The organism is Mesorhizobium sp. L-8-3 (assembly GCF_016756615.1).
Classification (GTDB): domain Bacteria; phylum Pseudomonadota; class Alphaproteobacteria; order Rhizobiales; family Rhizobiaceae.
On record NZ_AP023262.1, the window covers coordinates 6,042,510 to 6,965,255 of the forward strand.

825 protein-coding genes, 7 tRNA genes, 16 pseudogenes and 2 riboswitches (2 of these 850 running past the window's edge) are annotated in these 922,746 nt (G+C 64.5%); of the genes and pseudogenes, 417 read left to right on the forward strand and 431 right to left on the reverse strand.

Annotation, left to right across the window (positions count from 1 at the left end):
* From JN302_RS28125 to rpoZ, 9 genes are all read right to left on the reverse strand, one after another.
* Positions 1–834 carry the 5' portion of a YhaN family protein gene (locus JN302_RS28125; RefSeq protein WP_202329907.1) on the reverse strand. It extends 2,682 nt beyond the left edge of the window, so only the first 834 of its 3,516 coding nucleotides appear in the window; the start codon lies at positions 832–834; the stop codon falls past the left edge of the window.
* The gene (locus tag JN302_RS28130) at positions 834–2,111 is read right to left on the reverse strand and encodes a metallophosphoesterase family protein (RefSeq protein WP_202307454.1); all 1,278 of its coding nucleotides are present in this window, start codon (positions 2,109–2,111) and stop codon (positions 834–836) included. Before JN302_RS28130 ends, JN302_RS28125 begins: the two co-directional genes overlap by 1 nt.
* Before the next feature lie 216 nt (positions 2,112–2,327).
* Complete coding sequence (gene era, locus JN302_RS28135; protein WP_446720682.1) at positions 2,328–3,242, reverse strand: GTPase Era; 915 nt, start codon at positions 3,240–3,242, stop codon at positions 2,328–2,330.
* Complete coding sequence (gene rnc / locus JN302_RS28140) at positions 3,239–3,955, reverse strand: ribonuclease III (RefSeq protein ID WP_202329908.1); 717 nt, start codon at positions 3,953–3,955, stop codon at positions 3,239–3,241. Before rnc ends, era begins: the two co-directional genes overlap by 4 nt.
* Positions 3,956–3,968: 13 nt before the next feature.
* A complete protein-coding gene (gene lepB, locus JN302_RS28145; RefSeq protein ID WP_202329909.1) occupies positions 3,969–4,718 on the reverse strand; it encodes a signal peptidase I in 750 nt (249 codons plus the stop codon).
* Between the two features lie 90 nt (positions 4,719–4,808).
* On the reverse strand, positions 4,809–5,210 hold the full coding sequence (acpS, locus tag JN302_RS28150; RefSeq protein ID WP_202329910.1) for a holo-ACP synthase: 402 nt from the start codon (positions 5,208–5,210) through the stop codon (positions 4,809–4,811).
* A gap of 13 nt (positions 5,211–5,223) precedes the next feature.
* Positions 5,224–5,802 (reverse strand): orotate phosphoribosyltransferase, encoded by a 579-nt coding sequence (gene pyrE / locus JN302_RS28155; RefSeq protein ID WP_202329911.1) that lies wholly within the window; start codon positions 5,800–5,802, stop codon positions 5,224–5,226.
* A 12-nt stretch (positions 5,803–5,814) separates the two neighbouring features.
* The gene (locus JN302_RS28160; RefSeq protein WP_202329912.1) at positions 5,815–8,046 is read right to left on the reverse strand and encodes a RelA/SpoT family protein; all 2,232 of its coding nucleotides are present in this window, start codon (positions 8,044–8,046) and stop codon (positions 5,815–5,817) included.
* A gap of 111 nt (positions 8,047–8,157) precedes the next feature.
* On the reverse strand, positions 8,158–8,556 hold the full coding sequence (gene rpoZ, locus JN302_RS28165) for a DNA-directed RNA polymerase subunit omega (RefSeq protein WP_202307464.1): 399 nt from the start codon (positions 8,554–8,556) through the stop codon (positions 8,158–8,160).
* Positions 8,557–8,893: 337 nt separating this feature from the next.
* Between rpoZ and JN302_RS28170 the strand changes: the two genes are divergently transcribed.
* Both JN302_RS28170 and JN302_RS28175 read left to right on the forward strand, forming a co-directional pair.
* Positions 8,894–9,472 carry a LabA-like NYN domain-containing protein gene (locus JN302_RS28170; RefSeq protein WP_202307465.1) on the forward strand — a complete coding sequence of 193 codons (579 nt, stop codon included), beginning with the start codon at positions 8,894–8,896 and terminating at the stop codon, positions 9,470–9,472.
* Positions 9,472–10,143 (forward strand): uracil-DNA glycosylase, encoded by a 672-nt coding sequence (locus tag JN302_RS28175; RefSeq protein WP_202329913.1) that lies wholly within the window; start codon positions 9,472–9,474, stop codon positions 10,141–10,143. Before JN302_RS28170 ends, JN302_RS28175 begins: the two co-directional genes overlap by 1 nt.
* A 159-nt stretch (positions 10,144–10,302) precedes the next feature.
* Here JN302_RS28175 and smpB read toward each other — a convergent pair whose 3' ends face one another.
* From smpB to JN302_RS28195, 4 genes are all read right to left on the reverse strand, one after another.
* The gene (smpB, locus tag JN302_RS28180; RefSeq protein ID WP_202329914.1) at positions 10,303–10,779 is read right to left on the reverse strand and encodes an SsrA-binding protein SmpB; all 477 of its coding nucleotides are present in this window, start codon (positions 10,777–10,779) and stop codon (positions 10,303–10,305) included.
* Between the two features lie 15 nt (positions 10,780–10,794).
* Positions 10,795–11,676: a 4-hydroxy-tetrahydrodipicolinate synthase gene (gene dapA / locus JN302_RS28185; RefSeq protein ID WP_202329915.1), complete on the reverse strand. Its 882-nt coding sequence runs from the start codon at positions 11,674–11,676 to the stop codon at positions 10,795–10,797.
* 135 nt (positions 11,677–11,811) lie between these two features.
* On the reverse strand, positions 11,812–13,770 hold the full coding sequence (locus JN302_RS28190) for a mechanosensitive ion channel family protein (RefSeq protein WP_244845971.1): 1,959 nt from the start codon (positions 13,768–13,770) through the stop codon (positions 11,812–11,814).
* Between the two features lie 372 nt (positions 13,771–14,142).
* A complete protein-coding gene (locus JN302_RS28195; protein ID WP_202334472.1) occupies positions 14,143–15,066 on the reverse strand; it encodes a formylglycine-generating enzyme family protein in 924 nt (307 codons plus the stop codon).
* 311 nt (positions 15,067–15,377) lie between these two features.
* Between JN302_RS28195 and JN302_RS28200 the strand changes: the two genes are divergently transcribed.
* On the forward strand, positions 15,378–17,459 hold the full coding sequence (locus JN302_RS28200) for a lytic transglycosylase domain-containing protein (protein WP_446720770.1): 2,082 nt from the start codon (positions 15,378–15,380) through the stop codon (positions 17,457–17,459).
* 148 nt (positions 17,460–17,607) lie between these two features.
* Positions 17,608–18,504, forward strand: a complete 897-nt coding sequence (locus JN302_RS28205; protein ID WP_202307480.1) for an alpha/beta fold hydrolase — start codon at positions 17,608–17,610, stop codon at positions 18,502–18,504.
* Between the two features lie 672 nt (positions 18,505–19,176).
* Here JN302_RS28205 and JN302_RS28210 read toward each other — a convergent pair.
* Positions 19,177–20,388 carry a porin gene (locus JN302_RS28210; protein ID WP_202329917.1) on the reverse strand — a complete coding sequence of 404 codons (1,212 nt, stop codon included), beginning with the start codon at positions 20,386–20,388 and terminating at the stop codon, positions 19,177–19,179.
* A gap of 475 nt (positions 20,389–20,863) precedes the next feature.
* On the opposite strand from JN302_RS28210, the gene JN302_RS28215 reads away from it, so the two are divergent.
* Positions 20,864–20,954, forward strand: a tRNA-Ser gene (locus JN302_RS28215).
* Positions 20,955–21,224: 270 nt separating this feature from the next.
* On the opposite strand, the gene JN302_RS28220 is transcribed toward JN302_RS28215, so the two are convergent.
* The 4 genes from JN302_RS28220 to gmd form a co-directional block, all read right to left on the reverse strand.
* Positions 21,225–22,628 (reverse strand): mannose-1-phosphate guanylyltransferase/mannose-6-phosphate isomerase, encoded by a 1,404-nt coding sequence (locus JN302_RS28220; protein WP_202307482.1) that lies wholly within the window; start codon positions 22,626–22,628, stop codon positions 21,225–21,227.
* A 64-nt stretch (positions 22,629–22,692) separates the two neighbouring features.
* Positions 22,693–23,571 carry a glycosyltransferase gene (locus JN302_RS28225; RefSeq protein WP_202307483.1) on the reverse strand — a complete coding sequence of 293 codons (879 nt, stop codon included), beginning with the start codon at positions 23,569–23,571 and terminating at the stop codon, positions 22,693–22,695.
* A 90-nt stretch (positions 23,572–23,661) separates the two neighbouring features.
* Positions 23,662–24,630 carry a GDP-L-fucose synthase gene (gene fcl, locus JN302_RS28230; protein ID WP_274609043.1) on the reverse strand — a complete coding sequence of 323 codons (969 nt, stop codon included), beginning with the start codon at positions 24,628–24,630 and terminating at the stop codon, positions 23,662–23,664.
* A gap of 19 nt (positions 24,631–24,649) precedes the next feature.
* A complete protein-coding gene (gene gmd / locus JN302_RS28235) occupies positions 24,650–25,720 on the reverse strand; it encodes a GDP-mannose 4,6-dehydratase (protein WP_202307484.1) in 1,071 nt (356 codons plus the stop codon).
* Positions 25,721–25,827: 107 nt separating this feature from the next.
* On the opposite strand from gmd, the gene JN302_RS28240 reads away from it, so the two are divergent.
* The 6 genes from JN302_RS28240 (at position 25,828) to JN302_RS28265 (ending at position 34,495) form a co-directional block, all read left to right on the forward strand.
* Positions 25,828–26,070 (forward strand): hypothetical protein, encoded by a 243-nt coding sequence (locus tag JN302_RS28240; protein ID WP_202329918.1) that lies wholly within the window; start codon positions 25,828–25,830, stop codon positions 26,068–26,070.
* An 8-nt stretch (positions 26,071–26,078) separates the two neighbouring features.
* Positions 26,079–26,789, forward strand: a complete 711-nt coding sequence (locus tag JN302_RS28245; RefSeq protein WP_202307486.1) for a hypothetical protein — start codon at positions 26,079–26,081, stop codon at positions 26,787–26,789.
* A complete protein-coding gene (locus JN302_RS28250; protein ID WP_202329919.1) occupies positions 26,786–31,627 on the forward strand; it encodes an FkbM family methyltransferase in 4,842 nt (1,613 codons plus the stop codon). The genes JN302_RS28245 and JN302_RS28250 overlap by 4 nt, the downstream gene beginning before the upstream one ends.
* A gap of 21 nt (positions 31,628–31,648) precedes the next feature.
* Positions 31,649–32,515: an ABC transporter permease gene (locus JN302_RS28255; protein WP_202307488.1), complete on the forward strand. Its 867-nt coding sequence runs from the start codon at positions 31,649–31,651 to the stop codon at positions 32,513–32,515.
* The gene (locus JN302_RS28260) at positions 32,515–33,756 is read left to right on the forward strand and encodes an ABC transporter ATP-binding protein (RefSeq protein ID WP_202307489.1); all 1,242 of its coding nucleotides are present in this window, start codon (positions 32,515–32,517) and stop codon (positions 33,754–33,756) included. Before JN302_RS28255 ends, JN302_RS28260 begins: the two co-directional genes overlap by 1 nt.
* A gap of 73 nt (positions 33,757–33,829) precedes the next feature.
* Positions 33,830–34,495: an O-methyltransferase gene (locus JN302_RS28265; protein WP_202307490.1), complete on the forward strand. Its 666-nt coding sequence runs from the start codon at positions 33,830–33,832 to the stop codon at positions 34,493–34,495.
* 120 nt (positions 34,496–34,615) lie between these two features.
* On the opposite strand, the gene JN302_RS28270 is transcribed toward JN302_RS28265, so the two are convergent.
* The 4 genes from JN302_RS28270 to JN302_RS28285 form a co-directional block, all read right to left on the reverse strand.
* On the reverse strand, positions 34,616–35,674 hold the full coding sequence (locus JN302_RS28270) for a hypothetical protein (protein WP_202329920.1): 1,059 nt from the start codon (positions 35,672–35,674) through the stop codon (positions 34,616–34,618).
* Entirely contained in the window at positions 35,649–37,049 is a 1,401-nt protein-coding gene (locus JN302_RS28275; protein WP_202329921.1) for an MBOAT family O-acyltransferase, read from the reverse strand. Before JN302_RS28275 ends, JN302_RS28270 begins: the two co-directional genes overlap by 26 nt.
* Before the next feature lie 369 nt (positions 37,050–37,418).
* The gene (locus JN302_RS28280) at positions 37,419–40,217 is read right to left on the reverse strand and encodes a glycosyltransferase (RefSeq protein ID WP_244846707.1); all 2,799 of its coding nucleotides are present in this window, start codon (positions 40,215–40,217) and stop codon (positions 37,419–37,421) included.
* Between the two features lie 169 nt (positions 40,218–40,386).
* Positions 40,387–41,211 (reverse strand): hypothetical protein, encoded by an 825-nt coding sequence (locus tag JN302_RS28285; RefSeq protein WP_202307495.1) that lies wholly within the window; start codon positions 41,209–41,211, stop codon positions 40,387–40,389.
* 391 nt (positions 41,212–41,602) lie between these two features.
* Between JN302_RS28285 and JN302_RS28290 the strand changes: the two genes are divergently transcribed.
* The 5 genes from JN302_RS28290 (at position 41,603) to JN302_RS28310 (ending at position 47,362) form a co-directional block, all read left to right on the forward strand.
* Positions 41,603–42,610, forward strand: coding sequence for a glycosyltransferase family 2 protein (locus JN302_RS28290; protein WP_202307496.1), 1,008 nt, complete (start codon positions 41,603–41,605; stop codon positions 42,608–42,610).
* A gap of 96 nt (positions 42,611–42,706) precedes the next feature.
* A complete protein-coding gene (locus JN302_RS28295) occupies positions 42,707–43,384 on the forward strand; it encodes an acylneuraminate cytidylyltransferase family protein (protein WP_202307497.1) in 678 nt (225 codons plus the stop codon).
* A gap of 15 nt (positions 43,385–43,399) precedes the next feature.
* Complete coding sequence (locus tag JN302_RS28300; RefSeq protein ID WP_202329923.1) at positions 43,400–44,377, forward strand: phosphoglycerate dehydrogenase; 978 nt, start codon at positions 43,400–43,402, stop codon at positions 44,375–44,377.
* Between the two features lie 505 nt (positions 44,378–44,882).
* On the forward strand, positions 44,883–46,103 hold the full coding sequence (locus JN302_RS28305; RefSeq protein ID WP_202307499.1) for a porin: 1,221 nt from the start codon (positions 44,883–44,885) through the stop codon (positions 46,101–46,103).
* A 146-nt stretch (positions 46,104–46,249) separates the two neighbouring features.
* Positions 46,250–47,362, forward strand: coding sequence for a pyridoxal phosphate-dependent aminotransferase (locus JN302_RS28310; protein ID WP_202329924.1), 1,113 nt, complete (start codon positions 46,250–46,252; stop codon positions 47,360–47,362).
* Positions 47,363–47,399: 37 nt separating this feature from the next.
* Here the strand turns inward: JN302_RS28310 and JN302_RS28315 are convergent, their stop codons facing one another.
* From JN302_RS28315 to JN302_RS28325, 3 genes are all read right to left on the reverse strand, one after another.
* Positions 47,400–47,771: a pYEATS domain-containing protein gene (locus tag JN302_RS28315; protein WP_202307503.1), complete on the reverse strand. Its 372-nt coding sequence runs from the start codon at positions 47,769–47,771 to the stop codon at positions 47,400–47,402.
* Between the two features lie 83 nt (positions 47,772–47,854).
* A complete protein-coding gene (locus tag JN302_RS28320) occupies positions 47,855–48,370 on the reverse strand; it encodes a hypothetical protein (protein WP_202329925.1) in 516 nt (171 codons plus the stop codon).
* A gap of 50 nt (positions 48,371–48,420) precedes the next feature.
* Entirely contained in the window at positions 48,421–49,413 is a 993-nt protein-coding gene (locus tag JN302_RS28325) for a bifunctional helix-turn-helix transcriptional regulator/GNAT family N-acetyltransferase (RefSeq protein WP_202329926.1), read from the reverse strand.
* A gap of 122 nt (positions 49,414–49,535) precedes the next feature.
* Between JN302_RS28325 and JN302_RS28330 the strand changes: the two genes are divergently transcribed.
* From JN302_RS28330 to JN302_RS28375, 10 genes are all read left to right on the forward strand, one after another.
* Complete coding sequence (locus tag JN302_RS28330) at positions 49,536–49,820, forward strand: acylphosphatase (protein WP_202329927.1); 285 nt, start codon at positions 49,536–49,538, stop codon at positions 49,818–49,820.
* Between the two features lie 105 nt (positions 49,821–49,925).
* On the forward strand, positions 49,926–50,672 hold the full coding sequence (locus tag JN302_RS28335; protein ID WP_202329928.1) for a DUF4336 domain-containing protein: 747 nt from the start codon (positions 49,926–49,928) through the stop codon (positions 50,670–50,672).
* Between the two features lie 108 nt (positions 50,673–50,780).
* Positions 50,781–51,230 carry a universal stress protein gene (locus JN302_RS28340; protein WP_202329929.1) on the forward strand — a complete coding sequence of 150 codons (450 nt, stop codon included), beginning with the start codon at positions 50,781–50,783 and terminating at the stop codon, positions 51,228–51,230.
* A gap of 175 nt (positions 51,231–51,405) precedes the next feature.
* Positions 51,406–52,383 carry a Tim44 domain-containing protein gene (locus tag JN302_RS28345; RefSeq protein ID WP_202329930.1) on the forward strand — a complete coding sequence of 326 codons (978 nt, stop codon included), beginning with the start codon at positions 51,406–51,408 and terminating at the stop codon, positions 52,381–52,383.
* Between the two features lie 315 nt (positions 52,384–52,698).
* Positions 52,699–56,181, forward strand: a complete 3,483-nt coding sequence (locus JN302_RS28350) for a beta strand repeat-containing protein (protein ID WP_202329931.1) — start codon at positions 52,699–52,701, stop codon at positions 56,179–56,181.
* A gap of 90 nt (positions 56,182–56,271) precedes the next feature.
* Complete coding sequence (locus JN302_RS28355; protein ID WP_202307510.1) at positions 56,272–56,901, forward strand: TetR/AcrR family transcriptional regulator; 630 nt, start codon at positions 56,272–56,274, stop codon at positions 56,899–56,901.
* Complete coding sequence (locus JN302_RS28360) at positions 56,882–58,045, forward strand: isovaleryl-CoA dehydrogenase (protein ID WP_202307511.1); 1,164 nt, start codon at positions 56,882–56,884, stop codon at positions 58,043–58,045. Before JN302_RS28355 ends, JN302_RS28360 begins: the two co-directional genes overlap by 20 nt.
* A 147-nt stretch (positions 58,046–58,192) precedes the next feature.
* Positions 58,193–59,800, forward strand: coding sequence for a carboxyl transferase domain-containing protein (locus tag JN302_RS28365; protein ID WP_202329932.1), 1,608 nt, complete (start codon positions 58,193–58,195; stop codon positions 59,798–59,800).
* A 3-nt stretch (positions 59,801–59,803) separates the two neighbouring features.
* Complete coding sequence (locus tag JN302_RS28370; protein ID WP_202307515.1) at positions 59,804–60,331, forward strand: O-acetyl-ADP-ribose deacetylase; 528 nt, start codon at positions 59,804–59,806, stop codon at positions 60,329–60,331.
* The gene (locus tag JN302_RS28375; protein ID WP_202329933.1) at positions 60,331–62,289 is read left to right on the forward strand and encodes an acetyl-CoA carboxylase biotin carboxylase subunit; all 1,959 of its coding nucleotides are present in this window, start codon (positions 60,331–60,333) and stop codon (positions 62,287–62,289) included. Before JN302_RS28370 ends, JN302_RS28375 begins: the two co-directional genes overlap by 1 nt.
* A 457-nt stretch (positions 62,290–62,746) precedes the next feature.
* On the opposite strand, the gene JN302_RS28380 is transcribed toward JN302_RS28375, so the two are convergent.
* On the reverse strand, positions 62,747–63,013 hold the full coding sequence (locus JN302_RS28380; protein WP_202307517.1) for a sel1 repeat family protein: 267 nt from the start codon (positions 63,011–63,013) through the stop codon (positions 62,747–62,749).
* 437 nt (positions 63,014–63,450) lie between these two features.
* Between JN302_RS28380 and JN302_RS28385 the strand changes: the two genes are divergently transcribed.
* Positions 63,451–63,795 (forward strand): DUF2147 domain-containing protein, encoded by a 345-nt coding sequence (locus tag JN302_RS28385; protein WP_202329934.1) that lies wholly within the window; start codon positions 63,451–63,453, stop codon positions 63,793–63,795.
* A 56-nt stretch (positions 63,796–63,851) separates the two neighbouring features.
* On the opposite strand, the gene JN302_RS28390 is transcribed toward JN302_RS28385, so the two are convergent.
* Complete coding sequence (locus JN302_RS28390) at positions 63,852–64,556, reverse strand: glutathione S-transferase N-terminal domain-containing protein (protein ID WP_202329935.1); 705 nt, start codon at positions 64,554–64,556, stop codon at positions 63,852–63,854.
* Between the two features lie 175 nt (positions 64,557–64,731).
* Here JN302_RS28390 and JN302_RS28395 point away from each other — a divergent pair, with 175 nt between their 5' ends.
* The 4 genes from JN302_RS28395 (at position 64,732) to JN302_RS28410 (ending at position 67,891) form a co-directional block, all read left to right on the forward strand.
* On the forward strand, positions 64,732–64,902 hold the full coding sequence (locus JN302_RS28395; protein ID WP_202307520.1) for a hypothetical protein: 171 nt from the start codon (positions 64,732–64,734) through the stop codon (positions 64,900–64,902).
* A gap of 6 nt (positions 64,903–64,908) precedes the next feature.
* A complete protein-coding gene (locus JN302_RS28400; RefSeq protein ID WP_244845973.1) occupies positions 64,909–65,109 on the forward strand; it encodes a hypothetical protein in 201 nt (66 codons plus the stop codon).
* An 85-nt stretch (positions 65,110–65,194) separates the two neighbouring features.
* Entirely contained in the window at positions 65,195–66,697 is a 1,503-nt protein-coding gene (locus JN302_RS28405) for an AMP nucleosidase (RefSeq protein WP_202329936.1), read from the forward strand.
* Between the two features lie 54 nt (positions 66,698–66,751).
* Positions 66,752–67,891 carry an endonuclease/exonuclease/phosphatase family protein gene (locus JN302_RS28410; protein WP_202329937.1) on the forward strand — a complete coding sequence of 380 codons (1,140 nt, stop codon included), beginning with the start codon at positions 66,752–66,754 and terminating at the stop codon, positions 67,889–67,891.
* A 150-nt stretch (positions 67,892–68,041) separates the two neighbouring features.
* On the opposite strand, the gene JN302_RS28415 is transcribed toward JN302_RS28410, so the two are convergent.
* Both JN302_RS28415 and JN302_RS28420 read right to left on the reverse strand, forming a co-directional pair.
* Entirely contained in the window at positions 68,042–68,638 is a 597-nt protein-coding gene (locus JN302_RS28415; protein WP_202329938.1) for a DUF922 domain-containing protein, read from the reverse strand.
* A 242-nt stretch (positions 68,639–68,880) separates the two neighbouring features.
* Positions 68,881–70,557, reverse strand: coding sequence for an electron transfer flavoprotein-ubiquinone oxidoreductase (locus JN302_RS28420; RefSeq protein WP_202329939.1), 1,677 nt, complete (start codon positions 70,555–70,557; stop codon positions 68,881–68,883).
* Between the two features lie 321 nt (positions 70,558–70,878).
* Between JN302_RS28420 and JN302_RS28425 the strand changes: the two genes are divergently transcribed.
* Complete coding sequence (locus JN302_RS28425) at positions 70,879–71,457, forward strand: hypothetical protein (RefSeq protein ID WP_244845975.1); 579 nt, start codon at positions 70,879–70,881, stop codon at positions 71,455–71,457.
* A gap of 51 nt (positions 71,458–71,508) precedes the next feature.
* Entirely contained in the window at positions 71,509–72,351 is an 843-nt protein-coding gene (locus tag JN302_RS28430; RefSeq protein WP_202334475.1) for a uracil-DNA glycosylase, read from the forward strand.
* A gap of 333 nt (positions 72,352–72,684) precedes the next feature.
* On the opposite strand, the gene JN302_RS28435 is transcribed toward JN302_RS28430, so the two are convergent.
* On the reverse strand, positions 72,685–73,659 hold the full coding sequence (locus JN302_RS28435; protein ID WP_202307530.1) for an AraC family transcriptional regulator: 975 nt from the start codon (positions 73,657–73,659) through the stop codon (positions 72,685–72,687).
* A 191-nt stretch (positions 73,660–73,850) separates the two neighbouring features.
* Between JN302_RS28435 and JN302_RS28440 the strand changes: the two genes are divergently transcribed.
* The 3 genes from JN302_RS28440 to JN302_RS28450 all read left to right on the forward strand — a co-directional run bounded on the left by JN302_RS28440 (position 73,851) and on the right by JN302_RS28450 (position 75,701).
* Entirely contained in the window at positions 73,851–74,354 is a 504-nt protein-coding gene (locus JN302_RS28440; protein ID WP_202329940.1) for a cupin domain-containing protein, read from the forward strand.
* A 111-nt stretch (positions 74,355–74,465) separates the two neighbouring features.
* Complete coding sequence (locus JN302_RS28445; protein ID WP_202307532.1) at positions 74,466–74,834, forward strand: DsrE family protein; 369 nt, start codon at positions 74,466–74,468, stop codon at positions 74,832–74,834.
* An 84-nt stretch (positions 74,835–74,918) separates the two neighbouring features.
* The gene (locus JN302_RS28450; protein WP_202329941.1) at positions 74,919–75,701 is read left to right on the forward strand and encodes a methyltransferase domain-containing protein; all 783 of its coding nucleotides are present in this window, start codon (positions 74,919–74,921) and stop codon (positions 75,699–75,701) included.
* Positions 75,702–75,885: 184 nt separating this feature from the next.
* Here the strand turns inward: JN302_RS28450 and JN302_RS28455 are convergent, their stop codons facing one another.
* Positions 75,886–76,143 carry a hypothetical protein gene (locus tag JN302_RS28455; protein ID WP_202315349.1) on the reverse strand — a complete coding sequence of 86 codons (258 nt, stop codon included), beginning with the start codon at positions 76,141–76,143 and terminating at the stop codon, positions 75,886–75,888.
* On the opposite strand from JN302_RS28455, the pseudogene JN302_RS28460 reads away from it, so the two are divergent.
* Positions 76,109–76,435: pseudogene (locus JN302_RS28460) on the forward strand (FCD domain-containing protein); the annotation flags it as partial. The gene JN302_RS28455 and the pseudogene JN302_RS28460 overlap by 35 nt on opposite strands.
* Positions 76,436–76,738: 303 nt before the next feature.
* Here JN302_RS28460 and JN302_RS28465 read toward each other — a convergent pair.
* From JN302_RS28465 to JN302_RS28490, 6 genes are all read right to left on the reverse strand, one after another.
* Positions 76,739–76,888 (reverse strand): hypothetical protein, encoded by a 150-nt coding sequence (locus JN302_RS28465; RefSeq protein WP_202329942.1) that lies wholly within the window; start codon positions 76,886–76,888, stop codon positions 76,739–76,741.
* A gap of 173 nt (positions 76,889–77,061) precedes the next feature.
* Positions 77,062–78,483, reverse strand: a complete 1,422-nt coding sequence (locus JN302_RS28470) for an FAD-binding oxidoreductase (RefSeq protein ID WP_244845977.1) — start codon at positions 78,481–78,483, stop codon at positions 77,062–77,064.
* Entirely contained in the window at positions 78,480–79,379 is a 900-nt protein-coding gene (gene dapA, locus JN302_RS28475) for a 4-hydroxy-tetrahydrodipicolinate synthase (RefSeq protein WP_202329943.1), read from the reverse strand. The genes JN302_RS28470 and dapA (JN302_RS28475) overlap by 4 nt, the downstream gene beginning before the upstream one ends.
* Positions 79,380–79,401: 22 nt before the next feature.
* Positions 79,402–80,703 carry a TRAP transporter large permease gene (locus JN302_RS28480; RefSeq protein WP_202329944.1) on the reverse strand — a complete coding sequence of 434 codons (1,302 nt, stop codon included), beginning with the start codon at positions 80,701–80,703 and terminating at the stop codon, positions 79,402–79,404.
* 9 nt (positions 80,704–80,712) lie between these two features.
* Positions 80,713–81,231: a TRAP transporter small permease gene (locus tag JN302_RS28485; RefSeq protein ID WP_202307537.1), complete on the reverse strand. Its 519-nt coding sequence runs from the start codon at positions 81,229–81,231 to the stop codon at positions 80,713–80,715.
* 91 nt (positions 81,232–81,322) lie between these two features.
* Positions 81,323–82,291: a TRAP transporter substrate-binding protein gene (locus JN302_RS28490; RefSeq protein WP_202329945.1), complete on the reverse strand. Its 969-nt coding sequence runs from the start codon at positions 82,289–82,291 to the stop codon at positions 81,323–81,325.
* Positions 82,292–82,671: 380 nt separating this feature from the next.
* On the opposite strand from JN302_RS28490, the gene JN302_RS28495 reads away from it, so the two are divergent.
* Together JN302_RS28495 and JN302_RS28500 are read left to right on the forward strand one after the other, a co-directional pair.
* Positions 82,672–83,280, forward strand: coding sequence for a helix-turn-helix domain-containing protein (locus tag JN302_RS28495; protein WP_202329946.1), 609 nt, complete (start codon positions 82,672–82,674; stop codon positions 83,278–83,280).
* Between the two features lie 9 nt (positions 83,281–83,289).
* Positions 83,290–84,447, forward strand: a complete 1,158-nt coding sequence (locus JN302_RS28500; RefSeq protein ID WP_202307540.1) for an alpha-hydroxy acid oxidase — start codon at positions 83,290–83,292, stop codon at positions 84,445–84,447.
* A 277-nt stretch (positions 84,448–84,724) separates the two neighbouring features.
* Here the strand turns inward: JN302_RS28500 and JN302_RS28505 are convergent, their stop codons facing one another.
* Positions 84,725–85,144, reverse strand: a complete 420-nt coding sequence (locus tag JN302_RS28505; protein WP_202329947.1) for a PaaI family thioesterase — start codon at positions 85,142–85,144, stop codon at positions 84,725–84,727.
* A gap of 62 nt (positions 85,145–85,206) precedes the next feature.
* On the opposite strand from JN302_RS28505, the gene JN302_RS28510 reads away from it, so the two are divergent.
* Positions 85,207–85,710 carry a hypothetical protein gene (locus JN302_RS28510; RefSeq protein WP_202329948.1) on the forward strand — a complete coding sequence of 168 codons (504 nt, stop codon included), beginning with the start codon at positions 85,207–85,209 and terminating at the stop codon, positions 85,708–85,710.
* Positions 85,711–85,871: 161 nt separating this feature from the next.
* Here the strand turns inward: JN302_RS28510 and JN302_RS28515 are convergent, their stop codons facing one another.
* The 5 genes from JN302_RS28515 to JN302_RS28535 form a co-directional block, all read right to left on the reverse strand.
* A complete protein-coding gene (locus tag JN302_RS28515) occupies positions 85,872–86,726 on the reverse strand; it encodes a carbohydrate ABC transporter permease (protein WP_202329949.1) in 855 nt (284 codons plus the stop codon).
* Positions 86,726–87,670, reverse strand: coding sequence for a carbohydrate ABC transporter permease (locus tag JN302_RS28520; RefSeq protein WP_244742228.1), 945 nt, complete (start codon positions 87,668–87,670; stop codon positions 86,726–86,728). The genes JN302_RS28515 and JN302_RS28520 overlap by 1 nt, the downstream gene beginning before the upstream one ends.
* Positions 87,667–88,695 (reverse strand): ABC transporter ATP-binding protein, encoded by a 1,029-nt coding sequence (locus JN302_RS28525; protein ID WP_202307550.1) that lies wholly within the window; start codon positions 88,693–88,695, stop codon positions 87,667–87,669. Before JN302_RS28525 ends, JN302_RS28520 begins: the two co-directional genes overlap by 4 nt.
* A 99-nt stretch (positions 88,696–88,794) precedes the next feature.
* Complete coding sequence (locus tag JN302_RS28530) at positions 88,795–90,135, reverse strand: ABC transporter substrate-binding protein (RefSeq protein WP_202329950.1); 1,341 nt, start codon at positions 90,133–90,135, stop codon at positions 88,795–88,797.
* Between the two features lie 712 nt (positions 90,136–90,847).
* On the reverse strand, positions 90,848–93,181 hold the full coding sequence (locus JN302_RS28535) for a BTAD domain-containing putative transcriptional regulator (protein ID WP_202329951.1): 2,334 nt from the start codon (positions 93,179–93,181) through the stop codon (positions 90,848–90,850).
* 412 nt (positions 93,182–93,593) lie between these two features.
* On the opposite strand from JN302_RS28535, the gene JN302_RS28540 reads away from it, so the two are divergent.
* The 4 genes from JN302_RS28540 (at position 93,594) to JN302_RS28555 (ending at position 97,398) form a co-directional block, all read left to right on the forward strand.
* Positions 93,594–94,772, forward strand: coding sequence for a sulfite oxidase (locus JN302_RS28540; RefSeq protein ID WP_202329952.1), 1,179 nt, complete (start codon positions 93,594–93,596; stop codon positions 94,770–94,772).
* Between the two features lie 26 nt (positions 94,773–94,798).
* On the forward strand, positions 94,799–96,187 hold the full coding sequence (locus JN302_RS28545) for a phosphatase PAP2 family protein (RefSeq protein WP_202329953.1): 1,389 nt from the start codon (positions 94,799–94,801) through the stop codon (positions 96,185–96,187).
* Positions 96,188–96,289: 102 nt separating this feature from the next.
* Positions 96,290–96,874, forward strand: a complete 585-nt coding sequence (locus tag JN302_RS28550) for an ankyrin repeat domain-containing protein (RefSeq protein WP_202329954.1) — start codon at positions 96,290–96,292, stop codon at positions 96,872–96,874.
* A gap of 14 nt (positions 96,875–96,888) precedes the next feature.
* The gene (locus JN302_RS28555) at positions 96,889–97,398 is read left to right on the forward strand and encodes a YHS domain-containing (seleno)protein (protein ID WP_446720683.1); all 510 of its coding nucleotides are present in this window, start codon (positions 96,889–96,891) and stop codon (positions 97,396–97,398) included.
* Between the two features lie 38 nt (positions 97,399–97,436).
* Here the strand turns inward: JN302_RS28555 and JN302_RS28560 are convergent, their stop codons facing one another.
* From JN302_RS28560 to JN302_RS28570, 3 genes are all read right to left on the reverse strand, one after another.
* Positions 97,437–99,602, reverse strand: coding sequence for an adenylate/guanylate cyclase domain-containing protein (locus JN302_RS28560; protein WP_202329955.1), 2,166 nt, complete (start codon positions 99,600–99,602; stop codon positions 97,437–97,439).
* Between the two features lie 685 nt (positions 99,603–100,287).
* A complete protein-coding gene (locus tag JN302_RS28565; RefSeq protein WP_202329956.1) occupies positions 100,288–100,731 on the reverse strand; it encodes a PaaI family thioesterase in 444 nt (147 codons plus the stop codon).
* Between the two features lie 22 nt (positions 100,732–100,753).
* Entirely contained in the window at positions 100,754–101,146 is a 393-nt protein-coding gene (locus JN302_RS28570) for a hypothetical protein (RefSeq protein ID WP_202329957.1), read from the reverse strand.
* A 148-nt stretch (positions 101,147–101,294) separates the two neighbouring features.
* Here JN302_RS28570 and JN302_RS28575 point away from each other — a divergent pair, with 148 nt between their 5' ends.
* Positions 101,295–102,098: a helix-turn-helix domain-containing protein gene (locus JN302_RS28575; RefSeq protein WP_202307578.1), complete on the forward strand. Its 804-nt coding sequence runs from the start codon at positions 101,295–101,297 to the stop codon at positions 102,096–102,098.
* Between the two features lie 400 nt (positions 102,099–102,498).
* Here JN302_RS28575 and JN302_RS28580 read toward each other — a convergent pair whose 3' ends face one another.
* The 10 genes and pseudogenes from JN302_RS28580 to JN302_RS28620 all read right to left on the reverse strand — a co-directional run bounded on the left by JN302_RS28580 (position 102,499) and on the right by JN302_RS28620 (position 116,193).
* Positions 102,499–104,100 (reverse strand): DUF1254 domain-containing protein, encoded by a 1,602-nt coding sequence (locus JN302_RS28580; RefSeq protein WP_202329958.1) that lies wholly within the window; start codon positions 104,098–104,100, stop codon positions 102,499–102,501.
* Positions 104,101–104,162: 62 nt separating this feature from the next.
* Complete coding sequence (locus JN302_RS28585) at positions 104,163–105,767, reverse strand: DUF1254 domain-containing protein (protein WP_202307580.1); 1,605 nt, start codon at positions 105,765–105,767, stop codon at positions 104,163–104,165.
* Positions 105,768–105,854: 87 nt separating this feature from the next.
* Positions 105,855–106,877, reverse strand: coding sequence for a helix-turn-helix transcriptional regulator (locus JN302_RS28590; protein ID WP_202329959.1), 1,023 nt, complete (start codon positions 106,875–106,877; stop codon positions 105,855–105,857).
* A 144-nt stretch (positions 106,878–107,021) separates the two neighbouring features.
* On the reverse strand, positions 107,022–107,252 hold the full coding sequence (locus tag JN302_RS39280) for a hypothetical protein (protein ID WP_244846798.1): 231 nt from the start codon (positions 107,250–107,252) through the stop codon (positions 107,022–107,024).
* A gap of 9 nt (positions 107,253–107,261) precedes the next feature.
* Positions 107,262–107,318 (reverse strand): annotated as a pseudogene (locus JN302_RS40045) (IS200/IS605 family transposase); the annotation flags it as partial.
* A gap of 90 nt (positions 107,319–107,408) precedes the next feature.
* Entirely contained in the window at positions 107,409–109,283 is a 1,875-nt protein-coding gene (locus tag JN302_RS28600) for an ABC transporter ATP-binding protein/permease (RefSeq protein WP_202329960.1), read from the reverse strand.
* A gap of 390 nt (positions 109,284–109,673) precedes the next feature.
* On the reverse strand, positions 109,674–112,205 hold the full coding sequence (gene secD, locus JN302_RS28605) for a protein translocase subunit SecD (RefSeq protein ID WP_202329961.1): 2,532 nt from the start codon (positions 112,203–112,205) through the stop codon (positions 109,674–109,676).
* Between the two features lie 93 nt (positions 112,206–112,298).
* Positions 112,299–112,721: a hypothetical protein gene (locus JN302_RS28610; protein ID WP_202329962.1), complete on the reverse strand. Its 423-nt coding sequence runs from the start codon at positions 112,719–112,721 to the stop codon at positions 112,299–112,301.
* A gap of 132 nt (positions 112,722–112,853) precedes the next feature.
* Positions 112,854–113,816, reverse strand: a complete 963-nt coding sequence (locus JN302_RS28615) for a DMT family transporter (protein ID WP_202329963.1) — start codon at positions 113,814–113,816, stop codon at positions 112,854–112,856.
* Between the two features lie 67 nt (positions 113,817–113,883).
* Complete coding sequence (locus JN302_RS28620; protein ID WP_202329964.1) at positions 113,884–116,193, reverse strand: xanthine dehydrogenase family protein molybdopterin-binding subunit; 2,310 nt, start codon at positions 116,191–116,193, stop codon at positions 113,884–113,886.
* 159 nt (positions 116,194–116,352) lie between these two features.
* Here JN302_RS28620 and pepN point away from each other — a divergent pair, with 159 nt between their 5' ends.
* Entirely contained in the window at positions 116,353–118,998 is a 2,646-nt protein-coding gene (gene pepN, locus JN302_RS28625) for an aminopeptidase N (protein WP_202329965.1), read from the forward strand.
* Positions 118,999–119,224: 226 nt separating this feature from the next.
* On the forward strand, positions 119,225–121,525 hold the full coding sequence (locus JN302_RS28630; RefSeq protein ID WP_202307590.1) for a PAS domain-containing sensor histidine kinase: 2,301 nt from the start codon (positions 119,225–119,227) through the stop codon (positions 121,523–121,525).
* Positions 121,526–121,538: 13 nt separating this feature from the next.
* On the opposite strand, the gene JN302_RS28635 is transcribed toward JN302_RS28630, so the two are convergent.
* The 11 genes from JN302_RS28635 to JN302_RS28685 form a co-directional block, all read right to left on the reverse strand.
* Positions 121,539–124,508: a bifunctional [glutamine synthetase] adenylyltransferase/[glutamine synthetase]-adenylyl-L-tyrosine phosphorylase gene (locus JN302_RS28635; protein ID WP_202329966.1), complete on the reverse strand. Its 2,970-nt coding sequence runs from the start codon at positions 124,506–124,508 to the stop codon at positions 121,539–121,541.
* A 3-nt stretch (positions 124,509–124,511) separates the two neighbouring features.
* Positions 124,512–125,951, reverse strand: coding sequence for a sensor histidine kinase (locus JN302_RS28640; protein WP_202329967.1), 1,440 nt, complete (start codon positions 125,949–125,951; stop codon positions 124,512–124,514).
* Positions 125,952–126,015: 64 nt separating this feature from the next.
* Entirely contained in the window at positions 126,016–126,687 is a 672-nt protein-coding gene (locus tag JN302_RS28645) for a response regulator transcription factor (RefSeq protein WP_202334477.1), read from the reverse strand.
* A gap of 234 nt (positions 126,688–126,921) precedes the next feature.
* Complete coding sequence (locus tag JN302_RS28650; RefSeq protein WP_202307594.1) at positions 126,922–128,451, reverse strand: Do family serine endopeptidase; 1,530 nt, start codon at positions 128,449–128,451, stop codon at positions 126,922–126,924.
* Between the two features lie 171 nt (positions 128,452–128,622).
* On the reverse strand, positions 128,623–129,093 hold the full coding sequence (locus JN302_RS28655) for a cytochrome c-type biogenesis protein (RefSeq protein ID WP_202307595.1): 471 nt from the start codon (positions 129,091–129,093) through the stop codon (positions 128,623–128,625).
* Positions 129,090–131,078 carry a heme lyase CcmF/NrfE family subunit gene (locus JN302_RS28660; protein ID WP_202329968.1) on the reverse strand — a complete coding sequence of 663 codons (1,989 nt, stop codon included), beginning with the start codon at positions 131,076–131,078 and terminating at the stop codon, positions 129,090–129,092. The genes JN302_RS28655 and JN302_RS28660 overlap by 4 nt, the downstream gene beginning before the upstream one ends.
* A gap of 4 nt (positions 131,079–131,082) precedes the next feature.
* Positions 131,083–131,520 (reverse strand): cytochrome c maturation protein CcmE, encoded by a 438-nt coding sequence (ccmE, locus tag JN302_RS28665; RefSeq protein WP_202307598.1) that lies wholly within the window; start codon positions 131,518–131,520, stop codon positions 131,083–131,085.
* Between the two features lie 3 nt (positions 131,521–131,523).
* Positions 131,524–132,702: a c-type cytochrome biogenesis protein CcmI gene (gene ccmI / locus JN302_RS28670; RefSeq protein ID WP_202334478.1), complete on the reverse strand. Its 1,179-nt coding sequence runs from the start codon at positions 132,700–132,702 to the stop codon at positions 131,524–131,526.
* A 689-nt stretch (positions 132,703–133,391) separates the two neighbouring features.
* A complete protein-coding gene (locus tag JN302_RS28675; protein ID WP_202307599.1) occupies positions 133,392–133,760 on the reverse strand; it encodes a c-type cytochrome in 369 nt (122 codons plus the stop codon).
* Positions 133,757–135,994 (reverse strand): xanthine dehydrogenase family protein molybdopterin-binding subunit, encoded by a 2,238-nt coding sequence (locus JN302_RS28680; protein WP_202329969.1) that lies wholly within the window; start codon positions 135,992–135,994, stop codon positions 133,757–133,759. The genes JN302_RS28675 and JN302_RS28680 overlap by 4 nt, the downstream gene beginning before the upstream one ends.
* 10 nt (positions 135,995–136,004) lie before the next feature.
* Positions 136,005–136,451 (reverse strand): (2Fe-2S)-binding protein, encoded by a 447-nt coding sequence (locus tag JN302_RS28685; protein WP_202329970.1) that lies wholly within the window; start codon positions 136,449–136,451, stop codon positions 136,005–136,007.
* Positions 136,452–136,610: 159 nt separating this feature from the next.
* On the opposite strand from JN302_RS28685, the gene JN302_RS28690 reads away from it, so the two are divergent.
* Positions 136,611–137,507 carry a LysR family transcriptional regulator gene (locus tag JN302_RS28690; protein ID WP_202329971.1) on the forward strand — a complete coding sequence of 299 codons (897 nt, stop codon included), beginning with the start codon at positions 136,611–136,613 and terminating at the stop codon, positions 137,505–137,507.
* A 343-nt stretch (positions 137,508–137,850) separates the two neighbouring features.
* Here the strand turns inward: JN302_RS28690 and JN302_RS28695 are convergent, their stop codons facing one another.
* The 8 genes from JN302_RS28695 to JN302_RS28730 form a co-directional block, all read right to left on the reverse strand.
* Complete coding sequence (locus tag JN302_RS28695; protein WP_202329972.1) at positions 137,851–138,867, reverse strand: zinc-dependent alcohol dehydrogenase family protein; 1,017 nt, start codon at positions 138,865–138,867, stop codon at positions 137,851–137,853.
* 27 nt (positions 138,868–138,894) lie between these two features.
* On the reverse strand, positions 138,895–139,365 hold the full coding sequence (locus tag JN302_RS28700; RefSeq protein ID WP_244845979.1) for a cyclophilin-like fold protein: 471 nt from the start codon (positions 139,363–139,365) through the stop codon (positions 138,895–138,897).
* Positions 139,362–140,552, reverse strand: coding sequence for an MFS transporter (locus JN302_RS28705; protein ID WP_202329974.1), 1,191 nt, complete (start codon positions 140,550–140,552; stop codon positions 139,362–139,364). Before JN302_RS28705 ends, JN302_RS28700 begins: the two co-directional genes overlap by 4 nt.
* 445 nt (positions 140,553–140,997) lie before the next feature.
* On the reverse strand, positions 140,998–141,486 hold the full coding sequence (locus tag JN302_RS28710; protein WP_244845981.1) for a hypothetical protein: 489 nt from the start codon (positions 141,484–141,486) through the stop codon (positions 140,998–141,000).
* Between the two features lie 157 nt (positions 141,487–141,643).
* Complete coding sequence (locus tag JN302_RS28715; protein WP_202307607.1) at positions 141,644–143,020, reverse strand: ATP-binding protein; 1,377 nt, start codon at positions 143,018–143,020, stop codon at positions 141,644–141,646.
* 8 nt (positions 143,021–143,028) lie between these two features.
* Positions 143,029–143,694 carry a response regulator transcription factor gene (locus tag JN302_RS28720; protein WP_202307608.1) on the reverse strand — a complete coding sequence of 222 codons (666 nt, stop codon included), beginning with the start codon at positions 143,692–143,694 and terminating at the stop codon, positions 143,029–143,031.
* Positions 143,695–143,796: 102 nt separating this feature from the next.
* The gene (locus JN302_RS28725) at positions 143,797–144,099 is read right to left on the reverse strand and encodes a hypothetical protein (RefSeq protein ID WP_202329975.1); all 303 of its coding nucleotides are present in this window, start codon (positions 144,097–144,099) and stop codon (positions 143,797–143,799) included.
* Between the two features lie 137 nt (positions 144,100–144,236).
* Positions 144,237–144,722 carry a DUF3168 domain-containing protein gene (locus tag JN302_RS28730; RefSeq protein ID WP_202329976.1) on the reverse strand — a complete coding sequence of 162 codons (486 nt, stop codon included), beginning with the start codon at positions 144,720–144,722 and terminating at the stop codon, positions 144,237–144,239.
* Between the two features lie 246 nt (positions 144,723–144,968).
* Between JN302_RS28730 and JN302_RS28735 the strand changes: the two genes are divergently transcribed.
* Positions 144,969–147,119: a transglycosylase domain-containing protein gene (locus JN302_RS28735; protein WP_202334480.1), complete on the forward strand. Its 2,151-nt coding sequence runs from the start codon at positions 144,969–144,971 to the stop codon at positions 147,117–147,119.
* 17 nt (positions 147,120–147,136) lie between these two features.
* Here JN302_RS28735 and JN302_RS28740 read toward each other — a convergent pair whose 3' ends face one another.
* On the reverse strand, positions 147,137–147,670 hold the full coding sequence (locus JN302_RS28740) for a MarR family winged helix-turn-helix transcriptional regulator (RefSeq protein WP_202329977.1): 534 nt from the start codon (positions 147,668–147,670) through the stop codon (positions 147,137–147,139).
* 133 nt (positions 147,671–147,803) lie between these two features.
* Between JN302_RS28740 and JN302_RS28745 the strand changes: the two genes are divergently transcribed.
* From JN302_RS28745 to JN302_RS28760, 4 genes are all read left to right on the forward strand, one after another.
* Positions 147,804–148,163 carry a cupin domain-containing protein gene (locus JN302_RS28745; protein ID WP_202329978.1) on the forward strand — a complete coding sequence of 120 codons (360 nt, stop codon included), beginning with the start codon at positions 147,804–147,806 and terminating at the stop codon, positions 148,161–148,163.
* 34 nt (positions 148,164–148,197) lie between these two features.
* Positions 148,198–148,428, forward strand: coding sequence for a DUF4287 domain-containing protein (locus JN302_RS28750; protein WP_202307614.1), 231 nt, complete (start codon positions 148,198–148,200; stop codon positions 148,426–148,428).
* Between the two features lie 141 nt (positions 148,429–148,569).
* The gene (locus tag JN302_RS28755) at positions 148,570–148,824 is read left to right on the forward strand and encodes a DUF6489 family protein (RefSeq protein WP_202307615.1); all 255 of its coding nucleotides are present in this window, start codon (positions 148,570–148,572) and stop codon (positions 148,822–148,824) included.
* A gap of 284 nt (positions 148,825–149,108) precedes the next feature.
* Positions 149,109–150,572 carry a metal-dependent hydrolase family protein gene (locus JN302_RS28760; RefSeq protein WP_202329979.1) on the forward strand — a complete coding sequence of 488 codons (1,464 nt, stop codon included), beginning with the start codon at positions 149,109–149,111 and terminating at the stop codon, positions 150,570–150,572.
* Between the two features lie 10 nt (positions 150,573–150,582).
* Here the strand turns inward: JN302_RS28760 and JN302_RS28765 are convergent, their stop codons facing one another.
* On the reverse strand, positions 150,583–151,785 hold the full coding sequence (locus JN302_RS28765; protein ID WP_202329980.1) for a D-alanyl-D-alanine carboxypeptidase: 1,203 nt from the start codon (positions 151,783–151,785) through the stop codon (positions 150,583–150,585).
* A 418-nt stretch (positions 151,786–152,203) separates the two neighbouring features.
* On the opposite strand from JN302_RS28765, the gene JN302_RS28770 reads away from it, so the two are divergent.
* The 3 genes from JN302_RS28770 (at position 152,204) to JN302_RS28780 (ending at position 155,072) form a co-directional block, all read left to right on the forward strand.
* A complete protein-coding gene (locus JN302_RS28770) occupies positions 152,204–153,193 on the forward strand; it encodes a TRAP transporter substrate-binding protein (RefSeq protein WP_202329981.1) in 990 nt (329 codons plus the stop codon).
* Between the two features lie 71 nt (positions 153,194–153,264).
* Positions 153,265–153,777, forward strand: a complete 513-nt coding sequence (locus tag JN302_RS28775; protein ID WP_202329982.1) for a TRAP transporter small permease — start codon at positions 153,265–153,267, stop codon at positions 153,775–153,777.
* Between the two features lie 14 nt (positions 153,778–153,791).
* Positions 153,792–155,072 (forward strand): TRAP transporter large permease, encoded by a 1,281-nt coding sequence (locus tag JN302_RS28780; protein ID WP_202329983.1) that lies wholly within the window; start codon positions 153,792–153,794, stop codon positions 155,070–155,072.
* A 65-nt stretch (positions 155,073–155,137) separates the two neighbouring features.
* Here JN302_RS28780 and JN302_RS28785 read toward each other — a convergent pair whose 3' ends face one another.
* The gene (locus JN302_RS28785) at positions 155,138–155,536 is read right to left on the reverse strand and encodes a DoxX family protein (protein WP_202329984.1); all 399 of its coding nucleotides are present in this window, start codon (positions 155,534–155,536) and stop codon (positions 155,138–155,140) included.
* Between the two features lie 119 nt (positions 155,537–155,655).
* Between JN302_RS28785 and JN302_RS28790 the strand changes: the two genes are divergently transcribed.
* The 3 genes from JN302_RS28790 to JN302_RS28800 all read left to right on the forward strand — a co-directional run bounded on the left by JN302_RS28790 (position 155,656) and on the right by JN302_RS28800 (position 158,687).
* Complete coding sequence (locus JN302_RS28790; RefSeq protein ID WP_202307622.1) at positions 155,656–156,240, forward strand: DUF1214 domain-containing protein; 585 nt, start codon at positions 155,656–155,658, stop codon at positions 156,238–156,240.
* Positions 156,233–156,799, forward strand: coding sequence for a DUF1254 domain-containing protein (locus JN302_RS28795; RefSeq protein WP_202307623.1), 567 nt, complete (start codon positions 156,233–156,235; stop codon positions 156,797–156,799). The genes JN302_RS28790 and JN302_RS28795 overlap by 8 nt, the downstream gene beginning before the upstream one ends.
* 880 nt (positions 156,800–157,679) lie before the next feature.
* Positions 157,680–158,687, forward strand: a complete 1,008-nt coding sequence (locus JN302_RS28800) for a hypothetical protein (RefSeq protein ID WP_202329985.1) — start codon at positions 157,680–157,682, stop codon at positions 158,685–158,687.
* Here the strand turns inward: JN302_RS28800 and JN302_RS28805 are convergent.
* From JN302_RS28805 to JN302_RS28815, 3 genes are read right to left on the reverse strand one after another with little or no spacing between them, the layout of a single operon-like run.
* Positions 158,674–159,021, reverse strand: coding sequence for a DUF1491 family protein (locus JN302_RS28805; protein WP_202307628.1), 348 nt, complete (start codon positions 159,019–159,021; stop codon positions 158,674–158,676). The genes JN302_RS28800 and JN302_RS28805 overlap by 14 nt on opposite strands.
* A 24-nt stretch (positions 159,022–159,045) precedes the next feature.
* Positions 159,046–159,831: a peptidoglycan-binding domain-containing protein gene (locus JN302_RS28810; protein WP_202329986.1), complete on the reverse strand. Its 786-nt coding sequence runs from the start codon at positions 159,829–159,831 to the stop codon at positions 159,046–159,048.
* Positions 159,806–161,500 carry a sensor histidine kinase gene (locus JN302_RS28815; RefSeq protein ID WP_244845983.1) on the reverse strand — a complete coding sequence of 565 codons (1,695 nt, stop codon included), beginning with the start codon at positions 161,498–161,500 and terminating at the stop codon, positions 159,806–159,808. The genes JN302_RS28810 and JN302_RS28815 overlap by 26 nt, the downstream gene beginning before the upstream one ends.
* A 566-nt stretch (positions 161,501–162,066) precedes the next feature.
* Between JN302_RS28815 and JN302_RS28820 the strand changes: the two genes are divergently transcribed.
* A complete protein-coding gene (locus tag JN302_RS28820; RefSeq protein ID WP_202329987.1) occupies positions 162,067–162,474 on the forward strand; it encodes a DUF5330 domain-containing protein in 408 nt (135 codons plus the stop codon).
* Between the two features lie 171 nt (positions 162,475–162,645).
* Positions 162,646–163,074: a SufE family protein gene (locus JN302_RS28825; RefSeq protein ID WP_202329988.1), complete on the forward strand. Its 429-nt coding sequence runs from the start codon at positions 162,646–162,648 to the stop codon at positions 163,072–163,074.
* A 91-nt stretch (positions 163,075–163,165) separates the two neighbouring features.
* Here the strand turns inward: JN302_RS28825 and JN302_RS28830 are convergent, their stop codons facing one another.
* Complete coding sequence (locus tag JN302_RS28830) at positions 163,166–163,591, reverse strand: MucR family transcriptional regulator (RefSeq protein ID WP_202307633.1); 426 nt, start codon at positions 163,589–163,591, stop codon at positions 163,166–163,168.
* A gap of 417 nt (positions 163,592–164,008) precedes the next feature.
* Between JN302_RS28830 and msrB the strand changes: the two genes are divergently transcribed.
* Positions 164,009–164,443, forward strand: coding sequence for a peptide-methionine (R)-S-oxide reductase MsrB (msrB, locus tag JN302_RS28835; protein ID WP_202329989.1), 435 nt, complete (start codon positions 164,009–164,011; stop codon positions 164,441–164,443).
* Here msrB and JN302_RS28840 read toward each other — a convergent pair.
* On the reverse strand, positions 164,430–164,801 hold the full coding sequence (locus JN302_RS28840) for an SH3 domain-containing protein (RefSeq protein WP_202329990.1): 372 nt from the start codon (positions 164,799–164,801) through the stop codon (positions 164,430–164,432). The genes msrB and JN302_RS28840 overlap by 14 nt on opposite strands.
* 112 nt (positions 164,802–164,913) lie before the next feature.
* On the opposite strand from JN302_RS28840, the gene JN302_RS28845 reads away from it, so the two are divergent.
* The 3 genes from JN302_RS28845 to JN302_RS28855 all read left to right on the forward strand — a co-directional run bounded on the left by JN302_RS28845 (position 164,914) and on the right by JN302_RS28855 (position 169,220).
* On the forward strand, positions 164,914–167,019 hold the full coding sequence (locus tag JN302_RS28845) for a S9 family peptidase (protein ID WP_202329991.1): 2,106 nt from the start codon (positions 164,914–164,916) through the stop codon (positions 167,017–167,019).
* A gap of 99 nt (positions 167,020–167,118) precedes the next feature.
* Positions 167,119–167,721 (forward strand): TetR/AcrR family transcriptional regulator, encoded by a 603-nt coding sequence (locus JN302_RS28850; RefSeq protein WP_202329992.1) that lies wholly within the window; start codon positions 167,119–167,121, stop codon positions 167,719–167,721.
* Positions 167,718–169,220, forward strand: coding sequence for an MFS transporter (locus JN302_RS28855; RefSeq protein ID WP_244845985.1), 1,503 nt, complete (start codon positions 167,718–167,720; stop codon positions 169,218–169,220). Before JN302_RS28850 ends, JN302_RS28855 begins: the two co-directional genes overlap by 4 nt.
* A 72-nt stretch (positions 169,221–169,292) precedes the next feature.
* On the opposite strand, the gene JN302_RS28860 is transcribed toward JN302_RS28855, so the two are convergent.
* The 4 genes from JN302_RS28860 to JN302_RS28875 form a co-directional block, all read right to left on the reverse strand.
* Positions 169,293–170,246, reverse strand: coding sequence for a cytochrome c (locus tag JN302_RS28860; protein WP_202329993.1), 954 nt, complete (start codon positions 170,244–170,246; stop codon positions 169,293–169,295).
* A 7-nt stretch (positions 170,247–170,253) separates the two neighbouring features.
* Complete coding sequence (locus JN302_RS28865; RefSeq protein WP_202307642.1) at positions 170,254–170,694, reverse strand: c-type cytochrome; 441 nt, start codon at positions 170,692–170,694, stop codon at positions 170,254–170,256.
* Between the two features lie 152 nt (positions 170,695–170,846).
* Positions 170,847–171,449, reverse strand: a complete 603-nt coding sequence (locus JN302_RS28870) for a superoxide dismutase (protein ID WP_202307644.1) — start codon at positions 171,447–171,449, stop codon at positions 170,847–170,849.
* A gap of 107 nt (positions 171,450–171,556) precedes the next feature.
* Positions 171,557–172,435, reverse strand: a complete 879-nt coding sequence (locus JN302_RS28875) for a branched-chain amino acid aminotransferase (protein ID WP_202307646.1) — start codon at positions 172,433–172,435, stop codon at positions 171,557–171,559.
* A 161-nt stretch (positions 172,436–172,596) separates the two neighbouring features.
* On the opposite strand from JN302_RS28875, the gene JN302_RS28880 reads away from it, so the two are divergent.
* Positions 172,597–173,259 carry a haloacid dehalogenase type II gene (locus JN302_RS28880; RefSeq protein WP_202315109.1) on the forward strand — a complete coding sequence of 221 codons (663 nt, stop codon included), beginning with the start codon at positions 172,597–172,599 and terminating at the stop codon, positions 173,257–173,259.
* A 258-nt stretch (positions 173,260–173,517) separates the two neighbouring features.
* Positions 173,518–174,243, forward strand: a complete 726-nt coding sequence (locus JN302_RS28885) for a L,D-transpeptidase (protein WP_202329994.1) — start codon at positions 173,518–173,520, stop codon at positions 174,241–174,243.
* A gap of 82 nt (positions 174,244–174,325) precedes the next feature.
* Here the strand turns inward: JN302_RS28885 and JN302_RS28890 are convergent, their stop codons facing one another.
* Positions 174,326–175,894 carry a helicase HerA-like C-terminal domain-containing protein gene (locus JN302_RS28890; RefSeq protein WP_202307648.1) on the reverse strand — a complete coding sequence of 523 codons (1,569 nt, stop codon included), beginning with the start codon at positions 175,892–175,894 and terminating at the stop codon, positions 174,326–174,328.
* A gap of 326 nt (positions 175,895–176,220) precedes the next feature.
* On the opposite strand from JN302_RS28890, the gene JN302_RS28895 reads away from it, so the two are divergent.
* The 4 genes from JN302_RS28895 to JN302_RS28910 all read left to right on the forward strand — a co-directional run bounded on the left by JN302_RS28895 (position 176,221) and on the right by JN302_RS28910 (position 180,465).
* A complete protein-coding gene (locus tag JN302_RS28895) occupies positions 176,221–177,663 on the forward strand; it encodes a methylmalonyl-CoA mutase subunit beta (RefSeq protein ID WP_202334483.1) in 1,443 nt (480 codons plus the stop codon).
* Positions 177,660–179,786 carry a methylmalonyl-CoA mutase gene (gene scpA / locus JN302_RS28900; protein ID WP_202329995.1) on the forward strand — a complete coding sequence of 709 codons (2,127 nt, stop codon included), beginning with the start codon at positions 177,660–177,662 and terminating at the stop codon, positions 179,784–179,786. The genes JN302_RS28895 and scpA overlap by 4 nt, the downstream gene beginning before the upstream one ends.
* 65 nt (positions 179,787–179,851) lie before the next feature.
* On the forward strand, positions 179,852–180,082 hold the full coding sequence (locus JN302_RS28905) for an AbrB/MazE/SpoVT family DNA-binding domain-containing protein (protein ID WP_202307651.1): 231 nt from the start codon (positions 179,852–179,854) through the stop codon (positions 180,080–180,082).
* Entirely contained in the window at positions 180,079–180,465 is a 387-nt protein-coding gene (locus JN302_RS28910) for a type II toxin-antitoxin system death-on-curing family toxin (RefSeq protein WP_202307652.1), read from the forward strand. The genes JN302_RS28905 and JN302_RS28910 overlap by 4 nt, the downstream gene beginning before the upstream one ends.
* On the opposite strand, the gene greA is transcribed toward JN302_RS28910, so the two are convergent.
* Positions 180,466–180,939 (reverse strand): transcription elongation factor GreA, encoded by a 474-nt coding sequence (greA, locus tag JN302_RS28915; RefSeq protein ID WP_202307654.1) that lies wholly within the window; start codon positions 180,937–180,939, stop codon positions 180,466–180,468.
* Between the two features lie 107 nt (positions 180,940–181,046).
* On the opposite strand from greA, the gene JN302_RS28920 reads away from it, so the two are divergent.
* Positions 181,047–182,420: a TIGR03808 family TAT-translocated repetitive protein gene (locus JN302_RS28920; RefSeq protein WP_202329996.1), complete on the forward strand. Its 1,374-nt coding sequence runs from the start codon at positions 181,047–181,049 to the stop codon at positions 182,418–182,420.
* Here the strand turns inward: JN302_RS28920 and JN302_RS28925 are convergent.
* The 4 genes from JN302_RS28925 to JN302_RS28940 all read right to left on the reverse strand — a co-directional run bounded on the left by JN302_RS28925 (position 182,417) and on the right by JN302_RS28940 (position 186,502).
* Positions 182,417–183,436 carry an asparaginase gene (locus JN302_RS28925; RefSeq protein WP_202329997.1) on the reverse strand — a complete coding sequence of 340 codons (1,020 nt, stop codon included), beginning with the start codon at positions 183,434–183,436 and terminating at the stop codon, positions 182,417–182,419. The two genes, JN302_RS28920 and JN302_RS28925, sit on opposite strands and share 4 nt — an antisense overlap.
* Before the next feature lie 94 nt (positions 183,437–183,530).
* Positions 183,531–184,526 carry an aldo/keto reductase gene (locus tag JN302_RS28930; RefSeq protein WP_202329998.1) on the reverse strand — a complete coding sequence of 332 codons (996 nt, stop codon included), beginning with the start codon at positions 184,524–184,526 and terminating at the stop codon, positions 183,531–183,533.
* Positions 184,527–184,595: 69 nt separating this feature from the next.
* Positions 184,596–185,339 carry an SDR family NAD(P)-dependent oxidoreductase gene (locus JN302_RS28935; RefSeq protein ID WP_202307658.1) on the reverse strand — a complete coding sequence of 248 codons (744 nt, stop codon included), beginning with the start codon at positions 185,337–185,339 and terminating at the stop codon, positions 184,596–184,598.
* A complete protein-coding gene (locus tag JN302_RS28940) occupies positions 185,336–186,502 on the reverse strand; it encodes an acetyl-CoA acetyltransferase (protein ID WP_202307659.1) in 1,167 nt (388 codons plus the stop codon). Before JN302_RS28940 ends, JN302_RS28935 begins: the two co-directional genes overlap by 4 nt.
* A 187-nt stretch (positions 186,503–186,689) precedes the next feature.
* Here JN302_RS28940 and betI point away from each other — a divergent pair, with 187 nt between their 5' ends.
* The 5 genes from betI to betB are packed head-to-tail and all read left to right on the forward strand — an operon-like array spanning position 186,690 to position 192,970.
* Positions 186,690–187,280, forward strand: coding sequence for a transcriptional regulator BetI (betI, locus tag JN302_RS28945; protein ID WP_202329999.1), 591 nt, complete (start codon positions 186,690–186,692; stop codon positions 187,278–187,280).
* Entirely contained in the window at positions 187,277–188,803 is a 1,527-nt protein-coding gene (gene betC, locus JN302_RS28950) for a choline-sulfatase (RefSeq protein WP_202330000.1), read from the forward strand. Before betI ends, betC begins: the two co-directional genes overlap by 4 nt.
* A complete protein-coding gene (locus JN302_RS28955) occupies positions 188,800–189,801 on the forward strand; it encodes a threonine/serine dehydratase (protein ID WP_202330001.1) in 1,002 nt (333 codons plus the stop codon). The genes betC and JN302_RS28955 overlap by 4 nt, the downstream gene beginning before the upstream one ends.
* Positions 189,794–191,446, forward strand: coding sequence for a choline dehydrogenase (betA, locus tag JN302_RS28960; protein ID WP_202330002.1), 1,653 nt, complete (start codon positions 189,794–189,796; stop codon positions 191,444–191,446). The genes JN302_RS28955 and betA overlap by 8 nt, the downstream gene beginning before the upstream one ends.
* 60 nt (positions 191,447–191,506) lie before the next feature.
* Positions 191,507–192,970 carry a betaine-aldehyde dehydrogenase gene (gene betB / locus JN302_RS28965; RefSeq protein WP_202334484.1) on the forward strand — a complete coding sequence of 488 codons (1,464 nt, stop codon included), beginning with the start codon at positions 191,507–191,509 and terminating at the stop codon, positions 192,968–192,970.
* A 70-nt stretch (positions 192,971–193,040) separates the two neighbouring features.
* Here the strand turns inward: betB and JN302_RS28970 are convergent, their stop codons facing one another.
* A complete protein-coding gene (locus JN302_RS28970; RefSeq protein WP_202330003.1) occupies positions 193,041–194,711 on the reverse strand; it encodes a sugar phosphate nucleotidyltransferase in 1,671 nt (556 codons plus the stop codon).
* A gap of 248 nt (positions 194,712–194,959) precedes the next feature.
* Between JN302_RS28970 and JN302_RS28975 the strand changes: the two genes are divergently transcribed.
* The 3 genes and pseudogenes from JN302_RS28975 to JN302_RS39290 all read left to right on the forward strand — a co-directional run.
* Positions 194,960–195,036, forward strand: a tRNA-Pro gene (locus tag JN302_RS28975).
* A gap of 271 nt (positions 195,037–195,307) precedes the next feature.
* Positions 195,308–195,559: a VanZ family protein gene (locus tag JN302_RS28980; protein ID WP_202330004.1), complete on the forward strand. Its 252-nt coding sequence runs from the start codon at positions 195,308–195,310 to the stop codon at positions 195,557–195,559.
* 43 nt (positions 195,560–195,602) lie between these two features.
* Positions 195,603–195,689, forward strand: a pseudogene (locus JN302_RS39290) (arsenate reductase); the annotation flags it as partial.
* Between the two features lie 37 nt (positions 195,690–195,726).
* Here the strand turns inward: JN302_RS39290 and otsA are convergent.
* The 13 genes from otsA to JN302_RS29045 form a co-directional block, all read right to left on the reverse strand.
* The gene (gene otsA / locus JN302_RS28985) at positions 195,727–197,100 is read right to left on the reverse strand and encodes an alpha,alpha-trehalose-phosphate synthase (UDP-forming) (RefSeq protein ID WP_202307666.1); all 1,374 of its coding nucleotides are present in this window, start codon (positions 197,098–197,100) and stop codon (positions 195,727–195,729) included.
* A complete protein-coding gene (locus JN302_RS28990; protein WP_202307667.1) occupies positions 197,097–198,893 on the reverse strand; it encodes a glycoside hydrolase family 15 protein in 1,797 nt (598 codons plus the stop codon). Before JN302_RS28990 ends, otsA begins: the two co-directional genes overlap by 4 nt.
* Positions 198,890–199,696, reverse strand: coding sequence for a trehalose-phosphatase (gene otsB / locus JN302_RS28995; RefSeq protein WP_202315112.1), 807 nt, complete (start codon positions 199,694–199,696; stop codon positions 198,890–198,892). The genes JN302_RS28990 and otsB overlap by 4 nt, the downstream gene beginning before the upstream one ends.
* A gap of 167 nt (positions 199,697–199,863) precedes the next feature.
* Positions 199,864–201,498: a beta-galactosidase BglA gene (gene bglA / locus JN302_RS29000; protein ID WP_202307668.1), complete on the reverse strand. Its 1,635-nt coding sequence runs from the start codon at positions 201,496–201,498 to the stop codon at positions 199,864–199,866.
* Entirely contained in the window at positions 201,485–203,539 is a 2,055-nt protein-coding gene (gene glgX / locus JN302_RS29005) for a glycogen debranching protein GlgX (RefSeq protein WP_202330005.1), read from the reverse strand. The genes bglA and glgX overlap by 14 nt, the downstream gene beginning before the upstream one ends.
* Before the next feature lies 1 nt (position 203,540).
* Positions 203,541–205,169, reverse strand: a complete 1,629-nt coding sequence (locus JN302_RS29010; RefSeq protein WP_202330006.1) for an alpha-D-glucose phosphate-specific phosphoglucomutase — start codon at positions 205,167–205,169, stop codon at positions 203,541–203,543.
* A complete protein-coding gene (gene glgA / locus JN302_RS29015; protein WP_202330007.1) occupies positions 205,166–206,617 on the reverse strand; it encodes a glycogen synthase GlgA in 1,452 nt (483 codons plus the stop codon). The genes JN302_RS29010 and glgA overlap by 4 nt, the downstream gene beginning before the upstream one ends.
* Positions 206,614–207,876, reverse strand: a complete 1,263-nt coding sequence (glgC, locus tag JN302_RS29020; protein ID WP_202330008.1) for a glucose-1-phosphate adenylyltransferase — start codon at positions 207,874–207,876, stop codon at positions 206,614–206,616. The genes glgA and glgC overlap by 4 nt, the downstream gene beginning before the upstream one ends.
* Positions 207,877–208,005: 129 nt before the next feature.
* Positions 208,006–210,204 (reverse strand): 1,4-alpha-glucan branching protein GlgB, encoded by a 2,199-nt coding sequence (glgB, locus tag JN302_RS29025; protein ID WP_202330009.1) that lies wholly within the window; start codon positions 210,202–210,204, stop codon positions 208,006–208,008.
* Between the two features lie 46 nt (positions 210,205–210,250).
* Positions 210,251–212,719, reverse strand: coding sequence for a glycogen/starch/alpha-glucan phosphorylase (locus tag JN302_RS29030; protein ID WP_202330010.1), 2,469 nt, complete (start codon positions 212,717–212,719; stop codon positions 210,251–210,253).
* Positions 212,720–212,873: 154 nt separating this feature from the next.
* Positions 212,874–213,650 (reverse strand): ATP-binding cassette domain-containing protein, encoded by a 777-nt coding sequence (locus tag JN302_RS29035; protein WP_202307681.1) that lies wholly within the window; start codon positions 213,648–213,650, stop codon positions 212,874–212,876.
* Positions 213,650–214,732 (reverse strand): ABC transporter permease, encoded by a 1,083-nt coding sequence (locus JN302_RS29040; protein WP_202330011.1) that lies wholly within the window; start codon positions 214,730–214,732, stop codon positions 213,650–213,652. The genes JN302_RS29035 and JN302_RS29040 overlap by 1 nt, the downstream gene beginning before the upstream one ends.
* Before the next feature lie 187 nt (positions 214,733–214,919).
* Entirely contained in the window at positions 214,920–215,900 is a 981-nt protein-coding gene (locus JN302_RS29045; RefSeq protein WP_202334485.1) for a sugar ABC transporter substrate-binding protein, read from the reverse strand.
* A 261-nt stretch (positions 215,901–216,161) separates the two neighbouring features.
* Between JN302_RS29045 and JN302_RS29050 the strand changes: the two genes are divergently transcribed.
* The 4 genes from JN302_RS29050 (at position 216,162) to JN302_RS29065 (ending at position 221,444) form a co-directional block, all read left to right on the forward strand.
* Complete coding sequence (locus tag JN302_RS29050) at positions 216,162–217,385, forward strand: ROK family protein (RefSeq protein ID WP_202330012.1); 1,224 nt, start codon at positions 216,162–216,164, stop codon at positions 217,383–217,385.
* 97 nt (positions 217,386–217,482) lie between these two features.
* Complete coding sequence (locus JN302_RS29055) at positions 217,483–218,406, forward strand: carbohydrate kinase family protein (protein ID WP_202330013.1); 924 nt, start codon at positions 217,483–217,485, stop codon at positions 218,404–218,406.
* Between the two features lie 171 nt (positions 218,407–218,577).
* Positions 218,578–219,645 (forward strand): branched-chain amino acid ABC transporter substrate-binding protein, encoded by a 1,068-nt coding sequence (locus JN302_RS29060; RefSeq protein WP_202334486.1) that lies wholly within the window; start codon positions 218,578–218,580, stop codon positions 219,643–219,645.
* A gap of 368 nt (positions 219,646–220,013) precedes the next feature.
* Entirely contained in the window at positions 220,014–221,444 is a 1,431-nt protein-coding gene (locus JN302_RS29065; RefSeq protein WP_202330014.1) for an IS1182 family transposase, read from the forward strand.
* Positions 221,445–221,579: 135 nt separating this feature from the next.
* On the opposite strand, the gene cysQ is transcribed toward JN302_RS29065, so the two are convergent.
* The 4 genes from cysQ to JN302_RS29085 all read right to left on the reverse strand — a co-directional run bounded on the left by cysQ (position 221,580) and on the right by JN302_RS29085 (position 226,373).
* A complete protein-coding gene (cysQ, locus tag JN302_RS29070) occupies positions 221,580–222,404 on the reverse strand; it encodes a 3'(2'),5'-bisphosphate nucleotidase CysQ (RefSeq protein ID WP_274609235.1) in 825 nt (274 codons plus the stop codon).
* A complete protein-coding gene (gene cysN, locus JN302_RS29075) occupies positions 222,367–224,304 on the reverse strand; it encodes a sulfate adenylyltransferase subunit CysN (RefSeq protein WP_202330015.1) in 1,938 nt (645 codons plus the stop codon). Before cysN ends, cysQ begins: the two co-directional genes overlap by 38 nt.
* A 2-nt stretch (positions 224,305–224,306) precedes the next feature.
* The gene (cysD, locus tag JN302_RS29080; protein WP_202330016.1) at positions 224,307–225,212 is read right to left on the reverse strand and encodes a sulfate adenylyltransferase subunit CysD; all 906 of its coding nucleotides are present in this window, start codon (positions 225,210–225,212) and stop codon (positions 224,307–224,309) included.
* 234 nt (positions 225,213–225,446) lie between these two features.
* Positions 225,447–226,373, reverse strand: coding sequence for an NAD-dependent epimerase/dehydratase family protein (locus tag JN302_RS29085; RefSeq protein WP_202330017.1), 927 nt, complete (start codon positions 226,371–226,373; stop codon positions 225,447–225,449).
* Positions 226,374–226,502: 129 nt separating this feature from the next.
* On the opposite strand from JN302_RS29085, the gene JN302_RS29090 reads away from it, so the two are divergent.
* Positions 226,503–227,498, forward strand: a complete 996-nt coding sequence (locus tag JN302_RS29090) for a glycoside hydrolase (protein WP_202330018.1) — start codon at positions 226,503–226,505, stop codon at positions 227,496–227,498.
* A gap of 17 nt (positions 227,499–227,515) precedes the next feature.
* Here JN302_RS29090 and JN302_RS29095 read toward each other — a convergent pair whose 3' ends face one another.
* Positions 227,516–227,893: a cupin domain-containing protein gene (locus tag JN302_RS29095; RefSeq protein WP_244845993.1), complete on the reverse strand. Its 378-nt coding sequence runs from the start codon at positions 227,891–227,893 to the stop codon at positions 227,516–227,518.
* A gap of 292 nt (positions 227,894–228,185) precedes the next feature.
* Here JN302_RS29095 and JN302_RS29100 point away from each other — a divergent pair, with 292 nt between their 5' ends.
* The 9 genes from JN302_RS29100 (at position 228,186) to JN302_RS29140 (ending at position 238,480) form a co-directional block, all read left to right on the forward strand.
* Positions 228,186–229,196 carry a BMP family ABC transporter substrate-binding protein gene (locus JN302_RS29100; RefSeq protein WP_202330020.1) on the forward strand — a complete coding sequence of 337 codons (1,011 nt, stop codon included), beginning with the start codon at positions 228,186–228,188 and terminating at the stop codon, positions 229,194–229,196.
* A 70-nt stretch (positions 229,197–229,266) separates the two neighbouring features.
* On the forward strand, positions 229,267–230,787 hold the full coding sequence (locus JN302_RS29105) for an ABC transporter ATP-binding protein (RefSeq protein WP_202330021.1): 1,521 nt from the start codon (positions 229,267–229,269) through the stop codon (positions 230,785–230,787).
* Positions 230,788–230,904: 117 nt separating this feature from the next.
* Entirely contained in the window at positions 230,905–231,969 is a 1,065-nt protein-coding gene (locus tag JN302_RS29110) for an ABC transporter permease (RefSeq protein ID WP_202330022.1), read from the forward strand.
* A complete protein-coding gene (locus tag JN302_RS29115; protein ID WP_202330023.1) occupies positions 231,962–232,864 on the forward strand; it encodes an ABC transporter permease in 903 nt (300 codons plus the stop codon). Before JN302_RS29110 ends, JN302_RS29115 begins: the two co-directional genes overlap by 8 nt.
* A gap of 28 nt (positions 232,865–232,892) precedes the next feature.
* Complete coding sequence (locus JN302_RS29120; protein ID WP_202330024.1) at positions 232,893–234,209, forward strand: amidohydrolase family protein; 1,317 nt, start codon at positions 232,893–232,895, stop codon at positions 234,207–234,209.
* A gap of 26 nt (positions 234,210–234,235) precedes the next feature.
* On the forward strand, positions 234,236–235,078 hold the full coding sequence (locus JN302_RS29125; protein WP_202330025.1) for a purine-nucleoside phosphorylase: 843 nt from the start codon (positions 234,236–234,238) through the stop codon (positions 235,076–235,078).
* An 11-nt stretch (positions 235,079–235,089) separates the two neighbouring features.
* Entirely contained in the window at positions 235,090–235,881 is a 792-nt protein-coding gene (locus JN302_RS29130; protein ID WP_202330026.1) for an SDR family NAD(P)-dependent oxidoreductase, read from the forward strand.
* Between the two features lie 22 nt (positions 235,882–235,903).
* On the forward strand, positions 235,904–236,674 hold the full coding sequence (locus JN302_RS29135; RefSeq protein WP_202330027.1) for an SDR family NAD(P)-dependent oxidoreductase: 771 nt from the start codon (positions 235,904–235,906) through the stop codon (positions 236,672–236,674).
* Positions 236,675–237,187: 513 nt separating this feature from the next.
* A complete protein-coding gene (locus JN302_RS29140) occupies positions 237,188–238,480 on the forward strand; it encodes an NCS2 family permease (RefSeq protein WP_202330028.1) in 1,293 nt (430 codons plus the stop codon).
* 69 nt (positions 238,481–238,549) lie between these two features.
* Here JN302_RS29140 and JN302_RS29145 read toward each other — a convergent pair whose 3' ends face one another.
* The 4 genes from JN302_RS29145 to JN302_RS29160 form a co-directional block, all read right to left on the reverse strand.
* Positions 238,550–239,146: a DUF922 domain-containing Zn-dependent protease gene (locus JN302_RS29145; protein ID WP_202307705.1), complete on the reverse strand. Its 597-nt coding sequence runs from the start codon at positions 239,144–239,146 to the stop codon at positions 238,550–238,552.
* A 201-nt stretch (positions 239,147–239,347) separates the two neighbouring features.
* On the reverse strand, positions 239,348–240,778 hold the full coding sequence (locus JN302_RS29150) for an alanine/glycine:cation symporter family protein (RefSeq protein ID WP_202307706.1): 1,431 nt from the start codon (positions 240,776–240,778) through the stop codon (positions 239,348–239,350).
* A 165-nt stretch (positions 240,779–240,943) separates the two neighbouring features.
* The gene (locus JN302_RS29155; RefSeq protein WP_244845995.1) at positions 240,944–241,810 is read right to left on the reverse strand and encodes an asparaginase domain-containing protein; all 867 of its coding nucleotides are present in this window, start codon (positions 241,808–241,810) and stop codon (positions 240,944–240,946) included.
* A gap of 44 nt (positions 241,811–241,854) precedes the next feature.
* On the reverse strand, positions 241,855–242,631 hold the full coding sequence (locus JN302_RS29160) for an aspartate/glutamate racemase family protein (protein WP_202330030.1): 777 nt from the start codon (positions 242,629–242,631) through the stop codon (positions 241,855–241,857).
* 124 nt (positions 242,632–242,755) lie between these two features.
* Between JN302_RS29160 and JN302_RS29165 the strand changes: the two genes are divergently transcribed.
* A complete protein-coding gene (locus tag JN302_RS29165) occupies positions 242,756–243,568 on the forward strand; it encodes a helix-turn-helix domain-containing protein (protein ID WP_202307710.1) in 813 nt (270 codons plus the stop codon).
* Between the two features lie 352 nt (positions 243,569–243,920).
* Complete coding sequence (locus JN302_RS29170) at positions 243,921–245,507, forward strand: ABC transporter substrate-binding protein (protein ID WP_202330031.1); 1,587 nt, start codon at positions 243,921–243,923, stop codon at positions 245,505–245,507.
* Here JN302_RS29170 and JN302_RS29175 read toward each other — a convergent pair.
* The gene (locus tag JN302_RS29175; RefSeq protein ID WP_202330032.1) at positions 245,447–246,211 is read right to left on the reverse strand and encodes a GntR family transcriptional regulator; all 765 of its coding nucleotides are present in this window, start codon (positions 246,209–246,211) and stop codon (positions 245,447–245,449) included. The two genes, JN302_RS29170 and JN302_RS29175, sit on opposite strands and share 61 nt — an antisense overlap.
* Positions 246,212–246,346: 135 nt before the next feature.
* Here JN302_RS29175 and JN302_RS29180 point away from each other — a divergent pair, with 135 nt between their 5' ends.
* From JN302_RS29180 to JN302_RS29215, 8 genes and pseudogenes are all read left to right on the forward strand, one after another.
* A complete protein-coding gene (locus JN302_RS29180; protein ID WP_202307716.1) occupies positions 246,347–247,879 on the forward strand; it encodes a UxaA family hydrolase in 1,533 nt (510 codons plus the stop codon).
* 85 nt (positions 247,880–247,964) lie between these two features.
* Positions 247,965–248,978 carry an ABC transporter substrate-binding protein gene (locus JN302_RS29185; RefSeq protein ID WP_202330033.1) on the forward strand — a complete coding sequence of 338 codons (1,014 nt, stop codon included), beginning with the start codon at positions 247,965–247,967 and terminating at the stop codon, positions 248,976–248,978.
* 204 nt (positions 248,979–249,182) lie between these two features.
* Positions 249,183–250,649 carry a sugar ABC transporter ATP-binding protein gene (locus tag JN302_RS29190; protein WP_202330034.1) on the forward strand — a complete coding sequence of 489 codons (1,467 nt, stop codon included), beginning with the start codon at positions 249,183–249,185 and terminating at the stop codon, positions 250,647–250,649.
* A pseudogene (locus JN302_RS29195) lies at positions 250,646–251,586 on the forward strand (ABC transporter permease). The gene JN302_RS29190 and the pseudogene JN302_RS29195 overlap by 4 nt, the downstream one beginning before the upstream one ends.
* Positions 251,583–252,533 carry an ABC transporter permease gene (locus JN302_RS29200; RefSeq protein ID WP_202307723.1) on the forward strand — a complete coding sequence of 317 codons (951 nt, stop codon included), beginning with the start codon at positions 251,583–251,585 and terminating at the stop codon, positions 252,531–252,533. Before JN302_RS29195 ends, JN302_RS29200 begins: the two are co-directional and overlap by 4 nt.
* Before the next feature lie 630 nt (positions 252,534–253,163).
* Positions 253,164–253,349, forward strand: coding sequence for a hypothetical protein (locus tag JN302_RS29205; RefSeq protein ID WP_202330035.1), 186 nt, complete (start codon positions 253,164–253,166; stop codon positions 253,347–253,349).
* Positions 253,349–253,588, forward strand: a complete 240-nt coding sequence (locus tag JN302_RS29210; RefSeq protein WP_202330036.1) for a hypothetical protein — start codon at positions 253,349–253,351, stop codon at positions 253,586–253,588. The genes JN302_RS29205 and JN302_RS29210 overlap by 1 nt, the downstream gene beginning before the upstream one ends.
* 78 nt (positions 253,589–253,666) lie before the next feature.
* Positions 253,667–254,038: a hypothetical protein gene (locus tag JN302_RS29215; protein WP_202330037.1), complete on the forward strand. Its 372-nt coding sequence runs from the start codon at positions 253,667–253,669 to the stop codon at positions 254,036–254,038.
* 209 nt (positions 254,039–254,247) lie between these two features.
* On the opposite strand, the gene JN302_RS29220 is transcribed toward JN302_RS29215, so the two are convergent.
* On the reverse strand, positions 254,248–255,216 hold the full coding sequence (locus tag JN302_RS29220) for an IS5 family transposase (protein ID WP_202328731.1): 969 nt from the start codon (positions 255,214–255,216) through the stop codon (positions 254,248–254,250).
* Positions 255,217–255,751: 535 nt separating this feature from the next.
* Here JN302_RS29220 and JN302_RS29225 point away from each other — a divergent pair.
* The 3 genes from JN302_RS29225 to JN302_RS29235 are packed head-to-tail and all read left to right on the forward strand — an operon-like array spanning position 255,752 to position 257,877.
* Positions 255,752–256,438 carry a hypothetical protein gene (locus tag JN302_RS29225; RefSeq protein ID WP_202330038.1) on the forward strand — a complete coding sequence of 229 codons (687 nt, stop codon included), beginning with the start codon at positions 255,752–255,754 and terminating at the stop codon, positions 256,436–256,438.
* A 16-nt stretch (positions 256,439–256,454) separates the two neighbouring features.
* The gene (locus JN302_RS29230) at positions 256,455–257,006 is read left to right on the forward strand and encodes a hypothetical protein (RefSeq protein WP_202330039.1); all 552 of its coding nucleotides are present in this window, start codon (positions 256,455–256,457) and stop codon (positions 257,004–257,006) included.
* A gap of 25 nt (positions 257,007–257,031) precedes the next feature.
* Positions 257,032–257,877 carry a hypothetical protein gene (locus JN302_RS29235; RefSeq protein ID WP_202330040.1) on the forward strand — a complete coding sequence of 282 codons (846 nt, stop codon included), beginning with the start codon at positions 257,032–257,034 and terminating at the stop codon, positions 257,875–257,877.
* 128 nt (positions 257,878–258,005) lie between these two features.
* Here JN302_RS29235 and JN302_RS29240 read toward each other — a convergent pair.
* The 4 genes from JN302_RS29240 to JN302_RS29255 all read right to left on the reverse strand — a co-directional run bounded on the left by JN302_RS29240 (position 258,006) and on the right by JN302_RS29255 (position 262,289).
* Positions 258,006–258,080 (reverse strand) — tRNA-Gln (locus JN302_RS29240).
* A gap of 118 nt (positions 258,081–258,198) precedes the next feature.
* Complete coding sequence (locus JN302_RS29245) at positions 258,199–260,064, reverse strand: polysaccharide biosynthesis protein (protein ID WP_202307726.1); 1,866 nt, start codon at positions 260,062–260,064, stop codon at positions 258,199–258,201.
* Positions 260,065–260,334: 270 nt separating this feature from the next.
* Positions 260,335–261,471, reverse strand: coding sequence for a DegT/DnrJ/EryC1/StrS family aminotransferase (locus tag JN302_RS29250; RefSeq protein WP_202307727.1), 1,137 nt, complete (start codon positions 261,469–261,471; stop codon positions 260,335–260,337).
* A gap of 233 nt (positions 261,472–261,704) precedes the next feature.
* Positions 261,705–262,289, reverse strand: a complete 585-nt coding sequence (locus tag JN302_RS29255; RefSeq protein WP_202330041.1) for a biotin transporter BioY — start codon at positions 262,287–262,289, stop codon at positions 261,705–261,707.
* A 118-nt stretch (positions 262,290–262,407) separates the two neighbouring features.
* Between JN302_RS29255 and JN302_RS29260 the strand changes: the two genes are divergently transcribed.
* Positions 262,408–263,313, forward strand: coding sequence for an MBL fold metallo-hydrolase (locus JN302_RS29260; protein ID WP_202330042.1), 906 nt, complete (start codon positions 262,408–262,410; stop codon positions 263,311–263,313).
* Positions 263,314–263,524: 211 nt separating this feature from the next.
* On the opposite strand, the gene JN302_RS29265 is transcribed toward JN302_RS29260, so the two are convergent.
* A complete protein-coding gene (locus JN302_RS29265; RefSeq protein ID WP_202330043.1) occupies positions 263,525–264,340 on the reverse strand; it encodes a DUF1499 domain-containing protein in 816 nt (271 codons plus the stop codon).
* A gap of 169 nt (positions 264,341–264,509) precedes the next feature.
* On the reverse strand, positions 264,510–266,138 hold the full coding sequence (locus JN302_RS29270; protein WP_202330044.1) for a fatty-acid--CoA ligase: 1,629 nt from the start codon (positions 266,136–266,138) through the stop codon (positions 264,510–264,512).
* 197 nt (positions 266,139–266,335) lie between these two features.
* Between JN302_RS29270 and JN302_RS29275 the strand changes: the two genes are divergently transcribed.
* The 4 genes from JN302_RS29275 (at position 266,336) to JN302_RS29290 (ending at position 270,336) form a co-directional block, all read left to right on the forward strand.
* Positions 266,336–266,806: a hypothetical protein gene (locus tag JN302_RS29275; protein WP_202307735.1), complete on the forward strand. Its 471-nt coding sequence runs from the start codon at positions 266,336–266,338 to the stop codon at positions 266,804–266,806.
* A 186-nt stretch (positions 266,807–266,992) separates the two neighbouring features.
* The gene (locus tag JN302_RS29280) at positions 266,993–267,367 is read left to right on the forward strand and encodes a DUF427 domain-containing protein (RefSeq protein WP_202307737.1); all 375 of its coding nucleotides are present in this window, start codon (positions 266,993–266,995) and stop codon (positions 267,365–267,367) included.
* 300 nt (positions 267,368–267,667) lie between these two features.
* Positions 267,668–269,212: a hypothetical protein gene (locus JN302_RS29285; RefSeq protein ID WP_202330045.1), complete on the forward strand. Its 1,545-nt coding sequence runs from the start codon at positions 267,668–267,670 to the stop codon at positions 269,210–269,212.
* Complete coding sequence (locus JN302_RS29290) at positions 269,209–270,336, forward strand: glycosyltransferase family 4 protein (protein WP_202330046.1); 1,128 nt, start codon at positions 269,209–269,211, stop codon at positions 270,334–270,336. Before JN302_RS29285 ends, JN302_RS29290 begins: the two co-directional genes overlap by 4 nt.
* 207 nt (positions 270,337–270,543) lie before the next feature.
* Here JN302_RS29290 and ppdK read toward each other — a convergent pair whose 3' ends face one another.
* Entirely contained in the window at positions 270,544–273,210 is a 2,667-nt protein-coding gene (gene ppdK, locus JN302_RS29295) for a pyruvate, phosphate dikinase (protein WP_202330047.1), read from the reverse strand.
* Positions 273,211–273,450: 240 nt separating this feature from the next.
* Here ppdK and JN302_RS29300 point away from each other — a divergent pair, with 240 nt between their 5' ends.
* Positions 273,451–273,786 carry a VOC family protein gene (locus JN302_RS29300; RefSeq protein WP_202307744.1) on the forward strand — a complete coding sequence of 112 codons (336 nt, stop codon included), beginning with the start codon at positions 273,451–273,453 and terminating at the stop codon, positions 273,784–273,786.
* Positions 273,787–273,999: 213 nt separating this feature from the next.
* On the opposite strand, the gene JN302_RS29305 is transcribed toward JN302_RS29300, so the two are convergent.
* From JN302_RS29305 to JN302_RS29320, 4 genes are all read right to left on the reverse strand, one after another.
* Complete coding sequence (locus JN302_RS29305; protein ID WP_202330048.1) at positions 274,000–274,410, reverse strand: hypothetical protein; 411 nt, start codon at positions 274,408–274,410, stop codon at positions 274,000–274,002.
* A 105-nt stretch (positions 274,411–274,515) separates the two neighbouring features.
* On the reverse strand, positions 274,516–277,974 hold the full coding sequence (smc, locus tag JN302_RS29310; protein ID WP_202330049.1) for a chromosome segregation protein SMC: 3,459 nt from the start codon (positions 277,972–277,974) through the stop codon (positions 274,516–274,518).
* A 63-nt stretch (positions 277,975–278,037) separates the two neighbouring features.
* On the reverse strand, positions 278,038–278,757 hold the full coding sequence (locus tag JN302_RS29315; RefSeq protein WP_202330050.1) for a DsbA family protein: 720 nt from the start codon (positions 278,755–278,757) through the stop codon (positions 278,038–278,040).
* Positions 278,758–278,895: 138 nt separating this feature from the next.
* The gene (locus JN302_RS29320) at positions 278,896–279,399 is read right to left on the reverse strand and encodes a DUF721 domain-containing protein (protein WP_202307748.1); all 504 of its coding nucleotides are present in this window, start codon (positions 279,397–279,399) and stop codon (positions 278,896–278,898) included.
* A gap of 50 nt (positions 279,400–279,449) precedes the next feature.
* On the opposite strand from JN302_RS29320, the gene mutY reads away from it, so the two are divergent.
* Together mutY and JN302_RS29330 are read left to right on the forward strand one after the other, a co-directional pair.
* A complete protein-coding gene (mutY, locus tag JN302_RS29325) occupies positions 279,450–280,574 on the forward strand; it encodes an A/G-specific adenine glycosylase (protein ID WP_202330051.1) in 1,125 nt (374 codons plus the stop codon).
* Positions 280,571–281,182, forward strand: a complete 612-nt coding sequence (locus JN302_RS29330) for an HAD family hydrolase (RefSeq protein WP_202330052.1) — start codon at positions 280,571–280,573, stop codon at positions 281,180–281,182. The genes mutY and JN302_RS29330 overlap by 4 nt, the downstream gene beginning before the upstream one ends.
* A 194-nt stretch (positions 281,183–281,376) precedes the next feature.
* Here JN302_RS29330 and JN302_RS29335 read toward each other — a convergent pair whose 3' ends face one another.
* Positions 281,377–282,510 (reverse strand): site-specific DNA-methyltransferase, encoded by a 1,134-nt coding sequence (locus JN302_RS29335; protein ID WP_202330053.1) that lies wholly within the window; start codon positions 282,508–282,510, stop codon positions 281,377–281,379.
* Positions 282,511–282,684: 174 nt separating this feature from the next.
* Here JN302_RS29335 and JN302_RS29340 point away from each other — a divergent pair, with 174 nt between their 5' ends.
* Positions 282,685–283,371 carry an HAD family hydrolase gene (locus tag JN302_RS29340; protein ID WP_202307752.1) on the forward strand — a complete coding sequence of 229 codons (687 nt, stop codon included), beginning with the start codon at positions 282,685–282,687 and terminating at the stop codon, positions 283,369–283,371.
* A 296-nt stretch (positions 283,372–283,667) separates the two neighbouring features.
* Positions 283,668–284,321 (forward strand): TerC family protein, encoded by a 654-nt coding sequence (locus tag JN302_RS29345; protein ID WP_202307754.1) that lies wholly within the window; start codon positions 283,668–283,670, stop codon positions 284,319–284,321.
* 108 nt (positions 284,322–284,429) lie between these two features.
* Here the strand turns inward: JN302_RS29345 and JN302_RS29350 are convergent, their stop codons facing one another.
* Entirely contained in the window at positions 284,430–284,987 is a 558-nt protein-coding gene (locus JN302_RS29350; RefSeq protein ID WP_244845997.1) for a hypothetical protein, read from the reverse strand.
* Between the two features lie 124 nt (positions 284,988–285,111).
* Here JN302_RS29350 and thrC point away from each other — a divergent pair, with 124 nt between their 5' ends.
* Genes thrC through JN302_RS29370 form a run of 4 tightly spaced genes read left to right on the forward strand, consistent with a single transcriptional unit; the run spans position 285,112 to position 291,318 of the window.
* A complete protein-coding gene (gene thrC, locus JN302_RS29355) occupies positions 285,112–286,509 on the forward strand; it encodes a threonine synthase (RefSeq protein WP_202330055.1) in 1,398 nt (465 codons plus the stop codon).
* A gap of 14 nt (positions 286,510–286,523) precedes the next feature.
* Entirely contained in the window at positions 286,524–287,816 is a 1,293-nt protein-coding gene (locus tag JN302_RS29360) for a M16 family metallopeptidase (protein WP_202307758.1), read from the forward strand.
* A gap of 15 nt (positions 287,817–287,831) precedes the next feature.
* Positions 287,832–288,425: a GNAT family N-acetyltransferase gene (locus JN302_RS29365; RefSeq protein ID WP_202330056.1), complete on the forward strand. Its 594-nt coding sequence runs from the start codon at positions 287,832–287,834 to the stop codon at positions 288,423–288,425.
* A 4-nt stretch (positions 288,426–288,429) separates the two neighbouring features.
* Positions 288,430–291,318: an EAL domain-containing protein gene (locus tag JN302_RS29370; RefSeq protein WP_202307760.1), complete on the forward strand. Its 2,889-nt coding sequence runs from the start codon at positions 288,430–288,432 to the stop codon at positions 291,316–291,318.
* Here JN302_RS29370 and JN302_RS29375 read toward each other — a convergent pair.
* A complete protein-coding gene (locus tag JN302_RS29375) occupies positions 291,309–291,917 on the reverse strand; it encodes a YqgE/AlgH family protein (protein WP_202330057.1) in 609 nt (202 codons plus the stop codon). The genes JN302_RS29370 and JN302_RS29375 overlap by 10 nt on opposite strands.
* A 136-nt stretch (positions 291,918–292,053) precedes the next feature.
* On the opposite strand from JN302_RS29375, the gene JN302_RS29380 reads away from it, so the two are divergent.
* Both JN302_RS29380 and JN302_RS29385 read left to right on the forward strand, forming a co-directional pair.
* Complete coding sequence (locus JN302_RS29380) at positions 292,054–292,851, forward strand: protein-disulfide reductase DsbD domain-containing protein (protein ID WP_202330058.1); 798 nt, start codon at positions 292,054–292,056, stop codon at positions 292,849–292,851.
* Positions 292,852–292,937: 86 nt separating this feature from the next.
* Positions 292,938–293,423: a peroxiredoxin gene (locus tag JN302_RS29385; RefSeq protein WP_202330059.1), complete on the forward strand. Its 486-nt coding sequence runs from the start codon at positions 292,938–292,940 to the stop codon at positions 293,421–293,423.
* Positions 293,424–293,488: 65 nt separating this feature from the next.
* Here the strand turns inward: JN302_RS29385 and rnhA are convergent, their stop codons facing one another.
* The 3 genes from rnhA to ispH are packed head-to-tail and all read right to left on the reverse strand — an operon-like array spanning position 293,489 to position 295,932.
* Entirely contained in the window at positions 293,489–293,953 is a 465-nt protein-coding gene (gene rnhA, locus JN302_RS29390) for a ribonuclease HI (RefSeq protein ID WP_202330060.1), read from the reverse strand.
* Positions 293,950–294,918, reverse strand: coding sequence for a homoserine kinase (locus JN302_RS29395; RefSeq protein WP_202330061.1), 969 nt, complete (start codon positions 294,916–294,918; stop codon positions 293,950–293,952). Before JN302_RS29395 ends, rnhA begins: the two co-directional genes overlap by 4 nt.
* Before the next feature lie 3 nt (positions 294,919–294,921).
* Positions 294,922–295,932, reverse strand: coding sequence for a 4-hydroxy-3-methylbut-2-enyl diphosphate reductase (gene ispH / locus JN302_RS29400; RefSeq protein WP_202330062.1), 1,011 nt, complete (start codon positions 295,930–295,932; stop codon positions 294,922–294,924).
* 481 nt (positions 295,933–296,413) lie between these two features.
* Here ispH and JN302_RS29405 point away from each other — a divergent pair, with 481 nt between their 5' ends.
* Entirely contained in the window at positions 296,414–296,668 is a 255-nt protein-coding gene (locus JN302_RS29405) for a type II toxin-antitoxin system prevent-host-death family antitoxin (protein WP_202315120.1), read from the forward strand.
* A gap of 567 nt (positions 296,669–297,235) precedes the next feature.
* Here JN302_RS29405 and tldD read toward each other — a convergent pair.
* Positions 297,236–298,648: a metalloprotease TldD gene (gene tldD / locus JN302_RS29410; protein WP_202330063.1), complete on the reverse strand. Its 1,413-nt coding sequence runs from the start codon at positions 298,646–298,648 to the stop codon at positions 297,236–297,238.
* 84 nt (positions 298,649–298,732) lie between these two features.
* Positions 298,733–299,248: an invasion associated locus B family protein gene (locus JN302_RS29415; protein WP_202307770.1), complete on the reverse strand. Its 516-nt coding sequence runs from the start codon at positions 299,246–299,248 to the stop codon at positions 298,733–298,735.
* Positions 299,249–299,625: 377 nt separating this feature from the next.
* On the opposite strand from JN302_RS29415, the gene coxB reads away from it, so the two are divergent.
* The 9 genes from coxB (at position 299,626) to JN302_RS29460 (ending at position 306,848) form a co-directional block, all read left to right on the forward strand.
* Positions 299,626–300,492 (forward strand): cytochrome c oxidase subunit II, encoded by an 867-nt coding sequence (gene coxB, locus JN302_RS29420; protein ID WP_244742272.1) that lies wholly within the window; start codon positions 299,626–299,628, stop codon positions 300,490–300,492.
* Positions 300,493–300,530: 38 nt separating this feature from the next.
* Complete coding sequence (gene ctaD / locus JN302_RS29425; protein ID WP_202307772.1) at positions 300,531–302,180, forward strand: cytochrome c oxidase subunit I; 1,650 nt, start codon at positions 300,531–300,533, stop codon at positions 302,178–302,180.
* A 75-nt stretch (positions 302,181–302,255) separates the two neighbouring features.
* Positions 302,256–303,200, forward strand: coding sequence for a heme o synthase (locus tag JN302_RS29430; RefSeq protein WP_202330064.1), 945 nt, complete (start codon positions 302,256–302,258; stop codon positions 303,198–303,200).
* Between the two features lies 1 nt (position 303,201).
* The gene (locus JN302_RS29435; RefSeq protein WP_202307774.1) at positions 303,202–303,339 is read left to right on the forward strand and encodes a hypothetical protein; all 138 of its coding nucleotides are present in this window, start codon (positions 303,202–303,204) and stop codon (positions 303,337–303,339) included.
* Positions 303,340–303,346: 7 nt separating this feature from the next.
* Positions 303,347–303,967 (forward strand): cytochrome c oxidase assembly protein, encoded by a 621-nt coding sequence (locus tag JN302_RS29440; protein WP_202307775.1) that lies wholly within the window; start codon positions 303,347–303,349, stop codon positions 303,965–303,967.
* A 1-nt stretch (position 303,968) separates the two neighbouring features.
* Positions 303,969–304,850 (forward strand): cytochrome c oxidase subunit 3, encoded by an 882-nt coding sequence (locus tag JN302_RS29445; protein ID WP_202307776.1) that lies wholly within the window; start codon positions 303,969–303,971, stop codon positions 304,848–304,850.
* A 161-nt stretch (positions 304,851–305,011) separates the two neighbouring features.
* On the forward strand, positions 305,012–305,398 hold the full coding sequence (locus tag JN302_RS29450) for a DUF983 domain-containing protein (protein WP_202307778.1): 387 nt from the start codon (positions 305,012–305,014) through the stop codon (positions 305,396–305,398).
* A complete protein-coding gene (locus tag JN302_RS29455; RefSeq protein WP_202330065.1) occupies positions 305,395–306,141 on the forward strand; it encodes an SURF1 family protein in 747 nt (248 codons plus the stop codon). The genes JN302_RS29450 and JN302_RS29455 overlap by 4 nt, the downstream gene beginning before the upstream one ends.
* Positions 306,142–306,152: 11 nt before the next feature.
* Positions 306,153–306,848 carry an NAD-dependent deacylase gene (locus JN302_RS29460; protein ID WP_202334488.1) on the forward strand — a complete coding sequence of 232 codons (696 nt, stop codon included), beginning with the start codon at positions 306,153–306,155 and terminating at the stop codon, positions 306,846–306,848.
* Between the two features lie 66 nt (positions 306,849–306,914).
* Here the strand turns inward: JN302_RS29460 and JN302_RS29465 are convergent, their stop codons facing one another.
* Positions 306,915–307,493, reverse strand: coding sequence for a TetR/AcrR family transcriptional regulator (locus tag JN302_RS29465; protein ID WP_202315123.1), 579 nt, complete (start codon positions 307,491–307,493; stop codon positions 306,915–306,917).
* A 64-nt stretch (positions 307,494–307,557) separates the two neighbouring features.
* On the opposite strand from JN302_RS29465, the gene JN302_RS29470 reads away from it, so the two are divergent.
* Positions 307,558–307,935 (forward strand): nuclear transport factor 2 family protein, encoded by a 378-nt coding sequence (locus JN302_RS29470; RefSeq protein WP_202330066.1) that lies wholly within the window; start codon positions 307,558–307,560, stop codon positions 307,933–307,935.
* A gap of 193 nt (positions 307,936–308,128) precedes the next feature.
* A complete protein-coding gene (locus JN302_RS29475) occupies positions 308,129–308,491 on the forward strand; it encodes a nuclear transport factor 2 family protein (protein ID WP_202307784.1) in 363 nt (120 codons plus the stop codon).
* 58 nt (positions 308,492–308,549) lie between these two features.
* Here the strand turns inward: JN302_RS29475 and JN302_RS29480 are convergent, their stop codons facing one another.
* The 4 genes from JN302_RS29480 to JN302_RS29495 form a co-directional block, all read right to left on the reverse strand.
* Positions 308,550–309,791, reverse strand: coding sequence for a class I SAM-dependent RNA methyltransferase (locus JN302_RS29480; protein WP_202330067.1), 1,242 nt, complete (start codon positions 309,789–309,791; stop codon positions 308,550–308,552).
* On the reverse strand, positions 309,788–310,549 hold the full coding sequence (locus JN302_RS29485) for a TlyA family RNA methyltransferase (RefSeq protein ID WP_202330068.1): 762 nt from the start codon (positions 310,547–310,549) through the stop codon (positions 309,788–309,790). Before JN302_RS29485 ends, JN302_RS29480 begins: the two co-directional genes overlap by 4 nt.
* An 84-nt stretch (positions 310,550–310,633) precedes the next feature.
* On the reverse strand, positions 310,634–310,933 hold the full coding sequence (locus JN302_RS29490; protein ID WP_202330069.1) for a hypothetical protein: 300 nt from the start codon (positions 310,931–310,933) through the stop codon (positions 310,634–310,636).
* A 251-nt stretch (positions 310,934–311,184) separates the two neighbouring features.
* Positions 311,185–311,793, reverse strand: a complete 609-nt coding sequence (locus JN302_RS29495; protein WP_202315124.1) for a TetR/AcrR family transcriptional regulator — start codon at positions 311,791–311,793, stop codon at positions 311,185–311,187.
* 257 nt (positions 311,794–312,050) lie between these two features.
* On the opposite strand from JN302_RS29495, the gene JN302_RS29500 reads away from it, so the two are divergent.
* Positions 312,051–312,206, forward strand: coding sequence for a darcynin family protein (locus JN302_RS29500; protein ID WP_274609289.1), 156 nt, complete (start codon positions 312,051–312,053; stop codon positions 312,204–312,206).
* Between the two features lie 9 nt (positions 312,207–312,215).
* A complete protein-coding gene (locus JN302_RS29505; protein ID WP_202330071.1) occupies positions 312,216–312,965 on the forward strand; it encodes an SDR family oxidoreductase in 750 nt (249 codons plus the stop codon).
* Between the two features lie 342 nt (positions 312,966–313,307).
* Here the strand turns inward: JN302_RS29505 and JN302_RS29510 are convergent.
* The 6 genes and pseudogenes from JN302_RS29510 to JN302_RS29535 all read right to left on the reverse strand — a co-directional run.
* A pseudogene (locus tag JN302_RS29510) lies at positions 313,308–313,493 on the reverse strand (transposase); the annotation flags it as partial.
* A 116-nt stretch (positions 313,494–313,609) separates the two neighbouring features.
* The gene (locus JN302_RS29515) at positions 313,610–313,957 is read right to left on the reverse strand and encodes a hypothetical protein (RefSeq protein WP_244845999.1); all 348 of its coding nucleotides are present in this window, start codon (positions 313,955–313,957) and stop codon (positions 313,610–313,612) included.
* Between the two features lie 246 nt (positions 313,958–314,203).
* The gene (dxs, locus tag JN302_RS29520; protein ID WP_202330072.1) at positions 314,204–316,117 is read right to left on the reverse strand and encodes a 1-deoxy-D-xylulose-5-phosphate synthase; all 1,914 of its coding nucleotides are present in this window, start codon (positions 316,115–316,117) and stop codon (positions 314,204–314,206) included.
* Between the two features lie 95 nt (positions 316,118–316,212).
* Positions 316,213–317,133, reverse strand: coding sequence for a pirin family protein (locus tag JN302_RS29525; protein ID WP_202330073.1), 921 nt, complete (start codon positions 317,131–317,133; stop codon positions 316,213–316,215).
* A 125-nt stretch (positions 317,134–317,258) separates the two neighbouring features.
* The gene (locus tag JN302_RS29530) at positions 317,259–317,510 is read right to left on the reverse strand and encodes an exodeoxyribonuclease VII small subunit (RefSeq protein ID WP_202307800.1); all 252 of its coding nucleotides are present in this window, start codon (positions 317,508–317,510) and stop codon (positions 317,259–317,261) included.
* A gap of 3 nt (positions 317,511–317,513) precedes the next feature.
* The gene (locus JN302_RS29535) at positions 317,514–318,440 is read right to left on the reverse strand and encodes a histone deacetylase family protein (RefSeq protein WP_202330074.1); all 927 of its coding nucleotides are present in this window, start codon (positions 318,438–318,440) and stop codon (positions 317,514–317,516) included.
* 127 nt (positions 318,441–318,567) lie between these two features.
* Positions 318,568–318,751, forward strand: a riboswitch (cobalamin riboswitch).
* A gap of 43 nt (positions 318,752–318,794) precedes the next feature.
* On the opposite strand from JN302_RS29535, the gene bluB reads away from it, so the two are divergent.
* Both bluB and JN302_RS29545 read left to right on the forward strand, forming a co-directional pair.
* Complete coding sequence (gene bluB, locus JN302_RS29540) at positions 318,795–319,514, forward strand: 5,6-dimethylbenzimidazole synthase (protein WP_202330075.1); 720 nt, start codon at positions 318,795–318,797, stop codon at positions 319,512–319,514.
* A 117-nt stretch (positions 319,515–319,631) separates the two neighbouring features.
* Entirely contained in the window at positions 319,632–320,876 is a 1,245-nt protein-coding gene (locus tag JN302_RS29545; protein WP_202330076.1) for a S41 family peptidase, read from the forward strand.
* Positions 320,877–321,030: 154 nt separating this feature from the next.
* Here JN302_RS29545 and JN302_RS29550 read toward each other — a convergent pair whose 3' ends face one another.
* Positions 321,031–321,927 (reverse strand): LysR family transcriptional regulator, encoded by an 897-nt coding sequence (locus JN302_RS29550; protein WP_202330077.1) that lies wholly within the window; start codon positions 321,925–321,927, stop codon positions 321,031–321,033.
* Positions 321,928–322,020: 93 nt separating this feature from the next.
* Here JN302_RS29550 and JN302_RS29555 point away from each other — a divergent pair, with 93 nt between their 5' ends.
* Together JN302_RS29555 and JN302_RS29560 are read left to right on the forward strand one after the other, a co-directional pair.
* The gene (locus JN302_RS29555) at positions 322,021–322,644 is read left to right on the forward strand and encodes a glutathione S-transferase family protein (RefSeq protein ID WP_202330078.1); all 624 of its coding nucleotides are present in this window, start codon (positions 322,021–322,023) and stop codon (positions 322,642–322,644) included.
* 8 nt (positions 322,645–322,652) lie between these two features.
* Positions 322,653–323,576 (forward strand): pyridoxamine 5'-phosphate oxidase family protein, encoded by a 924-nt coding sequence (locus JN302_RS29560; RefSeq protein WP_202330079.1) that lies wholly within the window; start codon positions 322,653–322,655, stop codon positions 323,574–323,576.
* A 16-nt stretch (positions 323,577–323,592) separates the two neighbouring features.
* Here the strand turns inward: JN302_RS29560 and JN302_RS29565 are convergent, their stop codons facing one another.
* Complete coding sequence (locus JN302_RS29565) at positions 323,593–324,237, reverse strand: TetR/AcrR family transcriptional regulator (RefSeq protein WP_202307807.1); 645 nt, start codon at positions 324,235–324,237, stop codon at positions 323,593–323,595.
* A 116-nt stretch (positions 324,238–324,353) separates the two neighbouring features.
* On the opposite strand from JN302_RS29565, the gene JN302_RS29570 reads away from it, so the two are divergent.
* Complete coding sequence (locus JN302_RS29570) at positions 324,354–325,565, forward strand: MFS transporter (RefSeq protein ID WP_202330080.1); 1,212 nt, start codon at positions 324,354–324,356, stop codon at positions 325,563–325,565.
* A gap of 39 nt (positions 325,566–325,604) precedes the next feature.
* Here JN302_RS29570 and JN302_RS29575 read toward each other — a convergent pair whose 3' ends face one another.
* The 4 genes from JN302_RS29575 to JN302_RS29590 all read right to left on the reverse strand — a co-directional run bounded on the left by JN302_RS29575 (position 325,605) and on the right by JN302_RS29590 (position 332,083).
* Positions 325,605–327,155 carry a CYTH and CHAD domain-containing protein gene (locus tag JN302_RS29575; RefSeq protein WP_202330081.1) on the reverse strand — a complete coding sequence of 517 codons (1,551 nt, stop codon included), beginning with the start codon at positions 327,153–327,155 and terminating at the stop codon, positions 325,605–325,607.
* A gap of 270 nt (positions 327,156–327,425) precedes the next feature.
* Positions 327,426–328,526 (reverse strand): 3,4-dihydroxy-2-butanone-4-phosphate synthase, encoded by a 1,101-nt coding sequence (ribB, locus tag JN302_RS29580; RefSeq protein WP_202330082.1) that lies wholly within the window; start codon positions 328,524–328,526, stop codon positions 327,426–327,428.
* Between the two features lie 126 nt (positions 328,527–328,652).
* A complete protein-coding gene (gene aroC / locus JN302_RS29585; RefSeq protein ID WP_202330083.1) occupies positions 328,653–329,750 on the reverse strand; it encodes a chorismate synthase in 1,098 nt (365 codons plus the stop codon).
* A gap of 176 nt (positions 329,751–329,926) precedes the next feature.
* Positions 329,927–332,083 carry a polysaccharide pyruvyl transferase family protein gene (locus tag JN302_RS29590; protein WP_202330084.1) on the reverse strand — a complete coding sequence of 719 codons (2,157 nt, stop codon included), beginning with the start codon at positions 332,081–332,083 and terminating at the stop codon, positions 329,927–329,929.
* 299 nt (positions 332,084–332,382) lie between these two features.
* On the opposite strand from JN302_RS29590, the gene JN302_RS29595 reads away from it, so the two are divergent.
* Complete coding sequence (locus JN302_RS29595; RefSeq protein ID WP_202330085.1) at positions 332,383–332,631, forward strand: DUF1344 domain-containing protein; 249 nt, start codon at positions 332,383–332,385, stop codon at positions 332,629–332,631.
* Positions 332,632–332,757: 126 nt separating this feature from the next.
* Here JN302_RS29595 and JN302_RS29600 read toward each other — a convergent pair whose 3' ends face one another.
* The 4 genes from JN302_RS29600 to JN302_RS29615 all read right to left on the reverse strand — a co-directional run bounded on the left by JN302_RS29600 (position 332,758) and on the right by JN302_RS29615 (position 335,870).
* Complete coding sequence (locus JN302_RS29600; RefSeq protein WP_202330086.1) at positions 332,758–333,351, reverse strand: histidine phosphatase family protein; 594 nt, start codon at positions 333,349–333,351, stop codon at positions 332,758–332,760.
* Between the two features lie 45 nt (positions 333,352–333,396).
* Positions 333,397–334,215, reverse strand: a complete 819-nt coding sequence (gene fabI / locus JN302_RS29605) for an enoyl-ACP reductase FabI (protein WP_202307817.1) — start codon at positions 334,213–334,215, stop codon at positions 333,397–333,399.
* 194 nt (positions 334,216–334,409) lie between these two features.
* Positions 334,410–335,339, reverse strand: coding sequence for a DnaJ C-terminal domain-containing protein (locus JN302_RS29610; RefSeq protein ID WP_202330087.1), 930 nt, complete (start codon positions 335,337–335,339; stop codon positions 334,410–334,412).
* An 87-nt stretch (positions 335,340–335,426) separates the two neighbouring features.
* Positions 335,427–335,870: an RT0821/Lpp0805 family surface protein gene (locus JN302_RS29615; protein ID WP_244742288.1), complete on the reverse strand. Its 444-nt coding sequence runs from the start codon at positions 335,868–335,870 to the stop codon at positions 335,427–335,429.
* A gap of 64 nt (positions 335,871–335,934) precedes the next feature.
* Here JN302_RS29615 and pdxH point away from each other — a divergent pair, with 64 nt between their 5' ends.
* Positions 335,935–336,552 (forward strand): pyridoxamine 5'-phosphate oxidase, encoded by a 618-nt coding sequence (gene pdxH, locus JN302_RS29620; RefSeq protein ID WP_202330088.1) that lies wholly within the window; start codon positions 335,935–335,937, stop codon positions 336,550–336,552.
* A 24-nt stretch (positions 336,553–336,576) separates the two neighbouring features.
* On the opposite strand, the gene JN302_RS29625 is transcribed toward pdxH, so the two are convergent.
* The 3 genes from JN302_RS29625 to JN302_RS29635 form a co-directional block, all read right to left on the reverse strand.
* Complete coding sequence (locus JN302_RS29625; protein WP_202330089.1) at positions 336,577–336,885, reverse strand: hypothetical protein; 309 nt, start codon at positions 336,883–336,885, stop codon at positions 336,577–336,579.
* A gap of 94 nt (positions 336,886–336,979) precedes the next feature.
* The gene (locus JN302_RS29630) at positions 336,980–337,735 is read right to left on the reverse strand and encodes a crotonase/enoyl-CoA hydratase family protein (protein ID WP_202330090.1); all 756 of its coding nucleotides are present in this window, start codon (positions 337,733–337,735) and stop codon (positions 336,980–336,982) included.
* A 22-nt stretch (positions 337,736–337,757) separates the two neighbouring features.
* Positions 337,758–339,536, reverse strand: a complete 1,779-nt coding sequence (locus tag JN302_RS29635; protein WP_202330091.1) for an acyl-CoA dehydrogenase — start codon at positions 339,534–339,536, stop codon at positions 337,758–337,760.
* Positions 339,537–340,013: 477 nt separating this feature from the next.
* On the opposite strand from JN302_RS29635, the gene JN302_RS29640 reads away from it, so the two are divergent.
* Complete coding sequence (locus tag JN302_RS29640) at positions 340,014–341,129, forward strand: glycoside hydrolase family 25 protein (RefSeq protein ID WP_202334489.1); 1,116 nt, start codon at positions 340,014–340,016, stop codon at positions 341,127–341,129.
* A gap of 64 nt (positions 341,130–341,193) precedes the next feature.
* Here the strand turns inward: JN302_RS29640 and purD are convergent, their stop codons facing one another.
* A complete protein-coding gene (gene purD, locus JN302_RS29645) occupies positions 341,194–342,465 on the reverse strand; it encodes a phosphoribosylamine--glycine ligase (RefSeq protein ID WP_202307823.1) in 1,272 nt (423 codons plus the stop codon).
* A 600-nt stretch (positions 342,466–343,065) separates the two neighbouring features.
* Here purD and ubiA point away from each other — a divergent pair.
* Entirely contained in the window at positions 343,066–344,049 is a 984-nt protein-coding gene (ubiA, locus tag JN302_RS29650; protein WP_202307824.1) for a 4-hydroxybenzoate octaprenyltransferase, read from the forward strand.
* A gap of 63 nt (positions 344,050–344,112) precedes the next feature.
* On the opposite strand, the gene JN302_RS29655 is transcribed toward ubiA, so the two are convergent.
* The 3 genes from JN302_RS29655 to JN302_RS29665 all read right to left on the reverse strand — a co-directional run bounded on the left by JN302_RS29655 (position 344,113) and on the right by JN302_RS29665 (position 347,300).
* Positions 344,113–344,676: a DUF6101 family protein gene (locus JN302_RS29655; RefSeq protein ID WP_202307826.1), complete on the reverse strand. Its 564-nt coding sequence runs from the start codon at positions 344,674–344,676 to the stop codon at positions 344,113–344,115.
* A gap of 223 nt (positions 344,677–344,899) precedes the next feature.
* The gene (locus tag JN302_RS29660) at positions 344,900–346,315 is read right to left on the reverse strand and encodes an FAD-binding oxidoreductase (protein ID WP_202330092.1); all 1,416 of its coding nucleotides are present in this window, start codon (positions 346,313–346,315) and stop codon (positions 344,900–344,902) included.
* Between the two features lie 10 nt (positions 346,316–346,325).
* Positions 346,326–347,300 carry an L-threonylcarbamoyladenylate synthase gene (locus JN302_RS29665; RefSeq protein WP_202307830.1) on the reverse strand — a complete coding sequence of 325 codons (975 nt, stop codon included), beginning with the start codon at positions 347,298–347,300 and terminating at the stop codon, positions 346,326–346,328.
* A gap of 225 nt (positions 347,301–347,525) precedes the next feature.
* Between JN302_RS29665 and JN302_RS29670 the strand changes: the two genes are divergently transcribed.
* Together JN302_RS29670 and JN302_RS29675 are read left to right on the forward strand one after the other, a co-directional pair.
* Entirely contained in the window at positions 347,526–347,969 is a 444-nt protein-coding gene (locus tag JN302_RS29670; protein ID WP_202330093.1) for a hypothetical protein, read from the forward strand.
* Between the two features lie 75 nt (positions 347,970–348,044).
* Entirely contained in the window at positions 348,045–348,425 is a 381-nt protein-coding gene (locus JN302_RS29675; RefSeq protein WP_202307834.1) for a hypothetical protein, read from the forward strand.
* A 213-nt stretch (positions 348,426–348,638) separates the two neighbouring features.
* Here the strand turns inward: JN302_RS29675 and glyS are convergent, their stop codons facing one another.
* A complete protein-coding gene (glyS, locus tag JN302_RS29680) occupies positions 348,639–350,960 on the reverse strand; it encodes a glycine--tRNA ligase subunit beta (RefSeq protein WP_202307836.1) in 2,322 nt (773 codons plus the stop codon).
* Between the two features lie 142 nt (positions 350,961–351,102).
* On the reverse strand, positions 351,103–352,059 hold the full coding sequence (locus JN302_RS29685) for a glycine--tRNA ligase subunit alpha (RefSeq protein WP_202307838.1): 957 nt from the start codon (positions 352,057–352,059) through the stop codon (positions 351,103–351,105).
* Between the two features lie 189 nt (positions 352,060–352,248).
* Here JN302_RS29685 and JN302_RS29690 point away from each other — a divergent pair, with 189 nt between their 5' ends.
* On the forward strand, positions 352,249–352,575 hold the full coding sequence (locus tag JN302_RS29690) for a hypothetical protein (protein WP_202307840.1): 327 nt from the start codon (positions 352,249–352,251) through the stop codon (positions 352,573–352,575).
* 47 nt (positions 352,576–352,622) lie between these two features.
* On the opposite strand, the gene JN302_RS29695 is transcribed toward JN302_RS29690, so the two are convergent.
* Together JN302_RS29695 and JN302_RS29700 are read right to left on the reverse strand one after the other, a co-directional pair.
* Complete coding sequence (locus JN302_RS29695; protein ID WP_202330094.1) at positions 352,623–354,656, reverse strand: tetratricopeptide repeat protein; 2,034 nt, start codon at positions 354,654–354,656, stop codon at positions 352,623–352,625.
* 151 nt (positions 354,657–354,807) lie between these two features.
* Positions 354,808–355,824, reverse strand: a complete 1,017-nt coding sequence (locus JN302_RS29700; protein WP_202307844.1) for a polyprenyl synthetase family protein — start codon at positions 355,822–355,824, stop codon at positions 354,808–354,810.
* Positions 355,825–356,087: 263 nt separating this feature from the next.
* Here JN302_RS29700 and JN302_RS29705 point away from each other — a divergent pair, with 263 nt between their 5' ends.
* The 7 genes from JN302_RS29705 to moaB all read left to right on the forward strand — a co-directional run bounded on the left by JN302_RS29705 (position 356,088) and on the right by moaB (position 361,655).
* Positions 356,088–357,758, forward strand: a complete 1,671-nt coding sequence (locus tag JN302_RS29705) for an alpha/beta hydrolase (RefSeq protein WP_202307846.1) — start codon at positions 356,088–356,090, stop codon at positions 357,756–357,758.
* A 69-nt stretch (positions 357,759–357,827) separates the two neighbouring features.
* Entirely contained in the window at positions 357,828–358,052 is a 225-nt protein-coding gene (locus tag JN302_RS29710) for a putative signal transducing protein (RefSeq protein ID WP_202307848.1), read from the forward strand.
* A gap of 13 nt (positions 358,053–358,065) precedes the next feature.
* Positions 358,066–358,836 (forward strand): tRNA1(Val) (adenine(37)-N6)-methyltransferase, encoded by a 771-nt coding sequence (locus JN302_RS29715; RefSeq protein ID WP_202307850.1) that lies wholly within the window; start codon positions 358,066–358,068, stop codon positions 358,834–358,836.
* A 159-nt stretch (positions 358,837–358,995) separates the two neighbouring features.
* A complete protein-coding gene (locus JN302_RS29720; RefSeq protein WP_202307854.1) occupies positions 358,996–359,865 on the forward strand; it encodes a S49 family peptidase in 870 nt (289 codons plus the stop codon).
* Positions 359,866–360,032: 167 nt separating this feature from the next.
* Entirely contained in the window at positions 360,033–360,218 is a 186-nt protein-coding gene (locus JN302_RS29725) for a hypothetical protein (protein WP_202307856.1), read from the forward strand.
* Between the two features lie 17 nt (positions 360,219–360,235).
* Complete coding sequence (locus JN302_RS29730) at positions 360,236–361,111, forward strand: 4-(cytidine 5'-diphospho)-2-C-methyl-D-erythritol kinase (RefSeq protein ID WP_244846001.1); 876 nt, start codon at positions 360,236–360,238, stop codon at positions 361,109–361,111.
* Positions 361,104–361,655 carry a molybdenum cofactor biosynthesis protein B gene (gene moaB / locus JN302_RS29735; RefSeq protein ID WP_202307860.1) on the forward strand — a complete coding sequence of 184 codons (552 nt, stop codon included), beginning with the start codon at positions 361,104–361,106 and terminating at the stop codon, positions 361,653–361,655. Before JN302_RS29730 ends, moaB begins: the two co-directional genes overlap by 8 nt.
* Positions 361,656–361,688: 33 nt before the next feature.
* Here the strand turns inward: moaB and JN302_RS29740 are convergent, their stop codons facing one another.
* Positions 361,689–362,204 carry a glycosyltransferase family 2 protein gene (locus JN302_RS29740; RefSeq protein WP_202307862.1) on the reverse strand — a complete coding sequence of 172 codons (516 nt, stop codon included), beginning with the start codon at positions 362,202–362,204 and terminating at the stop codon, positions 361,689–361,691.
* Positions 362,205–362,380: 176 nt separating this feature from the next.
* On the opposite strand from JN302_RS29740, the gene JN302_RS29745 reads away from it, so the two are divergent.
* The 3 genes from JN302_RS29745 to JN302_RS29755 all read left to right on the forward strand — a co-directional run bounded on the left by JN302_RS29745 (position 362,381) and on the right by JN302_RS29755 (position 365,645).
* Positions 362,381–363,535 carry a PA0069 family radical SAM protein gene (locus JN302_RS29745; RefSeq protein WP_202315129.1) on the forward strand — a complete coding sequence of 385 codons (1,155 nt, stop codon included), beginning with the start codon at positions 362,381–362,383 and terminating at the stop codon, positions 363,533–363,535.
* A 177-nt stretch (positions 363,536–363,712) separates the two neighbouring features.
* Positions 363,713–364,372, forward strand: coding sequence for a ribonuclease HII (locus JN302_RS29750; RefSeq protein ID WP_202307864.1), 660 nt, complete (start codon positions 363,713–363,715; stop codon positions 364,370–364,372).
* Between the two features lie 322 nt (positions 364,373–364,694).
* Positions 364,695–365,645 (forward strand): adenylate/guanylate cyclase domain-containing protein, encoded by a 951-nt coding sequence (locus JN302_RS29755; RefSeq protein WP_202307865.1) that lies wholly within the window; start codon positions 364,695–364,697, stop codon positions 365,643–365,645.
* Between the two features lie 131 nt (positions 365,646–365,776).
* Here JN302_RS29755 and JN302_RS29760 read toward each other — a convergent pair whose 3' ends face one another.
* The 8 genes from JN302_RS29760 to JN302_RS29795 form a co-directional block, all read right to left on the reverse strand.
* Positions 365,777–366,256 carry a F0F1 ATP synthase subunit B gene (locus JN302_RS29760; protein ID WP_202307866.1) on the reverse strand — a complete coding sequence of 160 codons (480 nt, stop codon included), beginning with the start codon at positions 366,254–366,256 and terminating at the stop codon, positions 365,777–365,779.
* A 10-nt stretch (positions 366,257–366,266) separates the two neighbouring features.
* Complete coding sequence (locus JN302_RS29765; protein ID WP_202307867.1) at positions 366,267–366,857, reverse strand: F0F1 ATP synthase subunit B; 591 nt, start codon at positions 366,855–366,857, stop codon at positions 366,267–366,269.
* Between the two features lie 69 nt (positions 366,858–366,926).
* On the reverse strand, positions 366,927–367,151 hold the full coding sequence (locus tag JN302_RS29770; protein WP_008595464.1) for a F0F1 ATP synthase subunit C: 225 nt from the start codon (positions 367,149–367,151) through the stop codon (positions 366,927–366,929).
* Between the two features lie 69 nt (positions 367,152–367,220).
* Positions 367,221–367,970 carry a F0F1 ATP synthase subunit A gene (locus JN302_RS29775; protein ID WP_202307868.1) on the reverse strand — a complete coding sequence of 250 codons (750 nt, stop codon included), beginning with the start codon at positions 367,968–367,970 and terminating at the stop codon, positions 367,221–367,223.
* A gap of 44 nt (positions 367,971–368,014) precedes the next feature.
* Positions 368,015–368,422, reverse strand: coding sequence for an AtpZ/AtpI family protein (locus tag JN302_RS29780; protein ID WP_202307869.1), 408 nt, complete (start codon positions 368,420–368,422; stop codon positions 368,015–368,017).
* 287 nt (positions 368,423–368,709) lie between these two features.
* Complete coding sequence (locus JN302_RS29785) at positions 368,710–369,921, reverse strand: cell wall hydrolase (RefSeq protein ID WP_202330095.1); 1,212 nt, start codon at positions 369,919–369,921, stop codon at positions 368,710–368,712.
* Between the two features lie 121 nt (positions 369,922–370,042).
* Positions 370,043–373,192 (reverse strand): efflux RND transporter permease subunit, encoded by a 3,150-nt coding sequence (locus JN302_RS29790; RefSeq protein WP_202330096.1) that lies wholly within the window; start codon positions 373,190–373,192, stop codon positions 370,043–370,045.
* On the reverse strand, positions 373,189–374,304 hold the full coding sequence (locus JN302_RS29795; RefSeq protein ID WP_244846709.1) for an efflux RND transporter periplasmic adaptor subunit: 1,116 nt from the start codon (positions 374,302–374,304) through the stop codon (positions 373,189–373,191). The genes JN302_RS29790 and JN302_RS29795 overlap by 4 nt, the downstream gene beginning before the upstream one ends.
* Positions 374,305–374,544: 240 nt before the next feature.
* On the opposite strand from JN302_RS29795, the gene JN302_RS29800 reads away from it, so the two are divergent.
* Positions 374,545–374,766, forward strand: coding sequence for a cysteine rich repeat-containing protein (locus JN302_RS29800; RefSeq protein ID WP_202330098.1), 222 nt, complete (start codon positions 374,545–374,547; stop codon positions 374,764–374,766).
* Between the two features lie 221 nt (positions 374,767–374,987).
* Here JN302_RS29800 and der read toward each other — a convergent pair whose 3' ends face one another.
* From der to JN302_RS29815, 3 genes are all read right to left on the reverse strand, one after another.
* The gene (gene der / locus JN302_RS29805) at positions 374,988–376,412 is read right to left on the reverse strand and encodes a ribosome biogenesis GTPase Der (protein ID WP_202330099.1); all 1,425 of its coding nucleotides are present in this window, start codon (positions 376,410–376,412) and stop codon (positions 374,988–374,990) included.
* Positions 376,413–376,415: 3 nt separating this feature from the next.
* Entirely contained in the window at positions 376,416–377,081 is a 666-nt protein-coding gene (locus JN302_RS29810) for a tetratricopeptide repeat protein (protein ID WP_202330100.1), read from the reverse strand.
* Between the two features lie 128 nt (positions 377,082–377,209).
* Positions 377,210–377,776, reverse strand: a complete 567-nt coding sequence (locus JN302_RS29815; protein ID WP_202307891.1) for an NnrU family protein — start codon at positions 377,774–377,776, stop codon at positions 377,210–377,212.
* A gap of 164 nt (positions 377,777–377,940) precedes the next feature.
* Between JN302_RS29815 and JN302_RS29820 the strand changes: the two genes are divergently transcribed.
* Positions 377,941–378,942, forward strand: coding sequence for a polysaccharide deacetylase (locus JN302_RS29820; RefSeq protein ID WP_202330101.1), 1,002 nt, complete (start codon positions 377,941–377,943; stop codon positions 378,940–378,942).
* A 99-nt stretch (positions 378,943–379,041) separates the two neighbouring features.
* On the opposite strand, the gene bacA is transcribed toward JN302_RS29820, so the two are convergent.
* The 3 genes from bacA to JN302_RS29835 form a co-directional block, all read right to left on the reverse strand.
* A complete protein-coding gene (bacA, locus tag JN302_RS29825; protein ID WP_202330102.1) occupies positions 379,042–380,340 on the reverse strand; it encodes a bacteroid development protein BacA in 1,299 nt (432 codons plus the stop codon).
* Between the two features lie 115 nt (positions 380,341–380,455).
* Positions 380,456–381,619 carry a YbfB/YjiJ family MFS transporter gene (locus tag JN302_RS29830; protein ID WP_244846003.1) on the reverse strand — a complete coding sequence of 388 codons (1,164 nt, stop codon included), beginning with the start codon at positions 381,617–381,619 and terminating at the stop codon, positions 380,456–380,458.
* A 109-nt stretch (positions 381,620–381,728) separates the two neighbouring features.
* The gene (locus tag JN302_RS29835) at positions 381,729–381,917 is read right to left on the reverse strand and encodes a hypothetical protein (RefSeq protein WP_202307897.1); all 189 of its coding nucleotides are present in this window, start codon (positions 381,915–381,917) and stop codon (positions 381,729–381,731) included.
* 97 nt (positions 381,918–382,014) lie between these two features.
* On the opposite strand from JN302_RS29835, the gene JN302_RS29840 reads away from it, so the two are divergent.
* Positions 382,015–382,944 (forward strand): LysR substrate-binding domain-containing protein, encoded by a 930-nt coding sequence (locus JN302_RS29840; RefSeq protein WP_202330103.1) that lies wholly within the window; start codon positions 382,015–382,017, stop codon positions 382,942–382,944.
* A gap of 219 nt (positions 382,945–383,163) precedes the next feature.
* Positions 383,164–384,420 (forward strand): aminopeptidase, encoded by a 1,257-nt coding sequence (locus tag JN302_RS29845; protein ID WP_202330104.1) that lies wholly within the window; start codon positions 383,164–383,166, stop codon positions 384,418–384,420.
* A 247-nt stretch (positions 384,421–384,667) separates the two neighbouring features.
* Here JN302_RS29845 and JN302_RS29850 read toward each other — a convergent pair whose 3' ends face one another.
* The 3 genes from JN302_RS29850 to JN302_RS29860 form a co-directional block, all read right to left on the reverse strand.
* On the reverse strand, positions 384,668–385,024 hold the full coding sequence (locus JN302_RS29850; protein WP_202307900.1) for an ArsC family reductase: 357 nt from the start codon (positions 385,022–385,024) through the stop codon (positions 384,668–384,670).
* Positions 385,025–385,123: 99 nt separating this feature from the next.
* A complete protein-coding gene (locus JN302_RS29855) occupies positions 385,124–386,002 on the reverse strand; it encodes an alpha/beta hydrolase (protein ID WP_202330105.1) in 879 nt (292 codons plus the stop codon).
* A gap of 39 nt (positions 386,003–386,041) precedes the next feature.
* Positions 386,042–386,656 carry a TetR/AcrR family transcriptional regulator gene (locus JN302_RS29860; RefSeq protein WP_202307902.1) on the reverse strand — a complete coding sequence of 205 codons (615 nt, stop codon included), beginning with the start codon at positions 386,654–386,656 and terminating at the stop codon, positions 386,042–386,044.
* A gap of 187 nt (positions 386,657–386,843) precedes the next feature.
* Between JN302_RS29860 and JN302_RS29865 the strand changes: the two genes are divergently transcribed.
* The 5 genes from JN302_RS29865 to JN302_RS29885 are packed head-to-tail and all read left to right on the forward strand — an operon-like array spanning position 386,844 to position 391,362.
* Entirely contained in the window at positions 386,844–387,920 is a 1,077-nt protein-coding gene (locus JN302_RS29865) for a polyamine ABC transporter substrate-binding protein (protein WP_202330106.1), read from the forward strand.
* Positions 387,921–387,933: 13 nt separating this feature from the next.
* Entirely contained in the window at positions 387,934–388,770 is an 837-nt protein-coding gene (locus JN302_RS29870; protein ID WP_202330107.1) for an ABC transporter permease, read from the forward strand.
* A 2-nt stretch (positions 388,771–388,772) separates the two neighbouring features.
* A complete protein-coding gene (locus JN302_RS29875; protein ID WP_202334492.1) occupies positions 388,773–389,555 on the forward strand; it encodes an ABC transporter permease in 783 nt (260 codons plus the stop codon).
* Positions 389,552–390,607, forward strand: a complete 1,056-nt coding sequence (locus JN302_RS29880) for an ABC transporter ATP-binding protein (RefSeq protein WP_202330108.1) — start codon at positions 389,552–389,554, stop codon at positions 390,605–390,607. Before JN302_RS29875 ends, JN302_RS29880 begins: the two co-directional genes overlap by 4 nt.
* Before the next feature lie 2 nt (positions 390,608–390,609).
* On the forward strand, positions 390,610–391,362 hold the full coding sequence (locus tag JN302_RS29885) for an MBL fold metallo-hydrolase (protein WP_202330109.1): 753 nt from the start codon (positions 390,610–390,612) through the stop codon (positions 391,360–391,362).
* Positions 391,363–391,424: 62 nt separating this feature from the next.
* On the opposite strand, the gene JN302_RS29890 is transcribed toward JN302_RS29885, so the two are convergent.
* Positions 391,425–392,834, reverse strand: a complete 1,410-nt coding sequence (locus JN302_RS29890) for an adenylate/guanylate cyclase domain-containing protein (RefSeq protein ID WP_202330110.1) — start codon at positions 392,832–392,834, stop codon at positions 391,425–391,427.
* A 215-nt stretch (positions 392,835–393,049) separates the two neighbouring features.
* On the opposite strand from JN302_RS29890, the gene JN302_RS29895 reads away from it, so the two are divergent.
* Positions 393,050–393,436, forward strand: coding sequence for a DUF3307 domain-containing protein (locus JN302_RS29895; RefSeq protein ID WP_202307910.1), 387 nt, complete (start codon positions 393,050–393,052; stop codon positions 393,434–393,436).
* A gap of 849 nt (positions 393,437–394,285) precedes the next feature.
* On the opposite strand, the gene JN302_RS29900 is transcribed toward JN302_RS29895, so the two are convergent.
* The 6 genes from JN302_RS29900 to ugpB form a co-directional block, all read right to left on the reverse strand.
* The gene (locus JN302_RS29900) at positions 394,286–394,747 is read right to left on the reverse strand and encodes a cyclic nucleotide-binding domain-containing protein (protein ID WP_202307912.1); all 462 of its coding nucleotides are present in this window, start codon (positions 394,745–394,747) and stop codon (positions 394,286–394,288) included.
* 18 nt (positions 394,748–394,765) lie between these two features.
* Positions 394,766–397,492, reverse strand: coding sequence for an ATP-binding cassette domain-containing protein (locus tag JN302_RS29905; RefSeq protein ID WP_202307914.1), 2,727 nt, complete (start codon positions 397,490–397,492; stop codon positions 394,766–394,768).
* Between the two features lie 332 nt (positions 397,493–397,824).
* The gene (gene ugpC / locus JN302_RS29910) at positions 397,825–398,859 is read right to left on the reverse strand and encodes a sn-glycerol-3-phosphate ABC transporter ATP-binding protein UgpC (protein ID WP_202307916.1); all 1,035 of its coding nucleotides are present in this window, start codon (positions 398,857–398,859) and stop codon (positions 397,825–397,827) included.
* Positions 398,860–398,863: 4 nt separating this feature from the next.
* Positions 398,864–399,712 (reverse strand): sn-glycerol-3-phosphate ABC transporter permease UgpE, encoded by an 849-nt coding sequence (gene ugpE, locus JN302_RS29915; protein WP_202315134.1) that lies wholly within the window; start codon positions 399,710–399,712, stop codon positions 398,864–398,866.
* A gap of 85 nt (positions 399,713–399,797) precedes the next feature.
* On the reverse strand, positions 399,798–400,682 hold the full coding sequence (ugpA, locus tag JN302_RS29920) for a sn-glycerol-3-phosphate ABC transporter permease UgpA (protein WP_202307918.1): 885 nt from the start codon (positions 400,680–400,682) through the stop codon (positions 399,798–399,800).
* 304 nt (positions 400,683–400,986) lie between these two features.
* The gene (ugpB, locus tag JN302_RS29925; RefSeq protein ID WP_202307919.1) at positions 400,987–402,297 is read right to left on the reverse strand and encodes a sn-glycerol-3-phosphate ABC transporter substrate-binding protein UgpB; all 1,311 of its coding nucleotides are present in this window, start codon (positions 402,295–402,297) and stop codon (positions 400,987–400,989) included.
* A 524-nt stretch (positions 402,298–402,821) separates the two neighbouring features.
* Here ugpB and JN302_RS29930 point away from each other — a divergent pair.
* The 7 genes from JN302_RS29930 to JN302_RS29960 all read left to right on the forward strand — a co-directional run bounded on the left by JN302_RS29930 (position 402,822) and on the right by JN302_RS29960 (position 410,579).
* Positions 402,822–403,847, forward strand: a complete 1,026-nt coding sequence (locus tag JN302_RS29930) for an ABC transporter substrate-binding protein (RefSeq protein ID WP_202330111.1) — start codon at positions 402,822–402,824, stop codon at positions 403,845–403,847.
* A 74-nt stretch (positions 403,848–403,921) separates the two neighbouring features.
* Positions 403,922–405,424, forward strand: coding sequence for a sugar ABC transporter ATP-binding protein (locus JN302_RS29935; RefSeq protein WP_202330112.1), 1,503 nt, complete (start codon positions 403,922–403,924; stop codon positions 405,422–405,424).
* Entirely contained in the window at positions 405,424–406,413 is a 990-nt protein-coding gene (locus JN302_RS29940) for an ABC transporter permease (protein WP_202330113.1), read from the forward strand. The genes JN302_RS29935 and JN302_RS29940 overlap by 1 nt, the downstream gene beginning before the upstream one ends.
* Positions 406,410–407,366: an ABC transporter permease gene (locus JN302_RS29945; protein ID WP_202330114.1), complete on the forward strand. Its 957-nt coding sequence runs from the start codon at positions 406,410–406,412 to the stop codon at positions 407,364–407,366. Before JN302_RS29940 ends, JN302_RS29945 begins: the two co-directional genes overlap by 4 nt.
* A complete protein-coding gene (locus JN302_RS29950) occupies positions 407,363–408,373 on the forward strand; it encodes a LacI family DNA-binding transcriptional regulator (protein WP_202330115.1) in 1,011 nt (336 codons plus the stop codon). Before JN302_RS29945 ends, JN302_RS29950 begins: the two co-directional genes overlap by 4 nt.
* Before the next feature lie 24 nt (positions 408,374–408,397).
* Positions 408,398–409,642 (forward strand): Gfo/Idh/MocA family protein, encoded by a 1,245-nt coding sequence (locus JN302_RS29955; RefSeq protein WP_202307925.1) that lies wholly within the window; start codon positions 408,398–408,400, stop codon positions 409,640–409,642.
* A 28-nt stretch (positions 409,643–409,670) separates the two neighbouring features.
* Positions 409,671–410,579 carry a carbohydrate kinase family protein gene (locus JN302_RS29960; RefSeq protein ID WP_202330116.1) on the forward strand — a complete coding sequence of 303 codons (909 nt, stop codon included), beginning with the start codon at positions 409,671–409,673 and terminating at the stop codon, positions 410,577–410,579.
* Between the two features lie 50 nt (positions 410,580–410,629).
* Here the strand turns inward: JN302_RS29960 and JN302_RS29965 are convergent, their stop codons facing one another.
* The 3 genes from JN302_RS29965 to JN302_RS29975 all read right to left on the reverse strand — a co-directional run bounded on the left by JN302_RS29965 (position 410,630) and on the right by JN302_RS29975 (position 413,834).
* Complete coding sequence (locus JN302_RS29965) at positions 410,630–411,385, reverse strand: glutamine amidotransferase (RefSeq protein WP_202330117.1); 756 nt, start codon at positions 411,383–411,385, stop codon at positions 410,630–410,632.
* 282 nt (positions 411,386–411,667) lie between these two features.
* The gene (locus tag JN302_RS29970) at positions 411,668–412,966 is read right to left on the reverse strand and encodes a glutamine synthetase family protein (protein WP_202334493.1); all 1,299 of its coding nucleotides are present in this window, start codon (positions 412,964–412,966) and stop codon (positions 411,668–411,670) included.
* Positions 412,967–412,970: 4 nt separating this feature from the next.
* Positions 412,971–413,834: a MurR/RpiR family transcriptional regulator gene (locus tag JN302_RS29975; protein ID WP_202330118.1), complete on the reverse strand. Its 864-nt coding sequence runs from the start codon at positions 413,832–413,834 to the stop codon at positions 412,971–412,973.
* A 172-nt stretch (positions 413,835–414,006) separates the two neighbouring features.
* Between JN302_RS29975 and JN302_RS29980 the strand changes: the two genes are divergently transcribed.
* The 9 genes from JN302_RS29980 (at position 414,007) to JN302_RS30020 (ending at position 422,537) form a co-directional block, all read left to right on the forward strand.
* The gene (locus JN302_RS29980; protein WP_202330119.1) at positions 414,007–414,813 is read left to right on the forward strand and encodes an N-formylglutamate amidohydrolase; all 807 of its coding nucleotides are present in this window, start codon (positions 414,007–414,009) and stop codon (positions 414,811–414,813) included.
* Entirely contained in the window at positions 414,803–415,456 is a 654-nt protein-coding gene (locus JN302_RS29985) for an isochorismatase family cysteine hydrolase (protein ID WP_202307935.1), read from the forward strand. Before JN302_RS29980 ends, JN302_RS29985 begins: the two co-directional genes overlap by 11 nt.
* Before the next feature lie 100 nt (positions 415,457–415,556).
* Complete coding sequence (locus JN302_RS29990; RefSeq protein ID WP_202307937.1) at positions 415,557–416,729, forward strand: ABC transporter substrate-binding protein; 1,173 nt, start codon at positions 415,557–415,559, stop codon at positions 416,727–416,729.
* 120 nt (positions 416,730–416,849) lie between these two features.
* Positions 416,850–417,584 (forward strand): ABC transporter ATP-binding protein, encoded by a 735-nt coding sequence (locus tag JN302_RS29995; protein WP_202330120.1) that lies wholly within the window; start codon positions 416,850–416,852, stop codon positions 417,582–417,584.
* Positions 417,577–418,290 (forward strand): ABC transporter ATP-binding protein, encoded by a 714-nt coding sequence (locus tag JN302_RS30000; protein ID WP_202330121.1) that lies wholly within the window; start codon positions 417,577–417,579, stop codon positions 418,288–418,290. The genes JN302_RS29995 and JN302_RS30000 overlap by 8 nt, the downstream gene beginning before the upstream one ends.
* Complete coding sequence (locus tag JN302_RS30005) at positions 418,287–419,177, forward strand: branched-chain amino acid ABC transporter permease (RefSeq protein ID WP_202307940.1); 891 nt, start codon at positions 418,287–418,289, stop codon at positions 419,175–419,177. The genes JN302_RS30000 and JN302_RS30005 overlap by 4 nt, the downstream gene beginning before the upstream one ends.
* Positions 419,178–419,184: 7 nt before the next feature.
* Positions 419,185–420,213, forward strand: a complete 1,029-nt coding sequence (locus tag JN302_RS30010) for a branched-chain amino acid ABC transporter permease (protein ID WP_202307941.1) — start codon at positions 419,185–419,187, stop codon at positions 420,211–420,213.
* Complete coding sequence (locus JN302_RS30015) at positions 420,210–420,884, forward strand: cysteine hydrolase family protein (RefSeq protein ID WP_202330122.1); 675 nt, start codon at positions 420,210–420,212, stop codon at positions 420,882–420,884. Before JN302_RS30010 ends, JN302_RS30015 begins: the two co-directional genes overlap by 4 nt.
* A gap of 336 nt (positions 420,885–421,220) precedes the next feature.
* On the forward strand, positions 421,221–422,537 hold the full coding sequence (locus tag JN302_RS30020; protein ID WP_202330123.1) for an aspartate aminotransferase family protein: 1,317 nt from the start codon (positions 421,221–421,223) through the stop codon (positions 422,535–422,537).
* 93 nt (positions 422,538–422,630) lie between these two features.
* On the opposite strand, the gene JN302_RS30025 is transcribed toward JN302_RS30020, so the two are convergent.
* Entirely contained in the window at positions 422,631–423,350 is a 720-nt protein-coding gene (locus tag JN302_RS30025) for a DUF1428 domain-containing protein (protein ID WP_202307944.1), read from the reverse strand.
* Between the two features lie 50 nt (positions 423,351–423,400).
* Here JN302_RS30025 and JN302_RS39300 point away from each other — a divergent pair, with 50 nt between their 5' ends.
* The 3 genes from JN302_RS39300 (at position 423,401) to JN302_RS30040 (ending at position 425,564) form a co-directional block, all read left to right on the forward strand.
* Positions 423,401–423,826 carry a hypothetical protein gene (locus tag JN302_RS39300; RefSeq protein WP_244846005.1) on the forward strand — a complete coding sequence of 142 codons (426 nt, stop codon included), beginning with the start codon at positions 423,401–423,403 and terminating at the stop codon, positions 423,824–423,826.
* A 48-nt stretch (positions 423,827–423,874) separates the two neighbouring features.
* Entirely contained in the window at positions 423,875–424,771 is an 897-nt protein-coding gene (locus JN302_RS30035; protein WP_202330124.1) for a sigma-70 family RNA polymerase sigma factor, read from the forward strand.
* A 307-nt stretch (positions 424,772–425,078) separates the two neighbouring features.
* Positions 425,079–425,564 carry an adenosine-specific kinase gene (locus tag JN302_RS30040; RefSeq protein ID WP_202307947.1) on the forward strand — a complete coding sequence of 162 codons (486 nt, stop codon included), beginning with the start codon at positions 425,079–425,081 and terminating at the stop codon, positions 425,562–425,564.
* A gap of 85 nt (positions 425,565–425,649) precedes the next feature.
* Here JN302_RS30040 and JN302_RS30045 read toward each other — a convergent pair.
* The 6 genes and pseudogenes from JN302_RS30045 to JN302_RS30070 all read right to left on the reverse strand — a co-directional run.
* A pseudogene (locus JN302_RS30045) lies at positions 425,650–426,543 on the reverse strand (ScyD/ScyE family protein); the annotation flags it as partial.
* Positions 426,516–427,295: a formylglycine-generating enzyme family protein gene (locus tag JN302_RS30050; protein ID WP_244846008.1), complete on the reverse strand. Its 780-nt coding sequence runs from the start codon at positions 427,293–427,295 to the stop codon at positions 426,516–426,518. The gene JN302_RS30050 and the pseudogene JN302_RS30045, both read right to left, overlap by 28 nt.
* The gene (locus tag JN302_RS30055; protein ID WP_202315140.1) at positions 427,282–428,343 is read right to left on the reverse strand and encodes an ABC transporter ATP-binding protein; all 1,062 of its coding nucleotides are present in this window, start codon (positions 428,341–428,343) and stop codon (positions 427,282–427,284) included. The genes JN302_RS30050 and JN302_RS30055 overlap by 14 nt, the downstream gene beginning before the upstream one ends.
* Positions 428,344–428,345: 2 nt before the next feature.
* Complete coding sequence (locus tag JN302_RS30060; protein ID WP_202330126.1) at positions 428,346–429,194, reverse strand: carbohydrate ABC transporter permease; 849 nt, start codon at positions 429,192–429,194, stop codon at positions 428,346–428,348.
* 9 nt (positions 429,195–429,203) lie between these two features.
* Positions 429,204–430,109: a carbohydrate ABC transporter permease gene (locus JN302_RS30065; RefSeq protein WP_244742305.1), complete on the reverse strand. Its 906-nt coding sequence runs from the start codon at positions 430,107–430,109 to the stop codon at positions 429,204–429,206.
* A 122-nt stretch (positions 430,110–430,231) separates the two neighbouring features.
* Positions 430,232–431,489 (reverse strand): annotated as a pseudogene (locus tag JN302_RS30070) (ABC transporter substrate-binding protein).
* Positions 431,490–431,992: 503 nt separating this feature from the next.
* Between JN302_RS30070 and JN302_RS30075 the strand changes: the two are divergent.
* The 4 genes from JN302_RS30075 (at position 431,993) to JN302_RS30090 (ending at position 435,387) form a co-directional block, all read left to right on the forward strand.
* Positions 431,993–432,910, forward strand: coding sequence for an aldo/keto reductase (locus tag JN302_RS30075; protein ID WP_202307956.1), 918 nt, complete (start codon positions 431,993–431,995; stop codon positions 432,908–432,910).
* A 21-nt stretch (positions 432,911–432,931) separates the two neighbouring features.
* Positions 432,932–433,615, forward strand: a complete 684-nt coding sequence (locus JN302_RS30080; protein ID WP_244742309.1) for a DUF6064 family protein — start codon at positions 432,932–432,934, stop codon at positions 433,613–433,615.
* A 208-nt stretch (positions 433,616–433,823) separates the two neighbouring features.
* Positions 433,824–434,654 carry an FAS1-like dehydratase domain-containing protein gene (locus tag JN302_RS30085; RefSeq protein ID WP_202315143.1) on the forward strand — a complete coding sequence of 277 codons (831 nt, stop codon included), beginning with the start codon at positions 433,824–433,826 and terminating at the stop codon, positions 434,652–434,654.
* Positions 434,655–434,823: 169 nt separating this feature from the next.
* Entirely contained in the window at positions 434,824–435,387 is a 564-nt protein-coding gene (locus JN302_RS30090) for a thioredoxin family protein (RefSeq protein ID WP_202307957.1), read from the forward strand.
* A 53-nt stretch (positions 435,388–435,440) separates the two neighbouring features.
* Here JN302_RS30090 and JN302_RS30095 read toward each other — a convergent pair whose 3' ends face one another.
* From JN302_RS30095 to JN302_RS30105, 3 genes are all read right to left on the reverse strand, one after another.
* Positions 435,441–435,818, reverse strand: a complete 378-nt coding sequence (locus tag JN302_RS30095; protein WP_202307958.1) for a c-type cytochrome — start codon at positions 435,816–435,818, stop codon at positions 435,441–435,443.
* Positions 435,819–436,329: 511 nt separating this feature from the next.
* Positions 436,330–437,106 carry a slipin family protein gene (locus tag JN302_RS30100; RefSeq protein ID WP_202307959.1) on the reverse strand — a complete coding sequence of 259 codons (777 nt, stop codon included), beginning with the start codon at positions 437,104–437,106 and terminating at the stop codon, positions 436,330–436,332.
* A 12-nt stretch (positions 437,107–437,118) separates the two neighbouring features.
* Complete coding sequence (locus JN302_RS30105; RefSeq protein ID WP_446720684.1) at positions 437,119–438,504, reverse strand: NfeD family protein; 1,386 nt, start codon at positions 438,502–438,504, stop codon at positions 437,119–437,121.
* Positions 438,505–439,103: 599 nt separating this feature from the next.
* On the opposite strand from JN302_RS30105, the gene JN302_RS30110 reads away from it, so the two are divergent.
* Entirely contained in the window at positions 439,104–440,633 is a 1,530-nt protein-coding gene (locus tag JN302_RS30110) for an ABC-F family ATP-binding cassette domain-containing protein (protein WP_202330128.1), read from the forward strand.
* Between the two features lie 325 nt (positions 440,634–440,958).
* On the forward strand, positions 440,959–441,813 hold the full coding sequence (locus JN302_RS30115) for a helix-turn-helix transcriptional regulator (protein ID WP_210382568.1): 855 nt from the start codon (positions 440,959–440,961) through the stop codon (positions 441,811–441,813).
* 424 nt (positions 441,814–442,237) lie between these two features.
* On the opposite strand, the gene JN302_RS30120 is transcribed toward JN302_RS30115, so the two are convergent.
* Entirely contained in the window at positions 442,238–442,654 is a 417-nt protein-coding gene (locus JN302_RS30120) for a VOC family protein (RefSeq protein WP_202307963.1), read from the reverse strand.
* A gap of 164 nt (positions 442,655–442,818) precedes the next feature.
* On the opposite strand from JN302_RS30120, the gene JN302_RS30125 reads away from it, so the two are divergent.
* Both JN302_RS30125 and JN302_RS30130 read left to right on the forward strand, forming a co-directional pair.
* A complete protein-coding gene (locus JN302_RS30125) occupies positions 442,819–443,319 on the forward strand; it encodes a peptide deformylase (RefSeq protein WP_202307965.1) in 501 nt (166 codons plus the stop codon).
* A 127-nt stretch (positions 443,320–443,446) separates the two neighbouring features.
* Positions 443,447–445,096 carry an acetolactate synthase large subunit gene (locus JN302_RS30130; protein ID WP_202330130.1) on the forward strand — a complete coding sequence of 550 codons (1,650 nt, stop codon included), beginning with the start codon at positions 443,447–443,449 and terminating at the stop codon, positions 445,094–445,096.
* A gap of 419 nt (positions 445,097–445,515) precedes the next feature.
* On the opposite strand, the gene JN302_RS30135 is transcribed toward JN302_RS30130, so the two are convergent.
* The 3 genes from JN302_RS30135 to JN302_RS30145 all read right to left on the reverse strand — a co-directional run bounded on the left by JN302_RS30135 (position 445,516) and on the right by JN302_RS30145 (position 448,128).
* Complete coding sequence (locus JN302_RS30135; protein WP_244846010.1) at positions 445,516–446,754, reverse strand: RNA polymerase sigma factor; 1,239 nt, start codon at positions 446,752–446,754, stop codon at positions 445,516–445,518.
* A complete protein-coding gene (locus JN302_RS30140) occupies positions 446,747–447,118 on the reverse strand; it encodes a YciI family protein (protein ID WP_202330132.1) in 372 nt (123 codons plus the stop codon). Before JN302_RS30140 ends, JN302_RS30135 begins: the two co-directional genes overlap by 8 nt.
* Before the next feature lie 410 nt (positions 447,119–447,528).
* Positions 447,529–448,128, reverse strand: a complete 600-nt coding sequence (locus JN302_RS30145) for a YdeI/OmpD-associated family protein (RefSeq protein WP_202330133.1) — start codon at positions 448,126–448,128, stop codon at positions 447,529–447,531.
* A 556-nt stretch (positions 448,129–448,684) separates the two neighbouring features.
* On the opposite strand from JN302_RS30145, the gene recQ reads away from it, so the two are divergent.
* Positions 448,685–450,490 (forward strand): DNA helicase RecQ, encoded by a 1,806-nt coding sequence (recQ, locus tag JN302_RS30150; RefSeq protein ID WP_202330134.1) that lies wholly within the window; start codon positions 448,685–448,687, stop codon positions 450,488–450,490.
* A 129-nt stretch (positions 450,491–450,619) separates the two neighbouring features.
* Here recQ and JN302_RS39305 read toward each other — a convergent pair whose 3' ends face one another.
* The 3 genes from JN302_RS39305 to JN302_RS30160 form a co-directional block, all read right to left on the reverse strand.
* Positions 450,620–451,165 (reverse strand): hypothetical protein, encoded by a 546-nt coding sequence (locus JN302_RS39305; protein WP_244846012.1) that lies wholly within the window; start codon positions 451,163–451,165, stop codon positions 450,620–450,622.
* A 9-nt stretch (positions 451,166–451,174) separates the two neighbouring features.
* The gene (locus JN302_RS30155) at positions 451,175–453,094 is read right to left on the reverse strand and encodes a DEAD/DEAH box helicase (RefSeq protein WP_244846014.1); all 1,920 of its coding nucleotides are present in this window, start codon (positions 453,092–453,094) and stop codon (positions 451,175–451,177) included.
* Between the two features lie 272 nt (positions 453,095–453,366).
* The gene (locus tag JN302_RS30160; protein ID WP_202330135.1) at positions 453,367–454,350 is read right to left on the reverse strand and encodes an AraC family transcriptional regulator; all 984 of its coding nucleotides are present in this window, start codon (positions 454,348–454,350) and stop codon (positions 453,367–453,369) included.
* A 143-nt stretch (positions 454,351–454,493) separates the two neighbouring features.
* On the opposite strand from JN302_RS30160, the gene JN302_RS30165 reads away from it, so the two are divergent.
* Genes JN302_RS30165 through JN302_RS30175 form a run of 3 tightly spaced genes read left to right on the forward strand, consistent with a single transcriptional unit; the run spans position 454,494 to position 458,522 of the window.
* On the forward strand, positions 454,494–456,167 hold the full coding sequence (locus JN302_RS30165; protein WP_202330136.1) for an acyl-CoA synthetase: 1,674 nt from the start codon (positions 454,494–454,496) through the stop codon (positions 456,165–456,167).
* Between the two features lie 37 nt (positions 456,168–456,204).
* Complete coding sequence (locus tag JN302_RS30170) at positions 456,205–457,395, forward strand: acetyl-CoA C-acyltransferase (RefSeq protein WP_202330137.1); 1,191 nt, start codon at positions 456,205–456,207, stop codon at positions 457,393–457,395.
* Positions 457,395–458,522 carry an acyl-CoA dehydrogenase family protein gene (locus tag JN302_RS30175; RefSeq protein ID WP_202330138.1) on the forward strand — a complete coding sequence of 376 codons (1,128 nt, stop codon included), beginning with the start codon at positions 457,395–457,397 and terminating at the stop codon, positions 458,520–458,522. The genes JN302_RS30170 and JN302_RS30175 overlap by 1 nt, the downstream gene beginning before the upstream one ends.
* Before the next feature lie 108 nt (positions 458,523–458,630).
* On the opposite strand, the gene JN302_RS30180 is transcribed toward JN302_RS30175, so the two are convergent.
* The 24 genes from JN302_RS30180 to JN302_RS30295 all read right to left on the reverse strand — a co-directional run bounded on the left by JN302_RS30180 (position 458,631) and on the right by JN302_RS30295 (position 492,849).
* Complete coding sequence (locus tag JN302_RS30180) at positions 458,631–460,043, reverse strand: helix-turn-helix transcriptional regulator (protein WP_202330139.1); 1,413 nt, start codon at positions 460,041–460,043, stop codon at positions 458,631–458,633.
* Positions 460,044–460,151: 108 nt separating this feature from the next.
* Complete coding sequence (locus JN302_RS30185; protein WP_202330140.1) at positions 460,152–460,535, reverse strand: hypothetical protein; 384 nt, start codon at positions 460,533–460,535, stop codon at positions 460,152–460,154.
* A gap of 119 nt (positions 460,536–460,654) precedes the next feature.
* On the reverse strand, positions 460,655–463,924 hold the full coding sequence (locus JN302_RS30190; RefSeq protein ID WP_202330141.1) for a DUF6519 domain-containing protein: 3,270 nt from the start codon (positions 463,922–463,924) through the stop codon (positions 460,655–460,657).
* Between the two features lie 33 nt (positions 463,925–463,957).
* Positions 463,958–466,201: a hypothetical protein gene (locus JN302_RS30195; protein WP_202330142.1), complete on the reverse strand. Its 2,244-nt coding sequence runs from the start codon at positions 466,199–466,201 to the stop codon at positions 463,958–463,960.
* Between the two features lies 1 nt (position 466,202).
* Positions 466,203–469,703, reverse strand: coding sequence for a hypothetical protein (locus JN302_RS30200; protein WP_202330143.1), 3,501 nt, complete (start codon positions 469,701–469,703; stop codon positions 466,203–466,205).
* Position 469,704: 1 nt separating this feature from the next.
* Positions 469,705–472,209 carry a putative baseplate assembly protein gene (locus JN302_RS30205; protein WP_202330144.1) on the reverse strand — a complete coding sequence of 835 codons (2,505 nt, stop codon included), beginning with the start codon at positions 472,207–472,209 and terminating at the stop codon, positions 469,705–469,707.
* Between the two features lie 7 nt (positions 472,210–472,216).
* Positions 472,217–472,597 carry a GPW/gp25 family protein gene (locus tag JN302_RS30210; RefSeq protein ID WP_244846016.1) on the reverse strand — a complete coding sequence of 127 codons (381 nt, stop codon included), beginning with the start codon at positions 472,595–472,597 and terminating at the stop codon, positions 472,217–472,219.
* Positions 472,594–472,899: a hypothetical protein gene (locus JN302_RS30215; RefSeq protein ID WP_202330145.1), complete on the reverse strand. Its 306-nt coding sequence runs from the start codon at positions 472,897–472,899 to the stop codon at positions 472,594–472,596. The genes JN302_RS30210 and JN302_RS30215 overlap by 4 nt, the downstream gene beginning before the upstream one ends.
* A gap of 5 nt (positions 472,900–472,904) precedes the next feature.
* The gene (locus JN302_RS30220) at positions 472,905–473,621 is read right to left on the reverse strand and encodes a phage baseplate assembly protein V (RefSeq protein ID WP_244742321.1); all 717 of its coding nucleotides are present in this window, start codon (positions 473,619–473,621) and stop codon (positions 472,905–472,907) included.
* A 10-nt stretch (positions 473,622–473,631) separates the two neighbouring features.
* Complete coding sequence (locus JN302_RS30225; RefSeq protein WP_202308003.1) at positions 473,632–474,765, reverse strand: phage late control D family protein; 1,134 nt, start codon at positions 474,763–474,765, stop codon at positions 473,632–473,634.
* Between the two features lie 2 nt (positions 474,766–474,767).
* The gene (locus tag JN302_RS30230) at positions 474,768–475,055 is read right to left on the reverse strand and encodes a hypothetical protein (protein ID WP_202308005.1); all 288 of its coding nucleotides are present in this window, start codon (positions 475,053–475,055) and stop codon (positions 474,768–474,770) included.
* Between the two features lie 16 nt (positions 475,056–475,071).
* A complete protein-coding gene (locus JN302_RS30235; protein ID WP_202330146.1) occupies positions 475,072–475,725 on the reverse strand; it encodes a hypothetical protein in 654 nt (217 codons plus the stop codon).
* A gap of 341 nt (positions 475,726–476,066) precedes the next feature.
* Entirely contained in the window at positions 476,067–478,151 is a 2,085-nt protein-coding gene (locus tag JN302_RS30240) for an eCIS core domain-containing protein (protein ID WP_202330147.1), read from the reverse strand.
* An 85-nt stretch (positions 478,152–478,236) separates the two neighbouring features.
* Complete coding sequence (locus JN302_RS30245; RefSeq protein WP_202330148.1) at positions 478,237–479,775, reverse strand: eCIS core domain-containing protein; 1,539 nt, start codon at positions 479,773–479,775, stop codon at positions 478,237–478,239.
* 63 nt (positions 479,776–479,838) lie between these two features.
* Positions 479,839–481,092, reverse strand: a complete 1,254-nt coding sequence (locus tag JN302_RS30250; RefSeq protein ID WP_202330149.1) for an eCIS core domain-containing protein — start codon at positions 481,090–481,092, stop codon at positions 479,839–479,841.
* Complete coding sequence (locus JN302_RS30255; protein ID WP_202330150.1) at positions 481,089–481,352, reverse strand: hypothetical protein; 264 nt, start codon at positions 481,350–481,352, stop codon at positions 481,089–481,091. Before JN302_RS30255 ends, JN302_RS30250 begins: the two co-directional genes overlap by 4 nt.
* Before the next feature lie 3 nt (positions 481,353–481,355).
* A complete protein-coding gene (locus tag JN302_RS39310; RefSeq protein ID WP_244846018.1) occupies positions 481,356–483,335 on the reverse strand; it encodes an ATP-binding protein in 1,980 nt (659 codons plus the stop codon).
* 2 nt (positions 483,336–483,337) lie between these two features.
* On the reverse strand, positions 483,338–484,657 hold the full coding sequence (locus tag JN302_RS30265) for a DUF4255 domain-containing protein (protein WP_202330151.1): 1,320 nt from the start codon (positions 484,655–484,657) through the stop codon (positions 483,338–483,340).
* Positions 484,657–485,466, reverse strand: a complete 810-nt coding sequence (locus tag JN302_RS30270; RefSeq protein ID WP_202330152.1) for a hypothetical protein — start codon at positions 485,464–485,466, stop codon at positions 484,657–484,659. Before JN302_RS30270 ends, JN302_RS30265 begins: the two co-directional genes overlap by 1 nt.
* The gene (locus tag JN302_RS30275) at positions 485,463–486,326 is read right to left on the reverse strand and encodes a T4 family baseplate hub assembly chaperone (protein ID WP_202330153.1); all 864 of its coding nucleotides are present in this window, start codon (positions 486,324–486,326) and stop codon (positions 485,463–485,465) included. The genes JN302_RS30270 and JN302_RS30275 overlap by 4 nt, the downstream gene beginning before the upstream one ends.
* 29 nt (positions 486,327–486,355) lie before the next feature.
* A complete protein-coding gene (locus tag JN302_RS30280; RefSeq protein WP_202330154.1) occupies positions 486,356–486,880 on the reverse strand; it encodes a phage tail protein in 525 nt (174 codons plus the stop codon).
* A gap of 12 nt (positions 486,881–486,892) precedes the next feature.
* Positions 486,893–488,923, reverse strand: a complete 2,031-nt coding sequence (locus JN302_RS30285; protein WP_202330155.1) for a phage tail sheath C-terminal domain-containing protein — start codon at positions 488,921–488,923, stop codon at positions 486,893–486,895.
* A 440-nt stretch (positions 488,924–489,363) separates the two neighbouring features.
* Positions 489,364–490,656: an L-rhamnose catabolism isomerase gene (gene rhaI / locus JN302_RS30290; RefSeq protein ID WP_202330156.1), complete on the reverse strand. Its 1,293-nt coding sequence runs from the start codon at positions 490,654–490,656 to the stop codon at positions 489,364–489,366.
* A 90-nt stretch (positions 490,657–490,746) separates the two neighbouring features.
* On the reverse strand, positions 490,747–492,849 hold the full coding sequence (locus JN302_RS30295) for a bifunctional rhamnulose-1-phosphate aldolase/short-chain dehydrogenase (RefSeq protein WP_202330157.1): 2,103 nt from the start codon (positions 492,847–492,849) through the stop codon (positions 490,747–490,749).
* A gap of 182 nt (positions 492,850–493,031) precedes the next feature.
* Between JN302_RS30295 and JN302_RS30300 the strand changes: the two genes are divergently transcribed.
* The 10 genes from JN302_RS30300 to JN302_RS30345 all read left to right on the forward strand — a co-directional run bounded on the left by JN302_RS30300 (position 493,032) and on the right by JN302_RS30345 (position 508,626).
* A complete protein-coding gene (locus JN302_RS30300) occupies positions 493,032–493,838 on the forward strand; it encodes a DeoR/GlpR family DNA-binding transcription regulator (protein WP_202330158.1) in 807 nt (268 codons plus the stop codon).
* Between the two features lie 127 nt (positions 493,839–493,965).
* A complete protein-coding gene (rhaS, locus tag JN302_RS30305; RefSeq protein WP_202330159.1) occupies positions 493,966–494,985 on the forward strand; it encodes a rhamnose ABC transporter substrate-binding protein in 1,020 nt (339 codons plus the stop codon).
* Between the two features lie 30 nt (positions 494,986–495,015).
* Positions 495,016–496,575 carry a sugar ABC transporter ATP-binding protein gene (locus JN302_RS30310; RefSeq protein ID WP_446720686.1) on the forward strand — a complete coding sequence of 520 codons (1,560 nt, stop codon included), beginning with the start codon at positions 495,016–495,018 and terminating at the stop codon, positions 496,573–496,575.
* Positions 496,572–497,558, forward strand: a complete 987-nt coding sequence (locus tag JN302_RS30315) for an ABC transporter permease (RefSeq protein ID WP_202330160.1) — start codon at positions 496,572–496,574, stop codon at positions 497,556–497,558. Before JN302_RS30310 ends, JN302_RS30315 begins: the two co-directional genes overlap by 4 nt.
* Positions 497,559–497,572: 14 nt before the next feature.
* Complete coding sequence (locus JN302_RS30320; RefSeq protein ID WP_202334498.1) at positions 497,573–498,607, forward strand: ABC transporter permease; 1,035 nt, start codon at positions 497,573–497,575, stop codon at positions 498,605–498,607.
* A 126-nt stretch (positions 498,608–498,733) separates the two neighbouring features.
* The gene (locus tag JN302_RS30325) at positions 498,734–500,101 is read left to right on the forward strand and encodes an FGGY-family carbohydrate kinase (RefSeq protein ID WP_202330161.1); all 1,368 of its coding nucleotides are present in this window, start codon (positions 498,734–498,736) and stop codon (positions 500,099–500,101) included.
* Between the two features lie 236 nt (positions 500,102–500,337).
* Entirely contained in the window at positions 500,338–501,858 is a 1,521-nt protein-coding gene (locus JN302_RS30330; RefSeq protein ID WP_244846022.1) for a TIGR02677 family protein, read from the forward strand.
* A complete protein-coding gene (locus JN302_RS30335) occupies positions 501,855–503,144 on the forward strand; it encodes a TIGR02678 family protein (RefSeq protein ID WP_202330162.1) in 1,290 nt (429 codons plus the stop codon). Before JN302_RS30330 ends, JN302_RS30335 begins: the two co-directional genes overlap by 4 nt.
* A 41-nt stretch (positions 503,145–503,185) precedes the next feature.
* Positions 503,186–507,310 carry a TIGR02680 family protein gene (locus tag JN302_RS30340; protein WP_244846025.1) on the forward strand — a complete coding sequence of 1,375 codons (4,125 nt, stop codon included), beginning with the start codon at positions 503,186–503,188 and terminating at the stop codon, positions 507,308–507,310.
* Entirely contained in the window at positions 507,307–508,626 is a 1,320-nt protein-coding gene (locus JN302_RS30345; RefSeq protein ID WP_202330164.1) for a TIGR02679 family protein, read from the forward strand. The genes JN302_RS30340 and JN302_RS30345 overlap by 4 nt, the downstream gene beginning before the upstream one ends.
* Before the next feature lie 435 nt (positions 508,627–509,061).
* On the opposite strand, the gene JN302_RS30350 is transcribed toward JN302_RS30345, so the two are convergent.
* The 4 genes from JN302_RS30350 to JN302_RS30365 all read right to left on the reverse strand — a co-directional run bounded on the left by JN302_RS30350 (position 509,062) and on the right by JN302_RS30365 (position 512,904).
* Positions 509,062–510,387 carry a TRAP transporter large permease gene (locus JN302_RS30350; RefSeq protein WP_202308037.1) on the reverse strand — a complete coding sequence of 442 codons (1,326 nt, stop codon included), beginning with the start codon at positions 510,385–510,387 and terminating at the stop codon, positions 509,062–509,064.
* A gap of 5 nt (positions 510,388–510,392) precedes the next feature.
* Positions 510,393–510,968, reverse strand: a complete 576-nt coding sequence (locus JN302_RS30355; RefSeq protein ID WP_202308038.1) for a TRAP transporter small permease subunit — start codon at positions 510,966–510,968, stop codon at positions 510,393–510,395.
* Between the two features lie 102 nt (positions 510,969–511,070).
* A complete protein-coding gene (locus JN302_RS30360; RefSeq protein WP_202308039.1) occupies positions 511,071–512,090 on the reverse strand; it encodes a TRAP transporter substrate-binding protein in 1,020 nt (339 codons plus the stop codon).
* A 34-nt stretch (positions 512,091–512,124) separates the two neighbouring features.
* Positions 512,125–512,904, reverse strand: a complete 780-nt coding sequence (locus JN302_RS30365; RefSeq protein WP_274609291.1) for a GntR family transcriptional regulator — start codon at positions 512,902–512,904, stop codon at positions 512,125–512,127.
* 182 nt (positions 512,905–513,086) lie between these two features.
* Here JN302_RS30365 and JN302_RS30370 point away from each other — a divergent pair, with 182 nt between their 5' ends.
* From JN302_RS30370 to JN302_RS30395, 6 genes are all read left to right on the forward strand, one after another.
* Complete coding sequence (locus tag JN302_RS30370) at positions 513,087–514,286, forward strand: mandelate racemase/muconate lactonizing enzyme family protein (protein ID WP_202330166.1); 1,200 nt, start codon at positions 513,087–513,089, stop codon at positions 514,284–514,286.
* Between the two features lie 10 nt (positions 514,287–514,296).
* The gene (locus JN302_RS30375) at positions 514,297–515,064 is read left to right on the forward strand and encodes an SDR family oxidoreductase (protein WP_202308042.1); all 768 of its coding nucleotides are present in this window, start codon (positions 514,297–514,299) and stop codon (positions 515,062–515,064) included.
* 20 nt (positions 515,065–515,084) lie between these two features.
* A complete protein-coding gene (locus tag JN302_RS30380) occupies positions 515,085–516,116 on the forward strand; it encodes an L-idonate 5-dehydrogenase (protein ID WP_202308044.1) in 1,032 nt (343 codons plus the stop codon).
* A 212-nt stretch (positions 516,117–516,328) separates the two neighbouring features.
* A complete protein-coding gene (locus tag JN302_RS30385) occupies positions 516,329–516,571 on the forward strand; it encodes a type II toxin-antitoxin system Phd/YefM family antitoxin (RefSeq protein WP_202330167.1) in 243 nt (80 codons plus the stop codon).
* Positions 516,571–516,996, forward strand: coding sequence for a type II toxin-antitoxin system VapC family toxin (locus JN302_RS30390; protein WP_202330168.1), 426 nt, complete (start codon positions 516,571–516,573; stop codon positions 516,994–516,996). The genes JN302_RS30385 and JN302_RS30390 overlap by 1 nt, the downstream gene beginning before the upstream one ends.
* Positions 516,997–517,038: 42 nt before the next feature.
* Positions 517,039–517,881: a DUF3883 domain-containing protein gene (locus JN302_RS30395; protein WP_202330169.1), complete on the forward strand. Its 843-nt coding sequence runs from the start codon at positions 517,039–517,041 to the stop codon at positions 517,879–517,881.
* 363 nt (positions 517,882–518,244) lie between these two features.
* Here JN302_RS30395 and JN302_RS30400 read toward each other — a convergent pair whose 3' ends face one another.
* Entirely contained in the window at positions 518,245–519,135 is an 891-nt protein-coding gene (locus JN302_RS30400) for a hypothetical protein (protein ID WP_202330170.1), read from the reverse strand.
* A 70-nt stretch (positions 519,136–519,205) separates the two neighbouring features.
* Complete coding sequence (locus JN302_RS30405; protein ID WP_202308050.1) at positions 519,206–520,033, reverse strand: dienelactone hydrolase family protein; 828 nt, start codon at positions 520,031–520,033, stop codon at positions 519,206–519,208.
* Between JN302_RS30405 and JN302_RS30410 the strand changes: the two genes are divergently transcribed.
* Together JN302_RS30410 and JN302_RS30415 are read left to right on the forward strand one after the other, a co-directional pair.
* The gene (locus tag JN302_RS30410) at positions 520,032–521,087 is read left to right on the forward strand and encodes a GlxA family transcriptional regulator (RefSeq protein WP_202330171.1); all 1,056 of its coding nucleotides are present in this window, start codon (positions 520,032–520,034) and stop codon (positions 521,085–521,087) included. The genes JN302_RS30405 and JN302_RS30410 overlap by 2 nt on opposite strands.
* Before the next feature lie 254 nt (positions 521,088–521,341).
* Complete coding sequence (locus JN302_RS30415) at positions 521,342–522,550, forward strand: ISAzo13 family transposase (RefSeq protein WP_202329080.1); 1,209 nt, start codon at positions 521,342–521,344, stop codon at positions 522,548–522,550.
* A 239-nt stretch (positions 522,551–522,789) separates the two neighbouring features.
* Here JN302_RS30415 and guaA read toward each other — a convergent pair whose 3' ends face one another.
* The 4 genes from guaA to JN302_RS30435 all read right to left on the reverse strand — a co-directional run bounded on the left by guaA (position 522,790) and on the right by JN302_RS30435 (position 526,965).
* Positions 522,790–524,346, reverse strand: coding sequence for a glutamine-hydrolyzing GMP synthase (gene guaA, locus JN302_RS30420; protein WP_202330172.1), 1,557 nt, complete (start codon positions 524,344–524,346; stop codon positions 522,790–522,792).
* A gap of 132 nt (positions 524,347–524,478) precedes the next feature.
* Complete coding sequence (locus JN302_RS30425; protein ID WP_202330173.1) at positions 524,479–525,114, reverse strand: 5'-methylthioadenosine/S-adenosylhomocysteine nucleosidase; 636 nt, start codon at positions 525,112–525,114, stop codon at positions 524,479–524,481.
* A 3-nt stretch (positions 525,115–525,117) separates the two neighbouring features.
* Positions 525,118–525,573 carry a PaaI family thioesterase gene (locus tag JN302_RS30430; RefSeq protein WP_202308055.1) on the reverse strand — a complete coding sequence of 152 codons (456 nt, stop codon included), beginning with the start codon at positions 525,571–525,573 and terminating at the stop codon, positions 525,118–525,120.
* 102 nt (positions 525,574–525,675) lie between these two features.
* The gene (locus JN302_RS30435; protein WP_202330174.1) at positions 525,676–526,965 is read right to left on the reverse strand and encodes an RsmB/NOP family class I SAM-dependent RNA methyltransferase; all 1,290 of its coding nucleotides are present in this window, start codon (positions 526,963–526,965) and stop codon (positions 525,676–525,678) included.
* Positions 526,966–527,313: 348 nt separating this feature from the next.
* On the opposite strand from JN302_RS30435, the gene JN302_RS30440 reads away from it, so the two are divergent.
* Positions 527,314–528,399, forward strand: a complete 1,086-nt coding sequence (locus tag JN302_RS30440; RefSeq protein ID WP_202330175.1) for a hypothetical protein — start codon at positions 527,314–527,316, stop codon at positions 528,397–528,399.
* Positions 528,400–528,502: 103 nt separating this feature from the next.
* On the opposite strand, the gene guaB is transcribed toward JN302_RS30440, so the two are convergent.
* Positions 528,503–530,002 carry an IMP dehydrogenase gene (gene guaB / locus JN302_RS30445; protein ID WP_202330176.1) on the reverse strand — a complete coding sequence of 500 codons (1,500 nt, stop codon included), beginning with the start codon at positions 530,000–530,002 and terminating at the stop codon, positions 528,503–528,505.
* Positions 530,003–530,206: 204 nt separating this feature from the next.
* On the opposite strand from guaB, the gene JN302_RS30450 reads away from it, so the two are divergent.
* The 3 genes from JN302_RS30450 (at position 530,207) to JN302_RS30460 (ending at position 534,387) form a co-directional block, all read left to right on the forward strand.
* Positions 530,207–531,307: a YjgN family protein gene (locus JN302_RS30450; protein WP_202330177.1), complete on the forward strand. Its 1,101-nt coding sequence runs from the start codon at positions 530,207–530,209 to the stop codon at positions 531,305–531,307.
* Positions 531,297–532,391, forward strand: a complete 1,095-nt coding sequence (locus JN302_RS30455; RefSeq protein WP_244846027.1) for a M48 family metallopeptidase — start codon at positions 531,297–531,299, stop codon at positions 532,389–532,391. Before JN302_RS30450 ends, JN302_RS30455 begins: the two co-directional genes overlap by 11 nt.
* Before the next feature lie 604 nt (positions 532,392–532,995).
* Positions 532,996–534,387, forward strand: a complete 1,392-nt coding sequence (locus JN302_RS30460; RefSeq protein ID WP_202330178.1) for an MFS transporter — start codon at positions 532,996–532,998, stop codon at positions 534,385–534,387.
* 131 nt (positions 534,388–534,518) lie between these two features.
* On the opposite strand, the gene JN302_RS30465 is transcribed toward JN302_RS30460, so the two are convergent.
* Together JN302_RS30465 and JN302_RS30470 are read right to left on the reverse strand one after the other, a co-directional pair.
* Entirely contained in the window at positions 534,519–535,229 is a 711-nt protein-coding gene (locus JN302_RS30465; RefSeq protein ID WP_202308061.1) for an RlmE family RNA methyltransferase, read from the reverse strand.
* Positions 535,226–536,620: a Ppx/GppA phosphatase family protein gene (locus JN302_RS30470; protein ID WP_202330179.1), complete on the reverse strand. Its 1,395-nt coding sequence runs from the start codon at positions 536,618–536,620 to the stop codon at positions 535,226–535,228. Before JN302_RS30470 ends, JN302_RS30465 begins: the two co-directional genes overlap by 4 nt.
* Positions 536,621–536,968: 348 nt before the next feature.
* Here JN302_RS30470 and JN302_RS30475 point away from each other — a divergent pair, with 348 nt between their 5' ends.
* From JN302_RS30475 to JN302_RS30485, 3 genes are all read left to right on the forward strand, one after another.
* Positions 536,969–537,916 (forward strand): lysylphosphatidylglycerol synthase domain-containing protein, encoded by a 948-nt coding sequence (locus JN302_RS30475; protein WP_202308063.1) that lies wholly within the window; start codon positions 536,969–536,971, stop codon positions 537,914–537,916.
* A gap of 294 nt (positions 537,917–538,210) precedes the next feature.
* Positions 538,211–538,284 (forward strand) — tRNA-Gln (locus tag JN302_RS30480).
* A 250-nt stretch (positions 538,285–538,534) separates the two neighbouring features.
* Positions 538,535–539,050: a hypothetical protein gene (locus tag JN302_RS30485; RefSeq protein ID WP_202308065.1), complete on the forward strand. Its 516-nt coding sequence runs from the start codon at positions 538,535–538,537 to the stop codon at positions 539,048–539,050.
* Between the two features lie 575 nt (positions 539,051–539,625).
* Here the strand turns inward: JN302_RS30485 and JN302_RS30490 are convergent.
* The 3 genes from JN302_RS30490 to JN302_RS30500 form a co-directional block, all read right to left on the reverse strand.
* Complete coding sequence (locus JN302_RS30490) at positions 539,626–540,039, reverse strand: type II toxin-antitoxin system VapC family toxin (protein ID WP_202330180.1); 414 nt, start codon at positions 540,037–540,039, stop codon at positions 539,626–539,628.
* On the reverse strand, positions 540,036–540,284 hold the full coding sequence (locus JN302_RS30495) for a type II toxin-antitoxin system VapB family antitoxin (protein WP_202308069.1): 249 nt from the start codon (positions 540,282–540,284) through the stop codon (positions 540,036–540,038). The genes JN302_RS30490 and JN302_RS30495 overlap by 4 nt, the downstream gene beginning before the upstream one ends.
* Positions 540,285–540,386: 102 nt before the next feature.
* Positions 540,387–540,560 (reverse strand): hypothetical protein, encoded by a 174-nt coding sequence (locus JN302_RS30500; RefSeq protein WP_202308071.1) that lies wholly within the window; start codon positions 540,558–540,560, stop codon positions 540,387–540,389.
* Between the two features lie 355 nt (positions 540,561–540,915).
* Between JN302_RS30500 and JN302_RS30505 the strand changes: the two genes are divergently transcribed.
* From JN302_RS30505 to JN302_RS30525, 5 genes are all read left to right on the forward strand, one after another.
* Positions 540,916–541,443 (forward strand): hypothetical protein, encoded by a 528-nt coding sequence (locus JN302_RS30505; protein ID WP_342215882.1) that lies wholly within the window; start codon positions 540,916–540,918, stop codon positions 541,441–541,443.
* Between the two features lie 2 nt (positions 541,444–541,445).
* A complete protein-coding gene (locus JN302_RS30510) occupies positions 541,446–541,760 on the forward strand; it encodes a helix-turn-helix transcriptional regulator (RefSeq protein ID WP_202308073.1) in 315 nt (104 codons plus the stop codon).
* 107 nt (positions 541,761–541,867) lie between these two features.
* The gene (locus JN302_RS30515; protein ID WP_202334599.1) at positions 541,868–542,083 is read left to right on the forward strand and encodes a hypothetical protein; all 216 of its coding nucleotides are present in this window, start codon (positions 541,868–541,870) and stop codon (positions 542,081–542,083) included.
* Positions 542,084–542,145: 62 nt separating this feature from the next.
* The gene (locus JN302_RS30520) at positions 542,146–542,445 is read left to right on the forward strand and encodes a hypothetical protein (RefSeq protein ID WP_202308076.1); all 300 of its coding nucleotides are present in this window, start codon (positions 542,146–542,148) and stop codon (positions 542,443–542,445) included.
* A gap of 98 nt (positions 542,446–542,543) precedes the next feature.
* On the forward strand, positions 542,544–542,951 hold the full coding sequence (locus JN302_RS30525; RefSeq protein WP_244846716.1) for a CAP domain-containing protein: 408 nt from the start codon (positions 542,544–542,546) through the stop codon (positions 542,949–542,951).
* Between the two features lie 229 nt (positions 542,952–543,180).
* Here JN302_RS30525 and JN302_RS30530 read toward each other — a convergent pair whose 3' ends face one another.
* Both JN302_RS30530 and JN302_RS30535 read right to left on the reverse strand, forming a co-directional pair.
* Positions 543,181–543,678 carry a hypothetical protein gene (locus JN302_RS30530; RefSeq protein WP_202308078.1) on the reverse strand — a complete coding sequence of 166 codons (498 nt, stop codon included), beginning with the start codon at positions 543,676–543,678 and terminating at the stop codon, positions 543,181–543,183.
* 119 nt (positions 543,679–543,797) lie between these two features.
* Positions 543,798–544,040, reverse strand: coding sequence for a DUF2934 domain-containing protein (locus JN302_RS30535; protein WP_202308079.1), 243 nt, complete (start codon positions 544,038–544,040; stop codon positions 543,798–543,800).
* 328 nt (positions 544,041–544,368) lie between these two features.
* On the opposite strand from JN302_RS30535, the gene JN302_RS30540 reads away from it, so the two are divergent.
* Positions 544,369–544,773, forward strand: a complete 405-nt coding sequence (locus tag JN302_RS30540) for an MAPEG family protein (RefSeq protein WP_244846029.1) — start codon at positions 544,369–544,371, stop codon at positions 544,771–544,773.
* Positions 544,774–545,148: 375 nt separating this feature from the next.
* On the opposite strand, the gene JN302_RS30545 is transcribed toward JN302_RS30540, so the two are convergent.
* Entirely contained in the window at positions 545,149–546,738 is a 1,590-nt protein-coding gene (locus JN302_RS30545) for a calcium-binding protein (protein ID WP_202308081.1), read from the reverse strand.
* A 339-nt stretch (positions 546,739–547,077) separates the two neighbouring features.
* Here JN302_RS30545 and JN302_RS30550 point away from each other — a divergent pair, with 339 nt between their 5' ends.
* A complete protein-coding gene (locus JN302_RS30550) occupies positions 547,078–547,692 on the forward strand; it encodes a TetR/AcrR family transcriptional regulator (protein WP_202308082.1) in 615 nt (204 codons plus the stop codon).
* A gap of 6 nt (positions 547,693–547,698) precedes the next feature.
* Positions 547,699–548,847 (forward strand): acyl-CoA dehydrogenase family protein, encoded by a 1,149-nt coding sequence (locus tag JN302_RS30555; protein WP_202308083.1) that lies wholly within the window; start codon positions 547,699–547,701, stop codon positions 548,845–548,847.
* Between the two features lie 107 nt (positions 548,848–548,954).
* Here the strand turns inward: JN302_RS30555 and JN302_RS30560 are convergent, their stop codons facing one another.
* Positions 548,955–549,407, reverse strand: a complete 453-nt coding sequence (locus JN302_RS30560) for a hypothetical protein (protein WP_244742341.1) — start codon at positions 549,405–549,407, stop codon at positions 548,955–548,957.
* 259 nt (positions 549,408–549,666) lie between these two features.
* Here JN302_RS30560 and JN302_RS30565 point away from each other — a divergent pair, with 259 nt between their 5' ends.
* On the forward strand, positions 549,667–550,395 hold the full coding sequence (locus JN302_RS30565) for an SDR family oxidoreductase (RefSeq protein WP_446720687.1): 729 nt from the start codon (positions 549,667–549,669) through the stop codon (positions 550,393–550,395).
* Positions 550,396–550,398: 3 nt separating this feature from the next.
* Here the strand turns inward: JN302_RS30565 and JN302_RS30570 are convergent, their stop codons facing one another.
* From JN302_RS30570 to modA, 5 genes are all read right to left on the reverse strand, one after another.
* Positions 550,399–551,607, reverse strand: a complete 1,209-nt coding sequence (locus JN302_RS30570) for a LysR family transcriptional regulator (RefSeq protein ID WP_244846031.1) — start codon at positions 551,605–551,607, stop codon at positions 550,399–550,401.
* A 327-nt stretch (positions 551,608–551,934) separates the two neighbouring features.
* Complete coding sequence (locus tag JN302_RS30575) at positions 551,935–552,276, reverse strand: winged helix-turn-helix domain-containing protein (RefSeq protein WP_202308085.1); 342 nt, start codon at positions 552,274–552,276, stop codon at positions 551,935–551,937.
* 187 nt (positions 552,277–552,463) lie between these two features.
* Positions 552,464–553,567: a molybdenum ABC transporter ATP-binding protein gene (gene modC, locus JN302_RS30580; RefSeq protein WP_202330182.1), complete on the reverse strand. Its 1,104-nt coding sequence runs from the start codon at positions 553,565–553,567 to the stop codon at positions 552,464–552,466.
* A complete protein-coding gene (gene modB, locus JN302_RS30585) occupies positions 553,564–554,265 on the reverse strand; it encodes a molybdate ABC transporter permease subunit (protein ID WP_202330183.1) in 702 nt (233 codons plus the stop codon). The genes modC and modB overlap by 4 nt, the downstream gene beginning before the upstream one ends.
* Positions 554,266–554,385: 120 nt before the next feature.
* Positions 554,386–555,180, reverse strand: a complete 795-nt coding sequence (gene modA / locus JN302_RS30590; protein WP_202330184.1) for a molybdate ABC transporter substrate-binding protein — start codon at positions 555,178–555,180, stop codon at positions 554,386–554,388.
* Between the two features lie 353 nt (positions 555,181–555,533).
* Between modA and msrA the strand changes: the two genes are divergently transcribed.
* From msrA to JN302_RS30605, 3 genes are all read left to right on the forward strand, one after another.
* A complete protein-coding gene (gene msrA / locus JN302_RS30595; protein WP_202308093.1) occupies positions 555,534–556,280 on the forward strand; it encodes a peptide-methionine (S)-S-oxide reductase MsrA in 747 nt (248 codons plus the stop codon).
* A gap of 198 nt (positions 556,281–556,478) precedes the next feature.
* Positions 556,479–557,528, forward strand: coding sequence for a YeiH family protein (locus JN302_RS30600; protein WP_446720771.1), 1,050 nt, complete (start codon positions 556,479–556,481; stop codon positions 557,526–557,528).
* A gap of 9 nt (positions 557,529–557,537) precedes the next feature.
* Positions 557,538–558,467, forward strand: a complete 930-nt coding sequence (locus tag JN302_RS30605; protein WP_202330185.1) for a LysR family transcriptional regulator — start codon at positions 557,538–557,540, stop codon at positions 558,465–558,467.
* Here the strand turns inward: JN302_RS30605 and JN302_RS30610 are convergent.
* On the reverse strand, positions 558,437–558,934 hold the full coding sequence (locus tag JN302_RS30610; protein WP_202308099.1) for a GAF domain-containing protein: 498 nt from the start codon (positions 558,932–558,934) through the stop codon (positions 558,437–558,439). The two genes, JN302_RS30605 and JN302_RS30610, sit on opposite strands and share 31 nt — an antisense overlap.
* A 71-nt stretch (positions 558,935–559,005) precedes the next feature.
* Between JN302_RS30610 and JN302_RS30615 the strand changes: the two genes are divergently transcribed.
* Both JN302_RS30615 and JN302_RS30620 read left to right on the forward strand, forming a co-directional pair.
* A complete protein-coding gene (locus JN302_RS30615) occupies positions 559,006–559,440 on the forward strand; it encodes an NUDIX hydrolase (protein ID WP_274609292.1) in 435 nt (144 codons plus the stop codon).
* A gap of 29 nt (positions 559,441–559,469) precedes the next feature.
* Positions 559,470–560,405 carry a Gfo/Idh/MocA family protein gene (locus tag JN302_RS30620; protein ID WP_202330186.1) on the forward strand — a complete coding sequence of 312 codons (936 nt, stop codon included), beginning with the start codon at positions 559,470–559,472 and terminating at the stop codon, positions 560,403–560,405.
* On the opposite strand, the gene JN302_RS30625 is transcribed toward JN302_RS30620, so the two are convergent.
* Genes JN302_RS30625 through JN302_RS30635 form a run of 3 tightly spaced genes read right to left on the reverse strand, consistent with a single transcriptional unit; the run spans position 560,396 to position 563,021 of the window.
* A complete protein-coding gene (locus tag JN302_RS30625; RefSeq protein WP_202308103.1) occupies positions 560,396–561,247 on the reverse strand; it encodes a FadR/GntR family transcriptional regulator in 852 nt (283 codons plus the stop codon). The genes JN302_RS30620 and JN302_RS30625 overlap by 10 nt on opposite strands.
* A gap of 8 nt (positions 561,248–561,255) precedes the next feature.
* The gene (locus JN302_RS30630; RefSeq protein WP_202315156.1) at positions 561,256–562,254 is read right to left on the reverse strand and encodes an ABC transporter permease; all 999 of its coding nucleotides are present in this window, start codon (positions 562,252–562,254) and stop codon (positions 561,256–561,258) included.
* Between the two features lie 26 nt (positions 562,255–562,280).
* Positions 562,281–563,021, reverse strand: a complete 741-nt coding sequence (locus tag JN302_RS30635) for an ATP-binding cassette domain-containing protein (protein WP_202308105.1) — start codon at positions 563,019–563,021, stop codon at positions 562,281–562,283.
* Positions 563,022–563,281: 260 nt separating this feature from the next.
* Here JN302_RS30635 and JN302_RS30640 point away from each other — a divergent pair, with 260 nt between their 5' ends.
* The 4 genes from JN302_RS30640 (at position 563,282) to JN302_RS30655 (ending at position 567,963) form a co-directional block, all read left to right on the forward strand.
* Positions 563,282–564,274, forward strand: coding sequence for a substrate-binding domain-containing protein (locus JN302_RS30640; RefSeq protein ID WP_202330187.1), 993 nt, complete (start codon positions 563,282–563,284; stop codon positions 564,272–564,274).
* Positions 564,275–564,468: 194 nt separating this feature from the next.
* Positions 564,469–565,386 carry a sugar-binding protein gene (locus JN302_RS30645; protein WP_244743648.1) on the forward strand — a complete coding sequence of 306 codons (918 nt, stop codon included), beginning with the start codon at positions 564,469–564,471 and terminating at the stop codon, positions 565,384–565,386.
* Positions 565,387–565,483: 97 nt separating this feature from the next.
* Positions 565,484–567,004 carry a sugar ABC transporter ATP-binding protein gene (locus JN302_RS30650; protein WP_202330188.1) on the forward strand — a complete coding sequence of 507 codons (1,521 nt, stop codon included), beginning with the start codon at positions 565,484–565,486 and terminating at the stop codon, positions 567,002–567,004.
* Complete coding sequence (locus JN302_RS30655) at positions 567,001–567,963, forward strand: ABC transporter permease (protein WP_202330189.1); 963 nt, start codon at positions 567,001–567,003, stop codon at positions 567,961–567,963. Before JN302_RS30650 ends, JN302_RS30655 begins: the two co-directional genes overlap by 4 nt.
* A 91-nt stretch (positions 567,964–568,054) precedes the next feature.
* On the opposite strand, the gene JN302_RS30660 is transcribed toward JN302_RS30655, so the two are convergent.
* The 8 genes from JN302_RS30660 to hmgA form a co-directional block, all read right to left on the reverse strand.
* Positions 568,055–568,303 carry a type II toxin-antitoxin system RelE/ParE family toxin gene (locus JN302_RS30660; protein ID WP_446720688.1) on the reverse strand — a complete coding sequence of 83 codons (249 nt, stop codon included), beginning with the start codon at positions 568,301–568,303 and terminating at the stop codon, positions 568,055–568,057.
* A gap of 26 nt (positions 568,304–568,329) precedes the next feature.
* Positions 568,330–568,608 carry a CopG family ribbon-helix-helix protein gene (locus JN302_RS30665; RefSeq protein ID WP_202308113.1) on the reverse strand — a complete coding sequence of 93 codons (279 nt, stop codon included), beginning with the start codon at positions 568,606–568,608 and terminating at the stop codon, positions 568,330–568,332.
* Between the two features lie 71 nt (positions 568,609–568,679).
* On the reverse strand, positions 568,680–569,318 hold the full coding sequence (gene maiA / locus JN302_RS30670; protein ID WP_202330190.1) for a maleylacetoacetate isomerase: 639 nt from the start codon (positions 569,316–569,318) through the stop codon (positions 568,680–568,682).
* Complete coding sequence (locus tag JN302_RS30675) at positions 569,315–569,515, reverse strand: DUF2783 domain-containing protein (protein WP_202308115.1); 201 nt, start codon at positions 569,513–569,515, stop codon at positions 569,315–569,317. Before JN302_RS30675 ends, maiA begins: the two co-directional genes overlap by 4 nt.
* 3 nt (positions 569,516–569,518) lie before the next feature.
* Positions 569,519–571,114, reverse strand: coding sequence for an FAD-dependent oxidoreductase (locus tag JN302_RS30680; RefSeq protein WP_202330191.1), 1,596 nt, complete (start codon positions 571,112–571,114; stop codon positions 569,519–569,521).
* Between the two features lie 131 nt (positions 571,115–571,245).
* On the reverse strand, positions 571,246–572,211 hold the full coding sequence (locus tag JN302_RS30685; RefSeq protein WP_202330192.1) for an MBL fold metallo-hydrolase: 966 nt from the start codon (positions 572,209–572,211) through the stop codon (positions 571,246–571,248).
* 5 nt (positions 572,212–572,216) lie between these two features.
* Complete coding sequence (locus tag JN302_RS30690; protein WP_202330193.1) at positions 572,217–573,236, reverse strand: fumarylacetoacetate hydrolase family protein; 1,020 nt, start codon at positions 573,234–573,236, stop codon at positions 572,217–572,219.
* A gap of 182 nt (positions 573,237–573,418) precedes the next feature.
* A complete protein-coding gene (gene hmgA, locus JN302_RS30695) occupies positions 573,419–574,732 on the reverse strand; it encodes a homogentisate 1,2-dioxygenase (protein ID WP_202330194.1) in 1,314 nt (437 codons plus the stop codon).
* Between the two features lie 312 nt (positions 574,733–575,044).
* Between hmgA and hppD the strand changes: the two genes are divergently transcribed.
* The 3 genes from hppD to hutC all read left to right on the forward strand — a co-directional run bounded on the left by hppD (position 575,045) and on the right by hutC (position 578,427).
* On the forward strand, positions 575,045–576,157 hold the full coding sequence (gene hppD / locus JN302_RS30700; RefSeq protein WP_202334504.1) for a 4-hydroxyphenylpyruvate dioxygenase: 1,113 nt from the start codon (positions 575,045–575,047) through the stop codon (positions 576,155–576,157).
* Positions 576,158–576,317: 160 nt separating this feature from the next.
* Positions 576,318–577,676 carry a formimidoylglutamate deiminase gene (locus tag JN302_RS30705; RefSeq protein WP_202330195.1) on the forward strand — a complete coding sequence of 453 codons (1,359 nt, stop codon included), beginning with the start codon at positions 576,318–576,320 and terminating at the stop codon, positions 577,674–577,676.
* 25 nt (positions 577,677–577,701) lie between these two features.
* A complete protein-coding gene (gene hutC / locus JN302_RS30710) occupies positions 577,702–578,427 on the forward strand; it encodes a histidine utilization repressor (protein WP_202308126.1) in 726 nt (241 codons plus the stop codon).
* A gap of 91 nt (positions 578,428–578,518) precedes the next feature.
* Here hutC and JN302_RS30715 read toward each other — a convergent pair whose 3' ends face one another.
* The 3 genes from JN302_RS30715 to JN302_RS30725 all read right to left on the reverse strand — a co-directional run bounded on the left by JN302_RS30715 (position 578,519) and on the right by JN302_RS30725 (position 580,488).
* Positions 578,519–578,863, reverse strand: a complete 345-nt coding sequence (locus tag JN302_RS30715) for a RidA family protein (RefSeq protein ID WP_202330196.1) — start codon at positions 578,861–578,863, stop codon at positions 578,519–578,521.
* 40 nt (positions 578,864–578,903) lie between these two features.
* Complete coding sequence (locus tag JN302_RS30720) at positions 578,904–580,013, reverse strand: NAD(P)/FAD-dependent oxidoreductase (RefSeq protein WP_202330197.1); 1,110 nt, start codon at positions 580,011–580,013, stop codon at positions 578,904–578,906.
* Positions 580,014–580,155: 142 nt separating this feature from the next.
* On the reverse strand, positions 580,156–580,488 hold the full coding sequence (locus JN302_RS30725) for an antitoxin Xre-like helix-turn-helix domain-containing protein (RefSeq protein WP_244846035.1): 333 nt from the start codon (positions 580,486–580,488) through the stop codon (positions 580,156–580,158).
* Between the two features lie 239 nt (positions 580,489–580,727).
* Here JN302_RS30725 and aztA point away from each other — a divergent pair, with 239 nt between their 5' ends.
* The 11 genes from aztA to JN302_RS30780 all read left to right on the forward strand — a co-directional run bounded on the left by aztA (position 580,728) and on the right by JN302_RS30780 (position 594,774).
* Positions 580,728–581,558, forward strand: a complete 831-nt coding sequence (aztA, locus tag JN302_RS30730) for a zinc ABC transporter ATP-binding protein AztA (protein WP_202330199.1) — start codon at positions 580,728–580,730, stop codon at positions 581,556–581,558.
* A gap of 2 nt (positions 581,559–581,560) precedes the next feature.
* Complete coding sequence (aztB, locus tag JN302_RS30735) at positions 581,561–582,427, forward strand: zinc ABC transporter permease AztB (protein WP_202330200.1); 867 nt, start codon at positions 581,561–581,563, stop codon at positions 582,425–582,427.
* A 19-nt stretch (positions 582,428–582,446) separates the two neighbouring features.
* Positions 582,447–583,376 carry a zinc ABC transporter substrate-binding protein AztC gene (gene aztC / locus JN302_RS30740; protein ID WP_202315157.1) on the forward strand — a complete coding sequence of 310 codons (930 nt, stop codon included), beginning with the start codon at positions 582,447–582,449 and terminating at the stop codon, positions 583,374–583,376.
* Positions 583,377–583,499: 123 nt separating this feature from the next.
* A complete protein-coding gene (gene aztD / locus JN302_RS30745; protein WP_202330201.1) occupies positions 583,500–584,693 on the forward strand; it encodes a zinc metallochaperone AztD in 1,194 nt (397 codons plus the stop codon).
* Between the two features lie 37 nt (positions 584,694–584,730).
* A complete protein-coding gene (gene zigA, locus JN302_RS30750) occupies positions 584,731–585,945 on the forward strand; it encodes a zinc metallochaperone GTPase ZigA (RefSeq protein ID WP_202308133.1) in 1,215 nt (404 codons plus the stop codon).
* Between the two features lie 145 nt (positions 585,946–586,090).
* Positions 586,091–586,885 carry a 3-oxoadipate enol-lactonase gene (gene pcaD / locus JN302_RS30755; protein ID WP_202330202.1) on the forward strand — a complete coding sequence of 265 codons (795 nt, stop codon included), beginning with the start codon at positions 586,091–586,093 and terminating at the stop codon, positions 586,883–586,885.
* A gap of 52 nt (positions 586,886–586,937) precedes the next feature.
* Positions 586,938–589,022: a 3-hydroxyacyl-CoA dehydrogenase NAD-binding domain-containing protein gene (locus JN302_RS30760; protein WP_202330203.1), complete on the forward strand. Its 2,085-nt coding sequence runs from the start codon at positions 586,938–586,940 to the stop codon at positions 589,020–589,022.
* The gene (locus JN302_RS30765) at positions 589,019–590,707 is read left to right on the forward strand and encodes an AMP-binding protein (protein WP_202330204.1); all 1,689 of its coding nucleotides are present in this window, start codon (positions 589,019–589,021) and stop codon (positions 590,705–590,707) included. Before JN302_RS30760 ends, JN302_RS30765 begins: the two co-directional genes overlap by 4 nt.
* A 9-nt stretch (positions 590,708–590,716) precedes the next feature.
* Complete coding sequence (locus JN302_RS30770; RefSeq protein ID WP_202308141.1) at positions 590,717–591,901, forward strand: acetyl-CoA C-acyltransferase; 1,185 nt, start codon at positions 590,717–590,719, stop codon at positions 591,899–591,901.
* A gap of 222 nt (positions 591,902–592,123) precedes the next feature.
* Positions 592,124–593,326, forward strand: coding sequence for a pimeloyl-CoA dehydrogenase large subunit (gene pimC, locus JN302_RS30775; RefSeq protein ID WP_202330205.1), 1,203 nt, complete (start codon positions 592,124–592,126; stop codon positions 593,324–593,326).
* Positions 593,327–593,625: 299 nt separating this feature from the next.
* Positions 593,626–594,774, forward strand: a complete 1,149-nt coding sequence (locus tag JN302_RS30780) for an acyl-CoA dehydrogenase family protein (RefSeq protein ID WP_202330206.1) — start codon at positions 593,626–593,628, stop codon at positions 594,772–594,774.
* A 178-nt stretch (positions 594,775–594,952) separates the two neighbouring features.
* Here the strand turns inward: JN302_RS30780 and JN302_RS30785 are convergent, their stop codons facing one another.
* Complete coding sequence (locus JN302_RS30785; RefSeq protein WP_202330014.1) at positions 594,953–596,383, reverse strand: IS1182 family transposase; 1,431 nt, start codon at positions 596,381–596,383, stop codon at positions 594,953–594,955.
* A 484-nt stretch (positions 596,384–596,867) separates the two neighbouring features.
* On the opposite strand from JN302_RS30785, the gene JN302_RS30790 reads away from it, so the two are divergent.
* Positions 596,868–597,206: a TIGR01244 family sulfur transferase gene (locus tag JN302_RS30790; RefSeq protein ID WP_202308144.1), complete on the forward strand. Its 339-nt coding sequence runs from the start codon at positions 596,868–596,870 to the stop codon at positions 597,204–597,206.
* 346 nt (positions 597,207–597,552) lie between these two features.
* On the opposite strand, the gene JN302_RS30795 is transcribed toward JN302_RS30790, so the two are convergent.
* Positions 597,553–598,020, reverse strand: a complete 468-nt coding sequence (locus JN302_RS30795; RefSeq protein WP_202330207.1) for an Lrp/AsnC family transcriptional regulator — start codon at positions 598,018–598,020, stop codon at positions 597,553–597,555.
* Positions 598,021–598,148: 128 nt separating this feature from the next.
* Here JN302_RS30795 and JN302_RS30800 point away from each other — a divergent pair, with 128 nt between their 5' ends.
* Both JN302_RS30800 and JN302_RS30805 read left to right on the forward strand, forming a co-directional pair.
* Entirely contained in the window at positions 598,149–598,376 is a 228-nt protein-coding gene (locus JN302_RS30800) for a type II toxin-antitoxin system Phd/YefM family antitoxin (RefSeq protein ID WP_202330208.1), read from the forward strand.
* Positions 598,373–598,750: a type II toxin-antitoxin system VapC family toxin gene (locus tag JN302_RS30805; protein WP_202330209.1), complete on the forward strand. Its 378-nt coding sequence runs from the start codon at positions 598,373–598,375 to the stop codon at positions 598,748–598,750. The genes JN302_RS30800 and JN302_RS30805 overlap by 4 nt, the downstream gene beginning before the upstream one ends.
* Positions 598,751–598,809: 59 nt before the next feature.
* Here JN302_RS30805 and JN302_RS30810 read toward each other — a convergent pair whose 3' ends face one another.
* Positions 598,810–599,682 carry an MBL fold metallo-hydrolase gene (locus JN302_RS30810; RefSeq protein ID WP_202330210.1) on the reverse strand — a complete coding sequence of 291 codons (873 nt, stop codon included), beginning with the start codon at positions 599,680–599,682 and terminating at the stop codon, positions 598,810–598,812.
* Positions 599,683–599,821: 139 nt separating this feature from the next.
* Here JN302_RS30810 and JN302_RS30815 point away from each other — a divergent pair, with 139 nt between their 5' ends.
* Positions 599,822–600,301, forward strand: a complete 480-nt coding sequence (locus JN302_RS30815; protein ID WP_202330211.1) for a MarR family winged helix-turn-helix transcriptional regulator — start codon at positions 599,822–599,824, stop codon at positions 600,299–600,301.
* A 222-nt stretch (positions 600,302–600,523) separates the two neighbouring features.
* On the opposite strand, the gene JN302_RS30820 is transcribed toward JN302_RS30815, so the two are convergent.
* The 4 genes from JN302_RS30820 to JN302_RS30835 all read right to left on the reverse strand — a co-directional run bounded on the left by JN302_RS30820 (position 600,524) and on the right by JN302_RS30835 (position 605,812).
* On the reverse strand, positions 600,524–601,027 hold the full coding sequence (locus tag JN302_RS30820) for an HPP family protein (RefSeq protein WP_202330212.1): 504 nt from the start codon (positions 601,025–601,027) through the stop codon (positions 600,524–600,526).
* A 379-nt stretch (positions 601,028–601,406) separates the two neighbouring features.
* The gene (gene tdh, locus JN302_RS30825) at positions 601,407–602,441 is read right to left on the reverse strand and encodes an L-threonine 3-dehydrogenase (protein WP_202330213.1); all 1,035 of its coding nucleotides are present in this window, start codon (positions 602,439–602,441) and stop codon (positions 601,407–601,409) included.
* 228 nt (positions 602,442–602,669) lie between these two features.
* Positions 602,670–603,860 (reverse strand): glycine C-acetyltransferase, encoded by a 1,191-nt coding sequence (locus JN302_RS30830; RefSeq protein ID WP_202330214.1) that lies wholly within the window; start codon positions 603,858–603,860, stop codon positions 602,670–602,672.
* Between the two features lie 749 nt (positions 603,861–604,609).
* Positions 604,610–605,812, reverse strand: coding sequence for an acyl-CoA dehydrogenase (locus JN302_RS30835; protein WP_202330215.1), 1,203 nt, complete (start codon positions 605,810–605,812; stop codon positions 604,610–604,612).
* 490 nt (positions 605,813–606,302) lie between these two features.
* Between JN302_RS30835 and JN302_RS30840 the strand changes: the two genes are divergently transcribed.
* Together JN302_RS30840 and JN302_RS39675 are read left to right on the forward strand one after the other, a co-directional pair.
* Positions 606,303–607,193, forward strand: a complete 891-nt coding sequence (locus JN302_RS30840) for an alpha/beta hydrolase family protein (RefSeq protein ID WP_202330216.1) — start codon at positions 606,303–606,305, stop codon at positions 607,191–607,193.
* A 13-nt stretch (positions 607,194–607,206) separates the two neighbouring features.
* The gene (locus JN302_RS39675) at positions 607,207–607,332 is read left to right on the forward strand and encodes a hypothetical protein (RefSeq protein ID WP_274609237.1); all 126 of its coding nucleotides are present in this window, start codon (positions 607,207–607,209) and stop codon (positions 607,330–607,332) included.
* A gap of 220 nt (positions 607,333–607,552) precedes the next feature.
* Here JN302_RS39675 and JN302_RS30845 read toward each other — a convergent pair whose 3' ends face one another.
* From JN302_RS30845 to JN302_RS30895, 11 genes are all read right to left on the reverse strand, one after another.
* On the reverse strand, positions 607,553–609,313 hold the full coding sequence (locus JN302_RS30845) for an adenylate/guanylate cyclase domain-containing protein (protein ID WP_202330217.1): 1,761 nt from the start codon (positions 609,311–609,313) through the stop codon (positions 607,553–607,555).
* A gap of 411 nt (positions 609,314–609,724) precedes the next feature.
* Positions 609,725–610,387: a hypothetical protein gene (locus JN302_RS30850; protein WP_202330218.1), complete on the reverse strand. Its 663-nt coding sequence runs from the start codon at positions 610,385–610,387 to the stop codon at positions 609,725–609,727.
* A 142-nt stretch (positions 610,388–610,529) separates the two neighbouring features.
* Positions 610,530–610,973: an SRPBCC family protein gene (locus JN302_RS30855; RefSeq protein WP_202330219.1), complete on the reverse strand. Its 444-nt coding sequence runs from the start codon at positions 610,971–610,973 to the stop codon at positions 610,530–610,532.
* A gap of 161 nt (positions 610,974–611,134) precedes the next feature.
* Positions 611,135–611,434 carry a hypothetical protein gene (locus JN302_RS30860; protein WP_202330220.1) on the reverse strand — a complete coding sequence of 100 codons (300 nt, stop codon included), beginning with the start codon at positions 611,432–611,434 and terminating at the stop codon, positions 611,135–611,137.
* 185 nt (positions 611,435–611,619) lie between these two features.
* A complete protein-coding gene (locus JN302_RS30865; protein WP_202330221.1) occupies positions 611,620–611,871 on the reverse strand; it encodes a hypothetical protein in 252 nt (83 codons plus the stop codon).
* 167 nt (positions 611,872–612,038) lie between these two features.
* A complete protein-coding gene (locus JN302_RS30870; RefSeq protein ID WP_202330222.1) occupies positions 612,039–612,455 on the reverse strand; it encodes a hypothetical protein in 417 nt (138 codons plus the stop codon).
* A gap of 102 nt (positions 612,456–612,557) precedes the next feature.
* A complete protein-coding gene (locus JN302_RS38880; protein WP_210382569.1) occupies positions 612,558–612,806 on the reverse strand; it encodes a hypothetical protein in 249 nt (82 codons plus the stop codon).
* Positions 612,807–612,923: 117 nt separating this feature from the next.
* On the reverse strand, positions 612,924–613,133 hold the full coding sequence (locus JN302_RS30880) for a cold-shock protein (protein WP_202330224.1): 210 nt from the start codon (positions 613,131–613,133) through the stop codon (positions 612,924–612,926).
* Positions 613,134–613,389: 256 nt separating this feature from the next.
* The gene (locus JN302_RS30885; RefSeq protein WP_202330225.1) at positions 613,390–613,644 is read right to left on the reverse strand and encodes a DUF1488 domain-containing protein; all 255 of its coding nucleotides are present in this window, start codon (positions 613,642–613,644) and stop codon (positions 613,390–613,392) included.
* Entirely contained in the window at positions 613,641–613,937 is a 297-nt protein-coding gene (locus tag JN302_RS30890; protein WP_202330226.1) for a hypothetical protein, read from the reverse strand. Before JN302_RS30890 ends, JN302_RS30885 begins: the two co-directional genes overlap by 4 nt.
* A gap of 1,089 nt (positions 613,938–615,026) precedes the next feature.
* Positions 615,027–616,040: a GlxA family transcriptional regulator gene (locus JN302_RS30895; protein ID WP_244846037.1), complete on the reverse strand. Its 1,014-nt coding sequence runs from the start codon at positions 616,038–616,040 to the stop codon at positions 615,027–615,029.
* Positions 616,041–616,141: 101 nt separating this feature from the next.
* Here JN302_RS30895 and JN302_RS30900 point away from each other — a divergent pair, with 101 nt between their 5' ends.
* Positions 616,142–617,227: a class I SAM-dependent methyltransferase gene (locus tag JN302_RS30900; RefSeq protein ID WP_202330227.1), complete on the forward strand. Its 1,086-nt coding sequence runs from the start codon at positions 616,142–616,144 to the stop codon at positions 617,225–617,227.
* Positions 617,228–617,611: 384 nt separating this feature from the next.
* A complete protein-coding gene (locus JN302_RS30905; protein WP_202334506.1) occupies positions 617,612–618,085 on the forward strand; it encodes a VOC family protein in 474 nt (157 codons plus the stop codon).
* Between the two features lie 176 nt (positions 618,086–618,261).
* On the opposite strand, the gene JN302_RS30910 is transcribed toward JN302_RS30905, so the two are convergent.
* Positions 618,262–618,495, reverse strand: coding sequence for a hypothetical protein (locus JN302_RS30910; RefSeq protein WP_202330228.1), 234 nt, complete (start codon positions 618,493–618,495; stop codon positions 618,262–618,264).
* A gap of 125 nt (positions 618,496–618,620) precedes the next feature.
* Between JN302_RS30910 and JN302_RS30915 the strand changes: the two genes are divergently transcribed.
* Positions 618,621–619,583: a DMT family transporter gene (locus tag JN302_RS30915; RefSeq protein WP_202308164.1), complete on the forward strand. Its 963-nt coding sequence runs from the start codon at positions 618,621–618,623 to the stop codon at positions 619,581–619,583.
* A gap of 90 nt (positions 619,584–619,673) precedes the next feature.
* On the opposite strand, the gene JN302_RS30920 is transcribed toward JN302_RS30915, so the two are convergent.
* Entirely contained in the window at positions 619,674–621,593 is a 1,920-nt protein-coding gene (locus JN302_RS30920) for an adenylate/guanylate cyclase domain-containing protein (RefSeq protein ID WP_202330229.1), read from the reverse strand.
* A gap of 179 nt (positions 621,594–621,772) precedes the next feature.
* Here JN302_RS30920 and JN302_RS30925 point away from each other — a divergent pair, with 179 nt between their 5' ends.
* The 4 genes from JN302_RS30925 (at position 621,773) to JN302_RS30940 (ending at position 626,725) form a co-directional block, all read left to right on the forward strand.
* Positions 621,773–622,657: a helix-turn-helix domain-containing protein gene (locus tag JN302_RS30925; protein WP_202330230.1), complete on the forward strand. Its 885-nt coding sequence runs from the start codon at positions 621,773–621,775 to the stop codon at positions 622,655–622,657.
* A gap of 128 nt (positions 622,658–622,785) precedes the next feature.
* Positions 622,786–623,442, forward strand: coding sequence for a 2Fe-2S iron-sulfur cluster-binding protein (locus JN302_RS30930; RefSeq protein ID WP_202330231.1), 657 nt, complete (start codon positions 622,786–622,788; stop codon positions 623,440–623,442).
* Between the two features lie 3 nt (positions 623,443–623,445).
* Positions 623,446–624,429: an FAD binding domain-containing protein gene (locus tag JN302_RS30935; RefSeq protein WP_202330232.1), complete on the forward strand. Its 984-nt coding sequence runs from the start codon at positions 623,446–623,448 to the stop codon at positions 624,427–624,429.
* Positions 624,430–624,436: 7 nt separating this feature from the next.
* On the forward strand, positions 624,437–626,725 hold the full coding sequence (locus tag JN302_RS30940; protein ID WP_202330233.1) for a xanthine dehydrogenase family protein molybdopterin-binding subunit: 2,289 nt from the start codon (positions 624,437–624,439) through the stop codon (positions 626,723–626,725).
* 122 nt (positions 626,726–626,847) lie between these two features.
* On the opposite strand, the gene JN302_RS30945 is transcribed toward JN302_RS30940, so the two are convergent.
* Positions 626,848–627,426: a TetR/AcrR family transcriptional regulator gene (locus JN302_RS30945; RefSeq protein ID WP_202330234.1), complete on the reverse strand. Its 579-nt coding sequence runs from the start codon at positions 627,424–627,426 to the stop codon at positions 626,848–626,850.
* 95 nt (positions 627,427–627,521) lie between these two features.
* On the opposite strand from JN302_RS30945, the gene JN302_RS30950 reads away from it, so the two are divergent.
* A complete protein-coding gene (locus JN302_RS30950; RefSeq protein WP_202330235.1) occupies positions 627,522–628,310 on the forward strand; it encodes an SDR family NAD(P)-dependent oxidoreductase in 789 nt (262 codons plus the stop codon).
* A gap of 35 nt (positions 628,311–628,345) precedes the next feature.
* Positions 628,346–629,164: an oxidoreductase gene (locus JN302_RS30955; protein WP_202334507.1), complete on the forward strand. Its 819-nt coding sequence runs from the start codon at positions 628,346–628,348 to the stop codon at positions 629,162–629,164.
* A 134-nt stretch (positions 629,165–629,298) separates the two neighbouring features.
* On the opposite strand, the gene JN302_RS30960 is transcribed toward JN302_RS30955, so the two are convergent.
* Positions 629,299–630,234, reverse strand: a complete 936-nt coding sequence (locus JN302_RS30960) for a sugar-binding transcriptional regulator (RefSeq protein WP_202330236.1) — start codon at positions 630,232–630,234, stop codon at positions 629,299–629,301.
* Positions 630,235–630,341: 107 nt separating this feature from the next.
* Here JN302_RS30960 and JN302_RS30965 point away from each other — a divergent pair, with 107 nt between their 5' ends.
* The 8 genes from JN302_RS30965 (at position 630,342) to JN302_RS31000 (ending at position 638,568) form a co-directional block, all read left to right on the forward strand.
* Positions 630,342–631,046: an HAD family hydrolase gene (locus tag JN302_RS30965; protein ID WP_202330237.1), complete on the forward strand. Its 705-nt coding sequence runs from the start codon at positions 630,342–630,344 to the stop codon at positions 631,044–631,046.
* A 250-nt stretch (positions 631,047–631,296) separates the two neighbouring features.
* The gene (locus JN302_RS30970) at positions 631,297–632,931 is read left to right on the forward strand and encodes an ABC transporter substrate-binding protein (protein ID WP_202330238.1); all 1,635 of its coding nucleotides are present in this window, start codon (positions 631,297–631,299) and stop codon (positions 632,929–632,931) included.
* A 110-nt stretch (positions 632,932–633,041) separates the two neighbouring features.
* Complete coding sequence (locus tag JN302_RS30975; RefSeq protein WP_202330239.1) at positions 633,042–634,055, forward strand: ABC transporter ATP-binding protein; 1,014 nt, start codon at positions 633,042–633,044, stop codon at positions 634,053–634,055.
* Positions 634,052–635,038 (forward strand): ABC transporter ATP-binding protein, encoded by a 987-nt coding sequence (locus JN302_RS30980; protein WP_202330240.1) that lies wholly within the window; start codon positions 634,052–634,054, stop codon positions 635,036–635,038. The genes JN302_RS30975 and JN302_RS30980 overlap by 4 nt, the downstream gene beginning before the upstream one ends.
* Before the next feature lie 11 nt (positions 635,039–635,049).
* Positions 635,050–635,976, forward strand: a complete 927-nt coding sequence (locus JN302_RS30985) for an ABC transporter permease (protein ID WP_202330241.1) — start codon at positions 635,050–635,052, stop codon at positions 635,974–635,976.
* Between the two features lie 18 nt (positions 635,977–635,994).
* Positions 635,995–636,873 (forward strand): ABC transporter permease, encoded by an 879-nt coding sequence (locus JN302_RS30990; RefSeq protein WP_202308186.1) that lies wholly within the window; start codon positions 635,995–635,997, stop codon positions 636,871–636,873.
* An 8-nt stretch (positions 636,874–636,881) separates the two neighbouring features.
* A complete protein-coding gene (locus tag JN302_RS30995; RefSeq protein WP_202308187.1) occupies positions 636,882–637,631 on the forward strand; it encodes a glycerophosphodiester phosphodiesterase family protein in 750 nt (249 codons plus the stop codon).
* Between the two features lie 22 nt (positions 637,632–637,653).
* Positions 637,654–638,568: a TIM barrel protein gene (locus tag JN302_RS31000; protein ID WP_202315162.1), complete on the forward strand. Its 915-nt coding sequence runs from the start codon at positions 637,654–637,656 to the stop codon at positions 638,566–638,568.
* Between the two features lie 124 nt (positions 638,569–638,692).
* Here JN302_RS31000 and JN302_RS31005 read toward each other — a convergent pair whose 3' ends face one another.
* Entirely contained in the window at positions 638,693–639,376 is a 684-nt protein-coding gene (locus tag JN302_RS31005) for a TetR/AcrR family transcriptional regulator (RefSeq protein WP_244743652.1), read from the reverse strand.
* Positions 639,377–639,515: 139 nt separating this feature from the next.
* On the opposite strand from JN302_RS31005, the gene JN302_RS31010 reads away from it, so the two are divergent.
* Genes JN302_RS31010 through JN302_RS31020 form a run of 3 tightly spaced genes read left to right on the forward strand, consistent with a single transcriptional unit; the run spans position 639,516 to position 642,451 of the window.
* On the forward strand, positions 639,516–640,526 hold the full coding sequence (locus tag JN302_RS31010) for an efflux RND transporter periplasmic adaptor subunit (protein ID WP_202330242.1): 1,011 nt from the start codon (positions 639,516–639,518) through the stop codon (positions 640,524–640,526).
* Positions 640,527–640,529: 3 nt separating this feature from the next.
* Entirely contained in the window at positions 640,530–641,771 is a 1,242-nt protein-coding gene (locus tag JN302_RS31015; RefSeq protein WP_202308190.1) for an ABC transporter permease, read from the forward strand.
* Entirely contained in the window at positions 641,768–642,451 is a 684-nt protein-coding gene (locus JN302_RS31020) for an ABC transporter ATP-binding protein (protein ID WP_202330243.1), read from the forward strand. Before JN302_RS31015 ends, JN302_RS31020 begins: the two co-directional genes overlap by 4 nt.
* Positions 642,452–642,491: 40 nt before the next feature.
* Here the strand turns inward: JN302_RS31020 and JN302_RS31025 are convergent, their stop codons facing one another.
* From JN302_RS31025 to JN302_RS31050, 7 genes and pseudogenes are all read right to left on the reverse strand, one after another.
* Entirely contained in the window at positions 642,492–642,845 is a 354-nt protein-coding gene (locus JN302_RS31025; protein ID WP_202330244.1) for a VOC family protein, read from the reverse strand.
* 301 nt (positions 642,846–643,146) lie between these two features.
* Positions 643,147–643,617 (reverse strand): helix-turn-helix domain-containing protein, encoded by a 471-nt coding sequence (locus tag JN302_RS31030; protein ID WP_202330245.1) that lies wholly within the window; start codon positions 643,615–643,617, stop codon positions 643,147–643,149.
* A 6-nt stretch (positions 643,618–643,623) separates the two neighbouring features.
* Positions 643,624–644,139 (reverse strand): annotated as a pseudogene (locus tag JN302_RS40050) (DUF6597 domain-containing transcriptional factor); the annotation flags it as partial.
* Positions 644,099–645,145: a glutathione synthetase gene (locus JN302_RS31035; protein ID WP_202330246.1), complete on the reverse strand. Its 1,047-nt coding sequence runs from the start codon at positions 645,143–645,145 to the stop codon at positions 644,099–644,101. The gene JN302_RS31035 and the pseudogene JN302_RS40050, both read right to left, overlap by 41 nt.
* Before the next feature lie 13 nt (positions 645,146–645,158).
* Positions 645,159–647,027, reverse strand: a complete 1,869-nt coding sequence (locus JN302_RS31040) for a flavohemoglobin expression-modulating QEGLA motif protein (protein WP_202330247.1) — start codon at positions 647,025–647,027, stop codon at positions 645,159–645,161.
* Positions 647,024–647,854 (reverse strand): N-formylglutamate amidohydrolase, encoded by an 831-nt coding sequence (locus tag JN302_RS31045; protein WP_202330248.1) that lies wholly within the window; start codon positions 647,852–647,854, stop codon positions 647,024–647,026. Before JN302_RS31045 ends, JN302_RS31040 begins: the two co-directional genes overlap by 4 nt.
* Before the next feature lie 278 nt (positions 647,855–648,132).
* Positions 648,133–648,567 (reverse strand): SRPBCC family protein, encoded by a 435-nt coding sequence (locus JN302_RS31050; protein ID WP_202330249.1) that lies wholly within the window; start codon positions 648,565–648,567, stop codon positions 648,133–648,135.
* Positions 648,568–648,688: 121 nt separating this feature from the next.
* Here JN302_RS31050 and JN302_RS31055 point away from each other — a divergent pair, with 121 nt between their 5' ends.
* On the forward strand, positions 648,689–649,768 hold the full coding sequence (locus JN302_RS31055; RefSeq protein ID WP_202334508.1) for an adenylate/guanylate cyclase domain-containing protein: 1,080 nt from the start codon (positions 648,689–648,691) through the stop codon (positions 649,766–649,768).
* A gap of 90 nt (positions 649,769–649,858) precedes the next feature.
* Here the strand turns inward: JN302_RS31055 and JN302_RS31060 are convergent, their stop codons facing one another.
* Both JN302_RS31060 and JN302_RS31065 read right to left on the reverse strand, forming a co-directional pair.
* Positions 649,859–650,650, reverse strand: a complete 792-nt coding sequence (locus tag JN302_RS31060; protein ID WP_202330250.1) for an MFS transporter — start codon at positions 650,648–650,650, stop codon at positions 649,859–649,861.
* 95 nt (positions 650,651–650,745) lie between these two features.
* Positions 650,746–651,708, reverse strand: coding sequence for a LysR family transcriptional regulator (locus JN302_RS31065; protein ID WP_202330251.1), 963 nt, complete (start codon positions 651,706–651,708; stop codon positions 650,746–650,748).
* An 80-nt stretch (positions 651,709–651,788) separates the two neighbouring features.
* Between JN302_RS31065 and JN302_RS31070 the strand changes: the two genes are divergently transcribed.
* The 6 genes from JN302_RS31070 (at position 651,789) to JN302_RS31095 (ending at position 655,064) form a co-directional block, all read left to right on the forward strand.
* Positions 651,789–652,967 (forward strand): serine hydrolase domain-containing protein, encoded by a 1,179-nt coding sequence (locus JN302_RS31070; RefSeq protein WP_202330252.1) that lies wholly within the window; start codon positions 651,789–651,791, stop codon positions 652,965–652,967.
* 137 nt (positions 652,968–653,104) lie between these two features.
* A complete protein-coding gene (locus JN302_RS31075; RefSeq protein WP_202308207.1) occupies positions 653,105–653,428 on the forward strand; it encodes an ArsR/SmtB family transcription factor in 324 nt (107 codons plus the stop codon).
* A complete protein-coding gene (locus JN302_RS31080) occupies positions 653,425–653,832 on the forward strand; it encodes an SRPBCC family protein (protein WP_202308208.1) in 408 nt (135 codons plus the stop codon). Before JN302_RS31075 ends, JN302_RS31080 begins: the two co-directional genes overlap by 4 nt.
* 41 nt (positions 653,833–653,873) lie before the next feature.
* Positions 653,874–654,101: a hypothetical protein gene (locus JN302_RS31085; RefSeq protein WP_202308209.1), complete on the forward strand. Its 228-nt coding sequence runs from the start codon at positions 653,874–653,876 to the stop codon at positions 654,099–654,101.
* Positions 654,102–654,106: 5 nt separating this feature from the next.
* Positions 654,107–654,571, forward strand: a complete 465-nt coding sequence (locus JN302_RS31090; RefSeq protein WP_202330253.1) for a DUF1801 domain-containing protein — start codon at positions 654,107–654,109, stop codon at positions 654,569–654,571.
* Between the two features lie 67 nt (positions 654,572–654,638).
* Positions 654,639–655,064: a DUF1801 domain-containing protein gene (locus JN302_RS31095; RefSeq protein WP_202308211.1), complete on the forward strand. Its 426-nt coding sequence runs from the start codon at positions 654,639–654,641 to the stop codon at positions 655,062–655,064.
* On the opposite strand, the gene JN302_RS31100 is transcribed toward JN302_RS31095, so the two are convergent.
* Complete coding sequence (locus JN302_RS31100; RefSeq protein WP_202330254.1) at positions 655,061–656,038, reverse strand: quinone oxidoreductase family protein; 978 nt, start codon at positions 656,036–656,038, stop codon at positions 655,061–655,063. The two genes, JN302_RS31095 and JN302_RS31100, sit on opposite strands and share 4 nt — an antisense overlap.
* A 101-nt stretch (positions 656,039–656,139) precedes the next feature.
* On the opposite strand from JN302_RS31100, the gene JN302_RS31105 reads away from it, so the two are divergent.
* The gene (locus JN302_RS31105) at positions 656,140–656,520 is read left to right on the forward strand and encodes a winged helix-turn-helix transcriptional regulator (protein WP_202330255.1); all 381 of its coding nucleotides are present in this window, start codon (positions 656,140–656,142) and stop codon (positions 656,518–656,520) included.
* A gap of 51 nt (positions 656,521–656,571) precedes the next feature.
* Here JN302_RS31105 and JN302_RS31110 read toward each other — a convergent pair whose 3' ends face one another.
* Positions 656,572–656,955: a winged helix-turn-helix transcriptional regulator gene (locus JN302_RS31110; protein ID WP_202330256.1), complete on the reverse strand. Its 384-nt coding sequence runs from the start codon at positions 656,953–656,955 to the stop codon at positions 656,572–656,574.
* 109 nt (positions 656,956–657,064) lie between these two features.
* Between JN302_RS31110 and JN302_RS31115 the strand changes: the two genes are divergently transcribed.
* Entirely contained in the window at positions 657,065–657,436 is a 372-nt protein-coding gene (locus JN302_RS31115; protein WP_202308215.1) for an MAPEG family protein, read from the forward strand.
* A gap of 443 nt (positions 657,437–657,879) precedes the next feature.
* Positions 657,880–658,212 carry a GYD domain-containing protein gene (locus JN302_RS31120; protein WP_202330257.1) on the forward strand — a complete coding sequence of 111 codons (333 nt, stop codon included), beginning with the start codon at positions 657,880–657,882 and terminating at the stop codon, positions 658,210–658,212.
* 496 nt (positions 658,213–658,708) lie between these two features.
* On the opposite strand, the gene JN302_RS31125 is transcribed toward JN302_RS31120, so the two are convergent.
* The gene (locus JN302_RS31125) at positions 658,709–659,893 is read right to left on the reverse strand and encodes a M14 family metallopeptidase (protein ID WP_202330258.1); all 1,185 of its coding nucleotides are present in this window, start codon (positions 659,891–659,893) and stop codon (positions 658,709–658,711) included.
* A gap of 564 nt (positions 659,894–660,457) precedes the next feature.
* Between JN302_RS31125 and JN302_RS31130 the strand changes: the two genes are divergently transcribed.
* Positions 660,458–660,763, forward strand: a complete 306-nt coding sequence (locus JN302_RS31130; RefSeq protein ID WP_202308219.1) for a zinc ribbon domain-containing protein YjdM — start codon at positions 660,458–660,460, stop codon at positions 660,761–660,763.
* A 127-nt stretch (positions 660,764–660,890) separates the two neighbouring features.
* Here the strand turns inward: JN302_RS31130 and pdxR are convergent, their stop codons facing one another.
* Positions 660,891–662,318 (reverse strand): MocR-like pyridoxine biosynthesis transcription factor PdxR, encoded by a 1,428-nt coding sequence (gene pdxR, locus JN302_RS31135; protein WP_244846039.1) that lies wholly within the window; start codon positions 662,316–662,318, stop codon positions 660,891–660,893.
* Positions 662,319–662,394: 76 nt separating this feature from the next.
* On the opposite strand from pdxR, the gene JN302_RS31140 reads away from it, so the two are divergent.
* Both JN302_RS31140 and JN302_RS31145 read left to right on the forward strand, forming a co-directional pair.
* Positions 662,395–663,018: an FMN-binding negative transcriptional regulator gene (locus JN302_RS31140; protein WP_202308221.1), complete on the forward strand. Its 624-nt coding sequence runs from the start codon at positions 662,395–662,397 to the stop codon at positions 663,016–663,018.
* A gap of 44 nt (positions 663,019–663,062) precedes the next feature.
* Positions 663,063–663,713: a LysE family translocator gene (locus JN302_RS31145; RefSeq protein WP_202330259.1), complete on the forward strand. Its 651-nt coding sequence runs from the start codon at positions 663,063–663,065 to the stop codon at positions 663,711–663,713.
* Positions 663,714–663,931: 218 nt separating this feature from the next.
* Here the strand turns inward: JN302_RS31145 and JN302_RS31150 are convergent, their stop codons facing one another.
* The 7 genes from JN302_RS31150 to JN302_RS31180 form a co-directional block, all read right to left on the reverse strand.
* Positions 663,932–665,071 carry an ABC transporter ATP-binding protein gene (locus JN302_RS31150; RefSeq protein ID WP_202330260.1) on the reverse strand — a complete coding sequence of 380 codons (1,140 nt, stop codon included), beginning with the start codon at positions 665,069–665,071 and terminating at the stop codon, positions 663,932–663,934.
* Between the two features lie 17 nt (positions 665,072–665,088).
* Entirely contained in the window at positions 665,089–665,451 is a 363-nt protein-coding gene (locus JN302_RS31155) for a cupin domain-containing protein (RefSeq protein WP_244742368.1), read from the reverse strand.
* A gap of 39 nt (positions 665,452–665,490) precedes the next feature.
* Positions 665,491–666,582, reverse strand: coding sequence for a Gfo/Idh/MocA family protein (locus JN302_RS31160; RefSeq protein WP_202308225.1), 1,092 nt, complete (start codon positions 666,580–666,582; stop codon positions 665,491–665,493).
* Between the two features lie 3 nt (positions 666,583–666,585).
* Positions 666,586–667,413, reverse strand: a complete 828-nt coding sequence (locus JN302_RS31165) for a carbohydrate ABC transporter permease (protein ID WP_202308227.1) — start codon at positions 667,411–667,413, stop codon at positions 666,586–666,588.
* Positions 667,410–668,363 (reverse strand): carbohydrate ABC transporter permease, encoded by a 954-nt coding sequence (locus JN302_RS31170; protein ID WP_202330261.1) that lies wholly within the window; start codon positions 668,361–668,363, stop codon positions 667,410–667,412. Before JN302_RS31170 ends, JN302_RS31165 begins: the two co-directional genes overlap by 4 nt.
* Positions 668,364–668,404: 41 nt before the next feature.
* A complete protein-coding gene (locus JN302_RS31175) occupies positions 668,405–669,670 on the reverse strand; it encodes an ABC transporter substrate-binding protein (protein WP_244846048.1) in 1,266 nt (421 codons plus the stop codon).
* 80 nt (positions 669,671–669,750) lie between these two features.
* A complete protein-coding gene (locus JN302_RS31180) occupies positions 669,751–670,413 on the reverse strand; it encodes a GntR family transcriptional regulator (RefSeq protein ID WP_202330262.1) in 663 nt (220 codons plus the stop codon).
* A gap of 132 nt (positions 670,414–670,545) precedes the next feature.
* Here JN302_RS31180 and JN302_RS31185 point away from each other — a divergent pair, with 132 nt between their 5' ends.
* On the forward strand, positions 670,546–671,745 hold the full coding sequence (locus JN302_RS31185) for a Tm-1-like ATP-binding domain-containing protein (RefSeq protein WP_202330263.1): 1,200 nt from the start codon (positions 670,546–670,548) through the stop codon (positions 671,743–671,745).
* 7 nt (positions 671,746–671,752) lie between these two features.
* On the forward strand, positions 671,753–672,601 hold the full coding sequence (locus JN302_RS31190; protein ID WP_202330264.1) for a phosphoenolpyruvate hydrolase family protein: 849 nt from the start codon (positions 671,753–671,755) through the stop codon (positions 672,599–672,601).
* Between the two features lie 198 nt (positions 672,602–672,799).
* Here JN302_RS31190 and JN302_RS31195 read toward each other — a convergent pair whose 3' ends face one another.
* A complete protein-coding gene (locus JN302_RS31195; RefSeq protein ID WP_202308235.1) occupies positions 672,800–673,312 on the reverse strand; it encodes an adenylate kinase in 513 nt (170 codons plus the stop codon).
* Between the two features lie 76 nt (positions 673,313–673,388).
* Positions 673,389–674,093 carry a DUF4336 domain-containing protein gene (locus tag JN302_RS31200; protein ID WP_202330265.1) on the reverse strand — a complete coding sequence of 235 codons (705 nt, stop codon included), beginning with the start codon at positions 674,091–674,093 and terminating at the stop codon, positions 673,389–673,391.
* A 67-nt stretch (positions 674,094–674,160) separates the two neighbouring features.
* Here JN302_RS31200 and JN302_RS31205 point away from each other — a divergent pair, with 67 nt between their 5' ends.
* Positions 674,161–674,769, forward strand: a complete 609-nt coding sequence (locus JN302_RS31205; RefSeq protein WP_202308237.1) for a TetR/AcrR family transcriptional regulator — start codon at positions 674,161–674,163, stop codon at positions 674,767–674,769.
* 129 nt (positions 674,770–674,898) lie between these two features.
* Positions 674,899–675,276, forward strand: a complete 378-nt coding sequence (locus JN302_RS31210; protein WP_244742378.1) for a LysE family translocator — start codon at positions 674,899–674,901, stop codon at positions 675,274–675,276.
* 116 nt (positions 675,277–675,392) lie between these two features.
* On the opposite strand, the gene JN302_RS31215 is transcribed toward JN302_RS31210, so the two are convergent.
* Both JN302_RS31215 and JN302_RS31220 read right to left on the reverse strand, forming a co-directional pair.
* Entirely contained in the window at positions 675,393–676,193 is an 801-nt protein-coding gene (locus JN302_RS31215; RefSeq protein WP_202330266.1) for a class I SAM-dependent methyltransferase, read from the reverse strand.
* Between the two features lie 579 nt (positions 676,194–676,772).
* The gene (locus JN302_RS31220; protein ID WP_202330267.1) at positions 676,773–677,414 is read right to left on the reverse strand and encodes a dihydrofolate reductase family protein; all 642 of its coding nucleotides are present in this window, start codon (positions 677,412–677,414) and stop codon (positions 676,773–676,775) included.
* Between the two features lie 107 nt (positions 677,415–677,521).
* Between JN302_RS31220 and JN302_RS31225 the strand changes: the two genes are divergently transcribed.
* On the forward strand, positions 677,522–677,872 hold the full coding sequence (locus JN302_RS31225) for an ArsR/SmtB family transcription factor (protein ID WP_202330268.1): 351 nt from the start codon (positions 677,522–677,524) through the stop codon (positions 677,870–677,872).
* The gene (locus JN302_RS31230) at positions 677,856–678,335 is read left to right on the forward strand and encodes an SRPBCC family protein (protein ID WP_202315175.1); all 480 of its coding nucleotides are present in this window, start codon (positions 677,856–677,858) and stop codon (positions 678,333–678,335) included. The genes JN302_RS31225 and JN302_RS31230 overlap by 17 nt, the downstream gene beginning before the upstream one ends.
* Positions 678,336–678,677: 342 nt before the next feature.
* Here JN302_RS31230 and JN302_RS31235 read toward each other — a convergent pair whose 3' ends face one another.
* Entirely contained in the window at positions 678,678–679,565 is an 888-nt protein-coding gene (locus tag JN302_RS31235) for an aldo/keto reductase family oxidoreductase (protein WP_202308240.1), read from the reverse strand.
* A gap of 95 nt (positions 679,566–679,660) precedes the next feature.
* On the opposite strand from JN302_RS31235, the gene JN302_RS31240 reads away from it, so the two are divergent.
* Positions 679,661–680,581 (forward strand): LysR family transcriptional regulator, encoded by a 921-nt coding sequence (locus JN302_RS31240; protein WP_202330269.1) that lies wholly within the window; start codon positions 679,661–679,663, stop codon positions 680,579–680,581.
* A 255-nt stretch (positions 680,582–680,836) separates the two neighbouring features.
* On the opposite strand, the pseudogene JN302_RS31245 reads toward JN302_RS31240, so the two are convergent.
* A pseudogene (locus tag JN302_RS31245) lies at positions 680,837–681,500 on the reverse strand (N-methylproline demethylase); the annotation flags it as partial.
* A gap of 105 nt (positions 681,501–681,605) precedes the next feature.
* Here JN302_RS31245 and queF point away from each other — a divergent pair.
* Positions 681,606–682,067, forward strand: a complete 462-nt coding sequence (gene queF, locus JN302_RS31250; RefSeq protein ID WP_202330270.1) for a preQ(1) synthase — start codon at positions 681,606–681,608, stop codon at positions 682,065–682,067.
* A gap of 87 nt (positions 682,068–682,154) precedes the next feature.
* Here queF and gcvA read toward each other — a convergent pair.
* Positions 682,155–683,247 (reverse strand): annotated as a pseudogene (gcvA, locus tag JN302_RS40055) (transcriptional regulator GcvA).
* Here gcvA and JN302_RS31260 point away from each other — a divergent pair.
* The 5 genes and pseudogenes from JN302_RS31260 to JN302_RS31280 all read left to right on the forward strand — a co-directional run bounded on the left by JN302_RS31260 (position 683,246) and on the right by JN302_RS31280 (position 686,611).
* Positions 683,246–683,521 (forward strand): hypothetical protein, encoded by a 276-nt coding sequence (locus tag JN302_RS31260; RefSeq protein ID WP_202330271.1) that lies wholly within the window; start codon positions 683,246–683,248, stop codon positions 683,519–683,521. The pseudogene gcvA and the gene JN302_RS31260 overlap by 2 nt on opposite strands.
* 24 nt (positions 683,522–683,545) lie before the next feature.
* A complete protein-coding gene (locus JN302_RS39330) occupies positions 683,546–683,764 on the forward strand; it encodes a hypothetical protein (RefSeq protein ID WP_244846050.1) in 219 nt (72 codons plus the stop codon).
* Positions 683,761–684,843, forward strand: a pseudogene (locus JN302_RS31270) (flavin monoamine oxidase family protein); the annotation flags it as partial. The gene JN302_RS39330 and the pseudogene JN302_RS31270, both read left to right, overlap by 4 nt.
* Positions 684,844–684,993: 150 nt before the next feature.
* Positions 684,994–685,938 (forward strand): annotated as a pseudogene (locus tag JN302_RS31275) (alcohol dehydrogenase catalytic domain-containing protein); the annotation flags it as partial.
* Positions 685,928–686,611: a cupin domain-containing protein gene (locus JN302_RS31280; protein ID WP_202330272.1), complete on the forward strand. Its 684-nt coding sequence runs from the start codon at positions 685,928–685,930 to the stop codon at positions 686,609–686,611. The pseudogene JN302_RS31275 and the gene JN302_RS31280, both read left to right, overlap by 11 nt.
* Positions 686,612–686,850: 239 nt before the next feature.
* Here JN302_RS31280 and JN302_RS31285 read toward each other — a convergent pair whose 3' ends face one another.
* A complete protein-coding gene (locus tag JN302_RS31285; RefSeq protein ID WP_202330273.1) occupies positions 686,851–687,300 on the reverse strand; it encodes a hypothetical protein in 450 nt (149 codons plus the stop codon).
* A gap of 292 nt (positions 687,301–687,592) precedes the next feature.
* On the opposite strand from JN302_RS31285, the gene mutL reads away from it, so the two are divergent.
* Positions 687,593–689,452 (forward strand): DNA mismatch repair endonuclease MutL, encoded by a 1,860-nt coding sequence (gene mutL / locus JN302_RS31290; RefSeq protein ID WP_202330274.1) that lies wholly within the window; start codon positions 687,593–687,595, stop codon positions 689,450–689,452.
* A gap of 40 nt (positions 689,453–689,492) precedes the next feature.
* On the opposite strand, the gene JN302_RS31295 is transcribed toward mutL, so the two are convergent.
* The 9 genes from JN302_RS31295 to lhgO all read right to left on the reverse strand — a co-directional run bounded on the left by JN302_RS31295 (position 689,493) and on the right by lhgO (position 698,836).
* Positions 689,493–690,383 carry an SMP-30/gluconolactonase/LRE family protein gene (locus tag JN302_RS31295; RefSeq protein ID WP_202330275.1) on the reverse strand — a complete coding sequence of 297 codons (891 nt, stop codon included), beginning with the start codon at positions 690,381–690,383 and terminating at the stop codon, positions 689,493–689,495.
* Positions 690,352–691,086 (reverse strand): ABC transporter ATP-binding protein, encoded by a 735-nt coding sequence (locus JN302_RS31300; RefSeq protein WP_202330276.1) that lies wholly within the window; start codon positions 691,084–691,086, stop codon positions 690,352–690,354. Before JN302_RS31300 ends, JN302_RS31295 begins: the two co-directional genes overlap by 32 nt.
* A 2-nt stretch (positions 691,087–691,088) precedes the next feature.
* Positions 691,089–691,835 carry an ABC transporter ATP-binding protein gene (locus JN302_RS31305; protein WP_202308257.1) on the reverse strand — a complete coding sequence of 249 codons (747 nt, stop codon included), beginning with the start codon at positions 691,833–691,835 and terminating at the stop codon, positions 691,089–691,091.
* Complete coding sequence (locus JN302_RS31310; protein WP_202330277.1) at positions 691,832–692,812, reverse strand: branched-chain amino acid ABC transporter permease; 981 nt, start codon at positions 692,810–692,812, stop codon at positions 691,832–691,834. Before JN302_RS31310 ends, JN302_RS31305 begins: the two co-directional genes overlap by 4 nt.
* On the reverse strand, positions 692,812–693,690 hold the full coding sequence (locus JN302_RS31315; protein WP_202308260.1) for a branched-chain amino acid ABC transporter permease: 879 nt from the start codon (positions 693,688–693,690) through the stop codon (positions 692,812–692,814). Before JN302_RS31315 ends, JN302_RS31310 begins: the two co-directional genes overlap by 1 nt.
* A gap of 62 nt (positions 693,691–693,752) precedes the next feature.
* Positions 693,753–694,886 (reverse strand): ABC transporter substrate-binding protein, encoded by a 1,134-nt coding sequence (locus JN302_RS31320; protein WP_202330278.1) that lies wholly within the window; start codon positions 694,884–694,886, stop codon positions 693,753–693,755.
* 69 nt (positions 694,887–694,955) lie between these two features.
* Positions 694,956–695,798, reverse strand: a complete 843-nt coding sequence (locus tag JN302_RS31325; protein ID WP_202330279.1) for a shikimate dehydrogenase family protein — start codon at positions 695,796–695,798, stop codon at positions 694,956–694,958.
* Positions 695,799–696,017: 219 nt separating this feature from the next.
* Complete coding sequence (locus JN302_RS31330; protein WP_202308263.1) at positions 696,018–696,956, reverse strand: LysR family transcriptional regulator; 939 nt, start codon at positions 696,954–696,956, stop codon at positions 696,018–696,020.
* Positions 696,957–697,630: 674 nt separating this feature from the next.
* On the reverse strand, positions 697,631–698,836 hold the full coding sequence (gene lhgO / locus JN302_RS31335; protein ID WP_202330280.1) for an L-2-hydroxyglutarate oxidase: 1,206 nt from the start codon (positions 698,834–698,836) through the stop codon (positions 697,631–697,633).
* A 356-nt stretch (positions 698,837–699,192) separates the two neighbouring features.
* Here lhgO and JN302_RS31340 point away from each other — a divergent pair, with 356 nt between their 5' ends.
* The 4 genes from JN302_RS31340 (at position 699,193) to JN302_RS31355 (ending at position 702,028) form a co-directional block, all read left to right on the forward strand.
* Positions 699,193–700,584: an aspartate aminotransferase family protein gene (locus JN302_RS31340; protein ID WP_202308265.1), complete on the forward strand. Its 1,392-nt coding sequence runs from the start codon at positions 699,193–699,195 to the stop codon at positions 700,582–700,584.
* Positions 700,585–700,604: 20 nt separating this feature from the next.
* Positions 700,605–701,303 carry an SDR family NAD(P)-dependent oxidoreductase gene (locus JN302_RS31345; protein WP_202330281.1) on the forward strand — a complete coding sequence of 233 codons (699 nt, stop codon included), beginning with the start codon at positions 700,605–700,607 and terminating at the stop codon, positions 701,301–701,303.
* 105 nt (positions 701,304–701,408) lie between these two features.
* The gene (locus tag JN302_RS31350; RefSeq protein ID WP_202308267.1) at positions 701,409–701,669 is read left to right on the forward strand and encodes a ribbon-helix-helix domain-containing protein; all 261 of its coding nucleotides are present in this window, start codon (positions 701,409–701,411) and stop codon (positions 701,667–701,669) included.
* A gap of 2 nt (positions 701,670–701,671) precedes the next feature.
* Positions 701,672–702,028 carry a type II toxin-antitoxin system RelE/ParE family toxin gene (locus JN302_RS31355; protein ID WP_202330282.1) on the forward strand — a complete coding sequence of 119 codons (357 nt, stop codon included), beginning with the start codon at positions 701,672–701,674 and terminating at the stop codon, positions 702,026–702,028.
* A gap of 341 nt (positions 702,029–702,369) precedes the next feature.
* Here JN302_RS31355 and JN302_RS31360 read toward each other — a convergent pair whose 3' ends face one another.
* The 4 genes from JN302_RS31360 to JN302_RS31375 all read right to left on the reverse strand — a co-directional run bounded on the left by JN302_RS31360 (position 702,370) and on the right by JN302_RS31375 (position 706,589).
* Complete coding sequence (locus tag JN302_RS31360; RefSeq protein ID WP_202330283.1) at positions 702,370–703,257, reverse strand: amidohydrolase family protein; 888 nt, start codon at positions 703,255–703,257, stop codon at positions 702,370–702,372.
* A gap of 18 nt (positions 703,258–703,275) precedes the next feature.
* Positions 703,276–705,126, reverse strand: coding sequence for a feruloyl-CoA synthase (locus JN302_RS31365; protein ID WP_202330284.1), 1,851 nt, complete (start codon positions 705,124–705,126; stop codon positions 703,276–703,278).
* A gap of 128 nt (positions 705,127–705,254) precedes the next feature.
* On the reverse strand, positions 705,255–706,061 hold the full coding sequence (locus JN302_RS31370; RefSeq protein WP_202330285.1) for a crotonase/enoyl-CoA hydratase family protein: 807 nt from the start codon (positions 706,059–706,061) through the stop codon (positions 705,255–705,257).
* 42 nt (positions 706,062–706,103) lie between these two features.
* On the reverse strand, positions 706,104–706,589 hold the full coding sequence (locus tag JN302_RS31375; protein WP_202308275.1) for a MarR family winged helix-turn-helix transcriptional regulator: 486 nt from the start codon (positions 706,587–706,589) through the stop codon (positions 706,104–706,106).
* A 124-nt stretch (positions 706,590–706,713) separates the two neighbouring features.
* Here JN302_RS31375 and JN302_RS31380 point away from each other — a divergent pair, with 124 nt between their 5' ends.
* The 3 genes from JN302_RS31380 to JN302_RS31390 are packed head-to-tail and all read left to right on the forward strand — an operon-like array spanning position 706,714 to position 710,220.
* Positions 706,714–707,748 carry a branched-chain amino acid ABC transporter permease gene (locus JN302_RS31380; RefSeq protein WP_202308277.1) on the forward strand — a complete coding sequence of 345 codons (1,035 nt, stop codon included), beginning with the start codon at positions 706,714–706,716 and terminating at the stop codon, positions 707,746–707,748.
* Position 707,749: 1 nt separating this feature from the next.
* Complete coding sequence (locus JN302_RS31385) at positions 707,750–709,513, forward strand: branched-chain amino acid ABC transporter ATP-binding protein/permease (RefSeq protein ID WP_202308278.1); 1,764 nt, start codon at positions 707,750–707,752, stop codon at positions 709,511–709,513.
* A complete protein-coding gene (locus JN302_RS31390) occupies positions 709,510–710,220 on the forward strand; it encodes an ABC transporter ATP-binding protein (RefSeq protein ID WP_202308279.1) in 711 nt (236 codons plus the stop codon). Before JN302_RS31385 ends, JN302_RS31390 begins: the two co-directional genes overlap by 4 nt.
* Positions 710,221–710,409: 189 nt before the next feature.
* Here the strand turns inward: JN302_RS31390 and JN302_RS31395 are convergent, their stop codons facing one another.
* The gene (locus JN302_RS31395) at positions 710,410–711,552 is read right to left on the reverse strand and encodes an ABC transporter substrate-binding protein (RefSeq protein WP_202308280.1); all 1,143 of its coding nucleotides are present in this window, start codon (positions 711,550–711,552) and stop codon (positions 710,410–710,412) included.
* Positions 711,553–711,926: 374 nt separating this feature from the next.
* On the opposite strand from JN302_RS31395, the gene JN302_RS31400 reads away from it, so the two are divergent.
* Positions 711,927–712,163 carry a DUF2093 domain-containing protein gene (locus JN302_RS31400; protein WP_202308281.1) on the forward strand — a complete coding sequence of 79 codons (237 nt, stop codon included), beginning with the start codon at positions 711,927–711,929 and terminating at the stop codon, positions 712,161–712,163.
* 75 nt (positions 712,164–712,238) lie between these two features.
* Here the strand turns inward: JN302_RS31400 and lpxK are convergent, their stop codons facing one another.
* From lpxK to JN302_RS31430, 6 genes are all read right to left on the reverse strand, one after another.
* Positions 712,239–713,264, reverse strand: a complete 1,026-nt coding sequence (gene lpxK / locus JN302_RS31405; RefSeq protein WP_202330286.1) for a tetraacyldisaccharide 4'-kinase — start codon at positions 713,262–713,264, stop codon at positions 712,239–712,241.
* Positions 713,265–713,268: 4 nt separating this feature from the next.
* A complete protein-coding gene (gene waaA / locus JN302_RS31410; protein WP_202308283.1) occupies positions 713,269–714,591 on the reverse strand; it encodes a lipid IV(A) 3-deoxy-D-manno-octulosonic acid transferase in 1,323 nt (440 codons plus the stop codon).
* A complete protein-coding gene (locus JN302_RS31415; RefSeq protein WP_446720689.1) occupies positions 714,588–715,376 on the reverse strand; it encodes a lysophospholipid acyltransferase family protein in 789 nt (262 codons plus the stop codon). Before JN302_RS31415 ends, waaA begins: the two co-directional genes overlap by 4 nt.
* Positions 715,377–715,380: 4 nt before the next feature.
* Positions 715,381–715,626 (reverse strand): DUF4170 domain-containing protein, encoded by a 246-nt coding sequence (locus tag JN302_RS31420; RefSeq protein WP_202308286.1) that lies wholly within the window; start codon positions 715,624–715,626, stop codon positions 715,381–715,383.
* A 70-nt stretch (positions 715,627–715,696) separates the two neighbouring features.
* Positions 715,697–716,506 carry a 3'(2'),5'-bisphosphate nucleotidase CysQ gene (locus tag JN302_RS31425; protein ID WP_202308288.1) on the reverse strand — a complete coding sequence of 270 codons (810 nt, stop codon included), beginning with the start codon at positions 716,504–716,506 and terminating at the stop codon, positions 715,697–715,699.
* Positions 716,493–717,836: a TldD/PmbA family protein gene (locus JN302_RS31430; RefSeq protein WP_202330287.1), complete on the reverse strand. Its 1,344-nt coding sequence runs from the start codon at positions 717,834–717,836 to the stop codon at positions 716,493–716,495. Before JN302_RS31430 ends, JN302_RS31425 begins: the two co-directional genes overlap by 14 nt.
* A 135-nt stretch (positions 717,837–717,971) precedes the next feature.
* On the opposite strand from JN302_RS31430, the gene JN302_RS31435 reads away from it, so the two are divergent.
* Both JN302_RS31435 and JN302_RS31440 read left to right on the forward strand, forming a co-directional pair.
* Complete coding sequence (locus tag JN302_RS31435) at positions 717,972–719,807, forward strand: monovalent cation:proton antiporter-2 (CPA2) family protein (protein ID WP_244742390.1); 1,836 nt, start codon at positions 717,972–717,974, stop codon at positions 719,805–719,807.
* A 93-nt stretch (positions 719,808–719,900) separates the two neighbouring features.
* Positions 719,901–721,352 (forward strand): MATE family efflux transporter, encoded by a 1,452-nt coding sequence (locus tag JN302_RS31440; protein WP_244742393.1) that lies wholly within the window; start codon positions 719,901–719,903, stop codon positions 721,350–721,352.
* Between the two features lie 138 nt (positions 721,353–721,490).
* Here the strand turns inward: JN302_RS31440 and JN302_RS31445 are convergent, their stop codons facing one another.
* From JN302_RS31445 to gstA, 3 genes are all read right to left on the reverse strand, one after another.
* The gene (locus tag JN302_RS31445; protein WP_202330288.1) at positions 721,491–723,113 is read right to left on the reverse strand and encodes an ABC-F family ATP-binding cassette domain-containing protein; all 1,623 of its coding nucleotides are present in this window, start codon (positions 723,111–723,113) and stop codon (positions 721,491–721,493) included.
* Between the two features lie 93 nt (positions 723,114–723,206).
* A complete protein-coding gene (locus JN302_RS31450) occupies positions 723,207–723,536 on the reverse strand; it encodes a DMT family transporter (protein ID WP_202330289.1) in 330 nt (109 codons plus the stop codon).
* Between the two features lies 1 nt (position 723,537).
* Positions 723,538–724,164: a glutathione transferase GstA gene (gstA, locus tag JN302_RS31455; protein ID WP_202308296.1), complete on the reverse strand. Its 627-nt coding sequence runs from the start codon at positions 724,162–724,164 to the stop codon at positions 723,538–723,540.
* Between the two features lie 156 nt (positions 724,165–724,320).
* Here gstA and JN302_RS31460 point away from each other — a divergent pair, with 156 nt between their 5' ends.
* Together JN302_RS31460 and JN302_RS31465 are read left to right on the forward strand one after the other, a co-directional pair.
* Positions 724,321–725,232, forward strand: a complete 912-nt coding sequence (locus tag JN302_RS31460) for a LysR family transcriptional regulator (protein WP_202308298.1) — start codon at positions 724,321–724,323, stop codon at positions 725,230–725,232.
* A gap of 192 nt (positions 725,233–725,424) precedes the next feature.
* Positions 725,425–726,924, forward strand: a complete 1,500-nt coding sequence (locus tag JN302_RS31465) for a transporter substrate-binding domain-containing protein (RefSeq protein ID WP_202330290.1) — start codon at positions 725,425–725,427, stop codon at positions 726,922–726,924.
* A gap of 238 nt (positions 726,925–727,162) precedes the next feature.
* On the opposite strand, the gene JN302_RS31470 is transcribed toward JN302_RS31465, so the two are convergent.
* The 6 genes from JN302_RS31470 to JN302_RS31495 all read right to left on the reverse strand — a co-directional run bounded on the left by JN302_RS31470 (position 727,163) and on the right by JN302_RS31495 (position 735,354).
* Positions 727,163–728,671 (reverse strand): calcium-binding protein, encoded by a 1,509-nt coding sequence (locus tag JN302_RS31470; RefSeq protein WP_202330291.1) that lies wholly within the window; start codon positions 728,669–728,671, stop codon positions 727,163–727,165.
* 375 nt (positions 728,672–729,046) lie between these two features.
* On the reverse strand, positions 729,047–729,919 hold the full coding sequence (locus JN302_RS31475) for a patatin-like phospholipase family protein (protein ID WP_202330292.1): 873 nt from the start codon (positions 729,917–729,919) through the stop codon (positions 729,047–729,049).
* Positions 729,920–729,924: 5 nt separating this feature from the next.
* Positions 729,925–731,262, reverse strand: coding sequence for a M16 family metallopeptidase (locus JN302_RS31480; protein WP_244742396.1), 1,338 nt, complete (start codon positions 731,260–731,262; stop codon positions 729,925–729,927).
* Between the two features lie 26 nt (positions 731,263–731,288).
* Positions 731,289–732,674 carry a M16 family metallopeptidase gene (locus JN302_RS31485; protein ID WP_202330293.1) on the reverse strand — a complete coding sequence of 462 codons (1,386 nt, stop codon included), beginning with the start codon at positions 732,672–732,674 and terminating at the stop codon, positions 731,289–731,291.
* Positions 732,675–732,812: 138 nt separating this feature from the next.
* The gene (rsmD, locus tag JN302_RS31490) at positions 732,813–733,367 is read right to left on the reverse strand and encodes a 16S rRNA (guanine(966)-N(2))-methyltransferase RsmD (RefSeq protein ID WP_202308305.1); all 555 of its coding nucleotides are present in this window, start codon (positions 733,365–733,367) and stop codon (positions 732,813–732,815) included.
* Complete coding sequence (locus tag JN302_RS31495; RefSeq protein WP_202308306.1) at positions 733,348–735,354, reverse strand: pseudouridine synthase; 2,007 nt, start codon at positions 735,352–735,354, stop codon at positions 733,348–733,350. Before JN302_RS31495 ends, rsmD begins: the two co-directional genes overlap by 20 nt.
* Before the next feature lie 76 nt (positions 735,355–735,430).
* On the opposite strand from JN302_RS31495, the gene JN302_RS31500 reads away from it, so the two are divergent.
* A complete protein-coding gene (locus JN302_RS31500; protein ID WP_202308307.1) occupies positions 735,431–735,883 on the forward strand; it encodes a nucleoside deaminase in 453 nt (150 codons plus the stop codon).
* 66 nt (positions 735,884–735,949) lie between these two features.
* Here JN302_RS31500 and JN302_RS31505 read toward each other — a convergent pair whose 3' ends face one another.
* The 5 genes from JN302_RS31505 to JN302_RS31525 form a co-directional block, all read right to left on the reverse strand.
* Positions 735,950–736,711, reverse strand: coding sequence for a hypothetical protein (locus JN302_RS31505; protein ID WP_202308308.1), 762 nt, complete (start codon positions 736,709–736,711; stop codon positions 735,950–735,952).
* A gap of 175 nt (positions 736,712–736,886) precedes the next feature.
* Positions 736,887–739,847, reverse strand: a complete 2,961-nt coding sequence (gene ileS, locus JN302_RS31510) for an isoleucine--tRNA ligase (RefSeq protein WP_202330294.1) — start codon at positions 739,845–739,847, stop codon at positions 736,887–736,889.
* A 330-nt stretch (positions 739,848–740,177) separates the two neighbouring features.
* Positions 740,178–741,086: a MipA/OmpV family protein gene (locus JN302_RS31515; RefSeq protein ID WP_244846054.1), complete on the reverse strand. Its 909-nt coding sequence runs from the start codon at positions 741,084–741,086 to the stop codon at positions 740,178–740,180.
* A gap of 64 nt (positions 741,087–741,150) precedes the next feature.
* The gene (locus tag JN302_RS31520; RefSeq protein WP_202308311.1) at positions 741,151–742,134 is read right to left on the reverse strand and encodes a bifunctional riboflavin kinase/FAD synthetase; all 984 of its coding nucleotides are present in this window, start codon (positions 742,132–742,134) and stop codon (positions 741,151–741,153) included.
* A gap of 14 nt (positions 742,135–742,148) precedes the next feature.
* On the reverse strand, positions 742,149–743,009 hold the full coding sequence (locus JN302_RS31525) for a TIGR01459 family HAD-type hydrolase (protein ID WP_202308313.1): 861 nt from the start codon (positions 743,007–743,009) through the stop codon (positions 742,149–742,151).
* A gap of 340 nt (positions 743,010–743,349) precedes the next feature.
* Between JN302_RS31525 and JN302_RS31530 the strand changes: the two genes are divergently transcribed.
* Both JN302_RS31530 and JN302_RS31535 read left to right on the forward strand, forming a co-directional pair.
* Complete coding sequence (locus tag JN302_RS31530; RefSeq protein ID WP_202330295.1) at positions 743,350–745,305, forward strand: TadE/TadG family type IV pilus assembly protein; 1,956 nt, start codon at positions 743,350–743,352, stop codon at positions 745,303–745,305.
* A gap of 146 nt (positions 745,306–745,451) precedes the next feature.
* Complete coding sequence (locus tag JN302_RS31535; protein WP_202330296.1) at positions 745,452–746,084, forward strand: LysE family translocator; 633 nt, start codon at positions 745,452–745,454, stop codon at positions 746,082–746,084.
* Between the two features lie 100 nt (positions 746,085–746,184).
* Here the strand turns inward: JN302_RS31535 and JN302_RS31540 are convergent, their stop codons facing one another.
* From JN302_RS31540 to JN302_RS31550, 3 genes are read right to left on the reverse strand one after another with little or no spacing between them, the layout of a single operon-like run.
* A complete protein-coding gene (locus tag JN302_RS31540; protein WP_202308319.1) occupies positions 746,185–747,723 on the reverse strand; it encodes a DHA2 family efflux MFS transporter permease subunit in 1,539 nt (512 codons plus the stop codon).
* A gap of 46 nt (positions 747,724–747,769) precedes the next feature.
* A complete protein-coding gene (locus JN302_RS31545) occupies positions 747,770–748,921 on the reverse strand; it encodes an HlyD family secretion protein (protein ID WP_202308320.1) in 1,152 nt (383 codons plus the stop codon).
* The gene (locus tag JN302_RS31550) at positions 748,918–749,409 is read right to left on the reverse strand and encodes a MarR family winged helix-turn-helix transcriptional regulator (RefSeq protein WP_202308321.1); all 492 of its coding nucleotides are present in this window, start codon (positions 749,407–749,409) and stop codon (positions 748,918–748,920) included. Before JN302_RS31550 ends, JN302_RS31545 begins: the two co-directional genes overlap by 4 nt.
* Before the next feature lie 252 nt (positions 749,410–749,661).
* Between JN302_RS31550 and groES the strand changes: the two genes are divergently transcribed.
* The 4 genes from groES to JN302_RS31570 all read left to right on the forward strand — a co-directional run bounded on the left by groES (position 749,662) and on the right by JN302_RS31570 (position 753,680).
* A complete protein-coding gene (gene groES, locus JN302_RS31555; RefSeq protein WP_106772100.1) occupies positions 749,662–749,958 on the forward strand; it encodes a co-chaperone GroES in 297 nt (98 codons plus the stop codon).
* 62 nt (positions 749,959–750,020) lie between these two features.
* Complete coding sequence (gene groL / locus JN302_RS31560) at positions 750,021–751,664, forward strand: chaperonin GroEL (RefSeq protein WP_202308322.1); 1,644 nt, start codon at positions 750,021–750,023, stop codon at positions 751,662–751,664.
* 218 nt (positions 751,665–751,882) lie between these two features.
* Positions 751,883–752,863 carry an SGNH/GDSL hydrolase family protein gene (locus tag JN302_RS31565; RefSeq protein WP_202308323.1) on the forward strand — a complete coding sequence of 327 codons (981 nt, stop codon included), beginning with the start codon at positions 751,883–751,885 and terminating at the stop codon, positions 752,861–752,863.
* Positions 752,864–753,158: 295 nt separating this feature from the next.
* Entirely contained in the window at positions 753,159–753,680 is a 522-nt protein-coding gene (locus JN302_RS31570; protein ID WP_202330297.1) for a class I SAM-dependent methyltransferase, read from the forward strand.
* A gap of 22 nt (positions 753,681–753,702) precedes the next feature.
* Here the strand turns inward: JN302_RS31570 and JN302_RS31575 are convergent, their stop codons facing one another.
* Positions 753,703–754,293 (reverse strand): TetR/AcrR family transcriptional regulator, encoded by a 591-nt coding sequence (locus JN302_RS31575; protein ID WP_244846056.1) that lies wholly within the window; start codon positions 754,291–754,293, stop codon positions 753,703–753,705.
* 95 nt (positions 754,294–754,388) lie between these two features.
* Here JN302_RS31575 and JN302_RS31580 point away from each other — a divergent pair, with 95 nt between their 5' ends.
* The 4 genes from JN302_RS31580 to hisG all read left to right on the forward strand — a co-directional run bounded on the left by JN302_RS31580 (position 754,389) and on the right by hisG (position 758,859).
* Positions 754,389–755,165 carry an NIPSNAP family protein gene (locus JN302_RS31580; RefSeq protein ID WP_202330298.1) on the forward strand — a complete coding sequence of 259 codons (777 nt, stop codon included), beginning with the start codon at positions 754,389–754,391 and terminating at the stop codon, positions 755,163–755,165.
* 166 nt (positions 755,166–755,331) lie between these two features.
* Complete coding sequence (gene hisS, locus JN302_RS31585) at positions 755,332–756,828, forward strand: histidine--tRNA ligase (protein ID WP_202330299.1); 1,497 nt, start codon at positions 755,332–755,334, stop codon at positions 756,826–756,828.
* A gap of 208 nt (positions 756,829–757,036) precedes the next feature.
* A complete protein-coding gene (locus JN302_RS31590; protein WP_202330300.1) occupies positions 757,037–758,158 on the forward strand; it encodes an ATP phosphoribosyltransferase regulatory subunit in 1,122 nt (373 codons plus the stop codon).
* Positions 758,155–758,859, forward strand: a complete 705-nt coding sequence (gene hisG / locus JN302_RS31595) for an ATP phosphoribosyltransferase (protein WP_202330301.1) — start codon at positions 758,155–758,157, stop codon at positions 758,857–758,859. The genes JN302_RS31590 and hisG overlap by 4 nt, the downstream gene beginning before the upstream one ends.
* Before the next feature lie 125 nt (positions 758,860–758,984).
* Here the strand turns inward: hisG and JN302_RS31600 are convergent, their stop codons facing one another.
* From JN302_RS31600 to JN302_RS31610, 3 genes are all read right to left on the reverse strand, one after another.
* Complete coding sequence (locus JN302_RS31600) at positions 758,985–759,386, reverse strand: DoxX family protein (RefSeq protein WP_202330302.1); 402 nt, start codon at positions 759,384–759,386, stop codon at positions 758,985–758,987.
* A gap of 230 nt (positions 759,387–759,616) precedes the next feature.
* Positions 759,617–761,008 carry a class II fumarate hydratase gene (fumC, locus tag JN302_RS31605; RefSeq protein ID WP_202330303.1) on the reverse strand — a complete coding sequence of 464 codons (1,392 nt, stop codon included), beginning with the start codon at positions 761,006–761,008 and terminating at the stop codon, positions 759,617–759,619.
* Positions 761,009–761,136: 128 nt separating this feature from the next.
* Positions 761,137–761,784 (reverse strand): DNA-3-methyladenine glycosylase I, encoded by a 648-nt coding sequence (locus JN302_RS31610; protein ID WP_202330304.1) that lies wholly within the window; start codon positions 761,782–761,784, stop codon positions 761,137–761,139.
* A gap of 196 nt (positions 761,785–761,980) precedes the next feature.
* Here JN302_RS31610 and JN302_RS31615 point away from each other — a divergent pair, with 196 nt between their 5' ends.
* Positions 761,981–762,751 carry a L,D-transpeptidase gene (locus JN302_RS31615; protein ID WP_202330305.1) on the forward strand — a complete coding sequence of 257 codons (771 nt, stop codon included), beginning with the start codon at positions 761,981–761,983 and terminating at the stop codon, positions 762,749–762,751.
* Here the strand turns inward: JN302_RS31615 and JN302_RS31620 are convergent.
* Positions 762,709–762,999 (reverse strand): hypothetical protein, encoded by a 291-nt coding sequence (locus JN302_RS31620; RefSeq protein WP_202330306.1) that lies wholly within the window; start codon positions 762,997–762,999, stop codon positions 762,709–762,711. The two genes, JN302_RS31615 and JN302_RS31620, sit on opposite strands and share 43 nt — an antisense overlap.
* Positions 763,000–763,043: 44 nt before the next feature.
* On the opposite strand from JN302_RS31620, the gene JN302_RS31625 reads away from it, so the two are divergent.
* Genes JN302_RS31625 through JN302_RS31635 form a run of 3 tightly spaced genes read left to right on the forward strand, consistent with a single transcriptional unit; the run spans position 763,044 to position 763,947 of the window.
* Positions 763,044–763,367: a type II toxin-antitoxin system HigB family toxin gene (locus JN302_RS31625; protein ID WP_202330307.1), complete on the forward strand. Its 324-nt coding sequence runs from the start codon at positions 763,044–763,046 to the stop codon at positions 763,365–763,367.
* Positions 763,357–763,737, forward strand: a complete 381-nt coding sequence (locus JN302_RS31630) for a helix-turn-helix domain-containing protein (RefSeq protein ID WP_202330308.1) — start codon at positions 763,357–763,359, stop codon at positions 763,735–763,737. The genes JN302_RS31625 and JN302_RS31630 overlap by 11 nt, the downstream gene beginning before the upstream one ends.
* A gap of 21 nt (positions 763,738–763,758) precedes the next feature.
* On the forward strand, positions 763,759–763,947 hold the full coding sequence (locus tag JN302_RS31635) for a recombinase family protein (RefSeq protein ID WP_244846058.1): 189 nt from the start codon (positions 763,759–763,761) through the stop codon (positions 763,945–763,947).
* 145 nt (positions 763,948–764,092) lie between these two features.
* Here JN302_RS31635 and glcF read toward each other — a convergent pair whose 3' ends face one another.
* From glcF to JN302_RS31660, 5 genes are all read right to left on the reverse strand, one after another.
* Positions 764,093–765,418, reverse strand: coding sequence for a glycolate oxidase subunit GlcF (gene glcF / locus JN302_RS31640; RefSeq protein WP_202330309.1), 1,326 nt, complete (start codon positions 765,416–765,418; stop codon positions 764,093–764,095).
* 3 nt (positions 765,419–765,421) lie between these two features.
* A complete protein-coding gene (locus JN302_RS31645; RefSeq protein ID WP_202308345.1) occupies positions 765,422–765,793 on the reverse strand; it encodes a DUF4870 family protein in 372 nt (123 codons plus the stop codon).
* 16 nt (positions 765,794–765,809) lie between these two features.
* A complete protein-coding gene (locus tag JN302_RS31650; RefSeq protein WP_202330310.1) occupies positions 765,810–767,039 on the reverse strand; it encodes an FAD-binding protein in 1,230 nt (409 codons plus the stop codon).
* Between the two features lie 199 nt (positions 767,040–767,238).
* The gene (locus JN302_RS31655) at positions 767,239–767,670 is read right to left on the reverse strand and encodes an endonuclease domain-containing protein (RefSeq protein ID WP_202308349.1); all 432 of its coding nucleotides are present in this window, start codon (positions 767,668–767,670) and stop codon (positions 767,239–767,241) included.
* A gap of 97 nt (positions 767,671–767,767) precedes the next feature.
* Positions 767,768–769,264 carry an FAD-linked oxidase C-terminal domain-containing protein gene (locus JN302_RS31660; protein ID WP_202308351.1) on the reverse strand — a complete coding sequence of 499 codons (1,497 nt, stop codon included), beginning with the start codon at positions 769,262–769,264 and terminating at the stop codon, positions 767,768–767,770.
* A 267-nt stretch (positions 769,265–769,531) separates the two neighbouring features.
* On the opposite strand from JN302_RS31660, the gene JN302_RS31665 reads away from it, so the two are divergent.
* From JN302_RS31665 to JN302_RS31680, 4 genes are all read left to right on the forward strand, one after another.
* Complete coding sequence (locus JN302_RS31665; protein WP_202330311.1) at positions 769,532–770,305, forward strand: FCD domain-containing protein; 774 nt, start codon at positions 769,532–769,534, stop codon at positions 770,303–770,305.
* Between the two features lie 31 nt (positions 770,306–770,336).
* Positions 770,337–771,170: a (Fe-S)-binding protein gene (locus JN302_RS31670; protein ID WP_244846059.1), complete on the forward strand. Its 834-nt coding sequence runs from the start codon at positions 770,337–770,339 to the stop codon at positions 771,168–771,170.
* Between the two features lie 38 nt (positions 771,171–771,208).
* Entirely contained in the window at positions 771,209–772,342 is a 1,134-nt protein-coding gene (locus tag JN302_RS31675; RefSeq protein WP_202330312.1) for an alpha-hydroxy acid oxidase, read from the forward strand.
* A 136-nt stretch (positions 772,343–772,478) separates the two neighbouring features.
* A complete protein-coding gene (locus JN302_RS31680) occupies positions 772,479–773,216 on the forward strand; it encodes a metallophosphoesterase (RefSeq protein ID WP_244846061.1) in 738 nt (245 codons plus the stop codon).
* A 56-nt stretch (positions 773,217–773,272) separates the two neighbouring features.
* On the opposite strand, the gene JN302_RS31685 is transcribed toward JN302_RS31680, so the two are convergent.
* Together JN302_RS31685 and JN302_RS31690 are read right to left on the reverse strand one after the other, a co-directional pair.
* Positions 773,273–773,416, reverse strand: coding sequence for a hypothetical protein (locus tag JN302_RS31685; protein ID WP_202308357.1), 144 nt, complete (start codon positions 773,414–773,416; stop codon positions 773,273–773,275).
* 225 nt (positions 773,417–773,641) lie between these two features.
* Complete coding sequence (locus tag JN302_RS31690; RefSeq protein ID WP_202330313.1) at positions 773,642–774,346, reverse strand: type 1 glutamine amidotransferase; 705 nt, start codon at positions 774,344–774,346, stop codon at positions 773,642–773,644.
* Positions 774,347–774,430: 84 nt separating this feature from the next.
* Between JN302_RS31690 and JN302_RS31695 the strand changes: the two genes are divergently transcribed.
* The 4 genes from JN302_RS31695 to JN302_RS31710 all read left to right on the forward strand — a co-directional run bounded on the left by JN302_RS31695 (position 774,431) and on the right by JN302_RS31710 (position 778,419).
* Positions 774,431–775,078 carry a hypothetical protein gene (locus JN302_RS31695; RefSeq protein WP_202330314.1) on the forward strand — a complete coding sequence of 216 codons (648 nt, stop codon included), beginning with the start codon at positions 774,431–774,433 and terminating at the stop codon, positions 775,076–775,078.
* A gap of 106 nt (positions 775,079–775,184) precedes the next feature.
* The gene (locus JN302_RS31700) at positions 775,185–775,928 is read left to right on the forward strand and encodes a 16S rRNA (uracil(1498)-N(3))-methyltransferase (protein ID WP_202330315.1); all 744 of its coding nucleotides are present in this window, start codon (positions 775,185–775,187) and stop codon (positions 775,926–775,928) included.
* Positions 775,929–776,019: 91 nt separating this feature from the next.
* Positions 776,020–777,393: a glutamate--cysteine ligase gene (locus JN302_RS31705; RefSeq protein WP_202308365.1), complete on the forward strand. Its 1,374-nt coding sequence runs from the start codon at positions 776,020–776,022 to the stop codon at positions 777,391–777,393.
* Between the two features lie 114 nt (positions 777,394–777,507).
* Positions 777,508–778,419: a DUF937 domain-containing protein gene (locus JN302_RS31710; RefSeq protein WP_202330316.1), complete on the forward strand. Its 912-nt coding sequence runs from the start codon at positions 777,508–777,510 to the stop codon at positions 778,417–778,419.
* An 855-nt stretch (positions 778,420–779,274) separates the two neighbouring features.
* Here JN302_RS31710 and JN302_RS31715 read toward each other — a convergent pair.
* A complete protein-coding gene (locus JN302_RS31715; RefSeq protein ID WP_202330317.1) occupies positions 779,275–779,556 on the reverse strand; it encodes a DUF1127 domain-containing protein in 282 nt (93 codons plus the stop codon).
* Between the two features lie 182 nt (positions 779,557–779,738).
* On the opposite strand from JN302_RS31715, the gene JN302_RS31720 reads away from it, so the two are divergent.
* Positions 779,739–780,695, forward strand: coding sequence for a LysR substrate-binding domain-containing protein (locus JN302_RS31720; protein ID WP_202308371.1), 957 nt, complete (start codon positions 779,739–779,741; stop codon positions 780,693–780,695).
* 63 nt (positions 780,696–780,758) lie between these two features.
* Here JN302_RS31720 and JN302_RS31725 read toward each other — a convergent pair whose 3' ends face one another.
* On the reverse strand, positions 780,759–781,799 hold the full coding sequence (locus tag JN302_RS31725; protein ID WP_202330318.1) for a zinc-dependent alcohol dehydrogenase family protein: 1,041 nt from the start codon (positions 781,797–781,799) through the stop codon (positions 780,759–780,761).
* A gap of 27 nt (positions 781,800–781,826) precedes the next feature.
* On the reverse strand, positions 781,827–782,777 hold the full coding sequence (locus JN302_RS31730) for a DMT family transporter (protein ID WP_202330319.1): 951 nt from the start codon (positions 782,775–782,777) through the stop codon (positions 781,827–781,829).
* A 119-nt stretch (positions 782,778–782,896) separates the two neighbouring features.
* Here JN302_RS31730 and xseA point away from each other — a divergent pair, with 119 nt between their 5' ends.
* Together xseA and JN302_RS31740 are read left to right on the forward strand one after the other, a co-directional pair.
* On the forward strand, positions 782,897–784,465 hold the full coding sequence (xseA, locus tag JN302_RS31735) for an exodeoxyribonuclease VII large subunit (RefSeq protein ID WP_202308377.1): 1,569 nt from the start codon (positions 782,897–782,899) through the stop codon (positions 784,463–784,465).
* 148 nt (positions 784,466–784,613) lie between these two features.
* Complete coding sequence (locus JN302_RS31740; protein ID WP_202308380.1) at positions 784,614–784,754, forward strand: DUF1127 domain-containing protein; 141 nt, start codon at positions 784,614–784,616, stop codon at positions 784,752–784,754.
* Between the two features lie 66 nt (positions 784,755–784,820).
* Here the strand turns inward: JN302_RS31740 and JN302_RS31745 are convergent, their stop codons facing one another.
* Positions 784,821–785,069: a hypothetical protein gene (locus JN302_RS31745; protein WP_202308382.1), complete on the reverse strand. Its 249-nt coding sequence runs from the start codon at positions 785,067–785,069 to the stop codon at positions 784,821–784,823.
* A gap of 207 nt (positions 785,070–785,276) precedes the next feature.
* Between JN302_RS31745 and JN302_RS31750 the strand changes: the two genes are divergently transcribed.
* Positions 785,277–785,780 (forward strand): methyltransferase family protein, encoded by a 504-nt coding sequence (locus JN302_RS31750; protein WP_202330320.1) that lies wholly within the window; start codon positions 785,277–785,279, stop codon positions 785,778–785,780.
* Between the two features lie 312 nt (positions 785,781–786,092).
* Here the strand turns inward: JN302_RS31750 and hydA are convergent, their stop codons facing one another.
* The 5 genes from hydA to JN302_RS31775 are packed head-to-tail and all read right to left on the reverse strand — an operon-like array spanning position 786,093 to position 791,659.
* Complete coding sequence (gene hydA / locus JN302_RS31755) at positions 786,093–787,496, reverse strand: dihydropyrimidinase (protein WP_202308386.1); 1,404 nt, start codon at positions 787,494–787,496, stop codon at positions 786,093–786,095.
* A gap of 16 nt (positions 787,497–787,512) precedes the next feature.
* Positions 787,513–788,844 carry an amidohydrolase family protein gene (locus tag JN302_RS31760; RefSeq protein ID WP_202330321.1) on the reverse strand — a complete coding sequence of 444 codons (1,332 nt, stop codon included), beginning with the start codon at positions 788,842–788,844 and terminating at the stop codon, positions 787,513–787,515.
* A gap of 3 nt (positions 788,845–788,847) precedes the next feature.
* Positions 788,848–790,128 (reverse strand): TRAP transporter large permease, encoded by a 1,281-nt coding sequence (locus JN302_RS31765; RefSeq protein ID WP_202330322.1) that lies wholly within the window; start codon positions 790,126–790,128, stop codon positions 788,848–788,850.
* Positions 790,125–790,664, reverse strand: coding sequence for a TRAP transporter small permease (locus JN302_RS31770; protein ID WP_202330323.1), 540 nt, complete (start codon positions 790,662–790,664; stop codon positions 790,125–790,127). Before JN302_RS31770 ends, JN302_RS31765 begins: the two co-directional genes overlap by 4 nt.
* Positions 790,661–791,659 carry a TRAP transporter substrate-binding protein gene (locus JN302_RS31775; RefSeq protein WP_202308394.1) on the reverse strand — a complete coding sequence of 333 codons (999 nt, stop codon included), beginning with the start codon at positions 791,657–791,659 and terminating at the stop codon, positions 790,661–790,663. The genes JN302_RS31770 and JN302_RS31775 overlap by 4 nt, the downstream gene beginning before the upstream one ends.
* 224 nt (positions 791,660–791,883) lie before the next feature.
* Here JN302_RS31775 and JN302_RS31780 point away from each other — a divergent pair, with 224 nt between their 5' ends.
* Entirely contained in the window at positions 791,884–792,606 is a 723-nt protein-coding gene (locus JN302_RS31780) for a GntR family transcriptional regulator (RefSeq protein WP_202308396.1), read from the forward strand.
* A 25-nt stretch (positions 792,607–792,631) separates the two neighbouring features.
* Positions 792,632–793,375: an aspartate/glutamate racemase family protein gene (locus JN302_RS31785; protein ID WP_202308398.1), complete on the forward strand. Its 744-nt coding sequence runs from the start codon at positions 792,632–792,634 to the stop codon at positions 793,373–793,375.
* A gap of 645 nt (positions 793,376–794,020) precedes the next feature.
* Here JN302_RS31785 and JN302_RS31790 read toward each other — a convergent pair.
* The 3 genes and pseudogenes from JN302_RS31790 to JN302_RS31800 form a co-directional block, all read right to left on the reverse strand.
* Positions 794,021–794,394, reverse strand: a pseudogene (locus JN302_RS31790) (GFA family protein).
* Between the two features lie 580 nt (positions 794,395–794,974).
* A tRNA-His gene (locus tag JN302_RS31795) sits at positions 794,975–795,051 on the reverse strand.
* 316 nt (positions 795,052–795,367) lie between these two features.
* Entirely contained in the window at positions 795,368–795,829 is a 462-nt protein-coding gene (locus JN302_RS31800) for a phasin (RefSeq protein WP_202308402.1), read from the reverse strand.
* A 244-nt stretch (positions 795,830–796,073) separates the two neighbouring features.
* Here JN302_RS31800 and JN302_RS31805 point away from each other — a divergent pair, with 244 nt between their 5' ends.
* From JN302_RS31805 to JN302_RS31820, 4 genes are all read left to right on the forward strand, one after another.
* Positions 796,074–799,706, forward strand: a complete 3,633-nt coding sequence (locus JN302_RS31805; RefSeq protein WP_202330324.1) for an ATP-binding protein — start codon at positions 796,074–796,076, stop codon at positions 799,704–799,706.
* A gap of 109 nt (positions 799,707–799,815) precedes the next feature.
* Positions 799,816–801,708, forward strand: coding sequence for a molecular chaperone HtpG (htpG, locus tag JN302_RS31810; protein WP_202330325.1), 1,893 nt, complete (start codon positions 799,816–799,818; stop codon positions 801,706–801,708).
* Positions 801,709–802,154: 446 nt separating this feature from the next.
* On the forward strand, positions 802,155–803,192 hold the full coding sequence (locus JN302_RS31815) for a Fe(3+) ABC transporter substrate-binding protein (RefSeq protein ID WP_244846062.1): 1,038 nt from the start codon (positions 802,155–802,157) through the stop codon (positions 803,190–803,192).
* Between the two features lie 82 nt (positions 803,193–803,274).
* The gene (locus JN302_RS31820) at positions 803,275–804,984 is read left to right on the forward strand and encodes an ABC transporter permease (protein ID WP_342215884.1); all 1,710 of its coding nucleotides are present in this window, start codon (positions 803,275–803,277) and stop codon (positions 804,982–804,984) included.
* A 235-nt stretch (positions 804,985–805,219) separates the two neighbouring features.
* On the opposite strand, the gene ltrA is transcribed toward JN302_RS31820, so the two are convergent.
* Both ltrA and JN302_RS31830 read right to left on the reverse strand, forming a co-directional pair.
* The gene (gene ltrA, locus JN302_RS31825) at positions 805,220–806,581 is read right to left on the reverse strand and encodes a group II intron reverse transcriptase/maturase (RefSeq protein ID WP_202334516.1); all 1,362 of its coding nucleotides are present in this window, start codon (positions 806,579–806,581) and stop codon (positions 805,220–805,222) included.
* A gap of 662 nt (positions 806,582–807,243) precedes the next feature.
* Positions 807,244–809,199: an acetoacetate--CoA ligase gene (locus tag JN302_RS31830; RefSeq protein ID WP_202315191.1), complete on the reverse strand. Its 1,956-nt coding sequence runs from the start codon at positions 809,197–809,199 to the stop codon at positions 807,244–807,246.
* Positions 809,200–809,443: 244 nt separating this feature from the next.
* On the opposite strand from JN302_RS31830, the gene JN302_RS31835 reads away from it, so the two are divergent.
* Positions 809,444–811,279 (forward strand): AsmA family protein, encoded by a 1,836-nt coding sequence (locus JN302_RS31835; protein WP_202308410.1) that lies wholly within the window; start codon positions 809,444–809,446, stop codon positions 811,277–811,279.
* A gap of 167 nt (positions 811,280–811,446) precedes the next feature.
* Here the strand turns inward: JN302_RS31835 and JN302_RS31840 are convergent, their stop codons facing one another.
* From JN302_RS31840 to JN302_RS31875, 8 genes are all read right to left on the reverse strand, one after another.
* Positions 811,447–812,265 carry an ABC transporter permease gene (locus JN302_RS31840; RefSeq protein WP_202308412.1) on the reverse strand — a complete coding sequence of 273 codons (819 nt, stop codon included), beginning with the start codon at positions 812,263–812,265 and terminating at the stop codon, positions 811,447–811,449.
* A complete protein-coding gene (locus tag JN302_RS31845) occupies positions 812,262–813,230 on the reverse strand; it encodes an ABC transporter permease subunit (RefSeq protein WP_202308414.1) in 969 nt (322 codons plus the stop codon). The genes JN302_RS31840 and JN302_RS31845 overlap by 4 nt, the downstream gene beginning before the upstream one ends.
* Positions 813,231–813,240: 10 nt before the next feature.
* On the reverse strand, positions 813,241–814,383 hold the full coding sequence (locus JN302_RS31850) for an ABC transporter ATP-binding protein (protein WP_202330327.1): 1,143 nt from the start codon (positions 814,381–814,383) through the stop codon (positions 813,241–813,243).
* An 81-nt stretch (positions 814,384–814,464) separates the two neighbouring features.
* A complete protein-coding gene (locus JN302_RS31855; protein WP_202330328.1) occupies positions 814,465–815,562 on the reverse strand; it encodes a polyamine ABC transporter substrate-binding protein in 1,098 nt (365 codons plus the stop codon).
* 119 nt (positions 815,563–815,681) lie between these two features.
* Entirely contained in the window at positions 815,682–817,028 is a 1,347-nt protein-coding gene (locus JN302_RS31860) for a glutamine synthetase family protein (RefSeq protein WP_244743658.1), read from the reverse strand.
* Between the two features lie 177 nt (positions 817,029–817,205).
* A complete protein-coding gene (locus JN302_RS31865; protein WP_202330329.1) occupies positions 817,206–818,150 on the reverse strand; it encodes a DMT family transporter in 945 nt (314 codons plus the stop codon).
* A gap of 167 nt (positions 818,151–818,317) precedes the next feature.
* Entirely contained in the window at positions 818,318–819,217 is a 900-nt protein-coding gene (locus JN302_RS31870) for a DUF2167 domain-containing protein (RefSeq protein WP_202330330.1), read from the reverse strand.
* Positions 819,218–819,424: 207 nt separating this feature from the next.
* Complete coding sequence (locus JN302_RS31875; RefSeq protein WP_202330331.1) at positions 819,425–820,864, reverse strand: helix-turn-helix domain-containing protein; 1,440 nt, start codon at positions 820,862–820,864, stop codon at positions 819,425–819,427.
* Between the two features lie 242 nt (positions 820,865–821,106).
* On the opposite strand from JN302_RS31875, the gene aceA reads away from it, so the two are divergent.
* The 6 genes from aceA to JN302_RS31905 all read left to right on the forward strand — a co-directional run bounded on the left by aceA (position 821,107) and on the right by JN302_RS31905 (position 828,105).
* Positions 821,107–822,396, forward strand: a complete 1,290-nt coding sequence (aceA, locus tag JN302_RS31880; protein WP_202308426.1) for an isocitrate lyase — start codon at positions 821,107–821,109, stop codon at positions 822,394–822,396.
* A 103-nt stretch (positions 822,397–822,499) separates the two neighbouring features.
* Positions 822,500–822,742, forward strand: coding sequence for an SMc00767 family acetate metabolism repressor (locus JN302_RS31885; RefSeq protein WP_202308428.1), 243 nt, complete (start codon positions 822,500–822,502; stop codon positions 822,740–822,742).
* A gap of 283 nt (positions 822,743–823,025) precedes the next feature.
* Positions 823,026–823,529, forward strand: a complete 504-nt coding sequence (locus JN302_RS31890) for a response regulator (RefSeq protein WP_244846064.1) — start codon at positions 823,026–823,028, stop codon at positions 823,527–823,529.
* 183 nt (positions 823,530–823,712) lie between these two features.
* Complete coding sequence (locus tag JN302_RS31895) at positions 823,713–825,146, forward strand: glutamine synthetase family protein (protein WP_202308430.1); 1,434 nt, start codon at positions 823,713–823,715, stop codon at positions 825,144–825,146.
* Positions 825,147–825,242: 96 nt separating this feature from the next.
* Positions 825,243–826,535 (forward strand): NAD(P)/FAD-dependent oxidoreductase, encoded by a 1,293-nt coding sequence (locus tag JN302_RS31900; RefSeq protein WP_202330332.1) that lies wholly within the window; start codon positions 825,243–825,245, stop codon positions 826,533–826,535.
* 331 nt (positions 826,536–826,866) lie between these two features.
* A complete protein-coding gene (locus JN302_RS31905; protein ID WP_202330333.1) occupies positions 826,867–828,105 on the forward strand; it encodes a spinster family MFS transporter in 1,239 nt (412 codons plus the stop codon).
* A gap of 147 nt (positions 828,106–828,252) precedes the next feature.
* Here JN302_RS31905 and JN302_RS31910 read toward each other — a convergent pair whose 3' ends face one another.
* The 3 genes from JN302_RS31910 to JN302_RS31920 all read right to left on the reverse strand — a co-directional run bounded on the left by JN302_RS31910 (position 828,253) and on the right by JN302_RS31920 (position 833,872).
* Positions 828,253–830,649, reverse strand: a complete 2,397-nt coding sequence (locus JN302_RS31910) for an arylsulfatase (RefSeq protein ID WP_202330334.1) — start codon at positions 830,647–830,649, stop codon at positions 828,253–828,255.
* Positions 830,650–830,795: 146 nt separating this feature from the next.
* On the reverse strand, positions 830,796–833,213 hold the full coding sequence (locus JN302_RS31915; RefSeq protein ID WP_202334519.1) for an arylsulfatase: 2,418 nt from the start codon (positions 833,211–833,213) through the stop codon (positions 830,796–830,798).
* A 2-nt stretch (positions 833,214–833,215) separates the two neighbouring features.
* Positions 833,216–833,872 (reverse strand): hypothetical protein, encoded by a 657-nt coding sequence (locus JN302_RS31920; RefSeq protein ID WP_202330335.1) that lies wholly within the window; start codon positions 833,870–833,872, stop codon positions 833,216–833,218.
* A 150-nt stretch (positions 833,873–834,022) separates the two neighbouring features.
* Here JN302_RS31920 and JN302_RS31925 point away from each other — a divergent pair, with 150 nt between their 5' ends.
* Positions 834,023–835,018: an AraC family transcriptional regulator gene (locus JN302_RS31925; RefSeq protein ID WP_202330336.1), complete on the forward strand. Its 996-nt coding sequence runs from the start codon at positions 834,023–834,025 to the stop codon at positions 835,016–835,018.
* Between the two features lie 200 nt (positions 835,019–835,218).
* Here JN302_RS31925 and JN302_RS31930 read toward each other — a convergent pair whose 3' ends face one another.
* The 4 genes from JN302_RS31930 to JN302_RS31945 all read right to left on the reverse strand — a co-directional run bounded on the left by JN302_RS31930 (position 835,219) and on the right by JN302_RS31945 (position 839,330).
* A complete protein-coding gene (locus JN302_RS31930; protein ID WP_244846065.1) occupies positions 835,219–835,785 on the reverse strand; it encodes a sugar O-acetyltransferase in 567 nt (188 codons plus the stop codon).
* A gap of 2 nt (positions 835,786–835,787) precedes the next feature.
* Entirely contained in the window at positions 835,788–836,912 is a 1,125-nt protein-coding gene (locus JN302_RS31935) for a beta-ketoacyl-ACP synthase III (protein ID WP_202330337.1), read from the reverse strand.
* 116 nt (positions 836,913–837,028) lie between these two features.
* Positions 837,029–837,778: an SDR family oxidoreductase gene (locus JN302_RS31940; protein ID WP_202330338.1), complete on the reverse strand. Its 750-nt coding sequence runs from the start codon at positions 837,776–837,778 to the stop codon at positions 837,029–837,031.
* A gap of 76 nt (positions 837,779–837,854) precedes the next feature.
* Positions 837,855–839,330, reverse strand: coding sequence for an aldehyde dehydrogenase family protein (locus tag JN302_RS31945; RefSeq protein WP_202308440.1), 1,476 nt, complete (start codon positions 839,328–839,330; stop codon positions 837,855–837,857).
* 193 nt (positions 839,331–839,523) lie between these two features.
* Between JN302_RS31945 and zwf the strand changes: the two genes are divergently transcribed.
* The 5 genes from zwf (at position 839,524) to JN302_RS31970 (ending at position 844,322) form a co-directional block, all read left to right on the forward strand.
* Positions 839,524–840,996 (forward strand): glucose-6-phosphate dehydrogenase, encoded by a 1,473-nt coding sequence (gene zwf, locus JN302_RS31950; protein WP_202308442.1) that lies wholly within the window; start codon positions 839,524–839,526, stop codon positions 840,994–840,996.
* 2 nt (positions 840,997–840,998) lie between these two features.
* Complete coding sequence (pgl, locus tag JN302_RS31955; protein WP_244846066.1) at positions 840,999–841,706, forward strand: 6-phosphogluconolactonase; 708 nt, start codon at positions 840,999–841,001, stop codon at positions 841,704–841,706.
* A gap of 73 nt (positions 841,707–841,779) precedes the next feature.
* Entirely contained in the window at positions 841,780–843,603 is a 1,824-nt protein-coding gene (gene edd / locus JN302_RS31960) for a phosphogluconate dehydratase (RefSeq protein ID WP_202330339.1), read from the forward strand.
* A 63-nt stretch (positions 843,604–843,666) separates the two neighbouring features.
* Complete coding sequence (locus tag JN302_RS31965) at positions 843,667–843,918, forward strand: AbrB/MazE/SpoVT family DNA-binding domain-containing protein (protein ID WP_202308446.1); 252 nt, start codon at positions 843,667–843,669, stop codon at positions 843,916–843,918.
* Positions 843,915–844,322: a type II toxin-antitoxin system VapC family toxin gene (locus JN302_RS31970; RefSeq protein WP_202308448.1), complete on the forward strand. Its 408-nt coding sequence runs from the start codon at positions 843,915–843,917 to the stop codon at positions 844,320–844,322. Before JN302_RS31965 ends, JN302_RS31970 begins: the two co-directional genes overlap by 4 nt.
* Positions 844,323–844,347: 25 nt before the next feature.
* Here the strand turns inward: JN302_RS31970 and JN302_RS31975 are convergent, their stop codons facing one another.
* Together JN302_RS31975 and JN302_RS31980 are read right to left on the reverse strand one after the other, a co-directional pair.
* Positions 844,348–845,991 (reverse strand): vWA domain-containing protein, encoded by a 1,644-nt coding sequence (locus JN302_RS31975; RefSeq protein WP_202334522.1) that lies wholly within the window; start codon positions 845,989–845,991, stop codon positions 844,348–844,350.
* A 108-nt stretch (positions 845,992–846,099) separates the two neighbouring features.
* Entirely contained in the window at positions 846,100–847,329 is a 1,230-nt protein-coding gene (locus JN302_RS31980; protein WP_244846725.1) for an acyl-CoA dehydrogenase family protein, read from the reverse strand.
* A gap of 352 nt (positions 847,330–847,681) precedes the next feature.
* On the opposite strand from JN302_RS31980, the gene JN302_RS31985 reads away from it, so the two are divergent.
* On the forward strand, positions 847,682–848,404 hold the full coding sequence (locus JN302_RS31985) for a GntR family transcriptional regulator (RefSeq protein WP_202308454.1): 723 nt from the start codon (positions 847,682–847,684) through the stop codon (positions 848,402–848,404).
* Positions 848,405–848,411: 7 nt separating this feature from the next.
* Here the strand turns inward: JN302_RS31985 and JN302_RS31990 are convergent, their stop codons facing one another.
* From JN302_RS31990 to JN302_RS32000, 3 genes are all read right to left on the reverse strand, one after another.
* On the reverse strand, positions 848,412–849,374 hold the full coding sequence (locus JN302_RS31990; protein ID WP_202308456.1) for a GlxA family transcriptional regulator: 963 nt from the start codon (positions 849,372–849,374) through the stop codon (positions 848,412–848,414).
* A 203-nt stretch (positions 849,375–849,577) separates the two neighbouring features.
* Positions 849,578–850,477 (reverse strand): bifunctional methylenetetrahydrofolate dehydrogenase/methenyltetrahydrofolate cyclohydrolase FolD, encoded by a 900-nt coding sequence (gene folD / locus JN302_RS31995; protein ID WP_202308458.1) that lies wholly within the window; start codon positions 850,475–850,477, stop codon positions 849,578–849,580.
* 108 nt (positions 850,478–850,585) lie between these two features.
* On the reverse strand, positions 850,586–852,934 hold the full coding sequence (locus JN302_RS32000) for a GNVR domain-containing protein (protein ID WP_342215888.1): 2,349 nt from the start codon (positions 852,932–852,934) through the stop codon (positions 850,586–850,588).
* A gap of 306 nt (positions 852,935–853,240) precedes the next feature.
* On the opposite strand from JN302_RS32000, the gene JN302_RS32005 reads away from it, so the two are divergent.
* On the forward strand, positions 853,241–854,530 hold the full coding sequence (locus JN302_RS32005) for a lipopolysaccharide biosynthesis protein (RefSeq protein WP_202308462.1): 1,290 nt from the start codon (positions 853,241–853,243) through the stop codon (positions 854,528–854,530).
* A 5-nt stretch (positions 854,531–854,535) separates the two neighbouring features.
* On the opposite strand, the gene JN302_RS32010 is transcribed toward JN302_RS32005, so the two are convergent.
* From JN302_RS32010 to JN302_RS32020, 3 genes are read right to left on the reverse strand one after another with little or no spacing between them, the layout of a single operon-like run.
* Positions 854,536–855,459 carry a DUF6492 family protein gene (locus JN302_RS32010; RefSeq protein ID WP_202308464.1) on the reverse strand — a complete coding sequence of 308 codons (924 nt, stop codon included), beginning with the start codon at positions 855,457–855,459 and terminating at the stop codon, positions 854,536–854,538.
* Complete coding sequence (locus tag JN302_RS32015) at positions 855,456–856,238, reverse strand: WecB/TagA/CpsF family glycosyltransferase (RefSeq protein WP_202308466.1); 783 nt, start codon at positions 856,236–856,238, stop codon at positions 855,456–855,458. Before JN302_RS32015 ends, JN302_RS32010 begins: the two co-directional genes overlap by 4 nt.
* Entirely contained in the window at positions 856,235–857,410 is a 1,176-nt protein-coding gene (locus JN302_RS32020; RefSeq protein WP_202330342.1) for a glycosyltransferase, read from the reverse strand. Before JN302_RS32020 ends, JN302_RS32015 begins: the two co-directional genes overlap by 4 nt.
* Positions 857,411–857,601: 191 nt before the next feature.
* Between JN302_RS32020 and JN302_RS32025 the strand changes: the two genes are divergently transcribed.
* The 3 genes from JN302_RS32025 to proC are packed head-to-tail and all read left to right on the forward strand — an operon-like array spanning position 857,602 to position 860,772.
* Positions 857,602–858,600, forward strand: a complete 999-nt coding sequence (locus tag JN302_RS32025; RefSeq protein WP_202334523.1) for a glycosyltransferase family 2 protein — start codon at positions 857,602–857,604, stop codon at positions 858,598–858,600.
* On the forward strand, positions 858,569–859,897 hold the full coding sequence (locus JN302_RS32030; protein WP_202330343.1) for an O-antigen ligase family protein: 1,329 nt from the start codon (positions 858,569–858,571) through the stop codon (positions 859,895–859,897). Before JN302_RS32025 ends, JN302_RS32030 begins: the two co-directional genes overlap by 32 nt.
* Before the next feature lie 59 nt (positions 859,898–859,956).
* A complete protein-coding gene (proC, locus tag JN302_RS32035) occupies positions 859,957–860,772 on the forward strand; it encodes a pyrroline-5-carboxylate reductase (RefSeq protein ID WP_202308474.1) in 816 nt (271 codons plus the stop codon).
* 13 nt (positions 860,773–860,785) lie between these two features.
* Here proC and JN302_RS32040 read toward each other — a convergent pair whose 3' ends face one another.
* From JN302_RS32040 to JN302_RS32050, 3 genes are all read right to left on the reverse strand, one after another.
* Positions 860,786–861,178 (reverse strand): type II toxin-antitoxin system VapC family toxin, encoded by a 393-nt coding sequence (locus JN302_RS32040; protein ID WP_202308476.1) that lies wholly within the window; start codon positions 861,176–861,178, stop codon positions 860,786–860,788.
* Complete coding sequence (locus JN302_RS32045) at positions 861,178–861,423, reverse strand: type II toxin-antitoxin system VapB family antitoxin (RefSeq protein ID WP_202308478.1); 246 nt, start codon at positions 861,421–861,423, stop codon at positions 861,178–861,180. Before JN302_RS32045 ends, JN302_RS32040 begins: the two co-directional genes overlap by 1 nt.
* Before the next feature lie 185 nt (positions 861,424–861,608).
* On the reverse strand, positions 861,609–862,931 hold the full coding sequence (locus JN302_RS32050; RefSeq protein WP_202330344.1) for an NAD(P)H-dependent oxidoreductase: 1,323 nt from the start codon (positions 862,929–862,931) through the stop codon (positions 861,609–861,611).
* A gap of 246 nt (positions 862,932–863,177) precedes the next feature.
* Here JN302_RS32050 and JN302_RS32055 point away from each other — a divergent pair, with 246 nt between their 5' ends.
* Complete coding sequence (locus JN302_RS32055; protein ID WP_202330345.1) at positions 863,178–865,229, forward strand: methyl-accepting chemotaxis protein; 2,052 nt, start codon at positions 863,178–863,180, stop codon at positions 865,227–865,229.
* Between the two features lie 241 nt (positions 865,230–865,470).
* On the opposite strand, the gene JN302_RS32060 is transcribed toward JN302_RS32055, so the two are convergent.
* The gene (locus JN302_RS32060) at positions 865,471–866,799 is read right to left on the reverse strand and encodes an NAD(P)/FAD-dependent oxidoreductase (RefSeq protein ID WP_202330346.1); all 1,329 of its coding nucleotides are present in this window, start codon (positions 866,797–866,799) and stop codon (positions 865,471–865,473) included.
* A gap of 131 nt (positions 866,800–866,930) precedes the next feature.
* Here JN302_RS32060 and JN302_RS32065 point away from each other — a divergent pair, with 131 nt between their 5' ends.
* The 6 genes from JN302_RS32065 to JN302_RS32090 all read left to right on the forward strand — a co-directional run bounded on the left by JN302_RS32065 (position 866,931) and on the right by JN302_RS32090 (position 872,448).
* On the forward strand, positions 866,931–867,875 hold the full coding sequence (locus tag JN302_RS32065; protein WP_202330347.1) for a nucleoside hydrolase: 945 nt from the start codon (positions 866,931–866,933) through the stop codon (positions 867,873–867,875).
* Between the two features lie 17 nt (positions 867,876–867,892).
* A complete protein-coding gene (locus tag JN302_RS32070) occupies positions 867,893–868,507 on the forward strand; it encodes a TetR/AcrR family transcriptional regulator (RefSeq protein WP_202308488.1) in 615 nt (204 codons plus the stop codon).
* Between the two features lie 24 nt (positions 868,508–868,531).
* On the forward strand, positions 868,532–869,644 hold the full coding sequence (locus JN302_RS32075; protein ID WP_202330348.1) for a pyridoxal phosphate-dependent aminotransferase: 1,113 nt from the start codon (positions 868,532–868,534) through the stop codon (positions 869,642–869,644).
* 167 nt (positions 869,645–869,811) lie between these two features.
* Entirely contained in the window at positions 869,812–870,669 is an 858-nt protein-coding gene (locus JN302_RS32080) for an ABC transporter substrate-binding protein (RefSeq protein ID WP_202330349.1), read from the forward strand.
* A 58-nt stretch (positions 870,670–870,727) separates the two neighbouring features.
* Positions 870,728–871,648: an amino acid ABC transporter permease gene (locus JN302_RS32085; RefSeq protein ID WP_202330350.1), complete on the forward strand. Its 921-nt coding sequence runs from the start codon at positions 870,728–870,730 to the stop codon at positions 871,646–871,648.
* Between the two features lie 47 nt (positions 871,649–871,695).
* Positions 871,696–872,448 (forward strand): amino acid ABC transporter ATP-binding protein, encoded by a 753-nt coding sequence (locus tag JN302_RS32090; protein WP_202334524.1) that lies wholly within the window; start codon positions 871,696–871,698, stop codon positions 872,446–872,448.
* A 261-nt stretch (positions 872,449–872,709) separates the two neighbouring features.
* Here JN302_RS32090 and JN302_RS32095 read toward each other — a convergent pair whose 3' ends face one another.
* From JN302_RS32095 to JN302_RS32110, 4 genes are all read right to left on the reverse strand, one after another.
* Complete coding sequence (locus JN302_RS32095; protein ID WP_202330351.1) at positions 872,710–873,516, reverse strand: ABC transporter permease; 807 nt, start codon at positions 873,514–873,516, stop codon at positions 872,710–872,712.
* On the reverse strand, positions 873,513–874,409 hold the full coding sequence (locus JN302_RS32100) for an ABC transporter permease (RefSeq protein ID WP_244846067.1): 897 nt from the start codon (positions 874,407–874,409) through the stop codon (positions 873,513–873,515). Before JN302_RS32100 ends, JN302_RS32095 begins: the two co-directional genes overlap by 4 nt.
* On the reverse strand, positions 874,391–875,473 hold the full coding sequence (locus JN302_RS32105) for an ABC transporter ATP-binding protein (RefSeq protein WP_202330352.1): 1,083 nt from the start codon (positions 875,471–875,473) through the stop codon (positions 874,391–874,393). Before JN302_RS32105 ends, JN302_RS32100 begins: the two co-directional genes overlap by 19 nt.
* A 154-nt stretch (positions 875,474–875,627) precedes the next feature.
* On the reverse strand, positions 875,628–876,662 hold the full coding sequence (locus JN302_RS32110) for an ABC transporter substrate-binding protein (protein ID WP_202330353.1): 1,035 nt from the start codon (positions 876,660–876,662) through the stop codon (positions 875,628–875,630).
* Between the two features lie 163 nt (positions 876,663–876,825).
* Between JN302_RS32110 and JN302_RS32115 the strand changes: the two genes are divergently transcribed.
* Positions 876,826–877,611 (forward strand): FadR/GntR family transcriptional regulator, encoded by a 786-nt coding sequence (locus JN302_RS32115; RefSeq protein ID WP_202330354.1) that lies wholly within the window; start codon positions 876,826–876,828, stop codon positions 877,609–877,611.
* A complete protein-coding gene (locus JN302_RS32120) occupies positions 877,608–879,308 on the forward strand; it encodes an AMP-binding protein (RefSeq protein WP_202330355.1) in 1,701 nt (566 codons plus the stop codon). Before JN302_RS32115 ends, JN302_RS32120 begins: the two co-directional genes overlap by 4 nt.
* Positions 879,309–879,563: 255 nt before the next feature.
* Here the strand turns inward: JN302_RS32120 and JN302_RS32125 are convergent, their stop codons facing one another.
* From JN302_RS32125 to JN302_RS32135, 3 genes are read right to left on the reverse strand one after another with little or no spacing between them, the layout of a single operon-like run.
* A complete protein-coding gene (locus JN302_RS32125; protein WP_202330356.1) occupies positions 879,564–880,373 on the reverse strand; it encodes an enoyl-CoA hydratase/isomerase family protein in 810 nt (269 codons plus the stop codon).
* A gap of 11 nt (positions 880,374–880,384) precedes the next feature.
* Positions 880,385–881,377, reverse strand: a complete 993-nt coding sequence (locus JN302_RS32130; RefSeq protein WP_202308508.1) for an MDR family oxidoreductase — start codon at positions 881,375–881,377, stop codon at positions 880,385–880,387.
* Between the two features lie 37 nt (positions 881,378–881,414).
* On the reverse strand, positions 881,415–882,173 hold the full coding sequence (locus tag JN302_RS32135) for a FadR/GntR family transcriptional regulator (protein ID WP_202330357.1): 759 nt from the start codon (positions 882,171–882,173) through the stop codon (positions 881,415–881,417).
* 164 nt (positions 882,174–882,337) lie between these two features.
* On the opposite strand from JN302_RS32135, the gene JN302_RS32140 reads away from it, so the two are divergent.
* The gene (locus JN302_RS32140; RefSeq protein WP_202330358.1) at positions 882,338–883,735 is read left to right on the forward strand and encodes an FAD-binding oxidoreductase; all 1,398 of its coding nucleotides are present in this window, start codon (positions 882,338–882,340) and stop codon (positions 883,733–883,735) included.
* A gap of 10 nt (positions 883,736–883,745) precedes the next feature.
* Complete coding sequence (locus tag JN302_RS32145; RefSeq protein ID WP_202330359.1) at positions 883,746–887,234, forward strand: indolepyruvate ferredoxin oxidoreductase family protein; 3,489 nt, start codon at positions 883,746–883,748, stop codon at positions 887,232–887,234.
* Between the two features lie 413 nt (positions 887,235–887,647).
* Here JN302_RS32145 and JN302_RS32150 read toward each other — a convergent pair whose 3' ends face one another.
* The gene (locus JN302_RS32150; protein ID WP_202330360.1) at positions 887,648–888,721 is read right to left on the reverse strand and encodes a D-alanine--D-alanine ligase family protein; all 1,074 of its coding nucleotides are present in this window, start codon (positions 888,719–888,721) and stop codon (positions 887,648–887,650) included.
* Between the two features lie 513 nt (positions 888,722–889,234).
* Between JN302_RS32150 and JN302_RS32155 the strand changes: the two are divergent.
* Positions 889,235–890,124, forward strand: a pseudogene (locus JN302_RS32155) (helix-turn-helix domain-containing protein).
* A 130-nt stretch (positions 890,125–890,254) separates the two neighbouring features.
* Here the strand turns inward: JN302_RS32155 and JN302_RS32160 are convergent.
* Positions 890,255–892,396, reverse strand: coding sequence for a TonB-dependent siderophore receptor (locus JN302_RS32160; protein ID WP_202330361.1), 2,142 nt, complete (start codon positions 892,394–892,396; stop codon positions 890,255–890,257).
* Between the two features lie 223 nt (positions 892,397–892,619).
* Here JN302_RS32160 and JN302_RS32165 point away from each other — a divergent pair, with 223 nt between their 5' ends.
* The 13 genes from JN302_RS32165 (at position 892,620) to JN302_RS32225 (ending at position 903,454) form a co-directional block, all read left to right on the forward strand.
* Complete coding sequence (locus tag JN302_RS32165) at positions 892,620–893,630, forward strand: iron-siderophore ABC transporter substrate-binding protein (protein WP_202330362.1); 1,011 nt, start codon at positions 892,620–892,622, stop codon at positions 893,628–893,630.
* On the forward strand, positions 893,627–894,670 hold the full coding sequence (locus tag JN302_RS32170; RefSeq protein ID WP_202330363.1) for a FecCD family ABC transporter permease: 1,044 nt from the start codon (positions 893,627–893,629) through the stop codon (positions 894,668–894,670). Before JN302_RS32165 ends, JN302_RS32170 begins: the two co-directional genes overlap by 4 nt.
* A gap of 50 nt (positions 894,671–894,720) precedes the next feature.
* Positions 894,721–895,707, forward strand: a complete 987-nt coding sequence (locus tag JN302_RS32175) for a FecCD family ABC transporter permease (RefSeq protein WP_202330364.1) — start codon at positions 894,721–894,723, stop codon at positions 895,705–895,707.
* Positions 895,704–896,507 (forward strand): ABC transporter ATP-binding protein, encoded by an 804-nt coding sequence (locus tag JN302_RS32180; RefSeq protein WP_202330365.1) that lies wholly within the window; start codon positions 895,704–895,706, stop codon positions 896,505–896,507. Before JN302_RS32175 ends, JN302_RS32180 begins: the two co-directional genes overlap by 4 nt.
* A 74-nt stretch (positions 896,508–896,581) precedes the next feature.
* A riboswitch (TPP riboswitch) is annotated at positions 896,582–896,698 on the forward strand.
* A 118-nt stretch (positions 896,699–896,816) separates the two neighbouring features.
* Complete coding sequence (gene thiC, locus JN302_RS32185; RefSeq protein ID WP_202330366.1) at positions 896,817–898,622, forward strand: phosphomethylpyrimidine synthase ThiC; 1,806 nt, start codon at positions 896,817–896,819, stop codon at positions 898,620–898,622.
* Entirely contained in the window at positions 898,619–899,608 is a 990-nt protein-coding gene (gene thiO / locus JN302_RS32190; protein ID WP_202330367.1) for a glycine oxidase ThiO, read from the forward strand. Before thiC ends, thiO begins: the two co-directional genes overlap by 4 nt.
* On the forward strand, positions 899,592–899,789 hold the full coding sequence (gene thiS / locus JN302_RS32195) for a sulfur carrier protein ThiS (protein ID WP_202330368.1): 198 nt from the start codon (positions 899,592–899,594) through the stop codon (positions 899,787–899,789). Before thiO ends, thiS begins: the two co-directional genes overlap by 17 nt.
* A 2-nt stretch (positions 899,790–899,791) precedes the next feature.
* Entirely contained in the window at positions 899,792–900,565 is a 774-nt protein-coding gene (locus JN302_RS32200) for a thiazole synthase (RefSeq protein ID WP_202330369.1), read from the forward strand.
* Positions 900,562–901,167 (forward strand): thiamine phosphate synthase, encoded by a 606-nt coding sequence (locus JN302_RS32205; RefSeq protein WP_202330370.1) that lies wholly within the window; start codon positions 900,562–900,564, stop codon positions 901,165–901,167. Before JN302_RS32200 ends, JN302_RS32205 begins: the two co-directional genes overlap by 4 nt.
* A complete protein-coding gene (gene thiD, locus JN302_RS32210; protein WP_202330371.1) occupies positions 901,158–901,919 on the forward strand; it encodes a bifunctional hydroxymethylpyrimidine kinase/phosphomethylpyrimidine kinase in 762 nt (253 codons plus the stop codon). Before JN302_RS32205 ends, thiD begins: the two co-directional genes overlap by 10 nt.
* Positions 901,920–902,340: 421 nt before the next feature.
* A complete protein-coding gene (locus JN302_RS32215) occupies positions 902,341–902,586 on the forward strand; it encodes a type II toxin-antitoxin system Phd/YefM family antitoxin (protein ID WP_202330372.1) in 246 nt (81 codons plus the stop codon).
* Between the two features lie 269 nt (positions 902,587–902,855).
* On the forward strand, positions 902,856–903,134 hold the full coding sequence (locus JN302_RS32220; RefSeq protein WP_202334526.1) for a type II toxin-antitoxin system RelE/ParE family toxin: 279 nt from the start codon (positions 902,856–902,858) through the stop codon (positions 903,132–903,134).
* Positions 903,135–903,145: 11 nt separating this feature from the next.
* Complete coding sequence (locus JN302_RS32225) at positions 903,146–903,454, forward strand: HigA family addiction module antitoxin (RefSeq protein ID WP_202330373.1); 309 nt, start codon at positions 903,146–903,148, stop codon at positions 903,452–903,454.
* 179 nt (positions 903,455–903,633) lie between these two features.
* Here JN302_RS32225 and JN302_RS32230 read toward each other — a convergent pair.
* Positions 903,634–903,708, reverse strand: a tRNA-Thr gene (locus tag JN302_RS32230).
* 158 nt (positions 903,709–903,866) lie between these two features.
* Here JN302_RS32230 and JN302_RS32235 point away from each other — a divergent pair.
* The 14 genes from JN302_RS32235 to JN302_RS32300 all read left to right on the forward strand — a co-directional run bounded on the left by JN302_RS32235 (position 903,867) and on the right by JN302_RS32300 (position 915,441).
* Complete coding sequence (locus tag JN302_RS32235) at positions 903,867–904,073, forward strand: hypothetical protein (RefSeq protein ID WP_202308538.1); 207 nt, start codon at positions 903,867–903,869, stop codon at positions 904,071–904,073.
* A 101-nt stretch (positions 904,074–904,174) separates the two neighbouring features.
* Positions 904,175–905,461, forward strand: a complete 1,287-nt coding sequence (gene murA / locus JN302_RS32240; RefSeq protein ID WP_202330374.1) for a UDP-N-acetylglucosamine 1-carboxyvinyltransferase — start codon at positions 904,175–904,177, stop codon at positions 905,459–905,461.
* A 91-nt stretch (positions 905,462–905,552) separates the two neighbouring features.
* Positions 905,553–905,987, forward strand: a complete 435-nt coding sequence (locus JN302_RS32245) for a DUF2948 family protein (RefSeq protein ID WP_202330375.1) — start codon at positions 905,553–905,555, stop codon at positions 905,985–905,987.
* 9 nt (positions 905,988–905,996) lie between these two features.
* The gene (gene hisD, locus JN302_RS32250) at positions 905,997–907,289 is read left to right on the forward strand and encodes a histidinol dehydrogenase (RefSeq protein ID WP_202330376.1); all 1,293 of its coding nucleotides are present in this window, start codon (positions 905,997–905,999) and stop codon (positions 907,287–907,289) included.
* A gap of 9 nt (positions 907,290–907,298) precedes the next feature.
* On the forward strand, positions 907,299–907,784 hold the full coding sequence (locus JN302_RS32255; RefSeq protein WP_202330377.1) for a UPF0262 family protein: 486 nt from the start codon (positions 907,299–907,301) through the stop codon (positions 907,782–907,784).
* A gap of 50 nt (positions 907,785–907,834) precedes the next feature.
* On the forward strand, positions 907,835–908,227 hold the full coding sequence (locus JN302_RS32260) for an arsenate-mycothiol transferase ArsC (protein ID WP_202334527.1): 393 nt from the start codon (positions 907,835–907,837) through the stop codon (positions 908,225–908,227).
* Between the two features lie 212 nt (positions 908,228–908,439).
* The gene (infA, locus tag JN302_RS32265; protein WP_149761977.1) at positions 908,440–908,658 is read left to right on the forward strand and encodes a translation initiation factor IF-1; all 219 of its coding nucleotides are present in this window, start codon (positions 908,440–908,442) and stop codon (positions 908,656–908,658) included.
* Between the two features lie 31 nt (positions 908,659–908,689).
* Positions 908,690–909,319, forward strand: coding sequence for a Maf-like protein (locus JN302_RS32270; protein WP_202330378.1), 630 nt, complete (start codon positions 908,690–908,692; stop codon positions 909,317–909,319).
* Between the two features lie 3 nt (positions 909,320–909,322).
* On the forward strand, positions 909,323–909,517 hold the full coding sequence (yacG, locus tag JN302_RS32275) for a DNA gyrase inhibitor YacG (protein ID WP_202308550.1): 195 nt from the start codon (positions 909,323–909,325) through the stop codon (positions 909,515–909,517).
* 331 nt (positions 909,518–909,848) lie between these two features.
* Positions 909,849–909,924 (forward strand) — tRNA-Phe (locus JN302_RS32280).
* A gap of 212 nt (positions 909,925–910,136) precedes the next feature.
* Positions 910,137–911,447 (forward strand): tyrosine-type recombinase/integrase, encoded by a 1,311-nt coding sequence (locus tag JN302_RS32285; RefSeq protein ID WP_202330379.1) that lies wholly within the window; start codon positions 910,137–910,139, stop codon positions 911,445–911,447.
* Between the two features lie 452 nt (positions 911,448–911,899).
* Positions 911,900–912,442 carry a hypothetical protein gene (locus JN302_RS32290; protein ID WP_202330380.1) on the forward strand — a complete coding sequence of 181 codons (543 nt, stop codon included), beginning with the start codon at positions 911,900–911,902 and terminating at the stop codon, positions 912,440–912,442.
* The gene (locus JN302_RS32295) at positions 912,439–914,925 is read left to right on the forward strand and encodes an N-6 DNA methylase (RefSeq protein ID WP_202330381.1); all 2,487 of its coding nucleotides are present in this window, start codon (positions 912,439–912,441) and stop codon (positions 914,923–914,925) included. The genes JN302_RS32290 and JN302_RS32295 overlap by 4 nt, the downstream gene beginning before the upstream one ends.
* Positions 914,926–914,928: 3 nt before the next feature.
* Positions 914,929–915,441 carry a type II toxin-antitoxin system VapC family toxin gene (locus tag JN302_RS32300; protein WP_202330382.1) on the forward strand — a complete coding sequence of 171 codons (513 nt, stop codon included), beginning with the start codon at positions 914,929–914,931 and terminating at the stop codon, positions 915,439–915,441.
* A 337-nt stretch (positions 915,442–915,778) separates the two neighbouring features.
* Here the strand turns inward: JN302_RS32300 and JN302_RS32305 are convergent, their stop codons facing one another.
* Complete coding sequence (locus tag JN302_RS32305) at positions 915,779–917,497, reverse strand: retron Ec67 family RNA-directed DNA polymerase/endonuclease (protein WP_202330383.1); 1,719 nt, start codon at positions 917,495–917,497, stop codon at positions 915,779–915,781.
* A gap of 172 nt (positions 917,498–917,669) precedes the next feature.
* Complete coding sequence (locus tag JN302_RS32310; protein WP_202330384.1) at positions 917,670–918,590, reverse strand: putative phage abortive infection protein; 921 nt, start codon at positions 918,588–918,590, stop codon at positions 917,670–917,672.
* A gap of 393 nt (positions 918,591–918,983) precedes the next feature.
* On the opposite strand from JN302_RS32310, the pseudogene JN302_RS39680 reads away from it, so the two are divergent.
* The 5 genes and pseudogenes from JN302_RS39680 to JN302_RS39685 form a co-directional block, all read left to right on the forward strand.
* A pseudogene (locus tag JN302_RS39680) lies at positions 918,984–919,370 on the forward strand (helix-turn-helix domain-containing protein); the annotation flags it as partial.
* A gap of 2 nt (positions 919,371–919,372) precedes the next feature.
* Positions 919,373–920,290 (forward strand): DUF4238 domain-containing protein, encoded by a 918-nt coding sequence (locus JN302_RS32320; protein ID WP_244846068.1) that lies wholly within the window; start codon positions 919,373–919,375, stop codon positions 920,288–920,290.
* 159 nt (positions 920,291–920,449) lie between these two features.
* Positions 920,450–920,611, forward strand: coding sequence for a hypothetical protein (locus JN302_RS32325; RefSeq protein WP_202295834.1), 162 nt, complete (start codon positions 920,450–920,452; stop codon positions 920,609–920,611).
* A 628-nt stretch (positions 920,612–921,239) separates the two neighbouring features.
* Positions 921,240–922,427 carry a Fic family protein gene (locus tag JN302_RS32330; RefSeq protein WP_006329252.1) on the forward strand — a complete coding sequence of 396 codons (1,188 nt, stop codon included), beginning with the start codon at positions 921,240–921,242 and terminating at the stop codon, positions 922,425–922,427.
* A 76-nt stretch (positions 922,428–922,503) separates the two neighbouring features.
* Positions 922,504–922,746 (forward strand): annotated as a pseudogene (locus JN302_RS39685) (tyrosine-type recombinase/integrase); its annotated part runs 12 nt beyond the window's last position; the annotation flags it as partial.

Consider the following 922,746-nt stretch of genomic DNA (forward strand, 5'->3'; position numbering starts at 1 on the left):
GGCCGGCAGATCGGCATTCCAGTGGCGTGGTGGCTGGGGCAATCCGTCGAGCGTCGCGATCTCGCCGCGACGCTGGCGAAACTCGGCCAGGCGCGGCAGAATCCGGATGTGCCGCGCCACCTCGTCCATGCGCGACTGAACCGCGGCGCGGTCACGCAGGGACGCCTCGTAAAGCGCCTCCGCCGCGGCCCGCTGCTCGATGAGCCTGCCATATTCGCTTGCCAGTGTGTCGACCGTCTCGCGCTCCTGTCTGAGTGCTGCGAGCCGCGTCTTCAACTCGGTCAGTTCGCCGCTTCGCGCCCGGTATCGGTAGAAGCCGTCCGCTTCAGCCCGGATCCGGGCGAGCGACTGGCTGAGATGCGCAAGCCCCGCACTGGCGGAGAACAGGAGTTGTCCGAGATCGCCCTTGCTGGCCAGGATGCTCTCGCCGCCCGCCTCCAGCGAATGATCGTCGAGCGAAAACATGGTGCGATAGGATTCGCGATCCACGCCCCCCAGACCGCCGAGCACCGTGGCCTCCGGGACAGGCTGCTCGTTGCCATCGAGAAGACTGTTCAGCGGCCGTTTGATGCGGACCAGTTGCCTGGCGCCGCCATCCAGTTCCAGCAAGCCGCCGACCCGCATGCTCTGATAGGGATGGAGGAAAGCATAGCGGGTTCGCTGATCGATGCCGAACAGCAGGTCGAGATAGGCAGCGAAGGTTGTGGACTTGCCGGCCTCGTTCGGCCCGTAGATAACGTGAAGGTCCGGCCGCCCGGCCTCGGTCGGCCCGAAGTCGATGCCGAGATCGGTGAACTTGCCGTAACGCGTCAGATCGAGGCGGGAAAGCCGCATCAGGCTTGGACTTTTTCCTCGCCTGCGGGTCGCAGGCGCGCCAGAACTTCCTCTGCGCCTTCCCTGCCGAGTTCGGCGAGCACACCCCGGAACGTCGCCTCGTCGTCACCGAACATGTCGCGGCATTCCGCCGGCAACTGCCCGCGCAATTCTTCCGCGATCTCGATCAGGGCGGCCTCATATGCCGGGTCGACCATGATTTCTTCGGCGATCAGGCGGTCAAGTTCGGTGAGCGGATCGCCGGGCTGGACCGCACCGCTTTCCGGCATGGTGCAGGCGATGTCGAGTTTCTCGATCCAGGTCCTGCCTATGCCCGAGGCCCTGTCATCGGCTTCGGCCTTGAGCATGTCGGCGTCACGCCGGATGCGCCATGCAAGCGGCGTCGCCCCGGAGACCGACAGCCGGGCCACCAGATGCTGGGAGCGAGCACGCTCGCGGACGGTCGCCAGCTTCTTCTCGATCGCCAGGACGACGCCGCGCCAGTCCTCTGCCCCGCTCACGTCGACCTCGATGCGATCGAACTCGGCAACGCTGGTGAGCCGCTCCTCCAGACTGATCGAGCGGTCGTCGCCGACCGTGACCAGCGTGACGGATTTGGGGCCAGCCTCACCGATATCGCGGCCCTGGGGCATGCCGGGCATGACGATAGCGCAGGCACCCTCCGTCACGGACCGCTTATGGATATGACCCAACGCCCAGTAGTGGAAGCCAGCAGCGCCGAGATCGCCCGCGCTGCAGGGAGCATAGCGGTCATGGCCCGACGCGCCGCCGAGGCTCGTATGCATCAGCCCGATATTCACCGCGCCCTCGACAGGCGACCTGTATTTGCCAAGCAGGCTTTCCGGCGCATGCGACTGCGCGAAGCTCAGCCCATGGATGGCGACGGGAAAGCTGCCGCCCGGCCGTTCGACCTCGATGACGTCGGCGCGGCCTCCGAAGACCTTCACGCTTTCGGGAAACATCAGTTCCCTTGTGATGCGGGAGATCGCGTCGTGATTGCCGCGGATCACATAGACCTCAATGCCCGCCACGTGCAGCCGGCGAATCTGGTCTGCGAGGAAACGGGCCGTCTTCATCGAGGTCTGGTCGCCGTCATAGAGATCGCCCGCCAGAAGCAGCGCGTCGACCTGTTCCTCGATGCAGAGATCGACAATGTTGACCAGCGCACGCCGTGTCGCGTCGCCGACCAGCCCGGCGAGGTCGGGATCACGCAACGCCAGGGATTTCAGCGGCGAATCCAGATGGATGTCGGCGGCATGCACGAATCTGTAGACCATCGGCTTCCTTCCAGCGGTCCTGAACCCTGTCCGCCGGCTAGCGCGTCGGCCGGAGGTGCTCCGAAGGCGGCGCGAGCCGCGGCACAAGGACAGACGTCTACCGACAAGACTGATTCGTGTGGCGGCGGCAAGGCTCGCCACGGCGGCGAGGCCAATAGTCCCAGCTAAATGATGTAACGGCCGCGTCTCGGGCGTGCCAGGGGCGCCTGATGATGGTCAGTGCGGGAATTCGAGCCCCATCTCGCGATAGCGTTCGGGATCGTCTCCCCAGTTCTCGCGCACCTTCACGAACAGGAAGAGATGCACCTTTTGCTCCAGGATTTCGCCGATCTCCTTGCGCGCGGCCTCGCCGATGGCGCGGATCGTCTCGCCCTTGTGGCCGAGCACGATCTTCTTCTGGCTGTCTCGCTCGACATAGATGACCTGCTCGATGCGAACCGAGCCGTCTTTCTTCTCCTCCCATTTCTCGGTCTCGACATGGGAGGAGTAGGGCAATTCCTGATGGAGGCGCAGATAGAGCTTCTCGCGGGTGATCTCCGCCGCGAGCTGCCGCATCGGCAGGTCGGAAATCTGGTCCTCGGGATAGAACCAGGGGCCCTCCGGAAGTCTCGCCGCCAGGAAGTCGAGCAGATCCCGGCAGCCCGATCCGGTCAGTGCCGAGATCATGAAAGTGCGCTCGAAGGCGACCCGCTGGTTGGCGTCCGATGTCAGCTTGAGCAACGCCTCCGGCTTGACGCGGTCCACCTTGTTGAGGATCAGAATCTTCGGCTGGCCAACATCTGCTAGGCTTTCCAGCATCGCTTCGGCGTCACCCTTGATGCCGCGCTCGGCATCGATCAGCACCAGCACGAGATCGGCATCCTTCGCACCGCCCCAGGCCGTGGTGACCATGGCCTTGTCGAGCCGGCGGCGCGGGCGGAAGATGCCTGGGGTGTCGACGAAGACGATCTGGGTCCGGTCGTGGGTTGCGATCCCGCGCACGATGGCGCGCGTCGTCTGCACCTTGTGGGTGACGATCGATACTTTCGCGCCGACCAGTTGATTGACCAGCGTCGATTTGCCGGCATTGGGCGCGCCGATCAGCGCCACGAAGCCCGAACGTGTCGGCCGTTCGTCCGATGTCTCGCTCATGCGTCCTCTCCCACGCTCCAGACGCCCTCGCGGACCAGCACTGCGGCCGCAGCGGCCTGCTCGGCCTCGCGCTTGGAACGTCCCGTGGCGACCGCCGGCTCATAGCTCCCGACGCACACGCTGATGGTGAAGACAGGGTCGTGGTCGGGACCTTCCCGCCCCTCGATCGTGTAGACAGGAGGTTCGCCGGACACCTGATGGGCCCATTCCTGAAGTTCGGTCTTGGGGTCGCGCCGGGCCGCCACGGCCGAGCGCGAACGCGGCTCCCAATAGCGCAGGATGAAGCGCTTCGCAGCTTCCAGCCCGCCTTCGAGATAGATCGCGGCGATCAGCGCCTCCAGCGCGTCGGCACGGATGTTGACGCGCTTGCTGCCCGCGAGCCTGCGGATCTCGCTTCCGGTATGGATCAAATCGGTGAGGCCGATCTCGTCGGCAATCTCGGCCAGCGTGTCGGCATTGACCAGCGCATTGAGGCGCAGCGACAGCTCGCCCTCGGGTGCGTCCGGAAACGTGCCGAAAACGAAGTCGGCGATGACGAGGCCGAGCACCCGGTCGCCCAGGAACTCCATGCGCTCATAATCGACGCCCTTGCTGTGGCGCGCGCTGGCATGGGTCAGGGCTCGCCGAAGCCGGTCGAAATCCTGGAACAGATGACCGGTCGGCCCGGCCAGCGCTCGGGCCAGGGCTTCACCGGTCAGCTTTTTCGTGGCCATGGTGCCGCCTTGATCAATGCACCGATGTGAACAGGCGCGACAGGCGCAGCGAACTCGGCCAACGCCAGACCTCCAACGGGCTCGCGCCGTCGGCGATGGAGAAGAAGATGATGTTTGCGCGTCCGACGAGATTGTCCTCGGGCACGTAGCCCACTGTGAAACGGCTGTCGGTCGAATTGTCGCGATTGTCGCCCATCATGAAGTAGTGGCCCGGCGGCACCACGAACTCGCGCGTGTTGTCGCCGATCGAGTTCGGCGTCAGATCGAGCGTGTCGTAGGTGACCCCGTTGGGCAGCGTCTCGCGATAGACGTCGACCGGACGGTCGACCTCGGTGACATCAGGATTGTCGATCTGGCCGACCTTCACGCGCGGCACGGCGACATCGTTGATGAACAGCTGGCCGTCCTTCATCTGGATGCGATCGCCCGGCAGGCCGACCACACGCTTGATGTAGTCGAGCGAAGGGTTCGGCGGGAACTTGAAGACGACGACGTCGCCGCGCTCGGGCGCGCTGTCCCAGATCCGCCCCGAGAACAGGTTCGGCGAGAACGGCAGCGAATAGCGCGAATAGCCGTAAGCCCATTTGGTGACGAACAGATAGTCGCCTTCGAGCAAGGTCGGGCGCATCGACCCCGACGGGATCGAGAAGGGCTGGAACAGGAGCGTGCGGATGACCAGGGCCAGCAGCAGCGCCTGGACGATGACGCTTACGGTTTCCCCAAGCCCGCCGGATTTCTTCTGGGATTTTTCTGCCACGCTCATGTCGTCCTCAATTCGGTCGGTCCGTCTTATCGGCTTGCGCGCCCGCGGGCAACGGTGGGCGCGCGCCCAGAAGCGCCCCAACCGTGGCGGTTATTCGACGCGCAGCGCCTCGATGATCACAAATGCCTGAGCGAGCGGGTAGTCATCCGTTATGGTCAGATGGATGACCGGTCGCGAACCCGGCGGCAGCATCTTCTCCAGCCGAGCCGCCGCGCCGTTCGTCAGGCGCATCGTCGGCTTGCCGCCGGGCTGGTTCACCACCCCCATGTCACGCCAGAACACGCCGCCGGCCATACCGGTGCCCAACGCCTTGGCGCAGGCCTCCTTGGCGGCGAAGCGCTTCGCATAGGAGGCCGCGCGCTGCTTGCGGCCTTCCGAACGCGCACGCTCGACCTCGGTGTAGATGCGCGCGATGAAACGCTCCCCGTGACGTTCCAGCGACTTCTCGATGCGGCGGATGTCGATCAGGTCGCTGCCTATGCCGATGATCATTCGGGACGGCCCGTCATATGTTGCGGCTGCCCGGCTTCACCGGCGGGATCTTCGCCAGTTCGGGCGGCAGCCGGTCGGCCGGATAGGCCGGCACTTCATATTCGGCAAGCGCGATCAGCGGCACGCCGATATCGGCCTTGCCGGCGGACCGGTCGATGATACAGGCCGCCGCCGGCACCTCGGCTCCGAGCTCGCGAAGACAATCGATCGTCTCGCGGATCGACAGGCCTGTCGTCACGATGTCCTCGACGATGACGACGCGTGCGCCCTTGGCGATGTCGAAACGCCGCAGCCGGAACACGCCGCCCTCGCGCTCGACCCAGATCGCCGGAACGCCGAGATGCCGGGATGTCTCATAGGCAGGAATGAGGCCCCCGATCGCCGGTCCGACGACATAGTCGATGGGGCCGGCGACCTTTTGGCTGATCTTCGCCGCTAGCGCCCGACATAGCTTTTCGGTCTTGTCCGCATGCATGAAGACTCGCGCCTTCTGCAGGAACACGGGGCTGCGCAGGCCCGAGGTCAGGATGAAGTGCCCCTCCAGCACGGCGCCTGCCTCGCGAAAGATCTCGAGCACTTCGTCTGTCGTCATCCTGTCCCCTTCTCAGCCGTTGACGCGCTTGGCGTCGCTGACGATCGAATTTTCCTTGAGCTGCGAAATCAGCCTGTTGAGATGCTTCAGGTCCCAGACTTCGAGGTCGATCAGCATCTCGGTGAAATCGGGCGCGGTTCGCACCATCGACAGCGTATGGATGTTGGCGTCGTTGGCCGCAACCACCTGGGCGATTTCGGCCAGCGATCCCGGCGCGTTGATGGCGGTCACCGATATCCGCGCGGGAAAACGCTCCCGCGTCGTCTCGTCTATGTCCCAGCGCACATCGATCCAGCGTTCGGGCTGGTCGTCGAAGGCGGTCAGTGACGGCGACTGGATCGGATAGACCGTTATGCCTGATCCCGGCTGCATGATGCCGACGATGCGGTCGCCGGGCACGGCCCCTTCCGGCGCGAAGCGAACAGGCAGATCGCCGCGCACCCCCCGAATCGGCACCGCGCCGTCGGGACCGGCTGCCTTCTTCTGCTTCTTCGAGGCCCGGCTCGGAATCTGGAAAAGCATGCCGGCCGCGTTGCGCAAATTGTACCACCCCTCCTCGCGCGGCTTGGGCAGCGTCTGGGTGATCCGCTCGTCCTTATAGTCGGGATAGACCGCCTTCATGACGTCGGTGGAGGCGAGTTCGCCGCGACCGACGGCAGCCAGGACGTCCTCGATGTCCTTGCGCGCCAGTCGGTGCAGAACGGGCTTCAGCTTGTCCTTGGAGAAAGCCTTGCCGGCGCGCTCGAAGGCACGCTCGAGGATACGGACACCGAGCCCCGAATACTGCTTGCGGATGGCGTTCTTGGTCGCGCGGCGGATCGCGGCGCGCGCCTTGCCGGTGACGACGATCGATTCCCATGCGGCCGGCGGCACCTGCGCCTTGGAGCGGATGATCTCGACCTCGTCGCCGTTCTTCAGTTCGGTCATCAGCGGCATGATGCGGCCGTTCACCTTGGCACCGACACAGGTGTCGCCGACATCTGTATGGACGGCATAGGCGAAATCGATCGGCGTAGCGCCGCGCGGCAGGGCGATCAGCATGCCCTTCGGCGTGAAGCAGAACACCTGGTCCTGGAACAGTTCGAGTTTGGTGTTCTCCAGGAAGTCCTCGGGGCTGTCGCCCTCGGACAGTTGCTCGATCGTGCGACGCAGCCAGGCATAGGCATTGGTGTCCTTGGAGATCGGCGCACCCGCGCCGTTGGCCTTGCCGGCGCTATCCTTGTAGACCGAATGGGCTGCCACGCCATACTCGGCGACGCGGTTCATCGCCTTCGTGCGGATCTGCAACTCGACACGCTGCCGCGACGGGCCGACGATGGTCGTGTGGATCGACCGGTAGTCGTTCTGCTTGGGCGTCGAGATATAGTCCTTGAAACGTCCCGGAACCATCGACCATGCCGTGTGGATGGCGCCCAGCGCGCGGTAGCAGTCCTCGACCGTGTCGACGATGACCCGGAAGCCGAAGATGTCGGAAAGCTGCTCGAAGGACAGCGCCTTGGTCTCCATCTTGCGGAACACCGACCACGGCTTCTTCTGCCGGCTCTTCACCTCGGCCTTGATCGCATATTTCTCGAACAGTCCCGACAGCGCCTTCTCGATGTCGTCGATGACGGTGCGGTTGCGATCGAGCACGTCCTTCAGCCGTTCGGTCACCGTGCGGTGTGCCTCGGGATTGATGGTGCGGAAGGCGAGTTCCTCGAGTTCCTCGCGCATGTCCTGCATGCCCATGCGGCCCGCCAGCGGCGCATAGATCTCCATCGTCTCCTCGGCGATGCGCAGCTTCTTGTCCTCGCGCATATGGTCGAGGGTGCGCATGTTGTGGAGCCGGTCGGCCAGCTTGACGAGCAGCACCCGCACGTCTTCCGAGATCGCCAGCAGGAGCTTGCGCAGGTTCTCGGCCTGCTCGGCCTTCTTGGAGACGAGGTCGAGCTTCTTGAGCTTGGTCAGACCCTCGACCAGTTTGCCGAGATCGGGCCCGAACAACTCGTCGATCTCCTGGCGCGTGGCGGTCGTGTCCTCGATCGTGTCATGGAGCAGCGCCACCGCGATGGTCGCCTCGTCCATGTGCATCTCGGTCAGGATCGCTGCCACTTCGAGCGGATGCGAGAAATAGGGATCGCCAGACGCCCGTTTCTGGTGGCCATGCTTCTGCATGGCATAGACGTAGGCTTTGTTGAGCAGCGCCTCGTTCACGTCGGGCTTGTAGCGCTGCACGCGCTCGACAAGCTCATACTGACGCATCATGGTGCTGATCCGGTGCCTGAAAATGAATCATGCGCCGCGCGTTGCGCCCGGCGCATGCCATAGATAGCCACGAAACGGCCGCCGCGAAAGGTGCCGCGGCGCGATCGCCGATCAGTAGTCGTCGCTTTTTTCCGGCGGCACGAGACCCTCGATGCCGGCGAGAAGATCCTCTTCGCTCATGCGGTCGAAAGCGATCGTGTCCTCTTCGCGGTCGGCATCGGCGGCATTCGAAGCGGCCGCCTGATCGATCGCCTCCTGGGCGTCGGCCTCGGGCTCGTCGACTTCGACATGCTTCTGCAGCGAGTGGATCAGATCCTCCTTGAGGTCGCCCGGCGAAAGCGTCTCGTCGGCGATCTCGCGCAGGGCCACGACCGGGTTCTTGTCGTTGTCGCGGTCGACGGTGATCGGCGCGCCCTGGCTGATCTGACGGGCGCGGTGCCCGGCGAGCAGGACGAGCTCGAAGCGGTTGTCGACCTTGTCGATGCAATCCTCAACAGTTACGCGGGCCATGAACTGCCCCTTTCATTCCTGGATGTTCTTGGAAAACTGGCCGGTCCATACCGCGAAAGGCGGGGAAACACAAGCGCACAGGCGCCCAGCGCTCGCCCAGCGACCCGGCCGGTACCAGGGTTGCGATCCCGCATCAGAGAGCTACCGGCGGCCCCCACGCACAATTGCGCGCCCCTCTCCCTTCGATCACATTTTTTTGCCTTGTCCCTTGCAAGCACTTGGAATGGCATTGTTTGGACGCTAATTCCAGATGATGGGATCGGCGGCCTGTTCATGCCGATCCTTTGTAAGTTCGAACGTTTGCCGCTACCGTTATTTCGACAAAGGAATTTTCGACATGTTCGATCCTCGTGAGAAGATTGCGCTCTTCATAGACGGCGCCAATCTCTATGCCACGTCTCGTGCCCTGGGCTTCGACATCGACTATCGCAAGCTGCTCGGCAGCTTCCAGAAACGCGGCTACCTGTTGCGCGCATATTATTACACTGCCCTCATCGAGGACCAGGAATACTCCTCGATCCGGCCCCTGATCGACTGGCTCGACTACAACGGCTACAAGGTGGTGACCAAGCCGGCGAAGGAGTTCACGGACTCCACGGGACGGCGGAAGATCAAAGGCAACATGGACATCGAGCTGACCATCGATGCGCTCGAGCTCGCCGATGTCGTCGACCACTATGTCATCTTCTCCGGCGACGGCGACTTCCGCACCCTGGTCGATGCGCTGCAGCGTCGAGGCCGCAAGGTAAGCATCGTCTCGACCATGGCCTCCCAGCCGCCGATGATCTCCGACGATCTGCGCCGCCAGGCCGATCATTTCATCGACCTGATGGCGCTGAAGAGCGAAGTCGGCCGGGATCCGTCCGAAAGGCCGGTGAGACGGCAGGAGCCTGTCGAAAGCGACGACGATCTCTGATGTTGCGCGCCCCCTTGGCGCCGGCCGGCTTGGCCGAGCCCGATCGCGACTGCCCGCTTTGTCCCCGGCTCCATGACTTCATCGCCGAATGGCGCGTGAAGGAGCCGACATGGTTCAATGCGCCGGTGCCGACCTTCATGCCGCCGGCCGGCGAAACCGACGTGCGGCTGCTCGTCGTCGGCCTCGGGCCCGGCCTTCGCGGCGCAAACCGCAGTGGACGACCGTTCACCGGCGACTATGCCGGCGACCTGCTCTATCAGACGCTGACGCGTTTCGGCTTCGCCAGGGGGCAGTACGCCGCAAGGCCCGATGACGGTCTCGAACTGGTCGGCACCGCGATCACCAATGCGGTGCGCTGTGTACCGCCCGGCAACAAGCCGACAGGCGAAGAGATCGCAACCTGCCGTTCGTTCCTCATTCCGACGATCGAACGCTTCCCGCGGCTGGAAGCCATTCTGGCCCTCGGAGCGATCGCCCACCAATCGGTCGTCCGGTCGCTCGGCGAACGCGTTGCCGCACATCCTTTCAAGCATGGCGGACACAGGCAGATAGGACGGGTGACGCTGTTCTCCAGCTATCACTGCTCGCGCTACAACACCAACACCGGCGTGCTCACGGAAGAGATGTTCGTCAACGTTTTCAAAGAGATATCCGACTTCCTGAGCGAGTAGCCGGGTCTTTCGCCACGTCCGGCCCAAGCTTGGCGTGCGCCATCGGCCGGCGGGACGATTCAGTGCGGGCCCGGACAAATCCGCCGGCCGGCTGCACGCATTCCTGTGCCGCGCCGACCCGCTCTGGCGGCCGACGGAGCGGTCGAACGCGCTGCCCCTCTATCCGCGCGCTCTGAGCAGACGGCCTTTCTCGCGCGCCCAGTCGCGCTGCTTCTCGCTCTCGCGCTTGTCGTGCAGTTTCTTGCCGCGTGCGATGGCGAGCAGCAGCTTGGCGCGGCCGCGATCGTTGAAATAGATCTTCAGGGGCACCATCGTCATGCCCTCGCGCTCGACGCTCTGGGCAAGCCGCGCCATTTCGCGCTTGTTCAAGAGCAGCTTGCGGCGGCGCCGTGGTTCGTGATTGAACCGATTGCCCTGCAGATACTCCGGCAGATAAGAGTTGATCAGCCAGATCTCGCCGTCTTCGACGGAAGCGTAGGATTCCTGGATGTTGGCCTGCCCCTGGCGCAGCGACTTCACTTCGGTGCCGGTGAGCACGAGCCCGGCCTCGACCGTGTCGACGACCTCAAAGGAGAACCGCGCCTTGCGGTTCTCGGCTACAGTCCGGTTGTTCGGATCGTTCTTCTTTTGGTTCATCTGCAGGAACAGGCTTCAGTTGAGCAGCCCGGCGTGGCGCATGGCTGCGTCGATACGCTCGGCGGTGCCCTCCTCCACCGTCACCAGCGGCGAGCGCACCACATTCTCGATCTTGCCGAGCCGGGATAGCGCATATTTCGCCCCGGAGACGCCGGGCTCGATGAACAGCGCCTTGTGCAGCGGCATCAACCGGTCCTGCAATTCGATCGCTTTGTCCCTATGGCCGGCGAGGGTCGCCGCCTGGAACTCGGCGCAAAGGCGCGGCGCGACATTGGACGTGACCGAAATCGCGCCCTGGCCGCCATGCGCGTTGAAGCCGAGCGCCGACGCATCCTCTCCGGAGAGTTGGACGAAATCCTTGCCGCAGGTGATACGCTGCTCCGACACGCGCTCGATCTTGCCGGTCGCGTCCTTCACGCCGACGATGTTCTTGAAGTCGTTGGCGAGCCGGCCCATCGTTTCAGGCATCATGTCGATCACCGAGCGCGGCGGGATATTGTAGATGATGATCGGCAACGAGGTCGCCCTGGCGACAGCGGCGAAATGCTCGTAGAGGCCACGCTGCGTCGGCCTGTTGTAGTAGGGCGTGACGACCAGCACTGCGTCCGCGCCGACCTCTTCGGCATATTTCACGAGCCCGACCGCCTCGGCCGTGTTGTTCGAGCCGGCCCCTGCGACGACTGGCACCTTGCCCCTGGCGACCTCGACGCAAGCTCTTACGACCTGGCGGTGTTCGTCATGGGTAAGTGTGGGCGACTCGCCGGTCGTGCCGACGGGCACCAGCCCGCTGGTGCCCTCGGAGATCTGCCATTCGACGAGGCTGCGAAAGGCTTTGTCGTCGAGACTTCCGTCCTTGCGGAACGGTGTCACGAGCGCAGTCATCGAGCCTCTCAGCATTTTCGTCGAACTCCCTGGAAAACCTCCGGTCGCAAGCCGCCCGGATCTGGGCGCCCTTCTAGCTGAAAACGGGGCCGCGCACCATAGTCCTGAGGCTACGCCGCGGCAAGACCAGCTTCGCGTCGTCTCGCGTCGTCAGGCCGCCGGGGCCGCTGCCTTGCCGGCCTGGCGCTTGCGCAAGGTCTCGCCCGCCGCCGCGGCTGCCTCGTCGCCGCCGGAAACCTGGACCGTGGGCATCGGAATCTTGATGCCGTTCTCGTCGAAGGCTTTCTTGATCATCATGAGCGCCTTGCGTTTGATGCCATACTGCGCGCCGGGCTTCGTCATGAGCTTCATCCGCAGCACGATGGCGAAATCGCCGAAACTGTCGATGCCCTGCATCTTGAGCGGCTCGATCGTGCCTTCGGCGAACTCGGGTTCCTGCGCCAGTTCCTGACCAACCTTCTTGATGAGCTTGCGGGCCAGATCGATGTCGGAATCGTAGCTGACGCCGATCGTCATCTTCTCGATCACCCAGTCGCGGCTCATATTCTGAACCGCACCCAGTTCGCCGAACGGCACGGTGAAGACCGGTCCCCGGTGATGGCGCAGGCGGACCGAGCGCAGGCTGAACGACTCCACCGTTCCCTTGTAGCTGCCGCTCTGTATGTATTCGCCGACGCGAAACGCGTCGTCGAGCATATAGAAGATGCCGCTCATGATGTCCTTGACCAGGGTCTGAGAGCCGAACCCGATCGCGACGCCGAAGATGCCCGCGCCCGCGATCAGCGGCCCGATCTGCACGCCGAATTCGGACAGCACCATCAGCACCGCCACCACGGCGATCAGGACTGCCAATGCGTTGCGGAAGATCGGCAACAGGGTGCGCATACGCCCGCGCCGCGCGGCCTCGGCCGCGCCGACCGGATCGCTGCCCGATGCGACCTCAAGGCTGCGATTGATATAGGCCTTCGCCAGATGCCAGAGCAGGTCCGCGCCAAGCAGGATGACGACGCCGCGAAGCACGCCTCGCATGATCTGGCTGGCAACCGCGTTGTCTTGCGCCAACGTTCCGGGGTTGAGCTGCAGCATCCGGCTGAGCCACAACACCGCCGCGACCACAACCAGCGCTCGAGCTCCGCGGACGATCAGAACCGTCCGGACCGCATGTGGATCCTCCTCCGTCGCTGCCAGTGCCTGCGCGACCTGGCCGGCAATCGACATCGCTTTCGGCAGCACCAGGGCGTAGATGCCGACCCACAGCGCTCCGTTCATGCCGGCGATCCACAGCCCCCACAGGACGACGAGGTAGCCCGTCAGAAGCCAATTCACCACGACCGAGGGCTCGGACGACGTATCGGATCTGGGCCGTCTCCAGACGATTTCGATCGCAAGCGCCAGCAGCCCTGCTCCCAGCACATAGGCGATGAGGGCCACGTCGTAATAAGGGAATTTCAGGCGCGGCAGCAGGCTCACCGTGGCCCAGCCCGCCATCAGGTAACCGATGAAGATAGCCACACGCCAATACCAGAACCGCGCTGCGGCATCGCCGATCGCGATCATGCGCGGCTCGGCACTTTCCCCCGGCGCCACGGCGCGCTCGGGAGCGAGCACCGTCCGGGCGATCGCGATCACGGCACGCACGACGATGAATGCCACCAGATAGGTGAGGATGATGACGCGCAACAGGGCCGGCCACTGGAAGACGAGGAAGGCACCGGCGCTGACGATGGAGAACACCGCCACCGGCATCAGTTCCGAGAGCAGGCGGAATGCGCCGCTGCGTGCCTCCTCATGACTGCCGGTATCGCGACGGGCCGCGATCGCTCGCCGGAACAGCCACTCCGCCCCGAAGCCGAGCGCCAACAGCGCGCCGAACAGAAGAACTATCGTTGCGAAGCCGTGGCCGTTGATCTCCGTCCTCAGCGTTTGCACCGCATTGGCGGCATCGCCGGGCAGGAGCGGAACAGCTCCGCGCAACCCCAGAAGGTGGTGGCGGATTGCGTCTTCCCAACTCGCGATCTCGGCGGCTGCCGCCTGTTCCCGGCTTTCGCCAGCCGGCACGGACTTCGTCGCGAGCCAGGACTTCACCTCGGGGTCGTCGAGGAGCTTCATGAGTTGCTCCACCTTCTCCGGGGGCGCAGCAGGCACCGGAGCCTGGGACGTCTGTGCCGAAACCGGGGCGGCCAGCACCATCGCCAGGAACGAAAGGCATGCCGTCAGTATGGCTGCCCGGGAAAGCAATCTCGACCCCAAAACCACTGCGCACCTCTTCACGACAAGCCCCTTCACCGTCGTCCCCGCTTATTCATAGCGCCGTTTCACGGCTTGCCAAGCGTACCGCCGCAGGTCGCCATGGGCCCTTCGCTCACGCCGTCGCTGCTGCTTCGCTGCGGGGGTCCCGCTACCCTTCCCTGACGAGCACGATCCGCCAGAAGCAAACTTGCCCGGCCTCTTCACGACACTTCCGCGAGGTCAATGCAACGATCATGGCTTCGCGGCCGTCCGCACGACGCAACGGAAGCCGACATGGCTGGTCGAGGTGTCGACCGGCTCGGCATGGCGCGCCGCGGGGCGGTATCGCCGGCAATAGTTGGGAGCGCACAGATGCGACCCTCCCTTCAGCACCTTGCGCGGAATGCGGATCGCCGGCAGGTTGGGGTCGTAACTTTCCGCCTCGGGTCCACCCCGCGGGTTCTGCGGTACGCAGCAGGCCTTGGCCTCGTCGGCCGGATGCCGGTCCGACCACCAGTCGCAGGTCCATTCCCAGACATTGCCGATCATGTCGTGGAGACCGTAGCCGTTGGCGGGATAGGTGCCGACGGGCGAAGTCCGTTCGAAACCGTCGCCAAGGAGGTTCTCATGGGGAAACTCTCCCTGCCAGGTGTTGGCCATATGCCTGCCCCCAGGCGTGAGTTCGTCACCCCAGGCATATTCGCAGTCCTCCAGGCCGCCCTGCGCGGCATATTCCCATTCGGCCTCCGTCGGCAGGTCCTTGCCCGCCCATCTGGCGTAAGCCAGTGCGTCGGCATAAGCGACATGGACGACCGGGTGGTTCTCCTTCTTGAACAACCCGCTTCGGGCGCCCAGCGGATGCCGCCAGTTGGCCCCTTCCACGAAGGCCCACCACCGGCCCCAGTCTCTCAGGTCGACCGGTCCCGAGGCCTTCTGGAAAACCAGCGAGCCGGCATAGAGCATATGCGGCAGGGCGCCCGGATAATCCTTCGCGTCGGGCACCTGTTCCGCAACCGTGACATGGCCGGTTGCCTTGACGAATTCCTTGAACTGCCGGTTTGTCACCGGCGTCCTGTCGATGAAGAAGCCGTCGACCGACACACGGTGCGTGGGCGCCTCTTCCTTGTAGTGATGGTCGGACCCCATGCGAAAAGTGCCGCCTGGAATGTACGCCATCCCTGGCGGGCAGGCGGAAACAGCGTCTCCATCCCCGGTTCGGCCCATCCTTGGCTCATTCATCTCAATGCTCCACCTGGCATTCGGCCTGTCCTCGGCGGCGCTTCGTCCCGCGGAGCCCCCGTCCGATCACAGCCGCGCTTCGATGATAGGCGACCCGAAGGCAGGAGAACAACCGGCAAAGCGACGTCATGCCCGGATCATCTTTGCAGGCGACCATCCATGCTCACGGTTCGTTTGCGGTCTACTGAATGCCGGAGCAGGCTTCCGCCGATCCACACCTTTCTGTATCCTTTGAGGACAAGGGATTGATGGCCTCCATGGGGCAAGGGAAATCGGTTTGCAGCGTGGTCGCGGCAGCGTTTGTCGCGTTGGCGGCGGGATCTACCCAGGCCGATCCCGGCCCCGTATCCCCGCCACTGCCCCAGCCTCGACCTCAGGCAGGCGAGATCGATGGAGGTACGACCACATCCGTCCGCGCCGGCGGCTTCGTGGCCGACGGCGAAGTCCATTCCGATAGCGTCGACAGCCTGAAGGACGGCCTCGACGCACTGTCCGCCAAGGACATCGGCCGGGCCCGCGCCGTTCGCGACAGCCTTCCGGAACGGTCGCTCGACCGTCATATCATCACCTGGGCGATTGCGCTGAGCGGCAACGACACGGTGCCGAGCGCCGAGATCGCCGAGGCCATCCGTGAGTTGCCCGGCTGGCCAGGCCTCGCGACACTGCGCCGGAACGGCGAGCGCGCCATGTTCCGGGAACAGCCCTCGCCCATCGCAGTGATCCTGGGCCTCGGCGCCGCCCCGCCCCTCACCCCCGAAGGCACGATCCTGCTCGCCCGCGCCTACATCGCGCGGGGCGACCGGGACAAGGCCCTCGCCGCGCTTTCCCCGTTCTGGCGGACGGAGAGGCTCGAAGCCAGGGACGAGGCGGCCATCATCGCCGAATTCGGTACGCTCCTGCCGACCGCCGATCACCGCGAGCGCATGGAGAAGATGCTTTACCTCGAGCGCGCCGCCGCGGCGGGGCGGGTCGCGGCACTCGCCGGCGCATTCCCCTTGTGGAAAGCCTGGAGCGCGGTCAATCGTGGCGACGGCAATGCCGGCAAGCTGCTCGAAGCCGTCCCTGCCGCGCAGAGGTCGGCCGGCTACCTCTTTGCCCGGACAAGGTATCTGCGTCGCGCGGAAAAATTCTCCGAAGCCGCCGCGATCATGTCCCTGGCGCCGCGCGACGGTGGCACGCTGATCGACCCCGACGCCTGGTGGACGGAACGGCGAGTGCTGTCGCGTGAGCTGATCGACGCCGGCGCTCCGGAAAGCGCCTACAAGGTGGCCGCGGAACATTCGGCAAAGAGCCCCGTCAATGCTGCCGAGGCCGAGTTCCATGCCGGATGGTATGCGTTGCGCTATCTCGGCGATCCCAAGACCGCGGCCGTGCATTTCGCTCGCATCGCGGAGATCGCCAGCGGTCCGATCTCGCTGTCGCGTGCCTATTACTGGCTGGGCCGAGCCGCCGAGGCGGGCGGGCCGGGCGACGCCGAAGGCTATTTCGAGAAAGCGGCCGTCTACGGCACATGTTTCTACGGCCAGCTTGCCGCACAACGGATCGGACGCGCGGCGATAGCCATAGGCCATCCGCAGCCGTCGGTCACGGAGGGGCAGGACTTCGCGCGGCGTGAAGCCGTCCACGCCATCCGGCGGCTGGAACAGGCGGGCCATGCGGCGCGCGCGGAGATCCTCTATCGCGACCTCGCCGAACAGTTGACGAGCCCGGGCGAACTGGCGCTGCTGGCGGCGATGGCCGAGAAGCGCGACAATCATTTCCTCGGACTCCGCGTGGCCAAGATCGCGATCGCGCGCGGCCTCGACATCGGCGCCCTGTCGCACCCCGTCGGCGTCATACCTGCGACGGCCGACATATCGAGCGCGGGAAAGGCGCTCGCCTATGCGGTGGCGCGGCAGGAGAGCGAGTTCAATGTCGGCGCCGTCTCACGAGCCGGTGCGCGTGGCCTGCTCCAGCTCATGCCCGGCACCGCCAGGGATATCGCCAAGCGCAACGGCCTGCCCTTCTCTCAATCCCGCCTCACCACGGACGCCGGCTACAATGCGACGCTGGGAGCAGCGTTCCTCGGCGAGCAGCTCGGCCGTTTCAAGGGATCCTATGTGCTGACTTTCGCAGGCTACAATGCCGGTCCCCGCCGTGCCCGGCAGTGGATCAGCCGTTACGGAGACCCCCGCGGCGAGGATCTCGATACCGTCGTCGACTGGATCGAACGGATACCGTTTTCCGAGACACGCAGTTATGTGCAGCGCGTGATGGAGAACTACCAGGTCTACAAGAAGCGCCTTTCCGGCCGTTTCGACATCGCCGCAGATCTCGTAAGCGGCCGCTGACGAGAGGCGCCGTGCGCCGATCAGATCGAGCGCCCCTTCCGCTTCGTATCGATTGCCCCGGCCGGCCGGGTCAGGCCGGGCGCATTGCGTATATGCGCCCGCTGCGGATAGGTTCGGTCCGAAAATCGTTTCGACGGGAAGGTGTTTCATGGAAGCGGCCGACGGGTTCTCGGACTTCTACTATTCGTCTCAGGACGGGCTGAGGCTCCATGCCCGCATCTATGGCGAGGCCAGTCCCGGTACCCTTCCCGTCATCTGTCTCGCCGGCCTTACCCGCAACGCTCGCGACTTCCATGAACTGGCGCTGTTTCTGGCGCATCACCCCAAGTCTCCTCGGCGCGTCATCGCCTTCGACTATCGAGGTCGCGGCCTTTCGGAAAATGACCGTGACTGGCGCAACTATGACGTCATGGTCGAGGCCGGGGATATCCTGGCGGGCCTGACCGCACTCGGCGTCGCGCACGGCGCCTTCATCGGCACCTCTCGTGGCGGGCTGATCATCCATGTTCTGGCAGCGATACGGCCGGCGGCGTTGAAAGCCGCCGTCCTCAACGACATCGGGCCGGCCGTCGAGGGTGCGGGACTCGCGCAGATCCGCGCCTATCTGGAGCGCGCGCCCAAGCCCAGGGACTTTACCGAGGCCGTCGCCATACAGCGCATGGCGATGGGGCAGAGCTTTTCGGCCCTGGAGGAAGCAGACTGGGAGAGACTCGTTCGAGCCTTCTATCGCGACGAGGACGGCGTGCCCGTCCCCGATTTCGATCCCGGCCTGCTCAAGACCCTGAACGGCGTCGACCTCGGCCAGCCCCTGCCGACCTTCTGGCCGCAATTCGCCGGGCTCGCAGCGATCCCCATGCTGGCGATCCGAGGCGCCAACTCGATGCTGCTTTCGGCCGAAACGCTCGAAGAAATGGGCCGGCGTCACCCTGATATCGAAACGGTGACAGTCGCCGGACAGGGCCACGCGCCGCTTCTCGAAACCGCCGGGCTGCCAGACAGGATTGCGTCGTTTCTCAGCCGCGCCGAGAAGAAGGCGACAGGCTGAGCCCGAGCTTCCCGCCTACAGCGTGTCGCGTGAAAACGGATTCCACAGTGCACGACAGAATGGTTGAGGAAGTCACGTAGGGCGGCGCATCTGCACCCCCCTCTGTCCTGCCGGACATCTCCCCCTCAAGGGGGGAGATTGGCCGTCATCCATCACGGCGCCGGGTTCTGCAACGTAGGTGATTGGCGAAACACAGGCGGCCAGCCAATCTCCCCCCTTGAGGGGGAGCTGTCCGGCAGGACAGAGGGGGGTGGCGCGCCGTCCCTAACAAGGTGTCCTCAACCACTCTGTCGTGTACCGTGAACGGATTCACACAACACGCCGTAGATCTTTGGTTTGACGCACGTCTTTGTCCCGGAACCGGTACCCACTTTCGGGAGACATGCCTTAGCGCATCAGCGATTTCGGGACGCAGCAAGATCGCGGGCTGGAAATGCCGAAGCGTCCTAGGCGTGCGCAAAGGCCCGCGGCATTCGATATCGGGAAAATGCGCGGCAAGCCTCCAGGTTCGGGACGTGCCAAGAGGATCGGGGCCTCAGTGCACGGTGCTTTGAAACCTGCTGGCATAGGCTTTGCCGAGTGCTCGGCGGCGATGTTCAATATCGCGGCGCCCAGAGACAACAAAACCCGGCGATTGCTCGCCGGGTTTTGCCTGACCAGTCGGATGACTGATTAGAAGTAACGGGTGAAACGAAGGAAGCCCGAGTAGGTGGCGTCGAGATCGTCAACCTGATCGTAGTGCAGTTCCGGACGGATCTCGAAGTTCGTGACCGGGGTCCAGACAGCCGACAGTTCCATGCCCCAGGCGTTGACGTTGTCGCCATCGGCATTGACCAGCTTGTCGCTGGTGCCAGCAGCGTACAGATCGCTGAAGTACTGACCGGCGATCGACACGCCGAGAGTCTCAGAGAACTGCTGGTTGTACGAAGCCAGGATCGACCACTCAGGCGCAACGCCGAGCGCAGAGCCCGAGCTGAAGCGGGTATCGCTGTCCGCGTAGAAGGCGAACAGGCGGAGCGACGAGCCGGGCGAATTCGGCACGTTGATCTGCGCCGCGAGTGCCGCACCCCAGCCGCTCTCTTGATCCACACCCGCAACGTCGACGGTGTCGGTGATGTCGTCTTCCCAACCGAAGCGAGCCCAGACCGAACCCCAGCCCTGGTTCACGCCGACCTTGGCGACGATATCAGGGATGTAGCCGTCGCCCTGCAGCGCGTCGTCTTCGAGAGACAGCGTGCCGAACCAGCCGTTGCCGCCGAAGAAGGTGTAGGACATCTGGTGACGCTGGGCGTAGCCGTAGTACATGCCGCCCCAAGAGTGCGAACCGAAGTTCGTCGCACCACCGCGGAACGAAGCCGCCCACGCCGATTCGGTGTAACCGGCCTGGAAGCCGCCGAGAGCGAGCCAGCCCTGGTCGACCGCAACCGGGCCGTCGTTGAACGGAGCGCCGATCAGCGCGCCGCCGGGACCGCGGGTGAGACCGCCCCAGTCAGCCTGGAGACGGATCATGCCGCGCAGCGTGCCCCACTCGGTCTCCGAACGGGATTCGATGTTCACGCGAGCACGGGTCGACTTGTACCAGCCTTCGCCGGCCCGACCGCCGATATAAGGAGGCGTGTCGTTGCTGACGTCGGTCGGAACGCCATCAACGATCTGGATGTCCGGCTCGTAGTTGTTGGTGCCGAGCTGGTACCAGACATAACCGCTGATCGAAAGGCAGGTCTCGGTGCCGGGGATGTAGAAGAAGCCTGCGCCGTACGTGTCGCAAACGCGGACGTATTCGACCGGCTCCGGTTCCGCCACGACGACCGCGTCAGCAGCGCGAGCGCCGCTGACTGCGACCAGTGCCGCAGCCGAGCCGAGAAGAAGGCTCTTGATGTTCATTTTCTGACCTCCAGTCAAAGTTTAAAAACGGGTCTGGGTTCTTTTGCTGAAGGACAGCGTTCCCTGCCCCATCCCCAATCTGAAAACGAAGCGATTTCGCGCCCCCTTTCCAAGACCGACATTACCGATGGCGGCGCGCCGTTCAACAATCATCGCGAGCCGCGCCCGCCCTTTCCCGCTCTATCCCGATGCCCTGTTGCACAAATGACACGATTTGAGCCCCTCCCGTAAGAGACGATTAACCAAGGCGCCCGGAGAGAGGCGGACGACCGCATCGAATTCGGAGCGCGGGGGCCCCTTGCCACGAATCGAACGCGGGCGATTCGGCGGCATGCGCCGAATCCGGCCAGGCTCATCCTGGTCGTTCCATGCGCCCGACTGCCTGCCCTTTTTGGCAGCGCACCTTATATTTTACGTGACCAGGCGTCCCGGCAGGTTGATTGTGGCCCGGCTTTTCTTTATCCAGCGCTTCACCGGAGAGGTGGCCGAGTGGTCGAAGGCGCTCCCCTGCTAAGGGAGTAGAGGTCAAAAGCTTCTCGTGGGTTCGAATCCCATCCTCTCCGCCATCCTGCTTCGCGCTGACGCGCTTCGCAGGATTGGCACACAGCCCTAATTCGAAGCGGGATGTCCTAGGGAGCTTCGCGCGCAGTACGGGGCCGCGCACGATTGGCGTCCAGGCGGACAAGTCACAGGTCATCGCAACGCCTGTTGCCTTCGCGGTCTTTGCTTGATGGCCATGCTGTGCGCGCGGATAAATTCGCGGGCTTGAGACCAACTCCGGGCATTGCATCAACCTGGAACCCGGCGGTTGCCCAGCCGGCTACCATTTGTCCAAATCAGGTACGGCCGTAGCGATCCTCAAACCGAACGATGTCGTCCTCGCCGAGGTATGAACCCGATTGGACCTCGATGAGTTCCAATGGGATCTTGCCTGGGTTCTCCAGCGCATGAATCTCCCCCAAAGGAATATAAGTCGACTGATTCTCCGTCAGGAGTATGGTTTCCTTTCCCTTGTGAACCACGGCGGTCCCGCGCACCACGACCCAGTGCTCGGCACGGTGGTGGTGCATCTGGACCGACAGTTTCGCGCCCGGCTTCACGGTGATGCGCTTCACCTGATCGCGCTCACCGAAGTCGATCGAATCGTAATGCCCCCACGGGCGATAGACGGTTCGATGGTTCACGTGTTCGTGGCGACCGGCCTTCTTCATCCGATCGACGATTTCCTTGACATGCTGAACATGATCCCGATGCGCTACGAGCACTGCATCCTTGGTTTCTACCACAACGAGATCTTCGACGCCCACGAGCGCGACGAGCTTGCCCTCGGTACGCGCGAACGTGTTCTTCGTCGCGACGGCCATGACGTCGCCTCGAAATACGTTACCGTTCTCGTCGTGATCCTGCACCGCCCACAATGCCGACCAGGAGCCGACATCGCTCCAGCGGGCATCCAGCGGAACCACTACCGCATCCGTGGTCCTTTCCATCACGGCATAGTCGACGGAGACATCGGGAGAGGACATGAACGCCGTCGCGTCGACACGCACGAACTGATTGTCGGCTTTGGTCTCCGCGAGCGCGCGGCTGCAGGCCTCCGCGATGGCCGGCTCATACCGCTGCAGTTCCTCCAGGTATCGGCCGGCCCGAAACATGAACATGCCGCTGTTCCAGTAGTATTCGCCGGAAGCAACGTAGCGTTCGGCGGTGGCACGATCAGGCTTCTCTTCGAAGCTGGCCACTGCAAAGCCACCCTCGATATCGTCGCCGCGTTTTATGTAGCCATATCCCGTCTCGGGACCGGCGGGGACTATGCCGAAGGTGACAAGTCTGCCTTGCGCGGCCAAGGAGGCCGCGAGTTTGACGGCGGCATGGAATGGCTCGACATCCTGGATATGATGATCCGCGGCCAGCACCAGAAGCAGGGCATCTTCATCCTGGCGCAAAGCATGCAAGGCCGCGAGCGCGATGGCAGGCGCCGTATTGCGCGCAACGGGTTCCAACAGGATGGTCGTTTCCTCGAAGCCGAGTTGGCGCATCTGTTCGGCCGCGACGAAGCGTTGCTCCTCATTGCAGATCAACAAGGGATCAAGCGCGTCGAGCCCGGCCATCCTCGCAACGGTCTCCTGCAGCAGGGTACGCTCCCCAGTCAGGGCATGGAATTGTTTTGGGTATAGCTGGCGCGAAAGCGGCCAAAGCCTTGTGCCGGAGCCACCGGCGAGCACCACAGGTAAAAACATCAACGCGCTCCTTCACTTTCGCTCCGCTATGGTCGTGGCGGCTCACATCGCGACATTCCGCTATCTACCACCCCGATGCCTGGCCGCGGTAGCGACGATGAAGCGACAGGCCGCGGTACCAATCGCCCGGCATCGGATGATCGGCGATCGCGGCAGCGATGGTCGCGGTCGCAGCACCCCAGTCGCCGGTAAAGAATTCGGCTCGCGCCAACGCCAACCTCGTAGACGCCGCATAGGCTTCGACCACCTCTTCCCTATTGGCATCCAACCGGGCAGCGCGCAGATACGAAACGAGCTTGAGATTGGCCTCGTGAACGGACCGGTAAGATTTCCACGTGCCTCCCATCGTACGCGAGGCCGGGTGTGCCTGGTAGCAGTAGACTGCCTTTGGGAGAGCCGTCCGTTTCCCGGCAAGATCGAGCAAACGAAGCATCATCTCTCGATCAGCCCCCAGACCGAGCCCCGGCACGAAGGGACCTGCCGTTCTGAGGAGCCCCATGCTGACGATGCGACAATTGATGTTGGGTACGCCAAACAGCAACGAATTGAAGTCGAATCTGACGTCATGGTGTGTACTCTTCCAGATAACCTTGCCGCCCGCCACAGTCTGCACCTCGCCCGTTGCCATGTCGGCTGCGCTGCCGCGCGCGAGGCTGGCAAGCTCGACGATATCGGGACAAAGTATGTCATCCGAATTCAGCCACACGGCATAATCCCCACGGGCCGCCGCCAACGCCTTGTTGAGACCCTCATAGAGCGAGGAGTCGGGTCCCTCCAGCAGGCTGACGCCGGCCGTCCGCAGGTAGTTGACGGTGCCGTCAGTGGATCCGCCATCAGCAACGACGATCTCGTAGGGCGTACCGGCGAGAGCAGCCATTGCCGAATCGATCGCGGCCACAATATGCGGCATCGCGTTCAGGCAAGGCATTACAACGCTCAGCATTGATCTACCGGCCAAGGAATTGACGGACCAGAACCCGACATGCGTCCGGACACAAGGCGTGCGACCGCCCCGCAAGGTCAGCGAGGTGGATCAGGCCACCCTCAAACGGGCGTCGCCCTTGTCGATATGCTCTTTGAACCATTGATAGGTATGTTCAAGCCCGGACCGAAGGTCGTATTTCGGACGCCAACCGCTGGCAAAAAGCGTTGATACGTCCATCAGCTTGCGCGGCGTGCCGTCAGGCTTGGTGGGATCGTTTCGGATTTCACCTGAAAAGCCCACGACCGATGCAACCATACGCGCGAGATCGATGATCGGAAGGTCTTCGCCGGAGCCGACATTGACATGGCCATCGCCCGAATAGTTCTTCAAAAGATAAACCATCGCGTCGGCGGCGTCGTCGACATGCAAGAATTCGCGCATCGGCTTGCCCGACCCCCAGATGGTCAGCGAGGTGTTCCCAGCGAGTTTTGCCTCATGCGCCTTGCGCATCAGCGCGGGAATCACATGGCTCTTCTCCAGGTCGAAATTGTCGCCCGGCCCGTAGAGGTTGGTCGGCATGGCGGAGATGTAGTCGACGCCATGCTGGTGACGATAGGCCTGACAGAGTTTCAGCCCGGCGATCTTGGCGATGGCGTACCATTCGTTCGTCGGCTCGAGCGAGCCGGTCAGCAAAGCGTCCTCCGCTATCGGCTGAGGCGCGAACTTCGGATAGATGCAGGAAGAACCGAGAAAGATCAGCTTGCCCACCTCGCAACGGAAGGCAGCCTCGATCACATTCGTCTCGATGACCAGATTGTCATAGAGGAAATCAGCGGGAAATCTGTCGTTGGCGAGAATCCCGCCGACCTTGGCCGCGGCGAGCACCACCGCGTCGGGCCTGTGATCGGCCATCCATCGACGAACGGCCTGCTGGTCACGAAGGTCGAGTTCGTCGCGCGCAGCGGTCAGCGCCTGGCAATCCTCCGACGCCAACCTGCGTACGATCGCCGAGCCCACCATGCCGCGATGACCGGCGACGAAAACGCGCTTGCCCGCCAAAGAGTAGCTTGCCGCCATTTCCTGCTCCCTCGCCTTGTCAGGCGGAACGGTCGTTGCGCCATTTCTCGCGCTCGACCACGTTCATATCTGATCTGACCATCTCGGATACCAGTTCCTTGAAACTCGTCCGATGCTCCCAGCCCAGCAAAGCCTTGGCCTTGGCCGGATCGCCGATCAGAAGGTCGACCTCCGTCGGACGGAAATAACGCGGATCGATCCGGACGAGAATCGCACCCGTCGCCGGGTCACGGCCGACCTCGTCGACGCCCTCGCCTTCCCAGACGATCGTCCGCCCTGCTTCGGCGAAGGCGAGTTCGACGAACTCGCGCACCGAGTGGGTCTCGCCGGTGGCGAGCACGAAATCATCGGGCTTGTCGTGCTGCAGTATCCGCCACATGCCTTCGACATAGTCACGGGCGTGGCCCCAATCCCGCTTGGCGTCGAGATTGCCGAGAAAGAGTGTGTCCTGCATGCCGTGCCTGATACCGGCGACGGCACGAGTGATCTTGCGGGTCACGAAGGTTTCGCCGCGCGTCGGGCCCTCATGGTTGAACAGGATCCCGTTGGACGCGAAGATACCATACGCTTCTCGGTAGTTTACCGTGATCCAATAGGCATAAAGCTTGGCTGCGGCATAGGGCGACCGGGGATAGAACGGCGTGGTCTCGCGCTGCGGCACCTCCTGCACCTTGCCGTAGAGTTCGGAGGTGGACGCCTGATAGAAGCGTACCGATTTCTCCATACCGAGAATACGAATCGCTTCGAGCAGCCTCAGCGTGCCGAGCGCATCGGCGTTGCCCGTATATTCCGGTGTTTCGAAGCTGACCTGGACGTGACTCTGCGCTGCGAGATTGTATATCTCAGTCGGTTTGGCTTCCTGGACGAGGCGGATCAGGTTGGTCGAATCGGTCAGGTCGCCATAATGGAGAAAGAAGCGGGCGCCAGCCACGTGCGGGTCAACATAGATGCCGTCGACGCGTTCCGTGTTGAACGACGAGGACCGCCGCTTGAGCCCGTGCACGACATAGCCTTTTTCGAGCAAGAGCCTCGCCAGATAGGCGCCGTCCTGGCCGGTCACGCCGGTGATGAGTGCAATCTTTTCCGTCATTCGGATGCATCCTGCCGTTAGTGCGGCGTCTCGTTTAAACGAATACGCACCAATGGCAATGGGTGGATCTACCGAGAACCCTACCGAAACGACACCCGATATCTTGGATGCAAGACGCCAACTCAGGAAGAAAGACCGGCCGTACCAGTTTTTTGCTGGCCATGAAAAACGGCAACAGCTATATGGTCGCCCGCGAAATCGTCAGGGACCCACAGCAGTGGTGCTTTCGCGGCTGTGCAGCCGACCACGGCTGCACAAGCTATTTGGATGTGCTTTTTCATGAACGGAATCATTGCTCAAGCTATCGAAATCGGTGGGCCGCCATGTCGGTTGCCTCCGCAATGATCTGAGGAATCCGATGTCCAACTTTGAGTTGATCTATGCTGGATACTCCACAGTTCCGGACTATTTGCGGTACCGGGAGAGCTATCCGTCGCTCGTAAGTGAGAAGGCCGATCTGAAAGATGTCCAGCGTCCATGGGCACTGGAAAAGATCAAGGAACTGGTGCCCCAAGGCGCCGAGGTGGTGGATTTGGGGGGCTCTCGCGCCGAATTGGCCGATGCTCTCTCAACCCATGCTCAGGTCACCGTCATCGACCCCTATGATGGCTCGGGCAACGGGCCGACCAATGTCGATTTCTATCGCAACAAGTTCCCCAGGGTTACGTTCCGTGCCGAGCTACTGACGACAAGGACTGAGATTCCCCGGCAGCGGGCTGTCGTATCGACAAGCGTCGTGGAGCACATCGCTCCGCAATTCCATGCTGAAACGGTGGCAGCAATCGACAGTGTCCTGGAGGTCGGCGGCTACAGCGTTCATGCGGTGGATTTGACCTGCCGCGGCAGAAACGGCTTCATGGAGTCGCAAATCGGCCTCAATCAGTCTTGGGCCGACGCTCACTGCCCCGGCTTGAACGTGCGGGAGCTTGTGACGCGGATGTTGAGCGACGTCGAAACCTTCTTTTTGCCGGTGACGATGTACGTCCAGTGGAAAAAAACCAAGGCATATGAAGAATACCCCTGGAGAAACGTCGGCACGCTGAACACGGTTTTTCGAAAGATCCGATGACTATTTGCGAATCCAAGACATCTTCAAAGATGCTTCGAGATGACGAGGGAATTTTTTTGCGTCGCATTGTTTTCTACCCTCCGCTCGAAACCCAGGACCAAGTGAATGACCTTCTTGCCAGATGCGGGTGGTATTTCCACCCTTATTTGGGCCAGACCTCGGAAGTGGTTCTTCTGTGCCGCAAAAACCTCATCACCGACAGCGAACTACCCAAGGAATTTGACTACGAGATCGAGGGCCGGCGACAGCTCCTGCTCACAAAAGTCAAGGCGGTGTCCAGCGAGCTCGGGCATCGGATGCTTCGGCAACTCGATCCAGAGTCCGACTGCCTTCTCGTCTGGGATACCTCTTCCGAACTGCTCCGTGCGAAGCCGGTTAGCGAAACAGTCGCGCGATTGCGCACAAGGGGGCGTTACTACGAGGTCGACCCCCAAAAGACGCGGATGGAGGGATCCTTCTATCTGTGGGCCGGGCTGAATACATTTGTCGACAAGGCTGGGCTGATAGCGGAGAATCGCTACAAGCTTTCCGTCTTCCATGAGAAGTATCGAAACTCCGCCAAAGCGTATGTCTTCGGTACAGGGCCAACGCTGTCGACTTTTTGCGAAACCCACGATTTTAGTGACGGCCGTTGCATCATCGCGAATTCGATGGTGAAGAATCGGAAACTTCTGGAACAACTGCGGCCGGTGGCGATAGTTGCAGGTGATCCGATCTTCCATGCCGGTTGTTCCCGCTATGCAGGTGAGTTTCGCCGAGAATTGCTCCAGGCGATGGCGTCGACCGATGCCTTTTTGTTTGTGCCGCTTCGCGATTACAGCGTCTACATTTCCTATTTGCCGGCGCCGATGCACGAGCGCGTTGTTGGCGTCCCGTTCGAGGCGAACCGCCCATACACCACCGACCTCTCGGAGGATTTTTATGTCTCTCCGCTCCCCAATATCTTGACGCTGCTCCTCCTCCCTCTGGCGAGCACGATTTCAAGGGAGATAGCTGTCATTGGGTGCGACGGGAGGCCACTGGACCAGGACCAGTATTTCTGGACCCATGACAAGGCCTCTCAATTCAACGCCGAGATGGACAATATCAGGCACATCCATCCGGGCTTCTTTTCGATCGACTACAATGACTACTATCTAAGTCATTGCGACAATGTGAAAGCCGCCGCCGAGGCTCTTGAGGCTGCCGGCAGGCGCGTCGTCTCACTGACGCCATCCTTTGTCCCGGCGCTTGCCGAGCGCTATGTAAGATCGGGAGAAATTTCGCCCCGACAGCCGGACCAGAGGGGATCCGACGCGTCGGTGGCAGCGATCATCGCGATCGATCCCGACGCGATGGATCACTTTGGCCACTTTCTTTCTTACGACGCCAGAATTGCGGAAGCCGCGGCGCTGCGCGGACTGCGCTTCTCAATCTTTGGGAATGTCGCCTTCGACCTGGCCTGCTTGCCTGAAAGCGTTGCCGAATTCGTGCCGGCCTTGTCCATCAAGAGCTGGACCCTCGGCAACAAACCACCCGCCCCCTCCAAGGAAGACACGGCAACGTTCCGCGCGGAACTGGAAAGAGCGATTTCGACGCTTCCGGCCCTCGATGAGGGCAAATTTGCAGCTCTGTATATGTATTGCGGAAGCCTCGAGCATGCCGAGATAATCCATGAGCTCATCCTCCCGAGGCAGGATCTCCTGGCGAACGTCAACCTCTTCTGGTCGTACGCATTCGATGAATCCGATCCGGCCTATGTTGAACGCTGGTCACCCTTCCTTCGCAAGGCTGAAGGCAACAAGCGGTTGACCCTGACGGTCCCGACTTCCAAGTTGCAAGCCGGGTTCGCGAAATATTTCGGCGTTCAACTTCCGGTCGCGCCCCACCCGAGCACCACTTTTTCCGATCAGGAAGCCGCTGATCTCGCGCAGCATCGTCCCCATCGCGTCGCAGACCGCCCCACGGTTCTCTTCCCCGGCGGTATGCGCAAAGACAAGGGGTTTATGCTTTCCGTCGAGTCTGCGCGCCTCCTGTGCGAGACAGGGCAAGTCGACTGTACGGTGCGCGGCTTGGTGACATCGGGAACGACGAGACAAATGAAGGACCAACTGTCGCGCTTGGCGAACAGTAGCGTCGTCGTCGAGTCCCGCGAGTTCGATGATCGGCAGTTTCGTGAGTTCCTGCTTGCCGGCGACGTCATCGTCTGTCCCTATCTTGCCCCCGACTTTGCGCGAAGAACGTCCGGTCTGGTCGTGGACGCAATGCTCATGGGCCGACCGGTTGTGGCCGTGAAGGACACCTGGCTCGGTGACCTTGTAGAAGAAACGGGAATAGGCGAGGCAAGCGCGCCAAGCTCGGGGGAAATATTCAAGGCCGTCAGGCTTGTGCTGAGCAATTATGGGCACTATGCGGGCAATGCAGCCAAAGCCCGTCGAAGATACCTCTCCGAACATAGCTGGGAGCGCCTGGTGAATACGATTGTGAGAACCCCATCGAGCCAGGCGGCAGCCTCGCGAGCCTACGCCCGCGAGGGCCACATCAGGGTCGACGAGACCGAAGTCGTTGCCCGGATGCTCCGGAGCAGAACCGGACGATCCCATATCATGCTCGACGTAGGCGCGCATTTCGGCACCAGCGCGTCTTATTTTGCCGCCTTGGGTTGGACAATTCACTGTTTCGAGCCGGATCCCAGCAACCGCGAAAGACTGGAAAAGCGCTTCGGGCGAGCAGTTGGCGTGACGATCGACAGCCGGGCCGTAAGCGATCGACCGGCCGAGGGGGTATCTTTTTTCCGATCAGACGAGAGCACCGGAATTTCGGGTCTGCATGCCTTCCGAGATACGCATCGGGAGGCGGGTACCGTCGATGTCACCACCATCACCGAAGTCGTGGAACAGCATTCGGTTACCCATGTCGACTTTCTCAAGATTGACGTGGAGGGTTTCGACTACTCCGTGCTGAGGGGAGTGCCGTGGGATCGCTTGAAGCCGGATGTCATCGAATGCGAATTCGAGGACAGGAAAACCATCCCACTTGGTCACACCTATAGGGAAGTCGCGCAGTTTCTGGCCGACATGGGTTACGTGGTGTATCTGAGTGAATGGCATCCCATCATCCGCTACGGCATCCCTCACGATTGGTATCGTCTGGTCAAGTTCCCCGACGTAGAGCTTGCGCCAGACGCCTGGGGTAATATTCTCGCATTCAAGACAGACCCCGGGCTCGAGGCTCTGTCCGGCGCGTTCGAGGAGGTTATTCACCGTAAGAACCCGGGCTCTGCTGCAAATCATACAAAGCCCGTTTCACCCCGTGATGGAACGGCGCCGGCATCCCGATCGGCGTCGCCGCTGCACGAAGAAAGCGCCGCACAGACACCTTCAGTTACGTCGGCCTCGCTCGAAGGCAAGCGCGCGGGGCAACACGATAGTAAACATATCAATAGGCCTTACGTCGTGCCTCATGTCTCCAACTACGAGCGTTTTGTCCTTTGGGCACGCCGTGGTCATCCGACCATCAACAGGCTTGGCCAGTTCGCCATGTGGACGTTGCGAACAGCACGCAGACACATGGCAGCGTCCATTGCGCTGGCGACCACCTTTTTGGCGCTCGCGGCTGGGGGAAGCTTCGCCCCGTCGGCCGAGATCGCCGCCATCCTTTGGTTGTCCGCCACGATGTTCGCCGCTGGCTGCCTCGTCGTGGCTGCCCAGGGCTTCATGGGTTACCTGTCGCGGCGCGAAATCGATGGGATGAGGGCAAGACTTGGCATCCTGGAGTATCAGCTACGCAATTTCGAAAGCCGGCACCGGGCAACAGAAACGAAACTGCATGCGGAACTGGTCGCCCAAACGGCGAAGTTGCGTACCGAACTAACCGCACAGACAGCGAAGTTGCATAAGGAGTTGACTGCCCAGAGCGCAGAGTTGGCCTCTCAGACAATGGCGTTGGGCACTGAACTGTCAGCCCAGATCAAAAGCGTCACCCATAAGTCCCATGTCGGCACCGTCGAGGCGCTCGACGAGAGATTGTCGCAACTGAAATTGAAGGAAGCCAAGGCCGCTACACCACACGACAAGTCGGACAGCAAGTCCAACATCAACTTCTTTCAGCTTTTTAACCGTTCGCTCAGCAAAGAACATTTGGACACGTTTCTCGCCGACTGGGGCAAGCCTCTCGAGCTCGAGTTGAAACAATCGCGAGTGGGCTATCTCGCACATCGCGCCTGCGTTCTGGAAAGCCAGATGAAAGGACGACTTGCTACGAGTATCGAAGCGATCGTGCTGCGAAGCCTTGTAGCGTCAGCCGTCAAGCGCGATGACATCTCCATATTGGAGATCGGCACACTGTTCGGCATTGGTGCCGCCGCCGTGTACGAAGCGGCGACCAACGTAAGTGAGAGGGTACACTTGACGGTGATTGACCCGCTTGACGGCTACTATGGTCCCGGAAAACCGGATTTGCTGACAGGAGCGCGTGTCGACGAAACGACCCTGCGGCAGAATTGGTCTCTCGCGGGAATCCCCGAGAAAGACTACACCATCATCAAGCATTTCAGCACCGATCCGGTCCATGCGATCGAAGCCGCTCGGAAGCGCGAGTACGATGTGCTTATCATTGACGGAGATCACAGTTTCGATGGGGTCAAGTTTGATTTCGAGAACTATGCGCCCATGGTGAGGCCGGGTGGCTACATCCTCTTTGACGACTACGATGTTCCGGAATGGCCCGATATCAAGCGCTATGTGGACAACGAAATAGCAGGCCGCGCCTATCTTCACCATATCGGTGCCGCATTCCGTACCGCCGTATTCCAGGTAACGGATGGGAACGCGACCGAGATAGACGGGAACGCTCCCTAACAGGCGCTGGATGCTGCCGGAATGTTCGAGTCAAAACGTGAAGAGCAACGCCCGACGATTCGAGTCTATCGGGCTGACAACCGCTTCGAGGACAGCGCGTTGTCGGCGTTCGCTCATCTCGCCCAGGAAATCTGGCGCCATCGAGCCCACGTGAGCCTGCTCTTCACACGGGACTTCAGGGCGGCGTATCGCGGTTCCGCGCTCGGCGTGTTCTGGAATTTTGTGCTGCCTCTGCTGCCGGTTTCCGTATACGTGTTTCTCTCGGTTGCAGGTGTTTTCCCCGCGATCGAGCATCTGCCGCGGGCAGTTTACGTGTCCTTCAACGTAACGCTCTGGCTGCTCTTCGCGGGATTGGTGGAGCAGCCGATCCGGGTGGTCAAGTCGCGAAATTCCGAGGCGATGAAGACGTCTTTGCCTATCAGCGTATCCATCGTCTCCAGTATGGCAGCCTTGTCCTTTGAAACGCTGCTACGGCTTCTACTGGTCGCGGGTCTCGTTCTGGCATATCAGGTGCCATTGGCCTTGACTGCGCCGCTGACCGTCTTCGCCGTCCTGATTGGGATGGTGTTCTCGTTGTCTATCGGGCTGATGCTCGCAATTTTGAACATTGTAATGCCTGACGTACAAAGCATCGTAACGGTCGTTATGCGCTACGGGATCTTTGTCAGCGGCGTGATCTTCCCGCTGCCGGCCATTGAATCGTTGCGCTGGCTGGAAGTCTTGAATCCGTTTGCCCTCATCATTCAAGTTGCACGAGAACAGGCGTTCTCTGGATATCTGACGCACCCAGTCGCACTTGCGGCCTTTACCATTGCAACCATCTTGCTGACATTGTTGGCCGCGCGGGTGTTCTACCTGATGGAATATCGCATTCGCGGGATCGTTTGATGTTTCTGCCGAACGACACGATCCTTGAGGTCGAAAAGGTCTCAAAGATCTTTTCACGTAGCCGTTCTGTAACCCAGCAGCGTCTGGGGAAGACGCTCTCGCGTGTCCTGTTCGGTCGCTCCTTCGACCCGGCATCAGCCCATCTGCAACATGGCGAATTTCGCGCGCTGAACAATGTAAGTTTCGCGCTGAAGCGAGGGGAGGCGTTGGGCATTATTGGCCTGAACGGATCCGGCAAGACGACGCTTTTGCGCATGCTTGCCGGCCAGATCCTGCCCGACAGCGGTCAGATCACGGTAGTGGGAAAGACTGCCTCCATGATCGACTTGACGGCAGGATTTCAGCCGGGCGCCAGCGGGCGAGAGAACATCTTCCTCCGCGGTGCCGCACTCGGCCGTTCGCGCGCGCAGATGGAAGCCGACTATGACGACATCGTCGAGTTCTCGGAACTGGGCGATGCGATTTCTGCACCTGTGGCGACGTATTCGTCCGGCATGACGATGAGGCTGGCCTTCTCGATCGTCGCTGCGGCCGCACCCGATCTGCTTTTTGTCGACGAGGTTCTTGCGGTCGGTGATTTCAAGTTCCGGCAAAAGTGTCTTGCGAGAATGCGAGAGCTTCGAGAGCGATCAGCCTTTGTCATGGTTTCGCACAGCATGACCGATATCACGCGTTTTTGTGACGAAGCCATCGTCCTGCACAAGGGCCAGATAGCCTTCAAGGGGAAATCAACCAAGGCGGTTGAATACTACCTTTCCGAAATAGAGAAGTCTCCCGAACCGGCGACCAAGCCTAGCTTGGCAAAAGTGACCGGCCCGGAATTTGAGAATAGCGACGCGGTGGCGAACGTTCGTGCATACTGGAGCGACCCCAGCGGAAACGAGCTCACGAAAATCCGCCAGGGCTCAGAGTTGTATTTCAATGCCAGCTTTGTTTGCTCTATCCCTACTCGCAATTTGATTATCGGTATACCTGTATGGTCAGAGGACGGCACATACATAACTGGTTTCTCCACCGACCAGGATTTTGGTTCCATCAAGACTGATGACGGTGGAAGAATCTCCGTTCGCTTGGTTGTTCCATCCTTGCACTTCAACGCAGGTGTCTATTACTCGACCTTCGCGATCGTCGATGGAAGTGAGTTTCTTTGGAGGAAACCAAACAATCCGTTGACCGTACTTCCAAAGGTGAATCCGCAGTGGGGTGCGGTCACAATCCCCAATCGATGGGAATATATGTAACCCCATCTCTGCCCTGTGTGGCGGCACAACCTTTTGCTGGAGCAGAAACTTGAAACCCCCGATATTTCATCGAATGTTCGACTACGACCGGCGACTATTGCCCAATCGACACCTGGCTACTCTCGAGGAAGGAGTTGGCTCGATTGGAGAGGCGCGCAAGAAGACTGGCGCGTCGATCGGCTATCCTGGCTGGGGGCTGATCTATCACATGCTGCTGAGCCACCTTGACCGGAGTCGAGAGGAAACGATTGTCGAAACGGGAACCAACTGGGGTTCGACGACCATCGTTCTGGCGCAAGCCCTGATCGACGCCGGCTGCCGCGGGAGAGTAATCACTTTTGAGCTCGAGCAGGACAATGTCGACATAGCGAAGCAGAATCTTGCGGCTGCAGGCGTCGGCGATCGGGTAGAGATCGTCGTCGGAGACAGTCGGCAAAATTTGCCCGCGACGTTGAAAGAAAGCATCGCGCCAAGTTCACTCCGCTTCGCCCTCCTTGACGCCTCTCACCTTGAGATGGACGTCCTGGCTGAGTTCGAATGTGTACTGCCGTACCTGGCAAGCGACGCCCTCGTGGTATTCGACAACACATATTGCCTCGCCGAAGGGAGCGAAGATCGGCGGGTCAACGGTGCGTTGAAGCAATTTCCCGACAGGTATGGGGGAAATCTAATCAATCTCGAATTCGTATCCTGGTACACGCCGGGACTGGCAATCTGGCAACGTCACCCAAAGCTGTGAATGTTTCCCACCTGCACCAACCTTCGTGGCCCTGAAGCCAAACCGTCTCGGATGGAGGATGAAATGTTTGGGCCGGGCGCCTTGTATCTTGTCGGTCCGTTCCGTGCCGGAGGGCTTTCACTATGACGCCGAAGGAGCAGGATTGGCACCCCGGCGCTGGATCTCTTGCAGCAGAATATCCAAGAGTTGCTCGCCTGCCCGGCTGCACACGTGTTCCACATCCGCCCACCCGGCCTGGTCTGTAAAGACCGAAGGTATATCGAGAACAGGAGCGACCTCGGCGAGGGCCGAACGGACCCGGCTCATCCTTTCGCCAAAAGTGCTGTCGATCATTGCACGAACCTTCGTGGGCCATGGCGGGACGTAGAGATAGACATCGATTCCATCGGCCCGCAGTTCCCGTATGAATGCGGCAAGCTCAACGTTGACGAAATGCTCGGCCTTGTCGGCGCCTACTGCTCCGATCTGGCCGCGGATTGATGCCAACTGCTTGTCCGATATGTCGACCCCGTCGGAACAGAGCGGCCTTTCGACCGGCAGCTCTTCGGGGCGCGCCCTCTGCCATGGCGAAGCGGGTCTAGCCGAGACCTGCGACAGGCCGAGCATAACCTTTGCGGAGCGCAATGCTTCGGTAGCATCAGACAGGTAGAGCAAGGGAAGGGTGGCATAGCGGAGCGATCGATCGCTTCTGGCCGCTGTTTCCTCTGCCGGCCGAAGTCGAGTGTACGGTATGCCCAGCAATACGGTCTTCACATTCGGGAAGTCGTCCCGGAAGTGCCTGAAGTAGTCGAATTGTTCCGGCAGTGACGCCCCCCCGAAGGCGAGCGTATAGAATTTGCGCCCGCGAACGGTCGAGGACCTGGAAGAATAAAGCCCGCCAACGAGCTGCTGTACCCTTGAGTCCCCCAGAAGGAGAATCTCGGCCGCTTCCTTTCGTTCTACCCTGTCTTGCTCGATCTCGAAGGCCGACCACAGCGCCACGTCCGTTCGCCGGAAGGTCTCCCAACGGTCATACTGGAGCCGATAGCTCGTAAGCTGGGCATTGAAGGGATCGACCACGGCGATCATCCACATGCATATTCCCAACGGCACGATAGCAATCAGGAAGGCACCCAACCACAGGAGCCATGGCAAGGGCGTGGAAGGAATGGGTTCAAAAAGCGAAGTAGATGAACTCACGCGGCTCTCCACGCCAGACGACTATCAGGAAGATCGTCAAACCCAGAAGTACGGATTTCAAGATCAGCGGCAGTTTGGCCCAAACCTCCGCAAACGTACGATTTCGCATAACAAATGAGTAGACTAGCGCCCCAAGCATGACGAGTGAGACCAGCCAGCGCGATTGCATGTCGACCAGGTGGCTCGATGCGGCACCTGGTGAGGCCATTGCCTGCAAGATCGAGGCGGCATCGGAAAAGCTTGCGGCGCGAAAAAACACCCATGCAATCACGGTCAGAATGAAGGTCGCGGCCCAACCCACTATCAGCCAGCCCTTCGAGCGCCACTCGAAGGAACGAATGAGGCGCTCGGCAACCAAATACGAGCCGTGCAGCGTCCCCCACGCAACGAAGGTCCAAGCCGCGCCGTGCCATAGGCCGCCAAGGACCATTGTGAGCATCAGGTTGCGGTACGTCTTGAAGGTGCCCCCACGATTGCCGCCTAGCGAGATGTAGAGATAGTCCCGCAGCCAACTCGACAGAGATATGTGCCATCTTTGCCAGAAATCCGAAAATCCGATGGCGGCGTATGGGTAGTGGAAGTTGATCGGCAGCCGGTAACCGAAGCACAGGGAAATGCCGATGGCACAAGTCGAATAGCCTGCGAAGTCGAAGAATATCTGCCCCGTAAAGGCAAGGACGCCAATCCAGGCATCGGCGAACGCCACCCTTTCGGCGCTTTCGAACACGACAACCGCGGCGTCCGCGAAGACTCCATCGGCCAGAACCGCCTTCTGGAAAAGACCGAAGACAAAAATGACAAGGCCCCAGTTCACTTTCTTCCAGTCGAGCCGGCCCACATCAGGATTCTCGGTCTGGGGGATGAAGTCCTTCCGTCGGACAATTGGTCCGGATACCAACTGAGGAAAGAAAGCCACATAGAGAATGTAGTCCAGAAAGGTTGCCGTTTTGGCGCCTCTGTACACGTCGACCACGTAAGAGACCGAGTGAAACAGATAGAAGGAAATCCCCGCAGGCAGCAGAATCTGCTCGATTGACCAGTTTCTGTGAATGCCCCAGTAGTCGAAAAGCCACGCAACATTACCTTCGACGAACATGGCGTATTTGAAATAGCCCAACAAAGCGAGCGGTCCAGCAACTCCAAGCCACATCCAAAGACGTCTTTGCTGTGGCAAGCGAACCACTATTTCCGTGGCGAGCCACGTGTAGATGGTGGCGGCACCCAACAGGAGAACGTACCAGGGATTGAACAGAGCATAGAATATGTAACTTGCGACAATCAGCAGTATCTTCTTCGCCACAGCTCCCGGAAGGGCGAAGTAGAGAATGAAAGTCGCGAGAAAGAATGGGAAAAACTGAAGCTGGTTAAAGACCATGTGCGGCACAGGGGGCGGTACGGTTCGCCTAGAAACCACAGCCTCTTTTCAGACGCAACCTGAACAGCGACGTTTTGCACATGAGCGCCGGGGTGAAGCGCCTGGACGGCACATGCATCAAGGCCAAGGGATCGGCGGCAGAGCCGAAGGGGTGGTGGAGTGCGCCGTGGACCGGCAACGGCGTACTCAGGGCGCGAGAGACACTGCAATGAGGAAAGGCCCCGCGCGCCCCGAGATCTGGCCGTGGCAAGGGACACCACGCGAAGCACAGCTTGGCCTGCTTGCCCTCCCCACTCGTTAGAACTTGACATCGGGATGGGCCTCCGGAGCATATGTCCCATCCGAATGCTTCATGGAAGTCAACTTCTTCTATTCGAGCAGATCGTCATAGGCCTGACGACGGAACAGCTCGAGCTTTCCGCCCTTCGTAGCATTTATGATCTCTCGGCCTCCCGCAGAAAATACATCTCGGGCCAATTCGTAGTTCAGCTTGACGCGATCCAATTTCGGATTCTTCCATGTCTTCCCGGCACCGAAATAGGAAGGATTGAAGTGGTTTGGATCAGCTTCCGTTGAAGTGATCAGATCGCCTTTGACGATGGCATTTTGAGGAATGACGTAGGAGAAGTCCATTCCTATCATGTATACTTTCAAGAAACCGAAGTAGTAGGCCAATTGAAGATTTATGTACGTGACCGACTGACCGCAGAACACTCTGCTCGCGGCATCGACCGAGAACCGCGGCACGCAGAAGGAAGCCCCCTCCCGTTCGTAGAACCCCCGGTTCATGTGGAAGAACTGCACGTTGTCCTCGGCCGGGTGCAGTGATCGGTAAATCGTTGGAAAGAACTTGTACCGGGCTTCGTATGCGCGGATGGCATCGATGTTCTCCGCCATCACCGACGAATCTTCAACCACATAAAAAGTGGGATCGAAACCCATTTCATCCTTCTTGTAAAAGATGCCATTGACCGCAAAAGTGTGCTCGTTCTTAAGCTTGGAGAGGTCGAGCGCGTTCAGCGAAGGTCCATTTCCGATGATGAAGCAGCGCTCTCCTTTGTACCGGTCCTTAAGTGCGCTCAGCCTTTCGTAATCCGGCGAGAGATCGAGGCGCTCCTCCTTGTGAAGAATGAACGGGGCCGCGATGCCAGCGCGTGCCGGCACTGCCACCGGCCCCGGACTTTGGTCCCTGTTGGCGGGACAGGGGCCGTCTTCGGGTTCCAGCATTCTCTCCACGAGGGGCAGCGCATCGCCAAGCGCTACCTTCATATCGGGCACTGCCGGCGCATTCTCATCGGGCAAGCCGACCGGGGCGGCCGGGTCCACGAGTTCGACCAGCAATCCAGGGCCTGACGTAGCGAAGCCGCGGATGGCTCCGTCATAAGGCCGCATCACGATCTTGACGGCAGGCGCCAGGCGCCACTCGCGCAGCGCATACAGGTTGTAGGTAAGATAGGGCAGTTTCCTGGAAATCCAGAAATCTTCGACACCCTGGTCACCGGATACCGTTTCGGCGCTGACGAGAACACAGTTTTTGGCGTTCTCGCCCAGGCGCGCCGCCAGATCCGCCATCAAAGCAGCCTGCTTGAGGTTTGCCGCGAACAGCGCGACATCAACGCTCGATCGGACAGGTTCGGTGTCCACTAGACGCGTTTCGCGCTGCAACGCCGAATAATGGGCAAGGATGGCGTCCCGCGCGGCTATCAGGTCGCCCCCCAGGTCTGCAGTGTCCGCATCATCGATAGCCAGGTAACGCGCGAGCCCCTTCGTTATCATTTGCGGCACATCGAAATGCTTGAGGGCGTAGGGCCACAGATCGCCGGGAATGCTTGTCAGAAGTTCAAGGAATGAGGCCCCGGAGCGCATGTAAGCCATGGCTCCGTACTGCACCGTACGCCTCAGGAAATTGTCGGCGCGGCGGTAAGTATCAAGCCCTTCGTTGAAGACGAACGGCGTTCCCGAAACGACCTCTTCGGATGGCAGGGGCGAATGGACCCAGTTGAAGATTCGCTGGCCCGACTGCAGGTGCTCGAGGGGCATCGTGCGCACCATGCTCCCCGATTTCCGCCGATAGACAGCCGCTATGCGATTGACCGGCTCGAACCAGTAGCCATGGCGCATGACGCGCTGCCACATATCCCAGTCTTCACAACCGAACCGGAGCGTCTCGTCGAAACCGCCGAGAAGACGAAGCACGTCGGTCCGCAGTATCGGTGCATGAGCGTTGAAGGGGCATTCGCCTTCGGACGAGACAAACGTTTGCGCGCGGCCCGAATAATTGCGTCTCCGGGGCAAATAATCGGCTGTTATCGTTTCGGGCGCCTGCACCACACCGCAATAGACGCCGGCGATGCGACCGTCCGTCAATTCTCCAAAACGCCTGAGCCGTATTTCGAGCGCATCCGGCAGGAGAATATCGTCGGCATCGAGGAATGTGACAAAGGGCGTACGTGCAAGCCGCAACCCGGTGTTTCGCGAGGCGCCAAGGCCCGAATTGCGCAGATGTCTCAGCAAATGGAAGCGCCGATCGTCTCCGACAGCTTGCTTGGCCAGCGCCGCGGATCGATCGGTGCTGGCATCGTCGACGATCAAGACCTCGAAATTGCGAACTGTCTGTCCCTTCAGACTTGTGATCGCGTCGGAGACGAACCGCTCTTCATTGAACAGCGGGACCACTATCGTGACGCATGCTGTCTCAGACCCCAATTCCGGGATGGGGTATGCTCGCGTGGCCGCCGGTCCGTCGATCTCCGGGGGCGGCAGTCGGTCGACCGCCTCCCGCAACAACTTGCGGGCGTTGGCGACAACCTCGCGTGACGGGTTCGCCTGCCCGATCGAGGGTTCTGACTGCGCCGCCTCCACCATCCTCGCGACCGTGGGCGCGGGTCTCAGGGCCGGTGCCCGCGGACCGAAGCCCATGATGCGCGATCTGACGTAGCCGGAAGCCAGCATGCCCAGAAAGAACGTCACTCCCGAATTGAACGCCAGAACCGGGATCACCGCCAACGTCGTCGAGGTCCGCCCTTCAGGCAGGAAAAGGGCGGCTATGAGCGCGGCGGCATTCGCAGCCAGCAAGGCCAGGGCAGTTGCGACGAAAGATCTCCGTCGGTTTCGCCGCAGCCAGTCCAGCACCCCGACCAGTTGCCCTGTGATCCGGCGAAACAGCATCACGCGGGGCCGGCGGCTCGCCGAACAGGGGAATATGAGAATGCAACTTGGGTATGCCACCCGGTCGCCAAGGTAGTCCGGTTGCTATCGAAGATTGTTCGCGTTCCCACTTTGCCCCCCTGACAACATCCAATCCCGACCGCAATTGATGGGGTCCACCGTCAATCCACTATCCCAACGCCTGCTCGAGCGGCATCTTTGGAAAGATCCGCAGCTTGCCGCCCTCGGTGGCATCGACGATCTCCCGGCAGTCCCGCTCGAAGGCCTCCTTCGCCATTCGGTACGAGACCTCCGACAAGGCGAGGTCCGGCGCATGCCAGGCAGTGCCCGGACCGAAATAGTTCGGGTCGAAATGGTTGGGGTCGGCATCGCGCGCCGTCAGCTTTTCGTTCGGCCTGCCTTCGAAGGTGAAGGCATGGTCGACGCCGATCAGCACCACGCGCCGGTAGCCGATGTGATAGGCGATCTGCATCGCCGCGAAGGTCACGGTCCCCCCCACCCAAAGTCCGCGGCGGATGTCTGTGAAGAAGCCGCGGCGCCACCGCAGCGGCACGAACAGACTGTCGGGGTCCGAGAACAGGCCGGCATAGTCCCACGGCAGGAAGCGGGTCGCGGCAATATCGGCCAGTTCGCCGGAGAACTGCTCGATGACGAGATTGTTCGTGGCCACGACATAGCGCGGCGATCGCCCGGCGGCATTCCACAAGAGATAGCCGCGATTGAGACAGAATGTGTCAACGCCGTCGAGCCGGGCCAGATCGAAACCACGAACGCTCGGCCCGTTTCCCATGATGACGCAGACATCGCCACGCCGGGATCCGCGCAATCGGGCAATTGCCGCGCGGTTGGCGCGATACCGCGGGTCGAGCCGATACTGCGCGTTGGCCAGGTCCTGAAGCCGCGTCGCTATGGTCGAACGCAGCCGCGGGGACAACAGGGCACCGCCGAGCCTGCGCAGCGACGGCGGGAGATCGTCCGGATGGGGAATTCTCATGCGCGGTGCGGCCGCCTTCCGTTGCGGCGCCCCCGGAAACCATCTCTGCTCGGCCTCAGCATCGTCTACCCAACATTTGCGTCTCGCTGCCGCGCCCTGCTGTGACCGCCTGCGCCGGGGGACGACTTCGTCCTTTGCGTGCTCCGGCCCGACTCCGCTTACCACTGGTTGGGACCGTTCGAACATGGTTCGAGGCAGTGCCCGCAGCGGACCGAACCGGATTCCGGCGCCTCCCTCTGGCACCACGCACCGTCCTATGTTAGTGCGCCGTCAAATTCAATGCAGTCGGAACTTCGAATCGAAGGATGTCCAAGGACCAATTCCTGGTCGTTTTCGAGTTCCGCGCGGATCGGCCGCCGCGGAACGACTGTGGGGATCAGTGCAGCGCATCATGAAATGTTCCATCGTCATTCGCGCATATAACGAGGCGAAACATATCGGGAAGCTTCTCGTCGGCCTCTCCAATCAGTCGCTGATGCCGCATGAAGTCATACTGGTCGACAGCGGCTCGACGGACGACACGGTGGCGATCGCACGCGAGTTCGGCGTCAAGGTGGTACCCATCGACAAGCGAGCCTTCACCTTCGGCCGGGCATTGAACATGGGCTGCGCTGCAGCGACCGGCGACATCCTGGTCTTCGTCAGCGCCCATGTCTATCCGAAGCACCGCCACTGGCTGGCCGATCTGGTGGAGCCGTTCTCCGAGCCCAATGTCGTGCTCTCCTACGGAAAGCAGCGCGGCAACGAGCTCAACCACTATTCCGAGCACCAGATCTTCGCGAAATGGTTTCCGAACGACTCGGCGTTGCCGCAGCGCAGCTATTTCTGCAACAACGCCAACACCGCCATACGCCGGTCCGAATGGGAAAGACGGCCCTATGACGAGATGCTGACAGGGCTCGAGGACCTGGACTGGGCAAAGAAAGCGCAGGCCGAGGGCGGCTGGATCGCTTATGTCGCGGAGGCCGAGATCATCCACGTCCACGAGGAAAGCTGGGCCACGGTGCGCAACCGCTACCGCCGCGAGGCCCTGGCGATGCGCCGCATCGACGACACCGCGAGTTTCGGCATCCTCGACTTCCTGCGCCTGCTCCCGGCGAACATCCTGAACGACCTCTGGCACGCTTTCGCCGAAAAGAAGCTGCTGGCCGAGATGAAGTCCATCATCCTTTTCCGCTACAACCAGATGGCGGGCACCTATGCTGGCTACAGCGGGCCCAACGAGGTGTCGGACGAGTTGCGCCGGCGCTTCTACTTTCCGGTCTCGCGCGCGGAGAAGAACGGGCAAAGCGGCCGCGAAGCCGCCGAGGAGCTCGACTACGACGCGCTGATGAAAGCTCCCGAACGTTATAATTTCGAACGCGACGAGGCCGAGCTTCGCCGCCAGCCGCGGCACTGAGCGGCCCCGCAAGGACGCGCTCGCCCTTCCCGCCTTGCCCGTGCATCTTCTTTCGCGCTAACGGGATGCGCGACCAATCCCTGGGGAAACCTTGTCATGACCACGAAGAAACCACGCATCGCAGCGCTGATGCCCATGCGCCACAATTCCGAGCGTGTGCCGGGCAAGAACTACCGGCCTTTCGGCAACGGACTGCCACTGTTCCACCACACCGTCGACACGCTGATGAATTCCGGCAGGGTGGACGTGATCGTCATCGACACCGACTCTCCGACGATCAAGGAACAATGCGCCGAAAAATACCCTGATGTCGTGATCCTCGACCGGCCGCAGCATCTGCTCGGCGGCATGACCCCGATGAACGACGTGCTGATCCACGACGTGCGTTCCGTCGAGGCCGACTTCTATCTGCAGACGCACTCCACCAATCCGCTGCTCAAGCCCGAAACGGTCGGCAAGGCGATCGACACGTTCCTGCAGAACTATCCGATCCACGATTCGCTGTTCTCGGTGACCAAGGTCCAGACGCGCTTCTACGATTCGCTCGCTCGGGCGATCAATCACAACCCGAACATCCTCATCCGGACCCAGGACCTCCCCCCCTTCTACGAGGAGAATTCCTGCATCTATATTTTCGGCAGGGACACGCTGCTCAACGAGCACACGCGCATCGGCCGCCGGCCATACATGTTCGAGATCGATCCCTATGAAGCGGTCGACATCGACGAGGAGATCGACTTCCGCGTCGCCGAAGAGATTTTCCGCCTGCGCTGAGGGTGAGCCACGACCATGCCGAAAGTACTGATCACCTGCATGCATCTGCAGCGCCATTTCGACAAGTTCCGTGAGGAATATGAGGCGGCGGGCGTCGAGGCCGTGCTGCCGCCGATCCCGGGGCAGCAGTTCGGCGCCGAGGACATGGAACGGCTGCTCCCCGGAATGGACTGCGTCATCGCGGGCGACGACGCCATCAACCGCACCGCCCTTGCCCAAGCGCGGGACAAGGGCCTGAAGGCCGTCATCAAATGGGGGATCGGCACGGACGGCATCGACAAGGTCGCGGCCCGCGACCTCGGCCTGCCGGTCTTCAACACCCCGGGCGTGTTCGGCGAGGAAGTCGCCGATCTCGCTCTGTCCTATCTCCTGCTCCTCGCGCGCGGCCTGCATCGCATGGACGCATCGGTGCGCGCCGGCGGCTGGCTCAAGGTCGAGGGCCGCAGCCTGTCCGGCAAGACTGCCGGCGTCGTCGGACTGGGATCGATCGGCCGCGCGATTGCCCGGCGCTGCGCCGCGTTCGGGCTGGACGTGATCGGCAGCGACGAACAGCAGATCGATGCCGCCGCGCTCGCCGATGCCAGTGCCACCCAGGTGAGCTTCGACGCTCTGCTGGAGAAGAGCGACTTCGTCGTGATCGCCTGCAATCTGACGCCGGAGAACCATCATCTCTTCGACGAGCGAGCCTTTGCCCGCATGAAGCCGGGCTCTTTCCTGATCAATGTCGCTCGCGGCCAACTGGTCAAGGAAGCCGCCCTCGCCGAGGCGCTGAAGAGCGGGCATCTGGCAGGAGCCGGCCTCGACGTCTTCGAGGTCGAGCCGCTCCCTGCCGACAGCCCGCTGCGGGAGTTTGAGAACTGCGTGTTCGGCACGCATAACGGCTCAAACACCGCCGACGCGGTCCATCGGGTCAACCGGATGACGACGGACATCCTGTTCGACACGCTCGGCCTGCGCGCCATTTCCGGCTGGCGACCCAATCGCGTGGCCTGACCCGGCCGCTTCGGACGGCCCAGGGCGCGGCTTCGAGTCCCAGGTCGCGAACGCCACAAAGCTCAAGCGGGCGCTCCGGTCCACCGAGGCGCCCGCTGATTTCGGGGCTCTTACCGACGGACGATTGGAACCCGCCGCTCCTGTCCGTTCTTGCCGATACGGCGCACCAACATAAGGCACGAATCGGCCGCACGGCGGCCGGGACGGTCGAGCGATGGTGCTCGAAACTCGGGCATAGGCGACCCTGAGCTGCCCGGAATAGCGGCGGTTTGGCCGGATTGCCCGCTTTGCCGGCGAAAAACCGTAGCATTTTAGCAACAGCTTTTTTGCTTCGCACCATCCCAGGCTCCCGCCCGCGCCAATTGTGTTGAAGCGGCGCAGAAAAATGGGAAGAAATGTGGCGAGGCATTCGGCCAGTCTGTTTTGGCTGGGGGAACCGGGCGAGATCGATCGGCCGACCGAATGTCAAAAAAGAACGAGACAAAGTCCGTCTGGAGAGCAATTCATGACCATCAAGAGCCTTCTTCTTGGTTCCGCCGCGGCGCTCGTCGCGGTCACCGGCGCCCGGGCTGCCGACGCCGTCGTCGTCGCCGAGCCCGAGCCCGTCGAATATGTGCGCGTGTGCGACACCTACGGCGCCGGCTTCTTCTATATTCCTGGAACCGAAACCTGCCTCAGGATTTCCGGTTACGTTCGCTACCAGATCGGCTCGGAAAACTATACCGGCGGCGTAATCGACCCCGACACCGGCGAAGTGTCGGGCAGCACGCCCGACTTTCTCACCTACGGCGCCTATCCCAACCAGGAAGGATGGCTCAAGCAAACGCGTGCCCGCGTGAATTTCGACGCCCGCTCGGAAACCGAGTGGGGTTTGCTGCGCGGCTATATCCGTTTCCAGGCGTCGTGGGGCGACCCGTTCGTGCTGGACGACTTCGGTGGTTTGACCGGCTCAAACCCGTTCGCCGACGGACCGGTCGTGACCGACCAGGCCTATCTCGATCTCGGCGGCTTCCGCGCGGGCTATACCGAGTCGGCGTGGGTGGAATCGCAGAAAGCCGGCCTCGCCGTCTACGGTTCGCACAGCTGGGGCAGCATGTCCTATGGTGACGCTCAGCGACATCAGATGGGATATTCATTCGGGTCGGCCGAAGGCTTTGCATTGACCATCTCGCTGGAAGACGATGCGCTCGAAGGCAGGGGCTATGTGCCGGATGTGGTCGGCGTGGCCAGCTACAACCAGAGCTGGGGTGCCGTCTGGGCGAAGCTCGGCTGGGAAGACGATATCACCGGTACGCTCGACATACCCGGCGCGGAGCACGAGAGCGGCTGGGGCGCCCAGGTGGGCATGCAGTGGAACATCCCCAACGCACCTGGCTCGTCGCTGCGTTTGCTGGGCTTTTATGCCAACAGCGACACCCGGTTTGGTGTCGTCTCCCCGATTTTGGCGATCACCGGCGGCAACGGCGGAGCCGAATGGTCCATTCTCGGTTCCTACTACCACCAGTTCACCGACAAGTTCGGCGCTTCCGTCGGCGCGCAGTATTTCAACAATTTCTACGCCGGCGGCTCCGATGAGACCCTGGATCTCTCCGGATACGAGGCCGAAATCGCGCTTGCGTGGACGCCGGTCACGAATTTCGAGATCCGCACAGAGGTCTACTACGACAAGATCGAGGATCTGGACGGCTCGGTCTCGGGCTTCCTTCGGTTCACCCGCGACTTCTGATCGACAGCGCGACGACCATCGTTTGAACCCGGCGGGCCTCCCGCCGGGTTTCTTGTTGCCCGCAATGCGCAAGGCGTTTAATCCGTCCGCGGTGGGTTCCTGGTGCGGGAGCCCCTTCTCAACCGATCGCATGGCGAGCCCATCTCATGACCACCCGTCCTTCGCAGACCCCACTCGTCGCGGCCCTTCCGGCCACTGTGCCATTCGTGGGGCCGGAGGCGCAGGAGCGCAGCCGGGGAGCGAAGTTCCGCGCCCGAATCGGCGCCAATGAGAGCTGCTTCGGCCCCTCGCCCCGCGTGATCGCGGCCATGACGGCGGCTGCCGCCGACATGTGGATGTATTGCGACCCCGACAATTACGACCTGAAGACGGCACTCGCCGTCCATCTCGGCGTCGGCTACGACAACGTCGTCATCGGCGAGGGCATCGACGGGCTGCTGAACCTGCTGGTTCGCATGTATGCCGGGCCGGGAACGCCCGTGGTCACCTCGCTCGGCGCCTATCCGACCTTCAATTTCCACGTGGCGGGCTTCGGCGCCCGCCTCGTTGCCGTTCCCTACGAGAACGACCGGGAGAGCCTCGACGGGCTGCTGGCCGCCGCGCGTCGTGAGAACGCACCGCTGGTCTATCTGTCCAACCCGGACAATCCGATGGGCACCTGGTGGGAGGCAGGCGAGATCACGCGCTTCATCGAGGCGCTGCCGGAGACCACCATGCTGGTGCTCGACGAAGCCTATGGCGAGACCGGCCCGAAATCGGCGCAGCCGCCGATCGACGTCTCGCGTCCGAACGTCATCCGGATGCGCACCTTCTCCAAGGCCTACGGGCTGGCCGGCATCCGCTGCGGTTACGCGATCGGCGAGGCCGGCGTCATCCGCGACTTCGAGAAGGTCCGAAACCACTATGGCGTCAACCGCATGGCGCTTGTCGCCGGCGCGGCAGCCGTCGCCGACCGGGCCTATCTTGACCAGGTCGTGGCCAAGGTGGCGGCGGGACGCGACCGCATTTCGGCGATAGCGCGCGCCAACGGCCTCACGCCGATCCCTTCCGCCACCAATTTCGTGACGATCGATTGCGGATCCGATGGCGCCTTCGCGCTGAAAGTTATGCAGGACATGCTGTCGCGGGACGTCTTCATCCGCAAGCCCATGGTGCCGGGGCTCGACCGCTGCATACGCGTCAGCGTCGGTCTCGATCACGAACTGACCGTCTTCGAGCAGGAACTGCCCGCCGCGCTGGCGGCCGCACGGACAAAGTAGCGCGACCGGAGCGACACGTCCGTGTTTAGCGGACCTGTCAGGACATGTTCTGAAATTTCGATTCCGGCGTTCGCGAAATCTCTTCTCCGTAACGCAGGTTGTGTTTCAAGTTGTAGACTTGGCCTCGCTTGTCCTCGATAGCGACTCCGACCTCAAATATCCCCCACGTCCAAATCGTCAGCAGGCAATTGGGATTGGAGGCGGTCCGGATAATTCTCTTCACTCGCTCCCTGAATGAGGGATGCAATTCATAGGTGGCGCTCCGGACATAAGGAAGATCTTGTCCCTCCAGATAGATATGGACTTGGTAGAGCGGCTGGTCACTCGATGAGTTTTTCCAAGCTGGACCGCCGTTGCCGTTTGGGTTGAAAAGACTGTCCCTGACGGTGACGTTCAGATTTCCGTACATGTCATATCGCATCCCCTAGAAGTCGATCGGTGCCCCGCCTTTGATGGTAGGGCCAGTTCGGCGAGGGACAATATCTCGCCTTGTCAGCCAGCAGGGGGCCGCGGAGCCGCTACCGTCGGGACAGCTTCCGTCCCTGGAGCGGGCGAAGTCTCTTGCTTCGGGGCCCCACCTATTGTTCCCGCGACTGTGGCATCGGCAGGGCGGGCTGACGACTCACCGAAATAGTAGCCTAGGATCACGCCAACTATGCCACCAAGGGAACCTGTCACGGCCTGGAGAGCCTTCGCCAAGCTATCCGTTGAGTTGTCGATTCTCCACAACGAATAGAAGAGAGAGATCGCAAATACCACCACAATCAACAGCGCAAGAAGATGCCTGAAATCGTCGATAACCTTGACGAACAGATCAGCGATCACGTGCCGGATCGGGCTCCTTACCGTGAAACTGGCAGGCTGCTTTGCCAATTCCGTCTGTGAGAAACGTCCAAATCCGAATATCCAGAAAACCCATTGCAGGAGAAACACCAAAGCGAAAAAACAAAGAAACAACATTATCAAAGACGATTGATGCTGCTTAATCCCGACTAAGAATCCTTCCACTGCGCCCCCCATAGGCTACAAATTCCAACTCTACCTTATCATGAATGAGATCAACTTTCACGGAATTTCACGCCGGGCGATTCAAGCACATCCGTCGTAGGCACGTCACAGATCCAGTTCTGCAGATCCTCAAGCTCCCAGGTCTGGCCGACGAGGTCCTTGCCGAAACTGTGGTGCCGCTCCTCGGCCACGAGCCGAAAGCCGGCACGTTGATAGATGGCGCGAGCGGCGGACAATACGTCGTTCGTCCACAGCACCATGCGCCGGTAGCCGAATGCGCGCGCCTTTTCGATGCAGGCTCCGACCAGCAACTTGCCGATGCCCATCCCCCGGGCGGCCGCTTCGACATGGAGCATGCGCAGCTTGGCCGTCTCGTCGCCATCATGGACAAGAAAGACTGCCCCGACCGGTTCGCCATCACATTCCGCGATCCAGCAAAAGTCCTTCCCTTCGCGGAAATCGCGGATGAAGGCCGCGCCGATTTCGGCCAACAGCGCCTCGAAGCTGATATCCCAGCCATATTCCTCGGCATAGAGCAGCGCCTGGCGCTCGACGACCCACCCTATGTCGCCCACCCGGTGCGGCCTCAGGCTTATCTGTGGGCGTTCGCCGGTCGGGCCCAGAAGGCGCGTCACACGGCGCATCGCCTTTTCCAGTTCCGCGCGTTGCGAAGCGGAAAGCCCGCCGACGAGCCGCGACGCCTCCAGATCGGCCGCCGACTGGATCTTCGCCAGCGCCTCCCTGCCCTTTCCGGTCAAAGAGAGGATGCGCCGCCGCCCATCGGCCGTATCGACCCTCGCCTCTGTCAGGCCCGAGGCGGCGAATTTCCGCAGGATCCGCGTCAGATAGGCCGGATCGAGGCGCAGATCGGCCGCGATTTCCGATGCCGACGGCCCGTCGCGGTGGCCGAGTTCGAAGAGTACGCGCGCCTCGGTCAGTGTGAAAGCGCTTTGCGTCAGCGTCTCGTCGAGCAGGCCGACTGTGCGTGTGTAGAAGCGGTTGAATCGCCTGATTTCGGCGATGAGGGCGGACTGATCCGACATTGCGAGGGCTCCTCGGTTCACGGAAGTCTCGGTCAAATAATGGACTGAGTCAACTATATTGCCCCGACTTGCCTTTGGCAGGCGTCGCGCCAGATTAGCGTCTACATGATGGGAGACACGCGATGACAGACGATCGCGAGGCGATGCTGGCCAGCATCACCGGCAAGGTGCAGGGAGTGGGTTTTCGTGCCTGGGCGTGGACCGAAGCCCGCGAGCTCCGATTGTCCGGTTGGGTCCGCAACGAGCCGGACGGATCGGTGACCGCCCTCCTCATCGGCCCAGCCAGGTCGCTCGCCGCGATGGTCGAGCGTCTTCGCACGGGACCGCCGGGCGCTTCGGTTTCCGGTGTCGTCACCAGCGAGACCCGGCTTCGGGACGAACCCGCCGGATTTACCATTATCGGCTAGCCCGCTTGCTCATCCTCCTTGATCGGCCACAACGCGCCCAGCGCCTGAGCGTGTCCGATAGGGGCACGCGATGGTAACCTTGCTCGGCTGACCCGAGGAGCTGAAATGAGCGACACCGATCACGTCGTCTATCCACCTCTGAACACGCTGAAGCCGGTCGCGCAGGATATCTGGATCGTCGACGGACCCGCCATCCGCTTCGGTCCGCCGATGCTGAAAATGAGCTTCCCGACACGGATGACGGTGATCCGGCTCGCGGGCAACGCCCTGTTCGTCCACTCCCCAACGACACTCGCGCCGCAATTGAAGACCGAGATGGACGGCCTGGGGAACCCGGCCTGGATCGTCGGTCCGAACCGCATCCATTACTGGTGGATTCCGGAATGGAGAAACACCTATCCCGGGGCAGCCGTCTTTCTCGCGCCGCGGATAAGGGAACAGGCGGGCGATCACATCGATTTCCCGACGGACGAACTGAAGGGCGCGACCGGTTATCCATGGGATGACGCTATCGCCACCCTGCCCGTGGCCGGCAGCTACATGACCGAGTTCGTGTTCTTCCATCGCGCCAGCCGTACGCTGGTGCTGACCGATCTGATCGAGAACTTCGAGCCCGAAAGGCTCGGCTACGGAGCTCGCTGGCTGGCATGGGCCGGCGGCGTGCTCGATCCCGACGGCCAGATGCCTCGCGACATGCGCCTCACCTTTTCCAGGCAAAGGGAAGAGTTGCGTCAGGCTGTCGGTACGATGATCGGCTGGCAGCCGGACCGCGTCATCCTTGCCCATGGCCGATGGTACGAAAGGGACGCCGTCGAGGAACTGCGTCGCGCCTTCCGGTGGCTGATGGACTGAACACCGAAGGTTCATGGCTGCCCCAATGACGGTGCCTCCGACTTGCCGCTTGTCGCCGTCGATTGCGTCTGCTTTGTTTCGGTCCTGCGCATCACGAAGGAGACGGCCGTGTACGAACGCATCCTCATCACGACGGACGGTTCCGAACTCGCGCAGAAAGGCCTCAAGCATGGCCTGGCGCTGGCCAAGCGGATCGGCGCCAAGGTCACGATCGTGACCGTCACCGACCCCGTGCCGATCGACGGGACCGCAACGCTCACCGGCCACATTCCCGTACCGATCGACATCGACCAGTACGAAGCGGGCCGCAAGGAGTTCGCCGACCGGATATTGGCGGCGGCGAAGGCCGATGCCGACAAGGCGGGTGTAGAGGCGGCAACGCTCCATATTCCCGGCAGGTTCGCCGCTGACGCCATCGTGGAAGCCGCACCCAGGATCGGCGCCGGCCTGATCGTCATGGCATCGCATGGCCGGCGAGGCCTCGGCAGGCTGCTGCTCGGCAGCCAGACACTGGAAGTGCTGACCCATAGCACCGTTCCGGTTCTCGTCGTCCGCTAGGTTGGCTTGCGCGGCTTCGTCCACGCCTCACCTGGCTGGCCTCTTCAGGGGCCTCGGCACGGCAGCCAAGGCCTTATTCGAAATTCGCTTGCGAACTTCGGATCAATCGCTGAAAAGCCGGGCTGCCGCTCCTATATGAGGGCCGACAACGAACCCCACGAGGACCTGCCCGCCGATGCTGAATTCCAGGACGACCCGATTTGCGGCCTTGTTCGCCGGTCTGTTCCTCGCTTTTTCGATGGTCGCAACCGATCATGCCGACGCGCGGCGCGGCGGCAGCTTCGGCAGCCGCGGTACGCGCACTTTCCAGTCGGCACCGCCGACCCGTACCGCGCCGCAGGAGACCGCGCCGATGGAACGTTCGATGACGCCGAACACCGGCCAGCAGAACGCGCCCCGGCAGGTCCAGCCCAGCGCGCAACGCCCGGGTTTATTCAACGGCATCGGCGGGTCGTTGCTGCGCGGCCTGGCGCTCGGCGGGCTGATCGGGCTGCTGCTCGGCCATGGATTCGGCGGACTGGCCGGCATGTTCGGCTTCCTGCTTCAGGTGCTTTTGATCGGTGGGGCCGTCATGTTGCTCTTGCGTCTGTTCCGCTCGCAGCAGGCGCCGGCGCCCGCCATGGCCGGCCGCGGCATGGGTAATTTCGCCCACCGCGAAGCGGCGCCGCAACAACCCCCTGCCGCCCCATCCTTCGGCCGCATCGGCGGCGGCCGTTCGAACGGCGCCTCCCCGTCGCGCTCGGCTGACGAGATCGGGCTGACCCAGGACGACCTCGACACATTCGAACGCCTTCTGTCCGAGGTTCAGGGCGCCTTCGGCCGGGAGGACCACGCCGCGCTCCGCCGGTTCGCGACGCCCGAGATGGTCTCCTTTCTGTCGGAAGAACTCGCCGACAACGCCAAGAACGGCGTGCGAAACGACGTCTCGGATGTCGCGCTGCTCCAGGCCGACATTGCCGAAGCCTGGCGCGAAGGCAGCGCTGAATATGCCACGGCCGCAATGCACTACGAATCGCGGGACGTCACGCTCGACCGCGCCACCGGCAAGGTCGTGGATGGCGACGCCGACCAGGCGACCGAAACGACGGAACTGTGGACATTTGTCAGGCAGAACGGCGCCGACTGGAAACTGTCGGCAATCCAGCAGGCCTGACGTCGCCCATTTCAAACGCATCTGGCGGCCGCTCCGATCCGTTCGGGGCGGCCTTCGTTTGCGCCAGGCCATCGATGCACGTCCACGCGAAATCCGTACCAACATCGACGGATGACGCCTCGCTTCCGGGCGTAGCCCGACCCTGCCCCCCATCGGTCTTTCGGATTCGTTGTTCCGCTCTCACCCGTTTGCGACAATCGCAAATTGAAATCATGCGCATCGTGACGGTCTCTCTCCTGGACCCGGCGCTCGGTCGTCCAGGCGGATTTGCGTGGTTGCGATGGGCGGGCAGGACAAGACGGAGAGGTGCGTTTCATGCCGACGGCGATCGACGACGTGCTGAGCATGCTCGAAAACGCCGTGCTCAACGGCAATGTCTTCAACGCCAATGGCGCAGGCGGCAGTCCTGACGTCGATCCCGGCAGCGTGATCGCGGTCAACGGCCAGACTGCAAGGGTGAACACGTCGTTCGCGCTGCCTTCGGGTGCCTTGCTCACGCTCAACAGCAACGGAACATTCACATACACCCCCAATGGCGCATTCGATCTCGCCCAGCCCGGTTCGGGCGCGAGCAATCTGACGGCCACCGACACTTTCACCTACACGATATCGGGCGGAGACACGGCAACCGTAACCATCACGGTCACCGGCGTCGACGGGAGCGACACTCTTCAAGGAACGGCGGGGAACGATGTGCTGTTCGGCAGCATCGGCGACGACATCCTGTTGGGCGGGGCGGGCAATGACACGCTGGTGGGCGGGAGCGGCTCGGACCGTCTCGAAGGCGGCGCCGGCAACGACCTCTATGTCCTGGGCGCGGAGAACGACACCGTTATCGACAGCAGCGGCATCGACACGATCAGTTCCACCATCGACCGAAGCCTCGTCGGATATGCGGCAATCGAAAACCTGACGCTGCTTGGAACGGCGGCGATCAAGGGCACCGGCAACGGCCTTGCCAACATCATCGACGGATACCAGAACACGAAGGCGAATGTGTTGACCGGCCTCGGCGGCAACGACACCTATATCGTCGGCGCGGGCGACACGGTCGTCGAGGCATCAGGCGGCGGCAACGACATCGTCGGCAGCCATGTCACCTTCACGCTGCCGGCCAATGTCGAGAACCTCGCTCTGCTCGGATCGGCCCTCGTCAATGGCACCGGCAACAGTCTCGCCAACACCATCGACGGGTCGCGCAACGTCAAGGCCAACGTGCTGACCGGGCTCGGTGGCGACGACACCTATCTCATCGGCGCAGGCGATACCGTCGTGGAGGCCGCGAACGGCGGCAACGACACGGTGCGCGCGCTCGTTGGCCATACGCTGTCGGCCAATGTCGAAAACCTCGTCCTGGTCGGCACGGCTGTCATCAACGGCGCCGGCAACGCACTCGCCAACAGGCTCGACGGTTCGCAGAACAGCAAGGCCAACGCGCTCTACGGCTTCGCCGGCGACGATGCCTATGTGGTCGGCGCCGGCGACACCGTCGTCGAGGCGGCCGGCGCCGGTAACGACACCGTCGGCACTTATGTCACCTTCACCCTGCCGGCCAATGTCGAGAACCTGACGCTGCTCGGATCGGCCGCTATCGACGGCACCGGCAACAACGTCGCCAATACGATCGACGGCTCACTGAACGTCAGGGCCAATGTGCTGAGAGGGCTGGCCGGCGACGACACCTATTTCATCGGCGCGGGCGACACGGTGGTCGAAGCGGCGAACGGCGGCAACGATACCGTGCGCTCCTTCGTCGGGCACGCGCTCTCGGCCAATGTCGAGAATCTGGTTCTGCTCGGATCCGGCTTCATCAACGGTGCCGGCAACAATCTCGCCAACACGATCGACGGCTCTCAGAACGCCAAGGCCAATGTCCTCAGAGGCCTCGCAGGCGACGACACCTACGTCATCGGCGCAGGCGACACGGTTGTCGAGGACGCGTCCGCCGGCAACGACACTGTGCGTTCGCTCGTCGGCCATACGCTTTCGACAAATGTCGAGAATCTGATTCTCACCGGCACCGGCATCATCAACGGCACCGGCAACAATCTCGCCAACACGATCGACGGCTCCCAGAATTCCAGGGCCAATGTGCTCAGGGGGCTTGCGGGCGACGACACCTACATCATCGGTGCAGGCGACACGGTCGTCGAGGCGGCGGGCGGCGGCAAGGATACGGTGCGCACCTTCGTCAACCATACGCTCGCAGCCAATGTCGAGAACCTGGTCCTGGTGGGCACGGCCATCGTCAGCGGTACAGGAAACAACCTCGCCAACACCATCGACGGCTCGAAGAATGCGAGGGCCAATGTGCTCAAGGGCCTCGGCGGCAATGACAGTTATGTGCTCGGCGCCGGCGACACCGTCGTCGAAGCGGCCGGCGGCGGCACCGATACTGTCGGGTCCATGGTCGGTGTCACCTTGTCGGCCAATGTCGAGAACCTCACGCTGCTCGGTTCCGCGGCGATCAACGGCACCGGGAACAACCTCGCCAATGTCATCGACGGCACCTTGAACAACAGGGCCAATGTGCTGCGGGGCCTCGCCGGCGACGACACCTATTTCATCGGCGTCGGCGACACGGTCGTCGAAGCCGCATCCGCAGGCAACGACACCGTGCGTTCACTGGTCAGCCATGTTCTGTCGGCCAATGTCGAGAACCTCCTGCTGATCGGCTCTCTTGCCCTCACCGGAATCGGCAACAACCTCGCCAATGTGATCGACGGGACGCAGAGTTCCAAGGCCAACACGCTGAAAGGGCTAGGCGGCAACGACATCTACGTCGTCGGCACAGGCGACACGGTTGTCGAGGCGGCCAATGGCGGCAACGATACCGTGCGCTCCTTCGTCAGCCACACATTGTCGGCCAATGTCGAGAGCCTCACGCTCATCGGGTCGGGAATAGCGAGCGCCACCGGCAACAATCTCGCCAACACGATCGATGGCTCCCAGAACGCCAGGGCCAATCAGCTCCGGGGCCTCGGCGGCAACGACACCTATTTCGTCGGTGCGGGCGACAGCGTGATCGAGGCCGCCGGCGGCGGCAACGACACGGTCTTCGCCTTCGTCGGCCATACGCTGTCCGCCAATGTCGAGAACCTGGTCCTCACGGGAACGGCGGCCATCGCCGGCATCGGCAACAACCTGTCGAACCTGCTCGACGGCAGTCGCAATACCAGATCGAACCAGCTCAAGGGTCTTGGCGGCGACGACACCTATTTCATCGGCGCCGGCGACACCGTCGTCGAGGCGGCGTCGGGCGGCAAGGACACAGTGCGTTCCCTCGTGAGCCACACGCTGTCGGCCAATGTGGAGAATCTGGTACTGACCGGCACCTCTGCAACCATCGGCAAAGGCAACGGTCTCGCCAATGTCATCACGGGAAACAACGCCGCCAACCGGCTCGAAGGCGGCGCGGGCGACGACTATCTGAGCGGCGGCCTCGGCAAGGACGTCCTTGTCGGCGGAGCAGGAAGGGACGGCTTCGTCTTCGAAGCCGCTCTCAATGGCGCCAACAATGTCGACACGATCCTCGATTTCGATGCAAGCAACGACGGGATCCTGCTCGACAATGCCGTGATGGCAGGACTGGGAACGGCGCGGGGAGCGCTTGATCCGACCAAATATTGGGCGAGCGAGACCGGCCTTGCCCACGACGCCGACGATCGCATCATCCTCGACGTCAAGACTGGCAAGCTGTTCTACGACTCCAACGGCAGCGCAGCCGGCGGCTCGACCCATTTCGCGACCATCTCGGCCAATCTGCTGCTTGCACCGGGCCATTTCCTGGTCATCTGAGCTTCCGGGCACCGGCGGTCAAACGACCTGCAGCCCTCTTGAATTAATTGAACGTTTGTTTTATTAAGGCGCGCAACGGGAGGATGATCCATGGCGCGGACCACGGGTTCGGACGGAGAGAAGACGGAAGCGGCGCTGCGCGAGGCTGCAGTCAATCTGATTGCCCGCTACGGCTACGAGGCGGTTTCGATGCGCCAGCTTGCCGCCGAGGTCGGCGTCCAGGCCGCTGCCCTCTACCGTTATTTCCCGACCAAGGAAGACCTGCTGTTCACGCTGATGCGGGAACACATGGAGGCGCTGATATCGGGCTGGAACACCGCCGGTGCCGATGCAGAAGGCCCGGTCGCGCAACTCGCCGCCTTCGTCGACCATCACATCCGCTTCCATGTCACGCGCCGTCACGCCACCCACGTCTCCAATCTGGAACTGCGCAGCCTGTCGCCGGAGCGGCTCACGCATATCCTGCGGTTGCGCGCGAGCTACGAGAAGGAGCTGCGCGCCATCCTGCGCGAGGGAGCCCGCAGCGGCGACTTCCTCATCGACGACATCGGCCTGACCGCCATGGCGATCATCCAGATGATCACCGGCGTCATCGTGTGGTTCAGGCCGGACGAGCGCCTGTCTGTCGAAGAGGTCGCGGGAACCTATCTTTCAATGACGATGCGCCTCACCGGCGCGGCCATTTCAAGTGAGAAGAAAAATGTACACGCACTCGCTTAACTTCGGGCTCGGCGAAGACATCGAGGCGCTGCGCGACATGGTGCGACGCTTCGCCCAGGAAAAGATCGCCCCGCTCGCTGCCGACATCGACGGCTCGAACGAGTTTCCGCCGCATCTGTGGAAAGAACTCGGCCAGCTCGGCCTGCTCGGCATCACCGCCGATCCGGAACATGGAGGTTCCGGCATGGGCTATCTGGCACAGGTCGTGGCGATCGAGGAGATCAGCCGCGCTTCCGCCTCCGTCGGCCTGTCCTACGGCGCCCATTCCAATCTGTGCGTGAACCAGATCAATCGCTGGGGCACGCAGGAACAGAAGGCCCGCTATCTGCCCGATCTCTGCACGGGCGACCATGTCGGCGCTCTGGCCATGTCGGAATCGGGCTCCGGCTCCGATGTGGTGTCGATGCGGCTGAGAGCGGAGAAGCGCAACGACCATTTCCTGCTCAACGGCACCAAGATGTGGATCACCAATGGGCCTGATGCCGACACGATGGTCGTCTACGCCAAGACCGACCCGGAGCGGAACTCCCGTGGCATCACCGCCTTCATCGTCGAAAAGCAGATGAGCGGCTTCTCGGTGGCCCAGAAGCTCGACAAGCTCGGCATGCGCGGCTCCAACACCGGAGAGCTGGTTTTCGACAATGTCCAGGTTCCCTTCGAGAATGTCCTCCACGAGGAGGGACGCGGCGTCGAGGTGCTGATGTCCGGCCTGGACTACGAGCGCGTCACGCTCGCGGCCGGCCCGGTCGGCATCATGGCCGCCTGCATGGACACGGTCGTTCCCTATGTGCACGAGCGCAAGCAGTTCGGCCAGCCGATCGGCGAATTCCAACTCGTGCAGGGCAAGCTCGCCGATATGTATTCGACGATGAATGCCTGCCGCGCCTATGTCTATGCTGTCGCGGCAGCCTGCGACAGGGGCGAGACCACACGCAAGGATTCGGCCGGCTGCGTGCTCTACGCCGCCGAAAAGGCGACGCGCATGGCGCTCGACGCGATCCAGCTGCTCGGCGGCAACGGCTACATCAACGACTATCCGACCGGACGCTTTCTCCGCGACGCCAAGCTCTACGAGATCGGCGCCGGCACCAGCGAGATCCGGCGCTGGCTGATCGGCCGGGAGATCATGGCGGAAGCAATCTGAAGTCGCGGCGCGAGCGGACCGGCAGCGCGCCGGTTCTTTTCGCGATATAGTTCGACCGGAGGTGGCGGCGATCCGCTGGCTTCACTGCTCCGAACCGACAAGCATACAAGGCCGTTGCGCCACCAAGGGATCTGAGAACGAACTCATATGGCCACCCTCCACACCCAGCTCTCCCCCCTTTCCGACACCTTCAAGGCCAATGCCGACCGCATGCGGGCGCTGGTCGCCGACATCGGCGCCAAGGCCTCGACGATCGAGCGTGGCGGCCCCGAGGATGCGCGCGACCGCCATGTCGCGCGCGGCAAGCTCCTGCCGCGCCAGCGGCTGGCGCAGTTGCTCGACACCGGCTCGCCCTTCCTCGAGATCGGCCAGTTCGCCGCCTGGGACATGTATGGCGGCGATATCGCCGCGGCCGGGATGATCGCCGGCATCGGCAGGGTCGAGGGGCGCGAGGTCATGGTGGTGGTCAATGACGCCACGGTGAAGGGCGGCACCTATTATCCTCTGACGGTGAAGAAGCATCTTCGCGCCCAGGAGATCGCGCTGCAGAACAATCTGCCTTGCGTCTATCTCGTCGATTCCGGCGGCGCCAACCTGCCCAACCAGGACGAAGTGTTTCCCGATCGCGAGCATTTCGGACGCATCTTCTACAACCAGGCCAATATGAGCGCGGCCGGCATCCCGCAGATCGCCTGCGTCATGGGGTCGTGCACCGCGGGCGGCGCCTATGTGCCGGCGATGTCGGACGAGACCATCATGGTGCGCAAGCAGGCGACGATCTTCCTCGGCGGCCCGCCGCTGGTGAAGGCGGCGACCGGCGAGGACGTGACGGCCGAGGAACTCGGCGGCGCCGACCTCCATACCCGCGAATCCGGGGTCGCCGACCACTACGCATATGACGACGAGCAGGCGCTCGCCATCACCCGGCGCATCGTCAAGAACCTCAACCGCAAGAAGACGATCGGCCTTGATCTCAGGTCGCCCGAGGCGCCGCTCTATGCGGGAGACGAGATCTACGGCGTGATCCCCGCCGACCTGCGCCAGCCTTACGACGTACGCGAGGTGATCGCGCGCGTGGTCGACGGCTCGGAGCTTGACGAGTTCAAGCAGAACTACGGCACCACGTTGGTCACCGGTTTCGCCCATATTCACGGCATGCCGGTCGGCATCATCGCCAACAACGGCGTGCTGTTCTCCGAAAGCGCCCTGAAGGGCGCCCATTTCATCGAGCTCTGCTGCCAGCGCCGGATTCCGCTGGTCTTCCTGCAGAACATCACCGGCTTCATGGTCGGCCGCAAATATGAGGCTGGCGGCATCGCCAAGGACGGCGCCAAGCTGGTCACGGCCGTCGCGACGGCCCAGGTGCCGAAAGTGACGATGATCATCGGCGGCTCCTTCGGCGCCGGCAATTACGGCATGTGCGGCCGCGCCTATTCGCCCCGCTTTCTTTGGATGTGGCCCAATGCCCGCATCTCGGTGATGGGCGGCGAGCAGGCCGCCACCGTGCTCGCCATGGTCAAGCGCGAGGGCATAGAGCGCAAGGGCGGGAACTGGTCCAGGGAAGAAGAGGCCGAGTTCCGCGCGCCGATCCTCGAAAAATACGAGCGCGAGGGTCACCCGCTCTATTCCTCCGCCCGGCTCTGGGACGACGGCATCATCGACCCGGCCAGGACCCGCGAGGTGCTGGCCCTGTCGCTCTCGGCCGCGCTCAACGCGCCGGTGCCCGAAACGAAGTTCGGCGTGTTCAGGATGTAGGCCATGGCAAAGGACCGCATGCAGGCCGTGACTGGCGACATCACCAAGCTCGAGGTCGATGCCATCGTCAACGCCGCCAACAGTTCGCTGCTCGGCGGTGGGGGCGTCGACGGCGCCATCCATCGCGCCGCTGGCCCCGAGTTGTTGACTGAATGCCGCACCCTCCGAGGCTGCAAGACCGGCGACGCCAAGATCACCGCCGGTTACAGGCTGCCGGCCAGGCATGTCATCCACACAGTCGGACCGGTCTGGCATGGCGGCGGCGCGGGCGAGGCCGGGCAGCTCGCCTCCTGCTATCGCCGTTCGCTCGAGCTCGCGCGCGATCATGGCTGCGCCTCGGTCGCCTTCCCGGCGATCTCGACCGGCGTCTATGGCTACCCCAAGGACGAGGCAGCGACGATCGCGGTCCGCACGGTCGCGGCCTTCCTGGGAGAGAACGCGACACCCGAACGTGTCGTCTTCGTCGGCTTCGACGCGGCAACCACAGAACGCCATGCTGCCGAGATAGCGGCGCTGAAAGAGATGGGCTGATGTTTTCGAAGATCCTGATCGCCAATCGCGGCGAGATCGCCGTCCGCGTAATCCGCACCGCGAGGCTGCTCGGCATCAAGACCGTCGCGGTCTATTCGGATGCCGATGCGCGTTCTCTCCATGTCGCCCAGGCCGACGAGGCCGTCCATATCGGCCCCTCGCCTGTCGGCGAGAGTTATCTGAGGACCGACAGGATCGTCGCGGCGGCGCTGGCGACCGGCGCCGAGGCCATCCATCCGGGCTACGGCTTCCTGTCGGAGAATCCTGAATTCGTCGAGGCTGTCGAGGCGGCGGGGCTGGTCTTCATCGGCCCCTCTGCCGCGTCGATCCGCGCCATGGGGCTCAAGGACGCGGCGAAGCGGCTGATGGAGAAGGCCGGCGTGCCCGTCGTGCCCGGCTATCACGGCGATGACCAGGGGTTGGTGCTGCTCGCCGGCAAGGCCAGGGAGATCGGCTATCCCGTGCTGATCAAGGCGCGAGCGGGCGGCGGCGGCAAGGGCATGCGGCGGGTTGAAACCCCCGACGATTTCGCCGACGCGCTCGCAGGCGCCAAGCGTGAGGCCAAGGCCGCCTTCGGCGACGACCGGGTGCTGGTGGAAAAATATGTCGACAAGCCGCGTCACATCGAGGTGCAGGTGTTCGGCGACAATTTCGGCAATGCCGTGCATCTTTACGAGCGCGACTGCTCGGCGCAGCGGCGCCACCAGAAGGTGATCGAGGAGGCCCCTGCCCCCGGCATGACGGCGGAACTGCGCAAGGCCATGACAGAGGCCGCAGTGAAGGCGGCGAAGGCCATCAGATATTCCGGCGCGGGAACGATCGAGTTCATCGTCGACGCCTCCGAGGGGCTCAGGCCCGACCGCTTCTGGTTCATGGAGATGAACACGCGCCTGCAGGTCGAGCATCCGGTCACCGAGATGGTCACCGGCATCGACCTCGTGGAATGGCAGTTGCGCGTTGCGGCGGGCGAGAAGCTGCCGCGAGGCCAAAGCGAGATCAAGCTGGACGGCCACGCCTTCGAGGCGCGCATCTATGCCGAGGACCCCGCGCGCGGTTTCCTGCCGGCGACGGGGACGCTGCACCACCTGCGCTTTCCGGAAGCCGCGCCCGCGAGTGCCGCGATGCGCATCGAGACCGGCGTCAGAAGCGGCGATGCGATCTCGCCCTATTACGACCCGATGATCGCCAAGCTGGTCGTCCACGGGCGCGACCGGCCGTCGGCGTTGAAGGCGCTCGACATAGCGCTGACCGAGACGGAGATCGCCGGTTCGGTCACCAACATCGCCTTCCTGTCAGCGCTGGCCCGCGACGGCGACTTCGCCGCGGGCGACGTCGACACCGGCCTGATCGGGCGCAAGCAGGACGGGTTGACGGAGCGCGAGGCGCCGAGCGAACGGGCGATCGCAATTGCCGCCTTCGCCGCATCCGGGGCTGCCGTGCCCGCCTCGCCCGATCCCTGGTCGAGCCTCGCGGGCTATGCGCATTTCCATCAGGTGGCGCGCACGGTGAAGCTGAGCTTCGCCGACCACACGGTGAGCGCGGCCGTCGCGGCGCGGCCGAGCGGCCGCTTCGACATCGCCGTCGACGGCCTCAAGCAGTCGCTCTCCCTGTCGCCAGAAGATACGCGGGCGGTCGCATGGCCGGGCCATGTCACCGTATTCGACGATCACCAGGCCTACACCTTTTCCGTGACCGATCTTTTGTCGCGCTCGGAGGAGGACGCGGGCGGAGGCGACAGCCTGCGCGCTCCGATGCCCGGCCTGGTGAAGGTCGTGCGCGCCGAAGCCGGCGAGGCTGTGAAGAAGGGCCAGCCCCTGCTGGTACTGGAGGCGATGAAGATGGAGCACACCATCGCCGCGCCTCACGACGGCATCGTCGAGGCCATCGCCGCCGAAGGCGCCCAGGTCACCGACGGCACGGTGCTGGTGCGGTTCGCCGAGATTGCGGACCAAAGCTGAGATGTGGCGGAGCCAGGCGGCCCGGCAACAAAATGGGCGAAGACGGCCCGGCCATTTTGTTGGGACGTCACCCGGGGGCGCGCCCATTCCCGCACCTTGCCGTATATGCCGTCGCGCCAGACGTTGATGTCGTAGCTGGCGCTGTCGCCCTTCTCGTCGAAGATGATCGGCCGATCATCGTCTGGGTCGGTTTGCCGGTCTGGAGCGCCGCCGCGACCACTCCGCGGCCCGGGATCAGTGTGGCCCCGTTGTGATAGCTGCCGAACGCGGCAGGCGGGCGCGGAAGGCAACCTCGAACGCGGAAAGGCCGCGCCGGCCTGTTCTCGCCGGTCGCGGCCTTTCACTGGGCCCCCGCCCTTTCTCGCCTCGGCCATCCGGTCCGGCGCTATCCGCGCTCTTTTCCGGAAGGCATCCCTGTTTGAACTCGTTCAGTTCCCGATCGGTCGCCCGGCGCCGATCAGTGCATCGTCATCCATTCACGCGCTTCGCGAAGAGCGCGGGCGATCTCGGTCTTCGACATCGTCGCCGACAGTTCCGACCGCAACTCGGCTGCGCGGGCCGAACCCTTGATCGCAGCGATGTTGAACCACTTGTGGGCGGCGACGAGGTCGGTCGCGCAGTCGCGCCCGGTCGCATACATCATGCCCAGTTCCAAGAGGATGTCGGCCTGTGCCGTCGAGCCCATGGCGCCAAATCCAGCTTCAAGCATTTCGAAACGTGCCATTTCCAGTCCCCTGTCTCGTCTCCTGAGAGCCTGTCCCGCGTTGCCGTCGAGCCGCCCTTTCGATGCTTCCGAGAATGCGCCGAACGCTTGAATTCGCCGTTAAATGGCTTGCTTAATTTGAGGAAAACAAAGCTAAAACAATAAGTAAACGAGAGAGTTCATTAAGGATAAGGGGCCCCGGCTTTCCTCGCTTTTCCGAAAGATTCGAGAAAAATCCGATGCGCCCGGCGAAAGCCTTCGCTAACCACGAAAGAGGCTGACGACGATTAAGATATGGTTGGAGCGCGACTTTCCAGGCTGCGGGGTTCCCGCGAAATATCGCGCATCTTCCCCCACGGCACCGCTTCCGCTTCGGCACGGGCTGGACTAGCTTACGTTTGCGTAAACGGAAGCGGCGAAGAGCAAGGCCCGCCGCAGGCAACCAATGGGAGGACGTCATGTTTCGGAAACTGAGCCTGGCCGTCGCGGCGACCATGCTTCTGGCCGGCACCGCCTATGCCGACCCGATCGAGGGAAACTGGAAGACGGCAAGCGGCGAGACCGCGGCGATCGCGAATTGCGGCGGCGCGTTCTGCATCACATTGAAATCGGGCAAGTTCACCGGCAAGCGCATCGGCAAGATGCAGGCCAACGGCAGCAACAAATACAGCGGCGAGATCACCGACCCCGCCGACGACAAGACCTATTCCGGCAAGGCGACCTTGTCGGGGGCGTCGCTCAACATGAAGGGCTGCGTGCTCGGCGGCCTCATCTGCAAAGGCCAGACCTGGTCGAAGCTCTAGCGCCCCACTCCCTCACCCGGCCGGCACAGGTCGGGTGAGGGCTCAGTCCGTGCGCCTCAGGCCCGGGCGCGCTGCCCGAACAGCACTTTCTGGGCCTCCTTGTCGTCGGCGAGATTGCGCCGATATTCCTGGCCGATCTCGACCGCCTCGATCACGGCCGGCCGAGCGCTGATGGCCTCGAACCAGCGCTTCAGGTTCGGAAAGTCCTCCAGGTCCTGGCCCTGGTTCTTGTACGGCCGTACCCAGCCATAGGAAGCCATGTCGGCGATCGAGTAGTCGCCGGCCAGATAGGGACGGTCCGCGAGCCGCCTGTTCATGACGCCGTAGAGCCGGTTCACCTCGTTGGTGTAGCGGTCGATCGCATAAGGGATCTTCTCGGGTGCATATTGCCGGAAATGATGCGCCTGGCCAGCCATCGGCCCGAGCCCGCCCATCTGCCAGAACAGCCACTGGTCGATCTCGGTGCGCGAGCGTTCGTCCGTGCCGTAGAACCTGCCGAACTTGCGCCCGAGATATTGCAGGATGGCGCCGGATTCGAAAATCGAGATCGGCTCGCCGCCGGGACCTTCCGGATCGATGATGGCGGGCATGCGGTTATTCGGCGCGATCTTCAGGAAAGACGGCTCAAACTGTTCGCCGCGCCCGATGTTGACGTATTTCACCTCGTAGGGAACGGCCAGTTCCTCGAGCATGATGGTGATCTTCCAGCCGTTCGGCGTGGGCCAGTAATAGAGCTCGATCGGCTTCGACTGGGTGGTCATCGGCACATCTCCGGTAATTGGTCGCCGACAACAGATAGTTCCGCGCCGGTGCAACGCAAGCCGGGAATATTGACCCTGCTGTCAAGTTTCTTGAACGCCGGATGAACGCCGCTCTCAGCAATGGTTCAGCGCGGGGGATGCATTCTGGCTTCGAAACTGAACGAAGGGATGTCCGATGCTCGCCCGCCGCTTCACGATCGTCTGCCTGCTGATGGCCCTGTTCGGCATCCTGCTGTCGATCCTGGTGGCGGAGACGAGCCGGAAGGCACGGTCCTGGGAGATCGGCATGATCGTCCCTTGCGTGATGGAACAAGGGCTCGTCTGCGCCCCGCCGGCGAGGAACTGAACCGAGATGAACGAGGCAACGACGATGAACACCCTGACCGGGATCCTCCGCCTTCTGGCCCGCGCAGCGCTCCTGGCGACGCTCGTCGCGGCTCCGGCCCTGATGGTGCCGAAGGTCAACGCCGGCGACCGCATCACCATCGAGGCGCAGTCGCAGAAGAAGATGGGCGCCGGCCTGGTGCTGCTGGTCAGCCTGCAACGGGCCTGAGAAGAGTGGCAAGAGCGGCCCCTGCGTCCCCGAATCACGGGGAGCCCCCCCTCCCGCAGGCCGATCCGAATCCCTATAATGGGTCATGGAAAAGCGAATCTACCCACAACCGATCGAATCGATCGCCACGCCGGAGCCGTTTGCCCGGCAGAGCTTCACCGATGCGCGGCAGGCCGTCGCGACGCTGAAGATATTATATGACCGCAACACCGCATTCCTGCGGGATTCTTTCAAGCAGCTCGGCGAGGGCCGCGACAATAGCAGGCGTTTCCGCGCCTTCTATCCGGAAATCAGCGTGTCGACCTCGTCCTTCGCGCAAGTCGACAGCCGCCTGGCCTATGGCCACATGCCCTCCCCCGGCCACTACTCGACCACCATCACCCGGCCGGATCTCTTCGAGAACTACCTCGTCGACCAGTTGCGCGTGATCATGCGCAACCACGGCGTGCCGGTAACAGTGTCGGAGTCGGAAACCCCGATCCCCGTCCACTTCGCCTTCGTCGAGGGCACCTATGTCGACGGCTCCATAGCCGACAACATCAAGCGCCCGCTTCGGGACATGTTCGACGTGCCCGACCTTAACGGCACGGACGATCTCATTGCCAATGGCACCTTCGAGCCGATCCCGGGCGAGCCGCTGCCGCTCGCCCCGTTCACGGCGCAGCGCATCGACTACTCGCTTCATCGGCTGTCGCACTACACGGCGACGAGCCCCCGCCACTTCCAGAACTTCGTCCTGTTCACCAACTACCAGTTCTATGTCGACGAGTTCTGCGCCCATGCCCGCGATCTGATGGCGCAAGGCGGCGGCGGCTATTCGGCCTTCATCGAGCCGGGCAACCTCGTCACGCGGGCGGGCGACACGGCGCCGAGCGACGGCGGAAGCCCACCGCGCCTGCCGCAGATGCCGGCCTACCACCTGACAAAGCCTGGCCACGGCGGCATCACCATGGTCAATATCGGCGTCGGTCCGTCCAACGCCAAGACCATTACCGACCATATCGCGGTACTCAGGCCTCATGCCTGGCTGATGCTCGGCCACTGCGCCGGCCTGCGCAACAGCCAGGCGCTCGGAGACTACGTGCTCGCCCATGCCTATGTGCGCGAGGACCATGTGCTCGACGACGACCTGCCGGTGTGGGTTCCGATCCCGCCGCTGGCCGAGGTCCAGGTCGCCCTTCAGGAGGCGGTCGCCGAGGTCACCGGACTTTCCGGCTATGACCTCAAGCGCATCATGCGCACCGGCACGGTCGCCACCATCGACAACCGCAACTGGGAACTGCGCGAGCAACGCGGTCCGGTTCAACGCCTGTCGCAATCGCGGGCCATCGCGCTCGACATGGAATCGGCCACGATTGCCGCCAATGGCTTCCGGTTCCGGGTGCCCTACGGCACGCTGCTCTGTGTTTCCGACAAGCCGCTGCACGGAGAATTGAAGCTGCCCGGCATGGCGACCGAGTTCTACAAGCGGCAGGTCGCGCAGCATCTGACGATCGGTATCCGGGCCGTCGAGAAACTTGCCGAAATGCCGCCGGAGAGGCTCCATTCGCGCAAGCTTCGAAGCTTCTCCGAGACCGCGTTCCAGTAGCTCGGCGGGGGCCTCATCTTGATTGAGCCGCAATCGTCGGGCACCTGATCCGCCATGGAAAAAGCGCGCGTCACGGGAATTGTCAGGCTGGCCGCCCTCGCCTTGCCGCTCGCGCTGTCGCTTCCTTTGGTGGCGGGCTTCTTCGGGGCCTGGCATCCGGCCTTTGATTCCATGGCGCATTTCAGGGCGCATCTGGCCGTCGCGGTAGCGGTGGCCGCCCTGCCTGCCCTGTTCCTCGGCTATCGGAAGGAAGCGGCGATGTCGATCGTGCTCGCCGCTGCGACCTTCGCGGCACTCTCCCACGGGGCCGGGCTGCCCGGCCTGGGCACGGTCAATGCCGCGGTCGATCCTGCACCGGACGGCCGCGCCGTCTACCGCCTCCTGCACATCAATCTGCGTTTCGACAATACCACGCCGGAGAAGGTTCTGTCGCTCATCGGGCGCAGCCAGCCCGACGTCGTCACGCTCAACGAAGTGTCGGAGCAGTGGGTCAGGCATCTCGATCGCATCGCGGCCGCCTATCCCCACCGCGTCCTATGCGACGCCGAGAGCAAGGTTGGCGCCGTGGCGCTGCTGTCGCGGCGCCCCTTTGCGGCGGGCGAGACCGGCACATGCAGCGACGAGGGAGATATGGCAACCGCACGGATCGACTTCGGCGCTCAGGACGTCACGGTCGCCGCGCTCCACTTGAGTTGGCCCTGGCCCAGCAGCCAGCCGAAGCAGATCGACGGTTTGGCAACGGCCTTGTCGGATCTTCACGGCACGACGCTGCTCGCCGGCGATCTCAACGCCACGCCGTGGAGCCATGCCGTCGCCCGCATCGCCGAGGCCGGCGGCTTGCAGCATGTCAGCGGGTCGACGCCGACCTGGCTTTACCGGAAGGTGCCGATTTCATGGCGGCAATGGGTCGGACTGCCGATCGACCACGTATTCAGCAAGGGCGACATCGCCGTCCGGTCGGTGCGCATCCTGGACGATGTCGGCTCCGACCATGCTCCGCTCCTTGCCGAATTCACGCTCGTCGGCCCGAAGCCGCGGGAGGAGCCCCGCTCCACCACCGTCCTCAAGGATGACCGCGCTTCGCGGGCGTGGACCGCGACGGCTTTGGACGCTGCGTGGGCTTTCCCTTCTCCGTCAGGACCTCCGCGCCGGTTTCGCCCCGGATCGCGTAGCACCGTGTCTTTTCCTGGATGATGGGCTTGCATTGCGCGGCGCCCGCACTGGCTGCGGCGGCCTTGTGCCCCACGGCAGCGTTCCGGAGGGGACGCATTCACTCCGCCCGGCTCCCGGCGGAAGAGTCGATTTGCAACCCCAGATTTCAGGAGCAGCGATGCCCTGGGGTCGTCAATCCCTCCTCGCAAGCGCGATGACCAGCTTGTCAACAGTACTGCCGGAGCGGTGTTCTATCATGTCGTAGCGGATCTGGCGCGCCTCGTACTCGGCATAGATCGCCTCGACCCGGCGCTTCACCTCGGCCTGGCTCTTCCGGCAGCGGGGATCGTTCCGCATCGAAAGGCCCGACACCGCCTGCTCGGCGGCGTTCACCATCTGCCTGGCGATTGTGCCGTGCCTTTCCTCATGCTTGCGGACACCCTGCATGAACCGGGCCCAGCGGCGCTTCAGGTCGGGCGAAAGGTCGTTGACCACACGGGGAAAAGTGTAGGTGATCGCAAGCTGGGCCGTGGCGTTCTTGACGCGGCAGACGTCGCCACGCATATCCCATTCGACCTCCCAGCTGACGGTGTAGCCAGTCTGGGCGATCGCGCGGGTGAGCAGGCCGCGCCTCGGTCCTCTTCGATCCATCGACTGAAGAAGCGCATCGCCCGTCTTTCCGGTTATGTCGTAGTTGGTGGTCTTGACGCTGACCCGGACATCGGCAAGGGCCGGACCGGCGGCGAGGACGCAGGCGGCAGCCACACAGGCGATGCTGAAGACGTGCATCTCAAAGCCCTCCACGCTCGTGCCGAGCACAACACATCGGGGCTGACGTTTCAACATAGCACACAGTTTCGCGCCGCCAAAGCGGCCGCTCTACGCCGCTCTACGCCGATGGGATGTGATCAACGGTCGATGAGATCGACCGTTGGAGCGCCCGACTGCGTGGCCCACGCCCGTTCGCGCGGAGCCAGGCATCCAGTGCCGTCGACATGAGAGGCGTTTTTCGCGGCCGCGGAATGGACGCCTCACATATTGGGGTAGACGGGCCCTTCCCCGCCCTGCGGCGGCACCCAGTTGATGTTCTGGTTGGGGTCCTTGATGTCGCAGGTCTTGCAGTGCACGCAGTTCTGCGCGTTGATCACGAAGCGCACGTCGATGCCCATGCGGTCGGCCGCGGCATTGCCGTCGGCATCCACCCATTCGTAGACCCCGGCCGGGCAGTAGCGTGTCGACGGTCCGGCGAAGACGTCGTGCTCGGAACGCTTCTCCAGCTCCAGGTCCTTGACCTGGAGATGGATCGGCTGGTTCTCCTCGTGGTTGGTGTTCGAGAGGAACACCGACGACAGCCGGTCGAAGGTCAGAACGCCGTCCGGCTTGGGATAGTCGATCTTCTTGTGGTTCGCGGCCGGCTCCAGCGCGGCATAGTCCGGCTTGCCGTGCTTCAGCGTGCCGAACGGCGAGAAGCCGAAAAGCGTGTTGAGCCACATGTCGAGCCCCCCGACAGCCACGCCGAACAGGCCCAGCCGCGACCACAGAGGCTTGACGTTGCGCACCTTCTTCAGATCCTTGCCGATGTCGCTCGCCCGCCAGGCCGCTTCGTAGCCGGCAAGCTCGTCATGCGCGCGCCCCTCGGCGATCGCCGCCGCCACATGCTCGGCCGCCAGCATGCCCGACAGCACTGCATTGTGCGAGCCCTTGATGCGCGGCACGTTGACGAAGCCGGCCGAGCAGCCGATCAGCGCCCCGCCCGGGAAGGCGAGCTTCGGCACCGACTGCCAGCCGCCCTCCGTGATGGCGCGCGCGCCATAGGAGATGCGCTTGGCGCCCTCGAAGGTGCCGCGGATCGCCGGATGCGTCTTGAAGCGCTGGAACTCCTCGAACGGCGACAGATAGGGGTTCTTGTAGTTCAGATGCACGACGAAGCCGACCGCCACCTGGTTGTCCTCCAGATGGTAGAGGAACGAGCCGCCGCCGGTGCCCGTGCCGAGCGGCCAGCCGAACGAGTGCTGGACAAGCCCCGGCCGGTGGTTCTCCGGCTTCACCTGCCACAGTTCCTTCAGCCCGATGCCGAACTTCTGCGGCTCGCGCCCCTCGCCGAGCCTGAAGCGGGCAATCAACTGCTTGGCGAGCGAACCGCGCACGCCTTCGCCTATGAGCACATATTTGCCCATCAGCGCCATGCCCGGCGCGAAGGCCGGCCCGTGCGAGCCGTCGCGCTCGACGCCCATGTCGCCGGTCACGACGCCCGTGACGGCGCCGTTCTCGTCATAGATCAGGTCAGCGGCGGCGAAGCCCGGATAGACCTCGACGCCGAGCGCCTCGGCATGGCCGGCCAGCCAGCGGCAGACATTGCCGAGCGAGACGATGTAGTTGCCGTGATTGTTCATCAGCGGCGGCATCAGGAAATTGGGCAGGCGGAACGAGCCGGCCGGGCCGAGCACCAGGAAGTGGTCGTCGGTGACCGGCGTCTTGAACGGATGGTCCTTTTCCGCACGCCAGTCCGGCAGCAGCCGATCAATGCCGACCGGATCGACGACCGCGCCCGACAGAATATGAGCGCCGACCTCAGAGCCCTTTTCCAGCACGACCACGGAAAGCTCGGGATTGACCTGCTTCAATCGGATCGCCGCTGCAAGACCGGCAGGCCCCGCGCCAACGATCACGACGTCGAACTCCATGCTCTCGCGTTCGATTTCGCTCATCAATTCCTCCGCCCTTGCAGATCGACCACGATGCTGCATAAACCAAACACGCATCCTGCGAAACCGCATAGGCCATGCGACAATTCATCAGGTGGATGCGCTGTTGTGCACAGCAATATCGGGTAACCAACATTTACGTAAACGTCAATGCACTGCGGTGCAGGACGTGGCGCGTGACCAAAGGCCTCCAATATTCTAGCCTACTCTTCTTGCGCCGGATTTCGCCCGGCTTCATCAGCCAGGCGGCGTCCGGCCGGAAAGCGCAGGCAGGCGATGTTGCGGCTGTTTCGTGGTTTTCGAGCTTTTGTGTGCTGGGCCGCCATGGCCCTGCCCCTTCTCGCCGCATATCCGGCCGCCCCGGGGAACATCAGGGGCAAAGCCCACATCTGGCGCGCCGGCGCTTATTCCTTCTCGGACGAGCTCGGCGGACTTCGTATCCTCGGCGTCAGCGGAAGCGGGCGCAAGGAGGACCCGTTCGTGGTCAGGCAGGAATTCACGTCCTCCAGCCCGGCAATCATGGTGATCCGCGCGGCGGCGCCGATCCGGCCCTTCGACCAGTCCGGCGCCTTCGCGAGCGGCTTCATGCATATGCGCGTCGTGGTGGTCAACAACAGCGGCCAAGCCTGGGTGGAGTTCGAATTCGAGTTGCAGGAGCTCTATCTCCAGCCCAGCGTGTTCGGCGATGGCCTTTCCTTCGACCAGCGCCGCTCCGACAGCGACAACATATCATCCGACAGCTTCGCTCAGTTCAGCCGCGACTTCGAGCCTTACGACAGGTTGCGCTTCCGCGACGGCAAGGTGGATCCGCTAGCGACGGCGGGCTTCAGCTTCCTGATCACCGACTTCACGCCGCGCAGCCAGTTTTATCTGCTGCAGGATCCGCGCATCCCCTCATCCTGACCTTGAAAACATCAGCCCGATCTGCGACGCAGGAATGGATAGAGGCTCATGATGACCCCGCGAATAGACGACATACAGGCCAGCCTGCGTGAGGTCTTGCGTTTCCTCGCCGATGCAGGCGTCGACGAAGCGCTGGACGAGGTCGCCGTGAACCGCTTCGTGGAGGCGCCACGCCGGAAAGCCGCGCGCCAGGAACAGGAGGAGCGGACGCGGGAAACCGGTGGCAAAGCGGCGCCCGCCGCGCAGGCCGATCTGCGCCGCCCGGCCGCAGCCGTGCCCGACGAGGCGCAGGCAGCCAAGGCTCGCGAGCTTGCCCGCAGTGCCTCCACGCTCGCGGAGCTGCAGGAGATCCTCGCCGGCTTCGACGGCTGCAACCTGAAGTTCACGGCAAAGAACCTGGTCTTTGCCGACGGCAACCCGGAGGCGGCGGTGATGTTCGTCGGCGAAGCGCCGGGACGGGACGAGGATCTGGAGGGCCTTCCTTTCGTCGGCAGGTCGGGGCAGTTGCTCGATCGCATGCTCGCCGCGATCGGTCTCGACCGAGGCACGGCCTACATCGCCAACGTCATTCCCTGGAGACCGCCCGGCAACCGGACGCCGACCCCGCACGAGACCGAGATCTGCCGGCCGTTCATCGAGCGCCAGATCGAGCTCGTAGGCCCGAAGGTGCTGGTCAACCTCGGCGCCCCGTCCTCCAGAACGCTGCTGAACACGACCGAGAACATCCTGCGGCTGCGCGGCAACTGGCGTGTCCACACCACCGCTTCGGGCGTCGCCATACCCGCCATGCCGACCCTGCATCCGGCCTATCTCCTGCGCAACCCCGCCCACAAGAAGCTCGCCTGGCGCGATTTCCTGGAGGTGAAGGCGAGGTTGCGCAGCCTCGGGCAATGATCGCAGCGGCCGGAAGCAGGACTGAACGCGGAGCTGCGGAAACAGCAGCCGATACGAGGAGATCCTTCCCTGCTTTCATCCGGCGCTACGCCGCCTGATCGATACGGCAAGCAGACGAGAATCCGACGCTCGGAACCGGAGCGCCCCGGGGCTGGTTTCCGGCCATACGTCTCTTTGACCGGAACGAGCGGTCAGCGCCATATCGAGACGTTCGGACAAGCGATCGGGAAGGACGCGCTTTCGACCTTTTCACCGTCCTTCGACAAGTTCCCGGCGTCCCGCACCCTATCGGCGACCCTTTGGCGCCCGCAAGGTTCATGCGGCCCCAGTGATTCATATCCCAGGTGCCTCGGGGTACCGTCCGCGCCATACAGCCGGCGGCATCCCGATCTCGCGCTTGAACGCGCGCGTGAATGCCGCCTCGGACTGGTAGCCAGACTCGAGCGCAATCCTCACGATGGACTCATGTGACGTCCGCAGCCGCTGTGCCGCAAATTGGATGCGCTGCCTGGCCAGATAACGCATCGGCGGTTCGCCAATCAGGCGAGTGAACCTGTCCGCAAAGGCAGAGCGGGACAGCCCCATTTCCCGCGCGAGTTCCTCGACCGTCCATCGATGCTCCCTGCTGGCGTGAAGCCGCGCGAGCGCCCGGCCGATTGCCGGATCGCGCAGGCCGGCAAGCCATCCGCGCTGGACCTGCGGCAGCGTCTCCACGTAGCGGTGAACCGCCTCCATGAACAAGCATTCCGCAAGCTGGGCCAGGATCGACGGCGAGTTGACGCGCCCTGCTGCCGTCTCCTTCGCGGCGAACCGGAGCGAGCTTGCGATCCAGTCGCTGGAAGCACCTTCTTCTACCGGGAGTTTGAGCACATTGGGCAATAGCTTGATGATCGGATCGTTCGGCATGTCGGTGCCCAGAAAACCGCACATGATATGGCATAATGCGCCGCCGCCGCCGTAGTCGATGCGCGCCACTTTCCCATTTGTGGGAGGCAGGACCAATTGCTTCGCGCTAACCGGGGGGAGGCTCAGGTCGCTGCCGAGCATGTGGCCGCCATTGGTCGGAAAAACCACGATCTCGCCGGCCGTGATCTTTATCGGCTCCTGTCCGGCTATCTGCAGGAGCAGGCAACCCTGCGTGATGTAGTGATACGCAATCACGTGAGAGGGAAACGACATCCCCAGCAGGCCGACCTCGTCAGGTCCGATCGCCGAGGCGGTCACACACCAGGGGTCGGTGAAATCACAGTCGAGGAATATGCCGCCGCTCAGGCGCATTGTGCACAGCACGTCCAGCAATGCATTCATGAACGGAGCCCCCCGTCTCAGGCGGATCGGGCAAGGAATACGGCGTATCGATCATTCCGGGGCAACGCCATCGTCAATATCATACCACGAATTCAACGTGTGCGGTCTTGACCAGTCCAAAGAGGTGTGGAGGCCGAGTGCATCGGCATCGACCCCTGGTACGGTTTTGTCCTGAAAAGCGGACCAAGACCATGGAGGATGTCGCCGTGAATCACATCCGCATTTTCCCGATCGTCGCCGCAGCCACCTCCGTAGTTGTCGTAGCCCTTCCGGCTGACCTGCGCGGCGAGGACGACACAATGGAGGGCAAGGTAGTCCTGCCGGACCAGATCGCGTGGGCGCCCGGACCTGCAGCCCTTCCGCCCGGGGCGGAAGCCGCTGTGCTCTATGGCAACCCAGGTGAAGACGGTCTGTTTGCGCTGCGGCTGAAGCTCCCGGCGGGTTATCATATTCCGCCGCACACCCATCCGAAGCCGGAGATCGTGACCGTCATCACCGGAACGTTCCGCCTGGGGATGGGAGAAACAGCCGACCATGACGGAGCCCGGGTCTTGCCTGCCGGCGGTTTCCTTGCGCTCTCGCCGGGCGTGGCGCATTTCGCCTACGCGGATGACGGTACCGTCATCCAGCTCAACAGTACGGGTCCCTGGACGCTGACCTATGTCAATCCGGACGACGACCCGAGAAACAAATAGCCGGCAGTCGGGCCGCGCGGTGCGGTTTTGACCGGTCCGCGGGATTCGCCGCACTCCTAGCCGCCGCACCGGTCCGGTGGCGGGGGAATTGACAAACTTGGGAGAACGGACATGGCTGAAACGCCTAAGGAATTGGTCGTGGTCATAACCCGTGGGGCCGATCACGAACTGTCTTCGGTTGCCTTCACGATCGCCAATGGCGGCATGACGGCAGGTCTGAAGGTATCGATCTTCCTGACCAGCGCTGCCGTCGATCTCGTCCGCAAGCGCGCGGTTGAGGGTCTGGTCGTGCATCCGCTCGAGCCCTTGCAGGCGCTGATCAAGGATTTTCTCGCCCGCGGCGGGCAACTATGGGCCTGCACCCCTTGTGTCAAGGCGCGCGGCTATGAGCAGAGCGACCTGATCGACGGCGTTGAGATAGCCGGGTCGAGCGCGATGCATGAGCGGATCCTGGCAGGTGCAGCGACGTTGAGCTTCTGACACCTGCGGCGCGAGAAACAGGCCAAGCAGGGAAGCGTGGGCAAAGACGCGCGCGGCTGGGGCCGATCGCGGGGGGCAGTGACCATGATTTCCACCGCGAATGTCGCCTTCGACCCGAAGGATCTGGAATCCAAAGTGAAGGCGATGTACCGCAAGGTCGCCGAGGATCCGCGCGGGGAGTTCCACTTCGAGATGGGCCGCCCGCTCGCCGAACGGCTCGGCTACGTCGCCGCCGATCTCGACCGAATCCCGGCGGAGGCGATCGAGTCGTTTGCCGGCGTCGGCTACCACTTCGATCTCGCCGATCTCAATGAAGATGAGACCGTCATCGACCTCGGCAGCGGTTCGGGCATGGATACCTTCATTGCGGCCCTCAGGGTCGGTCACGGCGGGAGGGTGGTTGGCGTCGACATGACGGACGAGCAACGGGCGAAGGCCGAGCGACTGCGCAATCGCGCCGGCATTCACCAGATCGCCTACGTCGAGGGTCATATCGACGATGTCTCGATTTCCGATGATTTCGCCGATGCCGTTCTCAGCAACGGCGTCATCAATCTCGCCCCTGACAAGGTGGCGGTGTTCCAGGAGGCCGCTCGTATCCTGAAGCACGGGGGGCGGCTTGCCCTTTCGGACATCGTCACGGAACGCCAGTTGCCCGACACGGTTGTCTGCAACGCCAACCTTTGGGCCGCCTGCATCGGCGGGGCCATGCAGCACGACAAATATCGTGCTGCCATCGAGGCCGCCGGGCTTCGGGTCAAGACGGTTCGGGACAATCCCAGCTACCGTTTCATCTCGGACAATGCGAGAAGCGCGCAGGAGAAATGGGGCGTCAAGAGCATTTCCGTTCTGGCCGTCAAAGGGTGATGGAAGCGTTTTCACCCCCTCAACACACTCTTGACCGTCCTGGACGGTACCCTCGCCGACGAAACAATCGCTCGTCGGGCATGAAAATCGCCGCGGTGCCGCGAAGGGCGACTTCGCCAGGACATCCTCGATCCATCCGCGTGCGATCGCATGCATTTGCCATCCTCCTTCTGCGGGAACCGGGTCAAGCGGCCGCCGAACGGCGCAGGCCGACGAATTGCAGTTCGGCAAACAAGGCTACGGTCAGCGCCTGGGCGGCAACGAAGGCGATACCGAGAACGTTGGGCGCCACAGAACCGGAGATCCGCAGCCCGAAGCTGGCGACCACCCAAAGCACGTTGATGGCGATGGTATCGATCAGGACGAGGCGGGAAACCGTCTGGCGCCGCGCCGTGACCAGGAGAAGGGCGACGAAAGCCGGGCGCAACAGCGACGCGATCATGCTGTCCGCGCGGTTCCACGTCGGCATCGCGGAGATCGCCGACCACTCCGTTTTCACGGACTTCGTGCGCGACCTCGTCTCCCACTCCTCCCTCATCATCGCGCTCTACTGGAAACGGCGTGAAACGACCTGCGAGAGCCATGCCCACCATGCGCTGGTCGACGCCATCGAAGCCCACAAGCCCGCGGAAGCGGCGGAGTTGATGAGGCACCATATGCTTGACCTCCTGTCGGGCCTCGACCTCACGCGCGCCAGCCCCAAGCCCGAACGCCTCGCCGACTTGTTGCGGTAGTGGTGGTCTGGCACCTGGAACCGAGGCCGTAAGGCCGCCTGGGGTTTGTTTCCTGCCGTACGTCTCTGACCGGAACGAGCAACCGGCGCGACTTCCGGACGTAGGTGCATCATATGCATTTCGGACGTTGGTACTGCGCGAGTTCAACCCGTCCCGCCGGTTCGGAGCCTTAATTGGCATCAATAGAGCCTAACTCCCGCTTCTTGACACATGACGGCGCTGTGCCGCCTCTCTGAGGAACCGCAGGCTTACCACGGCGACGAGCACGATTCCGGCTACACGCCCGGAATCCTCCATGCGACGCTATCGATCGACGCTGATCAGTTGCAAGAAGAGGCCGCTCGGGAAGAACTGGTTCTTGATCGAAAGACGTTCGGTGGCACTGGCTTTCATGCGCGCCGCCTGCCCAAGGCTCCCGTCACCCGACTGCGGCGCCAGTTCGAACGCATTCATCGCGGCCAGTCTGCAACCGCGGCGGCCGGCATATGGCGCCGCACCTTATTCCGGGCCTTCGCCGACACTCTTGACGACACGCCACAAACTTATGTCTGCTGGCTGCCGCTCCATCTTATTCGGTCCGACCTTGCGAGCGAAGCCGAGAAGGCCTGCAGAACCGTTCGGGGGCCTCAGACCAGCAACGCGCCGGGATTCATAATATCGCGTGGATCGAGTGCACGCTTGATCTGTCGCATCACGGAGAGTTTCACTGGGTCGCCCAGCCGCCGTAGCTCCGAGGTGAGCTTGCGACCGATTCCATGCTCGGCGCTGATGGTGCCCCCGAAGCGCACGGCGATGTTGTGTACGGCCATCTCCACCTCGAGTGCTTTCGCCTCTCTGTCGGGCAGGGCCCGCCAGTAGTCGTGTGGGAACATGAGGATATAGTGCACGTTCCCGTCCCCCAGGTGGGAGACGACGAGCACGCGGGCTTCCGGGAAGAACCTCGCCGACATCTCGTCGGCCGCCTCGATGAAACCGGCAACGGCCGAGTTGCGCACTGCGGTGTCGTGGACGATGCCGACTCCCTCGATCTTGTGCGCCTCAGTGACCGAGTGGCGGATGTGCCAGATCTCTTTCGCCTGGGCCTCGCTCTGCGCGACGAAAGCATCGTCGGCGAGGTCGGCTTCCAGCGCGGCGGCCATCACCTCCTCGAGCGCGGAGACGAGGTCCGCTTCGGGGTCGGTATGGGCGAGCTCAATCATGACCGACCACGCCGGCGTGGCGTTGAAAGGCAGCCGTGTGCGCGGAATGTGCCGCAATACGCAGTCCACCTCGGCCCGATTGAGCATCTCGAAGGCCTCGATCGTGTCGCCGCAGCGTTCCTGGAGGCGGGACAGTAGCTCGACCGCGGACTTAGGCCCGGTGACGGAGATCCAGCCGTGCGCAAACGTCCTGTTCGGCTGGCGCAGACGCAACGCAGCGCCGGTGACGAGGCCGAGCGTACCTTCCGCGCCGATCAGGAGATGCTTGAGGTCGTAACCGGTGTTGTTCTTGCGCAGCGCGTCTAGATCACGATAGATGCTGCCGTCCGGCAGAACCGCCTCGATGCCGCAGACGAGATCGCGCATCGGGCCATAGCGCAGCACGCCGGTGCCGCCAGCATTGGTCGAGATCAGGCCGCCGATCTGGGCCGTCCCTTCGCTGCCGAGATGTAGCGGGAACTGCCGGCCCTCGGCGGCCGCAAGCTCGTGCACGCGCGCAAGAGCCATGCCGGCGTCCACCGTGAGCACGTTGGCGGCACGGTCGACGGCCCGCAGGCTCGTCATCTTGCCCATGCCGACGACGATCGCCGGGCGGCCGCCAGGGGCAGTCGGCACGGCGCCGTAGCACAGCCCCGTATTGCCGCCGATCGGGAAGATCACAGCGTCGTGCTCGCGCGCTATGTCGACGACGGCAGCCGCCTCGTCGGTGCTCGCCGGAAGAGCGACGGCCTCTGCCGCGCCCGTCATGCGGCCGCGGAAATCCCTGACGAACGGTGCCATCTCGCGCTGGTCGGCGATCAGGCCTCGCTCGCCAAGGACCGTTCGGAGCCTATCGACCAGCGTGCTCACGCGGCAATCGCTTTCGCCATGCCGGCATAGGCCGCTTCAAGTGCCTTGCGCGTTTCCGGCGTCGGGTCCGTGAGCGGCAGGCGCACGCCGCCGGCGCGCATGCCGGCAAGGCTCATATAGTATTTGAGCGGACCCGGATTGGTCTCCAGGAAGATCGTCTTGACGACCCGATCGAGACGCTGCTGATGCGCGATCGCAGCGTCGAGCTTGCCGTCGCGGGCGAGCTTGAACACTTCGATCCAGTGGTGCGGATAGACGGTCGCCGAAGCGAGCACACCGCCGCGCGCGCCGAGCGCCACATGGGTGGCGAAAAGCGGCTCCTCGCCGCTGAGCACGGCAAGCTTGTCGCCGGCGAGCTTCATCGTCTGGATGAATTCGGGCATGTCGTAGGACGAGCACTTCATGCCGATGATTGAGCCATCGTCGGCGAGCGCGGCGATCGTCTCCGCCTTCAGCGCCACCCCGGTGCGGCGGGGAATTTCGTAGGCGAGCACCGGCGCGTCGACCGCATCGCGATACTTGCGGAAATAGGTGCGCATGCCCTCCTGCGTGCCAGCGGCATAATAGGGCGTGACCGTCATCACGCCGCTCGCACCGGCGGCCACGAAGTCGCGGCCCGCATCCACCGCGTCGGCGAAACCGGTAGCTAGCACGCCCGGCAGCACCGGCGCGCCGGCGGCTGCTTCGACACATGCCCGAACGATGTCGGCGCGCTCGCCGCGCGACAGGGCCGGATACTCGCCGGTGCCGCCGATCGGCACGATGCCGGTTGCGCCCGCTTCGATCTGGAAGCGGACCAGCGACCGCAGCGCCTCGAAGTCGACGGAGCCATCGTCCGTGAAGGGCGTGACGATTGCCGTGAAGAGGCCCGACAGGTCGTCTTTTTTCAGAGTCATCCAGAAAATCCTTTCAGAAAGATCATAGGAAACCGAACCATCGCGGCAGCGTCAATGAGATCGCAGGTACGTAGGTGACGACGAGCAGCACCGCCAGATTGGAGAGGAGGAAGGGCACGCTCTGGCGCACGATCGCGCCGAGCGGCACCCCGGATATCGTCGAGCCTAGATAGAGCGCCAGCCCGTAGGGCGGCGTCATCAGGCCTATCATCACGTTGAGCACCATGATGACGCCGAAATGAACCGGATCGACGCCCATCGCGGCGAGCAGCGGCGTGAACAGCGGCGCAAACAGCAGAAGCTGCACGGAATCGCCGATCCACAGGCCGTTGATCAGGAAGAACAGGTTGAGGAGCAGCAGCAGCGTCCACGGCTCGAGCTGGAGATCCTGCACGAGCGCCTGCAGCTCGCTCGGCACGCGTTCGTTGGCCAGCACCCAGCTTATGATGGTCGCGAAACCAACGATCAGATAGACGGATGCCGAAGTGCGCGCGGCCCGGTCGATGATGTCCCAGAACGCCTTCACCGACAGGTTGCGGTAGGCGAGCACGCCGACCAGCAGCGCGTAGGCAACCGCGATCGCGGCTGCTTCCGTTGCCGTGAAGATGCCGGAGATGATGCCGCCCAGGATGATCAGCGGCATGAAGATCGCCCAGAAGGCGCTCATGAAGATGTGGAAGGCGACGCCGAGGGTGAGGCCCTCGATCGGGTTCCGCGGAAAGCCCTTCTTGCGCGCCAGATAGAAGACGACGGCCATCTGCGCGACGCCGAGCATCATGCCCGGCACCGCGCCGGCCAGGAACAGCGCGGCGACCGAGGTGTTGGTCAACGCGGAGAAGATGATCAGCGGGATGGAGGGCGGGATGATGGGCCCCTGGATCGCGGAACTGACGGTCAGCGCGGCCGCAAAATCCTTCCGGTAGCCGTCCTTCTCCATCATCTTGATCTCGACCGGTCCGAGCGCGGAGATGTCGGCCAGCGCGGATCCGGACACGCCGGAAAACATCATCGAGCCGACGACATTGACATAGGCCAAGCCGCCGCGAAGCCGGCCGACCATCAGGCGAGAGAGGTTCACCAGCCGGTCGGTCATGCCAATCGCGGTCATGATCTCGCCAGCGATGATGAAGAGCGGGATCGACAGCCAGATGAAGACATCCATGCCGGTGAAGAACTTGTGGGCGTAGATATCGAGCATGCCGGCCATACCGGGCTTGATGACGAAGTAGGCCATCCCCGCGAAGCCGATTGCGAATATGACGGGGCTGCCCATAATCATGAGCACGAGCAGGAGGCCGATGACGATGAGAAGCGATTGGTCCATCGGGCTGCCTCAGATCTCGGCTTTGAGGATGGAGGGTTCGGCGGTCTCGGGCGTGCCGCGGACAAAGTCGCGCAGCGCCAGAACCAGCATGTGGAACAGCATCAGGGCTGCGCCGACGGGCACGGAGAGGTAGATCCAGTAAAAGCTGACCTGTAGCGTTGCAGACATGCGACGCTGTCCGAAGTCGGCATTCTCGTAGCCTTTCCAGACGAGTACGGCGAGCAGCACGCACAGCATCAGGCGGAAGATCGCGTTGCGGAGCGAAAGCAGCCGGCGCGGCCAGTACCAGTCGAAGAAATCAACGCGAACGAGCTGTTCGTCCTTCACCAGCAGGCTGCCCGCCAGCATCACCACCCATATCATCAGGTAGCGCGCGGCCTCCTCCGGCCACGGAAGCGAGAAGCCTAAGCCGTAGCGCAGCACGACCTGGATGAACAGGATGGCTGCAACTAGGATGAGCATGACCCGGGCGGCAAGGGAGGCGATGAAACCCAGGACGCCTGCGAGCATTTCGAGAGTTCTGAGCAATGACGCCTCCGCTCTCCGATGGTTGGACCGGATCGATTTGTCTGGATCCGGCAGGACGAACCCGCGCCGTGCGGCGCGGGCGCCACGATGACTAGTCCTGCGTGTCGGCGATAGCCTGCCGCAATTCCCCGATCAGCTCCGCGCCGACCTGCTCGGTGAGCATCTCGGCGATCGGCTGCTGGCTCTTCTCGACGAACGCCTGGAACTCCTCCGCCGTCGGCTGGTAGATTTCGACGCCCGCTTTCTCGATCACCTTCAGGTCTTGCGATTCCTTCGCCGCGATGATGCCGAGCATGGCAAAGGTCGCCTGGCGACCGGCATAATCGAACGCCGCGCGGTCTTCTTCGCTGAGGCTCTGGTAGAATTCCTCATTGATGGTGATGAGCGGCATGTTGATGAGGTGGTGATCCAGCGTATAATACTTCTGCACTTCCTGCAGATTGGCCAGAAGCATGGTGTAGGGCGCGTTCTCCTGCCCGTCGACCACGCCCGTCTGCAGCGCGCTGTAAAGCTCCGCCCAGGCGATCGGGGTGGGCGACGCGCCGAGCGCCTCGACCATCTTGATGTGGATCGGAACCTGCTGGGTGCGGATCTTCAGCCCCACCATGTCTTCCGGCGTGCGTATCGGCCGCACGGAATTCGAGAAGTTGCGGAACGCGGACGGCAGGTAGTTGAGGATGCGAACACCGCTCTGCTCGGCGACGACATCGGAAAGCTTCTTGCCGAACGGTCCTTCGAGAACCTCGCGCGCCACTTCGGTGGTTGCGAAAGTGTAGGGCATCTCCAGCACCTGCGCAGCGGGCGCGTAAGCCGCCACGTGGCCAGCATTCAGGCCGCCGACGATCTGCAGCGATCCGCGCGCATTCTGTTCAAGCAGCGACTCCAGGTCGCCGAGTTGGCCATTAGGGAACACCTGGATCTCGTAGCGTCCGCCGGTGTGCGACTTGACGATCGAGCTGAACACCTCGGAGTAGGCCCAGTAGGGGTTTGCCAGCAGGTCGCCTTCGCCGTCGACGTGTCCGAAGCGCACGATCGTCTGCGCGTCGGCAGCACCGATCATCAAGGTTCCAAGGCTCATTGTCGCCGCAGCGCAAAGAACACCCAGTTTTCGTATGATGGAATTCATTTCCTCAACTCCGCTGTCGGTGGTGGATGGCATAGTGACCCCGACGCGGCGGGCCGATAGCCCGACGGCGCTCAAGTTCACCCTCGATATAGATGCTTCTGGCAATTTCCCTGGGGGCTTTGTGGCCGACCCCTCTTAGCCGTCTACCATACGAAACGACTTTTTAGTGTCAAGCTGTATCGTCAAATTCTTTTCGTATAGTGGATAATCGTACTATCCGCACTTTCCCCGCAGGAAGGGACATCGTATAAGGGAGCTATGTCGCTTGGCGGGTTCCGCCCGGTTGCCAGACAGCAAGAGAGCTGGAGTCAGCAATGAACGTCCGACCTGCCAAAGTCATGGAACCCGATGTCGAAACGGCGGTGCCCGACCTGGACATAGGGGCAAGGCTGGCCCAGCTTCGCCAGCAGCAGGGCTGGACGCTCCAGCAGGCGAGCAAGCGTACCGGCGTCTCCGCGTCGGCGCTGTCGAAGATCGAGCGCAACGAATTGTCGCCGACGATCTCGACCTTGCAGCGCGTCGCCCGCGGCTACGAGCTCGACGTGGTCACGCTTCTCAACGACAGGGAAGCCTCCCGCAGCCTGCCCGGCCGCCGCAGCGTGACAAGGACGAATGAGGGGCGCCCTTACCAGTCGAACAGCTGCGCCAACACCATGTTGTGCGCGGACCTGCTGGACAAGCGCATGACGCCGATCCGCACGCGGGTAACGGCGCGCTCGCCCGAAGAGTACCGATCCTGGCCGGTCAGCGACGCCGAGATCTTCGTGACGGTGATCAAGGGGACGATGGTGGTCCACAGCCAGATCTACGAACCCCTCATCCTCAATGCGGGCGACAGCCTCTACTACGACGCCGGAACCCCACACATCTGGACGTCGGAGGGGCCCGAGGATGCCGAAGTGATCTGGGTGATCTCCTCCTAGAGAAACCGCATGCTGCTGAACACTGGCGATTACCGCGAACGGGCGCGGCGCAAACTACCGCGCGGCCTGTTCGAATATATCGATCGGGGCACAGAGGACGAGCTTGCGCTGTCCCGGCTGCGGAGCTCGCTGGATTCTGTGGTGCTGCGGCCATCGGTGCTTTCAGGCCATGCGAGGCGTGAGCCCGGCACGACCCTTTTCGGCCGGCGGTTCCCGACGCCGCTTGTCATCGCGCCGACAGCACTTGCCGGCCTCGTCGCCCATAATGGCGAATTGAAGCTGGCGCGCGCTGCGGCAGCGCTCGGCATCCCGTTCAGCGTGTCGACCCAGTCCGTCACCACCATCGAGGAAATCCGCCGCGCCGCGCAGGACGCGACGTTGTGGTTCCAGCTCTATGTCTGGCGTGACCGCACACTGACCGCCGATCTCCTGAAGCGGGTGCGGGCATGCGACTGCGAATGCCTCGTCGTGACCGCCGACACACAGATGTCGCCCAACCGCGAATACAACCAGCGCAACGGCTTCGGCATCCCGTTCAAGCCGACCCTGCGCAATCTCGTCGATATGGCCGTTCACCCGCGCTGGCTGCTGGGCGTGATGCTGCGCTACATGCTCGCCGGCGGCGTGCCGACCTATGGGCACTATCCGGCCGAGTACCGCAGCGCCATCACCCGCGCCAATGTGCAGGAGGCCGTGCGGCTGGAGACAAACCTTTCCTGGGGAGACGTGAAGCGGCTCCGCGACGAGTGGCCGGGCAAGCTCGTCGTGAAGGGCGTCCTCTCGATTGAGGATGCCGAGCTGGCCCTGGCCGTAGGCGTGGACGGTGTCGTGGTTTCCGCGCATGGGGGGCGCAATCTCGATTGCCTTCCGTCTACGGCAAGCTGCCTTTCAGCGATCGCGGAGGCGTTTGGCGATCGCATGACGATACTGGCCGACAGCGGCGTCAGGCGCGGCACGGACGTGCTGAAATATCTGGCCATGGGTGCCCAGGGCGTGATGCTGGGCCGGCTTCCGCTGTGGGGTCTTGCAGCCGGCGACGAGGAGGGCGCGAGTTCCGTGCTGGCCATGATGCTGCGCGAAATGGATACCGCCATGGGCTTACTCGGCGTGGCGGACATCGCGGCCCTGCGGTCGCCTGCGCGCTGGGGCATCGAAGCGCAACATTGAAGTGGCTCAGGCCCGCATCCCGGCTTTTAAGCCCAGTGTCACCACGCCGCAGCTCCGGTGTCTCATCGTGCTGCTTTGTCGTAGGCGGCGAGCCGCTGTCGGGCCACGTGTCTGACAAAAGTGACGTTACCGCCCGAAGTGCCAGCACAGTTGCTCTGGTCCCTGTCCCTTATTGAAGCGGAATACGCCTCCGACCTGGCAACTGAGGAACGGCGCTTCCCCCTCGCTTGGCTCGCGCGACAAATCCGGTTTCGGGCCGAGGCGGTAGCTACCTCGCCTAAGCTACGCCGGTCACAGGCCGCCGAAAGATCCGGCTGGTCACCATGGCCTTCGCCACCAGGCGGCCCGCCTCGTCGCGCACCGTCACGTCCGACACTGTCTGGTTCCGGCCGCGCTGGATGACGAGCGCTTCGGTGGTGAGACCGCAGCCGTCGGTCTCGGCCAGGTTGGCGGTCGCTCCGCCGATGGCATCACCGTCGGCAAGACCGGAAGCGGATGCCGCCGCTCCCGTCACGTCGATCAAGGTCGCGATGGCGCCGCCATGGGCGATCGATCCCGCCGTTGCCAGTTGCGGGCGGAAAGGAAGCTTCATGACCACCCTGCCCGTCTCCGCCTCGACCACCTCGATCCCCAGCGGTGTCGCGAAGGGCGACCGCGCCAGCACATCCTCGATCCATCTGCGCGCGATCGCATGCATGGCCGTGCTCCTTCTCGGTTGGCGTTCGTGTCACGCGGCAGCGGAGCGACGCAGCCCATGAATTGCAGCACTGCGAACAGGCCGACGACCAGTGCCTGGGCGGCGATGAAGGCCGTGCCGAGCAGGTTCGGGGACACCGAGCCGGAGAACAGCAGCCCGAAGCTGGCGAGCACCCAGAGGACGTTGGCGATGATGTCGATCAGAACAAGGCGGGAGACCGCCTTGCGACGCGCCGTGACCAGGAGAAGGGCGACGAAAGCCGGGCGCAACAGCGACGCGATCATGCTGTTCTCGCGGTTCCATGTCGGCATCGCGGAGATCGCCGACCACTGCGTTTTCACGGACTTCGTGCGCGACCTCGTCTCCCACTCATCGTGCTCTGCTGGAAACAGCGTGAAACGACCGGCAAGAGCCATGCCCACCATGCGCTGATCGACACCATTGAGGCCCACAAGCCCGCAGAGGCTGCGGAGTTGATGAAGCATCACATGCTCGATCTCCTGTCGGGCCTCGACCTCACGCGCGGCAGGCCCAAGCCTGAACGCCGCGCCGACTTGTTGCGGTAGTGGTGGTGCCTGGAACCGAGGCCGTAAGGCCGCTTGGGGTTTGTTTCCTGCCGTACGTCTCTGACCGGAACGAGCAACCTGCCCCAGTCGTGACGTTCGTGCTGGATGCAGCGAAGGTCGCGCACCCCTTTCGCGGCGTTTGCGACTGAGCCGGTCGGAGCCTATTTCACCGCGCCGACCGTAAACCCCGCCACGAAGCGGTCGACGAAGAAGTTATAGATGACCGCGATCGGAACGCTGGCGATCAGGCAGGCGGCCATCATCGAGCCCCAGAAATAAACGTCACCGCGCACGAGGAACGTCGGGACGCCGACGCTGACGGTATAACTCGAGGATGAGGTGATGAACGTCAGCCCGTAGACGAATTCCTGCGTCACCAGCGTGAAGGCGAAGATGATGACGGTCAGGATGCCGGCGAGCGAGATCGGCAGAACCACCTTGACGAAGGCGCCGAAGCGGGAGAGCCCGTCGATCATGGCAGCCTCCTCGAGGTCGCGCGGGATCGCCTTGTAGAAGCCCATCAGGAGCCAGGTGCAGAAGGGCACGGTGAAGCTCGGATAGACGAGCACCAGCGACCACAGAGAATCCTGCAGGCCGAGGACCGCGATAATCCGGGCAAAAGGAATGAAGAGGATGGTGGGCGGTACGAGGTAGGTGAGAAAGATCGCGATTCCGAGCGTCTGCGCCCAGGCACCAGTCATGCGCGCCAGCGCGTAGCCGGCCGGCACCGCCAGCGCGAGGGTGATGGCGACCACCGCGACGCCGACGAGCGCGGTGTTGATGAGCCACTGGAGATATTGGGTCTGTTCGAACAGGAGGGCCAGATGCTCGAGCGTCGGCGGGTCGTTGAACAGGTACGGATTGTTGCCGGTGTCGTGCAGGTCCTGCGTCGTCTTGAAGGTGGTGATCACCATCCAATAGAAGGGAAACGCCAGGAAGGTGACGAAGAAGACGAGGATTCCCGCGTGTCCGCCTGCGGCGGCCGCCCGGCGCGCGCGTGCAGTGGCCGGGGTCATCAGGTGACCTCCGCCCGGCGGGCGAGGACAAGGAACAGGATCGCGACCGCCACCAGCACAGGGAACATGAACAACGAGATGGCGGCGCCGCCGGCAAGGTCGCCACCCTGGATGCCGGTGAAATAGGCCCAGCTCGCGATGACCTGAGTCGAGTCGTAGGGACCACCGCGGGTCAGCACGAAAACCACGATCATGTCGGTGAAGGTGAAGATGATGCCGAAGAGCACCGCCACCAGCGTGATCGGCAGGATGAGTGGCATGGTGATCTGGAAGTGGCGGCGCCAGAAGCCGGCGCCGTCGATCGCGGCGGCGTCATGGATATCCTGTGGGATCGAAGTCAGCCCGGCGAGGATGATTACGGTGGCCAGCGGGAGCAGCCGCCAGATGTTGACGATGACGATCGAGGCGAGCGCCAGGTTCGGCTGACCGAGCCAGATCGGCCATTCGTTCGGTCCGAGAACGCCAATCCGCTGCCCGGTCCAATTGATGATGCTGTAGATCGAATCGTAGATCCACAGCCAGCCGATCGAGCCGAGCGAGATCGGCGCTACCCAGGGCAGCAGGATCAGGAGGCGCACCAACCATTTGCCGCGGAAGTCCACAATCAGCGCCATGGCCAGCGCGTTGGCCAGCACGACGATGAAGATCTGCGAAATCGCCGTGATGACCAGCGTGTTGCGCAGGGCGAGCCAGAAGGTGCTGCTCTCGATCACCCGGCGGAAATTCACCAGGCCGGCGAAGTTCAGGGCGCGGCTGGCGACAGTGGCGTCCGACAGGCTGTAGTAGAGCGACACGATGAACGGGAAGCCCACCAGCACGATGATGTACAAGATGGCCGGCGCAAGCATGATGCGCCACAGCCATCGCTCGCTGTCGGCCAGCCGCGCCAGCGCGCCAGCGCGCTGCGTGCGCACCGCTCCGCGTGGGATCGACGCGACGCTCACCGCGCGTCTCCGTCGACACGGCGCCCGGTGGCACAGTCGAAGCGCCCGATATCGCTGCGGCGGATGACGAAATCAAGCCGCTCCCCGGCGGCGATCTCGATGCGGATGTTGCTCGGGATTTTCGAGATGACATGCGTCTCCGGCGCGCGGCCCTCGAGCACGCCGTAGACCAGCCGGTCAGCGCCGAGATATTCGACGCGCGTGACCTGGAGGGGCATCGCCACCGCGTCGTCCTCGCGCTCGACGCCGCGCGGCAGGAAGGCCTCCGGCCGGAAGCCGAGCCAGGTGTCGCCATCCTCCACGAGGTTCATGGGCGGCGAGCCAATGAAGGTCGCGACGAAGGTGTTGGCCGGCCGGCCGTAGATCTCTTGCGGCGTACCCACCTGCATCACTTTTCCGGAGTTGAGCACGGCGATGCGGTCGCCGAGGCCCATGGCTTCGGCCTGGTCGTGCGTCACATAGATCGTCGTGGTGCCCAGCGTGCGCTGCAGCTGCTTCAGCTCGTCGCGCGCGGAATTGCGCAGCTTCGCATCGAGGTTCGACAAAGGCTCGTCGAGCAGGAAGACGACGGGCTCACGCACCACGGCGCGCGCCAGCGCAACCCGTTGGCGCTCGCCGCCGGAGAGCTGGCGCGGCTTGCGGTGCAGGAAGCTTTCGATGCCGAACATGCGCGCCGCCCATTCGACCTTGTTGCGGATCTTCTGCCGTGGAACGCCGAGCGCGCGCAGCGGAAACGAAATGTTACGCTCCACCGTCAGATGCGGATAGAGCGCGTAGCTCTGGAAGACCATGGCGACGTTGCGCGCTCGCGGCGGCAGGTCCGTCACTACCGTGCCATCGATCACGATGTCGCCGCGGGTGGGCCGCTCGAGACCCGCAATCATTCGCATCAGCGTGGTCTTGCCGCAACCCGAGGGGCCGAGCAGCACGAGGAATTCACCCTCGCCGGCCGTAAGGTCGATGCCGTCGACGGCGTGGACTTCGTCAAAGTGCTTCGAGAGACCTCGTGCCTCCACCGTTGCCATCGGCGCCTCGGAATTCTCTGAAGACGGAACTGGCAGACGGGGTCGCGGTCAGGCGAACCCTCGTCTGCCAAGCGCACGCCAAGTGTGAGGACAAGGAGATCAGATCATGCCCCTTTCCTTCCACTTCGCCCAGATCGCCTGCATCGCCTTCTCGGCCATCGCGACCGCATCCTCCGGCGTATCGTAGCCGGTCGCCACCTTGGCGAACATGGTGTTCAGCGTCCAATTGCCGAAGGCTTCGTCAATTGCAGCGTTCGAGTAGCCGGGATAGCCGACATTGGTCGCCCAATCGAGCACGTCCTGCAGCACGGAATACTTGTCGGGCGGGACTGCCTTGGCATCGGTGGCGACCAGCTCCTTCAAGTCGGGCACCGTGTTGGCGAAGCAGGGGAAGTTGTAGAACTGGCTCGCCTTGAAGGCCACGCCGAAGTTGTTGATGTAGTCGACCAGGAATTTCTGCGCGCCCTTGATGTTCTGCGAGAATTTCCAGATCACATAGCAGTCCATCACGTGCTCCAGCCCGATGCGCCGCACCGGGCCCTCCGCCGCCTTGGCGAGCGCGATCTTCTCGTGGATCGGCAGATTGGTGTTCTCGCCGGTGCGGGTAACCGAAATGGCGTTCAACACCAGCGACGATCGGCCGGCGAGCATTTGCCGGTTGTTCGACGAGGCGTCCCAAGCGAGCACTTCCGGCGTCATCGCCTCTTCGAACAGCGCCTTGACGAACTTGAGCGCCTCGACCGTCTGCGGCGAATTGATCGTGAGATTGCCCGTCTCGTCCTGCTCGTGCGCACCGAACGAATACATGATGGCACGCATCGCCATGGCGGTATCGAGCTCGGCTGACAGTCCGATGCCCACAGGAGTGCCGGTCGCGTCCTTGATCTTTTTGCCGCCGACGCGAACATCCTCCCAGGTATTCGGCGTCATGGCGATGTCGCCCCACAAATCGGAACGATAGTTGACCGGGTCGGGCACGAAGCTGTCGGAAAACGCAAAGTACTTGCCGGTCTTCGGATTGAAGGTGCTCTTGACCGCCAGGTCGACCGGCTTGCCGTAGGTCTTTTCGCACTCGGCATAGACGTCCTTCATGTCGACCACCTGATCCTCATAGACCGAGGGCGGCGAAAGGAACATCACAAGATCATGACCCTGCTGCGCGGAGACTTCAGCCGCCGCGCGCGAGGGAATAAGGGCGAGATTTATGTTGTCGACGACAACTTCCGTGTCGTTCTCCGCACCCCATTTCTTGACGTATTCGGTGTTGAACCAGGTGTCGTAGGCCGGAACGAAATGGCTCCACTGCAGGATCTTCAGCGTGCTGGCGGCGCTGAGGGGGGTCGCGTGGAAGAACGGACCAACGCTTGCGGCGATGCCAGCGGCGGTGGCGGTCTTGATCACATCGCGGCGCGACGGGCCGCGGCTCTTGCGGATTTGCATGCTTGCCTCCCTTGGAAGTTCATTGGAGATTCTCTCCGTGAACGTGACGACAGGCTTTTCCACTCCCGACGCCGGGCAACCTGTTCGTCCAATGCAGCCATGATGCACCGCACGCCTGATGGCATCCGTTCGGGACAGATCAGTCTGCACGCTCCGAACAACGATCCAAAGGGTCGTCAGCGACAATACCGGGCGTCTCGGCTCCAGGTCAGCAAGCCACTTCCGTGGCGACCCGATCGCCCATTCTGCTAGGTCGCTTTCGCGTCAATTAGCAAATACTAACATTGCTCAAAGGGTTCCGCATTGCTTTTTTGGCGCGTGGCGCCCTCGCGGGCGGTCCTCCTGGGCCAAATGCAGGCGAAGCACAGGTCGTCCGGACCCGCGAACCGCCAGACCTTCCTGGGCGAGATCATCAGGGGAGGCATTTGGCGAGAAATGCCACCTCATCGTGCACTCTGCCGACCTTCCGAGAGATCGACGCGAAGGTCCAGAACGGGTCACGGGCGTGAATTCAACCGAGGGCAGGTGAATTTCCAAATGGGATCGAATGCGGACTCCCCCCGGAGGGTACCAGACGTCGGACTTTCACCGGTTGAGCGCCGCGCATCCATTTGGACGCGCAAAGGACACTCCATCACTTGTGATCTACGCATCGTGATCACTTGTGATCTACGCATCGAATCGAGATGCGACGTCGAGACGGGCAGCGGACCTACTCGACGGGCGAAAAATGGAAGACCGTGAATGCATTAGCATAGGTATAGGCGGGCTCGCCTGCGCCGTGGGTGCGCCGATAGACGGGGCCGCAGCGGGGCCGGCCGAGCAGCACGTTCTCGCTCTGCTCGCACAGCATGTCCCGATCGACAAAGGCGGTTCCCGTGACGATTTGTGTCGGCGTCCGAAATGCCGTCTTGCCGTCGCGACCGAATTGCAGGAGAGCCGACTCGCCCGCTTCGGTCTGTCCCCGCCATGTCCGCCCGAGGGCGAGGCGCGAGATGTCCTCCCCCTTCAGCCTGTCACGATCGTCACCGCGAAAGTCAAAGGGCCATTGGGGAATACCGGCTTCACGCATGGCGTCGAGGACGCGCTCGAGGTCCTGACCATTGCGAAAATGGGCATACTGAACACGCCAGAGCTCGATGGAAATAAGGGGGGTCGTACGGCGCGCCTCCGCCGCCACGGCGCGGGCCTCGCTCAAACGACCGGCGCGGGCATAGGCCGCGGCGAGCAGACCAGAGATGCCGACCTCACCACGCAGTGCTTCGGCACGGGCGCGCTCCAGGGTTTCAATGGCCCGAACGTAATCGCCATGCAACAAAAACGCCATTCCGGCAACTTGCCGTTCGCTCATTGAGAGGTTGGGGTTGAACTTCTGCGCGGATTCGATTGCAGCGACCGCGTCGGCATGGCGGCCAGAGAAAGTGAGGACCAAGCTCAGCACCGCATGTGCCTCGGAGTCGCTGGGCCCCAGCGCTACTGCCCGGCGAGCAGACACAAGTGCCTCCTCATATCGGCGATCCACGACCTGGAGACCGGCGAGGATGGCATAGGGCCGCGAAGATTCGGGATTCAGCTCCAGCGCGCGGCCGGCCTTCTCATAGGCCCGTTTCCGCGCCACGGGACCCGGCAAGATGTCGTCAAAGACGTTGCGCCAGATATCGACAGCGGTGCGCGCGTCCGCGGCATAGGCGTCGGCGAACGCAAGATCAAGCATGGTCGCTTTCGTATAAAGCTGCAACGCTTCCCTTAGAAGACCGGTTCTCGCCGCCTGCTCACCACGGAGATAGTAGTCGTAAGCTTCGAGGTTCGCGGTTGGCGGCCGCGCCAATTGCTCTTGCTCCGACCCCGTCGGCCACACGCCGAGCGCCTCGACGATATGTCGGACCACCTCCTCCTCGATTGCAAAGACATCTGACGCGTTGCGGTCGAACTCCTTGACCAGCAGGTGGTCGCCAGTCGCCGTATCGATGAGATTGGCGTTGACATGGATCCGGTCAGCGCTTCGCCGGACGCTGCCTTCCACGACGTACCGGACATCGAGATCGCGCGCCACGTCTCGCAGGATGCCCGGTCGGCCCTTGTACGCGAAGACCGAATTGCGGGCGATGACGACGAGCCCCGACAGCTTGGCGAGGTCCGTGATGAGATCGTCGGTGATACCATCGGCGAAGTATTCCTCCCCGGGATCGCCGCTTAGGTTTGCAAACGGCAGAACAGCGAGCGATGGCGTCTCGGCAAGCGGCGGGCCGCTTCCCCTGTCCCTCCAAGCCATGAATGCATAGAGTGCTCCAACGCCAATCAACACAATTGCTATGAGACCCGCAATAAGCCCAGGCGTGATTCCAACGCGGGCGATCTTGACTGGAGAGCCTGAAGCAGAAGTTATCTCCCCGACAACTCGGTCCACAAAGTAGTCGTCCCTCGCACCGCTCAGATAATCGAAGGGCATGATGGCTACTGACGGCTGACCCCGCCGCTCGGTGGCCACAGCCGCGGCTGCAATTGGGGACTGGATTTCCCTGTAGAGCTGCTCGGTTTCCAGTTCCGGATGGACACCCAGCTCGCGCTGCAGCCAGTCACGGCAGATCTGAAACTGGCGCAAGGCTTGCCCGCGCTGGCCCGCCCCAGCGTAGAGGCGCATCAACGCCCGGTGCGTTTCTTCACGCAGCGGATCGAACTGCAGGAGACGCTGCGCAGTCTTGATCGCAATCTCACCTGATTGCGAGGCGACCAACCGCGCCAGGACTTCAATGGCAAGATCATGCAGGCGCGTGCGTTCAACCACCAGCCAATCTGCAAAGCCGCCTTCCGGCAGGGTTAGTCCGACCAGCAAATCGCCGCCATAGAGTTCGGCGGCGCGTTCCAACTCGCCGGCTGCGGCGAGTTGTTCGAACTCGATTGCGTCGACTTTGATGGCCGTCAGATCAAGGGTGATCGTCTCGCGGTCAGCAAGCACAACTGCTGGCTCGCCAAACGCCCGGCGAATCTCGGCGAGAGCCTGCCGCAGGCTGGCGCGCGCCTGCCTCTCGTCGCGATCGCCCCACAACAGAGCTGACAGTTGCTCCCGCGACCAACCCTTCGGGGGTGAGAGCGCCAGACAGGCGGCCAGCGCCCTGAGTTTCCTGCCCGGAGGTGTAAGGTCCCGTCCGTCCGCCGTTCTGATCTCGAAACCACCTAGCAGACGCAAATAGAGTGAGACCCCACCTCGCATGTCCATCGCGGATCTGCCTGTCGGAATGAGTGGCCTGCATTGAATTTTACGCGCAATTTACGGCAGCAGCAATTCCAGCTTACGGAGAGATGACGAGCACGTGCTTCAATCTACCCATAGCGAATACATCGAGAATGGGCTTCAGGCACAGAGCCAGGCTTGTTGCGAGAGGCAAAACCAAGCATTGGGGCTCCGCCTCTTATTCTCTGCGCGTTTGACGCCGCGACGCTCGTTCAGGGAGAGCATCATGCCTGATCTTTCACGCAGGGATTTCGTCATCACAGGCACTGCGGCAATCGCTGCGTTGACCGCATCACAGGCCATCCCGGTTCATGCTTTCCCGAGCCAACCGGGCGAAGAGGTTATCCCTTGGCTCGATCAGCCGCCAGCAAACCCGGTGCCGGACGCGGTCGCGAACCAGCTTCAGTGGGAGCAGCTGAACTCGTGGCTGACACCCAACGACAAGTTCTTCAGCATTGCCCACTACAACCGCCCGGTAATCGATGCGGAGACATGGAAACTGGAGGTCGGGGGCTTGGTCAAGCGGCCGCAGGCCTTCACGTTGAAGGACCTCATGGCACGGCCGCGGCAGGAGGTCGTCTTCACGCTAGAATGCTCCGGAAATCACGGGCACCCATGGTTCCTAGGAGGAATCGGCACAGCGAAGTGGGTGGGAACGCCGCTCGCTGCCGTTCTCGCGGAAGCCGGCGTCTTGGAGAATGGCATCGAAGTGGTCTTCTTCGGTGCTGATGCCGGAGAAGAGATCGTTTCGGCATTGGCAAGCGGACCCGTAAAACGCGATATCAAAATGCGGCAACACTTCGCCCGATCGATGTCGCTCGCCGACGCTATGAATCCCGATAACCTGCTCTGCTACGAGATGAACGGCGCACCGCTTCCGCCGCCCAACGGGTTTCCCATGCGCCTCATCGCGCCAGGTTGGTACGGCATCGCCAATATCAAGTGGCTAACGCGCATCGAGGTTCGACCCAGGCGCCTAATGAACCGCTATATGGCGCGTGACTACGTGACTATTCGCAAGGAGACGCGCGATGGTGAAACCGTCTGGACCGAAACCTCGGTCGGCCGTGCCTTACTCAAGTCGGTAGCCGCCAAGGTCACCCGCAAGAACGGGCAATTTCGCATCATCGGCGCTGCTTGGGGCGCCCCCATTGACCGGGTGGACGTGCGGATCGACCAAGGGCCCTGGCAACCGGCGACCATCGATCGTAGCGAACAGGCCAAATATGCATGGACGATATGGTCTCTGGACTGGAAAGATCCCTTGCCGGGAGAGCACTCGATTACCGCGCGCGCCATTGACACGACAGGGCAGATGCAACCCGCCATGGACGATCCGCAGATCGCCAACAAGCACACCTACTGGGAAAGCAACGGTCAGGTGACGCGACGCATCCGGATGTGACGATGACTGCGAGGAGCGAGAATGCAATGAAGAGGCCAATTTCCGTCACCATCCTTTTCGCCGTCAGTTTGATACTTGCGCAGGCACCGCAGAGTGGTACCGCGTCAGCCGCTGGATCAAGCGAGCCGCAGGTTTGGCAGTGGAAAACATGGGTCATCGATAGTCCCAACCAGTACCGCGTTGCTGCTCCACCCGATGTCGCCGCCACGGCGGTCGAGATCATGAAGCTCAAGGACATGGTCCCGCAGCGCACGTCTGCTGCGCTTGATACCATTGCCTATTGGGCTACCGTCGGCCCATCCTACCGGTGGAGCGAAATCGCGGTTAACGAGGCCCTCCAGCACGGTTTGAGCAGCCTTATTGCAAATCGCGACCTGTCTCTGCTCCATGTCGCCATCTATGACGCGATGGTCGCCGCCTGGGACAGCAAGGATGCCTACAACCGTCCGAGGCCCAGCGCTTTCGACAGTACGCTCAGTAGCGTAGTGCCGAATCCGACGAGCCCATCTTACCCATCGGAGGAGGCCGCGGCGGCCGGAGCGGCAGCGTCGGTTCTAGCCTACGTCTTTCCTGACCGCGCCGAATTTTTTGCGGAAAAGGCCGAGGAGGCGGGCCGTTCGCTGCTCATTGCGGGTATCGCCTATCCGAGCGACGTGAGTGCGGGCTTCGAACTCGGGCGCAAGGTGGCGACCGAGGTGATCGAGCGCGGAAAAGCGGACGGCTCCGATGCGAAATGGACCGGGAGCGTCCCGACCGGGCCGGGCAAGTGGAACGGCACGAACCCGGTTCTGCCGATGATGGGAATCTGGAAGCCTTGGGTCCTGTCCTCGCCGAGCGAATTCAGGCCAGAGCCGCCGCCAGCCTATGATTCTGCCGAGAAGGCCGCCGAGCTATCAGAGCTCAAGCAGTTCAAGCGGACACCTTTGACCAATTCCATTGCGTCCTATTGGGAGGGGGCTGCCGGTGGTCCGCGGTTCTTTCAATACTGGAACCAGCAGACCAGCATGAAGCTGCTGGAATACGGCCTTGGCGCCGATCCAGCGCGAGCGGCGCGGGCTTACGCGCTCGTGAGCATAACCTTGTATGACGCCGGAATCGCCTGCTGGGATGCCAAGTACGCCTACTGGGCGATCAGACCGTTCCAGCTCGATCCCAACTTTAAGCCGCTCTTCACCACGCCGAACCACCCAAGCTATCCCGCTGCCCACGGCTGCTTCTCGACGGCGGCGGCGGCCATCCTAGGCTACTTGTTCCCGCGCGATGCGGCCGCCTTCGATGCGCTTGCGCTTCAAGCCAACGAATCGCGCATCTGGGCTGGAATCCATTACCGCAGCGACACGGTCGCCGGCCGTAATCTCGGCTTGGCGGTGGCCAACAAGGTGATCGAGCGCGCCCGCCAGGACGGTGCCGAGTGATCATGACAGTAGGGGCGCCGAACCAATCCCGACCCAATCCGCTTGCCGCTTTCACTAGGCAGGCCCGAGGCGTATGATGTTTGGCCTTTCGAAGGCGCGACCATGCTTCGAATCGTTATGATAGCCGTTGTGCTGATGGCGTCGATGGGCGCTGCAGCGGGCGCCTCCCTGTTTGACGCTGTGAGCGCCGGTGACATCGCTGGTGTCGAGCGCCTGCTGGGAAGCGGAGCCGAAGTGGACAGCCGTGATCGCGACCAAGCTACGCCTCTGATCGCTGCCGCGCTGAATGACCAGCCGGGCGTTGTGGAGCTTCTACTCAACAAAGGTGCTGACGTGATAGCGCGTAACGCCGGAGGCTTCACGCCGCTCCACGCGGCCGCTTATTCCGGCAGTGTGCGAATTGCAGAACTGCTGTTGGGCAAGGGCGCCGTCCTCGAGGACGCTGCCAACAAGGCTGGCGTGACACCGCTGATGGTCGCCGTGGAAGAGAATCACGTCGCCATGCTCGAACTGCTTATCGCCCGGGGCGCTGATATCAACCGGCCAGAGAGTCATGGGTACACGCCGATGACGCGCGCCGGCTTCAAGGGCCATAGAGACATCATACGGGTGCTCAAACGCCACGGCGCTGTCTGCCCGCCGGCCGAGGTCAATGGCGCCTCGTTGTGCATCGAGATGAGGGACTAAACGGAGGACGGAAGATGTACGGGGCAATCCAAAAGTACGTGGTCACCCCGACTCGGGAATCAGCATTTGTGGCGACATTCTCGATCACCTTGATGGTCGGTTGCGTTCCTACCCTCGCCGACTCCGTCAATACGGGCTATTTCGGCGGTGTCGCGATCATGGGCTATGACCCGGTCGCCTACTTCACCGAAGGGCGGCCGATGAAGGGGTCCGAGGAGTTCTCCTATGACTGGTTGGGGACCCCGTGGCAGTTCGCGAACGGCAAGCACCGTGAGCTCTTCATCGGTGACCCAACCAAGTATGCGCCACAATACGGCGGCTACTGCGTCGGGGAAGTGGCCGACAAAGGGGCCACGATCAATATCGATCCAGAAGCGTGGGCGATCATCGACGGCAAGCTGTACCTCAGTTACAGCAAGGAATACATGGCCAAGTTCAAGGCCCGCCCGAGCGATGCCTTGGCAGAGGCCGAGGCCAATTGGCCCGCCGTCAAGACTCAGCTTGAGCAAGACGGGTTCCAGTGATGGCCAATCGAGGTGCGACGTCGAGACGGGCAGCGGACCTACTCGACGGGCGAAAAATGGAAGACCGTGAATACATTAACATAGGTATAGGCGGGCTCGCCGGCGCCGTGGGTGCGCCGATAGACAGGGCCGCAGCGGGGCCGGCCGAGCAGCACGTTCTCGCTCTGCTCGCACAGCATGTCCCGATCGACAAAGGCGGTTCCCGTGACGATTTGTGTCGGCGTCCGAAATGCCGTCTTGCCGTCGCGACCGAATTGCAGGAGAGCCGACTCGCCCGCTTCGGTCTGTCCCCGCCATGTCCGCCCGAGGGCGAGGCGCGAGATGTCCTCCCCCTTCAGCCTGTCACGATCGTCACCGCGAAAGTCAAAGGGCCATTGGGGAATACCGGCTTCACGCATGGCGTCGAGGACGCGCTCGAGGTCCTGACCATTGCGAAAATGGGCATACTGAACACGCCAGAGCTCGATGGAAATAAGGGGGGTCGTACGGCGCGCCTCCGCCGCCACGGCGCGGGCCTCGCTCAAACGACCGGCGCGGGCATAGGCCGCGGCGAGCAGACCAGAGATGCCGACCTCACCACGCAGTGCTTCGGCACGGGCGCGCTCCAGGGTTTCAATGGCCCGAACGTAATCGCCATGCAACAAAAACGCCATTCCGGCAACTTGCCGTTCGCTCATTGAGAGGTTGGGGTTGAACTTCTGCGCGGATTCGATTGCAGCGACCGCGTCGGCATGGCGGCCAGAGAAAGTGAGGACCAAGCTCAGCACCGCATGTGCCTCGGAGTCGCTGGGCCCCAGCGCTACTGCCCGGCGAGCAGACACAAGTGCCTCCTCATATCGGCGATCCACGACCTGGAGACCGGCGAGGATGGCATAGGGCCGCGAAGATTCGGGATTCAGCTCCAGCGCGCGGCCGGCCTTCTCATAGGCCCGTTTCCGCGCCACGGGACCCGGCAAGATGTCGTCAAAGACGTTGCGCCAGATATCGACAGCGCTGCGCGCGTCCGCAGCATAGGCGTCAGCAAAGGCAGGATCGAGCATGGTCGCTTTCGCGTAGAACTGCAACGCTTCCCGGAACAGGCCGGTTCTCTCTGCCTGTTCGCCACGCAGATAGTAGTCATAGGCCTCGAGGTTCGTGGTCGGTGGCCGCGCTATCTGCTCCTGCTCCGCTGCCGTCGGCCGCACGCCAAGAGCCTCGACGATGTGGCGGACCACCTCGTCCTCGATAGCGAAGACATCCGCCGCGCTTCGGTCGAACTCTTTGGCCACCAGATGGTCGCCGGTTGCCGTGTCGATGAGCTTGGCATTGACGTGGATCCGGTCGCCGCTTCGCCGGACGCTGCCTTCCACGACGTACCGGACATCGAGGTCGCGCGCCACATCCCGCAGAACGACCGGTCGACCCTTGTACGTGAAGACCGAATTGCGGGCGATTACCACGAGCCCCGCCAGTTGGGCAAGGTCCGTAATGAGATCGTCGGTGATACCATCGGCGAAGTATTCCTCCCCGGGATCGCCGCTTAGGTTTGCAAACGGCAGAACAGCGAGCGATGGCCGATTGGGCGGCGCGATCCATTGCCAGACCAAGAGGGCCGCGACGGCGGCGATGACGAGTGCACCCACCGCCCCCAGAATTAGCGGTCGAGCGCCCGCGTTGGGGGTTGCCCCGATGACTTTCCCGGCCGCCGCGGGGTCGAGCAGGACGCGATAGACACGCACGGGATCGGCGATGTTCTTAACGCGTTGCTCACCAAGACAAGCGAAGCCTACATCGGCCTTGTGACTGGTCTGATCGAAGGCGCTGCCGGAGATCATCACGCCGCCTGGGTCGGCAAGGCTCTGCAATCGATCGGCGATGATCACGCCGTCGCCGTGAATGTCGTCGTCCTCGAGGATCACGTCGCCGAGATTGACGCCAACGCGAAACACGAGCCGGCGGTCGGCCGCAACGCCAAAGTTGCGCTCGGACTTGGCGCGCTGGACTTCGACCGCGCAGCGTACCGCATCCACCACGCTGGGGAACTCCACGAGTAGCCCGTCGCCCATGGTCTTGACCAGGCGCCCATGATGCGCGGCGATTCTCGGCTCAAAGACCTCGCGCAGATCGGCTTGGAAGCGCGCGCGCGTACCTTCTTCGTCAGCTTGGCTCAGGCGGCCATAGCCAACAACATCAGCGATCAGGACGGCGGCAAGCCGGCGATCCATTCCTTGCCCTTCGCAAGAGCGACCACGCCGCTGCTATGAAGGCAAGATTACGCCGAGGCCCTTGCGATCTCAATCATGGTCGGCGCGAGTCTCTGTCACCGTTACGTCGCTTCGGAATTGAGCGCCTTGACAATGGCTTCGATAGTGTTTCAGCCGCGCGTTGTGATGGCTTCTCCGGAAATTCGCCGGCGCGCCCAAGTGTCGCTTTCCATCCGAATACAGTGCCTGGCGCATGCCGGTACGACACCTAATCGGAACGGCCTAATACGGCGCTCGCGCTGGTCACCGAACTCTTCCGCGACTGGCATCGTCGCTGGCCGGCGACGCTCGGGAACCGGGAGTAGTGGTATATCGGCAAGTGCGCGAATCTGCGGAGTCAGCTGGCAAAAGGCGCCGAAAACAGCCCGATCAGCACCGGGTCCGAATGTCTGCTCCTTCTTGGATCGCGACATACGTTTCGGTTGTAGGCAAGGGCGGCTTGGGGTCATGAGCGTGAATTCAACCAAGGGCGAGTGAACTTCCAAATGGGATCGAATGCGGAGTTCCCCTCGAGGGTACCAGACGTCGGACTTTCACCACTTGAGCGCCGCGCGCCCGTCTGGACGCGCAAAGGACACTCCATCACATGTGATCTACGCATCGTGCTTTCCGAAACTCGAGCACGGTTTTCGGGCCGATGCGGTAGCTACCTCGCCGAAGCTCCGCCGGTCACAGGCCGCCGAAAGATCCGGCTGGTCACCATGCCCTTCGCCACCAGGCGGCCCGCGTCGTCGCGCACGGTAACATCAGACACTGTCTGGTTCCGCCCGCGCTGGATGACGAGCGCCTCGGCGGTGAGATCACAGCCGTCCGCTGCGGCCAGATAGGCGATCGCCAGATTGGCGGTCGCTCCGCCGACGGCATCACCGTCGGCAAGGCCGGAAGCGGACGCCGCCGCTCCCGTCACGTCCACCAGGGTCGCGATCGCGCCGCCATGGACGATCGATCCCACCGTCGCGAGTTGCGGGCGGAACGGGAGCTTCATGACCACCCTGTCCGTTTCCGCCTCGACCACCTCGATCCCCAGCGGTGCCGCGAAGGGCGACTTCGCCAGGACATCCTCGATCCATCCGCGTGCGATCGCATGCATTGCCGTCCTCCTTCTGCGGGGGTCAAGCCGCCGCCGAACGGCGCAGGCCGACGAATTGCAGTTCGGCAAACAAGGCTACGGTCAGCGCCTGGGCGGTAACGAAGGCGATACCGAGAACGTTGGGGGCCACAGAGCCGGAGATCAGCAGCCCGAAGCTGGCGACCACCCAAAGGACGTTGATGGCGATGATGTCGATCAGGACGAGGCGGGAAACCGTCTGGCGCCGCGCCGTGACCAGGAGAAGGGCGACGAAAGGCACGAGCGCCACACCCGCCCAGAAGAGAAGCCCTTGCGGCAGTCCCAGCAGCGGACCGAGCAAGCCGGCGCCGGCGACCATGATGATGGCGGTTGCGCCGGTGGCCAGCGTGTCGGCGATCAATGCGTTGCGCAGGAACGGGGAAACAGAAATCGACATGGGAATTTCTCCTTGGCGTTGCTCTCTTCGGTTGCCGGCGGCCTCGCATCGGCTGATCCGATGGCGGAGAACATCGCATCCCGTCCGAAGCCGGGCGATTACGCTTGAGGTAATAGAATGACCACCGCCGATCGGTTAGCTTCGTGGCATGGAACAGACGGATGACACGGTCGGCGGCATGATCCGCCAATGGCGCACAAGGCGGCGCATGAGCCAGCTCGACCTGGCCGCGGAGGCCGAAATATCCCAGCGGCATCTGAGCTTCGTCGAGAGCGGCAGGGCGGCCCCGTCCCGCGAGATGGTGCTGCATCTGGCCGAGCGGCTCGACATACCCTTGCGCCAGCGCAACCGGCTGCTCCTGGCCGCAGGCTTCGCGCCCAGCTTCGGCGAAAGGCAACTCGAGCACCCCTCGCTCAGGCCTGCGATGGACGCGATCGAACAGGTCTTGAAGGGACACGAGCCCAATCCGGCGCTCGCCGTCGACCGGCACTGGAACCTCGTCAGGGCCAATGGCGCGATTGCTCCGTTCATGGCCGATATCGCGGAGGCCTCGCTGCTGGCGCCGCCTGTCAACGTGCTGCGGCTCAGCCTGCATCCAGGAGGGCTCGCGCCGCGTATCGTCAATCTCGGCGAGTGGCGGGCTCATCTCCTGGAGCGGCTGCGCCGCCAGAACGAAACCTTCGGCGATCCCGTGCTGGGCGAGCTGGAAGCCGAATTGCGGACCTATCCCGGCGCGCTCACGCGCGGCCCCGTCGTCCACGACGAAGGCACCGCGATCGTTCATCCGCTCAGGATCAGGATGGGAGACGTCGTTCTTTCGCTGATCAGCACAATCACCGTATTCGGCACGCCGGTGGACGTCACGCTGTCGGAACTGGCGATCGAATCCTTCTTCCCGGCCGACGAGGCGACCCGTTTCGCCTTGCAGAAGATGGGACTGCCTTCAGCCTAGCGCTGAAAGGCTGACGCATCGAGTGGGAAGCGGTCATTCAGGGGTGACGCGTTGCACGACCGCTTCGTGCCATTGAGTGGTCGTTGCCCTGCCGATCGTCGAATGAATGTTTGGGGCGCGCGAAAGGGGCTGGCAGCTTCTGTCTTTGCAACGACGACTGCTGACCTCTTGACGAGTACCGGGTTTGCAAACCGACCCCGTTCGGACGCCGGCCCCGCCCGACGAAGGTCGGAGACGACCCTTCCCGGCAATTTCCTGATCCTCCTGGACTTGACGCTGGCCTGCCGCAGTTGAGCGTGGCTCGCGTCTGCCGCATCGTCCTTGGTACCTCCCGCTTGTGGTGCGGAACCCTCTACGTGGCCGGGTTGCAGGGGCCGATCGCGAAATCGGCCCCGTGCTCCTATTTCACCAGTTCGACCTCGCTCGGCCGCCAGCTCTTGTCGAAGAACGGCTCGAGCGGGCTGTAGAGGCGCAAAAGGGTGAACCAGCCCTTCTTGGGGTCGGTCTGGATCCAGTTGCCGCGGGCCACGCCTTCCGGCTGCTCCGGCGCGAACCACACGGTCGTCGAGCCATCGGCATTCGCTTCCGCCGCGGGTGAAGGGAACGACTGGCTGCCGGCTCGCGGATATTTCTGCGGCGTTGCCAGCATTGACCGGCTCTGGTTGTCGTAGAGCGTGAACGACCAGAACGCGGCGGCAGGAATGCCTTTCGGCAGCGTCACCTTGTAGGTCCTGGCGCCATCGAAATAGTCGCCGTTCGCGTCCTTCATGGAACCTAGATATTGCGAGCCGACATTGGTCAGGCGCATGACCATTGCCGGGGTGATGCCGGTGGCGATGTAGAAGAACGCTGTCCGCGCCTGCATCCGTCGGTAACCACTTGCCGGAAGCGGCTTGGCGCCCTCCGCCGTGATCTCGGGCGGCGGAGTCTCGAATAGATAGCCGCCCGCGAACAGGGGGTTCCACCACTGAGAGTCCTCGTAATAGTAGACACCCGAATATTCCGGCTCGAAGCCGAGCGTGCGGCTCGTTGCATTGGCAAGCGTTACCGCCTCGGTCAGTATCTTCTTCATCCGCTCGTCCGGCGCGAACGGCTCGCCCTTGACGATTCCGATTGCTGCGATCGGCCCCATCAGTTCGGGATCGATCACGGCCGCCGGCTCAGCCTGCACCAGGTCGTTCAGCATCTCGAAGTAGCTGTAGTCGTTCGGGGGCACGGTGTTCATCACGAGCCCAGTCCCCTCGTGGAACACCGGCGACTTGGGCTCGGCGTCGCGGCTGAGCTTGACGCCACCCTCAAGGAACCGGCCGATCGACATGCCGACACCGCCCTCAGGATATGGATAGAGCTTTGTCGTCGCCTTGATCTCGTCTACCACGGGCGCGGGATCGTCGTTCTGCAGGAAGGAGCGGCCGAGCACCAGAACCCGGTTGGTCCGCGAACGGGCAACGTAGTATCCACCATCGGGCAGAAACCCGTCGTAGCCGGGTCCGACGAGGAGGTACTTGCCGCCTTCGCCGCGGTCCGGGCCGGGGCGGCCGAAATCGGTCACCCAGCGAAACCACATGTCGTCGATTGTGCCGAGAGCGCCAGGGGGCGTCTCGAGCACCATCGGTCCGTCCGACAGGTTCACGAACGAAAAGTAGTAGATGGTGTCGGCATTCGCCGTCAGGAAGATGGAATTCGCATCCATCAGCTTCGAGAACAGGATGAACTCGTTGTCCTTGATGCCGGCTGACTCCATGCCCTGTCGGATCGCCTCGACACTCACGCCCTGCAAGGTATCGGTGAAAGCGCGGAAGGCGTACGTGAAGTCGAGATTGTCATAAATCGCCTTCGCGGTATCCGGGTCCGGCACGCCATCCCTGAAGGTGAGCGTACCGATCCGGGTCTCCACGCTGTCGGGCGTGGTGATCGCCTGGGGCATCTCGGCCATGGCACCGCCGGGCGTGCCGGCGGTGAGGAGCGCGACCGCAGCGGCCGCAAACATCTTGTATAGCATGGGTCTGTTCTTCTCCCGATTCAGGATGAAATAGGAGCGGCGGTTGCCCGCCGCCTCGCGGTTCAGTTGACCAGCTCGACTTCGCTCGGCCGCCAGCTCTTGTCGAAGAACGGCTTGAGCGGGCTGTAGAGGCGCAGGATCGTGAACCAGCCCTTCTCGGGGTCGGTCTGGATCCAGTTGCCGCGGCCCACGCCTTCCGGCTGCTCCGGCGCGAACCAGATCGTGGTCGAGCCGTCGGCGTCCGCCTCGGCCGCCGGAGACGGATAGCTCTGGCTGCCGGCGCGCGGATAACGCTGCGGCGTGTCGAGCATCGAACGGGACATGTTGTCGTAGACCGTGACGGACCAGAAATTCTCCTCCGGAATGCCCTTCGGCAGGGTTACCTTGTATGTCTTGGCGCCATCGAATGCGTGCTTGTCAGCATCCAGCATGGTCCAGAGGTAGGTCGAGCCGATGCCGGTCAGCCGCATCGCCATGGCGGGCGTGATGCCGGTGACGCCGTAGAAGAAGTTGCTGCGCGCGTTCATGGTCCGATAGCCGGTCGGCGGGAAGGGCTTGACACCCTCGGCGGTGATCTCGGGGATCGGCGTTTCGAATTCGTAGCCGGTCTGGAACAGATAGTTGATCCACGACGAGTCAGGATAATAGAACCAGCTCTCGTCGCGCGGATGCATGAACAGCGTGCGCGACGTCGCGTTGGCGAGCGCCAGCGCCTCGGTCATGATCTTCTTCATCCGCTCGTCGGGGGCGAAGGGCTTGCCCTTGACGATGCCGATCGCCGCGACCGGGCCCATCAGTTCGGGGTCGAGCGCGGTGGCGGGCTCGCTCTGCACGACCTCGTTCAGCATCTCATAGAAGGTCCAGTCGTTCGGCGGCACAGTGTTCATCACCTTGCCGCTGCCTTCGTGGAACACGGTGGCGGGCGCCGGTTCGACGCGGCCAAGTTTCGCCTTGCCGGCAAGGAATTCGGCGATCGGCGTGCCGACGCCGCCTTCTTCGTATGGATAGACTTTTGTCGATTGCTTGATCGTCTCCACCACCGGCTTGGGATCGCTGCCGTTCTCGAGGAAAGAGCGGCCGAACCACAGGACCGTGTTGGTGCGCGCCTTGGCGACGTAGAATCCCCCCTCTGGCAACGGCCCGTCATAATCCGGGCCCACGATCAGGTATTTGCCGCCTTCGCCACGGTCCGGCCCGGGGAGTCCGATGTCAATCACCCAGCGGAACCATGCGTCCTGCACCGCGCCGAGGAACTTTGGCGGTGTCTCGACGACCACGGGACCCTTGCTGAGGTCAAGGTACCCCATGACATAGACCGTGTCGGCATTGGCCGTCAGGAACAGCGATTTCGCGTCCATCAGCTCGGAGAAAACGAGCACATCGTTCTCCTTCATGCCGATGTCCTGCATGCCTTTCTTCAGGGCATGTATACTCACGCCGCGCAGATTGTCCATGAAGGCGCGATAGGCGTAGGTGAAGTCGAGATTGTCGTAGAGTTTGTTCGCGGTCTCCGCGCTGGGAGCCCCGTCCTTGAACTTCAAAGTGCCGATACGCGTCTCCACCGTGTCTGGCGTCGAGATCGATTCGGGGATAGGGGCCTGCGCCAGTACGACGCTTACCTGTCCGGCGAAAAGCAGCGCGCCTGCGCAAATGGATAGTCGCTTCATCTGATCGTCTCCTCGTTAACGTCACCCGCGACGGGGCAAGCCGGTGGCCAGTTCCCCCCCCGGGCTACACTGTGCCATGCCGCAGCGTCATGTCATTTCGCGACAGCGAGCCTTCTCCCTCAACCGACGGAAGTCGGAAGGCGACACCCCCGTCCACTGCCGGAACGCGCGCGTAAAATTGGCCGAGTCGGCGTAGCCGAGCTCGAAGGCGACGTCGATCACCCGCCGCCTGGGATCGTCCAGCAGTCTCGCCGCCGCCACGAAGCGGACCTCGGCGAGAAGCTGTGAAAATTCGATCTCGCTCTCGGATAGTTTTCGCTGCAGCGTTCGGGAATGCAAACGCAGCGCCTCGGCGATGGAGTTCAGATGGGTGTGGCCCTCCGCCATCAGCGCCGCGATGATCTGCTTCACCGACCCGACGAAATCGTTGGCCGGGGCGGACGCCTCGAACGCTGTCAAGTCACGCTCGGGGGTGGCTGCGCCGCCGAGGGGCCGGACGAACGGCAGACTCAGCAATTCCACCGGAAACATAATCCCGCAGACTTCTCCGACGCGCACATCGGCCGTCCCGAAGGCATGCCGGGTCACCGCGACGTCATGTCTTGGCGTGATCAGTACGGCCGGCGGCTGCCATTGCGGTCCAGCGACGAGCCGGACAAGGTCTCGCATCAGGAACAGCGCGCACTGCTGCGCATAAAGGCTGCCAGGCCCCGTCTCATAGAGATGAGTATGCAGGAACTCGACATTCCCGAGCGAGCGCCTCCACCACAGCCGCTCGGCCGAACTATAGAGCGCGAAGGTCGAACGAACCTTTCCCAGGGCATCGTGCAGGGTAAGCGAGCGCAGCAGACTCCGACCGAACGCGCCGAGCCCTTCGACGGTCGCCGCCCGACCGACCACATATCCCAAATCCGCAGCATCGGCGGAGCGTGCGCATCTGGCCAGGAAAGCATGGGCAAGGTGGATCGGAACCAGCGCCTCGACATTTTTAGCGGCGACGGCCGGAAGCAGCGTGTCCCCAAATTCCTGTTGGAAAGCAGCGCCCTGTCGCTCCATGTATTGAATGAAGGGTAGGTAGGCACTCACGCGCACTTGGGGAACCGGCTGCATGTGCTGTCCTTGGATTTGCGAGCCACCATATAAGGACATCATGACAAATGAAACTCCGCGATCCGAAATCCAGAGTACTTACTCTGTGCATGCGCCTATGTTGTCGGTAGCCACGTGGCATTAGACCATTTCGGCACCTAGACTTCAGCGCGAGCGACTCTCATAGATCAAACCGGCGTTGGGATAGTGCAAGTGAGTGAAATCCTTCACCGTCGGATTCAGTGAATTCTCCACCGCCTGAAGGTCGGTAGCTTCAGTGCGGCCTGAAACCGGATCGGCCCGCCCTTCGGCGGGCAGGCGCGTCACGTTGAAATTGTCGTCGGGTTCGGGTGGCGTCTGGTTCTGGATGTACTCCACCCACATCTCGTCGGTCACGTTGCCACGAGTTGTGGTCCAATAGCCCCTCGCCCACAGCTGTTGCCCCCAGCAACGCTTGCGCAAGATCCCGCCAGCAGCCTATGCCAAGTGCGCCCTTTCAGGTGCTGGAACGCACGCGATAACGTTCGGCGCGCCAAAGGGCGCTTCGGCCCGTCATGCCGGCAATGTGCGCGTCCGTGCAGGCTGCACGATCGGAGCCGCGCGCTTCGGCTTCGTCTCCTCGACAGGGCCCTTCGCGGCTGTCCCGGCCTCGAAGGTGACGACGCTGTCGTAGAAGTGCGCCCCGGTGCTCGACCTCGGCGGCTCGGCCTCATGCATCACGCTGATCACGGTGATGCCAGCGCAGTTGACCTTGAGCGCCTGATGGAACGCGACCTTGCCCGCAGGGTCGAGCGCGCCGGTCGCTTCGTCGAGGAACAGAAGATCGGGCTTGTGGAGCAGGATGCGGGCAAGCACGAGTTTCTGCTTCTGGCCGCCGGACAAGACCTGATCCCATGGCCGGCCCTCCCGCGCTTCCTCATCGAGATATTCGATGAATTCGCCGAGGCCGGCCTTGTGAAGGGCGGCAGCCGCGCGCGTCCCGGTATGGCCGTCGGCGTCGTCGGGCAGGCAGACGAGAGCCTTGAGCGAAAGCGGCGGCAGCTTCACCTCCTGAGCGGCATACATCGAGCGCACGCCTTCCGGCAACGCGATGTCACCCCGACCGTAGGGCCACAGGCCGTTGATCGCCTTGAGCAGCGATGTCTTGCCGCATCCGGAAGGTCCCTTCAGGAAGGTCCACTCACCCCGCCGGAAGCGCAGATTGGCGACCGTGAGGAACGGAACCATGTCGTCCCCCTGATGCATCAGTTCGAGCTGCCGGACGGTGAGGCCGAAGACCGCGTGCTGGGTGCTGTACTGGAACTCGGACTGACCGGTGAGACGGTAGAAATCGTCGGGCTTGCGCACATCCTCGATGACCTGGGCCAGATCGGTGACGCGCTTGGCGTTGGCCTTCAGGCTGGCGATCGCCGGCATCACGTGTATGAACCAGGAACATTGCACGATCAGCGAATTGACCAGTTCGGCGCCGGTCACATAGCTCTTCAGGCTGACGCTGCCGTTGGCATAGGGGAGAAGTCCCGGCCCGTAGGCGACGATCCTCGCGGCGACGAAATTGTAGACCAGTTCGAACGACTGGTAGCCGGCATTCACCCAGTTGAGCTTGGACCAGGTGCCGTCGATCTCCCTGTAGAGCCGGCGGTGCATGGCTTTCTGCACCTGCTCGCCGCGCGCGGCCGCGACGTGGAAACTGCGCCGCAAAAGCGTGGTGAGCTCGCCGCGGTAGCTGCCCTCGGCGCGCTGGATGGCGATGTTCAGCCGCTCCAATATGCCGCCGAGCTTGAGGGCGATCAGCGTGTTGACCGGGACGTAGAGAGCGACCGCCGCAAAGGCCAGGGTGGCGCTGCCATAGATGCCGAGGAACTCAAGCCCACCCACCACGGTAGAGGTCTCGATCAGCTTCTGCCCGACGAACAGGAGCGACATGGCCACACCGAAGACGCCCATGGCGAGGCCGATGGCGCCGCCGGTCATGCCCTTGATCGATTCCTGCACGCGCTGATCGACATTGTCAGGTGCGGGCTGCGGCTTTCCCGCGCTGTCCGCCCCGCCGTGCTGGACGTGGAAATGGGTATGGTTGCCGTCGAGAAGCGCCTCGTTGAAGCGCCCGTCCAGCCAGGCACGCCATTTGCGATGCAGCGTGGAAGAGGCCAGGTGGCGGATGGCGATGAGGCCGGCATCCTTCATAAGCACCAGCAGGAACAGCGTACCGGCGCTCGTCAGCAGGTTCTGTAGCGGATCGGTATTCCGCTCCTGATCGTGGAAGAAGGCGATCGCATCGACGAGCTCGCCCGAGGCCTCGGCCATCCACACGCTTGCTTTACTCGCAGCCGCCGTCAGCAAGGCGATGACGACGGTCAGGAACCAGGCTTCCTTCCAACTGTCCGAGAACCAATAGGCTCTCATGAGACCCCAGAAGCTGCGCATCGAGGAAACAGGACTGGAAGGTGGTGGTCGCGTCGCGCTGCGGCGTTTCCCACCAAATAGGCCGAATCGGGCTCCTGCGATCCGTATCCGAATCACTTCACACCCACCCTTGACTATTTTTGTTGTTGGAAGGGTACCCCCCTGATCACAGAATTGCAAAACGTTTTATTTTTGCGTGAGGCCGGACAGGACTTCCAGGACTTTGTCAATCGCCACTTAAGGCCCATGCGGCTTCATCGCGCATCGGCAGATTGGCCGGTCACCTTCATGTCCCGCATCGCCGCCGACCGAGGCCTCTCCATGGGCCTCCACTGATCGGCGAATGCGCGGAGGTAGGAAGGAATTTCCGTCGCGGAGAGGCCGCGGCATCGCGACCTCTCCTGTCGTGGATCAGGCGCCGACCGCCTGGCCGCTCGGCCGTCTCTCGTCCTCGGCATGGCGCCGCTTCCACCAATCGCCCAGGAGCAGCAGGATCGGAGCGGCGATGAAGATGGACGAGGTCGTCGCCACGATCACGCCGAACACCATGGGCAGTGCGAAGTTTTCGACCGCGCTGCCGCCCCAGATCGCCATCGGCAGCATCGAGAGCAGGATCGCCGCCGAAGTGTAGACGCAGCGCGCGAACACCTGGTTGATGCTCATGTCGATCACCTCGCGCAGCGGCATCCTCCTGAAAAGCCGCAGGTTCTCGCGCATTCGGTCGTAGACGACCACCTTGTCGTTGACCGAATAGCCGATGATGGTCAGCAGCGCCGCGATCGCGGTGAGGTTGAAGTCCAGCCCCAGCAGGGCGAAGAAACCGACCGTCTTGGTGGTGTCGAGCACCAGCGTCGCGACGGCGCCGATGGCGAAATTCCATTCGAAACGCCACCATATATAGGCCAGCATGCCGATCGCCGCGAACACCACCGCCATGACGCCGGACTGCGCCAGCTCGCCGCTGACCTTCGGTCCGACGACCTCGGTCTGGTCGAATTTGACGCCGGGATCGAACTTCTCGACCGCCGCCTTGACGGCCGTCACGGCCGCCGTCTGGGCCTGCTCGCCGCCATCCTGCCGCTGTACCCGGATGAGCACGTGGTCTGCATCGCCGATGTTCTGCAGCGCGATCTCACCGAGATCGAGCGTGGCGAGCGTGCCCCGGAGCGAGGCAAGGTCGGCCGGCTGCGAGGTCGTGATCTCGAGCTGGATGCCGCCCTTGAAGTCGATGCCGTAGTTGAGGCCGGGCTTGACGAAGAGCCCGATCGAGGCGAGCGACAGCAGCGCCGAGAGCACGATGCCGAAGAAGCGCGCATTCATGAAGGAGATCGATGTCTTCTCCGGGAAGAACCTGATCAGAGGCTCGATCCGGATGGTCTTCAGCCGGCGCCTGCGCACCACCTCCGTCATCAGCACCTTGACGATGGATATTGCGGTGAACATCGACAGCACCGTGCCGATCATCATGGTCACGGCGAAACCGCGTACCGGTCCCGAGCCGAACATGAAGAGCAGGCTGGTCGCGATCAGCGACGTCACGTTGGCGTCGACAATGGTTGAATATGCGCGCTTGAAGCCGTTGTCGAGCGCGGCAAGGGCGCTCAACCCTCTCTTGGTCTCCTCGCGTATGCGTTCGTTGATGAGGATGTTGGCGTCGACGCCGAAGCCGATGCCCAGGATGATACCGGCTATGCCAGGGAGCGTCAGCGTGCCGCCGATAAGGGTAAGTGCGCTGATCGTCAGGACGAGATGGAGCAGCAGCGCGAAATTGGCGATCATGCCCCATGCGCCGTAAAGCGCGACGATGAACAGCGCGACCAGGGCGAAGCCGGCAGCACCTGCATAGATGCCCATCCTGATGACGTCGCCGCCGAGATCCGGCCCGACCGTGCGCTCCTCGATCACCGTGAGCGGTGCCGGCAGCGCGCCTGCACGCAGCAGCGCCGAAAGCACGACCGTGTCCTGAACCGTGAAATTGCCGCTGATCTGGCCGGTGCCGCCTGATATCGGCTCGCGAATGACGGGCGCCGAAAGCACCTTGCCGTCGAGCACGATGGCAAAGGGGCGGCCGACATTGGCGCTCGTGATTTCGGCGAACTGCCGGGCGCCGGCATTGTCGAACTTGAAGGAGACGATCGGCTCCTGGGTGCGCGGGTCGAAACCGGCGCGCGCGTCGGTCAACCGCTCGCCGTCGAGCGCGACCCGATCCTCGATCGGATAGGTCGCTCCGGTCTTCGCATCGGGCATAGTCGTGACGCCTGCGGGCAGCCTGTCGCCTTGCGGCACATTGGCGACCATGTGGAAGGTCATCTTGGCGGTGCTTCCGAGAAGCTCGCGAAGACGGGTCGGATCCTGAAGGCCCGGAAGCTGCACGAGCAGCCGGTCCGCGCCGACGCGCTGGATGGTCGGCTCGGCCACGCCCACCTGGTCGACGCGCTGGCGCACGATCTCCAGGCTCTGCTGGAGCGCGGAATCGAGACGGGCACGCAACCCGGCCTCCGTCGGGGTCAGCCTTATCTGGTTATCGGTCGAGGTGACGTCGATGTCGGCCGCCGCGGCGCCGAAGCCGACCCCGCCGACGGGCTGCGACAGGCCCTGCAGGAGGCTGAGCGCCTGGGACCGCTGCGCGCCGTCGGCGATGGTCACGACGACGGAGTCGCCGGCCACGCGGGCCGTTTGCGCCGGGATGCGCTTCTTGCGCAAGCTGTCGCGCGCATTGCCGAGCAGCGAGCGCAGCCGGTCGGCCTTCACGGCTGCCGAATCCACCTCCAGCACGAGGTGCGATCCGCCTCGGAGGTCGAGGCCGAGAGTCACCTGTTTCCTGGGAAGCCAATCCGGCAGTGCATCAAGCTGGTTCTGTGTCAGGGCGTTGGGCAGGGCAATGAGAATGCCCGCCAGCACTATGATGGCGTACGTCACCACCAACCATCGGGGGGTCCGCATATTCTGGTCTCACGATATGTCTTCGCCGCATGCTCGAAAGCATGAGGGCGAACGTTCAGTCGGAAGCGCGGCTCCGCGAAGGGGCCACGCCGATCAGGCCTGATCGTGAGAGGTCGGCGGCGCCCGCGCGCCGTAATTGTGGAACGATGAGGAGTTTGGAGCCCGCAGGACGAAAGCTTCGCGGGTGACGTCTGGATCGACATCGGGAAGCAAGGCAACCGCCGGCGGCAGGGCCGTCTTCGTGTCGCCCTCGACCTGAGGCAGCGAGGCCTCGGTGACGCGCCACTCGGCGGTGATGAAGGGCCGGCGCGCAGTCGTCGGCGACGACTGCGGATCGGTGCTGTCGGCGCCGCGCGCGCCCGACGCCTGCGTCGAAGCGGCCGCCCGAACTTCGTCGGTCAGCGGCGTGTGGGCGCCGGCCAGCAACGCGGCCACGCACAGGAAGAACGCCGACAGGAAATCCGTCGCTCGCGTCCTGTATGTCCGGTCCCTTTGCATGGCGATGTCTTTGACCACCAAACGATCCAAGCGGCAAGAGTGAATGCAACGCAGGACGCAGACCCCCACGGCATGGGCCGCCCGTGCATTATTCAAGGCGAAACCACGAGAACACGTCGAATTTCGGACCGGCTGTCGACCCTGCCCAGGCTACTGCGGCGGAGTCAGCTTGCGGGCCCCCGCCCGTTCGATGCCGAGCCGCCGTTCCCGCCAGATGATGAACAGCCCTGCCGCGATCACGATCGCGCCGCCGACCACCATATGGACCGTAGGGACCTCATCGAAAGCGAGGTAGCCGACAATGATGGCAAGGATCATCGAGGTGTATTCGAAGGGCGCGACGGTCGATGCCTCAGCGTAGCGATAGGCTTCGGTCATCAGGATCTGGGCTATGCCGCCGCAAAATCCGGCGGCCACCAGGAAGGCCGCCTGTTCCCCCGATAGCGGCGCCCAGCCGAAAGGCAGCGACAGCAGGCCGGCGACGCTCGCCGACAGCGAAAACCACAGCACGATCGTCGTCGACCTCTCGGTTCGCACCAGGTTGCGGACCAGGAGCAGCGCCACCGCGGAGACGGCCGCGCCGGCCAGGGCGGCCGCGACGCCGATCGCCTCCTGGTTGCTCAGTCCCGATGCCGCGCCGAGCAGCGTCAGCTTGGGCCAGGATACGATGCTGACGCCGATGAGGCCGACGATGACCGCGCTCCAGCGGTAGATGCGGATGGTCTCGCCGAGGAACAGCACGCTGAACACGATCACCAGCAGCGGCTGCGCATAGTTCAGCGTGATCGCCTCGGGAAGCGGCAGCCTCGTCAGGGCGAAGAAGCTGAGAGCCATTGCCGTCACCCCCACGGCGCCGCGCGCGATGTGGTTGAGCGGCCGCTGGGTGGCGAGCGCGAAGCGTAGTTCGCGCTGCCAGCCGAGCATGACCAGGATCGGAAGAATGGCGAAGAAGGAGCGGAAGAAGACGATCTGGCCGGCGGGCAACTGGCCGGCGGCCTTGATGAAGGAGGACATGCCGACGAAGACCGCAACGGAGGCGACCTTCAGCGCAATTGCCCTCAGCGGGCTTCGATCATGGCGGGCCTGACCGGTCTGGGTTTCGGCTGTGTTCATTCCGGCAGGCCGCCGCATGCACGAATGCATGCGGCGTCATCCTCTTGAGGAGAGTCTTCAGATCAGCTCAACCTTCTGATCCGGCTTCACGAATTGCGTTCCAGATGCGCGTCGGCGTGGTCGGCATCTCGATATGGCGAATACCATAGGCGCGATAGAGGGCGTCGGTCACGGCGTTGAGCGCGGCCGGCGTCGCGCCGATCGTCCCGGCCTCGCCGGCCCCCTTGATGCCGAGCGCATTGGTGGTCGACGGCACGTTGCGCGTCTCGAAATGGAATGACGGCACCGTGTCGGCACGCGGCATGGCGTAGTCCATGAAGCTCGCCGTCAGAAGCTGGCCGTCCTCGCCATAGACGGTGCTTTCCGTCAGCGCCTGGCCGATGCCCTGCACCACGCCGCCATGGACCTGGCCGGCGAGCAGGATCGGGTTCACGGTCGCGCCGAAATCGTCGACGATGGTGTAGCGGACGATCTCGGTCTTGCCGGTGTCCGGATCGATCTCGACCTCGCAGATATGGGTGCCGTTCGGATAGGTGCATTCATCCTGAACGAATTCACCGAACCCCTCGATATCGCTCGGCTTCTTTGCCGCCTTGGCGATGTCGGCGAAGCCGATCGACCGGTCCGTGCCGACGATGCGGGCAACCCCGTCGACAAGCTCGATATCGGCGGGCGAAGCCTCCAACTCGTCGGCGGCGATCCTGCGGATCTTCTCCGCCAGGTCCTCGCCGGCGCGGGCCGTCGACACGCCACCCAGCGGGATCGAGCGCGACCCGCCGGTGCCGCCGCCCGACTTCAGCCGGTCGGTGTCGCCCTGATGGACCCTGATCTTCGCAATGTCGAGATTGAGCTTCTCCGAGACGAACTGCGCATAGGCGGTTGCGTGGCCCTGGCCATTGCTCTGGGTGCCGATCGACAATGTCACCGTTCCGTCGGCGTTGAGTTGCAGAAAGGCCGGCTCGGACCCCGGAAAGGCACAGGCCTCGACATAGGTCGCCATGCCGATGCCGCGAATCCTGCCCGCGGCGGCGGCGGCCTTGTACCGTTTCTCGAAGCCGGACCAACCGGCCCGCTCCATCGCCAGCGTCATATGGCCGTCGAACTCGCCGGTGTCGTAAAGCCGGCCGGTGGCGGTGCGATAGGGGAACTGTTCGGGCCGGATGAAGTTGCGGCGCCGGATCTCCTCCACGCCGATGCCGAGTTCGCGCGCGCAGGCATCGACCAGCTTCTCCAGCAGCAGCGCCGCCTCGGGGCGACCTGCGCCGCGATAGGCATCGACCGGGCAGGTGTTGGTGTAGACGCCTGATATCGACACGTCGAGCGCCGGAATGTCGTAGACGCCGGTCGACATGGTCGCGCCGACATAGGGAATGAAGGGGCCATATTGCGAGATATAGGCCCCCAGATTGGCGACCACTCGCACCCTCATGCCGAGGAAGCGGCCGGTCTTGTCCAGCGCCATGTCGGCGCTCACCACATTGTCGCGGCCTTGCGCGTCGGTCAGGAAGTGCTCGGTGCGATCGCCGGCCCATTTGACCGGCTTCTTCAGCCGGGAGGCTGCCTCGATCACCAGCGCATATTCGCGATAGACGAAGCTCTTGGGGCCGAAGCCGCCGCCGACATCGGGGGTGATCACGCGGATCTTGTCGGTCGGCATGCCGAAGACGCCGGCCAGGATCGTCTGCATCGAATGGACGCCCTGCGATCCGGTCGTCAAGACGAAGCGGTTCTCGTCTTCATTCCATTCCGCGATCGCCGAGCGCGGTTCCATATAGTTGCAGACCAGGCGGTTGTTCACGAATTCGACCCGCACGACCTTATCGGCCTTGGCGAAGGCGGTGTCGGTCTTGCCGCGATCGCCCATCTCGTTGAGGAAGGCCCGGTTCGAGCCGAGTTCGGGCCAGACCAGCGGCGTGCCCGCTTCGAGCGCGGTCGCCGTATCCGCCGCCGCATCCTCGGCCTCGTAGTCGATGTCGATCAGTTCGGCGGCATCCTGTGCCTGGGCCCGGCTGTCGGCGACGACGAATGCCACGGCATCACCGACATAGTTCACCCGGTCGCGGCACAGGATCGGAATGTCGCGCGTCGGCGCGCGGGTGCCGTCCGGCTGCTTCTGCATCATGCCGGACCGAAGGTCGCCCAGATGACCCAGATCCGCTCCCGTCAACACCAGATGCACGCCGGGGGCCTTGGCGGCCGCTTCCGTGGAGGCGATGGTGAAGGAGGCTTTCGCCACCGGCGAGCGCAGCACGAAGCCGTGCAACAGGCCATCGGGAGCGATGTCGTCCGTATAGCGGCCCTGGCCGGTGATGAAGGCCAGGTCCTCGACGCGCAACACGGATGCGCCCATCCCGAATTTCGGCGTGACGACGGTCATGCTTGCCTCGCAAATTGGTGGAGAGGATGGGTTGAAATAACCTTGGCAGCAGTTTTGTCGAGGGAATGTTTCGTGTAAAGAGCACCCCTTCGTTTTTGTTGGGCCAGTTGCGGCGTTCCATGAACGCCGGCCCGCCGCAAAGCAAACAGGAAACACCGCATGCGCACCGATACCGGCCAGGTCTTCCGGCTCGAGGACTATCGCCCCAGCGATTACCTCATTCCGTCGATCAGCCTGGACTTTCGTCTCTCGCCGGAGCGCACGGTCGTCGTGGCCGAACTCGATGTCGAGCGCCGGCGGGGTGTGGCCAAGGATGCGCCGCTGCTCCTTGACGGCGACGGCCTGACGCTGAAGCGGCTGGAGATCGACGGCAATGCGCCCGCGGCAACCGATTATGAAGCAACCCCGGACAGCCTCGTCATCTCGAAGCTACCCGCGGCCGGCCGCTTCCGCCTCACCATTGAGACGGAGATCGCGCCTGCGCAGAACCTCGCCCTCATGGGGCTGTACCTTTCCAACGGCGTCTATTGCACGCAGTGCGAGGCCGAGGGCTTCCGGCGCATCACCTATTTCCTGGACCGGCCCGATGTGCTTTCGATCTATACGGTGCGTATCGAGGCTGATGCCGGCCAGGCGCCGCTGCTCCTGTCCAACGGCAATCCGGTCGACAAGGGCAGGCTCGAAGGTGGTCGGCACTATGCCGTCTGGCACGACCCCTTCCCGAAACCCTCCTATCTCTTCGCGCTGGTGGCGGGCGATCTCGGCCGCGTCGGCGACAGCTTCACGACGATGTCGGGCCGCGAGGTCGAGCTCGGCATCTATGTCGAGCACGGCAAGGAAGAGCGCGCGGCCTATGCCATGGACGCGCTCAAACGCTCGATGCGCTGGGACGAGGAGAAATTCGGAAGGGAGTACGACCTCGACGTGTTCAATATCGTCGCGGTCTCGGATTTCAACATGGGGGCCATGGAGAACAAGGGCCTCAACATCTTCAACGACAAATATGTGCTTGCCGATGCAGAAACGGCGACCGACGGCGATTTCGCCAATATCGAGGCGATCATCGCGCATGAATATTTCCACAATTGGACAGGCAACAGAATCACTTGCCGCGACTGGTTCCAGCTCTGCCTCAAGGAGGGGCTGACGGTTTATCGCGACCATGAATTCTCTGCCGACCAGCGTTCGCGGGCTGTGAAGCGCATCGCCGAGGTGCGAACGCTGAGGGCACATCAGTTCCCCGAGGACCAGGGACCGCTCGCCCATCCGGTGCGGCCACGCCGTTACCGCGAGATCAACAACTTCTACACGGCGACCGTCTATGAGAAGGGATCGGAGGTCGTACGCATGATCCATACGATCCTTGGCGCCGACCTGTTCCGCAAGGGCATGGACCTCTATTTCGAGCGCCACGACGGCGAGGCCACGACAGTCGAGAGCTTCCTGAAGGTGTTCGAGGACGTGTCCGGCCGCGACCTCTCCCAGTTCGCCCTGTGGTACCATCAGGCCGGCACGCCCAATCTCGCCGTCAGCGTCAGCCACGATCCGGCCGCGGCCGTGCTCTCCGTCGAGATCGAACAGAACGTACCCCCCACGCCCTCGGAAAGCCGCAAGCGGCTCATGCACATCCCCCTCGCCTTCGGCCTCGTCGGCAACGGTGGAACGGACATCGCCTTCACCGATGTCGACGGCGCCACGATCGAGGATGGGGTGATCCATCTGCGCAAGCGGCGGCACAGCATCCGCTTTTCGGGCGTGGCCGAAAGGCCCGCGCTGTCGATCAATCGCGGCTTCTCCGCGCCGATAACGCTGACCGTCGAGCAGCGGCCGGAGGATCTCTTCTTCCTCGCGCGCCACGACAGCGACACCTTCTCCCGATGGCAGGCCTTCAATACGCTGCTCAGCGACGCGCTGATCACCGCCTTCCGGCAGATCCGCGGCGGCAAGGCGCCGGAATTCTCCGGCGATCTCGCCGGACTGGCGGGAGCCTTCGCCGAGGATGTATCGCTCGAGCCGGCCTATCGCGCGCTCGCCCTGACGCTGCCGGGCGAGGCCGATGTCGCCCGCGAGATCGGGAACAACATCGATCCGGACGCGATCTTCTCGGCGCGCGAAGCACTTGCGCGCCTCATCGCCGACGCCAACGGCGAGGCGTTCGAGCGGCTCTATGCCGCGCTCGACGACGGCGGCTCGTTTTGTCCCGACGCGGCGAGTGCCGGCCGCCGGGCATTGCGCAACGTGCTGCTGGACTATCTTTCGCTGGAGCCCGGCGACACGCGCCGTGCGGCGCGCCAGTTCGAGACGGCGTCCAACATGACAGACCGTGCCGCGGCACTTACCGTGCTCGCCCACCGGCAGCCGGCCACCGACGCCGCCGGCGCCGCGCTGGCGGCATTCGAGAGGCGCTACGCGTCCGACGCGCTCGTGCTCGACAAATGGTTCCAGATCCGCGCCGCGGTGCCGGGTGCCGCGACTGTCGATACCGTTGCTGCGCTTATGCGCCACCCTGCCTTCTCGATGACCAATCCGAACCGCGTGCGTTCGCTCATCGGCACTTTCTCCAGCGCCAACCAGACCAGCTTCCACCGCGCCGACGGCGGCGGCTACGACCTGTTCGTCGACGCCGTGCTGACGGTCGAGCGCAGCAACCCGCAGGTCGCCGCACGGCTCGCCACAGCGCTCCGCTCCTGGCGCTCGCTGGAGCCGGTCCGGCAGGGCAAGGCCCGCGAGGCGCTGCTCGCCATCTCGGAGGCCAAGGACCTGTCGGCGGATCTGCGCGACATTGTGGAGCGCACCCTGGCCTGAAGCCATCGGCGGCCCGACGGACTGCTCACGTCCGCGGGGGGCCCGGTGATCGTTTTCCGACAGTGTCGGGGCCGGTGGAAACGGCCCTGCGAATCAATTTCGTAAAATTTTAGGAATTTGGCTCCCGGGGGTCTGGACAAGCCGAATCACCAGTGATTCTTTGTGGCAGATTCGGAAGTGCGGCGTTGGCCGGATCTTCAACAGAAAATTTCTCGGGGAGCCAGTTATGGCGAATGCGGACGCGTGGAACGCGCCCGGAGGGACGATTTTTGCACGGCGCAGGCCGGGCCGCGAGGCGGGCCCCGCCGGCAACGCAAAGATCATCGCGGCCCCCGCCTATCGGCGGCTGCTGGCGGCAGAGCCGCTACTGCGTCGCTCGATCCCGGCCCTGATCGTCATCTTCCTCGCCGCCGTCGCGGTGGTTCGCTTCATGTCGCTCGCCGCCTCGCATGACGACATCGAGCGCGATGCCAGGGCCGTGCTGGCGCTCGCCTCAGGCGAGCTCGGCAACGGGCTGATGCTGTACGGAGGGGCGTCGGCCGAAGACCTGCTGCTCACCACCGGCCGGCACGGCGGCATGGGGACGCGCCATGTGCTCGCCATCACCGACCGCAACTTCAAGGTCGTCGCGGTCTCCCCGGAAACGTCGGACTGGCACGGCCGGTCGCTGGAAGCCCTTTTGAGCGGCGGTCAGCCGCTTTTCATGTTCGGCGAACGCGCCGGCGTCATCGATGTCCGGATCGGCGGTGAGGACTGGTTCGCCGCGCTCACCATCGCCGATGACCGCCGGGGCGCGGCCGCCGCCCTCGTCTCGAAGGAGGCAGTCTTCGCCGAATGGCGCAAGACGGTTTCGCTGAACGTGACGCTGTTCGTGCTGACAGCCGGCGTCCTGCTCATCATCCTCTACGCCTATTTCAGCCAGGCCGCGCGCGCGCAGGCCGCCGACCGGATCTATCTGGAGGCTCATCAGCGCATCGACCTCGCGCTGGTGCGCGGCCGCTGCGGCCTGTGGGACTGGGACATGGTGCGCGGCAGGATGTACTGGTCGCAGTCTATGTACGACCTGCTTGGCTACGAGCACAGCGAGAAGATGCTGTCCTTCGGCGAGGTGGCCGAGATCATCCATCCCGACGACGGTGACCTGTTCGACCTCGCCAATCGCATCGTGTCGCGCGAGACCGACCATATCGACCAGGTCTTCCGCATGCGGCACGCCGCCGGCCACTGGGTCTGGATGCGGGCCCGCGCCCAGGTCGTGGATCCCGAGGCCCCCGAAATCCAGCTCATCGGCATCGCCGTCGACATCACCGAGCAGCGCCATCTCGCGCTGCGCTCGGAAGCGGCGGATCTTCGCCTGCGCACGGCGATCGAGAACATCACGGAATCCTTCGTGTTGTGGGACGCCGCCCAGCGCCTGATCATGTGCAACAGCAAGTACCAGCAGGACAGCGGGCTGGCCGACCGCGATGTCATTCCCGGTTCGCCGCGCGACGCGATCGAGGCGCGCATGACCGCCCTGGTGTCGGAGCGGCGGCTTGCCGGCGGGTCGAGCGGCGTCTCGACCTATGAACGGCAGCTCGCCGACGGCCGCTGGCTGCAGGTGACCGAGCTCAAGACCCGCGACGGCGGCACCGTTTCGGTCGGCAGCGACATCACCCAGCTGAAGCAGCATCAGGAAAAACTGGTCGACAGCGAGCGCCGCCTGATGGCCACCATTCACGACCTGAGCCTCGCCAGGAAGGCGGAAGAAGAGCGTGCCCGGGAGCTTTCCGAGCTCAACCGCAAATATATGAAGGAGACGGAGCGCGCCGAGGCGGCAAACCGCGCCAAGTCGGAATTCCTGGCCAATATGTCGCACGAGCTGCGCACGCCGCTCAACGCCATCATCGGCTTCTCGGAACTGATGAGTTCGGGCCTTTTCGGCCCGCTCGGCTCGGATAAATACGAGGAGTATTCGCGCGACATCAATTCCAGCGGCACATATCTGCTCAACGTGATCAACGACATCCTCGACATGTCCAAGATCGAGGCCGGGCAGTTTTCCATCGACAGCGAGGAGATCGACCTCTGCCCGCTGATCCACGAGACCGTGCGGGTGATCTCGCTGCAGGCCGCCGGCAAGTCGATCACCGTCGAGACCGAGATCGCCGATACGATGCAGCTCTACGCCGACCGGCGCGCCATCAAGCAGATCGTCATCAACCTCCTGTCCAACGCCGTGAAGTTCACCGGCCATGGGGGCAGCATCACGGTCAGGGCGCGCAATGTCGCCGGGGCCATGATGCTGTCGATCGAGGACACCGGCTGCGGCATACCGCGCGAGGCCCTGAGCAAGCTCGGCCGGCCGTTCGAGCAGGTGCAGAACCAGTTCTCGAAGAACCACACCGGCTCGGGCCTCGGTCTGGCAATATCGCGCTCGCTGGCCGAACTGCATGGCGGGGCGCTCAAGATCCGCTCCACCGAAGGCGTCGGCACGATCGTCTCCGTCCGGATCCCGGCGCGCCGGCCGTTGAAGCAAGCGGCCTGAACGGCCGCTCGCCTTACTTCACGCGCCTGCCGCGCAGAAGAAGGTCGAAATCCTCCCTCACCCTTCGCGCCGTCTCCTCGACATGTGCCTCGAGTACGGCGAAGTCGGGAAGATCGGTGACGCCGAGCAGGAGGTCGGCGAGGCCCGGCGGAACGTCGTCCCGCTCGAAGGCGCCCGTCAGGCAGAGGCGGATGATCTGCGTCAGTGCCGAATAGAGGTGATGCGCGTCGACCAGTTCCTGGCGCAACTGCGCGTCGGCAAAAGCCGGATCGAGATGCGAAAGGACCTCCGCGGTACCCGTCGTCCGGCCAGCGCCGGTGGCCTGACCAGTCAGGGCTGCATATTGCGCGATGAATTCCAGGTCGATCAGCCCGCCGGGCACGAGCTTCAGGTCCCAAAGGTCGCGCGGCGGCTTCTCCTCCTCGATCAGCGCCCGCATGTCGGAGGCCTCTTTCGCGATCTTGGCCTTGTCACGCGGCAGCGCCAGGATCTGGCACACCTCGTCTTCGATATCCTGCGCGAGGTTTTCATCGCCGGCCACGGGCCGGGCCCGCGTCAGTGCCATGTGCTCCCAGGTCCAGGCGTCCTGCCGCTGGTATTTGCGGAAGGCATCGATATGGGTCGCGACCGGGCCCTTGTTGCCCGACGGCCGCAGCCTGAGGTCCAGCTCGTAAAGAACGCCTTCCGCCGTCGGCGCCGACACAGCGGCGATCAGGCGCTGCGTCAACCGCGAGAAATAATGCGACGGCGCCATGGGCTTGTCGCCGTCCGACTCCTCGGCGTCGGCGTCATGATCGTAAAGCAGGATCAGATCGACATCGGAGCCGGCGGTGAGCTCGCGGCTGCCGAGCTTGCCCATGCCCAGGATGACGGCTCTCGCACCCTTCACTTTGCCGTGGCGCCTAGCGAATTCCCTCGTCACGGCGTCGAAGGCCGCGCCGATCGTCAGGTCGGCCAGGTCGGAGAAGGCCTTGCCGGCGCGCGTCGCGTCGATCGCGCCGGTCAACAGCCTGACGCCTATGAGGAACTTCTGCTCCGATGTAAATATCCGAAGCCGGTCGAGCACATCCTCGTGCTGCACCGTGCCCTCCAGAAAAGCTGCGAGCCGGGCCGAGAGATAGGGCTTGTCAGGCAACTCCGACATGCGCAGCGGGTCGAGCAGCCCGTCGAAGACATGCGGCCTGCGCGTGATGATGCCGGCGAGCCGCGGGGCCGCGCCCATGATGGTGGCGATCATCTTCAGCAGTCCGGGATTGGACTGCAACAGCGAGAAGAGCTGGATGCCGGCCGGCAGCCCGGCAAGGAACTCGTCGAAGCGGACGATGGCCTCGTCCGCCCGCCGGGTCTGGCCGAATGCCTCCAGCAGCGCCGGGGTGAGCTCGGTCAGACGCTCCCGCGCCTCGGCCGAGCGCGTCGCCCGATAACGACCGAAATGCCAGGTCCGGATGACCCGGCAGATGTCGCTCGGGCGCTTGAAGCCGAGATTGTGCAGCGTCTGCAACGTGTCCGGATCGTCGACATCGCCGGTGAAGACGAGATTGCCGACACCGGCCGAAAGCTGCGGCGCGGTCTCGAACAGCGCCGCATAATGCTGTTCGACCAGATGCAGCGACTGGCGGAACACGTCGGAGAAGGCGGCCGCGCCGTCATAGCCGAGCAGTCGAGCGATGCGCTCCAGCCCCTCGTCTTCCTCCGGCAGCGTATGGCTCTGCTCGTCGGCCACCATCTGCACGGCATGCTCGACGCTGCGCAGGAACCAGTATTGCCTGGTGAGTGCGTCGCGCGCTTCCGCCGTGATCCAGCCCCGCGCAGCGAGTTCGGCCAGCATCAAAACGGTTTCGCGCCGGCGCAGTTCGGGGAAGCGCCCGCCCGCGATCAGCTGCTGTGTCTGCACGAAGAACTCGATCTCGCGGATGCCGCCCCGGCCGAGCTTGACGTTGTGGCCCTTGACCGCGATCTCGCCGTGACCCTTGTGCGCATGAATCTGCCGCTTGATCGAATGGATGTCGGCGATCGCCGCATAATCCAGATATTTGCGCCAGACATAGGGCTGCAGTTCCTTCAGGAAGCGCTCGCCGGCGGCGAGGTCGCCGGCGACCGGCCGCGCCTTGATCATGGCGGCCCGCTCCCAGTTCTGGCCTCTTGCCTCGTAGTAGTTCAGCGCGGCCAGCACCGGGATGGCGAGCGGCGTCGAGCCGGGATCGGGCCTGAGCCTGAGATCGGTGCGGAACACATAGCCGGCATCGGTCCGGTCCTGCAGGATGCGGACGAGCCGGCGCGTCAGCCGCGCGAAGAGATCGCTCGCTTCGTAGGGGTCGCGGATCGCCGGGGCATCCGGATCGAAGAACACGACGAGATCGATGTCGGAGGAGAAGTTGAGCTCATGGGCGCCGAGCTTGCCCATGCCCAGCAGGATCCAGCCGGAGCCTTCCGACGGCCGCTCGGGATCGGGCAGCGCGAGCTTGCCGTTGAAGTGTGCGTCCCGCAGCAGGAAGGCCACGGCCGCCGTCACGCAGCGATCGGCGAGATCGCTCAACCGGCGCACAGTCGTCTCCGTCTCGACCTCGCCCGCCAGTTCCGACAGCGCGATCAGGAAATGCGCTTCCGTCTTCAGCGCGCGCAAGGCGGACATCAATGCCGCTTCGGTTACCTCCGCAGCGAACGGCGCCCTTGCGATGGCCTCCGCGATCGCGTCCAGCCTCTGCCCGGTGGTCTCGTCGAACAGCCGGTCCAGCATCTGGGGACGCCTGCGCGCGCAGTCGCGCAGGAAGAAGGAGAGGTTGAAGGCGGCGCCGAGGAAATCCTGCAGGACGCCCTTTGCGGCAAGCAGCTTCGCGAGCCTCGGCAGGTCCGCCTCCCTGGCCACCGCCGACAGCTCGGCAAGCGCGCCGCGGGCCTCGTCGAGATCGAGGGGCCTAAGCACCCGTGCCGGTCCGCCGAACCAGCCAAGATCCGTCTTTCCTATCGCCTTTTCAGCGCTCATCCGTCACCCTTGCGTCCCGGGAAATGCCATGGTGACAGATAATCCCGGATCGCGGGGGGAAAGATCAAGTCGTCCGCGGTGGAACTTCATCACGGCCTTGGCGAGGCTCAGTCCAAGGCCGGAGCCCGGCTGCGAGCGGCTCTTCTCCAGCCGCACGAATCGTTCGGTCGCGCGCTGCCGGTCCGCATCGTCAGGGATTCCAGGGCCGTCGTCGGACACCGTCAGGCGAATCTCCCCGTCGACGCGATCGAGGCAGACGGCTACCTTGGGCTTGCGATCGGGGGCGGACGAGTATTTGATCGCGTTGTCGACGACGTTCGAGAGCGACTGCGCGATCAGCTCGCGGTTGCCGGCGACGACCTGCGGTCCGCCGATTTCGGCGTCGAGCGTTACGCCGCTCTCCTCGGCGACCGGCTCGTAAAGTTCGACCACGTCCCGCACCAGATCGACGAGGTCGACCTTCGAGACCGTCTCTGAGGAATAGCCGGCTTCGAGCCGCGAGATCATCAGGATCGCGTTGAAGGTGCGGATGAGTTGATCCGATTCGGCGATCGTGCGCTCCAGCGCCTCGCGATACTCGGCCGGCTCGCTCGCTTTGGCCAGTGCCGCCTCGGCGCGGTTGCGCAACCGCGTCAGCGGCGTCTTCAGGTCGTGGGCGATGTTGTCGGAGACCTGCTTCAGCCCCTCGTTGAGGCTGGCGATCCTGGTCAGCATCATGTTGAGGTTTTCGGAGAGCCGGTCGAACTCGTCGCCCGCACCGCTCACCGGCAGCCTGCCCGCGAGGTCGCCGCCCATGATGCGAGCGCTCGCCGCCGATATGCTGTCGATGCGCTTCAGCGCCCTGCGCCCGACCAGAAACCAGATCGCCAGGCCGCCCAGGCTCATCATGCCGAGCGCCACCATCAAGGCGCGCCGCACCACGTCGCGGAAGCGCTCGGGCTCGCCGAGGTCGCGTCCGACGAGCACGATCATCTGATTGGGCAGCCGCAGCACGAGAGCGATGGCATCGTGTCCGGTCTCGCCGGCACGCGTCACCCTGTCGCCGCCGGCCCGTTCCTGGGCGCCCGCGTCACCGTAGCGCTGATAGGCGAACGGGCGCCCCGTCCAACCCTCGGCCGCAAGTACGCCGGGCGCCAGGCTTTCGACATTGCCGGACAGGATGCGCCCGTTCGGATCGGCGATCAGATAGAGATTGGCGCCGGGCTGCCGGGCGCGCCGCTCGATCGTGCGGACCAGAAGAGGCAGACCGCCTCTCTGATAGGCTGCGACGAGTCCCTGCACCTCTTCGTTGATCGTCTCCTGCGTCTGCACCGTCAGCATTCGCACCGACAGCGACGTCATGTAGAAGACCAGGAAGATCGCGCAAATGCCGAACAGCAGGAAATAGAGCGCCGACAGACGCGCGGCGGTCGTCTTCATGATGGAGGTAAGGGTGTGCCACATGTCAGGGTGCCATGCGGCCCGACCGCGAGTCTCTCCCGACGGCGAAGCCGGACCGCGTCACGCTCTAGGCCTTCAGCATGTAGCCGGCGCCGCGGATCGTGTGGAGGATCGCACTGTCGAAACCCTTCTCGATCTTGCCCCTCAGCCGCGAGACGTGAACGTCGATGACATTGGTCTGCGGATCGAAGTGATAGTCCCACACATTCTCGAGGAGCATGGTGCGGGTGACCACCCGCCCGGCATTGCGCATCAGATATTCGAGCAGGCGGAATTCGCGCGGCTGGAGGATGATCTCCCGGCCGGCGCGCTTCACCGTATGCGAGAGCCGGTCGAGCTCGAGGTCCCCGGTCCGGTAGACCGTCTCGACCTCCTTGGATCCGCCGCGGCGGTTGAGCACCTCGGCGCGCGCCAGCAGTTCGGAGAAGGCAAAGGGCTTGGTCAGATAGTCGTCGCCGCCGGCGCGCAGGCCGGTCACCCGGTCGTCGACCTCGCCCAGGGCAGACAGGATGAGCACCGGCGTCTTGTTGCCGCGCGAGCGCAGATCGGCGATGACCGAAAGACCGTCGCGACGCGGCAGCATGCGATCGACGATCATCACGTCGTAGTCGCCGGCATCGGCCATGGCGAATCCGGTCTCGCCATCGGCGGCCTGATGGGCCGTATGGCCGGCCTCATCGAAGGCCTTGACCATGTAATCCGCAGCCTCACGGTCGTCTTCGATGACAAGAATCTTCATGAACCCGTTATACGCGAAATCCGGATCGGTGGAGACGTGGGGTTCCATGTTCAGCTCCAGTCACGTGCAGCGTCAAGCACCCTTTGTGCCCGACACGAATGCGGCAGCAGGTGTCGGACACCTGCTGCCGCCGGAACCGGCACGAAACTGACATAGCACCGGCTCCGGGGCTCTCGCGGCAGGCGGCAGCTCTTGAGGGCTGGGACCGCGAAAACCGCGAGCGCCGTTGCTTGATCAGCCCTTGGCGACCGGCAGGGCCACGAAGCGGCTGGTATCGTCGCGCATGATCTGCACGAGCACCGCCTTGCGTCCGGACTTGGCCGCGTCGGCGACCGCCGCCGTGACCTCGTCGCTGTTCGAGACGTCCCTGGAATTGACCGCGACGATCACGTCGCCCGGCTGGATGCCGCGATCGGCGGCGTCGCTGCCCGGCTCCACGTCGGTCACGACCACCCCCTTGCCGTCCTCGGCGCGGGTGACGGTCAGGCCGAGATCCTCGAGCGCGTTGGCGTCCTGAGGCGCCGTCTGCTCGGCCTTCGCCTGCTTGTCGGAGCCCGGCAGCGTGCCGAGGTCGACCTTGACGGTCTCCGACTTGCCGTCCCGCCACAGCGTGACCTCGACGCTCTTGCCGGGCTGGATGGCGCCGATGATGCGGGCCAGTTCGCGCGGCGAAGCCACTTCCTTGCCGTCGACGGAGGTGATCACGTCACCGGCGGCGATGCCGGCCTTCTTGCCTGGACCGTCGTCCTCGGTCTGGGAGACGAGCGCGCCCTTCTCCGACTTCAGGCCGAGCGATTCGGCGATATCCTTGTTGACCGGCTGGATGTGAACGCCGAGCCAGCCGCGCTGGACCGTGCCGTCACGCATCAGGTCGCCCACGACTTCGCGTACCGTCGAGGCGGGGATGGCGAAGGCAATGCCGACATTGCCGCCCGAGGGCGAGAAGATCGCCGTGTTGACGCCCACGACCTCGCCATTGAGGTTGAAGGCCGGACCGCCCGAATTGCCGCGGTTCACCGCCGCGTCGATCTGGATGAAATCGTCATAGGGGCCGGCGCCGATATCGCGGCCGCGAGCCGAGACGATGCCGGCAGTCACGGTGCCGCCGAGGCCGAACGGATTGCCGACCGCGACCACCCAGTCGCCGACGCGGACCTTCGCATCGTCGGCGAAGTCGACATAGGTATGCTTGTTGCCGTCATCGACCTTGAGCACGGCGAGATCCGTGCGCGGATCGGTGCCGATGAGCTTGGCGTCGAGTTCCTTGCCGTCATTGGTGACGACGGTGAACTCCGTGCCGCCCTCGACCACATGGTTGTTGGTCACCAGATAGCCGTCCTCGGAGATGAAGAAGCCGGAACCCTGGGAGACGGGACGCGGAGAGCCGTCGCGGCGGTCGCGACGGAAGCGGCGCTCGCCATCGCGATCGCCGTCACCGCGGAACTCGCGGAAGAAGCGCTTGAGCGGATGCCCATCGGGCAGGCTGTCGAAACCCTGCGGTCCGGAGAAAAAGCCGGAACCGTCGTCCGAAGCGCCCTCGAACTTGGCCTTGACGCGGACGCTGACGACCGCCGGGCTGACCTGCTCGACGACATCGGAGAAGCTCGGCACCTGCGGGGCGTCGACGCGGACCGGATCGGCGAAGACGGGAACGGTTCCCGACGTGACGGCTCCGAGGCCGATTGCCCCGGCCACGGCGACCGAAGCGGCCGCGGCCAGCAGACGCTTGCGGGTGCCCGAGCTGGAATTGGATTGAAGGTTCATTGCGCTCTGTCCTCTTGTGGCTGAAGGGATGCGTCTTGGGGGCATCCGCTGCAGCCAGAAATAGATAGCGTCACATTACGGCGTCATTGCCGCGGGATGAAACTTTCGTAATGTTGGCTAACCTGCTGATTGTCCTTCGGCATCTCACTCCGGCGTCGAAGGAGGCCGGCCTCACTCGCCGTCCTTCAGCATCCTCGCCAGCGCCTCGTTCTCTTCGGCCGTCAGCGGCTCGCCGGCGGGGCGACGGCGAGTTCGCGCCGAAACGATCAGGAACGTGCCGCCGGCCAGCAGCAGGATGGCCGGCACCGACCACAGGATCGCGTTGCGCAGGCTGAAGCGCGGCTTGAGCAGCACGAACTCGCCATAGCGCGAAACGATGTAGTCGAGCACCTGCCGGTCGCTGTCGCCGGCGCTCAGGCGATCGCGCACCAGGATGCGGAGGTCGCGGGCGAGGTCGGCATCCGAATCGTCGATCGACTGGTTCTGGCAGACCATGCAGCGCAGTTCGGCCGAAAGCCGGCGCGCCCTTTGCTCGAGAGCGGGATCCTTCAGCATCTCGTCGGGCTGGACGGCATAGGCCGCGGGGCCCGCAAGCAGGGCGGCCAGCAGCAGCCAACAGGCGACGGCTCGCAGCGCGGTCATGGCGCGGCTGCGACCGGTTTGGCCGCACCCTGCCGCCTGGCGCGCGCCGGCGCGCCCACACGCAGCCGCCGGTCGAGCAGCGACACGAAGCCGCCGAACATCATGACGAGCGCGCCGCCCCAGATCAGCGTCACCATCGGCTTCCACCAGACGCGGACCACGATCGCCCCATCCTGCGTGGCGTCGCCGAGCGAGACATAGAGCTGGCTCAGGCCGAGCGTGCGGATGCCGGCCTCGGTGGTGGGCATCTGGCGGACGGGATAGAGCCGCTTGGCCGAAGTGATCTGGCCAAGCGCCCTGCCCGGCCGCTCGAGCAGGAAGCGCGCGCGATCCTCGGTGTAGTTTGGGCCGATCACCTTCTCCATGCGATCGAATCGCAACGTGTAGCCGGCGATGTCGATGGTCGCGCCGGGCCGCACGGCGACGATCCTCTCGGTCTCCAGCGACACCACGCTGACGATGCCCAGCACGGTCAGGCCGAGGCCGAGATGCGCAAGCGTCGTGCCGAAGACCGACTTCGGCAGGCCGACGAAGCGCCGCAGCATCACCGAGGGCTCGGCCGAGCCAATGCCGGCGCGAAGCGCGAGGTCGGTCAGGGCACCCAGCACCAACCAGGCGGCCAGGCCGCAGCCCAATGCCGCGAAGACCGAGGCGCCGTCGACGAAAAGAAGCGTGACGAGCACCGCGCCCAGCGCCCCGCCGAAGGCCGCCATCAGGCGCTGCGCGGCAGCCAGCAGGTCGCCGCGCTTCCAGGCGAGCAGGGGGCCGAACGGCACCAGGGCGAGCAGCGGCAGCATCAGCGGGCCGAAGGTCAGGTTGAAGAACGGCGCGCCCACCGAGATCTTGTCGCCGGCGAAGGCTTCGATGAACAACGGATAGAGCGTGCCGATGAAAACCGTGGCAGTCGCCGTCGTCAGGAACAGGTTGTTGAGCACCAGCGCCCCTTCCCGCGAGATCGGGTGGAAGACGCCGCCAGCGGTGAGCGAGGGCGCACGCAGCGCGAAGAGCGAAAGCGAGCCGCCGATGAACAGGGTCAGGATGGCCAGGATGAAGACGCCTCGGCTGGGATCCGTAGCGAAGGCATGAACCGAGGTGAGCACGCCCGAGCGCACCAGGAAGGTGCCGAGCAGCGACAGCGAGAAGGTCAGGATGGCGAGCAGCAGAGTCCAGATCTTCAGCGCCGAGCGCTTCTCCATCACGATCGCCGAATGCAGCAACGCCGTTCCCGCCAGCCAGGGCATGAAGGAGGCGTTCTCGACCGGGTCCCAGAACCAGAAGCCGCCCCAGCCGAGCTCGTAATAGGCCCAGTAGGACCCCATCGCGATGCCGCCGGTGAGGAACGTCCAGGCGGCGAGCGTCCACGGCCGCACCCAGCGTGCCCACGCCGCATCGATACGGCCGTCGATGAGGGCCGCGACAGCGAAGGAGAAGCAGACGGAGAAGCCGACATAGCCGAGATAAAGCAGAGGCGGATGGACGGCGAGGCCGATATCCTGCAGCAGCGGATTGAGGTCCTGGCCTTCGATCGGCGCCGGATCGAGCCGGACGAAGGGGTTGGACGTGACGAGGATGAACAGCAGGAAGGCGACGCCGATCAATCCCTGGACCGCCAACACATTGGCCTTGAGCGTGGCGGGAAGATTGCGGCCGAAGGCGGCGACGAGCGCCCCGAAGAAGGTCAGGATCACCACCCAGAGCAGCATCGAGCCTTCATGATTGCCCCAGGTTCCGGTGACCTTGTAGAGCATCGGCTTCAGCGAATGGGAATTCTGCCAGACATTGGCCACGGAGAAATCCGATTGCATGTAGGCCAGCGTGAGCACCAGGAAGGACAGCGCCGTAAGGGCGAATCCGGTGGCGGCGACTGGCCCGCCGACCGCCATCAGCCGCTCGTCGCCCATGCGCGCGCCTACGAGCGGCACGCTCGCCTGGACCAGCGCCATGGCGAAGGCGAGCACGAGCGCGAAGTGACCGATCTCGACCATGGAACTATTGGCTCTCCTGCCAGAGGCCCTTTTCCTTCAGGCCTTCCGCGACTTCCTTCGGCATGTAGGTCTCATCATGCTTGGCCAGCACGCTGTCCGCAACGAAGACGCCGCCGGGGCCGAAGCTGCCTTCGGTGATGACGCCCTGCTCTTCGCGAAACAGGTCGGGCAGGATGCCATTATAGACCACCTTGACCGTGTCGACCTGGTCGGTGATGGCGAAATCGACCTCCGTCCCCTGCCCGCGCTGGATCGACCCCTTCGCGACAAGCCCGCCGAGCCGGATGCGCTGGCCCTCGCTTACCGGATTGGCCGCGAGATCGCCGGGCATGTAGAAATAGGATGCCTTCTGGCCGAGCGCCCAGAAAGTCAGGAAGGTCGCGAGGCCGAGAAAGGCCAGCGCGCCGCCGATGACAGACAATCTCTTCTGCTTGCGTGTCATGTCCTACTCGGTCCCGCTCAGTCCGAGGGTCGCTGCGAATTGCGTCAGCGCCGTGGCTTCCACACTCCCCTCGCCCAGGGCCGCCACGCCGCGGCTCATCGCATCCAGCGCATCTGTCTTGCGGCCGAGCACCAGGTATGAACGGACGAGCCGCTGCCATCCTTCCAGATCCCTGGGGTTCTGGCGAAGCTTTTGGTCGAGCCCCGCGACCATGGCCTCGATCATGGCGTTGCGGTCGGCATCGGACATGGTGGCGGCCGCCTCCACGTCGTCCTGCGTCGGTCCCGGCGTGGTCGAGGTGGTGGCCCCCGAGGTGGTGGCCTCCGATGTGGTGGAAGGTGCCTTGCCGGCGGCAAGGCGCTTGTCGGCCTCGGCGACGGCCTGCTCGACAGGAACGCGCCACGGTGAATCCGCGGGCAGCTTGACGAGCATCTCTCGCCAGGCCGCGACTGCCTCCTGAAGCTTCCCGTCCTGCGCCATGGCGGTCGCCAGATAGAAACGCGCCTTGGGATAGTCAGGCTCCAGCCTCAGGGCCCTGTTGAACGCTGCCTCGGCCTCGTCGGAAATGACGCCGTCGGCGGCCGAAGCCATCGCCTCACCGAGCCCGGACTCGCGGGCCGCGGTCGACCCTTCGAGGCGGATCGCCGCGTGATAGGCACCGACGGCATCGGCGAAGCGCCCCATGCGCAGATAGACCGGGGCGAGAACGTCCCAGCCCTTGCCGTCATTGGGGTTGGCCGCAAGGTGCTTCTCGGCGCGCGCCACCAGTTCGTCGATCGAGCTCTTCGCCGGATCGGCTTCGAGCCGCGCCTGGAGGGGTTGCGAAGGCAGATCGGGCGAGCCGAGATAGCCGTAGAGCGCCCAGCTCACGACCGGCACCGCGAGAACCGCCGCCATGCCGGCCATGCGCGCTGTCGGCGAGGCCAAGGCGCTCCGTCCGCCGTTCCCGCGCTCGCCGAGCTTCAGGATGCGGCGGCCGATCTCGGCGCGGGCCTGCTCCGCCTCGGTCGGGTTGATCAGTCCGCGACCGACGTCGCGCTCCAACTCCTGAAGCTGATCCTTGTAGACTTCGAGATCGTGATCGGCGGCCGTGGCAACCGAGCGGCGCCCTCGCGCAAGCGGCGCCAGGACGGCAAGGCTGGCACCCAAGGTAAGCAGAGCGGCCACGATCCAGAAAAGCATGCCGATCACATAACCCTTGACGGCACCCCTGCCAACAATCGCGCCATGCGGCCAATTGACGGAGGCATCGGGCGGTGCCGCATCGGCGCGAGGATCGTATACCATCTTCGACAGAGCGTCTTTGCTCACAACTGTCAGTTCATTCCCGCATTTGAAACCCATTCCCGGCGCGAGCGACCGCGACGCGGAACCGGGTGCCGTTACCCGATCGCCGCCGCAAAAGGGCCACGACTGCTTTCGCCCGCGCGTCGGTCGCACGGGCCGGAACCGCGCGATGTTCATGGGCACCCGGAACAGCACTGTCGCGTCTTCCACGACGGCCACCGTTTCCTCGAGTGCGTTCGGAGGGACCAGATCGCTCAGGATGCGCTCCAGCGCCCGGCTCAGGTTGGAAGTGTGTGCCGCGACGATGTCCATGTGGTCGGCGGCCAGCTCGAGACAAGCGTTGAAAAGCCCGGGGCCGGCGTCGTAGCGGTCTCGCTCCAGCGAAAGGATGGTCAACACCCAGCGTTCCAGCTTTTCGCCCGGCGGAAGGTCCTGCGCGGCAACCCTGCCGCGCTGGCGGAGGCGCCGGTCGGTGAAGCCCGGATCCGCGGCTGCGATCCGGAGGTTCACCGACAAAGCCCGCAAACGGACCGCGCCGTCCGGCGGTTCCAGCACCGCGGCTCGAAGCAGGCCTTGGCGCCGCGTTACCGGCCGTTCAGGAACGCGATGATCGCGCGCCGCTCGTCTGCGTTGTTGAAGCGCTGAACCATCCGTGTGCCCGGCACCATCGCCGTAGGATTCGCGAGGTAGGTTTCCAGCGTCTCGGGCGTCCAGGTGATGCCGGAGTCGCGCAGGGAGGGCGAATAGTTGAACCCGTCGACGCTGCCGCCAGCGCGGCCGACCACGCCCTGCAGGTGAGGCCCGGCGCCGTTCCTGGTGGTCGCGATCTGGTGGCAGGACCCGCAACGCTGCCGGAACAGCCGTTCGCCTGAAGCGGTCTCCTGGGCAACTGACAGATCCGTTGCCCAAGCCGCCGTGATCACCGTCAAGGCGGCGAGTACCGCGCCTCTCATCCTTCCATGCCTTTCAGGTCGAGCTTCGAGAGCGGCAAGCTGCGGATGCGCTGGCCCGTCAGCACGGAAGCGGCGTTGACCACGGCGGGCGGCACGCCAGGCAGACCCGGCTCGCCGATACCGCCCATCGGAGCGCCGCTCTCGACGATGCGCACATGCACGCGCGGCATGCGGTCGGGCGGCAGGATGGGATAACCGTCGAAATTGCGCGCCTGCGGCATGCCGTCGACATAGACGACTTCCTCAAGCAGCGCCGAGGACAGGCCGAGGGCGACGGCGGAGTTCACCTGCGCCTCGATGATGGCGGGATTGACGATGCTTCCGGGATCGATCGCCACCCAGACGTCGTGGACAATCACCCCGCCGTCCCGCAGCGAGACCTCTGCGATCGTGGCGACCTCGCTGCCGAAAGGCGAGGCCATGGCGACGCCGCGCGCCCGCCGCGTGCCATCCTCGGCTGTGAACGGCCCACGACGCCATCCGCCGGAAAGATCGGCCACGGCCACAAGGAGGTTTCTGTGCCGCGGGCTGTCTGCAAGGAGGCGATGCCGCAATTCATAGGGATCCTGCTTCCCCGCATCAGCCATCTCGTCGAAGAATGTTTCGTAGAAGAAATCGTTCATCGAATGGCCGACCGAACGCCAGAAGCCGATGATAGCCGGATCGTCCACATGGATCTGGGCGACACGCCTGTTCGGTATCGCATAGATCTTTCCAGCGATACCCTCGACCGCTGAACTGTCGACCTTGTCGGCCTGGCGGCCGAACCAGCGGCCGGTCGGGCCTTCTCCGACCGCAACGGCGTCCAACGCGACCGGCAGGCCGTCGGCATCGAGGCCCGCACGGAAACGTACGGCACCCATCGGCCGCAGCGCATCGCGCAGGAACTCCTCCTCGCGGCTCCAGATCAGCTTCACGGGCCGGCCCGCCGCCTTCGCGAGGAGGATGGCCTGCGGGTACGGATTGGCCGTCCGATAGAGGAAATGCCGGCCGAAGAAGCCGCCCAGCATCGGGGAATGGATGATGATCCTGTCAGGGTCGACCCCTGCGACCTTCGCCGCATCGGCCTGGAACATCTCGGGCGCCTGGTTCGGTATCCACAATTCGAGGGTCCCGTCCGCATTCCAGCGCGCGAGCGCCGAAGGCGGCTCAAGCTGGCCGTGCACCAGATAAGGAGCGCCATAAGTCGCCTCGACGGCAAGCTGAGCACCGCGCATCGCGCCCGCCGCATCACCGACCGTCTCGAAAACGACCCCTTCTCCCGGCGTCGCTTTCAGCTTCGTCGTATGGGCTTCGGAGGAGAAATCCGCCGGCATCGCATGCGCAGTTCCTGCGGCTGGCTCGGTCCAGGTGACCAGCAGGGTTTCGACCGCGCGACGCGCACGCCACCAGCTGTCGGCCAGCACCGCTACCGCGCCCGGCAGCCTATGAACGGAGTGGACGCCGGGCATACGCCGAACATCCGCTTCATTCGCCAGCGCGCCGGGTTCGCCACCGAGACGCGGGCTGTGCTGGACGGCGGCGTGAAGCATGTCGTCGACCTTCTGATCGATCGAATAGAGTGCCTTGCCGGTCGACTTGTCGTGAACATCAAGGCGAGCCACCGGCCTGCCGATCCAGCGGAAATCGGTGCGGGGGCGCAGCATGACGTCGGTTGGGACCGGCAGGTCGGCCGCCGCATCCGCGATTTCCCCGTAGGGGATCGCCCGCCCGGACGCTGCATGAACCACGCGGCCGGGTTCGGTCGAGAGTTCCGAAGTTGGCACGCCAAGCCGAGAGGCCGCGGCCTGCAGCAGCATCTGGCGCGCCGATGCGCCAAGCCTGCGCATCGTCTCGTAGCTCAGGCGCACCGACATGCTGCCGCCGGTGAAACGGCCGCCACCGGTCAAGAGATAGTCGGGGCCGGGAGGAGCACCCTCGACCGTGAAGTTCACGGGGTCGACGTCCAGCTCCTCACCGACGATCTGCGCCATGGCGGTGAAGATGCCTTGTCCACCCTCGATGAAGGCGCTGCGGAAGAGCACCGTGCTGTCGGGACGGATCTCCAGGAAGGCTGAGACCCGCGTGCCGGGCGCGACAGGCGCAGCGGCCTGCGCCCTCGCGCGTCCGACCGGCACGGTGACCGAAAGCACCAGCGCTGCGGCGGCGCCGAGGAAGCCGCGACGCGAAATGTTGAGCGGTCCGTCCTCGCGGGGCGTGGACCAGCGGTTCCCGATGAGGGTCATGTTGTTCATCTATCCCTCCTCACGCCTGGGCGGCCTGCCGGACGGCAGCCGAGATCGCGTTGTAGGTGCCGCATCGGCAGAGGTTCACCATCGCGTCGGCGATGTCGTCCTGGGTGGGCTGCGGCGTCTGCTTCAGGAGCGCCGTGGCGGCCATGACCTGGCCGGACTGGCAATAGCCGCATTGCGGCACCTGATTGGTGATCCACGCTTCGACCACCTTTCTGCCCTCGGGATCCTGCTCGATGGCCTCGATGGTCGTGATCGCCACGCCGGCCACGCTGTCCACCGTCGTCACGCAGGATCGCGTGGCCTGTCCGTCGATCAGCACCGTGCATGCGCCGCACTGGGCGACGCCGCAGCCATACTTTGTACCCGTCATGCCCAGTTCGTCGCGCAGCACCCAGAGCAGCGGCGTATCCGGTTCGACATCGACCTGATGTGTTGCTCCGTTGACTGTCAGTTCCATGGCCTTTTCCTCGTGATTCGCAGGAGATCCAACACGACTGGCTGTTGGCTCGTCGAACCCGAAGAGTAGTTGCCCCTGACCACCGCGATTAGTGCGCTGAATTCGCTTGCGTTGATCGATGAGAGACATAAATCTTGCCTGATCGGTGCGGACAGCGAGATGGCCAGGGAAAATTTCAACGATCTCTTATGGTTCCTGGCTGTGGCCGAGGAGAAGAGCTTCACGCGTGCCGCAGCGAAGCTCGGCATCACGCAGTCCACCCTCAGCCACACGATCAAGCAGCTGGAAACGCGGTTGGGCATCCGGCTGCTCACGCGCACGACCCGCAGTGTGTCAACGACTACGGCCGGCGAGCGCCTCCGGCAGTCGCTTGCACCGCGCGTCGCGGAGATCGAGACGGAGATCGCCGCGCTCATGGAATTCCGCGACAAGCCCGCCGGGACCATCAGGCTGACCCTTTCGGATCACGCGTTTGAAAGCGTCGTGTGGCCGAAGCTCGGCCCGGTGCTCGCGGACTATCCCGATATCAAGCTGGAACTCAGCATCGATAACGGGCTGCGCAACATCGTCGAAGACGGATTCGACGCCGGGGTGCGACTTGGCGAAAGCGTCGAGAAGGACATGATCGCGATCCGCATCGGACCTGACTGGCGCATGGTCGCCGTCGCGTCGCCCGATTACTTCGCCGCGCATCCTTCGCCCCGGCATCCGCAGGAGCTGATCGGGCACAACTGCATGAACATGCGCCAGACACGCGGTGGCGGGCTCTATGCCTGGGAATTCGAGAAGGAAGGTCAGGAGCTTCGTGTCCGGGTGGACGGGCAGTTCACCTTCAACACCTCATACGCAATGGTGGATGCGGCTCTGAGGGGATACGGCATCGCTTTCCTGCCCGAGAGCCTCGTTGAACGGCATGTCGCATCGGGCGAGTTGGTCCAGGTGCTTGACGATTGGTGCCCGAAGTTCGCGGGCTACTACGTTTACTACCCAAGCCGACGACAGAACCTGCCGGCCTTCAAGGTCATTGTCGACGCCCTTCGACACGGCGACGCTTGAAACGCCCGGACAGCACCACCGCGACGACGGAGGCGCACAGCGCGATCTCCGCGCTGACGAGAAACACGGTATCCAATCCGACCCAGGCTGCGATCGCGCCGAGTGCGGGACTGCAAGGCCGAGCGCCACCTCGAGGAAGGCGGCGTAGAGACTATCGCGAGACCCCAGTTGCTTGCGGGAAGGTTCCTCACCGCCTCCAGACCGGGATGGACCAGTGAATATCCGAAACCTGTACTTGTGCCGACATGGCGCCGGCTGCGCCGATGGCTGCTGCCGTGAGGATCTTTCTCATTTGAGTTCACTTTCGGATCGCTCTCGCCGCTTTCGATGACATTGCAATGCCCTAGACGCGAGGCAGCGTCTTGATGGCGCGCCGACCGTCCATGGCGCGATAGCCTTCCGCGACGTCCGCAAGCGGCAGCGTCAGGTCGAAGACCTTTCCGGGATTGATCTTCCGCTCCAGCACAAGGGCCATCAGGTGCGGAAGGAAACGACGCACGGGGGCCGGACCGCCAAGCAGGCTCTTCTGGGCGAAGAACAGGCCCTGGCCGTCGAGCTGAACACCGTGCGGCACGCCGACAAACCCGATCGAACCGCCGGGGCGCGCGCAGTTGATCGCCTGCTCCATCGATTCCTGTGTCCCGACACATTCCAGTACCGACTCCGCGCCGACGCCCCCGGTCAGTTCCCTGATCCGGGCAACGCCGGCGGTACCGCGTTCCGAAACGATGTCGGTCGCGCCGAATTCAAGGGCGAGATCCTGACGTGCCTTGTGGCGGCTCATGGCCACAATGCGCTCCGCGCCCATGTGCCTGGCTGCCAGCACGCCCATCAGCCCGACGGCGCCGTCTCCCACGACAACCGCCGTCGAGCCGGGCTGCACGCGCGCGGCGTCAGCCGCGTACCAGCCGGTGCCAAGGACGTCGGATGCCGCCAACAGGCTGGGGATCAGATCGTCCGCGGGTAAGTCGGGGGTCGCGACCAGCGTGCCGTCGGCGAGCGGCACCCGCGCATAGGGCGCCTGTGCACGGCTCATGAACTCGCGCTGCTCGCACGATGACTGGAAGCCGAAAAGGCAATGCGGGCAGGTATTGTCGGAGATGCAGAACGAGCCGACGACGAATTGACCGGGTTTCACGGTTCGGACCGCGCTGCCGACTTCGACGACCACACCGCAATATTCGTGCCCCATATGCATAGGTTCGATCACCGGCTGGAGCCCGCGATAGGGCCATAAGTCGGAGCCGCAGATGCAACTGGCCGAAAGCTTGACGAGGGCATCCGTGGGAGCGAGGATTTTCGGCTCCTCGACCTCCTCGCAGCGGATGTCGCCGGGACCATAAAGAACCGTTCCGAGCATGGTTGTTCTCCTTTCGTGGATCTGCGGTCAGGAAACCGGTTCGATGCCGAGGGGGAACTCGCCGCGCACCAGCAGGGGATCGAAGCTGCCGTCGATGCGGCCGAGCCGGATCAGTCCCTGGGACCAGTGATATCCGGCGTAGAAGAACGCAAGGTTGCCCCAGGGGGCGTAGTAGCAGACATCGCCGGGATGCTCGTTGCCGAACGGGCCGCTGCCCTCTTCGGTGAGCTTGCGCGGCAGGTAGCTGATCTTCTCGTTGTTCGCGTAGTTGTCGATCGTCAGCTCTTCGAGGGGCAGCATCGAGGCGAAGTCACGCGCGGACGGATTATCCTCGAGCGTCGCCGTCATGCTCTGGTCGTTGAACGAGATGCGGATCTTCATTGGTGCGTATCCTTGTGCATATCCCCTCTTCGTCCCGGCTAGGCCGAACGGAGCGGCGGCGACGGCGAGCACGATGGCCTGACATACGGCCTGGCGGGTGATGAGGCGACACGTCATCTTGCTTCTTTCCGGTGGTCGATGGCTGCTGCGGCGGCGGCGAGAGCCGACCCCAGCAAGAGGATGGCGCCGAGGGCAAATGGGCTCCACCAGCCCAGAATGTCGAAGAGCAGGCCACCCGTCGCTGCGCCCAGCGTGATGGCGAACTGGATGACGGCGACCTGAAGCCCGCCGCCGGCTTCGGCGTCGTCACGCAGGGCGCGGCTCAGCCATGTGCCCCAGCCGACCGGGGCGGCGGTGCCCAAGAAACCCCAGCCGATCAGCAGGATCGTGACGGGAACCGGCATCGAGCCGAACCCGATCAGCGCGGTGGCCAGCAACGCCATGACGAGCGGGATGACGATGAGGACGCTGTAGAGCCTTGTCTTCAGCAGTTGACCGATGACCCAGGTACCCGCGACGCCGGCGAGCCCCATCAGGAGCAGGATTGCGGAGAGCGCCGAAACGCCGACGCCGGTGATAGTTTCGAGGAACGGCCGCAGATAGGTGAACAAAGCGAACTGGCCCATGAAGAGCAGCAGGATCGACGCCATGCCGAGCGCCACCCGGGGGCGTGCCAGCAATCGAAAGACGTTGCCCGATCTCCTTCGCCCCCGCGGCGGCAGCGAAGGCAGGCTGAGCCATTGCCAGACCAGGGCGATCAGGGCCAGCGGCACCACGAGGAAGAACGCGCCGCGCCAGCCGACATGGTCACCCAGTAGGCTTCCGAGTGGCGCGGAAACGGTCGCGGCGATGGCGTTGCCCGCGTTGATCATCGCCAGCCCCTTGGGCACGGCATCCTCCGGCACAAGACGCATGACGATTGCGGTGGACATCGACCAGAAGCCGCCGATGGCGACGCCCAGCAATGCCCGGCCGATCATCATCACCGCGTAGTTCGGTGCAAACGTTACGACGAGCCCCGACACAACCAGCAACAGCGAAAAGGAGACCAGCACGAGCTTGCGGTCGATGTGCTTCGTCAGGCCGGCGACGAACAGGCTGGTAACGACCGCGAATATGCCCGAGATCGAGACCACCTGACCGGTCCGGCCCTCGGTAATGCCGAGATCGAGGGCAACGGGCGTCAGCAGGCTGACGGGCATGAATTCGGAGGCGATGAGCACGGCAACGCAAAGCGCCATCGAAAGCACCGCACCCCACGCGGCGCGGTCACCCAGAAGCCGGGTGTCGTAGGTGGTTTCCATGTCGGGCATCCTTGCAAGACGGCAGGCGGCTCGTTCACGCCGCCGGTTCACCGCTTTGCCCGGGAAATTAGCGCTTCTGCGCCAATCGCATTAGACGGACCAATCCACTTGGACTTATCGATCCGAGCCATGAATAGCGACCGGAGACCACCTAGACCCGGGACGGGATTTTCGTGAGTTGCCGACATCTGGCTAAAGGCTGAATCGCCGTGCGTTTTCGGCACACCTCAGTGTGAGGGAAATACCGGTGCGCATGCCCAGGCTCGCAGTCGCACCGCCGTGGGGGAATTCTCAATCAGGCTTCATCTGTTTCAGTCGAACCGTTCGGTATCTGCCAACGGTCGATCTTCTCGACCGTGGTGGCGCGCAACCGCGTAGCCCACGCCCGTTGGCGCGAAAGTCGAGCGGCCCCGAATGGGCCGCGCCGGCGATCGGGACCCTACTATCAGGTGAGCGGCGTCCAGCTGCCGTCGGGGTTTCGGCAGGCGGTGCCACGCGCCGATTTCGGCTGGGGACCGCCATAGACTGTGTGCTTGTACTGGCGGCAGTCCTGAGAGCCGACCCGGTAGGGCTGGGCCGCGACCACCTCGCCGTAGCGGTTGCCGTCGCCGCGCCAGGTCACGACCTCTCCGCTCGGCGTATGCTCAAGCGCCCGGTATTCCGCCTCCAGCGCACTGCGCTTTTCGCCGCTGTCAAGACCCGCACCGATCGAACCGCCGACCAGGCCGCCCGCCATCTCGTCGATGATCGCCGAGGCGACGGCGCCGCCGGCCTTGGTCTGGCCGCTGCCGGCCGCCTGCGGCGTAGCGTCGTTGCGGCCGAGCCCCATCGTGCTGCAGCCGGAAACTGCCAGCAGTCCGGCGACCACGGTCGCCTGAAATCTCTTTGTTCTCATCGGCTTGCCGCGTGCCGGCGCCTGGAAGAAATTCGTCATGCAAGAAGCCTTCCGCGTAGATGCGATCTTTGACCGAATTTGGGTTGTGCCGCTACTGCCGGATCGGCCATCGCGGCATGCTCGTCCCTTCCCATAGGGCATAGCTGTGAAAGATAGTAAACGAAGGGTTTCGACGGCCCTTTGCGCCGGGGCGCGCCTACTGCGCGCGCTTGAGCTCGACGGAGGCGCGCAGACCGCCGAGCGCCGAGCGCTCCAGCGCGAGCCGGCCGCCATATTCCTTGACGAGGTCGGAGACGATCGCGAGCCCCAGGCCGGTGCCCGGTTTCGTCTCGTCCAGCCGCTTGCCCCGTTTCAGCGCCTCACGCGCCTTGTGCTCGGGAATGCCCGGCCCGTCGTCTTCGATCGAAAGGACGAAATTGCCGCCATTGTCGCCGGACGCCGCGACCGAGACCTGCACGGCGGACTTCGCCCATTTCATGGCGTTCTCCAGCAGGTTGCCCGATATCTCCTCGAGATCCTCACGCTCGCCGGCGAACAGGATCTCCTCGGCCGGCAATGACAAGCCCAGCCGAGTGTCGGGATTGAGTTTTTCCATCACGCGCACCATGCGCTGCAGCAAGGCGGCGACCGGGGTGCGATAGACGACGCTGTCGCGCTGGGCGGCGATCCTTGCCCGCTGCAGATAGTGTTCGAGCTGCGTCTGCATGGACGCCGCCTGCTCGGTGATCAGCCGGCCCTTGTCGCCGCCGATCAGACGCCCTTCGTTCAGCAGCACGGCGAGCGGCGTCTTCAGCGAATGGGCAAGATTGCCGACCTGGGTGCGGGAGCGTTCCACGATGCGCCGATTGTTCTCGATCAGCGCGTTGGTCTCATTGGCAAGCGGTTCGATCTCGGCCGGGAAGCTGCCGTCGAGGCGCTGCGCCGTTCCTTCGCGCACCATCGCCAAAGCGTTGCGAACCCGCTGCAGCGGCTGCAGGCCGAACAGGATGGCGACGGCGTTGATGGCGATCATGCCGACGCCGAAGATCGACAGATAGGTGTAGAGGCTGCGCTCGAAACTGCCGATCTCGGCCTCCAACTCGCTGAGATTGCCCATGACCCGGAAGCGGGCGATGCGGTTGCGGGCGTCCAGCACGAACTCGGCCTCGATGACTTCGAGCTCCTCGCCGGACAGTCCTCCAGCGGTGTAGCTGCGTCGGAATTCGGCATTGAAGGGAACCTCGAAAGCCGATGGCGAAGGGATGGGCTTGAACATGGAGGGCGACCGGAGCTCGCCGTTCAGCCCTTGCGACACGGGCTCCACCGCCCAGTACCATCCCGATCCCGGACGGGAAAACCTGAGGTTCCCGAGGTCGGGGCTGCCGATCAGAGCGCCGCTTTCGGACACGCTGACCGAACTGATCAGGTTGAAGAGGTGAGCCGAGAGCAGGCTTTCGAACCCCCGTTCGCTGGCCTGCCGGTAGAGCGTGGTGATGACGGTCGCGATCACGATCAGGGCAACCACGGCCCAGATCGTCGACAGGGCGATGACCCGGACCGTCAGCGAGCGCGGGACGAGCGTCAGCTTCGGCATGTTGCCGGCTACGCGGCCGGCTCGCGCATGCGGTAGCCCATGCCGCGCACCGTCTCGATCATGTCCACGCCCATCTTCTTGCGCAACCGTCCCACGAAGACTTCGATCGTGTTGGAATCGCGGTCGAAATCCTGATCGTACAGATGTTCCACCAGTTCGGTGCGCGACACGACCTCGCCGACATGATGCATGAGATAGGCGAGCAGCCGGAATTCGTGGGATGTGAGCTTGAGCGGCACGCCGTCGACATCGGCCTTCGACGCCTTGGTATCGAGCCGAAGCGGACCGCAGACGAGCTCCGAGGAAGCATGACCGGCGGCCCGGCGGATCAGCGCCCGCACCCGTGCCAGCACCTCCTCGATATGGAAAGGCTTGGTCACGTAGTCGTCGGCGCCGGCATCGATACCGGCGACCTTGTCGCTCCAGCGGTCGCGCGCGGTCAGCATCAGCACAGGCATCTTGCGGCCGTCGCGCCGCCAGCGCTCGACGACGCTGATCCCGTCCATCTGCGGCAGGCCGATATCGAGCACAACCGCGTCATAGGGCTCGGTATCGCCGAGGAAATGTCCCTCCTCGCCGTCGAAGGCGCGATCGACGACATAACCGGCGTCGACGAGCGCGTCTGCCAGTTGCCGGTTCAGGTCCTTGTCATCCTCGACGACGAGTATCCGCATCGAATCACATGTTTGTTGAGAGGGGCTGCCGGGATCGACATGCCACGATATAGGCCGATTTTGGGCGCGGGAAAATCGCTCCTTCGGTGGCCAGGGTGTGCATCAGTTCTGCGGCACCACGAATTCCGCCCGACGCGGCCGCTCTCCCGCCTTGGCGGGCAGAAGCACCACGATGCGGCAGACCGCCTGTCCGCCCTGCGTCGCCGGCGAAGCCTTGGCCAGCGTGCCGCCGTTCTCGGCCGCCACCTGCTGACCGATCGCATAGCAGTCGGCGGCCACGCCATGGAGGAGCCCCTCGGGCGCCGAGGGCAACAGGGCCGGCACGGCCGCGGCCTGCGTGGCGAACAGGCCGGCGGCGCAAAGCGCCGGGATCGCGAGGCGGGGAAAGATGTGCAAGGTGATCATGGCACGTCTTCTAACCCATACGTTCTGAACGTGAAATGAACGGCAAACCATCGGCCCCTCCCCCTCTGCCAGGATCGTCATTCAAGGCCCGAAGCGGGCCTTGGGAGCCGCGAACCCGACCCGCGGCCCGCTGTCGATCAACTCCGCGGCCCGAGCGTTCGACCTGGACGGGCAGCCTTGCGCGGGGAGGGCGACCTCGCGCGACCTCGCCGCCCGCCCTGCCCCGGCGCCGCCACGACGGCGCGAAAACGCAGCATGCCGTGATGCACCGCCAGGTTCTCGTCGTAGCGTATCTGGTCGAATTCCAGCCGCAGGCCAAACGCGACGTCGCCGTCCAGCGAGCGGCCGTCGAGAGCGGCGCGAGCAGCATCCATGATCGCTCTTGTTTCGGCATCGTCGCGCGCCTTCGACCAGACATGCAGCGTAAAGAGCTGCTCGGTGTCGCTCTCGCCTCCCGTGCCGTAGTCGTAGAGGCCCGTCCGGCCGAAGGTCGCATGCGGCAAAGGCGCGTTTGCCGGCGCCCTCTCGTAGACATGCGCTTCGCCGATCAGCGCGACGAACCGGGCGTCCTGGCGGAGCGCCTGGAACACTGCCCTCTGAAGTTCCGCGGCCGGAGGGGCCATTCGATCTCGACCTCAGGCTTGTGGAGCCGCTCCGTCGCGGTTCCGGACATCCGACTATCCGCCGGTAGCGATCAGGGAATCAACCCCTTCTTCACATTGAGGCCGCATCATTTCTGCCGGTTCGGCAAAGGCGCTCGCACGAGTGGCTTGCCGCCGCCGCCGAATTGAGGGAAAAGGCAGGAAACCTCGTCTCACGGCCTGCCCTGGCAGGGGTCGGCAGCGTCGCGAAACGAGGGCGGGTGGATGATGGACGATCCTTTCAAGCCGCGCAAATCGCGAAGCCCCCGGGCGACCCGTTTCCTCGCGGTCGATGCCTGGATCGATTCGAGCCTCTACGAGGCCGGCTTCAAGCTGGGCGAATGGTGGGAAAGGCTGACGATCTTCTCCCGCCGATTCCGGGTGACCGGCTGGCGACGCTGCCTGGTCGAGCTGGCCAGCGAAGCGGCAACCCTGGGCGCTGCCGGCTCGGTGGTCATGCTGGCGCTCGCCATGCCCGCCTTCGAGGAAACGTCGAAAGACTGGCGTTCCCAAGGCGATTTCGCCGTGACCTTCCTCGACCGCTACGGCAACGAGATTGGACAGCGCGGCATCATCCAGCGTGATTCCGTGCCGGTCGACGAGTTCCCCGATCATGTCGTCAAAGCCGTCCTGGCCACCGAGGACCGCCGGTTCTTCACCCATTTCGGCATCGACTTCCTCGGCCTGACCCGCGCCATGCAGGAGAATGTGCGGGCGAACTCGGTCGTCCAGGGCGGCTCCACCATCACCCAGCAGCTTGCCAAGAACCTGTTCCTTTCGAACGAGCGCACGGTCGAGCGCAAGGTCAAGGAAGCCTTCCTGTCGCTGTGGCTGGAGATGAACCTGTCGAAGAAGGAAATCCTCCAGCTCTATCTCGACCGCGCCTATATGGGCGGCGGCACTTTCGGCATAGCGGCTGCCGCCGACTTCTATTTCGGCAAGAAGATCAAGGACCTTACGCTCGCCGAGGCGGCCATGCTGGCGGGCCTGTTCAAGGCCCCGGCAAAATACGCGCCGCACATCAACCTGCCGGCAGCGCGCGCCCGCGCCAACGAGGTGCTGACCAACATGGTCCAGGGCGGTTTCACGACCGAGGGCCAGGTGCTCTCGGCGCGGCTCCATCCGGCTGACGTCATCGACCGCGGCAACAAGAAGAGTCCCGATTACTTCCTCGACTGGGCGTTCGAGGAAGCCAAGCGCGTGGCGCAGAAATCGGGCGTCCATTCGATGGTCGCCCGCACGACCATCGATATGAACATCCAGGCCGCGGCGGAGGAATCGCTCGAATATCACCTGCGCCAATACGGCAAGGAGTACGGCGTGAGCGAAGGGGCAATCGTCGTCATAGAGACCAATGGCGCGGTCAGGGCCATTGTCGGCGGCCGCGACTACGGCGCCAGCCAGTTCAACCGGGCGACGAAGGCCCTGCGCCAGACCGGCTCCTCCTTCAAGCCCTATGTCTATGCGACGGCGATGGAGAACGGCTTCACGCCGGGCTCGGTCATCTCCGACGGTCCGATCTCCTGGGGCGGCTGGTCGCCCAAGAACTATACGCGCGGCTATTCCGGCCGCATGACGCTCACGACCGCGCTGGTCAAATCCATCAATACCGTCCCGGTGCGGCTCGCCAAGGACCACCTCACCACCAAGCCGATCAAGGCGCTGATCCAGGCCATGGGCGTGGAATCCGAGATCAGCACGCACAAGACCATGGTGCTTGGAACGTCGGGAATGACCGTGATGGACCAGGCGACCGGCTACAGCGTCTTCGCCGACAACGGCATGACGGGCCTTCGCCACGGCATCACCCAGCTCATCACCCATGGCGGCGATGTCGTCTACGATTTCGACCGCGACGCTCCGGAGCCGCACCGCGTCCTGTCGGAGAAGGCGGCGGCTCAGATGAACTCGATGCTGGTCCAGGTGCCCGAGATCGGCACGGCACGCCGCGCCGCCCTGCCAGGCATCCGCTCGGCCGGAAAGACCGGCACGACGCAGGCCTATCGCGACGCCTGGTATATCGGCTTCACCGGCAACTACACATGCGCCGTCTGGCTGGGAAATGACGACTTCACCTCGACCAGGAACATGACAGGCGGCTCACTTCCGGCGATGACCTGGCAGCGGCTGATGGCCTATGCGCACCAGAACATCGAGCTGAAGCCGATCCCGGGCATCGAGCACCCGTTCATCGAGATGCCCGCCGCCGAGAAGCCTGCCGGGGCGGGCAAGAAGCCCACCGACACGACGCCGGAGATCGAGCGGCCTCGCGTGCTCTCCGCCGCCACCACCCGCGTGCTGCGCGCCATGACGCAGATGTTCCGCAAGGCGCCGGCTCTCGAAACGCCGGCGGAACCGAAGACGCTTTCGGCACTGTAGAGGCCGGCCGCGGGCGGCTACGACCCCTCGCTTTCCCCATCCATCGCCTCCACGGCGGTCAGCAGCTCGCGCAGCAGACCCGACAGCACCTCGCGCCTTTCCGGGCTGAGCGCGTCGATGAAGCGCAACTCATTCGCCATATCCGCGCGGAAAGCCTCCTCCGCACGTTTCTGTCCTTCCGGCGTCAGTGCAACCAGGAAGCTGCGGCCGTCCTCGGTCGATTTCTCCCGCGTGATCAGCCCTGATTTCTCCAGCCGCACCAGACGGTGGCTGAGGCCGCCCGACGAGATCATCAGCGAGCGGTAGAGTTCGGTCGGCGTCAGCTTGTAGGGCGGCCCCGAGCGGCGCAAGGTGCTGATCACGTCGAATTCGCCGCGGTCCAGCCCGAACCGGGCGAAGGTGGCGACGATGCTCGGCCGCACCAGGTTCGACAGGCGGTATGCACGACCCAATATGGTCATCGGCGACGTGTCGATGTCAGGGACTTCCCTCGCCCACTGCCCCCGCAGCCTTTCGACGTGGTCGCGTGCCTCGCCGGTGTTGTCTCCCATCGTGCTGTCCTCCGTCGTTCGTTCCGTCCTTAGCGGGAATATGTCTCGACAGGAAGATATATATCTTGACGAGAAGATAGAATTCCGAAATTATCTTCCCGCGAAGATATCTCCACCCGATCGGGAGGCTGAAATGTACAATCTCGTCCGCCACACCGAACCCGCCCCCGGCGCCAGCCGCACCGTTCGTTTCGACGGTGATGAACATGGCTCCGAAGTGTCCTTCTTCCTGGTCGACAACGAGCCCGGCCAAGGCCCGGCCCTGCATGTCCACCCCTATACAGAGACCTGGATCGTGCGCGCCGGCGAAGCCGAGTTCATGGTCGGCCGCGACAGGATGCGTGCCGGCCCCGGCGACATCGTCGTCGGAGGCGCCGGCGTCCCGCACAAGTTCCGCAATGTCGGCACGGGTCGGCTGCAGCTCGTCTGCATCCATGCGAGCGCCCGCATCATCCAGGAATGGGTGGAAGAACACGACCAACCGACGGCCTGAGCAGCCGGCTCCCCCTCTTCGAACAGGAGCAACCATGTCTTTCCAGGGTTATCTCGACACGATCAAGAGCAAGACCGGCAAGGGTCCGGAAGACTTCCAGCGGCTCGCCGACCAGAAGGGCTACGCCGAGAACGGGCGATTGAAGCCGGGCGTGAAGGCCGGGCAGATCGTCGGATGGATGAAGGACGAGTTCAATCTCGGCCACGGCCACGCGATGGCGATCTACGCCCTGCTCTCAGGCAAGCGAAAGCCTGGCGACGCTTGACGGGCCCGCGATCCTGGACTTTCAGCCGCCTGTTTTCGCCGCTTCGCGCTTTGGCGACTCTACGATAGAGTTCGAGCCGGTCCGACGCCGAGGATTGCCACGAACCGGCCTCGCGGCCGGCGCAGATGCACGGAGGGCGCGTTGAAAGTAACGATCGACATCGACTGCACGCCGGCGGAAGCCAGGCAATTCCTGGGGCTCCCGGATCTTCAGCCGCTCCAGGAGGCATGGGTGCGGGAAATCGAGAAGAAGATGATGGCCAGCCTCGACCAGTTCTCGCCCGAAAGCCTCGCCCGCAGCTGGCTTTCGGGCGCTCAGGCCGGCGCGGATTGGATCCCGGCAGTGTTTGGCGCATTCATGCGGGAACGCGGCGAGGACAAGGGCAAGAAGAGCTGAGGCAGGGATAGCGGCTTCGAAGATGTCGGGGGGGGGGGTCCTGGCGCGTCTCGTGTATATGCTTTTTTTGACGGTCCGACAGCCGACTGGCCATGTCCGTGTCCGAAGCGGCCCCTTCATGCACGCGCAAAGCGACTCGGCCCGATCTGCATAGCTCGCGCATTTTCCAGCCGCACGACTCATGCCAATCTGCGATTGCAGAAAGTGTCCGAAGAAGTCCTGCCGAAATTCCGACGCAGCCGGTCGAGAATGGATCGGAGGCCTCGCAGCGAGGAGAAGTCTGGATGTTCAAATGTTCGCCCGCCGAGGAGGCAGAGCCGCAGGACTTCACCTGTCTGTGCCACAGCCCGGCATTCGCGCGCCTTAACGCGCTGGTGGAGCAGAGGTTCTCCCGGCGGGCGTTCCTGACCGGTGCCGCAGCCATCAGTGCCGCTGCCTTGTGGCCGGGAGTGTCCGTCGCAGCGATCCCAGCTCCACCTGCAACCCCGATCGCGTTCACCAATATCAGGCTGTTCGACGGCAAGTCCGGGAAGCCGATCGAGGGCCAGCGCGTCACCGTGGAGGGTAACAAGATCAAGGCGATCGAAGCCGGCTCCGACCCGATGACCGAAGGCGCCGAGGTCATCGACTGTGGCGGACGCACCCTGATGCCCGGCCTCATCGACGCACATTGGCATTCGATGATGGCGCCGATCGGCATGATCGACCTCATGACCGCCGACATCGGCTACATCAACATCGCCTGCGCCGAGGAGGCGAATCGGACACTCATGCGCGGCTTCACCAGCATCCGCGACCTTGCGGGCCCCTCCTTCGGCCTCAAGCGGGCGATCGACAGCGGTCTCACGGCCGGGCCGCGTATCTGGCCGTCGGGCGCCATGATCTCGCAGACCAGCGGCCATGGCGATTTCCGCCTGCCTTACGAGGTGCCGGCGGAGCCTACCGCTCCGCTCAGCCGCGGCGAAAGGCTGGGCGGAGGCATGATCGCGGATGGGGTTGACGAGGTGCTGAAGCGCTCTCGCGAGCAACTCATGCTGGGCGCGAGCCAGCTGAAGTTGGCCGCCGGCGGCGGGGTCGCGTCGAACTTCGATCCGATCGACGTCACCCAGTACACCGAGGCCGAGTTCCGCGCCGCCGTCGATGCGGCAGAGAACTGGGGCACCTATGTCACCGTGCACGCCTATACGCCGCGTGCCATGCAGACCGCAATACGCGGCGGGGTTCGGTGCATCGACCATGGCCAGCTGATGGACGAAGAGACGGCCAGGATCATGGCCGACAAGGGCACCTGGTTCTCCAGCCAGGCCTTCATCGACAACGAATACGCCAATCCCTATCCGGAGGGTTCGGCCAACAGGGCCAAACAGCTCGCCATGTTCGCCGGCACCGACACGGCCTATGAGCTTGCGAAGAAATACAAACTGAAGACCGCCTGGGGCACCGACATATTGTTCGACCCATCAAGGACAAAGAACCAGGGCGCGCTGCTCACGACCATGACCCGCTGGTACGCCCCCGACGAGGTCCTCGTCATGGCGACGGGCACCAACGCGGAACTCTTGGCCATGTCCGGTCCGCGCAATCCCTATCCCGGCAGGATCGGAGTGATCGAGGCCGAAGCCTATGCCGATCTGCTGCTCATCGACGGCGATCCGATCGCCGACATCAAGCTGATCGCCGATCCGGACAAGAACCTCAGGATCATCATGAAGGATGGCCGCATCTACAAGAATACGCTCACGGCCTGACCACGAGCCATCACCCCTGCGCCGGCAGCGGCAGGCAGGAAAACGAGCGCCGCTTGAGCGCCTCGCAGGCGGACGCGGCCGAGGCCGGGCTGTCGAAACCCACGAAGCGGGCCCGGTAGAGTGTCCTTGATCCGCTGGATACGGCCTCGGTGTAGAGGGATATGTCGGAGAAGCGGCGGGACAGCGCCGAACTGGCCCGACGAAGCAGCGCCATTGCCGCATCCTCCGTGTCGAGGGCTGCGATCTGGACCTGCCAGCCAGACCCGTCCCTTTGCAGCGGTACGACGGCCGGCTGGACATCGTGTCGCAGGTCGCCGGCGGCGGCCACCAGCGCGGCGACCGCGTCTGTGCGGGGAGCGGCTCGCGGAATTGGAACACCCTTGACCGGCATCGACACATGCGCCGCGTCGCCGCGTCCGGCCCGAGCGACCTCTACGGCTTTTGCCGACGCCTTCGACAGGTGGCGATCCATCAATGCGGCCATCTCGGCATCGCGGCTTCGTGCCGTGCGTCCGCCAAGCACCACGCCCACGACACGACGATTTCCCTGCTTCACGGCGCTGACCAGATTGAACCCTGAGGCCCTGGTGTAGCCGGTCTTTATGCCGTCCATTCCGGCATAGCGATACATCAGATTGTTGTGGCCCCGGATGACCCTTCCCCGGAACTTGAAGCTCTTCGTCGCGAAGAGCTTGTATTCGCTGGGATAGTCCCGGAGCAGCGCGACCGCCAGCGTGGCCATGTCGCGGGCGGTCGTAACCTGCCTGGCATCGGGCAGGCCCGAGGCGTTCCTGAAGACCGTCCGCTTCATGCCAAGCGCTCGCGCCTTTTTGGTCATCAGCCGCGCAAAGCCGGCCTCCGATCCGCCCAGAGCTTCCGCCATCGCAGCCGCAGCGTCGTTGGCCGATCGCACGATCATGCCGTAGACGGCTTCGCGCACGGTGATCGTTCCTCCGGCCCGCAGGCCGAGCTTCATGGGAACCTTGCCGGCGGCGTTTCGGGAGACCTTGATTTTCTGGTTCCAGCCGAGCCGGCCGGAGCGAAGGGCTTCGAATGTCAGATAGAGGGTCATCATCTTGGTCAGCGACGCCGGATGCTGAAGCTTGTCCGGGCCTTTCGCCGCGAGCACCGTCCCGCTGTTCACGTCCAATATGATGCTGGAATTGGCGGCATGGGCTTCCGAAGCAGCAAGTGCCGAAAATAGGAGAACCATCGCCGAAAAAATACTTATAAAAGTATATTTACAGCAATTCTTCAAAGAACCTCTCAAGGCCGCCGGCCCTCCGTACCTCTCCCCTTTTTGACGGCGGAACTATATTGCCGCGCGTGCGCAACACGAAACCTAAAATTGTAGTAATTGGGCGGTTGGTGAATGGGCGGTAAAACGGGCGGCGCCAAGAGTTAACGCCACGTTCTCGTCGCATCTGGAGCAGGCGCCGCTTCGCGGTGGCCTTGCGGCCATCCTTGACAACTCTTCCACGCGGCACTTCTGGCCTGACGCGATACCGCTCCACACACCCGGCAAGAACCAGAAACGACCGGTCTTATGACGCACGACAAAAACCGGACATCTTTACAAAGCTGCCGGCAGTGTGCGTCCTTGCCGACGTCGATTCGAGGGGAGTGTTCTCATGAGGTCTATCAAATCATCGTTCCTTGCCGCCGCCGCATTGGCAGCATGCATCGCTGCCACAGGTGCGGCCAACGCCCAGACCGAAGTCAAGATCGGCTACGCGCTGGCCGAAAATTCGCACTACGGGGTGGCGGCCAAGGCGTGGGCCGAGGCAGTCGAGCAGGCGACCGACGGCAAGTTCACTTTCCGTCAGTTCCCGTCATCCGCGCTCGGAGGCGAGCGTGAGGTGGTCGAGGGACTGCAACTCGGCACGATCGAGGCGACCATCGTCTCCACAGGGACACTGAGCAATTTCGTGCCGGCGGTGGGCGCCACCGACATTCCGTTCCTTTTCCGCGATCTCAAGCACGCGCGCGACGTGCTGGACGGCCCCGTGGGACAGGAGGTACTCCCCCTATTCGACGACCGCGGCATGGTGGCGCTCGCCTGGGGCGAGCAGGGCTTCCGCCACATCACCAACAACAAGCACCCGATCGACACGCCGGCCGACCTGGCGGGGCTCAAGCTGCGCACGATGGAGAACCCCGTCCACATCACCGCCTTCGAGACGCTCGGCGCCGCGCCGACGCCCATGGCCTGGCCGGAGGTGATCGGCGCGCTCCAGCAGGGCACGATCGACGGACAGGAGAACCCGCTCTCCGTCATCGTCTCGGTCAAGCTGAACGAGGTGCAGAAATACCTGACCTTGTCCGGCCACGTCTATTCGCCGGCCATGCTGCTCGTCTCCAAATCCTTCTTCGACAATCTGTCGGACGAGGAGCAGGAGGCTTTCCGCGACGGCGCGGCCAAGGGCGTAGTGGCCATGCGCGCCTTCGTCGACGATGTCGAGAAGAGCGGCGTCGCGACGCTCAAGGAGCGCGGCATGCAGGTCAACGAGCTGTCGCCGGAGCAGAAAGCCGAGTTCCAGAGCTCGCTCAAGGCGGCCTATCAGCAGTACTACGAAAAGTACGGCAAGGATCTGATCGACAGGATCATCGCAACGAAATGACGACGGCCGAGCGGCCACACTCCGCCCGACCGGAGAGGCGCCGGGCGGAACCTAGCCTGCAGGAGGGAGCAATGGACAGGGCGGAACGCATCTTCGTGGCGACCAACCGCTGGGCGCTGATCCTCATCCTGGCGGCCATGAGTGTCATTGTCTTCGCCAATGTCGCGCTGCGTTACCTGACGAACTACTCGATCGTCTGGGCCGAGGAACTTGCCCGCTACCTGATGATCTGGATGACCTTCCTCGGCGCGGGGCTGGTGCTGCGCTTCGGCGGGCATGTCGGCATCGACAGCCTGCACCATGTGCTGCCGCGACGCTGGGCGCAGATCCTGCGCGTCGGGCTTGCACTGCTGATGATCGCCTTCTTCGCCGTCATGGCCTGGCAAGGTTTCGATTATATGCAGCGCGCGCGGTTCCAGACGACGCCGGCCCTGCGCATTTCGTTCAGCTATGTCTACGCCGTGTTCCCGATCGGCTTCGGGCTGCTCATCGTGCACCTCCTGCTGGTGATACGAGGCTATGTGCGCGACCGTCGATTCGCCGAAAGCGACGAGGTGAACGCAGACACGGCGGCGGCCGTCTGAGGAGGAGCCGGTCCATGATCGCCACGCTCGTCATCGCCGTCCTCGTCCTGCTGACGCTCGGCATGCCGGTCGCCTTCGCGCTCGGCATTTCGGCCTGGCTCGCCATCCTCGTCGGCGGCCAGTTCCCGCAACTCGTCATCCTCAAGGAGATGTTCACCGGGCTCGACAGTTTCCCGCTGCTGGCCGTACCCTTCTTCATCCTCGCCGCCGAACTGATGACCGGGGGCGCGCTGACCGCCATCCTGCTTCGCTTCGCCATGCAGTTCCTCGGCCATCTGCGCGGCGGCATGGGCTATGCCAACATCCTCTCGCTAACGCTGTTCTCCGGCATCTCCGGCTCGGCGCTGGCCGATGCCGCCGGCCCCGGCGCGATGATGGTGCGCATGATGGACGAGGCCGGATACAAGCGCGCCTATGCCGCCGCGCTGACGGCTTCGACGGCGATCATCGGCCCGATCATTCCGCCCTCGATCATCATGATCATCTACGCCCTGCAATATGAAGGCGTGTCCGTGATCGACCTGTTCCTGGCGGGTTTCATCCCGGGTATCCTGATTGCGCTCGGCATGGCGGCGGTGAACTGGTACGTCTCGCGCAAGCGCGACTATCGCTCCGCCGCGCAGCGACCGGACGCGCGCACCATGCTATGGAACACGCTCAACGCGATGCCCGCGCTGTTCCTGCTCGTCATCATCATCGTCGGCATCCGCTCCGGTGCCTTCACGCCGACCGAGGCCTCTGTCGTCGCAGTCTTCTACGCGCTCGTCTGCGGCATGTTCTTCTACCGCACGCTGCGTCCCACGGACCTGCCGCGCATCGTTGCCTCGTCGGCGCTGCTGACGGCTTCCGTCCTTGTCATGCTGGCGACATCGCAGGCCTTCGCCTGGGTACTGACCATCAAGGGCATTCCGCAGGACCTCGCCGCCACGATCATCGCCTGGGACCTCGGCCCGCTCACCTTCCTCGTGATCGTCAACATCCTGCTTCTCATGTTCGGCATATTCCTGGAACCGATGCCGGGCGTGCTGATCCTCATTCCGATCCTCGCGCCCATCGCCTCGGGCCTCGGCATCGATCCGGTCCATTTCGGGGTGATCGTCTGCTACAATCTTACCCTCGGCATGATATCACCACCGGTCGGCAGCCTGCTCTCCGTCGTCTCCATGACGGCCAAGGTCGACCTGCCGGCACTGGTGAGGGAACTGACGCCCTTCCTCATCATGCACCTGATCGTTCTGATGCTGCTCACCTTCGTCCCGGCCTTCTCGACCACGCTGCCAGCGCTGGTGAGGTAGCAGGGATTATCCGCCGCTAGCCGGCCGCAAGGATTTCCCGCGGCCGGCGGACGTAGGGTAGCGGTTCAGCTCTTTCTCGACAGGGCGGCAGCCAGAGCCAGGCCGCCGACAAGCGAAACATGCTCGAGCGGCACGGTCATGTCGCGAAACGCCTCCTCGCCTTCTCTCGCCCAGAAAGGATGCGCAATTGGGATCGTCAGCAGGGTGAACACGGCGAGCGCTCCGCTGGCCATCCAGACGCCGCGATTGAGAATGATTGCCGTGGACGCTCGCAGTTGCAGGACGAGCGTCACGGCATTGGCCGCCCAGCCGGGATGGAGGTTGAAGCTCTCCATGACCGCGGCATTGGCCTCGAAGTCGACCAGCTTCGCCAACCCGCTCGACCAGAAGACGAAAGTGAGTACCGTCCGGGCGAGGAATGCGAAGGCGCGGGAGTCCAGGACCCTCTCGAAGATAGCCGGCATGGCTCACCCCTCCCATCCCCGACTGCCCCTCCGAAGGCGTCGCGCGGACGTCGCCCGTGGCTTGCGCCAGAACGCCGTGCTTTGCTATGCCGGTCGAACGATCCCCCGACCGCGTGCCGATGCTCCAGCGAATTCTCCTCGTCCTTACAGTGCTCCTGATCGCCATCGGCGCGGGCACGGCGAGCGTCTGGTACCCGCTGCATTCTCAAACCGGCATCGGTTCGGTGACGATCGGCGGCTGGACCGTCTTTCCCAATATCGGCACGCCGCAGGCTGATCCCTATTCCAAGGCGCGCATCGCACGCGAAGGCGTGCTTTCGCTCGGGCGGGCCGAGGGACTGACCTTCATCGCCGAACGCGATTCGGCGGGCAACCTGCTGCGCCGCGACTGCGGCTACAAGGTCGAAGGTTCGGTGCCGCCGGCACGATTCTGGACCCTGTTTGCCGCCGATCCCTCGCTGGCGGCACTGGAAGCCGGCTCCTCCGGGCCCTCGGCGACGCATTCCCAGGAGATAATGCGCCGGCCCGACAACAGCTTCTCGATCGCCTTCGGTCCCCGGCCGGGTCCCGGCAACTGGGTGCCGGTCACGGGCACCGGGACGATGACGTTCCTGCTGACGCTTTACGACACCCCCATCGAAGCCAGATCCGGCATGGACGACATCGAACTCCCGAAGGTATTGAGGACGGTCTGCAATGACTAGCCGTCTGCTTTCGGGGGGAATCCGGCTTCTCCATGCCCTTGTCCTCGGCCTCGTCGGCGCGGGCATCGTCCATATCGCGATCCTGCTGCTCCTTCCTGTGGTCTCGGAAAGGGATGCATGGTCTCGCCTCGCCCGGTCAGGCGATCTTTACGCTGTGGTTCGCGCCTCCGGCGGCGCCGGCGACCGGCGTGTGCTGCGTCTGACCGACCCCTTCATCGAAGCAGTCGCTTGCCGGTTCGATCTTGGCGACGGTATCGCGCGCATACGCGCCGCGGGCCACGTTCCGTTCTGGTCGGTCTCCGTCTATGACCGCAACGGAACGAACGTCTATAGTTTCAACGACCATGCGACTGTCGACGGCAATCTCGACATTCTGGTGCTGACCCCGATGCAGATGGTCGAACTCCGCAAGGATCTGCCGCCGGAGTTCCAATCCTCGATCTTCGTGGAAGCCGATATCGAGGAAGGCATCGTGGTCGTGAACAGCTTCGTTCCCGACCCGAGCTGGAAGCCGGCGATCTCGGCCTATCTCAAAGGCGCGACCTGCGGCACCGAATAGCGGCGGGCAGGCGTCATTCGAAGCAGCCTTGCCCTGCGACGCGCCGGCTTTTGTCACCAGGATTTCTCATAGGCTAAGAGGTCCCATAGAAACGTCGCGGCAGGGTCAGGCCATGGTCGCAGCCCAACTCTGACCCGGACAAGGAACATGACGCGTATGGGCGTCCACGATGCGAGGCTTCAATACCGCGCCGGCTTCGGTTTCTCGCCCTTCGATACGCTGGCTGCAACCCGTTTACCGCCGTTTCCGACAGGTACCCGCTCGTAGCGGACACCCGGGAAGATGATGATTGACGCAGCGACCGCGCGCTGCGGCCTGGTGGTCTTTGTCGCCGCTGTCCGCGGCACAAAAGGCAGTATAGCGCCCATGACTTCGCGCTCCTCTCGGTTGAACCGGAGCAACAACGCAACGCCTCCGCCGCGATTAGGGCAGTACAGAGTTAACAGGCTGTTACCGGAAAGCCGTGAATTCCGAATATTTCATGGCCTCTTATTCAGCGCGCCGGCGCCCCAGCCGGGACCTCGGCGCACCTAGTCGCCTTGTTGCGTCACGAGGTCTAGCGCTGTTGCCGTGAAGCGACCGTGAAGCAAGCACGACGCCCGAGACGACAGCCAGGGCTTTCCTCGATGGTTGGGCGAGACACCCTGCATGTCACTCGACAGGTTCATTCTCCCTTAACCATGAATGATTACAATCTTATCGGGGTCGGAATGCTGGAAAGCGGCGACCGCCTAGCCATGTGGGATCGATGCGCCGGCCGACAGCGCGGGATCTGGCCGGGCACAGCCGCTGGCCTGCAGGAAGCTCCGTGTTCGGCTGGCTGCGCCAGGTTCGTGCGCATATCTGCCGATCGGCTTCGTGTTGCGTCAGGCGTGTCATCGTGTCGTCCTCGGATTTCAGACAGATTGCCAATCGAGCCGAACACGGAAAGGCAGAACGCCTGTTCCGCGCGGCCGTCTCCGCCTTCTGCGCGCTCCCACGTCCGTCGCGGCGCGAAATCGCGCAGCTCGAAGACCTCGCCTTGCCGCTGTTCGATTCCGTCTCGGCGGAATCGAAGCGCTACGTCGCCGCCGCCCTCTCCGAGATTCCCCATGCGCCGCCTGCCCTCGTCCGCCGACTGAGCAACGAGCCGGTCGGGATCGCCGCGCCGCTGCTTATCCGTTCCGATGTTCTCAGCGACACCGACCTCATCATATTGATCGGCAGGCATGGCCTGCCGCATGCCCGGGCGATCGGCCGCCGCCGCAACCTTAACCCGACCATTGCCAATCTCGTCAGGGCGCTCGACCGCCCCGCCCAGGTGCCGCAGGACAGCCACGCAATTTCCGCTTCTGAAGATCGTCCGCCATCGCCGCCCGTCGGGCTCCCAGCAGATACGCCCGCAGAGAGCGTGAGGCAGAAGCTGCGAGGCATGATGTTGCCGGCCACGGCCGATGCGGACGACGGACGGATGTCGGCGACGGCGATCCGGAACGCGCGATTCTCCAAGCTGCGCGCCACCGCGCTCACCGGGCACCTCAACTACTTTCAGGTCGCACTGGCTGAGGTACTCGGCATCGACCTGCGCCACGCCAAGGCCATCACCGAGACGGCGAACTACGCTGACCTGAGCCTCGCGCTGCGCGTGGTCGACCTCGAGGTCGAACAAGCCTTTCTGATCGTGGCGGCGATCTTTCCGGGCTTTTTCGGCCACGCCGAAGGCATTCGACTCTTCGTCGACCGCTATCGGCTGAGCCACCGCGAAACGGCACGGGAAAAACTGCGCGGCTGGAAGGCTGAAACCGTTGCGGAGAGGCTTGCGCGCCGGCCCGATGCCCGACACCGCAGCGGATCGAACGCCAACGAGCCTGCCCACCCGCCCTCACCGGGCGCCCTCAGGGCGTCGTGAGAACAAGCAGTTCGGCCAGCGGCGTCGACCCAGGCTCCAACTCGACCACCCAGACATCGGAATCGAAGCGCATCTCCTTGGCCAGCCGTGCTTCGATCGCATCGCCATCGACATCGGACAGTATCGCCGCGAACTGCCTCTCATGCGGACGTCCACTGTCATAGGCCGTTTGCGGCGCCGGGCCGAGGAGCGAAGTCTCGCCGAGCCTGTTGCGCGTAACCACGAAGACGGCGCCGGCTTCAGCCGCCCCCCGCCGCATCACGGCGCCGAAGCCGCCGTCGCCGAAGACGCGCCGCAGCAGTGCCGACACCCATAGATCCGTTGTGACCCGCATGGGCCTCTAAGGCCCTGCCCGACGTCAGTTCGTCAAGCCGATTTCGCGCATCTTCCTGTACACCACCTCGTCCGGCTCCCCGGTGACCGGCAGGCCGAACAGCGACTGGAACTCGCGGATGGCCGACTTGGTGCGCGCGCCCACGATCCCGTCGATCTCGATGTCGTCATTGCCGAAGGCCTTCAATCCGGCCTGGATCCTGACGATGCGGGGATCGCTCCCACTGGGCGATGCGGCCGGCCTCGCCTCCGGCGCGAGTTGCTCGGGTCCGACGCGCGGCACCGGAACCGGCAGGCGCGGCGCGATGCCCGCGGTCGCAGCACCGAGTTGCTCAAGAAGCGTGTCGTCGATGTCGCCGGACACCGGCAGGCCCACCGTCTTGCGGTAGGCTTCGATCGCCTGGCGCGTATTGGGACCGGTGATGCCGTCGACCTTTCCGCCGTAGAAGTCGAGGTCGCGCAGCACGGCCTGCACCCGCTCCACCGTGGGGTCGCCGACCGGCGCCGGCACCGCCGCGCGGGCGCCGCGTTCGATATGGATGGTCGTCGAGGACCGCGTAACGACGTCTTCCTCCGGTGCCGGTGGTCCGACATAGGCGGTGTCGCGGGTGGAGAAGAACGCGCCCTCGTGGAAATGGGGCTGGTACCACAATGCGTTGGCCGAGACGTAGGCGAGCGCGACGAGAAACGCCGTCGTGCCTCCGACCAGGACAGGATTGCGCGCCACGACGATCGCGAGCGACGCCGCTCCTTGCCGGAGAACGCCGGCCGGTTCTTCCTCGACCTTACGCAATCTTGCGGAGCGTGCCATCGATCTCCTCTCTGGTTTCGGCCGCCTTCATCGACAGCAGCTCTCCCCGCGAAGCCCGCCAGGTCGCCGGTCCGTCGATCGGCAGGCTGATGGCCACCGTCGTTCCCTGCCCGAGCGCGCTTTCGATCGTCATCGTTCCCTGATGCAGGCCGACGAGCCCTCTCACCACCGAGAGACCGAGCCCGGTTCCCTCGAACTGCCTGGTGTAGTCGTTCTGGATCTGCGTGAAGGGCTGGCCGATGCGTCCCAGATCCGCCTCGGCGATGCCGATCCCGGTATCGGCGACAGAGAAATGAAGGCGCGAGCCCAGGCGCTTGGCGGCGAGGCTGATGGTGCCACCCTCCGGCGTGAACTTGATCGCGTTGGACACGAGATTGATGAGGATCTGCCTGATGGCACGGCTGTCGGCGACCACGTCGCCGACGGCACCCGCAACATGCATGTCCAACCTAAGCTTCTTGGCATCGGCCTGGGGCGACAGCATCGCCCTGCACATATCCACCGCGTCGCGGAAGCGGAACGGCTCTGGATGGATGTCGTAGGACCCGGCTTCGATCTTGGAGACGTCGAGGATCGAGTTGACCACGGCCAGCAGATGGTTGCCGGAGTCGCGGATCATGCAGACATATTCGCGCTGCCTGGGATCGTCGAGCCTGCCGCACATGCCGTGCGCGAGCATGTCCGAGAAGCCGATGATCGCGTTGAGCGGTGTGCGCAGTTCGTGGCTGACCGTGGCGAGGAAACGGTCCTTCGCGGCACTGTTGCGGTCGGCGGCCTCGCGCGCAAGGGCCAGCGCACCACGCAGCTCTTCCGTCTGGAGGGCCTGGCGCAACAGCACCACGATCTCTCGTGCGTCGCCGGCGCGCACCAGCTCCACACAAAAGAGGCGGTAGTTGTCGCCGGCCGGGCCGTCGGCCCGACGTGGCAGCCTCAACCTCAGCTCGCAATTGCGGGAGGCTGCGCCATCGCGGATATCGGCCAAGGCACTGAGATATGCGACCCGGTCGGCGACATGGATGCGGTCAAGCAAGCCGCTCGACAGCAGCAGTTCCGGCTGGAGATCGAGGATATCGCGCGCCTTGCGCGAAACGTCGGCGACATCGCCATTCAGTGTCATGCGAAATACGACGGCGTCGATGAAATCTTCGATGCCGCGATGCTCGTCGTCCGCGTCCCGATGCGGCTCGACGCCGAGCAGTGAGTGGAGCCGCGGCAGGAGCGAAAGGACATAGCCGGCCGGCACCAGCCAATGCCAGGCGCTGGCCGCAATGTCGGCACCGGCGAGCGCCGGTGCGACCATGGCCTGGACGACGAAAGCGCCAATGGCGGCAAGACTGCCAAGCCAGGCCGAACGGGGCGTCCGTGCCACCCAATAGGGTTCGACGACGAGGCCGAGCGCGAGCAGGGAAAGCGGCGAGGCGATACCGCCCGCCGCCGCGATGACCGACCCAACGGCCGGCGCCCCCATCGCGAGCATGGCGCCGGCGGCGAGCGTGTCGCGGCCGGTCGTCGTCACCGCCACGACGGCGAGCCAGGCAGCGGCGAGCAAGCCGCAGATCGCCGCGAGCGCCGCAGCCGCACCCAGGCCAGGAACAAACACCTGGGCAGCGGCAGCGGCCAGGAAGAACGGCCCGACCAGCAAGGCACCGAGCAGCCGGGCCTGGCGCACGCGGACGTCCGCGCAAGTCACGGAAGGGTGGACCAGTCGGTCGCAACCTGCGGCCAACCCGGCGAGCCATTCCGAAGATCTGGTTGCCAACGCACTCAACGCCACGCACTCGCACCTGTCCGCTTTGCGGATCGCTCTTGGTTGGTTCCGACCCTCTCATCCAGCCTTTAAGGAAAGGATAAGGTCGTGCGTTTGGGCACCGTATTGATGTCGATTGTCGGGCCGGAGCTGGTGGAATCGGCACTCACCTTCGGCCATAGTAAATGGTGGGTTATCGTCGCCGCGCGCTTCGCAGGTGCCTGACGGGACCGTGCGCAGGCACGAAATATTTTTGAAAAACAGGGTGATATGCGTGCGCGTCGGGTCACCGACCGGCGGATGCCACGATCGGCACCGGCCCGCGCCCCGGCGCCGGATCGGGATCGCTAAAACTCGAAGCGAAATTGAGGAAAATCCGGTTCGTTCCGGCAAGCCGTCCTTTGGGCGCGCCGTGCCAGTGTCTTGCCAAGGAAGCGGCCGCGCCCCCCAACGGGCCTCGCCGCCGACACGAGACGAGAGGCAGAAAGATGCGTTTCCTCATCCGCATGGGTTTCTGGTTTTCGCTGGTCCTGCTGCTCCTCCCCTTCCATAGCGAGGGAGGCTCTGACGGAGCGCCAGGCGTCAGCCCGATAGAGGCCGTTTTCGCGGCCCGGGATGCAGTCGGCGACCTGGCGGGCATATGCGAACGAAAACCTGACGTCTGCGAGACCGGCAAGTCCGCCCTGCAGACGATCGGAGTGCGCGCCCGTGAAAGCGCACGTATCGCCTACGAACTGCTCGACGATCGGTTCGCCGAGCCTGACCCGTCGCTCAGCACCGGCGGAATTCCGGGCGGGGAGATACAGCCGAAACCGGGCGTCGCGTTCAAGGAGAATGCTACGCAACGGACCCGGGACGTCTCCGCTCCGATTCCGTCGGCGCGTCCGTCGTCCTGACCATGGCCGGCTCGATCCTCGATCTCCCGCACGGAGCGAATCGCGGCATGGCAGCATGCGAGCGGCTGATCGCTTTCCGGCGTCTCTTGTTCTCGAAGTTCGCGCGGGCGTCTGCCGCGTAAGCTCTTTTTCCGTGACCTCGGCGCCGCCGCTCACTATATCAACGGCAGGATGACCATTACGATCGAAACCATAAAGGACGATTTCGCCTTCCTGGACGAATGGGAAGACCGCTATCGTTACATCATCGAGCTCGGCCAGGGCCTGTCCCCCTTTCCCGAACAGTCGCGCGACGATGCGCACAAGGTTCGGGGTTGCGTCAGTCAGGTTTGGCTCGACACCGCGCGCGGCGGTGGCCCTGACCCCGTCCTGACGTTTCACGGCGATTCCGACGCCCATATAGTGCGCGGGCTGGTGGCTATCATGATCGCACTGTTCTCGGGCCGCCGCGCCAGCACGATCCTGGCAACGGAGGCGGAGGAGACGATGCGCGAGCTCGGCCTCGATGAGCATCTGACCCCGCAGCGCGCCAACGGGCTGCGCTCCATGGTCCGGCGAATCAAACGCGAGGCAGAAGCGGCACTGGAACCCGCGGAATAGAGCACGCCGCGCAGCGTCGCAGAAAACAGCCGCCCAAAAACAAAAACGGCGCCTCGCGACGCCGTTTGGTAGAATTGCATCGAACCGCCGATCAGCGACCCTTGCGCTTGCGGCCGAGGCCCATCTTCTTCGCCAGTTGCGAACGCGCCTGCGCATAGTTGGGCGCGACCATAGGATAGCTGGCGTCCAGGCCCCATTTTTCACGATACTGATCCGGCGTGAGCCCATAGTGGGTCATCAGGTGCCGCTTCAGCGACTTGAACTTCTTTCCGTCCTCGAGGCAGATAATGTAGTCGTCGTGAACGGACTTCTTCGGGTTGACCGCCGGCTTCTGCTTGTCAACGACAGGCTGATCGCTGCTGCCGCCGACGCGACCGAGCGCTGCATGCACGTCGGCGATCAGGTTGGGAAGTTCCCCGACGGGAACGGGGTTGTTGCTGACATAAGCGGCGACCACATCGGCCGTCAGCTCGATCAACATTTCACTATTTTTTGCGGGTGCGTCTACGATATCCATCTTGCTCCAGGCCCCAATGCTTGTTTCTACCAGCCCCGTTTTTTGTGGTTGTCGGGGCCGGGCGCGACCACTCGACAGGCATTCGACCTTCCGATTCGCGCATCACTTATTTAATTGATGTGCACAGTAAATCAAGTCTATCAAACGCTATATTTCGAGGAAGTTCCCGGCGCTTCAGTCTTGTATTAAGCCTATGTTTTTCTTGTGATCGAAAACGCCGACTTCGAAATAGGACATCATTCCTTTCTTGTGTGGTCAGCCTACAACCTGTATGTCGGGCGGACGGTGCATCGGAAGGGACCACGTGAGACTCTTCCGGCAGCCTAGGCTGCCTCAGTTCTCGCAGCCTGGCCACATAGATGCTTGTCAGACGCTCGACAAGCATATCCCGGGGATACCCGACCGCAGGAGCAGGACATGACCGGCAATCTCCAACTGAAGGTGCAGAAAACGGATGCCGAGTGGCGCGCGCTGCTGACACCGGAACAGTATATCGTCACACGCGAACGCCGAACGGAGCATGCCTATACCGGCACCAACTGGGAGAACATGGCCGACGGGACATATCATTGCGTCTGCTGCGGACGACTACTGTTCGCGTCGCAGGCCAAGTTCTATTCGGGCGTCGGCTGGCCTGCCTTCTGCGCGCCGGCCAAGCCCGATGCCGTCACCGAGCACGACGACCGGTCGTTCTTCATCCGCCGCACCGAAGTACGTTGCGCGGACTGCGGCGCGCATATAGGCCATGTCTTCAACGACGGCCCGAATCCCACCGGCCGGCGCTACTGCACGAACGGCACGGCGCTCGAATTCCGCAAAGCGGCACCCCGACAGGACGTCAATGCGGCCTGATATATTTGCCGTAGACCCAGCCCGTCTCGAACTGGCCGTTCCTGGCAGGATCATGCCAGACCTCGCACCAGCGGTAGCGGACGGCCTGAGCCTGCTTCCAAGGCGGAAGATACGCAATGTCCGTGAGATCGGGCCCTTCGCCGGTGCAGCGCCCGGTCATCTGCAGCACCGTCCCGTTGGGATAGGCGGCCTGCTTCTGCGAACTGCCCGACGGATATTTGCGCACGTTCAACGTATCGCCCCAAGGCACATTGGCGACCTGCCAGGCCGCGAAGACGACGGCTTCGGCACCCGCCGAGAAGAACGTGACAGTGCAAGCCAGCGCAAAGGCTGCAACGGCGGCGGCACGAGATTTCATCCAAAGTCTCCCTGGGTTCGTCTCTATAGTTGCGCTTTTATGATCCGACTGTTGAACCAAACCTGATCGGCATGTTTACCGAGCATTCACGATTCATCGAAGACGGGAAGCAATGACCAAGAACAACGCATTTCCGGCGGCCACGCCACCGGCGACCGACAAGCGCCCGGCATCGGACACGCACCACGGCATCAGCCGTATCGACGAATATGGCTGGCTGCGCGCGGACAACTGGCAGGAGGTGTTCAAGGATCCGTCGGTCCTCGATCCCACGATCCGTAAGCATCTCGAGGCGGAAAACGCCTACCAGTCGGCACTGATGGCCGACACCGCGGAACTGCGCGCCGTCCTCTTCGGTGAAATGAAAGGCCGCATCAAGGAGGACGATTCCTCCGTGCCGATGAAGGATGGCCCCTTTGCCTATGGCTCCTCCTACAAGAAGGGAGGCGAGCAGCCGCGCTTCTTCCGCACGCCGCGCGATGGCGGACAGGAGACGATCATCCTCGACGGCGACCATGAAGCCGAGGGCAAAGCCTATTTCCGCATCGGCGACGTCGAGCATTCGAGCGACCACCGTCGCCTGCTCTGGGCTTTTGACGACAAGGGTTCCGAATTCTACACGGTCCGTGTGCGCGATATGGACGGCGGCGCCGATCTCGATGATCTCGTCACGGATACCGGCGGCTCCGGCGCCTGGGACGCGGCGGGTGACGGCTTCTTCTACGCCCGCCTCGACGCCAACCACCGGCCGTCCAGAGTATCCTTCCACAGTATCGGAACCGACTGCGCGTCGGACCAACTGATCTATGAAGAGAGCGATCCCGGTTTCTTCATGAGCGTGGGCGGCAGCCGCAACGACGAGTGGATCTTCATCGCCATCAACGACCACGAGACGTCGGAGTATCACGTCATTCCGGCGGCGGACCCGCTTGCCGCCCCGCGCATCGTGGCACCGCGCGAGACCGGGCTGCAATATGACATCGAGGACGGCGGCGCGGTCTTCTTCATCCTGACCAATGCCGACGGCGCCAAGGACTTCAAGATCATGTCCGCGCCAGCCTCCGCACCGGAACGCGCAAACTGGACCGAATTGGTGCCGCACGAACCGGGCCGCCTCATATTGTCGATCCTCAGCTTCAAGGATTACCTCGTGCGGCTCGAACGCAAGGATGGGCTGCCGCGCATCGTGATCCGCGAACTGAAAAGCGGCGACGAGCACCTCATCGCCTTCGACGAGGAAGCCTTCTCCCTCGGCCTCTCCGGGTCCTACGAATATGACACCGAGGTCATGCGGTTCTCCTATTCGTCGATGACCACGCCTTCGCAGCTCTTCGACTACAATATGCGCAGCCGCGAGCGCACCTTGCTGAAGACCCAGGAGGTGCCTTCCGGCCACGACCCGGAGCATTATGTGACGCGCCGGCTGATGGCTCCGTCGCACGACGGCGAACTGGTGCCGGTGTCGCTGATCCATCATCGTGACACGAGACTCGACGGGACCGCCCCTTGCCTCCTCTACGGCTACGGCTCCTACGGCATCACCGTGCCCGCCGCCTTCAACACCAATTGCCTGTCGCTCGTCGACCGCGGCTTCGTCTACGCCATCGCTCATATCCGCGGCGGCAAGGACAAGGGTTACTCCTGGTACGAGGACGGCAAGCGGGAAAAGAAGACCAACACTTTCCACGACTTCATCGCGGCGGCTCGCCACCTCGTCGCGGAACACTACACTTCGCACGACCGGATCGTCGCCCAGGGCGGGTCGGCCGGCGGCATGCTGATGGGCGCGGTCGCGAACATGGCGCCGGAAGCCTTCGGCGGCATCGTCGCCGAGGTACCCTTTGTCGACGTGCTGACGACCATGCTCGACGACACGCTTCCCCTCACCCCGCCGGAATGGCCGGAATGGGGCAATCCGATCGTATCGGAGGCGGACTACCATACGATCGCGGCCTATTCGCCTTACGACAACGTCTCCGCCCAGGACTATCCGCCTGTCCTGGCAGTTGCCGGTCTCACCGACCCCCGTGTGACCTATTGGGAACCGGCGAAATGGGTCGCCAGGCTGCGCGAGCGCAAGACGGGATCAAACCCTGTTCTGTTCAAGATCAACATGGACGCCGGCCATGCAGGTGCTTCCGGCCGCTTCTCGAGACTGGAAGAGATTGCTTTCACATACGCATTCGCCCTCAAGGTGGCGGGCAAGGCCGCGGCATAGGAGATAGTACCCTTAGGAACGACCGGAACGTCGTCGAGTCCGGTCGGCTCTTGACTTTCCCAAAATCTCAATCAATTGATTGATGGAGAGTCGAATACGATGAATGTAAGCGGAACCACGACCCGCAGGGCCGAAATTGCGATGGCGGCACGCTCGCTGATTGCCGAGCGCGGCTTCGAGGGGCTGCGGACGCGCGACATCGCCGAGCGGGTGGGCATCAATATCGCCACCTTGCACTACCACATACCGACCAAGCAGAGCCTGATCGAACTCGTGGCCCAGTCGCTTCGGGACGATTTCATTGCTCAATCCGAAGCGCGCCCGCGTGCCGGCCTCTCCCCGCTTCAGAAGATCCGTCTGGAGTTCGACGACTTCCGCGACACGCTCGTGAAAAATCCGGAACTTTTCGTCGTTCTTACCGAGTTGAGGATCCGAGCACGGCGCGACAAGAAGGTTGCAGCCGCCATCGGCCCGATGACGGCCTACTGGCATCGGCAGTGGAGCGAAATCCTGTCCGCCGGCCGCGACGACGGCAGTCTGCGGCCAGATCTCGACCCCGCCGCCGCGGCAACCATGGTGATCGGTGCCCTCATGGCGTCGGAGCGGTTTTCCGACGATCCGGCAGCCCATTTCGACCGCGTGGCCGCCGAACTCGAGCGCGCCCTCACGAACCCCGCCGCCATTTACAGGTCAAGCCCATGAACATGCCCGCACCGACAGCAGAGGCCTATCCGCGCCGCTGGGCGGCCCTCGCCATCCTGCTTCTCGCCGCATTCATGAATCTCGTCGACCTGTCGATCGTCAATGTCGCCCTGCCCAGCATGCAGCGCAACATGGATGCCACCAGCGCCCAGATCGAGTGGGTCGCGGCGGCCTATGTGATGGCTTTCGCGCTCGGGCTGCTTCCCTTCGGCCGCCTGGGCGACCGCATCGGACGCAAGCGCATGTTCTTGCTGGGTGTCGGGGGCTTCACCTTGTTCTCGATGTTGTGCGGCATGGCCCCGACCATGACCACGCTGATCGCGGCTCGGGCGCTGCAAGGCCTCGCCGGCGCCATGATGATCCCGCAGGTGCTGGCCCTGGCGCAGATCATGTTCCCACCCGAGGAACGCGCTCTCGCCTTCTCGCTGTTCGGGCTGTCCGCCGGGCTGGCGTCGGTGACCGGCCCGCTGGCGGGCGGCCTCCTGATCGACGCCAACCTTTTCGGCCTCGACTGGCGGCCGATCTTCCTCGTCAACCTGCCGATCGGGCTGCTTGCGATTCTTGCCGCCGCCATGGTGGTGCCGGCGACCGGTGCGAACCGGGACCTCAGGAACGATTGGGGTGGCATGCTGATCGCCGGGCTTTCCGTCTTCCTGCTGATCTTTCCGCTGATCGAGGGCCATTCCTATGGATGGCCGAGTTGGGCCTTCGTCATGATCGCAGCGGCAATCGCCGGCTTTGCGCTCTTTTTTCTCTACGAACGCTGGCGTGCGCGGCAAAATGCCAGCGAGTTGCTGCCGGTTGCCTTGCTCGGAAACACCAATTTCCTGTTGGGATCGATGATGACGATCGTCTTCTTCAGCGGTGTCTCCGGCTTCTTTCTGGTGCTCGCCATCTTCCTGCAGAGCGGTTTCGGCTTCACGCCCCTCCAGTCGGGCCTCACCACCACGCCCTTTCCCGTGGGCGTGCTGATCGCCTCGGTCGTTTCAGGCCGCCTCGGCCTGCGCTGGTCCCGACAGCGCATAGCGCTCGGCGCGCTGTGCCTGGCCGCCGGCATGCTGATCCTGCGCGTCATCGTCGGCGGGACCGGTGATGCCGTCGACCACTGGGATCTCTTGGTGCCGCTCATCCTGTGCGGCTTCGGCATGGGCGTCGGCATCTCGCCCATGTTCCAGACGGTGCTGTCGGGCGTGCCCCCGCGCGACGCCGGCTCCGGCTCAGGAGCGCTGCAATCCTTCCAGCAGATTGGCAGCGCGGTCGGTATCGCCATCACGGGCCAGATCTTCTTTTCAACGCTGACCGCCCGGTTTGCCGCGGGATCGGCGAAACACCCGGCCTATGTCGTCGGCTTCGAAGGCGCATTGCTCTACGAAGTGCTGGCGTTTCTTGCCGTGGCCGGCCTCGTCCTCTTGCTGAAGGCGCCGCCGGCTGGCGCGCATCCCGGTCGCGGCGGCGCGCGGCCTCAGCCACAGGAACAGGCCGTCGCCGCCGAAATCTGAAGCTCAGCCTGTTGCTCGTGCCTGCGCGGCAGCCGTCGCCGGAGCCAGCTTGGCTCCCTGCGGCGGCAAACGTCATTCCGCGGGCTGCGGCCTTGCGGGATAGCCGTTCGGATGTGGCGGTACCGCCTTCAGATAGGCGGCGATCGCGGCGCGGTCCTCCGGCGTCAGCTTCGCCATATTCTGCTGCACAGGCACCATCGCGCCGCCAACGGAATCGAAGTCGGGCGTGAAGCCGGTTTCCAGGAAACCCGAGATATCGCCCTCGGACCAGGAGTCGATGCCACCCTCGCCGCCGGTGATATTTGGCACCACCCCTTCGCCCTCGGCAGCGACGGCGCCGGCGAGCCATTGGCCCCGCTCGATGCCGCCGGTGAAGGCGCGCGGCGTATGGCACTCGCCGCAATGGCCCGGCCCTTCCACGAGGTAGCGCCCGAGCCGCACTGGTTCCGCCGTGTCGTCACCGAGTGCGATCACCGGATCGGAACGGAGATAGGCCAGCTTCCAGAGGCCGATACCGCGACGGATGTCATAGGGGAAACCGAGCACATGCGGCGGAGCCTTGCCGCCGACCTGCGGCAGTGTCTTCATGAAGGCATGGAGATCGGCGACATCCGACGGCTCCATGCGTATGTAGGAGGGGTAGGGAAACGCCGGGTAGAAGTGCTCGCCCGAAGGCGACACGCCCCGCAGCATCGCGTTGGCGAAGTCCTCGAGCGACCAGGCGCCAATGCCATCCTCCGGGTGCTGCGAAATGTTCGGCGCGACAAAAGTGCCGAAGGCCGTCTTGAGCATCAAGCCGCCGGCAAGTTCAAGTTTCGCGTCGCCTTCCGCCTTGGGCCGGGCGTGGCAGGATGTGCAGCCGCCGGCCCAGAACATGCGCTCGCCACGCTTTGCGTCACCTGTGCCGAGCGCGGCCAGTTCAGCCGCGCTCAGCCTGTTTGGTGTGGTGAGAAACCAGAAGCCTGCAGCGGCCAGGCCACCGACAATGACGGCGGCGGCCGCGAGTTTCCCGAACAGCCGCGCCAAGCCGGGGTCAGCCCTTCTTGATGCGGAAGGTTTCGTGGCAGCCGCCGCAATTGGCGCCGATCGCGCCGAATTGCGCTTTCAGCGCATCGACATCTTTTGGGGCGGCGGCAACGGCCGCGGCCGTGTCGGCCCTGAACTTGTCCACCTTGGCCTGGAACTCCGTCGGCTCTTCCCAGATCTTGGGCGAGGCGGTTGTCTTCTCGCCCGTGTCGCTGCCCGCGGGGAACAACGCTGCGACGTCGATCTTCTGCGCATTCTCGCTGAGTTGCGTGAGAGCAGCCATCACCGCAGCTTGATCGAAAGGCTTTTCGCCCTTCACGATCGGCGCCAGCACGCTGGCCGCCTTGCCGTTCGCCTTCATGAGCGCTTGCCTGTCGGCGATCGGATCTGCGAATGCGGCCGATCCGGCCAGTGCAAGAACTGAGATGGCGAGTATGAGCTTTCTCATGAAGTCCTCCGGTTGTGGAAATGCCGCCCCTTGTCGGCAACGCGAAAGCTGGACCAAAACTTCCGCGAAATCGCTACACGCTTCCGTGAACGCTCATACACAAACAAGAACCCCCGGCGATGCCGGGGGCCATCCGTCTCGGAATGCTGCGATCAGCCTTTGGCCTTCTCGTAGAGTTCCAGCACGTAATCCCAGTTGATGAGGCTGTCGACGAAGGCTTCCAGATATTTCGGCCGGGCGTTGCGGTAGTCGATGTAGTAGGAGTGCTCCCACACGTCGACGCCGAGAATCGGCGTGGCGCCGTGGACCAGCGGGTTCTCGCCGTTCGGTGTCTTGGAGACAGCGAGCTTGCCGTCCTTTACCGAGAGCCAGGCCCAGCCCGAGCCGAACTGGGTGGTGCCGGCTGCGATGAAGTCGGCCTTGAACTTGTCGTAGCCGCCGAGGTCGCTGTCGATCGCCTTCTGCAGTGCGCCCGGAAGCTTGTTGCCGCCGCCACCCTTCTTCATCCACTTCCAGAAATGGATGTGGTTGTAGTGCTGGCCTGCATTGTTGAAGAGACCGGGATTCTTGCCGAAGGACTGCTTGACGATCTCCTCGAGGGAGAGGTTGTCCATTCCGGCCTCGGCCGCCAGCTTGTTGCCGTTGTCGACATAGGCCTTGTGGTGCTTGTCGTGATGATATTCCAGCGTTTCCCTCGACATGAAGGGCTGCAGAGCTTCGTAGTCATAGGGCAATTCGGGCAGTTCGAAAGCCATGGATCATACTCCTTCTTTGGCAATGTCCGGGCAGGTCCTGCTCCGGAAGATAGGCGGGTTTTGCGACAGCTCAACCGCACGATCGCGGTTTGCGCGGAAATATCCGGTCACTTCCCGGCGCTCGAATGCGCCCAGTCCCAATAGAGCTTGCGCGCCTTCCTGGCCACCGGTCCGGGCTGCAGGATTCGCTGCTCGATGCGTGTCACCGGCACGACTTTGGAATGGTTGCCCGTCGAGAAGATCTCGTCGGCTTCCATGAATTCGCGAACCGACAAGGTCCGTTCGACCGTCTGCATCCCGTCCTCGGCGAGCAACGAAATGGTCCGCGAGCGGGTGATGCCGGAAAGGAATGTTCCGTTGGCGGCCGGCGTGAAGACCACGCCGTCCTTGACCATGAAGATGTTGGACGAGCCGGTTTCGGCGACGTTGCCCAGCATGTCCAGAACGAGGGCATTGTCGAAGCCGCGCATCTTGGCCTCCATGATCGCCCGTCCGTTGTTGGGGTAGAGACATCCGGCCTTGGCGTTCGTAGGCATTGTCTCCAGCGAAGGCCGGCGGAAAGGCGAAACCGTCACGGAAAAACCTTCCGGCGGAAGCATCGGCGATTCGTAGAGGCAGAGGCAGAAGCGGGTCGAGGCCGGGTCGGCCGGCACCCCCATATAGCCACCATGCTCGGCCCAATACATCGGCCGGATATAGACAGCCGTCTTGCCATCGAATTTGCGCAGGCCCTCCCAGGTCAGCCGGCAGATGGTCTCTGCCGTCTCGGTCGGCTTCAGCCCGAGCGCGATGGCGGAGGCATTGACCCGGCGCGCATGCCGGTCGAGGTCGGGGGCCACGCCTTCGAACCACCGCGCCCCGTCAAAGACACTGCTGCCCAGCCACATGGCGTGCGAGCGTGGGCCGACGATCGCGACATTGCCCTCATGCCAGTCGCCATCGACAAAGGTCCAGGTCCTGGATTGCGCGGGGGTCGCCAAGCTCATCGGCATGCTCCATCTTTTCGACGTGGCCCTATGCAGAATACCTTTGCGGTGCGATCGTCAACCGGGTTGACGAGAGAATCGCTCGGTCCAGTACATGCGCCAGCCATGGTCCGCGGCAGGGGCGGTGCATGCGGGAAACTCTGGCGACGCAAGAGGAAGCCATGCGCCATTCCGCCTACGTGTTCGATGCCTACGGAACCTTGTTCGACGTCCATGCCGCCGTGCGCCGGCTGGCGGGCAGGATCGGCCCGGACGGCCAGATGTTCTCCGAGATCTGGCGCGCCAAGCAACTCGAATATTCCTGGACCCGCAGCATGATGGGCGCCTATGCCGATTTCTGGCAGCTCACCGAGCAGGCGCTCGACTTTGCCTTCCAGAAGATCCCGTCGGCCGACCCCAAGCTCCGCGCCGAGTTGCTCGACGCCTATTGGCATCTCGATTGCTACCCCGAGGTGCCCGCCGTACTGAAGGCGCTGAAGGCCGACGGCGCGCGTCTGGCCATCCTCTCCAACGGTTCTCCCAGGATGCTGGAAGCGGCCGTGAAGTCCGCGGCACTGGACCACGTCCTCGACGAGATATTCTCGGTCGACGCGCTGCGCCGGTTCAAGACGGACCCTTCCGTCTACGACATGGCAACGACAGCATGGCGGCTCTATCCGAGTGCGGTCTCCTTTCAGTCGTCGAATCGCTGGGACGTTGCGGGTGCGACGAAGTTCGGTTTCCGCACGGTCTGGATCAACCGCACCGCTCAGCCCGACGAGTATCGCGACCTTAGCCCCGACGTCATCCTGCCGTCCCTCGAAGGACTGCTCGCGGCGGGTTGACCCACCCTTGAAGCGGGGCACTTCCAGTCCCTCAGTCGACGCATCGTGCGCCGTCAGGGAAGCCGCCTCGATTCTCGACGTCGGAACGCCAGTGGCAGAAATGCAACAAGGCCGGAACCTTCACAACTTCGCCTTGCTTTCTTCACCCTGAAGTCGGAATTCGAACCGCCTATCGCCCTCGACTTCAACGGGAGGAAAAGACGCCTCGTCCCGACCGGGACGGCCACGCATTCTTTGAACTGCAAGAACAAGGTCATCATGTCCGCGACTTCGCCTGCCTCCCTCACCCGCCGCCGCCTCCTCTCCCTCTCCGCCGCCGGCGCCGCATCCGTGGCGCTCTCGGCCTGCACGACATTTCGCCACGACATTTCCGTACCACCCAAGGTAAAGCCGCCGGTCAGCGTCGATCCCGCCTTCGGCAGCTACGAGATGATGTATGCGCCCGTCGTCGACGAGGGCTACCAGCTTCCAGGCATTCCGCTGGAGAAGATGAACCGGACGTTCCTGCGCCAGATCGTCGCCGATCCGACGGGCGAGCGGCCCGGGACGGTCGTCGTCGACACCTCGACCCACTTCCTCTACCTCGTGCGCGAGGGCGGCGAGGCGATCCGCTATGGCGTCGGTCTGGGGCGCGCCGGATTCGCCTGGTCCGGCCGCGCGGTCATCCAGTGGAAGCGCAAGTGGCCGAAGTGGACCCCGCCGGACGACATGATCGCCCGCCAGCCGGAGCTCGAAAAGTACAGCGTCAGGAACGGCGGAATGGAGCCGGGCCTGACGAACCCGCTCGGCGCGCGGGCCCTCTACATTTTCCACAACAACGAGGACACGCTCTATCGTGTCCATGGCTCGCCGGAATGGTGGACCATCGGCAAGTCGGTCTCATCGGGCTGCGTGCGCATGCTCAATCAGGACGTGATGGATCTCTACGATCGGGTACCCAACAAGACCCCGATCGTGGTCACCAACGGTATCGGCGTCAGCTGACCCGATATAAGACATCCCAAAATGGCACGCCTGTTCCGGGAGTTCCCGGAACAGATCGCCCGGAACCGGCCGGAAGGTCGGTTCAGAACCCCTTCTTCAGGCTTCCCAGGATGCCACGCACAAGGGCGCGGCCAACCTGCGACCCCACCGAGCGCACGACTGACTTGATCGCGGCCTCGGTCACCGATTGACGGTTGGACGGGCGCGGCGCGCGATAGGTCGTACGCGAGCGGCCGGAAGGCGCGGGCTCGGCATCTCCGAAACCGTCGGGCAGCGTCCAACGCGATCGCCCGCCGCCCTGCTGGCCTGCGTCGCGCTGCTGCGCCTCTTCCTCGGCCTTGGCCCGGTCGGCAGCCCGCTTCTGCAGGATCTCGAAGGCCGATTCGCGATCGACCGTCTGGTCATACTGGCCGGCCACCGGACTTGCAGCCATGATGCCCTGGCGCTCCTGCGGCGTAACCGGTCCAAGGCGCGACGCGGGCGGGCGGATCAGTGTTCGCTGGACCATCGACGGAATGCCCTTCGCCTCGAGCGTGGACACCAGTGCCTCGCCGGTGCCGAGCCGGGTGATGGCGTCGGCGCAGTTGAAGTCGGGGTTCGGGCGGAAGGTGTCGGCCGCGGTCTTCACCGCCTTCTGCTCGCGTGGCGTATAGGCACGCAAGGCATGCTGGATACGATTGCCGAGTTGGGCCAGTACCGTCTCGGGCACGTCGAGCGGGTTCTGCGTGACGAAATAGACGCCCACGCCCTTGGAACGGATCAGCCGCACGACCTGCTCGACGCGGTCGACGAGGATCTTCGGCGCGTCGTCGAACAACAGATGCGCCTCGTCGAAGAAAAAGACCAGCTTCGGCTTGTCGGGATCACCAACCTCGGGCAGTTCCTCGAACAGCTCGGAAAGCAGCCATAACAGGAACGTGGCGTAGAGCCGCGGATTCATCATCAGCTTGTCGGCGGCCAGCACGTTGATCGCGCCACGTCCGTCACGCGTGGTGCGCATAAGATCCGAGATTTTCAGCGCCGGCTCGGCGAAGAAGTTCGCCGCCCCCTGCTGCTCCAGAATCAGCAGCGAGCGCTGGATCGCCCCGACCGACGGCTTGGTGACGTTGCCGTAGCGCGCTCCGATCTCGTCGGCGCGTTCGGCTATGTTGGCCAGCAGCGCCTGGAGGTCCTTGAGATCGAGAAGGGCCATACCCTCCTCGTCGGCGATCCGGAAGGCGATGTTGACGATGCCTTCCTGGGCTTCGGTGAGGTTCATCAGCCGCGACAGGAGCAGCGGCCCCATCTCCGATATGGTGGCGCGAATCGGATGGCCCTGCTGGCCGAAGAGATCCCAGAAGATGACCGGGAATTCCTGGAATTCATACGGGTCGAGCTTCACCGCCTCGGCGCGCTTGCTCAGGAAGTCCTGCGCCGTGCCCATCGCCGCGATGCCGGAAAGGTCGCCCTTGATGTCGGCCGCGAAGACCGGAACGCCGGCATTGGAGAAGCCTTCCGCGAGGATCTGAAGCGTCACCGTCTTGCCGGTGCCCGTGGCCCCGGTCACCAATCCGTGGCGGTTGCCGTATTTCAGCAGCAGTTCTTCGGGCCGCTGGTAGCTGTCGTCCGGCTTGCGGCTGGCACCGAGGAAAATACTGCTTTCGTCCGCCATGGTTTCGACCTCCGCACAGGACAATGGATCAAGGGGCCAGCCGGCCCTGGGGCAAGTATTCGGGCAAGGTATAATGAGGCGCCGATGGCGTCACAATGGCGTTGCACGAAAATGCGCCGTTACAGGCTCGCCGTTCCGGGATAGCTTGGTCATTCCGAATAGGGCTGTGATGGGGAGCGTTGCCGGTGACATGCGTGACATATGCCTATGACAAACGGGGTGGCGACCGCGCCCCGAAGAAGTGTTCAGCTTTGTTGCGTTGCGGCGGGGAGCGGGTATTAAAGTCTGCTGATCCTGCTCGACGAGGCTGGCGATAGGGAGGAATGATGATCGGCGGAAAGCTGCTCGAGGACGTCCGGTTCGAAACGTCGGATGCGGCGCAATGGAGGGCGCTCGCGGACAAGGCGCTGGCCGGCGCCACATTCGATGAAGTGCTCGTCTCCCGAACGGATGACGCCATCGCGGTCATGCCGCTCTACGAAAGGGCCAAGGACGCCATGCTGCTCCCCCGCGCCAACCCCGCCACCCGCTGGACCGTCACCCAGCGTATCGACGATCCGGACCCGACCCGTGCCAACCGTCAGGCGCAGGAAGACGTCGCGCAAGGCGCAACCGGCCTGTCTATTGTCTTCGAGGGGGCTCCGAATGCGTTCGGCTACGGACTCCCGGCCAATCCCGACGCACTTGCCAAGGCGCTCGACGGCATCGACATCGCACGCACCCATCTCAGGATCGACGTCCATCCGATGAGCCGCGCGAGCATCGACTGGCTCGTTGCTCTGCTGACGGCGCGCCGCGTCGACCCGGCGAATCTCAGCCTGTCCTTCGGCATCGACCCGGCAGCGATTTTTGCGGGTACCGGCAGGCTGCGCATGTCGGTGGAAGCACTGCTGGCCTCGATGCCGCAGTCGCTGGCGCATTTCTTCGGCCTTGGCGTGCCCGGCGTGCTGCTCGAGGCCGATGGCCGCGTCTTCCACAATGGCGGAGCCACGGAGGCGCAGGAACTGGGCATCATGCTGGCGGCGGCCGTGTCGCATCTGCGCATGTTCGAGGCCGCGCGACAGCCACTGGTCTATGCCGCGCCGCATATCGGTTTCGCGCTCAGCGTCGACCAGGACCAATTCCTGTCCATGGCCAAGGTCCGCGCCTTGCGCAAGCTGTGGGCGCGGGCGCAGGAGGCCTGCTCGATCGCTCCGGTTCCCTGCCAGATCCATGCCGAGACATCCTGGCGCATGATGACCGCGAAGGACCCGGAGACCAACATCCTGCGCGCCACCGTCGCCTGTTTCGCCGCGGCCACCGGAGGCGCCGATTCGATCTCCATCCTGCCGCACACCATCACGCACGGCCTGCCTGACGCGTTCGCGCGCCGCGTCGCGCGCAACACCCAACTCGTCATGGCCGGAGAAAGCCATGTCGACTTCGTCGCCGATCCGGCCGCCGGCTCCGGCGGCATCGAGGCCTTGACCGACGGGCTCTGCGAACAGGCCTGGAAGGAGTTCCAGGCGATCGAAGCGGAGGGCGGGCCTCTGAAGAGCCTTGCCGACAACCGCCTTCAGGTCCGTGTCGGCGAGGCCCGCGACAAGCGCGCCAAGGCCTATCGCGACAAGAAGCGGTCGATCGTCGGCACGACGCTTTATCCGCTGAAGTCGGAACGCCCTGTCTCGACGCTCGATGCCGAGCGTCGCCCTGCGCCGCAGGAAGGTACGGTATTCTGCGAGGCGCTGGGCGCGCTTCGCATCGACGAACTGGTCGAGGGCCGGACATGATTCCGGATTTCTCCAGGCTCGGCTGGTCGCAGCCCCGCAGCGGCACCGCTGAAACGGGCCTGGAACGCTGGGAAACGCCTGAGGGCATCCCTTTCAAGCGCAGCTATGGCGAGCGCGATGTCGCCGGGCTGCCGTTCCTCGACACCTATCCCGGCATGGCGCCATTCATCCGCGGCCCCTATCCGACCATGTATGTCCAGCAGCCCTGGACCATCCGCCAATATGCGGGCTTCTCGACGGCAGAGGAATCGAACGCCTTCTACCGGCGCAACCTCGCCGCCGGCCAGAAGGGCCTGTCGGTCGCCTTCGATCTGGCGACGCATCGCGGCTATGACAGCGACCACCCGCGTGTCGCCGGCGATGTCGGCATGGCCGGCGTGGCGATCGATTCCATTCTCGACATGCGCCAGCTCTTCGACGGCATCCCGCTCGGCGAGATGACCGTGTCGATGACCATGAACGGCGCCGTGCTGCCGATCATGGCGCTCTACATCGTGGCGGGCGAGGAGCAAGGCGTCGCGCAGAAGGACCTTGCCGGCACCATCCAGAACGACATCCTCAAGGAGTTCATGGTCCGAAACACCTATATCTATCCGCCGAAGCCCTCGATGCGGATCATTTCGGACATCTTCGCCTACACGTCGCGGCATATGCCGAAGTTCAACTCGATCTCGATCTCGGGCTATCACATCCAGGAAGCCGGGGCGACGGTCGACCTGGAGCTCGCCTATACGATCGCCGACGGTATCGAATATGCCCGCGCCGGCGTCGCTGCGGGCCTCGACATCGATAAGTTCGCGCCGCGCCTCTCCTTCTTCTGGAACGCCGGCATGAATTTCTTCATGGAGGTCGCGAAGCTGCGCGCGGGACGGCTGCTGTGGGCGGCCTTGATGAAGAAGAACTTCGCGCCGAAGGACCCGCGGTCGCTGTCGCTGCGCGCCCATTGCCAGACCTCAGGCTGGTCGCTGACCGCTCAGGACCCCTATAACAACATCGTCAGGACGATGATCGAGGCGATGGCCGCAACCCAGGGCCATACGCAGTCGCTGCATACCAACTCCTTCGACGAGGCATTGGCGCTGCCGACCGACCATTCGGCGCGGATCGCGCGCAACACCCAGCTGGTGCTGCAGAAGGAATCCGGCACGACACGCATCATCGATCCCTGGGGCGGCTCGGCGTTCGTCGAGCGGCTGACCCATGATCTCGTCGCCCGGGCGCTGACGCATATCGAGGAGGTCGAAAGCCTCGGCGGCATGGCCGCTGCGATCGAGAAAGGCATTCCGAAGATGCGGATCGAGGAGGCGGCCGCCCGCACGCAGGCGCGTATCGATTCCGGCGAGCAGGTGATGGTCGGCGTGAATGCGTTCCGGCCGGAACGGGACATCGAAGTCGACGTGCTGAAGGTGGACAATGCCGAGGTGCGCGCGCGCCAGCTTTCGAAGCTGCAGGAACTCAAGGGCACCCGCGACGTCGCAGAGGCCGAGGCCGCGCTCGCGGCCCTCACCAGGGCGGCCGAGGGGGGCGGCAACCTGCTCGAATTCGCGATTCATGCGGCGCGCGCCAAGGCCACCGTCGGCGAAATCTCGCTCGCCCTGGAGAAAGTATTCGGCCGGCACGTGGCCGAGATCCGCACCATCTCGGGCGTCTATCGAAAGGAGATCGGCCAGAACGCGGCGGTAGACCGGGTCCAGGAGCAGGTCGAGCTGTTCGAGAGGAAGACCGGATCGAAGCCGCGCATCCTGGTCGCCAAGATGGGCCAGGACGGACATGATCGCGGCCAGAAGGTCATTGCGACCGCCTTCGCAGATCTCGGCTTCGACGTGATCGTTGGCGCCATGTTCCAGACACCGGAGGAGATCGCCAAGATCGCTGCCGATCACGATGTCCATATCGTGGGCGCCTCCTCCCTGGCGGCTGGCCATCTCACGCTCATTCCCGAGCTCAGGGAAGCTCTCGGCAGGCTCGGCCGGGACGACATCGTCATCGTGGCAGGCGGCGTCATCCCGCCGCAGGATTTCGACGCGGTGCTGAAGGCGGGAGCGGCCGACATTTTCCCTCCCGGCACCGTCATCCCCGAAGCCGCCGAACGCTTGATGAGCGGGCTGTTGCAACGGGCGTAATAACAGTCATTGCCCTCTTGGCTGAGCGATGTTATATCTTGCGTTATAACATCATGGAGACAGCCATGAACGTGACCATCCGGAAGATCGGCAATTCCGAGGGCGTGATCCTGCCGAAGGAGTTGCTCGAGAGGCATAATCTCAGCACCGGTGACACCCTCGTTCTGATCGAGGATGGCGACGAGTTGAGGCTGCGCCGCTCGGCAGACGATCCCGAGGAGTTCGAGCGCAAAATGAAAATCGCGCGCGAACGTATGAAGAAATACGAGGTCGCCTATCGCGTGCTCGCCAAGTGACCGAGTTCCACAGCAGGGAATTCGTCGAGGCAATGCATGCCGAACAGTTACGCCTGCACGGCGGAGCGCAAGGAATCCGCGACGAAGGCATGCTGGAATCGGCGCTGTTCCGCCCACAGCAGAAAGAAGCCTATGGCGAGCCCGACATTTGCGAACTCGCAGCGGCCTATCTGTTTGGGATCGTAAAGAACCACCCGTTCGTCGACGGCAACAAAAGGACCGGCTTCGCGGCAGCCGACCTCTTCCTCTACTTCAACGGCTTCAGCGTGGAGGCCGAACAGCAGGATATCATACAGCTCGTGCTAATGGTCGCAGCTGGAGAGATCGACGAAGCCGGCGCAGCCGCCTTCTTCCGCGATCATATCGAGCCCATCGAAGCATAGTCACGCCACTTCGAGCGCGACGATCTCCCAGTCCTTGCCGTTGACGGTCGCGACGTCGCCGACAGCCTTGCCGAACATGGCAATCGCCATGGGCGAGACATGCGAGATCGTGCCGTGCGCGGCGTCGGCCTCGTCCTCGCCGACGATTGTCCAGCTCTTCCTCTTGCCGTCGTCGTCCTCGACGGTCACCCGCATGCCGAAGCGCACGACCTTGCTGTCGGTGTCGGGCACGGAGACTTCCGCGCTCTCTCGCCGCGCGTTCCAATAACGCAAGTCTCTCGACACGAGCGCGATGCGTTCGCGGTCGCCGCTCGCTTCGGCCTTGGCGAATTCCTCGCGCAGTTCGGCGAGTTCCTTGTCCATCGCGGCGAGGCCGTTCGGCGTCACCAGATTGCGGTGCTGGCTGACCGGCCTTTCCCCAATATCCGAAAGCCCGGTCTCGTTGTCGTCCTGACGGGTGAAAGCTCTGCTCATTCCAGAAATCTAAGCGTGTCCGAGCGGCTTAACAAGGATCGACGGAAGCATTCCTTCGGATGGCACGGTCCCTGCTTGGTTACGGTCGCAACAAGGAAACTGTCCCGATGTTGAACAGACGCGACCTCCTTTCCGGCACAGCCGGCCTCGCCGCCGGCGGGCTGGTTCTTCCCGCCTCGGCCGACGCAGCTGCCACGACAGAGGCGAATTCGATGCCCGGCGCGATCGACGCGACCACCTTCGGCCTGCACCCCGGCAGCCACGACGATCAGAGCCGGGCTTTCGCCAACTTGCTCCGCACGGCCTCGGACAGCGACGTCGCCGTGTTCATGCCTCCTGGTATTTATCTCGTCTCGAACATAACGCTGCCCCGGCGGGTCCGGCTCTCGGGGGTGCCCGGCGCGACCCGCATCGTCTATGGCGGCGACGGACATCTGCTCCTTGCCGACGAGGCGGAGAAGATCGAGCTTACCGGCCTCGTCTTCGACGGGGCCAACCGGTGGATCGGCGACCATGCGCAGGGCCTGCTCGACTTCCGCCGCGTCGACGAAATCGCCATGGACAATTGTCGGATCGTCGGCTCAGGCAAGAATGGCCTGGCGCTTCAGCATGTGAGCGGCCGCGTCGAGCGCTGCACGATCTCCGGCGCCGCCGAAGCCGGCATCTATTCGGTAGAGGCGGGGCGGCTGCGGATTTCGGCGAACACCGTATCGGATTGCGGCAATGGCGGCATCCTCGTGCATCGCTGGGAGATCGGCGAGGACGGCACGCTCGTCATGGGAAACCGCGTGGAACGCATACTCGCCCGCAACGGCGGCACGGGCCAGTTTGGAAACGGCATCAACACCTATCGCGCCGACAATGTCGTGATCGCCAATAACAGCGTTTCGGATTGCTCCTTCTCGGCGATCCGCGCCAACAGCTCGAGCAATCTCCAGATCGTCGGCAACCAGGCGATGCGCTCCGGCGAGACGGCGATCTACGCGGAATTTGCCTATGAAGGAGCCGTGATCAACGCCAACATCGTAGACGGCGCGGCCAACGGCATCTCCATGGTCAACTTCAACGAAGGCGGACGCATGGGCGTGTGCAGCGGCAACATCGTGCGCAACCTGTCGACCCAAGGCCCCTATACCGCCGATCCGCCCGGTTTCGGCGTCGGCATCGCGGTCGAGGCAGATTGCGCCGCCAGCGGCAACGTCATCGAGAACGCCCCGCTTTTCGGCATCAACATCGGCTGGGGCGAGTTCATGCGCAATGTCGTCGCGACCGGCAACGTCATCCGCAAGGCTCGCACGGGCATCGGCGTCACGGTCGTCGCCGGCGTCGGCCCGGCCATCATCACCGACAATATGATCGACGGGGCAGAGAGAGGCGCGATCGTCGGCTTCGAATGGACACGGCAGGTCACCGGCGATCTGGCCGCGGAAGGCAGCGACGCCTATCGCCACCTCACCGTGGAAAGGAACCGCGTGAGTTAGGCCGCAATCGGCGTGGCAAGCACGGATGCGGGCCGGAGCCGGCCCACATGCGTGCCACGCCAGTTGCGCAATTCGGGTCGGGCGAGGCCGGCGAGCCTGGTCGACACGTCCCCGTCCTTGTGCAACAGCGAAGCGAGCACTTGCGACACCACGACCTCCGCCGCGCGGCTCGCCCCGTCGTCGCACTTGATGGCGATGCCCAGCCCGAGTTCCTCCAGCGCTCCGCAGAACACGCCTTCCGCTCCGGTCTTGACAAAAATCCGCCCCGGTGCGGCTTCCATCAGCCGGGTACAGGCACGGTTCGTCCCGGCCACGTAGAAAGGCTCGGCCATGCAGGCCGACATCAGCCGTTTCGCCGCAACCGCCCTCTCCCGCCCCAAGCCATTGCCGGTCGCCATGCGGGCGAAGCCAAGTGCGAGGCTCCTGAGCGGAACGGCATAGGTCGGGATGGAACAGCCGTCGATGCCTCGGTTTTGCGGCCCGTGAACGGCCCCGGTCACTTCCTCCATGGTGACGCGGACCATGTCCTGGAAAGGATGGCCGGCCTCGACATAGCCGGCGTGATCGATTCCACAATGACGGCAGGTGCACAGGAAAGCCGAGTGCTTTCCCGAGCAGTTGTTGTGCAACTGCGTCGGCACTTTGCCCGCGCGGGCAAGCTCGACCATGGCATCCTGCGAGGACGGCCAGTGCGCGCCGCATTCGAGCGCACGCTCGGCGAGCCCTGCCTTGGCCAGCATGGCTTCGGCCAGGGTGACATGGGCGGCCTCGCCGGAATGGGACGAGCAGGCCAGCGCAAGTTCCCGGTCGCCGAAACCACAGGCATCGGCGGCCCCGCTTTCGACGAAAGGCAGCGCCTGGATCGTCTTGACAGCGGAACGGGGAAACACCGGGCGATCGATCTCGCCCAGGGCCAGCACCGTCTTGCCGTCGGCGTCGACGACGACAACCGCGCCGCGGTGCAGGCTTTCGACCGTGTCGCCACGGAGAACTTCGACAAGAACCGGATCGGACACTTCTTGCATTCCGCAGTGATGAGGGCGTGTAATTCGGCGAGCTGGTATCAGGTCCGGCTTCCGAGCGGAAGGGAGCCAGCCAGAATTCCGCAATTCACCGCTTGGTCACCCAGGCGCCGGCAGAACCATAGCGCGTGCCAGCGAACTTTTCCGGTGCCAGCATGTCGCCGAGCGTCTTGAGCTCTTCCGGCGTAAGCGCAATGTCCGCGGCAGCGACGTTCTGCTCGAGATGCGCGATCTTCCGTGCCCCCGGGATGGGCACGATGAAATCTCCCTGGTTGACGACCCAGGCAAGTGCGAGCTGTGCGGCGGTCACACCCTTTTCCGTCGCCATCTCCTCCAGCATTCTCACAAGGGAGGCGTTTCCGGCCATGTTCTCGGGACTGAAGCGGGGAAGCGTCCGGCGGAAATCGTCGGGGCCGAAATCTTCCGGCTTCTGAATCTTGCCCGTCAGGAAGCCTCGCCCAAGGGGGCTGAACGGCACAAAGCCGATACCCAATTCACGGCAGGTGTCGAGGATCTCGCCTTCCGGATCGCGGGTCCATAGCGAATATTCGCTCTGGAGAGCGGAAATCGGATGGACGGCATGGGCCCGGCGGATGATATCGGCTCCCGCCTCGGAAAGGCCGAGGGCGCGCACCTTGCCTTCCTTCACAAGATCCGCCATCGCGCCGACGGTATCCTCGATCGGCACCTGCGGGTCGACGCGGTGCTGGTAGAAAAGGTCGATCGCGTCGACCCCGAGCCGTTTCAACGACGCCTCGGCCACCTCGCGGACATGATCCGGCCGGCTGTCGACGCCGGACATGGCGTTGACGCCTTGCTTGCCGGCGTCGATCCGGAAGCCGAATTTGGTGGCGATCACCACCTTGTCCCTATAGGGCTTCAATGCCTTGCCGACGAGGATTTCGTTCTCGAACGGACCGTAGACCTCGGCGGTGTCGAAGAAGGTGACCCCGAGCTCGACGGCCCGGTGCAGCGTGCGGATGGATTCCGCCTCGTCCTGACCACCATAGGCGTGGCTCATGCCCATGCAGCCGAGCCCGACTGCCGAAACGGCGAGGTCCGATCCAATCTTGCGTGTCTTCATCAGCTCATGCCCTTTTGTTACCAACGCCAAAGACCCACCGGCAGACAGGCAGCCTTATCCAATCCCTCTCTAGCCCTCCTCTATGAGGCCGGCAGCAAGGAATCCGCCGTCGACGGCAAGCGTGTGGCCGTTGATGTAGCTCGCCTCCGGCGAAAGCAGGAAAGCTATCGCCGCCGCCACTTCCTCAGGCTCTCCGTAGCGGGCCTGCGGCACGCGGCCGAGCCACTGCCGCCGCGCCTCGGGCGTATGCAACCGGGTGATCATCGGCGTCTGGATCGCGCCTGGGGCAACGCAGTTCACCCGAACGGCCCGATTGCCGAATTCCAGCGCCAGCACTTCCGTCATCAGCTTCACGCCGGCCTTGGATGCTCCATAGGCGACACGGCCGCGATTGGCGCGCAGGCCTGATACCGACGTGAGATTGACGATCGAAAGCGAAGCGCCCATCCGCTCCAGCCCGGCCTTGGCAGTGATGAAGGAACCGACCAGATTGACGTCGAGGACTTCCCGGAAACGCTCCGCACTTGTCTCTTCGGCCGAAAGATTGCAGGCAATGCCGGCGGAATTGACGAGGCCGCCGATCAGACCGAGCCTGTCGACGACTTCGTCGAAGGACTCCGCGACATCGTCCTCGTCGGTGACGTCAGCCGCCAGAAAGATGGCATTCTCGCCCGATAACGCCTCTTCCGCCCGGGCAAGGGCCTCCAGGTCGGCGTCAAGCACCGCCACGGGCCAGCCATCGTCAAGGAGACGTTCGGCGACGGCAAGTCCGATGCCCGAAGCGCCTCCGGTGACGACGGCCGATTGCTTCATCTGATCCGATCCAGGATCGACACGTAATTGGCGACCGCGGCACCGCCCATGTTGAAGATGCCGCCGAGCTTCGCGCCCGGTATCTGGATGCCGCCGGCCTCGCCGGCGAGTTGCATGGCGCTCAGCACATGCATCGAAACGCCGGTCGCGCCGATCGGATGACCCTTGGCCTTCAGCCCGCCCGACGGATTGACGGGAAGTTTGCCGTCCTTGGCGGTGATGCCTTCGAGCGCCGCCTTGGCGCCCTCGCCCCGCTTGGCCAGACCCATTGCCTCATACTCGATGAGCTCGGCAATGGTGAAACAGTCGTGCGTCTCGACAAAGGACAGGTCGTCAAGCGTGACGCCGGCCTTCTTCAGCGCCCGCGCCCAGGCCTGCTCGCAGCCCTCGAACGAGAGGATGTCGCGCTTCGACATCGGCAGGAAGTCCTGCACATGCTCGTTGGCGCGGAACGCGACGGCCCGGCGCATCGACAGCGCCGTGGTCGCATCGGTCAAGACGAGCGCGGCCGCGCCGTCCGATACCAGCGAGCAGTCGGTCCGCTTCAACGGCCCCGCGACGAAGGGGTTCTTCTCGCTTTCCTGGCGGCAGAAGTCGAAGCCGAAATCCTTGCGCATCTGGGCATAGGGGTTGTCGACGCCGTTCCGGTGGTTCTTAGCGGCGATCGTCGCCAGGGCATCGGACTGGTCGCCGTAGCGCTGGAAATAGGCCTGGGCGATCTTACCGAAGACACCGGCGAAACCGGCCGGGGTATCGCCGTCCTCGGGAAGGTAGGAAGCGCGCAGCAGGTTGCGCCCGACTTCGGGTCCTGACGTGGTCGTCATCTGCTCGGCGCCGACCACGAGCACGATCCGCGCCGCGCCGGCATCGACCGCGCGGATGCCCTGCCGCACGGCCGCGGAGCCGGTGGCGCAGGCATTCTCGACGCGCGTTGCCGGTTTGAAGCGCAGCCTGTCGTCAGCCTGGAGCACCAGGCTTGCCGTGAAGTCCTGGGCTGAGAAGCCAGCGTTGAAGTGACCGAGCACGATCTCGTCGACGTCCTCGGGGCCGATACCGGCATGTTCGAGCGCCTGATTGGCTACCGTCACGATGAGGTTCTCGAGAGTCTCGCCTTCGAGCTTGCCGAAACGCGAATGCGCCCAGCCAACGATGCATGCCGTCATCGGAATTCTCCATCCTTGATATGAGCCTAGCACGGAGTCACACGCCCCGGCATAGTCAATATATTGTTCAAGAGTGAACGAAATACCAGAGGACGTAAAGAGCCGAACCGGTTCGAAGGCGATATCGGTTTTTTGTTGATTGATGCATCAATAAATAATAGCCTGTGCAACACAGGAGGATGCTCACTTGCCGAAGGTCGGAATGGAACCCCTGCGTCGGCGCGCGCTCATCGATGCGACGATTTCGGCGATCGGCGAACGCGGTTCGCTCGACGTGACCATGTCCGAGATCGCCGGCCGCGCCGGCGTGTCTCCGGCGCTCGCGCATCACTATTTCGGCGCCAAGGGCGACCTGTTGCACGCCACGATGCGTCATCTGCTGGCCGAACTCGGCCGCGACCTGCGCGCGGCACTTGCGACGGCGCCCGATGCCCGCTCGCGCGTGTCGGCGGTGGTCAGGGTCAACTTCTCCCCGACCCAGTTCCAACCCGAGACGGTCGCCGCCTGGCTGACCTTCTACGTGGCCGCCCAGCACTCGCCGGAACTGCGCCGCCTGCTGCGCATCTATGCGCGCCGGCTGCACTCCAACCTGATGACCGGGCTCGGCCGCCTGTTGCCGCGCAACGAGGCGGAGCGCACGGCCGAGTCCACGGCCGCCCTCATCGATGGTTTCTACATCCGCCGCGCGCTGCGCGACGGCCCGCCGGATGCCGGCAACGCTATAGCACTGGTCGAGGAGTTTCTCGCGGCCAGGATCAATCAGCGGAAGCAGCCATGACCAGACGGCCCGATATCCTCATCATCATGGTGGACCAGTTGAACGGGACTCTGTTTCCGGACGGCCCGGCCGACTTTCTCCATGCTCCGCATCTCAAGGCGCTGGCCGCCCGGTCGGTGCGTTTCGCAAATGCCTATACAGCCTCGCCGCTCTGCGCGCCCGGCCGTGCCTCCTTCATGACCGGGCAATTGCCCTCGCGAACGGGCGTCTACGACAACGCCGCCGAATTCGCCTCCGACATCCCGACCTTCGCGCACCACCTGCGCGGTGCCGGCTATCACACCTGCCTGTCCGGCAAGATGCATTTCGTCGGGCCAGATCAACTTCACGGTTTCGAGGAGAGGCTGACGACGGACATCTACCCGGCCGACTTCGGCTGGACGCCCGACTATCGGAACCCGGGCGAGCGCATCGACTGGTGGTATCACAATCTCGGCTCCGTCAGCGGCGCAGGCGTCGCCGAGACCACCAACCAGATGGAGTATGACGACGAGGTCGCCTTTCACGCTATCCAGAAACTCTACCGACTGGCGCGCGTCTCGGATGCTCCCGACCGCCAACCATGGTGCCTCACGGTCTCCTTCACCCATCCGCACGACCCCTATGTCGCCCGGCGCAGATATTGGGACCTCTATGAGGATTGCCCGGCTCTGGAGCCCGAGGTCGGCTTCATCCCCGCCGAAGACCAGGACCCGCACTCGCAGCGTCTCTACCTCGCCAGCGACTATGCGAGCTTCGACATCCGGCGGGAACAGATCAGGCGCGCGCGACGCGGCTATTTCGCCAGCATCTCCTACCTCGACGACAAGGTTGGCGAGCTGATCGGCGTTCTCGAAGCCACTGGGATGCGCGACGATACGATCATCCTCTTCTGCTCCGACCATGGGGACATGCTGGGCGAGCGCGGCCTGTGGTTCAAGATGTGCTTCTACGAGGGCTCGGTCAGGGTCCCGCTGATGCTCGCCGGGCCCGGCGTGACGCCGGACCGGATCGACGCCCCGGTCTCCAATCTCGACATCGCCTCCACGCTCTGCGAGCTCGCCGGGATCGATCCCGACAGCGTCGCGCCGTGGACCGATGGTCAATCCCTGCTGCCGCTGATCGCCGGCGGCACGCGCACTGCACCCGTGCTGATGGAGTATGCCGCTGAGGGCAGCTATGCGCCGCTCGTCGCCATCCGGGACGGACGGTACAAGTTCGTCCATTGCGAGATCGATCCGCCGCAACTCTTTGATCTGGAATCGGATCCGCGCGAGCTCGACAATCTGGCGACCCGGCCGGAACATGGCGCGCTGGTGGCGGAATTCATGCAGCAGGTGCGGGGTCGCTGGGACATGGCGGTTTTCGACAAGGCGGTTCGCGAAAGCCAGGCGCGCCGCTGGATCGTCTATCCGGCGCTGCGCAACGGCGCCTATCACGCATGGGAGTATGAGCCGCGGCAGAATGCGGCGGAGCGCTACATGCGCAACCATATGGATCTCAACGAGCTCGAAGACAGCAAGCGTTTCCCGCGAGGAGAATGATGACCCCAACCGTCCCCGACCTCGCCCATTTGAAGCGGGCCTATACCGTCACCAGCCGCGCGACTCAGATCACGCCGCTTTTGGAATCCGCAGCACTTGCTCGCGCCACCGGCGCGGCGCGTGTCTTCGTCAAACCGGAATCGCTGCAGTGGGCCGGGTCCTTCAAGGTCCGCGGCGCCTATTGGCGGCTGAAGCAGCTCTCGCCGGAGGAGGCCAAGCGCGGCGGCGTCGCCTATTCCTCCGGCAATTTCGCGCAGGGCCTTGCGGCGGCGGGCGAAGCGCTCGGCATCCCGGTCACCATTGTCATGCCGATCGACGCGCCTGCCGCCAAGCGCGACGCGACCGCAGGCTATGGCGCGCGCGTGGTGCTCTCCGACCACGGGACGCGAGCCCGCGAGGAAGTCGCCTCCGAACGTGCGCGCCAGATCGCCGCCGACGAAGGTTTCGCGTTGCTTCATCCCTTCGACGACATCGAGATCGTCGCCGGGCAGGCCGGTGCCGGGCTGGAGGCACTCGACCAGCTCGCCGCCAAGGACGCCAAGGCCGATCTGCTGTTCTGCGCGGTGGGCGGCGGCGGGCTGATCGGCGGTGTCTCGCTCGCCTTCCACTATCTGTCGCCGCAAACGCGGGTCATCGGCGTCGAGCCCGAAGGCTTCAACGGCATGGGCACGTCGCTCGCCCATGGCGCCATCGAGACGATGCCGCTCGGGCCGGCATCGATCTGCGACGGGCTGATGGCCCGGCGTCCCGGCGTGGCGCCCTTCGCGGCCGTCAAGGCGGCGGGTGTCGAGGGACTGGCGGTGTCGGACGCCGCGGTCCGCCGCGCCATGAAGATCGCCTTCGAGCGCATGAAGCTGGTGCTGGAGCCGTCGGGTGCGGCGTCGCTTGGGGCCCTGCTGGAGGGCGGGGTAGACGTATCAGGTAAGACCGTTCTCGTCGTTGCCACCGGCGGCAATGTCTCACTCGCCGATTTCATGAAGCACGTCGCCGATGCTTGAGGCCGATTTCGTCATCGTCGGCTCGGGCTCGGCCGGTGCCGCCCTTGCCTATCGCCTTTCGGAGGACGGCAACAACAGCGTGATCGTCATCGAGCATGGCGGCACAGATTTCGGCCCGCTCATCCAGATGCCGGCCGCCCTGTCCTTCCCGATGAATATGAGCCTCTACGACTGGGGTTTCCAGACGGAGGCCGAACCGCATCTGGGCGGGCGCGTCCTGGCGACGCCGCGCGGCAAGGTCATGGGCGGCTCATCCTCCATCAACGGTATGGTCTATGTGCGCGGGCACGCCCGCGATTTCGACCATTGGGCCGAGCAGGGCGCCAACGGCTGGGCCTTCGCCGACGTGCTTCCCTATTTCAAGCGCATGGAGCACTCGCATGGTGGCGAGGGCGGCTGGCGCGGCACCGACGGTCCGCTCCATGTCCGCCCCGGCAGCCAGTGGAACCCGCTGTTCAAAGCCTTCGTCGAGGCGGGCCGCCAGGCGGGCTTCGAGACGACCGAGGACTACAACGGTTCGAAGCAGGAAGGTTTTGGCCGGATGGAGCAGACGATCCATCTCGGGCGGCGCTGGTCCACCGCAAATGCCTATCTCAGGCCAGCTCTGAAGCGGAAGAATGTGAGTCTCGTCAATGGCTTGGCCCGGCGCGTGGTGATCGAGAATCAACGCGCCGTCGGCGTGGAGCTTTTGCTTCGCAATCAGATTCAAGTGGTTAAGGCACGACGTGAGGTGATCGTCGCCGCCTCCTCCATCAATTCACCGAAGATCCTGATGCTGTCGGGTATCGGACCGGCCGCCCATCTTCGCGAGAACGGTATCGACGTGGTGGCCGACCGGCCCGGCGTCGGCGCTAATCTGCAGGACCATATGGAGCTCTACATCCAGCAGGAATCGGTCCAGCCGATAACGCTCTATTCGAAGCTCAACCTGTTCTCCAAGGCGATGATCGGTGCTGAGTGGCTGTTCTTCAAGACCGGTCTCGGCGCCACCAACCACTTCGAATCCGCCGCCTTCCTGCGCTCGCGGCCAGGTGTCGACTACCCCGACATCCAGTATCACTTCCTGCCTGCCGCCATACGCTACGACGGCAAGGCGGCAGCCAATTCGCACGGCTTCCAGGCCCATGTCGGCCCGATGAGGTCGAAGTCCCGCGGCTCGGTGACGCTGCGCTCCAACGATCCGAAAGACAAGCCTGTGATCCGGTTCAACTACATGTCGCATGAGGACGACTGGACCGACTTCCGCCACTGCATCCGTCTCACGCGCGAGATCTTCGGCCAGGCGGCCTTCGACCCCTATCGCGGGCGGGAGATCTCTCCGGGAAGCCACGTCCAAACCGACGCCGATCTCGACGACTTCATCCGCGCCCATGCCGAAAGCGCCTATCATCCATGCGGAACCTGCCGCATGGGCCAGGCCGACGATCGGCTGGCGGTGGTCGATCCCGAATGCCGGGTGATCGGCGTCGACGGATTGCGGGTCGCCGATTCCTCCATCTTCCCGCGCATCACCAACGGCAACCTCAACGCCCCGTCGATCATGACGGGCGAGAAGGCGGCCAATCATATCCTCGGCAAGACCCCGCTCGCGCCCTCGAACCAGGAGCCGTGGATCAATCCGCGCTGGCAGGTTTCGGACCGATAGGCCATGATCGGGCAACCGAGCGCCGGCAGCGACAGGCAGACCATCCAGGGAAAGGCGACCATGAAGGCGCAGCCAACCGCATCGCACTACATCAACGGCCGCTATGTCGACGACGACCATGGTGCGGCGCTTCCGGTGATTTACCCGGCGACCGGCGAAACGATCGCGACGCTCCGTTCCGCGACGAGCAACGTCGTGGAGTTGGCGATCGAGGCGGCGCGCGCCGCGCAGCCGGCCTGGGCGCGCATGAAGCCGGCCGACCGTGGCCGCATCCTGCGCCGCGCCGCCGACCTATTGCGCGCCCGCAATGCGGAGCTGGCGCGGCTGGAGACGCTGGACACGGGCAAGGCGATCCAGGAGACGCTCGTGGCCGATCCGGCCTCGGCCGCCGACGCGCTCGAATTCTTCGGCGGCGCGGTCGCCTCCTTCAACGGAGACTATGTCGATCTCGGCGGGCCCTTCGCCTATACGCGGCGCGAGGCGCTGGGCGTCTGCGTCGGCATCGGCGCCTGGAACTATCCGATCCAGGGCGCCGGCTGGAAGTCGGCGCCGGCGCTCGCCATGGGCAACGCCATGGTGTTCAAGCCTTCGGAGAACACGCCGCTGTCGGCGCTCGCCCTGGCCGAGATCTACACCGAAGCCGGGCTGCCCGACGGGCTGTTCAACGTGGTGCAAGGCTATGGCGACGTCGGCGCCGCCCTCGCCTCCCATCCCGTGGTGGCGAAAGTGTCGCTCACCGGCTCGGTGCCGACCGGCAAGAAGGTGCTGGCGCTCGCCGGTTCGCTGATGAAGCATGCGACGATGGAACTCGGCGGCAAGTCTCCGCTCATCGTCTTCGACGACGCCGATGTCGAGAACGCAGTCGGCGGCGCCATGCTCGGCAATTTCTATTCGACCGGCCAGGTCTGCTCCAACGGCACCCGCGTCTTCGTCCAGAACGGCATTTATGAGCGCTTCCTCGACCGGCTGACGGAACGCACCAAGGCGATCCGCATCGGCGATCCGCTCGACCCGGACACGCAGATGGGGCCGCTGATCAGCAAGGCCCAGCACGAGAAGGTGACCGGCTACATCGCGATCGGCAAGGACGAGGGCGCGGTGCTGCATTACGGCGGCAACGTACCTTCGCTGCAGGGTTTCGAGGGCGGCTTCTTCGTCGAGCCGACGATCTTCACCGGCGTCACGGACGGCATGCGCATCGCCCGCGAAGAGATCTTCGGCCCGGTCATGAGCGTGCTGACCTTCGCCGAGGAGGACGAGGTGGTCGCCCGCGCCAACGACACCGAGTTCGGCCTCTCGGCCGGCGTCTTCACCCGCGACCTGCCGCGCGCGCACCGGGTGATCGCCGATCTGCAGGCCGGGAGCTGCTGGATCAACCACTACAATCTGGCGCCGGCGGAGATCCCCTTCGGCGGCGCCAAGCGGTCAGGCATCGGCCGCGAAAACTCGCTCGCAGCGCTTCATCACTACTCGCAGCTCAAATCGGTCTATGTGGAGACCGGGGACGTGGTCAGCCCCTATTGACCCGTTTCATGCCAACGGGCCTGATGCCGAAAATCCACGCGACTGCAGCCGTGCGCTCCGTTGTCGGATCCTATCGATCGCCGGCGTCCGCGGTCGCGTCCAGATACTGCATCAGCGCGCAGACCATATGATAGAAGATGCTGGCCGGAACATCCGCCGCGAGCGAGCGGCCTTTCTCGTCGATCCGGTCTATCCACAGGCCCAACGGCGCGGGGTCGATGTGCCAGCGGAAAAGGCGCCTGACCCGCGCCTCGATCTCCGGCTTCATGTCCGGGCCGCCGGTACCGTCGAGAGCGATCGCGGCCTTGATCACCTCGGTCTGCGGCCAACTGCGCGACACGCCGTCGAGGGGAATCCCCTGGCGCGACACAGCGGCATAGGCAAGGCCGGTCGCACGGTTCAGCCCGTTGGCGAGCCGGTCGGCCGGACCGGTCCAGCCCCGCTCCTTGGCCACGGCGAAGGCATAGATCTGCCGCGCCATGGTGCGCATGCGTTTGGTCCTGACCAGCGGCGTCCCGTCGAAGGCCAATGCCTCATGGAACCCGCCATGGCGATCGTCTACGCCCGATGTCGACCAGAGCGGCAGTGTTTCCTCGAACAGCCAGTGATGCACCCGCGTGCGCCAGGCGCCGGATTCGAGAACGCGATCCGTCGCGGGCGTGTATCTGGTTTCGAGCCGGCCGCTCCGCTCGAGCTGCTCGACAATCTTCTTGACGTTCTGGCTGTAGCTCACCGGCGCGACGAAGGTCGCATCCGATGTCGAGACCACGGCCACGTCGTGCAGCCCGATCACCGACAACAGCCTGCCCTCGCTGCGGAGGTAGGAATTTGCGCAGTCGATCGCCACGACGTCGCCGACGACCACATTGCCGTCCTTGTCAGAGAGTCCGGCATCGAGCAGCGATTGCCAGGAACCGAGGTCGTTCCAACGGAAGCTCGCCGGCACCATGGCGATGTCAGGCAGGCGCTCCGCGATCGCATAATCGATGGAGATCGACGGAACCTGAAGGTAGAGGTCGAGCGGCAAATAGAGCCCGGACAGGTCGCTCGCCGACTTCAGATATGCGGCTTCGCACGCTTGCCAGATCTCCGGCCGCAATTGCAGGAAGGCATCCCGCATCGTGCTCGCCCGGAAGAGGAACATGCCGGTGTTCCAGAAGAAGTTGCCGGCGGCCAGGTAGGCCTTCGCACGATCGAGGTCGGGCTTTTCGACGAAGCGCAGGACGTCGGCGACACCGGCGTCTGAAGTCTCGGAGGCTTCGATATAGCCGCAACCCGTCTCGGGCTGGGTCGGCCTGATGCCGAAGACGACGAGACGACCGGCCTGGGCCGCCGCCACGCCGCGCTCGACCGTCCGCCAGAACTGCTCGTCGGTGGAAATCTCGTGGTCGGACGGGGCGACCAGCACCAGCCCGTCCTCGTAGAGGGTGAGCACATGCAGAGCCGCAATCGCAACGGCAGCCGCCGTATTGCGTCCGGCCGGTTCGAAGATCGCGCCGCCGCCGGCCAGGTCGATCCCTTCGAGGTCGCCGAGCACGCGCTCGGCATGGCGCTCCGAGGCGATGAGGAAGATCGGTGTCTCGCCCTCCCGCCTGGCTTTCAGACGCTGCAACGTCTTGGACAGCATCGAGCCATTGCCGGAAAGATCGTGGAACTGCTTGGGGTTGTCCTCACGCGACAGCGGCCAGAGGCGTGAGCCGATCCCCCCGCTCATCACGAAACTGGTTATGCGTTCCGCCATGCCCATCCTCTCGGCCGCTCGCCGGAGCGAGCATCAGCCAACGGCTTCGAAGCATGCAGCCCTAGCATGGCGCGGTTAAGGGCGCATGAAGCAGGTATACCAGGCATTCTCACCTCCGGGCGACCGGCCGCCCGATCGGAACGACGTCTTCCGCGTGGCCGAAAAAAGGTGAGCCGACGGTGTGGGAAAGATGTCCTTGACGCTTGCAGGAACGATCTGCGGCAGCTATAAGCCCGCCCGTCTGGTCACGGAGTGTAGCGCAGTCTGGTAGCGCACATCGTTCGGGACGATGGGGTCGCAGGTTCAAATCCTGCCACTCCGACCAGAAAAATCAAAAACTTGGCGTTTCCCGTTTCCCATCGACTTCAGCGCCCCCCACAGGGCCTTCGCAGCTGTGCGGAATAGTGGTCCGACACCGTGGCATTGCGAAGCAAGCAGGTCGTCTCGCGCCTCCAACACCGATGGGCTAGACATAGACCGTGCTCAAGATAGCGATTCGCACCCTTGCCTGGGCCATATTGCTGGCCATTTTCTTGGCGACCGTTTCGCCGATCGAGGAGCGGCCGCATCTGGCGTCCGGACCGTCCTTGGACCGGATGGCCGCCTTCATCCTGCTCGGCATCCTGTTCTGCCTCGGCTACCGCCGCGCCTGGCCATTTGCGCTGGCCATCGTGACGGTCGCCGCGTTCGGTTTCGAGGCGATGCAGATGCTGACGCCCGATCGGCATGCACGGCTCGACGACGCCGTGGTCAAGGCCTTCGGCGGGATCATCGGTGTCGGTATCGGCCTTGTGGTGAACCGTTTCACTCCCTGGCCTTTGCCGGGCAAGGATGACCGGTCCCAATGAGGAGTGTTCCCCGTCGATCCAACTGCAAGGACCGCCTCGCCCGATAGCCGTCACGATCTATCAGAATCCTGCCTGCGGCACGTCACGCAACGCGCTGGCCATGACTCGTCAGTCGGGCGAGGAACCTGAATTCGGCCGGACGGCGCGTGGCCTGACGAGAGGCTGGATCAGCCGCCGCGCAGCGCCGCCAGGAAATCGCTACACCATTTGGAAATATCGTTCTCGAGCAGGCGGGGCATCATCTGCTGCCAGCGCTCCCGCCGCGCTTCCACCGGCATGGAAAGCGCCTTGGCGATGGCGTTGGCGACGGCCTCGGTATCGTAGGGATTGACGAGGATCGCCCCATCGAGCTCGCGGGCGGCGCCGGAAAAGCGCGACAGCACGAGCACGCCGGGGTCCTCGGGATCCTGCGCGGCGACATATTCCTTGGCGACGAGGTTCATGCCGTCCCGAAGCGGCGTGACCAGGCCGACCGGCGCAACGCGGTAGATGCCTGCCAGCGTCGCCTGGCCGATAGACCGGTTCACATAGCGTATCGGCACCCATTCCAATGTCCCATGCTGGCCATTGACCCTGCCGGCGAGTTCGGCGACCTGCCGCTGCATGGCGGCGTATTGCGGGACTTCGGAGCGGGATTTGGGCGTGATCTGAAGCAAAGTCGCTCGCCCGAGATAGGCCGGATTGTCGGTGATGAACCGATCGAAGGCCTCGATCCTGTGGGTGAGGCCCTTGGAATAGTCGAGCCTGTCGACGCCGACGATCACCTCGCGCTCTCGGAAGCTCTCTTCCATGCGACGAAACGAAGCCTTCTGCGTCGCCTTGCTCGAAAGCTCGGCAAAACCCTTGGTGTCGATGCTGATCGGGTACACGCCGACCCGAAATCTATGTCCCGGGATATCGAACCAGCCCTCGCCGAGATTGCGGGCGATGCCCTCGCGCTCAAGGCAGCTCGCAAAATTGTCGGCGTCGAACCGGGTCTGGAAGCCGACCACGTCGTAGGCAGTCAGGCCTCGGAGCAGCGTCTCGTAAACCGGTACGGTGAAGAACACGTCGGGCGGAGGCCAGGGGATATGGAGGAAGAATCCCACACGATTGGTAACGCCCATGCGGCGCAATTCGGCGGCCATCGGGATCAGGTGATAGTCCTGCACCCAGATGAGGTCGTCGGGTTGCAAGAGTTGCGCGAGCTGCTGGGCAAAAAAGCGGTTCACGCGGAAATAGCCGGCCATGTCCTTGCGCGCATAGTCAGTCAGGTCGAGCCGATAGTGGCAGAGCGGCCACAAAACGCTGTTGGCAAAACCGGTGTAGTATTCGTCGATGTCGGTCTGGCTGAGATCGGTCAGCGCATAGGTGATGCGGCCCTCCTCGCGAAGGAAGGGCTTTCCGGGCTCGTGCTCGCCGCTCGACTTGCCCGACCACCCTGTCCATACGCCGCCGTGCTCGGCCAGCGCGGCGCGCATGGCGACTGCCAGGCCGCCCGCCTGGGCCGCGCCGGCAGCGGGCGTGGCGACCCTGTTCGATACGACGACAAGACGACTCAAAGCACTTCCTCCCAGCGACGCGACAGACGCATCGCGGCATTGATCAGGCCGACCATCGAATAGGTCTGCGGAAAATTCCCCCACAGCTCGCCGGTATCAACATGCAGCCCTTCGGAGAGCAGCCCGAGATGGTTCCGCCGCTCCAAGACATCGGCGAAAATGTCGCGTGCATCGTGATCCCTGCCGGCGCGCGCCAAGGCGTCGATCAGCCAGAAAGTGCAGGCGGTGAAAGCGGTCTCGGGTTCGCCGAAATCGTCAGGAGCCCGGTAGCGATAGAGATGGTTGCCGAAACGCAGATGCTTCTCGATCGCCTCAAGCGTCGCCACGAAGCGAGGGTCGTCGGCCTGAACGATCCCTATTTCCGGAAACAGAAGCAGGCTGGCGTCGAGATCGGCGCCGCCAAAGGTCGAGGTGAAATGCCCGAGTTTCTCGTTCCAGGCGCGATCGAGGAGCCCCTTGCGGATCGTTTCGGCATGGCCGCGCCAATAGGCCGCCCGTTCGGCGAGCCCGAGCTTGCCCGCGATCTTGGCGAGACGATCGCAGGCGGCCCAGCACATCAGGCTGGAATGGGTGTGCACGCCATTGCGCGTCCGGAACTCCCATATTCCTGCATCCGGCTGGTCCCAGCGGCGGACAGCCTGCTCGCCGAGCGGTTCGAGGCGACGGAACAAGGCCGCGCCTCCCATGTCAGGCAGGCGCTCGTCGAAGAAGCACTGCGCGGTTGCCAGGATCACCGAGCCATAGCCGTCGTTCTGAACCTGCGTGTAGGCGGCGTTGCCGCTCCTCACCGGACCGAGGTTGCGATAGCCGGCCAACGACCCGAGCACACGTTCGTCCACATGCCGCTCCAGACCGATGCCGAACAGGGGCTGGAGATAGCCGTCGGACGAACCGGCAACGACATTGACGACATAGGCCAGATAATCCTCCATCGTCTTGGTCGCGCCGAGCGCATTGAGCGCCTTCACGGTGAAGAACGCGTCGCGCAGCCAGCAGAAGCGATAATCCCAGGTACGGCCGCTTTCGCCATATTCGGGAATCGACGTCGTCAGCGCCGCCATGATGGCGCCCGATTCCTCGTTCGAGCAGAGTTTCAGCGTGATGGCGGACCTGATGACGACATCCTGCCAGTCGACAGGGAGCGACAGATAGCGGACCCATTCCACCCAGTATTCGCGCGTTTTCTCCAGCGAATGCTGTGCGGCCGCCGCGGGCGCTGTGGTAAGCGTCTCGTCGGGACCGAGAACGAAAGCATAGGGACGGTCGACCACGAACGGCGTCCGGCGCAGGATGAAGTCGACAGGGGCATCCGTGGTGAGGCGCAGGACCTGGCTGCCGAGCAGGAAGCGAACATGGCTCGAGCCGCGCGTGGTCTCCGGCACACGAGCGCCGTAGTCATGGAGCGGATCGACAGCCACGGTCACCCGTGGCGTGCCCGATATCGGCTCGATGATCCGTGTGACCGCAACGGGACGGAAGATGCGCCCGGCCCGCTTGAAACGTGGCGCGAAATCGCGGATCCGCAGCGTATTGCCGTCCTTGTCCGTGAGCGTCGTCTCGAGTATCGCGGTATTGCGAAGATAGGCCTGCTGCGAAGAGACGCAGTCATCGATCGTGATCGACCACGCGCCTCCTGCCGCCTCGTCGCCCTCGCCCTTCAGCAGCCGGCAGAAGATCGGGTCGCCGTCCATGCGGGGTGTGCACATCCAGATAAGTCGGGCATCACGATCGATCAGGGCCGCGACCGCGGCATTGCCGATCACGCCCAGGTCCAGCGACGATGGCTGCGTCATTCCCGATCCCCTTCCCGACTCTGCGCCGCGATCCAGGCCCGCAATGCGGCTGGGCTCGCGACATGCCCGCGCGCGGCGGTCGGAAATCCGGCCCCCGCTACACGGACGGAGAGACCGCCCGCATCGTTGGCCGCCCGGAACATCGCCTCGTCCGTCACGTCGTCGCCGATGGCGAGCGGCAAACGCCCGATGAAGGGCGCGTGTTCCATGAAAGCCTTGAGGGCGCCCCCTTTGTCGCGACCCGCCGGCCTCAGTTCGAGCACGCACTTGCCTGGCTGAAGCTCCCAACCAGGAACGGATCGCTGGATTTCGGTCATGAGCGCGTTTACGGCCGCCTCGCTGGCCGGCGACAGCCGGTAGTGCAGCGCGACGGCGATGCCCTTGTCTTCCACCAGAACGCCCGGCCAGTTGCGCGCCGCTTCCGCGATGCGGGTCTTCGCCTCCTCGAAACGTCGAACACCGAGGGCAAAAGCCGGCTCGACGGAACCGGGCGTGCGGATCTCGGCACCGTGCAGACCGGCAACGAAAAACCCGTGCCCGGGGAACAGCGTCTCAACGAAATCGACCGGTCGACCGGTGACCAGGGCCAGCGCGCCGCCGACACGGGCAGCCAGCCCGGCGAGGTCGGCATCGAGGCCGTTCGGCACGACGACGGCGTCGGGCGTCTGCGCAAGGTCAAGCAGCGTGCCGTCTATATCGAGGAACACGCACAGCCCGGCGAGCCGGCTTGGCAGACCCGAGGCAACGCTATGCCCGGATCCCGCCGTCTGGCGGCCGGCCGGCACGGATTGTCGATTCTCCATGACCCGAAACCTAAGCATTCCCGCCGCAAGGACAACCCCGGCGGCGGCAATGCCTGCCATCTTCATCGCGTGTTCCGACGCAGGCTTGCATGGCTAGCCCACTGCTTCGCCTGCATACGCAGTAGTTTCGCCGCCGCTTCCCGCAGGAACCGACGGAGAATTTTCCGTCAGTCCACTCGGCCGAAAAACACACCCAGGCCGGGCAATTGCACTTCACCCGACGACAATACGGCTTCCTGTCCCGGGAAATCGAGCGACGACACCGTACCAACCACGGGCGGGATGGAAAAGCCCGCCGGATCTTCAGAGAAGTTGAACACGCAAAGCAGCGCCTCGTTGCCGGACTTCCGCAGGAAGGCCAGCACGTCCTGACTGTCGCTTTCGAGGAATTCGATCGTACCGTTGCGCAAGGCCGGATGCTGGCCGCGGAAGGCGAGCACGTCCCGGTAGTGATCCAGGACGGAGCCGGGAAGCGTCCGCTGGATATCGACCGCTTGCGCTGCATGGGCGGCAGGCACCGGCAGCCAGGGCTTGCCGGTGGTGAAGCCCGCATTCGCGGCCGAATGCTCCCACGCCATCGGCGTGCGGCAGCCGTCCCTGCCCTTGAATGCAGGCCAGAAGCGGATTCCGTAGGGATCCCTCAGATCCTCGAAGGCAATATCGGCTTCCTCGAATCCGAGCTCCTCGCCCTGATAGAGGCAGATCGAACCGCGCAGCGCCGAAAGCAGGCCGATCGAGAATTTCGCTATCGCCTGCTTGCTGCCGCCCGGCCGCACCCAGCGGGACACATGGCGCACGACGTCGTGATTGGAGAAGGCCCAGCAAATCCACCCGCCCGCAACGGCTGTCTCGAAGGCTTCGACGCTGTGCCTGACATGGCCGGCCGAGAATTCGGGACTGAGAAGGTCGAAAGTGTAGCACATGTGGAGCTTGTCGCCGCCCTCGGTATAGGCGGCGACCGTGCGCAGCGACCGGTCGCCGTCGCCGACCTCGCCCACTGCCGCGCGTCCGCCATAGGCATCGAGCAGGGCGCGGAACCGCTTCAGGAAACCGATATTCTCCGGCTGCGTCTTGTCGTGGAGATGCTCCTGATAGCCGTAGGGATTGGTGTCGGGAACGTCGGAAATCTTGCCGGCCGGCACCGGCGGATTGTCCGCCAGCGAACGGTCATGGAAATGGAAATTCACCGCATCGACGCGAAAACCGTCGACCCCACGCTCCAGCCAGAAGCGCACCGTCTCAAGCAGCGCGTCCTGGACCTCGCCGTTGTGGAAATTCAGGTCGGGCTGGGATGCCAGGAAATTGTGCAGGTAATACTGCTTGCGCATCCCGTCCCATTCCCAGGCAGAGCCGCCGAAGACAGACAGCCAGTTGTTGGGCGGCGTGCCGTCCGGCTTCGGGTCTGCCCAGACGTACCAGTCGGCCCGGGCGTTCTTGCGGTCCGCGCGGCTTTCCCTGAACCAGGGATGCCGATCCGACGTGTGTGACAGGACCTGATCGATGAACACTTTCAGGCCGAGGCGGTGAGCCTCCGCAACCAGCCGGTCGAAATCCTCCAGCGTGCCGAACATCGGATCGACGTCACGGTAGTCCGAGACGTCGTAGCCCATGTCCGCCATCGGCGACTTGAAGAAGGGCGACAGCCAGATCGCGTCGACATCGAGCGAAGCGATGTACGGAAGCCGGGCTGTGACGCCGGGGAGGTCACCGATACCGTCGCCGGTCGTATCCTGGAACGAACGGGGATAGACTTGGTAGATCACGCAGCCGCGCCACCAATCGGCGCCGTCAATTCCGGTCATCGAGCTTGTTTCCCGTCGGGCCGGGCTCAGCCTCGGCGAAAGCCTGTTTCATGAAAACCACCGCGCGGCCGGGGACAAGCCATCGGCCGTTTTCCAGGGGACGGATTTCCGTCTCGCAAGACGACAGGAGCAGTTGCCAGCCGGCGGGTCCAGGCAGGCCGAAAACGGCGGTCCGGCGGTCGCCGTTGAAAATGACTGCCAGTCGTGCAGCGTCTCCCGCCGCCGGGTCCGCGAGCAGCATCGTCAGCCGGTGCCTGTCAGGATCGTTCCATCCGGTCTCGGTCAGCGGTCGGCCGGCTTCGTCGAGCCATTCGACATCCGGCCATGCGGCGTCATCGCTTGCCTCCCCCTTCAGGAAGGAGGTTGCGAACAAGGCTGAATTCGTTCTGCGAAGGCTGGCGAGCAGCGAAACGAAGGTCTCGAGAGCCTTGTCCCGACCCTGCCAGTCGAGCCAGGTGACGGCGTTGTCCTGCGCATAGGCGTTGTTGTTGCCACCTTGGCTTCGGCCGAACTCGTCGCCCGCCGTGAGCATGATGGAGCCGCGCGAAGCGAACAGCGTGGCCAGCAACGCTCTTACGTCCTGGCGCCGGCCGGCCACGATCTTCCGGTCGTCCGAGTTCCCCTCGACACCGTTGTTCCAGGAGAAGTTCTCGTTGTGACCGTCGCGATTGTCCTCGCCATTGGCCTCGTTGTGCTTGTCTGCGTAGGAAACGAGATCGGCGAGCGTCATGCCGTCGTGAGCCGCCAGGAAGTTGAGCGTACGCGTCGCCTCCGCCCCGCCGAAGATGTCGGACGAGCCGGCGAGCCTGGTAGCGAGCGGCCCGACCATGCCGCGGTCGCCGCGCCAGAAACGCCTGACGTCGTCGCGATAGCGATCGTTCCATTCGAGGAATGGTTCCCGGAAGCCGCCCAGCCGGTATCCATGATCGCCGACATCCCACGGCTCTGCGATCAGCACCCTGCCCCTCAGAACCGGATCGCTGCGGACAGCCTCCAGCAAAGGCGCATCGGCGGAAAAGCCGGCGTCGTTGCGGCCAAGCACCGGCGCGAGATCGAAACGGAAACCGTCGACGCCCGTTCGCAGGACAAAATGTCGGAGCGCATCGAGGATCAGCCTTATGACGACAGGGTGATCAGTGCGGATCGTGTTGCCGCAGCCGGTGTCGTTGACCAGCCGGCCAGGATCGCCCGGCACGTGTCGGTAGTAAGTCGGATTGTCGAGCCCCCGCAAGGAGAGCGTCGGGCCGAGGGTGTCGCTTTCCCCGGTGTGATTGAAGACGAGATCGAGGATCGTGCCGATGCCGGCTTTGCGCAGGGCCGCCACCGTCTCGCGCAGTTCGGCGGGCCCGCCCGGCGCCAGGCGCGGATCGAGGGCCATGAAGGACACGGGATTGTAGCCCCAGGCGTTCGACAGGCCGAGCGGCGGCAGGTGACGCTCGTCGATCCAGGCCGTCACCGGCATCAGTTCGACCGCATCGACGTCCAGTCGGATGAGATGCTCCAGGACCGCCGGGTGAGCCAGCGCACCGATGGTGCCGCGCAGGGCCTCCGGCACTTGAGGATGCCGCATGGTGAATGCGCGGACAGGCACTTCGTAGATCAGTCCACCCGACTGGAACAGCGGCGCGGACGGAGCCTCGGGCGGCGGCAAGGCGACAGCGACCGCCTTCGGCATCAGAGGCGCGGTGTCGCCTCCCTCGCCGCGCCGCGCCGCCAGCCTCGCATCATAACGATACGGCCGGTCGATCGCGAGCGCATAGGGGTCCATCAGCAACTTGGCAGGGTCGAACCAGAGGCCGCGAGCGGGATCGTATTCCCCATCCGCGCGCAGTCCATAGCGCGCGCCTGCAGCGAGGCCGGGGACAAACGCGGCAAAACTCCCGTCCTCGCCGCGCTCCAGTTCGATCCGCCCGGTCTCCCGGTCGTCGGCCCCGAACAGCGAGACCCAGACGCGCTCGGCCGTAAGCGAACTGACGGAGAAACGAATGCCGTTCTCCGTCACGATCGCGCCGTGCCTTGTCCAGCCCGCCTGCTCCGTCATCTCAGGTGATGACGCTCGGCTTCTGCCGGCCGGTATGGGCGCGGATCCCGGCGATCTCGTCGGCGGCGGCGATCAGATCCTTCAGCGCCTCCCGGGTCTCGATGCCATGGCGGGAACTGTCGGGTTCGTAGCGTTCGATATAGACGCGCAGCGTCGCGCCCGACGTGCCGGTGCCGGACAGGCGGAAGACGACCCGCGACCCGCCCTCGAACAGCACGCGAATGCCCTGGTTGCGGCTGACCGACTTGTCCACCGGATCGTGATAGGCGAAGTCGTCGGCGGTGGCGATCTTCATGCCCGACACGACCGATCCCGGCAGGCTTTCGAGCTTGCCTCTCAATGCTTCCATCAAACGGTTGGCGTCCTCGGTCTCGACCTCCTCATAGTCGTGACGGGAGTAGTAGTTGCGGCCGAATTCGGCCCAGTGCTTCGTCACGATGTCCTTCACGCTCTCGCCGCGCGCGGCCAGGATGTTGAGCCACAGCAGGACCGCCCAGACTCCGTCCTTCTCGCGGACATGGTCGGAGCCGGTTCCCGCACTCTCCTCGCCGCAGATCGTCGCCATGCCGGCGTCGAGAAGATTGCCGAAGAACTTCCAGCCGGTCGGGGTCTCGTACATGCCGATGCCGAGCTTCTCGGCCACGCGGTCGGCGGCGCCGCTGGTCGGCATCGAGCGGGCAATTCCCTTCAGACCTGCCTTGTAGCCCGGCGCCAGATGGGCATTGGCGGCAAGCAAGGCGAGCGAATCCGAAGGCGTGACGAAGATGCCCTTGCCGATGATCAGGTTACGGTCGCCGTCGCCGTCCGATGCCGCGCCGAAATCGGGCGCGTCCGGAGCCATCATCTCGTCATAGAGATGCTTGGCATGAACAAGGTTCGGGTCGGGATGGTGTCCGCCGAAATCGGGCAGCGGCACGAAGTTCCGGGTCGTGCCTTCAGGCGCGCCGAGGCGATTCTCGAGGATTTCCTTGGCGTAAGGGCCGGTCACGGCATGCATCGCGTCGAAGGCCACCCGGAAGCCCGACCGGAACAGCTTGCGGATCGCCTCGAAATCAAAAAGCGTCTCCATGAGTTCAGCATAGTCGGCAACCGGATCGATCACCTGGACGGCGAGATCGCCCACCCTGCTCTCGCCGATCCGGTCGATGTCGATGACACCGACATCGGCGATCCTGAAGCGGTCGATCGTCTTGGTGCGCGCGAAGATCGCATCGGTGATCTTCTCCGGCGCCGGCCCGCCATTGCCGATATTGTATTTGATGCCGAAATCCTCGTGCGGGCCGCCCGGATTGTGGCTGGCCGACAGGATCAGGCCGCCGAAGGCCTTGAATTTGCGGATAATGTTCGAAGCTGCCGGCGTCGACAATATGCCGCCCTGGCCGACGATGATACGGCCGAAGCCATTGGCCGCCGCCATCGCGATGACCTTCTGGATCACCTCGCGGTTGTAGTACCGGCCGTCGCCGCCCACGACCAGGGTCTTGCCCTGGAAACCCTCCAGCGAATCGAACACCGACTGGATGAAGTTCTCGGCGTAGTGCTCCTGCTGGAACACCGGCACCTTCTTGCGCAACCCCGACGTGCCCGGCTTCTGGTCGGCATAGGGGGTTGTGGCGACTTCCTTGATCATACGCTCTTCTGCCTCTTCGCAATCAACGACCTGTACAGTGCGCCGTATCTCGCAGCACTTTTCGCCCACGAGACATCGGCCTTCATCCCCTGCCTCTGCATCGACGTCCAGCCGGCCGGCTCGGCATAGGCGGCCAGCGTCCTGCGGATAGCATGAACGAAGGCATCGCCACTGGCCGGTGCAAACTGGAAGCCGGTCGCCACCCCGGCCGAGACCGCCGCCTCATTCGCGTCGATCACCGTATCGGCCAGCCCGCCGGTGCGCGCCACCACGGGCACGCAGCCGTAACGCAGGCCGTAGAGCTGGGTAAGGCCGCAGGGCTCGAAACGCGACGGGATCAGGATCGCGTCCGAGCCGCCCTGCATCAGATGCGAGAGCGCCTCGTCATATGCGACGACCACGCCGACCTTGCCCCGGTGCCGGGCGGCGGCGGCAAGCAGCGCGCCTTCCAGCGCCTGATCTCCGGCCCCCAATATTGCGAGCCGGGCGCCGGCGCCCACGACGGCATCGACAGCCGAGACCAGCACGTCCACACCCTTCTGCCAGGTAAGACGGCTGACCACGCAAAGGATCGGGCCGTTGCCGGCATCCAGCTTGAAACGCTCCTCGACGACGCGCTTGTTGGCCTTGCGGGCCTTCAGCGTGCGGGCGGAATAGTTGGCGGCGAGATGCGGGTCGGTCTCGGGATCCCAGACCGCGACATCGATGCCGTTGACGATGCCGTGGAGGTCCGCGCTGCGCAGATTGACGAGCCCGTCGAGACCCATGCCGAATTCCGGCGTCCTGATCTCCTGCGCGTAGGTCGGGCTGACGGTGGTAATGGCCGATGCAGCCTGAAGGCCTGCCTTGAGGAAACCGACGCCGCCATAATATTCGACGCCGTCGAGCGCCATCGCTTCCGCCGGCAGTCCGAGTTCCGGGAAGATCGATGCGGGGAACTGACCCTGGAAGGCGAGATTGTGAACCGTCATCACTCCGGGCACGGACGAACGGCCGCCATAGCGCATATAGGCAAGCGTCATTGCCGCCTGCCAATCATGGGCATGGACGAGATCGGGAGCGTAGCCCGCTATGGCCCCGCCGGCGATATCGCTCGCCACCTTGCCGAAGGCCGCGAAGCGCCGCCAGTTGTCCGGCCAGTCCTCTCCGGTCGGGCTGCCATAGGGCCCGCCGGCACGGTTGAAGAGATGCGGCGCATCGAGCACCAGGAGATCGAGCCCGGCGAGTTCCACCTTCAGGACCGCCGCCTTGCCGCCTAAGAGGTCGCCATAGCTGTGCAGAACCTGCTTCCTCTTCAGCCTGCCGGTCACCGAAGAATAGCCCGGCAAGAGCGTGCGGGTTTCGAAGCCCTGGCCGGCGAGCGCGAGCGGCAACGCGCCCGCGACGTCGGCAAGGCCACCCGTCTTGACCAGCGGGAAGACCTCGGAAGCGACGGCGAGAACCTTCATGCGGTCTCCAGCCGGTCGATCATGGGCTGGGTGATGAGGCAGACCCCCTTCTCGCTGCGATTGAAGCGTTTGGCGTCGAGGATAGGATCTTCGCCGACCACCAACCCCTCGGGTATGTGCACGCCACGGTCGATGACGACCTTTTGCAACCGCGCGTTGCGGCCGACGAAGCAATCGGGCAGAACCACAGCCTCGTCGAGCGACGAGAAGGAATTGACCCGCGCGCCCGTGAAGATGAGGCTTCGACGAAGCGCCGCGCCGGAGATGATGCAGTCGCCCGCAACCAGCGACGACACGGCCGAGCCGCGGCGGCCTTCCTCGTCATGGACGAACTTCGCCGGCGGCTTGATCTCGGCATAGGTCCAGATCGGCCAGTCGCGGTCGTAGATGTCGAGATCCGGCGTCACGTCGGTCAGGTCGATATTCGCCTCCCAATAGGCATCGACCGTCCCGACATCGCGCCAATAGGCTGCGTTCTCGAAGTTCGAGCGCACGCAGGATCTGTGAAAACGGTGGGCGATGGCCTTACCGTTTTCGACGATGTACGGGATGATGTCCTTGCCGAAGTCGCGGCTGGACTCCGCATCATCTGCGTCGCGGCGCAACTGGTCCATCAGGAAGGCCGTGCGGAAGACGTAGATGCCCATCGAAGCCAGCGCGAAGTTCGGCTTGCCGGGGATGCCCGGAGGATCGGCCGGTTTCTCTATGAACGAGATGATCCGATCCTTTTCATCGACATGCATGACGCCAAATCCCGTGGCCTCCATGCGCGGAACCTCCAGGCAGCCGACGGTCACGTCGGCGCCCGCATCCACGTGCTCGCGCAGCATCAGCTCGTAATCCATCTTGTAGATGTGGTCGCCGGCCAGAATCACCATGTATTCGGGACCATAGGCTTCGATGATGTCGATGTTCTGAAAAACCGCATCCGCCGTGCCTTCGTACCACTGGGTCTCCGAGACGCGCTGGCTGGCCGGCAATATGTCGAAGCTCTCGTTGCGCTCCGGCCGGAAGAAGTTCCAGCCACGCTGGAGATGGCGGATCAGCGAATGCGCCTTGTACTGGGTCGCGACCCCGATGCGGCGTATGCCCGAATTGAGCGCGTTCGACAAAGCGAAGTCGATGATACGCGTCTTGCCGCCGAAATAAACGGCAGGCTTGGCGCGCGACGCGGTCAGTTCCTTGAGCCGGCTGCCCCTGCCTCCGGCAAGCACATAGGCCATTGCATCGCGTGCGAGCGGCTGGCTCCTCTTTTCCATATCATCCTCCCATGTCCAATCCCGAGCCGGTCCAAAAGGGCTTTGCCTGGCTTCGCTCAGGCCTCGCCTGCCCAGCTTCTCATGTCGCAGGTCCTTGTCGGAATCCCGGGACGCTTTTGCGAAACCTGCTCATGGCACCCACTCCAGCATGATGGTCGAGAGCGGCGGCAACACCATATGCGCCGACGCCCCTCCCGCGACCGGCCACGCCTGGACGAAGCCGCCATTGCCCATGCCGCTTCCGCCATAGTCCTGGGCGTCCGTGTTGACGATCTCGCGCCAGCGCCCGGCCTTCGGAAGGGGGACGCGATAATCGCCGCGCGGCACAGGTGTGAAATTCGCGACCACCACCAACGGTTCCTCATCAGGCGCATTGCGCTGCCAGGCGAACACCGAATTGTCGGCATCGTCGACGACCAGCCAGGAAAACCCTTCGGGCTCACAGTCTCGCGCATGGAGCGCCGGTTTCGAACGGTAGAGATGGTTGAGGTCACGGACGAGCTGCCGCATGCCGCGATGCGGCGCGTGGTCGAGAAGGTGCCAGTCGAGCGCGCGCGCCTCGCTCCATTCGTCGCGCTGGGCGAACTCCTGGCCCATGAACAGCAGCTTCTTGCCGGGATAGCCCCACATGAAGGCGTAGAGCGCGCGCAGGTTGGCGAATTTCTGCCAGTCGTCCCCGGCCATCTTGCCGAGCAGCGTGCCTTTCCCGTGCACGACCTCGTCATGGGAGAGCGGCAGCACGAAATTCTCGCTGAAGGCGTAGATCAGCCCGAAGGTGACGGCGTCGTGGTGATGCTTGCGGTGGATGGGCTCGCGCGAGAAATAGGCGAGCGTGTCGTGCATGAAGCCCATGTTCCATTTGAAGCCGAAGCCCAGGCCGCCCTCATGCACGGGCTGCGAGACCTTGGGCCAGGAGGTCGATTCCTCGGCGATCGTCACGACGCCGGGGTGGGCACCGTAGACGGATTTATTCATCTCCTGGAGGAAACGCACGGCTTCGAGGTTCTCGCGGCCGCCGCGCTCATTGGGGATCCATTCTCCTTCCTTGCGCGAATAGTCCAGATAGAGCATCGAGGCGACCGCATCGACCCGCAGCCCGTCGAGATGATATTTCTCGGCCCAATAGAGCGCATTGTTGACCAGGAAGGCGCTGACTTCCTTCCGCCCGAAATTGTAGATCGCGGTGTTCCAGTCGGGATGGAAGCCCTTGCGCGGATCGGCATGCTCGTAGAGCGCCGTCCCGTCGAACTTCGCCAGCCCGTGCTCGTCGACCGGGAAATGCGCGGGTACCCAGTCGAGGATGACACCAATGCCGGCACGGTGAGCCCCATCGACGAAACGGGCGAAGGCTTCCGGCTCGCCGAAACGGGCGGTCGGCGCGTAGAGCCCCGTCGTCTGATAGCCCCAGGACGGATCGTAGGGATGCTCGGTGATCGGCAGGAACTCGATATGGGTAAAGCCGGTGTCGACCACATAGGGGATCAGCCGCTCGGCGAGTTCATCCCAGGAAAGGAAGCCACCCTCGGCATTGCGCTGCCAGGACCCGGCATGGACCTCGTAGATCGAGATCGGCTGTCGGCGCGGATCCGCCCCCCTCCAGAAATCACGATGCGCCTGATCACCCCATTCATGCGCGGACGGCGCCGTGGTGACGGAAGCGGTCGCCGGGCGCAGTTCCGACCGGAAGGCGAAGGGGTCGGCCTTAAGCGGCAACCGCTTGCCCTGCGCGCCGATGATCTCGAATTTGTAGGGCCTGCCCGGCCCGATGTCTGGCACGAACACTTCCCAGACGCCGATGTCGCCGCGCAGCCTCATCGCGTGGCGGCGACCGTCCCAGTCGTTGAAATCGCCGACGACGGAGACTCGCCGGGCATTGGGCGCCCAGACCGCGAAATGTACGCCTGACGCGCCCTCATGCGAAATCAGATGCGCTCCGAGCTTGTCGAACAGCCTGAGGTGCGAACCTTCCGCGATGAAGTAGTCGTCCATCGGTCCCAGCACCGGGCCGAAGGAGTAGGCATCGGTCAGCCACCAGTCGCCACCGGCATTGCGCGCGTGGTAGCGCAAGGGCTGGCGCCTGCGGATCGAAAGCCGGCCCTCGAAAAAGCCGGCGTCGTGGCGGCGGCGCAACTCCCCGGCCGGCTTGCCCGCAAGGGTGAAAGCGGCGACGAACTCGGCATGCGGGATGAAGCAACGCCCGACGAGGCCCTTGCCGGCCTGGTGCACTCCGAGCACGGAAAAGGGGTCGCGGTGCTTTCCCGAAACAATCGCCTCGACATCGGTGGAAGCCGCCATCCCGCTTTCGCCCTTTGCCGATGTCGACTTCATGCGGTCGGCGCCCCTCCGCCATCATGCGATTGTCGAGACAGGATTGTCATGCCGGCACGTTCCAGATTTCGCACGCATATTGGCGAATGGTCCGATCGGACGAGAACCAGCCCATACGAGCCACGTTGCGGACAGCCTTGGCATACCAGCCGGGGCTGTCGCGCCAGAGCTCGTCGACCCGGCGCTGCGCCTCCGCATAGGCGTCGAAATCGGCGGCGACCATGAACCAGTCGTGATCGTAGAGGCCGTCCATCAGCGCGCGATAGCGGGTGGGATCATCAGGCGAGAACACGCCCGACGAGATCGCCGCGGCGGCTTGCGACAGTTCCGGCGATGCCTCGATGACGGCGCGCGGATTGTAGCCGTTGCTTCGCCGCTGGGCGACTTCTTCCGCGGTCAGACCGAAGATGACGATGTTGTCGTCACCGACATGTTCCTTCATCTCGACATTGGCGCCGTCGAGGGTTCCGATGGTGATGGCGCCATTCAGCGCAAATTTCATATTGCCCGTGCCCGACGCCTCCATGCCGGCCGTCGAGATCTGTTCCGAAAGATCGGCCGCCGGCATCATGATTTCGGCAAGGCTGACATTGTAATTGGGCATGAACACCACCTTCAGGAGGCCACGCACCGCCGGATCCCTGTTGATCACCCTCGCCACGTCGTTGGCGAGCTTTATGATCAGCTTGGCGTTGTGATAGCTCGGCGCCGCCTTGCCGCCGAAGAACTTGACCCGCGGAATCCAGTCCCGCTCGGGATGCGATCGCATCTGGTCATAGAGCGCCACGGCCTCGATGATGTTCAGGAGCTGGCGCTTGTATTCGTGGATGCGCTTGATCTGGATGTCGAACAGGGCCGACGGATCGAGCCTGATGCCAAGCCGCTCGGCAACCACCGCCGCCAGCCGCTCCTTTCGCTGGCGCTTTACGGCAGCGAATTTTTCGCGAAACGCCACATCCTCGGCAAACGGGTCGAGGTCCCTCAAGAGCGAGACGTCGTCGAGGAAAGCGTCGCCGATCGCCTCCTTCGCCAAAGCCGTCAAACCCGGATTGGACTGGAACAGCCAGCGGCGCGGGGTAATGCCGTTGGTCTTGTTGTTGATGCGCTCCGGATAGAGCTTGTGGAGGTCGGCGAAGACAGTCTCCTTCATCAGCTCCGTGTGCAGCGCCGACACACCGTTGATCGAATGCGACCCGGCAAAGGCCAGGTTGCCCATGCGCACGCGGCGCTCGCCATCCTCATGGATGAGCGAGATCCGGCTGATCTGGGCGCCGTCGAAACCTTCGGCGGCCCGCGCCTCGTGCAGGATCTGCGCGTTGATGGCGTAGACGAGTTGCATATGGCGCGGCAGGAGACGCTCGAAAAGCGGTACCGGCCAGCTTTCCAGCGCTTCCGGCAGAAGCGTGTGGTTGGTGTAGGCGAAGGTCCGCTTGGTGAGATCCCAGGCCGTATCGAAATCGATCTCGTGCACGTCCATGAGAAGCCGCATCAGTTCGGCGACGGCAACGGCCGGATGGGTGTCGTTGAGGTGGATCGCGGCCTTGTCGGGCAGGGAAGCGAGGTTGCCGAACTGGCTGAGATGACGCTGCACGATGTCCTGCAGCGACGCGGTGGTGAAGAAGTACTCCTGCCGCAGCCTGAGCTCCTGCCCCGCGGGCGTGGCGTCGGCGGGGTAGAGCACCCGCGAGAGCGCATCGGCCTTGTTGCTTTCGCGCAGAGCGCCGATATGGTCGCCGGCGTTGAAAGCTTCCAGCAGGATGGGGTCGACCGGCATGCCGGACCACAGCCGCAGCGTGTTGACGCGATTGCCGCGCCAGCCGACGACGGGCGTGTCGTAGGCGACGGCGAGCACCCGCTCCTGCGGCTTCCAGACATGGTGCTCCAGCCGGCCGTCCTTGCTGGTGACGGATTCCACATGGCCGCCGAAGCCGACCTCGAAGGAGCGCTCGCGGCGCTCGAACTCCCAGGGATTGCCGTGATCGAGCCAGGTCTCGGGCAGCTCGACCTGCCAGCCGTCGGAAATCTCCTGGCGGAACATGCCGTTCTTGTAGCGGATGCCGTAGCCGTGAGCCGGTACGTCGACGGTCGCCATGCTTTCCATGAAACAGGCGGCCAGGCGCCCGAGGCCACCATTGCCGAGCGCGGCGTCCGGCTCGAGCGCCGCGACTACGTCGAGATCGACGCCGAGCGACGCGAGCGCTTCGCGCACCGGCTCGAGCAGGCCGATATTCGAGAAGGAATCGCGCATCAGCCGGCCGATCAGGAACTCGAGCGAAAGGTAGTAGACGCGCTTGGCCTCCTGGTCATAGGCCTTCTTGGTCGCGTCGATCCAGCGCTCGACGATGCGGTCGCGCACCACCTTTATGGACGCGGTGAGCCAGTCATAAGGCGTGGCGACCGTCGCGTCCTTGCCGATGCGATAGGTCAGGCACTTCAAGATCTCGGTTGCGAGCGTCTTTGGATCGGAATCGTTCAAGATCGGCCTCGGGAGTTCGAACGTCTTGGTCCCGGTCATCACAGTCTTCCGTACAAACCGGCGCGCCGCGATTGGCTGCCTTCAGTTGATCGCTTCCTCCCGATCTGTCGAAGCTAGCCGTATTTCAGGCGATTTTGCACGCGGAATCTGAAGACCGCGTCATATCGACACCAACGGCTGTGCGATCGGCTGGTCAAGCCGCGAGCGCCTGATGTGGTGCCTCCTTCGCGCCTGTCATGAAGGCGACTGCGTCGGACATCGTATATTCCTTCGGATCGATGACGCACAGGCGACGGCCGAGCCGATGGATGTGGATGCGGTCGGCAACCTCGAAGACGTGCGGCATGTTGTGCGAGATCAGCACGATCGGCAGGCCGCGCTTCTTCACGTCGAGGATCAGCTCCAGCACCCGCCGCGATTCCTTGACGCCAAGCGCCGCGGTCGGCTCGTCCATGATCACCACCTTGGAGCCGAAAGCCGCAGCGCGAGCCACCGCCACCCCCTGGCGCTGGCCGCCTGACAAGGTCTCCACCGCCTGGCCGATGTTCTGGATGGTCATCAGGCCGAGTTCCGACAGCTTTTCGCGGGCACGCTTCTCCATGGCCGGACGATCAAGCATCCGGAACCAGCGCCCGAACAGGCCTGGTTTGCGCAGTTCCCGTCCCAGAAACATGTTGTCGGCTATGGAGAGTGCCGGCGACAGGGCAAGGTTCTGGTAGACGGTCTCGATGCCGGCATCGCGCGCCTCCAGGGGAGACCTGAAGTGTACCGGCTTGCCTTCGAGCGTGATCTCCCCCTCGTCGGGCAGGACGGCGCCTGAGATCGCCTTGATCAGCGTGGACTTGCCGGCACCGTTGTCGCCGATCACGGCCAGAACCTCGCCGGGATAGAGGTCGAAATCGGAACTGTTGAGAGCGGTGACGCGTCCGTAGCGCTTGACCAGGCCACGTGCGGTGAGAATCGGTTCCATCAGGCGGCCACCTTTCTGATCCACTGGTCGATGGCGACGGCGGCGATGATCAGCGCGCCGATCAAGAGATAGGTCCATTGCGGGTCGGTGCCGATCAGCCTCAGCCCGAGCGAGAAGACGCCGACGATGAGGGCGCCGAACAGCATGCCCAGTATCGAGCCGCGTCCGCCGAAGAGCGATATGCCGCCGATCACCACGGCAGTGATCGATTCGATGTTGGCGAACTGGCCAGCGGTCGGAGAAACCGAGCCGATGCGGCCGATCAGGGCCCAGCCGGCAAGCGCGCAGATCAGGCCGGAGATCGCGTAGACGGTCACCAGGATGCGCTTGACTTGTACGCCGGAGAGCTTCGCCGCCTCGGGGTCGTCGCCAATGGCATAGACGTGCCGGCCCCATGCGGTGTGATTCAATATGTACCACAAGAGCCCTATGAGCAGCACCATGGCAACGACGCCATAGGTGAAGACGGCGTTTCCGACCCTGAAATTCTGGCCGAAGAACTGGAGGATGGACGCCTGCGCCTCGATGTCCTGCGAGCGGATCGTCTCGTTCGCGGAGTAGAGGAAATTGGCGGCGAGAACGATCTGCCAGGTGCCCAGCGTCACGATGAAGGGCGGCAGCTTCATGTGGGCGACGAGCACGCCGTTGACCCAGCCGCAGGCCGCGCCAACGGCCAGTCCGCACAGGACCGAAAGCGCCGGCGGAAGCCCGTAGCGGAAGGTGAACTGGCCCATGACAACGGATGAAAGCACCATGATCGCGCCGACCGACAGGTCGATGCCCGCCGTCAGCACGACAAGGGTCTGCGCAGCCCCGACAATGCCGACGATCGCCACCTGCTGCAGGATCAACGTCATAGAGAAGGCGGAGAAGAACTTGCCGCCAACCAGGACGCCGAACACCAGCAGCGACAGCACGAGCACGATGAGCGGTACGGCCGCCGGGCTCGAATGGAGAAAATGCTGCGCCTGCTCCAAGGCGGAGCGCTTGTGGGTGTCGAAACTCGCAACCGCCGTGTCGCTGCCCGAGAGAACCTTCTCGAACTCCTGCGGCTGACGGCCATGCGCCGTAGCGTCGCTCATGTCTTTTCCTCCTGGAGCGCCGTGCGTACATCTGCACACGCAAAAGACGTCACAGCACCGTGCATCCGCGCATCTGGCTTCCCGAAATTCGATCCCGATATTTCGGGCCGATGCGGCAGGGGCGTCGCCCCATGATGGAGGCGGTCAATGAGACCGCCTCCGGCGTTGTCGCCGTCAGCCGATCAGATCAGCCCCAGCACTTGTCCATGCCGGTCTTGACGTCGATCGACTCCACTCCGGCGGCCGGCTTGTCGGTGACCAGCGCCACACCGGTATCGAAGAAGTCCTTGCCCTCGGTCGGCTTCGGCTTCTCTCCCGTCTCGGCAAACTTCTTGATCGCCTCCACGCCGAGCGCGGCCATGAGAAGCGGATATTGCTGCGAGGTCGCGCCGATCACGCCTGCCTCGACATTCTTCACGCCCGGGCAGCCGCCGTCGACGGAAACGATGAGCACGTTGTTCTCCATGCCCACGGCCTTGAGCGCCTCATAGGCGCCGGCCGCCGCGGGCTCGTTGATCGTGTGCACGACATTGATGCCGGAATCCTTCTGCAGAAGGTTCTCCATGGCCTTGCGGCCACCTTCCTCGTTGCCGTTGGTGACGTCATGGCCGACGATGCGCGGATCGTCCTCGTCGCCGATCTTGTTGACGTCCTTGGTGTCGATGCCGAAGCCCGTCATGAAGCCCTGGTCGCGCAGGACATCGACGGTTGGCTGCGACGGCGCGAGGTCGAGGAAGGCGACCTTTGCGTCCTTGGCCGCGTCGCCGAGGGTAGCGGCTGCCCATTGCCCGATCAGCTTGCCGGCCATGAAATTGTCGGTGGCGAATGTCGCGTCGGCCGCGTCAGCCGGCTCGAGAGGCGTGTCGAGGGCGATGACCAGGATGCCGGCGTCACGCGCCTTCTGCACGGCGGGTACGATGCCCTTGGTGTCGGAAGCGGTAATCAATATGCCCTTCGCGCCGTCGGCGATGCAGGTCTCGATGGCGGCGACCTGACTTTCGCTGTCGCCATCGATCTTGCCAGCATAGCTCTTGAGGTTGACGCCAAGCTCGGAGGCCTTGGCCGTCGCGCCCTCTTTCATCTTGACGAAAAACGGATTGGTGTCGGTCTTGGTGATCAGGCAGGCGCCGACATCGGCTGCCGAAGCCTGGGACGCGATCGCCAGCATCGCGGCGGTCGCCGCGCCAAACACGGAAAATTTCAGAGTGAGCTTCGCCACGATAGTCCTCCCGGTGAGCTTGAAACGATGGCGGCATCAGCGACGCCGCCCGACCCGAGGCGCCTCCTGAACGCGCCGGTGTCCTGCCCATCCAGAAAATACCAATCGGAAGGCCGAGTCAATAAATAAATCACTATGATTTAATATTGACATGGATTGCATCCGGCCGCATTCTTTGGTCGAAAGCCCTCGGGGCTTGGGAGGAATGCCATGGAAGCGGAGATTTCGAGAAGCGGTGCCGAGCCGCCCGAGAGCCGGTTCCAGCGCGGCACGAACCAGAGCGGCATGCGCGACTTCAACGAGAGGCTCGTGCTGTCGCTGGTGCGGCGTAGCGGCAGCCTCGCCAAGACCGACATCGCCCGCATGACCGGACTTTCGGCGCAGACGGTTTCCGTCATCATGCGCGAGTTGGAGGAAGAAGGCCTCCTGCTGCGCGGCGAGCCGGTCCGCGGCAAGATCGGCCAGCCCTCCGTTCCGATGTCGCTCAACCCGGACGGCGCCTATTTCCTCGGTCTCAAGATCGGACGCCGAAGCGCCGAGTTGGTGCTCATCGATTTCGTCGGTGCAGTGCGGGCGATGCTGCAGTTCTCCTATCGTTATCCGACGCCGCGCGAGACCGTCGATTTCGTGACCCGAGGCATGGAGCAGATCCGCTCGACGCTGACCGGCCGGCAGGACAAGCGCATATCGGGCATGGGCATCGCCATGCCGTTCGAGCTATGGAACTGGGCCGAGACGGCCGGAGCGCCGAGCAGCGTCATGGACGAGTGGCGCCATCGCGACATCCGCGCTGAAATCCAGGCGAAATGCCCTTTCCCGGTCTATCTGCAGAATGACGCAAGCTCGGCATGCGGAGCCGAGCTGGTGTTCGGCCGGGGTACGATCCCTCGCGACTTCATCTATTTCTACATAGGCGCATTTGCCGGCGGAGGCGTCGTGCTGAACGGCAGCCTTCACGTCGGCCCGAGCGGAAATGCGGGAGCCCTGGGCTCGATGCCGGTTCCCGGCCCGGAAGGGCGGCCCACGCAGCTGATCGACATCGCCTCGATCGCGATCCTGGAAAAGGCGCTCAACGCCAGGGGTATCGAGGCCTCTCATCTTTGGACATCGCCCCAGGACTGGGGTGATGTCGGCCCCGATCTCGATGAATGGATCGCCGCGGCCGGAACCGCCCTCGCCTATGCGATCGTTTCCGCCTCGTCAGTGCTGGATTTCGAGGCAGCCGTGATCGACGGCTGGATGCCGGAAGCCGTCCGTAGCCGGCTGGTCGCATCCGTGCGGGAGGCGCTCGCGAAGATCGACGTTGAAGGCCTGCACCTGCCAGACGTCCGGGAGGGAACGGTCGGTCGCCACGCCCGAGCGCTCGGCGCTGCGAGCCTGCCGCTGTCCGATCGTTTTCTGATCGGCACAGGCGCGCCGATGAAGAGCGCATGAGCGTCAGGGCCGAACACACCGGCGACCATCCGGCTCTCCGTTGCGCGGGAGACCGCGAGATCCTATTCGGGCATGATCATCCACAGAGGACCGATCCATGATCCTTTGCTGCGGCGAGGCGCTGATCGACATGCTGCCGCGCGAGAGCACGACGGGCGAGCCCGCTTTCGCACCCTATGCCGGCGGCGCGGTCTTCAATTCCGCCATCGCGCTCGGTCGCCTCGGCGTGCCGACCGAGTTCTTCTCTGGTCTCTCCTCCGACCTGTTCGGGCAGCAGATCCGGGAAGTCCTCGCCTCGAGCAATGTCGGCTCGACCTATGCCGTCGTGTCGGAGCGGCCGACAACGCTCGCATTCGTGCGCCTCGTCGACAGCCACGCCACCTACACCTTCTATGACGAGAACACGGCTGGCCGCATGCTGTCGGAGGAGGCTCTCCCAGCACTCGACGGCGCCGTGGATGCCATGCTCTTCGGTGCCATCAGCCTCATTCCCGAACCCTGCGGCTCGGCCTATGAGGCGCTGATGAAGCGCGAGCACGCCAGGCGCGTCACCATGCTCGACCCCAATATCCGTCCCGGCTTCATCCCCGACAAGCAGAAGCATCTGGCGCGCATGCGCCGCATGATGGCGATGGCCGATATCGTCAAACTCTCGGACGACGATCTCGCCTGGTTCGGCGAGACCGGCTCGCATGCCGAGATCGCGACGCGCTGGCTGGAAGCCGGCCCGAAGCTGGTGATCATCACAGGCGGGGCCAAGGGCGCCGAAGGCTTCACGCACCGGCACAGGGTTTCTGTCGCCGCGCCCCGGGTTGCAGTCGTGGATACGGTCGGTGCGGGCGACACCTTCAACGCGGGCGTGCTCGCCTCGCTTCACGACCAGGGGCTGCTGACCAAGCCCTCGCTCGCCGCCCTCTCCGAAGCTGCCGTCCACGCCGCATTGTCGCTCGGCGCGACGGCGGCGGCGGTGACGGTCTCGCGCGCCGGCGCCAATCCGCCCTGGCGGCGCGAACTGGCTTGATCCCTGCCCGGTCTGGCCGATTGCCAAGACGGTCCTCGATGGCCTAAGGGGCCCAGCCAAGGGTCCTGGACCTCCGGCCGGCCGGAGATTCTCCACGGTTCCGAGCTTTGTTCGAGGAGAACTGACGTGAACAAGAGAAAGCTGCTCGCTGGCGTCGCCTTCGCCGCTTCAATGGTCTTCGCCGCTTCGGCCGCAAGGGCCGACATCGTGATCGGCCTCGAGGCGCCCCTTACCGGGCCGGTTGCGGCCTACGGGGAGCAGGTCAAGAACGGCGCCGAGGCCGCTGTCGACGCGATCAACAAGAACGGCGGCATTCTTGGCGAGAAGATCGTCCTGCAGCTCGCCGACGATGCAGGTGATCCAAAGCAGGGTGTTTCGGCCGCCAACAAGCTGGTCGGCGAGGACGTTCGCTACGTGGTCGGGCCGGTGACCTCCGGCGTCGCCATTCCCGCTTCGGACGTGTTTGCCGAGAACGGCGTGCTGATGGTGACGCCGACCGCGACCGCGCCTGATCTGACCGCCCGCGGCCTGACCAATGTCCTGCGCACCTGCGGGCGCGACGACCAGCAGGCCGAAGTCGCTGCCGCCTACGTGCTGAAGAACCTGAAGGACAAGCGCATCGCGGTCATCCACGACAAGGGCACCTACGGCAAGGGCCTCGCCGATGCTTTCAAGAAGGCAATCAACGACGGCGGCGTCAACGAAGTGCTCTATTTGTCGCTCACCCCCGGCGAAAAGGACCTGTCGGCGCTTACGACACGTCTCAAATCCGAGAATATCGACCTGATCTATTTCGGTGGCTATCATCCGGAGGGCGGACTGCTTGCCCGCCAGCTCAAGGACATCTCCGTCAATGCCACGATCGTCGGCGGGGAAGGGCTCTCCAACACCGAATACTGGGCGATCGGCAACGACGCCGCGGCCGGCACATTGTTCACCAATGCCACCGACGCGCTCAAGAACCCGGATTCGGCAGAGGCGGTGAAGGTGCTGAAGGAGAAGGGCATTCCGCCGGAGGCCTTCACGCTCAACGCCTATGCCGCGGTCGAGGTGATCAAGGCCGGCATCGAGAAGGCAGGCAGTGCCGACGATCCGGCGGCGGTCGCAGCCGCGATCAAGTCGGGCGAGCCGATCACCACCGCGATCGGCAAGCTGACCTATGGCGAAAGCGGCGATCTCAGCTCGCCGAGCTTCTCGATGTTCAAGTGGGAAGACGGCAAGATCGTCGGCGTGGAATAGTCCAGCCCTACAGTGGAATAAACATAATGGCCGGAGGGAGACCTCCGGCCATCGTGTTTTCACTATCTACTCGCGCCTCCAAACCCCTCATCCGACCGCGCTTCGCGCGGCCACCTTCTCCCACAAGGGGAGAAGGGAAGTCTCGCGCCAGCGTATCGGCCAATCGTCATCGTTCGACGATTTGCAGAGTCGCCGAAGCCAGGCTCCGACCTTCTCCCCTTGTGGCAGGCCGTGTGAAAACTCGGGCATTGGTTTTTTTGATGTGTCGAGGAGCATCTTGGGCTTCCCAAATCAACCTGGATCGGATTCAAATTGTTGATCCAAAGCAGTGATTTGCCGGATTTTTGGTAGTTTGAGACGAGGCCGAAATGGCGCATATGACAGGCCAGTCGCGGGAGCAAACGAGCTTGTTCCCGGAAACCTTGGACGAGGCGGTCGGTGCCGATCATCCGGTGCGGGTCATCGATGCCTTCGTCGACAGCCTCGATCTGGCGCAGCTCGGTTTCTCCAAGGTTGTTCCCGAGGCCACGGGCCGGCCACCCTACGATCCGGGCGATTTGTTGAAGCTTTATGTGTACGGCTACCAGAACCAGGTGCGGTCGAGCCGCCGGCTTGCGGCGGAAGCGCGGCGCAACATTGAAGTGATGTGGCTCACCCATCGCGCGGCGCCGGCCTTCAAGACGATTGCGGATTTCCGCAAGGATCATCCGGAAGCGATCGTTGGGGTGTGCCGGGCCTTCGTGCGCTTCTGCCGGGAGCAGGCGCTGGTCGGCGGCACGTTGCTTGCGATCGACGGGACCAAGATCGATGCGGTGGCGAGCCGCAAGCAGGTGGTGACGGCCAAGGAACTGGAGAAGGCGACGGCGGCCGTGGATCGCAAGATTGCCGCCTATCTTGCGCAGATGGACGAAGCCGACCGGGACGAGCGCGCGGCGCAGACGGATGGCGTGGACGTTGCGGCGGCGGTGGCGGCCTTGCGGGCGCGCCGCGAGCAGATCCAGCAGCAGGCCGAGGCTTTGGCCGGACGCGGGTTGAGCCAGTGGGTTCGCACCGAGCCCGAGGCCAAGCTGATGCGCACGGCTCGGCACGGCCATCAGGTGGCCTACAACGCGCAGACCGTGGTCGACGCAAAACACAAGCTGGTGGTTGCCTTCGACCTGACCAATGACGGCAACGACCAGTGCCAGCTCCACCCGATGGCGGTGGCCGGCCGCGAAGCCGTGGACGGTGACAAGGTAACGGTGGTGGCCGATGCCGGCTATTCGAACGGCGAGCACGGCCAGCGCTGCGAGGACGACGGCATCACCGCCATCGTGCCGCGGGCCGAAACCGTTAACCCGGAAGGCAAAGAGTACTTCACCCGCGACCAGTTCAGCTACGACGCCGAGAGCGACAGCTGGCGCTGCCCGGCCGGCGAAACGCTCACCCACCGGGAGACCTCGTGGACGGAACAGAAGAAGAAGTACGGGACCAAGGCCTGTGCGGACTGTGCCTTGAAGCCGAAGTGCACGCAGGCCGCCAAGCGCACCATCATCCGCCACTTCCATGAAGATGCGCGCGAGGCGATGCACCGGCGCGCCATCAGCGACCCCGAGTGGATGGCGCAGCGGCGCATGCTGGTCGAACACCCTTACGGCACCATCAAATGGATGATGGGCCATCCCCGGTTCCTGGTCCGCGGGCTGAAAAAGGCCAGGTCCGAGTTGGCGCTCAGCGTCCTGGGCTACAATCTGAAGCGGGTGGTGAACATTCTGGGTGTGCCGGCGCTGCTCCAGACCCTGCTGTCCTCGCAAGCATAGGGGGGCATGAACTCGTGCCTCAACTTCCAAACCACTCACCACGCTATGCCTCCGTCCAGTTCTCACACGGCCTGGTGGGAGAAGGTGGCCGCGCGAAGCGAGGTCGGATGAGGGGTGACTGCACGATGCCTACCCTTAAGATGCCCCCTTCGCGATGAAGGACGGGTTGGCATAATCGGCTTCACCGGACTGGCTGATCTTGCCATAGGCCAGGGGTAGGCCGTCGAGCGTAAAAGTCGTGCCGCCTGCGGCTCTCAGCACCGCGTCGCCGGCGGCCGTATCCCACTCCATGGTACGGCTGAAGCGCGGATAGATGTCGGCCTCGCCGCTGGCGAGCATGCAGAATTTCAGTGACGAGCCGACCGACACGAGCGTGGTCGGCCCGAGATCGCGGATAAAGGCCTCGGTCTCGGCATTGCAATGCGAGCGGCTGGCGACCACCGTCAGCGGCTCCTTGCCGATGCGGACGGAGATCGCTCGGCGTCCCACAGCTTCATGGTCCGACGACACAGTGATTTCCTCTGCCCTGCCCGGCTGGCCGACAAAGCATTTCCGGCTCGCGGGCGCATAGACGATCCCGATTTCGGGAACGCCCTCGCGGATCAGGGCGATGTTGACGGTGAAGTCCCCGCGACGACCGACGAACTCCTTCGTACCGTCGAGCGGATCGACAAGGAAGAAGGCACGACCGGGGTCCTTCGGGCACAGCCCTTCCGCCGTCTCCTCTTCGGCCACGCATGGAATTCCAGGGAAGGACCGGCGAAGCCCTTCGAGGATGATCCGCTCGGCCGCGCGATCGGCCTCCGTCACCGGCGAGGCGTCTTCCTTGCGCTTCACGTCGAAGCCGCGATGGAAGACCTCCATGATGGCGCGCCCTGCCGCGAGCGCGAGGGTTTCGAACAGGGCAAGGATCGCGCTGTCGTCAGATGCCGCCGCCGGCGTCGTATTGTTGATCGGCACTGTCCCGCTCGCGAAGCCAAGTCTCGACGGTTTCTACCATCTCTTCGGGCGATTTGCCTGTCGTCGCAAGATGGATCTCCGGCTTTTCCGGTGTTTCATAAGGAGAATCCAGTCCGGTGAAGTTGCTGATCTCACCGGCGAGCGCCCTCGCATAGAGCCCCTTGGGATCGCGCCTGGCGCATTCGTCGAACGGCGTGTCCACGAAGATCTCGACGAACTCGCCCTCGGCCATCCTCTCGCGCGCCATTGCCCGCTCAGCACGGAAGGGCGAGATGAAGGACACGAGCACGATCAGTCCGGCATCGGCCATGAGCCGCGCCACTTCGGCGACCCGGCGGATGTTCTCGACGCGATCCGCTTCGGTGAAGCCCAGGTCGCGGTTCAGGCCGTGCCGCACATTGTCGCCGTCGAGCAGGTAAGTGTGATGGCCGGCGGCGTGGAGCTTCTTCTCAAGCAGGTTGGCTATCGTCGACTTGCCCGAGCCCGACAGGCCGGTGAACCACAACACCGAAGGCTTCTGGTGTTTCAGCAAAGCGCGCGACGCCTTGTCGACGTCGAGCGACTGCCAATGGATGTTGGCCGCCCGCCGCAGTGGGCTGAGGATCATGCCGGCGCCGACCGTGGCGTTGGTCATGCGGTCGATGAGGATGAAGGCGCCGGTTGTCCTGTTCCGGACAAAACCGTCGAAGGCAATGGGCGACTGCACGGAAAGACTGCAGACGCCGACTTCGTTCATCTCGAGCGACTTCGCCGCCTCATGCGCGAAGCTGTTGACGTCGATACGGTGCTGCAGGTCGGTGACCGTGGCGTTGGACTGGTCGGTCTCGGTCCTCAGGATGTAGGAGCGACCCGGCAGCAGCGGCGTCTCGCCGAACCAGACGATATTGGCGGCGAACTGATCGGCCACATGCGGACGATCCGTCGGGGCCACCAGCATGTTGCCGCGCGAAACCTCGATCTCGTCCTCCAGCACCAGCGTGACAGCCTGTCCTTCGACCGCCCGCTCGAGGTCGCCGCCATGGGCGACGATGCGCTTGACCCGCGACGGACGACCCGACTTCGCCACCACGACCTCGTCGCCCCTGGCAACGGAGCCCGACGCGACGGTGCCCGCGAAACCGCGGAAGTCGAGATTGGGACGGTTCACATATTGCACGGGGAAGCGAAGCGGGCGCTCGCCGGTCGTCTCGCCGACCGGCACGGTCTCCAGGTGCTCGAGCAGGGTCGGACCGCGATACCAGTCCATGCTGTCGGAGCGACGGGTGACATTGTCGCCGAATCGCGCTGACATCGGGATGGGCTCGATGCCTTCGAAGCCGAGGCTCGCCGCGAAAGCCAGATATTCGTCGCGAATGCGCTCGAAGGCGACCCTGTCGTAGCCGACGAGGTCGATCTTGTTGACGGCGAGCACGATGCGGCGGATGCCGAGCAGCGAGGCGATGATCGAATGACGCCGTGTCTGGCGCAGGATGCCCTGGCGCGCATCGACCAGCACCACCGCCACATCGGCGGTCGAGGCTCCGGTCGCCATGTTGCGCGTATATTGCTCGTGGCCGGGCGTGTCGGCCACGATGAACTTGCGCTTCGGCGTCGCGAAGAAACGATAGGCGACGTCGATCGTGATGCCTTGTTCGCGCTCGGCCTCGAGCCCGTCGACCAGCAGCGCGAAGTCGATATCGGCGCCTGTCGTCCCGTGCTTGCGCGAATCCCGTTCCAGCGCGGCGAGCTGGTCCTCGAAGATAAGCTTGGTGTCATAGAGCAGGCGCCCGATGAGGGTCGACTTGCCGTCGTCGACCGAGCCGCAGGTGAGGAATCGCAGCAGCGACTTCTGCTCCTGGGCGGCAAGATAGTCGCGGATGTCGTCGACCGGCGCGATGTCCTTGGCCATGATGTGCTGCATGGTCAGAAATATCCTTCGCGCTTCTTCTTTTCCATGGAGCCGGATTCGTCGCGGTCGATCAGCCGACCCTGCCGTTCCGAGGTGCGGGCCGTCAGCATTTCGCTGACGATCATTTCGAGACTGTCGGCATCGGAATCGATCGCGCCGGTGAGCGGGTAACAGCCGAGCGTGCGGAACCGCACCAGCCGGTTCTCGACCACCTCGCCGGGCTTGAGTTTCAGCCTGTCGTCGTCGACCAGGATCATCATCCCGTCGCGCTCGACCACCGGCCGCTTCTTCGCGAAATAAAGGGGGACGATCGGGATGTCCTCCTGGAGGATGTACTGCCAGATATCGAGCTCGGTCCAGTTGGAGAGCGGGAAGACGCGGATCGATTCACCCGGCGCGATGCGGGTGTTGTAGATCTTCCACATCTCCGGGCGCTGGTTCTTCGGATCCCAGACGTGCTGGGCGTTGCGGAAAGAGAAGATGCGCTCCTTGGCGCGCGATTTCTCCTCGTCGCGACGCGCCCCGCCGAAGGCGGCGTCGAAGCCGTATTTGTCGAGCGCCTGGCGAAGCGCCACCGTCTTCATGACGTGGGTGTGGGTGTTCGAGCCATGATCGAAGGGATTGATGTTGTCCCTCACCCCGTCCTGGTTGACGTGGACGAGAAGGTCGAAGCCGAGCTTCGACGCCATGGCATCGCGAAACTCGATCATTTCGCGGAACTTCCAGGTCGTGTCGACATGAAGGAAAGGGAACGGCGGCTTGGCCGGATAGAAGGCCTTCATCGCCAGATGAAGCAGCACGGACGAGTCCTTGCCGACGGAATAGAGCATCACCGGCCTGGAGAAGGTCGCAGCCACTTCGCGGAAGATGTGTATCGCCTCGGCCTCGAGCCGGTCGAGATGCGAGAGTTTTGCGAGCATAGGGACACTTTCACCCGGCCGCCCGATTTTCAGGGCATGAGCGGCGCATCGTTCAGAAGGCCCACAGATCGCACCCGAACCCTTTTGCCTCAAGGCGAGCGCGACCAATAATCCTGTCCAGGGCAGACGAATTTTGCGCGGAGGGTAACCTTCGGGAAATCCCGTTTCTCAAGCCAGTCCCACCGGTGGGAAGCATGGTACCGGCACAGTTTGCAGCGCACGTTACAGACCCGCTCAGTTCCGCAAGGCCACCTCGCTCAATGCTTGCGTCGGCGTCACCGGCGGCTTCCAGCCGAGCCGGTCCGCAAGGACGGTGCCATCGACCACGCAATCCTCCATCATCCTCCGTAATGTTTCGCGCGACAGGAGGAGCGCTCCGCCGAATGTGAGCAGGCCAGATGAGACGGGAAACGACATTGCCCGCCGGCCCAGGGCTTCGCCGATCCGGGCGAACAATTCGCCATAGGTGAGGTCCAGCCCCTCGCCCGCCGGCAGCCTGAAGCTGCCGAGCGCGGCAGGCTCCAACGACGCCGCGGCGAACAGGTCGGCCAGATTGTCCAGATAGAGGAGGCTGCGCCGGTTCTTCAATGCGGCGAGCGGCAGGGGCAGCCGATAGCGCGCGGCCCGAACCATCAGGGACAAGAGCCCCGCACGGTCGGCGCCGAAGACGAAAGGCGGCCGCAGCACCGAACAGGCCATCCTGTCCTGTCCTGTCTCGGCCTGCAGCGCCGCCTCCGCCTGCAGCTTCGATCGGCCATAGGCATCCGCCGGCGCCGGCCGGCTTTCCGCGTCGATGCGGCCCTGATGGCCATAGACCCGGATGCTGCTCGCATAGACGAAACGTGCGACGCCGGCAGCGGCGGCAGCCTTGGCGAGCATCGCCGTCGCTTCCGCATTGGCGCGCATCATCTCATCTTTGGAGCCTCGTCCCGCATTTCCGGCGAGATGCACGACCACGTCGATGCCTTCGAGCAGCCGGTCCCAGCCTTCAGGAAACGACAGGTCGCCCTGACGCCATTCGACACTGCCGACCGCAGGCGTTATGCCTGATCGCGACACCGCGCGCACGGCAAGGCCACGGCGTGCCAATGCGGCGAGCGTGGCGCGCCCGACAAAACCGCTCGCTCCGGTCAGCAATACCTTCGCCGGCCTGTCCGCCATTCGAAATCCATTCCGATGTCGGGCCTTGCGCCCGATCGCCTGACCTGTGATGTGGGGAATACCGCGCTTGCTGCCGTTCTTCTAGGCGGCCCGGCGCGAAAGCCCGCTATCCTGGCCGACGGATTCTTCATGACCGACACGATCATTGCCTTCGTCATCAGTTTCGGCCTCGGCCTGGCGGCGCTTTTCCTGGTCCTTCGCCTGTTCTCCGGCTTCGCCTCCGCCGACTTCAACGAACGCTCGAACCACAGCCGTCCGACGCCCCAGATCGGCGGGCTGGCGCTGGTGCCGATCTTTGTGCTGGCAATGATCGCCTTCCGGCTCGCCGGAGAACCGACACCCGTCTTCTCGGACTGGGGATTCCTGGCGGCCGTACTCATCCTTCTCGCAACCGGAATCGTCGACGACCGTGTCAGCCTCGGCGCGTTGCCGAAACTGGCATTGCAGTTCCTGGCCGCAGCGATCGCCGTGACGGCGCTGGGCGACGTGCTGGACGCTGCACGGCTGCCTTATGCGCTGTCGGCGCTCGCTGCCTTCGCCGCGCTCGTCGCGATCACCAATCTCTCCAACTTCCTCGACGGGCTCGACCTGATGGCCGTGGCGACGATCGGCGTACCTGGTGTCTTTTTCGCACTGCTCGCCATGACCGGGGCGATCGGCCTCGCCTTCGGCCCGGCCGGCGCGGTCTCCGCCGGCCTGTTCCTCGCCTTCATCTCGGTCAACCGCCCGCCGGCCAAGGCGTTCCTGGGCGATGCGGGCAGCCTGCCCTTCGGCCTGATCCTCGGCGCCATGACCGTCGTGGTCGCCTGCCGGGTCAGTCCGATCGCCGCCCTGCTGCTGCCGGCCTACATGCTGTGCGACGGGCTGGTGACAATCATGCGCAGGACGTTCAGGGGCGAGAACATCCTCCACGCCCATTCGTCCCATGTCTATCAGCGCGCCTTCCGCACCGGCCGGCCGGTACTGGTCGTCATCGGCGCGACGGCCACCGTGGGTGCCGCCGCCGGGTTCGCGCTGCTGGCGACAGCCGGCGCCGGAATCGGCTGGCACATGGCGGCGGTGCTGGCCGCCTTCGTGCTGTGGTGGTCAGCCGCCGCCTGGCTCATGCGGGACATCAGGGCGTAGCCAGAGCGATATTTCGCCTATTCCAGGCTGACGTAGCTGCCCGGACGGAAGCGCGGCACGCAGACGCAATAGAATTCGAGATCCTCGGTGCCGGTGTTGGTGATACGCTGGGCGGTATCCGGCGGGATCACCGCCTGGTCGCCCGGTCCGAGCGGCCGGGTTAACCCGTCGACCTCGACAAGGCCCTGCCCCTTGCGCACGATGTAGCGTTCGGAAACGCCGACCAGCTTGTGAAGCTGCGTTGTGACGCCGGGCTCGACCCGGGCGATAGCAAGCGACGCCTCCGGCGAGGCGGCGTCGTTCAGAAGCTCTGTTATGTAGCAGCGCTCGTCGGTCCAGAACTCCCCCTTGTCCGCCTTAGCGACAAACCAATCCGGCATCGTTTCCCGAACCATTCGACACGCCTCGCCATCAATTTCGACAAAAATCACCAACCTTGACAAATGTTAAAATTCACTCTGTTATCTGTCAAACGAAATGGCGGGGGCGCGTGGAACCGCGCCTTCCATCGCCGGCAGAAACAGGGAACTGATACGTGTTCGCGTTCGCTTCGCTCGTCGATTTCCTTCGCGCCGGCTCGGGCTTCGATCTATGGTGACGACGGGCTGAACGGTCCGCCATCAACCAGTTCCTGCAGCGGCGGGCATATCTGCGACTGGGCAAGACGAACAACGGGAGAACACTGCAATGAAGTTCTGGAAGACATGGCTGATGGCCGGCGCTTTGGGGGTGGCCGCCATCACGACGGGGGCCCAGGCCGCCGACAAGCTGTTCGTCTATGTTTCCCCCGACGCGATCGGCGTGAATGCCTTCCTCCAGATGGGCAAGACCGGCATCGAGAATGCCGGCAAGGAATACGGCGCCGACGTCAAGACCTATGAGAGCAAGACGGCGGCCGACCGGCTGGAGAACGTCAACGCCGCGATCAACGAAGGCGCCGACATCGTGGTGCTGCTCGGCTTCGAGTTCAACGACATCGTCAAGCAGGTGGCTCCGACCGCGCCGGATACGCAGTTCCTGATCGTCGACCAGTGCGTCGACGAGCGCCCGGACAATGTCCACTGTGCCGTGTTCCGCGAGCACGAGGCCAGCTACCTGATGGGCGTGGCGGCCGGCATGCTGACCAAGACCAAGAAGGTCGGCGTCGTGGGCGCGCTCGATATCCCCTTCCTGCACCGTTACACGGACGGCTACGCCGAGGGCGTCAAGTCGGTGGCACCCGACGCGACGGTCGACGTGCGCTGGGTCGGCGGCGACAACCCCTTCGCCGATCCGGTCCGCGCCAAGGAGCAGGCCGTCGCCATGAACGCGGCCGGTTCCGACCTCATCTTCACCGCCACCGCGGGCGGCGACTACGGCGTGTTCGAAGCGGCCAAGGACGGCAACTTCCAGGTCTTCTCGGTCGACGTGAACCACTGCCCCGAACTGCCGGGCAAGATGGTCGACATCACCATGAAGCGCGTCGACAACGCCATGGTCCAGGCGATCGGCAACATCCTCAAGGGCGAGAAGAAGACCATGGCGTCGCTCGGCCTGAAGGAAGGCGGCATGGCCGCGATCGCACTCGACAAGGATGGCCTCGCCGACAGCAAGTGCGTCGTCGCCGATCACCCCGAAGTGGTCGAGAAGATGCGCAGTGTGGCGGCCAGCATCATCGACGGCTCGCTGAAGCTCGAAGATCCGATGTTCGCCAAGTGACGGACTTTGGCGCCCGCGTACCAGGCGCGGGCGCTCCTTCTTCGATCAAGCTCTGAACGGACCCGACCCGATGCATGTCGCGCTTTCCGACATCACGGTGCGCTTTGGCGCGCTGACCGCCGTCGACGGCGTTTCCCTCGGGATCGCGCCGGGCGAGATCCACGCCGTGGTAGGCGAGAACGGCGCCGGCAAGTCGACACTGATGAACGTCCTGTTCGGACTGGTGCGGCCGGCATCTGGCACGATCAGTCTCGACGGCACGGAGCGGCGCTGGGCCTCGCCGCAGGACGCGATACGCCACGGCCTCGGCATGGTGCATCAGCACTTCATGCTCCAGGAAGCGATGACCGTTCTCGAGAACATCGTACTCTGCGCCGAGCCGATCGGAGCTTTCGGTTTCGTCGACTTCAACGAAGCCAGGCAGCGCCTTGCCAAGGGCGCGGAGCAACACGGCATCCTCGTCGATCTCGACACCGAGGTCTCGCAGTTGTCGGTCGGCGAGCGCCAGGTCGTCGAGATCCTGAAGGTTCTCTATCGCGACGCTCAGGTGCTGATCCTGGATGAACCGACGGCGGTGCTGACGCCGCGCGAGAAGGATCAGCTCTTCGCCATCCTAAGAAGCTTCCGCAGCGCCGGAAAGTCGATCGTGCTCATCACCCACAAACTCGACGAGGTGATGGAGATCGCCGACCGGGTGAGCGTGATGCGCGGCGGCAGGCTGGTCCGCTCGGGACCGCTTTCGGAGACGTCCAAGGAAGAGATCGCACGCGGCATCATCGGCGGAGAACTGCCTCCGGTCCGCCAGCGAAAGGCACATCCCGTCGGCGACGTGGTGCTGTCGGTCGAAGCGCTCACCGTGCCGGGGCGCGGCACCACTGTCGGCCCCCTTTCCTTCTCCGTCCGAGCCGGAGAGATCGTCGGCATCGCCGGCGTCAGCGGCAACGGCCAGGCCGAGCTGGTCCAGGCGCTGACCGGCCTGAAGCGCCAGCAATCGGGCGCCATCGCGCTCCGCGGCAAGCGCATCGAGACGCTCGACGTAGACGACAGGCGCCGCCTCGGCATGAGCTACATTCCGGAGGACCGGCAACGCGTCGGCCTCGCGCTCGGCGCGACGGTGAGCGAGAACGCCAATGCAGGGCGCGACGATCGGTCGGCATTCGCGACCGGTCCCTTCCTCAAGCGTTCGGCAATGGGACGGTTCGCCCGCTCGCTCATCGACAGCTACCGCATCCGGGTCGCCGGCCCTTCGGCGCGCGCATCGACCATGTCCGGCGGCAACAAGCAGAAACTCGTCGTCGGCCGCGAGCTGGCGCGCAAGACGCCGCTGGTGATCGCGGAGAACCCGACCTGGGGCGTCGACATCGGCGCGATCGACTTCATCCATGGCGAGCTCATGCGCATGCGCGACGAGGGCCATGCCGTGCTGGTGGTGTCGACCGAGCTCGACGAGATCATCGCCCTCGCCGACCGCATCCTCGTCATGTATTCCGGCACCATCGCCGGCGAGGTCTCGGGCGCCGAAGCAGACCGGGATCGTATCGGCAATCTCATGACGTCGCGCACGCACGCCGCCTTTGCGGAGGTCGCATGATACCGCCCCGCCTCGTCGCGCGCGGATCGCGTGGCCGCCCTTCGCAATCGATACGCCTTCGCCGGGTCGCGTCCGCGTCTCCCACAGGAGCAAGCCCACTGATGCCGAGTGTCGGAAATGCAGCCTGACCGGGACAACCTCCTCCTTCGCGAGGTCCTGCCCTGGCTGGGCGTCGTCGTCTCGATCGGCGTGATCCTCTTCCTGCTGATGGCGCTCGACGGAGCTCCGTTCGGCGAAGCGGTGCGTGGCTTCATCTCGGGCGCGTTCGGCGGTCGCCGCTTCGCCTATCTCATGGCGACGCTCTCCCGCACCGCGCTGATCGTGGGCATGGCGGTTTCGGTCATGATCAGTTTCCGGGCCGGGCTGTTCAACATCGGCGGCGAGGGCCAGCTCGTCGCCGGCGGCCTGGTCGCGGCGCTTGTGGCAATCATGCTGCCGGGACCGCCGCTCGTCGTGCTGATCGTGTCGATCCTCGCGGCGATGGCGGCCGGCGCCCTATGGGCGCTGCTCGCGGGCGTGCTGCAGCTCTATGTCGGCGTGCCGCTGCTGGTCGGTTCGCTGCTGCTCAACTATCCGGTCCGCTACATCGCCTCCTATCTGGTCGCGCATCCGTTCCGCGACGTGGAATCGGGCATGGTGCAGTCGCATCTCGTGCCGCAGGCGACATGGCTGCCCTATTTCCCCGGCACGCGGCTCGACATCGGCATCCTCTTCATCGCGGCCGCCGCCATCTTCGCAATCGTCTACAGCTACACCACGGTGCACGGCTATCATACGCGCCTGAACGGCCTGTCGGCCGATTTCGCCCGCGCCGTCGGCCTGCCGGTGCGCAAGCTCGCCCTGCAGACCCTGATGATGAGCGGGGCCATTGCCGGGTTGGTCGGCGCCATCGCCGTCTTCGGCATCCATCATCGCTACATCGACGGCATGCTGGTGCAGCCGCTCTACGCCTGGACAGGCATCATCGCAGTGCTACTCGTCGGCATGATCCCCTGGCTCGTGCCGCTCTCCGGCTTCTTCTTCGCAGCGCTCCAGACCGGAGCAGCCGGCATGGAGCGCACGGCCGGCGTGCCCAAGGAGATCGCGCTGGTCATGCAGGCCGTCATCATCCTGTTCGTCGCAAGCCGTGTCTCAGGGGCGCTGCTCGCCTCCTCCGACAGGAAGGGGGCCGACGGTGCTTGAGCTACTGTTCGACCCCTCCTTCGCCGCGTCGGTTCCGCGCTTCGTCACGCCGATCCTGCTCGCCGCCCTCGGCGGGGCGCTGTGCGAACGCGCCGGCGTCTTCAACATAGCGCTCGAAGGTTTCATGCTGACCGGCGCCTTCGCCGCCGTCCTGGGCGCCTATTTCGCCGGCTCACCCTATATCGGTGCTTTCGCCGCCGTGCTCTGCGGCGTGGCGATGGGCCTCGTCTTCGCCGAATTCAACCTGCGGCGCGGCGGGGACCCGATCGTGGTGTCGATCGCCGTCAACATACTCGCGGCAGGTCTCACCACCTACCTGCTTCGCGCGATCTTCAACGTGACCGGCGCTTTCAGCGACCCCGGCATCCTCGGCTTCGAACCGCAGAACATCCCGCTCATCGCCTCCATTCCTTTCGTTGGCAAGCTTCTCAGTGGCCAGTCGATCCTGTTCTATCTGGCGCTGGCCGCCGTTCCAGCGATGCATTTCTTCTTCGCGCGACACCGGCTCGGCCTGCGCATGCGCGCGGCGGGCGAGAACCCGGCGGCGCTGAAGGCAGGCGGTGTCAGCCCGCGCCGCGTGCAACTCCTCGCCCTTGTCGGCTGCGGCGCGCTGTGCGGCCTCGCGGGCGCGCAACTGTCGATCGCCAACGTCAATCTCTTCGTTGAAAACATGAGCGCCGGACGTGGCTGGATCGCGGTCGTCGCAGTTCTTCTGTCGCGTGGCCGGCCGCTGCCGCTGTTCCTGATCGCCGTTGTGTTCGGCATGGTCGACAGCCTGTCCTTCCGTGTCCAGGGGCTGGGTATGCCGCAGCAGTTCACGGACATGATGCCCTATCTCGCGACGCTCGTGGTCCTGGTGGCCCTCTCCTGGTGGCGCCGCAAGCGGACGGCCTGAGCAGGGCAAGGAGGAGAAGGAGGACGCCATGGCCGATCTCGTTATCAGGAACGCGACCGTCGTCACCTGCGACGGGAGCGGCAGCGTGATCAGGGATGGCGGCGTCGCCGTCGACAACGGCCGCATCACCCACGTTGCCGCCTCGAACGAACTCCAGGGCCTCGCAGGTAGCGCGAAGCGGGTCGTCGATGGTTCCGGCCATATATTGATGCCGGGCATCGTCAACACCCATTGCCATGCCGGCGACAGCCTGTTCCGCGGGCTGGTGGAGGACCTGCCGCTGGAGCCCTGGCTGCAGACGGTATGGAAGGCGGAAGGCGCGATTCTCACGCCAGAGACCTCGCGTCTCGGCAGCGAGCTCGGCTTCGCCGAGCTGCTTCTCTCGGGCGTCACCTCTGTCATGGACATGTTCTGGTATCCCGCCGAGACGGTTCGGGCAGCCCGCTCTGTCGGCGTCCGTGTCGCGACCGGAGGCATCTTCTTCGATCCGCCTGGCATCACCGGACACGACCTCGCTGGCCGGATCGCCGAGGCGGAACACTTCTTCGATGAATTCGGAAGCGCCGACGACGTCTTCCCGACGGTGCTGCCGCACGGCGCCTATACGGTGGCGCCAGACAATCTGAAGAAGGCCAAGGCAATCGCGGAACGCCACGGCGCCCTTTTCTCGACCCACGCCGCGGAGACCAGGGCCGAACAGGCCGACGTCACCGGCCGTTACGGCCGCTCGGTGATCCGCCATCTCGACCATCTGGGTCTGCTCGACGCCCGCACGGTGTTGGCTCACTGCGTGCATCTCGACGACGAGGAGATCGAAATTCTGGCGCGCACGGGAACCTCGGTCGCCCACAACCCGATGTCCAACCTGAAGCTTGCCTCCGGCGTGGCGCGCGTGCCCGACATGCTGGCATCAAGCATCAACCTCACCCTCGGCACCGACGGCGCCATCAGCGGCAACGACCTCGACATGTGGATGGCGCTCCGCCTCGCAGCCACGCTGCACAAAGGCGTCAGCGGCCGTGCCGACGCCGTCTCCACCAGCGAGGCGCTGGCCATGATCACGCACGCCGGTGCGAAAGCGCTCGGGGCTTTGGATCGCATCGGCAGCCTCGAGCCCGGCAAGCTTGCCGACATGATCCTCATCGACGTCAAGCGCGCCCATGCCGTGCCGGTCTTCGATCCCGTCACCCACCTCGTCTACTCGACGGCGAAGTCGGATGTTCGCCATGTCTTCGTCGGCGGCGAGCAGGTGGTCAGGGACGGGACGCTGACTCGCCACGACCTCGGGCGCACCATCGAAGCCGTCGAGCGGCTCGTCCCGAAAATTGCCGCCAGCGTAGCCTGAGCGACGGCAGCCAGGAAAGGAAGACAATGTCAGAAAACCAGCTTGCGCGCCTCGACCGCGCCCATGCATCCATTCGCCAAAGAGCCGGTGCGCCCTGCGAGATCGCCATCATGCTGGGCTCCGGCCTCGGCCAGCTCGCCGATGCCGTGACCGATGCGACGATCATCCCCTATGCCGAGATCGACGGTTTTCCGGTCTCGACCGCGCCCGGCCACAAGGGCCAGCTTGTCCTCGGCGAACTGTACGGACGGCGTGTCGTCATGATGCAGGGCCGGCTCCATCTCTACGAAGGCTGGGCGCCGCGCGACATCGCGCTCGCCGTCTACCTTCTGAAGCGCCTCGGCAGCGGCACGCTCGTCGTCACCAACGCCGCGGGCGGCCTCAATGCCGACTATCAACCCGGCGACGTCATGCTGATCGAGGACCATCTCAACTTCACCGGCGTGAGCCCGCTTGTCGGTCCCAACGACGATGCGATCGGCCTGCGCTTCCCGGATCTTTCGCGGGCCTACGACCCCGACCTGCTGAAGCTCGCGAAACTGGCCTCACAGCGCGCGTCGATCCCCGTGCGGCAGGGCATCTATGCCGGCGTGCTGGGTCCGGCGCTGGAAACCTCCGCGGAGCGCCGCTTCTTCCGTGCCAGCGGCGGCGACGCGGTCGGCATGTCGACGGTCACCGAAGTGGTCGCGGCCGCCCATGCCGCCCTGCCCGTCATCGGCATCTCTGCCATCACCAACGCCGCCACCGGCGGGCCGGACCAGCAGCCCGACACGATCGAGGACGTCTTTGCCCATGCCGCAATCTGCGGCCGCAAGATCGAGGCCATCCTGCGCGAACTCCTGCCGGCCCTGCCCGCTTCGAAGAACTGAGGAAGATTGAAATGAGCAACATCCCGCCCGTCGCGAACCTTCTCGACTTGTCCGGCCGCACAGTCATCGTGACCGGCGCCAGCGGCGGCATCGGGTCCGGGATCGCCCGCCGCTTTGCAGAGGCAGGCGCCAATGTCGTGTGCCACTACCAGTCCAACGGCGCGGCTGCCGAGGCTGTCGTGAAGGGCATCACTGCGGCGGGCGGCAAGGCCGTCGCCAGCCAGGCCGACATTTCGACCACGGCAGGGGTCGACGCGCTCGTAGCGCATGCAGTCTCCCGTTTCGGCGACCTCCATGCCATCGTCAACAATGCCGGCCACCAGCCCATGGAAATGCTGATCGACGTCTCGGAAGCGAGCTTCACCAAAATGATGGCGATCAATGCCGGCGGGCCTTTCCTGCTGACGCAGGCGCTGGCGAAGCACGTGCGCTCGAGCGGCTCCGGCGGCGGCGCCGTGGTCAACATCGCCTCGATCGAAGGCCATCAGCCGGCACCCGGCCATTCCCACTATGCGACGTCCAAGGCCGCACTGCTGATGTTCACCAAGGCCGCCGCGCTCGAACTCGGCGCGCTCGGCATCCGCGTCAACTCGGTGTCGCCGGGCCTGATCCATCGCGACGGCATCGAGGAAGGCTGGCCGGAAGGCGTCGGCCGCTGGAAGAACGCGGCGCCCATGGGGCGGCTCGGCCGGCCAGAGGACATCGCCGACGCGGCGCTGTTCCTCGTCTCGGATGCGGCCCGCTGGATCAGCGGAACCGATCTCATCGTCGACGGCGGCGTCAGCGCCCGTTCGACCTGGTAAGCCAAGACAAAGGATGAAGAGAATGAAGACGCTTCAGGACAAGGTCATTGCCGTCACCGGCGGCGCCGGAGGCATCGCGCGCGGCATCGCCGAGGCGATCCTGGAGGCCGGCGGCAAGGTCGCGCTGCTCGATCTCGCCGGGACGAAGCTCGCTCCCGTCGCGCAAGCGCTCGACGCGGGCGGCACAAATGTCATCGCGATCTATGCCGACGTCACCGACCCGACCAGCCTCGACGGAGCCTTCGCGGCGATCGCGGAGAAGTTCGGCCGCTTCGACGGGCTGGTCAACAATGCCGGCGTGATCCGCATGGGACCGGCCGAAGCGGCGACCCCGGCCAATCTCGATCTGGAACTGGCCGTCAACGTGAAGGGCGTCGCGCTCGCTTCGCAGGCGGCGGCGCGCCGGCTGGTCAATGGCGGCGCCATCGTCAACATCGCGTCCAATGCCGGCAAGGTCGGCTATCGCAACATGGCCGGCTACAATGCCTCGAAGGCGGCCGTGATAAGCCTGACGCGTTCGCTTTCGCTCGAATGGGCTGAGAAGAAGATCAACGTCAATGCCGTCTGCCCGGGCGGTGTGGCCACCGACATGCTGAGGACGGTCGCGGATTTCATCACCGGCGGAGACGCATCCGAATCGGAAAAGATGCTGAAGAACATGGTCCCGCACCAGCTGGGCCGCCACATCCAGCCGATCGAGGTCGGCCGCGTCGTGGCCTTCCTGCTCTCGGATGCCGCGCAGATCATCCGCGGCCAATCGATCAGCGTCGACGGCGGCGACACGCCTTACTGAGCACAGCCGAGGCGGCCGGCGTTCCTCGGCCGGCTTGTCCGGCCGGGAAGCCGAACGAAATCGCCAGCCGGTTCCACGAATTGATCGCTTCTGTCATGACGGCGACATAGACGATCTCGCTCGTCGAGAACTGCCTTTCGACGCGTTGCCGGGCTGAAGATCGCCCTGCCCAGAACGGCGATTTTCAAACGAATACAGTGCATTTGCATGAGATCTTCAGTTTTCGCTTGCCGCAACTAACCGCCTTTGCGGCGAAAGAGTTTCGCCGCATCGGCAATGCCCTCGGTCTTGTGCCGACAAAGCGTTGGCGACAGGTTGGCGCCCGTTTGTGCGGGCAACCACTGCTGGCGCCAAACGAACGGTCGACGCGGGAGGGGTCGCAACGCGCCATTGCGCCCTCCTCCGCGCACAGGCGGCAGCCGAGGGGCCTGGTCTCTCGCGCCACCGTCGATGGGGGACTGCCCGCAGCATTCCCGGCCCATCGCGACCGCTTGTTGCGCGGGAGGATAGTCAATGCTGGAGAAGTTCTTCGAACTGAAGGAAAACGGAACGTCCGTGCGCACCGAGGTCATCGCCGGCGTCACCACCTTCCTGACGATGTCATACATCATCTTCGTCAACCCTGAGATCCTGTCGTCGATGGGAATGGACCGCAACGCGATCTTCGTCGCGACCTGCATCGCCGCAGCCTTCGGTTCGCTCATCATGGCGCTGGTGGCGAACTGGCCGGTCGGCATGGCGCCGTCGATGGGACTGAACGCCTTTTTCGCCTTCACCATCGTCGGCACGCTCGGCTTCACCTGGCAGCAGGCGCTCGGAGCGGTCTTCATATCGGGCGTGGTGTTCCTGATCCTGACGGTGACAGGCGTGCGGAGCTGGCTGATTGCAGGTATCCCGCACTCCATGCGCAGCGCAATCGCCGCCGGTATCGGCCTGTTTCTGGGGATAATCGCGCTCAGGACGTCAGGTATCGTGGTTCCGGCCGAAGGCACCCTCGTGCAGCTTGGCGACATCACCCAGACGGGCCCGCTGCTGGCGATGCTGGGTTTCTTCATCATGGCGGCGCTCGACTTTCTCAAGGTGCGCGGCGCCATTTTGATCGGCATATTGGTGGTCACCGTGCTGTCGATGCTGCTGGGAGCGTCGCAGTTCAACGGCATCATCTCGATGCCTCCCAGCCTGGCACCGACCTTCCTTCAGCTCGACATCATGGGCGCACTCGACGGCGGCCTGCTGCAGGTACTTCTGGTGCTTGTGCTGGTCGAGGTCTTCGACGCGACCGGGACGCTGATCGGCATCGCCAAGCGCGCCGGGCTGATCCATGACAAGAAATCGGGCAGGCTCGGCAAAGCCCTGCTCGCCGACAGTTCGGCCATCGTGGCCGGCGCGCTGATCGGAACGTCGAGCACAACGGCCTATGTCGAGAGCGCTTCGGGTGTGCAGGCCGGCGGCCGCACCGGGCTGACGGCGCTGGTGATCGCAGCGCTTTTCCTTGCCGCGCTGTTCTTCGCGCCGATCGCCGGCTCGGTGCCGGTCTACGCGACCGCTCCGGCGCTGCTGTATGTCGCCGGCCTCATGATGCGCGAGTTGCTCGAGGTCAACTGGGAAGACGTCACGGAGGCCGCCCCCGCGGCACTGACCGCCCTGATGATGCCGTTCACGAATTCGATCGCGAACGGCCTGGCCTTCGGCTTCATCAGCTATGCGGTGCTGCAAACGCTCACCGGACGTCCCGGCAAGGTGCACCCCGCGACATGGCTGGTCGCGGCGCTGTTCGTCGCCCGCTTCGTGTTCCTCTCGCACTGAACGTTCGAGCCGCGCCCGGCGGGCGCGGCATGGTCCCCGGGATCGATGGCCCAGCCTTCCCCGGGGAAGTCAGCGCTCGTTGACCAGCCCGAGGATGAGCTTGTGGACGTTGCCGCCATCGCTCATCTCGATCCGGTCGAATTCGCGGCTTTTCCGGCGCTGCTCAAGCGACAGCTCTGCCAGGCGCTTCGTCAGCTCTGTCCTGATCTTGCTGCATTTGGGGTCGCCGGGGACGGAAAGCCCCACGCTCACGGCTTCGATCTGCTTCACCATGTCGACAATGATGTCGCCATGCACCTTTTCATGCGCCCGCACGCCGGTGATGAAGGTTTCCCAGTATTGGCGTAGGCCCGCGGGCAGTTCCTGGGACGGTTTCGGCAGCGTGTAGGTGATGATGAGCTTGGGCTTGGCGGAGACGAGCGTGCAGCCGCCGCCCTGCGGCTCGTAATTCCTCGACCAGGTGAGCTTGAAATTGGTGTGGGCAATGGCGCGCCCGACGCCGATCTTCGGCCCGCGCTCCCCGATCGACCGATAGAGTTCGAGCCCCGATTTGCCCGAGATCGCATAGGCATCGACCTTCTCGACCGCCTGCCATTCCGCGGCGGCGGCAAGGGTGGGCGATGCAAGAAGAGGTACCAGCACCAGAAATCGCAAGCCAGTCTTCACGCGAATCCCTCTGCTTTTGGCCGACGGCTTGCGCTAGATTCCCTGTTTTCGGCCTCGTGTGAAGATGTCAAAGAATCCTCTGTTGGCCCGGAGGTGACTGCGTGGCCGCAAACGGCAAATGAACGTCCATACTATTCCGGTCAGCCGGGCTCGGGGCCTTCACGGATGGCGAGGGCCGCCGGATGGGCGGCCCTTTGTCGGTCATTTCCAGCGGCCGGGGTTCCATGCCTCGCGATCCAGGGCAAGGTCGGGGAACTTCGCCGGATCGAAGATCGGCCTCTGCACCCCCGCCTTCAACTGCGAGCGAAAGTCGTTCACGATGCGCATCGCGGTGGGAAAGAGCATCAGTATCGCGACGAGGTTCACGAGCGCGAGGACCCCCATCATCGGGTCCGAGAAGAAAAAGACCGCTGTCGCCGACGGCGCCGCCGCACCGAGGAAGACGAGGCCGAGGATCAGCACGCGCAGCGCCGTGATCGCCATCGGTGCGTCGGTGATCGCCGCCAGCGCGTTCTCGCCCAGATAGACATTGTAGATGATGGAGGAGAAAGCGAAGAGCAGGATCGCCGCCGTCAGTGCATAGCGCGACCAGTCGCCGAAGTGGCTGGCCAGCGACTGCTGGGTCAGCACCACGCCGTCCACGCCTTCGGCGCCCGCCACATAGACATCACCCAGCAGGATGATGAAGGCCGTGCAGGAGCAGATGACGATCGTGTCGATGAAGACCGAGAACGACTGGGTGATGCCCTGGCTGACCGGATGGCGGACGAGCGCGGTCGCCGCGACGTTCGGCGCCGAGCCTAGGCCCGCTTCGTTCGAGAAGAGCCCGCGACGCAGGCCCTGGGCGATTGCTGCGCCCATGCCGCCGGCGATGGCTTCCTCATAGCCGAAGGCGCCCGAGACGATGCGAGCGATCACCCCGGGAATCTCGGTGATGTTCATGAGTATGACGATCACTGCCAGCCCCAGGTAGCCGAGCGCCATGACCGGCACGACGACGTCCGCCGCCTTGGCAATGCGCTTGATGCCGCCGAAGATCACGAGACCGGTGACGACGGCAAGGGCCGCGCCGGTGATAACCCGGTTGATGCCGAGCGAATCCTGAACTGCGCCGGCGACGGTGTTGCCCTGGAAGGCGTTGAAACCAAGGCCGAAGGCCGCCAGCAGACAGACCGCATAGACGATGGCAAGCCAGTTGTAGTTGTGCCCGAGGCCACGGCGGATGTAGTCGGCCGGGCCGCCACGGAACGATTTTTCACCGTCGGTGCGCTTGTAGAGCTGGGCGAGCGTGCACTCCACGAGGCTCGTGGCCATGCCGACGAGCGCGATGCACCACATCCAGAAGACCGCGCCGGGCCCCCCGAGCGTGATCGCGACGGCGACGCCGGCGATGTTGCCGCCGCCGACGCGGCCACCCACCGAAACCAACAGCGCTTCGCGCGCGCTGATGGCATTGGGGTCGGAGTTCTGGTTCTTGCCCGACAGCACGCGGAACATGCGGCCGAAGAACTCGATCTGCACGAAACCCGACATGATTGTGATGAACACGCCGAAGACCACGAGAATGGGGATGAGCGACCATCCCCAGGTGAGGCTATCGACATATCCGAACAGCGATCTCAGGAATTCCATTTGTCCCTCCTTTCACTGGCGGCGGAAGCCGCTGCATATGGCGCACGCATGACGGGTTCGGCTGCAGCCTTTCCCAATTGCGCACAATGGATCCTATTGATCCTTTGGCAATCTCCTAAAGCATCGTTCAGCACCACTCCTCCCCAGAAATTGGACGATCCCGGTTCAGTCCCCTCGCCGCGGCGCGTCCGAGAGTTCGATCCAAAGCCGAACAAGGGCGGCTTCGGGGGTCTCGGCTCCGCCGTTTTCGACGCCAGCCCGCCAGAGTGCGGCACCGGCGGCATAGGTGCCCGGCATCAGGCCGCCGGACTCGCACTGGCTGACGGCGCGAATACGGCAGCCGCGGGCGATTGCGGCGGCCAGAACGCATTCCAGACCGGGGTCCGACATGACCGTTCCCGCGCCGAACACCCGCAGCACTGCCCCGTCGAGTTTGTCGAGGACCGCGTCGACCGCCCCGGCGGGCAGGCCGGGCGACAATGTCAGGATGGCAAGGCGACGGGAGGCGAAGCGGCGTGTCCGAAGGGGGGTCGGGATGGGCGGCTGGGGGACTGAGCGAAAGGCATCCGCGCCGCGCGAGTCATGCTTGACCAGTCCGGCGGCGGGCAGAAGCCTTCCGGCAAAGGCGAGCCAGACCCCCGGCGCAGCACGCTGCGCCGCCTCGATCGCAACCGCGAGGTTTCCTTCGGCGTCGCCGCCGGTGTTGAGGGGGTGCATGGACCCGCAAAGGACGACCGGTAGATCGATCCCGGCCAGCGCCTGCGACAGAGCCGCCCCGGTGTAGGCCATCGTGTCCGTCCCATGGGCAACGATGACCCCCGTGCCCCGGAAGCCGGCGATCGCGTCGATCATCCGGTTCCAGTGCGCAGGGCCCATCTCGGCACTATCCACCAGCGGCTCGAAGACATGGACCGTGGCGCGGACGCCCTCCGGCGCCAGCATGTCCACTGCCCGCTCTACCGCGCCCGTTGCCGGGGTCAGCCCGTCCGGCCCGGGGAGCATACCGATGGTGCCCCCGGAATGCAGGATCATTATTTCCGACACGTCGGCCCGGGAGTTCGCCCTTCGCGTTGATGTCATCGACCGCGATCCGCGTCGCCTCGCCGACCGCCACCGAATCCGGCGCCGGCCCTTCCCGCGAGCGAGCGGGCCACGAGCGCGTGGGCGACCAGATCAGTCACGTCAACGAGCGACTTTTCGGTTTCGATGTCGGAGATCAGCGGCAATTCGGTGCAGGCCAGCAGCACCACGTCCGATGCAAGACTTTCCACAAGCTGCGCGAAGCGCGGACGAAGCGAGGGTGAGTCGCTTCCAAGCCGCTTGACGTCCTCAATCAGATGATGAAGCGCAGCCTGATCCCCTGGCAGTTCGACTTCCACCCGATCGGCCAGGCCGCGATAGGCTGACCATTCGCCCATTGCCGTCACCGGTCCGGCGCCCAGGAGCGCCACCCGTCGGATCTCCGACCGCACGATCCAGTCCTTGATGACCGATTGGAACGAAACCAGTTCCGCCTTCAGCCCCAGTTGGGCGATGCGCGGCGCATACCAATTCAGCGTGTTGCAGGCGATGGCATAGGCATCGACCTGGGGCGCAAGCGCCGCGAGCGACTTCCGGATCGCCGACCAGACGGCTTCCTCGTTGGTGGCAAGGTCCATGGACAGCCCGAGCCTCGGCTCCGAAACGACCACGACACGCGGAGCGTCGAGATCGCCGCGGAAGCCCGCGCCGATTGCCGCCTGATTGCACTTGAGTATCTTGGCCCAGAGATCGAGCCCGGCCTCCGGCCCAGAGCCGGCAACAATGCCAATGCTCGCGCGCGCGCCGCTGTTCGGGCTTTCGTCCGCCTGCATGGAATTCTCCAACTTTGGGCAAGTCTCCTCGAATGAAGGTTGCTTGACGGGAGCGGCTTTCGACAATTATGCAATTGGGTGAAAAATGGCGCCTTTAGGCGCATAAATAGAGCCAAAGTGCACCATGGAATCCTTCGGCAATAATCTGCGCCTGCTCTGCGGCTACCGACCGTCGATTTCGCGCGTGGCTCAGGACCTCAAGATCAATCGGAGCCAGCTCAACCGCTATCTCGCAGGAAGTTCGTTCCCGCGCGGCGCGCTCATGCGGCGGATTTGTGATTACTTCGGGGTCGAGCCGCATGAGATCGTCATGCCCGAGGATGACTTCGCCCAGATCGTCAAGCTGCGCGGTCTCGCCTCCGACACGCTCGCCCGGACGCTGCGCCAGCACTTCGACCGGATCCTCGCTCGGAACGACCCGCGGATTTTCAACCTCGTGGGGACATTCTTCGAGTACTACTACTCGATGTCCTCGCGCGGGCAGATCGTCCGGGCGCTGGTGGCGTTTACCCTGGACGGAGATCATATCTTCTATCGGCGACTGGAGCGCATGGGGGCCTTTGACCGGCCCTGCGACCGGCATTACCGCTATCAGGGCGTTGCATTGATGACCGGGGACAGGATCTTTCTGAACGACTACGAATACGGCGCCGGCATCGAAATCACGCAGACCGTCCTTTATCCCGACTATTCACATCGCTGGACGCGACTGCATGGCGTAAAGGTCGGCGTTTCGGCCAATCGCGACCATGTGCCCTGCTGCGTACGATCCTATCTGGAACGGACAATGCCGCGGATGCCCCTGTTCGCAGCCCTGCGCAAATGCGGACTGTTCGACAGCGACAGTCCCGAAATCCCCAAGCACGTCCTGCCGATGATCGACAACGCCCGCTCGGGACCTCATGTGTTCGACGCATTTTCAGACGAACGGGAATAATCCTTCGCCCGACCTTCGCGCCCAAGGCGAGTTGTGATCGGCATCGATGCGGCCGTCGGCTGCGCTGAAATACCCCTGCGGTTCAACGACATCGCAACCGTCGCGCGCGGTCTTTGTGTTCATCAAACGGATCGGTCGCCATGGCGCGGTCGCGCGACTGGACTGCATTCTCCCGACAATTGCCATGCGGTGCGGGCGATCAACCGCGCTGTTCCCACACCGCTCGTCGCATGCATATTTACGCCGCCTGATGTCGCAGGCTGACATCCGGGCGTCGGATGGGCCCTGCCTAATGCGTTCGGGATGGAAGAGGCTGCTTGACCAGCCGAAGCAAGAGCGAGGAGTAGATTTGATGTCCAGTGAGCTCGAATATCTGGCTCGCCGTGTCGCCGTCGGCAAGATCAGCCGGCGCGCGTTTCTCGGCCGCGCGGCCGCCTTGGGGGCGAGCACGGCCTTCGCCGGTTCGCTGCTCGGCGGCGCGGCGCGCGCCGCCGGACCGCAGAAAGGCGGCACGCTGAAGGCCGGGCTGGTCGGCGGGGAATCGACCGACGGTCTCGACCCCGCGAAGATCAACAATCAGGTGACGGGCGCCTTCGCCCGTTGCTGGGGCGAGAAGCTCACCGACATCGACGACAAGGGCAAGCTCGTCAACCGGCTGGCCGAAGAGGTCGGGGCGTCCGACGACGCCAAGGTGTGGACCTTCAGGATCCGCAAGGGCGTCACCTTCCACAACGGCAAGGAACTCGACGCCGGCGACGTGCTGGCCACGATCGAGCGTCATGCCGGCGAAGGCAGCAAGTCCGGCGCGCTCGGCATTCTGAGGGGGATCGATTCGATGAAGGTCGAGGGTGGCGACTTCGTCGTCTCGCTCAAGGAAGCCAATGCCGACCTGCCCTTCCTGATGTCGGACTATCACCTCATTATCCAACCGAACGGCGGCAAGGATGGTCCCGACGCCGGCATCGGAACCGGGCCCTACAAGATAGCCGCGCATGAGCCCGGCGTGCGCGAGATCGGCGCCCGCCACGAGGGTTACTGGGACACGGCGCGCGGCCATGCCGACCAGATCGAGATCCTGGTCATCAACGATGCCACTGCCCGGACCGCCGCCCTGCAGGGCGGCCAGATCCACATGATGAACCGGGTGGAGCCGAAGATCGTCGACCTGATCAAGCGCGTTCCCGGCGTGAAGATCCAGAACGTTGCGGGCGCTGCCCACTATGTCTTCGCCATGCAGTGCACGACGCCGCCCTTCGACAACAACGACCTGCGGCTGGCGCTGAAACTTGCCGTCGACCGCAAGGAGATGGTCGACAAGGTGCTGCGCGGCTACGGCACGGTCGGGAACGACATCCCCGTCAACGCCTCCTATCCGCTCTTCCCCGAAGGCATAGAGCAGCGCGAGTTCGACCCGGAGAAGGCCGCGTTCCATTACAAGAAGTCGGGCCACAGCGGACCGATCACCTTCATCACGTCCGATGTCGCCTTCCCCGGCGCGGTCGACGCGGCCCAGCTCTTCCAGCAGAGTTGCGCCAAGGCGGGCATCACGCTCGACGTGCAGCGCGCACCGGGCGACGGCTATTGGGCCGAGGTCTGGAACAAGAAGCCCTTCTCGGCCTCCTACTGGGTCGGCCGGCCGACGCAGGACCAGCAATATTCGACGGCCTATCTGTCCTCGGCCGACTGGAACGAAACCCGCTTCAAGCGCGAGGACTTCGACAAGCTGGTCGTGGCGGCCCGGGCCGAACTGGACGAGGACAAGCGTAAGGCGATGTACCGCGACATCGCCCTGATGGTCCGCGACGACGGCGGCGCCATCATTCCGATGTACAACGACTGGATCGATGCCGTCTCCGAGAAGGTCGAAGGCTATGTGCCTTACCCATCGGGCGAATTGATGGGCGGCCTTGCGCTGTCCATGTGCTGGCTCGCCGCCTGAACGCGCGCCCCGTCGGCAAAGACCTCGGGGTGTTCGCGCGAGAACACCTCGAGTTCCTCCATGACGGAATCGATATGCGCGCCCGTCGCCGCGCGCGCACCTTCGACGTCGCCCCTGCGAAGGGCATCGACGATCGCCGTGTGCTCGGCGAAGGTGAGCGCGTGCCGGCGCGGTGATCCGAGCAGCCGACGCGCCCGGTCCAGTGCCAGCCGCGCCTTCTCCACCGTCGCGCGAACCCGGGAAAAGCCGGCGGCGCTGACCAGCAGGTCGTGGAACTCCAGGTCGAGCCGGTGGAAGCCGGGACGGTCACCCGCCTCCATCGCCGCCTTCTGATAACGAAGGTTCCGCTCCACTTCGACAAGCAATTCCGGATCGCGCCGCGCGGCGAGCAGCGCCATGGTCTCGCCTTCCAGGGCGCGGCGCAGGAACATGTTCTCCCTGGCATCGGCGAGACGGATCAGCGACACCGTCGAGCTGCTCTGCGGCCTGATCTCGACAAGTCCTTCGGCCTTCAGCCGGTTGAGCGCCTCCGAGATCGGAAAGCGAGACACGCCGAAACGCGCCGCGAGTTCGTTCTTGTCCAGCGTGGCGCCGGGCCGGATCTCAAGCGCCACGATCGCCTCGCGCAACGCGTCGACGATGCGCTCGGTGGCCCCGCCCTGCGGCCGGATACCCAATCGTCCGGGCCTTGAAAGCATCGTCATGACGGCTCGCGCATCCCAGCCGGTGACCCTGTTTCGCTCTTGCGATTCATGCTAACATGTTAGTATGCTCGATGGCGTGATCCGTCAATCCAGCCACCTCGCCCGGCGAGGCCAGCCAGCGAACAGGAACCATCGATGAACTCTGACAAGGCCGCCTCACGGACATTGCGGCTGAGCGGCGAAGACAATGTCGTGGTGGCGGCCGACCGTATCGAGCCCGGCACCGTCATCGGTCCCGGCGCGGAGACCAGCCAGCGCATCCCCTTCGGCCACAAGATCGCGGCGAGACCGATCGCCGAGGGCGAAGCCGTGATCAAATTCGGCCAGATCATCGGTTTCGCCAGCAAGCCGATCGCCCCGGGCGACTGGGTGCACGAGCACAACGTCTTCATGCATGATTTCGAGCGCGACTATCAGATCGCGGCGGCGGCGCGGGCCGAGAACATCCTGCCCGTCGAGGAACAGGCGACCTTTCAGGGCTATCGCCGGGCGAACGGCAAGGCCGGCACGCGCAACTATGTCGGCATATTGACCAGCGTGAACTGCTCGGCATCTGTCGCGCGCTTCATGGCAGAAGCCGCGACCCGGTCGGGCATCCTCGAACAGTTCGGCAATGTCGACGGGGTGGTTTCCTTTACCCACGGCACCGGATGCGGCATGGCCGGGTCCGGCGAGGGTTTCGAGGTGCTGAAGCGCACCCAATGGGGCTATTCGGCCAATCCGAATCTCGGTGCCGTCCTGCTCGTCGGCCTCGGCTGCGAAGTGTTCCAGATCGGCCGCATGAAGCAGCTCTACGGCATCGAGGAGAGCGACACGTTCCGCACCATGACCATCCAGGACACGGGGGGAACCAGGAAGACCATCGAGCAGGGCCTGGAACGGATCAAGGAGATGCTGCCGATCGCCGACCGGGCAAGGCGCGAGACCATTCCCGCATCGGAGATCATGCTTGCGCTGCAATGCGGCGGATCGGACGGCTATTCCGGCATTACGGCCAACCCGGCACTCGGCGTGGCGGCCGACATATTGGTTCGCAACGGCGGCACGGCGATCCTCTCCGAAACACCCGAGATCTACGGTGCGGAGCATCTTCTGACCCGACGCGCCAGGAACCAGGCGGTCGGCGAGAAGCTGGTCGAGCGCATCCGCTGGTGGGAAGACTACACAAGCCGCAACGCGGGCGAGATGAACAACAATCCCTCTCCCGGCAACAAGGCGGGCGGGTTGACCACCATCCTCGAGAAATCCCTGGGCGCCGCAGCCAAGGGCGGCTCGACGACGCTCAATGCCGTCTACGAATATGCCGAGCCGGTTACCGAGAGGGGTTTCGTATTCATGGACACGCCTGGCTACGACCCGGTCTCGGCGACCGGCCAGGTGGCCGGCGGAGCCAACATGCTCTGTTTCACCACCGGCCGCGGCTCCGCCTATGGCTGCAAGCCGGTGCCTTCGATCAAGCTCGCGACCAACACGCCGATGTATCAGCGCATGATCGAGGACATGGACATCAATTGCGGGGACATATTGGCCGGCGTTCCGGTGGAAGAGAAGGGTCAGGAGATCTTCGAGGAGATTCTCGCCGTCGCGTCCGGCAAGCGCACGAAGTCGGAGGAACTGGGTTACGGCGACAACGAATTCGTCCCCTGGCAGATCGGCGCCGTCATGTAGCCGCCTGCACCGGGGAGGAAGCAGCCCGGTCGGGCGACCGGACGGAGAAGTCGAAGACCAAGGGGAAGCAAAAGGGAGGAATATCATGAAGAGAATTCTCACGACCGCTATCCTGGCGGCCGGCGTGGCAATCGCCGCCGGTGTTGCCCAGGCCGACACCTCGGACAAGAAGATCGCGCTCTCCAACAACTATGCCGGCAACTCCTGGCGGCAGGCCATGCTGAAGAGCTGGGAGAAAGTGACCGGGCAGGCTGTCACCGACAAGGTGGTGGCCGCCGCCGATCCCTTCACCACGGCCGAAAACCAGGTGACGGAGCAAGCCGCCCAGATCCAGAACATGATCCTGCAGGGCTATGACGCGATCGTGCTCAACGCAGCGTCCCCTGACGCGTTGAACGGCGCGGTGAAGGAAGCGTGCGACGCGGGCATCGTCGTCGTCTCCTTCGACGGCATCGTCACCGAGCCCTGCGCCTGGCGCATCGCCGTCGACTTCAAGCAGATGGGCAAGGACGAGGTGCTCTATCTCGCGCAGAAGATGCCGCAGGGCGGCAATCTGCTGGAGATCCGCGGCCTGGCCGGAGTCTTCGTCGATGACGCCATTTCCTCGGGCATCCATGAGGGCGTGAAGGAAAACCCGCAGTTCAAGATCGTTGGTTCCGTGCATGGCGACTGGGCGCAGGATGTCGCGCAGAAGGCTGTCGCCGGCATCTTGCCGTCGCTGCCGGAGATCCATGCGGTGGTGACGCAGGGTGGCGACGGCTACGGCGCCGCGCAGGCCTTCAAGGCGGCCAACCGTCCGACCCCGCTGATCATCATGGGCAATCGTCAGGACGAGTTGGCGTGGTGGAAAGAGCAGAAGGACGCCGGCGGCTACGAGACCATGTCGGTGTCGATCGCACCTGGGGTTTCCACCCTCGCCTTCTGGGTCGCCCAACAGATTCTCGACGGCAACGAAGTGCCGAAAGACCTGACGGTTCCCTTCCTGCGCATCGACCAGGACACACTGGAGACGAATCTCGAAACGACCGAAAAGGGCGGCGTCGCCAACACCGAGTACTCGCTCGAGGATGCGCAGAAGGTGATCGCCGGCGCCAAATAGACGGATATAGGCAGAGGGCGCTGCCATTGATGCTGCCGACCCTGGAGGCCACCTCGCCTGACCACGGAGCCTGTCCTCGGGCTTGCCGGAGGCAAGACCCGCGGGCGGCCCGCCTCTCCCCGTCGTCCGGGGGAAGCCGGCCGCGAATCGGGCGCGCGAGGGAGCTCCACCTCGTCACTCCGAATTCGGAAATGCTGTAGCCTCATGTCGCAGCCTTCGGCCTCCCTCGTCCATCTCGATCGCGTGGCCAAGAGTTTCGGCGCCGTCCGGGCGCTGGCCAGCGTGGATCTGCAGATCGCCGCGGGGCGCTGCCTCGGCCTGGTCGGCCACAACGGCGCGGGCAAATCGACGCTGATGCACATTCTGGCCGGAACGCTCGCGACCGATAGCGGGCGGATCCTGGTCGACGGGCTCGACCTCACCGGGAGCTACGGCGTCGCCGGCGCGAACGCGCACGGCATCCGTTGTGTCTTCCAGGAGCTGTCTCTCTGTCCGAACCTGTCGGTGGCCGAGAATGCGCGCATCATGCATCCCTCGTTGAGAGGGCTCGGCTGGCGGCGCCGGGCCGCCCGGCTCATTCTCGACAGGCTCGACGCGATCTTCCCCGGCCACGGTATCGCGGCCGACGCCACGGTTGGCGACCTCTCGATCGCCCGGCGTCAGATGGTGGAGATCGCCCGCGCCTTTTCGGTCTCCGACCGGCCGGTCAAGCTCGTCATCCTCGACGAGCCGACCTCCTCCCTGGACGCGGTGCTTGCGGGACAACTCCTGGCCCATGTCAGGGCATTCGTGGCCGAAGGCGGTGCGGTCGTGCTGATCTCCCATCTTCTCGGCGAGATCCTGTCCACCGCCGACCGCATCGTGGTCATGCGCGACGGCAAGGTGGTGGCGGAGCGCGAAGCTTTCACCTTCAGCCGCGCGACGCTGGTCGAAAGCATGGGCAGCGTGGTGCGCGAGACCAGTTCGGGCGCTGCCGCCTCGAAGCGGCTTGGCGGCACGCCGCTTGTCGCGGCAATTCCTGTCGGACAGGACGGCGGACGCGGGCTGATAGCCCATCGGGGCGAGATCGTCGGACTCGCCGGCCTCGGCGGCCATGGCCAGACCGAAATGTTGCTCCGTATCTTCGAGGGTGCCGGGCGACGCGTGGCCGGCGTCTCCGTCTCAGCCCCGGCTGCGATCGTTGCGGGGGATCGACAGACGGACGGTGTCTTCCCGCTCTGGTCGATTGCCGAGAACATGACAATCGCCTCGCTCGCCGGCATGACGCGCCATTTCCTCATCGAGCCCGCGCAGGAAAAGGCGATGGCCGAGGCCTGGCGCAAACGCATGGGGATCCGTACCGACGACGTCGCCAACCCGCTGCTTTCGCTGTCGGGCGGCAACCAGCAGAAGGTTCTGTTCGCGCGCGCACTCGGCTCGGCGGCCGAGATCATCCTGATGGACGACCCGATGCGCGGCGTCGACATCGGCACCAAGCAGGACGTCTACGCCATGCTGCGCGCCGAGGCGGACAAGGGGCGGACCTTCCTCTGGTACACCACGGAGATGGACGAACTGAAACACTGCGACCACGTCTACGTGTTCCGCGACGGCCGGATCGTGGTCGATCTGCCACGCAGCCAACTGACGGAAGAGAAGGTCCTGCAATCATCCTTCGAGGCCGCCGCATGACGCAGTCGTTGCTGGCGCGCCATATCCGTGTCGCCCTGCCCGCCCTGTCGCTGGCGGTGCTGCTCGCCGCGGTCTTCTATATGCAACCGCGGGCGATGAGTTATGTCGGGCTCAACCTGCTGCTGAACCTCGCGCTGCCGATCGCCTTCGCGACCATCGCGCAGATGTTCGTGATCACGATCAACGAGCTTGATCTGTCGATCGGCGCCTATGTCGGCTTCGTAGCCTGCGTCGGCGCGACCTGGCTGCGCGACGATCCCGCACTGGGCGTTGCAACGCTCGCCGGGGGCGTGCTGGCCTACGCCGCCGTCGGCGCGCTGATCCATGTCAGGAACCTGCCGTCGATCGTGGTGACGCTCGGCATGTCCTTCGTCTGGCTCGGCCTCGCCATACTGGTGCTGCCGACCCCGGCGGGAAGGCGCCGGACTGGCTGCGTGCCGCCATGACCTTCAAGACGCCGCTTTTGCCCCTCGCGATCTGGGCATCGATCCTGCTCGCCCTTGTCGTCCATGTCGGCCTGTTGCGCTCCGCCTACGGCGCGGTGCTGCGCGGAGCCGGCGGCAATCCGCGATCCGTCGAACGCGCCGGCTGGTCGCTGCTTCGCGCCAAGGTCGTCATGTTCGCGCTCGCCGGCCTGTTCGGCATGTTCGCCGGGTTGACGCTGGTCGGGCTGACGACATCAGGCGACGCCAACATAGCCTTGCGCTACACGCTGCTGTCGATCGCCGGCGTTATCCTGGGCGGCGGTGAATTCACCGGCGGCCGCGTCTCGCCTGTCGGCGCCGTGATCGGCGCCATGACGCTGACCCTGGCAGGCTCCTTCCTGTCCTTCCTGCGCCTCGACCCGGACTGGCAGATCGGCGCCCAGGGCATCATCCTGATCGTCGTGCTGGCGCTGCGGGTCCTCATCAACCGGACGGAGGCGCGCGCAGCATGACCGGACGGCTCCGTCGGCTTGCGGACAGACCCTGGCTCTGGGCCTATATCGGAGCCTTGGCCGTCTGGCTCGCCACGATCGCATTCACCGAAGGCCGCGGCGGCGGCGAGGTGCTTACCGCCGCCCTCTCCTTCGCGACCTTCTCGGTCGTGGTCGCCATCGGCCAGATGTATGTGATCACTCTTGGACCGGGCAATGTCGACCTGTCCATTCCGGCAACGATAACGCTCGCGGGCGCAGTCGCCATGAAGATCATGGATACGCAGGATTCGATGATCCTGCCTGGTCTGGCCATCGCCGTCGGCTGCGGCGCCGGCGTCGGCATGCTCAACCACGCGCTGATCCGCCTGCTCCGCATTCCGCCGATCATCGCGACGCTCTCGTCGAGCTTCGTGGTGCTTTCGGCCGCCATCTCCTACAGCCGCGGAATCCGGATCAAGCCGCCGCCCATGCTCGCCGAGTTCACGACCCTGGTCCTCTGGGGCGTTCCGGTGCTCGCCGTCGTCATGATCCTCGTCACTGGCGCCATGAGCGTCGTGCTTCATCGTACGATCTACGGCCGGACCGTTACCGCCATCGGGCAGAATGCGCGCGCCGCGAGGCTTGCCGGACTGCCGGTCGATTGGACCCGTTTCGCGACCTATGTGCTGTGCGGCGCCTTCGCCGGCCTCAACGGCTATCTGCTTTCGGGCTTCTCCGGAGGTGCGGCGCTCAATATGGGGCAGGAATATCTGCTGGCTTCGATTGCGGTCGTGGTCATCGGCGGCACCTCCGTCGCCGGCGGCTCGGCCAATCTCCCCGGCCTGTGGGGCGCGGCGATGCTGCTCTTCCTGCTGGTCACCATGCTCAACACCTTCGGCTTCGGCGCCGGCATACGCCTGGTGCTGACCGGACTGATCATCATCGGCGTCATCACACTGGCCGGCGGCAAGCGGGCCTTGCGCTGAGACAGGGAGAACAGCCGAGCGGGGTGAAGATGACGTCGTTGGTGCCACTCCGGACGGCGAGAGCCACCGTCCCGCCCCGCCCGTTGAGGGCGCGCTCCCGAGCGGCGTCGCTACCGCCGAGCTACACCACTCGGTGAGACACGACCGGGATTTTAGTAGGCTGCTTGTTCGCTTTCACTGTTACCTGCCTCAAAGCAGTCCGCGCGAAGCGCGGGCAAGGGAGCGAAGCAACCGCGCAGGCGAGCCGAAGGCGAGCGTTAGGCGTAACCGCCTGATTCCTTGACGAATCTTCCGCTATTTTATGCAAACACCTGCGGATTCTGCTATACTGTTGGTATCGAAATTCCGTTCGATACTCTCCTGAAGCGCCCGGCTGGCATCCACCGGGCGCTTTTTTTGGCTGAAGCGAGCACCCGGCTACGAAAGCGCTATATCGTCAATGTTCTTAGTGCAACCTTGCCGCCCGATCAGGAGTAACCCCTATCTGGCGGCTTTTTTCATTTCGACAAGATAAGTAAATACTGAATTATCTATTTGTTTTGTTTCGATAAATTCGAATTTTCAGCTAGACAAATCTCGCGAACAGATTCACACATTCCCATGTCAACCAGACAAAGGGAGCTTGTGGACATGGATCACTATATCGCCGACGCGACCTATCACCGGCTTGTCGAAGCCATCATGAAGCTTGAGCCGTCGCCGATCACCGGCGGCCCGGACATGGATAAGATTCAAGAGGCCCTGGGCGAGATCGGCGGCATATGGCCGGCCTGTATCGAAAGCAGCGCGGAAGCTACGGCAAAGGAGGCCGCGTGATGGACGCCGCTACACTCGACAGCGCACAAGTGAAAGCCTTCCTTGACGCCAAGCCAGACTTGGCCGGGGTGCTGGAAGGTGACGGCCTTCAGGAAGTCCGATACGGCGTGCTCGCGGACGGCCGTCCTTATGTGCTCGCCATTATGTCCAACGGTTCCGGGGTGCTCATGAAGCCCCACGTCCGGGCACCGTTGCGGCGGGTCTACGCGTCAGCCGGCCCCGTAATCGAGCAAACATAAGGGCGCGGATCACACCGCGCCCTTTCTCTTTCATAGCCGCCCGGCTAGTTTGTAGACCTTGGGATGGGGTTGGACAAAATGAACGAGCTAAACGCCACTGCGTTGGCAGGATTTTTAGCGCTACTCATTGCAATTCTTACCGTCCTCAAACTTATCTCTGAGAATCTCGAACGCACAACAGCCAGTTTCCGACGTTGGCGTGATTCGAGGAAGCGGCCGAAATACATTCTGATCCCCACGGCCGAAGAGCTTGCCCGATATAGTGTTCAAGAGCCGCAACGTCACGCAATGAGCGCTCGCGACCTAGAGTGCGAATTGAAGGGGCAGGCTAACCAATTGATTTGGACGCACGCAAAAACGCGTGTTGCATTGGTAATGGTGACGTTTGCACTACTTTTTGCAGCGCTCGGAATTCGTCTTCTATACCTTGGCCTTGCCGGCAAGAATTGACGCTTTGTAATCCAGTTACACTCTGAAAATGGGAGTGCTTTTCTAAAGTTGGGGCGTCCCGCCCTTAGACGTTCTTCGCCCGTATGTGGCGGGCATCAGCGGCCCGTCGCCGCCGATCCGCGCAACTTTCTCCAGCCTATCGGCTCAGTTTCTGCTCACTTGCTCCCGATTTTGCCCTCGATTTCCTGATTTTGGACGCAGCCTTCCCCTCAGGCCGTGCCGGCCTTGACGAGAACGAGCGCCCGTTTGGCATTTATCGCGCAGGCGACAAGCTGCAGATGGCAGTGGTTGCGCGCCAGGCCGAGATAGCGAACCCGGGCCATGCCGTACCAGTTCTTCATCGTCGCGTTGGTCCGCTCGATGCCGGCCCGCACGCTGGCGGCGACCTTGTTCATCCACTTCTGCCAATTCGGCTGCTGCTTGCCCCGCTTGGCCTTGTAGGCAATCCGGTCCTTGATGCCTCGATCCGCCAGTTCGTCGCGCAGCGCCTGACTGTCATAGGCCTTGTCGGCGTAATAGGCCTCTTCGTCACCTTGAATGAGCACAGCGCCCATCTGGCTGTCATGCAGATCGGCCGAGCTCATCTCCGCCTGGCGTATCAGCCCGCTCTCCGCGTCGCCGGCGAGATGGGCCTTGTAGCCGAAATAGGTCTTGCCGTGCTTGTGCGTGAAGCCTGCATCCGGATCGCGCGCCGACACCTGGCCCTTCTCGTAGTCGGGCCTGGCCACCGCCGCCGAGATGATGGTGGCGTCAACCAGCGTGCCGCGCCTTACCAGAAGACCGCGCCCTTCCAACTGCCGGTTCAATTCGGCAAGCAGCTTATCTTGAAGCGCCAGTTCGACCAGCCTCTGGCGGAAGCGCCAGATCGACATGTGGTCCGGTGTCTTTTGATCGAGCGGAAACCCACAGAAGCGGCGGAACGACAGCCGGTCGGCCACCGCTTCTTCCGCCGCCGGATCGGACAGGCCGTACCATTGCTGCAAGAGCGCAATCTTGAACATTGCTATCGGCGGGTAGCCGGGCGCCCCCAGAGCATCGTTATGGATTTCCCGGAACAGCACCTCGAAAGCCGACCAATCGATCAACTTCTGCACTTCTTCCAGAAACTTGTTACCCCTGCTCACGTCACGCACCAATGCATCGGCGAGTGAAGGTTGCGCCAAGTTACGACGAGACATAGCCGAATCAATCCTAACTTTTCTCTATTGAATCATAGAGTTGGGACTTTTGAAAAGCGCTCAATTAATGGGAGACACGCTGAATGGACCACGCATCGCTCACAATTGCCCTCATCATATGCCGCCCGACGCGGTCGCGCTTCGCCGGTGCGACGCCATCGCGGCTTTCTTCGAAGAGCCCCGTTGTCTGGAGGTTGCCGCTGCCGCATCTGATTACCGCGTGAAGCTTCCAGAGGGCTATTCCTTCGTCTGCGCTCCGTCCGACACGCCCAATCTGCGATGGCCAGAATAGTGCCCTCGGAGGCCGTTTAAACGAAGAGGGAGCCTTAGCAGCTCCCTCTTTCTTTGGTGCGCCCATCATGGGTGCGGTTGCGATGATGCCCGGTGACAAGCGGCTGACGTTGCTCGCGCTGGAATACTTCGCCTAGCCGCCCGATCCTGGCCAATCGACCAGAGGCCCGCCGCTCACACCGGCGGGCTTTTCTATTTCGCGTCATCGTTGCAAGATGGTTCGTCAAACGGGGGAGTCGGGCAAATGAGCGATGCCGCATGGAGAAACATATTCTACGTCCTTTGCGTCGCCTTCTTAGGTTTGTTCGGATACTTTGTGCTTTATGGGAAAGACGGCCAGTTTTTCACACTTTTAGCCGCCCTTCTTTGCTTGGTCGCTTCTCGATTCAATGACGTGGTCAAATTCAAGCTTTCCGGCTCCGGTTTGGAAGGCGAGATGAGGGAGGTATTACAAGAGGCACGGGCCACCCTCTCCCAGTTGCATTTACTCGCCGAGGAACTTTCGAAGACGATCCTTTGGTCGATGCAGGCTCAAGGGCGTTTGGGCGGAACGAGTCTGGAAAATCAGAACGAAATGAGGAATAGAGTTATTGCAGCGCTTAAGAACCTAGGGGTTGCAAAGGAGAAAATATTGGACGTTGTTGCCGTCGAGTATCCTTATATAGACTTCGACTATTCACAGTATGTGACAAAGCCGCTCAATAGGAAACTGCAGGGCGAAGATCGCCAGAAGTGGATTGAGTTCTTTTCAGCGGATAAGCGGAAAGGAATTGGATATGAGCCGAAGCCGGACGAACTGGAGCAGTTCTTGAAATCCGCGAACCTACTCGACGCGGAGACAAAGGAGCGTTTGGAAGATTATCGATACTTCCTCAAGCATCGGGAGCACCGAAGGCCGGAACAGTGGGACAAGCGGCTTGAGCAAACTTGAATGAAGGAAAGGTGCGATGTGGCGGGCTTTGGGGATAGCAATCGCATTGGAAGCGAGCGCGGCAATCGCGCAACCAAATGATGGGCCAAAGCTTGACGACACCGGAACATATGCCGGGAACTACCTATGTGCGCCGTTAGCGTCAGGCGGAGTGCGGTGGGATGAAACCGCCAAAGAATGGCGCGGCGCGGCTTTCAAGGTGCCGTCCGATGGACAATTTGTGTTTGAGATCAAAGTTCTCGACAAGCGCAAGGAGTGGAAGGCATTTGGATTCGCTATGGTGGGGACGACCTACTTTGCGAACGTGCGGCCACTTGAAGGCAATGCCGTTGCTTGCTGGGGCGAGCGCGAAGGATACCAGCCCGCTGATCTGGTCGGCTACAACCACATTCTCATGTCACCGGACGGGGAGTTTCGATGCCGGACGTATGGCGGTCTCAACTACTACGACTTAAATCTCACCACTCGTCGGTATCAGCAAACCTATCATGCTGGTTTCATCGACGGCGAGGACGCGGGAGGAAACACGCCTTCCCTTGAGGTAGGGAAATGCACGCGGATGGATTGAACTGCGATGGGTTTAACGGATGATTATGTTCCCGGCAGACGAAAATCAGAAGCGGCTCGCCGATGAGTTCATGCTGGCCGCTCGCGACATGACTATCGGATTCCTTAAGATCACGCAGCATGCCGGCGATGACACATACGCGGGCTATGAAGAGGGAATCCCGGCCGGAACCGGAACACTCGCCAAAGTCGGTTCCATTCACGGCGTGCTAACCGCCGCGCACGTTCTGGATGAACTACCGAAGCATGGGAAAGTCGGCATTGTTAGGATAACAAACAGACCAGACCAGCCGCAAAAGCTAAAGATCGATATGGAACTGACCGACAGGTTGTTGATTGGGATAGCACCTTTCAACAAACAGTCCGGGCCGGACCTTGGCTTTCTCAAGCTTCATGGTGATGTAGTTGGTTGGCTAGGCGCAAAGGGCGGCAACTTCTTCAATCTTGAAAAGCGAGCCGAAATTATTCCTTCACGGCCCGAGTCACAGCCGTATTACGATGCACTCATTGGGATAGTCGCAGAAAGAACCCAAACGCTGCCGGATACCCTGAAAGACGCCACGTTGCTTGAAATACAGGCGCTCTTTGCCTCCGGCGTGGCGAGAGAGCGCAAAACCGATGGATTTGACTTGCTTGAGTTTGAAACCTTCCTGCCTCCTGAAAAGCAGCCAAACAGCTACCAAGGCACAAGCGGCGGCGGATTGTGGAGGCTGTATCTCGACCCGGATGAACAGCAAATACGTGACAGAGCGCTAATCGGTGTCGCCTTTTACGAGTCAAAGCTTGATGGCGGCATGACTCTGACGTGTCATGGACCAAAGTCGATCTATAGCGACATGATCGCGCGAATCCGTGCTCATTGGCCAAACTGAGGCTCGATATTCAATCCAGCCAAGGCGATTTCCGCAGGCCGGGTGCCACGGGGAACATCCACTTGGTTGTAACACTTAGCGATTTCTAATGTTTGCTAAGCGCTTGAAAACTAATGGAAAAATAGGCATGGCTGGGGCGCCAGGATTCGAACCTGGGAATGGCGGTACCAAAAACCGCTGCCTTACCACTTGGCGACGCCCCAACGACCGGTCATCCGACCGGCGCAGGCGTCTATACACACTGCATCCTGGCAAGACAATGACCTGCAAAAGAATGCGGTGGATTGAGCCACAGCAATCCAAGATTCACCGGGAGGCCGGTCAGGTCGTCTCTATGAAGGCGAACAGGATCTCGCGGGCCGCCTTGTGATCTCCATCCCTTACGGCGGCTTCGAGTCTGGCGAGTTCCTCGCGCAGATGCCAGCTCTCGCGCGGCTGCTTCTTGCCGTACATTATCTTGGGATGGACCGTCCGCTCGACATTTGCGGGATCGTAGAACAGTTCCTCGAAAAGCTTCTCGCCCGGTCGCGAGCCGACAACCCGGATCTCGATGTCGCCGCCCGGATTGTCGTCGTCCTTCACGGAAAGCCCGGCCAGCCTGATCATGTTCTCGGCCAGGTCACGGATGCGTACCGGCTCGCCCATGTCGAGCAGGAAGATCTCGCCCTGTTTCGATAGGCTCGCCGCCTGGATGATGAGCTCCGCCGCCTCGCTGGTGGCCATGAAGTAGCGGGTCATCTTCTCGTCGGTCAGGGTCAGCGGCCCGCCCTTCTCGATCTGTTCCTTGAACAGCGGCACGACCGAACCCTGCGAACCGATGACGTTTCCGAAACGTACGGAGCAGAAGCGGCCCCTGCCATTGCCCGTCTGGTCATGAGACGCGAAGCTGCGCACGATGATCTCGGCCCAGCGCTTGGTGGCGCCCATGACATTGGTGGGCCGCACGGCCTTGTCGGTCGAGATGAGTACGAAATACTCGACCTGGGCTTCGTGGGCGGCCCGCGCCACCACCCAGGTGCCGAGGACATTGTTGGCGATACCGCTGATCGGATTGATCTCGACCATCGGCACATGCTTGTAGGCGGCTGCGTGGAACACCGTGTCGATTGCATGGCTTTCGAAAAGCCGGCGTACCGCCGCTTCGTCGGTGACCGAACCCAGCACGGGCAGGGGCTTGCAACCCGGCTGCTCCCGCAGCGCACGTTCGATCTCGTACAAGGCGAATTCATCGACGTCGAACAGGATCAGCGCCTTGGGCCGCAGCGTGACGATCTGCTTGCAGAGTTCCGACCCGATCGAGCCGCCGGCACCTGTGACCAACACCGTCTTGCCGTTGATCGGGGCCTCTAGAATCGCCGGATCCGGCGGGACCATGGGCCTGCCGAGAAGATCGTCGATGCCGATGTCCCTGACCCTCGACACCAGATCCCCGCCGAAGCCGCTCGCCACGGACGGCAGGAAGCTGAGGCGGACCGGCGTCTTGGCAAGCGTTCGGAACATCGCCGCTTTCGACGCGCTCGCGACCTTGTCGGAGCAGACGATGATTTCCTGCACGTCGAGCGTCGCGATCAGCTTGATGATCCTGGCGGGATCATAGACGCGCAACCCGCCGACCTCGGCGCCGTGAAGCGGCGCATCGTCGTCCAGAAACCCCAGGAGAAGGTTGCGCGGATCATGTCTGAGGGCGGCCGAAAGCTGATGCCCCACGGGACCGACGCCGTAGATCAGTATCCGCTTCTGATTGACGACGTCTTCGACTGCCGCGCCGAGCAGGCGCTTAGCGAGAAACCGGCTGCCGGACAACAGCGCCGTACCGACGATGAAATAGATGATCGGCACAGTACGCGGCGCGCCTTGGATGCCGCGGAGCTCGGTCATATAGACCACTGCGAGCCATAGCGGAATCGAAAGCGCCAACGCCTTCATGATCGTCCAAAGCGTGGCTTCGGTGACGTAACGAACCACGACACGATAGAAGCCGAACTGATAGAGGATCGGAAGCGCGATGGCCGGGGCGGCGGCGATCAGTCCGACCTGCTTCGCGCTTGGCTGGAAGAACTCGCTCAGCCGGATCGAGTAGCTGAGCCAGAGCGCCAGAAACAGGACGAAAAAATCGAAGATGCCGAGCAGCACACGCTTTCGTGCCCGCGGCATCGAGATGAGCCAGGTGGAGGATGCGTTCAGCACGGTCGCCCTATCGTCACATGTGGCGGGTGGCTGGAACGGTCGCCGTGTTGCCCGGCCAGGAATGTTCGCGATCGTGCATGTTTCCCCTCGTCCGCGGTGCCACGGAGCGACGCGCGGTCCTTATCGCGCGAATGCCGGGGCAAATCAATGCGCGCGATCGGTGGCCGGCCCCAACAATCGACACACGCCCGGAGCGGTGGAATCGGTACTGCGGCTCAGTCGAATTACCTCGAAACCGGTCCGATGCTCCGGGTGATGCCTGTTTCCGCCTCAAGCCGCCTTGAGCACCGCGCGCACGGAATCGATGATGAAACCCTGCGTCTCGGCATCGAGATAGGCGTGCATCGGCAGACTGAAGACTTCCTTCGCAACGCTCTCGCTGACAGGCAGACTGCCGCCGACCGACGGGAAGCCCTTGTAGGCCGTCTGCATATGCAGGGGCTTCGGATAATAGATTGCAGTCGGCACGCCCTTGTCCTTCAACGCGGCCACGATCGCGTCGCGATCGCGACCCGGCGCGCGAAGCGTGTATTGCGCCCAGACCGAAACCGAGCCAGCGGGCACGGAAGGCGTGACCAGGACGTTGCCGAATCCTTCGTCGTAGGCGGCCGCGATCCGGTTGCGGGCTTCGATCTCATCGGGGAAGATAGCCAGCTTCTCGATCAGAATGCCGGCCTGCAGGCTGTCGAGCCGGCCGTTCATGCCGATGCGGACATTGTCGTAACGGTCTTCGCCTTTGCCGTGGAAGAGCAGCGACCGCAAGAGCTGCGCCATATCGTCGTCATTCGTGAACATCGCGCCGCCGTCGCCATAGGCGCCGAGCGGCTTGGCCGGAAAGAAGCTGGTGGTCGTCGCCATGCCGATCGTGCCGACCTTGCGCCCCTTGTAGGTGGCGCCGAAACTCTGTGCGGCGTCGCAAAGCAGCCAGAGGTCGTTCTCCGCGGCGACCGGCTCGAGCCGGTCATAGTCGGCAGGAAGGCCGAAGAGATCGACAGCGATGATGCCGGCCGGTTTCAGCCCAGCGTCTTTCGCCTCGCGGATCGCCGCCTTCAGGCTTTCCGGATCCATATTGTAGCTGTCCGGCTCGATGTCGACGAAGTAAGGAGTTGCGCCGAGCCAGGCGACGACTTCCGCCGTGGCGGCGAAGGTGAAGGAGGGACAGAACACCGCCTGTCCCTGGCCGACGTTCCTGGCCATCAGAACCAGGGCGAGCGCGTCGGTGCCGTTCGAGCAGCCGATGGCGTGGCGCGCGCCACAGAAAGAGGCCAGCCGGGTTTCGAATTCACCTACCTCCGGCCCGAGAATGTAGGCGCCATGGTCGAGCGTCCGCCGCATCGCGGCCTCCACACGATCGCGAATGCGAGCCTGCTGGGCGGCAAGGTCGATGAAAGGGATCGGAGTCTTCATGCCAATATGGTTCCCGATTTCGATCGGGCCACGGAACCGATGTGGCGGCTGCCATGGGCCGGGAGGTTCCCTAGACCGCGGTCAGGCTTTTTGCCAGCGGCCTGTCGGGCTTTTGCTGCGATCGCAATGACGATTTGTTGCGTCCGGAAAAGAACGCCTGGCGCGGCGGCGTCCCAAATGAAATCAGGCGCCGGGAGCGGCGCCTGTATTCCAATCGTCCTCGCTTTGCCGCCTCAGCCGCGGAAGCGCTCGACGAGGTTCCAGGCGGCCGGCACGATCGCCGCGGCGAGTGCGACCTTGACGAGGTCCGTCACGATGAACGGCCCGACGCCGAAGGCGATCGCCTTCTCCGCGCCGAACAGATAAGCAAGCCAGGCCGCGCCTAGTCCGAGAATAGCCACCTCGCCGACGAGCATCGCGGCGAAGAGCTTCACGGGATGACGGTCCAGCCCCCGGTCGGCGGCCCAGCCCGCGATCGTGGCCGCGACGACGAAACCGACCAGGTAGCCACCCGTCGGCCCCGCCATATAGGCGAGACCGGCACCGGTCGCGAAGACAGGCAAGCCGACCGCACCCTGGGCGAGATAGGTGAGCAGCGTCACGAAGGCGAGATCACGCCCATAGGCGGCGCCGATCAGGAACACGGCGAGGACCTGCAGCGTCATGGGAACCGGCCAGAAGGGAACGGTCACCTTCGCCGAGAGCGCGAGCAAGGCCGTGCCCGCGATCACCGCCACCGCTTGCGTTAGAAGGCGGCTTACCCCGTCCTGCGGGAACGCAAGGGAGATGAGCGGACGTGAGACTGCAGCGACGGCCATGAATAAACCCTTCCTGTGCGGGCCGGAACCTCCGGCGATCGGGTTTCGGTATATTGGCTTCCGTGCTAAGCGGCAAACGATTTTGCTGCGCAATACCGCACAACGGAGGAGCACGGCCGTGGCTCTGGAATTCGACATGACCTTCGACCCCGCTTATGGCCACGCCGTCCAGATAGCACCCAATGTGCTTCGGCTGACGGTCGAGAATCCGAGCCCATTCACCTTCCACGGCACCAACACCTATATCGTGGGCGAGCACGCCCTGGCCGTCATCGATCCGGGTCCGGAGGACGAGGCGCATCTTGCCGCCATATTGAGGGCGGCTGCCGGTCGGCCGATCAGCCATATCTTCGTCAGCCATACGCATCGCGATCACTCCCCCTTGACCATGCGCCTCAAGGAGCGCACGGGCGCGACGGTCTATGCGGAAGGACCGCATCGCCCCGCCCGGCCGCTGCGAATCGGCGAGCTCAATCCGCTCGATGCCAGCGCCGATACGAGCTTCCGCCCCGACGTTGCGCTGGCCGATCAGGCATTGGTGGAAGGCGACGGCTGGACGTTGCGGGCCATCCACACGCCCGGCCACGCGGCCAACCATGCAGTCTTCGCGCTCGAGGGCACGGGCCTCCTGTTCTCCGCGGATCACGTGATGGCCTGGTCCACTTCGATCGTGGCTCCGCCCGACGGCGCCATGGCGGATTATATGGCGTCGCTCGACAAGCTCCTGGAACGCGACGATCGATCGTTCCTGCCCGGCCACGGCGGGCCGGTCACCGCGCCGCAGGCTTTCATGCGCGGCCTGAAGGCGCACCGGAAGATGCGGGAAAGGGCGATCGTCGAGCGGCTGGCAGCGGGTGACCGCACCATCTCCGAAATGGTCAGCGCCATTTACCGGGACACCGACCCGCGGCTGCACGGAGCTGCGGGTCTGTCCGTGCTCGCCCAGCTCGAGGATCTCGTCGCGCGCGATGTCGTCGCCACGCCGGCAGCCGTCGCCATCGACGCGGAGTACCGGCTGAGATAGTCGCGCCAAGGCCGAAACAACTTCGATCGATTCCCGTAGGTCTCGCCGGCTCTCATAGCAAGGCGCCGGATGTTGACACATCCGGTCGGTGTGATGCTGACGCATCCACCCGCCCCCAATCGCTGGCGCGACCCCTCCGGGCCGCTTGGCTTTCGCACCAGTGGCGTTGCGCGGTGGCGTGCCGCAGCGTCGATCTCATCGACCGCTGGCGTCAGTTCTCCGGGGTCTCCGGCGCGGCTACGCCTGCCTGGAGCTCGACTTCCTTGTCCGTCTCGTCGAGAAACCCGGCGATCCGCCTGCTATTGTCGCCGAGGTCGTGCCGGCCGAACCGGGATGCCGATCGCATGTCGACATAGGTGGACCCGCCCTCGTCCGCGAGGCGGATCGCGACGTCGGACGCAAAACCCAGGATCGTCGTACGGGCGACGAACACGATCGTGACGGCGCCGGGATCGAACTCGCCAGGCCCATTCGACGAGTATCTGCCGATTTCCGTCCAGCCATGCGCGGCGGCAAGGCCCTCGACGATCGGCTCGACGCGGTCGATCGGCAGTTCGTAGCGCCGACCGGTGATCTCCGGGTAGTTTTCCTGCTGGATCGCCGCGGCGTCCGCGCCGATCGTCGGGACCGGAATCATCGTATCGGTTTGCAGCCCGGCCGCGGCCGCAAGCAGCGGCGGGTCGGAAAGATCGGTCGAGATGTCATTGAGCTGCGGATAGACGAATACGCGGTAACCCGACACGAGGAACGGCGTCAGCACGGCGAGGGCAATCAGGCCGCCCAACACAGCATTCGAGGCACCCCGCTCACCGAGCGCCCAGACACGGGAGAAACCCGTTGCCGCCAGCATGAGGGCTGCGACCGCCAGGGCGCCGACGATCCCGAGGATCCACAACAACGCGACGGTCTCGAGCAGGCTGTAGCGATGCGCCAGTCCAGCGACGACGAAAAGCACCGCATCGAACCACGCGAGTCGCCGCGACCAAGCCGCGGCTGACGACGCGCGCCGCTCAACCAGAACCGCCATGCCACTTCGCATCAAGACCATCGGGCGCGTTCTAACGCATCGGTCCGAGAATCGGAATCGATTTCGGTGGAATACGATGCGCCGGTCCGAAGGGATACAGCGGCCGTGCCCGCTCAAGCGGGCACGGCGAAGACGCTGCAGTTTCAGAAAGGACGGTTGTGCGACCGTATCAGGCAGTCGGCAAGCGATAGTCCTGGAACTGCTCGCGCAGCGTAGTCTTCTGGATCTTTCCGGTGGCCGTGTGGGGAATCTCGGCGACGAAGGCGACATCGTCAGGCATCCACCATTTGGCGATCTTGCCGTTCATGTAGCCGAGGATGTCGTCCTTCGACGGCTCCTTGCCAGCCTTGCGCACCACCACCAGCAGCGGCCGCTCGTCCCATTTGGGGTGGGCGACACCGATCACGGCAGCCTCGGCGACATCGGGATGGCCGACGGCGAGGTTCTCGATATCGATCGTCGAAATCCACTCCCCGCCCGACTTGATGACGTCCTTGGCCCGGTCGGTGATCTGCATGTAGCCGCTGGCATCGATATGGGCGACGTCGCCCGTGTCGAACCAACCCTCTTCGTCGAATTGCTCCTTGCCGGCCCCGCCGTAATAGGCCCTGGCCACTGCCGGACCCCGCACCTTCAATCGTCCGAAGGTCTTGCCGTCCCACGGCCGGTCGACATTGTTATCGTCCGTCACCTTCATCTCGACGCCGAACGGCGCATGCCCTTGCTTCTGCTGGACGTCCAGCCGGGCATTACCCTCCAATCCGTCATGAACCGGCTTCATCGTGCCGAGCGTGCCCAGCGGGCTCATCTCGGTCATGCCCCATGCATGGATCACCTCGACGCCGTAGTTGTCCTGGAACTTCTGGGTCATGGCGCGCGGACAGGCTGAACCGCCGATCACCACCTTCTTGAGATGAGGCAGCTTCTTACCCGTCTCCTCCAGATGCTGCAGCAGCATGAGCCAGACCGTCGGCACGGCGGCGGTAAAAGTCACCTTCTCGCTATCGAGAAGCTCGTTGATCGATGCCCCGTCCATCTTGCCGCCGGGCATGACGAGCTTGGCGCCGATCATCAGCGCGCTCTGGCCTAGTCCCCAGGCATTGGCGTGGAACATCGGAACGACAGGCAGCACCACGTCGCGCGAGGAAATGCCCATCGCATCGGGCATGCAGGCGATCATCGCGTGCAGCACGTTGGAACGGTGGCTGTAGAGCACTCCCTTGGGATCGCCGGTAGTTCCCGATGTGTAGCACATGCCTGCGGCGGTGTTCTCGTCGAAGCTCTTCCAGGCGAAATCGCCGTCGGCCTCGCCCAGCCACTCCTCGTAGGCGACGGCGTTCGGCAGCGAAGTCGCCGGCATATGCGCCTTGTCGGTGAGCACGATGACCTGCTTGAGCGACTTCACCCCGGCGGCGACCTTCTCGATCAGCGGCAGGAAGGTCAGGTCGACGAAAACGGCCCTGTCCTCCGCATGGTTCATGATCCATAGGATCTGTTCCGGAAAAAGGCGCGGATTGAGCGTATGATAGACCGCGCCGATGCCCATGATGCCATACCAGGCCTCGAGATGGCGCGCGGTGTTCCAGGCCAGCGTAGCGATGCGATCGCCGAGCCCGAAGCCATCGCGCTCGAGTCGCTGGGCGACTTTCAGCGACCGGCTGCGCAATTCGCCGTAATTCGTCCTGACGATCGGGCCTTCGATGGAGCGCGATATGATCTCGCGATCGCCATGCTGCAAAGCCGCATGGTCGATCAATTTGTGGCACAGCAGCGGCCATTCCTGCATCAAGCCGAGCATTGAATCCTCCCGAAATTACCTCGCGGATAATTGAGAGCGACACGCGCGCTTTGTCCAGAGGAATGACGCGGCTTCCCTTGGGGCATCGATGAAAGTCGGCAAAGGGGCCTCGTCACAATACCGCCATTCTCGCGCGAAATCCTTCCAGGTTGGTGGGGCTCAAAGAGTAAGAGGCGTAAACTAGCGAGAGGCTCCCCATGGACGCGACCAGCGAGGTCCGTCGGACCGCCGTCCCCGTGAAGCTGCCTGCGGTTGCGGCAGGAGTAAGCTTCGCGATCGAAATGCGCGAAAACATCCAGCCTGCGGCTGAAGACCCCGATCCCTCGACCCTGGGCGAACTTCTGTCCGAAATCGACCTGACACCGTCCCAATTCGAGGATGCGCTGCCCGACCTGCCGGACCTGGAGGATTTCGAGGAGTCCGTCCGCATGGCGCTCGCGGCCGTCGGCGGGGAGCTCCTGTTCCAGATGCGGCTGGAGAATGTCGACGATTGCCGGCACGTGGCCGCGGTGACGTTGGGCACAGGCGGCGATCGCCGGGTCGCCCTCGTCATTCTGCCGCCCGAGGGTGTCATGCGGATCGAACCGGTGGAGAGCAGCACCAACCCGCTTGCGGCGCTCGCTCGCTCCTACGCCGGCGTGCTCGACGCGTACCAGTCGGCGGCTTGACTCCAGCAAGGACCGCCGCCGCGACGTTCGAAGCGAAACAGAAGCTTCCCGCGCGGGATATAAAAGGCAGGGGTTGCGCCCACCTCGTTGCGTCAGGCATACAAAGAAGCGATTGGTGCCGTCCCGCGCCGGCAGGTCCATCACGGACGCAGAGGGACAACGTCGCTTCCTCAGGAGGGCCAGCAGATGAAGACGTCAGGGAATCCGTCACCTGGCTTCGCTCGCAACCCGGGCAAGTCGATCAGCGTCGCGCCCTACGAGGGCACGGTCACCGTTCGATCCGGGGATAGGATCATAGCCGATTCGGGACGCGCGAAGCTGCTCACGGAGGTGCCCTATCCGCCGGTCCTCTATGTTCCCTTCGGCGATATCGATTTCGGCGCCCTGGAGAAGACATCGACCTCGACCCACTGTCCCTACAAGGGCGATGCGAGCTACTGGAGCGTCAAGGGCGGCGCGAAGGATGCGATGTGGGCCTATGAGGCACCCTTCGACGAAATGGCGGAGATCAAGGATCATGGCGCGTTCTATCCCGACCGGGTGACGGTCGAGACGCGGTGAGCCGAAGCGTCACGATCAGCGCGGGACTGCGCCTTCAAAGCACCACAAGGCGTCTCGAGGTGATTCGTCGATCTCGAACCAAGGAAGACCACCCGTCATTCACAACAGAATCGAGAGGCAACGGCGCCGTGCCCGGCAGACTGCCTTGGTGGTATCTGAACATCTTCTTCACAGCGCATTAAGCTTTTGCGTGCAGCAACTTTCCATCGACAATATCGAACACATGGACGCCTGCGCTGTTCTGGTGCATAGCCTCCCCATGACGGAGCCCCTACGTGCATTGATTCAGGTGACGCAACGGTGAGCAGTTCCCATGGCGAGGGCTGTCGGACATTTCGGTGGCACTACATTCTGTCGGCGATGGCCAGCGTTGCCTTGTCGATCTGGGGCGCCTACGCGACGTCGATTCCCAATCCCGATGCCTCGCTGTACCTGAGAGCGGCAGAGTATTTCTCGCAAGGTCGCTTTGCCGACGGAATGGCCATCTACCGCTGGCCGTTCTACAGCTTGCTGATTTCAGGGGTCATGTCGCTCACCGGCTTGTCGGCGCTGCTCGCCGCGCAGGTCGTCAACGGCGTCCTGACGCTCGGCACGACCGTCACTTTTGTCGCGCTCGCCTATCGGCTGACCAATGGCGACCGGGCCTTTGTGACGGTCGCAACGATCATGATCGTTTTCCAGCCCCAGCTCACGGAACTGCGATCCTGGGTGATACGCGACAACGGCTATCTCTGTTTCTTCCTCGTCGCCGTCTACTTCGCGGTAGCCGACAACCAACAGCCGTCGCTGTTCAGGAAGCTCGCCCTGCTCGCAGCACTGGCCGCCGCGACCTTGTTCCGGATCGAAGGATTCTATCTGGCAGCGCTTGTCGCCGTCTACTACATCATCATCCGGCTCAGGACCGTTACCCAGCAGGCCAGCACGATCGCCGTCTTCGTCATCGCGGTATCCGCAATACTGCCGTTCATGTTCGGCATATGGGCGAGCGGTACCTTCGCCAGATGGATCGAGGGCAAAGTCCTGCCGCAGAAGATGTCGATCTTCGGCCCCGCCATTCTCGAGCGCGTCGACATCCTCGAGAAGGATGTGCTGGTGCTCGGCTCCGGACACGGATGGCAGGCCTATGTCGCCATCGCTGTTGGACTGGCGCTCATCCAGATCGTGCGCGCGTTGACGCCGGTCTATACACTCTTCGGCCTCTTCGCGTTCCTGCCGCATCGCCTGCTGCCTCAAAAGGCCAACCTCACCGTGGTCTGGTTCGCGGCCGGCCAGTTGCCGATGCTGATCCTGTTCACCTTCATGAAGGCGCTGCTCGACTGGCGCTACGCCATGGGCTTCGCCCTGATCGCGATGTTCGCGACCGTCGCCTGCGCGACCGCGAGTTGGCGAGAACTGCTGATGGGGCGCCCCCGGGCCTTTCTGGTCTTTCCCTCCATCGTCATCGCGGTCGCCATAAGCTGGGTTCTGGACACCCCGAAGCACGGACGACTGGGGCAATATACGGATGCAGCGACCTGGATCCGCGAGAACGTGCCGGCAACCGCCAACATCTGGATGAACGAGCCGCGTATCGCCTATTTCTCGGGTCACACCTATCGGAATGTGGCAGGGGTCACCGAGATCCTCTCGCTCCCCCGTCCGGCGTTCGAGAAGAACGGGCAGATCGACGTCTTTGTCTATGCGACCGGCACCGCCGATCTCAAGGCACCGTTTCCGAATGGCCGTCCGCCCAAGGTGGTCCAGACATTCTTTGGCACGGACGGGAATTTCGTTCAGGTGTTCGCCATGTGCCGGGCGATGACGCACTGCAGCCCGCCGTCGAAGCCGGCCCCCGCCAGTCAATGAGGATCGCCCTCGGCATCCACCGGCTGCAGCCGCGCGGCGGGCTCGAAGACAACTGCCTTCGGATCGCGGCGGAACTCGATCGCCGCGGCCACGAGGCAACGTTGTTCGTAGCCGGCGCTTGTCCGGATGTGAAGTTTCCTGTCGTATCGATCGCCCCGCGGCGCAAGCCATCATCGAATCACGCGCGCGCCGCGGCCTTCGCCACAGCCTTCGTCAATGCGACGAACGGACGTTTCGACCGAACCGTCGCGTTCCAGCCCGCGCCCGGTGCCGAAATCCTGTTTCTGGCCGATGCGCTGCGTAACCGCGCGGACGCGCCTTTTCTCAAGCGCCTGACTCCCAGATTCCGGACCTTTGCCCGGCTTGAACAGGGCTGTTTCGACACACCGGCCAAGACGCGGATCATCGGCGTCGCCCTTTCCCAGATGCGAGCCGCCGTGGAGCGCTATCCCTCGAGCCGCGAGCGTGTCGCCGTCATCCCCCCCGCCATTGCGGAAACGCGGCGGCGGCCCGAGCTTCGCGATCAATTGAGGCCGGCGGCACGGGCAGAACTGGGATTGGCGCCGGACGAGCCGGCCTGGCTCTGGCTCGGCCTCCAGCCGGAAATCAAGGGCCTCGACCGCGTCATCGAAGCGCTTCCCGACCATCCCCGCGCACGCCTGCTGGTCGGAGGCCTCGGCTCCGGCGATCACAAGATGCGAAAACCCCTCGCCCGCGCCGCGCAACTCGGCGTGGGCGACCGCATCCGATGCATGGGCTACATCTCGGGAGACCGTTTCTTCAAGGCAGTCGCGGCGGCCGATGTGCTCGCCCATCCGGCGCGAGTCGAAGTCGCAGGGGCCGTGATTCTGGAGGCGATCGTGAACGGTCTGCCTGTCGTGACCACTGATATATGCGGCTTTTCCGGGCGGATCCTGGAGGCTGGCGCCGGCAAGGTCGTGACCGGCCCTTTCGCGGCCGACACCTTCAGCAGGTTTCTTGGTGACGTCGGTGGCGCCGGCAACGAGGACCTTTCACGCAGGGGCATTGCCTATGGCGCCAATCCGGAGCTCTATTCCGGCGTCGACGTTGCCTGCGACCTGATCGAGGCCGAGCATTGGCCGGCCCCTCCGGAAGGCCTCTGAACAGAAGTGCGACGCCGCTTGATGCTCCTGCCCGTCAGGGGCGTGACGCTCAGTCATGACGCCGTCGGTTCCCTCCCACCCGTTCCACTCGGGCGCACGAGGGTGAAGCCCTTCCTTCGAGGCCAAACGGCATTTGACCACCCTTCGCGCACAGGCGGCTCTGCCCAACGACCGTATCGCGGCGAAATCGGCGCCGTCGCTGCCGGCTCAGGCCTGCTTGCGCACCGCGGCCTGCGCCGCCGCCAGCCTGGCGATCGGCACGCGGAAGGGCGAGCACGAGACATAATCGAGGCCCACCTCTTCGCAGAACCTGATCGAGGCGGGATCCCCGCCGTGCTCGCCGCAGATGCCGAGCTTGATGGCGGGACGCGTGACGCGCCCCTTCTCGGCCGCTAGGCGCACCAGTTCGCCGACGCCGTCGACATCCAGCGACACGAAAGGATCCTGTTCGATGATACCCTTGCGGCGATAGGTCTCGAGGAAGGATGCGGCGTCGTCGCGGGAAATGCCGAAGGTGGTCTGGGTCAGGTCGTTCGTCCCGAAGGAGAAGAATTCGGCCGCTTCGGCGATCACATGGGCGCGTATCGCGGCACGGGGCAATTCGATCATCGTGCCGACCAGGAACTCGATCTTGACCCCCGCCTCGTCCATCACCTCCTTGCCGACGGTTTCGATATGGTTCTTGACGTAGTCGAGCTCGGCTTTCAGCCCGACCAGGGGAACCATGATTTCCGGCACGACCGGCGCACCGGTCTTCTTCGCCGCTTCCACCGCTGCTTCGAAGATGGCGCGCGCCTGCATCTCGGCGATCTCGGGATAGGAGACCGCCAGACGGCAACCGCGGTGACCGAGCATCGGATTGAACTCGTGCAGCGCCTCGGTGCGCTGGCGCAGCCTTTCGGCCGACACGTTCATCGCCGCGGCGACCTCGGCCACCTCCTCCTCCGTCTTCGGAAGGAATTCGTGGAGCGGCGGGTCGAGCAGGCGGATCGTGACAGGCAGACCCGCCATGATCTCGAACAGTTCCACGAAATCGGAGCGCTGCATCGGCAACAGCTTGGCCAGGGCGACGCGGCGCTCCTTCTCCGTGTCGGCGAGGATCATCTCGCGCATCGCCACGATCCGGTCGCCCTCGAAGAACATGTGCTCGGTCCGGCACAGCCCGATGCCTTCGGCGCCGAAGGACCGCGCCATGCGCGCATCGGACGGTGTCTCCGCATTGGTGCGCACCCTCATGCGCCGAATCGCATCGGCCCACTCCATGATCGCAGCGAAATCGCCGGAAAGCTCCGGCTGCAACATCGGGACGGCGCCTTTCAGCACCTGGCCGTTAGCGCCGTCTATGGTGATGACGTCGCCCTTGCGGAAGGTCGTGCCGAGCGTGGACAGCGTGCCGTTGCGGTAGTCGACGCGCAGCGATCCGGCGCCGGAGACGCAGGGCTTGCCCATGCCGCGCGCCACGACGGCCGCATGGCTGGTCATGCCGCCGCGGGTGGTCAGGATGCCTTCGGCCGCATGCATGCCATGGATGTCCTCGGGACTGGTCTCGACCCGCACCAGGATCACTTTGCGCCCCTGCGCCTTCAGTTCCTCGGCCTCGTCGGATGAAAAGACGATCTCGCCCGTGGCCGCGCCCGGCGAGGCAGGCAGGCCGATACCGATGACATTGCGCTCGGCCTTGGGGTCGATCGTGGGATGCAGCAACTGGTCGAGGGACGCCGGATCGATACGCGCAACGGCTTCCTCGCGGGTGATCAGCTTCTCGGCCGCCATCTCCACGGCGATCCTGAGCGCTGCCTTGGCCGTGCGCTTGCCGGAGCGTGTCTGCAGCATCCACAGCTTGCCACGCTCGATGGTGAATTCGAGATCCTGCATGTCACGGTAATGCGTCTCCAGCCGCTGGGAGATCTCGACGAAGGACTGGAACGCCTCCGGCATCAGCTTCTGCAGCGACGGCTTGTCCGAACCGGCCGCGATGCGGGCGGCCTCGGTGATGTTCTGCGGCGTGCGGATACCGGCGACGACGTCCTCGCCCTGCGCATTCACCAGGAACTCGCCATAGAGCATCTTCTCGCCGGTCGAGGGGTTGCGCGTGAAAGCGACGCCGGTGGCCGATGTTTCGCCCATATTGCCGAAAACCATGGCCTGGACGTTGACGGCCGTGCCCCAGCTCTCGGGAATGTCGTGGAGCCGGCGATAGGTGATGGCGCGATGGTTCATCCAACTCGAGAACACCGCCCCGATCGCGCCCCAGAGCTGCTCCTGCGGATCCTGGGGGAAGGGCTCGCCCAATTCTTCCTCGACCTTGGCCTTATAGAGAGCGATGACGTCCTGCCACTCGCCGGCCGACAGTTCGGTGTCGAGTTCATGGCCGAGCCTGGCCTTTTCCTCCTCGAGGATCTCCTCGAACACCTCATGGTCAAGGCCCATGACCACATCCGAATACATGTGGATGAAACGACGATAGCTGTCATAGGCGAAACGCGCGTCGCCCGCATCCCTGGCCAGCGCCTCGACCGTCACGTCGTTGAGGCCGAGATTGAGCACCGTGTCCATCATGCCCGGCATCGAGGCGCGGGAGCCGGAACGCACGGAAACCAGCAGCAGGCGCGAGGGATCGCCGAAGCTGCGGCCTGTCAGTGCGCCGACATGATCGAGCGCCGACTGGACTCCGGCCTTGAGCGTGGACGGATAGGAACGGCCGTTCGCGTAGTACCAGTTGCAGGCTTCCGTCGTGATGGTGAAGCCCGGCGGTACGGGAAGGCCGAGGCTGCACATCTCGGCGAGATTGGCACCCTTGCCGCCCAGAAGCGTGCGGTCGCCGGCCCTGCCCTCCGCCGCACCATCCCCGAACGTATAGACCCATTTCGTCATCGCGCGCGCCTCTGAAGGTTCCGGTCCAGCCCTCTTATTCGTTCGTGGAGAACGCCGCCACGATAAAATCGGTTGAAGAAAAAGTACTGGAAAAACGCGGGGATCAGCGCCAGCCGGGCGTGGGGGAAAGCACCGATGTCCTATGCGCAGGCCGCTCGACAGCGTCGCAACCCATGACATTCATGCTTGCGGCTGCCCTCCTGGCCGTATAGAACATAAAGAGAACGAGTGAGGTGCGCGATGAAAGAGACCGGCAAACTGGACTATATCGAAATGTCCGCCACGGGTTCGACGCTGGACAGCACCAAGGCCTTCTACAGCGCGGCCTTCGGCTGGTCCTTCACCGACTACGGCCCGAACTACACCGCGTTCGACGAAGGTCTGGAAGGAGGGTTCCAGACCCAGGAGCAGGCAAAGCCGCTCCCCATCCTCTATTCCAGGGAACTCGAAGCGACCTTGACAGCGGTCGAGGAAGCCGGCGGCAGGATCGTCAAGCCGATCTTTTCGTTCCCTGGAGGACGACGCTTCCATTTCGTCGATCCAGCCGGCAACGAACTGGCGGTCTGGGGACAGTAGAACATGTCTCCCGAAAGGGTGCCGTGGTTTCGGGATAAGGACATGCGCAAATCAAGAACCTGCAGCGCGTCGCGTGAATGCTTTTTCGTGCGACATGATGTGGAGCGCCGCGCTTCCATCCGAACGCGCAAAGGACACTCCAGCACTTTGAACCCACGCATCGTGCTTTCCGAAAATCGAGTACGTTCTTCGGGCCGGTAGCCACCCGACGCACTATCGCGGCTGGGCGAGCCGGGTGAGGACACCTCTCAGTGCGCCTGTCGCGAGCGCGACATCGGGCTCCTTCTGCAAGGCCATCAGATAGCGCAGGCGAAACTCGGCCTGTATGCTCTCCTCCTCGCCGAGCAACTGTCCGGCCGCGGTCAGGAAGGGAGCGAGTTCCGCAATGTCCTCCTTGTCGTCGAGCGCCTCTTCAAGCTGCACGATGAGTTGCGACAGGGCACCCATCCAGCTGAAGCGCGGATCGCCGATGACGGCGAAAAGCAGCGTATAGGGGTTCTGCAGTTCCGGATCGTCACCGGCCTCGGCGCGGATCAGCGCGCGATGAAGCCCCTTCAGCGCCGTTGCCAATTCTCCGCCTCGGGCTCGTTCCTCTTCCGTCATGAGATTCGTTCCTGATCGCATCGTGCTTTCCCAGGATCGTACTCGATTTTCGGAAAGCACGAAGCTCGGATTCAAAGCCAGAGCGTCCTTTGCGCGTCCCACTGGACGCGCGGCGCTCCGGGCGGATCAACTCGCCTCGCGCAGTCGCTCGGCTGTCTGCAGGTCGACCGAGACGAGCTGGCTGACGCCCTGCTCGGCCATGGTGACGCCGAACAGCCGGTTCATCCGCGCCATGGTGATGGGATTGTGGGTGATGACGACGAAACGCGTCTCCGTCGTCGCCGCCATCTCGTCCATCAGGTTGCAGTAGCGTTCGACATTGTGGTCGTCGAGCGGCGCATCGACCTCGTCGAGCACGCAGATCGGCGCCGGATTGGTGAGGAACACGGCGAAGATCAGCGCCATTGCGGTCAACGCCTGCTCGCCGCCGGAAAGCAGCGTCATGGTTTGCGGTTTCTTGCCAGGGGGACGCGCCAGGATTTCCAGCCCCGCCTCCAGGGGATCCTCCGATTCGATGAGCTGAAGCTCGGCGGTGCCGCCGCCGAAGAGATGCGTGAACAGGCGCTGGAACTGGCTGTTCACGACGTCGAACGCCGCCAGCAGCCTATCCCGTCCCTCGCGGTTGAGGTTCTGGATGGCCTGGCGCAGCTTGCGGATCGCCTCGATGATGTCCTCGCGTTCCGAAACGATGGTCTCGAGCCGCTCGGAAAGTTCCCTCTGTTCTTCTTCGGCGCGCAGATTGACCGCGCCCAGCCGCTCGCGCTCGATCTTGAGGCGTTCGAGCTGACGCTCGACCTCCGCCGCATCGGGCATGGGATCGTCGGCCTCGAGCCCGGTGTGGCGGATGACCAGGTGCGGGGGAGTGTTCAGCGCCTCATGGATACGGGCTTCCACTTCCTTGCGCCGCTCGTCGGCTGCCGTCAGACGCTCCTCCGCGCGAGCACGAGCCTCGCGTGCCTCGGCGAGCCCCTGGATCGCAGCGGTCGCCGCCTTGTCTGCGACCGACTGGCGGTTCTCCGCCTCCTGAAGGCGATCGGCTGCATTCTTGCGCAATGCTTCCGCATCCCTGAGCTGGCTCATCAGGGAACGACGACGCTCGTCGATCTCGTCGGGCGCTTCGGCGAGCGCCTCGCGCTCTTCGATCGCCTCGGCACGGCGCGCCGCGAGCGCTGCGATCTGGCGATCGGCGTTCTCGGCACGCGACACCCAGCTCTTGCGTTCGGCGGAGATCGCGGTGAGCCGGCGGACCCGCGCCTCCGCCTCGCGCTTCAGGCCTTCATGCACGGCTCGGGCTTCGGCAAGCGCGGCACGATCCCCGGAGACGTCGCCCGCCATCCTGTCGAGACGCGCCTGGAGATCGCCGAGATCGGGGGCCGAGGCGAGCGCATCCTCGGCATCCTGATAGGCGGCCTCGATTTCCTCGCTGCCTTGCTCCAATCGCAGCCGTGCCTCTTCGAGGGCCGCGCGTCGGGTCGAAAGCTCGCCTGCCGCCTTCTCGGCCTTTGCCAGCGCGTCGCGCGCGGCTTCGAGAGCGTGCTGGGCGCCGCGCCAGGCCTGTCGCGCATCGCGTTCGGCTTCGGCCGACTGCCGCACGCGCCCTTCGGCGCTGGCCAGTTCTTCTTCGGCCGCTCGCACCCTCTTCGTCGCGGCGACGGCTTCGGCGTCCAGTTCCGCCAGACGGTTCTTCTGCGCAAGGCGCTGCGCGGCCGGCGTCGGCGCATCGGCGCTTGCCGTCATGCCGTCCCAACGCCACAACGCGCCTTCCCGGCTGACCAGCCTCTGGCCGGGTTTCAGAGCCGCCTGGAGCGCCGCTCCCTCGCCCGCCTCGACGATGCCGATCTGGTCAAGGCGGCGTTCGAGCCGGCGCGGCGCGGATACGACCGATGCCAGCGAGCGCAGGCCCGCGGGCAGCACCGGATCGTCGGGCTGCGGTTCCACTTCGGCCCAATGCGCCGGAGCAGCAGGATCCATCGGAAGGTCGAGATCCTCGCCGAGCGCCGCGCCGAGCGCCGTTTCGTAGCCGCGCTCCACGCGCATCTGTTCGAGAACGGCCGGGAACAGGTCGCCGCTCGCAGCGTTCAGCACCTTGGCCAGCGTCCGCGCCTCGGTCTCGACGCGAGCGAGTTCGGCACGGGCCTCCTGCAAGGGTGAACGGAGTGCGGCCTCGGCCGCACGTGCATCGACGACCGCTTTCTCGGCGCCGATGGCATGGCTTTCGGCGACTTCGACCGCCTCCGCTGCCTGCTCGACCAGCAGGCGTTTCTCGGCCGGGTCGGCGAGCCCCCCGATCCGGGCGGCGATATCATCGGCTTCCCGCGCGACCTCGGCGAGCTGGCGCGCCAGCCGATCACGGCGCTCAGCCGTATCGCGCAACGCACGCTCCGCCTGCTGGCGGGCCGCGGCCGCTTCAGCCCGCTCGGCCGTCAGCGCCGCCAGGGCGCCTTCGCTCGCGGCAAGCTTGGCAGCGGCCTCCTCGAAAGCCGCTCGCGTGGTCATCTCGCGGTCGGAGGCGACGGCGTTCTCGTCCTCGAGCGTCGCCTCCTCCTCGGCGAGGCGCTCCAGTATGTCCGCATTGTCGCGGACCATCTGCTCCTCGCGACGCATGTCCGCGTCGAGCTGTGCGATGCGCTTGTCGAGCTCGGCCTGGCGGGCCTGCACCCGCCCCGCTTCTTCCTCGATCTGAGCGCGAGCGATGGAGAGGCGCTGGAAGGTCGCCGCTGCCGCCGCCTCGGCGTCGCGCAGTTCCGGCAGCCGATGGGCGCCGATCGCCTGCTCCTTGGCAGCGGCCATCTGGGCCTCGGCCCGGTCGCCGACCAGCATGGTCGCCGAGGCGAGCGCGGACTTTGCCTCGGCCTCCTGCGCCTTGGCAGCGGTCCATCGCAGATGAAGCAGAATGGCCTCGGCCTTGCGGATGTCGGCCGACAGGTTCTTGAACCGCGAGGCCTGACGCGCCTGGCGCTTCAGGCTGTCGATCTGACTTTCGAGCTCGCCGACCACATCGTCCAGCCGCTCGAGATTCTGCTCCGCAGCGCGCAGCCTCAGTTCAGCTTCGTGACGTCGCGTGTGGAGACCCGAGATGCCCGCCGCCTCTTCGAGCAGAGCGCGCCGGGCCTGCGGTTTCGCCTGGATCAGCTCGCCGATGCGGCCCTGGCCCACCATCGACGGCGAGCGCGCGCCGGTCGACTGGTCGGCGAAGAGAAGCTGCACATCCTTGGCGCGCGCTTCCTTGCCGTTGATCCTGTAGACCGAGCCTGCCTCGCGCTCGATACGGCGAGAGACCTGCAGTTCGTCGGCGTCATTGAAGGCCGCGGGCGCGGTGCGGTCGCCGTTCTCCAGGAACAGCGTCACTTCCGCCGTGTTGCGGGCAGGCCGCGTCGCCGAGCCCGAGAAAATAACGTCGTCCATGCCGGACGCGCGCATGTTCTTGTACGAGCTTTCGCCCATCACCCAGCGCAGCGCCTCGACGAGGTTCGACTTGCCGCAGCCGTTCGGGCCGACGACACCCGTCAGGCCGCGTTCGATCACGAACTCGGACGGCTCGACGAAGGATTTGAACCCGAGAAGGCGGAGTCGGGTGAACTTCATCCGCCGTCACCGCCGGACGAGCGGAAGGGCGACCCGCCCCTCCACACGGCAAAGAAGGGCCGGTTACGAAAGCAGCGGGTCGATGATCGCCGACAGTTCCGCAATCGACAACGCTCCGGGATATCTGCCCCCATCGATGAAGAAGGTTGGGGTCGAGTCCACTCCGAAATCCTTGGCGCCTCGCTCGCGCACCGCCCTCACTTCGTCCAGAAGCTTCTGGTCAGTCAAGCAGGCCTCGAAGGACTCCTGTGAAAAACCGGCCAATTTGGAGATCTGGAGCAGCGCATCCCTGGCATTTTCGGCCGCGGCCCAGCTCCGCTGCTGCTTGAACAGCACGTCCACCATCGCGAAATAGTTGTCGTTGGAGCAGCGCGCCAGCATGAAACCCGCCTCGGCGCGTGGATCGAAGGGGAACTCGCGCAGGATCAGCCGAACCTTGCCGGTATCAATGTATCTGGTCTTGAGCTCCGGCAGGGTCGTCTCATGGAAATGCGCGCAGTGCGGGCAGGTCATCGAGGCATATTCGACGATGGTGACGGGCGCGTCCTCCTTGCCGAGGCTCTTCTCAGGCAGCGCGCCTGCTTCCAGGAGCTTGGCCATGTCGACGGTTCCCGCCGGCTTCGGCGCATTGACGGCCGGCGCGGCGGGAGTGGCCGCATCGGCCGGCTTTGAAGTCTCCGCCTTGGCCTCCTCCGTGGAATCGCTGCACGCGGCAAGCATCAGCGCCGTCGGAAGCACGACCAGCGAGGTCAGAACGGACCGGCGCGGAATGGAACGGATCATCGAATCACCTGGCGAATGAGGAATCTTGCGGTCAAAAGGCACACAAAGGCGAGAGTTGGCGCGAAATAAGGCATGGCCCGATGCAAGCCAACAACGCAAAGAGCCGCAGGCGATCAATTTCACGCGAGAAATCGTCGGCTACGGTCGTTTCTTCGCGCTCAGGATCGTCGTGCCGAGGCGCTCCAGGGCCGCGCGCAGACCGTCGTCCTCGATCTTCGCGACCGTGCCGGCGACGCGTTTCTTCTCCAGTTCCGACAACGGTCGCAGCCGCGGCCTCGGCTTGTCCGGCCCCGTGTTCACCGGCTTCTGCACGATCCTGATGCGGCCGATCGCGGCGAAGCCGAGGAAGGCGTTGACCCGGCTGACGATCTCGTTCGTCTCGTGCTGGACATGGAGCGCCGCCGCGCCCTCGCATGCGATGACCAGCACGGCCGGCTCGAAAGGGTCGTCGTCGTCGAGCCGCCGCGGCCAGACGATCTTCTCGGGACGAGTGCGGCCGGCGAGCCGAGGTCCAACGATTTCCTCCCAGGATTGCACGAGACCGACCGAAATTCCGGCGCGCTTGCGCAGCACCGGATCGAGTATCTCGGTGGCGACATCGCTTACGGGCTTGGGATTGCCGCCCGGCCGTTTCCCTGTCATGACCGGTCCCCTGTCAATTCCTGCTTCCCGCATCGATCAGCCACCGCTCGATGGTAGCCGCAACACGATCCGAATACACTCCCCAAAGCGACGGCATGGCAGCACGCCTGCTCGCCTGGTACGACAAGCACCATCGTGACTTGCCGTGGCGCACGCCGCCGCGCGCCGCAGCGGCCGGCAAGCGGCCCGACCCTTATCGCGTATGGCTGTCGGAAATCATGCTGCAACAGACGACCGTGGAGGCGGTCAAGCCCTATTTCCGTGCCTTCCTCGACAGATGGCCCGACGCCGCGTCGCTGGCCGCGGCCGACCAGGAGGACGTGCTGCGGGCCTGGGCGGGCCTCGGCTACTATTCCAGGGCCCGCAATCTCAAGAAATGCGCAGACCAGCTGGCGGCGAACCACGGCGGCCGCTTTCCCGACACGGAAGCCGGGTTGCGCGACCTGCCCGGCATCGGCGACTACACCGCCGCCGCGATCGCAGCCATCGCCTTCGACCGGCCCGCGGCGGTCGTCGACGGCAATGTCGAGCGCGTCGTGACGAGGCTCTACGCCATAGCCACGCCGTTGCCGGAGGCCAAGCGGGAGATACGGGCGATCGTGGGCGATCTCGTGCCCGCCGCCCGACCGGGCGACTTCGCGCAGGCGATGATGGACCTAGGCGCCACGATCTGCACGCCGCGCCGTCCCTCATGCATGCTCTGCCCGCTCAACGCCGGCTGCGCCGCGCTGGGAGCGGGCGACCCCGAATTCTATCCGGTCAAGGCGCCAAAGGCGGAGAAGCCGCAGCGTCACGGCGCGGCCTTCGTCGCCATCGGCAAAGGCGGCACCATCCTGCTGCGCAAACGCCCGGAGAGCGGGCTGCTCGGCGGCATGAGCGAAGTGCCGACGACGGGCTGGACGGCACGCAACGACGGCGATACGAGCAGCAGAGAGGCCCCCTTTCCCGCCGAGTGGCGAAAAGCGGGAAGCATTTCGCATGTCTTCACGCATTTCGCGCTGGAGCTCGTGGTCTACCGGGCGGAGGCCGGCGACCGCGCGGCGCCAGCCGGGCACCGCTGGGCGAGGCTGGCGGATATCCACGACGAGGCGCTGCCCACTGTCATGAAAAAGGCAATCGAGGCTGCGATATCGGGCGCGACCAAAACCTCCCGAAGCATCAAGAGGAGTTCATGACCGAAATCCGTCACATCGTGTTCGACATCGGCCGCGTGCTGATCCACTACGATCCAGACCTGCCCTTCAGCCGATTGATCCTCGACCCTGATGAACGCCGCTGGTTCTTCGACAATGTCTGCACCCACGACTGGAATGTGGAGCAGGATCGAGGTCGCACCTGGGAGGAAGCCGAAAGCCTGCTCATCGCCGATCATCCGGCGCATGAGGAGAACATCCGCAACTTCCGCCGGCACTGGCACGAGATGGTGCCCCATGCCTATGAGGACAGCGTCGCGGTGATGCTCGAACTGATCGATGCCGGCCATGACGTCACGATGCTGACCAATTTCGCCTCCGACACATTCATCGAAGCCCGGCAGCGCTTTCCGTTCCTCGACCGGCCGCGCGGGGTGACCGTGTCGGGCGAGGTGCGCATGATCAAGCCGGATCGCGGTATCTACGACCACCACATGGCGAGCTTCGACCTCGACCCGGCCGCCACGATCTTCATCGACGACAGCCAGAAGAATGTCGACGGCGCCAGGCACGCCGGCTGGCAGGCTGTGCTGTTCCAGGACGCGAAAACGCTCGAGGCTGACCTCGCGCGTTTCGGGATCAGGCCGTGACCGGAGGGGCCGGCCTCTGAAATCAATCGCACTGGATATTGGCACAACCAGTGAAGGTGGATGCCGTGCATCCGCGGGATCTCGATCGCCAGCGAGGCCTATCCGGGCCGCTCGACTTTCGCGCCAACGGGGTTGGGCCGCGTGATCGCGCGCTCCAACGGTCAATTTCCCCGTCCGTTGGGCGCAGTCCTCGCTTACGCGCCGGCCCTCTCCATGCCGACACGGACGATGCGGCGCAACTCGTCGATCTGGGTGAGACCGCCGTTCCGTTCATAGTGCCAGAACGTCCAGCCGTTGCAGGCGTCGAGCCCCTGCACGGCGGCGCCCACCTTGTGGATCGACCCGACCGCGTCGCCGGCGGCCAGCGTGCCGTCGGCACGAACGGTCGCCGACCATCGCTTCCTGGCGTCGTAAAGACGGGTGCCGGGAGCCATCAGGCCGCTGTCGATCAGGCTGACGAAGGCCACCCTCGGCTCGGCCCGCTTCCCGGAAATGACGGCGAGTTCCGCGGCCTGCAGCGGCTTGACGGCGGCGATACGCTCGGCGGCCGCGTCGATATAGGCCTGCTCGCGTTCGATGCCAACGAAATGGCGGCCGAGGCGTTTTGCAACGGCACCGGTGGTTCCCGAGCCGAAGAACGGATCGAGCACGACGTCGCTCGGACGCGTCGACGCCATCATGACCCGGGCGAGCAGCGCCTCCGGCTTCTGGGTCGGGTGCAGCTTGTTGCCGTTGCCGTCCTTCAGCCGTTCCGAGCCGGTGCAGATCGGGAACAGCCAGTCGGAACGCATCTGGACGTCGTCATTGGCCGCCTTCATGGCCTCGTAGTTGAAGGTGTAGCCCTTGGCCTGCCGATCGCGGGACGCCCAGATCATGGTCTCGTGTGCGTTCTGGAAACGGCGCCCCCGGAAATTCGGCATCGGGTTGGTCTTGCGCCAGACCACGTCGTTGAGGATCCAGAATCCGAGATCCTGCATCGTTGCGCCGACACGGAAGATGTTGTGATAGGAACCGATAACCCAGATCGTGCCGCTGGGTTTCAGCACGCGGCGAACCGCCAGCATCCAGGCGCGGGTGAAGGCGTCGTAGGCCTCGAAGCTGTCGAAGCGGTCCCATTCGTCGTCGACGGCATCGACCTTCGACTGGTCCGGACGATGCAGTTCCCCGTCGAGCTGAAGATTGTATGGTGGGTCGGCGAAGACCACGTCGACCGACTTCTCGGGAAGCCTTTCCAACGCGGCGACGCAATTCCCCTTCAGGATCGTGTCGAGCCAGGCCGGCTGTGCGGAAACGGCGGAAAGTTCGTCGGCAAGACGCAGGGCAGACATGCGGGATACCCAGGTTACGCGTTACGGTTTACGTCCCGTTATGGTTACCGGACTGGGTAAAGATTTGGTGAAACGGGCCTGCCAATTTGCGGTCGGCGTGATCATCGTGTATTCCGCCGGCCTTGCCGCATGAAGCGTCGCCGATCCGCCGGCGCCCACACCTCCCGGAACGTCATGACCCAGATCGACCTTGTCATTTTCGATTGCGACGGCGTGCTCGTCGATTCCGAAATCATCGCCGCCCGTGTCGAAGCGGAACTCCTGACCGAGGCGGGCTATCCGATCTCGGCCGAGGAACTGGCCGAGACCTATGCCGGCCTGACCTTCAAGGACATCCTGCTGCGGGTCGAGGAGAAGGCGCAGATTCCGCTGCAGTCCTCCCTGATCGACAAGGCCGAAAAGGTCAACGATCACCGCCTCGCCAACGAAGTGCTGGCGATCGAGGGCGTGCACGAAGCGGTGGCGGCCCTCACCACGCCGCGCTGCATCTGCTCCAATTCGAGCGCCCATCGGCTCGATGCGATGCTGACCAGGACACGGCTGAAGCCTTTCTTCGATGGTCGGATCTACTCGGCCAAGGAGACCCCCAGCCGACGGACGAAGCCGGCGCCCGACGTCTTTCTCCACGCGGCGCAGACGCTCGGCGCCAACCCCGAGAAGACCTTCGTCATCGAGGATTCCGTACACGGCATCCACGGCGCCAAGGCCGCCGGCATGCGGGTGATCGGCTTCACCGGCGCATCGCACAGCTATCCCGGCCATGCGGATGCCCTGACCGATGCGGGGGCGGAGACGGTGATCCGGCGCTGGACCGAATTCAAGGGCACGCTGGCCGCGCTTTCGGAATGGTCCGACGCCTGAGGTCGTCGGACCCTGAATGCTTCCTATGGCGAGGAGATTTGCAGCCCGGGCTCTTGAGTTCCGGGGGCGTTGCCGCTAAATGCGGCTCACCAGGCCGGGCCCCTCTGGCAGTTCGCTGAACTGTGATGTCGGACTGGATGTCCAATCGGGTGGCCTGGCGCAATGGAACTTCGTCGATCCTAGATCTATCCGGCCGGCTTCGCATATGGCGGTGAGCGCGCCGCGTTTGCCGCCGGCCGGCGATTGATGCTTTCCGCTGCACTCGGCACCCCTTTCCGTTCGAAAGTGGGAGCTACATGAGCGAACTTCTAACCACAGAAGCCTTTTTCGCCCTCCTCCAGGTCATCATGATCGATCTCGTCCTGGCGGGAGACAACGCAATCGTCATCGGCCTTGCGGCCGCCGGCCTCCCCAAGGAGCAGCGCGCAAAGGCCATCCTCATCGGCGTCATCGCGGCGACCGTGCTGCGCGTGATCTTCGCCATGGCCACGACGCAGTTGCTGCAGGTCGTGGGTCTGCTGCTCGCCGGCGGCATCCTCCTTCTTTGGGTCTGCTGGAAGATGTGGCGCGAGTTGCGCATCAGCCATGCGGAGGAGATGCAGGGCGAGGAGGCGCTGGAAGGCCGGGATCTCGACAACGACGGCAAGATCGCCGGAACCGCACCGCGCAAAACCTTCGCGCAGGCGGCCTGGCAGATCGTCATCGCCGACGTGTCGATGTCGCTCGACAACGTGCTCGCGGTCGCGGGTGCGGCGCGCGACCACATGGTGATCATGGCATTCGGCCTGATCCTGTCGATCGCGCTGATGGGCGTCGCCGCGACTTTCATCGCCCGGCTGCTTCAGCGTCATCGCTGGATCGCCTATGTCGGCCTCGCCATCATCTTCTACGTCGCCGTGGAGATGATCTATCGGGGTGCGCTCGAAGTGGCGCCGCTCGTTTCGGGCTGACGCCCCGAATCGCCCGGGCCCGGGCTCGTTTCGCGCCCGGCCAGAGTGCTTTCCCATCGGCTGTCTGTCTGCCGGCCCGGCTGACGACGGCCGAAGCTGAGGAAGCTGCTACTTCTTCTTCGCCGGCGGACCTTCGTCATAGCCGGCGAAGACCTGGACGGAACCAGGCTGCGGCTCGGGAATGACGACGTTGGGATCATTGAAGACGAACTGGGTGGCGCCCGACTTGTCGCCGACAGTCACCTGATGTTGGTGCAGCTTGCTGTAGAGTACCTCGTCGCCCCGCACCACGGCGACGCGGATCGGCATGGTGATGGTTCCAGGCGCGCCGGCCGGCCCCGTAACGATCTTGCCCGCCGCCGCGACATTGATGGTCATCATGCCGTTGCTGCGCGTGCAGCTTCGCGTCACATCCGTGATCGCCGCCTGGTAGGCGAGCTTGGTTGGATCGTCCTGCCCGCCTTTGGCATAAGTCCTGTAATAGGCCGTCCCGTCGCGCAGGATCACCCCCGGGCAGTAAGCCCGCAATTCACTTTCGAGGATCTTTTCCTGAGGAGGTTTCGGCGCATCCGCATTGGAGCCGGGAGCGACGCCGGATTGGCAGCCGGCGGCGACCAGGATAAAGCCGGCAAAGGCGAAACCGACAATAAATTGCTTCTGGTTCAAAAAAGTCCCCACTTCACTTCCCTGTCGAGAGCGGGCCGTCTATAGCAACCGCGCGGCAAAAATGCGACTGACGGGAGCCAGTTTTTCGGAAGCGCCGACGCTTTGCTGCAACGGACAGGTGACGATGCGATATGTCAGCACACGGGGCGACGCTCCGGATCTGGGCTTCTCGGACGCGCTGCTTGCGGGCCTGGCCCGCGACGGCGGGCTGTATGTGCCCAGGGAATGGCCGAGCTTCACGGCGGCCGATATTCGTGCGATGCGCGGCCTCTCCTACCCCGACCTCGCAGCGAGGCTCCTGACGCCCTTCGTCGGCGGCGAGATCGAGGAACGGAAGTTCGCCGGTATCATCGCCGAGGCCTATGCCACCTTCCGGCACGACGCGGTATGCCCCATCGTCCAGACAGGTCCCAACCAGTTCATCCTCGAGCTCTTCCACGGCCCGACGCTCGCCTTCAAGGACGTGGCGATGCAACTCCTGGCCCGGCTCATGGACCATGTGCTGGCCGAGCAGGGCAAGCGCGCCACGATCGTCGGCGCAACCTCTGGCGACACCGGCGGGGCGGCGATCGAAGCCTTCGCGGGCCGCGACCGCACCGACATTTTCATCCTCTTTCCGCATGGCCGCGTGTCACCCGTCCAGCAGCGGCAAATGACGAGTTCGAAGGCCGGAAACGTCCAGACGCTCGCGATCGAAGGCGACTTCGACGACTGCCAGGCACTGGTGAAGGACATGTTCAACGACCACGGCTTCCGCGACCATGTCGCGCTGGCCGGCGTCAACTCCATCAACTGGGCGCGCATCATGGCCCAGATCGTCTATTATTTCTCCTCGGCGCTTTCGCTCGGAGCCCCCGACCGCGCCGTTTCCTTCACCGTGCCGACCGGCAATTTCGGCGACATCTTCGCCGGCTACGCCGCCAGGCGCATGGGCCTGCCGGTCGAGCGACTGGTCATCGCCACCAACGACAACGACATTCTTGCCCGCACGCTCGCCAGCGGCAGCTACGAGACGCGCGGCGTGGTCGCCACGACATCTCCGTCGATGGACATACAGGTCTCGTCCAATTTCGAGAGGCTGTTGTTCGAAGCCTCGGGACGCGACGCCGCGACGGTGAGACGTTACATGGCGGGTCTGAAACAGTCCGGCGCTTTCACCCTCGATGCCCCGGTTCTGGCGGCCATCCGGAACGAGTTCGCGGCCGGGCGCGCCTCGGTCGAGGAAACGGCGGCGGCGATTCGCGGCACACTCGACGGGACCGGCTATCTCCTGGATCCTCATACCGCGACCGGCGTCCATGTCGCCCGCTCTCATGGCGGGTCCGCCACGCCCATGGTCGTGCTCGCGACCGCCCATCCGGCCAAGTTTCCCGCGGCTGTCGAAGCCGCCTGCGGCGTCTCCCCCGCCCTGCCCGCGTGGCTCGGTGACCTGATGGCGCGCGAGGAAAAATTCACGGTGCTTCCATCGGAGCTAAAAATGGTGGAAGATCACATAAACCGCCATGCGCGGGCAGTGCGTTAGGGAGTAGTGCCTATATGGGTGTTGAGGTAAGCCGCCTGTCGAACGGCCTCACAGTCGCCACCGAAACCCTTTCTCATATCGAATCCGTTGCACTCGGCGTGTGGGTCAAGTCCGGCTCGCGCAACGAACGCGAGGACGAGCACGGCATCGCCCATCTGCTCGAGCACATGGCGTTCAAGGGAACCGCGCGTCGGAGCGCCTGGCAGATCGCCTCGGAGATCGAAAATGTCGGCGGCGAGATCAACGCCGCGACGAGCGTCGAGACGACATCCTTCTATGCCCGCGTTCTGTCCGAAGACGTTCCGCTCGCCATCGACATCCTGGCCGACATCCTGACCGAATCGCGGTTCGATCCGGAAGAGCTCGAACGCGAGCAACATGTCATCCTGCAGGAGATCGGTGCCGCGCACGATACGCCCGACGACATCGTCTTCGATCGCTTCACCGAGACCGCTTTTCGCCACCAGACGCTCGGCCGTTCCATCCTCGGCACGCCCGAGACCGTGAAATCCTTCACTTCGCAGCAGCTCCGTTCCTTCATGGACCGCCAGTACGGCGCCGACCGGATGGTGGTCGTGGCTGCCGGCGACATCAAGCACGACGCCTTCGTTCGCGAGGTCGAGAAACGGCTGGGATCGTTCCGCGCGAAGGCCGATAGCGCCATCCCTCAATATGCCAACTATGTCGGTGGCGACTACCGTGAGAACCGCGACCTGATGGACGCGCAGATCGTGCTCGGCTTCGAGGGCCGGGCCTATCATGTGCGCGACTTCTATGCCTCGCAGGTGCTTTCGATGATCCTCGGCGGCGGAATGTCGTCCCGCCTGTTCCAGGAAGTGCGCGAGAAGCGCGGGCTCTGTTACTCCGTCTACGCCTTCCATTGGGGCTTCTCGGATACCGGCATCTTCGGAATCCATGCCGCAACGGGACAGAGCGACATCTCCAAGCTTGTTCCCGTCATCGTCTCCGAGCTGCAGAAAACCAGCGAGACGATCACGATGGAGGAACTGAACCGGGCCCGCGCGCAGTATCGTGCGGGCCTCGTCATGTCGGCGGAGAGCGCGGCGAGCCGCGCCTCGCAGATCGCACGGCAGCTTCTTCTGTTCGGCCGGCCGATCCCGATGGCGGAATTGGTCGAGCGCCTTTCCAATCTCACCATCGAGCGGCTGACGGACCTGTCGTCGCGCCTGTTCTCGACCAAGCCAACTGTGGCCGCGGTCGGGCCGGTCGGTGCGCTCGCCGCCTATGAGGCGATCCGAGACGCCCTGCCCAACGCCGATCCGGCCCTGCGCAAACTGGCCGTCTGATCCCACTTCCGGCCGATGCTGTCGCTCCCCTTCCTTCGCCGTGACACGCCGGCGCTCAAGGGAGATCGGGTGACGTTGCGGCTGCCGGTGGGGGCCGACTATCACGCCTGGGCGTCGTTGCGCCACGAAAGCCGCCGCTTCCTGGAGCCATGGGAGCCCCGCTGGTCGGCGGACGAGCTCGAGCGGAGCGCCTGGCGCCAGCGATTGCGGCGCTACCGGGAAGACTTCGCCCTCGGCTTGGCAGTCGCCTTCTTCATCTTCGACAACGAGACCGGGGGCCTCATCGGCGGCATCACGCTCGGCAACATCCGCCATGGCGTCGCTCAATCCGGCCAGATCGGCTATTGGGTGGGTGAGCGTCACGCCGGCAAGGGCTATATGCTGGAGGCCATCCGGCTCGTCATCCCCTACGCCTTCGATACGCTGCGGTTGCACCGCATCGAGGCAGCCTGTATTCCGGACAATGTCCGTTCTGCGCGCGTGCTTGAAAAAGCCGGATTCCGGCGCGAAGGGCTTCTGCGCTCCTACCTCAGGATCAACGGAACCTGGCAGGATCATCATCTTTATGCCCTGATCGCCGACGATCGGGGCGACACCAGACGAGGCTGAATTTTTGGCGATCTTCCTTCGGACGCGCATCCTGCTCGCGCTCGCCCTGGCGGCGATTGCCGCAGTCTGCGCCGTCTCCCCGGCTTCCGCGATCGAGCCGATCAAGATATCCCGCGACGACGTTGCGCTCGATCTCTCGGGCGCGGTCGAGATCTACCGGAACCAGGGCGAGAACTTCCAGGTTTCGACGGCTCCCGGCCCCGACGGCATCGTGAGACGCATCGAGGTCGAGGCCAACGACGCGCGCTCGACCGGCGACTGGGCGGTCTTTGCGCTCGCCAACACCACCGACCAGCAGCTCGACCGTCTGATCGTCGCGCCGCATTTCCGGCTCGTGAATTCCGGCCTGTTCTGGCCCGACCTGGGTTCGAGCCGCATCGCGGCGATCACGCCCAGCGAAGGCTTCGCGCTCGACCGGCAGGCGAGCCCGGACGCCGACGTCTTCCTCGTCACCATCAATCCCGGCGCGGTGATCACCTTCGTCGCCGAACTTGCCTCGCCCAAGCTGCCGCAGGTCTATCTATGGGACCCCGAGCCCTATAAGGATACGGTCAATTCCTACACGCTGTTCCGCGGCATCGTGATCGGCATCGCCGGGCTTCTGGCGCTGTTCCTCACCATCCTTTTCGTGGTGAAGGGAACCTCCATGTTCCCGGCCACCGCCGCGCTCGCCTGGGCGGTGCTCGCCTATATCTGTATCGACTTCGGTTTCCTCAACAAGGTCATCGAGATATCGCCCGGCAGCGAGCAGCTGTGGCGGGCCGGAACGGAAGTGGCGCTCGCCGGCACCTTCGTGGTGTTCCTGTTCACCTATCTCAACCTCAATCGCTGGCACGGCCATTTCAGCTACGGCGCGCTCGCCTGGATACTGGGCCTGTTCCTGATCGCCGGCGTGGCGGTCATAGACCCCGCCGTCGCGGCCGGCATCGCACGCCTGTCCTTCGCGGCCACGGCAGTGATCGGGCTCGGCCTGATCGTCTATCTCGGCACGCAAGGCTACGACCGCGCGATCATGCTGGTGCCAAGCTGGCTGATGGTGCTGGTGTGGCTCGGCGGGTCGTGGATGGCGGTGACAGGCATGCTCGACAACGACGTCGTCCAGCCGGCCCTCGGCGGGGGGCTGATCCTGATCATCCTCCTGATTGGCTTCACGGTGATGCAGCACGCCTTCGCGGGCGGCGCGCTGCACCAGGGCCTGTTCAGCGACATGGAGCGCCAGGCTTTGGCGATCACCGGCTCGGGCGACATCGTCTGGGACTGGGATGTGCTGCGCGACCGCGTGGTGACCCGGCCCGACGTCAGTCTGCAGCTCGGCCTCGCCGCCAATGCCCTCACCGGGCCGGCGCGCAACTGGCTGCCCGTGCTCCACAGCGACGACCGCGACACATTCCGCACGACTCTGGACGTGGTGCTGGAGCATCGCCGCGGCCGCGTTTCCCAGAACTTCCGGCTGCGCGGCTCCGACGGCCACTATCACTGGTTCTCGCTGCGCGCCCGCCCCGTGGTCGGGTCCGACGGCGAAGTGATCCGCTGCGTGGGCACGCTTGTCGACGTGACGGAGCAGAAGAAGGCCGAGGAACGGCTGCTGCACGATGCCGTCCACGATAATCTGACGGGGCTGCCCAACCGGGAGCTGTTCCTCAACAGGCTCGACGGCATGATCGCCATCGCCCGCTCCGAGGAAAGGCTGCGGCCGACTGTCTTCGTCGTCGACATCGACCGCTTCAAGCAGGTCAATGACGGCCTCGGCATTTCCGCAGGCGACACGATCCTGCTCACCATCGCAAGGCGCCTGCACCGCCTGCTGAAACCGCGTGACGCGCTGTCGAGGCTCGCGGGCGACCAGTTCGCCATGATGCTGCTGTCCGAGCAGGATCCGGCACGCATTGCGGCGGTGGCCGACGCGGTCAAGCAGGCGATCCGCGCGCCGATCACCTTCGCCAAGCGCGAGATCGTGCTCACCGCTTCCATCGGCCTGCTCACCTGGACGGATTCGCAGTCGACCGCCGACGACATGATCAAGGACGCGCAGCTCGCCATGCATCAGGCGAAGCGCTTCGGCGGCGATCGCATCGAGCCTTTCCGGCCGGCCTTCCGGTCCGTGGGGACCGACCGGCTCCAGCTCGAATCCGACCTGCGGCGGGCGATCGAACGCAAGGAGCTCACGCTGGCCTATCAGCCGATCGTGCGCCTCGAAGACCGCAGCATCGCCGGTTTCGAAGCGCTGATCCGATGGGATCATCCACGGCGGGGGCTGATCCCTCCGTCGGATTTCATTCCGGTCGCCGAGAATTGCGACCTGATCGTGCCGCTCGGCCTGTTCGTCATGCAAAGGGCCGCCGAGGATTTGTCGAATTGGCAGCGCCAGATCGGCGACGTGCCCCTGTCCATGTCGGTCAATCTTTCGAGCAGACAGCTCATCCGCCGCGACCTTGTCAGCGATGTGCGCTCGGTCGTCGCCCGCGCCGGCATCAAGCCGCGCTGCTTCCGCCTCGAACTGACCGAATCCCTCGTGATGGACAATCCGGAACAGTCGGCCCATGTGCTCGCCAAGCTGAAGCAGCTCGGCATAGGCCTGTCGCTCGACGATTTCGGCACCGGCTACTCGTCGCTCTCCTATCTGACGCGCTTCCCCTTTGACACGATCAAGATCGACAAGAGCTTCCTGGACGACAGCACGCCCAAGCGCGACGTGCTGCTGAAATCCATGATCAACATGGCGCACGAGCTCGGCCTCTCGGTCGTGGCCGAGGGCATTTCAGACGAGCACGACGCTCTGCAGCTCAGGCAGATAGGCTGCGAATATGCGCAGAGCTACATGTTCGGGGCGCCCATGGCGGGCGACGCGGCGCTCAAGACGCTGAAGGAACAGTATCCGCTGGCTCAGGCGTGACCGGCGCTGTGGCTCAGCCGCGTCGGGTCGATGCCGATCGAGGCGAGGATCCGGTCATATTTGCGCTCGATGTCGGTATCGAACAGGAGATCGATGTTCGCCGGGCAGGTGAGCCAGCCATTGTCGGCGATCTCGCTCTCCAGCTGACCCGCACCCCAGCCCGCATAGCCGAGGGCCATCAGCGCATGGCGCGGGCCGCGCCCGGCGGAGATCGCCCGCAATATGTCGACCGTCGCCGTCAGGCAGACGTCTTCCGAGACGGGCATAGAGGATTCGACGGTATAGTCGTCCGAATGCAGCACGAAGCCCCGGCTGCGATCGACCGGACCGCCGTTGCGGATCATGAAGTCCCGTGTCTTGGACGGCAGCCGGATCGCCTCCTGTTCGTCCATGATACCGAGCTGGACCAGAAGGTCTGGAAAGCGCATCTGCTGGACCTGGTTGATGATCAGCCCCATCGCGCCTTCCTCGCTATGGGCGCAGACATAGATGACCGAACGCGCGAATCGATCATCCTTCATGCCGGGCATGGCGATGAGGAACTGATCATCGAGGAAGCCGCGATTCGACACGGCCCCTTTTCGCCGCAGGAGATCCATCGGAGAAAGGTAACGCTTTTTTCCCGCCGTTGAAAGATGAGTTTCGGCCCGGAAGGGCCCCAGCCTCACGCAAAAATGATGGAGAGATGCCCTTCTCCGGATTGCCGAGCCTGCGTCCAACGGTCAAATCTCCGCCATGCTTCGCCAGAGCCTGATCCTCTTGTTCGTTCTTGCCGCGCGTCCCCTGGAAGCCGTTGCGTCGTCGAGCGCCTGGCTCGAAACGCAGGGTGGACGGGTGCGGCTCGTCACGGCCGGCGCTCCGGATGCCCATGGCCTCCTCACCGGCGCCCTCCAGATCGATCTCCTGCCCGGCTGGAAGACCTATTGGCGGGATCCGGGCGAGGCGGGCGTGCCGCCCGTCGTGGATGTCTCGGCCAGCCCGAGCATCGTTTCGGCCGAGCTTTCCTTTCCGGCACCGCATCGTTTCGACGACGGCTATTCGAAATGGGCCGGCTACAAGCATTCGGTCGCGCTGCCGGTGAAGTTCACGCTGAAGGGTTCGGAGGCGGGCAAAATCGACGCCGACATCTTCCTGGGCATCTGCGAGACGATCTGCATTCCGGTCCAGGGCCGGCTGGAGGTAGACCCCGCCGGCGATCCCGGCAACGCCGCCGACACGGCCTTGGTGGAGGCAGCGTTCGCCGCGCTGCCGAAACCCGAGCATCCCGGCTTCGGCGTGAAGCTCCTGGCGAGCGACGCCGGGCATGTCGAAGTCGAGGCGCATGCGCCGGCCGGCGCCGAACCGATTGATTTCTTCCTCGCCGGCGAACAGGGCTATGTCTTCGGCACGCCCGAACGCCGAGAGGCCGGCGGCAAGGTCCGATTCTCGATCCCGCTGCTGGCGCGGCCCGCGACCGCGCCGACCCAGGGTGCGCTGCGCTACACGCTGACGACGGATGCCGGCGCTGTGGAAGGCGCCCTGCCCTTTCCCTGATCAGCTTTCGCGGCGGGCGATTGCGGCGGCGCGATCGAGCAGCTAAGGCTTGCCGCCCATCGACCGCCAACAAAAGGACAGGCGACATGACCATCAAGATCGGTGACAAGCTCCCCGAAGCCAGCTTCAAGATCATGACCGACGACGGGGCCAAGGACATGACCACGGCGGAGCTCTTCGCCGGGAAGAAGGTCGTGCTGTTCGCCGTGCCTGGAGCCTTCACGCCGACGTGCAGCAACAACCACCTGCCGGGCTATCTGGAGAACCGCGACGCCATTCTGGCCAAGGGCGTGGACACGATCGCCGTGGTGGCCGTCAACGACCAGTTCGTCATGCGTGCCTGGGCCCGTTTCACGGGCGCTGAAGGCAAGATCCTGTTCCTCGCCGACGGCAGCGGCCACTTCGTCAAGTCGATCGGGCTCGACATTGATCTGAGCGCCGGCGGCCTCGGACTCCGCTCCAAGCGTTTCTCCATGATCGTCGAGAATGGCCAGGTGACCGCGCTCAACGTCGAGGATGCTCCGGGACAGGCCGTAATTTCCGGCGCGGCGAAGATCCTCGAACAGCTCTGAGATCAAAGGGCGGCCTCGGACACGACCGGGCCGCCCTGTCATCCAAAACGCCTGAGCCTCGGCCTTCACCCCTTCGGGGCCAGCGGCGGCTTCCGCTTCTTGAACGGCGCCATGCCCATACGGGCGAGTTCGTCGGCCCGCTCGTTTTCGGGATGGCCGGCATGGCCCTTGACCCAATGCCACGTCACCTGATGGCGGCTGCGCGCCTCGTCGAGCGCCCGCCAGAGCTCGGCATTCTTGACCGGCGCCTTGGCCGCCGTCCTCCAGCCGTTGCGCTTCCAACCTTCGATCCAGCCGTTGATGCCGTCCTTGACGTAGTTGCTGTCGGTGTAGAAATCGACCTTGCACCGCTGCTTGAGGGCGCCCAGCGCCTGGATGGCGGCCATCAACTCCATGCGGTTGTTGGTCGTCTCCGGCTCGCCGCCGGAAAGCTCCTTGACGGCTTCGTTGTAGCGCAGGATGGCGCCCCAACCGCCGGGGCCGGGATTTCCCGAACAGGCCCCGTCGGTGAAGATCTCGACGGATTTCATCGTGGTTCGATCCCGAATTCGGACGGCGACTTTATGCTGCGGTGGAAGCGCAGGCGGCGGACATATTCGAGCGGATCCCGCTTCTGCACCAGGGCGCCGTCGGGGATGGTCAGCCAGTCGTAGAGCCTGGTCAGCATGAAGCGCAGAGCCGAACCGCGGGCCAGGATCGGGAGAGCTTCCACCTCCCTGGCGCTCAACGGCCGCACGCTCTGGTAGCCGGCGAGCAAGGCGGTACCCTTCGTCAGATTGAATGCGTGATCCTTCTCGAAGCACCAGGCGTTGAGACAGGTCGCCAGGTCGTAGGCGAAGAGATCGTTGCAGGCGAAGTAGAAATCGATGATGCCCGAGAGTTCGTCGCCCAGGAAGAACACATTGTCGGGGAAGAGATCGGCATGGATGACGCCTAACGGCAGGTCGGCGGGCCACTTCTCGGCGAGTTCGGCGAAATCCGCATCCACCTCGGCCGACAGGCCTGGCTCCACCTCGTCGGCGCGCGGACGTGCGGCGCCCCACAGCTTCCTCCAGCCGTCGAAGGACAGCGCGTTCCTTCGTGTGAGCGGAAAGTCGGCGCCGGCGAGATGCAGGCCGGCGAGCGCCTTTCCCACCTCGCGGCAATGGGCGGCGGTCGGCCGTCGCGGCCACATGCCCTCCAGGAACGTGATCAGGGCGGCGGGCCGACCGGCGATCGTGCCGATGACGGTACCGTCGCTGCGATGCACCGGCAGCGGGCAATTGATGCCCTTCCCGGCCAGGTGATCCATCAGCCCGAGGAAGAAAGGCAGGTCAGCCTGATCGACGCGTTTTTCATAGAGCGTCAGGATGTAGGAGCCGCTCGCCGTATGGAGCAGGAAGTTCGAGTTCTCCGAGCCTTCCGCGATGCCCTTGTAGGACAGAAGCCGGCCGACGTTGTAGCGCTCGAGGAAGGCGTCGAGCTCGCCCTCCGTGATGTCCGTGTAGACAGCCATGCCTCAACGGTCCCCGTTGACGAACGCCATGTCGGCAGCCGTCAGATCGACATCGCGCAGCGCACGCATCACTGGGAAATTCTCCGTTTCGGTCGCAGTCACCGCGAGATCGACATGGACGTCGAACCGTTCGCGGAAAGCGTCGATGATTTCGTCCACGATGATCTCGGGCGCGGAGGCACCTGCCGAAAGTCCCAACGTCGAGATCCCGCCGACCTCATCCCACGGAATCTCGGAAGCCCGCTGGACGAGAAGCGACATTTTCGCGCCGGCACGCTCGGCCACCTCGACGAGGCGCCGCGAATTCGAGGAATTGGGCGCGCCGACGACAAGGAAGAGATCCGCTCCGGAGGCCGTTTCCTTGACCGCCTCCTGGCGGTTGGTCGTGGCGTAGCAGATCGATTCGGCAGCAGGAGCATGCAGATCGGCGAAACGCTCCGTGAGCACGCGGATGATGCCGGCCGTATCCTCGACCGACAGCGTGGTCTGGGTGACGAAGCCCAGCGCGGCAGGGTCCAGGGGCTCGAACCGCACTGCATCGGCCTCGGTCTCGATGAGCGTCACCGTGCCGTCGCGAAGCTGCCCCATCGTGCCGATCACCTCGGGGTGGCCGGCATGGCCGATCAGCAGCACATGGCGGCCGAGCCGCTGGTGGCGCATGGCCTGCTTGTGGACCTTCGAGACCAGCGGACAGGTCGCGTCGAGATAGAAGAGGTTGCGCGCCTCGGCATCCTGCGGCACGGATTTCGGCACGCCATGCGCGGAAAACACCACCGGGCATTCCCGGTGGTCCGGCGGGATCTCGTGAAGCTCCTCGATGAAGACGGCCCCGAGGTTCTGAAGCCCCTCGACCACGTAGCGATTATGGACGATCTCATGCCGGACATAGACCGGCGCACCGTATTTCTTCAGTGCCAGCACCACGATCTGGATGGCGCGGTCGACGCCGGCGCAGAAACCGCGCGGCTGGCAGAGCCGGATCGTCAGCGGCGGCTTTTTGGTTGGGGCGGGCATGGCTTTCCGATCGATTGAGCGCGCCCGAAATGATGTCCCGGCCCTATCCATGTCAAGGGCGAAAGGTTGCGGCATGGCGGCGGCAAGCCGTCTGCGGCTTCCCTGTTTGGCCAGCGCACAGGATCGCTTATGCAGTAGCTATGCTCATATGCGGAGTGCGGCCATGAAGGAAATCCAACGTCAGGACGCGAGAGCCCCATTGTCACGCCGCGACGACGGGGCCGAGCGCCGCGTGATCACGAGGCACGGCGAGAAGGAATCAGCGCCTCGGCCATCGCTCGGACGGCTTCTGGTGAACTCGCCACTGGAAGAAGGTGATCTTCCGGCACGTCGCCCCGTATCTTTGTTGCGCGGAGGTTGACTGGCCTTCCGCGATCCGCACAACCAGATGAGACACACTGCCCCCGCAGCGCCATCGCTGTCCACCCTTGACATTATCGCGCAAATTACGCAAATTATGCAAATTTCGCAGGAGGCTTTGATGCATCAGGCTCCAACCGTTCCCGCGAGCGATTTCTCACGGAACTTCGGAAAATATCAGGATGAGGCGATCAAAGTGGGCGTCATCAATGTGACCAGTCACGGCCGCGTGGTTGGGGCCTATCTCTCTGCGGCGGAACTGGAGCATTTTGAGCGCCTCAAGCAACGGGAACGTGAAGTTTTGAAGATCGGCGACCTCGACGACGATACGATAGCGGCCATCGAAGCTGCCGAGTATGGCGCCGCGCCCAAGTGAACATCCCTACGCCAAGACCGGGCCTCGTCATTCGTTACAGCTTCCTTTGGAGTTCAGAACACGATCAGGGTGCTGTCGAGGGTACGAAGGACCGCCCTTGCGCCATTGTTGTGGCAGTTCCTCACGGCGAGGGCGGACAGGTTCGCACGATTGTCGCGCCCATCACGCATCGCCCGCCGGAGGATTCGGGCACATCCCTGGAGGTCCCGGATACTGTGTGCCGCAGCCTTGGGCTAGACGGCGCACGGCATTGGATTCGCTTCGACGAACTCAATCGCTTTACGTGGCCTGGCTACGATCTTCGGCCGCGACCAGATGGTTCCTATCACTACGGAATGCTGCCGCGCGGACTGTTCGAAGAGCTTCGGCAAGCGATCGTGGAAGCGCAAAAAATCCGCCGCGCGCGCGTCGTGCCGCGAGACGACTAAGCATTTCTCCCGAAGTGGTCACCGTTTTCGGCCAAAAGGACATGCGTCAAATGAAGTAGAGTTACGCATGTCGCGCAAAACTGCTGCACACTCTTGCGCGACATGTCTTGAGGGCTCTCGAACCTTCGGCCGATACCCGCTAAACCCGCGTGCCGCCGACCGTCATCTGGTTCATGCGCAGATGCGGCTGCCCGACACCGACCGGCACGCCCTGACCGGCCTTGCCGCACATGCCGATGCCGGTGTCGAGCTTCATGTCGTTGCCGACCATGGTCACCCGGTGCATCGCGTCGGGTCCGTTGCCGATCAGCATCGCGCCCTTGATCGGCTGCGTGACCTTGCCGTTCTCGATCATGTAGGCTTCCGTGCAGCCGAACACGAACTTGCCTGACGTGATGTCGACCTGGCCGCCGCCGAAGGAAACGGCGTAGATGCCGTGCGGCACCGAGGCGATGATCTCGGCGGGGTCGAGGTCGCCCGCCGTCATGAAGGTGTTGGTCATGCGCGGCATCGGCTGGTGCGCGTAGGATTCGCGACGGCCGTTGCCCGTCGCCTCCATACCCATCAGCCTGGCATTCTGCCGGTCCTGCATGTAGCCGACAAGCTTGCCGTCCTCGATCAGGACATTGCGGGCGGTTGGGGTGCCCTCGTCGTCGACCGTAAGCGAGCCGCGACGCTCGGCTATGGTGCCGTCGTCGACCACGGTGACGCCCCTGGCCGCCACCTGCTGGCCCATCAGCCCGGCGAAGGCCGATGTCTTCTTGCGGTTGAAGTCGCCTTCCAGCCCGTGGCCGACGGCCTCGTGCAGCATGACACCCGGCCAGCCGCTGGACAGCACGATGTCGAAAGTGCCGGCCGGCGCGGGAACGGCCTGCAGATTGACCAGCGCCTGACGCAGGGCTTCGTCGGCGGCGAACCTCCAGCTGTCCTCGACAAGGAACTCGCCGAAGCCCTTGCGGCCGCCCATGCCGTACGAGCCGGTCTCCTGGCGATCGCCCTCGCCCACCACCACCGAGACATTGACGCGCACCAGCGGGCGGATGTCGCGGACGATCTGGCCGTCGGCGCGCAGGATCTCGACATGCTGCCAGGAGGAAGCAAGCGATGCCGTCACCTGGCGCACCCGCGGGTCCTTATTGCGCAGGAAGGCGTCGATCTCCTGAAGGAGCTTCGCCTTCTCTGCGAAAGACGGCGACGGAATCGGGTTCTCGTCGCCGTAGAGATGACGGTTGGTGCGCGCCGGAGCCGCGGCCAGCGTGCCCGAATAGCCGCCCTTGACGGCCGAAACAGCGTCCGAGGCGCGCAGCAGCGCGCTTTCGGAAAGCTCGCTGGAATGGGCATAGCCGGTCGCTTCGCCGGCGACCGCCCGCAGCCCGAACCCCTGATCGGTGTTGAAGTTCGCGGTCTTCAGCCGGCCGTTGTCGAACATCAGCGCCTCGCTCTCGCTGTATTCGAGATAAAGCTCGCCGTCATCGGCGCCCGCGATCGTGTCGGCGACGACCCGGCGCACCTTGTCTTCGGAAATGTCGAACTGGCCGAGAATGCTGTTCATCGCCTGCCGCCTTGCTGGATGGAATGACTGTACGGGCATGTAGGCGCGGTCACACCCGAAGGCAATGCGGGCAATGTCACCTGCTCAGGGCAGCGCCGCGAAGCCTTCGCCGAAACCCTTGAGGTCGACCGGGATGCCGATACCTTCCTCAGGCGTCTGGAAGACGATGAAGGTGGCCGACGTGCCGGTCTTCAGCGTGTCGAGCAACTGCTTCTCAAGGATGACCTCGGCATAGCATCCGTCCTGGAAGCAGCGCACGAAATAGGCGCGACCGATGTCCTTGCCGTCGACATTGAGGCCGAGGCCGTTGGGGAGGAGCACTCCGAGCGGGGCGAGCACGCGCAGGATCTCCGCCTTGTTGTCGGCCGTGCGCAGCACGACGACCGACAGGCCAACCTCAGGACGATCCTCCGCTACGACGTTCTGCATCATGGCGCATTGCTCGGCGGTTGCCCCCGCCGGCGTATCGCACACCACGGACCAGGCGCCGTGCGTCGACTTGACCGTTCCGCTCTGCTGGGCGGAAGCCGTCGAGAAGACCCCGACGGCGGCAGCGCACAGGAAGACCTGCGCCAGCGGTCTGAAAAGCCCAGTGATCATGGCTGCTCCATAACGAATCACGGCAATTTAGTTCCCGGCAGCGTCAAGTAAAGGACAAGCATGCGCTTCAGAACAGCCAAATTGCCAAGCCCGCCGACTTTTCGGGAGCAAATCCGCCCGAATTGCGACGCCACACCGCCTTATCGGCCAACGGCCATCGCACAAGGTGCGAAGCCCGGTCGCTGCCGCGGGGGGCATCGGTGGACCACCGTTTCTCCACACCGGCCGGCGCGCGCAAAAATGCCGCATGATCTGTTCCGCTCATTCCTTGCGGTCGCAATGAGAGTATGGTTTGAACGCGCCATGGCCGCCGGGATTCCAGTTCCGGCGGGCTTTGACGACGACCTGGCCGCAAAGACTGGGAGATGATGAGGGCGATGAGAAAATTCCTTGCTGGCGCAGCCGCACTGACGGCATTCCTCCCCGCGGCGGCGGCCTATGCGGACCAGCCGACGCCGTGGCAGTGGCGTTTCCAGGCGGCGGCGACGCCGATCATGGAACAGATCGAATGGTTCGAGAAATATACGCTGTGGTTCATCATCCCGATCACGCTTCTCGTGCTCGTGCTGCTCGCCTACTGCATCCTGAAATTCCGTGCGAGCGCCAATCCCGTGCCCTCGCGCACCAGCCACAATACGTTGATCGAGGTCATCTGGACCGTCGGTCCGGTCGTGGTGCTCCTGGCCCTGGCCGTTCCCTCCTTCCAGCTCCTGACGGCGCAGTACACACCGCCGGAAGAGCCGAAGCTGACCATCAAGGCCACCGGCAACCAGTGGAACTGGGACTATGAGTACCAGGTCGAGGATGCGCTCTCCTTCAACTCGGCCATGCTTCAGGAAGGCGACCGCGCCGCGGCCGGCAAGGAAGACAAGGCGAGGTATCCGCGGCTCCTGGCCGTCGACAACGAAGTCGTCGTTCCCGTCAACACGACGACGCGCGTTCTGGTCACCGCCAGCGACGTCATCCATGCCTTCGCCATGCCGGCCTTCGGCGTGAAGACCGACGCCGTGCCGGGCCGCATCAACGAGATCTGGTTCAAGGCCGAGAAGGAGGGCCTCTTCTACGGCCAGTGCTCCGAGCTCTGCGGCAAGGACCACGCCTACATGCCGATCGCGATCCGCGTCGTATCGGAAGACCAGTACAATACCTGGCTCGCGGCTGCGAAGACCGACCTGCCCGGCGCGAACAAGGCGCTGATGGCCGCGGTTGACGGCGACAACAAAGTGGCGGTCGCCGGCAACTGATGCCGCGAACCGATAGGGACTAAGGAACGGAGCGGAACATGGCAGGCGCTGCAGCTCACGACGACCACGACCACAAGCCGAAAGGCTGGGTGCGCTGGGTCTATTCGACCAACCACAAGGACATCGGCACGCTCTACCTGATCTTCGCGATCTGCGCCGGCATCATCGGCGGCGCGCTGTCGATCGTCATGCGCATGGAACTCCAGGAGCCGGGAATCCAGATCTTCACCGGCCTGGCGCAGATGGTCTACGGCCTCGACGGCGACGCCGCCATCGACGGCGGCAAGAGCATGTTCAACGCCTTCACCACGGCCCATGCCCTGGTCATGATCTTCTTCATGGTCATGCCGGCGCTTATCGGCGGCTTCGCCAACTGGATGGTGCCGCTCATGATCGGCGCGCCCGACATGGCGTTCCCGCGCATGAACAACATCTCGTTCTGGCTGCTGCCTCCGGCGTTCCTCCTTCTGATCCTGTCGGCCTTCGTGCCGAGCGCGCCCGGCGCCTATGGCGTGGGCGGCGGCTGGACGATCTATCCGCCATTTTCGACCAGCGGCCAGCCCGGACCGGCGATGGATCTCGCGATCCTGTCGCTGCACATCGCCGGCGCGTCGTCGATCCTCGGCGCGATCAACTTCATCACCACGATCTTCAACATGCGCGCCCCAGGCATGACGCTGCACAAGATGCCGCTCTTCGCCTGGTCCGTGCTGATCACCGCCTTCCTGCTGCTGCTCTCGCTGCCGGTGCTGGCGGGCGGCATCACCATGCTGCTGACCGACCGTAATTTCGGCACGGCCTTCTTCGCGCCCGAGAGCGGCGGCGACCCGATCCTGTTCCAGCACCTGTTCTGGTTCTTCGGGCACCCGGAAGTCTACATCCTGATTCTGCCGGGCTTCGGCATCGTCAGCCACATCGTGTCGACCTTCTCGCGCAAGCCGATCTTCGGCTATCTCGGCATGGCCTACGCCATGGTGGCGATCGGCGCGGTCGGCTTCATCGTGTGGGCGCACCACATGTACACGACCGGCCTTTCGCTCGACACGCAGCGCTACTTCGTGTTCGCCACCATGGTCATCGCGGTGCCGACGGGCGTGAAGATCTTCTCGTGGATCGCCACGATGTGGGGCGGCTCGATCTCCATGCGCACGCCGATGCTGTGGTCGATCGGCTTCATCTTCCTGTTCACCGTGGGCGGCGTCACTGGCGTCCAGCTCGCCAATGCCGGCCTGGACCGTTCGCTGCACGACACCTACTACGTGGTCGCCCACTTCCACTACGTGCTGTCGCTCGGCGCCGTCTTCGCCATCTTCGCCGCCTGGTACTACTGGTTCCCGAAGATGACCGGCTACATGTACTCGCCGCTGATCGCCCGCACCCACTTCTGGGTCACGTTCATCGGCGTGAACCTGGTCTTCTTCCCGCAGCACTTCCTCGGCCTCGCCGGCATGCCGCGCCGCTATATCGACTACCCCGATGCCTTTGCGGGCTGGAACCTGGTGTCGTCCTACGGCTCCTATATCTCGGGCCTCGGCGTCCTGGTGTTCCTCTACGGCGTGTTCGAGGCCTTCTCGAAGAAGCGTATCGCCGGAGCCAACCCATGGGGCGAAGGCGCCACCACGCTGGAATGGCAGCTGCCTTCGCCGCCGCCCTTCCACCAGTGGGAGCAATTGCCGAAGATCAAGTGATCGGCGGGAAACGATCTTGAAGCCGCCGGCCGGTCCGGCGGCTTCGGCCAAACGGAATGATGGACTTAAGTACGCATGGCCCTTGTGCAGAAAAGCGGATTTGACGAAGCCCGCTTCCGAATGTCGGAAGCGACGGCGTCGGACTATCTCGCGCTGCTCAAGCCGCGGGTCATGTCCCTCGTGGTCTTCACGGCCTTCGTCGGCCTCGCCGCCGCCCCCGTCACGGTCAACCCGTTCATAGGCATGATCGCCATCGCCTCGATCGCCGTCGGGGCCGGTGCGTCGGGCGCGCTCAACATGTGGTACGACGCCGACATCGACGCGGTGATGACCCGCACCGCCAAGCGCCCGATCCCCTCGGGCCGCGTCGCACCCGGCGAGGCACTTGTCTTCGGCCTGGTGCTTTCAGTCCTTTCGGTGATGACGCTCGGCGTGCTCGTCAACTGGCTCGCAGCCGCCCTGCTCGCATTCACCATCTTCTTCTATGCCGTCATCTACACGATGTGGCTGAAGCGCTCGACGCCGCAGAACATCGTGATCGGCGGCGCCGCCGGCGCTTTCCCCCCTGTCGTCGGCTGGGCTGCGGCTACCGGCTCGGTCAGCCTGGAAAGCATTGTCCTGTTCCTGATCATCTTCCTCTGGACGCCGCCGCATTTCTGGGCGCTCGCGCTGTTCAAGTCGGAGGACTACGGCCGCGCCGGTATTCCGATGATGCCGAACGTCGCCGGCCATGCCTCGACGCGCCGGCAGATCTTTGTCTATTCGGTGCTGATCGCGCCCGTCGGCGTGCTGCCCTGGATCCTCGGCTACACCACGGCCGTCTATGGCGCCGCTTCTATCGCCCTCGGCATCGGTTTCGTCTGGTATGCGTGGAAGGTACTGCGCATGGGCGACGACGATCGCGCCATGAAGCCCGCCAAGAAGCTGTTCGCCTATTCGCTGCTCTATCTGTTCGCCATCTTCGCGGTGTATCTGGGCGACGTCGTCGTCTCGCGCGCCATAGGCCTGCCCGGAGCCTGATATGAACGAGAACAATATCGAAATGGTGACGCTCACCGAGGCACAGAGGAAGGCTCAGCGCAGCCGCTCGATCGCCATCGGCATCGGGCTCGGCGCGCTGGTCATCATCTTCTACGTCGCCACCATCGTCAGAATGTGAGGCGGTGATGGTCGAGAATCGCAGCAAGAGCGCGAGCAAGGACCGCAGCAACCTGCTGGTCGCCGGGGTGTGCCTCGCCTTCTTCGGCGGTATGGTCGGCATGGCCTATGCAGCCGTGCCGCTCTACAAGATGTTCTGCCAGGTCACCGGCTATGGCGGCACCACGCAGCGCGTCGAGCAGTATTCCGACCGCGTGCTCGACCGCGACATCACCATTCGCTTCGACGCCAACACGGCTGGCCTGCCCTGGGACTTCCAGCCGGTGGCCCGCGAGGTGACGATCAAGATCGGCGAGACGACGCAGGCCAGCTACAAGGCGACCAACCGATTCTCAAAGGCCAATGCCGGCCGCGCGACCTTCAACGTCACGCCCGAGATGGCCGGAGCCTATTTCAACAAGGTCGAGTGCTTCTGCTTCACCGACACCACGCTGAAGCCTGGCGAAACGCTCGACATGCCCGTCGTCTTCTATGTCGATCCGGCCATCGTCGACGTGCCGGAACTCAAGGACATCAAGACGATCACCCTCTCGTACACTTTCTTCCCGATCGAAGGGAACAAGCCGGTGGCGGTTGCGCCGAAGGCGGAAGGTGATAAGACCACTACCGACGGACAACTCGGGGGATAGAATGGCAAACGCCCACGCCAAACCGCAGCACGACTACCACATCATCGACCCCAGCCCGTGGCCGTTCCTCGGCTCCGTCGGCGCGCTCGTCATGGCGATCGGCGGCGTCGGCTTCATGCAGTATCTGAAGGGCAACGAGTTCCCCATCCTCGGCGTGAATCTTGCTTCGCCGTATCTCTTCGTCATCGGCCTTTTCATCGTGCTGATGGTCATGGCCGGGTGGTGGCGGGATACCATCAAGGAGGGCAATGAGGGCCATCACACCAAGGTGGTCTCGCTGCACCTGCGCTACGGCATGATCATGTTCATCGCCTCCGAGGTGATGTTCTTCGTGGCCTGGTTCTGGGCCTTCTTCGACGCCGCACTTTTCCCCAACGAGGCCGCGCAATATGCCCGCGAAGCCTATACCGGCGGGGTCTGGCCACCGAAGGGCACCGAGGTCCTCGACCCCTTCCATCTGCCGCTCTACAACACGATCATCCTGCTGCTTTCCGGCACGACGGTGACCTGGGCCCACCATGCCCTGATCCATGACGACCGCAAGGGCCTGGTCTGGGGCCTTGCGCTGACGGTCGCGCTTGGCGTGCTGTTCTCGTTCGTCCAGGCCTATGAGTACATGCACGCGCCGTTCGGCTTCAGGGACTCGATCTACGGCGCCACCTTCTACATGGCGACCGGTTTCCACGGCTTCCACGTCTTCGTCGGCACGATCTTCCTGCTCGTCTGCCTGTTCCGAGCCATGGCCGGCGGCTTCACGCCGAAGCAGCATTTCGGCTTCGAGGCGGCTGCCTGGTACTGGCATTTCGTCGACGTCGTCTGGCTGTTCCTGTTCGCCTGCGTCTATGTCTGGGCCTCGCAGGGCGCCGTCATCGCTCACGGTTGAGCCTCGACGGAAATGACCAAGGAAACGGCCGCCCCTGCGCGGCCGTTTTTGTTTCGGCCTCTGCGCGGGCCGATCAGCCGGACGAATGGCCGCACGACGGTCGCCGGCGCAGACATGGTAAGGATCGGGAAATGGCGAACGAGGATGATCGGAATAGACCCGTGAGCGACGATCAGGCGATCTGGCCGCCGGTAGACCCGGTCACGGCAGGGCTCAAGGGGCGCTGCCCGCGATGCGGCGAAGGAAGGCTCTTCTCGGGTTTCCTGACCGTCGCCAGGAGCTGCGGCGTCTGCAGGCTCGACTATTCCTTCGCCGATGCAGGAGACGGACCGGCCGTCTTCGTCATCCTGATCATCGGCTTCATCGTCGTCGGCCTGGCGCTATGGATGGAGGTCAATTTCGGCCCACCGCTATGGCTGCATCTCCTGCTCTGGATCCCGCTGACACTCGTGCTCTCGCTGACCGCCCTGCGGCTGATCAAGGGCGTCCTGATCACGCTGCAATACCGCAACAAGGCGGCCGAAGGGCGGCTGGACCGGCCGCAATGAGCCTCGCCGACCACCAGGCCGCGCGCCCGAAGGGGCCTGCATGGGCGATCGTCGGGCTCGGGGCCGTCCTCTTTGTCATGCTCGTCGGCCTCGGCACGTGGCAGATGCAGCGTCTCGCCTGGAAGGAGGCGCTCATCGCCGCCGTCGACCAACGCATCGGGTCGGCTTCGCGGCCCCTCTCCGAGCTGGAGCGCCAATTCGCCGAAACCGGCGACGTCGACTACTGGCCGGTCGAGGCGACCGGCCGTCTGCTCAACGACCGCGAGAGCCATTTCCTGGCGACCTGGCGAGGACAGTCCGGCTTCTTCGTCTATGCGCCGCTGGAGCTGCTCGACGGGCGTGTGCTCTTCGTCAATCGCGGTTTCGTGCCCTTTGACCGCAAGGATCCATCGACGCGGACCGAGGGCCAGATCGCGGACCTGGTGACCGTGAAGGGTCTCGCCCGCAATCCGCTCGCCGAAAAGCCGTCCTCGCTGGTGCCCGACAACGATCCCGCGAAGAACGTCTTCTATTGGAAGGATCTTGCCGCCATGGCCGGTCGCGCAAGCGTGCCGGCCGACCGAATCGTGCCATTCTTCATCGATGCGGATGCCACGCCCAACCCCGGCGGGCTGCCGATCGGAGGCGTTACCCTGGTCGACTTCCCTAACAACCACCTACAATATGCCTTGACCTGGTACGGGCTCGCCGCCGCGCTGCTTGCCGTCCTGGGCGCCTGGCTGATCTCGAGACGTCGCGCGTGACCCCCTCCTCCATGGTCATCCTCACAGGCGCCGGCATTTCGGCCGAGTCCGGGGTCGACACGTTCCGGGACGCAGGCGGCATCTGGTCGAAGGTCGACTATCGGGAGGTCGCCACTCCCGAAGGCTTCGCCCGCAATCCGCGCAAGGTGCACGACTTCTACAACAAACGCCGGCGGGGCATGGCGGGCATTCTGCCGAATGCGGCGCATGCGGCGCTCGCCCGGCTGGAACAGGCATTCCTCGGCACATTCCTGCTGGTCACCCAGAACATCGATCATCTCCACGAGGCGGCGGGCTCGCACAGGCTGCTGCACATGCATGGCGAACTCGCCAAGGCGCTCTGCGAGGCCTGCGGCGAACGCAGCGAATGGCCCGGCGACATGTCGACCTCGTCGCAATGTCCGCAATGCCGCACCGTAGGGCGATTGCGGCCCGACGTGGTCTGGTTCGGTGAGATGCCTTATCATATGGAACGCATCTACGCCGCGCTCTCGGAATGCGACCTGTTCGTGTCGGTCGGCACCAGCGGTAGCGTCTACCCCGCGGCCGGTTTCGTCGAAGAGGCTCGCCTCGCCGGCGCCCATACGGTCGAGCTCAACCTGGAACCTTCCGAAGGCGGCAGCCTTTTCGCGCAAACCCACTACGGCCGGGCGACCGAGGTCGTGCCCGCCTTCGTAGACCGCCTCATCGAGAAGAGCTGGCCCTGACCCTTGATGTCAGGACTCGTCTATCCGCCGTCCTTCCATGAGTTCGCGATCCGTCGAACTGTTGTCTCAACGCCGGGCCAGCAACCTTTCCAGCCCTTCCCTGACAAGGGCGGGAACGTCCCTTGAATCGTCGAGATACGCGGATTCGAGCAGGCCGTCTGACAGAGCGACAAGCAGCGAGGCGGTGACGGAAGGGGCTGGATCGCCATCCGCAGCAAGAAGCTTCCGGAGGACGCCGTGATACCATGCACGGCGCGCATCAATGGCTTGCCGAACGGGGCTATTCGGGTCGGGGTATTCGGCGGCTGCGTTGAGGAACGGACAGCCCCGGTAGTCCCCAGTGACGACGGCCTCGCTGATGCGCCCCAGGATCGCGGCGATCATCTTGCGCGGAGACTGCTTGGGGAGCGCTGAGGTGGCTTCCCGCCCAAGCTGGTCCTGCTCTTCGATATAGGCGAGGACGAGATCATCCTTCGACGGGAAGTGATTGTAGAACGTCGCCTTGGCCACGCCCGCTTCCGCGATGATGCGGTCGATGCCCACGGCACGGATGCCCTCGGTATAGAAGAGACGGGTCGCGGTATCGAGTAAGCGGCGGCGCGCCGCGCTTACTCCAGGATCGGTCTGCGAAACGGTTCTGTTCATGGGATTGACTCTAACAGACAGACCTGTATGGTGCATAGACAGACCTGTCTACCTAGGAGAAACAATGCAGACGAACGAGACAGCCGAAATCGTGCATCGATTCAACCGGGCCTTCCTCGATCACGAGCCTGCGATCCTCAAAGACCTGATCGCACCGAACTGCGTCATGGAGTCGATTCAGCCGGCGCCCAATGGTACGCGATACGAAGGCTATGACGCCTGCCTCGCATTCTGGGAGGCTCTCGCTGCGGACCCGGTTACCTATTTCGATGTTGAAGACACGATCGTAATGGGCGACCGCGCTATCATCCGCTGGCGTTTCAATTTCGGTGACGGTGGGTCGGTTCGGGGCGTCAACCTGATGCATGTCCGCGACGGCCGGATCGTCGAAGCGCTCGGTTACTCAAAGTCGCCCGGCCAGTCGGCCCCACTACCTGAGTGACCGCCAGATAGTGGTTTCCTCGCCGCCGAACCGACACGTCCGGGGAGCCACTCGCTGCTTTCGAAAGTGAGCAGCGGTTCGGGAAAAAGGCATGCGCTAGATCAATAGTCTACGGCGCGTCGCGTGAATCCTTCTCGCGTTTCACGCGACGCCCTGTAAGGCGAAGCGCCATATGGCTCAATGAGGTGAGAGAATGAGGACCGACAGCGAAGTTACCCGCGCGATCATGGACCGCTTCAATGGCGCGTTCGAGGAGCACCGGCCCGAAGACCTCGACGATCTGATTGGTGAGGGTTGCGTTCTCGAGAATACGACGCCCGCTCCGGATGGCGCGCGCTACGAAGGGCGTGAGGCTTGCCTCAATTTTTGGAAGGGAATCGCGTCCTCTGCGAACCTTGTATTCGAAGCCGAGGAGATTTGGGCCAGCCAGGACCGCGGGATCATCCGATGGCAACTCCGATGGAGCAAAAGCAAGGCGGATCGGGTGCGAGGGATAAACATAATGCGCGTTCGGGACGGAAAGATCGTCGAAGGTCTGGGATACGTGAAGGGATAGGGACATGCCCCTCCTCACGTCTCGCGAGCACCCTGCGGAACCCATCAGGCTCGAGCCTCTAGCGTCGCCGGCGCGGCTTCTCCAATAGAGCCACGGCCTCCACATGCGCCGACCACAGGAACTGGTCGATCGGCGTCACGCATTTCAAGGAATAGCCACCGTCGATGAGGATACGCAGGTCGCGGGCCAGCGTGACCGGATTGCAGGAAACGGCGGCGACCAGCGGCACGTCCGAGCGGGCGATCTGCTTCGACTGGTCCTCGGCTCCGGCCCGGGGCGGATCGAAGACCACGGCGTCGAAAGCGTTCAGCTCCTTGAAGGTCATCGGCCGGCGGTAAAGGTCGCGCCGTTCCGCCGTGATGCGCTTCAAGCCACGAGCAAAGCGGAAACCGCGGTCGAGAGCGGCGAGCGGCGCGGCATCGGCTTCCACCGCATGGATTTCGGCCTTCGTCGCAAGGCGCAGGGCAAAGGCACCGGCACCGGCGAACAGGTCGGCGATCCGCTTCGCCTTGCCGAGATGCGCCGCAACCAGCCCCGCCATCGCCTCTTCGGCCGAGGCGACGGCCTGCAGGAAACCACCCGGCGGCGGCGTCACCGCGGCGTCGCCGAACATGACGACCGGCTTGCGCGGCTCGACCACGATCTCGCCATCGACCGAGAGCCTGGCAATGCCTTCGCGAATCACGAAATCGCTCGCCTTGCGCCGTGCCGTCTCCGACAGCTTGCCGGAACCGTCGGCCGCGACATCGAGGCCCGAAGCCGTCAGGGTGACAGCCAGATGGAACGGCTGCGGCGTCATGCAGATGAGGCCAGCGAGGCTCCGCATCCTCGGTAACGCGGCAACGATCTCGGGTGCGGCGATCGGGCATTCCGTTATGTCGATGATCGTATGCGACAGCGCCCTGTTGTAGCCGAGGATCATGCCCGCCTCGGTGCGCCGCGCCGAGAACACGACGCGGCGGCGCGAGGCCGGCGCGCAGGCGACGGTCGCGGCAACCGGAACGTCGATCCCTTTGCCCTTGAGGGCATGCACGACCTTCTCGCGCTTCCAGGCGCGATAGGATTCGCCCTCGAAATGCTGCAGGTCACACCCGCCGCATTCAGTAAAATGGCTGCAAACCGGTTCGGCCCTGAGCGGCGAGGCTTCGAGCACCGCCATCAATGTGGCGCGGTCCTTTTCGCGTGCCGCGGTGACGGTCTCTCCCGGCAAGGTGAACGGGATGAACACCTGTCCCGTACCGGTTTCCGCTATGCCGTCGCCCTTGGCGCCGAGCCTGTCTATGACGAAGCGTGCAGTCATCGATCCTTGGCTCCGGCCAGCAGGAACTCGCGGTTGCCGTCGCCGCCTTCTATCGGCGACGGACACAGGCCGAGCGCTCGCCAGCCGGGAACGCCGTCGAGCCACGCGCGTAGACGTTGCGCGATCACGGGTCCCTCCCCCGGATCACGCAGCAATCCGCCTTTGCCGATCGCATCCTTGCCGGCCTCGAATTGCGGCTTCACCAGGAAGACGCCGAACGCCTCCGTCGCCGCGAGGTGGAGCGCCGGCGGCAGCGCAAGGGTGAGCGAGATGAAGCTGACGTCGCAGACGATGATTTCGGGCTCCACGCCACCGAGATGCGAGGCCTCCAGGTCACGGGCATTGAGCCCTTCGACGCAGGAGACACGCGGATCGGACCGCAGACGCGGCTCCATTTGTCCGTGGCCGACATCGATCGACACGACATGGCGGGCGCCGCGCTCCAGAAGCACTTGGGTGAAACCGCCGGTCGAGGCTCCCACATCCAGGGCGGCGCGCCCCGAAGGGTCGATGCCGAAATGATCGAGCCCGGCCACCAGCTTCAGGGCGGCGCGCGAGACGAAACGCTGCGCCGGATCGTCGACGTGGATGGCGGCATCCTCTGCAGTGCCAGCGCCGGGCTTGGTGACGACGACGCCGGCCACGCGGACCGTACCGCGCTCGACGGCATCGCGCGCCCGCGAACGGGTAGCGAATAGGCCGCGACGCACGAGCAGTTCGTCGAGGCGTATCCGGCTTGTCTGCTGGTCGAGCTTCATCGGCCTTCCTTGGCGAAAGCCGGCGGCGAAGGCAAGCGGCACGTTGCGACCGGGTCGTGACGCGGCCGACCGGAGCGGCGATCGTCAGAAGGCGACGAAGCGCGACGCCCTGTGCTCGATCGCGAGCATCAGCTCCCATCCATGACGATGGGTCGTCGACCCCGTCGGAGCGGCCGGATAGAGCTCCGCAGGCTCGCTGAAGACCGTGGGAGGCAGCACGAGGGCGGGCTTCACATCGTGAGCGAAACCACCACGCAGCGTTCCGATCTTGTCGGCGACGATCCTCAGCACGGCTTGTTCAAGCTTGCAGTCATATTGGATATCGGCGACGGCCGGCGGGGCGAGCACGACCAGCATCGCGACGCCGATCGTCGGCATCTTCATCGTAGGCCACTGTCCAGACGCGGTTCTACCTGGGGCGCGCTAAGAAACGGTCAAGGGACAAGGTTACGGAAACGCCAAATGCCAGCGTAGACAGATGGTTAGAGTAAGTTGCCTGATGGGCACGTCAGGCACGTGCGACCTGGACGACGCCGTCTGCCGTCGAACTGGCGCGTTGACAGCGGCGATCGAAGGCAACCGAACAGTTCTCATCGCTATGCAACCGCCTGCCAATCTTGCCAACTACCGTCGTCTTACTTTCGAATCCCGAGATAGCCGTAAACCGCCCGTCTGACGCGCGGCTCAAGGGACGACATGTCCGTCTCGCCGAACAATCCCGCCGCGTCGACCATGCCGCGCGTGAGAGCGGCCAGGTCCCTGGCGGCGGTTTCTGGCTTGGCGATCCCGTGAAGCGACAGTATCTCGGCCACCGCCGCGACGATCATCCGCTTCAGCGCCTCGGTCTCCGTGTCAATCGGCAGCATCGCTTCAGCATATTCCAGACTGCCGGCAAGCCGCGGCCTTTCGAGTTGGTGGGATACGGCTGCGCGGATGAAGCCGTTGAGGACCGACGGCAGATCGCGCCCTCTCGCCTGCGCCTTCTCCCGCTCGATCATCGTCATAAGTTCCGCGCGCTTGCGGCGGATCAGTTCCGCGAGCAACGCCTCCTTGGCGGGGAAATATTGGTAGAGGCTGCCGACACTCACTCCTGCCTTTTCCGCCACTGCATTGGTGTTAAACGCCGCTAGGCCGCCGGCCTCCAAAACGCGAGCAGCGGCCTCGACAATGGCCTCGACAGTAGCAGCTGAACGGGCCTGACGCGGGCGTTTGCGGGCATCGATGGGGGATTGCGTGGCGACCATGGAATGCGAGTAAGGAATACGAGCAATTACTCGTATTCTAGCCCGCATCGCCAACGCAGACAACAGGAACCTCTCGTGACCACACCCAAACCGCGGTTCACCATCTTTGTGCTTTTACGGACTTTGCCTTCCTGGCTGTCCCTCCCCCGCTCGCGCCGCAACGAAATCGCGAATTCGGCCTTCGCCGACACATTGAAGGACGAAAGCGTTACCATTCGCCATTTCGACGCCGAAGCCTTCACGGCTTTTGCACGGATATCGCTATGTTCGAAGCCGACGACCTGATCTCCTTCCACTTCGTCATGGAGCGGTTGCGCGACTCCGCCTTCTTCGCCGAGCCTTATTTTGAACTGGTCCAGATCATACCGGCCGTGGAAGACGGCTTCCGCTATTTCGAGAATACGGCGGCGTGAGGCGGGATAATGCGTATTGAGGGAAAGACGGCGCTGGTGACGGGCGGCAGCGCCGGAATTGGGCAGGAGATCGCGCTGCAACTCGCCGCCAGGGGCGCCAAGGTCATCATCGTGGCGCGCGACCGGCAGCGCGCCGAGGCGACGATCGGCTGTAGTCCGGAACGAATCGCGCTCCTCCAGGCCGATCTGTCCCGCGGCCAAGATCAGGACAGGGTCGTGGCCGAAGTCACGCAGTGCTGCCCCGATCTTGCCATCCTCGTCAACAATGCCGGTGTACAGATCAACCTGCCGGCGACCGGGATCGGGGACGGCGGTAGAATGGCGGACTTCCGAGACGAGATCGACCTGAACCTCACTGCGCCGGTTGCATTGAGCTTCGGCCTGATGCCGGTTCTGGCGCGGCAGAAAGAAGCGGCTATCGTCAACATCTCCTCGGGGCTTGCATTGGCGCCGAAGCGGACGGCCCCTGTCTATTGCGCGAGCAAGGCCGGACTCGGCGCCTTCAGCCGGGCCCTGCGCTATCGCTGCGAGGATTCCGCTCCCGCGATCCGGGTCATCGATGTGGCCATGGATTTTGTCGATACGCACATGACACAAGGCCGGAGCGGCGCCAAGATGACCGCGCATGACGCGGCCCGCGCGGTCGTGCACGGCATCGAGAGACGGAATCGCGAAGTCTGGGTCGGCAAGACCCGGCTGCTTCGTATCCTTCACCGCCTGTCGCCAGCCTTCGCATACCGGCTGCTGCGGAACGGATAGGTTGATGCCGCCCATCGTCCCCATTGCGGGTCTGCGCCCATCGTCCGCACCGCAATCGCGCAGCGTGAGTTGGCCGACGCGGCTACCAGCAAGACGACGGCTGCGCGACGCGGCGGGGCCGGCAGGGTCCGATTCAGCGACGCCGCCGAAGACATGATAGCCCACGCCCGCAGGCCGAGAACCTCCGTGCAAAACGCAGCTAATTTGAGAACCCGGCAATCAGGATTCTCATAAGTAAGTATCCCCCCGCAAAAGCCGGGGCTTTAGGATTTGGGCCGCTCAAAGCGGCCTGTTGGGTCGCTGACGCGGCCCCTCATGGGGTTGGCCACCCAAGGTGGCCGTTCAGCGCCAAAGGTGCAATTGCTCCAGCCTTTGATCCTCGCGCTCCTGATTCTTGATATACTCCCGGATCACGGCCTCGTCGCGACCGACGGTCGAGACGAAGTAGCCGCGCGCCCAAAAGTGCTGCCCCTCATAGTTGCGGCGGCGTTCTCCGTAAACACGAGCCAGATGGATCGCACTCTTGCCGTCTCGAGGAGTGCCTCTCCATCATCCGCTGGACGCCGGACACCTTGGCGCGGCGCCTCAACTGTGACCGCTCCGCGGATCATCGATATGTCTTGTCCCCTTCCGCTTGGTCTGCCTCATCGCTCGGGAATGATTTCCAGATTTTGGGGAAGAGGCAGACTTGAGCATCGCATGTGCATGTCGCGGGCGAACAGCTTTCGTTGCTTTTCCTGATGCTCTCTGCCCGCCGCCGCGATCGCAAGTCCGTAGGGGCCCATCAAGAGAGCGGTCCCCATGTTCAACGGCTTGGCTTTTCCGGCCCCATAGGTCAACGCCTCCGCGCGGATCTGTTCGCACTGCGGCGACTGCCACTTCGGGTCTTGTGTCGAGAGCGTGGCTGCATACTCGGCGGGCGCCGCCGTGCACCCGGCGACCGCGGCCACCAGCAGCAAAGTTGCCACAGTCCATACTCGCCCCATCGCCATGGATCGTTCAGTCTCCATCCGGCCAGCCGTTGATTTGCGCCACCCCACCTGCTGACGCAGGGGTCGTACAGCAATCCTCACGAGATGAACAGACCAACGGATCGACGGTCGTCGGCTGACCAAAATCCAGGAACTACGGTCCATTCCCGGTTACCCGGCCGGCAAGCAAGACAGTTCCAGGCGGATAGCGCCGACAGGTCACACGACGGATAACGTCACTGGCACTGCAGCGGAAACCCGGCGAAATCAGGCGCGCGCGACCTGAACCATGCCACCAAGGGCGGCAAAGACGGTGCGCACGATGCCTGCTGCATCGAGGCCCGCATCCGCATACATTTTCTCGGGCTTGCCATGGTCAGTGAACTCATCGGGCAAGACCAGCGGCCTGACCTTCAGCCCTTGGTCGAGCAGGCCCTCGACCGCCAGGAACTGCAGGACGTGGCTCGCGAAACCGCCGACCGAGCCCTCTTCGACAGTGACCAGCACCTCATGCGACCGGGCCAGTCTGCGGACGAGATCCTGATCGAGCGGCTTGGCGAAACGCGCATCGGCGACCGTCGTCGACAGGCCGGCCGCATCCAGTTCCTCGGCCGCAGCGACACAATCCTGAAGCCGCGTTCCGAAAGAGAGCAGCGCGATCTTGGTGCCTTCCTTGACGATACGGCCCTTGCCGATCTCCAGGAGGGAACCCCGCTCCGGCATTTCGACGCCGACGCCGTTGCCGCGCGGATAACGGAAGGCGATCGGGCCCTCGTCAAACGCGGCTGCCGTGCGCACCATGTGGCGCAGTTCGGCCTCGTCGGCGGCCGCCATCACGACGAAACCCGGGAGCGACGCCAGATAGGTCGTGTCAAAGGCGCCGCAATGGGTCGGGCCGTCCGCTCCGACGAAGCCGGCCCGATCGATCGGGAAACGCACCGGCAACTTCTGGATCGCCACGTCGTGAACGACCTGGTCATAAGCGCGCTGCAGAAACGTCGAATAGATCGCGGCAAAGGGTTTCAACCCCTCGGTTGCCAGACCGGCGGCGAAGGTGACCGCATGCTGCTCGGCGATGCCCACATCGAATGTGCGGGAGGGGAAGGCTTCGCCGAACAGGTCCAGGCCGGTGCCGGAGGGCATCGCCGCCGTGATCGCAACGATTCGATCGTCTTCCCGCGCCTCCTGGATCAGGCTCTCGGCAAAGACCTTGGTATAGGCCGGGGCGTTTGCAGGCGCCTTGGCCTGTGCGCCTGTGATGATGTCGAACTTGTTGACGCCGTGATATTTGTCGCTGGCCTCCTCGGCCGGCGCGTAACCCTTGCCCTTCTGCGTCACGACGTGGATCAGGATAGGCCCTTCGCCATTGTCGCGGACGTTCTTCAGCACCGGGATGAGATGCTCGAGATTGTGTCCGTCGATCGGCCCGATGTGATAGAAGCCGAGTTCCTCGAACAGCGTGCCGCCGGTGACATAGCCGCGCGCATGCTCGACCGCGCGGGTGATCGCCCTGTTGGCGCGCTTGCCGAGATAGGAGGTCAGCTTCTTGCCGACGTCGCGCAGGCCGAGATAGGCCTTCCCCGAGGCGAGGCGGGCGAGATAGGCGCTCATTGCGCCGGTTGGCGGGGCGATCGACATGTCGTTGTCGTTGAGGATGACGATCAGCCGCGCGTCGAGCGCGCCGGCGTTGTTCATCGCCTCATAGGCCATGCCCGCCGACATGGCGCCGTCGCCGATGACGGCGATAACGTTGTTCCGGCCCCCGACCAGGTCGCGCGCCACGGCCATGCCGAGCCCGGCAGAGATCGAGGTCGACGAATGCGCGGCTCCGAACGGATCGTATTCGCTCTCGCCGCGCTTGGTGAAGCCCGACAGGCCGCCTTCCTGGCGCAGGGTGCGGATGCGATCACGGCGGCTGGTGAGGATCTTATGCGGATAGGCCTGGTGGCCGACGTCCCAGATCAGCCTGTCTTCGGGCGTATTGAAGACGTAATGCAGCGCAACGGTCAGTTCGACCACGCCCAGGCCGGCGCCAAGGTGCCCGCCGGTCCGGGAGACGGCATCGATCAGTTCGGCGCGCAGTTCGGCAGCGACCTGCGGCAGGTCGCTTTCCGGCAACCGGCGAAGGTCCGCGGGGGTGCGGACTTTGTCCAGAAGCGGCGTCACGGGGATTGAAGTCACTTGTAACGGAACCTGTCTGCTCGAAAGATCATACGGGAGATGTCAGGGAGATAAGGCTTGGCCCTGGTAAAGTAAATGCGCGGCAATGACGCGCATCAGTTTTCAGGGAGCGGAATGAATTCCTTCTCGTCACCGGGCACGATGTCGAAGCGGCCGGTCCGCCATTCCTCCTTGGCCTGTTCGATGCGTTCCTTCGAGGAGGAAACGAAATTCCACCAGATGTAACGCTTCGAGCCGAGCGAGGCGCCGCCGAACAGCATGAAATGGGCGCCCGCCTCCGTGGAGACGGTGATCCTGTCGCCCGGCCGGAACACAAGCAGCCTGTCCGAGGGGAAACGATCGCCGGCGATCGTCACCATACCGTCGAGAACGTATATCGCCCGCTCCTCGGCCTCGGCCGGCAGGTCCACGCTGGCGCCGGCGTCCAAACGGATATCGACATAGAGCGTGTCCGAGGTCGTTCGCACCGGCGAGCGCATGCCGTCGAAATCGCCGATGACGACCCGCCCGGTGACGCCCTGATAGGAGAAGTCGGGCAGTTCGCCGCGCGGCGTGTTGTCGAACACGGGGGCCATCTCCTCCTTGTCCTCGGGCAGGGCCAGCCAGGTCTGCAGTCCCGAGATCGACAAAGGACCGCCACGCAATTCCTCCGGCGAACGCTCGGAATGGACGATGCCACGCCCGGCTGTCATCAGGTTCACATCGCCGGGCTCGATGACCATCTCGGTGCCGAGCGAATCACGATGGCGCACCTTGCCGTCGAACAGATAGGTCACCGTCGACAGGCCGATATGCGGATGCGGCCTCACGTCGAGCGCCTGGCCGGCCCGCAGGATCGCCGGCCCCATACGGTCGAAGAAGATGAAGGGGCCGACGAGGCGGCGGCGCGCTGTCGGCAGTGCCCGGCGAACGGCGAATCCGCCGATGTCGCGCGCATTGGGAATGACCATCAGTTCGATGGCGTCGCAGGCAAAGACGTCGCCGGCTTGAGGGTCGTTTCCGGGAAAGAAACTCATCGGTCGCTCCAGCCATTCAAGCGCCGCCGCAGCAATCGCTGCCGCAAGGCGAGGTTGCAGCTTACGCCCTCCGGAAACTTTTCCAACCCCAGGGGCCGACGGCAGGCGGGTTCAGAGGCCCGTCGCTATTCCGCGTCGAGCGGCTCCGTCCCGACGGGTTTGCCGTCACGCGATAGGCGGATTTTCTCGACCTTGTCTTCCGCGGCCTTCAAAAGGCGGTCGCAGTGAGACTTGAGCGCTTCGCCGCGCTCATAGATCCGGATCGACTGGTCGAGCGGCACGTCGCCCTTCTCCAGATCGTCGACGATGCGCTCGAGCGCCGCCAATGCCTGCTCGAAGCTCATGGCCTTGATGTCGTCATTGGTCTCGCCGGCCATGGCCTATCCTTTCATCAAGCGCTTCACATGGGCCGCGACCGAAAAGGCCAGGCCCTGCAGGTCGTAGCCGCCCTCGAGCAGGCTGACGAGCCGCCCGTTCGCATAGCGCGACGCGCGATCCATCAATACGCCGGTCGCCCAGTCGAAATCGGCCTCGGTCAGGTTGATCTCGGCCAGCGGGTCGCGGTGATGCGCATCGAACCCCGCCGAGATGATCACGAGGTCCGGCCGGAAATCGTCGATCGCCGGCAATACCCGCGACAGGACGGCGTCGCGGAACAGGTCGGAACCGGAGTTCGGGCTGAGCGGGGCATTGACGATGTTGCCCGCGCCGGTTTCGTTCCAGGCGCCGGTTCCCGGGAAAAGCGGCATCTGGTGCGTCGAACAATAAAGTACCGAGGGATCGCTCCAGAAGATGTCCTGGGTGCCGTTCCCGTGATGCACGTCCCAGTCGACGATCGCCACGCGCTCGGCACCATGCTTCTTCTGGGCGTGGCGCGCCGCGATCGCTGCGGTGTTGAACAGGCAGAAGCCCATGGCCGTCGTGCGCTCGGCATGGTGGCCGGGCGGCCGAGCGGCGACGAAGACATTGTCGGCCGCGCCCGTGAAAACGTCGTCCACCGCGGCATTGGCTGCGCCGATGGCGGTCAGCGCCGCCTGCCAGCTCTTCGGGCTGACGGAGGTGTCGGCGTCGATGCGTGCAAGCCCCGTGTCGGGGACAGCCGCCTCGACGCGACGCACGAACTCTTCGGGATGCGCATAGAGGATGGTTTCCCTGTCGCCTTCCGGCGCCTCCACTCGGTCGAGATATGCGAAGGCTTCGTCTTCGAGTACGCGCGTGATCGCGCGCAACCGATCGGGCCGTTCGGGATGACCGGGGGGCGTTATGTGGTCGAGATAGATCGGATGCGAATAAAGACGCGTCACCATGGGGGCAATCTAATGCGCCGGCCACGCGAATGGAACCGCCGGGCACGGCTGATGGCACGATCGCTGGGGAAATCCCCGCCGGCCTGGGGATGGCCGCTACGGGCGGTGACTTTCAATTGATGACGGCCTATGGTCGCCACTGCCAGGTGCCCGCGGCGACGCGGGAGAATCGGGAACACGGTGCAAATCCGTGGCGCGCCCAGCGCTGTAAGAGGGACCGCTTCGGCAAGACGTCACTGTTCAAGGAAACGGGAAGACGCCGGAGCGGGACGATCTCCAGCCAGAAGACCGGCCCGGCAGGCATAGCCATCCGCTTGGTCAGGCGGCGGGTTTTCGATCGCAAGGGGACAGGCGATGCCGACCAACGACCGTCAGGACGACAATTCCTTCGACTCCTTCGCCCGGGACGCGGTCTACCGGGCGATCTTCACGCGTCGCGACGTGCGAAGCCATTTCGTCGACGAGCCTCTCGATGATGCGGTGCTGGCGAGGCTGCTTTCTGCCGCCCATCACGCACCTTCGGTCGGCTACATGCAGCCCTGGAATTTCATCCTCGTCCGGGATCGCGAACGTCGACATCAGGTCCGAGACCTCTTCCTCGCCGCAAGAACCCGGGAAGCCGAAGTCATGGAAGCGGACAAGCAAGAGCTCTACCGGTCCCTCAAGCTGGAAGGCATCGTCGAGAGCGCGCTCAATCTCTGCGTCACCTGCGATCGCGCCCGCTCGAGGGCTTCGCCGCTCGGGCGATCGCACAATCCCGAGATGGATCTCTTCAGCACGGTCTGTGCGGTCCAGAACTTCTGGCTCGCAGCCCGCGCGGAAGGCGTCGGGGTCGGCTGGGTGAGCATTCTCGATATGGCTGCCCTGAAACGGCTGCTGGCCATACCCGATCATGTCGTCCCCATCGCCTATCTCTGTGTCGGCCGGGTCTCCACCTTCGCTGGGCGACCCGACCTCGAAACGAAGGGCTGGGGCAAGCGCCTGCCGTTGTCGACGCTGATCATGAGCGAGAGCTACGCAGGAGCCGGCGAGGGCGGGCTCAAGCGCCTGATCGATGAAGCGTCGGGGGATTGAGGAATCGCACCCTCGTGGCAGCCTCGCAGCAATGCTGGGTATTCACGCAATAGTGTCAATCGCGATCTCGATCGTGCCGCCATCGGGAAGATAATTGCGCCAGCGAGGAGGAAGCCGATGCTGAGCAAGATTGCGGGCGCCCTGTTGCTGCTTTTCCTGGCGGCATTGCCGACGCCGGCCGCAGAGTTGCCGCGCTCGGGGAATCCCGTATTCGACCGCACGGTGCGGCTTGTCGTCGACAGCTTCTACGACCGGTCGGCGCTCGACCGCTTTGAAGATGCGGTTCGGCGCGAGATCGAGGATTCGCGTTCACCCGTCACCGCCGCCAGTCCGGCCGAGCGTGTCGATACGGCGATCGATGCCATTCTCGCCAGCCTGCAGGTGTCGCATACCGGCCGCTTCCGGCCTGACGGCATCGACTATTTCGAGCTCGCCGATGTCTTTCGTTACGCGCTGCGGGCCGACATGCGCCGCCTGTTCTCGCCCGACGGCGAAGCCGCCTATGCCGGGATTGGTATGATCGTGCGGCAAGGCAACGGCCTTGGATTCGTGAGCGAAGTCTATGACGGGTCGCCCGCGGCCCGGGCCGGGATCCTGGTCGGGGACGAAGTCATCTCGGTCGACGGGGCTCCCTATCGCGAGATCATCTCCTTTCGCGGCAAGGCAGGCCAGACGGTCGAGATCAAGCTGCGTCGCCGCCCCGGGGACCAGCCGCTCGACAAGACGGTCCAGGTCAAGCTTCTGCGACCGCTGCCCATGTTCGAGAAGGCGATCGAAGACAGCGCAACGATCATGGAACGGGACGGCCGCAAGATCGGCTATATCAGGCTGTGGACGCTCGCGGCGCCACGCTCCATGAACAAGGTGGCCGAAGCGCTCGCCCGAGGTCCGCTCGAGCAGGCCGACGGTCTGGTGCTCGACCTGCGCGGCCGCTGGGGCGGCGGAAGCGCCGACGCGGCGGAGCTTTTCCTGGGGGGCACGCCGCCCTTCCGGCTGATCCAACGCGACGGCGAGGCCATTCTCGCCAATGTGCGCTGGCGCAGACCGGTCGTCGCCATCATTGACGAGGGCACTCGCAGCGGCCTCGAAGTCTTCGCCTATGCCCTGAAGGCCAAGGGCGTCAGGCTGGTCGGAGCGCGCAGTGCGGGCGCCCTGCTCGCCGGCCGGGTGTTCCTGCTTCCCGATGACAGCCTGCTCGAACTGGCCGTTTCGGACGCCGTCATCGGCGACGACACAAGGCTCGAGGGGCGTGGCGTCCAGCCCGACCTGCCTGTGCCTTTCATCCTTCCCTATGCAGCCGGGCGGGACCCGCAGCGCGATGCCGCGGTCGACGAGATGCGGCGCATCCTGGCCGACGGCTGACGTTCCTCATGCCAACAAGCCTGGATGCTGGCGCATCCAGGCCCGGTGGATCCTCACGCATCCGCCTTGGCTCAGCCGGCGAGGCCCATCCGGGCCGCTTGGCTTCTCGCCAACGGGCGCGACGGTGCAAACGAGGTCAGAGGTGCAAACGAGGTCAGACTGGCCCGCGCACCGCGTCCAGCTTGCGCAGGGCCGTGTAGGCGTAGTCGAGAAAAGCCCTCACCTTCGGCGCCATGTGACCGCCGCTGCGCGCCAGAATCTGCACGGGGATGGGCGGCGGCTCGAATTCTGGCAGCAGCCGCACGAGCGTGCCCTGCGCAAGTTCGTCGGCGACCTGATAGGACAAGACCCTCGCGATGCCCCGCCCTGCCCTGACGGCCAGGAGTTGGGCTTCCATCTCGTTGGCCAGCAGTCGCGGCGCGATTCGCACCACGGGCCCACGCCTGGTCGGACCGAAGCGCCATTCCCTGGCCACACGCGCGCTGGCAATCGTACTATGCCGCGCCAGATCGCGCGGATGCATGGGCCTGCCGTGCTCCTCGATATAGCCGGGGCTCGCAACGGCCACCCGGCGCACTTCACCGACCCGGCGCACGAGAAGGGCGGAATCGGCGAGGTGATCGATGCGGACCGCCACATCCAGCCCCTCCTCGACCAGATCGAGATTGGAATCCTGCAGCACGAGTTCCACCTGCGTTTCGGGGAAACTGTCGAGAAAACCGTTGACGACAGGCGCGACATGACGGCGTCCGAACAGCACGGGCGCGGTCACCCGCAACAGGCCGCGTATCGGCATTTCCGAGGCGCCGAGCAAGGCGGCGTCATAGTCTCCCAGTATCGCGCGCGCCCGTTCTGCGAGTTCGCGGCCGGCCGCGGTCGGGGACAGGCGACGGGTCGTGCGCTCGACGAGCCGCGCAGCAACACGATCCTCGAGCGCAGCCAGTGCCCGGGTGACGGCAGGCGCGGAGCGCCGCAGCCGTCTTGCCGCTCCCGTCAGGCTCCCTTCATCGATGATGGCGACGAAGATCGCAAGTTCGTCAAACCGGTCCATGATTGTTCCGATATTTGCAATTCTGACTTTTGATCATTCGCCATTTCGTTTCCTGGCGCAAGGATCAACATATCGGCAGGAAGGAGCTGCATCATGTCCGAAACCATCATCACTCTCCACGGAATGGCCTTGTCCGGCCACACGCACCGGGTCGAGCTCATGCTGCTGATGCTCGGTCTGCCCTATCGTTTCGTGCCCGTCACCGGCGAGGTTATGCGCTCGGGCGAATTCCGCCGCCTCAACCCGCTCGGCCAGATACCGGTGCTGCAGGACGGCGATCTCGTCCTCGCCGACAGCAATGCGATCCTTGTCTATCTCGCCAAGCGCTACGCGCCGGAAAGCGGCTGGCTTCCCGAGGACGCGATCGGCGCGCATCACGTCCAGCGCTGGCTGTCCATCGCGGCCGGCGAACTGCGCTACGGCCCCGCCAATGCTCGCCTTGTGGCGCTGTGGGGCATGCCGGGCGATCCGGTCCGCTGCGCCGAGATCGCGAGCCGGCTCCTGCATTTCATGGAGGACCATCTCGCCGGCCGTCTCTATCTCGCGGCCGACCAGCCGACGATCGCCGACCTCGCCTGCTACGCCTATGTCGCCCACGCGCCGGAAGGTGGCATCGAACTCGACGCCTGTCCGTCGGTGCGCGCGTGGCTGAAGCGCATCGAGGCCCTGCCCGGCTTCAAGGCGATGCCCTCCTCTCCCCTGCCCAAGGCTTCGTGAGGGTCGCCATGGAGACCTCACCCTTTCATGACGATGAGCGCGCCGCCCAGGCATTCGCTGATGTGCGCGCCGCTGGCGGCGGCATCCGCGCTTTCATGCCCGATCAGCACCGCAGCTTCTTCGAACTGCTGCCCTATCTCTTCGTGGCGACGACAGACGCACAGGGATGGCCTCTCGCGACGATGCTCACCAGTGCGCCCGGTTTCGTCCACTCGCCCGATCCCGTCACGTTGCGGGTGAACGCGCTGCCCGACCGGCATGACCCGGCGGCGGGCTCGATCATCGAAGGCGCCGAACTCGGCATCCTGGGCCTCGACCTCTCGACGCGGCGGCGCAACCGGGCCAATGGCCGCGTCTCGGGCCTCGACGACCAGGGCTTCACAGTCGCGGTGCACCAGAGCTTCGGCAACTGCCCGCAGTATATTCAGGGTCGTGTCGTTCGATCGAAGGCGAGCGCCGGCCGAGGCGTGGAGCAAATGACGTCACTCGACGTCGAAGCCATGGCCATGATCCGGCAAGCGGACACTTTTTTCGTCGCCAGCCGTTCGCGTCCTGGCATCTCGGCAGCCGGCGGCGTCGACATCTCGCACCGCGGGGGGCGTTCCGGTTTCGTGCAGGTCGAGGGCGACGTGCTGACCATTCCGGACTATCGCGGCAACCGCTATTTCAATACGCTCGGCAATCTGCTGGGCGAGCCGCGCGCCGGGCTGCTGTTCATCGACTTCGAGACGGGCGACCTGTTGCAACTCCAGGGGCTCGCGACCATCGACTGGAGCGACCGGGCTGCCGGTCTGGTCGAAGGAGCCGAGAGGCTGTGGACTTTCCGCGTCACGGGAGGCTGGCGGCGACGCGCGGCGGCCGGGCTGCGATGGGCCTTCGTCGACTATTCGCCGGCGACCGAACGCACCGGCGTCTGGCGCCCAGCGGCGTGATCGCGACGGCCGAGGGTCACCCCTCGGCCGCTGCGACCGGCGTGGACCCCGGCACGTCCGTCCGGCCCGGCGCGTCGGCCAGCAAGCCGTTGAGCAAGGCTTCGAACGCCTTCACCGCTTTCCGCGAGGTCGCCTCCGGGTCCTCCGAATTGGCGATCCATCGTCCGGCATTGAGCATCGCACCGTTGAGCAGGCGGGCGGCGGCCTCGGGATCGATGTCGCCGATCACGCCAGTCCGCGCGAGTTCGTTCAGGGTCAGGGTCATGGAGCTGATGCAACCGTTCTGGGTGGGCCAGCGCCAGGGGTCGCCCAGCACGGCGGGGCCGTCACAGTGGATGATGCGCTGGATCTCCGGTTCCAGGGCCATCTCGATATAGGCCTTGCACTCGTCGACAAAGCCCTGCCAACGGCTTCCCGCCCTCGCCGACACCACACGAAGACGCTCGGACATCTCCGCGTCGACCTCGACGATCACGGCTTCCAGCAGTCCCTTCTTGTCGCCGAAATGATGATAGAGCGCGCCGCGCGTGAGTCCGGCGGCAGCGGTGAAATCGTCCATCGAGGACTGCGCATAGCCGACCGTGCCGAACGCCTGACGTGCGGCGGCGACCAGCTTGGCGCGGGTTTCCGCGATCATTTCCCTGCGAGGTTTGTGCGCCATCCTGCCCCTAACTCATACGCCACGTATGTTAATTGACATACGTGGCGTATGCAATTATGTAGTCACATACGCCACGTATGTAAGTTACAGGAACCCGGAGTTCCAGGAGCGCGCCGATGCCCAACCCCTATAGCCGAATCTTCAAGGCCCCGGGTGCCAAAGGCTTCGCCGCAGCCGGCTTCATTGCGCGGCTGCCGGTTGCCATGGCGACGATCGGCACCGTGGCCATGCTCTCGCAGATCCACGGCGAATATTGGCTTGCGGGCGCGGTGTCGGCCACATTCGCCCTGACCAACGCCTTCGTCGCTCCACAGATCTCCCGGCTGGTCGACCGCCGCGGACAGTTCCCGGTCCTCATCCCGGCGACGGCGCTGTCCGTCTTCGCCTTTGCACTGCTGATCGTTGCGGCCCGCTACGGCTGGCCCTCCTGGACCCTCTTCGTCTCCGCCTTGCTTGCGGCGAGCATGCCGAGCATGCCGGCAATGGTCCGCGCTCGCTGGACGGAGCTTTATCGCGGCACGCCTGAACTCAACACGGCCTTCGCCTTCGAGTCGGTGGCGGACGAACTGGTCTATGTCGCGGGGTCCAGCCTGGCGGTCGGCCTCAGCGTGTCGTTGTTCCCGGAGGCAGGGCCGCTGGCATCGACCCTCTTCCTGGCCGTCGGCTCGACGGCCTTCATCCTCCAGCGTTCGACCGAGCCCAAGGTGCAGCCTGCCGTAGCGAACCACGGCCATTCCGCCGCAAGATTGCCGGCGGTACAGATCATCACCTTCGCGCTCGTCGCCATCGGCACGCTCTTCGGCACGGCCGAGGTGACCGTCATCGCCATGACGAAGGAATTCGGCCAACCGGCCGCGGCCACCTTCGTGCTCGGCGGCTATGCCCTCGGCTCGCTGATCGTCGGTCTGGTCTTCGGTATGCTCAAGCTGAGGATGCCGCTATCCCGGCAATTCGCCATCGCCATAGCGGTCGCCGCGGCGACCACCTTGCCGCTGCTTTTCGTCTCGAACGTTCCAATGCTCGCCGTCGCCCTCTTCGCTAGCGGCGTCTCGATCTCGCCGACCTTCATCACCGCCTTCAGCCTGATCGAACGCCTCGTGCCGCCGGCCAAGCTGACCGAAGGCATCACCTGGGTAATGACCGGGATCGGCATCGGCATGGCAGTCGGTTCCTTCACCTCCGGATGGGTGATCGACGAATTCGGTGCGGGCAGCGGCTTCTGGGTGTCGGTCGTCGCGGGTGCCGTCGCCCTTCTTGCGGCCGTGCTCGGCCAACCTCTGCTGTCGACCGGATCATGCCAATGCCGAGCGGAGCCGAGAGCGGCCTGACCGGTCATGCCGGCCTTATCCCTGGCGGGAAGCGTCCCGTCATTTCCAGAAGCGGTCGGCCTTGCGCAGGTCAAGCCACAGGTCCCGCGCCCCGGCCCAACTGATCTCCCCCCTTGCCTGGCTGGCCCCGATCACCCATCCGATTCCGCGCTGCAGCGCGCCATCCCCTGCCGCCGGGCTGTGCCCTTCGGTGAACATGGTCCTCAGCGTCGCGGCATCGTTCAGATCGCCGAAGACGGCCTGCAGCTTCTTCAACCGCTTCAGGAAGGGATCGACATGCTTCGGGCGGAACAGCGAGGCGAAGAATTCCGTCGCATAACGGAATTTCTTCAGTTCCTTCCGCAGCTCATGCCGCTGCTCCACGGTGAGCGTGTCGAAAGCCTCGGCCCGCCTCGCCACCTTTTTCCAGCGCTTCTGGAGCGCCTGTCGCGCGAACTCCGGAACCGGAACAGCCAGCCGCTCGGTCTGACCGATGTCGGACGGATCCAGCCAGCCGCGCATCTCCACGAAACGGACCATGTCGAGCAGGAGAACCTGAGCGCGGGCGCCGGGCAGGCAGCCGCGAAGCTCGCCGCGCGCGACAACCGCCTCGCGCCGCAATTCCTCGGCGAGACCCGAAAGCCCGGCCTCGTCCGGGTGCGTTGAAGCTTCGCGCCCGACGATCTCGTCGGCGACCACGTCCAGATCGCGAAGGCGCCCGACCTGCTGGCCGAGCCAGCGTGCTTCATCGCTGAGCCGGGCCATCTCCGCTCCCTGGAGAGCCGGGGAAAAGACCGAGAATGCGCTGCGCAGGCGCCGCAGCCCCACCCGCAGCTGGTGCGGCCCTTCCGGATCGTCGAGTTCCCGCACCACGACCATGTTGGCGGCCACCTGCTCGACACAGCTCCTCAGCACCTCGCGCGCCGCCTGCTCGGTCGTCTGGTCGGCATGAAGGGCGACTTGCCGCGCATTGCGCGGAGCGAGCGGCGGGTCCGCAAGGCCCTCCTCCGCCAGAAGGTAGCCGCGGGCGCCCTTCGAAAGCTCCGAGAAGCGCAGCCCGCCATCGGGGAACAGAAGCCGGGCAACCTCGAACAGACCGCCCACATTGCCGTCGATGAGTTCTATCTCGGCTTCGCGCAATCGGGCCGAGCGGCCGGCTGCGAGGATCTCGCCGACATCGACGGCGAGCTCGACACGCGTGCCGTCCGCGAGCACGAGCTCACCCGCCTGGCGCCGAATGATGGTCTCGCAGACCGGCTGCAGCACGGCGCCCTTGGTCTGCTGGACGATCTCCTCCCGCACGGTTACGTCGGGGATCGCTTCAATGGAGGGCCGGCCGCCCGGCGCGGGGTTTTCGAATTCACCGACCTGCGACAGACCGCCATGCAATTGAGCGTCGGTCTTGACCGTCTGGATCCAGCGCCGTCCATCCCGGCGAAGCCTCATGGCGATGCCGGCCTTCTTGAGCGCGTGTTCCGGAGTGTCGAGATAGATGCTTCTGAGCGTGCGCACCCTGGGCGCGCCGTTGGCGAGTTTCGATCCCTTGGCGCGGGCCCACAACTGCCTGGACGTCGATTCGTCGATGATGAACTTCAGCTCGATTTCGCCCATTGGAGAACTTTGTGCCAGCCTGGGTTTAACCCATGTCTCCCGAAAGTGTGCCGCTGTTTCGAGATAAAGACATGCGCAAAATCAAAAATCTTCAGTATGCCGCGCGAATTCTTTTTCAAGCGACATGCTGCAGGTCTAACGCATTCTCCACGACGACCGCAACGGATCGATGGTCGTATTCCCGGATCAGCCTTCCGGCATGCCGGCACTTCGGACCCGGCCGTCTCGATGATTGCGATATCGTCGACCGCCGCCGCAGCTTCGTCGACCCTAGAAGATCTCGGTCCTGGCGATCCTTATGCCGAAGCCTTCGAGGCCGACATAGTGACGTTCGCGCGAGGTAATGAGATTGATCGAGGAGATGCCGAGATCCTTCAGGATCTGCGCGCCAAGCCCGATTTCCCGCCATTCGTTCTCGCGGTTCTTGGCCTCGTCGTGGCTCTCGCGATCCCCCGACAGGCGGCGGCTCCGCGCCTGATGGCCGACGCCGACCGAGCCTTCGCGTAGATAGACGATCACACCGCGCTTCGTCTCGCCCATCGAACGCATGATGTCGCGCAACCGGTCTTCCGTCCCGAAGACGTCGCTGACGACATCCTCCGGATGGAGCCGGACCGGCACGTCGACACCGTCGCGAATGTCCCCGAAGACGATCGCCAGATGGTGCATGACGTCCCAGGGCAAAGTGTAGGTATAGGCCTTGGCCTTGCCGCCTGGTGTTTCGATGTCGAAACAGGCGATCCGCTCGATCAGCGTCTCCTGCCGCTGCCGGTAGGCGATGAGATCGGCCACGGACACCTGCTTCAGTCCGTTCCTCTCGGCGAAGGCCTGGACCTGCGGCCCGCGCATCACGGTGCCGTCGTCATTGACCAGTTCGCAGATGACGCCGACCGGCGGCAGGCCGGCGAGCTTGCACAGGTCGACAGCCGCCTCGGTATGGCCGGAGCGCATGAGCACGCCGCCCTCGCGGGCGATCAGGGGAAAGATATGGCCGGGGCGCACGAAGTCGGTGGCGCCGACATTGCCGTTGGCGAGGTTGCGCACGGTCAGCGTGCGGTCCTCGGCGGAAATGCCCGTCGTCGTGCCATGCTTGAAATCCACGCTCACTGTGAAGGCCGTGGAATGGGGGGCGTCATTGTCGGCCACCATCGGCGCCAGGTTCAGCCGCTTGGCGTCCTCCCGCGTCATCGGCGTGCAGACAATGCCGGAGGTATGGCGGACGATGAAGGCCATCTTCTCCGGCGTGCAATGCACGGCGGCGACGATCAGGTCGCCCTCGTTCTCACGGCCGTCATCGTCCATGACGACGACGATCTCTCCGCGCTCGAAGGCGCGCAGGGCCTCGACAATCTTCTTCTGGTCGTAGGGCATAGGCTTCTCTCGTCAAACCAGGTGAGTGGTGAATGGTCGCTGGCGCTACGATGTCGCGCACCGTCAAGTCGTCCCGTTCGCCATCCCTATTCGCTATTCACTACTCGCTATTCGCTATAGCTCGCTTCATCTTCCCGACTGCCCGCGGTGGCGCAGATAGTGGTCCGCGATCGCGCAGGCGACCATTGCCTCGCCGATCGGCACGGCGCGGATACCGACGCAAGGGTCGTGACGCCCCTTGGTCATCACGTCGACATTGCTACCGGAGCGGTCGATGGAGCGGCGCGGCGTCAGAATAGACGAGGTCGGCTTCACGGCGAAGCGTGCAATGACGGGCTGGCCGGTGGAGATGCCGCCCAATATGCCGCCCGCATGGTTCGACAGGAAGATCGGCTTGCCGTCATTGCCCATGCGCATCTCGTCGGCATTGCGTTCGCCGGTGATGCGCGCGGCCTCGAAACCATTGCCGATCTCGACGCCCTTGACCGCGTTGATCGACATCAGGTTGGACGCGATGTCCTGATCGAGCTTGGCATAGATCGGGGCTCCGAGACCCGCCGGCACACCTTCCGCCACGATCTCGATCAGCGCTCCGACCGACGAGCCGGCCTTGCGGATGCCGTCGAGATATTCCGCGAAGATCGGCACCGATGCCCTGTCGGGCGTGAAGAACGGGTTCTCGGCATCGCCGACAAAATCCCAGTCCCAGTTCGCGCGGTCGATATCCTTCTCGCCAATTGCCACGAGCGCGCCGCGCACCACCATGCCGGGAACGACCTTGCGGGCGATCGCGCCGGCCGCCACGCGCGCGGCGGTCTCGCGGGCCGACGAGCGGCCGCCGCCTCGATGGTCGCGCAGGCCGTATTTCACATCATAGGTATAGTCGGCATGGCCGGGACGGTATTGCCGGGCGATGTCGCCATAGTCCTTCGAACGCTGGTCGACGTTCTCGATCAGCATCGAGATCGGCGTGCCCGTCGTCACCATGGTCGCGCCGTCCTCTTCGGGGAGAACGCCCGAGAGAACGCGCACCTCATCCGGCTCGCGCCTCTGGGTGACGAAACGGGACTGTCCGGGACGGCGGCGGTCGAGTTCGTCCTGGATGTCCTTCAGGGTGAAACGAATACCCGGCGGACAGCCATCCACCACGCAGCCCAGCGCGGGTCCGTGGCTCTCGCCCCAGGTCGTCACCCGGAATAGATGACCGAACGTATTATGCGACATCGACACCAATCCTGCCCGGCCCTGGAGCGCGGCATGCCCGTTCGACACGCCCGGCGCCCTCCAGTGCTTACCGCATCGGCCCGAAATCGATCGCGATTTTCCGAGCCGATGGATAGCCGGTTCAACGCAGGCTTCTATTGGCGTTTTGCGCGGTGGTCAAACAAAGAGCGACGCCGTCATTTCGCCCGATCGTCGCCGATAAGCAGGCTTTCCACGGCCATGCGCGGCGGCACCGGAGGATGGAAGGCGGCCGCCCCGAAAGCGATGACCGCGACAGGCTCGATATGGTCGGGAATCCGCATCTTTCGCGCGAATTCGGCATAGATCTCCTGGTTGCGCGGGCGCGACTCGATCAGGTCCCGCGAGAAGTGATTCCAGCAGACGCCGAAATTTCCGGCATGTGCGGCGAGCACCATCTGCATGATGGCCGCGCCGCCGTCGATATGCAGCCCCGCCTCGTTCTCGCCGAGCCCGCCATAGAAACGGCGGTCGCCGCCGACGAAGATCAGGCACGGCGCATCGTAGCAGTGCTGCTCCTTGATATGCTTGAGCAGATGCTTCTCGGCCGGATCCGTCATGATCAGGAAACGCCATGGCTGTCGATCGCCGGAGTTGGGCGCCCAACGCGCCGCGTCGATCAGCTTCTTGGCACAGGCGGTCAGCTCTTCACCGGAAGGCTGCTGCGTCGCCCAGACGCGTGAGCTTCGGCGCGTCGCGGCAAGACCGATGAAGGCATCCATCCTGAACGGGTCGAACGCCCTGGCCGCGGTCGAATTCGGCTCGATGAACTCGCGCTCCAGATTCTCGAAGCGGCTCGCAATCAGGTCGGCCCAGGCGATGGTCGGCTCCGACATGTCGTGTCCGCGTTGCTTCAGCAGCGCTATGCAGTCGCGGACGTTCTTGCGTCGCTCTTCGTAGTAGTCGCGCTTGGCGTGGAAGATCCTGTTGTAGAAGGACTTTTCGATGCGGTGGGCGTCATGACGCATGAAGGCGAGCAGTTCGTCATCGGAGAGCTTGTCGGGATCCGAGGAGCCGAACGATTTGAGCTGCGGCACGACGGGGGCCGTCATGCCGGCGGCCCGAAGCAGGCGCCGCTTCGCCTTGCCTGCCACTGAGCGCATGTTGAGCGGCTGGCGGCCGTGGTTGCCTTGGGGCGAAGGCACGGCCGGCATGACGAAAGGCGGCTCGCCGGCGCAGCGCTCCATTTCCTCCACCAGCCCTGGCAGCCGGTCGAAATAAAGCGCGTTGAAGTCCGGATAGGTCTCGACCGGGGTCGCCCGCACCCGTTCCAGCGCGGCGGCGAGATCGTCGAGATGGTCGCAAAACTGGACGTTGGGGATGTCCTTGAACCAGGCCACCGCCGAAGTGAGCTTGTGGTCGACGGTGCGTAGCACGACAACCGGCTTGCGGCAGATCACCCCGAAGATCAGACCGTGGAAACGGTCGGTGACGACAGCCTCATGCGCATCGAAGAGGGCGAGCGTATCGCGCACCACGCCATAACGCGCATCGGCCTCGATCGGCGCATCGAGCGTGGTGTCGAACAGCGTCGCGGGGATGCCGATGCGCTCGACGACCTTCAATCTGTCCTCCGGCGCAAAGACGGATTCGTCGTCGAGCCGCAGGCAGGCCATGATCTTGCCGGCATTTTCCGGCTGCGGCGCGAGCGTGAACTCCTCCTTGCGCAGGGACAGCACGAAATCGGGCATGGTGATCACCTGTGCCCGGGGGAACAGCGTCCCCGCCAGCGATCCGCTGATATCGTCGCGGCCCATGACGGTCAGATGGCCGTGGCGGCCATAGACGGCCTGCGACACCTGCTTCTGATAGCGGCCGAGCGGCGTTTCGCTGAAGAAGATGGTCTGCGGGAGGCTGACGACCCGGTTGTCAGGCAGCGCCTCGATCATGGTCCGGCGGGCCGTTTCCGACCACAGGCCGCGATCGCCGAGATTGCCGCCGCTATGCAGGAAGACGAGGTCGTTGGCGCGGACACGCGAGACGATCTCGTCGCGGCAGCCGATGATCACGTTCTTGTCGAGTTCGACGACAGGCTCGCCCGGATAATGCCTGGCGATCCACTGCCGGATCGCCACGACCTGGGCGTGGTCGCCGACATTGCGCAGGCTCGCGGTCGGGATAAGGCCGTAGATGATGCGCCGCGGCGCATCCGGATGCCAATCGATCTCGGCGAATCGTGCCCTGGTTTCGGCACGGTCCTTTTCTCCGAGCACGATCGGCTTGTAGGGATCCCACGCAGCCGTTCCCCGCAGGCTCCGGATCGTCTCGACGATCGGCGCCGGCAGGTTCTTCTTCAGCGCACTCTTCAATGTCATCTTGCGGACCATACCTCGCTGACCGGGAAAGGAATTATAGACACCCTCCAATTCCGGTAACAAGATGGTGCAGCGCAGCAGAGCCGGTCACAAGATGGTGCAGCGCGAAACAATTCGACATCGGATGCCGCGTCAGGCCCGGGTTGCTCGGCCGGTGCCCTCCCCGCGCGTGACCGGCGGCAAACAAACGTGTGCGGTGCGGATATTAGTTTTGACACATTCGCTGTGATACTGCTCACCTCGCCCTGTGGGGTTTCCTCCGCCCAGGGGGCGCGGAGCACAAGACAAGAGGACGATCCATGCGTATCCTTATTGGCGCCGTTGCCGCGGCCCTCATGATTTCGACTGCAGCCTATGCCGCGGAGGCCGAGGGCCATATCAAGGCGATCAACAAGGACGCCCAGACGATCACGCTCGACAACGGCAAGTCCTACAAGCTTCCGGGCGAGTTCGACGTCGAAACGCTGAAGGAAGGCATGGAGATCCTGATCGCCTATGACGAGGTCGGCGGCGAGAACCTTATCACCGACATGGAACTGCCGGAGTAGCCGGGAAAGACCTCACGATCGGCGTCGGCTCCAGGGAACCGATGCGGCGATGAGGCAAGACCGGGAGCAGCGTTTCGATCGGTGCGCCAAGCCGTTTTCAGATCGCCGTTCTCAAATCCAGGTCAGTCAAAGCCAAGTCAGCGTGCCATTCTCGAGCATCAGCACACGATCCTGGGGCACGGGCAGAACAGCCGCCTTCTTCTGCGTCAGGTCTCCGATCATCCTGAACAGCACGCGGAAGATGCCGCCATGGGTCACGCAGACCGTGCGTGACGTCACTTCACCCAGCCACGGCGCCACGCGATCTTTCAGCATCTCGTAGCTCTCCGCGGCATCGCCGGGTGGCTGGAAATTCCATTTGTCCAGCGCGCGCCGGGCCTTCGACCCCGGCTCGCGAAGTTCCAGTTCGTCATAGGTGAAGCCTTGCCAGTCGCCGAAGTTCAGTTCGGCGAGGCGGGCATCGGTTCGGTAGGCGAACGGGTCGAGCCCCATCGCGCGACGAATGCGCTCCATGGTCTCGCGGGTCCGCCGCAACGGGCTCGCAACGAAATCGAAGCCGGAGGGATCGGCGATCAGCGCCTTGAGCGTCCGGCCGTTCTGCGTCGCCTGTTCCCGCCCCAGCGCGTTGATATCGGTCTCCGCCTGGCCCTGCAGCCGGTTCTCGGCGTTCCAGTCGGTCTGACCGTGACGCACGAAATAGACCGGAGCTGAGGTCGTCATCAGCCTTCTTGCCTTTCGCCTGCGGGAAACTGCGCTTCGGCGCGATCAGTCCTTGACCACCGAGATGTCGGGTGCGTCGACAGCCTTCATGCCGACCACATGGTAGCCGGAATCGACATGATGCACCTCGCCCGTGACCCCGCGCGACAGGTCGGAGAGCAGATAGAGCCCGGAATCGCCGACCTCCTCGATGGTGACCGAACGCTTCAGCGGCGCGTTGTACTCGTTCCACTTCAGGATGTAGCGGAAGTCGCCGATCCCGGAGGCGGCCAGCGTCTTGATCGGGCCGGCCGAGATCGCGTTGACGCGGATGTTCCTGCCGCCCAGGTCGACGGCGAGATAACGCACGCTCGCCTCGAGCGCGGCCTTGGCCACGCCCATCACATTGTAGTGCGGCATCACCTTCTCGGCGCCATAGTAGGTCAGCGTGAGCAGCGATCCGCCGTCGGGCATCAAGGCCTCGGCGCGCTTGGCGATGGCGGTCAAGGAGAAAACGGAGATCTCCATGGTGCGCAGGAAATTGTCGCGCGTCGTCTCGACGTAACGGCCGTCGAGCTCCTCCTTGTCGGAGAAGGCGATGGCGTGGACGAGGAAATCGATCTTGCCCCATTTGGCGGCGATGTCGGCGAACACCGCATCGAGGCTGGCCGTATCCGTGACATCGCAATGTCCGGCCAGATGCGCGCCGAGCTCAGCCGCAAGCGGCTCGACACGCTTCTTGAAGGCGTCGCCCTGATAGGTCAACGCGATCTCGGCACCCTGATCCGCACAGGCCTTGGCGATGCCCCATGCGATCGACCTGTTGTTCGCGACACCAAGGATGAGGCCGCGTTTGCCGGCCATCAGGCCATTTCCACCCGCCATTGATCAGTCTCCGTGACCCGTCTTGCCGACAGCCTATCGCACAGGCCAAGGGAGCCTTCAAGCATCGAGCCGGAGAATGCACGAAGGCATCGCCGCCTCCGGCCGCGCAGCCCGCATTCGGGCCTTATGCGCCGCTCCCAGGACGTATCAATTGATGAAGTAGCGCTGCCACTCGAAATCGGTGATGTGGCGGGTCAGCCCTTCGATTTGAGCAGGGCCTCGAGTTCCTTGTCACCATCGGGAAGCATTACCCGGACATGGGCATAGAGGTCGCCATGACCGCCCACCTTCTCCGGCAAGCCCCTGCCCTTGATCCGCAACACCTTGTCCGAACTCGACCAGGCCGGCACATTGACCGCCAGCCGCCCGGTCGGGGTCTCGACCGGCACCTTGGCGCCGAGCACGGCATCGCGCAACGACACCGGCAGGTCGGCATGCAGGTCGCGCCCTTCGATCCGGTAGCGCGGGTGCCTGCGGAAACGCACCTTCACCAGCGCGTCGCCGGGTTCGCCGAAGCCTTGCTCGCCTTGCCCCTTGAGCCTGATCGTCTGGCCGTCCTCGACATAGTTCGGCAGCTTCACCGAGATTTTCCGGCCGTCGGGAAAGATCGCCGCGACCTTGGCGCCGGTCGCCGCCTCCTCGATCGTGACATCGAGCCCGACATTGATGTCGGCACCGGACGGCGCGCGGCGGCCACCGCCCATGCCGGGACCGCCACGCTGCGAGAAGCCTTGACCGAACAGTTCGCTGAAGATGTCGTTCGCGTCGAACGTTTCCGCACCCGGCCCGCTGGTACGGAACTCGAAGCGCGTCCCGCCCGGCCCGTGCTGACCCTGCTGGGCGCGCCTGAACGCCGCGAAGGGATCGCCATGGGCGCCGCCTTCGAAGCCGTGGAACTTCGGCCTGCCCTCCGCATCGATCTCGCCGCGGTCGAAGGCCGCCCGGCTCTTATCGTCGCCGAGGATCTCATAGGCCTGATTGGCGGCGGTGAATTGTTCCTTCGCCTTCGGGTCATCCGGATTCTGGTCCGGATGATATTTCTTCGCGAGCTTGCGGAAAGCCGCCTTGATGTCTTTTGCCGTGGCGTTCTTGGCAACGCCCAGCACGTCATAGGGATCACGCATGCTTCTGCCTGCCGGGATGGAATTGGGATGCTCGGCCCTTATATGCGACCGACTAGGAACAAATTCCAGAGCAAGCCGGCTTCCGTATCAGGATTCGACGAATTCGAGCATGCGCCAGGAGCCGTCGCCCGCGCGGCAGGCGTCTCCGGCATAGAGCCGAACGCCGTCGAAGCTCTCGCGCGAGGCCTTGAACTTGCGGCAGAGCAAGCCCTTTCTGTCGTATTGGGTGAGCTGGGTTATCGCGCCGCGCGAGCCGGTATCCGAATTCGCCCAGGCAAGCCCGGTCGGACCCAGCACATCGAGATCGGCCGAAGAAACGGCGTTGCGGATCGTGGCCTCGTCCGATGTCCGGGTGGTATCCCGAGCCTGGTTCGTCTCGCCACCGACCGCGCTCGTCGTCAACGTATCGTCGATGCCGGCCTTGCCGACATCGACACCGCCGGCACAGGCGGCCAGAGGAGCGGCGGCAAGGAAGACGAAAGCGAGACTGAAGCAGCGCTTGGGTCGAATCTTGCGGTCCTCGAGGCTCAATGCTTGCGCTCCACGCGACAATCGGCCATCTCCCGGTGCAGCCACACCATTGCGAGCCGAGACTATGAGCGACCCAGAGTTAACAAGCGGTGACTTCACATCGGCAGAGGAGCCGTTCCGCCTCTTTGCCGCCTGGCTTGAAGACGCCACAAGGAGCGAGATCAACGACCCGAACGGCGTCGCCCTGGCGACCGTCGACCACGAAGGCATGCCCAATGTGCGTATGGTTCTTCTCAAGGGCTTCGACGAGTCCGGCTTCGTCTTCTATACGAATTTCGAGAGCGCCAAGGGCAGGGAGATTCTCGGCAGCAGGAAAGCTGCCATGTGTTTCCACTGGAAATCGCTTCGCCGTCAAGTCCGCATTCGCGGTCCGGTCGAAATCGTGAGCGATGCGGAGGCCGACGCCTATTTCGCCAGCCGCCCGCGCGGCAGCCGCATCGGCGCCTGGGCCTCGAAGCAATCCCGGCCGCTCGAAAGCCGTTTCGCGCTGGAGAAGGCGGTGGCCGAATACACCGCACGGCACCCGATCGGCGAAATACCGCGCCCGCCCTATTGGTCGGGCTTCCGGATCGTGCCGCGGTCAATCGAATTCTGGCACGACCGGCCGTTCCGGCTGCATGACCGGCTGGTTTTCAGCCGGACCGGCGAGGGAGCCTGGGAGAAGGAAAGACTTTATCCCTGAGGGCCAAGCGCCCGTCAGGCGCCTTCAGCAACGTGGCCGCTGCTGCCTGTTGCCGCTCCCGGTACCCGGGTCACGGCAATCCGGAGCGAACTGCGGCACCTCCGGCCTGGGCCTCGGGCGGGACAGCATGTCTCGATCCTGCTGGCGCTGCCACTGTTGTTCCAGCTGAAATTGCTGACGGTTCTGGATGCTCCTGAGTGCGTCGATTTCGCTTTGGCGGAACTGATTTGTCGTGCCCTGCACCGTGATGTCGATCGCGAAAGCGGTGCTGGAGAAGAACAGCGCCGAAGCAACCAGTGCCGGCACCATCACACGCATCGTTCGGTCAAGCATGGCCTTCGTCGCTCCGCTCGCAACCCCTCCATGCCAGATATAGTGCGTTGCCGGTTCCGTGGCATCCCCGACGCGACATCGGGGCGCAACGGCGTCAGCCGGCCTTCTTTCTCGACATGAAGGCCAGGAATGCGGCCCGTGCCTCCTCGGATTTGAGCCGCGCCGCGAAATGCGCGCCCTCCTCCTTGATCCGTGCGACCAGTTCCGAACGATCGCCCCGCATCAGATCGCGGGCGATCTTCAGGGCTTCCGGAGGCTTGGCGGCAATCTCCCGCGCCGCCGCCAGAACCGCCCCCTCCAGATGATCCTCGTCGACCACCTCATAGATCAGGCCGGTCGCCTTCGCCTTCTCGGCGGAAAAGCCTTCGCCCAGACCGAGCAGGGCAAAAGCCTGCTGGCGGCCGAGGATCGCCGGCCCGAGCAGGCTGGATCCTGCTTCCGGCACGAGGCCGAGATCGACGAAAGGCGTCCTGAACACCGAGCGCGGCGTGGCGAAGGTCAGGTCGCAATGAAGCTGGATGGTCGTTCCGATGCCGACGGCGATGCCGTCCACCCCTGCCAGGACCGGTTTGGCGGCGGTGGCGAGCGCCATCAGGAAGTCGAACACTTCCCTTCCATGCTCACCGCCCTGCGCCACCGCGAGGAAATCGGCGAGGTCGTTGCCCGACGAAAAAGCCCCCGGCACGCCCATGAAAACGCTGACGCGCAATTCCGCGTCGGCGTCGGCCTCCTTCAGGGCCGAAGCCATCGCCGCATACATGGCGCGCGTGATGGCGTTCTTCTTGTCCGGGCGGTTCATGCGGATGATCTGCACCGCACCCTGCCGCTCGATCTGAATGTGTTCGGTCACGATCTACCCTCCAGGTTTCTTGTCAGGCGGTCACCAGCGCGGCGCCAGCCGCCGCCAGACTGTCGGCACCTGTGATCACGCGCTCCTTCAGAGCCGTCGTCTCGCCGGCGAGATTCTCGGCGAAGAAGCGGCAGAGCGCGACCCGTGATGGCGAGCGGTCGGCGACCGCGCCCTTGGCCAGATAGGCAGCGCCGGCCGCGACGGCGAAGAGCCTGAGGTAAGGGGTCGCACCGGCCAGCGCTTCCTCGATGCGCCCTTCGGCGAGAGCCGCCTGCAGGAAACGCGTCGTTTCGGAGAGATCGTCCAGCGCCCTCTCGATCCGATCGGCCGAGTGGCCAAGCCCCTCGACATTCGACTGCCTCAGATCCTCGACGACGGCGGCCAGTTCGGAGATGTAGCCATGCACATGCTCTCCGGAGTCCTGCGGCAGCTTGCGCGTCACGAGGTCGATCGCCTGGATGCCGTTGGTGCCCTCATAGATCGGCGCGATGCGCGCGTCGCGCAGCAGGCACGCCGCCCCGGTTTCCTCGATGAAGCCCATGCCGCCATGCACCTGTACGCCGAGCGAAGCCACCTCGACGCCGATATCGGTCGAGAACGCCTTGGCGACCGGCGTCAAAAGATTGGCGCGATCCTGCCAATGCCGCCTGATTTCGCCATCGCTCGCATTAGCCATGTCGATGGCATGGGCACAGGCATAGCTGATCGCGCGGGCGATCCGGGTCAGCGCCTGCATGGTCAGGAGATTCCGCTTGACGTCGGCATGGTGGACGATCGGCGCCATGCCCTCGCTCGCCCAGTTCGCCGCCTTGCCCTGCCGACGTTCATTCGCATAGGCGATCGCCTTCTGCGTGGCCGTTTCGGCCACCGCCACGCCCTGCATGCCGACCGCAAGGCGCGCGTTGTTCATCATGGTGAACATGCAGGCCAGACCCTTGTTCTCCTCTCCGACAAGCCAGCCGATCGCGCCCGGCGCCCGGTCCTTGGCGAAGCCGTCGCCATAGATCATGGTACAGGTCGGAGAAGCATGGATGCCGAGCTTGTGCTCGATCGACGAGCAGAAGACGTCGTTGCGCGCGCCGAGAGAGCCATCGTCCTCGACGAAGAACTTCGGCACAAGGAACAGCGAGATACCGCGCGTGCCGTCCGGCGCGTCGGGTAGCCGCGCCAGCACCAGATGCACGATATTGTCGGTGAAGTCGTGCTCGCCATAGGTGATGAAGATCTTCTGGCCGAAGATGCGATAGGTGCCGTCGCCGACCGGCTCGGCGCGGGCGCGCAGCGCATTGAGGTCCGAGCCGGCCTGCGGTTCAGTGAGGTTCATCGTCCCCATCCACTCGCCGGACACGAGCTTTTCCAGATACTTCGCCTTGAGCGTATCCGAGGCGTGCTTCTCGATCGCCTCCACCGCTCCCATGGTCAGCGTCGGGCCGATGCCGAACGCCATAGAGCCGGAATTCCACATCTCGAGCGCGGCAACGCCGAGCATGGTCGGCAGGCCCTGCCCTCCGAATTCCGCCGGGCCGGACAGCGCGTTCCAGCCGCCCTCGACCCAGCGGCGATAAAGATCCTTCCATCCAGGCGGCATGGTAACGGCCGCGTCCTTCAGCACGGCGCCGTGCTCGTCACCGATGGCGTGCAGTGGCGCGACCTCCTCGGAGGCAAATCGCCCGGCCTCGCCGACGATGGCATCCACCAGGTCTTCCGTCAGTTCGGAAAAGGTTCCCGCATCCGTGGCCGCCTGCAGGCCGGCGACATGTTTGAGGGTGAAGACGATCTCGTCGACGGGCGCGCGATACATGAGTTCCTCCGTGTGGGGGCGAACGCCGTGGCGCCCGCTGGCCGTACCATCTCGCCGTTCGCTAGCGTCTTATTACGTAAACGTCAAATACAGGAATCATGATTGCGCATCATTCACGACGCGCGTTGCGTCGGATAGTCGAAAGGCAGCTGCGGCAGGAGCCGACGCTCGATCCGTTCGAAAAGGGACTCGATCATCGGTCGCAAGATCTACGGCCTGACCGCAAGGAATAATTAACCACGCCTCTCCATCATCGGTGTAGAAAGAAAAACGTATCCGGAAGCTGCAGCCGCCTTGGTTGCTCCGGTTCCGGATCGCATCGGCAAGCCATCGAATCGCATGCGGCTTCCGATCCCCGGGACTGCGCGCCGACATCGGCGGCAATGGCCCGGATTGTTCGGCAGACCGGAACGGAGTGTCGCGCGAGTGGGTTCATTATCGTTCGCAAGCTGGAAGCTCCTGGCCATCGCCTCGTCGATGCTGACCGCGCTCTCGCCTACGGCCCCACAGGCATCGGAATTCTCGGCGCCCTGGCGGCGGAGCGACCGTGCGCTCGTGGTCGACGCCTATGAATACAACACCATAGACTGGAAGAAGCTCGCCACCGACAAGCGCATTGTCGGCTTCATCGGCAAGGCTTCGGACGGCCTGGCGCCGCCCTACGCCTGTGGCGGCAACGAGACCGAAACCCGCCTGTGCAAGGCCTTGTTCAAGCGCCATGCCGTGGCGCGTGAACTCTTCCATACGCGCCGCATGGTTGCCAAGTCGCTCGGCCTCAAATGGGGTGCCTATCATCTCGCCCGGCCCGGCAATCCGATCGACCAGGCCAACAATTTCATCGACTTCGCCGAGCCGGAACCCGACGACCTGATCGCCATCGACATCGAGGACAACGATCCCGGGAAATGGATGTCGCTGTCGGATGCCGAGGAATTCGTGCGACATGTCCATCGCCGCATCGGCCGCTTCCCGCTGCTCTACACGAACGGCACGACCGCCAAATACGTCGCCGACAACCGCGATCGCTATCCGCTGCTCTCTCGCCTGCCGCTCTGGTATGCGCGTTACAAACCGGAGATCGGCGAGCATTTCCCGAAGGGGAACTGGCAGAGCTACACGCTCTGGCAATTCGCCTCGCAGTCCAACTGCAACGACCGGAGTTGCCCCTATCGCGTGCTGGGCACCGGCAACGACATCGACGTCAATGTCGCCTCGATGGACGCCGATGCGCTGCGCCAGGCGTGGCCGTTCGGCGGATTACTCGACGTGCCCGTCGAACTGATGGCAAGCGTGCCGGTTCCCATCGCCCGCGAGGCCGGACTGGCCGGCGACGTCACGCTGTCCTATGCACCGCTGGAGACGAACGGCGCGGTGGCGGCCCTCGATGCGGCGTTCCACCCGGGCGCCGAACCGCATCCAGGTCGCTACGGCGACATGACGGCCGGCGGAACCTCCCGCTGGGGACGGCTCGTGAGCTATATGGCATCCGTCAGGGACGAGGTGTTCGGCTGGTTCAGAGACGAACCTCCGTTGCCGGCAGGGATCGATCCGACGGTCACCGCGACCATTCCGGCAAGGACGGAGAGGAACTGACACGCGCGAGACCAGTTCGCCCGAGTGCCCTGGTAGCCAACGGACGACAAGATCGCCCGTTGTATCAGCCCACCCGGCTCTCGCGCTCGACGGCCCGCCAACCAATGTCGCGCCGGCAGAATCCATCGGGCCAGTCGATACTCTCCACGGCGGCGTAGGCCTTTGCCTGCGCCTCGCTGACGGTTTTGCCGGTGGCAGTGACGTTGAGCACGCGGCCACCATTGGCGACGATCTCGCCGTCGCGCAGCGCCGTGCCGGCATGGAAAATCTCGATACCGTCGCCGCCTGCTTCGGCGAGGCCGCGGATCAGCGAGCCCTTTTCCGGCGTGCCGGGATAGCCCTTTGCCGCCATCACCACCGTAAGTGCCGCTTCGTCCCACCAGCGTATCGACATGTGTGAAAGCTGCCCGTCGGCGGCCGCCTCCATGAGCACCAATATGTCGTCCTTCAGCCGCATCATCAGCACCTGGCACTCCGGATCGCCGAAGCGGACATTGTATTCGATAAGCTTCGGCCCCTCCTCGGTGATCATCAGGCCGGCGAAGAGCACGCCCGAAAAGCGCGCACCCATGTCCGCCATGCCGCGCATCGTCGGCTCGATGATCTCCTTCATCGTGCGCTCGATCATGTCAGGCGTCATGACCGGAGCAGGCGAATAGGCTCCCATGCCGCCCGTGTTCGGCCCGGTGTCGCCCTCGCCCACCTGCTTGTGATCCTGTGCCGTTCCGAAGGCAAGCGCCGTCGTGCCGTCACACAGGCAGAAGAAGCTCGCCTCCTCACCGGTCAGGAACTCTTCCACCACGATCTCGGCACCCGCCGCCCCCTCGAAGCAGGCATCGACGGCAGCGATCGCCTCCTCGACCGACATGGCGACCGTGACGCCCTTGCCCGCGGCCAACCCGTCGGCCTTCACCACGATCGGCGCGCCCTGTTCGCGCACATACGCCTTGGCCTCGCCGGCGTCGCGGAACCGGCTATAAGCGGCCGTCGGGATCCCATACTTCGCGCAGAGGTCCTTGGTGAAACCCTTCGACCCCTCCAGTTGCGCCGCCGCGGCCGAGCATCCGAAGACGCGGATGCCATCGGCTGCCAGCCGATCGGCGAGGCCCGCGACAAGCGGCGCCTCCGGCCCCACGACCACAAGGTCGATCGTCTCGTCACGGCAGAAGGCGGCGATCGCGTCGTGATCGTCTATCGCGATCGCCACGCATTCGGCCTCTCTTGCGATGCCGGGGTTGCCGGGTGCGGCGTAGAGTTTGGTCAGCAGAGGCGAAGCGGCGATCTTCCAGGCCAGCGCATGCTCGCGCCCACCCGAACCGACAAGTAGAACCTTCATGGGCAGGACCTCGGTGCTGACAGGTTCGGCATGCGGGCCTTTGCGGCCCATTCGCTATTGAAGCTCTCCGCTATTGCCACCCGCCGGCCAGGTCAAGCCGAACCTGAGCGTTTGGAAGCCTCATTGCCTGGCCAGCCCCGTCTTTGCGAACCGACTGAGCAATCGCGGCCAGCGCGTGGACGCCGCTGCCTCCAAGTGTCCGTGATCAAATCTTGATGTCCCCCCCGCGCGCCCGATTGACGGCGGCGCTGGGATCGACGATTTTCTGACGCATCGTTTCACCGTCGAGATTTTGCGGCCTGCCCCTGCCGGCAGCCTTTCTTGCGGTCGCCCCCTGACCCGATCACGCCGAAAGGCGCTCAGCAGGTTCCGCAAAACTGTTCCGCAGTTTTGCGGCGAGAGCCTGCGGCAAACAAGAATCGAAGCAGGCGATTCGTTGGCTTGCCGACGAAAGTCCGCTTCGGTCCGAAAACTGGCCTCGTCCTGTATTTTTCCAGTACTTTACAGGACCGCGTCGTTTTGCGGTGCCCTACGTCAAGGCAAGAAGGAGGGACGATTCGTCTCCTTGACGCCCGCGCCTTACACTGCCACTCCAGCGCCATGGAAACGATCCAGTCGACATCAGCTCAGGGGCGCGTCGCCGATGCGCCGAGTGGCCATTGGGTCTACAGGACCTTGCCGCGCCGGCTCTGGCCCTACGCGCAGCTCGCCCGCTGGGATCGCCCCATCGGCTGGTGGCTGCTGCTGTGGCCCTGCTGGTGGTCGGCGGCCCTGGCGGCCGTCGCCTATGCCTCGCCGGGAGAGCCGCTCGGCACGCTGCTGCCTTCGCCCTGGCATATCGCGCTGTTCCTGATCGGCGCCATCGCCATGCGCGGGGCCGGCTGCACCTATAACGACCTGGTCGACCAGGACATCGACATGAAGGTCGAGCGCACCCGTTCGCGGCCCCTGCCCTCCGGTCAGGTCACGCGCAGGCAGGCCTGGCTATTCCTCGTCCTGCAGGCGCTGGTCGGACTTGCCGTCCTGCTGCAGTTCAACGATTTCGCGATCCTGCTGGGCATCTGCTCGCTGGCGGTGGTCGCCGCCTACCCCTTCATGAAGCGCATCACCAACTGGCCGCAATTCGTGCTCGGGCTCGCCTTTTCCTGGGGAGCCCTGATGGGCTGGGCCGCCGCCTTCGCCGATCTCGACCCTCCGGCCGTCCTTCTCTATTGCGGCTCGATCCTGTGGGTCATCGGCTACGATACGATCTATGCCCACCAGGACAAGGAGGACGACGCGATCGTCGGCGTCCGGTCGACGGCCCGACTTTTCGGCGAGTACACAAAATACTGGCTGGCGGGGCTCTATGGCGGCGCACTGATGCTTTTCGCCCTGGCCTATGCCGCGGCCGAAGCGCCGATGCCGGCACTCGCCGGACTGCTTGCGGCGGGCGCCCATATGGCCCGGCAGATCAAGGTGCTCGACATCGACGACCCCGACCAATGCCTGAAGCTGTTCAAGTCGAACTCGACCGTCGGCTGGCTGGTCTTCCTCGGGCTGCTGGGCGGCGGCCTCTGGGTCGCGCTCAAGCCGTTGGTGTGAGGTTCCAAGATCATCGGGCGAAGGCCGGATCGACTTCTGCCCGATGCAGGTTCGAAAGGCGTCCTATTGGCGGGCGATGATCTCCTCGCCGTTGATCACCAGCCTCAGGCCCAGATGGCCGGATTTGCGGCGAGCCAGGAACCGTGGGCGGCGCGCAGCCGAGACCCGGCCCTTGCGCCGCTCCCGCACCGGCGCGGTCTTCACGGCGCCGAGCGATTCCTCCAGCGTGCGCGCCACCCCATCGGCCTCGATCAAGAGCATCGGCAGATGATAGGCGGCGGCCCATGCCCGCCAGTCGGCGGCAACGTCGTCCAGGTCATGAGCGACGAGCAGCGGCACCGACAGCATCGGGTCGTTGTGATGGAGTTCCAGAGTCACCGTGACGTGCCCGTCTTCATCCTCCATCGCTCGCGCGGCGACGCCGAGGAATGCCCTCGCCGGCAGGGCCACGGTCACCGGGAGGCCGCTCATGTTCAAGGTCCTGCGCACGACCGCGCCGCGCTGGTCCACCGTGAAGGTGACATCCCCATAGTCGTCGCGCGTCGCATAGCTCACCATTTGAGGCAAGCGGAAAGGGTCGAGCCGCATGTTGCGGCCCGCCCAGACTGGCTTCAGTCCGGTCTTCATCTACGCCTTCCTGTTATCCCTGAGAGCCGGTTTTCCCGGTCTTCCCGTGCCGGTTTTCCCGGCTTCGTTATGGCGTAGACACTAGCGCGGCATCCTTACCGCCGGGCTTAAGGAGTTCGGTTAAATTTTGCTGATCTCAGGAATGGTTATCGGTTTCCGACCGGGCACAACAAGTCGGCAAGAAGTCTGAAGCGCTGATTAAGATCAGACTGCAATGAAACCGTCAGATAACCTTGCCGGGATTCATGATCCCGGCGGGATCGAAGGCGGCCTTCACGCGGCGCATCAGATCGATGCCGATGGCCGGGGCAGTAGCCAGCAGTTCGTCGCACTTCAGCCGGCCGATGCCATGCTCGGCCGAGATGGAACCGTTGTGGGCTCGGACCACGTCGTGCACGGCCTTGTTCATCGGCTTGTAGAGCTTCAGGAAGCTCTCAGGTTCGACGCCGACGGGTTGCGATACGTTATAGTGCAAATTGCCGTCGCCCATATGGCCGAAGCAGACGACCCGCGCCGCCGCACTGACGGAGGCCACAGCCTTTCCGGCCTCGGCGATGAAATCAGGGATTGCGGCAACCGGTACGGAGATGTCGTGCTTGATGGAGGCGCCTTCCGGTTTTTGCGACTCGGACAGGGACTCACGCAACCGCCAGAAGGCGGATGCCTGCGCGAGGTTTGCCGCGATCACCGCATCGCCGGCAAGGCCGGCTTCGAAACCCTCCGAAAGGACATGCTCGATCAGATCGCGGGCATCGTCGGACGACCGACCCGAGGAGATCTCCATCAGCACGTACCAGGGCCACCCTTCCAGCGGGCGCACATTGCCCGGAATATGTCGCACCGAGAATTCGACCGCGATGTCGGCCATGAGTTCGAAGGCCGTCAGGCCGCTGCCGGCGCGATCGGATGCCAGCGAGAACAGATTGAGCGCTGCGGCCGGCGATTCCACGCCGATCCAGGCCACCTCCTTGCCTTTCGGCTTCGGGAACAGCTTCAGCACCGCCGCGGTGATGACGCCGAGCGTGCCCTCGGCGCCGATGAAGAGGTTCTTCAGGTCGTAGCCGGTGTTGTCCTTTTTCAGCTTGCGCAGGTCGTCGAGGACCTCGCCCGTCGGCAGGACCACTTCGACGCCGAGACAGAGTTCGCGGGCATTGCCATAAGCCAGCACGCCGGTGCCGCCAGCATTGGACGACAGATTGCCGCCGATCTGGCAGGAGCCCTGCGCGCCGAGAGAGAGGGGGAACAATCGGTCGGCGGCGTCGGCCTGCCGCTGCAGCGTCTCCAGCACGACGCCGGCCTCGGCGGTGATGGTGTTCGACAGAACGTCGATCTCACGGATACGGTTGAGGCGGGACAGAGACAGCACGATCTCGCGGCCGGAACGATCCGGCATCTGACCGCCGACCAGCCCGGTATTGCCACCCTGCGGAACGATCGGCGTGCGAGTCTCGGTCGCGAGCCGCAGGATGCGGCTCACCTCGTCGACATCAGCCGGTCTCAACACCAGGGGCGTCACGCCGGACCACAGCCCTCGCGGCTCCATAACGAAAGGTTCTATGTCGGACGGGGAGCGAAGCGCGTGGTTGACACCGACGATCTCGGCAAAACGGTCGAGTAGGGCAGAATCGATCGGTTCCATGCCGGGGTCCTTATGAATGCTGAACGGGCCTGTCACGCGGTGCCGCTGCGCGGGCGAGCCGGTCGTTGATCGCCTCCCCCAGGCCGGAAGCCGGGATCGGCTCGACGGCGATGGTCGCGGCGCCCGAACCGTCGAGCGACTGGAGATATGAAAAGAGGTTCGTGGCCGCCTCGCGCAGATCCCCGCGCTCAGAAAGGTTGAGCACTGCAACCGCTTCGCCGGTTCCCCTCACCCGCGCCGGGCCGAAGGCAAGCAATGCCTCGCCGGGGAGGACCTCGGCCGCATTCGGCCGGACACGGGCAGCGGGAGCGTAGTGCGAGGCGAGCATGCCGGGAGCCTCGATGCCGGGCGCCGCATTGCGGACGAGCCGGACGCCCGCGACCCTTTCGATGTCCTCGGCAGGGACGCCGCCGGGACGCAACAGCCGTAGCGCACCATCCTCAGATTTCACGATGGTCGACTCCAGGCCCACCGGCGTGGCCCCGCCATCGACGATCAAGGATATCCTCGTCCCGAGATCGGCCTCGACCGCCGCGGCGGTGGTCGCGCTCACCTTGCCCGACGAATTGGCGCTCGGGGCGGCCAGCGGTCGGCCGAGAGCGCCGATGAGGCCGGCGCCGAAGCCGCGCGGCATACGCAAGGCGATCGTCGACAGGCCCGCCGTCACCAGGGGATGGATGCCGGCGTCCGAGCGCAATGGAAGAACCATGGTCAGCGGGCCTGGCCAGAAGGCTTCGGCGAGCTTGCGCGACAATGGGTCGAAGACGCCGATACGTTCGGCCATGGCCATGTCGGCGACGTGGGCAATCAGAGGATTGAAGCGCGGGCGCCCTTTGGCCTCGAAGATGCGGGCAATGGCATCGCCATTGGTTGCATCGCCTGCGAGGCCGTAGACCGTTTCGGTCGGGATAGCGACCACCTCCCCGGCCCGCAGCAATCGCAGGGCACGGCTCTCGGCTTCGATAGCTGGCAGCACTTCTGACATTCTGTCGTGTTTCGCGTCGATCCCGGTGTCTTGATGTCGAAGCTCGCCTCCAGGCGACGTCGAAACCACGACACCGGCGACTGCCTATATCGCGGATGGGCGGCCGGCAAGGATCGAAGCCGCCATTTCATTAATCTCTGCGATGCTATCCTTCGCGCAGGGGCCGGCGCCCATACCCGATATCTTCTCGGGAATTGGTTCCGCCGGGCATGGGAACCGTTTGATATGGCGAGACTTTCTTCGATCTTGCTCTTACTGGTGTGCCTGGCGGCATCAGGCACCGCCCAAGCCTCCTCGCTGATCGTTCTCGAAGCGTCGAACGACCCGGTCGGCCCGTCGATGATGGTGGTCGGCGGACTGGAGCCGGCATCGCCCGAAGCGGCCGGCCCGTCGGATAGCGTGTCGGTCGTCGCAGTCGGCGAGGCTCCGCCAGCCGTTTCCGGAGAAAAGCTCTCCTCGATCACGAGCGATGCTCCGCAAAGCGGACCTCGGGCAGTGCCGATGGTGATCCGCGGCGGCATCGTCGGTGACGCCTTCACACGAAGCCTGCCGACACCGGCCCCCGCAGCTCAACCGCCCGCCGCCACCAGAGCCCCCGCGACGAGCCGCCCCGAGCCCGAAGCTCCCCTCGTCGGGCCGTCGGCCGAGTCCGAACTCGACCTTCGGTAGAGCGATGATCATCGGCGGAATGCCAAGGAGGTCGCCCATGTGTTATGGCGTCGCCATCGATCTCGGGGGTGCCTGATGAAAATCCGCTTCTGGCTGCTTGCAGCAGGTATGTCCGCGCTGCTTCCCGGCCTGGCGAGCGGCGACACTCTGCTCGGGTCCTATGTGGCGCGTATCTCCGCGAACGACCACCAGGCCAGTGACGGCTATCCGCTCGACACTGCGGCCCGGATGGTGCGTCAGGACCGCGCCAACTGGCACAAATTCGGATCGGGCGACATAGAGGACGAACACGATCCGTGGTTCGGTTCGGCGCAGGCTCGCGTCCGTTTCGAGGTGATGCTCAACAAGAGCAGCGCCATGACCGACGCCACCCGCCGCGCGATCGTCAGGGGAGAGCCGGTCGTGGAAGTCCAGGTCTATCGCCAGAGCGTCAGGGTTCGCATCATCGGCGACTGAACTCGTCGGCGACGACAGCCGCGCTCCGGGCGCTGGTGGCGACACCGCTATGATGAGGCTCCGATTCCTCGGGTGCGCCGCATGATATCGACCGTTGGAGCGCGACGGCGTGGCCCACTTGGCGCGAAAGCGAAGCGGCGCGGAGAGGCCGCGCCGGCGATTGAGGCCGGGTGGATGCTTCGGCATCCACACCCACTGGATGTAAGTGGGCCGTCAGCCGGCGATCCTGGAGAAATCGGCGACCTGATCCGTCGCGGCGCGGATGCGGGCCAGCAGCGCAAGGCGATTGGCCCGTACAGCGAGGTCCTCATCATTCACGAGAACACGGTCGAAGAATGAATCAACCGGCTCACGCAATGCGCTGAGTGCACGCATCGCAGCCGAAAAGTCTTCGTTTTGAATCGCTTGGCCGGCTTGCTTCTCGCCCTGATTCACCGCAGCGTCGAGTGCCTTCTCGGCCTCCTCCCGGAACAGGGAGACGTCGACGGCATCGGCGATCCGCGTCCCCTTCTTCTCTTCCGCGGCAAGGATGTTGGCCGCCCGCTTCGTGCCTGCCAGGAGGTTCTTGCCGTCCTCGCTGTCGAGGAAGGATCCCAGCGCCTCGACCCGGCGGACGATCATCAGCAGGTCGTCGTTCGCAGCGCCCTCCTGCTTGCCGCCGCTGGCGAGAACCGCGTCGATCAGATCGTGCCGCGCCCCTTGGTCGCGCAGATACACCTTGAGGCGTTCATGGAAGAAGGACAGGAGATCGAGAATGACCGGCCTGGCGCGCGCCGCGGCATCGGCCCGGACGCGCTTTTCGTGACCGCCAAGCGCATTGTCGAGGTCTTCCTCTCCGTCGACATCGCCGGTATCGAGCGCTTCCTGCCGCTCCTCATAGCGCAAGAGGTTCGCTGCGATCTCCGGCTCGTCGAACTGCGCATGGGCGCTCGCGAGCACGGCCAGCAGCGGAATGCGCCGCTCTCCCCACAGCGTGATCCGGATGACGCCGAGGGCCGCCCGGCGCAACGCGTAGGGATCTTTCGAACCCGTCGGCTTTTCGTCGATCGACCAGAAACCGGTCAAGGTGTCCAGCTTGTCGGCCAGCGCCACGGCAATCGAGACCTCATCGGTGGGAACCCGGTCGGACGGCCCCTGCGGCTTGTAGTGCTCCTCGACCGCGGCCGCGACCGAGGGGTGCTCGCCCTGGAGGACCGCATATTTGCGGCCCATCGCACCCTGCAATTCCGGAAACTCGCCGACGACCTCGGTCTGCAGATCGGCCTTGGCGAGCACGACTGCGCGATCGGTCAATGCGGGCGCGGCGCCGACGACAGGCGCGATGTCGCGCGCCAGTCCGCGAATGCGCTCCACGCGCGCGCCCTGCGTGCCGAGCCTGGCATGGAAGGTCACGCCGAGATGATCAAGACGTGCCATCCGCTGATCGAGCGGTTTCTTCAGGTCGAGCCCGAATTTCCCGGCCGACACCTTCAGGTCGGCGAGGTCGGGCAAATCCCCCTGATCGGTCCTCCAGAAATAGAGCGCATCCGAAAGCCGCGCGCGGACGACCTTGCCGTTGCCATGCGCGATCTCCTTGCCGCCGTCGCTGGCTTCGATGTTCGCCGTAAGGACAAAGCGGTTCGAGAGGGACGCTTCGTCTCCGGAGTTGCCGGGCAACCTGGTCACGAAGCACTTCTGGTTGGCCCGGATCGTCAGCCGGATGACCTCGGAGGGAATGCCGAGAAAATCCTCCTCGAAAGCGCCCATCAGCACGACCGGCCACTCGACGAGCCCGGCGACCTCTTCGAGCAACGCGTCGTCCTCGACCAGTTCGAGCCCGTTCGCGAAGGCGAGGTTGCGCGCATCGGCAAGGATGATCTCCTTGCGACGCTCGGCGTCGATGACCACTTTCGCGGCTTCCAGCTTCGCGGCATAGTCCTCGAAGCGGCGCACAGTGATCGCTTCAGGCGCGTGGAAGCGGTGGCCATAGGTCACATTGCCGGAGCGGATGCCGTCCACCTCGAAGTCGACGACGACCGGATCGGCGGTTTCCGGGCCGAAGGTACAGACGACAGACTGCAGCGGCCGCACCCAGCGGAGCGAGCCGGGCCTGGCCGATGCCGCGCCCCAGCGCATGGATTTCGGCCAAGGGAAACCCCGGATCACCTCGGGAAGCAGCGCAGCGATGATATCCTCGGCGGCCCGACCCGGCTTCGAGATATGGGCGACATAGAAGTCACCCTTCTTCGGATCGGAATGGACATGCGCCTCGTCGATGGACGACAGGCCGGCGGAGCGCAGGAAGCCCTGGATCGCCTGTTCCGGCGCCTTGGTACTCGGGCCCTTGCGCTCCTCGTGAATGTCCTTGGAGCGGGCCGTCAGGCCGCGTATGTCGAGAGTCAGTCGGCGCGGCGTCCAGTATTCGCGCGCCGCCTCGTAGCTCAGCCCGGCATCGACAAGACCATCCGTCACCATCTTCCTGAGATCGCCCGCCGCCTTGCGCTGCATGCGCGCGGGGATTTCCTCGGAGCGGAGTTCGAGCAGCAAGTCAGGCATCAGTGCTTCTCCGCCCGGATGGTCATTGCCGTTCCCATACGTTGCGCGCCGCCGACATGCGGCTGGCCGAACAATCTCGGGAAGCGAAGCTCTGGAAGGACTGGCATTGTCTGGCTCCGGGAAATGGGCTCGTCCGGCACGATCAGGCTGCGGCGGATGCCAGCCCGCCGGCTTCGGTCTGCAGGAACGCCTCGCCGCAGGCCTTCGCCAGATTGCGGACACGCAGGATGTAGCTCTGCCGCTCGGTCACCGAGATGACGCCGCGTGCGTCGAGCAGGTTGAAGACGTGGCTCGCCTTGATGCACTGGTCGTAGGCGGGGAAAACCATCTTGTGCCTCGGGAGATTGTCGGCGGAGGACGGAGCGCCGGCTTCGAGCAGCGCGCGGCACTCGGCCTCTGCGTCGTCGAAATGCCGCAGCAGCATCGCCGTGTTGGCGAACTCGAAATTGTGCCGCGAGTATTCCTGCTCGGCCTGCAGGAAGACGTCGGCATAGGTGACCTTGTCGTCGCCCTCGCTGCCGTTGAAATTGAGATCGAAGATGCTGTCCACCCCTTGCAGATAGGTGGCGAGCCGCTCCAGGCCGTAGGTCAGTTCACCGGCCACCGGCGCGCATTCTATGCCGCACACCTGCTGGAAATAGGTGAACTGGGAGACTTCCATGCCGTCGCACCAGCACTCCCAGCCGAGGCCCCAGGCGCCGAGCGTCGGGCTTTCCCAGTCGTCCTCGACGAAACGGATGTCGTGCAGCAGGGGATCGATCCCGATCGCCGCCAGCGAGCCAAGATAAAGCTCCTGCAGGTTCGACGGGTTCGGCTTCAGGATCACCTGATACTGATAATAATGCTGAAGCCGGTTCGGGTTGTCGCCGTAGCGGCCGTCTTTCGGCCGGCGCGAGGGCTGGACATAGGCCGCGTTCCACCGGCGGGGGCCGAGAGCGCGCAACGTCGTCGCAGGGTGGAAGGTGCCCGCGCCGACCTCCATGTCGTAGGGCTGCAGGATGACGCAACCGTAACGCGCCCAATAGTCATGGAGCGTCAGGATAAGACCCTGGAAGGAGCGCTTCGGGTCAAGATGATCGGGCAGGGTCTTTTCGGCCACGGGCTGTGTCTCGGCGGTCGGATGATATGCGCGCACGTCGTAACGACGCCGTCCCGACCCGTCAAGCTGGACGGAATCGCGCGAAATTGATCGTCAGCCCGATCTGGAGCAGCGCTATTTTCGGCCATGTACTTGAAACCGGCCGGAGGCTTCGCGCAATCTTGCGTGTCAGGTCACGAGGAGCCAGGCATGTTCGACCGGTCGACAGGAAATGGTTTGAAGCGTCCCGCGATGGTTCTCGGAGGCGCAATATCGGCGCTGCTGCTGGGCGCGACGCTGTCTTTCGCGGACAATTTTCCGACCAACGGCTTCAATGAACGCGACGAGGTGACCAACTGGCTTTGCGTCACACCCGGCTGCGACGTGCTGCGCCAACCCGGGAACCAGTGCATCTGCACCAAGGACAATCCGTGGGAGAGTAAGCTAAGCCGACTGAAGCTCACCTGCAGCAAACGGGAAAAGGGCCGCTGGGTGCCATGCCCCGTACCGCCCGACTACAGGGAGAAGCTGTGGTAGGACCGCGCTTGGCGGTCCTCACAACAGACAGTCGCAGGATAGATCGTTCAGTTGCCGGCTGGCAGCTTGAGTTCCTGCCCCGGCACGATGCGGCCGGGATCACCGCGCAATTGCGGATTGAGGTTCAGGATCTCCCTGTAACGGTTGCCGTCGCCGAGCGTCTCGACTGCGATGGACCAGAGCGACTGACCGGCTCGCACCTTGTAGGCGGCAGGAACCGGCGTCACCGTGACTGCCGCTGCAGCCGGCTGCGCGGCCGGCGCCGCTTCGCCCTTCTGTTCCTGTGGCGCGGGCGTCTCCGGCCCGGCGATCGCCGGCTGTGGCGTTTCCTTGGGAGCCTCCGCGGCGGCCTTTTCGGGAAGCGGCGGCAAGCCTTCCTTGAGCTTCTTCTCGACGCTCGCCATCACGTCGGGCTCGGCCTTCATGTCCTTGGCATGACGCCACTGGAAGGTCGCCTCGAGGCGACGCCCGACACGCCAATAAGCGTCGCCAAGATGATCATTGAGCACCGGATCGTCCGGCTTCAGCGACACGGCGCGTTCGAGTTCGCGAACGGCATCGTCGAAACGGCCGAGCCTGTAGTAGGCCCAGCCGAGAGAATCCACGATATAGCCGTCGCTGGGCCTCAGATCGACGGCCTTCTGGATCATCTCCAGGCCTTCGTCGAGATTGGTGTTCATGTCGACCCAGGAGTAGCCGAGATAGTTCAGCACTTGCGGCTGGTCCGGGAAAAGCTCCAGCGCCTTGCGGAAGTTGGGCTCGGCCTTCGACCACTCCTTCAGCCGCTCATAGGCGATGCCGCGCTGGTAGAAGATGTTCCAGTTCTCGCGCACCGGGTTGGGCAGCCGCTCGACCGCCTTGTCGTAAAGCTGCGCGGCATTGCGGTAGTCCTGTTTCAAGGCGTAGACTCCGCCAAGCGCCAGATAGGCACGCATGTCGTTCGGGTCGCCGTCGAGCAGCGCCTTCAGATGAACGATCGCCTCGTCATGGCGGCCGAGATCGGCAAGATTCAAGCCGAGTTGCAACTCGGAGACATGCTTCAACGGCGAGGACACCGGAATTCGCCTGTAGAAGGCAATCGCTTCCTCGGCATCCTTCTGCATTTCGGCGACGCCCGCGAGTTGCAGCAGCGCCTGGTCGTTGTCGGGCTCCAGTGCCAGCGCATATTGCAGATAGAGCCTGACGAAAGCCTCGCCGCCGCCTCGGTTCAGTGCAGTTCCGAGATTGAGCAGCACTTCCGTCGCACCGGAACGAGCGCCGTCGACCAGATGTGGAACCGGTTTGCCCTGTTCGATCGCCTCGCGCAGCGCGACGATCGGGAGGCGGCCCTGCGCGAAATCGTCGGCCTTGGCCAGAACCTCCATCGCCTTGTCTTTTTCGCCCTTGCGGGCGAGGAAACCTGCATAGGCTTCAGCGGAGCGTATCCACGTATCAGGTGCGGCGCCGCCGGCCGAGACATTCTCGAGCGCTTCCGCATAGGCCTTGTCGGCCTTGTCGGCGAGGCCGGCATTGTCGGCGATCAGGGCGCGATGATAGGTTGTGAAGAGCGTGTACCACTCGGGCCCCTCGATCTTCTCGAGATAGGAAACGGCTCCCGCGGCGTCGCCCCCGCCGAGCTTGGCCCAGCCGGTCATCAGGCTGGAGATCAGCCGATCGAGGTCCGATTCCAGTGCGAGCTTCAGCCAGGTTTCCGCCGCCGAATACTCCTTCTTGCGAATCGCATCGACCGCAAGCGCCACGCGCGAGAAACGCTCGACCTCGGGCTCGGTCTTGAGCCTGTCGGCAAGCGGCAGGGCCTGGTCGAACTTGCCCTGCGCGATAAGCGCGAGCATCAGGCTCTGCTGCAACTGCTTGTTGTCGGGATCGAAATCGAGAGCCCGGCGATAATAGTCCGTCGCACCGGCAAGATCGTTGTCGGTCTCGGCGATGCGCGCGGCCAGATAGGCTCCGGAGAATGTGCCGATCTGGATGGGAGCGGACGCTTCCGGCGGCGTTTCCTTCGCCTGGACCGCCTGGCCCGCGAGCACCAGCCCAGCCAGGGCTGCTATTCCTGCAAGCCGGTTGCTGCGTCTTGACGGCATCAATCTTCCTTCCTGCCGAAAGCTCCCCCGGGGGAGCCAGACTCAATCGCGGCATTGACCCCAAAGCATGGCCTTTTTGGGGACGCTCTTCAATCCGCCTCGCCTTCACATTCGGGTCACGAGGGCCACTGGCCCGCCACGTGGCGAAACTTCAGTTCACTCGGCTGATGCAGAAGTCGATCACGTCGATCAGCGCCGTCTTCTGGGCGGAGGCGTCGAGCGGCGCTAGCGCGTCACGGGCGATCTCGCCGAAATGACGGGCGCGACCGATCGTGTCGGCGATCGCGCCGTGGCGCGTCATGAGGCCGATCGCCCTCTCCAGGGCCGCATCGTCGGTGCCATTGTTCTCGATCGCCGATTTCCAGAACGCGCGTTCCGACGCGCTGCCGCGCCGATAGCTCAGGATGACCGGCAACGTCACCTTCCCTTCCCGGAAATCGTCGCCGACATTCTTGCCGAGGTCCTTGGCGCTGCCGCCATAATCGAGCGCGTCGTCGATGAGTTGGAAGGCCAGTCCGAGATTCATGCCGTAGGAGCGCAGAGCCGCCCGGTCCACCCGGCTCGCGCCTGCAATCACGGGGCCCACCTCGGCCGCCGCCGAGAACAGCGCCGCGGTCTTGGCCTTGATCACGGCGAAATGCTCGTCCTCCGTCGTCTCGAGGTTCTTGGCCGCGGCGAGTTGCATGACCTCGCCTTCCGCTATCACCGTAGCGGCCGTCGACAGGATATCGAGCGCATCCAGCGAACCGACGTCGACCATCATGCGGAATGCCTGGCCGAGCAGAAAGTCGCCGACAAGCACGCTCGCCTGGTTGCCCCAGATCGTGCGGGCCGTCTTGCGCCCGCGTCGCAGGTCGCTTTCGTCGACCACGTCGTCATGGAGCAGCGTCGCCGTATGCATGAACTCGACGCTGGTCGCGAGTTTCACATGGCCGTCGCCGGCATAGCCGAACATCTGCGCCGCGGCGAGCGTCACCATCGGCCGCAGCCGCTTGCCGCCCGACGAGATCAGATGATTGGCGATCTCGGGGATCATCTCCACGTCGGAGCCGGCTTTCGAAAGGATCAGTTCGTTGACGCGGGTCATGTCCACCGCCGTCAAATCGACCAGGCCCTTGATCGATGCCGCTTCCCTCTTGCCGCTTTCCAGGTTGAGAACGACGCCCAAAAAACCCACTCCATCTCTGCGACGCTTACGCGAGGCTGTCTTGGGGCACGATTCTAGCCGCAACGCAAGGCGCGGCAAGCGGCGAATTGGCGCGGCGCGCCTTACAGCGTGTCGCGCGAAACAGAATTCACGCGACACGCTCCAGGTCTTGACCTGGCGCATGTCTTTTTCCCGATAACCGCTGAACACTTTCGGGAGACATGCTTTGGGAGCGCCAACCGCGGATTGCCAAGGCGATCCCGCCATGGCAATGGCAAGGACACATGCGCGTGAACCGGCGATCAAGTAGGAGTCCCCGGAAGGTGCGACCATTCAGGTTCTGGGACAGCCTCTCGGCCATCGGCCTGCTCACCGGCACTCTGTTTTTCGCCGCATCCCTGACACCAAGCCTCGTGCCCCGCGACGTGTCCCTGCAGGGCGTGCTTTCCGGATGCTCGCTCGCGGCCGGCTACGGCATCGGGGTCTTCGGCCTCTGGCTTTGGACCTATCTGGAGCTGCCCCGACCGGCTGATCGAACAGCCTACTACCTCAAGCTCGGCTGCGCAGGCATCTTCGCCGTGGTCGCCGTCGCCTTCCTCTGGCGTGCGGCGCAGTGGCAGAACTCCATCCGCGAGCGGATGGAACTCGCGCCAGTCGACAGCATGCACCCCTACCTCGTCGGGCTGGTCGCGATCGCGGTATTTGTCGTGCTCCTGCTCCTTGCGCGGCTGTTCATGGCGATCTTCCATATGGCGTCGAAACAGGTGGGGCGTTTCGCCCCGCGCCGCGTTTCCCGGCTGGCAGGCATAGCGGTCACGTTGCTGCTGTTCTGGTCGGTCGCCGAAGGTGTCCTTTTCCGGTTCGCGCTGCACGTAGCAGATTCATCCTTCCAGAAGCTCGATGCTCTGATCGAAGACGGCAGGCCTGTGCCGACCGATCCCAACAAGACAGGCAGCACGGCCTCGCTGCTCGATTGGGACGGGCTCGGCCGCGCCGGCCGGGAATTCGTTTCGACGGGCCCGACCAAGTCGGCCATCGGCATGTTTCTGGGACGAGACGCGGAAGAGCCGCTCCGCGTCTATGTCGGGTTGAATTCCGCGGAAACGACAGCGGAACGTGCCCGGCTTGCTCTGGAGGAACTGAAGCGGGTCGGCGGCTTCGAGCGATCCACGCTCGTGGTCGTGGTGCCGACAGGGACCGGCTGGGTCGACCCCGCGGCCATGGACACGGTCGAATATCTGCACGGGGGCGACATCGCCAGCGTGGCGATCCAATATTCCTATCTCACGAGTTGGCTCTCGCTGCTCGTCGAGCCCGAATACGGGCGTGAAACCGCGCGCGCCCTGTTCGCGGAGGTCTACGCGTACTGGACCAGGCTTCCAAGGGAACGCCGGCCGAGGCTCTATCTTCATGGTCTCAGCCTCGGGGCGCTCAACTCCGACCTCTCGACCGATCTTTTCGACGTCGTCGGCGATCCGTTCCATGGCGCGCTCTGGAGCGGAGCGCCCTTCGCCAGCAGGACCTGGAAGACGGTTACCGCCGAGCGCAATCCCGGCTCCCCGGCCTGGCTGCCGCGCTTCCGGGACGGTTCCATCATCCGCTTCACGAACCAGCAGAACGAGCTTGCGATCCCGGGCGCGCAGTGGGGAGCGATGCGCATCGTCTATCTGCAATATGCGAGCGACGCCGTCACCTTTTTCGATCCGCTCTCCTTCTACAGGGCTCCTGCCTGGATGGCAGCCCCGAGGGGCCCCGACGTATCGCCGGAGTTCCGTTGGTATCCGGTCGTGACCTTCCTCCAGCTCCTGCTCGACATGGCGACGGCCACCAAGCCGCCAATGGGCTATGGCCATGTCTATGCGCCGGAGCACTATATCGACGCCTGGATCGAGGTGACCGGTGTCGAATGGCCCGCTGACGGGATCGCGCGCCTCAAACGCCAGTTTGCAAGATAGGTCCCGAGCAGCAGTTCTATACCAACCCTGCCCGTTTACACGGGCGGCACAAACTGCGACTTTCGCGTCATGATCGAACTCATCCGCACCAACGATGCCGTCATCATCTCGTTCGTCGAAGCCTTGATGCGCGACGCGGGCATAGCCTGCTTCGTGGCCGACCAGAACATGAGCGTGCTCGACGGCTCCATCGGCGTGCTGCCTCGCAGGGTCATGGTCGACGCCGACGAAGCCGAGCGGGCGCGGAGCATCCTGAAAGACGCCGGCATCGCCAACGAGATCAGGGACGCCTGAGCCCCTCGTCGCCATGACCGCCCCGTTCACCATCGACGCGTTCCATCGCGGCAACTTCTGGCTCGTCCAGCCCGACGGAAAGGGCCATCGCGCCGGCATGGACGCCATGATGCTGGCCGCTGCCGTTCCATCCGGCTTTTCCGGACGGCTGGCGGATTTCGGCGCGGGCGCCGGCGCGGCCGGCCTGGCGGTCGCCTCGCGCTGCCCGAAATCGCGCGTGGTGCTGGTCGAACTCTCCCGGGAAATGAGCAGCTTCGCCGAGCGCACGCTCGCCTATTCGGGCAACAGCCACCTGGCCGGCAGGGTATCCATCCTTGTTGCCGACGTCGGCCTCGCCGGCAAGGAGCGCGTCGCGGCAGGCCTTGCCGATTCATCGTTCGACTACGCGATCATGAACCCGCCGTTCAATGCCCGGCACGACCGCGCGACACCGGATCTCCTGAAGCAGCAGGCCCATATCATGGAAGACGGCCTGTTCGAGCTATGGATCCGCAGCGCCGCTGCCGTGGTGCGGCCACGCGGCGGCCTGGCGCTCATCGCCCGTCCGCAATCGTTGCAGCCCCTCCTGGCCGCACTCGGCGGGCGGTTCGGCAATGCCGAGATCGTGCCGGTCCACGCGCGTGCCGATGCGCCGGCCATCCGCATCATCGTCCGGGCGGTGCGAGCTTCCCGCGCCGGGCTGACGCTTCGCCCGCCGCTCATCCTGCACGACGCATCGAGCGACCTGTTTTCGGTGCGCGCCGATGCCATCAACAACGGGCGGGCCTCGCTATTCGGCGACTGATGGCGAGTTGCGCCTGGATCGGGACGATCGAGGGAGCGAAGCTGCTCGTGCGAATGCACCTCTTGCACAGTTGCCTTGCAGGGCCGCATCGCCTTGAATGCCATTGCGCCCGGCCCGCGAATGCCTACATGCGATCCGAAACCGACGGAGAACCCGCCCGTGAGACGCCTGTTCAACCGCCTCCTGCCAAAATCGATGCGTCCGGAAGGGGTGATCATTCCCGTGGTCCGGCTGCAGGGGACCATAATGGCAGGCGGCGGTCAGTTCCGGCAGAACCTGTCGCTGGCCTCGACCGCGGGCGTGATCGAGAAGGCCTTCGGCTTCGGCGATGCGCCGGCAGTGGCTATTGCGATCAACTCGCCCGGGGGCTCGCCTGTGCAATCGCGCCTGATCTACAAGCGCATTCGCGACCTGGCGGCCGAGAAGAACAAGAAAGTGCTGATTTTCGTGGAAGATGTGGCGGCTTCGGGCGGCTACATGATCGCGGTCGCCGGCGACGAGATCATCGCCGACCCGTCCTCGATCGTCGGCTCCATCGGCGTCGTTTCGGGCACTTTCGGCTTCACAGAACTGATCAGGAAGATCGGCGTCGAACGGCGCGTCCATACTGCGGGCAAGAACAAGGTAACGAACGATCCCTTCCAGCCGGAGAAGCCGGAAGACGTCGAGCGGCTCAAGACCCTCATGCTCGAAATGCACGATACCTTCATAGACCTCGTCAAGGAACGCCGCGCCGGCAAACTCGCCGATGATCCGGATCTCTTCACCGGCCTTTTCTGGACCGGAAAGAAGGGCCTGGAACTCGGGCTTGTCGACGCGTTGGGCGACATGCGCACGGTGCTGAAAGACCGTTTCGGACCGAAGACCCGGTTGCGGCTGGTCACGCCGCCACGCGGATTGTTCGGCCGGCGCCTCGGCCTGTTCGGAACCTTCGGCGGTTCGTCGCCCGCGGATCTCGCCGGCGCGATCGCGGACGGGCTGGTGGAGGCGGCCAAGGAGCGGACCCTGTGGAGCCGTTTCGGCCTTTGATTCGGAGCCTGCTGCGACTAGAATTGGCCACGATGGAGACCTATCTGTCGCCGGATGCAGCGCTGTTCTTCGTCTCCCTGACGAAGGCGAAGGCCGACGCGAAAGCAAATGGCTGAAACGGCGGATGTACCGGCCGGTGCGAGGTCGGTTTCCGAGAGGAGAATGACGTGCCTCAGCTTATCTTTTTCGCATTGATCGGCATCGTGGCCTATGTCGGCTACCGATCCTTCATCCGCGAGGCCGAGCGCGTCACGGCCAAGGTGCGCCGGGCAGAAAAGCAGGCGGCAACCGGCGCGACCGGCACGCTCGTGAAGGACCCCGAGACCGGCGAGTATCGGCTGGCCAAGGACTGACGCCGAGACATCAGACCGTGCTCTCGATCGCGCGGCACGCGCCCGCCAAGATCAATCTCGCGCTTCATGTGACCGGCCGGCAGACCGACGGCTTCCATCTGCTCGAAAGCCTCGTTGTGTTCACCCGCTATGGCGACAGCATCACCGTCGCGGCGAGCCGGGACGACAGCTTTTCCGTATCGGGCCCGTTTGCGGATGCAGTACCTGACGACGGCGGCAACCTCGTGCTCAAGGCACGCGACCGGCTGCGCGACGGAACGCTGCCCCCCTGCGGGCCGGTCGCCATTACCCTGGAAAAGAACCTGCCCGCCGCCTCGGGCATCGGCGGCGGATCGAGCGACGCAGCCGCCACGCTGGCCTCGCTCGCTCGCCTTTGGGGCATTGGAGACGACGGCATGGCCGCGGCCGCGCGAGGCCTTGGCGCCGACGTGCCGATGTGTCTCGCCGCCCGTCCGCTGATGGCGCGCGGGATCGGCCAGGATATCCGGGAGGTCGAAGCGTTTCCGGCCTTGTGGATGGTTCTCGTCAATCCGGGCGTGCCAGTATCGACGCCCCACGTATTCCGTGCCTTGTCCTGTCGCGACAACCCGCCGCTCATGCCGCTTCCGCGCCGGCCGGATCTCGATTCCGTGCTGTCTTGGCTGGCGGTGACGCGCAACGATCTCGAAACGCCGGCCATGACGATCGCCCCGCCGATCGCCACTGCGCTTTCGGTGCTTAGCCGGAACGGCGCGGCCTTTGCGCGGATGTCCGGCTCCGGCGCGACCTGCTTCGGCATCTTCGCGACGGAGACGGCAGCAGCGCGGGCTGCGATGGCAATCGCCGCAGCCGAACCGTCCTGGTTCGTGGTATCGACGAGAACGACGGCTTCGGGAGAGAACTTCGATGACTGACGAGACCCGTCCCTTCATTCCGGTCCGCATCGCGGTGCTCACGGTGTCGGACACACGCAGCCTCGCCGACGACAAATCCGGCCAGACGCTCGCCGGCCGCATCGCCGCCGCCGGCCATCAACTCGCCGCGCGCGACATCGTGCCGGACGACAAGGACAGGATCCGCGATTGCGTGACGGCCTGGTCGAAAGACCCTGGTATCGACGTGATCATCACGACGGGCGGCACCGGCTTTACCGGCAGGGACGTGACACCGGAAGCGCTGGAGCCGATCTTCGAGAAGCGCATGGACGGCTTCTCCGAAGTATTCCACCGCATCTCCTACGACAAGATCGGCACGTCGACGGTCCAGTCGCGCGCGACCGCCGGCGTGCTCAACGCCACTTTCGTCTTCATCCTGCCGGGCTCGCCCGGAGCCTGCAAAGACGCGTGGGACGGCATATTGCAGCCGCAACTCGACTATCGTCACATGCCCTGCAACTTCGTGGAGATCATGCCGCGCCTCGACGAACATCTGAGACGCGGCGGCGGCAAGACAGCCTGATCGCCCCGACGTCGGACTTCGCTTCAGTGCCGCCTATGCCTTCTTCTTCGGCGTGGGCGGCAGGATTTCTCCACCCAGCCGTTTTGTGGCGAGGCCGCGAGCCAGCCCTTCAGCGTGGCCAGCAGCCTTCGACAGCGCCGACGCCTGGCGTTTGCTGATCACGAGCCCTTCCGCCAGCGCGCGATTGCCGGAGAACACTCTGGAAAGGAAAGGCGTGCGCGCTGCGCGCGATCGGGAGAAACGGGCCGCCATCGTGGACCTTGCGATGTGCTCCTCGACCGCGTCGATCCATCCATCGGCAAGTCGCGCGCCCGGCTCGAGCAGGATCAGCCACTCCGCCTTCGCCTGGCGAATGCCGGCCCTGACGCCGCCGTCAGCCAGGAAATGACAGCCGGCCTGATCGGCTACGCGGTGGGTGCCGTCCGTCGAGCCGCGGTCGCAGACGATCACCTCGCGCACGACCCCTTCCACGGCTGCCGAAATAAGCGAGGCCAAGGTTCGGGCCAGGCCTTCTTCGTCATTTCGTGTCTCGATCAGCACGCTCAGCATAACCTCCCGAATAGCGGAAAGGCACGCCTCGCGCCAGCCGTGCGAAGCCCTGGCTTACGGCCGGTCAATGGCATGCAGGCAGATTGTTCTTGATTTGTTCCACTCAACCGAATAGGAATAGTTTCATGAGCATCGCGATTCGACACAAGGCCGACAGTCCCTGGGAGAGAGCGAAAGTGGAACAGATTTCGCACGCCGATGTCGCGGCATTCGGGGTAGGGCGAGCCGAAACCGCCAATGCGATCATCGAGGAGAGCGGCATCCGTGTCCGGCCGGATCGCAACCGCGGCCGCTCGGCAGGGATCAATCCGTCCGGCCGTTTCGAGCCGGTCAGTCGCCATGTCTTCGACGACGGCTGGAATTCGATCGAGGAACTTCCGCCCTTCAAGACGGAGGTCCAGGTGGAGAAGCCGCGCACAATCATCACGCGCAACGATTCCCCCGATATCTCCTTCGACCGCTCGATCAATCCGTATCGCGGTTGCGAGCATGGCTGCGTCTATTGCTTCGCCCGCCCGACCCACGCCTATATGGGATTGTCGCCCGGTATCGACTTCGAATCGAAGCTGTTCGCCAAGCCGGACGCTGCGCGCCTTCTCGATAGGGAACTTGCCAAGGAAGGCTACCAGCCGCGCACCATCGCGATCGGCACCAATACGGATCCCTATCAGCCGATCGAAAAGCAGTATCGCATCATGCGCGAGGTGCTCGAGGTCCTGGAGGCACGCAAGCATCCGGTCGGCATCGTCACGAAGTCGGCGCTGGTCGTTCGCGATATCGACATCCTCTCACGCATGGCGGAGCAAGGTCTCGCCAAAGTTGCCCTGTCGGTGACCACGCTCGATCGGACGCTGGCGCGCACCATGGAGCCGCGCGCCGCGACGCCGCCGAAACGTCTGGAAACCATAAAGCAGCTGAGCGAGGCCGGTATTCCGACATCCGTCATGGTCGCTCCAATCCTGCCGGGGCTCAATGATCAGGAGATCGAGCGCATCCTGGACGCAGCCCACGCCGCGGGGGCCCGGAGTGCAGGCTACGTCATCCTGCGCCTGCCGCTGGAGGTGAGCCCGATCTTCAAGGACTGGCTGTTGCGCCACTATCCCGATCGCTACCGGCATGTGATGTCACTGATCCGGTCGATGCGGGACGGCAAGGACTACGATTCGGAATGGGGCAAGCGCATGAAGGGCCGTGGTCCTTATGCCTGGCAGATCGGCCGCCGTTTCGAGATGGCGGCACGCAGGCTCGGCCTCAATGCCGAGCGCTCGCCGCTCAGGACCGATCTCTTCGTCCAGCCGAAGAAGGAGGGCGAGCAACTCATGCTTCTGTGAGTCGCGCGGCCGGCCCCCAACGGCACCGCGTCATCCGCCTGTCGCATGGGGATGATGACATTCCAGTTGCACCATTTCCGTCCGGCTGTCCCCTGCCCCGACGGAGCCTTCCCGGCGCGCCGCTAAGTCCGGGAAGGACTTGCGGAGAATCGGGACCGATGCGAGCATTGTCGCATAATGGCTCGCGCGCGTTCCGATTCTCCGCTTCTCTTCGAAATCACGGAAAAACCCGACTTCTCGATAGAGAGGCGGGCGATGAGATCGGGCGGCTGGCCGGTCGTCGGGCTGGACGAGGCTGGTCGTGGTCCGCTCGCGGGACCGGTGGTTGCAGCCGCGGTGATCCTCGATCCGGCTCGCGTCCCCGACGGCCTCGACGATTCCAAGCGGCTGACAGCGATGCAGCGCGACGCGCTGTTCGAGCAGATCCTCTCTTCCGCGCTGGCTGTTTCCCTGGCCTCGATCGCCGCGCCGGGCATCGATCGCATCAATATCCTTCGGGCGAGCCTCGAAGCCATGCGGCGCGCTGCGGTAAGCCTGAGTATGGAGCCACGCCTGGCCCTCGCCGACGGTCGCGACATCCCCCCTGGTCTGCCCTGTGAAGGGCGAGCCTTGGTCAAGGGCGACCAGCGGTCTCAATCGATCGCAGCCGCCTCGATCGTCGCCAAGGTGACGCGTGACCGGATGATGGAGTGTTGCGGGCGCGCCGACGATCGCTACGGCTTCGAATCGCATATGGGTTATGCCACCGAGCGGCACCGCGAGGCGATTGTGGCGCACGGACCGATCGCCCGATGGCATCGTGTTTCCTTCGCGCCTTTCAAGGTGCCTGCCGAATAGTTGCTCGGCTCGTTGCGAAATGGCACCCTTGCGCCCCGCTGGGCTCGACGTCGCGGTTTTGCGGTGCAAACAGTGTCCAAGCGGGTTGGCAGATGAACGGGCGTCGACTTGCCCAGCTGCCGCACGCGCTTCGGATCCCGGCATATTTGCGGCAATTTGCGGTTTCATCGACCCTTGGAATAGTATCCTTACCGCTGGAGCGAGAGGCACACATCTGGAAATGGGAAGGACGCTCCATCACATAGGATAAACATGCCGCCCCCCGCCCGAATCGAGCACGGTCAGGGCCGACGCAGCAGATGGTCAAAGGCACAGGCCAGCAATGTCCCAGACGCTTCGCAAGCTGACGACGATCTTCTCCGCAGATGTCCAGGGCTATTCGCGGCTGATGGAGGCCGACGAGGAAGGCACTCTCGCGACCCTGAAACAATACCGCGACGCCATGGCAAAACTCATCGAAGGTCATGGCGGCCGTGTCGTCAATACCTGGGGTGACGGACTTCTGGCCGAGTTTCCGAGTGTCGTCGAGGCCCTGCGCGCGGCCATCGACGTGCAGAACGACCTGGCCGGTCGCAATGCCGGGCGGTCGAGCGAGACACGCATGCAGTTCCGTATCGGCATCAATCTCGGCGACGTGATCGTCGAGGGCGACGACATCTACGGGGACGGAGTGAACATCGCTGCCCGCCTGCAAAGCTCGGCCACGCCTGGCGGCATCGTCATCTCCAACACCGTGTACGACCAGGTTCGCAACAAGGTCGCCGTCGGCTTCGATTTTCTCGGCCAGCTTCCCGTCAAGAACATCGAGGAAGGCGTGCCGAGCTACGCCGTGCGGATCGGCGAGACGGAAAGGCCGCCTGACCCGGCCCCGCGCAACTGGGGCAGGAACGCCGAGGCGCAGGTCGAACCCGTTCCCACCCTCAGCGAAGCGAAGCCTGTTTCGAAACCGCCCAGGGCGAGGATACTCGGCGTGCTCGGCGTGGTCGCGGCAGGCCTCGTCACAGTCAATCTCTTGTCATGGGACGGTGAATTCTGGGCGCGCTGGCCACTGCTCGGCATGGCTTTGGCAGCCGCCGCCGCTGCTCTTCCGCGGACCGGCCGCATCGACCGGCCGCTGGCGATGCTCGGCCTGGTCGGGCTCTTCATCCTCGGGATCAATCTCTTGTCCTGGCACGGCGAGTTCTGGGCCCGGTGGCCTTTGCTCGGCATCGCCATCGCCGCCGGGATCCGTTGGGTGACGCGCCAGGGCCGGCGCCAAAACCACACTCGATAGTGCATCGATCGATTGGCCCGCGCCGATGGAATCGGCGCGGCCACTTCAACTCCGTTCGGGAACAGGAACAGCGCAAAAAAGAAGCCGCCAGGGACACTGGCGGCTTCCGAGGTTCGAAAGAAGCGGATCGCTCAGTTGAGCTTCGCCTTGAGTTCCTGCACCGAAGTCTTGAACAGGTCGGCTCCAGCCTTCGCATCGACCTTGCCGGCAAGCACCGAGCGGGCGGCCTCGACGGCGATGTCGACGGCACTGGAGCGGACCTCGCTCACCGCGTCGCGCTCCGCCTGGGCGATCTTCTGCTCGGCTAGCGCCGTGCGGCGGGCAACATAGTCCTCGGTCTTCTTGTGCGCTTCCGCGACGAGGTTCGTCGCCTCCCGCTTGGCGGCGGCGACGATCTCGCCCGCTTCCTGCTCGGCTTCCTTGCGCTTGCGCTGATATTCGGCGAGCAACTGCTGCGCCTCTTCACGCAGGCGACGCGCTTCATCAAGCTCGTTACGGATGCGGTTCGCCCGCTCGTCGAGCGATTTGCCGAGCATGCCCGGCACCTTCATGTAGAAGACGATACCGAGAAAGATCACCAGGGCGACCAATGCCCAGAATGTTGCGTCCATGGTCGGCTCCCTATTCCCGCGCCGACTTGACGGCGTCGGCGATGGCGGCCTTGTCGGCCTTGCCGCCGACGAGTTGCTCGACAATCGCCGTCGCGGTCTCGCTGGCGATGGTGCCGACTTCCTTCATCGCCGCCGTCTTGATGGAGGCGATATGCCCTTCGGCATCGGCGAGCTTCTTGTCCAGGCTGGCCTCGACCTCCTTGCGGGCGGCTTCGGCTTCGGCCTTGGCGCTGTCGCGCGCCTGCTGGCCAATCGCATTGGCCTTGTTCCGCGCCTCGGCGAGTTCCTGCTCATAGGCAGCGACCGCGGCGTCGGCCTCTTCCTTCATGCGAGCTGCCTGGTCGAGGTCCTGGGCGATACGGTCGCGACGGACTTCCAGAATGCTGCCCACGCGCGGAAGAACGACATTCTTCAGAAAAAGGTAGAACAGGCCGAAGGTGATGGCCAGCCACAGCAGCTGCGACGGAAAGGTCGAGCTGTCGAAGGGCGGGAAGCCGCTCGGGCTGTGATCGGGGCCAGCCTCGGTATGGGCCTGACCTTCGGAATGGGTGCCGTCCGCTGCCGGAGCGGTCTCTTCGGCATAACCCGGTGTTACAAACATCGTCTTCCCCTGTTCACTCCGTCCGGCCGCATTCCATGCGGCCGGTCATGTCGCCCGGTCTGCCGGCTCTTACGTGAAGAGCAGGAGCAGAGCGACGAGCAGGGAGAAGATACCCAGCGCTTCGGTAACGGCGAAGCCGAAGATCAGGCGGCCGAACTGGCCATCGGCTGCGGACGGATTGCGCAGCGCGCCCGCCAGATAGTTGCCGAAGATGTGGCCCAGGCCGATGCCCGCACCGCCCATGCCGAGGCAGGCGATGCCCGCACCAATTGCCTTTGCTGCTTCAACTTCCATTGTCCAACTCCTTGTGGATCGAAAATAGGTTGCAAGTCGGTCTGGCGGGAACCCGCCGGTGAAGGCTTCCTAGTGGCTCGGATGCAGGGCGTCGTTGAGGTACATGCAGGTCAGCACCGCAAAGACGTAGGCCTGCAGGAAGGCCACCAGAAATTCGAGAGCAGTGATCGCCACCGTCATGATCATGGGCAGCACGGCACCGGCAACGCCCACGGCACCCAGCGCGCTGAGCGAGGTGACGAAGCCCGCAAAGACCTTCAGGGTGATGTGGCCGGCGAGCATGTTGGCGAAGAGACGGACGGAGAGGCTGATCGGCCGCGACAGGAACGAGATGACTTCGATCAGCACCACCAGCGGCACGAGAATACCGGGCACGCCTTCCGGCACGAACAGCTTGAGGAAGCCGAAGCCGTGCTTGGCGAAGCCGTAGACCACCACAGTGCCGATCACCAGCAGGGCCAGCGCGAAGGTGACGATGATGTGGCTGGTGACGGTGAAGAAATAGGGGAACAGGCCGAGCAGATTGGCCGTCAGCACGAACATGAACAACGAAAAGACGAAGGGAAAGAACTTCATCCCGTGCGAGCCGGCCGCGTCACGCAGCATGGACGCCACGAACTCGTAGGACATTTCCGAAACCGACTGCAGGCGGCCGGGGATCAGGCCGCGGCTCGACGTGGTCACGAACAGGAATGCGCCCGCGGCGGCCACGGTCGCCACCATGAAGGCGGAGGAATTGGTGAAAGAGAAGTCAAGCCCGCCGATCTCGATCGGAATCCATTTCGAAATCTGAAACTGGTGGATCGGATCGTTGGCCACTTACGAACCCCTCGAAGTCTCTGGCGCCGGAACCGGCCCCGTTGTCATTTGCCATCCGGCCCATTGCCGTCCTTGCCGGACTGCCGCAGGCCTGCCTGTGCGACCAGCCCTGCCGAACGCAGGACGTTGAGCACGCCTGCGCCGAAGCCGAGAAGCAGGAAGGCGATCAGCCCCCAAGGCGATGTCCCCGCCAGGCGATCGATGAACCAGCCGAGCCCTGCTCCGACCACAATTCCGGCGATGAACTCGCTGGAAAGCTTCAGTGCCTGGCCATAGCCGGACACGCTGCCCGGTTTTGCGCCTTCGCTCCCGTTCCGTCGCTCCGGCATCCTTGTCGCGAGAGAGGCTTCAAGTTCGCGCCGGCGGCGTTCCAGGTCGTCGTCACGGAGATCGGGATTCGCCGTGCCGGGCCGGTTTTTTCCGGTTTCGCCTGGCCGCTTCGAACTGGCCATCGCAACCTCCATGCCCGGCCAGCAGCTTGCCTACTGTCCGCTCTAAAGTCGGCCGCAACATAGTTAGGCCGCAATCCCCAGTCAAGCCGAGGAACGATCGGTCGCCACATGTATTTTATTCAATAAATTCAACGTGTTGGCTAGATGCGACATAGTGCCCGGACATGAGCGGCGGGGCTGACCGGGCGAATCCCCCTGTCCCGGCCCCCGAGAATCCGCCCATGGCGAGGGGAGCGGAAGACCGGCGGGCGCCCCATCGTTGCCGGCACAGGCGTCGAAAACCAGCGTCAACTCCAGCCGCCGCCATAGGTCCTGTAGAAGATGTGGAGGCCGATCTTCTTCATCTTTTCCATCGTGCGCGACCAGCGAGGATGGACATAGGTCGCGTGATAGTGGGTCGACGATCCCACCTCAGGGATGAATATCTTGCCGGCCGTCACCGCCATCGCGACGTCCTGGGCCAGCTTGTAGTGATAGGGGCTGGTGATGCGGTCCTTGACGCCGTCGCAGGCGAAGGAGAACTGGCAGGCGTTACGCCAGTTGTCGTTCTGGTAGACGACGCCGCAGATCGACTTCGGGTAGGCCGGATTGCGAACGCGGTTGAGGACGACCTGGGCTACGGCGGCCTGGCCCCGCGTGTTCTCTCCCCTCGCCTCGAAGTAGACCGCTGTCGCAAGGCACTTCTGCTCGGCGGCGCCGAACACGGACGCCGGCAGGGGTTTGCTCATCCAGTCATGGTCACCCTCCGCGACCGGGGGGACGAAACGACCCTGCTCGGGATCATCCTTCAGCAATGTCGCGAAAGGCGACGATTTGGAGTAGTCCGGCCTCGGCGGCGCATAGGCGGTCGCCAAAATATCGGGCTTGTCATTGTTCACGAGGTCGGCGAGCGCGGCCGGCACCCCTGGGTCCGCCCTCTTGTCCCGCCTGGTATAGAAGGCGGTCGCGATCGCGATCTCCTTGCCCTTGATGTCCGTCTTGGCGAAGGCCATCCTGAGATCGCCGTCGAAGGCCGGCTGCAGCAGCGAACTGGTGCGGTCGAGCACGGAGCCTGCGCTGAAGGCCTTTGGCGGCGCGACCGGCGCGACCTTGACGATGCGGCCCTTCTTGTCGCCCCGGGTTACGCGCTCCTCGTCCGGCGCCTCGTTCACCGCGACGCCCTTGCCCCTGAACGCCACCGTTCCGATGCCGGGCGCCTTCACACCCGATCCCGAAAGGGAGGCTGTCGACACGGTGGAATCCACGAAAGGCATCTCGGCGGTGTGGACCGACCCGGCGACCGCTTTCTCGACATAGGCATTCCAGCGCGCACCAGCCGCCTCGGTGCCGGACACCATGCTCGCCATGTCCTGAAAGGCCGTGACGGTCGGAAACCCGATCCAGAAACCGAGCCCGACGACCAGAGCAGGAAGCGAGGGCAGCGAAGGAAACGAGGGAAGGAAGGAAGGAAGCCTCTCCCCTGCGGCCGAGAGCGGCCACGCCAAAATTCGTCGATGCACTGACACTCTCCAGAACGCAACACCCATCCCAGAGAGGCAGAATGGTGAATTAACCTTGATGGAGCGTTAATGACGCGACGGCATGCTTGCGACGCCGGGCAGAACCAAACCGGGCGGGTCCCTAGCCTTCCTGGGGATTGACCTTCTCGGCCGGTTTCTTGCGCCTGGCGCGCCATTCCTCCAGACGCTGCATGACGACGAAGAAGGACGGCACGAAGAGGACTGCCAGGCAGGTCGAGGCGATCATGCCGCTGAACACGGTGATGCCGATCGACCGGCGTGCGCTGGCCCCCGCGCCTGTCGCAATCACGAGGGGCGCGACGCCCAGGATGAAGGCGAAGGAGGTCATCAGGATAGGCCGGAAGCGGGCACGAGCCGCTTCGGTGGCGGCCTCGAGGATCGGCCGTCCTGCGGCGCGCAATTCTCGCGCGACCTCGACGATGAGGATCGCGTTCTTTGCCGACAGGGCGATGAGCAGAATGAGACCGATCTGAACATAAAGATTGCTCTCGACCTTCAAGCCCAGCAGCACGGACACCGGCCCGACCAGCGAGAGCGGCGTGGCCAGCAGCACGGCCATCGGCGCCAGCCAGCTTTCGTACTGGCCCGCCAGCACCAGATAGACCAGCAGCAGCGCAAGCCCGAAGATCAGGTAGATCTGGTTGCCGACCAGCTTCTCCTGATAGGACAACGCCGTCCAACTATAGCCGACGCCCGCGGGCAGCGTCGCGTCGGCGACCTCCTCCAGCAACCGGATTGCCTGCCCCGACGAGAAGCCCGCGGCGGGAACCCCCACGATGGAAGCGGAAGGGTAGAGATTGTAGAGGCTGATCAGCGACGGGCCGACACTCGGCGTGACGGTGAGCACGGTTCCGAGCGGAATCATGTCGCCGTTCTTGTTGCGGACGGTCAGGTTGGCGATGTCTTCCGGCGCCAGCCGGAACTGCGTATCACCCTGGACATAGATCTGGAAAACCCGGCCGAATTTATTGAACTGATCCACATAGCTGGACCCGAGATAGGCTGCGAGGGTGGAGAAGACCTGGTCGGTCGTCAGTTGCAGCATCTGCACCTTCTCGCGGTCCACCTCGACCTTGTATTGCGGCACGCTTGCCCGGAACGACGTGGTGACCCGCTGGATGCCCGACTGGGTTTGGGCCGCTTTCACCACGGCGTTGGCCGCGCCTTGCAGCTTGGCGAGGTCGAAGCTGCCGTCGCGCAACTCGATCTGCATGGTGAAGCCGCCGGCATTGCCGATGCCCTGGATCGGCGGCGGGGGCAGGAGCAGCACCAGGCCCTCGCCGGTGACGGCGAGCTTGCTGTCGAGCGTCTTGTAAAGCGAGGCGAGATCCTCGCCCGCGCCGCGCTGGCTCCAATCCTTCAGGATGATGTAGGCGAGCCCGGCGCTCGCCAATGTGGCGTTATTGTCGATCGGCGAGATGCCGGCGATGGTCACGACCTTGTCGACGCCGGGCGTGTCGCGGGCGATCCTGGAAACCTCCTGCAGCACCTTCTCGGTCCGTCCGAGGGCGGCGCCGTCGGGCAGTTGCACCGATGCCAGCAGATAACCCTGGTCCTCGATCGGCAGGAAGCTGGTCGCGACCCGCGACAGCCCGTAGACGGCCGTGCCGATGATCAGAAGCGCGAGAACTGCCATGATCCCGCTGTGTCGCACCATCGAGCCGATCAGCCCGGCATAGGCATTCTCGAAGCGCTGGTAGGCCGCGTTGAAGCCACGGTAGAAGAAATTGCGCTGCTCCGGCGGCACCGGCCGGCGCAACCACAGCGCGCATTGCGTCGGCTTCAGCGTAGCGGCGTTGATCGCGCTGATCAGCGCGGTCGCCGCGATCACCAGTGCGAACTGGGCGTAGATCTGCCCGGTGATCCCGGGCAGGAAGGACGCCGGCAAAAACACGGCCATGAGCACCAGCGTGATGCCGACAATGGGTCCGAACAGGGCATTCATCGCCGCGACCGCGGCATCGTGGCCCGACATTCCCTGCTCGATGTTGTGAGCCGCCCCCTCGACCACGACGATGGCGTCGTCGACGACGATGCCGATCGCCAGCACGATGGCGAACAATGTCGACAGGTTCACCGAGAAGCCCAGCGCGGCCATCGCCGCGAAGGCGCCGATGATCGTCACCGGCACGGTCGTCGCCGGCACCAGCATCGCGCGCCAATCCTGCAGGAAGAGCAGGATGACGATCAGCACCAGCAAGGCCGCCTCGAACAGCGTCTTGTAGACCTCTTCGATCGCCTGGCTGACGAAGGTGGTCGTATCGAAGGGGATCGAATAGGCGACATCAGCGGGAAACTCGGCCGCGAGCGCCTTCATCTTCCTGTCGACCGCCGTGGCCACATCGAGCGCGTTGGCCCCGGGCGACTGGAAGATGGCGAGGCCCGCCGCCTGCTGTCCGTCGAGGCTGAAGAACTGACCGTATGTCTGCGCCCCGAGCTCGACCCGGCCGATATCGCGCACCCGCGTCATGTCGCCGGCAGTGCCTGATTTGACGATCACCGCAGCGAATTGGTCGGGATCGTCGAGACGGCTCGAGACATCGATCGTGTACTGGAACGACTGGCCGTCGGGCGCCGGCGGCATGCCGACCTGCCCCGCCGTCACCTGCTCGCTCTGCTGCTGAAGGGCCTGGATGACATCCTGCGCATCGAGGCCGCGTGCCCGCATCTTGTCCGGATCGAGCCAGACGCGCATCGAATACTGGCCGGCGCCGAAGACGCTCACATTGCCCACGCCCGGCAGGCGAGCGACCTCGTCCTTCAGCCGTATCGTCGCGTAGTTGCTGAGGAAAAGGCTGTCGTGGCTGCCGCCCGGCGAGGTCAGCGTGGCGATCATCAAGATCGACGTCGACTTCTTCTGGACGGTGACGCCCTGGACCTGCACGGCCTGCGGCAGGGCGGCCATGGCGCTCGACACGCGGTTCTGCACAAGCACCTGCGCGGCGTCCAGATCGGTGCCGACAGCAAAGGTGACGGTGAGCGTGTAGGAACCGTCGGCGGCGGCGAAGGACTGCATATAGAGCATGTCCTCGACGCCGTTCACCTGCTGCTCGATGGGCAATGCGACAGTGTCGATGACCGTGCGTGCGCTCGCGCCCGGATAACGGGTCGTGACCTGCACGGTCGGCGGCACCACGTTGGGATATTGCGCGACCGGGAGCCGGAGCAGCGAGACAGCGCCGATGACCACCATCAATATGGCGATGACATTGGCCAGTACCGGCCGTTCGATGAAGAACTTCGAGATCATTGCGATGCGGCGCCGGATGCCACCGCGCCGACGTCCCGCATTTGCGGCTCGATCTTCTGGCCTGGTATCGCGGTGAGCAGGCCGGACACGATGACGCGATCGTCCGGCTTGATACCATCGGTGATGACCCGCATCTCTCCGACCAATTGGCCGATCTGGACCGTGCGCTGTTCGACCACGTCGTCCTTGCCGGCAAGGAGCACATAGCGTCCGCCCTGGTCGCTGCCTATGGCGCGATCGGGCACGAGCAGCATATCGGGCTGATCGAGCAAGGGTACCCGGACACGCACGAAATAGCCCGGCAGCAACTCGCGTCTGGCATTGGGCAGCACCGCGCGCACCTGCAGCGTGCCGGTCGAGGCGGTGATGCTCGGCGCGGCGTAGTCGAGCGTTCCCGAATGCGGATAGCCGGTCTCGGTCTGCAGCCCGACCTCGGCAACCACTTTCTTCAGATCGCCGGCGCTCAGCCCGCGCTTCTCCATGGCGGCCTTGATGCGCTGCACTTCCTTCTCGCTGACGTCGAAGGTGACGTAGATCGGATCGAGCTGGACGATTGTAGCGAGCGCCGTGGAGCCCGCGGCTGCGAGCTGACCGACAGAAACCTGGCGCGCGGTGACGATGCCGTCGAAAGGCGCCTTGACCTGCGTGTAACTCAGGTTGAGCTCGGCCTGCTTGACGTCGGCGGCGGCTTGCTGCTGCTTGGCGACGTCGGCCTCCCGCTGCGCCGACGACTGGTCCATGTCCTGTTGGGTTGCGAAGCCCTTCTTGAGCAGGGTCGCCTGGCGTTCATAGTCCGCCTGGGTGTCTTTTGCCGCGGCGATCGCCGAGGCCTGCTCGGCCTGCGCCTGCTGCAGCGCGAGTTGGTAGGGTTCCGGCTCGATGACGAAGAGAACGTCTCCGGTCTTGACGCTGTCGCCGTCCTTATAGTCGATCTCCTGGATGAAGCCGGCCACGCGGGCGATCAGTGTCGTGTCGTTCACGGCGACCGTGCTGCCGGTCGCCTCCAGATAAGGCGTGACGGTCTGCTTGACGGGAAGGGCTACCTCGACCTTCGGCGGCGGAGGCGGAACGTAGCTGTTCTGCTCGTTGCAGCCGGCAAGCGCGACGGCCATGCTCAAGGTCGAGAGCACCGGCAAGGCCGCGCGAGCACCCTGCCTTGTCTCCAGTGACTGACAATCAACGGACCCTGTGCCGAGGCGGCGGGCGAAGAGTTTTTCGAACCTCGGCCAATACAGTGTAACTCCGCCGCCCATCCCGTCCACAACCTGGCTTTTCTTGCACGAATCCGAGCGTGACGTTACGTTATTTTGATGATGGGGTATAGTCATCCGTCCACGGGAGAGAGACTTGGCATGAGACCGGCGCCCATTTTCCTAGGCATTGCAATCTGCCTGTCCTCCGGCATGGCTCTCGCCCAGACGGCAGCCGAGCGCACGGCCTGCCAGGCCGATTTCGAAAAGTATTGCCAGGGTGTCGAGCCGGGCGGCGGACGCATCATGGAATGCCTGGCCAAGCAGTTGGACAAGCTGTCGCCTCAGTGCAGGCAGGTGATCCAGACGCATATGCCAAAATAGGCTGGCAGGAACCGGCCGGCGATTGACGAATCAACGAGCTACGGCGCAGCGAGATCGTATCCAGCGACATCTACGCCGTGCTGCCCATGCTATGAAAGTAGCGCCGAGAACCTTTTTGCTTCAGCCGGATGAGGGGCAGTTCGCGACGGTCGAAGTTTTGAGCCGATGTGACATTTGCCTCGGAAAAGGATCAAAGCTTCCCTTTCCTTCTCAGCGCGCAACTACCGCTTCTTCGCCCGGCCGGCAAACGGGTTCTCCGAAGCCCTGAGCGCAACCCGGATCGGCACTCCCGGCATGTCGAAGGCATCGCGCAGGTTGTTGACCAGATATCGCACGTATGATTGCGGCATGGCCTCGGGCCGTGAGCAGGACACGACGAAGCCCGGCGGCCTGGTCTTGGCCTGGGTCACGTATTTTATCTTCAGCCGCCGGCCCGCGACCGCCGGTGGCGGATGATGGGTCAGCACGCCTTCCAGCCAGCGGTTCAGCCGCCCGGTGGATACGCGGCTGTTCCATATCCTGTGGGTCTTGAGCACCGCCTCCATCAGCCTGTCGAGGCCGCGACCGGTCTCGGCCGAAACGGTGACGGCCTGGAGCCCGCGGACCTGCGGCAAAAGGCGCTCGGTCTTCTCGCGCAAATCGGCCAGCACTTCCTGGCTGTTCTCGATCAGGTCCCATTTGTTGAAGGCGATGACCGGGGCCCTGCCCTCGCGCACGATGAGATCGACGATCTGCAGGTCCTGCTTCTCGAACGGAATGGTCGCATCGAGCACGATGATGACCACTTCGGCGAAACGGATCGCCCGCAGCCCGTCGGCCACCGAGAGTTTCTCCAGCTTCTCCTGCACCTTTGCCTTGCGCCGCATGCCGGCGGTGTCGAAAAGCTTGATCCGACGCCCCCGCCATTCCCAGTCGACGGAGATCGAATCGCGGGTGATGCCCGCCTCCGGCCCTGTCAGCAGCCGTTCCTCTCCGATCAGCGCATTGATCAGCGTCGACTTGCCCGCATTCGGCCGGCCGACGACGGCGATGCGCATCGGCTTGGTCTCGTCATAGGTTGCCTCTGCGTCGGGATCGGCGACATCCTCGCCGATCAGCACCTCGCTTTCGGCGATCGCCTCTCCTTCTTCCTCTTCGCCGAATGCGCGCGCGTCGCCAAGGGCGCCGATCACGGCGTCGCGCAGATCGGGCATGCCCTGGCCGTGCTCGGCCGAGACCGGTACGGGCTCGCCGAGGCCGAGTTCCCAGGCTTCGAGCATACCCGACCCGGCGCCGCGGGACTCCGCCTTGTTGGCGACGAGCACCACCGGCTTGCCGGAGCGCCGGACGATTTCGGCGAAGGTCCGGTCGTCGGGCAACAGCCCCGCCTTGGCATCAACCATGAAGAAGATCAGGTCGGCCTCGCGGATGGCGATCTCGGTCTGGGCGCGCATTCGGCCCTGCAGCGTCGCGGCGGCGGCATCCTCGAAGCCTGCCGTGTCGATCACGTCGAACTGCAGGTCGTAGAGTCTTGCCGGATGGATCCGGCGGTCGCGGGTGACCCCCGGCGTGTCGTCGACAAGCGCCAGCTTGCGACCGGCAAGGCGGTTGAAGAGCGTGGATTTACCGACGTTGGGCCGGCCGATGATGGCGACTGTGAAGCCCATCGCTCACGACGCGTTGCCGGAGCCGCGGATCAGCTCGACGAGAAGTGCCGCACGCTCACGCGTGCCGCGCGGCGCCTCGCCGTCCGCTACGATCTGCTCGAACAGTTTGAGCGCGTCCGCCGCGCGGCCTTCCTTCCATGCGGAAAGGCCGAGCAATTCGCGGGCAGAATGGCGGAAGGGATTGGCGTCGGTGGCGAGTTGCTCGACCCGCTTGGCGACATCCGCATAAGAGCCGTTGTCGACCAGCACCATCCCGGCGCGCAGGCGGGCGATGTCACGGAGCGAAGCCATGACCGAATTGTCGTTGGCGATCGCGTCGAACGCCGAGACCGCGCCGGCGGTGTCGCCCTTGTCGACCAGCACCGTCGCGGCGCGCATCCGTGCCAGCACGGGATAGGCGCCGTAGCCTTCCTTTTCGAGTGCCGCGAAGGCCGCGAGCGCGTCGTCGTTCTTGCCCTCGTTGGCGAGTGCCAGCGCCTTGGCGAACTCGTCGCCCGAGCGGCTCGCCTGGGTTCCGGTCCAGTATTCATATCCGACGAAGGCGGCGGTACCGAGTACGATGGCGACGGCGAGCCCGATCACGAAAGCACCGTAGCGATCCCACAGGGCCTTCGCCTGATCCTGACGGATCTCTTCGTTCACCTCGCGGAAAAAACTGTCGTTCGACATCCAATCAGACCAAAAGCGTGCCGTTTCCCGTCGCGGGCCCCGTCGTGAGCCGCCGTTTTAGCGGAATTTCGTCGGCATGGAAGGGGGCCGCCGGGAAAATCGGCGCTCCGCTCCCATGTCTCGATCTCTCAGAACGGCGGCACGCCGATCAGCCACAGATGCAGCCTCCAGACGAACAGCAGGTAGAGCACCGCCCCAGACACCACGGCAATGATGTCCCACTTGACCGGCCCCGGTTTCGGCACGGCTTCGCCGCGCCGTCCCACCGCGATGCGGTCGGCGACGGCCCAGGCGAGGAATGCGCCGAACAGGATCAGCGCGGCCAGGTCGCCATTGGCGAGCAGATGCGCCAGGGCCCAGGTCTTCACCGCCACCAGGAACGGATGCTTCAGCATCGGCTTCAGCCGCCCGGCCGGCAGGTTGAACACCATCAGCGAGATGAAGGAGAAGAACATCAACAGCGCCGCGATGTGCTTCAGCCAGAGCGGCGGCTCGTAGAGCACAGGCGCCACCTGCCAGGCACGACCGTAGCCCCAGACAAGAAGCACCAGCCCGACCAGCGAGATCAGCGAATAGATGCCTTTCCAGCGCCCCTCGCCGCGCGCCGCGACCTGACTGTCGCGCCATTCCGGCGCGACGATCCTGACCGAATGGATACCGAGGAAGACGATTAATCCCAGAATGAGCAGCAGCACTGTGGTTCTCCCGAGGATGCAGCGGCATCCTATCGCCACGCCAAGCGATTGCCTATCGTCGCCCCCACCGGGCAACCGCATTTTCCCCAGCGGGAGGAAATCCAATCTCGGCCACAATCCGGCTTTACCCGTCAGCCCCATAGCAATTTCAGAACCTGACAATCATGTCCTTTGCCTTCCGTGCCGGTGCTGCCGTTTGCGCCCTGATATCCTCTTCCACATCCAGCCTCGCAGACCCGGCCGCAAAGCCCCTGCAATATGTGATCATCTCCTTCGACGGCGCCCATGATCTCGCGCAGTGGGACCGCAGCCGCGCTCTGGCGAAGAGGACCGGCGCGAGCTTCACCTATTTCCTGTCCTGCGTCTTTCTGCTGTCATCGGAAACCCGACGCCTCTATCAGGCTCCCGGCAAGGGCCACGGCAGGTCCAATGTCGGCTTCGCGGCCACGAAAGACGAAGTCGCCGCGCGACTCGCCCAGATTTGGGCGGCCCGGGCAGAGGGGCATGAGATCGGCAGCCATGGCTGCGGCCATTTCGATGGCAAGGACTGGACCCGGGCCGACTGGAAGAAGGAGTTCGACGCCTTCGCCACGATCCTGCGCGACGCCTATCCGATCAACGGCCTTCCCGGCGAGCCCGCCGGCTGGAAGGACTTCGCGACCACCCAGATCCACGGTTTCCGCGCACCCTATCTGTCTACGAACAAGGCGCTGCACCAGGCCCTGGCAGAACGACGTTTCGCCTATGACGCAAGTGGCGTCTCGCGCGGCCCAACCTTGCCCGGAAGGACCGACGGCATGGCGAACTTCGCCTTGCCGCAGATCCCGGAAGGCCCGTCGGAACGGCGGGTCATCGCCATGGATTACAACCTATTTGTCCGCCACTCCGGCGGCTTCGAAAAGGCCGATGCGGACGCCGTCTTCGAGAACCGTGCTTATGGGGCCTTCAAGGCGGCCTTCGACACTCAGTATCAGGGCGAACGCATCCCGCTGCAACTCGGGTTCCACTTCACCCTGATGAATGACGGCGCCTACTGGCGCGCGCTCGAGCGCTTCGCCGGCGATGTCTGCCTGCGGGCGCAAGTCGCCTGCGTCAGCTATGAACGCTATCTTGAGCAGGCAGCACCCTCACCCGGCGCCGCCCCGGCGGTCGGGATCGGCGGCTAAGCAGACATTCCTTGGCAAGCCAACGAATGGTCTGCTTAGGCCTTTTGTCTTGCCGCAGATTCTTGTCGGAAAACCGTGGGACACTTTTCCGGAATCTGCTTAGTTCTGGGCGGCATCAGTCAGACTGGCCGGCTGTTCCACCGGCTGCCGTTTCGACAGTTCCCGTTCCAGGAACCGCTTATCGATATCAGGCAACGGCTCGCCCTCGATCGTCGCCTCGAAGGCGCGCAGACGCTTGTAGATCGACAACAGTTCGACGATCGTGGTCCATGAATTGACGAGATACTGGAACGACGAGCGCACCTGTTCGAACACATTGAGTATCTGGGTCATGACGCCCAGGGTCAGCTTGCCGGCAACGATGGAAGGTGCGAGCACGAAGGTGCCGAATATATTGTCGGCCTGCAGGTAGAAGATGCGGGCGACGTTGAAATACATATAGTGGAAATAGAGCCGGAAATAGTTCCGGCGGACATTGGCGAAGAGCTCGGCGATCGTGAGCGGATCGGCCCGATCGTCATGGTCCTCGCCATAGACAAGCTCCTTGCGGTAGGCCGCTTCCACGCGCTGGTTGCGGAATTCGAGACCGGGAAGCTTCATGCCGACCAATGCCAGAAAGGCAGTGCCGAATACCGACCAGACGACGGCAGCCACCACCAGGGCGTAGGGGATACGCCCGATGAACGGCAGTTCCTCGACATCGGCGGAGAGCGCGAACAGGACCGGCAGGAAGGCGATCAGCGTCATGACCGCGCGGACGAGGCTGACGCCTAGCCCCTCCATCGTCGTGGAGAAGCGCATCGTGTCTTCCTGGACGCGCTGGGAGGCACCCTCGATATGCCGCAGCCTGCCCCAATACGACATGTAGTATTCGTTCATCGCGGTTCGCCAGCGGAAGATCCAGTGGCTGATGAAAAACAGATTGAGCACCCCGACGGTGACCGCAAGGAAGGCAATGCCCGCGAAGTCGAGCATTCCCAGATAAAGCTGATCGACCGTGACAGGAGCAGTCCTGGCCAGCGCCTGCTGGATAAGGTCGTAGAACGGACCATACCAAGCATTCACGGCGACACTCACCTGGACCGAGAAGTAGGTGGCGAAGATGATGAGTGCCGAACCCAGTATCGACCAGAGTTGCCAGCGATGCGGCGCATACAGGGACCAGACGGCATAGAAAAGCAGAACGCCGATCGCGTAGTAGATGTAGAACCACAGGAAGGGCGGCGACCAGAAAACCGAAACGCCGATGATCGGGGGCTCGCCCGCGGCGGCAGGCGGGAGCCCTATGAGTGCGCCGATGTGCCGGCCGCCGAAGAACCAGAAAATGACGAGCGCAAGGGTCCAGACGGTCGCCGAAAGGAAAAACAGCCTGGGCCTTGGAAAGTAGGATACGAACACTTTGGAGATTTCCTTTCAGCGTGATCCGTGACGGATCTGTTCGCGGCATGAAGTCACAATTTTCCGCGAAAGGAAACGACGCGGCCGGGGAAAGGTTGTCACCGGCCGGATCACTTCATGGCGATCTTGCCGCCGGCCCAGACGACCAGCCGATCAATCCCGACAGCAGCAGCGCCGCTGCCGCCCCGAGGGAGGGGGCGAAAAAACTGCCAGTCCAGTCAGCGGCGATGCCCGCCAGGATCGGCCCAATGATCTGGCCGATGCCGAAAGCTCCGGTCATCAGCGCGAAGACACGGCGCGGCGCCTCCGGCGCCAGCAGTCGCCCGGCCTGCAGCCCGAGCGCGGTGATGGCGATGAAGGTACCGCCGAGCAGGACGCCGCCGGCGAGAGGCCCGACAACCCCGCCGGTTCCGACGCTCGCCCAGACGCCGAGGGCCTCGACCACGCAGGCGACGGCAAAGGTGGATGTCAGCCCCCATCGCTTCGCGAGGCTTTGCCAGAAATAGACCGAGGGAATGCCGGCCAGGCCGGTCGCCAGCCAGACTGTCGATTCGAAGAGCCGGCCTCCCTCGCCCGCGCGAATGATGGCGACGAGGAAGGTAGCCGTCACGACGTAGCCCAGGCCGAACAGGCCGTAAGCGACAATGATCTTCCGCAATGCTCGGCTGGCCGGCAGCGGCGGCTCCCGGCGCGCTGTACCCTGCGAAATCGGCCCGCGGTCGATCAGAAGCAGTACAGCGACGAACCCGGCGGCGGAGAGGATTCCCGCCCACAGCCAGTCGGCTGTCCACGGGGCACCGACAAGGACGAGCGCGCCGGTCATCAGCGCCGAAACGGCGATGCCAACGCCGACGCCGGAAAAATGCATGGCCTGCAGGTCGTTGCGCCCGGCCGCTGCGAGGTGGCTGAAGACGATGGACGCGAGGAACACCATCATGAAGGCGCTGGCGAGGCCTGCCGCAAGACGGATCGTAAGGAAGAGCAGGAGACTGGTGGTGAAGGCCATCGCCGTGGCCAGCGCCGCATTGGCCGCGAGCGCGACCAGCATCAACATGCGTTCGCGCCCGTCGGCCCAGGCCCCGGCGGCGGCGAAGGCGCCGAGCAGGTAGCCGAGATAGTTCGCGGATGCGATCAAGCCGGCGTCGGAGGCCGACAGGCCGATCTCGTCCATCATGCCGGGCAGGATCGGCGTATAGACGAAGCGGCCCATCCCCATGGCCACGGCCATGGCGATCATTCCGGCAAGAGCGAAGCGGAGGGGAGAGGCCGGCTGCGTCATGCGCCGACCATAGGCGAGTGTCCGGCCGTTTCAATCAGCTTCGGTGATCACTTCGGCTGGGCCACGGTTGAACCCGGCACATGGGTTGCCGCGGCTCGGACCACGCCGCTCAGCCGCAGCAGGCCTGCAACTGCTGCCGGTAGCCCCGGTTGAAGGGCAGGTCGGCCAACTCACGTACGGACATGTGCTCCAGTTCGGGATGCGACAGCGGATCACGGATCCAGGCAGCCCTTTCGTCCTCGGAAAAGGGCTTCGCCTGAGACGTCAGCGGCTTGATCAGGATTGAGAAAATCTTCATGTCAGCTCTCCTCAACATCCGAAAGCATCGCTATCTTCGGCCCGGTGACCGATTTTCTCAATCCAGAAATTGAAAACGGCATTTTAGAATATCTGAAATGAGGAGCCTCAACGCCTTTCATCTCAACGGGCTGCGCGCCGTGGAAACCGTCGCGCGACGAGGCTCGTTGCTCGCCGCAGCCGAGGAGCTCGGCGTGTCGCCCAGCGCCGTCAGTCAGCAGATCCAGCGCACAGAACGCCAACTCGAGCGCACGCTCTTTGAACGAACGCGGAACGGCCTCGTGCCGACCGAGTTCGGCTCCCTCTTCACGATGCGGCTCTCGTCTGGCTTTCGCGAACTGGCCCAGGCCGTCACGCTGGCAGACCGGGACACCGCAAACACGCTCGTCGTCTCGGTCGCTCCGGCCTTCGCCTCCAAATGGCTGCTGGCGCGACTTTCCCGGCACTTCGCCCTGCATCCCGGGGTGCTGCTGCGCATCGACGCCTCGGTGCAGCTCGCCGATCTCGACCGCTCCGATGTCGACATCGCGGTACGGCTGGGCAAGGGCAGTTGGCCCGGCGTCCGTGCCGAACTGCTGCTAGAACAGGAGATCTTCCCGGTCTGCGCCCCTTCTGTCGCAGCGACGCTGAAGACCGTCGAAGATCTCGCGACCGCCTGGTCGATCGACGACGAGAGTTCGATGATCACCTGGGACAGCTGGTTCGAGGCCGCCGGCGTCGCGCCGGTGGCGATGCAGCAAGGCGCAACCTTCACCGATCCGCTGCTCTGCCTGGAGTCGGTCATCGCCGGTCATGGCGTCATGCTCGCCTGGCAGTTGCTCGCCGCCGATGCCCTTGCCGACGGCCGTCTCGTGGCGCCTTTCGGCGTTCGCGCGGCGAGCGGCCTCGGTTATTGGCTGGTGATCTCGCCGAACCGCCCCGAGAATATCAAGGTCAGGAACTTCAAGAAGTGGATCAGAGCGGAGATCGCCGAAACCATGGAGCAATTCGGCTCCGGCGGGTCGCCCGCCCGGCTATCACCGCCCTAGAGCGCCGCGCGTCCATTCGGACGCGCAAAGGACGCTCCAGCACTTTGAATCTACGCATCGTGCTTTCCGAAAATCGTGTACGATTTTCGGGCCGATGCGGTAGGCGGCCACCAAACGCCGCCCCTGAACGGATCGCGGTGGAAAGCCCAAGCAGCCGGGTCTATGTATGGGCAAGCCCCAGCCCGTAGCATTGCGCATCATCTCAAGGCAGATAGCATCATGACCTCACATTCGCGCGGCATCTCCGCTTCCATCGACCCGGTGAAACTCGACAGGCTTGCGGAAGTCGCCGTCAAGGTGGGCCTCCAGTTGCAGCCCGGCCAGGATCTCGTCCTGACCGGCCCGATCGCGGCGCTGCCGCTGGTTCGCCGCATCGCCGAGCACGCCTACAAGGCCGGCGCCGGGCTGGTGGTACCCTTCTTCGCCGACGAGGAACTGACGCTGGCGCGTTACCGTTTCGGTGCGGATGCAAGCTTCGACCGTGCCTCCGGCTGGCTCTATGAAGGCATGGCCAAGGCCTTCGACGGCGGTGCGGCACGGCTCGCCATAGCAGGCGACAATCCCATGCTGCTGTCGGGCGAGGATCCTGCCAAGGTGGCGCGCGCCAACAAAGCCAATTCGATGGCCTATCAGCCGGCGCTCGAGAAGATCGCCGGCTTCGACATCAACTGGAACATCGTGGCTTATCCGAACCCGTCCTGGGCCAAGCAGGTCTTCCCAGATGACGAGGAGGACGTGGCGGTGGCAAAACTGGCCGACGCGATCTTCGCCGCCTCGCGCGTCGACGTCGACGATCCCGTCGCGGCGTGGAAGGAGCACAATGCCGCGCTTGCCCGGCGTACCGCCTGGCTCAACGGCAAGGCGTTCCACGCGCTTCATTTCTCAGGCCCGGGCACCGATCTGACGGTGGGTCTCGCCGATGGCCATGAATGGCATGGCGGCGCCTCGACGGCCAAGAACGGCATCACCTGCAACCCGAACATCCCGACCGAGGAGGTGTTCACGACGCCGCACGCGCTCCGGGTCGAAGGCCATGTGACCAGCACCAAGCCGCTGTCGCATCAGGGCACGCTGATCGAGGGCATCGCCGTGCGTTTCGAGGGAGGTCGCATCGTCGCGTCCCGGGCGACGCGCGGCGAGGAGGTGTTGAACAAGGTGCTCGACACCGACGAAGGCGCGAGGCGACTGGGCGAAGTGGCGCTCGTGCCGCATTCCTCGCCGATCTCGAAGAGCGGCCTGCTGTTCTTCAACACGCTGTTCGACGAAAACGCCTCCAGCCATATCGCGCTGGGTCAGTGCTACTCGAAATGCTTTATCGATGGCGCATCGCTTTCGCCCGACGAGATCGCGGCGCGCGGCGGCAACAAGAGCTTCATCCACATCGACTGGATGATCGGCTCCGACCAGGTCGACGTCGACGGGCTGCATAAGGATGGCAGCCGCGAGCCGGTCATGCGCAAAGGCGAGTGGGTTTAATACCAGTAGGCGTGGATGCTGACGCATCCACGCCGCCTCAAACGCCGGCGCGGCCCCTCCGGGCCGCTTGGCTTTCGCGCTGCCGCATCGGCCCGAAAATCGTACGCGATTTTCGGAAAGCACGATGCGGCACCTGATAGTGGCAGAGCGTCCTTTGCGCGTCCAAGTGGACGCGCGGCGCTCTGACGGGCGTGGGCCACGCGGTCGCGCGCTCCAACGGTCGATTTCATTGACCGTTGGTCTGACCTCAGCGTGCGTCGGCCACGGCCTGTTCATAGGCATCGGCCTTGAAGCCGACCATGAAGCGGCCCTCCACATCGAGGACCGGCCGCTTGATCATCGTCGGCTGGGCCAGCATCAAGGCCGTAGCCTTCTCGGCGTCGAGGCCGGCCTTGTCGGCTTCGGGCAGTTCGCGGAAGGTCGTGCTCGACTTGTTGAGCAGCTTCTCCCAGCCCAGCGCGTCTCGCCAGCGGACGAGCGTCGCGCGATCCAGCCCGTCGACCCGGTAGTCGTGGAAGCCATAGGCCAATCCCTTGCCCTCCAGCCAGGCTCGTGCCTTCTTCACGGTGTCGCAGTTCCTGATACCGTACATCGTGATGGTCATTAGCGCTCGCCTTTCCGTGTCGAGCAACCCGCATGGACGAGCGGCGCGGTCGGGTCAAGTCCGCGGCACTCTTTGCTCTCCCGACGGGGCCAATCGCCTTCAGCGTGGGGACGACATCAAGAACTCCTCTACGACTGCGGCCGCGTCGTCGGGAAACTCCTCGTAGAAGGAGAGCCTGCCGGATTGCAGCTCGAGGCTTTCGACATTGTCGAGGCGGCCCAGTTCCTGCATCTCCGCTTTCGACCTGCGGGGACAGTCCCGCGCATGAACCGACAGCAGCTTGCCTCGCACGCCGCGCGCCGCTCGCAGGAACGCCGCGCGATCGACATAGGGGTCAAGTTCGCCCGCGACGAAGCGGAACGAAGCGTGGCGCGCGCCCGGGGCCTCGGTGACGGCCCGCTTCAGCGCCATCCGCTCCGGCGTCGGCCAGCCCGGGTCGGCATAGACGTGACCACGCGTCATCATGCGGATGACGGGACCGTTGACGTTGAGCCGGTAGAGCGGCGGGCCGATCACGGGCAGGTCGATCATACGGGACAGCCATCGGAACATGGCGAGACGCCGCCCGGCCATGGTCGGCAAGGGTCCCCGCCACGTCGGGGAGAGCAGGCAGAGCCTTCCGGTGCTTCGGGGATCGTCGCCCGCCTGCCCCAGCAGATAGCCCGCCGCATGTCCCGCCGCCACGGTCGCCACGGGATGGACGACCCCGGTCAGAAGGAAGCGCAGGAATGCGCGATAGAAATCCGGGCGCCAGGCGACGGCCGGACGCGGCAAGTCTCCGAAGCCGGGCCAATCGACTGAAACAGTGGAGAAGGATCGAGAGAGGCGTTGCTGAAGCGGCAGCATCTCTGTGCGGGTCGAGATCGAACTCAGCGCCGGCAGCAGCAAGAGCTCCGGACCGGATCCGATGCACGTCACGCCGAGGGTGACGCGTTCTCCCTCGACGGTCCAATCGATCCGCTCAGCCTTTCCCTCCAATGCCGACCTCCTTCCCACGCGGGACAAACGAACCGTTGGCTAAGGCGTGATCGCCTCGACGAGGATACGATTCTGACGGCGTATGGCAGCGCGCAGTTCGGGCATTTTGGCGGCATCGCGCTTCACGAATTCGATGAACATCATGTTCATGTTGTTGAAAACCAGCTCGCCGACAGTGCGTCCATCCACGTCGCCACGAACGAGGCCGAGAGACTGCAGACGCGCGATCAACGCGCAGATCTGGTCGGTCAGCCCGCGATCGAGCTCGCCATAGGTGCGACCGAAGGGACTCTCCGGCTGCCGGGTCGATATCGCCATGGCCTGCCGCCACATCTCCTTGCTGAGATAGATGAGCGAGTGTTCGATGTAGATGCCTATGAGCGTATCGATCGCGTCGCCGACATGGGCCGGCGGATCCGACACCACATCCCGGCCCGCATTCAGCACCTCGTTCACTTCCATCGAGACTATGGCGACAAGGATGTCGCCCTTGTTGCGGTAGTAGTTGTAGATCGTGCCGACCGACACCTCGGCCTGTGCCGCGATCGTCTCGATCTTGGCGCCTTCATATCCTGCCTCGCGAAACAGCGCCGCGGCCGCCTCCACGATGCGCCGGTGACGGTCCGCCTTGTGCTTGGCTCGCAATCCGCTCATGCGTCGTATGTGGCACGAAATTCAAATTGACTCAATTTTGGAATTGGTTCAGCTTTTTACCAACACGCCTGCCGCATCGTGCCGAAGTGATGGGCTTCGCAAAGACGATGCGGGGATCCAAAGAAGCTGAGCGTCTCCTATGCGTCCGGTTGGACGTGTGGCGCTCCAAGGCAGGGGAGAACATTCGATGTCGGACAATCCGGTTTTCGTCCTAAGCAAGCATGCGCGCGCACTCGTCGCGGCCGCCGGCCTTTCGCTCCTGCCGGCGGGCGTCGCTTCGGCCCAGGAGCTCAACGCCCTGATCTGGTGCGATCACGCCGATCCCGCGCTGCTGCGGCCTTTCGAGGAGGCGAACGGCGTCAAGGTCAATGTCAAGGAGTTCGAAGGCACCGGCGCGGGACTGGCTTTGGTCGAACAGTCCCAGCCGGGCGATTGGGACGTGATGGTGATCGATTCCATCGACGTGCCGCGCGGCGTGGAGAAGGGCCTGTTCGAACCGCTGCCCGAGGACAAGCTGCCCTTTGCCGATCTGTTTCCCGAGGTGCGGATGGACGGATCGACCATTGTCGACGGCAAGCGCTACGCTATCACGGAGAAGTTCAGCTACAACACGATCGGCTTCAACAAGGCGAAGGTCGATCCGGCCGACATGCAGTCCATGACCGCACTGACCGGCGACAAATACAAGGGCCGCATCGCGATCTACGACTATTATCTGCCCGTCATCGGGATGGCCATGCTGGCCGCCGGCAAGAAGACCGCGGAGCTGACCGAAGCCGACCTGCCCGCCATCAAGGACACGCTGCTCAGGATGAAGGCCAATGCCAAGCTGGTCGGCGAGGTCACCGCCAGCCAGACCGCGCTCGCGACCGGCGAGGCCGACATACTGGTCGGCGGAGGCGAATGGGTGACGGCCGGCCTCGCCAAGGAGAATCCTGATCTCGATTTCTCCATCCCCAACGAGGGCGCGGTGCTGTGGTCGCAGTCGCTCGCCATGTTCAAGGACAGCAAGAACAAGGACCTGGCGCTGAAGTTCATCCAGTATGTGCTGAGCCCGGAAGGCCAGGCGCGGCTCGCTACCTCGTCCTGCTATTGGGGCATGCCCTCCAACACCAAGGCTGCGCTCACTGACGAACAGAAGCAGACGCTGCGCTTTGACGAGCAGCCAGCATTCCTGGCGCGGGCGCAGCCCTATCCGGCCCCGGATGCCGATCTTGACAAGAAGCTGCAGGATCTGTGGACCGAAATGCTCCAGGCGCAGTGAGATCGGATAGGGAATGAGCGCCCGGCGACACGTCGCGCAATGGGCGCTGGTCACGCCGGCGCTCGCCTGGACGCTGCTGTTCTTCGTGCTTCCCTTCGTCGCCATGGTCGCGGTCAGCCTGACCGCCCATGACGACGGCGGCTTTACGCTCGACAATTATTCAAGCTTCTTCCTCAACCCGGCCTATTGGCAGGCGATGGTCAACTCGCTGCAGGTGACCGCCATCGTCACCCTGGCCTCGGTCCTGCTTGCCTATCCCTTCGCCTGGGTCCTGGCCGAGCAGGTGCCCGAGCGCTTCCAGCGCCTCGCGCTGATGCTGGCAGTCCTGCCGTTCTGGACGTCTTATGTCGTGCGTTCCTACAGTTGGCTCCTGGTCCTCGCCGAGAACGGCGTCGTCAATCGCGCTCTCACCGGCCTTGGCCTGCTCGCCGCGCCGACGCAGCTCGCCAACACGCGGTTCGCGACCGTCGTCGGTTTCGTGCATTTCTTCGTCATGCTCCTGACGCTCACCATCTTCGCCAATCTGAAGCAGCTCAGCCCCAGCTACCGCAAGGCAGCCGCCGACCTTGGCGCGGGGCCCGTCCGCACCTTCGTCCATGTGGTGCTGCCCCTCACCTTGCCCGGCATCATGGTCGGCGTCTTCCTGACCTTCGTGCTGGCCATCGGCGACTACATCACGCCGCAGATCCTGGGCGGCAACAACGAACTGCTCATGCCCCAACTCATCATGATGCAGATCGGACGGCGCGGCGATTTCCCGCTGGCCTCGGCCCTGTCGATCATCCTGATGGCGGTGGTCACGATCGGCTATCTCGCGTGCGCCCGTTGGCTGAAGATCGAGCGGGCATGACGATGCGCCGACTGATCCGCACCCTTGCCGCCATCTATGCGCTCCTGGTCTACGGTTTCATCTTCCTGCCGGTGATCGTCCTGGTGCTGTTCTCGCTGCAGTCGACCTCCTTCCCGATCCCGCCCTTCACCGGGCCGTCGCTGCGCTGGTACGCCGCCGTGCTATCGGATGTCAGGCTGACCTCGGCACTGTTCAACTCCATCCTTGTCGCCGTCTCGTCTTCCCTTGTCGCGGTCGTGCTGGGCTTCCTCGGTGCCTGGGGTTTCGCGCGATTTCTCCTGCCAGGGTCGGCCTGGCTGCGCGGCCTGATCACGCTGCCGCTGACGGTCAGCTATTTGATCATCGGCATGGGCCTTCTCGTCCTGTTCAACTGGATCGGCCTGTCGAAATCGCTGGCTGCCGCAGGCATCGGTCACGTCGTGGTCAACCTGCCCCTCTGCTTCGCCATCATCTACAGCCAGATGGGCGATCATCAGGTCAATCTCGAGCGCGCCGCGCGCGATCTCGGCGCACCGGAATGGAAGGTGCTCACCATGGTCACCGTCCCGGTGATGGCACCGGCCATCTTCGCCGCCTTCTTCCTGTCCATGACCTTTTCCTGGGACGAGTTCGTGATCTCCTTCCTGCTGACCCGTTTCGACACAACGCTTCCCGTCGAGATCTGGAACCTGTTGCGTGCCGGTCTCAACCCCAGGACCAATGCGGTCGGGTCCCTGGTCTTCGCAGTCTCGATCGTCCTGGTCCTGATCCTCGAATTCACGCTGTTCAGGAAAAGGTCGGCATGACGGCGCTCGTCGACGTCCGCAATGTCTCGCACAGCTTCGGCACCCTCAAGGTGCTGAAGGGCATCTCGCTCTCCATCGAGCCGGGCAGCTATACGGTCCTGCTCGGCCCTTCGGGCTCGGGCAAGACGACGCTCCTTTCGATCCTCGGCGGCTTCGTCACGCCGACCGACGGCAAGGTCTTCATCGGCGGCGAGGACTGCACCGCCGTGCCGCCGGCCCGGCGCCCGACCACGACGGTCTTCCAGGACTACGCCCTGTTCCCGCATATGAGCGTCGGCGGCAATGTCGGGTTCGGCCTGCGCATGCGCGGCGTCGACGGTGCGACGCGTGCGGCCCGGGCGCGTGAGGCGCTGGCCCTGGTTGGCCTGGCCAACGCCTTCGCCAAGAAGCCGCACCAGCTCTCGGGCGGGCAGCGGCAGCGTGTGGCGCTCGCCCGAGCGCTGGTGGTGGAGCCTGCGGTCCTGCTGCTCGACGAGCCGCTCGGAGCGCTCGACCTCAAGCTGCGTCGCCAGATGCAGGACGAGCTGAAGTCGCTTCAGAAGCGTGTCGGCACAGCCTTCGTGCACGTCACCCACGATCAGGAGGAGGCGATGGCGCTGGCCGACCACTGCGTGGTCATGAACGAGGGCCGCATCGAAGACCAGGGCACGCCGGAACGCGTCTATGCCAGACCCGCGACCCGGTTCACTGCGAGCTTCATGGGCGAGAGCACCTTGTTGCCCGCCAAGGTCGTCGCAGCGCACGACGGAACGTCGTCGATCGTCAGCAGCTTCGGGCCGATCCCCCTGCCCAGCGACGCTGCGCCGGGATCGGCGATCTGGATTGCCATCCGGCCGGAGCATCTCAAAGTCGGCGACACAGCTGTGCGGCTGGGCACGGCCAAGGTCGAGGACGTGGTTTTCCAGGGAAGCTTCAAACGCGTGCTGGCGACATCGCTCGACGATCCCGCCGTTCACTTCACCCTCCGGCTCGGCGCCGAGGCCAGGGTTCGCCAAGGTGAAACTGTCCCGCTATGCTGCCAAGCCTCCGATATCGTCGTTCTGGCGGAGTGAGCATGAGCCGACCGTGCGTCGTCGAAGACGCGTCCTGGTACGAGACCATCCGCATGGCCGACGGGGTTACGCTGATCCACGAGCCATGGATAAAACCCTTCTATCGCTGCAACATCTGGCATGTGCGCGGCCGCGACCGGGACCTGCTCTTCGACAGCGGGCTCGGCCATGTCAGCCTCGCGGCACACGTCCCCCTCGTCACCGAACGGAAGGTCGTCTGCGTGGCCAGCCATACGCATTTCGACCATATCGGCTGCCATCATGAATTCCCCGATCGCTGCGTGCATGCCGCCGAAGCCGCCATCCTCGCCGACCCGCGGAACGAATGGACGCTAGCCGACCGCTATGCGACCGACGACATGTTCGACGCCTTGCCTGAGCGATGGGACGCAGCGCACTACCATATCGAACCTGCCCCGGCCGGACGGATACTCGAACATGGCGCCATCATCGATCTCGGCGACCGCGCCTTCGAGGTCGTCCATACTCCGGGCCACTCGCCGGGCGGAATCGCGCTCTATGAAAAGAGCACCCGCACATTGCTCTCCGGCGACATCGTCTATGACGGGCCGCTCATCGACGACGCGTATCATTCGCAGGTCGACGACTACATGGCCACGCTCGAGCGTCTGCGCGAACTGGACGTCGACGTCGTCCATGGCGGCCATTTCCCGAGTTTCGGCCGCACCCGCTACCGCCAGATCATCGACGAATATCTGGCGCTGAAGCGCAAGCCGGGCTGCCATCTCGCATAAAGGGCAGTCACCTGGGGGTGGGGCAATCCCGAAGCCTTGATCGAGCGCCCTCGCTCGGGCCGTCACGGAATGACGTAAAGAGCCACCTCGTTGGCGATCCCACGCAGCATCGCGCCCTTCGAGACGGGCGACACCCTCGCCGCCTCGAGCACCTGCACGGCGCGAGCGTCGCCGACCACCGCGTCGGTCGCGTAGATCGACTGCGAATTGGCCAATCCCTGGACGCGCGAGGCGATGTTGACGGTCTGGCCGAAATAGTCCTGCCGCTCGTTCATGGACACGGCGATGCAGGGTCCTTCGTGGATGCCGATCTTCAGGAGCAGGTCCTCGCGGCCGCGCGCTTCGTTGAGTTCACGCATTGCCTCACGCATGCGCAAGGCTGCCGCCACCGCCCTGTCCGGCGTGGGGAAAGTCGCCATGACCGCGTCGCCGATGGTCTTGACAACGGCGCCCGCCTCGGCCGCGACAATCTCGTTGAGCACACGGAAATGGGCGCGAACGAGATCGAAGGCGGCCAGGTCTCCGACCCGGTCGTAGAGCTCGGTCGAGCCGCGAAGATCGGTGAACAGGAAAGTGAGGCTGGTGATCTTCAGCCGCTGGTCCACATCGAGCGTGTCGGTCCGATAGAGATCGCGGAAGGTCTGGTTGGTAAGCAGGCGCTTTGCCGTAAGAAATGGCCGACGCTTCGCCAGCATCTGGTGAAGCACGTCCCCGGCGATACAGACCGAAGGCAGGGTCCGCGTGTCGATCTTGTTCTCGAAGGTTATCCGGATCGGCCCGGGATGCATCTCCAATGTCTGGCTATGGGTATGCTCGCGGTCGATGATCACGATCAGGCTCTGCCGGTCGCGCGTCGGCTCGCCCTTCACGTCGAGGAACTGCACGGAATGCGTGACGGGTTCGAAGACGATCACGAATTCCGGCGGCAGTTGGATGGACAGGATAGCCTTTTCCCCTGGAGGAAGCTCGACGGTCTCGATGATGAAGTCCTCGACCAGCGACTCGAACCCCTCTTCGGGCAGGTCCACCCCCGACCCCCAATAGATCTGCCGGAAATACTCCGCCGGCGGCAGCTCGTGCGGGGAATGCGCGGCGATCCGGCGCACCCGCGGGCTGACCGTGAAGGTGACCTCGACCATTTCGTCGAGCGTCGGTTCATATCCCGCGGCGCAAAGCGCACACACATATTCGTCCTTGCGGATCGTCTTCAGCGTCGCGTTGGTGTCCAGGACGCCACCACAGCCGGGGCAGAGCACGTTCCACGAGATATCGAACAGACCGATCCGTGCAGCATGGAGGAACGCCGCGATGGCGGTATCCTCGTCGAGACCGTGCTCGGCCGCGAAAGCCAGCACATTGACCCGGCACAGCCTGTAGTCCGGCTCGCCCGCAACCAGCCGCTCGATCGCCGCTACCGCCTTCTCGTCCGCGAATTGTCGCAGAATGGGGAAAAGATCGCTGGCTTCGCTCATCGCATCGTCTCTCCGCGTCGGGCGATAGAGACCGGAGATTACACCTTCGTGGCGGTGGCTGCCACCTCGCCATGGCGGTCGGACTGCGGTGAACCCCGCGGAACGCGGCTGCACTCCAGGCAAAAGCGGTAGCCGACAGACCGAGCCCGATCCAAGCCCGAACCCGGAAGGCCTCAAGGCTGTTTCGCGCGCGGCGAAAACGAATATGATGCGGCATGGCGACCTATCTGCTCCTTCTTCTTGTCGGGCTCCAGACCAAGCATTTCGTGGCGGACTATCTGCTGCAGACCCGGTGGATGCTTGCCGGCAAGGCGAGCTTCCGCAAGCCTGGCGGCTATTGCCATGTCGGTGTTCACGCCGTCGGTTCGCTCATCGTGCTCATCCTCGCCGGCGTGCCTGCGGCAATGATGGCGGTGCTTCTCATCGCCGAGGCGGTGGTGCATTACCTCATCGACTTCGGCAAGGCGGCATGGTCGAGGAACCGGCCGGCCGACATCACCTCGGCCCCGTTCTGGGCGGCGCACGGCGCCGACCAGCTTCTGCACCAGATCACCTATGCGGTGATGGTCTATGTCGTGCTCACATCAGCGCACGGCATGTAAAGCAACGGTCGATGAGATTGACCGTCGGAGCGTGCCTGCGTGCCGCGCCTGTTGGCGCGAGAGCCGAACGGCCCGGACGCGTAATCACACCAACGGTCGACGAAATCGTTGGAGCCCGCGACCGCGCCGCCCACGCCCGCTGCCCCGGAAGCCTGGGGGACCGGAGGGCCGCGCCGGCGATTGAGGTAAGGTGGATGCGCAGCATCCACCGGGCCTGGATGTGTTCAACATCCAGTGCCAGCTATGGGTTGCACCTATCTCAACAGAACGAGGCGAGGCGTCTCGGCAGGCAGATGAAGGGCGCCGCCCAGAGGCCCAAGAAGGCCGCTCACCCTTACCGGTTGCGGGGCGCGCCACGGGTCTCGCCCGTCCTTCGCACCCCCCGTGAAAAACGTGGAGAGGGGGACCTCCACGTCGCGCCTCTCAGTGCAAACCGACATATGCGCATCCACTGCCATTGGTCTGACGCGTAGCTGCCCGGCTCCTGTTTTTCGGCCGGCGACAACCGAGCCCGGACGGCCGGCGTCCTGTAGAAAACTGGAAATTAACAGGACGGGCCTGTTATTTCGGCATGCCGTCGAAGGCGGGATGACGGGGCAATGCTTGCAGCGTTTGCGCCGCCCTCGCCTGGCTACCGACATCGCGTGAAAGGATCGGAGAGGACCGCCTGCCGGGACGGCCCGCCTCGTTCTGCGGATAGGTGCATCCTCGGCAGCGGAGCCGGCGGGCGTAGTTCATCACGTTGAAAGCAGGCGTCAAAAATTCACTGTGGCGGCGCCGGTGTCAACGGTGGTCATCAAGGATTGATCGACTGCAGAGATGTGTGCATGCCGTAGAGTGCCATTGGTATCAGTGACTGTTGCGCGCCTCGAGCGCGGCCGTCAGGTCGCTGGTCGTGTTGGCGAGCCTCTGCGCGAGAACGCGCATGATCTGCAGGGCAGCGCCCGGGGACTCCGAGATCAGTTCGAGAAACCGGTCCTTGCGGATGCGCAGCGTAAGCAGGTTTCCGCTGGCGCGCACCGTTGCGGTGCGCGGCACCTCGCAAAAGATCGCGATCTCGCCGAACAGCGAATGCTGCGGCAGATGGGCCACGACCCTCTCATGGCCGTTTGTCTCGGTGACGACATCGACTTCGCCCCTCAGGATGAAGTAGGCATCACCACTGGCCGACCCCTGCCGGAAGACCACCTCGCCATCCTCGAAGCCCTGCTTCTCGGACGTATAGGCAAGCAGCTTGAGCTTCCCGTCCTCCATGGAGGAAAAGAACGGCACACTGCGCAGCAGGATCACCTCTTCATTGAGCGATGTCATGTCAGCCCCGTAAGACCATCAGCCTTCTACTAACTTAGCGAATTCCCGGCGAGTTTCCAGAAGGACCTTGGGCGAACCCTCCTCGACGACGCGGCCATGCTGAAGGAACACCACACGGTCGAAGAGCATCACGTCGCCCCGGTCGGCCGGCGCGCAGATGATGCCCGGGCGGCTGTCCGCGCGTTCCCTGGCGTCGGCCAGGACAGCTTCCAGGATCACACGCTGTTCACGCGGCGGCAACGCCGCGCAAGCCCGGTTGAGGACCAGAAAGTCGGGTTTCTTCATCAATGCCCGCGCGAGGCGAAGCTTCTGGCGTTGCGCCTCCGACAGCGCCCGGCCGCCCGTGCCGACGTCGAAGGCGAGGCCGGCCCGGAACGCGGCATCCGACAGGCCGAGCTCGGCCAGGACCTCGGTGACGGCGGCGATGATGCGGGTGCGGCCGCCGACCAGGTTGGTTTCGATCCGGCCGAACAGGATGTTGTCGGCGATCGTCAGAGACGGATTGTAAGTGTCGTAGTCGTTGAAGACGACTTTGGGCTCGGCCGATCTCGACAGCTCATCGTGCAGTCGTCCGCGCGCGGACAGGACCTTGGCCTTGAGGGCCTCGTCCAACAGGCCGAAGCGATAGCTCGGCTCGACATAGGCCATGGAGAGCGCCATCAACTCGTCTAAATCGGCCTTTCCGGCGCCTGCAAGGCCCGAAGTATCCACCCGGGTCACGACCTGCGCCAGCATCGCGATGCGCTCCGGCGTCATGCCGGCTGCCTGGTCAAAGAGCGGGCTGGCGGACGACAGGTCGGCGAACATGTCCGTGAAGGTTCGCGCGATCTCGAGGCCGAGCGAAACAAGCGGCTCCTGCAGGCCTTCTTCCCGCAGGAGATCGCGAACCATGGCGTTGCCGGGCAAGGCCTGCGGCGCAAAGGTCGGGTCGACGGGCATACCGAACAGGATGTTCTCCGCCACCGATGCCTGTGAATTGTAGCGCGCGACGTGGAACTGCTCGACCAGGCCGGCCAGGCCGGCCGCGTCCAGCTTGTCGCGCAGCAAGGTCCGAGCTCTGCCGATGACCGCGGCGATCCGCTCGACGTCCTCGGCGCGGATGCGGCTGTTCAGGCCGATCTCGAGGATGTCGCCCTGCAGCCCGGCCGTGCGAGCCACGTGCTGGATGTGCTCGAGCAATGCGGCGTCGGTCGGCGTTCCGATCCGCGCCCGGTCGATCCAGTCGTCGTTGACGTCGAACTCCGAATTGCCCGAAGCACGGGCTTCGATAAGCCATGCGGTCTCCCGCGCCGTACGCTCTCCAGGCACCCGCTGCGCGGGCACGGGCCGGTTCTTCAGAACTTCCAGCAGGCAGTCCTCGATCGTGCCGCCCGGCAGAACCACACCGCTGTCGGCATAGCCTATGCTGCGCCCGGTGACGGCCTCGGGCGTGTTCTTCAATTCGCTGCCGTCAAGCAGGATTTGACCGCTGACCGGCGACAGCAGACGCACGCACAATTCGAGAAAGACGGTCGCGCTTTGCGGCGGCTCGGCGACGATCGCCACGGTCTCGCCGAGCGCCAACCGCGCCGTGACGTTCTCCAGCCGGGTCGACACGCCTTCTTCGTGAAAGGCCACGTTGCGCAGTTCGAAGCCGCCGGCGATGCGGCCGGCCGGCACCGCGGGATCCTGCACCTTGGCCGGGAGAAGGTCATCGCGGGAGAAGTCCTCGATCGCATTGGCGTAGCGCTGCTGCGCCATGAGCCGCTGCTGGTCCCAATCGATCAGGCCTTTCACGGGCGTCGGCAGATCCTTGTAGGCGGAGATCGAGGCGACAAGCGCGCCGATGTCGAGCCGGCCCGAGATCACGAAATAGCCGCCGACGATGTAATAGATCACCGACAGGATCTGCATCAGCAGGTTGTTGAGGAACTTCACCGAGAACTTGCGTTTGAACAGCTCCAGCCGGATGAAGAAGATGTTGCTCAGCCGGCCCGACATTTCCGCACGCGCCAGGTTCGACGTGTCGTTGAGATGGATGTCGTCGATGCCCTGGACGACTTCGCCGATGCGCCCTGCCATGGCGCGCGCGGTCAATTGCCTTTGCTTGCCGAGCTCGAGCAGACGGCGTCGCAGCCTGGGGATGATCCACACTTGCAGGCCGATAACGGCGACGGTCAGGATGCCGAACAGCGTGTTCTGCGCGAATAGGAAGACGAGTGCGGTGAGCGCCTGGCCGGCAAGGAACAAGGGGGCCGAGAAAGCATCACCGATGAATTCGGAAAGAGGATCGACTTCATCCTTGATGATCCCGGCCACTTCCGACGCCTTGACCTGGCGTGCGCGCCAAACCGGGAAGCGCAGGACGCGGTCGAACATCTCGTAGCGCATGCGGCGCAGCACACGCTCGCCCGACTTGCCCTTATAGGTGTTGATGTAGAGCTTGAACCAGCCGTTGAGCACGAGCAGCGCGGTGTAGACGAAACACAGCGCATAGAGCAGCGTCATGCGCGTCATCTCGAAGCCCTCGAAGACCACGACCGGACTGCCCGTCAGGCTCTCCGAGAACGGCAGCACGATCCTGAGGAAAGTCTGGGTATCGGCGGCGGACTGGAAGCCCTGCCCCTGGATCGGACCGTTGATGATCTGCTTCGGCAGTTCGAGCGAATAGTAGTAGAGCGGCATCGAAGCGACGATGACCGCGAAAATCCAGATCTGCAGCGCCCGGCTGTGGACCCAGGTATATCTGAGGAGACTCTTCTCCATCACCGCTCCGGTTATCGCTTCGGCCCGAAAACCGAGACCGATTTTCGGAAAGTATGATGCGTCGGTTCAAATTATTAGATCGTCCTTTGCCCATCCAAAAGGATGCGTGCACTCTGAAGGCCCCTTTCGACGAGACGCTAGTTCGCGCAGGCACTTTCGTCCATGGGGATTCGGGAATGCTGGTGATGCCGATTTGGTGAGCATCGGGGCATAGGCGATAGAGGAGGAAGCCAACACGATTGCTGGCGGCCCCGACCTCAATGTAGCGCCCGGTGGCTGTCGTCTTCGGGGCGAGCGTGCGAGGCGTCGTCCAAGACGCCTCCGGCAGGAAATCAAAGGCGCTTGCCCTTGCCGTCGAACCAATGGAGCTTCGCGGCGTCGACCGTCGTCAACAGCCGGTCCCCGGGCTGCGCCGCGGCGCGCCCGGGCACCCTGAGGACGACCCGCTCGCCTATGGTGGTGCAATAGAGGAAACTCTCGGCGCCGACAGGCTCGATCCCTTCCACCGTTGCTTCAAGCGACAAGCTGCCAGGCTTGTGCCCGCTGGACATAGCGACATCTTCCGGACGAAAACCGAGCGTCGCGGCGCCGTCCGGAAACCCGGGAGAATTCACGCCAGGCTGGAGCCGCACGACCGGAATCAGGTTCATCGGCGGCGCCCCGATGAAGCTCGCCACGAAGGTCGAGGCAGGCCTCTCATAGACGTCGAGCGGCGCCCCGATCTGCTCCACGACGCCGGCATTCATGACGACAAGCATGTCGGCCAGCGTCATCGCCTCCAGCTGATCATGGGTGACATAGACGCTGGTGACGCCAAGCGAGCGCTGCAGGTTCCTGATCTCGACGCGCATCTGTCCGCGCAGCTTGGCATCCAGGTTGGAGAGCGGCTCGTCGAAGAGGAAAACCTTCGGATTGCGCACGATTGCCCGGCCCATGGCGACCCTCTGGCGCTGGCCGCCGGACAGTTCGCGCGGCCGGCGGTCGAGCAGATGCGACAGTTCCAGCGTCTTGGCGGTGTCACGCACCCGCCGGTCGATCTCGTCCTTCGGCGTGCCCCGGTTTCTCAGGCCATAGGCCATGTTGTCATAGACCTTCATATGCGGGTAGAGCGCATAGTTCTGGAACACCATGGCGATGTCGCGCTCGGTCGGGCCGATCGAATTGACCACCTTGCCGTCGATCGACACATCGCCGGCCGAAATCGACTCCAGCCCCGCGATCATGCGCAGCAGCGTCGACTTCCCGCATCCCGACGGGCCGACCAGGACGCAGAGCGCGCGGTCGGGAATGGCGATCGAGACGCCTTTCACCGCCTCGACGCCGCCGTGATAGATCTTGCGTACGTCCTTCAGTTCGACAGTCGCCACGCGCTCATTTCTCCGTTTCGACCAGGCCGCGCACGAACCAGCGTTGCATCAGCACCACGACCAGGATCGGGGGCACGATGGCGAGCATCGACGTCACCATCACCAGGTGCCACTCGGTGTCGGCATCGGCGAAGGAGATCATCTTCCGCAAGGCGATGACGATGGTGTTCATGTCGTTGCGGTTGGTGACCATCAGCGGCCACAGATACTGGGTCCAACCATAGATGAAGAGGATGACGAACAGCGCCGCCATGTTGGTCCGCGACAGCGGCAGCAGGATGTCGCGGAAGAACCGGAATGGCCCCGCCCCGTCGACCCGGGCCGCCTCGACCAGTTCTCCCGGAATGGTCAGGAAGAACTGGCGGAACAGAAGCGTCGCGGTTGCCGACGCCATCAGCGGCAGCGTCAGACCGGTATAGGTGTCGATCAGGCCGAAATCGACCATCACCTTGTAGGTCGGCACGATGCGCACCTCCACCGGCAGCATCAGCGTGATGAAGATCAGCCAGAAAAAGGTCATGCGGAACGGGAAACGGAAGAAAACGATCGCATAGGCCGACAGGATCGAGATCACGATCTTGCCGACAGCGATGGCGAAAGCGACCACCGTCGTGTTGAAGAGCAGGGTTCCCACACCCACCCCGCCGATGCGGCCGACGCCGCCGAACAGAGCCGCCGAATAGTTCTCCACGAACTGGTCGCCGGGCAGGAGCGGCAGCGGCGGACGCAGGATGGTCTGCAGCGACTGCGTCGAGGCGACGAAGGTGTAGTAGATCGGAAAGGCGACGATCAGCAGCCCGAGCACCAGCACCAGATGCGCGATCGCGGTGCGGACCGGGGCGTTCTCGATCATGCCGCCCTGCGCCGCCGCCGGGCCGGCCCGGCGCGCATTTTCGATCGTGCCGCCTCGCGCCAGCGGCGAGCCGGCCGGCCGCGCGTCAGCCATAATGCACCTTCCTTTCCACATAGCGGAACTGGACGGCCGTCAGCGCAATTACGATGACCATCAGGATCACCGACTGAGCCGCGGAATCGCCGACGATCAGATTGACGAAGCCGTCATTGTAGACCTTGTAGACCAGCGTCTCGGTGGCCTTGCCGGGGCCGCCGCCGGTCACCGCATGGATGATGCCGAAAGTGTCGAAGAAGGCGTAGACGGTGTTGACCACGAGCAGGAAGAAGGTGGTCGGCGCAAGCAGTGGAAATACGATCGTCCAGAACCGCTTGGTCGGCCCGGCCCCGTCGATTGCCGCGGCCTCGATCAGCGTCTTCGGGATCGCCTGCAGGCCGGCGACGAAGAAGAGGAAGTTGTAGCTGATCTGCTTCCAGGCAGCGGCCGCCACAACCAGCATCATCGCCTGCGGGCCGTCGAGAAGCGGGTCCCAGCGGATGCCGAGCCAGCGCAGCCCATAGGCCAGCGAACCGATCGACGGATTGAACAGGAACAGCCACAGCATGCCGGCGATCGCCGGGGCCACGGCATAGGGCCAGATCATCAGGGTGCGGTAGAAGCCGCGTCCCCGCACCACCCGATCGGCCATGACGGCCAGCAGCAATGCCACGGTCATGGCGACCGCCGCCGTTGCGACTGAAAAAACCACGGTCACGTTGACCGAGTTGAGATAGTTCGGGTCGGAGAGCACCTTCGAGAAATTGGCGAACCAGACGAAGCGGCTCCTCAGCCCGAACGGGTCCTCCTTCAGCAGCGACTGGTAGAGCGCCTGGCTGGCGGGCCAGTAGAAGAAGATCAAGGTAATGGCCAGTTGCGGCGCGAGCAGCAGATATGGCAGCACCTTGTTGGGAAAAACGACACGGGGCGACACGCTGGCTCCTGGGGCGGATGGTTACGGCGATGCGTCTTCTCCCTCGTCCTTCTCGGGAAAAGATGCCGGCAGGCAGGGGCGAAGCTTCAAGTCAGCCTCCCACCCTTTCCTCTCCCCTTGAAGGGGAGAGGAAACTCCTACAGCGTGTTGCGTGAAAACGGATTTCACGCAACACGCTGTAGGTCTTTGATTTGACGCATGTCTTTATCCCGAAACCGGTACCCACTTTCGGGAGACATGCCTTAAGCCGCGCTCCGTTCGTTCCGGCGCGCAATCGCCAAAGGACGAAACCGGCTGGACGACGTCAGTTCGCCAGCGCTTCCTTGATCGACGCATTGCCGCGCGCGACCGCGTTGTCGAGCGCCTGCTGCGCGGTCTGCTGTCCGGCCAGCATCTTCTCGAACTCCTCGTTCTGGATGTCGCGCACCTGCGGAAGATTGATCACACGCACGCCCTTCGAGTTCTCGGTCGGCTGCTTGCCCATCATCTGCTTGAGCGGGATCTCGCGGGCCGGGTTCTTCTCGTAGAAGCCGGACTTCTTGGTCTCTTCATAGGCCGCCAGCGTGACCGGCAGGTAGCCCGACACCTGGTGCAGCTTCGCCTGGACCGCGGTCTGCGACAGGAAATTGAAGAAGGCCGCGACACCCTTGTACTGCTCGTCCGACTTGCCGGCGAAGACCCACAGGCTCGCCCCGCCGGGGATCGTGTTTTGCGGCGCGCCCTCGGCTTCCGGCTCGTAAGGCAGCTGGCCCGTGCCATAGTTCATGCCCGATTTGACGATGTCGCCGAGACCGCCGGACGATTCGGTGAAGATACCGCATTCGCCGGCGAGGAAGACCTGCTTCGCCTCCGAGGTGCGTCCGCCATATTTGAAGGTGCCGTCCTTGGCGAGGTCGGCCAGTTCCTGGAAGTGCTTCACGAAGATTGGCGAATTGATCTTCAGCTCGACATCGGTGCCGGCGATGCCGTTCTCGTTCGTGCCATAGGAAAGGTTGTTCCAGGCAGCGAAATTCTCGGTATGGATCCAGGTGAGCCAGGTCGAGGTGAAGCCGCAGGGTGCCGCACCGCTGGTCTTGATCTTCTTCGCCGCCTCCCAGACCTCGGGCCAGGTCTTGGGCGGATTGTCGACGTCGAGACCGGCCTTCTGGAAGATGTCCTTGTTGTAGTAGAGGATCGGCGAGGACGAGTTATAGGGGAACGACAGCATGGTGCCGTCCGGCTTGGAATAGTAGGAGACGATACCCGGCAGGTACTGGCTCTTGTCGAAGGTCCCCCCGCCCATGGACAGGATCTCGGCCACCGGCTTGATCGCCTGCTCAGCCGCCATCATGACGCCCGTCCCGGCGTCGAAGACCTGCATGATATCGGGCGCCTGTCCGGCACGGAAGGCGGCGATGCCGGCGTTCAGCGTTTCCGGATAGGTGCCCTTGAAGACCGGAACGATCTTGTAGTCGCTCTGGCTCTCGTTGAACTCCTTGGACAGCGTTTCGACGACTTCGTTGTTGGCGCCGGTCATCGCGTGCCACCACGAGATCTCGGTCACGGCATAGGAGGAAGAAGTCGAAAGCAAGGTGAAACTGGCGGCGACACCGGCCACGAAGCACTGAATTTTCATGTTTCTCTCCCGTTTTCATTGGCGAAGCATCAGTTTCGCGGGGTCGGAGTATGTGTCCTAAGCCGCGATCGGACAACGGTTTTTTTCAAGGTTGGGGTTCGCCCATGCGCGACGTCTCCTGACGGGCGGCGCGCCATGCTCCGCTGCCCGGCCGCGATCCGCCGCCGCCATCTCTACCATCGTTCCAATTTCGATCAATGCCGACGAGCGCGATTGCGAAAATCATTCGAATGCTGATTCGCGTGTTCCGCGGCCCTCTGCCGTCCAGATGATCGACGATATGTGACCGACCCGATTCCAGGCCGAGTTCGCCAAGCGACGCTCCCGGGAGGATTCTGCCGGCCGTCGGGCGGCCGAACCGGGGCACCCGGGCGCCGTATTTCCGGATCGCCCCGAACTCTTCAAGGGAGAATGGCCGCATATCCCCCAGGGACAACGCCGAAAGGGTAAAAATCCTGCCTTGAAATCGATTTCATTTTTCGCTTACAATCGATTTCATCCAATTCCAAAGGGAGGGTTCTTTTATGAAAAAATTGACCGCGCTCGCGCTTTCCACCGTGGCGGCAATCGCCGTTTCAGTGTTCTCGGCCGAGGCAAAGGACCTCAAGATCGGCCTGTCGAACGGCTGGGTGGGCTCCGAATGGCGTACACAGATGATCGATGAGGCCAAGGCTGCCGCCGCCGCATGGGGGGACAAGGGGCAGAAGGTCGAGGTCGTTGTGCAGAGCGCCAATGTCGACGTGCCCGGTCAGATCGCCCATATCAGAAACTTCATCAGCGAAGGCGTCGACGCGATCATCATCAATCCGAACAGCCCGACCGCCTTCGACCCGGTCTTCGCCCAAGCCAAGGAAGCCGGTATCCTGGTGATCTCGACCGACGCCGAAGTCTCCTCGCCGGATGCCACCTACGTCGGCATCGACCAGAAGGCCTGGGGCGCGGCCGGCGCCAAATGGCTGGCCGAGACGCTGGGCGGCAAGGGCAATGTGGTTGCGATCAACGGCGTCGCCGGCCATCCGGCCAACGAGATGCGCGTCGCCGGCTACAAGGAGGTCTTCAGCCAGTATCCGGACATCAAGGTCGTCAACGAAGTGAATGCCAACTGGGATCAGGCGCAGGGACAGCAGGCCATGCAGAACCTGCTCGCCACCTACCCCGACATCAACGGCGTCTGGGTGCAGGACGGCATGGCCGCCGGCGCCTGGAAGTCGATCATCGATGCTGGCAAGGCCAGCGACATCGCCGCGACCGGCGAGATCCGCAAGGACTTCATCGATCTGTGGACGAAGGACAAGTTGAATTCCGGCGCTTCGGTCAATCCTCCCGGCGTGATGGCGAGCGCCCTCAACGTCGCGGTGCTGATGCTCCAGGGCAAGGAACTGAAGGAGCCCGCCACGGCAGGCCAGTACGGCAATGCGCTTTATCTGCCGATCCCCTTCATCGACAGCAAGAACCTCGCCGAGGCTGCGAAGGCGCTGGAAGGCAAGCCGGGCTACTATTCCTACACCAGCCAGCTTTCCATTCCGGAAGCCGAAGCCCTCTTCAAGTAAGTTCCTCCCAAGGCTCGGGCGCCGAATGGTACATTGCCGTTGGGCGCCCGAACCGTATCGACGGTGAGGCTTTCATGACAAAATTGAAGCTCAGCGGCGTCAGCAAGGCCTATGGCGCGACGCTGGCCCTGCGCCGTGGCGACCTCGAGGTTGCGGCCGGCGAAGTGCATGTGCTGATCGGCTCCAACGGCTCCGGCAAGAGCACGCTCTGCAAGATCGCCGCCGGCAGCGTGCGGCCCGACGGCGGCGACATCCTGCTCGACGGGAAGCCGGTCGCCATCTCCGGGCCGCGCGGCGCCAAGGCGCTCGGCATCGGCATCTTCTACCAGGAACTCAGCCTCGCCGCGCATCGCACGGTCGAGGAAAACATCTGCCTGCCGGACCTGCCGATCAAGGCGGGCCTGTTCGTCGACCGCAAGTCGCTTTCGGCGCGGGCCGCGCGCTATATCGCGCTGTTCGAGGGCGTCACCGGCGACGGTTTTTCGGCCGAGGCGCCGGTGGGAGAATTGCGCGCCGATCAACGGCAACTCGTCGAGATCATGAAGGCGCTCGCCACCGAGGCGCCCGTGCTCATCTTCGACGAGCCGACATCGGCGCTCGACAGCGCCCAGGTGGAGCGCTTCTTCGCCATCTTGCGCGATCTGAAAGCCACCGGCCGCGCCATGGTGTTCATCTCGCACCGCATGGAAGAGATCTTCGCCATCGGAGACCGGGTTACCGTCATCCGCGAGGGCGAGACGGTGGGAACCTGGCGCATTTCCGACACCGACCAGGCCTCCGTGATACGGCAGATGGTCGGCGGACAGGCCGACCTCGCGCCGCCGTCGGCCGCCCCGGCCGTGGCCGCGGCCGGCGGCAATGGGGTCCTGTCGGTCCGCAAGCTGACCGGCCCCGGCTTTGCCGATGTCGACTTCGATCTTTCGCGCGGCGAGATCCTCGGCCTCGGCGGCTTGCATGGGCAGGGCCAGTCCGCCCTGCTGCGCGCGATTTTCGGGGCCCGGCCGATAACCTCCGGTGAGATCGTGCTGAACGGCGAACGGCTCTCCGCGGCGACGCCTCGCGAGGCGATCCGGCGCGGCGTCGCCTATGTCTCCGGCGATCGTGGGCGCGACGGCGTCATCCATGGCCGGCCGATCCTCGAGAACGTCACGCCGATCCACAACCTCCGCAACCGGCTCCTGTTCGCCCGCCCCGGCGCGCTCGCGGCCAAGGCGCGCCCCGCGCTCGAAGCCCTGCACACCAAATTCGGCGGGCTTTCCCACCCGATCAATTCGCTCTCGGGCGGCAACCAGCAGAAGGTGGTTATCGCCCGCTGGCTTATCGACCGGCCCGATATCCTGCTGCTCGACGATCCGACCAAGGGCATCGACCTCGCCGCCAAATCCGATCTTTTCACGCTGATCCGCAAGCTCGCCGAGGAAGGCGTCGCGATCGTGCTCTATTCGTCGGAAGATGCGGAACTGCTCAACAACTCCGATCGCATCCTGGTCTTCAACGGCGGCTCCATCACGCGGGAGCTGAAGGGAACGGATCGGACCCGCTACAACCTCTATCACGCTGCTTACGAGGCCGCCTGATGACGTCGGTTGCCCATCCCTCCACCACAGCACCCAGTGGCTTCAAGCGGCTCGTCGAGCGCTTCCCCTTCGTGCCGGCGCTGCTGATCCTCGTCGCGCTGCTCGCGCTCAACGGCTATTTCTCGCCCAACAGCCTGAGCTTCCGCGCTCTGACCGGCCTGGTCAGCACTTATCTGGCCCTGATGATGCTGGCCGTCGCCCAAACCTATGTCGTCTATGCCGGCGACATCGATCTCTCGGCAGGCGCGATCGTCTCGCTCGTCAATGTCGTGATCGTCGTCCTGATGGAGCGGTGGGGCGGCGGGGGCGCTGCGGTCCTGGCGGCGCTGGCGGTCGGCCTGCTGGCCGGGCTCGCCTGCGGCATCGTCAACGGCATCGTGGTCGCGGCCCTTCGGCTGCAGGCGATCGTCGCCACCTTCGCCACGAGCATCTTCTTCACCGGGCTTGCGCTCTACGTCCTGCCCGTCGCCGGCACGCCTGCCCCGTCTGCCTTCTGGCGGACCTATGGCGGCCGCCTGCTCGAAATCCCCTTCGTTCTCTATGTGGCGGTCGCACTGGCGATCCTGCTCTTCATTGCCGCCCGCACGCGGCTCTCCACCCAGTTGCTGGCGGTCGGCGACGACAGCCAGGCGGCGTTCCAGAGCGGCCTCCCCGTGACGGCGATACGCATCAAGGGTTACGCGCTTTGCGGCCTGTTCGCGGCACTTGCAGCCTTCTGCGTGACCGGCGACACGGCGAGCGGCGATCCGCTGGTCGGCGGCAAGATGACACTGTTCAGCGTCGCGGCTGTGGTGCTGGGCGGCAGTGCGTTGTCGGGCGGCTACGGCACCATGGTCGGCTCGGTGATCGGCGCGCTGATCATCGGCCTCATCAATTCGCTGGTGTTCTTCGTCGGTACCCCGTCGGAGTGGCAGAACCTCGTGCAGGGCCTTGCCATCCTTGTCGCCCTGATGGCCGGAATCATGGTCGGGCGGAGGGCGCGCCGATGAGCGGTGTCCTCGACTTCGCCAAACAGCCGCTGGTCGTCGCGCTGGCGCTGACCATCGCCTTGCTGTTGCTCGGCGAAACCCTGTCGCCGGGCTTCGCCTCCGGCCAGCAGATCCTGCGCCTGCTCATCGTGGCCGCCCTTCTCGGCATCGTCGCAGCCGGCCAGAATCTCGTGATCCTGGGCGGCCGGGAAGGCATCGACCTTTCGGTCGGCGGCGTGGTCTCGCTTTCGGCGATCGTCGCCGGCAACCTCATGAACGGAACCGACGCCGGCATTCCGGTCGCGATACTCGGCTGCGTGGCGGTCGGCGCGCTCTTCGGCCTGATCAACGGCCTCGGCGTCACGCTGCTCAGGATCCCGCCGCTGGTGATGACGCTCGGCATGCTCGGCGTGCTCCAGGGCCTCCTGGTCGTCGTGCGCCAGGGCATTCCTTCCGGCCAGGCCGCGCCCGCTTTGTCGCGTTTCGTCACCCAGCCCTTCCTGCTCGGCCTGCCTGGCATCATCTGGCTGTGGATCCTGATCGGGCTCGTCATGGCCTTGCTGCTCAAGCGCACCGTCTTCGGCCACCGTATCTATTCTATCGGCTCCAACGAGCAGGCCGCCCTCATGGCGGGCGTCCCGGTCAGGACCGTGCGCATCGCGCTCTTCGTGCTGTCCGGCGTGTTCGCGGCGATCGCCGGGATCTGCCTGCTCGGCTATTCGGGAACGTCCTTCGCCAATGTCGGCGAGCAATACATGCTGCCCTCCATCATCGCCGTCGTGTTCGGCGGCACGCCGCTTGCCGGCGGCAAGGGCGGCTACACCGGAACCATGGCGGGCGCGGTGCTGCTGGTCATTCTTCAGAGCATCCTCACCACGGTGAACATCGACGAGTCCGGGCGGCAGATGGTGTTCGGCGCCACGCTCCTGGTGCTCATGCTGTTCTACGGGCGCGGGCGGGCGTTGCGCGCATGAGCGGCAGGCCGAAGATACGCGACATCGCGGAGCAGCTCGGTGTGTCGCCTGCCACCGTGTCCCGGGCGCTCTCGGGCTCCGGCCTGGTGGCGGAGCCGACGCTGAGCCGCATACGCGATGCCGCGCAGGCGCTCCACTATCGGCCTAATGTCAGTGCCCGCCGGCTGCGGACGAGGCGCTCGATGAACGTGCTCATGGTGGTGCGCGACGTCGGCAATCCGTTCTATCTGGATGTCCTGAAAGGCGTCGAGGCGACAGCACGCGCCGCCGGCTATTCGGTTCTGATGGGCAACACCGAGAACGATCCCGGCCGAGAGACCGAATATTTCAACATGCTGCGCGACGGCCACGCGGACGGCATGATCCTGATGACCGGCAAGCTGCCCCAGGAGATCAGGGATGATCCGGCGCCGGACGCTCCCGTCGTCGTCGCTCTCGAGGCCATCGAGGGCTCGGGCCTGCCGCATGTCCAGATCGACAACGCCGCGGCGGCGCGGGAGGCCGTCCGCCACCTCGTCGGTCTCGGCCATCGTCGCATCGCCCATATCGCCGGGCCGATCCCGGAAATCATGGCCAAGCTTCGGCGCGACGGGTACCGGCAGGCAATGGCCGAGGCCGGATTGCCGATCGCGGAAGGCTACGAGCAGCGCGGCGACTATCTGCTTCGGTCCGGGCAGGATCTCTGCCGCGTCCTGTTCTCGCTCCCCGAGCCGCCGAGCGCGATCTTCGTGGCCAACGACGAAATGGCCTATGGCGCGATCCACGAGCTGCGCCGGCTCGGGCGCGACGTGCCTGGCGACGTCTCCGTCGTTGGCTTCGACGATCTCTATCTCAGCGCGGCTTTCTTCCCACCGCTCACCACGATCAGCCAGCCGCGCACCGAGATCGGAAGGCAGGCAATGACGATACTGCTGGGCATGCTGGCAGGGGAACCGGGCCCGGCCGAGCCGGTCGAGATGCCGGTCACATTGCAGATCAGGGGCAGCACGGCGCCTCACCACGGATAATGGTTTTCACAAGGAGTTTGGAAGATGACCACTGGCCAGAGGAAAACCCTGCGCATCGGCTTCGTGGGGAGCGGCTTCATCGCCCATTTCCATCTGAAGTCGCTGGTCGGCGTGCGCAATGTCGACGTGACCGGAGTCTATAGCCGCAAGGAGGAGAACCGCGCTCGCTTCGCCGCGGCCGTGGCTGAACTTGGCCTCGGCGAGTGCCGCAGCCATGACAGCCTGGAATCGCTGCTGAGGGCCGACGATGTCGACGCGATCTGGATTCTCGCGCCGAACTATGCCCGCCTCGACGCCATGCGCGTGATCCATGAGGAGGTGAAGTCCGGCCGCAGCAAGGTCTTCGCGGTGGCCTGCGAAAAGCCGCTGGCGCGTACCGTCGCAGAAGCCCGTGAGATGCTGCGGCTCGCCGAAGACGCCGGGCTGAATCACGGCTATCTCGAGAACCAGGTGTTCAGCACGCCGGTGCTGCGCGGCAAGGAGATCATCTGGCGGCGGGCGGCGTCCACCACCGGGCGGCCCTATCTGGCGCGCGCCGCCGAGGAGCATTCGGGCCCGCACGAGCCCTGGTTCTGGCAGGGCGACAAGCAAGGCGGCGGCGTGCTGTCCGACATGATGTGCCACAGCGTCGAGGTGGCCCGCCATCTTCTCACCCGACCCGGTGCGCCGCGCGGATCGCTGAAGGTCAAGGAGGTGAACGGCACCGTCGCGACATTGAAATGGACGCGCCCGGCCTATGCCGAGCAACTGAAGCAGCGCTTCGGCGCGGAAGTCGACTATCGCAGGCGGCCCTCCGAGGATTTCGCGCGCGGCACTGTCACGCTGGAGGACGAGGACGGCAATGAACTGATGATCGAAGCGACGACCTCCTGGGCCTATGTCGGCGCCGGCCTGCGCATCCAGCTCGAGCTGCTTGGCCCGGAATATGCCATGGAATTCAACTCCCTCGGCACAGGGCTCAAAATCTTCATGTCGCGCGCCGTTACCGGCGCCGAGGGGGAGGATCTCGTCGAAAAGCAGAATGCCGAGCAGGGGCTGATGCCCGTCCTGGAAGACGAGGCGGGCGTCTACGGCTACACCGACGAGAACCGTCATATGGTCGAGTGCTTCCGCAAGGGCGAGACGCCGCTCGAGACCTTCCATGACGGCCTCGCCGTGGTGGAGATCCTGATGGGGCTCTACCGCTCGGCCGAGATCGGCGGGACGGTCCGCTTCCCGGCGCCTGAGCTGGAAGACTACGTTCCCCCCGTCGCGCGCCCGCGCGCCTGACGACCAGAGCGCTGCCGAGGGAAAATCCGTGACCACGCCCGCCATCCTCCTCTTCGGCAACGCCAATGTCGATCTCGTGCTCGGCGAGATCGACGGATGGCCGGCGGTCGGGACCGAAATCATGGTCGACCGCAGCGAGACCAGGCCCGGCGGCTCCGCCGGAAACATGGCGCTGGCTCTGTCAGGTATCGGCGTCCCTCATCTCTTCATCGGGTCGACCGGCGACGACGCGAACGGCGCCTGGTTGCGCAGCCAGTTCGACCCGCGCTTCTGCAAATGGATCATCGACGGCGGTGAAACGACGGTGACCGTCGGCATCGTGCATCGGGGTGGCGACCGCGTCTTCTTCACGACGCCAGGCCACCTCCAGGCGGCGCGCATCGCCGACCTGCTGAAGGCCCTGCCCGCTGCTCCGCACGACCGGGCCGTCGCCACGATCGCCGGCGGCTTCCTGATGCCCGACATTGCCGCCGGCACCGCCCGTCTGCTCTGGGAACTGTCGGCCCTCGGCTGGCGCACGGCCATCGATCCGGGCTGGCCGCCCTCGTCCTGGGATGACAAGACCAGGACCATGATGGCGCAATGGCTCGGCCTTGCCGACTACGCCTTGCTCAACGCCGAAGAGGTCAAAGGCTTCACCGGCATCGAGGCACATGAGCCTGCCGCCGCCGCGGTCGCCGGCATGCTGAAACAGTCGCAGGCGCTCGTGCTCAAGATGGGACCGGAGGGCGCCCGCGCCTATCGCGGCGGGGAAACCTTCGCCGTGCAGGCGCCTGAGGTCCGCGTCATCGACACTGTCGGCGCGGGCGATACGTTCAACGCCGCCTTCCTGGCCGCCCTCGTCGAGGGCGCCGATCTTCGCGCAGCCTTGTCCTCAGGGGTGGAGACGGCCGCCCGCGCCATCTCGACCTTCCCGCGCCGCTACGACGCGGGCTGACGGCCGCGCCGCCCGGACGGGACGACGCACAGCTCCTGGCCTGGACCGCGTCACGCTCCCGCCGCCCAGCCGACGATCTGCTGCCAGAGCCGGGCATAACCCTTCCATTCGACAAAAGCCGGCGGCGCCCAATGCGGACCGCAATCGGAAGCGAAGGCCACTGACCGCCCCTTTCCGAACTGGCCGGCGACGATCAGCGGGTTATCGCCAACTGTCGCCACAATGGTCGCATGGTCCTTCGCAGCGAAGCGGTTGTAGCCGAGAAGGTCGGGCCAGTCCGAACCGATCGAGGCGACGATCGGATGAGCCTCGTCGGCCACTTTCGGAGTGATCCCTTGTGGCTTCTCGGCGCGATCGTCGCCGGCTTCGATATGGACCGGCAGCACCTCCTCCACCGCGGTGCCGCGATAGCGTGCCTTGGCCTCGATGCCTTGGAACGTGAGATAGCCGCCGACCATGACGAAGCCGCCACCCGCCAGCACATAGTCTCGGATGGCCTCCAGCCGGTTCGGCAAGGGGCGGGACCGGACGAATGTATCGGGATGCAGCAGCAGCGTGTTGGCGCCGATGTCGCTCAACATCACGCAATCATAGGCCGACAGGGCCGCCGCATCGAAGGGGAAATCGCGGGCCGCGACGTGGGCCGGCTGATAGGTCACCTCCCAGCCACCCTCCTCCAGCGCCGATCTAAGCCAGCGAACGCCCTCGGCATATTCGGTGGTGGTGAAGCTGTCGAAGCCTTTCTGGTGTATCGAATGGACCGTCCAGGATTCGCCCGCGATCAGGACGCGTCTCGTCTTGCTCATCTCGTTTCCTCCCTAATTCGACCAAGGGCCCTTTCTCAAGCGTGACGCACGAAAAGAAGCTAGTAAACCGCTTTCATGACCACCAGGCCGATTTTCACAGCCATTGGACGCTCGAGTTGAAGGATCGCTGGCGCCGCGGCGACCACGGCTCGACCGTGCCGAAGCCCGGCATCGGCCTCAAGGCGCGCTGTTTTCGCGCAGTCGGCTTCGAGCCCGACAGCAACGCCATCGAATGGCCTGTCGCAGGAATCGGCGGGACGAACAGCCCGCCGCGACGCTCGATCAGTAAGTTGCTTCGTAGAGAGCGCAGACCTCCTGCTGTTCCTTGCCCTCCAGGAAGGCGATCTCGCCCGTCTTGTGCTTGACATAGACGTCGGCAAAACCCTCGGGGAACCAGCCGACGACGGTCGGGTTGGACTGGAAGCGCTCCAGCGCCTGGCCGAGCGATTGCGGCAGCCGGACATAGCCGCGCGCGGCAAGTGCGGGGGCATCCAGCAGCGACAGATCTTCCTCGGTGGCTTCAGGGACCTCGAGACCTTCTTCGATGCCCTGCACGCCGGCATTGACGATCGCGGCCAGTTGCAGATGCGGGCTCGCGGCTGAGTCGGCCGCGCGGAACTCGAAATTGAACTGAGCCGCCTTGGCGACGTCGCTGAGGTCCGAGACGGGACAGATGCGCACTGACGCCTCGCGGTCGCGGAACCCGAGATTGTTGAAGGCAGCGCTCCAGCGATGCGGCGTCAGCCTGAGATAGGAAACCACGCTCGGCGCGGTGATCGCGACGATCGAATCGAGATATTTGAGGATGCCGGCGACGAACTGTCCGGCGGTCCTGGTCATCTCGTGCTTGCCCTTTGGATCCCATGTCGCCGGCTTGCCGGCATGGTCGAGGAAGCTCAGATGGATATGGGCCCCGTTGCCCACCCCGGCCGGGTCGCGGATCGGCGTGAAGGTCGCGTGCCGGCCCTCGCGCTCCGACAGGGCCTGCACGAGTTCCCGCAGAATGGTGGAATGGTCGGCGATCGCCACGCCGCGCGCCGGCCCCATCGTCACCTCGTACTGCCCCGCGCCGTACTCCTTCATGAAGGTGTCGGGGTCGAGACCGGCCGCGCGCATGGCGCCGATGAGAGACTCGGCGAAACGTCGCTCGGTGCGGAAGCCACCAATCGTGTAGGCGGAACCGACAACGCCGCCGCGATCGGCGAACTGGAATTCATGCTCGAACGCCCCGAACAGCCCGAGCCCGGCGACACGCTCCAGCCGGTCGAGCGCGGCCTTCAGGATCGAACGCGTGCAGAGCTCCCACGGCCTGCCGTCGAGATGGCGGATATCACTCAGCGCGAAATGCTCGACGCCGGCGTCGCCGCCGAGATCGACGCGCACGCGCGCGGCCTCATCGGGGATCATGACGAGATCGCCCAGCGATCCGAACGGGCTGTCGGCGATCGCGTCGAAGCAGGTGATCTGCACATTGGTCGGTGTCCAGCCGACACCGCGCCGCGTCCGCTTCTCGAACTGCGTGGCCGGAAAGGCCTTGCCCCTCACCTTGCCTGCGAGGTCCGTACAGCAGGCGATGATCATTTCCTCACGCATTGTCGTCGTCCCTGTTTCCCGGCGGAACGAGGCGAAGCTCGTCCCATGCCTCTATGCGCCTGCGTGTCGCCGGCCAGTCGGCTTCCGAAACCTTGACGATCAGGGCTTCCAGGAGGGCGACGGCACCGACGACGGTGTCCCATGCGGTCTCGCTTTCGATCGGCAGCGCCAAGACAATATCGGCGTGCCGGGCGGCGGGCGACATCCATTTGTCGGTGACGAGCACGATCGAGCATTGCCGTTTCGTAGCGACGATCTCGGCAAGCCGCACCAGATTCCCCTGATAGCGGCGGAAATCGAAGACGATGAAGACGTCCTGCTTGCGCATGCGCAGCAGATGGTCCGGCCAATGCTCGGGATTGGGCGGCAGATGGAAGATCTTCTGCCGGATCTGCTGGAGATGGATCGACAAGAATATGGCGAGGCTGTCGCTGACGCGCCCGCCGATCACGAAGATGTTGCGGGCCGGGTCCGCGACCAGCCGCACGACGGCGTCGAACTGCTCCGGCGACACGCCGGCCGCCATCTCCTCGACCCTTGCTGCCGCACGCCTGGCATAGTCGGCCAGGAACTCCTCATCCTTGCCCAACTTCTCCGTCGCCTTCAGGTCGAGCGGCGACCGACCGCCCTCGCGCAGTTCCCCGATCAACTGGCGCTGGAACTCCTGATAGCCGCCAAAGCCGATCTTCGCGACGAAACGCGTGATCGACGGCGCGCTGACGCCGCAGCGTTCCGCCAGTTCCTGGATGGTCTGAAGGCCGCCGAATGGATAGTCGGCAAGCACGGCATTGGCGACCTTGCGTTCGCTTGCCGTCAGATTGCCCGCTTCCCGCCTGATCGTCTCGCGCACGGTCATCGACGCCGCAACAGTCCTGAGTTTGCCTGATGGGATTTTTCCGCTGCATTATTCATGCTGAAAAAAATTAGTCAAACGTAAAAATTTCGTTGACTATGATCGAAAATTTTCCTTCACTCCGGGGACGGTCGGCAACCACGCCGCACGCGAGATCCGCTTGTCACCGGAGTTCATGTTGCAGTCCATCGAAGCCGACATCGGGGTGCTTTCGGAACTGGATCCCGAGCCTGTCGAGGTCGTCAATCCCGATGGCGGCTCGCGATTCTTCATCACCTGCGAGCATGCCGGCCGGGCCGTGCCGGCGAGCCTGGGCGACCTTGGCGTATCCGACTCCGAGATGGATCGTCACATTGCCTATGACGTGGGCGCGGAAGGTTTCTCGCGCCGGCTGTCTGCCCTGCTCGACGCTCCGCTGGTGCTGCAGCGCTACAGCCGCCTGGTGATCGATTGCAACCGCCCCCTGGAAGCAGCGGACTGCATTCCCGAGGTAAGCGACAGGACCCCGGTTCCGGCCAATGCCGGGCTTGGCGTCGAGCATCGGCGGCGGCGCTTCGAGGAAATCCACCAGCCCTTTCACCGCAAGGTCGCCCAAATGCTCGACAAGCGGGCCGCATCGGCGGAGGAAACGATCCTCGTCTCGGCCCACAGCTTCACGCCGAAGCTGGTCGGCGGCACGTCGCGGCCCTGGTTCGTCGGCGCCCTCTCCAATCGCGACCCGAGCTTCGCGGAAGCCTTCCTGGCTGAGCTCGGTTCGGCCCGTCCCGACGTCCCCTGCGCGCACAACCAGCCCTATATCGTGGACGACCTGTCGGATTACACGATCCCGGTCCACGGCGAGGGTCGCGGCCTGCCGCATGTCCTGCTCGAGATCCGCAACGACCTCATTTCAGACCGCGACGGTCAGGAGCGATGGGCCACGCTCGTCGCCGCTGTCCTAGCCGCCGCCGCAACCCCGAGAGACCCTGCCCATGGCCGCTGATTTCCCCCAGACGCGCGAGATCCCGCTCGACCCGAAGGCTTCCGCGCTGCTCTTCATCGACGTGCAGAACTTCTCCGTGCGGCGCGATGGCGGCGAGTTCAAGGACCTGCCCGACGCCGAAATCTCGGGCCAATATGCCTATTATTTCGATCGGCTGCGGTCGCTGGCCATCCCCAACATGCAGCGCCTGCAGAAGGCCTTCCGCGAGGCGGGCATCGAGGTGCTCTACACCACGATCGAGAACCTGACCAAGGACGGGCGCGATCGCAGCCTCGACTACAAGATCACCGGCTTCAACGTGCCCAAGGGATCATGGGACGGCAAGGTGATCGACGAGCTCGCCCCGGGGGATGACGAGATCGTGCTCCCGAAATCGTCGTCCAGCGTCTTCGTCTCGACCCATATCGACTATCTCCTGCGCAATCTCGGCGTCCGGCAGGTCGTGATGGCAGGCCTGCTCACCGATCAATGCGTGGAGTCGGCCGTTCGCGACGCCTGCGATCTCGGCTATCTTGTGACGCTGGTGCCGGATGCCTGCGGCACCTACAGCCAGGAGCGGCACGACAATTCGCTTCGCACCATCAAGGGCTATTGCCGGCAGGTCTCCACCGACGAACTGATCAGGGAGATATCAGGCAAGTAACGAGGAAGGGCCGGCGCCCGGGAAGCGGCGTCGGCAAGGGTTCCGCATGCGGCCGGAACGTAGGACGACAGTACCGATAAACACCAAAAGGGGAATGAAGATGAGTACATCGGGACACATCATGCGTGCTGCGGCAGCCCTGCTGCTGCTCTCGACCACGGCGCAGGCCGCCGACGACAAGATCGTGATCGGCGGCGCCCTGTCGCTCACCGGCGTCCAGGCGCCGCTCGACACGCCGGGCGTCAAGGGCGCCGAGGTGGCGGTCAAATATCTCAACGACAATGGCGGCGTGCTCGGCAAGCAGGTCGAGTTCATCAATATCGACGGCAAGTCCGATCCCGTGACCGTCGGCAATGTCGCAGTCGAACTGGTCGACAAGGGCGCCAACCTCATCATGGCGCCATGCGACTTCGACTTCGGCAGCCCGGCGGGACGTGCCGCCCAGGAAGCCGGCCTGGTCGGCATCTCCACCTGCGCGTCCGACCCGCTCTATTCGTCCTGGTCGCTCGGCGACAAGCAGTTCACCTTGTCCATGTGGAACACCACGATGGGTGCGGCCGCCGCCGACTTCGCATTCAAGGAGAAGGGCTGGAAGACGGCCTATGTGGTCACCGACCAGTTCATCGCCTACACCAAGTCGCTGTCCAAATATTTCGTCGCCCAGTACAGGGCCAATGGCGGCGAAGTGATCCTCGAGGACACCTACACCAACGGCGACAACAATTTCTCCGCGCAGCTCGCGCGCCTGCAGGCGCTCGGAAAGAAGCCGGACGTGATCTTCCTCTCCTCCTACGGGCAGGACATCGGTGCGATCATCCGCGCGCTGCGGGAGGTCGGCTACGACGCGCCGGTGCTGGGCGGCGATGCCTATGACGATCCGGCCATGCATGCGGCCCTCGGCGAGAAGCTGGGCAACGACGTGTTCTTCGTCACCCATACCTTCATGGCTCCGGAAGCCCATCCGGACATGCAGAAATTCGTCGAGCTCTACACCGCGATGCATGGCGCGGCGCCGGACACGTCCTTCGTCGCCACGGGGTGGGACACAGTAATGATGATGGCCGAAGCCGTGAAGGCCGCCGGCAGCACCGACGGAGCCGCGGTCGCCAAGGCGCTCGAAGACGGCAAGTTCAAGCTGCTTACGGGCGAGCTCGACTACGGGACGGCCGAGGAAGGCCATGTGCCGAACAAGGCCGCCGTTCTGGTGGAGCTGAAGGGCGGCAAGCCGACCTTCCTCGGCTGGCGCACGCCGGAGACGCTGCCGGCGCCCTGACATGAGCGGCGGGCTACGCCGCCACTGAATGAAAAGCCCCTGATCCTTACGGGCTGAGGGGCCGGTTCGGGAGGGCGGCGCAGGCTGCTGGGCAATGCGTTCCATCGTCGGAAGAAGAAAATGCCTGACATGCATCTCAAGGCGACCGGCGTCACGGTCGAGTTCGCCGGCTTGCGCGCCCTGAACGGCGTCTCGCTTGCGCTCGGCGGCGGGGAGATCGTCGGCCTGATCGGGCCCAACGGCTCCGGCAAGACCACGCTGATCAATGCGATCACCGGACAGGTGCCGCTCGCCGGCGGCAGCGTCACGCTCGACAGCGAGACGATTTCGGGGCTGCCGCCGCGCGCCATCGCGCTGAAAGGCATCACCCGCTCGTTCCAGATCGTGCGGCTCTTCAACAATCTGACGGTGGCCGAAAATGTCGAGGCGGCAGCGCTCGCCCATGGCGACGGGCAGCGTGTCGCCCGCGCCAAGGCGGCCACCCTTCTCGACGAATTCGGCCTTGCCGGCAAGGCCGACGATCTCGGCGGTGTGCTCAGCTACGGCGACAAGCGGCGGGTAGAGATCGCCCGTGCGCTGGCCGCAGACCCTTGCTTCCTGCTGCTCGACGAGCCGGCGGCCGGCATGAACGAAGCGGAGACCGAGACCTTGCTCGGCTTGTTGTCCGATCTGCCGCGATCGCGCGGGCTTGGCCTGCTGATCATCGACCACGATATGGGCCTCATCATGCGGCTCTGCGGCCGGCTCCATGTGCTGGCATCCGGTCGTACCATCGCCGAAGGCAGTCCTCAGGAGGTGCGCACCAATCCCGCCGTGATCGAAGCCTATCTGGGTTCGGAGGCCGGTCATGCTTGAAGTATCTGGTCTCGATGTTCGCTACGGCGCGATCAACGCCGTGCGCGGCATTTCACTCTCCGCTGCGAAGGGCGAACTGATCACGCTGCTCGGCGCCAACGGCGCCGGCAAGACCTCCACTCTGATGTGCATCGCCGGTGCGCTCAAGGCGACCAGCGGTTCGGTCAGGCTCGATGGCGAGGACCTTACTTCGGCCAAGCCAGAGACCGTAGTGCGCAGGGGCATCGCCACCGTGCCGGAGACGCGCGACGTTTTCCCCGACCTGACCGTCGACGAGAACCTGACGCTCGGAAGCTATATCAGGCGCAGCGACGCGGCGGGCGTCGCGGAGGATCGCGCCCGCATGTTCGAGCTCTTCCCGCGGCTGGCCGAGCGCGCAGCCCAGCCCGCCGGCACACTGTCCGGCGGAGAACAGCAGATGCTCGTGATCGCCCGCGCGATGATGTCACGCCCCAAGGTGCTGCTGCTCGACGAGCCTTCGCTCGGTCTCGCGCCCGTCATCGTCGACCAGATCTTCGCGATGATCGCTACCTTGAAGGCCTCGGGGCTCACGATCGTGCTGGTCGAGCAGAACGTGGCCAAGGCGTTGTCGGTTGCCGACCGCGCCTATGTGATGCGACTGGGCCGGATCGCCGCCAGCGGCACGGCGGATGAAATCGGCGCGGCCACCGATCTCGGCGCGCTTTATCTCGGGGGCGAACGGTGACATTCACGCTGCAGTTCCTGATCGACGTGCTGAGCCTGGGCGGCGCCTATGCGCTGATGGCGCTCGGCCTCGTCATCGTCTACGGCATCCTGAAGCTGGTGAATTTCGCCTATGGCGAACTCATCATGGTCGCCGGCTACACCATGTTCCTGCTCGGCGGCTCTCCCCTGCCCTGGCTGGTCATGGCGGTCGTGGCCGTCGGCATGGCCGTGCTCGCCGGCATCGCCACCGACTATGTCGCCTTCCGCCCGGTCCGGGCGAAATCGGTGACAGCTGTGCTGATCACCTCCTTCGCCTTCTCCACCCTGCTGCAGAATGCGGCGCTGCTGTTCATCTCGCCGCGCCCGCGGGCCGTGCCCCTGCCCGAGATCTTCTCGCAGACTGTGACGATCGGCGGCGCCGTCACCCCGATGCGCAACCTGATCACGATCGCCGCCGCCGTGGTGCTGCTCGCCCTCTTCGCGCTCCTGATGCGCCGCACCGTCCTTGGGATCGCCATGCGCGCGGCGGCCGCGAACTTCACCATGGCGCGCATGCTGGGCGTGCCGGCCAACCTCATCATCACGGCCGCCTTCGCCATATCGGGCTTTCTCGCCGGTGTGGTCGGACTCCTGTGGATCGGGCGCATCGGCACGGTGGTGCCAGGTATCGGGCTGGAACCGCTGCTCGTCGCTTTCATCGCTACCGTCATCGGCGGCATGCGCAGCCTCCCCGGCGCGGTGATCGGCGGCTTCCTGCTCGCCCTGATCGACACCACGCTCAACTACACGCTGCCTCAGGAACTGCTCAAATTCCGCGATGCCTTCACTTTCAGCCTGGTCATCCTGATCCTGTTGTGGCGGCCGGATGGGCTGATGAAGGGCCCGGCTTCGGGACAAAGGACGTGAGGCCGCGATGAAGAACCATCTTGCCACTGTCGCGATCCTCGCAGGCCTGGTGATACTGGCGGTCGTGGTGACCGAAGCGCTCGGCATCCGCCTCTATGACCGCGTCGCGACCAATCTCTGCATCTCGCTGGTGCTGGTGCTCGGCCTGCAGGTGTTCATGGGCAATTCCGGCATCCTGTCCTTCGCCCATATGGGTTTCATGGGTGTCGGCGCCTATGCGTCGGCCGTGCTCACCATTCCGGCCCAGATGAAGGGCATGGCGCTGCCCGATCTCTATCCCTTCCTGCAGGGTGTGGTGATCTCGCCCTACATTGCTATCGTTGTCGGCGGGCTGCTCGCGGCGCTGGTCGCGGCGATCCTCTCCTATCCGCTGATGCGGCTTTCGGATGCGGCGGCGGTCATCACTTCGTTCGCCCTGCTGGTCGTGCTTTACACGGTGATGACCCATTGGAGCGCGCTGACCAACGGGCCGCGCACGCTCTTCGGCCTGCCCAAGGCGACCGATCTGAGGCTGTCTGCCCTGGTCGCGATAGTTGCGGTGATCGCAGCGCTGGCCTTCAAGGAATCGCGGGCCGGAAAGCTGCTGCGCGCCAGCCGCGACGACGAACGCGCAGCCGCGGCCATCGGGGCTCATATCCCGCTCCTGCGCTGGCGCGCCTTCATCGTCGCCGCCTTCTTCGCCGGCATCGGCGGGGCGCTGTGGGGGCATTTCATCACCTCCTTCTCGCCCAAGGCCTTTTATCTCAAGGAGACCTTCCTCATCCTGTCGATGCTCGTCATCGGCGGCGCCAACACCGTCACCGGCGCGGTGGTCGGCGCCTTCATCGTCACCATCGCCTATGAGGCGCTGCGCGGGCTGGAAGGCGCGCTCAACCAGGCCAAGTTCTCGGCCGAACCCGTCATCGGTCTCACCGAGATCGTGCTGTCGCTCGTCATGGTCGCGGTGCTGGTGCTGCGCCCCGGCGGCCTTTTCCCGACACGCGAGATCGGCACACTGATCGCAAGGCGTTTCGTCCGAAAGGAGAAGATCCCATGAGCTGGAAGACCGACCGCCGTTCCTTCTACTACGCCAATGCCGAGGAGCCGGCCGACATCCAGCTCGATCCGTCGACGACGGCGCTGCTCGTGATCGACGTCCAGAACACCTATCTCGCGCCGAAGGACACCGAGGCGGAAACGGCCCGCTGGCAGCCCTTCTATGACCGTATGCGCGGCACGGTCATCCCCAACGTCGCGAGCCTGATCGAGGACTGCCGCGCCCGCGGCGTCGAGGTGATCTTCGCCCGCATCGCCTGCCACAAGCTCGACGGCCGCGACCGCTCGCTCAGCCAGAAAAAGCCGGGCTTCAACTATCTGCTCCTGCCCAAGGACCTCGAGGAAGGACAGATCGTTCCCGAACTCACGCCGAAAGGCGACGAGATCACCATCCTGAAGACCACGGACAGCGCGCTGACCGGCACCAATCTCAGGCTCATCCTGCACAATATGGGCGTGAAGGACGTGATCTGCGTCGGCATCTTCACCGACCAGTGCGTCTCCTCGACGGTGCGCAGCCTCGCCGACGAGAGCTTCGGCGTGGTTGTCGTCGACGATTGCTGCGCCGCAGCTACCATGGAACTCCACGACCGGGAACTCGAGATCATCAACATGATCTACTGCCACGTGGTCAGCAGCGAGGAGTTGTCGGGGTTCTTTGTGAAGGGGTGAGGGAGATGCCTGCTTCGCGAACGCAACAAAGTCGGGAAATCTGGTGCTCTTCCTTCATTCGCATCGCGCTGGGTACCCCTCATCCGACCTCGCTACGCGAGGCCACCTTCTCCCACAAGGGGAGAAGGCGGGAGCCTAGCTTTCCCCGCTCCGCAAATCACCAGCGTCGACGACTAGCGCAGACGTTGCCGCAAGCGTTCCCTTCTCCCCTTGTGGGGTCCGAAGGACGGGTGGAGACCCGTGGCTCCACCCCGGGTGGTGGCCGCGCGAAGCGCGGTCGGATGAGGGGTAAACCTGAAGCGCTTCGTCACAAAAGATTACCCAATCGGTGGTGATATGCCCAGCCTCTACGAACGCGATCTCAAATCGCTCTCCCGCCTCTCCCATCTGCGCTTCTTCCCGCAGGCCGTCATTGGCGGCAAGGGCGCCTATCTCACGTCCGACGACGGGCGAAGGCTGCTCGACTTTTCGGCGTCCTGGGGCGCGGCGAGCCTCGGCCATTCGCACCCCGCTGTCCGCGACGCCGTCCTGCGGGCGCTCTCCGACCAGGCCGGCGCGAGCCATCTGTCGAGCGCCAATCTGCCGGCGGTGGAACTGGCGGAAAAGCTGCTGTCGATCGTACCGCGCCGCGCCGCGGGCCGCGTCTGGCTCGGCCATTCAGGCTCCGACGCCAACGAGACCGTCGCGCGTGTCGTCGTCGCGGCAACAGGGCGGCCGCGCATCCTCGCCTTCAAGGGCGCCTATCATGGCGGCACGACCGGCTCGATGGCCGTTTCCGGCCACCCGGTGCAGCAGGGCGTGCCGAAGGCGCAGGGGCTCACATTGATCCCCTACCCCAACCCGTACCGGGATGGTGGCGACTACACTTCGGCCGATACGGCGCTCGCCGAGCTCGAAAGCCTGCTGGCTGGTCCGGTCCCGCCGAACGAGGTGGCGGCCCTACTTCTCGAGCCGATCCAGTCCGACGGCGGCATGGTTGTCCCGCCGGAGAACTATTTCCGGCGGGTGGAGGCGATCTGCCGGCAGCACGGCATCCTCATCGTGTCCGACGAGGTGAAGGTCGGGCTCGGACGCAGCGGCAGGCTGCACGCGTTCGACCATCTCGGCATCGAGCCCGACATCGTGGTCTTCGGCAAGGGGCTCGGTGGAGGCCTGCCGGTTTCGGCGGCGGTCGGGCCGGAGGCCATCATGAACCACAGCCCGGCCTTTTCCTTCCAGACCGTGCACGGCAACCCGGTCTGTGCGGCCGCGGCGCTCGCCGTTCTGGAGACGATCGAACGCGAAGGGCTCGCCGATCGTGCCTCTGAAATCGGCCGGCACCTGATGCAGGAACTGGAACGGCTCAAGCAGAAGCATGCCTTGATCGGCGACGTCAGAGGGCGCGGGCTCGCGATCGGCGTCGAACTGGTCACCGACCGGGCGTCGAAGAGCCCGGCCAGACAGGAAACCGCGCTTGCCGCCTACCGCGCCTTCGAACTCGGTCTGGTGCTCTATTATGTGGGCATGTCCTCGAATGTGCTGGAATTCACACCGCCCCTGACGTTGACCAAGGAAGAGGCTTCGGCCGGCGTCGCGCTGCTCGACCAGGCGTTGACGGACGTGGCATCGGGAAAGATCGACCGGACCGCGCTTGCGGATTTCGCGGGTTGGTAGGCACGACCCGAAGTCCGGTGCTCCGCCAACGTCCCGGAGAGGCGCAACGAGAATCCGCCTCTCCGGCCATGATCGATTTCTCGCCGTCAGCGACTACATATCGAGAACCGGAACGAAGCCGCCGTGGACCCGCCGCTTCTCGTCATAGGGCATGGCATCCGGATCCGGATACATGCGCGGGTCGGCAATCACCTTCTCCCATCCGGCGTCGCGAACCTCCTTCGACGGCCATTCGATCCAGGAGAAGGTGACTTTCTCGTCGCCCGAGGCCAGCACGGCCCCCTTGTAGTCGGTGACCTTGCCGTCGGGGACGTGGTCGCCCCAGGCGTCGACAACCCGCGTTGCGCCGTGCTCCATCAGGACCGCCGATATCCTGGTGTCGAGGTCGCGGTAATCTTCCTTCCTGGAGGCCGGAACCGGCATCAGGGATCCGTCGACATAACCCGTCTTGCCGCCGGCATTCTTGATGCTGAGGGGCGTGAAGCCGCCATAGATCATCCGCTTGCCGTCGAAAGGCATGGCCGCACCGATCGCCTGCATGCGCGGGTCGCTCATGACCTTCTCATAGGCAGCGTCGGCCGCTTCCTTGGAAGGATATTCATGCCACGAGAATACGATGACCTCGTCGGGCCTCGCCTTCACCGCACGCCTGAAATCCGTGATCTTGCCGTCGGGAACGTCGTCGCCCCATGCCTCGACGACGCGGGTCGCCCCGAACTCCTTGAAAAGCGCGGCCGCGGCGGCGGAATGTTCGATATAGGCATCCTTGTTCGCTGCAGGCACTGCGGCGACGAAACCTTCCACATAGGTCATGACTCTCTCCTCTTTCGCGGCCTCTCTTCCTGTCTTGGAACGGCCCTCGCATGAAAGACGGTGCCGATAGCCAAAAAGATTCATCCACTGGCGAGAATCTTTTTGCCGTCGGCGGGCGTCTTCACGGCAGGTCGACGATGAGTTGGACAAAGACAATGAACTACGCAGTCGTACGTTATGGGGTGAAAGCGGCAGGGGTGGCGGAGAACCGTGCCTTGATCGCGAAGGTGTTCCAGGAACTGGAGGAGTCCGCAACCGAGGGCCTGCAATATCTGGTGCTGGAACTGGACGACGGGGAGTTCGTCCATATTGTCGGAACGCTTGACGGCGACGAAGCCTCTCCCTTGCCTCGGCTGGCTGCTTTCAAGGCCTTTACCGAGAACCACGCGGACCGGCGCTCGACCGCGATCATCCGATCCCCGGCAAGGATAGCCGGCAACCATCGAATGCTTGCCGCTGCCGAGCCGGCGACCTAGACCATGGCGCTCGAACCTTCCGATAGAGATGGGACCTTGCCGGAGACGATGAACGCGAGCACGCAAAAACTCGATCGGCCGGCATTGGATGCCATGCTCGCCGGTCTCCGCCCAAGGCTGCACAGATACTGCGCGCGCATGTCCGGTTCGGTGATCGACGGCGAGGACATCGTGCAGGAGACGTTTGTGAAAGCGCTCAATGCGCTCGACGGCAACATCACGGTCGAGCAGCCTGAGCGATGGCTGTTCCGGATCGCCCACAATGCCACCCAGGACCACCTGCGCCGCCGTAGCCGGGAAAGGTCGCGAATGAGCGAAGCCGACATGACCACGATCGAAGACCCCTCCGGCCGCGCCGACGCCCGTCACATCGCCCAGACCAGCCTTCGGACTTTCATGCAGCTGCCGGTCGCCCATCGCAGCGCAGTCATCCTCGCAGATGTTCTCGGGCTGAGCCTGCACGAGACCTGCGACGTCACCGGCGCAACACTCGCCGCCACCAAAGCGGCGTTGCATCGCGGCCGGGCGCAGCTTCGATCGCTCGCTGCGGAGCCCGAAGAAATTGCCAGGCCCGCGCTTGACGCCGACGACGAGAAGCGCCTCCGCCGCTACGTCGATCTCTTCAACGCGCGCGATTTCGATGCCGTGCGCGCGCTCGTCGCCGAAGATGTCCAGCTTGAGGTCGTCAATCGCACCCGCATGCGCGGCAAGGCGGAAGTGTCCAACTACTTCGGAAACTATGACCGAGCCGTGGATTGGGTCCTCTCCCTCGGTTTTGTCGACGGCAACCCCGCCATCCTCGTCCACGATCCCGCCGGATCGGATCTGAAGCCTCGCGGCTTCATGCTTCTACAGTGGCTTGAGGACGAGGTCGTCAGCATCAGGGATTTCCGCTACGCCCCCTACTGCCTCGATGGCGCGGACATCCGCGGGCTCGATGAATGAGGTGCGACGGAACGATGATCGGTTCCGTCCAGCCGGCACCGTCGTTCGTGTCGACTTCCATCGCGCTCCCGGGCATGGCGTCCGGCCGGCCTTGCCGGCGAAGTTCTGGCCGCCGTCGTGGCTGATAAAGATTGGGACGGAAAGCAAGCGCTGCGGAAAGCGATGCGGATCGGTCAGCCCGGGCCCGCCCTCTCGCCGCATCTGGACAGCTCCCGTGAAAGGCGCATTGGGTCAGGGTCGGACGGCTTGCAATCACCGTCCGGCGGCCTACCATGGATCGCGTAGCTCACCCTATAGGAGTGCAGCCATGGACTTCACCGTAGTGCCCATTGTCAAGCCGGACGCTGCCAACTTCATTTTCGGCCAGTCGCATTTCATCAAGACCGTCGAAGACTTGCACGAGGCACTGGTCGGCGCGGTTCCGGGCATCCGCTTCGGGCTGGCCTTCTGCGAGGCCTCCGGTAAGCGGCTGGTGCGCTGGTCGGGCAATGACGAGGCCTCCCTCGCCCTGGCGCGCGACAACGCATTGGCCATCGGCGCCGGCCACACTTTCTTGATCTTCCTGGGCGACGGGTTCTTTCCCGTCAACGTGCTGGCTGCGGTGCGCGCGGTGCCGGAGGTCTGCCGCATCTATTGCGCGACGGCCAACCCGACACAGGTGATCGTCGCGCAAACGGAGTTGGGCCGCGGCGTGCTCGGCGTGGTGGATGGCGCCTCGCCGCTGGGTGTCGAAACCGACGACGACATTGCGTGGCGGAAAGACCTGCTGCGAAAGATCGGCTACAAGCTGTAATGGCTAGAAAATGAAGCTTGCCGCCAAGTTCGGAGACGACAATCTGCCTGTCGTCCCACACCAGCACAGACACCGGACGGGTCAGTCCTTCGAGAAGCGCTTCCGGCACGCCCGCGCCATCGAAACGAAGCAGCCGCCCGCTGCCGGATCGAAAGCCTGTCGCCTGGTCGAAGAGGCCGTGTTCGAGGACGAGCAGGCGCCCTTGGTCATCGAAGGCGATATCGACCGGCGCATTCAATCCCTCGCGCTCGACGCGCTGGGCCCGCGCATCATTGTCCTCGAGCAATGACACGACCTTTCCACCGCCCGCAACGAAAGGAAACCCGCCGAACAGCGAGACGTAGAGGCGCCCGTCGCGAAGCGCGATACCGGTCGGCACCGCGTCGACCGCGTGGGTGGTCCCTTTCGGGAACTCCGTGGGCGAGAGATCCTGCAGACCGGTTTGACTGATCCTCGAAAAGGCGATGAGGGTCTTCCTGCCGGTCCCGTCAGCCTCCAGCCGCTCGACCGTGTTGCGGGCGGCATCGACCACATAGGTGCTCCCCCTGGAGACGAGGAAGTCGTACGGGTTCCAGAAATCATCGTCTATCACGCGCACCGTTTCGCCATCGATCGCTAGGAGCGCGTGGTCGTAAGGTCCCTCCTCCAGATCGACAGGCGTCCAGCCTTGCGCGACGACATAGGCGCCTTCGACGGCCAGCACGCGGTAAGGACCGGTCGGATCGCCGATCACGTCGCGGCCATGCGGCAAGACCGGCCCAAAGGCGGTCAATGTGCCGTCCGGATGGCGGCGAAAGAGCCTCCCACCGGCGAGATCGGTGACCAGCAGATCATCTCCCTCACGGGAGAGACCCGCGAAGATGGCCCCCGCCATCGTGACGGTTTCGAGCCTGGAGCCGGGGCCGGCCCTGGGCTCGGCCGCGGCCACGGCTGGAAGCAGCATCAGGGCGATCAGGACGACGACCCGGAGCGAACGCATCGAAAGCCTCCATTCGCCGCGAAACGGAAGTCGGGATTGTATACAAGCCGAGCCGTCGTGGTGAGGCGGGACGGATCGCTGTTCCAGGATCCGCCGCGCAGCACCTTGAACCGGCCGGAAATCGCAGGGTCCGGCTCACCGAGGTAAGGCGCGTAGAAGTCGCGCGTCCATTCCCAGACATTGCCGACCAAATTCAGCACGCCCTCGCGGCTCGCTCCTTCTACGAAGGAATCGGCCGGCGCAGACATTTCATAGCCGTCCGCATCGTCGCCAGCGCAACATTCGGCCGCGCCCGCATTGGACTTCCCGGTGTCGGAAGGTGTCGAACCCCACGGGAACGCATCGCCGCCGGCTCCGCGCGCGGCGCGTTCATATTCCCGCTCCGACGGCAGCACCAGGCCGTAGTGGCGGCAAAAGGCGTCCGCGTCGTCCCAACTCACGCCGACCACAGGATGATCGTCCAGACCCAGCACCGGGTGATTGGCGTAGAAGGCGGGCCGATGGCCGGTCGCTTCAACGAAATCCCTGTACTCCCGGTTCGTGATTTCCGTGCGATTGATCACAAAAGCCTGGCCGTCGACAAGCCGGCGCGGGCGTTCGTCTTCGCGACCGTCCTCATTGCCGAAGATGAAGGGACCAGCCGCTATCAAAATCAGAGGATTGCCGGGAATGGGGTCATCCCCGGCCCTCGCACCGCTGGCGGCCAACAGCACGATCGCCAGGACAGATGCCTGCAACTCAGAAATCGACACGTCTCTGGCTCTCCGCATCGAACAGGAATGCCCTGTCAGCCGCGATCCTGAGACCGATCCGCTGGTCGATCTCGCCGGCAAAATTCTTGTCGGCGCGGATGGTGACGAGACGATCGCCGGCATAGACGCTGACGAGCGTGCTTTCGCCGGTCAGCTCGGCCGAATAGATCGGCGCAACCATGTCGGCACGGGGATCCGTGGCGTCGGCGACGTGGACATCCTCGGGGCGGATCCCGAGGACCGCACGGGGCAAATCCACCTGCCCGAACCCCTCGACCCTCAGGCCATCATTGGTGAAGACGCCGCTTGTTACGGCGCCGCCGATCAGATTCATCGGCGGCGAGCCGATGAAGCCGGCGACGAAGAGGGTACGCGGATCGTTGTAGATTTCCTTCGGCGTCCCGAGCTGCTCGATAACGCCCTTGTTCATCACCGCGACACGGTGGGCAAGCGTCATCGCCTCAATCTGGTCGTGGGTGACGTAGATCGTCGTCACCTGCAACTCGTGCTGCAGGTGCTTGAGCTGCGCCCGCATCTGCACGCGCAGCTTGGCGTCGAGGTTCGACAGGGGCTCGTCCATGAGGAAGGCCTTCGGCGTGCGGATGATGGCGCGCGCCAGCGCGACGCGCTGGCGTTGCCCGCCGGACAATTCCCTGGGCAGCCGGTCGAGCAGGCCGTCGAGTTCCACCCGCCGCGCCACGGCGAGCACCAGGCGGCGACGCTCGTCCGGCGGCACTTTCCGGATCTTAAGGGGGTAGCCGATGTTCTCTTCGACATTGAGATGCGGGTAGAGCGCGTAGGATTGGAAGACCATGGCAACGTCACGATATTTGGGCAGCAGGTCGTTCACCCGGTCGTTGCCGATGAAGATGTCGCCGGCGGTGGCTTCCTCCAGGCCGGCGATCATGCGCATGGTCGTGGTCTTGCCGCATCCCGAGGGTCCGAGGAGAACGAGGAACTCCTTGTCCTTCACCGCGAGGTCCAGATCGCTCACGGCGACGAACTGGCCGAATTTCTTGACAACATCCTTGAGCGTGACCGAGGCCATGTTCATCCCTTGACGGCGCCGAAGGACAATCCGCGCACAAGATGCTTCTGGACTATGAAGGCAAAGATCATGATCGGAATGCAGGCGGTGAAGCCGGCGGCGCTGATCTCTCCCCAATAGGTGCTGTACTGCGTGACCCGTCCGGCAATGCCGATCGGCAGCGTCTGCGACCGTTCGGTAAGGGTGAGGATGAGCGCGAGCAGGAACTCGTTCCAAGAGATGATCAGGCAGAAGATCGCCGTCGCGGCAAGCCCGGGGCGCGCGAGCGGCAGGGCGATCCGGAGGAACGCCCCCCAGCGCGTGTCGCCATCGACCATCGCCGCTTCCTCCAGTTCGACCGGCAGATCCTGGAAGTAACTCTTCATCATCCAGGTCGCGAAGGGAAGATTGAAGGCAGTGTAGGCCACGATCACCGCTGGTTTGGTATTGAGCAAACCGAGATAGTTGAAGGCGATGTAGAGAGGGATGATGGTCACGATCGGCGGCATCATGCGCGTCGACAGGATCCAGAATGAGATCTGGTAGCGCCAGCTGCCCGGATATTGGAACCGGGCAAGCGCATAGCCGGCCAGGGTTCCGAAAACGACCGAGACGATGGTGGTCGAGATCGCGATGATCAGGCTGTTGGCGGCATAGGTGAGGAACGGCCGTTCGATGAAAGCAGCGTGATAATGCTTGAGCGTCGGTTCCTCGGGAAACCACTGGGGCGGGACCGAGAAGATGTCGATGTCGTATTTGAACGAGTTCGCCGCGATCCAGTAGATCGGGAAAAGAGTGACCACCAGCGCCACCGCGATCGCCACATAAGCCGCGGCGGCCTGGAGTCTCGCACTCTTTCGGCTACGCATCATCGTCGTCACCTAGTTCGCGAGCCGCATGCGCTTGATGAACCACGTGCTGAAAGCGACGGTCGCAAACAGCACGAACAGCGAAATCGCCGCCGCATAGCTCGGATCCGCGAAACGATACGCCACCTGGTATATGTACAGGCTCAACGTCTTTGTCCGGTCGGCAGGCCCGCCCCCGGTCAGGATGAACACCAGGTCGAAAAGCCTCAGCGCGTCCATGATGCGGAGCAAAAGCGCGACCGCGATGACCGGTTTCAGGAACGGCAGCGTCAGGTCCCAGAACTGCCGCCAGGCCGAGGCGCCGTCGATCGCCGCTGCCTCATAGGGTTCGTCGGGGAGGCTGGACAGGCCGGCGAGCATCAGCAGGAAGATGAAGGGCGTCCACTGCCAGACATCGGCGACGATCACCGACAACATGGCCAGATTGACGTCGCCGGCCCAGGCCTGGAGGGGCAGGCCCAGCTGGAACATGATCTCGTTGAGAACCCCGAACTGAGGCTCGTAGATGAGCTTCCATGTGATCGCCACGGCGATCGGTGGCAACATCATCGGCAGCATCAGTACGGTCTTCAGGAAGTTCAGCCGCCTTATGTAGCGATCGAGAAGCAGGGCGAGACCGAGGCCGAGCAGGAACTCCGCGCCGACGGCGAAGACCGTGAACACAAGCGTGTTCCAAAGGCCGACATGGAACTGGCCGTCGGTGAGCAGTCTCAGGAAATTGTCCGCGCCGGCAAATTGCCAGGGAATGTCCGGATTGGGGCTTATCCGCGTCGTCGCGGCGACAAACATGTAGATTCCCGGGAAGATCGTCAGCGTCATCAGCACCAGGATCGCGGGCGCAAGCATCAGAACACGCAGATGGCGCTCGGACCAGCGCTCAAGCGCGCCGCCATCGGGCGCGCCTGCATGGATGGTCATCGGAACGTCCGTCGCCATATCAGGTCCTCATGCCGGCGGGCCGCGGGCCCGCACGGCCGCCCCCGCAATGCCGTACGACGTTCATCAACGGGATACCTCTCACAATCCCGCTCCGTGATCGGCTATTTGATGCCGGTGATCTGTTCGACCTCGCGCTGCGAGTTCTTGAGCGCCTCTTCCGGCGTGATCGTCCCGGCAACCGCCTTGGACAGTTCGATGCCGAACGTGTTCTCGATCTCGGGCCATTTCGGGTGGCGCGGCCGCGGCGTGGAAGCCTCAATGGCCTGCATCAGCACCGGATAGTGCCGGAACTTCTCCTGGCTGGTCAGATCCGGATCGGTGAAGGTGGACTTGCGCACCGGAGGATTGCCGCGCTCGGCCGAGATCTTGATCTGTTCGGGCGAGGTCGCCCACAGCATGAAGTCGAAGGCTTCCTGTTTGTTCTTGGCCGCAGCCATGATGCCCATGGTCCAGTGGCCGATCTCGGAACTGCCCGGCTTCGTGCCCGCCGGTATCTGCGAGTAGGAGATCTTGCCGACCATTCTCGACTGGCTCGGGTCCTCGAAGGTCGCGACCCAGTTGGGCCAGTTGATCGACGACGCCGCGGTGCCCGCCGCCAACGCCTGTCCGACCTCATTGGCGTTGTAGCTTTCGACGCCCTTCGGCGAGACGTCGCGCAGCGCCATGAACATCTCCATGGCCTGCGCCCCTTCAGGCGTGTCGATCGTCACCTTCGACCTGTCCGCGTTGAACATGTCGGCGCCGTAGGACCAGAACAGGGGCATGAAATCGGCGACCACGGGGTTGCCCTGGCCGCCGCGGAAGACGTAGCCGAAATAGCGGCCACCGCCTTCCTTGCTCAGGGACGTGGCCGCTTTCAGCACGTCGTCCCAGGTCTTCGGCGCCTCGACGCCGGCTTCTTTGTATTTGGCCGCGTCGTAGAAGAACATCTGCGCGTTGCCGACATAGGGCAGGCAGACATAGGGACCGGTGTTGTACGGGTTGCGGCAGATAGCCAGCGACTTCGACAGGAAGTCATTGTCGGGGCCGTCAAGCCCGGCTTTCCCGAAATAAGGCGTCAGATCTTCTGAGATGGCCGTTCTCGGCGAAGAACGGGATCCAGGGATCGTCCATCAGCACGATGTCGAAGGCGCCCGATTTCGTCTGTCCGGCATTCGCCGCCTGCTCGAACACATTGCTGTAGGGCGCCTGGACGATCTCGACCTTGACGTTCTTCGATTTCGAATAATCGGCAGCCGCGGCCCGAAGACCGTCACCTTCGCTGCCCGAAGGCACCAGAACCGTGAAATCAGCCGAGGCACCAGTCGCAACCAGCGACGAAAGCGCGACGGCCGCCGTGAGAAGCAGTTTCCGAAGCATTCTTTCCTCCCTTGCCAATGGAGGCCACGGCCATCCGGCGACGGGGTGCTGTTGCTTGCCGAAACAACTAATGCCATCCGCTTGTGGGAATGGCTGTCCGCGCCGGGCAAACGGGCGCAACTGCAGCACGACGTTCGCCATGGCGATCTGAGACGCATGGCTCAGCCCCGCTTCGGCCGGATGAAATGGCTGGGAAGCGGAGCCTTCGTGACCTTTGATTATCTTATGCCTTTCCCGGTAGGGCCACAATGACAACCGAGGCCCGCGGGGAAGCGGCTCGGGGACAGCTCGTCTTCCGGATCGCTGTTTTCCGAACTTCGCCGGCTGTGGCCTTGGGCCGGCGGCAAGGTCAATCCGCGCGTGAATGCGCCTTGACCCGATCGAAGGCCGCAAATAGCCATTCCGGTAGCGCCTACCTCTCCCGCTCGGCCGCACTACCTTTCCCGATGCCGTGCGACGCTCGGTCGGCGGCAGTCACGCAGCGCAGACGACGAGGTCACCTCATGATCACGACCCGGAGGTCTTTTGTATGCGGTGCCGGTGCAGCAGCGTCTGTGGCCGCATTCCCTCAGATTTCGCTCGGTGGGGCCCGACAGCCGGAGACCCGCCCCATTCCATCCTCAGGCGAGAGGATACCGGCAGTTGGGCTCGGGACATGGATCACGTTCAATGTCGGCGACGATCCCCTGCTAAGGGACGAATGTGCCGACGTCATCGCAGCCTTCTTCGCATCGGGCGGACGCATGATCGACTCCTCGCCCATGTACGGCTCGTCACAAGCTGTCGTCGGTCATGGTCTGGCAAAGCTCGGCCGGGCGGACGATGTCTTCTCGGCAGAGAAGGTCTGGACCTCATCCGGGCGAAGCGGTCCGGCACAGATCGAGCAGTCGCGCCGCTTCTGGGGAGTGCCTCGTTTCGACCTTGTCCAGGTCCACAATCTTGTCGCATGGAACAAGCATCTCCCGACGCTTGCTGAGATGAAGGCTGCTGGCCGGCTCCGCTATTTCGGCATCACCACCTCGGAGGGCCGCAGACATGATCTCCTCGAAGAAATCATGCTCAGCCATCCGCTGGATTTCGTGCAGCTCAGCTACAACATCGTCGACCGCGAGGCAGAGAAGCGGCTCCTGCCGCTTGCAGTCGAGCGCGGCATTGCCGTGATCGTCAACCGCCCCTTCCGTCAGGGTGCTCTCACCAGACACCTTGAAGACCAGCAACTGCCCGGCTGGGCATCCGAGATCGGCGCTTCGAGCTGGGCACAATTCATCCTGAAGTTCATTCTCTCGCATCCGGCCGTCACCGTCGCCATACCCGCGACCACCCGGGTCGACCACGTGCGCGAGAACATCGCCGCCGCTTCCGGTCCCTTCCCCGATGCCGCGATGCGCGACCGGATGGCAGCCTATGTCCGCGACCTCTGACAGCGGCGGTCGGCGACCGGCATGATGTCGGAGTGGTGGACCTACCGTCCCGAAGATCTCCTGCTGTTCTCCCCGCGCGCTTACTGGCGCTTGTTTGAGCTGCTCAATGCAGAGCTCTGGCCCGTGCAGGTCCTGGCCTTGGCTGCCGGCCTCGTCATTGCAGTTGTGGCGTTCCGCCCCGGACGCAACCATGACCGATGGATCCCGCTTATCCTGGCCGCAGCGTGGACCTTCGTGGGCTGGTCTTTCCTGTGGAACCGGTATGCGACGATCAATTGGCCGATCGCCTATGTCGCACCGGCCTTTGCCCTCCAATCCGCTCTGCTGCTGCTTGCCGGCACGATGCCCAAAGGTCTGGTCTTCGGTCGGCGCGGCATCGGCGGCCGTGCCGGACTGTTCCTGGCAACGGTCGGCATTGTCGCATATCCCGTACTTCCGCCCCTGTTCGGGCGTTCCTGGTCGAGCGCGGAGCTGTTCGGCATGGCGCCCGACCCCACAGCGGTCGTCACATTGGGCCTCCTCCTCTCCGCGCGCGGCAGACTACCGTCGATACTCATCCCAATTCCGCTCGCCTGGTGCCTGCTCAGCGGCACGACGCTTCTTGCGATGAACGATCCGCAAGCCTGGTTCCCCTTTCTGGCAGCCGTCATTGCGCTCGTTGCCGCAGCTCTCAACATGATCGGCAGCCGATCGACCCAGGCATGAGAACTGGCATGCTTCGTCGACAACCCCACCAGAGTTGGAAACCGCGAGGCTCTTTCGGCGCATCCGGCGCTGCTGCACATTGCGGTGGAAACGCCTGGCTGGATCATGAATGGCGGCGGCGCGCCGGCGGCGTGATATCAAGGGCAACTCGGTGCCGTCGCTTGGCGCGCATACGGATGCGATCGGCAAGGGAAACAGGGAATGGGCCATGGCAGAGATCGACATCGAAGGGATTCGGAGTTGGATCGGATGCACCGAGACTGCTCAAGACACCGTCACGCCTCGCCTCGTGCGCGAGTTTCGCGCGACACTCGGAGATAATGCGCTGAAACGCGCCGACATCGCGCCGCCCGCTATCCACTGGTGCCTCGCGCCAACCGCGCTTCCGCCCGAAAAGCTCGGTCGCGACGGCCACCCCGAGAAAGGCGGCTTCCTGCCGCCCGTGCCGCTGCCGCGGCGCATGTGGGCAGGCGGGCGCATCGCCTTCCATGAGCCCCTGCTCGAAGGAGACGAGGTGACCCGGACGTCCCGTATCGCCGACATCGCCGCCAAGACAGGCAGGAGCGGCAGTCTGGTATTCGTCACGGTCGAGCACGAGTTCGCCACGGAACGGGGCCTTGCCGTGCGCGAGCAACAGGACATCGTCTATCGCGAGGATCTGGCCGCCAGCGTCGCGCCTCCCGCGGCCGCAGAGGCCGCGGGCGCATATCGGGTGGTGGTCGAGGCGACCACGACGCTGTTGTTCCGCTATTCCGCGCTCACCTTCAACGGCCATCGGATCCACTACGATGTCGACTATGCGCGAGAGGTCGAGAACTATGCCGGGCTTGTCGTGCACGGCCCCTTGCAGGCAACCTTGATGCTGCATCTCGCGACCAGGCTGAACGGCGGCAACTGTCCCGCCCGCTTCAGCTACCGCGGTATGGCTCCTCTCTTCGCCGGCGCGCCATTCAGCGTCAATGCCGACGCAACGGGCCTTTCATTCTGGACCGCGAGCGACACAGGGCATGTCGCCATGCGCGCCACGTGTGAACGCTGAAAGGGGAAGCGCACCTTGCTTCATGCGGCATTTCAAGTCTCGGTTCACTCGACGGTAACCGATACCGCCGCGCGACATCCATGCTATGATCGGCACCGGTGCGGGGTCGGCGACGGGCGTTGTTGCGCCTTGGGCAGATCCCGGCCTCGCTTTTGCGAAGGAGGCCGAAATGGCTGCAATCCCCCCTGTGTGCGACTTCGGCTGGCCGGCGATCGACGCTGTCCTCCCCGGTATCGACGGTCGGGATCATTCGATACTCGGACAAGCCGGTCCCAACGGCCTGGTGGTGGCCTTCATCTGCAACCACTGCCCCTATGTGAAAGCGGTAATCGGGCGCATCGTCCGCGACGCCGCCGATCTGAGAGCCGAGGGTATCGGCTTCGTGGCGATCAACTCCAACGATGCACACGCCTATCCCGAGGATTCCTTCGACAACATGAAGCGCTTCGCGGCCGAGCACCGCTTCCCCTTCCACTACCTCCACGACGAGACCCAGAAGGCGGCGCGTATCTACGGTGCCGCCTGCACGCCTGACTTCTTCGGCTTCAACCGCGAGTTCAAGCTGCAGTATCGCGGCCGGCTCGACGCTTCCCGCAAGGAGGAGGGTCCGCCCGACCTGCGGCGCGACCTTTTCGAAGCGATGAAGGAGGTGGCCAGGACCGGCAAGGGACCGAGCGAGCAGGTCGCATCGGTTGGCTGCTCGATCAAATGGAAGGAACGCGAACTGCACTGACGGGACGCCGCGACACGGCGACCCGTGGAGGGTAGAGGGACGGTCGCCTCGAATTAAGGATGCTGTTTCAGATAGGCGATCACATTCGCCAGATCGTCATCCTTCTTCAGGCCGGCGAACGCCATTTTCCCGCCTTTGATCATCCCCTTGGGATTCCTCAGATATTCCGTCAGGCTGGCGTCGTCCCAGACCAGCCCGGCCTTGCCGGCTTCGATCATGGCGGACGAGTATTTGAAATCCGGATGCGTGCCGGCCGTCCGGCCGATGACCCCCTTCAGAGATGGGCCGACCTTGTTCTTGTCCTCGTCGGCGACGTGGCAAACCTTGCATTTGTTGAAGACCTTTTCGCCGGCGGCGGCGTCCTGCGCATGGGACTGGCTTGCGGCGAAGGTCGCTACGGAGATGGCGGCGAAGAATGCGATTGCGCGCATGGCGTTTCCTTCATCGATCGTCGGAACTCTGGACGACTTGACCCATGCCGATGCTTCGACCCCGCCGGCATGCGCGTTGACGCGGGAAAGCGGAATGCCCGCTCCTCCCGAAGGAATTGCGGCGCCTGCATGTTGCGACAAGCTAAAAGGCCTGCAGTGGAAGTCAACGGCGCCAAGATGCCGCGGATTCCAGGAAAACACACATTCGACAATAACATAGCAGCTTTCACAGTCGCCTCCTGCGAGGAAGGCGGCACGTCATGGAGCCTGCGGGACCGGGCAGTTGCCGCGGACCGGGCAAGGAGACGCGGCCGCGTCCGACCCGCCATCGATGCCTGCCTGTTGCGGCCTCAGAAAGAGTCCCGCCGATCGCTCGCAGCCTCCGAAAGGCCCCGCTCGCGGCGCGGAGAGCCCGCACCGGCGGTCGAGGCCTCGTGGATGCGTGAGCATCCGCGACCACTGGATGGGTCAACTTCCAGGCACAAGCCGTCCGATGGGGCGGACGGAAGCGTCAACCCGTTGCCGATCGCCTTGCCTCCCCAGTTCCCTGCCCGAGATGGCTCAGCAGGTCGACCGGCAGCGGGAAGACAACGGTGGAAGACCGCTCACCTGCGATATCGTGCAGCGCCGCGAAATAGCGCAATTGCATGGCCAGCGGTTCCTCGGCAAGGATGCGGCCGGCTTCGACGAGCTTTTCGGCCGCCTGCTGTTCGCCTTCCGCGTTGATCACCTTGGCGCGGCGCAACCGTTCGGCCTCGGCCTGCTTGGCGATGGCGCGTATCATGCTCTCGTTGAGGTCGATATGCTTGATCTCGACATTGGTCACCTTGATGCCCCAGGCATCGGTCTGCTGGTCGAGCATCTCCTGGATGTCGCTGTTCAGCCGGTCCCGCTCGGCCAGCATCTCGTCGAGCTCGTGCTTGCCGAGCACCGAGCGAAGCGTGGTCTGCGCAAGCTGGCTCGTCGCCGCCATGAAATCCTCGACCTTGATGATGGCCCGCTCCGCATCGATGATGCGGAAATAGAGAACGGCGTTGACCTTGACCGAGACGTTGTCGCGCGAGATCACGTCCTGCGGCGGGATGTCCTGCACCACCACTCTCAGGTCCACCCTGACCATCTGCTGCACGAAGGGAATGAGGATGATGAGCCCGGGGCCCTTGACCCCCGTGAAACGCCCCAGCGTGAACACGACACCGCGCTGGTATTCGCGCAAGATACGGATCGCCGCAGAAAGAAACAGGACGATGGCGAGCGCAATGACAAGATAGCTTACATATTCGATCATCGTGAACACCCTTCATTTGTCGTCGTCGGGCCGCCCCACCACCAGGGTCAGTCCGTCGACGGCCGTCACCCGGACCGTTTCGCCTGGAACAAAGCCCTCTCCTCCCCGTGCCTGCCATCGTTCGCCTTGCGCCGCCACGTGCCCGGCATCTCCCGACCAATCCAGGATTTCAACCGGCAGGCCACGCATGGCCTGGGTCCCAATGCGCGCCGGGATTTTGCGCGCCCGCCACAGATAGCGCCCGGTGAGCAAGGTCAGCCCGAAGATCATGGCTGCCGCGATCGCTATTACCGTCCACGACAGTTGGAAGCCGGGCGCTTCGACCCTGAGCAGCATGCTTGCGCCGAGGAGAAACGCCACGAGCCCGCCAAGGCCAAGAACAATGGTCGGGTTGAAAGCCTCGACGATCAGGAAGACGATCCCCAGAAGCATCAGAGCGAGGCCGGCATAGTCGATCGGCAGCAGGTCGAGCGCAAAGAGACCGAGCAACAGACAGATGAGGCCGATCACGCCCGGAGCGACCGCACCGGGCGTGGAGAACTCGAAGACGAGACCGTAAATGCCGATCAGCATGAGGATAACGGCGACGTTAGGATTGGTGATCACCGAGAGGATACGGATCAGCCAGCCCGGCTCCAGCGTCTCGACGCGCAAGTCCCTTGTCGCGAGAGGCCGCTCTTTCCCATCGGCGCCCTTCACGTCCCTTCCGTCTATTCCTTCGAGGAGTGCGGGCGTATTGCGGGCAACGAGATCGATGACACGCTCTTTCAGTGCTGCGTCGGCGGACAGGCTGGCAGCCTCGCGCACGGCCTTTTCCGCCCAATCGGCATTGCGCCCCCGCAGTTCGGCAAGACTGCGGATGAAGGCCGCGGCATCATTGGTCGCCTTCGCCGACATCGTATCTTTTGGCGGCGGCGCCGTCTTGTCTCCCTCCTTGCCGTCCTTGTTGTCGTCGGAGGGTGACGGCAGTCCCGGGAATGGGCTTCCGAGCTCGACGGGCGTCGCGGCGCCGAGATTGGTGCCTGGGGCCATCGCCGCCAGATGGGTGGCGTAGAGGATGTAGGTGCCGGCGCTCGCGGCGTGGGCTCCCGAAGGAGCGACGTAGCCGACCACCGGAACGGATGAGGCGAGGATGTCGGCGATGATCTCGCGCGTGCTTGAGACGAGACCGCCCGGGGTGTTCAGCCGCAGGATCGCGATCTCGGCATCCCGTTCGGCTGCGGTCGCCAGACCGTCCTTCACATGTCTGGCGGTTGCGGGCCCAATGGCCCCGTCGATCTCGATGACGAGTGCAAGCCGGCCATTGCCGCTCTGTTCCTGTGCGATGGACAAGAATGTGGCAAGCCACGCAGCAGCAGCCAGAACCAATGCCAGAACAACCGCACCAGTTCGTTTCACGCCTACAACTCCATACATTAGATATGGGGCCGCAGGCGCCGAAATCCATTTTTGCACGCTCACGTTGGTGAATGCGGCCATGCCGCGGGGTCGACCACCATCGCGTCAGGGTCAGGTAAGGTCGCGGCAGCAGATCGGCGAGACGATCGATGGCGCCAATTCTGACGGCTTTGGGGGTCCCGAAGATACGATCGAGACAGGAGGCCGCATCGGACTCGAGTCCGACGCAGAACGTGTCTATGCCCATCCGGTTCAGGCCGAGCACGGCCCTGCGCGCATTGCGACGAACGATTGCGTCTTGGTCCCGGCGAGGTTATTGCTTGACGATGACTCAAGCAGAAAGGAGGGCTGCGTGATCACGTTCTTTCGTCACCACCGTCAGCGCGGCCCCGTTCAGGCCCTGCAAACGCGTTTGCAGGGCTGACCCGAGACGATCCCGTTCTCTTCCGGTCCGCCCAAGCGGCAGGTGTCGAGCGCTGAAGCTTGATCCCTCGCCGGTTTCGACCACCCTACAGACCGCCGAAGGCTCCATTCATGCAATCGGCATCGCCATGTCCGCGGCATGACTGGCGTCCCATCGGGCAGACCAGAGAACAAAAATGACCTCGATCAATTTGAGAAATGTCGGCGTGACACTCGTCGACACGCTCTTTTCCAATCTCGACATCGCCATCACGGCCGGCGACCGGCTGGGCGTCGTCGCCGCCAACGGCAGAGGAAAGTCGACCCTGCTCCGTTGCATCGCCGGCAGCTTCGAGCCGACGTCGGGAGACATCACACGCTCGCGCGGGCTGCGCATCGGCCATGTGGAGCAGGATGTTCCGGCAAGCCTCTCCGACACGTCCTTTCGTGAGGCTGTGCGGCTGGCGCTGCCGCCTGACCAGGCCGAAAGCGAGGCATGGCGGGCCGACATGGTGCTCGAATCCCTCGAAGTGCCCGAGCCGCTCCGCGACCGACCGCTGGGCAGGCTGAGCGGCGGCTGGCAAAGGCTTGCCATGCTTGGCCGGGCGTGGGTGACCGAGCCGGACATGTTGCTGCTCGACGAGCCCACCAATCATCTCGACCTCGCCCGGATCATGCAGTTGGAGGACTGGCTGAATGCCCTGCCGCGGGACGTGCCGGTGGTGATCTCCAGTCACGACCGTGCGTTCCTCGACGCCACCACCAACCGGACATTGTTCCTTCGGCCCGAGGCGTCACACGTCTTCTCGCTGCCCTATGCGCATGCGCGCGCCGCCCTCGACGAGGTCGACGCCGCGCAGCAGCGGAAGTACGAGCGCGACATGAGGACCGCCGATCAGATGCGCCGGCAGGCCGCCAAGCTCAACAATATCGGCATCAACTCGGGCAGCGACCTTCTCACGGTCAAGACCAAGCAGCTCAGGCAAAGGGCGGAGCGGCTGGAGAACGCCGCGCGGCCGGGACATCAGGAGCGCTCAGCAGGCGCCATCAAACTCGCCAACCGCGGAACGCATGCCAAGGTGCTCGTCACTATCGACGACGCCCCGGTGGGGACGCCAGACGGGACGTTGCTGTTCCGGACGGGCAAACAATGGCTCCGCCAAGGCGACCGCGTCGCGCTGCTCGGACGCAACGGCGCCGGCAAATCACGCTTGATCGAGATGGTCAGGGAGGCGATCACCAATCCCGACACCTCTGCTGGCGCGGTCAAGGCCACTCCTTCGCTGAAACTCGGTTACAGCGACCAGGCGCTGTCGGGGGTCGGCGACGACGAAACGCCGATGAGCGCCATCCTGCAGCGCTTCGAGGTCGGAGACCAACGCGCCCGAAGCCTGCTGGCGGGAGTGGGCATGAGTATCGACATGCAGGGCAAGGTGGTCGGCAGGCTGTCCGGCGGGCAGAAGGCGCGCCTGGCGATGCTGGTGCTGCGGCTGACCAATCCCAACTTCTACCTGCTCGACGAGCCAACCAACCATCTCGATATCGACGGGCAGGAGGCGCTCGAAGGCGAGTTGACGGCGCGTGAGGCGAGCTGCCTCTTCGTCTCGCACGACCGCAGTTTCGTGCGAGGTGTGGCCAACCGGTTCTGGCTCATCGACAGGCGACGCATGATCGAGGTCGACGGTCCTGAGGCCTATTTCGCTGCTGCCGCCCGAGGCACCGCCTGACGACGCAGCGCCTGAGCGCCGCACACACATCGGGCGCCCAAAGGCCGTTCGAAGAAAGCGGATAGTTTTCGGGCCGATGCCATAGGTCCCGGCGGTACCTCTGTTCGCCGGGACCGACGTGGCCAAAAGAGTGCGAAGGTCACCGGCACACGCATCACTTGCATATGCATAGAAGATGAGTATTGTCGCGGCGGGGATATTGGGAGCCGTACAAGTGCCTCCGCATACTGCTGAACAGGCTGACCAGCTTTCATCCTTCTGTGCCGACGACATTCCGGAGCATCACCGGGATGAGTATATCCGTGACTTCTACGGCCGCATACAGATGCGCTTGCATATTAAGCCGCATGAAGATCATTCCCTGAAATTCAAGGCGACGACGTTGCTGCTTCCCGGCATCACCTGCACGAAGGCTTCCGTGTCGCCGATGGCATGGGACCGGACCGAGGAACTGATGGCCGACGGCAACGACGACATCATCCTTTCCTGGAACAGCGGCGGCTACCGCTTCGACATGCCGGGCCGCGGAGAGTTCGAGACAAGCCCCGGCACCGCGGCGATCCTGCCGCTCGACCGCCGATTCTCGGTCGAAACGCGCGATTCGCGCTGGACCATGGCGCTGCAGTTCAAGCGCTCGCTGCTGGCGCCTCTGGTCAGGAACCTCGACGACATCCGCCCCGACAGCATAGGTCGCGCACGGCCGGCGCACCGCCTGCTGTTCGGCTATCTGTGGTCGCTGCAGGAACTTGGGCCCCCGGGCGACCTGGCGCCTCTCCTGTCGCGCCACATCGCCGACATTCTCGCTGCGGCATTCGGGGACCTCGAACACGAGCCGCAGACGCCAGGCGTGCGCGCCGCGCGCCTCGCCGCGATCAAGCAGCATATATTGCGCAATCTGTGCGACCCCGGACTTAGCGCCGAGCAGCTGTCGCGCAAATTCGAGATCAGCGCGCGCTATATCCGCCAGCTCTTCGCAGACGAAGGCACAAGCTTCTCAGACTATGTGACGGAGCAGCGGCTTGCCCATGTGCATAGCTGCCTGACCGACCCCCGGCAGATATTGCGGAGGGTCGCCGACATCGCCTTCGATGCCGGCATCACCGAGCCGTCGACCTTCTACCGGCAGTTCCGGCACCGCTACGGCATGACGCCGACGGATGCCCGTCGCCAGCTCAGATAGAGCAATTCCAGCAAGAGTGCGCAGCGGTTTTGCGTCCCGGAAGCTGCGCCGCCCTATCTTCGTCATTCTCGGGCCCGCGCCTACGCGAAGCGTGGGCGAGGTGACCCGAGAATCCATGCCGTGAAATCGCGGACGACTGTCTCGGTGCAGAATATGTGCGGGCTTGGGCAGGTGGATAGGGGAGCCATCCTCTTCCTCGACCGTCTCCGGCCTTCGGGTCGGTCACGGCATGGATCCACGGATCGGTGCGCCCTGCGCTTCGCTGCGTGCGCTCGTCCGTGGATGACGAAGCGGACATGTTGCCCGCTGATTACCGGCGACCTTCCTGTCGTGTACTATGGACTCGGAGAAAAGCGGAAATTGCTCGAGACTGGCTCCCGGAGCGCTGCCCCTCTCCTGCCGAAACTACCGAAGACCGCCGTGACTACCCTTGCGAGGCCGTCGCCTGCTCGACGTCCATCCACACCACTTCCCAGGTGTGCCCATCCGGATCATCGAAGCTGCGGCTATACATGAAGCCGTGGTCCTGGGCGGGGCGGGGATCGACCGCACCGCCCGCTCCCTTCGCCCTGTCGAGAACCGCATCGACCTCGGCCCGGCTTTCCGCCGTGATGGCGATGAGCACCTGGCTGGTCTTGCGTGCATCGGCGATCGGCTTCGAGGTAAACTGGCTGTATTTGTCGTGGGTCAGCAGCATGGCGTAGATGGCATCCGAAAACACCATGCTGGAGGCCGTGTCATCGCTGAACTGGTCGTTCTTGCTCGCGCCGAGCGCCTGGTAGAAAATGGTGGACTTCGCGAGGTCGCGGACCGGAAGATTGATGAAGACCATCTTGGACACGGAACTTCCTTTCAATATCTGAACTGCACTAAAGCTGACCCGTCGCCACCCCGGCTCGGATGCCCGATGCCAGCTTCTGGCCCGGACCACCGTCCGGGGACCAATACCGTCCCGGTGGTGAAGGTGGCGTCGAAGATGAGGAATAGCAAGGTGCGCACCATTTCATGAGCATCCGGTCGATCGTCAGGTTTCCCGATCCGCGCCTGCGGAGGGTCGCCGAGTCCGTGACCGTCTTCGACGCGGTTTTGAGCGGTCTCGCCCAGGACCTGCTCGACACGATGCGGGCAGCGCCCGGGATCGGCATTGCAGGGCCGCATATCGGCGTTCCCTTGCGGCTGGTGGTGCTGGAGCTGCCGGCCGCTGACGGTCCGCGTATCTATATCAATCCGAGGATCGACTGGGCTTCTCCCGAGATGGTCCGCCATACCGAAGGGAGCGTCTCCATGCCCGGCGTGACAGAAGTGGTTGAGCGCCATGCGCGGATACGCATAGCCTATCAGGATCTGGCCGGGGCAGAGCAGACGGAGGAGGCAGAGGGCCTGCTCGCCGTCTGTCACCAGCATGAGATCGACCAGCTCGACGGCATCTTCTGGATCCAGAGGCTGTCGCGGCTGAAGCGTGACCGGCTGCTCAGGCGCTACGAAAAATTGATGAGGGGCTCCTGACCGAACGCACCGGCGAGCGCGTGACTCGCGCGCGGACTCGGGGCACTTTAGACCTATCGGCGAATCCGTCGCGGGCCCGAAGATTGGCCGCCCGCGCCAGCGAATGATGGAAATCCGGGAAATGGCCATGCTGAAGGGTTCCGACATACTGGTAGCGGCGCTCGAGAACGAAGGCGTCGATCGCATATTCGGCGTTCCGGGCGAAGAGAACCTCGATGTGGTCGAATCCCTGCGTACGTCCGGCATCGAGCTGGTTCTCACGCGGCATGAGCAGGCCGCCGCCTTCATGGCCGCCACTCATGGCCGGCTGACCGGCAGGCCCGGCGTCTGCCTGTCGACGCTCGGGCCGGGCGCGCTGAATTTCTCGACCGGCGCCGCCTATGCCAATCTCGGCGCCATGCCGATGATCCTCATCACCGGCCAGAAGCCGATCATGACTGCCAGGCAGGCACGGTTCCAGATCGTCGACGTCGTCGCCTCCATGCGGCCGCTGACCAAGATGACGCGGCAGATCGTCAGCGTCGGCAGCATCCCCTCCGCCGTTCGGGACGCCTTCCGCGTCGCAATGGAGGAACGGCCGGGCCCGGTGCATCTCGAATTGCCGGAAGACGTCGCAGGCAACATGGTCGACGAGGCCCCGCTGATCCCGGTCCATCCCCTGGACAGGCCGGTGGCCGCCGCGGCAGCGATCGACCGGGCCGTGGAGATGATCCTGAAGGCCAAGCGTCCGCTGGTGATGATCGGCGCGGCCGGCAATCGCCCGCGGCTGGTCGAACCGCTGTCGGACTTCGTGCGCCGCACGCGCCTGCCCTTCTTCAACACGCAGATGGGCAAGGGCGCCGTCCATGGCGGATCCAATCTCTATATGGGCACGGCCGCCCTGTCCGAACGCGACTATGTGCATGATGCGATCGACCAGGCCGACCTGATCGTCTCGATCGGCCATGACACGGTGGAGAAGCCGCCCTTCCTGATGAAAAGCGCCGGCGGCCCCCGGGTGATCCATGTCGGCTACGGCTCCGCCAATGTGGAACAGGTCTATCACCCCGATGCCGAGGTCATCGGCGACATCGGCGCGACCGTGACCGCGCTCGCCGAGCGCCTGGGCGGCCGGCTCGATCCCGACCCGGCCTTCATCGCCCTGCGCCAGGAGATCCTCGAACGGATCAACGACCGCGCCGAAGAGGACCGCTTCCCGGTCACCCCGCAACGCCTCGTGCACGACGTGCGCAAGGTCATGCCGGAAGATGGCATCGTCTGCCTCGACAACGGCATGTACAAGATCTGGTTCGCCCGCAACTACCGCACCCATGTCGCCAACACGCTGCTGCTCGACAATGCGCTCGCCACCATGGGCGCCGGTCTGCCGTCGGCCATGATGGCGGCGATGCTCCATCCCGAGCGGCGTGTGATGGCGGTCTGCGGCGACGGCGGCTTCATGATGAACTCGCAGGAGATGGAGACCGCCGTCCGGCTCGGGCTCGACCTGGTCGTCGTCGTCCTCAACGACGGCGCCTACGGTATGATCCGCTGGAAGCAGGCGGTCGACGCGTTCCCGGATTTCGGCCTGACCTTCGGCAATCCGGATTTCGTGCGCTACGCCGAGTCCTATGGCGCCAAAGGTTCGCGCGTCACCGATGCGGCGATGCTGGCGCCGACACTGGAGGCGGCATTCGCCGGCGGTGGGGTCCATCTCGTCGACGTGCCGATCGACTATTCCGAGAATACACGCGTGCTGGTCGAGGAACTGGGCGCCCGTTCGATCGACGCAAGGTGAACGCGACGGGTGGCGGCGCGCCGATCAATCCTTCATTTCGGCGCCGCGTTGCGGTGGTCGCACCTCCGTTCTCCCGATCGCTGCAGTCGAGCCGCGAATGTTGAGTTCGGGCTGAGGATCTCCCAATGGCTGGTCGGCGAGCGCTTCCGATGCGGCGGTGGCCGAGGCCGACCAGGTGTTCCATCGCCAGACGCGCCGCCCGTACATTGCCGGGCTTCACCATGTCGAAGGGCTTCGACGCGTGGGGAAGGTGCTGGAGCCTGTGCGTGACTGGCGGGACGCCTATCGCATGATCTGCCGACAGGATATTGCGATCGCGCCTCGACACACATTGCTCCCGGTTTGCCCCCCGGCAATGGTGCTTTCAGGGCACCCCGGCAACTCTGACGGAGCGCGGGCTGCCGGGCAGTCAGCCCACATCAGTGGGCCGAGCATATGGCCCGCCGGCGCTTGAGGAACTCGGCCTCGGCCTCATTGCCGACCGAGGCGATGGCAGCGTCGTAGGCGCGGGCGGCTTCCGGCAGCCGGCCCAGCCGCGCGAGCAGGTCGGCCCGGACCGCGTGGAACAGATAGTAGCGGTCGAGTTCGAGTTCGTTGACGATCGCCAGCGCAGCCGCCGGCCCTTCGACCTCCGCTACTGCGACAGCACGATTAAGCGCCACCACCGGGGTCGGCGCGATCGCCATGAGCTGGTCATAGAGTTGCAGGATCTGCCTCCAGTCCGTATCGCCAGCACTCGCGGCATCGTCATGGACGGCGTTGATCGCGGCCTGGATCTGATATGGACCCGGCCGGTTCAAGCCCAGGCATTGCCGCACCAGCGCCTGCCCTTCCAGGATCAAGGCGCGATCCCAGATCAGGCGATCCTGGTCGGCCAGGAGGATGATTTCGCCCGCCGAATCCAGTCGCGCGGGCCGGCGCGCTTCGACGAGCAGCATCAGCGCAAGAAGGCCCTTCGCCTCCGGCTCGGCCGGTATCAGCAAGACGAGCAGCCTGCCCAGCCGGATGGCCTCGGCGCACAAGGCGTCGCGCGTGAGCTGCTCCCCGCGGCCCGCGACATAGCCTTCGTTGAAGATCAGATAGATCACGGCCAGCACCGCACGAAGCCGCTCCGGCAGATCCTCGGCCTTCGGAACGCGATAGGGGATGCCTGCATCGCGGATCTTGCCCTTCGCCCGGACCAGGCGTTGAGCCATTGTCGCTTCGGACATGAGGAAGGCACGGGCGATTTCCGCCGTGGTCAGGCCGCCCAGCAGCCGCAGCGTGAGAGCGACCTGCGCATCGGCTCCGAGCGCCGGATGGCAGCAGGTGAAGATGAGGCGCAGGCGATCGTCGGTCACGTCCTCCACGGCACCCTCCTCCATTTCTTCCTCCGTCTGCATCAGCACGGCCTGCGCATGGCGTTCATTGCGGGATGCCTCCCTGCGCAACCTGTCGATGGCGCGGTTGCGCGCCGTCGTGATGATCCATCCCGCCGGGCTCGGCGGGATGCCGGCGATCGGCCAGCGCCTGAGCGCCTCGACAAAGGCGTCCTGGACCGCTTCTTCCGCGAGCGAGATGTCGCGGAAGAGGCGGATCAGCGTAGCGACGGCGCGGCCATGCTCCTCGCGGAAAACGCGCTCTATCGCCCCGGGCGGGAGCCGAGGCGGGTCAGCCACGCCTACACATGTCGTGCCTGGGGTCGCCATGAAACGGCCTGACCTCGATGGGAAGCGTGATCGCCCGGGCAAGCTTCGCCCCCCATTTCAGAGCCTCATCGAGATCCGGGGCCTGGATCACGGTGAAGCCGCCGATATGTTCCTTGCCTTCGGCGAAGGGGCCATCGGTCGTCAACAACTGTCCCTCCTTCACCCGGACCACGGTCGCGGTGCTTGGTGGATGGAGACCGCCAGCGAACACCCATGCGCCCGAAGCCTTCATCTCCTTGTTGATCTCGTCGAGGTTGCGCATGATCGGCTCCAGGATCTCCTGCGGCGGAGGCGGGCCATCGGGCTGGTAGATGCTGAGCAGGTAAAGGGTCATCGGCTTGTCCTTCAGGCAGCAGAGCCGGCACCATGCCGGCCTTGCACCCGTCAAACGAACGGCTATCCCCCGAATCGACATCGATCGCGCGGGATTGGCAATATTTTTTGCCGCCTCGCTCGCGATGAATCCAGGACCGATGCTGCCCCAGAAGCTTCATGAAATTGTGCTTGCGGGCATAGCGCTCCTTGAGCGCGGCGACATGGGTGGACTGCTCGCAGCCGTCGCGCAGGCTGGCAATGTGGCGGATGAGTTTCACGGCCTCTTCGTAGGCCTGATTGCCGCCCGTCCTTACAAGCTCGTCAACACGCTCGACATAGACCTTCACGGCCTCCCGGGAATGGGTCGCCTCGGTCGCCCGTGCAAGGTCAAGTTTCACGCCCGTCCCGACCCGATACTTGCGCACCGTTTCACTTGGCGCGCTGCGAATAGATCGTCTCGCCCCGCTTCAGCATCTCGACAAAGCTCTCGATCCTCCTCCTGCGACCGGCATCGGTCCTGATGTTGTGCATGCGGAATGCCAGCGCGAAGCGGTTCTGCTCGCTGAGCTTGCCGAGCATTTCCCGCGCCTCCGGTTCGGCGTCGATGGCCGCCTGCAGGTCGTCGGGAATCTTCAGGTTCTTGCCGTTCTGGTAGGCCCGGTCCCAGCGTCCATCAGCCTTCGCCGCCTCGATGTGCTTCAGCCCGTGATCCGTCATCCTGCCTTCACGGATGAGCCTCGCAACATTGTCGACATTGATCTGGCTCCAGATGCTCTTCCTGCCGCGTGGCGTATAGCGCTGCAGATAGCTGGTCGCGTCGAGCCCCTTCCGCACCGCGTCGATCCAGCCCCAGCAGAGCACGACGTCGATCGCTTCCTTGGGCGTGATCGATTCGAGCCCTGAATCCACCTTGTGGATCTTGATCCAGACCTCCTCTTCCCGGTCGTGATGCGTGCCGAGCCATGTGTAGAAGCTCTCGGCATCCCTGAATTCCCTGACCTTGTCGGGGTCGACCTTGACCGGCGCCATCAGCCTCTTCGCCTCCGCATCTTCGTCCCGGTGACGTCGTCGCCCGGACCTCCGACGATTGCAAGCCGATCGCGGTTTTGCCCTGGGTTCTTCGCCATCAATAGCGAAGGGAAATGAACCTCGCCGATCCCTCGCGCTTGCGGCTGACCGCGGTCAGCCGGCGGAAAGACGGGCTGGGGCGAGCGAAGCGACCCTGCGTGAAGCGGTCGATCCGATTGCCCGGCATCATCGCAGGTCATGAGAAATCGACGGCATGGCGGGAAAGGGAATTCGGCCGCTTCGGCGCCATGGGTTGACTTGAAATGTCGCATCGCGATTGCTGCCGGGAAATACGGAGGAACGAACGAGCCGGAGACATTCCATCGAAGACCTGCAATCATACGTCGCCTGAGCACGGCCGCGAAATATTCCGCTCAGGTCGCGCGGAAGCGTCACATACCTCGGGCCAGGTGCGCCTCGCTGCGCCGGCAGCATGAAATGAAGACTTGCCCGACGCTGCTTCCGCGGGAGAAACCCGCTATTCAAGGAAGTCGTCGTTCCAGAATCGATTCCGCCCATGCCGCCCGATCCGCTATCCATCCTGAAAAGCGTCTATGGCTATGACAGCTTTCGCGGCCGGCAGCGCGAGATCATCGACCATGTGATCGCGGGCAACCACGCCTTCGTGCTGATGCCGACGGGCAGCGGCAAGTCGCTCTGCTACCAGGTTCCGGCGCTTGCCTCTCCGGGCATGGGTCTCGTCATCTCGCCGCTCATTGCGCTGATGGAAGACCAGGTGACGGCACTGAGACAGGCCGGCGTCAAGGCGGCGGCGCTCAATTCCCGGCTCTGGGGCGCGGACAAGGACCAGCTCTGGCGCAAAGTCGAGGACGGCGCGCTCGATCTCCTCTATATGGCCCCGGAAACGCTGTTGAAGCCGGAGAACCTGGACCGGCTGAAATCCGCGCGCCTCTCCCTCATCGCCATCGACGAGGCCCATTGCCTTTCGCAGTGGGGCCACGATTTCCGGCCCGAATACCGTGCGCTCGACTGTCTCGTCGAAGTCTTCCCCGGTGTACCGCGCATCGCGCTCACCGCCACGGCGGATGCGCCGACGAGAGCGGAGATCGTCGAGCATCTGCACATCGGCGCCCACAACAGCTTCGTCTCCGGCTTCGACCGCCCCAACATCCGCTACTGCGCCGCCGAGAAAACGAGCACGACCCAGCAGATGCTGCGTTTCCTCGAACCTCGCAGGGGCGAGAGCGGCATCGTCTATTGCCTGTCCAAACGCAAGACGGAAGAAGTCGCCGCCACGCTCAACGCCCACGGCCTCACCGCCCTGCCCTACCATGCCGGCATGGAGATGAGGGCGCGGGACGAAAACCAGCGCCGCTTCCAGCACGAGCAAGGCCTGATCATAGTCGCCACCATCGCCTTCGGCATGGGCATCGACAAGCCCGATGTGCGCTTCGTGCTGCATGTGGACCTGCCGGCCAGCATCGAAGCCTATTACCAGGAGACGGGCCGCGCCGGACGCGACGGCCTGCCCTCGGAAGCGCTGATGCTCTATGGCGCACAGGACATGGCGCTCCGCCGCCGCTTCATCGACGAATCGGAGGCCACCGACGCACGCAAGCGCATGGAGCACCGCAAGCTCGACGCGCTCCTGGGTTTCGCCGAATCCTGCCAGTGCCGCCGTCAGGTCCTCCTGCGCTATTTCGGCGATGACTGCGGGCCTTGCGGCAATTGCGACATCTGTCTCGACCCGCCCGAAACCTTCGACGGCTCCATTGCAGCCCAGAAGCTGCTCTCCTGCATCTATCGCACCGGCGAACGTTTCGGGCAGGCGCATGTCATCTCGGTTCTCCTGGGCGAGAGCGACGAGCGCATCGGGCGCCTGGGCCATGACAGGCTCTCCACTTTCGGCATCGGAGGAGAACACGACCGCAACGGCTGGCGCTCGATCGTCCGGCAACTCGTCGCCCGCGGGCTGATCGAGGTCGATGTGGCGGGTCATGGCGGCCTGTCCATCTCTACCGACGGCCGCCAGTTTCTGCGCGAAAAGCCGGCTTTGCGCCTGCGGCTCCTGAAGAAGGCCGGGCAGGACCGGAAATCCGCCCGCCGGGAAACACGGGAAGCGCTCCCTGCCGCCGACCGCACACTTTTCGAGAGGCTGCGCGCCAGACGCATGGAACTGGCCAGGGCGCAGAACGTGCCGCCCTATGTCATCTTCCACGACCGGACGCTTGCCGAAATGGCCGCGCGCCGCCCGCGATCCGCCGCGGAACTCGCCGCCGTCCCCGGCGTGGGCGAGGCCAAGCTGGCACGCTACGGGGCGGCGTTCCTGGAGGTCATCGACGGGGGCGATGAGGGAGCCTGAGAGCAGACGCTCGGCCGAAATCAACCAGTGCCGCACTCGGCTCCCGTCGACGGCCCAAGAACAAGAAGAAGAGTCCCCTGCTCCACGCAATGGCTCGTCACATCGCGAGCCGCCCCATCGATCGCTCTGCTACCTTCCCCTCAAATTGTCCGCCAGCGCCGAGAGCGCGTCCGCGATCTGCCTTGCTGTTTCCGGCGGCGGCAGTGGCATCTTGAGATTTCGCCCTCCCGTGGCCGGATCGCGCTCGATCCACGGATGTGCCGGAGCGCTGGGGTCGTTGGCCGCAGCGAGAGCCGCAACGAACTGCGCGCCGACTTGCACCAGCGCCTGCCACGGATCGGGAGCCGCGACGCGCGCCGGCGCCCCGCCGTCGTCCACGCCTGTGGCCGCAATCTCGCCGGCTTCGATGTCGGCACCCGCATCCTCCCCGAAGCCGCCGGCACCGTCAGCCACGACGTTGTTCATTTCCTCGGCTGGCGTCACGGCCTCGCTCTGTCCCATACGGCCGGTGACGTTCTCCACATCCTTCATGAAGCGGGTGAGCCGCGATCCGCCGAGCGAAATCTCACTTGCGCCGCCGTCCAGGATGCCCGCCGACAAAGAGCGCTTGAACGCAAGAACCGAAAGCATGCCCTCTTCGATCGTCCCCTTCGCCACGAAGTTGACGATCCGCACCGGCCGGGCCTAGCCCATGCGATGAATGCGGGCGATACGCTGTTCGAGGATCGCCGGGTTCCAGGGCAGGTCCATGTTCACGAGGGTCGAGGCATGCTGCAGGTTGAGACCTGTGCTGCCGGCGTCGGTCGACAGGAAGACGCGGCAGCCGGGATCGTCACGAAACCGCTCGACCAGTGCCGGCCGTTTGTCCGACGGGATGCCGCCGTGGAAGCTGACATAGCCAAGTCCGAGCTTATCGAGACGGCGAATGATGATGTCATGCGTTCTCGTCCATTGCGAAAACACCACGGCTTTGGCCTCGGAATCCGCGAACAGGTCTTCGAACAGCGCCGCCAGTTCGTCGGCCTTCACGCCATGGTCGGACTCCTGATCCAGCAGGTAGGTGCTGTTGCACGACATGCGCATGTTCTGCAGCGCACAGGTCAGCCGCCGCTGATCCTTGTCGGACAGGAACCTGGTCTTGCGCCAACGCTGGACGATCTTCGCGACCGCGTCGGCGTTTTCCTGGTGATGGAGCGATTGCATCTCGGTCATCGGCACCAGAAGATTCTGGTCGGTCCGGCTGGGCAATTGCCGCAGCACCTCCGATTTGCGGCGGCGGACCATGACCGGCGCCAATGTCTGGCCGATCTTTTCCAACCCGGTATAGCCGGTGACTCGCCCGGCTTCGTCCTTGACCTGGTGCTCGTGAAGCAGCTTCCAGGTCGGTCCCAGCCGATGCTGATCGACAAACTGGACAATGGAAATCAGCTCTTCGAGCTTGTTTTCCAGCGGTGTTCCGGTGAGCACGATCGCGTATGGGCTGTCGACGCGTTTCAAAGCGCGCGCCGCAATGGTGTTCCAGTTCTTCACCCTTTGTGCTTCATCGACGATCACCAGATCGGGCGCCCAGGCCGCGATCAGGTCGAGATCGGGTTTGAGCTTCTCGTAGTTCGTTATCTTGCAGAAATCGGTCAGGGCGTAGTCCTTCTGCCGCTGCGCCCGTCCGCCGTTGATGACCCTCACCGCATTTTCGTCATGTCGCCCCGTGAAACGCATGATCTCGCTTTGCCACTGGTATTTCAGCGAGGTCGGGCAAACCACGAGCACTTTCGAGACGCCGAAATGCCGAGCCAATATCTCGGTCGCGGCGATCGCCTGTATGGTCTTGCCCAGGCCCATATCGTCGCCGATCAGTGCCCGGCCAGCCTTTACCGCGAACAGCGCGCCCTCCGCCTGATAGGGATAAAGCGGCGCCTTCAGGACAGCCAGCAGCTTGGGGTCGGCCGCTCCGCTTGGGAACACCTGACCGAGCAGGGCGGCCCGCCGGTCGGCATCTCGTCGTCCCGCGACGAAATCGAGGGCGTCGTCATAAGCGCGAAATTCATGTCCGGACTTCGATGCCACGGCCATGAACCGTTCGAGCTCGCCGAAGCGTTCCTCGGGCAGCAGGCCGTCCTGTTCGAGGTCGAACAAGCCGGCGGCCGCTTCCCTCAATTCGGCCGGGCAATCCGTCCCTGCGCGAAAATGCAGGCGACGTTTTCCGTCGTTGCGAAGATAAAGCTCGGAGAATGCGGGTTGGTAGCCCCGGGCAAAGGCCGTCTTCGCACCGCGCTTCTTCTCCAGCCTGCCGATTGTGAATTCGATGTGCTTGCAAGTGCCCAACTCGCTGGTCGCGTAGTCAGGGCACGAACAGAAATTCCCTCCCGGCCCCCGGCCTCTGATCGCCACCCGATAGCTGGATTTCGAGACAGGATTGCTGACCCTGAATTCAGAAAAGAACGGTTCGCTCCCAAGATTTTCAAGACCGAAGGCCTGCTCGCGGCCGAACTGCCGGCGCAGGCCGCGTTGCCAGTCCAGCGGCGAAAGACCTGCGGGCGCATCCGTGCGAGAGAGTTTGGGTTCCTTGTTCGGCTTGGCCGCAAGGCTTCGGCGCTTCGATCCCATTGAAATGTATCCGCTCCGTTCGGCACAAAAAAGCACTCATCCCGGTGCCGGTGACGCAACCAATGCATCGGCCGCCGAGATAACATCGAAGCCGGTGGCCGGCGTCTCGATTCTGAAATTCGCGTCACCTCACTATCACGACAGGAGCATGTTTCGGAATGATTGGGTGCCGGAAAACGCACTGCCGCCCTGATTGAGCACGCAGCGATCCGCCTCCTTCCAGGACATCGCCATTCGAAGCCTGCAGCAGTCGGCCTTGGGGGCCGGAAGGATCACAGTCCCTTGCGGAAGTCGCCGGGGCTCTGGCCCACCCATTTGTGGAATGCACGATAGAAGGCGCTGGGCTCGCTGTAGCCAAGCTCGGCGGCGACTTCGGCCACGCTCGACGATTTCTCCTGCAGGAGCCTCTGCGCCCGGACGGAACGCAACTCGTCCTTGATCGCGCCGAAACTGAGGCCATCGGCCCGCAGCCTGCGCCGCAACGTCGCCTCCGACATGCGCAGCGCCTTCGCCATCGCCTCGAAGGACGGCCACGTCGAAGCGGGCATCGCGGCCAACCGCGCCCGCACGCGCGACGAGGTGTCGTGGTCGTGCCGGTATCGGATCAGAATGTTGGCCGGCGCCTCGCGCAGGAAGCTCTCAAGTGCGGTGTCGCTGCGGATCACCGGCAGCGCGAGATAGGACGAGTCGAACACGAGACGCGTCGACGGCCGGTCGAACAGCACGGGCGCGCCGAAGAACTTGCGGTAGTCCTTCCGATGGACCGGCGCCGGGCAGGCGAAATCGAGATGGCGCAGCGGGATACGCCGCCCGATCAGCCAGCAGGCAACCCCCATCAGGATCAGCCAGTAGGCGCGATAGGCAAAGGCCGGGCGCGGAAGCCCCTGATCGGCCAGGACGACATGGGCCATGCCGTCGCGGATGTGCAATTCGCCGCGCGGGTCGTCCAGCACCACGTTGAGGAACAGCAGCGCCCGGCGCAAGGCACGCTCGAGCGTGCCGGAATGCAGGACTGCGTAGCACAACAGATCGAAGCTGCCCGGCCGCATCGGGCGTGCAGCCAGACCAAAGAACTCGTCCTCAATCGCTTCAGCGATCAGCCACCACAGCCGCCCGTATTGGACGTTCGTGACCGGTTCGATCACCTTTTCAGGCAGGCCGGCCGCCGCCATGAAGGGCACTGTGTCCAGTCCCCTCTCCCGCAGGCTCGCCAGCGCATCCTCGACGAAGCCCGGCGTGATGTTGTGTCGCTTCATGGCTGGCTCATATTGCAGAACCGATCATGAATCGAGACCGCAGTTGTCATTGTTTGCAATGGATGAGCGGCTACCCTTTGGCCTACAGTACCCCGCGAGGAGGTGGGGGCTGCCAGGAGGAAGCTGGCCAGGAGGAAAGCGAAATGACCGGAACACCTGCTTCGGCGCCGTTGGCTCGCTACGACGATGCCGTCGCTCGGTTTCGCATCGAGGATGCGGCCGCCCTGCTTCAGGGTGATCCCGCGACCGGCATCAATGCCTGCGTCGAATGCTGCGACCGTTATACCGGCAGCAACCGCCTGGCGCTGTGTGCGATCTCGACCGACGGGAAAGTCACGGAATACAGCTTCGACGATCTGCGCGACATGGCCGCCCGCGTGAGCAATGTGCTCAAGCAAGCGGGCGTCGGCGCCGGCGATGTGGTGGCCGGCCTGCTGCCGCGCACGCCGGATCTGGTGGCGACCATCCTCGGCGCATGGCGCATCGGCGCCGTCTATCAGCCGCTTTTCACCGCCTTCGGCCCAAAAGCGATCGAGCAGCGCTTCGAAACCAGCAGCGCAAAGCTGGTCGTGACCAATACGGCCAATCGCGGCAAGCTAGCCGAGGTGGAGAATTGCCCGCGGGTCGCGACGGTGCTCGCGCCCGGAGAAGCCTTGCCGGAAGGCGACATCGATTTCCGTGCGGCCGTTGCAGCCGCTTCGACCGACTGTCCGCCCGTGCTGCGCAAGGGCGACGACCTCTTCATGATGATGTCGACCTCGGGCACCACAGGCCTGCCCAAGGGCGTGCCGGTTCCGCTGCGCGCGCTGATGGCCTTCAGCGCTTACATGCGCGAGGCGATCGGGCTGCGTCAGGACGACATCTTCTGGAACATTGCCGATCCGGGCTGGGCCTATGGCCTCTACTACGCCATCACCGGGCCGCTGCAACTCGGCGTCGCGACGACGCTTTATGAAGGCGGCTTCACCGCGGAAAGCACCTACGACATCATCGAGCGGCTTGGGGTCACCAGCCTCGCCGGCTCGCCGACCGCATTCCGCCTGCTGCTCGCGGCGGGACCGGAGGCCGCCGCTCGCGTCAAGGGCAAGCTGCGTGTCGTCAGCAGCGCCGGCGAGCCGCTGAACCCGGAGGTGATCCGCTGGTTCGACGCCAATCTCGCCGCGCCGATCCATGATCATTACGGCCAGACCGAGCTCGGCATGGTCGTCAACAATCACCACGGGCTGGTCCATCCCGTTCGCCATGGTTCAGCGGGATATGCAATGCCGGGCTATCGGGTCGCCGTGCTGGACGAGGCTGGAAACGAACTCGGCCCCAATCAGCCCGGCGTTCTTTCCGTCGACATCGAGAAATCCCCGCTGCTCTGGTTCACCGGCTACTACCGGAAGGAAACCCCGGCCATATCAGGCGGCTACTACCGCACCGGCGATACGGTCGAACTAGAGCCGGACGGCTCCGTCAGCTTCATCGGGCGCGCGGACGACGTCATCACCTCCTCGGGTTACCGGATCGGACCGTTCGACGTCGAAAGCGCGTTGATCGAGCATCCCGCGGTGAATGAGGCAGCGGTCGTCGGCGTTCCCGACCCGCAGCGCACCGAGATCGTGAAGGCATTCGTGGTCCTGGCATCAGGCCACCAGGGCAGCCCGGGACTTGCCGAAGCGCTTGCCCAGCACGTCAAGAAGCGTCTCTCGGCCCATGCCTATCCGCGCGAGATCGATTTCGTGGCCGAGTTGCCCAAGACGCCGAGCGGCAAGATCCAGCGCTTCCTCCTGCGCAAGGCGGAAGTCGAGAAGCAGAAACAGGCACAGGGCTGAGCATCGACCGGCCCAATCCGCAGCGTGAGGAATGAAGATGTCAAACAGCGATCCCATCGTCATCGTCGGCGCGGCACGCACCCCCATGGGTGGCTTCCAAGGCGAACTCGCCGGCGCGCAGGCAACCGATCTCGGCGCGGCCGCGATATCAGGCGCACTGACCGGGGCGGGCATTGCCCCCGAAGCGGTCGAGGACGTCATCATGGGCTGCGTGCTTCCCGCCGGCCAGGGCCAGGCTCCGGCACGCCAAGCCTCGATCAAGGCCGGGCTGCCGATCGCCACGGGCGCCACGACGATAAACAAGATGTGCGGCTCCGGCATGAAGGCGGCCATGCTCGCCCATGACCTGCTGCTGGCCGGCTCCGCCGACGTGATCGTCGCGGGCGGCATGGAGAGCATGACCAACGCGCCCTATCTGCTGCCGAAGGCACGCAGCGGCTATCGCATGGGCCATGGCCAGATCATGGATCATATGTTCCTCGACGGACTTGAAGACGCCTATGACAAGGGCCGCCTGATGGGCACCTTCGCCGAGGATTGCGCCGAAGCCTATCAGTTCACGCGCGAAGCGCAGGACGACTATGCGATCTCGTCGCTGACCCGCGCACAGAAGGCGATTTCCGACGGTCTCTTCAACGCCGAGATCGTGCCGGTGACGGTGCGGTCGGGCCGCTCGGAAGCCCAGGTTTCCGTCGACGAACAGCCGGGGAAGGCCAGGCTGGACAAGATTGCGACGCTGCGCCCGGCCTTCCGCGAGGGCGGAACGGTTACGGCCGCCAATTCCTCGTCGATCTCGGACGGGGGCGCAGCGCTCCTCCTGATGCGCGCCTCGGAAGCCGAGAGACGTGGCCTCACCCCACGCGCTGTCCTCGTCGGCCACGCCACGCATGCCGACAAGCCGAACCTCTTCCCGACCGCCCCCATCGGCGCGATGGGCAAGCTTTCGGAAAAGATCGGCTGGAACCTCGCGGATGTCGATCTGTTCGAGATCAACGAGGCTTTCGCCGTGGTCGCCATGGCCGCGATGCGTGACCTCGACCTGCCGCATGACAAGGTCAACATCCATGGTGGCGCTTGTGCGCTCGGCCATCCGATCGGCGCATCGGGCGCACGCATCATGGTCACGCTGCTCGCCGCACTCGAAACCCACGGCCTGAAGCGTGGCGTCGCGGGCGTCTGCATCGGCGGCGGCGAAGCCACGGCGGTCGGCATCGAAAGGATCGTCTGATGCTGCTCTCCGACACGCAGGAACAGATCCGCGACGCTGCCCGCGATTTCGCGCAGGAACGCCTTGCTCCGGGCGCCGCGAAACGCGATGCCGAGCACGCTTTCCCGCGCGCCGAACTGACGGAGATGGGGGCGCTCGGCTTCATGGGCATGCTGGTTCCCGCGGAGTGGGGCGGCTCGGATCTCGGCATGGTCGCCTATGCGCTGGTGCTGGAGGAGATCGCGGCGGGTGACGGAGCCTGCTCGACCATACTCTCCGTTCACTCCTCGGTCGGCTGCGTGCCCATCCTGCGTTTCGGCAATGAAGATCAGAAGCGGCGCTTCCTGCCGAAGATGGCCACTGGCGAATGGATCGGCGGCTTCGCCCTGACGGAGCCACAGGCCGGTTCCGACGCCTCGGCGCTCAAGACACGGGCGCGGCTGGACGGAGACCACTACGTCATCGACGGCGCGAAACAGTTCATAACGTCGGGCAAGAGCGGCAGCGTGGTCATCGTCTTCGCGGTAACCGACCCGGCAGCGGGCAAGAAAGGCATTTCGGCCTTCATCGTGCCGACCGACACAGCAGGCTATGAGGTTCTGTCTGTCGAGCACAAGCTCGGGCAGCATTCCTCCGACACCTGTGCGCTCGGCTTCACCAATATGCGCGTGCCGGTCGACAACCGCCTGGGCGCCGAGGGCGAAGGCTACCGGATCGCGCTTGCCAATCTCGAGGGCGGGCGCATCGGCATCGCCGCGCAATCGGTCGGCATGGCCCGCGCGGCCTTCGAGGCCGCGCGCGACTATGCCCGGGAACGCATTGCCTTCGGCAAGCCGATCATCGAGCATCAGGCCGTCGCCTTCCGCCTGGCCGACATGGCGACGAAGATCGAGACCGCACGGCAGATGGTCCTGCACGCGGCCGCCCTGCGCGAGGCCGGCAGGCCGTGCCTTTCCGAAGCCTCGATGGCGAAGCTCGTCGCCTCCGAAATGGCCGAGCAGGTATGCTCCGCCGCGATCCAGATCCATGGCGGCTACGGCTATCTCGCCGACTATCCGGTCGAGCGCATCTACCGCGACGTCCGCGTCTGCCAGATCTATGAAGGCACCAGCGACGTCCAGCGCCTGGTCATAGCGCGGGGGCTGTGAAATCGGGGGCGATGGCCACGTGTTCGCTCACCCCTTCATCCAGCGGGCAGCGTTCCAGGAGCGGGCCGATCTATAAGAGTATTGGCTGGTCCCTTCGATTTTCCAGCGCTACCCAAGCGTTCGAAAGCGCGCGAACTCCCGAAACAATGTCTTCTGGTTGGCGAATCCGAGTTTTTCCAGAGCTGATTTGAGCTGCTTTTGAACAGTATCGAGCGCGACACCACGTTCAGCGGCCAGCTCTCTCAGGTTCCGGGAATTCAGAACGGCACATAAGACGGCCGTTTCCGCATTGGTGACGTTGCGGTCCGCGCAGAACAGGGCGACCGTCTCCACGTCCGCCTCGCCGCCTCGGCCCAGTTCCGAAATCGAGAAGACGATCTCGGCGCTTCGGAGCTTGCCGTCGGCGCCGAAACTCGGGGCGGATGCATGCGCGCGGATGCTGTAGTCGACGTCAATCCTCTGGTCATGGACGATGACGTGCGATCGACCGGTGGTCCGGATCCGTTCCTGGAACTGCGCCAGTCGGTTGTTTTCCACCGTATCGGGACAGACGAGCCGGCCATTGTCGACCAAGAGGAAGCCCGTGTCCAGGATCTGCGCGGCCGCATGATTGGCATGCATGAATTTTCGCCCGCGAACGACAATAACGGCGGTGTTCAAACGATCCAGCACACCCAGGCTCATGTCCCTGCTGATTTGAAGATCGCGGTTGGCCTTGGTGGTTTTGTATGCCTGCAGAACATGCGGAGTCAGCCGTGCCAATGCCGCTTTCCTGACGGGATCGAGATCGTCACCCGGCTTGAGTGTCGAGACGCCGAACCAGCCGATACAGCCGTCGACCGACATATGGGCGCCGATGATGTCGTAGATCGCGTATTTGGGCAGCAATTCCTGATGGATCGGGCTTCTGCGTGCCTCCTCCCGTGAAACGTAGCTGCGTTCTTCGAGCAGGACGCCTGGATCATTCTTCAAGATCCGTGGCACACGGAAGTCCGTGTCTACATAGTCACGCAGATACTCGGATGCAAAACCGGGGTCTCCGCGTGGGAAGAGACTGAAGTATTCGTCACCGCCGTCGGCAGAGGCGAGCAGCAGATGCACCGTGCCGCCTCCGACGAAATCGGCGATCTCGATTCCAAGCGGGCTCCAATAGTCCGGATTGACCGCAGCCTCATAGATCTTCCGAATCAGTCGGTCGCAATCATCCATCGCGCCGTTTTGTTCCCCGTCCCCGTTGTCGCGGCCCGTCGATGAGCATCCATGATATGGACGCCTTGTAAAGGCTTGACTCCAAACGAGGGCAAATTCGGTGCGTCTGTCGGACTTGGATGCCTTTAACCCAATCGCCGACATGAAAATGGAAATGCCGCGGCGGGCCCGACTGGCGGCAAGCTCGAGTGTCCTGAGTTCGATCTGGATCGGGGATGCCAGAGGAACGATGCCGAGTTTGGCTCGGCCGAAATTCCACGCGGTGATCTCATCGACAACGCCGCACCAACCCCATGCTGGCGAAAAGCCCATGGAGGGCGCGAGGGCGAAGATACGCGTGGGAGCCGGAGTCCCCGCGCCGAAGTGTCGGCGGCAAGCACCATTCGAACCGACGGGTCGATTGCCGCATGGGCTACGGGGCTACTTCTTCTTCGCCCGAGACCGCGTCGGGGCACGCTTTGCCTTCGTCGAGGCAGCCGGTTTCTCTGTCTGTGGCTTCGCCTCGGGCGTCGATGCCTCTGACTTGGCCGCCCTCGACTTCGCTGTCGGCGGCTTGATGCCTGGCGCCGACGTAAGTGCCTCGAGCTCTTTCTTATAGCCCTCGATCGCGGACTCGTAGAGCGAGACAGTCTCGTCTCGCCGTTGCGTCAAGGCTTCGATCGCGGCCTTGATTTCTTTCGCCCTCTGGTCGCGCAGCTCCTGCGGGAAGTTCGTTTCCCTCTCGGTGACCCGCCCGAAGAGCGGCTGCTTGGCAGTCTTGTCGAGCCAGGCCGAATGTTCCTTGAGGATTTCGTCGAGCGTCATGGCGCGGTCCTTTCCGTCTAGAGCAATTCCAGCAAAAGTGCGTTGCGGTTGTGCGTCCGGAATTGCGTAAAAACAAAGAGTTAGAGCATTTTCGGGTTTCAGGGAAAAGCGGAAATGCTCTAGGGTGCAATCAGGTTGAAGGCATTCGCCGGCGCCGGGAAGTCGGGATGCTGGAGGGTGATGCCCTGCGTGACATTGCCGATGAACGGCCCCGGTATGCCGTTGAAGTTCACCGAGAAATACCGCGGCGTCGTGGCTTTGATATGGTTGCCGGTAACGATCGCCGCCCTGCCCCTCAGCGAGACTGTCGCCCTCCTGTCGTCTGCAGCCGGTGGCGAGACATGCATGCAGTAGTTCTGGTCGAAGGAAGCCCGCTCGAACCTGACGAAGCCGTTGCCGAGCTGCGCCTGAAGCAATTCCACCAGCGCGGTCTGGCCCGTGCCGATGAACTTGTTGCCGTGGATCTGGATGGCGAAACCGAAGACGATGAGATCGTTGACCTGCAGATCGAACAGGCCGCGCATGACGAGCGCCCGATCCTCGCGCAGCGGGTCGCGGGCGAACGCATTCGAATAGGTCACCAGATTGTTCGAAACGCGGGCCTCCAGGATAAGGTCGCCCGAAATGCCGTGGTCGGCCGTCGATGTCGGCGGCACACCGGCCAACGTGCCCGTGTCCATGATCTCGTTGTCCGTTATGTGCGCCTCCCCGGCGACGGCAAGGAGGCTGACGGCCCTCGCGATCGGGGCCATGTTGCCGGCGCAGCCGACGACCCGGTTGCCGGTGATTTCGCAGCGTGCCGAAAGCTGCACGCCGATGACGCCCCACAGGCTCAGCCTGTCGAGCCTGTTGCCGTCGACCGCCGGTCCCCACTCGCGGAACAGGGATATGCCGGCATTGCCGTCGCGTATGTCGTTCTCGGCGATGCGGTTCTGGTTGCCGTCCCCGACGAAAATGCCGCTGAGCGCCGAGCGGATGCGGTTTCCGGCGAGGCGAGCCCCGCGCAGGCGCGTCCCGAACAGCGCAAGGCCCGCTTGGCCGCCCCCTTCGAAAACGTTGTCGGTGACGACGAGATCGTCGGCGCCGATCATGAGGATGCCGTGCTGCGAGCCCGACATCACATTGTGGCTGACAACGCCGCCGAGAATGGACCTCCGGTCGGCTTCGTCCAATTCCCCGAGGCGGATTGCAATCGGGCCGCGAATGTCGAGCTCCCGCTGGGTGGACAGCACCGCATTGCCGGTCACCGTTGCGCGTGATCCGTTCACCCTGATGCCGGTGAAGAGCGGGTGCCGGTGGCGAATCTTGTTATCGGAAATCGTGCAGGAGTCGGCAGCGCAATCGATGCCGCAGGGGCGCGCGGTGGCGTCGAGGCCCGGGGAAAGGATCGGGGAATCGACCAGGTTGTCGGCCACGATGGATCGCTCGGCCAGCGAGGCGGGGCGGCCGGCCGGATTGTCATTGAGCACGATACCGAAGAGGGCGCCTTCGACAAGGTTGCGGGTGATCCGGCAAGGGAAAGCCGTTTCTCGAACCAGTATCCCGGCGATCACCTGCAGTTGGTCGTCCCCGCGTTCGAGCCCAAGCTCGATCGTGTTGCCGTCGGCCTCGAAATCCTCGCAGCGCACCTGCACAAGGATTCCCAGGGTGACCGCCTCGACCCGGCAGTGGGAGACCGTGACCCGGTCGGAAGCGGTGATCGAGATGCCCATGAACTGGCGCGACTGCAGCGCGCGCATCGCGCAGTGAGCGATCCTCACATCGGCGCAGCCGGCGACGGTGACAACACCTTCCGCGGCCTGCCGCGCCGCATTCGCTTCGAACTCGATCCCCAGTATGTCGATGCCTTCGATCCGGAAACCCGCGGCATTGCCGACGATGAGGACGGGCCCGGCGCCGGCCGAGCGCACCGTGGTGCCCGGGCTTTCCGCCTTCAGCACGATGCTGCCCCGCGCGATCCTCAGCGGCTCGCGCACGAGATGCAGGCCGGTCTTCAGGCAGACGCAGCCGCCCTGATCCGGCAGAGCGTCGATGCCCGCCTGGATATCCTCGCCCGGGCGCACGATGATCGTGCAGCAGCAGTCGCCCTGGCCCTGCACCGGCGGCGGCGGACGACAGTCGATGACGGCCGGGTTCGCCCCGCCGAGCCCGGATATCGCCGCCAGTTGCAGATAGCGGTGCTCGATGCCGCGTGGCGGCGCGGCGTCGAGGATTTCGATCTCGGCGGTCGCCGTGCGCGCCCAGAACACCCAATAGTCGCCGATGCGGAACGACCCGCCGGCCGGATCGACGGAGAAGGTCACCTCGATGCCCGCCTCGATGGCGATTGGCCCGGCACCTGTCGGAATCAGCCCCGAAACCGGGTCGAGGCCCGGATTGGCGGCGGCTGTCTCATCCCACTTCTGGATGCGGGTATGGCGTTCGACCACTTCCGCGTCGTTGGCGCCGAAGGCCCTGCCGCCGCCGGTCGGGATCACGCGGTCGAGCACGACACGCAGGTTGGTCTCGTCGATATCGGCGACGACGGCCATCTCTCCGGCCTCGCCCATCAGTTCGCGGTGATCGTCGGTGACGGTCACCCAGTCGCCGATCTGGAAGCGCATGAACTGGTCGCGGCCGATGCGGTTGACGCCGAGCGTCGTCTGGGTGCCACTCACCGCGATCGACCGCACCGACGAGACGATCGTGCCGTTGTCGCGCGACCATTTGAAGGCGGCGGTACCGAGCGGTCCGCCGGCATGGATCTCGATCCGGTAGAGACGATTTTCCAGCCCGCGATAGCCGCTCGCCGGCGGCAATATGCAGGGATCGTCAGGCGCCGGCGGCGCAATCGCCTGCGTCGTCAGTCGCCCGGCCGAAGGCGGCTCGCCGACATCGAGGTCGCAGGTGGCCCCCGGCCTCTCCTCGACCCGCAACTGCCACACGGTCTGCGCGCGCGTGGTGGTGTCGGCGCCGCCGAGCGCCGCATCGAGAAGCTCGGGATCCTCGATATAGGTGACCTCGCGGTCCCATATGTCCAGATAGACGACGGCATCACCGGCCGGCAACGGCGCCGGAAGCGGAGCCGGCAGGAATTTCTGGTTGAGATAGGTGAAGTTCTCCTCGGCAAAGGCTTCGATCTGCACGCCGTCGACATAGAGCCGCCCCGGCGCGATCGACAGGTCGGCCGGCGGTCCCGCGATCAGGCCGATCGCGAAGGCGTTGGGCGTCGAAAGATAGGGCACCCCTACGGGGCCGAATATGTCCAGCGCCGTCGTGCGCAGCCGCCGCTTGAGGATGTCGATCTCCTCGTTCCAGTCGGAATCGAGCTGCACGCGCCCCTGCTGCATGAGCACGCCCGAATAGCGTTTCAGAGGATCGAAGCTGAACCTCGTATAGTCGCCGCTCATCGCCTTCCCTCCGTCATCCTGCCCTCCCGGCCGTCAGGTCACGTAGATCACGCCGTAGTCGAGGCCGAACGGCAGGTATTCCTTGAGTCGCAGCCTGAGATTGGCCTCGCGCTGGGGCTGCTTCAGATGGCAATAGACTCCCATTTCCGACCCGTCCGCCGCGCCCTGTGCGATCTCCGCCGGTCCCTTGAGCGACAGCTGAAGATAGGCCGGCATTCCATAGGGCTCTGCCGTGTATTCCGGCTTGACCTTCAGCCGCACGGCGGCACGGATCGCATCGCGCTCGGGATCGGTCAGCGGCCCCGCGCGCGCTTCCTCCTCCGCGATCGCCTTACGCTCGGCGAGATCCGGCTGGCAGCGGTAACGGCGCGGCGTGCGCGATCCCGGCGGCACGAAGCTGAAACGCACGCAGCCGACCTGGACACGCTCGGCCGTGGCGAGGCCGTCGAAAATGGTCTCGGTTGCGAAGTCGAACTGGCGCACGCGGGTCCGGCCGCGGATGGTTGTTCGCTCGAGCCTCGCCGGCGGACCGGGGAGATTGGCGGCGGCCACCCCGGCAATGGCGTCCGTACCGACGCCGTCGATGATGCTGTCCAGCGCGATCAGCGCCTCGGCATGTGCCGGCAGCCGGATAGGCCCGCAGATAGAGAAGGCGAGTTCGACGCCAAGTTCTGTATTGGCTGGCGCACCCGAGGGCAGCGCGGCCGCGGCGGTGATGCTCGGGTCGGGGGGCTGTGGGGGTGGTATCGGATCCTGCTCGGCGATCGAAACGCCCGGCACCAGCGTGGTATGGAGCAGGCGCAGCCGATTGAGCGAGCCGGCGATCTCGATCCGCCCTTCTATCAGCAAACCACCCAGCGTGATCGAATAGTCCGGCCGATCGCCGTCGATGACCAGCGGCCCGTCGAGCAGGAGATGCGGGCGCGCCCCGTCCGCCGCTTCGATCGCCAGTGCGGTCCCGGGATCCGCCGCGACCGCCGTGACGTCGATGGCGAGCGCCTCGGCATAGGTGCGGTTGTCGCGGATGCGGATGATCGCATTGCGCTTGCCGTCCAGCACCCATTGGTCGCGGGCGGCGGTGATCGTGGCGAAAGTTCCCGGCGCGCCGCTGCCGTCGACGAGCAGCGTCTGCACGTTCGGCGCGAAGCCCGGCCGCGTCAGCCATGCCCGCCGCCGATAGGGCCCGCCGCCCAGATCGGCAGGAAAGCCGTAGTGGTAATAGACCTCGACCAGGTCTGCCGGCACCAGCGCCGGACCGAGCGTCAGGCGTCCGCGCACGACGTCGACGGCGATCCTGTCGGTCGGCGGCTGCGACCAGACCGACAGGTTGCGGCAGACGACGCGTTCGGTGGTGACAGGCGCTCCGTCGACGAACACCATGATGCTGGGCGCTTCGGCGGCCGGCAGCGGCGGAAGCGGATCGAACAACCCGTAGAAATCGCCGATATTGTGGAAGAACCGTGCCGGCCGGATCGGCTGGGGAACATGGAGTTCGGTCGCCAGCCCGGCTTCGTCGCCCTCCCGACGGCTGCGGCTGAACAACGGCGCGGAATTGCCGAGCGGGCTGAAATGGTAGCGGAAATCGCCGGCGGGACCCAGCCGGCGCGCCGCCACGCGCTCCAGCCGATAGGCGCCCAGCCGCCACAGGAAGAAGCCGATATTGGGGACATTGTGCCAGCCCTCGTCCTGCGAGACCGGCCGCACGTCGACAGTGTGCGAAATCTCGTCGAAGGCGCCGTCGAGCCGATCCATGCGCTCGACGCTGCGGATGTCAGGCGTCCGCAGCGAGTGGAGGCGCAGATGGTTGCGCAGCCACTGGGTCCAGCCGATCGATTCGAAGAACTCGACGGCATGCGACGACCAGCCGGTGACGTCGCGGGCCAGTTCCTCCAGCATGGGCAGCGTGCCCTTGCGGCGGCGATAGTAGATCGTCTTGGCGACGTCAGCGCGTCCGCGCAGCGCGATCAGCGGCTTCAGGCTCGGGCCGGTCAGCGACTTGAACAGTTCGGCGGCGGTGTCGCCGTCCCTGACGCGGCTCTCGTCGAACAGCGGTACGGTGCCGACAAGATCGCCGATATAAGGCACGACCCAGGGCTCGCAGGTCTCGACGAAGGCGTTCTCGTAGAGCTGGCGGATGTCGCTTTCGATATGGCCGGCCTGCACGTCGAGGAGCGACAGCAGCGCCCGCAGCGGTTCTCCTTCCGCTACGTCCTTCTCGCGGATGAAGGCGGGAAGGAGCCCATAGAGCCTGTCGCTATCGGCGTTGGAGAAGCTCATCTCACAGGGCCTCCACCATCGTCAGTTGGAGGTCCGTCGCCGGGGTCTCGATGAATGCCTGCTCGGCCGCCAGGACAGGCGGAGGAACGGGACCCTCGAAACCGGCCCTTGCAAAGCGATCGATCATCGCGGCGGGTGGGGTCGGCCTGGCCGGGAAGATCCTGATATGCGGCTGCACCGGACCGGCGGTCACGGCGCGGATCGTCCGCTCCGCCGGGGTGAGCGAAGCGTAGCCCTTCAACTGGAACACGTCGACATCGACCGCGGCGACGCCTCGCCCGGCCTGCAGCGCGGCATAGACGCCGCTCAGGAAAGCCGCCTCCCCCAGGCCCATCGTCTCGAAGGCGAAGAGCGAGAGCAGTTGGGTCCGCGCCGCTTCGAGCACGCTGTCTGCCTCGAAGGCGGGATCGCGCAGGATCCGCGCCGAAACCACGATCGGCACCCGCACCAGATTGCCGAGGCTGAGCGGCCGGTTGACGTCGCGTACGCTGTCCATGGCCGCGCGCAGCGTGTCCAACGAAAGGCTCGAAAGCTTCGACCCGCCCGGCCCGGCGACCGTCACATGCACGGAGCGGCCAAGATCGCGCCACACCCAGGTGACGCTCGCCCTCTGCGCGAGCCCGGAGCTCGTGGCGATCTGCTCGAAATCGGCCAGCGAGACTGCCCGGCCGAAGGTTCGCACCGTGTTGGGCGCGGAAGTGCGCGCGTCGTCGCGGTTTTCGGGATCGGCAGCACCGTCCGCCGGCAGAGGATTCGTAACCGCGCGCAGCCCGACCGGCCGTTCCAGCGGGATCGACAGCTGATCGGGCTTCATCAGCCCCTCCAGGCCGATGCCCGTGCGGTATCGCGCAACGATGTTGAGCGCTCCGGACGGAACGCGGGCGCCGGTCTTGCCGTCGCCGAAGGTGACGATTGTCTCGGCCGCATCGGTCTGTCGCGCCGTATAGACCCGTTCGCCCGGCTTGCGGCCGTAGAGGCTCGCAACCTCCTTCCACAATTCGCCGTTGACCCTGATCTCGAGTGCCGCTTCGCCCTCCAGCTTCGCGGCGCTCTGCAGATAGGTCAGTTTCTGGCGCGACAGCCTGAACTTCTGGAACGCCTTCGCCGCCTCGCCATGGCCGAGCGGCTCGTCGGGTTGCGTCTCGCCGTGGCTGGCCGCCGCGATGTTGCCGGCAAGACTTGCCGCGGGGAACGGCTCCGGCAGCGGCGGCGTGAAGTCGACGAAGAGATGGTCGGGCAGGTCGCCGGGAACGACCGGCAAGGGCGTTGCCGAGGTCACGGTCGCCAGGTGGTTGCGGCCGCCCGAACGCAGCATGATGCGGCGGCCCTTCACCAACTGCTTCAGGCCGGCGAGATCGCCGGCCTTCTGTTGCGGCGTCAGGCGCAACGCCACCTGGGCCTGCGAGGCCTCTTCCGGATAGTCATATTCCCGCCAGACGAGATCGTCGGCGGAGATCCGGTAGATCGCCGTCTTGCGTCGATCAGGAACCGGTCCGATCCCGTCGCCGAGGCTCGCCCATTGCGTCCACCCGCCACCGAGAAGGGCACGATAGGCAATCGTCCCGTCGCCGCCGCGCGCATAGACATGCAGGCCGGAACCGTCGCGCGCCGCCGAGGGCGCCGAGGTCAGGGCCCCGGCAAGTGCGGTCCAGCCGGTCCAGGCATTGCCGATGCGCGCGATGTGCCAGAGCCCGCCGTCGGTGCCCTTCGCCAGCACGTCGATCCTGTCCGGGGCGGCGGCAGTGATTGCGACATCGCCTTCAAGCTTGCCGCCGAGATTGCGCCAGTCCGACCACTTGCTGCCATTGAAGAGGCGGTGGACGAGACTGCCGGCATCGTCGAGCGCGACGACGTCGATCCGCCCGGCAGCCGTCGAAGCAGTGGCCGGCGTCGTGGCCAGCACGCCTTTCAGCGACGTCCAGCCGGACCAGCTCGCGCCGTTCCATGCGCGATACCAGAGCCCGCGGTCGAGCCCGCGCGCGAAGACCGCGAGTGTCGTGCCACCGGTCGCCACGGGTGTCGGCGGCGACGTCAGGACGCCGCCGAGCGAGTTCCAGTTGCCCGGAGCGCCGGACGTCGCGTCGATGGTCCACAGGCCGAGGTCGAGGCCACGCACAAACACGTCGACCGTCCCGCCCGGGCGCGCGACGGGGCGCGGTTCCGACGTCAATATGCCGCCGTGATTGACCCAGACGAGGGCCGGGGCGCCCGTCAGGATCCTTTGGCGGAGCCGTCCCAATCGGTCGCGCGCGAAGATGTCGGTCCGGGCCACCGCCGGGCCGACGCCCGCCAGATCCGAGGAGGCGCTGTCGAGATTCTGGTAGGTCCATTGCCTAACCCCGGTCGTCCCGAGCGCAAGCGTGGCGCCATTGCCGGAACGGGCGAAGACGGCATGGCCGCCGCCCATCTCCACAACGACGGCAGGCCGGCCGCGAATGGTCTGGCGCAGGTGAAGATGCGTGACCGTGTCTTCGAGCGTCTCGAGGCTCGTCGGCAGATCCTCGGTCTTGACGACGACTGCCGTACGCAGGCGCGGGATGGCGGCCGGCCCCGCGTCGACGAGAAGCTGCGCCCCGCTGGCGATGTCGGTATGCCGGCCGTCGAGCGGATAGACGGTGTCGCCGGAACCGAAATTCGCGACGACGGGCTTCGCTATCCATTTCGGCCACAGCACGGCCGGAGGATTGGCCGGGACATAGACATTGACCGTTGCCGGGGCATTGTGGCCAAAGAAGCGCAGCCTGCCTTCAAGCTTCGCCGTACGCGCGATCTCGGGCCACCAGCTGTTCGATTGCACCGACGGGGCGAACGTCACGGCCTCGCCGTCCTGTCGCGCTTCGAGCGCCGTCACCGCTTTTTCCTCGATCGCTTCAAGCCCGAAGAAGACGAGGCGGTCGCCGACAGCGAGCTTTGCCGGCCGCGAAACGACAGGACCGCCGGTGCTGCCCAGCCGAAGCAGGTTGACGGGAGCCGGCCTGCCGAAGGCGGCGGCATCGTTGACGTCGCCATGAGCGATGATCTGCTCGATCGTCTCGAAGGTCTGCGGCCGCTCGTCCTGGCCCGGCACACTCATCACCTTGAGGCCCCTGCGGATGCGCGTTTCGGCGCCGGCATCGAGCGTGAAGGCGAGCATGGTCTGCGCGGCGAGGCCCGGGCGCATTCGATATCCGATCAGCCGTGTCAGCCGCAGCACCGAATCGCGCTCGCGCGCCGTGCGCAGATAGAGTTCGTTGGCGATCCTTTCGTTGTAGAAGGTCAGTACGTCGCCGACGGCCGCGAAGAGTTCGATGAGCGTGATCGCGTAATCGTCGCTCTCGCGGGTGGTCAGCGAGGCAAGAGCCGGCTGTCCGGCGATTGCCTCCAGCATCGTCTCGCGGAAGCTGGCGAAGGTCCCGATCCTGTAGGCGATCGCGGAGAGACCGGGGCGGTTCCAGATCTCGAACGGAACCGGCGGCGACGGCGAGCTGCAGCAGGAGCAGAAGGCGGAATGCGGCAGCGACATGTCACAAGCCTCCTACCGCGCTGAGACGCAGCACGCCGTTCTCGGGAAAGTTGCGGTCGTTGTCGAGGCGCGCGATCTCGAAGGGGCCGATCTCGATAAGCCCGCGATCGAGCTCTGCTTGCGGCAGTTCCCAGAAGCGCTTGAACAGCATGACTTCTGCCGAGTTCACCCCCTCGATGGCTTCGACCGCCGCATAGAGGCGCGACAGGTAGACCGCTCCCCCGAAACCGAAGTTGAGCGGATGGAAGAAGCCCCGCGAGCCGTCGGCAAAGCTGCGGTTGGAGAGCACCCGCAATGCCTCGCCCAATACGTCGCCGCGGAAATGGCCGGTGCCGACGCAGAGCCGGATGTCGATCTCCAGCGGAACGTAGATCGCAGCGCGGATGTTCAGGTCGTAGCCGGCGAGCTTGAACCGGGTCAGATGCGACTTGACCGCCGCCGCGAAAGCCGGCTGCAGTTCCGCGCCGCCACCCGGCAGCCTCCTCAGGTCCGCCTCGTCGACAGGGTGGATGGCGACGAAAACGGTGTACCAGCTTCCCGTCCAGTGGAAGCTCGCCTTGGCTGCCGCGACCGCCGGATGCCTGAGCGCGACCTCTTCCCAGTCGCGCTCGGTCACGGCGCGAAACTGCACGGCGCGGAAGGCTTCCGGCGCGATCTGGCGGACCTGCTCGATCGTCTCGGGGTCCTCGCCGAAGCGGGCAGGCAGCGGCTGGCGCACCCGCTCGATGGCAGCCGCGGCCGGGCCGTCGGCCACCGCATGGACCAGTGTGCCCCAGCCGCAATTGCCCGCGGCACCGTTGCCGATCCGGTAACGCGCCATCGCGCGCTGGGCTCCGAGCGGTCGCCTTCCGTATCGGTCGTCGCCGAAACGCAGCACCGCATCGCCCGCATTGTCGATCTCGGCGACGAAGTGCTGATCGAAGGGACCGCTATCGAGCAGGTTCGGCACCGGCGTCCAGGATTCGGCGCCCGGAATTCCGGCAAACTCCAGCGACAGCCGGACGGCGGGGCCGTCGGCCGCCTGGGTGAGCGGCGCGTCGCGCAAGGCGAGCGAGGGCAAGGGCCAGCGGCCGGCCCCGCTGTCGGGAAGCGTCAGCGTGCCGAGGGACGTGTCGCGCTCCACCGTGCGGCCGTGATCGGCGGGAACCGTGTTGCCGCGGGCCACCGTTACGGGATCGACGGGCACATCCTGGTCCGTCAACGCCGATACGCAGAGCGGAAAAACGAGCGCATCGTCTTGCGCCCAGGTGACGTGCAGCAGCGGCAGCGCCGGGTCGGCGACATTGAGGCGGGGCGTGAGCGTGCCCCCGGGTAAGGCGTTGGTGAAGGCGGCATCCTCGGTCAGTTCGACCTCCTCGACGAGGACGACCTGCCGATGCCGCGGATCCGCATCGGGCAGCGAGCCGGTGACGGGGCTGCGGACCTCCTCCAGCAGCAGGTATTCTCCGGCTACGAGGTCGGGCGGGATGGCGATGCCACCCGCGGTGACCGCGTAGAGGAAGGCGCTGGTCGCCCCCTTCGCCAGGCAGCATTGGGCGTCCGCCCAGCTGTGGATCCTGATCTCGTTGTTGGTGTCGATGACGCGGACCGGCGCCATCGTCTCGAACACCGTGGCCTCGCTCAGTGCCGGATCGCTGTCGAAATCGGCCGTGACCGGAATGACGGGTCCCGGCGCCCCAGCTTCGCCGACCAGCGGGACACCGATCCGGCTGACCAGCCTCGTGCTCCGAGGCACGACGGCATTCGAGCCGGCTACCGCCACGAAGTGGACGAAGGTCGCAGCGTTGCGGCCGTTCCGCATCGTATAGTCGATGAGGCGGGCATGCCGCGCCGCGGAGATGCGATGCAGGCAGGTATCGAGGAACCCTTCCGTGCCCGGTCCGGCGTCCTGATAATAGCTCAGATAGTCGCCGGCATAGGCCATCAGCTCGACGAGCGTCATCCCGAGATCGGCCGGAAGCCGTTCCAGCCAGTTCGGATTGCGCTCGGCGATCAGGTCGGTCATCAGCCGGCGGAAGCTCTGATAATCCTTCGCCAGATAGTCGAGCGCCGGCTCTTCCAGCACCGTTGGCGGACAGTCGTGCGTCGGCCGGCAATCGAGATCGCTGGGGCAGCTGGCCTTGAAGCCGAACTGGGCCTGTGAGCGTTCGACATCGATCGCGGCATGGTCCATGTCCAGGACATAGGCCGAGAAGTCCCCTTCGCGGTCGACGAAGACGCGCAAGGTCAGCGGGTCGCCGGGATCCGGCTCGACATCGAGTACCCTGATGTCCACGATCCTGATGCCGCCGAGAACGGAGAAATTGGCGGCCGTCACTGCCGGCGGGACGGGAGCAGGCTTCAGAAAGACCACGTCCAGCACGTGCTGCCGCCCAGGCAGCGCCAGGAGGTCGCGCCGGTATTCGATGAAGTCGATGCCGTTCAGCGGATGGGCGGGGTCGCGCAGCACGCCCGAGCGGCGTTCGTCCTCGCACAGCACCAGACCATCTGACGACAGAACCACCATGTTCCCCTCAAACCGCGACAGGATGCCTGAAGACTTCTTCGCGCCGCTCCCCCGTATCCCGAGGGCTGTAGGCGACGGTGATTTCGAGCGTAGCCTCCGACGCCAGCACCGAGACCTTCTCGACAGAGACCACCGGATCCAGCCAGCGGATCAGCGCGCCGTGGATCAGCTGCTCCGTCGCCGCGGCCAGCGCATCCGATGCCGGGGCAAAAACCAGCTGCTTGACCCCGCAGCCGAATTCCGGCCGGTTGACCCGCTCGCCGGGCGCGGTGAACAGGACGAGATAGATGAGATCCCGCAGGTGGTCGTCGCGGCCGGTAAGCGCGCTCGCTCCCAATTCGCTGACGGCGAAGGGGAAATCCAGGAATGGGCGGTCAGCCAGCATCATCCGTAATCCACATCGACGACCGTCACCGGCTTGGTTTCATCGTGCTCGCAGTACACCTTGATGGCGGACTTGTTGTTCTCGAGATGCCGCACGATGCCGCGCGCGATCGCCACAAACAGGCGCCTGCGGTCGCGCACGGTCGTGTCGGACGCGTTGAGGTCGAGCGACGGCAGCCCGTCCGCGGTCATCAGCGCGTTGAGCTCCTGCTCGATCTCCTCGGCCATGGAATCGGTGAAGCGAGGATCGGTAAAGCCGACGCTGCCGGCAGCACTGAGATTTCCGGGGATCAGCTTGTCTGCCATGCCCGCTACTCCAGGAAGACCTTGAGGGACACCAGGCTCGGGCTCGGCGGCGGCATGGGCGCGACCGGCGGCGCCGGCGTGACGGGCAGTATGCCAAGAGCCAGCTCGCCCGGATGTACATGCGTGTTGAAGAGCCCCACCAATTGCGCCAGATAGCTGAGCAGTTGGTCGCCAAGCACGGCCGGATGCGCGGCCGAGTCGCTGCCTTCCTGGATCAGCGGGGCGCTGGAGACGACACGAACGGCACCCTTGATGGTGACGGTGCCCGTCGCGACGCTGACTTCGACGGAATTCAAACCGAGAGCGTCGGTCAGAGTGATCGTCTGCGTCTTGTCGTCGAGGACGGTGGTCAGGCCGAGTTCGCTGCGCCAGATCTTCGTCATCGGCTCGCTCGGGCTTCCGGGCGGCTTCATCGGCAGTTCGCCGGTGCCCCAATAGCATCCCGCCCAGATCGGCCGCGACACGTCGCCCGCTTCGAACTCGATCCACACGCCGGCTCCGACCGGCGGCACCGAGAAGAAGCCGGACGTCGGTCCGGCATAAGGCGTGCAGGGCTTGGCCCAGCCGGTCGGTATCTCGCCGAGAACCTCCGGCACGAAGGCCTGCAGCCGGCCGAGGAACAGGGGGTCGTTGTTGTTCATCACGGTTCCGGCGAACTTGCCGTAGACGCGGTTGCGCCCGTCACCCTTGCCCGCTCCAGTCGTCATGCCGTCGCCGAACACCAGCCCCTCCTCACGCCACCGCTGCCAGTGGATCGATGAACACCTCGGCTCCCGTCAGCCCGACGGCATTGCGCCATGCCGAGAAGCTCTGGCTGTAGTTGTCGCGCGAGATGCGATGGGTCACCGACTGGACGTAATAGAGGCCGCTGTTCTGCCGGCCCGCACCCCGCACGAGTACCGGCAGGCCGGCCAGCAGCGGGCGCGCATATTTTATCCCGTCGACCTCGCCGCTCGCCGTTATCGCGCGGCTCGATTCGCTGGCTCGCGCGAAGGCCTGGGCCTGGGCTTCGGCCGGGCTTGCCGCGTCGGTGGCGGCGGGGCGCGTGACCGGTGGCGGGATGATGCGGTTGAGGGCCGGCTCCAGCCCCATTGGCAATTCGGTCGAGACCGGGGCGACCGTCGGGATCGGCGCCCGGCTGCGCGGATCGACGGAAACGCCCATCACGGATGTCGGCCCCAGCATGTCGTTGGAAACGGAGAAATTGCTGAGGTTGGTCTGGGTGCCGAAATCGATCGAGAGCACGCCTTGCGGGGGCATATGGGTCAAAGGCGGATGGAAATGTCCGATATCGAGGCCGACCACCGGATCGGGCTGGACGTAAAGCTCGTAATTGTTGCGGCTCGCCATCTGGAACAGATAGGACGAGTCGAAGTCGCGCTGGTTCGACGTCGTGTCCAGCATGGTTCGGAGCGGGGGCGTCGGGAAAACCGACGGGATCATCGCATATTTGCCGAAGATGGCGGCTGCGATCGCGCTGTCCGGCAGGTTCGGCCAGGTGAAGGGCTGCTGGATATGCGCCATGATCGTGGCGAGTGCGTCCATTCCCACCACTTCCAGCCGCGAAGCGCCGGGCTGGTTGGCGGCACTCAACCGCGCGTCCTTGACGTAGCCGTTGACCAGCGCCTGCGGAATGCCGAGACCGAGCGAGACGCGGATGGTGATCGGCACCAGCGGGCGGAAGATGTCGATCGCCAGTGCATCGAAATCGCCGAACATGTTGCGGCTCAGATCGAAGTGCAGGCGGAAAACCGAGGCTTGTCCCACCGAGGTCTCCACCTCGATTTCGCGCAACGCCTGGAAGAAGATAACCGGCAGCGGCGCCATCGCGACCTGGACGACGAAATAGGATGGCAGCAGGCCCATGCTCACACGCCTCCATCGGGGCCCGGCACGCCGATGCGCCGGCCGGGCGGCTCCGAGAGATCGACGGGCCGGCGGGTGAGATTGACGTCGCAGAGACGCCAGAACTGTTCCGGATCGCCGAGGGCGCGCCACGCCAGAAGGTCGGTGCGGTCGCCCTCATTCACCTTCATCGATAGGCTGGCCGAGCCCACGGGTATGAAACGCATGCGCTTGTAGCGGATCATGCGGCCATCGGGCCCGTCGATGAATGCATCAGCGATGTGTTCGTAGCGGCTGCCCCTGAAGAACATGGCGCCTCCTGGTCGTCTAGATCGGTGTGATCGCTTCCAGTCCCGTCTTGTCGCCGAGCAGGTTCAGGGCGGACATCGCCTCCTTCTGCGTGAAGGAAGCGAGATAGACCCAGTAGCCCGGATTGGTGACGTCGAGGTCGCGATAGGTCAGCACTTTCAAGGACAGGTCCGCCTTGGCGCGGATCGGGTTGAGCTTCTGGTCGAATGCCTCTTCCTTGATCGACAGGCTCTGGATCTGGACCGGCAGAACGCGCCTGGGCCCCCAGATCAGAAGCGCGAGCGGTGCCTGCTCGCCAAGGATGAAGGCGCTGCCGGCCAGCGCCAGAGCCTCGTTGGCGATCACCACCGGATAGGAGGGGTAGACCAGCCGCTCGAGCGCTGCGATAACCGGATGAAGCCCGTTCTCGACGGTGATGGCATTTTCCGACGGCCGTTCGAGCTGGTCGGCCGCATCGATCTCCACGGAAAAGGTCATCGTTTCCTGCGGCGGCCCGTTCACGCGATTGGCGTCTCCCCGCCCTCCGCCGCTGCTGCCCTGCAACTGGAGCGAACGCGACACCTCGTCGGGATTGTACTGAAAGACGATGACGGTCGGGAACAGGTCGGGCAGCCGATAGGCGACGATACCGCCCTTGAGCACGCGCGGACTGCGTGGAAACTCCGACCCCATCGCCTGCCCTCCTCGGAACGCCCCCCAAGGAATTACCAGTGAGAGTAGCATTGTTTGACGGGCGGAAAAACCAAATTCTGCAATCTTATTCGCCGAACGATAACGTTCGCAAGATATCTATAAGTAATGCGTGTTGTTCATCGCATTTATACCGATCGATAGTTGACGACATCATCCATTGTGAAATCCAAGGTTGTAGAACTAATTTTTATGAAAACTTGCACAATATTGGCCACGCTTCCATGAAAATTTGGCAGCGACATCCATTCCGTCTCACTTCCGTCAAGACGGTTGGTCGCCGGCCGCAGCCTGGCAGCTTGAGTTATCCTGGGCCGTTGCCCTCAGAAATAGACACCTCCTGTGAACAGCACCGTGGTCGGCACAAGCACCTTTTCCTTCTCTCCGATCTGGACGGCGCGCTGCTCGGGAATCTTGCCTGCCCCGGTGCTGACCTGACCTGCGACGAAGTACTGGTCGAAGCTCGTGCGCAGTCGAACGCCGCCCAGCAGGGGCGAATCCGGATTCCACCAATCGAGCCGGCTGACCGAGCCTGACAGGTCGATCTTGAAGACAGGCAGGCTTTCCTCCGAGCGGTCGCCAAGATAGGTGTAGGAAAAATCCCCGCGAAAATCGGAGACATTGAACTTCTCATGCGTGCCGGTGACGAAGCCGAGCGCGGCGCCGACGCCGAATTTGTGCCGCCGCCCGAATTCGAGATTGGCGAAGGGCGTGAATTGACCTGCGCGCCCACCAACCGGCGCGCCGCCCTCGCCGAGGCGGGGCGCGAAGATGTCTTGCTCGGTCCAGTCGGTATAAACGGCGGTGAAGCCCATCTTCTTGATGATGGCGCCCTTCTTGCCGCTGTAGCCGAAACCGCCGCGCAGGAACCAGCCCGTGAGTTGCCTTGCCTGGTCCCCGCTGTAGCGCGCGCCGCCTTCGATCTCACCGAGGAAGCCGCCGCCGCCGAAAAGCGTGCCGACGTGAAAGGCTTCGGACGGCAGCTTGCCTGCCTGGCGCTGCAGCGCCGTGGGGTCGGTGAGGTCGTAGCTGAACCATAGGCTTCCCTGCCAGCCCCGATATTTCTGCAGGTCGGCCTGGTCCTTCGCAGAGGGACCACCTTCCCGGAACAGGCTGACGATCTGCGGCAGGTTGAGCGTCAGGCCGAGCTTCCGCTGCTCGCCGCCCTGGCCCTCTCCCTCTCCTTTCTTGTGTTCCAGAATGAGTTCGGCCGGCCCGCCCCCGGCGGTGGCCGAGGTCGCCGCATAGGCAGGGTGCGTCGACAGTTTGAGCGGGCCTGTCGCGAAGAAATCCGGCGCCTTGATCTGTTCCGCCAGGACGAGGTTGAAGATCGTCTTCAACAGCAATGTCTGCTTTTCGAGCTGTGTCGCTTCAAACTCGCCTGTTTTCGCCGAAGGCTTCTTCACGGCCTGGACGGTGGAGAGCGTCGCCTGCGCCAGCGCAAAGATCGAGACGAGGCTCGCGGCATGCTTCTTCAGCCGGCTCTTGAACAGATCGGAGCCGAGATAGGAATCGAGATTGATGCGGACGAAGCTGCTGAACAGGTCGAGATAGAAGCTCTCGCCGCCGGCGATCTTGTGGATGTCTTCCGCATGCTTCAGCCAGGCCCCCAGGAAGTCGCCGAAGGATGAGCCCGCGTCGAGCGACTTTCCCGCCGGCATGCCGGCAAAGATCAGGTTCCAGATCGCGGCGCCTTCCTTGCCCTTGAGCCTGAACTCCTTCTTCTGTTCGTCGGTCAGCTTCTGGGCAAAGATGTCGTTCCACAGATCGATGAACAGCGGATAGATGAGCAGGTCCTTGGCCGTGAAGGTCACCTTCTCCGATGGTTTTTCCGTAGTCGTGGGCGCTTCCTTCTTTGCCGTTTCATCTTCGGGCGCACGCCGGATGGTCGAGAATCCTCTCTGCTGCGCGACATGCGCCAGTTCATGGGCGATGAGCCGCCGGCCGGCCGGTTCGCCGGGAGCATAGGCGCCCGCAGCGAAGGCGATGTCGGCGCCGAGCGTATAGGCGCGGGCTTGGATAGCATCCGCTGCGGCAGCGGTGCGGCCGCCGGTATGGATCCGCACGCTAGAGAAATCGCGGCCGAAGCGCGGCTCGAAATAGGCGCGCGCTTCCGCCGACATCGGCGCGCCGCCGGCGGCGACGGCCCGGGCGGCCGCTTCGGCGGGCTCCTTCCGTGTCAGTTCCCCGCTGTCGCATTCCGCACACTTGCGCTGGATGTTTCCGCGCTCTTCTTCTTCGCATTCGGCGCATTTGCGCTGCGCTGTCGCAGCCGGAGCCCACCCCAACGGGCCGACGATGTCAGCGCTCACCACGGCATCGGCAATCCGGTCGGCCTCCCGTTCGAGCGGGTCATCGACCGGGCCGACGCGCGCCTTCCTCTGAAGCGCGGGCGCGGGTCTGGCCATCTGCGGCGATGGCGAAACTGTCCCGTATGCCCTTGCTGCGATCATCGCCCAAGACCTCGCATTTCGGCCTCGCCTTCCCTGCCGGTCAAAACTGCACCTCCAATGATCCGATCAGTCCATGCAGCGCCTCGGCTTCCGAGTTCAGCGGCTGTGTCCAGCGATAGGCGGCGCCGACCGACAGAGGGAAGACATACGCGTCGCCGTAGGGAATGAGGAATTCCGCCCGCGGCCCGACTTGAAGGATCCAGGCAGGCGCGATGGCGGTGGAAGGCGCCTCTTCGGGCGTGGCCGGACGCAATGCGAAGCGCCCGGCCCCGACGCCGGTCTCGAGGCGGAATGAAAAGCCGCCATAACGCGTGCCTCCCCAGCCGCCCGCCCGCGCCTGGATTCCGGCGAGAGCACCGCCGAACTCGGTCGGCACACGACGCTCCTCCGGCGTCTCGGCGCCGACCGCACCAAGCTCGGATGCGGTGCCGAACACGTTCAGATCGAGGCCCAGCGTGGCGCGCAGGCGGCCCGACGCCCAATCGCCGAGAAAGCGGCGATAGGAGAGCAGAACGATCGGCTGCTCTCCGGTAAGTTCGACCCCGGCGCCGACGCTGAGTTCGTTACGGCCCGGTCCCATACAGTAGGAGCGGATCTGTGCGGCATGCCAGTGGGTCGATCCGCCGGGAACGCCGCAATTGTGACCCGCCTCGTGCAGGAAGGATCCGGCAAGGCCTTCCGCACCCTGATCGTATCCCATGTCGGTGTAGGCTATGTCGGAACCGCCGACAGAGCCGCGGGCGTTTTCGTCCGTGCCGTTGGTGATCTTCCAGATCGTGGCCCTGCCCCAGACGCTGGCCAGCGTCCCGGCGGTCCCTCCCGGACAACGCTCCCTGAAATGATCGTGGCATTCGGAGAATCCGGACGGGTCGTTCACCACTTCATCGACCTTTGCCATGGCCTGGTCGACGCGTTCTCGTTCATCCGGCGGCACAATCGCGATGGTGACGGCGCCCCAGTTGGGCGGCGTCCCCGTACCGTAGCCGGCACGCCGAACCGCCGGAACGGCGCCATCGGCCTGCTGGATCACATGTGCCAGTTCGTGGGCGAGGAGCAGCCGGCCGACCGGCGCCGCCGGGGTATACTCGCCCTCTGCGAAGGCGATGTCGGAGCCGAGCGTATAGGCGCGCGCATGGATCGCATTCGCCGCGCCCGCGGCCCGGCTGCCGGTGTGTATCCTTACATCCGAAAGATCCCGGCCGAAACGCGGCTCGAAATAGGCTCGAGCCTCCGCCGACATCGGCATGCCGCCGGTAGCGACGGCACGGGCAGCTGCCTCGGCTGCAGCGTTCCCGCCCGGCCGCGCACTCACGCGCTTGTCGTCTTTCCTCTGAAGCGTTTCCTCTTCCTCGCATTCCGCGCATTTGCGCTGTGCTGTCCCGGCCGGTGCCTGTCCGAAGGCGGCAACTGTGCCCTTGCCGATCACCGCCTCCGCGATCTGGTCAGCCTCGCGCTCCAGGGGGTCGTCTACCGGTCCGAGCTTGGCCTTCGGCTGAACGGCTCGAGACGCCGGGCGCAAAGCATCGAGCCGTATTGGCGGCGCTTGCAGCGCAAATGACGACCCGAAGGAACCCCTCACCGCCATTTTCCTTTCATGCTCCCGCTCCTTCCGACCCTCAGTGCTGCGCTTCTTCCCCCACGCTCACGGAATGAGTGGCGTGCAATCCGTCGTGTCGTCCGATTGAAACCCATAGACGTCGGCCACGATGGCCGCGTGGCACTCCGGATTGCGGCCGCGTTGATTGGCATTCGCAAGGCCATGGCCGCGGAAGCCGAGGCGCATATGCACGGACTCATGGATCATGTTGCCGCCGCGCTGATCGACCGTCTGCATCAGCGGGAAGGTCCAGAAGGTCGGACAGATCGCGATCTGCCTGCCTCCGGGACAGGACAAGGCGATCGAGCCGCCGCACCGCGCCGAGGCACAGCCCGGGAGTGTGAAGGCGCTCGTGCCGGGACAGCGGTATCTGATCGGGCCGCTGAGGAAATCGTGCAACTGGCGGAAGCGGTCGGAAAGCGACAGCATCTCCTCGCGCATCGCCTCGTTCTGCGTGGCGTGGGTGCGCCCGGTGAAGCGGTTTCTGAACCTTCCGCGCGCCGCGGCGGGCGGAAGGCCGAAACGCCGCTCATAAGCATCCGACACGTAGGAACGGCCGAAAGTCGGGTCGGCAAACGTCAGCGCTTCGAGCGCCAGCACATTCGACGTGCCGAGCGCCATCAGCTGGGCGCGCTCGTCGTCGGCCGTCAGTTCGGCGATCGGATCGGCAGGTGCGCCGTGGACATTGGGCGGGCACCGCGACGTGGCGGTCACCGTCCGGCGCAGCGCGGGTGCAGCACCGCGCTGCTGCTGCACGACATGCGTCAACTCGTGGGCGAGGAGCCGCCGGCCGGCGTCCCGTTGCGGGTCGAATTCGCCCGATGCGAAGGCGATGTCTGAGCCGAGCGTATAGGCGCGGGCGTCGATCGCCCCGGCCGCGGCTGCTGCCCGGCCGCCGGTGTGTATCCTCACACCGGAAAAGTCCCGTCCGAAGCGTGGCTCGAAATAGGCGCGGGCTTCGGGCGACAGGGGCTCGCCGCCCTGCGACACGGCTCGCGCGGCCGCCTCGGTCGGCTTTCTCTCGATCTTTTCTTCTGCTTCACAGGCAGCGCATTTGCGCTGAATTCCTTCCTCTTCCTCGCATTCCGCGCATTTGCGCTGAGCCGATCCAGCCGGCGCCTGGCCGAAGCCCCCGACGGCATGATCGCCCACCACCGCATCCGCGACCTGATCGGCCTCCCGTTCCAGAGGGTCGTCGACCGGACCGAGGACCGCCTTCCTGAGGATGGCGCGCTGCGGCGCGGCAAGCCTTGGGGCAGGAACGCTCGTCGGCGCAGGCGCGTGGAGGACCGCTCTCATCGCCGACGGCCTTCCACATGCCTGGCGAGCGCCGCGCGGACGGCGCGCAGGATCTCGGCCCGGCCCGCCCCCGCCGGCAAAGTCACGTTCAGGTTTTCGATGTGAAGCCCCTTGCCGACGATTGCGTTGCCGCGCAGAACTTCGGCGAGTGCGGCGGCCACGTCCTGAGCGCCCCGCGTTGCCGAACGGGAGTCGCCATTGCCGCTGACCCTGATGCTGCCCAGGGAGACGGATGGGACATGGTCTGCCCTGTCGGTCATGGCTCACGAAGCCTCCGGCCAGAACATGCGGAACTCCTTGTCCAGCTTGCGGAACTCCGCCCGTGCCGCGCGTGCGACATGGCGCATGGCGAGCGGTACGCCTTCTGCCGCTGCGAGAAATGCCGCATTGACGGCGATCACCGCTATGTTGCCGCCGGCGATGTCGAGGCGCGCCAGCGCGTCGAAGTCGAGTGCCGCCTTCGGCGTCTCGTCCGGAAAAGCCTTCATCCAGATCGCCCGCCGCAGCGAGGCGTCCGGGAAAGGGATATCGATGGCGAAGCGCAGCCGCCTCAGGAAGGCGCTGTCGAGATGTCCCTTCATGTTGGTCGCCAATATGGCAAGCCCTCCATAGCTCTCCATGCGTTGCAGGAGATAGCTGACCTCGATATTGGCATAGCGGTCATGGCTGTCCTTGACTTCGCTGCGCTTGCCGAACAGTGCGTCGGCCTCGTCGAAGAAGAGTACCGCGCCGCTCGCTTCCGCCGCATCGAAGACGGCTTTGAGATTCTTCTCGGTCTCGCCGATATATTTCGAGACCACCCCCGACAGGTCGATCCGGAAGAGGTCGAGCTCGAGTTCCCCGGCGATCACTTCGGCTGCCATGGTCTTGCCGGTTCCGCTCGGGCCCGACAGCAGCACCGAGACGCCGCGCCCGCGCACGAGCTTCTTCGCGAAACCGTGTTTCACATAGACGAGCGACCGGTGGCGGACCTGTGCGGTCACCGCGTGCAGATCGTGGAGGATCTCGGCGGGCATGACCATATCATCCCAGCGGTAGCGCGGCACGATCCGCTCGGCGAGTTCTTCGAGCGCCCGCCCGGCGCGGTCGCGGCAGGATTGCCGCAGATCGCCGCCTTCAGCGACGATCGCCGCGATCTCGCCCGGGCCGAACCTGAACTGGTCGGCGAGCGCTTCGACCCGCTCGTCGGTCTCGGCGGAGCCAGGGCCGAGCGTCTCGCGCCACAGCGCCGCATGGTCGGCCTGGTCGAGCACCTCGAGGCGCAGATGCGGAACGTCGAACGGCAGATCGGGGCGCGTCTCGGCAATTGCGATAACGAGCGCGTCGATGCGGTGATGCAAGAGTGCCACGACGTCGGGCTGACCGGCGTCGACCATCAGCGCAAAACCTCCGAGAACAGCCTCGCGTCCGACCAGCGCGACAAGATCCTGCGTCGGTTCGAACGGCCGCGGCTTGAAGACGGCGAGGCCGAGGCCGAAGCGGGCGGCGAGCGCGGCCGCCGCAGCGGCCCGGCCGCTGCGTTTCGGGCCGACGATCACCGCCAGGGGTCGCCGAGCCGTCTCGAGCCGTACCGCCAACCGCTCGACGCCTGCCCTATGACGCTCGGGGAAGGACGCCGGCTCCGCTTCAAAGAGCATCGGCTGCGTGCGCGGCTCCTCCGAGTGTTCGCCCGTAAGGAGCCACCTGACGCGTTCGTCGAGCGTGATCGCCGTCAGCGGCGTCAGCGTCCGGTCCGCACTCTCGACCAGCAGGAACCGGCGCAGGGGAGCTTCCGGCGAAAGACGCTCCCAGGCTCTTGCCTCGCCTTCCGGTCCCGCGGCGGCAAGGAGTGCCATGGCAAGATGCGGCGTTGCCTTGTCGAGCGCAGCGCGCCCGTGGATCTGCGCGTAGAGGGAGGCAAAATTCGCGCGAAGCAGCGGCGCGAGCGCGAGCAGGAGCACGTCTTCCTCGAAGGGCGACAGCCGGAACAGGGCCGAGACACGGTCGATCGGCGCGGGCTCGCCGGCCCTGAGCATTTCCTCGCGGGCTCTCTCATACGCCCCTCGGGCCGCGAGCGCGGCCGGCGATCGAGGGGCCGAGCCGACATTGGTCTCACGAGGAAGGCGGACCGGTGCCAGCCGGTCGTCGAGGAGTGCATCGATCCATGCGAGACCCGCCTCGATCGCCAGCCGGTTGCGGTCGTACCATGTCGGTTGATCCGTCTCGGATTCTTGTTCCGGCTTCGGTTTGGCTGCGACCTTCATAGCTAGGGTCCCAGCGTGAACAGCATGCCGGTGTCGCGGCTGCGCGCACCGTCGACCTGCACGGCCACCGGATACGGCGTCGCCGAGACGTCGAGGATCTCCGTCGCCGCGCTCATCGGGACTTCGACGGCCGTCGGCGTCGGCGCCGCCCAGGGATCACCCGGCTGCGGTGGGCGCACCGGAATGGCAGCGTCGCCGACGATCACTTCCGCCGTGCGGGCGCGAGCATGCCACAGGCGCTGACCGTTGACCCGGAGCACCGTGGCAGCGTTGCCGGCGACCGGCACGATTGACGTGATGCGTGGGCAAAGCTGGATGAGGGCGAGGTTGGACGGATAGCGCCGCATAGCCGCGACAGGCGTGCCCCGGCCAAGGCCGCCCTCGACCCCTTCGGCCGGGTGACCGGCGATGATCTGAACCTCGGTCGGTCCCGGCTGGAGCTGCCGCTCCGGTGGGATAGGCCGCGGCAGCGGATTGTCGAGATCGGCCGGATATTGCGCGTCCGGCAGCGTGATTAGAATACGCCCGTCGGCCGGCGGGCTGACCCGTATCGGTTCCAGCGTGCCGAGCCTGACATAGAGCCTGTCGGCGAGCGACCCTTGCGAAAGGATGGTGATCTCGTCGCCGATGCGGGCCCGGATCTCGCCGATCGGGCCGTTCGGTGCCGGCGTGACATAGGCGTCGAGGACTTCCGGCCGGCGGCGGACGGTCATGAGGATGCGGCGCGTTTCGACCGGCTGCGGCCGAACCCTGGGCTGCGGCGTCTCGATCTGCACGACGGTGACCTCATAGACGACCGAGCGGCGGAAATTGGTGCCCGACACCGCCGACCAGACTTTGGTTATGTCGTCGAGCGAAGCCGGGTGAAGCACGATCCGCAGCCGCTCGAATTCGTCCTGGAGCACCGGATCGAGCAGCGGGTCACCCACCGTTCCGGCGGCCGGATTGACGATGGCCAGCTGGTCGATCCGATTGGAGAAGTCGTTGAACACGCGCATGGCATCGCCGAGCAGCGTCTGGGCATTGAGATCGGCGTCCGGCTGGGTCTCCATCGCGCTGTGCGTCGTCACGAGGTAGCGCAAGTTGAGCGACAGCGGCGGATGTCCGTAGGCGGCGGGATGGCCGCTGCCCAGGATCTCCTGGTTCTTGAGGCCGGCATTCTCGATGAGCTGCATCAGGTAGAGATTGACGCGCGCGCCATCGATGCCGTCGACCGTCACGTCCGGCGGGGCGAGCGTCACCGAGACGGGCACCACCATGCGGTCGAGAAGCAAGGTGCGGAGCGTCCTGCTGACAGCGGCGATCGCGGCATGCGTGGCCATCAGCGCTCCTGACGTGGTTGGCCGCGGCGGACGCGGGCATAGGCCTCGAAGCCGCGCGTGCGCGGTGCCTGGGGCGGCGGCGCAGGAGCAGGCCGAGGCTGGACGAAGTGGACGTCGATTCGCCCGACGGTGACCGTGACGGGCGGCGCGGGATCATCCTCCGCCGTCCCGATCGGCCGGCCGGGGCGCCGGTCTATCGCTGCCGCCGGTGACGGCAGCTCCGTCGACGGCAGCTCCGGCGGCGGCTGCGTCGAGCGTGTCGCCGTCATCGGCACCGGCGCTCCGGGCGACGGTGCCGGCTCCTCCACCGCGTTCGGTGCCGATGCCGGTGCCGGCTGCAACAGTGCGACATCGACGGAATCCCGGTTGGTCGGAGCTGCCGCCGCGTCGGGTCGCGATGGCGCCGGCTCCGAGGCCGGAACGGTCTCCAAACCGGGATCGGTTTGCGCGGCCGCCGACTGAATCCGGCGAACTGGACGCATCTCCTCCACCTCGACCCGGCCGATGGATGGGCGTGATGCCGCGGTCTGTGCGCCGGTTGGTCCGACGGCTGCGCTGGCGGGAGGCGGCGCCGGGCGAGCATCGGGCTTGGCCTCCGGTGCGATCGCACCTGTCGCAGGCACGGCCATGAAAGGGGCTATCCTGTCGGGAACGAAGCCAGCGCCATGGACTTCCTCGCCCCCCGATCCATCGGCAATCTCGGGAGATGTCTCGAATCGAGATAGCGGCCGCGGCTTCAGCGTGGCAAAGCCCGGAACACCTGCCAGACCCGAGCCGCGTGCGACGAGGCGCTCGACAAAGCCGCTCATCCCGCCGCCTCCATCTGCGCCGCAACCTCGAGATAGCGCATTCGCCGTTCACGCGGCAAAGCCAGGATGTCCGCCTCGCTCCAGTGGTAGCTGCGCGCCATACGGTATACGTCGCCGAAGATACCCGACGACCGGGCAAGACTGGCATGAAGGATGGTAAAGCCGTCGAGCATCGCCTGGATCTCGATGCCGCAGCTCGGGCAGGCGATCCCGGTAGTCGTTTCGGCGGAAGGATCGAGATGATGGAAGGCGTCGGAAAGCGGGATCTCGAAGGCGGCGGGCAGATCGGCCGGCGAGACCGGCGCCCCCGACGGATCCGCGATCTCCAGCGCGCAACCGATGACGAGTGCCCGTGCAGCGGCGGCTCGATCGTGCAAGCGGGCGGCTCTTTCCTGGTCGCGCCCCGAGGGAAGCCTGAAGCGGACGCGCCATTGGCCTCCGGGCGCGACGAGGCGGACTTCTTGCTCGCCGTCGCGGTTTGCGTCCGGGCGTTCTGCGACGATGTCGTCCAGGGACACCGGAACCTCCGCGACCGCGCCGCATCCTTCCCTCGGACATGTCGCGACGAGATCGAGCTGCGGGCCGAGGGTCAGGCGGCAGAGATTGAGCAGGAGCCGTTCGCGATCACCGATGACGAGTTCGGCCACCATCTCCGGCGTGACCTGCCCAACGGGGCCGATCCGCGTCGTCACGGCGGCGAGCAGGGCCGTCGTGCATTCGGCGGGTGTGAGACGCCCGGGACACTCGGAGATCAGGGCCTCCTCATGGCCGGTCAGGCCGCGCAGTTCCGCGTCGAACGCCCGCACGCCTGCTGCCCGGAGACCATGCGACAAGAAGATCGTGGCCCTGTCCGACATCATCGCCCTTCATCCCGATCATGCGGCGATCGTCATGCCGGAACGACGAAGCTCGGCTCCGAAGGCTCGGTCACCGAGACGTCGCGCTGCCAGCCTTCATTCTCGAGCTTGATGGTCTGGATCGCCACGGCATTGGCGTTTGCGTCTAGGTCCGGCAGAGCCTGGTATTCCGAAACCCAGCATCGAAACACCTGGTACGACAGCACCTTCTGTCCTGCCTCGTTGAAGACGTCGATGATGACGTCCTTGCGGAAGTCGGCAAGCGATACTTCGGAGCCCAGGCCGGCCCCGAAATTCCACACCTTGTTGGCCCATTGCTCGAATTCGAGATCGTGGGTGACGCCGCGCTCGAGCATGATCGCTTCGTATTTGGTCCGTCCCGGAGACTTGCGGCCGGTCGAAGGGTCGCCGCCTTCGCGGTGCTCGACGACTTCGGTGGTGCGCTTCAGTGCTCCGACCTTGCTGATGCCCGCAACGTAGCGGCCGTCCCACTTCACCCGGAACTTGAAGTTCTTGTAAGGGTCGAAACGGCGGGGATTGGTTGTGAAGGACGCCATGACCTTTCCTCCTTACTCTACCGTCTGCCGGGCGATCTGCTGGATCTTGATGATGACGAACTCGGCGGGCTTCAGCGGCGCAAACCCGACCTCGATATTGACGATGCCGAGGTCTATGTCGGTCTGCGTCGTGGTCTCGCCGTCGCATTTCACGAAATAGGCCTCGCGCGGCGTCGTGCCCTGGAAGGCGCCCTTGCGGAAGAGATCGTGCATGAAGGCACCGACATTCAGCCGGATCTGCGCCCAGAGCGGCTCGTCGTTGGGTTCGAACACCACCCATTTGGTGCCGCGGTAGAGGCTTTCCTCAATGAACAGCGTCGTGCGCCGGACGGGCACGTATTTCCAGTCCGAGGCGATGACATCCGCCCCTTCCAGCGTGCGGGCGCCCCAGCAGATGTTGCTGTAGACGGGGAAATTGCGCAGGCAGTTTACGCCGAGCGGGTTGAGCGTCCCGTTCTCCAGATCGGTCAGGAGATAGCCCAGGCTCTCCACATTGCGCAGCCTCGCATCGGTCCCTGCCGGCGCCTTCCAGACGCCGCGCTGGGAGTCCGTGCGTGCCCAGAGGCCACCGACGGTACCGCTCGCGCCGATCGAGCGTGGCCGGTTGCCGTTCAGCGGATCGAGTACGTTGGTGCGGGGGAAATAGACGGCGGCGTTGGGATGGCGCAGGCTCTCGTTCTCGGTCAGCCAGGTATGCATCTGATCCAGCCGCCGGACAGCATCCGGGATGTCTACGATCAGCATGGCGCGACGGCTCTCGACATAGGCTTCCGCCGCGGCATAGAGCGTCTGGCTCTGGTCCGGGGCCAGAAACGTGGCTTCGGGTATGGACAGGATGTTGAAGAGATCGACGTCTTCCAGCGCGAAGATGCCGGTGCGGGCCGCCGCCGAGCCCTGGAAGAAGGCAAGGGGGATCGGCCGGAACGTCGTGCCGGCCGCTGCCGGCGTGCCGTCATGGCCGTCGGCCAAGGCGAATTGCTGCGCGTTCTCCAGGGCACCGTTGGCGTTGGAGAGATTGATGGTGTCGGCTCCGGCCCCGGTAAGAGCGATCTGCAGCGTCGGGTCGAAGGGCCGTGCCGCGCGCCCCAGCTGGACGTGGAAGCGTGAGGCATTGTTTGCCGTGCTGTTGCCGACGAGCGTGACGGTCGCCCCGCTCAGGAGCGGCTTCAGATTGTTGGGCACCGTCGCGTCGCTGGCGGCACGGCGTACGGCATCCTGCACGAAGGGCAGAAGCGCGGCATAGGTCGTGGGTGCGGCAGCCCCGCCATAGTCGATGGTGCCGGCGATTGCGCCGCTGCCTATATCGACGCCGAAGGCACTGCCGTCGGCGGGGATCGTCGCGGGAATCGGCAGCAGGTCGCCGAGCGTACCGCCGACGGCCGGCCTGAAGTCCGCCACGAAGGGAGCCGGCAGGGCCGAGCCAAGCTCGATCTGCACCAGCCGCGATCCCTGGTTCACGACCTCGATGGCGTTGTTGACCGTGTCCGGTTCCAAGGTGAGATTGCGAAACGTCTCGGTCTGCAGGACCACAGTGCGGTCACCGTCGATCCGCACCTCGCTGATTGTCAGGTTGAACTGCGCAAGCGGGTCCGCAGTGCCGTAGTCGACATCGACGCGCAGGAAGTTGCCCCAGGCGCCGGGATTTTCGGCGCTCTCGCCCCGGATGCGGCGACCGGCCGTGACGTTCAGTATCGCCGTTCCGCCGCCGGGATCCTGCGTGAGCGTGACCGTGGCCGATCTGGCGTTCGTCGGCGGGGCAGCGCCGGCCCCGGTGACCGTGTCGGCCACCCTGACCACCCATGCCTCGGTGCCGCCATTGAGAAAGAACTGCTGGATCGCGTAGGAGGTCTCGCTGTTGCGGTCGAGCCCGCCATATTCGCGCTCGAAATCGGCGATGCTCAGCAGTTGCACGGCTTCGTCGAGCAGGCCCTTCCGAAACGAGCCGACAAAAGCGGCGATCGACGTCGCCACCGCCGCGACGGGTCTTACGCCGCTCGGGATTTCTTCGATGTAGACACCGGGATAAGTCGGATGAACAGGCATGACATCCTCCGCCAGCCGAGGGTTGCCATCCGCCTGCGCTCGAATGAACGACGTATAGCTGCGCCCCCCGTTACAGTGCGCAGGGTACCAAAATACTTGTCTTTCGACTTTTCGCTTGAAGCCCGCACGATATCTTACACGCGCAAGTCAAATTGTCCAGCTTCCAATCTCTTGCAAAGGTGGGAAATCTTCAGAAGAGTACATTTGCCGGATAGGTATCCCTAGCCGAAACTGGCGGCCTGACTTGGCCGACGCCCCCATTTTCCAGGCAACAGCAAAAAGACCGGCACTACAGTCGAGTTCACCTCGATCAATTGGCATCCACCCTTTGAAGAGGTCAGGAAGCTTCAGCGCCAGATGATAGGCGCCGCGACCGTCGGCCCTCATCGGCGCGGTCTACCAAGATGCTTCGGACCGGTTCGCGCGGCCCAATGCATCAATCAGACGATCCCGCCGCCTCCCGCCGCAACGGTTGGCCGTTCTGCGGTCACCTTGGCGCGATAGCCGGCGGCGCGATAGGCGGCGACGGGATCGACGGCGCCGCCCCTTTCCCGGCGTACCATGGCGAGGATCGGCTCCACGTCGGTGCGAAAGGCCGCCTTCAGCGTCTGTGCGGCCATCAGCGCATCGTTCTCTTCCTGATAGCCTTCCAATGCCGGCCTGTCGACCAGAAGCGCCTGCGCATAGGCCCGCTGCACCTCTATCGCCGACAGCATCAGGCTTTCGATCGGATCGGTGACGTTATGGCTTTGATCAAGCATATGGGCGGGATCGAAACCCTTTGCTCCCGACAATTCGGCATCGACCAGTTCGTTGAAGACGAGGAAGAGCCGGTACGGATCGATCGACCCTGCGTCGAGGTCGTCGTCGCCATATTTCGAGTCGTTGAAATGGAAGCCGCCGAGCTTGCCGACCTGGATCAGCCGCGACACGATCATTTCGATGTTCACATTGGGCGCGTGGTGGCCGAGGTCGACCAGACAATAGGCCTTCGGCCCCAGCTCCTGGGCAATCAGATAATTCGTTCCCCAGTCCTGCACGACGGTCGAATAGAAGGCCGGCTCGTACATCTTGTGTTCGGTGAAGAGCCGCCAGTCGTCCGGAAGGACGGCGTAGATTTCCTGCATGGCGTCGAGATAGCGGCGAAACGCCTTGGCGAAATTCACCTGGCCCGGAAAATTCGAACCGTCGCCGATCCACACCGTCAGCGCCCTGGAACCGATGCCCTTGCCGATCTCGATGCATTCGATGTTATGCTCGATCGCCTGCCTGCGCACGGCGGCGTCGGCATGGCTCAGCGAACCGAATTTGTAGGAAAGCCTCTGGTCCCTTGCGTCGGAGAAGGTGTTCGAGTTCATCGCGTCGAAGGCAAGGCCGAAGCGCGACGCGGCCTGTTTCAGTCGCCCCGGATCGGCCTTGTCCCAGGGGATGTGCAGTGACACTCTCGGTGTCGCCTGCGTCAGCTGCGCGATGACCGCGCAGTCCTCGATCTTGTCGAAGATATCGCGCGGTTCTCCACCGCCGGGGAAACGCGCAAAACGCGTCCCGCCGGTCCCCACTCCCCAGGACGGTATCGCGACGGCGAATTCGGCGACCTTCTTCTTGATGTTGTCGATCTGGATGCCGCGACGGGAAAGTTGCTCGCCAAGCGCTTCATAGTCCCGTTTCAGACCTGCTTCACGGGACGCGTTTTCTGTCGCCACGACGTCAGCGGAGATAAGTTGCTCCGGCATTGATATCCTCCCAATCGATCACCGCGCCATCGATCACCGAAGCCTCCTGTCCGGCTGCGTTACTCCCTACGCAACGACGGAGGGCCGACACTATCGCGGAAAGCTCTGCGCGTTGCCGGCATCGACATTGATGATGTTGCCGGTCGACTTGGCCGACAACTCCGATGCGAAGAAATACACGGCCTCGGCGATGTCCTCCGGAAACACCGATCGCTTGAGCATGGATCGCGAACGATAGTGCTCTTCCAGTTCGTCGGTCGACAGCTTATAGGCTGCCGCCCGCTGTTCCTTCCATTCGCCGCTCCAGATCTTCGATCCCCGCAGGACCGCGTCGGGATTGACGACATTCACCCGGATCTGCGCTTCCGCGCCCTCCAGCGCGAGGCAGCGGGCAAGATGGATTTCGGCGGCTTTCGCCGTGCAATAGGCAGCAGCATTCGGCGAGGCGGCGAGCCCGTTCTTCGAGGCGACGAATACAACCTTGCCGCCAATACCCTGCGCGCGAAACAGCTTGAACGCTTCGCGGCTGACCAGGAAATAGCCCGTCGACAGGATGTCCATGTTCTTGTTCCAGAGCGCGAGCGTCGTCTCCTCGACCGGCGCGGACGAGGCGAGGCCGGCATTGGAGACCAGGATGTCGACGCCGCCGAATTCCACCGCCGTCTCCGCGAAGCCGGCGATGACGGCAGCCTCGTCGGTCACATCGACCCTTGCTGCGCGGACAAAATCCTTGCCTGCCTTCTCGCCAAGCTCAGCCACCACTGCGTTCAGTGCCGCTTCGTCGATGTCGGCGAGCACCACGCAGGCACCGTCCGCAAGCAGGCGCGCAGCACTTGCCCTGCCGATACCGCCGGCGCCGCCCGTTACCAGCGCGACCTGTCCGGCGAGCGGTTTCGGTTTCGGCAGGCGCTGAAGTTTCGCTTCCTCGAGCTGCCAGTATTCGATGCCGAATGCTTCCCTTTCGGGCAAGCCCATATAGGCCGATACCGTGGAGGCCCCGCGCATCACGTTGATGGCGTTGACATAGAACTCCCCTGATATGCGCGCCGTCGCCTTGTCCCTGGCGAAGGTGATCATGCCGACGCCGGGCACGAGATAGACGACGGCGTTCGGGTCGCGCATGTCAGGCGAGTTCGCCATTTTACACCGCTGGTAGTAGGCCGCGTGACCCTGGCGATAGGCTTCGACCGCCTGAGGCAGTGCCGCCAGCGTCTTGTCGAGGTCAGGTTCTTCCGGATCGAATTCGATGACCAGCGGGCTGATCTTGGTGCGCAGGAAGTGGTCGGGACAACTGGTGCCCAAAGCCGCAAGCTTGCGCAGATCCTTCGATCCGACGAATTCGAGCACGGCCTCCTGGTCATCGAAATGCCCGACCTTGTGTCCCGACGCGGATATCATGCCGCGGATCGCCGGCATCAGTTTCGCCCCGACGGCGCGGCGCTCGTCCGCCGCCAGCGACCTCACCGCTGCGCCGCCAAAAATCGGCTTGCCGCGGGTCTCGGCCTCGAACCACTCGATCGCGCGGTTGATGATACGGATCGTCGTTTCGTAGCAATCTTTGGCGCTGTCCGCCCAGGTGAACAGCCCATGGCTCGCTAGTACGACGCCGACGGCGTCGGGATTTTCACGAGCGAACTTCTCCAGCCAGAGCCCGAGCTCGAAGCCCGGGCGTTTCCATGGCAACCAGCCGATCTCCCCACCATAGATCGTCTGCGTCAATTCCTTGCTGTTCGCGGAGGCCGCAATGGCGATGACGGCATCGGGATGCATGTGGTCGACATGCTTCTTCGGCACATAGGCATGCAGCGGCGTGTCGATCGAGGCCGCGCGCGGATTGAGATTGAAGGTGCAATGCGGCAGATAGCCGACCATCTCGTCTTCATGCTCGACGCCGCGATAGAGCTTCTTCAAGGCCTCGAGCTTGTTCATGTAGAGCGTGGCGAAACCGTCAAGCTTGATCGTGCCGACATCGCCGCCCGAACCCTTGACCCACAGAACCTCGACCGCCTCACCGGTCAGCGGGTCACGCTCCACCGCTTTCGCCGACGTGTTGCCGCCGCCGTAATTGGTGATCCGCTTGTCCGAACCGAGCAGGTTGGAACGGTAGAGCAGCCGCTCGGCTTCCGTCATCGAAGCGGCTTTCTCGTCATCCCAGAGGTTGACGAGTCGCGAGGCGGTTCGCTGTTCAGGCATGACAGGCATTCCTCCCGACCGATGGCCGCACCCTTGTTGGAGCCAAATTCGCACGCCGATCTTTCAAATGTCAATCAGCAACGATCACTATCGATCATCTTGCACCGCACAATTGAAATTTGTGATCGGACTTGATTGACAATGTACGGAACCGCTGCCTAGATTGCCTGGTTGGAGGAGCAATGCACGAAAAAGAGCGCCACCGCATCATTCTGTCGGCCGTCCAGGAAAAACCTGTGGTGACGGTCGCGGAACTGGTTGCACTCACGGATTCCTCCGAGGCCACGATCCGGCGCGATATCGCCGCGCTCCATCTTCAGAAGCGGCTGCGCCGCGTGCGCGGCGGCGCGGAGGCCCTCACCCCGCCCCAGTTCATGGGCATTGCCGGTCGCCCTTACAGCGTCAACGAAACGCTTCACCAGGCCGAGAAGCGCGCCATCGCCAAGGAAGCCGTCGAACTGTGCAGGGACGGCGAGTCCATCATCATCAATGGCGGCACGACGACGTTTCAGATGGTGCATTTCCTCGCCAACCGGCGCATGACGATCTTCACCAACTCCTTTCCGATCGCTGATCATCTGCTGAGGCACTCGAAGAACACCGTCATGGTGTCGGGCGGCGTCATCTATCGCGAGCAGAACGTCATCCTCTCGCCGTTCGAAAACGACGTGACGCGCAATTTCTACGCCAAACGAATGTTCATGGGTGCGCAGGGTCTCGGTCCGCAGGGCCTCATGGAAGGCGATCCGCTGCTGATCCAGGCGGAACAGAAGCTCATCGACCAGGCCGACGAGTTGGTCGTGCTGATCGATTCATCCAAGTTTCGGCAACGTTCCAGCCTCATTCTGTGCGGGCTGTCGCGTATCGCGACGGTGGTCACGGACCCTCGCCTCGAGGACCGTGATGCGAAGATGCTCGAGGAGGCGGGCGTGAAACTGGTTGTCGCGACGTCAGCGGCCACGCAGGATCAGCAGGCCCGGCATGGCTGAGGAGCATGCCGGACAGTTTTGGAGGAGCCTTGGTTGACGCCTGATCGACGTCCCTGACGGATCAACGCCAAGGGACAGGCAGGCGCCGGCTCGGGAAGAACTGACAATGGCAGGGAGGTGAATTGCCATGAAAACGACGCGTCGCACTATCTTGAAAATTGCAGGGGGAGCAGCCTTCGTCGCTGCTGCGCCCGCCATATTGACAGGCCCGTCGCGGGCGCAGGCGAACAAGCGCATCGCCTTGATCGTCAAGAATCTCGGCAACAGCTATTTCGATGCCTGCGCCAACGGCGCCAAGGAGGCCGCCAGTGAACTCGGCGGCATCGAGATCATCTACACCGCCTCCGCCAAGCCGACCGCGGAAGAGCAGATCGCGGTGATCGACGCGCAGATCGCGCAAAAGGTCGACGGCATCATCGTCTCCGCCAACGATGCCGACGCCCTGGTGCCGGTCGGCAAGAAGGCGATGGAGCGCGGCATCAAGGTGATGAGCTTCGATTCGGCGATCGCGCCGGCCGGCCGCATCGTGCACCTTTCTGCTTCCTCGACGCCGCTGATCGGCGCCAAGCAGGTGCAGATGATCGCGAAGACTCTCGGCGGCAAGGGCGAAGTCGCGATCCTGTCGGCCGCCTCCACCATGACCAACCAGAACTCCTGGATCGAGGCCATGAAGGAGGAGTGGAAGAAACCGGAATACAAGGACATGCCGCTGGTCGCGACCGTCTATGGCGACGACCAGGACGACAAGAGCTACCGCGAGATGCAGGGGCTGGTGAAGGCCCATCCGAACCTGAAGGGCGTCATTTCTCCGACGACGATCGGCATCCGCTCCGGCGCCAAGGCGATCGTCGACGGGGGCCTCGTCGGCAAGGTGTTCATCACCGGTCTCGGCCTGCCTTCGGAAATGAAGGACTATGTCTTGAAGGGCGCCTGCGATTCCTTCGCGATCTGGAACCCGGTGGAATACGGCTACTCCTCGACCATGATCATGGCCGATCTGCTCAACGGCAAGGAAGCGACCGAGGGCGCCAAGCTCTCGATGGGCAAGAAGGGCGAGACCACCGTGGGCGCCGACGGCGAGGCCGTGATGGGCGAACCCTTCGAGTTCAACAAGACCAATGTCGAGGAATTCGCGAAGATCTTCTGATCGACGCATCCGCAAACACGAGCCAGGGTCATGACCGGAGGTTCCGGTCATGACCGCACCGAAATGCCTGGATTTCGCACCGACCCCGTGTCTGAAGCCATCCTCACCCTTTCCGGCGTCTCCAAGAGCTTCCCCGGCGTGCGGGCGTTGCACGATGTCAGTCTTTCGCTACAGCCCGGCCGCGTCACCGCGATCCTGGGCGAAAACGGCGCCGGCAAATCGACGATCGTCAAGATCCTCACCGGCATCTACCGCCCGAGCGAGGGCGAGATCCGGGTCGGCGGCGAGGTGAAAGCCTTTTCCTCGCCGCGCGATGCCTGGGCAGCGGGCATCGCCGCGATCCACCAGGAAACGGTGATGTTCGACGAGTTGTCGGTCGCCGAGAACATCTTCATGGGCCATATGCCGAAAGGCCGGGCGCCCCTGATCGACTGGAGCGAGATGCATGCCAGGTCCGCGGATCTCCTGAGGCGCATCGACGCCGCGATACCCACCGATTTCAAGCTCAAGCGGCTGTCCGTCGCGCAAAAGCACCTTGTAGAGATTGCCCGCGCCCTCTCCCACGAAGCCCGCGTCGTGATCATGGACGAGCCGACGGCTGCCCTCTCGGCCAACGAAATCGACGACCTCTTCCGTATCGTCGCGCAGTTGAAGGCCGAGGGCCGCGCGATCGTCTTCATTTCGCACAAGTTTGACGAGATCTTCCGCATCGCCGACGATTTCGTCTGCCTGCGCGACGGCGAGAAGGTCGGCGAAGGAGACATCGCCTCCGTCACGGAGCCGCAGCTCGTCCGCATGATGGTGGGGCGTCCGGTCGACCAGGTTTTCCCGAAACGCGACGTGGCCATTGGCGATGTCGTCCTGTCGGTCGCCGGCCTCTCCAATGCGACCGAATATGCCGACGTCTCCTTCGACCTGAGGAAGGGTGAGATCCTCGGCCTTTACGGACTGGTCGGCGCCGGCCGCACGGAAGCCATGCAGGGCCTGTTCGGCATAACGCCGAGAACCCGGGGCACGATCAGGCTGGCCGGCCGGCAGCTTTCCATTCGCACCCCGTCTGACGCCATCGCTGCCGGCATCTCCTATGTTCCGGAGGATCGGCAGGAACAGGGTGCGATCCTTTCACTCAGCATCCGCGAAAACCTCACGCTCGCCAATCTGGCCAAGCATGTCCGCGGACTGTTCCTGTCCCGCCCGTCCGAGCAGGCCGAAACGCGCCGCCTCGGCAGACGCCTCTCCGTCAAGGCGGCGAATTGGGAACAGAAGCTCGGCGAGCTCTCCGGCGGAAACCAGCAGAAAGTGGTGATCGCCAAATGGCTGGCGACGCAGCCGAAGGTGATCGTGCTCGATGAGCCCACGAAAGGCATCGATATCGGCTCGAAGGCGGCGGTCCACGACTTCATCGGCGAACTGGCAGGCGATGGCCTCGCGGTGATCCTCATCACGTCAGAGCTGCCGGAGGTCATGGGCCTCGCCGACCGCGTGCTCGTCATGAAGGAAGGGCGGATCGTCGACGAATTCCGGCGCGGCCAGTGGAGCGCCGAGGCGATCGTCGGCGCCGCGACGGGCGCTGCGAAGGAGGCCGCGTGAAGCGCCTGTTCGACTATCGCGAACTGATCCTCGCACTTGTCCTGGTGGTCGGGGTCGCCGCGATCGGCAGCTATCAGCCGGTGTTCCTGCGCTGGGACAACATCGGCGATATGCTCACCGAGACATCGGTGCTGTTCATGATGGCGCTTGCCCAGATGACGGTCATCCTGACGCGCGGCATCGACCTTTCCGTGGCAGCGAACCTCGCTCTGTCGGGCATGCTGGCGGCACTCGTCAGCCAGTATTATCCTGATATACCGCTGGTCGTCATGATCCTTACCGGCGTCCTGTCGGGGCTGGTGCTTGGCCTCTTCAACGGCCTGCTGATCGCCTTTCTCTCCATTCCGCCGATCGTGATGACGCTCGGCACCCTGGCGGTGTTCCGCGGCATGATCATCATCATCGCCGGCGGAGACCAGGTGAACGCCTCGGAAATGGGCGCTGCCTTCCAGGCCTTTCCGAAGCAGGTCTTCCTCGGCCTTGCCAGCCCCGTCTGGATCGCCATCGTCGTGTCGTTCCTGTTCTGGGTGTTCCTGAACCACACACGCGCCGGCCGCGGCCTCTATGCAGTCGGCGGCAACCCCGTCGCCGCGCGCTATTGCGGCATCGACCTGCGGCGCCAGGAACTCCTCTCCTACGCGATCTCCGGCGCGGTCGCCGGCCTCTGCGGCTATCTCTGGGTCGCGCGCTACGGCGTCGCCTATTCCGAAATCGCCAGCGGCTACGAACTCACGGTCATCGCGGCCTGTGTCATCGGCGGCGTCTCGATCGGCGGAGGGGTCGGCTCGGTCGCCGGCACGTTGCTCGGCGCGCTTTTCCTCGGCATCGTCATGACCGCGCTACCTGTGCTGCAGATTTCGCCCTTCTGGCAGATGGCGATCTCGGGCGCGGTGATCCTGGCCGCGGTCGTCATCAACGCGCGGGCGGAACGCAGGCCGGACAAGCTGATCCTGCCAGAGGCGCGGCGCCTGAAGCGAGTGTGATCATGAACGCGCCGATGCCACCCCAAGATCGCTATGCCGTCCTCGATGCACCGCCGCGCGGCCTGCGCGACGTGCTGTTGCGCTGGGAGGTCATCCTCGTCATCCTGCTTGTGGCGACGGTCGTCGTGAACACGATCGTGTCCCCCTACTTTCTCGACGTCTTCAATCTTGCCGATGCGACCTTCAATTTCTCGGAGAAGGCGATCATCGCACTGGCCATGGCGCTGCTCATCCTGGTGCGCCAGATCGACCTTTCGGTCGCCGCGATCGTGGCGCTCGCCGCCATGGCCATAGGCTATGCCGCGGAAGCCGGCTTCGGCCCGTTTGCCTTGTTCGGCATCGGCATCGGCGTCGGGCTCTTGTGCGGCATCTTCAACGGCTTCGTGGTCACCTGGTTCAGTCTGCCGTCGATCGTCGTCACCATCGGCACCATGTCGCTTTTTCGCGGCCTGACCCAGGTCATCCTCGGCGATCAGGCCAAGACCAGATATCCGCAGGAATTCCTCGACCTCGGGCAGAGCTATTTCATCAAGATGAAGGAGACAGGAATCCCCTGGCTGTTCGTGCCGCCCGTTCCGTTGTCGTTCCTGATCTTTCTCGTGCTGGCCGTGCTGTTCGGCCTGTTCCTGCACAAGACCGCGGTCGGCCGCCAGCTCTTCGCCATCGGCTCGAACCCGGTCGCCGCGCGGTTTTCCGGCATCCCGGTCGACCGTCTGCGCTTCCTGCTGTTCGCGACGTCGGGCGCTCTTTCCGGCCTCGCCGCGACGCTCCTCACCGCGCGTCTCGGCTCCATGCGCTCCAACATCGGCGTCGGTTGGGAGCTCGATATCGTCACCATGGTCATCCTTGGCGGCGTTTCCATCGCGGGCGGCGTCGGCTCCATTCTCGGCGTCGTGCTCGCCGTTCTGGTGCTCGGCCTGGTCACCTTCGGCATGTCGCTCAACAATATTCCCGGCCAGGTCGTCAGCGTTTATATCGGCGCGCTGCTCATCGCCGTCATCGCTATCCCGCGCATCGTCGACAAGATCCGCATACGCCCCGTCAGGTAGCGTCATGGATCACACGACGGACGCCCTGCCCCATCATCCGACAACGAAACGCCGGCGGGCTCCTGCGGCCATGCGGGCAAAGCCGGATAACGCCCCCGAGTTCCTCCAAGCCAGGTCCCATCGGAAATGACCCGCTACGTCGCCGTCATCGACATCGGCAAGACCAATGCGAAAGTCGCCCTGGTCGACCTCGAGTTGACACGGGAGATGGCGGTGCGCACGCGCCCCAATACCGTGCTTCCCGGCGCTCCGTATCCTCACTTCGACACCGATGCGCTTTGGGATTTCATCCTGGAGAGCCTTTCGGTGCTCAACCGCGGATATCAGGTGGACGCAATCTCGGTAACGACCCATGGAGCAACCGCCGCCTTGCTCGACGCGCGGGGCGATCTTGCCCTTCCGGTTCTCGACTACGAGCATAGCGGCCCTGACGCGGCCGCTGCCGCCTATGCGGCGGTACGGCCACCTTTCGAGGAAACGGGCTCGCCTCGCCTGCCGGGCGGGCTCAATCTCGGAGCCCAGATATTCTGGCTGTCGAAGACGTTCCCGGATGAGCTCGCTCACGTCGCCTCGATCGTGACCTACCCTCAATACTGGACCTGGCGCCTGTCGGGCGTGCTTGCCGGCGAAGTCACCTCGCTCGGCTGTCATACCGATCTCTGGAACCCGGCAGCCCGCGACTATTCTTCGCTCGTCGACGGCCATGGGTGGCGGGCCCTGATGCCCCCGATCCGCCCGGCGCGTGACCGGCTGGGCCCCCTCCTCCCTGATATCGCAAGGAAAACAGGGGTGGCCGCCGGCACATCAATCTTTTGCGGCATTCACGATTCCAACGCCTCGCTCCTGCCGCATCTCCTGTCGCGCAGCCAGCCCTTTGCGGTCGTTTCATCGGGCACATGGGTGGTGTCGATGGCGATGGGCGGAAACAAGGTAACGCTCGATGCGGCGAGAGACACGCTCATCAACGTCGATGCATCAGGCGATCCGGTGCCCTCCGCCCGCTTCATGGGCGGCCGTGAGTTCGAAGTCTTGATGACCGGCCATAGCGCGCATTGGACCGACGCCGATGTCGAACGCGTCCTGGCTCAGGGAACAATGCTGCTCCCCGCCGTCCTGCAAGGGTCGGGACCTTTCCCCGACCGGCAATCGAAGTGGCTCCCCGTGGAGCCGCCCACACCTGCCGAACGCGCCGTCGCGGCCTCATTCTATCTCGCGCTGATGACGGCAACCTGCCTGGATCTCATCGGCGCCGCTGGCCCGACGATCGTCGAGGGGCCGCTTGCCGCGAACCGCCTTTTCGTCGGCATGCTCGCCGCCGCGACCGGCCGGCCGGTGCTGGCATCGGCAATGACGACGACCGGAACCACCATCGGCGCTGCCTTGCTGGCTTCGGCAACCGGGCACGATGCAGGACCGATGGTAACATTCGACCCGGCCGGGCTCGAGCAGTGGGAACGATGCGCGGCGGCGTGGCGCAACGAGCTTCGGCGATAGAACCCAGAGCCCGTTGTTTCTCGCCAGAAACATCAGGCACAAGCTGAAATGGAGCGTTCCGAGGCCACGCAATGTGTCCGTCTCCGGCGTGACGCGGGGCCGATGCGGCCGGCGCCGGTGCCGCCTGCGCGGGACGCGGCGCTCACGGATATCTGTTGAACGATCGACGCGCAGCCTTGACGTGGCGCAAGAACAAAGCAAAAACATCCGTTGGGTTTGCGAGGAAGTGGCTGCTCATGCAGGTTGCGAATAACTCGGCCGAGCTGTTTCGCCACGTGAGCGCGGAAAAGGCCACATTCTACCGCTGTATCATGGACGTCTTCGCCGCGGCCAAGCGGCAATATCGGCTGCAGTTGAGACCGGACGAAGTACTTGCCGAGGCCCGATGGCCGGGCGGAACGCCGCGCATCGAGGAAGTCAATGCGGCGCTCGCCCAACTTGCGGAATGGGGCAATCTCGAATCCCATCCCGACACCGCACGGGTTTCCAGCCTCAGCGACTTCTACCGCGCACGCTTTCTTTACCGACTCTCGCAGGGCGGCGAGGCCGTGGAATCGGCGTTGGCGGTGTTCGTGCAGACCCTGCAGCGGCGCGCCGAACTGCAAACGGTGGCGCTTGAAGACATCGCGAGCCGGCTGCAGGCTCTGAGGGCATTGGCCGGCGCCGCTGAACCCGACGTCGCCAAGATCCACGAGACGCTGCGGGATCTCGTGCGTGTGTTCGAGGGCCTGGCCGAAAACGCGCAGGCATTCATGGCCGGTGTCGCACGCAGCATCGAGTTGCAGCAGGCCGAGGCAGGGGCCGTGGCAAACTACAAGAAGCGGCTGATCGACTATCTGGAACGCTTCATGGGCGATCTCGTGCGCCGTTCCGACACCATCGCGCGCCTCATCCTCGCCTTGGAGCCGGACGTCGATGCGCTGCTCGGGCAGGTGGCCGAGCGCGAATCGCGCGACGCTGCTCCGGGCAGCGCGCAGGACCGTGCCGATTCGCGGGAAGGTTACCTGCGAGCCTGGCGGGAACGCTGGAAAGGGCTGCGCGGCTGGTTCCTCAGCACCGGCCACGAGCCGCCACAGGCCGAATTGCTGAGGGCGCGAGCACGCTCGGCCATTCCGCAGCTCCTGGCCGCGATCGCCGCGCTCAATGAGCGGCGCGGTGGCCGCAGTGATCGCTCGGCAGACTTCCGCGTGCTCGCCGGCTGGTTCGCCGCCTGCGCCGACGATAGCGAAGCGCACCGGCTTGCGCGAGCCGCCTTCGCCCTCAATCCGGCGCGGCATTTCTCTCTCGGCGGCGACGCGGACGCCGGGCTGTCGGCCACCACCTCCTGGGCCGATGCCGCGCCGCTCGTCATACATCCGCGCTTGCGCGAATATGGCGAAGCGGCTCCGCGCGGACCGCTGCCGCGCGTGCGCGACCGCGCAGAAGAACGCGCGTTCCTGGCGCTCCAGCTCGCAGAGGAATCGCAGCAAGTCGAGGCGGCGCGCAAGCGCCTCGCCACCAGCCAACCCGCGCGGCTTTCGGAGCTGGGGGAACTCGACACGCATGCCTTCGGCCTGTTCCTGGGCCTGCTCGGAGAGGCGCTGGGCGAACAGGCCGGCCCGGAGAAGCCGGTGGAACGGCAAACGGGCGATGGCTTGCTGCACATCCACCTGAAGCCGCTCGGCCCGGACAGCCGCGCTACGATCGATACGCCCAATGGCGTCTTTGCCGGGCGCGACCATCTGATTACCATCACACCCTTGCAGGACGGTCCATGAGGGCGACGACGAACGGCTCCAACGACAGCCGCGGCATCGGCGTCCTTCAACAGCGGTTCCAGCGTGAGGAGTTTCGCTCCGGCGTGCGTGCCCTTGTGATGACGCCGCTAATGGGCCCTGCGCATGAGGATTTCGTCGCCATACGTCGGCAGGCCGAAGCCCTGCGCGAATGGTTTTCGCGCGAGACGGGCTGGCTGCTGCAGGTCGAGCGCGAAGGTGCGCGGCTCTACAAGCGGCCGGGTGACCTGACCGACGTCACACGCGGCCTCCCCGGCTACAACCGCCGCCGTTACGTTCTGCTTTGCCTCGCCTGCGCGGTGCTCGAACGCGCCGACCCGCAGATCACCCTGCGCCTGTTGGGAGAAAGGCTGCTGGAGCTCGCCGCCGACCCGTCGCTCGACTTCACCTTCACCCTCGAGGCGCAACACGAGCGGCGCGACCTCGTATCGGTATGCCGCACATTGCTGGGTCTTGGGGTTCTGCACCGCGTGGCCGGCGACGAAGAAACATTCGTTCATGCCGGGAGCGATCAGGCGGATGCGCTGTACGACGTGCAGCGCCGTCTGCTCGCGGGCATGCTGGCGGCCGTGCGTGGCCCCTCCACCTGGACGCCGGAAGAGGCGCCCGCAACGCTCGACGAGCGGCTGCGCGCCCTGGTCGGCGAACATGTGGCCGACAGCGAGGAAGGCAGGCGCACGGCGCTGCGCCACCAGCTCGCGCGCCGGCTGCTGGATGATCCGGTGGTCTATGTCGAGACGCTGGACCCGGAAGCACGGGCCTATTTCCTCAACCAGCGCGGGCCGATGGCCAGTCGGCTGTGCGAGGCCGCCGGCCTGGTGGCCGAGCAACGCGCGGAAGGGCTGGCACTCGTCGACGAAGCCGGTCTGCTGACCGACGTGGCCATGCCGGCCGAGGGTACCGATGCCCATGTGACGCTGCTGGTCGCCGAGTATCTGGCCTCCCGGCAGAGGCAGCACCAGGCAGACGGGGATGGTGCGGCGCCAGCCCCCGCCCGAAGCATTCACGAGCATGACATTGCCGACTTCCTGCACGAGGCCAAGGCCCGGTACGGACGCTACTGGCGCAAGTCGGCCCGCGAGCCGGGCGCTGAGGGCGAGCTCGCCCGCATCGCGATAGAGCGACTGGAAAAGCTGCGACTCGCCGAGCGGAAGGCCGGCGCCGTGCATCCGCTGCCGGCGCTCGCGCGTTTTGCGCTGGGCGACGCCGAAATCCGCGAAACGCGCACTGTGCCGGCCGCGGTCGGCGGCCTTCGGTTCGATCAGTGATGAACCTGTTCGCTCCGCAACCGGGGAAGCCTGCTTTGCCGATGCCGACACGGCAGCGCTGGCAACCTTTGCGCCTGGGTCTGGTCGAGCTTTTCCACTACGACAGCGAGGAATTCTGGTTCCGCGACGGCCATCTGCTGCTGCGCGGCAACAACGGCACCGGCAAGTCCAAGGTGCTGTCGTTGACACTGCCGCTCCTGTTCGACGCGCAACTCAAGTCTTCGCGCATCGAGCCCGATGGGGACGGCAGCAAGAAGATGGCCTGGAACCTGCTGATGAACAGCTACGACCGGCGCATCGGATATGCCTGGATCGAGTTCGGCCGCGTCACGGAAGACGGCACGCCACGGTTCCTCTCGCTCGGCGCCGGCCTTTCGGCGACGGCTGCCCGCCAGCAGGTCGACAGCTGGTTCTTCCTGCTGGAAGACGACGACGGCGCGCCGCGCATCAACCAGGATCTGTGGCTGACGAGCCCGCAACGGGTCGTACTGACCAGGGAGCGCCTGCGCGACGCGCTCGAAGGCCGCGGTCAGGTGTTCGATTCCGCGGCGAGCTACCGCCGCGCCGTCGACGAGCGTCTGTTCCACCTGGGAGGCAAGCGCTACGACGCGTTGATGGACACGCTGATCCAGCTCCGCCAACCGCAGCTTTCCAGGAAACCGGACGAGACGGCGCTCTCGAATGCCCTGACCGAGGCCCTGCCGCCGCTGGCGCCCGAACTGCTCGGCGACGTCGCCGAAGCGCTGGGCCAGTTGGAGGAAGACCGCCGTCAGCTCGACGAGTATCAGGCGCTGGCCAAGGCGGTCGGCCGCTTCGAGGAGCGCTATCGCGCCTATGCCAGCACGCAGACCCGCCGGCAGGCACGCCTGTTGCGCCAGGCCCAGACGGATTTCGACTATGCCAGCCGGGCAAGAGGCGAAGCCCAGGTCCGGTTCGACGAAGCCCAGGCACGGGAAACGCTCGCGCAGACGACCCACGGCGATGCCGAAATCGCGCTGGCACGCGCGCGCGTGCGCCTCGATACCTTGCGCTCCGATCCGGCGATGCAGGATGCCAACCGGCTCGAAAACGCCGAGAAGGAGACGACGGCACGGCGGCAGGCGATGCAGAAAACCGTGGCGGCGGTCGAGGAGGCGGGGCGACGGCTCGGGCTCAGCACCCAGGAAGCCGCACGCGCCGCCCGGCGCAAGGAGCAGGCGGAACGCGCATTGACCGAGTTGCGCCACGACAGCCTGACCTACGCGGATGCGGCAGGCATCGCCGGCCAGCATGCCGGAAATCACCTTGCCGCGGCGGAGCCTTCGGCGCTCGTGGAGTTGACCCAGCACGCTTTCGACGGGGCCGGCGCCGGGCTTCGCCGCCTCGTCGCGGCCCGGCGTGAGGAGATCGCTCTGTTGCGCCGCCGCCACGATGAAGTCGCGCAGACCGCGGCCGTCCATCTGCGGCGCCGCGAAATCCTGGACGAACGGCGGATCGCGGCCGAAGAGGCCGCCGATGGTCGGACCCGCGCCGACGCCGAGGTCGAACAGCAAGGCAGGGAGCTGGTGGAGAGCTGGGGCCGCCATCTTGCCGCCCTGAAGCAATTGGAGGTCGATCCCGACAGCCAGTCCGCGGCATTGACGGCCGTGGCGGAATGGACGGCGACGCTGCAAGGCGACAACCCTGCCCGCCGGCTCCTGCAGTCGGCATATCAAGCGGCCGGACTCGTCCTGACACAGCGTCGCGTCGCGCTCGACGGCCAAAGGCAGGCCCTCGAGACGGAATGCCGATCGCTCGAGGACGAACGCGCACGTCTGGAAGCGGGCGACGACATGGCCCCGCCGCTGCCCTATACCCGTGCCGCCGACGCCAGAGAGGCGCGCCGTGGCGCGCCTCTCTGGCAGGTGGCTGATTTTCGCGATGCGGTTGCTGCTCCGCAGCGCGCCGGCCTCGAGGCCGCGCTCGAAGCAGCCGGGCTGCTCGATGCGTGGATCTCGCCCGACGGAAGCCTCCAGGCTGGCGATGGCGGCGTTCTGCCTTACGATACGCAGGTGCTGCAACGACGGGAATGTTCTCCGTCGCTCGCCGACTGGCTCGAAGTAACGGTGCCGGTCGACTGCGCCGTGCCGGCCGATGTCGTCGAGCGCATTTTGCGGGGAATTGCCTGCGGGCATGACGATCCCCTCGACGGTGAGGCCTGGATCGCCCCCGACGGCCGCTTTCGCCTCGGCGCGCTGTCCGGCGCCTGGGGCCGGCCGGCAGCGATCTACATCGGCCACGCGGCCCGCGCCGCGGCGCGCAAGCGGCGGCTGGCCGAGATCGCCGAACGCCTCACGCAGCTCTCCGACGAATTGACGGCCGTACGGGTCCAGGAAGAGCAACTCGCTCTCGATCTCGAACAGGCCGACGGGGAGTGGCGCCTGGCGCCTGCCGACGAAGCGTTGCGAAGCGCTCATATCGCCGCCGCTGCCTGCGCCCAGGCCGCGCGCCTCGCCAGCGAAAGGCTCGCCGAAGCGGATACGCGATGCCGGGAGGCCGAACAGGCGCTCAAGGCGGTACGCGAACAACTCGCGGCAGACGCCATGGACCTGCGACTGCCCCAAGCGCCCGGAGCACTGCCTGCCGTCGAAACGGCACTGGATCATTATCGCGATACGCAGGCCCGGCTCGAACAGGTGGCCCATGAGGTCCGTCTGGCGCTGCCCGATTGGCAACGGCAACTCGCCCGCGAGGGCGAGGCGCGCAGCGACATGCGGCAGCGGGAAGAAGAACGCGCTGCGGCCCGCGCCGAGGCGGAAGAAGCCTCTGCCCGCCTGGACGTGCTGCGGGAAACGGTCGGTGCCAAGGTCGAGGAACTGCAGCGGCAGCTGACGGATGCGCGCCGTTCGGTCGAAGAAGGCGAAACTGCGCTGAAGGTCGCCGGCGAAGACTGGCGCAAGGCAGGTGAAGCGCGTGCGATCGCCGGCCAGCAGGCCGAGACGGCGAATGTCGTCCTTCAGCAGCGCGGCGAGGCGCGTCAGCAGGCGATCTCGAGACTGCAGCAGTTTGCGGGCACCGGCCTCCTGTCGGCTGCGCTGCCGCATGTCGAACTGCCGGACATGGCTATTCAGTGGACGATCGATCCGGCGCTGACGCTGGCCCGCCGTGCGGAACAGGAGTTGTCCGGCCTCAGGGACGACGACGAGGCATGGGCCCGCGTGCAGCGGCAGATAGCCGAAGAGCTGACCGATCTGCAGCGCGCGCTCGGCGCGCTGGGCCACCAGGCCCAGGCCGACCCCAGCGACTGGGGGCTCAGGGTGGATATCGTTTATCAGAACCGGCGCGAGCGGCCGGACCGCCTCGCCGCGCGCCTCGCCGAAGAGATCGCGCAGCGCGGCGAACTGCTCACCGCGAACGAGCGGGCTGTCCTGGAGAACCACCTGCAAGCCGAAATCGCGGCGGAAATCCAGCGCCTGTTGCAAGCCGCCGAACGCCAGGTCGACGCCATCAATGGCGAATTGCACAAGCGCCCGACCTCCACCGGCGTACGCTATCGGCTCGTCTGGCAGCCGCTGTCCGAAGAGGAAGGCGCGCCTGTGGGCCTCGATGTGGCACGCAAGCGCCTGCTCAACACAAGCGCGGACCTTTGGTCGGCCGACGACCGGAGCGTCGTCGGTGCGATGCTGCAGCAGCGCATCTCCGCCGAGCGGGAGCGTGCCGATTCAGGCGGCGGAAAAGACAGCGGCGGCACCTTGCTCGATCAGCTCGCCCGCGCCCTGGATTATCGCCATTGGCACCGCTTTCGTGTCGAACGCTGGCAGGAGGGACACTGGCGCAAGCTTTCCGGCCCCGCATCGAGCGGCGAGCGGGCGCTCGGTTTGACGGTGCCGCTGTTTGCCGCCATCGCCAGCTTCTACAGCCAGGGCAGCCACGCCCTGGCCCCGCGGTTGATGCTGCTCGATGAAGCCTTTGCCGGCATCGACGACACGGCGCGTGCGCATTGCATGGGGCTCATCCGCGAGTTCGATCTGGACTTCGTCATCACCAGCGAGCGCGAGTGGGCTTGTTATGCCGAACTGCCCGGCGTCGCCATCTGCCAGTTGCAGCGGCGCGAAGGCATCGACGCGGTGTTTGTGTCGCGATGGACCTGGGACGGACGCGAGAGAAAGCTGGAGGCCGATCCCGATCGTCGATTTGCGCCGGCATGAGCAGTCAGGTCGACCCGCGCCTTGAACGCCTGCTCGGCGGCGAGCATCTCGCCGCGCTGCGCAAACGGCTGCGCCAGCGCTTCGAGCGCGCTCCGCTGGACGGCGCCGTCGACCGTATTCGCGTGGCCGGGCTCAGCGCGGAGGAACATGCGACGCTGGCCTCGCTGCTCGGCCGTCCGCAGCGCCGCTCGAAGTCCCTGCAGATCGACGTCCGCCGCGTCGATGCCGACCTGCGGCGCTCCGGCATCGCCACGTCCCTGCGCGACGCGCTGGAAAAGCTCGACGGCCCCATCCCGCATCGCGCCGGGATGCGTCTTCGGACGCAGACATTGTGGTCCGGCGTCGTCGACGGTTGCAGCCATCCCGGCCTGGCCCGCCTGCTGCTGACACCGGAAGGCATCGGCTTGCTCAGGCGGCTCGCACGGCAAGATGCGATCGCTGCGGCGGAGCTTTGCCGACGCGCCGAAGAGGTGCTGCGACATCTGCCGGCAAAAGGCATCACGCGCTCGCAGCTTTCCGCGAACGCGCTGGGCGATGCTCACGCGCTCGACAATGGCCGCGCGACCGCGGCGCTCGTGCTGGCCGTCTGGCGCCAGGCCGCCGCGCCGGTTCATGACGAGGATGGCGACACGGGGCGCCAGTCAACGGAGGGCATCGCTCCGGAGCCGGCCGGCAGCGTGGAACGGGCACGCGATACCTGGGCCAGGGCAGGTGTTCTGGTCAACGAGCTGGCGCGCCCTGCCCTGTTCCTGAACCTGCCGACCAGCGAAAGCGGTCGCTGGCCTGCGGGAGAACCGGCCTATGCGTCGCTGCGATTACTGCTGCGCTTGCCGCCTCGATGGGATGTAGCGGGCCGCAACGTCTACCTGTGCGAAAATCCCAACCTGCTTGCCATCGCCGCCGACCGATGGGGCGCTGCCTGCGCTCCGCTGGTCTGTACCGACGGCATGCCGGCGGCCGCGCAACGATGCCTCCTCGCTCAGCTCTCGCAGGCGGGCGCGCGGCTTCGCTATCACGGCGATTTCGACTGGCCGGGATTGCGCATCGCCAACCACGTCATGCGCGAACATGGCGCAAAGCCATGGCGCTTTGGCGCCGTCGACTATCTTGCCGCCGTGCGGGACGGGTCGAGCCTGACTCACCAACTCGCGGGCAAGGCGGTCGAAGCATCATGGGATGGGGCGCTGACACTCGCCATGGGCGAACACCGCATCGCCATCGCCGAGGAAGCCCTGGCCGCTTCGTTGCTGGACGATCTCCATGACGGACACTCGAGCGATGATCCGCTCGCCAGCCCGCCCTCCGTGGCGCGCTGATCTTCCGGGCCCGATGCCGAACGGCGGAGCGACCATCGCCGCCGGCTAAACCTTTGCCGGTGTCATGAAGCTACTGCCGGGTGAGCGCGTGGGGCATGGGAAACCTCTTCCCGCAGCAACGCGCCGCGGCCCTGGCCATGTTCAACAGGCTGGTCGCCGAGAGCTTCGCCTTGCTGTCGGTGTATGCATGTCGAGTCGCTGCGCGTCGGACGTGCAATCGGACCATGGGATCATGTGCGCGAGGTTCTCAGCAGATCGGGACCTGAAATTCCACTCAACGGGCCGGTTTCGTTCCAGTGTTCTCTTGGATGGAAGCCATAGGACACGATGGTAGCTTTCGACACCTCAGCCGCGCTCGGCTTTCTCGACAGGGCCTTTTTTGGAAAGTTGAACCCGTCGTTGCCTCTGTATGACTACATCGCGCTCGCTCGTTGCCTATCGACCCGTAATTCCAGGGAAGACGATCATGATCGCGACCGCGAGCGCCTGCAGCGCGATGAAAGGGAGCAGCGCCCGGAAGATGATGCCGAGCGTTATATCGGGAGGCGCGACCGACTTCAGGTAGAAGGCTGCCGGGCCGAAGGGCGGCGTAAGATAGGACATCTGCATGTTCATGCAGAACAGCACGCCGAACCAGACCGGGTCGAGGCCGAGCGATTTGATGATCGGCACAAAGATCGGCATGGTCAGCAGGGCGATGCCGACCCAGTCGAGAAACGCGCCGAGCATGAACAGAATACCCATCATGACGATCACGATGACCGTCGGATTGTCGGAGATGCCGGTCATCAGGCCCGACACGAAGTTCACGCCGCCCATCAGATTGTAGACGCCCACGATGGCTGTGGCGCCTATGCCGATCCACACAATCATGCCGACGGTGGAGAGGGTCTGGATGGCCGCATCGCGCAACAGGCCGAAGGAGAACTCGCCGCGCACGATGGTGGAGAGGACCACCCCGCCGACGCCGATGGCGGATGCCTCTGTGACCGACGCGATGCCGCCATAAATCGAACCCAGTACCACAAAGACGACGAAAATCGGCAGCACCAGTCCCTTGAGAAGCCGCAATTTCTTGGCGGCAGGCATAGGCTCCGGATCGACATCGGGCACGACGCCCGGTGTCAGATAGGCGCGGACCAGAATGTAGGCGACGTAGAACATGGCGAGCATGAAGCCGGGCATGAACGCAGCGGTGAACAGCTCTCCGATTGAGACGTTCGCCGTTAGCCCGTAAACGATCAGCACGATCGACGGCGGGATCATCGTGCCGAGCGACCCGCCGGCGCAGACGACGCCGATCGCCAGATTGCGGTTGTAGCCGAGCCGCAGCATCTGGGGCAGCGCTATGAGGCCGAGCAGCACGATCTCGCCGCCGATGATGCCGCTCATGGCGGCGAGGATGACCGAGACGAAGACGGTCTGGACCGCGACGCCGCCGCGGATGCGGCCCGCCACCAGCTTCATGGCGTCGAACAGGTCGCGGGCGATGCCCGAACGGTCGAGGATCGCCGCCATGAGGACGAACATCGGCACCGAGACGAACACGAAGTTCATGACGAAGGAATAGACGCGGCTCGTGATCAGCGGGATGGACATCGGCCCGAACCATCCGAGCGCGAAGATGAGCGCGACGAGCAGCGTCACGAAAGCGAGCGGCATGCCGGTCAGCAGCAGCACAACCATCATCACGAACATCAGCAGAGTGCCCCCGCCGATGCCGAGGGCCTGCAGGTTCAACGCGAAATCGAATGTCTCCATGGCGATCATTTCCCAGCGCGGCGGGCGTAGTTGAACGCCAGGATGAGGAACTGAACGACCAGCAGCACCATCGTGACCAGGACAAAGATCTTGATCAGCGCGGGCGTGGGCGGCGACCAGGCGCTGCCGGTTGTCTCGAGCCGGACTTCGCCGGACGGCGCGAACACCGCCCGTTCGACCATGTGCCAGGCGGCGTAGGCGAAGAAGCCGCTCGCCAGCGCCGAGACGAGAGAGATGCCGACGTCCACGAACCGGCGAAGCCGCGCGGACAGATGGTCATAGATCAATACGACGCGGATGTGGGAGTTGCGCGCCGTGCAGTAGAGACCGCCGAAGACGAAGGCCGCGCCGCAGAGAAAGATAGTCGTCTCGTGGGCCCAGATGGTGGGCCGGTTCACTGCATAACGCAGGAAAACCTCGACAAGCAGGATCAGTGCCGCCAGGACGATACCCGCCGCGAATATGTAGCCGAACCGGTCGACGATCCGGCCCATCGCGCCGGCCTCGGGCGCCGGGCCGTGGACCGGCTCCAGCACCATTGCGGCGTCCACTGGATCGGTGCTCTGCGTGTCGTGCGTCATACGTCCTCCGCGGGGCCATTCGCCGGCCTGCCGATATCCTCGGTCCAGTCGCTGCACAAACAAAACGAGGAGGCCGACCTCCCGGCCTCCTCGGGACGGGCCTCAGAGCAGGCCCTTACCCTTCAGATACGCCGTCAGCGTGTCGTACACTTTCTGAGCCATTTGAGAGCCCTGGGCCACCCGTTCCCATTCCGCCGTCGCGATCGTGCGGAACTTGGCCCGCTCTTCTGCCGACCAGTTGTGAATGGTGATCGACTCGTCCTGCTTGGCCTCCTCGACGGCTTTCAGATCGGCGGCCTTCAGCCCGTTGATCTGCGTTTGTTGGAACTCCTTCACCGTCTGTTCAAGCATTGCCTTGACGTCGTCGGGCAGGGCGTCCCACTTCGCCTTGTTCATCGATACCTCGACGAGTGGCAGCGAATGGAAGCCCGGATAGACCGGATGCTTGCCGATTCCGTTGAGACCCTGCTTCTGGTTTACCGAGAACACGGAATAGTCAGCCGCATCGACCACGCCCTTGTCGAGCGATGTGAAGACCTCGGATGCGGGAAGGTTGACGGGCGAAGCGCCGGCCGCGGCGAAGACATTGGCGATCGGGCCTTCAGGCGAACGGACCTTTACGCCCTTGAGGTCGTCGACCTTGTCGAGGGGGACGCGCGACACGAAGGCCTCGAGGCCCGGCGTCGATACACCGATGAAATGCAGCCCATAGGAGCCGAGCAGTTCCTGCATGATCTCCTTGCCTCCGCCGTTCTCGACGAAGTCGATCATCTGCGCGGGATCGGACCACGCGCCGACCGGGTTGGAGATCAGGCCAAAGGCCGGATCCTTGCCTGCCCAATAGGACGAGTCGCAGATCTGACCATCGAGAATGCCGGCGGCCACTGCGTCCAGCGTCTCGTTGTATTCAACGACCGAGCCGACCGGCAGAAGCTCGATCTTGACCTTGCCACCCGACTTCTCCGCCACGAGGTCGGTCCAGCCTTTCTGGTACTCGAAGTTCGGGTTGCCGGCCGGGTCCGACGACTGGAAGCGGAACGAATATTCCTGCGCCGTGGCACCTGCCACGATCGCCACGGTTGAGACAAGCGCAAGAGCCATGCCCATGATGTAGCGTTTCATTACTATCCTCCCTTTGGATGGCTGAGATTGGACCTCACCCCGCCGACGTAACGGCGGGCGTGACGGGTTCCGGCAGACGGGCCGCCGAATGCTGAACGGGCGCGCCGTGTGTCGCGAACCGGACATCGAGGAGCGCAGGATCGATCTGCTCCTCCAGTTGATCGAGCATCGAGATGCTGAGGCCGATGAGGGCATCAGACGCCGCGCAGGCCTTTTCCTCATTGCCGCGCAGCACCCACTCCATGATGGCCAGGTGCCGTTCTATGGTCGTATCGAGTCCGTCGCGCCCGGTGATGTGCTTCAGATTGAGGTAACCGATGCGCCGCGCGATGGCGTGCAGCGGGCTCAGCACGCGCTCCAGGAAGCGCTCGCCGGAAGCGTGGATGAGGAGTTTATCGAAGTATTTGTCCACGACATTGAACGCGTCGACATCCATTGCCGCCCCCTCGGTCTCGAGCCTGCGCTTGAGATGATGCAGCGCGGCGCGCTGGTTGGACGTCATGTTGCCGATCGCGGCAGCCGCGACGAAGCGGTCGAGGTCGCGGCGAAGCAGGGCCAGCCGCTTCTCACGCGACAGGTCGATCGGCGACACGCGCAAGCCGTTCCGCGGCTGTATTTCCATCAGCGTCTCGGCGGCCAGCCGCCGCACCGCCTGATGGACCGGCGTCCGGCCGATGCCGACCAGCGCTTGCAGATCCTGTGTCCGCAGTTCGGCACCCGGCGCGATGCGCATGGAAACGAAAAGCTCCTCGATGCGCTCGTAGGCGGTCGATGTGAGGTCCGTGCCGCGGTCGAGCGCCCACGCGCCGGACACCGCGGGCGAAAGGCGTTCGTCCTTTACGCGTTTCCGCTTTGCGACCGCTTGCAAAATCTCCTCCGCGGCGATAAGCTTTACAGTGATATTTCACAGAATATCATGATATGTCAATTGCTCGTCGACGATTTCGTTGACGACCGGCGGACCGAGACGGAACGTTCGCCCTCAGGGAGGTTGTCGTGAAGATTACGGCGCTTGAAACCTTGCGCACGAAGGAATTCTCGAACGTGCTGTGGGTGCGGGTGCACACGGACGAAGGCACGGTCGGGCTCGGCGAGACCTTCTATGGCGCGGGTGCGGTGGAGGCGCATATCCACGACACGCTCGCGCACCGCCTGCTCGGCAAAGACCCGCTGCGTATCGAGGCGCTAAACCGCGTCATGACCGACCTGCCGATGGCACAGTCCTCGACGGGCGTGGAATACAGAGCCGCCTCCGCGATCGACATTGCGCTATGGGACCTGTTCGGAAAAGTGTGCGGACAGCCGGTGCACCAGATGCTTGGCGGGCTGACTACTGACCGGTTGCGCGTCTACAATACCTGCGCCGGCTATGGCTACGTGCGCAGCAACAATATCCGGCCGGTCGACACCTGGAATATCGGCAGCGACGAAGGACCCTACGAGGATCTTGCCGCCTTCATGACCGACGCTGGCGCGCTCGCCGAAAGCCTGCTCGAAAGCGGCATAACGGCGATGAAGATCTGGCCGTTCGATCCGCCCGCTCAGGAGAATCGGGGGCTCTTCATCAGCGCCGAACAGATGAGGAAGGCGATCGAACCGTTCGAGAAGATCCGTAAGCGGGTCGGCGACAGCATGGAGATCATGGTGGAGTTCCATTCCCTGTGGAACCTGCCGACGGCGATGAAGATCGCCCGCGCACTGGAGCCCTACGAGCCGACCTGGTACGAGGACCCGATCCGGATGAACTCGTCACAGGCGCTCGCCGAGTATGCCGCAGCGACCGATGTCTGGGTCTGCGCCAGCGAAACGCTTGGCACGCGCTTCCCCTATAAGGACATGCTCGACCACGACGCAACCCATGTCGTCATGGTCGACCTTTGCTGGACCGGCGGGTTGACCGAGGGCCGCAAGATCGCGGCGCTGGCCGACACCTACCATCGCCCCTTCGCCCCGCACGATTGCACGGGCCCGGTCGGATTTGCCGCTGCCGTGCATGCATCGTTCAGCCAGCCGAACACGCTGATCCAGGAATCGGTGCGCGCCTTCTATACCGGTTGGTACAGGGAGCTGGTGACGGCCGTTCCGACGATCAGGGACGGCCATGTGCTGCCGATGGAGGGGCCGGGACTTGGCGTCGAGCTGCTGCCTGCCGTATTCGAGCGGCCCGACCTGGTCCACCGCAAGTCCGAATTGTGAGGTCACGGCAATGGCTTCGAATCTGTTCGATCTCTCCGGATCTACCGCGCTCGTCACCGGCTCCTCCCGCGGCTTGGGCCGCGCTATCGCCGAAGGGTTCGGTGCGGCCGGCGCTCGCCTGATAATCAACGGTCGCGCAGGCTCCGGGCTCTCGAACGCGGCCGGCGAGTTGCGCGCGGCCGGCCATGATGTGCACGAGGCCGCTTTCGACGTGACGAACGAGGCCGCCGTGAAGGCGGCGTTCCGGCGCTTCGACGAGGAAGGGCTGGAGGTCGACATCCTGGTGAACAATGCGGGCATCCAGCATCGGCAGCCGATGGCGGAGCTGGCGCTTGCGGATTGGCAGAGGGTCATCGACACCAACCTCACCAGCGCCTTTCTGGTCGGCCGGGAAGCCGCGCTGCGCATGATCCCGCGCGGTCGCGGCAAGATAATCAACATCGGCTCGCTGACCAGCGAGCTCGCCCGCGCGACCGTCATCCCCTACACCGTGGCAAAGGGCGGCATCAAGATGTTGACCCGTGGCATGGCCGCCGAATGGGCAAAGTCCGGCATCCAGGCCAACGCCATCGGGCCAGGCTACATGCTGACCGACATGAACGAGGCGCTGGTCAACGATCCGAAATTCGATGCCTGGGTCAAGGGCCGCACCCCGGCCGGGCGCTGGGGCAAGCCGGAGGAGTTGATCGGCGCCGCCGTGTTCCTGGCTTCCCGCGCGTCCGACTATGTCAACGGCCAAATCATCTATGTCGACGGCGGGATGCTGTCGGTGCTGTAGCGGTTCAGGGAGATCATGGGATGCGAGGCGTCTTCGTGCATGCGCCGAGAGACTTGAGGATCGAGCCGGTAGCGGTGGTGCCGCCCGGAGATCGCCAGGTTCGTGTCGAGATCGGAGCCGGCGGCATCTGCGGTTCCGACCTGCACTACTTCCATCACGGCGGTTTCGGCACCGTCAGGCTGCGCGAGCCGATGGCCCTGGGTCACGAGATTGCAGGGACCGTGGTCGAGACTGGCAGTGCTGTGATGCATGTCCGTCCCGGCGACAAGGTTGCCGTCAATCCGAGCCTTGCCTGCGGAAGCTGCCGCTATTGCGGGTCCGGTCAGCGCAACCAGTGCCTGGACATGCGTTTCATGGGCAGCGCTATGCGCTTCCCGCACGCGCAGGGCGGCTTCAGGCAGAGCGTGACCGTGGAGGGCGGCCAGGCGGTTCCGTTGGCGCCGTCCATGTCGCTAGCCGAGGGAGCGCTCGCCGAGCCGCTCGCCGTCTGCCTGCACGCGGCCAGGCAGGCCGGCGACCTGGTCGGCAAGGCAGTGCTCGTTACCGGCAGCGGGCCGATCGGGGCACTGTGCGTCGCCGTGGCGCGCCATGCGGGGGCGGCTGAGATCGTGGTGACGGATGTCGACGATTTCCCGCTCGCGACAAGCCGGAAGCTGGGCGCGACCCGAACCATAAATGTCAGCCGGGAGGCGGATACGCTGTCGGGTTACGCAGCCGAGAAAGGCCATTTCGATGTCGCCTTCGAGGCGTCGGGCAACGCGCTCGCCTTACGATCGGCCATCGAGGCCGTCCGGGCCGGCGGAACGGTGGTTCAGCTCGGGCTCGGAGGCGAGATGCAACTGCCCCTCAATCTGGTCGTGACCAAGGAACTGCAGTTCCGCGGCTCGTTCCGCTTCGACGAGGAGTTCGCGCAAGCAGTCGAACTGATGGGCAGCGGCGCGCTTGATGTCGGCGCCCTGATCACTGACACATTGCCTTTCACGGAGGCGGAGAGCGCGTTCCTTCGCGCCAGCGACAGGTCGCGCGCGATGAAGGTCCAACTGTCGTTCTAAACCGACCTATGCGCACGCTGCTCTACGCCACAGCTCGCTAATCCTCGGCGTCGTGCTGGCGAGTGATCAGAACATGCATTCCGTGCGTGCAATCTGGATGGCTGGTGGTCGACTCTGGTCCAGGAGGGGCCGCCAAGGCAAAGCGCAGACAGAACGCTGGAATTCTTAAGCCTGATGCGTTATATGACCATCTACATGGTCAGGAGCGTGACATGGATGCGATCAATCTGGCGGATGCCAAGGCTCATCTGAGCGAGTTGGTCGACCGGGTCGAAGCGGGTGATTCCATCGACATCACCCGCCGCGGCAAGCCGGTCGCGCGACTCACCGCAGTGGCCAGGCCGCGCAAGCCGATCGATGCCACGCTGCTCCAATCGCTGACGGCGGCGATGCCGCCCCAGTCTCAGAGCGCCGCCGATCTCGTGCGGTCGATGCGGGATGGCGACCGCTACTGATGCTCTATATCGACACGTCGCTGATCGTCGCGGCGCTCTCCAACGAAGCGATGACGCCGCGCGTTCAGGCCTGGCTGGCGGAGCAGGACCCGGCGCAACTTCTGATCAGCGACTGGACCGTCACCGAGATGTCGTCCGCGATGGCAATCAAGCTGCGGACGGGACAGATCAGCCTGGAGCAGCGCGCGGCGGCGCTCGCCATGTTCAACAAGCTGGTCGCCGAGAGCTTCACCGTGCTCGGCGTGACGGGCAGCCAGTTCCGGGCGGCGGCGAAGTTCGCCGATCAGCATGCGCTTGGGCTTCGTGCGGGGGACGCGTTGCACCTTGCCATCGCTTCGGAGCATGGCGCAACATTGCACACGCCTGACCAGCGGCTGGCCGACGCCGGGCCAGCACTCGGCGTGCCGGCGCAGTTGCTGGCATGATCCAGGACTTCTCCAGCTTGGCCGGCCCGCCTAGGAGTCGCCATGGCCGGTGACTGGTCCGACGAGCAGAACGACGCGATCGTCGCGGATTATTTCGCGATGCTTGCGAACGACATCGCCGGGCGGCCCTACATCAAGGCCGAGCACAACCGCATCCTGCAGGCGGTGATTGATCGACCGCGTGGTTCGATCGAATACAAGCATCAGAACATCAGCGCCGTGCTCAAGGGGCTCGGTGAGGATTGGATCCAGGGCTACAAGCCGGCCTTCAATTTCCAGGCCTCGCTCGTCGACGCTGTGGTACGCTGGCTCGATCGTCATCCGGATTGGCTTGCACCGGCCGCGCGGATGGCAATGGGTACGTCGCTATCCACGCTCCAGGAAGAAGCGATGCTGTGGATCGGCCCACCACCGACGCACAGCAATGCGCCGCCGCCCGACGAACTCGAGCAGATGACCGCCATCGCCCGGAAGTACGATGTGGCCGAGCGCGACGCCCGCAATCGCACACTGGGCCGCGCGGGCGAGGAACGTGTCCTCGCCCATGAGCGTGCCAGTCTGCTCGCCGCCGGCCGGACCGATCTCGCCGAGCGCATCCGCTGGGTGTCGCATGTCTATGGTGACGGTGCTGGCTACGATATCCTGAGCTTCGACACCGACGGTCGCGATCGGCTGATCGAGGTGAAGACGACCAATGGCTGGGAGCGCACGCCGTTTCACATCACGCGCAACGAACTGGCCGTTGCTGAGGAACGTCGCGGCGATTGGCGGCTGGTACGGTTGTGGAATTTCTCGCGGGAGCCAAGGGCGTTCGAGCTGCGACCGCCGTTGGAGGCGCACGTGTCGCTCATGGCGACCAGCTATCAGGCGAGTTTCTTGACGTGAGTGAAATACAGACAAAGCGACAATTGAGCGACGGCAAGAATTGCCGCCGAAACTGCGCTGTTGCCACCGTTTGTATCCCTCACTCCCACTCGATTGTTCCAAACCCAGCTAGGCCGTTGATCTCGCGGGGTTTTTTCTTGCCTTCGACGCCGAAAGCCGCCCCTCGGGCCGTCAAAATCTTACGGTGTTGATTTTAAAGGGAAAATCGCACGAATTTTTTTGTGCGGTTTCGGTATCTATCGAGATCGATCGCCTCTCGGGATCCATTTTCGGCGACGCGGATGGGTCTCGCTGCGAACCAAGAAAGTACCGTCACAAACTCATAGCATAGTGCGCTCTGCGACGCGACTCGCCGTAACTGCGTCATCCGAGCGCCATCCCTCCATCTAGCGACCAGATAACCACATCGCGCGGGCATGGCTTAGTGCATTTAGGAATTCGGCTCCCGCCTTCTCCTCGACCAGGGTGACGCGATGGCCACAATCGTGCGCGCCGAGCAAGTCGCCACCATTCTGGATGATCGAAGAAATCCTCGATCCACCACGGAGGGCCGCCTGGCCGCAAAAGCCGTGGAGGCGCCGCCAAATAGGTTCGTCCGGCATAGCCAAATCGAAGAAACGGAAAGTCATGTCGCTCGGGAGCTGGGGAGTCTGGCAAGCGGATCCAGTCGATCCAATTCGTTACCTCCGGTGCGCCCATCAAGAGAAAGTTCGAGCGATGGGTCGCGAGAGCCATCGGCGCCGGCGTGCCTTCTGCTATCGCGCCTCTCTGCGGGACGCTTGGCAGCGGAGTTCGTTTTCGCGGCTTTGAGATCCGCGTCTCCGATACGGCTAGGAAGCTCCCGGTTACCGTCGGCTTCGACCCGAATGCAATTGAATAGCCGTGGATGATCTCTCCAAACGGCGACGACTTCGCGATGAAGGGCTTTACCTGCTTAGCGTACTTTCTCTTCGCCGCATTCGCTATCTTGGCAGCGCTAGCATCTTTGGCGAACGAACCGTGCGCCTCGGCGAGCACAATACCGTGGCCCGACGCGTTGCCACCTTCACAAATGAAATCCGCATGGGGATCGAGCGACGCCGAGAGCAGCGCAATGTCAATGTCTGCCTCGTCCATAGCCGCCAATGTAAGCGCGGCGCTGGTTTCGAAGAACTGACCGGGCGCCTTTCCCGTCCAGCGCATCAGGCGCTCCAGCCATGGTCTCCTGGCCATGCGCTCGGTGATGACCTGTGCCCACACATCGATTGCGCCCATCAATGGCCCTTCCCTGCCGGGTTATGACGAAGCAGCACATGGCGCGCTTGAAGCGCGCCTCTCCGTGACTTCAACCCGATGTCGGTTTCAGGCGCTTCTGAAAGAATGCGAGAATCTCGTCCCGGGCTGCGAGCGTTGGCTGTCCCGCCTCATCGACAAGATGAACCGTGACGACGCTGTGGGGCGTCTTCACGAACTGCTCGAAGAACGGTGGCGTGGGTCCGGTATTCGCGGCCGTGTCGGGCAAAACGCGGCCAATGAAGCGATCGCCGAGCGCGGCCTGGTAGGCGGCAAACCGTTCGGCGCGGCAGAACGAATCACCCGCAAAACGGTAGGCGAGGACGGTCAGATCTTCCCGTTCCAGCCTTGCGCGTACTTTCGCCAGTTCCTCAGGGGAGCTCTCGATGCCGCCGGGATTGTCCAACGGCAGGGAAGGCTGAGACACGACAGGAGCCAGCAGTGCCGGCTCCAGCATCATGTTCAGCGCGAAGTTACCGGTAAAGCACATGCCGATAGCGCCGACCCCCCGTCCGCCGCTCTCACCATGGGCCAGTCTGGCGAGCGCCCGCAACCAGTTGGACACGGGGCTCGATGAACCGCCGCCAAGCGCGCGGAATTCAGCGCTGACGCACGCGCGCCGAAAGACGCCGGCAGCAGTCTCCGCATCGGGAACATCGCCATCCCTGCCAAAGAGGGAAGGCATGTAGACCCGGAAGCCGGCATCGCGAACCCAGCGAGCAAAACGCGCGACGTGGGGGCTAATGCCCGGCATTTCGGTCATCACGATGACGGCCGGACCCTTGCCTGCAACGTAGACCGGCTTTGTCGCCTCCTCCAACGAGACGTCTCGCCGGTTGAAATCGGATAGATCGTCAGGCTTCAGCAGCGCATCGCTCATGTTGTCCTCCGGAAAAGCTTGCACAAACGGTAGTTCCCGGGCATTTATTCCGGCAAGTGTCAAAAATGACATTAATCGGGTCTATTTTGCCTTGCCGCTCATTGACGTTCTTGTCCTGGAAGGAGCCTCCGCGGCCAGTGTCGCCATCACCTTCGACTTGATCGGTGCCGCCAACGGCATTCGTGCAAGGGCCGGAAGACCGCCTTGCTTTGACGTCAAAATATCCGGCTCCGGGGCAAGCTGGGCAACGAGGCTCGCAAGGCTGTCCTCGAATTCGGTCGCCAGCAAACCTGCTGACTTGGTGATCGTGCCCGGGCTGGCCTGGACGGATGAGCAACTCGTTCGCGATGGATTGCAACGACGCGACGCCGAAATGGCCAGGAAAGCTCTACGCGCGGCCTTTCAATCCGGAGCTGAAATCGCCAGCTCCTGTTCGGCAGTCTTTCTGGTTGCGAGCGCCGGGCTGCTGGATGCCCGCTGCGCAACCACGACCTGGTGGCTCGCGCCCTTGTTTCGGCAGTTGTTTCCGAAGGTGATACTCGACACCGATGCCATGGTGTTGACCGACGGGCGCGTAACCACCGCCGGCGCAGCGATGGCGCAACTCGACATGATGCTTTCGATCATTGCCCGCCATGCCGGACCTGACCTCGCGGATAGCTGCGCCCGGTTTCTCCTGCTGGACCAGAGGCAATCGCAATCCCGCTATATGGCCCTATCCTTCCTTGCCGCCGCGGACGAACGTGTCTCTCGCGCGGAGCGCTGGGCACGGGCGCGGCTGCATCGGACCTTTTCAATCTCCGAGCTCGCAAAGGCCGCGGGACTCGGTGCGCGCACCTTTGCGCGCCGATGCGAGCGCGCCACCGGGCTTTCGCCGGTGAGATTTGTCCAGAAGCTGCGCGTCGATAAGGCGATGGAGCTTCTGGAGACCACACGGTTCAGCCTCGGCGAAATCGCCGAAAAGGTTGGGTATTCCGACCCCTCTACGCTTCGCAAGCTTTTGCATCGGGAGAGGACATCCGGTGCGCGGGCCTCGCGTGCCGTGCGTAAGTAAGACAATGGCGCTACGCATTCCAGGAGACCTGGAATGCGACCTGGAACGCGGCAACCTGCAACGCGCAGACGGCCTCAGGATGGCCACACACGATGTCTGCTTTCAGGCGGCCGCTATCTTGATCTGTACGACAGCATAGAGGCGCTAAGGACAGCTGCAACGATAATTGAATCGGTCGGTTGTCTCGACCTGCGGCGGTGTGACTCACCCGGCAGGGATTCCCTGCCGGAGCGAGGCGCGCTAGCGGTAGCGACATGATCGACCGGCGCGGGATCCAGCAGCGGTGGGAGGCGGACGGCTCGAAGCGCGACGAGCGCGGCCGGCGCGTGTTCGCCGCGAGCGAGGCGCGCGCGGCGGGCCGGGGTGGGCTGGCGGCGGTCTCGGAGATCACAGGGCTGGCCCGCTCGACGATCGGGCGCGGGCTGAAAGACCTCGACGCGGCGCCGCCGCGCGGTCGGGTGCGCCGGGAAGGCGGCGGCCCGCGGCCGTTGACGGCGCGCGATCCGACGCTGCTTGCCGACCTTGAGCGCCTCGTTGAGCCGGCGACCTTGGGTGATCCGGAGCGGCCTCTGTTGTGGGTGTCGAAGAGCCTGGACAAGCTGGCGCGCGCGCTTGGCGACATGGGCCATGCGATCAGCCCCAACAGCGTGCGCAAGCTGCTTGTCAAGCTCGGCTTCTCGCGCCAGCTTAACCGCAAGACGGATGAAGGCGCGCACCATCCCGACCGCGATGCCCAGTTCGCGCACATCAACGCCAAGGTGGTCGCCGCGCAGGCGGCCGGTGAGCCCGTCATCTCCGTCGATACAAAGAAGAAAGAGCTCGTCGGCGCCTTCAAGAATGGCGGCAGCGACTATCGCCCGAAGGGCGACCCGCAGCGCGTCAAGGTGCACGACTTCGTCGACAAGACGCTTGGCAAGGTCGTCCCCTACGGCGTCTACGACGTGGCCGCCAACGAGGGCTGGGTCAGCGTCGGCATCACCGCCGACACCGCCGAGTTCGCGGTCCACTCGATCCGCACGTGGCTCGAGCGCATGGGCCGCCAGCGCTATCCCTCGGCCGGCGCGCTGACGATCACCGCCGACTGCGGCGGCTCCAACGGGGCGCGCGTGCGGCTGTGGAAGGTGGAACTGCAGAAGCTCGCCGACGAGACCGGGCTTGTCGTCCACGTCCATCACTATCCGCCGGGCACGTCGAAGTGGAACAAGATCGAGCACCGACTGTTCTGCCACATCACGCAGAATTGGCGCGGCCGTCCGTTGACGGATCGCCTCGCCGTGGTCGAGTTGATCGGCGCGACCACGACCAAGACCGGGCTCAAGGTCGAGTGCGCGCTCGACGCCACCACCTATGAGAAGGGCGTGAAGGTCTCGGCTGCCGAGATGGCGACCCTCGATATCACCGGCGACCAGTTCCATCCAGAATGGAATTACACAATCAAACCGCGGCGGTCGGCCATAGCGTAGCGGTTATCGTTGCAGCTGTCCTAAGCAAACCCGCCCTTGTGCACGCCGTTCTACGCTGTAGCCCTCGCCCCCCTTGGAAGGGACTTTACTTCACTTCATAAGGGAGGCGGGCACAGATCGGGCTTGCCAGATCGGAGATGGAGAACGCCAGTTCAGCGGAAGTCAGATATGGACACGAAAGCAATTTATGGGACGGCGAAAATCGCCGCCGCAACTACGCTATTACCGCCGTTTGCCCCCTACTCCCACTCGATCGTGCCGGGCGGCTTCGAGGTCACGTCGTAGACGACGCGATTGATGCCGCGCACCTCGTTGATGATGCGGGTGGCGGCGGCGCCGAGGAAGTTCATGTCGTAGTGGTAGAAATCGGCCGTCATGCCGTCGACCGAGGTCACGGCGCGCAGCGCGCAGACGAATTCATAGGTGCGCCCGTCCCCCATCACGCCCACCGTCTGCACCGGCAGGAGCACGGCAAAGGCCTGCCAGATCGCATCGTAGAGCCCCGCCTTGCGGATCTCGTCGAGATAGATCGCATCGGCCTCGCGCAGGATTTCCAGCTTCTCGCGCGTCACGCCGCCCGGGCAGCGGATGGCGAGGCCGGGTCCCGGGAACGGGTGGCGGCCGATGAAATGCCCGGGCAGGCCGAGTTCGCGGCCGAGCACGCGCACCTCGTCCTTGAAGAGCTCGCGCAGCGGCTCAACGAGCTTCATGTTCATGCGCTCGGGCAGGCCGCCGACATTGTGGTGCGACTTGATGGTCACCGACGGGCCGCCGGTGAAGGAGACGCTCTCGATGACATCGGGATAGAGCGTGCCCTGCGCCAGGAAATCAGCGCCGCCGAGCTTCCCGGCCTCCTCCTCGAACACCTCGATGAACAGCCGGCCGATGGTCTTGCGTTTCTTCTCCGGGTCGCTCTCGCCCTCCAGCGCGCCGATGAAGCGGTCGGATGCATCGACCAGGATCAGCGGCAGGTTGTAGTGCTCGCGGAACATCGCGACCACGTCGGCCGCCTCGTTCTTCCGCATCAGGCCGTGATCGACCAGGATGCAGGTGAGCTGGTCGCCGACCGCCTCGTGGATAAGCAAGGCCGCCACGGAGGAATCGACGCCGCCCGACAGCGCGCAGATGACCTTGCCCGAGCCGACCTGCCGGCGGATCGCCTCGACCGCCTGCTCGCGATAGGCCGCCATCGACCAGTCGCCCTCGATGCCGGCGATGCGGTGGACGAAGTTCGCGAGCAGCTTCGCGCCGTCTGGTGTGTGCACCACCTCGGGATGGAACTGCACCGCATAGAATTTGCGGCCCTCGTCCGCGATCGCCGCGAAAGGTGCATTGGCCGAGGTCCCGACAATGCGGAAGCCGGGCGGCAGCGCGGTCACGCGGTCGCCATGGCTCATCCAGACCTGGTGCCGCGTGCCCTTGGCCCAGACGCCCTCGAACAGCGCGCATTCATCCTCGATCTCCAGGAAGGCGCGGCCGAATTCGCGGTGATGTCCGCTTTCCACCTTGCCGCCGAGCTGGGCGCACATGGTCTGCTCGCCATAGCAGATGCCGAGCACCGGAACGCCAGCCTGGAAAATGGCGTCGGGCGCTCGCGGACTGCCGATATCGATGGTCGAGGCCGGGCTGCCGGAGAGGATCACCGCTTTGGGGGCGATGCGGCGGAAGGCTTCGTCGGCCGACTGGAAGGGGACGATTTCGGAATAGACGCCGGCTTCGCGCACCCGCCTGGCGATCAGCTGGGTGACCTGGCTGCCGAAGTCGATGATGAGGACGGTATCGGGATGGTTCTTCATGTCGGGCGTTTAAAGAAGAAAGCGATTCCGCGCAATGGGTCTCGCGACGCAGTGCGAAGCGAGATGAAACAAGAGAGTGGTGGAGAAAACGGGGCCTGCGGAAAGCGCGCCCCTTTCGCTGTCCGTCCAGCCTCAGATCGATACCGCACCCTCGCCGATCGCCGCCGCGAGCCGGTCCACCGCATCGGCCAACTTCTCGTCGATCACATGCAGATATTCGGTCCAGTCTCCGACATGGCTGAGCTCGGCCGCGCCATCGGAAATGCCGCGCAGGCCGACCAACGGCAGGCCGAAGCGCTGGCAGGCACGCAACACGGCGAAGGTCTCCATGTCGACCATGTCGGCATCGATCAAGTCATAGGCGCCGCCCGATATGACCATGCCGCCGGTCGAGAGCCTCGCCTCGGCGATATCAGGGATGCGGAGCGGCAGGGGCACGGTCACCGGCAGGTCGAGAAACGGCGTCGCCCCCTTTTCGAAGCCAAGCGCGGAAGCATCGATGTCGCGATAGGAGACTGAGACCGCCTGGTAGATGCCCGTCTGCTCGAGCGAGCGGCTGCCGGCCGAGCCCAGCGACACCACGAGATCCGGCAGGGTGCCCGCTGCCCCGAGCCGCGCAAGCTCCGAACCCATCGCCACCCCGGCCTCGACGGGCCCGACACCCGTCATATAGGGCGCGAAGCGGCGCTTCAGATGCGGACCATATTCGGCGTCCGCCGCCATCACGAACAGGACCTTCCTGCCGGCTATGTCCGTTGCCTGCGCCACGGCCTAACCCGCCAGCCCGTCGCGGCCGGTGATCGTCATCATCGTGCCGGTCATGGTAGCGATCAGTTTCGCCTCGCCGTCTGCGGCGAAGGCATAGGCCTGGCCATCGGCCACGATGATGGTGCGGCCGGGCTTGGTGACGGAGCCGCGGAACAGGAAGCGCTCGCCCCTGCCCGGCGCCAGAAGATTGACCTTGAACTCGATGGTGAGCACGGCGGCGTTAGCCGGCATCATCGAAAAGGCGGCATAGCCGCAGGCCGAATCCAGCGCGGTGGAGATCACGCCGGCATGCAGGAAGCCGTGCTGCTGGGTGAGCGCTGCCGAATAGGGCATCTCGATCTCGACCGTACCCGGGGTCACCACGGTCAGTTCGGCGCCGATCGTCTCCATCGCCTTCTGGCGCGCGAAGCTCGACCGCACGCGCTCTTCGAAATCGGGATCGGGTGTCTGCTCCGCCATAGCTCGTCCTCGGTGTATTCGGCCCGCTTATCGCAAGGCCCGCAGGCCATGGCAACCGTCGATTGCTGCGTCGCAATATCCCGGGACCGGCCGGCCTTCGGGTCACTCCTTGCGCAGGAGCGTACCCAGGAAGAAGCCGTCGGTGCCGCTCCTGGCCGGGCTCAGCGTTATGCCGGTGCCCGTCTCGATGCGCGCGGCGTCGGCCCTCGCCGGGAAACAGCGTTGCCAGAGCGCATCGTGATCAGCCGGCACAAAACCACCGTTGCGCGCGAGGAAAGCCCCGATCTGGGCATGGTTCTCGTCCGCGAAGACGGAGCAGGTGACGTAGACGAGCCGCCCGCCCGGCCGCACATAGGCCGAGGCCACATCGAGGATAGCGGCCTGCTCGGCGATCCGCGCCTCCAACTGGCGCTCGGTGAGCCGCCATTTCGCATCGGGCCGGCGTCGCCAGGTGCCGGAACCGGTGCAGGGCGCATCGACGAGCACGATATCCATCCGGCCGGTGAGATCGGCGAGTTCCGACGCCTTGGCGACGACCTGAACGTTGCGGTTTTCCGAGCGCCGCATGCGGTCGAAGATCGGCGCCAGCCGCGCCTTCTCGGAATCATGGGCGAAGATCTGGCCGCGATTCTGCATGGCGGCCGAGAGCGCAAGCGTCTTCCCGCCGGCGCCGGCGCAGTAATCGAGAACCTGCATGCCGGCCTGGGCATCGGTCAATTCGGCGACGACCTGCGAGCCCTCGTCCTGCACCTCGAACCAGCCCTTCTGGAAGGCCGGCTCGGCCTGGACGTTGGGATGCCGTCCGGCGACGTCGATCGGCGGGATGCGGATGCCGCTGTGGGCGAGCGCCGTCTCCGCGGCGCCGGTTCCCTCCAGTTCCGCCAGCACCTTCGCCCGATCGGCCTTCAGCATGTTGACACGCAGGTCGAGCGGCGGCCGGCCGGCGAGTGCGGCCCCTTCCGCGACCCAGTCGGCACCGAAATTCTGCTCGAGCATCGGCACGCACCAGTCCGGACAATCGGCACGCACCGCGTCGGGCGCCGTGGCTTCGGCTTGCGCCCCGATCGTAGCCAGTTCACCCGCGTCGAGCGGCGGCGGCGCGAATCTGTCGCCCTCGAGCGCCTGGTTCAGCGATTGCGGTGTCTGCCGCCATTCGAGAAGCAGCGCACCGAAGCCCAGGGCACGTGGTGTGTCGGCGCCGAGCAGCCAGGCGGCGGAGCGCTTCCTGCGCAGCGCATCGTAGACGATGTTGCCGATCGCGGCGCGATCGCCGGCACCCGCGAAACGGTGCGACAGGCCCCAGTCCTTCAGCGCTTCGGCCGCCGGCCGATGCCGCCGGTCGATGTCGTCGAGAACCTCGATGGCCGCAGCCAATCTTCCGCCAAGTCGCATGTCCGGTTTCCCCGTCTTCGGCATACCCGAGATGGGGCCTAGCTAGCGGCGAAGCCGCGAGCGCACAAGCACGGTCGCGCAAAAATATTCTACGATCCGGGTGGCCTGCAAAGGGGCGGCGTTCAGATCGCCTTCCCCGACACCGAACCTCCGGCGGCGGCGGCAAGCCGTCGCGAGACATCCGCCGCCGTCATGCTTAACGCGCCGTTAAGGCGTCCTGCCGGATAGTGCGCGAGGGGCTCCCCGGAACGCCGCTTGTCGGCGCGACGGTTCCCACACGACGAGACGGACTGGCCGCACCGGCGTGATCGACAAGCCGGCCGTTCGGCGACGGGAAAGGACTTTGCCATGCTTCCAGCCACGGTCGATCGCTTGCAGCCGGCGCTCGCCATCATGCAGTCGGTCACGTCGCTGCAGGCACGTCTCCTGCACGAGGATGCGCCGAATGCGGCGGGCGGCCCGGCCGCAACGCCGGCCAGGGACATGAAGGCGGTCAACGATTACTATTTCGGTGGTCATCTCACCGTGACCGAGGCCATGACGAAGCTCTTCGAGCATGTCGTCGGCTATCTCAACGACAAGCTGGCGCTCGGCCGCGACGGCAGGGCGGCGGATGCCGCGGCCGGCGACGCATGGCGCGACAAGGCGCTGCGCGACGATATCGAGATCAACGGCGAGGACGATTTCTCGCTGCCCAAGCCTGGAGAGAGCGGCTTCTCCTTCCAGCGGGTCGCCCGCATGGTCCAGTCGGCCTTCAATGTCGACTTCCTCTCCCAGGACCGGGAACTGAAAAAGCTTCTGGAGGATACGATCGGCTTCCGGCTCGACGGCATGAGTGTCGCCGATCTCCTGGAAGCCATGGTCGATCCCGGCAGCGAGGCCGCGGAGAAAGTCAAGGACGTGCTGAACGAAGGCCTGGCGGGCCAAACCGGCAGCAAGGCGAGCCAGCGGATGGAACGCGCGGCGTCGGGCGCGCAATCGGTGGAACAGGCCGTCGCCGCGGCCCTGCGGCCGTCGATCGGCGAGGTCGACCGGGAAACCCTCACCGAAGATCTCGAAGCGATCGGCAATGCCCGGGCACGTGAGAAGCTGCAACAGGCAGCCAGGCTTCCCCACGACCTCGCCGAAGCGCTCGAAGAGGAAAGCCCAACGGATCGCCCGCAAGGGCGCGGCAATGTCAGGATCGCCGCCGCAGTGCTCCAGGTCCTGGGCAGCTTCGGCGAGACCGAGGGATTCGAACGGGCGGAAGGCGGCGAAGGCCGCGAGCCCGCCACAGCCGTTCTCGGCGCCGCACAGGCAGCGGAAGGGCCCGACCCGGCGCAAGGCGACGAACGCCCTGCCGTCACCACCCTCGTCAAGGCCTATCTCGAAACCCTGGAGCAGGAGCAGAACGAGCGGGAAGCCCGGGAAGAGCACCTCTCCCTGGTGCTGTAGCGCCGCTTCCGCGTTCCGAAAAATCGATGCCGATTATCGGGCCGATGCCTGGCCTTTCGCCGTGCCACCGGCACGACGAATTCGCGTTCCGCGAACCGGCTGCTCACGCCACGGGATAGTTGGGGCTCTCGCGCGTGATCGTCACGTCATGCGTGTGGCTCTCGCGCAGGCCGGCATTGGAGATGCGCACGAATGTCGCCCTGGCGCGGAAGTCGGGGAGGTCGCGCGCGCCCACATAGCCCATCGCCGCCCGCAATCCGCCGGCAAGCTGGTGCAGCACGCCGGCCACCGGGCCCTTGTAGGGCACCTGGCCCTCGATGCCTTCCGGCACCAGCTTCAGCGTGTCGCGCACCTCGGCCTGGAAGTAGCGGTCGGCCGAACCCCTGGCCATCGCACCGACCGATCCCATGCCGCGATAGGCCTTGAAGGAGCGGCCCTGGTGCAGATAGACCTCGCCCGGGCTCTCGTCGGTGCCGGCCAGCAGCGAGCCGATCATGGCAGCACCCGCGCCGGCCGCCAGCGCTTTGGCGAGATCGCCCGAATATTTGATGCCGCCGTCGGCGATGACGGAGACGCCAGCCTTGTCGGCCGTCTCGACCGCCGACATGATGGCCGAAAGCTGCGGCACGCCGACGCCCGCCACGATGCGGGTGGTGCAGATCGAGCCCGGACCGATGCCGACCTTCACCGCATCGGCGCCCGCGTCGATCAGCGCCTGCGTCGCTTCCGCGGTCGCCACATTGCCGGCCATGATGCGCACGGAGTTCGACAGTTTCTTGGCGCGCGCCACCGCGTCGAGCACACGCTGCGAATGGCCGTGAGCGGTATCGATGACAAGAAGGTCGACGCCTGCCTCGATCAGCCGCTCGGCGCGCTCGAAACCGTCCTCGCCGACGCTGGTCGCGGCAGCGACGCGCAACCGTCCCTGGGAATCCTTGGCCGCATTCGGGTTGAGCTGCGCCTTTTCGATATCCTTGACCGTGATCAGCCCGACGCAGTTGCCGCCGGCATCGACCACCAGAAGCTTCTCGATGCGGTGCTTGTGAAGCAGCCGCTTCGCCTCGTCCTGGTCGACCGTCTCCTTCACGGTGATCAGATTGTCGCGGGTCATCAGCTCGGCCACCTTCTGGGCGGGGTTCGAGGCGAAACGCACGTCGCGATTGGTGAGGATGCCGACCAGCCGGCCGGTCCGCTGGCCGCCAGTGCCGCCATTCTCGACGACGGGAATGCCGGAGATGCCGTGGCCGCGCATCAGAGCCAGCGCATCCGCCAGCGTCGCGTCCGGGCCGATGGTCACGGGATTGACCACCATGCCCGATTCGAACTTCTTGACCTGTCGCACCTGCTCGGCCTGCTCGGCCGGCGAGAAGTTGCGGTGGATCACGCCAATGCCGCCGGCCTGGGCCATGGCGATGGCGAGCCGCGCCCCGGTCACCGTATCCATGGCCGCCGACAGGATCGGCACGTTGAGCTCGATGTCGCCGGCGATCGTCGTGCGGATGTCGGTCTGGCCGGGCATGACCTCGGAATGACCGGGCTGCAGCAGCACGTCGTCAAAGGTGAGCGCCAGCGCGCCGGTAGCGGTTTCGATGATCTTTGCCATTGCCGATCCCTGAATTGCGTTAAGGAGCGCGTGGCCATCGGCCCGCCCCCGACTCGAAAACTTCCCTTTCAGGATTGGCAGCGGCTGGTAACACGTCTCAGTGTCGATGAAAAGACTATGCTCCTGTCGATGGACGCCGGACCTCCTTGCCCGACGTCACATTCTCGGCAAGGTTGCAGCGGAAGGCATGTCAACGGAAAAACAATGAACGACGTCACCATCGATCCCAGCCCACGGCCGGCGCAGCAGAGAGTAAGGCGCGAGCCGTTCGTCTTCAGCGGCTCGACCCGCGAATATTTCGGTATCTGGATCGTCAACGTGCTGCTGACGATCGTGACCCTCGGCATCTACTCCGCCTGGGCGAAAGTCCGGCGTCAGCGCTATTTCTACGGCAACACCTGCCTCGCCGGCGCGACTTTCGACTATCATGCCCGGCCGCGCCAGATCCTGGTCGGCCGCATCGCGGTCGTGGTCCTCTTCCTGCTCTACAACGGCCTCACGACCGTTGCGCCGCTGGCCAGCCTCGCGGTCGGCGTCGTCTTCCTGTTCGCGGTCCCCTGGTTCATCATGCGCGGGCTGCGTTTCAACGCGCGGGTCACAAGCTATCGCAACGTGCGTTTCGATTTCGTCGGCGGCTATTGGGGCGCATTCCTCGCCTATATCGTCGGCGGGTTCCTGATGTACATATCGCTTGGCATCCTCGCCCCCTTGGCGTCGCAGTGGATGTGGAATTATACGCTGGGCAATGTCCGCTATGGCGGTCGGCCTGTCCGGTGCGAGCCGAGGCTCGGCCGGCTCTACGGCCAGTGGCGTCTCCCGGCCCTCCTATTCGTCGGCGGCCTCTTGGCGCTCATTGTCCCCATCGCCGCTGCCTTCTGGGCATTCATTCGGCTCGAAGACGCGACTGTTGATAAGTGGCTCTGGCTCGGCATTCTAGTGGGAAATTCGCCGACGCTGGTCGTGTTCGGCCTCCTTCTCCTCTTCGCCGTCGCCGGACTGCTCTATCGGGCCGGCATCCGCAATGTCGCCTTCAACGAAACGGTGATCGACGGCAGGCACATGCTGCATTCGTCGATCCGTCGCCGACGCTTCGCCTGGATCTCCGTCACCAACCTGCTCGCCACCGTCTTCAGCCTCGGCCTCGCCAGGCCCTGGGCCGCGATCCGCATGGCCAGGTACCTGTCCCTCGTCACCGCACTCGACGCGACCGGCTCGCTGGAGGATTATGCGGGCTCGATCGAACAATCGGGGAGCGCAGTCGGCGCGGAATATATGGACATAGAGGGCTTCGACCTTGGTTTCTGACGGACGGAGCGGCGGGCCGCTTTCCGGCCTGTGGCGCCCTCCCTTCACCGCGCGGGCGACCAGTGCGGTGCTGTCGGTCGACATGGCGGGCAACGCCAGGACAATCGATCCGACCGCCAAGACCACGCTGGCGCAAGCGCATCTCGGGAAGATCGAGATCTCCGATCGTGTCGGCTCGATCCCGCGCATGCTCACCTTTCCCGACGGAAGCGTCTTCGAGACCGGCGACAACGATGCCGTCGACGCGCTGATCAGCGCGCGCTCCGGCCGCTTGTCCGGCTTCGTCCACCGGCTCGAGCGCTTCCACCCCCGGCTTCTCGTGCTCGTCGCCCTCGTCATCGGTCTCGCCTTCGCCACCTACCGCTATGCAGTGCCGGTGCTGGTCGAGGTCGCGGTGGCCGTCACCCCGCCGGTCGTGCCGGCCCTGATGAGCCACAGCGTACTTGCCTCGCTCGACCAGACGGTGTTGCAGCCGTCGGCGCTCGGGGCCGACCGGCGCAAGGCGATCTCGAACGGCTTTGCCGAACTCGCCGCAGCAGCGCGGCGCGGGACGGCGGCGGTCGCGGAGAACAAGGCGGCCGCCTACACGCTCCACTTCCGCGACGGCGGCATGATCGGGCCGAACGCGTTTGCTCTCCCCGACGGTTCGATCATCCTCACCGACCAGCTCGTCGAGCTCGCCGGCAACGATGACGAGGCGGTGCTCGGTGTTCTCGCGCATGAGATCGGCCATGTCGACCATGCCCACAGCCTGCGCCAGCTCTATCGCGCCGCCGGCGTCACCGCGCTCATCATGCTGATCGGCGGCGACATCGGCTCCGGCACCGAGGATCTCCTCGTCCAGGGCTCGGCGCTGCTGTCGCTCTCTTATTCGCGCGACGCCGAACGCGAGGCGGATCGTTTCAGCGTCGAGCTCATGCACAAGGCAGGCCGCGATCCCTTGGCGATCGGCCGGTTCTTCGAGCTCCTTCGCGACAGGCTCGGCGACAAGGAGGGCAGCGACTTCTTCTCCACGCACCCCGCGACGCCCGAGCGCATAGAGGAGACAAAGCGCTACGCCGAGGAAGTGGCCCGGCAGCCCTGAGGCCGGCCATCGTCACCCTCGGGGACGGAGCTGACCGTCAAGGCCCGTGGGAGCGCCGCTCGATGACATCGCGCCGGCGGCGCAGGCGCTCTCACATCAACGGCGGAGACAGGCGGAGGCGTCTCCTTCTTCGTTATCCAATCACCGCCGCCGCTGTTGGGTGGAGGCGTCTCCTTCTTCGTCATCCACAGGCGCGAGCACGGAGCGAAGCAAGGTGCGAGTTGACCCGTGGATCCATGCCGTGACGGCGATGCAGGCGGCCGGCGGCTCAGGACGAGCCACCTCTGCCCACACGTCGCAAAGGCCGGGTGAACCATCCTGCACCGAAGCAGACGCTCGCGATCTCACGGCATGGATTCACGGATCTCCTCCGGCTCGCTGCGCTCGCCTCCGGGCCCGAGGATGACGAAGGGTGGGACGCCGTCGCCAATCCCAAGCGCTGAATAGAATGGCGCTACATCCGGCGCCGCCTAGGAACCGCGCTCGGCGGCACCAACGACCGCACCACGACCTTGCGGCAATTTCACAGGACATGAATTGTTATTCATGTTAACCGATCGCCCAGAGCCGGCTCGTCCCGGCGCAGGAAAGCCGAAGCCGTCCCATGAATCGCACACTTCCGCTCATCCTCGCGGTCGCGCTCTTCATGGAGCAGATGGATTCGACCGTCATCTCGACCTCACTGCCGGCGATCGCCGCCGACATCGGCGCCAGTCCGGTCGCCCTGAAGCTGGCGCTGACCGCCTATCTCGTGTCGCTGGCGATCTTCATCCCGATCAGTTCCTGGATGGCCGACAAGTTCGGCGCGAAGCGCGTCTTCCGCACCGCGATCGCCGTCTTCGTCGTCGGCTCGGTGCTGTGCGCGGTTTCCGGCTCGCTCGTCGCCTTCGTCTTGTCGCGCTTCCTGCAAGGCATGGGCGGCGCCATGATGACGCCTGTCGCCCGGCTCGTGCTGGTCCGCTCGACGCCCAAGCGCGAACTCGTGTCGGCCATGGCCTGGCTGACGATCCCGGCACTGGTCGGTCCGCTGGTCGGGCCCCCGGTCGGCGGTTTCATCACCACCTTCTTCACCTGGCACTGGATCTTCCTCATCAACGTGCCGATCGGGTTGCTGGGCATCCTTCTCGCCGGCCGCGTTCTGCCCGACATCGAGCCGACGGGAGCCGCGCCCATCGACACGGCCGGCTTCCTCCTCTCGGCGATCGCCGCTTCCGGCATCGTCTTCGGCCTTTCCGTCGTCAGCCTGCCGGCCTTGCCACCCTGGGTCGGTCTCGTGACGCTCGCCATCGGCGCCCTCTCCGGCCTGGTCTATCTGCGCCACTCGAGGCGCGCGGCGAACCCGCTGCTCAACCTCAGGCTCTTCGCCAATCCGGTGTTCCGGGCGGCCATATCAGGCGGCTCGCTGTTTCGCATCGGCAGCGGCGCGGTGCCGTTCCTGCTTCCCCTGATGCTGCAGCTCGGCTTCGGCCTGACGCCGTTCCAGTCGGGCATGCTGACCTTCGCTTCGGCGGTGGGCGCGCTCGCCATGAAGTTCCTGGCGCCGGTGACGCTGCGGGCGGGGGGCTTCCGCAACGTGCTGACGCTCGCGGCCGTCTGCGGAGGCATCTTCATCGCCGCCAACGCGTTTTTCACCCCACAGACCCCGCCTGGCGTCATCATCCTGGTGCTGCTCGGCGCCGGCTTCCTGCGCTCGCTGTTCTTCACCTCGGCCAACGCGCTCGTCTTTGCCGACATCGAAGCCGACGACGTCAGCCAGGCGACGGCGATCTCGGCGGTCTCGCAGCAGATCAGCGTCGCGCTGGGCGTGGCTGTCGCCGGCGGCATATTGGAGGCTTCGACCTACTTCTCGGGCGGGCATCTCGGCCTCGCCTCCTTCTCCGCCGCTTTCCTCATCGTCGCGGCGGTGACGGCCCTGTCGGTCCTGCCCTTCCTCGGCCTCGCGCGCGACGCCGGCAGTTCGGTTTCGGGACATGGCATGCAGAAGCCGGCGGAATAATAGCGAGTAGCGAGTAGCGAGTAGCGAGTAGCGAGTAGCGAGTAGCGAGTAGCGAGTAGCGAGTAGCGAGAGAGTTGACCGGGCTGCGTCCGGCGGCAACCCCTTTTTCCCTCTTCGCTATTGGCTACTCGCTATTCGCTCTTTTCCCTACCCTTGAAGTCCTTGGCCAAGAGGTACAACTCGACCGATTCATCCCGCGAAGCCGGCGGCTTGACGTGATGGACGGAACGGAAGTTGCGCTTGAGCATGTCGAGCAGCCCGCCTTCCGTGCCGCCCTGGAAGGTCTTGGCCAGGAAATGCCCGCCGGGCTTCAGCACGGAGACCGCGAAGTCGGCCGCCACCTCGCACAGATGCATGGTGCGCAGATGGTCGGTGCGGCGATGGCCGGTCGTCGGCGCGGCCATATCGGAGAGCACGATGTCGGGCTCGCCGCCCAACGCCTCGGAAAGCCTCGCCGGCGCCTCGTCGTCGAGAAAATCCATCTGCAGGATGGCCGCACCCGGAACCGGATCCATCTCCAGATAGTCGATGCCGACCACGCTTGGCCGCTCTTCGTCGGATTTGACGCGCGCCGCGGCGACCTGACACCAGCCGCCGGGTGCCGCGCCCAGGTCGATGATGCGCATGCCCGGTTTCAGCAGTCTGTGCTTGTCATCGATCTCGATCAGCTTGTAGGCCGCGCGCGAACGATAGCCCTCGCTCCTGGAGCGCTGGACATAGGGATCGTTGAGATGGCGCTGCAGCCAGCGGCGCGACGATTCCTTCAAGCCGCTCTTCTTCCTGATCTTGGTCTTCAACACGCGGCTTGCGCCTGCGCCCGGCTTCACCGGCTTTTTCGTCATGGCCGCGGCCTATGCTTGCCGTTGCGGCGCCAGACCCCGTCCTCGGCCATCAACTCGCTCAATATGCCCTCGCGCAATCCCCGGTCGGCGACGCGCAGCCGGTTCGAAGGCCACACCGCGCGGATGGCTTCGAGGATCGCGCAGCCCGCCAGCACCAGGTCGGCACGATCGGCGCCGATGCAGGGATTGGCCATACGCTGGCGGAAATCCCAGGACAGCAGCCTCTCGATCATAACGTCGACGCTCTCGCCGTCCATCCACAGCCCGTCGACACGGCGCCGGTCGTAGCGTTCGAGCCCAAGGTGGACGCCGGCCAGCGTGGTGACCGTTCCCGACGTTCCGAGCAGATGGAACTTCCTGCCCGCCATCACATGTTTCAGCCGGTCGCGGCCATCGAAATTCCGGAGCAGCCCGGTGACGTCGTCGATCATGGCCTGGAACGTCTCGCGGCTCACGTCGCGCCCGCCGAAGCGCTCGGCGAGCGAGACGACGCCGACCGGCAGCGAAGTCCAGGAGACGATATGGTTGGCGAGCCGCGCCGAGCGGCGGCCGGAAACATCGATCAGCGCTATCTCGGAGGAGCCGCCGCCGATGTCGAACAGCACCACGCCTTGCGTATCGTCCTCGATGAGGGAGCCGCAGCCGGAGACGGCCAGGCGCGCCTCGGTCTGGCGGTCGATGATCTCCAGCGCGAGACCGGTCTCGGCCCGGACACGCTCGATGAACAAGGCGCCGTTCTCGGCCGAGCGGCAGGCCTCGGTGGCGATCAGCCGGGCTCGTCGGATCGGCCGGTTGCGCAGCTTGTCGCCGCAGACCCGGAGCGCCTCGACCGCACGGTCCATCGCCGCGTCGGCCAGCCGACCGTTCGCCGAAAGCCCTTCGCCAAGCCGCACGATGCGGGAGAAGGCGTCGACCACCCGGAACTGCCCCGGCCGCCCGGGCACCGCCACCAGCAGGCGGCAATTGTTGGTGCCGAGATCGAGCGCGGCGAAGACAGGCACCTCCTGCGACCGCACGGCGGGCCTGAAGGCCGGCGGCGGTGCCTCGAGCCGTATCGGTCGGGACGGCGGCTCCGGTGCACGTCTCGGCGCGACCGGCGGCTCGGCAGCGACCTGACCCGCATCGCGGGCGAAAACCTTTCGCCCGCGCCGGCGTTTGCGGCGCTTCTTCGGTCTGGATTTCTGGTGCGTGGCGTCGCTGTCGGCGCGGCCGGGGCCGGGCCATGTCGCCGCCCGGTCCACAGTCCGACCGACCGACGAGCCTCCGGCATCTACAGCCGAAAGCTCCCGCGACGCCCCGTCACCCGGCGGTTCACTGCCGGCATCGAGGTCTTTCACCGTCGTTCCTTCATGCGCCGCGCGAACCGAAACGGACGCTGCGCGCGCTGTCATCTTCTCCGTTGCGGCAAGGATAACAGCGCCGCGGCTCATCACCAAGTGCCGCGGCGTCGAATTGTTGAGCGCAATTCCGCAACGCGGCGCACCGCAAGATACGCGCAATGCTGCAGCGGGATTCCACCTGGTGGGATTCCGCGCCCGGCCTCTCACCGTAACGTCAACCGCTAACGGGTTTCCTTGCGCGCATATTCGCTTTATCGAACATTAGGCGACGAATGAGGACCGTTTGAGAACAGACCCGTTTTGGGGCACGCCACGGCACTGCGAGCGCGCGACGCCACGGCTGAAGTCCTCGGGGCCGGACATCTCGGAAGGCCTCTGGACGGGAGGCGACCGCACAGGATGAAGTGGAAGGACTATGTCTGGCCCGCGATCGGGCTGGCTGCCGTGGCGTTTTCGGGGTGGCTGCTCTATGGCGAACTGCGCGGTATTTCGGCGAGCGACGTCATCGCCGGCTTCCAGGCCATCCCGCTCCATCGCTGGCTGCTTGCCGCGGGCGGCGCGGTCGTGGCCTATGCGGCGCTGGCCGGTTACGACCATATCGCGCTCACCCATCTCGGAAAACGTGTGTCCTGGGTGTTCGTGACGCTCTGTTCCTTCACGACCTACGCACTCTCCCACAATATCGGCGGCTCGGTCGCCTCGGGTGCCGTCATCCGCTACCGGGCCTATGCCACGAAGGGCCTGACGGGGCAGGATGTCGGCATCCTGGTCGCCTTCTGCTGGTTCACCTTCATCCTGGCGACGGTGTTCCTGCTGGGTGTCGTGCTCGTGCTGGAACCCGGCCTCACTGATCGGTTCGTCGACATCGAGGCCTTGCCGATCACGCTTTCGGCGACCACGGGCTATCTTTGCCTCGCGCTCGTCGCGCTCTATGTGCTGGGAAGCTGGATCGGCTTCCGCCCGCTGCGCATCGGCGGCGTGCGGCTCGACTATCCCAGCCTGCCGAACGTGGCGCGCCAGCTCACCATCGGCCCGATCGAGCTCATCGGCGCCGCTTCGATCATCTACTTCGCACTGCCGGAGGCCGGTAATCCCGGCTTCATCATCGTGCTCGGCGTCTTCATCATCGCCTTCTCCGTGGCCTCGGCCACCCATGCCCCCGGAGGCATCGGCGTGTTCGAGATCGTGGCGCTGGCCGGCTTCACCGACATGGACACCGTGTCCGTGCTCACGGCCCTGCTGGTCTTCCGGCTGTTCTACCTTATCGTGCCGCTGCTCCTGGCGCTGGTCGTGGTGATCGGCTTCGAACGCAGCCAGCTCGCCAGGCGCCGGCGACCGTTGGGGTAAGCCGGCCCGCCCAACCCGGCATAGACGCAGCCTCAAGCACGACGGTCGAGAACCGCCGGCTTGCAGCCGGCGTTACTGACCTCTGCTGAACCAGGGAAAGCGCCGGAACAGGCTTGAAGAAAGGGGCCGCGCTGGAGCGACGCACGCGTAGAACCGTCCTCGCCCTGCGTCAGCGGCGCCTTCATTTTCTTCAACGGTTGAATGCGCAAGCGGGGTTGACTATTTTGAGGCCTTGCGCGATACGCAGGCCGCATAGCCGACATGGCTGCCGCTCGCGGCTCTAAAGCCGCTTGCTGGGGAATAGGTTAACGGTAGACCAGCGGACTCTGACTCCGTTAGTCCTGGTTCGAATCCAGGTTCCCCAGCCATCTCTTGTTTCTTCAATAAATTTAGTAGCTTACGAAAACTTCATCCTGTTCTTCATGATGATAACGGGCGTTTGCTTCTTCAGCGGATAGCATGATCGGAAGGATGAGGTCTTCCACCGGCTGGCCTCGCCACCATCCATAGCGGCATCATGGCAATTTTTCCCAAGACCTAAGACCCGCAACGCTGCAACAGTCGTGGCGGCCATGTTCCAGCGCCGTGTCGCTGCACGCTTATCAGTTGGAGGAAATCATGACGATCACAATTTCCCCGTTTCTCACCGCTCTCGTATCTGAAGGCCCCCCCGCCGACCGGGCGAAAGACATGGACCTGTATGGATGGCTGATTGGAAGCTGGGAGATGGACACGGTCCGCCATCTCGACGACGGCACAACCCAGGAATCGACTGGAGAAATCCATTTTGGCTGGGTGCTCGAAGGCCGTGCGATTCAGGACCTCTGGATCAGGCCCAAGCGCCCCGCGCCATCCACCATGTATGGCACGACTTTGCGCATATTCGATCCTGGGATCGGTGGCTGGCACATCATCTGGAGTGACCCGCTCAACCAGGATTACTCGCGCCAGATCGGGCGGGCCGAGGGTAAGGACATTGTCCAGATCGGCAATGACTCCCGAGGTCTGCAAACCCGATGGCGTTTCACCGAGATCACTGCCAACAGCTTCCATTGGATCGGCGAGGAAAGATCTGCCGAGAGCGACCCGTGGCAAGTGACCTATGAGCATTGGGCCCGCCGAACAAGTTCCTGAGCCGTTCGGACCGGTTGCCCCGGATGATCTCCTCCAGGCCTATGTCGGCAACACTGAGCGTCCTGAGACGCTCGTAGAATGCGGAAGCTGGCTCCCGGCCCGTTTCGTATATTGCGTACGCCGCGAGAGCGCTCGAATATCTCCGCGATCGAATGTTTCTCGCGACGGCGAGACGGTGAGCGAGGATCGCGCGCCTTGGCGTTGCGTGTCGAGAATTGAGGCTCTGCTGCCATCCCGGAGTTCCAATGTCCCAAGGATCGGGCTCTCGTCCCCGGCCATCAACCAAACCAGGCCTCAATATCTCGCTTGACCCCGCTGGAGGCCGACCATCACAGTCGACTGTTGGCCAATATCCACGCGGAAAACCCTGCGCTGGCAAGTTGGCGTTGCCAGTCAGCATATTGCCATCCCGCCGGCGACAATGAACGGATCACCGCCCGAGCCGCTCCCAATCCGGTGACAGTGCGCATTTTCTTTTCGCTTGCGACCGCGCTTCGTCAAGGCCGTGCCCAAACCATCCGACGGAACGGAGGGCCCGTCGCCAAGCCGCCTCCCACAAGGTATTGCCCGAAGTTTCAGAACGCCCAGGGCGAAACAAGGTCGAGGCCCGTTGTCTCGAAGTCGGTCAGGTTGCGGGTAGCCAAGCGGCCGCCGTTTATGCGGGCAATCGCCGCAATCATCCCATCCGGTGCCGACATTGCGCGCCCCTGGCGCATGGCTGTTCCCATGATTTCTCCGTATGCGAGCGCGGCTTCTTCCGTCAGCCCGAAGATGCGATCCGCGAAACGGCGACGCCAGTCGGACAGGCCCTGTTCCAGTCGTTCTGCGCGCTGATCTGGTCGTATTTTCTCTATGCCGAAGGCAATCTCGGCGATCGTGACCGTCGGAAGCGCGAGTTCGGCATCGTGTCGAACCAGCCAGGCGATGACCGCCTCGTCCGGTGCCTTCCTCAGGGTTTCGGAAACGACATTGGTGTCGAGGAAAATCAAAGATCGATGCCCTTGTGCGGCTTCCGCCCTTCCCTGACGATCCCTTCGAGGTCGATGTCGATGCCGACTTGCACCGAAAGACGCGCATAGAACGCCGCAGCGGGTTCGCGGCCTGCCTCGCGAATTTCATAGGATTCGAGGGCGCGCTCGACGATGTCGGCAATCGAGCGGTTTTCGCGGCGGGCGAGCCGATGGGCAAGATCGCGTGCCTTGGCACTGCGCACGGAGAGTTGAGGTTCCGCCATTTCCGGGCTCCTTTATTGGTCTAAACTTAGTCTTCCTGGAATCTGCCATCAAGATGGCTATTGGTATCACGCAGGCTGGCGCCCGGAAAATGGCGCCTGCATTCAATCGCTATGTCGGCGTCGACTGTTCAGGCGCAGGCGGAGTGGATCGCATATGCCGAAGCCAAGATCGCCGAAGGCGACGTCGCCAATCTCGGCCCGGAGGTGATCTTTCGCGACCTGGCCGCGATCCAGTCCTGTCTCGATTTGAGCAGCAATTTCGTCGCGAATGTTCACAGGCAGCCTCGGAATCGTCGGACCACACGCCAGGTGGGCAGTCCGGCCGGTCTCCCCTCCGCGGCGCTACTGCTAATTAGCGGCATGCCGGGCAGGATGCAAAGGAAGAAAACTCTGCCGCCCCTGGTTGAGACGGAGCTACGCGAATTGCCGGCCGACAATGGCCAGGCGATGCGAGCCATGACTTGTCTGAGAGAGTCTGCGATGAGGAGCGTAAGGATGGTGCCGACTTTCGTTTGCGGCCGCGCACGGCGGTGAGGTGCGGGAAGAGTTCTCGCCGCCTGGACAGGGCTGTCGCTGAAGCACCCGCTTGGCGTTCATGACCCAGGTGCTCTGCCCTTGCTGAGCCTTCCCGGTGACGGCGCCGCTTGTCGGTCGGCGCTACGCTAGCTACCTATTAGAAGTCGGGTCATCGGCCCCGAGCAGCAGCGGAGACAGTCGGATGGAGCACCGGACCGCCACGCCGAGCGATCTCGCCAAGGTCTTTGGCCAAATCGCCGAACGCATGACCGAGGAATACAAGGCCGCCGGCGGATCCGAGCAATCCGCAAAAGATGCGTTGCTCATGGACCTCCGTGAAGGCCGTGCACACACCATCCTACGGAACGGAGATCCCGTCGCCATCATCGCCTGGCATGAATCGGGCGGCTCCGCCGTCACCTCTTTTGCCGCCGACGAGAGCTTCTTCGCCGCATCCTCGGTTCGCTTCTGCAGGCGCCATATCCGGCGAATCCAGGCTCTGTGCGGCAATGTGCCGGTATATTACCGCAGTTGGTCCGAACGCGACGACGTTTCGAGGTGGTTCCGGATCATCGGCTTCGAACCGATTGGAGCCACAAACGGCGCAAGGATGTTCGTGTTGCACCCGGCGCCGGGAGGATAGCCATGGAGGCAGCCGTGATCACCGGACCGATCTGCAGGGCAGCGCGCGCCCTCGTCGAGGTCAGCCGCACCAGGCTTGCGGAAAACTCGGACGTGGACAAGGAAGTCATAGAAATGTTCGAGCGGGGCATTCACGTACCCGACAGCGAAACGATTGCGGCTCTTCGGTCGGCGCTTGAAGAATTCGGCGCCACCTTCATTCCGGAAGAGGGCTCGCAAGGCGCCGGCGTCAGGCTGAAGTTCAGCCGCTCGGTCACGAAGCGGCTGGGAAATCTGGAGAACGAAGGCGGGGTGGCGGCAAAGGACGACGTACCCTAGGCCATGAGGCCTTGCCGTTCTTCGGCTTCGCTCGCAACATTGCCTGCCGGTGGTCGATCATCAACTGCGTGTCGGTTCCATTCCCGCATTCGTTGTGAATTCGAACCGTGCCTGATACGCTGATCGCGGCGGAAGGCACCTATCCGGAGGACGCGATGAACAAGCTCATCGGCTTGGCCGCAATTATTCTGGGCTTTCTCGTTATGGCCGCAGGGTACAGATACGCCGCGCCGGGCTACTATGCAGGAGGGATAGCACTCATAGTGCTTGGCGTGATTTTCCTCGTGTCCAAGATTCTTCGCCGGAACCAACCCAATTCCTAGCGGGCAGCCACGCATATGGCGAAGGCCAGGCCTTCGTCCCAGTAAACCCGTCGGAAACGATCATGAAGTCGCCTTTTCCCCTGGCACTCGCCCTCTCCCTTCTGTCGCTCGATGCGCAGGCCATCTCTCGTTACAATCCGCAGGATATGGCGTGCGGCCGCGTCAAGGAGATACTGCGCAACGAAGGCGCGGCGATCCTGAATTGGAGATCGAAACGCAATCTTCCGCTCTATGACCGTTTCGTGACGCATGCCGGCTGGTGTGAGAACACCGAGATCACAAAGGCGACGGTGGTGCCCACCAATGACAGCGCATTCTGCCTGGTCCTCAGATGCATCCCGAAGGGCCACGATCCCAGCTGAAGAATGACCCCTCGCCTCCGCGCGGCATGCCGGCACTCCCAGGCTGCATCCCGTCACTCCCGGAGATGGGGAAGATGAAAATCCCGAAAACGATCGCCATGGCTGTTCTGGTCTCGAGCTGCGTCGGCACGGCACAGCCGGTTGTAGCCGCCGATTTCGGGCCCGAGACGCTGGGCCTCGTCAATTCCTACAGGGGGAACCGCGGGCTTCCCCTTCTATCCTCTCACCCCACGTTGAAGGCGTTGGCGAGGCAGCACAGCCAATACCAGGCTGCCAGACACCACATCGGGCACGATGGCTATCGTGAGAGATCGGCCAAAGCCAAGGCTGCTGGAACAAGCGGAATATGTGTCGAAAATGTCGGGGCCGGCTATCGAGATGCGCGGCAGCTTTTTTCCGGATGGCGGAGTTCCCGACGTCACAACAGGAACCTGCTTCGGCCAGGGCTCCGATACGCCGGAATCTCCGTCGTTGGCGGTTACGCGACTTTCTTCGCGTGTGAATAGCGCTGCCCCCGGGCCCGGCGCCCATCAGCCCATCGCAAGCGGCGTCGGCAGCTGTGTCCAAGCGTGGATACGCCGCCAGCAATCCTGCAGATCCTCAAGCCGCGTCGCAGGTCCCGCTCGGCGATGTCGGCAATCGGAGATTTACCGGGTGGGCAGATCGCCCGTATCCGAGCGGCGAGAATGCCCTCTTCCGCCAATCGGCGACCGCCTCGATGCTCCGTGTCGCGGCCTATCTGTCCGCGTCTTCCCGGTCTCGGTGGAAGAACAACCGGATCTCCTCCATGGTGACACGGCCGTCGCCGTCATCGTCCACCGCATCGAAGACCCGTTCCTGGACATCCCTGATCTCTTCCAGGGAAAGCGCGCCGTCGCCGTCGGAATCCACGACCGCCAGCATGATCTTCATCCTGGCTGCATGCATCGCTCCCCGCCTTTCGTGGCCGCGGCCCCAATGACGGGCTTCCCGCATGCCGCGCCGGCCCATGCGATCCCCGTCCTGCTGGCGAGCCAAGCGACGCCCGGCGTCACGTTCGCCGCCGGGACGGTCCCCACGCATCATGTCCTGCATCATGTCGCGCATCATTCCGCGCATTTCCTCGCGCATCTCTTCCGTCATCCCGGACGGTTGCTGCGGCGGCTGAGCAGGGGCGGTCTCCTGAGCGAATGAAGGCGCTGCCGAGAAGGTCAGAAGGCCGGCAGCCACCGCCAGGTTGCGAAGTGTGGTCATGATTTTCTCCTCTTGTCATCGGGGTTGGTTCGGTGCCTGCCGGTGGGCCTGGCACTATCGCGGACTCCCCCTTGGGAGCGCCCCTGCCGATACAAGGCGCCGGGGCGCCTCCTCGACCCTCATCCGCCAGAGCTGTTCTTGCCGCGGCTCTGGCCCCGTCTTTTGCGGGGGACCTTCGCCAGTTGCTCGATATTCGCCATGCCTTCGGCATCCGGAGCGGCTTCTTCGCCTTCCTCCCACCGATCAGCTGCTTTCAGCTCCGCTTCGGCCTCGAGCCAATGGTCCATCTCCCGGCCTTCAGGCCGCCCCTCCCTTTCCCACATGGCATGGGCGCGTGCGCGGATGCGCTCCTTCTCCCGCATGAACTCCTCCCACGGAAACGACGGCTTCGTTCTTTCCTCGAAACGGCCGACGCGGCAAAAGGTTCGCCTGCCCGGTCATGGGGCTGGCGGCTGACGGGTCGGCCAACAGGTCTGCTGCCCGTCCAAGCCGCCATGCCCCGCAAGCCACTCGCGAAGCCTATGGCTTTCCGACCTCCATGCAGCCACCGGCTGCGTTCAAGAAGTCATGACGGACGTCGGCTCATTTGGGGACACGCCAGGCTCTTCAGCGACCGACGCCTGTCCTCTTGCAACCACGAGCAACGTTTGATTACCTCTGATCCGTTTCGTAGCGTGGGGAAGCGGAACAATGGCATCGCACACGGTATTCGCGTTGACCGGTTTCATCGCCTGGGCGTTGTTCCTGCTCATCCTGATGGAAGTGATCAGAGCCTACTTCGTTTCCATAAGACAGGTAGCTGCGAACGCTTTCAAGCCCGACAATTCCGGGCTGCCGCCGTTCATGCAGCGTCTGGCGCGCGCTCATATGAATTGCATCGAGGGCCTGCCGATCTTTGGGGGCCTCATGGCCGTCGCGATCATGACCATGAGAACAGATGTCACCGACGGCCTTGCATATTGGGTCTTGGCGGCAAGGGTAGCGCAGTCATCCATCCATCTCGCCTCGGGCAGCGAGACCGCCGCGACGTTGCGTTTTCTGGCATTTGCCGTCCAACTCGTCATCGCCGTTTATTGGGTGTTCAAGCTTTCCTGAGGGACACCCTGACGCTCAAAACCATGCAGGCCGCTCGGAGCTTCGCGCACAAGCCGCCGGAGGCCATGGTCAACGATCGGTTAACACCTCGAGCGCATAAAGCCACACGGGCGGTGCGGTTGATCAGAGAGGGCCGTCACCGATGGCATACAACTGGGATCGAGGACCGACTCGCCTCGAGCGCTACGGGAAGACAATCGCGATCATCATGCTGATCGCCGCCGCAGGCGCGGTCGCACTCCATTCGGGGATCTTCGCGAACTGATCCGGTTCTGCGTGATGCCGGCGCTAAACGCAGCCGCATGTCCCCAAGACTTCGTCTCATCGGTCAGGACCGCCCACCCAGACGATCGGTCCCTTTCAGCAGCCGGCGCCTCAGGCAAGCAAGAGCTGGCGCGCCGGGTCCGATACGAGTTCGGCCCAGCTATCGACCGCGCCGGTTCCGAGCCCCACCAGGACGATTTCGGTTCCGGCGTCGAAGGTGACGATGACATTGCCGCCGGCTCCAAGGTCGTCGAAACTCGACAAGACATCGAGATCATCGACGAGACCGGCCGCTCCCTGATCGGTAACGCCTACGAAGTGGAAGATGTCGCTCGCGATCGCGAAATCGGCGATCGTGTCCTCGCCTTGGCCGGATGCGGCATTGATCCGGAACGTGTCCACATCGTCCCCGCCGACGAAGCGATCGTTCCCGATGCCACCGACAAGGAGATCCCGACCGGTGCCGCCGTTGAGAACATTGCCGGTTCCGCCGACGACAGCGAGCAGGTCGTCGCCTGCGCCGCCGTCGAGCAGGCTTGCGCCGACCGAGCCGGGCGCGACGGTCGCCAGCAAGCGGTCGTTGCCGGCGCCGCCGTTCAGGATATTTTCCGCGCTGTCATCCGCCTCCAGCACCGCCGCCCTGGCCGAAAGGAAGGCTTCGAGGATGTCGTTGCCGTTCCCGCCGTTGAGCACGTTGGAGACATCGAGCGAGACATTGATGAAATTGGCGATGGCGACCGCGTCCAGGCGTGCCGTCAACCTGTCGTTGCCCTCCCCGCCCGAAAGCGAGTTCAATGCGCGGGCCGACAAGCCGAGAGCCGTGGAAGTCGCCGACAGGCTGTCGTTGCCCCACCCGCCGTCCAGTATGTTGGTTACGTCGGTAATCCCGTTCTCGCCGTCCGTGGAGTGGATCGCCACCAGCCTGTCATTTCCGTCCCCGCCCGAAAGCCTGTTGATCCCGATCGGCGTGCTCGTGTTGGAGTCCGTCAGGTTGAAGGCGCGCAGCACGTCGTTGCCGACGCCGCCGTCGAGGCGATTGGACACAAGCTCCGTGCCGTTGGAACGGCCTCGTGCGTCGGCATCCAGGACATCGTTGCCCTGTCCGCCAAGAAGCACGTTTTCGATCATGCTGACCATTCCGCTCCGTTCGGTATCGGCACGCACAAAGATGCGATCGTTCCCCCAGCCGCCATCGACGGTGACATTAGTCACACTGTCGCGGATCGTGCCGGTGGCGTCTGCGACGGCATTGATGGAATCGTTGCCGCTCCCGCCCCGGATGTCGATCGCGAAGGTGACACTGATGGTGGACGGCTCGGCAACGAAGGCCCTCGCCGCGATCGTATCGTTGCCCGTTCCGCCGCTCAGAAGCATGTCGATGGTGTTGCCGACGACAGCGCCGGCGCCGATCCCGCCTGTCAGGCCGACCGCGACGCGAAGGGTGTCATCGCCGTCGCCGCCCGACTGCACCGCCAGCGCATGAACCGGCACGCCCGCCGGCAACGGCAGTGTGAACCGGGTGGTCAGCGAGTCATTGCCGCTGCCTCCGATCAGGGCCGTGCGATTGAACCCACTGCTAAGCCTGTCGTTGCCGTCCAGACCGAACAGGATGTCGCCTTCCGCCCGCGCCGCGAGGACATCATTGTGCCTGGTGCCGAACATGAAGCTGCTCGGAAAGATGAGGGACAGCCAATCGGGCATGATTTCTCTCCTCGAAACCGGATATCTCTGCGACCAATGCACCCTCCAAAGGTTCTGGAACCTCTTCGGGAGGCCCGACCGGCGAGCGGTTGGGCGGCCGTTTTCAATGGCGACGAGCAGACCTTGGCCATCCCGTGCCCAAGGTTCATGTCGGCCTGCCGGTACGGGCCGATTGAGTGTTCAAGAGTGTGCCGCTTTGGGATTCATACCACTGCGGGCACGCGCGGTAATTTCGGCAAAACGGCGTAGAGACCCATTCGGCTTCCTCCGTTTCGTTGGTCTATTTACTTTCCTACCGTTCGGTAATAAACTTTGGTCGACCCATACGGTATCCCGGGAATGCCCCAATCGACCCGCATCGGAAGGCCGCCCAAGATCGAGAATGCCAGGCAGCGGATCCTCGACCACGCAGCCCGGCTTTTCGCCGAGAAAGGTTATGAGACCAGTTCGCTGGCCGAACTCGCCGAACGGCTGGGGCTCACCAAGCCGGCTCTCTACAATTACTTCGCGTCGAAGCAGGAGCTTTATGACGCCATCATCCTGGTCACCTTGAGCGGCCTGGTCGAGACGGTCACCGCGGCTGTCGCCTGCGAAAGCTCGCCCTCGGCAAAGCTGCGGCGCTTCATGATGAGTCACGCCCGCTATTTCGAGGCCCATCATGACGGCTTCGTCGCCATGCTCATAGGCTTCGGCGGCATGGACAGCATGGAATTCCGCAAAGAGGCCCTCGCGCTGCGCAACGAGCATGAGCATCTTCTGCGTGCCATCCTCGCGGATGGCGTCGAAGCAGGCGCCTTCAGAACCATCGACCCGGTGACGGCCAGCCGCGCGATCCTGTCGCTGCTCAACTGGATGGCCCGCTGGTTCAAGCCGGGCGGCGGCAAATCGGCGGAACAATTCGCGCTCGACTATTTCGAGCTTCTCGCCCTGGAACGAACCGGAAGGACGGACTGAAGCACCATGCCCACGGATTCCCAGACATTCGGCCTGCTCATCGAGACCGTGCGCCGTTTCGTGCATGAGCGGCTGATCCCCCTGGAGGAAGAGGTCGCGCAAAGGAACGAGATCCCCGCCGAGATCGTCGCGGAGATGCGCGAGCTCGGGCTCTTCGGCCTTTCGATCCCGGAGGAATTCGGCGGGCTCGGTCTTTCCATGGAGGAAGAAGTTCGAGTCGTCTTCGAGCTCGGCGAGACATCGCCCGCTTTCCGCTCGATCGCCGGCACCAATATCGGCATCGGTTCGCAGTCGATCGTGATCGCCGGCTCGCCGGCGCAGCGCGACGCCTATCTCGGCCGCCTCGCATCGGGCGAGATGATCGGCTCCTTCGCCCTCACCGAGCCTGACGCCGGCTCGGACGCAATGTCCATCACCACCACGGCGCGCCGCGATGGCGGAAGCTATGTGCTCAACGGCACGAAACGCTACATCACCAATGCCCCCGTGGCGGGCCTGTTCTCGGTCATGGCCCGCACCGGCGACGGCCGCTCGGCCGACGCCATCTCCTGCTTCCTCGTCGAAGCCGGCACGCCGGGCCTGAAGCTCGGCAAGCCCGACCGCAAGATGGGCCAGGCGGGCGCACTCACCTGCGATGTCGTCTTCGAGGATTGCCGCGTACCGGCGACAGCGCTGCTCGGCGGCGTCGAAGGCAACGGCTTCCGCACCGCGATGAAGGTGCTCGACAAGGGCAGGATCCATATCGCGGCGCTCTGCGTGGGCATTGCCGAGCGCCTCATCCGCGACGCCTGCCGTTTCGCGGCCGAGCGGCGCCAGTTCGGCAAGCCGATCGGCGACTTCCAGCTCGTCCAGGCCATGATCGCCGACAGCAGGACGGAAGCGCTCGCCGCACGCAGCCTCGTGCTCGACGCCGCACGCAAGCGCGACCGGGGCGAGAAGGTGAGGCTGGAGGCCGCCTGCGCGAAGCTCTTCGCATCCGAAATGGTCGGGCGTGTCGCCGACCGCGCGGTCCAGATCCATGGCGGCGCCGGCTACATGGCAGACTATGCCGTCGAGCGCTTCTATCGCGACGTCAGGCTGTTCCGCATCTTCGAAGGCACCAGCCAGATCCAGCAACTCGTCATCGCGCGCGAGACCATGGCCGCCTGTGCGTGATGCCCAGGCGCATCTGATCGCGATCGTGTCGACTTCATGCGGCGCGGGAAATCAGCCTCCGCTTGACCGCCCTGTCGCCTCATCGAACCGGCGGCGGCAGAGGGCGCTCAGCGGGCGTGCCCTGCGCCCAGAACCTCGGCCACCGCGCGTTCGACGCGGGTCGCCTCGGTGACCATCCAGTCGGACATGGCCGGCCAATTATCCTCCGCGAAGCAGTTGACCCGCCAGATCGTACCGAATTCCGGCCCGTCGTAGCGTTGTTCCGGCCTCAGCTTCAGCCTGGCATCCAATGCATCGCGGTGCCGGCTCATGCGCTGATCGACCTGGATGGCACCCAGCCTTTCGTTGCGGCCGAAGAACACGCCGACAAGATCCCGCCCCGGCGCGACATACATGGTGATGACCATCTCGAAGGCGGGAACGCCGCGCTGCCAGAACCAGGGGCCGTACTTCGCCCTGCGTGCCCGTTCCTCGGGATGCCGTTCCGCGAACAACGCCCAGAAGGCGCCGTGGCGGAACTCCGCGGCGCGGCCGGCACCCATGACGGAACGTGCCTTCATCCCTGGTCTCGTTTCTCCGTCGCTCGGCAAACAGCTATAGCGCAGCCAAACCGTCATGTGCATCCCGGCATTCCGGGAAGGCGCGGGCGCGACGGAGCCCTCGGCACGCTGGCCGCACTTGATGCGGCGCTTGCCGGGCATCGGATTCTCCGATCGCCACAATCGTATGTTCCCGTTTCCTTTCGCCGCCCCCGGCCGGGTAGATCTCCGGTCATTCGGCGCGGTTACTGCGCCCGCAACAGGTTGAAGGAGACTGGTTTTGGCGGAAACTCGCGAGCACGTCGTTATCGTCGGCGGCAGTTCCGGCATGGGGTTGGCTCTTGCCGGGAGACTGCTCACGTCAGGAGTTGTGGTCACGATTGTCGGCCGTTCTTCCGAACGGCTGTCACAGGCCCGGGAAAAGCTCGGCAAAGTGTCTTCGCTTCAAACGGCCACGGCAGACGCCACGCGCGAAGATCAAGTAGAGCAACTGTTTCGATCTGTCGGCAACCTGCATCACATCGTCTCGACCGCCGCAGACGTGGGCGGGGTCTACGTGCCGCTGCCCGACATGGACATGTCGATTGCCCGTCGCGTTGTCGACTCGAAAGTGATTGCGCCGCTTCTGCTGGCCAAGCATGGCGCTCCCCGGCTGGCTCCCGGTGGGTCGATCACCTTCACCTCAGGCATCGCGGCGTATCGGCCGGCACCGAACGGGTCGGTCGTGGCTGCGATCAACGGAGCGATCGAATCGCTTGTCTACGCGCTCGCGATCGAACTGGCGCCGGTACGCGTGAATGCCGTTTCACCGGGATGGGTGGACACGCCGATCTGGGATTCGGTCGCCGGAGAAGGGAAGAAGGCGGCCTTGGAAGCCATGGCAAAGCGGCTGCCGGTCGGAAGAATCGGCCAGGCGGACGACATCGCGCACGCAATCGAGTCGATCATGCGGAACGGATTCATCTCCGGAACGGTGGTCCATGTCGACGGCGGCCAACGTCTGGTCTGATCGTTAAAGGCACTCCCTGGCCGTGGCGAGGAACGCCGCCAGCGCCGGAGCATACACGCGCCGATGCCGCCACATCATGGTGACAGGCGCTGTCCGGCGCCTGCCCGACCAAGGAATTGCGACAACATGGCCAGGGTGCTTCGCGAGGGCCGATCGGGGAACCAGCGCGCAACCGAGGCCCGCCTCGACAAGTCCCCGGATCAAACCCAGGCTTGCGAACTCTCCCATCGGTTTCGGGCGTTTCGGGAGTATTGCAAAAGCCTCGTCGAACATCCTTCGATAGATACAGCCGGGCTGGGTTACCAGGAAGGCGTCGTTGGCAAGATCCTCGGGCCCGACTTCCGTGCGTCCAGCCAATCGATGGTTCGGCGGCAGGATGATCAACAGTTGCTCCTCGGCCAGCGCTTCGCTCCGGACATCCGTCTCTTCCGGCGCCTCGCCGAAGAAGAAGCCTGCGTCGAGGTCGCCGTTCCTTATCCCGCGGCGCAGGCTGCCGCTGTCAGCGGTCTTCAGGGTCAGTTCCACCGCAGCGTGTCGGCGATGGAATTCCGCAATCAGTTCCGGCAGCCGGGCCGCACAAAGCGTTTCGAGCCCGCCGATGACGAGGCTCCCGGCAACCGTATCGGAAGCCTCGGCAACCGCTGCGCGTGCTTCCCCGGCCAGTTTGAGCAATTCTGCTGCAAAGGCTTGCAGGCGCTGCCCCGCTGGAGTGAGCGAAAGCCTCCTGCGTGAACGATCGAAGAGCCGCGCGCCAAGCTCGGCCTCCAGCGACTGGATCTGTTCAGTGACACTTGACTGGGAAAGATGGACGCGTTCAGCCGCGCGCGTAAAGTTGAGCGTGTCGGCAACCGCTGCAAATGTGCTGAGATGGCGAAGCTGCATGCGTTGCCCCGTATCATCGAGTTGGAGGCCATGACTGCCGGCTCGACGAGAAAGATACCGGAATAATCTGTAATGCGTGGGTTTTGCTAGCCGATCCCTGTGGTGACAACAAGGTGCGGCCTGTCCGGCGCGAGGTGCTATCGGTGCCGATCGCCAGCCTTCGCCGAAGTCCAGGCACCTGCCTGCTCCTGTCGTGTGGTCGGTTGGTTGGGCGGATTGCGATATCTCCAGCCTTGCACCTGCCTCCGGCACAGCGGAGGCGCAAGGACATGCGACAATTTTGCAATGCAGGCATGCATGCTGGAAGGGTTGCAGCCAGGAAGGCTGCATCCTATCTCAGCGTCGTCGGTGATCATCCTCCTCCCAGATCACCGCGCCAGATGAAGCGCCGTCGATCCTCCTCCCCGACGGCGCTTTTTCTTTGCCCGCATCTCACATCGCATGCCCTGCCTGTCATCCAAATCCTGTGACAACTTTGCGCTCGAAAAATGCGGGAGCGACTATTGTCGAATCAGGCGGCAAATACTATCTGATTGGTGTTGGCGATCGTTCCTCCTCCCAGATCGCCACGTTAGATGAAGCGCCGTCGATCCTCCTCCCCGACGGCGCTTTTTTTTGCCTGGAATGCAGATATGCCGACGGCGCCCGCCAGGCCGTTCAGCCGGCCTCGATCTCCGCCTGCAGCGCGATCATATGCGGCTCGGCCGCCGAGGTTGCGGCGCGCTCTATGGCGCGGAACCGGGCGACCACGGCGAGCCCGACCGGTGTGAGCTGGGCGCCGCCGCCGCGCTTCCCGCCGGTCTGCGCCGAGACCACCGGCTTGCCGAAGAGCTTGTTCATCTCCTCGACCAGGTCCCAGGCGTGCTTGTAGGACATGCTCATGCGCCGCGCCGCGGCCGAGATCGAGCCGAAAGCGGCGATCTGCTCCAGAAGCTCGATCTTGCCGGGGCCGATTCGGCCGTCGGGATCGAGATTTATCCGCAGGCTGAGCGAAGGCAAATCATGTCACTCCGGCGTTCAAGCAGGTTTCGGAAAAGTGTCCCACGGTTTTCCGAAAAAAACCTGCGGCAAGAGAATTGGTCAGGCAGGTGAAGCGTGGGCGAAGCCACCCATTCCTGCTTGGGTCCAAATTTCTACCAGACTGGCCTTCACGATGTCGTTATGTCAAATATAACATAACGGATCTCTACGAATGGAGCCGTCGCGGCGCCACGCCGGACCGGTCGAAGGTCACCGACTTCACGACAGCGAAGACCGGCTTGCCTGCAGCCAGTCCGAGATCGTGCACCGACTGCCGGGTAATGCGCGCAACGATCGTCTGGCCGTGGCAATCCATGCGCACATCCGCCAGCACTCCGTTGCTCGGCTCGACCGATACGATGTTGCCCGCAAGGATGTTGAGGGCGCTGAAGCCGCGCGGCTTCTCCGTTGCGATCATGACGTCGCGCGCGCGGACAAGCAGCCTGACCATGCGGCCCTCGGGCACGGCAAGCGCGGGCACGCGGATCTCGCCTGCCGCGGAAGCAAGCAGCGTCATGCCGAAGGCTGCATCGTGCGATACCACCTGCATGTCCAGGACAGCGCCACCCTCCCCGCGCTCCTCCTCCGGGAGCAGATCGAGCCGTTGCACGATGTCCGATGTCGGCCCGGCAGCCGTCACCTTGCCCGAAGCGAGCACGACGATGTCGGTCGCCAGCCGCGCCACCTCGGCCACCGAATGGCTGACATAGACGATCGGCACGCCGGCCTCGTCGCGCAGCCGCTCGACATAGGGCAGGATCTCCGCCTTGCGAGCCTCGTCGAGCGAAGCCAGCGGCTCGTCCATCAGGATCAGCCTGGGGCTCGCGATCAGCGCCCGGCCGATGGCGACCCGCTGCTTCTCGCCTCCCGAAAGTGCGGCCGGGCGACGATCCAGCAGATGGCCGATGCCGAGCAGTTCGACGATCGCGTCCATCTCGGCATAACGCTCGGCGGCCGGCGTAAAAAATCGTCCGTAGCGCAGGTTCTGGCTCACGGACATATGCGGGAACAGCCGCGCATCCTGGAACACATAGCCGATGCGGCGGCGATGTTTCGGCAGGAAGCTCCTGGCCGACGTATCGACGAACACACGTCCGTCCGCGACGATCCTGCCCTTGTCGGGTCGCATCAGCCCGCCGATCAGGTTCACCAGCGAAGTCTTGCCGGAGCCCGAGGGACCGAACAGCGCCGTCAGCCGGCCGCTGCTCTCGAAGGCCACGTCGAGATCGAAGGTGCCGAGCCGATGACGCAGGTCCACGCAGAGCGTCATTCGACATCCATCCGCCGGCCGACACGCCGGGCCAGCAGCTCGGAAACGACGAGCGCGATCATGGCGATGCCGATCGAGATCAGGGTCAGCCGCAATGCACCGGCATCGCCGCCGGGCACCTGGGTGAAGGTGTAGATCGCCGAGGGCAAGGTCTGCGTCTCGCCGGGAATGTTGGAGACGAAGGTAATGGTGGCGCCGAACTCACCCATCGCCTTGGCGAAGGAAAGGATCATGCCGGCGATGATGCCGGGCAGGATCAGCGGCAGGGTGATCGTGCCGAAGACCCAGAGCGGGTTGGCGCCCAGCGTGCCGGCGGCCGCCTCGAGCTTGCGGTCGACCGCCTCGATCGACAGGCGGATGGCGCGTACCATCAGCGGAAAGCCCATTGCGCCGCAGGCGAGCGCGGCTCCGGTCCAGCGAAAGGAGAAGACGATGCCGAAATTGTCGGCCAGGAAGGCGCCAATGGGTCCCCGTCGTCCGAAGGTCAGCAGCAGCAGATAGCCCGTCACCACCGGCGGCAGGATCAGCGGCAGGTGCACGATGCCGTTCAGCACGGACTTGCCCCAGAACCTGCCGCGGGCGAGCAGATGCGCAATGACAATTCCCGGCGGCAAACTCGCCACCATGGCCCAACTGGCCACCTTGATGGACAGCCGGACCGCGGTCCACTCGTCGGGCGTGAGGTTCAGCCACGCCATCTTTCAGCCTGGTGGTGATTGGTGCCCCTGGTGGATGGTGAAATGGTGAATGGTGAATGGTGAACGGAAAGGGCTGCAGCGTCGAAATCCGGCGAGACAGATTTACCATTCACCATTTTACTATTCACCATTCACCACCAGCACCGTGAAACCGTGCTTCTCGAACAGTTCCCTGGCCTTGTCGGAGGCAAGGCATTTCAGGAATTCCGGCGTGTCGCCGTCGCTCGATTCGGCGGTCTGCGCCACGGGATAGATGATCGCAGGATGGGAGCCGGCAGGGAAGGTTCCGACGACCTTCACCTTCGGGTCCGCCGCGGCATCGGTCTTGTAGACGATGCCGAGCGGCGCCTCGCCGGTCGAGACCAGCGCGAGCGCTGCCCGCACATTCTCGGCCTGGGCCACCTTGCCTTCGACCGATCCCCAGACGCCGAGCTTCTCCAGCGCGGCCTTGCCATATTTGCCGGCCGGCACGGCATCGACATTGGCTATGGCGAGCCGGCCGTTGCCGACGAGACCGGCAAGGTCGAAATTCGGCGCGATCTCCGTAGAGGCGGTGGAATCGGCCGGCGCGATCAGCACGATGCTGTTGCCAAGCAAATGGGTCTCCGTGTCCTTCCTGATCAGGTTCCTTTCGGAGAGATACTTCATCCAGTCGAGATCCGCGGACATGAAGACGTCGGCCGGAGCCCGCTGCTCGATCTGCCTGGCAAGTGCCGAGCTCGCCGCATAGGAAATGGTCGCCTTCTCGCCGACATCGGCCTCGCACGCCGCGTTGACCGCGTCGAGCGCATTCTTGAGGCTGGCGGCGGCGAAGACGGTGAGCTTGTCTGCCGCCATGGCGCCCGGTGCCGTCAGCATCACGGCGCTGCCGATCGCAGCGGCCAGCCAAAATCCAGTTCCTCGCCTACCCGGCATGACGATGCTCCCTCGTGAACGACATCGCTCCAAATCCGCCCGATCGATATATCCGCTTGAACATAACAATGGAAGCGTGATCGGCAAGATGCAGCCGTCGGCCGGCACAAATGCTCACACGCCGGCCCGGATGGAAATGCCGGTCGGCGGGCGCAAGCAATGCCGCGCGGATTGTGGCGACGAGCCGAACGAGCCTTCCGATCCACGAAGACGTGCATTCAAATGGGCGTGATCTTCGCCCACATCGTAACAAATCGACTTGCCGCACCGTATCCGTGCACGAAGTACCGTCCATGGAACGGCGGTTCCGAGGGCTCAAGGCGCTCCCATCCGGCTGAACGCGGAGGCGATCGATGACCAGTGCACGTGCGACATCCACGGAACGGGCCTTTTCCCGAAGCGCCATGGCGGCTCTGCTTCTGGCGCTCCCGCTGGCGGGAGCCGCTGCCTTCATCAGCCTGGAGGCGCCGGCGCAGGAAGGCATTCCAATCCCTGCTCCCGGGTTGGACGAGGCGGCCGACCGTGGCGGCACCGAGGTCGCCGTCCTGGCCGGCGGATGCTTCTGGGGCGTGCAGGGCGTCTTCCAGCATGTGGCCGGCGTCAGCAATGCGGTCTCGGGCTACGCCGGCGGCGGACGAGACACGGCGCGCTACGACGTGGTCACCAAAGGCAGGACCGGACATGCCGAAGCCGTGCAGATCACCTATGATCCCCGCAAGATCAGCTATGGCCGCATCCTGCAGATCTACTTCTCGGTCGCGCATGACCCGACCACACTCAACCGCCAGGGGCCGGACCGCGGCACACAATACCGCTCCGCCATCTTCCCGCTGGATGGCGAGCAGGCCAAAGTTGCCAAGGCCTACATCGCCCAGCTCGACAAGGCCGGGGTCTTCCGCGCCGACATCGTCACAAGCATCGAGCCCGGCAAGGCGTTTTATCCCGCGGAGGCATATCACCAGGACTTCATGACGCTCAATCCCGACTATCCCTACATCGTCTATAACGACCTGCCGAAGATCGAGAATCTGAAACGCATCTTCCCCGACCTTTACCGAGCCGATCCGGTCCTGGTGTCGGAGGCCAAGGCCACGAACTGAGGTTTCGCCGACGCCGGAACGTTGTCGCCCGCCGACGTCCCGGCGGGGGCCGTCCGGTCAGGTCGCTCCTCGCCATTTGGTCGGCTCGGTACAATCGTTCGGAAAAAGCGAATGTTCTGACGCCTAGAATGCGTTGGAAAGGCAGCCCCTGGAATGCGACTCCAAGTCGGACATTCCTGGAGCATCATCGTGTCTTCGATTTCCTCACTGCCCGAGCTTGCGGGCTCCTCTTCGCGCAATCCGGCCCGGGCCCTGCCGCCGGCCGCATCCTACCCGCTCGCTCTGCTGCCGGGGGTCGTTCTTTCCGCGATGGCTGCCGCCGTCGCGTTTTCCCTGCGCGAGCTTCCCGGCATTGCGGTCTTCAGCCCGATGATCCTGGCAGTCATCGCAGGCATGGTGTTCTCCAACGTGGTCGGCATGCCCGCGCAGGCCAAGGCCGGCGTCGCCTTTTGCCAGCGCAGCCTGCTGCGGCTGGCCATCGTGCTCCTCGGCTTCCAGCTCACGATCGGCCAGGTGACGTCGATCGGTGCGGCCGGCATCGGCGTCGTCGCGCTTACCCTGGTCGCGACATTCCTGTTCACCGTGTTCCTCGGCAGGCTGATCGGCGTCGAGCGCGGCCTGGCGAGCCTGATCGCGGCGGGCACGTCCATATGCGGGGCATCCGCAATCGTGGCGGCGAATTCCGTCGTCGCCGGGCGCGACGAGGACGTCGCCTATGCAGTCGCGGCGATCACCCTGTTCGGCACGATCGCCATGTTCCTGCTGCCGGCGCTCGCGCCGCTGCTCGATCTCGACCAGCACCGTTTTGGCCTGTGGGCGGGCGCCGCCATCCACGAGGTCGCCCAGGTCGTCGGCGCCGGCTTCCAATACGGTGCGGCAGCCGGTGAGACCGGAACTGTCGCCAAGCTCGCGCGGGTGGCGATGCTGGCGCCGATGCTTGTCGCTCTCGGCTTTTGCGCACGCCGGAGCGTTGCCGGCGGCACGGGCGCCCGGGCGCCGGTGCCCTGGTTCGTGTTCGCCTTCATCGGAACGGCGACCCTCAACAGCGTCGTTGAAATTCCGGCCGAGGCGAAGGCAGCGGCGGCCACCGTCACCACGATGCTGCTTTCGATCGGGCTCGCCGCACTCGGGCTTCAGGCCGACATAGGCGAAATCCGCTCGCGTGGCCTTCGCCCGTTGATCCTTGCGCTTTCGGCGTTTCTGTTTATCGCCGGCTTCACCCTGTCGCTCGTAAAGCTTGTACTTTAAAGGAAGAGCATGACGCTGGAACAGTTGCGCATCTTCGTGGCCGTGGCCGAACGCGAACACGTGACGCAGGCTGCCCGCGACCTGAACCTCACGCAGTCGGCGACCAGTGCCGCCGTCGCCGCGCTGGAAGCACGCTATGCGACGAAACTCTTCGACAGGGTCGGACGACGCATTGCCCTGACGGACGCCGGACGTCTCTTCCTCATCGAGGCCAAAGCCGTGCTGGCGCGGGCTTCGGCAGCTGAGTTGGTGCTGGCCGATCTCGCCGGCCTGAAGCGTGGCTCGCTCCACCTCGCCGCCAGCCAGACCGTCGGGAACTACTGGCTGCCGAGACATATCCAGGCGTTCCGCTCGGCCTATCCCGGCCTCTCGATAGGACTCACCATGGGCAATACCGAGACCGTGGCCGCCATGGTGCGCGACGGCACCGCCAATCTCGGATTCGTCGAGGGCGAGATCGACGATCCGACGCTGTCGGTGCGGGCGATCGCAGAGGACGAGATGGTGCTCATCGCCCCCATCGGCCATGACTGGGGCAAGGCGGCGCGGAGCGAACGGATCGCGCTGAGGTCATCTCCCTGGGTGCTGCGCGAGTTCGGCTCCGGCACCCGCTCCATATTGGCGGCCATGCTCAAGGAACAGGCGATCCCCATGTCCGACATCGAGATCGCGGTGGTTCTGCCGACCAACGAATCCGTCCTTGGGGCCGTGGAGGCTGGCGCCGGCGTTACGGTGATCTCGAAGCTGGTTGCCGAGAGCGCGCTCCTCGCCGGCCGGCTGCAGGCCATCGACTATCCGGTGCCGCGCCGCCGGTTCTTCCTGCTGCGCCACAAGGAGCATTATGTCACGGCAGCCGAACGCGAATTCGTCCGCCAGATCGACGTATCGCGACCCGGGCCGAAGAAGGGTTACGCGAGCGGAGAACTTGCGGCGACATAGATCGCCGCAAGCCGTTCGACACCGGCCTGATCGTCGCCATCGAACCGGCCCGGCGAAGGGCTATCCAGATCAAGAACGCCGAAAACCTTGCCGTCGCGGATGAGCGGCACCACGAGTTCCGATCGCGAAGCGGCATCGCAGGCAATGTGTCCGGGAAAGTCGTGCACGTCCTCGACGAGCACCGAGGCCCCGCGCTCGACCGCCGCGCCGCAGACGCCGCGTCCGACGGCGATGCGCACGCAGGCCGGCTTGCCTTGGAACGGTCCGAGAACCAGCTCTCCGGGCGTACGCAGAAAATAGAACCCGGCCCAGTTCAAGTCAGGCATCGCTTCGAAGATCAGCGCGGAAGTGTTGGCCGCGTTTGCGATCGGATCGCTCTCGCCTGTCAGCAGTCCCGTCAGTTGATCCGCGAGTTCCCGATGGAATTCGGGCTTGGCGAGGTTGGCGATGGACCTTGGCGCGAACATGAAGTCGATCTCCACTTTGCGAGTCGTTCAGGCTATGACCGATCCGACGATCAGAAATCGCGGCCGCCGTCATCCGAGATGCGAAGTGGAACCTCCTGCTCGTGCGCAAGCGCGGAGCATCCGCTTTCATGCAGCCTGGCGGAAAGATCGAGATCTGCGAGCTTCCCGTCAATGCCATGGTGCGGGAATTGCGCGAGGAGTTGGGCGTCGTGATTGCCGGCGACGCGCCGACCCACATCGGCCGCTTCACCGCGCCGGTGGCGAACGAGCCCGGCTCGATGGTCGAAGGCGAAGTGTTCGAATTGACGCAGCCAGGCGAACCGGTGGCAATGGCCGAGATCGAGAAGATGCTCTGGCTCATTCCCGACCATGCCGGAGATAGCGAACTGGCCACGCTCACGCGCGATGCGATGATGCCGCGCTACAGGCGATCTTCGGAAGCTTCCGACAACGAGCATTGTCACCGGCAAATCTCCATTTTGCCCTGGCATGGCCGTCTGATATGACACGCCATCCCGGCAAGCAGGCGGACGCCATGGCAGCATCGAACACACCTATCAGGATCGGCATCGTCGGCGTGGGAAAGATCGTCCGCGACCAGCACCTGCCTGCCCTGGCAAAAGATCCGGCCTATCGCCTGGTTGCGGCAGCCAGCCGTCACGGCAAGGTCGAGGACATCCCGAACTATCCCTCGATCGATGCCATGATCGATGCGGTTCCGGAACTCGATGCGGTTTCGCTCTGCATGCCGCCGCAGTTTCGCTTCGAGGCCGCGGTCAAGGCGCTTCAAGCCGGCAAGCACGTCTTTCTCGAAAAGCCGCCGGGCGCAACGGTGAGCGAGGTCGAGCTTCTGAGCCGCCTCGCGGCCTCCAGGGGCGTGTCGCTTTTCGCGAGCTGGCATTCGCGCTACGCGCCCGCGGTCGAAGCGGCCAGGACGTTCCTCGCTTCGACCCGCATCAGGTCGGCCGCAATCAACTGGAAGGAAGATGTCCGCCGCTGGCATCCCAACCAGGAATGGATCTGGCAGCCGGGCGGATTCGGCGTCCTCGATCCCGGCATCAACGCGCTGTCGATCGCCACGCATATCCTTCCCGCGGTGTTCGCGACATCGGCCACGCTCGATTTCCCGGAAGGCCGCCATGCCCCGATCGCGGCGCGGATCGACTTCAAGACGTCGGACGGCATCCCGGTGACGGCCGATTTCGACTGGCGCCAGACCGGCCCGCAGAGCTGGGACATCCTTGCCGAGACGGCTGCCGGATCGATGCTGCTATCGGGCGGCGGCGCCAGGCTCGCGATCGACGGCCGCGTCGTCCACGAGGAAGCCGAGGCCGAATATCCGATGCTCTACCGCCGCTTCGCCGAGATCGTGCGGGCGGGCGTGTCGGATGTCGACATCGCGCCGCTGCGCCATGTCGCCGATGCCTTCATGATCGGCAGGCACAATTTCGTCGAGCCGTTTCACGACTGATCCGGCGAGGGCCGCTTGACGACCCCCGCCTGCCGAGGCGGCCGCCCCGATACGCCGGCGATGATGTCGTCGGTATTGGCCAGAAGCTTGCGTACCGCTGCGCGCGCGGCTTCCGGCCGCTTCAGCCGGATGCATTTCTCGATATTCTCATGCAGTGTCTGGGCATGGGCCAAGTCGTTCTGCTCACGCGTGACGAAGATGAAGAGCTGATCGAAGGCGGACTCGATCAGCACGCCGAGCGGCACCAGCAATTCGTTGCCGGAGGCACGCAGGATCGCCAGGTGAAAGCGGGTGTCGGCCTCGGTGCGTTCCGGCAGCGAGCGCGCTTCGCCCATTTCACGACACGCGGCGCTGATCTCGGCCATCTGCTCTTCGCTGCGGCGCCGGGCGGCAAAGGCAGCGGCCTCCGGCTCGATCAGGTAGCGGAACTCCTGCACCGTCTTCAGGAACTTTTCGCGGTCGGGCGACATGGCGTACCAGGTGAGTACGTCGCGATCGAGAAGGTTCCAGCGCTCGCGCGGTTCTACCCAACTGCCCACCTTCGGGCGGGAGTTGAGCAGTCCTTTGGCCATCAGCATCTTGATCGCCTCGCGCACGGCGGACCGGCTGACATCGAACATCTTCGCCCATCTCGCCTCGTTGGGCAGGATCGCGCCGGGCGGATAGTCGCCACGCACGATCCTGAGCCCGATCTCGTTGGCGATCGAGGCATGGACGCTGCTGCCGGGAAGTCGCGAGGCCTTGCCGCGGCGTATCGGGGCCGGCCCCGTGCCGCCGGACGACTGGGGCTGTGGCTCGGGTTCGTCCGCAGCCGCCCTGCCCCGCCTCTCGTCCACTGCCATGTCCGCCTCTAGCTGTCCGATCCGCGGTTGGCCCTGATGCGATCGAAGGCCACGGCGAGCACGATGAAACTCCCCACGAACGTACCCTGCCAGAACGTACTGATTCCGAGAAGCGTCAGACTGTTGCGTACGATCTCGATGAGTGCGGCACCAACCACCGACCCGAAGACCGTCCCGGCGCCGCCCATCAGATTGGCGCCGCCGATCACAGCCGCCGCAATGACGCTCAGTTCCATCGACTGGCCGAGATTGGTGGTGACGCCGCCGAGCCAGCCGGCCTCCAGCACGCCGGCAATGCCGGCGAACAAGGCCGAGAACATATAGACGCTGACCTTCAGGCGCCTCACCGCGATACCCGTCAGCACGGCGGCCTTCTCGTTGCTGCCGATCGCAAAAACGTGGCAGCCCCAGCGGGTCCATTTCAGGATAAGGCCGGTTATCACCGCCAGCAGAACAAGCACGATCACCGGATTGGCGATGCCGAGCGTCGAGCCTCCGCCCAACCAGAACAGATCCTGCTCGTCGGGCCCGAACCTGAACACCATCTTGTTGTTGGAGAGGATCATGGCGGCACTTCGCGCGACGGACAGCATACCGAGGGTCACGACGAAGGGCGGAATGCGGATATAGGCGATCAACAGGCCGTTGATGAGACCGATCAGCAGTGAGACTGCCAGACCCGCAGCCACGCCGGCCCACAAGGGATGGCCGGCCTCCATGGTTATTCCCAATACCATCGCCGAGAGGCACAGGGTCGAACCGACCGACAGGTCTATGCCGCCGGAAATGATGACCACCGTCATGCCGAGGGCAACGATCGCCACGAAAGCGAAGTTACGCGTGACGTTGAAGAGGTTCTGCGGCGTGGCGAAGGTGTCGGTTGCGAGGCTCAGAAACAGGCAGGCGACCACCGCAGCAAGAAAGACCCAGAAAGCCTGGCTGGCGAGGATCCAGGAGACCAGTGTATGGGTCTGCCTGTCGATCGCCTCGTCCGTGCCTGCGAGCATGGCGTCGGTCTGTCCGAAGGGCTTGTTCATAGGGCTTCGATCGCTCCCGTGATCAGTCCGGTGATCTCTTCCGGCGACGACTTGCTGGCCTCCCTGTCTGCCACCTTGGTGCCGCGGCGGAGCACAACGATGCGGTCGGCGACCGCGAAGACGTCGGGCATGCGGTGGCTGATGAGCACGACGGCCACACCCTGGCGCTTCAACTCGCGTACGAGGTTTAGCACCTCGGCGACCTGGCGGACGGAGATCGCCGCCGTCGGTTCGTCCATCAGCACGATATTCGCCGATGAAAGGCGCGTGCGCGCGATCGCCACCGCCTGGCGTTGGCCGCCCGACATCTCCTTGACGTGAGAGCGCGGCCGCGTTTCCGACTTCAGTTCCCTGAAAAGCCTGGCGGCCGTCTGGTTCATTGCCGAATAGTCGAGGATGCGAAACGGGCCAAGCCAGCGCGTCAGCTCGCGACCGAGGAAGACGTTCACCGCCGCCGTGAGATTGTCGCAGAGCGCCAGATCCTGATAGACGATTTCGATCCCGCTTTCCCGCGCCTCGACAGGCCTGTGAAAGATCGTCTCCTTGCCATCGACGAAGATGCGCCCGTGGGTCGGCCGGTAGTTCCCGGCGATGATCTTCACAAGCGTCGATTTGCCGGCGCCGTTGTCGCCCATCAGCCCCACCACCTCACCGGCCTTGAGCGAGAGCGAAACATCGTCCAGCGCATGGATGGCGCCGAAATGCTTGGAGATACCCTCCAGCCGAAGAACGGTCATGCGGCTCCTCCCGTGAGCAACCCGCCTATTAGCGCCGGAAACGCGAACAGCGTCAATATACGCATAAGGTGTTATAGTCTGATTTGTCGGACAAATATTGACTCGCACCACGGCTTGCGCATACTGGCCTCGAAAGCGGACGGTGCTGGATAGCGGGCCGAGCGCGGCTGAGGGGACCGCGTTCGAGATACGTCGTCTTGAGGTGACAGGGGCTAGCACGGCCCGGATGCTTTCGCCAATCAGACAACAGGGAGGAAATCATGAGGAAATTGCTTGTTGGATTTCTGGCATCGGCTGCCCTTGGCCTGCTTGCGGGAAGCGCTTCGGCCGAAGACAAGGCCCTTGCGATCGTCGTGAAGGGCCTCGACAATCCGTTCTTCGAACAGATCAATCTCGGTTGCCAGAAGTGGAACAACGAGAATGCCGGCAAGGGTTACAAATGCCTCTATACCGGCCCGGCCTCCAGCGCCGACGAGGCCGGTGAAATACAGATCGTCGACGACCTCTTGACGCGGCCGGACGTCGCGGCAATCGCAATCTCGCCCTCGAATGCGCCGCTGATGGCGAAGCTGCTCAAGGAGAGGGCGCCAAAGATCCCGGTGATGACAATCGACGCCGATCTCGGCAAGGACGATGCCGCGCTGCGAAAGACCTATCTCGGCACGGACAACTATCTGATGGGCGTGAAATTCGCCGAACACCTGCAAAAGTTGAAGCCGGAAGGCGGCACGATCTGCCTGCAGCTTGGCAATGTCGCCGCCGACAACATCAATGCTCGTGCAGCGGGCACACGCGACACGCTGGCCGGTGCCAAGGGCACCGACAAGCTCACCGGCCAGAACGGCTGGACCGAGATCGCCGGATGTCCGCTGTTCACCAATGACCAGGCCGACCTTGCCAACCAGCAGATGGCCGACACCTTTACCGCCAATCCCGACCTCGACGCCTTCGTGCTGGAGGGCGGCTGGGCGCAGTTCGCCCCGCAGGCCTATGCCCAGGTCACCGACCAGGTGAAGGACAAGATGGCGTCCGGGAAGCTGGTCATCGTCGCCGGCGACACCCTGCCGCCGCAGATGGAGGCCCTCAAGGCAGGCCGCAGCCACGTCCAGGTCGGGCAGCGTCCCTTCGAAATGGGTTATCGAGCTCCGACCGTCATGCTCGACCTCATAGAAGGCAAGGCTGTCGAGCCGGTGATCTATACCGGCCTCGACGAATGCATGCAGGAGACAGTCGACTCCTGTATCGCCAAGTAAAGCGGAGACCGGTGTTCCGGCGGCATGCCGCCGGAATGCTCTGGCTGCGTTTCAAAACGCCGGGATGCCGGATTCCCTAGCATGAGGAGCGGAAGGGGGAGCCCTATCGCTGTCGTATTGGTTGCACGAGCAGACAAACATCATCAACCAGGGAGACCCAGATGAGACTGAAGCTGACTGGTTGCGCCCTGCTGATGACCGCTGCATTCGCGGTTTCGTCAGCCGAAGCGCAGGACAAAAAAGCACTCGCCTTTGTCGTCAACGGTGCCTCCGACTTCTGGAAGCTCGCCGAGGCCGGCGTCAAGAAGGCGCAGGAGGAACTGCCGAACTACGACCTGCAATTCAAATATCCCGAACAGGCCGCCGCCGCCGTGCAGCAACGCCTGATGGATGACCTCGTGGCCGCGGGCGTTTCGGCGATCATGGTCAGCGCCGTGGACCCGAAGACGTCGACCGAGGCACTGAACCGCGTCGGCGGGCAGGTGCCGCTCTTCACCACCGACAGCGACGCTCCCGATACCAACCGCATCGCCTATATCGGCTCGTCAAACACCGACGCGGGCAAGCAGGCGGGCGAGATCGCGCTGAAGGCAATGCCTGACGGCGGCAAGTGCATCGGCTTCGTGGGACTGCCCGGCGCCGACAATGCGCGCGAGCGCATCGAAGGCATGAAGGCGGCGATCGAAGGATCGAAGGTCGAACTGGTCGACGTTCGCGGCGACGACATCGACCAGACCCGCGCCAAGCGCAACGTGGAAGACGCGCTGGCCGCCAATCCCGACATCGACTGCATGGTCGGATTCTACTCCTACAACACGCCGCGCATCTACGAAGTGCTGAAGGAGGCCGGCAAGCTGGGCTCGATCACCGTCGTCGCCTTCGACGAGGATCCGATCACGCTTGGCGGCGTGCGTGAGGGATCGGTTGCTGCAACCGTCGTCCAGCAGCCCTATGAGTGGGGATATCAGGGCATGAAGCTGATGGCGAAATATCTCGAAGGCGACAAATCGGTCGTGCCCGCCGACGAGCTGATCATCGTGCCCACCAAGATCATCGACAAGGCCAATGTCGATGCGTTCGAGACCGAACTCAAGGCGCGGATCGGCAATTGAGTCCGTGATCCGCCGAAGCAGCGACCGGCAGACGTATCTCCTGCCGGTCTGCATCGCCGCCTTGCAAGGCAACCCTCGCCGCCACCATAATCCTCGCATGGCCGAACCGTTTCTGACGCTGACAGGCATTTCAAAGCACTATCCCGGCGTGAGGGCTCTGGAGCAGGTGAGCCTTTCCGTGACCGAGGGCGAAGTCATCGGCCTGATCGGAGAGAACGGTGCCGGCAAATCGACCTTGATGAACGTTCTGGGCGGCGTCACCGGGCCGAGTGCGGGCACCATCGCGATCGACGGCAAGGAGGTCGGCCCCCTGACGGTTTCGGCCGCCATCACCGCGGGGATCGCCTTTGTGCATCAGGAGCTCAACCTGTTCGACAATCTCACCGCCGCGGCGAACATCCTGATTGGGCGAGAACCGCTGCGGGGCGGACCGTTGAGGCTGATCGACCACAAAGCGCTCGAAGCCTCGGCGCAGCCGCTGCTCTCCCAACTCGGCGCCGACTTCAAGGCTTCCTCGCCGGTCTCGTCGCTCTCGCTTGCCCAGAAGCAGCTCGTCGAGATCGCGAAGGCGCTGTCCCTCAACGCGCGGCTGGTCATCATGGACGAGCCGACATCAAGCCTGACGGTTGCCGAAACCGAACGCCTGCTGCGGGTGATCGGCAGGCTGAAGGCGGACAAGGTCGCCATCATCTTCATCTCGCACCGGCTGGGTGAGGTGAAGCGCATCGCCGACCGCGTCGTGGTGCTCCGGGACGGCAGGGGCGTCGCCGAGATCCCTCGGCAAGAGATCGAGACCGATCGGATGATCCGACTGATGATCGGCCGCGAGCTCAAGACGCTCTATCGCCCACCCGCCGCACCGGCCGGAGAGCCGGTGCTCGAGATCGTCGGCGTACGCACGGCATACAAACCCGGCATTGCCGTCGACCTGTCCGTCCGCCGCGGCGAGATCCTCGGCCTCGCCGGCCTGGTCGGCTCGGGACGCACGGAACTGGCTCGAACGATCTTCGGCCTGGATCCCCTGCTGTCCGGCGAGATCAGGATCGACGGCAAGAAGACCACACTCGGTTCTCCGAAGGCGGCGATCGAACGCGGCATCTATCTCGTGCCTGAAGACAGGAAGCGCTCCGGACTTATCCTGCCCTTCAGCATCCGCGACAATATCAGCCTGGCCGGCCTTCGCTCTCTTGCACGCCATGGCGTTGTCGACCGCGCCAGAGTACGCGACCAGGCCGAGGTCCAGAAGAAACGGCTCGACATACGCTGCCCGAGCACCGCGTCGCCGGTCGGTTCGCTTTCCGGCGGCAACCAGCAGAAAGTCGTGCTCGCAAAGTGGCTGTCCATGCAACCGAGGCTGATCATCTTCGACGAGCCGACTCGCGGCATCGATGTCGGCGCGAAGAACGAGATCTACCGTCTCATGCGCGAACTCGCGGATCAGGGCGTGGGCATATTGATGATCTCGAGCGACATGGAAGAGGCGATCGGCGTGAGCGATCGGATCGCGGTCATGCATGAAGGCGCGATCGCCGGCTTCCTCGACCGCAGCCGGTTCACGGAAGAGAACATTCTGTCGCTGGCCGTCGGCCGCGCACCGAGCCGGGAGGCAGCCGAATGAACCGCAAGGATTTCGGCCTGCTCGTCCTGATCCTGGTCGTCGGCACCGTCGTCGCCATCATCAATCCACGTTTTCTGTCCCCGGTTAACCTGTCCAACACGGCCAATCTGATCGGCCTCTTCGGCATCTTCGCGCTCGGTCAGGCCTTCGTCATCATCTCGGGCGGCATCGAGCTTTCCGTCGGCTCGGTCATCGCGCTGCTGGGGGTCATTTTCGTCGACTTTGTCGCGGGGGGAACCGTTCCGCCGGGCGCGGCATTCGTGATCGTCGTGCTGCTCGGCTGTCTGATCGGCCTGGTCCACGGCCTGCTGATCACGCGCGTCGGGCTGCAGCCCTTCGTCGTGACGCTTTGCGGCCTGCTGATCTATCGTGGTGTCGCCCGCTACTACACCGACGATGCAACAGCGGGTTTCCCATTCGGCGCCAGCTTCCCGACGCTCGAATGGCTGGTGGCCGGACGTTTCTATGGCGTTCCGCACAGCCTCATCGCCTTTGTGGTCTTGACCGTGGTCATGGCGTTGGTTCTCCACAGGTCGGTCTACGGCCGCCATCTCTTCGCGGTCGGCAACAATGAGGAAGCAGCGCGCCATTCGGGCATCGACACGTCGCGCGTCATCGTCACAGCCTATGTCATCTGCTGCGGCCTGACTGCGGTGGCCGCGATCTTCATCGCGATGTACACGCGCTCGATCTCGCCGTCCTCCCACGGCAGTTTCTACGAACTCTACGCCATCGCGGCCGCCGTGCTCGGCGGCTGCTCGCTGCGCGGCGGCGAAGGGTCCGTCCTCGGCGTTGTGCTCGGCACTGTCCTGCTTCAGGTGCTGCAGAACCTGGTCAATCTGTTGGGCATTCCGAGTTCGCTCAACTTCGCGGTCATGGGATCGGTGATCCTCGTGGGCGTCATCGCCGACCGGCAGTTTTCGCGACGGAGGAGCCTTAAAGTCGCCGCCGCAGAATAGCGGCGACGCTCAGCGGGAGAGCATGGGCGTGCGTGACTGTTGCGATGCCCTCAACGGGCTTGATCATCATGCGGGCGGCCACACTTCGCGGTCATCGGAATCCCGCCTCCTTTTGATGTCGTACAGCCAAGATCGTTACGGCATCATCATCGACACGGGCAACATAGCCGCTATCCCCGAAGTCGATTTGCCATTCCCGGTATTGTTCGGGCAGGCCTTCGACAAGACGACCCATCCGCGGATGCGTGCCCAATGCCCGCACGCCTTGCCTGATCGTCTCACCCGCCCTTCTCACAGCATCGGCGCTCTTGGGTCGGAGAAAATCCCACAGCCGCTGCATGTCCCGGATCGCGGCCGGGGCAAATATCACTTGTGGCATATGGGCACGGGACGTTCGCCTTCAGTTCCCCAACTCGCAAGCCACTTGTCGCCTTCCTCTGCCGTGGCGTGCAGGCCAGTCGCCTGAAATTCTTCCCATGCTTTGAGCGTGTCCTGCCGCAATGCTTCGCGCTTTTCCTCCCGCTCGACATACTGCGCTATGGCTTCGCGCATGATCCAGTGCGAGGTACGGCGGCGAGACTCGGTGAGCTGTTTCACCCGCCCTTTCAACTCGTCATCGAGTTTGATGGATGTTGCTGTTGCCATGCCGCAGCCTCTCCTCTGCCCAATTGTCCATGCACATGAAGCTTCGCTGAGAGGTCGATATCAGTTTCTTCTTATGTTTGCGGCTGACGCGGATATGCCGCTTCGAAGGCCGGCAACTTCGCGCATGCGGCGACGATGGCGTTGATGCGCTCGAGCCCGCTTATGTCGGCGTCCCAGCGCTTGGCGTTGTAGACTTGCGGGACCAGGCAGAGGTCGGCCATGGTCGGTCTGTCGCCATGACAGAAGCGTCCGGTGCTGGAGTGGTCAAGCAGCTCCTCGACCGCCGCCAGCCCCTCGCCGATGAACTTCTTCATCCATTCGGAGCGCACGGCATCTCCCCCCTTGGTGAGTTCCATGACGTGGGCGACCGGACCGAGGTTGCAGACGGGATGTATGTCCATGGCGATGGCGTAGGAGAGCGCCCGCACCCGTGCCCGCCCGCCCGGCCGGCCCGGCAGGAGGCCGGAGCCCGGTCGTGTCTCCTCGAGATATTCGACGATGGCCAGCGACTGGGTGAGCCTCAAACCGTCGATCTCGAGCACCGGCACGGCGCCCTGCGGATTGCGGGCAAGATGTTCCGGCGCCTTGTGCTCCCGGTCGAGCAGGTTGACGGGGACTGTCTCGTAGTCGATGTCAAGCAGATTGAGAGCGATGCGGACCCGGTAGCTCGCCGAGGATCGCCAGTAGTCGTAGAGGACCGGTGTCGTCATTTCGCGAAACGCTCCCTTGCCTTGGCGAGTGCTGCCTGAAGCACGGCGATATCGCCGACCAGATTGGCAAGGATCAGCACCAGCCTTGCGTTGAGCCGCGCGCTTTCCTCCGCTGACAGGCCCTCATGAGCCTCGAGCAGTGATGCATAAAACACATCGCCTGCCGGGCCGAGGCGGTCGCTTCCGAGATCGATCATTGGTCATGGCCTCCCCAAGGCGCGCCGATGCGCAGCGCCGATCGCCGCGGCGTCTGGCGCCCGAAATGCCGCCGCGACATGCTGGTCGGGACGGATCAGGTAGGTGAACCCCTCCCCGTAACGCCGGAAGGCATGGCCCGAAACATCCTGCAGCTCTCCCCCGCCTGGCCGCGAGACATGGACGTGCTTGATATCGTTGACCTCGATCCGGGGCCGGTCGCCGAAGGACAGCAGCGTGAAGCCGCCGTTCAGTTGGCCGAGCAGCCAGACATCCGTTTCGCCGTGCCTCAGCGGCGCATCCAGGCAGGCCGAGCCCGGTTCGAGCACGGCTTCGGCCGACGGCGTCTGCAGCGGCAGCCCGGCCAGCGAGCAAGGCACGGACAGGCGGCCGGAATTGACCAGCTTCCTGGCGAAGACCATGTCGGCGGCAAGGTCGAGCACTTCGTCACGCAGCATCTTCTCCATCGCCGATTTAGGCGTCATGAAGTTGGTGGCGCGCGACGAGTTGGCGATGTTCTCGTCCGCACCATGGATACGTTCGTCGTCGTAGCTCGCCAGCAGCGCTTCCGGCGCCTGCCCATTCAGCACTGCCGCAAGCTTCCAGCCGAGATTGTCGACGTCCTGGATGCCGCCATTGCCGCCACGCGCGCCGAAGGGCGAAACGATGTGGGCGCTGTCGCCGACGAAGATCACGCGGTCATGGACGAAGCGCTCGAGCCTGCGGCACTGGAAGGTGTAGACCGACACCCAGTCGATCTCGAAATCGCTGCGGCCGATCACCTTTTCGATGCGCGGGATGACGTTTTCCGGCCGCCTCTCGGCCTCGGGGTCGGCGTCCCAGCCAAGTTGCAGGTCGATGCGGTAGATATCGTCGGGCTGCTTGTGCAGCAGCGCCGACTGCCCGGCATGGAAGGTCGGCTCGAACCAGAACCGGCGCTCGGACGGAAAATCCGCCTTCAGCTCGATATCGGCAATAAGGAAGCGCTCCTCGAACAGCTTGCCGGCGAAATCCAGGCCGAGTTCGGACCGCACCAGCGATTTCGCGCCATCGCAGGCGAGCAGGTAGTCGGCCTCCAGTCGATAGGTCCCGTCCGGCGTCTCGATCCTGGCCACTGCGCCAGCGGCGATCTTTTCGACACCGATCACCTTGTTCTTGAAGCGCAGGTCGATCAGATCGGGAAAGTCGCGCGCGCGCTCGACCAGATATTGCTCGACATAATATTGCTGGAGATTGACGAAGGCCGGCATCTTGTGGCCGTCCTCCGGCAGCAGGTCGAAGCTGTAGACTTCGCGGTCGCCGTGATAGAGCCGGCCGATCTTCCAGGTCACCCCCTTCTCGACCATGCGCTCGCCGACGCCGAGACGGTCGAAGATCTCCAGCGTGCGCTTGGCCCAGCAAATGGCGCGGCTGCCGACCGAGACGACGTCATTGTCGTCGAGCACGACCGAGGCGACGCCGCGCAAGGCAAGGTCGATCGCCATCGACAGGCCCGTCGGGCCGGCGCCGACGATGACGACCGGGTAGCGGCCCGGCGCGGGCTTGCCCGAGACTTCGGGCGGCGGCGTGTAGCCGAAATGCTGATACCGATATCGCGCCATGTCTTCTCCCGAACGCCCGCCCTAAGCAGGCTTACGTGGCTTCGCCCACGCTTCGCCTGCCTAGCCTCTCTTGCCGCAGGTCTTTGCCGGAAAACCGTAGGACACTTTTCCGAAACCTGCTTAGGGCTCCATCACCCCTGCAGTCGCTCCCACATCTCCCGGTCGCGCTCCGCGGTCCAGATGCGCGGCGTGTCGACACCAAGAGCCTCGTCATAGGCGCGGGCCACGTTGAAGGGCAGGCAGTGCTCGTAGATCGCATAGGACGAGAATTTCGGATCGCATTCGGCGCGAACGGCGTCCCAGGCCTCCTTCAGCGAGCCGCCGCCCTGTGCCACGCGGGCGATCGGCCGGTAGGTCGAACGGATGAAGTCGGCGGTATTGTCGAGCGCCTCATTGACCATCTTGGCGCCGACCAGGGCATCGCCGCGACCCGGCGCGATCGCCGAAAGATCGAAACCGCGGATCGCCTCCAGCGTCGCCGGCCAGTCGGCGAAATGCGCGTCGCCGCAATAGCAGGCCGAGTGGTATTCGACGATGTCGCCGGTGAACATGACGTTCTCGTCGGGCACATGGGCGACGATGTCGCCGGCCGTGTGGGCGCGTCCGAGGAAACGCAGGTCGATGCGGCGCTTGCCGAGATAGAAGCTCGCGCGGTCGTTGAAGGTGAGCGTCGGCCAGGTCAGGCCCGGGATGGATTCGTGGCCCTGAAACAGCCGCGGAAAACGTCCGAATTCGGAGTCCCAATCCTCCTGCCCGCGCTCGACCACCATGGCGCGCGCCTTTTCCGACATGATGACCTCGGAAGCCCCATAGGCCGAGGCACCGAGCACACGAACCGCATGGTAGTGCGACAGCACGACATATTTGATCGGCTTGTCGGTGACCTTGCGGATCTGCTCGATCACCTTGCCGGCGAGCCTGGGGGTCGCCTGCGCATCGACGATCATCACGCTGTCGTCGCCGATGATCACGCCCGTATTGGGATCGCCCTCGGCCGTGAAGGCCCAGAGGTCGCGGCCGACCTCTGTGAAGGAGATCTTCTTCTCCGCAAGATCGCCCTGCGAGGCGAAAGACTTTGGCGAGGTGGATGGGGCCATTGGGGTCACTTTTCCTTTTCGTATTTCGTCACCGACTGCTCGATCGCACCGAAGATCGAATGGCCGGCCTTGTCCTTCATCTCGATGCGCACCGTGTCGCCGAAATGCATGAAGGGCGTGGCCGGCTTGCCGGTTGCGATCGTCTCGATCATGCGGATCTCGGCAATGCAGGAGTAGCCGGCCCCGCCTTCGGAAACCGGCTTGCCGGGCCCGCCGTCGAGCTTGTTCGATACGGTGCCCGAACCGATGATGGAGCCGGCCGAGAGCGGCCGCGTCTTCGCGGCATGAGCGACGAGCGTCGGGAAATCGAAGGTCATGTCGATGCCCGCATCGGCCCGCCCAAAGGGCTTTCCGTTGAGATCGACAGAGAGCGGCAAATGCACCCTGCCACCGTCCCAGGCCTCTCCCAACTCGTCCGGCGTCACGGCGACGGGCGAAAAGGCGGAGGAAGGCTTCGACTGGAAGAAGCCGAAACCCTTGGCCAGTTCGGCCGGGATGAGCCCGCGCAGCGAAACGTCGTTGACCAGCATGACGAGCCGTATGGCGTCGCGCGCCTCCACCACGCTCGCGCCCATCGGCACGTCGCCGACAACCACGGCGACCTCGCCCTCCATGTCGATACCATAGGCCTCATCGGCCATCGGGATCGGATCGCGCGGCGCGAGGAAGGCATCGCTGCCGCCCTGATATAGCAGCGGGTCTGTCCAGAAGCTCTCCGGCATTTCGGCATTGCGCGCCTTTCGGACGAGTTCGACATGGTTCACATAGGCCGAGCCGTCGGCCCATTGATAGGCGCGCGGCAGCGGCGACAGGGCGTCGTGCTCGTGGAAACGATCCGCGGGAACCGAGCCGTGTTCCAGCGATTCCGAGAGCGCCGCCAGATGGGAGGATAGCCGCCTCCAGTCGTCGAGCGCCGCCTGCAGGGTCGGGGCCAGGAACGACGCGTCGGTAAAGCGCGTCAGGTCGCGCGACACGACCACCAGTTTTCCGTCACGCGTGCCGTTCTTCAAAGTGGCGAGTTTCATGCGGTTTCCAGCCCTTGAGATTGTCGTTGGTGCCTGCCGGTCCGTCGGCGGGTCGCAGGCAGCTTAAAGCATGTCTCCCTGATGTGGGTACCCGTTTCGGGATGAAGACATGCGTCAGATAAAGACCTGCAGCGTGTTGCATGCATCCGTTTTCACGCAACAGGCTGCAGACCGGGCGCCGCTCAACTCCAATCGCCCTCGACGGTGCCGTTGAAGCGCTTTTTCAGGCCGCTCCAGCAGTCGATATAGTTGTCCTGGCGCACATCGGTCTCGGCGGCGAAGCGCGTCAGCATCTGGGGGAAACGCGTCTCGAACATGAAGGCCATGGTGTTTTCGAGCTTCACCGGCTTCAGTTCGACGGTCGACGCCTTCTCGAAACCATCGGCATCAGGGCCATGGGCCAGCATCATGTTGTGAAGGCTCATGCCGCCGGGGACGAAACCTTCCTCCTTGGCGTCGTATTTGCCCTGGATCAGGCCCATGAACTCGCTCATGATGTTGCGGTGATACCAGGGCGGGCGGAAGGTGTTCTCCGCCACCATCCAGCGCGGCGGGAAGATGACGAAATCGATATTGGCGGTGCCCTCCTCGCCGGACGGCGCCGTCAGCACGGTGAAGATCGACGGGTCGGGATGGTCGAACAGGATCGCGCCCACCGGCGAATAGGTCGACAGGTCGTATTTGTAGGGGGCGTAGTTGCCGTGCCATGCGACGACGTCGAGCGGAGAATGGCCGATCTCGGTGACATGGAAGGCCCCGCACCATTTGACGATCAGCCGGCACGGCGTCTCCTTCTCCTCGAACCAGGCGCCGGGCGTCTTGAAATCGCGCGGATTGGCGAGGCAGTTGGCGCCGATCGGTCCGCGGTCGGGCAGCGTGAACTTGGCGCCGTAGTTCTCGCAGACGTAACCGCGCGCCGGACCGTCCATAAGCCCGACCTTGAACACCAGGCCGCGCGGCAGTACCGCGATCTCGCCCGGCCTGATCTCGATCGCGCCCATTTCGGTGAGCAGCCGCAAGCCGCCCTCCTGCGGCACGATCATGAGTTCGCCATCGGCGTTGAAGAAATGATCGTCCACCATGTCGGTGTTGGCGACATAGGTGTGAGCGGCCATGCCGGCCTGGGTGAAGACGTCGCCCGCGGTCGTCATCGTGCGGATGCCCGATATGAAATCGGTCGCAACATTGGGCATCGGTACGGGATTCCAGCGAAGCTGGCCCAGCGCCAGCTCGTGGTCGCCGATATTGGGCGCCGACCTCCAATATTTCAGTTCGGTAGTCTTGAAGCGCGCAGTGTGCTTGACGCTCGGGCGGATGCGGTAGAGCCAGGAGCGTTCGTTGGTCCCGCGCGGCGCGGTGAAAGGTGAGCCCGAGAACTGCTCGGCATAGAGGCCGTAGGCCGGCCGCTGCGGCGAGTTGCGGCCCTGAGGCAGCGCGCCGGGCAGGCTCTCCGTCTCGAAGTCATTGCCGAACCCCGGCATGTAGGAATAGGCCATGGTGCTTCTCCCTTGATGCCGCCCTGGAGTCGGGCGGCCGATTTGTTGCATTCGTAACCATTGAAAATGTAACCATCAACGCGACCGTCCGAGGATCATAACATCTTGCCGTCCTGCGGCTCGATCTTGCCGAGAGCCCCTGGTCCGGCGCCGAAATTGAGCGCTGTGCATTCATGGCAACATTTCTGCACGCTTCGTGCATAGGAAGCCCGAACTACCGATCGCTTCGCACACTTCTTGCGAAGCAGGTGCGTTACAATCACCTCCATCTCAGGATGCGACGGAATGTCTCCGCCGCCACAGGAGGATATGATGGGACCCTTCCCGCACGATGCGCCACCCGCCAGGATCAGCGAAGCCAACCCGGCCGGCACCGACGGGTTTGAATTCGTCGAATTCGCCCATACAGATCCCTCGAAGCTGTCCGAGCTCTTCACCCGCATGGGCTACATCCAGGTAGCCAAGCACCGCGCCAAGAACATTACGGTCTGGCGGCAAGGCGACATCAACTATGTCGTGAATGCGGAGCCCGGCTCGCACGCGATGAAGTTCGTCGAGAAGCATGGCCCCTGCGCGCCGTCCATGGCCTGGCGCGTGGTCGACGCCAGGCACGCCTTCGAGCATGCCGTGTCCAAGGGCGCCACGCCCTATGAAGGCGACGACAAGTCGCTCGACGTGCCGGCTATCGTCGGCATCGGCGGGTCGCTGCTCTATTTCGTCGAGAAATATGGAAAGAAAGGCTCGGCCTATGACGCCGAATTCGAATGGCTGGGCGCGCGCGACCCAAGGCCCGAAGGCGTCGGATTCTATTATCTCGACCACCTCACCCACAACGTCTATCGCGGCAATATGGACAAATGGTGGGCCTTCTACCGCGACCTGTTCGGCTTCACGCAGATCCACTATTTCGACATAGACGGCCGCATCACCGGGCTCGTCAGCCGCGCCATCACGTCGCCCTGCGGCAAGATCCGTATTCCGCTGAACGAATCCAAGGACGACACCAGCCAGATCGAGGAATATCTCAGGAAATACAAGGGCGAGGGCATCCAGCACATCGCCGTCGGCACCGACGAGATCTATGGCGCCACCGACAGGCTGGCCGAAAACGGGCTGAAATTCATGCCTGGCCCGCCGGAAACCTATTACGAGATGTCCCATGCGCGCGTGAACGGCCATGACGAGCCGATCGAGCACATGAAGAAACACGGCATACTGATCGACGGCGAAGGCGTCGTGAACGGCGGCATGACCAGGATCCTGCTGCAGATCTTCTCCAAGACCGTCATCGGCCCGATCTTCTTCGAATTCATCCAGAGGAAGGGCGACGAAGGTTTCGGCGAGGGCAATTTCCGGGCCCTGTTCGAATCGATCGAGGAAGACCAGATCCGCCGCGGCGTGCTGAAAGTGCAGGCTGCCGAGTAGCCTTTCATTCCGAAAGCCTTGAAGGAGGGCGGCGCCGTCAGCGTCGCCCTTTTGCGTTCGCGAAAATGAGCCAAACGCCTCCCAACGCTTCATCCCTCTTCGCAAGCTCGCCGATAATGTATATACATATTCGATGAGCATTTGAGGGAGACGCGCGACGATGCCGGGAGTTTTCGCAGAGCACGCCCTGCTGCCGGACGGCTGGCGGAATGCCGTGCGCATCGCCATCGAGAATGGCGTCATCGTCTCGACCGAGGCCGACACTGCGCCGCAGGCCGGCGACGAGCGCCACGCCATCATCTTGCCCGGGATGCCGAACCTTCACAGCCACGCCTTCCAGCGCGGCATGGCCGGCCTTGCCGAGACGCGCGGCCCCGGCGCCGACAGTTTCTGGAGCTGGCGCGAGGTCATGTATCGGTTTGCATTGTCGATGACCCCCGATGAAGTCGAGGCGGTCGCCGCGCAGCTTTATGTGGAGATGCTGGAGGCCGGCTTCTCGCGCGTCGGCGAGTTCCACTATCTGCATCACGATACGGATGGGCGCCCCTATGCCGCCGTCGCCGAAATGGCCGAACGCATCGTGGCCGCCGCTTCCGCCACCGGGATCGGACTGACCTTGCTGCCCGTTTTCTATGCCCATTCCGGTTTCGGCGGTGCCATGCCGAACGAGGGTCAGCGCCGCTTCATCAATTCGATCGACGGCTTCGGCACGCTGCTCAACGGCGCACGCGCCGCGGCCGGCAAGTTCGAAGGGGCGATCGTGGGCCTGGCGCCGCATAGCCTGCGTGCCGTCACCCCCGACGAGCTCGGCGCCGTCCTGCGGCTCGCGCCGAACGGCCCGATCCACATCCATGTGGCCGAGCAGGTCCGCGAAGTGGAGGATTGCGTCGCCTGGTCGGGCGCACGGCCGGTCGAATGGCTGCTCGGCAACGCCGCGGTCGACGACCGCTGGTGCCTGATCCACGCCACCCACATGACGGCGGCCGAAACGACCTCCATGGCCCTATCGGGCGCGGTCGCAGGCCTCTGCCCCGTCACGGAAGCCAATCTCGGCGACGGCACTTTTGCGGCGCCCGACTTCTTGGCCCGTGGCGGCCGTTTCGGCATCGGCTCCGATTCCAACGTGCTGATCGGCCTCGGCGACGAGTTGCGCCAGCTCGAATATTCGCAGCGTCTTCTTCATCGCGCCCGCAACGTTCTGGCCCAACCGGGGCAGTCGAACGGCCGCGCGCTGTTCGACCACGCCCTCGATGGCGGCGCGATCGCACTCGGCGCGGGGCCGGCGACGATCGCCGCCGGAGCCTCGGCCGACCTGGTATCGCTCGGCGCCGACCATCCATCGCTCGCTGGCAAGGCCGGCGACGCCATCCTCGACGCCTGGATCTTCGCCAACGGCGCTGCTGTCGATTGCGTCTGGGTGCGTGGCAAGAAACTCGTGGAAGGCGGCCGTCACCATTTGCGCGACGCGATCGCCGGGCGCTACCGTTCGGTGATGAAGGGTTTGGCCCAGCGGCACTAGGGTCGGGACGCGGGGAGCGACAGCGATGGATATGGAAGCGCCCGCGCAGTCGCTGCATCAGCGCATCCTGAACGATATCCGCGACCGCATCCTCTCCGGGGAATGGCCGCCGGGTTTCCGCATCCCTTTCGAGCACGAGCTGACGGCCGAATATGGATGCTCGCGCATGACGGTGAACAAGGCGCTGTCGCAGCTCGCCAAGGCCGGGCTCATCGAACGTCGCCGCCGTTCGGGCAGTTTCGTGACCCGACCGCGCTCGCAGGCAGCGGTGCTGGAGATCCATGACATCCGGACGGAAGTCGAGGCGCTCGGCCTGCCCTATCGCTACGAGCTTGCCTCACGCCAGCAACGCAAGGCCGCGCGCGACGACCGCGATCGGCTCGGCACATCGTCAGGCGGACCGGTGCTTCAGCTCGACTGTCGCCACTTCGCCGGCGGCCGGCCATTCTGCTTCGAGGAAAGGCTGATCAATCTCGCCGCCGTTCCCGAAGCCGCCGACGAAACATTCCTGGATATCGCGCCGGGCCCGTGGCTGACGGGCCGCGTGCCCTGGAGTACCGCCGAGCACGCGATCAGTGCGACCGAGGCCGACGAAGCGACTGCGGAAGCGCTCGATCTCGAAGCCGGCGCAGCCTGTCTGGTGATCGAGCGGCGGACGTGGAATGCCGAACGCCCCATCACCCATGTGAGACTGATCTACCCCGGCGACAGTCACCGGCTCGTCGCCCGCTTCACACCGACCGAAGGGTGACGCGCCGGTTCGGCGCGGCGTCGATCGACGCCACGCCGTGTTCGATGAACATCATCCGGCCGCTTTGCGGTCCCGGAACGAAATACGGGGCTCAGAGCGCCGCGGTGACGATGATCTCGACCTTGTACTCCGGGGCTGCCAGCTTGGCTTCGCCGGTGGCGCGGGTCGGGGCGTTGGGGCCGTCGACCCACTTGTCCCAGACCGAATTCATCTCGGCGAAGTCGGCCATGTCGGCAAGCCAGATCGTCGCCTGAAGGATCTTGGACTTTTCCGAGCCCGCCTGCTTCAGCAGGTCCTCGATGGTGGCGAGGATATCCTTGGTCTGCTCGGCGACGCTCTTGCCGGGCGAGCCGACCTGGCCGGCGAGATAGACGGTGTTGCCGTGGATGACGGCCTGGCTCATGCGCGGTCCGGCTTCGATACGGCGAATGGTCATGGGTGTTCCTTCCTGCTTGCCAGCTTCGTGAATATCGCTCTCAGGACCTGAACCGGGCGGGCGACAGCGCCTCGGCCAGCGACTCCAGGTCCCCGGAGGCCCGCCTTATCAACTGTCCGGCGAGGCGTGACAAGGCGGGCGAGGTCTGAATCCCGTAACCGCCCTGCCCGGCCAGCCAGAAGAAGCCTTCGGCCACGGGGTCGAAGCCGGCGACCGGAGTGCGGTCCGGCGCAAAGCTGCGCAAACCAGCCCAACTCCGCTCGACGCGGGTCACGGGATAGGCCATCGCCTGCTCGAAGCGGTAGAGCCCTTCGGCCAGGACCATGTCATCGACGAAGGCGTCGTGCGGCTCGACCGGTATTTCCTCCGCCGGCGAGACGAACAGGCGTCCGGCATCGGGTTTGGCATACCAGCTTTCGGCGGCATCGCCGACCAGCGGCCAGCTCCTGATGTCGTATCCGTCGGGCGCAGGGAGCACCGCGATCGAGCGACGCATCGGCTGGATGCCGATCGGCCGCAGCCCGGCCAGTCCTGCGACCATGTCGGCCCAGGCGCCGGCGGCATTGACCAGCACTTTCGCCCGGATCGTCGCCTTCGGCGTATCGATGATCCATTGACCCGACCGCATTTCGGCCCGCGTGAGCGGCGCATCCGTCAGCAGCCGCATGCCGCCCGCCCTCGCCTTGCGCAGCCAGCCCTGGTGCAGTGCATCAACATCGATGTCCTGGGCGTCCTGCTCATAGGCGCCGGCCTTGACCCATTCCGGCCGCAGCAGCGGCACCATGGCGATCGCCTGCTCGGGAGTCAGCTCGACAAGGTCCTCGGCCTCCTCCATCAGCTTGTCGTGGGCATCGAGCCCGCCTTCGTCTGCGACATAGAGGATGCCGCGCTGGGTAAGCAGCGGAGTCGGGAAAATATTTGGCTCGGCACCGTGGAAAAGCGGCGCGCTGGCCCGGCTGAGCGCCCGGATGGCGGCATTGCCGTAGTTCTGGATGAATATCGCCGCCGAACGTCCGGTCGAATGATAGGCTGGACGGCTCTCCTGCTCCAGCACGACCACGTCGAAGTCGCCAGCGAGATCGGCGGCCAAGCCGATGCCGGCCATGCCTGCGCCGACGATCGCAACATCGGTGATGATTTCGTCGGCCATCTCTTCTCGTCCTCCTTGGAACCGTGCCGCTTTCCGCGCTCATAACCCGGATTCGCAATCGGCTTCCACCCGCCAGGGACACACACAGTCAGAGCCAGGACGCGGCGTTGCGAATTCCCGCGGTGTATCGTTCCCGCATGCTTCAGGAATAGACGCCTGAGCGCACCGTCTCGAGATAGGCCAGCACCTTGTCTCCCTTGCCCTCCGCCACGAGATCGTAAGCTGTCTTGCCGGCCCAGCCCGGGATCGGCTGATGTTTGAACCACACGGCCGCGCTGTCGCCGCCGCCTGCCATCCCAGCCGCCATGGCAAGGATGCGCACGACCGGACTAAGGGCCTGGTCGACCTTCCGAGCGCCGGACTTGGCCGCCAAGGTATTGCGCGCCACGCCCACAAGTTGGGCCAGTTCGGACCGCGTAATGCCCAAGAACTCCGAAACGCGGCTTGCCGACAGGTACGGCGATCCGTCTTCCATGAAATGCATCGCCGTGACAGGCCTCTCCACAGATACAGTCCACTATCAGATGACAACTCCGCTCAAACTGCGCTCATTTTTTGCTCAGATCAAGCTCAGGGCGTGCCTTTCACTTACAGGAAGAGCGCCCCTCCGGCTTCATTTGCCTGACGCGCGCACAGCGATCATCATCCGACCGGTTGACAGATGTAATGGTATTACATATCCAAAGGCCGACATCCGCAACCGCCGGGATCCTTATGACCAATGCCTGCCTGACATTCCGCGACCTGACGCTTGGCTATAACAGCCATCCGGCCGTACATCATCTCAACGGCATGGTGCGCGCGGGCTCGTTGACGGCGGTCGTTGGCGCCAACGGATCCGGCAAGTCGACCCTGATGAAGGGCATCGTCGGCGTGCTGAAGCCGATGGCCGGCCACTGCACCCTCGCGAGAGATACGCGGATTGCCTATCTGCCGCAGCAATCCGAGCTCGACCGCAGCTTTCCCGCGCGTGTCGTCGACCTGGTGTCGCTCGGCCTCTGGCCGAAGCGCGGGCTGCTCGGTCGGTTCACCAAGGGCGACCGCGCGGCAGTGGCGAAGGCCTTGACGGCGGTCGGGCTCGAAGGTTTCGAGAAGCGCCCCGTCGACACGCTTTCCGGCGGCCAGTTGCAGCGCGCCTTGTTCGCACGCGTTCTGGTCCAGGATGCCGAACTGATCCTGCTCGACGAGCCGTTCAACGCGATCGACAGCAAGACGGTCGGCGACCTCGTCGCGCTGATCAAACGCTGGCACGGGGAAAAGCGCACCGTGATGGTGGTCGTCCACGATCTGGAACTGGTGCGGTCGCATTTCCCCGAAACGCTGCTCCTGGCGCGCCAGCCGATCGCCTGGGGCGCCACGCAGGAGGCGCTCCATCCCGAGAATCTGATGCGCGCCCGCCGCTTCGACGAGGCCTGGCACGACGATGCTCCCTGGTGCCACGTCGACGACGACAAGCACCATCATCACGACGAACACGGTGGGCCGGACCACGATCATTCCCATGACGGCGACGACCATCATCACCGCCATGCACCGGCGGCCTGACCATGTATGACTTCCTGATCGCGCCCTTCGTCGAGTTCAGCTTCATGCAGCGCGCGCTGGCCGGTTCGCTGCTGCTGTCGCTGAGTTCCTGTCCGGTCGGCGTGTTCCTGATGCTGCGCCGCATGAGCCTGACGGGCGACGCCATGGCGCATGCGATCCTGCCGGGCGCGGCTGCCGGCTTCCTGCTCTACGGTCTCCAGATCGTGCCGATGACGGTGGGCGGGCTCATTGCCGGTGTCGTTGTCGCGCTCGGCGCCGGCGCGGTTTCGCGCTTCACCGTGCAGAAGGAAGACGCCTCGATGGCCGCCTTCTATCTGATCTCCCTGGCGCTCGGCGTGCTGATCGTCTCGCTGCGCGGCTCCAGCGTCGACCTCATGCACGTCCTCTTCGGCACGGTGCTCGCCCTCAACGACGACGCCCTGACGCTGATTTCCCTGATCACGGGGGTGACGCTGCTGACGCTCGCCGTGTTCTGGCGTGCTCTGGTCGCCGAATGCCTCGATCCGCTGTTCCTTCGCTCGGTCAGCCGGCTGGGCACACCTGTGCATTTCATCTTCCTCGGTCTGGTCGTGCTCAATCTGGTCGGCGGCTTCCAGGCCCTGGGCACGCTGCTTTCGGTTGGGCTGATGATGCTGCCGGCCGCAGCAGCGCGCTTCTGGACGACACGGATCGGGCCGATGTGCGGGCTGGCGATCGCCATCGGCTTCGCCGCGTGCGTGGCCGGGCTGCTTCTGTCCTACCATGCGTCGCTGCCCTCCGGCCCCGCGATCATCCTTTCGGCCGGCGCGGTCTATCTGGCCTCGATCATTTTCGGCGTGCGCGGGATCCTCAACACCCGCCTGGCCCGCCATCGTCACCGAACCGCCTGACCAAGGAGAACTTTCCATGCTGCTTAAGACGACCCGGCTTGCCGCTCTTGCGAGTGTTATAACATTAACCCCCGTCGCGCTTTCAGCGGCTTCGGCAGCGGAACTGAAGGTCGTGGCGACCTTCTCCATCATCGCCGACTTCGCCAGGAATGTCGGCGGCGACCGCATCGAACTGACCACACTCGTCGGCCCCGATGGCGACGCCCATGTGTACGAGCCGAGGCCGGCCGACGCCGCTTCCATGTCCGATGCCCAGGTCGTGTTGGTCAACGGACTGAATTTCGAGGGTTTCCTGTCCCGGCTGGTCGAGGCGAGCGGCACCAAGGCCGCCGTCGTCGAACTGAGCAAGGGCGTCGAACCGCGCAAGATGGAAGACGGCCATCACGACGAGGCGGAAGACGATGGGCATCATCACGGCGACGTCGATCCCCACGCCTTCCAGTCGATCGCCAATGCCAGGATCTATGTGAAGAACATCGCCGATGCATTCTGCGCGGCCGACGCCGCCGGATGTGATGCCTACAAGGCCAATGCCGCCGCCTACACCGAAAAGCTCGATGCGACAGAGGCCGAGGTCAGGCAGACGATCACCTCGATCCCCGAGGACAAGCGTGTGATCATCACCTCGCACGATGCCTTCGGCTATTTCGAGCATGCCTACGGCCTCACCTTCCTGGCGCCCGAAGGCATATCGACAGAAGCCGAAGCATCGGCTGCGGATGTCGCGAAGCTGATCCGGCAGGTAAAGGAAGACAAGGCGTCCGCGATCTTCGTCGAAAACGTCACCAACCCGCGGCTGATCGAGCAGATCGCCAGCGAAACAGGTCTGAAGGTCGGAGGAACACTCTATTCGGACGCCCTGTCCGCTCCGGATGGCGGTGCCTCCACCTATATCGACCTGATGCGCCACAATGTTTCGGTGATCAAAGGCGCGATCCTGGGCAGCTAGCAGAGCGTCGAGTTCCGAACACATCATTGGCGGACGAGCAAAGGCTTTCGCCATAAGGCGAGAGCCGACGTGCGTTCGTTTTGCGCTCATTTGTTATGTTATTACATTAAGAACGGAGACATCATGTTCAACATTCGCAAAGCCGCCGTCGCGCTGAGCCTCATACTGGCTGCCAACCATGCCTCGGCCGAGGAAAAGACCGCGTGGCGGCTTTTCGTGGCGGATCACGCCGCCCCCGTCGTACGCGCGATCGACGCCTTGACCGGGAACGAGATCGACAATTTCAAACTCAAGGGCCCGGCGCGCCTTTATGCGACCAGCAGCGCGCGTATGATCTTCGCCGTGCAGCGCGACGACGACGTCGTGTCGGCAATGGCGAGCGGCATCGTGTTCGGCGACCATGGCGACCACGGAGACATCACCATCGAGCCGCCGCGGCTGCTCGATGCGGAAGTCCACGGCCGCAAGCCCGTGCATTTCGTCGAGCACAAGGGCGACATCGCCCTCTTCTTCGACGACGAAGGCTTGGCGCGCGTTTTCAGCGAGAAGACCGCCCTGGAGGGAAACCCAATCATCCGCGAGGTCGCGACATCATCGCCGCACCATGGCGTCGCCGCCGCGCTGGGCGATCATGTGCTGGTGACCGAGCCTCATCCCGAAAAACCGGCCGACGAACTGCCGATCGGCATAAAGGTGCTTGATGCCACGGATGCACGGGCCGGCGAGACCTATCAATGCCCCGATCTCCATGGTGAAGCCACGTCAGGCAACCTGCTCGCCCTCGCCTGCGCCGAGGGCCTGCTCATCGTGAGGCCGGGCAAGGACGGCCCCGAGATCAAGCACCTGCCCTATCGCGGCTTGCCATCCGGCAAGTCGACCACCCTCATCGGCGGCAAGGGCCTGCAATATTTCCTCGGCAATTACGGGCCGGATGCCGTGGTGCTCGTCGACCCCGAAGGTTCGACGCCTTTCCGGCTGATCGAACTGCCGACACGGCGGGTGCATTTCGCGGTCGATCCCATCAGGTCGAAATTCGCCTATGTCTTCACCGAAGACGGCAAGCTCCACCGGATCGACGTCATCTCCGGCGCGCTCGACGGGTCGATCGCGCTCACCGAACCCTACAGCATGGACGGCCACTGGAACGATCCGCGGCCCCGCATCGCCGTCGCCGGCGACAGGATCGCGGTGACCGATCCGCTGAAGGGCCTGCTCCATCTGGTCGACGCCGCGACCTTCGCCAAGGCGGCCGAGATCGCCGTCGAGGGCAAGCCATTCAACATCGTTGCCGTCGGCGGCTCCGGCGAAGCTCATTAACACCGACCACCTCACGGAACATCCCTTGGGAGCAGCTATGCCTACATCAGACAAACGCCTTCCCGTCACCGTGCTTTCGGGCTTCCTCGGCGCGGGCAAGACCACCTTGCTGAACCATATCCTCAACAATCGCGAAGGCCGGCGCGTCGCGGTCATCGTCAACGACATGAGCGAGATCAATATCGACGCCGAACTGGTACGCGACGGGACCGACCTGTCGCGTACCGACGAGAAGCTGGTCGAGATGTCCAACGGCTGCATCTGCTGCACGCTGCGCGACGATCTGCTGAAGGAGGTGCGCGCGCTCGCCGAGCAGGGCCGCTTCGACTATCTGCTGATCGAATCGACGGGCATTTCCGAGCCGCTGCCCGTCGCCTCGACCTTCGAGTTCCGCGACGAGAACGGCGACAGCCTCTCCGATGTCGCCCGGCTCGACACCATGGTCACGGTGGTCGACGCCATGCACCTCCTTCGCGACTATTCGTCGGTCGACTATCTGCGCGATCGCGGCGAATCGCTCGGCTCGGCCGACGAGCGCACCCTTGTCGACCTTATCGTCGACCAGATCGAATTCGCCGACATCATCGTGCTCAACAAGGTCGGCAGCGCCAAGGCTTCCGACCTCGCCGCAGCACGCCGGATCATCCGCGCCCTCAATCCGGACGCGGAACTGATCGAGGCCGATTTCGGCAAGGTGCCGCTGGACAAGGTGCTCGCTACCGGCCGGTTCGACTTCGCCAAGGCCGAACAGCACCCTTTATGGTTCAAGGAGTTGAACGGCTTTCGCGATCATGTTCCCGAAACCGAGGAATACGGCATCCGCTCCTTCGTCTATCGCGCCCGAAGACCTTTCGTGCCCAAGCGGTTCCAGGCCTTCCTCGACCGCGCCTGGCCGGGCGTGGTGCGCGCCAAGGGCTTCTTCTGGCTGGCGACGCGACCGCACCATGTCGGCGAAATGAGCCAGGCCGGCGCCTTGGTGCGGGTCGAAAGGCGCGGCCTCTGGTGGTCGTCGGTGCCTAGGAGCCGCTGGCCCGACCACCCAGACTGGCTGGCTTCGATCGAGCCCTACCTGGACCCGGTCTGGGGCGACCGACGCCAGGAGATCGTCTTCATCGGCTGCCACCCGATGAACGAGATCCGCATCCGCGCCGAACTGGACGAATGCCTCGTCGATGATGCGCCTTGCTTCCGCCCCGAGCTCTGGAAGGACATGCCCGATCCGTTCCCGGCCTGGCAGAGAGCGACAGCGTAAACCGCGCAATCAGCCTGTGTGCCGCAAAACGCGGCCATGCCCGCAAGATCGCGGCTGCCGCGGCGGAAAACCGGCCGCGACCCGATTGACCCGGCCTCCCAATTGCAACATACTCGGTAGTATGTCCTGAATTGGGAGGTACGGCATGGCTTTCGCACGCCTCAACGGCGTCGTGCTGCATCATGAGCTTCGCGGTGCCGAGGGCAAGCCGCCGCTCGTCTTTTCGAATTCGCTCGGCACGGACTTCCGGATCTGGGACGCGGTCGCAGAGCGGCTTCAGGCAGACTACCGCATCGTGCTTTACGATAAGCGCGGCCACGGCCTGTCCGAGTCGACGCCAGCCCCCTACAAGCTGGCCGACCATGTCGAGGATCTCACCGCGCTGCTCGACCATCTCGGCATCGACCGCGCCGCCGTGGTCGGGCTTTCGGTCGGCGGGCTGATCGCCCAGGGCCTTGCGGCGCTCCATCCGGAAAAGGTGGCCGTGCTGGTGCTTTGCGACACGGCCCACAAGATCGGCACGGATGCCATGTGGAACGACCGCATCAAGGCGGTGACCGAAAAGGGCATCGCCGCGATCGCCGAAGCCGTCATGCAGCGATGGTTCACGCCCGCCTACCGTTCTCCCGAGAACCCCGATTTCGTCGGCTATACGGCGATGCTGGTGCGCACCGACATCGACGGCTATGCCGGCACCTGCGCGGCGCTGCGCGACGCCGACCTGACGGAATCGACGCGCGCGATCAAGCAGCCCACCCTGCTTGTCGTCGGCGACCAGGACGGCTCGACCCCTCCCGACCTCGTGCGTTCGACGGCGGCCCTCATTCGCGGTTCCGAATTCAGGATCATCGAAGGGGCGGGCCACCTGCCGAATATCGAGCAGCCGGCCGCGGTCGCCGACCTCATCGCCAATTTCCTGAAGTCAGTCAGATACGTTTGAACAAGCCGCCCCGGCCGTTCCCGGGCCGGGCGGTCATCGCATGGAGAACATAATGAACCAGCCGGTCACGGTCAGCCGCGACGCCGACGTCGCCGTCATCACCCTCGACAATCCACCGGTCAACGCACTGAGCTTCCATCTGCGCGCACCGCTGATGACGGCGCTCGAAACGCTGCGCGACGACGACACCGTCAAGGCGATGGTGCTCACCTGCGCGGGACGCACCTTCGTCGCAGGCGCCGACATCACCGAATTCGGCAAACCGATGCAGCGGCCCGACCTGCGCGACCTGATCGCGACTCTGGAGAAGATCGAGAAGCCGACCGTTGCCGCGATCCACGGCACCGCGCTCGGCGGCGGCCTGGAACTGGCGCTCGGCTGCCACTTCCGTGTCGCGGTCAAGGAGGCCAGGCTCGGCCTGCCGGAAGTGAAGCTCGGCCTCCTGCCGGGTGCCGGCGGCACGGTGCGGCTGCCCTATATCCTCGGCCCCCGCAAGGCGCTCAAGGTGATCGTTTCGGGCACGCCGATCGGCGCTGGCGAAGCCCTGCAGGGCGGCCTCGTGGATGCCTTGCATGACGGCGAACTCGTCGCCAACGCCGTGGCATTCGCCCGTGCAAAAGTCGCCGAGGGCGGGCCGTTCAAGGCCGTGCGCGACCGCCGCGAGAGGATCGAAGAGGCCGACCTCGCAGCCTTCGACGCCGATGCAGCCGAGCTCGCCAAGAAAGCGCGCGGCCTCGAAGCGCCCGTCGCCTGCGCCCAGTCGGTCCGCAACGCGATCACCCTTCCCTTCGACGAGGCGCTTGCCAAGGAACGCGACTTCTTCGTGCATCTGGTCTCCGGCGAACAGTCGCGCGCGCAGCGCCACCTCTTCTTCGCCGAGCGCGAGGCGGCCAAGGTCGCCGGCGTCGGCAAGGACGTGAAGCCGCGCGAGATCCGCAGGGCCGGCATCATCGGCGCCGGGACCATGGGCGGAGGCATCGCCATGTCCTTCGTCAATGGCGGCATTCCGGTGACCCTTCTTGAGATGAGCAAGGAAGCGCTCGATCGCGGCCTCGCCACGATCGAAAAGAACTACGCCATCTCGGTCTCCCGGGGCTCGCTCGCCGAGGACGCCAAGACCAAGCGGATGGCGATGTTCACCGGCACCACCGACTATGCCGATCTCGCCGACTGCGACATCATCATCGAAGCCGTGTTCGAGGATATGGACGTCAAGAAGGACGTGTTCGGCAAGCTCGACAAGATCGCCAAGGCCGGCGCCATCCTCGCCTCCAACACCTCCTATCTCGACGTCGACCAGATCGCCGCGATCACCGCGCGGCCGCAAGACGTGGTCGGCCTGCATTTCTTCTCGCCGGCCAATGTGATGAAGCTGCTGGAGATCGTGCGCGGCAAGAAGACCGCGCCCGACGTGCTCGCCACCGCGCTCGCGGTCGCCAAGCGCATCGCCAAGGTTCCGGTGGTGGTCGGCGTCTGCCACGGCTTCGTCGGCAACCGCATGCTGGCGGCACGCTCCGCCGACAGCGAGGATCTGCTGCTCGAAGGCGCGAGCCCGGCCGAAGTCGACAAGTCCTTCACCGATTTCGGCTGGCCGATGGGACCGTTCCAGATGGCCGACCTCGCCGGCCTCGACATCGGCTGGCGCAACCGCAAGTCGCTCGGCAAGACGGCTGCGATCGCCGACCCGCTGTGCGAGCAAGGCCGCTTCGGCCAGAAGACCGGCAAGGGATACTATCTCTACGAGAACGGCCGCACGCCAAAGAACGACCCCGAGGTCGAGAAGCTGATCGAGGAGAAGGCGCGCGAGCGCGGCATCGAGCGCCGTGAGATTTCGGCCGAGGAGATCACGGAGCGCTCGCTCTATCCGATGATCAACGAGGGCGCGCGCATCCTCGAGGAAGGTATCGCCGCACGCGCCTCCGACATCGACATCGTCTGGGTCAATGGCTACGGATTCCCGGTCGGCAAGGGCGGCCCGATGTTCTGGGCCGAAGCCCACGGTCTGAAGAAGATCGTCGAAAGGCTCGATCACTGGCACACCCGCACCGGCAAGGCCGTGTTCGAACCGGCGCCGCTGCTGCGCCGGCTGGCTGCGTCGGGCGGCTCGTTCGCCGAACTGCGTGAGGCTGCCGCATGACGCAAGCCGGGACCTTCCCGGGGCCGTGGCCCTGGGCGAAGTCCTATCCGGCCGGCTGCCGACCCGACAGCCGGCTCGACACGTGGCCGGTCGCTTCCGCGATCGACCGCTCGTCCGAGAATTTCGGCGACAGGCCGGCCTTCGTCTTCCGCGACGTTTCGCTCACCTATCGCGAGTTGAAGGCAAAGGTCGAGCGTGCGGCCAGCGCCTTCCTCGCGGCCGGCCTCGGCCCCGGCGCCCGCATCGCGCTTCTGCTGCCCAATACGCTCTACCATCCCTACGCCTTCTTCGGCGCGCTCAAGGCCGGCGCGACGATCGTGCATCTGAGCCCCCTCGACAGCCCCCGCGTGCTCGCTCACAAACTCACCGACAGCGGCGCGCGCACAATCGTGACGACCAATATCGGCGACCTTGCCGTCAAGGCCGAAGCGCTGCTGGCCGAAGGCCTGGTCGACACATTGATCGTGGGCGAGGACGAGGCCTTCGGCCCTTCGGCGCTCACCGGCCCGATGGCTTCGGGCGCGGGGGTCCAGCTCTGGTCCGGCTTCACGGCGGTCGAGACTGCATCACGCTTCCCCGACGTCCATGTCGATGATCTCGCGCTGCTGCAATATACCGGCGGCACGACCGGCCTGCCCAAGGGCGCGATGCTCAGCCACGCCAATCTTTCGGCCGCGGTCTCCGCCTACGACCTCTGGTCTCGCGCCGAGCAGCTTTCGCAGCCGGGCAAGGAACGGGTGCTGCTCTTCCTGCCCCTTTTCCATATCTATGCCTTGGTCTCCGTCATGCTGCGGGCCCTGTCCAGCGGGCAGACGCTGGTCATGCACACGCGTTTCGACCCGCAGACGGCCCTGGCCGAGATCGAGAACGGCGCGACATCCTTCGCCGGCGTGCCCACGATGTGGATCGCGCTCTGCGCGCTGCCGGGCTTCGAGAAACGCGATCTCTCCAGCCTGCGCTACTGCGCCTCCGGCGGCGCGCCATTGCCCGTCGAGGTCGCGCGCAAGCTCAACGCCATGACAGGCCTCGAGCTGCTCGGCGGATGGGGCATGACGGAAACTTCGCCGGCCGGCGCCAACATCCCCAAGGGCCGGCCAGACAAGGCGGGCACGGTCGGCGTACCCCTGCCCGGCATCTATATGGACTTCGTCGCGCTCGACGATCCACGACGCGTGCTGAAGCCTGGGGAAACCGGCGAGCTCCGCGTCTTCGGCCCCAATGTCACGCGCGGCTATCTGAACCGGGAAGAGGAGACCCGCGCCTCCTTCTCCGACGGCGGGCTCCTGACAGGCGACATCGGTTACATGGACGAGGACGGTTTCCTCTTCATCGTCGACCGCAAGAAGGACATGATCATCTCGGGCGGCTACAACGTCTATCCGCAGATGATAGAACAGGCGATCTATGAGCATCCCGACATCGAGGAAGTGCTCGTTATCGGCGTCGCCGACCCCTATCGGGGCGAGGCCGCAAAAGCCTTCGTCAAGCTGCGCGACGGCGCGCCGCAACTCACCCTCGATCAACTGCGCGCCTTCCTCGCGGGCCGGCTCGGACGGCACGAGATGCCGGAGGCGCTGGAGATCCGCCCCGCCCTGCCACGCACGGCGGTGGGCAAGCTGTCGAAACTCGAACTGAAACAGGAAGAGGCAGCCCGGAGGGCCGCGGCCGCTTCGAACACCCCTTAGGAGAAGACCATGGTCGACGCCGTCATCGTATCCACCGCCCGCACGCCGATCGGCAAGGCCTATCGCGGCGCGCTCAACGACACCTGCGGGGCGACGCTCGGCGGCCACGCCATCGCCCAGGCGCTCGCCCGCTCCGGCCTCGACGGCGCGGAGATCGAGGACGTGGTCATGGGCTGCGCCATGCAGCAGGGCACGACGGGGCTGAACGCGGCACGCCGCGCCCTCCTGACCGCCGGCCTTCCCGTCACCGTCGCCGGCACGACGATCGACCGGCAATGCGCGTCGGGCCTGCAGGCCATGGCGCTGCTCGCCAATGCGATCCGCAACGACGGCGTGAAGGCCGGCATCGCGGGCGGCCTGGAATCGATCAGCCTCGTGCAGAACGACAAGCAGAACACCTTCAAGCTGATCGACGAGAAACTGATGGCGATCAAGCCCGAAGTCTATATGCCGATGATCGACACGGCCGAGGTCGTGGCCAAGCGCTATGGCATTTCGCGCGAGCGCCAGGACGCCTATTCGCTCGAAAGCCAGCGGCGTGTCGCCGCCGCGCGCGAGGCCGGACGTTTTTCCGCCGAGATCGCGCCGATCCGCACGGTCATGGCCGTCGTCGACAAGGAGACCAAGGAGATCAGCCACAAGGAGACCGAACTCGCCCATGACGAGGGGCCGCGCGCCGACACCACGGCGGAAGGCCTGGCGGCCCTGAAGCCCGTGCGCGGCGAGGGTTTCACCATCACCGCCGGCAACGCCAGCCAGCTGTCCGACGGCGCGTCGGCCAGTGTGATGATGAGCGACAAGGAGGCGGCACGGCGCGGACTGACACCACTCGGCGTGCTGCGCGGCTTCAACGTCGCCGGCTGCGAGCCCGACGAGATGGGTATCGGCCCGGTCTTCGCGGTGCCGCGCCTGCTCGAACGCCACGGCCTCAAGATCGACGACATCGGCCTGTGGGAGCTGAACGAGGCCTTCGCCGTGCAGGTGCTCTATTGCCGCGACCGGCTGGGCATCGATCCGGAAAAGCTCAACGTCAATGGCGGCGCGATCGCGGTCGGTCACCCCTATGGGATGAGCGGCGCACGGCTTGCCGGCCATGCGCTGATCGAAGGCAAGCGGCGCGGCGTCAAATATGCCGTCGTCACCATGTGCGTCGGCGGCGGCATGGGCGCGGCCGGTCTGTTCGAGATCAACTGATACCGACGGTCGACAAAATCGACCGTCGGAGAGCGCGACCGCGTGGCCCACGCCCGTTGGCGCGAAAGCCACCGCATCGGCCGAAAATCGTATTCGATTTTCGAAAGCACGATGCGGCAACGTAAAGTCTTAGAGCGTCCTTGCGCGTCCGAATGGACGCGCGGCGCTCTAACCGGCCCGGACGGGCCGCGCCGGCGACTGAGGAAAAAATGGGAGCCAACCATGGACCTGCGCTTCACAGACGAGGAAAACGCCTTTCGTGCGGAGGTGCGCCAGTTCTTCCGCGAACATGTGCCGGATAGTGTCCGCCAGAAGCTGATCGACGGCGAGATGGTGAGCAGGGACGAGTTGGTCGCCTGGTCGCGGCTGCTCGACCAGAAGGGCTGGGCCGCGGCCCATTGGCCGGCCGAATATGGTGGCACCGGCTGGGACCCGATGCGGCAATACATCTTCCTGGAGGAGATGCAGAAATATCCGGCGCCGCAGCCGCTGGCCTTCGGCGTCAACATGGTCGGGCCCGTGATCTACACCTTCGGCAGCGCCGCGCAGAAGGAGCGCTTCCTGCCTGCGATCCGCAATCTCGACCACTGGTGGTGCCAGGGCTTTTCCGAACCCGGAGCGGGGTCGGACCTTGCCTCGCTGAAGACCCGCGCGATGCGCGACGGCGACCACTATGTCGTCAACGGCCAGAAGACCTGGACGACGCTCGCCCAATATGCCGACTGGATCTTCTGCCTGGTGCGCACCGATCCGGAGGCCAAGAAGCAGGAGGGCATCTCCTTCCTGCTGATCGACATGAAGACCCCTGGTATCGAGGTGCGCCCGATCGTGACGATCGACGGGGGACGCGAGATCAACGAGGTGTTCCTGACCGATGTCAGGGTGCCGGTGGAGAACCTCGTCGGCGAGGAGAACAAGGGCTGGGACTATGCCAAGTTCCTGCTCGGCAACGAGCGCACCAACATCGCGCGCATCGGCATGTCGAAGCAGCGCCTCGCCCGCATCCGCGAGCTTGCCGCCAAGGAGCTTTCCGGCGGCCGGCCGCTGATCGAGGACCCGCGGTTCCGCGAGAAGCTCGCCTCGGTCGAGATCGAGCTGAAGGCGCTGGAACTCACCCAGCTGCGCGTCGTTGCCGCCGACGCCAAGCGCGGCAACACAGGCAAGCCCGACCCCGCCTCCTCCTATCTGAAGATAAAGGGCTCGGAGATCCAGCAGGCCACCACGCATCTCCTCATGGAGGTGATGGGACCCTACGCCATGCCCTATCAGCCGGAGCCGGAGGAGGGCTGGAACGAACCGCCAATCGGGCCGGGCTACGGAGCCCATGCCGCGCCGACCTATTTCAACGCCCGCAAGGTCTCGATCTATGGCGGCTCGAACGAAATCCAGAAGAACATCATCGCCAAGGCGGTGCTGGGGCTTTGATGGTGATTTGATGCTGGTGCCGAAGGCTTTGACCGTTGTGCCTGGGGTACCCCTCATCCGACCGCGCTGCGCGCGGCCACCTTCTCCCACAAGGGGAGAAGGCCGGAGCCTGGTTTGGCCGACTCTGCAAATCGCCGACGCTGGAGATTGGCCGAGACGTTGTTGCAGGTGTTCCCTTCTCCCCTTGTGGGAGAAGGTGGCCTCGCCCGTAGGGCGAGGTCGGATGAGGGGTAACCCCGGAGCAACAATCAAATTGTCCAGCACAGCGTTCGGCCATCCAAACAAGAATGGAACCACCCATGGACTTCGACCTCACTGAAGAACAGTCGATCCTCAAGGATTCGCTCGACCGGCTCCTGGCCGACAATTACGGCTTCGAGGAGCGCAAGCGTTTCATGGCTTCGCCGGAGGGCTGGAGCACCGAGATGTGGGGGCGCTATGCCGAGATGGGGCTGATGGCGCTGCCTTTTGCGGAGGACGACGGCGGCATCGGCGGCGGGCCGGTCGAGACCATGATCGTCATGGAGGCGCTGGGCAAGGTGCTGGCGCTCGAACCCTATTTCACCACCACCGTGCTGGGCGGCGCTTTCCTGCGCCTCGGCGGAAACGACGCGCAGCGGGCCGAGATCATTCCGCAGGTCGCGGAGGGGTCGCGCAAACTCGCATTCGCGCAACTCGAGCGCGGCTCGCGCTACGATCTCAACCATGTCGAGACGACCGCCACGAAGGACGGCGGCGGCTTTGTCCTGTCGGGCGCCAAGGGCGTCGTGCTTCACGGCGACAGCGCCGACACGCTCGTCGTCACCGCCCGCACGGCGGGAGCATCGCGCGATGCCGGCGGGATCGGCGTCTTCCTGGTCGACGCCGATGCGGCCGGCGTGTCGCGCCGCGGCTACGTCATGCAGGACGGGCTGCGCGGTGCAGAAATCGCCTTCGACAAGGTGAAGGTGCCGGCGGAAGCCGTGCTCGGCGATCCCGAGAACGGGCTGCCGCTGGTGGAGAAGGTCATCGACCAGGCAATCGCCGCACTCTGCGCCGAGGCGGTTGGCGCGATGTCGGCCATGCATGGGCTCACCGTCGACTATCTCAAGGTGCGCAAGCAGTTCGGCGTGCCGATCGGCGCGTTCCAGGTGCTGCAGCACAAGGCGGTCGACATGTATGTGGCGCTGGAGCAGGCGCGCTCGATCACGCTCTATGCCACGATGATGGCCGACAGCGACGATCGGCAGGAGCGGGCGCGCGCCATGCATGCGGCCAAGACCGAGATCGGCCGCGGCGGACGTCTGGTCGGCGAGAACGCGGTGCAGCTTCACGGCGGCGTCGGCATGACCATGGAATATGCGGTCGGCCACTATCTCAAGCGCGCCGCCATGATCGATCTCACCTTCGGCGACAGCGACCATCATTTGCGCGCCCTGGCTGAGCTTGGGGGCCTGGCGGTGGCCTAGGGGATCTCGAATCAACCGAATCGCCTCGACCGAAAATCTGGCGAAGGACGTGCTGTCGCCACCGGGTTGCCCCTCACTGTCCTGCCGGACATCTCTCCCCGCACCAGGCCGTGTGAGAACTGGACGGAGGCATAGCGTTGTGAGTGGTTTGGAAGCTGAGGCACGAGTTCACGCCCCCCTATGCTTGCGAGGACAGCAGGGTCTGGAGCAGCGCCGGCACACCCAGAATGTTCACCACCCGCTTCAGATTGTAGCCCAGGACGCTGAGCGCCAACTCGGACCTGGCCTTTTTCAGCCCGCGGACCAGGAACCGGGGATGGCCCATCATCCATTTGATGGTGCCGTAAGGGTGTTCGACCAGCATGCGCCGCTGCGCCATCCACTCGGGGTCGCTGATGGCGCGCCGGTGCATCGCCTCGCGCGCATCTTCATGGAAGTGGCGGATGATGGTGCGCTTGGCGGCCTGCGTGCACTTCGGCTTCAAGGCACAGTCCGCACAGGCCTTGGTCCCGTACTTCTTCTTCTGTTCCGTCCACGAGGTCTCCCGGTGGGTGAGCGTTTCGCCGGCCGGGCAGCGCCAGCTGTCGCTCTCGGCGTCGTAGCTGAACTGGTCGCGGGTGAAGTACTCTTTGCCTTCCGGGTTAACGGTTTCGGCCCGCGGCACGATGGCGGTGATGCCGTCGTCCTCGCAGCGCTGGCCGTGCTCGCCGTTCGAATAGCCGGCATCGGCCACCACCGTTACCTTGTCACCGTCCACGGCTTCGCGGCCGGCCACCGCCATCGGGTGGAGCTGGCACTGGTCGTTGCCGTCATTGGTCAGGTCGAAGGCAACCACCAGCTTGTGTTTTGCGTCGACCACGGTCTGCGCGTTGTAGGCCACCTGATGGCCGTGCCGAGCCGTGCGCATCAGCTTGGCCTCGGGCTCGGTGCGAACCCACTGGCTCAACCCGCGTCCGGCCAAAGCCTCGGCCTGCTGCTGGATCTGCTCGCGGCGCGCCCGCAAGGCCGCCACCGCCGCCGCAACGTCCACGCCATCCGTCTGCGCCGCGCGCTCGTCCCGGTCGGCTTCGTCCATCTGCGCAAGATAGGCGGCAATCTTGCGATCCACGGCCGCCGTCGCCTTCTCCAGTTCCTTGGCCGTCACCACCTGCTTGCGGCTCGCCACCGCATCGATCTTGGTCCCGTCGATCGCAAGCAACGTGCCGCCGACCAGCGCCTGCTCCCGGCAGAAGCGCACGAAGGCCCGGCACACCCCAACGATCGCTTCCGGATGATCCTTGCGGAAATCCGCAATCGTCTTGAAGGCCGGCGCCGCGCGATGGGTGAGCCACATCACTTCAATGTTGCGCCGCGCTTCCGCCGCAAGCCGGCGGCTCGACCGCACCTGGTTCTGGTAGCCGTACACATAAAGCTTCAACAAATCGCCCGGATCGTAGGGTGGCCGGCCCGTGGCCTCGGGAACAACCTTGGAGAAACCGAGCTGCGCCAGATCGAGGCTGTCGACGAAGGCATCGATGACCCGCACCGGATGATCGGCACCGACCGCCTCGTCCAAGGTTTCCGGGAACAAGCTCGTTTGCTCCCGCGACTGGCCTGTCATATGCGCCATTTCGGCCTCGTCTCAAACTGCCAAAAATCCGGCAAATCACTGCTTTGGATCAACAATTTGAATCCGATCCAGGTTGATTTGGGAAGCCCAAGATGCTCCTCGACACATCCAAAAAACCAATGCCCGAGTTTTCACACGGCCTGGCACGCGGGGAGAGAGAGGCTTGCCGCTTGAATTTCGCCAGTCGGAAACCCTGCGATAGGCAATGAGTAGATCCGATCGGCTCTCTACCCGCTTGCGGGGGCGAGCAGCCGGTTCGCGGAGCGAATTCATCGTGCCAGTGGCACGATGAAAGGCCAGCGAACGCCGGGACGCTACGCAGCAGCGGGGACCCGGCCGGTCGTCCGGCAGGACAGTGAGGGGCGATGCAGTGCGAAGGGGTTATTTTCCGATGTTTCCTTAGCTCCGGCCCAGGCAGTTGCGGTTGGCGTCTGTCGGTGGCAAGACAGCGACATGCCTGCCGATGGCTTTTGAGGACAGAACGATGGAATACCGCCAGATCAGCGACGACTACTCCGTTTCCGGCCAGATCACCCCTGACGAGGTCGCGGCCCTGAAGGCCGCGGGCTTCCGGAGCGTCATATGCAACCGTCCGGACGACGAGCAGCCCGGCCAGCCTTCCGCCGCGAGCGTTCGCGCCGCGGCCGAGGCCGCCGGGCTTGAGTTCCGCCATATCCCCGTGATCAGCGGCCAGATCACGGCCGACAACGTCACCGACATGGCGGCCGCGCTCGAGGAGATGCAAGGCCCGGTCTTCGCCTATTGCCGGTCGGGGGCGCGCTGCACTAATCTCTACGGCCTCGTGCAGCAGGCGAAGGGCTGAGTACTGACGGCGGCACCTATTCTACCAGATAGAGCGGCAACATCTGCCCCTCGTCATCCACGGGCGAGCGCACGCAGCGAAGCGGAGGGCGCGATGACCCGTGGATCTATGCCGTGACCGATCCGAAGGCCGCCGTCAGTGGGGGAAAGGGATGGATTCCGATCCACACCCGCGCCGCACATATTCTGCACCGACGCAGCCGGCCGCGATCTCACGGCATGGATTCTCGGGTCGCCTGCGGCTCGCTGCGCTCGCCTCCGGGCCCGAGAATGACGAAGATAGGACGGCGCTATAGGCTACTTCCGGGCAGCTTCAGCATGTCCGCTGCCCATCGGGAAGACATACTTCACAGCGGCAGCGAGCCGGTTTCCTTGAGCGTTTCCAGAACGATGGCCGTCTTCACGTGCTGGACCGCTTCATGCGGCAACAGCTCGCCGTTGACGAATTCGGACAGGGCCTTCAGGTTCGGGGTCACGACCTTGAGGATGTAGTCCATCTCGCCGGTGAGGGCATGGGCCTCCTGGACCTCGGGCAGGCGCGCGACCAGTTCGGCGAAACGCCGGGCGTTGTCGCGGTTGTGGGTGGCAAGCGTGACCGTGACCATGTTCGTGAGCGAAAAACCCAGCCGGTCGCGGTCGAGCACGGCGCGATAGCCCTTGATGTATCCCTCCTCCTCGAGCCGCTGTCGCCGCCGCGAACATTGCGACGGCGACAGGTTGACCTTGGCCGAGAGGTCGTTGTTGGTCAGCCGCGCATCTGCCTGGAGCAGCGCAAGGATCTTGCGATCAAAAGGATCGAGTTGCGTCGTTTCCATGAGATTGCCTTCTCATCCGCTTGTCTTTTGCATTAGATTGCCCAGATCGACACCGCGGGACAAGCCCTTGCACATCAGTTGAACAATCGAAAATTATGACCTAAATTCTGGTCATATGGATCCTGGCCATGAACATCTCGATAGCCGAAGCGAAAGCCAAATTCTCCGAGCTGATCAAACGCGCCGAAGCCGGCGAGGAAATCCTCGTCACGCGCCATGGCAAGGTCGTCGCCCGCGTGGTGCCGCCGGAAGGTGAGGTGCGCAAACCCCCGCTGCTCGGGGCATTGAAGGGCCAGATCTGGATCGCCGACGACTTCGACGAGCCGCTCGAGGAGTTCCGTGAGTACATGCCGTGAATGACCGGCGATATCTGCTCGACACCCATATTCTGCTCTGGATCCTCAGCGGCGACGACAGGTTGCCGGCACGTTTTCGAAACATATTGGAGCAGCAGCCCGCGCAGGTCGTCAGCGCGGTGTCCATCTGGGAGATCGCGATCAAGCAGACGCTGGGAAAGCTCGCCGCGCCATCGGATCTCCTTTCGGTCATTCGAAAACTCGATGCCGAGATCATGCCGATCACGGCCGAACATGCCGAGGCGGTTGCCTCCCTGCCCTTGCACCATGGTGATCCGTTCGACCGGCTTCTCATCGCACAGGCGAAGCTGGAAGGCCTGACGATCATGACCGTGGATTCACACTTCTCGGCCTATGAGGTGCCGGTAGCCTGAACGGTCGGACACCGGACTCCCTCGCCTGCCTGGGTCGATCGCGCGTGGGTCCATCCCGCTCAGCCGCCCGTCCCTTTCGCCGGCAGGTCGAAGGCGAGCCCGTCGCGACCGATCGTCAGGGGGCCGTTCCAGTTCGTCCTGACGGCATCGATCCAGTGGTTTTCGGCGACCTCGGGATCGTCGGCGGGGATCAGGTGGTGGAGCACGAGATGGCCGACGCCGGCGTCTGCGGCGATGCGCCCGGCATCGGCGGCCAGCGTGTGGCTCGCCAGGAGATGCTCCTTCAGCCGCGCGCCGTTGCCGGTTCGCGCGACAAGCCGTTCGATCCCCTCCTCCAGCATCGCCTCATGGACGAGCATGGAGGCGCCTTTGGCGAAACCGGCGAGCGGCGGGAACAAGGCGGTGTCGGCCGAAAAGACGACGCTCTTGCCGCCACTATCGAAACGCAGGGCGAAACACTCCGTCACGGGCGGGTGGTCGACGCGAAGCGCACCGACCGCGAGGCCGTCGGTCTCCATCACAGGGCCTTCGGCGAATTCCTCCACGATGACGAGGTCGCGCAGGTCCGGCCTGCCCTCGTCACCGATGCGGATCTCGATGTCGAATTCCATGGACTGCAGGAATCGCTGCCAATAGTGGCCGGTGCCGGCCGGGCCGTATACCCGTACCGTCTTGTCGAGGCCGGCGGTCCAGGCCGTATGGAGAAGCGGTCCGAGCTCCAGCACATGGTCGGAATGAAGGTGGGTGATGAAGACGAGGTCGAGCGTCTTGAGACCCACGCCGGCTTCGGTGAGCGCGCGCGTCACGCCCAGGCCGCAATCGACGACGACCGAGCGACCGCCGATCTCGAGAAGCGACGAGGTCGGCCAAGGCCCGCCCGGCCTCAGCGCCGGGCCGCCCTTGGTGCCGAGCAGGACCAGCCGGTCAGCCATGAGCAGGCGCAGCCGCCGGACGATACGATGCCGGCCCCTTCCCCTGATCGGTCATATGTCTGCCCTCCTGTTTGACGCTTCCGCCGATTTGTTACAGATGTAACCATCTGCGACAGAACGATCAATCCGGATGGCGAAAATGGACGATCTCAAGGAGACCAAGGCAGGCGCCGCGCAGACCGCCACAGCGCTCGCGCTCGAAGGTTTCCTTCCCTACCGTCTGAACCACCTCGCCGACGCAGTCAGCCGGGAATTCCAGAAAATCTACAAGCAGCGCCACGGCCTGACGCGGCCGGAATGGCGCACGCTCGCCACGCTCGGCCAGTTCGGCACGATGACCGCAACCGCGATCGGCGAGCATTCCTCGATGCACAAGACCAAGGTGTCGCGGGCCGTCGCCGAGCTCGAGCGGCGCAAATGGCTGCAGCGAACCAGCGATCCCAACGACCGGCGGGTGGAGCGGCTCGTTCTGACCCGGGCAGGCGACAAGGTCTATCGCGAGCTCGTGCCTGTCGCCAAAGGGTTCGAAGCGGCCGTCTTCAACAAGATGAACGAAGCCGAGAAGGCCGCCGTCGTCACCGGGCTCGCCGCGCTGGAGCGCGCCTTCGCGCGGAAATGAGAGGCTTTCCTTTGGGCCTCAATCGCCGGCGCGGCCCATCCGGGCCGGTTAGAGCGCCGCGCGTCCAGGGGGACGCGCAAAGGACGCTCTAACACCTTGAGTCAACGCATCGTGCTTTCCGAAAATCGAATACGATTTTCGGGCCGATGCGGTGGCTTTCGCGCCAACGGGCGTGCGCCGCGCAGTCGCGCGCTCCGACGATCGATAGTTCGATCGTCGGTACTATTCGATCCGGCGCGGATATTGCTGGCGCGGCGGGATCCGGTGATGCAGCAGAGCCAGGGCGATCAGGCTGGCGCTGCCCAGGAGCACGACCGTGAACAGCATGGAGCCGTGCAGCGGCGAGGCCGAAGCGACCAGCGGGATCGCGCCCGCCGGCGGATGGGTGACGCGCAGCATGAGCATCAGCGCGATGGCGACGCCGACCGCGATCGCCGCCGCCCACCACATGCCGGGAAAGGCGACGACCGCACCGGCCGCGACCGTCGAGGCGATGAGATAGCCGCCGAAGACATTGGCGGGCTGCGCCAGCGGGCTCGCCGGCTGGCCGAACAGCAGCACGGCCGTCGCGCCGAAGGGCGCGATGAGCAGCGGCAGCTCCGTCAGTGCCGAAAGCCCGCCCACCGCCGACATGCCGATCATGGCACCGGAGCCGGATTTGATGTGCGAGAGGAACTGTCCGCCGGCTTCATGCCGTGCGGCGAGAGTGCGGATATGACGGCGCATGAACGGCCCCAGGCGAAATTGCCTGCGCAATTAGCAACATGCCTACGGACTGTGCAACGATCAAAATTCGAATTTGAGGGGTGTTGGAGAAAAATCCTTCGAGGCTCGCTTCGCGAGCGCCTCAGGATGCGGAACGTAGTGCCAAGCTACCCCTCATCCGACCGCGCTTCGCGCGGCCACCTTCTCCCACAAGGGGAGAAGGGAAGGCGCCTGAGGCGACGCTTCCGCTAGTCGCCGACGTTGGTGATTTGCAGAGGCGGCCATGCCAGGCTCCGGCCTTCTCCCCTTGTGGGAGAAGGTGGCCTCGCCCGCCAGGGCGAGGTCGGATGAGGGGTGAGCGCGACGGTCGAAGGCTGGGACCGACGGCTCCACCCCCGCCCTACCAGTCCATCACCACCTTGCCGGAGTTGCCGCTCTTCATGGCTTCGAAGCCTGAGATGTAGTCGTCGACGGCGATGCGGTGGGTGATGAGGCCCGACACGTCGAGCGGGCCCTGAACCAGGGCGATCATCTTGTACCAGGTCTCGAACATCTCGCGCCCGTAGATGCCTTTCAGATGCAGCATCTTGAAGATGACCTTGTTCCAGTCGATCTCGAAGCCGGTCGGTGCGATGCCGAGGATGGCGATCTTGCCGCCATTGTTCATGGTGTCGATCATGTCGCGGAAGGCGGCGGCCGAGCCCGACATTTCGAGGCCGATGTCGAAGCCCTCGCGCATGCCCTCCTCGCGCATCACGTCGGCGAGCTTCTCTTTCGAGGCGTCGACGACATGGTGCACGCCAAGCTTCTTCGCCAGCGCCAGCCGCGTCGGGTTGATGTCGGTGATGACCACCTTGCGCGCGCCCACGCACTGGGCCACCAGCGCGCCCATGATGCCGATCGGCCCGGCGCCGGTGACCAGCACGTCCTCGCCGACGAGGTCGAAGGAGAGCGCGGTGTGCACGGCATTGCCGAGCGGATCGAAGATCGCGGCGATCTCGTCGGGCACATCGTCGGGGATCGGCACGACATTGTGCTGGGGGATGGCGAGATATTCGCCGAAGGCGCCGGGGCGGTTGACGCCGACGCCGAGCGTGTTGCGGCACAGATGCCCGCGGCCGGCGCGGCAGTTGCGGCAATGGCCGCAGACGATATGCCCCTCGCCTGAGACACGCTGGCCGACCCTGTATTCGGTGACGGCCGCGCCGAAATCGGCGACGGTGCCGACGAATTCATGGCCGGTGACCATCGGCACCGGCACCGTCTTCTGCGCCCACTGGTCCCAGTTGTAGATATGGACGTCGGTGCCGCAGATCGCGGTCTTCCTGATCTTGATCAGCACGTCGTTGGGGCCGATCTCGGGGACCGGCACCTCTTCCATCCAGATCCCCGGCTCGGCCTTTGCCTTCACGAGGGCCCGCATCATGTCGGACATGGAAATCTCCGGCGAAGTTCGGGTGTTGGAGCGGAGGCGTGGGTCACCCCCCTCTGTCCTGCCGGACATCTCCCCCTCAAGGGGGGAGATTCGCTGGCAGTCGGGCTTTCGCCAACCTTCGTCGCCGAGAGTGCACGACGCCGCCGCTGCCAATCTCCCCCCTTGAGGGGGAGATGTCCGGCAGGACAGAGGGGGGTGACGACCGAGGCGATCATAAAACCGTTGCTGCTAGCCGATCACGCCCAGTTCCCGGCCGACGGTGCCGAAGGCGCTGACGGCGCGGTCGATGTCGGCGGGGGAATGGGCGGCCGACATCTGGGTCCGGATGCGCGCCTGGCCTTTCGGCACGACGGGGAAGGAGAAGCCGATGACATAGATGCCGTGGCCGAGCAGGCGCTGCGCCATCTCCTGCGCAAGTGCCGCGTCGCCCAGCATGACCGGGATGATCGGGTGGCCGGCGCCGGCCAGGCGGAAGCCGAGCTTCGACATGCCGGCGCGGAAGCGCTCGGCGTTGGCATAGAGCTTCTCGCGCAGGGCATCGCCCTTGCCGATCATGTCGAGCACCTTCAGCGAGGCGCCGGCGATGGCGGGCGCCAGCGTGTTGGAGAAGAGATAGGGACGCGAGCGCTGGCGCAGCCAGTCGACCACCTCGCGCTTGCCCGAGGTGTAGCCGCCGGACGCACCGCCCAGCGCCTTGCCGAGCGTTCCGGTGAGGATGTCGACACGGCCCTCGACGCCGCAATGCTCGGGCGAGCCGCGGCCATGCCTGCCGACGAAACCGACGGCGTGGCTGTCGTCGACCATGACCATGGCGTCGTATTTTTCGGCGAGGTCGCAGACGCCCTCCAGATTGGCGATGATGCCGTCCATGGAGAAGACGCCGTCGGTGGCGATGAGCCGGAAGCGGGCGTCGGACGCTTCCTTCAGGCGCGCCTCCAGATCGGCCATGTCGTTGTTGGCGTAGCGGTAGCGCCGGGCCTTGGAGAGCCGCACGCCGTCGATGATGGAGGCGTGGTTGAGCGCATCGGAGATGACGGCATCTTCCTCGCCGAGCAGCGTCTCGAACAGGCCGCCATTGGCGTCGAAGCAGGAGGAATAGAGGATCGTATCCTCCATGCCGAGGAAGGACGACAGCGCGGCCTCGAGTTCCTTGTGCTCCTCCTGGGTGCCGCAGATGAAACGCACCGAGGCCATACCGTAGCCGTAGCGGTCGAGCGCGGCCTTGGCGGCGGCGCGCAGTTCCTCGCTGTCGGCGAGGCCGAGATAGTTGTTGGCGCAGAAATTCAGCACCTTGCTGCCGTCGGCAATGGCGATCTCCGCCGCCTGGGTGGAAGTGATCACCCGCTCCGACTTGTAGAGGCCCGCCGATTTCAGGCCGTCGAGCTCGGCCGAGAGATGGGAGAGGAACGCTGTGCTCATGGGACCGGACCGCCTGGCTGGGACTCTGATCGGGACTGTCGCGCCAAGCGGCGCGAAAATCTATCGGAAATACGACCGCACGCTGTTGGGTTGGCGAGGAAGCTCGGGCGGCGCGGTCCTGTAAAATACTGGATTTTTACAGGACCGGGCCTGTTTTGGGCGTACCCTCGGAAGCGCATGCTCAAAAAGAAAAACCGCCGCGATGGGATCGGGCGGGCGCAACTGTCCGAAAGTGAAACTTCGGGTCAATAAATCGGGGATTGTCGGGGGATTGTCAATGGGGCCAAGCGTGGCGACAGCGATAGATTTGGCAAGCTTCGGCGAGCGCGGTGCGCTGCAGACCCCTCATCCGACCTCGCTTCGCGAGGCCACCACCCGGGGTGGAGCCACGGGTCTCCACCCGTCCTTTGGACCCCACAAGGGGAGAAGGCGGGAGCCTGCGGCGGCGCTTCTGCCAATCCCGGCAGGCGCAGGCGCAACATACCCCTCATCCGACCTCGCTTCGCGAGGCCACCACCCGGGGTGGAGCCACGGGTCTCCACCCGTCCTTCGGACCCCACAAGGGGAGAAGGGAACGCCTGCAGCAAGGTCTCGGCCAACCATCGACGTTGCTGATTTGCAGAGCCTGCGACGCCAAGCTCCGGCCTTCTCCCCTTGTGGGAGAAGGTGGCCTCGCCCGCAAGGGCGAGGTCGGATGAGGGGTAATCCCCGTCCGCTCAGCCCTGCCCCTTCGGAAGCCAGCCGCGGCCTCAGAAGAACGCCTGCAATCCGGTCTGGGCGCGGCCGAGGATGAGGGCATGGACGTCGTGGGTGCCTTCGTAGGTGTTGACCGTCTCCAGGTTCTGCGCGTGCCGCATCACGTGGTAGCCGATCTGGATGCCGTTGCCGCCATGCATGTCGCGAGCCTGGCGGGCGATGTCCAGCGCCTTGCCGCAATTGTTGCGCTTCACGATCGAGATCATCTCCGGCGCGAACCGGCCCTCGTCCATCAGCCGCCCGACCCGCAGCGAGCCCTGCAGCCCGAGCGCGATCTCGGTCTGCATGTCGGCCAGCTTCTTCTGGAAAAGCTGCGTCTGCGCCAACGGCCTGCCGAACTGCTTGCGGTCGAGGCCGTATTGGCGGGCGCGGTGCCAGCAGTCCTCCGCCGCGCCCATCGCCCCCCAGGAGATGCCGTAGCGCGCCCGGTTCAGGCAGCCGAACGGGCCCTTCAGCCCCGACACATTGGGCAGCAGCGCATCCTCCGACACCTCGACGCCCTCCATCACCACCTCGCCGGTGATCGAGGCCCTCAGCGACAGCTTGCCGCCGATCTTCGGCGCCGACAGGCCCTTCATGCCCTTGTCAAGCACAAAACCGCGGATCTGGTCGCCATGGGCGGCCGACTTCGCCCACACCACGAAGACATCGGCGATCGGCGCGTTGGAGATCCACATCTTGGAGCCGGAGAGCCGATAGCCGCCCGAAATCTTCTCGGCCCTCGTCTTCATGCCGCCGGGGTCCGAGCCGGCATCGGGCTCGGTCAGGCCGAAGCAGCCGATCCATTCGCCGCTCGCCAGCTTCGGCAGGTATTTCTTGCGCTGCTCCTCCGAGCCATAGGCATGGATCGGATACATCACCAGCGAGGACTGCACGCTCATCATCGAGCGGTAGCCCGAGTCGATGCGCTCCACTTCCCGCGCGACCAGCCCGTAGGAGACGTAGCCGGCGCCGACGCCGCCATATTCTTCCGGAATGGTGACGCCGAGCAGGCCGGCCGCGCCCATCTCGCGGAAGATCTCCGGATCGGTCTTCTCCTCCAGATAGGCCTGTTCGACGCGCGGCGCGAGCTTGTCGGCGGCAAAGGCCGCCGCCGCATCGCGGATCATCCGCTCGTCCTCGCTCAACTGGTCGTCCAGCAGGAACGGATCGTTCCAGACGAAGGAGGCCTTGCCGGCCTTGCTGTCGATGTCCATTGCAAAATCCGATGCTTTCCAGGGAGGCGGCATTTTAGGGCATCCCGCGCGGAAGTGTGTAGCGCTTTTGCGATGACGCCATGCGAAAAAGTGGAGAAGTCGGGCGAACGGCCGCGCCGCGCTTCGGGCCGGAAAGTGCCGCTTGCTCTTGCGCCGCACGGTATTTCAGGGACGTAAGAAGGACTTCACAGTACACGACTGGCCAAGCGGGATACCCCCCTCTGTCCTGCCGGACATCTCCCCCTCAAGGGGGGAGATCGGCTGGCCGCCTAGGTTTCGCCAATCGTCTACGCCGCAGAACCAGGTGCCGCCGTGCGGGTTAGCGAATCTCCCCCCTTGAGGGGGAGATGTCCGGCAGGACAGAGGGGGGTGCAGCCGCGCCGCCCGTTCCACCATGGCGACCTCCCTCTTCGGCGCCGACCGGCTTGCTTGCGGGCAAGGCTGTGCTACCCATTCAATGGGCGGTAGCATGTCACTGGAGGAGAACCGCATGCCGAAGACCAGACTGTCCCTCGTTGCCGCCGCAGCCGCGGCGTTTTTCATGAGCGCATCATCCGGCCAGGCCGCGGAGAAGACCATCGACTTCCCGGTCGACGGCCAGAAGGTGGTCGGCACGCTGGCGCTGCCCGACGGCGTCTCCAACCCGCCTGTCATCCTGCTGCTGCACGGCTTCACCGGCAAACGCGACGAACTGGAAATCCCGTCGGTGAAGGAAGGCATCTTCCAGCGGGCGGCGCGGATGTGGGCGGACAAGGGCATCGCCAGCCTGCGCATCGATTTCCGCGGCAGCGGCGAGAGCGAGGGCAAGTTCGAGGACACCACGCTGGGCGGCCAGGTGAAGGACGCGCTCGCCGCGCTCGATTTCCTGGCCAATGGCAACGAGGTCGACGACGACCGCATGGCGGTGGTGGGCTGGAGCATGGGCGGCGCCGTCGCCTCGGCCGTCGCCGGCCGCACGGACTACGACCTGCGCTCGGTCGCGCTGTGGGCGCCCGGCTCCAACATGCCGGCGGCGATGGCCCTGCTGCTCGGCGCCGAGACGATGAAGAAGGGGCTGGCGGCCGGCGACACGGCGATCCCGATCAAGCTGCCCTGGGGCGCGGAGATCTCGCTGAAGGGGGCCTTCTTCGAGAGCCTCTATGCGATAGACCCTGTCGCCGAGATGGAGGAGTTCGACGAGCCGCTGCTGGTGGCCGTCGGCACCAAGGACGACGTCGTCTATCCGCAGCCGATCGCCGGCCAGATCCTGCTCGACTATCACGAGGGGCCGGAGGAACTGTGGGTGCGGCCAATGGACCATGTGTTCAACGCCTTCCAGGGCACCGACATGGTCGACGAGCTGATCACCAAGACCGGCGAGTTCATCCAGGCCAAGTTCTGACTGGGGCAACGGTATGACGGTAGTACTCGCGATCCTCGCTCCGCTCTGCGCCTCGGCCCCCGCTGCGGCGGCCGAGCGCATCGTCTATCTCACCTTCGACGACCGCCCCGGCCCGGCACATCCATCATCCTCGACGTGATCGAGAGCGAAAACGTGCCGGCCGCCTTGTGGGGCGGCCACGCCGCCAGGACACTGGCGTGATCCGTCACTGGAACGCAGCCGCGACCTGAAGAAACGGGCGCGGTTCGAGCAACGCAGCGAGACGGAACGCAACGAAAGCCAACGGCGCTCAGCGCTGCCAAAAGGATTCGTGCTCCTAACAGGCGGCCGACCAATGGGTGTCATCGTAATTCGAATTTTCAGTCCGGAAGCCCAGCTAACAAGAGGCCCGTGCTGATCCTATCGAGGTCGGCTTGGTTTTGAAACGGCAGCCTGCCAAGGTGATCTGCGAGGGAGTATCGCGGGTTTATCATCATTAGCTCATGCCAAACGCCGCGCGCTTCGTCGATCTTCCCAAGATGGCCAAGTGACGAGGCAAGAAAAGCGCGTGATAGATCGGTCTTCGGTGCCAGGCGTATTCGCTCGCGAAACGCCGACGCAGCAGCCTCATATTGTTCGGCCACCAGATAGGCCGAGCCAAGAAAATGTGTGTACTGTTGCGTGAAGATCGGGTCCAGGCGAATGGCGCGCTCGATATAGGGAACTCCCGCGATCGGTTGACCTAGATAAACATCGACGAGACCCCGGGTACCGTAGGCAAGTGCATAGTTCGGATTTAGGACCAACGCTTTTTCGGTTTCGGCCTTTGCCCTGGCGAGGTTTCGCTTCCACGTTTCGACAACTGCCATAGTGTAGTGAGCATAAGGGTCGTTTGGGCCTTTTTCGACCGCTTCTGTGGCAAAGTGCGAAGCCACGTCGAGTGCATCCAGCGCACCAGTCCAATGGTTCTGAAAATCGAGGCAGTGAGCCATACTTAATCCGGCATAAGGCTGCGCGAAACCGGGATCGAGCTCGATTGCGCGCCTCAGGGTCGCGACGATTTGATCAAAGACTTCGCGATCCTTTTTTGATCCGAGCAGCAACTCTCGACCGCGAAGGAACAGGTCGTGCGCCTGTATGTTGCTAGCGCGGCTTCCACTCAGATGCGTCTCCTCGGCGGGCTGAAGTTTGATCTTGAGGGCATCGACAATTCGGCGGGTAACCTCATCCTGAAGCTCAAAAATATCGGTCAGGTCGCGATCGAAACGCTCTGCCCACCGATGGCCGCCAGTAGCGGTGTCTATCAGCTGGGCAGTGATACGGATGCGGTCTCCGGCTCGGCGAACCGATCCTTCAAGCACCGATGCCACGCCGAGTTCTCTCCCAACGACGCGGATGTCGGGACTTTTGTTTTTGTAGGCAAAGCTGGAGTTTCGCGCCACTACCATCAGGCCGGCAATTCTGGAAAGGTCGGTGATGATGTCTTCCGTGATGCCATCGGAGAAATACTCCTGCTCCGGATCACCACTCATGTTGTTAAATGGCAGGACGGCGATCGAGGCGCCTTCATTGGCTAGTGCTTTTGGCGAGGATCGACCTTGCGCTGTTCGGGGGGAATAAGGGTCAGCGAAGAGGATGAGATCGAAAATACGAACCGGCCGATCGATGTTTTTCAGCATCTGTTCGCCGGTATCTTCGAAGGCGAGATCGAGCCGGTTCGCCACACTGTCCCGCACCGCACCGGAAACGGCGACGCCACCCGGCTTCGCAACACTCTCAATGCGTGCAGCTACATTGACCCCGTCGCCAAATATGTCGTTGTCTTCGAAGATGACATCGCCTAGGTGCACACCAATACGGAACTCGATGCGCCGCTCCTCTGGCGTGTCGACATTACGTTCGCACATTCGGCGCTGAATCTCGGCCGCACAAGTTACCGCATTCACAACGCTAGGGAACTCGGCGAGCATTCCGTCACCGGTGAGTTTGACGATGCGACCCTGGTGTTCGGCGATTTTGCGGTCGGCCACCTCGCTGCGATGCGCTTTCAGCGCCGACAGTGTGCCTGACTCATCAAGACCCATGAGTCGGCTATAACCGACAACATCGGCGGCCAGTATTGCGGTGAGGCGGCGTTCCATAACTGTGTCTGCTGTTTTCAAACTACCGGCGCATCAGTTACTTCGCACAGATGGGGTTTTGGGTCGATCACATATCAAGCAACGAACAGACCGAGAAGGAATCGTAAGTCAGCCGTTGATCGTCTCAACGAAGACGAAGGTGCTGGTGGTCTAAAGCCCGCAATTCTGTGCCACGAGGAAACGAAAGTTTCGCCGTTCCGTGAATTCCCGAGTTGCTAGCTTGGCCCATGTCAGCTTTTGCGGTCGCAAAGGAGAGCTGAATGGCTGATATGCGGCGCACACCGGCCGGGTCGGCGCCCTCGTTGGGCCGAGATAGGCAGCGCAGGTGCCTCCATTGTTCTTCCGAGCGTACGAAATGCGGCTGCGACGGCGCCGGCGAGTTCGCCAAGATGGCGCGCGTTCCGGAACATCTCAATCTGCCTGCATGTAATCCGCCACGCTGTAGCAATGGCTCGCCTGGTAGGCGTTCCGCCCCCGGTTCATGTGCGTCAGGTTGAACGTCCTGATAGCGCGCAGCACACGGCGGTCCGCGAGGAATTTGCGGATCGAGACAGAGCCGCGCACATTTATCCCGAAAATGTCCTCACCACGCGGGAATAAATAGCTGACGTCCTCTGGCATCGCGACGCTTTGCTCGAGAAAGGGTTCGTCCACTCGGCCAGGCGTGGCTGAACGATCCGTCGTGAAATCCGAAAGATGCACGATGAACCTGGCGCGGACATCCTCGCCCTGGGCATAGAGCGTGAAAAGCTCCATCCAGCTCGCATTGACGCGGACCAGCGGCTTGTCCGAGGTCGACGGCAGACAGGAAACCGACCAGTAAAAACGCTCGGTCTTGCGCGGCACCGGAATGCAGTTTGGTCCGTATAGGCCTAGAATCTCCAGCACTTCTTTTGCTTGCGGGCGACGAAGCAGCTTCTCAAATCGAGCGGCATATTTGAAGCGCTGTTCCAGGGACTCCGAGCGGTCGCCCGCGTCCGCGAAGTCGGCCTTGCCCTCTATCCAATCGCGCTGCTGTTCGAGATCGAGGAATTGCCGCAGGCCAGTGGGGTTCGCGCGAGGAGTCGTGCCCATGTCAGGCGCCCTGTGAAAATTGCGTACACGTCATGGCCGTTCTCGCTCAGGCGGTTGCGCGTTTACAGCGTATCGCGTGAAACGTCTCCACTGCGGCCAGGATCCCTGTCACCGGCCGCAATGGAGCAAGCGTGTCTCTCGCCTACTCGTTGATCTCCGGCTCCACAAGCTTCGCGAGCTTGCGCAGGGATTCCTGCCAGCCGAGATAGCAGGCCTCGGCGGGGATGAGATCGGGCACGCCCTGCTGTTCGATGTTCACCTCGGTGCCGACCGACACGGCGTTCAGATCCACCGTGACCTTCATCTCGCCGGGCAGGTTCGGGTCGTCGAAGCTGTCGGTGTAGACGAGGCGCTGGTTTGGAACGAGTTCGAGATAGGCGCCGCCGAAGGCGTGGCTCTTGCCCGTGGTGAAGTTGCGGAACGACATGCGGTGATTGCCGCCGACCTTGGCCTCCAGCTCGTGGACGGTGCAGGTGAAGCCGAATGGCGGGAGCCAGCTCGCAACCGCATCGGGTTCGAGGAAGGCGCGATAGAGCTTCTCGGGCCTCGCGGCGATGACGCGGTGCAGACGGATGGTGCTGGGCATGGATTTTCCTCCTGGTTCGGTTTCAGCGGGATCGTTCCGGCGTCCCGGGCGGAAGGGCATGGGAACATTTGCCGGCCCTCGACTTCCGATCCGCGAATGTTCCGACGCCGGGGGCAGGCGACGGGGACGGCTTTTATACCTCCTTTTCCCTGATATTCGAGCTACGGGACCGGCCATGCGCTCTCCGCGACGCGCCGCGATGGCGTGCGGTGCGTCAGAACGCCATGCGGAAGCGCTGCCGGTAGCGCGCCGGCGTGACGCCCGTGCGGTGCTTGAACAGCCGGCGGAAAAAGGCCGGACGTCGTGGCCGACCATGTGGGCGACGCCGTCGGCGGGCTCGCCCGACGTCTCCAGTCGGTGACGATGACGATATCGCAGGAAGAACTGTCGGCGAGGCTCGTGTCCGGCGTGATCGGCGGACCGATGGCGGAGGCGAAGGGTGCGCCGTCGCGCCCGACCATCCGCCTCCCAGCGCCGCGACCCTGTGTCCTCGCCGGTGAGGCACATGCCGCCCCTGGAAGACCTCGAACAGGCCGTAGAGCACCGCGGGCGAGCTTTCGGTTGCTTCGGCATTACCCCAGGCTGTTTCGCCACACGCACGCCGAGCGTCGAGTGGCGCAAGCCGGCTTCAGCGCTCGCCTAGCGCTCAACTGTGCTGACGCGACCGCTCCTGGTGACGTGCCTTCTCGACGCTGTTCTGCTCCTCCCCGCCGTCCGGGCGGTTCAGGGTAACGGTACAACGGATCAGGAAATTCCAGTCGGGACCATGCTCGATGATCAAATGCAGGTCCGCGATCTCCTCGAAATAGTGCTCGACCTGCTTCGGACCGTCATCTGTGCGATATTCGATGAGGGCCTTCCATCTCCTGTTCCCGTGCAGGGTCACCACGTTGCTCATTCACGCTCTCCACGCTCGCCGGGGCTCAGAAAGTGATGCTGCTCAGGACGAGATACAGGAGCGCGCCGGCGACGGCTGCGACCGTGAGAAGGAGCAGCCCGATTTCCGGCTCCATGGTCAATCGTGCGAGATATCTCATAGGTGATGGCTTCCGAGCGAAGAGAGGGTCAATGGAAAGCGGTGTCGTTGTCGGCTTCCCACCGCCCCAATGCGTTGCCGATGAACTGATCCATCCTGTCGACGGGCACACTGAGCCTGAATGCTCCGTCCGCCGTGAAAGCGGCCAGGAGGTCCGCTTCCTGCCTGACGCCGTACTGGAATTCCCTGACCAGCAGAGCGGCGATGCGTTCGGCGTCGAGGCTGCGGGCCGCGATCGCATTGCGGGCGCATACTTGCGCATGCACACGCATGATCATAATCATGTCTGTGGAAGTCAGATGCTGTCGATGATCCGGGATGGGAGCCATCCGTCCTCCCTCGCTGGTTGGGGCAAGGGCACGATGGCCGCCCTCAACCGGCAGCGCCCTGAACGAAGCCACCGACAATCCGAACGTATCAGTATTCGTCAAACGATGCGAGGACATTCGCCGGCATTCCCTACAGCGGGCGCGTGAAGACGAACCCACCTTCAATCGGTGCATGGTCGAAATCGCTCACGGTTTTCGGGTCGATCCGATGGCCGGTCATCACCTGGAGGACTTGGCGCGTCGTTTCGAACCGGTCTTTGCCCGGGGCGGCTCGGCCGGTGAAACCGCCGAAGCCAATTGCGCTTCTCTTTCGAGCCGGGCCTGCCGGAGCCGTGCGGTCTTGGCTTCGCGGCGCGCAGCTTCATCTCCCGTGATCGCCCGCGCAGCGTGGTTCGTGATGTCCGCCTTGGTCTCTGCTTTGGACGGGTTGGGCTTGAACAGGCCTTGCTTCGCGACGGCACGATTCATGTCTATTTCCTTCGGCTCAAAAAAAACAAAAAAGGCCGGGCGAACCCGGCCTCTCCCTATACGCCTCGACGATCCGTGCCAGTACATCCGTGGTCACAGACCAGAAGCGAAATATCGTTACGCGGCCTGAAGGTTTTCGGCCGAGCTTTTGCCGTTGCGATTGTCCTTCACGACCTCAAAGCTCAGCTTCTGGCCTTCCACGATCGTGCGCATGCCGGCGCGCTCGACCGCTGAGATATGAACGAAAACATCAGCGCCGCCATTGTCGGGCGAGATGAAGCCGAAACCCTTGGTCGAATTGAAGAACTTCACTGTTCCAGTATTCATGACGATATCCTTTCAATCGGTCATAGAGAATTGCTTGCCGGGCAAGATGCGCGACAAACGTCCAAATCGATTTTGAGAGAGGAAGATCGCCGACGGCGGCTCAGCGCCAAGAACAAAGTTCGACAAGCAAGATCGATGATATCAATATAGGCACCAGACATTCTCAAAACAAGGCAAATGTGAAAATAATGATCGGCACGCGAAATGCATCACTGATCCGGGACGGTCGGCGGGGTCTGCCCGGCGGTCTTGCGCCTCATGGCAGATCCGCCGGGCCAATGACGTAAATGGCCGGCTGTCGGCCGTGATAGATCCGCTTGGCAGCATCATGGATGGCCCCTCGCCCGGCATCGAATGCGGCCAGACATGCTTCCGCCGGCGCGCTTTCGTGATCGAGCGCAGCAGCGTCGACGAGGAACGGAACCTCGAACATGCCGTCATAGGCAATGAAGCGGACGCCTTTCCTGGCCTGGTCGAAGTTGCGGCTCCGATTGGGGAAAGTGAGCGTCATTTTCGCGACTCCGTTGTTGGATCCAATGCGGGCGGCTTCACCCAGGCGCGCGTCCCCGAGCGAAAGACCGTGCGCCGGTTGAGCGACAACATCCTGTTTGTCGCTTCGCCACGATCGAGCCCCGACATCGCATTGCCGCCGGCTTCCGCCGGGATGCCAGAGAAGACATGGTAGACGGTCCAGGTACGGTCGGCCTCCACGCGAAGGCCGAACTGCTGGTCGTCAGGGTCATCACGGTTCGCCTTGGAACCGGTCTGGTCGGCGAGTGGGCATGGAGGATCGAGCGGGGTCATCGCCTGCTTCGGCTTGCGGTGTTCGCGACCACTGCGTTTGCGTCCATTGGTCATCGAGGAATGTCCTTTCAACGCCGTCGGTACCGACACCGACGGTCGCCTGTGCAGCAACAAGTTCGAGGCTGTCTTCGGTCGCCACCCGCTCATGGGATTCGCCATCGTTGCGGATGCGATATTGCGGGGAATTGTCTCGCGCCGGGAGCGTGCCGGTGATGCGATAGAATTCCGCGGTTCTTGGAGAGACGCCGAACCGCGATCTCATTCGGACCGTCTGTCCAATTTGGAAGCGATGGGTCGGCTTCGTCTCGGGCTGGCGGCGTGCCCGGAGGCCGTGCGCAGAAATCGTCATGCTTCCTCGCGATCGTTCGCCAGTTCGGTTCAAGTCCGGCACGATGGACCGGCACCATTTTTCCCGCCGGGCCTTGCGACGGTGACAACCGGCAGATGGATAAAGGCCGGCTGGCAGGCGGCCGGACCGACGGGGCAGCACATTCCGGACAGGAGCATCCGCCGACAATTCCACGAAATCACCACGGCCCGGCGTGCCGATGCCGACACGCCATATACCGTGGGACGCGTTCCACTGTCGGAGATCCGGGGGAGATGGCGGGTCGAGGGCCTCTGACACCGCGGAAGAGCCATTTCGGCCAAATCAATCAAGGCTTATGGACCACAATTGCGTTCCAATTGCGGCCCATGCGAAGTCCGATTGCCATGGCAGGCATAACCCGACCGGCTATTCTCGTTGAAGGTTCGCCGAGCCAGCGCGTGTGTGTCTGGCTGTTCACGGTCTACGTCCCTCGGCCTGCTGTGCCGGGTACCGCCGGTGTTTCTGACGGCGGAGACGGCGATCGGGGACCTTTCACCACAAATTCCCGGCGGCAGCAGGCGAAATGCCGCCCCGTCATCGAGAACGCCAGGCTCGACGCAGCCACATGCAGCGTGTCGCGATTTCTTAGGCGCTTCAGGTGATCGTTCTGCGCATGACTTTGTCCCGAAACAGGTTTTCACCTTCGGGAGACGTGCTTTGACCGGAGGAACTCGCCTCCGCCCGGTGTCGGCGTCCGATCGACGCTGGTGCACGGTGCGTCAGAACGCCATGCGGAAGCGCTGCCTGTAGCGCGCCGGCGTGACGCCCGTGCGGCGCTTGAACAGCCGGCGGAAGAAGGCCGGGTCGTCGTAGCCGACCATGTGGGCGACGCCGTCGGTGGGCTCGCCCGTGGTCTCCAGGATCTGCTTCGCCTCCTCGATCCTGAGCGCCTGGACATAATCCACCGGCGCGTAGCCGGTCGCCGCCTTGAAGCGCCGCTTGAAGGTCCGCTCGGCGAGGCCCGAGCGCTGCGTCATGCGCGAGACCGGACGCGGCCGCGCATAGTTGTCGGCCAGCCATGCCTGGCAGTCGCCGATCACGGCATCGCCATGGCTTCGCGGGCGGCCCATCGCCGAGAAGACGAGCTGCCCGTCGGAGCGGTCGCCGAGCAGGAAGATCTTGGCGATGCGGACGGCCTCGGCCTGGCCGCTGAAGCGCGCGATCAGGCTGAGCGCGAGGTCTTCCCACGAGCCGGGGCCGCCGCTGGTGACGATGCTGTGCCCCGCGCCGGCCGGACACAGGATGCGTTCCGGGCGCAAGCGCACCGACGAATAGCGCTCGCGAAACATCGCCGTGGCGCTCCAGTGCGTCGTCGCCTCGAGACCGTCGAGCAGGCCGGATTCGGCGAGCAGCACCGACCCCGTGCAGACCGAGCACAGCAGCGCGCCCTCCTCGTGCCGGCGGCGCAGCCACGCGATTTCGGCGCCCCAGTCGCCCGGCTCCAGGTCCGCCGCCAGCGCCAGATCGGTGACGATGACGATATCGCAGGAAGAACTGTCGGCGAGGCTCGTGTCCGGCGTGATCGGCGGACCGATGGCGGAGGCGAAGGGTGCGCCGTCGCGCCCGACGATACGCGCCTCCCAGCGCCGCGACCCTGTGTCCTCGCCGGTGAGTTCCCGCCACATGCCGCCCACCGCCTGGAACACCTCGAACAGGCCATAGAGCACCGCGGGCGAGCTTTCGGCGAGCGCCAGCAGGCTGACCCTCACCGGCGGGTTGTTGGTGGGCGTCATCGAACGAGTTTGGCACAAAAGCCCCGTTTTTGTCCAATCCCGCACTCGCGGCGCGATGGCGGCGAGCGTAGGCCACCCCTTCGAACACGAAAGGAGCTGTCATGACCGCAACAGCAACCGTCGCTCGCGCCTTCGACCAGGCCAGGGCCGAAACCTTCGCCGAACGCGTCGGCGGCATTCTCGATTCGGGCGCCGTCGCCGTGATGATGTCGGTCGGCCACCGCACCGGCCTGTTCGACGTCATGGCGGGACTGCCGCCGGCGACGAGCAGCGCAATCGCCGCGCGCGCCGGGCTCGCCGAGCGCTATGTGCGCGAATGGCTGGCCGTCATGGTCACCGGCCGCGTCGTCGCCTACGACCCGGAGAACAGGACGTATCACCTGCCGGCCGAGCACGCGGCCTGCCTGACGCGCGGCGCGCCGCTCGGCAACCTCGCCGTCTACGCCCAGAACGTCGCCCTCATGGGCGCCGTGCATGACCGCGTGCTCGCATGTTTCGAGACCGGCGAAGGCATGAAATACGGCGAATATCCGCATTTCCACGAGGTGATGGCCGAGGACAGCGGACAGACCGTGACCGCGCAGCTCTTCGACGTCATCCTGCCCCTCGCCGAGGGGCTGGTCGAACGGCTCGAGGACGGCATCGAAGTGCTCGATGCCGGCTGCGCGCGCGGCGCGGCACTTCTCGCCATGGCCGAGCGGTTCCCCAACAGCCGCTTCACCGGCTACGACCTGTGCGCCGACGCGATCGGCTTCGCGACGGAGGCGGCGCGCAGAGCTGGCCTTGCCAACATCCGCTTCGAGACGCGCGACCTCACCGGCTATGACGAGAAAGCGCGCTTCGACCTGGTCAGTTCCTTCGACGCCGTGCATGACCAGAAGGACCCGCAGGCGCTGATCCGCTCGCTGCACGGCGCGCTGAAGCCGGGCGGCATCTACCTGATGCAGGACATCGGCGGCTCGGCGAAGCTCGAGAACAACCTCGATTTCCCGATGGCGCCGCTCCTCTACACGATCTCCTGCATCCACTGCATGCCGGTCTCCCTCGGCCAGGGCGGCGCGGGTCTCGGCACGATGTGGGGCTGGGAAACAGCCGAGGCGATGCTCGCCGCCGCCGGCTTCTCCAGCGTCGAGCGCACCGTCCTGCCGCACGACCCGATGAATGTGTGGTTCGTCGCGCGGCGCTGACGCAGGGACCCTTGCGAAGGAAATGCGCGGATCGGCAGCGGCCTCCGATGCTCCGGAGGCCGCCCGGCGAGGCCGGAGGCGCGCCGGCGGGCCCGGACGGTCGCTTGCTACGCGCCATAGCGCGGTCAGGCGATCGGCAACCTTGTGATCGAGCACGTCAAGGGCCTCGCGATCGGCCGGACGGCCGACCCTTGACCACAGGACGATCGCGCTGGTTGAGTGTGGGCCAGCATCCCGGCCTGAAGGTTCCGATGCCGCGTTTTCAGACGTTGGCGGTGGAACATCCGACGGCATGAACGCATTCCATGCGTGCGGTGCACCGGCCGGCCGGAGTGCGAAACCGGGCCGGGATGGATTTCAGAAGCGAGAGGACAAGCTATGGCTATCGCCAAGAACACGATCTGCGTGTGGTACGACAAGGATGCCGAGGAGGCGGCGCGCTTCTATGCCGAGGTTTTTCCCGACAGCTTTGTGACGGCCGTCCACCGCGCTCCCGGCGACTACCCGTCCGGCAAGGAGGGCGACGTGCTGACCGTCGACTTCACGGTCTGCGGCATTCCCTGCCTCGGCCTCAATGGCGGGCCCATGTTCAAGCATACCGAAGCCTTCTCCTTCCAGATCGCCACCGACGACCAGGAAGAGACCGACCGCTACTGGAACGCCATCGTCGGCAATGGCGGCCAGGAAAGCGCCTGCGGCTGGTGCAAGGACAAATGGGGCGTCTCCTGGCAGATCACGCCGCGCGTGCTGATCGAGGCGCTGGAGGTCGGCGGCGATGAAGCCAAGCGTGCCTTTGCCGCGATGATGGATATGAAGAAGATCGACGTCGCCGCGATCGCGGCGGCCCGGCGCGGGTGAAGCTTTTGCGGCAGGCGTTCCGCGTGCGTTGCGGAGGGCTGTTGTCGGGATGTGAACGGCGCCCTTGTCAGTGCTGAAAGTCGTTTTGCTGCGATCGGATAAGGGATTCGGCGAGGCGGCGAAACGCGCCTGCGGTGAAGGTAGGACGGGATTTCGGCGAGGCCGAGAACTGCCCCTCATCCGGCTGCCGCCACCTTCTCCCCGCATCGCGGGGAGAAGACCGATGTCGCCACCGGTTTCGCCAATCGTCGGCGGTGCAGATCGAGCGCCGTCGTCACGGCCAGCGGTCTTCTCCCCGCGATGGTGGCGGCAGCCGGATGAGGGGCGCGACCGTCGAAGCAGGCGGGCCCGGCTTGTTCCCCGGCCTGCTGCCAATAAAGCGCCGAACTGCTTGCCGCGATCAGATCCACGCTTTCATCCACTATGGCGCCCGACGCCGGCGAGCGCTCTGTGCAAACGCGCGGGCGCTCTCGTCTGTGCAGCGCGCGGGCGCTCTCGTCTGTGCAGCGCGCGGGCGCTGTGGCATAACCGGGGCATGGCGATACATTTCCTGGCGGTTCATCGCGACACGGTCGGGACGGAACAGGCGGCGGGCGATTCGCTTGCGGGCGCCTATTCCGTGGCGGTGCTGTGCTGGCTGCTGTCGGCCGGCGTCTATATCGCCGCGAAATGGGTCTCGACCGAAATGCCGCCCTGGGCGCTCTGCTTCTGGCGCGTGCTGATCGCCTGCGCGATCCTCTTGCCGATCGTGCATCGCCATTTCGGCGCCATGGCCGCGCTGGCGCGGGCGCGCCCGCTCGAACTCCTTGCCGTCGGCGGCATGGGGCTCGCGATCTGCCAGGGCATGATCTTCATCGGCCTCGAACATGCCGATGCCACCACGGCCGGCATCATCATCGCGCTGATCCCGATCATCACCATGATACTCGCGCGCCTGATCCTGGCCGAGCCGATGGGACCCTGGCAGGCGATCGGATCGGTGCTTGCCTTTCTCGGGATCGTGGTCATCCTCGTGAAGGGCAGCCCGGCCGCGCTGATGCGCCTCGACCTCAATCCCGGCGAATTGTGGATCGTTGCCGGCGCGTTCTTCTTCAGCCTCTATGCCGTGCTGCTCCGCCGGGCGAAATTCGAGGTGCAGCGGCTTCCGCTGCTGGTGCTGCTTCTGGGCGCAGCGGTGCTCACGTCGCTGCCCTTCTATCTCTACGAGCTTGCCTCCGACGAACGCGCGACGCTCAACGCCAGCGGGCTCATCGCGCTCGCCTATGTGGCGATCCCCGGCGGGGCGCTGATGTATTATCTCTTCAATCGCAGCATCGAAGCCCTGGGCGCGAGCCGGGCGGGCGTATTCCTCTACGTCCAGACGATCTTCATCGCCGTGCTCGCCTATCTGATCCTCGGCGAGAAGCTGCAGACCTATCACCTCGAAGGCGCCGCACTCATCATCGCAGGCCTGCTTCTCGTCATCCTGCTCAAGCCGAAGACGCAAACTTCAGGCTAGGGCGGAGGCGACCAAGGCCTGGGGGCGACCGCCGGGACCGGTGACGGTTGCGTGGAAGAGGTTTCCCGCGGCTCCGTCTGCTCCCGCCGGTCAGGCAGGCCGTTCCTTCGCGCGGTCCGGCGACTGTGCCGTCTCCGGCGCTTCGGCCTTCGCCAGTTCGGAAAGGAAGCGGTCCATGAGCGGCGAATTGCCGAACCTGCGGTAATCCCGTTCGGCCACAAGCGAGAATTTCGGATCGGCCACGAGCAATCGCGCCATCGTCGTCCGCGCCTCGTCGATTTCTCCCTGGTTGGCCTGGACGGCGGCCAGGATCAGAAGGCAGCTTGCTTCGGCCGGCGCGCGCAGGAGGCATTCCGCAAGCACCGTTTCGGCCTCGCTCACGCGACCCGCCGCGTAAAGCGCCTGCCCGTGCACATAGACATAATATTCGGGCGCCATCGGATGCAGACGCCGGGCACGCTCGGCGTTGGCGACGGCATCGTCATAGTCGCCGAACCGGACCTGGGCCTTTGCCAAAGCCATGAGGCTGTCCGGATCGTTCGGGTTGAGTTCGACCGATTGCCGGGCCGCCCTGATGCTTTCCTCGTACTCTCCCTTCGCGGCCAGACCAAAGCTGAGCACCTGATATCCGATCGGCAGGTCGGGGCTGAGCCGTATCGACTGCCGCGCCTCGCTGAGCCCGATGTCGACGTCGGCCTGGGTTGCCCGGCCGCTGACGCCCTGGACGAAGTCGACAATGTAGGTCATTCCCAGATAGGCTCGGGCGGCGGCGTAGGCCGGATCGAGTTCGAGCGCCCGCTGATAGAGCGCGCGTGCCGCCAGCAACGAGGTTTCGTCGGACGATCCGTGCTTGTACCGGTCGCGCGCCTGAAGGACGAGGTCGTAGGCCTGCAGGCTTTCGGTCGGCCGGTCGGCGGCCTCGGCCGCTTCGGACTCGCGGACATAGGAAACGAGGTGCGCCACGATTTCGGAGGTCAGGTCGGTCTGGACCGCAAAGACATCCTCGACCCGCCGATCGTAGCTGCGCGACCACAGGTGCGCTCCGCTTCGGGTGTCGATAAGCTGCGCGACGACGCGGAGCTGGTCGCCTTCGCGGCGCGCGCTGCCTTCGACGACATATCCGGCGCCGAGCCGGGCACCGATTTCGCGAATGTCGACGGCTTGTCCGCGAAAGGCGAATGACGAATTGCGGGCGATGACCTGAAGGTCGGCGTTCCGCGCCAGCTCGGTGGTGATATCTTCCGTGAGACCGTCGGCGAAATAGTTCTGACCCTGATCGCCGCTCATATTGTCGAAGGGAAGCACGGCGACGGAAGGCCGCGCGTCGGCGTTCCCGGCGCCGGATATCCAGGCCCAGGACGGCGCAACGCGGGCTGTCATGCCCGACAGCCACTGGTTTCCGGAGGCCGCGGCCGCAACCACGGCAAGGGCAGCCAGACCGCCGGCACAGGCCACCATCGCCCGGCGCCCGCCGGGCATGATGCCCCGCATCCAGCCCGCCGTCGCACCCAGGCGCCGTTGCTTCGGCCTGACCACATAGACGTCGATCGCGTCGGGAAGGTTCTTCGCCTTGCGATGGCCTATGCGCTGGAAATACTGGTCGCGATTCCTGTCGGCGCTGCGCACGACCGCGGCGCTGACATAGATGCTGCCCGGCTCCGCCATGGCTTCGAGCCTTGCGGCGACGTTGACGCCGTCGCCGAAAACATCCCCCTCCTCTTCGATGACGTCGCCCAGATTGAGCCCGATGCGAAGCTTGAGGGGCAGGTCGGCAAAGCCCTCCTGCATCTCGACCGCGGAATCGAGCGCCTGATTGACGCTGGGAAATGCCGCCAGGAAACCGTCGCCGGTGTTCTTGAACATCCGGCCGTTGTGGCGCTCGAAGACGGGCCGGATCACCTCGTCGAAGGCGCTGCGCAAACCTGCATAGGTTGCAGCCTCGTCCTCGGCCATGAGGCGGCTGTATCCGACGATGTCACCGGCGACAATGGCAGCAAGCCTACGTTCCATGTCGTTGATCTCGAACCCGCCGCAGTGGTCAGGTAGCATGCGTCGGCCTGCCTGGCCATTCACGTCAGTGTGTCCGGGGCGGGGTTGCCCGGGCGGCCCGGTTCAAATCTAAGATGCACTTGGGCGAAAAAATCCGGCATCGGGCGGCTGCCGGAATCCAGCCAATTTTTGGGATGGCGATGTCTTTCAAACCAATGTTCGGCGAGGGAAGCATAAAGGCCCGCGGAGATTCCGCCTCGCCGCTTCGCAGTGCCTCGTGGATCAACTCGTCGATAATCCTCGACAACCGGCGCTGGGAGTGCAGGGAAGCCGAACTGCGCTGGACGGCTCCCCATCATCTGGTCGTGCTGACCGAGGCGGGGCACACGTCGCAGACTTATGTCAGGTCCGACGGGAAGGATGTCTATGACGGCCGCGACCGGTCGGGGGACATCACCTTCGTTCCGGCCGGCGTCGAGCGCGAGGGCGTGTACCGCGACACGAAGCTATCCTACTCGGCGCTGTGGATCGATCCGGGCCTGGATCTGCCCGGCTGCGAATGCGCGGGCGACCTGCGCCTGCTGGTCAACGGCCGCGACGATGTGATCGCGTCGCTGTTGCGCGCGCTGTGCGCCGAGACGTCGCCCGGCCACAAGCCGTCGGCGGCCTATGTCGAACATTTGACGGCGCTGATCATGCTTCGGCTGGGCGCGCTGAACAATGTCCGCAGGGGCGAGGCGCGCCGCGAACCGCTGTCGCGGCCCGCCTTGGCGCGCGTGCGGGACTATGTCCATGCCAATATCGGCTCCGACATATCGCTGAGCGAACTGGCCGAGGTCGCCGGCATGCGGGTCGACAGCTTCGCCCGGCGGTTCAAGGCGGCGACCGGGCTGGCACCCTATGCCTTCGTGATCGAGGAACGCATCCGGCAGGCGGAGATCCTGCTGGGCGGAACCGACCAGGCGATCGGCAATGTCGCCATTCGCCTGGGCTTCTCCAGCCAGAGCCACTTCACCTCGACATTCCGGCGCCTGAGGGGGATCGCTCCGCAGGCCTATCGGACGAACTTTATTCCCGAATCCTGACAAGCCCTCCGGTTTTTCGAAAGAAAGCCGCGGGTCACGTCACCATTTCGAGCTCCGGACGGCAGATCCGGTGCGCTTGCGGCATGCGGGCGAACCGGATCCCGTCGCGATGGAACCGGAGACAGCCCATGAGACATCCGAGCGACTGCGCAGCACTGACCCGCCGTACCTTGCTGGAGGGGAGCGCGGCCACCGGCCTGCTGCTGGCGGCCGGCCTGCCGGCGGCGGCGGCATCCGCAACAGCCGCCCCGGCACCGGCACCGGCGCCGCTGCCGAAGATCGCGCTGCGGCTTACGATCAATGCCGAGGAGCGCGCTGCGGAACTCGACCCCCGGACGACGCTGCTCGACGCGCTGCGCAACCATCTTGCGCTTCCGGGATCGAAGAAGGGCTGCGACCACGGCCAGTGCGGCGCGTGCACGGTGCTGGTGAACGGCCGCCGCATCAATGCCTGCCTGACGCTGGCCGCGATGCATGAGGGCGACGAAATCACCACGATCGAAGGACTTGCCGACGGCGACGACCTGCATCCGATGCAGGCCGCCTTCATCGAGCGTGACGGCTTCCAGTGCGGCTATTGCACGCCGGGGCAGATCTGCTCGGCGGTGGCGATGCTGCGCGAGGCCGAGGCCGGCTGGCCAAGCCATGCCACCGCCGACGTGTCGGCCGGGACGCCGGCACTGACGGACGAGGAGATCCGCGAACGGATGAGCGGCAATATCTGCCGCTGCGCCGCCTATCCCAACATCGTCGCCGCCATTCGCGACGTCGTCGGGAGGGCGTGAGTCATGAGGATCTTCACCTATGAACGCGCAACCGACGAACGGCAGGCCGCGTCCGCGGTCGCGGCCCGGCCGGAATCGAGATTTATCAGCGGCGGCACCAATCTGCTCGACCTCATGAAGCTCGAGATCGAGCGGCCGGCGCATCTGGTCGACATAAGCCGGTTGCCGCTCGACCGGATAGAGGACACGCCCGACGGCGGACTTCGCGTCGGGGCGCAGGTCCGCAACAGCGACCTTGCGGCCGACCCGCGGGTCAGGGCACGCTATCCGGTCCTGTCCCAGGCGCTTCTTGCCGGGGCTTCCGGGCAGATCCGAAACAAGGCGTCCACCGGCGGCAATCTTCTGCAGCGTACGCGCTGCCTTTACTTCTACGACCGCAGCGTGCCGTGCAACAAGCGCGACCCCGGCTCGGGCTGCGCCGCCCTCGGGGGCTTCAACCGGATGAACGCCATACTGGGCGCCAGCGAGGCCTGCATCGCCGTGCATCCCTCCGACATGGCGGTGGCGCTGACCGCGCTCGACGCGCACGTCGAAACCGTATCGCCGGAGGGCGAAACGCGCATGATCCCGGCAGGCGACCTCCACAAGCTGCCGGGCAGCACGCCGCATATAGAAACCGAGCTCGCGCATGGCGAAATGATCACTGCCGTGACGGTGCCGCCCCCGCCGCCCGGCCGTCAGATCTATCGCAAGGTGCGTGACCGCGCCTCCTATGCTTTCGCGCTCGTGTCGGCTGCCGTGGTGATCGATGTGGGCGGCGCTCATGTGCGAGGGGCCCGCATCGCCATGGGAGGCGTTGCGGCAAAGCCGTGGCGCGCCGACGAAGCCGAGCGCTGGCTCGTCGGCAAGGAGCTATCGGACCGGACTTTCGTCGCGGCGGCGGAAGCAGCACTCCAGGGTGCTGTCGGCCGCGGCGGCAACGATTTCAAGATTCCCCTGGCGAAGCGCACGGTGCGGCATGCACTGGCCACCGCCGCAGAAGCGTGAGGCGACCATGACCAAGAGCAGCGCGAAGACCACCGCGAAGACGGGCGGGAACCCGCCCCGCGGCTTCATCGGCCAGCCACTCGCCCGCGTGGACGGACCTCTCAAGGTGACAGGCCGCGCGACCTATGCCTATGAGCATGAGCACGGCGGCAGGCCTGCCTATGGCCATATTCTCGGGGCCGCGATCGCGGTCGGCCGCATCGTCGGGATCGACACCACCGAGGCGGAGCGGGCGCCCGGCGTCATCAAGGTGATGACGCTCAGGAATGCCCCGGTGCAACCCGCGTTCGGCCCGCCGGTCACGCCGACCGTGCCGGAGGTCTTCACCCGCGCCCGGCCCATGCTCTCGACCGACCGGGTGCGGTACTACGATGAACCGGCGGCCCTCGTGGTGGCGGAGACCTTCGAGGCGGCCCGGGCGGCCGCTGGACTGATAAGGATCAGCTACGAAAGGGATGAAGGCGCCTTCGAACTGGCCGGACGCCTCGGCGAAGCATATGCGCCGGGGCGCACAAATGCGGGCTTCGAAACCGACAGCGCGATCGGCGATTTCGAGGGCGCGTTCGCAAGCGCCGCCGTCACGGTCGATACGACATACCGAACGCCCTACGCGCACCACAACCCGATGGAACCCCACGCGACGCTGGCCGTGTGGTCGGGCAACCAATTGACGATCCATACGGGGGCGCAGACGCTCGCCAATTTTCAGGCCGGGCTCGCCAACACGCTTGGCATTCCGGCGGAAAATGTGCGCATCGTCAGCCCGTTCGTCGGCGGCGGCTTCGGCGCCAAGCTGATCGTCCACCCCGATACGGTGCTCGCGGCGATGGCAGCGAGGGAATTGCAGCGCCCGGTCAAGATCGCCCTGACGCGGCAGCAGATGTTCGCCAATGCCGGCCACCGCGCGGAGATGATCCATCAGATCCGCCTCGGCTCAGACGGCGACGGCCGCCTGACGGCGATGGGCTACGATGTCTGGTCGGCGACCTCCCGCTTCGAAGAGTTCTGCGAGCAGACCGCGGTCTTTGCCCGCTCGCTCTACGCGGCGCCGAACCGGCTGACCCGTCACCGGCTGGTCCCCGTCGACCTCAATCGCGGCGAATGGATGCGCTCGCCGGGCGAAGCGCCGGGCATGCTCGCCTTCGAATGCGCCATGGACGAACTCGCCGACCGTCTCGGCCTCGACCCGATCGAACTGCGCCGCCGCAACGAACCGGCCGAGGACCCGGAACGGGGCGTCCCGTTTGCGACGCGCAACCTCGTCGCCTGCATGGAGGAAGGTGCGCGCCGCTTCGGCTGGGAACGGCGCGGCGCGACGCCGGCGCGTGTGCAGGAGGGGCGAAAGCTCATCGGCCTGGGCATGGCCGCCGCCATCCGGCCGAACTATATCGGCGGCGCCGCCGCCCGGGTCGCCATCGACGCGACGGGCGATGTGACCGTCCGCCTCGACATGACCGATATCGGGACCGGCACCTACACGATCCTGACCCAGATCGCGGCCGACGTCCTGGGCGTTCCCCTCTCCGCGGTGAGGGTCGAACTTGGCGACTCAAGCTTCCCGCGCACGGCGGGCTCGGGCGGCTCGTGGGGTGCGGCAAGCTCCGGTTCGGCCGTCCACGACGCCTGCTCGAAACTGAGAGAGAAGATCGTCCAGGCGGCATTGCCGGGTGACGACGCAGCCGGCACGGAGGCGAGCTTCGCCGGAGGGGAGGTCCGGATCGGCGGCCGGGCCGAGCGCCTTTCCGATCTCCTTCGCCGCGTCGCTCCCGACGGCATCGAGGCGGAAGGGGCGGTTCAGCCCTTCAGGCAGAACGATCTCTACAAGGACTGGTCCCAGCATTCATACGGCGCGCATTTCGCCGAGGTCGCGGTCGATTGCGACACGGGAGAAATCCGTGTGCGGCGCATGCTCGCCGTGATCGGAGCGGGCCGAATCCTCAACGCAAAGACCGCCCGCTCGCAAATTCTCGGCGGCATGGCCTGGGGTCTGGGCGCGGCGCTCATGGAGAATACGGTGCTCGACCGGCATCACGGTCATTTCATCAACCACGATCTGGCGGAGTACCACGTCGCGGTGAACGGCGACGTGCCCGACATGGAGGTGGTGTTTCTGGAGGAGCACGACGACAAGGCCAATCCGCTGGGAGCGAAGGGTCTGGGCGAACTCGGCGTCTGCGGCGCCGGCGCGGCGGTCGCCAACGCCGTCTACAACGCAACCGGCGTGCGCGTGCGCGAATATCCGATCACCCTGGACAAGCTGCTGCCGCATCTGCCGACGGCTGCTATCCAGTGGTGAAGGCTTGACGTCTGGTGCCCGACGCGGACGGCTGCTCCGGGTGGAGACGGCCGCCCGCTGCGGCCGGCACGAACGGCCGCCATGCGGAACGAACGGCGATTGATCGAAAGCCGATATTCTCTTCACGAGCCGCCATTGTCGGGCTTCGGCTCTCTCTGGTCCTGCGCGTCGAGCCAGGCTCGCGTCTCAGTGAGGACCTCGTTCGAAAGTTCTGAATCGTCGCTCATGCGCGCCAAAATGAGGGCGCCCACCATGGCGGCCCAACTGCCGATCGCGGCGCGGCGCCTATATGCCTGACCCGAGCCAGGGGCGACCTGGCTGAGGCGCTCGATCTGACGCTTGAGCCCCGCTGTCATCTCGGCGCGGGCTCCGCCGGGCTGGCGGATGATCTCCGACGCGAGCGCAGCAACCGGACAGCCGCAAGCGAAATTGTCTCGGTGCTCGGGTGACAGATATTGCTCCGCAAGGGTCGCCAGATCGACGGATGGCGGCTCGGTTTCCCCCTGTAGTTCGGCCAAGGTCCGGGCGATCAGATCATCCTTGTTCTTGAAATAGCCGTAGAACCCGCCATGCGTGAGCCCGGCCGCTTTCATGACATCCGTTACGGTGACGGCGTCAAAGCCACGCTCACGGAACAGCCGACCGGCGGCTTCCAGAATGGTTCGCTTGTTCTCCAGGACCTGCTGCCGGCTCACTCTCATCGTCGTCTCCTCGGATTCCGATTGACATATACATGATGGTCATCATATATCAAAATACATGATGGTTATCATGAATAAGGCATAGGAGCATTCTCATGAGCATGAAGCCCGCCGTCCTTGTCACCGGCTCCTCCTCAGGCATCGGAGCCGTCTATGCGGATCGCTTTGCGCGCCGCGGCCATGACCTCGTGCTGGTTGCGCGCAATTCGGCGCGCATGGGCGCGCTGGCCGAGCGCCTCCGGAGTGAGACCGGTGTCGGTGTGGATGTGGTGCAAGCTGACCTGACCGACTCGCAAGACCTCACCCGCATCGAGCAGCGCCTGCGCGAGGATGCGCGCATTGGCGTGCTGGTCAACAATGCCGGCACAGCCATTCCCGGCGGCTTTCTGAAGCAAGACGGCGAGAGTTTATCGAAACTGATCACGCTCAACGTCACGGCTCTCACCAGGCTTGCCAACGCGGCCGCTCCGCGCTTCGCCGAGAGCGGCGACGGCGCAATCATCAATCTCGCCTCGGTGGTCGGTCTCGCGCCGGAAATGGGCGCCACCGTGTACGGCGCGACCAAGGCGTTCGTGCTGTTCCTCTCTCAGGGACTTGGTGTCGAACTCGCACCCAAAGGCGTCTACGTCCAGGCGGTGCTGCCTGCCGCAACCCGCACCGAGATCTGGGAACACGCAGGCGTCGACGTCGATACGCTTCACGGTGTGATGGATGTGGGCAAGCTGGTCGATGCCGCGCTGGTCGGTTTCGACCGCCGAGAGCCCGTGACCATTCCGCCGCTGCCCGAGGCTGCCCAGTGGAGCGCTTTCGACGCCGCTCGCCAGGCAATGTTGCCCAATTTTGCGCAGACCGAACCGGCCGAGCGCTATCAAACCGCCGCTTGACGGCACGAAGAACGACCAGAACCGGTGATGAAACAATGAGTAAGCAATCAGGAAAAGTCGCAATCGTGACTGGAGCCTCCTCGGGCATCGGCAAAGCCACCGCTGAGGCGCTCGCGCGGGCGGGCTTCACGGTATTCGGGACAAGCCGCCGGACAATTGGAAACGGGCCGAAACAGGTCACCATGCTGGTCTGCGATGTGACTGACGAGGCATCGGTCAATGAGTTCGTCTCCGAGGTGCTGTCGCGGACCGGCCGAATCGATCTCCTGGTGAACAACGCCGGCCTCGGCCTTTTCGGCGGAGCCGAGGAGTCGTCGGTCGCGCAGGCAAAGTCCCTGTTCGAGGTCAATTTCTTCGGCCTCGTGCGCATGACCAATGCCGTCCTGCCGTCGATGAGAAAGAGCGGTCGGGGACATATCGTCAATATCAGCTCGGTTCTCGGCTTCTTGCCCGCGCCTTATTCAGCCCATTACGGCGCGACCAAGCATGCGGTCGAAGGCTATTCGGAGTCGCTCGACCACGAGACCCGCACGTTCGGCGTCCGCGTGACGCTCATCGAACCGGCATTCACCAAGAGTTCCTTCGATCAGGCTGCCCTCAAGCCGGACGCCATGCTGAAAGAATATGACGAGGCCAGGGCCGGTGTGGACAAGCTTGTTCAGCATGCAATGACCGCTGGCGATCCCCCGGAAGTGGTCGCCGACACCGTGGTTATGGCCGCGACCGTCGCGCGCCCGAAGCGCCGTTATCCTGCCGGCAAGGCCGCGAAACAGGTCAGTCTCGCGCGGCGCTTCGTGCCCGCCGAAATGTTCGACAAGAGCCTGCGCAAGCAGTTTGGCCTGCCGGTCCTGTAGCTCCGCGGACCGTCGACACCCTCGCCGACCAAAGCGCCCGACGTCAGCCCTGGTGGAAGAGCGGTCGATGCCCGCCCTCCCCGGCCGGCGGCGGCTGGTGCATCCAGGCCCTGCAGGCCGGCTTCACCCGGATTTCAGCCATCCAGCAGGGCTTTCGCGCTGTCGGCATCCGTCACGATGACCGTCGCCAGCCCGGCCCGGGCCGTCGCACGAAGAATGGCGTGCTTGTGGCGGCCGCCGGAGGCGACGATGCGGCAGGCGATGTTCCGGTAGTCGTCGAGCTCGGGCGAGAGCACCTGGCTGTTGAGCGGATGGTCGACGGGCCGTCCCTCCGCGTCGAGATATCGGCCCAGGAGGTCGCCGACGGCGCCGGCGGCAAGGAGATCGGCCGGGGACGTGCCCGGCGGCAGGCCGTAGCGCACCTGGAGCGACTGGTCCGACACGTCGCCGACGCTCAGGAAGGAGATGTCGACGCCCACTATGCGGCGGAAGATCTTCTCGAACACCGATTGCGAGATGATGGCGTCGCGCGATTGCGAACTCTCGGCGTAGATCGGCGCTGCGAAATAGTTGCACTGCGCCTGCAGCACCTGCGCGAAACCGCGCACGATCTCGAAGGTGTTGATCTCGGATCCCCGGGTGAGACCGCCCATCATCGAGCAGACGTCGATCGCCGGTTCGCTGGCCGGCGTCATCTGCCGGACCGTCTCGCGCAGCGTCGAGCCCCAGCCGACGCCGATCGAGGCCGGCCTGCGGTACTGGATCAGCCGGTCGAGATAGGCCGCGGCGGCGCGGCCCAGCACCGCATGCAGCAGCCGCGGATCGCCCGGCGTCGGCGCGATGACGGCCTCCTCCAGGCCGAAGCGCTCGCACAGCCGCGCTTCGAGCTCCACATTCTCGGCAAGCGGAGAAGTGAAGCCGATCCTCACGACGCCCTCCCTCGTCGCCGCGGCGAGAAGCTCGTTCACCCGGCGGCGGGTGAGGTTCATGCGCTCGCCGATATCCGCCTGGGTCAGACCCTCCACGTGATAGAGCCACGCGGCCTTCACCATCAGCTGCTGCTGGTCCATGCGGCGATTCCCTCCCTCTTTTCCTCCGGTTACAGATGTCACATCACCGTAACATCTGTAACCTATCCACTCTGGACCATCCGCTTGCGAGGCCTCCGGTAACGGCAATGACGACCGACCTGCTGATTTTCGACTGCGACGGTGTATTGATCGACAGCGAGCCGGTGGCAAGCGGGCTGTTCGCGAAGGCGCTGCGGCGCGCGGGGCTCGACGTCAGCGCGGCCGAAGTGCACATGCGCTTCACAGGCGCCTCGGAAACGGAAAGCCGGCGCATCCTGATCGACGAATATGGATTGGCCGATGCCGACCGCGTCTTCCTCGACGCCAACGCGGAATTGTATGCGGAATTCGCGCGTTCCCTTCGTCCCATGCCCGGGATGCAGGCGCTGGTGAAGGCGCTGCACCATCGCCGATGCGTCGCGTCGAACAGCGGCCTCGAACGGCTGCGCCGCAGCCTCGGGCTCTTCGACCTCTGGCACGAATTCGCCCCGCATGTCTTCAGCGCCGAAATGGTCGAGCAGCCCAAGCCGGCGCCCGACCTCTTCCTGCTATGCGCCGAAAGACTCGGCGTCGCGCCGCAACGATGCATCGTCATCGACGACAGCACCCACGGCGTCGCCGGCGCGGTGGCGGCGGGCATGAGGGCCATCGGTTTCGTCGATCCGGCCGATCCGCGCGAACGACGCCGCGCCATCCTCGCGCAGGCGGGCGCGGCGCTCGTCGTCGAAGGGGCTGCGGAACTGGCGGCCGCGATCGATGCCGTGTCGCCGGCAAGCACACGAAGGACGCAGGCGGCCGGTATGGAGATCTGATCGAAGCTGTTGCTTGGAAAGGGTTGCGGAATACAGACTCAAGCCAAGCCACAGGTACGATATATATAAGTCGCAGGAGCTTGAATTGTTTCTGTGACCCTACTTCCATTTTTAAATCGTGCAAACTATTGAGAGATATATACACATATATGTCATGAATTTGTCACAAATACTTTACTAATCTGAAACGCCCCGTGACTTAGATGCCGCGATCGCAAATCCCAGGACATCGGCAGAAGGAGAGCCAGACATGTTTTCACTCAACCGGCGGCGCGCGCTCGGCCTCATGGGCGCAACGGCCGGCAGCATCGTGCTGCCGCGCTTCGCGATCGGACAGGCGGCCCGTCCGTCCGTCACCATCGCCGTCCAGAAGATCACCAACAACAACACGCTCGACATCTGGAACGAGCAGTCGAATGTCGGCGAGCGCGTCTTCTTCCCCAATTTCTGGGAAGGCCTGATCCTGCGCGACTGGATGGGCAATCAGGGTCCGGTTCCCGGCCTCGCCACCGAATGGAAGCGGCTCGACGACAAGACGCTCGAGCTCAAGCTGCGCCAGGGCGTCAAATTCCACAATGGCGACGAACTCACCTCCGACGACGTGGTGTTCAGCTTCTCCGCCGAACGCGTCTTCGGCGACACCCAGCCGGCCGGCGGCAAGACGATCTTCGAGGCCGACCACAAGCCGACGACGGTGAAGGAACTGCCGGCCTCGGTGCCGGGCATCGGCCGCCGCCTCTGGCCCAGCCTCGCCGGCATCGAAGCGGTGGACAAATATACGGTGCGGTTCCACAACGCCACGCCGGACGTCACCCTCGAGGGCCGTCTCTACTCCGGCGGCAGCCAGATCGCCAACCGCCGCGCCTGGGACGAGGCGGCGAGCTATGCCGACTGGGCGCGCAAGCCGATCACCACCGGCCCGTACATGGTCGGCGAATACCGGCCGGACGTCTCGCTGACGCTGGTCGCGTTCGACGACTATTGGGGCGGCCGGCCGCCGCTCGAGCAGATCCGCTTCGTCGAGGTGCCGGAGGTCGCTTCCCGCGTCAACGGCCTGCTCTCGGGCGAATACGACTTCGCCTGCGACCTGCCGCCCGACCAGATCGCGGCGGTGCAGAACACGTCAGGCTTCGAGGTGCAGAGCTCGACCATCTGGAACCATCGCGTCTCGGTCTTCAACACCCAGAACCCGATCCTGGCCGACCCGCTGGTGCGCCGGGCGATGACGCATTCGATCGACCGCAAGGCGATCGTCGATGCGCTGTGGGCCGGCCAGACCGTCATCCCGGCCGGGCTGCAGTTCGATTCCTTCAAATCGTCCGGCATGTTCGTCGACGGCTGGGCGGCGCCGGAATTCAGCCCCGAACTGGCGCGCGAGCTGCTGAAGCAGGCCAATTACAAGGGCGATCCGATCCCTTACCGGCTGCTCAACAACTACTACACCAACCAGACCGCCAACGCGCAGATCATGGTCGAGATGTGGAGGCAGGTCGGCCTCAATGTCGAGATCGAGATGAAGGAGAACTGGGGCCAGATCCACGATCCGCAGGGCGTGAAAGGCGTGCGCGACTGGTCGGCCTCCAACACCATCAACGATCCGATCACGCCGATGGTCGTGCAGTTCGGCCCCAATGGCGAGGTCCAGCAGAAGAAGGACTGGACCAACGCCGAGCTCAACGAACTCTCCGTCGTCATGGAGACCAGCACCGACCGCGCCCTTCGCAGGAAGGCGATCGGGCGCATGCTGGAGATCTGCGAGCGCGAGGACCCGGTCTATCAGGTCCTGCACCAGAACGCGGTCTTCACCGGCATGAAGTCGTCGCTGAACTGGAAGGCGGCGCCGGCCTTCGCGATGGACTTCCGCCAGGGCAACTGGACGAACTGAACCAGGCCTGAAACCGCCCCGGCGGCACGTGCCGCCGGGGCTTTTTGCCATTCCGCCGGCCGACCGGGCCGCGCGCAGCCGGGGCGACCCGCGACGGTCGCGGACGAGACATGACGATGACGGCATCCAGCCTGGTTGAACTACGCGCGCTGAGGGTCGCCTTCGACGGGGTCGAAGTGCTGCACGGGATCGATCTCGAGGTCGATCGCGGCGAGTCCGTGGGCCTGGTGGGCGAATCCGGCTGCGGCAAGTCGGTAACATGGCTTGCCGCGCTCGGCCTCCTGCCTGACAAGGCCAGCGTCACCGGCTCCGTCCGGCTGGAAGGACGGGAGCTTGCGGGCGCGCCGCGCCAGACGCTGGAGACGGTACGCGGCAAGCGGATCGCGATGATCTTCCAGGACCCGTCGAGCTCGCTCAACCCGGTCCTTCGCATCGGCCGCCAGATCGCCGAGGCGCTCGGCGCCCATCGGGGACTGTCGGGCGCGGCCGCCAGGGCCGAAGCGCTGCGGCTCATGGACATGGTCGGGATCCCCGATCCCCGCCGTCGCTTCGACCAATATGCGCATGAATTCTCCGGCGGCCAATGCCAGCGCCTGATGATCGCCATGGCGCTCGCGGGAGAACCCGACCTGTTGATCGCCGACGAGCCGACGACGGCCCTCGACGCGACCATCCAGGCCCAGATCCTCGACCTGCTCGCGCGACTGAAGGACGAGACGGGCATGGGGCTGGTGTTCATCAGCCACGATCTCGGCGCCGTCTCGCAGGTGTGCGAGCGCGTCTGCGTCATGTATGCCGGCCGCATCGTCGAGCAGGGCACGGTCGAGCAGCTTTTCTCCGCGCCGCGCCACCCCTATACGCGCGGCCTCTTCGACGCCATTCCCCGTCTCGACGGGCCGCGCGAGCGGCTGATCCCCATCCCCGGCACCGTGCCCGACCCGAGGGAGCCGCTGCAAGGCTGCTCCTTTGCGCCGCGCTGCACGCGCGCCACCAGCTACTGCCGGTCCAATATGCCCAGGCTGCTGCTGCAGGACGACGGCCGCGGCCTCGCCTGCGCGCATCCGGTGGAGCCCGCGCAGAAGGGCTCGACCAGGGCCGCAATTCTCGAAGACACGATGCAATGACACCACTGATCGAGGCCAGAAATCTCGTTCGCACCTACGAGGTTCGGAAGGGACCGTTCAGTCGTCCCCAACAACCGGTGCGCGCCGTGGACGACATCTCGCTCGCGCTTATGCCCGGCGAGACGCTCGGGATCGTCGGCGAATCGGGATCGGGAAAGTCGACGCTGGGCCGCATGCTCCTCGGCATCGACCCGGCCCAGGCCGGCGCGGTGCTGTTCGAAGGCAACCCCATGCCGCCGCCGCGGAGCCCGCAATGGCGGGCTTTGCGCGCCAGGATGCAGCTCATCTACCAGGATCCGCTCGCCGCGCTCGACCGGCGTCTCCCCCTCGGCGTCCAGATCCGCGAACCGCTCGACATCCACCGGATCGGATCGAGGGAGGAGCGCGAAGGGCGCGTCCGCGAGCTGATGGACGCGGTCGGCCTGCGCGCCGACCAGGCCGGGCGCTATCCGCACGAGCTTTCCGGCGGCCAGCGGCAGCGCGCGGTCATCGCGCGGGCGCTGGCGGCACGCCCCTCGCTCATCGTCTGCGACGAACCGGTATCGGCGCTCGACGTCTCGATCCAGGCGCAGGTGGTCAACATGCTGCGCGACCTCCAGGAGAAGAACGGCATCGCCATGGCCTTCATCAGCCACGACCTCAAGGTCGTGCGCAACATCGCCGACCGGGTGGCGGTGATGTATCTCGGCAAGATCGTCGAGGAAGGATCGTCCGACACGATCTTCCGCTCGCCGCGCCATCCCTATACGCAGGCGCTGGTGTCGAGCGTGCCCGTGCCCGGCAGGAGGCTGCAGAGCCGCGTCATCCTGCAGGGCGAGCCGCCCAATCCGGCGGCCCGCCCGTCTGGCTGCGCCTTCCATCCCCGTTGTCCGCTGGCCGTGGATCGCTGCCGCGTCGAGACCCCGCATCTCCGGCCGGTCGAGGCGGAGCGGACCGCGGCCTGCCACCTCGTCGCCGGCACCGACGCCGCGATGGCGGCCTGAAGGAGGCGGCGATGCTGCAATTCGTGCTTGCACGGCTCGTTCGGGCGGCCATCACGATCGCCGCCGTGGTGACCTTCGCCTTCGTCGTGCTGCGCATGTCGGGCGACCCCGCCCAGGTCATGCTCGGCCCCGATGTGCCGCAGGAAGCGGTCGACGCCTTCCGCCGCGCCTGGGGCCTCGACCAACCGCTGTGGATCCAGTATCTCGCCTATCTCAAGGCGATCTTCACCGGCGATTTCGGGGTGTCGATGCGCGACAAGGCGCCGGCCATCGACCTGGTGATGGCGCGCGTGCCGGCCACGCTGCAGCTGACGATACCGGCCCTCATCCTCAAGCTGGCGATCGGCATTCCCGCCGGCGTCTACGCGGCGCTCCATCGCCAGAGCGCCACCGACCGCGGCGTGATCCTGCTCGCCATCGTCGGCTTCACGATCCCCTCCTTCGTCATGGGCCTGATCCTCGTGCTGATCTTCTCCGTCACGCTGGGCGTGCTGCCCTCCGGCGGCCAGGACACATGGATGCACGGCCTCCTGCCGACGATCACGATGAGCATCGGCGGCATCGGCATCCTCGCGCGCTTCTCGCGCAGCGCGATGATCGAGGTCATGGGCCAGCACTACATCCGCACCGCCTCCGCCAAGGGCCTCAAATGGCACGATGTCGTCTGGGGGCATGCCCTGCCCAACGCCGCCATTCCGATCGTGACGATCGTCGGGTTCATGGTGGGATCGCTGATTGCCGGCGCCGTCGTGGTGGAATCGATCTTCTCCTGGCCGGGCATCGGCCGGTTGCTGGTCGTGTCGGTGACCAACCGCGACCTCGCCGTCGTGCAGTGCATCCTGCTCATCATCGCCGCCGTGATGGTGGTCTCCAACCTGATCGTTGATCTTCTCTACGGCTGGCTCGATCCGCGCCTCCGCATGCGCGCCAACCATTAGAAAGCCGGAAAGACCAAAATGTCCTCGGCAAACCTCACAGACACGCAGCCTCCTCGGCCGGCTTCCGCCCTTCTGAAGCGGATCCGCCGGCAGGTCCCCGTTTCGGTCGGGCTCAGTCTGGCATGGCTCGCACTGATGGTTCTGGTCGCGGCCTTCGCCGACGTCCTGCGCCCCTACGGCATCACGGCCATGGACCTCGGCAGCCGCCTTTCGCCGCCCGGTTCGATGACCCACTGGCTCGGCACCGACGAGCTTGGCCGCGACGTGCTCTCCCGCCTCATCCAGTCGATCCGCGTTTCGCTCGTGATCGCATTCGGCGCGACCATCATCTCGGCCGTGTTCGGAACGGCGCTGGGCTTCGCCGCGGCGCAGTTCCGCGGCGTCGTCGAGCATCTGGTCCTGGTGCTCGCCGATTTCCAGGCGGCGCTGCCGTTCCTCATCATGTCGCTGGCCGTGCTCGCCTTCTTCGGCTCCTCGATGGTGCTGCTGGTCTGCCTGATGGGCTTCTACGGCTGGGAGCGCTATGCACGCATCGCGCGCGGCCTGGCGATCTCGGCAGGCGCGCAGGGCTACGCGGCTTCGGTGGTCCAGCTCGGGGCGACGCCGGCGCGGGTCTATTTCCGCCACATCCTGCCCAACGTCGCCTCGACCCTCATCGTTTCGATGACGCTGACCTTTCCCGAGATCATCCTGATGGAAAGCGGCCTCTCCTTCCTCGGCCTCGGCGTGCAGCCGCCGGAGACGAGCCTGGGCAACATGGTGGGCTTCGGCCGCGAATATCTGACACGCGCGCCCTGGATCATGCTCGCCCCGGCCGCCGTCATCATGCTGACGACGCTCTCCATCTCGCTTGTCGGGGACTGGCTCCGCGACCGGCTCGACCCCACCATTCGCTGAGACCTTCCATGACCCTCATCACAGGCCATCGCGGCGCCCGCAATCTGTGGCCGGAAAATTCCCTCACCGGATTCCGCAACGTGCTCGACATCGGCGTGGACGCCATAGAGTTCGACGTTCACCTGACGCGCGCCGGCGAGCTCGTCGTCATCCACGATGCGACGCTCGACCGGACAGCGGAAGGCTCAGGCCCCGTGCGGGACCTGACACCGGAGGCGCGCTCGGCCACCAGGCTCAAGGAGACCGACGAAGCCCTGCCGACATTGGCGGACGTGCTGGCCGTGCTGGCGCGCAAGGACGGGCCGCGGCTGCATGTCGAAATCAAGATCGACGAGACGGGAACCCCTTATCCGGGGATCGCGGCGCGGGTGGCCGCGGAGCTCGAGCGCTTCGGCGTGGCCGGCAGGTGCCACCTGACCTCCTTCGACACCTCCGTGCTTGAGGATTGCCGCCGCCACGCGCCCAACGTCGCGCGGCTGGTTTCGGTCAACGCGGCCTGGGCCGAACGGCAGGGCGGTCTTTCCGCATTCCTCGATCGCGTCGATGCCCTCGCCGAGATCGTCGCCGTCCATCACGAGCTGATGGAGGCGGAGTGGGAACCGATCCGGGCAAGGCTGCCGCTGGAGCGGCTCTGCGTCTGGACACTCAACGACGAGGCGGCAATCGGGCACTGGCTGGAGCGCGGCATCGGGCATCTGACCACGGATCGCCCCGACCTCGCTCTCGCCCTGCGCGCGGCCGCAATCGCGCATCGCTGAACACATCAAAGGGAAACTGTCCCTGTCCAACATCATCGCCACGGGCTTCAATTCGGGTTCGACCGACGGCGAACTCTTCAGCCTCGAGGCAGACCTTCGCCGCCTCGCCGACATTGGCGTCGATACGGTCGAGCTCGGGTTGACCAGCGTCGATCTCATCGCGGGTGGGCGCGTCGTCGAGGAAAGGGCGCAAAGGCTGCAGGCGATCACCCGCCAGATGCCCTTCCGCTACACCGTGCATGGCCTCGTCTCCTCGAATTTCATGGATCCCGCGACGGTGCGCTATCAGCTCGATGCCGCGAAGGCGCTCATCGAGGTCTGCGACCGGATCGATGCGCGCATCATCGTGCAGCATGGCGGGCATCTGCGCGCGGACCAGGTCATCGACCGCGCGGGCGCGGACCGGCGCGAGCGCGAAGCGCTTTTCGAGCTTGCGGAGTTTGCGCAGCGCTACGGCGTGCGGATCGCGCTGGAGAACATCTTCACCACCGAGCCGGGACAATACCGCCAGACGCCGGCAGAAGTCGCGGCCACGGTCAAGGCGGTCGGTCATGCCAACCTCGTCGCGCTGATCGACTTCAGCCACGCCTATATCGAATCCAGCTATCGCGGGCTCGACTTCCGCGAAGAGCTGCGCGCGATGGCGCCGGTGGCGGGCCACCTCCACGTGCACGATTCCTTCGGCCGGCCGCAGGCCTTCTACAAGCCCTTCCACCCGCAGGAACTGACCGCCATGGGCGTCGGCGACCTGCATATGCCGCTCGGTTGGGGCGACATGGACTGGGACGGTATCTTCAGCGAGCTGGAGTTCCTGCCCGATACGGTGCTGATGATGGAGATCGGGCCTCGCTACCGCAGCGAGCAGCCGGCAAGCCTCGAAAGGGCGCGCCGGCTGATGGCGCTCAATGCCGGCCGCCGGCAGATCGCGGCCGAGTGACGAAAACCCGGGGAGCTGCAACACCCCATGTCGCTAGCCCGGCGCGGCTTTCCGCCGGCCCAGACATCAATGGCCTGGATGCCGAAACATCCGGGCCAACGGTCGATCCCGTCGACCGTTGGCATCAGCCATCCGACGCGAGAAACGCCCGGGCAAAACCCGGCTGCGCCGCCTCGATCGTGCCGTCGGGCAGCCTGAGCAGCCGGTCGAAAGCGATCCCGTAAAGCCGCATCCGCTCCTCGAGCATCGCCACCGCGGCGTCGACATTCCCCCGCTCGGCCTCGAGCATTGCCTGATACATCACATCCCGGAAGATCAGCCTCAGATGCAGGAGCATCTCCGCAAAGGCCTCCGGATCGGGCACGTCGAAGGTCCCCTCCTCGCTGCCTTTCCTCAGGAGATCGGCGAGCATCGGCCTGGCGAGTTCCCTGCCCGCCTGGTCGATGCGATGGAAGAGCACGATGTTCTCCGGCCGGAAGAGGACCGAGAAGGTCTTCCTGAGCTGCGGAGCGAGCTCGACGTTCAGCCGCCGCGATCCTGAGAAGAGCGCATTGATCCTGCCGATGGCGTCGAGCGACGGGTCATCGAGCATGGGCTGCAGCTCTGCCAGGCTGTCGCGGGCCAGCCTCGCGGCAAGCGCCTCCAGCAGGGCCTCCTTCGACGCGAAGTAGTGATAGAACGCCCCCTTCGACAGGCTGGTCTCGCGGATGATGTCGTTGACCGTGGTATTTTCGTAGCCGTGCTCGAAAAAGAGGCGCTGGGCGCAATCGAGCAGCTCGGCGGCGCGCGTCTCGGGCGATTTTCTCACGCGTGGCAAGGTCGGGCCTCCTGGCGGGGCGGTTCCCATACAGAGAGCACGAAGATTTCATTTATGCAACTTTTATAGACCGACGGTCGGTCTGGTGCTATAGGTTCCCGCGCCCATGCGTCCTTTCCGGGAACATTTCATGCGTCTGACACGCTGGATTGTCGGCATTGCCCTGGTCGCGGCGGCGACGGGATCCGTCGCCTGGTATGTCTCGCGGCCGGCGACGGTCTCGGTGATGTCGCCGGCAAGGGGCGACGCGGCGGAAATCGTCTATGCGAGCGGTTCGGTCGAGCCGGAGACCTGGGCCAAGGTGACCCCCGTGGTCCGCGAAAGGATCGTCGAGCAATGCAATTGCGAAGGCTCGAGGGTCGCGCAAGGCGATGTGCTCGCCCGTCTCGACGACAGCGAAGCCCGCGCCGTGCTTGGCGAGTTGAAAGCGCGGGAGGCTCTCGCGCGCAAGGAGTTCGAGCGCCTGTCGGTGCTCGCGGAGAAGAACGCGGCGAGCCTGCAGGCACTCGAGCGGGCGCAAAGCGAACTCGGTCAGGCGGAAGCGCTGGTGGCAGGCCGCGAGGCGCGGCTTGAAACCTACATCTTGCGCGCGCCGCTTTCAGGCATCGTGCTGAGGCAGGACGGCGAGGTGGGCGAGGTCGCCGAACTCGGCACCGGGCTGTTCTGGGTCGGCGAGCCGAAGCCGCTGCTCGTGGTCGCGGAAGTCAACGAGGAGGATATCCCGCGCGTCAAGGTCGGACAGCGCGCTTTGCTCAAGGCCGATGCCTTCCCCGGCCGGATACTGGAGGCCGAGGTCGACAGCATCACGCCCATGGGCGATCCGGTGACCAAGACCTATCGCGTCCGCTTCCGCCTGCCCAACGACACGCCGCTCCGGATCGGCATGTCGACGGATGTGAATATCGTCATCCGCGTCGCGAAGAACGCCCTGCTGGTTCCCTCAGTCGCCGTCGAAGGAAACCATGTCTTCGTGGTCGAGGGGGACAGGGCATCGCGGCGCGAAATCCGCGCCGGCATCCGCGGCACCAGCGGCATCGAGGTCCTGTCCGGCGTTGACGAGTCGTCCCGCATCGTCTCGCCCTATCCGGCCGAACTCGACAACGGCGCCCGCGTGGCCATATCTGTCTCACGGGAGGAGTGAGACATGCCGCTCATCCTCGATATCGCCTTCACGCATATCGCCGGCCGTGGCCGCCAGACGGTCGTGGCCGTGCTCGGGGTCGCGGTGGGCGTCGGTTTCTCCATCGCCATGGCGGCGCTGATGCAGGGCGGGCAGGACGATTTCGTCAGGCAACTCGTCGACACCATGCCCCATGTCGACATCACCGACGAACAGCGCACCGCCCGGCGCCAGCCGGCGGAGGATGTCTTCGCGACCGTTGCCATCTCCGGCTTGAGGCCACGCGACGACCGCCGCGGCATCATCAATCCCACGGCCGCGAGCGCCTGGCTCGAGAGCTGGCTTCCGGGACGGTTCGCCGAGAGCCTCAGGACCCAGGCCGTGATCCGTTACTCCAGCCGCGAAGTCGGCGCCGCGGTCATCGGCGTCGACCCCGAGCGCGAGCCCGGAGTGTCGCCGATCGTGGAGGACTTCGTGGAAGGCAGCTTTGCCGCGCTTACCGCAGGCGGCAACAATGTGCTCGTCGGCGACACCATGGCGGTCCGGCTCGGCGCAGAACTCGGCGACACGATCAGCGCGGTCTCCTCCGAAGGGCTGACGCGCAACTTCAAGATCGCCGGCCTGTTTCATACCGGCACCACAGCGCGCGACGAGGGCGAGGCCTACATCCTGCTCAAGAACGCCCAGATACTCTCGGGCAGGCCGAATGCCATCAACGAGATCCGCATCAAGCTCGACGACCCCAACCTCGCCCCGACGGTGGCGCATCGGGCCGAAGCAGAGCTCGGCTACAAGGCCGTGGCCTGGCAGGAGGCGAACGAATCCATCCTCGAGGCGCTCGTCGTGCGCAACGTCATCATGTACACCGTCGTCGGCGCGATCATGCTGGTCGCGGGTTTCGGCATCTTCAACATCATCTCCACCATCACCCATGAGAAGGCGCGCGACATCGCCATCATGAAGTCTCTCGGCTTCCCGGAGAGCGACATGCGCCGGCTGTTCCTGCTGGAGGGCATGGCGATCGGCGCGGCAGGCTCGGCGCTCGGCTGGCTGCTGGGCTTTTCGATGACCTACGCGCTGTCGCAAGTGCGCTTCGAGATCGCGGCGACCGGCCAGGAAATGACGCGCCTGCCGATCGCCTGGAGCATGCTTCACTATGCCATCGCCTCGTCCTTCGCGCTGGGCTCCGCCGCGGTGGCGGGATACCTGCCCGCGCGGCGCGCGGCGCGGCAGAACCCGGTCGATATCATCAGGGGCGCGACATGAGCGTGTTGGTGGAGACCGAAGGACTGACGCGCGTGCTGCCGGAAACCGTGCCGGTGACGCTGGTGAAGGACATCACGCTGTCGATCGGCGAGAAGGAGTTCGTGGCGGTCACCGGCCCCTCCGGTTCGGGCAAGTCGTCGCTGCTCTACCTGCTCGGCCTGCTCGACCGGCCGACCGGCGGAAAGCTCCATTTGGCAGACCGTGACACCGGCCCCATGAACGAGCGGGAACGCGCGGCGACCCGGCTCTCGATGCTCGGCTTCGTGTTCCAGTTCCACTTCCTCCTGCCGGAGTTCACCGCCCGGGAAAATGTCGAAATCCCGATGCGCAGGCTCGGCCGGCTGCAGCGTGGCGAGATGCGGGAGCGGGCCGGCGAACTGCTCGCTTCGCTGGGGCTCGCCGACCACGCCGACAAGCGGCCCGACCAGCTCTCGGGCGGTCAGCGCCAGCGCGTGGCGGTGGCGCGCTCCCTGGCCAACGACCCGCCGCTCATCCTCGCCGACGAGCCGACGGGAAGCCTGGACTCCAAGAGCTCCGAACAGGTCTTCGCGATCCTTGCTGATCTGGTGCACGAGCGCGGCAAGACGGTGGTGGCAGTGACCCACGACCTCGACATGGCCGGGCGCATGGACCGCCGCATACACATCGTCGACGGCAAGATCGACGGCCAACCGCAATGACGCCAGTCGATGAAGGCGCGCTCCGGATGGGGCGGACGACCTATCGAAGATGCGTAAGCACGTTGAGCAGCTTGCCGGTCGGGTCGGAAACGAAGAAACGTCTGACGCCCCAGGGTTCGTCCGTCAATTCGTAGACCACCCTGGCGGCGATCTCGTTCGCGCGGCGATATACCCCGTCCACATCGTCGACCTCGATCGACAGATCCGGCACAGGGGTGCCTGAGCCGCCCTCGCTGGCGATGCTGACCTGAGGGGTGGTTGTTTCGCCTGATGCCAGCGTCACGAGCCAGCCGTGGTCCATGACGGCATCGAGCCCGAACAGGTCGGAATAGAACTTCCTGACTTCAGCAACACTGTCCGTTGCGATGATCGGCATGATGCGCAGCACGGTCATTGCGCCATCCTCCGGCTCAGGATCCAAAGATGTCCGAACGGGTCACGAATACGACCCTCGCGTTTTGCGCTGTCCCTGATCGAAGTGACGGGAAAGACGGCTGTAGGAACTGGGGGCGATGACATCATGATCTCCTGGGCGCGGCATGGGATGACTGCAGCCCGTCGCGTCGAAAAGGTTTCGGACGACAAGCTGCAGGCTCCTGATTTGGCGAATGTCCTTTCCCCGAAACCGCCGAACACTTTCGGGAGACACGCTTCAGGCATAGCTGCCCGCAGCGGACAACGTCTTGAACAAAAAGCTAAGAGGCCCGATCCAATACGTGCCCGACATAGGGCCGAACGCTCGCACGCAGGCGGCCAGGCGTCATCGATGCAAAATGCTCGACCTCTCGCGTCATGTGCGACTGATCCGAGAACCGCGCCTCATATGCCACATCAGACAGGGAGGCCGCCGGCGACAGCCGGCCGAGCGCGATCCGAAACCTCTCGATCCTGAGATAGCGCTTCGGCGTGAGGCCGACATTCATGACGAAAAGTCTTCTGAAGACGTGGGCCGAGAGCCCCAACTCTTCGCAGACATCCTTTATGGCCGCCCCTGACCTGAGACGCTCGATCCCCCTGTTCAGCACCAGCATTGCCGAAATATCGACAATCCGCTTTTCGATTTCGCTTTCGAGCAGTTCGAGCCTGGCATGGTGGGTCTCGACGTCCCGGAGACGATCCGTGAGCCGAGCGGCCTCTGCGCCCCAGAACCGCGCGAGGTCGATCACGCGGTCGGTTGTGTCCTGGATCGATCCAAAAAGCGGACCGGCTCCGCCGGGCTGGAAGCTCGCCCCGCACAGGGAAATCTGGGGTCTGCGCGAAATGCGGCGAGGCAAGGTCGAAGGGCCTTGCAGCACGTGCAACGGGCGTAGACTCGGGTCCTGCGGATCATTTTCGCCGAGCGGGATTCCCGAAAGGCTGAAAATGATCTGGGCCCGCCCCGAGGGCAAGACCGTCTCGTATCCATCCGCCGTTGCGTCCGAAACGCACCAGAGCCGGTCCACGATCAGCCTCGTTGTCTCTTTGTCGGGTTCGCGAGCCGTCAGCATGGAATTCCGCCGGTCGGATCTGTCTTCGTCCGGTATGATCCTAGCATCCTGCCGGCGACGGCGAGAATGCAATAACGATACGTCCCAGTCACAAGCGGCCCTGCGGCGCAGCATCGCCGTCCAGTGCCCTGCCCGGCGTTCCGGTACCAGCAGCCGTCGCTCAAAGCGTGGCCAGCCGGGAATTGGACACGGCGTTCGCATAGGCCCGGCGCAGCGTCAGCTTCTCTTCCAGCGCGGCGATGATCGCTGCGGCGAAATCCGTCTTGTACATCGCGCTGGCTCGGGCCAGGCCACCCGGCGTGAAGACATTGATCTCGAGCAGCTTGTCGCCGACGAGATCGAGCCCGACAAGAAACATGCCGTCGCTCACCAATTTCGGCCGCACCAGTTCGGCGATGGCGAGCATCTTGTCCGTCACCTTGATCTTGCGCGCGGTTCCGGCAGCGTGGATGTTGGAGCGAAGGTCGCCCTTGGCCGGCACGCGGCGAAAGGCAGCATAGTTGCCGTCGCGCTCCAGAGGCCGGCCATTCATCAGGAACAGACGCACATCGCCGGACTTCGCCTCCGGAATATAGGCCTGCGCGACCAGATAGCCGTCGCCGCTGGCCGCCTCGAAGATCTGGTTGAGGTTGGAATCGTCAGGTTTGGCGATTTTGAAGACATTCTTGCCGCCCGAACCCTGGAGGGGCTTGACGATGCAGCCCCTTGGCTGCTTGTCGATGAATGCGCGGATCTCGGCGACGCTGCGCGATATCAGCGTTGGCGGTCTGATGGCTTCGGGGAAGGCCTGGAGATAGAGCTTGTTCTGCGCCTGCTCCAGGCCATCCGGATCGTTGACCACCACCACGCCGCGCTCGGCCGCCAACCGCCCGAACATCAGGCCCGCATTGGCGGCCCAGGGCCGGTTGCTTGCGTCGAGCGACGGATCGTTGCGCAGGAACAGAATGTCGATATCGCTTGTCGCGAAGGTCTTCTTCTGGGTCGCCGCCTCCTGCAGCGCGGCGTGCAGCTTTTCGACGGCCTTGTAGGGAGCGCTCGGCAGGACCACGACACTGACCGCCAGGCTATCGTCCGGCCGCAAGATGAAGTCGCCTGGCTCGACATAGACGACCGAATGCCCGCGCTGGGCCGCCGTCAGCGCCAGCGTCGTCGTAGTGTAGCCGGATGTCTCGCTCTCCACGGAATTGACAAAGAACGCAATGCGCATCGAGGACCTCCGGTCAGGCTTCAACCATGTCGATCGGATCGATCCCCGCCATCGCCTTTTTCAGGCGAGGCCGCGCCGCGTCGGAGGAGAGGAAGGCAGGTTCAAGCCGGGGCGGCCGCAGCAGGCCGCGTGCGCGGAGTTCCTCGATCGCGCCGAAATGTGCAGCCGAGATCTTGCCGATCCAGAACGGCGTGAGGCTGCCGCCGTTCTTCAAATGATCCAGCACCTGCAGCACGCCGCGCAGATAGATCGCGTCCTTTGCAAGACCGCCGCCCCGGAAGACACGCAAGACGATGTTGAAGTCAATATGCTCCTCGAGACCATGATCTTCATGAAGGATCCGGAAGACCTCCTCGAAGGTTGCGCCGCCAAGCATCGCCTGGCATGCGACGACCCTGGCCGCAAGCAGCCTCAGCCGCGCGGCGGTCATGCCGCCGACCAGATATTCCGCCAGCACGGCGAGACCCTCCTGCATGCCTTCATAGCCTGCAAGCCCGCTGCGAAGTATGGAGAGCCCCTGCATATCGCCGTTGAAATAGGTCAACAGATGCACGCCGATCTCGTGGCTGAGAAGAGCCGTCAGCCGCTCCGGAGCGAGGCTGGTGTCGCGCGAAACGAACAGCCGGTTTCGAGAAACGAGAAGGCCGGCCGGCAGGTCGGCACGAATTTCCACCGAGGCTTCGAAATCAGGGTAGGCCGCGCGGTATCCGGCGATCATGTCCCGCGCCGCCGCCGCAACGGCTTCGGCGCCGAGACCTTTCTGCTGGACTGTCGGCGCGGCGCCGACCGTTTTCTCGAGAATATGGCGCGCCCTCGCAGCCAGGGCCGGCTCGACATTTCCATAGAGCGCGCGCCCGAGTTCGACGAAGCGGGACGTCTCACGCGTCGCAAGCAGCGACAGCTGAAGGTCGAGTTCCTGCTGTTTTTCGGAAAGCAGGCCGCTCAGGAGCGGATCTTCTAGGTGATCGAGCGAGATGGAATAGAGCTTGCGCTTCTCTGCAGCGATCTCGAATTCGAGCGGCCGGTAATACAATTTCGGCGCTCGCTCGAAATCGCCTGCCTGGAATTCCTGCCACGCTTGCTCGGCGTTGATCGGCGTAACGGCAAGCAGGAAGTCGAAGGCCGACGCCACCTCGTCGATCGACCGGTCGGCGCGTGTCACGGCGTCGACGTAGGCACGCCGCCCGAGGGAACGATGGGTTGCCGGGGGCTTGAGCTTCGATGCCTTCAGAAAGGCACTGACGGCCTGCAGCGCCGTATCGACCATGTTGGCCACGACGCGGTCGCGCAGCGCAGGGTAGATACGCTCGGTACCGGCCACCTTGTAGATCGGCGCGAAGCGAACCGCGAGCCACGCTACATTGCCGAGATCATCCCAAAGCCGTGCCTCCCCCGACGGAGCGGAGCCGAGGTCGCCCACGCGCGGTGTCCGGTACTTCGCCTCTCGCTCGGATGCGGCGGTTGCGAAACATTTGAGTGCGGCCTTCTCCGGCGCCGTTTCGCCGCTGCCCAAAGCGATCTCGAAAGGCCTCAGAAAGGGCACGTCGTCCGTCAGGAACCGGTCTTCGGCCAGTTCGCCGAAATCGATCACGAGAAATGCGCCGCAACGCTCCCGCATCCTTTGCGCCACCAGCCGCACCACCGCGCGGGCGAGGCCGATATCGGCCGCGATCAAATAGGACGCGCTGGCTGTAGCGATGTGATATGCGGCATTCTGCTGCGATCCCAGATAGACGCAGAGAAAGGGCAGCGGCCGGTCCAGGTGCAGACGGTGGCCGTCGCAGAAATCGTTGCGGATCGGCTTGCCATCCTTCTGAAGCGCGTCGAGGTCCAATTCGATCGCTGCCAGGGGAGCACCGGGTTCCACGGGCTTCGGCTTCATGCCACGCCCCGCAGAGCCTGCTCGAGGACCGGCACCGTGGAGGCCAGCGCGGCACGCAACTGTCCGATGGCCCCCCAGTCGGGTACGCCGCTCCATTCGTCCATGAATATCTTCTTGAACTCCACCGCAATCGCGCAGCCGGTCCGGGGAAAGCCGGCATGGACGAAACGGGTCTGTTCGCCCCTGCCCTGAAAGGCAACATTCGAGCGCACATCCAGGTTCCTGCCGTCGAGACGGCGACGGCTCAGCGCATCGATGAAAGGGTCGACGACCGGCGCCCATCGCTTACGGTCCATGGAGAAGGTGCCTATGTTGATGTCGGGCGCCAGGTCCGGAGACGCAGGGTCTGCCTTCGGCCCGTCACGGCGGTGATTGTAGCTATGGACATCGACCAGCACGAACCCTCCGTAGCGCCTTTCGATCCCGGCCAGCACATGCTTCAACGCGCCGTAATAAGCATCGTGGAACGAAAGAGACGCCTTCACCATGTCCTCCGACGGTCGCTGTCGCCAGACTTCCAGGCCCCAGGACTGCTCGGGCGACAGATAGACGGCGTGCTCGCGGGCGCGATTCAGATCGACCTCGAAGCGCGATCGATGAACGACGATTTGGGTCGGGAAGTCGGCGATAAGATGCTCGGTAAAAGGGTCCTCCTCGCGTCGCCGGTCAGCGTCCGCAAGGCGCATCAGAGATCGAGTGGCGCGTCCCACGTCGGTGCCGCTATGAATTGCCGTCCCCACAACCGGAGAATCGCCCAGCTCGATGATCGTCCAGCCTTCAGGTGATCCTTCCGGATCCGTTTTCACGATTCGCTTGTTCACGATCATCGAATGCATGGATGGGCCGGACGGTTCCGGCTCGCGAGCAAATCTCAACGATCCCAGCGGCTTGTTCCGCCGGCCTGGATGCCGGCACATCCAGGCGTCGTGGATTCCGGCGCTCCGGGCCGCCCATCGTCGCCGAGTTCGACCGGGAGAACGGTCGCCCCGATGTCGTGATCGCGGCATGTCCGAGCGAAGATTGCGGAATCAGTGGCTGCCAGTGGCCGGACGGCGGTGGTCGAAGCGGCCGTTCCTCCACGCGGACGAGATCCGTCCTGGCAGCCTCAGGCCATCGTATCCGGTCCCGGGTCGCCGCCGGCCGCGGCGATCGCCAGCCTGCGCATGTAGTGGCTCCAGCCCTTCTCATGGCTGGCACGCTCGGCCTCGTCGGGCAGGCCGCTGTGGGTGAGGCGCACCAGGGTGCCGCCGCCCTCCTTTTCGACGAGGTCGATCTCGATGAGCGTCGAACCGGGCGGGACGTTCTCGCGTCCTTCCCAGCCGAAGCTGTAGGCGAGGCGATGGACGGGGATGACTTCCGTGAACTCGCCGCGGGCGACATTCTTGCCGCCCACATCGACGAGATAGATGCCGCCGGGATGCGGCTCCACGGTCGCCTTGCTGGCGAGCCAGCGCATGATCTTGTCGGGATCGGTGAGGAAGGCGAAGACCGTCGCCTGCGGGGCAGCGATCTCGATCTCGCTGCGAACCGTCTCGGCCATGACTGCTCCTCCGGATGGTCGGTATGCGATGCTTGCTGCAATGTAGGCCGAATGCGGGCGACGACAAGAAAGCTGCTGCCGCCTCATGACAGGCGCGCGACGCCGTTGCATGATCACGATCATGCAACTGCCCTGCGCCCTCTCCTTTCTCGTCGACGAGGCGATCGACATGCCAGGCGCCGACACTTTTCTCGCGGAGCTCGGCGCGCGGCTCGTCGCCGACGGCCTGCCGCTTGCCGGCGGCAGCCTCACCCAGGCACCGCCACACCCGATCATCGCACGGCGCAGCTGGCTCTGGCGTGCCGACACAGGGACAGTGATACAGGCGCTGGGCATCGGCTCAGCCGGGACAACCGGCGCCGACCACGCCAAGGCCGATCGCGACTGGCTGGCGGGGCTCGGCATGGTCGTCATGGAGGAAGATGCCGCCGGCCATGCGCATGATCACGCAGCGATCCGCTGGGCGGCGACCCGGCCGCTCGACGCGTCCGAGCTGGAGCTGCTGCGCGCGGTGGCGCGCTTCGCCGTCGCGCCGCTTGCCGTGATCGCGGGGCGCGCGACACTGGCGGCGCTGCTTGAGACCTATCTCGGCCGGCGCAGCGCGGCCCAGGTGCTGGCCGGCCGGCTGCGGCGCGAGACCGGCGAGACCATCCGGGCGGCCCTGCTCTACGCCGACCTGCGGGGCTTCACCGCACTGTCGGAAACGGCGAAGCCACAGGAGGTGATCGCCGCGCTCGACGCCTGGTTCGACCGCATCGGCGGTGCCGTCCACGCCTTCGGCGGCGAGGTGCTGAAATTCATCGGCGACGGCGTGCTTGCGATCTTCCCGATCGGAGAGCGCAGCAGCGGCGCGGCATGCGACGCGGCGCTGCGCGCGGTCGCCGCCGCGCGCGCCGGTATGAACCATCTCGACAAGAGCCGCGCCGAGCAAGGGCTGCCGCCCCTGCCGTTCGGCACGGCACTGCATGTCGGCGAGATGCTGTGGGGCAATATCGGCACCGCCGACCGGCTGGACTTCACGGCGATAGGCCCCGCGGTCAATCTCGTCAGCCGGCTGGAGGGCCTCTGCCGACCGCTCGGCCGAACCGTTCTTCTCTCGGGTGCCATCGCGGCGGAAACCACGCAGCCGCTGGTTCCGCTCGGCGAACACAGGCTGCGCGGCATCGCAGCGCCCTGCGCGGTGTTCGCACTGCGGGAGTGAAGTGCCGATCTTGCCGCCCTGGCTGCGTGCAGGCCGTGATATGCGTGCGGATCGAAGCCTGTCGCCCGTCGATCGCATCGACCGGCGGCATCATGCCGCCTGCGTCCGGCGTGGCGTTTCGTCGTCGGCCATGAACTGCAGCATGGCGGCAAGCGCGCCGACGACGATCAGAGAAATCCACGCCGTCGAGTAGCTGCCGCTCCATTGATAGGTGAGACCGCCGAGCCACGCGCCGAGAAAGGCGCCGAGCTGGTGGGTCAGAAACATCACGCCGAACAGCGTTCCGAAATTGGCCGCGCCGAAGCGCGAATTGATGAGGCCGCTGATGGGAGGCACGACGCTCAGCCAGAGAAACCCCATGGCCGCGGCGAAGACGAGCGCTGTTTCGGCACTGACCGGCAAGGCGAAGAAAAGGGCGACGGAGGCCGTCCTCAAGAGATAGATCAGCGCCAGCACATTCTTTTTGCCCCAGCGCTGGCAGACGTAGCCCGCAACCAGCGTTCCGACCGCATTGCAGATGCCGATGAGCGCGATCGCCTGGGCGCTGACCGACGGCGGCAGGCCGCAGATGCCGATGTATTTCGGCAGGTGGGTCGCGATGAAGATCAACTGGAAGCCGCAGGCAAAGAAGGAAACGGTCGTGACGACGAAAGCCTGGTCGGCGAGTGCCTCCCTTATGGCGCCGCGCGCGTCGGACTTCTCGCCGGTCGCGCCTTCACCGCCGTCCGGCGCGCCGGCGCGGAAGACGAAGGCGACCGCTGCCATGCACAAAGCGAGCGCCGCCAGTCCACCGAGCGCCCCCTGCCAGGACCAGAGCTCGATCATCGCTTGTGCCGTCGGCGCCAGCACAAAGGTGCCGAGCGAACCGACGGCGGCGCTCAAGAGCCTTGCCAAGATCACCCGTAAAGATGCCGCAGGAGCACATCTGTGTGCGTCCGCAGGCGAGCCCTTCACAGGCGACATGGATGTCGCCGTCTTCACACAGTTCCGGACGCAAAGCCGCTGCGCGTCCTTGCTGAAATTGCTCCGATCCCGCCGACCCGGAACCAATCGATGAATGCCCGCAGTTTCGCGGGCTGCAGGTCGCGGGACGGGAAGTAGATGTGGAGTTGCTGCTGCTCCGGCTCATAGGCGTCGAGTATGCCCACCAGTTCTCCTGTCCTGAGGGCATCTTCCTCGGTAACCCGAAAACGCTGAGCCAGCCCAAGGCCCGCATGCGAGGCCAGCGAGAAATGCGCGTTGTCGTCGAGGATGAGCACTCCTGGCGGATCGAGCTGGACGATCTCCTCGCCGCGGCGAAAGATGAGCGGTTCCAGTCTGCCGCTTCCCGGATAACGGTATCGGATTACGCGGTGACGGCTCAATTCCTCCGGCGTCCGCGGCGTGCCGGCACGCGCCAGATAGTCCGGGCTGGCGAGCATCGAGCGACGCAGGGGCGGACCGATTGGAACGGAGATCATGTCCAACGCCAACGCGCCCCTGAAGCGGATGCCGGCATCGAATCCCTTGCTCACGATGTCGGTCAGGCGGTCATCCGTCGACAGTTCCAGGCGGATCGCCGGATAGCGCGTGACGAAATCCGCCAGCGTCGGCAGGACGCAGATTTCCGCCGCCAGTCGCGACAGAGTGATCCTGAGATGGCCGGACGGCTCGCCATCCGTCTCCTTCACCGCCTCCACGGCGCCCGAGAGAAGCCCGATCGGCCCCTCGATCGCCTCGAACAGTTCGCGGCCCCGCTCGGTCAAACGGACGCTGCGGCTCGTGCGATCGAAGAGGCGTATGCCCAGCCGCAGCTCGAGTTGCCGGATCGCCTGGGAAATCGCCGAGACGGAAATGCCGAGCCGGCCGGACGCGGCAGTAAATCCACCGGCCTCCGCAACGGCGCGGAAGACGGGTAAAGCGCTCAGAACAGTGGATTCCATCATTAAGAATACCTTCACGATCCTTCCATGAATCTGCCCGTTTTTCCGGATGGTTGTCGAGCCTATTTCTCCTGACGTCACCAATGGAGATCCCAACTATGTCTCTCACCACAGTTCCTCCGGCCATCTCGCGTGGCACCGAGCCGGAGGGTCGGCCCGCCGGCGCCATGATCGACGCGCTCGACAACGCCATCGACAGCGCGCTCGCGGATCAACGCATCGTCGGATGCGTGCTGCTCGTCGCGGAACACGGCCGTATCGTCTTCGCACGGGCAGCCGGACTGGCCGACCGCGAGGCCGGACGCCCGATGCGCATCGACACGCCCTTCCGCTACGCCTCCGTCACCAAACCATTCACGACCCTGGCCGCGCTGAAGCTGGTGGAGGCGGGGCTCCTCGGCGCGGACGATCCGGTCGGAAAGTGGCTCCCGGGCTTCGCCCCCCGAACCGCCGACGGCTCGGCTGCAGAGATCAGTGTTGGTCAATTGATGTCCCACACGGCTGGGCTCGACTACCGCTTCCAGCAGGCGACCGACGGCGCCTATGCAAAAGCCGGCATATCGGACGGGCTCGACGAAGCCGATATTTCACTTGCCGAGAACCTCGCCCGCATTGCCTCGGCCCCACTGAGTGGCGCTCCCGGAGGCGGGTGGCGTTATTCGGTCGCGACCGACGTGCTCGGCGCCGTCGTCGAAGCGGCAACGGCCAAACCCCTTGCGGAGGCCGTTGTCGATCTCGTCACCCGACCGCTCGGCCTGACCGCGTCTTTCCACGCTTCGCCGGCTGGGCTGGCGACGCCCTACCACGACGGAGAAGGCTCGCCCGTGCGGATGGAAGGCGTGACCGACGTTCCGCTGCCGGCCTATCTCGGCTCGGCGGTGCGTTTCGACCCCGGGCGCATCGGACGTCATGCCGCGTTCCCTTCCGGTGGAGCCGGCATGGCGGGCACCGCGCAAGACGTGCTCAGTCTTCTGGAAGCCTATCGCGGCGGCTCCTTCCTTTCGGCCGTCTCCCGCGAGGCGGCCCGACAGGTCCGCGTCGGCGGCGAGGCCATGACGCAGGGACCGGGCTGGGGCTTTTGCTGGACGGGCGCGGTGCTCATCGATCCGGAAGCGGCCGCTTCCACCCTGTCGCAGGGAACCGTTTCATGGGGTGGCGTCTACGGGCACTGGTGGTGCGTCGACCATCAGCGCGCACGGGTCGCCGTGCTGCTCACCAACACCGCCTATGAGGGAATGGTGGGACGCCTCCCGCGGGACATTGCCAATGCGCTCTGAATAGCCCGCGGATCAGGCATCGCCCTTCCAGGCCGGCCCGCCATCCCTATCATCGGGTCGCCGCGACGGACCCGGTTGACAAACGCATAACTCATCAGTTATCGGTCCAATCAATAGCCAACGGGTTATACGTTTCGATGCCGAGCAATCATGACGTGCTCTTCAAGACACTCGCCGATCCGACGCGGCGCGCCATCTTCGAGCGTCTCTGCCGCGACGGGGAGCAGACCGTGGCGGCGCTGACGGCCCGGGCCGGGGTCTCGCAGCCGGCCGTGTCGAAGCATCTCGGCGTGCTGAAGCTGGCCGGTCTGGTGCGCGATCGCCACGAGGGCCGCCAGACGCATTATTCGCCACAGCCCGGCGCACTCGCGCCGCTGGCCGACTGGACAAGCGAGATGAGCGGCTTCTGGGAGAAGCGGTTCGACGACCTCGAAGATTTGCTGCACAGGATGGACCAATGAACGACCAATCGAACACGCGCTCGATCATCATCGAACGGGAAATCGCGTTTCCGCCTCAGAAGATCTGGCGCGCCCTCACCCAGCCGCACCTGATCGGCGAGTGGCTCATGAAGAACGACTTCGAGCCGGTCGTCGGCCATCGGTTCGGTCTCCGCGCGGAGTGGGGCTCGGTCGAGTGCGAGGTGCTCGAAGTAGAGCCGCACAAGACGCTCTCCTACACGTGGGGCGACCACGATCTCAAAAGTGTGGTCACCTGGACGCTCACCGATACGGACAAGGGCACACGGCTGCGCATGGAGCAATCGGGCTTCCGGCAGGATCAGCCACGCTACTACGGCGGCGCCAAGGCCGGCTGGCCGCAGCTCTTCGACAAGCTGGAAGAGGTGTTGGCGCAGCTGGACTGACAACCCGCGCCGGAACGCGATCAATTCACAGGAGAGCTTCCATGGACTGGAGCAAGTGGGTTCGCCAGCTACATCGCTGGCTGTCTGTCATCTTCACGGCGACCGTAATCGCCAACTTCGTCGCGATGGGGTTGGGAGAGCCGCCCGCCTGGGTGGTCTATTCGCCCCTGTTGCCGCTTTTCCTGTTGCTGTTCACGGGGCTCTACATGTTCGTGCTGCCCTACGCCGGCAAATGGCGCGGCGCACGATACGGCACCGTACAGGAATGACTGCGATGAAAGGCACGACGGCAGGCAAATCCGGACAGGCCGGGAAAAGGGCCAAGCCTGCCGCAACGAAGCCGAAGCTCCTTTCTGGCGGCAACCCGCAGATCGCGAAGGCCGACGGCGACGCGCCCGTGCAGGTCTATATCGACGCCATGCCTGGCTGGAAAAGCGATGCCGGGCGACATCTCGACCAGCTGATCGCGCGCACCGTCCCCGAGGTGCGCAAGGCGGTCAAGTGGAATTCGCCATTCTACGGCATCGAGGGCCGGGGCTGGTTCCTGAGCTTCCACTGCTTCACGAAATACATCAAGGTGACGTTCTTCAGCGGGTCATCGCTGGATCCTCTCCCACCCGTCGAGTCCAAGGACAAGAACACACGCTATTTCCATGTCCACGAGGGCGAGCCGCTTGACGAGGAACTCGTCGCAAGCTGGGTCAGGCAGGCTTCGGAACTGCCCGGCTGGGTTCCCTGATCGAGGGAGCCTCCCCGCGACCCGGGGTTATGCTCGCGCAGAAACAGGCAAACAGGAAGATCGACAGATGGCGAAGAGCAGCGCTCAGGCGGAAAAATCTCCATCGCAGCTTATCGACGACAGGATCAAGGAGCTCGGCGACTGGCGGGGCGAAACGCTCTCCAGGATACGCTCCCTGATCAGGCAGGCCGACCCCGGCGTGGTCGAAGAGTGGAAATGGCGCGGGGTTCCCGTGTGGTATCGCGACGGCATGATCTGCACCGGCGAGACGTACAAGAACGTCGTAAAGGTGACCTTCGCCAAGGGCGCGTCGCTCGACGACCCTGCCGGCCTGTTCAATTCGAGCCTTGACGGCAACGTCAGACGCGCCATCGACTTCCGCGAGGGCGAGACGATCGATGAAGAGGCGCTGAAGGCACTCGTCCGCGCCGCGATCGCACTCAACGCACCCCGCAAGCGCGGCCGATCAGGCCAGGGAGCGGGAGCCGCCTAAGGTATCAGCACGAGCTTGCCGGTGCTCCGACGGCTCTCCATTGCGCGATGCGCCTCAGACGCCCGCTCCAGCGGAAAGGGGCTTGCCGGCAGCAGCTTCAAAGTTCCATCCGCGCCCCTCCGGAACAGGCCGGCGAGATCCGCCTTCAGACTGTTCGCGTTCAGCAACGGGAGGAGCGCGAACCCTTTTATGGACTGATTTGCGGAGAACATCGCCTCCAGATCGGCCGGCGCAAGATCGAACCTGCCCAAGGCCCCAAACGCCAGTTCGCCACGAGGCGCCAAGGCGGCGAGGCTGGCCTTGGTGTGCGCGCCGCCGATCATCTCGTAGACGATATCCACGCCGCCTCCGTTGATCTCCCTGACCTGGTCGGCCCAGTCGGGATGGGTGTAGTCGACCCCGACATGCGCGCCGAGCGAACGGGCCAGTTCGAGCTTTTCGGCCGAGCTTGCAGCCGCAATCACGCGCGTCGCACCCGCCCCGGCCGCGAGTTGCACGACCAGGGAACCGACGCCGCCGGCCGCGGCATTGACGAGGACGGTCTTGCCTGTCGGGTTGCTGCGGCGGATCAGATGGAGGGCGGTCAGCCCCTGGACCAACAAGGCGACGGCATCCTCGAAGGAGAGACCATCTGGCAAAGGAACGGCCGACGAGGCTTCGACCGCCACATATTCGGCATAGCCTCCCGCCCCGCGTCCAACTGCGAACATCGGGACGGCGACGCGCGTGCCGACTTCAGGAGTTCGAACATCGTCGCCGACGGCTTCGATCTCACCCGCAATCTCGACGCCCGGGATTATCGGCAGGTCGGGGGTCACGGCATAGCGGTTGCGCAGCATCAATGTCTCGAAGAAGTTGATGCCGGAAGCCCTGACCCGGACAAGCACTTCGCCACGGCCCGGAAGCGGTTTTTGCACGTCGACGACTTCAAGCGCGTCGGGGCCGTCGAAACGGCTGAACAAAATGGCCTTCATGGCAAAGAAACCCATCCGTGATTTGGTGATGAACCTATCTTGCCGTATGGACGAAATTCCCACTACGAACTCTTTCGTTCCATAGTGACCAGTTGGTAACCATGACCGAGCCGATCAAAAGGCTTCCGATGCGTCCGGCCGAGCGCGCGCTCAGGGTGATATCGGGCCGATGGAAAGCCATTGTCCTCTACCATCTGTTCGATGGCCCGAAACGTCTCTCGGAATTGCGACGCGCCATTCCCGAGATCAGCCAGAAGGTGCTGGTCCAGCAGCTTCGCGAGATGGAGGAACATGGCCTTGTTCATCGCGAGGTGTTCCGTCAGGTTCCGCCGCGCGTGGACTATTCGGCCACGCAGCTTGGATTGAGCCTGGAGCCCGTGTTGCGCGCGCTCTGCGAATGGGGGCAGCACCATGCCGCGGAACTGAACGTGCTCGATCGGCTGGCCGACTGCGCCCTCATCGTCTCCGGACAGGGGGACTGAACCAATTGCGCGATGTGGCGACGCCGGTCGAAGAAAGTCGGCCGGCAGTCCTCAAGGCGCCGGTGCAGGCGAACGAAAGTCGTCCGGTCGCGCGGCATAGAACCGATCCGGCGGCGTCCAGCGATCAGGGATATAGGTCTCGCCCCACCGTGCGAGCGCCTGCAGCGTGGGGATGAGTGCCGCGCCCTTTTTGGTAAGGGCATAGGCTCCCGGGACCGTTCCCTGCCGCGCACGGGTCCGCACAATGAGACCGGCCTGTTCCAGTTGCCGGAGACGATCAGCGAGTATGTTCGTGGCAATCCGCTCCTGCTCGGACAGCAGTTCGGAGTAGCTCGTCGCGCCCATCACCATGGAGCGCAGTATCACCAGCGACCATCGATCCCCGACAAGGTCCAGTGCCGATGCGATCGGGCAACCTGAACGATAGGACGTCATGACGGCATTCCTTTGAACTTGCAATTTGCAAGATAAAGGGCTAACTTGCAATTTGCAAGTTCAAAATGGATCGGATGGCTTTGTTCCATCCGAACGGAGGGAGGGGTCCATGTTGCCGATCACCGGAACCGTCGCCGCACTGGCCAGCGTGGCGCTGGTCGCGCTGAGCATCCCGGTCAGCCTGCAGCGGATGAAGGTCGACACCAGGATCGGCATGGGCAGCGACCCGACCCTCTTGCGCCGCATCCGGGCGCAGGGCAACTTCATCGAATATGTTCCACTCGCGCTCATCGTCCTCGCGCTGTGCGAATTTCGAGGAGTACCCGCCGCCTGGCTATACACCATCGCCATCCTGCTGGTTCTCGGCCGGGCGCTTCACGTTGCCGGCATGCTGACTGGCGTGACGCCGATACGGGCAAGCGGCATGTTGGGAACGTACGGCGCGCTGCTGGTCGGGGCGGCGGTACTGGCGCTAGTCTAAGTCTAGAGTGCGCCGGGCGGCGGCTTCCTCAATGAGCGAAAGCAGCCGCCTGCACGGAATGCCCGCTCCTGGCACAACTCGCCCGAGGCTTCCGCCTTCCTCGCGCCGCGATTTGATCCTGGCGTCGACACCTGCGCCAAGTTGCACCGGTGCTGCTCATTCACCATCGGATTACTCTGAAGATAGGCGTTGACGCGGGTCCCCTAGCGCCCCGTATATTGTGCCGGGAACTGCCCTCCCCCCCCCGCTCTCGTGCCTCGCTCGCCGCGACATCAACCTCGATTTCGCCGACACTTCCGGGCAACGGCCTCAGTCGCCGCACGGCGAGCTTGCTGCGACCTTTGATGTAGACCCAACAGACAAATTCTTGCCGCCAGAAATTTAGGATATTGTGTGTTCGGCAGATCACCCGACCTGCCCACAGCATTGTGGGAGAATGCAACATGCCACTGTTCATAATCACTGGGTGTTATTCAGCCACGGCAGCGAAGGGGATGATTGACAATCCCTCGGACCGAGAAGAGGCGGCCCGTGCAATCATGGAAGCAGCGGGCGGGAAACAGCATTCTTTCTACATTACGACCGGCGAAACCGACTGGATGGTAATCGCTGAATTCGCCGACGGTGCCGATCTGATCCCCGCACTTCTCGTCGTCGGCGCATCGGGGGCAGTATCGAATGTCAAAACCGTGCGAGCATACACAGGCGCGGAATTCAAAGCGGCCCAAGAGAAGGCGAGCAAAATCGCATCTTCCTACAGATCCCCGGCAAATTGAGCAGACCACTGGTTGAAACATTTCTGGCAGCGGATTGGACCTCCGCTGCCAGATCCGATGCCGGCGCATTCCCTCAGTGCTGGCTGGACGTTCACGGAACCGCCGCCGCCATGCGGCAGGAGGTCTGGATAGAGGCGCAGAGACGCGCGATCCATAGGCGCCCCCGTAGAAGTAGGCGCCCCCCGGTACAAGAACGCCGCGATCCCCGTCGCGCGGCTGATGGTGCCTCTCTAGCGGACCGATCAGCCTTTGCGAAGGTCGCGCCTCGGCAGGAAAATCTCGAGACCGACTCCGACTCGACATTGGCTCGCGGTCGCAGACAATACGCGGCTAACCTTCCTGAAAGTCGGCAACCCAACGGAGCGCGCCCCTTCGATCACGCTGCGTCGCTCCTTCCGACTGAGCTTCCAACGGATGCGGTCAAGCTCACCGAGGATGGCTCAAGTGTTCATATCGCCATACGCGTTCTTTCTGGAATGTCGCTCGCGCAGATGACCTACTCGGGATAGGTTTCAACGCCTTCCTGCGTCGCCTTGTTGAAAAGAATGAATACCAAGGGGTTACCAGGCTCGGACATTGCATCGCTGCGCTGACCCGTTATCTCTCCGGCCACGCCGCTTGTATACTCCGCAACAACTTCGCCGAAGCTGTTGCGCTGGATGGCCACCTTCTGTCCGGCCTCGACTTTGTCGTTGAGCTTGACCAGATGCTCGACGAGCCCACCCGCGGTGGCCAGGATGGGAAACGCACTGTTGCCGACAAAGACGCTCACGTCCTTGCCGGTACGCCCCATCGGCCCGGCCACGATGCCGTGATGCTTGAGGACGTTCATCGTGCCTTCCACGAAGAGCGAGATCATCTCGAGGTCCAGGTGGCGGGCAGCCCCGATCTCCGGGCAAAAGGACGGGATGCCCGCGGCGACAAACGCGTTGTGGAGGACGTTGGGATATGTAGGGTTGTCGAAGATCTGGCCGACGGGATAGAGTTCCGCCATCGCCTTGATCTCAGGTATGTCCATCTCGGCAATATTGAATGCTGCGACCTCGAACCCGGTTGTTCCGGTGTGGAAGTCGATCGCGAAGTCGGCGTTTGGCCGCAGCAGCCGGTTGAACAGCAGCCCGGCGTGCCGGCTGGGGGCGGTGATGTCGTTCTCGTTGCCGGGCCACACCCGGTTCGTATCGACCAGATCCGGGCCCCTACCAAAATTGGGCCATCTGCGCTGCATGCTTTCGATGGCTGGGCGCGCTACGTCCGTGACCGCCATGACCGTGCCCGACATCTGTGCCGGATCGAGCTGGTTCATCACGGTCTGGACCGTGTGAATGGAGCTCATCTCGTCGCCATGCACACCGCTGGTCAGGACGCCGCGCTTGCCCGGATTTGCCCCCCTGGCGACCGTCACGGACACATGCCAATGCTGTCCGGTCGGCATCTGCACGCCCTGAAAGTACAAAAGGTGCTTCTGTCCGGGCGCTAGGTCGTTGACGTCGAGCGTGCTGACGACCTTCTTCCCGTCGATCACGTCGCCTGTATAGACGGTCCCCCCCGCTGTACCTGCCGCCGTGTCCTGGGCAATCGCGGAACCAGTGTTGCCGGCAAGGACAGCAGACGCGCCGACCGTGGCAATAGACGCGATCATGAAATCGCGGCGATCAAGACCTTCCTTAAGCTCTTCCGACATGATGGGATCCTTTGTCATTGTGAAAGGCAGCGTTCGTACTACGGCACCATATCGGTCACGAACATCCCCACGCGACTTCAAACTACGAGTATGCCGGCGAGACTCGCAAGGTGCATGCGACAGCAATGTCGGCAATGGTGAGACTTGAGCCGTTGCGCGTCCGGAATGCGCCGGTTGCTCGTATCGGTCAGCGAAACATACGACAGGAAACCGCAGTCCCGCCGTCGGCAACGTCCTTTGTCGGAACCGCTTAACCGCGATGGCGGGCCGTGCGGGATAGCGATGGGAACTTCGTCTGCGCCATAGCCCACCAACCCGTGTGGGATTTCTCCAGCGCTGCCGGGAGGGAGCAGCAGGTCGACGTTTCGAAGGCCCATCGCGACTTTCGCCTTCCGGCGCTCAGCGGCCAGCTTGCAGGTGCCCCCTTGCCATGGATATTGCACAGGCTGATGGGGTCGTATAGGCCACGTTCGCCGGACTATCGATGCCGATCGAACTTGAAGCCTGTTCCCGCACTGGGCGAGGCTTACTTGGTGAAGACCTTCTTTCTGACAGAGGCAAGGCGTGGCTGACGACAACGATGAATATGTCTACGACGAAGCGACCGGTGAATGGCGTCCGGCTGCCGAGATGGCCGCGTCCGCCAATGCCGATCAGGCCGTGGTTCGCGATGCTGCCGGGAATATCCTCGCCGATGGCGATTCGGTCACGCTCATAAAGGATCTGAAGGTGAAGGGGACCAGCCAGACCCTGAAGCAGGGTACGGTCATCAAGTCGATCCGCCTTACGGATAATGACCAGGAGATCGACTGTCGCCACGAAGGGATCAAGGGCCTTGTCTTGCGCACGGAATTCGTTCGCAAGCGCTGATACGCCTGCGAGCATGCCTCCATGACGGTCCGCATCGGGTCGCCAACGAGCCATGAGAACCGTGTCTACGCCAGGGATGGAACGTCCAGCAGAAGCCCGAAGCAGGTGAGCGTCCGGGCGCCGTCGATCAGGAGTGCTCGGCCAGCACGGACGCCAGCGCCGCAACGCCACGTCGCAGCGCGTCCGCGTCGAGCCCGGCGTAACCCAGGATGAATCCGGCCATTGCCGGCCTGGGCTCGGTTGGGTCATAGAGAGGTGAGACGGGATAGAGGCCGACCCCGACCGCCCTTGCCGCCTCGATGACCGCAGGCTCGCGCTCGGCAGCGACGCCGTTGATCCAGGCCACGAAATGCAGTCCCGTGCCGGCTCCCGCGATGGTGACCGCCGGGCCCAGATCTTCCGCCAGAGCCTGGAGCAGCACCGCCCGTCGTTCGGCGTTCTTTCTGCGGATGCTGCGGACGTGACGCTCATAGGCGCCGCTCGCAAGCAGTTCGGCAAGGGCGTCCTGTTCCGCCAACGGGGTGTGCCGATCCGTCAGCCGTTTTGCCTCGGCGAATACCGGAGTCAACCTGGCGGGGACAACGAGATAGCCGAGCCGCAGCGTCGGCGAGAGTGTCTTGGACACGGTGCCGGCGTAGATCACCGCCTCCGGATCGAATGTCTGCAGAGGCGGTATGGGGGCGATGTCGTGACGATATTCGCCATCGTAGTCGTCCTCGATAATGTAGGCACCGGTATGTGCGGCCCAGGCGAGGAGAGCGCGCCGCCGCCTCGCCGAGAGCACGCCGCCAAGCGGGAACTGGTGCGAGGGCGTCACATAGGCCAGACGGGCCAGGGGCAGCGCGTCCGTCCTGAGGCCGTCGGCGTCGACCGGAACGGGCACCGCAAGCCCTCCCACCGCCGCGAAGGCCTGGCGAGCCAGGTGGTAGCCCGGGTTTTCGATCACAAAAGGATCGCCGGGGTCGAGCAGCAGCCGCGCGCAGAGGTCCAGCCCTTGCTGCGAGCCATTCACGATCACGATCTGGTCCGCCGTGCAAGCGATACCCCGGGCTCGCCAGAGATAGGACTGAAGCGCGGCACGGAGGGTGGCAACTCCCTGAGGATCGCCGTAGCGCAGCCGCGCAGTGCGCCGGAGGACCGCTTTGTTCAGTGCCCGCCGCCAGGCCAATACCGGAAAGTCCGCCCCGGACAACTCGCCATAGCGAAAATCTGCAACGCGCGCCGCCGGCGCTTCCGCCGGCGAGGGCAAAGCAAGCAGGCGTTGCGCGAATGCGGAGAGATGCCGGGGCGCAGCACCTCTGCAGGGCATCGGCACCGGCACAGTTCCGAGCCCGGGGGCTACGGTCGCACGCGCGCCGGGCCGGATGGTCAGGTAGCCTTCGGCAACAAGCTGGCTGTAAGCCGCCGTCACGGTTGTCCGGGATGCGCCCCATTCGGCTGCAAATGCCCGTGTCGACGGCAGACGGTCGCCGGCTTGGAAGGCGCCGCTGTGTATCTGCTCCTTGATCGCTGCGATGATCCGGCGAGCGACGCCATCCTTCTCCAACTGGACCACAATCAACCTTCAAAACTGGATATTCTCAGCAAGCCAGATTTTCGGCATCTTCCCGTGCAACGCAAGGAGTTTCGCGATGTATACGCCGCCGGCCTTCCGCGACGACGACAAGGAGAGCCTCAGGGCAACGATCCGCGCGGCGCGGCTGGCGAACTTCGTCACCGCCACGAAAGACGGGCCGTTGGCCACACCGCTGCCGCTTTACCTCGACGAGAGCGAGGGCGAGCACGGCGTGATCTATGGCCATCTCGCGAAGGCCAATCCCCAGGCTCATCTTCCGCCGCTGGGCGATGGTCTGGCGATCTTCGCGGGGCCGGAAGCTTATGTGACGCCGGCGTGGTATGCGACCAAGCGGGAAACCGGGAAGGTCGTGCCGACCTGGAACTACGTCGCGGTCCACGCTTACGGCCCGGTCGAGTTCTTCGACGATGCCGGCAGGCTGCTGGAAGCCGTGACCCGCCTGACCGATCTCCACGAGGGCGGGCGCGCCTCGCCCTGGGCGGTGTCGGACGCGCCGCCGGATTTCATTCAGGCGCAACTGCGCGGAATCGTCGGCCTGCGAATGCCGGTCACGCGGCTCGAGGGCAAGCGCAAGATGAGCCAGAACCGGAACGCTGCCGACCGCGCCGGCGTAGCCTCGGGCCTCGCGGTGAGCGAGCGGGCATCCGACCGCGAGGTCGCCTCTCTCATCCCCTCGTGAAGACCCGCCCGCCTGTTCAGCAATCATAACCTTTCCGGTCCCACATGCCCGATTTGACACAATTCGCCCTGTACTTCGCCGCGGCCTTGCTGCTCGCCGTCACGCCCGGTCCCGGCATATTCTATGTCGCCGCGCGCACGCTCGCCGGCGGACGTACGGAAGGCATCGCCTCCAGCTTCGGCACGGGTCTTGGGGGCATGGTTCACGTCCTGGCCGGAAGCCTGGGTGTTTCCGCCATCGTGCTGGCGAGCGCGGAACTGTTCACGGCGCTGAAGCTGGTCGGGGCAGCCTACCTCGTCTGGCTCGGCCTTCGCACCTTCCAGTCTGCCCGTCGCGAGGCAGCGACCGTTCTGGATGGTGGCGCGGCGGCGCCTCCAGTCGGGGCCCGCCGGGCGTTTCGCGAAGGGGTGCTAGTCGAGGCGCTGAACCCGAAGACGGCCGCCTTCTTTCTCGCCTTCATCCCGCAATTCTTGGAGCCGACCGCCGGGCCCATCGCTTTGCAGTTCGTGGTGCTTGGCTTCGTGTCGGTCACGCTCAACACCCTCGCCGACATCGTGGTCGCTTTTGCTGCCAGCGGCATCAGGGAAGGCGCGGGAGCGCGTCCCGGCCTGATCCGCCGCCTGCGGGAGGGGTCGGGAGGCGCGATGATCGCGCTCGGGATCGGCCTCGCTCTGGCGAAGCGGCCTGCTGCCTGATTGCGCGGCAATCGGCGGGGCGGGCTGGGCAGTCGTGCCCTGTTGGGGTGTTGCCTTCCGGAAAGCAGCCGAGCCTAAGGGGAATCGGTCATTGCCCGGATTGGGCATAGGCGTTGAGCGGCACGTCTATCTGACAACTGCATCGGCGCGCGACTTTCCCTCCAGCGAAAACCTCGAAAGCGAATCGGACATCACCTCACGCACCATTGCCGGTAAGATCACGCTCGGCGATGGGCGACATGGCGAAACGCCTCGCTGCGCATCCCGTTCTGTCGCGAAACAGCCAGTTCAGGGGGCAACCGGCGTCCGTTCCCAGCGTCGAAGAAGTGGCTGCGGGCGGAGATGAAGGAAAGCCGGATCTTCTGTCCCGGCGCAACTTCCGCGCGGTCTTTGAGAACCAATGTTACGTCCTGTCCGCAGGTCCGCGCCGTCACATGGGTTTCGGCGCCCGTTGGCTCGACGAGTCCGACAGTTGCCTCGATGCCATCGTCGGCGACAATCCGAATGTCCTCCGGGCGAATACCGAAGAGGACGTCCTTGCCGGCCAGATCGGCCGGAAATGACCGCACCTCGAGCGCCGAACCATCTTCGAGGCGCAGCCCGGGCCGGTCGCCGGCTATCAGGGCGCCGGGGATGAAGTTCATGGCCGGCGAGCCGAGAAAGCCAGCGACGAAGACATTGTCTGGGCGGTCGTAAAGATCGAGCGGCGCGCCGGACTGCTCGACATGCCCGCCCTGCATCACCACGATCCGGTCGGCCATGGTCATCGCCTCGGTCTGGTCGTGCGTGACGTAGACCGTGGTGATCTTGAGCTGCTGGTGCAGCGCCTTGATCTCGGCGCGCATCTGCACGCGCAGCTTGGCATCGAGATTGCTAAGCGGTTCATCGAACAAGAACACGTGCGGATCGCGCACGATGGCGCGTCCCATGGCGACACGCTGCCGCTGTCCTCCCGACAATTCGCGAGGACGTCGGTCCAGATAGGGTTCAAGCGCCAGGATATGGGCCGCCCGCTGCACCTGTCGGTCGATCTCGGCCTTGGCCACACCGCGCAGCTTGAGCGAAAAGCCCATATTCTGGGCCACGGTCATGTGCGGGTAGAGCGCATAGCTCTGGAACACCATGGCGATATCGCGATCCTTGGGCGCCAGGTCATTGACCACACGTCCGCCGATCCTGAGCGCGCCATCGGTAATCGTTTCGAGGCCGGCCACCATGCGCAGCAGCGTGGACTTGCCGCACCCCGAGGGTCCGACGAGCACGACGAACTCGCCATCGGCGATCTCGATGTCGACGCCGTGGATGACCTTTACGTTGCCGTAGGATTTGTGAACGCCTTCAAGCGTGATCGCAGCCATAGCAAGCTCCAGAAGTATCAGGCGACGCCGCCGCCTTCATGATCCACGGCGCGGCGCTGGCCGGTGGAAAACAGGATGAGCGCGAAAACCGGCTCCGAACCCACCGCGCGGGCCCAATGGCGGACGTCCTGGGGAATGCGAATGATGTCTCCCGCGCCCAGCATCACCGTCTCCTCACCCAGCCGGTGCTCGCAGGTGCCCGAAACGACATAGAGAAACTCCTCGCAATTCGGGTGCGAATGGAGCGGATTGCGCTGGCCGGGATGGATGAGGCAGGTTCCGAAGGTCATCCGGGCACCAGGCATGCGGTCGCCGGTGATCTTCCAGTTGAGCTCGCCCCAGTTGGTGGGCACGCGCTCGCCGTCATCGGACCGGGACACGAAACTATCCGCATTCATTGTCTCAAATGCTCCTTGCGCTCAGATCGCTGCGGTGACGCCTTCGGGCGTGAGGCTGTAGAAATCGAAGAGCTTCATGATTTCGAGGGCGTCCTCGAGCGTGCCCTTGACCAAGGGCCGATCCTCCAGCACCGCTTCGCAGAAATGCAGCACCTCGGGCACATAACCCAGCGTGAACATGTTGTTGTTGTAGAGCTGGCCCAGCGAGAATTCGGGCTCGTAGAGCAGAGCAGCACTTTCTTCGGGCTGGATCCAACTCGAGGCGCGTCCGTAGGTGGGAAGGTCGGCCCGCCGATAATGGGTGAGCTTGACGCCGTTTTCGACGATGGCGTGGCTCCATTCGCCGATCGCTTCGACCCGTTCGAACGGAGCCGCCCAGCTCTGCGCCGCCGAGAAATGCAGTGAGCCGATGGCGCCGGACTTGAAGCGCAAAGCCGCCACCGTGCCGCCGGTGTTGGCGGCCCATTCGAAGGTCGCCCGCTCGATCGGACCGGCAAGGAAATGGATGATCGAACCGGGGTGGTAGATGTGGTCGAGAAAACTCTGCATGGCGACGAGGTCGCGGCGATCGCCCGGCTTGGGAAGGCTCTGCGGGTAGCGCACCGTCAGTGCCGACAGCTGGCCGAAGCTGGAGGATTCGATGATGTCCTTGAGCTTTTCGATCGCCGGGAAGAAGGTCTTCTTGAGCCCGGTCATGATCTTCCTGCCGGTCTCCGCGCTCAGCGCCTGGAGCGCCTCGACCTCCGCGCGGCTGGCCGCGGTGGGCTTTTCCATCCAGACATGGGCGCCGGCCAGCACGCAGTCGCGCGCCAGTTCGGTGGCTCGCACATGGCCGTCCTCGGTATAGTTGGTGACGATGAAGACCAGCTCCGGCTTTTCGTCCGCCAGCATCCGGTGGTGATCGGTATAGGTCCGCTCGCCGCCGAAGACCCGCGCAAAGCCTTTCGCCCGCGCGGCATCGAGATCACAGATCGCTGCCAGATCGACCGGGGCATAGCGGAAGGTGGGATAGACGTTGCGATAGGCATGGCCGCCTGCTCCGATGAAGCAGGCCTTGAGGCGCCGCTGGTACTCGAAATTGTAGCGTATCTCCCGCGGGACGTGGTGCGGCATCGGTCAGCCTTTCAATGCGCCTTGGGTGAGGCCTTCGGTGAAGCGCCTCTGGGTGATGAGATAGAGCAGGATGATGGGCAGGAAGGTGATTACCGTGCCCGAGAAGACCAGCCGGAACTGGGAGGCATAGGTCGAGGCGAAGCGCACCAGCCCCAAGGGCAGGGTCTGCACTTCAGGACTGATAAGGACGATCAGCGGCAGGAAGAAATCGTTCCAGGTCGAGAGCGCCGAGATGATCACCAGCGCCTGCAGGGCCGGAGTGGAGAGCGGCAGCATCACCTGGAGCAGGATCTGGAAATGGCTGGCACCATCCATCCTGGCGGCCTCGACCAGTTCATCGGGCACGCCGATGAAGAAGCTGCGCATCAGGAAGATGCCGAAGGGAATGCCGTTGCTGACCTGCGCCAGGGTGATGCCGGCCAGGGAATTGACCAGACCCAGGTTGAACAGCACCTGATAGAGCGGAATGACGATGGCCTGGATCGGAATGGTGAGCCCGAAGATGATTGCGTAGAACATCCACTCACGCCCGGGAAACCGGATCTTGGCCAAGGCATAGCCGGCAGGCGCACAGGTGATAAGCGTCAGGATCACCACGCCCGCCAAATTCATGAGGCTGTTGGCAATCAGCTCGCCGAAGCCGCCAATCTGCCAGGCATCGGCATAGTTCCGCCACATCAACTGCGCCGGGAGTGCGAAGGGATTGGCCTGGCCGATCTCCGCCTCGGTCTTGAGGCTCGACACCAAGAGCCACCCGAACGGCCCAAGGATGATGATGAAGACGGGCAGCAGAGCCAGTACTACCGGCCATTCGCCTTTGCGGGCACTCATCGTGCAAGCCTCGCGCGCCAGCGGTTGAAGACAATGGTGATGGTGATGGCCAGTGCCGACAGGAGGATGCAGAGCACCGCGGCAAGGCCATGATCCTGTGCCGAAAAAGCGAGCCGGTAGATGTAGGTGGTGATCAGTTCGCTCTGATAGTACGGCCCGCCGTCGGTCATCACGAAGACCGTGGCGAAGCCCTTGAGACCGTTGATCAGCGCCAACGAGACCACGAAGGTCATGACCTCGCTCAGCCCCGGCAGGGTGACGTAGATGAGCTTCTGGAAGGCGGAGGCGCCGTCGATTTCGGCGGCCTCGTAGAGCGAGTGATCGATGTTCTGCAGCCCCGCGATGAAGAGCAGCATATAGAGCCCGAAGCCCTGCCACGAACTGGCGACATTGACCGAGAACAATACCAGCGCCGGGTCCGACAGCCAGCCCTGGGTCCAGCCGCCCAGCCCCAGCTGGTCGAGGCCGGTATTCAACAGGCCAAAGAACGGATCGTAGATATTGGCCCAGATCACCCCTACCACGGCCAGCGAGACCAGATGGGGCAGGAAAAAGGCGGTGCGAAAGAAGACATGCGTCTTCCTGAGCCGGCCGATGGCCAGCGCCAGCCCCAGCCCCAGCCCGCCGGCCAGCACGAGGTGATAGAGCAGCCAGAGGAAGGTGTGCCTCAGGCTTTGCCAGACGATGGGATCGAGGGCGGCGCGACTGTAATTGTCGAGGCCGACGAAGTTTGCACTGGTGTTGAGCCCGCGCGAGTCGGTGAAGCTCAGCCACAGGGTCAGGACGATGGGCGCAAGCGTGAAGATCGCATAGATCGCCAACGCCGGAAGCATCAGCGGCAGGGCCGAGCGCAGGCCATCCTGCCCGGCGGCACCGCCCGGCCTGCCGCGGCGGGTGACACGGGCGGGCTGACCGCCCGTGTCCTTGGCACTGGTTGGGAAGGAAGTCATTGACATAGGGCAGCCAGTTTCGCGCGTCTGGTGAAGAGGCGCTAATGCGCCTCAGCCATCTTGGCTTGAATCTGGGCCATGCCCTCATCGCCGGTGATCTGGGCACTGATCAGCCCCTGGATGACCTGGAAGTAGGTATCGAGCACGCTCGCCGGCAGATAGACGCTTGGGTTGTAGCCGACGCCGCCGGCCGCCGCGCTGAAGATTTCGGCCAGGATCTGCGTGGGCGGATTGTAGCCCTTGATGGCGCGGGGATAGAGCATGGTGCTGGCCAGATTTTCGGCGCGGCGCTTCATCACCTCTTCGGAAAGGATGAAGTCGATCCACTTCATGGCCAGTTCCGGCTGCCTGGAATTGGCTGGGATCATCCAGCTCCAGCCGACGCCTCCGGTGGGCATGGCGACCCCGATATCGCTGGGCATGGCGGCAAAGCCGGCATTGGCAAGGTCATAGCCGGCATTGCGGGCATTGGCAGTGAACCAGGGGCCGGCCACGAACATGGCCGCACGCTTGTTGAACCAAAGGCGAGCTGCGCCATCGAGATCGAGTGCCGCCATGTCTTTGTCGATGAAACCGGCGTCCACCAGTTCGCGCACCCGCACCGCACCCAGCGCTATGGAGGGATCGGTCCAGGGCAGCTTGCCGGCAATGGCCTCGCCGACGACAGGCGAGCCGCTCGACGCCTGGAGTATGTTGCCGAACAGGTGCCCGGCGCTTCCGGCCGTACGCGGCCCGATGGCAATCGGGTTGATGCCTTTTTCCTTGATGTTGCCCATCAGGGTCAGGAAGTCGGCATAGGTGCCCGGAATGGCCCACCCGTTTTCGGCGAACATGTCCTTGTGATACCAGATGCCCAGGGCGTCGAGCCCGTCGGGCACTTCATAGATTTCTCCGCCGCGCTGCGACTTGAGCTCTTTATAAAGCCAGGGATATATCTGCTTGTCCCAGCCGCGCTCGGTGTAGGCGGCAGTCAATGGCGCCACCAAGGCCGCGTCGACCACCGTGGTGACGCGCGCAATGCCCGAATTGGTCAGCATCACGTCCGGGCCGGCATTGGACTGGATCGCCGCCTGTACGGCGCCGTTCGAGATGTTGCCGGTTGGCGGCATGAACTCGACCGTAACGCCCGGATTGGCCGCCTCGAAATCGGACTTGATGCCATTCCAGAGTTCGGCGACCAGCGGCTCGGTGATCTGTTCGGGACCCCACATGACCAGGGTCTGCGCCCGGGCGGCGGTGGCGGCTCCGAGCGTGACGGCGGCGGCGAGTGCCGCAAGGGCAGACGCCATCAAAGTTCGTCTCTGCATTTTTCTTCCTCCTGTTGAGCGTGCCGTTTGCCGGCACTGCGTCTTGGTGCAGTTCACAACTGGCCGTCCGGCGGCCGGGCTTACTTCGCCTCTTCGTTATGGAAGCGTTCGAGAACGGCACGTTGCACGTCGGCAATGTGGGCCGCCATCAGGGCACTTGCGCGAGCGATGTCGCGGGCACGGAACGCTGCCAGTATTTCGTCGCGTTCCCGCGCGGCACGCTGGGCGAAATCGCGGCTTTCATTGGCAATGGTGCGACCGATCTGGATCTGGAGCGCCAGCCGGTTGAGCGTTTCGATCAGCGCCGCATTGTCCGAAAGCTCGGCAATGGTTTCGTGGAACACCCTGTCGCGCGCACCATAGACGGCCAAGTCGCCGGCCTCGAGCGCAGCCACCGCTTCGTCGAGAATACGTTCGAAAGCCTGGATATGCCGGTCGCTCATATTGGGCACGGCGAGCCGGACCGCGAAGCATTCAAGCGTCTTGCGCAGTTCATAGAGGTCCTCGACCTCCTTGCGCGAAAAACTGCGCACGTAGAAGCCGCGATAGGGCTTGATCTCGATCAGCCCCTCCTTGGCAAGCGTGCCCAACGCCTCCCGGAAAGGAGTGCGGCTCACCTGCAGCTTTTCGGTCAGCACCTTTTCGTCGAGCGGCGCGCCGCTGGGCAGTTCGCCCGAAACGATCATCCGCACGATTTCCTCGTAGATGCGTTCGCGCAGCGTCAGGTGGCGGGGTGCGTTCATGGTGGTTCCGTTTGCCTGTTCCCAATTGCATACAATATTTTCATGAGTATACAAGATGGAAAATTCACGATAAGAGTTTTGCATACTCTGCCGGGGCGTCGGCAGCCGGCGTCGTGCTGATGGGAGGATGCGATGGCAAAGGTCTATGTGGTCGGAACGATGGACACGAAGGGTCCCGAGTTGCGCTTTGCCGCCGAGGCGGTGCGCCAGGCCGGGGGCAGCGCGGTCCTGCTCGATACGGGCACGCAGGGCGTGAGCGAAGGTGCGGACATTTCGGCGCTTGAGATTGCCGCGCATCATCCCCAGGGAGCCGAAGCGGTGCTGGGATTGACCGATCGCGGCCAGGCGGTCTCCGCGATGGCCCGTGCCCTCACCGCCTACCTCGCCACCCGCAGCGATATCGGCTCCGTGCTCGGCCTGGGCGGCACCGGCAATACCGCGCTCGTCACCGAGGCGATGCGCTCATTGCCCATCGGCCTGCCCAAGTTGATGGTCTCCACCGTCGCCTCCGGCAATACCGCCCCCTATGTCGGCCCCAATGATCTCGCCATGATGTATTCGGTGGTCGACGTGGCCGGTCTCAACGCCATTTCGCGCAAGGTGATCGGCAATGCCGCCCATGCCGCCGCGGGCATGGCCCTCCATCCGGTGCCCGCCGCCGCGAGCGACAAGCCCGGCCTTGGCATGACCATGTTCGGCGTTACCACGGACTGCGTCACCACGGTGCGCCGGATCATGGAGGCCAGCCACGACGTCTATGTCTTCCATGCCACCGGCGTGGGCGGCCAATCGATGGAAAAGCTTGCCGACAGCGGCCTGGTAGCCGGCCTCATCGATGTCACCACGACCGAGGTGCCGGACCTTTTGGTCGGCGGCGTCTTTCCAGCCACCGACGACCGGTTCGGCGCCGCCATCCGCACCCGTCTTCCCTATGTCGGATCGGTCGGCGCCGTGGACATGGTCAATTTCGGCGCGCGCGATACGGTACCGACCCGGTTCGCCAATAGGCGGCTCCACGTCCACAATGCGCAGGTTACGCTGATGCGAACCACAGCAGAGGAAAACCGGGCGATCGGCACCTTCATCATGTCACGCCTCAACCGCATGGACGGGCAGGTCCGCTTCCTCATTCCTCTCAAGGGCGTCTCGGCCATCGATGCGCCGGGACAGCCGTTCCATGATCCCGAGGCCGACGCGGCACTCTTCGATGCCATCCGAACGGGCTGGATCGAGGCCCCCAACCGCCGGCTGGTCGAACTCGACCTTCATATCAACGACCCGCTCTTCGCTGCGGCCCTTGCCGACAATTTCCGCCAGATCGCCAATGGATAAGCCTCTCATGACCCGCCCGACCAAGACCGAAATCCTCGCCCGCCTCCGCGCCAAGATCGCGGCCGGCCGACCCATTGTCGGCGGCGGCGCCGGCACCGGCCTCTCCGCAATGGCCGAGGAGGCCGGCGGCATCGACCTCATCGTCATCTACAATTCGGGCCGCTACCGCATGGCCGGCCGCGGTTCGCTGGCCGGGCTGCTGGCCTATGGCAACGCCAATGACATCGTCGTCGAAATGGCTCATGAAGTGCTGCCCGTGGTCCGCAGTACCCCAGTCCTGGCCGGCGTCAACGGCACCGATCCCTTCATGCTGCCCGACCAGTTTCTCGACAAACTCGCCGCCCTCGGATTTGCGGGTGTACAGAACTTTCCCACGGTTGGGCTGATCGACGGGGTATTCCGCGCAAATCTCGAAGAAACCGGCATGAGTTACGATCTGGAAGTTACGCTGATCTCCCGTGCCGCGGCCAAGGGCATGCTTACCACGCCTTATGTCTTCAGCACCGACGATGCCACCAAGATGGCCAGGGCAGGTGCCGATATCATCGTCTGCCATCTGGGCCTGACCACCGGCGGTGCCATCGGCGCGCAGACCGCGAAGACGCTCGACCAATGCATTTCCGACATAGACGCCTGGGCCGCGGCAGCCCGCAGCGTCAACCCCGAAATCATCGTGCTTTGCCATGGCGGCCCCATCGCCATGCCCGAAGACGCCACCTATGTGCTGGCCCGCACGGCCATATGCCACGGCTTCTATGGCGCCAGTTCGATGGAACGCCTACCAACAGAAATCGCCATTCGAGAGCAGGTCGCCCGCTTTGCCAGCCAGCGGGATATTCCCACGACCGAAGGCTGAAGAATTTGCGGGGGCCCAACGTATCCTTTGAGCCCAATCCGAGACCTCGGCCCAAGCGGTTTGAAAATCCGCTCTTCGTTTCGCCGACACTGGAAGCCGCCAGTCCGCTGTCCTGAAGCTTTTCCAACGCGGGCCGCCAACGCCAGCGGCAAACATCTCGCTGCGGCCCGCATCGAAAAACCTTCAGGGAATCAGTCCCTACCCGGATTGGGTATAGGCGTTGAGATCATCGATGGATTTCAACCGAGTGACGACTTTCCCCATGGCCTCCTGCTCGGCGCACAGCGCTCTCAGGCGGGGCATCCATTCGCGGTCGACTGTCCAGATTATCTCGAAAAGCTTGCCCGTCGGCGGCATGTCGCGGTTGCCCGCTGGAGGATGCTCGATTGTCCCGCTCGCCCAGGCCATCTGGCGTTCCGCTGCAAGCCAAAAGTGAACCCAAAGCGGCATGTCTATCAGAATGATTTCCGTTGCGCGCTCGATACGGGCGTGGATGGAAGGGAGATCACCGCCGCCGTCGACGATCCATGCATCCTGCTCGATTATGTCCGTGTGCTGCTGCTCGTAGACATCCCTCGGCGCGACCGACCAATCGGATTGCCAGTAAAGGCGGTCTATCTCGAAATACGGCAGTCCTCTTTTCCTTGAGAGCTGCCGGCCAAGGGTGGATTTTCCGCCCGCCGTGTTTCCCAGTATGATGATCCGAGCCATTTCATGCCCTGCAGCCGATCGGTGCGCCGGCTCCACGGTTGCACGCGGCAAGCATATCCACAACGGTGGAATGCAGTCATGGGCCAGCCAACCAGCGAAATGAGCGACGTATGAAGTCCTGACCACCTTCGACGACCGGGTCTCCGTGGGCCATCAGCACTTTCTCGGCGGGCCATGCCAGAACACGCTGGATGGACGAACGCGCGGCGCGACGATCGATAAAGGCGACGCGAAATTTTCGACGTACCGATGGTTCGGCAGCCACCATCAGATCCAACCGGGCCACAATTGCTCGCCAGCCACTGAACCATCCGGGGTGAAAATGCTGAACGAGATCGGTGAAAAGCACCGTTCCACTTCTGCGATGGAAAAAGACAATCTCGGTCGTGATAAGGTTGCCCCGGATGACGGCCAGATCGATGTCATCCACCCAATCCGCAATTGGAGCATCGTCGAAGTCGCCGTCGAACCTGATGTCCATGCGCTTATCTCGCAGGCCCGGCGGCGCATAGACCTCTGCATTGGGGTAAGCGTGCTGCCAACCGCCGAGGAACGTGTGGTGAAGCGAATTGGGCGGGATCAGGTAGCGCACCTCGCCCAACGCGTCGACCGCCGCGCGAAGATCATCCGAGAACTGCGTCGGCGACCATATTAACAGACCGCCACCGGACAATCTGATGACGGCCATGCGCGTGGGATAGTGAAAGCCGCCGGCCGCCGTGACGGCCGGACCGTCCGCGATCCATATCTCGGGACCGAATTCCTTAAGAACAGCGACCATTGGCGCCAAAGATCGGCCATGGGCCGCCTCAGTTTACACATGTGTAAATTTACACTATTGTAAAAATATGGCAATCCCGAAGCGAACGGAGCGGTCTCAAAGTCTCATCCTCGATGCTGCCGACGCTGCGTTTCGGGAGTTGGGGTTTGCCAACACCTCCGTGGAGGAAATCGCGACGCGCGCGGGGCTGACCCGCAAGACGGTCTACAATCTGTTCAGCTCGAAAGAGGAAATCGCCCTGCGCCTCATCGCCCGCGCGGAAGCGGGCGATGCAATCTATCGCGCGCGCATGGAGGCAAACGAAGACGTATTCGCTCTGCTCGAACTCGTCTTTCTCGACAGCGCGCGCTGGTGCCTTGCAAATCCTTCGATCGCGAGACTGGCGCTCGCCCCCTCCGAACGACCGTCGCTCGAACCGCCATCCGATCGCCCGTCCTTCCAGCGGCTCGTCAGAGACCTTCTGGTGCTCGGCCAACAGCAGGGCGTCGTCCGCAAAGATGAGGACCCCAATTTCATGTCGCTGGTTCTGCTTGGGATCTATGGGCAGGCAATGCTCACGGCCCTTTCGAGAGGGTCATTTGGCGACGACGAGATCAGACATGTCATCCGTATCGTCGTCGAAGGCATTGCCGAACGGTCCTCGTCGCAAGCCGATGGCGCCGGTTTTAGAACGTGACACGGCTCGAGGATCGATATTGAGAACCGCCGTCTGGCTCCCACCAATCGGGCCCCTGGCAAGAGGCAAAGCCACCGGGCAGGTCGCTAACGAGCGAGCACCTCGCGCAGTGTAGCCGGCGCGCGCCCGATGAGATTCGCCAGCGTCGGATCGGTGGCGGCGAATTCTCCCGCGCGTGCTGCGCGAAAGGTGCGGTGGGTTGCCCGCAGTGGGCGGCTGCGCGTCAGCGAGGCGCTGAACCCGAAGACGGCCGCCTTCTTTCTCGCCTTCATTCCCCAGTTCGTGGAGCTGACCACGGGGCCCGTCGCATTGCAGTTCGTGGTGCTCGGCTTCGTGTCGGTTATGCTCAACACCCTCGCCGACATCGTGGTCGCTTTTGCTGCCAGCGGTATCAGGGAAGGCGCCGGAGTGCGTCCCGGCCTGATCCGCCGCCTGCGGGAGGGGTCGGGAGGCGCGATGATCGCGCTCGGCATCGGCCTGGCCCTGACGAAGCGCCCTGCTGCCTGATTGCCCGGCCATGGAAAGCGGGCATCCACACGTGACGCATCGAATCTCCACATCGCGGACCTTCGTGGCCTTCACGCCGGACCCAGCCAAGGTCGCCGGCTGATCCGCCGCGGACATCAAGATTTCGGCTTTCGGGCAACGCACTCGCACCGGCATCGCAAATAGACGGCGTCGAGTTCGCCTGCCCAGGCATCCCAAGATGATCGGGCCTCATCGAGCTCGGCTTCCGTTGCGAGCCCCCTGCCGATCAGCTTCGGGCCGAGAGAACTCAGGCTCTGCTTGGCATCCCTGACCGCTTCTCTGCGGGTCAGGTCGTCAGCGCTATGATTGACGTAACTCGCTCCCGTCCAGAGCGGCACGAAACCGTGCGACCGCAGGATTGCTCCTTGCCGCCGGCCAAAGTGGAGAGCATCAGGCTCATCATGTTCATACCATCTCTGCCAAAGGTCGAGCGAGGTCCTGAGCCCTGCCAGATCCGGATGCAGTATATTGCCCCCGGCATCAGCGTCCCTCGTGGCGACCAAGCCTCCTGGCCGCAGCACCCGTCTCGCCTCTGCCAGCGTTCTGGTCAGCGTCGGTGCATCCTGATGATAGAGGACGGCGTGGAAGAAGACGGCGTCAAACTCCCCCTCGGCGAACGGCAGGGCCGTCATGTCAGCTACAGCGAACGACAGGTTGCCGGTCTCCTCGACAAGATGATTTGCCGCGGCGATCGATCGAGGCTGGATGTCAATGCCGACTGCCGACCTAACGTGCGGCGCGATCGTCGCTGTAATATTTCCTGGCCCACAACCAACATCGAGCAGGCGCATATCGGATTGAAGAAAAGGCAGGAAAAAGGCTGAAGATTCCTGTCCTCTTTTCTGCTGAAAGCTCAAGATAGAGCTGTCATATCGGGCTCTCTTCAACTCGGTCATAGGCGCTCCCGGCGACTGCAAATCAGTCCTAGTCCGTCCGTCAGTGAGATGACGGGGCTGTGACGGCCAAGCGCGAGAGAAGCCCGCTTGCCACCGTTTTCACGACATTTCCCGGTAGACTGCGAAGGGCGGAGACGGTCGAAACCGCGCGGTCGACCTCATCCACGCGATGAGGACTGGCACCGTGCTGGCGTTGCTGGAGAAGTCGCCGGATGAATGCGCTGGCCTGTCGGAGGCGGCACGCAAGGCCGCTTTTGCCGCGATCATCGATGAACGATCGGACCCCGTCGACGGAGGGGCTTCAGGAATGCCTCGGCCTTGCGCGCCCGTCCTGACGAAGTGACGGCGCTCACGCCTGGTGAGTACCTCCTCCTCGACGAGCTGCAGAGAAGAATTTCCGGCTCGAGGTAGAGGCCTTGCCCCTGGAGAACGGCCGCTCGTTGGGGCGACTGGTGATTTTCGGCAGCGTTTGAGCACAATTGAGTGGCTGCTCCATGGACGCAGCGTTCCGAAGCCCCGGAAGGCAGCCAAGGGCCAAGTCTGGATAGCCCATGACCGCCGTAAGCCGCTGGCCGATGGCTAGCGCTGGAACGTGAGGTGGACGGTCCCGCTCTCGGCCGTTTCGGTCTTGGTGGTGTAGCCGGCCTCCAATCCGCGCAACCCGTCCCAGAGGCGTATGCCCCGCCCCAGCAGGATCGGAGCAATGGCGACATGGAGGCGGTCCACAAGTCCGGCCTTGAGATAGTCGCGGACCATGGTTGGTCCGCCACCTATCCGAACATCCTTGCCGTTTGCGGCTTTTTCGGCCCGCTGCAGCGCATCAACCGGGTCGGCCGCGAGGAAGTGGAACGTGGTGCCGCCAGCCATCTCTATTGATGGCCGGGGCGTGTGCGTCAGGACGAAGACCGGGCAGTGAAATGGCGGCTCGTCGCCCCACCAGCCCTTCCAGTTCGGATCATCGGGAAAGTTGTGCAGGCCGAACTTGCCGGCCCCCATGATCTCGGCGCCAATGTTGGTGAAGTAATCCTTCGTATACGCATCGTCGAGACCGGTGGTGCCTTTGCCGCTGGTGTCCTTGAGCACGCGCTCCCGAAACGTCCTTGTGGCGACGTACGCTCCAACCAGCCGCGACCAATCGGAGCCGAACGGGTTATCGGGTGTCTGGTCCGTCGTCGTTGCGAAACCGTCGAGCGAGATAAGAAGGTCGACACGTACTGCCATTAGGTTCTCCTGATAGTAAGGCAGATGCCTTATTAATATGGGCAGGATACAAAGGCAAGTGCCTTATTATTGTTGACGCAGGTGGACGATCCGCCTTACCGTGGCGCATGCCTTATCATTCGACCCCACTCGACCTTGCCTTTCATGCCCTCAGCGACCCGACCCGCCGCGCCGTGGTGTCGCGGCTTGTCGAAGGGGAGATGCCTGTCAGTGTCCTGGCCGAGCCTTTCGACATGGCGCTGCCCTCCTTTGCCCAGCATCTCAAAGTGCTGGAGGATTGCGGATTGATCGCCAGCGAGAAACGCGGGCGCAGCCGCTGGTGCCGGCTGGAGCGGGCGCGCTTCGAGGAGGCGGCAAACTGGATGGAAGCGGAGCGGCGACGCTGGGCCGAGCGGCTCGACCGGCTGGAAGCCTATTTGGACAGGACGGAAGAGAATGACGATGGAAAAGCTGTTTGAGACCTGGTCGCTCGACCGTGAGATCGTGCTCGTCAAGGTGCTGAAGCACCCGCGCCATAAGGTCTTCGCCGCTTGGATGGACCCGGAAGCGCTGGCGCAATGGTATGGCCCGGCTGGCCTCAGCATCGAGAACCACGAGGCCGATATCCGCGAGGGCGGGGAATGGCGCTTCGACATGGTGGGCGAGTTCGATGGCCGACAGCAGCGTTTTCCCAACCTCATGCGCTTCCTGAAGATCGTGCCCAACGAACTGATCGTGATGGACTATGGCACCCCGGACCTCGACGACCCTGAGCGCTTCTACATGACGGTTACCTTCGATGAGCAGACCGACGGCAAGACCGTATTGACCATGCGCCAGCTTCACCCAAGCCGCGAACGGCGTCAGGTGGTCGTCGGTTTCGGCGCGGTGGAGTATGGCCTGCAAACGCTTGATGGTCTGGCCGCCTGGCTGGATGGCTGAACGCAGCACATCTGGAGGTTTCCGGTCGCTGCCATGGCGCCATGATCGACTGCTTTCAGGACTTTGCGGCCCAATCCCAACGACGGGAATGCCGTCGCTGATCTTCAAGATAGATCGGGCTGTAGCGTACAATCGGCGGTTCTCGGCGCCGCTTGGTGCGGGTGCGGTGATCGACGGCAATATCGCGCTGTCGAGGGCAATCGGCGGGGTTTGGCGGGCCGAGAACGACGAAACGGAGAACTGCGTCTACGCCATAGCCCTCCAAGTCCCTCCTAAATGTACCTTCGAAGGCGACGAATATGCATGGCAGTTTCCGCCCACGCTGGATTTTGCCTGCTGCTATTACGTGATCGAACCTGTGCGCCTAGCAATGCCGTCCAGCTCCCTGAGCGCATCGCCAGGCAGATCGAATTCGGCAGCGGCAAGATTCTCCCGCAGGTGCGCAACGGACGAGGTGCCTGGGATCAGGAGAATGTTGGGCGCGCGGCGAAGTAGCCAGGCAAGCGCGACTTGCATGGGCGTGGCACCGAGATGCTGGGCGACGTCGGATAAGGCGGACGACTGCAGCGGAGTGAAGCCACCGAGCGGAAAGAACGGCACATAGGCGATGCCGTCACGGGCAAGATCATTGATCAGCGCATCATCAGCCCGATGCGCCAGATTGTACTGGTTCTGCACGCAGACGATCTCGACAATTCTGCGTCCTTCGGCAATCTGCGTGGGGGTGACATTGCTCAGCCCGATATGACGCACCAAGCCCTGCCGCTGAAGCTCGGCCAAGACAGTGAGCGGCGCCTCGATGGACCCCTCGGCGGGGCCGTGCACGTCGAACATGATCCGAAGGTTGACCACATCCAGTGCGTCAAGCCCGAGATTGCGCAAATTGTCATGCACGGCGCGGGTCAATTCTTCGGGCGAAAAGGCCGGGAGCCATGATCCATCCGCGCCTCGCAGTGCGCCGATCTTGGTGACGATGACGAGATTCTCGGAATAAGGCGCGAGCGCTTCGCGGATCAGTTGGTTGGTGATGTGGGGGCCATAGAAGTCGCTGGTGTCGATGTGATTGACCCCGCGCTCGACGGCCTCACGCAGCACAGCCAATGCCGCATCATGGTCCTTGGGCGGGCCGAAGACACCAGGCCCTGCGAGCTGCATGGCGCCGTAGCCGAGTCGCTTCACAGCGCGGTCGCCGAGGGCGAAGGTTTCGGACTGGTTGTCGATGCCGGTCATGATCTTTTCCTTTGTCTGACAAGACGACAGATAGGCGGTGTCCATCCTGGTGATAACCGAGTACAATCCGGACAGGCTGTGCGGATTGGCGAACAGTGAAAATCGATCTGGGTGACCTGAACGCTTTCGTAGCGGTGGCGCGCGCCAGGGGCTTTCGCGATGGGGCGCGCGCAAGCGGCGGCAGTGCGTCGGGATTGAGCGAGGCGGTGCGCCGCCTTGAGGCGCAGCTCGGTGTCAGGCTGCTCAACCGGACGACGCGCAGCGTCGTCTTGACCGAAGCCGGCCATGGCCTGCTGGAGCGGCTCGGCCCGGCGTTGACCGAGGTGGAGTTGGCCCTCGACGTCGTGAATGGCTTTCGCGACCGGCCGGCGGGCTCGTTGCGTCTGAACGTGCCCGTCAGCGCGGCGCGGCTGGTGCTGCCCAGCATCATTCCGCCGTTTCTCGCCGCCTATCCCGATATCCGGCTGGAGGTGATCACTGAGGAAAGCTTCGTCGACGTGTTGGCGGCCGGATGCGATGCGGGCATCCGCTACGAGGAACGGCTGGAGCAGGACATGATCGCGGTGCCGATCGGGCCTCGTGTCCAACGCTTCGCCACCGCGGCTTCTCCGGCTTACCTTGATCGCCATGGTCGGCCCGAACACCCTCGCGATCTGCTTGGCCATGCCTGCCTGCGCGGCCGCTTTCCGAGTGGTGCGATGATGACGCCATGGGAGTTCGAGCGCGAAGGCGAGGTGGTGCGGGTCGATCCGACGGGTCCGTTGACCGTAGGGATCGGCGGAGCAGTCGATCTCGCCGTTGATGCAGCGATCGCCGGCGTCGGCATCGTGGGGCTGTTCGAGGACTGGCTACGTCCCTATTTCGAAAGCGGCGCCCTCGAACCCATCCTCGAACCTTGGTGGGAACACTTCTCTGGGCCGTTCCTCTACTATCCCGGACGGCGTCTGGTTCCGACCCCGCTACGGGCGTTTGTCGACTTCATCAAGGCACCGGCTGCACAATTTGGAATCCGCTGAACATGCAGCGTGCGAATGGGCAGCGCAAAACCGAAGACGCATCAGCCAATGTCAGATCTCCGTAGTCGCCGATGCGGCGATCGGCGGCTGTTGGGTAGCTACCTCGCGGAATATCGTACATGGCGTGTAATCGACGGCGGATGGCGGACCGCGCGGGATTCGAACTTCCATGACGAGGCAACCAGGCTGCCGCCTATTTCCGCCTGTGAGCGAAAGTCGTCGCTCCGTCGCATCGCTTCCCGGCCGGTGCACCCCTCAAATCCGCATCGCGAGCCGGGTGCCGTCATAGATCGCGGCGTGGATGTTGCGCGAGGCGATCGCGTCGCCGATGCGCAACAGCACGAAACCGCCCGTCCGGATCTCGGGACCGGCCCGCCCTCGACGAGACGCTCATAGTCGACGGCGGCGCCGTTTCGCGACAGCGGCTTCAGCGTCAAATATGAATCGTCGAGCGGCAGCGCTCGACCACGACCTGGCCGACACGCCGTTCGTCGCGCCGGTCCGTGGCGAAATCCGAGCCCAGTGTGGCGACAAGCTGGTTGCCGTCGCGACGCACGGCAACGAGCCTCGTGTTGATGGTGATCCTGACGCCCTTCTCGTGAAAGGCGCGCATATAGGGCACGTGGTTCATGCCGCCCACCTCGGGCGTGAAAAAACGTTCCGGCGAGACGAGCTCGACCCCTGCCCCGGCATCGGAGGCGATCTCGGCGGCCGTCATCCCCTGGTGCCCGCCATTGTGGTCGTAGAGCAGCACGGTCTCGGCCGGCTTCACCGCGCCGGCGACGATGTCCCAGCTCGACGTCACCAACTCCGCGCCCGCGTCAAGCGGCGGGTTCTGCGGCAGGCCGCCGGTGGCGATCACGACGACATCAGGCGAGAGCGCCAGCACGTCGTCCTTCTCGGCCCAGACATCGCAGCGCGAGATGATTCAGGCGGCAGGGCTGGAGGAGCGGATCGTTGCTGGTCATCGCCTGTTGTCGTCCCGGTGAAGGATTATTATGGAGCCCTGAAAAGGAGCATTCCCATGACCTCGACCGAAAACCTTACACAGCTCGGCGCCAGGGTGGAAACACCGGCGTCGCCCGAAGCCGCCACGCTGGAGACCGTGCCCTTCACGCGCGGCGACGGCGTGCCGGCGATCGTGCGCTTCACCTGTCCGGAGTTCACCTCGCTCTGCCCGGTCACCGGCCAGCCGGATTTCGCCCATATCGTCATCGACTATGCGCCCGACGGGCTGCTGGTGGAATCGAAGTCGCTCAAGCTTTTCCTTACCTCTTTCCGCAATCATGGCGCCTTCCATGAGGACTGCACGGTGATGATCGGCCGGCGGGTGACGGAGGCGACCCGGCCACTCTGGCTGCGGATCGCCGGCTACTGGTATCCGCGCGGCGGCATTCCGATCGACGTGTTCTGGCAGACGGGCGCACCGCCCGAGGGAGCGTGGCTGCCCGAGACCGGCGTCCCGCCCTATCGCGGACGCGGCTGACCTGGTGATTTCCGACGCTCGGTACCAAAGCCGTAAGGGTGGTTGCAGTAACGCCGCCCAGAAGGGGCGCTCCGAGGTCGCCGGCTCTCACGGACGAGGCTGCGCGGCTTCTTCGAAAAGCCAGTCCCTGAATGCCACGAGCCGGGGCAGCGAGGCACGTTCGGGCCGGTAAACGACGAAATAGGCCAGCGCCGCTGCGACGCTGATTTCCGGGAAGAGGCGAACCAGCCGCCCGGCGGCGAGATCGTCATGGGCCAGAATGCTGCGTGCGAGGGCCACGCCGTGACCGTCTATCGCCGCCTGCAGAACAGCGGCCGAGTTGTTGACCCTGAGGCCGCGCTGCTTCACCCCATCGACCATTCCGGCAGCCTGCAGCCACGTCTCCCAGGACGTAAAGCCAGAGTTCGAATCGACCGACAGATCGTGAATCAGTGTCTGGGTGGCGAGATCGTCCAGCCTCTGGATGCGCGCGCGTGAGGAGAGCCGGAGAAACGACCGGGTAGATTTCTTCGTCCATAAGCTTTTCGGCAGTCAGGCCCGGCCAGTGACCAGCGCCATAGCGCACGCCGATGTCGATGCCCTGGGCGACATAGTCGACAAGCTTGAGGCTTGTATCGAGCCGGACATCGGTGTCGGGGCATCTCGTCTGGAACCCGTCGATCCGGGGCATCAGCCACTTCGCGGCGAAGGCCGGACTGACGGTTACCGTCAGAACACCACCGGAGGCTGCCTCCTTCATGCGCTCAACCCCCGTGCCGAGCCTGTCGAGGCCTGTCCGGATATCGGCAAGGGCAGCCTCGGCCGCTTCGGTCATCGTCAGCCGCACCTTGCCCGATTGGCTGCGGCGGAAGAGCCGGGTCCCCAGCCAGTCCTCGAGACTGCGCACCAGCTGTCCGACTGCCGCGGGCGTAACGTTCAATTCTTCGGCGGCGCCGGCAAAGCTGCCATGGCGGGCTGCGGCTTCAAAGGCGCGAAGGGCGTTGAGATGGACAGGAGACCGCACGGCTGCTCTTGCTTTTCGTAAAACACCATGATGCCGCCTCGGGCCCAGCGGGAGCAACCCCGCCGCTAAAGTTTTTCTTGGCCGGCCGTCAATATCTTCCCGTTTGCGGAGAGGCCCGGGCGGCGGCATCTTCCGGCCGATAACTGCTCCGGCGGAACATACGGAAGGACCGGCCATGGCCTATCTGCAGGTCACTCTCCAGATCCCCAACGAGAACCGCGGCGCCGCGGCGGCCGTCTATCAGAAATACAAGGCATTGTTCCTCGAGACGATTGCGGACGCCAAATCCAAGGAACTGCTCGCGCGCGACGAGGACGTGCAGGTCCTGCATGGCTTCGATACTGTCGAGAACGCCAGGCGCTACCTCGCGAGCAAGCTGTTCACCGATAACGTGGTGACCGGATCAAAGCCGCTGCTCACGGCCGATCCGGAGATCCGCGTCCACGCCTGAACCATCCAGGCCAGGAGACGAGACGTGCGTTCTGAAGGAAAAATTGTTGCGATCACCAGCGGCGGTTCCGGGATTGGCAAGGAGACCGCCGCCCGCTTCATCGCGGAAGGTGCATATGCGGCCATCAATGGCCGCGACGTCGGCAAACTGGAAGCGGCGTCACTGCCGGACGACAGTAACCGGCGAGGGCCCGGAGACTGGTGCGCCGACGCTCAACCCTGCCTTCGAAAGTCACATGCTTGAACCACCCTGTCCTCATCGTCGGAGGCGGCCTCGCCGGACTGCTTGCTGCCCGTCTCCTCCACAAGGCCGGCATCGGCTTTCTCCTCCTGGAAGCGCGCGACCGGCTCGGCGGCCGAATCCTCTCGGCCGACGCCAGCGGCCAGATGTCGGATGACGGTTTCGATCTCGGACCTTCATGGTTCTGGCCCGGCATGCAGCCGGCGATGGGCAACATCGTCGATGCTCTCGGACTTCCCTGCTTTCCGCAGAACAGCGACGGCGACGTTATCTTCCAGCGGATGTCGCGGGAAGCGCCGCAGCGTTATCGCGGCGTTCGACAGGAACCGCAGTCGATGCGGCTCGCCGGAGGCACCGGCGCCATCGTCTCCGCCCTTGCCGCAGCCCTTCCAGGCGAGTGCATCCGGCTCGGCACGCGGGTGGCGCGCGTCGCGCTCGACGGCGCTGCGGTCGAGGTCGGATTTGTCGATGCGACCGGTGTCGGGCAAAGCGTGAGGGCGGCCCACGTCCTCTTCGCGCTGCCGCCGCGGCTCCTCGAAGCGACGGTCTCGTTCACGCCGGCGCTCGATACGGCAACGGCCGGGCGCTGGCGTGGCACGCCGACCTGGATGGCGCCGCACGCAAAGGTCTTCGCCCTCTACGACCGTCCGTTCTGGCGCGACGCGGGCCTCTCCGGCACGGCCCAGAGCATGGTCGGTCCTCTCGTGGAAATCCACGATGCGACGACCGCTTCCGGCAAGGCCGCACTTTTCGGCTTCGTCGGCTTGTCCGCCGATGAGCGCGAGGCGGCAGGTCGCGATGCGATCGTCGCGGGCGCTGTCCGGCAACTTGCAGGATTGTTCGGGCCTCAGGCCGGAACTCCGCGCGCGACGCTGTTCAAGGACTGGGCTGCCGATCCGCTGACCGCGACTGCGAAGGACCGCCGCACAGGCGGCCATCCGGTTCCAACCGACCAGCCATGGGTCGAGGGCGTGTGGCGAGATCGCATCTCGATGGCCGGGAGCGAAACCAGCCGCGCCGAGCCCGGCTACCTCGCCGGCGCGCTCGAGACATCCGAACATGCCGTGGCAGCCATCGTGAGCGGACGGACCAGATCCGCCCGTCCGTCCCGGGGCCGCCTGAAGACAGGAAACCGAACCATGAAAAGCACCTATCGCGCCATGCAGATCACGACGCCGGGCACGCTGGACCTGGTGGAACGCGCGACGCCGAGGCCCCGTGCCGGCGAAGTGCTGATCGAAGTCGAAGCCTGCGGCATCTGCGGCGCGGACGTCTCCGACATCGAGGGGGCCGATCCGTCACTTCAGCCGCCGCGCGTGCCAGGTCATGAGGTCGTTGGCCGCATCGTTGCCCTCGGCGAAAACGTTCCTTCGCTCTGGAAGCTCGGACAGCGCGTCGGTATCGGGCGGCTCGGCGGCCACTGCAACGAATGCGTCCAGTGCCGCCAGGGCCAGTTCCACCTTTGCGAAAACCAGTCCCTCGTCGGTGCCTCGTGCGACGGCGGCTATGCCGAAATGATGCTGGCGCGTGGCACGGGCCTGGTATCGATCCCGGACGAGCTCGCTTCCGAGGAGGCGGCACCCATCCTATGCGCCGGGATCGCCACCTTCAATGCGCTCAGGAAATCCGGCGCGCAGCCCGGCGATCTGATAGCGATCCTGGGGATCGGCGGCCTCGGACACATGGCTCTGCAGTATGCCCGCAAGATGGGCTTCAAGGTCGCCGCCGTGGGGCGCGGCCAGGACATTGCCGAGGACGCCCTGAAGCTCGGCGCCCACCTTTATATTGATACCGAAGCTGAGGATGCCGCTGCCAGGCTCAAGTCCATGGGCGGGGCGAAAGCGATCGTCACAACCGTTCGCAACGCGGAAGCAGCCTCCCCGCTCATGCACGGCCTCGCGCCTCGCGGCCGTCTGGTACTGCTCGGCGCGGGCAAGGACCCCCTGCCCCTATCCGCCGGTCATCTCGTCGTCGGCGAGCGCAGCGTACTCGGATCGATCACGGGCACGCCCTATGAGAATGAGAGGACGCTCGACTTCAGCGTGCTCGCCGGCGTGCGCCCGCAGATCGAGACCATGCCGTTGGAGAAGGCGTTCGAAGCCTACCGGAAGATGAAATCCAGCGACGTCAAGTTCCGGATGGTGTTGACCATGAAAGAGCCAATCCGTGCGCATTAACGACGATCTGTCCAGGCGCGTCATCGTCCACGGCGCGAGGCTCGACTGGGTGCCCAGCCCGGCGGCGGGCGTGAGCCGGCGCATGCTGTTCCGTATCGGCGGCGAGGTTGCCCGCGCCACCTCGATCGTGCGCTATGCTGCCGGCAGCGCCTTTCCCCGCCATACCCACACCGGCGGCGAGGAAATCCTCGTTCTCGACGGCAGGTTCCAGGACGAGCACGGCGACTATCCGGCCGGCAGCTATTTCCGCAACCCGCCCGGCACCTCGCATGTCCCCGCCGCGAAGGATGGCTGCACCATCTTCGTGCGCCTCTGGCAGTACCGCGACGGTGATCGGGAGCAGCTCGTCCGCAAGCCGGGTGAGGGCGAGCAGGCAGAGCCGCGCGCCGGTGCCAGCGCCGCGACCGTCCTGTTCGACGACGGCCACGAAGAGGTACGTGTCGAGGTCTGGAAGGCGGGCGAGCATATCACGGTCGAGAACAGCCGAGGGCTGGAGTTCCTCGTCCTGGCAGGGGAGCTTCTGGTCGGTGACGAGCGACTGGAAGCGCAAAGCTGGGGGCGCGTTCCCGCAGGGACAAAACTCGAAGCGACGGTCGGCACGCAGGCTGCAAGGATCTGGATGAAGGATGCGCCGCTCCTTCACCCTGACGTTCTTTCCCTGCCGGAACTGTGAGCGCAGCGTCGTGTCGCGAACCGCGCCATCGTGCCTGGCTGAGGAAACTATGCGCGCGACAGCCAGTCGGCGGTATGCCGGCCCCGGTGCCGCGGCCATCACTGAGAGAGGCCGGCATCCGAAACCCTTCATATCGGCGTGAGTCCGGCCGAGGGCAAGTGAACGTCCGCCTGGGGTCGAAACAGGTCTTCCGTACCCGGGTACCAAGCGTCAGATTTCGCCACTAGCGACCGCTGGTATCACTCATCGCAGTCGAAGGTGCTCAGCCGCCAGTCGTTGGTAAGCGATGCGACGTCGGAGACCTTCCAGTCGCCGCCGACCTTGGCGAGGGACCACAATATCTCGCGCCGTGACTCGTCCTCATTGGGGAACAGGCGGAACGTCGCGGTCACCTCGGCTGTGTCGGTCGAGATTTTCTCCGACAGTTCCAGGGTGCGGGCTATCTCGGCTTCGTCATAGTCCTGTGCGTCGACGGCGACGCCGAAATCGATGCAGCCGATCTCGCCTTCAGGCGTCTTGTCATTGGCCTCGAAGATCTTGCGGGCCGGGTCGACGAAGCGGCCCCGCAGCGCGGGATCGCCCTCGAAAACGGGCGGGGAATAGAAGAGCCGCACCGCATCCGATGCAGGACCGGCAAGAGCCGGAACGGATAGAAGCAAGGCGATGGCGACGAGGGCTGGAAGTCTCATGATATCTCTCGGAGCGAGCGGCGTGGAGGGTTTCAATAGCACCCGTCAGCGGCCGGTGCTTTCCTGCGTGCGACGTGGTTCCACGGGGGAACCAACGCGGAGGCGCTGCTCCGCGAGCTTGGGCACGTTGCGCACTGCCTCTCCGTCACGGCACGGATCCACGGGTCACCTCGCCTCGCTGCGCTCGGCTCGGGCCCGAGGATGACGAGTTGCGGGACGGAGACCGATCAATACCAGGCGTCCCCGGCTGTCCCCGGCTTTCCGGACTGTCGAATCCGCGTATAATTCCGCCATGCCCATTCGCCAGCTTTCCGAAACCGTCATCAACCAGATCGCCGCCGGCGAGGTGATCGAACGCCCGGCGAGCGTGGTCAAGGAACTGGTCGAGAATGCGCTCGATGCCGGTGCGAGCCATATCGAGATCGCGACGTCAGGCGGCGGGCTCACCCTCATCCGCGTCACCGACGACGGCTCAGGCATTCCCGAGAACGAGCTGCCGCTGGCGATCGGCAGGCACTGCACCTCGAAGCTTTCCGACGACATCCACGACATCCGTTCGCTCGGCTTTCGCGGCGAGGCACTCCCATCGATCGGCTCGGTCGGGCGGCTGACCTTGCGCTCGCGCCCGCCGGGGGCTTCGGAGGGCGCGGAGATCCGCGTCGACGGCGGCAAGATCGCCGGTCCCCGCCCGGCGGCCGCCAATCGCGGCACGCTGGTCGAGGTGCGCGACCTGTTCTTCGCCACCCCTGCCCGGTTGAAATTCATGAAGGGCGAGCGCGCGGAGGCCTCGGCCATATCAGATGTCGTCAAGCGCATCGCCATCGCCTTCCCCGCCGTGCGTTTCACGCTCTCGGGCCCCGACCGCACGACGCTCGACCTGCCGGCGACAGGAGACGGCGCCAATGGACAGAAGGCCCGCATCGCGCAGGTGCTCGGCTTCGACTTTCCCGAGAACGCGCTGTCGATCGAGGCGATGCGCGAAGGCGTGTCGCTGACGGGCCAGGTCTCGATCCCGTCCTACACGCGCGCCAATGCCCTGCAGCAATATGCCTATGTCAACGGCAGGCCGGTGCGCGACAAGCTGATCGCGGGCGCCATCCGGGGCGCCTTCGCCGACGTGCTGCCGCGCGACCGCCACGCGGTGACGGCACTGTTCCTGGCGCTCGATCCCGCCACCGTCGACGTCAATGTCCATCCCGCCAAGGCCGATGTGCGCTTCCGCGATCCCGGCCTGATCCGCGGGTTGATCATCGGCTCGATCCGCGAGGTGCTGGCGGCTTCCGGCATCCGTCCGGCTACGACGGGCGCGGCCGCCATGATGAGCGCGTTCCGCCCCGGGCCGACGAGCTACGGCCATGCGGGGCCGGCCAATGGCCATCGCAGCTTCCACGCCGGCTTCAGGGCTGCCGCTCCGGCCGGCTTCGACCTTTCGCACTCGCCCAGCCGGCCACTCGAGCCGGTCTCGGCGGAGCGTGCGTTCGGCGAGGCAGTGCAGGCCGCCTTCGACACCGGCCCGCTCGCCAGCGCGGACGCGCGCGCCGGCGCGACCGCGGTCGCGCCCGAACTCCTGTCCATGCCGCTCGGTGCCGCCCGCGCGCAGGTCCATCAAAACTACATCGTCGCGCAGACCGAGGATTCGCTCGTCATCGTCGACCAGCACGCCGCGCATGAACGCCTGGTCTACGAGGCGCTCAAGCAGGCGCTCGCCTCGCGCCCGGTGCCGTCACAGATGTTGCTTCTCCCTGAAATCGTCGACCTGCCCGAGGATGATGCCGAGCGCCTCGCCATGCATTCCGAGACGCTGAAGCGCTTCGGCCTCGGCGTCGAGCGTTTCGGACCTGGTGCGGTCGCGGTACGCGAGACGCCTTCGATGCTGGGCGAGACCGACGTGCAGGCGCTGGTGCGCGACCTCGCCGACGAGATCGCCGAGCACGACACCACCGATACGCTGAAGGAGCGGCTCGACGCGATCGCGGCGACCATGGCCTGCCACGGTTCGGTGCGTTCCGGGCGGCAGTTGAAGGCCGACGAGATGAACGCGCTGCTGCGCCAGATGGAAGCTACCCCAGGCTCCGGCACCTGCAACCACGGCCGGCCGACCTATATCGAACTGAAGCTCGCCGATATAGAGAGGCTGTTCGGGCGCCGGTGATCCCATTCGCCTCGAACGTCCGTCAGCAACCCACGCAACGCTACAGGCCTGTGCGGAACTCCGGCCTGCCGCGAACGCCTACGTCGAGAACGAGCACGCGACCGGCAAGCGGCTCCGACAGTTGCTGCTCGGCGGAGAGTGGCTCGCTGGCCGAGGTCACATAAAGCCGGTCCAGGTGATTTCCGCCGAAGCAGCAGCAAGTCGGGTGGCTGACCGGCAGATCGACCACCCGCGAGACCGTTCCCGAAGGGGCATATCGCACCAGCCGACCGCCGGCGTATTCGGCGTTCCAAAGATGGCCCTCGGCGTCGACGCAACTCCCGTCGGGTCGCGCCGGAGCCTGCGTGGTTGCAAAGACCCGCTTCCGTCCGGCGCGGCCGGTGACCGGATCGTAGTCACGAACCCAGATCGTATAGGCTCTCGTGTCGGCGTAGAAGATCCGTCCTCGTTCGGGATCGAAGGCGAGCGAATTGGGAATCGCCAGATCTTGCTCTTCCATGGTGACACGAAGCTCCGGCGTCACGCGGTAGATGGCGCCGACCGGCGCATAGTCGCTTTCCCGCAAGGTGCCGACCCAGAAATTTCCGGCGGAATCGACGCGACCATCGTTCTTTCGATGCTGGCGCTTTCCCGGCTCCGGGTCCAGGAGGAACGCTTGGCCGGCGGTGTCCGGGTCATAGGCGAACAGGCCATTGTCGCAGGCGAGCACAAGTCCTCCCCGCTCCCGCAGAGCCAGTGAACCGATGCGCCGCGCCGCCACCGGATGGCGGGTGCACTGACGCTCTTGCGGATCGTGGCTCCAGAGCGCCGGTTCGAGCACATCGACCCACCACAGGCGTTGCCTACGATCGCACCACACCGGGCACTCGCCGAGCCTGTTGCGGTCGGCGTCGAGAGCCTCAGGCTCCATGCGCCAGCGCGTTCTCGACATGGCCGCCGAGGAAAAGCTGTCCCACGCGCGGATCGGCAAGCAGCTTCGACGCGGCATCGTGCATGCGTGTCTGGCCAAGCTCGAGAACGAGCCCGTAATCCGACATGGCAAGGGCTGCCTTCGCGTTCTGCTCGACCATGAGGATCGTCACGCCCTCGTCGCGAAGCCTGATCAGGGTGCGGAACACCTCCTGGACGAGGTTGGGCGACAAGCCGATCGACGGCTCGTCGATCAGGATCAGCTTCGGGTCGAGCAGCAATGCGCGCGCTACTTCGAGCTGTTTCTGCTGGCCTCCGGAAAGTTCGATCGCCTTGCGATTGCGGAACTCCCGCAGCATGGGGAACTGGTCCATCACCGCTTCGACACGCTGGCGTACCCTCGCCTGATCGGCCGCGGTGATGCCGCCGAGTTCGAGATTGTGGTAGACCGACAACTGCGGCACGACGTTGCGTCCCTGCGGCACGTAGGTTACCCCATGGCCGATCATCTGGCGCGGAGTCTGCCGGGTGACCTCCTTGCCATCGAGCAGTATCTGACCCGACTGAATGTCGAGCAGCCCGAAAATCGCCTTGAAGACCGTGGACTTGCCGGCGCCGTTCGGGCCGATCACCGTGGTGATCGAAGCTTTCGGGATCGTGAACGAGACCCCGTTCAGGATGGTGATCTTGCCGTAGCCGCCATAGACGTTCTTCAATTCAAGCATGGTCAGCCTCCGAGATACGCATCGATCACGGTCTGGTTCGACCTGATCTCGTCGGGTGTGCCTTCGGCGATGATCGCACCTTCCGCCAGGACGATCACGCGCGTGCACAGGCTCATCACGAATTCCATGTTGTGCTCGATCACCACGAAGGTCGTCCCGTGCTCGGCATTGTAGGCAACCAGGCGTTCCTTCAGGCTCGCGAGCATGGTCAGGTTGACGCCGCCCGCGGGCTCGTCGAGCAGCACGAGACTTGGCCCGGCCATGAAGGCCATCGCCGCGTCGACGAGCTTCTGCTGGCCGTAGGACAGGGAGCCCGCAAGCTGATCGCGCAGATGGGTGAGGCGGAAGAACGAGATCATCCTGTCGGCGTCTTCGGCCAGGCCCGCATCCGAAGGGCCGAACAGGCGCGACAGCATTGTGCCGTGGTGTTCCTGTCCGGCGAGGATGACATTGTCGATCACGGACATTTTCGGGAACACGGACAGTTGCTGGAAGGTGCGGCCGACGCCGAGCTTGTTGAGGTCCGAGGCCCGCATCCGCGAGACCTTGCGGCCATTGATCGACACGTCGCCCGCGTCCGGCGAAAGCTGGCCGAGGATGCAGTTGAACAGCGTCGACTTGCCGGAGCCGTTGGGGCCGATCAGACCGAGGATCTCGCCCTTTTGCACGTCGAAGGAGACGCCTCGAACGGCGCGGATGCCGCCGAAACTCCTCTCGATGCCGCGGACGGAAAGGATGGGGCCGCTCATTTCAGACGCGCTCCTTCGCTCATGTCGGCCCGCATCTGGCGCCCGGGCCAGAGCTTCTCGCGGACGCGTCCCCACACGCCGATCAGACCCGACGGGACGAAGACGAGCATCACGATGACGAGGGCCGAATAGATGATGAGGTAGTAGCCTTCGGTGAAGCGCAACACTTCCGGCAGCAGGATCACCACGCCGGCCCCGAGGAACGGTCCGAAGAAATAGCCGGCACCGCCCACCACGACCATGAGCAGGATGCGCAGCGAATGCGCCAATCCGAACGAGCCCGGCTCGATGAACTGGACGAGCGGAGTGACGAGCGAACCGGCGAGGCCTCCATAGGTCGAACCGATGGCGAAGGCCAGAAGCGTTATGCGCCGGGTGTCGACGCCGAGGCTTTCGGCACGGATCGGATTCTCGCGCAGCGCCTTGAAGGCGCGGCCCCACGGGGAACGCACGATGCCCCACATGGCAAGTGCCGCGAGGATGGTGACGGCGAGGGTGAAATAGTAGAAGTGCAGTTGCTTCATCGTCGAGAACAGTCCGAAGTCCGGCCGTAGCATGCCGACAAGCCCGTAGGTTCCTCCGGTCAGCCAGTCCTCGTTGCGCATGACCAGGAAAACGAGAGTGTTGAAGGCCAGCGTGACGAAAGCAAGGAAGTGCCCCTTCACGCGCAGCGCGGGATAACCCAAGAGCAGGCCGACGACGAAGCAGGCGATCAGGCCGAGCGGCATGGCGAGGATCCAATGCCATCCGGCAAGCGTCAGCAATGCCGTCACATAGGCGCCGATCGCCATGAAGGACGCCTGGGCGAGCGAGATCTGGCCGGCATAGCCGAGGGTCAGGTTCAGCCCCATGGCGGCGATCGAGAAGACCAGCCACGAGGTGAGCACATAGATGATGTAGTTGCCCTGACCGAGCGGCGCGAGAACCGCGAGCGCGATCAGGACGACAATGGCAAGCGTCCGCCAGTGGCCGCGCATCAGACAGCCCTCCCCTCGGACGTGCCCATGATGCCCTGCGGGCGCACCAGTATGATGACGATGAGCAGGACCAGCGGCAGCGCGGCGCGATACTGCGCGGTGACATATGTCGCGGTCAGGTTGTCGAGCACACCGATCAGCAGCCCTCCGACCAGCGCGCCGCGAATCTGGTTGAAGCCGCCCACGATGGCCGCGATGAAGGCGATCAGGCCGAGCGTCTCGCCATTGGAGAATTTCGCGAGATAGACCGGTGTGATCAGGAAGGAGGCGAGTGCGGCGAGTGCGGCATTGATGATGAAGGTGTAGAGCACCATGCGCTTGACGTTGACGCCCAGGATCTCGGCCACCGCCGGGTTCTGCGCCGTCGCCTGCATGCAGCGCCCCGTCCGGGAGCGGTTGAGGAACAGCGTCAGCCCTACGACGATGCAGAGCGAAATCGCGAGATTGAGAAGATCCTGCAAGGAGACCACGGCGCCGAAAACGCCGATCGGGTCGCTCGGGAACATGGCAGGAAAGGGCTGCGCCTCGGCCGCGTAGAATTCCTTGACGCTTTCGCGGAGCAGGATGCCGAGCGCCATCGTCGCGATGATCAGCGTGATGCCGCCATGCGGGAGGATCGGCTCCACGATCAGCTTCTTGAAGAGCACGCCGAGCACCAGCATCGACAGTGCGAGGCCGAAGAGCAAGGCGATCCACAAGGGCATGCCGAAGTAACCCACGCCGATCAGCACGAAGAAGGCGGGAAGCATGACGAACTCGCCCTGGGCGAAATTCACCGTCTGGGCAGCCTGCCAGACAAGGGTGAAGCCGATCGCAACCAGCGCGTAGATGGAGCCGGTCGCCAGACCGGACAGCAAGACCTGCAGGAACTGTGACATTGAGCGTCCTTCGGCGAATAGCCGCGGCGATCAAGGCCGCCGCGGCGATCGGTTGACCGTGATCAGTTGGCGGGAACCGTGCCGATCACGACCGGCGCGCCGTCCTTCACCTGCACCATGAAGCTCGGGCGGGACATCTCGCCACGCTCGTCCCAGCAGGTGTCAAGCAGGATCTTCGGGTGATCCGCGACTTTGAGGCAAAGGCCGTGCATCTTCTCGGAGAATTTCTCGCCGTCCAACTCGCCGACCATGTCGGTGACATATTTCGTTGTCCAGGCGCCGACATAACCCTTGATCGCGTCATGCGTAGGTTTGCGCTTGAAGGCCTCTTCGAACTTCTTGGCGAAGGCGCCGATGCCGGGCACGTCCGTCGCCGTCGCGGTGACGCCGACTTGGGCGATCGCGCCTTCGGCGGCACCTCCGGCGAGCTCGATGACCTTGGCTTCCGTGAGGGTCACTTCGCCGACGAGCGGCATGGCGAGCCCCTGCTTCTTCGCCTCGATCAGGAAGCGGGCCGACTCCTCCTGGTTCATATAGACGAACACGGCGTCGGGTTTCGCCTCCTTGAGCTTCGAGACATCTGCCGCATAGTCCGTCTGGGCCTGCTCGGACGGCACGTCGGCGACGACCTCGATGCCGGCTTTCTGCATCTCGGCCAGGAAAACGTCGTGTCCGCCCTTGCCGAACTCGTTGTTGACCCAGGCGACGCCGACCTTCTTGGCCTTCAGCGTGTCGGTGAAATAGGGCGTGAGGGCGGGAAGGCCTTTCTGGGCGCCCGAAGAGGTGCGGAAAATGAAGGGATTGCCTTTCTCCACGACGCCGGGCGCTTCCGAGCCGACGAATTGCGGCGTGCTGTTCTGCTGGGCAACCAGCATGTTGACCATGGTCGAGCCCGAATAGATCGTGCCCCATATCGCGTAGGCACCTTCATCGATAGCCTTCTGGACGAGCGCGCGCGACACTTGCGGGTCGGTCTGGGTGTCGTATTCCGTGACCTCGACCTGATTGCCGAGAATGCCGCCCTCAGCGTTGATCTCCTCGACGGCAATCTTGATGCCGTCGCGCCAGTTGGTGCCCGACGGAGCGCCGGCGCCGGAAAGCTCGGCGACCATGCCGACCTTGACCGTCTCCTGAGCCTGGGCCGCACCAAGCATGGCCAGTGCGGTCGAGAGTGCGAGTATGGATCTGCGGTACATCAAAGTCCTCCCATAGAAGCAATTGGGCCTTGCGACGCCGTCTCCATCAAGCGCCACCCAACCAGATGTTCAGGAGACAAAACTCATATCCTGCCCTGCCGAAAACGCACGCCCGGAACCTTCCCCGAGAAGAAAATCCGCGAGCGTCTCAGCCTGCGCATCGAACATTCCGGTACCCGTCATCGTGCGGCAGCCGAGCCGCCGCGCGGCGAGGATCAGCAGCGGAACCTCCGGCTTGGTCACGACGCAGGCCACGAACTGCCATGGCTGCAGCTTGTCGAGATCGACCGGCGGCGGATCGCCCGCGGACATTCCCATCGGTGTCGCATTGGCGACAAAGTCGAAACCCGACGGATCCGCGCTGCCGGCGACAACCCTGCCCGGGAACCGAACCCCGAGTCTGGCGAGAATGTCGTCGCGACGCGAAACATCGACGTCATGTATGGCAAGAAGTGCTGCGCCGCGCTCCAAGAGTTCCAGCGCGATCGCCGAGCCCGCACCACCACAGCCGACAAGCAGGGCCCGCTTGCCGGCGACCGTGAAGCCCTCCTGCTCGATGCCGCTCACATAGCCGAGCCCGTCGGTGTTGTCGCCGTGCCAGCCCGACTCGGTGCGACGCAACACGTTGACGGCTTCGGCGAAGGCGGCCCGCTCCGTCGTTGTCGCGCAGAGTGACAGGGTCGCACGCTTGTGCGGCACGGTCACCAGCACGCCACCGACGTTGCGCACCTTCGACAAGGCGCCCAGAAGCTCGGCTATGTCGGCGATCGGGACGTGAAGCGGCACGACGACGGCGTCCAAGCCGCGATCGACGAGGATCCGCGTGATCGCGTCGGGCGACCTCACCTGCGCCACGGGATCGCCAACGACGGGGAAGAGCCGGGTGCTGCCGGATGGGAAGAAACCGGTCATCGGGCCCCCCTGCCGAACGAAAGAGCCGGCAGGCCGCGAAGCGGTTGCCGCTCACGCACGGTCGCACGGGCAACCATGTCGCCAACGGCGATACCGTCGCGACGTTGCGGTCGCAATGCCTGCACGTTCTCCTCCGCTGCATTCAGAGTTCCAACGAAATACTAGCGAGGGGCGGCATTCATATCGCGTACCAACTTCTGCGACTTCCATAACATGATGTTAAGCCCTGCGGGACCGTCGGCGCGGCGGCTGCTGCTTCGCGGCGATCGAACTGACGCTCACCATTTCGGCCCTCAAGAGCTCGATGAACTGCTCGGCATAGACGGAAAGCGGCAGATCGTTCCGGTATGCGACATAGGTTCGGAAGTTGCTGTCGGCGTCGATCTCGATGCTCTTCAGGCCAGGCACCGTACCGTGCGCAACGGTGAACTCGTCGATGATGGCTATGCCCAGCCCCGCTGCGACCAGGCTGCAGACGGTGGTACCGAAGCGGGCCTTGACGTTCATCCGGTATTCCTTGCCCGCATCGGTGAGCATGGCCGCCATGATGGCGCCATAGGGGTCCTTCGGGTTGATGCCGATCAGCGGATAGTCCGACATTTCCGCCGGGGTGATCTTCGTTCGCGCGGCGAGCGGGCTGGTCTGCGGTACGATGCACAGCAGCCGCCCGTTTGCGAGCGGCTCGAACTCGATCAGCGGATGGTCGAAGCGCGACGATATGGCGACGACCTCCCCGCGCCCGAGCAGCAGATAGTCGATGGCTTCCTCGATCTTGAGGATGTTGACGTCGAGCCCGAGTTCCGGATAGCGGCGTCGCAATCCCGCGATCGCGCGCGGCACCATGACATTGGCGATGCTCGGCACGGAGGCGACGCACAATTCCTGGCTCTTGCCCCGGCCGAGATCGGCCACGGCCGATTGCAGGTCGTCGATCTTGCGGTGGACGGTGTCCAGAAGATCGAAGATGTTGCGCGCCTGGGGCGTCGGCACGTAGCGTCCGGCGCGACGATCGAACAGGCGAACGCCCAGGGAATCCTCGGAATATTTCATCAGGCGGCTGATGCCGGGCGCGGCGACATTGAGCAACCGGGCAGCACCCGCGATGCTCCCCGTCACCATGATCGCCCGAATGACCTCGATCTGCCGAAGCGTCAGCATTGGCCTGTTGCTCCCTCGCCGGTTTGACCCAAACAATACATTACCTGCTTTGCGATCAAATGCCGCGCCTGCAGGAACGCACCCGCCCGCATGGCAGGTTTCCCGCTGAAGGAATCGGCCACCGGGTCGGGCCTGCGTATATCTTGCCGGCACAATGACGAAAGGCCGCATTCGGTATCATCCGGCGCTTCAGCGACCAGACGCTGTTCCCCCGGTTCTTCAAGGCTCGTTACGGCGCCCGCGCTGAAAATTGACCCAGGCGACCCTCGCGGACCTTCTTGGGTCACGCCCTCGCGCCTCCGAAATCCTGAACCGCAGGCGGGCTCTGACAACGGAGATGATTTATCGGCTGAACCGTGAATGGCGTATCCCGGCCGAAATTCTCATTCAGCCCTACCATCTGGCTGCCGACGAGCCAAAAGAGGCAGCGCACCAGGAAAGGTGAGCATCCTATCGGCCGCCCACGGTCTTCCGCCACCCTCAAGGGAGATCACACTCGCCTTGCCAGATGCCGGTGCGGGTATCTCCTGCTGCTTCCTCTACCCGTGCGCGGGCGGCCTTGCTGTGCCAGTCCGCTCCAGACGCTCCGACGGTATCAAAGCTGTCATTCTATCTGCGTGTTCGAGCATCCGATCTTCCCGAAACCGGCCTTCACTTTCGGTCCGATGTTCTGATCACGCGACCTTGGCGGTCTCCACCCCCAGACGGTCGAGGACGCGGTCGGCGATGGGGATGGCCGACGTGGCCGCCGGCGAGGGCGCGTTGCAGACATGCAGCATGCGCTCGGTCTCGATGAACAGGAAGTCGTGGACCAGCGTGCCGTCACGGGCGACGGCCTGGGCGCGGATGCCGGCTTTGTGCGGCAGGAGATCGGAGAGCTCGAGGCTCGGGCAATATTTGCGGCACTCGGCGAGGTAACCCGGCTTCCACAAGGAGTTGCGCAGTTCGGTCACCGCGGACTTCCTGTTGTTCAGCACCGTCTTCCAGAAACCGGGATACATGAGATAGTCGACGAGATCGGCCAGGTTGATGCCCAGCTTCCGATAGGTTTCCCGGCCGAAGCCGATCACAGCATTCGGCCCGACCGTCACGCTGCCGTCGATCGTCCGCGTGAGGTGGATGCCGAGGAAGGGCAGATCGGGATCCGGGATCGGATAGATGAGGTGGCGCACGACCTCGTTCTTCTCGCGAGGCAGGCGGAAATATTCGCCGCGGAAGGGCACGATCCGGTGGCTGATGGAAAGACCGGCCATGACCGCGAGCCGATCCGACTGGAGGCCGCCGCAGACGACGAGCTTCCGCGCCCGCCAGTTCCTGCCCGGCGACGACACGGTCACGGCGTCGCCCTCCTCGCGGATGCCGGTCACCTTCGTGCCGAGCAGGATCTCGCCGCCGAGGCGCTCGATGGTCTTGCCCGTCGCCCGGCACACCTTGCCGTAGTCGACTATGCCGGTGGACGGCACGAACAGGGCGCCGAGGCCGGCAATGTTCGGCTCGCGCTCGGCGAGTTCGCCGGCGCTCACCGGGACCACCTCGATCTCATTGGCCGTGGAGCGCTCATAAAGCGCATTCATCCGCTGAACCTCCAGCGGATTGGTGGCGACGAGCAGCTTGCCGCAGACCTCGAAGGGAATGTCGTTGGCGGCACAGAATTCCTTGGTGGCCTCGGCGCCCCTGCGGCACAGCTCGGCCTTCAGGCTGCCGGGCGGATAATAGATGCCTGCATGGATGACGCCGCTGTTGTGGCCGGTCTGGTGCTCGCCCAGCCCGTTCTCCTTCTCGACGAGGAGCAGGCTCGAACCGGGGCGGCGCTCCAGTAGCCGCATCGCGGTCGACAGCCCGACAATGCCGCCGCCGATCACGCAATAATCGTAGAGCATGGATCCCTTCCGTGTCGCCCGGCCGTTTCATCCGACCATTCACCTGATGTCGTAATAGCGCCGCGCCTATCGCGGCCGATCGGGACCTTAGAGCGGCGCAGCCACAAATGGAATCGGCTCCCGCCCCATCTGTTCGTCGGAGCATGGGCGCGGGCCGCCGCCGGAAAGATGGGCCGGATATCGATCTGGCCGAACTGGAAGGCCGGGCCTGAACCTCGCCATGGGGCGGCCGGTCGGCTAGGGATCGACCAAAGGCCGTCCCCAAGTCGCAGCGGCCTGCGACCAGAAGCCGGGTTGAGACCGGCCGCAACGAATGGTTCAAGTCGGCCAGCATTCGAACAGCACGAGGATTACAGATGACCGCCAGCCCGAATTCGGCAGAGGCCCGTGACATCGCCTATCAACTGCACAGCTACACCAATGCCCGGCTGCACCAGGAGCAGGGCCCGCTCGTCATCCAGAAGGGCGACGGCGTCTATGTCGAGGACCTGCAGGGCAAGCGCTATATCGAGGCCATGGCGGGGCTGTGGAGCGTCGCGGTCGGCTTCTCCGAGCCGCGGCTGGCCGCCGCGGCGGCGAAGCAGATGGAGCGGCTGCCCTTCTACCACACCTTCACCAGCAAGTCGCATGGACCGGTCATCGACCTCGCGGAGAAGCTGGTGTCGATGGCGCCGGTGCCGATGTCCAAGGCCTATTTCACGAATTCCGGCTCGGAAGCCAACGACACGGCGCTGAAGCTCATCTGGTATCGCGCGAATGCGATGGGCCAGCCGCAGCGCAAGAAGGTGATCAGCCGCCAGCGCGCCTATCACGGCGTGACGATCGCTTCGGCAAGCCTGACCGGCCTGCCCAACAACCATCGCTCGTTCGACCTGCCGCTCGCCAACATCATCCATGTCGGCTGCCCGCATTTCTGGCGCGAGGCCAAGCCGGGTGAGACCGAGCAGGATTTCTCGTCGCGGCTCGCGGCCGAGCTGGAAGAGACCATCCTCGCGGAAGGGCCCGAGACGATCGCCGCCTTCATCGGCGAGCCGGTCATGGGCGCCGGCGGCGTGGTCGTGCCGCCCGAAGGCTATTGGGAGAAGATCCAGGCGGTGCTCGCCAAATACGACATCCTGCTGGTCGCCGACGAGGTGATCTGCGGCTTCGGGCGGACCGGCAACATGTTCGGCAGCCAGACCTTCGCGATCAAGCCCGACATCATGGTCTTCTCGAAGCAGATCTCCTCGTCCTACATGCCGATATCGGCGCTGCTGATCAACGATCGCGTGTTCGAGCCGATCGCGGACGAATCGAGCCGCATCGGCGTGCTCGGCCATGGGTTCACCGCCAGCGGCCATCCGGTCGCGGCGGCGGTGTCGCTGGAGAACCTGAAGATCATCGAGGAGCGCGACCTTGTCGGCAATGCGCGCGTGGTCGGCGCGCATCTGCAGAAGCGGCTGCGCGATCTTTCCGGCCATGAGCTTACCGGCGAGGTGCGCGGCGTGGGCCTGATCGCGGCGATCGAACTCGTCGGCGACAAGGAAAGCCGGCAGCCCTGGGGGGCGACGGGAGCGCTCGGATCGCTGGTCAACCGTTATCTGCAGGATCTTGGCGTGATCTCGCGCAATATGGGCGATGCGATCGCCTTCTCGCCGCCGCTCATCATCACCGAGCGCGAGGTCGATCTGGTCGTCGATCGCCTGACGGAAGCGATGGATCGTGCTGCGGTGGAGGTCCGGGCGAGCCGGACCGTGCCGGCCAAGTAGATCGAAGGAGCGGCCGCGCCATGGCGAACCGAAGGCGCATCCTGATCGTCGGGGCGTCGCGCGGCCTCGGGCTCGGCCTTGCCAAGGAATATCTCGCGCGCGGCTGGGACGTCGTCGCGACCGCGCGCAACGAGACCGGAGAGGCCGCCCTCGCGGTCCTCGCGGGCGAGACTTCGGGAACACTGTCGGTCGAGCGGCTGGACATCTCGCGTCCCGACCAGGTGGCAGCGCTGCATGCAAGGCTGGCGGACGGCCGTCTCGACGTGCTCTTCGTCAATGCCGGCATTGCCGGAGATCCCGACGAGCCGGTCGAGGCGGTGGCCACGGACGAGTTCCAGCGGGTCATGACCACCAACGCCCTCGCCCCGCTCCGTCTGGTGGCCTCTTTCTGGACGCTGGTGAAGGACAAGGGCACGATCGCGGTCATGTCGTCTGACATGGCCAGCGTCGGGGGGAACAATGGCGGCGGCTGGGAGGTCTATCGCGCCAGCAAGGCGGCGCTCAACCAGCTCATGAGGAGCTTCACCGCCCGTCACGCGGCCGACGGCAGGACCTATCTCCTGATGTCGCCGGGCTGGGTGCGGACCGACATGGGCGGTGGCAACGCGCCGCTCGACGTGGCGACCAGCGTTTGCGGCATCGCCGACACGATCGCACAGCGCGAGGGTTCGGGCGGACTGCATTTCGTCAACTGCCTGAACAAGCCGATCCGGTGGTGAGGCAAAGGCCCTGCTGCCGGTTCCAACGCCGCTTCGGCTCGTCGCAAATATTGACAATATATGCGACGACGCTCATTGTCCCCCACAGAGTGAAAGGGCTGGGCCATGACCGCAGACAGTAGCATTCATGTCCGGGTTGGCGGACAGCTGCGGGTGCATCTCCAGCAGCAAATCGGCGAGAACGGCCTCTATGAGAATGCGAGCGAGTACATTCGCGCGCTGATTCGGCGTGACTTGCAGACCCGTAACGAAGCTTGGGACTGGCTCAGGAAGCAGATCGAGCCAGGCATGAGGGCCGACGAGAGCGAATTCAAGGCCGTGTCGGCCGAGGATGTCATACGACGTAACCAAAACCGAACCCGATAGGCATGGCGGGATTTCTGTTTTACCCGCCGGCGGATGCCGCGCAGGATCGCATCTGGCAGGAAACCGTCGCGAAATGGGGCGAAGCGCAGGCCACCCGTTACATCCGGGGCCTGCACGTGCACCTGCAAACCCTCTCGGAAACGCCCGCCCTCTGGCGGAAATTGCCCGGCAATCTCGCGGTTCCGGCCGACCTCAAGCTAGATGCCTATTTCAGCCATTACGAACGTCACTATGTGTTCTTCCGCAAGCTCTCGGGCGACCGGATCGGTGTGCTGAGCCTCCTGCACGACCGAATGGACGTGCCGGTGCGCTTGGCCGAGGACCTTCAGGCGTTGAGTTCCCGCCAGATAGACGAATAATCTCCCGGCCTTCCTTTCTGGTGCTTCGGCGCGGCCGCTTCAGCGGGCGCTCCCCGACGGCGGGATTCCATCGCCGGGGAAGGCACCATCATTCCTCCCGGAGGAAGATGCGGTCGAGGAAAGCGAGCAACTCGGCATTGAATTGAGCCGGCCTCTTCAGCGGCGCAGAGTGACTGACGTCAGGCAGGATCAGCAGTTCCGCCCCAGGGATGCCCTGCGCGAGATATCTCGCGTAATCGATCCTAATGATCCGGCCCCTTGGTGAGGTTGCCCTCGTAGAATGCAATCCACGCCGTGCTGCCGAATTGCGGGTGGGGTCGCCGAAACCCCAGGAATGGACATCACCCTTGTTTGGCCGCTCCCAACCCAAGCAGCTTCATCGCGTTCTGCTTGAGGATAAGAGGACGCACCTCGGGCTTGATGTCGATCTTCTCGAAGTCGGCGAGCCAGCGATCGGGCGTGATCACCGGCCAGTCGGAGCCGAACAGCACCTTGTGCCTGAGAAGCGTGTTGCAATAGCGCACGAGGATCTCGGGGAAATATTTCGGCGACCAGCCGGACAGGTCGATATAGACGTTGGGCTTGTGCGTGGCGACGGCCAGCGCCTCCTCCTGCCAGGGGAAGGAGGGATGGGCGAGGATGATGGGCATATCGGGGAAATCCGTCGCCACGTCGTCGAGATACATCGGATTGGAGTATTTCAGGCGGATGCCGTTGCCGCCCGGCATGCCGGCCCCCACCCCGGTCTGGCCGGTATGGAAAAGCGCGGGCACGCCGGCCTCGGCGATCGCCTCGTAGAGCACATAGGCCGAGCGGTCGTTGGGGTAGAATCCCTGCATGGAAGGGTGGAACTTGAAGCCGCGAATGCCGAAGCTCTCGACCAGGCGCCTCGCCTCGCGGGCGCCGAGCCTGCCCTTGGCCGGATCGATCGAGGCGAAGGGAATGAGCACGTCGCTGTTTTCGGCGGCGAGCTCGGCCATCTCCTCGTTCTTGTAGCGGCGGAAGCCGGTCTCCCGCTCCGCATCGACGGGAAAGATCACGCAGGCGATGTTGCGCTCGCGATAGTAGGCGGCCGTCTCCGGAACCGTCGGCGGATGGGCGTGCGGTGACTTGAAATATTTCGCCATCGCCGCCTGGAAATCGTCGTAGCCGTCGTCGGGATGCGTGCCGCAGGGCTCCTCGGCATGGGTGTGGATATCTATGGCGACAACGTCGTCGGGGTTGATCATCGGTCTCTCCTCGTGAACTCAGGCGACCAGGACGCGCGGCGAATAGGGCTTTGAGTAGAGTTCCTCGACAAGATCGCACCGGTTGGCGAGCACGGCCATCTGGCTGATCGTGCCCTTGTCGGTGAGCTCGCCGCGGTCGATGTCGGGCGGCGCGGCAAGAAGCAGCGCGCGGGCGGCACGATTGGACGAGCCCGTCGCGGCCTTCGCCGCAGCGGCGAGCTTTTCCCGGAAAACCGCACGAACCCTCTGATCGGCAAGCAGCGCTTCGCCGGAAAGGCCTGGCGCGACGGGCGCCAGCGCCTGGAAATCGGGAAAGATCAGGAGGGTGATGTCGTCCCGGTTCAAGCCGGCGACGATCACGTCGCGGGCAAACGGCGCGAAACGGGAAACGAGATCGGCGCGCAGCGGGCCGACGCTCACCCACGTACCGGAGGAGAGCTTGAAATCCTCATTGATGCGCCCGTCGAAGACATAACCCTTGGCGGGATCGGCCTCGTCGGCCAACCGCAGCGCATCGCCGAGACGATAGTAGCCTTCGCCGTCGAAGGCAGCCGAAGACAGCTCCGGCTCGCGCCAATAGCCCGGCGTGACGCTGGGCGCCCTCACCCGCGCCTCCATCTTGCCGTTGACGGGCACCAGCTTCAGCTCGACACCGGGAACGGGAAGACCGACACGCGCCGCGCCGGCGTGTTCGAGGTCGCAGACCATGGCGAAGGGCGCGGTCTCGGTGGCGCCGAGCCCTGTCAGGATCGGAATCCGGCGGCCGATGGTCTGCACGGCAAGATCCTCCATGGCCTTCCAGACCACGGGGGAAATGCCGGCGCCGGCGAAGAACAGCATCTTGAGCCGCGAGAAGAACTGCTCGCGAAGGGTGTCGTCCGCCTCGAGGCGCGGAACGAGTTCCTCGAACCCTTTCGGCACATTGAAATAGATGGTGGGCGCGATCTCGCGCAGATTGCGCAACGTTTCCGGAATGCCGGCCGGCGTCGGCTTGCCGCCGTCGATGTAGAGCGAACCGCCATTGTAGAGCACCAGCCCGCAATTATGGCTGCCGCCGAAGACGTGGTTCCAGGGCAGCCAGTCGATCAGCACCGGCGGCTCGTCCTTCACGAAGGCGAGGGTTTCGCGCAGCATCACCTGGTTGGAGCAGAGCATGCGCTGCGTCGTGACGACGCCCTTCGGATTGCCTGTCGAACCTGAAGTATAGAGGAACTTGGCAATCGTATCGGGCCCCACCATCCGGTGTGCGGTCTCCGCAGCGTCGCCGGCTTGCGTCGCCAGGAGATCGGAAAAGGGCGTCGCCGCCCGATGCCACTCAGGCTTGCTCAGCACGACCTCGGCATCGGCGGGAACCACCGCCTCGAGCGCAAGACCATAGGCCTCCGCATTTGCCGCGAAGACGAGACCCGGCGTCAGCTTGCCCATGATGTAGCGAAGCTTGTCAAAGTCGGTCGAGACCGTCGAATAGGCAGGCGAGATGGCGGCGAAGGGAATGCCGGCATAAAGGCAGCCCAACACCAGCATTGCGTGGTCGAGGTCATTGCCCGACAGGATCGCCACCGGCCGCTCCGCCGAAAGCCCGCGCGCCACGAGTGCCGAAGCGACGGCTCGCGCATGCGCCAATGCCTGACCGTAGGTGATCTCGCGCCAGCCGCCGGCGGGCTCGCGTTCGGCCATGTAGACGCGGTCGGGCGCAACCTCCGCCCAATGAACGAGCCGATCGGTCAGCCTGTCGGGATAGGACGGCAACGGCTTCGTCGGCCTGACATGGACGACGCCGTCCGGCCCATATGTGAAGTCGACGCTGTTCCTGCCGAGCGACACCGGCAGCCAGCCGGGATCTCCACCTTGCGTTCTCTTGTCCAGCATGTCCGGCCCTCCCTGCCGTCCCAAGCAGACATTCCTTGGCAAGCCAACGAATGGTCTGCTCAGGCCTTTGTTTTGTTGCAGATTCTTGTCGGAAAACCGTGGGACACGTTTCCGGAATCTGCTTTGGCCTAACCTCTATGGGAAATCTTCGGCGCTCTTTTGGCGAGAAAGTCCTGCAATCGCTGCTTGGCCTCCCGGTCGTCCTGAGCGATGGAAGAAAGCAGCGCCTCCACCAGATAACCTGTCGAGCGGTCGGCATCCGCGATGCGCGGCAGCCCATGTATCAGGGCGAAATTGGTCATCGTCGCATTGCGTGCGACCGCCGCGGCGAGTTCGAATGCCTTGGCTTCCGCCTTGCCGGGCTCGACCAGATAGTGCGACAGGCCGAGCCGCTCGCCCTCCTCCGCCGAAAGCGTGCGGCCGGTCAGCATCATCTCCATCATGCGCGAGGTGCCGATGAGCCGCGGCAGCCTGACGGAACCGCCGCCGCCCACATAGATGCCGCGCTGACCCTCGGGCAGCGCGTAATAGGCCGTGCGGTCGGCGACGCGCACATGGGTGGCGCTGGCGAGTTCCATGCCGCCGCCGATGACGGCCCCATGCAGCGCGGACACGACCGGCACGGGACCGAACTCGATCGCCTCGGTGACGCGGTGCCACATGCGCGAATGCTGGATGGCTTGTGGAATCTCGGTTTCGACCAGGTCCGAGAGGTCGAGGCCGGCGCAGAAATGCTCGCCCTCGCCGAGCAGCACGGCCACCTTCACCGCGCTCGGGAAGGACGCGAAGGCATCTTCCAGAGCAAGCATGGAGGCTTCGTTCAGCGCATTGCGCTTGCGCGGTCGCGTCAGGCGCACGACCGCGATCGCGTCCACGATCTCGACGGTGACGGGTCGTTCGTCCGGTATCTTCACTGTGTTCGCTCGATCAGCCATTATTGTTATGTGTTATAACTAAACTGCAAATCTCGCAACCCCTCACGCTCCGCCATCGCCCAGCATGCTATGGAGCAGGTGGAGGAGTTGGTCGCGCTCTTTCGGCTGGAGCCGGGCGAGCACGCGGCTCTCATGTTCGGCCTGCAGACCCATGGCCTCGGCGAGCAACCTTTCACCGGCGTCGGTGAGGAACAAGGCGTGGGAGCGGCGATCGTTCAGCGCGGGCTCGCGGCGGGCAAGACCGCGTTTCTCCAAGGTGTCGATGATCGGCACGAGATTGGTGCGCTGAAGTCCAAGAGCTTCGCTCACCGCGGTCTGGGTCAAGCCCGGATTGGCGTTGACAACGCAAAGCACGCTGAAGGAAGCGGGCCTCAGGCCGACCGCCGCCATAGTGCCGATAAAATCCTCGAAGACCATCAGCTGGGCGCGGCGCAGCATATAGCCGACGAAGGACGGCAGGGGATCGAGGCGCGGCGCAGAGGAGTCGCGGCTTGTCGGTCTCTGCTCGATTGTACCGTGGTCCGACAAGAACGTTCCTCCATTTTTCGTCCAAGCAGCCTCTTGGCTTTGCCCGCAAGATAGTTATACGATATTACAATCCAAGGGGTAGAACTTCAACCCCTCCGGCCACGACCTCGGGAGGAGAAAGAGCGTGGACCCAGTCGTTCTTGCGTTCCTGGTCCAGGACGGTGTGACCAACGGCGCCATCTATGCGCTGCTCGGCCTGGCCCTCGTCCTCGTCTTTTCGGTAACGCGCGTCATCTTCATTCCGCAGGGCGAATTCGTCACTTATGGCGCTCTCACCCTTGCCAGCCTTGATGCGGGCCGCTTGCCCGGAACGGCCACGCTGCTGCTTTGCTTCGGCGTCGCCGCCTTGCTGCTCGATCTGTGGGATGCACGAGGCGAACTGCAGATCCGGGCACTGCTACGAAGCGTGCTCTTGAACCTCGCGCTTCCCGCGGCGATCTACTGCGTCCTCATTCTGCTCGCTCCGGTCGGACTCGCGCCAGTCGGCAAGGCGTTGCTGACGATACTGCTGATCGCCCCGATGGGCGCATACCTCTATCGCATCGCCTATCGTCCACTCGCCGATGCCTCGGTGCTGGTACTGCTGATCACCTCGGTCGGCGTACATCTGGCCATGATGGGGCTCGGCCTCTTCTTTTTCGGCGCGGAAGGACTGCGCGGCCGGCCGCTCGCGGCGGGCAGCTACGCTCTCGGCTTTCTCCCCGTCTCGGCGCAGAGCCTGTGGATCTACGGCACCACGATCGCGGTCATGGTCGGACTCTATGTGTTCTTCGAGAAGACCATCCTCGGCAAGGCACTGAGGGCGACGGCCGCCAACCGGCTGGGCGCGCGCCTCGTCGGCATCCCTACCCAGTTGACCGGCGGCACGGCCTTCGTCCTCGCCGCGATCATCGGCGCCGTTTCCGGCGTGCTCATCTCGCCGGTCACGACGATCTATTACGACACGGGCTTCCTGATGGGGCTCAAGGGGTTCGTGGGAGCCATCCTCGGCGGACTGGCGAGTTTCCCGGTCACCGCGCTCGCAGCCCTCGGCGTCGGGCTGGTCGAGGCTTTTGCCTCCTTCTTCGCCAGCAGCTACAAGGAGATCATCGTCTTCGCCCTGATCATTCCCTTCCTGCTGTGGCGCTCCATTGCGGCCGGCGAGCATGAGGAGGAATAGGATGCGCCGGATTCCGGGACTTCTCGCGATCGCCGTCCTTGCGGCGATCCCACTCCTGCCCGTGCCCCCCTTCTGGATCACGCTGATCAACAATATCGGACTGGCGTCGCTGGTGGCGATCGGGCTCGTCCTTCTGACCGGCGTCGGAGGACTGACCTCCTTCGGCCAGGCCGCTTTCTGCGGCTTCGGCGCCTACACGACCGCGGTGCTGACCACCGCCTACGGCTTCTCCCCCTGGGCGACCCTGCCGTTCTCCCTGCTCGTGGGCGCGGCGGCGGCCCTGCCGCTCGGGCTGATCACCGTGCGCCTTTCCGGCCATTATCTGCCGCTGGGAACCATCGCCTGGGGCATCGCGCTCTACTACCTGTTCGGCCAGATCGAGATGCTCGGCCGCTTCGACGGCATCTCCGGCATACCCCCGATCGAGCTCGCCGGCCATCGCTTCATCAGCGGCCAGTCGATCTTCTATCTGATCTGGGCCTTCGTCATCGCCACGGCGCTCGGCGCCCGCAACCTCCTGGATTCCCGGGTCGGACGCGGCATAAGGGCGTTGCGCGGCGGCCGCCGGGCGGCCGAAGCCTTCGGTGTGGATATCGTGCGGGCCAAGCTCACCGTCTTCATCTTCGCGGCGGTGGTGGCGGCGCTGTCAGGCTGGCTCTATGCGCATATGCAGCGGACGGTCAATCCAACACCCTTTGGGCTCAACATGGGCATCGAATATCTGCTCATGGCCGTCATCGGCGGCGCCGGCCATGTCTGGGGCGCCGTTTTCGGCGCAGCCATCGTGCTGATCCTCAAGGAGATCCTGCAGCGGATCCTGCCCGGGCTTCTCGGAGCCACGGGCAATTTCGAGATGATCCTGTTCGGCATGCTGCTGGTGGCGATGCTGCAATTCGCGCGCGAAGGGCTTTGGCCCCTCCTGCTGCGGCTGGCACCGACGCGCAGCCGCGTGCAGGTTGCCGCATCGCAAGGAGCGCTTCCCGGCCGGCGCGATGCGGTGCCGGCGCAAGGCCCTCTCATTCGGGTCGAGAAAGTGCGCAAGGCCTTCGGCGGCCTTGTCGCAGTCAACGATCTGAGCTTCGACGTGAAGGCCGGCGAGATTGTCGGCCTGATCGGCCCGAACGGTGCGGGCAAGAGTACCACCTTCGACCTGATCACCGGAATGCTCGCCCTCACCGGCGGCAGGGTCGCCTTCGGTGGCCGGAAGGAAGGACGGCGCAGTCCGGGCGCGATCGCTCGCCTGGGGGTCGCGCGCACATTCCAACACGCCAAGATCCTGCCTGACATGACCGTGCTGGAGAATGTCGCGCTCGGCGCGAATCTGCGCGGCTCGGCGGGGGTGGTGCGCAGCCTGCTGCGCCTCGACCGGAAGGAGGAAACGCTGCTGCTCGCCGAAGCGGAGCGCCAGCTCGAGCGTGTCGGGCTGGCCGAGCACAGGAACCGCCCGGCCGGCGACCTCGCGCTCGGACAGATCCGCATACTCGAGATCGCCCGCGCGCTGGCGCTCGATCCCACCGTGCTGCTGCTCGACGAGCCCGCTGCCGGGCTGCGCCACGGGGAAAAGCAGGCGCTTTCGGCGCTTCTGTCCAGATTGCGCAGCGAAGGCATGGCCGTGCTTCTCGTGGAGCACGACATGAGCTTCGTCATGGGGCTGGTGAACCGTGTCGTGGTGATGGATTTCGGTACGCTGATCGCCGAAGGCACGCCTGCGGAAGTGCGCAGGCACCCAGCCGTGATCGCTGCCTATCTGGGAGGCGTCGCGTGAGCGGTCGGCTGCTCGAGGTCAAGGACATTCGCGTCTCTTACGGCCACGCGGAGATCCTGCACGGCATTTCGCTCGGGATGGATGCGGGCAGCATCGTCACGGTGATCGGGGCAAACGGCGCCGGCAAGACGACGTTGCTCAATGCCGTGATGGGCGTGGTCCCCTGCTCCGGGACAGTGCTTTACGACGGCCGCCCGGCACCCCGCTCCGTCGAGGCCAGGGTTTCCGCCGGCATGTGCCTTGTTCCTGAACGGCGTGAGCTCTTCTCGACCATGACGGTCGAAGACAATCTCGAGCTCGGCGGCTTCCTGCGGACAGCCGCGGAACGGGGAGACATGCTCGGCGACGTCTACAAGCGTTTTCCGCGCCTGGCGGAGCGCCGCCGGCAGCTCGCCGGAACGCTTTCCGGGGGCGAGCGTCAGATGCTGGCGCTGGGGCGCGCCCTGATGAGCAGGCCGCGTCTCCTGCTGCTCGACGAACCCAGCCTCGGACTTGCGCCGAAGATCGTCGCGGAGATTCTCGCAATCGTGTCGGAGCTGCGTTCCTCTGGCGTGTCGATCCTGCTGGTCGAGCAGAACGCGCGGGCCGCATTGGAGATCGCCGACGAGGGCCATCTCGTCGAACTCGGCGAGATAAAGCGATCCGGACCTGCGGCCGAACTTGCCGTCGACCCCGCGCTCATGGGGAGCTATCTCGGGGGCGAATGAGGGTCTGGACGCGTCTCGCCGCTTAAGGGAGCCGGCTTCGTCGCCGCCGGGCGACCGGCTGCGACGGGGAGTTTGATGGCGCCTCGGGTCCGCGCGCGCAAGTCGAAGCCAACGGCGGCCGAGAACCCATTGCATTCCGTTCCTGCGGAGGGCCCTGCAGTGCAGAGCCCAGGGCCCTCCACAGCCGGCTCACTTCACCAGTTCGAACTTTCCGTCCTTGGCCGTCAGCAGCACGACCGCGCGTTCGTCGAGGCCGTAGTGATCGTCGGCCTTGTATTCGAAGACGCCCTGGCTCGCCGGGAAGGGTCCGCCACTTTCGATGGCGTCGCGAAGCGCTGCCTTGAATTCCGGCGTGCCGGGCTTGGCCTTCTTCTTGGCCTCGGGGATCGCCTTCTTCAGGATCGCCATGGCATCGTGGATGTGGGCTCCGAACTGGGTGCGCGTGCCGGGGCCGAACTTCGCCTCGTAGGCGGTCACATAGTCCAGCCCCTCCTTCTTCGTCTCGGAGGAATCCGGCTGCAGTTCGGCCACCATGACAGGCCCCGAGGCGAAGACGGTGTTGTCGACGGAAGCGCCGGCAATGCGCAGGAAGTCGAAGGTCACGGCGCCATGCGTCTGATAGATCGGGCCCTGGAAGCCACGCTCGCGCAACGCAAGCTGCGGCAGCGCAGCGCCGGTGCCGGAGGCGCCGACGAAGACGGCGTCCGGCTGCGCCGCGACGAGCTTCAGCACCTGCCCGGAGACCGACGTGTCGGGCCGGGCATAGCGTTCGTCTGCAATGAGGTTCAGCCCGTAATCCTTGCCGATCGCCTTGAACTGGTTGACCCAGAGATCGCCGTAGGAATCGGAGAAGCCGATATAGCCGACGTTCTTCACCCCGTCCGCCTGCATCCTGGCAAAGAGCGTGCGGGCGATGAGACCGGCGGCCTGCGGCAGGACAAAGGTCCATTTTCCGCCGGCGACATTGGGCGGCAGCGGCGAGCAGGCGAGATGCGGCGTCTCGGTCTCAGCCGCCACGCTGGAGACGGCGATCGAGGCCGGGGTCAGGGCCGAGCCGATGATGACATCGACCTTGTCGTCGTTGGCGAAGCGTCTCGCATTCGTGGTCGAGACCGACGGATCGCCGGCGTCGTCCAGTACGATCACGTTGAGCTTCTCCCCGTCGACCTCGTCGGGCCACAACTCCACGGAGTTCTTCAGCGGAATGCCGAGAGCCGCCCCGCTCCCCGTCGACGAAACGGTGACGCCGATCGTGACGTCGGCGCTGGCCGTACCGGCCAGAATTGGAAGCAAGAAGGTGGCGGCAGCCGCCGCGCGAATGATTCTGTTCATGCCAGTCCTCCCGATTGCGCGGTTGGCGAGAAATACGCCTTGCGCCAATTGTTATACTGTATACGCATTCTTCGGGAGTCAACGAGGCAACGAGCGTCGTGTCGAGGAACGCCGGCGGCGTGACGACCGACATTGCGATCAAGGCGCCACCGTGTTCGACATGGCCTTGATCGTCTGCTGCCGGACGGGCGCGGCGCCATCCGCTTCGAAGGCCGTGAGATCGTCGTCTCGCGCTTCCACGCTTCGTCCTCGAACCGTTCAGTGTCGTCAGGAGCAGGGCGGGCAGCACGTTGCAATCATCCCTTCCCTACCACCCTTGCCCGCCTTGACCTTGCCCAGGATTTGTGGCCGAAGAGACGTATTGAAAGGCCATGATGATGAACCGCTTTGAAGGTCCGGGCGCCCGCGAGGCGCGTATCCGCTATCTCGATGGCGACTTCCAGGTCACGAGCCCCGGCGCCTTTGTGCGTTGCGCTGTGACGGGGGAATCGATCCCTCTCGACGAGCTCAAATATTGGAGCGTGGCGCGGCAGGAAGCCTATGTGAGTGCGGCCGTCTCGCTGAAGCGCGAGCTCGAGACCAACCCTGATCTGCGAAGCCGGCGCGGCTGACGGGCACTGCTCTCAGAATTCTCGCCGCAGCAGGGGCGGCGCGACGGTCGTAGTTCGTGACCCGCCAATGCAATCCTATCGCCGCGTACGTTTGCGCCAGGCCGCGAGCGTATCCTCGACGATGCGCTCCGGCGCGTGCGGAAGCTCGAACACCGCGTCGATCTCCAGCACCGTCAGCCGCCTCAGGAAGGCCTGCTCGGCGGTCGTCCCGTTCCGAAGCCGCACGGCGTCCTTGGCGGTCGTGATCAGTTCCAGCCCGTTCGCGGCGGCAAGGCTCGTCAGGTCCTCGACATCGTCCGATGTGAACAGGTGGTGATCCGGCAGAGGCCTGGAGATGACCACCTCGCCGCCGGAGCCTCTTACCGTGTCGAAGAATTTTTCCGGATGGCCGATGCCGGCGAAGGCGAGGAACCGACGGCCGGCGAGCCTCACCGGATCGCGCGGACGCGCCTTTGCTTCGAACACCGGCTTATTGGCGCGCGAGGCCATGCGCACCACCATGTCGGCGGCAGCCCCCTCGCCCATCTTGAGCAGCGCGTCGGCCAGGCGAAGCTGTTCGAGCAACGGCGCCCGCATCGGCCCGCCCGGAATGACATGGCCGTTGCCGAGGCCGCGGCGACCATCGACGACTAGCAGGGCGTAGTCGATATGGATGCGTGCGCTTTGGAAACCGTCGTCCATGATGAGGAAATCGCAGCCCCTTGCCATGAGCAGCCGGGCGCCGGCGGCGCGGTTTGGCGTCACCGCCACCGGGCCATGCTCGGCCAGAAGCAGCGGCTCGTCGCCGACATGCCTGGCGCCGTCGTGACCGAGATCGACGACATGGGGCTGCGAGAAGGAGCCGCCATGCCCCCGCGACAGGAAACCGGGCTTCAGCCCCATCTGCGCGGCCTGCCGAGCAAGCGCGATCGCCACCGGCGTCTTGCCGGTGCCGCCGACCGTGAAGTTACCGACGCAGAGCACGGGGAGGTCGACAGGCTCGCGCCGCGCCGTCGTCATGCGGCGGCGCGCAACGGCCCCATAGACGGCCGACAGCGGATAGAGCGCAAAAGCGCGCCAGTCGGGACGCTCCCACCAGAATGGAGGGGCTTCGCTCGCCATTTCCCTAGCGGCCGTTTCCGTTGCTTTGCTTGAGCCGCGACTGCACGCTGAGCGGCTGCAGGAAGGGCTCCAGAACCTTCAGCGTCTTGGCCAGCGCGCCGCGCATTTCCTCGACTGTCGCTGCTCCGGCATCCATCATCTTCTGGCGGGCTTCCGGATTCTTCAGCAGGAAATTGACGGCGCCTGCGAGCATGTCGCGGTCGCGCACCAGCTTGGCTCCGCCGGCATCGATCAGCCGCTGATAGGCCTCACGGAAATTCTGGACGTTGCGCCCGGCCAGCACCGCCGTGTTCAGCATGGCCGGTTCCAGGGGATTCTGCCCCCCTTCCGAGGTGAGCGAGCGCCCGACAAAGGCAATCTCGGTCAGCCTCAGATAGAGGCCCATCTCGCCGATCGTGTCGCCGAGCAGGATGTCGGTCTCGGGCCGGATCGGATCGCCGAGGCTGCGGCGCACCACATTGAGGCCCATGGCGGCGAACTCCTGGGCGAGAGCTTCCGCACGTTCGGGATGACGTGGCACGATGATGGTGAGAAGCCCGGGATGGCGCGGCTTCAGCATGGCATGGATCTCGGCGGCCAACTTCTCCTCGCCGTCATGGGTCGATGCGGCGGCCCAGGTCTTGCGCGCGCCGATCTGCGACTTCAACTGGGCGAGCGCCTTCTCATCGGCGCGCGGCGGATCGGTATCGACCTTGAGGTTGCCCGACACCGTCACCGGCCGGGCGCCGAGCACGCTGAAGCGCTCGCCGTCGAGATCCGACTGGGCGATGACATGGGCAAGGTTCTCGAACAGCGCCTCGGCGAGAAAGGCGCGTTTCTTCCACGACCTGAACGACCGATCCGAGAGACGCCCGTTGACCAGCACCTGCGGCACGCGCCGCGCGCCGAGTTCGAGGATCGTCATCGGCCACAGCTCGGATTCGGCGATGATGGCAAGGTCCGGCTGCCAGTGGTCGAGGAAATTGCTCACCGCCGGTTTGAGATCGAGCGGCACATATTGGTGAATGAGGCGGTTGCCGAAGCGCCTGTCGACGACCTGTGCCGAGGTCACCGTGCCTGTCGTCAGCACGACATGGATGCCGAAGCCGAGAATGCGCTCGATGAGCGGCGCGACCGCATTCGTCTCGCCGACGCTCGCCGCATGCACCCACACGACTGGCCCTTCGGGCCGGGACATGCGGGTGATGCCGTAGCGCTCGCGGCGGCGGGCGCGGTCCTCCTTGCCTTTGCTCGCCCGCCAGGCGACATAACCGCCGATGAGCGGATAGGCGGCCGCGCCCGTCCAGCGATAGGTGGTCAGGATTGCGCGCGCCCAGCGTTCGCTCATCGGGCACCGTCGACCAGGCCATAGGCCCTTTCGGTCGCCCGGTTGAGACTTTCCGTGACCTCCCGGCGCTTGCGCTCCATCTCGGCGGGGTCGGCATCGGCTGCCACCTCGACCGGCGTGCCGACGATGAGCGCGCTGCGGCCGAAAGGCAGGTTGATGGTGGTCTTGTCCCAGCTTTTCTCGATGACCTTGCGCCGGCTGGTGGCGATGGCCACGGGTACGATCGGGCGGCCGGAGAGCCGCGCCAGCGTGACGACGCCGAGACCCGCCTCACGCGGCGTGCCGTTGGGAATGTCGGCGATCATGATGACGTTCTTGCCCGCGCTCAGCGCCTTCTTCAGGCCGATCAGGGCGCGGGCGCCACCCTTTTCGAGATGGTTGGCCTGCTCGCGGCCACCTGAACCGCGCACCGCCTCGATGCCGAACTTCTCGACCACAAGCGCGTTGATCTCGGCATCCGCGCTGCGCGAGACCATGGCCACCAGCGGGGCGACGCCGCGGCGCGGATAGAAGCCGGGCGCGGAAAGGTGCTGGCCGTGCCAGAGCGCGAAGATCGCCGGATTATATTCGACCGCCGCAACCGCCATGTCGGAAGCATCAGGCGCCAACGGATTTGTCCAGCGGATAAGCCTCAGGCCGCCGGAGACCAGCGTGGCCAGAACATTCTTCACCAAGCGCGACTGCGCCAGCGGCTTGCGGATTTTCCGCCAGAATGTCTTCATGGCCGTGGGCCTGCGGCCTTGGCCTGACGCCTGGATCGGCGCAGCTGCATCCACATTCTCCATCGCCTCAGCCGGTCGCCTTGTTCTCAGGATCGAGGAGGCGGTGAAGATGCACGATGAAGTAGCGCATATGAGCGTTGTCGACCGTCGCCTGCGCCTTGGCCCGCCAGGCGGTCTCGGCGGACTGGTAGTCCGGGAAGATGCCGACGATGTCGAGCTGGTCGAGATCGCGGAACTCCACCGCGCCGAGCTTCTTCAGCTCCCCTCCGAAAACCAGGTGCAGCAATTGTTTCTTGGCTTCTTGCCCAGCCATGCGTATCGGATCCGTATTTCAGAAAAGATGCAGATGATTAGATCAAAACGGCGGAATTTGAAACCGCTACCTAACGTAAGCCTGCAACGGCAGCCATCATCGCCGTCAGTTCGGTGAGGAGCACGCCGCTGCCGGCCGCCAGCGCGCCGTGGCTTGGGTCCGCTTCGCCGTAGCGCAGGCTGTTGCCCTGGATGTCCACAAGACGGCCGCCGGCCTCACGCAAGATGAGGTCCGCCGCCGCGATATCCCAGTCCCGCGCGTTCGGCTTGACAAAGGTCGCGTCAAGGTCGCCGCTCGCCACCATGGCAAGGCGATAGGCAAGCGACGGATAATAAGGACCGCGCCGGAAATGCGCCGGCCAGGCGATGGCGCCCTCGTCGAACAGCGATTTCGGGCCCGCCACCAGCGGGCTGGCGCTTTGCGGGCCGACTTGCAAGGGGCTGCCGTTCCTGAAGGCGCCGCGCCCGGCTGTGGCTTCGAAGACTTCGCCGCGCGCGGCGCAATCGAGAATGCCCGCCAACGGCTCGCCGTCCTCCACCACTGCGATGCTCACGCACCAGGTCGGCATCCCGTCGAGGAAGGCGCGGGTGCCGTCGATCGGATCGACGACGAAAGTGCGCCGCGCCTCAAGCCGGGCGGGCGAATCGGCCGTCTCCTCCGAAAGCCAGCCATAGTCCGGGCGGGCAGCGGTGAGCGTCTCGCGCAGATAGCGGTCGACGGCGTAATCGGCCTCGCTCACCGGCGAATGGCCGCCTTTCAGCCAGGTCTGCGGATTGCGCTTGAAGTAGCGCAATGCGATCTCGCCTGCGGCCCGGGCAGCCTCGCGGATGAGCGGCAGGTCGCTGTCTGCGGTCGAACGAATCGGCTCAGCTGCCAGCAAGGGTCATACCTTCGATGAGCAGCGTCGGGGCGGCGGTACCGAAATTACGGTCGAGGTCACTGGCGGGAATCATGTTGAGGAACATGTCCTTGAGATTTGACGCAATCGTGACCTCCGATACCGGATAGGCCAGTTCGCCATTCTCGATCCAGAAGCCGGAGGCACCGCGGCTGTATTCGCCCGTCACCATGTTGACGCCCTGGCCGAAGACCTCCGTCACATAGAAGCCGGACTTCAGCGACGCAATCAGTTCCTCCGGCGACTTCTCGCCCGGTTCGATGGCGAGGTTGGTCGACGAGGGCGAAACCGAGGAGGAAGCGCGCACGCCCCGCCCATTGGTCTCCAGGCCGAGTTCGCGGGCGGCCGAGGTCGACAGGAACCAGTGCTTCAGGACGCCGTCCTCGACCATCGACAGCGCCATGCCTTCGACGCCCTCGCCATCGAAGGGACGCGACGACTGCCCGCGCGGCTTCAGCGGGTCATCCGTGACGGTCACCCCTTTCGCAGCGACCGGCTTGCCCATCATGTCGCGCAGGAAACTTGTCTTGCGCGCCACCGATGCGCCATTGATCGCGCCCGCGAGATGGCCGGCGATGCCGCGCGCGACCCTGGGATCGAAGATCACGCTGACCGGCCCGGTCGTGGCCTTGCGCGCGTTGAGCCGCTTGACGGCGCGTTCGCCGGCGTTGCGTCCGATCGTCTCGGGCGAATCGAGATCGGAATAATAGAGGCGCGAGGAAAAGTCGTAGTCGCGCTCCATGCCCGTGCCCTCGCCCGCGATGGCGCTCACCGAACGCGAGAAGCGGGTCGCCACGTAGCGGCCGACGAAACCGTGCGAGGTGGCGAGCACCAGACCGCCCAGGCCGGCGCTCGCGCCACTGCCGCCAGAATTGGTGACGCCGCCGACGGCGAGCGCCGCGGCCTCCGCCGCGAGCGCGGTTTCCTTCAAGGTCTCGGCCGGGACCGCGGTGCCGTCGAACAGGTCGAGATCGCGGATGGACCTCGCCAGGCGCGACGGATCGGCGAGCCCCTGGAAAGGATCCTCCGGCGAAACCCTGGCCATCGCCACGGCCCGCTCCGCCAGCGCGGCCGGGTCGGCGGAGGCCGTCGCCGAGACGCTGGCCACCCTCCGGCCGACGAAGACCCGCAGGGCAACGTCCTCGCTTTCGGAGGCTTCGGTGCCCTCGACCTTGCCGAGACGGACGGAGACACTGGTGGAGCGGCCAAGCATGGCGACGGCATCGGCGGCGTCGGCACCGGCCTTGCGGGCGGCCTCGACGAGGGCCGACACGCGGTCGGCGAGCTTGGCAGTATCGACGATATCGGTCATCTTGCTCTCGATCTTTTGGCGGGGCGATTTGCGCCTCGCCTCAAGACACCCATCTATTGTTCCGACCATGCTTGCGCAATGGGGAGGTGACGCGCTGTCGCGCCGCCTTCCGTCACGTTTCGAGGGATACCGGCGGTGGAAGAGGCGACGATCTATTCAGAGGTGCTGCTGCTGCTCGCCGGAGCGGTATTCGCCGCTCCGCTCTTCAAGCGCCTCGGGCTCGGCACCATTCTGGGCTATCTGGCCGCCGGCATCGTCATCGGGCCGGTCGCCCGGCTGGTGACGGGCGGCGACGAGTTCCTGCATGTCTCGGAGCTCGGCATCGTCTTCCTTCTTTTCATCATCGGACTCGAGCTCAAGCCTTCACGGCTATGGGCCCTGCGGCACCAGATCTTCGGCCTGGGCCTGACCCAGGTGCTGGCGAGCGGGCTGGCGCTCGCCGTGCTCGGCCACATGCTGGCCGGCCTGTCCTGGCCTGCGGCGATCGTCGCCGGCTCAGGCCTGGCGCTCTCCTCGACCGCCTTCGCCATGCAGACGCTGGAGCAGCAGGGCGCCACCAACACGCTGCACGGGCAGCGGACGTTCGCGATACTGCTGTTCCAGGATCTGGCGATCGTGCCGCTCCTGGCGCTGATCCCGCTCCTGGCGCCCGACGCCGAAACGGAGCGTTTTTCGGGACCCATGCAGTTCGGCATCGCCGTCACCGCGGTGGCGGCGCTGCTTTTCGCCGGACGCTATCTCCTCAATCCGCTGTTCCGCATCATCGCCAACACCGGCGCCAAGGAAGCGATGATCGCGGCCGCCCTGCTCGTCGTGCTGGGAGCGGCCACATTGATGCAGTTCGCCGGGCTCTCCATGGCGATGGGCGCCTTCATCGCCGGCGTGATGCTGGCCGAATCGTCCTACCGCCACGAGTTGGAGGCCGATATCGAGCCGTTCCGCGGCGTGTTGCTCGGCCTGTTCTTCATGGCCGTCGGCCTGTCGCTCGACCTGTCGGTGGTGCTGAAGAACTGGCTGACCATTCTCCTCGCCGTGCCGGTGCTGATGGCGGTGAAGGTGGCGACCACCTATCTGGGCTGCCGGCTGTTCGGCGCAGCTCGCAACGATGCGGTGCTTACCGCCTTCCTGCTGCCGCAGGGCGGCGAGTTCGCCTTTGTGCTGTTCACCACGGCTGCGGCCGCATCGATCTTTTCCGGCGAGACGGCACCGCTGCTCATCGCCATCGTCACCTGTTCCATGGCGCTGATGCCGCTGGTGACGCCGCTATCCACCTTCCTGACCTCACCGGAGCCGGAGGACAAGATGGAAGAGGATTTCGACGGAGCCGGCGCCGGCGTGCTGATGATCGGGTTCTCGCGTTTCGGCCAGATCGCGTCGCAGATCCTTCTGACCGGCGGCTCGGAAGTGACCGTCATCGAGAATTCCGCGGAACGGGTCCGCAGCGCGTCGAAATTCGGCTTCCGCATCTATTTCGGTGACGGTACCCGCAAGGACGTGCTCGAGGCGGCAGGCATCCGCAAGGCAAGGCTGGTGGCGGTCTGCACGAACCGGCGCGAGACCACCGACAGAATCGTCGATCTGATCCAGAGCGAATTTCCCGAGGTGAGGCTCTTCGTCCGCTCCTACGACCGCATCCACACACTCGAGCTCAGGGCCAAGGGAGTCGAGTACGAAATCCGCGAGACGCTCGAATCCGGGCTTGTGTTCGGCCGCGAGACGCTCGAGGCGCTCGGCACGGACGAGGAGACCGCACAGGCGATCCTCGAGGATGTGCGCCGCCGCGACGAGGAGCGGCTCGAGTTGCAGGCACTCGGTGATTGGGAAGGCAGCCTCAACCGCTGGCATACGAAACCGGTGACGCCTGAGCCACTGGTCAAGCCGGCGCGCGAGGCCAAGCGCCTTGACAAGGCGGCGGAGGAGGCCAAAACCGCTGAGGGCTCGGTTGGGGATTCCGCCCCGGCGAGCATGTGAGACGTCCGTCCGGCTCCTGCGGAGGCCGTGATCGACGGCAGCGGATCCCTCCATCCGGGGAAGGCCGCGCACCGGTCCGAGGGGAGGATCATTGTGAGCGAGGAGCCGGCTTCCGGCCGACAGCAAGCGGCAGCGGGCCGTCCGGCCAAATTCACGACCGGCTCGACGCTGCGCCATGTCGTCGTGATGACGGCGACGGGCTCGATCGGGCTGATCGCCATCTTCGTCGTCGACGCGCTCAACCTCTTCTACATATCGCTTCTCGGCGTTCAGGAGCTCGCCGCGGCGATCGGTTTCTCGGCGACGCTGCTGTTCTTCACCGTGTCGATCGCCATCGGGCTCACCATCGCCTGCGGCGCGCTGGTATCGCGCTGCCTTGGCCGCGGCAGCCGAGAAGAGGCCGCAGCGATGGGCGGCGCCTCGATGGTGTTTATGGGTGTATCGACCGGCACCATCACGCTTGCCGCCTGGCCGTTCCTCGGGGACCTCCTCGCCCTTCTCGGCGCCGAGGGCGAGACGCTCGAACTGTCGCTCCGTTTCCTGCAGATCGTCATCCCGTCGACGCCGATCGTGGCGCTTGGCATGTGCACGACAGGCATCCTGCGCGGCGTCGGCGATGCCAAGCGCGCAATGTATGTGACGCTCGGCAGTGGACTTGCCGCCGCGGTCTTCGACCCGATCCTGATCTTCGGCTTCGACATGGGGCTCGACGGCGCCGCGGTTTCAACGGTGTTGTCGCGCATCGTCATGCTGGCGATCGGCATTCACGGCGCCCATGCCGTGCACCGGCTTATCCGCCTTCCCGACCGGGAGCGTCTCGCCGCGGCGTTCCGCCCATTCTTCGCGATCGCCCTGCCGTCGGTGCTCACCCAGATCGCGACGCCGGTGGGCAACGCCTATGTGACCGCCGAGATCTCTGCCTTCGGCGTCGACGCGGTGGCGGGATGGGCCATCATCGGGCGCCTGACCCCTGTCGCCTTCGGCGTGATCTTCGCGCTTTCGGGAGCCGTCGGACCGATCCTCGGCCAGAATTACGGGGCCGGCAGGTTCGACCGGCTCACGGCCGTCATGCGCGACAGCCTCGGGGTCACCATCGCCTATGTTCTGGCCGTCTGGGCCCTGCTCGCCATCTTCGCCGGACCGGTCGCCGCCTTGTTCGGCGCCGGCGCCGAGGCGCGCGACCTCGTCATCTTCTTCTGCCATTTCGCCGCGGGAAGCTTCCTGTTCAACGGCGCGATCTTCGTGTCGAGCGCGGCCTTCAACAATCTCGGCTTCCCGACCTATTCGACACTCTTCAACTGGGGACGTTCGACGCTCGGCACAATCCCGTTCGTCTGGATGGGCGCGCAGCTCTGGGGCGCGACTGGCGTGATCGCCGGCTGGGCGCTGGGAGCCGTCGTGTTCGGCGTGGTCTCCGTGCTGGTCTGCTTCCGGGTGATGCGCAAGATCGCCCGCAGCCAGCCCCAGACGGACGACACGCTGCCGCCCCCGCCGCCTTCGGCGCAATCACCCTTCTCCGCCGGCAAGGCGGCGACGCTGCCTTGAAGCATGTCTCCCGAAAGTGTGCCGCGGTTTCGGGATAAAGACATGCGCAAAATCAAGCTTCTACCGCGTGTCGCGTGAATCCTTTTTCAGGCGACACGCGGTAGAACGCCACGCTTCCGACGCGACAAGGCGGCGCCGTCAGCTCCGCAGGCCAGGCGCCTCCTGGCCGGTGCGCGCGACATATTCCGTATAGCCTCCGCCATAGGTGTGGACGCCGTCGGGCGTAAGTTCCAGCACCCGGTTGGAGAGCGCGGCGAGGAAGTGGCGATCGTGCGAGACGAACAGCATCGTGCCCTCGAACTGTGACAGCGCACCGATCAGCATCTCCTTGGTGGCCATGTCGAGATGGTTGGTGGGCTCGTCCAGCACCAGGAAATTCGGCGGATCGAACAGCATCCGCGCCATCACCAGGCGTGCCTTCTCGCCGCCCGAAAGCACCCGGCATTTCTTCTCGATATCGTCGCCCGAGAAACCGAAGCAGCCGGCGAGCGCGCGCAGCGGCGCCTGGCCCGCCTGGGGGAAGGCATCTTCGAGAAACTGGAAGACGGTGCGGTCGCCGTCCAGCAGTTCCATGGCGTGCTGGGCGAAATAGCCCATCTTCACGCTGGGACCGCGCGACACGCTGCCCTCGTCCGGCTCGGCCGCGCCGGCCGCCAGCTTCAGCAGCGTCGACTTGCCCGCGCCGTTGACCCCGAGCACGCACCAGCGCTCCCGGCGTCGGACGTGGAAATCCAGCCCCTCATAGATGGTGCGGCTGCCATAGCGCTTCCGCACGTTCCTGAGGATCGCGACGTCCTCGCCCGAGCGCGGCGCCGGCTGGAATTCGAACTGCACGGTCTGGCGGCGTTTCGGCGGCTCCACCCTGTCGATCTTCTCCAGCTTCTTGACGCGGCTCTGCACCTGTGCGGCATGCGAGGCGCGTGCCTTGAAGCGTTCGATGAAGCCGATCTCCTTGGCGAGCATCGCCTGCTGGCGCTCGAACTGGGCCTGCTGCTGCCTGTCGGCGACCGCACGCTGCTGCTGGTAGAATTCGTAATCGCCGGAATAGGCCGTCAGCGCGCCGCCGTCGATCTCGACGATCTTGCCGACGATGCGGTTCATGAACTCGCGGTCGTGCGAGGTCATCAGAAGCGCGCCGTCATAGGCCTTCAGGAACTCCTCGAGCCAGATCAGGCTCTCCAGGTCGAGGTGGTTGCTCGGTTCGTCGAGCAGCATGACATCGGGGCGCATCAGCAGGATCCGGCCCAGCGCCACGCGCATCTTCCAGCCGCCCGACAGCGCGCCGACGTCGCCGTCCATCATCTCCTGGCTGAAGCCGAGGCCGTCGAGCACCTCGCGGGCCCGGCCGTCCAGGGCATAACCGTCGAGCTCTTCGAAGCGCGCCTGCGCCTCGCCGTAACGCGTGACGATGTCGTCCATCTCGTCGGCGCGCGCGGGGTCGCCCATGGCGGCCTCCAAGTCCCGCATCTCGGCTGCCAGCGCGCTGACGGGACCGACGCCCTCCATGACTTCGGTGACGACGCTGCGGCCCTCAATGTCGCCGACGTCCTGGCTGAAATAGCCGATGGTCACGCCGCGATCGACGGACACCTGGCCCTCGTCGGGCAGTTCCTGCCCGGTGATCAGCCGGAACAGCGTCGTCTTGCCGGCCCCATTGGGGCCGACGAGGCCGACCTTCTCGCCTTTCTGGAGCGCGGCGGAGGCCTCGATGAAGACGATCTGCCTGCCGTTCTGCTTGCCGATGTTTTCGAGACGAATCATGCCTGCGCGGGCTCCCGGATTTTGGCCCGGCCCTTACGCGATGGGCCGTCCCTGTGGAAGGGCCGGCCCATGGGCAGCCGATGAAGTCGACCCTCAGGCGGGCGCCAGCTTGAGCATCGCGATGTCGACCAGCACCACAACCACGCCGCCGAGCCGCAGCAGGCCGAGCGGCTCGGCGAACAGGATCACGCCGGCGATCACGGTGCCGGCGGCCCCGATGCCCGTCCACACCGCATAGGCGGTTCCCACCGGCAATGCCTCCAGCACGCGGCCGAGCAGATAGACGAAGGCGGCAAGAAGCAGGATGGAGACGATGCTCCACCCCGGCCTCGTGTAACCCTCGGCATATTTCATGGAGATCGCCCAGGCGACGTCGAGCAGGCCCGCCACCAAAAGCAGGATCCAGGCGACGGTGTGGCTCATCTCAGGCGGCAACCTTCATGCCTTCGGACTGCATCGCCTCGCGCACGCGCGGCCGCGCGCCGACACGCTCCATGAAGGCGCGCAAATGAGGAAAGCCGGAAAGATCGACCTTGGCGAAGGCGGACCAGCCGACGATGGTGAAGAGATAGGCGTCGGCGGCGCTGAACCGGTCTCCGGCCAGGAACCGACCCGAACTTGCCAGATGGTCATCGACGAAGGCCAGCCGGCGACCGATGATGCCTCGCGCGACGTCCTGCGCCTGGGCGCCGTATTCCGGATGGAAGAGCCAGGGGCTGTACATCTTGTGCAGTTCGGTCGCCACGAAGTTCAGCCAGGACTGGAGGCGATAACGCTCCGGCGTGCCGGCCGGCGGGGCGAGGTCCGCCTCGGGCTTGAGGTCGGCGAGGTACTGCACGATGGCCGTTCCCTCGGTGAGCAAGGAGCCGTCGTCGAGGCGCAGCGCCGGCACATAACCATTCGGGTTGACCGTGGTGAAGTCGGCACCGGCGTCGGTGACGTGCGGCGATTTCATGATGTCGACCCGCTCCAGTTCGAGCGGAATGCCCGCCTCCGACGCAACGATATGCGGCGACAGCGAGCAGGTTCCGGTGGCGTAATAGAGCTTCATGATCTGTCCTTTCTTCCGGACGGGCGCCGCGCGACATGCGACGGCGTGAACCCGCCTTCGGGAGACAAGCTATTGATTGCGATGCCGCAATGCTCGTTGGAGTTTCGCCAGCCTCACTTGCATGACTGCAAGACTGCGGCGTGCTAGAAATCTGACATGGACGACTGGAACGATTTGCGGCTGGTGCTTGCCGTGGCCAGAGCCGGCAGCCTGACGGCGGCGGCCGGAGCCCTCGGCATCGATCACTCGACGGTGTTTCGCCGGCTGAACGCCTTGGAGGCGCGGCTCGGCGTGCGCCTGTTCGAGCGCCTGCCGGGAGGGATCTACCCAACGACGACCGCGGGCGAGCGCATGGCAGCGGCGGCCGAACGCATGGAGGATGAGGCGGTCGCCGTGGCGCGCGACATCGCCGGCAGCGACCGGCGGCTCTCGGGCCGGCTGCGCGTGACCTCGTCGGAGACACTGGCCTACAGCAGGCTCACCGGGCACCTCGCGGCGTTCCGGAAGGCACATCCCGGCATCGTGGTCGAACTCGCGATCGAGAACCGCGTGCTCAGCCTCTCGCGCCGCGAAGCCGACATCGCGCTGCGCCCAATGCGGCCGAAGGAAGGCGATCTCTGGGGCCGCAAGCTTGCAGCCGTGGCCTGGACCCTCTTTGCTTCCGCCGCCTATCTCGACGCATCAGGCGGGCCGATCCACGACCCCGAAGGGCTCGACGGTCATGCCCTCATCGGCTGGGAGGAAACGGCGGCCGCCATGATGGCGGCGGACTGGCTCAACCGCGCCGCACCCGCCGAGGCCTTCGTCTACCGCACGAACAGCCTGGTCAACCAGGCCGTGGCCGCACGCTCTGGCATCGGCATGGCGCTGCTTCCTTGTTACCTCGGCGATGGCGAGCCCGGCCTCGTTCGCGCGCTTGCCGAGCCGCTGCCGGACCTCCCGGGCGAGCTGTGGATCGTCACGCATTCCGATCTCAAGGGAACCGCCCGTGTGCGTGCCTTTTTCGACGTCGTCGGCGAAGGCCTCGCCCGCGAGCGCGACCTGTTCGAGGGTCGACGCAGGAGTTGAGCCGCTGCGCTATGCAGCAGAATCTCTTCGAGAGCCAACCGCCCATCTTTCTTGCAAGAACTTGCAAAAGCAGCATTTTCCAGACATGGCAATCGCCATGCAAGTATTGCCATCTGCTTGACGCGCCCTTCACCTTGTCGGAAGTTATGACACGATGGCCGGCGGCGGCCCGATGCGAGGCGGGGTTAATAGATGACACAACGGCGGCGGCTGGGCGCTTTGGTACGCTCGCTTGCGATATTCCTGGCTGGGTTACTGGCGCTCGCGGCACCGCAGGCCGCATCGGCCGAGGAATCGCCCATCACATCGCTACCCGGCATCCGCGAATGGACCGGCGATTTCGACGGCATGGAGAAGCGTCGTATCATCCGCATGCTCGTGCCGTACAGCAAGACGATCTATTTCATCGACGGCGGCCGCCAACTCGGCACGGCGGTGGAATTTGGCCAGGCGCTCGAGACGTGGATCAACAAGAAGAAAAAGAAGGAGATCGAGAAGATCAAGGTCGCCTATGTGCCGATGGCGCGATCCCAGCTGATCCCCGCGCTCCTCGCCGGGCAAGGCGACATCATCGCGGCGGATCTCACCGTTACGCCGGCCCGCCAGGAGCTGATCGACTTCGCCGATCCCTACGCGAGCGGCGTACAGGAGGTCGTTGTCACCGGGCCGGCGGCGGACCCCCTCTCGTCACTGGACGATCTCGGCGGAAAAGAGGTCTATGTCCGCAAGTCGAGCAGCTATCGCGAACATCTCGATGCGTTGAATGCCGAGCGCGGCAAAGCAGGCAAGCCCGAAATCCTCATCCGCGACGCCGACGAAAACCTGGAGGATGAGGACCTTCTGGAAATGGTCAATGCCGGGCTTCTGCCCTGGTGCGTCGTCGACCGTTTCAATGCCCTCATATGGTCGCAGGTTTTCGACAAGGTGAAGGTCCGGGACGACCTCGTGATCTCCAAGGGCGGCGATCTTGCCTGGGGGATCCGCAAGGACAGTCCCAAGCTGAAGGCTGCGCTTGCCCCCTTTATCAAGGAGCATAAGGTCGGCACGACTTTCGGCAACATATTGCGCAAGCGCTACTACCAGAGCGACAAGATGGTGCGCGCGGCCTACGAGCCGAGCCAGCTCGCCAAGTTCCAGGCTCTCTGGCTGGTGTTCCAGACCTATGCCAAGGAGTACGATTTCGATCCGCTGAAGCTCGCCGCCCAAGGCTTTCAGGAATCACAGCTCGACCAGAGCCAGCGCAGTCCCCTTGGCGCCGTCGGCATCATGCAACTCCTGCCCTCGACAGCCGCCGACAAGGCAATCGGCATAACAGGCATCGCCGAGAGCGCGGAGCGCAACATCGAGGCCGGCTCGAAATATATGCGGCACCTCACGCAGACCTACATCACGGACGATGGTCCGACGCCGCTCAACAGGATGCTGCTGACGCTCGCTGCCTATAATGCCGGTCCCGGTAATCTTGCGAAATTCCGTCGCACGGCCAAGGAGATGGGGCTCAATCCCGACATTTGGTTCGGCAATGTGGAGAATGGAGCCGCGCGGATCGTAGGACGGGAGACCGTGCAGTATGTCGGCAATATCTACAAATATTACGTCGCCTATTCGATGTATGCGAAGCGCCTGCAGGCGCGAAAGGACAGCGGGCAGAAGGTCGATACTGCGATCATGCCGGAAGACAGCCCGAAGTAGGTGCGGCGCCAAGCCTCTCTTCGTGAACCCGGCCCGAGCAAGTTCGATGTCGACAACAAGACAGGGAGATAAGTCAGCCTGAAAGACTATTGCGAGGTCCCAGTGACAACCGACCGGACGGCTGGAACCGGTGGCTGTCCCTGGCCTTCTCGCCCGCGGCGCCCATGCCGGTCCGGTAGCTTTCCGAGAAGACTTGCTGTGACGGTCCCGCCGAACACGGGCCGCCACATGCAGCTTCTCAAAATACGACGAAGTCATCCGCGGTGATCGCGGTGGCAGCTTGCACGGAGGCAAATCTCAGCGCCGCCGCCCCTCCCGCTCCATCGGCATCGTAGAACAGATCGCCCGTCGTCTTGTCGTAGACGATCAGGTCGTTGCCATCGACGGCATGCTTGCCGACAACGAAGTTGGCTGCCGACAACGGGCCGGAAGACAGGTCCGTGAACACAGAACCATCCAACCTGAAGACATCATCCAGCGCCTCGAAGTCGTCGATATGATCATCGTTGGCGGGCCCGGGCGCGGCATCGAACACAAAGCTGTCTCGGCCTGCGCCGCCCGCCAGCCAATCACGGCCCGTGCCGCCATCGATCACGTCGTCACCGTCGCCGCCGCGCAGGTCGTCCGAGCCGGCGCCGCCACTGAGGAGATCATCGCCCGCATCGCCACGAATGCCGTCGGTTCCGGCGCCGCCATCGATCTCATCGTTGCCGGCCCCTCCCTTCAGCCAATCGGTGCCCGCTCCGCCGATCAGATGGTCGGCGCCGGCACCGCCAAGCAACTGGTCATGGCCCGGACCTCCGTCGAGCGTATCATTGAAGGGCGTGCCGCCGACGCGGTCGTCACCGCCCAGCGCGGCGACGAGAATCGCACGGTCGAGGCCGGCGTAACTGATGACATTCCTGTTGTCCGTCAGCGAGACGGAGCGGGGCGGCGGGGTGATCGTGATGGTAACAGTCGCGACATCGCTGTTGCCCTGCCCGTCCGTAGCATAGACGGTGAAGCTGTCGGTACCGATGAAGCCCGGTTCCGGCGTGTAGTCGAAGAGGTTCCCGTCCAGGAAGTCGGCATGATAGTGCAGGCTTCCGCCATAGCCGCCCTGGGGAAACGGGTAGAAATTGCCGTCGTAGCGCGTCTCCAGTCCGAGCGCGCCATTGTCCGGCCCGTCCACGACGACGAATCTCAGCATGTCATAGTCGACGTCCGTCCCCTTGAACGGCGTGTCGTTCAAGACCTCTCCTTGCGAAAGCGTCAGGTCGAGGTTGGCGACGTCAGGGGCATGGTTGACGAACGTATCCGGCTGGGCGACGCCTCCCGCGACGATGATCCGATGCTCGCCATATCCGGTGTTCTCGCCGCCGAAATATTCGTTGGCGCCGATCCACGCTACCGCGATGTCGTCAGGACTGGCTGCGTCGATCGAAACGATTTGCGCCGAGAGCCAGGCGGCGCGGTCGGAGAGCGTGCGGACCAGGTTGCCTTCATTGTCGAAGACCTGCGTCTCGACGGCGGTCCAGGTCTCGGTCCGGCCCTCATGCGTGAAGCTGGTGATGGTGAAGAAGCCGTCGAAGACGTCGACGGAAGCCAGTTCGATTCCACCGAAGGGAAAATCGGGCTTCGCACCGACCGGGCCGACGACATCGCCATCCATTTCCGTGATGGTGAAAAGGATGGCGTCGGGACTCGGGTTCGGGTTATCGGGCTCCTCCCACACGGTGAGTTCGCTGCCATTGCTCAATATCGGCATCCAGTGGTCCTCGGTTTTGCGCCGCGGCGCTGCGGATGCCCCCACCAGGAGAATCGTAGCATGCGAGACAGGGGTTGTTCGTGACAAAGGCGATTGCGTTCGCGTCTGTCACCAGCCGATTTACCCGCCCATGCGCCTCTCCGAATGATCGGCCGTCATCAATAAGCCGGCACGACCGGGTCCTTGCGCGTCCAAGTGGACGCCCCGCGGTCCGACAGGCCACGCAATCGCGCGCTCCAACGGTCGATCCTATCGACCTTTGGCATGGTGGATTTCGACTGCCCCAGCCAAGGCCGGGCTTGTTCCCGCCTATCCAGAGCCTGCCGTCTTCGCAGCCCGAGCGCTCCGATACGGCCGTTCCGTCAAATATCCGGGCTAGGCTCTCAGCCTGGCCTCGATCGCGGCCTCGACCGCCCGCTTCAGCTCGTCCTTGATGGCGACGGTCTCGGCGAGTACCGCGTCGACCTTCAGGAAGTCGAGGGCGCGGAAGCGCGAAACGGGCGGGCGCAGCAGCACATGCGGATGTCTGGTCTTGAGCTTCATGGCGGTGATCGACTGCATCATGAGTTGGTTCGCCCCGAGCAGCAATTCGATCGAGCTAGGACGCCTGCCCGAAACCTCCGAGGGCGCGCCGACCACGTCGATGGCGATGATGATGTCGGCATCGCCATCGATCAGGTCGAAGGGCACGGGATTGTAGATGCCGCCGTCGATGAACAGCCTTCCTTCCCGCCGAACCGGCCGAAAGACGGCGGGAATGGCGGCGGAAGCCGCCAGCGCCGACATGAGGTCGCCCTCCTCGAACACCGCGAGTTCATGGCCGAAATAGTCCGTCGCGGTGACCTTGAGCGGAATCTTCAGCCTTTCGAACCGGTGCGGGATCGGCGCGGGGAGAAAGGCCTTGATGATGCGTTCGATGTTGAATTGGCCGACATTGAGGCCGCCCGCCATCATCTCGCCGACGCTGGTGGGCAGCGCACGCCACATGCGGCTCGCCACTTCCGACCGGCTGGAGAGCACTGTCCGGGCATAGGCGTGGATCTCCTTGCCGGTCATGCCCGCCGCGACGCCGGCGCCCATGATCGCGCCGATCGACGAGCCGGCGATCACCGCCGGCCTGATGCCCATTTCGTCGATCACCTCGATCACATGGATATGGGCAAGGCCGCGCGCGCCGCCTCCGCCGAAGGCGATGCCGAAGCTCGGATCGCCCTTGCCGCCGCCTGTTCCTCCTCCCTCGGCGCGCATATGGCTCAGCCTTTCCTTTCGAGCGCCGGACCAACCACCATGATCGCCGGGTCGGCCGAAAGCAGGCGCCTGGCGGCAGCCTTGGCATCGTCGAGCGTCACCGCATCGATAAGGCCGGCACGGCGCTGGATGTAGTCGATGCCGAGATCGTCGAGTTGCAGTTCCACCAGCGTGCCGGCGATGGCCCTCGAGGAGTCCAGGTTGTTGATGGCATAGGCACCGATGACATACTTCTTGGCGGCGTCGAGTTCGGCCTGCGTCGGCCCCTCCTCCGCCATGCGCCGGACTTCCTTCCTTATGAGGTCGAGCGTCTCGCCGGCGCGATCGGAACGGGTCGCGGTCGAAATTGCAAGGCCGTTCGAATAGTCGTTGTTCACCAGCGCCGATCCGACGTCGTAGGCGAGCCCGCGCTTTTCCCGCACCTCCTCGAAAAGCCGCGAGGTGAAGGTTCCGCCGCCGAGGATATGGTTGACCAGATAGGCAGCGAAGAACTGCGGATCCTTGCGTTCGATGCCGGGATAAGCAAGTCGCAGCTTGGTCTGCGGAAGCTCATAGGTGACGTCGATCTCCTGGCCGAGTTTGAGCGTCGCCTTGTCGACGGGAACGAGATCAGGCCTTTCCGGCAGTTCGCCAAACACTCTGTCGAGTTCGCGGCCGAGGGTCTCGGCGTCGATCGCGCCGACCACACCGATCTTGAGGTTGCCGCGTGCGAAGAGCTTGCGGTGAAACATTCTCAAGTCGTCCGGGGTGATAGAGGCGAGCGACGTCTCGGACCCTTCTTCCCGCCGGCTGTAGGGATGCTCGCCATAGACGGCCTCGGACCAGGCGATCTGCGCCGCCGTCTCGGGATCCCTCGCATTGCCCAGGATGCCGGAAACGATCTGCGCCCGGATGCGGTCGACGGGCTCGGTGTCGAAGCGTGGCTTGGTCACGGCGAGACGCAGCAGGTCGAAAGCTTCGTCGCGCTCGTCGGCGAGCATGCGCATCGAACCGTAGAAACCGTCGCGTCCGGCATTGAAGCGCATCTCGGCGCCGGCATCGTCGAGTCTCGTCTGGAACGCCTCGCTGTCGAGATCGCCCGCGCCCTCGTCGAACAGCCCCGACATCAGGTTGGCAAGGCCCTCCTTGCCCTTGGGCTCCTGCGTGCGCCCGCCCTCGAAGGCGAAGCGGATGCTGATAACAGGCACGGTATAGTCTTCGACCAGCCAGGCGGTGATGCCGCCCGGCGACTTGACCTCCTGGATGGTCACGGCGGCGCGAGCCGCGATCACCGCGGGCAAGGTGAGGAAGATGATGGCCAGAAGGAACGTTGCCAGGGAGGTAACGAAAAGGCGCTGTGGCATGGCATGTTTCATGGTCGTCGTTCCGCTCAGTTCTGCGCCTTGTCCTTCGGCAGCAGGTAGCCGGCGACCGAACGATCAGGATCGAGATATTTCGCCGCCACGGCCTTCACCTGGTCGGCTGTCACGGCACGCACGCGGTCCGGCCATGCGTCTATGTCCTTGACCGTTCCGCCCGTCGCAAGAGTCGCGCCATAGATATGGGCCATGCCGGCCGCGCTGTCGCGCGCGAAGATCATCGACCGCAGATAGCGCGTCTTGGCCTTTTCCAGCTCGGTTTCGCCGACCCCTTCGCGGGCGATCCTGGCGATCTCGGCGTCGATCGCGGCTTCGACCTCCTCCAAGGTAGCGGTACCGCGCGGCGCGCCGTAGACCGTGAAGCCCGTGGCGTCGAGCGAGGTGCCCGAATAGGAGGCTCCGGCCGACGAGGCGATGCCGCGTTTCACCACCAGTTCCTGATAGAGGCGGCTGCGCGTGCCGCCGCCGAGGATCTCGGACAACAGGTCGAGGGCCTCGGCCTCGCCGTCCTCCGACGAGGAATAGGACGGCACCACCCACGCCTTCTGGAAGCTCGGCACGGAAACGCGCTCATCGCCGAGCGTCACCGTCCGCCTGGTATTCTGCTCGGGTTCCTGCGGCCGCACCCGCGGCGGCAGGGCCGGACCACGCTCGACCTTGCCATAGGTCTCTTCGGCGAGTTTCCTGACCGTCTCGACATCGACGTCGCCGGCAACCACCAGCACCGCATTGTTGGGCGCGTAATATTTGTCGTAGAAGGCCGTCGCGTCGATGCGGTTCAACTGCTCCATCTCATGCATCCAGCCGATGACTGGAATGCGGTAGGGATGGTTCTGATAGAGGGTGGCGTCGATTTCCTCGCCCAGCAGAGCCTCGGGATTGTTCTCGATGCGCGAGCGACGCTCTTCGAGGATGACGTCGCGTTCCGGTCCGATGACTTCGTCTGTCAGGATGAGCCCGCGCATGCGGTCGGCCTCGTAAGACATCATGGTGCCCAGCGCTTCGGGCGCGACCGTCTGGAAATAGGCGGTGTAGTCGTAGGAGGTGAAGGCATTCTCGTTGCCGCCGATCTCGGCGACCCTGGCGCCAAACTCGCCCGGCTTGTGGTTTTTCGTGCCCTTGAACATCAGATGCTCGAAGAAATGGGCGATGCCCGACTTGCCCGGCGGCTCGTCGGCGCTGCCGATCTTGTACCATACCATCTGGGTGACGATCGGGGCGCGATGATCGGGGATGACCACGACCTCCATGCCGTTGGCGAGCGTGAAGTCGGCGATCTCCGGCTGGCGCTCGGTCTCGGCCTGGGCGGCTGGAACAAAGGCGATGCCGGCGAGGAGGAGCGCGCCCGTCGCGAGCTTCCGCCACGCCAGACCTGACGGATTGCCAAAAACTGTCATTCTTCTGTCCTGAGGTTGGCTTCTTGTCCAGAGGTTGGCCTGGCCGCGCTTATAGAAGTGCTGCCGCGATGCCGAAAGTTAATTCGGCGTCATGTGAGGGGCCAATCAAGGCCGAAACCGGGCGGATCGGGAAAAAACTCAGGCCGCTTCGATGAAGCGGATGACCGTCTCGCCGTAGCTGCGTTCGTCGGCGATGCTGAAGCCGGGACCGGGATCGAAAGCCGCGGCGGCGGCCTCTTCGACGACGCAGAGCGCGCCCGCGAGCAACCAGCCGCCCTGGCGCGCGGCCTGGAGGGCGCGCTCGCCGAAACCCTTGCCATAGGGCGGATCGGCGAAGATGAGGCCGAATGGCTGGATCGTGCCGGCTTCGCCGAGGCGAGTGGCGTCGCGGCGAAAGATCTTGGTCCGGCCCTGCAGGCCGAGCGCCTCGACATTGGTGCGGATCAGGCCGCGTCCTTCCGCGCTTTCCTCGACGAACAGGCAGTGGCCGGCGCCACGCGACAGCGCCTCCAGGCCGAGCGCGCCGGTGCCGGCGAAGAGGTCGAGCACCCTTGCGCCCTCCAGGCGATCCGCGAAACGGTGGACGAGCATGTTGAAGACCGCCTCGCGGGTGCGGTCGGTGGTCGGGCGGATGGCGTTGTCGCGTGGCGTGACGAGCGGCCGGCCGCGAAACTCACCGCCGACGATCCGCATCGTTCTTCCCCCGCCGTGGTCCCTTGCCGCCCGGCCCGCCCTTGTCTGCCCCCTCGCCCCGACGCGGAGAAGAGGCGGAACCCTTCGGATCGCCAGCGCCCTTGCCCCTAGGCTTCTCGGTCGCTGCCGTTTTTCCCTGCGGCCGGGCGCCGGGCGCCATCCAGACATTGGCCCTGCGGGCGCCGGGAGGATCGATCGGCCGCTGCTCGCGCTCGCCGGACTTCTTCGGTCCCCGCTCCCTGCCGGGCTCGGCTTTGCCGCCGCCGAAGCCGCCGCGTTCCGGGCGGGTCGACAGTCTGGACAAGGCATCGTCGCGGCTGTTTTCGCGGCGCTTGCGCGCCTTGATCAGCCCGCCCTCGCCGATCGGCGCCGCCATGGGGTCGCGCGCGGCGCGGAGGCGTTCGGGTCGTTCTTCGCGACGCTCGGACAGCACAGGCTTGTTGGAGAAGGGCTTGGCGATCGGCGCATCGAAATTGGCTCCGGACTCCTCGATCAGCCGCTCGCCGAGCTGGTCGCGCAGCATCTTGCCCTTCAATTCCTGCACGGCGCCTTCCGGCAGTTCGCCGAGCTGGAACGGTCCGTAGGAAATGCGGATCAGCCGCGTGACGTCGAGGCCGAGCGCGCCGAGGATGTTCTTGACCTCGCGATTCTTGCCTTCGCGCAGGCCGATGGTCAGCCAGGCATTGGTGCCCTGCTCGCGGTCGAGCGAGGCTTCCACTGCACCATAAAACACACCGTCGACGGCGATGCCGTCCTTCAATTCGGCCAGCGCCTTCTCGTCGACCTTGCCATGGACGCGCACGCGGTAGCGTCGCAGCCACCCGGTCGCCGGCAACTCGAGCACCCGCGCCAGCCCACCGTCATTGGTGAGCAGCAGCAGGCCTTCGGTGTTGATGTCGAGCCGCCCGATCGTCATCAGCCGCGGCAGGTCGGCGGGCAGCACGTCGAACACCGTCCGGCGGCCTTCGGGATCGCGGTTGGTGGTCACGAGACCGGCCGGCTTATGGAAAAGGAAAAGCCGGGTCCGCTCGATCGGCGGAATTGTCGTGCCGTCGAGTTCGATCGTGTCGTCGGGCATGACGTTGAAAGCCGGCGACGAAAGCACCTTGCCGTTGACCTTGACGCGGCCAGCCGCGATCAGTTCCTCGGCGTCGCGACGCGAGGCAATGCCCGCGCGGGCGAGACGCTTGGCGATGCGCTCCCCAGGCTCCGTCGTCTCGGTCTTGCGGAAACGGACGCTATCGCCGGAGGATCGCTTTTCGAATGGCCTGCCCTCGGGTCGGGGACCAGCTCGGAAAGGTCTCTCGGCGCGTTGCGGCCGCGCCTCGCCGGTCGCGCCCCGCTCCTCACGCTCGCGACGGCCCGGGCGCTGATTGCCACGGCCCTCAGAGGTTTTTCGCTCGGGACGCGGTCCGCTCCTGAAAGGCTTGTCGCCGCGCTCCGCACCTTCGCCGGATGACGCGCGGTCGCGGAAGGGCCGGCGTTCACCGTCACCGCGTCCTTCGAAGGGCTTGCGTTCGGGGCGCGGGCCGCGCTTGAAAGGCTTGTCGCCGCGCACGGCGCCTTCGCCCGAAGCCGCACGATCACGGAACGGCCGCCGCTCGCCATCGCCGCGTCCTTCGAAGGGCTTGCGATCGGGACGCGGGCCGCTCCTGAAAGGCTTGCCGCCGCGCTCGGCGCCTTCGCCCGAAGCCGCACGATCACGGAACGGCCGCCGCTCGCCATCGCCGCGTCCTTCGAAGGGCTTGCGATCGGGGCGCGGGCCGCTCCTGAAAGGCTTGCCGCCGCGCTCGGTGCCTTCGCCCGAGCGCTCGTCGCGCGAGAATGCACGCTTGGCGCCGCGCGGCGCGCCGTCTTTCCCCTCGCGCTTGACGAAGGGCTTCTTGGCGCCGTCGCGGAAAGGCCGGCCGCCCTTCGCCGGGCCACCACGCGGGCCGCCTGCTTTCGAGCCGCCTTTGCGGGGAGTTTTTTTCCGATCGTCGTCCATTCGGCCTTTGCCTTTCCGGGCGGGGTGTAGCAGTAACGTTCAGGCCGCGCGAGGGAAATGTCACGAAGAGAATTCCATGACACGACCGGATTTCATAGCTCTGGCTTTCGCCGAGGCGGAAGCTGCAGCACGACGTGGCGAAGTGCCGGTGGGCGCGGTCCTCGTCTCCGACGGCGAAGTCGTGGCAAGGGCCGGAAACCGCACACGCGAACTCAACGATCCGACCGCCCATGCAGAGATGCTGGCGATCCGTGAGGCCGCCGCAGCGCTTTCGGCCGAGCGGCTCAACGGCGCCGACCTCTACGTGACGCTGGAACCCTGCGCCATGTGCGCGGCGGCGATCTCCTTCGCCCGCCTGCGCCGGCTCTATTTCGGCGCCGCCGACGAGAAAGGCGGCGGCGTCGTCAACGGGGTGCGCTTCTTCTCGTCGCCGACCTGCCACCACGCGCCGGAGGTTTATTCCGGCATCGGCGAGGTCCGGGCATCGACGCTGCTGAAGGAATTTTTCCGGGACAGGCGCAACGGCTAGGCATGCAAGCGGCAGGTTTCGCCCGATCGGAACCGAACCGATGGCCTGCTTCACGCTATGTTTTGGTCAGAGACCTGGAATCCAGTCGGTCCAGCTCGATCCCTTCTTGGATTCACGCTTCTGCCGCCGATCCTTCTTCCACTCGTCTTCGCCGACATCGTTCACGGGGGCGGTATCTGCCGGCTGGCGATAGGTCAGCGGCGGCTCGCTGAGATATCTGCGCGTTGTGGGGCTGCCCTGCCTGCTTTCGGCGAGGCGCTTGTTGAATTCCTCGCGCTCCTTGCCGTCTGCGACATCGCCCTCATTGTTGAAATTGCCGCGCTCGTATTTCGCCCGCGAGACGACGCCCTGGTTCGACCGGCCTGTCCGCCCACCGGCACCAACCGGATCGGGTTCAACCTCGAAATTGCCGCGCTCGCCATAGCGGGCTTTCGACGTGACGCCCCCCTTCGTCGACGCGACGTCGCTCTGGATCGGGGAAGAGCGTCCCTCCTCGGCCGCGGCGGTCGCCTCGGCGAAGACACGCTCGCGACGCTGCTCGGGCGATTCCGGCCAGGCTTCGCTGCCTGCGGTGATACTCTGCTGAGGTGCCGGCAGCGATTCCTTTTCTCCAGGCGCGGGCCTGACGAGTGCCGGCCGCGGCTTGTAGTCGATCTTCGGCTTGTCCTTGTTCGGTGCGATCGAAAGCACGCCGGTGACGTCGGACAGGAGCTGCTCGTGGGCGGGTGTGCCCGTGCCATAGGTCGGCGAGCCCATGCAGCCGGTCAATGCAAGAGCCGAAACCATCAACGGCGCCGAAACCGACAAGCGCGCGTGCCACTGCCTCATGCGGTAAGTCCCACCAGAAACCGCCTCTCGCTGGAAAAACGGATGCTATCGCAAAATAATTAACCACTGCTCTTCGCCCAAAAATCCGGCGACAACGTGGCATGACGAGGTCTCGGCGGCTTTTACCCCAAGCCGCCGAGAAGGGCAACGACCGGTCAGGCCGGTCGATTTCCGGTCAGATCCGCCCCAGCGCCCGGAGTTCACGGAGCGCCGCGGCGTCGCGCGCCGAGACATCCGGGAATGCCGGATCGGCGCCGACATCGTCGGTGAAGCGCCAGGACCTCGCGCATTTGCGGCCCGATGCGAGGCCCGGCACCACGGCCACGCCCTTCACCTCGTCGAGCGTGAAGGCGTCACCCGAAACCGGCTTGTCCGACACCGAAATGTCGCTTGTGATGCTGATCTCGGCGAGATCGAGACCGTCCAGCGCCTGCAAGAGTTCCGCATCGGTGATATGCACGACGGGCGCCGCTTCCAGCGAGGAGCCGATCGTCTTCTTCGCCCGCTCGATCTCGAGCGCGCCGGTGACGACGCGGCGGACCTGGCGGACCTTGCGCCACTTCTCGGCCAAGGCCTCGTCCTTCCATTCGGCCGGGACCACACGGAACTGTTCGAGATGCACCGAGCGCGCCTCGGGGTAACGCTCGAGCCAGGCCTCCTCCGTCGTGAAAGGCAGCATCGGCGCCAGCCAGGTGACCAGACTGTCAAACAGATGGCGCACCACCTCGACAGCCGCCTTGCGCCTGACGCTGGACGGCGCGTCGCAATAGAGCGCGTCCTTGCGGATGTCGAAATAGAAGGCAGACAGGTCGACCACCATGAAGTCGAGCAGCGCCCTGGCGATCCGCTTGAAATCGAAGGCGTCGTAGCCGGCGCGCACGAGTTCGTCGAGCTCGGCGAGGCGGTGCAGCATCAGCCGCTCCAGCTCCGGCATCTCGCCGAGCGGCACGCTTTCGCCCGTATCATGGGCGAGCGTGCCGAGCATCCAGCGGATCGTGTTGCGCAGCTTGCGATAGGCGTCGATGTTGGTCTGCAGCACGTTCTTCCCGAGCCGCTGGTCTTCCCAATAGTCCGTCGTCGCAACCCACAGCCGCAGTATATCGGCGCCGGACTGCTTGATCACGTCCTGGGGCACGACGGTGTTGCCGAGCGACTTCGACATCTTGCGGCCTTCCTCGTCCATGGTGAAGCCATGGGTGACGACCGTGTCGTAAGGCGCGCGACCACGCGTGCCGGAGGCTTCGAGCAGCGAGGAGTGGAACCATCCGCGATGCTGGTCGGAACCCTCGAGATAGACGTCGGCGGGCCATTTGAGGTCCGGACGGTCCTCCAGCGTGAAGACGTGGGTGGAACCCGAATCGAACCAGACGTCGAGGATGTCCATTACCTGCGTCCACGGCTCGTTGGCGCGGCTGCCCAGGAAGCGCTCGCGGGCGCCCTCGGCGAACCAGGCGTCGGCGCCCTCGGTCTCGAAGGCCTCCATGATGCGGACGTTGACCTCGGCGTCCTTCAGCACCTCGCCGTTCTCGTCGGCGAAGATGGCGATGGGCACGCCCCAGGCGCGCTGACGCGAAAGCACCCAGTCCGGCCGCTCCTCGATCATGGCGCGAAGCCGCGTCTGGCCGCCCGCCGGAACGAAACGGGTGGCGTCGATCGCCGCAAGCGCCCTGTTGCGCAAGGTGTCGGGAGACGGCCTCGGGGCGCCGGGCTCGAGGCCGAAACCGTGCAGTTCCTTGTCCATATAGACGAACCATTGCGGCGTGTTGCGGAAGATCACCGGCTTCTTCGACCGCCAGGAATGCGGGTAGGAGTGCTTCAGGCGACCGCGTGCGAACAGCATCGAATGCACGATCAGCGCATCGATGACGCATTGGTTGGCATTGCCCTTCTTGCCGTTGTCGTCGATGACGCGCGCCGCCCCGCCTTCGCGGTCGGGCCCGAAGCCCGGCGCATCCTTGGTGAAAAAGCCGGCATCGTCGACCGTGAAGGGCAGCCGCGTGTTGATGCCGCGCTTGACGAGCGCGGCGGCCGCTTCCATCCAGGCGTCGAAGTCCTCGCGGCCGTGGCCGGGCGCCGTATGCACGAAGCCGGTACCGGCATCGTCGGTGACATGGTCGCCGGCGAGCATCGGCACCGGGAACTCGTAGCCGCCTCCGAAACCCTCGAGCGGGTGTGCGAGTGTGATCCCGGCGAGTTCCTCGGCCGGCACGGTGCGCAAGCGACGGTACTGGAGCTTTGCCTTGGCGAATGCCTCCTCGGCCAGCGCATCTGCGAAGATCAGCCGTTCGCCCGGCCGCGGTCCGAAATCGTTCTCGGCGGCGGTCGCCTCATAGAGGCCGTAGCTGATGCGCGGCGAATAGTTGACCGCCCGGTTGCCGGGGATCGTCCAGGGCGTGGTCGTCCAGATGACGACGAAGGCACCGTCGACACCGTCCTGCCCAGCTCCGCCGCCACTCGCCGCGACCGGGAACTTCACCCAGATCGTATCGGACTCGTAGTCCTGATACTCGACCTCGGCCTCGGCCAGCGCAGTGCGCTCCACCACGCTCCACATCACCGGCTTGGAGCCGCGATAGAGCTGGCCCGACATGGCGAATTTCAGCAGTTCGCCTGCGATCCGCGCCTCGGCGTGATAAGCCATGGTCGTATAGGGGTTGTCGAAATCGCCGACCACGCCGAGCCGCTGGAACTCCCCGGTCTGCACCTTGATCCAGTGGGCGGCGAAGTCGCGGCATTCCCTGCGGAACTCGTTGACGGGAACCTCGTCCTTGTTCTTCCCCCGGGCGCGGTATTGCTCCTCGATCTTCCACTCGATCGGCAGGCCGTGGCAGTCCCAGCCCGGAACGTAGTTGGAATCGTAGCCCCGCATCTGGAAGGAGCGGGTGATGATGTCCTTCAGCACCTTGTTCAGCGCGTGGCCGATATGGATGTTGCCGTTGGCATAGGGCGGGCCGTCATGCAGCACATATTTGCTGCGCCCAGCGGCGTCCTCGCGCAGCCTGCGGTAGAGATCCATCTCCTGCCAGCGCTTGACCAGCAGCGGCTCCTTCTCGGGCAGCCCGGCCCGCATCGGAAACTCCGTCTGCGGCAGATAGAGCGTCTTCGAATAGTCGATCTTCTCGGCGGTGTCGGTCATCGTTCTGCCATATGCATTGCCGGCGGCGAAAAAGCCTCAGGCGTCCAACTATCATGATTTGAAGAAAGCGCGAGAGGGCGCGCAAAAATCCCGGCGGCTCCGGCGACCGTCAGGCCGCCCGGAACACCGGGCACGTAATTCGTATCGCGAAGGGCGCGAAGCTCGTCATGGCCGCGCTATTTAACGGAAGGAGGCCGCGAAGGAAAGGCCGGAACCCTACTGTTGTGCGAGATCGTGTGGCCTATCGCTGCGAACTCCAGCACGGCGCCGACGGCCGGGCGCAGGCCACCTGCTCTCGTCCCCGTATCAGCACGTGCAACTGCGCGGCGACTACAGCGAGAAATCGAATCGATAGGTCGCCGAAAGGCCAAGAAGGAACTGGTTCGGCGAACCGCGCTCCTTCACCAGGTTCGACGCAGCGGCCGGCCCTTGCAGCCGCGCATATTCGCCGAACAGGCTGGTCGTGATCTTGTCGGTGGTCTTCCAGGTGACCGCGCCGCCGACGCCGACCGACTCCAGGCCAGCGCCGGGGTCGTAGGCGCTGAGGCCAGTCGCGGCGGCACCGGCCGCATCGACGCCGTAATAGGTCTCGAAATAGTCGCTGGTCGCGACGGAGAGGCGCGGTCCGCCGGAAACGCGCACTGTCGGCGTGACGTCGGCGAAGGCGTCAACCTGGATGTCGCCGACGATGGCGTCATGGGCGCGGATACCGCGTCGCACTTCACCGCGCACACGCAGCCAATCCGTCGGATAGACTTCCGCGAAGCCGCCAACCTCGGCACCCCATTCCACCGGCTGCAGGCCGGCGAGGTCGTCAGATTCATCCGTGCTGCGCTCAAAGACGATCTTGCCGGTGGCACCGGCACGCACGGCACCGGTATCGATGAAGGCGATGGAGATATTGTCGTTGCGGGACGAGAATCGTGTTTCGGTGCCGGCACGTCCGAGCGACACGAGCGGCGACACCCCGAGCAGATATTTCCTGGCGCCCTCATATTCGGGTGCGATGAATCCCGACGCGCCGACGGTCAAATACCAGTCGCCGGAGAACCAGTTCTCGCCCGCATGGGCGCACGAAACCGACAGCACGAGACAAAGGCCGGGCAACGCACGACCCAATAGACGCTTCGACACGATGAACAGCCCCGCGCTCCGTTGCAGGCCGAAGAGTTGCGCGTCGGCGACGGCTGCCCCCTTGACCTTTGACCGCATCGATCCGGTGACAACCAGAAGATGCATCAATCGCCCCGTTCTGCGGCAGCTCGGTAAAATTTGGATTAAATGCGCGCGGTCCGGTCGACGGTCAGGGAAAGGCGACAGTCAGGTCGAGCGCCGATAGCGGCCGCACGCCTGACAACAGGGCCCGGGCCTCGGCCTCGTCGCGCTTCATCTGCGCGACGAGGGCGTCGAGCCCATGGAACTTCTCCTCGCCGCGCAGATAGCCGAAGAAGGAGACGGAACAGACCTCGCCATAAAGATCGCCCTCGAAGTCGAAGACGAAGGTCTCCAGGAGCGGCGCGCCATCATCGTCCACCGTCGGGCGCCGCCCGAAGCTTGCGACGCCGTCATGGAGCGCCCCATTGGCCCGGCGGAAACGCACGGCGTAGATGCCGTGCTTGAGCGCCACGCTCGGAGTGAGCTTCATATTGGCCGTGGGAAATCCCAGCGTACGGCCGAGCTTCCTGCCGCCGGTTACTTCCGCCTCGACGGTATAGCGGTAGCCCAGCAATCCGGCAGCTTCCGCGACTTCGCCATCGGCAAGAAGCTGGCGGATACGGCTCGACGAGATCACTTCCGTCCCTTCGTCGCGGAAGGCGTCGACCAGGGTCACCCCGAAGCCGTGCTTTTCACCCGACGCCATCAGGAAGGCCGGACCGCCCTGCCGGTCCTTGCCGAAATGGAAGTCGAAACCGGTGACGGCGTGACTGATGCCCAGCCCGCGGTCGAGCACGCCGGTGACGAAATCTTCGGCCGAGTTGGAGGCGAAGCTGCGGGTGAAGCCCTGTTCCACGACCGCGTCGAAGCCGAGTTCGGCGATGAGCCGTGCCTTGACCGGCGGGGGGGTGAGGATGAACAGCGGCACATCCGGCCGGAACACGGTGCGCGGGTGCGGCTCGAAGGTCAGCACCAGGGCCGGAACGTCGCGGCGCCTGGCTTCGGTGAGCGCACGGTCGAGAACCGCCTGATGGCCGCGATGCACGCCGTCGAAATTGCCGATTGCCACCACACCGCCCCGCAATTCGCCGGGCAGCGCGGACGGATCGCCGATGCGTCGGAAACGGGGCACCGCTGTCGTTCCTTCTATCTCAGTCTCGGTATATAGGCGACCGGCTCGTGGCCGTGCTTTTCGAGGAAGGCCGCCAGCAGGGCGGCGTCGGGCGAATCGGGATCGCCATAGTCGCGGACATGGATGCCGGCCGTGACGAAGAGCACGTCGAGGCCGTTGGCGACCGCCCCCTTCACATCGGTCAGAACGCCGTCGCCGATAGCCAGCACCTCATCGCGGCCGACCGGCCGCCCCAGCACGTCGGACGCGGATTTGAGCGCGACGTCATAGATCGGGCTGTGCGGCTTGCCGGCGATCGACGTGCGGCCGCCGAGCTGGCCATAGTCCCGCGCCAGCGCACCGGCGCACCACAGCAGCCTCTCACCCTTCTCGACGACGATATCGGGATTGGCGCAGATGAACGGGAGATCGCGGGCGCGCAGGCGGCGCAGCAGCTCCGCATAATCGTCGGGCGTCTCGGTGTCGTCGTCGACGAGGCCGGTGCAGACGACAACCGAAGCCTCGAAGTCCTCGACCAGCTCGACGTCCAGCCCATCGAAGATCGGCAGGTCACGCTCGGCGCCGATATGGAAGATCCGCCGTGGCGCCTCCGCGATCAGGTCGCGCGTGACGTCCCCCGAGGTGACGATGCCATCCCAGGCATCGGCGGGCACGCCGATCGCAGCGAGTTGGGCGACCACGCTGGGGCTGGGGCGCGGCGAATTGGTGATCAGCACCACGGCCAGCCCCTTCCTGCGCGCCGCCGCGAGGGCCGCCGCAGCCTCCATGGAGGGCTGAACGCCATTGTGCAGGACGCCCCAGACGTCGCAGAAGATGGCCGCGTAGCGGCCGGTCAGTTCGTCGAGGGATCCTATCGCGGGCGGCGTGGCTGCCATGCTGTCTTCCAAGTCTTGCCGCGTCGTTCCTCCGGCAGGTCTCCGCCATTCGGAAGGCACCACGCGAATGTCCAATAGCCCAGGCTCGCACGGGACGTGGCGCTTCGGCGCCCCGGCCGGCGGGACGCAGGCCCGCAGGGATTAGCCGAACGCGCCCGGCCTGTCACCAGCTTTCCGGTGGCGGAAGTCTCATGGATCCGACGGAGCCGTCCGACCGAGGATCCGCCATGGTGAACAAAGGCTGAAGAAGCACCCTCGTTTTCGAGCTATCTTCAAAACTCGGAATTCAAGTATTTCTGCGATGACTTCCGGCGGTATCGGGCTGTCTTGGGGTAAGGCAATGATCCGTCGGTTCCTGCGGGACATACGCGGCAACTATGCGATGATGACCGCCATCGCGACAGTGCCGATCATGGGCGGCCTGGCGCTGGCCGTCGACTACGGCCAGATGAGCCGCCAGCGGCACGACACGCTCAACGCACTTGATGCGGCCGGCATTGCGACGGCGCACCGGATCCTGTCGGGTGCGACGGAGACCGAGGTCAAGGCCTATGCCAAGGATTTCTTCGAAACCAATCTCGGTTCGGTCAGCCCGGAGGATGCGACGCTTTCGATCGTGCTGCCGCAGAACAATACCGGCGGCGGCACGCTGAAACTCAGCGCAAAGCTGAAATACCGGCCCTATTTCTTTCCCGCCTTCGCGGCGCTGATCGGCAAGACCGACGCGGACGGCACGACGACGCTGGCGATGGATGCGCAGTCGGAGGTCCGGCTCAAGAACACGCTCGAGGTCGCACTGGTCCTCGATAATTCCGGCTCCATGAACTACACCGGCAGCGGCACGGGGCAGCAACGCATCACCCTGCTGAAGGCTGCAGCCAAGCAGCTTATCACGACGCTTTCCAAGCAGGCGGTAATGATGAAGCAGGTCGACAAGCCGGTGCAGTTCGGGCTCGTGCCTTTCGCGGCATCGGTCAACATCTCCCCTTCCAGCGACAACGAGCCGTGGATGGACACGACGGGCATCTCGCCGATCCACCATGAGAATTTCGACTGGACTTGGATGGATTATGCAAAAAATCCAAAGAAGTACGCGGAGTTCTCGGGCGGCGTCTGGTACAAGCGGGGCGTGGATTGGGGGGCTTCTCAGGACCGGCCTCTGACCCGTTTCAGCCTCTATGCCGACATTACGGCCGAAACCGATCGCGAGGCTATTCCCAATACGAGTCGCCGCGTTTGCGCCAAGCCCAGTTCGGACGGCAACTCGTGCGAGAGGTATAAGAACGAACCCGAATACATCTACGAATACGGTCCTTATGCGAGTTGGCAGGGCTGCGTCGAGGCGCGGCCGTCGCCCTACAACAACAATGACGCGACACCGACAACGTCCAACCCCGCAACGCTTTTCGTGCCGATGTTCGCGCCGGACGAACCGAAGCATCTGTGGTTCGACACAGATCGTGACGGCATGCCTAATCTCTTCGACAAGTCGAGCTTCGGCTACAACAACAACTGGTGGAGCGACTGGGACGACAACTCCGACGCCAAGTCGCGCCTGAAGGACCCGCGCAAATATTTTCGTGTGAAGCCCTACGGCACTGCTTCCGCCGGCTCCGGCTATGGCCCCAACTTCTCCTGCACGACCAATCCGATCACCCCGCTCCAGGACATCACCGTGGCGGAGGGCGAGAAGACGATTGTCGATGCGATCGACGCCATGGTGCCCAGCGGCAACACCAATGTGCCGGAGGGCACGGCCTGGGGCTGGCGCGTCGTTTCCAGCGGCGCGCCCTTCACGGAAGGCCGCAAGGAAACCGAGAAGGGCAACGACAAGGTCGTGATCGTGCTGACCGACGGCGCCAACACCTATGGCGACCTCGGGAGCACCGACCCCGCCGAGCTGCGCTCGACCTACGCGGCCTATGGCTACACTGGCCAAAAATACGAAGCCGCCAGCATAACCCGCCTGTTCATGGATACGAGCAGCAACGTCGGCAAGACGAGCTACGACTCCTCCAACTATACGCGCGCCCTCGACGAGCAGATGCAGACGGTCTGCACCAACGCCAAGGCGGCGGGCGTGATCATCATGACGGTGTCGCTCGACCTCAGCCTGTCGAAGTCCAGCGAGAAGAAGGCGATCGAAGCGCTGGAGGCCTGCGCGTCGGAATCGCGCTTCCGCAAGGGTGACGACGGCAAGCCGAAGAAGCTCTATTACAACGCCACCGGGAGCGATCTCGCGGAAAAGTTCAAGGAGATCGCCGACGAACTGTCGAACCTGCGGATCGTGAGTTGATCGGCCGGCGCCTCCTTGGACACTGGATTTTTCTGGAATACCCGTTTGGTCGAAGCTTTTTCCAGCGCGGAGGCGTTTCGCGCCGATAGCGATCTTGCCCGGCACTTCCGGCATCGGCATAGTCGCGCCTCTTGCGGGGACCTCCAATGCCGGAACCGACCAATCTCGTCGCCTTTGCCCTGATCGCGCTCGGCATGGTGCTCACGCCGGGGCCGAACATGATCTACCTGATCTCGCGGTCGATCTCGCAAGGCCGCATGGCCGGGCTTGTCTCGCTCGGCGGAGTGGCGCTCGGTTTCGTCTTCTATCTGGTCTGCGCGGTCTTCGGCATCACCGCGCTGCTGCTGGCTGTGCCCTACGCCTATGACGCGCTGCGCTTCGGCGGGGCGCTCTACCTCCTGTGGCTGGCCTGGCAGGCGGTACGGCCAGGCGGCCGTTCGCCCTTCCAGGTCAAGGACCTGCCCAAGGACAGTCCGTGCCGGCTGTTTACGATGGGTTTGCTGACCAATCTGCTGAACCCCAAGATCGCGGTGATGTATCTTTCGCTGCTGCCGCAATTCGTGACGCCCGACAATGGCAGTGTGCTCGGCCAGCTCCTGATGCTCGGCGCGATGCAGATCGCGGTCAGCGTGACCGTCAACGCCATCATCGCGGTGATGGCCGGCTCGATCGCGGCGTTCCTCACCGGCCGGCCCTTCTGGGCGATCGTCCAGCGCTGGCTGATGGGCATGGTGCTGGCCGGGCTGGCTGTCAGGATGGCCACAGAGGCCCGGCGGTAGGGGTTCGCGATTGACCTCCAGCGTCATGCCGGCCCGGGCGCAGATCTGCTGACAGAGCCATGTTGAAGACCGCGACAGTGGGACGACCGTCGGTCGCCGCTCAGTCCATATGTGCCGCCGGTGCGCCGCCCTGCGCCGGCGCCCGGGGCTTGCGCAGCAGGAACACCAGCGGCATGGCGCAGAGCGTGACGATCATCATCAGCTTGAAGTCGTCGACATAGGAGATCATCAGAGCCTGCTGGGTGACGAGGCCGTTGAGCTGGGTGAGCGCGGCGGGGTCACCGCCCGCGGCAGAGGGCGACGATGCCCACAGGTTCGGGTTGAAGGGCGTGATGGCTTGGGCCAGCTCGGCATGATTGATCTGCGTGTTGCGCGTCAGGACGACGATGACGATCGAAATGCCGATCGACGAACCGATGTTGCGCACGAGGCTGAAGAGCGCCGTCGCGTCGGTGCGGAAACGCGCGTCCAGCGTGGCGAAGGCGACCGTCGACAGCGGCACGAAGACCAGTCCCAGGCCAAGCCCTTGGACGACGCCGCTCTCGATGATGAGATAGCTGTCCATCTGCGGCGAGAAGCCGGTCATCACGTAAAGCGAGTAAGCCGTCAGCACGAGCCCGGTCACCACCAGATAGCGGGCGTCGACGAGCCGCACGAGGCGACCGACCAGGATCATTGAGATCATCGTGCCGACGCCGCGCGGGGCCATGACGAGGCCGGTGGTGATCGTCGGATAACCGAAGATGTTCGACAGCATCGGCGGCAGCAGGGCGAGGCTGGCCAGCAGGATGACACCGATGACGAAGATGAACACAAGGCCGGTCACGAAGTTGCGGTCGGCGAAGATCTTGCGGTCGATGAAGGTGTTCTCGCCGGTCGCCAGATGGATCACGAAGACCCAGAAGCCGGTGAGCGAAAGGCCGAGCTCGATCCAGATTTCGGGCGAGGAGAACCAGTCGACCTCGGCGCCCCTGTCGAGCATGAGCTGTAGCGCGCCGACACCGAGCGACAGCATGGCGAAGCCGAAGAAGTCGAAGCCGCGCAGGCGCCGGGCGACGGAGGGCAGATAGGCGGCCGAGCCGAGCAGCGCGATGATGCCGACCGGCAGATTGATGAAGAAGACCCAGCGCCAGTTGAAGCTCTCGGTCAGCCAGCCGCCCAGCGTCGGACCGATGATCGGGCCGACCATGATGCCCGCACCCCACATGGCCATGGCCTGGCCGTGGCGCTCCTTGGGGTTGATGTCGAGCAGGAAGGTCTGCGAGAGCGGCACGATCGCCGCCCCGAACACGCCTTGGAGCAGGCGGAAAAGCACCATGCTCTCCAGGCTCCATGACATGCCGCAGAGCATCGACGTGATCGTGAAGCCGACCACCGAAACGAGGAAAAGCTCCTTGCGGCCGATCCGGTCGGACAGCCAGCCCGTGACCGGCGTCATGATGGCGGCCGCCACGATATAGGAGGTCAGCACCCAGTTGATCGTGTCCTGGGACGCACCGAGGTCGCCAACCATCGAGGGCAGCGCGACATTGGCGATGGTGGTGTCGAGCACCTGCATCACCGTCGCCAGCATGATCGAAATGGTGATCAGCCCGCGATGGGGGACGTCTTCGGCGCTTCGGGTCGAGGACTGGCTCATGGCAGCATCCCTGTCGGCCGGAAAGGGATCTCCGGCCGGGGAAAACCTATTCCGCCGCGTTGGCCGAGCCGAGCAGGCTGCCGAAGCCGCGGCTGACGCCGGTGTCGACAGATACCGTAGCGCTCATGCCCGTGCGCAGCGCGAGATCGGCTCCCGCTGTGTCGAGCTTGAGCCGCACCGGGATGCGCTGCGTGACCTTGACCCAGTTGCCGGTGGCATTCTGGGCAGGCAGCAGCGAGAATTCGGCTCCGGTGCCCGCGCCGATCGCTTCCACCGTCGCCTCGAAGGCGTGGCCGGGATAGGTGTCGAGCACGATCTCGGCCTTCTGCCCGGGCTTCATGTTGGTGAGCTGCGTCTCCTTGAAATTCGCCTCGACCCAGGTGTCGCCGGTCTCGACCAGGCTGAACAGCGGCGTGCCTGATGCAACGAACTGGCCGAGCTTGAAGGACGAGGCCTGCGAGACCATGCCGTCGGCGGGTGCCCGCACCGTGGTCTGGCTCAGCGCATAGGCGGCCTTGTCGCGCGCGGCGAGAGCCGAAAGCACGGCCGGATGCTTGTCCGTCGCGATGTCAGGGTCGCCGCCGATCGCGGCGCGCGCGCTGGCGATGCCCTGCCGGGCGGCGGCGTGTTCCTCACGCGCCTTATCGACGTCGCGTTGCGCGGCATCGAGCGTGGCCTTCGCGCTGATGCCCTTGTCGGCGAGATCGGTGATGCGGTCGAACTGCGCCTTGGCATAGTCGAGTTCGCCCGACGCCACACGCTCCTGGGCGACTGCTTGGCTATAGGCCGCGCGCAGTTGCTCGACCTGAAGGCGTGCTGCGGCGAGGGCCGCGTTGGCCTCGGAGAGCGCAATGCGATAAGGCTCCGGATCGACGACGAAGAGCACGTCGCCGGCCTTCACCATCGCATTGTCGGCGACGTCGACCTCGACGATCCGACCCGTCGCTTCCGAGGCGATCGACACCCTGGCCTGCCGCAGATTGGCGTTCTCGGTTTCCTGGTAGCGTCCGCCGGTAACCCAGACATAACCGCCGCCCACCACGAGCGCCACAGGCAGCAGGGCCATAAGCAGCGCGCGACCGAGCTTGCGCCTCGGCGCCGGCTGCACGAGCTGCAGCGACGTCACCGGCGCCGGCGTTGCCGGCGCTTCCGATCTCGCCGCGGGACCGGCCTCGTTCACCTTCTCCACCGCACTCATGCCTTTTTTTCCTTCGCCACATCCTTCGCCGGGCCCGGCTCCGCCGACGGCGGCGTCTCGCCGTCGGAGAGATTGTCGACGATCGCGACAAGGCCGTCGATCGTCGCCTTCCGGGCCTGAGGCGAAAGCCCCGCCAGGGCATCCTCGTAAACTTCGCCCGCCATGCTCTTGACCTCGGCGAACGCCGCGCGGCTCCTGGCAGTCGGGAAGATCATGCGCACGCGGCGATCGTTGGCGTCCTGGCGGCGTTCGATCCAGCCACCTTCTTCCATGCGGTCGAGCAGACGGGAAACGCTGATCGGCTCGATTTCGAGCAGTTCGGCGAGCCGCGCCTGCGCGACACCCTCCTCCTTCACCAAGCGCACGAGCAGCCGCCACTGGGCCGCGGACAGCCCATAGCCGCTGGCCCTCGCCTCGAAGCGCTTGCGCAGCAGACGCGCAGCGTCGTGGAGGAGGAAACCGAGCCTTTCGATGCCTTCCGTTGTCATGAGCGTGATATATAATGAGCGTGCTTATTATTCAAGTGGCCGGCTTCGTCACAACCGCTCGATCGACGCTTTGCGCAAAACGGTTCCCTCCGCCGCGCTTTCCTTCGCAAGTTTTGGCTCTACATGCTTGACTCCAAAAAACCCAGCCACTATCTCACCGCCACGTTGGCACTCCTCTCGGGTGAGTGCTAACGATAGTCCGGGCCACCGGACGGAGGATTTCTCTCAACATCCGATCGAGGATCTAACAAGATGGCAAAGTCGAAGTTCCGCCCGCTTCATGACCGCGTGGTCGTTCGCCGGGTCGAATCCGAGGAGAAGACCAAAGGCGGCATCATCATCCCCGACACCGCCAAGGAGAAGCCGCAGGAAGGCGAGATCATCGCCGTCGGCTCGGGCGCCCGCGACGAGAGCGGCAAGCTGGTTCCGCTCGATGTCAAGGCCGGCGACCGCGTCCTGTTCGGCAAGTGGTCGGGCACCGAAGTGAAGCTCAATGGCGAAGACCTTCTGATCATGAAGGAATCCGACATCATGGGCATCATCGGCTGATCACGCCCAAGACATCCGCACCATCAATCTGAATTTCGGGCCAATTGCCCAGGAGCTTAAACATGGCTGCAAAAGACGTAAAATTCTCCCGCGACGCCCGCGAGCGCATGCTGCGCGGCGTGAACATCCTCGCCGACGCGGTGAAGGTCACGCTCGGCCCCAAGGGCCGCAACGTGGTCATCGACAAGTCGTTCGGCGCGCCGCGCATCACCAAGGACGGCGTCACCGTCGCCAAGGAGATCGAACTCGAGGACAAGTTCGAGAACATGGGCGCCCAGATGGTCCGCGAAGTCGCTTCGAAGACCAATGACATCGCCGGCGACGGCACCACGACCGCGACGGTTCTCGCCCAGGCGATCGTCCAGGAAGGCGCCAAGGCGGTGGCCGCCGGCATGAATCCGATGGACCTGAAGCGCGGCATCGACCTTGCCGTCGCCGACGTGGTCGCCGACCTCATCAAGAAGGCCAAGAAGATCAAGACCTCGGAAGAGGTTGCCCAGGTCGGCACGATCTCGGCCAACGGCGAAGACGCGATCGGCAAGATGATCGCCGAGGCCATGCAGAAGGTCGGCAACGAGGGCGTCATCACGGTCGAGGAAGCCAAGACCGCCGAGACCGAACTCGAAGTCGTCGAAGGCATGCAGTTCGACCGCGGCTACCTCAGCCCGTATTTCGTCACCAACCCGGACAAGATGGTCGCCGAGCTGGAAGACGCCTACATCCTTCTCCACGAGAAGAAGCTCTCCAATCTCCAGGCCATGCTGCCGGTCCTCGAGGCCGTCGTGCAGACCTCCAAGCCGCTCCTCATCATCTCGGAAGACGTCGAGGGTGAGGCGCTCGCCACGCTCGTCGTCAACAAGCTGCGTGGCGGCCTGAAGATCGCCGCCGTCAAGGCTCCGGGCTTCGGCGATCGCCGCAAGGCCATGCTCGAGGACATCGCGATCCTCACCGGCGGCCAGGTCATCTCCGAAGACCTCGGCATCAAGCTCGAGAATGTCGGCCTCAACATGCTCGGCCGCGCCAAGAAGGTGTCGATCTCCAAGGAGAACACCACCATCGTCGACGGCGCCGGCAAGAAGGCCGAGATCCAGGGCCGCGTCGCCCAGATCAAGCAGCAGATCGAGGAGACCACCTCCGACTACGATCGTGAGAAGCTCCAGGAGCGTCTCGCCAAGCTGGCCGGCGGCGTTGCCGTCATCCGCGTCGGCGGAGCGACCGAGGTCGAGGTCAAGGAGAAGAAGGACCGCGTCGACGACGCCCTCAACGCGACCCGCGCGGCCGTCGAGGAAGGCATCGTTCCGGGCGGCGGCGTGGCCCTGCTGCGCGCTTCGGCCGGCCTGAAGTCTTCGGGCGTCAATGCCGACCAGGACGCCGGCATCAACATCGTGCGTCGCGCCCTGCAGGCTCCGTGCCGTCAGATCGCGGCCAATGCGGGCGCCGAGGCTTCGATCGTCGCCGGCAAGATCCTCGAGAACAAGACCGCGACCTTCGGCTACAACGCCCAGACGGGCGAGTATGGCGACCTGATCGCGCTCGGCATCGTCGACCCGGTCAAGGTCGTGCGCACCGCGCTGCAGGACGCCGCTTCGGTCGCCGGCCTGCTGGTCACCACCGAGGCCATGATCGCCGAAGCCCCGAAGAAGGACTCGCCGGCTCCGGCGATGCCCGGCGGCGGCATGGGCGGTATGGGCGGCATGGACTTCTAAGAAGTCCATTCTGTCACAGAAATTCGGAAAGGGCGCCTCTCGGCGCCCTTTTTCTTTGGCGACTGCGCAACAGAAGGCTTCTTTCCTTCGACCTAGGAAGAATTATCAAGATCGATCAACCCGGGCAAGCTGAAGTCCTCCCGCCTACACTTCAAGAACCCAGTGAATGCTGTATACTTCCCTTACGATCTTCGATCGATCGAACACTGGAGGGACGCATGGCCGCCGCAAAATCTTCCGGAAAGCGCATCACACTTGACCAGCTCAAGAAACGCGCCGCCAAGGGCACGCTCACGGACAAGGATCTGCGATCCTACTTCAGGCTGGACGAATACAGGAGCAAAGCCTTCGCCCCGGCAATCCAGCTCGACTATGCTCGAGTGGACACCGACGGCAAGGAACTGCCCGATCGGGAAGTAGCCGAAATCTTCAATCAGGCAACGAGCACCCGGCGGGAGAAGCCAGCCCCTTCGCAGGAGGCGCCCGCGGCCCCGGTCAAGATACTCGTGGAGGGCGATTCCTGGTTCAATCTGCCCGATATCTTCATGCCCAGGGACGCGGTCGACATCCTGCGGGAAACCTTCAACGTCTCAAGCGTGGCGATGTGGGGCGACACGCTGGAGAACATGCTCAAGCAGAAGCAATATGTGCAGAAGCTCGAATCCGGAAATTTCCGGCATTTCCTGTTCTCGGGCGGCGGCAACGACGTGCTGGGCTCGATCGGCAAATATGTGAAGACGCGGACTCCGGGAGACACCGATCCGGCGCATGCGCCCGGCTACGTAAAACCGTCCTTCACGAGCAAGGTCAAGGAGATCATTTCCGGCTATCAGGAACTCGCCGACGACGTGCGGCAGGCGCGAGGCTCGCGGACCGTGCTTTACGTTCACGCATACGCCAACGCCATTCCCAAGCCGAACGGCAGATATCTCGGACGGCGGCTGGAGGCGCTGGGCTTCGATCCCGCCACCGTCGGGCCGCTCGCCAGGGCGATCGTCGCCCACATGGTGGGGAGGTTCAACGCCGCGCTCCAGAGTTTCGCCGCGGCACGCGCCAATATCGTCTATGTCGATCTGAGGACGAAGGTGACGGCTGCCGGCGACTGGCACTCGGACGAAATCCACCCCAGCACGAGGGGCGCCAGGAAAGTGGCGACCGCTTTTGCCGGAGCGATCGGTGCGAATTCGCCCGCTGTCTGAGTGGCAAGAGCTTCGGCCGGGACGACTTTTGTGCCGATCGGCTCGGATCACCGGAACACTTTCGCCGCAGTGGCTGCAAGCCGATACGCGATAGCGTCTGCGGGTCCATTTCGACCTGTCGGAGGACAGGTTTTGAACGGCCGAAAGGTCTACGATGACGACGAGTCACCTCTTCGCGCGCTCCGGGCCGCCCGCGGAAGCGTCATGAGGTTGCGACTTCCTCGCGCCGGAACGATCGCCTAGCCTGCCGGTACGCCCTTCGGGCGACGTGGTTGAGGAGGGGAAGCATCGACATATGGCCGACAAGACTCCCGAAAGGCTCGAATGGGCGGCCGCGACGCTGGCGCCTGGGCCCGCCGACCATATCCTCGAAGTCGGATGCGGCCATGGCGTGCTTCTCTCCCTGCTTGCTGAGAGGCTGACGACGGGAACGATCACTGCGATCGACCGCTCCGACAAGATGGTCGCCGCAGCGCGTGCGCGCAACGCCGGGCACATTGCCTCCGGCAAGATCGCGATCCGGCAGGCGGAACTGGCCTCGGCGGATTTCGGCGGCAAGACCTTCGACCGAATCCTTGCGGTCAACGTCAATCTGTTCCGGCTGAAGCCGGCCCGCGAACTGGCGGCCCTGCGGCGGCTCATCGACGCCGAGGGCAAGCTTTTTCTGTTCTTCGAACCGCCCTCGCCCGCCCAGGCCGAGCCCATCGCGGAAAAGCTCGCCGCGAACCTCGAAGCCAACGGCTTCCGGGTCGCGCACAAGACCTTCATCGTGCTCGGCTCCGCGCAAGGGGTCTGCATCGTCGCAAACCCGGCGTGAGGCACTCCACCCTTGCTTTGGATTAATGCGCGGCCACGCCGCACATCCTGAGCGGGCCTGCGTCCTGCATGGTCTTGGCCATCGCCATCGCTCCGGAATAAGTGGCGACGACCAGGACGGCAAAGCGTTCCGGATCGGTGTCTTCCTCGCGGCCCGCTTGCTGGTCCGAGCGGATCTTGTCGGCGAGCGCACCGCGCCAGCGTGCAAGGACGTCGGCCAGCGCGGCGCGGAACTCCGGGTCGGCGAGCGACAGTTCATGCGCCAGATTGTTGAGCGGGCACCCGCGGACAAATCCTTGACGGTCCAGTTGATCAGCCACTGACGTGAACACATCCTTCACGCCCTGGCGCGCCGACGGCGCTGCTTCGATCGGCCGTATCCAGGTGTCCTCCACAGCCCCGGCGACACGTTCGCGGATGACGGCGAGACCGATCGCCTTCTTGGTCGGAAAATGGTGGTGCAAGGCGCCGCCGGTGACGCCGGCGCCCTGCATCAGATCCCCCAGACTGGTGGCATGGTAGCCCTTCGCCTGGAAGGCCTCCTCCGCGACGTCAAGAACCTTGCGGCGCATGGCTTCGGGGTCGTTGGTGCGCGTTCTCGGCGTCTTCGGCATGGCAGTATCCTGTTGGAGCCCACAAATATCAGATTGACAAAACCGGGCAACCGGTCTGTTTTAAACAGGTCAACCGGTTTGTTTTGGAGGAACAGATGAGCCATCCTGAAATGAGCGGAGTCGGCCGGTGCGCGCCGGTGGTCGAGCTTCGCGAATACACGCTCCGCCCCGGCGGACGGGAGAAACTGATCAGGCTCTTCGACCGCGAATTCGTCGAGACGCAGGAGGAGACCGGAATGAACGTCGTCGGGCAGTTCCGCGACCCTGATCGACCGGATCGGTTCGTCTGGCTGCGCGGCTTCGAGAGCATGGAAACGAGACGGCAGGCCCTGGCCGATTTCTATGGCGGCCCGGTCTGGGCCGCGCACAAGGACGAGGCCAACGCCACCATGATCGACTCCGACAATGTGCTGCTCCTGCAGCCGGCCTGGGCCGGCGCCGGCTTCGACCTCAAGGGCCGGGCGCGAGGCCCGCGCGAGGATTCGGCCCCGGCGCCTGACAAAAAGAGCCCGGCGGTGCTGGTCAGGGTCCACCATATCAGGCAGGAAGCAACGGAGGATTTTATCACGGCATTCCGGGACGAGGCGGCTCCGCTTCTCGCCCGGCTCGGCGCCCCGCTGGGCGGCATCTTCGTCTCCAACCATGCCGAGAACACTTTTCCGCGTCTTCCTGTGCGGGAAGGCGAGAACGTGCTGGCGACATTTCAGGAGTTTGCCGGCACCGACGCGCTCGATCGCCATGGTGACGCGACAGGCGATGATGCCGGCTGGCGCGCCATCGAGACACGGCTCGCTTCATACCGCAGCCGTAGGCCGGAGGATTTCCGGCTGTTGCCCACCGCACGCTCGCTGCTGGGGAGGCCGACGGCCTGACCCGGCCGCTCCGCCGCGTCCGGGGCGGCCTTTGGCGTTTCGACCCGTCCGCCCCGAGCCTCGCCCTTGCCGCTCTCGGTCGCATCGGTTAGGACACCCCCGCGAAGGACAGGGGGTGTCCCCGTATCCGACGGCATTTCAAGGACAGGACGCTGGCGAGTAATCCATGGCCGACAGATCGGAAAAAATGAAGGCGCGGCTGCCGCGCGGTTTCGTCGATCGGTTTGCCGAGGATATCCGCGCCGTCGAACGGATGATGGCCAGCATCCGCGAGGTCTACGAACTCTACGGCTTCGAGCCCGTCGACCAGCCGCTGATCGAATATACTGACGCGCTGGGCAAGTTCCTGCCTGATCAGGACCGCCCGAACGAAGGCGTCTTCTCGTTCCAGGACGACGACGAGCACTGGCTGTCGCTGCGCTACGACCTGACCGCACCGATGGCCCGCTTCGTGGCGGAGAACTTCGAGCGCCTTCCCAAGCCTTATCGCAGCTACCGTTCCGGCTGGGTGTTCCGCAACGAGAAGCCGGGACCCGGACGCTTCCGCCAGTTCATGCAGTTCGACGCCGACACGGTCGGCACGCCCGGTGTCGCCGCCGACGCCGAGATGGCAATGATGATGGCCGACGTGCTGGAGGCGCTCGGCATCGGGCGCGGCGACTATGTGATCCGCGTCAACAACCGCAAGGTTCTCGACGGCGTGATGGAGGCGATCGGCCTCGGCGGCGACGACAATGCCGGGCGACGACTGACGGTGCTGAGGGCCATCGACAAGCTCGACAAGTTTGGGCCGGAGGGCGTGCGGCTCCTGCTGGGGAAGGGCAGGCTCGACGAAAGCGGCGATTTCACCAGGGGCGCCGGGCTGGACGATGCCCAGACTGCGCAGGTCATGTCGGTCGTCGAAAGGCAGGCCGGATCCGCAGGCGGCGATATCGCCGCGATCGCGGAAGCCAGCGCCACGGCCAGGGCCGGCTTCGCCGAGCTCGACGAGATCGAAGCTCTGGTGCGCGCGGCCGGCTACGGGCCGGACCGCATCAAGATCGACCCGTCCGTGGTGCGCGGCCTCGAATATTACACCGGCCCCGTCTATGAGGCCGAGCTGCTCGCAGAGATACCCAATGACGAGGGACAGATCGTGCGTTTCGGCTCGGTCGGCGGCGGCGGGCGCTATGACGGGCTGGTCTCGCGCTTCCGCGGCGAGCCGGTGCCGGCGACCGGCTTCTCCATCGGCGTATCGCGCCTGATGACGGCGCTGAAGAACCTCGGCAAGCTCGACATCTCCGACGTGGTCGCACCTGTCGTCGTGCTGGTCATGGACCGGGATACCGAGAGCCTTGGCCGATACCAGAAGATGGTGGCGGAACTTCGCGGCGCGAAGATCCGTGCCGAGCTCTATCTCGGCGGCGCCGGCATGAAGGCGCAGATGAAATATGCCGACCGTCGCGGAGCGCCATGCGTCGTCATCCAGGGCGGCGACGAACGCGCCACCGGCACGGTGCAGATCAAGGACCTCGTCGAAGGCGCACGGCTCGCGGAGGAGGTCACCGACAACAAGGCGTGGCGCGAGGGCCGTCCCGCCCAGATCACCGTCGCCGAAGGCGAGATGGTGGCGGCGGTGAAGAAGATCCTCGCCGCGCAGGCGAAAGAGCGGGGTCCCGCATGACATGCGATTCGCTTCCCCTCCCCCTTGAGGGGAGGGTGGCCGCCCACGGGTCTTGCCTCCGGCAAGCCCGAGGACAGGCTCCGCGGCCGGGTGGGGTCACCACCGCTAGGCGCGACCTCTATTTGGCGCCGAGCACTGCTGCGTGCACCCCCTCTGGCTGCTGCGCAGCCATCTCCCCCTCAAGGGGGGAGAGAGCGGCGTACCTCTCATGACCCCACGCTATCCCGCCTTCGCGCCCGATATCCAAAAACTGTTCGCCGAGCGCGGCGCGGTAGCCGTCGACGTGCCGGTCATCCAGCCGGCCGATCCCTTCCTCGACATGGCGGGCGAGGATTTGCGCCGCAGGATCTTCCTCACGGAAAGCGAAACCGGCGCGACCTTGTGCCTGCGCCCGGAATTCACCATTCCCGTCTGTCTCGACCATATCGCCAGCCAGGCGGGCACCCCCCGCCGCTATTCCTATCTGGGCGAGGTGTTCCGCCAGCGCCGCGAAGGCGGCAACGAATTCTTCCAGGCCGGCATCGAGGATCTCGGCGACACCGACACGCCGCGCGCCGACGCGCGGTCGCTGGCCGACGCCCATGCCCTGCTGGCGCTCGCTTTGCCGGACCATGCCTTGCAAATCGTGCTCGGCGACCAGACGGTGTTCGAGGCGGTGCTCGCCGCGCTCGGTCTGCCACGCGGCTGGCGCATGCGGCTGGCGCGGGCTTTCGGCTCGACGGCGTTGCTGGAGGCCGCGCTCGCCGACCTCGCCAATCCGACCCGCAACGGCGAACTGCCCACTTCGGTCGCCGCTCTCGTCGCCGAAGGCGACCCGGAGAGGCTGGCAGCCCATGTCGCGGCCGGCATGGAGGCCGCAGGCCTGTCGTCCTCGGCGGGTCGCACGCCGGCCGAAATCGCGCGCCGTCTCATCGAAAAGGCCGAGTTGAGAAGCGTGCGCCTGTCGAGCGAAGCTTTCGACGCGCTGAAGGATTTCCTTGCCATCAAGGCGCCTCTCGACCGGGCCGCGGGCGCGCTCGCCGCTTTCGCCTCCGCAGCCCGGCTGTCCCTGGGGGCAGCACTCGACAATTTCGCAGCCCGCGCCGAGGCGATCGCCGCCCACGGCCTTTCCGCCGACACGATCATTTATGATGCGGCCTTCGGCCGGCCCCTCGACTATTACACCGGCCTCGTCTTCGAGATTTCGGCCGGCGGCACGGACCGGCCGCTGGTCGGCGGCGGCCGCTACGACCGGCTGCTCACGCTCCTGGGCGCCAAGGAGGCCATTCCCGGCGTCGGCTTCTCGGCCTGGCTCGACCGCATCGGAGCTTTGCGCGAGGACGGACTATGAGCCTGACGCTGGCGCTGCCGTCCAAGGGACGGCTCAAGGAACAGGCGCTCGAAGCGCTGGCCGCGGCGGGGCTTTCCGTCGTTCTGCCCGACGACGAGCGCAAATACCGTGCCCGCATCGAAGGGCGCGACGACATCGACATCGCCTTCCTGTCAGCGTCCGAAATCGCCGGCGAACTGGGAAGCGGCTCGGTCGACCTCGGCGTGACCGGCGAGGACTTGCTGCGCGAGACCGTCGCGAATTGGGAAGACCGCGCCGCGATCTCGGCCCGGCTCGGCTTTGGCCGGGCCGACGTGGTGGTGGCGGTGCCCGATATGTGGTTCGACGTCGACACCATGGCCGACCTCGACGACGTCGCGGCGATCTTCCGGCAGCGTCACGGCCGGCGCCTGCGGATCGCGACGAAATACTGGCGGCTGACGCAGCAGTTCTTCTCGCAGAAGCACGGTATCCAGGTCTACCGCATCGTCGAGAGCCTCGGCGCCACCGAGGGGGCGCCGGCCGCGGGCTCGGCCGACATCATCGTCGACATCACGACCACCGGCTCGACCTTGCGCGCCAATCATCTCAAGATCCTGTCCGATGGCGTCATCCTGGAATCGCAGGCCTGCCTGGTGTCATCCAGGAAGGCCCGGGACGCGGCCGACGAGGCCCTTCTGGCAGATATCGTCGCGAAGGTTGCGGCAACGGTAGACGCCTGAGCGCTTCGCCCCCGCAGACCCGAACTCTTTTCCCCGACAGGCTCCCCGCTCCAAGGCCGAGCATTCAACACGCAAAAGGCCCGGATCTCGCGACCCGGGCCCTTTTGTGGGAGCCGAACAATCTGTCAGGCGTAGGCGGCTGCACCACCGCGACGGGCGTCGACCGACAAGGCGCCGGGCCCGGCGACGAAGAGCGCCAGCAGGCCGCCCGCGATGGTCACGTTCTTCATGAACATTATCATCTGCATCTGATCGGCCGGGGCGTAGTGGAAGACGAGGCCGGTGAACACGCAGAAGGCGGCAAGAAGCAGAGCGGCTGCCCTGGTCTGGAAGCCGACGAGGATGGCGATGCCGATAAGCGTCTCGAAGAGCGCCGCCAGCCAGGCCAACGCCGTTCCCGCCGGCAGGCCGACCGAGCTTATGTAGCCCGCCGTGCCCTCGATGCCGCCGAACTTCTGCAGGCCCGAGAGGATGAACATGATCGAAAGAAGTAAGCGACCGACAAGAAGGATGAGGTTGTTCGACATAAGACTCTCTCCGGTGGAAGGATCGTAGGTCTGAACTACCCGAATTCCATTCCAGCGGCGAGCCGGCAATTTCCGAACGCTTCGTTCAACGTAGGTGAACGATCGCTGAAGATCGTTCACCTGCTCCAAGTTCACCGGGATGAGCGGACCTGAAGATCGTCGCCCAGTTCGGAAATTCCCCCGGGTCGAAGGGCGACGGCTATTTTTGGCGGCGCCCGCGCAAATCCGGGTCAGCCGGGATGGGTCATGTCCTCGGGACGTACCAGCCGGTCGTAGTCGGCCTCGGTCACCAGCCCGGTCGCGAGCGCCTCCTCGCGCAGCGTGGTGCCGTTCTTGTGCGCCGTCTTGGCGATCCTGGCGGCGTTGTCGTAGCCGATGGTCGGGGCGAGTGCCGTCACCAGCATCAGCGAGCGCTCGAGGGCGGCCTTGATGTTGTCCTCGCGGGCCTCTATGCCGACGACGCAATTGTCGGTGAAGGAGACAGCCGCATCGGCCATGAGCTGGACGGACTGCAGGAAATTGTAGGCCATCACCGGGTTGTAGACATTGAGCTCGAAATGGCCCTGGCTGCCGGCGAAGGAAAGGGCGGCATTGTTGCCGAAGACCTGCACGCAGACCTGCGTCAGCGCCTCGCACTGGGTCGGGTTGACCTTTCCGGGCATAATCGACGAGCCCGGCTCGTTCTCGGGCAACGACAGTTCGCCCAGACCCGAACGCGGACCCGAGCCCAGCAGGCGGATGTCATTGGCGATCTTGAACAGCGCGGCGGCCGCAGCGTTGATCGCGCCATGCGAGAACACCATGGAATCATGCGCGGCCAGCGCCTCGAATTTGTTCGGCGCCGAGGTGAAGGCGATGCCGGTGATGTCGGCGACGCGCTCGGCGACCTTCTCGGCGAAGCCGATCGGCGCGTTGAGGCCGGTGCCGACAGCCGTGCCGCCCTGGGCGAGCTCCTGCAGGCCCGGCAAAGTGAGCTCTATGCGATTGATCGACGAGGCGACCTGCGCGGCATAACCCGAGAATTCCTGGCCCAGCGTGAGCGGGGTCGCGTCCTGCGTATGGGTGCGGCCGATCTTGACGATGTGGTGGAAGGCTTTCGCCTTGGCGTCGAGAGCGGCATGGAGATGCTTCAGCGCCGGCAGCAGGTGATGGATGATCCGCTCGGCGCAGGCGATGTGCATGGCCGTCGGATAGGTGTCGTTCGACGACTGGCTCATATTGACGTGGTCGTTGGGATGGACCGGCTTCTTGGAGCCTTTCTCCCCGCCTATCATCTCGATGGCGCGATTGGAGATCACCTCGTTGGCGTTCATGTTGGACTGGGTGCCCGAGCCGGTCTGCCAGACGACGAGCGGGAAATGCTCGTCCAGCTTGCCGTCGATGACCTCCTGAGAGGCCGCCACGATCGCGTCGCCGACCTTCGGATCGAGCCGGCCGAGCGCCATATTGGCCTCTGCCGCGGCGCGCTTGACGATACCGAGTGCCCGAACGATCGACAGAGGCTGCTTCTCCCAGCCGATCTTGAAATTGCCGAGCGAACGCTGCGCCTGGGCGCCCCAATAGCGATCGGACGGAACGTCGATCGGGCCGAAAGTGTCGGTTTCCGTACGGGTCGTGGTCATATCTCTCTTTCCGTTGGGCGCCGGCAGGCCGGCTCTTTTTCCGCCTTGCTGCAAATACCGGCTTCGCCGCCGGGTCAAATGAAAAATCGATTAGGGCCGGCCCGGATTTCGACGCGGGCGACGGAAGTCTATCGAGGGCGACGAAACCGCTGCCGCGCTTCCTCGACGGACGCGCGACAAATGCAGCCCTCGATATGGTCGTTCACGAGCCCCATGGCCTGCATGAAGGCATAGACGGTGGTCGGGCCGACGAAGGTCCAGCCGCGCTTCTTCAGCTCCTTGGAGATCAGCGTCGAGGTGGGGGTCGTGGGGTTGGCGACCAGGGTGGGATAATCGACCCGCCCGGGACGCTCGCCTGGGCCGGGCTCGAACTTCCAGAACCAGGCCGCGAGAGAACCGGCCTCGTCGACCAGCTCGATCGCTCGCTTCGCGTTGTTGATGACCGATTCGATCTTGCCGCGATGGCGCACGATGCCCTTGTCGTCGAGCAGGCGTTCGACATCCTTGTCCGTGAAGCGGGCTACCTCGTGGAAGTCGAAGCCGGCGAAAGCCGCGCGGAAATTCTCGCGCTTTCTCAGGATGGTCAGCCAGGAAAGGCCGGACTGAAAGCCCTCGAGGCAGATCTTCTCGAAGAGGCGCCGGTCGTCATCCACCGGCCTGCCCCATTCCTGGTCGTGATAGCTGCCGTAGAGTTCGTCGCTGCCGCGCCAGAAGCAGCGCAACGCGCCGTCGTCTCCCACGATCAAGCCGGTCTTTTCCTGCATCTCGGATTCCATTCGTTAACGCGATTTTGAAAGGCTTCACGCGGCCTTTACCAGGTTGCTGAACCCGGCGGTAACCACACCAAAAGCTTTACGACGCGTTTGGCTCTTTAGACATTCCGATTCACGTTTCAGTTGCCACCTCCCGCCACCATCGGCGCGAACGAGGGGATTTCCTTCCTCGGGGGCACGTTTGTTTGAGGTCCAGTCCATGTTGAAATCCGTTCTGGCTGCCGGCGCGGCGGCCATTCTCGCCCTGTCGGCATTTCCGGCCGCGTCCCGTGACCGCTATGCCGAAAGGCCGCCTGTGATGATATCGCCCGATCTTTCGGCACCATGGGTGATGCAGTTGCGCGACAACCGCTCGCCGATGGCGGCCAAGCGGCAGCGCAGCCAGGCGAGTGGGCCGAGCCTGTTCGGCACGCCTGCGCCGCAACAGGTGAAGCGCACCCGACAGAAGGTCTCTCCGTTCCGGACGGCCAGCGTCCCGGCGGCGAAGCCGCGCGCGGTGCGCGCGCCGCAGGTCGATCCGAAATACCTGCCGCAGATGGTCGACTATGACGGCGGCCGCAAGCCGGGGACCATCGTCATCGATACGCGCGACAACTTCCTCTATCTCGTGCAGGAAGGGGGCAAGGCCCGCCGCTACGGCGTCGGTACCGGCAAACCCGGTTTCGAGTGGGCCGGCACCCACAAGATCACCAGCAAGCGGGTCTGGCCCGACTGGCGCCCGCCCGCGCAAATGATCGCGCGCGAGCGCGCAAAGGGCCGCCACCTGCCGACCCATCTGGCCGGCGGGCCGGAAAACCCGCTCGGCGCGCGCGCCCTCTATCTCGGCTCGACGCTCTATCGCATCCACGGCACGAACCAGCCCTGGACGATCGGTGGCGCGGTCTCGTCGGGCTGCATCCGCATGCGCAACGAGGATGTGGTCGATCTCTATGAAAGGGTGGGGGTCGGAACGACCGTCGTCGTGATGTGAGCGAGTAGCGAGGTGGCTCTCCCGGGTTGCGCCGGCTCGTAGCCACCGGGATCATAAGGGTTTGTTCTGCTCCGTTCGGGATCGGTTCCGGCGATGTCCACAATGCGCATCAGGTCACCGCGCAACTCTGCATGAACCTGCCCGCGCTTCTCGCCCAGCGTGAGGACCGCCGAGGCGCCATAGGGTGTGGTGTCGTCATTCGTGGTCTGGAATTCCAGATAGAGGTTTTCTCCGTCGGGACGTCCCATATCAATCTTGATCCCAATACGGGATCGCGATAGAAGGCTTCAGTATGAGGATCGTCGCCCGCCGCACCTTGCGGGAATTCGTCGATAGCCTTGCGGGGCAGAAGGATCAGCGAGCCGTGAAGGCCGCGCTCGATGCCTGGTTCGATGAAGTCAGCAAGGCGAACTGGGCGAGTTCCGCCGATGTGAGGCGGCTCTATGCGACGGCCAGCATCGTCAGCGCCGGACGGATCGTCTTCAACATCAAGGGCAACGACTATCGCCTCGTGGTGGCGGTCGACTTCGAGAAGGGCATCGTCTGGATCAAGTGGATCGGCACACACCAGGCTTACGACAGGATCGACGTGACGGAGGTGAAGCATGACAAGTGAGCTGAAGCCGATCCGCACCGAGGCGGATTATGAGGCGTCCCTTGCCGAGGTCGAGCGGCTGTGGGGCGCGAAGAGCGGCACGCCGGACGGCGACCGGCTCGACGTTCTGGCCACACTGATAGAGGTCTATGAAGCGAAGCACTATCCGATCGACCCGCCCGATCCGATCGAGGCGATCAAGTTTCGGATGGAGCAGCAGGGCCTCACGCGCAAGGATCTGGAGCCGATCTTCGGCACGCGCAACCGCACCTCCGAGATACTCAACCGGAAGCGGGGTCTGTCGATCGAGATGATCCGTAGTCTGCACGACAAGCTCGGCATCTCGGCCGAGGTGCTGATCCGCCCAACCCGCCATGAAGAAGCGGCCTGAGCGGCGCCAGGAGATCGAGTGATGACCCGCGTTGTGCTCTATGCCCGGTATTCGTCCGACAACCAGCGCGACGCGTCGACCAAGGACCAGTTCCGCATCTGCCGTGAGCAAACACAGCGAGAGAAGTGGCAGGTGGTCGGCACCTACAAGGACGCGGGCCTATCGGGCGCGAGCATGATCCTGCGACCAGGCATCCAGTCTCTGTTGTAGGACGCGCAGGCCGGCGAGTTCGACATCGTCCTGGCCGAGGCGCTGGACCGGATCGGTCGCGACCGGCCAATGTTGCCACCCTCTTCAAGCACCTGCTTGCAGGCCACGGAGCGCTGGGCCCGCAAGCTCTGTCTTTTTCTATTCGCTACGGGCTGCTCGCTGTTCGCTCTCTACCGATCGCCTCCGGCTTCGGCCCGCCATAGGCCCAGTCCAGCAGCAGCACCGTGTGGACGATGGGCATGCCCGCACGGTCGGCGATCTGGGTGATGCAGCCGATATTGCCTGTCGCGACGAGATCGGCGCCGGTGGCGGCGATGTTCCGCACCTTGCGGTCGCGCAGCCTGGCTGAAATCTCCGGCTGCATGATGTTGTAGGTGCCGGCGGAGCCGCAGCACAGATGCCCCTCGCGCGGCTCCTTCACCGTGAAGCCCGCCTTCTGCAGCAGTTCCTTGGGCTGGCGCGTGATCTTCTGGCCGTGCTGCATGGAGCAGGCCGAGTGATAGGCGACGGTCAGGCCCGGTTGCGCGACCGGCGTGGGCAGGTCGATCGCGGCGAGATATTCGGTGATGTCCTTGGCGAGCGCCGAGACCCGTGCGGCCTTGTCCGCATAGGCCGGATCGAGCCGCAGCATGAAGCCGTAGTCCTTGATGGTCGTGCCGCAGCCCGAGGCGGTGATGATGACGGCGTCGAGCCCATTGCGCTCGATCTCGCGTGTCCAGGCATCGACATTCCTACGGGCCGAGGCGAGCGCGGCCTCCTCGCGCCCCATGTGATGGACCAGCGCGCCGCAGCAGCCCTCGCCTTCCGGCACGACCACTTCGATGCCGAGCCGACTCAAGAGCCCGATGGTGGCTTCGTTGATACCGGGATCGAGCACCGATTGGGCGCAGCCGGTCAGGATCGCGACACGCCCGCGCTTTTCCGCCTTCGGCGGGTGGACGGCCGGCGAGGAGAAGGCCGATTTCGCCGGGACCGCCGATGGCGCGAGCTTCAGCATGGCGCCGACCGGTTGCAGCGCCGCCACTCTGTCGAACAGTCCCGCGAAAGGTCGGCCGAGCCGCGCCAGACCGAGGGCAGCGCGGAAACGCCCGGGATAGGGCAGGACCATGGCAAGCGCGGCGCGCGTCACCCGTTGGAGAAGCGGACGCCGATAGGTCTTCTCGATATGGGCGCGGGCGTGGTCGACCAGATGCATGTAGTTCACGCCGGACGGGCATGTGGTCATGCAGGCGAGACAGGACAGGCAGCGGTCGATGTGGGTGACGATCTCCTCATCGGCCGGGCGGCCGTTCTCGAGCATGTCCTTGATCAGGTATATGCGGCCCCGGGGACTGTCGAGCTCGTTGCCGAGCGTCACATAGGTCGGGCAGGTCGCGGTGCAGAAGCCGCAATGCACGCATTTGCGCAGGATCTTTTCCGATTCGGCGACATGCGGGTCGCTGAGTTGCGCGGCGGTAAACGAGGTCTGCACGGGCTAGATCAACCAGCTTTCAGGATTCCTGATCGGCTCACCCCGCCCGGCGGCCTGGAGGCCGACGATGCAGCGCACGATGAACCAGACGGCGGTGGCGAAGGCGAGCAGGAAGCCGATCGCCACGAGCATGAGCAGCAGCGAGATGAAGCCGTAGAGCAGACCGATCCAGAAGGTGCGGATGGCCCATGTGTAGTGCGTCTCGACCCAGCCGCCCGCCTTTCCGCGATTGACATAGGCAAGGACGATGCCGACGATCCCGCTGATGCCGATCACCAGGCCGAGAAGGTAAAGGACATAGACGACCTGGACATTGGTCGGACCGGGCTCCAGCCAGCGATCGGTCTGGCGTGCGGATGGTTGCGGATCGCTCATCGTCGTTCCCCCTTTGTCAGCTTGTCCTGTCGTCGGCGGTGGTTGCCGTGATCCTGCCCGGATTGAGAATGCCTTTGGGATTGAACTGTTCCTTCAGCCGCGCCGAAAGAGCCGCCAGCGCGGGCGCCTGCGGCTCGAACACGGGAACCGATGCACGCCAGGACGGCGCGGCGCGCACCAGCGTCGCATGGCCGCCGCCGAACCGCCGGATCAGCCGGCGCAGGATTTCGGCCTCCGGATCGGCCTCCATGCGCAGCCAGACCAGACCGCCTTGCCAGTCGTAGAAAGCGTCGGCGCCGGCTTCCATGCGCAGCGCCAGCACCAGCTTCGCGGCTTCCGACGGCGCGACCGACACCCGCCAGACCGGCCGTTCGGTGGCATCGGCAAAGGGAATGCAGTCCCTGACGTCGCGCCATAGGCGACGCGAGCGTTCCGCCTCGACGCGTTCGATCGGCCCCGCATTGCGAAGGAGGTCGGTGAGGCTCTCCCGGCGATAGGCGACCGATGGCCCGAAGCCCTCGATGCGCAGCAAGGTCGCGGGGTCGCCGCCCAGCGCACCGCCGAGCACACGGCCCGCCACGCCCTGCGGCAGATGGGCAGCACTCGACACTTCGGCGCTCGACCCCATCGCGAGCGCCATGGCTGAGATCGCGTCGTCGTCGATCAGGCCGCGGATGACGAGCGTCGTCTCGGTCTCGGCCGCCGGCAGCACCTTGAAGGTGACATCGGTGACGACGGCGAGCGTGCCCCACGCCCCGGCCATCGCCTTGGAAAGGTCGTAGCCGGTGACGTTCTTCACGACGCGCCCGCCCGACTTGAAGGCTTCGCCGCGCCCTGACACGGCATGAACGCCGAGCACATGGTCGCGCGCCGCTCCGGCTTTCAGCCGCCGCGGGCCGGAAAGATTGGCGGCGAGCACCCCGCCGATCGTTCCCCTGCCGGGCGCTGTGCCGAACAGCGGGCCATAGTCCATCGGCTCGAAGGCGAACTCCTGCCCGTGCGCCGAAAGCAGGGCCTCGATCTCGCCGACCGGCGTGCCTGCGCGCGCCGACAGGACCAGTTCCTCGGGCTCGTAGAGCGTGACGCCCGACAGCCGCGACATGTCGACCGCATGTTCGGCCTGCACCGGCCGGCCGATACCGCGCTTGGAGCCGTGGCCGAGGATCTCGACCGGCGCCTCCTCGGCCAGCGCCCATTGGACGACGGAAAGCACCTCGTCCGCGGTGGAGGGGGTGAAGGTGGTCATCGGGCAACGGAACGGTACGAAAGGAAAAAGTCCCCCTCACCGCCTCCCCCTCGACAAGCTCGGGGGAGGCACCTCTCCCCCACTGCGTGGGGGCGAGGAACGGCGGCCCAAGCTTGGCCGCGTTTCCTCTCCCCCGGGCAGGGGGAGAGGTGCCTCCCCCGAGCTTGTCGAGGGGGAGGCGGTGAGGGGGTGCTATGGCTCAACGCTTCTCATCCTGGCTGTTTCGTCGTGTGGACACATATCGCAAATCGGGCGCGCTGACGTCGCTGTCATATCGCCCTTCCAGGGCCGCAAGGATGGTCTCGCAAACGCTGGTGATACCTTTCAGCACATCTGTGTTCCAGAACCGGATCACAGATATGCCTTGTAATCGCATGAATTCATCGCGAGTCCGGTCATACGAACTCTCCGCGTGCTGGCTTCCATCGACCTCGATCACCAGCCGTTTCTCGCGACACATGAAGTCGGCGAAGTATGGGCCTACCGGATACTGCCGAACGAACTTGAAGCCGCCGAGCTTGCGCCCCTTCAATTCGTTCCAAAGCACGGCCTCAGCCATGTTGTCGCCATGCCGCAACGCACGCGCCCGGCCGGTGGTCGCCGGCGATCGGCGACTGCGATTCGTCGACATGAATGCCCCTCTCACCGGCCCGCTGACGCTATCCTCGGGCTTGACTGCAAGACCCCAATGCACAGGGGAGCCTTGACCCCGAAATGCCGCCCCCATCTCAAAACCTCGGAATGTCGGGGAAGGCCATCTGGCCGCTATGGACATGCATGCGGCCGAGTTCGGCGCAGCGGCGCAGTTGCGGGAAGACCTTTCCGGGGTTGAGCAGATGGTTGGGGTCGAAGGCGCATTTGACGCGCATCTGCTGATCGAGATCGATGTCGGAGAACATTTCGGGCATCAGGTCGCGCTTCTCCACGCCGACCCCGTGCTCGCCGGTGAGCACGCCGCCGACGGCCACGCAGAGCCGCAATATGTCGGCGCCGAAACGCTCGGCTTTCTCCAGTTCGCCCGGAATATTGGCGTCGTAGAGGATCAGCGGATGGAGATTGCCGTCGCCGGCATGGAAGACGTTGGCGACGCCCAGCCCGTATTTCTCCGACAGCTCCCGCATGCCGTGCAGGACCCGCGGCAGTTCCTTGCGCGGGATGGTGCCGTCCATGCAGTAATAGTCCGGCGAGATGCGCCCGACCGCCGGGAAAGCCGCCTTGCGGCCCGCCCAGAAGGTGAGCCGCTCCTCTTCCGACTGCGAGATGCGGCAGGTGGTGGAGCCGTTCCTGAGCGCGATCGCCTCGACCGCGGTGATGAGATGATCGACCTCCACGCCGGGGCCGTCGAGCTCGACGATCAACAGGGCTTCGCATTCGAGCGGGTAGCCGGCATGGACGAAGTCCTCCGCCGCATGGATCGCCGGACGGTCCATCATTTCCATGCCGCCCGGAATGATGCCGGCGCCGATGATGTCGGCCACGCACTGGCCGGCCTGCTCGGAGGACGGGAAGGCGATGAGCAGGGCCCGCGCCGTCTCGGGCTTCTTGAGGATGCGCACCGTGACTTCGGTGACGACACCCAAAAGACCCTCGGAGCCGGTCATCACGCCGAGCAGGTCGTACCCTTCGGCATCGAGATGCTTGCCGCCGAGCCGCACCACCTCGCCGTCCATCAGCACCATTTCGATCCCCAGCACATTGTTGGCGGTGAGACCGTATTTCAGGCAATGAACGCCACCGGAATTCTCCGCGACGTTGCCGCCGATCGAGCAGGCGATCTGGGAGGATGGATCGGGGGCGTAGTAGAAGCCCTCCTGCTCGACGGCGGTGGTGACGCCGAGATTGGTGACTCCGGGCTGGGCGACCACGGCCCGGTTCGGATAATCGATCTCCAGGATACGGTTGAAGCGGCTCATGACCAGCAGCACGGCGTCCTCGAGCGGCAGCGCGCCGCCGGAGAGCGAGGTGCCGGAGCCGCGCGGCACGACGCGGATGTTGCGCTCGTTGCAGTATCCGAGGATGCTCGACACCTGCGCCACGGTCTCGGGCAGCACGACGCAGAGCGGCAGCTGGCGATAGGCGGTGAGCCCGTCGGTCTCGAAGGCCCGCATGGCGTTGACGGCGTCGACCACGCCTTCGCCAGGCACGATGATCCTCATGTCGGCGACGATCTCGTCGCGCCGCGCCAGCGTGCCGGCATCGGGCTGGGGCATGGCAAGACCGGACATGCTGAGTTTTCTCCTTTCGAATACTGGTAATATTCTTTTACCACTCGGCGGACAACGCCTAATTTCACCGCGGGCTCACGGCCCCCCGCTCCCGGATCAGGTCGGTTTAAGTCGGATGCGGTACAGACAACGCGGGATAACAGTCGTGGGGACGGTCGAACACCGGTTCCGGACCGCCGGCTTCGATCCGACAACTGGACAAATTTATTGACCAGTCGGCAGCGGCAGCGGTACTCTGTTTTTTCGGGTCAGAAAGCGAACAACGAATTGGGCGACATCTTCTCCAGGATCGAGCACTCGCGCACCGCCGACGAGGTCGTCGAGCAGATCGAGAGCCTCATCCTGGAAGGCGTGCTGCGGGTCGGCGACCGCCTGCCCGGCGAACGTGAGCTTTCAAGACAGTTCGACGTGTCGCGCCCGATCCTGCGCGATGCGCTGAAGGCGCTGGAAGCGCGCGGGCTGATCGCGGCACGTCATGGCGGCGGCACCTATGTCGCCGACGTCATCGGCCAGATCTTCGCGCCCTCGGTGATGGAACTCATCGCATCGCACCCCAAGGCGGTGGCGGACTATCTCGAATACCGCCGCGACATCGAGGGCATTGCCGCCGAATATGCGGCCCGGCGTGCGACCGAGGACGACCGGGCGCTGCTTGCCGAGATCATGACGCGCATGGCCCTCGCCCATCAAAGCGGCGATGCCGGCGCGGAATCGGCGATCGACGTCGAATTCCACAGTGCCGTCGGCGAATGCGCGCACAATATCATCCTTCTCCACACGCTCCGCTCCTGCTATCGGCTGCTGTCGGACGGGATCCTGCGCAATCGCGCCATGATCTATCACCTGCCTGGTGTTCGCGAGAGGATCTTCGAGCAGCACCGCGCCATTCACGAGGCGATCGCGGCGAGGCAGCCGGCGCTCGCCCGATCGGCGGCGGTCGAGCATATCGATTTCGTGCGCAGCGCCATGGCGGAAGCGGAACGCACCGGCGACTGGCAGCGCGTATCGCGGCTGCGGCTGAAGCAGAGGTCGTCGGGCTGAACCCCGGCTGGACTGGAGGGACCGAAGGAAAGTGCCGCAGACCGGGACGCAAATTGCCGTGACGGCGCAGGAGAAGCCAAGGGTCGGGCTGTTCGTCACCTGCCTGGTCGACCTGTTCCGCCCGAGCGTCGGTCTCGCCGCCGCTCGGCTGATCGAAGAGGCCGGCTGCAGGGTCGAGGTTCCGATGGCGCAAGCCTGCTGCGGCCAGCCGGCCTTCGCCTCGGGCGACACGGCGGATGCACGCAGCGCGGCCGAAACGGCTATCGCCGCCTTCGAGGACTTCGACCATGTGGTGGCTCCCTCCGGCGCCTGCGCCGGCATGCTGCGGAACCAGTATCCGACCCTGTTCCGGGGCGATCCGGCCTGGGAAACGCGCGCAAAAGACTTTGCGGCCAAGGTGCACGAACTGACCAGCTTCCTGGTCGACATATCAGGCGTGAAGGCGGTAGCCGCCGCGCGGGATGCGACCGCGACCTATCACGATGCCTGTTCCGGCTTCGGCGAGTTGGGCGTCAAGGACCCGCCGCGCGCGCTGCTGGCATCGGTCAAGGGCCTTAAGCTCGTCGAGATGCGCGATGCCGACGCCTGCTGCGGCTTCGGCGGCGCCGTCTGCGCGAAATATCCCGATCTCTCCAAGGCCAAGGCCGACCAGAAGGCCAGGGCGATCAGCGCCTCCGGCGCCGATCTGCTCATCGCCGGCGACCTCGGCTGCCTGATGAAGATCGCCGGCAAGCTCAAGCGCGAGGGTTCGGCGATCGAGGTCCGCCATGTCGCCGAGGTGCTGGCGGGCATGAACGACGACCCGCCGATCGGCGGACGCCGCGCCGGCCCCGCGCGGGACGCACCGACCGAAAGCGCCGCCTGACACCGAAAGAGACGCCCTCCAACCAACCGGGTTAGACCATGACCACCATCGTCGAAATCAACGACCTCAAGGAACTGGCCCGCCGTCGGGTACCGAAGATGTTCTTCGACTACGCGAACTCCGGCGCCTGGACGGAGAGCACCTATCGGGCGAACGAGGCGGATTTCGCCAAGATCAAGCTTCGACAGCGCGTTCTGGTCGATATGACGGACCGTTCGCTCGAGACGACGATGATCGGCCAGAAGGTGGCGATGCCGGTGGCGCTGGCGCCGACGGGGCTGACCGGCATGCAGCATGCCGACGGTGAAATCCTGGCGGCGCAGGCGGCGGAGGAATTCGGCGTTCCCTTCACCTTGTCGACCATGAGCATCTGCTCGCTTGAGGACGTCGCCGCGGCCACGAGCAAGCCGATCTGGTTCCAGCTCTACGTCATGCGCGACCGGGATTTCGTGCTGAACCTCATCGACCGCGCGAAAGCGGCAAGCTGCTCCGCCTTGGTGCTGACGCTCGACCTGCAGATCCTCGGCCAGCGCCACAAGGACGTCCGCAACGGGCTGTCGGCACCGCCGCGCTTCACCCCCAAGCACATCTACCAGATGGCGACCCGGCCGCGCTGGTGCCTCGGCATGCTCGGCACCAAGCGCCGTACCTTCGGCAATATCGTCGGCCACGCCAAGGGCGTCGGCGACCTCTCCTCGCTTTCCTCCTGGACCAATGAGCAGTTCGATCCCAGGCTCTCATGGAAGGACGTCACCTGGATCAAGGAGCGCTGGGGCGGCAAGTTGATCCTGAAGGGCATTCTCGACAAGGAGGACGCGTTGCGGGCCGTCGACACCGGCGCCGACGCCATCATCGTCTCCAACCACGGCGGCCGGCAGCTCGACGGCGCGCCTTCCTCGATCACCGCCCTGCCCGGCATTGCCGACGCGGTGGGCGACAAGATCGAGCTTCACCTCGACGGCGGCATCCGGTCCGGGCAGGACGTGCTCAAGGCGCTTTGCCTGGGCGCCAAAGGAACCTATATCGGCCGCCCTTTCCTCTATGGGCTCGGCGCCTTCGGCAAGCAGGGCGTGACGATGGCGCTGGAGATCATCCGCAAGGAGCTCGACATCACCATGGCCTTGTGCGGCAAGCGCAACATCGAGGACGCGGGTCCCGATTTGCTGTATTAAAGCATGTCTCCCGAAAGTGGGCACCGGTTTCGGGACAAAGACATGCGTCAAATCAAAGACCGACAGCGTGTTGCGTGAATCCACGCAACACGCTGTAGGGAGCTAACCGACTGAACAAAGATCGGCAGGCTGGAGATTGAGCGGCATCCATTTCGAGGAGGCCAGGGGGCCCGACGGCATCCGCCTCTATGCGATCGGCGACGTGCATGGCTGCCGCGACCATCTGGCCGAGATGCATAGGCTGATCCATGCGGAAATCATAAGCGACAAGCCGGCCGACTGGCGCATCATCCATCTCGGGGACTACGTCGACCGGGGGCCCGATTCCAGGGGCGTGATCGACTTCCTGATCGGCGCGATGCAGGCCGACGACCGGGTGCTTGCGCTCGCCGGCAATCACGATGTCGGCTTCCTCGAATTCCTCGCCGAGCCCGACCCGTATGGTCTGTTCGCGCGGTACGGCGGGTTGGAGACGGCTCGTTCCTACGGCGTGGAGATCGATCTTGCCGATGCCGACCGCTTCCGTGAAAGCTGCGCGGCCCTCGCCGAAGCCGTGCCGCCGGCGCATGTGGCCTTCCTGCGCGGACTCGGCTTCTCGGCCACCTTCGGCGACTTCTTCTTCTGTCACGCCGGCGTTCGCCCCGGCACTTCGCTGGACCGTCAGGACACGCAGGACCTGATCTGGATCCGCGATACCTTCCTCAACCATTCCGGGCTGTTCGAGAAGGTGGTGGTGCACGGCCACACGCCCGTCCTGGCGCCCGAGGTCCTTGCCAACAGGGTCAATGTCGACTCGGCCGCCTTCCAGTCGGGCCGGCTGACCGCGCTCGCGATCGACGGCGCACAGAAGCGCCTGTTCGCGGTCAAAGGTTGACGGCCGCGATTCTCGGGGCAACCCTTGTGCGTCCGAAAGGCGCGCGGGACTTTATTTCAGTGAACCGTCCCCGTGATGCCGTAGCCGTCGACGACGACCGCATGGTCGCCCGACGCGTCGGCGGCATAGATGCCAAAGCCGCACACGGCGATGGCGGCAATCATCAGGAAGGACAGGAGCGCGGCTCTCACGGGGTTCATCTCGGCTGAGGCTTCCTGAGTATTTGACATGATCGAGGTTACGAAACGGTTTCGAGGGCTGAAACCGTGGGCTGCTGCGCAGGAGCGGCGCCCTTCTAGCCGCGCCTCCGTCCGGTCGCCAGCCGCCATCGCGGCCGTCCACACAGGAAAATCGGCGGCGTGGCGGATATGTCACGCCCATGAAGAGAGCCGCCTTGCCGACCCGCTGACGGGAAAACTGCCTTCTTACGCCCGGATGAGGCGCACCCAGGCCCGCGCGATGGCGAGGCCCGCGGCATCGGCCTGCGGGCCGTGCCTGGCCGCCTCGCTTTGATGGCGCGCGGCCCAGCCCGGCTGGCGCGTGGCGAGAACATCGGCGAAGCCCGTGCTCCATTCGCCGACCAAAGCGCGGTCAGCCTCGAAATGGAATTGCGTGGCGTAGGTCGCCCGCCCGATGCGGAACGCCTGGTTGGCGACGGTTGCGCTCGAAGCCAGCCTCACCGCGCCATCCGGCAGCGAGAAGGTGTCGTCGTGCCACTGGAAGATGGGGAAGCTTTCGGGCAGGCCGCCGAGCACCGGATCGTCCTTGGCTTCGGCGGTCAGGCCGACCTGGTGCCAGCCAAACTCGGTGGCGCCGCCGATCTGGTTCCTGCCGCCATAGGCACGGGCCAGCAACTGGCTGCCGAGGCAGATGCCGAGCACGGCGCGGTCGCGGCGCTCGAAATCGCGCAGCAGTTCGAGCAGAGCGGGAATGTAGGGATAGGCGTCGTCATCGAGCGCATTCTGGCCGCCGCCCAGGATCACTGCAGCGGCGTGTCGCGAGGCGTCGATCGGCAGGGGTTCGCCGCGATGGACCTCGCGGATGTCAAGGTCGGCGCCGGCCTCGGCGAGCGCCGCGCCGACCTGGCCGAGGCCGGTCTTGTCATAGTTCTGGACGACGAGGACCCGCATCGCCGGCTGCTCCGGTTATGAAATGGAATGACATCAGACGGCCGAGCGATAGCATGGGGTTCGAAACAGGCAAAGGGCGCGAAAATGCCGCTGCAGAACAGAGTGGATCCGTTGGGGCAAATCCATGCCGTGCCCTGGCGCGGCACCTTCACCGGCAATCGCGGCGTCATCCACGACCCCGCAACCAGGACGCTCCTGAAGAGGCGCTGGTCAACCCACGCCTGGCTGATCTGCGTCTGCGACTTCCGCGGTCGCAGGCGCGAGGTGATGGGCCGCAACGCGCCCTCCGGCAATGCCGGCTGGACGGAGCTGTTCTTCCTGGACGAGGTGACGGCGCTGGCAGCCGGGCACCGCCCCTGCTTCTACTGCCGACGCGAACGGGCCGCGGCCTTCGTCGCCTGCTGCGCCCAGGTCTTCGGCAGGTCTGCGCCGCGCGCGACGGAACTCGACACGAGGCTCCATGCGGAACGGCTGATATCCGGCGGCCCCTTCGTCGCCGTCGAGGACGAAGCCGCCTTCACCGCCCTTCCCGACGGGGCCGTGCTCCGCAGCGGCGAGCACTGTTTCGCCAAGCATGGCGGCGCGCTGCGCCTGTGGACGTTCCGGGGTTACGGCGAGCGGCTGACATTCCGGCAGATCGGCCGGCTCCAGCTCCTGACGCCGCCGACGACGCTCGTCGCGTTGAAGGCCGGCTATGGTCCTGCCTGGCACAATTCAATTCGGCTTCGCTGACCTGCCCGCTCGATCATGGTCGCGATTGCCCGAAGCGCCAGCGGCATTCGGGGCCAATCCCTTTGCGGGACTTGACCACGGCTTCTTCCCGTAAGATGTCTCCGGCATGCGTGCGAACTACAGAATGCAGCGGCTTTTCGTTCCACTGGACCTTTCCCAAGGGACTGAGATCGAACCCGACCCGCAGCAGGGGCATTATCTCGGCAACGTGCTGCGGCTGCGCGAGGGCGCGCAACTGCTGATCTTCAACGGACGCGACGGCGAATGGCTGGCCGAAGTGACGGCGATGACGCGCAAGAAGGTAACGCTGGCGGCGCTCGCCCAGGTGCGAGGCCAGCCGCCGCATCCCGAGTTGCTCTATTGCTTCGCGCCCCTGAAGCAGGGCCGCCTCGACTATCTCGTCCAGAAGGCGGTCGAGATGGGGGCGGGCGTGCTGCAGCCCGTCATCACCCAGCATACCCAGATGTCGACCGTAGGTATCGACCGGCTGCAGGCCAATGTGATCGAGGCGGCCGAGCAATGCGGCATCCTGGCCATCCCCCGTGTCGAGGAGCCGATCAAGCTCGACCGGTTGCTCTGGCTGTGGGAGCCGGGCCGGCGGCTGATCTTCTGCGACGAAGGCTCCGACACCAACAATCCGGTGCCGATCCTGTCGACCATCGCCGAACGCAAGCTCGGCCTGCTCATCGGCCCCGAGGGGGGCTTCTCGGAGGAGGAGCGCCAGCAGCTCAGGGCCCTGCCCTTCGTGACGCCCATCCCGCTGGGACCACGAATCCTGCGCGCCGACACCGCCGGCGTCGCCGCGCTCGCCGTGATCCAGGCCACCATCGGCGACTGGAACGTTCAATGACAGTTGATGTCAGGGTCAGGATTTTTCGCTTGATCGCCCCGGCTCCGATCGTCCATCAAGCGCCGGCATCCGGGCGGCGGGAGAACTGACGATGGCACGCGATACGACCGATTTCCAGCCCATCGAGGGCCTGGATGAGCTCGTCGCCTATCTTGCCGCCGGCAACAAGCCGCGCGACCGCTGGCGGATCGGCACCGAGCACGAGAAATTCCCCTTCTATGTCGACGGCAATGCGCCCGTTCCCTATGGCGGTGAACGCGGCATCCGGGCGCTGCTTGAAGGCATGCAAAGGACGCTCGGCTGGGATCCGATCATGGATGCCGGCCGCATCATCGGCCTGGTCGAGCCGACCGGCCAGGGCGCGATCTCGCTCGAGCCAGGCGGCCAGTTCGAGCTTTCCGGCGCGCCCCTGGAGACGATCCACCAGACCTGCCGTGAGGGCAATGCGCATCTGGCGCAGTTGCGCGAGATCGCCGAGCCGCTGGGCATCCGTTTCCTCGGCCTCGGCGGCAGTCCGAAATGGACGCTCGCTGAAACGCCGAAAATGCCGAAGTCGCGCTACGACATCATGACCAACTACATGCCCAAGGTGGGGACCAAGGGCCTGGACATGATGTATCGCACCTGCACGATCCAGGTGAACCTCGATTTCTCCAGCGAGACCGACATGCGCCGCAAGATGCAGGTTTCGCTGAAATTGCAGCCGCTTGCGACAGCACTGTTCGCCAATTCGCCCTTCACCGAAGGCCGCCCGAACGGCCTGCAATCATGGCGCGGCGATATCTGGCGCGACACCGACAACCAGCGCTCGGGCCTGCTGCCTTTCTGTTTCGCCCCCGATTTCGGCTTCGCCGACTATGTCGAATGGGCGCTCGACGTGCCGATGTATTTCGTCATCCGCGACGGACGCTACCACGACGTGACCCATGTCACCTTCCGCCAGTTCATGGACGGCGCGCTCAGCAACAGCGTCCCGCAGGGCCTGCCGACCATGGGCGACTGGGCCAATCATCTCTCGACCCTGTTCCCGGATGTGCGCCTGAAGCGCTTCCTCGAAATGCGCGGCGCCGACGGCGGCCCCTGGCGCCGCATCTGCGCCCTGCCCGCCTTCTGGGTCGGGTTGCTTTACGACGAGGCAGCCCTCGACGCCGCCGAGGCGCTGACCCGCGGTTGGACCTATGAGGACGTTCGCGCCATGCGCGACGCGGCGCCGGCCGGCGGGCTCGGAGTGCCCTTCGGTTCCGGCACGTTGCGCGACGTCGCCCGGGAGGCCCTCGCCATCTCGCACACCGGCCTAACGAATCGCGGCCGCAAGAACCGCGACGGATATGACGAGACGCATTTCCTGTCGCCGCTCGACGAGGTCGTGGCGCGCGGCACGACCAGCGCCGAGGAGATGCTAAACGCCTATCACACGCGTTGGGGCGACTCGATCGAACCGGTCTTCCTCGAATACGCCTATTGACGGGGCGCGTGCGCCCGCACGCGAAGCCACTTCATTCGGCCGGGAAAAGGCTCTAGCCTATGGACCACGGCGCCGGACCGCCGTCCGGCGCGGGAGGATCACGAGGAGGTTCCCATGCCCAATCTGTTCGACACGCTCGCCAACGCCCAGAACGGCGGCGGCATGGAGGCGCTGGCCCGCCGGTTCAATCTCTCCCAGGAGCAGGCCCAGGCCGCGGTGGAGGCGCTGCTGCCGGCCTTCAGCCAGGGGTTGAAGCGCAACACGTCGGACCCCTATGGCGTCGGCGCCTTCCTGTCGGGCCTCTCCAGCGGCCAACATGCCCACTATTTCGACGACGCCGCGGACGCCTTCTCGCCACAAGGCACGGCCGACGGCAACGACATTCTCGGCCAGATCTTCGGCTCCAAGGATCTGAGCCGGGCCGTCGCCTCCCAGGCCGCCCAGGCAACCGGCATCGGCCAGCAGGTGCTGCAACAGATGCTGCCGGCCGTGGCCGCCATGATCATGGGCGGGCTGTTCAAGCAATCGACCAACCAGATGCAGGCCGGTGGCTTCGGCAGCGCGAGCAACCCGCTCCAGGAGATCATCGAGCAGATGATGAAGCAGGGCGGCGGTCTCGGCATGCCGCAGGCGCCTCAACCGCGGCAAGCGCCGCAGCCGGCAGACCCCTTCGACAATCCGTTCGGCAAGATCCTCCAGGACATGTTCGGCGGCGGTGCGCAGCAGGCGCCCCAGCAACGGCAACAGGCGCCCCGGCAGCCGCAGCAGATGCCCGGCGGTTATGGCGGCAACCCGCTCGGGCGGATATTCGAGGAGATGCTGCGCGGCGGCCAGGCGACTCAGCCGGAACCTTCCCCCGAACCGCAGCCACAGCGGCGCGCCAATCCCGGCGAGCGTCCGCGCAACCCCTATGACGACCTGTTCGGCGACATGTTCGAGACGGGCACGAAGCAGCGCGACGATTATCAGAAGGGCGTGGAGTCGATCTTCGACCAGTTCGTGAGGGGCATGGACCGCTATCGCTGACGAAGCGCGACCTGCGCTTCGGGCGGACGAGGTCCCCAAGACCCCGGACACGCGCCGCATTGCGTACAAACAGAAAGCGCCGGGATTGCTCCCAGCGCCTCCCTGTCACTCCAAAGCCGCCGAAACGGCCTCGTTGTTGACGATCGCAACGGAACGGTTCTTTCGAGATCCGTTTCGTCGGGATCACCCTTGCGAAACCGGCGAAGGCTCCACCCGGGCATGCCATCGAAGGACTTGACCGGCCTTCATGGCGGGCATCGGCCCAACGCTTCACGTCTGCAACCGCTGGCGCTGGCCCCGTTCGGTCCCTGGACCGGCCGATCACGGCGGCCAAAGCCGCCCGACGCCTGCCCAGAACGGGCCCCGGGCTTTTTGCCGCCGATCCGGTCCATCGACCATTCGGACCGACCGTCGGCACCCGAGTTGCCCTTACGTTACGCCATGGTTCCGGCGAGACCAATCCCGCAGGCCCTGTGGACAGCGGGATTATCGTGGATTGCCGGCAAGCCTCGAGCGGAAGAGATTTCGTGGAAGTGGGAACCGCGCGCGGGATGTCGCTTTGGGGAAAACGGCCAGTCGCCTGCCGGGCCGGTGCGGTCCGGTCGGCCGAACCGCGCTTGAAAAAAGCCCGGCCTGGAAAAGGCCGGGCAAATGCAGGCTGGCCGGGGGAGCCGGCGGGAGTGGGATAGCCTGCTTAGGGAAGCTTTTTGAGCGGCGGACGCACCGATGGAATCCGTGCTGCCGCTCCTTTCATTCGTCGTGGCATCGGATTCATCCCGATACCGGTGCCCGCTTGTCGGATGCCCGGCAGCGTATCGCGTAAAGAGGGTTTGACGCGATACGCCATTCGGGACTTCAGCAGACCCCGCGCGCGGCGGTTTCCTCGTTGCGGGCATGGACGATGTCGTTCAGCCGCGCCGTCGGATCCATGCCGAAGGGCGAGCCCACGGCGACATGGAGGTCGGTGCGCCGGAGGCCGATATCGGCCAGTTCGGCATCGGACATCTCGCCCAGCCGCAGGAATTCGCGGCGATTTTTCCACGAGCGATAAAAGCCCGATGCGGCATTGAGCGCACGCACCGCCCAGCCATGACGCGGGGTGGCGCGCAGCGAGGTCGAGTGGTCGAGCGTGGTCATTGCGGTGTCTCCTTACGATCCAGGCAAACCCCGTCAGCCCGAAACGGCGCGTGGGAGGACACGCCCTTCCGGCTCGGGTTCGAAAGCCTCATGTGAACGATCGCACTTTGCCGACACCCTATTGATTAGTCCAACGAATGTTTTTAATCTTACGCATCAACTTTGATGATGAGTTTTCGGCCATGGCCTCACCGCTCGATCTCGACCAGTTGCAGACCTTCGTCACCATCGCGGACACCGGAAGCTTCACCCGGGCAGCGGAAGAAGTGCATCGCACCCAGTCGGCCGTCTCCATGCAGATGCGCCGGCTGGAAGAGCGGATTGGCAAGCCCCTGTTCGAGAAGGATGGCCGCACCAACCGGCTGACGGAGGAGGGCGACAGGCTGCTCGCCTATGCGCGCCGCATGCTTCGGCTCAACCGGGAAACGCTCGCTGCCTTTGACGATTCGAGCCTCGAGGGCCAGGTGCGCATCGGCACGCCCGACGACTACGCGGACCGTTTCCTGCCGGAGATCATGGGCCGCTTCGCGCGCTCCAATCCGCGCGTCGAGCTGTCGGTGGTCTGCGAGCCGACCATCAACCTGGCCGAGCTCATCCGGCGCGGACATCTCGACATCGCGCTCGTCACGCAATGCGAGGATGTCCGGCCGGTCGAGATCGTACGCAACGAACCCTTGCTCTGGGTCACTTCCGCCAATCATTCCGTCCATGAGGAGGAGATCCTGCCGATGGCTTTCGGCCGGCCGACCTGCCAGTGGCGACGCGCGGCCAGCGACGTGCTCCATCAGATGAACCGCGACCACCGCATCCTGTTCACCAGTTGGTCCGCGACGGTCATCATCGCGGCGGTGCTTTCCGGCCTCGCCGTGTCGGTGTTGCCGGAATGCGCGTTGCGTCCCGGCATGCGGGTGCTCTCCGAGGCCGATGGCTTCGGTCCCTTGCCCGACATCAAGATCGGCATATTGCGCGGCCATTCGAGCAAGGCCGACATCGTCGATGCGCTTGCCCGGCACATCGCCGAAAGCCTCGACAACATCTCCGTCCCGCTCGCCGAGGAGACCGGCACCTTCGATTTCGCCGCACTTGGCGGCATTCGCAGCAAGCGCCTGCGGCCGAACCATGTGATGGCGGGCTGGTGACGCGAATACCGATCCGGCGCTGAGCGAGGTCTCCGTCGCCCGGCCGGGCGATTGCACGCAGCGTCAGAATCTGTCGACGACGGTGATGCCTCGTCCCTCGAAGCTGTCCATGCGCGTCAGCGCGGCGGGCGCCTCGTCGAGGTGGATGCGCTTGCCGATCAGCTTCTGCGGCGCGAGTGTGCCCGTCTCCAGCATGTCCATCATGGCCTGGTAGCGGAAGGCCTGCATGCCGTGGCTGCCCAGGATCGCCAGCTCATGGGCAATCACCTTGTCCATGGGGATCGCCGGCCGGGCATGATCGTCGAGCATCAGGCCCACCTGCACATGGCGTCCACGGCGACGCAGATTGGCGATCGAGTTGAAACAGGTCCTGGGATGGCCCAGCGCGTCGATCGAGACATGGGCGCCGCCCCGGGTGACATCCCGCACCGCGCCGACGACGTCCTCGGTGGCCGCCGCATTCACGGTCGCCACCGCGCCGATCTCCCGGGCGAAGGCGAGTTTGTCCTCGGTCAGGTCGACGGCGACCACATTGGCGCCCATCGCGGTCGCGGTCATGATCGCGGACAGCCCGACCCCACCGCAGCCATGGACAGCCACCCATTCGCCGGGCAACACCTTGGCCTGGTCGACGATCGCCCGGAAGGACGTAACGAAACGGCAGCCAAGGCTGGCCGCGGTGACGAAGTCGAGCCCGTCCGGAAGCCGGACCAGATTGACGTCGGCGAAATCGAGGGCGACAAATTCGGCGAAGGACCCCCAGGCGGTGAAGCCCGGCTGGAACTGGTTCTCGCAGACCTGGTGATTGCCCGACATGCACTCGTGGCAATGGCCGCAGCCGGCGACGAAGGGAACGGTGACCCGGTCACCGACCCGCCAGCGCCGGACGTCCTTGCCGACCGACATCACGGTTCCGGCCAGTTCGTGCCCCGGCACATGCGGCAGCACGATGTCGGCGTCGTGCCCCATCCAGCCGTGCCAGTCGCTGCGGCAGAGGCCGGTCGCCTCGACCTTGACGACGACGCCCGCAGCATCCGGCTCGGGATCGGGCACCGTGCGGATCACGGGAGCCTGGCGGAATGCTTCGAACAGGACGGCTTTCATCGACGTTTCTCCCGCAATCGCGGCGTTTTAGCGCTTGCCGCTTCGAATCACCAGGACGTTGCCGAGGGCGACGAGGCCCAGCCCGACGGCCGCCCAAGGCGTCCATTGATAGCCCTCGAAGACGGTCGAGATCAGCAGCGCGAAGACCGGGAACATCACCGTCGCGTAGCCCGCCCGCGCCCCGCCGATCCGTCCAAGCAGCGTCAGATAGGCGGCGAAGGCGACCACGGTCGAGACCACCGCGAGAAACAGGAGCGAACCGAGATAGGCTACCGTCGGCTCGATGATGAAGGGGCGGCCGAAGAGCAGCGCCAGGACGGCGGACCACGCCGTGCCGTAAAGCATGCCCCAGGCGTTCATCGAAATGAGCGGCAGGCCGCGCCGCTGCGCCGACGCCGAAACCAGGTTGCCCAGGCAGAAGGACAGCGTGCCGGCCACGCATAGGAGAAGGCCGGTCACCGTACCGCCGGACAATCCGTGTGCGGCCATTTCCGGCCAGAACATCAAGGCGATGCCGGAAAAGCCGATCAGCCCGCCGGCCAGGATCCGCGCCGACGGGCGCTCGCGCATCACGATCGCGCCGAGCATCATGTTGACGACCGATGCCAGGGAGAAGACGACGGAAAGAAGGCCGCTCACCAGATGGAGGGCACCGTAGTAGAACAGCAGGAAGTTGGACGAAAAGATCAGCACGCCAAGCGCGGCGAAGCGCAGATGGTCGGCAATGGGAAAGCGCAAGGGACGGCGCGACAGGAGCACCCAGCAGAACATCAGCACCGTCGCGATGGCGAAGCGCCAGACGAGATTGACCTCGTTGGAGACGGTGCCGACCTGCAGCGAGATCGCGAACCAGGAAGCACTCCAGGCGACGACGGTCAGGGCGTAGAGTCCGTAGTCGATCGGCTCAAACGGCTTGTCGGTGCGCGACGAAGCAAGAGGGGGCGCCGCAACCTGGCGCGGCTGGGACTGGACGTTCATGTGTGCTCCCTAGATCCGCCGCCGAGGCAGCGTCCAGCCAATTCTTCTGATCCCTGCATCAGGCGAAGCGATCGACGCGCCACTTGACCTCGGGCGGACAAGGCGCGCCAATCCGGTTCATGAGCGACTTCCTTGCCAACGATTCGAAGACCAACGCCGCCGAATATACGGTGAGCGAGATATCCGGCGCGCTGAAGCGGGTGGTCGAGGATGCCTTCGGCAATGTGCGCGTGCGCGGCGAGATTTCCGGCTATCGCGGGCCGCATTCTTCCGGCCACGCCTATTTCTCGCTGAAGGACGACCGTGCCCGCATCGAGGCAGTGGTGTGGAAGACAACCATGTCCAGGCTGAAATTCCGGCCCGAGGAAGGCATGGAGGTCATCGCCACCGGCAGGCTGACCACCTATCCCGGCTCGTCCAAATACCAGATTGTCATCGACAATCTGGAGCCCGCCGGCGCCGGCGCGCTGATGGCGCTCCTGGAGGAACGCAAACGCCGGCTCGCCGCCGAGGGCCTGTTCGACCAGGACCGGAAGCGCCGCCTGCCCTACATGCCGGGCATTATCGGCGTCGTCACCTCGCCGACCGGGGCGGTCATCCGCGACATATTGCACCGCATCCGCGATCGTTTCCCCTTGCATGTGCTGGTCTGGCCCGTGCGGGTGCAGGGCGAGACGGCCGGCGCGGAGGTGACGGCGGCGGTCGAAGGTTTCAACGCGCTCGCTGCCGACGGGCCGATCCCGCGTCCCGACGTGCTGATCGTGGCGCGCGGAGGCGGCAGCCTCGAGGATCTCTGGGGCTTCAACGACGAGGGGCTGGCACGCGCCGTCGCCGCCTCGAAGATCCCGGTGATCTCGGCCGTCGGCCACGAGACCGACTGGACGCTGGTCGATTTCGTCGCCGACATGCGTGCTCCGACGCCGACGGGCGCGGCCGAATTCGCCGTGCCGGTCAAGGCCGAACTGCAGGCGACGCTGGCCAGCCTCGCCGCCAGGCTTTCGGGCGCTACGTCGCGCGGCGTCGAGCGCAAACGCCAGGCGCTGCGCGCCGCCGGTCGCGCGCTCCCTTCGCCGGACCAGTTGCTGGCGCTGCCGCGCCGCCGTTTCGACGAAGCCACCGCCCGGCTCGGCCGCGCGCTCGTCGTCAGCACCGAACGCAAGCGCGCGCGGCTCGACGCGGCGCGGATCGCGCCCTCGCTGCTGGCGCGCAGGCTGGCCGAGGCCCGCCGCCATCTGGATCACGCGGCCGGCCGGCTGCCGAAAGGTGCCCAGGCGGGCCTGCGCGAACGCCGGCGACATCTCGCGACACTCAATGCCCGCATGACGGTCGAGCCGATTGCCCGGCATGCGGCCGAGCTTCGTCGCGAGGAACAGCGGATCGCCGTGCGGCTGCGCCGGGCCGTCGACGGCCTGCTCGCTGCCCGCCGCACCCGTTTCAGCCAGGCGGAAAGGATGCTCTCGACGGTCTCCTACCAGTCGATCCTCGAACGCGGCTTCGCCGTGGTGCGCGACGCGGACGGCCAGACGGTCAAACGCGCAGCAGCGCTGGGGGCCGGTGCCCCGCTCTCGATCCAGTTCGCCGACGGCGTGGCCGGCGCCGTCGCGACCGGCTCGGCCGATACGCCAAAACCGCGGCCGAAACCGGCCCCCAAGGACAGGTCCGGCGGCCAGCAAGGCTCGCTGTTCTGAACAGCGGGGGCGCCCGGACACAGCCTTAAAGAAGAATGAATGCTGCATTGCACCACGCGCATTGCCGCCATGCAATGTCGTCGCTTCAACCGCGCCGCGACCCTCACTATCTCACCGGCAACAGGAAATTCACGAAATGGAGGGTCAGATGAACCTTATTCGCAACTATCAGAACTGGCGCCGCGTGCGCGAGACGATCAACGAACTGAACCGCTTGTCGAACCGTGAACTCGCCGATCTCGGCATCAACCGCGCCGAGATCGACCGGGTGGCGCGTCAGGGCCGCTGATCGATCATTTCAAACGCCGACAAGAACCCGCCGCGAAACCGGCGGGTTTTTTGTTGGGGCCAACACTCACGCGGCGTCCGCGCCAACCTCGGTCGCCTGCGGGCGCGATGCGCCAGACCGGTTGCCGATCGCTGTCAACCGCAGCAGATCCCTGTCGCGCATCCCACTCTGATACGCACTGATCAGCCGGCGCGCGACCGCGTCGGCTTCGCCGCCGAGCGATTTCGGCAGGCATCCGTCGAAGACCTCCTGAAGGAATGCCAGTTCGTGGGGGCGAAAGACCCCGCATTTCACAATGCCTGGAGAAATAGCCATGCCAACCTCCCATTATATGGGCGGGAGCACACAAGGTCTTTCGACCGACAGAGCCCCATTGCCATGTCATGATGAAGAGGGTTTCCTATCACATTTTGGGGCGATCCTCTAATCACGGAGGAAGACAAGCAGGAACATGGATATAGCCTGCCCACCTTACGGAGGAGGCGGGAAGGACGTGGCAGTCTATTTGAAGGAGGTTCATCCATGCGCAGGCAGACGGCCGTCATCGGCTCGGCGGTCTTCTTCGTCGCGGTGCCGCTGGTGGTGGGCGGCATCATTCCGTGGCTGTTGAACGGCTGGCAATTCCGACCGGCCTTCCCCGGCATGGCGCCGATCCGTCTCGCGGGCATTGCCCTCGTACTTGCCGGCCTGCCGGTGCTGATCGATTCCTTCGCACGCTTTGCGCTCCAGGGACTGGGCACGCCGGCGCCGGTCGCACCGACGCGGCATCTGGTGGTGACCGGCTTCTATCGCCATGTCCGCAACCCGATGTATGTGGCGGTGCTTGCCGTCATTCTCGGCCAGGCGCTGCTGTTCGCGGATGTGAGACTTCTCGCCTATGGCTTCGTCTTCTGGCTAGCCTGCCACCTCTTCGTGGTCTTCTACGAGGAACCGACGCTCAGCCGCAGCTTCGGCGCCGATTATGACGTGTTCCGGGCCAATGTGCCGCGCTGGATTCCGAGGTTCCGTCCGTGGTCGCCGCGGTAACGGAAATTCGCAGCAGGTTGTTGTCACATTGTTTGAATTGATGGCACGCAGATGGCCTGTGGGTATTTCAGGCGAGCCGCAGCGCCACGACCCTCCATTCAGCCAGAGTCTGACGGCGATGAGATCTATTTTGAGACGCCAAGCGGTTTTTGGAAGCCTCGTTGCCGAAAGGTTGCGACAGAACCTCGGAAGCTGCGAGACAACTCGGCCTCTGCCGCTCAGCTGTCTATCGGGAGATGCGACGAAACGGGATCAGTCGCCCAAGCCGATCTCTTTCCGTTCGTCACCCTCCGTTGCTTGGCGAAGCCAAAATCAGGCATAGACGCTGCGATCCCTCGCAATGTGATCTCCATGGCCCTTCGCGCCGACCAGAACGCCGTCCCGGACGATCACCTTTCCCCGTAACATGGTCATCACGGGCCAGCCGGTGATCTCAAGCCCTTCATAGGGCGAATAATCCGACCCGTCGTGCAGAAGGCCGTGCGTCAGCGTCTGCCTGATGCCGGGATCCCAGATCGCGATATCGGCATCGCCGCCGACGGCGATCGTGCCCTTGCGGGGATACATGCCGTACATTTTTGCGTGGTTCGTCGACGTCAGCGCAACGAAGCGGTTGATGTCGATACGGCCCTTGACCACTCCTTCCGAGAAAAGGATGGGCAGCCGCACCGCGACGCCTGGAATGCCGTTCGGTATCCAGCGGAAGCTGGTGCGCCCGCGCGGCGTCAGCTTGCCCTCGGGATCGTCGTATCGGAACGGGCAATGATCCGACGAGAACACCGAGAACACGCCCTGCTGGATGCCTTCCCAGCACGCCGCCTGACTGGCCGCGTCGCGCGGCGGCGGAGAGCAGACATATTTTGCGCCCTCCATGTTGAGGCCATCGAGATCCTTCTCGGTAAGGACGAGATACTGGGGACACGTCTCGCCGAAAACCTTCAGGCCCCTTTGCTGCGCGCGGCGGATTTCCTCCATCGACTCACGGTTGGAGACGTGAACGATCATCACCGGCACGTCGGCGATCTCGGCGAGTGAGATCGCGCGATGGGTCGCCTCGCGCTCGACCGCGATCGGACGCGAAGTGGCGTGGAACCGAGGGGCCAAATTGCCGAGCTGTTCCATCCGGTCCGTCAGGAAGCGAATGGCGTCATAGTTCTCCGCGTGAACCATCACCAGCGCGCGGCTCGACCGGGCGACCGACATAACCCTCAAGAGATCGAAATCGCTGAGCGCGAGCCCCTCATAGGTCATGAAGACCTTGAACGACGAATAGCCGTCCTCGACCAGCGCCGGCAGCTCCTGCCCGAGAACCTGTTCCGTCGGATCGGCGATGATCAGGTGGAAGGAGACGTCGACATAGCACTGGCCTTCGGCCTTGGCGTGGTAATGCTTCAACGCCTCGCGCAGGGACTGTCCCTTCTCCTGCAGGCAAAACGGCATGATCGTGGTATTGCCGCCGAATGCCGCGGAGCGCGTTCCGCTTTCGAAATCGTCCGCCATAACGATGCCTTCGCCGGATGGCTGGGACACATGAACATGGCTGTCGATACCGCCGGGCAGCACCCATTTTTCGCTTGCGTCAACGATGTCCGCCGCTTCGCCGAGATCCTGGCCGAGAGCGGCAATACGGCCGTCCCGGATACCGACATCGCACGCGAAAACGTCAGACGCCGTCGCGATCCGCCCGCCGCGGATAATGGTGTCGAAAACCGACATTGCACTCTCCCGGAGTTCACGCGGCGCGTGCGCGCGACCACAGACTTTCGGCAGCTCTCTGCGCATCGCGCAGGATCTCGTCCTGATCGACATGAAGCGGACGTCCGTCTTCAACCACGACGACGCCATCGACAATGACCATGTCGACGTCACGACCCTGAGCGGTATGCACCAGATTTCCGAGCGGCTCGATGTTCGGGACAAGATGGGGACGGCGATAGTCGAAGATGACCATGTCCGCTTTCTTTCCAACCTCTAGCGAGCCGATCTCGTTCTCAAGCCCCATCGCCCGGGCACCGCCCATCGTCGCCATCTCAAAAACCGTGTGCGGCTGCCAGAAATCGGTCACGTGTCCTTCCTGAACGCGGCCCGAGTTGAGCGCCCAGCGCATCACTTCGACCATATCGGCATGCATGTTGTCGGTTCCCAGCGCAAACTGCGCGCCCGCCTTCCGGAGAGCTGTCGTCGGCGCGATCGTTCCTCCCGTCTGGTTGCCCTTGGCGATATGTGCGACATGGACACGCCGGCCGCCGATGCGGGCAATGTCCTGCGCATCGACGTGGATGCAATGGGCGGCGAGCAATCGGTCGTCGAGAAGCCCGATATCGTCATAGAGCTCGGGCGGGCTCATGCCGTCGCGCTCGCGAATGCGTTCGACTTCCAGGCGGCTCTGCGACAGGTGCGACTGTACACGCAGGCCGAGTCGGTCCCTTTCGTCGCGAATGCGCTCCAGAAGCCAGCGGGAGCATGTATCGGGCGCATGCGCCGCAAGGTGAACGCCAAGTCTGCCGTTTTCCTTGCCATGGAAGCGTTCGTACAGTTCCACCGCCTCGCCGAGTGACCAGTCGCCGATCTCCGGTTTGTGCTCCCACTCCGCAAGATGCACGCGAGAGAAATCAACATCGTGGATTCGCCCCGAGCCCCATACCCGGATTCCGGTTTCGGCCATGGCCGGCATGGTCAGCTGCTGGTGGACATAGGTATCGTTGATCAGCGTCGACCCGAACAGGAGCGCCTCCAGCGCACCGAGCCGCGCCAGGGCAATCGCTTCGTCCTCGGTCACTTCATGGCCGTGAGGTACCCCCGGCGTATAGGCCGGCGCAAAACCCATATCCTCCGCAACACCGCGCACCATGGTCAGGATGGCATGCGTATGGATATTGACGAAACCGGGCGTCACCACCTTGCCACGCGCATCGATCGCGCGAAAATTCTCGGCAACGGCGGGAACGCCCTGCCCGAGAGCGGCGATGCGTCCGTTCCGCACGAGGAGGTATCCATCCGTCAGGAGCGGCCGGCCGGCCGCTCCTGTCAGAATGATGGCATTACGCACAAGAAGATCGGTCATAACCTAGTACCCGAGCGTGCGCGGCAGCCACAGAACGATCGACGGGAACAATGCGCACAGCAGAAGCACGCCAAATTGTACATAGACATAGGGAAGAGACTCGCGGATGACCGTCGTCATCGGCACCCGGGTGATGCCGCTCATGACGAAGAGCAATACTCCGACCGGGGGTGTCATCATGCCGACAACAAGGTTGTAGGTGAACAGAAAACCGAAATAAAGCGGATCGATTCCGTAGGCGACGGCCACCGGAGCAAACAGCGGCACCAGCATAATGTAGGCCGCGTTCGATTCGAGCAGCATACCGATGACCACAAGTCCCGCCATGACCAACATCAGGAACACCACAGGATCCGAAGTGAATGCCTGAATGGCGTCGGAGACACGCTGCGGCACCATATCGATGGTGAAGACAAACGTAACCGCGGCGGCGAATGCAATCAGCGCACCCACCATGGCGGAGGTGACGGCGGCACGGAACATGCACGACGGAAGATCGCGGATACTCAACTTGCGCGTTATGAAGAAACCGATGACGGCAGAGTAGACAACGGCGATTGCCGCACCTTCCGTCGCCGTAAATACGCCTCCAACGATTCCGCCAACGACAATCACCGGCATGGCGATGATGATAGCGGCACGCCGAAAATGGTAGAACGCGTTGCCGAAGCTGAACTTGTCGCCTGTAAGTTCATAGCCGCGTCGCCACGAGATCCACGATGCCAGCGACATGAACGAAAGGGTAAGGATGATGCCGGGCACGATCCCGGCCATAAAAAGGCCGCCGACGGACACCGTCGATCCCGCCATCAGTGCGTACACGATCATGGCGTTGGACGGCGGTATGACGGGGTCGAGATTTGCCGCGGATGCGATCACCGCGCTCGCGTAGCCTGGCGAGTAGTGCTTCTTCAGCGCCGGTACGAGGGAGGAACCCAGTGCGCTTGCGCTGGCGACAGCCGCTCCCGACACGGCAGCGAGGATCATGCCCGCGACGATGGTCACATGGGCCAATCCGCCATGAACGCGGCCAACCAGCGAGTTCGAGAACGCGATCAAGCGCTCCATGATGCCCGCTTTCACCATCAGTTCGCCGGCCAGCATGAACAGCGGAATCGCCATCAACGGGAAATTGTCTATGGCGTACATCATTCGCTGCGGCATGACGACAAGTTCGAAGTCGGCGTATTGCAGCGCCGCCAGCGATGCAAACCCCAGGGCAAACGCCAGCGGCATCCCGATCGCTGCCGCCAGAAGGAAAATGCAGACGACAAGAAGCGTCATAGTTCGCTCTCCCCCGCCCATGTGCCGGAGCCACCCCACACGAGAGCAACAAGATGCAGAAAGGAATGACCCACGGAGATAAGCACGGGGATGTAGAACAGAGCCGCGGTTACCGGCATGGTCGGCATGAGCTCCGGCCACTTGTCCATCGTCGCCGTCCACGAGACGGCGAGCGTGACCATCATGAGCAGCGCGCCGAGTCCTGCGCTGAGACGGAACATGCCCTCCTGCCAGCGCTCCGGCAGCAAGTGCACGATCAGGTCGATGCCGACATGCACTCCGTATTTGACGCCGTGCGGAATGGCGAGAAATATCGCCCATACAAAAAACAGCCGCGACAGTTCGTCGGCGGAATCTATCGATGACGACAGCGCGTAGCGATAGAATACCTGCAGCGAGACGAGACAGGTCATTACCGCCATGACGGCAACGATGACGACATAGGATATCCGGTCCAGAGCCCTGAGGAGGCTCTTATATGCCTTCAGGAGGCCGGATTTGTCCGGCTGCCCCTGCGATCCCGCCGCACTGGTCATTTTGTGGCCTCGGTCAGCACCTGATCCACCAGAGCCGGATCAACGCGCTTCTTGAGGTCTTCGGCGATCGAAGCCGTCGCCTTGCGCATTGCGGCGCGCGCTTCCGGCGATACCTCGTTGAACTCCATACCCGCTTCGATGAGCTTGTCGCGCCAGACAAGATCGAGACGCTCGGCCTCTGCCCGCTGCCATTCCATCGCCGCCAGCATGCTCTCGCGCACGATCGTCTGATGCTCGGGCGAAAGCTTCTCGAAAGCGCGCTTGTTCGCGACGACATTGATCATGTCGTAGAAATGGCCCGTTGCGCTCAGATATTTCTGGACCTCGTTGAAGCGACGCGTGGCGATGATGTTGTAGGGGTTTTCCTGCCCGTCGAGCACGCCCTGCTGCAACGCCGAGTAGAGCTCCTTGACGTCCATCGCGATCGGATTTGCGCCGAGCGCGCGGAACGTGGCGAGGTGCACCTCGTTCGGCTGAAGGCGGATTTTCAGCCCCTTGAAATCCTCAAGCGATTTGATCGGGTGCTGGCTGTTTGTCGCGTGGCGGTAGCCGAGTTCGCCATAGCCGAGACTGACGAAGCCGTTGTCCAGCAGCTTGGCATCGATTTTCTTGCCGACATCCCCGTCGATCACTGCAAAGGCCTTGGCGCGCGTATCGAAAAGAAACGGGAGCGACAACGTCTCGAATTCCGGGACAGTCCGCGTGAAATACGCAATTGACGTCACTACGGCGAAGATCGTTCCGGAACGCACCTGGTCCACGTTCTCCTGGGCGCCGCCAAGCTGCATGGCCGGGAAGTTGTCGATCTGAAGCTCGCCATTGCTGCGCTTCTCGACCTCCTCCTTGAAAATCTTCATCGCGCCGGTGGCGGTGTGGTCTTCCGGAAAGTTGCCGGCGAAACGAAGCCGGGTCTGCGCTTCGGCAGGGCCAAGCACGACCGCGAGACCGAACGCTCCCACAGCGAGCAGGCTCGACCATTTCCAACAATTGCGCATCACAAATCCTCCGTTGTCCCAGCCGGCGAGGATTTAGGATCCCCTGCTGCCCTGGCTCTTTTGTCGGGACCAATGATTTGCAGAAAAACGGCGGCAAGCAATCTTTTTTTGCATATCGTATGCAATTTTTAATTAGCGCATTGATTTCAGGCACAGTATGCTTCCTAATTGAGCATCGATTTGGCCACGCGGGGGGCTTGTTCCCGGTGCGGTGGAGAGATGAAATGAGCGCACCGACAAAAAGACCCCGAGGGCGTCCCCCGCTACGGCGGCCGGAAATCACCCCGAAGAAAGTGACATTCAGCGCCCTTCATGCACAGGCTTTGGGCACCCTCCGCGAGATGATCGTGACCGGCGAACTGAAGGCCGGCGAACGTCTTGCGGAAGCGGCGGTATGCGACCTTCTTGGAATCTCGCGTACGCCTCTGCGCGAGGCACTCAAACTCCTGGCAGCCGAAGGCCTTGTCGAGCTGCGTCCCAATCGTGGTGCGACGATTGCGCCGCTGCACGAAGCCGAGATCGCGGCACTTTTCGAAGCCGTCAGCGGCATCGAACGGATTGCGGCCGAGCTGGCTGCAAAACGGATGACGCCACCCGAGATTAGCCGCCTGCACGCCCTCCAGGCGCGCATGGAAGAGCATTTCGAGCGCGGACAGAGATCCGCATATTTCCGGCTCAACCAGGAGATTCATCAGCTCATAGTCGCCGGTGCGAAGAACGAGGTACTGACATCGACGCATGCCATCCTGCTGGCCCGCGCCGAGCGGGCACGCTATCTGGCCCTTGACACGCAGGATCGCTGGGACCAGTCCGTCGACGAGCATCGTCAAATTCTCAAGGCTCTCGAACAGGGGCGCGCCGAAGATGCGGGGAAGCTTCTCGGCGAACATGTTGCGCGTACAGGAGCAGCCGTCTCCGCAAATCTGAAGAATGGGACCGCCAGCTGACGGCCTACATCGTGGAGATCAAACCGTGCGTCTTCTTCTACTGAATCCGAACACGTCCGAAGGCGTAACGGAATTGATCGATCGTGCCGGCCGTGCAGCCGCCGCCTCGCAGACCGAGGTTACATCCATCACCGCTCCGCGCGGCGTGCCTTATATCGCAACACGGGCCGAGGCCGTGATCGGCGGCGCCGTTGCTCTCGAAATGCTTGCCGAGCGCCATCAGGATTACGATGCGGCCGTCATCGCCGCCTTCGGCGATCCGGGACTCGGCGGCGCGCGCGAACTCTTTCCTCTTCCCGTCATCGGCCTTGCTGAAGCCGGCATGTTGACGGCCTGCATGCTCGGCCGCCGCTTCTCGATCGTCACCTTCGCCCAGGCGCTTGCTCCGTGGTACGAGGAATGCGTCGAATGGCATGGATTGCGGGGCCGGTGCGGCGGGATCAGCACGCTCGACGGCAAGTTCGCCGCGATCGATTCCGTTCAGGAAGAGAAACAGGATCTACTCGCCCAGCTCGCACATGAGGCAATCGCGAAGCACGATACGGACGTCATCGTGCTGGCCGGCGCGCCGCTCGCGGGCCTTGCCGACAAGATCGCAGATCGCGTGCCGGTGCCCGTGATCGATTGTGTCGCCGCCGCCGTCAAACAAGCCGAAGCGCTTGCCGCCCTGAGTCCCCGCAAGGCGACGGTCGGCACGTTCCGGCGCCCTCAGGCGAAACCGACGATGGGGCTGCCCTCGGCACTCGGCGCTTGGATATCTCAATTGTAGCTCGCCGTGCATGACGCGTCCGTCATATTGCCTTCCGCTCCGTCAACGGCGTCGGCGCCCGGATTTGCGGCTTTCGCGGCTCGATGGCTGGCCTATGCTCTCCCCTGCCGACGCTTCCGCCCCTTGCCCTCACGGACAACGACGCACGGCTCGGGGCGCCACTCCTTCATCGCAGTGGACTTCCACCACCTACTCCTTGCCGGTCTCCCCGCGCACCTGTCACCGACATTCTCACCGTAATTCCAGACTGGATCGTCACGCCCATCGCCGCGGACTCGCCGCCCCCATGCACGGGTTCGTTGTTTCCTTGTCCCATATGGGAGATGCGCCCATTCGTGGCATCGGCTTAGATGCCCTCGACGGCGGGGGCTGTCTTACCTGTATCCCCAACCCAGGTGGGGCAGGCACTTTTCCGTCTCATAGGCCCGCGTCCGCGGTTCCACCCCGTGAGGCGCGGGCTTGTCTTCGCAATTCTCGTGATTCAGCGAGGCGACAAAATAAAGCGGCCGGCGGCCCCAACCAGAGTTGCCTGAGTAGCCTGCCGACCGCCGCGGTCTTCTGAGCGGGCCGCACTCTTACTTATCATGAATATTCAAAAAGTGCTTATTGGGCTTTAGGGTATATGGAGCCATAACCTTCCAACGGTCAGTCGCATATGCCGAGCCACCGGTGCCGACGCTCGTTGTAGACAGCTTGCGTCGGAGCGGGAAAATCCGGATCCGCAAACGAACCAACCGCGACAGCGACGGCCCCCGGTTTGCGCTGAGGCTCCCAGAAAACAGTCGAGCCACAATCCGGGCAAAAATGAAACGTCACGGGAAAGCCGCTGTCGGACTGGCGCGAAAAGGACTTCGTTGGCCCTTCGATCCGGACAGTGTCTCTGTCGAAGAAAGCTGCTACGCCGAAGGAGCTACCGGTCCGCTTTTGCAATCCAGGCAGTGACAAACCGATACCTTCGTCGGCTCGGAAGCGCACGTCACGCGGATGCTTCCACAAGCGCAGGTCGCCAGTCTTGTCATCGTCTTGCTTCGCTCCCAGTCGGCGTATCGTCCTCGAACTCGTCGGCCGGCAGATAGCCGGCCGCGATCGGCCAATCCCTCAGCGCTGCAGCGGCGGCCAACTCGCTCGACAAACTGGTCTGGCGCCAGCCATCCATCGGTCTACAGCGCGTTGCGTGAAAACGGATTCACGCAAGACGCTGCAGGTTTTTGATTTGACGCATGTCTTTATCCCGAAACCGGTACCCACTTTCGGGAAACATGCTTTAGCGCGGCGATATGTCGTCTTCAATGCCGCTCGCGAGGTGCATCGCGCCATTCATCAATCCTATCCGGGGCCAGAGTATCGACACCCTGGCAGCCAAAGGATCGGCGGAAACGGCATTCAGTTGGATAGGACCAACCCAGATGGAGGACCGTTCGGGCGATGGCATCGTGCTTTCCGAAACCGAGTACGATTGTCGGACCGCTGCTGTAGCCGTGCACCAGTGGAAGCCCGTCGATATTCAGGGGGGGTCGGTTGCAACATGACCGCGCGAGGGGCGGGCGTGCCTCTCGCTCCATCTTGGCGCTTTGTTTCCGTTGTTGTTGAAGAAAGGGATGGTACGGTTGCTCGGGATCGAACCGAGGACCTCCGGATCCACAATCCGGCGCTCTAACCATCTGAGCTACAACCGCACACGCTGCCGTTCGGCGAAGCGTCCATACGGACAAATGGAATTTAATTCAAGAGCGTCCTGCGTGCAAAGGCAAAGGGGCGACAATTCGCACAGGAAATGCCCGGCACCGCCGCAAAAGGAAAAGGCCGGAAGCGGAAACCCCGGCCTTTTCCCGTAGGCCTGCGATACAGGCCTGCCCCGCGGGCGACGGTCTCGCTGCAGGGCGTGCGCGCGCCGGACTGGACGCGCAAGCACGCTCTGTTCCGTTGGAACTCCGCGCCGAGCCGCCCGAAGATCGGTTCCCGTCTTCGGGCCGATGCGGGCCCCGCCGCCGATCAGGCGACCTTGAGTTCCTTGAGCGCCTTCTCGAAGGCGCCCTTCAGGGGCTGCACCACGTCTTCGGCGGCTTTGGAGGAAGCGGCCTGGAATTCCTTGGCCTGGTCAACGGCCATCTCCACGCGCTTGCGCAGAAAGGTGCTCTGCAGTTCGACGACTTCAGAGAGCGACTTGGCCGCGACGAGAGCCTCGAGATGGGCGAAGCCGGCCTCGGCATTGGCGCGCAGGGCAGCGATGGTCTTCAGCGACAGGTCGTTGGAAACGGTCTTGGCCGTCTCGAAGGTCGTCTCGATCGCCTTCTGCGCCTCTTCCGCGCCGGCCTTCACCTTGGCATAGGCTTCCTTCGACTGCTCGACACCCTTCTCGGCGAAGGAACGGAGCTGATCGGTTGCCTTCGAGGCGTCGAAAGCGGAAAACTCGATATTCTCAATGACATCTGCAGTCTTTTCAGTCTTGGCCATTTCCCTGATCCTTTTGTTTTGCCGTCGTCATATTGCCCGGCGGTTCATTCAATATGCTCACCTAACATATACTATTGTGCAATGCAACATTCTTTGGTGCGACGCACCACACCTTTCCCCAGGCGGTTAACCAAATGCCCAAAAACGGCTTGATCGGCACCCTTGGTTTCTGGACCTTCGACCTTCCACCTTTTATTAACAAAGAGTTAAACCACGGCGCGTGGCGCCCCGACAGGAAGCGCTCATGGCTTCACGGGACTACTCCTTTCTCGACATCGCGGTCCTCGACGATGTGCGTGCGCGTTTTGCCGCCGGCGACGCGCTCGCCGTGCTGTCGACCGATCTCGAGGAAGTCGTCTGGGCCAACGGCGAGGGCGCGGCGCTGTTCGGCTATCGCGACATCGAAGAGATTATGGGCGCCGAGGCGCGGCTGCCCCTGGCGGCACGCCGTCAGATCATGGCCGCTCCCGGCTATCCCGCGCTCGGGCGCGATCGGGCGATAGCAGTCCGGCTGGCCAGCGGCATGACGAGCCGCATGGTGGGTTTCCTGGCGAGCCGCATCGAACTGCCGGACGGCGAGGCCGCGATCCTGCTTGCCGTCCCCGCCGTAAATGGCGCTTCGCGCAGCTCGAGGGAGATCGCCGAGCGCGCCATCGCCGGCTTCAGCGAGGCCGGCCATTTCGTCGCGCTGGTCGACGGGACGGGCGGTATCACCGCCGCGTCGGAAGGTTTCCTGGACCTGGGCATCCCCGCCTCGACGCTCGCCGGTCTCGCGGGCGACGTGATCAACGCGCCGGACCGGCTGGTGAAACGTCTGGTTGCGACGGGCACGGCGCGCCTGCCCGCGGGCATGGCGCGGCTCGTCGACCAGCCCCCGCTCAGCCTGCTGGTGGTCGTCAATGAAGACGTTGCCGCCGTCCACGAGGAGGTGCCCGCCAATGCGCCGGAAGCCGCCCTCCGGGATGGCGGTTACGACGAACCGCCCATGAAGCCTGCCGCCGAAGCTCCTGCGATCCGGAAAGAGACCCCGCCGGAGAATGGCCGGCCGGCGCCCATCCAACCCGGCTCCGCCGGCAAGGGCGAAGACGACCATTGGTATTTCAGCGCCGGCGAGGAGAAGGCAGCACCGCCCTCCCCGCCTCGAAGCGAAACGCCGGCTCCGGCGCAGGCGAGCGGCGAGCAGGCATCGACCACGGCCGATGCCGGCCGCCCGACGCCTCCCGTCGAGCGCGGCACCACCCCGGTGCGCTTCGCCTGGCGGACCGACGCGCAAGGACGCTTCAGCGCCATTTCCGACGAGTTCGCGAATGCGGTCGGAGCGGCAGCTGCCGATGTGATCGGCCGCAAGTTTGGCGACGTCGCGACAATGCTCGGCTTCGACCCCGACCGCGAGATCACGGGCCTGCTCGAAAGGCGCGACACCTGGTCGGGGCGCTCGGTGCTGTGGCCGGTTGCGGGCACCGATCTCAGGATTCCGGTCGACCTCGCCGCACTGCCGGCCTATGGCCGCAGCCGCGACTTCGAAGGTTTTCGCGGCTTCGGCGTGGCGCGCCCCGGCGACGCCGTCACCGATCCCGAAGGCATCGGGCTGACGCTGACGCCCGACTACCGTCCGCCCGCGACGCCCCCGGCGCGAGAGGCGGCAGCAGGAGGGGCGGGCCGGCAGACGCCTTCCACGCCGACCCGCCGATCCGAAGCCGATGGAGGCAAGCGCCGGGATCCGTTCGCGGGCGAGGTTCCCGCCCTCGCCATCGTGGCCAAGCCCGAGCGTCGGCAGAGCGACAAGGTCATTCGCCTGGCAGAACATCGAGTGCCTTCTGCGAACGACAAGGGCCTGACGCCGGTCGAGCGCAACGCTTTCCGCGAGATTGGAGACCGGCTGAAGCGGGAAAGCGGCAACGGTGCACCGAGAGCGCCCGAAGCGCCGCGAACCCACGGCGGTGCCGAACTCACCGACAAAACCGAAGTACCCGGCGCCGAGAACGCCCGAGATACAACGGCCGGGACGGCCTCAGGCGAGATCGCGGCTGCGGATCGAGGCGTGGGCTCTCACCCGGCCGCGCGAGACGACGCGGAGACGGCAGCCCCTGCGACGGAGCCGGCTCTCGAGAGCGAGCGGCAAGACCCGCCGCCGGTCGACGAGCCCGCGGCCGAGACGACGATCGACGATGCCACAGAGGGCACGGCCGACCGGCCGCCGCTCGATGCCGCCGTCGGGGAAACGAAGGCGGAAGCCGACAGCGAGACCCCGGCGACGGACGCCGAAGCGATGCCGCCCCGGCCGGATGAAAGCCCCCTCGCCGCTGCCGCCTCGCGGGAATCGGATGCCGCCTCGCCGGAACAGGAGCTCGATCCGGCCGCGGCAACGGCGGCCACGGCCGAGCATGCCCGTCCAGGGCTCGACACGTCGATCCTCGACAAGCTGCCGGTACCGGTGCTGATCCATTCGGGCGATGTGCTGCACTACGCCAATCGCGACTTCCTCGAATTCACGGCCTATGCCTCCGTCGAGGAACTGGCCGAACGCGGCGGCCTGGGCGAGCTCTTCGGCGATCCCTATCGCGACGAGGGCGACGGCGACCGGACGGACCGCAAGCTTCGCCTGCGCCGGGGCGACGGGCTGGAGTTGCCCGTCGAGGCGCTGTTGCAGTCGGTGCCGTGGAAGGGCGGCAAGGCGCTGCTTCTGGCGCTGCGCAAGATCGGCCGCATGCCTGTGCGGACACCTGTTCCGGGCCTGTCGGCCGAGCACCGGAACGAGCTCGAGGCACGCATCGCCGAGCTTTCGACGATCATCGACACCGCGACCGACGGCGTGGTGCTGATCGCCAATGACGGCGCGATCCGTTCGATCAGCCGGCCGGCCGAAGCCCTGTTCGGCGTCGACAGCGCCGAGGTGGCCGGCAAGCCGTTCACCGCACTGTTCGCCATGGAAAGCCAGCGCGCTGCGCGCGACTATCTCAACGGCCTGTCGGAGAACGGCGTCGCGAGCGTGCTCAATGATGGGCGAGAGGTCATCGGCCGCGAGGCGCAGGGGCGCTTCATCCCATTGTTCATGACGATCGGCAAGCTGCCCAATCTGGGCGGATACTGCGCCGTCGTGCGCGACATAACGCAGTGGAAGCGCGCGGAAGAGGAACTCACGCAGTCGCGCGCCCAGGCCGAGCGGGCGTCGTCGCAGAAGACCGACTTCCTGGCCCGCGTCAGCCACGAGATCCGCACCCCGCTCAACGCCATCATCGGCTTTTCGGAACTGATGATGGACGAGAAGTTCGGACCGATCGGCAATGACCGCTATCGCGACTACATGCGCGACATCAACCGTTCCGGCAACCATGTGCTCGATCTCGTCAACGACCTGCTCGACATCTCCAAGATCGAGGCCGGCCAGCAGGACATGGCTTATGAGGCCGTGTCGCTGAACGATACGCTGGCCGAGACCGTCGCCATGATGCAGCCGCAGGCCAATCGCGAGCGCGTCATCATCCGCTCGAGCTTCGCCTCGCGTCTGCCCGAGGTGGTCGCCGATCTGCGGAGCGTGCGCCAGATCGCGCTGAACCTTCTGTCGAACGCCGTGCGCTACACTCATGCCGGCGGCCAGGTTATCGTGTCCACCTCCTACGAGGCCTCGGGAGACGTCGCCATGCGGGTGCGCGACACCGGCATCGGCATGACCCCGGCCGAGATCGAGCAGGCGCTGAAGCCCTTCAAGCAGGTCAATGCGCTGAAGCGTCCGCGCGGCGACGGCACCGGCCTCGGCCTGCCGCTGACCAAGGCGATGGTCGAAGCCAACCGCGCCAAATTCACCATCAGCTCGACCCCCGGGGAAGGCACGCTGGTCGAGATCGTCTTCCCTTCGACCCGGGTGCTGGCGGACTGATATTTCGCGCCCGCGCAAAAGCGTCCCTGCCGCGCGCCGCCATCTTGAAAATCGCACCTCGACCCGCCATCTGGGTCAGCGAATTTTTCAGCTCAGCATGGATGGTGACATGACGACAGACACGCCGAACCAGGAAACCAAGAGCTTCGAGGCCGACGTTTCGCGCCTGCTGCATATGATGGTCCATTCCGTCTATTCGGACCGCGAGGTGTTCCTGCGCGAACTGATCTCGAATGCCGCGGATGCCTGCGAGAAGCTTCGCTACGAGGCGATCCTGCGCCCGGAACTCGCCGGCGGCGACTTCAAGGCGCGCATCACCGTCAGCGCCGATCCGGAGAACCGGCAGCTTGCGGTCGAGGACAATGGCATCGGAATGAGCCGCGACGAGATGGTCGAGGCGCTGGGCACGATCGCACGCTCCGGAACGCGGGCCTTCCTGGAGCGCGTGGAGGCGGCCAAGGGAAATGACGGCGCGCAACTCGTCGGTCAGTTCGGCGTCGGCTTCTACTCCGCCTTCATGGTCGCCGACCGGGTCGACGTGGTCACTCGCCTGGCCGGCAGCGAGGACGCCTGGCGCTGGTCGTCCGACGGCAAGGGCGAATATGCGATCGGACCGGTGGCGGCGGACGAGGCGCCGAAGCGCGGCACCCGCGTCGTGCTGCATCTCATGGAGGATGCGGCCTCCTTTGCCGAGAAATACAGGCTGGAACAGCTGGTGAAATCCCATTCCGGGCATGTGCCGGTGCCGATCTCCATCGTCGAGAAGCCCGGCGCCGAGGCGAGCGAGATCGCCGACGGCACGGCGCTCTGGGTGAAGCCCAAGAGCGAGATCAAGCCGGAGGAATATACCGACTTCTACCGCAGCGTGGCCGGCCAGTATGACGAGCCGGCCGCGACGATCCATTTCCGCGCCGAGGGGCGGCACGAATATACGGCGCTCGCCTTCGTGCCCGGCATGCGGCCGTTCGACCTGTTCGATCAGGATCGCAAGGGACGCATGAAGCTCTACGTCAAGCGCGTCTTCATCACCGATGATGCGGAGCTGCTGCCGCGCTACCTCCGCTTCGTGCGCGGCATCGTGGATTCGGCCGACCTGCCGCTCAACGTCTCGCGCGAGATGATCCAGGAAAGCCCCCTGCTCGGCGCGATCAGGAAGGGCGTAGCGGGCCGCGTGCTCACCGAGCTCTCGAAGCTGGCCGAGAGCGACGCCGAGGCCTTTGCGAAGATATGGGACAATTTCGGCGTCGTGCTGAAGGAGGGCCTCTACGAGGACTTCGAGCGCCGCGAGCAACTGCTCAAGCTGGCGCGTTTCAGGTCGACGGCGTCGGGTGACGCCCTGCGCAGCCTCGCCGACTATGTCGGCGCGATGATGGAAGGGCAGAAGGCGATCTTCTTCATGGCCGGCGACGACCGGGCGCGCCTCGAGGCCTCGCCGCAACTGGAAGGCTTCAAGGCCCGCGGCCTGGAGGTCCTGCTGCTCACGGATCCGGTCGACAGCTTCTGGGTGACGAGCGCGCCGGAATTCGAGGGCAAGCCCTTCAAATCGGTGACGCAGGGAGCCAGCGAACTCGCCGACATCCCGCTGCTCGACGACGCCGCCAGGCCCGATACCGAAGCCACGCCCGAGGTCGGCGCCTTCCTGGCCTTCGTCAGATCCTCGCTCGGCGACGCAGTCTCGGACGTGAAGGCGTCCGACCGTCTGACGGAGAGCGCCGTCTGCCTGGTCGCGCCCGAGCACGGCCCCGACCGGCAGTTCGAGCGGCTTCTCAGCGCCGCCGGCCGACTGACCAGCGCGGCGAAGCCGATCCTGGAGATCAATCCGCGTCACCAGCGCATTCACGCACTTGCCGCGCTGGGCGAAGGCGAGCAGGCCTTCCGCGAAGACGTGGCGCATCTGCTCTATGACGAGGCGCGTGTGCTCGACGGCGACAAGCCGCTCGACGCCAAGGCCTTCTCGGAGCGCCTCGCCCGCCTGATGGCACGGGGCGCGGGAGCGAACTGAGGCGGTTTCCGGATCCGGGGCGGGACATCTCGGTCCCGCCCCGGATCTTCAATGTCGGACAGTCTGCGAAAAGACGTTGATCACGACGACTCCTGCCACGAGATGGATGGTCGCGCGAGACATGGGATTTCCTGTTGCAACGTTCCCAGCGGCCAGCATGTCCACGGCCACTGCCGGAATCCCCGGGAGCGGAAACGAGTTGTAGCAAGAACGGGCGGCCAGGGCGGGACCGGCGCGATTTCCCGGTCGGGCCAATCCGGATCAACTTGATCGCACCGATCAACAAACCATTGAAAAGCTGCGCAAATCCGTCCAGTTTAGAACGTTTCTAAACTATTGAATTCATTGCCCTTTCCCTTGACGGCGACAGGCAAATGCAGCAAGAGACGGCAGACCGTCACCGAATTCATACAGACGTACGGCATCCCACAACGAAGGAGATGGAAATGGACCTGAGAAGCGCACGGTTCGCCGCCGCATTCACACTGGCCACGCTGTTCGCCGCCCCTGCGCTCGCAGACGGCGTCGTCAATGTCTATTCCTACCGGCAGCCCGATCTCATCAAGCCGGTTCTCGACGCCTTCACGGCCGATACAGGCATCAAGACCGAGGTGCTCTTCCTCGACAAGGGTCTCGAGGACCGCATCCTGGCCGAGGGCCAGAACTCGCCTGCCGACGTGATCCTGACCGTCGACATCTCCCGGCTGACCAACGCCAAGGAGAAAGGCGTGACGCAGGCGCTGGACGATGCGACCCTCAATGCAAATCTGCCCGCGGAATATCGCGACCCCGAAGGCCACTGGTTCGGCCTCACCAAGCGCGCGCGGGTGCTCTATGCCTCGAAGGAGCGGGTGGGCGACGAGCCGATCGCCTATGCCGACCTTGCCGACCCCAAGTGGAAAGGCAAGATTTGCATGCGCTCGGGCCAGCATGACTACAATCTCGCGCTGTTCGCGGCCGCGATCGCGCATTGGGGCGAGGCCAAGACCGAGGAATGGATGAAGGGCCTCAAGGCAAACCTCGCCCGCAAGCCCGAGGGCGGCGATCGGCCTCAGGCCAAGGCGATCTTCGCGGGCGAATGCGACATCGCGCTCGGCAACACCTACTATGTCGGCCTCATGCAGACCAACGAGAAGGAGCCCGAGGAGAAGGAATGGGCTGGCGCCATCAAGGTGGTCTTCCCGACCTTCGAGAACGGCGGCACGCATGTGAACATCTCGGGCGCCGCGCTCGCCAAGAACGCGCCGAACCGCGACAACGCGGTGAAGCTCATCCAGTTCCTGTCGAGCCACAAGGCCCAGCAGATCTATGCCGAGCAGGTGTTCGAATATCCGGTCGAGCCGGGCCTCGAACCCTCGGCCGTGGTCAAGGGCTTCGGCACGCTCGAGGCCGACACGCTGCCGCTGGCCGATATCGCCAAGAACCGCAAGGCGGCGTCCGAGATGGTCGACCGCGTGGGCCTCGACGACGGCCCGAGCAGCTGACGAATGCCGGCGGAATGACGTTTCGGAGCCGGGCCGCGCGAGCGGTCCGGTTCCGTCGCGAAAGGAAGGACATGGTTTCGAATTGACGGGAATCGACCAGACCGCCGCGACGGGCGGCGCTTCCGGCACCATGGGCCCGCGCGTTCGGCGCCCCTCCCATCCTTACGTCTATCTCGCGACGCTGGCCGTCTGCGCCGCCGTGCTCTTGCCCGTTGTGGCACTGGCCTCGATCGCGCTCACCGGAAGCGGCAGCGACTGGCCGCATCTCGTGGCCAATGTGCTGCCGGGAGCGATCCGCACGACGCTGCTTCTGCTCCTGCTGGTTGCCACAGGCACGGCGACAATGGGGGTCGTGACCGCCTGGCTCGTGGTCGGCTTCGATTTCCCCCTGCGCCGCATCTTCGCCTGGGCGCTGGTTCTGCCGCTCGCCATTCCGCCCTATCTCGCGGCTTACGCTTTCGCCGAATTCTTCCATTTCACCGGGCCGGTCCAGGGCGCCATCCGCTCGCTGTTCGGCTTTGCCAGCGCGCGTGACTACTGGTTCCCCGACATCCGCACGACGGGCGGCGCGGCGCTCGTCCTGAGCTGCGTGCTCTACCCTTACGTCTATCTCACCTCTCGCATCGTCTTCCTGATGCAGGGCCGCAACATCGCCGACGTGGCGCGCACGCTCGGGGCCCGCCCGGCAAAGGTGTTCTGGCGCATTCTCTTGCCCGTGGCGCGGCCGGCGATCGTCGCCGGCATCACCCTGGTGCTGATGGAGACCATCAACGACATCGGCGCCTCGGAATATCTCGGCGCGCGGACCCTGACCGTCTCGGTCTTCACCACATGGTTGAACCGCGGCAGCCTCGAAGGGGCGGCGCAGATCGCCATGACGATGCTGATCCTGGTGCTGCTTCTGCTGCTGGCCGAACAATGGGCGCGCCGCAAGCAGCGCTTTCACACCAGCCGCGCCACGCAGCTCAGGGCCCATCCGCCCCGGGTCCGCCTGACCGGCGCGAAAGGCCTCCTGGCCTTCGTCGCCGTGGCGTTGCCCGTGCTCTCCGGCTTCGGCATTCCGCTTTACGTCTTCGGCCGCTACGCCTCCCGGCGGCTCGACCAGTTCGTCTCGCCCGAACTCGGCGCGGCGCTGATCAATTCGATCACCACGGCCGGAACGACCGCCCTCGTCACCGTCGTCATCGCCCTGGTGCTGATGAACGCGTTGAGGCTGGTGCGATCACGGCCGATCGCCCTCCTGGTGCGGCTCGCCTCGATGGGCTACGCGCTGCCGGGGACCATCCTCGGCCTCGGGCTGCTGTTCACGCTCGCCCGGTTCGACAATCTGGTCGACGCCTTCGCGCGCAGCCAACTCGGCCTCTCGACCGGCCTGCTGCTCACCGGTTCGGCCGCCGCCGTCATCTTCGGCTGCACGATCCGTTTCATGGCACTCGCCGAAGGCGCGATCCGGTCCGGCCTGGAGAAACTGCCGCCGCATCTCGACGAGGCTGCCCGCAGCCTCGGGCAGAACCCGGCGCGCAGCGCCCGCAAAGTGCTCCTGCCCCTGCTCAGGCCGGCCATAGTCACGGCTGCCGTGCTGGTCTTCGTCGATACGGTGAAGGAACTGTCGGCGACGATCCTGCTCAGGCCCTTCGGCTTCAACACGCTTGCCACCAGTGTTTACGAGAACGCCTCGCGCGCGGTCGTGGCCGAAGCCGGGCCTGCCGCCATCCTGATCATCCTCACCGCGCTGATCCCGGTGGTTCTGCTTTCCGGCGCGCTGGTGCGGGATCAGGAAGCGGCGTTGTGAATGGTGAATGGTGAATGGTGAATGGTGAATGGTGAATGGAATATATCAGATTCGATCGATGTTACTACAGAGATACTTCATATCTTTACTTATTCTAATTTAAAACCTTTAATAACAATTTCACCATTCACCATTCACCATTCACCATTCGGCATAGGGGGCGTTCCTGTTGGAACGCACCCCTGCCACACCACCCGGCATGCGGGTCCGCACCGGGCGGTTCGAAGAGTTGAGGTCAGGCGAGACGAGGGATGCCGAGGGTGTCCATCCATTTCAAGGTCAGGACGGAGTTGAGCAGCAAGCCGCTGTTGCGCCACCATCGACGGCTGTTCGCCGCGATCTGTCGAGCCACGTCGGGTTTGGCCCCCATGGCCGACAGAGCCTTGTAGATGGTTTTGCCACGCTTCCAGTGCTTGAGCTGGATCGCCCTCACCCGGTGGCGCATCCATTCCCCCAGGTCGTTGAAGACCCGTGGTGTCTGCGCCAGCCGGAAGTAGGCTTTCCAACCCAGAACGTAAGCACGCAGACGCTCGGCCACTTGCGGCATGCTGCGCCCGCCTGAACGGCGGGTCAGTTGCCGGACGCGGCGCTTGAACGCCCTGAGCGGCTTGTCGGCGACCCGGCGCTTGATCGCTCCGCCCCGCGCCACCCAAAAGCTGTAACCCAGGAATTTGCGACCGAACACACTGGCCACCGCGCTCTTGCCCTCGTTGATCGACAGGTGCAGCCCGCCATAGAGCCGCCGCAGGAGCGCCAGGACCCGCTCGCCCGCCCGACGACTGCGAACGTAGACGTTACAGTCGTCCGCGTAGCGCACGAAGCAATGGCCCCTGCGTTCCAGTTCCTTGTCCACCTCGTCGAGCAACACATTGGCCAGGAGCGGTGATAGAGGACCGCCTTGCGGCGTTCCCATTACCCGTTCCTGAACCACGCCATGGTCCATGATGCCGCTGTTCAGATAGGCCCGGATCAGGCGGATGACCCGCTCGTCCGGCACCCTTTTGCGCAGACGGTCGATCAAGATGTCGTGGTTGACCCGGTCGAAGAACCTTTCCAGGTCGACATCCACCACGATCCGCCGGCCCGACTGGACATGGGATTGCGCCGCAAGCACGGCCCCATGCGCACTGCGGCCCGGCCGGAAGCCGTGGCTGTGGTCGCTGAAGGTGGGATCAAGAAGCGGCTGCAACACGTGCAGCAGCGCCTGCTGGATCAGTCGATCCGTCACCGTCGGGATGCCGAGCTCACGCGCGCCACCCTCCGGTTTGGGGATCGTCACCCGTCGCACCGGCCGGGGCCGGTACGTCCCCGCCAGAACCTGTTCACGGATCGCCGGCCATGCCGTGCGCAGATGGAGCGCGGTCTGCTCGATCGACAGACCATCCGCCCCGGCCGCGCCCTTGTTGGCCTTCACCCGTTTCCAGGCTGCTTGCAGGTTCTCGCGCGCCAGGGCCGCCTCAAGCAGCCCCGGCCCCATGTTCTCCGGTAAAGGACGCGGGCAGGTTGCTTCGTCGCTGTGCGATTGAGGCGCGGCTTCACCGCGCCCTGCCTCGAACCGCTCCGCTCGCGCGGACATCTGACGCCCAGCTTCCCGCATCGTCCTTGCCTCGAACACTCCTCTTCGTTCGGTCCTTCGTCCGCGATCACACCGCCGACTACTACGACCTCGGCTGACTTCTCGCTCCGGCTCGACACCGTCGCCCTTTCAGGCGCAAGGCGAGATCTCCCCAGGTAAGAACGCACTCCTTCACTGCACGACCGCCGGATCTACGCCGTCTCGCCTTGGTCACGAGAGCTTCGCGGTCTTTTGCCCGCTCGCCCTGCTCGACAGCGCCTTATATCCGGTTCTTGTTCATCGGCCCGCAGCTTCGCTCCACGCTTCCTCCCCACGATCGGTCGCCCTCTCGCAGTTGCGCTTCACTTCGCTCGCCATGACCAGCTCACGGTGGGACTTTCACCCACAAGAGTGCGCCCATGCTGGGCGCACAAAAGAAAGGCGTCCCGAAAGGACGCCTAGCAATGTGTCTGCTGTGACAACGCGGCTTGAGCGAACTCTGGTTTCCGGTATCCGGAAGAAGGCTTCCGCCTCAAGTTACGCAGGAATATCGGCCCCGTCCGTTAACAAGTCCTTACCGAAGTGCAGCGCAATTTACCAAACTGTGCCAGTCCTGAAATCGCGGTAAATTTCGGCTTCACCTTTCGTTAAGCATGAATTGTCCGCCTGCAGGCCGCTCCGCCCGGGCAAATGGGTGCTTCTCGCTATTCCGCGAGCTGCGGCAGGTCCTTGAACAGATCAAGGGCCTCGGGATTGGCCAGGGCCTCCTTGTTCTTGACGACGCGCCCATGGACGACGTCGCGCACCGCGAGTTCGGTGATCTTGCCCGACTTGGTGCGCGGGATGTCGCTGACCGCCACGATCCTGGCCGGCACGTGGCGCGGGCTCGCGCCGTTCCGGATCTTCGTGCGGATGCGCTTCTCCAAATCCTCGTCGAGCGCGACATCAGGCGCCAGCCTGACGAACAGCACCACGCGCACGTCGCCGTCCCAGTCCTGGCCGATGCAGAGCGCCTCGACGATTTCCGGGAGCTGCTCGACCTGATTGTAGATTTCGGCCGTGCCGATGCGCACCCCGCCCGGGTTGAGCGTCGCGTCGGAACGGCCATGGATGATTATGCCGCCATGCGCCGTCCATTCGGCGAAGTCGCCATGGCACCAGATATTGTCGAAACGCTCGAAATAGGCCGCGTGGTATTTCTCGCCCTTCGGATCGTTCCAGAACGAGACCGGCATCGACGGGAAGGCCTTGGTGCAGACCAACTCGCCCTTCTCGCCCACGACAGGCTTGCCGTCGTCGTTCCAGACGTCGACCGCCATGCCGAGGCCCGCTCCCTGGATCTCGCCGATCCAGACCGGTTCGGTCGGGACGCCCAGCACGAAACAGGAGACGATATCGGTGCCGCCGGATATCGAGGCCAGATGCACGTCGTCCTTGATGTGCTCGTAGACATAGCCGAACCCTTCCGGCGACAGCGGCGAGCCGGTCGACGACAAGGTGCGGACGGCCGAGAGATCGTGCGTCTTCTTCGGTTCCAGCCCGGCCTTGCGGACGGCGTCGATGAATTTTGCCGAAGTGCCGAAATAGGTCATCTTCTCGGCCTGGGCGAAATCGAACAGCACGTTGCCGTCGGGATGAAAGGGCGACCCGTCATAAAGCAGCAGCGTCGCGCCCGAGGCGAGGCCCGAGACCAGCCAGTTCCACATCATCCAGCCGCAGGTGGTGAAGTAGAAGAAGCGGTCGCCGTCCTTGATGCCGGCATGCAGGCGCTGCTCCTTCAGATGCTGGACAAGCGTGCCGCCGGCCGAATGGACGATGCATTTCGGGACGCCGGTCGTGCCGGAGGAGAACAGGATATAGAGCGGATGGGAGAAGGGCAGCCGCTCATAGCGGGGCGTTCCGGCCGTGAACGGAGCGATCGCCCCTTCGAGCGACTGTGCCCCGATGTCTGCCGCGACGGCCTCGGCCCTGCCCAGATAGTCGACGACGAGAACCTTGCGCAGGCCTGGCAGCTTCGCGACGATCGCCGCCAGCTTCGGCGCCACCTCGATCTCCTTGCCGTTGTACCAGTAGCCGTCCGGCGCCAGGAAAACGACCGGCTCGATCTGGCCGAAACGGTCGAGCACGCCCTGTTCGCCGAAGTCGGGCGAGCAGGACGACCAGATCGCGCCGAGCGAAGTCGCTGCAAGCATGGCAGCCACCGTCTCCGGCATGTTCGGCATCATCGCCGCCACGCGATCCCCCGGCTTGACGCCGAGCGAGAGGAAAAGCTGCTGGATGCGCGAGACGAGCGCCGCAAGCTCGTCCCAGGAGAGCCGACGGCTCACCTTGTCCTCGCCGCGGAACACGATCGCGTCGTCGCTGCCCGACTTGCGAAGGAGATTCTCGGCGAAGTTCAGCCGCGCTTCGGGAAAGAACGAGGCGCCCGGCATCCTGTCGCCATCGGCCAGCACGCGTGCGCCTTTCTCGCCGATCACGCCGCAATGGTCCCAGATCAGGTCCCAGAAGTCCTCGCGGTCTTCGATGGACCATCGGTGCAGCTCGGCATAGGCGGTGAGGCTTCGGCCCGCTTTCGCCGAAGCCGCTGCGGCAAAGGCCGTCAGGGGCGCCTTGGCGATGCGCGAAGCACTCGGAATCCAGAGCGGGGCGGCGTTTGACATAAGGTCCTCCAGATTGGCGCGGTCGTTATGCATGCCGCCCGGCGGCAGGGCAAGACGATCCGACACGGGTCAGGTGTTCAAACCGTTTGAAAGTCGCGCGCGGCGACCGCAGCGACAATTAATCGGCATAGGATGTGCGAAACGCGGGCAGAGACTTGAAAAGCCACGATGCTGCTTTAAACCCTGCATGCAAGTGAATCGCAGCCGGCATTGGCCGGCGATCCGGTTCGGAGCGTCAGGACGGATGCCATCAAGTCTGGTCAGGAAGGGCATCTGGGCGGCCGCAGCAATTGCCGTCGCCGCTTTTCTCATCCTGGCTGCCCTGCCATTCATCGCCTCTACCCAGATCGTGCGCGACCGAATCGCGATCGAGATGAGCGCATGGAGCGGCTACCGGGTCGAACTGGGTGCCGGCCCCGATATCGAGTTCTGGCCGTTCCGGGCCATTCTCGACAATGTCACTCTGTCGGGCTGGAGCGATCCGTCGCGCAAGCCGGTGATCGTGGCCGAGCGTGTCGAGGTCGAGCTTTCGGCCCTGGCCGCGCTGCGCGGCGACATCGTCTTCTCCGGCGCCCGGCTGATCCGCCCGACATTGAGGCTGGCGCCCGTGCGCGGCAAACTCCTGCTGCCGGCCTCGCCCGGCGGCGGACGGATTGCCCGCTCGGTGGAGATCGCGCGCGCCGTCGTCGGCGCGAACCCGGCCGCGCCTGACGTTACGGCACTGCCCAGAGACCCCTTCGGCAATGTCGATTTCGTGGACGGCCGCGTCATCGTGGCGCGCGGCGATGTCGACGAGGAGGTGGTCACGGGTATTTCGGGCAATGTGAACTGGCCGGCGCTCGATCGCCGAGGCTCGCTTTCGGCCACGGGCATCTGGCGCGGCGAGAGCGTGGCCATCGACGTCAGCACGCCGAAACCGCTGATCCTGTTCGCCGGCGGACCCGCCCCGCTCACGCTCAAGCTCAAGGCAGCGCCGGCCAATCTGAGCTTCGACGGCACGGCCAACCTTTCCGGCGACACCTTCTTCGACGGACCCGTCACTTTCTCGTCGCCTTCGCTGCGGCGCATGCTGGAATGGTCGACGGCGAACACGGCGCCCGGGCCGGCCATCGGCGCGCTCGCTGTGTCGGGAGACGTCTCCGGCAACGCGCAGAGGATCAAGCTGGCGGACGCCGATGTTGTGCTCGACGAGAATCCGGGCATGGGCGTACTCGACGTCTCCTTCACCGACGCCGTCCCGACGATTTCAGGATCGCTCGCCTTCGACGCGCTGGATCTGCGTTCCCTCCTCACGGCCTTCACACCGCTGGATCCGGTAAACGCAACGGTCGACGAAATCGACACCGCTTTCGCCGACCGCTTCAACCTCGATCTACGGCTGTCGGCCACCAGCGCCAATGCCGGCGTTATCAAGCTCGCGGAGGTCGCCGCTTCCGCCCAGATCAAACCGGGACTGGCCGCCTTCGATATCTCGGATGCGCGCGCCTTCGGCGGCACGATCCAGACCAGCATCCGGCTCGATCGCCAGCCCGGCAACAATCTGGTCGAAGCACGGCTGCTCGCCACCGATATCGACGGCGCCATGCTGGCGGCTGCGAGCCAGACGGCCAGCGTGGTACCCAGCGGGCGCGGCACCGTCTCCATTATCCTGAAAGGGCCGGGCAAGAGCTGGGGTGACCTGCTCAAGACCGGGGATGGATCGATCACCGCCAGCTTCGGTCAGGGAACGATCTCCAACTTCAGCATCTCCGCCTTTCTCGAACGTCTCAAGAAAGGGGACTTCTTCGCCCTAAGCGAGGTGACGAAAGGCACTTTGCCGGTGACGTCGGTCGAACTCAAGGCGACGATCGCAAAGGGCATGGCGCGTATCGAACGTGCCGAAGCCAAGGCCGGCCCTCAGACCGTCACGCTTGCCGGCGTCGTCCCCACGATCGGTGGCGGGCTTGCGCTGTCCGGGACGGTCGCGACGGCGGCCCAGGACGCCAATATGCCGCCATCGCTGGCCGGCTTCTTCGTCGGCGGCTCGTGGCTCTTCCCCTTTATTGCCCCTGCCCATCAGGGCATCTCGATCGCCGAATAGGCTCTCTCGACCGTACCTGCGGACAATGGTGGTCGGCTTCTGCTGCCCGCAGCCTCACGGCGTACCGTTTAAGCCACTGTCCCGCGAGAAGGTCCACAGCAGTTTCCGGCGGCGCTTTTCATCGTACTGTCGGCGACGATGAAACCGCGTCCCGTCAAACCGCCTGCCTATCCCCGCTGCGCGGCCTGCTCGTCGCGCTGGCGCTGGACTTCGCGGCGCTTGTTGACGATGGAGGCGATGATCACGCCCGTGGCGACGATGGCGATCAGGATCGTGCAGACCGCGTTGATCTCCGGCGTCACGCCGAGCCGAACCTGGCTGTAGATCTTCATGGGAAGCGTGGTCGCTCCGGGTCCGGAAGTAAAATTGGCGATCACCAGATCATCCAGCGACAAGGTGAAGGCGAGCATCCAGCCCGAGACGATGGCCGGCAGGATCACCGGAAGCGTGACCTGGAAGAACGTCCTGACCGGCGTCGCGCCGAGGTCCATGGCCGCCTCTTCCAACGCCCGGTCGAAGCTGATCAGCCGCGACTGGACGACCACGGTCACGAAGCACATGGTGAAGGTGATGTGGGCGAGCGTTACCGTGAGGAATCCGCGGTCGAGTCCGGCGGCCACGAAGAACAGCAGCAGTGACAGGCCGGTGATGACCTCGGGCATGACCAGCGGCGCATAGACCATGCCAGAGAAAAGCAGTCGTCCGCGAAAGCGCGTGTAGCGGGTGAGCGCGATCGCCGCCAGCGTGCCGAGCACGGTGGCGACGGTGGCCGCGATCAGCGCGACGCGGATCGTCACCCAGGCGGCATCGATGATCGCCTGGTTCGACATGAGCGATACGTACCATTTGGTCGAGAACCCGCCCCAGACCGTGACCAGCTTCGATTCGTTAAAGGAAAACACGACGAGCAGAACGATCGGCAGATAGAGGAAGGCGAAGCCCAGGACGAGCGAGGCGATGTTGAAGCGCGACAATGTGGCGTTCATCGTCCCGCCTCCTGCGCCTTGGCCTGGGCGTTCTGGAAGTAGACGATGGGCACGACCAGAAGCAGCAGCAGGACCACCGCCACCGCCGAGGACAGCGGCCAGTCGCGGTTGGCCGAGAACTCGTTCCACAAGGTGCGGCCGATCATCAGCGTCTGCGAGCCTCCGAGCAGGTCGGGAATGACGAACTCGCCGACGGCCGGGATGAAGACCAGCAGGCAGCCTGCCACGATGCCGGGAACGGCGAGCGGAAAGGTGATCTTCCAGAAGGCGGAGACCGGCCGGCAGCCGAGATCCTGCGCGGCCTCGATCAGCGAATGGTCCATCTTCTCCAGCGTCGCGTAGAGCGGCAGGATCATGAAGGGCAGGTAGGAATAAACGATGCCGATGATGATCGCCGTATTGGTGTTCATGATCTGCAGCGGCTGATCGATGATGCCGAGCGCCTGTAGGAACTGGTTGAGCAGGCCTTCCGGCTTGAGGATGCCGATCCAGGCATAGACGCGGATGAGGAAGCTCGTCCAGAACGGCAGGATGACGAGCATCATCAGCGTCGGACGCAGCGACGCCGGCGCGCGCGCCATCGCATAGGCGATCGGAAATGCCACGACCAGCGTCACGAAGGTCGAGATCGCCGCGATGATGACGCTGGAGATGTAGGCGTTGCGATAGAGCGGGTCTTCAAACAGGAAGACATAGTTGTCGAGGCTGAACTCGCGAAACTGGCCGAACAGCCCTGAGATCCCTTCCGACAAATCGAGCACCGGCGTGTAGGGCGGCATCGCGATCGCGGTCGTCGACAGCGAAATCTTGAAGACGATCACGAAGGGGACGAGGAAGAAGACAATCAGCCACAGATAAGGGACGAGGATGACGAGCCGGCTCGTCACGGCGGAGACCGCCGCCGACACGCCTCCCGAGGGCGCGGCGGTTCCGATGTCGTTTTCGGTAACGGCTGCGTTCGACATGGCCGTCCTCCTATCGCGTCAGCACGACGCCGGAATCGGGCCGGAACGAGATCCAGGCCCGATCGCTCCAGGTCAGCGGATCTTCCGTCACACGCTGGCTGTTCAGCGCGGAGGCGGTGACCATCTGTCCGTCGGCGAGCCTGACGTGATAGATCGTCATGTCGCCGAGATAGGCGATGTCGTAGATCTCGCCTTCGGCGGCATTGGCGACGACGTCATCGGGCCGGCGCGAGGAAACCATGATCTTCTCCGGGCGCACCGCATAGGAGACCTTCGTACCGGGCTGCGCGTCGCCCGGATTGCGGGTGCGGATCGCCAGCCCGTTCGCCCCTTCTATGTTGGCGCCGTCGGCGTCGCGATCGGTGATGGTTCCGTCGAACATGTTGATGTTGCCGACGAAATTGGCGACGAAACGCGACTTCGGCGCCTCGTAGATCTCGGCCGGCGTCGCCACCTGCATCACCTCGCCCTTGTCGAGGATGGCGATGCGGTCGGCCATGGTCATGGCCTCCTCCTGGTCATGGGTGACAACGATGAAGGTGAGGCCGAGATTCTGCTGCAGGTCCATCAGCTCGAACTGCGTCTCCTCGCGCAGCTTCTTGTCCAGCGCGCCGAGCGGCTCGTCGAGCAGCAGCACCTTCGGCCGCTTGGCCACCGATCGCGCCAGCGCCACCCGCTGCCGCTGGCCGCCGGAGAGCTGGTGCGGCTTGCGCTTGGCGAACTGCTCGAGCTTGACCAGCCTGAGCATCTCCGCGACCCGCTTGGCGATATCGGCAGACGGCATGCCCTCCTGCTTCAGGCCGAAGGCGATGTTGGCTTCGACGGTCATATGCGGGAAGAGCGCATAGGACTGGAACATCATGTTCACCGGCCGCCGGTAAGGCGGAATGCCGCGCAGGTCCTGTCCGTCCAGAAGGATGCGGCCGCCGGTGGGCTCCTCGAAGCCGGCCAGCATGCGCAACAGCGTCGATTTCCCGCAACCGGAAGCGCCCAAAAGGGCGAAGAACTCCCGCTCGTAGACGGCGAGCGACAGGTTGTCGACGGCTGTGAAGTCGCCGAACTTCTTGGTGACGTTTTCGAAGGAGATGTAGGGCTTGGCGGCCGGGTCTGCCCAGGGGGCGAAGCTCCTGCGAATGCTGCCGAGTGACTGCATGTTCCCTGTCCCCCTTGTGTCCGCCGAAGAACGTGGTCCGCGAAGAAAACCCCGGCAGCGGCGCTGCCGGGGTTCGCTGCCTTACTGCCCGGTCACGATCCTGGTCCAGGTGCGCGTGACAAGGCGCTGGGTCTTGGGGTCGTAGGGGGATACGGTGAACAGCTTCTGGAGCATGGCCGCGTCGGGATAGATGGCCGGATCGTCGAGGATGTCCTTCTCGATGAACTCCTGCGAGGCCTTGTTGCCGTTCGCGAAGTAGGTGAAGTTGGAAGCCTTGGCCACCACTTCCGGTTTCATGATGAAGTTGAGGAAGGCGTGGGCTTCCTCGACATGCGGCGCATCGGCCGGTATCGCCATCTGGTCGAACCACATCTCCGCGCCTTCGTTCGGCACGACATAGTCGACGACCACGCCCTGGTCGGCTTCGGCGGCGCGGTCACGCGCCTGGAAGACGTCGCCCGACCAGCCGACGGCCAGGCAGATATCGCCGTTTGCGAGCGCGTTGATGTACTCGGACGAATGGAACTTGCGGATATAGGGCCGGATCTTCAGCATCGCCTCTTCGGCCTTGGCGAAATCGTCGGCCGATGTGGTTTCGGGATCGATTCCCATGAACTTGAAGAGGGTCGGCAAGATGTCGCTGGGGGAATCCAGCATATAGACGCCGCAATCGGCGAGCTTGGAGAGCTTGTCGGGATCGAAGACGACGTCCCAGCTGTCGATCTTGTCGATCCCCAGCGCGTCCTTCACCTTTCTGGTGTTGTAGCCGATGCCAACCGTGCCCCACATGTAGTTGATCGAATATTCATTGCCCGGGTCGTATTTGGCCGTCCGCTCCGACACCACGTCCCACATGTTGGAGAGGTTCGGAAGCTTCGACTTGTCGAGCTTCTGGAAGACGCCGGCCTGGATCTGCCGCGCCAGGAAGTTGCCGGTCGGCACGACGACGTCGTATCCAGAGCCGCCCGCCAGCAGCTTCGTCTCGAGCACCTCGTTGGAATCGAAGACGTCATAGACGACCTTGATGCCGGTTTCCTTGGTGAAGTCTTCAAGCACCGAGGCATCGATATAGTCGGACCAGTTGTAGACGTTGACGACCTTTTCCTGCGCGCCGGCCTGCAACGGCAGAAGTGCTGCGGCCACGGCCACAGCTGAAAGGCTGATCGCCTTGCGGATCATGGGAATCTCCTCTGTTTTGCCCCTCCCCGGCCGCGCATTGGGTCCTTCGCGGCCGGGTGTATCGTTTCGAAGCCTATTGGCCTTTGTCGGATGCGACAAGCGCCCTGGCGGCCCAAAAATCAAAGATAGGTCGTGCGCTCGAGCGGCGTGATCTCGCCCCAGAAGGCGAGGATCTCCGCCCGCTTGAGGTCGCGATAGACCTTGGCGAGCAGCGGGCCGAGCGCCCGGTCGACGAAGCTGCTCTTCTCCATGAGCTGGAGCGCATCGTCCATGTCGTCGGGCAGGAACGGCCCGTCGTCGTCATAGGCGTTGCCCTCGACCGGCGGCGGCGGAACGTCGCCGTTCTCGATGCCCTCGACCATGCCCTGGATGAGCGCGGCCATCACCAGATAGGGGTTGGCATCGGCGCCGGCGATACGGTGCTCGACACGCCGGTTCTCGTCGTTGGACACGGGAATGCGCAGCGCCACCGAGCGGTTGTTTTCCGCCCACACGGCACGCGTCGGCGCATAGGAGCCGGGCGTGATGCGACGAAAGCCGTTCCAGGTGTTGATGAACAGAAGCAGCGATTCCGGCATGGTCTTGAGCAGGCCCGCCACCGCAGATTCCAGGGTCTTGCGGCCGGTCTTGGCGCCGAAGATGTTCTTGCCGTCCCGGTCGAGGATCGAGGCATGCACATGCATGCCGTTGCCGGCATATTCGAGGAAGGGCTTGGCCATGAAGGTCGCCGTCAGCCCATGGGCGCGGGCGCAGCCGAGCACGATGCGGCGTAGCATGATGACGTCGTCGGCGGCGCGCAGCGGGTCGGCCCGGTGCTTCAGATTGACCTCGAACTGGCCCGGTGCGGCCTCCTTGATGATCGTGTCGATTGGCAGCTTCTGCGCGTCCGCCGCATCGCGGATCATGTCGAAGAGCTCGGCATGCTCGGCCAGGTCGTCGAGCCCGTACATGCGCAGCCTGTCCGGTCCGGCGGTGGCGCCGACCGGTCCGGGCATGCCGTCGGTCCATTCGATCTCGGGATCGAGCAGGTAGAATTCCAGCTCGAAGGCGACCACGGGGAAGAACCCTTTCGCCTGAACCTCGGCCACCTTGCGCTTCAGCACCTGGCGCGAATCGGCCATGAAGGGCTCGCCTTCGGGAGAAAACGTCTGCAACAGCACCTGCGCGGTCTTGCGCTTGGCCCAGGGCACAACCGAGAGCGATCCGCGCGTGGCCCGGCAGTAGCCGTCCTTGTCGCCGGTCTCGATATGCAGCCCGGTCTCGGTGACCTCGCGGCCCCAGACGTCGAGGCCGTGCAGCGACATGGGAAAATTGACGCCTTCCTGGAAGGCTTTCTTCAGCGCGTCGCCCGGCGCCCACTTGCCGCGCATCACGCCGTTGGGGTCGACGAGCAGGAACTCGACGGCCTCGACGTCAGGGTGTTTTTCGATGAATTCGGTATATTCCGCTTCGTGATCGGCCGAGATGAACTTCGAGGCCCTGGATTCTGCGGAAGGATTGGGGTCGTCTGGGGCTTTCGCCGCGGCGAGAGGACGATTTACGCGCTTTGCTCCGGCTTCCAGTGCGCCGGCGTTTTCAATTGGCAAGATATACCTGTCTGGTTGTTGGCAATGCCATAAGCTGCCCGTTCCGCCCCGATTTTGTCAATGGGGAGCGGGCATCGCCGTCGCTTGCGATCGCGCCTGCCGCCGGAACTCCATACCGATATGGACGAGCAGCGCGGCGAACACCACGGCACCGCCGACGATGGTCCGCGCGGACGGCACCTCGCCATGGATCAACCAGACCCAGACCGGGCCGAAGATCGTTTCGAAGGTGCTGAGCAGGGCGGCGAACGCCGCCGGTATCAGCCGGGCGCCGGTAGCGAACATGGCGAGCCCGAGGCCGAGATTGATCGCGCCGAAGGCGAAGAGGAACCCCATGTCGCGCGCCGAGACCGCGAAGCCCTCCGCCTGGCTCGCGGCGAAGAGCCCGGCGAAGACGGCACCGAGGCAGGTGGCCGGCGTCATGCGGACATGGGCGAAACGCCGTGTGATCACGGTGGCGAGCGCGAAGACGACGGCGATCAGCAAAGCGAGCGCTCCGCCGATCGGCGAAACGTCGCCGGAGAGCGATTCCGAGACCATGATGGCGACGCCCGCAATGACGGCCGCAATCGCCACCCAGGTCGCGACAGACACCCTCTCGCGGAACAGCACCCATGCGAAGAGCGCCGCGATCAACGGCACGCCGGCCTGCATCAGCAAGACATTGGCGACCGTCGTATAGGTGAGCGCCACGACAAAGCAGCTCGACGCCGTACCGAAGCAGACGGCAACCGCCAGGCCGGGCCAACTCATGCCGCGGAAGAGCTGCATCGTCCCCCTGATACCGTCGCGCCACAGCATGAAGCCCACCAGGAAGGCGGCCGCCCAGAGGGAACGCCAGAACACGACGGTCCAGCTGTCGTTGCCATCGACGAACCGCGCGATCGCCCCGCCGAAACTCCAGGTCAGGGCCGACAGGAACACCAGCAGCAGGCCGAGCCGCTCCTCGCTCCGCGAGACCGGGGCGAGGCTTGTACCGACAATGGCTGACTGTTCGCTCATCGGAGATGGAGCCGGTTGGACATCGCTTCGCGCAAGCGACGCCATGCCCTACTCAAATCGGTGCGATCTGGCGAGGTCCAGCGTTTGCCGCGTGTTGTGGCAACGGCCTGGCAGGACGTTACGGCCCGTTGTCCCAAGCCGGTCGCCGACGTCTTCCTTGCCGGCATCTACGAGGACGCGGACTTGCCCCGGATGACGCGCCAGATCCAAAGCAGGGGTACGAGCAGAAACACCCCGAACTTCTTGAGGAATACAAGAGCGACAGCGACGAGGCCGGTCTTGATCGCGGCTTTGCCGGCAATCAGCCCACCCACCCCGACTGCCGCTACAGTGTCGGCGCCGGGCACATAGTCTGAATAGCGTTTCCCTTCCGCGAAACTGGGCAGCGCCAAAACCTCGTCGAGGCTCTGCTTGATCTCGGGCAATTGTCCCATCCCGGCGATGTAGCCCATGATGAATACGCCTTCGCGCCCGAGAAAACGCACATCGTAATTGAGCGTCTTCTCGACATCGTCACCGAACTGCAATTCGCGTGCCCAATGCAGCCGCTTGTTGGCCGAGTCGTAAACCGGCGGCGATGCCCAACCAAGCAAGGTGATCGGCGGGAAACCATCCTTGACCCGCGCTTCGTTGGCGGCGGCCATTTCCGCCTTCATATCTCTCAGCAGTTCGTCATAGTCGATCGAGGCGGCATCGGTGTCGTCCACATAACCGATCTTGTCCATTTCGAGCTTGATACCCCAGCTCCTTTCGCCGAGCGGGTCGTGCTGGATCGGGAAGACCATACCGAGCGTTCCGACGGCTGCGGTCGGCGGATTTCCCCACATTTCGGTCAATACGTAGACCGCGTCCTCACGGTCGAGATAATAGAACTTGCCTCTCAGATCGAGGCGGACACCGTCAGGCAGCTCGACAAGCCCCGTCTTCGGCTCGATATTGTCGAGCAGCCGTCGCCCCTGTGCGTTATATTCGCCGTATGTCGCAAAAAACTCTGCAGACTTTTCTGCCTTGGCCGATCCGTTCCACAGAAATATTGCGACGCAGAACAGAATTCCTGCTATTTTCAAGACAGCCTCCCGAATTCGATCAAGAAATATACGTCACGGCCGGACAATCCGCAATCCCTGATTGTGACATATTACTTATGCAACCACGATCGTCGGGATCGCTGGCACCCGTCACTTCCATGGCCGCCGACAGTCGCAGCCAACGGTCTTGCAGCCGACACGGCGTCGGCCTCCGGACGGATCGAACGTGCCGTCGGTTCGACCAGGCTACTGAAAATCGAAGGCGCTCAGTCCCGTCACCATCTCATCCAGCCCCAGCGGGCGCGTCACCGGCGGCTCGGCGCGGGCGAGGCAGCCCGACCGTTCGCACAGCCGGCAGGCCGGCCCCACGGGCGTCGAGGGCACCTGGCCCGCCCGGCCGCCGGCGAGACCGGGAAGGGCTGCGCCATAGACGATCTCGTCCCGGAAACCGATGTCGCAGCCGATGAGAAGGGCGGTGCGGCGCGGCCGTTCGTTGAAGGCGCCCTGCGGCCCTTCGAGCGTGCGGGCGACCGTCAGGAACTCCGCCCCGTCAGGCATCTCGACCGCCTCGACGAAGATCTGCCCCGGCTGAGCGAACGCGGCATGGACCGACAGTTTCGGGCACCCGCCCCCGAAGCGGCTCTGGGGGAATCCCTGCGCGCCGGCCTTGCGGAATCGATGGCCGGCATTGTCGACCTCGAGCATGAAGAACGGCACGCCTGCCGCCCCCGGGCGCTGCAGCATGGTGAGCCGGTTCGCCGCCTGCTCGAAGGAGACGCCGAAGCGCGAGCGCAAGACGTCGATGTCGTAGCGCGCGCGAACGGCCGCTGCCTGGAAGGCTGCATAAGGCATCATCAGCGCATGCGCGGCATAACGCCCGAGTTCGAAGCGGGCGAGCCGGCGCGCCTCGTCCGACGACAGTTTCAGCGCCTCGAGCTCGCCGGCCACGGCGACCGTCATGCGGATGAGGCTCGCCTCCATCGCCACCTCGCGCAACTGGTCGAAAGGCGACAGGCGCTCCGACAGGAAGAGGCGCTGCGAGTGCCTGTCGTAGCGGCGGCGCCAGTTGGGCATGGTGGCGACGGGCAGCACCCGCACGACGATACCATATTCGCGTTTCAGCCAGGTTTTCAGCGCACCATAGAGGTCGTCGCCGGGGTCGAGCAGCGCGGTGAAAGCCTCGGCCTCCTCCTCGATATTGGCGAAATGGTTCGGGCGCCGCTCGAAGACCTCATGCACCTCGTCGATCGGCAGCCGCGCCGCCGACAGCGCGGTCGCCCTGCCCTCCCGCGCCAGCAGCTCGGATAGGTCCGTCAGGCGTTCGGCCTGCTCGCGATAGGCGCGGAACAGCTTGATCACGCCAGCGGCCGCATTGGGCGCGGCCTCGGCGATCTCGACCAGTTCCTGGTCGCCCGGCAGCTCTCCGGAAAGCAACGGATCGGAGAAAACCTCCTTCAAAGCGGCGATCGAGCCGCGCGCCTCGCCCTGCAATTCCTCCGGCTCGACCTTGTAGACCGAGGCGAGCTTCAGGATGAGCTGCACCGTCAGCGGCCGCTGGTTGCGCTCGATGAGGTTGAGATAGGAGGGCGAGATGCCCAAACCCTCCGCCATGGCCGTCTGGGTGAGGCCCTTGGCGTTGCGAATGCGACGGATGCGGGGACCCGCGAAGATTTTCTGGTCGGCCATCGGCTTTACAAGGACCTTACAGGCCCGGCCTCGCGCTGCCGGCCCGCTGACTTTTACATGATTTACAAATTTACAGATCGAGCTCGTCAAAGGCAATACAGGATTACCCGAATTTTCGGCCGGAATCCGCGAAATTCCTCGCTTCTTTTGCACCGCAATGTAAATGAAGTCACAGGACAAGCGGCCATAGGACGGCAGTCACGGCCGCACTCCTTTGACAGAATATGGACTGGAGAGAACCCATGACCGATTTTTACAATCTCGTCCCCTCCGCGCCCGAAGGCCGGTTCGACGGCATCGAGCGCCCCTATTCGCCTGAGGACGTGAAGCGGCTGCGCGGGTCGGTCCAGATCAAGTACAGCCTCGCCGAGATGGGTGCGAACCGGCTGTGGAAGCTCATCCATGAAGAGGATTTCGTCAACGCGCTGGGCGCGCTGTCCGGCAACCAGGCGATGCAGATGGTCCGCGCCGGGCTGAAGGCGATCTATCTGTCGGGCTGGCAGGTGGCCGCCGACGCCAACACGGCTTCGGCCATGTATCCCGACCAGTCGCTTTATCCGGCCAATGCCGCGCCGGAACTGGCCAAGCGCATCAACCGGACGCTGCAGCGCGCCGACCAGATCGAGACGCAGGAAGGCAAGGGCCTGTCGGTCGACACCTGGTTCGCTCCGATCGTCGCAGACGCCGAGGCCGGCTTCGGCGGTCCGCTCAACGCTTTCGAGATCATGAAGGCCTTCATCGAGGCTGGCGCGGCCGGCGTCCATTACGAGGACCAGCTCGCTTCGGAGAAGAAATGCGGCCATCTCGGCGGCAAGGTGCTGATCCCGACCGCGGCGCATATCCGCAACCTGAATGCGGCGCGTCTGGCTGCCGACGTGATGGGCGTGCCGACACTGGTCATCGCCCGCACCGACGCGGAAGCGGCGAAGCTGCTTACATCAGATATCGACGAGCGCGACCAGCCTTTCGTCGACTACAAGGCCGGCCGTACCGTCGAGGGCTTCTACCAGGTCAAGAACGGGCTCGAGCCCTGCATCGCCCGCGCCGTCGCCTATGCGCCGCATGCGGACCTGATCTGGTGCGAGACCTCCAAGCCGGATCTCGAGCAGGCGAAGCGTTTCGCCGAGGGCGTGCGCAAGCATCACCCCGACCAGCTCCTGGCCTACAACTGCTCGCCTTCGTTCAACTGGAAGAAAAACCTGGACGACGCGACGATCGCCAAGTTCCAGCGCGAGCTGGGCGCGATGGGCTACAAGTTCCAGTTCATCACGCTCGCCGGCTTCCACCAGCTGAACTACGGCATGTTCGAGCTCGCCCGCGGCTACAAGTCGCGTCAGATGGCGGCCTATTCGGAGCTGCAGGAGGCCGAATTCGCCGCCGAGGCGAACGGCTATACCGCGACCAAGCATCAGCGCGAGGTCGGCACCGGTTACTTCGACGCCGTGTCGATGGCCATCACCGGCGGCCAGTCGTCGACGACCGCCATGCATGAATCGACCGAGCACGACCAGTTCAAGCCGGCGGCGGAATAAGATCGCAATCGACAGCGGGGCGGCGCTCGCCGGCGCCCCGCCTCCGCCGGCACTGAACGAGAGACGCCCGGAAGGGCACGACAAGCATCCGAGGAGAACAGCAATGGCAACCAGAACCCGCGTCAAGGAACGGGCCGAAGAACAGGCCACCACGATGAGCGCCGACCAGCAGGCGGCCATCCGCATCGTCGCCAACGACCTGCACCGGCTGAACCAGGCGGTGATGAAGGCGGTGGATGCCGGCGTTTCGGTCGAACTCGTCCGCTCCGCCCGCCATCACGGAGGCAACGGAAACTGGGGCGACCTGCTGATCCCCGTCATCGTGACGCAGCAGAGCCACGGCTGAGCGCCACCTCCATAGCCGTCTGCGGGCACCGGAAAGAGCGGGTGCCGGAAAATCGACGACCCGGCTCCATCTCGGTGACCGGGTCGTCTTCTTTTGGCCGCACCGGACGGCAATGTCGCCTGCCGTTCGCCCGCAAGGCTCGTCTCCGGGGGAAGGGCGCCTCGGAATGCTACGAAAGTTGCACGAAGAACGCCTGCATATGTCTGAGAGGCGCAGGTACAGTGGCATTGTTCTACGACTTAATACTTTCTTCTTGACTTGGCGGCGCAGATGGCGTCTAGGTGTGGTCGATCCTCAACCGTACATTGAACACCCAACGATCGGTTGCATTGTCATGCTGCATTCACGTCCCGGGCCGGATGCCGGCGAGGACACGAACGCTGGTCCGGCTCCCGACGACAGCGTGAATTTCTCGCTGGTGCTTGTCGTCGGCAGATCGCAGATCAATTGCGTCGTCGTGTCCAAGATCGTCGAGCGCTCAGGCCTCAAGGCCGTTTCCGAGATTCCGGATTCGGCTCCGCAAGCCCTGACCAAATTGAAACCGGGTGTCGTCATCCTCGATGGTGGCGCCGATAACTGCGACTGTGACGCGGCGCTCGCTCACATTGCGGAGCGACGGCGCGCATTCGCCGGAAGCGTGCCCTGCGTCATCCTGTTGTCGACGCGCGGCGTCAGTTCCGAGCAGTTGCCGCACGGCCGCTCGGTGGACGCCATCGTCGCCAAGCCCTTCACGCCTGAGTCTCTGCAGCCGGTGGTCGACCGGCTGCTGCGGCGAGCTCGGGGATAGGCACTGGTCCGGAGGCCCGTACATGCCGGAAGCGCTCAGCGCTTACAGTGCCGACATTTCTTGCCTCCGGCCTGCAGTCGCGCAGAGTAACGCCGGCGCGGCCGTGCGACATTTTTGAGTACCCCTTCCATTTCGTTCGAGGCCACGGCTATACTTGCGCATCCGAAACCTTTCTGGTGATTGATGCCGCCTGCAAAAAAGGAAGCCCGACCGTCAAACCGTGTGGGGCGCGCGCGCACGCCTCAATTTGTGAAGAACCTGCGCGGAGTGAAGAATTGGAAGGAGGCCGCAGTCTGGCTCGAATGGCGCGGCATCGAAGACATCGAATGCATCACGCCTGACCAGGCCGGTGTCGCCCGCGGCAAGATGATGCCGTCGAAGAAGTTCACTTCCAACACCTCCCTGGCATTGCCCTCGGCGCCGTTCATGATGACCATCTCGGGCGACTATCCCGAAGACGGCAACGGCTTCTCCTATCCCGAGGACGACGGCGACCTGAAGCTCGTGCCCGATCTCTCCACGCTCTCGGTCGTGCCCTGGGAGGAAGACCCGACGGCGCAGGTGATCTGCGACCTCGTCCACCAGGACGGGCGCTCCGTCGAGTTCACGCCCCGCAACGTGCTGAAGCGCATCGTCGCGGCCTATGCCGACGACGGGCTGCGACCGGTGGTTGCACCCGAAATCGAGTTTTATCTCGTGCGCAAGAACCCGGATCCGGATTATCCGCTGGTGCCGCCGGTCGGCCGTTCCGGACGTGCCATCGGCGGCGGCGCCGGCTATTCGATCGCGGGCGTCAACGAGTTCGACGAACTCATCGACGACATCTACCATTTCTCGGAAAGCCAGGGGCTGGAGATCGACACGCTTATCCATGAGGAAGGCGCCGGCCAGCTCGAGATCAATCTGCGCCACGGCGATCCGATCGAGCTCGCGGACCAGGTCTTCATGTTCAAGCGCACGATCCGCGAGGCGGCGCTGAAGCACGACACCTACGCGACCTTCATGGCGAAGCCCATCCAGGGCCAGCCGGGCTCGGCCATGCACATCCATCAGTCGGTGCTCGACCGCAAGACCGGCAGGAACATCTTCAAGGAAGAGGACGGCAAAGAGAGCGAGGCCTTCTTCCACTTCATCGGCGGCATGCAGAAACATGTGCCGAACGCGCTCGTGATGTTCGCGCCTTATGTGAACTCCTACCGTCGGCTGACGCAGGCCGCCTCGGCGCCGGTCAACACCAAATGGGGCTACGACAACCGCACGACCGCCTTCCGTGTGCCGCGCTCCGATCCATCGGCCCGGCGCGTCGAGAACCGCATCCCCTCCTCCGATGCCAACCCCTACCTGGCGCTCGCCGCTTCGCTCGCCTGCGGCCTCATCGGCATGCGCAACAAGCTGAAGCCCGACGCCCCCGTCGGCACCACGGTCAACGAAGACGAGATCGACCTGCCGCGCGGACTGCTCGAGGCCGTCGATCTGTTCGAGAGCGACCAGGACCTGCGCGCGATCCTCGGCGAGCCCTTCGCGTCGACCTACGCGGCGATCAAGCGCGCGGAATTCGAGACCTTCATGGAAGTGATCAGCCCGTGGGAGCGTGAATATCTGTTGTTGAACGTGTGACGAGCGAATAGCGAGTAGCCAGTAGCGAATAGGGTTCGCTGCTTCTCTCGCCCCGCTCCTCCCCTATTCGCTATTCGCTACTAACTATTCGCTCGAATGACATTACCCTACCAATCCCCCATCTCACCCGGCTACTCCTGGTACGAGGACACCGCCGGCCCGCGCCCGCAACATCCCCGGCTCGACGGTGACCGTACCGCCGATGTCGTGATCGTCGGCGGAGGCTTCACCGGTCTTTCGGCCGCAGCGCATCTCGCCAAGGCCGGCACCAACGTGGTGCTGATCGAGGCGCATCGTTTCGGCGACGGCGCCTCCGGCCGCAACGGCGGGCAGCTCGGCACCGGCCAGCGCGCCTGGGCCGAGGAGCTCGAGACCGAATACGGCTTCACCCGCGCCAAGGCACTGTTCGACATCGCGGAAGAGGCCAAGGCGCATCTGCTCGAATTCTCGGCGGCCAACGGCATCGATATCGACTACATGCCCGGCCAGATGTCTCTGGCGCATAAGAAGCGCTATCTCGACGACTATCGCCGGCACGCCGAGATCATGGCGACGCGTTTCTCCTATCCGCATATCAGCTACATGGATGCCGACGAAACCGCCCGGCGGCTGGGCTCGGCGCACTATTTCGGCGGCACCCGCGATACGGGCACCGGCCATATCCATCCGATGAAGCTCGTCATCGGCACGGCCCGGGTCGCGGCCGAAGCCGGTGCCGCGCTGTTCGAGCAGACGAAAGCGACCGGGATAACCGCCAATGGCGGCAAGGTGATCGTGACCACGCAGACGGGGACGATCACCGCCGCCAAAGGGCTGATCGCGGTCAATGCCTATGGCGGGCTGCTCGAGCCGGTGAGCGCGACGCATGTGATGCCGATCGGCTCCTTCATCGGCGCGACTGTGCCGCTCGCATCCGACAGCCCGGTGCTGCCCGGCGGCGAGGCCGTCGACGATTCCCGCTTCGTGGTGCGCTATTTCCGCAAGTCCAGGGATGGGCGGCTATTGTTCGGCGGACGCGAGATCTACACCGTCAACGACCCCAAGGACATCCACATCCATATCCGCAAGCAGATCGCCGAGATCTATCCGGCGCTCAAGGACGTCGAGATCACCCATGGCTGGGGCGGCTTCGTCGGCATCACCGTGCCGCGCAAGCCGTTCGTGCGCGAGGTCATGCCGAACGTGATCTCGGCCGGCGGCTATTCCGGCCACGGCGTCATGCTGTCGAACTTCATGGGCAAGCTCTATGCCGAGACCGTGTCGGGCAATCGCGACCGGCTGAAGCTGTTCGAGGAACTGAAGATACCCGCTTTTCCCGGTGGGCGCCGCTTCCGCTCGCCGCTGCTGTTCCTCGCCCTCAACTGGTTCGCGCTGCGCGACAGGATCTGATCGGCCGCAATCGCGTCCTGGGTATCGACACATCCAAGCTCGGTATGGATGCTGACACAAGCCTCAGTCGCCGGCGCGGCTCATCCAGCCCGCTTGCATGTCGCGCTACCGTATCGGCCGAAATCCACACTCGATTTTCGGCCGATGCTGAGCTCGACACAATCCGAATTATATCGAGCGCCAGATTATGTTGTGATGGTGATCGCCCCCCCCCGGCTCTTGACGACGCGGGAGCAGGATCGCTTTACATAATTGTTCGGCCCTAAGCGTAAGCCCATTTGTTTCGGGGTCAATTTACGGCCATGACCCTTCCCGACCGAGGCGATGGAAGATGCGTGGCGCGACACTTTTCATCCTGGTCGGGGTCTTCTCGATCAATTTCATGGATCGTCAGATCCTCGCGATCCTGGCCGAGGCCATCAAGCAGGACCTGAGCCTGTCAGACACCGAAGTCGGACTTCTCTATGGCTTTGCATTTGCAGCCGTCTTCGCGACCGCCGGAATCCCGATCGCGCGATACGCCGACCGGGCCGACCGGGCCCGTGTCATCAACTGGTCTCTGGTGGTCTTCAGCGTCATGAGCGCGGTCTGTGGGCTTGCGACGAGCTACTGGCAACTGATCGTGGCCAGGATTGGCGTGGCTGCTGGCGAGGCCGGTACCAGCCCGCCGTCACACTCGGTCATCGCCGATCTCTACCCGGTGCACAGACGCAGTACTGCCATGGCGGCATTCTCCCTCGGCCCTCACGTCGGCTTGCTGCTCGCATTTGTCGTCGGCGGATGGGCCGGGCAGCTCTGGGGATGGCGCACGGCGTTCCTGGTCGCTGGGCTAAGCGGGCTCGCATTTGCTTTGCCGTGTTTCATGTTCTTGCGAGACCCCGGACGCAATCGACCGACGGCACCGCCCCCGCAATTCCGGACCGCCTTATCTCATCTATTGGTGCGGCGTTCGGCGCGCCACCTGTTCGCTGGCGCAACCATCTTCACGGCAGTGGCATACGCGGTCGTGGGTTGGTTGCCGTCAATGCTGATGAGGGACGGGCTCGGCATTGGGTTCACGGGGAGCATTCTTGCCCTCCTGGTCGGCGTAGCGGGAGGGGCTGGAACCTTCCTCGGCGGAGTTTTCGCGGACCGGCTTGGCAGGCGCGATCCTGCCTGGCGATTGAGAGTGGTAGGGGTCGTTCTCCTCTTGATGGCGCCGGTATTCGCGGCGGGTTTTCTTGCGACCGGAACAGTGGCGACTCTTGCACTGCTGGCGCTGCCCTGCGCGCTTCTCGGCTTCTATCTCGGCCCGACCTTTGCGATGGTGCAGTCGCTGGCTGCTCAGGAGACGCGGGCGACCACAGCGGCGGCGCTCCTGTTCCTCGGCAACACCGTGGGCCTTGGCCTGGGACCTATCGCGATCGGCGCCCTCAGCGACGCGCTGGCACCGATCGCCGGGTCGGGGTCGCTCCGGCTGGCCTTGCTTGCGGTCGTGCCGCTCTGCTTGTGGGCGGCGTATCACTACAACGCTGCCGCCTCATATATCGGACTCGACATTGCTGCGGTCCCGGAGCGGGCCGTTCATTGACGTCAATGAACGGCGAGATAGTCGCGACGTATCGTCAACTCGCAAACGCCCCGCGTCGTCCTCGCGGCCCATAACCGGGACGACGGTGCGGCTGCCGATCATTGCGCGTCTCCCTTTCTCCAGCATATGAGCTGACTGTGGATGGACCTACTTCCAAACGTCGATTGCCAGTCCGGCCCGCCCGATCTGCTCCTCATCTTCGACGGTGAGCTCGGTGTCGGAGAGCCGGATGAGGACACGGTTCAGTGTGCCGGTGAAGCTGAAGGGCACCTTGTAGTCCTCGCTGACGGGCGTGCCGGTGTCCTCGCCGACATCGAACGTCTCGTCCAGCGAGACGCGGAAGGGATACGTGGAATCCACGCGGCCTTCAGCGACCTTATTGTCGTCTACGTTCAGCGTGACCGCACCGCCTGTGCCAAGGGCGCCGCCGTCGTACTTGAAGTCCACCAGGATAAAGTGTTTGCCGGGAAGCAGCTTCTCTGTGCCGGCGAAGGTGAATCGTCGGACACCCACGAGGTTATAGTGGAACACCGGCCTGCCATCGAGCAGGTAGAGGCCCCATCCATTGAAACGTCCGCCTTGCGTTGCGATCAAGCCATTCGCACCGCCTGCAGGAATCTCCACGTCGGCGCCGATCTTGAACGACTTGTTCTTCAGGTCCGGCGCCGTGCCTTCAGGGATACGCACCTGGCCGGGGAAGTAGGTGAACACGCTGCGGCCGCGCGTGAGGCTGGGGCGGATGCTCACGTCGAAGCGTTCGACCGAACTGTTGTCGAGGGGGAGCACGTTGTACTTGGCGGCCTCGATCCAGAACAGGTCCTGCATCGCGCGCAGCTTCGCTGGCTCCTTCTCTGCGAGATTCACAGCCTGGCTGAAGTCTTCGGCGACGTTGTAGAGTTCCCACTCGTAGTCAAGCACGTCCGGCTTGCCGCCTACAACAATCCAGGGCGCGACTGGGGGCGTGGTGGCGGCGACCCAGCCGTCGTTATAGATGGCGCGGTTCCCCAATTCCTCGAAATACTGGGTGCGGTGCCGCGATGGCGCGTTGGCGTCGTCGAACGTGTATGCCATGCTCACACCCTCGATCGGCGTCTGCGCCACGCCGTTGAGTTCCGCGGGCGTCTCCACACCCACCGCCTCAAGGACGGTCGGAGCGATGTCGATGACGTGGTGAAACTGTGTGCGGATACCGCCCTGGTCCTTGATCCGCGCCGGCCACGAGATAACGAGGCCATTGCGCGTGCCGCCGAAGTGAGAGGCGATCTGCTTTGTCCATTGGAATGGCGTGTTCGTGGCGTGTGCCCAGCCGACGGGGAAATGGTTGTAGGTCAAGGGACCACCGAGCTCGTCCATGCGCCGCAGGATCTCGCTGAAGTCCTCCGGAATGTTGTTGGCGATGGTCATTTCGTTCAGCAGGCCCTGCGGCGTGCCCTCGGCGCTGGCGCCGTTGTCGCCCTGAATGTAAATAACGAGCGTGTTGTCCAGTTCGCCCATCTCCTCGATCGCATCGATGATGCGGCCGATCTGGTGGTCGGCGTGGGACAGCGCCCCCGCGAAGACCTCCATCATGCGGGCGGAGACCTTCTTGCGATCCGCATCGAGAGAGTCCCACGCCTGGATTTCTGTGGGACGCGGCGTCAATTCCGTGTCGGCAGGAATGATTCCCATCCTCTTCTGCCGCGCGAACGTCTCCTCCCGCATCTTGTCCCAGCCCTGGTCGAATTGGCCCTCGAACCTGGCGATCCATTCCCTGGGCGCGTGGTGCGGCGCGTGGGCTGTGCCGGGCGCGTAGTAAGCCAGCCAGGGCTTGTCGGGCGCCATCGCGTTCAACAGGCGGATGCGCGCAATGGCCTTGTCGGCCATGTCCTCGTCGAAGATGTAGTCCGGATCGCCGTGCGGCGGCTCAATCGGCTCGGTACCCTCGAAGAGCGCCGGCGCCCACTGGTTCACATCGGCGCCGATGAAGCCGTAGAAGTACTCGAAGCCGAGCCCGGTAGGCCAGAGGTCGAAAGGTCCGGCCTGGCTCGACTGCCAGTCGGGAACATTGTGGTTCTTGCCGTACCAGGCGGTGTTGTAACCGTTCTGCCGGAGCACTTCGGCGAAGGTACCGGCGCTTTTCGGCATCAGCGTGTTGTAGCCGGGATAGCCGGTGCCCAGTTCCATGACGACACCAGACGCGACCGCGTGGTGGTTGCGCCCGGTGAGAAGAGCCGCGCGCGTCGGTGAGCACAGCGCCGTGGTGTGGAACTGCGTGTAGCGCAGCCCAGCCTGCGCCAGCCGGTCCATGGTCGGCGTGGGAACCGGTCCGCCAAAGGTCGTGGACGCGGCAAAGCCGACGTCGTCGGTCATGATGAGCAGGATGTTCGGCGCACCGTCGGGCGCTTCCACTCCCTTTGGAAAATCCGGCGCGGAATCCTTCGCCGTGAGGCCGATATGGCCCTCGAAGGTCTGTGCCGGCCGGGGTAGAATCTCCTGAGCTGTCGCCCAGTTCGGCACCATCATGAGTGCAAGCAGCGCAAGATTGCCCAGGCCCGAACGCATCATCGTCAAGTCTCCTGCAAAAGGTAATCCGGAGGACGTCAATTCTGGGTAGCGAAGATAGGGTGAACCGCCCCGACTTTGCTGAAGCGGTTCACGGCGCCTATTGCTCGGCGTGGTGCGCCTGGTAGATCATCCACCCTCCGCAGTGCTTACTCCTCCGATGGCCCGAGCTTCACCGTCAGCTTGTCGATCGTGCCGGTGAAGGGGAACGGCACCTGGTAGTCCGCGTCGTCAACCGAGGTGCCGGTGTCGATGCCGACGTTGAACGTCTCGTCCCACGCAAGGGTGATCGGCAGGCTTTTCGGCATGGGATGACTGTCGACCACCGTACCGTTCACCTTCAGAGTGCCGGTGCCGCCCTTGCCCAGGCCCGGGCCGTCATATTTCCAGTCGAACTCCACGGTGTGCTTGCCTGGCGCGAGCGCTTCCTTGCCCTGCCACTTGACGCGTTCCAGGTCGACGAGGTCCCAGGTGAACACCGGCACGCCCTTGAGCAGATAGAAGCCGTAACCGGCGAAGCGCCCGCCATCGGTCATAAGCATGCCCTCGGCGCCGCCCTCGGGAACCTCGATCTCGGCGGTGATGGTGTAGGACCGGTTGAGCAGGCTCGGCGCAGTCCCGGTGTCAGGGAACGGCACGTTCATGATCGTGCCGGAGTAGGTGAACTCGGTCCGGCCGGGCGAGTAGCTCGGCTTCTTTGAGATGAACCTTTGAAGGCGGGTGTCGTCGAGCGGGAAGACCCCGTACTTCGTAGCCTCCATGGTGAAGAGTTGTTGCATGTCGCGCAGCTTGTCGGGCTCCGCGGCGGCTACGTCGTGGGCCTGCGTCCAGTCCTTGTTGGTATCGTAGAGCTCCCACTTGAAGCCGTTCATGACATCCGCCGGCGGCTGCTCGAGCGTCAGTATCCAGGGCGCCCCCACCGGCGGTGCCGAGGCGATCCAGCCATCGTTATAGATGGCGCGGGAGCCGAACATCTCGAAGTACTGCGTCATCCGGCGATCCGCCGCGTTGGCGTCGTCGAAGGTGTAAGCCATGCTCACGCCTTCGATCGGCCGTTGTGCGACGCCGTTGATCGAAACCGGCTCGGGCAGGCCCGCCGCTTCCAGGATGGTCGGCACGACATCGATCACATGATGGAACTGATGGCGGATGCCGCCGGCGTCCTTGATGCGCGCCGGCCATGAGATAGCCATGCCGTTCCGCGTGCCGCCGAAGTGCGAGGCAACCTCCTTGGTCCACTGATAGGGCGTGGCCCAGGCCCATGCCCAGCCGACTGCGAAATGCGGATAGGTCTGGTCCGTGCCCCACTCGTCATAGAACTGCATGTTCTGCTCGACGGTCGGGTTCACGGCGTTCGCCACTGCGTATTCATTGAAGAGGCCGTTGAGCGTGCCCTCCGGGCTCGCACCGTTGTCGCCGCTGATGTAGATGATCAGAGTGTTGTCGAGCTTGCCGATGTCGTCGACCGCCTGGATCACACGGCCGATTTCGTGGTCGGTGTAGGCCAGATACGCCGCGTAGACGTCGGCCTGCCGAATGAAGAGTCTCTTTTCCTCAGCCGACAGGGAACCCCATTCCGGGATAGTATCCGGCCAGGCGGTGAGTTCGGCGTTCTCGGGAATCACGCCAAGCTTCTTCTGGTTGGCGAAAATCGTGTCGCGAAGCTTGTTCCAGCCGTCGTCGAACAGGTGCATTGCGCCGATCTTGTCCACCCATTCCTTGGTCGGGTGGTGCGGCGCGTGGGTGCCACCCGGTGCGTAGTAGATCATGAAAGGCCGGTCAGGCTGGACGTCGTTCAGCATCTTGATGCGCGTGATCGCCTCGTCGGCCATGGCGGTCGTCAGGTTCCAGCCGGCATTGCCGAGATAGGGTTGGATCGGCGTGGTGTTGCGGAAGAGGTTGTTCGGCTGCCATTGGCTCGCATCGTCGCCTAGGAAGCCGTAGAAGTAATCAAATCCCTTGACGGCTCCTGTCGGCCAGTTGTGGAAGGGGCCGGCTTGGCTACCCTCCCATTGCGGCGTGTTGTGATCCTTGCCGTACCACGACGTGTCGTAGCCGTTCAGCTTCAGGATCTCGCCGATGGCGACGGCATCGCGCGGTATGACGCTGTTATAGCCGGGATAGCCGGTCGCCTGGTCGACGACGACGCCGGTGGCAACCGAGTGATGATTGCGGCCGGTGAGCAGCGCCGCCCGCGTCGGCGAGCACAGCGCCGTGGTGTGCATCCGCGTGTAGCGGAGGCCTTCTGCGGCGATGCGGTCAAGCGCCGGCGTCGGGATCACGCCGCCGAAGGTCGACGGCGCCGAGAAACCGACATCGTCCGTCATGATCAGGAGGATGTTGGGTGCCCCTTTGGGCGGCACCACCAGCCCCGGCCAATACGGCTTTGACTGGTTGGCATTGGTCTGAATGTCCCCCATGAACGGCGGCGGCGGATTCGGCAGGTACCGTCCGTCAATGGTCGTGGTCGCGCCAGGCGCGCCGGGCGGAAACGTCGTCTCCTGCGCTGCCGCGCCGTTGAGGCCGATCGCAGTGGCAACGGCGAACACCGAAGCCAATGCCGGCATTTTCAAGCTGGAGTGCCACATTGAAGTACCTCCTCAAACAGAAACAAGTCAGTAGCAGGGTGGATAGGGGTAGTAGCCGCGCCGGCCGCTGCGGCCCTGGCCCCATACCAGGCACCCCGATAGGCGGTCCGCCGGGCAACGCCGGCATAGGAAAGCGGCGTCAACGGCCGGCCGATGATGTCGATGAAGATGGCCGCAGGGCCGTCGCCGGAGAAGCTTCCGTCCAGCACTTCGACATTGAACGTCACCGTGTCGCCGTCGAGCTTCGGCTCCGTGAGGACGACGACGGCGTCGGTGACCCCCGTCGCATCGCTGTTGAGGACCGATACGGTGGCGTTGGGCGGGTCCCTGCCAAAGCTGTCGTTACCGTCGTCCCACTCATCGAGGAGATGCGTGGTGAGCGCATGTCCCGCGGCCCTGACCGGCCGGTCCGCGAAGATAATCGCGTTGGGCGCAACGCCGGTCAGCGTCAGCGTGCTGCCGTCAAGAGTGGCACCCCGCGAATTGAGCACGATCAGCGACGGCACCATCTCGGTCTTGGCGACGCCGATGGTCTTCGTGGCGGGCGCGCTGATCGCGTCCTGGGCGACCGACGGCCCGGCCGAAACAAGGAGGATGAACGCCGCGATACCCGCGATGGCAATGTTCTGGACCTTCATGACGGCCTCCCTGGGGACCGGCTTGGTTACGGCTGTCACGAATTGCCGGTCACTTGGACCCGGCAGAGAATGCCCGAGACTCGCGTGCCAGTCTTGACAATGCGTGCCAAAGTAGAGGACGGTCCAGCGTCTTCAACGGGGCGGGCCCCGATGTATGGAGTGGCGCTCGATCGCACGACGACTTTCCGGGTAGGCTCGTCTTTCGCGTTGCCCGAGGTCATCCGCTCACTCGGTCGCTCGCCCGACGCCGTCTTCGCCGACGCCGGCGTCGACCCGGAACTCTATCGCGATCCCGAAAACCGGATCACGGCGCAGGATCTCGGAAGACTGTTTGACTGCGCCGCGCAAGTCACCGCCCGGCCGGATATCGCATTGCTGGTCGTGAGCGGCTTTCAGCCCCTGGGGCTCGGGCTGGTGGGTCTGCTTGCGGCGGAGGGACCCGACGTCAATACGGCCCTTCGGAATCTTGTCCGCCTCCTGCGGTACAACACACTGGCAGGCTATCCTGCGCTTTCAAACGCAGGGGCCATCGCGATGCTCAAGTTCGACATGAGATATGCGGACTTCCCCGGGGCCGGATTCATCCTGGAAGGCGCGACCGGCATCATCTTTCGCTTCCTGCAATGGCTATGCGGACGCCAGTGGAAACCCGAGGCGGTTCACCTCACCCGGCGCGCGCCGTCGGAACCTCGGATATTCCAGGATTTCTTCGGCGCCCCGGTCCGCTTCTCCGCCACTGAGGACGGAGTGCTTTTCTCCTCGACATGGTTGAGCCACAAGGTTGCTCGCGAGGAAAACCGCCTTCGGTTGAGAAAACTCGAGATCGCGACCGCCCCGTTCTCCGAGATGGTGCGGCGCCAGGTGGCTATAAACCTGGGGTTCGAGCCGCTGACCGGAGAGTGTCTGGCCTCTCAACTCGGCCTTTCCCGCCGGCAGCTTTTCAGGCATTTGAAGGCCGAAGGCACAACGTGCCAGAAGCTTGTCGACGACGTGAAATTCGCCCGCGCGCGCTATCTCCTCGCTGCCGGAGACGCGCCAATTGCCGACATTGCCTTTGCTATCGGCTACCCGGACCAGAGTTCCTTCACGCGTGCCTTTACCCGATGGGCCGGCAGGCCGCCCGGCGACTGGCGTCAGCACCACTGAAAGCGAGATGGTGAACACGGTCTCGGGAGACGGTGCCGGATTCGTCAGGATATCCCCACGGTGTAGACTGCCTGCTTCGGGCGTGAGTTGCTCGTTCCGATCGATAAGACGAGCGGCAGCGTTCCGCCCTTGTAAAGCCTTACCGCAGGCTCACCGCCAGAGAGGCGTGGGCCACGCAGTCGCGCGCTCCGACGGTCGCTTCACCGACCGCCGGTATATGGCAGCGGCCGCGCCGGATTGCCGACGACCGTTACACCGGCGGGCACGTCTTTCGTCACTACCGATCCGGCGCCGATGATGGCGCCGTCGCCGATCGTGATGCCGGGCAGCACAATCGCGCCGCCGCCGATCCAGACATTCTCACCGATCGTCACTGGTCGGGCGATTTCCAGGCCGGCCGCGCGCAGGCCCGCGTCCTTGTGGTGCTCGGCGCAATAGATCTGCACGGCCGGGCCGAACATGGTCGAAGCCCCGATCCGCACCCGCCCCGTATCGAGGATGGTACAGCCGGCATTCATATAGACCTTGTCGCCAAGTTCGATATTGACGCCATAGGCGCAATGGAACGGCGCCTCGATGCGCACATCCTTCCCCATCGCGGCGAACAGGCCGGCAAGCGCCGGGCCGACATTGCCGCGCCGGCCAGGCGGCAGGCTGTTGTGTTCGTGCACGGCCTCATAGGCGCGTTCGCGCATTCGCTCGAGTTCGGGGTCGATGCAGCAATACCACTCGCCTGCCGCCATCTTCGCCCGTTCGCTGCCTCCCAATCCTAAGTCCTCCTGACGATCACGCTGCCGGCCGAATAGCCCGCGCCGAATGAGCAGATGACGCCGAGGCTGCCGGCGGGAAGATCGTCCGAGAATTTCGAGAAGGCGATGATTGAGCCGGCCGACGAGGTGTTCGCATAGTCCTGGAGCACATTGGGCTGCTCCTCCCGGCTGGGCTGGCGGCCGAGCACCTTTTCGCCGATCAGGTCGTTCATGGCCTTGTTGGCCTGATGCAGCCACAGCCGCTTGAGATCGGCGGGTGAGATGCCGGCATCGGCCAGGTGGCCGAGCATCAGCTCGGCGACCATCGGCACCACCTGCTTGAAGACCTTGCGGCCTTCCTGGCGGAATTGCATGTCGCGGCGGTCGACCATGTGGCCTTCGCGGGTGCGCCTGAGGAAGCCGTTGTTGTTGCGGATATTGTTGGAGAACTCGGTCAGGCAGCGGGTCGAGAGGATTTCGTAGGCGACATCGGACGCCGTCTCCTCGGCGCGCTGCATGACGACGGCGGTGCAGACGTCCCCGAAGATGAAGTGGCAGTCGCGATCGCGCCATTCCTGGTGACCGGAGGTGATCTCGGGATTGACCATCAGGATGGCGCGGGCCGAGCCGCAGCGGATCATGTCGGCGGCGAGTTGCATACCGAAGGTCGCCGACGAGCAGGCGACATTCATGTCGAAGGCGAAGCCCTTGATGCCGAGCGCCTGCTGCACCTCGATGGCGATCGCCGGATAGGCGCGCTCGTGGTTGGAGGCCGCGCAGATGACGGCGCCTATATCCGCCGCCGTCAATCCCGCCTTGCGCATCGCCTCATCCGCCGCCTTGACCGAGATCTCGGCCATGATCGACAGCTCCTCGTCGGCCCGTTCCGGCAGCAGCGGATGCATGACGCCGGGATCGAGGATGCCGAATTTGCTCATCACATGGCGGCGCTCGATGCCCGATGCCTTGACGATGAACTCTTCCGACGACATCGGCATCGGCTCTCGCTCGCCGGCCGCGATGGCTTCGGCATGGAGCGTGTTCTGGCGATGCGCATATTCATTGTAGGACGCCACCAGCTCGGCATTGGTGATGACGTCCTGCGGCGTGAAGACGCCGGTTCCAGTGATGGCGACCCTGTGCATGGCGTTTCCGTGATTTTCTTGTTCTCGAGCCATGCAATAGGGCGGGCCGGCGGCCGGTCAAGCTGAATCGGCGCGCGGTCCGGCGAGCGCCGATTTCCGAAGGGTCAGAGATGGCCTCAAATGCAGCGGCCGCCGTCGACCTCCAGCGCCACGCCGGTGATGAAGGCCGCCTCGTCGGAGGCGAGCCAGAGTGCGGCGTTGGCGATGTCGAGCGGCGTGGACAGGCGCCCGAGCGGGATCGACGCACGGAACTGCGCGCGCTTCTCGGGCGTGTCCTCGCCCATGAACTGGGCAAGCATTCCCGTCTCGCCGGCCACCGGACACAGGCAGTTGACGCGGATGTTCTTCGGCGCGAGTTCGACCGCCATCGACTTGGATGCGGTGATCGCCCAGCCCTTGGAGGCGTTGTACCAGGTCAGCCCCGGCCGCGGCCGCAGGCCGGCGGTCGACGCGGTGGTGATGATCACCCCGCCTCCCTGGCGCTCCATGATCGGCACCACGGCCTGGGTGGAGTAATAGATCGCCTTCATGTTGACGGCGGCGATAAGGTCGAAGGTCGCCTCGTCGACGCCGAGCATGTCGCCGTTGCGGTGCGTGTAGCCGGCATTGTTGACCATCACGTCGACGCGGCCGAAGGCGCTACTGGCGGCATAGACCATGGCATCGACCTCGGAGCGCTGCGACACGTCTGTCGTGACCGCGATCGCCGCGGCGCCGATCTCGGCAGCGACCCTCTCCGCCCCCTTGGCGTTGAGGTCGGCGACGACCACCCTGGCGCCCTCCTCGGCAAAGCGTTTCGCCATGCCCTCTCCGAATCCGGAAGCCGCCCCGGTGACGATAGCCACCTTGTCGTTCAAACGTGCCATTACGATTCCTTTTCCTTTCCTGCGGCGTCGGCGGGGACCCGCGGCTGCAAAAAGCCGATCCTGTCGACCGTTGGTCTTATCCGTGATTGAAGACGATCGTCTTGGTCGCCGACATGTCGTAGAGCGCCTCGAAGCCCTTCTCCCGGCCGTGACCCGACTTCTTGAAGCCGCCGAAGGGAAGCTCGATGCCGCCGCCGGCGCCGTAGCCGTTGACGAAGACCTGGCCGGCGCGCACGCGCTTGGCGACACGGTGCTGGCGTGCGCCGTCCTTCGTCCAGACGCCGGCGACGAGACCGAATTCCGTGCCGTTGGCCAGGGCCACCGCTTCCTGCTCTCCGTCGAAGGGAAACAGCGTCAGCACCGGGCCGAACACCTCGTCCTGCGCGATCACGGCTTCCGGATCGACCGATCCGAACAGGACAGGCGCCTGATAGTAGCCGCTTTCGGGCGCATCGGCCGCGACGCTTCCCTTCGCCAGGACCGGGATGCCCGCCTCCTCGGCCACCGCAACCATGCCGGCCACACGTTCGCGCTGTTTGCTGTTGATCAGAGCGCCGAGGTCGAGATCCGCCTCGTGCGGTCCCGCTACCAGCTTCGAAAAGCGTTCGGCCAAGCCTGCCGCAACCTTGTCATAGACGGGCCGCTCGACGAGCACCCGGCTTCCGGCCGAGCAGGTCTGGCCGCCGTTCTGGATGATGGCGTTGACCAGCACCGGCAGGGCCGCGTCGATATCGGCATCGGCGAAGACGATCTGCGGCGACTTGCCGCCAAGCTCCATGGTCACGCCGCGATTGTTGACTGCCGCCGCCTGCTGGATCGCGGTGCCGGTCAGCGGCGAACCGGTGAAGGTGACATAGTCGACAAGGGGATGGCCCGAAAGCGCTGCGCCGGCCGCGCGGCCGTAGCCGGTGACGACGTTGAAGACGCCTTCGGGAATGCCCGCTTCCAGCGCAAGCTCGGCGATGCGTATGGCGCTCAGGGAGGCATCCTCGGCCGGCTTGGCGACAAGCGTGTTGCCCATGGCGAGGGCGGCTCCGGCGACACGCGCCAGAATCTGCAGGGGATAGTTCCAGGGGATGATGCCGGCCACGACGCCATGCGGCTCGCGCAGGGTCAGCGCCGTGTAGCCTTCAAGGAAGGGGATCGTGTCGCCATGGATCTTGTCGCCGGCCCCGCCGTAGAATTCGTAGTAGCGCATGGTGGCGACCACGTCGGCCTTGCCCTGGCGGACCGGCTTGCCGGTGTCGCGCGATTCCAGCGCCCCCAGTTCTGCCCCATGCTTCTCGATCAGCTGGAACAATCGCGTCAGGCAGCGGCCACGCTCGACGGCCGGCATGCGGCTCCACGGGCCGTCGTCGAAAGCACGGCGTGCCGCCTTGACCGCGCGGTCGACATCGGCCGCGCCGGACGCCGGGATGGAGGCGAACACCTTGCCGTCGGAGGGCGATACGACGTCGATGCGCTCGCCCGACAGCGAATCGACAGGCTTGCCGTCGACGATCTGCATGAAGGCGCGGTCCTGAGCGACCGTCGTCGAAAGATGTGCTCCCATGGCGCTTCTCCTTTGGTTTTGCAGCGCTGCGGGCTATGCTGCACCTGCGAAGGGACTGACCCAACTAGGGCATCCACAGATCGCCCGGGAAGGTCCAGTGTCAAGCTCGAAGATATGACACCATGGCACTAGCTTCTTTAAATCGATTAGAATATATGGCGTCGGCGATGGCCGAGCCAGAACGGATCAAGTGATGACAAGTCAGATCATTCCCGTGGACCCCTTCGATTTCGTCATGTTCGGCGCGACCGGCGATCTGGCCGAACGCAAGCTGCTGCCGGCCCTCTATCGGCGCCAGGCCGCGGGCCAGTTCTCCGAGCCGACCCGAATCATCGGCGCATCCCGCTCCAGGATGACGGACGAGGAGTATCGCGCCTATGCGCGCACCGCGATCAGCGAGCACGTGAAGCCCGAGGAGATCGAGCAGGAAGAGCTCGACCGCTTCATCCAGCGGCTTTCCTACATCCCGGTCGATGCAAAATCCGGAGACGGCTTCCCCACCCTGAAGGATGCGATCGGCAAGACCGACCGCATCCGCGTCTTCTATCTGGCGGTCGGCCCCGAACTGTTCGGCACGATCGCCGACAAGCTCAAGGAGCATGGGCTCATCTGCTCCGACTGCCGTATCGTGGTGGAAAAGCCGATCGGCCGCGACCTCGCCTCCGCCCGCGCCCTCAACGATCTGATCGGCAACGACTTCCGCGAGCAGCAGATCTTCCGCATCGACCACTATCTGGGCAAGGAGACGGTGCAGAACCTGATGGCGCTGCGCTTTGCCAATGCGCTCTACGAGCCCTTGTGGAACTCGGCCCATGTCGACCATGTCCAGATCACGGTGGCCGAAACCGTTGGCCTCGAAGGTCGTGCCGGCTACTACGACAAGGCGGGCGCGCTGCGCGACATGGTGCAGAACCACATGCTGCAGCTCCTGTGCCTCGTCGCCATGGAGCCGCCCGCCTCGATGGACGCCGACGCCGTGCGCGACGAGAAGCTGAAGGTGCTGCGTTCCCTGAAGCGCATCAACGGCAACGAGGCGCCGAAGAACACGGTGCGCGGACAGTACCGCGCCGGGGCTTCCGCCAACGGTCCGGTCAAGGGTTATGTCGAGGAGCTCGAGAACGGCGAAAGCCGCACCGAGACCTTCGTCGCCATCAAGGCCGAGATCGCCAACTGGCGCTGGGCCGGAGTGCCTTTCTATCTGCGCACCGGCAAGCGGCTCGCCCAGCGCGTCTCGGAGATCGTCATCGAGTTCAAGCAGATCCCGCATTCGATTTTCGGCGAAAGCGCCGGGCCGATCGCGGCCAACCAGCTCGTCATCCGCCTGCAGCCGGACGAAGGCGTGAGGCAGTGGCTGATGATCAAGGATCCGGGCCCGGGCGGCATGCGTCTGCGTCACGTGCCGCTCGATATGAGCTTCGCCCAGGCCTTCGACGTGCGCAATCCCGACGCCTATGAACGGCTGATCATGGACGTCGTGCGCGGCAACCAGACGCTGTTCATGCGCCGCGACGAGGTGGAAGCCGCCTGGAACTGGATCGATCCGATCCAGCATGCCTGGGACGAAGGCCGCCAGGACGCGCAGGGCTATACGGCGGGAACATGGGGCCCCTCGGCCTCGATCGCGCTCATCGAGCGTGACGGCCGCACCTGGCACGAAAGCAACTGAGCATGGACGGCACTTCCGCCCCGGCTCTTGCATGGAACACCTTCGGCTCCTCGGCGGAACTGGCGGCGGCACTGGCCGGGCGCGTCGGCGACGCCTTGCGCGATGCCGTCGCTCGACGCGGCACCGGATTCATCGCGGTTTCGGGCGGCACCACCCCGGCCCTGTTCTTCCGCACGCTGTCGAATGAGGAGCTCGACTGGCAAAAGGTGATCGTGACGCTCGTCGACGAGCGTTTCGTCGACCGCTCCTCGCCGCGCGCCAATGCGGGGCTGGTCAAGGCGAACCTCCTTCAGAACAAGGCGGCCACTGCCCGTTTCGAGGATCTTTACCGCGCCGCGCCCGACCTCGATGCAGCGGCCGGGACTGCCGATGCCGCGTTGCGCGCCCTGCCCTGGCCGCTCGACGTTGCTGTGCTCGGCCTGGGCGGCGACGGCCATACGGCATCGTTCTTCCCCGGCGCCGCCAATCTCGCCGCGCTGCTCGACCCGGCATCGACGAGCGTCGTGCTGCCCACCCACGCATCCGACGGCGAACCGCGGCTGACCTTGCCGCTCGCCCGCCTCGTCGAGGCGCCGATGGTGGCCCTCCACATAGAGGGCGCCGAGAAACGCAAGGTGCTGGAGAGCGCGCTTGCCGACGGAAGCACGCTTCCGATCCGCAGCGCGCTCGACGGCGCCGCCAACCCGGTTCAGCTGTTCTGGGCGCCCTGAACCGCCGCTTTGGTCCGCGCGCCGCTCCTCCCGCGGCCGTGGCCCGCACCGCGCCCCGCAAGGACCGACTATCATGACCGCCAGGAACGATATCCAAGCCATCACCGAAAGGATCAGGGAGCGCTCGCGGCCGGCACGCGAAGCCTATCTCGACCGGATCGACGCAGCCGCGTCGCGCAGCGCCAACCGCGCCGTGCTCTCCTGCGGCAACCTCGCCCACGGCTTTGCCGTCTGCGCGCCATCGGAGAAGACGGCGCTCGCCGAAGACCGCGTCCCGAATCTCGGCATCATCACCTCCTACAACGACATGCTGTCGGCGCATCAGCCCTTCGAGACGTTCCCGCAGCTGATCAAGGAGGCAGCGCGCGAGGCCGGCGGCATCGCCCAGGTGGCCGGCGGCGTGCCGGCCATGTGCGACGGCGTCACCCAAGGGCAGCCCGGCATGGAGCTCTCGCTGTTCTCGCGCGACGTGATCGCCATGGCGACGGCGGTCGGGCTGTCGCACAACATGTTCGACGCGGCGGTCTATCTCGGCGTCTGCGACAAGATCGTGCCGGGCCTGCTCATCGCCGCGCTCACCTTCGGCCACCTGCCGGCCGTCTTCATTCCGGCCGGACCGATGACCTCGGGCCTGCCCAACGACGAGAAGGCGAAGGTCCGCCAGCTCTATGCCGAAGGCAAGGTCGGACGCGCCGAACTGCTCGAAGCCGAATCGAAATCCTATCACGGACCCGGCACCTGCACCTTCTACGGCACCGCCAATTCGAACCAGATGCTGATGGAGATCATGGGGCTTCACATACCGGGCTCCTCCTTCGTCAATCCGGGCACGCCGCTGCGCGACGCGCTGACCAGGGAAGCAGCGAAGCGGGCGCTCGCCATCACCGCGCTCGGCAATGCCTATACGCCGGTCGGCCGCGTGATCGACGAGCGCGCGGTCGTCAACGGCGTGGTCGGGCTACACGCGACCGGCGGCTCGACCAATCACACGATCCATCTCATCGCCATGGCCGCGGCCGCCGGCATAACGCTCACCTGGCAGGACATCTCCGATCTCTCCGAGGCCGCACCGCTGCTCGCGCGCGTCTATCCCAACGGCCTCGCCGACGTGAACCATTTCCACGCCGCCGGCGGGCTCGGTTTCCTCATCCGCGAGTTGCTCGATGCGGGCCTTCTGCATGAGGATGTGCGCACGGTCTGGGGCGAGGGCCTGCGGCCCTATACGGTCGAAGCCCGGCTCGGCGACGATGGCGGCGTGGTGCGAGCGCCGGCCCCCGCGACCAGCGGCGACGAGAAGGTTCTGGCGCCGGCCGCCAAGGCGTTCCAGCCGACCGGCGGCCTGAAGGTGCTCTCGGGCAATCTCGGCAAGGCGATCATCAAGACATCAGCGGTAAAGCCCGAGCGGCGCGTCATCGAGGCGCCGGCGCTGGTCTTCGACAGCCAGCAGGCCTTGAACGACGCCTTCAAGGCCGGCCGGCTCGATCACGACTTCGTCGCGGTGATCCGCTTCCAGGGGCCCAAGGCCAACGGCATGCCGGAATTGCACAAGCTCACCACCGTGCTCGGCGTGCTGCAGGACCGCGGCCGCAAGGTGGCGCTGGTCACCGACGGGCGCATGTCGGGGGCATCCGGCAAGGTGCCGGCCGCGATCCACGTCACGCCCGAAGCGCTCGACGGCGGCCCGATCGGCAAGGTTCGCGACGGCGACATCGTCAGGGTCGACGCCGAAACCGGGCTGCTGGAAGCGCTGGTGCCGCCGGAAGAATTCGCCGCACGCAAGATGCCCACGCCCGACCTGTCGGCCAATGGCCACGGCTTCGGGCGCGAGCTGTTCGAAGGGTTCCGTCAGTTGGCCACCCGAGCCGACCACGGCGCCAGCGCCTTTGGGACAGCCTAGCCTCTTGAAAGCAAGGGAGAACCGCCTTACCTTCCGAGCAGACATAAACATGGAACGCTGGCGATGCCCTCCTTGACCATTACCGCGAAAGGACAGGTGACGCTCCGCAAAGAACTCCTTAAGCATCTTGGCGTGGGGCCCGGCGAAAAAATCTCGGTCGAACTCCTGCCGGATGGAAAGGCTTCGATCAGGGCGGAGAAGGCCGATAATTCGATCGAGAGGCTTTTCGGTTTCTTGAAGAAGGAGAAAGAGGCACCTCTGTCCCTCGACGAAATCGACAAGATCATCGTCGACGGCTGGGCAAAGCGTCGATGAAAATCACGGCAGACACAAACGTTCTGCTTCGCGCCTTTCTCGACGACCACCCTTCCCAGAGCCCGCACGCTCAGGCAGCATTGCAGGGCGCGCAAATCGTTGCGATCAGCCTGCCGACCTTGTGCGAGTTCGTCTGGGTCCTTCGCCAAGGATACAAGAGGTCGCGGATCGATATTTTGTCGCTTCTTCGCGCGATGCTCGAAACACCCAACATCGTCATGGACAGGCCCACCGTCGAGGCCGGGCTCGCAATCATGAATGCCGGCGGTGATTTTGCCGACGGTGTGGCCGCGTTCGAAGGGCGCAGGCTTGGAGGGGCGTCCTTCGTGACCTTCGACCGCCAAGCGGCGAGTTTGCTTGCCATGACCGGCGCGAGTGTAGAACTTTTGCCTGCCGAGGCTTGAGCGAGCCGCCGGCCATGTTCGCCAATCAAGGCACCGCCACTTCCACCCGCTCGCCTGCCTTCACCGTCGCGCTTGCTTCCTTCTTTTCGCCATCGTCGCCGCGATCCACGACGACGACGTAGTCGCCGGCCGGCAGCGTGGTCTGGTGCGTCTCGGCATAAGCGTAGCCGAACTCCTTGCGCTTGCCTTGGAGGTCCTTTTTGGCCGCGAACACCTCGATATGCCTGGCGCCCGGCGCCGAAACCGCAAGCACGCCGGCGTTCAGCGTCACCCCGACCTCGACGAGTTGCCCGGCCTTCACGGCGAAATCCTGCTCGGCAGGCGCTTCGTCCAGCTTCGCGACCGCTGTATAGTCACCTGGCGGCAGGTCGAATTTCCCGTCTGGACCGTAGGCATAAGAGACTTGTTCGCGGCTACCGTCGATCCGCTTCGCGGCCTTGTAGATATTGAGGGCGAGTCCGCCCTCCTCGACCTTCATGCCCGGCACGTAGAAGGCGTTGACGAGCGCACGGCCGACACCGACGACGACATCCCTCTCGACGATCCCGCCGGCCTCGACCATGGCTGTTTCTGTCGCTTCTCCCTCGCCGAGCCTCACGGTGACCTTCTGCTCACCGGCTGGCACGACGATCCTCGTCTCGCCGTAGCCGATCGCCTCTCCCTCGCCCGGATGATCGACGACCACCTGTGCCGCATCGCTCACTTCCGCGCCCGCGCTGGCCAGCGGACGGACGACCAGCGTCCCGGCGTTGAGCACGAATACCGGCTCCGCGACCTTGCCCTCCTCGATCCTGACCTGTTGCTCGGCCGAGGCTTCGCCAAGGCGCGCCACGACGACATAGTCACCCGGGTCGAGATCGCCCTTGTAATCATTGTACTCCGTCGCGACCCGCTCACCCTTGCCGCCCGCCGCGTCTGCCCGGTGGATCTCGTAGGCATTGCCGGCATCGCTGAGCGGCTCGCCGCCTTCGGCCAGCACCAGCTGCGGCACGAAGTTGTGCTCGGGCTTGGCCGGCACCGTGGCCGGCGCCGGTTCGGGCGCGGGTTCCGCAACGACCGTCTCCACCAGCGCCTCCTCGAGCGCGCTCGCGTCGGAAGCCTGGATGTATTTGCCGCCGGTGTTCTCGGCGAGACAGGCAACCTGCCTGCCTTCCTCCGCCGTCAGGCCGAAGCCGACGACATGGGCTGTGAAGTCGATTCCCGACTGCTCCAGTTCCCCGCCGACCGCGCAGGGGTCGGCCTCGCAGGTTTCCAGCCCGTCGGTGATGAGGATGACGGTGACCTTCTCTTCCGTATAGCGCAATGCCTCGGCCGCCTGCCTGACCGAGGCCGTCAGCGGCGTCTTGCCGAGGAATTTGAGATTGTCGGCCGCCGACGCGATGGCATCCGCCCTGCCGGCCGCGGGCGGGACGACGAGTTCTATGTCGGCGCAGTTCCCCTTCTCGCGATGGCCGTAGGCCAGAAGGCCCAATTCCATATCGGCCGGGACGGATTGCAGAACCGTGCGCAATGTCCGCCTGGCAATTTCGAGCTTGGGCTTGCCGTCGATCTGGCCCCACATCGAACCCGAGGCATCGAGCACGATGATGGCCTTGTCGGCCGCATGTGAAACGGCAGCCGTCATCGCCAGCGCCAGGAGACCGACTATCACGCGAAATACCGCTGCCATCATTTTTCCCCCGCGAGATGGATTCTGCCGGCAAGCTATCGCATCGGTCCGAAAACCGGAATCGTTTTCGTAGCGAAAAACGCGCTGGTCCGTTCGGAAGGCGGCGACTTACCAGCCACGCCCTTCGTTCAGGGCCTTCGCCGACAGAGCCGGCCGCCAGTTATCGATCCCCTGTGTTCCGGGCGCGATCGCATTGACGCGCTTCAGTTCGAATCGGGCCAGCTGGTCGCGATGCACCTCGTTGGGGCCGTCCGCGAGACGGAGCATGCGCGCCAGCGCATAAGCCGAAGCGAGCCCGAAATCGTTGCTCGTACCCCCGCCGCCGAAGGCCTGTATCGCCCAGTCGATCACCTGGCAGGCCATGTTCGGGACTGCGATCTTGATCATGGCGATCTCGGCCCTGGCCGCCTTGTTGCCGACCGTATCCATCCTTTGGGCTGCGTTCAGCGTCAGCAGGCGTGCCTGCTCGATCATGATGCGAGCCTCGGCGATCCGCTCGCGCGTCACCGACTGGTCCGCCACCGGCTTGCCGAAGGTCGTGCGCTGCTGGACGCGCACGCACATCCTTTCGAGCGCGCGTTCCGACAGGCCGATCAGGCGCATGCAATGGTGGATGCGTCCCGGTCCGAGTCTTCCCTGGGCGATCTCGAAGCCCCTGCCCTCGCCCAGCAGGATGTTGGAGGCGGGAACGCGCACATTCTCGAAGAGCACTTCCGAAGCACGATCCGGCATGCCGTAGAAACCGAAGACGGGCAGCGACCGCCGCACCGTCACGCCTGGCGTGTCCGTCGGAACAAGGACCATCGATTGCTGCCTGTAGCGGTCGGGATTGTCGGGGTCGGTCTTACCCATGAAGATCACGATCTTGCAGCGCGGGTCCGTCGCGCCGGTCGTGTACCATTTGTGGCCGTTGATCACATATTCGTCGCCCTCGCGACGGATGCTGCTTTCGATGTTGGTGGCGTCGCTCGACGCGACCGCCGGCTCGGTCATCGCGAAGGCCGAGCGGATCTCGCCGGCGAGAAGCGGCACGAGCCACCGGCGCTTCTGCTCCTCGGTGCCGTAGCGCTCCAGCACCTCCATGTTGCCGGTGTCGGGGGCCGAGCAGTTGAAGACCTCGGGGGCGAGGTGCGACCGGCCCATGATCGCGCAGAGCGGCGCATAGTCGAGATTTGTGAGGCCGGCGCCGAGATCCGATTGCGGAAGGAAGAGGTTCCACAGCCCCTCGGCTTTGGCCCGCGCCTTCAGTTCCTCCACGACCGGCTGTACCCGCCAGGGGCCGAGGTCCTCCGTCTCCTGGAAGAAGCGCTGCTCGTTGGGATAGACATGGGCATCCATGAAAGCGCACAGCCGAGCTTCCAGATCCTTTGTCCGTTCGGTTTTTTCGAATGCCGTCACGCCATCCTCCTCGAAAGCACAAGCCTCGACACCGTGGTCGGAAGGTCGACCCATGTCCGGGGGACATGAATAAAGCGGTTCATTTCATCTGGCAATATCGTCAGACGATTTTGATAGACAGTGATTGGAAAAGCTCCGAGAGTAGATGGAGTAACGGCCGGCGCTCCGAGTGCAGGTTATCGGCGACGGCTCTCGTCTCCGCCCCTTGTTGAACCGGGTGGCAGCGGGTTATTCCGGTGGCGAGGGACAAAGGCCGGCTTGGCCGATGGGACAAGACATGGAAGCTGCGTCGATGAGAGCCGGCCCTGACAGCGCATCGACCGGCATCGTGAGTTCATCCGACCAGATCGTGCGCGACATCGTGCGCGGTCTTTACGAAGGCCGCTACGCTGCCGGCCAGCGGCTCGTCGAGCCCGACCTGATGCGGCGCTACGGCGTCGGCCGCAGCACGGTGCGCGAGGCGATCAAGCGGCTGGCGGCGGAAGGAATTGCCGTCACACATGCCTTTCGCGGCGCGCAGATCCGCCAGCTCTCGCGCATCGACGCATGCAACGTGCTCCTGGTGATGGAACTGATGGTCGGGCTCGCGGCGCGCCAGGCGGCCGAGAACATCTCGACACCCGGCGCCGGCGACGGCTTCAGGGAGAGCCTCGACACGCTTCTGGCTTTCGAGCGGCAGGGCGATTCCTACGAGCTGGTGCGCGCCCGCAACCGCTTCTACCGGACCATGACGCGCCTTGGCGGGAACCGGGAGGTGGAACGGCTCCTTCCAAGCATCCAGGTGCATCTGGTGCGGGCCCAGTTGAGGCTGCCGCCGGAACAGCGCTTCGCCGACTACCGCGCGATTGCCGAGGCGGTGCTCGCCGGCGATGCGCAGCGGGCTGAAGAAGCCGCGCGCGGCTACATTCGCCGCACCGCCGAAACGCTCGCTCTGCTTCCCGATTCCGCCTTCGCCCCCGACGAGCCGGCAACCGGCCCGACGCCGGGCGAGGGTGAAGACCCCGAGGGGACCTGATCGCCCTTCAATAGGTGGTGCGCCGTTCCTCGGAGGGCGGGCGGCCGAACTGCAGGCGATAGCTCTGCGCGAAATAGGAATGCGAGGTGAAGCCCGTCGCGATCGCCACGTCGAGGATCGGCATGTTGGTCTGGCGCAGCAGCTCGCGCGCCCGTTCGAGCCGCAGCCGCATATAGTAGCGGCCGGGCGTGACGTTGAGATGCCGCAGGAACAGCCGTTCGACCTGGCGCACGGAGAGCCCCGCCGACTTGGCGAGCTCGACCGCGGAGAAAGGTTCGTCGAGATTGTCGGCCATCAGCTCGACGATCTTCCTCAGCTTCTCCGACTTGCCGGTCAGGTCGCGCTCGGGCCCGACCCGCTGCCGGTCCTGGGCCGAGCGGATGCGCTCGTGCTGGAACTGATTGGCCACCGAATTGGCGACATTGACGCCGAAGTCGCCGCGCACGATCTCCAGCATGAGATCGATCGAGGTCGTCCCGCCGGCGCAGGTATAGCGCTTGCGGTCGATCTCGAAGACGTTGCCGGTGCATTCGATATCGGGAAAGCGCTCCATGAAGCCGGCGCGGTTCTCCCAATGGATGGTGCAGCGATGCCCTTCGAGTTGCCCGGCTTCAGCCAGCAGGTAGGAGCCCACCGACAGCGCGCCGAGCGCGCCGCCGCGGCGGCCCCAGCTACGCAAGGCCGCGAGCACCTTGCTCTTGCCTGGAAACTCGGTGGTCAGGCCGAGCGAAACGAAGAGGATGTCGACCGGCGGGATGTCGGCGACGCTGTAGTCGACCTTCAGCGGCAGGCCGTTGGAGGCCATGACGGCTTCGCCGTCGGGCGAGACGGTCGTCCAGGAATAGAAGTCGTGGCCGACCAGCCGGTTGGCCGAGCGCACCGTGTCGATCGCCGCGGCGAGCGAGAACATCGAGAACTTGTCGACCAGCAGGAAGGCGAAATGCCGGCTGCCTTGAATGGTGGCGGTCATGACCGGCTTTCCGAACCTCTCCCAAAGCCGTGCGGCGGTGGCGGCATGCTCACCAGAAACGCGAGCGTTGCGCAAGACCGTGCGGTGGCGGCATCTGAAGCATGTCTTCCGAAAGTGTCCGGCGGTTTAGGGAAAAAGACATGCGCTGGATCGAGGGCCTACGGCGTGTCGCGTGAATTCACCCCGACACGCTGTAGGGATGGTCAGAATTCCGGACGTTTGCGGCCTGCCGCCAGATGGGCCGCGGCAAGCGTGTTGGCCATCAGCATGGCGATCGTCATCGGGCCGACCCCGCCGGGGACCGGCGTTATCGCACCGGCGATCTCGGCCGCCTCGGCATAGGCGACGTCGCCGACCAGCCGCGACTTGCCTTCGCCCTTCTCGGGCGCGGGAATCCGGTTGATGCCGACATCGATGACGGTGGCGCCCGGCTTCACCCAGTCGCCGCGCACCATCTCCGGCCGCCCGACGGCCGCGACCAGTATGTCGGCCGTGCGCGCCAGCGCAGGCAGATCCCTGGTCCTGCTGTGGGCGATGGTCACGGTGCAATTGGCGGCGAGCAGCAGGTTGGCCATCGGCTTGCCGACGATGTTCGAACGGCCGACCACCACCGCGTTCAGCCCCGACAGATCCTTGCCGCGGACACGCTCTATGAGCAGCATGCATCCGGCCGGGGTGCAGGGCACGAAGGCGGTTTCGAGAGCGCCGGCGCCGAGCTTGCCGACATTGATGAAGTGAAAACCGTCGACGTCCTTCTCCGGCGCGATCGTCTGGATCACCTTGCCCGAATCGATCTGCGCCGGCAGCGGGAGCTGGACCAGGATGCCGTGGATCGCGGGATCGGCATTGAGCTCGCCGATCAGCTTCAGCAGGTCGGCTTCGGGCGTGTCGGCCGGCAGCGTATGCTGGACCGAATGGAAGCCGCATTCCCTGGCCTTCCTCGACTTCGATGCGACGTAGACCTGGCTCGCCGGATCCTCGCCGACAATGACCACCGCCAGGCCGGGCGTCACGCCGCCCGCCGCGACGAACTCGGCCGTCAGCCTCTTGACCTTGTCCGCGACCTCCTCGCCGACCGCCTTGCCATCGATGATGTGCGTCATGTGTGCGACCCCGATCGTTCTTCCACCGAGGCCGCATAATGGCGAAAAATCGCCACGGCAATCCCGCCTGAGCGCCGTCCCGTGACGTAAACTCGCAAGCCCGGCCGCTCAGCCGGCGCGGCGACGCGCCCGGCTTTCGGCGAGATCGTGCAGCGCTTCGCGGAAATCGCGCAGGCTGTCGCGGATTTCGTCGATGCCGTTCGGCGCCGCAACCGGCCAAGGGTCGCCGGCGGTATGATGCGACGACCGCGCCGCCGACTTCGCAGAAGGCTGCGGCGCGACCTGCGCGGAATAGGCGTGGGGATAAGCGACCGGCTCCATCGGCATCGGCTGCGTCCATGGCTGCGTGGCCGGATACGCCAACGTCGCCGGATACGTCGCCACGAGAGGCTGCGCATAGGCGACCGGCTGAGACGGGAATGGCTGGGCTTGCGCCATCGCCTGGGACACGAACTGCCGGGCCGGCGCGACCGGCTGTGGCTTCGGAGGGAACCAGGGCGCGGGCGCGGCGACAGGCTGGCCGCGATCGAGATTCGCGCGCCGGAAAGCTTGCAGCCAGCCGGACGGGCGACCGTCGCCCGCCGCGCCGGACCGGCGCGCGGCTACGCGGGACGTCTCGCCGCTGTTGGGAACAGGCCGCTCCCTCACCGGCTCGACAGGCCCCGGACCAGGCGGACCAGGGTCGCGGGGGTCAGGCGGCCCAGGCGGCAACCCGCCTTGCGCCGCTCCATCGGCCGGTGGGATCGGACGGTTCGGTCGCGGCCGGATCGCGGTGTTTTCGCGAAGACTCTGCCAGGCGCCGCGCGCGCCGCCAAGGCCGACGCCGGCCATGAAGCCGAGCAGCGCTCCGGCGAGCACGATCATCGAACGGGACGGACCGAGCGGCGTCAGCGGGGCGAGGGCCCGCGAGATCACGCTCATATTGGCGGTGTTGATATCCTTCTGCTCGCCCGTCTCCCTGGCGCGCAGGAGGAAAGCCTCGTAGACGGCGCGCTTTGCCGCCGCATCCCGCTCAAGCTCGCGCAAGGTCACGAGATCGTCGCTGACCGTGCCCTGGCGCACCTTGAGCTGCGCCAGCCGTGTCGACAGTTCCTGCTCGAGCTGGACGGCGCGCCTCAATTCCGTCTGGTTCGACGCAACGATACGCCTGAGTTCGTTGGCGATCCTGCCCCTGGCGCCGTCGAGCTGGGCTTCGGCTGCGATCCTGTCGGGGTGGCGCGGCCCGAGCCGCACGGCCAGCCGGTCGGCCTCTGCCTTCAACGCCGCATATTGCGACCTCAGTTCGGTCATGACGTTGGAGTTCATCTCCTCCGGCAGGCCGCCGCCGATCGCGTCGTTGACGTCGATATCCTTGCCCGACGCCGCCCTTGCGTTCAATTCGAGCGTGCGGGCCCGGGCGACGGCAAGCTGATCGTTCAGCCTGAGGATTTCGTCGTCGGTGATCAGCCTGCCCTGGGCATCGATGAGGTCGTTCTCGGCGCGATAGGCCTCCGCCTTGCGCTCGGCCGCCTCGACGCCGCTGCGCAATTCGTCGAGGCGTGCGTTGAGCTCTTCGGCGGCGCGGCCGGCCGTGCCGGCCTGAAGTTCCCCCGATGTCTGCAGGAACACGTCGGTGACGGTGTTGGCGATCAGCGCGGATTTCTCCGGGTCGCGGGTCTTCGCCGCTACGACAATGACGAAAGTCTTGCCTCCGCGCTCCACACTGAGGCTTTCGGCGAGATTCTCGACGGCAAGCCTGCGCTTGCGATCGCCGGCGGCCGTCGCATCGCTGCGCGACAAGAGCGAACGGAGTTCCGAATAGACGCTGCCGAGGCCGCCTGAGCCCTGGCCGTTGAATTCGGGATCGTCGGCGAGATTGAGCTTGTCCACGACCTTGTTGAGCACGGACCCTGATGTGATGACGCGAACCTGGTTCTCGACCAGGGCGAGGGTCGCGTCCGACGGCAGGCCCGACTGGGTAAGCTCGCGGTCGACCAGCTTCAGGTCGCGCGGATCGAAGAGGATCTCGGCGACCGCCTCGTATTTCTTCGGCGTCGACAGCGCAACCGCGATGCCCAGCAGGGCACCGAGCACAGTCGTTGCGGCTATCAGGCGCCTGGCGTTGACGATCCCCATGATGACTTTCATCGGGTCGATCAGCGGCCGCCAGATCTCCTCGTCGCGCTCCTCGATCAGGCGTGAAGCGTACCGCTCGTTGGAGGGTTCGTCCGCCATGCGCGGCTGGGCGGCAGCGGGCATCGGCTGCGGCGCCGGCGCCGGCGCCGCGCTTTCTCGCGCGGGTTCGTCCGCTTCGCTCCCCCAGCCGCTCGACGGCGGACGGCCAAGCAGTCGCTCGCGCAGGGTGGGTGCACGGGAGACGGGCTCGATCTTCCGGTCGGACTGACGTGGCGCCGGCTCGGCCTTGGCCGCAACCTCCTCGGCCGCGCGCCGGTCCGCCTCGGCCAAGGCGGCGAGCAACGGGCTTTGCCCGGCATCGCGTCGCGGCTGCGGACCAGGGCGATCACCGCCGCGCTCTTCCGGCGTCGCATTCCCGAACGAAAGCAGCGAGCCGGCTCGTCTCCTTCGATCTCGACCGTCGTTGGACATGATCCCTGCACTTCCGGAAATGGCTGCCGACCGCCGGCGCGGTCCCCCAATCGTTAAGCCACGCTAAACAGCCATGGGAAACAAAAGGTTAATTTCGCGGCCGGATTTGCTCGGTGCCAAGCCGAACCGGCTATTAAGCTTTGGCGCGTATGGGACAGAATCGGAGTTCCAACACCCATGACCAATATCCGCGGAAGCGCCGGACAGATGAAGAGGTTCCTGCGTTTGCTGTCGGGCCGGCGCGACGCGCTGCAAGCCTACGCCACCGCCATCAGCGGCTCCGCCGGCCGTCTCGTCTTTTCGCTCATCTATTTCATCGCGCTCGCCAACACGCTGACCATTGCCGATTTCGGACTGTTCGCCACGGCCTCGGCCGCCGGCGTCATGCTGTCGCGCATCCTGGCCTTCGGCTTCATCTCCGCGCTCTATCGCGTCGCCACCGTCAAGCCGCGGCTGATCGGCACTTTTTCGGCCGGTTTCGCCGCGCTCGGCGTCCTTTCGCTCCCGGCACTCGCGGCCGCCTCCTGGCTGGTCTTCCTGCTGTTCTTCTCCGGCGACATCTCACCTCCGCTCTTCGCCCTCGTCGTCGTCGCCGAGGCCCTGCTCTGGCGGCCGGCCGAGGTCGTCGTCATCGTCAACAATGGCATGGGCCGGTTCGGAAGGGCGGCGACGCTCGTCATCACCGGCACGCTGACGCGCGCGGGCGCGGCCCTGCTGTTCGCCCTGTCGCCCCGGACCGATCTCGCCGCCTGGTGCTGGCTCTATCTCGCCGCCAATCTCGTCGCGCTCGCCGTCGCGATATTGGTCTTCCATCCGCGCCAGCGGCTGCGCCTGCGCATGGCGCTCTATTGGAGGCGGCTGCCCGATTCGCTTTATGTCGCCGGAGCCGAGGTGCTGTTCTATCTGCAGATGGAGTTCGACAAGCTGGTGGTGCTTGCTTATGGTGGGCCGCACCTCGCCGGCATCTATGCCATCGTCATGCGGCTGGTCGACCTCACCGCGATCCCGATCCGCACTTTCAGCATGATGCTGGTCCAGAAGATGATGCGCGCGCCCGACATGCTGGCACGCCGGACTGTCCGGGCCGGCATCGAGGGCGGCGTCTTCCTCGTTTCGACCGTTGCGCTGCTGGCGCTGGCGCTGCTTCTCCATTTCTTTCCCAACGCGCTCGGCCGCAACGTGGCCGAAGCGGCCCCCCTTGTCGGATTGGCGTTGTTCGTTCCTGGCCTGCGCAACCTCGTCGAATATCAGGCCGAACTTCTCTTCGCGCGCGGCCAGACCGCCCTGCGCGCCGTCAACCTGGCGCTGCTGGCCGGGGCCAAGGCCCTGCTCCTGATCTGGCTGCTGAACCGGGTCGCGGATACCGCCGAACTGGTGCTGTGGCTGAATGGCGCGTTTGCTGCCCTCTACCTGCTCTCGGCCGTGCTCACCTACTCCGCGCTCGGCAGGCCGGCGAAACGCCACTGACCTGATCAGAGCATCGCGAGCAGCCTGCGGACGCGGCCAAGATCGGTGCCGATGAAGGACTGCATGCCGATCGCCACCTGCTCGGGCGCCATGCCATCGATGAAAGCCTGGAATTCGGCATCGGACATCGGGCTGCCGGTCCAATGGACGCGGCAGAATTCCTCCGATCCCGGGAAATGGCCCTCGCCGCCGATCACCTCATCGACATAGCGGCCATAAAGCATACATTCGGAGAAGCGGCGCTGAAGGCCGAGCGCCGAGGCCCAGTGTCGCCCGGTCTGGTCTTCGATGCGCCGGCACATGCCGGCGACGGTGGCGCGACGCCACGCGATCAAGGTGGCGATGTAGTCGTGCGGTGACACCGCGGGCGCGGCGATGCCGAGCGCGGCAGCGGCATTGCGCGACCATGTCACGTGCTCGCGCCTGTCGGCCTCGTCCAGGACATCGTTGCGGCGGAAAAGCCGCACCCGGCCGTCGCGGCTGAAGGCCGAGCAATCGAAAGGCTTCAGGAAGGCGACGTCGGAATCGACATAGACCAGCACCGCCTCCGGCGCATGCCCGGCAATCGCGATGCGGCGCAACTGCTGCACGTGCCAGCCGCGCAGCGGCTTGGTCTTCGTGCTGACCCAGACGCGCCGCCGGAAGAGGCTCGTCGGGTCGGGCATGCAATGCAGCCAGGACGGGAGGAGATCGCGCTCGTCGACGACCAGACGATGCGGCGTTTCCAGGGCGCGGAACAGCGCGACGTCGCCACGCTCGACCAGCAGATAATGTTTCGAGAAGCCGGAGACGAAGCGGTCCATCGTCTCGCACAACAGCCGGCAGCGTTCGAAGTCGGGTGCATAGCTGGCCGTGACGATCGCGTTGCTCTGTTCCACCGGTAGGGCGCCCGGCCCGACCTTCTCGACAGAAACGGGGAGGCTGCTCATGCAGCGGTTTCCGGCTGCCGGAGCTTCTGCCGCAGCACGCGCATGAGAAACAGCGGGTTGCCCAGGATGTAGCGGCGCCAAAGCCGGCCGGGTTCGAAGACCAGCCTGAACAGCCATTCGAGCCGGCTCCGCCTCATCCAGTAGGGCGCGCGCGGCACAGCCCCGCTCAGGAAATCGAACAGGGCGCCGACGCCGATCGCCATGGTGCAGTGGTCTTCCGTCACCCGACGATGGATCCACAGTTCCTGGCGCGGCACGCCCATGGCGACCAGCAATATGTCGGGGCGGATCGTGGCGACGCGTTCGACGACACCGGTCTCCTCGTCGGGGCTGAAGAAGCCGTCGTCGATCACGACATAGCTGTGATGCGGCGCGAGCCTCGACAGCTTGTTCGCGGCCGCTTCGACATTGGCGCGTTCGGCGCCTAGCAGGCCGACCTTCTGCGGCGGATCCATGGCCTGCAGGACGGCCGGAACGAAGTCGGTCCCATTCAGATTCGCCGGGAAAGGCGCGCCATGGAGGAGACGGCCGGCAATGTCGACGCCAAAGCCGTCCGGCAGCACGACGAAATCGGCGAGCGCGTCCGCAAATTCCGGAACCACATAGGCCATGTTGGCGCTGTGGGCATTGAGGAACCCTATCTTGGTGAAGGTCCTCTCCTGCGCCAGCCGGCACAGCAGGGTTATGGCGTCGTTCCAATCGACGCTGGTCACCTGGACACCCAGTATGTCGCGTTCGGGCAGCGCAACCAGGGCGTCGCTCGTGGCATGGAGGTTCATGCGGGGACCTTCGGTGCTGCCGGGTCGAGCGCCTGAAGCCCGAGCGCGATCTGGTGATCGAGCGCCTCGCGACGGCTTTCGAAGAAGCCGCGTCCGTCGAGGTCACGGAGCGGCAAGGACACCGCCTCCTCCAGAGCTCTGGCGAAGGCCTCTGGCTCGTCGGCGACGACGCAGTTGGCCGGCGGACGGTCGATGCCGCGAAGCGACCGGCTGGTTGCCACGGACGGCAGGCCGAGTTCAAAGGTCTCGATCGTCTTCAACTGCACGCCGCTGCCGGCCGTGCTGATCAGCGGCACGACCGCGCCCGACCTGACGAATTCGGTAGCATCCGGCACCCTGCCCACGAAACTCACGCCGGGATGGGGGCTGGAAACGTTTCCGCCGATGCTGCCGGCGATGCGGATGCGAAAGTCCGGGTTCAGATGCGGGACGACCTCGTTCAGGAACCAGTCGAGGCCGATGCGGTTCGGTTGCCAGGTCCAGGTGCCGATCAGCGCGGCGTCGCAGTCGATGGCGCGTGGCGCCGGCGGCGGGGGCAACCGGTCACGGGTGACGAGCGGCAGGAAAGCGGATTTCGATGCGTCGGCCACGCCGAGCGCTGCGCGGTCCTCCTCGGCGAGCGTCAAGACGAAGCGCGCCCTGCGGCAGAGCCGGTCCTCGATTTCCTTCAGGAGCCGAGCTTCGCGTGAGAACAGCAGGCGCTGGAACAGGCTGCCGGAGGCGGCGGCGTTCTCCTCGGCCGAGCGATGCTCGACATTGTGCGCCACGAAGATCGACGGTCGATCGTCGAAGACCCCTTCGAAAGCCGCGGCGAACTGCACGGAGTTCAGGATGTAACCGTCGACCGGGCCGATGCCCTTCAGGGCGGCCCGCACGGCTTCGGGAGAGACAACCCTGAGCTTGGCCGACGAAAAGGTCAGGCCGGAGCGCACCGCGCCGGCGAGCCAGGCGAGCTTGCGCGGCACGGACGCGGTGTCGGTGCGCACGTCGACAGCCCCCAGCACCACCGTGTCTTGGGGATCGGCCGGCTGCCTGCCCGGCCAAATGAAGCCGAGTACGGTGACGCGCACGCCAACGCGGCGCAGCGCGCCGATGATGGCGGCATTGGCGATCTCGTAACCTGTCGACGGCGCGCCATCAGGTACGATCGAAGTGGCGAAAACCAGATGCATTGGACCCTGTCCCGTGCGACTCCGGTAGCAAAGGCCAGTGAACCGTCGATTAAACGCGATGCTCGGCCCGGCAACCTAGGATGGAAGTCAACCGGTAGCAACGGTTGTTCATGAAAAGGTGTTTAACGCATCCTAAACGAAGCGTCGTGCTATTGTCGCCGCGAGGCGAGCTCGACAGGCGCGACCAGCAGATGAATCCCATATCGACTGACGGAACGGTTTCGATCGTGGCCCGCTCGCCCGACCTCGACACAGAGGCGGTCGAGGTGGCGGTCACCGTGCCGACGTTCCGTCGTCCGGATCAGGTGCTGACGACGCTCGCCTCCATCCGGAATCAGAAGACGGCGCGGCGCTTCGCCATCGTCCTCATAGAGAACGACGCCGAGGGCCTCGCGGGAGCGCGGGCGGCAACGCCGCTGTTCGAGCGTGGCGATCTGCCCGGTCTCCTGATCGTCGCGCATCAACGCGGCAATTGCAGCGCCTACAATGCCGGCTGGCGCACCGCGCTCGCCGAGTTCCCGCGCTTTCGCTACATCGCCGTGATCGACGACGACGAGATCGCCGATCACGACTGGCTCGAGCAGCTCTGCGGCGCCGCCGAGCGCCTCGACGCCGCGATCGTCGGCGGCCCGCAGATCCCTGTATTCCCGGACGCGGCTTCCGAAAAATGGGCCACCCATCCGGTATTCGCCCCGCCCTATCGACAGAGCGGACCGGTCAAGGCGCTCTATTCGTCCGGCAATCTGCTCGTCTCGCGGGACGTGCTGACCCGGATGGAACAGCCCTTTCTCGACCTGCGCTTCAACTTCATGGGCGGCGGCGATTCCGATTTCCTCAGCCGCGCTGCCGAGGCCGGGTTCCGGCTGGCATGGTGCGACGAGGCGAAGCTGCGCGAAACGATCCCGGCCCGGCGGCTGGAAGCTGACTGGGTCCAGGCCCGGGGCCTGCGCAACGGTGTCATCTCGACCCTGGTCGAAAAGAAGAAGCGAGCCGGATCGCCGTTCGGGGCCGCCCGCGTCGCGGCCAAGAGCCTGCTTCTCCTGGCCGCATCGCCCGTTCGCGGCCTCGCCAGGCTGCTGAAGACGGGATCGCCGGCGATCGCGCTTTATCCGATCCATGTGGCGCTCGGCCGCGTGCTCGCCGAATTCGGCTATGCCAATGAACAGTACCGCCAGCCTGAGAAGAACTGAGACGCGCGCGCGCTTCTCGGCGGCGAAAGCCGCGACCGTGCTCGCCGCCTTGATGCTGACCGTGGTCGTCATGTCGTTCCGGCCGTTCCAGCCGGCCGGCGCCGGCATCGCCGACGATGTCGCGGCATCAGGCGGCGACATCGTCAACCAGCTTGGTTTCGGGTCGCTGGGGGCAGTAGCGCTCTTCTCGATGCTCTGTCTTGCCGACCGCCGCAGGCTGGCGGCTCTGCTCAGCCCCTGGTGGCTGCTGCTGCTCGGTTTCCTGGCGCTGTCGGTGATGAATGCGGCCGACCCGCCCTCGGCCGTGCGCGCGGCCTCTTTCACGCTGATCGGCATCGCTGCGATCTGCGCCGTGCTGACCCTGCCGAGAGACGCGGATTCCTTCTCCACATCAATCGCCTTCGCGGGCTTCTTCATCATCGGGCTCAGTCTGGCCGGCCTCGTGGTCTTTCCCAACGAAGCCAAGCACACGGCGGATTCGCTGGAGCCCGAACATGCGGGCCTGTGGCGCGGCGTGTTCTCGCACAAGAACATCGCCGGCCCTGTCATGGCCTGCTTCAGCTTCGCGGGCATCTACCTCTTGCGCCGAGGTTGGCGACGCAGCGGCGTGCTCCTGTTCTGTGCCGCTATGCTGTTCATGCTGAACACGGGCTCCAAGACGACGGCGGGCCTGGTGCCGCTCTCCATCCTGGTCGTCGTCCTGCCCGGCTTGATCGGCATGCGCCTGATGACGCCGGTACTTTTTGCGCTGGCGATCACGGGCACCGGGCTGGCGACGCTGGGTATCGTCTTCATCGAGCCGCTGAAGCTGCTCGCCCACCAACTGGCCCCCGACCTCACCTATACCGGCCGCACGGCTCTCTGGGAGTTTTCGGGAGAAATGATCGCCAGGCGGCCTTGGACCGGATACGGCTATGAGAGCTTCTGGGGCACGCCGATCGTCACCGAGGCCGATCAGCCGTTCGACCGCGATTGGGATATCCGCGGCATCGTCCACGGCCACAACGGCTATCTCGACATCGCCGTCATCATGGGACTGCCGGCGCTCGTCATCGCGGTCGTCGCCTTCCTCATCGAGCCCCTGCGCGACTACATGAAGATCCCGCTACGCAAGGAGAACGTCTATCTCGGCGATCTCTTCATGATGATCACGCTGTTCGCCGCGCTCAATGCCTTCCTGGAATCCTTCTTCTTCCGCCGCGTCGACCCCGTCTGGCTGTTCTTCGTCTTCGGCGTGCTCGGCCTGCGCCTCGCCGCCCGTTTCCCTGTCGCCTCAGGGACCTCGCAAATGTCTTGAGCAACGCTCTTTCGCGGGGCGGCAAGACGGTCTATCTCAGCCGCTTCGGAGGTGCATCGATGACGATCAAGGTTGTTCTCGCCGGCTGCGGCAATATGGGCTACGCCATGCTCTCGGGCTGGCTGCAATCGGCAAGGCTCCAGCCCGCCGAGGTGCTGGTGGTCGAGCCCAATGCCGAACTGCGCAGCCGCGCCTCAGCACTCGGCGCGGCCGTCGGGGCCGACGCGGGAGATATTCCGCAAGGCGTGTCGCCCGATCTCGTCATCTTCGCCGTGAAGCCGCAGGCGATCCGCGACGTCTCGGCCGGCTACAAGCGTTTCGCGGACGGCAAGACCGCCTTCCTCAGCGTCGCCGCCGGAACGGGCATAGCCGTCTTCGAGGAGATCCTCGGCAAGAACCTGCCGATCATCCGATGCATGCCGAACACGCCGGCCGCGATCGGCAAGGGCATGATGGTGGTGGTCGACAATGGCCACGTGCCGGAAGCGACCAGCGCCTTCGTCAACGACCTTCTCTCGGCGAGCGGCGAGGTGGCTGTCATCGCCGACGAGGCGCTGATGGACGCGGTGACGGCGGTTTCCGGATCGGGGCCCGCCTACATCTTCCATTTCATCGAATGCCTTACCGCCGCGGCGGAGAATGCCGGCCTGCCCACGGCCACCGCCAAGCTGCTGGCCATGCAGACGGTCTACGGCGCCGCCACGCTCGCGGCGGAAAGCCGCGAGGACCCGGCCCGGCTGCGCGAACAGGTGACCAGCCCTAACGGCACGACGGCCGCAGCCCTTTCAGTGCTGATGGGGCAGGATCGCCTGAAGACGCTGGTCACGGAAGCGGTCGAAGCGGCGCGCAAACGCTCCATCGAGTTGGGGAAGTAGGGCCCGCTTTGCCTCAGGCCATGTCGGTTTGTGAGAAATCGTCGCCCTTATAGAGCAACGAGACGCCCCGATTCTTCGCGCAGGCATATGAAAGGCAATCGGCAAGATTGAGTTGAGCCGGGTGCCCTCGTTCCTTGCCATAGTTGGCAAAAGCCTGCACGGCCAACTTCGCATCACTGCCGTCGATCGGAATGACATCAATCTCGGCTTCACGAAGGAAGGCCGCGATCGTCGTCTCTGCATCCGTCGGCCAGACATTGAGTTTCGTCGAAAGCCGCATCGCCGCTTCGAGTATCACCAATGCCGAAGTGACCGGCGCTTCAGCGTTCTCGATGCGCTCGCTCCAGTAGGCTGCGTCATCTTCGGCCGAGAGGATGGCGACGACCACCGAAGTGTCGACGAACATCAGGGATGACCCCACATCTCGTCGATTTCATCTTTGCTCATGTCGCGCCCGCCGCCCTTGCCAGCCTTGGCCATCAGATCGTCGGCCAGTGCGGCGAGCCGCTCGGCCAGCGGCGTGCCGACGTCTTCCCGCTTCAACTCTGCCTGAAGTGCCTCGATGACTGCTTCTGTCATCGAGATCTTGCGCTTCGCAGCAAGCCTGCGAGCCAGCTCATGAGCTCGCGGATCCCTTATCTGCAGGTTCATATCTCTGCCCAGCCATCAGCGCTTCAATACAGGGAAAGATAGTTGTCATGACGGCGACAGTAAAGGTCTCCTCTCGCGCATGCGCAGTGTCTGCTCTGCGCGCGCACAGATCTGTAGGCAATCAATTTCTTGCAAGAACGGCAGGTAAGCCCGCATGGTGCATCGCGGGCGAAGCGACGCGTCGATCAGGAGGCGCTTGACCCATACAGCATCTCGTCCTGCTTGCGGCGCAGCCGGAAGAGATTGGTCGTCGGATCGGGCGCGGCGTTGTCAGATGTCAGCAACTCGCCCTTCCTGACCGGCTTCAGCACCTTGCCGCCTTCGAGCAGCCCGACCGGCACGGCGCCCTGCCGACGCGCATCGGCGACCGTCATGGTCCAGGAGCGGTAGCAGGTCTCGCCGATGGCGTCGAAGGTCTCACCCACCGCCAGATCACGCTTGGCGACCGCGCAGACCTCGGCCACCGGCCTGGGCAGGGGCACCATGTCGGGCTTGCCGTAGAGGGCGATGCGCGCGGCCGTCAGCGGCACCTCCAGGGAGGTGAGGTGATAGGGACGGAAGAAGCTGTAGTAGGGCCCCTTCCCTACATGGAGGTCGTCCATGCGCTCGATGACGCGCGGATGGGTGGCCTCGACAATAACGAACACGCCCGGCGCCACGCCCTTGCCGATCGTGTAGTCGACCACGCCCTTTTTCGACAGGATGCCGCCATCCTCGCGGGGGATCAGCACTTTGACCATGTCGTCACGATCGGCCTTGGGCCCGTGCATCCCCGGCACGTCGGGCACGAGGCCGGTGGCGTTGGCGATCGCCGCCATCTCCACCATGGTCTTGGAGCCGTCGACGAACTCCACCAGCATGCGCGGGTTCATGTTGCGGCGTTCTGCTTCCTCGCGATACTGGTCCGGCACGGCGTCGTGGTTGAGCGGATTGTTCTTGCCCTTGCCGGCCGAAACGATCGTGTAGCCCAGAGCGGAAGCGAACTCGATGAGTTCCATGCAGCTCGACGGCTCGTCGCCGGCACCCACGGAATAGACCACGCCCAGCCGGTCGGCCTCATTCTTCAGATAAGGACCGATGGTGACGTCGGCCTCGACATTCATCATCACCAGATGCTTGCCGTTCTCCATCGCCATCAGGTCGAAATCGGCGGCGACGCCGGGCTTGCCTGTCGCGTCGATCACCACGTCGACCAGCGGATTGGTGACCAGCAGTTCGTTGGAGGTGATGGCGATCCGGCCGCCCTCGATCGCCTCGGTCACCCTGGACGCCGTCGCGGCTTCGAAAGCCATGGCCTCGTCGCCATAGGCGATGGCGATGGCGTCGCGTGCGGTGTGCGGACGGCGCGTGGAGATGGCGCAGACCTCGATACCGCGCATCAGCATGCCCTGCGTCACCAGGTCGGTGCCCATCTCGCCGGAGCCGATGACGCCGACACGGACCGGTCGGCCCTCGTCCGCCCGCCGTGCGAGGTCGCGGGCAAGCCCGGTCAGGGCGACGTTGGTCATCGGCCGTGTCCAATCAAGCTGTTCATGCCGGCGAGGTACTAGACGATTTGCGCCCGAGGTCAAACCCTCGCGTGGCCTGGGACAATATGCCCGAAAGAGGGCCTCTATACGAGGGGTTGTCCCCGCGCCGGCCTACGCTGCGCGGTTGCACAAATTTTAGGCAGATGAGCACATTGTATTCAAGGTTAATTAATTGCTTCGCCGCTATTTCCTCAGACGTCACACCTGTCGGGGGATTCTTCCAAAATGACTGTGCGTTCCCAACGCGCGCCTTTGGCGCGCATATTCACCATGCTTGTCACTTTGAACTTCGTGTGCATCGCGGCACTTGCCGGCGCTTTCTACTTCCAGGGTCGCGCACAGAGCGATGCCGAGCGCGCCTATCGGGCCCAGCACGAGTCCTACCTGCTGGCGGACGAGTTGCGGCAGAGCTCGGACGACCTCACCCGTCTCGTCCGCACCTATGCGGCGACGGGCAACCCGAAATACGAGGAATGGTACTTCGACGTCATCAAGATGCGCAATGGCGAGATGGCGCGCCCTCAGCAGCCACATCGCATCTACTGGGATCTCATCTTGAACAAAGGTGACACGCCGCGCCCCGCTGGCGAAAAGAAAGCACTGCTGCAAGCCATGGCCGATGCCGGCTTCACCAAGGCCGAGCTTGACCTTCTCCAGGAAGCCCAGAAGCGGTCGGATGCACTCGTCAATTTGGAAGTCCAGGCGATGGACGCCGTCAAGGGCATCGTCCGCGACGGCGCCGGCAAGGAGACCGGCCGCACCGCGCCGGACCTGGGGCGCGCCCAGGAACTGCTCTACTCGGCCGGCTATCATGAGGCGAAGGCCTCGGTCATGAAACCGGTGGACGCCTTCTTCGAAGCCATCGAGACCCGCACCGCGGCCGAGGTGGCGGGCGCTCAAGGAAAGGTGCATATGGCGAACCTCGCCATGATAGGGCTTGGCCTGCTGCTGCTGGCCTCCGTCGTCGCCACCGCCACGATCCTTCAGCGCCGTGTCATGAAGCCGGTGACGATGTTGACGGGCTGCATGACCGCCCTTTCCTCGGGCCAGCTTTCGGCGGAAGTGCCGATGAGCGACCGCGACGACGAGGTCGGTGCCATGGCGAAGTCGCTGCTGGTCTTCAAGAACGCCGTCTCCGACATGCAGTCGGCCGAAGAGGCTGAACGGCAGCGCCAGTTGATCGAGGACGAACGCGCTGCCAACGACGCGCGAAAGGCAAAAGATGCAGCCGAGGACCATGTCGCGATCACCGCGCTCGCCGACGGGCTTGCCAGCCTCGCCCGCGGCGACCTCAGTCACCGGATCTCCGCTGAATTCGCGCCCAAATCCCGCAAGCTGAAGGACGACTTCAACAACGCGATCGCCCAGTTGCAGGAGACGATGTCGACGATCTCGGGCGCGATCGGCGGCATGCGCACCGGCACCGGCGAGATCAGCCAGGCGGCGGACGACCTGTCGCGGCGTACCGAACAGCAGGCCGCGAGCCTGGAGGAGACCGCCGCCGCGCTCGGCGAGGTCACCGGTACGGTCAAGAAGACGGCCGAGTCCGCGAGGCAGGCCGCCGATCTCACAACCAAGGCGCGCGGCAATGCCGAGAAGTCCGGTGTCGTGGTGCGGGAGGCCGTCGCGTCCATGGCCGAAATCGAGAAGTCGTCGCAGCAGATCAGCCAGATCATCGGCGTGATCGACGAGATCGCCTTCCAGACCAACCTCCTGGCGCTCAATGCCGGCGTCGAGGCGGCGCGTGCCGGCGAGGCAGGCAAGGGCTTTGCCGTGGTGGCCTCTGAAGTGCGAGCTCTGGCTCAGCGTTCGGCCGAGGCTGCAAAAGAGATCAAGGAACTGATCTCGGCCTCCGGCCAGCAGGTCGAGAAAGGCGTCGACCTCGTCGCACAGACCGGCTCCGCACTCGAGCAGATGATGGCCCAGGTCGCCGAGATCGCCGGCATCGTGACGCAGATCGCAACCTCGGCGCATGAGCAGTCGGTCGGATTGAGCGAAGTCAATGTCGCCATCAACCAGATGGATCAGGTCACCCAGCAGAATGCCGCCATGGTCGAGGAATCGACCGCCGCAAGCCACTCGCTGACCCAGGAGGCCGAACAGCTCGCGCGTCTGGTCGGGCAGTTTCGGCTCGGCCGCGAAGCGGTCGCCGCCCAGCGTGCGCCCGAGCGCGCGCGGCCGGCGCCGGTGGTCGCGCTGAAGACGTCGTCCAGCGGTCATCGCCAGTCGGCCGTCCGGGTCGCCGAGCCTGATCCCGACGGTTGGGAAGAGTTCTGATCCTGTTTTGTTGGTCTTCACCGGCCGCCCCCTGGGCGGCCGGTTCACCTATCGGCCCGAAGATTGGAAACGATCTTCGGGCCGACGCGTATACAGCACCGGAACATTCCCAGCGCGTCCGAATGAAAGTGCGGTGCGCCAAGCAGATTCCGGAAAAGCGTCCCACGGTTTTCCGACAAGAATCTGCGACAAACAAAAGGCCTAAGCAGACCATGCGTTGGCTTGCCAAGGAATGGTCTGCTTAGACTCCCGTCGTCGGGCGAGGCCTTGTCCCGTCGATGAAGCGTTCGTAGCGGAAGGCCGTTGGGTCGACGAGCGGCCGGTCGCCCATCACCAGATCGGCCGCCAGCCGTCCGGCGGCCGGCCCGATGCCGAAGCCGTGGCCGGAGAACCCCGTGGCGATGACGAGCCCCGGCATGGAGGCGACCGGCGCGATGACGGGTACGGCGTCGGGCGTAGCGTCGATATAGCCGGCCCAGCGCTGCAGGATGGCGGCACCCTTCAGCGCCGGAAAGACATCCTCCATCCTGGCGCGCGCCTGGGCGAGCAGTCCGACGGCGGGCGCCGGATCGAGCGTCCTGTGCCGTTCATAGATGCTTTCGCCCGGCCCGGAGGATTGAGCAAATCCCGCTGGCCCGTTGAAGAAATCCTTGCCGAAACGCAGGCCGATGCCACGCCACTCGCGCGCCAGGATCGGCAGGAAATCGGTGAAGTAGCGGAAAGTATCCGGCACGATGTCATGATGGTTCGTGGTGCCGTCGGCGATGGTATAGCCGCCGTCGAGCCGCTTGCGGTAGGCGAACCCTTCCGTCCAGGCTGCGCCGTCCGGCCCGCCTTCGACCGGTGCGGTGCGCATGACGGAAGCGCGCACGGCGAGTTGCGGAAGCTTCACCCCGATCTGCCGGCATAGCCGGCTCGACCAGACACCGCCGGCGACCACCACGGCGCCCGCGCGGATCATCCCTTGTTCGGTGACGACGCCGCGCACGCGGCCGCCCTCCACGTCGATCTCGCGTACGGCGCAGCGCAGCAGGATGCGCGCGCCGGCGCGCTGCGCCGCCCTGGCGATCGCAGGTGCCGCCTTCTGCGGTTCGGCCCGGCCGTCGCTCGGCGTGTGGAGTGCTGCCTTAAAGGTCGTTCGCGCCCCAGGCAGTTGCGCGGCCAAGGCCTCGCCCCGGATCATCCGCGTATCGAGCGCGAAATCGCCCGCGCGCTTCAGCCATTCCTCGTGATGCGCGATCTCCCCGTCGTTCCGGCACAGATAAAGGATGCCTGTGCGGCGGAAACCGACGTCCTCGCCGACGAGTTGCTCCATGTCGCCCCACAGGCGCAGCGCCTCGACCACCAGCGGCAGTTCTCGCGGGTCGCGACCCATGCGGCGGCACCAGCCCCAGTTGCGGCTCGACTGCTCGCCGGCGACGTGCCCCTTCTCGCAGACGGTGACCGACAGGCCCTTGCGCGCCAGGAACAGCGCCGTGCTCACTCCGATGATGCCGCCGCCGATGATGACGACGTCAGCGGTGTCGAGATGCACGTCGTCGCCGTGAACCGGATCGACCGGTGGACCCATCGCCTGCTCTCCAATCCGATGTCGCCGCAGCCCTGCGGGAATCGCTCTTGAAAATACCATACAGTACTGTATCTTTTATCACCGTTGCAATGGCAGCGGCCCGGCAGGAGGGCCGGGGAGGAGCAGCCGGAATGGCGCCGCGCAAGATCATCATCGACACGGATCCAGGCCAGGACGACGCCTTCGCGATCCTGTTCGCGCTGGGTTCGCCGGAGGAACTCGAGGTCGTCGCGCTGACGACGGTCGGCGGCAACGTCCCGCTCGCGCTCACCTCGCGCAATGCGCTGCAGATCGCCGAGCTTGCCGGCCGCGCCGAAGTGCCTGTCTATGCAGGCTGCTCGCGCCCAATGGTGAAGCCGCTGAAGACGGCCGAATATGTGCACGGCCCGACCGGCATCGACGGCTGCACGCTGCCGGAGCCGTCACGGCAGCTCCAGCAACAGCATGCGGTCAACTATCTGGTCGAGACGCTGATGGCGGCTCCAGAAGGCGAGCTGACGGTCTGCACGCTGGGGCCGATGACCAATCTCGGCATGGCGATGGTCATGGAGCCGCGCATCATTCCGCGCATCCGCGAAGTGGCGCTGATGGGCGGCGGCTTTTTCGAAGGCGGCAATGCGACGCCCGCCGCCGAGTTCAACATCTGGGTCGACCCGCACGCGGCGGCCGTGGTGTTCGATTCGGGCGCGCCGGTCACCATGGCGTCGATCGACTGCACCTATACCGCGCAGATGACGCCCGAATGGCTGCAGTCGCTGCGCGCGCTCGGCTCGCGTTCGGCCGTCGAGGCAGCCAACATGGCGGACTTCTATCGCCAATACGGCTCCCATAAATTCCCCACCGAGGCCAGGCCGATCCACGACGCCTGCGTCACCGGCTATCTGCTGGCGCCGCATCTCTATGAGCAGCGCCGGTGCAACGTCACCATCGAGCTGATGTCGCCGGAAACGATCGGCATGACCATCGTCGACTGGTGGCATGTCACCGGCCGCAGGAAGAACTGCAAGGTGCTTCGCCGCATCGACGCCGACGGCTTCTTCGCGCTCATGCTCGAGCGTTTCGGGAACCTGCCATGAGAGCGGGCTGAGGAGCGATGGCGGTCGCATCCACCTTCGAGCCGCGAAAGCCGAAGCGCCGTTCCGCCGAGGCGCGCAAGACGTTGTCGCGCGACGACTGGATCGCCGCCGCCACCGTCGCGCTGGAGCGCAAGGGCATCGCCAATGTCAAGATCGACCGGCTCTCCAAGCAGCTCAAGGTGACGCGCGGCAGCTTCTATTTCCACTTCAGGAACCTGAAGGACCTGCTGGCGAGCCTGCTGGAGGAATGGCGCCTGCGCAACTGCCGGCCGTTCCAGGCGCTGGGCGACAGCCAAGTGACCGACGGGCCGGCCTTCTTCGACGACGTGACCGGCGTGTGGATCAGGGAGGATCCCTTCAGCCCGAAGCTCGATCTCGCGATCCGCGACTGGTCGCGCAGTTCCACCGCCATCGCACGCGAGGTCCGCGATCAGGACGGCTTCCGTATGGCCCTGCTCGTCAAGGCCTTCGCGGCAATGGGCTACGACGCCGACGAGGCGCTGATCCGGGCCCGCATCACCTACTTCCAGCAGATCGGCTACTACGCGACCTACTTCAAGGAACCTCCCGCGGAGCGTAAGCGCTTCCGGCCGATCTATTCGAAGATCCTTATCGGCGCCGTCGAGAACTGACGGCACCAGAACCAAGAGGAAGAAATGTCCCTGCCGGTCCCCTATCTTTCCGCCCGCACCTTGACCGTGGTGAAGCCGGTCGACACGTCGGGGGCCGAGCGTGTCGTCAATCTCGGGCTGAACGAAAGCTGGATCGGTCCGGCTCCGGGCGTCGTCGATGCCATTCGCGACAGTGCTGTCAGCGTTCACCGTTACGCCGACCCCGGCTGCGGGGTCATGCGCGCCACGATCGGGCGGGAGTTCGGGCTCGACCCGGCCCGCATCGTCTGCGGCAACGGCTCCGAGGAACTGCTCGACGCGGTTGGCCGCGTCTATGCCCGCGCCGGCGACGAGATCCTGTTCCCGGCCTATTCCTTCCTGCAATTCGCGATCGTCGCCTATCGCCTCGGCGCCACGGCGGTGGAGGCGCCACTCGGCCCCGGCTTCGTCGTCGATGTCGACGCGCTGCTGGCATCGGTCACGCCCCGCACGCGTGTCGTCTTCCTCGCCAATCCCAACAATCCGACCGGCACGGCCGTACCGATGGAAGAGGTGGCGCGGCTTGCCCGCGAACTGCCCTCCCACATCGTGCTGGTGCTGGACTGCGCCTATGCGGAATATGTCGACCCCTCGGAAGCGGCCGTTGCCTTCGCCATCGCCGACCGCCATCCCAATGTCGTCGTGACGAGGACCTTCTCGAAAGCCTATGGCATGGCCTCGGCCCGCGCGGGCTGGGCCTATGCCCACGCCGACGTCGCCGTTGCCCTCAACAATGTCCGCGGCATCGGCAATGTGAACGGCATGGCGCAGGCGGCGGCAACCGTCGCGATCGGCGAGCAGGGCTTCATCGGCGAGGTGCGCAGGCGCACGGCCGAGGGCCGTTTGCGTCTCGAAACGCAACTGCGCGGGCTCGGCTTCGAGGTCGTCGACAGCGCCGCGAACTTTGCCTTCGCGCGCCTGCCCGCGGCCGAACCCGGCTGGGCCCAGGCGACGGTGGCGCGGCTCGCCAGGCAGGGTTTCGTCATCCGCTCGAACGAGGACTACGGCCTGCCGGAATGGCTGCGCATCTCGATCGCCGACCGGACCGATCTCGACCGGGCTGTCGCGCTGCTGGCCGTCGAGGTCGCCGCTGCCGCGCCGGTCGCGCGACGGGCTTAGGTTGACAAGGAATGAGGGCTAAAAAATAATACATTTAAATATCAGAATTCATCGGCGCGCGCATTGCCGGGCAGAACGGATCGTCGGAACGGCGCACCGGGGAATAATGCAGGCCACAGCGCCGGGGCGACGGCTTCCGGCATCATCGAAACAATGAGGAGGATTACATGAAGAAGCATAGATCACTGCGCAGCGTCGCGCTCGCCGTCGCGGCTTTCGCCGGAAGCGTCGGCATGGCCGCTGCCGCCGAGTTGCCGAAGTCGGCCGAAGTGAAGGACACCGGCAAGCTGGTCATCGCCAACACGCTGGAATACGCGCCCTTCGAATTCATCGACGAGAAGGGCGAGCAGGTCGGCATCAACATCGAGCTGGCCCAGGAAACCGCCAAGATGCTCGGGGCCGAGCTCGAGGTGACGCGCATCCCCTTCCCTTCGATGATCCCCGGCCTCGCCGCGGGCCGCTTCAAGATCGCCTGGGAGACCTTCGCGGCGACCGAGGACCGGCTGAAGCAGGTCGATTTCGTCATGTTCATCAAGTCCGGCATCGTGGCTTCGACCACGCCCGACAAGGCGCCGAGCTTCCAGGGCGAGAACAATCTGTGCGGCAAGCGTCTCGGCGTCATCGGCGGCGCGGTGTCGGATTTCATTGCCGACCGGCTCAACGAGGAATGCAAGACGAAGGGCCTGCCCGAACTCACCAAGAGTGTCTTCCCCGAAGGCAAGGACATCATCCAGGCCGTGCTCTCCGACCGCATCGATGCGCGCCTCGACGACGCCACGGCCTCCGGCTATTTCGAGGTGACCAGCAAGGGCCAGCTCGTCGTCGTGCCGGGTCTCTATGACGTCGCGCCGCTCGGCATCGCCGTTCCGAAGGGCGACAAGGACACGGCCGAGATGCTTCGCGCCGCGCTGGAGGAGATGATCAAGAACGGCACCTACGGGACGATCATGTCCAAATACGGCATGACCAGCGCGATGATCGAGGAAGCCTACGTCGTCGACAGCGCCGACAAGATCCGCAAATAGTGTGACATACGGCCCGGGCGGAGGCTTCTCCGGCCCGGGCTCTTTCGAGGACGGTTGCATGACCCAGGCGCAACCCCAGGCATCGGTCGAGGATCTCGTCGTCGTTCCGGTGCGCCACTACGGACTTTGGATCGGAACCGCGGTCACGCTCGTGGTGCTGTTCGTCATCGTCGCGGCGCTGGCGACGAACCCGGCCTTCGACTGGCCGACCGTCGGCAAGTATCTTTTCCATCCGTCCATCATGCGCGGGCTGGGGCAGACGATCCTGCTCACCGTCATCATCATGGCGCTGTCGATCGTCATCGGCGCCGTCGTCGCCATCATGCGGCTTTCGCCGAGCCGCATCCTCAACAGCTTCGCCGCCGGCTACATCTGGTTCTTCCGCGGCGCGCCTGCGCTCATCCAGCTGATCTTCTGGTTCAACCTGTCGCTCGTCGTGCGGGAATTCTCGCTCACCCTGCCCTTTCTCGGCACTCTCTTCTCGGTCAAGACCAACGACTTCATGACGCCCTTCGTCTCGGCGGTGATTGCGCTTTCGCTGCATGAGGCTGGCTACATGGCCGAGATCGTGCGTGCCGGCATCAATTCTGTGCCGAGCGGCCAGACGGAAGCGGCGGGCAGCCTCGGCATGACACGCGGGCTCATCCTGCGCCGCATCACGCTCCCGCAGGCCATGCGCTTCATCGTTCCGCCGACCGGAAACGAGACCATCAATCTCCTGAAGACGACCTCGCTCGTCACCATCATCGCGGTGGATGACCTGCTCTATTCGGCCCAGAGCATCTATGCTCGCACCTTCGAGACCATACCGCTGCTGATCGTCGTCGCCTTCTGGTACCTCTTCGTGGTCACCCTCCTGTCGATCGGCCAGCATTTCATCGAGCAGTACTACGGAAGGAGCGACCAGCAGCAGGGACGGCCGATGAACCGCATCCTGCAGCGCGCCTTCCGTTTCCGCCGCGAGGCTCGACCGGCATGAGCTCGAAAGCCGAAAACCAGGCGCGCTTCGGCGTCCCTGAAAACTCCATGGTCTTCGCGAGCGGCGTGCGCAAATCCTTCGGAACGCTCGAGGTGCTCAAAGGCATCGATCTCAACGTGCCGGCCGGCTCCGTGGCCTGCATCATCGGGCCTTCGGGCTCGGGCAAGAGCACCTTCCTGCGCTGCATCAACCACCTCGAGGAAGTGAGCGGCGGGGTGCTGCTGGTCGACGGCGAATTCGTCGGCTACGACCTTCGCGACGGCAAGCTCTACGAGGTCAAGAACAGCCTGCTTTGCCGACGCCGCGCCGACATCGGCATGGTGTTCCAGTCGTTCAACCTGTTCTCCCACATGACGGCGCTGGAGAACCTTATCGAGGCGCCCATCATGGTGAAGGGCATGCCGCGTGGAGAGGCCGTCGATAAGGCACGCGCCCTGCTCCAACGCGTGGGCCTGGCTGATAAGGCCGGCTTCTATCCGCGGCAGCTTTCCGGCGGACAGCAGCAGCGCGTCGCGATCGCCCGCGCGCTCGCCATGAACCCCAAGGTGCTGCTCTTCGACGAGCCGACCTCGGCACTCGACCCCGAACTGGTTGGCGAGGTCCTCCTGGTGATGCGCGACCTCGCCGAGAGCGGCATGACCATGGTGGTCGTCACCCACGAGATCGGCTTCGCCCGAGAGGTCGGCGACCAGCTCATCTTCATGGACAAGGGCGTCGTCGAGGAGCGCGGTGCACCCAAGGAGATGATCGCCAACCCGCAATCGCCGCGCACACGGGAGTTTTTGTCGCGGGTGCTGTGAGGGGCAGGATTTCGACGCTCGGCGCCTAGGCACCCCTCATCCGACCTCGCCCTTACGGGCGAGGCCACCTTCTCCCACAAGGGGAGAAGGCCGGAGCCTGGTTTGGCCGGCTCTGCAAATCACCAGCGTTGAAGATTGGCCGAAGCGCTGCTGCAGCGCGTTCCCTTCTCCCCTTGTGGGAGAAGGTGGCCGCGCGAAGCGCGGTCGGATGAGGGGTACTCCCACGCTCCAAGTCCCTCAACCGAGCAGAACCTGCTTCCCTCAGAACCGCAGCGACCTCAAACCCACCGTGCGGTCGATGACAAATATCGCAGCGAAAGTGAGGAAGATGCTGAGCGAGGCGATCGCCGCCGCCGTCGGATCGAAGTTGAAGCGCAGATAGTCGAACAATTCCAGCGGCAGCGTGTTCGTGCCGAGCGACTTCAACAGCAGCGAGATGTTGAAGATGTCGAAGGAGATGACGAAGGCGAACAGGCAGCCGGTGATGATGCCGGGCTTGATCGCCGGCAGCGTCACACGCCTGAACGTCATCCACGCGCCGGCGCCGAGGCTGCGTGCGGCCTCTTCTTGCGACCGGTCGAAATTGAACAGCGCCGACGAGACATTCAGGAACACATAGGGAAAGGTGACCACGATGTGGCCGACCTGGATGCCGATCGAATAGTCCGTGCCCAGCCCGATCTCGTAGAAATAGAACAGGAGCGCGATCGCGGTCAGGATCTCGGGGACCAGCAACGGGCTGGTCATGACCACGCGGATCTGGTCGCGCCAGGCGCCTGCGTGCCGCGCGACATGGATGGCGGCAATCGTTCCGATGACACCGTTGACGAGCATCGAGATCGCCGCGATCCGCACCGAATAGAGTGTGGCGTCGAGGAACCGCGCATTGGAGAACAGCGCCTCGAACCAGCGCAGCGAGAAGCCTTCCAGCGGAAAGGCCAGGAACTCGCCCGAATTGAAGGAAAGAAGCACGACGAGCACGATCGGGAACATCAGGAAGATGTAGATCGCCGCCACGAGCACCGTGAACGCCCGGTCGAGCACGGTCTTTTCAGTACCGCTCCTCATGGCAGCCTCCGCATCGCCCGCGCCGTCAGCTTGAGATAGAGGCCGACGAAGATGACCGCGACCGCCGCCATGATGATGGCGAGTGCGGCGCCCGCCGGCCAGCGGAAGTTGTCGACCAGATACTGCACGACGAGCACCGACATGGTCCGGCCGCTGGTGCCGCCGAGCATGGCCGGGGTGACATAGGCGCTGATCGACAGCACGAATACCAGGATGGTGCCGGCCTGAATGCCCGGCAGGCTGAGCGGCAGCGTGACCTTCAGGAAGGTGCGCAGGCGCGAGGCGCCGAGCGACCGCGAGGCCATGGCCAGATCGGGGCTGATGGCCTGCAGATTGCCCAGCAGCGGCAGGATGACGAAAGGCAGGAAGACATGCGTGAGAGCGATCGTCACGCCAAGCGTGTTGTTCATCAGTTGCAGGGGAAAGTCGACGAGGCCGACCGCCTTCAGCGCCTGGTTGGCGACGCCGTTGTTCGACAGGATGATCATCCAGGCGAAAGTGCGCACCACCAGCCCGACCAGCAGCGGCGAAAGCACGAAGATGTAGAGAAGGCTGGTCCAGCGCGAGCGCGAATTGGCGAGATGATAAGCGACGGGATAGCCGAGCAGCAGGGCAAGAACGGTGACCGTGATGCCGATCATGACGGTGCGGCCGAGGATGCCCCAGATATAGGGGTCGGCGAGCGCCGACGTGTAATGGGCGAGCGTGAAGCCGTCGCCATAGACGGCCCGGGTCGAGGCCTCGCGCAGGCTCATCGTGATGATGGAAAGATAGGGCAGCGCGAAAAAGCCGACGAGCAGCACCAGAGCGGGCACGATCATCCATGCCGAGCCGGCGCCGAGCGCCCGTCGGTCGGCGCGTGGCACGGCCCCGCTCATGACGCGAGCAGCCATGTGTCGCCGGCGGCAAAGCTCAGCGCTACCCATTGGCCGGCCGCGACGGCATCACGGCCGCTCACGTCGACCACGACCTGGTCTCCGCCGTTCAGTTCGACCTTCAGCTGGTTGGCGCTGCCCTGATAGACGCTGCTGACGACGGCGCCGCGCAGGACGTTGTCCGCGGCGCCGCCTTCGGCCGGCGCGGCGTCGCCGTTCGTCGTGCGGATATTCTCGGGCCGTATCATGACGCTGACCTCGACGCCGCGGGCGAGCCCGGACGGCCCCGTCGCGCCGATGCCGCCGCATGATGTCTCGATCCTGTAAATGCCGTCGCCTGTTGCCTCCACGACGTGTCCGCGCAGCGTGTTGGAGCGCCCGATGAAATCGGCGACCGAACGCGAGGCGGGGCGCTCATAGACGTCGCGCGGCGTGCCGAACTGCGAGATGGAACCGGCGCTCATCACCACGATCTTGTCCGACATGACGATCGCCTCGGACTGGTCGTGGGTGACATAGATGGCGGTGATGCCGACGCGCCGCTGCAGGTCGCGGATGAAGAAACGCATCTCGTCGCGAAGCGTGGCGTCAAGATTGGCGAGCGGTTCGTCGAGCAGCAGCACCGACGGCTCTATCACCAGGGCGCGGGCAAGCGCGACACGCTGTTGCTGGCCGCCGGAAAGCTCACGCGGAAAGCGTTTCTCGTAACCCTCGAGCCGCACCATGGAGAGAACGTCACCGATGCGCCGGCGGCGCTCGGCCGGCTCGACCTTGCGTACCTCGAGGCCGAAGCCGAGATTTTCCGCCACGGTCATATGAGGAAACAGCGCATAGGACTGGAACACCATGCCGATGTCCCGCTGTTCGGGCAGCGCGCGCGTGACGTCGCGCTCGCCGAAGAGGATACGGCCGCTGTCCGGACGCTCGAAGCCGGCGATGCAGCGCAGCGTGGTGGTCTTGCCGCAGCCGCTCGGACCCAGCAGCGAGACGAACTCGCCCTGGGCGATCGGGATCGTTATGTCCTTGAGGATGTGAAGGTCGCCGTATCGCTTGTTGATACGGTCAATGGTCAGCGCGGTCATCGCTCCCCTCTGGAATGCGCCAATGAGATCGGCGCTGCCGCTTTGGCTGTTTTGCTCGAGCATCGGATTTTGCCCGAAACCGGCACCCACTCTCGGGGCAGATGCTCCAACCAATGCGGGGAGACGGACGTCTCCCCGCATTCGCATATGGCCGTCAGGCCATCTCGCGGTTCCACCGGTCGGCAATCTCGGCCGACCTGTCGACATAGCTGTCCCAGTTGAAGCTCTTGATCTCGCTCATGCGCGGACCGACGATCGGGATGCGCTTGGCGAGTTCGCCGTCGACGACCGACTCGCTGTTCGTGGGAGAGGTGAAGAAGGCCCTCGCCATGTCCTGCTGCACCTTGGCGTCGAGCACATAGTTCAGATAGGCGTGCGCGGCGTCCTTCTCGGCGCCCGTGGCCACCAGGTTGAAGGATTGCTCGAAGGCAAGCACCCCTTCCTTCGGCGCGACGATCGCCACCGGCGCGCCCTTGTCCTGGAGCACCATGATCTCGGTCCAGTCGACCGGCGCCACGACGGCGTCGCCGCGCATCAGGGCCGTTGCCACCTCGCCGCTCCAGGAAGCCTGGGTGAAGGGCAGCAATTCCTTGATCTTGGCGAAGGCCGTATCGAAATCGTCCGGCGAGCTGCCGAAGAGTTCGGCGGCCAGGCGCAGGAACAGGACGGCGCCGGTGTTGCCGATCTGATAGAGCCCGATCCGCCCCTTGAACTCCGGGTTTTCCCAAAGGTCGCGCCAGGAGGCCGGCGGCGTCTTCACCATGTCGGTGCGGTAGGCGAGCCCGATCGGCGAGACGATCGCCCGGATGCCGGCCGCATCCTTGTTGACGAATTGCGGAAACACCTTCTGGGCGTTGGGCACCTTGGCGAGATCGAAGGGTTCGAAGAAGCCTTCGGCGCGCAGCATGGCAGCGATGTTCTCGTTGCCCATGAAGATGCTGTAAGGCGAGCTGCCGCCGCCGGCCCGGATCTTGGCGACAAAATCCTTGCCCAGGCCGACGTCGAGCCGCGGCTCTATGCCGGTCGCCGCGCTGAAGCCCGGCAGGAGCTGGGCCTCCCAGAACTTGGCCCAGAGCCCGCCATAGGTCGGCACGACCAGCGACTGCTGGGCGGCGGCCATGCGCGTCCCGGCCATTGCGGCAAAAGCGGCGGCAGCGCCGACCGAGAATTCACGTCTCGTCAGTCTCATCCGATATCTCCATGTTCCCGACTGCATCTTATTGTTAGGCTGCATCCCAGAGTCTGGAGATGCGCCGGTTGGATCGAAGGCTTGCATCTTTTGATCAGGTGGTCAACAAATTAGATATTGTAATATTGAAATAAGCGAAAACGCGGCGAGGGAGAGAAGACGCATGGAGCAGGCAACGGCCGAGATACAGGCCACGAAGAGCCTGGCGCATCAGATCGCGACGGCTCTGCAGCAGGAGATCGTGCAGGGCACGCTGAGCGTGGAGGAACGGCTGCCCTCCGAGACCGAGATCGCGAAACGCTTCGGCGTGTCGCAGCCGACGGTGCGCGAGGCGTTGAAGATCCTCGCCGCCAAGAAGCTGGTGCGCTCCAAACGCGGCCCCAATGGCGGTGTCTTCGTCAACGCTCCTTCGCTCACGGCCGCCAGCCAGATGCTTCAGGAGATGACGACCTGGTTCGTCGGCCTCGGCGTCTTCGGCCTGTCGGAGATCGTGGAAGCGCGCCTGCTGCTCGGCCGCACCTGCGTCCAGCTCGCAGCCCAGCGCGCCACCGAGGAGGACCTGCGCAGCATCGAGGCGACGCTTGAGGCTTTCGAGCGTGTCGACATATCGGACGACGAATTCTGCCGGCTGGACGTCGCGTTCCACCACGCCATCGCGCAGGCGACGGGCAACAACGAGCTCCGCTTCATCATGCTGGTGGTCAACGATTCGCTCATCCCCGCCACCAACATGATCTCCTTCCGCTTCCGCGAGCGGGGGCGTGTAGTGTCGCTGCATTCGGACATCCTCGATGCGCTCCGCGCACGCGACGCCGCGGCCGCGACCGCCGCCTTCGAGGAACTGATCGCCTATCAGTCCAGCGTCTATGAGAAGGCGCTGTCGGCCCGACAGTCGGAGCAGCCGCGAAAGCAGGCCCTTACGCAGGCCCAAACACAGGAAGGTCGATGAGTTCCCTCACGGCCGAAGGCCAGCAACTCGTCGAGGCGTTGCGGGCGGACGGGAGCCGCGTCTATCGCAGCTCGGTTCCCCTCCCCGCGGAACTGCCCGACATATTCGACCGATTACGCGAATGGGCATCACGAGCGCCGGACCGGCTGCTTTTGTCGGAGCCGGACGCAGGAGGAAGACGGGGGCTCACTTATGGCCAGGCCCTGGCCCGAGCCCGCGCCGTCCGCCATCGGCTCGCCTCCGCCTATGGCGTCGGCAAGGGCAACTGCGTGGCGACGCTCGCACCGGGGGGCATCGATGCTCTGATCCTCAAGCTCGCCTGCCTCGCCGGCGGTTTCGTTCATTCTGCGCTGCCTCCCTTTCCGTTCCGCGACGGGGGAAAAAATCCGGCGACCGAACCTTTCCTGGCCGCCGCGGCGCCGAAGCTGCTCGTCGCACCCACGGGCCATCCGGCCATCGAGAATCTCGGCGCGGTGCCTTTGGCTGCCCTGGCCAATGCCACGATGGATTCAGGCGAAGCCGAAAACGAAGCAGCCTCGTCCGACGATTGGGCGGCGATCTTCTTCACGTCAGGGAGCACCGGCGTACCAAAGGGCGTGCCGATCACCCGTGCCATGATCTCCTCCAACCAGGGCGCGATCGCCGCGATGTGGCCCTTCCTCGCAGACACACCGCCGGTGCTGGTCGACTGGCTTCCCTGGCACCACGTCTTCGGCGGACTGGACAACATCTTCAAGGTCATCTGGAACGGCGGCACGATGCATGTCGACGCGCCGCCGGGTCCTGGCACGATCGAGGCGAGCGTCAGGCTGATGGCTGAAGTCTGCCCGACCATGCATATCGCGGTTCCGCTCGGACTGCGTCTGCTGCTCGACCGGCTTGAGAAGAATGCCGAGGCCGCACGCGCCGTGACGCGCGGGCTGAAAGCCGTCTTCTTCGCCGGGGCCGGCATCGATGCCGAGCTGTGGCAGCGGCTGGCGGCCTTTCGTGACGCTCATGGCGGGTTCGAGATCCTGTCCGGCTACGGCGCGACAGAGGCAGCCTCGACCATCTGCCTGTCGCCGGCGCCGCTGGAACGGCCGGGCGAGCTCGGCCATCCCCTGCCCGGCCACGAGATCGCCCTCGTCGAGGCCGACGGGCGAACCGAGCTGCGCGTTCGCGGCCCGAACGTCGCGCCGTGCTACCTGATCGAAGGCCGCAGGAGCGAGCTGCCGATCGACGAGCAAGGCTTCTATCGCACTGGCGACGCCGCGGTTCTGCGCAAACGCTCGGACGGCGTCCCGGTCTTCGCCTTCGACGGGCGCCTGGCGGAGGATTTCAAGCTTTCGAGCGGCGTCAAGGTCCGCACCGGTCCGCTGCGTGCCGGACTGCTGGCGCAATGCGCGCCACTGGCCGACGACGTGGTGATCTCGGGCGAGAACCGAGATCAGCTTGTGGCCCTGGTGTTCCCTGCTGCTGCATATAAAAACGATCCCGATCTCACGGCGCAGCTTGCCGCCCGCATCGGAACGTGGAACGCCGGCAAAGGCGGCAGTTCCACCCGGATCGCGCGTTTCGACATAGCGGCCTCGCCTGCCGACCGCACGAAGGGCGAACTCTCCGACAAGGGCCAGATCGTGCGATCGCGCTATCTGCGCAACCACGCGGCCCTGTTCGATGCCCTCCAATCGGGCGGGGGATACCTGCCGGAAGCGTAGGTCCTGCCAGATTCTTGGTTGCCAGCCCGCCTGCCGGCGGACCCCTCATCCGACCGCGCTTCGCGCGGCCACCTTCTCCCACAAGGGGAGAAGGGAAGGCTTGCAACAGCGCTTCCGCCAGTCGCCGACGTTGGTAATTTGCTGTAACGGCAAAGCCAGGCTCCGGCCTTCTCCCCTTGTGGGAGAAGGTGGCCGCGCGCAAGCGCGGACGGATGAGGGGTCCTGCCGGCAGGCGGTCTTTGGACAACTTGCCGATCAATCCAGATCGCGGAACGGCTTCTCGCGGATGTCGAGGAACTCCTTCAGCGAGTGATCCTTGAGCAGGCGCATCCAGTACCTCCCCTCCTCGGAGGCATGGAGGATCGCGGTGGTCTCGCGATTGTAGGTCCAGGAGCTGCCGAGACCGGCCGTCTCCTGCTGATGGTTCAGCGCCGCCTTGGCGAATTTGATCGCAGCACCCGGCATGCGCGCGCATTTGCGGGCGAGTTTCTCGCTTTCGGCCTTCAGCCGGTCGCGCGGCACGGCCTTGTTGACGAGATGGATGCGCTCGGCCTCGCGGCCGTCGATGAGGTCGCCGGTATACATCAGATGCCGGGCGTGGATCATCGGAACTGTCCAGGGCAGCATCAGCGTCGGCGGCGCCGATACGTGGCGAACTTCGGGCTCCCCGAACATGGCATCCTCGGCGGCGATCACCATGTCGCAGCACATCATCAGTTCGAGGCCGCCGGCCAGCGCATAACCGTTGACCGCCGCGATGATCGGCAGCGGCGCCTCGCGGATGAGCTGCATGCGGCGCATGTTCGCGCCGATGTCCTCGCGCCAGCCCTCGGCGTCCATCTCGAAATCCTCGCCGCCGAGATCGACGCCGGAGGTGAAGGCACGCCCCGCCCCGGTGATGATCACCGAGCGCACATCGGGATCCTTGACGGCCCGCTTGATCGCCGCCTCCAGCGCGTCGCCGAGCGCCTGGTTCATGGCGTTCATCTTGTCGGGACGGTTGAGGGTCAAGGTGACGAAGGCGTCCTCGGCGTCCTTTTCCCAGAGTACCAGTTCGCTGCTCATTTCAGACCCTCTCAGGCGATCTCGATGACGACGCGGCCGCGCACGGCGCCGGCCACGATGCTCTTGGCGAGCTCGGGCAGGTCCTTCATCGGATGGACCTCGGTCATGGCCGCCAGCTTCTGGCGGTCGAGGTGGTCGGCCAGTGTCCGCCACGCCCTTTCGCGCTTGGCGGTGGGCGCATGAACGGAATCCACGCCGATCAAGGTCACGCTGCGCAGGATGTGCGGGAAGACGGAGCCCGGCAGGTCGTTGCCGCCGGCGAGGCCGCAGGCCGCCACCGCGCCGCCATAGACGGTCTGCGCGAGCACATTGGCGAGCGTCGTGGAACCGACGGAATCGACGGCGCCGCTCCACCGCTCCTTCTGCAGCGGCCTCACCTCGCCGGCGAGCTCGGCCCGGTCGAGGAACGAGGTCGCCCCCAGCCCGCGCAGATAGTCATGCGTCTCGGCGCGTCCGGTCGAGGCGACCACCACATAGCCCTTCGAGGACAGCAGGCTGACCGCGGTCGAGCCGACGCCACCGGCGGCACCCGTCACAAGCACTTCGCCCTTGCCGGGCTGGATGACGCCCCAGTCTTCCAGCGCATTGACGCACAGCGCGGCCGTATAGCCGGCGGTGCCGATCGCCATAGCCTCCTTCAAGGTGAAGGCATCAGGGAGGCGGATGAGCCATTCGGGCTTGAGCCGCTGGAAGCGCGTATAGCCGCCCCATTCGGTTTCGGACAGGCCCCAGCCATTGACCACGACCCGGTCACCCGGCGCCCAGGCGGAGGAGCGCGATTCCACCACCGTGCCTGATATATCGATGCCGGCCACCATGGGCAGGCGCCGCGCGATGCGGCCCTTGCCGGAGACGGCAAGCCCGTCCTTGTAGTTGAGGCTCGAATAACTCACCTCGACCAGCACGTCGTGGTCGGGCAGGTCCTTCTTGGTGATCTCGCGAAAGCCCGCGCGGGGCTTGCCGTCGACATCCTCCACCATCATCGCGGAAAAAGCTTCGGTCATGTTTATCTCCAGGAGTGCATTGTCTTGATCGCCGGCGTCAGCCGCGCACGGCGCGCGTCGCCTCGCGTTCGGCCCGCCGCTTCAGGCTGACGGCATAGCTGTCGCGCAGATAGGCGAGCAGTTCGGAAAGCACCGACGTCGCGCCGGCGGCGTCGCGCGCCTCGATGGCGTCGGCCAGCCGCTGGTGGAAATCCGCAACCTTCTTCCGCTCGCGGACCTGCGAAACGATCATGTTGGTGATCGGCATGAACGCTTCGACCACAGTATACATCATCAGGCTGAGAGGTCCGTTTCCGGCGGCCTTCACCAGCGACCGGTGGAAGCGCACGTCGGAGGCGCAGAACTCCTCGTCGGTCGGCGTCGTACTGCGCTGCAGGGCGACTTCGGCCCGCATGGCCTTCAGATCGGCATCGCTGCGCCGCTCGCAGGCGAGCCGGCAGCAGATCGCCTCGGTCTCCAGGCGGGCGCCGATGATCTCGTCGATGTCGAAGGCGCCGACGCCGACGAGCAGCGTCGCAGCACCCGTGATCGCCGAGGACAGGCCTTCCGGATCGGGACGGCTGACGAAGGTGCCGCCGCTCGGGCCGCGCTGCGAACGCACGAGGTTCTGCGCGGCCAGACGCTTCAGCGCCTCGCGCACGGTCGGGCGGGATATGCCGAAGCTCCGGGCGAGCTCTTCTTCGGTCGGGAGCCTCTCGTCGATCTTGAGCCTGCCGTCGAGGATGGCCGCGCGGATCTTGTCGGCAACCTGCCGCGCGACGCCTGTGCGGACCACATCCTGATATTCGATCGGCATTCGTCCTCCCTCGGTGCGATCGTGCCGCAGATCGGCGCCAACCGCGCCGCCAGCCGAAGCCGGAATTACATCTAAACAATATAAGTTTGACAAATATTGCAAGCGAAATAGTCTGGCCTTAGACAGCGTCCGGAGATCGCTTTCCTCCGGATCATCCAGGCATCATGGCGCGACCCGACGACCAGCTTCTCTCCCATCTCGCCGCACGGCTCGACCAGGCTGCACTGCTGGTCGGCGACGATATCGACCAGCGATATTCCGACGACTTCTCGGGCGGTGAGAGGATACGCCCGGGCTTCGTGCTGCGGCCGCGCAACACCGACGACGTCGTGGAGATGCTGAAGGCCTGCAACGCGGCGCGCCAGCCTCTGGTCGTGCAGGGCGGCCGGACGGGTCTTGCGGGTGCGGCCAGGGTCCTTTCGGGCGAAGCTGTTCTCTCGCTCGAACGCATGACTGCCCTGCGGGAGGTCGAATCGATGGCGGGCTCCCTCGTCGTCGAGGCGGGCGTGCCCCTGCAGATCGTGCAGGAGCGCGCCGAAGCAGCGGGCTTCGTGTTCGGCGTCGATATCGGCGCGCGCGGCACCGCCACGATCGGCGGCAACATCGCCACCAATGCCGGCGGCGTCCGGGTGCTGCGCTACGGGAGTTTCCGCGCACAGGTGCTGGGCCTCGAAGCGGTGCTGGCGGATGGCTGCGTGCTTTCGTCGCTCGGTGGCCTCGCCAAGGACAATTCCGGCTACGATCTCGGCCAGATCTTCATCGGAAGCGAAGGCACACTCGGCGTCGTGACCCGGGCCTGTCTCAAGCTGCACCCGAAGCCGGTGACGCAGGCCGTCGCCTTCTGCTCGCTGTCTTCGCTCGACGCTGCTTTCAGCCTGCTGAGGCTCCTGCGCGGCAGGCTCGGACAACTGCTTGCCGGTTTCGAGGTCATCCTCGCGCCGCTGATGGGCGACATGGTCGCAGCACTCGGCCTCACCCCGCCGGTCGCGCTTGGTGCGCCAGTCTATGTGCTCACCGATATCCAGGGATTGACCCCCGGCGCCGACGAAGAGGCCTTCGCCCGGGCCCTCGGCCAGGCGATCGAGGACGGGCTCGTCGAGGATGCCGTGCTCTCCCAGTCCGATCGCGAATTCCATGCGCTTTGGGACCTGCGCGACGACTGCAACCGCTTCCTCTTCGCTCAAGGCACCAATCTCGGCCTCGACGTCAGCCTGCCCTTGCCGCGCATGGACGCGTTCCTGGAGGCTGCCCGGAAGGCCCAGGCACGCGCCGACCCCGCCGCGCGCGCCCACATCTTCGGCCATCTGGGCGACGGCAACCTTCACTACATCGTCGCCACCGACAAGCCGGACCGCGTCGCCAAGGCGGTCTTCGACTGCGTGGCGAAAGCCGGCGGCTCGATCTCGGCCGAGCACGGCATAGGACTGGACAAGAAGCGCTATCTTCATCTGACCCGCAGCGAAGCCCAGATCGCCGCGATGCGGCGCCTGAAGGCAGCCTTCGATCCCAACGATATCCTTAATCCCGGCCGCATCTTCGACATGCCGCCTGCCATCTCCTGAGAACTCCGGCATGACCGCAGCCACATCCACCGGACGAACCGGCACGGCTCGGCCCGTCGACATGCCGTCGGCGCTCGACGAGCGCTACACGCTCGAACGCGGTCGCATCCTTGTATCGGGCACGCAGGCTTTGGTGCGCCTGCCCATGGTGCAGCGGCAGCGCGATCTCGCCGCGGGTCTCAACACGGCAGGCTACGTCTCCGGTTACCGCGGCTCGCCGCTCGCCGGTTTCGACCGCGAGATGGCCAGCGCCCGCAGATATCTCGCGGCGAACCACATCGTCTTCCAGCCGGGCCTCAACGAGGACATGGCGGCGACCGCCGTGTGGGGCACGCAGCAGACCGGGCTGTTCCCCGGGGCGCGCTATGACGGCGTCTTTTCGATGTGGTACGGCAAGGGGCCCGGCGTCGACCGCACGATGGACGTCATCCGACACGCGAACGCAGTCGGCACAGACAGGCATGGCGGCGTGCTGCTTCTGGTCGGCGACGACCATGGCGCCGTCTCCTCCACTCTGCCGCATCAGAGCGAGCACAATCTTATCTCGGCCATGGTGCCGCTGCTGTCGCCGGCGGGTGTCGGCGAGTATATCGACCATGGCCTGCTCGGCTGGGCGCTCAGCCGCTATTCCGGCGCCTGGGTCGGCTTCAAATGCCAGACCGAGATCGTCGAATGCTCGGCGACCGTCGACCTCGATCCCGAACGGCTCCGGATCGTGACGCCGGATCTGCCGCTGCCGGCCGACGGCCTGTCCATGCGATGGCCTGACGGCAACCTCGCCATGGAGCGGCGGCTGGAAGCCAAGCTGCAGGCGGTCCTCGCCTTCGCCCGCGCCAATCAAATCGACCGTCAGGTCTGGGCCTCGCCCTCGTCGCGGCTCGGCATCGTCGCCACAGGCAAATCCTGGCTCGACCTCATGGGCGCCATGTCCCTGCTCGGCATCGACGAAGGCAGGGCGGCAGCACTCGGCATCCGCCTCTACAAGGTGGGCATGGTGTGGCCGCTCGAACCGGAAGGGCTGCGCGCCTTCGCCGACGGCCTGGAGCAGATCCTTGTGGTCGAGGAGAAGCGCCCGGTCATCGAGGACCAGATCAAATCGCAGCTCTTCAACCTGCCGTCCGTCCGCCGGCCCCAGGTGTTCGGCAAGACGGACCGCCAAGGAGCGCCGCTGCTGCCCTCGATCGGAGAGATCGGTGCGCTTTCGGTCGCCCGCGCCATTCTCTCGTGGCTGGGCGAACGGGACGCTGAATTGGCCGGCCGGGCACGGCACCTCGCCGGGATCGGCGACCCGGCTCCGGCCGAGCCCGGCATGCCGAGCCGCGAACCCTATTTCTGCTCGGGCTGCCCGCACAGCATCTCGACCGTCGTGCCCTCGGGCAGTCGCGCCTCGACAGGCATAGGCTGCCACATGATGGTGGTGGGCATGGAGCGGGAGACGTCGACCTTCACCCAGATGGGCGGCGAAGGCGGCTCCTGGATCGGCCTGTCACCCTTCACCGACGAGAAGCACATCTTCGTCAATATGGGCGACGGCACCTATTTCCATTCCGGGCTGCTCGCGATCCGCGCCGCGATCGCCGCCAGGGTCAACGCCACCTACAAGATCCTGTTCAACGACGCCGTCGCCATGACCGGCGGCCAGCGGCATGACGGCGAGCTGTCCGTCCCGGCGATCGTCGACCAGGTGCTGGCCGAAGGCGCGAGACAGGTCGTCGTCGTCTCCGAACGGCCCGAACTTCTCGCCGGCGATCTGCCGCGCTCGGTCGAGATCCATCATCGAGACGAGCTCGACCGCGTGCAGAAGGAGCTGCGTGAGTCGCAGGGCGTGACGGTCCTTATCTACGACCAGGTGTGCGCCGCCGAAAAACGCCGCCGGCGCAAGCGCGGCACCTATCCGGTCTCGCCCAAACGCGCCTTCATCAACGAGCTGGTCTGCGAGGGCTGCGGCGACTGTTCGGCCGTGTCGAACTGCATCTCGATCGAGCCGCGCGAGACCGAGTTCGGCCGCAAGCGCATGATCAACCAGTCGAGCTGCAACACCGATCTTTCCTGCATGAAGGGCTTCTGCCCGAGCTTCCTGACCGTCGAGGGCGGCCGCCTGCGCAAGCCGCGCGCCAAGGCCGGCAGCGACGGCGACCAGGGGCTGGCCGAGCCGACGCTTCCCGCGATCGGCGAGCGGCCCTACAGCATGCTGCTCACCGGCATCGGCGGCACCGGCGTCATCACGGTGAGCGCGATCCTTTCGCAGGCCGCGCATCTCGACGGCCTGTCGCTTGTCACCCTCGACCAGACCGGGTTGGCGCAGAAGAACGGCGCAGTCGTGTCCCATATCCGGCTTGCCGCGGATCCGGACAAAATCAACGCCGTGCGCATCGGACCAGGCGAAGCCGATCTCGTGCTCGGCTTCGACCTCGTCGTCGCGGCATCGCAGTCGGCGATCGCAGCCTTCGCCAAGGGGCGGACAAAGGCTGTGGTCGACGACCGTCTGGCGCCGACGGCCGCCTTCGTGAAAGACACCACGATCGACTTCCGCGAAGGCGCGATCCTGCGCCGCCTGCGCAAGGCGGGCGGGGACGATTCCATCGAGACCTTGCCGGCGACCAAGCTCGCGACGGCGCTGTTCGGCGACGCGATCGCGGCGAACATGTTCCTGCTCGGCCATGCCTGGCAGAAGGGGCTGATCCCCATCGGCCGGGCGGCGATCGAGAAGGCGATCGACCTGAACGGCGCCGGCGTCGCCATGAACCGCGACGCCTTCGCCTGGGGCCGCCGCTTTGCGGTCGATCCTGGATCCGTTTATCGGCAGGCCGGCGACACTAGGGAGGCCGCCCCCACCGCGCGGACGTTCGACGAGATCGTGGCGCGGCGTGTCGAGTTCCTCACCGCCTATCAGGACGCCGCCTATGCCGAGCGCTACCGGACGCTGGTCGAGAAGGCGAATCAGGCCGAAAGGAAGGCAGCGCCGGGCAAGGATAGTTTCGCCACGGCGGTGGCCAGGTCAGCCTTCAAGCTGATGGCCTACAAGGACGAATATGAGGTGGCCCGGCTGCACCGCGATCCCGCCATCCGCCGGCAATTGGCGGAGCAGTTCGAGGGCGACTTCCGCATCAGCTACAATCTGGCGCCGCCGCTTCTGGCCCGCATCGACGCGCGCACCGGCCGGCCGGCCAAGATGGCCTTCGGACGCTGGATCGAGCCGGCCTTCTGGCTGCTCACGCGATTGAAAGGTTTCCGCGGTACGGCCTTCGATCCGTTCGGGCGCACGGCCGAACGCCGTAGGGAACGGCGCCTGATCGTCGACTATTTCGCCCTTATCGATGAACTCTCGGCGCGGCTGACGTCGGACAACATCGCAGCAGCGACGGAACTTGCCCGGCTGCCGGAAGAGATCCGCGGTTACGGCCATGTCAAGCACGCCGCCGTCGAGCGCTTCGAGAAGCGCAAGTCAGCGCTGCTTTCAGCATTCGACAAGCGGCCGCCGCTCGACGAGGCGGCTTAGTTAGGCGGCGTCCAGAACTAACCGAATCGCTTCGATAAAAATCTGGCGAAGGCGGTGCGGTGCTACCGCCCCTGGGCTGCCCCTCACTGTCCTGCCGGACATCTCTCCCCGCGAGCGGGGAGAGAGAGGCCGGCCGCTCGGATTTCGCCAATCAGAATCCTCGGCGATTGGCGAAAGCGTAGACCCTATCGACTCTCTCCCCGCTCGCGGGGGTGAGCAACCGCGGAGCGAATTCATCGTGCCAGTGGCACGATGAAAGGCCAGCGAACGCCGGGACGCTGCGAAGCAGCGGGGACCCGGCCGGTCGTCCGGCAGGACAGTGAGGGGCGACGCAAGCGAAGCGGTTACGTTTCCTTAGTTAGACTTCTGCGCGCCCTTTGGAGCGCAGAAGGGCATCCAGCAAGCTCGCCCGCTCAACCGCGAGCAGCGTGCCTCTTCAGCGCATGCTCGATGAGCGCTTCGATCAGCGCGCCGTAGGGCATGCCATCGGCGGCCAGCGCCTTGGCGTACATGCTGATATTGGTGAAGCCGGGGATCGTGTTGATCTCGTTGAGGACGAGGCTCATGTCCGGCCGCAGGAAGAAGTCGACCCGCGCCATGGCCTCGCAGCCAAGCGCCCGGAAGCCGCTTGCGGCAATCGTCCGCGCGGCTTCGCCGACTTCGGCCGGGACATCTGCGGGTGCGCGCACGATGGCGCCGTCCGCATCGATATATTTGGCTTCGTAGCTGTAGAAGCCGTGCTTTGCGGCCGTGATGATCTCGCCCGGTCTGGACACGGTCAGGCTGCCGTCGGCCCTCTCGAGCACCGCGCATTCGATCTCGCGCGCCTCGACGAATTCCTCCACCAGAACCTTGTCGTCGTGGCGGAACGCCTCCTTCAACGCGGCCTCGAAGCTTCCGGCGTCGCGCACCTTGCCGACGCCGACCGACGATCCCTGGCGGGCCGGCTTGACGAAGAAGGGGGCGCCGAGTTCCGCAGCGACAGCGTCGAAGGGCACGGCTTCGCCGCGCCGCAGCGTGATCGCCCGCGCGACCGCCACCCCCGCCTCCCGCAACAGCCGTTTCGCCACGTCCTTGTCCATGGCCGCGGCCGAGGCAAGCACCCCGCAGCCGACATAGGCGACGTCGGCGACCTCGGCATAGCCTTGCACGGAACCGTCCTCGCCAAAGGGGCCGTGAAGCACGGGGAAGACGGCATCGACCGGCGGGAGAGCGACCGCATCCCCGCCCGCCGCGACGGCGACCATTCGGCCTTTGCCGCCGGGGAGCAAAGCCATGTCGGCGCCTTCTGCCGGCACCTGCGGCGGCAGCGTGTCGCCATCCAGTTCGACCAGCCGCCAGCGCCCGTCACGGCCGATGCCGATCGGCACGATCTCGAACCGCGCTTTGTCGATGGCCTTCACCACATTGGCCGCCGACAGCAACGACACCTCATGCTCGGCGGACCGCCCCCCGAACAGCACTGCAACTCTGGTCTTCCTGGTCATGCTCATCCTCAGCGGCTTCACCGCCCCACCGGGCTTCGATCTATGATCAATGATTCCGTCACAGGGCCGCGAAAGATCGGCCGTTTCGTGACCGAAGGTCGCCGCCGCGTATACGACGTTCGGAAGAGACAAGCCAATGCTGGCTTGTCGAAACGGACGACCTGCGCCGACAACGAAGGAAGCGGGCCCGGAACATGCGGATGGAACGCGCCGGGCTGGAACGGCTCGCCGCCCGATTCTCCTGCGTACGGTTTGCCGGAACCCGGCAGCACCCGGCCGAGTTCGACCCTTCCGCTCCCCGTTCCACTTCTCGACGGACCGCCCCACCCCGCACGGGCAGCCTTGTCACCATTCAAAAATATGACTATTTTCATCATATTTAAATTCCGACGGGCGTGATCGCAGATCGCTGCCCCGAACGCCATTGGGGAAGCCGGCTACAATGAGATGTCTCCTCGCATTGCCTCGTCAGGGCATGCCATCGATCCCGTCGCGCGCGAGCGGTTTCTGACGTTGAGTTACCTTCATTCCATGACCTGCCATACAGAGGGCATCCGGGCGCTCGCGCCGGTCAAATGGCGCGGCCTTGACGGCATGGTGAGCGTCTTCTGGGATGCCGAAGGCCAAGCCGGGGCCAAGGGCTACTACCTGTCCCCTGATCCGCGCATCGTGATCTTTTTCAACGACGTATCGTCCCATATCCGGATGGCCAATCGTGAAGAAGGATTTGGAAGGCACTGCCGTCCGATGATGCGCGCGATCTATGTTCCTGCAGGTGTTCCCTTATGGACCAATTTCGTGTCCATGCATCGGTTTTCCCATCTTGATCTGCATATGCACAAGGATCGGCTGCTGAGATTCCTTTCACCCTCGGTCGGGACATCGGGTGCGCTGACGGCATTGCGCCACCCGGTGGAGATCCAGGATATCGAGGCGATCGAAACGCTGGCGGGCCTGCTGGTCAACGAAGTGTCGACGCCGTCGAAACACGGCGTCTACGCCGAGAGCCTGGTGGGCAGCATCGTAACCGGCCTTCTCGATATCCCCGAGAACGACGGCGAACAAGCCAATGGCAGGCTCACTCTGGCGCAGATGAACAAGCTGATCTCGCGCGTCGATGCCCGAAGCGACTGTCGCCTGACGGTTGGCGAGATGGCAGCGACTGTCGGCTTGTCCGAAAGCTGGTTTGCCAACGTCTTCAAACAGACGACAGGCAAGACGCCGCTGCAATGGCAGCTTGGGAAGCGCATCGGGCGCAGGAACTGTTGGCGGAAAGCGACCTGACCGTTGCGGGCATTGCGGCCCAGCTTGGATTTTCCGATCAGGCTCATTTTACGAAGGCCTTCCGGCGGATTGCCGGGGAGACACCCGCCGCATGGCGTCGCATGCGGCAACTCCGCTAACCTTGAATTGTCCCACCCCCGAGGACTGACATGTGTCTCCCGAAAGTTTCGGGAGACATCCTCAACAAGAACCTACGGCACGGCGCGTGGCTCCTCATCGAGCGCCGTCCCGCAGGGCGGGACAGATTGGTCACCAGGTTTGGCGCAGTGTCGCCGAAATCGCGCGGCCAGGGTTGTAGAAGTCTGCTCCGAACCCGCCATAGGCGACGTATTTCTTGTCGAACAGATTGCTGGCGTTGAGTTCGAACGACGTGTTTTCCCGAATATTGTAGGTGAAGGCTGCATCGACCACGACGCTGCTGCCGGTAGACATCGAGTTTGCGTCGTCGAAGTAATACGACCCCTGATAACGCGTCCCGAGCCCGAACGTCATGTCGCCGCGAGGCCCATTGCCTTCAAGCGTGTAGTTGACCCAGAGCGAGGCCACGTGCTCGGGCACGAATTGGGGACGGTTGCCCTCGTTTCCGCCCGTTCCGTTTTCGACGATCTCGGCATCGAGATAGGAATATGCGGCCGTGAAACTGATATTGTTCGGCAGTTCCGCCTTGGCCTCGAGATCCAGCCCCCGGACACGAACCTCGCCGATCGTGGAAGGAAGGAGCGTGACCGGATTTGTGACCGTGACGTTGTTCTTGGTCAGGTCGTAGACGGCGGCGCTGAACAGTGCCGGGAAGGCGTCGGGCCGATATTTGACACCGAACTCTATCTGCTCGCCGCGCTCGGGCTCGACGCCGACGGATGGGGGAGCGACGGATTCGGCATAGGTCGCATAGGCCGCAACCTCGTTCGTGATCCTGTAGGTCAGGCCGATGCGCCTGGTCATTTCGCTGACATCGGCATCGCCATGGGTAACGACCGGCGATCCGGTCCAATAGCTCGTGTCTGTCTGCCTCAGATCAAGCCAGTCGTTCCGCAGTCCCGCCGTCACGATGAATTTTTCCGCGAACGTCAGGTCTTGCTGGACGTAGATGGCCCTGGTCTTCTGATTGGTTTTCGTATTGCTGAAACGTGGAACCGAGGCTGGCGCGCCTGCGTAGACCGGATTCGTCCAGTCGATGCCTGGCGCTGGCCCCCAGCCGGTATCGTTGTGGAATGAAAGGTCATTGTATTCGACGCCGACCAGAGTGCGACTTTGCACATTGTCGAAACGCGCATCGTATTGCAGGCGCGCATCGATGACGAAATTTTCGCCCGAGTAGTCATTAGCGAAGAAAGCCCGGTCGGCGATCGTGGAACCGTCGGTCGGCGTTACGGAAATGTAGGCATAGCCGAAATCGGTATCCGTATCGCTATAGCGTGCGTTCGAGCTGAAACTCAGGCCGGAGCCGAAATCATGGTCGAGCATCACGCTGACCGTGTTCCTGTTTATGCCGCGATAGTTGAAGTCGGGCTCGCCGAAGAAGCGGCTTCTGTCGAAATTCGAGCCCACGGGATGCCCGCCGCTGCCGGGGACTCCATCCTTGTCCAGATAATCGTATACGACCGTCAGGCTGGTGGCATCGCTGGGACGCCATGTCAGGCCGCCCATGAGGAATTTCTCGTCATCCCGCGAATAGTCATACTCGTCGTTGGCATCCCTGATCTTGCCGGTGAGGCGATAGGACAGCGTATCGTCGGCGGTGATGTTGTCGCCGAAATCAAATCCGGCCTCGGCGCGTTGATACGAACCACCCGTGACGTAGGCCTCGCCGAACCTTTCACTCCTCGGTCGTTTGGTGACGAAGTTCACCGCTCCGCCTGGATCGGAAACGCCGAAGACCGTCGAATTCGCGCCCTTCAGCACGTCGACGCGCTCGAAGGCATAGACCTCCTCGCGCACTCCGCCGAAGGAGCGGCCCAGAGGCAGCCCGTCACGATAGAGATAGGCATCGAAGCCCCTGATCCTGAAGAAGTCGAAGCGGTCGTCCGAGCCGTAAAATCCCGAGGTCACGCCAGCGGTATATTGCAGCACTTCCTCGACATTCTGTGCGTCGCGTTCCTGGATCTCCTTCGCCGTGATCACGGACACCGAGGCGGGCGTATCCAGAATATCCGTCGCCATCTTGCTGCCGCTCGAAGTGGTCGTCGCAACGATCGACTTCGCGTCGTTGTCGGTGGCGGTGCCCTCGACAGTGATCGTCTCGAGAACGGCGGCGGAATCTGGATTCTCAACCTGCTGAGCCGGCAAAGAGGTCGGCGTGAGGGCGACGAGTGCCGTACAACCAAGAAGTGCCGCGTTCCGATAGCGGCTCAGGGACCGCCTGTCGCTACCGCCCGTTATTTCGATGTCCATGGTACGTTCCAGAATTTGATGTCGCTGTCGCCGCCGGTCGGCTGATGTCAGCCGAGCGCCCATTAACTTGAGTAACATTGTCCAGTATTGTAAATTTCCCCGGTTTTGTAGGAACCTACGGAAACTTCGCCGCTCATCGAGAGAGGCGCCCGCATCAGGCTTGACGTCGCCCGGTTAAGCTGAAACTGACACTCCACTTTTAACGTGATGGAGGGTTTCGCCGATGCGGGGGCTCTTTCCTTTTTGCGTGTCTTTGGCCGCGGCATGGCTTTCGATCATCGCATTCGGCTGCGCATGCGCCGCGGAAAACACCAGCTATCCCATCGTCATCGAACATGCCTTGGGCACGACGACCATCGCCAGGAAGCCTGAACGGGTTGCGACCGTTGCCTGGGCAAACCACGAAGTTCCGCTGGCGCTCGGAATTGTGCCGGTCGGGTTCGCGGCGGCCAATTTCGGCGATGATGACGGCGACGGGCTGCTCCCCTGGGTGGCCGAAAAACTGGCGGAGCTTGGGGCCGACAGACCTGTGCTCTTCGACGAAGGCGACGGCATCGATTTCGAAGCGGTCGCCGCCACCAGACCCGATGTGATCCTGGCAGCCTATTCCGGGCTGAGCCGATCCGACTACGAAACGCTGAGCCAGATCGCTCCGGTCGTCGCCTATCCCGAATCCGCCTGGGCGACCGACTGGCGCGACATGATCCGCCTCAACAGCGCAGGGCTGGGAATGGCCGCGGAAGGTGAGGCGCTAATCGAGCGTATCGAAGGAGAGATCGCCCGGACGGTCGCCGGGCATCCCGAGCTTCAAGGCAAGTCGGCGATGTTCGTCACGCATCTCGACACGACCAATCTGAGCATTGTCAACTTCTATACCGCCAATGACACACGGGTGAAGTTCTTCGCGGATCTGGGGCTGAAGTCCCCCAGGAGCGTCGTCGAGGCGACAAAATCAGGGCAGTTCGCGGCAGGGGTCAGCGCCGAGCGGGTCGATGCCTTCGATGATGTCGACATCGTGGTGACCTATGGCAGCCAGCCGCTGCTCGACGCGGTGCGGGCCGATCCACTCCTGTCCAGGATGCCGGCCGTCACCGATGATGCGGTCGTCATGCTCGGCCAGAACCCGCTTGGCACGGCGTCGAACCCCACGCCGCTGTCGATCTCGTGGGTTCTGAAGGATTATGTCGATCTGCTTGCCGGGGCAGCAGGAAAGTCCGCCGGAAAATCCGAATGACCTCCGGGGGCGCCATGCCGGGCCGGGCGACGGCTTTTGCCGGGCGTTCCAACCGGGTCCGATCCCTATGGCTGACGATATCGGCTGCGGTTCTCGCACTGCTCTGCATCCTTTCCGTGGCGATCGGCACGCGCGACGTAGCCTGGGGCGACATTGTCGCAGCGCTGGGAGGGCAGGCGGACAGCATCGCTCAGGCCGCGGTTGCCGTGCGCATTCCACGCACGCTGCTTGCCCTGCTTGCCGGAGCAGCACTCGGGCTTGCCGGGGCGATCATGCAGGGCGTGACACGCAATCCTCTCGCCGATCCGGGCATTCTCGGCGTCAATATGGGCGCATCCCTGGCGGTCGTGGTCGGGGTGGCCTGGTTCAACATCGCCTCGGCCCAGGCCTATATTTTCGCTGCCATCCTGGGCGCCGGCGTCGCAGCGGTCTTCGTGTATGTCATCGGGTCCCTGGGGCGTGGCGGCGCAACCCCGCTCAAGCTGGCGCTTGCAGGGGCAGCCACCTCGGTTGCCTTTTCTTCGCTGGTCGTCGCCGTGGTGCTGCCGAGGAACGATATCGCGGGCGGTATCCGCGCGTGGCAGATAGGCGGCGTGGGTGGAGCGACCTTCGACCGGATCTCCCACGTGCTGCCATTTCTCGCGGCGGGTCTCGCCATCAGCCTGCTGTCGGCACGGAAGCTGAATTCGCTTGCCTTGGGCGATGAACTGGCCGCCGGGCTTGGCGAGCGTGTCGCCATGGCCCGCGCAATCGCCGCCCTTGGTGCGATCCTTCTGTGCGGGGCAACCACGGCAATCTGCGGCCCCATCGGCTTTCTGGGGCTGGTCGTGCCGCATCTGTGCCGCTTGCTGGTCGGTGTCGATCACCGGTGGCTTCTGCCGTTCTCCGCGCTAAGCGGCGCTTGCCTGCTGCTGGCTGCCGATATCGTCGGACGCATCGTCGCCCGGCCCGCGGAACTCGACGTCGGCATCGTGACCGCCTTTGTCGGAGCACCGTTCTTCGTCTGGATCGTGAGACGCCAGCGGGTCCGCGAGCTGTGACGGAGCTTTCTCCCACCATCGATGCCATAGTCGACGTCAGGCGCCTGCGCATGCGCAGGCACAATCACGTCGTCGCAATTCTGGTGGCCCTTGTGGCCGCGCTCTTCATCCTGACGCTGTTGCTGGGGCAATCCTTCACACCGCCCGAAGACATCATCCGACTGTTGCTGGGCGAGGATGTGCCGAGCGCAGCGTTTACCGTCGGGCAGTTGCGGCTGCCGCGAGCGGTCCTGTCGATCCTTGCCGGGCTGAGCTTCGGGCTTGGCGGTATCGCCTTCCAGATCATGCTGCGCAATCCCCTGGCCAGCCCTGATATCATCGGCATCAATCTCGGCGGAAGTGCTGCGGCTGTCTTCGCCATCGTCGTGCTGTCGCTGAAAGGGCCGGTCGTTTCGGTCTTTGCGGTTGTCGCTGGTCTGGGCGTGGCGCTGCTGGTCTATGCGCTGTCGTTCAGGAACGGCGTTGCCGGAACGCGGCTCATCCTTGTCGGCATCGGCGTATCGGCCATGCTGGAAAGCTTCATCGCCTATATCCTGTCGAGCGCCCCGGCCTGGTCTCTGCAAGAGGCAATGCGCTGGCTGACCGGCAGCGTCAACGGCGCGCAACTTGGCCAATCGCTACCCCTTCTGCTGGCGCTGATCGTTTTTGGGGCACTGCTCGTGAGCCGCGGGCGCGACCTGGAGGCGCTGAGGCTGGGCGACGATACCGCCGCGGCCCTCGGCGTCGGGGTTGCCAGGACACGCATCCTGGTCATCGTTGCGGCGGTCGGCATGATCGCCTGCGCGACAGCGGTGGCAGGACCGATCGCTTTTGTCGCTTTCCTGTCCGGGCCGATCGCCGCCCGCATCGTCGGGAACAACGGTTCGCTTCTGGTCCCATCGGCGCTGGTCGGAGCAACGCTTGTACTGGTCGGCGATTATTGCGGCCAATTCCTTTTGCCGAGCCGCTATCCGGTGGGCGTGGTTACCGGCGCATTGGGTGCCCCGTATCTGATTTTCCTGATCGTGCGTGTCAACCGGGCCGGAGGCTCGCTATGACGTCACATATCCTTACCGCGAGCCAGCTTTCGGCGGGTTACGGCGACAACGTCGTTCTGGACGGGCTCGACCTTGCCGTGCCGCCCGGGAGGATCACCGCGATCGTCGGCGCCAATGCCTGCGGCAAGTCCACGCTCTTGCGCACGATGTCTCGCCTGCTCTCTCCGCGTCGAGGGCATGTTCTGCTCGACGGCAAGTCGATCCACCGCACTCCGTCCCGGGAACTGGCTCGGACACTGGGCCTGCTCCCCCAGTCGCCGGTTGCGCCCGACGGGATTGCGGTTGCCGATCTCGTCAGCCGGGGAAGGCACCCTCATCAGGGCTTGTTTTCGCGTTGGACGCGCAAGGACGACGAGGCCGTGGCGGCCGCGCTTGCGGCAACCGGAACCGCAGCACTTGCTGAAAGGCCGGTCGACGAGCTTTCCGGCGGGCAACGCCAGCGTGTCTGGATCGCCATGGCCCTGGCGCAGCAGACGGAGATCCTGCTGCTGGACGAGCCGACCACCTTTCTCGACATCAGCCACCAGGTCGAGGTGCTGGATCTGCTGACCGATCTCAACCACGCGCGGGCAACCACCATTGTCATGGTGCTGCATGACCTCAACCTTGCGGCGCGCTACGCAGACCACCTCGTCGCAATGGCAGAGGGGCGTCTTCATGTCTCCGGCAGGCCGGAAGACGTGCTCACGGAACAGACCGTGCGGCAGGTCTTCGGTCTCGAGAGCCGCATCGTCACCGATCCGACTTCAGGCAGGCCGATGATGCTGCCGATAGGCCGGCACCGGATGACAACGGGATAAGTTTGCCCGATCGCGTGACCGGCGCGCCCCCGTTCCGACCCTGTTGACAGCGACGACGTTCATCCTCCATCCTGAAAGCTCACCAGGGGGGTCCCGACAAGGGGCTGAGATACTGCTGGCGTAAGCAGCGCAGTGACCCGTTGAACCTGATCCAGTTCATACTGGCGTAGGGACGGTGCGAGGCTTCGCGGGTCGGCTCTCATTCGACCTCGGTATTCGGGCAAGCCCCGATTCCCCTCGGGCGAAGCGTCACTTCCTCCTTTCGGCACGAACTGGGTCTCCGTTGCAATCGAGCAAAGGAGGCTCGCCATGACTGCCCCAACCGTCACAACGGGCGAACTGCCCGCCTCGCGCAAGATCCACAGAGAAGGCACGCTTCATCCGGACCTGCGCGTTCCGATGCGCGAGATCGCGCTGCATCCGAGCGCCGGCGAGCCGCCGGTCATCGTCTATGATTCGTCCGGTCCCTATACGGATTCCAGCGCGCGAACCGAAATCGAACGTGGCCTTCCGCGATTGCGCGAGGACTGGATCGTGGCACGCGGCGACGTCGAGCGTTACGACGGCCGCATCGTCAAGCCCGAGGACAACGGCTTCGTTTCGGCCGAGCGGCTGACGCCGGAGTTTCCCGTCCGAAACCGGCCACTGAGGGCGACGGGTGGCCGGGCCGTCACGCAGCTCGCCTATGCGCGCGCCGGCATCGTCACGCCGGAGATGGAGTTCGTGGCGATCCGCGAGAATCTCGGCCGCGAGCGGCTGCGCGACAAGGCGGCGCGCGACGGCGAGAGCTTCGGTGCGGCGATCCCCGATTTCGTCACGCCGGAATTCGTGCGCGACGAGATCGCCCGCGGCAGGGCGATCCTTCCGGCCAACATCAATCACCCCGAAAGCGAGCCGATGATCATCGGCCGCAATTTCCTGGTGAAGATCAACGCCAATATCGGCAACTCTGCCGTCACCTCCTCGATGGCCGAGGAGGTGGACAAGATGGTCTGGGCGATCCGCTGGGGCGCCGACACGGTTATGGACCTGTCGACCGGCCGCAACATCCACAACATCCGCGACTGGATCCTGCGTAACGCGCCCGTGCCGATTGGCACCGTGCCGATCTACCAGGCGCTGGAAAAGGTCGGCGGTGTCGCCGAGGCGCTCACCTGGGAGGTGTTCCGCGACACGCTGATCGAGCAGGCAGAGCAGGGCGTCGACTATTTCACCATCCATGCCGGCGTACGGCTGCCCTATGTGCCGCTGACCGCCGACCGTGTCACCGGCATCGTCAGCCGGGGCGGCTCGATCATGGCCAAATGGTGCCTGCACCACCACAAGGAGAGCTTCCTTTACGAGCATTTCGAGGAGATCTGCGACATCTGCCGGGCTTATGACGTCGCTTTCTCGCTGGGCGACGGCCTGCGTCCGGGCTCGATCGCCGACGCCAACGACGCCGCCCAGTTCGCAGAGCTGGAGACGCTCGGCGAACTCACCCGCATCGCCTGGGCGAAAGACTGCCAGGTCATGATCGAGGGCCCCGGCCATGTGCCGATGCACAAGATCAAGGAGAATATGGACAAGCAGCTCGCCGTCTGCGGCGAGGCGCCGTTCTACACGCTTGGGCCGCTGACCACCGACATCGCGCCCGGCTACGACCACATCACCAGCGGCATCGGTGCGGCGATGATCGGCTGGTTCGGCACCGCCATGCTCTGCTACGTCACGCCCAAGGAGCATCTCGGCCTGCCCGACCGCAACGACGTCAAGACCGGCGTCATCACCTACAAGATCGCCGCCCACGCGGCCAATCTCGCCAAGGGCCACCCGGCGGCGAAGATCCGCGACGACGCGCTGTCGCGGGCGCGCTTCGAGTTCCGCTGGGAGGACCAGTTCAACCTGTCGCTCGACCCCGACACGGCGCGTGCCTTCCACGACGAGACGCTGCCCAAGGAAGCGCACAAGCTGGCGCATTTCTGCTCGATGTGCGGGCCGAAATTCTGCTCGATGCGGATCTCGCACGATATCCGCGCCGAGGTGCGCTCGGAAGGCATGGCGGCCATGGCCGAGAAATACCGCGCCGGCGGCGACCTCTATCTGCCGGTAGCCAAGGCCGAGCGCTTGCCATGAAGGTAACCGTCAAGGGCGCGGGCGTCGCCGGCCTGACGCTCGCCTTCGAGCTTGTCGAGCGCGGCGCCGAGGTCGCGGTCGTCGAGCGGCGCGAGCGCATCGCCGGCAATGCCTCCTGGCAGGCCGGCGGCATGCTCGCGCCCTGGTGCGAGCGCGAGAGCGCGGAAGAAACGGTGCTGACATCAGGCCGCATCGCGGCCGACTGGTGGGACGCGGCCCTTCCCGGCCATGTCGAGCGGCGGGGCACGCTGGTGCTCGCGCCGTCCCGCGACACGGCCGAGTTCGACCGCTTCGCGGCTCGAACAACGGGTCACCGCCTCCTCGACAGGGACGGCGTCGCGGCACTTGAGCCGGACCTGACCGGCCGGTTCGGGCGCGGCCTCTTCTTCGCCGGAGAGGCCCATCTCGACCCGCGCCGCGCGCTCCGCACCCTCACGGAAAGGCTTGCCGCGGCCGGCGTGCGCTTTGCGTTCGGTTATGGCGCCGTGCGCTCGCCCGGCGTGCCCGACTTCGTCGCCGATTGCACGGGCATGGCGGCAAAGCATCCCGCCCTGCGCAGCGTACGCGGCGAGATGCTTCTGTTGCGCACACGCGACGTCTCGCTGTCGCGTCCGGTGCGGCTCCTCCATCCGCGCTTTCCCGTCTATGTCGTGCCCAGGGCCGACGGGCTTTTCATGGTCGGCGCCACCATGATCGAAAGCGATGCGACGGGACCGGTAACCGCACGCTCGGCGATGGAGTTGCTCAACGCCGCATACACGTTGCATCCGGCCTTCGCCGAGGCCGAAATCGTCGAGGCTGGTGTCGGCCTGCGCCCGGCATTCCCCGACAATCTTCCCCGCGTCAAGCGGAAGGGAAACCACATCGCCATCAACGGCCTCTACCGCCATGGCTTCCTGCTTGCCCCGGCCATGGCCCGCCAGGCGGCCGACCTCATGCTCGGCCATGACAGCAACAAGGAGCCTGTCCATGAAGCTCACCATTAACGGCGAGAGCCGTGACGTCACGGCCTCGACGCTGGCCGCCCTGCTCGCCGAGCTCGACTATCAGGGCAACTGGCTGGCGACCGCCCTCAACGGCGAGGTGGTGCCGGCCGCGCGGCGCGCGGCCTGCCCCATCGCGGAGGGCGACCGCATCGAAATCCTGTCGCCGATGAAGGGAGGCTGACCATGCTTTGTCTCTACGGCACCGAACTCGCGTCACGCCTGCTGCTCGGCACCGCCCTCTATCCCTCACCCGCAATACTGGCGGAAGCGGTGAAGGGTTCGCGCACCGAGATCGTCACGGTGTCGCTGCGACGGGAAGCGGCGGGCGGCAGGAGCGGCGAGCAGTTCTGGTCGCTGATCCGCTCGCTCGGCGTGCGTGTCCTGCCCAACACCGCCGGCTGCCATTCGGTCAAGGAGGCGGTGACGACGGCAAAAATGGCGCGCGAGGTCTTCGGCACCGACTGGATCAAGCTCGAAGTGATCGGCAACCACGACACGCTGCAGCCCGACGTCTTCGGCCTCGTCGAGGCGGCGCGCATCCTCTCCGGTGAAGGCTTTGCGGTGTTTCCCTACACCACCGACGACCTCGTGGCCGCCGAACGCCTGCTCGACGCCGGCTGCCAGGTGCTGATGCCCTGGTGCGCGCCGATCGGCTCCGCGCGGGGGCCTCTGAACGTCGACGCTTTGCGCAGCCTGCGCGGCCACTTTCCCGGCGTGCCGCTGATCGTCGACGCCGGCATCGGCCGGCCCTCACATGCGGCCGCCGTCATGGAGCTCGGTTACGACGCCGTGCTGCTGAACACGGCCGTCGCCAAGGCCGGCGACCCCGCCGCCATGGCGGTCGCTTTCGCCAAGGCGATCGAGGCCGGCCACGAGGCATGGCTGGCGGGCGTTCTCGCGCCACGCGACGTGGCAGTCCCCTCGACGCCCGTCATCGGCAAGGCGGTGTTCTCATGAAGCTCGACCCGTTTTATCTCATCGTCGACAGCGCCGCCTGGATCGAACGGCTGGTGCCGCTCGGCGTCAGGCTGGTGCAGCTACGCATCAAGGACCAGGACGAGGCCACCCTGCGCCGCGAAATCCGAGCCGCACGGCAGACATGCGCCCGCCATGGCTGCCGGCTCGTCGTCAACGACTATTGGCGGCTGGCCATCGAGGAAGGCTGCGATTTCGTGCATCTCGGGCAGGAAGATCTCGCCGAGGCCGACGTCGGGGCGATCCGCCGCGCCGGGCTGAAGCTCGGCCTCAGCACCCATGACCATGCCGAACTCGAAACCGCGCTTGCCGCCGAGCCCGACTATGTCGCGCTCGGGCCGGTCTACCCCACCGTGCTCAAAAAGATGAAATGGGCACCGCAAGGGCTTGACCGCATCGGCGAGTGGAAGGCCCGCGTCGCGCCGCTGCCGCTCGTCGCCATCGGCGGCCTCAGCGTCGAGCGCCTCGCCGGCGTGTTCCCGCAGGGCGCCGACAGCGCGGCCGTCGTCACCGACATCACGCGCAATCCCAACCCCGAGGCCCGCACGTGGGCCTGGATCGAAGCCACCGCGCCATGGCGATGACGCCGCATGTGCTCGTCGTCGCCGGCTCCGATTCCAGCGGCGGCGCCGGCATCGCCCGCGATATCGAGACGATCGCGGCCTTCGGGCTGCGCTCCTGTCTCGCGATCACTGCGGTGACGGTCCAGACCCATGATGCCGTCGCGGCCGTGGAGTTGGTGGCGCCCCGTCTCGTGGCGGCCCAGATGCGGGCCGCGCTGGCCGCCAATCCGGTCGCCGCGGTCAAGATCGGCATGCTCGGCGCGGGGGAGACGGTTGGCATCGTTGCCGATGTGCTCGAAGAACATCCCGGCCTGCCCGTCGTCCTCGATCCGGTGCTGGCCTCGACCTCCGGCCGCGCTCTGCTCGCGCCGGATGCTGTCGCCCTCCTCAGGCAAAGGCTGATGCCGCTCTGCCGTCTGGTCACGCCCAACCTTCCGGAACTCGCCTTGCTCACGGGGTCGCGGCAGGCGTCCGATGAAACCGAGCTGCTGCGACAGGCCCAATTGCTGCTCGACGCCGGCGCGGCGGCGCTGCTTATCAAGGGTGGACACGCGGGGGGTGAAAAGTCGACGGACCTGTTGCTGCGCCCGAGCGAGCCGCCGCTCCGCTTCGACGCGCCGCGCCTGGAAGCCTCGATGCGCGGGACGGGCTGCATGCTCGCCAGCGCGATCGCATCGCAGTTGGCTACAGCCAAGGCGCTGGAAGAAGCTGTTCGGCGCGCGAAGCTTCACGTCTTCGACGCATTGTCTCGTCAGATAAGCTCGCCGAGGTAGGAAACCCCAGCCCCCTCCCCGACGAGCCCCCACTCTCCCGGCTTTCACCAGGACCGGCGGTTGCCGGCATCCAGCCCTATGCATCCTGCGTGCCAGAATGCTTCCGGGTGCCGGAACGCTTCAAGAAGGCGAGATTTGAGCGGCGGCCGCGAGACGCAGGACGGCCCATGGCCGGTGGCACCCTTTTCGCTATGTGCCCTTACGGCACATCTGTCCCATCAGAGGACTGTTTCCGGGAGCCGCCGAGGCTGCGCAGTTCAAGAGGTGTCGACCCGACCCCCGGCCGATCAGTGACCCCAAAAGGTCGAGGGCAGCGAAGTCGCCTTCATCCCAAGGCCCACTACACAGCGTTTCGAAGACAAGGTTGACAGCCAGGACGCGCCTCGCCCTATCTCTGCATGTAACGATATCGAGTGAAGCCATGCCCATCACCTTCACCAGCAGAGATTTCAACCGCGACCCCGGCAGCATCAAACGCGCCACCCTTTCCGGACCGGTGTTCATCACCGACCGCAACAAGCTCTCGCTCGTCGTGCTGTCAATCAAGGACTATGAGCGGCTTGCCGGCATCAGCACGTCGCTGCTCGACGTGCTGATGCCCGACGACGATCACGATTTCGAGCCGCCCAAGGCGCGCATCGGGGCGCGCCCGGCGGAGCTCGATTGATGTTCCTGGTCGATACCAATGTCGTTTCCGAAAGCCGCAAGGTCCGATCAGGTCGTGCCGCCCTTGAAGTGAAGGATAATTCGAGAACATCGATGAACACCCGCTCAGCCGCTACCGCCGGGATACACCATTCGAGGGGAGACGATCCCGACCCGCTGCCTGGAGCGTAGGACGACAAAGGGCCTGGCCATCATTTTTTCACCTCGCCTTGTAAGCTTTATGCTTACATGGCGCTTGATTCTTGTAAGCTGCTAGCTTACAACCCGCTTATGATCCGGTCGTTCAAGAACAAGGCATTGGCAGACCTGTTTCGAACCGGGAAAACCGCCAAGATCGATGCCAAGATGCACAAGCGCATCCTTGTTCGGCTCGACCGCCTTGAAGTTGCGGAACGCCCTGAAGACATGAACCTGCCCGGCTTCAACTTTCACGCCCTGAACGGCTTCGACCCGACCCGTTACACCGTCCACGTCAACGGACCATGGTGCATCACATTCGAGTTCGAAGGAAAGGACGCGCCCCGCGTCGAGTTCGAACAGTATCACTGAGGAGCATGCCTATGACCCTTTACGAGATCGACCGCCAGACCGAGCGCTGCCCTTCCCACCCCGGTGCCCTCCTGGATGACATCATTCCGGCCACCGGAAAGAGCAAGACCGAGATCGCCGACCTCCTCGGCATTTCCCGCCAGCAGCTCTACGACATCATTCGCGAACGCAAGCCCGTCTCCCCGAATGTCGCGGCTCGTCTCGGCAAGCTGTTCGGCGACGGCGCGGCGATATGGCTGCGCATGCAGGCCGCTTATGACGCCTGGCACGCGGAGCGCGAGGTCGACGTCAGCAATATCCCGACGCTGGATGCCGCCTGAATCGTGAAGCCGCCTGATACCCCGACGGGGCTGCGAAGCTCAGTCGTATGACGAAAGGATGGCGCACTCTCCGCCCTGATATCGAACCCGAAGGGTTCGCAAGGGCGACCGCCCGCCGGCCGGTCAGGCCGCCCCATCGGAGCCGTGAGCGAAGCGAACTGGCGTGAGATCAAGAAAGATGGTGCTGCGAGAGAGGATTGAACTCTCGACCTCTCCCTTACCAAGGGAGTGCTCTACCACTGAGCTACCGCAGCCGACGAATGCGGCGCCTTCTGCCACATCGTTCCGGGAAGCGCAAGTTATGTGTGCGCGGAGTTTCCACAGATCGTGAGCGGCCATGCCAGGGCCACAATCGCGGGCTCTTCTTCCCGGGCTTGCAAGACCGTTTACCATTGCCTGCCATTCTCGACCGATGCCAGACGCCGATTCCGCCAAGGACAAGAAGAGCCTCGACCGCAAGGCGCGTCTGGCCGAGCAATTGCGGGCCAATCTTCAGAAACGAAAGGCGCAGACCCGTTCGCGACGCATCGGAGAGGCGGATTCGCGGCCGGAGGGAATAGATCCGGGCAACAAGGCCGAAGACACGAAGGCCGGCGGCACGACACCCGCGAAAGCCTGACGCAAAGCAGTTTCTTGAACCGCGCCCCGCTATGCTTTAGAGGGGCCGCCTATACTCAACCGATTGAATGCCGGCTATCGAGCCGGGAGAAATGGGGACCCATGGACCGAATCAGGATTGTCGGCGGCAACGCCTTGACCGGCAGCATTCCGATCTCGGGCGCCAAGAATGCCGCCCTGCCGCTGATGATCGCCTCCCTCCTCACCGAGGAGACCCTGACGCTGGACAATGTGCCGCACCTCGCCGATGTGGAGCAGTTGATCCGCATCCTCGGCAATCACGGCGTCGACTATTCCGTCAACGGCCGGCGCGTCGAGCAGAACACGGCCTACGCCCGAACCATTCATTTCACGGCGCGCGACATCGTCGACACCACCGCGCCCTATGAACTCGTTTCCAAGATGCGGGCGAGCTTCTGGGTGGTCGGCCCGCTCCTGGCGCGCATGGGCCAGGCCCGCGTGTCGCTGCCGGGCGGCTGCGCCATCGGCACGCGCCCGGTCGACCTTTTCATCGACGGCCTCCAGGCGCTCGGCGCGGAGATCGACGTCGAGAACGGCTATGTGCTCGCCAAGGCCAGGCGCCTCAGGGGCAACCGCTATCATTTCCCGAAGGTCTCGGTGGGCGCCACCCATGTGCTGATGATGGCGGCTTCGCTCGCCCAGGGCGAGACGGTGCTGGAGAATGCCGCCCGCGAGCCGGAGATCGTCAATCTCGCCGAATGCCTCAACGCGATGGGCGCCAGGATTTCGGGCGCCGGCACCGAAACCATCACCATCGACGGCGTCGACAGCCTGCACGGCGCGCGCGTCACCGTCATCCCCGATCGCATCGAGACCGGCACCTATGCCATGGCCGTCGCCATGGCCGGCGGCGACGTGATCCTGGAAGGTGCGCGGGCCGACCTCTTGCAGAGCGCCTTCGACGTGATCGGCCAGACGGGCGCCGACGTCATTCCGGTCAATTCCGGCGTGCGCATCAAGCGCAACGGCGCCGGCATCACGCCGGTCGACGTGACCACCGCCCCCTTTCCCGGCTTCCCGACCGACCTTCAGGCGCAGTTCATGGGCCTGATGACCATGGCCAGGGGCAAATCGCGCATCACGGAGACTATCTTCGAGAACCGCTTCATGCATGTGCAGGAACTCGCCCGGCTCGGTGCCCACATCACGCTGGCGGGCCAGACGGCGATCGTCGACGGTGTGACCAGGCTCAAGGGCGCGCCCGTCATGGCGACAGACCTGCGCGCCTCGGTGTCCCTGGTCATCGCGGGGCTGGCCGCGGAGGGCGAGACCATCGTCAACCGCGTCTACCATCTCGACCGCGGCTTCGAGCGTCTCGAACAGAAGCTTTCCGGCTGCGGCGCGACGATCGAACGCATTTCGGGATAAAGCCGGCCGGTTGCAGCCCCGCAACCTTGTTGCACCGTCCGCCGAGACCGCCTAACAGAGGGCCGTACAGGAAACTCCCGACGGAAGCCCGATGGACGCGCTGAAGCTCATCGCCCTCGACGAAGAGGATCTGAAGATCGTGTCCGCCCATGCGCAGGACGCGGTGATGAAGGTGGCCGACCTCGAATTCCTGGCGCACCGGAAACGTTTCGTCGTCGCCATGAACCGCTTTGCCTGGGAAGAGAGCGGAGGCCTGTTCAGCCATCACAACGAGCGGCGGCGGTGCATTCTGCATTTCGACCGGGTGTTGGCGGTGCGCACATCAGGCATCGCCCGCGACAAGCCGGACGAAGTGCTGTCGCTGCTGGCCGTCCGCTTCGACCCGGCCGAGGCACCAGCCGGCGTCGTCGAACTGGTCTTTTCCGGCAGCGGCGCCATCCGTCTCGATGTCGAATGCATCGAGGCTCGGCTCACCGATATCGGCGGCGCCTGGGAGGCGTCATCCCGTCCCGCCCACAAGACCTGACGGCAAGAGATGGCGATCACGATCAGAATTTCCGAGCCGGATTTCGAAAACCGCTTTGCCGCATTCCTCGCCACCAAGCGCGAGGTTTCGGTCGATGTCGACGAGACGGTGCGCGAGATCGTCGCGCGTGTCCGCGCCGAAGGCGACGCGGCGCTGCTCGATTATTCGCTGCGTTTCGACAAGGCCGACCTCGCCGCAACAGGCATCGCCGTCACGCGCGCCGAGGTCGAGGCGGCCTACGGCCATGCCGATCCCGCGACGGTCGAAGCCCTGAAACTCGCCCGCGACCGCATCGAGGCGCATCACGCCCGCCAGCGTCCGGCCGACGATCGTTACGTCGACTCGATCGGCGTCGAGCTCGGCTCGCGCTGGACCGCGATCGAATCCGTCGGCCTCTATGTGCCGGGCGGAACGGCGAGCTATCCGAGTTCCGTCCTCATGAATGCCGTGCCGGCGCGTGTCGCCGGCGTCGGGCGCATCGTCATGGTGGTGCCGGCGCCCAACGGCCGGATCAATCCTTTGGTGCTGGTCGCGGCCGACCTCGCCGGCATCGCGGAGATCTATCGCGTCGGCGGCGCCCAGGCGGTCGCCGCCCTTGCCTATGGCACGCAGACGATCCGGCCGGTCGCCAAGATCGTCGGTCCCGGCAACGCCTATGTCGCGGCGGCCAAGCGGCAGGTGTTCGGCACCGTCGGCATCGATATGATCGCCGGCCCCTCCGAGGTGCTCGTCGTGGCGGACGGCTCGAACGATCCCGAATGGATCGCGGCCGACCTGCTGGCCCAGGCCGAGCACGACACGGCTGCCCAATCCATCCTGATCACCGACGACGCGGCTTTCGGCGCCGCTGTGGAGTCGGCAGTCGAGCGCCAGTTGAACCTGTTGCCGCGCGTGGAAACGGCGGCAGCGAGCTGGCGCGACTTCGGCGCCGTCATCCTGGTCGATAGCTTCGACCAGGCGCCGCCTCTGGTCGACCGCATCGCGGCCGAACATCTGGAGCTCGCCATCGACGATCCGGAAGCGTTCCTCGCGAATATCCGCAATGCCGGCGCGGTCTTCGTCGGCCGGCACACGCCCGAGGTGATCGGCGACTATGTCGGCGGCTCCAACCATGTGCTGCCCACGGCCCGATCCGCCCGCTTCTCGTCGGGCCTGTCGGTGCTCGACTTCGTCAAGCGGACCTCGATCCTGAAGCTCGGGCCCGAGCAACTCCGTGCACTTGCTCCCGCCGCGATCGCGCTGGCCAAGGCCGAGGGCCTCGACGCCCACGGGCGATCCGTCGCGATCCGCCTCAACATGTAGGCCTTCGCGATGCACGGGCCCGCCACCGGAACGAAGAGGCTGATCGAAGTCGAGCTCGACGAATCGATCGGCCGCTCGACCCCGGATGTCGAGCACGAGCGGGCGGTCGCCATCTTCGACCTGATCGAAGAGAACAGCTTCGCGCCCGTCAACGACGGCGGGCCCGGTCCCTACAAGCTCAAGCTCTCGCTGGTCGATGCGCGCCTGGTGTTCGCGATCATGCGCGAAAGCGGCGATCCGGTGGCGACCCATATCCTCTCGCTCACGCCCTTCCGGCGGATCGTGAAGGACTACTATTTGATCTGCGAAAGCTATTACGCTGCCATCCGCTCCTCCACGCCGAGCCAGATCGAGGCGATCGACATGGGCCGCAGGGGCCTCCACAACGAGGGCTCGCAGACGCTGATGGACCGGCTCGACGGCAAGATCGAGATCGATTTCGACACCGCGCGCCGGCTGTTCACGCTGGTCTGCGTGCTGCACTGGCGCGGCTGACCGGCAACGTGAGCGGCCCGGCCACGACGACACCGAGCTCGGTCCTGTTCATGTGCGGCATGAATTCGGTCCGTTCGCCGATGGCCGAACTCTTGGCGCGACGCGCGCTGCCGGCCTCGACCTTCGTCGCCTCGGCCGGGATTCGCGCCGGCGAGCGCGACCCGTTCGTCGACATGGTGCTGGCCGAGGAAGGTCTGTCGCTCCATGAGCGGCAGCCGCGCACAGTCGACGATCTCGAAGACCACTATTTCGACCTGATCGTCTCCCTGTCGCCCGAGGCCCATCATGCCGCGCTGGAGCTCACCCGCTCGATGGCCGTCGAGGTGGAATACTGGCCGATGCCGGACCCTACCATCGTCGGCGGTACGCGGGAGCAGATCGTTGCCGCCTATCGCGACGTTCGCGAGCGGCTGAAGCGGCGCATCGCGGCCCGATTCGGCTGACGACATCCCCGCACGCGCGGAAACCTGGACATCGTACGCAGAAGCGGTCCCGGTTTCGAGACAAATCCGACGCTGAAACCGATCGACAGGACGACAGCAGGATTCTATCAGTGCGACCGACGTTCAAGCGTGTTCACAAGCGCGCCATAATCATATAGGTTCCGCGCAATTTCGGGGCCTTGCCCCAGGCCCAATCAACCCAAAGGTATCGAATGCCGAAGGAAGAAGTCCTCGAGTTTCCGGGTATTGTGACGGAACTGCTCCCCAATGCGATGTTCCGGGTGAAGCTTGAAAACGAACATGAGATCATCGCCCATACGGCGGGCCGCATGCGCAAGAATCGCATCCGCGTGCTCACGGGCGACAAGGTCCTGGTCGAAATGACGCCCTATGACCTGAGCAAGGGCCGCATCACCTACCGCTTCAAATAGCGCCGCGCCGCCGGAACCCGACGGGACGCCGATGAGCATCTACCCGAAGCTCGTGCTCGCCTCAGGATCGCCCCGGCGGATCGAGTTGCTGCAGCAGGCCGGCATAGAGCCGCACCGGCTTTTTCCGGCCGATGTCGACGAGACGCCGCTTCGGGCCGAGCATCCGCGCTCGCTCGCCAAGCGTCTGTCGCGCGCCAAGGCCGAGAAGGCCGCCGCCGCGCTGAAGGACGACCCGGAAGCCGGGAACGCGCTCGTGCTTGCGGCCGACACGGTGGTGGCCGTCGGCCGCCGCATCCTGCCCAAGGCCGAAATGGTCGACGAGGCGTCGAACTGCCTTCGGCTGCTTTCGGGACGTTCGCATCGCGTCTATTCCGGCGTGTGCCTGGTCACCCCCGCCGGCAAGATCCGGCAGCGGCTGGTGGAGACCCGCGTGCGCTTCAAGCGGCTGTCGCGCCAGGAGCTGGAAAGCTACCTCGCCTCCGGCGAGTGGCGCGGCAAGGCCGGCGGCTACGCCGTCCAGGGGCTCGCCGGGGCCTTCGTCGTGAAGCTGGTGGGCTCCTACACCAATGTGGTCGGCCTGCCGCTCTACGAGACGGTCGGGCTTTTGACCGGGGAAGGCTTCCCCGTGCATTTCAACTGGCTGTCGGGGCCGAGGCACTGAGCCATGACCGGCGGCAAAGTCACCCCCCTGAGGGCGAAGCGCCCCTGCCCCGAATGCGGCAAGCCCTCGGCGCGCGAGACCTATCCCTTCTGCTCGCAGCGCTGCAAGGATATCGACCTCAATCGCTGGCTGTCGGGAGCCTACGCAATTCCCGTGACCGAGGAAGAAGAAAACACCGATCCCGGCAAGGAAGGCTGACGCGGGCATTTTGTGGCGCCAGCCCGCATCGTCAGGGCATGCCGTCATCCAAATGCGAACTGCTCTTTTTCGAACGATCTCCTTCTTCGTGTCCGCCGCAACCGGCGATTCATCACCTGCTCCCGACCGGCTGCCGGTGTCGACCGCCCTGGATCCGGCCGCGCCGCAGCACGCCGGACCTGCCTGCAGGGAAGCTCGCAAGCGTCGTTGGAAAACTGTCATTTAATTCGCCGCGAAGCGCTGGACAGGCGGAAATCTCGTGCTATAACCCACGCGCTTTCGGGGCGGTGCCCACCGCCCACGACACCCGGAAGGTCCCCTTCCGTGAGAGGCCCAGGTAGCTCAGTTGGTAGAGCAGCGGACTGAAAATCCGCGTGTCGGTGGTTCGATTCCGCCCCTGGGCACCATCCCCTCTTCTCCCGACAGTCCCTTTCGCCGAAGCTTCTACTCTCCTGTCTCGGCAACTAGCTGAAATACTTACTGATTTCGCTGCCCAAAGCGCGGATGGTCGGGTTTCGTGGAATTTCGGCGCAATTGGTCCAACGAGGCGGGGGGCTGGTATTTTCGCTGGTATTGGAGATCCTGATGGTATCGATGCAGCCAAATGGAGGTCCCGGAAATGGCTCTTTCCGACGTAAAATGCCGTAATGCCCGACCCGCTTCCAAGCTCGTGAAATTGTCTGACGGTGGCGGGCTCCAGCTTTGGGTGCAGCCTACCGGATCTCGCCTATGGCGCCTCGCCTATCGTTTTGGCTGCAAGCAGAAGCTTCTGGCGTTGGGCAGCTATCCCCTCATCTCCCTCGCTGAGGCACGCGAGGCGCGCGATACCGCCAAACGTCTCCTCCTACGTGGCATCGACCCCGCACAGGAGCGTAAGTCGCAAAAGGCTTCGGCGGAGGACACCTTTCGCTCAATCGCGGAGGACTATGTCGACAAGCTGAAGAAGGAGGGACGTGCCGACCGGACCATCACCAAGGTCAAATGGCTGCTCGACTTTGCCTATCCAACGTTTGGGGACAAAAGCGTTCGGGAGATCGATCCGGCCACAATTCTTGCCGCTCTCCGCAGCGTGGAGGTTCGTGGTCGATACGAGTCGGCCAGGCGAATGCGCTCCACCATCGGCAGCGTGTTTCGATATGCAATCGCAACCGCACGCGCCGATGTAGATCCGACGATCGCCCTGAGGGGCGCACTCGTCGGTCCGACGGTCACGCCCCGTGCCGCGGTTACCGATCCTAAGGCCTTGGGAGGCTTGCTGAGGGCGATTAATGCATTTGACGGACAGCCTACAACCCGAGCCGCTCTGAAGCTGATGGCCCTGCTATTTCCCCGCCCCGGCGAGCTGCGCGCGGCCGGATGGGACGAGTTCGATTTCGAAAGCTCGGTGTGGAGCATCCCTGAAGGACGCATGAAGATGCGACGGCCGCACCGCGTACCTCTTTCCACGCAGGCCGTCAGCGTCCTGACCTCACTTAGAGAAATCTCTGGTGGTGGATCGCTGTTGTTTCCTAGTGTTCGATCGGGTTCGCGTCCGATTTCCGACAACACGCTTAACGCCGCCCTTCGCCGTATGGGCTATGGCAAAGAAGAAGCTACCGCGCACGGCTTTCGAGCAACGGCATCAACTCTGCTAAACGAATGCGGCAAGTGGCACCCGGACGCCGTAGAGCGGCAGCTGGCCCACATTGAGAACAACGACGTTCGGCGCGCCTATGCCCGGGCAGAGCACTGGGAAGAGCGCGTCAGGATGATGCAATGGTGGGCCGATTATCTGGATGAACTCGAGAGCAAAAACTCGCGGGTGGTCTCAATCGGGGGACGCGAGGCAAGCCTGCTGTCCATACATCCTCGCGAGGGTCTAGTTTGGAAGCCAACAGCGACGGTTCGCCAAACGACGAGACGAACCTCCAATCTCCGAAAATCACACTGAACCCCGTCGAAAACACCGAAACTGGGCGACCAATGTTGCAGGCCTGGAGGGTCATCGTTTTCCACAGGAAATCAATTGGCCACACATTTCCTTCGTATTCTCTCGTATGGTCTGGCGAACCTAAGGACCAGGAGGAGGACTAGTATTCCCTCCGCGGTGTCTCGTCGTCCACAAGAAGGGTCGATTAACCCGTGACGAACGTGGCTGGTTTGGGGCCGAGAACGGACTATCCGGTTGTGGGGATCGCCCGGCGGTAAGCTGCCATTCTGCAGCCGACCCCGTTGAGGACGTTTAACCCGGACTAGGGAGCACCCGAAAACTGCCTTTCATTCAACACCTGGTTCGACTGCGCGGGGCCGCTAGGCGACTGGCAATTTTCAGATCATTCGACCGACTAACTGACCCTTGAGGGCCGTCCGCCGAGCTTCCGCAATCGGGTTCCGCCTCAAGGAATGAACCCACTGGATCAGCACGCAAAGGTCAGCTATCTTGTTGTGAACAACAAATCGATCGGGGCCATGCGCTACACGCCGAGCCAAGTCCGACATGTGGTCGGTATCACACAGGAAACGCTCCGCCACTGGCGGCGGGCGCTGCCGTCCCTCGGCGGTCTCAAGGGGCACGCGCCTGTGTTCCGGCCTGGGCAATTGCTCGGCCTGGCAGTAGTGCGGGTGCTCGTTGAAGACCTTGGTCTCACCGTTGGAGCGCTACGCTCTGCCGAACGTCACATCTTCGACATCTGCAGTTCGCCCCAGTGGATTCGACTTGCCCAGGGCCATCTCCTCGTGCGCCCAATCGAGGGGCAGGTCAGCTTCGTCGACACGATCTCGGATAGTGATCTCGGGCGTCCGGCGATCTTGCTCCCACTTGAGCCGATCGTCGCTGCCCTCCGCCTAGCGCTTCTCGAAGTCGCGCCCGAAGAGGCTCAGCAAAGCATAGCATTTCCGCCAGTCAATGTGAGCCAACGTCGCGCAGCAGGAAGTGCAAGGCCATGACGCCTGCGATCGCCGCCATTGTCAGCGGATTGGGCGGCCTCGGCTACCCGACCGAAGCGCTTCTCTCCGACTATAGTTTTGCCGACGTCCTTTCGCCGGCCGGTGAAACACGCCGGGTGGCATTCGCGGCATTCACCCAAACGCCGCCATCCTATCGAACGGCCGCCTTCGGTGTGGTCGAGGCCGGGTCGGGCGGACCCGACCTGACCGAGCTGCGGGCACTCGGGGCACCGATGATCTTCGCCGTGACCGGGGATTGCGTCGAGTTGTGGCAAGTCCACGCTAGCAAGGCCGCGAGCCGCATGGCCGTCGTCGCGATTGATGCTCTGGGCGACCTGTTCGCACGCCACGCCGAGCATTGGAGCCCGCGCGCTATTCATCGTGCGAAGGCAATCGGTGCTGAGCCGCTGGCTGGCCGCCAGTTTGACTTCGTAGACATCGGCCTGATGATCGCAATCGAGGGCGAGGTGCATGTCAAGCTCGATACCTTGCTGCGCGAGACACTCGCCAATGTGATCGATGTCCGGGGGCGCCCGAACATGGACGCGCGCTTGTTGTTTCAAGCGACATTCCGGTTCCTTGCCGCGAAGATTCTGACCGATCGCGGTCATGAGTCGGCAGCCAATTGGGCGGATGGTAATGTCGACAACGTGTTGCGTGGGATCGACCTCTATTATGGCTTGGGAACCATCGTACCCTCGCCGCGCGATCGCGCGCTGTTGGAAACCGTATGGGACGGTATCCGCACCGGCATCAATTTCCAGAATATCTCGGCCGACGATCTCGCGTTTGTTTATGAGAATACCTTCGTGACATCGGAAGCACGTGCGGAGTACAGCACGCACAGCACACCGCGGCAAATGGCCGAGCATATTGTCCGGCGTCTCGAACTTTGGCGGAACCTGGAACGTGTCCGCGTATACGAGCCATTTGCGGGTGCGGGCGTGCTTCTCGTGGCAGCGCTCAGGCAACTGCGCGCCGCGTTGCCGCTTGAGTGGAACGATGAAGAGCGGCATCACTTCGTGACCGCACGCCTCTCTGGCGACGAAATCGACGAATTCGCCTGTGAAGTCGCTAAGCTGTCGCTGATCCTCGCCGACTATCCCAATCACAATGGCTGGGACATCCAGCAGGCCGACCTGTTCGTCGGCGATCGGCTGCGGACGCGGATCACCGCCGACACTTTTGTCATCTGCAATCCGCCGTTCGAGGATTTCGATGCGGATGATCGCAACAGCGCCATCGCGCAGCACGATGTTTCCAAGCCGATAGCGGTGCTGGAAGCAGTGATTGAGTCGCGGCCGGCCGGCATCGGATTCGTCCTTCCCTCAAGCTTCATTGTTGAAAAGCGCTACCGCAAGGTGCGAGCCTTGATCGAGAGTCACTATACTTCGGTCGAAATCGTGGAGATTCCGGACGATGTGTTTTCCGCATCGCGTACCGCAGCCTCCCTATTGATCGCCCGCGACCCACGGACGGCCGCCGACGAACCCCGGATCACAATCCGATCAAGTGAAGTCACGTTGCGCGACCGTCTGCCGTTTCTCAAGGCGGGCGTCATCACCCGCAGTCGGTCGCTGACTCGGTGGGTGCCTGACACGCCAAGTGGCGATCTGTGGGTGCCAGCTCTCCATGAGATTTGGACCTATCTTTCGGATCGGCCTGTGCTCGGCGATCGTCTCGAACTGCATCGTGGCATCGAATGGTCAGGTCCGCAGGCGAGCTCCTGGAGTCGCGAGCCTGAGCCCGGCTTTGAAGCCGGTCTGCATGGTGTCAATGGACATCGGCAGTTTCAGTCTCCACATCCCGTATGGCTCGATTGTCGGCCGGAATCCGCTCGCGGTGGCGCGTACAAGCTGCCGTGGAGCCAAGCGAAGCTCATCATCAATGGTGTTCGTTTGAGTCGCTATTCCTGGCGGCTGGCGGCAAGCTTCGACGCCGATGGGCTGGTCTGTTCGCAGCAATTTATTGGGGCATGGCCGAAGGAAGGCGTGAGTAACAAATATCTCCTTGCGTTGATGGCCGTGCTCAATGGTCCCGTTGCGAATGCCTTCGCCACGGTCTTCACGTCGGACCAACGCTACCGGCTGACGACTCTGCGCTCCATTCCGCTCCCCAATCATCTGCCTCCCGAGATCGCTGAGATGACAACGACCTATATCAGGCGGCTGTCGCAAGCTCCTTTTTCCTTCGATGGTGATACTGCGGTTCAGCGCCTCCTCGCCGAGATCGACAGTGCGGTCCTTGCGAGCTACGCGCTTCCGGTCCGACTCGAGCGCGAATTGCTGCGCTTTTTTGAGGGTGCGCGGCGACCGGTCGCTCATGCATGGGAAGGTTGGCCTGGGTTGGACGCAGCACCCGGTCTTTCGCTTGCCGAGACACTCACCGGCCACCGAGAACAATTCAGCGACAATTGGGTCAAGAGCGTCTTCAAACCCTTACCCCAAAGCGAAGCCGACGCGTTGCGCGCATATATCGGCTGATCAATGACCGGATATCTGCTCGACACCTCGGTTCTGATCGCCCTCGTTGATCCTACCCATGTGCTGCACGCGACTGTCGCTGCAGCGATCGATGCCATGAGTGGCGATGATCTCCAATATGTCTCGGCCGTAAGCGTCGGAGAAATCCGCACCGGCGTAGCAAGCGTGCAAAACATCCATGGTCGCACGCCAACACATGCCAGTCAGGTGCTCGCAGAAGCACAGGCTCGCACGCTGCTGTCGATAAACACCCAGGTTGCGGTCACATATGGCGATCTCAAGGCCGCAATGGTGAGCACGTTTATGCCGAAGGCGAGCAGAAACAAGCCGCCTGCTCATCTCCAAGATTGGATCGACCACGCTACAGGCAAGCGGTTAGGCATCAACGAGAACGATCTTTGGATTTGCGCTCAGGGGTTCGAGCGCGATCTGCACGTCCTCACCTGTGATGGCGACTTTTCGCGGGTGCAAGCCGCCGAGCCACGCCTCGCGCTCAGGGTGGTGCGGACTATCTGAATACGCGGCCAATGAACAGCGCGGCGCTGAAGTGGAGGGTCACTGTGCTCTATTGATCCGCTTATACGATCGGAGAGGATCGAGACGATTTATGGGACGGGTGTCGGCAAAATATCTAGGCCCGACCTCATTCGGGATAAGCTGTGCCAGCGTTGTATGGCCCATGCGGGGGCGAAAGCTGCCGTCGTTTCGATATCGTCTAGCAGTCTATGCGTGTCCGCGTCGCGCCCTAGGGCGTTCAACGGAGCTATTCACCCTTATACACTAAAGCATAAAGGGTGCCTCGCCAATCAATATCGCTGGGACGCGATCGGTCATAGCCAGTCTAGCCGTCGGATCAGGGCAATGCCGCTACCTGCACAGGCGTTGGTATAGGCGCCGCCTTTGACAGCACTTGGTAGTGATCGACCACATCGCAGCAAGCCTTTTGAAGTGGCTCAAATCGCGAAAAGTCGATTGTAGCGCGCTTGGGTGCGATAATTTCCGTGGCGAATTCATTTTTCCCGTAAAATTTGGTCTGGTCGAACTTCTTGTTGCTGCGGTTAAATTCCCGAACCCCGATCTTTTCAGCCAGCACGGAGCCATCAAACAGGTCTTCGATAGCCGTTGAGGCACCCGCCACCTTGCGAATGGGCACTACGTAAAGGTTCTCGTAGACGTAATAGAATGGGTCCGAACCGTCGATCGGTTTCCCGAGAATGTTAGTCAGGTGGTTGAAGATTTTCGTCGAGCCGCTGTCGTTGTCCACCACCATGATGACCGGCTGTGACGCCCCATGTTTGAAAGGCTTCATCCGCTGGCGGTAGGAACTGAGCAGCTTGTTCATTTCGTCGCCGCCGCCCGACAGGTCTTGGAAGCGGGCCGTGCGAGAGTTGTAGTGGAAGAAGTCCACCAAAAGGGAGAACTTCGGCGTGGCGTCCACAAGCCGCGGGAACTTCAGATGCAGGCTCTTTATCGCCGCGCGCAGATAAATGTTGTCGGTCTTTCCCTCGCAGATGATGCGCGGCCGAACGATCCCATAAAACGACTGGTAGTCCAGGAAGTATCCGAACAGCTTTGAGAACCCGGGCTGGTCATCGGTGAAGAAGGCATCATTCTTGATGCGCCGTATTTGGTAGATGAAGCTCAGCATACCATCGAGGCTGTCGTTGCTGACGGGGCGCTCGCCCCTCTTAGTACCGGTGTGTGCCCAGCCATGCTGAAACAGATGCCTGCACATAGCGCGGGACTGCTTGTAGTACTCGTGCCTGACGTTGAGTTTTTGATTGACGATCAGACCTGTCGTGTCCTGCCGCGAATCCCGCTTTTGCATGCGGGATTTCTCGTGATTGACCTTGAATCCGGCGCGGTAGACGAGCCGCAGGATTCCATCACCGGCAGTCCATTTGTCACGGCTGCCTCTGACAAGGCGCGCTACCGCTTCCGGAAACTCCTTTTCGTTGGTTGAGAAGGTCAGGTCATCTGCATACCGCGTGTAGGTGCAGTGATGCTTGCTGGCCATCTTATTCAGCTGAATGTCGAGGATGTGGGCGATCAGATTGGATATGACCGGCGAGCACGGACTGCCTTGCGGTAGCTTGTTATTGTGGCAGGCGATTTGCGCGATGATGGTCGCGATCTTCGGATCGAGCTGGAAGTTCCGGTCCTTGATGAAGAACCCGTAGACCCGCCCGAAATTGATGCTTGGGAAAAAGTCCTGCAGGTCGGCGTTGAAGACCCAGCGCCGGTTGCGATGGTGCGCGGCGTTGGTCACGATCGAGAAGCCGGTCTTGAAGCCATGGGATACCACCCTGGCCTTTGTAGCGCGCTTGCCTTCAAGCTCCGCTTCAATCCGCCCAAGGAGACCGGCCAATCTCGTTTGGACGAGCTTCAGCCGCGAGTTTGGTGCTGCAATGAGACGGCGACCACCATTCTTCTTTGGAATTTCGAAGTAATCATAGGGATTGGCACGCCGGTACCAATAAAGGGCATATGATACCGTTTCGCCCTTGAGTTTAAGAAGGCGGGCAAGCTGAGGAAGGGTCGTGGCGCTCTTGAGTTCGCTCAGTTCTGACATGGAATGGCTTGCGGATACTCGTATGCCAGAGCATCGGACATGGGTATACAGTCCGTAAGGAATGTGCGGGCAGAACCCCGCGCATTGATATCAACTATCGCCGAAACAACAACAGCAGAATCTATCCGCAAGCACGGCACCTACAGCACAATCCGGCACGGAATTCAAGCTCCTAGGTCCCTTCCGAGGTGAAGTCGTCCTTATCGAGTGCCGCCGCTGCAGGAAGCAGGTTTTCATGGAAGATGACCAGCAGCTTGTCGCGCGGAACGTTGTCGAGCAACGCGTACCGGACGACATACTGGCCGAACCTTTTTCCTATCGGCGTCTGGCAACTGTAGAACATTAAAAGCAGCTCGTAGTCGGAGAGCTGAGCGCGCAGCAGCCGCATGTACCGCTGCTTGTCGACAACGGGGCTTTCGTCGACGAACCGCACGACGTTGTAGAGATAGCGGAAGTAGTGGCCGATATCCTGCTTGTAGCTGTCCATGAACTCCTTGTAGGCTGAGGAGATTTTATCGCCGTCGTTTGGCTCCATGTTGTTGTGATACATGCGTTCGAAATAGACGAAGAAGGTCTTGAAGCAGTCTCTCCCAGTGCTTGTTTGGCCACCTTCTTTGTTCCGCAAATCCATCGCGTTCACGATCGAGTTGTGGAGATTCAGCATCTGGAAAAACGTCGATTCGAAATTCTGTCGATCGGTCGACTGGATTTGCGTTTCGAGCGCGTTCGCCGACCTCGCGAATTCGTCGCGTGTAAGGCGCAGCTCAAACTGCTGGATCACGATTGTCAGGAGCAGGCCGATCACCGTGATGAAGGTGAAGATCGGTGTCAGTGTGCCGTCGAGGAACGCGCCGACATCCTGAATCTCGGCGCCGTTAAAAAACCACGCCGAAAAGGCCAGTACTGACATCGCAATCGTCAGAAGAATGGCGAGCACCAGCAGTCCGAACGGAGCCGCCCGCATATCCTTGGCTTCGGGATCTACCATTCGGTAGAACAGGCCGCGAAGCCACCATCCTCCATCGATCCTTGCCGCTCCGACAACGATAATCGCCGCGACAGCTAGTATGAAGCGATAAGGAATATCGGCCATTGTTCGTCCCCCGCCACAGTTTTAGTCACAAGTAGACGAGACGCAAAGCAGAAACGCCGCTCGACCTTTCGGAAGCGGCGTTTCACGAAGCTAGCGGCAGTGCCGCCCGTTCGGATGCGGGTGACGACTAGATTGATCTGATGGCTGCAAATCAAGACTTGGTCGACATCGAGAAAGAGGTGCGCAGTGCTACTGCGAAGCACAACCCGTTCTTGCGGGAGCTCGAGCTTCCATCTTTGCCGATGGCGAAAGACGATGTGAGCCCACCAGCACAGCGCCGAATAAACGTCCGCTGTCGGGCAAAGTTCATCTCCGCCTGAATGTCAGCATTGAGGCGGTGGGTTCAACCGGTCGCCGCAACACTCTTAATCTGAGAGGATGAGGAGGTGTTGCATGGTGACGTCACGGATCTGGTTTACGTCAGCGCAGAAGGCCGAGCTTTGGGAGCGATGGAAGCAAGGTCAGAGCATTTCGTCGATCTCGCGGGCACTGGACCGCCGGAACAAGACCGGCGTTCAGCGGATCGTATCCTTACACGGCGGCATTGCTCCCTCAGCAAGGCGTAGAGCAGCCTCGGCGCTCGGGCTGGCGGAGCGCGAAGAGATCTCTCGCGGGATCGCGGCGGGTTTCGCGATACGCGCTATTGCACGAAGTCTCGGGCGATCTCCATCGACAATATGTCGGGAGATCTCTCGCAATGGCGGTGCACAAACGTATCGCGCAACCCGGGCCGACAAGCAGGCTTGGCAGCGCGCGCTACGCCCGAAGACCCGCTGCCGCCAATGAATCCACGGGCCATTGGTTTCGAGCGAGACTACTATTCCCAGAAGCTGCCCGGGGGTGGTCAGGAAAACCATTGTTTCGAGGATCTGTGGAACACCATCGAGACCGGATGGCCGGAAACGGTGCGGGCGCTCGCGGCACGCCGCCTGTCGGCCGCCATCTCCTTCAACGTGCTCGGCATGCAAACGATCTTGCGCGCGCGTGTTCCGGCGACGCGCGATCGGCACGCGCTGATGATCGAGGCCAAAATTCGCTGCGAGCACAAGATCGGCGAAGAACTCGGCGTCCTTCCTCCGCCGCTCGAGCGCTATGCGGGCCAGTTCGACACCGTGCCGATAGGCGTCGACCCACATGAAACGCTGCTGGCAATGAAAGGTGAGTTCAAGGATTTCGGCGACCTCTGTTTCCGCCTCGGCTTCGAGGTACTCCACAACAGGACAAGCACGCCTTTCCTCACATCGGACAATCCGGTCTGCAGCTACGATCCGCGTCAGGCGTTCCATGCGCGTACGCCTTACGAGCATTCCGGCGAGGTCGAGCTGATCTTCCCGGTTTCGGCGCACATGCTTGTGCGCGGTTCCAGCAAGCGCGGGCCGGTGAACATGATCTCGCGCCATCGCGATATCTCCGACAGCCACAAGGTGCGGCAACTCAATCGCACGATCGCGCAGTTTTCCTATCGCATGACCATCGGCCAGGATCGCTCTAGCGACGACCTGATCCGCGCCCATGGCGCGATCGTGCCGACCATCACCACTAGAGTGCGGCGACTTGGGAAAGAGGTGCATATCATCTGCCGGAATGTTTTCGGTCCCCGGCCGAGGTTATCTCAATACATCGACACGCCTGAAAAGGCCGCGCGCCTTGAGGCCAGGATGGCTGCTACATCGAGCCACGCGGACCCGATCCTCGAATGACCGGATTGATGGAAGAGCCTTCCGTTTGCGCGGTGTTTTGGACTGCCGGGGTCAAATGCGACCATTCGCGGCATCACCGGAAGGCGACAGATGGTATTTCCCACCCAACCATGCCCGTAACAATCACGCGGTTTTGTCTCTCACGCGAGAACACCCCTGATGGAGAAAGCGAAGCTCTCCGAGTTGAAAAAGCTGCGACATCTCAACATCGAAACCTTGAATGGTCGGGTCATCAACATGATGCCGCTCTTGGGAGGACCGATCCTGGCACCTCTGGATTCCGAACCTCGATGGCACGCTGATGGAGATGTGTCCGGTTGACGCCGCCCATTCGCCTATTGGGGAAAGAGTGCCGCCCGCGACGAAGACGTGTGCTTCGGCCTGCTCGAGATATTGTGGCAACGCGCGAGCTTTCCAGACGTTGTGCAGGCGTATTTGCTCTCGTCGGCGCGTACCTATTGTGGGTTCAAATCCAGCGTCAAAGACGCCAGTTGCGATTTGAGAGCGAATGGATCGCGCTCAAACGCAAACGTGAGAACCTGGCGGCCCGCATCGGGCTTCCACACGCTCTCGCAGAGCTTAGCAGATATTGGGCTGCCTCGTTCGAGTCCTCGCGCAGCCGGGTCGCAGCGTCGCGTGCTTCCGCAATCTCTGGAGAAATGATTTGGAGTCGCCTGTATTTTCCTTGTCGTATATCCTAGTCAGCGCGACCGACGAAGTTCGGCCAAGCGACCGGCCAAATCGACCTACCGATCGCAAATTTGCACATGCTATCAATGCGCTAAGCATAGCGAATATCGGCCATCATCGGCATTGGCGTCGTCGATCAACCGTCTCGGTGAAGCTGAGGTGGCGCCTAACATCGGCCAAATGATCGGCCAGTTATGGGCGCTCAGCTAAAATTTCTGTTGACATATACGTACTTAGCGCGATCTAACATCGGCCAATCATGGAAGAGACCGTACAGCGCATCGAGCCGGCGCGCCTGGAAGACGTTGCGGAGCCTATCTCCGACGCGCTGGCTGAGCTGTCAGCAAGCTCGGCGGTTCTCGGCGCCAAGCTGCATCCGCGCACGGCCGCGAACCTGGCGGATCTCGTGCGCATCATGAACACCTATTACAGCAACCTGATCGAGGGCCACAACACGCGCCCCCGCGACATCGAACGCGCCCTCGCCGGCGAATTCGACAAAGACCAGGAACGACGCAATCTGCAGGTGGAAGCCGCGGCCCATGTTCGACTGCAGGGGGAAATCGATCGCCTGGCCGCAGAGGGTCAGCTCCCAGAACCGGCTTCGCTTGATTTTTTGCGCTGGCTGCATGCGGAATTCTACCGTGACGCCGATGAGGCGATGTTGCGCATTCGCGGCGCAGACAGAGAATTCTTGATGGTTCCGGGTCGGTGGCGATCACAGCCCGAACATGATGTCACTGTCGGCCGCCACCAGCCGCCGTCAAGCGATCGCGTCGAAGCGTTCATGGAGCATTTCGCTAGCCGGTACCGCTTCCAACGTACGGGCAAAGCGGCTAGGATATTGGCGATTCCGGCCGCGCATCATCGGTTCAATTACATTCATCCCTTCCCAGACGGCAATGGACGCGTCAGCCGCTTGATGAGTCACGCCATGGCCCATGAGGCAGGAATCGCCGCGCATGGGCTGTGGTCGATTTCCCGAGGCCTGGCGCGGGGTCTGGAAAGCCGCGGCGACTATAAACGCATGATGGATCACGCCGACATGCCACGCCAAGGCGATCGCGACGGCCGCGGCAATCTTTCTATGCGGGCGCTGGCGGATTTTACCTTATGGTTTCTACGCGTATGCATCGACCAGGTCAGTTTCATGTCGAGCCTGTTCGATTTGAACCAACTAGCCCGGCGCCTGCAGCGGTTCGTTCAACGCTACGACCTGAAGCCCGAAGCTTTCCGGCTGCTCGAGGAGGCGCTTCTGCGCGGCGAGTTCGATCGCGGTGAGGCCTCACGTATCGCTGGCTTGCCGGAACGTACGGCCCGCCGCGTGTTTACCGAGGTGCTCGAGCTTGGCCTGCTTGCGTCCGATACCCCGAAAGGACCGGTATCGCTACGCTTCCCGGTCGACACGTTGGACGAACTGTTTCCTAAGCTATTTCCGGAAACTTAGCGTCGCATAACTGCGCCTACTGTTTCCCCGCCCCGGCGAGTTGCGAGCCGCCGGATAAGAAGAGTTCGACTTCAAAGGTTCGGTGTGGACCATCCCGGAAGCACGCATGAAAATGCGGCGGCCGCACCGCGTTGCACTTTCGAGGCAGGTCATCAAAATCCTGACCGAGCTCAGAGACATTTCCGGCGGCGAGGCGCTGCTGTTTCCAAGTGTGCGATCGGGTTCTCGTCCGATTTCCGACAATACACTTAACGCCGCCCTGCGTCGCATGGGTTACAGCAAGAAAAAGCAGCGGCTCACGGTTTCCGAGCAACGGCAT

Coding starts and splice junctions, on each gene's coding strand:
- JN302_RS30020 (WP_202330123.1), top strand. CDS start 421,221: ATGCCCAGCCTCTACGAACGCGATCTCAAATCGCTCTCCCGCCTCTCC.
- JN302_RS32075 (WP_202330348.1), top strand. CDS start 868,532: ATGTCCCTGCCGGTCCCCTATCTTTCCGCCCGCACCTTGACCGTGGTG.
- JN302_RS28825 (WP_202329988.1), top strand. CDS start 162,646: ATGACCATTACGATCGAAACCATAAAGGACGATTTCGCCTTCCTGGAC.
- JN302_RS29965 (WP_202330117.1), bottom strand. CDS start 411,385: ATGAGCAAGACGAGACGCGTCCTGATCGCGGGCGAATCCTGGACGGTC.
- JN302_RS29660 (WP_202330092.1), bottom strand. CDS start 346,315: ATGGAACCGATCGATTCTGCCCTACTCGACCGTTTTGCCGAGATCGTC.
- JN302_RS32065 (WP_202330347.1), top strand. CDS start 866,931: ATGGCGCCGCGCAAGATCATCATCGACACGGATCCAGGCCAGGACGAC.
- JN302_RS29435 (WP_202307774.1), top strand. CDS start 303,202: ATGAACGAGAACAATATCGAAATGGTGACGCTCACCGAGGCACAGAGG.
- JN302_RS31165 (WP_202308227.1), bottom strand. CDS start 667,413: ATGAGTGCCCGCAAAGGCGAATGGCCGGTAGTACTGGCTCTGCTGCCC.
- JN302_RS30435 (WP_202330174.1), bottom strand. CDS start 526,965: ATGCGACTTGGCGGAAGATTGGCTGCGGCCATCGAGGTTCTCGACGAC.
- ugpE (WP_202315134.1), bottom strand. CDS start 399,712: ATGATCGAGAACGCCCCGGTCCGCACCGCGATCGCGCATCTGGTGCTG.
- JN302_RS30770 (WP_202308141.1), top strand. CDS start 590,717: ATGGTCGACGCCGTCATCGTATCCACCGCCCGCACGCCGATCGGCAAG.
- tdh (WP_202330213.1), bottom strand. CDS start 602,441: ATGTCCGACATGATGCGGGCCCTCGTGAAGGCAAAGGCCGAGCCGGGG.
- JN302_RS30890 (WP_202330226.1), bottom strand. CDS start 613,937: ATGACCCCGCTCGATCCTCCATGCCCACTCGCCGACCAGACCGGTTCC.
- JN302_RS30410 (WP_202330171.1), top strand. CDS start 520,032: ATGTTGTCCTCCGGAAAAGCTTGCACAAACGGTAGTTCCCGGGCATTT.
- JN302_RS30160 (WP_202330135.1), bottom strand. CDS start 454,350: ATGAAGCGACACAACATCACGCCGGGCTTCGTCGAGGATGCGCTGGCG.
- JN302_RS28770 (WP_202329981.1), top strand. CDS start 152,204: ATGAGGTCTATCAAATCATCGTTCCTTGCCGCCGCCGCATTGGCAGCA.
- bglA (WP_202307668.1), bottom strand. CDS start 201,498: ATGACCGGAATTGACGGCGCCGATTGGTGGCGCGGCTGCGTGATCTAC.
- JN302_RS29990 (WP_202307937.1), top strand. CDS start 415,557: ATGAGTACATCGGGACACATCATGCGTGCTGCGGCAGCCCTGCTGCTG.
- JN302_RS29530 (WP_202307800.1), bottom strand. CDS start 317,510: ATGGCCGGCGAGACCAATGACGACATCAAGGCCATGAGCTTCGAGCAG.
- JN302_RS31140 (WP_202308221.1), top strand. CDS start 662,395: ATGTATACGCCGCCGGCCTTCCGCGACGACGACAAGGAGAGCCTCAGG.
- JN302_RS29120 (WP_202330024.1), top strand. CDS start 232,893: ATGGCCGATCTCGTTATCAGGAACGCGACCGTCGTCACCTGCGACGGG.
- zwf (WP_202308442.1), top strand. CDS start 839,524: ATGACAAGTCAGATCATTCCCGTGGACCCCTTCGATTTCGTCATGTTC.
- JN302_RS32270 (WP_202330378.1), top strand. CDS start 908,690: ATGAGCATCTACCCGAAGCTCGTGCTCGCCTCAGGATCGCCCCGGCGG.
- JN302_RS29885 (WP_202330109.1), top strand. CDS start 390,610: ATGAGCCGACCGTGCGTCGTCGAAGACGCGTCCTGGTACGAGACCATC.
- JN302_RS31615 (WP_202330305.1), top strand. CDS start 761,981: ATGTTGAAATCCGTTCTGGCTGCCGGCGCGGCGGCCATTCTCGCCCTG.
- JN302_RS30400 (WP_202330170.1), bottom strand. CDS start 519,135: ATGGGCGCAATCGATGTGTGGGCACAGGTCATCACCGAGCGCATGGCC.
- JN302_RS28635 (WP_202329966.1), bottom strand. CDS start 124,508: ATGAGCGCTGAAAAGGCGATAGGAAAGACGGATCTTGGCTGGTTCGGC.
- JN302_RS31470 (WP_202330291.1), bottom strand. CDS start 728,671: ATGCCGATATTGAGCAATGGCAGCGAACTCACCGTGTGGGAGGAGCCC.
- JN302_RS31530 (WP_202330295.1), top strand. CDS start 743,350: ATGATCCGTCGGTTCCTGCGGGACATACGCGGCAACTATGCGATGATG.
- JN302_RS28685 (WP_202329970.1), bottom strand. CDS start 136,451: ATGGAACTGACAGTCAACGGAGCAACACATCAGGTCGATGTCGAACCG.
- JN302_RS28345 (WP_202329930.1), top strand. CDS start 51,406: ATGCTGAATTCCAGGACGACCCGATTTGCGGCCTTGTTCGCCGGTCTG.
- JN302_RS29125 (WP_202330025.1), top strand. CDS start 234,236: ATGTCAGAAAACCAGCTTGCGCGCCTCGACCGCGCCCATGCATCCATT.
- JN302_RS39300 (WP_244846005.1), top strand. CDS start 423,401: ATGAAAGACGGTGCCGATAGCCAAAAAGATTCATCCACTGGCGAGAAT.
- JN302_RS29230 (WP_202330039.1), top strand. CDS start 256,455: ATGTGGCGGGCTTTGGGGATAGCAATCGCATTGGAAGCGAGCGCGGCA.
- JN302_RS30530 (WP_202308078.1), bottom strand. CDS start 543,678: ATGACCACACTTCGCAACCTGGCGGTGGCTGCCGGCCTTCTGACCTTC.
- glgX (WP_202330005.1), bottom strand. CDS start 203,539: ATGACGGAGCAGGCGGGCTGGACAAGGCACGGCGCGATCGTGACGGAG.
- JN302_RS28940 (WP_202307659.1), bottom strand. CDS start 186,502: ATGACGGCATGCATCGTTGGCTGGGCGCATTCGCGTTTCGGCAAGCTC.
- hydA (WP_202308386.1), bottom strand. CDS start 787,496: ATGTCGGTTTTCGACACCATTATCCGCGGCGGGCGGATCGCGACGGCG.
- JN302_RS30275 (WP_202330153.1), bottom strand. CDS start 486,326: ATGATGTCGGACAGGGCCACGATCTTCTTGTCGCATGGTCTCCGGGCA.
- JN302_RS32095 (WP_202330351.1), bottom strand. CDS start 873,516: ATGAGGAGCGGTACTGAAAAGACCGTGCTCGACCGGGCGTTCACGGTG.
- JN302_RS29110 (WP_202330022.1), top strand. CDS start 230,905: ATGCAGCCTGACCGGGACAACCTCCTCCTTCGCGAGGTCCTGCCCTGG.
- JN302_RS30460 (WP_202330178.1), top strand. CDS start 532,996: ATGAATCGCACACTTCCGCTCATCCTCGCGGTCGCGCTCTTCATGGAG.
- JN302_RS31285 (WP_202330273.1), bottom strand. CDS start 687,300: ATGAGACTTCCAGCCCTCGTCGCCATCGCCTTGCTTCTATCCGTTCCG.
- JN302_RS32175 (WP_202330364.1), top strand. CDS start 894,721: ATGCGCAGGCACAATCACGTCGTCGCAATTCTGGTGGCCCTTGTGGCC.
- JN302_RS31110 (WP_202330256.1), bottom strand. CDS start 656,955: ATGACGTCCTATCGTTCAGGTTGCCCGATCGCATCGGCACTGGACCTT.
- JN302_RS31035 (WP_202330246.1), bottom strand. CDS start 645,145: ATGCGCATTGCGTTCTTTGTCAATTCCGTGGAGAGCGAGACATCCGGC.
- JN302_RS31180 (WP_202330262.1), bottom strand. CDS start 670,413: ATGAACGCACCCCGCCACCTGACGCTGCGCGAACGCATCTACGAGGAA.
- JN302_RS32020 (WP_202330342.1), bottom strand. CDS start 857,410: ATGCATCTGGTTTTCGCCACTTCGATCGTACCTGATGGCGCGCCGTCG.
- JN302_RS30330 (WP_244846022.1), top strand. CDS start 500,338: ATGCAGGTTGCGAATAACTCGGCCGAGCTGTTTCGCCACGTGAGCGCG.
- JN302_RS32205 (WP_202330370.1), top strand. CDS start 900,562: ATGAAGCTCGACCCGTTTTATCTCATCGTCGACAGCGCCGCCTGGATC.
- JN302_RS29135 (WP_202330027.1), top strand. CDS start 235,904: ATGAAGACGCTTCAGGACAAGGTCATTGCCGTCACCGGCGGCGCCGGA.
- JN302_RS32145 (WP_202330359.1), top strand. CDS start 883,746: ATGACCGCAGCCACATCCACCGGACGAACCGGCACGGCTCGGCCCGTC.
- JN302_RS29555 (WP_202330078.1), top strand. CDS start 322,021: ATGTCCGAAACCATCATCACTCTCCACGGAATGGCCTTGTCCGGCCAC.
- JN302_RS30915 (WP_202308164.1), top strand. CDS start 618,621: ATGGCGATACATTTCCTGGCGGTTCATCGCGACACGGTCGGGACGGAA.
- JN302_RS32200 (WP_202330369.1), top strand. CDS start 899,792: ATGCTTTGTCTCTACGGCACCGAACTCGCGTCACGCCTGCTGCTCGGC.
- lpxK (WP_202330286.1), bottom strand. CDS start 713,264: ATGGCGAGCGAAGCCCCTCCATTCTGGTGGGAGCGTCCCGACTGGCGC.
- JN302_RS32105 (WP_202330352.1), bottom strand. CDS start 875,473: ATGACCGCGCTGACCATTGACCGTATCAACAAGCGATACGGCGACCTT.
- JN302_RS28955 (WP_202330001.1), top strand. CDS start 188,800: ATGATGACCCCAACCGTCCCCGACCTCGCCCATTTGAAGCGGGCCTAT.
- JN302_RS32110 (WP_202330353.1), bottom strand. CDS start 876,662: ATGAGACTGACGAGACGTGAATTCTCGGTCGGCGCTGCCGCCGCTTTT.
- JN302_RS29220 (WP_202328731.1), bottom strand. CDS start 255,216: ATGTCTCGTCGTAACTTGGCGCAACCTTCACTCGCCGATGCATTGGTG.
- JN302_RS30950 (WP_202330235.1), top strand. CDS start 627,522: ATGAGCATGAAGCCCGCCGTCCTTGTCACCGGCTCCTCCTCAGGCATC.
- JN302_RS32235 (WP_202308538.1), top strand. CDS start 903,867: ATGCCAGACGCCGATTCCGCCAAGGACAAGAAGAGCCTCGACCGCAAG.
- JN302_RS28675 (WP_202307599.1), bottom strand. CDS start 133,760: ATGAGAGGCGCGGTACTCGCCGCCTTGACGGTGATCACGGCGGCTTGG.
- JN302_RS28295 (WP_202307497.1), top strand. CDS start 42,707: ATGACCACGAAGAAACCACGCATCGCAGCGCTGATGCCCATGCGCCAC.
- lhgO (WP_202330280.1), bottom strand. CDS start 698,836: ATGCTCTACGATTATTGCGTGATCGGCGGCGGCATTGTCGGGCTGTCG.
- JN302_RS30190 (WP_202330141.1), bottom strand. CDS start 463,924: ATGAGCGGCGACTATACGAGGTTCAGCTTCGATCCTCTGAAACGCTAT.
- JN302_RS31050 (WP_202330249.1), bottom strand. CDS start 648,567: ATGGCCGAGACGGTTCGCAGCGAGATCGAGATCGCTGCCCCGCAGGCG.
- JN302_RS31525 (WP_202308313.1), bottom strand. CDS start 743,009: ATGGCAGCCACGCCGCCCGCGATAGGATCCCTCGACGAACTGACCGGC.
- JN302_RS30545 (WP_202308081.1), bottom strand. CDS start 546,738: ATGCCCGATTGGCTGTCCCTCATCTTTCCGAGCAGCTTCATGTTCGGC.
- JN302_RS29270 (WP_202330044.1), bottom strand. CDS start 266,138: ATGCTCGGCTTGATGCAGGAATGGCCGCTGCTGTGCCACAAATTGATC.
- murA (WP_202330374.1), top strand. CDS start 904,175: ATGGACCGAATCAGGATTGTCGGCGGCAACGCCTTGACCGGCAGCATT.
- secD (WP_202329961.1), bottom strand. CDS start 112,205: ATGCGGACCCCCCGATGGTTGGTGGTGACGTACGCCATCATAGTGCTG.
- JN302_RS30920 (WP_202330229.1), bottom strand. CDS start 621,593: ATGGAACGTAGGCTTGCTGCCATTGTCGCCGGTGACATCGTCGGATAC.
- JN302_RS29505 (WP_202330071.1), top strand. CDS start 312,216: ATGCGTATTGAGGGAAAGACGGCGCTGGTGACGGGCGGCAGCGCCGGA.
- pimC (WP_202330205.1), top strand. CDS start 592,124: ATGGACCTGCGCTTCACAGACGAGGAAAACGCCTTTCGTGCGGAGGTG.
- JN302_RS29810 (WP_202330100.1), bottom strand. CDS start 377,081: ATGTCGAACGACAGTTTTTTCCGCGAGGTGAACGAAGAGATCCGTCAG.
- ccmE (WP_202307598.1), bottom strand. CDS start 131,520: ATGACACGCAAGCAGAAGAGATTGTCTGTCATCGGCGGCGCGCTGGCC.
- rnhA (WP_202330060.1), bottom strand. CDS start 293,953: ATGAAATCCGTCGAGATCTTCACCGACGGGGCCTGTTCGGGAAATCCC.
- JN302_RS31740 (WP_202308380.1), top strand. CDS start 784,614: ATGAACCTTATTCGCAACTATCAGAACTGGCGCCGCGTGCGCGAGACG.
- JN302_RS29515 (WP_244845999.1), bottom strand. CDS start 313,957: ATGGCGATGGGGCGAGTATGGACTGTGGCAACTTTGCTGCTGGTGGCC.
- JN302_RS28210 (WP_202329917.1), bottom strand. CDS start 20,388: ATGAACATCAAGAGCCTTCTTCTCGGCTCGGCTGCGGCACTGGTCGCA.
- JN302_RS30660 (WP_446720688.1), bottom strand. CDS start 568,303: ATGCAGCGGCTGTGGGATTTTCTCCGACCCAAGAGCGCCGATGCTGTG.
- JN302_RS30345 (WP_202330164.1), top strand. CDS start 507,307: ATGAGCAGTCAGGTCGACCCGCGCCTTGAACGCCTGCTCGGCGGCGAG.
- hutC (WP_202308126.1), top strand. CDS start 577,702: ATGGATATGGAAGCGCCCGCGCAGTCGCTGCATCAGCGCATCCTGAAC.
- JN302_RS32005 (WP_202308462.1), top strand. CDS start 853,241: ATGACCAATATCCGCGGAAGCGCCGGACAGATGAAGAGGTTCCTGCGT.
- JN302_RS31935 (WP_202330337.1), bottom strand. CDS start 836,912: ATGCACAGGGTCGCCATCACTGGAACCGGCGTCTTCACGCCGCAGGAC.
- JN302_RS28455 (WP_202315349.1), bottom strand. CDS start 76,143: ATGATCGCGTCGCTGTTGCGCCCGGCTTTCGTCGCCCTTCTCCTGGTC.
- JN302_RS30205 (WP_202330144.1), bottom strand. CDS start 472,209: ATGGTGGTTCTGTCGTCAGATGGTCTGGTGCTGTGCGAGGACGAACGC.
- JN302_RS28865 (WP_202307642.1), bottom strand. CDS start 170,694: ATGAGAAAGCTCATACTCGCCATCTCAGTTCTTGCACTGGCCGGATCG.
- pepN (WP_202329965.1), top strand. CDS start 116,353: ATGCGCACCGATACCGGCCAGGTCTTCCGGCTCGAGGACTATCGCCCC.
- JN302_RS31535 (WP_202330296.1), top strand. CDS start 745,452: ATGCCGGAACCGACCAATCTCGTCGCCTTTGCCCTGATCGCGCTCGGC.
- JN302_RS30955 (WP_202334507.1), top strand. CDS start 628,346: ATGAGTAAGCAATCAGGAAAAGTCGCAATCGTGACTGGAGCCTCCTCG.
- pgl (WP_244846066.1), top strand. CDS start 840,999: ATGGACGGCACTTCCGCCCCGGCTCTTGCATGGAACACCTTCGGCTCC.
- JN302_RS30970 (WP_202330238.1), top strand. CDS start 631,297: ATGTTTTCACTCAACCGGCGGCGCGCGCTCGGCCTCATGGGCGCAACG.
- JN302_RS32325 (WP_202295834.1), top strand. CDS start 920,450: ATGGAGAAAGCGAAGCTCTCCGAGTTGAAAAAGCTGCGACATCTCAAC.
- glgB (WP_202330009.1), bottom strand. CDS start 210,204: ATGAAGTCGACATCGGCAAAGGGCGAAAGCGGGATGGCGGCTTCCACC.
- JN302_RS29830 (WP_244846003.1), bottom strand. CDS start 381,619: ATGACGCAGCCGGCCTCTCCCCTCCGCTTCGCTCTTGCCGGAATGATC.
- JN302_RS30985 (WP_202330241.1), top strand. CDS start 635,050: ATGCTGCAATTCGTGCTTGCACGGCTCGTTCGGGCGGCCATCACGATC.
- JN302_RS28735 (WP_202334480.1), top strand. CDS start 144,969: ATGGACGATCCTTTCAAGCCGCGCAAATCGCGAAGCCCCCGGGCGACC.
- JN302_RS29320 (WP_202307748.1), bottom strand. CDS start 279,399: ATGACAGGGAAACGGCCGGGCGGCAATCCCAAGCCCGTAAGCGATGTC.
- JN302_RS30335 (WP_202330162.1), top strand. CDS start 501,855: ATGAGGGCGACGACGAACGGCTCCAACGACAGCCGCGGCATCGGCGTC.
- JN302_RS31260 (WP_202330271.1), top strand. CDS start 683,246: ATGGCCTATCTGCAGGTCACTCTCCAGATCCCCAACGAGAACCGCGGC.
- JN302_RS28425 (WP_244845975.1), top strand. CDS start 70,879: ATGGCCCTGCCCCTTCTCGCCGCATATCCGGCCGCCCCGGGGAACATC.
- infA (WP_149761977.1), top strand. CDS start 908,440: ATGCCGAAGGAAGAAGTCCTCGAGTTTCCGGGTATTGTGACGGAACTG.
- JN302_RS29875 (WP_202334492.1), top strand. CDS start 388,773: ATGCGCCGACTGATCCGCACCCTTGCCGCCATCTATGCGCTCCTGGTC.
- thiS (WP_202330368.1), top strand. CDS start 899,592: ATGAAGCTCACCATTAACGGCGAGAGCCGTGACGTCACGGCCTCGACG.
- JN302_RS32320 (WP_244846068.1), top strand. CDS start 919,373: ATGAATCCACGGGCCATTGGTTTCGAGCGAGACTACTATTCCCAGAAG.
- JN302_RS31055 (WP_202334508.1), top strand. CDS start 648,689: ATGCAACTGCCCTGCGCCCTCTCCTTTCTCGTCGACGAGGCGATCGAC.
- JN302_RS30080 (WP_244742309.1), top strand. CDS start 432,932: ATGATGTCGGAGTGGTGGACCTACCGTCCCGAAGATCTCCTGCTGTTC.
- betB (WP_202334484.1), top strand. CDS start 191,507: ATGAAGGCGCAGCCAACCGCATCGCACTACATCAACGGCCGCTATGTC.
- JN302_RS28715 (WP_202307607.1), bottom strand. CDS start 143,020: ATGCCGAAGCTGACGCTCGTCCCGCGCTCGCTGACGGTCCGGGTCATC.
- cysD (WP_202330016.1), bottom strand. CDS start 225,212: ATGCTCGCAAAACTCTCGCATCTCGACCGGCTCGAGGCCGAGGCGATA.
- JN302_RS28170 (WP_202307465.1), top strand. CDS start 8,894: ATGTTCGATCCTCGTGAGAAGATTGCGCTCTTCATAGACGGCGCCAAT.
- JN302_RS31500 (WP_202308307.1), top strand. CDS start 735,431: ATGACACGACCGGATTTCATAGCTCTGGCTTTCGCCGAGGCGGAAGCT.
- JN302_RS31590 (WP_202330300.1), top strand. CDS start 757,037: ATGACCCCACGCTATCCCGCCTTCGCGCCCGATATCCAAAAACTGTTC.
- JN302_RS30265 (WP_202330151.1), bottom strand. CDS start 484,657: ATGGCCACGCATGCCGCGATCGCCGCTGTCAGCAGGACGCTCCGCACC.
- JN302_RS30785 (WP_202330014.1), bottom strand. CDS start 596,383: ATGGCGCATATGACAGGCCAGTCGCGGGAGCAAACGAGCTTGTTCCCG.
- JN302_RS32260 (WP_202334527.1), top strand. CDS start 907,835: ATGTGCGGCATGAATTCGGTCCGTTCGCCGATGGCCGAACTCTTGGCG.
- JN302_RS29455 (WP_202330065.1), top strand. CDS start 305,395: ATGAGCCTCGCCGACCACCAGGCCGCGCGCCCGAAGGGGCCTGCATGG.
- JN302_RS29900 (WP_202307912.1), bottom strand. CDS start 394,747: ATGACATCGCTCAATGAAGAGGTGATCCTGCTGCGCAGTGTGCCGTTC.
- JN302_RS31760 (WP_202330321.1), bottom strand. CDS start 788,844: ATGACCGATCTTCTTGTGCGTAATGCCATCATTCTGACAGGAGCGGCC.
- JN302_RS28265 (WP_202307490.1), top strand. CDS start 33,830: ATGTTCGACTACGACCGGCGACTATTGCCCAATCGACACCTGGCTACT.
- JN302_RS28885 (WP_202329994.1), top strand. CDS start 173,518: ATGTCCGCGACTTCGCCTGCCTCCCTCACCCGCCGCCGCCTCCTCTCC.
- JN302_RS28205 (WP_202307480.1), top strand. CDS start 17,608: ATGGAAGCGGCCGACGGGTTCTCGGACTTCTACTATTCGTCTCAGGAC.
- JN302_RS30980 (WP_202330240.1), top strand. CDS start 634,052: ATGACACCACTGATCGAGGCCAGAAATCTCGTTCGCACCTACGAGGTT.
- JN302_RS29445 (WP_202307776.1), top strand. CDS start 303,969: ATGGCAAACGCCCACGCCAAACCGCAGCACGACTACCACATCATCGAC.
- hisG (WP_202330301.1), top strand. CDS start 758,155: ATGAGCCTGACGCTGGCGCTGCCGTCCAAGGGACGGCTCAAGGAACAG.
- JN302_RS28725 (WP_202329975.1), bottom strand. CDS start 144,099: ATGATCACCTTGCACATCTTTCCCCGCCTCGCGATCCCGGCGCTTTGC.
- JN302_RS28200 (WP_446720770.1), top strand. CDS start 15,378: ATGGCCTCCATGGGGCAAGGGAAATCGGTTTGCAGCGTGGTCGCGGCA.
- JN302_RS30850 (WP_202330218.1), bottom strand. CDS start 610,387: ATGGGCACGACTCCTCGCGCGAACCCCACTGGCCTGCGGCAATTCCTC.
- modC (WP_202330182.1), bottom strand. CDS start 553,567: ATGACGCTCTGCGTGGACCTGCGTCATCGGCTCGGCACCTTCGATCTC.
- JN302_RS31925 (WP_202330336.1), top strand. CDS start 834,023: ATGTATGGAGTGGCGCTCGATCGCACGACGACTTTCCGGGTAGGCTCG.
- JN302_RS31975 (WP_202334522.1), bottom strand. CDS start 845,991: ATGGCAGCGGTATTTCGCGTGATAGTCGGTCTCCTGGCGCTGGCGATG.
- JN302_RS28810 (WP_202329986.1), bottom strand. CDS start 159,831: ATGGCACGCTCCGCAAGATTGCGTAAGGTCGAGGAAGAACCGGCCGGC.
- JN302_RS28590 (WP_202329959.1), bottom strand. CDS start 106,877: ATGCAGCCGGTTCCCCAAGTGCGCGTGAGTGCCTACCTACCCTTCATT.
- JN302_RS29165 (WP_202307710.1), top strand. CDS start 242,756: ATGGAATCCTTCGGCAATAATCTGCGCCTGCTCTGCGGCTACCGACCG.
- JN302_RS29405 (WP_202315120.1), top strand. CDS start 296,414: ATGCATCAGGCTCCAACCGTTCCCGCGAGCGATTTCTCACGGAACTTC.
- JN302_RS29675 (WP_202307834.1), top strand. CDS start 348,045: ATGAAAATCCGCTTCTGGCTGCTTGCAGCAGGTATGTCCGCGCTGCTT.
- JN302_RS29845 (WP_202330104.1), top strand. CDS start 383,164: ATGACCTCACATTCGCGCGGCATCTCCGCTTCCATCGACCCGGTGAAA.
- tldD (WP_202330063.1), bottom strand. CDS start 298,648: ATGAACAGCATTCTCGGCCAGTTCGACATTTCCGAAGACAAGGTGCGC.
- JN302_RS32080 (WP_202330349.1), top strand. CDS start 869,812: ATGAAGAAGCATAGATCACTGCGCAGCGTCGCGCTCGCCGTCGCGGCT.
- JN302_RS28505 (WP_202329947.1), bottom strand. CDS start 85,144: ATGCATGCGATCGCGCGCAGATGGATCGAGGATGTGCTGGCGCGGTCG.
- JN302_RS29635 (WP_202330091.1), bottom strand. CDS start 339,536: ATGTATCGCGCGCCCGTCGACGAGATCGTCTTCACCCTCAAACATGTC.
- JN302_RS31310 (WP_202330277.1), bottom strand. CDS start 692,812: ATGCGCGGCCACTGGCGGACGCTTGCCATTGTCGTCCTGATCGCGCTC.
- JN302_RS30625 (WP_202308103.1), bottom strand. CDS start 561,247: ATGGCAGTGGACGAGAGGCGGGGCAGGGCGGCTGCGGACGAACCCGAG.
- JN302_RS32015 (WP_202308466.1), bottom strand. CDS start 856,238: ATGAACCTCCATGCCACGAGCGACGCCCTGGTTGCGCTGCCCGAACGC.
- JN302_RS28745 (WP_202329978.1), top strand. CDS start 147,804: ATGTACAATCTCGTCCGCCACACCGAACCCGCCCCCGGCGCCAGCCGC.
- JN302_RS31565 (WP_202308323.1), top strand. CDS start 751,883: ATGGCCGCCGCAAAATCTTCCGGAAAGCGCATCACACTTGACCAGCTC.
- JN302_RS29255 (WP_202330041.1), bottom strand. CDS start 262,289: ATGGCCGTCGCTGCAGTCTCACGTCCGCTCATCTCCCTTGCGTTCCCG.
- JN302_RS28480 (WP_202329944.1), bottom strand. CDS start 80,703: ATGGACCAATCGCTTCTCATCGTCATCGGCCTCCTGCTCGTGCTCATG.
- JN302_RS31400 (WP_202308281.1), top strand. CDS start 711,927: ATGATGAACCGCTTTGAAGGTCCGGGCGCCCGCGAGGCGCGTATCCGC.
- JN302_RS30570 (WP_244846031.1), bottom strand. CDS start 551,607: ATGCAGCCTTCCTGGCTGCAACCCTTCCAGCATGCATGCCTGCATTGC.
- JN302_RS31720 (WP_202308371.1), top strand. CDS start 779,739: ATGGCCTCACCGCTCGATCTCGACCAGTTGCAGACCTTCGTCACCATC.
- JN302_RS31080 (WP_202308208.1), top strand. CDS start 653,425: ATGAACGACCAATCGAACACGCGCTCGATCATCATCGAACGGGAAATC.
- JN302_RS30665 (WP_202308113.1), bottom strand. CDS start 568,608: ATGGCAACAGCAACATCCATCAAACTCGATGACGAGTTGAAAGGGCGG.
- aztD (WP_202330201.1), top strand. CDS start 583,500: ATGTTCAACATTCGCAAAGCCGCCGTCGCGCTGAGCCTCATACTGGCT.
- JN302_RS28435 (WP_202307530.1), bottom strand. CDS start 73,659: ATGAATGCATTGCTGGACGTGCTGTGCACAATGCGCCTGAGCGGCGGC.
- JN302_RS32310 (WP_202330384.1), bottom strand. CDS start 918,590: ATGGCCGATATTCCTTATCGCTTCATACTAGCTGTCGCGGCGATTATC.
- zigA (WP_202308133.1), top strand. CDS start 584,731: ATGCCTACATCAGACAAACGCCTTCCCGTCACCGTGCTTTCGGGCTTC.
- thiO (WP_202330367.1), top strand. CDS start 898,619: ATGAAGGTAACCGTCAAGGGCGCGGGCGTCGCCGGCCTGACGCTCGCC.
- JN302_RS30010 (WP_202307941.1), top strand. CDS start 419,185: ATGAAGAACCATCTTGCCACTGTCGCGATCCTCGCAGGCCTGGTGATA.
- JN302_RS29940 (WP_202330113.1), top strand. CDS start 405,424: ATGACGTCGGTTGCCCATCCCTCCACCACAGCACCCAGTGGCTTCAAG.
- JN302_RS30900 (WP_202330227.1), top strand. CDS start 616,142: ATGACCGCAACAGCAACCGTCGCTCGCGCCTTCGACCAGGCCAGGGCC.
- JN302_RS30320 (WP_202334498.1), top strand. CDS start 497,573: ATGCCACCCCAAGATCGCTATGCCGTCCTCGATGCACCGCCGCGCGGC.
- JN302_RS31160 (WP_202308225.1), bottom strand. CDS start 666,582: ATGCCGCACCACGTCCCGCGGGAGATACGCTACAATTTCGAGTACCAG.
- JN302_RS30630 (WP_202315156.1), bottom strand. CDS start 562,254: ATGCTCGCAGGCACGGACGAGGCGATCGACAGGCAGACCCATACACTG.
- JN302_RS28930 (WP_202329998.1), bottom strand. CDS start 184,526: ATGAAGACACGCAAGATTGGATCGGACCTCGCCGTTTCGGCAGTCGGG.
- JN302_RS32135 (WP_202330357.1), bottom strand. CDS start 882,173: ATGCCGATCGAATATCAGGATGTGGTCCGCACAGGCGTCGCGCGGCAG.
- JN302_RS31215 (WP_202330266.1), bottom strand. CDS start 676,193: ATGACCGAGTTGAAGAGAGCCCGATATGACAGCTCTATCTTGAGCTTT.
- JN302_RS28430 (WP_202334475.1), top strand. CDS start 71,509: ATGACCCCGCGAATAGACGACATACAGGCCAGCCTGCGTGAGGTCTTG.
- rsmD (WP_202308305.1), bottom strand. CDS start 733,367: ATGCGGATCGTCGGCGGTGAGTTTCGCGGCCGGCCGCTCGTCACGCCA.
- JN302_RS28565 (WP_202329956.1), bottom strand. CDS start 100,731: ATGCATGCGATCGCACGCGGATGGATCGAGGATGTCCTGGCGAAGTCG.
- JN302_RS28450 (WP_202329941.1), top strand. CDS start 74,919: ATGATTTCCACCGCGAATGTCGCCTTCGACCCGAAGGATCTGGAATCC.
- JN302_RS31325 (WP_202330279.1), bottom strand. CDS start 695,798: ATGACCGGTTTCTTCCCATCCGGCAGCACCCGGCTCTTCCCCGTCGTT.
- JN302_RS30340 (WP_244846025.1), top strand. CDS start 503,186: ATGCCGACACGGCAGCGCTGGCAACCTTTGCGCCTGGGTCTGGTCGAG.
- JN302_RS30470 (WP_202330179.1), bottom strand. CDS start 536,620: ATGACAGCGCGCGCAGCGTCCGTTTCGGTTCGCGCGGCGCATGAAGGA.
- fabI (WP_202307817.1), bottom strand. CDS start 334,215: ATGGCGGGTGGAAATGGCCTGATGGCCGGCAAACGCGGCCTCATCCTT.
- JN302_RS28280 (WP_244846707.1), bottom strand. CDS start 40,217: ATGCTGTTTCGCCGGATCACAGGGCAACTGGTCGGGGTGCTGGACTGG.
- JN302_RS29840 (WP_202330103.1), top strand. CDS start 382,015: ATGAGGAGCCTCAACGCCTTTCATCTCAACGGGCTGCGCGCCGTGGAA.
- JN302_RS28310 (WP_202329924.1), top strand. CDS start 46,250: ATGACCACCCGTCCTTCGCAGACCCCACTCGTCGCGGCCCTTCCGGCC.
- JN302_RS28220 (WP_202307482.1), bottom strand. CDS start 22,628: ATGTTTTTACCTGTGGTGCTCGCCGGTGGCTCCGGCACAAGGCTTTGG.
- JN302_RS28850 (WP_202329992.1), top strand. CDS start 167,119: ATGAATGTAAGCGGAACCACGACCCGCAGGGCCGAAATTGCGATGGCG.
- JN302_RS28740 (WP_202329977.1), bottom strand. CDS start 147,670: ATGGGAGACAACACCGGCGAGGCACGCGACCACGTCGAAAGGCTGCGG.
- JN302_RS28660 (WP_202329968.1), bottom strand. CDS start 131,078: ATGGTCGAGATCGGTCACTTCGCGCTCGTGCTCGCCTTCGCCATGGCG.
- JN302_RS31855 (WP_202330328.1), bottom strand. CDS start 815,562: ATGATCCGCAAGGCGATCAGCCTTTCAGCTGTGGCCGTGGCCGCAGCA.
- JN302_RS31770 (WP_202330323.1), bottom strand. CDS start 790,664: ATGACCAGTGCGGCGGGATCGCAGGGGCAGCCGGACAAATCCGGCCTC.
- JN302_RS31355 (WP_202330282.1), top strand. CDS start 701,672: ATGGCGGGATTTCTGTTTTACCCGCCGGCGGATGCCGCGCAGGATCGC.
- JN302_RS30655 (WP_202330189.1), top strand. CDS start 567,001: ATGAACCGCAAGGATTTCGGCCTGCTCGTCCTGATCCTGGTCGTCGGC.
- JN302_RS31220 (WP_202330267.1), bottom strand. CDS start 677,414: ATGGCAGTACGTGTCGACCTTCTTATCTCGCTCGACGGTTTCGCAACG.
- JN302_RS30385 (WP_202330167.1), top strand. CDS start 516,329: ATGGATGCGATCAATCTGGCGGATGCCAAGGCTCATCTGAGCGAGTTG.
- pcaD (WP_202330202.1), top strand. CDS start 586,091: ATGGCTTTCGCACGCCTCAACGGCGTCGTGCTGCATCATGAGCTTCGC.
- era (WP_446720682.1), bottom strand. CDS start 3,242: ATGAGCGAGACATCGGACGAACGGCCGACACGTTCGGGCTTCGTGGCG.
- JN302_RS30240 (WP_202330147.1), bottom strand. CDS start 478,151: ATGGCCAGACCCGCGCCCGCGCTTCAGAGGAAGGCGCGCGTCGGCCCG.
- JN302_RS29560 (WP_202330079.1), top strand. CDS start 322,653: ATGGAGACCTCACCCTTTCATGACGATGAGCGCGCCGCCCAGGCATTC.
- JN302_RS32120 (WP_202330355.1), top strand. CDS start 877,608: ATGAGTTCCCTCACGGCCGAAGGCCAGCAACTCGTCGAGGCGTTGCGG.
- JN302_RS31630 (WP_202330308.1), top strand. CDS start 763,357: ATGACAAGTGAGCTGAAGCCGATCCGCACCGAGGCGGATTATGAGGCG.
- cysN (WP_202330015.1), bottom strand. CDS start 224,304: ATGCAGCACATCATGGCCAAGGACATCGCGCCGGTCGACGACATCCGC.
- JN302_RS29335 (WP_202330053.1), bottom strand. CDS start 282,510: ATGTCTGCCCTGCGTCTTGCCGACGAACTTTCCGCCGTTTCCGCACAG.
- JN302_RS28375 (WP_202329933.1), top strand. CDS start 60,331: ATGTTTTCGAAGATCCTGATCGCCAATCGCGGCGAGATCGCCGTCCGC.
- JN302_RS31940 (WP_202330338.1), bottom strand. CDS start 837,778: ATGGCACGTTTGAACGACAAGGTGGCTATCGTCACCGGGGCGGCTTCC.
- JN302_RS31360 (WP_202330283.1), bottom strand. CDS start 703,257: ATGATCAACCCCGACGACGTTGTCGCCATAGATATCCACACCCATGCC.
- JN302_RS28935 (WP_202307658.1), bottom strand. CDS start 185,339: ATGAAGCAATCGGCCGTCGTCACCGGAGGCGCTTCGGGCATCGGACTT.
- JN302_RS29095 (WP_244845993.1), bottom strand. CDS start 227,893: ATGGTTCGGGAAACGATGCCGGATTGGTTTGTCGCTAAGGCGGACAAG.
- JN302_RS30560 (WP_244742341.1), bottom strand. CDS start 549,407: ATGAAGGCACGTTCCGTCATGGGTGCCGGCCGCGCCGCGGAGTTCCGC.
- JN302_RS32160 (WP_202330361.1), bottom strand. CDS start 892,396: ATGGACATCGAAATAACGGGCGGTAGCGACAGGCGGTCCCTGAGCCGC.
- smc (WP_202330049.1), bottom strand. CDS start 277,974: ATGAAGTTCACCCGACTCCGCCTTCTCGGGTTCAAATCCTTCGTCGAG.
- JN302_RS29955 (WP_202307925.1), top strand. CDS start 408,398: ATGACCACTGGCCAGAGGAAAACCCTGCGCATCGGCTTCGTGGGGAGC.
- JN302_RS31915 (WP_202334519.1), bottom strand. CDS start 833,213: ATGCCGGCATTGGCTTCGGTGTTCGCCGTTGCCACTGCGATCGGCCTC.
- aroC (WP_202330083.1), bottom strand. CDS start 329,750: ATGTCGCATAATACGTTCGGTCATCTATTCCGGGTGACGACCTGGGGC.
- JN302_RS29950 (WP_202330115.1), top strand. CDS start 407,363: ATGAGCGGCAGGCCGAAGATACGCGACATCGCGGAGCAGCTCGGTGTG.
- JN302_RS31350 (WP_202308267.1), top strand. CDS start 701,409: ATGACCGCAGACAGTAGCATTCATGTCCGGGTTGGCGGACAGCTGCGG.
- JN302_RS31475 (WP_202330292.1), bottom strand. CDS start 729,919: ATGCGCGCCGAGGGAGGAGGAACAGGCGGCGGCAAGGGCGATCCGAGC.
- JN302_RS32060 (WP_202330346.1), bottom strand. CDS start 866,799: ATGGGTCCACCGGTCGATCCGGTTCACGGCGACGACGTGCATCTCGAC.
- JN302_RS30995 (WP_202308187.1), top strand. CDS start 636,882: ATGACCCTCATCACAGGCCATCGCGGCGCCCGCAATCTGTGGCCGGAA.
- JN302_RS30715 (WP_202330196.1), bottom strand. CDS start 578,863: ATGACCATTCGCCGTATCGAAGCCGGACCGCGCATGAGCCAGGCCGTC.
- JN302_RS28410 (WP_202329937.1), top strand. CDS start 66,752: ATGGAAAAAGCGCGCGTCACGGGAATTGTCAGGCTGGCCGCCCTCGCC.
- JN302_RS28890 (WP_202307648.1), bottom strand. CDS start 175,894: ATGGCGGACGAAAGCAGTATTTTCCTCGGTGCCAGCCGCAAGCCGGAC.
- JN302_RS31025 (WP_202330244.1), bottom strand. CDS start 642,845: ATGACCGTGCTGCGCATCATGCCGATCATCGCAACGGACAGTGTTGCT.
- JN302_RS28255 (WP_202307488.1), top strand. CDS start 31,649: ATGTTCGAGTCAAAACGTGAAGAGCAACGCCCGACGATTCGAGTCTAT.
- JN302_RS29890 (WP_202330110.1), bottom strand. CDS start 392,834: ATGAGCGAAGCCAGCGATCTTTTCCCCATTCTGCGACAATTCGCGGAC.
- JN302_RS29710 (WP_202307848.1), top strand. CDS start 357,828: ATGATCGAACTCATCCGCACCAACGATGCCGTCATCATCTCGTTCGTC.
- JN302_RS31315 (WP_202308260.1), bottom strand. CDS start 693,690: ATGTCACAGTTCCTGCAGGTCTTGCTGTCCGGTCTGGCGACCGGCTCC.
- JN302_RS28130 (WP_202307454.1), bottom strand. CDS start 2,111: ATGGTCTACAGATTCGTGCATGCCGCCGACATCCATCTGGATTCGCCG.
- coxB (WP_244742272.1), top strand. CDS start 299,626: ATGAGAAAATTCCTTGCTGGCGCAGCCGCACTGACGGCATTCCTCCCC.
- JN302_RS31620 (WP_202330306.1), bottom strand. CDS start 762,999: ATGGGACGTCCCGACGGAGAAAACCTCTATCTGGAATTCCAGACCACG.
- JN302_RS29280 (WP_202307737.1), top strand. CDS start 266,993: ATGAAGACGTCAGGGAATCCGTCACCTGGCTTCGCTCGCAACCCGGGC.
- JN302_RS30510 (WP_202308073.1), top strand. CDS start 541,446: ATGGAGGCAGCCGTGATCACCGGACCGATCTGCAGGGCAGCGCGCGCC.
- JN302_RS30040 (WP_202307947.1), top strand. CDS start 425,079: ATGGACTTCACCGTAGTGCCCATTGTCAAGCCGGACGCTGCCAACTTC.
- JN302_RS29575 (WP_202330081.1), bottom strand. CDS start 327,155: ATGGGCGAAATCGAGCTGAAGTTCATCATCGACGAATCGACGTCCAGG.
- JN302_RS30940 (WP_202330233.1), top strand. CDS start 624,437: ATGACCAAGAGCAGCGCGAAGACCACCGCGAAGACGGGCGGGAACCCG.
- JN302_RS31095 (WP_202308211.1), top strand. CDS start 654,639: ATGGCGAAGAGCAGCGCTCAGGCGGAAAAATCTCCATCGCAGCTTATC.
- scpA (WP_202329995.1), top strand. CDS start 177,660: ATGATTCCGGATTTCTCCAGGCTCGGCTGGTCGCAGCCCCGCAGCGGC.
- JN302_RS28785 (WP_202329984.1), bottom strand. CDS start 155,536: ATGCCGGCTATCTTCGAGAGGGTCCTGGACTCCCGCGCCTTCGCATTC.
- JN302_RS39310 (WP_244846018.1), bottom strand. CDS start 483,335: ATGAAGGTCGCAGCCAAACCGAAGCCGGAACAAGAATCCGAGACGGAT.
- JN302_RS29430 (WP_202330064.1), top strand. CDS start 302,256: ATGGCCCTTGTGCAGAAAAGCGGATTTGACGAAGCCCGCTTCCGAATG.
- ispH (WP_202330062.1), bottom strand. CDS start 295,932: ATGCCCGCCCCAACCAAAAAGCCGCCGCTGACGATCCGGCTCTGCCAG.
- JN302_RS30855 (WP_202330219.1), bottom strand. CDS start 610,973: ATGCCCAGCACCATCCGTCTGCACCGCGTCATCGCCGCGAGGCCCGAG.
- JN302_RS30520 (WP_202308076.1), top strand. CDS start 542,146: ATGAAGTCGCCTTTTCCCCTGGCACTCGCCCTCTCCCTTCTGTCGCTC.
- JN302_RS29300 (WP_202307744.1), top strand. CDS start 273,451: ATGAAAGAGACCGGCAAACTGGACTATATCGAAATGTCCGCCACGGGT.
- JN302_RS31230 (WP_202315175.1), top strand. CDS start 677,856: ATGGAAAAGCTGTTTGAGACCTGGTCGCTCGACCGTGAGATCGTGCTC.
- JN302_RS28680 (WP_202329969.1), bottom strand. CDS start 135,994: ATGAACAACATGACCCTCATCGGGAACCGCTGGTCCACGCCCCGCGAG.
- JN302_RS32220 (WP_202334526.1), top strand. CDS start 902,856: ATGATCCGGTCGTTCAAGAACAAGGCATTGGCAGACCTGTTTCGAACC.
- JN302_RS32225 (WP_202330373.1), top strand. CDS start 903,146: ATGACCCTTTACGAGATCGACCGCCAGACCGAGCGCTGCCCTTCCCAC.
- JN302_RS31685 (WP_202308357.1), bottom strand. CDS start 773,416: ATGAACCCCGTGAGAGCCGCGCTCCTGTCCTTCCTGATGATTGCCGCC.
- ubiA (WP_202307824.1), top strand. CDS start 343,066: ATGGAAACGATCCAGTCGACATCAGCTCAGGGGCGCGTCGCCGATGCG.
- JN302_RS29365 (WP_202330056.1), top strand. CDS start 287,832: ATGCTGTCGCTCCCCTTCCTTCGCCGTGACACGCCGGCGCTCAAGGGA.
- JN302_RS28555 (WP_446720683.1), top strand. CDS start 96,889: ATGTACGGGGCAATCCAAAAGTACGTGGTCACCCCGACTCGGGAATCA.
- JN302_RS32045 (WP_202308478.1), bottom strand. CDS start 861,423: ATGAACCTGCAGATAAGGGATCCGCGAGCTCATGAGCTGGCTCGCAGG.
- JN302_RS31580 (WP_202330298.1), top strand. CDS start 754,389: ATGAGCCATCCTGAAATGAGCGGAGTCGGCCGGTGCGCGCCGGTGGTC.
- acpS (WP_202329910.1), bottom strand. CDS start 5,210: ATGATCATCGGCATAGGCAGCGACCTGATCGACATCCGCCGCATCGAG.
- JN302_RS30790 (WP_202308144.1), top strand. CDS start 596,868: ATGGAATACCGCCAGATCAGCGACGACTACTCCGTTTCCGGCCAGATC.
- JN302_RS30465 (WP_202308061.1), bottom strand. CDS start 535,229: ATGACGAAAAAGCCGGTGAAGCCGGGCGCAGGCGCAAGCCGCGTGTTG.
- JN302_RS28695 (WP_202329972.1), bottom strand. CDS start 138,867: ATGCTCGGAACGGTTCTTTATGGTCCCGGCGACATCCGCTGCGAGGAG.
- JN302_RS30065 (WP_244742305.1), bottom strand. CDS start 430,109: ATGACCATCCATGCAGGCGCGCCCGATGGCGGCGCGCTTGAGCGCTGG.
- JN302_RS28465 (WP_202329942.1), bottom strand. CDS start 76,888: ATGAATGCGTTCGAACTGGCGCCGCAGTCGGGTGACGGGAGCCTTGGG.
- JN302_RS30610 (WP_202308099.1), bottom strand. CDS start 558,934: ATGTTCGCGCCAAGGTCCATCGCCAACCTCGCCAAGCCCGAATTCCAT.
- JN302_RS29065 (WP_202330014.1), top strand. CDS start 220,014: ATGGCGCATATGACAGGCCAGTCGCGGGAGCAAACGAGCTTGTTCCCG.
- JN302_RS28620 (WP_202329964.1), bottom strand. CDS start 116,193: ATGACCGTCGTCACGCCGAAATTCGGGATGGGCGCATCCGTGTTGCGC.
- JN302_RS28870 (WP_202307644.1), bottom strand. CDS start 171,449: ATGGCTTTCGAACTGCCCGAATTGCCCTATGACTACGAAGCTCTGCAG.
- JN302_RS30880 (WP_202330224.1), bottom strand. CDS start 613,133: ATGAATACTGGAACAGTGAAGTTCTTCAATTCGACCAAGGGTTTCGGC.
- JN302_RS28290 (WP_202307496.1), top strand. CDS start 41,603: ATGAAATGTTCCATCGTCATTCGCGCATATAACGAGGCGAAACATATC.
- JN302_RS29800 (WP_202330098.1), top strand. CDS start 374,545: ATGAGACCGGCGCCCATTTTCCTAGGCATTGCAATCTGCCTGTCCTCC.
- JN302_RS30650 (WP_202330188.1), top strand. CDS start 565,484: ATGGCCGAACCGTTTCTGACGCTGACAGGCATTTCAAAGCACTATCCC.
- JN302_RS29105 (WP_202330021.1), top strand. CDS start 229,267: ATGCATGTCGCGCTTTCCGACATCACGGTGCGCTTTGGCGCGCTGACC.
- JN302_RS29060 (WP_202334486.1), top strand. CDS start 218,578: ATGGTCTTCGCCGCTTCGGCCGCAAGGGCCGACATCGTGATCGGCCTC.
- JN302_RS31575 (WP_244846056.1), bottom strand. CDS start 754,293: ATGCCGAAGACGCCGAGAACGCGCACCAACGACCCCGAAGCCATGCGC.
- JN302_RS30125 (WP_202307965.1), top strand. CDS start 442,819: ATGAGCATCCGGTCGATCGTCAGGTTTCCCGATCCGCGCCTGCGGAGG.
- JN302_RS31895 (WP_202308430.1), top strand. CDS start 823,713: ATGCCGCCTGCAAAAAAGGAAGCCCGACCGTCAAACCGTGTGGGGCGC.
- JN302_RS30270 (WP_202330152.1), bottom strand. CDS start 485,466: ATGAGCGGCTTTGTCGAGCGCCTCGTCGCACGCGGCTCGGGTCTGGCA.
- JN302_RS31190 (WP_202330264.1), top strand. CDS start 671,753: ATGACCCGCCCGACCAAGACCGAAATCCTCGCCCGCCTCCGCGCCAAG.
- JN302_RS29670 (WP_202330093.1), top strand. CDS start 347,526: ATGGCGAGACTTTCTTCGATCTTGCTCTTACTGGTGTGCCTGGCGGCA.
- JN302_RS28560 (WP_202329955.1), bottom strand. CDS start 99,602: ATGGATCGCCGGCTTGCCGCCGTCCTGATCGCTGATGTTGTTGGCTAT.
- JN302_RS28385 (WP_202329934.1), top strand. CDS start 63,451: ATGTTTCGGAAACTGAGCCTGGCCGTCGCGGCGACCATGCTTCTGGCC.
- JN302_RS30815 (WP_202330211.1), top strand. CDS start 599,822: ATGGACGATCTCAAGGAGACCAAGGCAGGCGCCGCGCAGACCGCCACA.
- JN302_RS30140 (WP_202330132.1), bottom strand. CDS start 447,118: ATGACCCTTTACCTGCTCAGCATCTACCAGCCCGATGGCCCGCCTCCG.
- JN302_RS31175 (WP_244846048.1), bottom strand. CDS start 669,670: ATGCAGAGACGAACTTTGATGGCGTCTGCCCTTGCGGCACTCGCCGCC.
- JN302_RS30680 (WP_202330191.1), bottom strand. CDS start 571,114: ATGGCGCGATATCGGTATCAGCATTTCGGCTACACGCCGCCGCCCGAA.
- JN302_RS30280 (WP_202330154.1), bottom strand. CDS start 486,880: ATGGCGTCCTTCACAACCAATCCCCGCCGTTTCGACCCTTACAAGAAC.
- aceA (WP_202308426.1), top strand. CDS start 821,107: ATGACCGATTTTTACAATCTCGTCCCCTCCGCGCCCGAAGGCCGGTTC.
- JN302_RS29535 (WP_202330074.1), bottom strand. CDS start 318,440: ATGGTGACGCGTCTTTATTCGCATCCGATCTATCTCGACCACATAACG.
- JN302_RS32055 (WP_202330345.1), top strand. CDS start 863,178: ATGACTGTGCGTTCCCAACGCGCGCCTTTGGCGCGCATATTCACCATG.
- JN302_RS31710 (WP_202330316.1), top strand. CDS start 777,508: ATGCCCAATCTGTTCGACACGCTCGCCAACGCCCAGAACGGCGGCGGC.
- JN302_RS31420 (WP_202308286.1), bottom strand. CDS start 715,626: ATGGCTGGGCAAGAAGCCAAGAAACAATTGCTGCACCTGGTTTTCGGA.
- JN302_RS29980 (WP_202330119.1), top strand. CDS start 414,007: ATGTTGCAGTCCATCGAAGCCGACATCGGGGTGCTTTCGGAACTGGAT.
- JN302_RS28490 (WP_202329945.1), bottom strand. CDS start 82,291: ATGATCGGTGCTGCCGACGCGCAGACGATCGTGCGCTTCGGACACGTC.
- rnc (WP_202329908.1), bottom strand. CDS start 3,955: ATGGCCACGAAAAAGCTGACCGGTGAAGCCCTGGCCCGAGCGCTGGCC.
- JN302_RS28405 (WP_202329936.1), top strand. CDS start 65,195: ATGGAAAAGCGAATCTACCCACAACCGATCGAATCGATCGCCACGCCG.
- JN302_RS31910 (WP_202330334.1), bottom strand. CDS start 830,649: ATGATGCGTTCGGGCCTGGGCAATCTTGCGCTGCTTGCACTCATGATG.
- JN302_RS31690 (WP_202330313.1), bottom strand. CDS start 774,346: ATGCGGGTCCTCGTCGTCCAGAACTATGACAAGACCGGCCTCGGCCAG.
- JN302_RS31200 (WP_202330265.1), bottom strand. CDS start 674,093: ATGGTCGCTGTTCTTAAGGAATTCGGTCCCGAGATATGGATCGCGGAC.
- JN302_RS31865 (WP_202330329.1), bottom strand. CDS start 818,150: ATGAGCGAACAGTCAGCCATTGTCGGTACAAGCCTCGCCCCGGTCTCG.
- JN302_RS28795 (WP_202307623.1), top strand. CDS start 156,233: ATGACTAGCCGTCTGCTTTCGGGGGGAATCCGGCTTCTCCATGCCCTT.
- JN302_RS28650 (WP_202307594.1), bottom strand. CDS start 128,451: ATGAACCTTCAATCCAATTCCAGCTCGGGCACCCGCAAGCGTCTGCTG.
- JN302_RS30450 (WP_202330177.1), top strand. CDS start 530,207: ATGAACGACGTCACCATCGATCCCAGCCCACGGCCGGCGCAGCAGAGA.
- JN302_RS29360 (WP_202307758.1), top strand. CDS start 286,524: ATGGGTGTTGAGGTAAGCCGCCTGTCGAACGGCCTCACAGTCGCCACC.
- JN302_RS30015 (WP_202330122.1), top strand. CDS start 420,210: ATGAGCTGGAAGACCGACCGCCGTTCCTTCTACTACGCCAATGCCGAG.
- JN302_RS30090 (WP_202307957.1), top strand. CDS start 434,824: ATGGCTGCAATCCCCCCTGTGTGCGACTTCGGCTGGCCGGCGATCGAC.
- aztB (WP_202330200.1), top strand. CDS start 581,561: ATGTATGACTTCCTGATCGCGCCCTTCGTCGAGTTCAGCTTCATGCAG.
- JN302_RS29205 (WP_202330035.1), top strand. CDS start 253,164: ATGGATCACTATATCGCCGACGCGACCTATCACCGGCTTGTCGAAGCC.
- JN302_RS30965 (WP_202330237.1), top strand. CDS start 630,342: ATGACGACCGACCTGCTGATTTTCGACTGCGACGGTGTATTGATCGAC.
- JN302_RS30035 (WP_202330124.1), top strand. CDS start 423,875: ATGAACGCGAGCACGCAAAAACTCGATCGGCCGGCATTGGATGCCATG.
- JN302_RS32285 (WP_202330379.1), top strand. CDS start 910,137: ATGGCTCTTTCCGACGTAAAATGCCGTAATGCCCGACCCGCTTCCAAG.
- JN302_RS28775 (WP_202329982.1), top strand. CDS start 153,265: ATGGACAGGGCGGAACGCATCTTCGTGGCGACCAACCGCTGGGCGCTG.
- JN302_RS28920 (WP_202329996.1), top strand. CDS start 181,047: ATGTTGAACAGACGCGACCTCCTTTCCGGCACAGCCGGCCTCGCCGCC.
- JN302_RS30110 (WP_202330128.1), top strand. CDS start 439,104: ATGACCTCGATCAATTTGAGAAATGTCGGCGTGACACTCGTCGACACG.
- JN302_RS31540 (WP_202308319.1), bottom strand. CDS start 747,723: ATGAGCCAGTCCTCGACCCGAAGCGCCGAAGACGTCCCCCATCGCGGG.
- JN302_RS28830 (WP_202307633.1), bottom strand. CDS start 163,591: ATGGATATCGTAGACGCACCCGCAAAAAATAGTGAAATGTTGATCGAG.
- JN302_RS31835 (WP_202308410.1), top strand. CDS start 809,444: ATGCCATCAAGTCTGGTCAGGAAGGGCATCTGGGCGGCCGCAGCAATT.
- hmgA (WP_202330194.1), bottom strand. CDS start 574,732: ATGGCCTATTCCTACATGCCGGGGTTCGGCAATGACTTCGAGACGGAG.
- JN302_RS30440 (WP_202330175.1), top strand. CDS start 527,314: ATGCTTCCAGCCACGGTCGATCGCTTGCAGCCGGCGCTCGCCATCATG.
- JN302_RS29160 (WP_202330030.1), bottom strand. CDS start 242,631: ATGCAGGCGGACGAAAGCCCGAACAGCGGCGCGCGCGCGAGCATTGGC.
- JN302_RS30185 (WP_202330140.1), bottom strand. CDS start 460,535: ATGACGCTCGACGAAATCCTCAAGGAACATTCGGCCTGGCTCGACAAG.
- rpoZ (WP_202307464.1), bottom strand. CDS start 8,556: ATGGCCCGCGTAACTGTTGAGGATTGCATCGACAAGGTCGACAACCGC.
- JN302_RS29305 (WP_202330048.1), bottom strand. CDS start 274,410: ATGCGATCAGGAACGAATCTCATGACGGAAGAGGAACGAGCCCGAGGC.
- JN302_RS31550 (WP_202308321.1), bottom strand. CDS start 749,409: ATGACAACGGAAGGCATCGAAAGGCTCGGTTTCCTCCTCCACGACGCT.
- JN302_RS28160 (WP_202329912.1), bottom strand. CDS start 8,046: ATGATGCGTCAGTATGAGCTTGTCGAGCGCGTGCAGCGCTACAAGCCC.
- JN302_RS29985 (WP_202307935.1), top strand. CDS start 414,803: ATGGCCGCTGATTTCCCCCAGACGCGCGAGATCCCGCTCGACCCGAAG.
- JN302_RS29485 (WP_202330068.1), bottom strand. CDS start 310,549: ATGAAGCTCGACCAGCAGACAAGCCGGATACGCCTCGACGAACTGCTC.
- JN302_RS28420 (WP_202329939.1), bottom strand. CDS start 70,557: ATGAGCGAAATCGAACGCGAGAGCATGGAGTTCGACGTCGTGATCGTT.
- JN302_RS31705 (WP_202308365.1), top strand. CDS start 776,020: ATGGCACGCGATACGACCGATTTCCAGCCCATCGAGGGCCTGGATGAG.
- JN302_RS30350 (WP_202308037.1), bottom strand. CDS start 510,387: ATGGAGACATTCGATTTCGCGTTGAACCTGCAGGCCCTCGGCATCGGC.
- JN302_RS32050 (WP_202330344.1), bottom strand. CDS start 862,931: ATGACCAACGTCGCCCTGACCGGGCTTGCCCGCGACCTCGCACGGCGG.
- JN302_RS32150 (WP_202330360.1), bottom strand. CDS start 888,721: ATGACCAGGAAGACCAGAGTTGCAGTGCTGTTCGGGGGGCGGTCCGCC.
- JN302_RS28750 (WP_202307614.1), top strand. CDS start 148,198: ATGTCTTTCCAGGGTTATCTCGACACGATCAAGAGCAAGACCGGCAAG.
- JN302_RS28630 (WP_202307590.1), top strand. CDS start 119,225: ATGGCGAATGCGGACGCGTGGAACGCGCCCGGAGGGACGATTTTTGCA.
- JN302_RS29395 (WP_202330061.1), bottom strand. CDS start 294,918: ATGGCTGTCTACACGGACATCACGGAGGGCGAGCTCGACGCCTTCCTC.
- JN302_RS29275 (WP_202307735.1), top strand. CDS start 266,336: ATGGACGCGACCAGCGAGGTCCGTCGGACCGCCGTCCCCGTGAAGCTG.
- JN302_RS31415 (WP_446720689.1), bottom strand. CDS start 715,376: ATGGAGAATGTGGATGCAGCTGCGCCGATCCAGGCGTCAGGCCAAGGC.
- JN302_RS31330 (WP_202308263.1), bottom strand. CDS start 696,956: ATGCTGACGCTTCGGCAGATCGAGGTCATTCGGGCGATCATGGTGACG.
- JN302_RS31040 (WP_202330247.1), bottom strand. CDS start 647,027: ATGAAGCCGAAGCCCGTGGAACCCGGTGCTCCCCTGGCAGCGATCGAA.
- JN302_RS29740 (WP_202307862.1), bottom strand. CDS start 362,204: ATGCTGAGCGTGCTGATCGAGACACGAAATGACGAAGAAGGCCTGGCC.
- JN302_RS28335 (WP_202329928.1), top strand. CDS start 49,926: ATGAGCGACACCGATCACGTCGTCTATCCACCTCTGAACACGCTGAAG.
- JN302_RS30870 (WP_202330222.1), bottom strand. CDS start 612,455: ATGTCCTCGCATCGTTTGACGAATACTGATACGTTCGGATTGTCGGTG.
- JN302_RS29375 (WP_202330057.1), bottom strand. CDS start 291,917: ATGGATCTCCTGCGGCGAAAAGGGGCCGTGTCGAATCGCGGCTTCCTC.
- JN302_RS30075 (WP_202307956.1), top strand. CDS start 431,993: ATGATCACGACCCGGAGGTCTTTTGTATGCGGTGCCGGTGCAGCAGCG.
- modB (WP_202330183.1), bottom strand. CDS start 554,265: ATGGCGTGGCTGAACCTCACGCCCGACGAGTGGACCGCGGTCCGGCTG.
- JN302_RS30895 (WP_244846037.1), bottom strand. CDS start 616,040: ATGACGCCCACCAACAACCCGCCGGTGAGGGTCAGCCTGCTGGCGCTC.
- JN302_RS30975 (WP_202330239.1), top strand. CDS start 633,042: ATGACGATGACGGCATCCAGCCTGGTTGAACTACGCGCGCTGAGGGTC.
- JN302_RS30605 (WP_202330185.1), top strand. CDS start 557,538: ATGACGCTGGAACAGTTGCGCATCTTCGTGGCCGTGGCCGAACGCGAA.
- JN302_RS29945 (WP_202330114.1), top strand. CDS start 406,410: ATGAGCGGTGTCCTCGACTTCGCCAAACAGCCGCTGGTCGTCGCGCTG.
- moaB (WP_202307860.1), top strand. CDS start 361,104: ATGACTGACGAGACCCGTCCCTTCATTCCGGTCCGCATCGCGGTGCTC.
- JN302_RS29975 (WP_202330118.1), bottom strand. CDS start 413,834: ATGACCGTGCGCGAGACGATCAGGCGGGAAGCGGGCAATCTGACGGCA.
- JN302_RS30395 (WP_202330169.1), top strand. CDS start 517,039: ATGGCCGGTGACTGGTCCGACGAGCAGAACGACGCGATCGTCGCGGAT.
- bluB (WP_202330075.1), top strand. CDS start 318,795: ATGCCGACCAACGACCGTCAGGACGACAATTCCTTCGACTCCTTCGCC.
- JN302_RS30255 (WP_202330150.1), bottom strand. CDS start 481,352: ATGACCGACAGGGCAGACCATGTCCCATCCGTCTCCCTGGGCAGCATC.
- JN302_RS28275 (WP_202329921.1), bottom strand. CDS start 37,049: ATGGTCTTTAACCAGCTTCAGTTTTTCCCATTCTTTCTCGCGACTTTC.
- JN302_RS30925 (WP_202330230.1), top strand. CDS start 621,773: ATGTCTTTCAAACCAATGTTCGGCGAGGGAAGCATAAAGGCCCGCGGA.
- JN302_RS30200 (WP_202330143.1), bottom strand. CDS start 469,703: ATGTCGCTGCCGCATTCCGCCTTCTGCTCCTGCTGCAGCTCGCCGTCG.
- JN302_RS29495 (WP_202315124.1), bottom strand. CDS start 311,793: ATGGTCGCCACGCAATCCCCCATCGATGCCCGCAAACGCCCGCGTCAG.
- JN302_RS29470 (WP_202330066.1), top strand. CDS start 307,558: ATGCAGACGAACGAGACAGCCGAAATCGTGCATCGATTCAACCGGGCC.
- JN302_RS30300 (WP_202330158.1), top strand. CDS start 493,032: ATGCACGAAAAAGAGCGCCACCGCATCATTCTGTCGGCCGTCCAGGAA.
- JN302_RS30990 (WP_202308186.1), top strand. CDS start 635,995: ATGTCCTCGGCAAACCTCACAGACACGCAGCCTCCTCGGCCGGCTTCC.
- JN302_RS32255 (WP_202330377.1), top strand. CDS start 907,299: ATGCACGGGCCCGCCACCGGAACGAAGAGGCTGATCGAAGTCGAGCTC.
- JN302_RS30845 (WP_202330217.1), bottom strand. CDS start 609,313: ATGGAACGCCGCCTCACCGCAATACTGGCCGCCGATGTTGTCGGTTAT.
- JN302_RS31210 (WP_244742378.1), top strand. CDS start 674,899: ATGAGATTCGCCAGCGTCGGATCGGTGGCGGCGAATTCTCCCGCGCGT.
- thiC (WP_202330366.1), top strand. CDS start 896,817: ATGACTGCCCCAACCGTCACAACGGGCGAACTGCCCGCCTCGCGCAAG.
- JN302_RS28305 (WP_202307499.1), top strand. CDS start 44,883: ATGACCATCAAGAGCCTTCTTCTTGGTTCCGCCGCGGCGCTCGTCGCG.
- JN302_RS28615 (WP_202329963.1), bottom strand. CDS start 113,816: ATGAACACAGCCGAAACCCAGACCGGTCAGGCCCGCCATGATCGAAGC.
- JN302_RS31660 (WP_202308351.1), bottom strand. CDS start 769,264: ATGTCCGGTCTTGCCATGCCCCAGCCCGATGCCGGCACGCTGGCGCGG.
- gstA (WP_202308296.1), bottom strand. CDS start 724,164: ATGAAGCTCTATTACGCCACCGGAACCTGCTCGCTGTCGCCGCATATC.
- JN302_RS32140 (WP_202330358.1), top strand. CDS start 882,338: ATGGCGCGACCCGACGACCAGCTTCTCTCCCATCTCGCCGCACGGCTC.
- der (WP_202330099.1), bottom strand. CDS start 376,412: ATGGGCTTCACAGTCGCCATCATCGGCCGGCCCAACGTCGGTAAATCC.
- JN302_RS29170 (WP_202330031.1), top strand. CDS start 243,921: ATGTCCAGTGAGCTCGAATATCTGGCTCGCCGTGTCGCCGTCGGCAAG.
- betA (WP_202330002.1), top strand. CDS start 189,794: ATGCTTGAGGCCGATTTCGTCATCGTCGGCTCGGGCTCGGCCGGTGCC.
- JN302_RS30095 (WP_202307958.1), bottom strand. CDS start 435,818: ATGCGCGCAATCGCATTCTTCGCCGCCATCTCCGTAGCGACCTTCGCC.
- JN302_RS31445 (WP_202330288.1), bottom strand. CDS start 723,113: ATGATTCGTCTCGAAAACATCGGCAAGCAGAACGGCAGGCAGATCGTC.
- JN302_RS28495 (WP_202329946.1), top strand. CDS start 82,672: ATGAACGTCCGACCTGCCAAAGTCATGGAACCCGATGTCGAAACGGCG.
- JN302_RS28855 (WP_244845985.1), top strand. CDS start 167,718: ATGAACATGCCCGCACCGACAGCAGAGGCCTATCCGCGCCGCTGGGCG.
- JN302_RS31465 (WP_202330290.1), top strand. CDS start 725,425: ATGACACAACGGCGGCGGCTGGGCGCTTTGGTACGCTCGCTTGCGATA.
- JN302_RS28315 (WP_202307503.1), bottom strand. CDS start 47,771: ATGTACGGAAATCTGAACGTCACCGTCAGGGACAGTCTTTTCAACCCA.
- JN302_RS28440 (WP_202329940.1), top strand. CDS start 73,851: ATGGAGGATGTCGCCGTGAATCACATCCGCATTTTCCCGATCGTCGCC.
- JN302_RS29865 (WP_202330106.1), top strand. CDS start 386,844: ATGTCGGACAATCCGGTTTTCGTCCTAAGCAAGCATGCGCGCGCACTC.
- JN302_RS30060 (WP_202330126.1), bottom strand. CDS start 429,194: ATGATGCGTAGCCGAAAGAGTGCGAGACTCCAGGCCGCCGCGGCTTAT.
- JN302_RS30165 (WP_202330136.1), top strand. CDS start 454,494: ATGACCGGAACACCTGCTTCGGCGCCGTTGGCTCGCTACGACGATGCC.
- JN302_RS29215 (WP_202330037.1), top strand. CDS start 253,667: ATGAACGAGCTAAACGCCACTGCGTTGGCAGGATTTTTAGCGCTACTC.
- JN302_RS28395 (WP_202307520.1), top strand. CDS start 64,732: ATGCTCGCCCGCCGCTTCACGATCGTCTGCCTGCTGATGGCCCTGTTC.
- JN302_RS30930 (WP_202330231.1), top strand. CDS start 622,786: ATGAGACATCCGAGCGACTGCGCAGCACTGACCCGCCGTACCTTGCTG.
- betC (WP_202330000.1), top strand. CDS start 187,277: ATGACCAGACGGCCCGATATCCTCATCATCATGGTGGACCAGTTGAAC.
- JN302_RS29755 (WP_202307865.1), top strand. CDS start 364,695: ATGTCCCAGACGCTTCGCAAGCTGACGACGATCTTCTCCGCAGATGTC.
- JN302_RS28570 (WP_202329957.1), bottom strand. CDS start 101,146: ATGTCGATTTCTGTTTCCCCGTTCCTGCGCAACGCATTGATCGCCGAC.
- JN302_RS28240 (WP_202329918.1), top strand. CDS start 25,828: ATGCAAGACGCCAACTCAGGAAGAAAGACCGGCCGTACCAGTTTTTTG.
- lepB (WP_202329909.1), bottom strand. CDS start 4,718: ATGAGCGTGGCAGAAAAATCCCAGAAGAAATCCGGCGGGCTTGGGGAA.
- JN302_RS29895 (WP_202307910.1), top strand. CDS start 393,050: ATGGCGACCTATCTGCTCCTTCTTCTTGTCGGGCTCCAGACCAAGCAT.
- JN302_RS29200 (WP_202307723.1), top strand. CDS start 251,583: ATGACCGGACGGCTCCGTCGGCTTGCGGACAGACCCTGGCTCTGGGCC.
- JN302_RS28350 (WP_202329931.1), top strand. CDS start 52,699: ATGCCGACGGCGATCGACGACGTGCTGAGCATGCTCGAAAACGCCGTG.
- JN302_RS31840 (WP_202308412.1), bottom strand. CDS start 812,265: ATGAACGCCACATTGTCGCGCTTCAACATCGCCTCGCTCGTCCTGGGC.
- JN302_RS29640 (WP_202334489.1), top strand. CDS start 340,014: ATGCTGACCGCGCTCTCGCCTACGGCCCCACAGGCATCGGAATTCTCG.
- JN302_RS28845 (WP_202329991.1), top strand. CDS start 164,914: ATGACCAAGAACAACGCATTTCCGGCGGCCACGCCACCGGCGACCGAC.
- JN302_RS30155 (WP_244846014.1), bottom strand. CDS start 453,094: ATGGGATCGAAGCGCCGAAGCCTTGCGGCCAAGCCGAACAAGGAACCC.
- JN302_RS29210 (WP_202330036.1), top strand. CDS start 253,349: ATGGACGCCGCTACACTCGACAGCGCACAAGTGAAAGCCTTCCTTGAC.
- JN302_RS31075 (WP_202308207.1), top strand. CDS start 653,105: ATGCCGAGCAATCATGACGTGCTCTTCAAGACACTCGCCGATCCGACG.
- JN302_RS31185 (WP_202330263.1), top strand. CDS start 670,546: ATGGCAAAGGTCTATGTGGTCGGAACGATGGACACGAAGGGTCCCGAG.
- purD (WP_202307823.1), bottom strand. CDS start 342,465: ATGAAGGTTCTACTTGTCGGTTCGGGTGGGCGCGAGCATGCGCTGGCC.
- JN302_RS31505 (WP_202308308.1), bottom strand. CDS start 736,711: ATGAGGCAGTGGCACGCGCGCTTGTCGGTTTCGGCGCCGTTGATGGTT.
- JN302_RS29590 (WP_202330084.1), bottom strand. CDS start 332,083: ATGACATTGAAGAGTGCGCTGAAGAAGAACCTGCCGGCGCCGATCGTC.
- JN302_RS31365 (WP_202330284.1), bottom strand. CDS start 705,126: ATGCTGGACAAGAGAACGCAAGGTGGAGATCCCGGCTGGCTGCCGGTG.
- JN302_RS28190 (WP_244845971.1), bottom strand. CDS start 13,770: ATGAAGCTCCTCGACGACCCCGAGGTGAAGTCCTGGCTCGCGACGAAG.
- JN302_RS31105 (WP_202330255.1), top strand. CDS start 656,140: ATGACCGAGCCGATCAAAAGGCTTCCGATGCGTCCGGCCGAGCGCGCG.
- JN302_RS30235 (WP_202330146.1), bottom strand. CDS start 475,725: ATGGGGTCGGAGTTTCCACGCAGTCCGCGCGTGCTCAAGGGCGGTATC.
- JN302_RS29140 (WP_202330028.1), top strand. CDS start 237,188: ATGCTGGAGAAGTTCTTCGAACTGAAGGAAAACGGAACGTCCGTGCGC.
- JN302_RS39675 (WP_274609237.1), top strand. CDS start 607,207: ATGACGGTAGTACTCGCGATCCTCGCTCCGCTCTGCGCCTCGGCCCCC.
- hisS (WP_202330299.1), top strand. CDS start 755,332: ATGGCCGACAGATCGGAAAAAATGAAGGCGCGGCTGCCGCGCGGTTTC.
- JN302_RS30795 (WP_202330207.1), bottom strand. CDS start 598,020: ATGGAAACGACGCAACTCGATCCTTTTGATCGCAAGATCCTTGCGCTG.
- JN302_RS32010 (WP_202308464.1), bottom strand. CDS start 855,459: ATGAGCAGCCTCCCCGTTTCTGTCGAGAAGGTCGGGCCGGGCGCCCTA.
- JN302_RS30820 (WP_202330212.1), bottom strand. CDS start 601,027: ATGCGCCGTCATATCCGCACTCTCGCCGCACGGCATGAAGCCGGCGGA.
- JN302_RS30325 (WP_202330161.1), top strand. CDS start 498,734: ATGACCCGCTACGTCGCCGTCATCGACATCGGCAAGACCAATGCGAAA.
- JN302_RS29345 (WP_202307754.1), top strand. CDS start 283,668: ATGAGCGAACTTCTAACCACAGAAGCCTTTTTCGCCCTCCTCCAGGTC.
- JN302_RS30390 (WP_202330168.1), top strand. CDS start 516,571: ATGCTCTATATCGACACGTCGCTGATCGTCGCGGCGCTCTCCAACGAA.
- JN302_RS30835 (WP_202330215.1), bottom strand. CDS start 605,812: ATGGACATCGACAGCAAGGCCGGCAAGGCCTCCTTCGTCTGGAACGAT.
- JN302_RS30295 (WP_202330157.1), bottom strand. CDS start 492,849: ATGCCTGAACAGCGAACCGCCTCGCGACTCGTCAACCTCTGGGATGAC.
- JN302_RS30415 (WP_202329080.1), top strand. CDS start 521,342: ATGATCGACCGGCGCGGGATCCAGCAGCGGTGGGAGGCGGACGGCTCG.
- JN302_RS30380 (WP_202308044.1), top strand. CDS start 515,085: ATGCGAGGCGTCTTCGTGCATGCGCCGAGAGACTTGAGGATCGAGCCG.
- JN302_RS29050 (WP_202330012.1), top strand. CDS start 216,162: ATGGAAGCGGAGATTTCGAGAAGCGGTGCCGAGCCGCCCGAGAGCCGG.
- JN302_RS29835 (WP_202307897.1), bottom strand. CDS start 381,917: ATGAAGATTTTCTCAATCCTGATCAAGCCGCTGACGTCTCAGGCGAAG.
- JN302_RS31295 (WP_202330275.1), bottom strand. CDS start 690,383: ATGTCGAGAACGCGCTGGCGCATGGAGCCTGAGGCTCTCGACGCCGAC.
- smpB (WP_202329914.1), bottom strand. CDS start 10,779: ATGAACCAAAAGAAGAACGATCCGAACAACCGGACTGTAGCCGAGAAC.
- JN302_RS31830 (WP_202315191.1), bottom strand. CDS start 809,199: ATGTCAAACGCCGCCCCGCTCTGGATTCCGAGTGCTTCGCGCATCGCC.
- xseA (WP_202308377.1), top strand. CDS start 782,897: ATGAGCGACTTCCTTGCCAACGATTCGAAGACCAACGCCGCCGAATAT.
- hppD (WP_202334504.1), top strand. CDS start 575,045: ATGGGACCCTTCCCGCACGATGCGCCACCCGCCAGGATCAGCGAAGCC.
- JN302_RS30865 (WP_202330221.1), bottom strand. CDS start 611,871: ATGAGCAACGTGGTGACCCTGCACGGGAACAGGAGATGGAAGGCCCTC.
- JN302_RS30960 (WP_202330236.1), bottom strand. CDS start 630,234: ATGGACCAGCAGCAGCTGATGGTGAAGGCCGCGTGGCTCTATCACGTG.
- JN302_RS30225 (WP_202308003.1), bottom strand. CDS start 474,765: ATGGGCCTGCTGCCATCCTATTTCGTCGTCCAGGTCGCGATGGCGCCG.
- JN302_RS29695 (WP_202330094.1), bottom strand. CDS start 354,656: ATGCCGTCAAGACGCAGCAACCGGCTTGCAGGAATAGCAGCCCTGGCT.
- JN302_RS29600 (WP_202330086.1), bottom strand. CDS start 333,351: ATGACGACCTCAGCTCCGGTCTATTTCGTGCGTCACGGTCAGACCGAC.
- JN302_RS30705 (WP_202330195.1), top strand. CDS start 576,318: ATGCCGGGAGTTTTCGCAGAGCACGCCCTGCTGCCGGACGGCTGGCGG.
- JN302_RS30535 (WP_202308079.1), bottom strand. CDS start 544,040: ATGCGGGAGAAGGAGCGCATCCGCGCACGCGCCCATGCCATGTGGGAA.
- JN302_RS29465 (WP_202315123.1), bottom strand. CDS start 307,493: ATGAACAGAACCGTTTCGCAGACCGATCCTGGAGTAAGCGCGGCGCGC.
- JN302_RS29780 (WP_202307869.1), bottom strand. CDS start 368,422: ATGGCCAGTTCGAAGCGGCCAGGCGAAACCGGAAAAAACCGGCCCGGC.
- JN302_RS29380 (WP_202330058.1), top strand. CDS start 292,054: ATGCTTCGCCAGAGCCTGATCCTCTTGTTCGTTCTTGCCGCGCGTCCC.
- JN302_RS32215 (WP_202330372.1), top strand. CDS start 902,341: ATGCCCATCACCTTCACCAGCAGAGATTTCAACCGCGACCCCGGCAGC.
- JN302_RS30725 (WP_244846035.1), bottom strand. CDS start 580,488: ATGGAAGACGGATCGCCGTACCTGTCGGCAAGCCGCGTTTCGGAGTTC.
- JN302_RS31600 (WP_202330302.1), bottom strand. CDS start 759,386: ATGTCGAACAACCTCATCCTTCTTGTCGGTCGCTTACTTCTTTCGATC.
- JN302_RS28365 (WP_202329932.1), top strand. CDS start 58,193: ATGGCCACCCTCCACACCCAGCTCTCCCCCCTTTCCGACACCTTCAAG.
- JN302_RS32040 (WP_202308476.1), bottom strand. CDS start 861,178: ATGTTCGTCGACACTTCGGTGGTCGTCGCCATCCTCTCGGCCGAAGAT.
- JN302_RS29610 (WP_202330087.1), bottom strand. CDS start 335,339: ATGCGTGATCCCTATGACGTGCTGGGCGTTGCCAAGAACGCCACGGCA.
- JN302_RS29665 (WP_202307830.1), bottom strand. CDS start 347,300: ATGTCAGAAGTGCTGCCAGCTATCGAAGCCGAGAGCCGTGCCCTGCGA.
- JN302_RS30210 (WP_244846016.1), bottom strand. CDS start 472,597: ATGATGCTGGCTGACCGCCCATTCCTGGATTTCCCCTTCGCCGTCAGC.
- queF (WP_202330270.1), top strand. CDS start 681,606: ATGACCTCGACCGAAAACCTTACACAGCTCGGCGCCAGGGTGGAAACA.
- JN302_RS28705 (WP_202329974.1), bottom strand. CDS start 140,552: ATGGAAACCACCTACGACACCCGGCTTCTGGGTGACCGCGCCGCGTGG.
- gmd (WP_202307484.1), bottom strand. CDS start 25,720: ATGACGGAAAAGATTGCACTCATCACCGGCGTGACCGGCCAGGACGGC.
- JN302_RS29150 (WP_202307706.1), bottom strand. CDS start 240,778: ATGGAATTCCTGAGATCGCTGTTCGGATATGTCGATAGCCTCACCTGG.
- JN302_RS29475 (WP_202307784.1), top strand. CDS start 308,129: ATGAGGACCGACAGCGAAGTTACCCGCGCGATCATGGACCGCTTCAAT.
- JN302_RS31150 (WP_202330260.1), bottom strand. CDS start 665,071: ATGGCTGCGATCACGCTTGAAGGCGTTCACAAATCCTACGGCAACGTA.
- JN302_RS29995 (WP_202330120.1), top strand. CDS start 416,850: ATGCCTGACATGCATCTCAAGGCGACCGGCGTCACGGTCGAGTTCGCC.
- JN302_RS28500 (WP_202307540.1), top strand. CDS start 83,290: ATGCTGCTGAACACTGGCGATTACCGCGAACGGGCGCGGCGCAAACTA.
- JN302_RS29035 (WP_202307681.1), bottom strand. CDS start 213,650: ATGGAACCGATTCTCACCGCACGTGGCCTGGTCAAGCGCTACGGACGC.
- JN302_RS28690 (WP_202329971.1), top strand. CDS start 136,611: ATGGCCAGGGAAAATTTCAACGATCTCTTATGGTTCCTGGCTGTGGCC.
- yacG (WP_202308550.1), top strand. CDS start 909,323: ATGACCGGCGGCAAAGTCACCCCCCTGAGGGCGAAGCGCCCCTGCCCC.
- JN302_RS28400 (WP_244845973.1), top strand. CDS start 64,909: ATGAACGAGGCAACGACGATGAACACCCTGACCGGGATCCTCCGCCTT.
- JN302_RS29225 (WP_202330038.1), top strand. CDS start 255,752: ATGAGCGATGCCGCATGGAGAAACATATTCTACGTCCTTTGCGTCGCC.
- JN302_RS30475 (WP_202308063.1), top strand. CDS start 536,969: ATGAAGTGGAAGGACTATGTCTGGCCCGCGATCGGGCTGGCTGCCGTG.
- JN302_RS28700 (WP_244845979.1), bottom strand. CDS start 139,365: ATGACGTGTCGCCTCATCACCCGCCAGGCCGTATGTCAGGCCATCGTG.
- JN302_RS28875 (WP_202307646.1), bottom strand. CDS start 172,435: ATGAGCTTGGCGACCCCCGCGCAATCCAGGACCTGGACCTTTGTCGAT.
- JN302_RS30100 (WP_202307959.1), bottom strand. CDS start 437,106: ATGATCGAATATGTAAGCTATCTTGTCATTGCGCTCGCCATCGTCCTG.
- JN302_RS30115 (WP_210382568.1), top strand. CDS start 440,959: ATGCGCTTGCATATTAAGCCGCATGAAGATCATTCCCTGAAATTCAAG.
- JN302_RS30130 (WP_202330130.1), top strand. CDS start 443,447: ATGCTGAAGGGTTCCGACATACTGGTAGCGGCGCTCGAGAACGAAGGC.
- JN302_RS29460 (WP_202334488.1), top strand. CDS start 306,153: ATGGTCATCCTCACAGGCGCCGGCATTTCGGCCGAGTCCGGGGTCGAC.
- JN302_RS29750 (WP_202307864.1), top strand. CDS start 363,713: ATGGCTCGCGCGCGTTCCGATTCTCCGCTTCTCTTCGAAATCACGGAA.
- folD (WP_202308458.1), bottom strand. CDS start 850,477: ATGACGCACATCATCGATGGCAAGGCGGTCGGCGAGGAGGTCGCGGAC.
- JN302_RS29085 (WP_202330017.1), bottom strand. CDS start 226,373: ATGGCGGACAGGCCGGCGAAGGTATTGCTGACCGGAGCGAGCGGTTTT.
- JN302_RS29655 (WP_202307826.1), bottom strand. CDS start 344,676: ATGAAGACCGGACTGAAGCCAGTCTGGGCGGGCCGCAACATGCGGCTC.
- JN302_RS31805 (WP_202330324.1), top strand. CDS start 796,074: ATGGCTTCACGGGACTACTCCTTTCTCGACATCGCGGTCCTCGACGAT.
- JN302_RS29490 (WP_202330069.1), bottom strand. CDS start 310,933: ATGAAGATGCCGACGATCGGCGTCGCGATGCTGGTCGTGCTCGCCCCG.
- JN302_RS31125 (WP_202330258.1), bottom strand. CDS start 659,893: ATGTCGGAAGAGCTTAAGGAAGGTCTTGATCGCCGCGATTTCATGATC.
- JN302_RS28530 (WP_202329950.1), bottom strand. CDS start 90,135: ATGCAAATCCGCAAGAGCCGCGGCCCGTCGCGCCGCGATGTGATCAAG.
- JN302_RS29790 (WP_202330096.1), bottom strand. CDS start 373,192: ATGATCTCGAAGTTCTTCATCGAACGGCCGGTACTGGCCAATGTCATC.
- JN302_RS29820 (WP_202330101.1), top strand. CDS start 377,941: ATGTCCTTTGCCTTCCGTGCCGGTGCTGCCGTTTGCGCCCTGATATCC.
- JN302_RS31675 (WP_202330312.1), top strand. CDS start 771,209: ATGACCACCATCGTCGAAATCAACGACCTCAAGGAACTGGCCCGCCGT.
- waaA (WP_202308283.1), bottom strand. CDS start 714,591: ATGAGCGAACGCTGGGCGCGCGCAATCCTGACCACCTATCGCTGGACG.
- JN302_RS28840 (WP_202329990.1), bottom strand. CDS start 164,801: ATGAAATCTCGTGCCGCCGCCGTTGCAGCCTTTGCGCTGGCTTGCACT.
- JN302_RS29570 (WP_202330080.1), top strand. CDS start 324,354: ATGCCCAACCCCTATAGCCGAATCTTCAAGGCCCCGGGTGCCAAAGGC.
- JN302_RS31945 (WP_202308440.1), bottom strand. CDS start 839,330: ATGGGAGCACATCTTTCGACGACGGTCGCTCAGGACCGCGCCTTCATG.
- JN302_RS30620 (WP_202330186.1), top strand. CDS start 559,470: ATGGCAGCATCGAACACACCTATCAGGATCGGCATCGTCGGCGTGGGA.
- JN302_RS31965 (WP_202308446.1), top strand. CDS start 843,667: ATGCCCTCCTTGACCATTACCGCGAAAGGACAGGTGACGCTCCGCAAA.
- JN302_RS28380 (WP_202307517.1), bottom strand. CDS start 63,013: ATGGCACGTTTCGAAATGCTTGAAGCTGGATTTGGCGCCATGGGCTCG.
- JN302_RS31320 (WP_202330278.1), bottom strand. CDS start 694,886: ATGTACCGCAGATCCATACTCGCACTCTCGACCGCACTGGCCATGCTT.
- JN302_RS28360 (WP_202307511.1), top strand. CDS start 56,882: ATGTACACGCACTCGCTTAACTTCGGGCTCGGCGAAGACATCGAGGCG.
- JN302_RS29040 (WP_202330011.1), bottom strand. CDS start 214,732: ATGAGCGACGCTACGGCGCATGGCCGTCAGCCGCAGGAGTTCGAGAAG.
- JN302_RS32165 (WP_202330362.1), top strand. CDS start 892,620: ATGCGGGGGCTCTTTCCTTTTTGCGTGTCTTTGGCCGCGGCATGGCTT.
- ileS (WP_202330294.1), bottom strand. CDS start 739,847: ATGACCGACACCGCCGAGAAGATCGACTATTCGAAGACGCTCTATCTG.
- JN302_RS29690 (WP_202307840.1), top strand. CDS start 352,249: ATGTTCGACCGGTCGACAGGAAATGGTTTGAAGCGTCCCGCGATGGTT.
- JN302_RS31905 (WP_202330333.1), top strand. CDS start 826,867: ATGCGTGGCGCGACACTTTTCATCCTGGTCGGGGTCTTCTCGATCAAT.
- JN302_RS30215 (WP_202330145.1), bottom strand. CDS start 472,899: ATGGCAGACAAGCTGATCCCCGGAAATCTCAGTGCTGCCGGCAGCGTC.
- groL (WP_202308322.1), top strand. CDS start 750,021: ATGGCTGCAAAAGACGTAAAATTCTCCCGCGACGCCCGCGAGCGCATG.
- JN302_RS30690 (WP_202330193.1), bottom strand. CDS start 573,236: ATGAAACTCGCCACTTTGAAGAACGGCACGCGTGACGGAAAACTGGTG.
- JN302_RS28390 (WP_202329935.1), bottom strand. CDS start 64,556: ATGACCACCCAGTCGAAGCCGATCGAGCTCTATTACTGGCCCACGCCG.
- pdxH (WP_202330088.1), top strand. CDS start 335,935: ATGAGCGACCCAGAGTTAACAAGCGGTGACTTCACATCGGCAGAGGAG.
- pyrE (WP_202329911.1), bottom strand. CDS start 5,802: ATGACGACAGACGAAGTGCTCGAGATCTTTCGCGAGGCAGGCGCCGTG.
- JN302_RS29525 (WP_202330073.1), bottom strand. CDS start 317,133: ATGAGTTTCTTTCCCGGAAACGACCCTCAAGCCGGCGACGTCTTTGCC.
- JN302_RS32245 (WP_202330375.1), top strand. CDS start 905,553: ATGGACGCGCTGAAGCTCATCGCCCTCGACGAAGAGGATCTGAAGATC.
- JN302_RS30685 (WP_202330192.1), bottom strand. CDS start 572,211: ATGGCCCCATCCACCTCGCCAAAGTCTTTCGCCTCGCAGGGCGATCTT.
- JN302_RS31300 (WP_202330276.1), bottom strand. CDS start 691,086: ATGCTTGAATTGAAGAACGTCTATGGCGGCTACGGCAAGATCACCATC.
- JN302_RS28545 (WP_202329953.1), top strand. CDS start 94,799: ATGAAGAGGCCAATTTCCGTCACCATCCTTTTCGCCGTCAGTTTGATA.
- JN302_RS31450 (WP_202330289.1), bottom strand. CDS start 723,536: ATGAGCCACACCGTCGCCTGGATCCTGCTTTTGGTGGCGGGCCTGCTC.
- JN302_RS30640 (WP_202330187.1), top strand. CDS start 563,282: ATGAGGAAATTGCTTGTTGGATTTCTGGCATCGGCTGCCCTTGGCCTG.
- JN302_RS29440 (WP_202307775.1), top strand. CDS start 303,347: ATGGTCGAGAATCGCAGCAAGAGCGCGAGCAAGGACCGCAGCAACCTG.
- JN302_RS30285 (WP_202330155.1), bottom strand. CDS start 488,923: ATGCCTGTTCATCCGACTTATCCCGGTGTCTACATCGAAGAAATCCCG.
- JN302_RS29765 (WP_202307867.1), bottom strand. CDS start 366,857: ATGTTTGTAACACCGGGTTATGCCGAAGAGACCGCTCCGGCAGCGGAC.
- JN302_RS28980 (WP_202330004.1), top strand. CDS start 195,308: ATGGCCGCCTTCATCCTGCTCGGCATCCTGTTCTGCCTCGGCTACCGC.
- JN302_RS29480 (WP_202330067.1), bottom strand. CDS start 309,791: ATGACTGCACGCTTCGTCATAGACAGGCTCGGCGCCAAGGGCGACGGC.
- otsB (WP_202315112.1), bottom strand. CDS start 199,696: ATGGAGAATCGACAATCCGTGCCGGCCGGCCGCCAGACGGCGGGATCC.
- ltrA (WP_202334516.1), bottom strand. CDS start 806,581: ATGCGGGAAGCTGGGCGTCAGATGTCCGCGCGAGCGGAGCGGTTCGAG.
- JN302_RS29905 (WP_202307914.1), bottom strand. CDS start 397,492: ATGGAGAAGAGTCTCCTCAGATATACCTGGGTCCACAGCCGGGCGCTG.
- JN302_RS30800 (WP_202330208.1), top strand. CDS start 598,149: ATGAACATCTCGATAGCCGAAGCGAAAGCCAAATTCTCCGAGCTGATC.
- JN302_RS31570 (WP_202330297.1), top strand. CDS start 753,159: ATGGCCGACAAGACTCCCGAAAGGCTCGAATGGGCGGCCGCGACGCTG.
- JN302_RS31345 (WP_202330281.1), top strand. CDS start 700,605: ATGGCGAACCGAAGGCGCATCCTGATCGTCGGGGCGTCGCGCGGCCTC.
- JN302_RS30055 (WP_202315140.1), bottom strand. CDS start 428,343: ATGGCCTCGGTCACGCTCAAGGATGTTGTCAAGAAATTCGGCCAGTTC.
- JN302_RS31020 (WP_202330243.1), top strand. CDS start 641,768: ATGAGCGTGTTGGTGGAGACCGAAGGACTGACGCGCGTGCTGCCGGAA.
- JN302_RS29930 (WP_202330111.1), top strand. CDS start 402,822: ATGAAAAAATTGACCGCGCTCGCGCTTTCCACCGTGGCGGCAATCGCC.
- JN302_RS31100 (WP_202330254.1), bottom strand. CDS start 656,038: ATGAAGGCCATTTTGTTCAGCCGTTTCGACGGCCCCGACGCGCTTGAA.
- JN302_RS29010 (WP_202330006.1), bottom strand. CDS start 205,169: ATGATCAAGGAAGTCGCCACAACCCCCTATGCCGACCAGAAGCCGGGC.
- JN302_RS32030 (WP_202330343.1), top strand. CDS start 858,569: ATGAACAGTACCGCCAGCCTGAGAAGAACTGAGACGCGCGCGCGCTTC.
- JN302_RS29175 (WP_202330032.1), bottom strand. CDS start 246,211: ATGACGATGCTTTCAAGGCCCGGACGATTGGGTATCCGGCCGCAGGGC.
- JN302_RS29970 (WP_202334493.1), bottom strand. CDS start 412,966: ATGATCATCGCCTGCTGTACGGACCTCGCAGGCAAGGTGAGGGGCAAG.
- recQ (WP_202330134.1), top strand. CDS start 448,685: ATGCCGCCCGATCCGCTATCCATCCTGAAAAGCGTCTATGGCTATGAC.
- JN302_RS29340 (WP_202307752.1), top strand. CDS start 282,685: ATGACCCAGATCGACCTTGTCATTTTCGATTGCGACGGCGTGCTCGTC.
- JN302_RS31775 (WP_202308394.1), bottom strand. CDS start 791,659: ATGCGCAATTGTTGGAAATGGTCGAGCCTGCTCGCTGTGGGAGCGTTC.
- JN302_RS28540 (WP_202329952.1), top strand. CDS start 93,594: ATGCCTGATCTTTCACGCAGGGATTTCGTCATCACAGGCACTGCGGCA.
- JN302_RS28905 (WP_202307651.1), top strand. CDS start 179,852: ATGAACGTGACCATCCGGAAGATCGGCAATTCCGAGGGCGTGATCCTG.
- JN302_RS29235 (WP_202330040.1), top strand. CDS start 257,032: ATGTTCCCGGCAGACGAAAATCAGAAGCGGCTCGCCGATGAGTTCATG.
- JN302_RS32130 (WP_202308508.1), bottom strand. CDS start 881,377: ATGACCGAAGCTTTTTCCGCGATGATGGTGGAGGATGTCGACGGCAAG.
- JN302_RS29250 (WP_202307727.1), bottom strand. CDS start 261,471: ATGAAGACTCCGATCCCTTTCATCGACCTTGCCGCCCAGCAGGCTCGC.
- JN302_RS31900 (WP_202330332.1), top strand. CDS start 825,243: ATGACATTACCCTACCAATCCCCCATCTCACCCGGCTACTCCTGGTAC.
- JN302_RS31700 (WP_202330315.1), top strand. CDS start 775,185: ATGCGTGCGAACTACAGAATGCAGCGGCTTTTCGTTCCACTGGACCTT.
- JN302_RS31745 (WP_202308382.1), bottom strand. CDS start 785,069: ATGGCTATTTCTCCAGGCATTGTGAAATGCGGGGTCTTTCGCCCCCAC.
- JN302_RS28175 (WP_202329913.1), top strand. CDS start 9,472: ATGTTGCGCGCCCCCTTGGCGCCGGCCGGCTTGGCCGAGCCCGATCGC.
- aztA (WP_202330199.1), top strand. CDS start 580,728: ATGACCAATGCCTGCCTGACATTCCGCGACCTGACGCTTGGCTATAAC.
- JN302_RS30720 (WP_202330197.1), bottom strand. CDS start 580,013: ATGGCCGACGAAATCATCACCGATGTTGCGATCGTCGGCGCAGGCATG.
- JN302_RS28970 (WP_202330003.1), bottom strand. CDS start 194,711: ATGGCGGAACGCATAACCAGTTTCGTGATGAGCGGGGGGATCGGCTCA.
- JN302_RS29155 (WP_244845995.1), bottom strand. CDS start 241,810: ATGATCCTGCATTCCGGGGGCACCATCGGTATGCTCCCCGGGCCGGAC.
- JN302_RS30555 (WP_202308083.1), top strand. CDS start 547,699: ATGCCCACGGATTCCCAGACATTCGGCCTGCTCATCGAGACCGTGCGC.
- JN302_RS29795 (WP_244846709.1), bottom strand. CDS start 374,304: ATGGCCGTCGCGCTTGCCGGCTGCAACGAGCAGAACAGCTACGTTCCG.
- JN302_RS28445 (WP_202307532.1), top strand. CDS start 74,466: ATGGCTGAAACGCCTAAGGAATTGGTCGTGGTCATAACCCGTGGGGCC.
- JN302_RS29415 (WP_202307770.1), bottom strand. CDS start 299,248: ATGATCACTGGGCTTTTCAGACCGCTGGCGCAGGTCTTCCTGTGCGCT.
- JN302_RS29045 (WP_202334485.1), bottom strand. CDS start 215,900: ATGCTGGCGATCGCGTCCCAGGCTTCGGCAGCCGATGTCGGCGCCTGC.
- JN302_RS31195 (WP_202308235.1), bottom strand. CDS start 673,312: ATGGCTCGGATCATCATACTGGGAAACACGGCGGGCGGAAAATCCACC.
- JN302_RS30550 (WP_202308082.1), top strand. CDS start 547,078: ATGCCCCAATCGACCCGCATCGGAAGGCCGCCCAAGATCGAGAATGCC.
- msrB (WP_202329989.1), top strand. CDS start 164,009: ATGACCGGCAATCTCCAACTGAAGGTGCAGAAAACGGATGCCGAGTGG.
- JN302_RS28710 (WP_244845981.1), bottom strand. CDS start 141,486: ATGACGAATTTCTTCCAGGCGCCGGCACGCGGCAAGCCGATGAGAACA.
- JN302_RS31625 (WP_202330307.1), top strand. CDS start 763,044: ATGAGGATCGTCGCCCGCCGCACCTTGCGGGAATTCGTCGATAGCCTT.
- JN302_RS30180 (WP_202330139.1), bottom strand. CDS start 460,043: ATGGGCTTTTCGCCAGCATGGGGTTGGTGCGGCGTTGTCGATGAGATC.
- fcl (WP_274609043.1), bottom strand. CDS start 24,630: ATGGCGGCAAGCTACTCTTTGGCGGGCAAGCGCGTTTTCGTCGCCGGT.
- JN302_RS31715 (WP_202330317.1), bottom strand. CDS start 779,556: ATGACCACGCTCGACCACTCGACCTCGCTGCGCGCCACCCCGCGTCAT.
- guaA (WP_202330172.1), bottom strand. CDS start 524,346: ATGAAGAACCATCCCGATACCGTCCTCATCATCGACTTCGGCAGCCAG.
- JN302_RS28760 (WP_202329979.1), top strand. CDS start 149,109: ATGTTCAAATGTTCGCCCGCCGAGGAGGCAGAGCCGCAGGACTTCACC.
- JN302_RS28355 (WP_202307510.1), top strand. CDS start 56,272: ATGGCGCGGACCACGGGTTCGGACGGAGAGAAGACGGAAGCGGCGCTG.
- JN302_RS31090 (WP_202330253.1), top strand. CDS start 654,107: ATGAAAGGCACGACGGCAGGCAAATCCGGACAGGCCGGGAAAAGGGCC.
- JN302_RS29385 (WP_202330059.1), top strand. CDS start 292,938: ATGACCATCAAGATCGGTGACAAGCTCCCCGAAGCCAGCTTCAAGATC.
- JN302_RS31460 (WP_202308298.1), top strand. CDS start 724,321: ATGGACGACTGGAACGATTTGCGGCTGGTGCTTGCCGTGGCCAGAGCC.
- JN302_RS32330 (WP_006329252.1), top strand. CDS start 921,240: ATGGAAGAGACCGTACAGCGCATCGAGCCGGCGCGCCTGGAAGACGTT.
- JN302_RS31010 (WP_202330242.1), top strand. CDS start 639,516: ATGCGTCTGACACGCTGGATTGTCGGCATTGCCCTGGTCGCGGCGGCG.
- JN302_RS30230 (WP_202308005.1), bottom strand. CDS start 475,055: ATGTTCTTCAGGGGCAGCCGCTACGAACACATCGCTGATGCATTCATC.
- ccmI (WP_202334478.1), bottom strand. CDS start 132,702: ATGCTTTTCTGGATCGTGGCCGCTCTGCTTACCTTGGGTGCCAGCCTT.
- JN302_RS32180 (WP_202330365.1), top strand. CDS start 895,704: ATGACGTCACATATCCTTACCGCGAGCCAGCTTTCGGCGGGTTACGGC.
- JN302_RS30830 (WP_202330214.1), bottom strand. CDS start 603,860: ATGAGCACAGCGTTCCTCTCCCATCTCTCGGCCGAGCTCGACGGCCTG.
- JN302_RS28880 (WP_202315109.1), top strand. CDS start 172,597: ATGCGCCATTCCGCCTACGTGTTCGATGCCTACGGAACCTTGTTCGAC.
- JN302_RS28585 (WP_202307580.1), bottom strand. CDS start 105,767: ATGAAGCGACTATCCATTTGCGCAGGCGCGCTGCTTTTCGCCGGACAG.
- JN302_RS31730 (WP_202330319.1), bottom strand. CDS start 782,777: ATGAACGTCCAGTCCCAGCCGCGCCAGGTTGCGGCGCCCCCTCTTGCT.
- JN302_RS30175 (WP_202330138.1), top strand. CDS start 457,395: ATGCTGCTCTCCGACACGCAGGAACAGATCCGCGACGCTGCCCGCGAT.
- JN302_RS31235 (WP_202308240.1), bottom strand. CDS start 679,565: ATGACCGGCATCGACAACCAGTCCGAAACCTTCGCCCTCGGCGACCGC.
- JN302_RS32295 (WP_202330381.1), top strand. CDS start 912,439: ATGACGCCTGCGATCGCCGCCATTGTCAGCGGATTGGGCGGCCTCGGC.
- JN302_RS32290 (WP_202330380.1), top strand. CDS start 911,900: ATGAACCCACTGGATCAGCACGCAAAGGTCAGCTATCTTGTTGTGAAC.
- JN302_RS29190 (WP_202330034.1), top strand. CDS start 249,183: ATGTCGCAGCCTTCGGCCTCCCTCGTCCATCTCGATCGCGTGGCCAAG.
- JN302_RS31115 (WP_202308215.1), top strand. CDS start 657,065: ATGTTGCCGATCACCGGAACCGTCGCCGCACTGGCCAGCGTGGCGCTG.
- JN302_RS31395 (WP_202308280.1), bottom strand. CDS start 711,552: ATGAACAGAATCATTCGCGCGGCGGCTGCCGCCACCTTCTTGCTTCCA.
- JN302_RS30360 (WP_202308039.1), bottom strand. CDS start 512,090: ATGAAACGCTACATCATGGGCATGGCTCTTGCGCTTGTCTCAACCGTG.
- JN302_RS29185 (WP_202330033.1), top strand. CDS start 247,965: ATGAAGAGAATTCTCACGACCGCTATCCTGGCGGCCGGCGTGGCAATC.
- JN302_RS30945 (WP_202330234.1), bottom strand. CDS start 627,426: ATGAGAGTGAGCCGGCAGCAGGTCCTGGAGAACAAGCGAACCATTCTG.
- JN302_RS28515 (WP_202329949.1), bottom strand. CDS start 86,726: ATGACCCCGGCCACTGCACGCGCGCGCCGGGCGGCCGCCGCAGGCGGA.
- JN302_RS28245 (WP_202307486.1), top strand. CDS start 26,079: ATGTCCAACTTTGAGTTGATCTATGCTGGATACTCCACAGTTCCGGAC.
- JN302_RS28765 (WP_202329980.1), bottom strand. CDS start 151,785: ATGGTTCTCCTATTTTCGGCACTTGCTGCTTCGGAAGCCCATGCCGCC.
- JN302_RS29090 (WP_202330018.1), top strand. CDS start 226,503: ATGACCGACACGATCATTGCCTTCGTCATCAGTTTCGGCCTCGGCCTG.
- JN302_RS29030 (WP_202330010.1), bottom strand. CDS start 212,719: ATGACCGGGACCAAGACGTTCGAACTCCCGAGGCCGATCTTGAACGAT.
- JN302_RS31655 (WP_202308349.1), bottom strand. CDS start 767,670: ATGTCGACGAATCGCAGTCGCCGATCGCCGGCGACCACCGGCCGGGCG.
- JN302_RS31920 (WP_202330335.1), bottom strand. CDS start 833,872: ATGAAGGTCCAGAACATTGCCATCGCGGGTATCGCGGCGTTCATCCTC.
- JN302_RS28895 (WP_202334483.1), top strand. CDS start 176,221: ATGATCGGCGGAAAGCTGCTCGAGGACGTCCGGTTCGAAACGTCGGAT.
- JN302_RS30525 (WP_244846716.1), top strand. CDS start 542,544: ATGGCTGTTCTGGTCTCGAGCTGCGTCGGCACGGCACAGCCGGTTGTA.
- JN302_RS31070 (WP_202330252.1), top strand. CDS start 651,789: ATGTCTCTCACCACAGTTCCTCCGGCCATCTCGCGTGGCACCGAGCCG.
- JN302_RS32300 (WP_202330382.1), top strand. CDS start 914,929: ATGACCGGATATCTGCTCGACACCTCGGTTCTGATCGCCCTCGTTGAT.
- JN302_RS30860 (WP_202330220.1), bottom strand. CDS start 611,434: ATGGTCGGGCGCGACGGCGCACCCTTCGCCTCCGCCATCGGTCCGCCG.
- JN302_RS28260 (WP_202307489.1), top strand. CDS start 32,515: ATGTTTCTGCCGAACGACACGATCCTTGAGGTCGAAAAGGTCTCAAAG.
- JN302_RS29595 (WP_202330085.1), top strand. CDS start 332,383: ATGCGTATCCTTATTGGCGCCGTTGCCGCGGCCCTCATGATTTCGACT.
- JN302_RS31495 (WP_202308306.1), bottom strand. CDS start 735,354: ATGGACGACGATCGGAAAAAAACTCCCCGCAAAGGCGGCTCGAAAGCA.
- JN302_RS30495 (WP_202308069.1), bottom strand. CDS start 540,284: ATGGCGGAACCTCAACTCTCCGTGCGCAGTGCCAAGGCACGCGATCTT.
- JN302_RS30760 (WP_202330203.1), top strand. CDS start 586,938: ATGAACCAGCCGGTCACGGTCAGCCGCGACGCCGACGTCGCCGTCATC.
- JN302_RS31145 (WP_202330259.1), top strand. CDS start 663,063: ATGCCCGATTTGACACAATTCGCCCTGTACTTCGCCGCGGCCTTGCTG.
- thrC (WP_202330055.1), top strand. CDS start 285,112: ATGCGATATGTCAGCACACGGGGCGACGCTCCGGATCTGGGCTTCTCG.
- JN302_RS31205 (WP_202308237.1), top strand. CDS start 674,161: ATGGCAATCCCGAAGCGAACGGAGCGGTCTCAAAGTCTCATCCTCGAT.
- JN302_RS28415 (WP_202329938.1), bottom strand. CDS start 68,638: ATGCACGTCTTCAGCATCGCCTGTGTGGCTGCCGCCTGCGTCCTCGCC.
- JN302_RS29545 (WP_202330076.1), top strand. CDS start 319,632: ATGCTGAGCAAGATTGCGGGCGCCCTGTTGCTGCTTTTCCTGGCGGCA.
- JN302_RS28550 (WP_202329954.1), top strand. CDS start 96,290: ATGCTTCGAATCGTTATGATAGCCGTTGTGCTGATGGCGTCGATGGGC.
- JN302_RS31875 (WP_202330331.1), bottom strand. CDS start 820,864: ATGGCCGACCAGAAAATCTTCGCGGGTCCCCGCATCCGTCGCATTCGC.
- JN302_RS30310 (WP_446720686.1), top strand. CDS start 495,016: ATGACCGGAGGTTCCGGTCATGACCGCACCGAAATGCCTGGATTTCGC.
- dapA (WP_202329943.1), bottom strand. CDS start 79,379: ATGACTCTGAAAAAAGACGACCTGTCGGGCCTCTTCACGGCAATCGTC.
- JN302_RS28525 (WP_202307550.1), bottom strand. CDS start 88,695: ATGGCAACGGTGGAGGCACGAGGTCTCTCGAAGCACTTTGACGAAGTC.
- JN302_RS32070 (WP_202308488.1), top strand. CDS start 867,893: ATGGCGGTCGCATCCACCTTCGAGCCGCGAAAGCCGAAGCGCCGTTCC.
- JN302_RS32100 (WP_244846067.1), bottom strand. CDS start 874,409: ATGGCTGCTCGCGTCATGAGCGGGGCCGTGCCACGCGCCGACCGACGG.
- JN302_RS28250 (WP_202329919.1), top strand. CDS start 26,786: ATGACTATTTGCGAATCCAAGACATCTTCAAAGATGCTTCGAGATGAC.
- JN302_RS29055 (WP_202330013.1), top strand. CDS start 217,483: ATGATCCTTTGCTGCGGCGAGGCGCTGATCGACATGCTGCCGCGCGAG.
- htpG (WP_202330325.1), top strand. CDS start 799,816: ATGACGACAGACACGCCGAACCAGGAAACCAAGAGCTTCGAGGCCGAC.
- JN302_RS32025 (WP_202334523.1), top strand. CDS start 857,602: ATGAATCCCATATCGACTGACGGAACGGTTTCGATCGTGGCCCGCTCG.
- ctaD (WP_202307772.1), top strand. CDS start 300,531: ATGGCAGGCGCTGCAGCTCACGACGACCACGACCACAAGCCGAAAGGC.
- JN302_RS28820 (WP_202329987.1), top strand. CDS start 162,067: ATGCGTTTCCTCATCCGCATGGGTTTCTGGTTTTCGCTGGTCCTGCTG.
- JN302_RS31850 (WP_202330327.1), bottom strand. CDS start 814,383: ATGCAGTCACTCGGCAGCATTCGCAGGAGCTTCGCCCCCTGGGCAGAC.
- JN302_RS29770 (WP_008595464.1), bottom strand. CDS start 367,151: ATGGAAGTTGAAGCAGCAAAGGCAATTGGTGCGGGCATCGCCTGCCTC.
- JN302_RS31635 (WP_244846058.1), top strand. CDS start 763,759: ATGACCCGCGTTGTGCTCTATGCCCGGTATTCGTCCGACAACCAGCGC.
- JN302_RS29550 (WP_202330077.1), bottom strand. CDS start 321,927: ATGGACCGGTTTGACGAACTTGCGATCTTCGTCGCCATCATCGATGAA.
- JN302_RS28730 (WP_202329976.1), bottom strand. CDS start 144,722: ATGGCCCCTCCGGCCGCGGAACTTCAGAGGGCAGTGTTCCAGGCGCTC.
- JN302_RS31845 (WP_202308414.1), bottom strand. CDS start 813,230: ATGTCGAACGCAGCCGTTACCGAAAACGACATCGGAACCGCCGCGCCC.
- JN302_RS28655 (WP_202307595.1), bottom strand. CDS start 129,093: ATGACCGCGCTGCGAGCCGTCGCCTGTTGGCTGCTGCTGGCCGCCCTG.
- JN302_RS32090 (WP_202334524.1), top strand. CDS start 871,696: ATGGTCTTCGCGAGCGGCGTGCGCAAATCCTTCGGAACGCTCGAGGTG.
- JN302_RS31695 (WP_202330314.1), top strand. CDS start 774,431: ATGCCGCTGCAGAACAGAGTGGATCCGTTGGGGCAAATCCATGCCGTG.
- JN302_RS32125 (WP_202330356.1), bottom strand. CDS start 880,373: ATGAGCAGCGAACTGGTACTCTGGGAAAAGGACGCCGAGGACGCCTTC.
- JN302_RS29130 (WP_202330026.1), top strand. CDS start 235,090: ATGAGCAACATCCCGCCCGTCGCGAACCTTCTCGACTTGTCCGGCCGC.
- JN302_RS31545 (WP_202308320.1), bottom strand. CDS start 748,921: ATGAGTGCGGTGGAGAAGGTGAACGAGGCCGGTCCCGCGGCGAGATCG.
- JN302_RS28580 (WP_202329958.1), bottom strand. CDS start 104,100: ATGCTATACAAGATGTTTGCGGCCGCTGCGGTCGCGCTCCTCACCGCC.
- JN302_RS31815 (WP_244846062.1), top strand. CDS start 802,155: ATGGACCTGAGAAGCGCACGGTTCGCCGCCGCATTCACACTGGCCACG.
- JN302_RS31430 (WP_202330287.1), bottom strand. CDS start 717,836: ATGACCGATATCGTCGATACTGCCAAGCTCGCCGACCGCGTGTCGGCC.
- JN302_RS29715 (WP_202307850.1), top strand. CDS start 358,066: ATGACCGCCCCGTTCACCATCGACGCGTTCCATCGCGGCAACTTCTGG.
- modA (WP_202330184.1), bottom strand. CDS start 555,180: ATGCCGGGTAGGCGAGGAACTGGATTTTGGCTGGCCGCTGCGATCGGC.
- JN302_RS29705 (WP_202307846.1), top strand. CDS start 356,088: ATGCGCGTGAACCGGCGATCAAGTAGGAGTCCCCGGAAGGTGCGACCA.
- JN302_RS31120 (WP_202330257.1), top strand. CDS start 657,880: ATGCCACTGTTCATAATCACTGGGTGTTATTCAGCCACGGCAGCGAAG.
- JN302_RS31650 (WP_202330310.1), bottom strand. CDS start 767,039: ATGACCACCTTCACCCCCTCCACCGCGGACGAGGTGCTTTCCGTCGTC.
- JN302_RS31045 (WP_202330248.1), bottom strand. CDS start 647,854: ATGATCGTGAACAAGCGAATCGTGAAAACGGATCCGGAAGGATCACCT.
- JN302_RS29625 (WP_202330089.1), bottom strand. CDS start 336,885: ATGCTTGACCGAACGATGCGTGTGATGGTGCCGGCACTGGTTGCTTCG.
- msrA (WP_202308093.1), top strand. CDS start 555,534: ATGACCAGTGCACGTGCGACATCCACGGAACGGGCCTTTTCCCGAAGC.
- JN302_RS31970 (WP_202308448.1), top strand. CDS start 843,915: ATGAAAATCACGGCAGACACAAACGTTCTGCTTCGCGCCTTTCTCGAC.
- JN302_RS31305 (WP_202308257.1), bottom strand. CDS start 691,835: ATGAGCGGCCCCATCCTTTCCGTCCGCGGCATCGAGAGGAGTTTCGGC.
- JN302_RS32115 (WP_202330354.1), top strand. CDS start 876,826: ATGGAGCAGGCAACGGCCGAGATACAGGCCACGAAGAGCCTGGCGCAT.
- JN302_RS29315 (WP_202330050.1), bottom strand. CDS start 278,757: ATGATCCGTTCCATTCCGCGCCGGTCCGTTCTGACCTCGCTGGTCGTG.
- JN302_RS29935 (WP_202330112.1), top strand. CDS start 403,922: ATGACAAAATTGAAGCTCAGCGGCGTCAGCAAGGCCTATGGCGCGACG.
- JN302_RS31515 (WP_244846054.1), bottom strand. CDS start 741,086: ATGCATCTTCTGGTTGTCACCGGATCGATGCGGTCAAAGGTCAAGGGG.
- glyS (WP_202307836.1), bottom strand. CDS start 350,960: ATGCCTGACTTGCTGCTCGAACTCCGCTCCGAGGAAATCCCCGCGCGC.
- JN302_RS29330 (WP_202330052.1), top strand. CDS start 280,571: ATGACCGAAATCCGTCACATCGTGTTCGACATCGGCCGCGTGCTGATC.
- JN302_RS30085 (WP_202315143.1), top strand. CDS start 433,824: ATGGCAGAGATCGACATCGAAGGGATTCGGAGTTGGATCGGATGCACC.
- fumC (WP_202330303.1), bottom strand. CDS start 761,008: ATGACCACGACCCGTACGGAAACCGACACTTTCGGCCCGATCGACGTT.
- JN302_RS38880 (WP_210382569.1), bottom strand. CDS start 612,806: ATGAATCGTGCCGTCGCGAAGCAAGGCCTGTTCAAGCCCAACCCGTCC.
- proC (WP_202308474.1), top strand. CDS start 859,957: ATGACGATCAAGGTTGTTCTCGCCGGCTGCGGCAATATGGGCTACGCC.
- JN302_RS28195 (WP_202334472.1), bottom strand. CDS start 15,066: ATGGCGTACATTCCAGGCGGCACTTTTCGCATGGGGTCCGACCATCAC.
- JN302_RS30375 (WP_202308042.1), top strand. CDS start 514,297: ATGGCTTCGAATCTGTTCGATCTCTCCGGATCTACCGCGCTCGTCACC.
- JN302_RS28575 (WP_202307578.1), top strand. CDS start 101,295: ATGGAACAGACGGATGACACGGTCGGCGGCATGATCCGCCAATGGCGC.
- rhaS (WP_202330159.1), top strand. CDS start 493,966: ATGAAAACGACGCGTCGCACTATCTTGAAAATTGCAGGGGGAGCAGCC.
- JN302_RS29860 (WP_202307902.1), bottom strand. CDS start 386,656: ATGAGCGGATTGCGAGCCAAGCACAAGGCGGACCGTCACCGGCGCATC.
- guaB (WP_202330176.1), bottom strand. CDS start 530,002: ATGGCAAAGATCATCGAAACCGCTACCGGCGCGCTGGCGCTCACCTTT.
- JN302_RS30935 (WP_202330232.1), top strand. CDS start 623,446: ATGAGGATCTTCACCTATGAACGCGCAACCGACGAACGGCAGGCCGCG.
- JN302_RS29180 (WP_202307716.1), top strand. CDS start 246,347: ATGAACTCTGACAAGGCCGCCTCACGGACATTGCGGCTGAGCGGCGAA.
- thiD (WP_202330371.1), top strand. CDS start 901,158: ATGGCGATGACGCCGCATGTGCTCGTCGTCGCCGGCTCCGATTCCAGC.
- JN302_RS30485 (WP_202308065.1), top strand. CDS start 538,535: ATGACGATCACAATTTCCCCGTTTCTCACCGCTCTCGTATCTGAAGGC.
- JN302_RS30000 (WP_202330121.1), top strand. CDS start 417,577: ATGCTTGAAGTATCTGGTCTCGATGTTCGCTACGGCGCGATCAACGCC.
- JN302_RS30635 (WP_202308105.1), bottom strand. CDS start 563,021: ATGACCGTTCTTCGGCTGGAGGGTATCTCCAAGCATTTCGGCGCCATC.
- JN302_RS28645 (WP_202334477.1), bottom strand. CDS start 126,687: ATGAAGATTCTTGTCATCGAAGACGACCGTGAGGCTGCGGATTACATG.
- JN302_RS30810 (WP_202330210.1), bottom strand. CDS start 599,682: ATGGCTGACCGGCTGGTCCTGCTCGGCACCAAGGGCGGCCCGGCGCTG.
- JN302_RS28720 (WP_202307608.1), bottom strand. CDS start 143,694: ATGCGGATACTCGTCGTCGAGGATGACAAGGACCTGAACCGGCAACTG.
- JN302_RS32305 (WP_202330383.1), bottom strand. CDS start 917,497: ATGTCAGAACTGAGCGAACTCAAGAGCGCCACGACCCTTCCTCAGCTT.
- JN302_RS31610 (WP_202330304.1), bottom strand. CDS start 761,784: ATGGAATCCGAGATGCAGGAAAAGACCGGCTTGATCGTGGGAGACGAC.
- JN302_RS31980 (WP_244846725.1), bottom strand. CDS start 847,329: ATGGATGCCCATGTCTATCCCAACGAGCAGCGCTTCTTCCAGGAGACG.
- JN302_RS32085 (WP_202330350.1), top strand. CDS start 870,728: ATGACCCAGGCGCAACCCCAGGCATCGGTCGAGGATCTCGTCGTCGTT.
- JN302_RS30250 (WP_202330149.1), bottom strand. CDS start 481,092: ATGAGAGCGGTCCTCCACGCGCCTGCGCCGACGAGCGTTCCTGCCCCA.
- JN302_RS29760 (WP_202307866.1), bottom strand. CDS start 366,256: ATGGACGCAACATTCTGGGCATTGGTCGCCCTGGTGATCTTTCTCGGT.
- JN302_RS31985 (WP_202308454.1), top strand. CDS start 847,682: ATGAGAGCCGGCCCTGACAGCGCATCGACCGGCATCGTGAGTTCATCC.
- JN302_RS30675 (WP_202308115.1), bottom strand. CDS start 569,515: ATGATCGATCTCGGAAGCGACCGCCTCGGCCCGGCAGGCGATGTGTTT.
- JN302_RS28805 (WP_202307628.1), bottom strand. CDS start 159,021: ATGCGGGTCACAACGGATCTATGGGTGTCGGCACTGCTGCGGCGCGTC.
- JN302_RS32170 (WP_202330363.1), top strand. CDS start 893,627: ATGACCTCCGGGGGCGCCATGCCGGGCCGGGCGACGGCTTTTGCCGGG.
- greA (WP_202307654.1), bottom strand. CDS start 180,939: ATGAGCAGAGCTTTCACCCGTCAGGACGACAACGAGACCGGGCTTTCG.
- JN302_RS30645 (WP_244743648.1), top strand. CDS start 564,469: ATGACCGCTGCATTCGCGGTTTCGTCAGCCGAAGCGCAGGACAAAAAA.
- JN302_RS31885 (WP_202308428.1), top strand. CDS start 822,500: ATGGCAACCAGAACCCGCGTCAAGGAACGGGCCGAAGAACAGGCCACC.
- JN302_RS30025 (WP_202307944.1), bottom strand. CDS start 423,350: ATGACCTATGTGGAAGGTTTCGTCGCCGCAGTGCCTGCAGCGAACAAG.
- glgC (WP_202330008.1), bottom strand. CDS start 207,876: ATGGAAAAGAGGAGCCAGCCGCTCGCACGCGATGCAATGGCCTATGTG.
- ugpB (WP_202307919.1), bottom strand. CDS start 402,297: ATGAAAATTCAGTGCTTCGTGGCCGGTGTCGCCGCCAGTTTCACCTTG.
- JN302_RS30840 (WP_202330216.1), top strand. CDS start 606,303: ATGCCGAAGACCAGACTGTCCCTCGTTGCCGCCGCAGCCGCGGCGTTT.
- JN302_RS31015 (WP_202308190.1), top strand. CDS start 640,530: ATGCCGCTCATCCTCGATATCGCCTTCACGCATATCGCCGGCCGTGGC.
- JN302_RS29880 (WP_202330108.1), top strand. CDS start 389,552: ATGACGGCGCTCGTCGACGTCCGCAATGTCTCGCACAGCTTCGGCACC.
- hisD (WP_202330376.1), top strand. CDS start 905,997: ATGGCGATCACGATCAGAATTTCCGAGCCGGATTTCGAAAACCGCTTT.
- JN302_RS29265 (WP_202330043.1), bottom strand. CDS start 264,340: ATGGCGGTTCTGGTTGAGCGGCGCGCGTCGTCAGCCGCGGCTTGGTCG.
- JN302_RS31725 (WP_202330318.1), bottom strand. CDS start 781,799: ATGAAAGCCGTCCTGTTCGAAGCATTCCGCCAGGCTCCCGTGATCCGC.
- JN302_RS28285 (WP_202307495.1), bottom strand. CDS start 41,211: ATGAGAATTCCCCATCCGGACGATCTCCCGCCGTCGCTGCGCAGGCTC.
- JN302_RS28300 (WP_202329923.1), top strand. CDS start 43,400: ATGCCGAAAGTACTGATCACCTGCATGCATCTGCAGCGCCATTTCGAC.
- JN302_RS29850 (WP_202307900.1), bottom strand. CDS start 385,024: ATGACCATCACGATGTACGGTATCAGGAACTGCGACACCGTGAAGAAG.
- JN302_RS31370 (WP_202330285.1), bottom strand. CDS start 706,061: ATGGCTGATCGAGCGAACACAGTGAAGATACCGGACGAACGACCCGTC.
- groES (WP_106772100.1), top strand. CDS start 749,662: ATGGCAAAGTCGAAGTTCCGCCCGCTTCATGACCGCGTGGTCGTTCGC.
- JN302_RS31485 (WP_202330293.1), bottom strand. CDS start 732,674: ATGACAGTTTTTGGCAATCCGTCAGGTCTGGCGTGGCGGAAGCTCGCG.
- JN302_RS31480 (WP_244742396.1), bottom strand. CDS start 731,262: ATGCCACAGCGCCTTTTCGTTACCTCCCTGGCAACGTTCCTTCTGGCC.
- JN302_RS31170 (WP_202330261.1), bottom strand. CDS start 668,363: ATGACTTCCTTCCCAACCAGTGCCAAGGACACGGGCGGTCAGCCCGCC.
- edd (WP_202330339.1), top strand. CDS start 841,780: ATGACCGCCAGGAACGATATCCAAGCCATCACCGAAAGGATCAGGGAG.
- JN302_RS30170 (WP_202330137.1), top strand. CDS start 456,205: ATGTCAAACAGCGATCCCATCGTCATCGTCGGCGCGGCACGCACCCCC.
- JN302_RS31085 (WP_202308209.1), top strand. CDS start 653,874: ATGGACTGGAGCAAGTGGGTTCGCCAGCTACATCGCTGGCTGTCTGTC.
- JN302_RS29100 (WP_202330020.1), top strand. CDS start 228,186: ATGAAGTTCTGGAAGACATGGCTGATGGCCGGCGCTTTGGGGGTGGCC.
- JN302_RS28600 (WP_202329960.1), bottom strand. CDS start 109,283: ATGCGCAGCTTCTGGGGTCTCATGAGAGCCTATTGGTTCTCGGACAGT.
- JN302_RS30540 (WP_244846029.1), top strand. CDS start 544,369: ATGGCATCGCACACGGTATTCGCGTTGACCGGTTTCATCGCCTGGGCG.
- ribB (WP_202330082.1), bottom strand. CDS start 328,526: ATGCCCTACGACCAGAAGAAGATTGTCGAGGCCCTGCGCGCCTTCGAG.
- JN302_RS28370 (WP_202307515.1), top strand. CDS start 59,804: ATGGCAAAGGACCGCATGCAGGCCGTGACTGGCGACATCACCAAGCTC.
- JN302_RS31800 (WP_202308402.1), bottom strand. CDS start 795,829: ATGGCCAAGACTGAAAAGACTGCAGATGTCATTGAGAATATCGAGTTT.
- dapA (WP_202329915.1), bottom strand. CDS start 11,676: ATGCTGAGAGGCTCGATGACTGCGCTCGTGACACCGTTCCGCAAGGAC.
- mutL (WP_202330274.1), top strand. CDS start 687,593: ATGCCCATTCGCCAGCTTTCCGAAACCGTCATCAACCAGATCGCCGCC.
- JN302_RS30145 (WP_202330133.1), bottom strand. CDS start 448,128: ATGGCGCCGGTCAAGGTCGACCCCGACAAGGTCAGGGAATTCAGGGAT.
- JN302_RS31225 (WP_202330268.1), top strand. CDS start 677,522: ATGCCTTATCATTCGACCCCACTCGACCTTGCCTTTCATGCCCTCAGC.
- JN302_RS28225 (WP_202307483.1), bottom strand. CDS start 23,571: ATGCTGAGCGTTGTAATGCCTTGCCTGAACGCGATGCCGCATATTGTG.
- JN302_RS31385 (WP_202308278.1), top strand. CDS start 707,750: ATGCGCCGGATTCCGGGACTTCTCGCGATCGCCGTCCTTGCGGCGATC.
- JN302_RS29565 (WP_202307807.1), bottom strand. CDS start 324,237: ATGGCGCACAAACCTCGCAGGGAAATGATCGCGGAAACCCGCGCCAAG.
- JN302_RS28990 (WP_202307667.1), bottom strand. CDS start 198,893: ATGACGCAGCCATCGTCGCTGGACCTGGGCGTGATCGGCAATGCCGCG.
- JN302_RS29870 (WP_202330107.1), top strand. CDS start 387,934: ATGAGCGCCCGGCGACACGTCGCGCAATGGGCGCTGGTCACGCCGGCG.
- JN302_RS28790 (WP_202307622.1), top strand. CDS start 155,656: ATGCTCCAGCGAATTCTCCTCGTCCTTACAGTGCTCCTGATCGCCATC.
- ppdK (WP_202330047.1), bottom strand. CDS start 273,210: ATGACGAAATGGGTCTATACGTTCGGGGATGGTGCGGCGGAGGGCAGG.
- JN302_RS30195 (WP_202330142.1), bottom strand. CDS start 466,201: ATGAGCTTCTCCAACGCCGATAGCGACAGGCTCTATGGGCTCCTTCCC.
- JN302_RS30355 (WP_202308038.1), bottom strand. CDS start 510,968: ATGACGCACGACACGCAGAGCACCGATCCAGTGGACGCCGCAATGGTG.
- JN302_RS31765 (WP_202330322.1), bottom strand. CDS start 790,128: ATGACGCTTCTTGTCGTCTGCATTTTCCTTCTGGCGGCAGCGATCGGG.
- JN302_RS31340 (WP_202308265.1), top strand. CDS start 699,193: ATGACCGCCAGCCCGAATTCGGCAGAGGCCCGTGACATCGCCTATCAA.
- maiA (WP_202330190.1), bottom strand. CDS start 569,318: ATGACGACACCGGTCCTCTACGACTACTGGCGATCCTCGGCGAGCTAC.
- JN302_RS30430 (WP_202308055.1), bottom strand. CDS start 525,573: ATGGCGGAGCAGACACCCGATCCCGATTTCGAAGAGCGCGTGCGGTCG.
- JN302_RS31990 (WP_202308456.1), bottom strand. CDS start 849,374: ATGACCGCCACCATTCAAGGCAGCCGGCATTTCGCCTTCCTGCTGGTC.
- JN302_RS28330 (WP_202329927.1), top strand. CDS start 49,536: ATGACAGACGATCGCGAGGCGATGCTGGCCAGCATCACCGGCAAGGTG.
- JN302_RS30765 (WP_202330204.1), top strand. CDS start 589,019: ATGACGCAAGCCGGGACCTTCCCGGGGCCGTGGCCCTGGGCGAAGTCC.
- rhaI (WP_202330156.1), bottom strand. CDS start 490,656: ATGCCGGAGCAACTTATCTCCGCTGACGTCGTGGCGACAGAAAACGCG.
- JN302_RS30405 (WP_202308050.1), bottom strand. CDS start 520,033: ATGAGCGATGCGCTGCTGAAGCCTGACGATCTATCCGATTTCAACCGG.
- JN302_RS29290 (WP_202330046.1), top strand. CDS start 269,209: ATGAGGATCGCCCTCGGCATCCACCGGCTGCAGCCGCGCGGCGGGCTC.
- JN302_RS28640 (WP_202329967.1), bottom strand. CDS start 125,951: ATGTGGCACACCCTTACCTCCATCATGAAGACGACCGCCGCGCGTCTG.
- JN302_RS31645 (WP_202308345.1), bottom strand. CDS start 765,793: ATGAGCGATCCGCAACCATCCGCACGCCAGACCGATCGCTGGCTGGAG.
- glgA (WP_202330007.1), bottom strand. CDS start 206,617: ATGAAGGTTCTCGCCGTCGCTTCCGAGGTCTTCCCGCTGGTCAAGACG.
- mutY (WP_202330051.1), top strand. CDS start 279,450: ATGGTAGCCGCAACACGATCCGAATACACTCCCCAAAGCGACGGCATG.
- JN302_RS30885 (WP_202330225.1), bottom strand. CDS start 613,644: ATGACGCTCACTTTCCCCAATCGGAGCCGCAACTTCGACCAGGCCAGG.
- JN302_RS28780 (WP_202329983.1), top strand. CDS start 153,792: ATGATCGCCACGCTCGTCATCGCCGTCCTCGTCCTGCTGACGCTCGGC.
- JN302_RS31780 (WP_202308396.1), top strand. CDS start 791,884: ATGAGCGCACCGACAAAAAGACCCCGAGGGCGTCCCCCGCTACGGCGG.
- JN302_RS31750 (WP_202330320.1), top strand. CDS start 785,277: ATGCGCAGGCAGACGGCCGTCATCGGCTCGGCGGTCTTCTTCGTCGCG.
- JN302_RS30780 (WP_202330206.1), top strand. CDS start 593,626: ATGGACTTCGACCTCACTGAAGAACAGTCGATCCTCAAGGATTCGCTC.
- JN302_RS28325 (WP_202329926.1), bottom strand. CDS start 49,413: ATGTCGGATCAGTCCGCCCTCATCGCCGAAATCAGGCGATTCAACCGC.